Source organism: Peribacillus frigoritolerans (assembly GCF_040250305.1).
Lineage (GTDB): Bacteria > Bacillota > Bacilli > Bacillales > DSM-1321 > Peribacillus.
The window spans coordinates 3,744,755-4,667,500 of sequence record NZ_CP158190.1; the positions used below are offsets into that span (position 1 = coordinate 3,744,755).

Below are 922,746 nucleotides of genomic sequence, written 5' to 3' on the forward strand. Positions count from 1 at the left end.
ATAGCCTTTTTCTGTGTCTTTGACGACCGGTAATGAGTCGATTTGTTTATCAATCAATTTTTTGGCCACATCAATCAAAAGGTCTTCTTTTGAACACATTGTAATATTGGGCATCCTAGTCATGATGATATTGACTGGAATGGAGTTAAGCTCTTGTTTCCCAATACTCGCACGCAACAAGTCTTTCCTTGATAAGACACCAACAAGCAATGCATGCTTGTCGACCACGAACATTGTTCCGACATCTTCTAAAAACATCATGACGATTGCATCATATACGGAAATGCCCTCGTCAACAACGACAGGTATCGATTGGTAGTCTCGTACATAAAGATGGTTAAGGCTGTCGGTCAAAAGCTGTGTCCCTGACCTGCCTGTATAAAAATACCCCACTCGCGGCCTGGCATCAAGAAAACCTGCCATCGTTAAAATGGCTAGATCTGGACGAAGTGTCGCCCTGGTAAGGTTCAATCTATCCGCAATATGTTCTCCAGTAATCGGTCCGTTTTCTTTTACAATTTGTAAAATTTGCTCCTGACGCTTATTCAATTGGATTATAATCACCACCCCACTGCTTTCGCAGAGTAAAGTAACAAAATTTATTCATTTAATAATTATATACTAAATTATTTAATAAGGGCATTTTTGTCCTATTTATTGACCATTATCTTTTTAAGAAATCGGAAACCCTATGTAAAGTGTTTCCGATTTCCAAGCATCCTTTCGATCATGTAAGGATGATTTTATTCATGGCAGCAAACCCTGCAACCAAATCACTGATCTCTTTCATTAAGGATAAACGGTTATTACGGATTGCTTCATCATCTGCCATGACCATTGTATTCTCGAAATATGACTCTATTTCCGATTGAAGCGAAACAAGCTGTTCAAACCGCTCATTCTCATCTTTAGATTCCATATAACGGATTGCCACTTGTTGATATTTTACATATAACGCATTTTCTTGATCATTTTCAAAGACAGAAGGATCAACTGTCACCTTATTGTCACATTTTACGGCAATGTTCATGACCCGACTTAATGCTTCCAGGCTTTCTTTAAACCCTGCTTCGTCCTTTTTAGCATCCAAGACATGTGCACGTTCCACGATAGAGTGGATATAACCGATCTCATTGAACAGAACTGCATCAATCAAATCGTAACGGATTTGCTGTTCTTGAAGCAGGTGTTTGACACGTGCTTTAAAGAATGTGAACATATCCGCTTTAACTTCTTCAAGATCACGTTTTAATATGCCTTTTGATTCCAGTCCTTTAAGGCCTAAAACAATAAGCTCCTCTAGAGAAATATTCCATTTCTTCTCCGCTAGGATTTGGACGACACCGCTCGCCTGCCTTCTTAATGCGTAGGGATCCTGGGAACCTGTCGGAATGACGCCAATAGCGAAGAATGAAGACAAAGTATCAATTTTTTCAGCTAAACTAACAACCGCACCAATGACTGAAGGCGGTACATTGTCATCCGCATGTCTTGGCATATAATGTTCATTGATAGCCGCGGCCACTTCTTTTGCTTCACCTTTTAAGATCGCATATTTTTCACCCATATACCCTTGCAATTCAGGGAATTCATAAACCATTTGACTCACCAAATCGAACTTGGCAATTGCCGCTGTCCGAAGCGCCATTTCTTTTTCCGCCTTTAAATTCAAAGCATCCGCAAGGGCACCCGTCACTGCGGTTACCCGGGCAGTTTTCTCGGCTAAGGTACCGATTTCTTCATGATAAACGATGCTATCGAGCTTTTTCAAAGCATCCGAAATCTCTTTTTTCTGATCTTCTTTATAGAAGAATGCGGCATCAGATAGGCGGGCACGCAATACTTTTTCATTACCTTTAGAAACCTTATCCAAATGGCGGTCATCGCCGTTACGCACGGTTACAAAGTGAGCAAGCAGTTTCCCGTCCTGATCTTTAACAGGGAAATAACGCTGATGTTCCTTCATCGATGTGATAAGCACCTCAGCTGGAAGCCCAAGGAATTCTTCTTCAAAATCACCAAATAACACCGTTGGATACTCTACCAAATTATTGACTTCTTCAAGCAGATCTTCATCGACTGGGATGATCCAGCCTTTCTCCTGCTCAAGCTCTTTAATCTGATCCAATATAACTTGCCGGCGTTTATCTGGATCCGCCATAACAAATTGTTCTTTTAACGTATCTTCGTACAGTTCCGGCAGTTCGATGCTAGCGCTATCTCCCAAGAAACGGTGTCCTTTTGTTTCACGGCCCGTTTCCACATCAGCAATGCTGAATGGCACAATGTCATTGCCGAATAAGGCAATCAGCCATTTAATCGGACGAACGAAGCGGAGCTCCTGATTGGCCCAACGCATATTTTTCGGGAACGTCATGCCGCTGATGATTTCAGCAAGCTCAGATAAAAGCTGAACGGTCTGCTGTCCTTTTATGAATTTATTCACATGGACATATTCCACACCCTTGAGTTCTTTAAAATAAATGTCCTCTGAAGTCATGCCTTGACCCCTGACGAAGCCCAATGCGGCTTTAGACCAGTTGCCTTCACTGTCCAAAGCGATTTTCTTAGCCGGGCCTTTTGCTTCTTCTTCGATATCCTTTTGGGATTCTTCCACGTCTTTCACCAGTACAGCCAAACGTCTTGGTGTGGAAAAAGCTTCAACCGTTCCGAATTCTATCGCTTTTTCCTTTAGCCATTGCTGCACCTTATCTGACAACTGCTTCATTGATGCTGTCACAAAACGGGCAGGCAGCTCTTCCAATCCAATCTCCAATAACAAATCACGCTTGCTCATTTGTATTCTCCCCTTTCACTTTCAGAATCGGGAAGCCTAATTTTTCCCGCTCTTCATAGAAGGTTTTGGCAACCTTGCGCGCTAGGTTACGGCACCGGGCAATATAACCCGTTCTTTCCGTCACCGAGATGGCACCTTTGGCATCCAAAAGGTTAAATGTATGTGAACATTTCAAAACATAATCATATGCGGGATGTACAAGTCCTTCTTCCATTTGCCGATGCGCTTCCTTTTCATACATCGTGAAAAGCTGAAACAGCATATCAAGGTCGGAGGTTTCGAACGTATATTTCGAATGTTCGTATTCCGGCTGTCCAAAAATATCCCGAACTGTGAATCCATCTGTCCATTCCAGGTCAAATACGTTTTCCTTATCTTGAATGTATGAGGCGAGACGTTCGATCCCGTATGTAATTTCCACGGAAACCGGCTTGCACTCAAGGCCGCCCACTTGTTGGAAATATGTAAATTGCGTGATTTCCATTCCATCAAGCCACACTTCCCAACCGAGACCAGCACACCCTAGTGATGGATTTTCCCAGTTGTCCTCCACAAAACGAATATCATGCTCAAGCGGATTTATCCCTAAAGCGCGTAAAGAATCCAAATATAACTCTTGGATATTGTCAGGCGACGGCTTCATGATCACTTGGAACTGATGGTGCTGATACAGACGGTTAGGGTTCTCACCATAACGACCGTCAGCAGGACGGCGTGAAGGCTCCACGTAAGCAACGCTCCAAGGCTCCGGTCCAATGGCTCTCAGGAACGTGTATGGGCTCATCGTTCCTGCCCCTTTCTCGACATCATAAGCATTCATTAATATGCAGCCTTGTTCAGACCAATGCTTTTGTAACGTTAAAATCATATTTTGAATATTCATCGTACACCTCCAAGTTATTTAAAACGGCTCTTTTTAAAATCAGGTCGGAACCCATCACATTTTGGCAAACAAAAAACTCCCGTCCCTATGCGAAATGCATAGGGACGAGAGTATACCCGCGGTTCCACCCTAATTGCCGTTTATAAAACGGCCTCTTTTCAAAGCAACATGCTCCGGAAACGCCCTTCCCTGTAAATCCATATCCCGGCTTCCACCGTCCCGGGTTCGCTTTTTATGGAGAATGACAGATACTCTTTTCCATCAACGCAATCTTCTTATTTTGATGATTAGAATTTTATACAAACTAGCATGGAATGTCAATAGGTCAGATCTTAAAACATATCTTTCATCGTATCAATCTGTTTCAGGAACTTTTTTGATTTCAAGTTCAGACCAGAATATTCCTCATAATAAGCATCGATGATCTTCCGCAGTTCTTTTTTCGTTTCAGGCTTGACGGAAATGTTTCCGAGCCTTGATAAATCGAAATAATAAAAGATCCGCAGCAATTTGACGGCTGCAGGTGAAATTTTATAATGATAAGGGTCCTTCCCCAGGCAGCGGTGACAGATAAACCCCGCTTCCCGAAGCGAGAAGGAGAATTCCCCTTCCGTTTCACCACATACAGCACATTGATTCAGCACTGGGTTAATCCCATTGACGGGCAGCATCTTCATTTCAAAAATGAATTTCAATACCTCTGCGTCATATTCTTCGTTTATGTAATGCAAGGTTTGCGAAAGCAACTCATACAAATATGGATTCGGTTTCTTATCCTCGACGCTTTTATCAAGCAATTCAACAATATAAGAAGCATAAGCAGTGGCAAAAAGATCCTCCCTTATGAAACGGAGTGAATCGACCATTTCTCCTTGCTGAAGACTTCCGAGTCCGGTTGATGTAGTTACAAGAAAATACCCGGAGCAAAAAAGCTGTGTGACGGCAGAAAGCCTGCTGTTAGGTTTACTGGCTCCTCTAGCCATAACGCCAATTTTTCCTAGCTCACGGGTATATATAGTAATGATTTTGTTATTTTCTCCATATGCAGTTCGCCTTATGACAATGCCCTCACATTTTTGGAGCATACCAAGACACCACCCATGCTCGCCAAGGCTAACCTATGAAACAGGAAAATCAATTTCTGCTAGCTCATCATTTAATCCCAAGTGTCTTTCCTGTCTTTCGACTTCTATCTCCTTAAACAGCAAATAGGTGTCCACATTACCTGTTTCAGTGAATAATTCCCAGGTAAAATCCAACATATAAAGCCCACCTTTCATTTTTAACTAGCAATATGAATATCCGACCATATGATTAGCTTGACCGTTTTCCAAACTTTCATGACGCGTAAATTTTGTTAATTAATACTCGCTTTCATTGAAGCCATAATCGCGAAGCTGGCTTGCTTTGTTACGCCAATCCTTCTGCACCTTTACCCACAGTTCCAGGAAAACTTTCGAGCCCAATAAGTTTTCGATATCCACTCTGGCACGGCTGCCGACTTCTTTAAGCATCTTCCCTTGCTTTCCGATGACAATGCCTTTTTGTGAATCACGTTCGACAACGATCGTCGCCATGACATTAATGGTGTCGCTGTTATCCATTTTTTTGATTGAATCGATGACAACAGCCACCGAATGCGGAATTTCTTCCCGTGTCAGGTGCAGCACCTTCTCGCGGACCAATTCGGAAATGATAAAACGTTCCGGGTGGTCGGTCACTTGGTCAGCAGGATAAAACTGGGGACCTTCAGGCAGATGTTCCTTGATTTGCTCAAGCAATGTATCAACGTTATTTCCTTCAAGCGCAGAAATCGGAACAACTGCCGCAAATGGGTAAAGCTGTTGGTATTTTTCAATGATCGGAAGTAAATCATCCGGATGCATCGCATCGATTTTGTTTACAACCAGAAAAACAGGCGTTTTTACGGATTGAAGTTTTTCAATGATAAACTCGTCACCGCGTCCGTATCCTTCAGTCGCATTGATCATGAAGAGAATCAAATCGACTTCCTTCAATGTATTCGTGGCCACTTTCATCATAAAATCACCAAGCTTATGCTTTGGTTTATGAATGCCGGGTGTATCGATGAAAATCATTTGTGAATCGTTTTGCGTAAGTACACCTTGGACCTTATTTCTTGTAGTTTGCGGTTTATCGCTCATAATGGCGATTTTTTGACCGATGACCCGATTCAGAAATGTACTCTTCCCAACATTAGGTCGTCCAATAATCGAAATGAAACCTGATTTGTAGTCTTTTACTTGTGTATCATTAAATAATTTATCCATTCAAATCCTCCGGTGAAAAAGCTCCTGGAAGCAATTCCTGTACTGTTAGTTCTTTTATATCCCCATTTAAGTTGGTCAAAACAACCGGCATATCCTTTTCGCACAGCTCTGAAATAACCTGCCTGCATGCCCCGCATGGAGCAACGGGACCATCGGTATCTGCAACAACTGCAAGTTTAGCGAATTTTTTATCGTCATGGGCATAAGCGCTGAATAAAGCTGTCCTTTCTGCGCAATTACACATGCTGTATGCAGCATTTTCTATATTACAACCATGATAGACCTTTCCATCAGCGGTTAAAAGGGCTGCCCCCACCTTAAATTTGGAGTAAGGCACATAAGCTTTATCCCTTGCTTTTTTAGCTTCCTCAATCAATTCTTTTGTATTCAATTCACATCTTCCTTTCAAATTGAGTACCATTTCGGCAATCTACAGGCCAAACTTGGGCAAAAAGATAATCAATCCAACTATTATAGAAAATATAGCATATATGAATACAGCTCCGGCTGCAATATCTTTTGCCTGCTTGGCAAGCGGATGGATTTGATCCGTTACCAGGTCCACTACCCTTTCAATCGCTGAATTAACGAGCTCCAACGTAATCGTACCGGCTATGGCCGCCAAAATGAAAAGCCACTCCATCCCATTCAATGAGAAGTACCAACCAAAGAATACGACGATTGCCGTTAACGCGAAGTGAATCTTGATATTGCGTTCAGTCCGAACAGCCTCCAAAATTCCCTGACAGGCAAAAGAGAAACTTTTTAATAAAGGATACCTTTTTTTACCCTTCTCTTGAAAGTCCATATTCTTCCAAGATCTCCTTTTGTTTTGTGAACATCACTTTTTCATCTTCTTCATTCATGTGGTCAAATCCTAATAAATGAAGAAATCCATGCAGTGCCAAAAATCCAAGTTCCCGGTCAAATGAATGACCATATTCTTCAGCCTGTTCTTTTGTGCGTTCAATGGAAATGATGATATCCCCTAGCATGCGGGGCATTTCGGCCCCGATAATTTTCACTTCATCTTCTCCCATTTCTTCAAGCGCAAAAGAAATGACATCTGTAGCTGAATCTTTGTGACGATATTCTTTATTGATTTCCCGAATCCTATCATTGTCAACAAATGTAACAGACAGCTCGGTGTCTTTTTCAATGTTTTCTTTTCTTGCCGCAAATTGCAGAATGCTTTCAACAAGGTGCTGAGCTTCCTCCGTTACTTCATTCGTTTCATCCATTAAATCGATAGCTAAAATCATTCTTTCACCTTCTGTCCTAATTTATCCGACTCCGGATATTCAATCCTGGAGTGGAAGATACCATTAAGCGATTCACATAAAGAATGCTTCACGATACTCAATTCTCTCATAGTAATGTCACATTCATCAAATTGACCATCAGAGATCCTGTCCTGAATGATGAAACTTACCAGTTCTTCAATCTTCTCCGGAGTTGGGTGCTTCATCGATCTCACTGCAGCTTCCACACTATCGGCTATGCCGATGACGGCTACTTCCTTCATTACTGCCCTCGGCCCGGGATAACGGTAGTCCGCTTCGAGTGTGGACTCATCTAGTTTTTTTGCCTTGTGGTAGAAAAATTTCAATAAAGTGGTCCCATGATGCTGCTCTGCAATATCCACAATCTCTTTCGGAAATTTGTTACTGCGAAGCATCTCCCCGCCGTCTACGGCGTGGGCAATGATGATATCCCTGCTCGTTTCCGGCTGCAGCCGATCATGCGGATTCTCTTCATTCATCTGATTTTCGATGAAGAAATGCGGCCGCTTCGTTTTACCGATATCATGATAATAACTGCCGACCCTTGCCAGCAATCCATTCGAGCCGATGGCTTCACAAGCCGATTCCGCCAAATTGGCCACCATCACGCTATGATGATATGTCCCCGGAGCCTCAATCAAGATCCTCCGAAGTAAAGGATGATTGGGATTCGCGAGCTCGATAAGCTTAATTGATGATAAGATCCCGAAACCAGCCTCGAAAAACGGCAACAGGCCCATAGTCAAAACGGCTGCACCCACTCCAGAACCCATCGCAGCAGCAGCATAATACAAGTACTCCATTCTAGTATAATGGCTGTCCATAATAAAGATGAGCGAAAAAACAAATGCCATATTGATTAAAGCCAATAGCAGCCCCGCTACCAGCACCTTTGATTTGAAATTGGGCCTCGATAGAATGATGATTGCCGTCAATCCCCCAAATATGATATAAAGCCCCATCGAGAAATCCAGATTTCCAGGTGTATCACCATTGAATATAATCGTACCATACGAACCTAACAATATGATCATTGCTACCGCTAGCTTATCATTCAATAAAATCTTGATGAGCATCGCCGCCATGGCACCCGGGAAAATGTATTCCAAGTTCGAGTTTTTCAGGTCTGCGAGAATGCTGACTGTTTTCATGGTAGCCATTGAAAGGATGAAGACAAGACTGAAAATCAATAACTGATTGTACTTGTTATCCTTTTTGGAAATGGAATAGTAGAAAAAGTAATAAAAAGCGGCAAAAGTCAGGAATATGAATAACAGCAGGCCGATATACGGGTAAATGGTAGACTCCGTATTTAAGAAGCCCGCCAGTTCAAGCTGCCTATATACATCCCTGTCCACTAATTGATTTTCTTCAACGATGATCTGACCTTGAAGGATCCTGATCGGCTCCACGCTTTCAACCGCTTTCCTACGCTGTTCCTCGGTTTTGTCCTTATCGAAAAATACATTCTGAATGATTGCCGTACGCGCAAGGGAAGTGGAGGCTTTTTTCATATCGCCGCTAATGCTCATATAACCCAATTCCTCTACAACCTTTTTCTTGGCATTTTCGACGTCACTTGCAGCGATTCGGGAGCTCATCACATTATTCACTGCTGTAATGGTTGAATCCTTCGCTATTTTCAACTCATCTTCATCAGCCTGCACTAATGCAAGGAAAACGGATTCCTCGATATTTTTATTCACTTCATCGGTCAATTTTTCTTTTAATATGGAAACTTTTTGAGCATCCGTCTTTACGGTCTCTTTTTTATCCTCCTTTTCCTCATCTTCTTTATGATTTTCATCGGGGTCCGTTTCTTGATTCACCTCTATCGCTGAATCGAAAATGGATGAAATCAGATCGACTTTATTTTTGGCATATTCTTTTTTTAAAGAATATACATCCGCCACCTGTTTTGAAATCTCTTCTTTTTCCTGTTCCGTCTTATAGGTATCTTCCACAGTCTTGGTTGAACGGATCGTTTGTTCTGCAGGCTTAAACAGCTCTACCTGGACCCTTTCAGGTTTAACATTGGAGAACATTAACACATAAGCAAACAAACCAAGTATGATGAACAATAACACTTGAAAAAAACGATGGACCAACAGCCCTTTTATTTGAGTGAAAAATTTCTGGATACGATTCAAGGAAGGTCCTCCTAATAAAAATGATGTTTATTATTCTAGATATGTAAAATCATAACAGTTTTTATGTGAATTTTCACCTTCGTATTAATAAATGTAAAGCTTCTTTCATTCCATATCCACTTTTTCACGATAAAGTTTGTCATTTAGACACATCACGAAAAATCCGCCGATTGAAATGGCGGATTTCTTCTTATGACTTCGCCTGCTCGTAAGCAGTAATGATTTTGGCGACAAGCGGATGTCTTACAACATCACTTTGTTCAAAATAAACAAAGGATAGACCTTTAACATTCTTCAAGATCTCTTCTACCCTGACAAGACCTGACTTCATGCCTTTTGGAAGGTCAATTTGGGTCCGATCTCCCGTAATGACCATTTTCGATCCGAAACCAAGCCTGGTCAAGAACATCTTCATTTGCGCTTCCGTCGTATTCTGGGCTTCATCCAATATGACAAAGGCATCTTCAAGCGTACGGCCCCTCATATAAGCCAGAGGAGCTATTTCGATCGTTCCACGTTCTATCATCCTTTGTGTCTGTTCCATCCCTAGAAGGTCATGGAGAGCGTCATACAGCGGACGTAGATATGGATCTACCTTTTCCTTCAAATCACCAGGCAGAAAACCAAGGCTTTCCCCTGCTTCGACCGCAGGCCGTGTCAGGATAATCCGTTTAACATGTCCATTTTTCAACGCATTGATGGCCATCACTACAGCAAGATAGGTCTTCCCGGTTCCGGCAGGCCCAATTCCAAATACAAGGTCCTGTTTCTTTATTGCCTGGATATAGTATCTCTGCCCGATTGTTTTGACTTTAATGGATTTCCCCTTAGCCGTTTTTGCGATTTCCTCATCATATAATTCACCGAAATACTCCAATGTGCCTTTTCTTGCCAATTCAATTGCATAAAGCACATCTCTGGAACTGATTGCAATTCCTTTTCTGACCACTGTCAATAATGCCTTGAGGATTTCCTCCCCCATCGTTACCCGCTCGATATCACCGGCAACACTCACCGCTTCACCTCGGGTTATGACGGAAATGCCTAGCTCCTCTTCGAGCACTTTTACATTTGAATCTCCATTGCCCAATAAAGCGATCGCTTCATTAGGTGATTCTATTTCCAGCTTAATTACTTTCACATCATCTGCCATTCGTTAGTCTCCTTGAATGATTGGTTGTCCAATCGCTATATCTTCAATAACTTGGTAATGTATAGATAATTTAACTTTACCATTCTCCATGCTTTCGTGCAAAATTTTTTCTTCGACGATTTCATCTTCCTCGTCTAAATGCTTTTTCAATTCAGCTTTAGCCATTTTCCTGCCTTCCTCCACCGCTTCTTTCTCCGTATAACTTCGTACAATATCTTCCTTGCTCCTTAACGTCACTTGTTTATAGGAAATGGGCAGTTCCCATTGAAGAAAGTGAAACGGCCTCATTGTCGTTTCTTTTTCCTGTTTTTCATATCCCGGATCCTTGAAACCCCATACCGGAAGGGAAAAGCCCCCCATTTTTAAAAAGTGCCTGCTCGTTTCATCTCCGTTAAAAACAGAAAACTTGGTTTTTAACGGAACTTCCACTTTCGCTTTATACCACGTTTTCCCTTTTATTACTCCCTGTGCGGATACAATTTCCTGTTTATCCTCTTTTCCAATCAATCCTGAAACAAGAAGCTGTCCCTTTCCTACATAATCATTCACATTAACAATAGATTGTCCTTTTTCAACGAACATATCAGTGATGATCGCTTTTTTAGAAGCTACCAAATTCTGTGGAGATGTCTTCTCGACCTCTTTAGGCTGCCGTTTTTCTACAACCCGAAAATGGTAAGTCGTTCCCTTCAGCTCTACCCCTACCCATGTCAATGCACCAATCCGGTCCGACAGCTTACGCTGAATCGTATCCACATCATCAACAAAGAATTGCACTTTACCGATTTTCACGCCCATCTTGTCCAATTCTTTCCGGATGGCATGCTCGGTTGCCGGTTTGGCATCTTGAACCTCGATGCCCCATACCATATTGGAAAGTACGAATATGCAAAGCAGGAAAGCGATCATCCCCGCTAAAAACCCGCTGTTTTTCATGACTCTCTTCAATAGGAAAGGGAAACCCTTTCCCTGCATGAACTTTACTTTACAATCGCTCTTACGCATGACCTGACGGAGTTTTGGGATATCCCTGATATCCATATGGAAAATCAGGGATTCACTTCCGACACGCTTCACTTCCCAGATATGAAGCCCCCTTCTCGTCAGCATATTGATCAGCCGTTCTGCACCTTTGCCATAAGCCTTCACCTTTACATAGCCTGTATAATAGTTTGTCCATTGGTTTTTCATGGAGACCTCCCGGGATCATTCATTGATAAAATAAACCTTATCAATTTTGCCTTCGAGCATGATTTCTTCCGGCAAAATCGTCTTTATGACAAAGGCATTTCCCTTTATCAGCAACTGCCCATTTTTCAGCATCAATCGCACTTCGCTGTCTGTAAAAGCCAATAAGCCACGATGGTTTTCAATATAAATATGTAATTGTCCAATCATTGTAATTCGCGGCAGGTCCATCATGACATCTTGCGGAAGGTCCATTGTTTTGGTCATAAGCTGTTTCACTTTTTTTCCCCAATTGCGTGCCATAAAAAAGAACCCCCTTTCATCTCAATGTATGTATTATTTTATAGATAGCTTGATGAAAGTGTGATAACACAGCCTTTAGGTAATAATATTCTTCAAGGGGGAACATTATGATAAAGCACGTAGGAATCTTATTGAGGATTAGTCGAGAGAGTACAGAAAACGCTGATACATTGCTTTCACATAGAACCATAGCCGAACGGTATATGAAGGAACATGGCTATACCTATCAAATATATGAAGAAGTTAAATCAGGTGCTTCTAATATTGCTAACCGTACCGCCTTATTAGAAATGTTAGCAGATGTTGAAGCTGATAAATTAGATGCAGTGTTTGTCGTAAGTATTGACCGTATCAGTAGGGATACACTATATGCACAAATGGTAGCTAAAGTTATTGCTGATGCTGATATACCTGTTATAACGCCTGAAAAGACGTATGATTTAAATAGTGACGATAGGTTGTTATTTGATATTCAGAACGTTGTATCTAGCCAAGAATTAAGGCTAATCACTAAACGTCAAAGGTCTGGTAAACGGGAACATATAGCTAGAGGTCAGTGGGCACAAGGTGTAGCCCCCTTTGGTTATAAAAGAAATGAAGATAATACTAGCCCTAACTATAAACACCTTGAAATTAACCCTACTGAAGCTGATGTAGTACGGATGATATTTACTTATGCAATTGCAGGAAATGGTATTCCTACGATTATAGATAAGTTAGCGGGCTACACTACAAGAAGTTACACAACCAGTAAGGGAAAATATCATACAGGCAAACCTTTTAGTATTAGTATGGTCAATACGATTCTGAAGAATAGGGTTTATGTAGGTGAAGTTCAGATGCAAATTAAGGATAAACGGAAGAATGTTGTAGATGTTATTTCTACAGTTAATGCACATGAAGCAATAATTGATACAGATACCTTCGAGAAGGCACAGGAAGCAGTAGCTGGACGTTTATCGGGTGGTGCTGAAGGTTTGGTTAAGCGTAACCGTAGTAGAGGTGAATGCCTATCTATATTGAAGGATTTAGTGTATTGCAATAGATGTGGTAGCAAGATGGGATTCAGGAAAGATTCTAAACAGCAGGATGTTGTATATCTAAAAGCTTGCCCATGTGGTAATAAAGGTGCAACAGAATCCCGACTATTAGAAGAGTTCTATAATCAGTTTGAATTCACAGAAAGATACTTTACGGAACAATGGGAAAAGGCTTTAGCAACACCTATGGAAGATTCTAAGGAAGTACTACAAAAGCAATTGAAGCAACTACAGGAACAACAGGACAAACTAAACAGGAAACTAACTAAGATACGTTCCGCTTACCTTGATGAAGTTTTTACAAAAGAAGAATATTTAGCTGATAAAACGGCTACTGAAGAAGAACTGATGTTGCTGAAGAGGTCTACAAGCGATTTAGAAAGGCAATTGGTTAACCTAGATACTAAAGATGTTGCCGAAGGCTATGCAGAGAAGCTGAAGTTAATCCATAAGGTTAAGGAAATGGTTAAAGATAACCCTAGTTTAACGGATGAAGTAACAACACGTGCTAATACAATAGAAGCTAACCGAATGCTTAAAGTTCTGATTGATAAGATTTACTACCAGAAACATGATGAAAAGATTATAGGTTCTGATGCAATGGGTAATCCAGAAGTTGACTACAATATAATAGAAGTAACAATTGCACCTAAATAAAATTAGGTGTTTTTCTATGTTTACCGATTTGTAAAGCTAGGTGTAAAAAATCCTTACAATTAGATAAGTTTGTAAAATGAAAGAATTAACGGTAAGCGTTATAGAAAGCCTGTTATCTCAACCTTTGTATGAAGTAGAGTAACAGAAATTGATTGATTTTAGTTGTCAATCTAAGCTACATTGTAATCATTATAATTAAGTATACCGTTTTCCCCACCATAAATTACCCTTGACTTTTTACAGCAATTACCCCCACCTTTTTCTACAGCAATTACCCTACCCTTTTATACCACCCCTTTTCCCTACCATTATTAGTACACCTTTTCCACACCCTTTTTAGGCAATTTCCCCACAGAAATAGGCACAACTTTCCCCTACCATTTCCCCCACCTATTTATACCACCCTTATTCCCACCCAAACACTACGCACTAAATTACCCCTAACATTTGCCCAACCTATTGCTACCACTACATTGTACGGCTATATGATTAGGAACAATAGGAACAGTTATATTATTAGTACCTACTACTATCGCCTTATACTAAATGATTAGTTTTAACATCATAGATATGTAATGATTTATAGATAGCTGTATCAATAACCATTAACACTAATCATTACACTTAATGTAATATCCTAACACTTGTAATTAAATCATTAATGTGAATCAACCGTCACTGATGTTTAAATAATATCAATTAAAGTTGACCAGTAGGGGTGTTCTAAAATTTGGACGAATTCTGGTTTGGGTGTTAATCCTTATAATAAATATCAAACTAAACTGGCAGGTCAATTTTTTTCATCTTTAAAAATAAACTTGGCGATAACTTGTTCCAATTTATCACGTTACAGAAAATACCTTATTTGTTATACTTTACAGTGATGACAAAATTATCAGGAGGTAAGGTATTGAAAGGGATTAACGAATGGGTACAAAATAATAAAATAAAATCAGTCTTAATACTATTATTAACTTTTTATCTTTTACCGCTTTTAATCGTTCATATATTATATAAACTACCTACAATTTCCACGGTGTTTATAACAAAGTGGACAGCAGGTGAATTAATTGATTACTCTGTAACATTTATGGCATTTCTCGGAACTCTTGCATTAGGGGGTGTAGCTTACATTCAAAATAATAGACTTAATAAAATTAATAACGATTTAATTCAACATCAATATAAGCCAATTATTACTGTAAGCCCTTCTGTTGATGAAAATAATGAAAGAGAGAAATTAAGAACCTATTATAGGACAGTTGAAAGAGACAACACTGGTATTTTAATAAATCATGGATGGTCAGAAAGCCAAACGTATTTCCCTTCTGCAAAATTAAGTTTTTTAAATATCGGTTTGGGACCTGCGGTAAATGTTCAATTATTTTGGTATCAACTTGACAGTGTTGATGGAATCTCAAAATTAGATGAAATCTCAAAAAGAAATATCGATGATTTTTATGAAAAAGTTAAGTATTCTAATTTTACATATATTGATAACGGTATCACTAAAAATGAACCTTGGGGGATTTTCACAGACTTTTCGTTAGGAGTAAACGAAGATGTAAATAGGCTTAATTTGTTATTATCATTTGAAAATAATGCTTCTCCATTTCACAGTATCATAGAAATTAAATATGAAAATTTGTTGGGGATGAAATTTAAACAGCTTTTATATTTGGGATATAATGGAGAACCAAGCATGTTACCTATATCAAATGTATATGTTAATAATTCATCAGTTTAAGTTGGGATTGTGAGGTTACTTAATGAAAGCAAATGAAATTGTTACCGTACTAAATCAGTTTAAAGATTCCAGTTATCAAAAGGGGTTGATAGACGGTACTTGGGGAATTGGAAAGACTAAATATGTTGAAGATTTTAAAGATGCATATATAGATGCTTGTTATGTATCACTGTTTGGAAAAAAAGATATTGAGAGTATAATTCAAGAAATATATTTTCAAATTGTTGATAGCGTACCAAAAGGGAAGTTAAAAAAACACTTTAGTGTGTGGAGAGAAAAACTTAATAATATCAACGTTCGTTTTTACGGCTTTTCTATCTCCGTTCCACTAATAGAAAACTTACATAAAACCTTGTACAAAGAATTAAATAAGAAAAACACATACATTATTATCTTAGATGATTTAGAAAGAAAGCATGAATCACTTAATATCAAAGAAGTATTAGGTTTAATTGATGGACTTGCTAAAATAGAAAAGATAAAAACTGTACTTATTGCTGCTACAGACCAACTAAAAGGGGAAGATGAAAGAACATTTAAAGATTATAAAGAGAAAGCTATCGATAAGTCATTTACAATAGATGAATACGCAGATGAAGCACCTGTAAAAATCCTGGGTGAACAGGTGTGGAATGTAATAGGTAAGTATTCTGATGACTTTAAATTTAAAAATTTGAGGACATTTAAAAAAACTGACCTATTTATTAAAGAAGTAATTAAAGTTATTGGAGAAGATAAATTTACCGAAAAATTTACTAAAGATGATGTATGCCGAATGTGTTTTGCTACTATTTTCTTTAAAGTTGAACATAAAAGTGAGATGAAATTATTAGATACTGAAGGAGATGCAAGTGACTTCAAAAATACTTATTATAAAAGTAGCGATGCTGGAGTTATTGAGTATTTATGTAACCATATTTTAAAAAATTCTTTAGATAATACTCAAAGTAAAACTGTATTTCATCATATTATAAAGTGGTATGACACAGGCACTTTCCCAAAAGAAACCTTATTTAATTTAATTTCTTCAATTAACAATTATGAGGAGAAACCAAAAAACTTCTATTCTTCAGAACAGGAGATTCTTAACGTAATTGACAATACAAAAGAGTACTTAAGAAATCTAAACGGAACTGAAAAAATAGATGAAATTGTAAGAAATATTTCTACCGCATTTGCATGGTGTGAGGTATTGTCCATTGATTTTGGATTAAGTGGAGATGAAATCATATCTTTGGCAAACAAAAATATTTCAAATAGTATCGACTTAGATACAGGTCTTTTTCATAATGAATTAGATTCTATAGGTGTAGAAAGCGGTGAAGCAAGAAATATTATCAATTCTTTAAATAAAGCATTAAAATTTGAGTATTATGAACAGTTGATAATACAAATCAAAAATAGTTATGTTGATGGTTCTTACAACGTTTCTTACTTAAGACAACTCAATGTTGTAATTAATTCAATTGTTGATGAAAAGTTTAGAGATAGCTTTATAAAAAATTTAAGTGACAATCAATTCTTTTTCCCTATACCTTCTGGGAGAATTTCCGAAGACCTTTGGACATGGTGTCACCAAATTAATAAACTTATAAAAGATTTTGACAGACGATGGGAATTAAAAAATTATTATGATGATTTTAAAAATTACATTAACGGTTTAGACGTAGTTCAAGATGATAAATTACTTCAACATAGGTTAAAAACTTTATTTAATAGATAACTAACGAGGACATTACTAAAGTCCTCTTTTTTATTTCCAAAAAGGCTAAGATTAGAGATTGATTAGAAGTTGGTTGTCCAGTTCTTGAGGATAACCTTCTTTTTTTATGCTGAGGTACGATTTTCATACCCGAATAAGACTTAATTAATAATACTTAATATAAAAAGACTTAATATATTAGAGATGAAAAGCTAAAGCTTTTAATTGATTATTGATTGATTATGAATCTATAAAGGAATACCCGTTATAAGTGATAGATATATGAAATAGAAGAGAAAACGGTAAAGCCTTTAGAAAGAAAGAATAAGTAATAACTGCCCTGCCCTGCCAATAACGGTGGGGATTTTTTATTTTTAAATTATTTTACGATTCAATGTCCCATAGCTTACGGTCACACTTGTTTAATTAGTATAGGGATTAAAAAGACCCTTAATAAATACTTAAATTTAATTACCAATAATTACATGCTGCTTAATTGTCCCATCCCTGACAATCAGACTTTATTTATATAGTAAGAGAACAAATAAATTACAACTTAATATTACGGAGAACTTTGAAGCTGAAAGTTAACTCCTTTATCAAATAACTACAAGGGTACTAGTAAGCCCGATGCATAAAGTTTACTAGATGGGCAATTTGTCCATGTTGGGGATTTTAATATTTACCCTGTTGAGAATTAACTCACAAATAAATATTGGAGAAGGCTGTTGAAGAACAGTTAGTAATTGAGGAATTGACTATATTACTTTTACTTCGTGGATGTCAATTTACTAGTAGGATATTTGTCTCTTCTAACTTAAAGAATTCACCGTTTAGTAATACATATAGATGTTAACAAACGGTTGATTAATAAAAGAGATTAAGAGATTAAAACATTGGCTTCGCCAGTCTTTTGACCTTCTAAATATAACTATTAAATAGATATAGCCGTTACTAGATAAAACATTATACGATATGTCCCATTTTCCTAACTTTATGGGAGTTTGAACAGGACATGTATTTAAAAGATATTGAAGTATTAGAGGTAAAACATATTTTTTAAAAAATAATTTAAAAAAGTTTTAGATTGTTGTCCCAAACCTACAAACAGACTTTATTTATATAGTAAGAGAACAAATAAAATAAAACATTAAACTAAGGAGTTGAAAATAATGAGAGTCGTATCCTATGGAAAGGTAAAGATTGAATTGGAATTACATGAATCATTCCCGTTATATGCTGAAAAAGTGTTAAAAGAAAATACTGCCCCTGATAATCCCCGTTCTCCTAATATGCATCCCTCTTCATACAATATCCTCTTTGAAAAAGATATGCCTTGGTTTGACAAAGCAGCGATGAACAATGTTGGATGCATGAGTAGTTACAATAAACTTATGGTTCAAATGTCTAACCGTTTACACAATGCAAAGCATATTGAAGAAATTGATAAAAATGTTAGGTCATATGATTTATTCAAGTATGAAACAGGTTTACTTAGATACGGTAGCTAGGTAACCCCGTCCTGAAGATGACGGTATAAAAGCTTCTAGCATTAGCAAGTGCTTAGTCCTAAGTCATTTTTATACCCTCCCTTTCTCTTTCTAGAAATCATTACAGGTTTACTCCTATTTTCCTGTAGTGGTTTCAATGAAGGTAGAAATACTTTCCTAAAATATCCGGCAATAAGCCGACAAGAGAGAGGAAAAGAGGTACACCTCCTTTAATTTAGTAGTTGTTTATTTTGCATTCTAAGGCAGAAACATCTTCAACATGTAAGGCATCCATTAATTTATTCCTAAACGGGACTAGTCACCCCAAACTATTTTAAAAGTACCTAATTGAGGGGAATCATTGAATTCTTCTAAAGCGAACAATTAGGTACTTTCTAAAGTAGTTTTGAATACGAGATGGATATCCTCGTTAAAAGGTCTTTATGGTTATAGAGAATGGCGTGAAACATTTTCTTATGTGTTAGCTGTAATTGATTTCTGTTTGATACAAAGAACCCTCCAATTGTTTTGAAGAGGTTAAAAGCTTTATACAACAACCTTGATTAATTGATTGTTGTGGGGACATTCAATTTAAAAATGTACTAGACGGAAACCATAGACACGTAAGTCTAGTACTTAACCTTACCCGATAGATTTAATTCTATTGGCTATACTGCACCTTCTTCGGAGGGTGTAGAAATATTTAATAGAATATAAACAATATAGAAAAGAGGATAAATTAAAATGACAAAAGCAAATGAAATGATTAAATTACAACAGCAGGTGCAACAATTATCTAAACAACTTCAGGCGAACAATGCATATAAACATTCTGCAATTCATAAACGGATTGAAGCTGAAGCGGAACGGTGGTTCGATAGCAAGGTAGCCGAGAAGGAAACGGCACAAGCACATAAACAATTCTTACAAGAAAACATTACAAAAATGATGTTAGGTAATCCACAGCACCGAGAAGTAAGTATACTAAAAGTTGTTAATGGTGTACCTATGAGAGTTGCCACTGATAATATGGCTAATGTGGTAAAGGTTGAACCTATCAAAAGTTTTGGTGAATTGGATTACGGGGAACGTTCCCAACTAATGACAGAAAATAAGAAGTTATATACACGCTTAAAACACGAGGTATATAAACCTGAAATGAATGACTTTCATGTTGATGTAATGGTCAGTGATGGTATTAAGTTTGATGAATGGTCTATTCTAGCTGATACACCACAGAAGCCTAGCCTAGAGGGTTTAAGCACGGAAGATTCCTCTAAGGTGCTAAGTGAGTATAGTAAAGCTACAGAAGCCCATACAGCCCGTTTAACAACATATCAAGCAACTAAGACATCCTATGAAACGGGTGTTATGAATAACGATTTGAGAGAAGCAGAAAATAAGATTGAAACTATCACTAAAGAATTAAACGGGGAATAATTGAAATGGATAAACTAGAAATAGTTGTTGCAGTAGTTTATCTATTAGCTATTTACAATATCGTTAAAACAATACTTTTAACAGTTAAACTAAAGAAGACAGAAGAGAAGATGGAAAAACGCCTAGAAGAGTTTTATGCACAACTTGGGTAGCCTTAATTGGTTGCCCTCTTTTTTTTATTTATAAACAGAAAAGGAATGAATAAATCATGAAGGTAGAACACAACAGGGTAGATTTAAAACTATCTGAAATAGAAATGAAGTTTTGTCATGCTTATGTAGCAAATATGAGAAACACATCAGAAACGGCTAGACAGATTAATATTAGCAGACCTACTTTAAATAAATGGTTGAAGAAACCGCATATTCAAGAATATTTAAATGTGTTAGGTGAAGCAGGTATTGCAGAATCTATTCTAACCTTTGATGAAGCAATGCAGATTCTAACGGGTATAGCTAGGGGAACTATTACAGAAGAAGTAATAAACTTTAAATCAGGTAAGATTGAAAAGACAATCCCCAATACTATTTCTAAGAAGCAAGCCGTTGAACTGTATCTAAAAGCTACTGGACAGCTTGTACAGCGTATTGATATTACATCAGACTATGATAGACCTAAACCTAATGTAAATGACCTTACAACAATAGATATGGCTACTAAGAAGATTGCACCTCCTATTGATGCAGAGTTTGAAGAAATTGATACGGGTGATTTAAATTGAACAGTGAAGGATATTTCATAAGCAAGTATAAAGATGATGAAGGTAATCTGATTCATGAAATTGACTTACATCATTACAACCCTACCGAAGATGAAGAAATAGATGATAATATGGTTATTGGTGATTTTAACGGTATCAGTATAACTTCTATAGCTGAATGGTATTTCAATACTAACAAGCTTCAAGGGAAGGTTAAACTAGGTTCTGATTCAAGGATAAGCTTACCTACTGTTCCATCATGGAAAGAACTTTCTAAACGGTATCCAGAAGGAAAGCTACTTAGAATTAAAGGTGAATACTTTGTTGTAACTAGCATTGATGTTGAAATAGTAACTGAAGCCTTTAAAGATAATACTTGGCAAGATACAGACCTATGGACAGCAACCGTTAATGTTAAGCCATACGGTGTAGATGTTGCAGAAGATTGGATTAGTGTTGACTTAGATATTAACTGGAATGAATAACAAAACCCCTTTCCCTTAATTGGATTAGGGGTTTTTTTGTCTAAAATACTTACCAGTAATAACCTAATGTAATCTAATATAATCTGTTGTATTCTAAGTCTTGTAAGAGAGACACCTTATACAAGGTTCTTTATTAGCTTCAAGAAGTAATGCTAATAAGCTTGTGCATAGTGCTAAAACAGAAGCTGAACGTGAAATGTTTATAGAGTATAGAAATCATGTTATAGAAACAATGAACTTAGTAAAGCTTTATAATAAGCTTGATAAAGTTATTTAAAGGCATTGGGGAGAAATCCCCTCCTTACATATTCATTCTAAAGGAGGTTGCAAAAATGGCTAAATCAAGTGTTTCATTGAAGGTTGCTGAAGAGGTTAAGGGAATGTTAGAGGAACTTAGGGTATTCTACAGTAAAGAAGTATCCGTTGATTTAAACACTAGTCAAACGGCTGAACGTATTATTAGATTAGCCTACTTAGATATGAAAGAAAAAAAGGCTGAGGATTAAAACTTCCCCAACCTTTCTTTTTGTTTATTTATAACCACCTCTAAATAATTTCAAATGTATGAAATGAAAGAGGGTTCTAGCACAAAATTATAAGGGAATGAAAGTCTATTTTTTCAGGCTTTTAATGACGGGCTTAAAAAAGCCCAGGCTCCGAATCACCTTCTGGATCTGTGAAGACTTCTCTTCGCCCTTGGCGGTCCCAGCACTTCTGACATGATGATGCCATCAATCAGCTGTTTTTTGCCAAAAGACGGTCCTTTGCGATAGACCGGACTGTTATTATCAGAAATCGTTGATGTAAGTTGATCCGCTTTCGCTTTTTGATATAAACGCTCTTGATCGTACCTCTGCTGAAGCCGTCTAAGCTCCGTAATCCTTTTGTTCGCTTCGTTCTTCGTCTCATCGATCACTTCAACAGCCTGTGCTGCCTGGTGTTCGACTTTCCTTACGGGAGGAGGTGCATGCTTTTGCTGCTGATTCCCTTGCGGCATTTCACCTTGAAGCTCCCGCATGACCTCCTGCCATTTCTTTTTCGGAGGGGTGTTAGGATCTTGAGTCTGCTTTTTCTTTCCTAACATGGACGTTAAAACACCGATCAAGACAATGATAAGGAATGGGTTCTCGAGAAAGAAATCAATAAAATCTCCCATTTAAAGACCTTCCTTCCCTGACCTAATTATTATTTTGGTTATTGTTGTTATCTTTTGGATTTTCGGATATTTTACTGATGGAATCGCGCATATCCGTATCAGCCGTGATATTTTGGATATTCATATAATCCATCACTCCAAGGTTTCCGCTTTTCAGTGCATCAGCCATGGCCAACGGAACTTCGGCTTCGGATTGAACAACCTTCGCTCTCATCTCCTGAACACGGGCAACCATTTCCTGTTCAAGTGCAACAGCCATCGCACGGCGTTCTTCGGCCTTTGCCTGGGCTATCTTCTTATCGGCTTCGGCTTGGTCAGTCTGTAATATGGCCCCGATATTTTTACCGATATCCACTTCAGCGATATCAATGGAAAGTATTTCGAATGCCGTTCCTGAATCCAACCCTTTTGATAAAACCGTTCTTGAAATCAAATCGGGATGTTCCAGTACATCCGTATGCATTTTCGAAGCACCGATCGTCGATACGATCCCTTCCCCTACACGGGCAATGATCGTCTCTTCACCGGCACCACCGACCAAGCGTTCAATATTGGCTCGGACCGTAATCCTTGCCTTCGCTTTCACTTCAATACCATTCATCGCCACACCAGAGATGAACGGCGTTTCAATCACTTTCGGGTTAACGCTCATTTGAACGGCTTCCAGTACATCACGGCCGGCAAGGTCAATAGCTGCACCCCGTTCGAAAGGTAACGTGATATTGGCTCGTTCTGCAGCAATTAATGCATTCACCACTCGATCGACATTACCGCCTGCTAGGTAATGGCTCTCCAATTGATTCGTTGAAACATTGATTCCAGCCTTATGGGCCTTGATAAGCGGGTTGACGACCCTGCTTGGTATAACACGGCGAAGCCTCATCCCAACTAACGTAAATATACTGATTTTGACTCCTGCCGCTAAAGCGGAAATCCATAGCATTACTGGTACGAATGTGAAAAATACTGCCAATACGATGATAGCAGCAATCACTGCCAGTACAATAAATATCGTTCCTGAAGTTATCACTTAATGATTCATCCTTCCTGTATCTTTTAATTTTAATTTGAATCCGGAATTTCCCGGACGACTACCCTTGATCCTTCAACTTTCACGATAACGATTGACGAACCTTTGGAAATAAAGCTTCCTTCGGTCACGACATCCACTCTTTCTTCTTTGACCAAAGCTGTTCCTGAAGGCCTCAAATCTGTAAGGGCCTTCCCTTCAACACCTAATAAATCCAAACGATTCGGATTGCTGACATACCCTTGTTCCGTTTTTGTTGCATCGGTTAATATCATTTTCCTGAAAAATTTCATCTGTTTTCCAAACACCTTTACAAGTAGGATGAATACCAAAATGGATACGGTGACCGCAATTAGCAAGGATATCGTCATATGGACCGGATCTCCTGTCGCGAGGAACAGACTCCCCACTATCGCTGTAAATCCGAGCAGCCCGATAATCCCCCCAGGGATAAAAAATTCAATCAGTACGAGAATGACCCCAATGATGAACATCGCTAACGATTCGTATCCGGTGATACCGGCGACAAGATGACCATAGAAGAATAAAACAAGACTGGTGATTCCAATGACCCCCGGAATTCCAAAACCGGGTGAAAACAATTCCATCACAATTCCGATTCCCGCTATCGTTAATAAAATGGGAACGACGATCGGGTTGGTCAAAAAGCGGGCAAGTTTCTCAGGAAAGCTTTCTTCGATTGACCGAATATCAGCATCCTCAACGCCAAGTATACTATACAGCTCCGCTTTCCCAGAGACGGTGCCTTCGCTATATCCAGCCTTTTTTGCCTGCTCGGCTGTAAATGTCAGCAACTTTCCTTTTTCCGCTCCATATTCGGGTAAATCGATGTCTACATCAGCCATCGCCTGGGCGTATATGGGATCACGTCCATTTTGTTCTGCAGCAGTCTTCATGGCTGCTAGCCAATAAGATTGCGCTTTTTTACCTGCAGCATTCCCTGTTGAATCAATTACAGCGGCAGATCCCATGGTTGCACTCGGAACCATATAGATCTCATCTGCACTTAGAGAAATGTATGCCCCTGCAGATAAGGCCCTGTTATTGACATAGGCAACTGTCTTGATTGGTGAATCGGACAGTAACTTTGCAATTTCCCCTGCTGCATCAACAGCGCCTCCAGGGGTATTCACCTCGAAAACGACAAGATCTGCATCAGCTGCTTCAGCAGTGGTAAGCGCGCGTTCCAAAAAGGCCGAAAGTCCCTTTTCCACCGTTTCTTCTATTGGTACATGGTAAACGATCTTCTCGTTTGCAGATACCGTCGATCCCCCAAAAGAAGACATGGTGAACAGCAATCCAAATAAGAGTACAGATAAATAACGCCAAATTTTCAACGGAACGCCCCCTTTCCCGTATTAAACGCGGTAAGTGCCTCCAATATCAGGAGGAAAACCTACCAGTAAATTCAGCACTCAACTAAATTCGAATAAGGAGCAAATGAGCAACCCTTTACTCTGTTCTTTAGTTATTACGTATGTATATGAAAAAGGTTTCAAAAAAAGCAAATAAAATTAAAAGTGCCCTATTATCTTGGGCTTCGTTTCAATAATATACGCATAAAATTCATGAAATACACAAAAACCACAGGCAATTTGCCTGCGGTTAGGTTTCGAGTTTTAAGTTTAGAGTTTAAGATAGATGTTGTTGTACTAATTTGTTTACTAGAGAACCATCCGCTTTACCTTTAACTTTAGGCATTAAAGCTCCCATAACTCGCCCCATATCTGCTTTGGATGTTGCATTGACTTCTTCAATCGTTTGTTTAACGATATTAGAAATGTCTTCTTCTGAAAGTTGCTCAGGCATATAAGCCTCTACGTATACTAGTTCGGTGCGGACTTTATCCACGAGATCTGAACGACCTGCGTTTTCAAACTCCTGGAGGGAGTCTTTGCGTTGTTTTAATTCGCGAGAGAGCACTGTCAATTCTTCATCATCTGTTAAATCTTGCCTCTGCTTCAAGGCTTCGTTTTGAATGGAAGCCTTCAGCATCCGAATAACAGATAGTTTGTCCTTTTCCTTGTTCTTCATCGCTTGTTTCATATCATTATTTAAACGCTCGAGAAGACTCATCTTTCCACCCTCTCTTAGAATTTACGTTTTCTTGCAGCTTCAGACTTTTTCTTACGTTTTACGCTTGGTTTTTCATAAAATTCACGCTTCCTAGCTTCCTGAAGCGATCCTGCTTTAGATACAGTACGTTTGAAACGACGAAGAGCATCTTCAAGCGATTCGTTTTTACGAACGACGGTTTTAGACATCTCTTTCCCTCCCTCCGAAAACAACACACTAACTCAAGTTGTCAACATGTTATACATGTACTAAACAATTATAATATATCATCTTTAGCAGGTCAACCAATAAAATCAAACTTATTTTGAATATCATCATGTTATTATCATAATTTTTCACTAAACAATCATTCAACTTGCATGAAAATCCAATTTATAGCATGTCTCCCGTTAATGGGCCATAAGCTTACTAAGAGGTGACAGTCATGCATGAGCTATTTTTATTCCTATTATTCATTGCGATATTTTTGGCCGGTATGTCAGTTTTACGAATCGGACTGTTCAATATGTCCGGTGCAGCATTAAAAAATTTTCTCTCGAAAGTTACGGATAAGCCATGGAAAGGCTTCATGGCCGGAACCATCTTTACGGGGATCCTGCAGAGCAGCTCGGCGGTCATGGTCATGACGGTCGGCCTCGTTTCCGCAGGAAGCTTAACGTTCCCGCAAACAATCGGGATTATTCTTGGAACGAATATCGGATCCACCTTTACAGCAGAGTTCATGACCTTTTCCTTGGATCGTTGGATCATTCCCGGTGTCGTAAGCGGCGCTTTCCTTTGCTTCATGCCAAAAGCATTACCGAGAAGCATAGGGATGTCCCTGATTGGAATCTCGGCCATCTTCGCGGCGATGAGCGGTTTTAAAATGCTTTCGACACCGATTGCAGCCTATTCTTCGATACAAACGCTCATCCATTACATAGAGGGCCATATGATTTATGCCCTATTAGCCGGGATATTATTAACCGCACTCATTCACTCCAGTTCGGCAACCATCGGGATAGCCATGAGCTTTTTGATGAACGGGGAGTTATCCGTCTCCTCCGCAATCATCATCATGCTCGGATCGAATATTGGCACTTGCATCACCGGATACATGGCCAGCATCGGTTCTGGCAGACAAGCTGCCTTCACAGCTTATGCACATATTTGGCTAAACGTCATCGGGGTTGCCGCTTTCCTGCCTTTTGTGGATATTCTGGAAAGCGCTGCTGCCTTTTTCACCGAAAACAAAGGGACACAGCTCGCCCATGCCAGTGTCATTTTCAATATCTTGACTTCTTTGGCCGTCTTGCCATGCGCACGGCAATTCTCCAACCTCATTCTTTTGGTGCATCGGCAACACTTAAAGAAATAAGGAGCTGTCCAAAAATTATTAGAGACTTTCTTATGGGCAGCTTCAGGGGAAGATGGACATAATATATAGCTGTAACAGATATAAAAGGATAAATGATTACCGGGAGGTTTTTTAGCTAATCTTTTTATAATTAACTTTATAGTTTAATAAGCTCAAACCACTCAATATAACAGCAGCTAATATCAAAATCCACAAACCTTTATTAGAGAAAGATGTTAGATAAAAAACGATTACTGCCATTATATATAAAACGGTTATTAATGTGTTATATACCCAAAATTTCATCATGCATTTCGTCACTCTTTGTAAGTAGTGTTAATGATAAAAGAAAGTTAAATACCCGTTTTTTCATTTTTCTCCCCCTGTTTATGCATTTAATATAAGTATGTTTACTCCCTGTTTGATACCCCTAATATCCATTGAATCCACAATAAACTTTTTTTTGAATGTATTGGTTCCAAAAATGACAAGTAAAAGTCCAAAATTGATACGTTTCCTCTTTTTCAAGGAAATAAGCGCAATGCACTCCACAAAGGCATGGGCACTCGACTTATACTCCGTTTTATGGAAGTAATAAAAAACAGGCGGAGAAAAATAATTCATTTTTCTCCGCCTGTTTTATTTTTAAGGACTTATTATACGGGTCCCTTACAAAATCAATAATCGGAATCAGCCGTTAAGCCCTTTACGATTGAGACACCTGCACTCGCACCAATTCTTGTTGCACCAGCTTCAATCACTTTCTGGGCATCGCTCGTGTTGCGGACTCCGCCTGAAGCTTTGACACCGATATCCGGGCCAACTGTTTTTCTCATAAGCGTGATATCTTCAACAGTCGCTCCGCCGGTCGAAAAACCAGTTGATGTTTTCACATAATCCGCTCCGGCTTTTAAGGCCAATTCACATGCACGGACTTTTTCTTCATCAGTCAATAAAGAAGTTTCAATGATCACTTTTGACAGAGCCTTACCAGTTGATGCCGCTACAACAGCACGAATATCCCGCTCTACCAACTCATCATCCTTGTCCTTCAATGCGCCGATATTGATCACCATATCGACTTCATGAGCGCCATTGGAGATGGCGTCTTTCGTTTCAAAAGCTTTGGTTTCCGGTGTGGTTGCACCTAGAGGGAAGCCGATAACGGTACAAACTTTCACTTCTGAACCTTCCAAAAGTTCGCTTGCATATTTCACCCAAGTTGGGTTCACGCATACGGAAGCAAAGTTATACTCTCTCGCTTCTTCGCATAATACCTTTATTTGCTCTTTGGTTGCATCTGCTTTTAATAACGTGTGGTCAATTAAACCTGCTACATTTTGTGACATTAATAAATCCTCCTCAAAAACAATCTATACCTAGTTGTACGTACCTCTCATAATACCATAGTTTATCCACTTTGACGATATATATAGTCTTTACCCTAAAGTGCCAAGATAACACATTTAAAATAGGATAAAAAAAAGACAGCGATTTACCGCTGTCTTAGATTAGATATTGGATGCTTGTTGCAACGGAAAATCCTTCACGACCGTCACGAACTGACCTTCACTAAATGGATAGCCAGACTTTGAAATCTTCACTTTGACGATTTCACCGACCATTTCTTCCGAAGCCGGGAAGACGACTTTCATGTAATTATCGGAATAGCCCTCATAAAGGCCATTTTCCAACTTCGTTTCAGGAATGACTTCAAGAACTTCCCCCTCGAATCGTGAGGCATACTCTTTTGCCAGCTGATCCGACAACGTGATAAGGCGATGTACGCGTTCATTTTTGACATCTTCATCCACTTGATCTTCCATACGGGCAGCCGGCGTCCCTGTCCGTTTTGAATAAGGGAAAACATGAAGTTCGGAGAATTTATATTTTTCTATAAAGTTATATGTCTCCATGAATTCTTCTTCTGTTTCACCTGGGAAACCTACGATGACATCAGAGGTAACAGCAAGACCCGGAAGCGCAATTTTCAACTTCTCGATCCGATCCCCGAAGAAATCCATCGTATATTTACGTCTCATCCGTTTTAGAACTGTATCGGAACCGGATTGGATTGGTATATGCAAATGACGTACCACTTTTTTCGAGTTCGTCAGCACTTCAATGATCTCATCTGTAATCTGGCTGGCTTCGATGGATGAAATACGGATACGCTTCAATCCATCGACTTTTTCCAAGTCACGCAGCAGCATCGCCAAATTATAGTCTTTCAAATCGTCTCCGTAGCCGCCAGTATGAATTCCGGTGAGGACTAGCTCTTTATAGCCTGCCTCGACAAGCTGTTCAGCTTGGTTAACGACTTCCTTTGGATCGCGGGAACGCATCAAGCCACGGGCCCAAGGGATGATGCAGAAAGTGCAGAAATTATTGCAACCTTCCTGAATCTTAAGTGAAGCTCGTGTACGGTCTGTAAAAGCAGGTACATCCAACTCTTCGTAGACACGGTTTTTCATGATATTCCCTACGGCATTGATTGGCTCACGCTCAACCTTGAATTGCTCGATGTAATCAAGGAGTTTAACCCTGTCCTGTGTTCCTACAACAATATCCACACCTGGTATGGCCATGATTTCTGCCGGTGATGTCTGTGCGTAACATCCCGTTACCGCTATGACGGCATTCGGATTTTTACGAATGGCCCGACGGATGACCTGACGGCTCTTCTTATCGCCAGTGTTTGTCACCGTGCATGTGTTGATGACATATACATCGGATGTATTTTCAAACTCAACACGATCATATCCTCCAGTTTTGAATAATTGCCATATAGCCTCTGTTTCATAATGATTCACTTTACAGCCTAATGTATGGAAAGCGACCGTTGCCATTTTTCATCACCTCAAAAGTTCTACATGATAAGAAACAGCGGAAAGTGCATATAAAGGTGCTGTTTCAGTTCTTAATATTCTTGGTCCAAGACCGCAAGCCATAAAACCGGCATCAGTCAGTTTTTCAATTTCCTTATCTGCTAAACCACCTTCAGGCCCAAAAACGAATAGGATGGATTGCCCAGCGGTAATATCTTTCAAGACAGAAGCGAGTACAGAAGTTTCCCCCCGTTTTGCCACTTCTTCAAAAGCGATTAATTTATGATCGAAACCAGTTGCATAATCAGCTAGCTGATCTGCCGTCATCGGTTCCTTGATGGCAGGGATAACCGTGCGGTGAGATTGCTCAGCCGCCTCTTTTGAAATCTTCTGGAGCCTCTCCAATTTCTTACCTACCTTTTTGTGGTCCCATTTTACCACCGAACGAGCAGCAATAAAAGGGATAAATTCAACAGCACCCAGTTCAGTGCCCTTTTGAACGATATATTCCAACTTATCCCCTTTAGGCAGACCGCTCGCTATCACAACCCTTACAGGAAGTTCCTTTTCTTCATTCTTCCATTCGGAAACTGTCCCTATAACAGCATCATCAGTAATTTCCGAAATTTCCGCGACAGCTGTCATACCATTACCTTTTACCGTAATGATCCGCTCCCCTGGTCCCATTCTCATCACCCTTGCGATATGGTGAAAATCATCGCCTGATATCGTCACCGTGTTTCCATTGATGTCTACATCGTTAAGAAAATACCGTTGCACACTGCCACCCACTTCGTCTAGTCTAAAAAAAACACAGGCTAACAGTCAGGAATCCAGAATGCAAGCCATGCAAAGATTCAAGCTAAAAAAAGGTACTCTGACTATCAAAATACCCGATAATCAGAGTAACTTTTTCAATTAATCATTTCTTTTCGCTATTATTGCCACCCAATCTTCCATCAAGATCGTTTCCTCAACGGTGAAACCAGATGCTATAATCGCATCCTTCACATCTTGTTTCTTAGTTTGAATGATTCCGGAAGCGATGAAATGTCCGCCAGGTTTAACGACTTTCGCTACATCATCCGTAAAACGCATGATCACCTCGGCAAGAATATTAGCCACGACGATATCCGCTTGTTCATTCACACCATCCAGCAAATTGCCTTGTGAAACGGACACTTTATCCTGCACGTTATTTATTTCAACGTTTTGGATGGCTGACTGTACTGCCACTTCATCCAAATCAAGGGACTGGATTCGTTTTGCGTCCAATAATGCAGCTGCAATGCTTAGAACACCAGAACCCGTTCCTACATCAACGACTAAATCCCCAGGCCGTACTGTACGCTCCAGCGCTTGGATGCACATGACCGTCGTCGGGTGTGTACCCGTTCCGAAAGCCATGCCTGGATCAAGTTCAATGATCAATTCGTCACTGCTTACTGGAGTGTAGTCTTCCCATGTTGGCACGATGGTAAAACGTTCGGATATCTTGACGGGGTTATAATATTTTTTCCAAGCCGTCGCCCACTCTTCCTCATTCACTTCACTAATTGAAACAACATTTTTCCCAAGGTCTATATCAAAAAGAAGGAGATTATTGATTGATTCCTTAATAGCATCAACGGTATCGTTAAGGAAGCTGTTAACGGGCAGATAAGCCTTGATGACTACACCTTCATCCGGATAATCATCTGGGTTCAAGTGGTAGATTTCGCCAAAAACATTTTCACGTTCCTTGACTAATTCTAGAGGATCCTCAATGACAACACCGCTCGCACCTGCCTCATGAAGAATATTCGAAACAGGTTCAACCGCTTCATTCGTTGTTTGGATTGCAAATTCAGACCACTTCATAATCTACCAACTCCCAATTTGTTCTTTTACTTTTATTCACCTATCTTTAAAAGCACGCTTTACTTTTGAGAAAAAGCCATCTTCTTGTTCATCTACGCCTTGTCCGCTGATATCACTGAACTCACGAAGCAAGTCCTTTTGTTTTTCCGTTAATTTCTTAGGGGTGACCACTAATACGACCACATGCTGATCTCCTTGGCCATACCCTCTTACATTCGGAACACCTTTGCCTTTTAAACGGAAACGAGTGCTTGTTTGTGTACCTGCAGGAATCTTCAGCTTCACTTTTCCATGCAGCGTCGGAACTTCTATTTCATCGCCCAATGCTGCCTGGGCAAACGTAACCGGCATTTCACAATAAATATCATCGCCATCCCGCTCAAAGAATTCATGGCTGCGTACATGGAAGACTACATACAGGTCTCCTGCCGGACCGCCATTGATTCCTGGCTCTCCTTGGCCGGTTACACGCAACTGCTGGCCATCATCAATTCCTGCCGGCACCTTAACTTGGATCTTTTTACGTTTTTGGACTTTTCCGTCGCCGCCGCATGTTGAACATTTATTAGGAATGATTTTTCCTGTACCTTGACAATGGTGACATGCTCTCCGGTTCACAATCCTTCCGAACGCTGTGTTTTGTTCAACATTCAATTGACCGGTTCCATGACAATGTGAACAGTTTTCCACTTTTGTACCAGGTTTGGCACCGGATCCTTTACATGTATCACAATTCTCTTCACGCGGAATTTCAATCTCAGTTTCTTTTCCGAATGCAGCCTCTTCAAAAGAAAGCGTCATCGTATACTGTAAATCCGCCCCTTGACGCGGTGCATTAGGATCTCTCCTGCGACCGCCGCCACCGAAGAAGCTACTGAAAATATCTTCAAAACCGCCGAAACCGCCAAAGTCCTGACCGCCAAAGCCCTGATTGGGATCTGTATGTCCGAATTGGTCATAATGGGCCTTTTTCTGTTCGTCACTCAATACTTCGTAAGCTTCCTTGATTTCCTTGAATTTATCCGCAGCATCGTCCGCTTTATTAATATCAGGGTGATATTGTTTGGAGAGCTTTCGATACGCTTTTTTGATTTCATCCTTCGAAGCACTTTTCGAAAGGCCTAACACCTCATAATAATCGCGTTTACTCATATCTAAAATCCACTCCCGATTCGATTCACATAAAGGTAATATTATCACTGAACGAAGATAATAATCAACTAGAAAAGTACAATCGGCTTTGACACATTTTTGTAATTGGTACTGCCAGCCCCGATTTGCACATCTTTTTCTCTAAAATCCCATGATTCCCCACCAGCGATTGCAACACTTCCTGACAATGATTTTACCCATTGTAAAAAAAGCCAAAGTCAAGATAACCTGACTTTGACTTTTTTACAATGGCAGGCAGAAACTAACTGCCCAATATTTCAGTGCCCCGATTGGGCCACTTTTTATTTTTTCTCTTCTTCGTTAACTTCAGTATATTCAGCATCAACCACATTATCGTCTTGAGCTGATTCGCCAGCACCGGCTTCTCCAGCTTGCTGAGCTTTTGCCGCTTCTTCATAAAGTTTCATTGTCAAAGCTTGAACGATTTCGTTAAGCGCATCTTTTTTCACGCGGATTTCTTCAAGCTCATTTTTCTCGATTGCAGCTTTCAGTTCATCCTTCGCTTCATTCGCTTTTGTTACTTCCGCTTCGTCCACTTTACCTTCTAGATCTTTAAGCGTTTTTTCCGTTTGGAAAACTAATTGATCAGCTTCGTTACGAAGTTCAACTTCTTCTTTACGTTGTTTATCGCTATCGGCATTTTCTTCTGCTTCACGTACCATGCGTTCGATCTCTTCATCAGAAAGTCCTGAAGATGATTTGATGGTGATCGCTTGTTCTTTGTTCGTACCAAGATCTTTCGCACGAACGTTCACGATACCGTTTTTATCGATATCGAATGTCACTTCAACTTGTGGAACTCCACGCGGTGCCGGCGGAATGTCACTCAATTGGAAACGACCAAGAGTTTTGTTATCCGCTGACATTGGACGCTCACCTTGAAGGACATGGATATCAACTGCCGTTTGATTATCAGCCGCTGTCGAGAATACTTGTGATTTACTTGTCGGAATCGTAGTATTACGGTCAATCAGTTTCGTGAATACTCCGCCCATCGTTTCAATTCCAAGTGAAAGTGGAGTTACATCAAGAAGGACAACGTCTTTAACATCCCCTGTTAATACGCCACCTTGAATTGCTGCACCCATTGCAACCACTTCATCAGGGTTTACACCTTTGCTTGGTTCTTGACCGATTTCCTTTTTGATCGCTTCAACAACCGCAGGAATACGTGTAGATCCACCAACAAGGATTACTTTGTCGATTTCAGATGCTGAAAGACCAGCATCTTTCAATGCTTGACGAGTTGGTCCCATAGTGCGTTCCACAAGACCTGCAGAAAGCTCATCGAATTTAGCTCTAGTCATCGTTACATCCAAGTGAAGCGGGCCAGCTTCTCCAGCTGTGATGAATGGTAATGAAATTTGAGTTGACGTTACGCCGGAAAGATCTTTTTTCGCTTTTTCAGCTGCATCTTTCAAACGTTGAACCGCCATTTTGTCTTTTGAAAGGTCGATTCCGTTTTCTTTCTTGAATGCTTCAACCAGGTAATCGATGATGACTTGGTCGAAATCATCCCCACCTAGACGGTTGTCACCAGCAGTGGACTTAACTTCGAAAACGCCATCTCCAAGTTCCATGATCGATACGTCAAATGTACCGCCGCCAAGGTCGAATACAAGGATCGTTTGATCTTCTTCCGTTTTATCCAAACCGTATGCAAGTGCTGCAGCTGTCGGTTCGTTGATGATACGTTCCACTTCAAGGCCGGCAATTTGACCAGCATCCTTAGTTGCTTGGCGTTCTGCATCATTGAAGTAAGCAGGTACAGTGATAACCGCTTTAGTGACTTTTTCGCCAAGATACTCTTCAGCGTATGATTTCAAGTATTGAAGGATGATTGCAGAAACTTCTTGAGGTGAGTATTCTTTTCCTTCAATTACTTCTTTATGGTTGGTACCCATATGGCGTTTAATGGAAATGATCGTGTTAGGGTTTGTAATCGCTTGGCGTTTTGCCACTTCCCCTACTTGCCTTTCTCCATTTTTGAATGCCACTACGGATGGTGTTGTACGGTTTCCTTCCGGATTCGGGATTACTTTTGGTTCCCCGCCTTCAAGTACAGATACACAAGAGTTTGTTGTACCTAAGTCAATACCAATAATCTTGCTCATAGTTTCACTACCTCCCAATTATTTATATGTAAAAATCCTATTCGTTCACTTTTACCATTGCAGGTCGAATCACACGGTCTTTAAGAAGGTATCCTTTTTGGAATTCCTCGACGACGATGTTCGAACCGAAGTTTTCATCTTGAACTTGCATGACCGCTTGATGCAAACGCGGATCGAACTCTTGGCCAACCGAACTGATCGGTTCGATGCCTTCTTTAGACAATGCATCAGTAATCGCTTTATAGACCATTTCCATGCCGGATAGCAAGGATTTCGTCTGTTCATTTTCCGCTTCGATTTTTGTAGCTCTTTCAAAATTATCAAGAGCCTCCACTAAATCACTAGCAATGCTTTGAACTCTATATTTTTGAGCCGCCTCCATATCAAGCTTGGCACGGCGTCTTGAATTATCAAAATCGGCCTGCAGACGAAGATAACGGTTATCCATTTCCTCGATTTTCGCCTCAAGTTCAGCAATCTTTTCATGAGCCAATTGAAGTTCATCTTTTTCAACCGGACCTTGGTTTTCTTCCGCTGGAATTTCTTCTTCAGCGAAAACTGCTTCTGCAGCACTTTCCTCGATTGTTTCATTTTCCAATGTTTGTTCTTCGTTTTTATTTTCTGTCACAATCTCACCTCCCTAAAAGGGTTTATACAATTTATGCTAAAGTAATATGCCAGGCCGCGGAATATGCTCCCCCGCCACCTTAACAATATTACCTTTGCTACTATTTTTGATACAGTTTTGTCATTAGGGCCGTTAAATCTTTCGAGAAAAACGAAAGCAAACTGATCACTCTCGAATATTCCATTCTCGTTGGACCCAATATAGCCAATGTGCCCACTTGCTCCTGCCCGATTGAGTAGGTCGCCGTTATCAAACTGCAGTCATCGAGCACTGTATTTTGATTTTCACGGCCAATCTTGACGTGGATGCCCGATGGATTTTGAGTAATCAGCTCATAAAATCCCTGTTCCTGCTCAATCATCGATAAAAGCGTGCTTACTTTAGCAATATCATGAAACTCCGGCTGCCTCAGCATATTAGTTTTCCCGCCGAAAAATATTTTTTCGGGCTTTGTGTCCGTCAGGGTCTCCGCAAGGACCGAGACCATCGATCCATAGTTATGGATATGGCGGCTCAACAGAACTGCCACTTCCTTATAAATCTTATCCTTCAGATCAACTAACGGAACATCGACCAAACGGGAATTCAATATGTTCACCATCTTTTCAATTTCGTTTATATCAAAAGAAGGCGGTAAGGAAATCATTCGATTTTCCACATGACCTGTATCGGTAATGATGATGGCTATTGCCGTTTCAGGACTTAAAGGAATGATCTGGATTTTTTTCAGCTTATGCTCATTCACTTTTGGCCCCAGTACAATCGCCGTATAATTCGTCAGTTCCGAAAGTATTTTCGCTGACTTCTGAACGATCTTTTCCAATTCATAAATTCGTTCTACGAAAACGGATTTTAATATCTTCACTTCATTCTTTTTCGGAGCTTGAGGAGAAAGTAAATGATCCACATAATATCTATACCCTTTTTCAGAAGGGATCCTACCGGAAGAGGTATGGGTTTTTTCTAAAAATCCCATTTCTTCAAGATCGGACATTTCGTTGCGAATTGTGGCAGAGCTGAACGTAATTTCATCTTTCTTCGACAAGCTTCGTGACCCGACTGGCTGGGCAGAATGGATGAAATCCTCGATTATCACTTGTAGAATCAATAATTGACGATCAGTTAGCATGTATGATCACCTCTGTTAGCACTCTGTCTCATCGAGTGCTAATATACTAATAAATTATCAAATGAAGCTTATGATGTCAACAATGAAAACCGCTAATTCACCGTTAAAATAACTTGAGTTTCCTTCAGTCGGAATCAATAACGCCCAAAAATGATTGGAACACTTCATTTCCAAGCAGTTTGCCCTGCTCAGTCAAGCGCACGAACCCGCCTTCCACCTTAAGCAGACCCTTTGCCGATCCTTCTTCGAGCGGTTTCCTGAAAATCTCCGTCATTTCAACAAAAAATTTATTCTTGAAGATTTCCAATGATACACCTTCCGTTTTCCGGAGCCCCAAAAACATCTCCTCTTCCATCCGTTCATGAAGCGGTACTGGGTGTTCTTCCAATACTGGCAGCTCGTTCTCCAGCAATGGCGTAATATATTTCTTCACAGGACCATGATTGGCCACCCTTTTTCCTCCAGTATAGCCATGTGCACCGGCACCAATCCCATAATACTCCACATTATCCCAATATGTCAGGTTGTGCCTGCTTTCAAACCCAGCTCGGGCAAAATTACTGATTTCATATTGATGCAGACCATGCTTCTCCATCTCTTCCATTAGCCTCTCATACATCGAAGCCTCGAGCTCCTGCGGCGGCAGGTTCAATTTACCCCTTCTCATCTGGTTATAAAAAACCGTCTTCGGCTCAACGATCAATGAGTAGCTGGAATAGTGCGGCAATTGAAGGGCAATCGCTTTATCCAGCGTATCCTTGAAATCTTCCATCGTTTGGCCTGGCAATCCATATATCAAGTCGATGCTGATATTCGTAAAGCCAACCTCTTGAGCCAAATGAATCGTTTCATAAACTTCTATAGCCCGGTGAGTCCGGCCAATTCGTTTTAACAATTCATCATTGAAGCTTTGCACTCCAAAGCTAAGTCTATTGACTCCTGAATCATAAAGTATCTCGAGTTTTTTCCTCGAAAGATCCCCTGGATTGGCTTCGAATGTATATTCAGCCTTTTTAGGATCAAAGGGCAGGGTTTCATTGATCGCTTCACATAAGAATGCAAGCTGCTTTTCATCCAGAGAGGTCGGTGTCCCTCCACCGACGAAAACCGTATCCAAACCGGCAGTCGGGTATTTGGAAAGCTGCATCTCCATTTCCCTTTTCATCATCTGTAAATATTCGTCCACCGGCTGTCCCTGCAAAAATACTTTATTGAAATCACAATAGTGACAAATATGTTCACAAAATGGTATATGGAGGTAGGCGCTTTTGATCATTGTGTTCACAACCTTTTAATCGAATGAGTCGATAGAAAAAGAGGCTAGATTTCCTCTACCCTCTTTTTTCTATCTATCGTTTATTTTATTTATTTCTTTGGTGTCGTATCATCCATTTTCAAAACAGCCATGAAAGCTTCTTGCGGAACTTCAACGGAACCTACCTGTTTCATCCGCTTTTTACCTTCTTTCTGTTTTTCGAGCAACTTACGTTTACGGGAAATATCGCCGCCGTAACATTTAGCCAATACGTTTTTGCGCATTGCACTAATTGAAGAACGGGCGATGATTTTTTGCCCGATTGCTGCTTGGATCGGCACTTCAAATTGTTGTCTTGGAATCAATTTCTTCAATTTTTCAACGATGACTTTACCGCGTTCATAAGCAAAGTCCTTATGAACGATGAAACTTAAAGCATCGACAGTTTCAGCATTCAGCAAGATATCCATTTTCACAAGCTTGGACGGTTTATAGCCGATCAGCTCATAATCGAATGAAGCATAGCCTCTTGTATTGGATTTCAATTGATCGAAGAAATCATACACGATTTCCGATAATGGTATTTCGTAATGAATACTTACACGGGTCTCATCGATATATGCCATATCAATGAAGTTACCGCGTTTATTTTGACAGATTTCCATGATCGCCCCGACAAACTCCGTCGGTGCCATCATCGTTGCTTTGACATATGGCTCCTCGACCCGTTCGATTTTTTGAGCATCAGGCATATTAGACGGGTTATCCACTTTCAGGACCGTTCCGTCCGTTTGGACCACATCATAAATAACACTCGGTGCAGTGGTGATCAGATCGATTTTGAATTCACGTTCAATCCGTTCCTGGATAATTTCCATATGAAGGAGTCCAAGGAATCCGCAACGGAAACCGAAGCCCAATGCTTGCGATGATTCCGCCTCGAACTGCAGCGCTGAATCGTTCAATTCCAATTTCTCCAACGCATCCCGTAAATCATTGAATTTCGATGCGTCAATTGGGTATAGACCGCAATATACCATCGGATTCATCTTCCGGTAACCCGGCAATGGTTCTGTCGCACTATTCACGGCACTGGTAATCGTATCACCAACAGTCGTATCACCAACGTTTTTAATGGATGCCGTAAGGAAACCTACATCACCTACGTTCAGTTCATCCAACAGCTGGGTTTTAGGGTTGAAGACACCCAATTCGGTAACATCGAATTCCTTGCCAGTGGACATCATTTTGATTTTGTCGCCCACTTTAATGGAACCCTCAACAACACGGATATAGGCAACTACACCGCGGTACGCATCAAACAGTGAATCGAAAATAAGAGCCTTGAAAGGAGCATCTGGATCACCTTGTGGAGCTGGAACCAATTCAACGACCTGTTCCAGAATCTCCTCGATTCCGATTCCCGCTTTAGCCGAAGCCAAGACTGCATCGGAAGCATCCAACCCGATCACTTCCTCGATCTCTCCACGCACCCGTTCCGGATCTGCACTCGGCAAATCGATTTTATTGATGACCGGAATGATTTCCAGGTTGTTGTCCAATGCTAAATAAACGTTTGCAAGCGTTTGGGCCTCAATACCCTGTGCCGCATCGACAACAAGGACAGCTCCTTCACAAGCTGCAAGGCTTCGTGACACTTCATACGTAAAATCGACATGTCCCGGTGTATCAATAAGATGGAAGATATATTCTTCTCCATCTTTCGCATTATATTTCAATTGAATCGCATTCAATTTAATCGTAATTCCACGCTCACGCTCTAAATCCATGGAATCCAACAACTGACTCTTCATTTCACGCTGAGTCATGGCGTTCGTTTTTTCAATGATCCGATCCGCCAATGTAGATTTACCATGATCAATATGAGCGATGATGGAAAAGTTACGAATTTTTGATTGTCTTTTTAATTTTTCTTCTCTATTCATGACGTTCACTCCCACTTGTCGACACAATACACTATTTTTTATTATATCAATAGAAAATGCAAGATTCAACAGAATAGTTACAAAAGAAGCATCATTACAGGGCAACGGATAAAAAAAGGCTGCATTCCGGATTCGGATGCAGCCTTTTGGCAGGGCACACTCAACTTATTTCATACCTAAATCATATCAATAAGTGCTTGAAAGGCACCTGATATGGTCTCTCCAAGCGTTTTGCCGATCGATGAGAAAAAGTTGAAGGCCTTCATTTCTTCAAGCTTTTCTTTTTTCGTCTCCAAATCATGACTCGTTACTTTTTCGCCAAGGATATCCGCTTCCATCTCGCCTTGGTCCGATTGGTTAATAATGAATGCACTATTCAAAGAGGGATCTTCATACCCCTTCATTTTTTTCATCCCGTCGTTCGCTTGCTGCATCCCGATTAGAACACCTAAAAATAATACGAGCACAATCCCTGTACATTTCAACCAAAATCGAACCATGATAAGAGAACTCCTTTCAAATTACTGCGCTTCCGAATCCCCGGTCGGGTTATCCACTGCTTTGGCATCCCAGTAAAATTCACTGAAAACCTCGGTAAAGGCATCAACGGTCAAGTACATTTCCTCGAAAGTATTATCAACACCGCCAATTTCCAAGAGCATGGCATTGCCTGACAAATCCTGATTGTATACTCCATTATGTCCCGCTCCGCCTTGTTTCATAACCCCTCGTGAAATGCCAGGGTATTTTTTCTCCAAAGCTTTATGAAGCTTATTGGCAAGCGCTGCATTTTTTTCGAAGTTCGGGTTATTGCCCCCAACCACGAAGGCAATCTTGGCATAATCTTTACCTTTAATGTTAATGGTCGTATGTTTTTTTCGTTTAGAATCACGATGGATATCAATGATATATTCTAAATCTTTGTTATTGGCCAATGCCGTCTGGACGGATTTTCGTGATTCTTGATAGGATTTGGCATAATTCAATCCTTTATTATTCAGATTCCCCATGATATCCGTTTTATCGAGCGAGGAGCCAATCCCCTTATCAGCCATATCTTCAACCATCCGTTCCCCGAGTTTCGTAATATTGATTTTCGAATGATAGGCTAGATCCGGGTTGGTCACTCCTTTTAAATATGGAAGATATGACTCCCGGTTATGGCTATGGTATATCTCGACCACTTTCCGTCCATTCGTCGTTTGTTTCGGCTGATCGGCGACTCCTTTTTCCGGTTCTTCAATCTCATCCAGGTTTTGCAGGGACGCATCCCTTTCTTCATTCAGGACGTCCACTGGCGGCGAGGATTCGTATGGCATATTCGTATAATTCGTTCCTTCCCCGGCAACGAGGATCTCATTATCAAAAATCGAAAAGCCAGGAAGTTCCCTGCCAAGTAAGCTTCGCGGGTCCTCCAGCGAAATGTTGGTCGAAGCTTTTATCAATTGATTCGTGATCATCGATTCCTGCTTACCTTCCGGCAGGGCATTAAAAAGATAATGATTTTCGTTGGCCAGCATCGAGAACAGCATTTTTCCCGAGAATTGGTTGGCTACAGTATGTACGGAATTAGAAGATATCCGATACTCCGGTCTTAGGGAAGTCATGACCCCACTGACTGAAAAAACAAAAAGAAGCAAGGCGAGAATACCTAGAAAAGTTTTTATTATTGTTGATCCGTGAACGGCTGTTATGATTCCTGGGGAATTTCTTCTTTTCATCCTTCCACCCTCTCTATAGCTTGTCTATTAATACCTATGACTTTGCTAGAAAGGGTAGAACACCATTTTTGGGCACTAAAAATGATTTAACGGGTGTAATAGCCGGTATTATCTTGATTTATTGAATGATGCAAGGCTGCATTTAACCCATTGGCTATTAAATTGGCCATATCCTCAATGAAAACATCGACTTCTTTCGGTGTAACCATTAAATTTTGACCAAGCGGTGACAGTACCTCATAAATCAATTTCCGTTTCTCTTCATCAGGGAGGACACCTATCATTCCCAAGAAGGTTTGGCGCTCCTTTTCACCTGGCATATCCTCTTCGGTCAGCTTTGTGCGCTTTCCAAAACTGAATCCAGCGGGCGCCAACGAACGTGATGGTCTGTCCCCTTCATTCAGTTCCTTGCCAAAGTGCTTCAAGATATAATCTATCGTATCGCTGGCAATTGATACGGCATCCACGACGGTAGGTATACCAATCGCTATAACAGGAACTCCCAGTGTAGACTGGCTCAATTCTTTTCGTTTATTCCCAACACCAGACCCAGGATGGATGCCTGTATCCGTTATTTGAATCGTCGAATTCACTCGTTCGATCGAACGGGCAGCCAATGCGTCAACGACGATCAGGAAATCCGGCTTACTTTTTTCGATGACTCCTTTTATGATGTCACTCGTCTCGATTCCCGTAATCCCCATCACCCCGGGGGAAATCGCACTGACCGGCCGATAGCCTTCCTTGACGGACTCCGGCTGCAATTCGAACAAATGTCTTGTGACCACAAGGTTCTCAACGACTGCAGGTCCAAGAGCATCGGGAGTAACATTCCAATTACCAAGACCGACAACCAAACAACTGCTTTCTTTGGTGATTTTATTCCGTTTCAAAAAGGAAGCCAGTTCGTTGGCGAACACCTTTTCCACCCGTTGCTGCGTATCCGTATCCTGCTGGCGGATCCCCTGCACTTCGATGGTCAAATAGCTGCCCTGCTTCTTCCCGATTTCTTTTTCACCCTCAGCCGTGACCTCGACTAAGGATACCTTCAGATCATCCACTTCTTTTTCCTTAATAATGACCCCTTCGATACGGGATACATCCACTTCCTCTACAACACCTTTATGTTCAAGGGCAATTTCCTTTGCTTCAATCGCCAAATCTGTACGAATTCCGTATTCACTAAGGTCCAAATTATTTTCCATAACGGCCTCCTGATGTTTGAATTGAATCTAATCTAGTATTTTCAATAGTCTCTCTTAAACATTCTGTCGTTTTTGCTTTTTTATTATTCATTTTTTTGGTACAATGAGTGATGACGAGATGAATTTATTCCCGAAATTATAATTACTTTTCGATTCTCAATCTGAAGTATTGCATATTTATGGGCAGTCTGATAGAATATCACTTGTGCTATTTGATATGGATTTGAAAAGTCGAGTTCATATAATCTCGATTTCTTTGTAGGAGGTGAACGGAATGCCAAACATTAAATCTGCTATTAAACGTGTAAAAATCAACGACAAAAAACGCGTTCATAACATTACTGTTAGATCAACTATGCGTACTACAGTGAAAAACGCTGAAGTTGCATTAGCTGGTGAAAACGTTGAAGCTGCTAAAGAAGCTCTTTTAACAGCTGCTGTGAAATTAGACAAAGCTGCATCTAAAGGATTAATCCATAAAAATGCGGCAGCCCGTAAAAAATCTCGTTTAGCGAAAAGACTTAACGCTCTTAACGCATAATGACAAAAAATTAAACGATCCAACCGGATCGTTTTTTTTGTGCCGTTTTTTGCATAAAAAAGGCAGCAGGATATCTGCCGCCTTTTTTTATCATCTAATTTTTAAAAGCAGCAGCTCAAGCGTGATTGCCTTATCGGCTTGGCCCGTCTTCATTTTATAATCCGCTTCCGCTAAGTCGTTGATGATGCTCAATAGCTCGCGTTCCTGGAATTTCCCCGTCTTTTCAAGTGCCAGCTTTACCCTGTATGGGTGCACCTTCAGTTGACCTGCAATTTTTTGCTGGCTATAGCCCTGACGGGAAAGCTCCTTCACTTGATACATGAGCCTGACCTGACCCGCCATGACACTCAAGATTTTGATCGGCTCTTCATTCTGCCTGAGAAGATCGTGCAGTATCGTCATCGCACTCTCCATTTTTCGCTGTAACACATGATCAACAAGCGTGAAGATATTCTGTTCAAGGGATTTAGCAACCAGCTTTTCCACTACCTCGACCGTAATGTGTTTATCAGCTTCTACATAAAGCACCATTTTATCCAGTTCATTCGTAAGCATCATCAGATTCGTTCCTGCAAGTTCAAGTAAAAGCTCTGTAGCCTGCTCATCTATTTGGACTGAAGAAGCTTCGACCCTCTCCTTCACCCACCCTTTTAACTCATGATCACCAAGCTTTTTCGCTTCAACGAGAACCGCCTTACGCTTAAGTTCCTTGGTGATTTTTTTCCGTTCATCCAGTTTCTCATAAGGTGCGGTCAATACGACAATTGAATAAGGAACCGGGTCAGCCAAATACGCTTCGAGTCTTTTCACATTATGTTCAACTCTTGATTTCGTTTTTTCAGCTGTCAAAAAAAATGGGTTTTGCATGAAAACAAGGCGCCTTTCCCCGATAAACGGGAGGGTTTCGACATCTTCAAGTGCAGTTTCAACAGGCGTCTCTTCTAAATCAAATTGAGAAAAGTTAAAATCCATCTCATCCTCGTGAAGGACATTCTCGATCAATAGCTGCTTCGTTTCATTAATTAGATAGGCTTCCGACCCATATAACAAGTATACCGGCGCAAATTGCCCTTTTTTTATACTTTTCCAAACATCTAATACCAATAGAATCCGCCTCTTTACTATGTATTCTTCTCTAATGGTATAGGTGGATGGACCATTTGACAAGCTATAAAGGGAACTAGCCCTTTAAAAGGGCTAATTCCGGATCTATATGAACACTTTCAAGAAAGGCCCGGGTAATCTCCCTTGAAAGCGGGTAGAGTATTCATGTAGAACAAAAATCGAGCTTTTCTTTTTCGCTTGCTTTGTTTGTACTGTTATTTTGACCTCAAAATCCCAAACTATTTGTGACAACTCTTGTCAGTAAAGGAAATGAAGGAATGAAGCCTGTAGATTTTTTTTTGGTAATGTTTTATACTATTAGCAGAAATAGGAGGGGTAAACAATGAACGAATTCGAAAAGAATGTTCAATCAAAGACAGATGACGTCGCTGATTCCGCTATAGGATTCATCGGTTCTTTTGTATTTTTCGCTGCCATGTTCACCATAGCTGTCGTCATTAAAGCTGTCGGATCCTGATTTCATTTACTACATGCACTTATTTTTCCTGATGGAGGCTGCCGCTGCAGTCTCTTTCTTTTTGATTTTCTACATACTATGGGAGAGTCTTCCGAAAGGTTCCACTGCTTTTGTAATACTTGTAAATAATAGAACCATCCTCGTCCGTCCTGAACACCTTTATGCCATTTCTCTCCAGATTCCCAATTACGTCTCGATGAGGGTGACCGTAGCCATTATCTTTTCCAACTGAAATAAGCGCCGCTTTCGGCTGCAGCTGTTCAAGGAAGGGCGTGGAAGAAGAAGTTTTGCTGCCATGGTGACCGACCTTCAAGATATCCGCCTGCAACTGCGGAAATGTTCTCAAAAGTTCACTTTCCCCTTCTTCTCCCATATCGCCGGTCAATAACCATGACAATCCCCCAAGCTCCGTGAATAGAACTATGGATGAATCATTCTTATTTTCTTCTTTCTCATATGGACTTAGCACAGCAAACGGCGCTCCGCCCGCCACCCAATGGTCCCCCCTTTTCAGGACAGTCATTTTCATTTTTTTATCTCTTGCCACAGTCACAAAATCCATATCCCTGTATTGCTCTTCACTCCAGCCTCCAATGATGATCTCCCCAACTTTAAAATTTTCTATTAATTCTTTTGCACTTCCCATATGATCTGCGTCCGGATGGGTTAAAATCAGTTTGTCCAATTGGTGGATTCCCTTACTTTTCAATAATGGAACAATGATATCATCCGCGGTGTTGAACTTCTTTCGCTTTTTTGCCCACGTGTCGATTGGAAATGTAATTTGTCCACCCGTATCAATCAAATAGTTACCGCGATTGAAAGGCAGGATAATTAAAATGGAGTCACCTTGCCCAACGTCGATGATCTGCACTTCACCAAAAGGCGAGAACCTTTGTAAGTTATATTGCAAAAGTAAAAGGACAATTATTATTCCGCACCAGATTTTACTTTTTTCAAAGGATACTTCCCATGTCAGGTATAACCCTAAAAGCGAAATAACAAGTAATCCCATCATGATGAAAGGCGGTTTTCCAAACGGAATGGAGGCCAGCGGCAAATCCGATGCAGCATCCGCAGCTTTATTGCAGAGTATGAAGGTATAATTCAATAATGAGATGAGGGGTTGCCCCAAGGAAGGCAGTAATATATGAATGAAGAGGGAAATCAGTGAAAATGGCAGCAATACGATGGAATAAAGCGGAACATACAATACGTTCAGAAACACCCCAAGAAAGGATGCTTCAAAAAAGTGAAAAAGCAGAATCGGAAGGGATGCCAATTGGCAGATGGAGCTGACGATGAATAGCTGCGTTGTTTTCTTCGGGTATTGCAAGAAAATGCTTGAAGACATGATAATGGAGAAAGTGACCGCGAATGAAAGCTGAAAACCTATATCAAAGAGCATATTAGGCCGAAAAAACAAAAGTGCCATATAAGCCGATCCGATTGCGATACCCGCCGAGATTCGCTTCTTGAGAAGCAGCAGTAGAAAGAAAAGCATAGCCATTAAACAGGATCTCACCACTGATGGACTGGCACCTGAAAGTAACATGTAAACCGGAAGGAAGAATAAGATGGCCATCATCATTCTTTCCCGTGTAATCCCGACCCTGATGCCGAAGTAAAATAACAGCCCCGTTAAAAAACTGACATGAAGACCGGAAATAGCCAGTAAATGAACCAGTCCGAGCCGCTGATAATTAGTAAGGTCGCCTTCATCTATATATGTCTGGTCGCCGAATATGAGGGCTGTGACAAAACCGCTGGATTCTTCCGGAAAGTGTTCTCTAATATACGTAATCCCCTTCAGGCGCAAATTACGAATCGAAACAAGAATCGGGTTTCCAACCACTTTACAATCTTGAAATGAAATTGAATCCGCTTTGAAAATCCAATGGGTGCCTTGACGCAAAAGATAACGCTGATAATCGAAACTGTTTTCATTTCTGTTTTTGTCGGGAATTTGCAATGTCCCTTCGGCCGGACATGATAAACCGATTCGCAGAAACCGACCCAGCTTTTCCTGTTCCAGTTCTGTGGTGATTTTATAACGCAGCACTAACCGTTCGCCTTTCTCACTGGCAACGAATCCTTTTAAAGAATTTCCATCTATATTCGGTTGATCGGTAAATGTAATGATAAATTGGCTTTCCGTTCCATGATAGGCAGTTTTGTTGCGGTGATCGGTGAAGGAGGCGGACCCTAAAAACACCCCCATGATCACCAAATGAAAACTAAGGGCCTTCACACTTAATCCCACCGAAAAGTAAAGTAAACAGAGAAAAATAAGGATGATGATCAGCAGCCTTACATTTATAAAAGAATGGGCCGTAACACCAAATGAGGCCGAAACGGCTAATAAGATAAGGTGTCGAGCCATGCCTGCCCCCCTGTCCTATTTAATTTTCAAAAATCTGATTGGCCTGCTTTTCCAGCTCCAATACAGCTTCTTTTCCCAGGCCTGTTCGTTCAAGTTGAGCTAACAATGAGAATACAAAGTCCTTTTTTTGTTTTCCATTAACATCGATGGCCCCTTTTGCTTCAACCTTCTCGGTCTTGACGCCAGCCTGTTTAAATAATTCCAGGGCATATGGATGATTTTTGTAATCTTCCGCATAATAAACAGCCTTGATACCAGCTTGGATGAGTGATTTACAGCACTGAAGACACGGAAAATGCGTCACATATATTTCCGCCCCATCAGTAGGCACCCCAAATTTCGCACATTGTAAAAGTGCATTCATTTCTGCATGTATCGTTCTGACACAATGATTATCAATTACATAACAGCCGTCATCAATACAATGCGTCCCACCCGCAATGGACCCATTATATCCCCCCGCAATGATTCTGTTGTCCCTGACGATGGTCGCCCCTACAGTGAGGCGAGTACATGTGCTTCTTAAGGCTAATAAATGGCTTTGCGCCATGAAATATTGATCCCAACTAATTCTGTTCATGTTGTATCCCCTTACCACTAGAATGATTTTCTTCAATTTTACCCTCTTCCTGTCCATTTGTGTAGCATATTAAATCATTCATTTCACCGAAATGGAATCCCGTAACCTTTCAAACGTTTTATCGCCGATTCCCGTTACCTTCTTCAATTCATCGACCTCCTTGAATTTCCCTACCGTTTCCCTGTATTCCAGGATCGCATTCGCTTTGGATGGTCCAATCCCCGTCAAGGTTTCCAAATCTTCCTGTGTAGCTGTATTCAAGTTCACCAGTCCTCCTGACGCCCCCATAGTGGCGGCATCACCATACGACCCGACTGGTATATTCTCCAAGCTCCCCGTGACTTCTTCACCTATTTCCGGAACATAAATGACCATTTGGTCTTCGACGATTTGGGCAAAATTCACTTTATTTTTATCGGCCTTGTCCGTAAAACTGCCTGCAGCCGAAATTAAATCAATCACCCGGTCACCTGCCTGTGCAGTAAAAATCCCAGGGGACTTGACCGCTCCTTTAACGTCCACTTTAATGATGACAGGTTCGGCAGCTGTTTCATTTTCACTTTGTTCGATTTCAGCTTCTTTTTCAGAAATGGAAAATATATCTTCCGTATCCGCCGGATCCTCCCCTTGTTGCAAAAAAAAGTAAATACCAGCTGCAACAAATGCCACCGCAACGGTAATCTTCGGCATTTTCCTTTTTAAAATTTCATCCATTTCTTTGCCTCCTTGTTGGATTTCGCACGATACATAGTCATAGGACAGATTAAAAATACATAGTGTTTTTAGGAGAATCAATCGCTTTAAGTGAGAGGAGTTGAAAGGAATTGAAGAAAATCGGTGTTATCGGAACCGGAAATATGGGTACCATTTTAATCGAGGCATGGCTGGAGGCAAAAATATTGAATCCGGCAGATCTAGTCATTACAAATCGCACACTTTCCAAAGCATTGGTGCTGAAAGAAAAACACCCTGGCATCAAGGTTGCGGAAAGCGCAGCCGAAACCGTCCAACAAGCCGACTTTATCTTTCTATGTGTAAAACCATTACAAATTAACAGCCTATTACAAGGCATCAAACATCATATAAAAAGGGATCAGCTGGTCATTTCCATCACAAGCCCGCTTTCAGTCTCCCAGCTTGAATCGGCAGTGAATGCCCCCTGTGCCCGTTTTATACCGAGCATAACGAACCGTGTCGGTTCAGGGGTATCGTTACTGAGTTTCAGCAAGAGCTGCAGTAAAGAGAAAGTGTCAGCTTTATATGATTTGGCCTCCGCCATATCGGCACCGGTCATCATTGAAAATGATATAACCCGGGTAGCTTCCGATATCGTCAGCTGCGGTCCTGCCTTCTTCAGCTATTTAGCACAAGCTTTTATTGACGCGGCCTGCCAAACGACGAAGATAGATAAAGAAACGGCTACGACTTTGACTGAGAATATGCTGGTTGGCTTAGGGGAACTGCTTGGTAAAGGGGTTTATACATTGCCGACCTTGCAGGAAAAGGTTTGTGTAAAGGGTGGAATAACGGGTGAGGGGATCAAGGTTTTAGAAGCTGAAACAGGGGAAATGTTCCATCATCTTTTTCAAGCGACACACGAAAAGTTTGCAGAGGACCTATACGAAGTTGAAAAGCAGTTCGGCCATCCTTATTAATATTCGTAATTTATATCTCAATTCCTTCTTAAAATAAAAAAAGAAGAGGTCAGACCTCCACTCGTACAGGATGATGTACGAACGGGGATTCTTGACCTCTTTATTATTTACTGGCTACAAACAAGATTCTTTCGGTTTCCGTTACGAGCGGTGCTTCTTCAAGATCCGCCAGAATTTCAGAAACCGTAAAACCTGCTTGCTCCAACCACTTTTTATATTGTTCAACCGGATAGGTCCGTTGATAATGCAACTCATCAAAACGGTCATACAGTCCGCTTTCATCGTCCCTTACGAAAAAACTTAAATCATGCTCAACACTGTAAAGTTCTTCACCCGGGAAGCAGTCCCATATATAGGATACTTCTTCACCGTTGACAGCAAACGTATTATCGCGAAAGATTTCTTCCATTTTATAAATGGAATGGATATCAAACAAGAATAATCCGCCATCCTTCAAATGCTCATGAACCCGGCTGAACGTCTTGACTATATCCTCCTCATCGCGAAGGTAGTTCAGCGAATCACAAAAAATCGTGACACAATCAAATTGGCCAAGTCCCTCGAGTTCTGCCATATTCTGCTGAAAAAGCGGAATTGATAATCCAAGCTTAACCGCCTTTTCATTGGCAACAAGAAGCATTTCATCAGATAAATCCACGCCGGTGACTTCGAATCCGTGCTGCGCCAATTCAACGGTCATTTCCCCGGTTCCACACGCTAAATCCAGGACTTTCCTTCCACCAATTCCATACTGTTCCAGCTTCGCCGTAAGGATCATCAGCCATTTTTCATAAGGTGCGTCCTTCATCAATTCATCGTATACATAGGCAAAGCGTTCATAAGTCATGTAGTCAGTTCACTCTCTAGATCTTCAAAAGGTGCATCTCCCCATAAACGTTCAAGATTATAGTAGTTTCTTTCATCTTTATGGAAAATATGGGCCACTACATCTCCAAGATCCACAAGCACCCATTTCGCCTCGTCAAAGCCTTCAAGACGTTTTACATTGATTCCTGATTCATCAGCTTTGCTCTTCATTTCACGAGCTATTGCTTGTACTTGTTTTTCAGAATTACCGTGGCAGATCAAAAAGTAATCCGCTACAAGGGAAATACCTTGCATGTTCAATGCCACGATATCCTCCGCTCTTTTATCATCCGCCGCTTTTGCTGCAATTACAAGAAGTTCACGTTCAGTCATTACATCTTCTCCTTCAAATTCATGATCAAATCATTATATGTCTTAAATGTGTCAGGGTAAATTGCCTGATTTCTTTTCATTAAAAAAACAACAGTATTCCTTAAAGCCTGGATGACAGCATGATCCAAGTTTTGCTTTGCCGTCTGCCTGACTTCTTCGACACCGGGAAAAGAACGTCCCGGCTCAATATAGTCGGCAAGGTATACGACTTTATCCAAAAGGCTCATGCCAACCCTGCCAGACGTGTGATAGGCAATCGCATCCAAGACTTCAGCGTCCTGAATGCCAGCTTCCTTTTTCACCAGATAAGCCCCGACAGGAGCGTGCCACAGCTCCATATTGTATTCAAGTAACGCCTGGTCCATTTTTTCAGCGATTATAATTTGCTCCATTTCCTCTTTTGGACGGAATTTTGCATAATCATGGAAAATGGCTGCCAGTTCCGCTTTTTGGACGTCGGCACCATACCGTTCAGCAAGTTCAATCGCTGACTCGACCACACCCAAGGTATGAATGTACCTGTGCTCAGTGATTTGTTCTTTGACCAGTGCCAATGCTTCCTCACGATTCATATAAACCATTCCCTTTAATATACTTCACCACTGGATCTGCTATTAAATATTTCACGGTTTTCCCCGTTCTTAACTTCCTTCGTATCATGGAAGAAGAAATGAACATTTGAGGGACTTTCACCATCGTGATTGGGTATACGGTCTTTTCATTATATCCAGGGCGCTTCACCCCGACGAAATTTACCATATGCACCAGCTCGTCGATACGGTGCCAATTCGGTAAGTACTCAATCATGTCTGCGCCAATTATGAAATAGAACTCATTGGTTGGCTCAAGCTCTTTAAGCAATTTTATCGTGTCATACGTATAAGATGTGCCTTTTCTTTCTATTTCAATACCCTCAATATAAAAAGATGGGTTTCCGGCTATCGCGTTTTCCAACATAGCCAGCCTGTCCATGTCCGTTACTTCCTCCGATTTTTCCTTATGTGGAGGAACGTGATTTGGCATGAACCTGATTTCATCTAGCTCAAGGGCATCAAGCACTTCATTCGCTATAATCAAATGCCCGATATGCGGAGGATTGAATGTACCGCCAAGAATTCCAATTTTTTTCATAGATAGGTTCCTTAAGGTAATTTAAGTTGTTTGTTTTCTTTTGATTCTTTATACAGCACAATTGTGTTGCCGATAATCTGAACCAATTCCGCCCGTGCACCCTTTGATAAAGAAAGTCCCACATCATCGCGGTCCTCTTCACAGTTTTGCAGGATGCTGACCTTGATTAATTCACGTACTTCAAGCGCCTCACCAATTTGCTTGATGAGATTATCATTGACGCCGCCTTTACCAACTTGAAAAATTGGATTGAGGTGGTGGGCCTTTGATCGTAAAAATCTTTTTTGTTTTCCTGTTAACATGTGTTACCTCCTAGTTTGTTCAAGACAATATCTGTCATTCTTGCTGTATCCGGCATAATGCCTGTCCATATCTCAAAAGCGAGCGCAGCCTGGTTGATGAACATCCCCAGCCCATTTTGCGTTTCCGCCCCTTTTTCCCCCGCTTCACGCAGCAGCTTGGTTTGCAGAGGGTTATAAATGATATCACTGACAATGGCACCGGTTTTAAGCTGGTCGACCTTTAACGGTGAATGATCCAATTCAGGACTCATTCCAGAAGAAGTCGTTTGGATGATTAAATCATATTGTGATAAGCTTTCTTCCGCTTCGATAATCGAGAGTGCCTTCGATACTTTATCATATGGGCAATCAGAAACAAGCTGGGCCGCTCTTTCCTTTGTCCGGTTTGCAATATCAACTTGCTTTACCCCTTCTTTCACGAGGGTAAAATAAATCGCACGCGCAGCACCGCCCGCTCCGATCACTAACGTTTTTTTAGCCTTGATGTCACCTGATATTTCATCGCATAAAGATTTGAAAAATCCTTTTCCGTCTGTATTATACCCTATAAACCGACCATTTTTGTTAACAACCGTATTTACAGCCCCGATTGCAAGGGCCAGTTCATCCACTTCATCAAGGAAAGGGATGATTGAAGTCTTATGAGGAATCGTGATGTTAAACCCTTCAATACCAAGGGCTTTCATGCCTTTTACGGCATCGTTCAATCGCTCAGGTGTCACATGAAAATGATGATAAACCGCTTCTATATTTTCTTTTTCAAAAGCATCATTATGAATGTCCGGTGACATCGAATGCGCAATTGGATCTCCCATTACCCCATATATCTTTTTCATAGACTAGACGACCCCTATATTTAGATTAATGATTTGCGAACGATCACATTGACGCCCTTTGGAACATGTGCAACGACTTTCGCTCCTGGCTCATTGACCGTCACCCAGCCAAGACCAGAAAACACAATATCCATTTTACCATCTTTCAAGGAGAATTCATGTGGAATCAGCTTCGGAAACTCCTCGATTTGTTCAGGCCGTGGGGGCGTCAATAATTCCCCGGCATGGTTTTTATACAATTCATCGGCATTTTCCAGTTTCGTACGGTGAATATTCAATTCATTCGAAAGGTAGCAAGTCAGTGAACGCCTTCCGCCTGAGACATAGTCCAGCCGGGCCAACCCTCCGAAAAATAGCGTCTGTCCTTCATTCAGTTGGTAAACTCTCGGCTTGATTTCCTTTTTCGGCATAATCACCTTGAAGTCCCGTTTGTCCACATAGTGAGCCATTTGATGATGATTAATGATTCCTGGTGTATCGATCAATGCCTGTTCATCATCCAAAGGAATTTCGATCATATCCAAGGTAGTCCCAGGGAAGTGGGAAGTCGTGATGATATCGTCTTCACCGCTCAATTCTTTTATAAGACGGTTAATGAAAGTGGATTTACCTACATTCGTACAGCCCACCACGTAGACATCTTTACCTTTGCGGTACCGCTCAATCGCATCAGCCGCTTCCAGTATGTGCTTTCCCTTTTCCGCACTGACAAGCAGGACATCAACCGGGTTTAGACCCAATTCCTTGGACGATTGCTTCATCCAATTGATCAACTTGTTCGTTTTTACGGATTTAGGCAATAAATCGACCTTATTTCCGATCAAAAGAACATCATTTCTTCCTACAAATCGATGAAGGCCAGGCAGCCAGCTTCCATTGAAATCAAAAATATCGACGACTTTGACGATTAAAGAGTCGGTTTCGCCTACTTTATTCAAGATTTTCAAGAAGTCATCGTCTGTTAAGGATACATCCTGAACTTCGTTATAATGTTTCAATTTAAAGCAGCGCTGACAAACGATCGTCTCTTTTTCCAGGGCTGATTTAGGGGCATAGCCCAACTCCTTCGGATCTTCAGTCTGGACCTTCACACCGCAGCCGATGCACACTAATTCTTGATGATTGTTCAATTGTGATCCTCCCATTCTATCATTCCTTTTCGTTTAAAGAACGCCATGATCTTTCTTTCAAAATAACGATTGATCCTTGTTCTGAATTCGTCGGTTTGTGCTACAGGGAGCACTAAGATCGTATGAAACCCGCCTCTGTTCCCTCCCAATACATCCGTCAATAACTGATCGCCGATTACCACCGTTTCTTCCAATTTCAATCCCATTGACTTACGGGCTTTATTGAAAGCTCTTACCATCGGTTTTCTGGCCTGGAAGATAAACGGAATGTGAAGCGGATCGGAAAAAGCCCGAACCCGATTTTCATTATTATTGGACACGATCGTCACTAAAATCCCATGATCCCGCAAATTGTCGAACCATTTGATTAAATCGGGGGTGGCAGTTGGCCTGTCCCATTCAACGAGAGTATTATCCAAATCGGTAATGACTCCCTTGATCCCTCTTTTTTTCAATTCTTGAGGATCTATATTAAAAATGCTTTTAACATGTTCACTCGGCAAAAATAATTTAAGCATATTGACACCTCTATATTTTCATTAAAATTTACCGTTTCCATCATATCGAATTTTTAGCTCACTTTCAAAAAAAATTAGGAAAGAAGGGCTGACGGTAAAGAAACATCATAATGGATGTTTTAAGATATGGAAAGGCATTTTTTATTAAATAATGGGAAATTTGCAGGCAGACCAGAACCAAAGAACTAATTATTCATAAAAGATTTCGACAAAAATTTCATTTGTTCAACCTGTGGATAACTTTACTAACATTTTCCATACTGATGTGCACCATTTCGTTCACCTTGTAAACAACTTAACCACAGGTTATCCACTTTCAACTGTGGATAACAGAACGATTGTTCTCCACGTTTATTTCTGATACAGTAGGGGTACATCAAGGAAGACTTATCAATATATGCAAGTAAACACCAAATTATTCCTCGCAATCCCTACTGGAGGTGAGCAGCCGTATATGGCGTTCTGATGCAAAAACTATCTGATGACCTGTTGCTTGAATCCTATTTTAAAGCACAGAATTTAAAGTTGAGTACCGATTTCATCCGCCTCATAGAAACGGAAATTCATCGAAGATCCCTAACGCATAAAATCCGATCAATATTTTAATATGGAATACATAGGCTGACATCAAATGTCAGCCTCTTATTTTCAATTGAAGTTAGACGGCCCTCATGAAACCGATCGTTTCACCTACACGGACATCTGCGGGAATGGATATGTTTCCTTCAAGTTCAAAACTGCCTTTTTCAAAAAGAAGCACCACTGTTGACCCAAAGCTGAAATAAGAAAATTCCTGCCCTTTTTCCAATTCATGAGATTCATCAGTAATGACGATCGAATTTATGAACATGGCCCCGACTTTCACCATAGCCAGACTTCCCGCTTCATTTTGCAATTCAGTTACTGTCCGATAATTTTTTGATAAAGGCTCTTTTCCATATTTCATCCCCCATTTATTGACGGGGTACGATTTCCTTCCAAGGGTCCAGCGTTTGACTACGGAACCCTTGATTGGTGAATGGATCCTATGGTAATGACTCGGGCTTAAGTATAACACGAGATATTTGCCCCCTAAGTACTTTTCCAAAAAAAGCTCATCCCCGAGCATTTCCTCCATTGAATATATCTTTCCCTTAACGACGATCTTTTTATCAGCCTGTATCTCCCCTGAATCCTCGAGAACACCGTCCACAGGACAAGCTACCGCAGAAGGATCTGCCGTAATTGGCCTGGCGTCCGCCTTTAACTGCCTTGTAAATAGCTCGTGCAGATTGGTATAAGCTTTTAACTCTTTACCAAATTCTTGTTGATTAAGGTTGAATGTTTTTACATACAGTAAAATTAAGGGCCTGCTCCAACGAGATTGGCTAAAATGCTTTAATAATCCTGATGAATACTGACCATTCGTCAGTTCAATAAGAATGCGATATAAAGACTGAAACAAATAAAACCACTCCAAATTGTAAAATTATTCTAAAATTCCCTTGCATAAATTGTGTTAAGTAAAATATTATTATATAATAAATACTTATGTTTACTATATATTGTTTTAATTTGTTTCATTTGAAAGGAGTGAAAAGATGTTTTTATTACACGCCCTCGATCAAACCATTAAAAAAGTGAAAGCACAAACAGCAAATATACTTACTTTAATGAATTTATCCCTTGGTGGATTTGCAATAATTGCCGTGATGCACGGCCAATTGAATTTAAGCCTGCTTTTAATCTTCCTGGCTGCCCTTGCAGATCGCTTTGACGGTATGGTTGCACGGAAGTTCAACATTGAATCGGAATTGGGTAAGCAGCTTGATTCCATGTGTGACATCATATCTTTCGGCGTCGCACCAGCTCTATTATTATACCAAGGAATATTGATAGAATTCGGAGCACCTGGCACACTCTTCACCGTTTTCTATATTGGCTGTGGCGCATTTCGTCTCGCCCGCTTCAATATAAGTGAAAGCAATGGATATTTTATGGGAGTGCCAATTACGGTTGCGGGCTGCATCGCTACATTAAGTTATCTCGCCATCCCGTATTTCCATCCGGTCTTTTTCTTATCCCTCATGATTATATTATCATTGCTTATGGTCAGTCCATTTAAACTGAAGAAAGTTTAAATAAGAAAGCGGATGTCCTATGGACATCCGCTTTTTTTCGTTCATATTCAGCCTAAACCCCTTTTATGCTTTTCGGACTAAGGGGTCGGTCAAACGCATGAATTCTTCAACATCCTCCATACAGGCATTGACCGCTTCTTCCCAAAAATCCCGGGTCTTCAAATCGACGCCTAAATGTTTCTCCGCCAGATCCTCGACCTTCATGGAACCGGTATCCTTTAATAGAGCGATATATTTTTCTTCGAATCCTGCAGGTTCTTTCAGGGCATTCGCGTAAATGCCTAATGAGAATAAGTAACCGAATGTGTACGGAAAATTATAAAATGGTACACCTGTAATATAGAAATGGAGCTTTGAAGCCCAGAACGTTGGATTATAATCACTTAAAGCATCGCCATAAGCTTCTTTTTGTGCATCGACCATCAGTTCATTCAACCGTTCGGCACTGACATACCCTTGTTTCCTCTCATCATAAAACCTTGTCTCGAATAAGTAGCGGGCATGGATATTCATGAGTAATGCAACCGAACGCTGTATTTTATCTTCTAAAAGCACAAGCTTTTCTTCCTCACTGGCCGCTTCCTTCACAGCCGCATCCGCTACGACCATTTCAGCAAAGGTTGAGGCGGTTTCAGCCACATTCATGGCATATGACCGATTCAATGGATGGATATCCCTCATTGCATAAGAATGGAATGCATGTCCCAATTCATGAGCCAATGTCGATACATTGGATGGGGTGCCCGAATACGTCATGAAAATCCTTGACTGCTTATTTAATGGGAAGCCGGTGCAAAAACCGCCTGGTCTCTTACCTGGTCTGTCCTCCGCTTCAATCCAGCTGTCTTCAAAAGCTTTTTGGGTGAAGCTTGCTAATTGAGAACCGAACTTAGAGAATTGCTGTATGATGAAGTCTGCACCTTCTTGATAATCCATTACTTTGGACTGTGCCGTAACAGCAAGCGGTGCATCCAAATCCGCCCAACTTAATTTATCCAAATCCAATAACTCCGCTTTCCTTTTTAAAAACCTCACAAGCGGCTCCTTATGATCGGCAATGACATTCCACATGCTTTCGAGGGTTTCTTTTTTCATCCTCCCTATTTCAAGAGGCTCTTTCAAAATATCATCCCAGCCCCTTTTTTCATTCACACTGAGACGGAATCCAGCCAAGTGGTTCAGCGTCCGGGCAAAAAGGTCACTCTTTTCCTCCCAAGCCTGTTCCCACCCGGTAAATAACTCTTTCCGGGCCCCTTCATCAGGATCAGAAAATTTATTCGCCGCTTGGCCTACAGAAAGCTTTTCACCCTTATAAGGGATCGTCATTGAACCGACGATTGTATCATACATTTGGCTCCATCCTTCGAAACCATCCATGGCCAATTGGGTGATTAATGATTCTTCCTTTACGGAAAGCTTTTCCTTTGCCTTTTCCCGACGTTCATCCAATACAAATTTCAATTCATTCAATGGTTCTTTTTCGAGGATTTCTTTAAAAAACGCATCATCAAGCTGTATCAACTTTTCATCCAGCTTGCTTACCACCATTTTTAGTGAAGCGACTATCTTCATTTGTTTGATCCGCAGCTGACCAGCCTTTTTATCGTGCGCATTTTGAGCTTCCAGGCATCCAATGAATGCACTGGCCTGCGTGGATTTCATATTTGTATTTTTATAAAGATCAAATGCCTGGATTAAACTGCTTTCATCATTTCCTTCTGGATTGATATTGCTTACAACCCGGTCTAATTCTTTTACCTCTTCGTTAATTTCATCTAAAAAAATCAGGAACTCCTTAGAAGAGCTTCCTCCTTTAAAAAAGATATCCAAATCCCACGTCAAAGAATATCCCATCCTGCTTTGCCCCCTTTTTATCACTAATCCCATTATAGAGGTAAATTCAATATTTTTCTAATTAAAAGGAATTTTCAGTATTTTTGCCAGAACATTTTTCTATATCCCAGATTAAAAGCATGTTATGATGAATATATTCTTGGGAGAGGGGTGGTTGATTCATATGAAATTCTTTATTCACATGTCTGCCATCATCCTGCTCCTTTGGACGCTGCCCATACAGTTCCATCATCATGCACAGCAGCTGACCATTGAAGAACATACCGATGTTCACCATTGGGATAAGGCCGACAAGAAGCAGCCTTTCGTGCCTTCCTTCAATTCCTGGCAGTCACTTATCATTGTTCTCATTTTCGAATTTTCCATTTTGAGTTATCTTTATTTTCACTCAAATCTACGCCTGCGATATCTCAGTCCGGTTTTTTTTCAGGCGAATTACGTAGCCTTACGCTCTGACATTTTATAAAAACAATAAAATGGAGGAGTGATTCATATGTGGTTCCGACTAATTATGATAGGGGTATTTTCTTTAACCGCTTCACGTCTGTTCCTTTTTCAGGGAATCGAGATTTATCATGCATTTACGGATTTGATCCGAAATAAATATTAAAAAGAAGAGTGCGGGGAAATTCCCCGCACTCTCTTTGACTTTAACATTCCTATCCTTTAGCTTTCTTTTCCTTTTCTTTTTCTGCTCTGTAAAATTCGTGGAACATCTTCATCAATGCACGTTTTTCGATCCTTGATACATAACTGCGGGATATGCCAAGCTCCTTAGCGATTTCCCTCTGGGTTTTTTCCTTTTTCAAATCCAGTCCGAACCTGCCTACAATGACTTCCTTTTCGCGTTCATCCAAAATATCAATATACTTTTTCACTTTTTCTATTTCCATATTGAGCTGAATCGTATCGATGACATCTTCCGATTCCGATTTCAGTACATCGATTAAACTGATTTCATTTCCTTCTTTATCCTGACCGATCGGATCATGCAGGGAAATATCTTTCTTCGTTTTCTTTGTCGCTCGTAAATGCATCAGGATCTCATTCTCAATGCATCGTGCCGCATATGTGGCCAGCTTCGTACCCTTCCCATCCGAATAACTCTCAATGGCCTTGATCAAACCAATTGTCCCAATCGAAATCAAATCCTCTGTATCTTCGCCCGTATTCTCGAATTTCTTGACGATATGGGCAACAAGCCTGAGATTATGCTCGATCAGGATGTTACGGGCATCACCATCACCCTCACTCATAAGCTTCAGATATTTCTTTTCATCCTGAGATGACAGAGGCTGGGGAAAAGCGTTGTTTTTCACATAGGAAACGAATAAGTAAAATTCTTTGATAATATAACCGACAACTGTAAGTATTCCGGGCATTGGTTTCATCCCCCGTTTCTTTGGTTTCCCTATTCATACCTATGCAGCAGTGGGCTTGTTCGTGTCTGTCCCACTAAAAGAAATCAGGAAAGTGTTAAATGTTCAAACCAGCCTGGAGGAATTCCCAAACGAAGGAAGGCAAATGTTCATGATAGGGAATTTTTTAGGGAAGGGGGTTTTTACGATGGGATATAACTATGGACCATACGGATGCAGCTATGGTTATCCGGCTCCTGTTCCTGCGCCTTGCTATGCAGGGTCCGGTTACGGCTTTGGTTATGGCCTGTTTATTGTCCTCTTGATTTTATTGCTCATTTTCGGGTTTTGGTGGTTGCCGGGATGTGGATTTGGTTATGGAGGATCAGGTCCGTGCTGCTGATTCAGGCAAAGAAAAAAACTCGGCCCGAGTGCCGAGTTTCCCCCTTTACATATTCATCTCTACCGTTGCAGTTCTGAGTTAGCGTCATAACAACATACCTTCAATTTTATCATGTTTCCAATAGCCTCTTCCGCTGTACATATATACATACAAACGCTGGCAATACACCGGCAGATCCGTTAGCCGGTATCCTTCTCCTGCCAATAGCAACGCTTCTCTCCTTTTACATAAAACAAATTCAACATTTTAACCTCCACCTTTCTTTAAATTTTATTTTAATGAACGGGATACCAACCTCGTATGTTTTTAGAAAAATGGACGGTGCTTCATCGCTTTATCTAGATGTTCTTCTCGAATCTTGTGAATTCTCTCCTGCTGCAAACATTCCTCGGCAGTCATTTTTTTCATTTTAATCGTGATTGTGAAAAAAAGCATATTCAGTGTCATAATATCACCTCCTTTAAAGGGGCGGCCCATCAAAAAGGCATAAAAAGGCCGCAGAAAGTTAAGTTCTCCTGCGGCTTCTTTTTGAAAATATAAAAAGGCCGCAGGATAAAACACTTCTCCCTGCGGCCGCTATGTTTGAATGATTAATAAAGCCAAATTGCTTTAGAAATATTCCGCTTGGCACAGGTCGAATGTTATTTGATTGTCATTTGAAACGGACCGGCTAATAGTGACGACTCCATGTAGATACAATGTCATTTTCTTCGACCTCCTTTGGAATATTTTTTATTACTTGGTAAGTATATCCACAAATCCGATATTTGTAAACGGCTTTTGCCTATTTATTTGAAAATTTCGATCTTTTTACCCATTTTCAAGAGCTATTATTACCTAAAGGAGGTAAGTGGTATGATAATCTGCCCCTTAATGGGCAACACCAACAGAAAAATAAAAAAACCTGATTCCATTAAAGAATCAGGTTTGCTTTTATTGTTTTAAAGAGTCCTGGTCATCCATTTCGGCCAAGATCTTTTTATATTTTTTGGATAATGAGAAAAATACTATGGATATGCCCAGGAATGTTATTGTCGCTCCCATATAGACATATGTGTCAATGATCGCTTTGTCGCCAGAGGGAAGGATGGTTCCTAAATAGAAGAACGAACCTACACATAACAAAGTGATCGCAAATTGTTTAAAATCGACCATTTTCGAACGCAGCATTGCCGCCGTTTGCATTTTGCGGTTTTTCATGCCATTCCACCTTCTTTCAAGCTAATAAGATATCGATATCTCATTCTACCATATTTATTCCAAATTCCAGGGTGTAAATAATGGCAGTAAGCTTGGAAGCGTTCCCTCTCCGATTATCCTTGTAGCGCTTGTTCCAAGTCTTCCAACAGGTCTTCAACATCTTCCAGGCCAACTGAAATGCGAATCAACCCATCGGTTATTCCAAGCTCTGCACGGCGCTCAGCCGGAATGGAGGCATGTGTCATCAAGGCTGGAATCGAAATTAAGCTCTCCACTGCTCCCAGACTTTCCGCAAGTGTAAAGAATCTCACTTTATTCAAAACGGATGCGGCTTTTTCGGCACTGCCGACATCAAATGAAACCATACCGCCGAATCCACGCGATTGTTTTTTGGCAATATCATGATTTGGGTGGTTTTCAAGACCAGGGTAATAGATTTTCGAAACGTCTTTATGCCCGGATAGGAAACGGACGATTTCGGATGTGTTTTTTTCATGTTCTTCCATCCGGATACCCAGCGTTTTAATGCCTCGCATCAGCAGCCATGAATCCTGGGGCCCTAGCACGCCTCCTGTAGAGTTTTGGATGAAATGAAGGTCATTGCCAAGTTTTTCATCATTCACCACGACAAGACCCGCTACAACATCGCTGTGTCCCCCCAGGTACTTCGTAGCGCTATGAAGCACAACGTCGGCTCCAAGTGTAAGTGGATTTTGCCAGTATGGCGTACTGAAGGTATTATCAACAATGGTCAGGATGCCGTTTTCTTTAGCTATTTTTGATACTTCCTCCAGATCGGTGATTTTCAATAATGGATTCGTCGGGGTTTCTATGAACAATGCCTTCGTATTGTCTTTTATCTCTTTTTCGATCGAGTGCATGTCACTCGTATTGATGAACGTAGCCTCCACCCCGAAGCGGTTAAGCACTTTAGTGATGACCCGGAAAGACCCTCCATAAACGTCATCGGTCATCAATACATGATCACCTTGATTGAACAGCATCATAACCGCGGTCATCGCTGCCATTCCTGATCCGAAGGCAAAGCCTCTTTTTCCTTCTTCTAGATCCTTGATCAACTCTTCGAGGGCATGGCGGGTTGGGTTGCCTGTACGGGAATATTCATATCCCCGGTGATCTCCCGGTCCATCTTGTTTATATGTGCTCACTTGATAAATCGGCACCGAAACCGCTCCTGTTTTTTCATCACCAACAATGCCGCCATGAATCAATTGTGTTTTTTTTCTCATTTCAAATACCTCCTTGATAAATTTTTTTGCTTAAGTATCGTTCACTGGAATCCGGAAATATGACGACGATATTCGACCCACGGGAAGCCTTCGCTGCTTCTTTTATGGCCGCTGCAAATGCCGCGCCCGAAGAACTGCCGACAAGGAGGCCTTCTTTAAGCGCCAATTCCTTTACCATATGGAAAGCATCATGATCGCTTATCGTATGGATTTGATCAAAATACGTTTCATCCATATAGGTTGGCAAAAATTCCATCCCGATGCCCTCTGTTTTATGGGGTCCTGCTTTGCCGCCGTTTAAAATCGATCCTTCTGGTTCGACAATGACCGTTTTGACAGCAGCGTTCTTTTCTTTTATATATCGCGATGTTCCCATGAATGTCCCGCCCGTCCCGGCACCGGCAACAAACACATCTACATCGCCTTCCATCTGTTCCCATATTTCAGGTCCCAGCGTTTTATAATATGCTTCAGGATTGGATGGGTTGGCGAATTGCTGAGGACAATAAGATCCCGGAATTTCAGCCAGCAGCGCCTTAGCCTTGGCAATCGCTCCTGTCATTCCTTCCTCTGTCGGGGTCTGGATCACATTCGCTCCAAGAGCACGCATCAATTCCTGTTTCTCTGCACTGAATTTCTCCGGAACGCAAAAAATCACGTCCACGCCACTGTTTATCGCAGCCAACGCCAAGCCAATTCCAGTATTTCCGGCAGTCGGTTCGATGATCGTCCCGCCCTTTTTCACCTTCCCTGTCTGTAACGCTTGGGCTAACAATTCTTGACCAAGCCGATCCTTCACACTGCCTCCCGGATTAAAGTATTCCAGTTTGGCAAAGATGCGGACTTCATCCGGAAGCGGGAACTGGGTGATTTCCATCATCGGTGTTTCCCCTATCAACTCATGAATGTTTTGAAAGACTTTCATATTTGGACATCCTTTCATAGTTATCCTACCAACTTAATAAGAATTATGCAATAAAGAATGATCAGCGGAAAGGCTTCCGCTGATCACTTACCATTCATTTCATTTTTTCGACCATTTTCAAAATCAGTGCCGCTGAATGAAGAGCCGCAGTTTCCAGGAATTTATCAAAGGAAATATTGGACTCCTTACCTGCGATATCCGAAAGGGAACGAATGATGACAAACGGTGTTTTGAATTGGAAGGCTACCTGTGCAATGGCTGCCGCTTCCATTTCCACCGCATATAAATCAGAGAATTTCCCTCTGACGAATTCAACCCTGACAGGATCATTCATGAAAGAATCCCCCGTAACGATCAACCCTTTCGCCACTTGAATATCCTCGATTTCTTTTGCTGCTTCTTCTGCGATTGCGAGAAGCTTTTCATCCGGGATGAAAGCTGCCGGAAGCTGAGGGACTTGACCGTACTCATATCCAAAAATCGTCACATCGACATCATGGTGGCGAACTTCCGTGGATATGACCACATCCCCTACATTAAGTGCTGGATGATATCCGCCGGCAGAGCCAGTATTGATGACTGCATCCGGTTTGAATTTTTCTAACAGAATTGTTGTGGACATTGCCGCATTCACTTTACCGATTCCCGATTTAAGCAAAATGACCTCGACACCATTCAGTGTTCCTGTATTAAACTCGGAACCGGCAATGGTCACCCGCTCCAAACCTTCCAATTTATCACGTAAAATCGTAACTTCTTCTTCCATTGCTCCGATTATGGCTACCTTCATTAGTAAAAACCTCTTCCTATAATTTTTCCGCCTCCATAATCCAGACAAATTGATTGCAGCGCTCGAAGTTCACTTTATATCCATTTGCTTCAAGTGCTTTTTCCAAAAAAGGAATCGTAGTATAATATTCCGTTTGCAAATCGTTCGCCAAATTATGAAAGCCTGCCTGCCTTGCATCTTGAATCGCTCGTTCATGAGCTTCCCTTGATTGATACATCGTATCCGCAAACACTATTTTACCACCAGTATTCAGTAACTTTCCATAGTTGGCTATCGCTTTTTCTTTTTCTTCATCGGTTAAATGATGAAACGCATACGTGCTCACGATCGAATCAACCTGTTCCGGCTTCGGAAAATCGATAAAATCCCCATCTGCAATTTCTGTTTTCCCACGCAGCTTGCTTACCGCTATTTCCCTCATCGCAGGTGAGGGTTCAATTCCCGATACCTTTAGGCCTTTCATCAAAAGCCTTTCCGTCAAATTCCCGGTACCTACGCCGAACTCCAGCACATGACCATGAGCCCGGTCCGTGACGCTATCCAATATCCTATCATAATGTTTAAAAACCTCTTGATACTCAATATCGTGTCCACTAACCGTATCATCATACGATTTCGACCATTCTTCAAATAAATCGATAAATTCTCTGCCCATTTTTAATCACCTTTTTATGATAAGATAATAAAACCTATAAGCATAATATGAAATAAACGCAGAAACAGTTCTTGTTTTTTAGGCAAATCCATCATTCGGTTCAGATTCGGCGAAAATGGTGTTAAACTAACAGTATCTAAAATGTTGGAGGGGAACAGTCATGAGTTTTCAACTTGACTTAAACTTATTCGAAGATAAAATAGAATTTTTCGAGGCAGAAAGCATCAAGAATCTTGAAGAAAAAATCCAATCACAAATTGAAATCAATAAAGCGATCATGCTCCAGGTGGAATCCGTATCACACCAAATGTATGTAAGTGAGGAAGGCAGACGTTTTTATAGTGCAGTCGTCCACTTTAAAGCAAAAAAGTGATCACGATGAAAAACCCCCGAAAAGCGGAATACCTTTCGGGGGTTTTAAGTTTATGATTTTGAACATTACCTTTTATCGTTTGTCTTCAGCTCTTCGACTTTTACAGGCTTCCAACCTGATCCGTCCACCCATTCAATATAAACACGGAAGGTTTTAGGACTATCTCCTTCAGAAACGGTTCCGATTGCCGTATTGGGCGAACCGCCGTTTTGCAGCCACCATATTCTCATGCTGCCTTCATCGATTCCAGCCCCAGTTGCTATGGCTTTACTCATTTCATTCCAATCGACCGAGTCCTTTTCGAAGCTTGTAGTGTGTTCCCCGGATTGCTCAGTTCCTACTGGTTCCCAGCCCTCACTCGTATATGTGGCCGCAACATTGCCATCGCCGCTGCCTTCCACTTCCACAAGTTCGGCATCCCCTGCTTTTTCTGGATCTGCACCATCTTCTGCCTTCTCTTCTGAATCTTCCTCTGTTGCTTTACTATCTTCTTCTGAATCTTCCTCTTTTGCTTCACTATCTCCTACTGCGTCTTCCTTCTCTGAATCCGTTTCTTCCTTTTTGCCAGCAGGCTTGTCCGCTACCTTCCCTGAATCTGTATCGGCGATTTGCTTTGGTTCTGTCGTGGCTTTTTTTGTTTCGGTGCCATCGTCACTTAAGAAAATCGTGACTGCGACAATGACGATTAAAATGGAAACAATGGTGATAGCAATATTATATATTTTATTTACTTTTCTTTTTTGATCTCTCTGATTAAAACGTGAGCCCAAGGTCCATTCCTCCCTTACCTTTTCTTACTGCCTCATTTTAACATGATTTAGCTAGAGATAGAAGGGAAGGGTTTCCTACACTTTTCGTCAATTCTCGCTATTGTCCTGGTCCTTGGAGTACAGGACTTTTACAATATCTGAAAAAAGAGGCGTCATGCTGGAACTGTTTTCCTTTGTTTCAAAACTTACGGTAACAAGAGCATATTTGGGATCTTTATATGGAAAGTAGCCCGCAAACCATTTATTGAGCTCCCCTTTTTCGATATTGGTCTGAGCTGTTCCAGACTTGCCGGCAACCTCAACAGGCAAATCTCTCAAGGCAGCGCCCGTCCCTTTCTCTTCCGTCACGACCTTCCTAAGAAGATGCTGCATCTTCATCGCCGTATATGGAGACAGTGTCTCGCCGCCAATACTTTGATTGGGAAAATCGACTACGGTCGTACTGTTGTTAAATTCGACCTTTGAAACGGCTTTGACCTGTTCCTTCTTGCCGCCGCGGGCAATCGTAGCCATCATATTCGCTATAGCGAGCGGTGTCGTTTGGACATCCTGCTGGCCAATTGCCGTTTTGGCAATCATTTTCGGATCTTTTTTTAAATCGTCATCATGCCAGACCTTACCGGCTTGTTCATGATGCAACTGAGTGACTTCGGTGTGATACACATCCCCTTGCCAGCCCGTTTCACCAACCAGACCTAACATTTCAGCATATTTATCCAAAAATTCCGGATCCTTCTCAGCTATTTCCTGTGACAATTCGGCAAACGTCCTGTTGCAGCTTTGGGCAAAGCTATTTTCAAAATTAAGCATGCCCAGTTCCCTCTGTTTATCCGTTTTCCCGTCTATCGTCAAATTACAATTAAATGTCCGGGTGTGACTAGCGGCTTCATAATCGATGGCAGCTGCTGCCGTGACCGTTTTAAAGACGGAGCCCGGTGTTTTTTGAGTCAGCATCATATTGACGGCCCCTTCGCCATTCGGATCTTTTATATTAAGCGCCGGACGTGATACCATTGCGACGATTTCACTTTTTTCAATATCGATCAGTACAAGACCGCCTTTTTTTATCCCGCGGTCATCGACGAGCTTCTCCGCTTTTTCCTGAATTTCTTTATCGATCGTCGTCACGACCTTCACCGGGTAAAGCGGATTTGCAGGTTCCACATATTTAACATCGACACCGAACATTGGTCCTCCGCTGGCGTCCACGTGAAAAACGAGCTTCGATTCCCCAGCGGAAAGCAAGAACTCATCGAAGGTCCTTTGCAGCCCCGTATTGCCTATTTTCGTTTCAGGGGATAAATTCATGTCAGGATAACGTTTTTTCTTTTCTGCATCTGATATATTCGTCGTGCCGATCAATTGCGCTGCAGGGGTTTGATCATGATATAATTTCTCGTTCACGGCAAAGACCCCGGGAATCTTCAGTTCATTGATTGCCTTCGATTGGCTCGATGTCAACTCTATCGGTTCATCCCCGCCAAATACGAATGGTTCCTCTGCCAGTTCTATCGCCCGTTTTAACTCCGCTTCCGATTTGCCTATTATCGAGGCCACTTCATCTATAGGCCATGTCATTTTTTTCAAAAATGGAAATAGGACGAGCGTTGGGATTTCTTCATGTGCAAGCGGTTCTCCATTTCTGTCATAAAACTTTCCGCGTCCATCATCAATCTTTAATATCTGTGAACGCTGATTCACGCTTGCTTCTAATAGGTTCACATCATGCTTTGAAAAAGATTCTGTCGATACAAGTTGGATGTAGGCAAGCCTGCCTATGAGCATCAGCATGAAAGCGGTCAAAAAAAGAGCCAGCAACCTCATTCGTTTCTTTTTCATAAAATACACCTCGTAACCATTGTTGACGAGGTGCGAATTTTTAAACAATTATGAACAAATTTAACGCGGCATTTTTCCGATAAAAAAGAGGATGCCCCATGGACATCCCCTTTTGCATTTAATTAGTCGATGGAAACAATCTTGACGCTCATTTCGCCGCCAGGAGTCATGATAGAAACCTTGTCGCCGACCCTTTTTCCTATCAGGCTTTTCGCGATTGGGGAATCATTGGAGATTTTCCCTTCGAATGGATCCGCTTCAACGCTTCCTACGATGGAATATGTTTCTTCGTCACCATTTGGAAGCTCAACGAATGTTACCGACTTTCCAAGTGAAACTGTATCTGTATTCGAATCATTGCCTTCAATGATTTTTGCATTACGGATCATGTTTTCGATTGTTGTAATCCGTCCTTCAACGAAAGCCTGCTCTTCTTTTGCGGAATCGTACTCTGAGTTCTCGGAAAGGTCCCCAAAACTGCGGGCGATTTTGATTCTTTCCACCACTTCTTTACGTTTAACCGTTTTTAACTGTTCCAGTTCCTGTTCAAGCTTTAACTTACCTTCAATAGTCATTGGATATTCTTTTTCAATTGCCAAAACCCTTCACTCCTTCAAATTCTTTACAGCAAGCATTCGCTGTCACAAGTTTATGTACTATATAGTGCTTAACCCTGAAATCGAGTCAGAATATATAATTGCGCGACTTAAAAAGTACGCGCTTCGATACTAAGAAACATCCGTTCCTTAGTATATAAACCGACTGCGGTGTGCAGCCGGTTCGTTCTGTATCAAGAATAGAGTATTGCGTTTTCCAACATTTGTCCAGTCTTTCCCAATAAATAGTTGGGATTATTTAAATAAACGGAGGAAAATGGCACCTATCATTATTTATGCTATGTTATTACAAAAAAGACTTTTGTTCAAGGATTGTTTGAATTTTTGTCACCATGAGGTCAATTGCCACATGGTTTTGACCGCCTTCCGGAATGATGATGTCGGCATAACGCTTCGTCGGTTCTATGAACTGATTATGCATCGGGCGAACGACACTGATGTATTGTTCGATGACGGAATCTATGGAACGGCCGCGTTCTTTAATATCACGGGTCATCCGACGAAGGATCCGCAAGTCTGCGTCCGTATCAACATATAGCTTCATATCCATCAAGTCTCGGAGGCGCTCGTCCTCCAGCACAAGAATCCCTTCAAGGATGATGACATCCTGGGGTTCAACTGTGATGACTTCTTCCGAACGCGTATGGATCGAATAATCATAAACCGGTTTTTCTATCGTTTCATAGCGCAGCAATGCGTTAATGTGATCGATTAGCAAATCATTATCAAATGCAAGCGGATGATCATAGTTCGTTTTCAAGCGCTCTTCAAAAGGCAGATGACTTTGATCTTTATAGTAATAATCTTGTTCGATCATCAAGATGGAATGTCCTTGAAAGAATTCAAAAATGGAACGGGTAACACTTGTTTTACCTGATCCAGACCCTCCGGTAACTCCGATGACCACTGGTTTCTTTCTTGTCATGTCAATTCTCCTTCCGCATCATATTGTTCACATAAACTCTATTATCTACTTGAATGCGGACAATTTGAAGCGGATGGCGGGCTGCCTCCAGCTCCTTACCTGACTCATCCCAGATCGTACCGATTTTTTGAGTGAAGTTTTCGATTTCCGGTCCAAAAAACTCCACTTCATCTCCAGGCTTGAAGAAGTTACGTTGCTGCATGGTAACGATTTTAGTTTCCTCGTCGTAATCAAGCACCAACCCTGCGAAGTCGAAGCGAGTCTTTACGGTATGATTCCCGAACATTTGCTGTTTATACCCAGGAATTTCACCTTCCATGAACGATGATGCCGTCTCACGATTCGCACACTTATCAAGCTCTTCCAGCCATTCTTGTTTAATCTTGAAATTGTCCGGATCGGCACAATACGCATCAATCACTTTACGATAGACGCTGACAACTGTTGCAATATAATGAATGGACTTCATTCTTCCTTCGACTTTTAAGCTGTCTATGCCAATTTCAATCATGCCTGGCAGTGATTCAATCAGCTTCAAGTCTTTTGGACTCATTGCGAATGGTGCATCTTCTTTATCGAATAAAGCCTTTTCCCCGTCTTGATCCAACTCATATAAATCATAATCCCAACGGCAAGACTGACAGCAGCCGCCGCGATTCGAATCACGCGCCGTCATATGGTTCGAAAGGGTGCAGCGTCCAGAATAGGCAATGCACATGGCTCCATGAACGAAAGCCTCGATCTCGATATCGACCTTCTCCTTCATTTCACGGATTTCATCAGCACTCGTCTCACGTGCCAAAACAACCCGCTCCAAACCTTCCTCTTTCCAATACTGAACAGCCTTCCAGTTCGATAGGGATTGCTGTGTGCTTAAATGGATCTCGACGTTCGGAGCGACCCGTTTACAGGTTTCGATGATTAATGGATCGGCTACGATGATACCATGAACCCCAGCCTCCTGAAGTCCTTCCAGGTATTCATCCAAACCATCTATATTTTCATTATGAGCGAAGATATTTGTCGTTACATATACTTTAGCGCCATACTTTTTAGCGAATTCGACGCCTTCCTTCATTTCCTCAAACGTGAAGTTGCCGGCATTGGAACGAAGACCATATTCCTGACCGCCAATGAACACGGCATCCGCGCCGTAATGGACGGCAATTTTTAATTTTTCAAGGTTGCCGGCCGGAGCCAGCAATTCCGGTTTTTTTACAATGACTCTCTTTCCATCAACGATCTTGGAAATTTTATCAGCAATAGCATTCAAGGCTATTCCTCCTCTTTCTCTTACCCTTTTCTTTAATAAACCGATTCTTTAAAGAAGAACCCGGTATCCAACTCGCGATTATCCGGCTGAACCGCTTTGACTTTTTCAAAGAGCTCAGATTTAATATCATCATAGCGGTCAGGGTCTTCAGCACATACGTCAATCGCTTCCCGATATAGCTTTGTCATTTCAATGATATATTCCGGTGTTTGCAATAGCCCTTCGATTTTCAGTGAATCGATTTCCGCTTCAATCAATTCCTGAAGTTCATCAATCATGCACATATCATTCGGACTCATGATATGTGTGCCATTTTCATCCTCATAAATCGGGTATTTATTTTCACGTTCCTTATCATGCAAGAACATACTTCTATTTTCCTTCCGATTTTCCACTTCCATTGCCTTGCCTTGGTATTCAAAGTAATTACCTAGAAGCGTACGCTTCGATTGGAACATGCATGTCATGCCGTGCACTTGCACTTCCATCTCCACTTCGGCATTTTCCTTCATTTCCACTATCTCGTCCAGACTTATCTCACGGGCAGCCACGGCACGGACAGCACCGCGTTTCCCCCAGTAATTACATGTATACCAGTTCGTTACCGTCATCTCTGTATTCCAATGCAGGGGCATATCAGGTGCCACGGCACGGACAGCCATTAAGACTGCGGGATCACCGAATATGATCCGATCGGCACCAGCTTCTTTAAGGAAGGTGACATACCCTTCAAGCTCGTCCACTTTTTCATTATGAAATATGGCGTTCATGGATACATACACTTTCTTGCCCGCAGCATGTGCAAGCTCAATCGCCTTCTCGACAGCTTCACGTTTGAACTCTCCTGCCAGCCTTAGTGCATAACGTTGTTCGCCAATGACGAAGGCATCAGCGCCGGCATCGATGAGTTCTGTTATATGTTCGACACTTGTCGGAGTCACGAGTAATTCAGGCTTTTTCATTTTTGTCACCTCTATGTTTACTTATGGCCACACCATCACCAATCGGCAAAATTACGGTATCGAAATTGGGATGGTCATGTAACCAGATGTTAAAATCTCTGATTTTTTTGATGAGAGCTCGCTTTCTTCTCGTCATTTCCATTTCTTCAATGTTTTCGGCAACCAGGCCTTTGAATAAAACATTATCAGTAATGATGATGCCAGCACTAGCAAGGAATGGTTCAAACAGTTCAAAGAATCGCTTGTACTGCCCTTTAGCTGCATCAACGAAGATGATATCAAACGGACCATGTTCCATGACTTTCGGCCCAGCTTCAAGGGCATCCCCTTCAATGAGGGTGATCCTTTCCGACAGTCCCGCCTTCTTGAAGTTAGCTCTTGCCTGCTCAATACGGGCTTCATTCCGTTCAAGTGTGACGATACGAGCATCCGGAAGGGTCTCAGCCATCCTTATAGCCGAATAGCCAATCGCCGAACCTACTTCCAATATCGCCTTTGGCTGATGAAGCCTTAATATCTGTAGCAGTACCTCAATGCCTTCGGGCTCCATGATCGGCACATTATTTTCCAACGCAAAATCTTCCAACTCCTTAAGCAAACCCGTACGCTCCGGAATTAAGGAATGAAGATATTGTTCTATTTTTCCGTTCAAAACGTTTCCTCCAATTATAAGGAAAACAAAAGCGCTTGGTCAGTAACATGAAGAAATTGATAGGTCAATTTCTTCACAAGGAGCAGCTGAAACAAGTATGCTTGACGATCTACATTTCCTTATCTTTCAAAATAAAACCCGGCATTCGCCGAGTTACGTCACCGATAGGAATCGGATCTAAAATTCACTTGTACTATTCTATCATAAAAACAAGGGGAAAGTAATATCTCTCCCCCCTCAGTCTCATTGCATTTTTTTATTTATTTATTGGAAATATGCTCTGCCTTTTTGATATTGTGGTCATCCAAGGTCTTCGAGTAAAGGACTTCCCCTTCAGGTGTTGCCAAAAAGTATAGGTAATCCGTTTTCTCAGGTTTCAGTACCGCATCGATTGATGTCGTTCCGGCATTTGCAATCGGCCCTGGAGGCAGCCCCTTATTCTTATACGTATTATAAGGTGATTTCACCTCAAGGTCTTTATAATACACCCTGCTCTTATGTGAACCTTTCGCATACAAAACGGTCGGATCCGTTTGAAGCGGCATCTCTTCCTCAATACGATTGTAAAAGACGGAAGCTATTTTTCCGCGATCGACCTGTGCCGTCGCCTCTTCTTCAACAAGCGAAGCGAAGGTCAGCATCTCATGTACGGAATAATCGTTTTTGTCCATCTGGGTCTCGTATGCCTGCAATGTCTCTTCGGTTTTCTTCAGCATCTCGATGACGATCGATTCCAGTGTCGGCTTTTCCTCATAAAAGTCATAAGTAGCTGGGAAAAGGTATCCTTCAAGCGGATATAAAACCTTTTCATTTTCAATTTCCGAGGTCAAGAGCTGCGGAAATTTCTCTTGCATGGCATTAACGAATTTCTTATCATTCAATTCCTTAAATACCTTTTTCGGATCTTCACCCGTCTTGACTGCGATGATATCGGCAATTTGGACAAGCTGCTTTCCTTCAGGAATCGTAATCTTCATTGCAGCTTCCTTCATGAGTTTTCCGGTTTTGATGCTTGTGACGATATCTTCAATTGGCATGGAAGGTGATAATTTATACTCACCTGCCTGAAAACCGGATTCATTGCGGAATTTAATATAATATTTGAATACGCGTGCGTCCTTGATTATCCCCTGCTCTTCAAGCAGTGTCGAAATTCCGTTAACGGAAGAACCGATTGGGATTTTCACTTTCTTGATGGTGTCATCTTCGGGATCGACTGGTTTCATGGCTGAGTTGATATATAAAAAGCCCACAAGACCAACTATCCCAATTAGTACAATAAGCGAAGCTATCGTAATCATGATGATTTTACGAACCAGCTTGGCTTCTCCTTGCTGTTCTAACAATTTCATTCGGATATGTTCCTTTTTAGATAAATTTTTATCTTTTTCATCCATTTTCATTCCCCCTGCAAACTCACACCAACTACAGAATGGTTTCTAGATGATGCTTTCTCTAATTAATCTTTGCTTCGAACATTATACTAAAATCAACAAATAATTACATGTTTTTTGCAAAACTACATTCATCAATACTCTATTTATGGCAAAAATGCACTAGTTTTGTCAATATACAGGTATTATTTAATAGGAAAATAGTGATATATTTGTCTAAGTTTTTTTGAGGGTATATTGATTTCCGCTCCAGGCACTCGCTTTCCGCGGGCGGTCCGGGAGCCTCCTCGGCTACGCCTGCGGGGTCTCCCCTAGACGCGCTTTTCCCGCAGGAGTCTCGCACCTTACTCTCCAATCAACTTTGTTTTAATTATTTACTCAGCTTAAAAATTTGTTCCCTGCATGTATTAGGCATTTTCTAGAAATGACAGGAATATTCATGTAGGAATGGTATTATTGATTTAAGATAAAGAAAGGTGTGAAGGAGTTGGATAATTCTTATTTTGTAGGTTGGGGGACATTGGCACTCATAAACGCCGGACTTGCTCAAGGTAAAAATAGAACGGCGTTGAATTGGTTCTTGCTATCTTTATTTTTGGGTCCGCTCGCCACTTTTATGCTTTTATTCGCAGAGAAAAGATAAGGTGTTACTGGTACATAAATGAAAAAACCGACCTTTTTAAGGGTTTGTACAATTTGAACGTTGATTTCCTTTCCAGGCACTCGCTTTCCGCGGGCGGTCCGCCCTCGGCGCCTTTGCGCCTTTGGTGTCTCCCCTTGACACGCTTTTCCCGCAGGAGTCTCGCACCTTCCAATCAACTTTGTTTTTAAATTTTAGATTGAGCCTCTTTTCAAAAAAAAAACCGACCTTTAGGGGCCGGTTTTTTTCTAATCTTATTCTTCTTCTGCTTCTTCTTGGTCAAGGAATGTATTTAACATTTCTTCGACTAGATCCCACTCTTCTTCTGTTTCGATCGGTGTAAGTTCACCATCTTTATTATCTTCGCTCGGTACGAATGATGAAGCGTGGATTTCGATTTCTTCCTCATCATCTTCCGCTGACATCGGATAGTAAAGTACATAAGATTTGTTGAATTTATCTGAGTCGAATGTGAAAAGGATTTCGCAAAGTTGCTCGTTTCCGTTTTCATCTACTACTGTAATGTTGTTTTCGCCGTGTTCCATTTGTATTCACCTCATATTGAATTTGTTTGTCTGTCCAAGAATCCTTGCAGAATCATGACAGCTGCCATTTTATCAATGACTTTCTTGCGTTTGCTTCGGCTCACGTCCGCCTCAAGAAGGACACGTTCAGCCGCCATAGTTGTCAACCGTTCATCCCAGAGAAACACCGGCAGCTTGAATTTGTTTTCTAATCGTTTAGCGAAATCTTGGCTGATCTCGCCTCGCGGTCCAACGGTCCCATTCATGTTTTTAGGTAAACCGAGGACAATTTTAGAAACATCATGCTCTTTTATAATTTCATTGAGGCGTTTAAAGCCGAAGTCATTTCCAGCTTCGTTAATTTTGATCGTTTCCAATCCTTGTGCAGTCCAACCCATCGCGTCACTCAGGGCGACGCCGATGGTTTTTGAACCTAAATCAAGTCCCATTGTGCGCATTAGTATTCCTCTCGATGGTTCTTAAGATACGACTTAACCAATTCTTCGATGATTTCATCGCGTTCAAGCTTACGAATAATGTTTCGAGCATCCATATGGCGCGGGATGTAGGCCGGGTCACCAGATAATAGATAACCGACAATCTGGTTTATCGGGTTATAACCTTTTTCCTGAAGTGCAACATAAACTTGAGACAATACTTCTTGTACATCTCTTTCGAATGGTTCTTCGGGAAAATTAAATTTCATCGTTTTATCAAAGGAACTCATAAACATGCACCTCTCCTCAGCGTCCAGAATCCACTATTACCTACATTGTACAACACTTTCCATTGATTATGAAATCGATAAGACCCATTCTTCAACAAAATTAAGCGCTGCATCCAATTTTTCTGGGTCTTTTCCGCCGGCTTGGGCCATATCCGGACGTCCGCCACCGCCGCCGCCGCAACGGGAAGCAACTTCTTTGACCAATTTACCAGCATGGAAGCCGCGGTCGATGTAATCCTTAGTCACTCCGGCAATCAAATTGACTTTTTCACCTTGGGCCGAACCTAATACGATAATGACAGAATCGAGCTTTTGTTTCAAATCATCTGCCATTGCACGCAGATTATTCATGTCGGTAGCTTGAACCTTGGCCACCAATACTTGAACGCCATTTACGTCTTTTACGTTAGAAACAAGGCTGCTTGCTTCAATATTACTTAATTTTGCAGTAAGGCTTTCATTCTCACGATGAAGATCCTTCACTTCAGCCAGTACCGTTTCAATTCTTGAAGGTACATCTTTCAAGTTCGTTTTCAATTTGGCAGCCGCGTCTTTCAAGACACCGATTTGATCAGTCATCAATTTGTATGCCCCTGCACCCGTTACCGCTTCAATACGGCGAGTACCTGCGCCGATGCCGCTTTCGGATACGATTTTGAACAAGCCGATTACGGCTGTATTCGGAACGTGGACACCCCCGCAAAGCTCAAGGCTGTAATCGCCGATTTGAACGACACGGACAATCTTGCCGTATTTTTCGCCGAACAACGCCATTGCGCCCATAGCCTTTGCTTCCTCGATGTTTTTATAGTCCGTATTCACTTGTAAGCTTTGCCAAATCTTTTCATTTACAATCGTTTCGATTTGTTCAATCTCTTCCGCCGTTATCTGGCCAAAATGAGAGAAATCGAAGCGAAGGCGTTCAGCCTGTACGAGTGACCCTGCTTGATTGACATGTGTTCCAAGCACATCTTTCAACGCCTGATGCAGAAGATGCGTCGCTGTATGGTTTTTCGTGATATGGATCCGATTTTCTTGATTTACCGTAGCTACGATATTGGAATCTGCTGTTAAAGTGCCGGCAGTAACCGTTACACGGTGCAGATTTTGGCCATTAGGGGCCTTTTGGACATCATGGACATCAACCTTCACGGATTCACTGGCCATCGTTCCTATATCGGCTATTTGTCCGCCGCTTTCAGCATAGAAAGGAGTCTTGTTCAGTATCACTTGAACTTCTTCACCTTCTTGTGCCTCCGTTACAAGCTCGCCATTTTTTACTATGGCAGCAACTTTGGCTTCGACAGCGACTTGATCATAGCCGACAAATTCACTTTCAACTTTAATATCTCCCAATACCCCGCCTTGGATTTGCATGGAATCCACATCTTGACGCGCTGAACGGGCACGTTCACGCTGTGCATCCATTTCCTTCTCGAATCCAGCCTGATCGACCGTCATGCCTTCTTCTTCTGCATATTCTTCCGTTAACTCAATCGGGAAGCCATATGTGTCATATAAACGGAATGCATCACTGCCAGGAATGGTTGTACCGCCTTTTTCCTTTTCCTTTTTAATGACTTCAGAAAGGATGGCGAGTCCATCATTTAGAGTTTCATGGAAGCGTTCCTCTTCATTCTTGATTACTTTTGCAATGAACTCTTTATTCTTAAGGACTTCAGGGTAGAAGTCTTTCATGATTTCGCCGACGACCGTCACAAGCTCGAACATGAATGGTCGATTGATGTTGATTTGCTTAGCATACCGGACCGCTCTCCGGAGTAAACGGCGCAATACATAACCGCGGCCTTCGTTGGATGGAAGAGCCCCGTCACCTACTGCAAAGGCTACCGTACGAATATGGTCGGCAATGACCTTGAAGGCAACATCTTTTTCTGAATCAACACCATATTTCACATCGGAAATCTCTTCGACTGCCCGGATGATTGGCATGAATAAATCTGTATCATAGTTCGTCGCCACATCTTGAACGACGGAAGCCATACGTTCAAGGCCCATCCCTGTATCGATATTTTTCTTTGGAAGCGGTGTGTAAGAACCGTCCGGATTATGGTTGAATTGGGAAAACACAAGATTCCAGACTTCTAGATGCCGTTCATTTTCCCCGCCTGGATATAGTTCCGGATCATTCGGATCATCGCCATATGCTGGTCCGCGGTCATAGAAAATCTCTGTATTCGGGCCGCTTGGACCTTCACCGATATCCCAGAAGTTCTCTTCCAGGCGAATGATCCTTTCAGCAGGAACACCGATTTTCTTATTCCAGAGTTCGAATGCTTCATCATCTTCAGGATGGATCGTCACAGCCAATTTCTCTTTGTCGAACCCAATCCATTTTTCATCCGTCAAAAATTCCCATGCCCATGTGATGGCTTCTTCTTTGAAATATTCGCCAATGGAGAAGTTTCCGAGCATTTCGAAGAACGTATGATGACGTGCCGTTTTCCCCACGTTTTCAATATCGTTTGTACGGATGGCCTTTTGAGCATTTGTGATCCTTGGATTTTCAGGAATCACCCGTCCATCAAAATATTTCTTTAACGTCGCCACCCCGGAATTGATCCAAAGCAATGATGGATCTTCATGTGGAACCAATGACGCACTTGGTTCGATGGTATGGCCTTTTTCACTAAAAAAATCTAAATACATTTGGCGGATTTGAGCACCAGTTAAATACTTCATATATATATCCTCCTTTAAAAATTATGTAATTTTGAGCACACAAAAAACCCCCATCCCAAAAACAGGGACGAGAGTTGACTCGCGGTACCACCCTGATTATGGACGCAGGAATTCATCCCAGGCCCATCACCTTCATAAAAGCCTTAACGCGGCATGACGGCAGGTATTAGCTGCTCTCAGGACTAGCTTTCTGCTGCTCTTCACCTTGCAGCCCCTTTCAGCCTGGGGGACCACTCTCTTTTAGATGGACTTCAGCATACTTCATCCTTCAACGAATTATCTTATGTTATGGATTATATTCACAAGACTTTTATTTGTCAATAAGGGGCGGCTTCTTTCTAAAGTGAACGCGGGCATGAAGTACAAAAACTTTCAATACAGCCAAGATGGGAATCGAAAGGACCATGCCCATGATACCTCCTATTTCACCCCCGGCCAATAATGCGAGCATGATGAACAGCGGATGCATATGGAGGCTTTTACCGACTATAAGCGGCGAAAGGATATTTCCCTCAAGAAATTGAAGTACAAGCACGATGACCGCGATGATCAACACCATTTTAACTGACATTGTCGCGGCAATGACCAGTGCAGGAATCGCCCCAATAATCGGTCCGAAATACGGAATGACATTCGTTATCCCGATTATCGCCCCCAATAGAAGCGGATATTGCATTCCGACTATCCAGAAGAGCAGCGAGGAAATCAAACCGATCACGACACAGACGATGATTTGTCCGCGGATATAGCCGCCAAGCGACGCATCCACATCACGAATGAATGCCCGTCCCTGCTTGCGCCATTTTTTCGGCGTCATATACCATGCCATTTTTTTTAAAACGGTGAAATCTTTCAGGATATAAAATGCGATGAATGGAATCAACGCAATCAGGACGATGAAATCAATCATCTTCATTGCATACTCCATCGCCTTTTCAGGTATACGCTTCAGCCAATCTTCGAAAAGGGTGACACCTTCTTCGAATCTTTCATGAATTCCGAACGGCCAGGCCGCCGTTTGATGATTGAGTTTATCAATGCTGCCCCGGTACTGTTCAACCAGTTCCGGCACGCTTTCCGACAGCTCGCGAACCTGGCTCACGATCACTGGAATGCCTTTATAAACAGCAAAGCCAATCCCTCCAAAAAACAATAAATAGATAATCGTAATCGAAAGCCAGCGACGCATCCCTTTCTCATTTAAATATTCCACTACAGGGTGCAACAAGTAACTGATGAACGCACCAATCAAAAAAGGCAGCAGTACCGTCACACATACAGTAACGAAAGGTCCCCACATGGGCTTAAGTTTCATAAAGATATAGATAACAAAAAATAAGAGCAATAAAAAACCCAGGCGATAAAACCACTTTAGACGAATACTCACAATAAACACCTCCCGCTCATTTATTCTTCGAAAAGCGGAAGGTTTTCATACATGAAAAAAGAGTGCCCTCATTACCAGGACACCCATTGCCGCTATAATAATGACTTTAATCTTTTGCGTATTTTCTTCATGTTCCGTTTAATCATCTTCGAGTTCATCAAGTCCGAACCCAAGTTCATTAGAGTATTGCGTGAACGTCTAGCCATTGCAAACACCTCTTCCGTTATTTACATACCGAAGCGGCGGTCATTTTCCTCAAACAAATCGTCCAATGAGCTTAAACTTCCATCTTCCTCGACTTGGTGCGTATTTATGAGCCCTTCGGATAGAGTCATTTCAATAAAGCAATTCCAACAATAATATTGATTTACGCCAATCTTCCCAACATCTTTACTGCGGCAATTCGGACATTTAATTTCCAAAATGGACACCTCACTGTTCATAAACTGAAACAATGATGGTATCCTTCCCTAATGCAGGCGGCTGTTTTGATTCTATCACTGTCGACTCCGAGAAAAACCCATCCGTTGTTTCATACGCTATAATCGTGCCCATTTTCTCCTTGAAATATACATCCTGCAGTAAACCAAGCTCTTCGCCCATTTCTGAAAAAAGCATGCGTCCCAATAATTCGTCCTTCGAAAGGCAAATGGAATCCGCAGGCACCTTCCTGAAGGTTGAATCCTGTTGCATGATGACGATCCCATCTGGACCGAATGAAGAAATATCGTCGAGTTTTAAATGAAAAGCCCTTTTGAACAATGCTTGTTGATGAACGACCAAGCCTGTTACCTTACCCATTTCAGAAATTGATAAATCGTGGACCGTGCCGATTCTTTCTCCTTTGATTGTAAAAACCGGCATCCCTTTCAATAAAGAAAACGTCCGCAAGGTCATCCCGCCTTTCCGAACATTTTTATTATCTCTTTACTAATGTAAATAGATGTGCTGAAAGGTTTTCCATTGTTGGTCCCTCTTCCGTCAATACAGAATCCAGGCCACAAAAAAAAGACCGGTTTCCCGGTCTAATACACTTACCTTACCATCCTCTGCTGGCACCTCCGCCACCGGAACTTCCTCCGCCGCCGCCCCGTGGACCGCCGCTTCCGCCTCCACGGCCGCCACCACCACCTCCGCGACTAATGAATATCAAAAGGATATTGATTAGCGTTTGAAGGAAAAATCCTTTAAAGAACTTGGCATCGAGGATGAATACGATGATGACTACGATGATAATGAGGAAAATCTGTAAACCTGATGGCTGAAAGGTTTCTGACTCGGGCTGAACGGTGAGATCTTGATAAAACTCGTCACCTAGGTCGTATTCTTTCGTGACGTCGTTATATACAGCCTTATAGGTCTCCGTCAGGGCAACATCATATTTACCCTCTTTCACCGCAGGGATAGCCACATCATCCAAAATCTGTCCAGATCTTATATCGGTAATGGCCCCTTCCAAACCGTACCCCACTTCAATGTGGATTTTCTGTTCTTCCATGGCAAGCACAATGAGGACTCCATTGTTCAACTCGGCATCACCAAGCTTGAATGATCTAAATGCCTCGACCGAGTACTCCTCGATTTCGGATTCTTCCATCGAATCAACCGTCAAAACGGAAATTTGTGCTTTTGTGGCATCATCCAATCGTTTCCCAAGTTCGATGAGTTCGGATTTTTCCTGATCATCCAGGACTCCAGCAAAGTCCTGAACATATATATCCCCAACTGGTTCAGGGATGTTAGGTTGTGCTGCGGCTACGTTTGCTAAACCGAACGTGAGAATGAAGAATAGCGCAAACACAGCGAGTCTTTTCATTATTTATCGCTCCCGAAATCAACCTTTGGCGTTTCTTTTTCTTGATCGGTCACTTCAAAATATGGTTTGGCATCGAACCCGAACGCTCCTGCCATCATATTCTTCGGAAAGCGTTTAATCATTTTATTATAGTTGGTAACTTCATCATTATAGTCTTTTCGTGCTACCGTCAGCCGATTTTCCGTTCCTTCCAAACTATCCATGAGACCCTTAAAGTTCTCATTGGCCTTTAAATCCGGATAGTTTTCGACAACCACCAAAAGTCGGCTCAAGGCCCCACTCAATTCTTGATCGGCATCAATCGCTTCTTCAGTCGAATTGGCACCGGCCAGCTTCGAGCGTGCATCACTCACCGCTTTAATGGCTTCCGTTTCATGCGAAGCATAACCCTTCACCGTTTCGACAAGATTTGGAATCAAATCCGCTCTTCGTTTTAATTGATTATCCACCTGCGACCATTTATTGTCGACGTCTTCACTTGCACTTACAAGGCCGTTATATGAAGATGCCCCATAAATGACAAGTAAAACGACAACGACTATTCCTATTATCCAACCTTTTTTCATCAAATACCCCCTACTCTTTCACATATTAGTTATAGTTCCACCAAAACTATGAATTTTAAACAAAATTCATCCAAAAGAACCCGCTACATAAAATCATAAGGCGTGACATTCTCCATCCCGATCATCGGGTCAGCATGCATGAGAATATCAAGATAACTTGATTGTTGAGATACCTCTCCCTTTTCCGCCGGCATTTCTTCTTCACTCAAAATCCCCTGCAGCTTTTCACGCAAAGTCGTTTTGCGGCTCATCTCATCATTACGCTCGATCCCTAAACGGAATGCATCTTCTTCACCACAAAGGATCAAGAAATTTTTACTGCGCGTAATCGCCGTATACAATAAATTACGTCGGAGCATCCGATAATAGCTTTTCACTACAGGTAAAATGACAATGGGGAATTCACTTCCCTGCGACTTATGGATGGAGCAGCAATAGGCATGTGTGATCTGGTTCAAGTCCTGCTTCGTGTATGTCACTTCGATGCCTTCGAACGATATGATTACTTTATCGACAGAATCGGTATTTTCTTTAGCGAACAATATCGACACGATTTCTCCCATATCGCCATTAAAGACGCCCTCCTCTGGCTGGTTCACCAGTTGAAGCACCTTATCTCCCGTTCTGTATATTACGTCTCCGAATTTTATTTCCCGCCGCTTTTCATCCGCATTGCTATTGAACACTTCCTGAAGCATTTTATTCAATGCATCAATGCCGGCAGGTCCTCTATACATGGGAGCCAGCACCTGTATATCCTTGGCCGTGAAGCCTTTCGTCCTGGCATTGGCAACCACTTTCTCGATAACTTGGGCGATTTGACCGGTTTGGCAGCGAATGAACGATCGATCTTCTTGCTGTTTCGTGACATCATCCGGAAGCCTTCCTTTTTTGATTTCATGTGCCAATTCAATGATCGACGAGCCATCGGCTTGACGATAAATATGTTCAAGACTGACAGTCGGGACACAATTCGATGCAAGCAAATCCTTTAAAACCTGCCCAGGTCCAACAGATGGCAGCTGATCTTCATCACCAACCAATATCACTTGGACATTTTCCGGCAGAGCTTTAAACAATTGATGGGCCAGCCACGTATCCACCATTGAAACCTCATCGATGATTACGATACGGCCATCCAGCTGATTATCCTCATCATGGGAAAAGCCTTCACTCCCGTTCCACCCGAGCAAACGATGGATCGTAACAGCGGGAAGCCCAGTCGATTCGGCCATGCGTTTCGCTGCACGGCCAGTAGGAGCCGCAAGTACGAATGGAAATGGATCGCTTCCTTCTTTTTTATAATCGTTAATGTCCATGGAAACGCCATGCAGCTCTGCATATAGCTCAACGATTCCTTTGATGACTGTCGTCTTACCCGTACCCGGTCCGCCCGTCAAGATTAACATGGGTGATTGCAGGGCCGTTTGGATCGCTTCCTTTTGGGCCGGGGCATAGGAAACATCCAGCCGCTCTTCCAGCTCCCCAAGTGCCAGCAAGAACTCTGATTCGGGGAACTGGTCCTCATACTCGGTTTGAGCAAGCAGCCGCTTGATGTTCATCACGATTCCCTTTTCCGAATAGAAAAGCGAAGGCGGATAAATTCGTTGATCCTCGACAACTATTTTCCCCTCTTGCGTCAATTCGATTATTTCCGAGGAAATGTTCGTGAACTCAATGCGGTCCCGCTTATTTTCCTCAAGCAGCCGTTTGACCGCTTCCAATAGCTGCTCAGCTTCTATGTAGATATTTCCGTCCTGCAGGCATTGAGATTCAAGCGTATACAAGCACGCAGCCTTGATTCGGTCGGGATGGCTGCCGGAAATGCCCAGCTGATGTCCAAGCTCATCCGCCCGTCCAAAACCAATCCCTTCAATATCCTCTACGAGCTTATACGGATTTCCCTGAACCATCGTGATCGTATCCTGTTTATACATTTGATAAATCTTCATCGACAGCTGCGGACCGAAGCCATATTGATTCAGGGCGATCATCACCTGCTCCAGACCTTGATGCTCGACCAATGTATCATAGAGGCCCTTTGCCTTTTCCCCGGATAGCTTCGGGATATCATCAAGTAGCGAGGGCTGAGCCAGAATTTTTGAAATTGCCTTTTCACCCAGTGTCTCAACAATGCTTTCTGCTGTTTTCTTCCCAATGCCCTTGAAAAGGTCACCTGATAAATAACTGACGATGCCTTCCTTGGATTGAGGCAGATCCTTGCGAAAATGCTCTACATGAAATTGAAGGCCAAAACGCGGATGTTCCTTCATGGCCCCATAAAAAATATAGATCTCATCCTCATGCATCCTTGGAAAATAACCAGTTACGACCGCTTCCTTCTCTTCATAATTCAGATTCGTTTCATGCACACGAATTCTTACAACCGAGTACATATTTTCTTCATTATGAAAGATCGTCACTAAATGACTTCCTTTCATGAACATTTTCTCTTCTGAAAACAAATCCAACGAATCTTGCTGGCTCAACGCTTCTCCCCACCTTTCCATGCATATGCTTTTTATTTACTCAGCATTCATTTCTTCCAACAGTTTCTTACCGTGCGCAGCAAGCATATGGTCAGGCTGTGCTTCCAAAGCCTTATCAAAATAAGCCATCGCTGCTTGCGCATCCTCACGATACCCTGCAAACGCAACACCTAAATTATAATAAGCATCCGCATGATTCGGATCCTGTTCCACAACTAAATTCAGTTGATTGATCAATTCATCATATAATTCCGCATTAGCAAGACATAACGCATATTGGAATCTTGCATCAACGTCCTCAGGGCTCAGCTCCACCGTTCTCTGTAAATAAGGCATCGCCAATTTCGGCTGATCTAATGCCATCAATGTCAATCCAAGCATGAAGTAAGCATCGCTGTTATCCAGCCCTAAACGGATTGCCTTTTCGAACATATCCTTCGCTTCGACTAGTTTAGAATCTGATTCATAATATAAGTTTCCTAAAGAATAGTAAGCCGCTGCTGCATTTTCATCCAGCTCGATCGCCTTTTTGTAAAACTTGACCGCTTTATCCGTTTCACCAACGGCAGTCAATACATTCCCAAAGTTTATGTAGGCAACAGGCTCATTCGGATTTTCCTCGATCGCCTCATTAAAAACTTTCGCCGCTTCTTCGTATTTCCCTTGCTGCATAAATTCAATTCCTTGTTGATTCTTATCCATATCCATTCACACTCCATTTTTATATTAAAAAGTATAGCATAAGCCAGTGGTCGAATTCAGGCGGTACACCCGCAATCCAAAAGAAGTCCCCAACCGCAAACACAGCTGGGGACATGCTTATTTTACCCTACGTAAGTCAGTTTTTCACCTTTTTTAAATACTTCATCAATCGTACCGCCGCCAAGGCACACTTCACCTTCATAGAATACGACTGCTTGTCCAGGTGTGATCGCGCGGACTGGCTCGTCAAAGATGACTTCGACGTCACCATTGTCCAAGACCTTCACCTTAACACCGCTATCCTCTTGACGATACCTGAACTTTGCCGTACATGTAAATTCACCCGCAGGTATATGTTCCGCTACCCAGCTGACATTCACTGCACGAAGGGAATTGGAATACAGCACATCATTATCAAAGCCTTGACACACATATAAAACATTGCGCTTCAAGTCTTTTCCCGCAACAAACCAAGGTTCGCCGCTGCCGCCAATCCCTAGACCGTGACGCTGACCGATGGTGTAATACATCAATCCGTCATGCTTGCCCATGACCTTGCCATCCATCGTGACCATATCACCAGGCTGAGCTGGTAGGTAATTGCTTAAAAACTCTTTGAAATTGCGTTCACCGATAAAACAGATGCCTGTAGAATCTTTTTTCGTTGCCGTGGCAAGACCCGCTTCTTTCGCAATTTCACGGACTTCCTTCTTATCAATGTGTCCAAGCGGAAACATGACTTTTTCCAACTGTTCTTGAGTAAGCTGGTTCAAGAAGTACGTTTGATCTTTATTATTATCGACACCGCGAAGCATTTTGTATTCGCCATCCCGGTATTCAACCTGTGCGTAATGACCTGTAGCCACATAATCGGCACCAAGGCTTACTGCATGTTCAAGAAATGCCTTGAACTTGATTTCCTTATTGCACATTACATCCGGATTCGGGGTACGGCCCGCTTTATACTCATCCAAGAAATAAGTGAAAACTTTATCCCAATACTGCTTCTCGAAATTGACCGCATAATAAGGGATGCCGATTTGATTACATACGGCAATTACATCATTGTAATCTTCCGTTGCCGTACAGACTCCGTTTTCATCTGTATCATCCCAGTTCTTCATGAAAATCCCGACAACATCATAGCCTTGATTCTTCAATAGCAGGGCTGACACAGAAGAATCCACGCCTCCTGACATACCCACGACGACGCGGGTGTCCTGTGGTGCTTTTCTCATTCTGTCACCTCATTTATTTAAAGTAAGAATTATCTTCTCACTAATCTATTAACGATTTTAACGGTGGTTTCAGCCGCCTGCCTTACTTCCTCTTCCGTGTTGTTCAGACCGAAGCTGAAACGAATCGAATTCTTCGTCCGCTCCGAATCTTTCCCGAACATCGCCACAAGCACATGCGACGGATCGATTGACCCAGCTGTACAAGCGGATCCGCTCGATACAGCAACACCTGCCAAGTCCATATTAACGAGCATCGATTCCACATTCGTACCAGGAAAACTAACATTCAGCACATGCGGCAGCGACTGTTCCATAGATCCGTTAATTTCATATTGTACATCCGCCTCATCAAAGACGGCAAGCAATACGTCTTTAAATCGCTTGTATTGCTCCTTTTTCTCTTTCATCATGCTTTGTGCAATTGAAACGGCTTCTGCAAAACCGGCAATTGCAGGCACGCTTTCCGTACCAGCACGGCGCTTGCGTTCTTGTTCCCCGCCATATAATTGCGGATTCAGCTTCAAGCCTTCACGCATATAAAGAAAGCCGATTCCTTTTGGACCGTTGATTTTATGCGCGGTTACACTAAGCAAATCCACACCCAACTCTCGAACGTCGATAGAGATCAAACCATATGCCTGAACCGCATCCGTATGGAAAATGGCTTGATGCCCCTTGAGCAGCTCTCCAATTTCAGCAATCGGCTGGACCGTTCCAACCTCATTATTGCCGAACATGACCGAAACCAAAATCGTGTCATCCCGCAATGCGGCCTTTAGATCGGCAATTGAAATAAGCCCCGCTTCATTCACAGGTAAATATGTGACCTCAAAGCCAGACTTCTCAAGGAATTGGCATGTATGCAAAACCGCATGATGCTCAATCTCCGTCGTAATGATGTGCTTCCCTTTATCTTTATAAGCATTCGCAACACCAATGATCGCCGTATTATCCGCCTCGGTTCCGCCGCTCGTGAAAATGATTTCATTCCGCCCCGCACCGATGCTCGCCGCAATACTCGAACGCGCCTCATCCAAAACATGGCGTGCCTCCCGACCGAAAGCATGAATGCTCGACGGATTCCCGAAGTCATGGCTCATGACCGTCATCATCCTATCGATCACATTCGGATGCATCGGTGAAGTCGCAGCATGATCTAAATATATTCTGTCCACTTTTTTGTCGCCTCCATTAAAAAACGCAAGCGCCTACATAATAGGCGCATTGCTAATCACTTAAATATAGTACATATAAGAATCGATTTCACCCGTATCCTTGTAGCTCGCCAAATCCATAAGCGTCGTATTATCCAATACGTCCTTCACAGCATCGCGAATCCGGATCCAAAGCTGGCGCTTCACCGGCTCCTCATCCTCAATTCCTTCAACAGGAGTAATCGGCCCTTCCAATACACGAATGACATCACCAGAAGTAATCTCCTGAGGATCTTTAGACAGGACATACCCGCCATACGCACCGCGCACACTCTTCACCAATCCCGCATTACGAAGCGGCGCAATCAGCTGCTCCAAATAATGCTCCGACAGATTATGCGTCTGGGCAATCGATTTCAAACTCTTCGGGCCTTCTCCATAATGTTTAGCAAGCTCAATCATAATTGTCAAACCATAACGGCCTTTAGTAGATATCTTCATACATATACACCTCAAATTATTTATCCGTTTCTAAATTCTTTTGAAATTATAGCATATTCCCGCCGGAAATGCATTCACCCGCCCTTCATTTGTCAAATTATCCTAATTGGAGAGGTAGGAAAAAGGAAAGAAAAGAATGAAATGTGAACGATAGGATGACGAATTTTATACAGCATTTTGGGTTAGGACTGATTTTTTTGCTCGGACGGCCGGATTATTGCGGGGATAGGTCGAATTATTTGCTTAGACGGCCGGATTATTGTGGCGATAGGGCGAATCTTTCGCTTGGACGGTCGGTTTATTGCGGGGATAGGTTGAATCTTTGGCTTGGACGGTCGGATTATTGGGTGCTAGAACGGATTTTTCGCTTGGAAGCTGGATTATTTACGCTAGGGCGAATCTTTCGATCGGACGGTCGGATTATTGCAGGGATAGGTCGAATCTTTCGCTTGGACGGTCGGATTATTGGGTGCTAGAGCGGATTTTTCGCTTGGAAGCTGGATTATTTACGCTAGGTCGGATTTTTCGATCGGACGGTCGGATTATTGCAGGGATAGGGCGAATCTTTCGCTTGGACGGTCGGTTTATTGCAGGGACAGGTCGAATCTTTCGCTTGGACGGTCGGTTTATTGGGTGCTAGAGCGGATTTTTCGCTTGGAAGCTGGATTATTTACGCTAGGTCGGATTTTTCGATCGGACGGTCGGATTATTGCAGGGATAGGTCGAATCTTTCGATCGGACGGCCGGATTATTGCGGGGATAGGTTGAATTAATAAGAAAGTACGTTACATGCCACATTTAATTTCACTAAAATACAGGAAATCACTTTATTAACCGAGAATACTTCACTTAAATCTATAAGGAGTGGTTATCATGATCATTAAAAACTGCAAGATGCCTTTAAAAATAGACATGCTCGAAGCTCTGATGAGACGCTTACCTCATGGACATGCGAAGCAACCGGCAATTATTGAAGATATCAAAAAAATCAAGGCCGGATACAACGGTGAAAACAGAGTCTTCCAATCTCTTAAATCCCTTCCTGAAAAAGAGTATCTACTCTTTCATGACCTCCGACTAATTGGATCATCTTTCCCCTTCCAAATGGACATCCTCATTCTCACATCCTCTTTCCTTTTAATCCTTGAAGTCAAAAACATGGCTGGTGAAATCTTTTTCGATAATGCATTCAATCAACTTATCCGTACAAATCCAGATGGAAAAACCGAAGCTTTTGATGATCCCATATTGCAAGTGAGCCGGCAGCGACAGCAGTTATTAGACTGGTTAAAAACAAAAAGAATGAACAACCTTCCAGTTGAAACCCTCGTTGTCAGTGCCAATTCTTCAACGATCATTCGGGCCGGGAATACGGATATTAATAGAAAAGTGATACGTAAGGATCGGATTCTACTTAAAATTGAGGAATTAAAAAACAAGTATAACGAAGCGGTCCTTTCTACTAGAGCAATGAAACGATTATCGAATTTATTGCTTGATGGTCACATCCCTTATATTCCTAAACCGCTAGAGAATTATAGAATTCCGATTACCGCCCTCCAAACCGGAGTATTCTGCGATAAGTGTCATGCATTTTCGATGGAGCGGAAATCAAGAAAGTGGATTTGCCGTACCTGTTTGGATTTTTCCCTCGATGCTCACATTCCGGCACTTTATGATTATCTATACCTCGTCAAACCTACCATTACCAATAAGGAATTTCGAAACTTCCTACAACTCCAATCCCCATCCAGTGCAAAGAAACTATTACTTTCACTAAAATTGAATCATTCCGGACATACTAGAGGCAGATTTTATCTATTAAATTCTCTCATAGAAGCAGAGGTAGGATTTCTCCGCTGATAAGTCGAATTAGTCCGCTGGTAGGTCGGATTTCTCCGCTGGTAGGTCGGATTAATCCCCTGTAGGATGAAATATTCCGCTGATAGATTGAATTATCGAGCTCACAGCAAAAATTAAATCCCCACACGGACTACTATAATAGGAATTCCCCCTCTTTTATAGCATAATCAGCGCATTTCCCCCATCAGTTGTGATACCTTATATAAAAAGGAGAGGTGCGCAATGAATATTAAACCGCTTGCTTTCCGGATGCGGCCTCGGTCGATTGATGAGATCATCGGGCAGGAGCATCTGGTCGGTGAAGGGAAAATTATCGCAAGGATGGTGAAAGCCAAGCAGCTTTCTTCCATGATCCTGTATGGTCCGCCGGGAATCGGCAAGACTTCGATTGCAAGTGCGATTGCCGGAAGCACGAAGTTTGCTTTTAGGACACTGAACGCGGTGACCAATAATAAAAAGGATATGGAAATCGTGGCTGCCGAGGCTAAGATGTCGGGGAAAGTGATTCTGCTGCTTGATGAGGTTCATCGTCTCGATAAGGCGAAGCAGGATTTCCTATTGCCTTATCTTGAAAACGGGATGATCACCTTGATCGGTGCAACGACCAGCAATCCCTATCATGCAATCAATCCGGCCATCCGAAGCAGGTGCCAGATTTTCGAGCTCAAATCATTGGAAACCTTTGATATAACCAAAGCTCTGGAACGGGCACTTCATGATGAAGAGCGCGGGCTTGGTGCGTATATAACGGATGTCAGCCTTGATGCCCTTACCCATTTCGCAACGGCTTCGAACGGAGATGTCCGCAGTGCGCTTAACGCTCTTGAGCTCGCCGTCATTTCCACCGAACCTGATGAGTCCGGAACGATTCATATAGATCTGCAAATTGCCGAGGAATGCATGCAGAAAAAAAGCTTCTCACATGACAAGGATGGAGATGCCCATTACGATGTTCTGTCGGCTTTCCAAAAATCAATTCGCGGCAGTGATGTGAATGCAGCCCTTCATTATTTGGGGCGATTGGTCGAAGCCGGCGATCTTGTCAGCATTGCCCGTCGCATGGTGGTCATCGCTTACGAAGACATAGGTCTTGCCAATCCGCAGGCTGGTCCCAGGGCCCTCGCTGCAGTCGAAGCCGCTGAACGGCTCGGGTTTCCTGAAGCCCGGATTCCACTTGCCAACTCCGTGATTGAGTTATGCCTATCACCTAAATCGAATACGGCTATTACCGCAATTGATGCGGCTCTTTCCGACATTCGCAGCGGCCATAGTGGAGATGTACCAGATCATCTTAAGGATGCCCATTACAAAGGGGCCACTGAACTCGGACGTGGCATCAGCTACCTTTATCCGCATGACTACGAGAATGGTTGGGTGAAGCAGCAATACTTACCGGACAAACTGCGCAGAAAAAAATACTACAAACCGAAAAAGAGCGGGAAATTTGAACAAGCCCTTGCCTCGGTCTATGAAAATATCGAGAAAAAGAAATAACTCCGGATCACTTCAGACCCGGAGTTTCTTTATTGTGGGAAATGAAAACTTTTAACATGCCTCATGTTGACAAAAATCGCCTCCCCTTGAGCATTCACCATCTCAATAATGCCATCTTTCACTGCACTGATCATCCCGATATTCTGCGGATGCATCCCCAAGTCGAGCACTACCAGTTTATTGGTTAACTTTTTCACCTGCTCCTCCAATGTCCGGGCCCAGCTTAAAGATGAAACCTGTGCCAATTGTTCCCCTTTATTCAAACCGTATGGACCCTTTGCATCATCGCAAACCGAAAGCCACTTTAAATGATCCATCGAAATGAACATCGTTTTAAATACTGGCGAATAAAAGACGAAATAGTTATTCATGATGCCCACGATATAACCATGAACCGAGTTTTTTTTTGTGAGCAGGATTTCAACAAACATCCCCTTCGCATTCATCAGTAATTTTCGGAACGATGTCTCGTCAATCTCCGGCTCTCCTCCCGAACCAATCTCCTCATCGATTATAGGAAAGGAAAAATTCTTAATGTGCCGGAATGGAATGTAACGGTAGGCTTTTCCAGTATACAAAACGATGATGTCAGAACTTACTTCAATTAAAATCCCCGCTTCATTTATATTCCCTGAGAGCTCCAGTTCCATATACTGGCCTATATGCTTTGCTAACAAGCGACTCTTCCCCCTTTATATTAAAATCAACCAAACAAAATGGTTGCTTGGCCATTTTAAAAGCATTTGAACATAAACTTTTGAAAATGAAAAAATAAATCAAAATGGTGTAACGAATCCCAATGAATCCATCTTGGGCAACAACGGCATGTCCACCTTTCATAAGAAGGCACAACAACTCGATCTTGGTTGCTGTACCTGTTTGGTATTTCTTTACCGGATATTTTGATTTGAAGCTTTGATTAGGTTCTCAATCCAAATTTGCTTGAATGCATTTGCACGAGGACTTCTGCGTCTTGCTGATATTTCTTCTGAGCTTGAGCTTGAAGAGCTTTCATCTGAGCTTGAGCTTGAAGAGCTTTCATATGAGCTTGAGCTTGAAGAGCTTTCATATGAAGAACTGCTCTCTTCTGATGAACTGCTTTCATCTTTTCTACTTCCGTTTGCTGAATTTCCATTTGCTGAATTTGCGTTTGATGCACCTCCGTCTGACGAACCTCCATCTTCGGATTTTTCATCTGTCTCCTCTTCAGCTTCTTCCTCTACCTGCACAGTTAAGGCAACGAATTGGACATGATCAGTTGTCACATAAAATAATTCTTGATTATGCACAACGATAAGGTACGTATCAGCCACTTCCATCAGGATGCCCTCAACCCTCTCAGGTCCACCAGCGAAAACGGATACCCAGTTGTGGACTAAGCGAGTCAGAATTCCATTTAGTGTATCAGTTCCGTTATAAACAAATTCAGGCAATAATTGTTCGTCTGATTGTTCTATCACTGTTACACTTTTAATATGGGAAATCGGGTATAAAACAAGCCCATCTTTCTCCGTGGATAAAACTAAAAATTCATCTTTCACATCTACAACCCGGCCAACTTTAGATGCCGGACCGCCGCCATTCACTTGAATGCAGCTAGTTTGAAGAGTTGCCAGCAATCCTAAAAAACTGGTCGGAAATACTATTTCTTCTTCCTCGGCCAATAAATCGACTTGTGACTTTTTCGCATTCGCGACAACGATTTTCAAATGATCCCTTACGTAATACACAAGTTGAGTTTGTTCATCTTTCCCTGTTTGTAAAACGATATAATCGCTTAATACTCCTATAAGCCTGCCTTCTCTAGAATCAGGCCCGCCTTTAAACACCCTCACCGATTTTCCTGTTAAAGCATCAAGGTACGGTAAACCAACAGTCTCTGCCATTTTTCCTTTAGCCTCCAATAGTTATTTATACTTTAATGATATCCGTACTGCATATATATGCGCCTGCTTTCTAATACGGACTCTGCTTATCACCCATTTTGTAGGAAATCGTCGTACGCCTAGAAATCCCCTTTTGAAAAATCACTTTTTCCATTCTATTCAACTTTTAAAAAAGGGCCTTACTTTTTAATAAAAAAACCCCGGAATTTTTTCCGGAGTTACATCAACAAATCTCTATATAGAATGAAATGGCTTTCCTTTGCCCGGATTTTGTCACGGTCATATGCAGCTTGCCTGCGTTTTTCAAGTTAGGATGGACAATTCCTTCATTCTCAACTTTCACTAAGCACCACCCTCCTTAACTGAAAAAAACTCCAAATGAAATTTGGAGCATGACATTTACCTATGTTTTTCCTTTAGCCACCCGATTACCGATTTCCCACCTTTTTCGCGGAGATCTTCGGCTTCTTCCTTTCCAATGGCCTTTCCATCCTTGATTACGATTACCTCATCGAGGATGTTTTCGACTTCCTCAATTTCATGAGTCGCCATGATAACCATTTGCCTTTCAAAATCGATAGAAGATAGCAAGCTCCGGACAATCGAATCCCTGACCATAACGTCCAACCCTGAGAATGGTTCATCCAATAATACGACCGGTGCCTCCCGAGAAAGGGCTAGCACTAATTTAAGCCTTCCCCGATTACCTTTCGACATCGTACGGACCTTCTTCCGGACATCCAATTTCATGGTTTCCAGCATTTCAATTGCCTTATCCCGATTAAAATCACCAAACTGCGAAGCATGAAAATCAATATACTGACCTGCCGTAAAATTGGGATAGAAAAAATCAAGCTCTGTCAGATAAGAAACAACAGAAGCTGTCCTCCTGCATACCGGCATCCCAGCGACCGTCACCTCACCATGATCCGGTTTCGCGAGACCCGCAATCAGTTTGAGCAATGTTGACTTACCGCTTCCATTGGCTCCTAACACCCCATAAATCTTCCCCACTTCAAATGTGAGTGATACACCATCAAGGGCAGCAACGCTTCCATACTTTTTCGATACATCATGCAGTTCAACCGTCATTCCGCATCCCCCTGCTTCTTCAAAAACTGCTGTACCGCTGTCAGCATTTCTTCTCTCGACAAGCCAATTTCTTTCATGTTCTCAACGAATGCCTCAATAACTTCCGTTCGGATCCGGGTACGCAGTGAAGCAATCAGCGCCGGATCATTTTTCACGAATGTACCTTGCCCCCTTCTCGTCTCCACAATTCCATCCCTCTCAATTTCGGTATAAGTACGCTGTATCGTATTCGGATTGACACCCATTTCGACAGCCATTTCGCGGACCGATGGCAACTTATCCCCACTCTTTATCTCACCCCGTACAATTGAATAACAAATTCGATCGGCAACCTGTAAATAAATCGGTTTTGAAGCATGAAAATCCTCTGGCATCCTTTACACCTCAATCTTTCGATCCAGCAGCCAACATGAAGCAAGGAACATTATCACTAATCCAATAACATCCAACCCGCTTGTCAAAAGCGAAATATTTCCCCCGCCTTCTAAATAAAACTCCAATTTGGATTGAGACAAGCTAAACGACGAACCGCTAAAAGCTGGTACAGCCCATATATCATCCAGTTTCTGATATAGCATTGTCTGGCCAACCCAATTTTTCAATAAAACCGTTCCTATAAACAGAAGAAACACTAACAGCCAACGAATATTTTTAATAAGTTGAATCCTTGCGAGTGCATGATACACTACCCATAAAAACATCATAAGCACAGCTATGACAATACTAACCGCCGTCATAACCCCGCATACCTGTAACAGGCCTATCAACTCCATATTTTCCAGCTGAAAGTCTTGCTGGAAATAACTAGTTGGTACCCTAAAAGCCACAAAAACTAAACAGCAGGCAAATAAAATGGAAATCACCTGAAATAGTACACATGACAATAATTTACTTCCAAGCAACATCGCTGCAGACTGGGGATTGTAAATCCACAATTGCGTCTTCCCTTCATAATTCAAACATCCAAAAATCAAAGAGAACATAATAAATGGTTGCAAGATCATAATTACCCAGGTAGACATATAAAAAATACCTGCAACTTCCCAATACCTGGATACTAAAAAAGAAATAAACACAAATCCAACTTGCGCAACCAACAACCACAAAAGTGTGGATTTCCCAATCAACCACTCCTTTAGCACTAAACCTTTAAATGAATTCAATTTTTCCAACCCCTTAAGAATTGTTCTAGTTACATAGTACACAGTTACACCAAAATATGTCAAAGGTATTATAAAATAGCAAAATATACTATTATTTTATTAAGAAATTAAATATAATAGATTAAGTGGTTACAAAAAGAGGAAGGAAGTAAAATATGAGACATGAAAAGAAGAAGAAAAAGAAACGGACATGGCTGAAGGTAGTCGGGATAATTGTCCTACTTTTTATATTAGCAGGGGGAGCTTTTGCCTACTCGGTATGGAATTCACTGACTAAAACTGTTGATACGATGCATACACCAATAGACCGTACTACAGATAAACGAACTAAGGACCTCGCACTATCAGATCAGGAGCCATTCTCGATGCTCATGCTCGGTGTCGATGAACGTGATGGCGACAAAGGCCGTTCAGATACTATGATCGTCTTGACAGTCAATCCACAAAAGAAATCGGTCAAAATGCTAAGCATTCCGCGTGATACACGGACCGAAATCGTCGGTCATGGTACACAGGATAAAATCAACCATGCATTTGCCTTCGGCGGCGCAAAAATGTCCATGGATACCGTTGAAAACTTTCTTGATATCCCAATCGACTATTATATGAAGATCAATATGGAAGGCTTTAAGGATATCGTGGACGCAGTCGGCGGCGTGACCGTGCAAAACGATTTGGACTTCACTTATGAAGGCGTCCATTTTGCAAAGGGAAGCATTAATCTAAATGGAGAAGATGCGCTTAAATATTCACGAATGAGATATGATGATCCGAATGGTGATTATGGCCGTCAATCCAGACAACGTTCCATCATCGAGGCTGTCATCAAGGAAGGCGCTAGCCTTTCATCACTGACGAAATACGATGATGTCTTCGATGCATTAAGTAAAAATATCCAGACGAATTTAACGTTTGATGACATGATGGACATCCAAAAGAACTACAGAGATGCTAGCAAAAGCATAACACAAGCAACCATTCCAGGAAATGGAACGAAAATCGACGGAGTCTACTATAATATCGTGTCGGATGAAGAAAAAGAAAAGGTCCAATCCGAATTAAAAGAACAATTATCCATCAAATAAGAAAAAATGAAAGAGCTGTCCGGACCCGCATCCCGACAGCTTTTTCATTTTCCCCGTCCAATATTCTGACAAAAAACGAACTCCAATTGTAGAGATTTGTTGGAATTTTTGTTGTTTATTAGGCACTAAAAGACGGTATAATCTAATATGAGCTGACAATTCCATCTTCCCCTTGCCCCTATAATCACTTGACACTATCATTCACTGGACCCAGAATTCCATCAACCGTCATTCATCAACTATAATAAATAATCCTAAACAAAAGGAGTGGATTTATATGAAAATCAAAGCAGGCAGCTGGGCTATGCTAAGCAAACAGGACAAAATGTTTATTCTGAAAGCCATCAGTGATCGATCAAGAATGAAATATGTTTCATGAGAAGTGGCTCTTTTCGGCAATACATGAGAGCAACGCCTCTCCCTTTTCAATAAAACGAACTCGAGCCTGAAAAAGGAGAGGAATCTATTTAAACCGATAATCCCATTACAAACAGCATTCGCCTTTTTCTTTGATAATATAGCTATCTTGTTCCATATAAACACCCCAATGCGAGAATTGAAGACCTGTGTAACTGGAATTTCATAGGCCGCTTTATGCTGCCCTCCAACCCTATCCAGAATCCAGTTCTTCACTTTCTTAGTATCGGCCTACAAATCATACTGAAAGGCCTATACTTCCATATTGTAAAATCGCTCGGTAAATGAAAAATCATACAAGCCACCCACATAGCGTAGCATTCATAAACGACAAAAAAGAAGCATGATGCAGACATGCTCCTTAATTAAATGTATTGAAAATAAGTACTTCAGATCCGATTACGCCTTCTCCTTCGATAAATGAAAAGAAAACAGAAGATTCCAAGCAAACCGCCAAACGTGTCCAGCATGACATCCTGCCATAAAGGGGTACGGCCACCGGTTATTTTCTGATGCAATTCATCTGCACTCGCATAAAAAAGGACACATATCAGAGCCCCTGAAAACGAAAGAATAGGATTCCTTACAAAACTTCGCCAAACACCCAAAGTCAATAAACCAAACACAAAAAAGATAAAAAGATGGGCACCCTTCCGAATGAAAAACTCCACAAAACCACTCACTCCAGCAGTATGGGCACTAACCTCAACCCCTCCATACATGAATGATATGCCACTTAGCTTATCATACCAATACGGCGTATTGAACTGCGCCAAAAAAGGGGTAACGCTTTGCTCCTCATACGTCTGCGAGGAAAAAAAGAAGATCAGCATCGCCCATGAAATGAGAAGGATGGGGAATATGTATTTACTTTTCATATTTTGATAAACCCTTCCCTTTTACCTCTTAGTTCTTTTTATATTGTTCCATAATTTCACTTACAATAAGATCCTGATTAGACTCCCCTATTGTAAAAGTGCCTTTTATTATATCAAAAAGTCCATTTTAAATTTCCACTCCAATAAAATTGAGCGCCATTATGTGATTGGAAAGAACAAGTGCAAATAATTAAAGAGAGTGTCGATTCCGACAACAAGAATTTATCAGTCATCGGTATCGGTTCTTTCAGGCCGATTGATTTAAGAGTAAAAAGTATGGCCAAAGTACTTCCTCTTTCATTAATATCGTCTAAAGGGCTTCTATATAGGCAATTATCATATAGAAACCTTTCTGGCTAAATGATTCCTAAAAGGATTATTGTGGGTATGTTGGTTAAAATAACTTTTATTGTTTGCCAAGAAAGTATGAAGTACTAGACCTCAAGTGGCGTTTTTTAGACATAACTTGTTATCAATTCCATTTTACCTGATGCGACTAGTTCCTTCACTTCACGTGTAATAATAAAGTGATCACCTTTTTTCACCTCAAACATATCACTATCGGTAAGGATCCTTCCGCTCCCTTCAATTATACTTAGTAGTTGAAAGGAATCACGTATTACTACTTGATAATTAGATCCTGAAATTTTATGATGAATCACGGTGAAATCAGGGACTTCAATAAGTAGCGTTTTTTCACCACTGATTACTATTTCTTTTACCGTGTTAATGGGATCTGGCGAATCAGGAACAGTTGTTACCTGAAGTGCCTTTTCAAGATGAAGTTCTCGCTTTTTCCCTATAGAGTCGACTCTGTCATAGTCGTATACACGATAAGTTGTGTCCGATGATTGTTGGGTTTCTAAAATCACTATGCCCTTCCCGATTGCATGTACTTTACCACTTTTCACGAAAATGAAATCGCCTCGCTTTACGGGTTGTCTTTGGAGGAGCTCGTCCCATTTCCCTTCTGAAGTCAGGCTTTTCATTTCTTCTTTTGTTTGAGCTTTGTGGCCAAGAATTATTTCTGCATTTGGCTCTGCATCAAGTACATACCAACATTCAGTTTTTCCGTAAGACTCACCTTCCAGGTCAAATGCTTGTTGATCATTTGGATGAACTTGAACGGATAAATCATCGTTAGCATCGAGTATCTTAACAAGCAGTGGAAATGCATCCATTTCGTAGTTTCCAAATAGCCTGTCCCGATGATCACGCCATAGTTCAGATAGATGTTTACCGGTAAATTCCCCCTCTTCTATGATGCTATCTCCGTGTTGATGTGCAGATATTCCCCAACATTCACCTATTAGTCCATCAGGGATTTGATAGAAAAAGTCTGTCTCCAACTTACGGCCTCCCCAAATTCTTTCTTGAAAGATCGGTTTAAGTTTTAAAATCGACATGGTTTCACTTCTCCTATTCTGTTAAAATCTGGGTAATTCGAAAAAGGAAGACTGATGGCTACCAGTCTGTCTAAAAAGCAGTCATCCATTGTCGCTAAGCAGAAAAGTTACGAAAATATTCGTCTCCTTCAACATTTTCTGGAACCACAATCATAAAAATTGGCTTAACAGGATTGCTTTTTATTAGCTTTACCACACTTTACTTTCTGTTTTCTTTGCTAAGACGTTGATTAGTATAAAAACTGCTTATATATTTTTCTCTTACCTCGTAAGGGAAATTATAACTAAACCTAAAGAGTTAATACAGATGAAAGGATAGATATTGAATGCATTACCTCAAATTAATGCACTAGAATTCAGTACTCACCAACAGTTTTTGCTACTTCATTTCAGTGACTTATTGCGTGAACCATAAACAATTAAAACACCACAATTCAAGGCTTCTTTTCCTTGTTTTTTGTAAAAAGGATTAACCCTGTAATCATAAAAAGTAGTGTGGAAATTCTATAATTATGAAGAAAATAGTTATCAAACATCCCCTGAAATAACACAGTAGCATAGGAACCAATTAAAGCTATATAGATTGGATTTTTTGTATTAACATACCTTTTCACAGATATGAATAACACTCCAAACATGAGTAACGCTAGTGAAAAAACACCCAAAATCCCACTCCAAGACCAAACTATTAGAAAATTATTATGTGGAGGTAGTTTACTCAAACTTTCGCCCATTTGAAATGATATTTGTTCCCACCCACCATAACCCAATCCAAAAATTGGATGAATGTGTGATAATGCAAATCTCCATATCTCCATTCTAGGGTCAGATTGTATTGCATTTATGCTTAATCTATCGACAACATTACTAAAAAGACCGGTGTTAGCAAAAATAATGCCTAATAGTAAAACAGGAAAACTTAGCAATATAATTCTAACCCAAGTTTTCTTCTTTTTAATGTTTATTAGTATTAATATTAAAATAGTGAAAGCGATAGCACCTATTCCAGCTCGTGAATTTGTACTGATTAAAGCCAAAAAGTAAATAATGATTATAACATTATAATACCTTCTTGTACTCTTAAGCCTTAAAGATATTGAAGTCCAAAATAACATCCCAAAAAATACTGCGGCTACATTTGTATTCACAAAAAAGGTACCTGCTTTCCTTGGGTCTAATATGTTGTTATAACCTTCTCCAAACAAAACCGATAAAGCACCAGAATCTATAAATAAACTAGCTAAAGAGCTTTGCAAGAAACTAATTTCTAAGTCTGGAAGAAGCAAAAAAATTACATTTAGAACACCAATAGGCAAACCTAATAGGATGATATTTTTTAATATTATTTCCACCGAGTAATTGTTCGCTATTTGCTGCCCTACAAGTATAGTCATAAATGCAATGAAATTCAAAAGAGTTAGATGTATTCCTAACCGTATATCAGGAGCGTATAGTAACCCAGCACTTATACCTAAAAAATATAAAATGAAAATCCATGTTGCCTTTTGTTTTATATGAGTTTTAAAAGAAAAAATAAAAGAAAGACAACCCAAAAAGACCAAAAGGGCATAGCATACATTAAAGTTAGCACTACCAAACGGGATGAAAATTAAATACAAACAAAAAAATGGAATAGTATATAAATACAATAGTTTTTGATTCACAAAAAAATAAACTAGAAAGACCAATGACACTAAAATAATTGGATGATACACAGATGCTCCTATTGCGTACAATAAGCCAATTATGCATAGTATTATTTCTCTATAGTTGCTTAAACCTATCTTATTGACCATGAAATTTTTACACCTTTCAAGTTTATATAGTTCTATTCTACCATAAAATTAAATCAGGAATATTAGTAGCTTCAAACTTTGTAAAACATAATCATTTAAATAAACTTATATTCTGCGATTAGCTATCTTATATCTAATAGTCTCACGGTTAATTAGTCTCTAGCGGTAAATTAATCATATTTTTTTCAATCTAAAACTCATTACATCTGAAAACCAAGCAATTACTATGCCAAAAATTTTCACGTAATATATTTGTTCTCCTAAAAAAGAGTTAACAAGGGCGTCGTTGATCTAATCTTTTGTTCAAAGTAAAAGATAAAACTGTGTTATATTACATGAGAGATTTACTTATCTGAATTGTTTCCGAATAGACTTAAGCATTGATGTAAAGAGATTTACTTGTTCTTTATTTATGTATTTATTATATTTTACAATCAAATCCTGAGTTTTTTGACCTCCTTATAGTAAGAACTCTAATCGAAAAAAATTGCAATGCATTAACCACTCCAACTTTATAAAGTGAAGAATTTCAAACCGTTTTTTTTATATATTTTGGCACAAATAAAGAGATTCAAAGGGCTACCATTTCAATTCTAGAAATATCTTATTTCAACTATTTTTTATAGATTGTTAATTCGAGTAAACTTTCTCTTTTAACTACATTTCTTCCACTTAATTTCTCCCATAAAGAACATCTTGTACCTAAAAGTATAGCATTATCATCATTGTATCTATTAGAAATTTTCATTGACTTGCATTTTATTACTCTAATCATCGAGGACAGTTTTTTTATACTTATAATCCCTTTATATAAGAGTAGTATGTTTTTGAAAATCATCTTATAATTATATACTTTGGGCTATTAGTTAACTCTAAATTTATTGAAGCCCCACCCTGTACTTTTCCAATTTCCTCACCGTATAATGAAAATATTCGGCCTTTATTAAAATTGAACGGAGTATCTACACGGTGTGTATTTTCTGAAGTCCAAAAGACAATTGTTTTTTCATTCTTTTTATTTGTAAAAATTAGAATGTAATCATTTGGATTACCTATTTCAATTCTTTTATTTAAATTAAAGCCATTTAAAATATAATTCATAGTATTAATAGCCATATATGATTTTTTAGGAACTTTGGAATCATTTTGTCTTAATCCAAAATGATGTTCTCCATTACGAGGATCAGTACCATCATTTTTCCAGTCATACCAAATGCTTATAGGAATATCGGATAGTAGATTAATTAGAAACATCCTAACCAAATAATTTGCTTGAGAATCTTCATTTAAATTAAGTCCATCCAACCACTCAACTGTTGGGTATCCCCATTCACCTGAAAATATAGGTATATCTCTATCGGTATATATACTCATCATATTTCTCAGATTTTTATAATCATTAGCAACGGTTTCTGGATTTTGTGTTCTGTAGGGATGAACAGACAAAGCATCGATATAATCTAGTATTCCTTTTTTAAATATTTCTTCTAACCATAGTAGAGACTCACCCTCTAATCTTGCCAAGGCTGGAGCCACTACAACTCCACTTGGATCATTCTCTTTTATAGTCTTTGAAACTCTTTTCAATAGAGAAGAATATTCTTTAATGTTAGGTTTAGGCTCCCAAAAACTCCCATTAGGTTCATTCCAGATTTCCCAAATTATTTCTTTATCCTTGTATCTTGATGTTACTTCGCTTACATACCTAACAAAGGCATCTTGTCCTTTCTTTGTTACAATTGATTTGTTTTCCTCATATAATCGATTGCTGTAATTCAAAATATAGTATGGCCGTATGTTATTGCTAACTAATGCATTAGTTAATTCATCGTATCCTCTATCCTCAAAATCAAATACTCCTGGCTCTTTTTCTATACTCTCCCATGTAATATCTTGCCTTACTACTTTAAAACCAGCATCTTTTATTAAATTTATATCTATTGAATTTCCTGTAAGGTGAGTATTAACACCAAAGCCATTAGGAATTGTGCGAGAAAATTTATTTTTATTCTTATCTTTATCTTTATCTTTTTTCTGTTCTACAATTTTAAAGCATAAAAGATTAACTAAAAGTAGCAATGTAATTATTATAAACACATTTCTTTTGTTGAACTTAAAATAATTGCTTTTTTGCATTTTTTCACCTCATCCTTTTGTTTATTCATTATTTTCGTTTTTTGGATTAAATCAATTTTTTCAGCAACTTCAAAAGACCATTCATTCGAATATTTCAATTATATATGATCTTCTAATGTGATGAGACTATAAAAGATATTAACACCCTTAAATTTTCCAATATATACCTTATAGATTTCCAACGTGTACTTATTGTCCCATTCATACCAAATGGTTCTGATTCAAGTACATGACGTATTCTTACTACATCACTTCATTGATTTTACGATGTACATAGCGGATTTTTGTTTTCTTTCAAAGAAGAATAATGACCTCTTCTGTGCGACCGTACTTCTTTAACAGCTTTTGTTAACCTGCGAAACAGTTCAATCATGCTACAAGAGAGGTAATATGGCTTTTAGGTATATTTTCATCGGATTTTCTCCACCACTTGCAATTCCATGAACTTTACCAAAATTCATTCTTCATTTTCAAATGAAATTTTGAGCTTAGATTCACTTTGAATTCTAAGAATATTGTATTGGTAAGTATTCTGTTGAATTAAACTAAACCGTGAGTATTGTTAGCACTAACTATCTCATACAGACCTCAATTTCAATTTATGCTAAATCCCGTTTTTTCCTTTACCTCTTTTGTCCTTTTTTCACGCTCATTTTTCTTTCACGACTGGCCATTGTTTCCCTTGAATATACGTTTTTCCAATACTAAAACCACCTCCGATTTAAGTGCTTTTATTAATTCACACTATTTCCGAAGGTGTTTTATTATCTCAAATATTGGGTTAGCCTTCTATGCTCTTTCTTAATATAATTATGCTTTTTTTACACTTAACACATGCTCTACGATTTCTTCCCAAGTCATAAATATACGAACAATATCCTCTTCAATTAATTGTGATCCTGTTTGAACTTCAATGATTTCTAAATCAGTTGTCGCTTTAATAGCATGTTTATCTCCAGATTGGATCAAAAGTACATCACCAGGTTTCACTTTACGAAGCTCATCATTTAAAATAAATTCTCCATCACCTTTAATTATTGTCCATACTTCATCGCGATAATCGTGTAATTGATAGCTTAAGTTTTTACCTGCATTTACGCCAATGCGTTTTGTCAAAACTTCTTTACCTTTTTCAAACTTCGTATAATCTAATACTCTATACCAGCCCCAACGGCGTTCTTCATACATAGGGCGATTATCAAATTCGCCAATCATCTCTTTAATACGTGGGCTAGCTTCTTTATCAGAAACTAAAATTCCGTCTGGACTAGCTGCAACAATTAAATTAGAAACACCTAGTACCGTGATTGGAACATCTAATTCATTAATTAAGTGAACATTTTCACTATCTTGACTAATAACACCTTTACCAATTTGGCTTGTTGCCATTTCTTCGGTTAGAGTATTCCATGTCCCTAAGTCTTTCCAATAGCCATCATAAGGAAGAACTACAATGTTTTCTGTCTTTTCAACAACCTCATAGTCAAAACTAATATTCGGAAGTTTCTCATATTGTTTTAATAACTCATCATATTCAGTTGGTAGCCCTTTTTCTTCTAGAATTGAAATAACGTAGCCTAATTTAAATGCAAAAACACCACAATTCCACAATGCACCTTCTTCAATTAGGGTTACTGCTTTATCTTCAGATGGTTTCTCTGTGAAACGACTTACTTTACTATATTCATTACTATTTTCTTCATTAGTAGGTACAATGTATCCATATTTAGATGATGGATATGTAGGATTTACACCTATTAAAGCAATTTGAGCATAGCTATCTTGTACAACTTGTTCTAAATCTTTTATTCTATCGAAGAATTCATTATCTACATAAGGATCCACAGGTAAAATAGCTACTACTTCACTTAGGTTAGCACCTTGAAAACTATAAATGTAAGATGCAGCTAATGCAATTGCAGGAAAAGTATCTCTTCGACAAGGTTCAATAATTAAGCCAGCTTGATTATTAAGCTGGCTTTTAATCGCATCTACTTGCGATTTTCCCGTTGCAATAACAGTTGAGTCTGCTAGACCAACTTTACTAATTTGGTTCCAAACACGCTGTACCATAGATTGTAAATTTTGTTCTTTATCTTCTAACACTTTCAAAAATTGTTTTGAACGAGAATCATTTGAAAGTGGCCACAATCGCTTTCCTGATCCACCAGATAATAATACTAACTTCATTTTATTTCGCCTCAACTTTTTCTAAGTCAGATTTTTGTTTCTCAGTTATTTTTTCTTCTACAAAATCACGAAATTCTTTTCTAAAACGTTCTGGAGAAAATCGCAATGAATTTTCACGACAAACATTAGAAGAGATTAAATGACCAACTTCTTCATATTCTTCAACTGCTTTTACTATAGCAGAAGGGGTTTGCTCTAAAAAGAATAACCCCGTTGGATGTTCACTTCGACCAAGTCCATTTACGGTTTCTAAAGCCCCACCTTTTCCGTAAGCAATAACAGGCGTCCCACATGCTTGTGCTTCAACTGGTGTAATCCCAAAATCTTCTTCTGCTGCAAATACAAAGGCTTTAGCTCGTTGCATAAAATCTTTAAGCACTTCTAAAGACTGGTAACCAAGCAATTCTACATTAGAAGTTGCTTTAGCTTTAATCTTTTCATAGTCTGGTCCATCACCAATCACAACTAATTTTTTATCTGGCATTTTACTAAATGCCTCAACAATGATATTAATCTTTTTATATGGAACCATCCTGGAAGCTGTTAAATAAAAGTCTTCTTTTTCCCCTCCTAAATTGAAGGCTAAAACATCAACAGGTGGATAAATAGTTTGTGCTTTCCGTCTATAAACTTTCCAAATACGATCACCAATAAAATCCGAATTAGACAAAAAGTAATCCACTCCGTTTGATGTACGATAATCCCAATTTCGAATTTTATGTAAAATATATTTTGCTAACATACCTTTTAACCCTTTATTTAAACCAGCTTCTTTAAGATATTGATGCTGTAAATCCCATGCATATCGAATTGGTGAATGAACATATGAAATATGCAGTTGATCTGGACCAGTAATAACTCCTTTAGCTACAGCATGTGAACTAGAGATGACTACATCATACTTGGAGACATCTAATTGCTCAATAGCTAGAGGCATTAAGGGTAAATAACTTCTATATTTTTTTTTGGCCATAGGGAGTTTCTGTATGAAGGATGTATTTACCTTTTTATTTAAAATAAAGTCTCTTTGATCACTTGGTATATAATCAACGAGACTAAAGAGATCCGCATTAGGATAAATTTTCAAAATCTCTTCTAAAACTTTTTCTGCTCCTGCATAAGTAACGAGCCAATCCTGTATTATCGCTACTCTCATTGTTCCAACACCTCTCTTATGACTTTAAGAGTATCTTCAGATGATTGCTTCCAATTAAATCCTCTTGAATGTGCAAGCCCTTTATTAGATAGCTCTAGTTTTCTTTGAGAATTATTTGCCAAGAAAACTAATTTATTAGCTATGTCTTTAATGTCAAATGGATTTATATATTCGACATTGTCACCACATACCTCTGGTATTGATGCTATTTCTGATGCGATAACTGGACAACCACATGCCATTGCTTCCAAAGGTGGCAGTCCAAAGCCTTCATAAATCGAAGGATATACCATAAAGTCTGCATCTGAAACCATTTGTCTCATTTCGTTATCTTCTAAGTAACCAGTAAAGACCACTCTATTTCCTAACTCTGCAGCTGATTCAATAACAAAATTATCTGAGGTAATAAACCCTTCTTTTTTCCCTATTATTATTAGATTATGAGGAATATCGTTATAAACTAATTTAAAGGCGGATATTAAGTTTGTTAAGTTTTTATGTGGTTTCACATTTCCCACGTAAATAATATAAGGCTCTCTTTTTTTTCTGGATTGTTTAAACCACTCTGAATCTACCCCATTATATATTACTTCAATTTTAGAGGTGCTTTTCACATTAACTTTTTTCATTAATTCATTCTTAGTAAACTTAGAAACACAAATTATTTTATCTGCTTTTTTACTTAAAGAGCGAAACATAAAATTAGCATAAAGTTTCTTGGAAATACTATTCTGATTAATGTCATGCTTTAAATGAAAAATATCGTGTATTGTTACTAATAACTTTGTGTTTGCAGACGTAAAAATTGGAATATTGTAATGAGGTGACCATACTAAGTCATATCCTGTTGATATTACTTTTATTAACTCAATCTGCTCTTTAATAGAATAAATGGAAACATTACAATCTATAATCGATACATTACGAAAATTTGAAAAATGATTTAAGTCTTCTTTTGCTCCTAATAAAGAGAATTGATAGTTTCTGTTATCCCCTAGAATAATTTGAAGTAAATTATTTATATAAACACCTATCCCTGAAGACCTAATCATCCTCGCATCAACTAATATCTTGAACATAAGAACCCCTTTTCTTTGTCTTTAAGATAATCAAATAACTTTTATGATTAAAAATTGTCGTTAATACTGAGCAAATTAAGATTAGTGATATTGATAATAAATTCTTGCTTAAGTAGAAGAGAAATACTTCACACCAAATCTCCGAAAAACTAATAGCAAAAAACATCCTACTTTCGATTGCTAGTAAACTTAATATCCGGTTTAAGAAGCAACACTTCGGTGCAATTTAATTAAGAATGGAATCTTGATTGATTCTTTATATTTACATTAGAAATAAAAACAATATAGACAGAATCTTTTCATCTTAATATTTATATTTTTCACAACGAATACACGAAGCAAAAATATGTGAGAGTCTCTCCTCCCAGTCACAATTTATCTGTTTGAGTCAGCTTTTAAACATAATACTTTTCTTCGTCCAATAGAGTAATATTCCATGGAATAATCCTCTACCCTTTCAAGCGGAAAGCAATTACGTCCATCAAAAACAATCGGTTGCTTCATCTTTTCACTGAACAAGCTTAAAGACATATCTTTAAATTCATCCCATTCTGTTAATATAAAAACACAATCCGCTTCTGCCAAAGCCTCTTCTTTGGTTTGAACATATTCTATACAATTTGGTAACCATTCTTTTGCATTATTTATAGCTATCGGATCATATGCTTTTACAAGTGCTCCTAATTCTACTAGTTCTCTTGCTATCACAATAGAGGGAGCTTCCCTCATATCATCAGTGTTTGGTTTGAAACTTAAACCTAATATAGCGACCTTTTTTCCTTTTAATGAACCAAAGCGTTCATTTGCTAGGGAAATAAGTTTTCTCTGCTGCTTGGCATTCACCTCAATTACCGACTTCAACAAATGAAAATCAAGTTCAACATAAGAAGCAATTTTAGACAAAGCTTTTGTATCTTTCGGAAAACATGATCCCCCATAACCAATTCCTGCATTTAGAAACATAGTACCTATACGCTGATCAAGCCCCATACCTTTTCCTACTTCTTCGATATCTGCATCAACCTTTTCACAAATGTTTGCAATTTCGTTGATAAAACTTATTTTAGTTGCTAAGAAGGCGTTTGATGCATACTTTATCATTTCTGCACTTCTAATGTCTGTTTTAAGTATAGGAATACCAAATGGTTGATTTATCTTTTCTAGAACGTCAGCAGCAGCTGAATCATCAGCCCCGATGACAATTCGATCTCCATGAAATGCATCATGAAGTGCAGAACCCTCTCTCAAAAACTCAGGATTAGATACTACTTTGACCTGTTTTTCTTCACCTACTACTTCATCAATAATGGCTTGGACTTTATGATTTGTTCCCACGGGAACTGTGCTCTTAACAACGACAATAGTGTTGGTAGGTGCATACTTTGCAATGGTTTTAGTTGCCTGTTCAATATATTTCAGGTTTGCCGATCCATCTGCATTTTCTGGAGTACCCACCGCAATATAAATAGCGACAGCTCCTTGAAAAGCCTGTTGATAATCCGTAGTAAACGTAAGATTATCCTTCTCAATATTAGTTTTCATCATTTCACCTAGACCAGGCTCATAGATGGGGGTAATTCCCATATTCATCTTTTCTACTTTATTTTTATCTATGTCCACGCACGTTACACAATGTCCAACTTCAGACAAAGCAACACCAGTAACCAAACCAACATATCCTGTACCAACTACAGCGATTTTGCTCATATCAGCTCTCTCCTTTATTAATAAAAAGTTTTTCAATACTATTTATTATGTTCCTTTATAAATTTAAGTTTTATTACTCTTTTTCTGCATCATTAATAATGTTAAATTTCAACCATTATGAATAAATGAATGTTAATAAATTATCAACTTTCCCTTTCCATGACTCTTTTAATGACTGTTTCTTAATTTCTTTTGAAGTCATGGAATAATTTTTACAAGATTCTAGCACCTGAGAAATATTTGAATCATCATCATACAAAAATACAAATTCTTCATTTCTATTTTGCAATTCTGGTGTTTTTCTTGCTAAAACCTTTAATCCAGCTAATCCATATTCATATAATTTCATTGGACTTCTACCTTTATTGGCGGGATTGTCACTGGTTAACAATAAACCATAATCTGCAGCCATTAAATACTCAATAACTTTTTCATACTTTTGCTTTCCAAGATAAGAAATATTGTCATACTTTTTTGAAAGGTCCATTATTTTATTATTTCCCGGACCAATTAATTGAAATAAACTTGTTGGGTTTTCTTTCACTAGAAATTCCAGCATATCAAAATCAAAACGACTATCAAATGCACCAGCATAAATGAAAGTTTCTCTATCATTTTTTTTGTTTGTTCGGTTTAAAAAATAGGTTTCATCTACACCGTTACTAATCACCTTGATATTCTCAGAACTAATAGAATACATGTCAATTAAATGTTCTTTGACTGGTGTAGACGTAGCTATAATTTTTTTACATAACGATGTTGCTTCACTTTCAAACTTAATTACTCTACTACCTTCCATATGAGAATAAACATCAGTAGGACGGTATACTTTATGTAAACAGTTCAAATGTTTAATTATTGGGTAGAAATAAGGAGAATCAATTAATACTATATCTATAGTTTCATTATTAAAGAAATTAGAAATCTTCTTTACTATTTTTCTAATTTCAAACTTAGAAACTTTATTAATATGAAACATTTCTTTTGGAAGGAAAGTATTAGGTATTAGATTTTCCACTCCACCTTCGCTATAAAACTTTCCTCTTAACTCTTTTCTAAGTTTATTTTCATCATTTTTGCTTATTATATGAAACCAAGAATACGGTGCACTAACATGAAGAACTTTATTACCACGTTTAACTAGTTCTTTTGAGAGATGGTGCGACCCTACAACAAATGATCCCCCCATAAATGTATGAGATAGAAATAATATATTTTTCATCGTTTCCCTCAATTCATAAAATTAGTTTAAAAACTCTATTATTACAATATTGTACTTGGTCATAATCCTGTGTCATTTCCCATATATCAATAATGTGTTTACCAGTGTGAAATTTCACAACTATAATTTTAGTTTATTTATTAAATCAGATAAATAGTTCTCAGAATTATATGCCAAAACTGCTTTTTCTCTACCATTGTTTGATAATACTTGTTGCTTATCACTATTACTGACTAAGCTCAATATTTCTTTTGCTAAATTAGGAACAAGGTGTTCATCATTTTCTACTAAAACCCCACAATTATCAGATAGTATCTCTGGGATTGCTCCAACATTCGTAGATATAACCGGCTTTTTCATCGCCATCGATTCAACAATTGTTAGACCAAAAGCTTCGTCCCCTAGTGATGGAAGAACAATGATATTTGCAGAATCAAGATATTTAGGCAATTCAGCATGATTAACATAACCAATCATCAACACTTTGTTTAATGGCAATCTATTGATAGCAATCCTCAATTTTTCTTCATATGATTTATCATTTAATTCTCCAATTATAAACAGATGTAGCGACGGATTTTTAACTATAGCTTTGCCGAAAGCCTTAATTAACTCTAAAACACCTTTTTCTTCTATTACTCTTCCATGATATATTAAAATATTTTCTTCTGAGGGGATGTTATATTTCACTCTCAAGAATTGAGAATTCATTTTTTTAGTTTTAAATTTATTAACATTGATTCTGTTTTCTAAAACAATCGCTTTCTCCAATTCTTTATCTGTAGAACAAACTTCTTTAACCCTATTATTTATATATTCACTAACAGAAAGTACTTTATCACACAGTTTAACGATATTCTTAGAATCAGATCTATCTATATTAATAGTATCATTATGCAAATGAAGCGCGATTTTAGCTTCCTTTTTATTTTTTTTTACAAAACCTACATATAACGGTCTATTTTCTATAATAATCCAATCATATTCCTGCTTTTTAAGTTCTTTAACAGCATTAAATATATACGGATGAAAAATTTTTCTAAGACGTAATCTCCCTAAAAATTTATTTAATAAATTAACTATTTTCTCTAGGTTTTGGCTATAATGTATAAAATAAAAATTTGTGTTTTTTATTGTTTTACTTTTACTCAAAGCTCTCTCACTGTCTTTTGAAAACACATCAATCCTGAGCTTTTGTTCCTTTTCATTATTTTCAATTAACAAGTCTACTAATGTCTCTACAGCTCCCCCATCTACTGCTGGCACTGGCTTCATTTCATTACACAAAATAGCTATTCTCATATTCTATCCATCCTATGTCTTACTTTTTTATAATCTATCTCTTAATAGAATTTATTAAAAATCTTGAAAGATTTATTTCGCGAAAAAACCAGATTCTTTTGTATCCTTTTTTCTATATATAGTCCACATTTTTTTTATGGTTGTGAATTGTAAACTTAAAATTAAGAAAAGCAAGGATATATTTATCATAAACATAAACATCCATTTTATTGAAAGCAAATTCAAAAATGCACCAGATAATAACAATAATATTATTCCATAGTGCTTTATAACAGGGAACCTCATTCCATTTTCATTTGAAAAATGAGTTCTAGCCACAAAAAAGAAAACATATGATACTGAAGTTGCAATTGCTGCTCCAATTGCACCGAATTTAGGGACTAAAATGATATTAATAATGATATTTGGAACTAACGCTATCAAACCTACCCAGATACTCAAATAAGTTTTTTTCGAAAACACTATACCTAAACATGTTGTTTCACTCACAGTATATATAATTGGTTGTAAACATAAGAAAGCAACAATATACGTTGCATCCGCATATCCAGGTGATAATACATAGATAATTAGATCTTTTAACATTAAGATTGCGATGAATAGTATGGACATTAACAATAATATCGAATCACTGACTATCTTAAAATACTCTATATTTTTACCTTCCTCATACCAACGATAAGCCGTGGGAACCCAAAAACTTGTGAAACTTACTTGGATAATACTTAAAGCTCCAGCAATTTTTAATGTTGCTGTAAAAATTCCTACCTGATAGAAATCACTCCATGCTCGTAAAGATAATCTATCAAGTGAATTCAACAGGCTCGATAAAGATGTCGCTATTAAAATTGGCAATCCAAATAAAAGCATTTTTTTCAGTAATTCTTTATTCAATGAAAAGTTTTTATATACAAAAAGTAACCTGTATCTAATTATTAGGTATATGTCAGCTATAATTTGTCCAAATACTGCAGAGTAGACAACTGCTAGAAAATCACGTCTTATAAAAATTACAAATACCAAAGTAAAGAAGAAAATAGCTAGCTTAGTAAATATAGTAACTAATGAATACTCCAGTGCTTTTTCTTCCATTCTTAGAGAAAGTAAAATAAATCTTTCAATAACCATAGCTACTATCATTATCCCGAATAAAATAGCAGGAATAATTAGATTTGAGCTACCAAACAACAATATTGATATCTGAGATGGTAGTAAAAATGTAATTAGTAATATAAAAAAAGCCATAATCAAAGGAATAAAAATAGCATTTTGGAATAAGTTCAATTTATTTTTTGACGAATGATATTCTCTTGTATATGCTTGATCAATGCCAAGGAACAAAAATGTTCCAAAAATCATTTGGAATAACGAAAACATACTGGCCTTCCCGTATTCATTTGGATCTATAAAGTAGGTTGTTAATGGAATCGTAAGAAATGTAATAAAAGCACCTGCTACAGGGCCTATTGAAAAACCGATGAGCTTCTTTATAAAGTTATTCATTATACCAATAGAATATATTCTATTAGTCACCTCGATTATTAGATTATTAGATTATTAGAGATTATTAAACTAGTTACAGTGATTTTAGTTTAATAGCCCATTCTTTTAAAATAACTTGTGTACTAAAGTCTTTTGATCTTTCAATACTTTTCCTTTGAAAAAACTCTCGCTTTTCTCTATCAAGTATTAATTCTTTCAATTGAAGTATAAAATCATCAATGTTATATTTTTCAACCAAGATTCCATATTCGCCGTCTTTTAAAATCTCTTTCGGCCCTAGATTATTAAAACTTATTACAGGTAATCCACTTGCCATGGCTTCTGTGATTACAAGACCAAATCCTTCCCATCTTGAGGTCGAAATAAAGATGGAGCCTAAAGAATAAAAATCAATTAATTCATTACCCCTCAGAGAACCTTTTAATATAATTTTATCTTCTAATTTATTGGTAATAATTAAATTCTTAAATTCCCTTTTGTCTGCACCATCTCCAGCTACAAGAATTTTCCACCCCGGTTCTAATTCTCTAGCAATGTTTATTAGATAGTCTAGACCTTTTTGTTCGATTTTCAAACGTCCAACAAAAACAATAATATTATTATTTAAGTTACTAATTTTTGTTTCAGAAATGGTTAACGGATTATAGATGTAGCATGAGTTCACATTTAATTTTTTGTATTTTTCTAGGTCTGCGGATGTTAAGCATACAACCAAATCAGCTTGTCTGATTCCTGAAAAATAATCATCGATAAACTCTTTACTATATTGCTTAGTATACACATCGTAATTATTATGTTGCCAAGCAACAATTTTTATATTAGGAAATTCTTCTTTTAGTGAAGGGACGAGAGCTGTTAGTGAATCTTGACACAATATGACTATTTCGTGTTTACTTTGTTTTAAATATTTAATTAAATCCTCTGCCTGTTCTTTATATAAATCTAATATATTAAGCGATTTTTTGTTTATTTTATGCTTAAAATATAAACCTCTTTTTATTATTTTTCTTCTGATTTTTCTAGCTTTTATAGCGTTGGGTGTGTTAATACCTTTATCTATATCATAAAAAAAAGTATTTTCTCCTGAAAAATCGATTAAAGCAATATTATCCCCTCTTCTATGCAAAGAATTTGCCAATTCGACTGCTACCTTTTCGACACCGCCTAAATTAAAACCCACGTTTACAATACAAATGTTCATCAAATTCTCTTCCTTCTTTAAAGTGTAATAATAAATAAACTATACTTGTGTGTCTTATTAGAATAAATTGTGCCTATATGTTTTGATAACGTTTTTAGGTCACTTTTAACATTCATTGACTACAAAGCTAATACAAAATACTAACAAGTCTCTCTTGAGAAACCCCTTTTTTCGTTTTTTTTTATATTCATTGAAAGGAGGTCGAAAACTAAGCTCAGGGCACAAGTTTTAACCTAACCCTAAGCTAAGACTTGTATGCTCCTTTTTTTATAGTGGTACTCCAATGAAAATATAGAAATGGCATGTCAAAAAAAATCAATAATTATTTGCAAAGGAATTAGGGATAAGACTAAAGTAGTTATATTAGTTATACATTAGCTCTAAAGATAAAAAGTATTATGTCACACATTTGTTAAAGTGGCTTAATATGCTCCTTTTCTAGTCGCTACTAGTAAAATTGTATTTAAAAGAATCTTAATATCTAGCTTAAACCCTTGATGATCAATATAATAAAACTCTAAATCCGCACGTTCAGGGTAACCCACATCACTTCGACCACAGATTTGCCAATAGCCGGTAACACCAGGTTTAACAGCCAGAAACTCGGATAAACGATTATTATACTCTTTCAGTTCTTCTTGGATAACGGGTCTTGGACCAACTAAACTCATATCACCCTTTAGTACATTTATTAATTGAGGAAGTTCATCTAAGCTAGTTTTCCTTAAAAAACGTCCTATATTTGTGATGCGTGGATCTTCTTCTGATTCCAATTTATAATTGTTCTGTAGGTACTTTTTATAGAGTGATTTATCATTTTTTAAAACTTGTTCAGCATTTACAATCATTGAACGAAACTTATACACTACAAACATCTTTCCATTTTGCCCCACTCGTTTTTGTCCAAAAATGACAGGACCTTTATTCTCGCCAAACAAATACAGGAAACTGATAAGAACAAACACCGGAAAAGTTAGCATTAACCCTGCAAGAGCTCCTATAATATCAATTAGTCTTTTAGTTGCAAGATAAGGAAAACGTTGTTTTTGAACAACAATTTGAGAATCACTTAAATCAGATCCTTCTAAATTAGTTAATGGTTTATTTTCAGAAGCTGTATCACTCATACTTATTCACTTTTACACTTTCTTTTTTTAAAACTTCTCCTAAGAAGTCCAACAATGAATCTTTTAAGTCTTCATTGTTCAACGCAAACTCAATGGTCGTTTGAATAAACCCTAATTTCTCGCCTACGTCGAATCTCTTTCCTTCAAAATCATATGCAAAAACTCGTTGAATTTCGTTTAACTTTTGGATGGCATCTGTCAACTGAATCTCCCCACCTGCTCCCAGTTCATGCTTTTCCAAGAACATAAATATTTCAGGAGTGAAAATGTAACGGCCCATGATTGCCAAGTCGGATGGAGCTGTTCCTTTTGCTGGCTTTTCGACAAAGTTATTTACTTCATAGCGTCGGCCGTTTTGGTTACTTGGATCTACAATCCCATAACGATGGGTTTCTTCTTTAGGAACGGTTTGTACACCAATGACTGAGGATAGGGTTTTATCATATTCATTCATTAACTGTTTTAAGCAAGGTGTTTCCGCTTGGACGATATCATCACCTAATAAAACGGCGAATGGTTCATTTCCGATAAATTTCCTTGCACACCAAACTGCGTGTCCTAAACCTTTTGGTTCCTTTTGTCTAATGTAATGAATATCAACTTTGGAAGGAGCTTGGACCTTTTCAAGTAATTCGAATTTATTTTTTTCCATTAAATTATTTTCAAGTTCAAATGCATTGTCGAAATGATCCTCAATTGCACGTTTACCTTTTCCGGTTACAATAATGATATCTTCAATACCTGAAGCGACCGCTTCTTCGATGATATATTGAATGGTTGGTTTATCCACGATAGGTAGCATTTCCTTGGGCATCGCCTTAGTGGCTGGCAAGAACCTTGTCCCCAACCCTGCTGCTGGAATTATTGCTTTTTTTACTTTTTTCATTTATTCTCCCCCTCTTGTTATTCATGTTCATTTATTTAAAATATCTGGATGCTGATAAAATTCTATGTATTTTCCTAATTATCGAAAAAAAAGATTAAAAACTTAGAGTATTAGTCCGATATATAAAATGCCATAATATTTTTTCTTCATTGAAAATTAGTAACTCACATAAAAACAAAACAAATCTACCCATAAGAATTCACCCAAAATTAGCCTCGGACATTAAAAAATCCCCAATATTTTTTCTTTTTAATCTTATCAGGGACTTCTTTATAAACCGTTTTACCTGCTACAAGCAATTCCGCATTATCTAGAAAAAGGTCAACATAGTCGACACTGAATTTCTTTTCAATCACATCAAAAGCTTCATTCATTTTGAAGCTTCGACTTGTGATATTATGAGCATCTGATGAAATGAAATGTGTTAGATTAGATTCAATTAATTGCATCGCAAACTTTTGAATGTTCTTTCCGAAGGCACCCGAAACGCTGGAAGCAGTTACCTGGGTAAGTGTTCCGTTGTTCACAAACTTGTATAAAAGATCCGGATTTTCGATTAATTCTTGGTTTCGTTCTGGATGGACGATTATCGGAGTCAAGCGCTCGAATTGTATATCTGAGAGCAATTGTTCCGTATAGCGCGGGACATGTGCAGATGGCAGTTCAATAAAAAGATACTTTTCTCCATCATTCAGTGTGATGATTTCTTCCAGTTCATAGTCTTTCAAAATCTCTCCATATATCCTTGTTTCTTGCCCTGGCAGTATTTCCAACGGAATCGCTTCCGCTGTTAATACTTCATTGAGCTCTGCCACTCTGTGGATGATATCTTGTTTCCGATTTTCGTATTTCCCATTCATATGATGCGGCGTTGCAATGATCTTATGTATACCTTCTAAAACCGCTATTCTCGCCATCTCTAAACTATCCTCAATCGATTGAGCTCCATCATCTATCCCAGGTAATATGTGGGAATGGATGTCTATCATACCTCCACCTCCTTCCTTTAATTCTTTTAACCTATTAAAATCACAATCATTCCTTAACAATATAATACAAAAACTGGGAAACAAGTATTACTTTTACTTATTTCCATAATAATAGTAATACTGGCTATTTTTTTGCATTTTTTTATTATTTAACACAACCCCCAAAAGGTTACATGAAGCTGCATTCAATAGTTCTTTTGCCTTTATCGCTTGTTCAGTTCCTGTTTTCCCGCTCGAGATTACAAGAATCGTTCCGTCACATTTGTTCGATAGAATTTGTGCATCCGTAACCGCCAAGACTGGTGGTGTATCCATGATAATGACGTCAAATTCTTCGTAGAAACGTTCGAATAATTCATTCATCGAGTTAGAGCCTAGCAATTCAGCCGGATTAGGGGGAACTGGGCCGCTGGATAACACATATAGATTTTTTTCATCCGTTTCAACGACAGCATCTTTCAAATCCATGCGTTTCGTTAATACATTCGTCATTCCAAAGGTATTAGGTAAATTGAAGGTATAATGAACTGTTGGTTTTCTTAAGTCCGCATCCACAAGCAAAACCTTTTTTCCTTGCTGTGCAAATACGACCGCAAGATTGGCTGCTGTGGTGGATTTCCCTTCTCCTGGTCCTGTAGAAGTGACCATGATCGAACGCATCTCTTCATCAACGGCAGAAAATTGAATATTCGTCCGAATGGTACGGAATTGTTCCGATATCGGGGATTTTGGATTGAATTTGGCAATTAATTTTCTTTTAGTATCCAAATTTTTCTTTTTAGCCAATTTTTTCACCTCTTCCACGTGTTGCTGGTCTTTCCGAACGTAAGCTATTATCTCCTTGGCCATCAATTGTCCCAATGACACCAAGGATAGGCAACCCTAGTTGCTTCTCGATATCTTGCTCTGTCTTTATCGTGTTATCCAAATATTCCAAAAGGAAAGCAACACCTACACCTGCCATTAAACCAACCACCAAAGCAATCGCAATGTTAAGTAACGGTCGTGGCTTGATAGGTGATGGGTTTTCTGCAATTTCTGCTTTTACCAATAATGTCACATTATCTACATTCATGATCTCGACTATTTGTTTTTGAAACACTTCTGCTGTTTTATTCGCAATATCCACAGCTGTTTGTGGATTTTCATCCTCAGCAATGATGTTGACAACTTGTGAATCCTGTTCACTTGCAACTGATATCCTTTCATTTAACTCCACTGTTGTCATATCAAGATTAAGGTCTTCTTTAACTAATTCCAATATCGCCGAACTTTTAATGATGACATTATATGTATTAATTAATTGCAGATTCGTTTGAACTTCATTGTTATTATAAAGTGCTTCTTCATTCTTGGATTGATTGACAAGTAATTGAGTGGACGCCTGATAGATTGGCGTTAATAGAAAATAGCTGATTATTCCACTTACTAAAACAGCAAGTGCCGTAATGATGATAATTAGGTTTAAACGTTTTCGTAAAGTTAAAAATAGGTCTTTTATACTTATTGTTTCTTCCATGATTCCCTCCAACTTTTAAATAACAGCATTGGTATTATAACACAAAACCTTGCCATTCATTGTTTTTTTTGTCATAATTTTAGGTAATTTGATATTTATATTAAATCTTATTTCCCTATATATTGGTATGGTTATTTGAAAATTGGTATAAATTACAAAAAAACAGTGTCTAAATACGGCATATTATGGAGGAATCATATGAAGGTCTTCTTACCTACTTTTATTATTTTAGCATGCGTCGTATCTCTAGTTATAGGTAATATTCATTGGAATGGTAAAATCTCTGATGCTAGTGTCAGTCAGACTGAGCAAAAAAGTACGAAGGGGGAAACTAGTAATTCAAGTCCCGATAATGGAGAACTCGTAAAATACATAGGGAATTGGCCGAAGGCAAGCAAAGACTTATATAAAAAAAGATTGGCAGAAGGGAAACCTTTTAAAATTTTGCTGGTTGGATCGAATTCCCTTGGCAATGAGGGGTATAACTTGCCTGATGATTTAGCTGACCAGCTTAAAGATGTTTATGGAGACACCGTTCATGTGGACGGTTTACTTTACGATTTGATGTCTTCACAGTTTGTTCTTCAAAACAAACAAAATGATTTAATAGAGGCCAAGGCCGATTTAATTTTGTTCGAACCTTTCACACTAAAGGATAATGGGAATGTCGCCATTGAAGATTCTCTTGGAAATATAACGACGATTATTGAGGATGTCACTGCAGCAAACAAAGAAACACAATTCATTCTGCAGCCCCCTAACCCTTTATATAATGCAACCTACTATCCTAACCAAGTGAAGGAATTGGAAAAGTATGCAAAGGATAAGGATATTCCTTATCTCAATCATTGGAGTAATTGGCCTGATCAAGCATCAGATAAAATGATAGACGTTTTGAACGAAGGACGGGAAATACCTAATGAAAAGGGCTATAAAATATGGAGTTTGTATCTGGAAGAATTCTTTATTAAGCAGTTTTAAAACAAAAAGCCGCATCACCCTATACTGGGGATGCGGCTTTTTTGGGATTTAAAATATACCTAAGAATTTTCTTGATTCAATTTTCTGCGGCATTTCTTTGTATGCCAATTTACCTTGAATCAAAAGCTCGGCATTGTCCATGAATAAATACCTCATATCGACACCAAACTTATTTTCTATTTCAGTAAAAGCCTCGGTCATATGGAAAGCACGGCTTTTCGTATTATGGGCATCAGATGCTATATAGTGAGTCAGGTTTTTCTCGATGAGTTGAAAGGCAAACTTTTTAGTTTTCTTACCAAATCCACCAACGATACTTTTTGCTGTTATCTGAGTCAAAGCTCCATGTTTAACCAGCTTGTAAAGGTGATTTGGAGATTCCATAAACTCCAGATTCCTTTCTGGATGAACAATGATGGGAACTAGCCCTTTCATTTGCAACTCATATAATAAGGGCTCTGTATATGCAGGAACATGGTCTGCCGGCAATTCGATGAACACATATCTTCCGCCATCGTTCAAAGTTAAAATTCTTTCGGCCTGATAATCCGCTAAAAGATCTCCATAGATTCGTGTTTCCTGTCCTGCCAACACGTCCAAATCAATTGATTCAGCTTTCAATGCATCGTTTAGTTCTGCCACTTTTTCTATAATATCAAATTTCTCATTTTCAAAAGAACCATTTTTATGATGAGGAGTGGCAATGATGGTCCGTATACCCTCCGATACAGCAAGCTTAGCCATGGCTATACTCTCTGTAATGTGCTTAGCCCCGTCATCAACGCCTGATAATATATGAGAGTGTATATCAATCATCTATAAAACCTCTTTCCGCTCTGTCGGACAAACTTCGTAATTATTTACACATAAATCTAACATTTTAATGAATTTTATACAAATAAATATAATTGGTAATTACTATTAAACTCCAGAAATCCTTAAACGGATATTTTTAATCATTAAAATCCTTGAACTATTGAATTATCCTGAATATTACTATAAATCTTACCTCCGTTCTCTATTATGAACAATAGGAAAGAAGGCATGACTTTTTTTAAATAACCAAAACTAGAAATTTATTTCAATAGATTTGTCCTATAGTCTTTTTATGTTTTCATCTGGAAATATAAAAATGCTTTTCATTAAATTTTAACGATATAAACCCGAGGACATGATCTCCCATTTGGTTTATTACCAAGGGGCAATTACTCACATTGTATTAGCTGTACCTGATTTGATGCTGCGATTAAGTGGTAAAGAAGCTGTTGTGAAGTTATCGGCTGGTTATGGATTCAGGCTTTGTCTCGACAACAATAAAATAAAAAGAGCCCTAGGGCTCTAAAATAAACTATTAACAATTAATTTTATCCATCCAATAAAAGAAATCCATAACGGTATGCTCAAAGATGTACCAAACAAAAGTCCTTTTAAGAAATTCCCTTCATTTTTACCTACCATATTGAACACACCTCTCGGCTTGGTTTTCTTGTGATAATTATAATTGAAAGCGCTTTCTTTGTATATGAGGCATTTGTAGTAATTACTTTACAATTTTGATCCTTAAGAGGTGCCGGCAAGTTGAATCAGTCGGTTAACTGAAGAGATTAAAACAATCCTCTAGGACTCATCATGAAACTCTACCCCTGATGCTAGACATGATTCCCCATCGGCACATTTTTTAACCCTATGTAAACTATGTTATGGTTTTATTTGTTTTAAGTAATGTTATTGTATTTCCAGTTTCCTTCTCACTTTTTCGTTGTATGATAGAAAAAAAAGGAGTTTTGGGAATGATTATTCTGCAGTATATTGGAAAAGTTTTTTCATTCATGCATAAGGATATACCGGAAACTCATGTTAAATGCCATGTTTGTGCAGGTACAGGTGCCTATGATATTTATACAGATTGTCTTACTTGTAATGCAAAGGGATTAATAAGTAAATTTGAGTATAATAGGAGGCTTGAAGAGGGTGAAATTTAAGGAATTTCGTGAGGTCGATATATGTAATCAAAGAAGCAGTATTGGCTATTGCTTCTTTTTTTTGTCCAAAAAAAGTGCCGTTTGCCCCTCATCTCAAAAGAAGGGTATTTTAATTATCAGGGGGATACATATAACAGCTATTACTCACATTGGATTGGCTGTACCTGATTTAGATTCTGCGATTAAATGGTATGAGCAGGTATTGGGTTTCAGGTTATTGGCGGGTCCCTATTCGTTTGATACAAGTATGGAGAATAAACTTAATATGACTAATGATCCTCTTGGTAATACTGTTAAAAAGATGCTAAATGCTCATTTGATGGCGGATAATGGAGTGGAGATTGAGCTTTTTGAGTTTCTGGAATAAAAGCCGCGATTATTCCGCTTTGCCATTTACTTTTGTCGTTTTGTACCGCCTCCATTTACTGTCGGTTTCACAGAGGCTGTATTATCTTCTATATCATTCGACGTACTAGATCTAATTAAAATTATTTAAATTCAAAAATCCAGCAATTCTGCTGGATACTCCAAAGTACCAATCACTTAACCAAATTCAATACTTCTAGAAGTCTACCATCAGAATTATAGTTGAAAGTGACCGTCTTATCGTCATGAATGTGATAGCTTAAACCAAAAAACTCTCCGTCTTCCGGAAATTTTTGTATAAAAATCCTCGAGTTGTTCGGAATTTAGTTTAACGACCATAGGTTTCTTCCTATTATGTAGAGAATCTTCTACCCTCTCCATTACAGTCTCTGTAAATCTACCCATAATTATCTCCTTTAATCTCTCTTTCCCCAAATAATATACCTTATAAATGGTAAATAAAAGGTCCTTAATTAAAATTTCATAATAATGACACGATTCCTTAACAACTCTCCCAAGCATCTGATATTTTTACTGTAATTACCCATAATATTAATTAATCACCATTGTATCTGCACGGTTGTTTCACGCAAAGTTAATTCCACTCTACAGAAGGGTTCTGTATAGACAGGAACATGATTTAATGGCAATTTGATAATAATCCGCTATAATAGCCTGGATGCCAAGTAACATGATTCTGTATATGGCAGCTATTTTTTATGGCATTGGATTCGGTGCTGTCCAACCGGCTCTTCAAGCGTGGTCTCTTGAACACGCTGCCCGAAATCTAAAAGGCATGGCCAATGCCACTTTCTATTCCTTCTTTGATCTTGGAATCGTTTTCGGTGCCATCCTCTTCGGACAAATCGGCTATCTGTTTGGGTATAATGGCATTTACATAATGGCAGCAGTCTCTGGGGATTTCAATATTGGCTTACCTATGGATTTTAAGAAAAATGAAGTAATTTAAATTAAGGGACATCTTTGTGGATGTTCTTTTTTTCTTAAAACAGAATGATTTTGTAGAACAGTTTATTGCATTTGCATCAGCACATTTTTAACCCCATGTAAACTATGTTATGGTTATATTTGTTTTAAGTAATGTTATTGTATTTCCAGTTTCCCTCTCTCTTTTTCGTTGTATGATAGAAAAAAAAGGAGTTTTGGGAATGATTATTCTGCAGTATATTGGAAAAGTTTTTTCATTCATGCATAAGGATATACCGGAAACTCATGTTAAATGCCATGTTTGTGCAGGTACAGGTGCTTACGATATTTATACGGATTGTCTTACCTGTAATGCAAAAGGGTTAATAAGTAAAGTTGAGTATAATAGGAGGCTTGAAGAGGGTGAGATTTAATGATTCCATAAACAAAAAGTTAAATATCATCATCTTAAAGAGGATTTAAATTGTTACGCTAAAGCAGAATGAAACTGCGCTGGGACTAATTCACAAAACAGTTTTAAATCCATTTTTCTAACTCATATTCCACCGTTAGTTAAAAGATTTTAATTCCACACAAAATTGGGATTGAACTCTTCTGGGTCGATCTCTGCTTGTTTGTAGATAACAGGTTTTTCATTGGGCTTTTTTATAGTTAATTCAGTTTTTTCTTCGTTTAATTCTAAGGTAAGAAATGAAGTCCTGTTTGGCTCTTCTTCATTAAATATGACAGCAGTGATTTTGTTTTCCACTGGCTCTGTTACTTTGAAATAACTCACCATTTTCTCTTTGCCTTTTTTTGAGATTTTATCCATTATGTAATTGCCATCACCATCACTTTGGATAAGTATATACGACTCATCCTCTATCCAACCACCGTAAAGATGATACTTTGGAGCATCATAAGATGGCACATTATTGGGTCTTATAGGATTTTGAATCTCTTTTTCCTCTTGTACTTCCACCTTTTCGGTTTTGATGTTGTCACACGCAGCAAGACTTACCATAACAAGAAATCCTAAAGCAATTTTTTTAATATAAACAAATTTGTTCCTCAAAAAAAGTGCATGATGCATATAATGAACACTCCAATTTTTTTTTCTTTAGGTTCAATATTCTATTCTCCATCGCGTTAATTCCATTATACGTAAAAAATGGTAATTTCACTATCCCGTTTTTTTGATTTATTTTCTTACTATTATATAAATACTAAAATATAAAAACGAAAAGCCTCTCCCGCAAATGAACCGTTTGTCCCTCCCCTTAAAAGGGTATTTTAATGATCAGGGGGGATACATATGACAGCAATTACTCATGTTGGATTGGCTGTACCTGATTTAGATGCGGCGATTAAGTGGTATGAGCAGGTGTTGGGATTCAAATTATTGGCGGGTCCCTATTCGTTTGATGCGAGTGAGGAGAATGAACCTAATATGACGAATGATCTTCTTGGTGATGAAGTTAAAAAGATGCGTAATGCTCATATGATGGCGGATAATGGAGTGGGGATTGAGCTTTTTGAGTTTGAGGAACCGAGAATGCCTAAAGGTGAGAGTCGCGGTTATGAGGGCTTTTTTCATATTTGCTTAGTATCGGATGATATCGAAAAGCTGGCTGATGATATTGCTGCTTCTGGCGGTAAAAGGCGAAGCGATATATGGAATACCTGGGAGAACAAGCCCTATTATTTAATCTATTGTGAAGATCCTTTCGGCAATATCATTGAGCTTTACAGCCGAAGCACGGAATTGATGTATGGAAATAAAGATTGAGACAGAAGCAGCCCCCAATTTATTATTGGGGGCTGCTCTTGTTTTTCTATCACTTTTTAACCGTTACTTTTCTTGATTCGCTTACGTTTTTCGCTTTATCTTTGGCATAGATATATAGGTTCTTCCCGGCTTTTTGCTTAGGAATTCTAACCGTGAAGGTACCTTTGGTCGTTGCTGTGGCAGAGCCGATCACTTTTTTTGATGCTTTGATGTATACTGTGGAGTTAGCCTCTGCTTTCCCTGCTACTATTGTGGTTTTTATGTTGACTGGGTTGACCGTCGGTTTACTTGGTGCTGTTTTGTCTGCGACGGTCACGGTTTTGATCGAGCTTATATTTCCTGCTTTATCGGTTGCTGTAACGGATAGGACTTTTCCGGCTTTTTGTTTTTTTGACATCGTTACGGTGAAATTCCCTGAGCTGTTCGAATTTGCTTTGCCTAAAACCGTTCTGCCAGTTTTGACAGTGACGGAGGAGCTTGCTTCCGCTTTGCCGGTTACTTTTACGGTATTGTCACCTACCGTATTTACCGACGGTCTTGCAGGAGCCGTTTTATCTGCCACTTTAAATGAAACGGGTATACTTTTATTTCCCGATTTATCGATAAGCCTAGTAGAAATGGTCGTACCGGCTGTTTGTTTTGCGATGGTCGCTGTAAACGTTTTTTCGCCGTTGATCTTCATTGTGGCCAGTTGTTTTTTATCGGTATAAATGGAGACGGTCCCCGTTTTAAAATCAACCGGGATTTTCCCATTGATTTTGGTGTCCTTATCGGATATTGCGGTCACGGCCGGTTTGGTCAGCGTCTTCATTTCCAGTGCTTTTTTTGCATTGACCCGCCCGTTTCCATAGTAGATGTCTTTCCCTTTTGCACCTAGGTCCAAGGCTGAATCATAGAGGCGGTATTCGACCTCCGTTGTGTTGAGTTTGGGCTCATGGGACCAAATCAGTGCAGCTACACCCGCCACCATCGGTGTGGCCATCGATGTTCCGCTCATCCAGCCGTATTTACCATAAGGCAGGGTCGAAAGGATATCATCTCCAGGGGCCGCAATATCGACTGTTGAATGGTAGTTGGAATAACTGGGACGCTTGTCCCTTGAGTCAGTGGCAGCAACGGAAATAACATGGCTGAAGGCGGCTGGGTACACACGCTGTACATTTTTTCCCATATCCCCTTCATTCCCGGCAGCCGCCACGATCAGGACGCCTTTTTTATAGGCTTCCTGGACAGCCTTGTTCAAGGCCTCCGAATAACTGGTGTCTCCTAAACTCATATTGATGATGTTTGCCTTTTGCTGAACGGCATAATGTATCGCTTCAATAATGTCGGCCGTATCGGCATACTCCCCATCAAAGACATTGATCGGCATTAGTTTAACGTTCGGGGCAACACCCGTTCCGCCTATGCCGTTGTTCGCAGAACCGGCAATGATGCCTGCGATATGCGTTCCATGCTCCCCTTTTGGGACGATATGCTTCCGATTGCGTATCGTATCATAGGCATTGACGATCCTCCCTTTTAAATCTTCGTGGTTGCGATCGATTCCGTCGTCAATGATGGCCACGATCAATTCCTTCGAGCCCATCGATTTTGTCCACGCTGCATTCGTACCAAGCTTTTTATGGTGCCACTGGTCTATGTAGGCTGGGTCGTTCGGACTATCCATCTTCTTGAAAAGATAGTTTGGTTCTGCATATTCCACATTCTTCTGTTCTTCAAGTTCCTCAATCAGGGCGTCGGTTGTTTCCCCTTTAGGAACCTCCACCTTTTCTATCAACTCGTTGATCGGTTCATCGTTTTCCTCTTTATACTTGACGATGACACCATCAGATTGCGGCGTTTCTTCTGCAGAAGCAGAATCTGGCTGGTAGATTGGCAGAATCATAAACAGTAATACTACCGGCAATATGGCCTGAATAAGTTTGTGCATACAATCACTCCAAAAAATATGATTAAGAATAGCTAACGATGAGGTTTGATCATGAACCATTTCTACTATTATTCCTAACTAGATTGTATACCGTCTGATTTGGATTTACTAACCTTTTTATCTAGTTAAATTAACTTATTTGCACAACAAAAAAACCACTATAAAGTGGTTTTAGTTTGTCGACAAAATGGGATCTACACAAAGCGGTTGACTGTAGATAATAATTTGACTGTAACATTTGTACTTTGATTTCCTCTCCAGGCACTCGCTTTCCGCGGGCGGTCCGGGAGCCTCCTCGACGCTTCGCGCCTGTGGGGTCTCCCTTGGACTCGCTTTTCCCGCAGGAGTCTCGTACCTTCCGTTCCAATCAACTTATTCAGGTAGAACACTTTTGTCTAAAAAAGGGTTCTAAGTATCTCACCCCGAATCCATTTTTTAAAAGAAGACTTGTATATTCTTCATGTTTTTTACTTTTTATATGGATCAAACACTAGATTGAAGAAATTTGCGACACTCCTGCCGAATTACTGGCTAGCCGAGACCACAGCCAGTTACTTTGATGAAGCATGGCAGACAGTCGGCGGAAAAGGAGCGGATTTCTGCAAACAACTGGAACTTTTTAAAATAAAAAAACTGTAGACAAATTCGCTTTCCTTCGAGTTTGTCTACAGTCAACCGCTATAAAGTGGTTTAATGTCCGCCTAAATAGGCATTCTTGATTTCTTCGCTTGCGGTCAGTTCCTCTGATTTGCCTGATAGGACGATTCGGCCGGTTTCGACAACATAGGCTCTGTCCGCGATGGATAGTGCTAAGTTGGCATTTTGTTCGACTAGCAGAATCGTTGTACCCGTTTTGTTGATTTCTTCGATGATATTAAAGATTTGCTTCACCAATAATGGCGCAAGTCCCATCGATGGCTCGTCCAATAACAGAAGCCGGGGCTTGGCCATGAGTGCCCTGCCCATTGCGAGCATTTGCTGTTCCCCGCCGGAAAGTGTTCCGGATTGCTGTTTCAGGCGCTCTAGCAAACGCGGGAATAATTCATAGACTTTCTCCATATCCTGCTTAATGCCTGCCTTATCCTTACGTAAATAAGCACCAAGCTGAAGGTTTTCTTCAACGGTCATGTTGGCAAAGACCCGCCGGCCTTCTGGGACATGGGAAATGCCCATTTTCACGATCGATTGTGCTGCCTTTCCGCCGATGGAATCCCCTTCGTATAGAATCTTCCCTTGTTTTGGTTTTAATAGGCCGGAAATGCTTTTCAGCAACGTGCTTTTCCCGGCTCCGTTCGCCCCGATCAGGGTTACGATTTCGCCTTCGTTAATAGAAAGCGAGATTCCTTTCAGGGCTTGAATGTTTCCGTAATAGACGTTGATGTCCTCGATTTTTAACATTATGAAACCTCCTCGCCCAGATAGGCCTCGATGACTTTTGGATTGTTACGGATTTCCTCTGGCTTTCCTTGAGCGATCAGTTGTCCGTGATCGAGTACATATATGCGTTCGCAAACACCCATGACGAGCGGCATATCATGTTCAATCAATAATACGGTCAAATCGAATTTCTCACGGATGAGGGCAATCAGGTTCATGAGTTCGTGCGTTTCCTGGGGGTTCATCCCTGCAGCCGGTTCATCCAGCAAAAGCAGTTTTGGGTTGGCTGCAAGTGCACGGGCGATTTCCAAACGTCTTTGTTTACCATATGGCAGGTTCTTCGCCTTTTCATCCTTATATTGATCAAGGTTGAAAATCTTCAGGAACTCAATCGCCTTTTCATCCATTTCCTTTTCGCCTTTAAAATGGATCGGCATGCGGAAGATCGAACTTAAGATATTATGCTTCGAAAGCGAATGATAGGCCACTTTTACATTATCGATCACGGATAGTTCACTGAACAAGCGAATGTTCTGGAATGTCCGGCTGATTCCTTTTTGCGTGATTTTATATGGAGGCAGTTTTCTTAAGTTCTCACCTTCCAAAGAAATCGTGCCCTCCGTCGGGACGTAAACTCCTGTCAGTAAGTTAAAGAAAGTCGTTTTTCCAGCGCCGTTCGGCCCGATCAAGCCAATCAGTTCTCCTGGATATAACTCGACGTTAACATCAGAAACGGCTTTAAGACCCCCGAACTGGATGCCGACTGAATCGACTTTAAGCAGCGGTGTTTTTATTTTTTTCATGGCTGCTTCCTCCTTTACGTTTGAACATGGATGTTATTTCTTTTGTCCCCATTAAGCCTTGTGGGCGATAGAGCATCATCACGATTAGCACAAGACTGTAGATGATCATTCGTGTTTCCGGATAATCCTGCAGGAAAGTCGTTACGACAGTCAATAATATCGCGGCCAATACGGCACCGGAAAGACTTCCAAGACCGCCAAGCACGACTAGGATCAAAATATCAAATGATTTCAAGAATCCGAAGTTCGATGGCTGGATGATATAGAAGTTATGAGCGTAAAGCCCTCCGGCAATACCGGCAAAAAAAGCACCGATCGCAAATGCCACAACTTTATAGTACGTCGTGTTGATTCCCATCGAATCGGCAGCCGTTTCGTCCTCGCGGATCGATATGCAGGCCCTGCCGTGGGTCGAGCTAGTAAAGTTTCGGATGACGATGATTGTTACGATAACGGAAGCGAATACCCAAGGCCAAGTGGTCAAATGGGAAACCTGCATGCCGCTCGCCCCGCCGACATAATCGATATTCAAAAGCATGATCCGGACGATTTCACCAAAACCCAGGGTCGCAATCGCCAGATAGTCACCTTTTAAGCGTAAGCTTGGAATTCCGATGATCAAGCCTGCCAGCGCTGACGCCAAACCGCCGACTATCAATGCCGCATAAAATGGCATTTCCAGCTTCATCGTCATGACGGCTGAAGCATAGGCACCGACTGCCAGGAATCCGGCATGTCCGATGGAGAACTGCCCGGTTATCCCGATGATCAAATGCAGGCTCGCTGCCAGAATGATATTGATCCCGATGAACATGAGCGTATTTTGATAAAAAGGATTTAGCGATCCGCCGCCGATTAACACTTGAACTGCGGCGAAAAAGATCAATGATAGTGAAATCGAGAGCCAAAAACCTTTTGCTCGCTTAATTGTAGTCATTGCTTTGTCTCCCCTATACTTTTTCTTTTTTGTTTTTACCGAATAAGCCTTGTGGCATGAAAATCAAGATAAGAATCAGTACGACGAAGGCTACAGCATCACGCCATAATGAGTAACCGGCGGCACTGACCAAAGCTTCGATGACACCTAGCAATAGGCCACCGACCATCGCGCCCGGTATAATCCCGATCCCTCCAAGTACGGCGGCAACGAATGCCTTCAATCCCGGAAGCACACCCATAAGCGGCTCGATCTTAATATAGTAAATACCGAAAATGACGCCCGCTGCCCCAGCCAATGCGGAACCGATTGCAAAGGTGGCAGAAATCGTGTTATCGACATTTATCCCCATTAGCTTAGCTGCATCCGCATCGTAGGAAACGGCACGCATCGCTTTTCCTATTTTTGATTTATGAACGATGATTTGAAGGATGATCATCAAGACTACAGCCACTCCAAAAATCAAAACCGATTGACTATTGATGGAAACTCCAAAAATATTGAACTTGTCTGTCGGCAATACATCATTCGGATAAGCTTCCGGCTGTGCACCGCGGACGTAGATGAATCCGTATTCAATCAAAAGGGAAACACCGATGGCAGTGATAAGTGCCGCGATACGTGTTGCGTTACGTAATGGCTTGTACGCGATACGTTCGATCAATACTCCAAACAGCGCACAGACCGTCATCGAGATTAATAGGGCAGGCACGAATGACAGATCCAGGACCGTTATTGAGTAAAACCCAACGAATGAGCCGACCATGAATACATCACCATGTGCAAAGTTTATCAATTTAACAATCCCGTAAACCATCGTATATCCGAGAGCGATAAGGGCATAAATACTTCCTAGTGAAACCCCGTTTATTAACTGTTGTATCAATTCCATGTTCGACTCTCCTTGAAAATCTAATTTTATGAGTGATTAGTCCAGTCTCTTTCATTCCGCTAAGGGGATGTTCAGCATCCTGGCATGCTTGAAAAATGAGAATTCGCCAGCACCTTCTTATTGACGAAGGGCCGGCGAAAGGATTGGAGTTGTACTCCGAAATTAAGGATTGATTTTTGTGTTGAAAACTTGCTCTCCCTCTTTAAACTCAAGGATGGTAGCAGATTTGATTGGATTATGTTTTTCATCCAATGTGAATGTACCCGTTACAAGCTCAAGGTCAGCCGTTTTTTCCAGCGCTTCTTTGATTTTTTCTGAATCCGCTGATCCAGCACGTTTAATCGCGTCTGCAAGGAAGTATCCTGTGTCATATCCTAGAGCGTTAAATGCATCCGGGGATTTATCTTTGTACTTCGCTTTAAATGCAGACACAAAATTCTGAATTTTCTCATCAGGGTCACCTGAAGAATAATGGTTCGTGATGAACGTATTATTTAGAGCTTTTGCACCGGCAATTTCTACTAGCTTAGGAGAATCCCAGCCGTCGCCGCCCATGAATGGAACGTCAAGTCCAGTTTCACGTGCCTGCTTCACGATCAGACCAGCTTCCTCATAGTAACCAGGAAGGAAAATGAAATCAGGTTTTGCCGATTTCAAACGAGTCAATGTGGAACGGAAATCAGTATCCTTCGCGATGTAAGCTTCCTCAGCAACGATTTTTCCACCATTTTTTTCAAATTGTTCTTTAAAGGCTGCCGCTAATCCTTTTGAATAATCACTTGCGCTGTCAATATAGATGGCTGCACTTTTCGCTTTGATTTCTTTAGTGGCAAAGTTCGCAGCTACCGTTCCTTGGAACGGATCGATGAAGCTTGTCCTGAAAACGTAATCGTTCAATTTATCCTTGCTGAAAGTGATTTCCGGGCTTGTACCGGAAGGTGAGATGACCGGCACTTTATTATCTTGTGCAATCTGTACTTGTGCAATCGAGTTCGTGCTTGTCGCTGCACCTACGATTGCTGCAACCTGATCTTGTGATGTCAGCTTGATCGCTCCGCTTGTCGCTTCTGACGCTTCTGATTTATTATCGACTTTTATAAGTTTGATTTTTTTACCGTCAATGCCTTCTTTATTTATTTCTGCAGTCGCAAGCTCCAGACCTTCTGCAATCGATTGTCCATATGAAGCAACACCGCCTGATAATTCAAGGTTGACACCGATTTTTATCGTATCTCCATCTCCGCTTGATTTTTCTGATGAACCAGAGCTGGAACAACCGGCTAGCACTCCTGCAGCAAGTGTTAGAGAAAGGAATGCACCTGCTAGTTTTTTCTTTTTCATAAATAATCCCCCCGTTTAGTAATCATCGCTCTGATGCATGAATATTTATTCAAGATGCCTCAGAAAAAGTTGATTAGATGAAATTTTTGAAATTAAATTAATATTTCGAAAAATAGTTTACCGCATAATTTTCATTCCGTCTATACAATAATTGTGAGAAGATTTCGCCAAATAGGATATTTTTCACAGGAAGTGCTATATCATTTTTATCTTTATATATTTTAAATATTGCGAAAATAGGCGTTATAATCAGAAAAAACTGATAATTTAATTATTTCGATATTGTAAATTCCTTATTTATTGCTCAAAAAATTTTATTCATTCCCTTATTTTTTTAATCCTTTTAATTACATTTTTACCAAAATAGAAGTATATTGATAGGGAATTAAACCCAGTTTTTTAGTTCTTTTTTAGTCTTAATTCCTATATCAAAATTGAATAATACTATATTGGATGTATAAAATCATGCATGAAAATATTGTACTTTTTTATCTTCCTGCATATATTGCATAACCCGATCATCAAACAAAAAAACCGCCAAACGGCGGTTCAGTGGCCTCCTAAATAGGCCATTTTTATTTCTTCACTTGAAGTGAGTTCCTCGGCATTGCCCGACAGGACGATTCGGCCCGTTTCAACTACATAAGCCCGATCTGCAATCGATAATGCAAGGTTGGCGTTTTGCTCGACCAAAAGGATCGTTGTTCCGGTCTCACTGATTTCCTGGATGATGTTGAAGATTTGCTTCACCAAAAGCGGTGCAAGGCCCATCGAAGGTTCATCGAGCAGTAATAACCGTGGTTTTGCCATTAAGGCCCGGCCCATTGCAAGCATCTGCTGTTCACCGCCTGAAAGCGTGCCGGCCTGCTGTTTGATTCTCTCCAGCAGCCTCGGAAATAGCTCATACACCTTTTCCATATCATTATTGATGCCATCTTTGTCTTTCCGTAAATAAGCCCCAAGCTCCAGGTTTTCGGCAACCGTCATGTTGGCAAAGACACGTCGCCCTTCAGGTACATGGGATATGCCCATTTTCACGATGGACTGTGCAGCTTTTCCTCCAATCGGCTCGCCTTCGAACAGAACCTTTCCTTGCTTTGGTTTTAACAGACCGGATATCGTTTTGAGCAACGTGCTTTTTCCCGCTCCGTTCGCCCCGATCAGGGTCACGATCTCGCCCTCGTTAATCTCCATGGAAACCCCTTTTAACGCTTGGATATTGCCATAATAAACATTGATGTCCTCTATTTTCAGCATCAGGAAACCTCCTCCCCTAGATATGCCTCGATAACCTTAGGATCATTGCGGATTTGTTCCGGCTTTCCGTGAGCGATAAGCTGTCCATGATCAAGAACGTAAATCCGTTCGCATACCCCCATTACAAGTGACATATCATGCTCGATGAGCAACACGGTAAGGTTGAATTCCTTCCGGATAAAAGCAATGAGGTTCATTAATTCTTTCGTTTCGTGCGGGTTCATCCCGGCTGCGGGTTCGTCCAGTAAAAGAAGTTTCGGATTGGCGGCTAGAGCACGCGCAATTTCCAGCCGCCTTTGCTGTCCGTATGGAAGATTCTTCGCTTTTTCATCCTTAAAATGGTCAAGATTAAAAATCCTCAAGAATTCGAGCGCCTTTTCATCCATTTCCTTTTCACCGGAAAAATGTCCCGGCAGCCGGAATATGGAGCTTGGAATTCCATGCTTGGCAAGCGAGTGGTAAGCAACCTTCACGTTATCGATCACTGATAACTCACTGAAGAGGCGAATGTTTTGAAAGGTCCTCGAGATCCCTTTTCGGGTAATTTTATATGGCGGCTGCTTATTTAGATTTTCCCCATTCAAAGCAATCGTTCCTTCTGTAGGGACATACACACCCGTCAATAAATTGAAGAAAGTCGTTTTCCCAGCTCCATTCGGCCCGATCAGGCCTACAAGTTCCCCTGGAAATAATTCCACGTTCACATCGGACACAGCTTTCAACCCGCCAAAACGGATACCCACCGAATCTACTTTAAGCAACGGTATTGTGGCTTCCATCCTTTGGGCCCCCTTTCGTTTTTTTATTTGTGAACAATGCCGTGATTTCTCTTGTTCCCATTAAACCCTGCGGGCGGAAAATCATCATCAGGATCAGGACAAGGCTGTAGATGATCATCCTCGTTTCCGGATAATCCTGAAGGAACGTCGTCACGATCGTCAGTAAAATTGCGGCCAAAACCGAACCTGAAAGACTTCCAAGACCGCCAAGTACGACGAAAATCAGAATATCGAAGGATTTTAGGAAACCGAAATTCGATGGCTGGATAATATAGAAATTATGGGCATAAAGCGATCCGGCGATTCCGGCAAAAAAAGCTCCGATGACGAAAGCCGCCACTTTATAATAGGTCGTATTGATTCCCATCGCATCAGCGGCCGTTTCATCTTCCCTTACGGATATGCATGCCCGTCCGTGAGTCGAATTGGTGAAATTCCGGATGACTAAGACGGTGATCATCACACAGGCAAAAACCCATGGCCAAGTAGTCAGGTGGGATACCTGCATCCCGCTTGCCCCGCCTACATAATCAATATTCAAAAGGACGATCCGGACAATTTCGCCAAATCCAAGCGTAGCTATCGCCAGGTAATCCCCCTTCAGACGCAAGCTCGGCACCCCGATCACCATGCCCGCAACAGCGGCTATTACGCCCCCAGCCAATACAGCTATGATGAAAGGAAGTTCAAGCTTCATTGTCATGACTGCCGAAGCATAGGCCCCTACCGCTAAAAAACCTGCATGACCAATCGAGAACTGCCCGGTTATTCCAATGATTAAATGCAGGCTCGTCGCCAGCATGATATTGATGCCGATGAACATGAGCGTGTTGATATAAAATGGGTTGAGCATTCCGTTTGAAATGGTGTACTGCATGATTCCGAAAAAAATAAGTGCGAGCACGATCGAGAGCCAAAAACCCTTTGAATTCTTTAAAGTAGTCATCGCCATGTCTCCCCTATACTTTTTCTCTTTTATTTTTACCGAAAAGACCCTGCGGCAAGAAAATCAAAATCAAGATAAGTACGACGAAAGCCACACCATCGCGCCATAATGAATAACCGGCAGCACTGACCAAAGCCTCGATCACTCCAAGCAGTAGACCGCCGACCATCGCGCCCGGAATGATGCCGATGCCGCCCAAGACTGCTGCAACAAATGCTTTAAGGCCAGGAAGGACACCCATCAACGGCTCGATTTTAATATAGTAGATTCCAAAAATGACACCCGCTGCCCCTGCTAGGGCCGAACCTATGGCGAACGTAGCTGAAATCGTATTATTCACATTGATTCCCATCAGCTTAGCCGCTTCGGAATCGAATGAAACGGCACGCATCGCTTTGCCGATTTTGGTTTTATGGACAACGAATTGTAGGATGATCATTAATATGATGGATACAGATAAGATCAATATCGATTGACTGCTGATGGAAACTCCCAATATATCGAGTTTATCCATCGGAAGGACATTATTTGGATAGGCTTCCGGCTGGGCGCCCCGGATGTAAATCAGCCCGTTTTCTATCAGAAGGGAAACACCGATGGCCGTTATCAAGGCCGCAATCCGTGTTGCATTACGAAGGGGTTTATAAGCAATCCGTTCAATTAAAACGCCAAAGATGGCACATGAGACCATCGAAATCAGTAAAGCTGGGATGAAGGATAAGTCCATTACGGTAATGGCGTAAAACCCTACAAATGAACCGACCATGAATACGTCTCCATGGGCGAAGTTTATGAGCTTGACGATTCCATATACCATCGTATAACCAAGCGCGATCAAAGCATAAATGCTTCCGAGTGAAATGCCATTTACCAATTGCTGAATCAGTTCCATATTGCACTCTCCCCGTTAAGGTGTTTTTTAAGTGAATATAGAATAGGGGGGACTTGCCCCCTATCCACGTAAGGTATTATGGATTGATTTTTGTTTTGAATGTTTGTTTGCCATCCACATATTCCAAGATGGTCGCCGATTTGATCGGATCATGGTTTTCATCGAGGTTCAGCGTTCCGGAAACTAATTGAAGATCTTTGACATCTTCCAACGCTTGTCTGATTTTTTCGGGAGAAGCATCACCAGATCTCTTGATGGCATCAGCCAGGTAGTAGCCAGTGTCATAGCCAAGTGCGGCAAAGGCATCCGGTGTTTTATTGTATTCCTTTTTGAAGGCTGCAACGAAATCCTGGATTTTTGCATCTTCATCTTCCGGAGAATAGTGATTCGTGATATAAGTATTTTTCAAAGCATCCGCTCCGGCAATTTCAACGACCTTCGGGGAATCCCAGCCGTCTCCGCCCATGAATGGAAGGTCTATGCCGTCTTCACGTGCCTGTTTTAAGATCAATCCGACTTCCTCATAATAACCAGGAAGGAAAACGAACTCTGGTTTTGCGGATTTGATACGTGTCAATGTAGAGCGGAAATCAGTATCTTTAGTTACATAAGCTTCTTCCGCCACGATTTTACCGCCCTTGGCAGTGAACGCTTCTTTAAAAGCTGCGGCCAATCCTTTGGAATAATCACTTGCGCTATCCACATAGATCGCAGCCGTCTTTGCCCCTATTTCGTCAGTTGCGAAATTGGCTGCCACCGTACCTTGGAATGGATCGATAAAGCAAGTCCTGAACACATAATCATTTAATTTTCCAGCTTTGTTGGTGATGTCGGGATTTGTTGCAGTTGGTGTGAGTAGAGGAACTTGATTATCCTGTGCGACCTGAACCTGTGCCAATGTATTAGTGCTTGTCGCAGATCCGACTACAGCCACAACCTTGTCCTGGCTGACCAGCTTGATCGAACCGCTTGTAGCTTCTGCAGCATCTGATTTATTATCTACCTTAACTATTTCCAATTTTTTACCGTCGATGCCCTCTTTATTAATCTCATCGATGGCCAGTTGCAATCCATCGGCAGCCGATTGGCCGAATGATGCCGTACCTCCGGACAATTCAAGGTTGGCCCCAATTTTGATTGTGTCACCCGAGTTTGATGAACCCCCGCCTGAACTGCTAGTTTTCGAGTCGCCGCCACTACAACCTGCCAGCGCCCCTGCAACCAATGAAAGTGATAGAAACACTCCTGCTAGCTTTTTCTTCTTCATTTGAAACCCCCTTGTTTTGTATGTTCTTTTAACCAAAAAGAATATCTGAATAAAAATAATATTCTGAAAATAGTTTATCTCATTCTTTCGACCCCGTCTATATGATATGGATAAAAAAGTTATTAAAAGGGAATATCTACTATTCGACACAAAAAAAACTGACCCTTTATAGAGTCAGTTAACTTCTTATCAATCGTTTACACGGCGAACTTCAATGTTTTTTAATATATCATTGATCACCCAGCTAGCTGCAATTAAGCCTGCTACGGATGGTACGAAAGCATTCGAAGATGGCGGCATTTGCGCTTTACGAATTTTTGCCTCATCATTGCCGACTTCTTTTCGGACATCCTCACGAATGACAATAGGGCTCTCATCGGAGAAGACAACCGGGATTCCCTTTGTTATGCCCTCTTTACGCAATCTAGTACGAATGACCTTGGCAAGCGGATCGGTATGCGTTTTGGAGATATCGGCAATTTGAAAACGCGTCGGGTCCATCTTATTAGCGGCCCCCATGCTTGAAATCACCTTGATATTCCGTTTCAGGCATTCCTTCATCACATGCATCTTATAAATGACCGTATCCGATGCATCAATGACATAGTCCAGGCCATAACTGAAGAATTCCTCAAACGTTTCTTCTGTATAAAACATTTTAAGAGCGATCACTTCGCAGTCGGGATTGATGTCTTGAATGCGATTTTTCATCAATTCCGCTTTCGGTTGACCGACTGTTGATAATAGAGCATGGATCTGCCTGTTTACATTCGTGATGTCGACATCGTCTTTATCCACAAGAATAATACGGCCTACCCCCGTACGTGCCAATGCTTCGGCTGAAAATGAACCAACGCCTCCTACACCCAGGACCGCAACCGTCGTGTTTTTCAGAATATCGATTCCTTCCTTGCCAATTGCCAATTCATTTCGTGAAAACTGATGCAGCATATATATTCAACTCCAATAAATTCTGTTCTTATTTAGCTTCCCAATTAACAATATATCATAAACATCATTTATGACAAGCGAAATATGAGCAGTCTAATCGGAATTAGTGCACTAGGTCATTTTTGATAATTTTTGAAGGACGGTAGCCAAAAGGAGAGTCCTTTCCGTCAGGCTCGGAATTTCCAAATACTCCTCTTCACTATGTGCATTTCCTCCAACGGGCCCGAGTCCATCCACTGTCGCGATTCCCAATTCAGAAGTGATGGAAGCATCCGAGCCTCCACCCGTGGCCGTATCCGTGATTTCGATGCCGATTTCCTTCCCAGCCTGACGGATCGTCTCTAAAAGCAAGTTTGATTTCTCATTCTTTTCCATGGGAGACCGATCCATTTTTCCGCTTAGTGTCGTTTTCGTTCCGGGAATATAGGTCTCGGCACAGATTTTTTTCAACTGCTTGAGAACGATGCCTTCCTGCTTTTTTTCCGAAATCCGCACATCGACGAAGGCAGCCGCATGGGAAGCGATCATATTGACAGCGGAGCCTCCTTCAATTTTGCCGACATTAACGCTGATCCCTTTCTTTTGATCATTCAATCGGTGTAAGGCGATGATCTTATGGGCCAATTCTTCAATTGCACTTCGTCCCTTTTCCGGTTCGATCCCCGAATGGGCAGCCACCCCCATAATATCGACTTTAAACTGACCGCAGCCCCTTCTTGCCGTGACAAGCGAACCGTCCGTCCTTGCCGGTTCAAGAATTAATGCGAACTTCTTATTTGCCGCTTTTTCCGATATGAGGGATGCGGACGTCGGTGACCCGATCTCTTCATCACTATTAAGAATGATTTGGATATGCTTATAGCCTGTCTGCCCCGTCTGTTTCAAGCAATGGATCGCATAAAATAGCTCAACCAAACTAGACTTCATATCCGCCACACCAGGACCGTATGCCCGATTTCCTTTCACCTTAAATGGACGTTTTTGCGCTGTCCCCTCCGGAAAAACCGTATCCATATGGGCAACGATCAAAATATGCGGTTGATTCGCCTCACGATGCTGGATGACCAGCTGATTGCCATAATTCTGTTGCTCAACGGTATTCACAATAAAATCCAGACTTTCAAATTTCGCTTTTAATATCGAACCAATTTCATCAATACCCTTTTTCGTATGAGAACCACTATCTATATTCACTAGCCGCTCCACTAATTGAAGCATTTCCTTCCTCTTTGCATACAATAAGTCTTTCAAAGCCCTCACTACTTTCTATCCTTGGCTGAATATTGCTCAACCTTACTATAATTTACGAATCTATATTGCCGAATGTTACTTAAATGGGAAGATTTGAAGTTTATTCGAGGTTTTTGGGTTTTTTTCGTTAGATTGGGGTGTTTACTCGTGAATTTGGGCCATTTACTCGTGAGTTTGCGCCATTTACTCGTGAATTTGGGCCGTTTACTCGTGAGTTTGCGCCATTTACTCGTGAATTAGTCCATCAAGTCTATACGCTCTATTTTTAAATTGCCCCGAATAAGGCAACTCCAGTGCAGACAGTATCCGCTGCATGATATCAATTGAATCTATTTGTAAAAAGAGCCGTGCTTGTTTATTTGTTATATTGGGTTTTATAAGGAGAGCAAAATCGCGAAGAGCTTGAATGTGGGCATCCTTTGAAGTGTAAGAACAATGACTACAGGACCATTTGCCCCAGTGATATTGCATATGGAGAGCAGAGCATTCTGGACATTGAACGCTTTTGAGCAGATCTTGCTCATCGATTTGATACAATTCGAGGATATCAGGATTATGCGGAGTGTTTTTTTGCAGAATCGTATTCGAAAGTCTATTGCTCTGCCTTTGGGTTAATTGCTTAGAAGAATATTTTTCATCGAGGGTATGAATTTTGGAGATCAGGGTTTCTTTTCCCGTGATTTTTTTGAAAATGGGGGTAAAACCTGGGGTAGTCCGGATGATGGTATTCGAGTTTGCATTGGCAATGAGCGTTTCAATCGGCAGCGAGGGGAATTTGTGAAAAGTAAGCCAATCATTAAATCGGGATTTTTGCACGTCAACCTGGATTAGCGGATCTAGATAAGCTTGTTCCTGTCCATCTTTTGTCCGAATCAATTGGGGATAGGTACGGTCAAAATAGAGCGTTCCCGCAAAGTTTTTTACTTCGATGATGATGCCGTAATTCCGGGTGATTATTAGGAAATCCATTTGAAAATAACGGCTCCCGTCGTAGCCTAACCTCAAATCATGAAATACTCGATATTCTTTCGGAAGATTCTTCAGTTCTTTTCCGATACTCCGCTCCCCGTTAAATCCTGTACGGATTTTCCGGAAATCGTTCCTTATTCTTTCCTGTTTTGGATGATTTGCTGATAGCCTCCTGCTTAATGCCTCCAGTTTGAGCATTTTCATAGGCCTTTCACACGGTTTTAGCATCCATACATCAACTCCTTCTACTTTAGCTTCTTTGTTAATGCCCTTTTTTCCTGCTAAAACACTGAAATCAGGCGTATTATTGTGAGTTTGCTCGGTTTAATTCTTGTGATTTGTAGCTTACTTATGAGTTCTCGTCATTTACTCTTGAATTTGCGCCATTTACTCGTGAATTTGCACGAATGACTTGAGAGTTCCGCCGTTTACTCGTCAGTTTCCGCTTTACTCGTGAGTTCGCGGCATTTACTCGTGAATTTGCACGTTTTACTCGTGAGTTCCCGCCATTTACTCGTGAATTTACGTTTTACTCGTGAATTCTCACTATTTACTCGTGAATTCGCACCATTTACTCGTGAATACACGCATTTTCTCGTAAGTTCACTATTTTCACGCACAAAAAAACCCATGTTATGTAACATGGGTTGCTTTGTAAGGTGTAAGAGTCCCAATTGTGCCGTTTACGCCTTTGTTTTGAACCCGCTCTCCGCAGGTGGGTGCTCGGTTCCTCGCGTTTGTAAGTCCTCTTCGAGGGAGGCTTTTACGCGGCCAGGAAACTAGTGCTCCCGGTAACTATAAGTGTTCGGTCAAAACTTATAGGTTAAAGAACGAACACATCAGGACTCTTACTTATTGGAAATATCATATCATAATGCTTAACTCTGTTTCAAGAAAAAACACCTAGGTATTTTTTCATATTTTTCCCAAATGAATTATTTTTTAAGTGCTGCAAGTCTTAGGTTAAGTTCGGCCAATTGCTTGTCACTTACAGTACTCGGTGCGTCAACGAGCAGGTCGCTTGCACTTGCTGTTTTCGGGAACGCGATGGTGTCGCGAAGGTTCGTGCGGCCTGCGAGCAGCATGACCATGCGATCCAGTCCAAGGGCGATTCCGCCGTGTGGAGGCGTTCCGTATTCGAATGCATCCATTAGGAAGCCGAATTGTGCGTTTGCTTCTTCTTCGGAGAATCCAAGTACTTTGAACATTTTTTCCTGAACGTCGCGTTCGAATATCCGCAGTGATCCACCGCCAAGTTCGTAGCCGTTCAGTACAAGGTCATATGCTTGGGCACGGACGCTTGCTGGGTCTGACTCCAATTTGTCCATGTCTTCACGGAATGGCATTGTGAATGGATGGTGTGCTGCATAGTAGCGTCCTTCTTCTTCGTCATATTCAAATAATGGCCAGTCCGTCACCCATAGGAAGTTGAATTTGCTTTGATCGATCAAGCCTCTTTCTTTACCAAGCTTGATGCGTAGTGCTCCAAGCGCATCAGCTACTATGCCTTTCTTATCCGCCACGAATAAGATTAAATCGCCCACTTCGGCTTCCAATACAGATACTAATTGCTCTTGATCTTCAGCGAAGAATTTGGCGATCGGCCCTTTTACGCCGTCTTCTTCAACTTTCAGCCATGCAAGGCCTTTTGCACCGTAAATCGCTGCAAATTCAGCCAATCCATCAATGTCTTTACGGGAATAATCCGCATTTCCGTCCTTAACGACGATTGCCTTTACTTGTCCGCCGTTTGCAACAGCGCCGGTGAACACTTTAAAATCACTGTCTTTGACGATTTCGGAAACATCTTTAAGTTCCATTCCGAAGCGTGTATCCGGTTTGTCGGATCCGTAACGGCTCATCGCTTCATTGTAGGTCATTCTAGGGAATGGCAGTGTTACGTCCAGTCCTTTAACATCTTTCATCACTTTAGCCATCATATTTTCTGCGGTCTTGATGATATCTTCTTGGCTCATGAAGCTTGTTTCGATATCGATTTGCGTGAATTCAGGCTGTCTGTCAGCACGTAAGTCTTCATCACGGAAACAGCGGGCAATTTGATAATAACGTTCGAAACCTGATACCATCAATAGCTGCTTGAAGATTTGCGGTGACTGCGGAAGTGCATAGAACTCCCCTTCGTGCACACGGCTAGGCACTAAATAGTCACGTGCTCCTTCAGGTGTACTTTTTGTTAAGATAGGTGTTTCGATATCAAGGAAGCCTTCACCGTCCAAGTAATCACGGATGGCTTTTGTTGTTTGGTTACGCATTTTCAGCGTTTCGAACATCGCTGGACGACGGAGGTCCAAATAACGATATTTCAAGCGGATGTCTTCTGATACATCCGTTCTTTCATCAATGATGAATGGTGGGGTCTTTGCTTCGTTTAAAATTGTAACGTTTTCGGCTTGAACTTCAACGGTCCCTGTTGTTACGTTCGGGTTGAAGTTGGCTTCATCACGTTTGATGACTGTCCCTTGGATATCAAGGACGTATTCATTACGGATTTTTTCGGCTGTTGCCAGCGCTTCTGCCGAAATGTCCGGATTGAAAACGACTTGGACGACTCCGCTTCTGTCACGTAGGTCGATAAAGATGACACCGCCCAAATCCCGGCGTTTTTGTACCCATCCTTTTAATGTTACTTTTTCACCAATAGCTGCTTCTGTCACTTCACCATTGAAGTATGTTCTGCCAAACATGGTATTTCCCCCTTAAGCCTGTAGCTTTTTGAATTGTTCAACGAATGTAGCAAGATCCATCTGGACTTGTTCACCGGTTTCCATGAACTTCACATTGATTTTATTATTTGCCAATTCATCATCTCCGAGTGTCGCCACATATCTTGCTTCGAGGCGGTCGGCTGATTTGAATTGTGCTTTCACTTTACGGTCTTGATAGTCTTTTTCGACGGTAAAACCGGCATTCCGCAATTGATGGGCAAGTTTGACGGTATAATCCTTGGCTGTTTCACCTAATGAAACAAGATAGCAGTCAATTCCCTTTTTGATCGGAAGCTCGATGTTTTCTGCTTGGAGGGCTGCAATCAGGCGTTCAATGCTAAGTGCAAAGCCGATTCCGGGTGTTTCCGGTCCGCCAAGTTCTTCAGCAAGCCCGTTAAAACGGCCGCCTCCGCAAAGTGTAGTGATGGCGCCAAAGCCTTCTGCATCACTCATGATTTCAAAGGCGGTATGATTATAGTAATCCAAGCCGCGCACTAGAGTCGGATCTTCGACGAAATCGATTTCCAAATCGGTTAAATGCTGTTTCACCTTTTCGAAATAAATACGGGATTCATCATTTAAATATTCAATGATGGATGGAGCCGTGTTCATCAATTCGTGACCGTGATCCTTTTTGCAATCCAGGATACGCAAAGGATTCTTTTCCAGACGGTTTTGACAATCGCCGCAAAACTCACCGATGCGGGGTTCGAAATGTTTGATTAACGCATTGCGATGCGCTGTCCGGCTTTCCTTATCACCAAGGCTGTTGATCACAAGTTTCAGCTTTTTCAAACCAAGTTCCTTATACAGGTTCATTGCAAGTGACAGAACCTCTGCATCAATTCCGGGATCCTTACTTCCTAAAGCTTCGATGCCGAATTGAACGAACTGGCGGAATCGGCCTGCTTGCGGACGTTCGTACCGGAACATCGGCCCGATATAATAAAGCTTGACCGGTTGATTGGCCAACCCGAACATTTTGTTCTCGATATAAGACCGTACAACAGATGCGGTGCCTTCCGGACGAAGGGTTAAGTTCCTTTCACCGCGATCTTGAAATGAATACATCTCTTTTTGGACGATATCGGTTGTATCCCCTACACCACGTAAAAATAATTCCGTGTGCTCAAAAATTGGAGTGCGGATTTCTTTATATTGATAACGGTGACAGATCTCACGCGCCGTGTTTTCGATATACTGCCAAATTTCCGTTTGGCCCGGCAATAAATCCTGGGTACCTCTAGGAATCTGAATAGACATTTGTGTTTCCTCCTTTAAAGCAAGACGCCCTTTCTGATACGGCGCTATACTGATTTTTTCCAAACAAAAAACTCCCGCCCCTTGTAACTTATATGTTACAAGGGACGAGAGTTTGGATATCCCGTGGTGCCACCCTAGTTGAAACACAAAAAAAAGTGCCTCCGCTCAAAAAACAGTTAACGCCTGTTTTACGTTCATCTCCTATTAAGTAAATCCGTTCGGAGTGAAGCCTACGGAGGGTTCTTTCATTAAGTCATCATGTGGAATGCTTTCAGCCTCGGCATTTCCTCTCTTTTCATGTGTTTCTTAATTACTCTTCTCCATCATTGGTTATTGCAGTAATAAGTCTGATATTTTATAATCATACGGACGTTAACATCAAATGTCAAGGCAGACTGAGGATTTTGTCTCATTTTATTGGTTCAAACGTTTTTTCAGATTTTTGATCGTCCGGACATTGACTCCGAATTCAGATGCCAATTCAACAAGGTTTGCGCTTTGTTCCTTTTGGATGAAATCGTGAAAATCGACACCAAGTACTTGATTGCCTCCGCTTAAGCTCGTTTGATCTTTTTCGCTGAATTTCATGTGGTTCCCTCCTAGAGTTATATAAGCTCTATTCTTTCCTAAAAAAAATGTTTTTTGCACAGGGAAAGAGGGAAATTTTCATTGAACGAGAATACATACATATAGACATTAAAAGGGAGAGACAACTTATGAAGAAGAAATCGGGTTTATTCGGCCTGACACTTATGCTGATATTCTCAGCGATTTTCCCCGTCAATCACGCTTTTGGAAAAGATGAAGGGAAAAATATCGTGACGACCCAATTGGTCAATGTCCGTGAAGGTGCAGGTCTCAGTTTCCCTATCGTAAAAAAACTGGCAAAAGGGGAATCGTATCCCATCCTGAATGAAGATGGCGACTGGATCGAAATCCGGATTGGCGCCGGCAAAACGGGTTGGGTTGCCAATTGGCTAGTGGAGAGACAAACGGGGTCTGATACAGATCTGGTCAAAAAGGAATCCGGACAAGGTGTGATATCAGGCAGCTCGGTCCGCGTCCGTACAGGTCCAGGCACTACATTTCAAACGGTTGGGTCCTTGAGTAAAGGTACAGCTGTTGACATCATCGAAAAAAATGAAAATTGGATAAAGATCAAAACGGCGGATATCGAAGGGTGGGTCTCTTCTGACTACCTTAATCTCCCCGCCGCATCAGGAAATGCAGCGAAAAAAGATTCAACTAAGAAAAAAGAAACGAATCAATCCGTAAAAACCGGAGTAACTTTGGTGGATCGGCTCAATGTCCGTTCGGAACCGTCGAAAAGCAGTGCCACACTCGGAAAGCTGAATAAAAATACGGCAGTGACCGTTTACCGGGTTGAAAATGAATGGGCTGAAATTGATTTCCAAGGAGTCCGCGGTTGGGTAGCTGAACCCTACATACAAGTAAGCGAAGGTAAAGAAGACATGAAAAATGATCCGGCAGGCGCCACTGCAAGGGTGACCGCTACGGGTTTAAATGTCAGGAAAGAAGCCTCTCTCTCAAGCAAGGTCATCGGTTCGGTGAACAAGGATGAGACGTACGCCGTGCTGCAAACAAAGGGAAATATGACACAGATCAAGCTCTCCGGTTCGAAAAAGGGCTGGGTCGTGAGTTGGTATCTGGAAAAAGAGAATGTTGAACAAACGGTGAAGGAAAAAAAGGTTGATGTAAAAGGTAACAAGATTACCATCATTCATGATGGTACGATCCTTAGAAGCGAGCCTGATGGCAACTCGAAGATTGTCGAACAGGCCAATGCAGGTGAAACGTTCTCCGCATCAGGTATGGAAGGCGACTGGTATTCCATTAAACTGAAGAGCGGACAAACGGCTTATGTGGCCGGATGGATCGTGACGATCGAAGGGAATTCCGAGCAGATCCAACGACCTGGCGTTGAAAAATACTTAAAGGATAAAACCATTGTGATCGATCCGGGCCATGGCGGCAGGGATAGCGGTACAATAGGCGTCGGTGGAACATTCGAGAAAAACCTGACGATTCGTACGGCAGAGCTGCTGCGGGACAAACTTCAGGCGGCAGGAGCTAAAGTGATCCTGACCAGAAGCGGAAATACCTATGTTCCACTCCCTTCCCGGGTCAGCACTTCTCATATACATAACGCGGATGCTTTCATCAGCCTCCATTATGATAGCACCAAGGACCAGATCACCAGCGGGATAACCACATACTACTATCATGACTACCAGCGTGCATTGGCGGCTACACTGGCCAATTCACTCGGTACAACCATGCAGGTGCCCAATCGTGGATCACGTTACGGGAATTTTCATGTTACCCGCGAAAATAAACGGGTAGCTACACTTATTGAACTAGGTTATTTAAGCAATCCCGTGGAAGAATTGACGTTAACATCGAATGAGTATCAAGAAAAAATCACATCTGCCATCTATAATGGATTGGCGCGGTATTTTAAATAAGAATTAGAAAAAAGCCAGCTTCGCATCGAAGCTGGCTTTTCTACAAAAAAAACCTGCCGCAGCAGGTTATTTTTTGCTTTCAAGTATTAGTGTAACGGGACCGTCATTAGTAAGCTGAACATCCATCATGGCACCAAATTGACCGGTTTCCGTATGGACGCCTTTCTTGCGGAGTTCCTCGTTAAATGCCTCATATATTTCATTCGCCTCTTCAGGACGGGCGGCGTCCATGAAGTTCGGTCGACGGCCTTTGCGGCTATCGCCGTATAAGGTGAATTGTGAAACTGATAAAATCGAACCTCCCACATCCAAGAGTGAATGGTTCATCTTTTCATTTTCATCTTCAAATATTCTGAGATTTACAATCTTATCTGCCAAATAGGCGGCGTCATCGATGGTATCCCCATGGGTGACACCAACCAACAGGACGAGCCCGCTGTCGATTTGCCCGATTATTTGGTCTGCGACAACGACTTTTGCCGCTTTGGAACGTTGTAAAACAACACGCATGGCAATAAAAACTCCTTAGTTCATGATCCTTCTAACGGAATAAACATCTGAAATTTGTTTGATACGGTCGACGACCTTTTGTAAATGGGCAATGTTATGGATATAGATCGACATGTGAATGGTCGCCACCTTATTCCTGTCGGATTTACCCGAGACCGCCGAAATGTTGGTCTTGGTTTCATTGACGGCTTGCAGCACTTCGTTTAATAAGCCGCGACGGTCATAGCCGCTGATTTCAATTTCAACGATGTATTCCTTGCGTTCATTAATCGTACTTTCCCATTCAACCGGCACAAGGCGATGGTCGGCATCCCCGCTATCCAGATTTGGGCAGTCCTGTCTGTGAACTGAAACTCCACGGCCTTTGGTTATATAACCAACGATTTCGTCCCCTGGCACTGGGTTGCAACAGCGTGATAAACGGATAAGCAGGTTATCAATACCCGGTACCTGTACACCTGAGTCACGTTTTTTAGCTGTATTGGAGAAGGTTTTCAGATCGGCTACCGCTTCAGAAATATCCGCTTCTTGCTCGACCATTTTCTGCTTACGCCATTTTTCGGTAAGGCGGTTAGCTACCTGAAGGGCAGTGATTCCGTTATATCCGACTGCTGCATACATATCTTCTTCATTCAGGAAGTTGAATTTATCTGCAACACGCCTGATATTCTCGGCCGTCAGGATTTCCTTCAGGTCGAACTCCATATCCTTGATTTCCTTTTCAACAAGTTCTTTGCCTTTTTCGATATTTTCTTCCCGGCGCTGCTTCTTGAAAAATTGGCGGATCTTGTTTTTCGCCTGAGATGTTTGCGTTAGTTTAAGCCAATCCTGACTTGGACCATATGAATGCTTGGAAGTTAAGATTTCTATGATGTCGCCAGTTTTCAGTTTATAATCCAGCGGTACCATTTTCCCATTCACTTTGGCACCAATCGTTTTGTTTCCGATTTCCGAATGAATCCGGTATGCGAAATCTATCGGGTTGGATCCTGATGGCAGTTCGATGACATCGCCTTTTGGTGTGAAAATGAATACCATATCAGAAAAAAGATCTATTTTAAGGGATTCCATGAATTCCTCTGCATTAGTCGCATCATCCTGGAATTCAAGAATTTCCCGGAACCATGTCAATTTTTCTTCCAGTGAAGGCTGTTCACCGACATCTTTTCCTTCTTTATAAGCCCAGTGCGCGGCAACCCCGAACTCGGCAATGCGATGCATATCGGAAGTACGGATCTGCACTTCCAGCGGGTCGCCTTTCGGTCCGATCACCGTCGTATGGAGCGATTGATACATATTCGGCTTCGGCATCGCAATATAATCTTTGAATCGGCCAGGCATCGGCTTCCAGCATGTATGGATGATCCCTAAAACGGCATAGCAATCCTTTATGCTATTGACGACGATCCGAACTGCAAGCAAATCATAAATTTCGCTGAACTGCTTATTCTGCAAAGCCATTTTACGATAAATGCTGTATATATGTTTCGGTCTCCCGGAAAGGTCAGCCTTAATATTGACTTCCTCAACGTTTTTACGCACTTCATCAATGACTTCTTCCAGATACTTTTCACGTTCTGCACGCTTTTTCTTCATCAGGTTGACGATTCGGTAATACTGCTGAGGATTCAAATACCTTAGTGCAGTATCTTCAAGTTCCCATTTAATTGTACTGATACCAAGACGATGAGCAAGCGGTGCGAAAATTTCCAACGTCTCGTTCGATATCCTTCTCTGCTTTTCCTGGGGCAGATGCTTCAAAGTCCGCATATTATGAAGTCTGTCCGCAAGCTTGATCAAGATGACCCGTATATCCTGGGCCATAGCCACGAACATTTTCCGATGGTTTTCCGCCTGTTGCTCCTGCTGTGATTTATACTTGATTTTCCCTAACTTTGTCACGCCATCCACAAGCATGGCGACTTCAGGACTGAAATTTTCTTCAATATCCTTCAGAGTGATCTCCGTGTCTTCAACAACATCATGTAAAAAACCTGCCGCAATGGTTGCAGGGTCCATTTCAAGTTCAGCCAGAATGCCCGCCACTTGAATCGGATGAATAATATACGGCTCTCCCGATTTACGGAATTGTTCTCGGTGAGCATACTCTGCATACTTAAACGCTCTATGAATAAATTCAGCTTCTTCCGGCTGAAGATATAAGCTGGCCCGTTCTACAACCTGCTCGGCAGTCAATATTTGATCATTAGCCATTTAATCACCTTAACCCCACTTTAACTGCCACCGGATATGATCCGGATTGAGTATGATTGGTAGCACTTCCCTTTATTATTCTGCAAAACGTGACAATTTTTGCGAAAAAAAATAAATCCGCTTAAACGGATAAAAGTGCAAATAAACTTATTAGCAGAAAAACTCTTTATTATTACTATTATCGAAAAAAAAGGCAAGGATGTAAAGAGTTAAACGTGTATTTTATAAAGAATACTGCATTTTTTCACTGGAAATTCGACAAAATCCAGAAAAAACGGGTAAAAACAGAAAGAGCACCCTGGTCAGAGTGCTCTTCTTTATTAAAAGCTCATTAATGTCAAGACATCATAGCCGTCTAATTTATCTTTACCATCCAAGTCAGTCAATTCAATAAGGAATGCAATCCCGGCTACAATCCCGCCAAGCTGTTCAACCAATTTGATCGTCGCTTCGATTGTTCCCCCGGTAGCAAGTAAATCGTCCGTAATCAGTACACGCTGTCCCGGTTTAATGGCATCTTTATGGATTGTCAATACATCCTTGCCATATTCTAATCCATATTCGACTTTTATCGTTTCACGTGGAAGTTTTCCTTCTTTTCTCACTGGCGCAAAGCCCACTTCCAATGAGTATGCGACTGGACATCCGATAATGAATCCGCGCGCTTCCGGCCCGACCACCAAGTCGATATTCTTATCGCGAGCGTACTCGACGATCTGGTCTGTTGCGTATTTATAAGCTGCACCGTTATCCATTAATGTTGTAATATCTTTGAAGACAATACCCGGTTTTGGCCAGTCTTGCACAATTGTTACATATTGCTTTAAATCCATTGCTTTGTTTCCTCCTCAAGGTCTGTTGCCTCATGAACTAAATAATGATTGAACCAATCGAATAATTGCTGATAGGAAGAATAAACAAGCTCTTGTTCAAGCTCAAATTGCTCTTTCTTTCTTGTATACGATTCAGATTCACTGAGATCGCGTTTTTTCGCATTGGTTGTGAGCATAATTAACCCATTCTCTATTGTAACAAAATCAAGCTCAAAAAACACCTTAGAAATGAAATCCACCGTATCTCTTGACCAGCCGCGATATTTGGCTAGGTCATCACCATATCTTTTCACATCGAGCGGCCCCTTTTTGGCAAGGAAGGCATAAAACCATTTAAAATGATCTCTTGTTGGCATCGTACTTAGAAAATGGTCCTGTTCATGGGAAAAGTGAGCGTAGATACGCGAAGGGTGTTTATCGGCAATCACCCGTTTCAAATATTCCCTTGACTGCGGCATGTCCATGAATACCAAATGACCTTCGAAGCAATCGAGCTGCTCTGCATCCAGTTCATTCTTTATAATAACGAGATCCGGATGGTTTTGTAAAAATGGATATCTGCTATAAATATCTTCCGAGAAAATGACGATCTTCCGGTTTTGTGCAGGAATGTCGGCAAGCCACTTCTCTGCCTGTCCCTTGCCGCGGTAATCGAATAACTGCCAATGGTTTACCGAGACATCCTGGACAAAGATCTGGGGCTTTTTCATATTATTCCACTCATTGATGGAAAGCTCACCAATAACCGAGACCTCAGCATGCGGAGCTATTTCATCGACAAAATGACCAAGACCGAAGCCCACACCGTCAAGTTTGTGATTTTCACCATCTTCAAGCGAGACCTTCAAGTGATTTTGGTTGGCACCTATTTTGCGGACACTTGAAAGCTGTACGGAATCTATCAATATTTTCGGCTTGGGATTCGTTACCCCAAATGGCGCCAGCAAGCTCATTTCCTGAATCGTTTGAATGGAAACGTCAGCTAAAGTCGTAGCACCGTCCAAGTTTGTAATCGGTGTGAAGTCCTCTTCGTTCAGTTGTTCCTTCGCAATCAAGTTCATGCGGTCCCTGAGCTCCTGGACATCTTCAATTTTCAATGTCATTCCAGCAGCCATCGGATGCCCACCGAAATGAGGCAGCAGTTCACGGCATGCGGAAAGACTTTGAAAAAGATCAAAACCGGCGATGCTCCGAGCAGAACCTTTCGCGTATCCCTTTTCCCGGTCATAGCTCAATACAATCGTGGGCCGGTAAAAGCGTTCAACAAGTTTTGAGGCCACAATCCCCACGACTCCTGCGTTCCAGCCTTCCCTTCCGATGATGAGCACGCCATTGGACTCCGGCGGGAAGTTTTCCTCGACCTCAGCTATCGCTTCCGCCGCCATTGCTGCAACCATTTCCTGCCGCTCTTTATTGATATCATTGATTTCATTCGCAAGTTCCACCGCTTCTTCCAGGCTTGCGGACATCAATAAATCGACAGCGGGATCGGCATCTCCAAGGCGCCCGACAGCATTGATCCTCGGTGCCATCGCAAAGCCGATCGATTCTTCATTCAATGCTTCCTGCTGAACATTCGCCACTTTCATTAACGCAACAAGTCCCGGGCGGCGAGTCAAACGTAACTGCTCGATGCCTTTCGCAGCAATGAGGCGGTTTTCCCCTTGCAAAGGCACTAAATCCGCTATCGTGCCGATTGCCGCTATTTCAAGCAGATCCTCAGGCAATTCCCCAAGCAGGGCGTGTGCAAGCTTAAATGCGACCCCTACTCCGGCAAGGTCTTTAAATGGATAGGAACTGTCCTCAAGTTTAGGATGGATGATTGCCAATGCCTCAGGCAGTTCCGGCCCCGGTTCGTGGTGGTCAGTCAATATATAATCCATGCCAAGCTCGCCGGCAAGTTTCGCTTCATCGATTGCAGAAATTCCTGTATCGACGGTTATTAATACGTTCACCCCTTGCTCAGCTGCAAGGCGGAACGCCATCGGATTCGGACCATATCCCTCTGTAAAACGATTCGGGATATAAAAATCAACATTGGCCCCCAATTTCATCAATGCCGTCATCATCACTGTGGTCGATGTCACGCCATCCGCATCATAATCACCGAATATACGTATTTTTTCTCCATTTTGAATGGCTTCTCTTATTCTATATACCGCTTTATCCATATCCTTCAATAAAAATGGATCATGAAAAGTTTGATTTTTTACAAATAAAAATGATCGGGCACTTTCAATCGTATCCAGGCCTCGATTCACAAGCAGGGCTGCAACCAAAGGTGTGATATGAAGCTCTTCAGCTAGTACAGCAACTTTGTTTTCATCGGCAGTACGCAAGTTCCACCGGGTTTTTGGCTTTAACATTTATTCACCCCTCAACTTACTCATTATACAAAACGAATATACCAGTTTCAATTTTATTTTAAACTCATAAATGGCTGTAATTCCCTATCCTATAAACTTAGTTTAACAAAAAGAAGGCTGGCATCATGCCAGCCCCCTCTCACTTATTAAACTTGTCCTTCAAGACTTTGTTTCTTTTCTTTTGCGGTATTCAGCGGACCTTTCTTCTTCAATTCCCTGATTTTCAAATCAAGCCAGAATTGGGAAGCGATCAATAGCGATGAATACACGCCGCATATTAAACCGATAAACAGCGCAATGGAGAAGTTACGGATAGCTTCACTACCGAAGATCATCAACCCGATAACTGTAATTAGAACGGTCAGAACCGTGTTAATGGATCTCGTCAAAGTTTGCCTGATACTGATGTTCACAATGTTCTCAAGCTCTTCGGCGGTTTTGATTTTACGGCTGAAGCGCAGGTTTTCACGAATACGGTCAAAGGTTACAATCGTATCATTGATCGAATAACCAACAATCGTCAGAACCGCAGCAATGAAGGTGATATCCACTTCGAGCCGGAGTAAGCTAAAAATCGTGATGATGAAGAATGCATCATGTATAAGCGCAACCACAGCAGGTACGGCCATTCGCCATTCAAATCGTATCGATACATACAAAATGATACCGATTGATGCAATCGCTAACGATTTCATGGCATTTTTCGCAAGCTCTTTCCCTACAGTCGGTGATACGGTGCTGACATTCGGTTCTGCTCCGTAATCCTTTTTGAAATGGTCCTTCAATTCAGCAATCTCTTGTTTATCGAGGACACCGACTGTCCGAACGACAGCATTTTTATTGTCTTGTCCAGCGAGCCTGACATCCTTGATATCCTTCTCGTCAATACCAACCTTTTCCATTTCGGTTACGACTTGCTGCTTCGTTAAAACATCGTTGGACGCAATCTCGATGCGGGTACCGCTCGTGAAATCAATCCCAAGATTCAATCTGAAGACGAGCAGGAAGATGATCCCGATAATGGTGACACCGATTGAAATGCCATAAAAAACTTTCCGATGTTTGACGAAATCGATTTTATCAAAGCGTGTTGGCAATGACATTAAATCCATTTTCTCGGATAAATCGTGAATGTGCTTCTTCTTCACGCCAAACCATGTAGTACGTTTGTCGAGGAACCCGCTATTCACCCACAGGCTCATGAAGAGGCGTGTACCATAAACGGCTGTAATGAAACTCATTAAGATCGAAATGATCAAAGTGGTGGCAAACCCTTTAACCGAGCTTGTTCCATAATAGAACAGTACGGCCGCAGCCAACAAGGTCGTTAAGTTGGCATCCGTGATTGTAGCAAGTGAATTCTTGGTACCTTCTTTATAAGCTGCCTTAACGGATCTGCCAAGTTTCAATTCATCCCTGATTCGCTCATAGGTTATGATATTGGCGTCGACAGCCATCCCGACACCGAGAACCAATGCCGCAATACCAGGCAGAGTGAGCACCGCATTCATCCAATCAAACACTAATAGCGTCAAGAAAAGGTATATGCTTAAAGTGACGACTGCAATGAATCCCGGGAAGCGGTAATACACAAGCATGAAGATAAAAACAAGTGCAATTCCGATGATTCCTGCAAAAATAGTATCATTCAGGGCACCTGCACCGAATTGGGCACCTACTGAAGTGGAGTACTTTTCTTTCAAATCAACAGGCAGGGCACCTGCATCCAGAAGGGCTGCAAGCTCTTTCGCTTCTTCCACCGTGAATTGACCGGTAATATACACCTTCTTCGTATTAAAAACTTCACTGACAGCTGGAGCTGAAATCATATTGTCCTGTGAAGAGGTATCTTTGATGGAATCTTTTCCTTCCTCAAAATCCAGCCAGATTGCAAGTACATTAGTAGGACTTTCCATCGTGGATATTTTTTGAGTGATATCCTTAAATTTATCCACATCTTTCAATGTGACTTCAACAACCGGTTGATTATCTTGGAACGTTTGTTTCGCGCCGCCTTCTTTCAGATCGGCACCGGTCATCATTTCCTTATCGTTGTAGTCACGGAAGGATAATTTAGCTTGTGTCGAGAGGATTTCCCGAGCGTTGTTTTGGTCTTTGACCCCAGCCAATTGAACGCGAATCCGGTCTTTCCCTTCGATTTGAATGTTAGGCTCGCTAACACCCAAAACATTGACACGCCGCTCAAGTGAGCTTACTGTAGCCCGTAAAACATCGGGGGTGATCTTTTCCCCATTCAGCGGTTTTACTTCATATAACACTTCAAAACCGCCTTGAAGATCAAGACCCAGCTTGATATCCTTTAGGATTCCTTTTGAAGTCGTCCCCATCGCTGCGAAAATCAAAAGTGCGATTAGAAAAAACGCAACGATCCTGCTTCTTTTTACCATTATGTAGTAGGCCCCTTTCTATAATACGCCTGTTCCTGAAGTTAAAAAAACTGTCATTTTTTGTTTAAATGATAACTGCATTCCCTTTGCTGTTTAAGAAAAAAGACACAGCTTTCCATGCTTTTCCAAAAAAAGCATAACCATATCTATTATGAGTCAAATACAAACAGCTGTCAATTTAAGTATATCTTTGCGTCATTCTTTCAAAAGTTCCTTCAGTTCCTCTTCAGAAAGCGGCTCAAATAGGTTTGGTGATTTATAAGCTTCGACCATTTGGAAAGTCATGAACTGGTTGCTCGAAAATGTCACGATATCTGCGACAAGTTCATGTATGTGAATGTTTTCCTGCGGACGCTTCCATTTATTTTTGGTTAAGGTTCCCCATATGTCTTCCTCCGTTACGGCATTCAATCCGACCATTTGGAATTCCTCACGCTTGCTCTTCAAGAATGGACGCACCTTTAGATAATACCTTTGATAGGGATGATTCTTTTTTGCCATCACTTTGCCTCCAGTAAAAATGATTCTCAAATGAATGCGCATTTTCTTAGAAGGGTTTCTAATCATTTGTTAGAACGCAAACAAACACTTTTGTCATGCTTTGTCCAAGTACAAGCATATAGATAATTGTATAGCATAACCGCTTTTTTGAGAAGGCAGGGAGGGAGTTCAATGTCCAAATTTTTAAAAGGGACGCTGATATTATTAATCGCAAGCCTGATTACAAGGGTTCTTGGTTTCATTAACCGCATTGTCATCGCCCGCTTCATCGGCGAAGAAGGCGTTGGTTTATATATGATGGCTTTACCGACCCTCTTTCTCGTCGTGAACATAACCCAGTTAGGCCTGCCAATCGCCATTTCGAAATACGTGGCTGAGGCAAATGCCAGAGGTGATGAACGGAAAATCAAGAAAATCCTTGTCGTTTCTTTGGCCTGCACCTTTACTCTATCGATGATTTTCACTCCTGCGATGCTGCTTTTCGCGCCGGCTCTCTCAGAATACCTATTCACTGACAAACGGACGTTATGGCCGCTCATGGCGATTGCCCCTATCGTACCTATCATCGCCATATCTTCCGTACTGCGCGGTTATTTCCAAGGCAAGCAAAATATGAAGCCCTTCGCTTTCTCACAAGTTATCGAACAGGTGGCCCGAATCACTTTCATAGCCGTCCTGACGAAGGCCTTTTTGCCATATGGAATCGAATATGCTGCAGCCGGGGCGATGTTCGCATCGATTATCGGTGAGCTTGTATCTCTCATCTACTTATTGACCAGCTTTAAATTAAAGAAACATTTTAAGTTCAGAAAGGGTTTCTTCAAGAATGTCAAATCCGGAAAAGGAACATTCACCGAATTGATGGGGATTGCCCTTCCTTCCACCGGGAGCAGGATGATTGGATCGGTTTCGTGGTTTTTCGAACCGATAGTGGTCGCCCAGAGTTTGGCACTTGCCGGAGTCACCGCGGCCGCAGCGACCAGTCAATATGGGGAGCTTACAGGGTACGCCCTGCCTTTACTCATGCTTCCTTCCTTCGTTACGTCATCATTAGCGACGGCACTTGTCCCGGCAGTGAGTGAAGCCCGTACGACCGGAAACTTTTTACTCGTTGAACACAGGCTTCAGCAGGCACTGAAGATCACCTTTATCACAGGCTGTTTAGCTATCGTCATTTTATTCATCTTTGCCGAACCGATTTTACAAGTCATGTACGGCTCTTCGCATGCTGCCGTTTTCATTAAATTCCTGGCACCCTTTTTCATCCTATATTACTTTCAATATCCGCTGCAATCCATGCTGCAAGCACTGGATCTTGCAAAGGCCGCAATGTTCAACAGCCTGGCTGGTAACATCCTTAAAATCGGTGTGATCTGGCTGCTGGCGTCAAAGGAAAGTTTCGGAATCATGGGAGCCGCAATCGGGATAGCCGTCGGTACGATGCTCGTTACCTTCCTGCATTTTTCAACTGTGCTGAAGGTCGTCCCTTTCACGCTTCATTTCCGCAGCTATATGTCAGCTTTGGTCCTTGCTTTAATTTCCGGATGGGGCGGTTATTATCTTTATCAATTCCCGCTCTCCTCACAGCCACTTGGCATACGGCTTTTGCTTTCCGTGACGGTCGTTATCCTGCTGTTCACATTTTTCCTGTTCATGACCGGCAGCATAAAAAAGGCCGATCTGATCAGGATTCCCGTAGTGGGCGGCTTTTTATCAAAATTCGCTTGGAAATAAAATGAACCGAAGCATCCAAGGGCTTCGGTTCATTTCTTCGTTTCATTTTTATCGATGTAAAATTGGCCATCTATGTATCCGCAAATCGAAATCTCTTTAACCTTCGTTTCTCCATGTTTTTTTAACTGATTCAGAAGCCAAAAATGGTTTTTCCCAATTTTATCAAGATTTTCTTCCTGTATCTCTCCGTCAACAATTAGCGGGAATGGTACCTGACTTTCTGACCCTTCTTCGTCGCTTTTTTTAATCACCGAGAGCCTTCCTGAAGTTTCAAGGATGGCAAATTGAACTTCGTTTATATCAATAATTCCTTGTTCACGAAGTTGGGTCAATAAGTCATCAAAATTATATCTTTGTCTGCGCATCGCTTTTTCATCTATTTTCCCCTGATTAATGATGATCTGCGGCTTGCCGTCCATGAAATTGCGTAATTTGACACTTTTCAATGAGGCAAATGCCAATGTAATTTGGAGGATCGCGAGGACAAACATTGGGATAGTCTGTCGGATAAACGGTTTTTCCAAATCTTCAAAGGATAGCACAGCAATGTCCCCTATCATGATGGATACCACTAAATCGAGAACGCTCAGTTCCCCAACTTCCCGCTTCCCCATCATTCGAAAAAGGAACCAGATGACCAGATAGATTACCGCCGTTCGAAAAATGATCCCTAGATAGATATCCACTTTAACAACACTTCCTTCATCCATAGCATGGCTTGGGAATTGAAAAATTACTCCATAATATTTTCTAATTTTACGGGAAGCTTCTTAAACCTGGTCTAAAGGTTCGATATCGGGAATATGCTTGTACAAACACATAAACAGGCTATACGTATCAGCCTTTTAAAAAGGAGGAATACCCATCGAAACTAAAAAAATGAGTGTCGCCGTAATTTATGGCGTAGGCTCCATCTTTGCCATAGCGATGATTGCTAGTTTAATCGTTTCCATCCTTCTTCGTTTTACTTCACTGACGGAATCATCCCTGACATACGTGGTCATGATCGTGTCCTTTTTATCGCTGTTCATTGGTGGATTCATTTCAGGAGGCAAAGGGAAAAAGCAAGGACTATTCTTGGGCGGAAGCACTGGGCTGCTTTATCTGTTGGTCGTGTTCCTTTTTCAATATTTAGGTCACGATGCACTTTTCACCATCAAGCAATGGATATACTATGGCTGTTTTGTGATTACGGCCATGATGGGTGGCGTTCTTGGGGTCAACATGAGTTCAGACTCACGCTCCGATTAAAAAAAGACAGCAAAAAACCGGGCACATGGCCCGGTTTTCGTTTGTTTTATAGGGATGTTTCTTTATTCGGTGCGCTTTCCGTAATTTCACGGATTGCTGCACGGTCAAAAGTCAGTTTTGTACCGTCTGGTGATTTAATGACGATTTGCAGTTCATCGATTGCATCGATTGTTCCGTGCATGCCGCCGATAGTAGCAACCTTATCACCTTTTTTCAAACTGCTTTGCATGTTTTGCGTAGCCTTTTGGCGTTTTTGCTGCGGGCGGATCAATAAGAAATAGAACAATACGAACATTAAAATCAACGGAAGTATTTGTGCTAAAGAACCCATTTAAGTATATTCACTCCTTTCGTTCATTAAAATATTTATGGAATTAGAAGTTTCTCGCATTTGGTTCATTGAAACCATACTGCTCAAAAAACTCTTCCCTAAAGTCTCCAAGACGATCTTCTCGAATAGCTTGTCTGACCTGTTCCATCAAGTTTAACAGAAAATGAAGATTATGGTAAGTCGTAAGGCGAATACCAAAGGTTTCTTCACATTTAATCAAATGGCGGATATATGCCCGGCTATAATTCTTGCAAACATGGCAATCGCAATTTTCATCGATTGGACCGAAATCGCGTGCATACTTCGCATTTTTCACAACCAGCCGCCCATTGCTCGTCATGAGCGTGCCATTACGCGCGATTCGCGTCGGCAGTACACAGTCAAACATATCAACACCGCGGAGTGCACCATCGATCAATGAGTCCGGTGAACCGACCCCCATAAGGTAACGCGGTTTGTCAGATGGCAGCAGCGGAGTTGTAAACTCAAGGACGCGGTTCATGATATCCTTCGGTTCCCCTACGGATAACCCTCCAATAGCATAACCCGGGAAGTCAAGGGAGACAAGGTCTTTTGCACTTTGTTTGCGAAGATTTTCAAACTCCCCGCCTTGAACGATTCCGAACAGCCCTTGGTCATTTGGACGCTCATGTGCATTCAAACAGCGTTCAGCCCAGCGCGATGTCCGTTCAACCGACTTCTTCATATACTCTTCAGTCGCCGGAAATGGCGGACATTCATCAAATGCCATCATAATATCGGAGCCAAGCGCATTTTGTATTTCCATAGCTTTTTCCGGAGATAAAAATAATTTATCCCCATTCAGATGGTTCCTGAAATGCACACCCTCTTCTTCAATTTTGCGGAACTCGCTTAAACTGAAGACTTGAAAGCCGCCTGAGTCGGTCAAAATCGCCCGATCCCAGTTCATGAACTTATGCAATCCGCCAGCTTCCTTGATGATTTCATGCCCCGGACGCAGCCATAGGTGGTACGTATTGCTCAGGATGATGCCTGCCCCCATTTGTTTCAAATCTTCCGGGGACATCGTTTTGACAGTAGCCATCGTTCCAACCGGCATAAATGCCGGCGTTTCAAAAGAACCATGCGGTGTATGGACCCGGCCTAGCCGTGCCCCTGTCTGTTTACATGTTTTGATTAACTCATATCGTATTGCAGTCAACGCAATAACTCCCTTCAAGAGCTTCTCACTCTTATATTACTTAATTAACATTGCATCTCCAAAACTAAAGAACCTGTATTTTTCTTCCACAGCCGTTTCATAGGCATGAAGGACATGCTCCCTGCCTGCAAGTGCAGAAATAAGCATGATTAAAGTCGATTTGGGCAAATGGAAGTTCGTTATCATCGCATCGATCCCTTTGAACTCATATCCAGGATAAATGAAGATGCTCGTCCAGCCATTCTCTTCCTTGAAAACCCCATCATTGCGGGACGCAATCGTTTCCAATGTCCTTGTGGACGTAGTGCCGACCGTAATGATTTTCCCGCCTTTTTCTTTCACATCATTCAGTAATCTGGCAGTGCCTTCCGTCATTTGATAAAATTCCGAATGCATTTCGTGGCTATCTATATCGTCGACACTTACCGGACGGAATGTACCAAGCCCAACATGCAGCGTGATGAAGGCGATGTGGACACCCATCCCTTTAAGTTTCCCGAGCAAATCCTCCGTAAAATGCAGGCCAGCGGTAGGTGCGGCTGCAGATCCCCGTTCCCGCGCATAAACCGTTTGATAGCGGTCCTGGTCGTCGAGTTGTTCCTTGATGTATGGAGGTAACGGCATTTCGCCAAGCTTCTCCAGTATTTCATAAAATATGCCTTCATATTTAAATTCAAGGATTCGGCCGCCATGCTCAAGTACACCTGTACAAACGGCACTCAGCTTACCATCGCCGAAAACGATCGTCGAGCCTTCTTTAATCCGTTTGGCCGGCTTCACAAGCGTTTCCCATACATCATCATGCTCTTGCTTAAGCAGCAAGACTTCGATTTTTGCACCCGTTCCTTCTTTACTGCCGTATAGCCGGGCTGGAAGCACCTTCGTATCATTCAACACAAGGCAATCTCCCGGTTTGATATATTCCGTAATATGGCTGAATACATCATGCTCAAGCTTGCCGGTTTCTTTGTCTAGCACCATCAATCTACTTGCTTCTCTATCCTCCAAAGGAACTTGGGCAATCAGTTCCTCCGGTAAATGAAAATCAAACATATCCAATTTCATCTGTTCCACTTCCTTACGTGTCTATCAAGCTGTAATCATTATTTAAAACGGCCGATCAAATAAAAAATCGCGGACAATACAACACTGACGATGATTGATGTAACGATGGGAAAGTAAAACGTCGTATTCCCCTTTTTTAGAAAAATATCTCCCGGCAGCCTGCCGAGATGGATATATTTCATCGCAAAACCAATCACGAATATAATCACACCCAAAATCATGACCATCTTTGGTATATTCATCATTCAGGCATCTCCATTCCGAAATGCTCATAAACAAGCTGTGTTGCCATCCGGCCTCTTGGGGTACGCTGAAGAAAACCGACTTGTAACAGATATGGTTCATACACATCTTCGATCGTATGTGCCTCTTCGCCAATCGTTGCCGCAATCGTTTCCAGACCCACGGGCCCGCCACGGAATTTTTCAATGATCCCTTTAAGTAATTTATGGTCAATATGATCGAGTCCTAAACGGTCGACCTGCATTAATTCAAGCGCATAATCGGCAAGTTCGGCCGTTATCGTACCATCACCGCGTACCTGGGCGAAATCCCTGACCCTTCGTAAAAGCCGATTGGCAATCCTCGGTGTGCCCCTTGATCTTCTTGCAAGCTCTGCCGCTGCTTGATCATCCATTTCCGTATCAATGATTCTTGCCGTACGGATGATGATATCAGTCAAATGGTTTTCCGTATAATATTCAAGACGGCTCAAAACGCCAAAACGGTCCCTGAGCGGTGCAGACAGTGAGCCTGCACGTGTTGTGGCCCCTACGAGGGTAAACGGCGGCAAGTCGATCCTGATCGAACGGGCTTCCGGTCCCTTGCCGACTACAATATCCAGACAGAAGTCCTCCATAGCCGGGTATAGAACTTCTTCAACGACACGGGGAAGACGGTGAATCTCATCAATGAACAATACATCACCCGGTTCAAGTGCACTCAAAATGGCCGCCAGATCTCCCGGCCGCTCAATGGCGGGACCGGAAGTCGTGCGGATATTCACACCCATTTCATTGGCGATGATGACGGCAAGCGTCGTCTTTCCAAGGCCAGGCGGTCCATATAAAAGTACATGATCGAGCGTTTCTTCACGCATCCTTGCCGCTTCGATGTATACACCTAAATTCGCTTTCACTTTATCCTGTCCGATATATTGCTTTAAGTTTTGCGGCCGCAAGCTTTGTTCAAAGGACAGTTCGTTCAAATCGGCTTCCTGATTGAATATTCTCTCCTCCATTGCGCCACTCCTTATCTTAACATCATTTGCAATGCTTTCTTAATATATTGCTCGGTCGTCATATCTTCAGACTGCAATTTCTTGGCAACCTTTTGGACTTCCTTTTCAGAATAACCAAGAGCCTTCAATGCAAGAACGGCTTCATCCAACTCCTCTGTATAACCATTTGGACTGAGTGCAGCCGTGACGCCTTCGTTAAACAAGCTTGGAAACGCATCCGGAATAATATTTTCAAGTTTCCCTTTTAAATCGAGGATCATTTGCCGTGCCGTTTTCTTTCCGACTCCCGGGAATTTCACCAAAAACGATTCATCTTCATTTTCGATCGCCTGCACCACCTGATCAACCTGGCCAGATGCCAATATGGCTAGAGCACCCTTCGGCCCGATTCCGGTTACATTCAATAATTTTGTGAATAACGCCTTTTCTTGACGAGTCTGGAATCCGTATAATGCGGCCATATCCTCACGAACATAATGATACAAGAAAACTTGAATTTCTTTCTGGTATTGAGCGGAAAAAATAAAAGGATTCGGCGTCATCACTTGATATCCGATCCCCCCATTTTCCACAACTATGTATTCAGGTCCAATATAATCGACCTTGCCTTTTATATAATCATACAAATTAATTCTCTCCCTGATTTTGCTGTACCTCTCATTTTATCATAAAAAGGGGGTGTTGTTCATTAAAAGTTATTTCATAATCGGCAAAGTCTTTTCACAAGGATTTTCGGGTGTTACAACTATGCTTAAAACAAAGTTGATTGGAACGGGTGTGCGAGACTCCTGCGGGAAATACGCGTCCAAGGAGACCGCAAAGGCGCCGTGGGCGGACCGCCCGCGGAAAGCGAGTGCCTGCAGTGGAAGTCAACGGCCAATGTAAAATACTAAAAAAACTGTAGACAAACTCCATCCTATCGAGTTTGTCTACAGTCTGAAAGATGGGGTGTAATCCCACCCTAGTTTACCGAATATGGCTCATATTCTTTAATGAGCTGTTTATATTGGTCTTTATTCATGATCGGAATCCCTTTTTGCAGTTCCTCCTGCTTGTATGCTTCAAGTTTACCAACGTCTATTTGGTAGAAAGTATGAATGATCTTGGCGTGCTCAGGCCTTCCGATAAAAATGGATAACGTACCATCTTCCCTCATCCCAAGGTAACCATTCGCTTTTAAAAGCGGAGATATGTCATTTTCAATTTTCTTCATGACAATCTGCTCTTCATTTTGATCGACTACTTTCCATCCTTCATATTTTGACCAAAAGTCCTCCATCGACCAAATGGTTTCTGTCAATTTCTCTTCACTTAACTCGCCATCCAGATACATACGCTGAAGAATGACCTTCCTCTCAATTGGATCATTTTCCTTTTGAACGGTTTCTTCGGCAAAAACGGTTAAGCAAAATGGCAATATGATAAGCGTCATGAAAAATTGGATTCTGAGTTGATTAATCAATATACTCACCTCTTAAGGCGTTTACTTTTTATGTAGTTTGACCCAAATAAGGATTATTAACCAGAAAAAAATCAAAAAAGAGCTGACTCCATATCGGGTCAGCCCACTAATTATTTCAAGTGATTTTCGTGAATGTTAAGATTATCGAACATGTCATTGGCATCCAAAGTGATCATTTCCCTCGTGTCTCCATCCCGAAGATTGTTATCAAGTGTCATCGTTCTGAAATAGACACCTTCATCGGTGGTGACATATAGGGTACGGCCATTGGTAAGCGGTCCGATTTCCTTCTTGATTCTTTCTTTAACATCTTTTGCTTGGCTGTAGTCATCAAGCAGCAAGGCTACCAGCATTTCGTCTTTCATGATGATCGTCCTGGCATCGATGACCGGCTCCACTTTATTGGCGACACCATTGACTTTGTCGGCTAAAGCGCCTTCATAAGAATTATAATAAGATGATCGCGCCTTTAGCGGTTTACTCTCATGTCCATGGTAGTTACGGTCACTCTTACTGTATGCATCATCTTTATTGTATAAACCTTGCACCATATTCTCATAATTGATGTTGCGTACCAATGCATCTTTTTCATGGTATCCTGTATCATTCGTGATATTTTCATCTTCCGCAGTATCATTATTAGCACATCCAACCAAACTGACGGCGGCCAATACCGTACAAAGCGGCTGTGCCCATTTTATTTTCTGCACCAATAACCCTCCCATTGCAATTGAATGAGCTATATTCCGCTCATAATTAGCATGGGTGTCGAACGGGAAATGTACTCTGTAAGATACGGCCAAAAACCCGTTTTAATTCCTATTAAGGGAAGAAATCCTTTTTGCCAATTTTTCATTCATCGCCATCCGCTCCGAAAAACCTTCCACGGTCATTTTCCAGACCGAATGAAGCTGGGAAGAACTTTTATTAAGACGATTCCATTCTCGGAAAATATCGGTAGGATAAGTTAAAGCATATAAAAAGGCCAGGTCTGACTGATACCTTTGCAATTGCGGCACATCCCACAGCTCGGTGGCCGCATCTTCCAAATGATGCGATATTCGATTTGCATATTGTAAATAATCAATGCACCTCGGGGCATTTGCCATTAAGTCAAAATCGATTAAAGTCAAAGTGCCGTCCGCTCTGCGCAAGAAATTATGGTGGGCACAATCACCATGAATGATTACTTTCTTTTCCTTATTCCATAAAGACTGATTTTTATCAAACCCCTCTAGCGCCCACTCACCCCATCTAATCCATTCCTTGATAATATCTTCGGAAACATATTGGCGAACATAAGAAAAGTTCTTTTTAAAAAGTGATAAACGTTCTTTCCACTTTTTTGATTGATTGAACACAGGCGCGTTAATGGAGAGATGTTCCGACACATCATGGAAGCTTTCCAGTAACTTAATTCCCTCTAAACGGTCCTTATGATTGGAATATCTGAATTTTTTCTTACTCGGCGGAAAATAGTCCATACTCCCATACCATTTCCCTTTAAATTCAAAGGGCATTAAATTCTGATGAATATAATACGTTTGATGAAAACCCTTTTGTTTTAACAAAGAAGTCAATTCTCTTTGCCGATCCCACTTTTCAAAGCTGTCGAATCCTTTAAGGATCATTGAATGACCCTTTTCAAAAGTTATTAAATAGACACTGCTTTGAATATGGTGGACATTCCTTGGCTTACGATTTAAATAAGAGAGGAGACGAGTGTTAAATACACTGTCTCCTTGATAATTAGTAGTCATCGCTTTCATCTACATATGTCGGTATCCCAAATGTTTCAGGCGCACGAACGCCCCCGAATTGGCCTGGCTGGCCACCCATTTGTCCAGGTAACATAGCTTCAGGTTGCCCCCCTAGCTGACCGAGCATCATTTCCGGCTGACCACCAAATTGTCTAGGCATCATTCCCGGCTGGCCTCCATTTTGACGGCCCATCCACGGCAGACCTCCGTTTTGACCGCCCATCATACCTGGCTGGCCTCCATTTTGGCCGCCCATCATCATACCTGGTAGGCCTCCGTTTTGACCGCCCATCATCATACCTGGTAGGCCTCCGTTTTGACCGCCCATCATCATACCTGGTAGGCCTCCGTTTTGACCGCCCATCATCATGCCCGGCTGGCCTCCGTTTTGACCGCCCATCATCATGCCTGGCTGGCCTCCGTTTTGACCACCCATCATCATGCCTGGCTGGCCTCCGTTTTGACCGCCCATCATCATGCCTGGCTGACCTCCGTTTTGGCCGCCCATCATCCACGGCTGACCTCCGTTTTGACCGCCCATCATCCACGGCTGGCCTCCATTTTGGCCGCCCATCATCATGTCCGGCTGGCCTCCGTTTTGGCCGCCCATCATCATGTCCGGCTGGCCTCCGTTTTGACCGCCCATCATCATGTCTGGCTGGCCTCCGTTTTGGCCGCCCATCATCATGTCCGGCTGGCCTCCGTTTTGGCCGCCCATCATCATGTCTGGCTGGCCTCCGTTTTGACCGCCCATCATGTCTGGCTGGCCTCCGTTTTGACCGCCTATCATCATGTCTGGCTGGCCTCCGTTTTGACCGCCTATCATCATGTCTGGCTGGCCTCCGTTTTGACCGCCCATCATCATGTCTGGCTGGCCTCCGTTTTGACCGCCCATCATCATGTCTGGCTGGCCTCCGTTTTGACCGCCCATCATCATGCCCGGTTGGCCTCCGTTTTGACCGCCCATCGTCATGAATCCTTCATATTGGTGAGCCGATTCTACTGACTCTTCTTCATATTGTTGCATCTCTTTCTCCATTTGAGATGCATTAGGTGACATCCCTTGGTATGGGGCCTGATGCTGTTGCTGGTGCTGGTGCTGCTGTGACTGAACGGATTGATATTGGTGATAATCTGGATGGTGATGTGCATCGGCATCCATTTTTTGGTTTCCTTGATACTGCCCCTTCACTTCCGGCCCATAAGTTCCAAGTAACCCCTTATTACAGCCGCAATCTTCCTCTTCCTCACCGGCAGCCTGGTTATACTGCTGAGGAAAGTTATAGTTATTGTTGTTGTATGAAGATGGCGATTCGCCTGGTGACTCATAATCTTGCTGCATATATGAACCTGCTACTTGAGCTTGTTGATTCATCCCTCCATAGTAATGGTGCGGAACCGGTGCGGAGGCTTGATATGGATATTGTTGCTGGCTTGGTATATTCATGCTCGCCCCTTGGACGAATCCTTGATCCATCATGTACATGTCAGAAGATTCTCCCCAAACATCAGAGCTCTCTTCCATCATTTGATAACCATGTACTTCCGGAGCCGCCTGATATCCTGGAACTCCTTGATATGGGGCTTGCATATGCATCTGCGCCCACGGTGGCGGCTGAATGCAATAACCGCTTCCGGGCAAAATTGGTGTTACTGGAATACAATCATCCACCGGCTCACTGTATTCCTGAGCTGGCTGTACAGCTGGCTTTTTCTTCTTCTTTTTAGTGACTGCCGGCTCTTCTTTTTTCTTTGGTAAAGGTGGTGGTGCAGGAGGCTTTTGCACACTCATATTGGTCATGTTGACCATATAATAATTATTGATATCGATTTCCGGAATCACCGGCATTGGCACCGGAACTTCTTTTGGAACGATTTTTTGCTTTTCTTTAATGATCGGCTTTGGCTGAATGATCTGCTGCTCTTTCTTGACTGGTTGTTCCTTCACTGGTTGTTGAACGATTGGTTGCTCTTTTATCGGCTGTTGATATTTCGGCTGCTCTTTAACCGGCTGTTGAAACATCGGCTGCTCTTTTATCGGCTGCTGAAATTTCGGCTGTTCTTTTACCGGCTGCTGAAATTTCGGCTGTTCTTTTACCGGCTGTTGAAACATCGGCTGTTCTTTTACCGGCTGCTGAAATTTCGGCTGTTCTTTTACCGGCTGTTGAAACATCGGCTGTTCTTTTACCGGCTGCTGAAATTTCGGCTGTTCTTTTACCGGCTGTTGAAACATCGGCTGTTCTTTTACAGCCGGTTTTTGCATAATTTGCTGCTCTTTTATAGGCGCTGGCTGAGCCTGGTACGGTTGAATTTGGGATTCTTTAATTCCCGGTTGAATATTCACGTTTGATTTAGCCGTTTCTTTTATTACAGCTCCGGATGTCCCTGGTATTTTAATTTTCATTCCGGGCATCATCATGTCCGGGTTGCTCAATTGTGCGTTAACTTTTTTAAGTTCTTCAAAACTGACGCCGTATTTTTTGGCGAGTTTCCAAAGTGTATCGCCTTTTTGGACTATATGAATTTTCACGCTGTTAACCCCTCCTGTGCATATGTCCATATATTCTATGAAGCAGTGGGTGAATTGCTATTATTTTTATCATGAAAACTTATGCGTGAAAAATGACATTTATGATTGGATCAATGATTTAGGAAAATGGAAGGTACTTTTTTGGAGAGGAAATAAATGATATGACATCTTCTAAAAGGAATGCCATTCTTAAAAAGTATTTAATTGCGACCATTGCCTTCATTCTAAAAAAAGGAAGCAATGGTTTTTAAGTTTGAAGCTATCCTGTTATGAAACACTTCTTTCAAGCTTCTGTCTAAACTCAGGGAAATCCGGGTATAAGAAAGTAAATGACCTAAGGCTTTGTCTTCAGGTACTTATCTTACATCCCTGGGGGGAATAATAATGAAATGGAAAGGTAGACAGGGCAGCTCGAACGTCGAGGACAGAAGAGGCATGAGCGGAAAAGGCATGGCCGGAATCGGCGGAGGGGTCGGATTGGTAATTGTCTTGATCGTGACGCTCCTTGGCGGTAATCCTAGCGAATTGCTAGGCAGTTTGAATTCTACTGAATCGAACAATGGCAGCACTTATGTCGAGACTGATGAAGAGAAGGAACTTGCGCAGTTCGTATCTGTCGTCCTTGCAGAAACGGAGCAGGTCTGGACAGAAGAATTCCGAAAAAATGGACTGGAATATAAAGAACCAAACCTTGTCCTGTATTCAGGCAGTGTCGAATCGGCATGCGGAATGGCAGCTTCTTCGGTAGGGCCATTTTATTGTCCGGGTGACAAGAAACTATATATTGATCTCAGCTTTTATCAAGAGTTGAAGCAAGAGTTCCAGGCACCCGGTGATTTCGCCATGGCCTATGTTATTGCCCACGAAGTCGGACATCACGTTCAGACAATTTTAGGGATAACGGAAAAGGAAATGCCCGATCGTTCACAGGTCAGCGAGACCGAATATAATAGGTATTCTGTCCGTCTTGAACTTCAGGCCGATTATTTGGCTGGAGTTTGGGCACATCATGTCCAAGGAGAGAATTTACTTGAAAAAGGCGATCTTGAGGAGGCCTTGAATGCAGCAAGTGGTGTGGGGGATGACCGTATCCAAGAAAAGGCACAGGGTTACGTGGTTCCGGACAGCTTCACGCACGGTACATCCGAACAGAGAAAACGGTGGTTCAATAAAGGATTTAAATCCGGTGATATGAATGAAGGCAATACTTTTAAAGCGAGTAACCTTTAAAAGTTCTTACCTGTTTTGATTACAATAAGAGAAAAGGGGGTCTTATCCCCCTTCAGATTGTAGACCAATTCGAAGAAAAACGAGTTTGTCTACTAAAAATTGCAGTTGATTTCAGAAATCCGCTCCCTTTCCGCCGACTGTCTGCCAAGCCTCCTCGACGCAAGCCTCCTCGACGCAAGCGTCTGTGGGGTCTAGGCTAGCCAGCTATTCGGCAGGAGTGTCGCAAATTTCTTCAACCCTGTGAGTTTCAGCTAAAAACAGTAAAAATACATGAGGATAACTCGGTATTGTTTTAAAATCATGGCAATAATCCCTTGATAAAATCGTAATAGGGATTCGGGATAAGACCATTCCAATCCCCATTAGGTGGACAAACTCAAAGGGGTATTGCCCCTATTTCCTTATGATCCAAAGTCTTTTTAAAATGCACAACTCAAACGCGTTCCAGCATTCTGTTTAAAGCTAGGATGGCATTATCCGCAATGTTCTTCTCCACTTTGATCGGATTGATGATTATACCTTCTTCAATTGATTCAAGCGCCCACAGCAGGTGAGGCAGATCAATTCGATTCATCGTAAGACATGGACACATATTCGGATTTAACGAGATGATGTTCTTGTCAGGATTATTGGCGATAAGTCGCTTGACAAGGTTCATTTCCGTTCCGATTGCCCAGGAACTACCTGGTTCGGCTCTTTCGATCATATTGATGATGTACGATGTCGAACCCGCATAATCTGACAGTGCGACTACCTCACGGCGGCATTCGGGATGAACGATGATATTCATTTCAGGCTGCTCCGCTCTAAGCGTTTCAATATTCGCAATGGTGAAATTTTCATGGACTGAACAATGGCCTTTCCATAGAAGTACTTTCAGGTCTTCGAGTTCCCCTTCATAAATCAATTCATCCTTATGCGGATCCCAGACAGCCATTTCATTCAATGGGATTCCAAGGTCAAAGGCTGTATTCCTTCCAAGATGCTGATCGGGAAGAAAAAGGATCCTTTCTTTTTGCGAGAGGGCCCAGGAGACCATCCCCTGTGCATTGGAAGAAGTCACCGTCGCCCCGCCATTTTTCCCAACAAAAGCTTTGATGGCCGCGGTGGAATTAACATAAGTTAGCGGAAGGATCGTATCGCCAAATAAATCCTGAAGCTTTGTCCACGCCCGTTCCGTTTGTTCAATATCCGCCATATCCGCCATAGAACAGCCTGCACGCATGTCAGGAAGGATAACCGTCTGCCCTTCTTCCGTCAAAATATCGGCTGTTTCAGCCATGAAATGCACACCGCAAAACACGATATAATCCGCTTCGCGATTTTGCGCGGAAAGCTGAGCCAATTGAAGTGAATCCCCCGTTGAATCCGAAAATTGAATGACTTCCTCCCGTTGATAATGATGGCCTGGGATATATAGACGGTTCCCCAGTCGTTTCTTGATGTCATGGACCCGATTCTCCATCTCTTCCTTTGTCATCGTTTTATACTTTTCAGGCAATGTATTTCCTGCTGTTTTAGCCATCTCCAATATGTTCATTTCAATATCCCCTCACGTTCTTTGACCTTTGCGCTAATATCAAGTGACCTGACACTGTGCGTCAAGCTGCCCAACGAAATATAATCTACCCCAGTTTCCCGATATGAAGCTAGATTGTCTAAATGGATCCCTCCAGAGGCTTCAGTTATGATGTGGGCGGGAACCAATTTTATCAGTTGCTTGATTTCTTCGGGGCTCCGGTTATCGAACATGATGATATCTGCACCGGCTGCCACTGCCTCAAGCACCTGTTGTGGTGATTCCGTTTCCACTTCCACTTTAGTGGTATGTCCCAGTTTGGATTTTACCGTTTGAACCGCTTTCGTTATGGACCCAGCGAAAGAAATATGGTTGTCCTTTATCATGACTGCATCATACAGACCATTTCTGTGATTGTATGCCCCGCCGGAACGGACCGCATATTTTTCAAGCATCCGCAGGCCTGGTGTTGTTTTCCTCGTATCACAAGCTCTCGTCTTCGTCCCCGCTAAAATCATGGCAGCTTTATGAGCCTGTGTCGCAATGCCGGACATACGCTGCACTAAATTCAAAACGACCCGTTCCCCTTTTAAAAGAGAGGCCATATCGCCGGTCATTCTTGCAAGCTGCTGCCCTTCTTCAAAGACTTCGCCATCTTGAACAAAAACGAAAACCTCGATTTGCTCATCCAACAATGCAAATCCCGTCTTGATGACGTCCCCTCCACTAAAGACCCCGCCTTCTTTTGCGATGAATGTCAAAGTTCCTTGTTCACCTTGATCAAAAATCGTATCACTCGTTACATCGCATTCCCCTATATCTTCCATTAAAAATTGTTGCAGCATCTGCTTAAGCTTCAATATATTCATATAGTCGTCTCCCTTTCAATCGGTTTTTCACATCCGTGCAAGCAAGGATAACCGAATTTTCAAGCCATTGGGCGTCATCTTCGTTTGGATAGTCACTACGGAAATGACCGCCCCTGCTTTCCGTCCTGGTCAATGCGGATTCGGCAATCAGCCACGCCACTATCATGGCATTGGTTTTCGTTATTTCTTCTATCGATAATTCCGTTACTTCCAAATGCAGCAATTTTTCGATATTAAATGTCTCAAGATAATCCTTCAGTCGAGTTAATCCCGCTTCATTTCGAACGATTCCCGCTTCGTTCATTAATTTTTCCTGCAATGTCTTGAGATCAGGTAAAAAGGAAACTGGACTGGAACTCTTGGACTGCTCTTTTTCTTCCGGTATCGCCCTTGCCGGCACTTTAGCAAGGAAACGGCCAAGTGCATTTCCAAAAACCAGCCCTTCGAGAAGGGAGTTGCTTGCCAATCGGTTTGCACCATGTACACCCGTGCACGCTACTTCACCTACAGCAAACAAAGAAGGAACTGAGGTCTGCCCGAATTCATCCACTTCAATTCCCCCCATTAGAAAATGGTTTCCAGGTGCAACGGGGATTTTCCCTGATTGAAGGTCCAGCCCGCTTTTTTCACATAATGAGCTCACTGTCGGAAAACGATTCTTAAAATCCTTAATCATCGAAATATCCAAAAATACCTTTTCACCGCGCTGCAAATAAGAAAAAATCGTTTGTGCCACAATATGCCTTGGAGCTAGATCTTTCAAGCTATGGACATCCTCCATGATCGGCCTTCCCATTTCCGTCACTAATCTCGCACCATCGCCCCGGACCGCTTCTGAAACCAGCCCTTGCGCTTTGCCATTTACAAAAAGCAGGGTCGGATGGAACTGTATGAATTCCATGTCACGAACTTTTGCACCGGCCTTGAATGCAAGTGCGATTCCATCACCTGAAACCGTTTGTGAATTTGAAGTGAAATGGTATAGTGAACCACAGCCGCCTGTTGCCAAAACCGTCTGTTCAGCATGATAGGTAACAAGATCCCCTGCCTTATCAAGTGTTTTGACCCCTATGCAGGAATCATCTTTCCCGATGATCAACTCCACTGCTGCAACATTCTCCATTACAGTAATCGATGATTTTTTCAAGCACCCTATAAGATGTTCCATGATGTACTTTCCTGTAGCATCTCCGTGACTATGGAGGATTCTTCGTTCACTGTGGGCACCCTCCATGCCAAGCAATAGAGTTCCGTCATGATCATGGTCAAATCGCATACCCGATTCTATTAACTCAGCTATAACCGAAGGTGCCTCTGCGACGAGTTTTTCCACTGCCTTCACTTTGTTATATCTCTGACCAGCCGCCAGCGTATCTTTTTTATGTAAGGATACTCTGTCACGATCAGATATTGCAGCAGCAATCCCGCCCTGAGCTAAATATGAATTGCCATGACGGATATTTGATTTTGTGATGAGTATCACATGCTTATGTTCACTTGCTTCCAATGCCGTTTTCAAAGCAGCAATCCCGCTGCCTATCACGATGATTTCCGCTTTTACCATTATTTCATTCCTCCTGTTTATGACAGGTGTCTTGACAACTATATTTACATATTATTAAACTATTATCAAGAGTTTTTTAAGATTAAAGGATGGAAGTGATTTCTTGATTTATTTGGATTATGCCGCTACAACTCCGATTGATGAGGAGGCTCTCGACGTATTCAGCCAAGCATCCCGGAAGTTTTTCGGGAATGCGAGCAGTTTGCATGATATTGGCTCTGAGGCGGCACGTTTATTGGATATGTCACGACAGCAACTCGCAGAAATGCTGAACATAAAAAAGGAAGGAATCATCTTTACGAGCGGCGGATCAGAAAGCAACATGCTTGCCCTAGATACATTCATCGCTTCGAAACCATCCTGGCAGAACCACTTGATCGTAAGCCGAACTGAACATGCATCTCTTGCCAATTTCGTGGCAAAGCTTGAACAAGATGGCTTCGAGGTTACTTATTTACGGCATTTGGAAGATGGCCGTGTTGATATTGAACATCTCCAGGAATGTATGTCGGAGAAAACATGTTTGGTCATTGTTCAGCATGTGAATTCGGAAATCGGGGTCATTCAACCCATTGAGCAAATAAGTGAAATCGTTGGTAAACACCAGGCTTTTTTTCATGTGGATTGCGTCCAATCATTTGCCAAATTACCGCTTGGCAAGATAGCTGCCTCATGTGATGGACTATCCGTTTCCAGCCATAAAGTTTATGGTCCAAAAGGGACTGGGGCCGTCATTTTCCCGGCCATCCACCAGTTGAAGGCTTCGGTACCGAATATCACACATGAGTATGGTTTCCGACCAGGAACAGTGGACGTCCCCGGAATAGCCTCCTTCGTAACCGCTGCTAAGAAATTGGGGGATGTCATGGAAGATGAACGAAAACGGATTTCCACACTTAGGATGCAATTGATCCAACAGCTAACGGAAAGGAAAATCGATTTTGAAATCATCGAAGCAAAAAACGAGCAATTGCCTCACATCCTGGCGCTGACCTTCGCTGGATTGCAAGGACAGTACATCATGCTGGAATTAAACCAGAAAGGATTCGCCGTTTCGACGGGAAGCGCCTGTCAAATCGGTAAACAGGATCCTTCAAAAACGATGATGGCCATTGGGAAAAGCGAAGATGAAGCCCATCAATTCGTCCGCTTTTCCTTTGGCAAAAACACGTCGGCCGACGACATTCACAAGTTGGCGGACTGCATCGAAGGAATAGCTGCCATTCGATAAAACCCTACAATCTGTGTTAGAATGTTTGTAATTAAAGAGGTGAATGTTTATGGAAAGAAAGAAATTACTCGGGGAAGAAAGACGGACGAAACTCTTACATTTATTGCAAACAAGCGCGGGGCCTGTAACAGGCAGCGAGCTTTCGCAGATAACGAATGTAAGCCGGCAGGTTATCGTTGGTGACATAACCCTCCTGAAAGCGCGGAATGAGCCTATCATTGCGACGAGCCAAGGCTATCTGTACTTACAAACGGGGAGCACGCAAAAGCCTGAACGGATCATTGCTTGCCAACACGATCCTTCCCGGACCCAAGAAGAGCTATATTTACTCGTGGATATCGGCATCACGGTGAAAGATGTCAAAATCGAGCATCCCGTATACGGCGACCTAACAGCTTCCATCATGGTCAGCAGCCGAAAGGAAGTCCAGCAATTCCTTTCAAGGGTAACGGCAACGAATGCATCGTTTTTATCGGAACTAACGAGCGGCATCCATCTCCATACACTGAGCGCATCATCTGAAGAACTGCTCGACGAAGCGGAGTGTGCTTTGAGGGATGCCGGCATTTTAGTCGATTGAATGAACGAAAAAACCTCAAAAGCCATATCTTTTGAGGTTTTTTTTATTGGCCTTATGTTCACTCATCATTGGAATTGCTTTCATTTGAGCTGCCATCCCCGGAGTTTTCATCTTCGTTACTTCTCAACTGCCCGATAAGACTAATGACGGAACCGACCGCCTGTACCCACCCTCCCATCACTTGGATTGATTCAGCATCAGATGGCTTCTCTTCCAAATAAGGATATTGATATTTTTGCAGTTCCTGCTCCTTATCTTGTTCTTCTTGCTCTTGATCCTTATCTTGGTCTTTTTCTAGAATGCTATTTTTAAGTTCGGCAATTCCACCTATCGCTTGCATCGAATTGCCAATCGCCTGTAACAAATTCCCCGTTGCATTGAAGGCCTGCTCCGGTTCATCCGGATTTTCGTATGCCCCCGCCAAAGCGGTGCCTCCGCCCAACGCTTGAATCAGATTACCTTTGATGATTAATTCCTGTTTCGTTATTTCATCAAAATCAATGACTAGGCCTAAGATAACGGTCGAATTCCCGATCGCCTGTATTATATTACCGAATTTATCCAGAGACCAGGTTTCTTCTGCGTCCGCCAATAAGGCATTTCCTGTTGCTTGAAGTTCATTTCCAATCAAATCCAAGTTCTTACGAAATTCTTCGTCCAAGACATTGGATGGTGTACCAGCAACAGCGGAAATGACGGTTCCTATCGCTTGAGTCCAAGAACCGAAAGTTTCTTTGAATTGACTATCCATCTCTGCTGACCACCACCCTCTCTCTGCTTTTTTGATTAAAAAGGTGTATCCACTGAATTAGTCATCAACTTATGTATTACCGTTCCTATTTCCACATGTGCCATATCGAGATTTACCTATTGTATTTGCTTTCATCACAATCGGTGTTTGTTTTTCATCCAGAATCATTCTGCCTATTTCTATATATTTCATAAAATGACAGCCAACCATTTTAGGAACTTGTACGCAAAGGGAATACAAACCTTTACGACAGCCTTCACAAAAAAATGCCCCGGAAATACTCCCGGGGCACCCTTTTTATTCTTGTATATAACTCAACTGAGGCTGTACCATTTATCATTTCAGAAAAAAATTTCACAATAGAAAAATCAGCGCTGCGGTACACCTGTTTGGACTTTAAAGCATGAATAGCTTCCCATGATCGATACCGTACATCCTAAGGCCTCAAGCTCGGAAATCGCTCCTGGGATTAGGACATCGTCAAGGGGCATTTCGATGTCGATGATGAAAAAGTAATTGCCCAATCCTGTTTTCATGGGTCTTGATTCAATCTTGGAAAGGTTAAGCTTCCTCCAGGAAAAAGCGGAAAGGACTTGGTGCAGCTGCCCTGAGTGGTCGGCAGGCAGCTGAATCATCAAGGTCGTTTTCTTGTCCCCTTCAACGGTCAAATGCCCTTCAAAGTCGACTTCACTGTTGGATACGACGACAAACTTGGTGTGATTATGTTCGTAATCGTGAATATTTTGTTTTGCAATCGTCAAACCGTATTCCTCTGCTGCCATATCATTTGCAATTGCAGCAATATTGATATCGGGATTCTCCATCACCATCTTCGCAGCGGCTGCTGTGGATGTGACATACTCATACGGAATGCCCCTTAGCTCATTATGTAGAAATTTGCGGCATTGAGCGATGGCATGGGAATGCGAATATACCATGTCAGGTTTGAAACCAGGATATGCATGGTCCGGATGCACCATATAATGCTGTTGGATTGGAATCGTCACTTCGCCTTTCATCGGCAATGTGACTTCATGGACTAAGTAATCCATCGTTATATTTACCGAACCCTCCAAAGCATTCTCGATCGGTACGAGCGCGTGATTCACTTCCCCGTCCCGAACAGCATCAAGGCAGTCCGGAATCGTGTTCATCGGTATTTTTATATCATTAGGAAATAGTCGCGATACAGCTAAATCCGTGAACGTTGCTTTTGGTCCAAGAAATGCAATTTTTGATGTCATATTATAAACTCCTTCTCACGGAAAATCTACTGTTTATGTTATGCCATTTTCTGATTTTTTACAATACTTAATCGTTAATTTCCTCTTACAAATGAAAACAGCCTGTAGACAAACCCGATAATAAATGAGTTTGTCTTCAGGCTGTTTTAGGTTTTTAAACTTTGACCGTTGATTTCCGCTCCAGGCACTCTTTCCGCGGGCGGTCCGGGAGCCTCCTCGGCGCATTTGCGCCTGCGGGGTCTCCCTTGGACTGCTTTTCCCGCAGGAGTCTCGTACCTTACGTTCCAATCAACTTTGTCTATTCAGCGAGATCAACTTGAAATGATTACTAGAGCCCGTTGGTCTTTAGGTTACGGTTTCCATGATAAATGCCTCACTTCTCTACGTTCGGCAAAAATTATGAGCACTCTTTTGCGGTGCTACTATCGTCCCCAACACAAATCCATTACAGTCTGCGCCGCAGGAAACGAATAGGCATACTGTTTTGTTTCTTCACCTTTCACATAGTAGCCACTCTCAGGATCAGTTGGAAAAGGTTTCAGAATCAGACCAATTCGAAACCTTTTGTCTACAAACTGACAGCCTGTACATGTGAAATGTACAGGCTGTTTTCATGCGCCGTTACCAATGATTTCGACTTTTTCGACGAACTCCATTTTACGCAGTTTAGTAAGCAGTTCATTAATATCCATCGTCATCCCACCCGTATTCAGGGATAGGGTGACATTTGCACGTCCCTGCAAAGGAATCGTTTGGTGGATGGTCATGATGTTGCAACCGGATGAGGCGACGAGCCGTAAAAGCTCCGATAGAGTACCAGAACGATCTTCAAGATAGAAGAACAGTGTAATCAGCTTTTCCTTAACAACTGTATGAAACGGAAAAACCGTGTCACGGTATTTGTAAAAAGCACTCCTGCTTAGGTCCACTCGCTGTACCGCTTCCCAAACTGATTCCGCTTTTCCCCGTTCAATCATTTCTTTTGCATCCAGCGTTTTTTTCATCGCTTCGGGAAGGACATCCTCTCGAACGAGGAAAAATTTCTGATCGGACTTATTCAAACTCCGCACGCCTCCTTTTGCCTGCCATCATGATCTCCAATCAATCAACAAATTCAAATTCATATTCAAGGATACGGACGATATCGCCATTTGTCGCACCTTTTTGGCGAAGGCCTTCGTCGACTCCGAATGAACGAAGCTGTCTGGCGAAACGACGTATGGACTCTTCACGGGTGAAGTCAGTCATTTTGAATAAACGCTCGATCTTGAATCCTGATACGGCAAAGCTGCCATCGGGTTCGCGTTCAATGTTAAATTCATCCGACTGTGATGTATGTTTATATAGAACCCGGTGGATTCCAGTATTCTCTTCTTCATGTTCAAGAGGGAACTCAGGTGTCTCTTCGATTTTATCAGCAATAGCATAAAGAAGCTCACGGATCCCTTCACGCGTCACGGCAGAAATCGGGAAGACAGGATAGTCTTCTTCCAGCTTTTCTTTGAAAGCCGCTAAGTTATCCTCTGAGTCCGGCATATCCATTTTACTTGCTACAATGATTTGCGGACGTTCAGTCAAGCGCAGGTTATACTCTTCCAACTCTTTATTGATTGTTTGGTAGTCTTCATATGGATCCCGGCCTTCAAGACCCGACATATCGATTACATGAACGATTACCCTCGTTCTTTCAATATGGCGCAGGAATTGATGTCCAAGGCCCACACCTTCTGAAGCGCCTTCGATCAGACCAGGTAAATCGGCCATGACGAAGCTGCGGTGATCTTCCGTTTCCACCATTCCGAGGTTCGGTACGATCGTCGTAAAATGGTATTCGGCAATTTTGGGCCTTGCTGCGGATACGACAGATAGCAAAGTGGATTTCCCTACACTTGGGAAACCAACCAAACCGACATCAGCCAACAGTTTCAATTCCATGACTATATCACGTTCTTGGCCCGGTTCGCCGTTCTCAGCGATTTCAGGTGCAGGGTTGGCTGGTGTGGCAAAACGGGAATTTCCCCGGCCTCCGCGGCCACCTTTGGCAATGACGGCGCGTTGTCCGTGCTCAACTAAATCAGCAATGACTTCCTTCGTTTTGTCATCAATGACAACGGTGCCAGGTGGAACCTTGATGACCATATCCTTTGCAGCCGCACCATGCATGTTTTTGGACATGCCATGTTCTCCGCGAGGTGCCTTAAAGTGACGTTGATAACGGAAATCCATTAATGTACGCAAGCCCTCTTCCACTTCAAAAACGACATTGGCTCCATTACCGCCATCTCCGCCGGCAGGTCCGCCTTTAGGTATGAATTTCTCACGACGATAAGCAACTATCCCGTTACCACCGTCTCCGCCTTTTACATAGACTTTCGTTTGATCGACAAACATGCTATCACTTCCTTGTTTTCTGCAAGTCATTTCTTGCTGTATACTTCTCTAAAAGTTAATATCCATCTTAAAAAATATTTCATCCTCATTACATTCAAGAATTTCAATTGCTTGCTCGGCCGTTAATGAACCTTCCAAAAACTCGATCACTGGGGATTGATCAATGAACCTGCCTTGCAAATGAAATGAACAGTGCATATCGCTCACTTCTTTTTTACACATGGAAACAGCCAGTATATTTTCAAAAAACGGATCGAGATTCTTATCGAGAATTTTAAAGAAATCGTTTGTCCAGCGATACATCAGACAGTCCATCTCAGTTGAACCTTCAAAAACATCAATGATTTCATATTCGCAATAAAATGATCCATTATTCCAATTCGACGTCAACAACATTTCGGTGAACTTAGGTAAATTCAAACTGGAGAGGCGTGCTTCATTCTGGGTTTCAACAATGATTTCATCAATGATGCCCTTGACACGATCAATTCTGTTCAACTCCAGATTCCCTTTGATGATTTGAATTTTATTCAGCCAGTCATGCCTGGTTTGACGCAGAGTTTCAATAGTCGTCCAATTTTTATCCATTATTAACACCTTCAATTATGATAAAGAAACTTTTTTTCAGCTCTATCATGTTGAATACTTCCATTTGTACAGTATATCAAAAAAATAACAAACAGGAAATGAAGCTCGATTCACATGCCTTCACATGAAAGCCCCCGTCCAAAAAATACAGCCGCACACCCTGAGTTCTTTGGACGATGGTAGAGCCATTTGAACTAAAAAAGAGAATGGGCCTTTTATGCACCAATTGGAGATATTATAGTTGAATTGGAGTGTCTATTTGGCTTAAACCAAATCGGATGGATGAGTAATCTTGGATTTCCCCTCTGAAAGTTTAAGAAAGCCCGCCGATTGGCGAGCCTTTTGTAAGTCAGAGGTTGTTTTCCTTATACTAATGACTAAAGTCTCCTGCAAAATGCTGGTTCATTTCCTATATAGTATAAATAAAGGGCCGGACCCCTTCATCACTATATAGCATACCATTATTAAAAATGACGCGGTATATAGTGTCTTGTAGAAGGAATCAGACCCTTTTGAGTCAGCCTCTGTTCAAAGATGCCAATTATGCTTCTTGTGCAACTGGATATACGCTTACTTTTTTACGGTCACGTCCGAAACGTTCGAATTTAACAACACCGTCTACTTTAGCGTATAGAGTATCGTCTCCACCACGGCCTACGTTCTCACCAGGATAGATTTTTGTTCCGCGTTGACGGTAAAGGATAGAACCACCAGATACGAATTGACCATCTGCACGTTTAGCGCCAAGACGCTTGGAGATTGAGTCACGTCCGTTCTTTGTAGAACCTACTCCTTTTTTCGAAGCGAAGAACTGAAGATTTAATCTTAACATTTGTTCCACCTCCTATTGGTTGAGGATAATTTTCATGTATTTACCATAATCACGTTCGATGGTTTGCAGCGATATGAGCATGCCGTTCAAAAGCAGCTGAACCTTCTCTTCCGATTCCGGCGAAAGATTCCCCGGAATGACGCAGCGAAGATAGCCGCCTTCTCTCCCTTGCTCAATCTCAGGCTCTACGTCCGTTAAGGACATGATTGCATTGACTGCCCCGAAGGAAACAGCCGATACACCTGCACAAACGATATCAGAACCTTTTTTAGCAAAATTAGCATGTCCGCTTAAGGTGAACGAAGCAATCCGTTCCTGCGGAGCATCAAATACAACTTTGATCATCTAGAATCAGCCCTCACGCGTTGATTGCTTCGATAACAACTTTAGTGTATGGTTGACGATGACCTTGTTTTTTACGATTGTTTTTCTTCGCTTTGTATTTGAAAACAGTGATTTTCTTTTGCTTACCTTGTTTTTCGACAGTACCTGTTACAGTAGCGCCTTCAACTAGTGGAGCACCGACTTTCACGTCTTCGCCACCTACGAATAAAACTTTGTCAAATGTAACAGTTTCGCCTGCTTCTGCGTTTAATTTTTCAATGTAAACCGCTTCGCCAGCTGCTACTTTAATTTGTTTACCGCCAGTTTCGATAATTGCGTACATACTTGCACCTCCTTAAATGTCTCAGACTCGCCAATCACAGGCGTTTTACCAGAAAGGCAAAAGCTTAAAACCTGATGTTGAGCGGTTGTAGCACGGGTGCTACAAACATAACATTAAAATCCTAACATGAAACAGGAAAGGCTGTCAATATATTTATAACAATTCCCGCCCTTCACTCGAAAGCCCGCCCGATTTCCTGAATGCTCCCGAAGCGCTTGATGGAGTAAGCATTCCTCGAACCTGGGATAAAAGACAGGAATATCTTTTTACCGATCAATTCCTCCAATGTCGGCCGATATGATTCCTTTTCACCAAGCAGCACGTCAGCCACCGCTTTACTGACCTCCACCCAGACCGCTTCATCATCCGTCTTCCTGTGTTCCAGCAGTTCACGCTCCAACCGGAAGGCCACCGTTTCAGGGCTCTCGATTTTACCGCTTCCACTGCAAACAGGGCAAGGCACCGTCGTCATTTCACTTAAAGACGGGGAGGTTCGCTTTCTCGTCATTTGTAAAATGCCCAGTTCCGTAAAACCGATGACCTGGATTCGCTTCTCATCCCTCACCGCTTCCTTTTTAACGATTTCGATGATTTCCTGTTCATGCCTGGACTGGTCCATATTGATGAAATCTATCAGGATGATTCCGCTGATATTCCTCAATCTCAGCTGACGGGCGACCTCTTTCGCCGCAGCCTGATTAACCGCAAACAATGTTGCTTCCTTCGCCACCTTGCCGGTGAACTTACCTGAATTGACATCGATTACGGTGAAAGCTTCCGTTTCTTCAAAAATTAAATATCCGCCATTCTCAAGCCAAACTATTTTCTTGGCCATTTTCTCAACTTGCGCTTCCACATTCCATTCGGAAAAAATGTTCTTTGTACCCGATGCATGGGATATTTCCCACTCCTTACGGTTTTCCTGTATCCACTTTTTCAACTCGCGATAGGCCTCGAAGTCATCGATGGCAAGTTCCCCGGTCGCCGTTCCCGACATTTCGGAAATGATCATATCAAGGTATTCGTCCCTCTTATAGAGAAGGGACGGGGCCTTGAGGGACGCAGCCTTAAGTTCAAGCCCTTTAAAGAGCTCCCGCAATCCATTTAACCTGTCAAGGAAGACCGATTCACTTTCGTTCTCCATCGAGGTGCGGACAATCAATCCCTCATCAGGATTTTTATGCTGCAAGGCAGTTTCGCGCCATTGCTTCTGAAGATCATTGTTTTTGAATTTCTTTGAAACACCAACATAATCTATTCCATGTATGTATACGAGGGAATCTGTCGAAAACTCGATCAGCCCAGTCAATTTAGCTCCTTTGGTGCCCGTTTCATCCCGCGTCACCTGAACTAGCAGCTTTTCTCCTTGACGGACAAATTGACCGATCGATGCTTTCCCATCACTTTTTTTTGTCAGCTGGAAAGAGGGAATCTCGTCACGGTGTAAAAAACCATTTTTCTCTGCACCATAATCAATGAAGACGGCATCCATGCCCGGTAACACCTTCGTCACCTTCCCAAGATAAATGTTACCGACCGTACTGCGCTTTTGAGGCGGCATGATTTCAAATTTACGTAAAACACCATTCTCAAGTACAGCCACTCTTTTTTCGCGTGAAGCTAGGTTCGCGATCATTTTTTTCATCAAAAAAAATCCTCTCCTCAATTTGAAGAAAGGATAACATATTTAATAAGAATATAATAGGTCGCCGATTTTCCCGTTTGTCATTTTCTCGGAAAAATAGGCATGAAGGATTTCCGTTTCATCCAACGAGCCGCTCTCTTTCCCGTTTTTCATGATGATCACGGGGTGTTTACAACCGCGTTGAAACATTTCCAGCACTTTATAAATCGGTTCTTGTGAATCCACCGAGATCGGCTTCAGTTTCGCCAAATCATTCGTATGCCCGTAATGGCGCTGCAAAAGAAAGCGGATGAACGCATAATACCTCTGCCGCCATTCCATGACGAGTGAGAGACTTATGAAAAAGATGATGAGCCAGATGTTCAAATTGAGCGGATCCAGAATGAGCCAGGTCAAAAAAGCAAGGAAAGCGAATACTGCAGAAAAGTGAAGTGTATGTTTCTGCGCTTCCAGAAAGGTGCAGTATAGGGAAACACCGATGAATAGCAGCCGTCCCCCGTCCAGGGGCCAAATTGGCAGCAGATTAAAAATCAGCAGCATAAGATTCATATACAAAAATGGCTGGTACAGCTCATATGGGATAATGGTAAAGAAATAGAGCAAAAAAGCTGCGCCAATGAGCCAAACATGTTGAAGCGGACCGGCAAGCACCACCGCCAAATCCTCCTTCAAACTCTTGTTTCCATATTCCTCAGTCTCGACAGCCCCGCCAAAAGGAAGCAGCTGGATTGACTTTATCCGCCATTTGAAGTGCTGGGCACAGACGGCATGCCCCATCTCATGTATGAAGACGATGAGCAACAGCATCATCACTTCAACGAAATGGGCTGTGAGGATGGCGATGCCAATGACAAACCACAATGTCGGATGCACCCTGATTTTAAACAGTAACTTCCCATATTCACTCAAAGGAAATCACCTTTTTAGGATCGACGAAAGCATCATTTTCTTTTATCGCTAAATAAAACCTGCCCATGGATCCATCTTCACTTAGTGTAACCTGTCCGACTTCATTGCCCTTTTTAACGAACTCATACAATTTCACATCAATTTCTTTCAGCTGCCCATACCAAGATTCACTTTTATTGGCATGCTGAATGACGACCGTCTTTCCGATCCCCTCCTTTTCACCGGCAAAAATGACTACCCCTTCATTAACGGCCTCGACCTTTGAGCCTTTGCTCGTTTCCAATATGATTCCCTCACCGTTCGTCTCGAAGTTTTGGGTAATCTTCGCAGAAGCTGGCATTGCATATTCTTCATTTGAATCAACAGTTTCCGTATTGGCTTCATTCGGTAAAAAAGCGATCGGTTTACCAAACGCACTTTCGTACCAATTGGAGATTGAAGCGAACTGAAATTCCTTGTTCATGTTCTCCGTGACAAAACTCCTGGCAGGGTCAAGCCGCACAGAAGGGTGTTTGAACATCACAGCGACAATCAGGAACAGGCATACACTGGCAAGGATTTTAAAGAAAAAATATTCTTTCTTGAAGAGCGGATGGTCTTTTTCGGAATACCCGTTATATGAATCAATCCCATATGGTTCCTCATTGTTGATCTCCGTCCAGCTACTGCTTCCTGCAGGTTTATCATTAAACTTGCGTCTCTTGGCGATACGATTGCGGATATCTTTCCTGCGATCATCCATTCCAGACTTCCCCCCCTGCTCATGTCAAAGCGCTATATTACAACGTATGAGCAACTTGTCCAGACTATTCTGCACTTCCCTGAAAATTTTTTTTCGATGAAAAATTCACCGAAACTTATGAATTCCCAAGGTGGTTCGGGCATCGATTCAGAAAATCGAATAATTGAGATTGATATTGTTCCCCGGAATTTGTTATAATAAAGTGGTTTTAACATTATTGAGGGGGAACATTTTTTTATGTCAATCGAAATAGGCAGCAAAGTACAAGGTAAAGTAACAGGTATCACTAATTTTGGAGCATTCGTAGAATTACCAGGAGGCTCAACAGGTCTTGTGCATATCAGTGAGGTAGCAGATAGCTATGTAAAAGACGTAAATGACCATCTTAAAGTAGGCGACCAAATTGAAGTAAAAGTGATTAGTGAGAAAGACGGAAAAACTGCCTTGTCCATCAAAAAGGCTATAGATAGACCCGAAGGGCAAACCTCTTCTTATACCAAACGCCCACCACGCCAAGGGGATAGCCGTTCTAAAGATTTTCGTTCAAAAGGTAATTTCCAACCAAAGGAAAATTTCGAAGATAAAATGGTGCGCTTTTTAAAGACTAGTGAAGAAAATTTATCGACTCTTAAACGCAGCACCGAATCAAAACGCGGCGGCAGAGGCGGAAGACGCGGATAACCCGCTGCATTTTTAGCATATAGATCAGGCAAGCCAGTATACGGCTTGCCTTTTTTATTTCACAAGAAGCATAAAAAAAGCGAGGGCATCAAATGCTCCCCGCTTCTTGACAAAAGAATATAGATTTACCGCACGCTGAAGAATTTTTTCAATTTGGACATGAAGCCCTTTGGTTCGCTGCCAATTGGAGTCAAGGGCACAGATTCACCAAGGATCCTTCTGGCGATGTTCCGATAGGCAAGTGAAACTCTATTGTCCGGATTATAGGCAATGGGTTCCTTTTTATTCGCTGCCACAATGACCTGGTCATCATCAGGAATGACGCCGATCAAATCAATCTTAAGAAAATCGGCAACTCCATCGATATCCATTTCTTCATCCTCATGAAGCAAATGGCCGCGGATCCGGTTGATGATCAATTGAGGCGGTTCAATATGCTCTTCTTTTTCAAGCAGGCCAATAATACGGTCAGCATCCCTGACAGCCGGTCTCTCTGCAGTCGTAACGATGATTGCCTTGTCTGCCCCAGCTATGGCATTCCTGAAGCCCTGTTCAATGCCTGCAGGGCAATCAATGATGACATAATCATAGTCAGGCTTCATATCGCTGATGAGTTTCCTCATCTGCTCTTCATTCACCACTGTTTTGTCACTATTTTGCGGAGCGGGAAGCAGATAAAGCAAATCCTCGAAATGTTTATCTTTTATAAGCGCCTGGTGTATCTTACAGCGCCCTTCGACCACATCGACCAAATCATAGATGATGCGATTCTCCAATCCCATGATCACATCCAAATTCCGAAGACCAATATCCGTATCAATCAAGCAAACCTTTTTGCCTAGAAGAGCTAAAGATGTTCCTAAATTGGCGGAGGTGGTCGTTTTCCCGACACCACCCTTACCGGATGTTATAACTATTGCCTCTCCCACGATTAGAGACCCCCTTCTAATCTATTTAAATTAGGTCTATATTTCTTTAAGACTTGCAATTTTTCTATTATGATATTTTGTTCTTCATCCATGAAGGCACATTCCAAGTCATGTCCCCATTTCGCATATTGGTCAGGAGATAAATTCACTTTTCCGGCAATGCGCAGCTGGGCAGGCTTCATGACAGAGGCAGCTATAATGGCCTCTTTATTCCCTTTATATCCGGCATGGGCTATTCCCTTTAGCTGTCCCATGATATATATGTTGCCACCCGCACGAACCGTTCCGTCGGGATTGACATCCCCTATCAGCAGTAAGTCCCCGGGAACTTCAAAAACCTGTCCCGACCTTATCACCTTGGTCACGGTCGTCACTTGGTTTTCATCTTTCCATCGTTTCGCTTCATCCTTCGTAAGGACATTCGAAATCATCTCATCTACGAAAAGCTTCTTCTTTTTATGGATGACCTCTTTAATCTTTTCTTCTTGTTGTTCATCAAGATAGCGGTTCCCTGTATGTACTTTTACGGAAATGGACGGGTCATTTTCTTGAAACTGATAGTTTGCCGAAAGCTTCACTTCTAACTCTTTCAATAATTCGGAAAATGAGCAAGAATCATCGAGATGAAGCATAAACCCGTCTTTTGTTCCCTTAATCATGACATTTTGCTGAATTCTTTTATTCATGACGTTTGTTTCACCTCAATGAAATATAATTCGACATAGGAAAACAAATTTCCTTTTTCTACGTACACGGAAAAGAGAAAATACATTTCCCACCTGCTTCTTAAGACACAGGAACGTTATTCCGTTTCTCCTTGCAAATCAAGTTTTTCAATCATTCTCTTTAAAGGGTAGCAGCTGATAATAATGAATGCGAGATTCAATAATAATGTCGGAATCAATCTCCGTTCCGCAAATTCACCAAATCCCATATCAGCAAAAGATAGTATGATATTCATTTGATAGATGACAACCTCTAAAACTGCCGTGAATAAAAGCGCAGTAAGACAGGCAATCAATATATTATTTTGCAGGATTTTCATGCATTTCGATATCAGATAGGCAAGAAAAGGCAGCAGGAACATGTAAGTCCCAAGGATTTCCGTATATACGACATCATAGGTCAACCCAAGAATCGCACCATAAAGCATACCCATTTTCCTTGAACCGAACATGGTCAGGAAAAAAACGAAAGCCATCATGAAATGGGGCACGAGGATTTTATCGGCCCCGAATGCATTTCCAGCGAACATCTGGGCGAAGATGCTTTCAAAAACAAAAAAAACCAAGGCTATAAAAGAAAGGATGAAATATCTCACTCAGCTTCATCCTCCCCTTCACTTTCTTTCGGTACACCGTCCACTTCGCGCTGAACGACCATGACATTATTAATATCATAAAAATCCGTGGAAGGTTCAATATATGCGGTCTGGTTCAATCCATATTGATCCACTTTGACATCGACAACTTTCCCGATCAGCAGACCTTTCGGAAAGATCCCTCCATAACCGGATGTGATGACCAATGAATTTTTCTTGATCTTTTTATCATATGGGATCCGTTTCATCAGCAAAAGGTTCTTCTTATCATCGAATCCTTCAATCAAGCCATATGCTTTATCATCACCTTGGACAATCGCTGAGACACGATTGGCTTTATCGATCGAGCTTAAAAGTTGAACCGAGGCCGTGAAATCCGTCGCTGATTTCACCTTACCGACTAACCCATTGGACGTGATGACAGCCATATTTTTTTCTACCCCATTACGCTTCCCTTTATTAATCGTCAGCATTTCATGCCAGCGGTCGGGATTACGTCCAATGACCGTCGCCTGAGTGGGCGAATACTTGCGCAGGTCATCTTCTTTTTTGAGGTTATCGCGAAGTTCTTCATTTTCTTCCTTTAAATCTTGGACTTGGGTTTTCAATAATACATATTCATCCAAGCGGGCTTTCAATTTTTTGTTTTCATCGTATGTATGTTGAAGGTCTTTTAAGCCCCCTACAAAACCTGTTATACCCGATACTGGCTTATTAAACACATTTCCGACCCAGCCTGTCGTATCTTTCAGGAATTGCTCCGGCCAAGTCAACTCTTCTCTCTCCCTTAATGAAAAACCGATCAATGCCACGAGAACGATAATACTAACGAGCAAGAGAAGGAGCTTTTTATTAAAAAACTGTGGCATGGTGATTACACCTCTATCTAAAATTTCTTAAAAATACACTATGGATTTAATTAAACAGCAAAACATAAGAAAAACCGGCTCAAAATTGCACCTTTTGTTGAGCCGGCCCTATTTGAGAAGTAATGCTTATCGCGAATCTCTTGATTTAGTCTTGAATAAATGAATGTGGTCCAGCGCTTTTCCCGTTCCGATTGCAACACAATCCAGCGGATTTTCAGCGATGATCACCGGCATTTGCGTTTCTTCACTGATGACTTTATCCAAATTGCGCAGCAAAGCGCCCCCGCCTGTCAGCACAATGCCTCTGTCCATGATGTCAGCCGCTAATTCAGGTGGTGTTTTCTCTAAAGTGTTTTTCACGGAATCCACAATTGCAGAAACTGTGTCGCTTAATGCTTTGGATATTTCCTCAGCTGTAATTTCGATCGTTTTCGGTAATCCAGTCAATAAGTCACGACCGCGAATTTCCATGTTTTCTACGCCTTCCGTATCCCCAGCAGAACCAATTTCCATTTTGATCGCTTCAGCAGTACGCTCACCGATCATCAAATTGTAGTTCTTACGGATGTAAACGATAATGGCATCATCCATTTCGTCACCGGCGATACGGATCGATTGGCTTGTAACGATTCCGCCAAGGGAAATGATTGCCACTTCCGTCGTTCCTCCGCCGATATCAACGACCATGCTCCCTGTAGGCTCCCAAACAGGAAGGTCCGCACCGATCGCTGCTGCAAACGGTTCTTCGATTGGATATGCGTCACGGGCTCCAGCTTGTCTAGCTGCATCGATGACTGCACGCTGCTCAACTGCCGTAATTCCAGAAGGCACACAAATCATGACATATGGCTTGTTGCCGAATACGCCCTTCTTTTGAGCTTCCTTCATATAGTACTTCATCATGGTAGCCGTCGTTTCATAATCGGCAATTACTCCATCCTTCATCGGGCGGAGGGCAACCACGTTACCAGGTGTACGGCCGATCATGTTTTTCGCATCGTTTCCGACTGCAACGATTTGCTTTGTATCTGTTTGCACAGCTACAACCGATGGTTCACGTACTGCGATACCTTTTCCTTTCACATAGACAAGCGTATTCGCCGTTCCTAAGTCAATCCCTATATCTCTAGCGCCAATTCCAAACATTATGGTATCTCCCTTTCGTAAACAAAAATGCCTTTTTATAAGTTCAATAAATAATTTGTCGTTTTTTGACAATAAGAGTTTTGAAAAAGTTTCCTCTTTTAAAAATCATAAACAATATTATATCGTATCGTCAAAAATTTTGATAGTGTCATAAATAACCTTTTTCCTTCAAACTAACATATTTATGTTCCCCGATGATGATATGGTCCAATACTTCAATCCCGATTATTTTACCACATTCGACTAACCTTTTCGTCACTTCAATATCTTCTCTGCTGGGAGAGGGGTCTCCGGAGGGGTGGTTATGAAGACAGATGATAGAGGCAGCGGACCTTTTGAAAGCCTCTTTGAAGACCTCGCGCGGATGCACGATCGAGGCATTGAGGCTGCCGATGAATACCGTAGTTTTTTGAAGCACTTGATTTTTCGTATTTAAATAGAGACAGACGAAATGTTCCTGTGATAAAAAGCGCATTTCTTCCATGCAATAATTGGCTCCATCTTCAGGAGATCTAATTACATAACGGTCTTGATCATTTAAATTGTTAATTCTCCTGCCAAGTTCGACAGAGGCCAGGATTTGAATCGCTTTTGCTTCACCAATCCCTTTAATCACGGTCAGTTCTTCCACTGAGGCTTCTTTTAGCAGGCGCAGGCCCTTGAAGGAATTGATGAGCCTGCCGGATAATTGCAGGACGGATTCTTCCCTTGATCCCGTCCTCAATAGCAGAGCGAGCAATTCCTGATTGGAGAGACTCTGCGGTCCGTCCTGCAGAAACCTTTCGCGCGGTCTCTCCTCTTTCGGGTAATCCCGTATTAACATTTTTTCGCTCAAAAGATCAACCCTTCCTTAGAAAAGGAAAGATGCCAGAGGAAATCGATCAGTCTAACTCTTCCTGCATCGCTTTAAGTTCCCGGGCCAGTCTCGAGACAGGAAGCCCGACAACTGAGAAATAGTCCCCTTTGATTCGTTCGACAAGAAGAGATCCGTATCCTTGAATCCCGTAGCCGCCAGCTTTGTCAAAAGGTTCCCCGCTATCCAGATAACGTTCGATTTCAGCCTCTGGCAGCTCCCAAAATGTAACTTCCGTTTTTTCTGCGAATACTCTGCGATGCTTGCCGAATAGAATGGCGACACCTGTGTATACTTCATGTGTCCGTCCCGATAACATTTCCAGCATTCTTTTTCCATCCGCACGGCTTGTCGGCTTACCCAATATCTCACCATCAAGGACAACAACGGTATCCGAGCCGATTACCCAGCTTTCCTGAAATTTTGCCGCGATGGCTTCCGCTTTACGGGAAGCCAGTTCTTTCACCGCTCCATCAGGACACATGTTTTCATCAATACTTTCATCGACATTGGAATTCATGCTTTCAAAGGGGATTTGAAGAAATTGTAGAAGTTCTTTACGACGTGGTGATGAAGAAGCTAAAATCAATGGCTGCATAATATAAAAGTCACCTTTCTTTACATAGGGAGATACATATCTATCCTATCAAATAATGGTGCAATCCACAATTATTGTTTACTAGGAATCGACAAATGCCTGTAAGTATTTCCCGGAAAATAAAAAAGGTGTCACAGATGGTTTCATATTGGGGAGCTTGTCCCATTAGGCAGCCCCCCTTTTTTCTTTACTTAACTCGATATGTTTTGGTAATTCAATAAAAAATTCAGAAGACTTTCTTGAGCCTGGAATAGCTTTTCTTCATTTTTGGAAGTCTCATATTCATCAATCGACTTTGCCGCAGCAGTCAGGTCATCGTTCATCTTTGAAAACGCTGGCGATAATTTCCCCGCCTTCAGTTCATCCATGTTTTTTTTCAGGGTTTCTTCGTTTACCGTCCCTGCCTTTCCACGAAGCTTTGTTGCGGATGTTTCTGCCAAAGAAGCATATACTGCCTTCATCTTGTCGAGAGTTTTCTCTTCTTCTTGGCTTGTCCCGGCCGCTTCAAAATTGATTTCCTTCCAATATACGTCCACATCATATGACTTTAAGTACAAGGCCAGCTCTTTACTTGCAGCTAGACTCTCTGCCGATCCCAAGAATAGATAATAGCTGTCTTCCAATTTGAAGATTTCAGCAGGAACCTGCTTTTCAATGATTTTCTTTTGTATTTGCCTTGCCGCATCCTCGCTGCTGAATACTCCACCCTGTACAAGGAATGTCTTCAGCTGGTTTCCTGGTTCAGTCACTGCCGCTTTTTTATCTTCAACAGTGGCTTCCGTTGGAACCGGGGGCTCGACCGAAGATACTTCGGCTTTTTCCTTTGTAATCGTTTTAACGGCGATCAAGCCAAGAATCGACCCAAAAAAAACAGCACAAATGACAGCGATCATGAATGTCTTGATCGGTCTTTTATCAGAACTTTTCAGCGAACTGGTACCAAAACCGATGAGCTTCGGCATTTTCTTCTTTGGCGGTGTGGGAACCAATACGATTTTGTTTTCATTTGAATCCTCAGGGAGTATCCATTCGAAACTCTCATCTGTGTGTTCCTGTTCCTGCTCCTTACTCGCCGCCTCTTGACTTTCAATCTTTTTATCGGCAAATACTTTTTCTTCCCCATTTATTTTAATCGTTACACCCTTGCTTTGTTCCGGCTTGCCCAATTTTTTTCCTCCCCTCCAGATCATTTTTTTCATCCTAACATAGAGGTAAAAAAAAATAACAAGACTTTTGTCGTCTTGTCATTAATAGGTTTCGTCAAATTTCCCTATTCATAAATGGGTAACGAAAATAGACTTACAGGTACTGGTACTTCTGGTTCATGAACCATTCAATATCACCTCTCACCAATTACATATATCACTCTTTCGTGTCAGCTTCACTTGCAGCCAATTGGGGATAGTTCCCTACTGAGCTATTGTTCAGGTGATTTTTGACAAATTCCTCTTGAATTAGGATGGTTCTATAAGCTCATCTTAAAAAAGTTACATACCAATGTAAAAGGGAATCGCCCCAAAAATAAGCAGTCAATGTCCCAAAAACGATATACGGTCCGAAAGGAATAAGTGTTTTCTTTTTAAGGATTCCGGTCAGCAATCCGATGATGCCAAGCAATGCCCCATAAAAGCACGCAAAAAGAAACGATAACAGCACCATCTTCATTCCCAGTACAAAGCCAATCACTGCAAACAGCTTGATATCACCGCCACCCATGCCACCCTGACTCACTACTGCGATTAATAACAGCAGGCTAAAGCCAACCACGGCCCCGACAATTGACCCCCACCAGGGCGACAGCGGAAATGAGACTCTTAAAACGATAAAAATCACCGTAAAGAAAAGCAGTATTTTATCGGGTATGAGCATATAGGCGACATCAGTCACGAAGATGATCATAAATAATGAAATCAATGTCAAGCCAACCAAGAGTTCGCTCGACCAGCCAAGGAATATCGGAGCAGAGGTAAACAAAACACCGGTCAGCATTTCCACGGCCGGATAAAGGGGGGAAATCCTTGCTTTACAGCCCCGGCATTTACCGACTTGCAACATATAAGAAATAACCGGTATCAACTCGAAGAATGTCAATGTACGCCCGCAAGAAGGGCAGGCGGAGCGACGATTCGCAAATGAATGACCTGCTGGAACACTTAAACCGACAACGTTAAAGAATGAGCCTAAAATTAAGCCCAATACGAAGAGATAGATATGGATAGCCATCATTTATACAAAGTGCATGAGGATTCGATTGCCTTTCTTTGAAACCCTGATATAAAAGTCCCTTCCGCTATGTAATCATCACTGGGGTTCTTCATGATTATTCATTCCTCCCGTCATTTCATTAAGTAGATCCTACTATTCATCAATCATGTAGAATCAATATATAAACATATTTTAACAAATATACTTGGTGATTTGTTATCAATCACTCTATTGGAGTTTTTTCTTTTCAAGAGGCTCTTTAACAAGAGAAAAGGACCTTCGAAAAGGTCCTTTCAGACTGTAGACAAACTCGATGAAAATCGATTTTGTCTACAGTTTTTTTTGGCTTGTACAAATTTGGACGTTGATTGGAACGTAGGGCACTCGCTTTCCGCGGGCGGTCCGGGAGCCTCCTCGGCGCACTTGCGCCTGTGGGGTCTCCCTTGGACTCGCTATTCCCGCAGGAGTCTCGCCCCTTCCGTTCCAATCAACTATGTTTAAAATTTTAGATGGAACTCCTTTTGCCTATAGACTTTTTTGTTTTAAAATAGAACTATTAAAACTTGAGGTGATGAGGATGCTTTCGAAACATAATTCTATTCAGCGAGACCAACTTGAAATGATTACTTTAGATCAACTGGTGCCCGCGAATCATTTGGTTCGTAAAATTGAGGCTGCCATTGACTTCACTTTCATTTATGATTTGGTGAAAGATATATATTCAGAGATAGGAAGCCCAAGTATTGATCCAGTTATATTGACCAAACTGACTTTCATTCAATTTACCCTCGGTATTCGTTCAATGCATAAAGCAATTGAAGAAGTTGAAACAAATATGGCTTACCGTTGGTTCTTAGGCTGTGGTTTCCATTATAAAGTGCCTCATTACGGTAATGCACATCACTTTAGGCATTTCCCCTGATTAGGAACTCCCTCACAAGTGAAAGGAAATGAAGCGACCCTGTGATGACAAGAATCTCTTTTTCCCCTGTTTTCCTTCTGCCTTCCGTTATCGCCGCCTGCCAATCCTTGTTTATACGTTTATTTGGATGACTGCATTTTTCATAAAGCGTTTTCGCATCCGCCGCCCGTTCATGGTCGAATTCGGTAATGATGATTTCCATCGCTTCCGTTTCCAGTCCATGAAGCATCTCGGAATAATTTTTATCTTTAAATGAACTGAATACGAATCGGTACTTATAGTCGGGGTAATGCACTTTTAGCGTTTTCTTCAGCACGTCGATGCCGGCAGGATTATGTGCACCATCGATGATCACCAACGGCTCATCCGATATTTTTTCAAAGCGGCCATCCCATTTCGCTTCGCCTATTCCTTTAAGGATGCTTTTTTCATCGATATTTTCCATTCCTAATGTGACAGCAGCAATGGCCAATGCCGCATTCTCCATTTGATGACGCCCTAACATCCGCATTTCCACATTATCGATGGACCTGTCGGCAAGCGAAAATGAGAAACTTTGCCCTCGTTCACTTTGCTTTATATTCCCTATATGAAAGTCTTTACCTAATTTGTAATAAGGTACGCCTAATGATGACGCTTTTTCTTCAATTACTTTTGCTGGCTCCCCAGCTATGACTCCGCTGATGATCGGCGCCCCGCTTTTAATGATGCCCGCCTTCTCAAAAGCAATTTCCCCAAGTGTGTTACCCAGGATGTTCGTATGTTCCAGAGAAATCGAGGTAATGATCGAAAGAAACGGCTGGATGACATTCGTTGTATCGAGCCTGCCTCCCAAACCGGTTTCCATCAAAACCAAATCCACTTCCTTTTTGCTAAAATAAGAAAATGCCACCGCAGTCAAAATTTCGAACTGAGTAGGACCGTCCCCTTTACTGTCCATCTCTTGGATAATCGGCCAAAGCTCCCGGAAGACAGCGATAAAATCCTTATCACTGATTTCATCTTCATTAATCTTGAGCTGTTCATTCATCCGTATTAAATAAGGTGATGTGAAGGAAGCGACCCGAATCCCTTGGGCAAGCAGGATTTCTTTAATATATTGCAGTGTTGATCCTTTCCCGTTAGATCCTGCAATGTGAATATACTTTAGCCCCTTGTGCGGGTCACCTAATTCAGTTAACAATGCTTCCATCCGTGATAGGCCAAAATTCATGCCCAATTGAACTTGGCGCCGTTCAAAAAAATGATTGATTTCTTTCATGGTTGTTACCATTATCGTTGTGCCTCCTCTTTCTTTATACCGCTCTAATGCGTTAAGATTATTTTATCAATATATGATCGATTAACCTAGATGAAAGGTAGTGTTTTACCATGAAACCTTCAGATTTCCACTGTTGGATTGTCGTTAACGGCTATTTACAGCATGATAAGTTTTCCAGTTTAGCTTTGTTCATTAAAGAGGCGGCTGAAAGGAAAGATATCACGGCAACCCTTATCCGTAATTCAGATCTCATTCCCATAATCGAAAAAGGAGTGCCACTGCTTAAAGGAGCTTTTGATAAGCTTCCTGATTTTGTTCTGTTCATGGATAAAGACATTCATTTGGCACGCCATTTGGAATTGCTCGGCATCCCCGTTTATAACAGTAGTAAAGCGATCGATATTTGCGACAGCAAAGCAAAAACACATCAAGCATTGACCGGGCATGGCATACCGATGCCGAAAACCTTATTTCCCCCTTTTACGTACGAAGGGATTGAAAGGGTCAATATGGATGCTTTTATACAAATCGGCAATGAACTTGGGTATCCACTTATCGTTAAGGAAGCATACGGTTCTTTTGGGGAACAAGTATATTTGATCCAAACAGAGGATGAGTTACTAAAGACAATCCGTAATCTTGGCCACAAACCATTTATACTCCAGGAATTCATCGAGCACAGTAAAGGTCGGGATATTCGTGTGAATGTCGTGGGCAATCAAATCATAGCAGCGATGCAACGCCATTCGGAGCAAGACTTCCGAGCTAATATGACTGCCGGAGGGCAGGCTGCTCCATATATACCCACCAGTGAAGAAGCACAACTTGCCATCCGATGTGCGCAAATTCTGGGTGCCGACTTCGCTGGCGTCGATTTGTTGTTCGGTGAAGAAGGTCCGCTTTTGTGCGAAGTGAATTCGAATTCGCATTTGCTGAATATTTATGAATGTACAGGCATCAACATCGCTGATAGCATGTTCGATTATATCTTGAAAGAATTAGGAAAAGGAAGTGCATCTGATGAAAAAACAAGCAGGCTGGTTGATTTATAACCGTGAGGATGCCTTAAAAAACAAAGGATACATAGATTGGATGCTTGACGAAGCCAGTAAGCTTGATCTTGATTTACACTTTCACTTTCGGGAAGACCTTAGGATCGGTCATCGTTTCAACGAGTTGTACGTGGAACATGAGACGCAGCCAATTTCATTGCCAGACTTCGCTATCGTCCGGACCATCGATCCTTTTTTTACAAAGCAACTTGAGCAACTGGGGATTGCTTGCTTTAACTCCTCCTTCGTATCGGAAATCGCGAATGACAAAGCAAAGACGCATCAATATTTGTCCTCGCTTGGGATTCCAATGGCCGATACCGTATATTGTAACGGAAGGCCGAGTGCCGATGACATGGAGTTCCCTTTCATTGCTAAAGAAACAAGTGGACGCGGCGGGAAACAAGTATATCTAATACAACATGCCGATGATCTTGCCGAACTGAATGATGGAAATTGGATAGTCCAAAAACCTGGCTTATTCGGTAAAGATATCCGAGTATTTGTAATTGGAAAAAAAGTGAAGGCTGCTGTACTTAGGGAATCCGCTTCAAGTTTCAAGGCAAATTATACGCTGGGCGGAACGGCTTCACTATATGAGCTATCTGCAGCTGAATTAGCCCTTGTTGAAAGAGTAATGAGGTCGTTTGATTTCGGCCTGGTCGGTATCGATTTCATATTTGCCGAAGATGGCAGCCTCATGCTTAACGAAATCGAGGATGTCGTCGGCAGCCGGACATTGAGTGCACTAAGTGATATGAATATCGTATCGGAGTACCTTACATTCATAAAAGAAAGAATATCCTCCTAACGAAATACAAAAAAGGATGAACCGGCATAAGCTGGTTCATCCTTTTGTTTTACAGTTGTTTCAGTTCGCTAATCCTGTGGATTACAGAGTCGCGTTTTTCGCTATAGTCTTTTTCCTTGGCACGTTCTTCTTCGATGACGCTTGCCGGCGCCTTTTTGACGAAGCCCTCGTTGCCTAATTTTTTCTGTACGCGCTCAACTTCTTTATTAAGTTTGTCGAGTTCTTTTTCAAGACGTTTCACTTCTTCGTCGATATTGATCAGTCCTGTAAGCGGAAGGATCAGTTCTACGCCAGTTACGACAGCTGTCATCGCTTGAGCAGGTTCCTCGACTTCGATTCCGATCGTCAATTGTTCAGGATTACAGAAACGCTCGATATAGCTGCTGTTTTTCTGTAACGTCTCTAAGATTGACTCATCTTTCGCTTTTAAAATCAAATTGATTTTTTTGCTTAGCGGTGTGTTCACCTCAGCACGGATATTACGGACGGAGCGGATGATTTCAACAAGCAGCTTCATTTCCTCGGCTGCAGCTGTATCTGTCAATCCTTCATTCACTTCCGGCCAAGCGGCAACAGTGATGGACTCACCTTGATGCGGAAGGTTCTGCCAGATTTCTTCGGTAATGAAAGGCATGAACGGGTGTAACAATCTCATCGTGTTATCCAGTACATAAGCCAAGATCGAGCGCGTCGTTTTCTTCGCTGCTTCGTCTTCGCCATATAACGGAAGCTTCGCCATTTCAATATACCAGTCACAGAAGTCATCCCAAATGAAGTTGTATAGTACACGGCCCACTTCACCAAACTCATAACGGTCCGCAAGTCTGGTTACGTTGGAAATCGTTTCATTCAAGCGCGTCAAGATCCATTTATCGGCTACAGACTTCTCACCGCTTAAATCGATTTCGTCATAAGCCATGCCATTCATGTTCATCAAAGCAAAACGGGATGCGTTCCAAATCTTATTGGAGAAGTTCCAGACCGCTTCCACTTTTTCCGTGCTGTAACGAAGATCCTGTCCTGGCGAGCTGCCAGTAGACAAGAAGTAACGCAGTGAATCGGCACCGTATTGATCGATTACATCCATCGGATCGACACCATTGCCAAGCGATTTACTCATCTTGCGCCCCTGTTCGTCACGAACGAGACCGTGGATCAGCACATCTTCAAATGGTCGTTCACCCGTGAACTCAAGAGCTTGGAAAATCATCCGCGATACCCAGAAGAAAATGATATCATAGCCTGTCACAAGTGCCCCTGTTGGATAGTAACGTTGGAAATCGACACTGTCCTTATCAGGCCAGCCCATAGTCGAGAACGGCCATAATGCCGAGCTGAACCATGTATCCAGAACATCCGTATCTTGTTCCCAGTTTTCAGCGTCCGCAGGCTCTTCGTGACCTACATACACTTCACCTGTTTCTTTATGGTACCAGGCTGGAATGCGGTGACCCCACCAAAGCTGACGGGAAATGCACCAGTCGCGGATATTTTCCATCCAATGCAGGTACGTTTTTTCGAAACGATCCGGTACGAAATGAACTTTTTCCTCATCGGATCCTTTTTGAAGCTCAACGGATGCATCAGCCAGCGGCTGCATTTTAACGAACCATTGCGTCGAAAGATATGGTTCAACAACAGCACCGCTTCTCTCTGAATGGCCGACTGAGTGAAGGTGATCTTCGATTTTGAAGAGTACTCCTTCTTCCTGAAGGTCTTTGACGATTTGTTTACGGCATTCAAACCGGTCCATGCCTTCATATTTACCAGCCTTTTCATTCATCGAGCCATCTTCATGCATGACAAGGATGCGCTCCAAATCGTGACGGTTCCCGATTTCGAAATCATTCGGGTCATGAGCCGGAGTAATTTTGACCGCGCCTGAACCGAATTCCATATCGACATAATCATCACCGACAATCGGGATTTCCCGGCCTGTAATTGGCAAGCGGACCATTTTGCCGATCAAGTGTTTATAACGGTCATCTTCAGGATGTACAGCAACAGCAGTATCACCAAGCATCGTTTCTGGACGGGTAGTGGCAATTTCAATTTCACCTGATCCGTCAACCAACGGATATTTCATATGGTAAAATGCGCCCTGCACATCTTTGTAAATAACCTCGATATCGGATAACGCCGTTTTCGTCGATGGATCCCAGTTGATGATGTATTCGCCGCGATAAATCAAGCCCTTGTTATAAAGCGAAACGAACACTTCGCGCACAGCTTTTGAAAGCCCCTCATCAAGAGTGAAGCGTTCACGTGTATAATCAAGTCCAAGACCCAGCTTTGACCATTGTTCACGGATATGGCTCGCATATTCCTCTTTCCATTTCCATGTCTCTTCTACGAATTTTTCACGTCCTAGGTCATAACGGCTCACGCCTTCCGCACGAAGTTTCTGTTCTACTTTCGCTTGAGTGGCGATACCGGCATGGTCCATGCCCGGCAACCATAAAACATCATAGCCCTGCATTCTTTTCATGCGTGTCAAAATATCTTGAAGTGTCGTATCCCAAGCGTGGCCAAGATGAAGCTTACCTGTCACGTTAGGCGGCGGGATGACAATCGTATATGGTTCTTTTTTATCATCACCCGTCGTTTCGAAAAACTTTCCATCAAGCCACCATTTGTAGCGGCCTTTCTCTATCGTCTGCGGATCATATTTAGTCGGCATAGAAATTTGATTTTCTTCCATATCATTTCCTCCTTTTTAGGCATAAAAAAAACTTCCATCATCATAAAAGGACGAAGGAAGTTGTTCGCGGTGCCACCTTTTTTCCGAAAAAGAAAAAACTTTTTCGGCTCTCAAATCGGATAACGGCTCTTCACCGGCATTCGCTACTAAGAGGTTCACGAAGACTGCTCACGGACGACTTCGGATGCTGCTGCCTGGAAACCTCGCACCAATTTGGTTTCCTCTCTGAAAAGTGCATATCATCTTACTATTTCCGGTCTTTGCATTGATTTATATTCATATGTAAATTCATTGAATGCATATAGTATATAGTACAAAAAATATGGGGCTCCAGTCAATCATCTTTTCGCTTACTTTCCCAGGAATCATCCCATTTGATACATTCAAGGTCGTTTTCTTTATTTTATCCTCCAGGAACAGTAAATGTGATGGTTTATCACCTTTTCCACTGCCCACCCATATTATATAAGAAGTCCTAAAAAGGAAGGTAATAATATGAAGCGAAGATATACTCCCTATACTTTACCGCCTTGGATGAAGAAATTCCGCGGTGTCTGCCAGCAGTTCATCGTCCCCTTTATCGTATTCCAAGGATTACGCACACTGATTTTTCCGACTTTCTTCGATATGCTCCTGCTAATCGCATTTATTTTCCTGGCCATGTCTTTATATTTCGAATGGATTTAATTATTCCCTTACAGCAAAAAAAATATACATGACTGGAGATGATCCAATCATGTATATTTAGCTTGGAGGTGATTGTTCTTCTTTGGCAGCCTCTGCAGCAGCTTTTTTCTGCTGTTCGATCTCTTCGATTTTCATCACCATATATTCAATATTTTTCAGAAGCCAAAATTGCCGCTGCAGTTGAGTAACATTATCAAGCTCTGAACGATGGACCCTGCCATCGGAATAACTCTTCACTAATTCCAAAGCTGATCCAGGGAATGCCAGATAACTTTGCATGAGCAGCAATTCTTCTTCCTTCAACGGAAAATAACGAAAATAGTTATATAGCCAGTCAACGCAGTCATCGCATTGGACAGGATAGGTCCTGGCCGATTTAACGAGAAATGGCAGTAAATCGAAATGCGGCGGAGCCGTATTCGAATTCTCAAAATTGATGAAGTAGCCATACCCTCGCTCATCATAAACGAAATGCTTCAAAGAAACCTTTCCGTGCGTGACCACGGTTCGAACCTTTTCACTTTCCTTCGTTTTTTCATACCAGGTTTCAAACTTCTTGATCGAATACTTCAGCGCCTGTGAAATATCAGTGTAGAAAGAACAAACCGTCATTTCGAATGGAGACATATACCACTTCTTTTCACAGCTGACAATATACTCATCCATAAAGTCCTTCTCGTTATTCCAGACATCAAGCGTCCGCTCATAATGGGCTTCCCTTTCCTCAATATCCACTTGTATTTCCTTAACGGAAAGTGTATGCATCCGAGCAAGCTCCCTGAACATTTGCTTATGTTTTTCATCGCGCTCCCCGTCCCCCTCATTATTGAGCCAGGGCATCAGGTAATACAAACGGCCATTATGCAGAACGGCGTAACGCTGATCCATCGTTTGATAAATCGGAACGATCCGATTATAGCCGCGATGGTATAGTTTTTGAACATTTTTGATAAAATCAATGCCGTTCTGGGGTAACATCGATTTCAAGGCAAATGTACCGCGATCACTGTATACTTTTTTCACACGCCCGAAGTCCTCGATATATTGTACATACATGGCATATTCCTTCAATACGGTTTCCGTGTCCCGATTCCGATTGGCAGGCTGCTGATTCTCGTTTTCCCTCACGAGACTCACTCACTTTCTCTAAAAAACTAAAGATTCTCCAGCACCTAAAAAACAGGAGCAGACCATATGCTCTGCTCTCTGTCCCGATCAATTCTTATATGCAACCGCCTTCGGTATATAGATGACTTGCCCTTCATGAACGTTTTGATTCGACTCCAATTCATTGCTGAAAAGTATCGATTGAACCGTAACATCATATCGTTGAGCCAAATCATCAAGCGTTTCCCCTTGCTGAACAATGCAAACTTTCATCCTTACCAGTTCTTCTTCCTGTTTCCGTCCGAATAAATCCATGATGGAAGGCTGCTTCTCACCATGATCGGCCGTTTCTTTATCATCACGTTCCGCGGCTTGTTTCCTGCCTTTGAAATTCTTAACCTCCTTAGCCGGAGGCGCGGGTCTTTCCCTCTTTTTGAATAGATCGCTTAAGGACGAATTGGATTCCTCTTCCTGCTCCACCTTTACATGTTCATTTAGAATAGGACCCGCTGCAACGCCATCTTCCTCCTGCCGTATGACATCCTCGGTTTCTTTGGAAACAGGGCTATTTTGATGATTGGCTGCTTGACTTGGCTCTTCTACTACTTCTTCTACTTCTTCTTCTACTTCTTCTTTCAATGTCACTCTAGGAATCTCTATCTTCTCCACTGGATCCTGCCTGCTTGGTTCTTCCTCCAGTTTCCCCTCTTCCATGGAAGGTACCTTATCCGTTGGGTCAGACGGATCTCCAATAACTTCTTCCTCTACAGCTTCAGCTTCTTCCTGTCTATGCACTTCCGTTTCCCACTCCTCCTCTTCAGGATATGGTGAAACGGGAATTTCAAAAACTGGGGCACTATGCTGATCGCTTAAATAAATCGGTTCCTCTTCTTCTTCTTCATTTACTTCAGAAACTCGTTTTGACTCTGCAGAAAAGGGCGCGTATAACTCTTCTTCCTCCTCATCACGGAAAACAGGCTGAAAGTCCGGGATCGGCGGCACTGCTGCCGCATAAGGAATATACGACTCATTTTCCCCATCCGTTTCTTCTTGTTCCTCTGTTTCCCCAACTTCCTGCTCCGTATCGAACCGTTCTTCGACATATGAATCATTATAGATTCCGGTTATCAAAAGATCCGCCTGCAATTTCAAACAGTTATGCTCTGGCAGGGCATAATCAAAGCTTTGAATCGAGACATCGACCTCATCCAATGAGGCAATCCGATTATTCGGAATCGTTATGTCAACCGGAAAACGGTGTGTGAACTCATTTAGTCCATTGAGATGCCTCTCGACCTTTTGAACCGCTTTTGGCAAAAAGGTCTGCGAAAACTCCTCTTCTTCACCATTTTGCGAGTCTTTATATTCACCGCTTAAATCCAACGAGCCTCGTATAAAAACATATTGATCACTTTCTTGAATCGTCACATTTGGATCAAGCGAAATGGAATATAGCTCAGCCACTTCCTGTCCCTTCTGGAACCAAACGGATTCCTCTAAAGAAAATCGTAAATACGATTCATTTTCTTGCGACAAAAACAACTCCTCCTTTCAGCTTCAGGAAACGGTACCTATACCAATATCAATCTATGAAGGAAGGAAGATGATTATTCCTTAATTTCATATGCCACACTCGAGACCTTATATTTCCTGAACCTTTTAAAAAGAAGGGATTCAAATTTTTCAGGCTAAATTGTATCAATCGGCCTGAAACCATTTTATTTCGGCCTATCTCTATTTTAATTCGTCCTACCACTCAATAGTTTCAACCTATCTCCATATTAATTCGACCTTTCGCCATTTATTTCGACCTATCTCCATTTTAATTCGACCTTTCGCCATTTATTTCGACCTAGCACCATATTAATTCGACCTTCAACATTTAATTCGACCTTCCACGTACTGATTGAATTCAAAAAAACTGGCTGCCTTTCTCCAAAAGTTTTTGGAAAATGGTAGCCAGTTCAAATTTATCATTATTCAATATATCGGTAGTTCATGAAGCCTTGCATCATTTTTTTAATTTTGCAAAAGCCTGTTCTGCCGCTGTAATGGTCTTTTCGATATCTTCATCACTATGTGCAGTGGAAAGAAATAAACCTTCAAACTGTGACGGCGGCAAGTAGATGCCTTGATTCGCCATTTCCCTATAGTAAGAAGCAAAGAACTCTAAATCGGATGTTTTTGCTGTATCATAGTTTACGACTTCTTCATTCGTAAAGAAAAGTCCAATCATGGAACCGGCACGGTTGAATGTATGGGGAACTCCGTACTTTTCCGCTGCTTCCCCAATACCTTTTTCGAGCATGTCCCCTTTTCGGGTGAACTCATCATAAGATTCTGGAGTCAATTGGCTCAGCGTTTCAAGGCCGGCCGTCATGGCAAGAGGGTTACCCGACAATGTTCCCGCTTGATAGATTGTCCCACTCGGGGCAATTTGTTCCATGAATTCTCGCTTGCCTCCGAATGCTCCTACAGGCAAGCCGCCGCCAATAACTTTCCCAAGGCAAGTCAGGTCAGGTACGATGTCAAAATAGCCTTGTGCACAATTATAGCCGACACGGAACCCTGTCATAACTTCGTCAAAGATCAATAGAGCCCCGTATTGGGTCGTCACTTCACGTAAGCCTTCGAGGAAACCAGGTTGTGGCGGAACCACACCCATGTTCCCTGCAACAGGTTCTACGATGATACAGGCAATGTCTTCGCCAAATTGTTCAAATGCGTATTTGGTCGCAGCTAGATCATTATATGCTACGGTAATCGTATTTTTTGCGATGCCTTCCGGTACTCCCGGGCTATCCGGTAAACCTAATGTCGCAACGCCGGAACCCGCCTTGATCAGCAAGGAATCGCCATGGCCATGATAGGAGCCTTCGAATTTCAGGATTTTATCACGGCCTGTAATGCCTCGTGCCAGCCTTAGTGCACTCATCGTCGCTTCGGTACCTGAAGATACCATACGGATCATTTCAATCGAAGGCACTCGTTCAATAACCAACTTGGCCAGTTCATTCTCAATCAGCGTCGAGGCTCCAAAGCTTGTACCTGACTCCGCTACCTTTTTCAATGATTCCACGACACGGTCATTCGTGTGACCCAGGATAAGCGGTCCCCATGAAAGAACATAGTCGATATATTCATTTCCATCGATATCATACATTTTTGAGCCTTTTCCACGCTCCATGAATATGGGGTCCATGTCCACAGATTTGAAGGCGCGCACCGGGCTGTTCACGCCGCCTGGCATCAAATTTTTTGCTTCGGCAAACGCTTTTTTCGATTTTTCATATGACCGCATGATTCAATCCCCTTTTTCCATTACAGGTTATATTTTTTATATCATTGATTATCTTTGATTATCTTCGTTTATCCAGCGTGCTACCTCTTTTGAAAAATACGTAATGATCAAGTCGGAACCTGCGCGTTTCAAGCCTGTCAGCATTTCCATCACTATCGCTTTTTCATCAATCCAGCCATTTTGGGCAGCTGCCTTAACCATTGAATATTCACCGCTGACATTATAGGAAACAATAGGAAGATTAAAGTTATTCTTAACGTCCCTGATGATGTCCATGTAGGAAAGGGCCGGTTTCACAATTAGGAAGTCCGCACCTTCAACAACATCGGATTCAGCTTCACGGAATGCTTCAAGGCGATTGGCGGGATCCATTTGGTAAGTTTTCCTGTCGCCGAATTGTGGCGCACCATTTGCGGCATCACGGAATGGGCCGTAAAAAGCCGAAGCATATTTCACCGCATAGGACATGATCGGAATATCTTCATAACCCGCTTCATCCAGACCTGCACGGATGGCCGCAACGAAACCGTCCATCATGTTGGAAGGTGCAATGATATCGGCGCCGGCCTCTGCCTGGCTGATTGCCGTTTTGGCAAGAAGGTCAAGTGAAGCGTCATTGAGGATTTTTTCCCCTTCCACGACCCCGCAATGGCCATGGCTTGTATACTCACATAGGCAGGTATCCGCTATGACAATAACATCAGGATATTGTTTTTTAATAAAACGGGTTGCCTCTTGCACAAGTCCGTTATGGTGAAATGCCCCTGTGCCCTGTTCGTCTTTATCATGATCGAAAGGGACACCGAATAAAATGACTGATTTAATGCCCAGACTCACGACTTCATCCATTTCGGCCCCCAGATTATCCATGGATAGCTGATGGATACCTGGCATGGAGTTGATCTCATTTTTCACATTTTCTCCGTCGATGACGAAGATCGGATAGATCAAATCCTCTTTATGCAATTGTGTTTCACGGACTAAAGCCCTCATGCCAGCACTTGCACGCAAGCGACGGTGGCGATTGAATGGAATGTTTTTCATTTTAAAGTTCCTCCTTTTTACTTCTTTTCAAAATGAAGCGTATTAACTCCGCAACCATGGCATCCGTTGTATAAATATCTGGACAGACATTGACGGATAGCCCATGTTTTTCAGCCGTTTTAGCGGCAATCGGCCCGATGCAGGCGATGATGATCCGGTCTATGTATGTATCCAATTCATGGCGTTTCATGATCTGTAAAAAATGATTGACCGTCGATGAACTCGTAAAGGTTATGATGTCGATATCATCGTTCTTAATAAGCTGCACCAGTTTTTTTTCACTGCTTTGAGGAAGCACGGTATGATAAATAATCAATTCATCACAGGATGCACCAGCTTCATTGATTGCCTCCGCAATAACCGCCCTTGCGAGATTTCCTTTTGCCAGCAACACGCGGGACCCTTTATCAAGCAGAGCATTGAACTCCGCCACGAACCCTTCGGCAACAAACTGAGTTGGAACGAAATCCGCCTTATATCCATGACGTTTCAGTGCCGCTTCTGTTTTGGAGCCGATTACGGCTATTTTCGGAAGCTTTAAAGGCTGGTTACCAAGAAGCTTAAAGAAGAAATCCACCCCATTTTGACTTGTCAGAATGATCCAGTCATATGTAAGCAACTCATCTAACCGCTGTTGTACATCTTCCAAATGATCAGGAAGAGTGAACTCAAGCAATGGCACAAGAAGCGGCGTTCCGCCATTTTTTTCGATCGACTCTTTTAAACCATCTGCCTGTCCTTTCCCTCTGGTGATTAATACCTGATAATCCTTAAGAGGTTGAAAGGGATTCATTACTGATCAAGCTCTTCTTTTACTCGATCGATCAATTCTTTACCGCCCATTTCGCTAATCTGTTTGGCAGCAGCATGCCCAACCGCCTCGGGATCGGTTCCCTCAACCATTTCTTTATAAATAACCTTGCCATCCGGGGCAGCGACCAAAGCCGTCAAGGAAACGGATCCATTATCTTTTGCCACCGCAAATCCGGCAATCGGCACCTGGCATCCGCCTTCCATTTTATCCAAAAAGGCACGTTCCGCTTCAACCGTTCTTTTCGTTTTTTCACAGGTCAATTTCGCAAGTTCCGCCAGCAGCTCTTTGTCGTCTTCGCGGCACTCAATGGAAAGTGCTCCTTGTCCAACTGCCGGAATGCAAATATCTTCATCTAAAAATTCCGTTACGATGTCCTTCTCCCATCCCATTCTTGATAGTCCGGCAGCAGCTAAAATGATAGCATCATAATCTTCCGTTTTCAGCTTATTCAGACGGGTATCGATATTACCGCGAATCCATTTAATTTCAAGGTCCGGCCTTCTAGCCAATATTTGCGCGCCACGCCGCAAGCTGCTTGTACCTATGATGGAACCCGGCTTCAGTTCGGAAAGGGTTTCATGATTTTTTGAAATCAAGGCATCCCGATGGTCCTCCCTCGGTGGTATACAGCCAATTGTCAAGCCCGGAGGCAGCACTGCAGGCATATCTTTCATACTATGTACTGCCATATCAATTTCTTTATCCAGCATCGCTTGTTCGATTTCTTTAACGAATAAGCCTTTTCCGCCTACCTTTGAAAGTGTTACATCAAGGATTTGGTCACCCTTTGTGACAATTTCCTTCACCTCGAACTCGTATGGGACCCCAAGCTCTTTAAGTTGATCGATAACCCAGTTCGTTTGGGTGATCGCTAATTTACTACGTCTAGAACCGACAATTATTTTTCTCATAGTTTCCTCCTATGTATTCCAAAAGTGGAATGTTGAAAGGCTTCCGAAAAGGAAAAAGTTAATTAACACAATCATGAAAGATCCAATATTCAGAAAGGCTAGCGTCCTTCCATACATTTGTTTCCGAATTTTCAAGTATAAAAACACACTGTAAGCGATAAGCAAAATAAATGAGCCGATGATCTTCATGTCCAGCCAGGATACCCCAGGAACTTTTATATATGCCCATTGAATCCCCAGGATAAGGGAAACCACTAATAATGGAACACCTATTACTGCGAGGACATAAGACATTTGCTCGAGCTTTGTTAGATCGCCGAGTCGAAGCAGGCGTTTTCCCCATTTCTTCCGTTTCAATAAATCATATTGGATTAAGTATAAAAGTGAAAAAACGAAAGAAAGCGTGAATGCCCCATATGATAGGATGGCAAAAGTGATATGTATGAGCAGTAGCTCTGAAACCAGGCGCTGTGCAAGCACTTGAGATTCTATCTGAACAGGTGCAAAGGTATGGATGGCCATAACCATGAAACCTAATACATTCGTAAAAAAGACAATAAAATCGACTCTTAGCAATCGGTTAATGATTAAAGATAACGATATGAGGACCCATGCATAAAAATATAATCCTTCAAAAATCGTCAATACCGGGAACCTTCCCGTTTTCAACACATACAGAAATAAAAAAATTGTTTGCAGTACCCAAACAATAGAAAGCAACCAGAAGGCGACCCTGTTCGCCTTCTGGTTATTATTGAGGAAATCGATAAAATATAAAAGCATACTGATGGCATACAACAATACAGTGGCTTCATGCAATCTTGTCATTAGTAATTCCATATCTACCTCATTACTGGACAGGAACTGGATTCAATAGGGATGACTTGGAGCTGTTCCGTTCTTTTTCATCCGCAACCAGCTGGTCTTCAATCAATTCCTCTAAATGGAAGATTTTCACGAAATTATTTAATTGCTCTTTTGCATTCGGCTCATCTGCCAGCTCTTTTGCATAAAGAATCGGATCTTTCAGCATTTGGTTGATGATGCTTTTCGTATGCTTGTTCAGAACTTTTTTGTCACGTTCGCTCAAATGTGGAAGCTTTCTTTCGATGCTTTCCATCGTTTCCTTTTGTATTGATAGGGATTTTTCCCTTAAAGAAGAAATGACGGGAACCACACCAAGTAAATTGATCCATTGATTGAAATCAACGATTTCTGATTCGATCATCAATTCTATTTTCTCGGCAGCTATTTTACGTTCTTCGATATTGGCTTGCACGATCCCTTCAAGATCGTCAATATCATACAAGAAGACATTTTCCAGCTCAGCCAATGTTGGATCGAGGTCACGCGGCACTGCGATATCGACCATGAAAATAGGACGGCCTTTACGAAGCTTATTGATGAATGACATCATTTCTTTTGTTACAAGGAGATCTTTTGATCCAGTGGAAGTAATCAGGATATCAGCTTCCACTAAAGCGCATTGCAGCTCTTGAAGCTGTTTCGCCGTACCATTGAATCTCTCCGCCAGGTCGACCGCTTTCTGAAAGGTGCGGTTAATGACTGTAATGCTGTCGGCACCATTGCTATGCAGATTTTGAATGGCCAGCTCACCCATCTTACCGGCCCCAAGAATCAAGACATTCTTGCCGTTCAGGCCTCCAAAGATTTTCTTGGCAAGCTCGACTGCCGCATAGCTGACGGAAACGGCATTTGTATTGATTTCGGTTTCCGAATGAGCTTTTTTAGCCAATGTAAGGGCTTGCTTGAAGAGATGGTTAAAAACGGTACCGATCGTATCTTCCTTCTGCCCTAACAGATAGCTCGAACGTACTTGTCCCAAAATCTGAGTTTCTCCCAGTATCATGGAATTCAAGCCGCAGGTAACTGAAAATAAATGCTCGACAGCCCCATCGCCTTCATAAATGAACAGATATTTAGAAAATTCTTCTTTATCGATATTAAACCATTCCGAAAGAAATTCCTTTATATAATACCTGCTTGTATGAAGCTGATCACCGACCGCATAAATTTCCGTCCTGTTACACGTTGAAATAATAATATTTTCCAAGATGCTTTTTTTATTTTTAAGAGCTTTCATTGCCTCGGCAAGTTCGGCTTCGTTAAACGATAGTTTTTCCCGAATTTCTACAGGGGCAGTTTTGTAATTTATACCAACCGCTAGAATATGCATCCTTTTGTTTTGCACCCCCAAAATTTTTCATGTAAATTTATTATACCATGTACTAAAATGGTTTTACGCAAATAATATGAACAGTTTATGAATAACGTATGCTACCATGAAAAGACAGCCGAAACGCCCGAAATGCTACAAAAGGTGTCTAAGCGGGATTGGTAAGTTACATACATATTTCGACAATGTGTACAAAAGTACCATATCAAAAATGGCAAAAAACTTCAAGTAATCGAATTGCATAGGAGGATAAAATGAAAACGCAGCGCATTTTCCCAGGAATCGTATTAATCGGTTTCGGGCTCTATTTTTTTCTTGAACATTCCCAAATCGAAATCTTTCCAGGCTTTTTCAGCTGGCCCACTTTATTATGTATAGTCGGTGCAGCCTTCCTGATTCAGGCATATAGCGGTAATGAATATGAGTCCATCCTGCCAGGCGTCATCTTACTGGGGTTCGGGGCTCACTTCCATATCGTCGAGAATCTGGATATTTGGCCGGATAATATAGGTATCTTTATTTTAATCATCTCGCTGGGATTTATTCTCCGGGCACGTAAAACAAATTCTGGAATGTTTCACGGGATGGTAATACTTCTCATCTCGATCACTTTCTTATTCTATGATCAAATCACATCGTCTTTTGGGCTTGTTGAAACAAGTACTGCGAACATCGAAAGGTTTTGGCCATTTGCGTTGATGGCAATCGGCATTTATTTTTTGGTTCGAAAAAAGTGAGAATTGCCGATTCGCAATGTTTGCAAATTCCATGATGAAAAAGGGTATTCCAGATGCGGAATACCCTTTTCTTTTACATATATTTCTTAAGGACGCCCCAGGCTTGTTCCTTGCCTTCGCCTGTTTCACCAGAGAATAGAAGCAATTCATCTTCTTTTTCCATATTTAACGTTTGGCGCGTGATTTTCAAGTGTTTCTGCCATTTGCCTTTTGGAATCTTATCCGCTTTGGTTGCAATGACGATCCGGGGCAGATCATAATGCTTCAGGAATTCATACATCGCGATATCATCCTTTGTAGGCGGATGACGCAAATCCACAATCAGAAGCGCAGCGCGGAGCTGGTCTCTGGAAGTGAAGTACGTTTCGATCATTTTTCCCCAAGCATCACGTTCAGTCTTGGATACTTTCGCATAACCATAACCCGGTACATCCACAAAATGGAGTGCTTCATTTATGATATAAAAATTCAAGGTCTGCGTCTTACCCGGTTTAGAGGATGTGCGCGCCAAGTTTTTTCGATTGATCATTTTGTTGATGAAACTGGATTTTCCAACGTTGGAACGGCCTGCCAAGGCAAATTCCGGTATTGGAGTATTGGGATATTGTTCAGGCTTCACAGCACTGATGACAATATCTGAACTCGTCACTTTCATTCGTTCACACCTACCAATGCATGCTCAAGGACTTCATCGACGTGTGAAACTGGAACAAATGTTAATGCTTTACGGACACTTTCCGGGATATCATCAATATCCTTTTCGTTATTTTGCGGAATGATGATTTTCGTAAGTCCTGCGCGATGGGCCGCTAAAGATTTTTCTTTAAGCCCGCCGATCGGAAGAACCCGTCCGCGTAATGTAATTTCGCCTGTCATGCCTACCTCTTTTCTGATCGGCCTATTTGTAAGGGCCGATATTAACGCTGTTGCAATCGTGATGCCTGCAGAAGGGCCATCTTTTGGGACCGCACCTTCAGGGACATGAATATGAATATCATATTTTTCATGGAAGTTCGCATCAATCTGAAGTTTCTCGGTTTTTGAACGGACATAACTGAAAGCAGCCTGGGCCGACTCTTTCATTACATCGCCAAGCTTTCCTGTCAGGATCAACTTGCCTTTACCTGGTGATAAGGAAACCTCGATTTGCAGCGTATCGCCGCCTACCGATGTGTATGCCAATCCATTAGCTACACCAACTTGGTTCTCGACCTCCGCCTGTCCATAATGGAACATGGTTTTCCCTAAAAACTCCTCGACATTCTTTTCTGATATGACGACCCGCTTTTTATCTCCGGACACGATGATTTTTGCAGTCTTCCGACAGATGCCTGCAAGCTGTCGCTCCAAACTACGAACACCGGCCTCCCGAGTGTAATAACGGATGATTTTTGTAAGAGCTTCCTCACGGATTTGCAGTTGTGTCTTCAATAAACCATGGTTTTCCAGCTGTCTAGGCAGCAAGTGATCCTTGGCTATATGAAGTTTCTCTATCTCAGTATAACCTGCAATCGAAATGATTTCCATACGATCACGAAGCGGGCCAGGAATCGATCCCAAATTATTCGCCGTCGCCACGAACATGACTTTGGAAAGATCGTAAGTTTCTTCAATATAATGATCACTGAAATTATGATTTTGCTCTGGATCGAGCACCTCCAGCATCGCTGCAGATGGATCTCCCCTAAAGTCATTGGACATCTTATCCACTTCGTCCAATAAAAAGACTGGATTGATCGTTCCAGCTTTTTTCATGCCTTGAATGATCCTTCCTGGCATCGCCCCTACATATGTACGGCGATGTCCGCGGATTTCTGATTCATCGCGCACCCCACCTAAAGATATACGGACGAAATTCCTATTCAGCGATGAAGCGATCGATTTGGCCAAGCTGGTTTTCCCGACCCCTGGCGGTCCCACCAAGCAAAGGATCGGTCCCTTCAATGAATTGGTCAATTGCTGGACGGCCAGATACTCAAGCACCCGCTCCTTCACCTTTTCCAAACCATGATGGTCCCGGTTCAGAATTTTTTCGGCTTTATGAATATTCAAGTCATCTTTGGTCGCTTTGGTCCAAGGAAGCGAGATCAACCATTCGATATAATTGCGGATGACAGAACTTTCGGCCGAGCTGGAAGGAACCTTTTCATAACGGTCCAATTCCTTTAGTGCCGTTTCTTTGATGTGCTCAGGCATTTCCGCTTCTTCTATCTTTTCGTTGAGAACCTCAATTTCCCCTGTTTTTCCTTCTTTATCTCCCAATTCCTTTTGGATCGCTTTCATTTGTTCTCGTAAGTAATATTCCTTTTGAGTCCGTTCCATCGAACGCTTAACACGCTGGCCGATTTTTTTCTCGAGAAAAAGAACTTCTTTCTCGTTATTGATGATCTCGATTACTCGGCTTAAACGCTCCTTCATATCAATGGTCTCAAGCACTTCTTGCTTCTCCTTCAATTTCAAAGGCAAATGGGAAGCGATTATATCCGCTAATCGGCCAGGCTCTTCAATATCCGAAGTAGAAGAAAACGTTTCACCGGTTATTTTCTTGGACATTTTTATGTATTGTTCAAAATAATCCAGTAGAGTGCGCATTAATGCCTGATGTTCAGCATCCTTTTCATCACTGTCTTCATATATTTTAATCTTGGCACCATAATGTGTCTCATAATCGTAAAATTCAATGACTTCTGCGCGGTTCAACCCTTCCACCAACACCCGGATTGTACCATTTGGAAGCTTCAGCATCTGTTTTACCTTTGTTAAAGTTCCCATTGTAAATAAATCTTCTTCACCTGGTTCGTCCAACGAAACATCTTGTTGTGTCGTCAAAAATATAAGATGGTCTTCCACCATTGCTTTCTCAAGGGCTTGTACCGATTTATCTCGGCCTACATCTAAATGAAGTACCATCGTTGGATATACAAGCAGTCCTCTAAGCGGCAGGAGGGGGACGATGATTTCTTTATCAGTCATTTCCTGACACCTCCATCTAATTAGTATCGTCGTTGTAAACTATTTACCCATGTTCTCAACCTTTTAACAATTCTATCCTATTTATATAGAAGTGTCTATTCGTTTACCTTAACACGTTTCGACTGCTATTATTATCTCCAATATTAGATAAAAAAGCACGTCTGAATGCGTGTTTATTTTTACTTCAGGTTTGTCCGGAACGCTAATATGGTCCTTAAAATGCCCCGGTTCTTGTTTTTAGCCGGGGCATTTCCTTTATACACTTTCTTTTTTTGATAGGTCCAAGGTTGTGAGGATTTGTTCCGACATCAATTCTTTTTTCAGTGCCTGATCCAGCACTTCTTTCACATTCGAAACGGGAATGATTTCTATATCCTTGATTTCAGATAGAAGTGGCTGCATGTTTTCGGCTGGGACGATTACTTTCTTTGCCCCGGCCAGTTTTGCTGCCTTGATTTTCGGAATGACACCGCCGATCGGTTTAACGCCGCCATGAATGCTTATTTCTCCAGTCATCGCCACTGTGTGATCAACAGGGATTTTATATATGGCCGAGTATATGCCTGTGGCCATTGCAATTCCTGCAGAAGGGCCATCTACTGGACTTCCGCCCGGAAAGTTCACATGGATATCGAATTGATCGGCAGGCACTCCCATCGACCGCAAAACCGTAATGACATTTTCAATTGAACCTTTTGCCATGCTCTTGCGGCGAATCGATTTGCCGCTTCCGCCGCCGATACTTTCTTCTTCAACGATGCCAGTAATGTTTATCGATCCTTTTTCATCAGTAGCGGCCATGACCGTAACCTCGATTTCCAGCAACGCCCCGCTGTTGGGACCATAAACTGCAAGACCGTTGACAAGACCTATTTTAGAATTCGCTTCTATTTTCCTGTCCATTCTTTGGGTCAGCTGGCTGCTATGGGCCATCCAATCTATATCTTCTTCTCTGATAAAAGTCCTGTTTTCATTAATTGATATTCCAGAAAGAGTCTGAATCATGTTGACAGCTTCCCTGCCATTCCGGGCATAATCCGAGATCGACTGCAAGCCTTTTTCACTGATGGTGATCCCCACTTTATCTGAAGCATTCTTAGCCACGGTGATTATTTCTTCCCGATCAAGTTCACGGAAAAACACTTCTATGCATCTTGAACGTATCGCAGGCGCGATTTCATTTGGTGTTCTAGTTGTGGCTCCAATCAATCGAAAGTCAGCCGGCAGTCCATTTTTAAAAATATCATGGATGTGAGTGGGAATATTTTGATTTTCCTCTTGATAATAAGCACTTTCCAGAAAGACCTTACGATCCTCCAATACCTTTAACAGTTTATTCATCTGTATTGGATGAAGCTCCCCTATTTCATCTATGAAAAGTACGCCTCCATGAGCATTGCTGACTGCACCCTGCTTTGGCTGCGGAATGCCTGCCTGTCCCATTGCCCCGGCTCCTTGATAGATTGGATCGTGCACAGAACCAATAAGCGGATCGGCAATCCCCCGTTCATCGAACCTGGCTGTGGTGGCGTCCAATTCAACGAAAACGGCTGAATTCTTAAAAGGGGACTTGCCATTTTTCTTCGCCTCTTCCAAAACAAGTCTGGCAGCTGCCGTTTTCCCTACCCCTGGAGGACCGTAAATTATCACATGCTGGGGATTCGGCCCGCATAAAGCAGCTTTTAAAGATTTAATCCCATCTTCTTGACCGATGATTTCATTAAATGTGCTTGGTCTGACTTTCTCTGCCAATGGCTCTGTTAACGAAATCGATCTCATCTTCCGTAATTGGTCCATCTCCTTACGTGAATCTCGGTCAATGGAAACTTTTTGTGTCCGCTGGCCTTTCAATAAGTTCAAAAAATACAATCCAATAATAATCCCAAAAAACAGCTGGATAAACAACGCCAATCCTGTCCAATTCATCGTATTCCCTCCTGCTCTCTCCTAGTTTGTCATTTCTGTTAGTATCTCCTTTGGAAGGGCGAAATTATCCAAGAAATTCGTGTTGAAAATTTGGCGTTTTTATCCTAAATAACAACAATTTGAAAAAAAGACAAAGAAAAAGACTGCCGGGATGAACTGGCAGTCTCAGACTGTAAACAACTCGAAATTAACTGGTTTTACCCTACAGTTTTGAGGTTTTAACGTTGATTGGAACGTAGGGCACTCGCTTTCCGCGGGCGGTCCGGGAGCCTCCTCGGCGCTCTGCGCCTGCGGAGGCTCCCTTGGACGCGTATTCCCGCAGGAGTCTCGTACCTTCCGTTACAATCAACTTTGGTCTATAAAAAAAGACTGCCAGATGAACTGGCAGTCTTTCTATTCCTTATAAATCAAGCAGATGTTTTCTTTTCTTGTCCTTTGATGGTTGTACCGTCTTTAAGGACGAGCTTTGGAGATTCGTTTTTCGAAATCGTGCTGCCTGTGATTACACATTTTGCAACATCATCACGTGAAGGCAGGTCAAACATCACTTCAAGAATGATGCCTTCGATGATGGATCGCAGACCACGTGCACCAGTTTTACGTTCAATTGCCTTTTTAGCAATTTCACTTAGCGCTTCCTGTTCGAATTCCAATTCAACATCGTCAAGCTCAAGCAACTTTTGATATTGTTTAACAAGGGCATTTTTCGGTTTTGTCAGGATTTCGATCAAAGCAGCTTCATCCAATTGCTCAAGAGTCGCAATTACCGGAAGACGTCCGATGAATTCCGGAATTAAACCGAAACGAAGCAAGTCTTCAGGAAGGACTTTGGAAAGCAATTCTTTTTCTGCAACATCATCCTTCTTCACGTCAGAGCCAAAACCAATGACTTTTTGACCAAGACGGCGTTTGATGATCGGTTCGATGCCATCAAAGGCACCGCCGCAGATGAACAAAATATTGGTCGTATCGATTTGGATGAATTCCTGATGTGGATGTTTACGTCCACCTTGAGGCGGAACGCTTGCAACCGTTCCTTCAAGGATTTTCAATAATGCTTGTTGCACACCTTCACCTGACACGTCACGTGTAATAGAAGGATTTTCCGATTTACGGGCAACTTTATCGATTTCATCAATATAAATGATGCCTTTTTCCGCTTTTTCCACATCATAATCAGCGGCTTGGATCAGCTTTAGAAGGATGTTTTCGACATCTTCCCCAACATATCCAGCTTCCGTCAATGAAGTGGCATCAGCAATCGCAAAAGGAACATTCAGTAATCGCGCCAATGTTTGCGCAAGAAGGGTTTTCCCGCTTCCCGTCGGTCCGATCAGGGCGATGTTACTTTTAGAAAGCTCCACATCGTCGACTTTGCTATTGGAATTGATACGTTTATAATGGTTGTAAACAGCGACAGCCAAAGATTTCTTTGCCTGTTCTTGTCCAATCACATATTCGTCAAGAATTTCACGGATTTCCATAGGTTTAGGAACATCCCTGAATTCTACTTCTTCATCAGTGCCCAGCTCTTCTTCGACGATCTCCGTACAAAGTTCTATACACTCGTCACAAATATAGACACCTGGACCAGCAACCAGTTTACGGACTTGTTCTTGTGTTTTACCGCAAAAAGAACATTTTAACTGTCCTTTTTCATCATTAAATTTAAACATGTACGTTCACCCCTTTAAATACTCTTCCAACTCTATTACATAGCGGTACCCAATCGTATTGAAAAAACTAGGCACACATCTACTTAAGCATTCCAAAATCCCTAGTATGTTTTGCATTTTATCATGTTCTTGGAAGTTTAGTAACAAAAATGCTCACGCGTCCGAGTTGTTAAATAAGTACAATAATCAATCAATATGTATTTGCCCTTTACCAGTATGCCCAAAACTTTGGATTTTTAAAAGCAGGATTTGCTGTATAAATATGTATATGCGGTATTAGAACTAATCTACACTGAAATCCAAAAAAAATCAATCAGGAAATTACCGATATTTGAAATTTACACTAATTCTCAATATGTATAAAACAAGGCACGATTACTCGCGCCTTGTTTTTTTAAAGGAAATATTTAAATCTACTTATTTATAAAAATTATTTTGCGTCAACTGTTTTGCTGTTTTCTACCAAGAAGTCAATTGCTTTCTTAATTTTAAGATCGCCTTTGATTCCTTCTAAGTTTCCAAGAGCTTGTTTGATCGCATCAACTTCCATATTGTACATAGTAGCCATTTGTGCAAGTTCAGCTTCTACATCTTCGTCAGTCGCTTCAAGTTTTTCAACTTCAGCGATTGCTTCAAGAGTTAGGCTCGTACGAACTTGTCCTTCAGCTTCTTCTTTCATTTGCGCTTTTAAAGCTTCTTCGTCTTGACCTGAGAATTGGTAGTAAAGTTCCAAATTCAGACCTTGAGATTGAATGCGTTGAGAGAACTCATTCATCATGCGGTCAACTTCATTTGAAATCATCGCTTCAGGAACGTCCATTTCTGCGCCTTCAACAGCTTTACCAATTACAGTGTTTTGAATGAAGTTTTCTTCTTCGTGTTTTTTGTCATGCTCTAATTTATGTTTTGTTTTTTCTTTAAGTTCAGCCAAAGTTTCCACTTCGTCGTCGACATCTTTCGCGAACTCATCATCCAACTCAGGAAGTTGTTTTGTTTTGATTTCATGAATTTTCACTTTGAATACTGCTGGTTTACCTGCAAGTTCAGCAGCATGGTATTCTTCAGGGAATGTAACTTCGATATCTTTTTCAGCGCCAGTTTCAAGACCGACAAGTTGCTCTTCAAATCCTGGAATGAAAGAGTTTGAACCGATTTCCAATGAATGGTTTTCTGAAGCTCCACCTTCGAATGCTTCACCATCAACGAATCCTTCAAAGTCAAGAACAACTGTATCGCCTTCAGCAACTTGTCCTTCTTCTTTAACGACAAGCTCAGCTTGACGCTCTTGTAAAGTTTTCAATTCGTTTTCAACATCTTCGTCAGTTACTTCAGTATTGAATTTTTCAACTTCAACACCTTTGTAATCTCCCAATTTAACTTCAGGCTTAACTGTTACAGTTGCAGTGAAGATCAGGTTTTCGCCTTTTTCCATTTTCTCGATGTCGATTTCAGGACGATCTACAGGCTGAATTCCAGCTTCTTCGACAGCATTTGCATAAGCATCTGGAAGAATGATATCAAGCGCATCTTGGTAAAGTGATTCTACGCCGAATTTTTTTTCGAACATTTGACGTGGCATTTTACCTTTACGGAAGCCAGGTACATTTACTTGTTTCACTACTTTTTTGAAAGCTGCGTCTAAACCTTCGTTTACTTTTGCAGCGTCAACTTCAATTGTTAGTACGCCTTGATTACCTTCTTGTTTTTCCCATTTTACAGACATGTGTTTCCCTCCAAAAAATCTATATACTTCAATAATAAGCATTGGATGAATATGCTTTGCAAGTGTTAACAAGTCATCCTTCAAATATACCCAAAAAATATTGGGGAAATCGTCAAAATTAGACGAATATACATTACAACCACTACATTATACCACAGGATTAATCTGTTACAACAGCAATAGCTTAAATAATGGGATAAGAAATTTCTTCAATTTCTTTTATATAGGAAAGAATATCCGTAATGCTTTCCTCATCAGCTTGGTACAGGTCCGCTAAGTCCCTACCGAAAACTTCCCCGGTCATGTATTCTTCCGCCAAGGCATGATAGGCAGCTGCCCATGCAGGCAAGCTTTCAGGTCCGGGTTCAAGAGGAAACAATAAAAAAGAATGACGTTCAATCAAACTATGGACCATTTCAAATAAGCTCGGATTATCCTGACTGATTTCCGCTTCGGTCAGTCCGGTTACCTTCTTATAGAAGTCCGTCTCCTTCAAACTTTTCAATTCCCTTGGTATGACCGACTTCGATTGATTGAATTTCCTCAACGTCACTTCCTCGTTATATTCCTGGTCGATAAGGATGTTAAGGAGCATCGTTTTAAAGAAAGGGTGTCCTTCATCTTTTTGTAGAAATTTTTCGATTTGAGGGATAAATGGTCGAATATTGATATTCGTGAGTTTTGAAATGACCATTAGCATTTCATTATCCGTTTTCCCTTCAAAAAGTTCATCCTCCTGCAATTCCTCTGAAAGCTGCTGATTTTGCCTTTCCTTCTCCTCTTTTTTATCCTCAAGGGCCCTTTTACTGAACTGAAGCATCTTTTCGAAATGTTCCTCTTTATCAAAGGGAATTTGGCTTTCTTCAAATAGCAGTTCGATCGTCGTGACCATTTCCTGATGCTCGCCTAATTGCAGAAGTACCATCAAATAAATATTGATCAGTTGAAAATAGTCACCGATGCCTTTATTCAGCATCTCTATACACAACTCTTTTGACTCCTTGTAATGCTCAAGTTCGACTAGTGAGACCACTAGCCCCATGCAAACTTCATCATTCTCGGGCTCATACTCCCTGGCTTGGCTGAAAAGCTGTGCAGCCGCTTTAAAGTTTCTGTTCCCAAGCTCATCCAATCCCTTTGCAATCAGCCTTTCACCGAGATTTGGAAAGGCGATAATCTTGGTTTCTCCGGCCTTCTTTTGGTTATTCTCATTATCCATCCTATTTTCCGCCTCACCGTTCGCTTTTTGAAAAACAGTTTAGCATGTAATAGCAGGAAACACAAAATTTATATGGGCGGATGAACACCTTTCTTTCCCAGATAAAAAAATCCCGCATCCTTTCAAATTAAGAAAGGAGAACGGGATATGCCTTCTTCTATTAAATACTCGAAACCGCCTTTTTTTGAGATTCATAGGCAGAAATCTCTTTATCATATTGAAGCGTTATCGAAATTTCATCCCAGCCTTTGATGAGCATTTCCTTCCAATATGGATGTATTTCAAAGCTTGTTTCAAACCCTTGACCATCATTCAATGTCTGATTGGGAAGGTCGATCGTCAACTCATAGTCAGGTGCGGACACTCTCTCCATTAAATAGTTTACTTCAGCCTGGGTTAAAGCGATGGGGACCATGCCATTTTTCATGCAATTACTTTTAAAGATATCAGCATAAGACGGAGCGATGATGATATCGAATCCGTAGTCTTTCAATGACCAAGGGGCATGCTCACGCGAAGAACCGCAGCCAAAATTTTCTCCTGCTATTAAAATGGACGTGTTTTGATTATGAGGCTGATTCAATTCAAAATCAGGACGCTTCTTTCCATTTTCATCAAAACGCCAGTTATAGAATAAAAATTCGCCAAATCCGCTTCGCTCAATCCGTTTTAAAAATTGCTTTGGAATGATTTGGTCCGTATCCACGTTTTTACGGTCAAGTGCCGCCGCTCTTCCTTTATATATAGTAATTGGTTCCATTCTATGCACCTCCGGTTAATTCGTATTCTTAATGGACTTGTTCAGTTCTTTTCAAATTCCTAATATCGACAAATTTCCCATGAATGGCGGCCGCGGCAGCCATAGCCGGACTGACCAGGTGCGTTCTTGCTCCAGCGCCTTGCCTGCCTTCGAAGTTCCGATTACTTGTGGAGGCACAATGCTCACCGGCCGGAACCACGTCAGGATTCATGCTCAGGCACATGCTGCAGCCCGATTCACGCCATTCGAAGCCCGCAGATTTGAAAATTTCATCCAACCCTTCATCTTCCGCTTGCCTTTTGACGCTTTGTGAACCGGGAACGACCATCGCCCGAACTCCTTTTTGAACAGTTTGGCCTTCAATCATTTCTGCAGCTTGCCGTAAGTCCTCAATGCGTGAATTGGTACATGATCCTATGAAAACATGTTGTACGGGAATTTCCGTGATCGGCATGCCTTCCTTAAGACCCATATACTCAATGGCTCGATTCAGTTCCTTGGGATCCATGATATCTTCGGCGAAGGTAGGCACTTTACCGTCAACGCCACTAGCCATTCCAGGGTTCGTCCCCCAGCTCACCATTGGTGGAATCAAACTGCCATCAAGAATGATTTCTTGGTCATAAACAGCATCCTCCTCACTGGAAAGTGACTTCCAGTCCTGAACACATCGCTCGAACTCTTCTCCTTTCGGCAAATATTTACGACCTTTCAAATAAGAGAACGTTGTTTCATCCGGAGCTACCAGCCCCGCTCTTGCCCCGCCTTCGATCGACATATTGCAAACCGTCATTCTCTCTTCCATCGACATATCCCGGAAAACTTCCCCGCAATACTCAATGATATGTCCAGTACCGAAATTGACACCGAATTTAGAAATCACATATAAAATGACATCTTTCGCCATCACACCATGACCAAGCTTGCCATTAACCTCAAGCTTTAATGTTTTCGGTTTAGTTTGCCATAAGGTTTGTGTGGCCAAAACATGCTCGACCTCACTCGTACCGATTCCAAACGCAATCGAACCAAACGCACCATGTGTGGAAGTATGACTGTCTCCGCAGACAATCGTCATCCCTGGTTGTGTAAGCCCTAATTCCGGCCCGATAACGTGAACGATACCTTGATCAGGGCTGTCTAAATCAGCAAGGCGGATACCGAACTCCTTACAGTTTTGATCAAGCGCCTCTAGTTGTTTCCTTGCAATATCATCCTCGATGAAATAGCGATTAACGGTTGGCACATTATGATCCATTGTCGCGAAAGTACGGTCGGGTCTCCTGACTGTGCGTCCTTTTAATCTCAATCCTTCAAATGCTTGCGGAGAGGTCACTTCATGAATATATTGAAGGTCTATATAAATTAAATCCGGTTTATTCTCCTCTTCATTTACAATATGGCGATCCCATATTTTCTCTATTATCGACTTTCCCATCACTATCCCACCTCGATCAATCTTATATTTTTTTAAAAAACACGGCCTAATGTTAGGCCGTGAAAGAAGTTTATGCGTAAGCTCCCATGATGTTGGAAATGGCTTCCTGGTCTAAAAGATTTGCTTTTATTTCTGCAATCATCTCTGTAGTGGACGTAATACTTGGCTGGCCATTTGCGATATCGCCTGTTCTTAAGCCATATTCAAGGACCGTTTCCACCGCCTGCTCAACGGCTTTTGCCTCATCTTCCAAACCAAAGGATAGACGCAGCATGGACGCCGCTGATAAAATCGTCCCAATCGGATTAGCCAGGTTTTTGCCTGCGATATCCGGGGCGGAACCATGAATCGGTTCATATAGATTAGGCCCACTTGTTGATATGGAGGCAGAAGGTAGCATTCCAAGCGAGCCAGTCAATACCGACGCTTCATCGCTTAAAATATCACCGAACATATTCTCCGTCACGATAATATCAAATTGTTTCGGATTTTTGATCAATTGCATGGCTGCATTATCAACAAGCATATGTTCAAGGATTACATCCGGATAGTCCTTGGCAATTTCTTCTGCCGTCTCACGCCACATCCGGCTGGATTCAAGAACATTCGCTTTATCCACGGATGTTACTTTTTTCTTGCGCTCCGATGCTAATGCAAAAGCAAGTTCAATGATGCGCTTCATTTCGCTTTTCTGATAGAAAAGTGTATCGACGACCGCCTCTTTCCCTTCTTTTTCAACGCGCTCACTTGGCTTTCCGAAATAAAGGCCGCCAGTTAGTTCCCTGACAATCACGAAATCCACATCTTCAATGAATTCCTTTTTAAGAGGAGAAGATTCCGACAAGCTGGAATAATAGCTGATTGGACGGATGTTGGCATAAAGATTCAAATCTTTTCGGATTTTCAACAAACCTCGTTCCGGTCTTAGGTGCGCAGGCTGGTCATCCCACTTAGGTCCTCCAACGGCCCCTAATAATACCGCATCGCTGTTTTTACAAATCTCCACTGTTTCATCCGGCAGGGGTGAACCTGTGTTATCGATGGCCCCGCCGCCAATCTCACCATATTGAAATTCAAAATCGTGTCCATATCTTTGGGCAACGGCTTCGAGGATTTCTACAGCGCCTCTTGTTACTTCTTTCCCGATGCCATCTCCTTGAAGCACCGCAATATTCCTTTTCATCGAAATCTCCCCTTCCTATTGTAATACTGCTTTTTCTTCCAGTTCCTTCATGATGATCACACGGTTCACAGCATTCAAATACGCTTTGGCGGATGCTTCCAAGACGTCCTGATCAAGACCCCTGCCGCTTGTTTCCACACCGTTATAATCAATTTTTACAAAAACCTGAGCAAGGGCATCCATTCCGCCGCCCACCGATTGAATTCGATAGTCCAGCAAGTTGATCTCGCTGCCCAAACATCTTTCAAGCGTGTTATATAAGGCTTCTACACTTCCTGCACCTGTAGCCGCTTCCTGAATCTCTTCATTATCGCCTTTTTTCAGTGTGACCGTCGCTGTCGCCGTCTGATGGGTACCATGGGAAATCTGTAAGGAAATCATGTCATAAAAACTGATATCCGTCGCTTTCTCTTCAAGCACCAGCGCAACGATATCTTCATCCGTCATGTTCTTTTTATTATCGGCCAATTCCTTGAACTGAATGAATAATGAGTTCATTTCCTCATCCGTTACCGTAAAATTCAACTCTTGTAATCTTTCTTTGAAAGCATGGCGTCCTGAATGCTTTCCTAAAACTAGTGAATTGGACGAAACCCCGACAAGTTCAGGTGAAATGATTTCATATGTCGTTTTTTCTTTTAAAACGCCATCCTGGTGAATGCCAGATTCATGTGCGTATGCATTGGCACCAATAATGGCTTTATTAGCCGGAACTTGCATTCCCGTAAGGCGGCTGACCAAATCACTGGTCCTTTTTATTTCATTCAATACAAGACCCGTTTCCGCTTGATAGAAATCTTTACGGATGTAGAGTGCCATGGCCACTTCTTCAAGCGCCACGTTTCCGGCACGTTCACCAATTCCGTTGATTGTGCCTTCGACTTGCGTAGCCCCGCCTTCGATGGCAGCCAATGAATTGGCCGTCGCCATTCCAAGATCGTCATGGCAGTGTGCGGATAAACTAACTTTATCAATAGAAGGAACATGTTCACGAAGGTATCTGAAAATGTTTCCGTACTCGATTGGAGCTGCATACCCTACAGTATCCGGGATGTTAATGACCTTAGCACCAGCTTGAATGACCGCTTCGACGATTTCAGCCAAATAGTCAAGTTCTGTACGGCTTGCATCTTCTGCAGACCATTGTACGATAGGAAAACGAGCTGCCCCATACTTGACCATCTCAACTGCCTTTTCAATCACTTGCTGCTTCGACATTTTCAACTTATATTCACGATGAATGGGCGAAGTGGCGATGAACGTATGCAACCTTGGTTCTTCCCCGCCCCTTAATGAATCCCAAGCTGCATCGATATCTCCTTTTACAGCACGCGCCAGCCCTGTGACAGAGCTGTTTTTGATTTTGCGCGCGATTTCCTGTACGGAGTTGAAATCCCCTTTGGATGCTGCCGGAAAACCGGCTTCGATAATATCAACACCCAATCTTTCAAGCTGATAAGCAATTTCAAGTTTTTCGGTAAAATTCAAATTTACACCGGCTGATTGCTCCCCATCTCGAAGTGTAGTTTCAAATATATTAATTTTTCGCAACGGCTACCACTTCTTTCTCTTTTTGTTGAGGTTTTACGAATGGCATCATTTTTCTTAATTCACGGCCAACCACTTCGATTTGATGTTGGTTTTCACGATTATTGATAGCATTGAAGACTGGACGATTCGCTTGGTTTTCCAAGATCCATCCTTTTGCGAACTCACCGTCTTGGATGTCTTTCAAGATCGCTTTCATTGCCTCTTTCGTAGTTTCCGTCACAACGCGTGGTCCAGAAACGAAATCTCCCCATTGAGCTGTGTCAGAAATGGAATAGCGCATGTTTTCCATACCGCCTTCATACATAAGGTCGATGATTAATTTAAGTTCATGTAAACACTCGAAATATGCTACTTCCGGTTGGTATCCAGCTTCTGTCAAGGTTTCGAATCCAGCTTTCACAAGGGCAGTCAATCCGCCGCAAAGTACGGCCTGCTCTCCAAATAGATCCGTTTCCGTTTCTTCCTGGAATGTAGTTTCCAAACCGCCAGCTCTTAAAGAGCCGATTCCCCAAGCGTAAGCAAGGGCCAAATCTTTTGCTTCACCCGTAACATTTTGATAGATGGCGAATAATGCCGGCACCCCTGCACCTTGTTCATATGTACGGCGAACAAGATGTCCCGGACCCTTTGGAGCGACTAATAATACATCTACGTCTGCCGGAGGAACGATTTGGTTGAAATGGACGTTGAATCCGTGTGCGAACATTAAAGCTTGACCTGCACGCAGTACCGGTTTGATTTCTTCTTGGTATACTTTCGGCTGGGTTTCATCCGGTAATAGGTTCATGATCACGTCTGCCTGTTCAGCTGCCTCTTTCACCGTGTAAACATTAAAGCCGTCTTCCACCGCTTTATCGAAGGATTTACCTTTCCTGATTCCGATGATTACATCTACACCGCTGTCACGTAGGTTTTGTGCGTGTGCGTGTCCTTGTGAACCATATCCGATGACCGCTACCTTTTTATTGTTGAAGAAATTCTCGTTTGCTTCTGCGTTATAATATACTTTTGCCATAATAATTACATCTCCCTTTTCATCATTGTTTTTTGTTTTGTTTTTTGTTTTGGTTTGGTTTTTGTTTTATACGATTGTCGCACTCTTAGCGTGTGCAATTTGCATTCCACGCGGGATGGCGGCCGTCCCTGTCCTTGCCAATTCCTTGATGCCATATGGCTTGATCAGTTCAATGAAGGCTTCGATTTTATCCGATTCCCCTGTGATTTGAACTGTCAGGCTATCTTTACTGACATCAATAACTGAAGCTCGGAAGGGTTCGATGACTGAATAAATCTCGGCTCGGGTTTGTGTAGTCACCAATATTTTAATGAGTGCAAGTTCCCTCGCCACAATCGATTGATTCGTAATATCATATACTTTCAAAACATCGATCTGCTTATTCAATTGCTTGGTGATCTGTTCAATGACAGCTTCGTCATCAACATCGACCACGAAGGTCATCCTTGAAATGCCATCCTGTTCGGAAGGTCCGACAGTCATGCCTTCAATGTTATAATTTCTTTTCGTGAACAGGTTCGTAATCCGATTCAGGACGCCTGGCCTGTTGTTCACGGTGAGGCTAAGAATTCCCTTCATTGATTAAACTCCTTCCATTTCATCAAGCCCTTTTCCTTGTGCTACCATCGGAAAGACATTTTCGTTTTGTTTTACCCGGAAATCAATCAACACTGGACCATCAGTCTTTAACGCTACATCCAGGCAGTTGCTTGCTTCTTCCTCCGTCGTCACTTTGTATCCCGGAATTCCATAAGCATCGGCCAATTTCACGAAATCCGGATGCGATTGAAAAATACTGTGTGAGAAACGTTTATCATGAAAGAGTTCCTGCCACTGTCTTACCATCCCTAGTGCCCCGTTGTTGACGATGATGATTTTGATTGGCAGATTCATTTCGGCAATGACTGAAAGTTCCTGCAGGCACATCTGGAATCCACCATCCCCCGATATGGAAAGCACCGTCGCTTTCGGATTCGCCAGTTGCGCTCCGAGAGCCGATGGTAAGCCAAAGCCCATCGTCCCCAATCCACCGGAAGTGACCCATGAATCCGGTTTGTTAAATGGATAGTATTGCGCTGCCCACATTTGATGCTGTCCAACATCCGTCGTAACAATGGCTTCCCCATTCGTTTTTTCATGAAGCATCTGGATGACCCGCTGAGGTTTCAATACGCCTTCTTCATGGGTATAACGCAATGGGAACTCTTCATTCCATGCAGTCAGCTGTGTTGTCCATTCATCAATTTCCGGTTTCTTGCCATTTTGCGTAATCAACTCCGCCAGCGCTTCCTTGGCACTTCCGACGACCGGAATTTTTGTCGGCACATTTTTACCGATTTCCGCTGGATCAATATCGATATGGGCCACCGTTGCATGCTGTGCGAATTTCGCTAGGTTCCCAGTCAATCGATCATCGAACCTGGCACCGATATTGATTAATAGATCACATTTCGCTAATGCCATGTTTGCTGCATAGCAGCCATGCATACCACCCATTCCGATAAAGAGAGGATGTTCCGCCGGAAAGCCCCCAAGACCCAATAAAGTGTGGACGACGGGAATGCCTTGCTGCTCGACATATTCCTTTAATAGATGGGAGGCCTTTGCATGCAGGACACCTGCCCCTGCAAGAATGACCGGTCTTTTCGCCCCGCTTACTGCTTCAACAAGCTTTCTGATCTGTAAGTAATTCGGCTTGGTCGTCGGCTGATAGCCCGGGAGATTCATTTCTGGCTCCTCTTCAGTCGATACACCTTCTATAATGGCCATGTCCTTAGGTATATCGATTAATACTGGACCGGGCCGGCCGCTTGAAGCGATATAAAAAGCTTCTTTTATAATGCGCGGAAGGTCTTCCGGCCTCCTTACCTGATAGTTATGTTTTGTGATCGGGGTAGTAATCCCCAGTACATCAGCCTCCTGGAAAGCATCCGAGCCAATTACACTGGTAGCTACCTGACCCGAAATTACCACAAGCGGTAAAGAGTCAATCATTGCATCGGCCAAACCGGTGACAATGTTCGTTGCCCCTGGACCGGATGTAACTATGACCACCCCCGGCTTGCCGGTAATCCTGGCGTATCCTTCCGCTGCATGAATCGCACCTTGTTCGTGCCTTGTCAAAATATGAAAAAGTTCTGAACTATAAAGCTTGTCATAAATCGGCAATACAGAACCTCCCGGATAACCAAAGATGACTTCAACATTTTCCTTTTTCAATGCATTCAGCAGAAATTCAGCACCACTATAATGTGTCTTTCCACTTTTCCGATCAGCAACAACTGACTTTTGTGTCATTTCGTAAAAAACCTCCTTCACTTTTCTATTAAATATTTCATAACATTCAGAATTTTCAGCTTTTTATGCATACAAAAAAGCCTTTTCACCCCAAATGTACTTGCACTCGGCAAGTTAAAGGGGTGAAAAGGCTTGATGAGCCACTCCACGGTACCACCCTTTTTCGCATGAAACTCCATGCGCACTTTGAATAGCCTACACTATTCTCTGTTTTGGTAACGGGTACTGGTACGCACCCGTTCAGCCCTACTAGTCTGACGTTCAAGCTGAAACTCCAAGGTGAGTTCATCTTTCGGGACAATACCGGCTCTCAGCTACCCGGCTCTCTGTGACTGCCTTTTTAAAAGACTACTTATCCTCTTCAATGCTTTTCGCATTATTCATATTTTTCGAAACGCTTATGTTTGATGTCTTGTATTTGTGATTATCTTACGTGTATTTCAGGTAGTAGTCAACAGGTTTTTTGAAATTTTTTGATAATTCTAAATTGAAAGATTTGTTGTATCCGCTTACATACCTATCATGACCACATTCTACAAAAAAAGTTTTTTCAATATTTAATTTTTAAAAACGTCACATACCCCATTAAAATTATTAAAATGAGTGATAACAAACTTCTCCACTGAAATATCCCCGCACTACCCACATGATGCCAGTCACTAGTATTAGTGTTCACAAATAGCGGACCATCCATTTTCCCTTTCACTGTTCGCTGACGCCACTCTTGATACAAGATTCGGCCTCAATCCCTTTTGAAGATCTCTCGTGGATAAACCGCCTGCCATTCCAAGATGCGGAAAATCACGGAACAATTCAAAATCCCCTCCCCAAACAAATCCCAGGGATTTTGCTATGGCCGCCACCCTTGTCCACTTTTCGCCCTCTGTCCATAATGTCCGCTTGCCGTCATCACTAACAATGACAAAATCTACAGCAAGGCCATAGTTATGCAAGGACTGGCCCCCTCTGGCATAAGTCACGATTGGCTTTGATTTATTCGTTCTGCCCCGTTCATACAATTCATTTTGTTCTGGGAAACTTCGGTAACCAGCCGTTATTTGAACAAATATCCCCGCTTCATAAGCTAATTTAACCACTTCAAGTATCGTCTCGTTCACGACTGGGTTCATACCGCTTCCCATATTTTCCTTTGCACGATTCAATAGGGTTTGTAATTTGATGGCCATCCTAGCACCTCCCCTATATTAAATGCGAACAACACTGTAGGCGGAAAGGCGTTTAATATTTTTTCCTTCGATAATTGAAGGGGTAAAAATTTCCAAAAAAAGACAAAGGGGCTGAACACAGGTGATATGAATCATCCCCTGGTCCAGCCCTCCGGTTCATTTAGCCAATACATCCTCGTATTCTGCATTTTTTTCAAATTGTTTTTGAACGAACGAACATACCGGAACAATTTTCAGTTTTTCCTCCCTTGCGAATCCTATTACCTTTTCAACAAGGGCATTTCCTACCTTTTGCCCGCGAAGCTTGTCAGAAACAACGGTATGATCGACCGTGATTTCATCATCACCTGATTTAAAGAATGTAATTTCCGCTAATTTCTCACCAGATTCTTCGACAAAAAAAGAACTTTCACCTTTTCTGATATCAACCATGTTAATGACCTCCTTTTAGTTCCTTTTTATCATATCTCACAAAATGGAAATTAAACAAATATTTAAAACTTGAATGAAATTGAATAAAGTAAAGCACTTTCAAGAGTTTTAAAGCTAGCATTGTCCATGTTAAGTTTATTCACAAACTGATGGTGGCTAATATAAAATTTTTAAAGGAAGGCAAAAGGCAAAACTTGACCGACCTTTCCTAGCCTCGGATATACACTTCCGGTAATATCTAAGCTTTACCATGGCTGACGTGCACAATACTGAATGAAATATTTTTAAAAGGTTTTAATTTCTCTCCATAACCAAAATGAAATACATAGTTTTTCAAGCTTTCATTTTTTGATTGAATTTATATAATGGAAGAAATCTTTCCGTAACGATGTAAGAATAAGTATTTAATATTAGATACTGAAAAAACTGCCCTTTAAATGTTAGGACAGTTTTACACTTTTATGAAAACAAAATATAAAATGATCATCGATAACAATATGACCATAAAAACAGCGATTAGAATAACGTGCGCACTCGTGGGCCGGAATGTACCTTCATTGATTTGCCGCTTCTTCTGAAGATAACCGATTGTCGCCAGCACTGTAATCACAAGGCCCAATGCACATGCAAACATCCCCAGCACGATACTGATCAGGTCAATACGGGGATCCCGATGCACACCAATCGTAAAATGCAGGCTTGTCGCAAGAAAACCAACCCCCACTATCGCAATCACCGTTCTTACCCACGCTAAAAAGGTGCGTTCATTAGCCAGATGCTGCTGGGCATATTTCAATTGGTTTTTCTCCATGCATCACCTTAATCGAACGTTTTTGATCAACCTTAAAAATCAGTCATCTTTTCAGCAGCGAAAAGGCCCTGAACATAGACCCGACAAACATTAGCCCTGCACCGCCGAGCAATAAATATATACATAGAGTTTTATCAATAACATTCAAAGGATAAAGTAATGCCCCTAGCGCTATGATTGCTCCTATCCCCGTTATGGTCCATCCTATTTTTTTCATTCGCAACTCCTAAAATTAATTATTTAGTGAAGGTCCTCCACCGGTTTCCCCCTTTTTCATAGATAGGTCCCTCATTACTAGCTTAAACCATTTAAAAACTGACAACAAGTGAGATCCACCGATTATTTTCCCGCAAAAAAAGAGCCACAAATGACTCCCTGTTTTGAACACGCCCAAATTCAGCCGTTCTTTTTATCCTTTTCCATATACTCTTTTATTTTTCTTTCTTCCCACTCAGACCCGAAGTTTCCTTGTGCAAGAATGGTAATTCCATGTATCAGAACACCAATCCCCCACCCTCCAAGGGGATAAAGGAACCACCAATAACCGGAATCCGTCAATAGGTTAATCGCAATCAACATGACATTCACCAATACATACACCATTAGATGAATGTAGAATGCCTTAAGGTTTTCAACCCTTTTTTTCGCCCGTAGATATCCATCTCCATTTTCCATCCCAGCACCTCCTAATCATAAACACTAAAGTATATTACCATCTGCTTCCATAATACCTTATTTTTCATAAAGAAATAAGAATGAAATGCATCAAAGGTAAATCGGGAGCTGGGAATCAAGGAGAATCTCTAAAGGCCACTTACAAGTCAGTGGATTTCATTCTATTGTATCCCCGTTCTTCGTATGGCTGTATTTTGTCCATCCACATTTCTTCAAGTTTTTTCAATTCCCGTTTAACATCAAAAAATCCTGTATCTTTCGGCTTCAATACTTCCAGTACCTCAAAAGAAAAAGCATCTTTCCCATATTGGTTCCACTCACCTTGCAGAACTTTATTGGTGTTTGTTCCGACTTCCAATTCAAATTGTTTCCCCTTCAACGTCTTTAAATTCCTGGTGCTTCCGATAAAAACTTTATTATTTACCGTATTTCTGATTTGGTATACACCTGCTTCAACTTTCGTTTCTTTATATAATTGCTTCAATTCTTTTTTACGATCCATCTTTCTTGCCTCCAGTCATCATTTCTTCAGCCAATATTGGCTCCCATCAGTCTTTCTATCCAAGAATCCATATTCTATTAAATATCTTCTCAAAAGAACATGATCATGATAAACGGCACCCAATATTTGATTGATTTCTTTTTCTTCATATTTCCGCTCATTTTCAAAACGGTTCATAATTTCTTGGAGAATGATCAGCCTTTGTTTTTCCTTTGGCGGGAAAGACTTTAATGTATCCTGACTGCCTTTAGGGAAGTATTTTTTCAATACAGTCACCTTTTCTTCCTCTGTAACGTTATAACGATCATCGACCATCCTTGCTTTTTGATGAAGCGGGATAAATGCCGGCGCATGTTCATCTTTATCTTTCAAAAGTTCCATCAGGGCTAAAAACAACTTAGCCTGACGCTCTTTCTCTTTCAACACAAAACGATGGTTCCGAATGGTGGACGGACTGCCAATTCCCATTTCCTCCTGAACCTCAGCATCATTCTTCCCTTGGTAAAATAGGCGAAGAAGGCGGTTTTGATGGTCCGTGAGACCTGTAAGTTTTTTATCGAGATCAATCAAGTATTCAAAAACGGAGCTGTGTGCATGTTCAATATGAATTCGCATATACCTCTTTGCTTCATAAAGAACCCCATCTTCCGGGTACACTATCCCCTTTTCAACTGCATTTCCGCACAGCAAACAAACATATTGATTCTCACCTTCTATATATCCTTGTTTAAGCTCATCCTGAGATGCGTTCCAAAACATTTCAGCGTCCTTCATAAAACAAACACTTCCCTATAAAGTTTATAATATAATAAACATAATATTAATTCGTTTGCATTATGTCAATGTTTTTTCTGATTTAACTCCAGCAAAGTATCCAAAGAAGACCTTGATAGTCAGAGGGGCTTCATAACATACAGCTGGCAGGCGAATACACCATCCATTCCCAGGACACTATGCCGATATAGTATATTGAATAATAAGCGTATTTTCCCCAATAATATGCTATATAAGCGTGAATAAGCTTTAGAGGAGGATATATTATTGAAAGATGAAAACGATGCAATTGTTCCATCAATCCATAACACCGATTTACACAAGGCAATACACCATTTATCGGAACAATTCAAGGTACCACTGCCAGAATTACGCGATACGATTGATTTACTTATACAAAACCAATCAAGTGGGATGCAGCTTAGTGTAGAAGATCATAAAAGTTCACCCGTCGAAGAATTGAATACGGCAATAATCAAAAACCGTGAAATCATTAAAAAAAATCTCCAAACATTAAATAGAATTTGATATAGAAAAAAGGCATCCGATCATGGATGCCTTTTTTCTGTGGAGCATATGAAATTCCTAATATAAGTCCTTCGTTAGAGCTCATTAAGTATTAGCTAGGCACAAACTTAAGTATTCCTTCCAGATAAACACCTTGTTCTTTTCGTTTGCATTCCCTCAACTTGATTCTTCCTTCTTTTTCTAACTCCTTAGCTAATTGGACCACTTCAGTTCCATCTTCGGTTATTTCGACTGAGAAGAAATTGCCCCGAGTGGAAGTTTGAATGAACTTGAATAATCTATCTTTATTCATTTAAACATCTCCTTATTTATAACAAGTTCGACATAAAAGTTCATCCACCTGCGATAAATATAAATAAAAAACTTCTTGTCGTCATACGAACTTTAGCAGTTAAAAGGATAACAAATTGAAAACATCCTCGTTGACTTAAGCCAAAAGTAAAAAAGCCAAAACCTTAGAAGGTTTTGGCTTTTTCTAGTTAGTGTCCCAGGAGAGATTCGAACTCCCGACCGACGCCTTAGAAGGGCGTTGCTCTATCCAGCTGAGCTACTGAGACGTTTATGATATAAGTTGCGGTAAAACTTATGTATTACCTTAACTGTTCCCTTAGGACACTTCTTATTATAGTAGGATATCAAAAGAAAGTCAACGGTTTTTCATAAAAAGTTTTTTTCTTTTTTTATGAACCAGGAAGCGGGGAAAAACGCTTCCTGTTCATTATACATGAAGTCATTCCATTTGATAAGCATTTCTTAGTTCTTCAACGATTTTTCCTTCAAGGTCAAAATAGATGATTTCAAGTTGGTCATTTCCGATTTCCAAAATGGCATAGGTTTTCTCTTTTCGTCCACGCGGCTGACGTATGCTTCCCGGGTTGATGAAGAGCTTGCCGTCAATCAATTCGGAGCCTGCAGCGTGGGAGTGACCAAAGCAAATAATATCCGCCCCTGTCTCTTCACTTTTATAAGATAGGTTCATCAAGGTCATATTTATGTTATAGAGGTGTCCATGCGTAAGGAAGAAACGCTTGCCTGCGATATTCTCCACAATATCATTCGGATATGCCGAATCATAGTCACAATTCCCGCGAACGGCTAAGAACCCCGACATGTGAGGGTCATTTCTTTCCAACTCTGAATCACCGCAATGGATCATGGCAGCAACCTCTTGTTTATGACGGTCGGTAATCATGCTGATTTCATGAGTTAAGCCATGACTGTCACTCATTATTAGCACTTTCATCGTCACATTCCTTCTTCCCTTTTTAGAAATAGATCAAGTTTTTCATCTAGAGCCCTCAATGCGTTGGCACGGTGGCTGATTTTGTTTTTTTCCTCTTTTGTCAATTCGGCGTTTGTTTTGCCCTGTTCCTCAACAAAAAAGATGGGATCATAACCAAATCCATTCGTTCCTGAAGGCTGTTCCGTAATCAAGCCTTCCATCGTTCCCGATACCGTAACTGTTTCCTGGTTGGGTGACGCTAGTGCCAAGGCGCAATAAAATCTCGCAGTCCTAGCCTCTTTTGGCACGCCTTCCAGTTCGCGGAGGACTTTTTCCGTGTTTGCTTCATCGCTCTTGTCCTCTCCAGCATAGCGCGCAGAATATACGCCTGGACGGCCCTCCAATGCATCTACAATCAATCCGGAATCATCAGCAATGACAAAGTGGCCTAGCTGATGGGCAATGGCCTCTGCCTTCAGGATCGCATTTTCTTCAAAGGTCGTGCCTGTTTCCTCAACATCCGGAGCATCCGGTACATCGAGAAGTGTTTTGACTTCATATCCTTTAGCAGAGAATAAGCTTTCGAACTCCTTGGCTTTCCCTTTATTTTTCGTTGCAATGATTACTGTCTTCATTTTTCATTTCACCCTTTTTCATTTTATCGGCATGAGAGCTCTTTTCGGACTAAGAAAGAATTTGCTGTAATTCGTCATATGTAAAAGCCGCTTCTTCCAGTGCCAAACGGACGGATTCAGCGCTGCCTTTCATGATCAACAACAGCCGCTGAACTTTCCAGATAAGTTAAGTCTAACACAACTCCCTTATCTGCAATACTTATAAAACTAACGTTTGTAATTTTCACTATGTTCAATATGGATATTAACTTTTATGTTATTTATTGAAGACTTATCAAAGGAATTAATAATTTTATTATCCCACTTATTGGCATGGTATCTGTATGCCTTTTCACTTATGTTAAAAAGATCTGTATTGATTTTTTCCCCAGTCTCCAACGTCTTCAAAATATCTTGCTTAATTTTTATTTCTACCTTTTTTTCGATTTTTTCCATATCCAAGTTGTCTATATTTTGTTTCAATATTCCATTTGCTCTAACTTCTAAATCATATAAGGGTTTCTTTTGTTGTTCCAATACTATGATGTTTGTTTTGGGGTCCATGATTTCAACACTTACCTTTTGTTTGTTCAGGGAAAAAAACATTACAGTCGCCTTATTTCCAACCCATTTCATACCTATCAAATCTTGTTTACTTACGAACCCTTTATACTGTTGTTTTGATAAAACATAGCCGCCATTCAACGTTGGTATCTTTTTTTCTTTCCCCTTCTCTGAGTAATGACGCTCATTTATTACCATAGAGGGAATTAAAATGGAACCAACCGGTTGATAAAATTTCGAAACCAGCTCATTGAATTTTAACGGGGATATGAAATAATTCTCATTAATAACGGTCTCTGGCCTTTGAATGATCGTGAATAGGTTAGGAAGATTAAAGAAACTATCACTGTCAAACACCTTTTTAATATCTTCTTTTGTAACAAACAGCCATGAATTGTATCGCAATAAGGGCTCTTTCCCCACATATTCAATGAAATCCTTCATTTTCTTATTGATTACATTCTCACTTAAAATGAAGGAGTTAATATGCCCGATATACAGTGGCAATGCTGCATTTTGTTCTAATTCAGTAAATGCTTCTTCGATACTTTCCCCTTTACCTTCCCCAATGACAACAGAAGATTTTTCTTGTAATGCTGTGGCCCCCTCTTGTTTTGCTATATCCGCAAAATTCAATGCTTGAAAGTATAAGATGAATTCACCCTCTTTATAATCGACGCCTAGAGCGGATCCATATGTTTGAGCTTGAATTTCCTTCATTCCCCAACAGCCTGTCGTCAATAAAAGTTGACAGCCAATTACCATGACTGCAATTAGCTTTCTCATTTGTTCGACTCCTTTTGCGGTTCATTATCACTGGACTGTAGAGCTTGATTCCGCTGTCTTAACATCCCATACGGAAGCTTGAATAAGACTTTTAACATATCCGATTTATTTGGTTTGGAAAATGGATTCACAAAAGGCTGTCCGAAACTTTCCAAGGAAACCACAACAATCAAGATGAGGAATATTCCCATGAAGAATCCAAACAAGCCTAAAAACGCTGAACATGCAAATATGAATAACCTTATAAGAACGATATTCCCAGCAATATTCTGATTGATCAAGGTATAGCTCGAGAGAACTGTTACAGCTATTATTACGAGCATGGAGGGTGAGGTCAGTCCTGCCCGAATCGCTGCATCACCTATAATTAGTCCACCCAACACAGAAACCGTCGGACCTACAGCTTTTGGCAGGCGAAGACCGGCTTCTTTAAATAGTTCAAACAATATGATCATCAAGAATGCCTCCAAAGAAGCAGGTATGGGTAATCCCTGTCTCGTGATTGAAATCGTCGCAAGTAGCGAAAAGGGAATTTGATCGAATTGATAGGTAACTAACGCTATAAAAAAACCCGGTAACGTAACGGTTACAAATAAGGCGACTACACGAATGATGCGTATAAAACTAATGTAAAAAAAGCTTGCATGTGCGTCATCAGCAGAATAAAGCAACTGATTAATACTTGTTGGTCCGATCAAGCATGTGGGATTCCCGTCCACCAGGATGGCAAAGCGCCCTTGATTCAATGATTCAACAACATAGTCCGGTCGACCGATATAATCCATTAAGGGGAAGATGGAAAGTTGATTATCATATAAGAGTTCTTCAACTTGGTAACTGCTGACTATGATATCAACCTTTAATGAATCCAATCGTTCTTTAATATCCAAAAGAATCGAGGGATTAATAATGTCATCAATATAAAGCAGCAATATTTTTGTTTTACTTCTTTTCCCGATTGTATATTCTATACATTTAAGTGATGCCGTTTTTAACCTTTGGCGAATTAAAGACATGTTATCCGATATATTCTCAACAAATCCATCTCTAGGTCCACGAATGGAAGATTCTATATTGGATTCTTCCGGACTGCGCTTAGGGGAATTAGCTAATGGGGTATAGTAAATTTCATTAGAAGATTCATTAATAATGATCAGGTCTCCAGAAAAAAGAATGCTTTCCACTTCCTCTTTTAAACCGGAGCCCTTTTCAAGCATACTGATTTCCATAATATTGCTTAATTGATCAATTGTTAATTCCCCATTTTCTTGAACCGCTTTTGATATTGTAGGCAGTATCACTTCATTGATAAATGGCATATCCACTAAGTTCGGCGCATATAAAAAACCCAACAAATAACGACCTTCATTATCAAAAGTTTTTGTTCTTAAAACAACATCGGAAGAATGTTCGAACCATTTTTGGATTTGGTCAATGTAAGAAGGAGTTCCATTCAATTTTCCCTTCTTCATAATGTTTCACCTTTTCCTTTTCCCTTTATAAAAATAAGAATTAACAGTATAATTGCAGCACTTAAAAGAAACAGACTGCTGATTGGAAAGAAATACTTGTAGATAAGATTAAAAAATGAAGTAGCATCCCAATGGATTAGCGTGCCAATAACAATTAACAAATATAGCGAAAGCAGTATCCACTTCTGATGTTTTGAATTTGAGATTAATTTATAGCCTATAAATAAACATAAACTTATTCGAATCATGGCACCTGAAAGCCATTGGAAAATGGAAAGGAAATCAAGTCGAGTAATATAATAGCCAAACCTTAGCAACTTCCACTGTTCGTAAGCTGGATTCCTCATTTTCACTGCTTCCACAGAACCAAATTCTGCAATCGCTCCCATGAGGGGTCCTAACGTCAGCATGATTAAGATAATACCAACCAGTAAAAGCCACTTGGCTTTTAGCTTATTTTTCAGGTAAGGAGTTAAAAATAAAAAAACGATGATTTCTAAATATCCTGCACTCGTATACAGAATTCCATTTAAAGTATTGCTATATCCGCTTTCAAATATCGGGAACAATAATTCGTAATTCTTATTACTCGTATTCCCCAGCCCCACAAATATCCCGAAAAAAGTGACGACCGGAAGAAATAGGAGAGCCAAAGTACTTATGGTGCGTATTCCTTTATAACTTGCAAAAATACATATAAAGGTGAATAGGCTGACAACTACGATGTTTGGTATGTCATGAGTATAATTAGCTTTTGCCCAAATCACTGTAAATTTGACGGTAATGAAGGCGTTAATTATAAAGTACAACCCAAATGCTATAGTGAAGATATATGTAACAAAAGGTGTAGACCATTTTTTCAGAAAAGAGATTATATCTTCTTTATCTAGTTTTTTATAAATATAAAAAATAAATAGTGTCCAAACAAAACATGGAACAACACTTATTATGACACTTATCCATGCGTCGCGTTGAGATGCGGTCAATATATTGGGAAGGAGCAGGACATGTACCATGAATCCTGTATTCATAATGATCAAAACATAGATGTGTAAAGCCTGAATGACCTTTTGATCCAAAATAATATCCCCCCATTAATTACATGATTAAAAGTAATTTCCCCTTTTAAAAATTTATTTATGTAAAAACTTTCTCTTGATACGAGAAATTGCTTAGCTGAGGTATTAGTTTTCAACTAAAACAACAATTAAAATGTATATAACAGGGGCAATGGTGGAATAAAAAAAAGAGGCAGCTGCTGGCTGCCTCTTTGTGTTTTCTAGATATAAATCGCGCTTTAAAAACTACCTGTGTTGACTTTCTCTGGACGGACCACTGGTTCGGATAATTTCTTGCCTTCTTCATTAAGAACATCTGCGCTGCCCTGCACTTGCACTTCAACGCTTTCAATTCCTTTCTGTTCCGTTAAGGAAAGGACCAAGGCATCAAGGACTTCTTGTGATACCTTTTTCTCTTTAAAGCTTCCAAGGATATTTTCGTTAAAATTGAGGCTGACCTTACCTTCTGCCACCTTAGGCTCGTCAAGTAAAGCTACATCGCTCATGAACCCTGTTTGCAGGCTTGAACCCGAAGGACTCTTCGTTAATTCCTGAATGACCGCTGTTACATTATCAGACACCGTTTCGCTGATCCTGCGTGTCACAGGAACATAATAGGTGTACTCCTCGTCACCGCCTACATAATAAACGGTCAGTGATTTGGTATTGGAAATGTCGACTACGTCACTCGTATCGATATTGATTCCTGACGACCTTGAGATATTCTCATCTATCGGTGTGCCATTGACAGGCATTTCGGATATATCTTCCCCATTAATTCTCATTTGGATTTTCTCGACCGAGTCGAATTGTGTCAGTGTCCATGTAATGGCTTGAAGGATTTTAAGTTCATCCTCTTTCTGATAATTTTTGAACTCCGGCGAAAAGTCCGCCACAGCCACTCCGTCTTTAATGTTCACGCTTATTTGGGTATCGGCAGGAATGACGGCCCTGAATCCATTCGGAAGTTTATCCGTGACAGGTCCGTTAGTGACAAGGTAATCAAGAGCCTGTTTGGCGACAGCTTCCGATTTAGGAAGTTCCAACGTCTGTGGAACCACATACCCGCTTTTATCAATTAAATATAACTCCGTCTTCACTGTTTTCGATTCAACTGCGCCCTCTTCTCCATCAGTCGCGGGCTTTTCCTCACCATTCGTTTCTGTTTCTTTTTCTTTTAATGAAGATTCATCCTCGACTAATGAAACATCCTTTGGCGGATCTATTTCCTTTTTCTCTTCACCGCCAAATAATCCGCAGCCTGAAAGCCAAAAAGAAGATGCCAGAATGGTCACAGCCATTGTTACTTTTGATTTATTGGACATAAAATCACTCCTAGGACAGTTTGTACTCCTATTTATACGAGCCCTAGGGGAAAATAGACCAATTATTTTTCCCTCTGATAGTGGAGCTGGGCAATTTGCCCGTACTGCTGCATCTTTGTCAGCTTCTGATTGAGCAATCGATTCCCATCCCCAAGTATAATCGGAATGATGGACAGGATCATTTCATCCACCTGCGTTTCCCTCATGAAGTCCTATTTCTGCACCGCCAACAAGACAGATCCTTGAACCTTCTTTCTGTCTTCCGATGAAATCACCTACAACTTCGTTCATAAACTCGGCATATCCTTCTATCCCTTTCGCACTTCTTGAAAAGACATAGCAGGCTTTATGTTGATAGTGAATTCTTGTTCCAAAATATGAATCTGATATATGTCTCATAATCACCGTATCTATACTAACACCGTCTGTTCAAGACAAGAAAAAAAGACTTCCAAATGGAAGTCTTATAAGTGATCGATTTTAATTGTTTCGATGGTATTGACATGAATACCGAGCCAGCTCGACGCGATGGAACCAAACATATCTCTGGAACCGGTTGTATAAAAGCGATGAACGGGGCGGAGCTTGCTTTTATTGATTAATTTATAGTAATCCAAAATGACACTTGCCTCACGGGCCGTTTCTTCCCCAGAGGAAATGACTTGTACTTCATCCCCCATATAGGAAGAGATTACAGGCCCCAGCAGTGGATAATGGGTACATCCAAGGATCAATGTATCGATCTTCGTTTTCTTCAACGGGTTCAAGGTTTGTGCCACGACCCTATTGACGATACCCCCTTCAAACTCCCCGCTTTCTACGATTGGGACAAATTTCGGGCATGCTAAACTATCTACTTTCACATCGGAATTGATGGAGGCAAGCGCGTCGTCATATGCTTTGCTTTTCACCGTGCCTTCCGTACCAATAACGCCAATATGCAAGGAATCAGAAACTTTCAATGCCGCCCTTGCCCCTGGATGGATGACACCCAACACCGGAATCGGAAGTGTTGCCCTGATTTCATCCAGTACAGCTGCAGTCGCTGTATTGCAGGCGATGATCAGCATTTTTATTTCCTTCTTCATCAAAAACCTCGTCATTTGCCATGTAAAGGTTTGGACATCTTTTTTGGTCCTCGGCCCATAAGGGCATCTTGCTGTATCACCTAAGTAAATTATATTTTCATTTGGAAGCTGACGCATGACTTCTTTAGCTACTGTCAAACCGCCTACCCCTGAATCAATGATGCCTATCGGTTGTTTCAAAAAACTCGCCTCATTTTTCTTTCATTTCTTGATGTAGTTTTACTAGAATCCCTTTGAGGGACATGATGTCAGATTCGTTAAAATTGACTAATACGCCACTCAAGTACTGCTGCCGTTTATTAATCACTTCTTCGATTATCCGTTCACCTTCTTCAAGAAGGTGAATTCGAACCACACGCCGGTCATTTTCATCCCTGACACGCTGGACAAGCTGATGTTTCTCCATGCGGTCAATCAGATCCGTCGTTGTGCTGAAGGCGAGAAACATCTTCGTGGACAATTCGCCAATCGTCATGTCTCCTGATTCAAAAAGCCATTGCAAAGCCACGAATTGAGGAATGGTAATTTTATAATCATGGAGAATTTCTCTTCCCCTTTGCTTAAGCCATGACGATACATAGCGCAATTCCCTCTCGATATCGGCTACATATGCCGCCTGCTTCCCTTCATCCATACACACAGCTCCCCACTTCATGAAACTTATCATACTACCATTTTGGATGAAAGTGAAATGATTTTCAAGATTGATTACCTGGAATCTTAATGAAACGCTCTCCATAAAAATAAGCAGCATCCAAAGAAGTCAAAACAACCAAATTGTTTTGCCCTTCCTTATATGCTGCCAATGAACGGGAGAGAAAATATTTATAAGGCTTACGTATTAAGAGTTAACACATTAAAGCTTAAGTTCTCCCATACGAAGGAGTTCTATGACTGCCTGCGAACGTCCTTTAACTCCAAGCTTCTGCATCGCATTCGAAATATGGTTTCGAACTGTTTTTTCGCTAATAAACAATTCACCTGCGATTTCTTTTGTTGTTTTGTCTTGTACTAGTAACTCAAATACTTCTTTTTCTCTTTTGGTGAGTAGTGGCTTATGAGTGAATTCGTTCTCCTTCAAGTAATGTTACCCTCCTTGCCTTCACCAGCATAAAACCCGGAGTGGGTGTCTATTTAGTCAAGATATAGTATGTCGGCTGGGGCAATGGAGTGACTCTTTTACTTGTCTAAATGGAAATATTTTTAGGAATGTTCCAGCACAGTATGCCACATCGACTGCTTCATCTCTTCCGTCCAAGGTATCGGCTTTCCGGTGGCCTTGGAGACTTGCACAATCGTCCCCCTGCCCGTTAGACAAATTGATCCATCTTGTTTGATCCCCATATAATGTATGTCCACTGAAGAATTTCCGATATGGTCAGCTTTCACATGAATCGTCAATAAATCATTGAAAAACACCTGCTTCAGGTAATCACACTGTAAGTTAGCAACAACCGGCATCTCACCGCATTCAGCAGAGGTCCAATCCTTCATGAATCCCATGCTATTGAAATACTCAATCCGTGCTTCCTCAAAATAAGTAAAAGGAATCGTGTTATTCAGGTGCCCAAACATATCAGTTTCTGAAAAACGGACCTTAATCTCATGTTTAAAGGAAAAATCATTGATCCACTCCGCTATATTATCGATATATGATATTCTGCCCAACTTGTGCACACCCTTTCTGAAATGAATGACTATTCACTCATTTTATAAGAAAACAGCCATAATGAAAAGTATTTTATATTGGAAGCTGTTTAATTTGATCATTCTAACTTCATTAATCGAACATTATGCATTTGCCGGGTGCCGCAAATCATTTTACACATCAATCCCAGCTATCAATCCAAAAAAAAGAACCCATATCATAAGATACAGGTTCTTTCATTTTCATTATTAAACTTCATCGCTGCCGAAGAAGTTACGGAATTGTTGGATCGTAGTATCACGGTTCAACGCTGCAATCGAAGTCGTTAATGGAATGCCTTTAGGGCAAGACTGCACACAGTTTTGTGAGTTACCGCAGTTTGCAAGTCCTCCATCACCCATGATCGTATTTAAACGTTCAGCTTTGTTCATTGCACCAGTTGGATGTGCGTTGAATAAACGAACTTGTGATAATGGTTGTGGCCCCATGAAGTCTGAATTGCTGTTTACGTTCGGACAAGCTTCCAAACATACACCGCAAGTCATACATTTAGATAACTCGTAAGCCCATTGACGTTTCTTTTCTGGCATACGCGGTCCTGGTCCAAGGTTGTACGTTCCATCGATTGGAATCCATGCTTTTACCTTTTTCAATGAGTCGAACATACGGCTGCGATCGACTTGCAGGTCACGAACAACAGGGAATGTACGCATTGGTGCTAGACGAACCGGCTGCTCCAATTGATCGATAAGAGCTGTACATGATTGTCTTGGTTTACCATTGATAACCATTGAACAAGCACCACATACCTCTTCAAGACAGTTCATGTCCCATGCGATTGCTGTAGTGTGCTTGCCTTGTACCGTTACTGGATTACGACGAATTTCCATTAGGGCGGAAATTACGTTCATATTCGGACGGTACGCTAATTCGAATTCCTCATCATAAGGAGCTGAATCCGGTGTATCTTGACGAGTGATTATAAAACGGACTGTTTTAGTCTCAGATTTAGTTTCAACCATTTTTTTGCTCCCCCTCTTTAGTGTTTCGTAGTGTAGTCACGTTTACGCGGTGCGATCAGTGATACATCTATGTCTTCATAATGGAATTCAGGTGCTTGATCCAAGCCTTTGAATGTTGCCATAGTAGTTTTCATGAATTCCTCATCATTACGTTCTGGGAAATCAGGTTTGTAATGCGCTCCGCGGCTTTCGTCACGGTTTAACGCACCAATTGTGATTACACGAGCCAATTGCATCATGTTTTGCAGCTGTCTAGTGAATGCAGCTCCTTGGTTACTCCATTTAGCCGTGTCATTGATGTTAATTTTCTTGTAACGTTCCATCAGCTCAAGAATCTTGTTATCCGTTTCTTTCAGCTTGTCATTGTAACGAACTACAGTAACATGCTGTGTCATCCACTCACCAAGTTCTTTGTGAAGGACGTACGCATTTTCATTACCATCAAGAGACATGACTTCATTCCATTTCTCTTGTTCTTGTTTTTCGTACCCTTCATACAATGAAGAAGGAATGGATTCTGAAGTTTTAGCAAGGCCTTCAATATATTTAACGGCGTTCGGTCCAGCGACTGAACCACCATAGATTGCAGAAAGAAGTGAGTTGGCACCAAGACGGTTACCGCCATGTTGTGAGTAATCACACTCACCTGCAGCGAATAAACCTTTGATGTTAGTCATTTGGTCATAATCAACCCAAAGTCCGCCCATAGAATAGTGAACGGCAGGGAAAATCTTCATTGGAACTTTACGAGGATCTTCACCCATGAATTTCTCGTAGATTTCAATGATTCCGCCAAGTTTAATATCAAGTAATTTCGGATCTTTATGTGATAGATCCAGGTAAACCATGTTTTCACCATTAATGCCAAGCTTCATGTTCATGCAGACGTCGAAGATTTCACGAGTCGCGATATCACGAGGTACTAGATTACCATAAGCAGGGTATTTTTCTTCAAGGAAATACCAAGGTTTTCCGTCTTTATATGTCCAGATACGTCCACCTTCACCACGAGCGGATTCACTCATTAGACGAAGTTTGTCATCTCCAGGGATTGCTGTCGGGTGAATTTGAATGAACTCACCATTAGCATAATTTACACCTTGTTGATAAACGATGGAAGCAGCTGAACCTGTATTGATCATTGAGTTAGTTGATTTACCGAAAATGATTCCAGGGCCGCCGCTCGCCATGATTACAGCGTCTCCAGGGAATGATTTGATTTCCATTGAAGTCAGGTTTTGAGCTACGATACCGCGTGCTGTTTGCTCATCATCGATAACAGCTCCAAGGAATTCCCAGCCTTCATATTTCGTTACAAGGCCTTCAACTTCATAACGGCGAACCTGCTCGTCCAATGCGTAAAGTAATTGCTGACCAGTTGTTGCACCAGCGAATGCTGTACGGCTATGTTGAGTACCACCGAAACGACGGAAATCAAGAAGACCTTCCGGAGTACGGTTGAACATAACACCCATACGGTCAAACATATGAATGATCGATGGTGCTGCTTCGCACATCGCTTTAACCGGCGGTTGGTTAGCCAAGAAATCTCCGCCATAAACTGTATCGTCGAAGTGGATATATGGAGAATCCCCTTCACCTTTTGTATTAACTGCCCCGTTGATTCCGCCTTGGGCACAAACTGAGTGAGAGCGTTTAACAGGCACTAAAGAAAATAAATCAACCTGTTGTCCCAGCTCTGCTGCTTTGATCGTAGCCATTAATCCAGCTAGACCTCCACCAACGATAACTATTTTACCTTTACCCAATTCTGTCACTCCCTTATTTCCATTAGCCAAGCTATGTTTTTCCTAATTCTTATAAATGAACTCTATCTTCTTATACGAAAGCGAAAATTGCGCTGATTCCGATATAAGAAAGAAGAACGAAAACGATCAATGTAAAGTAAGTCATGATTCTTTGCGATCTTGGTGAAACTGTAAGACCCCAGCTCACTGCAAATGACCATAATCCATTAGCAAAGTGGAAGATTGCCGAGATAATACCAACAATATAGAACACAATCATAAATGGACTAGAGAAAATTTCAGCCATCATGTCAAAGTTAACTTCAGCACCCATAGCTGCTTGAATTCTAGTTGCCCATATATGCCAAACAAGGAAAATCAACGTTATGATTCCAGTTAGACGTTGTAGCATGAACATCCAGTTACGGAAGAAACTAAATCTGCCTAAATTGTTTTTTGCTGTAAAGGCAATATAAATTCCGTACACAGCATGGAAAATGAGCGGTAGATAGATGACGACCCATTCTACCAGAATCTTCACGGGCGTATACTCAATTAAATGAACTGCCCCATTAAAAGTTTCTTCTCCTTTTGTTGCCATAAAGTTTACCGATAAATGAAAAATTAGGAATAGACCAATTGGAATTACTCCTAGAAGTGAATGAAGCCTGCGATTCCCAAACTCACGATTTTTTGCCACTAAGTGCCCCCCCTTAATTTGTGAAAAATCATGCAAAGATAAACTGGTGGCTACCTTTTATCTCCGCGTGAAAATACAGTATAGAGTCAAAAAAACTCCTCTATACTTCCTTTACAATTATGTGACATGTCCATTTTACTCCTGACTTCTATGTGCGTCAAGAAAACGGATACAAGAAATCTCTTTTTCAGAATAGATTTTATTGGATTAAATTGGATATTTTTTGCATGTCAAGATGATATTTTGAATAAATTTCTAATTTAACTATTAATATCTCGGTATAATTTCTCATTTTTTTCCAATTGTTATTTAAATAAATAAAAAACAGTATAATTTGCAAAAGAAATACGTTTATAATAGATTTACAGAAAGAGGCGATAAATTATGAAAAAAAATATTGCTGCTGCGATAGAAGAAGAGATTCAAACTGAAGAAATTCAAACTGAAGAATTCCTGGTTCCAGCTTTCGGATACGAATTAATCAGAGAAGTTCTATTGAACGATATTCTCGGAAAAGACTCTAATCAAATCCTCTATTGGGCAGGTAAACAATTAGCAAGAAAATTCCCATTGAATGGCGATCAGGAAGTGATTGAATTTTTCCAAAGCGCTGGATGGGGCAATCTGGAAATCTTGAAGTATACGAAACACGAGATGGAGTTATCCCTGACGGGTGAAATAATCAGCCGCCGCCTGGATTTACACCCTGATTGTCACTTCCAACTTGAAGCCGGTTTCCTTGCCGAGCAGTTTACACTGCAAAAAAAATTCCTCAGCGAATCAACGGAAGAAATCAAACGCCGCGCAAAAAAAGTGATATTCACCATCCAATGGGATCCCAGAGATCCAATCTAATGAGCCCTTAAAACAGACTTACCCTTTTTACCGGAAGTCTGTTTTTTATTGGACTCCTGACACTTAAGCTAGCACATTTGCATGTTGACCTAGTTTAAATGCTTCATGAAGAGATTCAACCGCCTTCACCATTTCCTTTTCATTGACGACAGTCGAAACTTTAATTTCCGATGTGCTGACCATTTTCACCTGGATGCCTGTATTGGCCATCACTTCAAACATCTCGGCAGCCACTCCCGGATTGGATACCATACCAGAACCGACGATGGACACTTTGGCCAATCCGCTCTCCGTTTCGACTCGGTCGAATCCCAATTGTTCTTTATTATTTTCCAGCACGATCAAGGCCGCTTCCGTATCTTCACTTTTTGTGGAAAAAGATAGATTGGTCGTATCCTCGGCAGTCATGCTTTGAATGATGATGTCCACATTGATCCGGTTTTTCGCAAGTGTTGTGAAGATTGTGGATAATGCACCAAGTGATTGGGGCAAACCATATATTGTGACCCTCGTAATACTGTCTTCAAAAGCAATCCCGCGTACAATTAAGTTTTCTTCCATAGTTGCTTCCTCCTCAATGATCGTTCCTGATTCTCTCTCCATGCTTGAACGGACTTCAAGCGGAATTTGATAATTTTTTGCATATTCGACAGCCCTCGGATGAAGGACGCCCGCCCCCAGGTTGGCAAGTTCCAGCATTTCATCATAAGAAATGGATTGGAGTTTTCGTGCGCCTTTTATGTAGCGAGGGTCCGTTGTGAAAACGCCCGTTACATCCGTATAAATATCGCATCTATCCGCATTCAGCGCTGCAGCGATGGCAACCGCCGTCGTATCGGAACCGCCTCGCCCTAAGGTAGTGATTTCCCCATTTGCATCGTTACCCTGGAAACCGGCCACGACCACTATTTTCTTCTCCTGTAGCTTAGCTTGGATCCTCGTGGCATCGATGTTTAAAATCCGGGCATTCCCATGAACGGATTCCGTTTGCATGCCAGCCTGCCAGCCAGTATACGAAATGGCTTCATGTCCTTTTTCAATCAATGCCATCGTTAACAGGGAAATCGTTACCTGTTCCCCCGTAGTCAAAAGCATATCCATTTCCCTCTTGCTCGGGGTTCCGGAAATATCCCGGGCCATGGACACCAATTGATCCGTGGTTTTCCCCATGGCTGAAACAACGACGACTACCTCATTTCCATTCTGCGCTTCCTCGATTACCCGATCGGCAACATTTTTGATTTTTTCTACGCTTCCGACGGATGTTCCGCCAAATTTTTGAACGATTAATGCCATCCTCATGCACCCTCTCTACCTTTTTAGGCAATAAAAAAAGCAATGAGAAATATCTCATTGCTGTGATCACATATCTAAATACTGTAAACACAGTGAGATAGCTCTCCAGGGTATAAACCCTGACAATCCGCCATTTATTAAATGTCGGACCAGGAAAACAAGGTATGAGTCTTGTATTCCTTCGGCGTCATCCCCTTTCAAAACCTTTCATGGAAGCTCATACTTCTCCAGGTTTTTACTCTTGAATTCCGCACCTCTATCAGCACTTTTAAGTTGTCTAGTTAAAAATTCTTTTTAATCATAGCATAGAGATTTATCGGTAGCAAGATTATTCTTGTAATTTTCTAACGATTCCCTCGGCTACCCCTTTTGGCATGCCAGCTTCCATGATTTCCTCGGCCGTCGCCTCTTTGATTTTCTTCAATGATCCAAAATGCCTTAATAATTGCTTCCTTCGCTTTTCCCCGACTCCTGGAATATCATCAAGCTGGGAGTGAACTGCATTTTTCCCGCGTAGCTGGCGATGAAACGTAATCGCGAACCGATGCACTTCATCCTGAATTCTTTGCAATAGGTAAAATTCCTGGCTCCGGGAATCAAGAGGTACGATTTCAAGCGGATTTCCGATCATCAATTGCGAGGTCCTATGCTTTTCATCCTTAATGAGGCCTGAAAGTGGAATATCAAGGCCCAATTCATTTTCCAGAATATCCCGAACGGCTTCGACATGTCCCTTTCCGCCATCAATGATGATCAAGTCCGGAAGCGGCAGCCCTTCTTTCAATACTCGTGAATATCTTCTTCTGACCACTTCACGCATCGATTCATAATCATCAGGCCCTTGGACCGTCTTGATCTTATATTTGCGGTACTCCCTTTTTTCCGGCTTTCCATCAATGAACACGACTAAAGCGGAAACTGGGTCACTTCCCTGGATGTTGGAGTTATCGAAAGCTTCAATTCGATGCGGTGTGTAGATACCCAGTTGCTTCCCGAGGTTTTCCACCGCATTGATCGTTCTTTCTTCATCCCTTTCTATCAAAGAGAATTTTTCCTGAAGCGCGATGGAGGCATTCTTATTCGCCAATTTAAGCATGTCTTTTTTCGCTCCCCGTTTCGGGTGAATCGTTTTGACACCAAGCAGCCCTTCGGCCATTTCGGCATCCACTGATTCAGGCAGCAAGATTTCCTTTGGTTTAAAGTGGTTCGTAATCTCGTAAAACTGACCGAGGAATGTAAGAAGTTCCTGTTCGGGTTCATCGTAGACCGGAAAAAGCGAAACATCCCTTTCTATCAATTTACCCTGCCTGACAAAAAATACCTGAACGCACATCCAGCCTTTATCATAGGCAAAGCCAAATACATCCCTGTCGATGAAATCGGTCGTCATCATTTTCTGCTTCTCCATCGTAATATCGATGTGGGCAATCTTGTCACGGAACTCCTTGGCCCTCTCGAAATCGAGCTCTTCCGATGCCTCCAGCATTTTTTCAGTCAGTTCTTTTTTTATTTCAGTATGCCCGCCGTTCAAGAACCGGTTGATATCATCGACCATTTTTTTATATTCCTGTTCCTCTACATCATATACACATGGGGCCAGGCACTGGCCAAGGTGATAGTAGAGACAAACGCGATCCGGTAACGTATTACATTTTCTTAGGGGATAGATGCGGTCGAGCAATTTTTTCGTTTCGTTAGCTGCAAATGCATTCGGATAAGGGCCGAAATATTTCCCTTTGTCTTTTTTGACTTTTCGCGTAATGATTAGACGCGGGTGGCGTTCCGCAGTCAGCTTGATGAAAGGATACGTCTTATCATCCTTTAGCATGACATTATATTTTGGGTCATGTTTTTTGATTAAGTTCAACTCTAAAATAAGAGCCTCGATGTTGGAAGAGGTGACGATGTATTCGAAATCCTCAATCTCATTCACGAGTCGAAATGTTTTCCCATCATGAGATCCCGTAAAATAAGAACGGACACGATTTTTCAACACTTTCGCTTTGCCTACATAGATGATCGTTCCCTGACGATCTTTCATTAAATAACAACCAGGTTGATCGGGAAGAAGGGCAAGTTTATTCTTTATTTGTTGATTCATGCATTCAGCCTCCTGTTCTCCCTTTTTTACAATCATTATATATCAAGATAGCGAAAAAAGCTTCAAGTCCGCAGACTTGAAGCTTTTTTTAGCTATCTTACTATTACGCGTGTTTTGCAATAAGTTCAGCAAGTGCTTCTTTAGGTTGGAAACCAACAACCTTATCGACCACTTCACCGTCTTTAAGCACGATTAATGTCGGGATGCTCATCACACCGAATTTTCCAGCTGTTTCTTGGTTTTCATCTACATCCACTTTTACGATTTTTGCTGTATCGCCAATTTCAGTATCAAGCTCTTGAAGAACAGGAGCGATCATTTTACAAGGTCCGCACCATGGAGCCCAAAAATCTACAAGAACGACACCTTCGCTAGTATCTGTTGTGAAAGTCTGGTCAGTTGCATTTACAATAGCCATATATATTTCCTCCTCAAATTTACTCAAATAACTAAAAACAGTATACCACTGTTGCTCAAATCGATGCTAATATTTTGCTTCAGTGGTAGGATGTCCAAAAAAAGAGTAATTATGCAGGCCAAACCCCCTCCCCATTAGCGTAAATAAAGGGGCAAGACATGTATCGGCTTATGCCGAATGTCTTGCCCCTCATCAGTATTATTTCTATTACGCGTTAACTTTAAGTTTTTTGAATTCTTCCGTAAGTAATGGAACGACCTCGAAAAGATCTCCGACAATTCCATAATCAGCCACATTGAATATGTTAGCTTCCGGGTCTTTATTGATGGCAACGATAACCTTGGAGTTGGACATTCCTGCTAAATGCTGGATCGCACCGGAAATTCCGCAGGCGATATAAAGGTCAGGTGTTACGACTTTACCCGTTTGCCCGATTTGTAATGAGTAATCGCAATAGTCTGCATCACATGCTCCGCGGGAAGCTCCTACCGCTCCGCCAAGAACCTGTGCCAGTTCCTTTAATGGTTCAAAACCATCTTCACTTTTCACGCCACGGCCACCCGCGATGATTACTTTCGCTTCTGAAAGGTCGACCCCTTCACTGGCTTTTCTAACAACATCCTTAATGATTGTCCGTAAGTCCTTAATATCCACACTTAATGTAGAAACATCACCAGAGCGGGACTCATCTTTCGCTAATGGTTCGATATTGTTCGGACGGATTGTCGCGAAAATCACGCCATCTGTAACAATTTTCTTTTCAAATGCTTTACCAGAATAGATCGGGCGGGTGAAAACGATATTTCCGCCTTCTTCTTCAATGGATGTAACGTCGGAAATCAATCCTGATTCAAGTTTTCCAGCCAATTTAGGTGCAAGGTCTTTTCCTAAGGCCGTATGTCCAAAGAAAATCCCTTCTGGCTTTTCCTGCTCGATGACGGCAAGCAAGCTTTGCGCATATCCATCTGAAGTATATTGTTTCAATTGATCATTTTCGACTGCAATAACCCGGTCTGCACCATACTGGATCAATTCATTACCGAAATTTTGAACACTGTCACCAACTAAAACACCAACGATTTCCCCGCCATCCGCAGCAAGCTTAGCCGCACCGATAGCTTCAAATGATACATTTCTTAGTGAACCATCACGAACTTCGCCCAATACAAGAAACTTTCTAGCCATTTATAAAAACCTCCTGTGCTCTATTTTTCTTTTTGTCGTGTGTTGTTGTTTTGAAAAGTACCGTTTCGATTAAATCACTTTTGCTTCACTGCGTAATAATTGAACTAGCTCGCTAACTTGAGCACTGATTTCTCCGTCCAAAACTTTTCCAGCTTCTTTTTTAGCAGGAAGGTAAATTTCAATCGTTTTTGTTTTGGCCTCAACATCGTCTTCTTCCAAATCCAGGTCATCCAATTCCAATTCTTCAAGCGGTTTTTTCTTCGCCTTCATGATTCCTGGCAATGAAGGATAACGTGGCTCATTTAGCCCTTGTTGCGCTGTCACCAATAATGGAAGAGATGCTTCGATCGTTTCAGAGTCCCCTTCGACATCACGGATAACGCTTACATTTCCATTTGCTATGTCCAATTTAGTAATGGTTGTAATATAAGGAATCTCCAAAATTTCGGCAACGCGTGGTCCCACTTGACCAGAGCCGCCATCGATTGCAACGTTCCCTGCAATGATTAGATCGGCATTTTTATCTTTTAAGTATTCGCCAATAATTTTGGCAGTCGTGAATTGGTCGCCATTTTCTATGTCGTCTTCTATATTTATCAATACGGCTTTGTCAGCACCCATTGCCAGCGCCGTACGTAATTGCTTTTCAGCCTCTTCTGTTCCGACGGAAATAACCGTTACTTCGCCGCCTTGTGCATCACGCACCTGGATTGCTTCTTCAACTGCATACTCATCGTATGGATTAATGATGAATTCTGCTCCATCCTCATTGATTTTCCCGTTGGATAGCGTAATTTTTTCTTCTGTATCAAATGTTCTTTTCAGCAGTACATAAATGTTCACGATAATACCTCCCGAATGATTTGAGTTTTGAAGATTATGAATTTTATTGATATATAGTAATGTTCTACAGATTTCACCAAAATCCTGCATGATATATAAAAATAGTTATTTATACCGAAACATCATTTCCCTTTGAATACTGCTTCCCTTTTTTCAATGAAAGCGGCGATTCCTTCTTGTGCATCAGCAGTATCGAAAGCCTGGCCAAAGAGGGCGGCTTCCCTTTCCACACCTTTATGGTAGGAATCATGCTTGGAATAATTCAATAACTCAATGGCCGACTTTAATGCCAGTGGGCTTTTCTTGGCAATTTTATTGGCTAGATCCTTAGCCTTTGGAATCAGTTCTTCATCCGTGAAGGCATGATTCGCCAATCCGCATTGCACAGCTTGGGTGCCTGAAATCGGTTCACTTGTAAACAGCATTTCAGCTGCCTTTGCCATGCCTACGTAACGAGGAAGACGTTGGGTCCCAGCAAACCCTGGGATTAAGCCCAACTGCAGCTCAGGCAAACCAAGTTTAGCCCTTTCGGTGACTAAGCGGATGTGGCAGGCCATAGCCAGCTCCAATCCTCCGCCAAGCGCCGCTCCATGGATGGCTGCAATGACCGGTTTTGGAAAAGATTCGATTTTCTCAAATACAGATTGACCATTCTTGGTCAGCTTCTCGAAAGCTTTCCCGTCTTTCACTTCCGTAAACTCTTTAATGTCTGCTCCTGCAGAGAAGAATCTTCCTTCACCATGAAGAAAGACAACCCGTACGGCTTCGTCTTTCTCAATTTGATCGAAGGCCTGTGAAAGCTCTCCGATGATAGCCGAAGAAAGTGCATTTGCTGGTGCATGATCAATCGTTATAAAAGCCACATGATTTTCGACAGAAAGCTTAAGATATTCCATATCAATCCCTCCAGGCATGCTAGTCAAACTTTTTTGAAAATTCCATATGTATCACTTCCAGTTAAAGCTAGAAGCAGAATTAACCGTTTCTTTCGAGGATGGCTAGCCATCCTCGAAAGAATCGTTAACTTTTCAGGCCGCAGCCGCCAATCAGCAAGCGGTGAACGTCTGGTGCAAGGTCAGGAAGCGAATACTTTTGCTCATTCATGACCCAAGTCGTCACAGTTTCATCAATCGTTCCAAAAATCATCTGCCTGGCAAGTAAATTATTTAAATCAGGCAGGAATTCGCCGTTCTCTTTTCCTTCTATAATGATCTGATCGATTAAATTTAAATACCCTCTTAACACATCATTAATTCTAAGGCGCAATTCTTTATTCGACTGTCTTAATTCCAACTGAGTGACAATTGCTAAATTCACGTCTTCTGAAAGGTTTTGAAAATGTTTTTGGATGAGCACATGTAGTTTTTCCGATGCAGAGGTCTTTCCTTTTATCTCTTCTTCAATCTGTTCCACAAAATAGCCCATCTTTTCATGGAATAATGATATTAAGATATCTTCTTTATTTTTAAAATAAAGATAGATGGTGCCATCCGCTACTCCTGCCTGCTTGGCGATTTTGGATACTTGGGCTTGATAGTAACCGTTTTGGGCAATTACAATAACGGCCGCATCAATAATTTGATTATACTTTGGTCTGTTGCTTTTCACTGGATGTCCCCTTTCAGAAAATGAATGAACCATCATTCATATTTCTATCATAAAATGACGACCCTTTACTGTCAAGCAAAACTTCTAAGGGTCCTGACATTCCACTCTGTTCATTGTACAGTCCCCATCCATAGGTTGTCCAGTTGTTCTGCGAAACGGAGCCCTCTTCCGCTGCTCCGTTAAAAGGGGGTGCCTGTTTAAGCTTCTTTTCTTTCCTCGGATATTTTTTTCTTTTCTTCCTCGATAAGGACTCTTCTCAGGATTTTTCCTATCGTCGTTTTAGGAAGTTCATCCCTGAATTCATAGCTGCGCGGCACCTTATAGGAAGCCAGGTTCTTTCTGGCAAATTCATTCAATTCCTCTTCAGTGACCCTGGCATTTTTTTTCAGGACGACATAGGCCTTGACGGTCTCCCCGCGATAAGGGTCAGGGATGCCTGCCACAACTACTTCCTGTATGGCCTCATGCTCGTATAGCACCTCTTCCACCTCACGTGGATATATATTGAAACCTCCCGCAATGATTGTATCCTTTTTCCTCTCGACGACATAAAAGAACCCCTGCTCATCCATGTAACCCAGATCGCCTGTAAGCAGCCAGCCATTTTTAAAGGTTTTTTCCGTTTCATCCGGACGGTTCCAATAACCTTTCATTACCTGTGGTCCTTTTATGGCAATCTCGCCTATTTCATTCGGAGGAAGCTCTTCATAGGATTCCAGGGACAGAATCGCCGAGTCAGTGTCCGGCCACGGCAGTCCAACGCTTCCTTTTACACGCGGCTGATCCCAAATGAAATTAGCATGTGTCACCGGTGAGGTTTCTGAAAGTCCATAGCCTTCAACAAGCTTCCCGCCGGTAATTTTCTCAAACTGCTCCTGGACCTCTAAGGGCAATGATGCAGAACCGCTTATACAGGCATTGATGGAAGAAAGATCATATTTAGCGATATCCGGATGGTTCAAGAGACCGATATACATCGTTGGCGCACCTGGAAACATGGTCGGTTTCTGTTTTTGGATGGTTTTAAGCGTCGCTTCGACATCAAACTTTGGCATGATGATCATGGTGTTCCCTTCCATGACGGAAAGTACCAAGACTGTAGTCATGCCGTACACATGGAAGAAAGGCAGAATCGCAAGGATCCTTTCCTCACCGCGCTTATTTTTATAAAGCCAAGCATTGCACATTTTCGTATTTGCCAGCAAGTTCTTATGGGTAAGCATTACCCCTTTGGGAAAGCCAGTTGTCCCGCCTGTATATTGCAAAAGGGCAAGGTCATTATCCACATCGATCGGCACAGTGACGACTTCTTCAGTGATGATCTTTCGTTTCATGATTTCGGAAAATAAATGATGATTCCCTTCATGCTCAACATTGATGACAATGCCGTATTGCTTTTTTTGAATAAAAGGATAGATTAGATTTTTCGGGAATGGCAAATATTCCTTGATAGCGGTTACAATTATATGTTCTAAATCCGTTCTTGATGCCACTGCAGAAACACGGGGAAATAAAATATCCATCGCTAAAATTATCTTCGCTCCGGAATCTTTCATTTGATATTCTAATTCACGTTCCGTATAGGTTGGGTTCGTTTGAACGACGACTCCTCCGGCCATCAATATCCCAAAAAAGCTTATGACACCCTGAGGGCAGTTAGGAAGCATGACGGCAACGCGTTCACCTTTTTGAAGTCCGATACTTTTTAAATAGGCTGCAAACTTTAAAGCAGATTCATGCACTTCCCGGAAAGTTAGTTCTTTTCCCTGGAAATGAATCGATACTTTATCAGGGAATTCTTCGGCTGATTCCTTCAAAAAAGAATAAAGAGGTTTATCTTCGTACGACAAAACAGCGGGTATCTGTTCCGGATAAATAGCTTGCCATGGCTTATTGCTCATTTGCCCCCTCCTTCTGAATATTCTCAATACTCTTTATCATTATAATACAATCGGGATTTTCTTACAATTGCCGAATTTCAGAGTATAAAAACCTTATGATGAGAAGCAGGCCAGTATATATGTCCTATGCCAACCACAGGGAATATTGGATGAAACACTTAAAAAGGGAAACAAAAAAAAGGAGTGGTTCCACTCCATACAGACTGTAGACAAATTAGAGTAGAACCAGTTTACCTTCAATTCTAGTAAAGGTTTCATCTCATATAAAGAATAAAAAAATCATGGAGTATAACTAAGTCTTGTTTTATAAATTATGGTAATCATTCCTTCAGTAAAATCGTGAAAGGGATTCGGAATGAGACCATTCCTAATTGTCGACATATTGATTGAAATGCCAAACTGTAGACAAATTTGAAGAAAAGCCAGGTTTGCCTACTGTCTTTAAAAAGACAGTCCAGTTGATTGGAACGGAAGGTACGAGACTCCTGCGGGAAAAGCGCGTCCAGGGGAGACCCCACAGGCGCAAAGAGCGCCGAGGAGGCTCCCGGACCGCCCGCGGAAAGCGAGTGCCTGGAGTGGAAATCAACGCTCAAATTTTACAAACCCTCAAGAAAAAGGTTCCAGTTGATTTCAGAAATCCGCTCCCTTTCCGCCGACTGTCTGCCAAGCATCATCAAAGCAAGCGTCTGAGGGGTCCCGGCTAGCCAGTTTTCGGCAGGAGTGTCGCAAATTTCTTCAATCTTTTGTATCAATTTGGAGTGAACCATATTCCTCCTCCTCTGCCGTCAAGTCTATTCGACCAATGTTATTCTATCTTTTGTAAGAGTTCAAATAAAAGAAGCGGCACAATGGCCGCTTCAGTTGAAGAATGTCATATAAATGATTCCAAACAGAAAAAAGATACCGCAACAAACAATTAATACTTTTGCAAGTTTCTCCACAGCTTACTCCCTCTCATGAAGGGCATTAAGAAATTCCGGCGCCGATGACAAAAGATAATGCGATTGATATGATCATCGATAGGAATCCAACTGCCCGATTATCTTTTTGTATTTCTTCATCTATTTTAAATCCAGGAGTCATAAATTCAAAAATGAAATACCCGATCAACAGCAGGACAAATCCGTATACGCCCCAGCCAATCATGGTAAGAAGCGAATTCTGATGGAGAATGGACTGTTGGAATACATAGGCAATCCCAAATATTTTACCACCTGTTGCCAATGCGACAGAAAGGTTTCCCTGTTTGATTTCTTCCCAGTTCTTGTACTTTGTGACAAGTTCAAAAATGGCTAAAAAAACAATCATGCACAAAATAACGACACTGTAACGAGCAGCTATATATACATATTCATTTTCCCACATGTTCTCCATGGTCCAACTCCCGAATGGTAACTAGCCACCCGGCTTGGCTGAATAGCCGGAGTGACCGCTTTCCTTTATTTAAATTCCACCACCGTAACACCTGTTCCGCCTTCACCGGCTTCGCCGAAACGAATCCTTTTGACAGAGCGGTGATTTTTCAAGTATTCCTGGACCCCGGATCGAAGAGCGCCCGTTCCTTTACCATGAATGATGGAAACACTCGAATAACCGGCCAAAAGAGCATCATCAATGTACTTTTCCACTCTTGAAATTGCATTTTCATAGCGTTCTCCACGGAGGTCAAGTTCCACGCTAACATGATAATCGCGGCCTTTGATCGTGGTAAGCGGCTTTGTTTCTTTTACTTTTGTGCTCTTGATGAATTCCAGGTCAGACTCCTTCACCTTCATCTTCATGATGCCGATCTGAACCTGCCATTCATTATTTGAGACCTTCTCAATCAAGTGACCTTTTTGACCAAAGCTTACTACCTTAACTTCATCTCCAGGTTTCAAGCTTTTATCCAGCGGCCTCGCAGCTTTATTTGTTGTTTTTTTCACTTTAGGCGCTGCTTCTTCAAGGCGTTTTTTGGCATCGATCAGTTCATGCTCTTTAACATCGGCATGCTTTTCAAGTCGCAGTTTACGTAAGTCGGCAATGATTGCTTCCGCTTCCCTTTGTGCATTTTCAACGATTGCCGCTGCCTCTTTGGCTGCCTTTTCAACCATCGCATCCCGTTCTTGATGGTACTCATCAATTTGCTTTTGAAGGTCTTTATGAAGAATTTCCGCCTGTTTCAGGTGATTCTTGGCTTCCAGTTCCTCTTCTTCGGCCTTCTTGCGGCTGTCTTCAAGGGACGCTATCATATTTTCAACTTTATTCGTATCCTCACCAATATGGCTGCGGGCATTGCTTATCACGTTTTCTTCCAAACCAAGGCGCTTGGAAATTTCAAACGCATTACTCCGCCCTGGTACACCGATCAAAAGTTTATAGGTGGGACTCAAGGTTTCCACATTAAATTCGACGCTTGCATTAATGACGCCTTCCCGATCATATCCATACGCTTTTAATTCCGGGTAATGTGTCGTTGCAATCACACGTGCTCCGCGCTTATACACTTCATCCAAAATGGAAATGGCCAAAGCTGCGCCTTCCTGTGGGTCAGTTCCCGCTCCAAGCTCATCGAATAAAACAAGGCTGTCATAATCGACATGCTTAAGGATATCGACAATATTGACCATATGCGAAGAGAAAGTACTTAAGCTTTGTTCAATCGACTGTTCATCGCCAATATCGGCATAAACAGAGGAAAACACAGCCGTTTCGGAACCATCCAGCGCAGGGATCTGCAGACCGGACTGGGCCATTAACGTACAGAGACCAATCGTTTTCAGGGTAACCGTCTTACCACCTGTATTCGGACCGGTGATGACGATTGTCGTAAATTCATCACCAAGAAAAATATCATTGGCCACGACAACATCATTCGGAATGAGCGGGTGTTTCGCTTTGAATAACTTTACGCGCCCCTCATTATTCAGAATCGGCTTGGATCCTTTTATCGCTTTTGCATACTTTGCCTTGGCGACAAGGAAATCGATTTGTGCTAGTACTTTGACATTATGAAGCAATTCAGGGGTGAACGCACCGACTTTTTCCGATAGTTCGACCAATATCCGTTCTATTTCCTGCGTTTCCTTCACTCGGGTTTCCTGCAGGACATTATTCAGCTGAACAATTGCTTGCGGTTCAATGAACAACGTCTGCCCAGATGATGATTGATCATGAATGATCCCGCCATACACACTGCGGTATTCCTGTTTTACCGGGATGACGAATCGGTCATTCCGGATGGTGATGATGGCATCGGATAACATTGTTGATGCATTGGAAGAACGGATCATACTTTCCAGTTTTTCCCTGACACGGCTTTCGTTCGTCCGAATTTGGTTTCTTAGGGTACGAAGCTTGTCGCTGGCAGAATCCATCACTTCGCCATGTTCGCTTACTGCATACGTAATTTCCTGCTGCAAATCAATCAATGGATGAAGGGAATCGATATATTCGGCTAAAAGCGGAACATCAATTTCCTGCTCTGCGAGTTCTTCGAAGAAACGGCTTAGGATCCTGCCGGCACGAATCGTACTCGCAAGTTCCATCAGTTCCATCGGTGAGAGCATACCGCCAATCTGTGCCCTTTTTGCATGTGGACGGATATCGAAAATCCCGCCCAATGGCAAGTTACCTTTCAACCTTACGATTTTGGCAGCCTCATCTGTTTCTTCCTGCCACCTCGAAACTTCTTCAAAATCCGTGGAAGGCATCAATTGCTCTGCCTTTTCCTTTCCTATGGATGAGGATGCGTGTGAGATTAATTGTTCTTTTATTTTATGAAATTCCAATGTCTTTAAAGCTTTATTATGCATGGAGTTAAAGCTCCTCCTTATTTATGGGCAAATAGTTAATCATTTCTCTTTAAAAACGCCAATAAGCCATCCGTATCCCTTGCATTAAGAACCGTGGATTCTTTAATCCAGCCCTTTTTGGCTGATGCGACCCCAACAGGCATATGTTCAAGCATGTCGATGCTGTGGGCATCCGTATTGATAACGATCGGAACGCCTGCTTCCTGAGCCTTGCGCAGATGCGGAGGTGCCAAATCCAATCGGTTCGGATTCGCATTCAATTCCAAGGCAGTATTCGTTTCACGGGCCAGTTCGATCAGCATTTCTATATCCACATCATATCCGGTGCGTCTGCCGATGATCCTTCCCGTTGGGTGGGCGATGATATCTACATGCGGATTATTCAGAGCCGTTTTTAAGCGCTCCATGATCGTTTCCCGAGGCTGTGAAAAGCTTGAGTGAATCGATGCGATCACCAAATCCACCTCTGCAAGCAGCTCATCGTCATAATCAAGTGTCCCATCAGGAAGTATATCCATCTCTATCCCGGAAAGAACGGTAAAGTCAGTGTATTTTTCATTAAGTTCATGGATGATCCGTTTTTGTTCACGTAAACGTTCAGCGGTCAAGCCGTTCGCCACTTTCAGATATTGCGAATGATCGGTGATGGCCATATATCGATACCCTTTTGCACGGCATGCTTCAATCATTTCTTCAATTGTATGAGCCCCATCACTCCATGTGGTATGCATATGCAGATCACCTTTAATGGCCTCTAAAGATATGAGAGGTTCATTAGCATCATAATGCTCCACTTCCGTTCCGTCTTCACGTATTTCTGGCGGAATGAAAGGAAGGCCAAAATGATTATAAAATTGTTCTTCCGTCTCAAACGTCAATACATCACCGGTTTCAGTCACTTCCACCCCATATTCGCTGATTTTCTCTCCACGATCTTTAGCAAGCTGGCGCATCCGCACATTGTGATCCTTCGAACCTGTAAAATGATGGAGTGTCGTGATGAATTCCTTATCCTTAACGATTCGGAAATCGACAGAAATGTCATATTCATAATCAAGCACTACCGATACTTTTGTATCACCGGCCGCAATCACCTGTTTTATCCCTTTTATTGCAAGCAATTGATTCTTAACCTCTTCGGGATGATCTGTCGAAATGATGAAATCGAGGTCCTTGATCGTTTCCCTCATACGCCTGATGCTTCCGGCCCTGGAAGATCGGATGATGTAATCCATGTTAGCAAGGGCCGTTTCAATATCAGCCGCAATCGGCCTCATGAAGGCTAGGGGCAGTCGATCGGGCCTTGAACCCGCCTCGGCAATTGCAGACAGGATTTTCTCTTCCGTTTTTTTGCCGAAACCGGCAAGCGCCGCGACCCTGCCTTCTTCACAGGCGATTTTAAGATCATTCACATCATTGACATGCAGCTCTTTATGAAGCTTGGCAATTTTCTTCCCGCCCAAACCTTGAAGCTGCAGAAGCGGAATCAATCCTTTTGGCACCTGCTCCTGAAGCTCTTCAAGTACAGTCGATTTCCCCTCATTTATATACTCTTCGATGACCGATGCCGTTCCTTTCCCGATCCCATTCAAAGCGGTAAAATCTTCGATCTCCGACAGGCTCCGGTCATCCGTTTCCAAGGCGCCTGCTGCCTTTCGGAAAGCTGAAACCTTGAACGGGTTCTCTCCTTTTAGTTCCATATATATTGCAATTTTTTCTAATAGTTTAATGATATCTTTTTTATTAATTGTCATTTAATTCACCGCCGAAAAAATTAGTAGGGTGTCCCATATTCACTTTCTTAAAGATACCTTTCTTGGAGGTAAAGTACAAGCAGTCCGATTCTTAACTTCCTAATCAAATAGGGGGAAGTTACATGCTGCTACATAAAAAGGGGCCTCCCCCTTTCAAAGTATAGGAATCCAGAACTTTGAGAAAGGGAGGCAGGCCCACTTATACTGACATTAAGATTGTTTTAGATCATGAAACCAAAGTTCCTTCACTTGCTCGGAAAGGAACGGCGTATGTTTCACGATCGATTCTGCCAGAAATGAGCCCGTTAATGGTTTCTGGATGGAATCCATTGGCAGCATGGCAGCTATATATAATATAATAAACATGATAAGATAGACTTCGAGAAAGCCCAATATCCCTCCACCCCAGCGATTCAGCTGCTTTAATATCGGAAGATGGGTAATGAAGTTGAGCATCGATCCTATCATTTGCCAAAGAATCTTGGCAGCAAAGAAAATGATTGCAAAGGCAATTGCATTGTAATATGCCGTATCAAGCCCGACTGTATCGAAAAACATATTAAGGGTTGAGGAATCACCCATCGTTGGAAACGGAATCCACAATTTCAAATTGGGAGCAAGATCTCCGTAAAATACATAGGCGACGATGAAGGCTACTATGAACCCTGTCATATGAACCGTTTGTAAAATGAAGCCACGCTTTAAACCGATTAATAAACCGATTAAAAGAATGGCCAGAATTGCTAAATCAAGCATGTACTCAGTCCTTCTCTCTCTTTAATTCCAGTTGAAGCTGGTCTAGTTCATCTTTTAATTTAATATATTCGTGGATGGTATTCACGGCCGTTAGCACCGCTAGCTTACTTGTATCCAAGTATGGATTTTTCATCCTGATCTCTCTCATTTTTTCGTCAACCATCGAAGCGACCAGGCGCATATGACTTGCGCTTTCTGTGCCGACGATTGTATATGGTTGTCCGTATATATCAACTGTTGTTTTATTTCGTTTATCGTCTGACAAAATGATGCCCCCAATCTAAACAATCCTAATTCTATCATATCACGAAGTTTTTCGTCATGAAAGAGAGTACATCGTCATTTCTCGCATAAAAATTTCAATAATTTGTCAAACGAAAACGAATTTTAGGAAGAGGATTACCTAATAAACAAAATGAAGTTAGGAGCTTACCCATTATGTCCCATGTTGTTTTACTTATCAGTCCTGAACAAATAAAGGCGATGAAGTCCCACTATTCTTCATCCTTGGCCGCCAAGCTGCCGCCCGGGAGCATCTTTTCCGCCAAACCGCCGCTATGTACGGTGACAGCCTATAAATCTGGAAAGGTGCTTTTTCAGGGGAAAAATGCCGAACTAGAAGCGGTAAAATGGCAAAATAGCACCACTGCTGCTGCTCCAAAGAAAAAAACGGCATCCCCTGCATCAGTCAATGTCCATCGATATTCGCCGCCTGCAAATATCGGGACCATGTCTGTGATTGGATCCGATGAGGTCGGAACAGGAGACTATTTCGGCCCGATCACCGTCGTAGCCGTATATGCAAAAAAGGAGCAACTAGCCCTATTAAAGGAGCTTGGTGTCCAGGATTCTAAAAATCTCAAAGATCCACAGATCATCGAAATTGCCAAACAGATTAAGGATGTAGTGCCATTCAGCCTGCTCACATGCGACAACCCGAAATATAATGCGCTCCAGGCAAAGGGAATGTCACAAGGAAAAATGAAGGCACTCCTCCATAACCAAGCAATCAAGAATCTCATGCAAAAAATCCACCCGGAACAAGCGGAAGCGGTCCTTATTGATCAATTTGCTCAACCAGAGGTATTTTTCAATTACCTTAAAGGGCAAGAACTATTTCAAGCTAATGCCACCTATCTATGCACAAAAGCGGAAGGCATACACCTTGGAGTAGCAGCCGCATCCATCCTGGCCCGATATGCATTCGTCAAACGCTTTGACTTGCTGAGTGAAAAAGCCGGATTCAAAATCCCTAAAGGAGCCGGATTTGCAGTCGATGAAGCGGCCGCAAGATTGATTCACGAAAAAGGAATCGATTCATTACACGAATTCACGAAAACCCATTTTGCCAACACAGAAAAAGCGAAGCGATTATATCAACAGAAATATCATAAATAGAAGAAAGCGGCTGATCTTTTGGAAAAGCCGCCTTTTTCTCGTGAGGTTGCGCGGTTTACTCGTGAATTCGTGACATTTACTCGTGAGTTTACGCCATTTACTCGTGAGTTCACGCTATTTACTCGTGAGTTTGCACCATTTACTCGTGAGTTTGCACCATTTACTCGTGAATGCACCATTTACTCGTGAGTTTGCACCATTTACTCGTGAGTTTACGCCATTTACTCGTGAGTTTGCACCATTTACTCGTGAATTCACGCTATTTACTCGTGAATTCTCGCGTTTTACTCGTGAATTTGCTATTTACTCGTGAGTTTACGCCATTTACTCGTGAGTTTGTACCGTTTACTCGTGAGTTTGCACCATTTACTCGTGAATTCACGCTATTTACTCGTGAATTCTTGCGGTTTTCTCGTGAATTTGCTATTTAGTCGTGAGTTTGCACCATTTACTCGTGAGTTTGCACCATTTACTCGTGAATTCACGCTATTTACTCGTGAGTTTGCACCGTTTTCTCGTGAAATCCAAAAAGACAGCTCCCCAAGATTCAGGGAGCTGTCTTTTTGGTTTTATCCTCTTAGCTCTGCGCCGGCTTTTTCTTTAACGGCTTCAAGCACTTTATCATGTGCTTTTGTAATGTCCTCGTCCGTCAGTGTACGTTCCGGGTCGAAGTATTTCAGTGAGTAGGCAATGGATTTCTTGCCTTCCTCCATTCTTTCACCTTCGTATAAGTCAAAGATGCTTACTTCTTTCAGCAGCTTGCCACCAGCTTCTTCAATAATATCTTGAATGTCCCCGGCTTTCGTAGCTTGATCCACAACAAGCGCTATATCGCGTGTGGTTGATGGATAGCGCGGAATGGTTTGGTACGAAATCGGCGCGACTTCGGCTTCTGCCAATGCTTTTAAGGAAAGTTCGAAAATGTATGTTTCTTTAATATCCAAGTCTTTTTGGACAGTTGGGTGCACTTGGCCGATAAAGCCAATCACTTCACCATTCAATAGTATTTCCGCTGTCCGTCCTGGATGCATGTCGTTGATTTCCGCTTGGCGATAACTGATTTGATCAGCTAATCCAAGTGTGTCGAATAATGCTTCGATCACGCCTTTGGCTACAAAGAAATCCACTGGTTTCTTTTCACCTTGCCATAAATGTGACTCCCATAGGCCTGTGATTGCTCCAGCAATATGTTCTTTTTCTTCAGGCAGTTCTTGTTCGTCACGCTTAAAGAATACCGAACCGATTTCATACAGTGCCAGTGAATCAATTTGGCGAGCATTGTTATATTTCACGACTTCCAGCAATTGAGGCACGATGCTTAAACGCAGCTGGCTCCGTTCTTCACTCATTGGCATTGCTAATCGTATGGATTCTCTTGCTTCCAATGCGAATTGTGACGCTTTTTCCTGGCTTGTCAGTGAATAGGTCACCGCTTGATAAAGGCCTGCGCCTTCAAGTGTACGGCGTGCCTTCCGCCGTTTAATTTGATAGTCAGTCAATTGGCCTGGGGTAGCAGAACCGATTGGCAGTGTAGCGGGAATGTTATCATATCCATATAAACGTGCAGCCTCTTCGACTAAATCAGCTTCAATCGTAATATCGCCACGGCGCGTCGGCACTGTGATCGTGAATGTTTCATTGTCAAGTTCCACTCCGAATTGCAGACGTTTGAAGATTGACTCCACAACTGATACGGTCATGCTTGTGCCAAGAAGGGTGTTGATTTTTTCAAGAGTGATGTTAATGACCGCAGGTTCCATTGTCAATTCGTCAACTTCTGCTGCTCCTTGTAAGACTGTTCCGCCTGCATATTGTGCAATCAATTGTGCTGCACGTTCTCCAGCTTCACGAACACGGGCCGGGTCGACGCCTTTTTCAAAGCGGGCACTGGCTTCACTACGTAATCCATGGTCCTTTGAAGCTTTGCGAACTACTGTACCTGCAAAATATGCACTTTCAATAATGATGTTCGTCGTATCATTTTTCACTTCGGAATCCGCTCCGCCCATCACACCAGCAATCGCAACAGGCTCGCTGCCATTTGTGATCACTAAATGGTCAGGTGTCAAAGTGCGTTCCGCTTCATCCAATGTTACGATTTTTTCAGCATCCTTCGCTCTGCGGATGACGATTTCCTTTGAACCAAAGCGGTCATAATCAAAGGCATGGAGAGGTTGGCCGTATTCAAGTAAAATGTAGTTCGTGATATCCACCACATTATTATGAGGTCGGATACCTGCAGACATCAACCTAGTTTGCATCCAAAGCGGTGAGGGTCCAATCTTAACATCTTTGATGATTTTAGCAATGTATATCGGGTTATCTTCTTTCGCTTCCACTTTGACACTGATATAATCAGTTGCTTTTTCAGCAGCCTCTTCTTTCTCGACTACCGGCCATTTCACTTCCCGGCCTAGAATGGCTCCCACTTCGTATGCAACACCAAGCATACTCAATGCGTCGGAGCGGTTTGGAGTCAGCCCAAGTTCCAGCACTTCATCACTTAAACCAAGTTCCTCCAATGCATCTTTCCCTACTTCCACATCATTAGGGAAGACGAAGATACCTGTCGCATAATCCTTGGAAACAAGCTTGGATTCGAAGCCCAATTCTTGAAGCGAGCAAATCATCCCGTGCGATTCCTCTCCGCGAAGTTTCGCTTTCTTGATTTTGAAATTACCTGGAAGGACTGCGCCAACAGTAGCGACTGCGACTTTTTGGCCTTTATCTACATTCGGTGCTCCACAAATGATCTGAACGGGATTTTCGGCCCCGATATCAACTTGGCATTTATTCAATTTATCCGCATTTGGATGTTGTTCACGTTCTATGACATGCCCGATGACGACCCCTTTTAGCCCTTCACTTTTCTTTTCCACCCCTTCAACTTCAATGCCGCTTTTCGTGATTTTGTCAGCTAGCTCCGTCGCATTGATGCCTGAAAGGTCAACATAATCTTGTAACCATTTATATGAAACAAACATGGTAGGTCCTCCTTTTTAAAATAAAAATTTATGCTTCGTGATGGTTGAATTGTTTTAAGAATCGAACATCATTCGTATAGAAATGACGGATATCGTCCACACCGTACTTCAACATGGCAATCCGTTCCACGCCGATTCCAAATGCGAATCCAGAGTATTTCTTGGAATCGAAGCCAGCCATTTCAAGGACGTTCGGATGAACGATCCCGCCGCCAAGCACTTCGATCCAGCCTGTTTGTTTACATACGCTGCAGCCTTTACCGCCGCAGATTTTACAAGAAATATCCACTTCGACGGAAGGCTCCGTAAATGGGAAGAAACTTGGACGAAGACGGATTTCACGGTCTTGCCCGAATACTTTTTTCGCAAATACGTCTAGCGTTCCTTTCAGGTCGCTCATGCTGATGTTCTCATCGATGACCAAGCCTTCAATTTGCTGGAATTGGTGGGAGTGTGTCGCATCATCGTTATCACGGCGATAAACTTTTCCTGGGCAAATGATTTTAACAGGACCTTGACCTTTATGTTTTTCCATCGTTCTGGCTTGAACAGGTGAAGTGTGCGTACGCATAAGGATTTCATCCGTGATGTAGAAGGAATCCTGCATATCACGTGCCGGATGGCTTTTTGGCAAGTTAAGTGCCTCGAAGTTGTAGTAGTCGCTTTCGACTTCAGGACCTTCCGCAACGGTATAACCCATCCCGATGAATAAGTCTTCGATTTCTTCCACGACACGTGTTAATGGGTGTAGATTCCCCTTGTTTACCGGACGTCCTGGAAGTGTGACGTCAATCGTTTCAGTTGCTAGCTTGGCATTGACTGCCGCAGTTTCAAGCGCTTTTTGTTTCTCCTCGATCTTTGTTGCGATTGCTTCCCGTACATCATTGGCTAGTGCCCCGATTTTCGGGCGTTCTTCGGCAGATAATTTACCCATGCCGCGCAATACCTCAGTGATTGGCCCTTTTTTCCCTAAATAAGCAACACGGACTTCATTCAGTTCTTTTAATTCGGAAGCGGCGGCAACTTTTTGCAACGCTTCTTCCTGCAGTTCTAGTAAACGTTCCTGCATCATGTCTTCCTCCTTTATTTTCCTTTTGTAAAAATGAACACAAAAAAACCCCGATCCCTAAAGGGACGAGGTTTATGTATCGCGGTACCACCCTTATTAGTGCACAAACAAAAAAGCTTCTGCACTCACTTCATTAAAAATAACGGCTCTTCACCGGAACATTTTTCGGACAATCTGTCTTCCCAATGCCAACTCGAAAGGTGAATTCACTTAAGCAATGCCATAAAAATGCTTTCAGTCAAGGCATTTTCTCCCTGGATATGGTTAACTAAAGCTACTACTCTTTGTCATCGTTGTTTTCATTATAAAATTCTGTTTTATTATATTATAATTCTTCGGCCGTTTCAAATCGATTTTCGTAAATGGTACATTAAAATCCCGGCAGCGATACCCACATTCAATGATTCGCTTTTTCCGTAGATGGGAATATAGAGGTTTTTAGTCGTTTTCTCCAGTAATTCCTTCGATACTCCTTGGCCTTCATTACCGACCAGCAGGGCAAACCGGGAAGACTTTTCCACTTCCTCAAATGGCGATGCGCCTTCTAATGCCGTGCCATAAACCGGTGTGCCGCTTTGCTTCAGCTCATCGATGATTTCGGAAAGGTTCCCTTTAATGACAGGCATATGAAAGAGGCTTCCTTGCGTCGAACGGACCACTTTAGGATTATACAAATCAGCACACCCTTCGCCAAGTATCACCGCATCGATTCCAGCTGCATCCGCTGTCCTGATCATCGTTCCAATATTACCCGGATCTTGAACGGCATCGATCAACAATAGCTTATCCGGATTGATGGACGCCATGCTCGTTGATTTCTGCTCACAAACCGCAGCAATTCCCTGCGGGGCTTCGGTATCGCATATCGCCTTCATAATATCATTTTTCACATAAATGAGTTCTGTGCCTTCCACCTTAAAATGGGCAGGCATTTCAGTTTCTTCATTTATGATCACTTCCAAGACGATTTCTTCTTTTAAGGCTTCTTCAACTAGGTGAAAACCCTCGATTAAATATTTACCTGTTTTATCGCGTTCTTTTTTGGTCAAAAGTTTTTTCCATTGCTTAACTTGCGGGTTTTTTACGGATTCTATATATTTCAAGGGTAAACGCTCCTTTAACTTCACACTGATTTTCCTATTATAACGCAATTCACATACATATTGCATGCGAGTTTGTGAAATGCTATTAATGTCAGTCATTATGTGTTAGAGGAGGAATAATTATGAATTTAAACTTACGTAATGCGATCATCCAAAATGTATCTGGAAATTCGCAAGAGCAGCTGGAAGACACGATTGTCGATGCCATACAAAATGGCGAAGAAAAAATGCTTCCTGGATTGGGAGTATTATTCGAGGTCATCTGGCAAAATTCATCCGAGCAGGAAAAACAGGAAATGATTACTGCCCTTGAATCAGGATTAAAAAAATAACAGCCTTCAGAGGCTGTTATTTTTTTAATTTCGCTTCGCCAGCCTTAAGTTCTTCGATGGAGACTTCTTCATCAAGCAGCAAGATGAATTTTTTAGAGCCCACTTCTTCAAGCATCGCTTTTGTCTCATCATAAGAGTAGCCATATTTCGTGAAAAAGCTGCGTAAATCTCCAGATCCTTCATCTGTGAAGTAGTGGAAGATTTTTAAAAAAAGAGTGTCCTCCTTATCCTGATTGGCGATGATCAATATATCCGTATGTTCATTTCCAAGCTGCACATGATTTTTTATATCAGCTGCCACTGTCATTTGGGTGCCAGATACGCCTTTTGCTTTTAAGTCTGAAATTGCAGCAAGTAGTTCCGGATTAGAGTCAAAAACACCATATACGTTTTTTTCCATGTTTCTCCCCCTCCTTGTTACTTTACTTAAAATAAAATTCCTTTGTCATTATACCTTGCAGCTTTATCAATAAACAAGCAAATAGTCTATGGAGACGAACAAGGGAACCCTCTGCCTAAAGGGTTTTTATAAAAATAACAGCCTGTAGCTAACTCTAAGAAAATCGAGTTTGCCTGCAGTTTTATTAAAAAACGCTGCAGTTGATTTCAGAATCCGCCCCCTTTCCGCCGACTGTCTGCCAAGCCACATCAAAGCAAGCGGCTGCGGTGGCTCGGCTAGCCAGTAATTCGTCAGGAGGGTCGCACATTTCTTCAATCCAATAACGACTACAGTAAAAAAACAAACAAAAACAGCCTTATGCAGGCTGTTCTTGTTGCGTATTACAGATTGTCGGTATTGATTCGATTTTTGATGTATTCATCTTGTAAGCCTTCCTCTTGCTGTCCGCTGGCTGTCGGGCTCAGGGTCCGATCCAGTGATCCTTGAGCATCAAGGGCTTTGTCAGTATCGGCAGAAAACGGGTCTGCATGAGGGTCGCTAGCCAGTGTCCCTTCCTGAATCCCTGGTTTTTGCTTCTTGAATTTTTCTGTGGAATTCCCCCAGATTTCCCTTTCTTGAGCTCGCTTCATATCCAGCTCTTCATTTTCATAGATATTGGCGGAATTTCCGTGAAGCTCTTCGCTTCTTCCTGGCTGTGCTTCCATTTCCCTTGTTTGATAGGCATTCGCGGTTGTTTCCGGAAAAAGGTTCGGGTCCGGATTGTTCACCACCCCTGTTTTAAGCGGATTCTCTGCAGGTGCGCCCGTATCCTCGATGCGATTGGAAGTTATGTTCTCTCGTGCTGTTACGGTTTCCGATTCATCTATAAGAATGAGGAATTTTCCGGCCTCCACTTCATTTATATAAGCGGTTGCTTCACTATCGGCAAGCCCTAACTCACCTAGACGGTTCCTTATATCTTCAGAACCCTCGTTCAGGAAAAAGTGTTTCATTTTATCAATGAAGGATTCCTCGTTAGAGTTAGTAACGACTTCGACATCCGGATCATGCTTTTCATTAACGAAATCCAAATCTTCTTTCTTATCAGCCATTACCGTTATTTCCCCTTCATGAACCCCCTTTTCCTTGAGGGATTGTATAGCCTGGATCATTTCTCTTTCCGTATTAAAAACACCATATAACGTTTTTCCCATGCATATTCCTCCTCATTTTTCCGATATTTCTTCTTATGTGTATTTATACCCTGATGGGTGCCAATTAAACAAAAAGGTTTGCCTTCCCTAAGCTCGAACCTTTAATCAGCCTTTAAAAACCAAAAGGAAACCTGCAGTTTTTAAAACTGCAGGCCATTTCCTTCACGCTTAGAAGCGGTCGGTTCTACGTTCAGTTGCCTTTTTCTCATTCACGATCGATTCATCTGTACTATCAAGCTGGATATCTTCCTTTTTAAGAGTATCCTGAACTTGTTCCGTTTCTTGTACAGCATGTTTCTTGATGACAATTTCATCGGTGACAACCGGTTTTTTCGAAACTTCCAGTTTTTCTTCAACAACCGGGATTCGTAATGTTTCCCCATCTTCAATGGTTCCGGTTTCCCGATTCGCTTCACGTCCTGAAACCGATCTATGCTCAACTGTCACTTCTTCGTGTTCAACAGGGACATTGATCGTTTTATGCTGTTCATTGACTTCTTTATTAATGACGACTTCTCCTGTCTGAACTCTTTCTTTGTCAATGTTCAGCTGTTCTTCCCGAAGTGTAAGTGTCCTTTCATCTTCTGGCAATTCACGGCCTTGTCCGTTGACTCCATAAACATCTTCTTTATTTAAAGCATCGGTTTTTTCCGTGCCATTATATAGTGGGTTGGTGGAGTTAGTATCAAGCCTTGTACCGGCAGTGTCCATTGTTCCGGTCGTGAATTTATCTCTTGCCGTTCCAAGATGGCCTTCACCTTCTTCAACCAGAACCAGGACTTTTCCATTTTCTACATCAAAGACATGTTCAGCCGCCTCACTATTCGAAAGGCCTGCATTCGCCAATCTTGTTGAAAGGTCTGCCGTATCTTCCGGCATGAAGAAACGTGCCACCTTGTCCATAAACGATTCGTCGTTAGGAACATTCGTCATTGTATGAACATCCGTTTCGCGTTTGTGGTTCGTGAAATCCAATGTTTCTTCCTTATCCGCGACGACAGTAATATCGTCCCCTTCAAAACCCTTTGCCTTAAGTGCATTAATTGCTTGGATCACTTCTGCGTTTGATTCATATACTCCATATACTGTTTTATTCATTTTACATTCCTCCTTAGGTTTTGTTGTTTCGTTTAGTGGATGCTATATATAAACACTACCCGCCATGGTCCTAAGTAAACGAGGAATCAATATTTCTTTTTTGTTATAACATTTACAATTTGTTCTCAGCACAGAACGCCTTATCATCTAAAATCCAGGCTTTACAAAGGTTTCCTCATTTATTAAAATGTAATGTTTAACCAAATAATCCCATTTATTTTCTACTTACATTCTTTTTCTTCTATTATAAAGCCACAGCCTTTATTAGCAGGTCTGCAATATGCACCGCTTTCGTACATTCCCCCAAGTTTTCCCTCTCGATCCCCAATTGCATTTGTAACAGACAGCCAGGGTTTGCCGTGACAACAATATCGGCCTGTGTCGATTTCGTGTGCTCCATTTTAGAGTCAAGAATATTCATGGACATCTCTGATTCAACAATATTATAAATCCCAGCAGAGCCGCAGCATCGATCGGCATCTTTCATTTCCCTGAAATTGATTCCTTCTATCGATTGAAGGAGAATTCGCGGAGCCAAGGAGATGTTCATCACATTCCGTAAGTGACAGGAATCCTGAAAAGTTACGGATTGAGCTGGCAGCTTCAGGGGAACTTTTTCCTGAAAACGCAAATCAACAAGAATCTCGCTGATATCTTTCAACTTATTTTTAAAGGCGATTGCACGGTCGTGCCATTCCGGTTCAGCCTGAAGCAGATGGTCATAATCTATGAGAAAAGCTCCACAGCCGCCGGCATTCGTAATAATATAATCAACTTCCTCCGCTTCAAAAGCTTCTATATTACGCTTGGCCAGTTGCTTTGCACCTTCTTTTTCACCACTGTGCCCATGCAGCGCCCCGCAACATGCCTGGGATTTCGGAATCACGATTTCACATCCGGCCAACTGAAGAAGCTTTAGTGTGGCCTTGTTCGTTTCCAAAAACATCGTATCCATCAAGCAGCCGGAAAAGAAAGCAACCTTTTTGAGCGGCGTTCCGATTGCAGGCAGCTCGGTTGGCCTATTATTCATTTCTGATTTTTTCGGGACTTTCGGCAGCACTTTTTCCATGGTTGCCAAATTATTCGGAAGCAGGTTGAGGACTCCCGTTTTACGGGCCATGTATTGCAGTCCTGATCTCTGATAGAAGCCAAGCAAACTCGTCATGGCCTGCATTCGCTCCTGGTGTGGGAATAACCCACTAAAAACGGCCTTGCGGATCGTTTTAACAGGGTAACTGTGTTTTTTATTCTGATGGATGATATCCCTTGCTTCTTCAAGAAGATGTCCATATTTGACACCTGAAGGACACACAGGCTCACAAGCCCTGCAGCCGAGGCAAAGACTCAACGAACGTTCTACATCCTCATCAGGCTCAATCACACCATCCGCCACCGCTTTCATAAGTGCGATCCGGCCCCTTGGTGAATAGGATTCCTTCAGCCCCGATTCTATGTATGTCGGGCAATGGGGTAAGCAAAAGCCGCAGCGCATACAATTCAACAATTCATCTTCATTCATTTTTTCCGCGAATTGAATGGCAATGGTTTCCCTTTCCTGAACTGTCGTCATGAAGTAACCACCACCCTTTTCCTGGTTTCCTTGGCAAATACTTTACCGGGATTCATGATGTTATTGGGATCGAAAGCTTGTTTAATCGCCCTCATGGCCTCAATCCCTTCTTTCTTCAGCTTCCATTCAAGATACGGGGCCTTCATGGCTCCCACACCATGTTCACCGGTAATCGTCCCGCCAAGGTCGATAGCCGCGGCAAAAATGTCGGCAAAAGCGAGCTCCACCCTCTCCATTTCCTCATGATCACGAGCGTCGGTAATGCACGTTGGATGCAGATTCCCATCCCCAGCATGACCAAAAGTGCAAATGTCCACGTTATGCTTGTCTGCAATTTCATTAATTGCTTTAACCATTTTGGCAATTTCCGAGCGGGGAACTGTGGCATCTTCCAAAATGGTCGTCGGCTTGAGGCGTGCCAGTGCGGAAAGGGCTGTCCGTCTTGCTGTTTTCAAGGCGACAGCGTCAGATTCCGTTTCGGCAATTTCCACTGAAACCGCCTTTTCCTCTAGACAGATATCGGCCATCCTTTTCATATCACGTTCCACCACTTCAGGCGGACCATCCTGTTCAATCAGCAGGACGGCTTCCACATTGGTGGGCAAACCGATTTTCGCGAAGTCCTCAACAACGATCAAAGTCGGCCGATCCAGAAATTCCAATGTAACAGGAATGATTTTATTTGAAATGATCTTGGCCACTGACTGGGCTGCAGCATCCAGATCTTGATATAAGGCAAGCATCGTCTTTGTCGTTTCCGGCATGGGGATCAGCTTTAAGATCGCTTCCGTAACGATTCCCAAGGTCCCTTCCGATCCGACAAATAGTTTCGTTAAATCATATCCGGCTACGTCTTTGGCAAGTTTGCCCCCTGTTCGAATGATGTCCCCATTCGGCAGGACAACTTCAAGCCCGATGACATAATCACGGGTGACTCCGTACTTTAATCCTCGCAGTCCACCGGAGTTCTCATTAATGTTGCCGCCAATCGTGGAGATTTTCATTGAACTTGGATCTGGCGGATAAAACAATCCCTTTTCTTCAACTGCTGAAATCAAGTCCAATGTGATGAGCCCAGGCTGTACGGTCGCCGTTAAGTTCTCCTCATCTATTTCAAGTAATGAATTCATTCGATTGAATAAAAGGACAAGCCCTCCCTCTGTAGGGCAGGTGCCTCCGCTCAAGTTCGTCCCAGACCCGCGTGGAACGATTGGAACATTATATTCGTTACAAACTTTGACGATGGCTGCGACTTCAGCTGTGCTGCCCGGTTTAATGACAGCATCCGGCATCGCTTGAAAGCCTGGCGTTGCATCATATGAATAGACTAGACATTCCACTTTTGAGTCATCGTAATTCTCCTGACCGACGATGGTAAGAAGTAGCTGCTTAACCTGCTTTGTTAACATGTACATCCTCCTCATAAACATAGGAAATTCGAGATTTTTTATATGATGTAAGTATAAGAAAAAAACACTCAACCTTCTATGTAAGAACATATAGAATTTAGTGCTTTCCAGAGAATTATTTTGTATGTTTATCCAATACTCTTACTGCTAGATACATAGTGACTAAATCGGCTAGCTTCCTAGGGTTCAGTCGGGTCAAATCCTCTATGCGCTTAAGCCTGTAATGAAGGGTATTGATATGGATATGCAGGGCTGCGGCTGTTTCCTTCAAAGATAGATCACATGCAAAATACATGGAAAGGGTTTTAAGCAGCTCCTCATTAGGAAGCAGCTCCTGAATCGTCCTGGATAAATACTCCTGTCTTGTTTCAGCGGTAACTTCATCAAGCAGTACCTCAAGCTTCAAGTCCTCGTCAAATATGATTCCCGATGAAGGAAACGCGATTTTCAAGGAACGTTCCGCTTTAAAAAACGCTGACCTGAAAGCGGATCCTGATGCACGCGAACTAACTCCTGCACACACTTTATAACCCGAACTCTCCTCCAGCTTTTTTTGCAGTTTACTAAGTTTCTTATATTGCTGGTTTTTTGAACCGATGAAATCTGCTATTGAAAGAATGACGAATTGGTTCCTCCCCCAACGGACTGCGATGTCATTGAGATGCTGCTGTCTTATGTATATCTGAAGCGTTCTCCATACATGAGGTTCAATGATTTCCTCAGTCTTGAATTCACCATATGTGATGATCCGGTCTGCATGAACATCGACCCCAAGCAACTTGGCCTTCTGAAGGAAGTGTTCATTGAACGTCTGCAGCTGATGCCATTCAAATACGAAGAATTCCATCAGACGTGATTGGGATTCTGCTTGTTCGATATGATAGCTTTCCTGAATGAACATCTCCGTCATCTTTTTTAATAGTTCCGCATAAGGGGAAACATGTTTGGGGTCACCTGTAATTCCAATGACACAAAAAGCTTCCTGGTTGAAGAAAATAGGCAGGTTTATACCTGCCTTCACTCCCTTCCAACTTCGTTCATCCTGTTTGTTGATGATCAATTTCTCACGATTGTTGAAAGCGTGGATGGCTCCTTCATGATAAGATCCAATACGGCTTCTGTCGGTGCTGGCGATAATTGTGCCAGCATGATCAATAATGATGATTTCCTCTTCAATCAGTTTCCGAACCTCATGAACCAATTTTCCTGCCACAGCTGCCAATTGCATGATATTTCCTCCTTTTTTGTATGGGCTTGATAAATATTTCGAGGCTCCCCTATGAAAGGAGAGCCTCATTCTACTTATGGAATCATCCAGGAAAGGACGCCATTTTGCAAGAAGGTAATTACACAAACAAGCAGCAATAAGAAAAGACTATGTTTGAGCGTGAATCTCAATAATTCCGATTCCCTGCCCGCCAATCCCACGGCAGCACATGCAATCGCTATCGATTGTGGTGAAATCATCTTTCCAGTGACCCCTCCGGAAGAGTTCGCCGCCAGTGCCAGGACCGGTTCCATCCCCACCTTAAGAGCGGTCACTTTCTGCAGACTGCCAAATAAGAGGTTGGCTGATGTATCCGATCCGGTAATGAATACACCCAGCCAGCCGAGAACCGGTGCGAAGAACGGAAATAAATCACCCGATTTTGCAAGGGTCATCCCTAATGTTGTCGACATGCCTGAAGAATTCGTTACATAGGCAAAGGCCACCACGGTAGAAATCATCAAGATCGGTTTTGCCAACTCTTTCATCGCTTCAACAAAGGTGCCAAAGAAGTCTTTTGCTGACATGTGTGCGATGAACTTCGTTACGATGGCAGCCAGTAAAATGGCCGTCCCGGCTGCTCCGAGCAGTTCTATTTTATAGAAAGCCGCAATCGGCAATCCATTGCTTCCGATTATTTCATTATGCAGACCTGGGACTTCGATTTGGAAGGTTAATAGCTTCCCGATTTCATTGATTGCGCCAAGCAGCACATTGTTGCCTTCATAATGTCCGGAGAGTGCCGGCTTTATTGGGTTCATCCCCCAAATTGTTATGAAAAGCGTTAACAGAAGGAATGGTGACCAAGCATGGAATATCTGCCATTTCGTATATTTTGCTTCCGCTTCGGCTGTATATAAAGGTTCGACAGTGGCTGCCGTTTCCTCGGATGCAAAGCGAAAAATCGTTTTAGGTTTCCAGAATTTAAGGAAGATCGCCAATGCAAACAGTGACACTAACGCCGAAAGGATGTCCGGTAATTCGGGCCCAAGAAAATTTGAACTTAAGTACTGTGTGACGGCAAAGGAAATTCCGGAAACCAGAATTGCCGGCAGGACTTCAAGCGACCTTTTCCACCCAGTCATTATCAAAATGAGATAAAGCGGAATGAAAGCCGAAAGGAATGGCAATTGGCGGCCGACCATTTTTGAAATCTCCATGGCGGCTATGCCAGTAGGGCCTTCCATGGCGATGATCGGTATTCCAACCGCCCCGAATGCTACCGGAGCGGTATTCGCGATCAAACAAATCCCGGCTGCATATAGCGGGTTAAATCCGAGACCGACCAAAAGCGCGGCTGAAATGGCGACCGGTGCTCCAAATCCCGCGGCACCTTCTAAAAAAGCACCGAAAGAAAATGCCACCAATAATGCCTGAAGACGGCGGTCTTCCGTAAGCGAAAGCACCGAAGAACGAATGATATTGAATTGTCCGCTTTTAACGGTCATTTTGTACAAAAATACGGAGGTGATGATTATCCATCCGATTGGGAGCAGTCCATATACAGCTCCCTGTGAAGCAGACATCACTGCTTTTCCTGCAGGCATTCCATATATCAATATAGCCACTGCAATAGCTACAATCAACGTGGTTATACCTGCAATGTAACCTTTCATACGTTTGATGGTAAGTGCCCAGAAAAAGTAAAGAATTGGAATGAGTGCGGCAAGAGATGATAAAACTAAATTATCGGTGATCGGCGTAAAGTTTTGTGTCCATGTCATTCATTTCGACTCCATTTTCTATAGTTTTTTTAAAAATTCAGAAATCAACCGTTAATTGAAACCCCTTACATATCGAAATATTCAAAGTCATCAGATGACTTGATGAGTACTCATTAAAATTAAATGATTGAAAATATAAAATCAAGATTTTTTTTATTTTTTGTTGATTTTTTAACTCTTCTGGAAGTGTCAAAGATCATTTGTGTTATATAATATTAACCAGAGAAACTCATAGAAAATAGAGGTGCTACTACTTGGTATATAAAAAAATAAAGCCGAAAAAAATTTATGAAGAAGTCAGCGATGAACTTTATGAAATGATTCGGTCAGGCAGCCTGAAACCAGGTGAACAATTGGATTCCATTCAGCAGCTTGCGGAAAATTTCCAAGTCGGGCGCCCGGCCATCCGTGAAGCATTAAGTGCATTAAGTTCAATGGGTCTTATTGAAATAAAACAAGGTGAAGGAACATTCGTTAAAACCTTCGACCCCGCCATCATGAACCACCCCTTGTCTGCCGCCCTTTTGATGGATCAAGACAATATCAAGCATTTACTGGAAGTTCGGAAAATACTTGAGTCCGGTACGGCAGAAGTGGCAGCGAAGAAGAGAACGGAAGAAAACCTTATCGAACTCAAGGACAGGCTTTTTGATATGGAAAAGGTATCAGATGATGAAGAACTAAGTGATAAAGCGGACATCGCCTTCCATGTTGCCGTGGCAAACGCATCACAAAATGAGCTGCTGATTACATTGATGAACCATGTTTCAGAATTAATGACGGAAAAGATGCGTGATATCCGTCGGGTTGCGCTTTATTCCGAAGAGATGACACTCAAGCAGCTTTACCAGCAGCATGTCAGGATTTATGATGCAATCTTGGCACAGGATGAAGACGGAGCCCGCAGTGCCATGCTGTTTCACCTTCAAAGCGTCGAGGAATCGCTGGACCGGGTCATCCAAAAAAATCAGCAAAAGAATCATTGACATTCCTTTAAATTTCAAAAATACCCTATACAAAAAAGGATTAAATTGATATATTATTTTGAAAACGATTACTTCATTTAAAAAATCTTGGAATTGGTATCTTTTCTCAGCCATTTCCTTTTTCCATTTTCTAGTCATCAGATGACCTGTTAACCTATTTGAAAAAGGAGGAGTTCAGATTGAAAGTTACTCTCTTTGCAACATGTTTAGTAGATTTGTTTCAATCCAATGTCGGCAAAGCGACAGTGGAGCTACTCGAGAGATTAGGCTGTGAGATCGATTTCCCGGAGTCCCAGATATGCTGCGGACAGCCGGCATATAATAGCGGGTATACGAAGGAATCGAAGGAAGCCATGAAAAAGATGATTAAAACGTTCGCGGATGCTGAATACATCGTAACCCCTTCCGGTTCCTGTGCAGCGATGTTCAAGGAATATCCGGCCCTTTTCAAAGGCGATGCCGAATGGGAAAAGAAAGCTGCATCATTAGCGGCTAAAACATATGAATTGACCCAATTCATCGTGGATGTCTTAAAAGTGATCGACGTCGGGGCGACCCTTAAGGGAAAGGCCACTTATCATACTTCATGCCATATGACACGGCTGCTTAAGGTCAAGGAAGCACCTGCCATTTTATTAAGCCATGTCAGGGGGCTGGAAATGACACCACTTCCGGATGCCCAAAACTGCTGCGGGTTCGGGGGAACCTTTTCGGTCAAGATGGGGGACATTTCCGGGCAAATGGTCGAGGAGAAAGTTTGCAATATTGAAGATACCGGGGCCGATTTTTTAATCGGAGGGGATGCAGGATGTTTGATGAATATCGGCGGACGGATCCAAAGGAAGGGGCAACCGGTGAAAGTGCTTCATATTGCGGAAGTCCTGAATAGTATTTAAAGAAAGCGAGGAGGGGAAAATTTTATGGCTATGAAAACCAGCTCTGCCAAGTTTAAAGACCGGGTGGATGAAGGAATACATAATGATTTTATGCGATTGGCCGTATCGAGTGCCCAAGAACGATTACACGGACGGCGGCTGACTGCCGTTGATGAATTGGGAAGCTGGGAGGATTGGCGTTCCCTTGGGGAAGAAATCCGGCAGCATGTGCTTAGTAACCTTGATTTCTATTTGCATCAGCTTGCAGAAAATGTTTCGAAAAGAGGCGGTCATGTCTTCTTCGCTCAAACGGCTGAAGAAGCAAGCGGATACATCAAGGATGTTATTGTAAAAAAGAATGCCAAAAAGGTCGTGAAATCCAAATCGATGGTCACGGAAGAGATCAATTTGAATGCCACTCTTGAAGCAGTTGGGCTCGATGTCGTTGAAACGGACCTTGGTGAATATATTTTACAAGTGGATGATCATGATCCCCCTTCCCATATCGTCGCACCTGCTCTCCATAAAAATAAGGAGCAGATTAGGGATGTTTTTAAAGAAAAGCTTGCATATACGCAAACTGAAAAACCGGAAGAGCTTACCGCCCATGTGCGGGGCATTCTGCGGAAAGATTTCTTAAGCGCCGATGTAGGCATTACCGGCTGTAATTTTGCGATTGCGGAAACGGGCTCGATCGGTTTGGTTACGAATGAAGGAAATGCCGATTTGGTCACTGCCCTCCCAAAAACGCAAATCACCGTGATGGGAATGGAAAGGCTTGTACCTACATTCGATGAATTCGAGGTCCTTGTCAGCTTGTTGACAAGAAGCGCTGTCGGCCAAAGATTGACCAGTTACATCACCGCACTTACCGGTCCGCGTGATGAAGGCGATGTAGACGGCCCCGAGGAATTTCACCTTGTGATCGTGGATAATGGACGCTCCTCCATTTTAGGAACTGAGTTTCAATCCGTTCTTCAATGCATTCGCTGTGCTGCCTGTATAAACGTCTGCCCGGTTTATCGCCAGGTTGGCGGTCATTCATATGGTTCAATATATCCGGGACCAATCGGTGCTGTGCTTTCACCCTTACTCGGAGGGTATGATGATTTCAAGGAGCTGCCGTATGCCTCCACTCTATGTGCAGCCTGTACAGATGCCTGTCCAGTAAAGATTCCTCTCCATGATTTACTGAGGAAGCATCGGGAAGTCATCGTTGAAAAGGAAAAAATGGCGCCGTTTTCAGAAAAGATGGCCATGAAGGCCTTCGGAATTGGTGCGGCATCGCCTATGCTTTATAAGTTCGGTTCCAAAATCGCCCCATCAGCGATGTCACCTTTTAAAACGGGGGATATCATCTCGAAAGGACCGGGACCACTCAAAACTTGGACAGAGAGCCGCGAGTTCCCTGCTCCAGGAAAGGAGAGCTTTCGGGACTGGTTCAAAAATCGGGAAAAAGGAGGGAAACCATCATGAATGGAACCATCCATAATGAAGGGACATTTTTAAACAATATAGCCAACAACCTGGGAAGGGCTCCTATTACGGAAGGCATCTCCGTTCCGGAATGGAAGCACGCCCCCCAAAAAGAAGTTTTGAAACATGCGACACCAAATGATCTTGTCGCGGAATTGAAGGAGCAATGTAAACGGGTGCATACTCAATTTCACGTTACCGACTCCAAACAAGTGATGCATTGTTTAAAACAGGTGATTGAGGAACTTGGAAACGGACCCTTGATCATCCCTAAGGACGATCGATTTTCCGACTATGGGTTAGAGGGTATCTTAAAGGAAAAAGATGTCCATATATGGAATCACCAAGCCGGGAATGAAAATATCGAAAAAGCAGAAAGTGCTAACATCGGAATCACATTCAGTGAGATGACACTAGCAGAATCAGCGACCGTCGTCTTGTTCAGCGACAAGGACCACGGCCGTTCCATCAGCTTCCTTCCTTCCTGCCATGTTTCCATCATTCCAAAAAGCACCATCGTTCCGCGAATGACCCAGGCTGCTGCGGTCATCCGTTCAAAAGTTACCCGGGGCGAAGTCGTTCCTTCCTGCATCAATTTCATAACAGGGCCGAGCAATTCGGCTGATATCGAAATGGACCTTGTCGTCGGCGTCCATGGACCCATCAAAGCGGTCTATATAATCGTCGAAGACAAGTAGAAATAAAAAAAAGAAAATGGAGAGGACCTAAATTAGGCCTCTCCATTTTTAACTTACACTATATTATTCGTAAATGATCCGATCAACCGCTTCGCGATCGAGGCGTTTAATCACTTCGACAATGAGCTTAACTGCATTCTCATAATCATCCCTGTGAAGCATTGCTGCGTGTGAATGAATGTAGCGTGTGGCAATCGTGATCGCCAGTGCGGGCACGCCATTTGCCGTTAAATGGATGGAGCCGGCATCCGTCCCGCCGCCTGGAATCGATTCATATTGATAAGGAATATTCATTTCATCAGCCGTGTCTGTGACGAAATCGCGTAATCCCTTATGTGCCACCATCGATGAATCATAGATGACGATTTGCGGGCCTTCCCCCATCTTACTCATCGCTTCTTTTTCGGAAACCCCCGGTGTATCACCAGCAATGCCGACATCGACGGCAAACCCGATATCCGGCTGAATTTTGAATGTGGATGTTTTGGAGCCACGCAGGCCGACCTCTTCTTGCACTGCGCCAATTCCATATACTACATTAGGATGGTCGCTGTCTTTCAGCTGTTTAAGCACATCAATGGCGATTGCACAGCCAATTCGATTGTCCCAGGCTTTGGCAAGCAGCATCTTTTCATTATTCATGACCGTGAATTCAAAATATGGCACAACCATATCCCCTGGCTTGACGCCCCATTCCTTAACCTCTTCTTTACTGGATGCACCAATATCAATAAACATATCCTTAATATCAATCGGCTTCTTCCGCGCCTCCGCTGACAGGATATGTGGCGGCTTGGAACCGATAATGCCAGTTATATCACCTTTACCTGTAACGATCGTCACGCGCTGGGCCAGCATTACCTGTGACCACCAGCCCCCTACCGGCTGAAAACGCAAAAATCCTTTATCATCAATTTGGGTGATCATGAAACCGACTTCGTCCATATGCCCGGTAACGACGATTTTCGGTCCGTTTTCATCACCCGTTTTCTTGGCAATCAAACTTCCCAGGCCATCTGTCGATATTTCATCCGCAAATGGTGTTATGTATTCGGTCATCACTTTTCTTACTTCACTTTCATTTCCTGCAATGCCTTTAGCATCCGTTAAGTCCCGCAGCATCCTTAACGTTTCATCCAATTGAGCCATTCTTTTACCTCCCTATAACTTACATTACAAGAATAATTATACAGACAATCGATTACATAAACAATCAGTAGCCTTGCTTTTGCCTTTCGTAATTCACTTCATTTTTGCTTACATATGCTTTTTCCACATCCGCTGCCGAAAATCCAAGCAACTCTCCTAAATGTAAATACGCAGCAAAAACTTTTTGGAAAGATGACTCTGTCAACTGTGTGCGAAATTCACTGATGTAGCCGTAAATAGCAGTAAATTGAATAGTCAAATCCTCCTGATGCATGTTGGGGGCAGATGGAACTTCCGGTACAAATCCCCGTTCGATCCCGAGTGACAAAATGAAATGAATGCCATCCACGTATTCAGCCAAAATCGTTTCTTTATCAGAGGGTCCTTTAAGACTCCAGAATTTAAAACATCTCGTTTCATTGGCAAGCTCTCCAAGCTCCACTAAAAGAGCAAGTATCTTCCGTTCCACCAAGTCTTCAGCACCCAATTCATGCTTTGATTGTATATGCTCATCCAAAGCTGCCTGCATTTCCATTAATTTACCTATGTTCATTTTCATCACTTCTTTCCTTGTCTTCCCCTAAATTATATCAAATAAATGAAACTTATTAAAAACCCATACGTAAATGAAAGGAATCACTCTGTTTAAGGAGGTAGCTCCATGGTATTGATCATGCGGTTCATTCTTTTGGCTCTCATCATTTTCTTAATATATACAGTCATCAAATACCTATTTAATCCGAAAAGAAAATTAGAGCTGGCACATGAACAGAAAAAGTTCTTTCTGCTCGACGATACAGCCAATATACGAAAGAATTTTTTATTGACGTACAACGGGGTGATGTTTGAAGGGGAAAAGTATCTAGGGACGACGGAACGCTCCTTTGAGGTCATCTCCATCTTCATATGGCCCAAGAAAGTGGCCGGCCTAAAAGGCTTGAAGCGAAATGACTTCTTAAAAATCGAGGAAGCCATTAAAAAACAATATCCGGATGCCGTTATTGATTGGAAGAGCCCTGTTAAGGAATTTTTACAAAAATGAAAAAAAATCACGCGTAATGAAGAGCCTTGAGAAAAATGTACTCAAGGCTCTATATTAATCATCTGAACGAAAAAATTCCTTCCAGGGAACGACCGTCTGCTTCTCTCTCAATAAATAGAGCAATAAGGTTAAGGATAATAAAATGATGACGATCAGGGTTGGACTGAAATCTGCAATATAGTGGCCAAAAACGGTATATACGAATGCTACAGGGAGATTGGTCATGAAGGATAGATAAAAATAATTTTTCAGCCCTTTATTGGATTCCAATAAGCAAAGCGACAGCAAGTAAAAGTGAATGAATGGTATTAGCCTCAGTACTGCAATTTGCCGGCTGTTTAGCTTTCGGTTTCCAAACAGCTTATTCTTAAGCCGCAGCAGCCTATCCTTTGTCTTCGGAAATTTGCCTATCACGAAATAAAAGGCCATACTGGACAACGTCAAACCGATTACCGAATAGATGGTTCCAAAAGCTGCCCCGAATAATACTCCGCCAGACATGCAAACCACAATGACGGGAATGAATAAAAATTGCCTTAATAAATGAAAAGTGATAAAAATCAACGGTGCAAACACGCTTCCTGATTGAACGTAGCTCATCACAAGTGTCAGTTTATCATTCATGCTCTCCCTCCAGCTACTCTTTGCTGCTTCTACAAGCATATACATTATACGGGCTACATATTACAATTGAATGAATATCTTAATCAATAAGCCTATCTGAAGAATCATCAATATAGGCAGGCCCCACTTAAAAGCGGCATGCTTCGTCTTATGGCGGAATTGCTTCATCCCCAAAAAGGACCCAGTCCCTCCGCCTATGACCGCCCAAAACCAAAGTGTCTTTTCACTGATCCGGTACTCCCCATTACGCGCTTTCCTTTTGTCGATTCCCATTAAGGCAAACCCGATGATGTTTGTGATGATTATATAAGCAGCAATGAACCATACTCCTTGCATCCTCATTCCCTCCTTTAAATATGTAAAAAGCCACCCTCTTGAAAAGAGAGTGGCTGTATCAGTCAGACTTATTTGTCTAATTGTTGTTTAGCAGCAGTTGCTAATTGAGCAAAAGCTTGTTCGTCAGCAACAGCAAGATCAGCAAGCATTTTGCGGTTCACTTCGATACCAGCAAGCTTTAGACCATGCATTAAACGGCTGTAAGAAAGACCGTTGATGCGTGCTGCAGCGTTGATACGAGTGATCCAAAGTTTACGGAAATCACGTTTCTTTTGACGACGGTCACGGAAAGCATAGTTTCCTGACTTCATTACTTGTTGGTTAGCTACTTTGAAAAGAATATGTTTCGCGCCATAGTAACCTTTAGCTAATTTTATTACCTTTTTACGACGTTTGCGAGTAACAGTACCGCCTTTTACACGTGGCATGTTATTTCCCTCCTATTTAACTCGATAAATCGAACTTATTTAATGTTGTCTAGCATATGACGAATACGTTTGAAGTCACCTTTGCTTACAAGGCTAGCTTTGCGAAGCTTACGCTTTTGCTTAGTAGATTTGTTAGCAAATAAATGGCTTGTGTAAGCGTTAGAACGCTTAAGTTTGCCGGATCCAGTCTTTTTGAAACGTTTAGCAGATCCGCGGTGAGTTTTCATTTTAGGCATAAGGTATTCCTCCTCATTACAAATTACTTTACAATTACTTTTCGTTTTTCGGTGCTAAGATAATGAACATGCTGCGCCCGTCCATTTTTGGGTGTTGCTCGATTGTAGCCACTTCTTTACATGCTTCAGAAAAACGAACGAGTACACGTTGACCAATTTCCTTATGCGTAATGGCACGTCCTTTGAATCGGATAGAAGCTTTTACTTTATCGCCTTTTTCAAGGAATTTAATACCGTTGCGAAGCTTCGTATTGAAATCGTGTTCTTCAATCGTCGGGCTCAAACGAACCTCTTTCAGACTGATGACTTTTTGATTTTTACGTGCTTCCTTGTCTTTCTTTTGCTGCTCGAAGCGGTGTTTTCCGTAGTCCATGATCCGGGCTACCGGAGGCTTTGCATTTGCAGCAACTAAAACTAGATCAAGATTTACACGAGCGGCAATTTCCAATGCTTCGAATTTCGTTTTAATTCCAAGTTGTTCTCCGTTTTGGTCAATAAGACGAACTTCACGGGCTCGGATGCCCTCGTTTACCATCGCGTCTTTACTAATAGTTAGCCACCTCCAAAGATATTGGCGAATACGAATATTTGAATAAATTCGGTCACGCTCACAACTCGCTTACAGGATATAATCATAATAAAAAAGTGTGGATGCATGCTGCACCCACACTGATAGACTCATTCAGAAAGATCCAAATAATCAAATCATGACCTGTTAACTGCATTGTTTGCGTCAACCAGGTGAGAAGCGGGTGCTTCTTCTTTTCATCAAACACGTATTCAATTCACTTTAGAAATATATCATAAACACTGATGACTTGTCAAATGCTAATTTATTCGTTTTTCACAACAAAATTAATATTATCAGACATTCAGTTATTTGACAATACGTTTTTTAAAGTAATTTGGACAAAAAATATTCATCATGATACTTCCCATCAAAAAACAGTGATTCCCGCTTTATTCCTTCCTTTTCAAAACCCATCTTTCGATATAAGGAAAGCGCAGGGGCGTTGTTTGCAATCACGGACAATTCCAGGCGCCGGATTTCGTTTGTCCGTGCATGCTCCTCCATTTTCTGAAATAGCTTCGTACCGATGCCTTTTCCCCTGTCCTGTTCATTGATGCCGATGACGATTTTGGCTGAATGCCTCGTTCGGCCCATTTGATTGCCCAATAAGATCAGGTAACCATTCAGTTCATGGCCGCTAGCAGCAACGAGGAAAACGGAAGGGGGATTTTTTTCGATTTGTTCCATTTGCTTCTCCATTTGTTTCGCTGTCGCTTTTCTTTCCCCAGGGTTGAACAGCATATACCCGGAATCTTCAACATGATTGAACAGAGCAGCCAAGTTACCCGCGTCTTTACTTGAAGCTCTTCTAATCTCCATTTATCCCACTCCCCCTTTAGTTACAGTCCATAATGACCGAAGCCATCAAATGTTAAGAGTCTTCTTTCGCCTTTTTCTTTTTCTCAATGGCGTCCCAAGAAAATAGGGCTATCCAAAAAAACAGGACCGGGACGATGGCGTATTGTCGATAACCATCCAATAACAATAAGATGATGATGACAAGGAATGTCGGTCCGAATAGATAAGTAAATTTCTTTTTCATGCTGCCCCTCCTTTTCATTGCTGTACATATTTTCACATGATGGTTTCATTTTATCATGCCATAATTAAAAAGAGGGACACAACTATATGTGCCCCTCTTTTTGCTGTTAACGGCTCACTTCCGCCTTAATCGCTGAAACGAAATCTTCAAAAGCGATCGTTTCGGATTTTTGTTCACCGTATTTACGTACATTCACGCTGCCTTCTTTGGCTTCATTGTCTCCAACGACCAGCATGTACGGGATTTTTTGCATTTGCGCTTCACGGATTTTGTAACCGATTTTCTCGTCACGTGTATCCAGGTCGACACGAATGCCTTGCGCTTTAAGTTTTTCCTGTACTTCTTTCGCATAATCCAAGTGCACTTCAGGTGAGACCGGAATCACTTGTGCTTGGATAGGTGCAAGCCAAGTCGGGAATGCCCCCTTGTATTCTTCGATCAAGTAAGCGACAAAACGTTCCATTGTGGAAACGACGCCGCGGTGGATAACAACCGGACGGTGCTGCTTGCCGTCCTCACCGACGTAATTAAGATCAAAACGTTCAGGAAGCAAGAAATCAAGCTGAACAGTGGAAAGCGTTTCATCTTTTCCTAAAGCAGTACGTACCTGAACATCGAGCTTAGGACCGTAGAATGCCGCTTCACCTTCCGCTTCAAAGTAATCCAGACCAAGTTCATCCATGGCGCCTTTTAACATGCTTTGCGCTTTTTCCCACATGTCATCATCATCGAAGTATTTTTCTGTATCCTGCGGATCGCGATAAGACAGGCGGAATGAATAATCCTTGATATCGAAATCTTTATATACTTCCAGAACCAGGTTCACAACGCGCTTGAACTCTTCTTTGATTTGGTCGGGGCGGACGAAAATGTGCGCATCATTCAATGTCATCCCACGTACACGCTGAAGGCCGGAAAGGGCACCTGACATTTCATAGCGGTGCATCAATCCTAGCTCGGCAATCCGGATTGGCAGTTCCCGGTAGCTGTGGATGCTGTTTTTATAGACCATCATGTGATGCGGGCAGTTCATCGGACGCAGGACAAGCTGTTCGTTTTCCATCTCCATGACTGGGAACATGCCATCCTGGTAATGATCCCAGTGTCCAGAAGTTTTATAAAGGTCCACGCTACCCATCACAGGTGTGTAGACATGGTCATAACCCAAACGTTCTTCCTTGTCCACGATATACCTTTCGATTGTCCGGCGGATGGTCGCTCCTTTTGGCAACCACATCGGCAGCCCTTGTCCCACTTTCTGTGAGCTCATGAACAAGTTCAATTCTTTACCGATTTTACGATGGTCACGCTCCTTGGCTTCTTCAAGGAAACGCAGGTGTTCGGCCAAATCTTCTTTTTTATAGAAAGCCGTACCGTAAATGCGTTGCAGCATTTTGTTTTTGCTATCGCCTCTCCAGTATGCTCCAGCGATGCTCAATAGCTTGAATTCTTTGATTTTCCCAGTTGATGGAACATGGATTCCACGGCAAAGGTCAAAGAATTCCCCTTGCTTATAAAGTGTTACCTGCTGATCGGCAGGAATTGCATCGATCAACTCCAATTTATACTCGTCGCCGATTTCTTTAAAACGGGAAATCGCTTCATCACGACTTACTTCGATGCGGGAAATTTCCAAGTTCTCGTTGACGATTTTCTTCATTTCTTTTTCAATCAATGGAAGGTCTTCGGGAGTCAATGATTCCTCCATATCCATATCATAGTAAAAGCCGCCCTCGATGACTGGCCCTACGCCGAATTTAGCGTTTTTGTACAAACGTTTGATCGCTTGTGCCATCAAGTGCGCTGTACTGTGACGCAATACTTCAAGAGCATCCGCTGTGTCCTGAGTGACGATTTCGATTGAACCATCTTGTTCAATCGGGCGTTTCAAATCATATAATTCACCATTGAATTTTCCAGCAATGGATTTTTTCCTTAAACCAGGGCTGATGGATGCAGCGATGTCTTCAGTTGTTGTGCCTTTAGCAAACTCCTTAACCGCTCCGTCAGGAAAAGATATTTTCAGTAATTCTGACATTGAGTTTCACTCCTTCTTATTGTTCGAACAAATTACAGGTATTTGATTCCATTACAACACAAAAAAGCCCGTCCCTGTATAAAACAGGGACGAGCTTAGTAATAAATATCATTAACCCGCGGTTCCACCCTCGTTCCAGCTTGCTTTTCACGGCAAAATGGCACTTGTAACTTGGTAACGGCAGCTTCCCGTCAGCTCATATTCGCAGAATGCCTGCTTTCCGAGCCGAAGTTTAAAGGTGGTAAGTGTTCCATGCGAATAGGAAGCTTACAGCCTGTTGGCTCCCCTCTCTGATAATCGGCGACTAGAATACCCTTGTCCTCATCATAACTTTTAGTTTTTTAATAGTATGTAGGAAATTATAATTTGTTATACGGTGAAAATCAAGGTTAATTTTCTTTTTTCCACGAAAGATCATTCAAATGCATAGCAAATGACGAAAGTGGCAGGATAGTGGCCCGTTCTTCGAAAATCCTTGAAATGGTCTGGATCAGCCCCTCTTCCTTGTCATCGGTATAGATACACAAGTTTTCAGGAGCAATCGATAAAAGCGGGGCAAGTATCACCGTATCGAGAAATAGTGAACTTTTGGCAAGAAGCCTCCTGTCGATCATACTATTGATTTTTGGACGGTCGAGCTTGCTGAACTTCTGATCATAGAAATGAAAACCATCCCGATTGACCAGGTGAAGCTTTCTTAATTTCGACTCCTGCCCATGAAGGCAATCACGGAGCGTAGCAATGAAATTTTGATAGTCCTGTTCCAGCTTATATTCATCAATCGCCTTGACGACATACTTTTCCAACGTGTGCTGAAATGATTTCAAACGGAAGGTCGTAAAAGAATCGAATGAAAAAGATACCTTTCCAGCCAAGATGCTTTGAAGTCCTTCCTCAATCAATCGTTTCTCCGTACTGAATGCTTCATCTTGACTCCTGGCTCTTTCCACCTCGATGATTGATGATGCAATTTCAATGATGGCTTCAATTTCTTCCCGTTCCCTATAAAAAAATTTACCGACTATTATTTGCTCCAGAACAGGAAGCGTCTTTTCTTCCAATAAAAAAGAATGAAATGCATCACGAAGCAGAATTAGCCATTTATCACCTGAAGACTCCGTCATATCCACATACATGCCTTGTTGCGGAAGAAATCGAATATATGCTTGAAATTCTGCCCCCAGTGGATGGACAGAAACGAAATTCAGTAATTTCAATGCCTCTGAATCGTTTTGAAAAGAAATTTGCACTACGACATCCCCCCTTCCCCCTTGCTTCTTTTTTCATGTATATGGGGATGGGGACGTGTTTAGAAGTAGGATGGGCCTTGTAAGAAGAAAAAAGTGACCTCCATTAAGAGACCACTTTTCTTCATCTTCTCCGATTCACGCCATCAAGCTTGACCGGCTCAGCTAAATATTGAATTCTTTCCAGTACCCTGGCCGCCTTCACTTCTTCCTTCTCACCACGCTGTGAAAAGGTCAGGTGGTTCTCCAGGCCATTCAAGTCAAAATTCGAAGTGAAAAACGTCGGCAGGTTTTCCAGCATCCTAAATTGCAAAATCGGACCAAAAACCTCATCGCGTCCCCAGCTCGTCATGGACTCCGCTCCAATATCATCAAGCATGAGGACAGGTGCCGTTTTCACCATTTCAATTTTTTCATTGACCGTATTATCACCTATCGATCCCTTAAGTTCCCTCAAGTAATCAGGTACATAGACAATAAGGGAGGAAATTTGCCTTTTTGCAAGTTCATTGGCGATCGCACCTAATAAGTACGTTTTCCCAACACCGAATTTCCCATATATATATAAGCCTTTTTGCCTTTTACCTGGCTCATATTCCATAATGAACGACATCGCTTTACTTAAAACAGACAAGCGTTTGTTTTCATTATCCGTTTGGGTAAAGTCTTCAATGCTCGCCTTTAAAATATCCTTCGGTACATACAGGCTGCGGATCAACTTTTCCCGTTTCCGCTTTTCATCCTCTGCCAATTTCCGCGGGCAGACTTCATAATGCAGGTTCAGGGCTTTCCCTTGAACCACCAATTTAGGATAATACCCTTGCATCATATTGATGCAGCCATCCAAGCTCGGACATTTATCACACTTATTGCTTTGTGAAGTGAACTCATAAAGCTTCCCCAAGTTTTTATCAATCATTTCCTTCGTGACCGTCGAGCTGTTGGCATTCATAAATAACCGCACTTGTTCGTTTTCAAAAATCTCCTGTTTCAGCTTTTCATAACGCTGTTGAAATTGATTTGTATTGGCCAATTTATTAAGGGACCTATTAATCTTTTCCATCGTTCATTTCACCTCCTGCTTTCCACTGCTTCCATTTCTCCAGAAGCTCGCGTTTCTGGGCATCCAATTCAGGCTGATCTGCATTCTGCTCCTGCTGTGCTTCTTCTTTTTTCTCAAGCCACTCCGGAACCACTTCTTCCCGTATCGCCTTTTTCCGGCTGCCCTTCGCAGCATTCCTGCTTCCCTGAGCCCAGTCCTGATATTTCCTATGTTCATTTTTAGCCAGCTCCATCGCCTCGACCACCGTGGAGACCTTCAGTCGTGCCCAATGGCCTGCCAGCTTTTCGACATAGCCCTTCGTGAACTTCATATCCGTTTTGAGCATGACATATTCAATCAAGACATTGACGACACCCGGATTCAGCTTTTGATTGATCATCACGCCCTCAACGACTTTCAAATCACCGCTTGATGGCTCTGCACCGCCAGACAATTGCATCAGCCGCTCCCTTGGGGAAATCGTCTCCAAATGACGGATTAACTCTTGTTCCTGTGTTTTCGGTTCCTCTTTTTGTGTCCGTTCACGAATCGGCTGCACCCGATTGACAAGGGAAGGCATATCGGCCTGTCGTTCAATCTGATACCAGTCCCTTGCCGCCTTTCTGAGCACTTCCTCATCGATCTCATCATCCAATGAAACGGCATCCATTACTAGTTTTTGCATTTCAAGCGGATCGATGCCATATAAAAAAGCAAGTTTGGCAATCGTATTTTTTATTTTCGGAGTAAAGGCCTTTTTCGGTACGATCGAGGATTTCATCCCGGCAAATAAAAGGTCAAAATCAAATAAGTCATCAAACCCCGATGGCTCGACGCCTTCAGTCCGATCGATGTATTGCTGTTCAGGCATCGGTTGCCATTCATTTTTCGCTTCATCCGTTACATATAAAGAATCCAAATGATCTGATGAGAACACTTCCGCAAAAGATTTAGTCACACCTTCATATTGATCGGTTAAGATATGGTCATCACAAAAGAATCTCTTTAACCGGTTGAATTGCGCTTTACCGATTTTTTTGTATAAGTAAATATTCAGCATTCCATCCGTGAAAAACTGCTGGGGGGAAAGCGGCGGGTTTAACTCATAGATGAATTCCTTCGTTTCATTTTTCGATTTCTTATATACATTCAACAAACCGATTCCCTCAAGTAAAAGCCGGGCTTCGTAAATATCAGCTAACTTAAGGCCGATGGTATTCATTAATTGATAATGTGAGGAGGTTTCCGACCATAACCTGTTCTCCTCCAACTCACTCCATAACGTCATATATAGGCTAATGCATATAGGTCCAATAAGAGGTTGATATAGTCGGGTAAGTATTTTCCGATCATAGTCATGAAGCAGCCCCGCAGATGAGACCAAATATGAATCAGCTGGGAGCAATTCTTGCCAATGCTTTGACATCTCCATTCAAACCTTTCAAAAGATGTAGTGAAAAAAGAGCCAAAGTGAATCTTCAGCTCTACTTTCTTTCTTTATTTATCAAATCTTTCAATTCATCGATAAAGACATTGATGTCTTTAAATTGTCGATAGACGGATGCGAACCTTACATAGGCAACCTCATCGACTTCTGCCAGCTTGTCCATCACCATCTCGCCGACACTGTCGCTTTTCACTTCCGATATGCCCTGGTTGCGTAGTTCTTTTTCTACATAACTGGTAATTTGCTCTAGTTCTTTCAAGGGAACCGGACGTTTTTCGCAAGCCCTGATTAAGCCACGCAGGATTTTATCACGACTGAACTCTTCCCGCGTCCCGCCCTTTTTCACTACAATAAGCGGTGTTTCCTCCACCTTTTCAAATGTCGTGAATCGAAAACCACATGCCTCACATTCACGGCGTCGTCGAATCGATTTACTTTCATCGACTGGCCTGGAATCGAGCACTCTTGTTCCGTTATATTGACATGATGGGCATTTCATCATTATCAGCTCCGTATTTTATGTAGGACTCCCCTATCTAAATGTTCCCCAAGGAATTACTTCTCTATCTTAATCTTATATTAAATGGAACGGCCAGTACAAGTAAAAAGTGTAACTTCCGGCAGCAGGCACTTTTTGTTCTGCCGTTGAAGCACCGTTGTCAAAGTCTTTATGCTGCAAGGGCATCCTCCCCTATAAGGGGAGCAGACTGCCGATTGATTGCATTAAAAAAGAGATGCACCCATGGCATCTCTGTGTATACGTGTTTTTTATAGGGCACTTATATTGGCTTTTTTCATTTGTACAGGACCTAATCCACGTGGTAATTCTATGTTTTCACGTGTTTGCGCATTCAAAGCTTCTGCAATATAATCTGCCGCAATATTCGGATCCAAGTTACCGCATGTATAGACATCAATGCTCGCATAGCCGTGTTCTGGAAAACTGTGAATCGTTAAGTGTGATTCAGAAATGATGACAACCCCGCTGACTCCTTGTGGAGCAAATTTGTGAAAGGCAACTTCTCGTACCTCTGCACCTGATTTTAAAGCAGCATCAACAAAAATCTTTTCAATTAAATCGATATTGTTCAGTTTTTCAAAGTCACAACCCCAAAGTTCAGAAATGACGTGTCTACCCATAGTTTCCATAGTGTAAGCTGTTTCCATATTAAGCTTCCCCCTTACCATGATTTAAAAATAAGTTCTGATAACTACCACGGGGGAAAGTTAGTCCAAAGAGGTCCTAACCCTTTAAGTAGCCATCATGCAAACCGCTATTGAAGAAGTTCACGATTCATAGTATATATGGTTTGAATTTTTTTTGCAACTCCAAATTGAATTTTTGGAAAGATAAACTTTATATGTAATAGGGATATTGCGATTGGAGCAAATTCTGTATTCTGGTTTATTCAGCGCCTTAAAGCAGCAAGGAATTGATTGATCACTGTATTAAAAATAGCCCGCTAAAAAATTTTAGCAGGCTCGGCTTTTTCTTTTTATTTTACTGATAATTCGACTTCTGAAGTTTTTTTCAACTCTGAGCCAACCAATTTCACTAGGTCCACTACCCGGTTGGAGTAACCCCACTCATTATCATACCATGCAAGGACTTTCACTTTCCTGTCCCCGATCATCATCGTCGTCAACCCATCGATGATTGCAGAGTGTGGATTCGTTTTGAAATCACTGGAAACTAAAGGTTCCATCGTGAATTCCATGATTCCTTTGAGTTCATTTTCTGAAGCATCGATGAAGGCTTGGTTCACTTCATCAATCGTGACATCACAGTTTAAATCCACAACAAGATCGACTAAAGATACGTTAGGTGTCGGTACGCGTATCGCCATTCCATGAAGCTTGCCTTTTAATTGCGGCAAAACTAGTGAGATGGCTTTTGCAGCTCCTGTAGTCGTAGGAATCATGCTTTCCGCAGCGGCACGGGCACGTCTCAAGTCTTTGTGCGGGTTATCGATATTATTTTGATCATTTGTATAAGAATGTATCGTTGTCATTAAACCGTTGTTTATGCCAAATTTTTCATCAAGCACTTTTGCAACCGGTCCAAGGCAGTTCGTTGTACAAGATGCATTGGATATGACGAAATGCTTGTCAATTTCCAGCACTTCCTGATTTACTCCCATTACAATGGTAACGTCTTCATTTTTACCCGGGGCTGATAAAATAACTCTTTTTGCTCCTGCGTCTAAATGAAGAGCCGCTTTAGAACGATCATTGAATTTACCAGTGGCTTCAATTACAATATCTATGTTCATCTCTTTCCAAGGCAATAGCTTTGGATCGCGGTTATTTATTAGTTTTACTCGGCGGCCATTCACTACTAGTGAATCATCTTCAGCTATAATGATACCGTCGAATTTACCATGTATCGTATCATATTTTAGTAAGTGTGCTAAAGTTTCAGCTGGATAGCTTGCATTAATGGCAACAATGTCCAAACTCTCATCTAATATGGCTTTTCGGAAAACCATTCTTCCAATTCTCCCAAATCCGTTAATCGCTATTCTTGAATTCATTGTTCGGACCCTCCAGAAAATATTAGTGTTATACTTATTACCTTTCGCATGTAATTAGTATAACATAATTCAAGGGAATTGTGCTAATAAAAATGCGGATTGTTCTTATTTTTTCAACATAAAAAGAAGAAACCGGGCGGTTTCTTCTTTTTATCATGATTATATGACATACCATTCGCTAAGTATGGACTTCACTTGCCGCTTCGTTTCATTAATGTCCCCATTATTATCGATGACGGCATCCGCTAAAGCCTTTTTATCAGCCAAGGGCATTTGCGAATTGATCCTGGCAAGTGCCTCCGTCTCCGAAAGACCATTCCTGTTCATTAATCGCTGCAATTGAACTTGCTCATCCACATAGATCAAAAGCGTCTTATCCACCATGAATGTCAGCTTGCTTTCGAATAGGAGCGGAATATCCATGAACACCGTTTCTTCTCCTGATGATAGTGCCGCTTCCGTTTTCAGCCGCATCCAATTCCTGACGGCAGGATGAACGATGCCATTCAATAGCAATCTCTTTTCTTGATCATTAAATATAATCGACCCGAGCTTTACGCGATCTATATTCCCATCCGTCAATAAGATATCTTCACCAAATGCCTTCACAACTTGGTGATAGGCTTCTTCACCTGGCTCAACGACAGCACGGGAAGCCAGATCAGCATCGACAATCGTGAATCCGAGTTCCTGTAAATAGAGGCTGACGGTGCTTTTCCCACTGGCAATACCTCCGGTGATTCCGATGATTTGTCCCATAAGCTCCCCCTTTTAAACTTATCATAACTTGAATAAACCGATGATAATCAATAGTACACCTGGAAGAAAGGTCAAATGCTGGACAACTTTATTATTTGAGAGCAATTTCCCGCTTTGAATTCCGCTCCAAATGAAAATCGAACTCATAACAGCGATGCACCCTGCGAGGATGATGGGTGAAATCCCGATCATAGCCGCTCCTACTCCGGCCCCGAACGCATCCAGCGAAAGTGCAAACCCCAGAACAAGCGCTTCAACACCTGTAATCGTACCTGATTTATCAAAATCGGCATTCAATGGTTTTTGTAAAATATTAATCACTACCCCAAGTGATTTAATTTCAAAATTAAAGATGATCTTTTCATGATATCTATCATCTTTCAAATCTTTTTCAGGCTTAAAATACTGGTATACCATCCAGGCACCAAGAAAAATGAGGATGATGCCGCCTGTTTTTTCAGCCGCCCCGATAGATATGAGCTGACTGATGAATTGTCCGATGACCATCGCTATACCTAAACTCAATGCAGAACAAAATGAGATGACCGCTATTGACCTTAAGGGGATTTTCATCTTCCGCATACCGAATGTCAAACCTACGCCAAATCCGTCAATACTAACTGCAAAAGCGAGAAAAATAATTTGTAGCCACATCGGAATATTACTCCTTCCCTACACGTTGCTACCCTAGTATATGGAAGGAGCCCATCCGATGTGTTTTTAAAAACATTACCTATTTAAGCGGCTGGCATAACGGGCAAATATGTGTACCCCGTCCTGCAACAACCAGTTTCTCAAGGGGCGTGCCGCATGCTTTGCAGTTCTCGCCTTTTCGTCCATAAACATTCAGTTCCAACTGAAACATGCCGATTTGCCCTTGGGAATTAATGTATGAACGAATCGTACTTCCGCCTTTTTCCACAGCTTCCCCTAAAGTCGCAATGATTTCAGCATGCAACGTCTTGATTTCCTGCAATGAGAGTGAAGAAGCGATTCTCTCCGGATGGATACGGGAGCGGAATAACGACTCGTCCACATATATATTCCCAATCCCTACGACAACCGTTTGATCAAGGAGAACGGGCTTGATTTTCCTGTTGGTTCTTGCCAGCTTCCTACTTAGCCCCTCGACAGTAAAATCTTCAGACAACGGTTCCGGCCCTAAATGCAACAGGGGCAGCCGATCAAGTTCTTCCCCTTTGGCAAATAGATGCATCGTTCCGAATTTCCGGACATCCCTGTACCGAAGTTCACTGCCATCAGTGAAAGTGAAGATCACATGGGTATGCTTATCATACGGCTCTTCTTTTGGATGCACGCCGTATTTCCCCTCCATTCTTAAATGCGAAACCATCGAATAATCATCCAAGGTGAAAATGAGGAACTTGCCCCGACGGCCTATTCCCCTTATCGTCTGTCCCCTTAAAGCATCCTGAAACTGTTCGACAGGTTCAGGTGCTTTAATGATCTTTGGCCAGAAGACGGACACTTCCTTGATCTCTTTTCCGAGTATGAGCTGCTCTAACGTTCTTCTGACTGTTTCCACTTCTGGAAGTTCTGGCATTGCAATCACCTATCTTATATTATTTGGCATCAAACCATGTTGGCCCGAAAGCATAATCCACTTTAAGGGGCACGTTCAATTCAATGGCATTTTCCATTTCCTCCGGAACGATCACTTTAAGGATTTCCAGTTCCTCAGGAGGGGTTTCAAAAATCAATTCATCATGCACCTGAAGAAGCATTCTCGTTTTAAGCCCTTCACTTTTCAGGCGCTTATTCATGTTTATCATGGCAAGCTTGATGATATCCGCGGCGCTGCCCTGAATCGGCGTGTTCATTGCTGTCCGTTCGGCAAAGCTCCTTATGTTGAAATTCCTGCTTGTTATCTCAGGTATATAGCGCCTCCTTTGCATCAGAGTCGTGCTATACCCTTTTTGACGGGCCTCATGTATGCTTTCTTCCATATATTCCTGAACACCAGGAAAGCTTCTTAAATACTTCTCGATGAACTCTCCAGCTTCTTTTCTCGTAATGCCAAGACTTTGCGATAGTCCGTAATCACTTATACCATAAACGATTCCGAAGTTGACCGCTTTGGCATGGCGCCTCATGTTCGAAGTGACTTCCTCTGCCGATACATGGAACACATCCATGGCTGTCTTTGTATGGATGTCCATCCCGGCCTGGAATGCTTCCACCAATCCGCTGTCATTGGCGATATGCGCCAGAACGCGCAGCTCGATCTGGGAGTAGTCGGCAGCAAAAATGATCCAATTCTTTTCGGAAGGAATGAAGGCCTGCCTGATTTTCCTTCCTTCTTCCAGTCTGATCGGGATATTCTGCAGATTGGGATCTGTTGAGCTTAAACGGCCGGTCTGGGTCAATGCTTGGTTGAACCGGGTGTGCACCTTGTCCGTTTTACCATTGACCACCTTAAGCAACCCTTCAATATAAGTGGATTGCAACTTACCAAGCTGGCGATACAATAGTATCTCCTTAACGATATCATGCTTGCTCTCCAGTTTTTCCAACACATCGGCTGACGTCGAATAACCTGTTTTAGTTTTCTTCATGACAGGAAGCTCCAACTTTTCAAACAGGATGGCCCCAAGCTGTTTAGGTGAATTGATATTGAACGCCTCTCCAGCCAAATCAAAAATTCGTGCCTCGATGTTTCTTAAGCGAATGGCTATTTCCTGTCCCATGTTTTTCAGTCGACCTATATCCACCTTGATTCCCTGCCATTCCATATTGGCCAGGATGATCGATAGTGGTAGCTCCAGTTCCGTAAATAGGTGAAATTGCTCGAACTCTTGCAGCTTATCAATCATCGGTTCTTTCAGGGACAGAATCGCCTTCGCTTTTCTGGCGATATGCTCCCTCAATTCCGCTTCCTCAGGTATTTTGCGTTTTGCACCTTTTCCATAAAAAACGTCATCCGTTTCAAGGCGGATAGCACCTTGAGTTTTCGTGATTTCTGCCACTTCGTCCACTGACTCTGCCGGATCCAGGATATAGGATGCCAAAAATACATCAAAATCGATGCCTTTTATTTCGACTCCTCGATGGCGAAGTGCCACAACCGTACGCTTCGCATCGAAAACCGTTTTCTTTTTTGTTTCATCCTCTGCCCAGGATTTAAAGGCACCGGAACTCAGAGCATCATCTCCATGGAAGTAAAAATGACCTTGTTCATTACTGATGGCGATCCCTATTATATCGGCACGATGATAATTATCTTCTAAAATTTCAACATACAAAGCACTTTCATCGGCAAACATCCCTTCTGTCATTTCAGCCGAGTGAACCTCAATCTTTTCCTGTTCAAGCGGCGCACTTTCCGTTACATCCAATTTATCGAGCAAAGTCGAAAAGCCAAGCTCCTTATAGAATGAGATGACTCGATCCTGATCCATGCCAGTATACTCGGTCTCGTTTACGGAAACTTCAAGCGGCGCTTCCCTCGTTATTGTAGCCAGCTCTTTGCTTAATAAGGCTAGGTCTTTATGTTCTTCTATTTTCTCTTTCAATTTCTGTCCGCTAACCTCTTCAATCGACTGCAGAAGGTTTTCAACCGTTTCAAATTGATGCAATAATTTAAGGGCAGTCTTTTCACCAACACCCGGAATACCGGGGATATTATCGGAGGCATCTCCCATCAGCCCTTTTAAATCTATGATTTGCAAAGGGGATAGACCATATTTTTCATGTATATGCTTTGGAGTGTATTCCTCAATTTCAGTAATCCCCTTTTTCGTGATGGAAACCGTCGTACTAGGGGAGGATAATTGTGTTAAATCCTTATCACCGGAAATGACCTTCACTTCAAAACCATCTTTTTCCGCTTGTAAAGACAGCGTACCGATAATATCATCGGCTTCGTAGTTCTCCAGTTCATACCTTTTTATTTGAAAACAATCAAGCAGCTCGCGAATGAAAGGGAATTGCTCCGATAATTCTGGCGGCGTTTTTTGGCGCCCCCCCTTATATTCTTTAAATGATGCATGTCTGAATGTCGTTTTACCCGCATCGAATGCCACAAGTATGTGCGTTGGCTTTTCTTCTTCAAGAATGCGGTTGAGCATCATGGTGAATCCGTACACGGAATTCGTATGGACACCCTTATCATTATTCAAGAGCGGAAGCGCAAAAAACGCACGGTATGCAATGCTGTTTCCATCTATGAGTACTAGCTTTTTATCCAAATCCGTCTTCCTCCAGTCATACAGATTTATGTAGTTATAGCTTCTATATAAAACGCAAAAAGCCGTTCATTTTCCTTCTCTATTCTACCATGAGTAGAAGCGGAAAGAAAAATGACGGCATCAAGGTTATTTAGTATTTCCCATTAACAAGCTGGCATAAGGGGAATCCGAAGGAAGAACGATGACCGTTTGATCTCCGATCGTTTTTTTGTAGGATTCAAGAGTCCGGTATAGTTTATAAAATTCGGGGTCTTTGGAAAACGACTTATTATAGATTTTCGCTGCTTCCCCTTCTCCTTCAGCCCTGATCACTTCTGCATCAGCCTCTGCAGTAGAGAGCAATTCTTTCACTTTCCGATCGGTATCCGCGATGATACGATTTTTCTTCGCATCACCTTTTGATAGGTATTCTTGCGCTTTCGATTCCCGCTCGGAAATCATCCTCTTGAAGACGGATGCTTCGTTTTCGGCAGGCAGGTCAGTACGCTTAATCCGGACATCCGTCAGGCTGATGCCATAACTGTCCTTTTGCAGCAGATCGTTGACTTTTTCGGTTATGCGGTCGTTTAAACTTCCCCTGGATGACTTCTCATCATTGATGATCTCATCATAATTCAGCTGGCCCAGCTCTGAACGAACTGCCGAATAGATGAACTCTTCCATTTTCGTTTCGGCATTCTCAAGTGTCCTTGCATTTGTAATCAATTTCTTCGGATCTTCTATTCTCCAAACGGCATAGTTGTCGATCAGCATCCGCTTTTTATCTTTCGTATTGATTTCCGCTTCTGAAACATCGGAAGTCATTTGATACTTCGGCAAGGTCACGACACTCTGAATGAATGGCACCTTCGCCTTCAATCCCGGGGTCTTATCGATCCTTACCACCTCACCGAATTGGCGGACGACCTTGTATTCTCCCTCTTTGACGATATAGACATTGGTGAAGATGATTAGCAGTAGCGCGATGATAATAATCAGGAAAATGCCGAATCTCACATAGCCCCTCCAATGAAAATTCCCTTTTTTGAGTTCAGAGAAATCTATTATTTTTCCACTCATTGTTTAGAGCCCCCTTCCCCTGTCGCTTTTTCTTCCGATGCATTCCCTTTTTTCGTTTCTTCTTCAGGTATAGCGGCTTCATCAGGGGCAGGAGTTTTTTTCGTTTCCTCCTTTTCAAGTGAGCGAAGCGGCAAGTACTTCATTGTGTTTCCGTCATCATTCATAATATAAATCTCTGCATTCGGCAATACTTCCTCAAGGGTCTCAATAATAAGGCGGTCCTTCGTAATCCCCTTATTGCCCTTATACTCACTGAGTAATTTTTCAAAGACCGCTACATCCCCGCGGGCAGCTTCCGTACGGGCAGCTTTATCTCCATTAGCCTGTGAAATGAGGGCATCTTTTTCCCCTTCCGCTTCATTCATACGCTTATTTTCATATTTATCCGCTTCGTTGATTTTCGTATTCGCCGTTTCCCGGGCATCCGTTACATTGGTAAATGCTTTCCGCACTTCTTCATTAGGTAACTCCACGTCCTGGAGTTTAACCGCAGATATGGAAATTCCGACATCATATTTCTCCATTAGCTGTGACAATAAATCGCGTACATCCGCTTCGATTTGCGCTTTACCAGATGTAAGGGCATCATCGATTTTCGTGCTGCCGATTATGCTCCGTAATGCAGCTGAAGTCGTATCGTATAATATTTTTTCTGGATCTTCTGCATTGTATAGATATTTTGGAGGGTCGGTGATTTTCCACTGAACCACTAGGTCGGCCAGCACAATATTTTCATCACCCGTAATCATTTTGGTCTCACTCGGGTAATCCGTCACCTCTCCATCCTCTTCCTTATATCCAAATTTAAGACTGAATGTTTCTTTGGATAATTTCTCGACCGATTGAATGGGCCAAGGCAGTTTAAAGTGAAGTCCTGGTTCCGTTATCGTCTCCTCCACTTTACCAAACGTCATTATGACAGCTTGATCAGATTCATCAACCGTGTACCAGGTCGATATCGCAACTACACCTAAAATTAAAATAAGAAAGACAAGTCCTGTGATTGTATATATCCTTTTTAAGCTAACGATATGTATCACCCCTTCTTTGCAGTTATATCTTATTTACGCAAGAAAGGGCCTAAAGTTTCATAAAAATCAAATATTTTCCCAGGAAAATAGGATAGAGGAATGGTTCCCGGGGAATATAGCCAAAATTAAAAGACAGAGACTATGTCTCTGCCTACAGTTTTTTAGGGTTTTGTACAATTTGAATGTTGATTGCAACGTAGGGCACTCGCGTTCCGTCCTTTGTACCTGTAGGTTCTCCTTGGACGGGCTATTCCTACAGGAGTTTCGCTCACCTGTTCCAATCATCTTTGCTTTAAAATTTAGATTGAACTACTACAAAATCAAACAGAGACTATGTCTCTGTCAATGTTTAACTCCTTGGATGAGGGGTTGTACAACCATTGTACCCCTGCATTATGAAGTCCGTTTTAAGGAATTGTAAAGGACATGTAAATAAGATACCCGCTACATTTTCCCTTTTAAGCTTTTATTTAAGGTGACTGTAAAAGTCGTCCCGGTTCCAGGTGTGCTTTCCACGTTGATTTTACCTTTATGGACTTCTATTATATGCTTGACTATTGCCAGTCCAATGCCCGTTCCTCCTGAATCTCGGCTCCTCGCCTTATCGATCCGGTAAAACCGTTCAAAGATCCTTGGCAGTTCTTTTTCTTCGATGCCGATCCCGCTGTCTTGAACTGTAATATCGACGGTCTGTTCATTTTCAATGATGTCAACGGTGACCCTGCCGCCATTTGGTGTATAGGTCAATGCGTTCGTAATCAAATTGATGAAAACCTGTTTGATCCTGTCAGATTCCCCTTCAATGAATACTGGTTCCGGTGATGTTTTAATTTCAAGGGATACTTCTTTTTCCTTCAGCTTGCCTATAAGCATCTCTTGTATTTCGCCAAGTACTTTCGTAATATCCACGACCCCTGCGTTTAAAACGAATTCCTGTTGCTCCATTTTGGATAAATTCAGAAGCTCCTGAATGAGTTCTTGCAGCCGGTCACTTTCTTTCAGGATAATCGATAAAAAGTGCTTTAGGGTCTTTTCGTCTTTTAAGGCGCCATCTAACAATGTTTCAGAAAAGCCTTTAATGGAGGTGATCGGAGTCCTCAATTCATGGGACACATTAGCCACGAAATCCTTCCGCATCTGCTCGAGCCTTTTCAATTCGGTGATATCATGGAAAATGAGGAGGATCCCCTTCCATTCATCATGATTCCCGATAATGGGCGCCCCGTAAATCTCAAAATGCTTTCGTTCTATGGCAAGCGGTATCTTCACCTGTCGTTTTATCGTTTTTTCCGTTCGAAAGATCTCTTCGATGATGGCTATCACTTCCTGATCTTTAATGACCGAATAATATTCCTGAAACAAAAACGTAGCGGCGTTCACATGGAAGCTTTTCTTGAATTCCCGGTTGATTAAGGTCGTATATCCTTTACTGTCTATCAGCAAGACCCCGCTACCGATATTTTCAACAAGTGCTTCCAAACGATCCTGATTCATTTCCCTTGCTACCTCTGTTTCCTGAAGGTTCCTCGCCAATATGTTCAAGGAAGTTGTCAGCATTCCCGTTTCATCGGAATGCCGCCCGAATGTCCGGGTTCCATAATTCCCTTTTGCCAGTTCGATGGCTGCCATCGTCGCCTCTTCGATCGGACGGGTATAATATGAAGTGATTTTACTCGCAAGCATGAGAATGATGATCAAGGCAACCCCTAAACAAATGATCAATATTTGCCACATTTGTTTATTCACTTGATGGATGGCCTCTATTTCATTGCTATGGACGACAAAGCCTTCAATCTCGCCGTCCTTTTCAACCGTCTTCCAATAATAATGGAGGTCCGATTCCCCTTCGACCACTTCATACCCTTCCCCATGCTTAAGCCCTTTTTCCAAAGTTATTTTGCGAAGGACATTGGCATGGCTTTTAAGTATTTCATTGGATGATGTCGAATCGTATAATATTTCCCCACTCGTAGAGAGAATGGTTAAATTCGAATCTAAAAGGGGTGTCAATTTTGCCGTTTTCCCTTTTTCCAAAAAGGACTCGATTCCCCCATGCTCCTGAATATATGTAGAAATGAAAAATGTTTCGTTCTGTATACGCTCATTGAACGTTTTAATATAATAACTTTTGAACAAGTGTCCTAATAAAAAGCCCACGGCCATCAGGACGACCATCACCAATGTGATGAGGGTATATAAGAGCTTTTTACGATAGGTCGTCATTCTTTTTTAGGCTCCTCAAGCTTATACCCCAAGCCCCTTATCGTTTTAATATAGAGAGGTTTTTTTGTATCTTTCTCTATTTTTTCACGAAGATGGCTAATATGGACATCGACGATCCGTGAGTCTCCCGCGAAATCATAATTCCATACCGCACTGAGCAGTTGATCTCTGGTCAGCACTCTTCCTTTATTCTTCGCCAAGTATAAAAGTAATTCAAATTCCTTTGGAGTCAATTCTAATTGCTGTTCATCAAAGAATGCTTCGTATCGTTCCGGGAACACTTTCAATTCCCCTAATTTCAAGAGACCATCTTCCTGATCCTGACTTGACTCACTTCCGTTCGATTGCAACTGCGATCTTCTTAAAATGGCTTTAATCCGTGCCACTACCTCCCTGGGGCTAAATGGCTTGGTCAAGTAATCATCCGCCCCTAGTTCCAGTCCCAGCACCTTGTCAAATTCATCGTCCTTAGCTGTCAGCATCAAGATCGGTATATTGATTTTTTGCTGGCGAAGCTGCTTGCATACTTCAAGCCCGTCCATTTTAGGCAGCATCAAATCCAATACCACTAAATCGGGGCGTATATCCACGGCAGCCTCCAGCCCTTGTTCTCCATCCAAAGCTGTGATAACCGTATAGCCTGATTGTTCTAAATTGTACTGAAGTAAGGTAACTATTGATTGCTCATCATCCACTACGAGAATTTTCTTTGACATTAGATCCTCCTGAATTATGTATTACCCAAAAGACCAATTCCTTGGTCTACTCATCCAATTCCATTATAAAGAATATTATATGAAAATTACACATAAAAAAAACGGAAATAAAGTAATTCCTATCTTCAGCAGGGAGATTATAAGTTCCAGGGTTCTTTTGAAGCGGATTAAAAAACTGCCCGGAGTCGGAAAAAGGCCTTGGCCTTTTCTTCCAATATCCGGGCAGTCTGTACATGATCTCTTATTGAAGGACTTGCATAACAGCTTTAACTGATTCGACTGATTTTGAAAGTGCAGCCTTTTCATCTTCAGTTAAATCAAGTTCGATGATTTGTTCAATACCGTTTGCACCAAGTACAGTCGGCACTCCAAGGTAAATACCTTCAAAGCCGTATTCACCTTCAAGATAAGCGATGGATGGAAGAACGCGACGTTGATCTTTAAGGATCGCTTCAGCCATTTCCACTAGAGATGCAGCTGGTGCATAATATGCGCTTCCGTTTCCAAGAAGGTTTACGATTTCTCCTCCGCCAGTGCGGGTACGAGCTACTATTGCTTCTAAACGATCTTGAGGGATCAATGTTTCCAAAGGAATTCCGCCTGCATAAGAGTAACGCACTAGAGGGACCATATCGTCTCCATGTCCGCCAAGTACGAAACCAGTTACATCTTTAACGGATAAGTTTAATTCTTGAGCTACGAAAGTGCGGAAACGAGCTGTATCTAGTACACCTGATTGTCCGATAACACGTTCTTTAGGGAAACCAGATTCTTTGTATACAGTGTAAGTCATTGCATCTACAGGGTTAGTCAAAACGATGATTGTTGTATTAGGGGAATATTTAACTACTTCTTTAGTTACTGATTTCATGACTTTTTGGTTAGTTTGAACTAAGTCGTCACGGCTCATGCCGGGCTTACGGGCAATTCCGGCAGTGATGATCACTACGTCGGAATCAGCAGTTTCTGCATAGTCGGATGTACCGATGATATTAGCATCGAAACCTAGAACAGGTCCCGCTTCCGCCATATCAAGGGCTTTACCTTTTGTAGGGTTTTCAGCTTGCGGAATATCAACCAAAACGATATCACCAAGTTCTTTTTGAGCTGCAAGGAATGCAGCTGTAGCGCCAGTGAATCCAGCACCTACCACTGTGATTTTTTTACGTTTAGACATGTTATTTCCTCCTTAAAATATATAAATACTTTTGGAATACTTTTAACATTCTCTTGAAAATATATATAAGCCTCCTGGAAAAGCAGCCCGTTCAGGCACTTTTCCAGAAAGCATATAATGAATTATTTAAGGTTTTTGATAAGCTCGTCTGCGAACTCAGAACATTTAACTTCTGTTGCACCTTCCATTAGGCGGGCAAAGTCGTATGTAACAACTTTAGAAGCGATTGTTTGTTCCACTGATTTTGTGATGCTGTTTGCAGCTTCGTTCCAGCCAAGGTGCTCAAGTAAAAGAACGCCTGAAAGAAGAACTGAAGATGGGTTAACTTTATCAAGACCAGCATATTTAGGAGCCGTTCCGTGAGTTGCTTCGAAGATGGCATGTCCAGTTTCGTAGTTGATGTTTGCTCCTGGAGCGATACCGATTCCGCCAACTTGTGCAGCTAATGCATCAGAAATGTAATCTCCGTTCAAGTTCATTGTTGCAACAACATCAAACTCTTTAGGACGAGTCAGGATCTGTTGTAAGAAGATATCAGCAATGGAATCCTTAACGATGATTTTGCCTTCAGCTTCAGCAGCAGATTGAGCTTTGTTAGCAGCTTCTGTGCCTTCAGCATCTTTAATTTTGTCATATTGGTTCCATGTGAACACTTTATCGGCGAATTCTTGTTCTGCAACTTCATAACCCCAAGTTTTGAATGCACCTTCAGTGAATTTCATGATGTTACCTTTATGAACAAGCGTTAATGACTTACGGCCTTCTTTGATCGCATAGTTAAGTGCAGAGCGAACAAGACGTTTTGTTCCTTCTTCTGAAATCGGTTTGATACCGATACCTGAAGTTTCAGGGAAACGGATGTTTGTAACGCCGAATTCATTTTGCAGGAAGTCGATTAATTTCTTAGCTTCGTCAGAACCTTTTGCATATTCAATACCAGCATAGATGTCTTCAGTGTTTTCACGGAAGATGACCATGTCAGTGTCTTCTGGACGTTTAACAGGTGAAGGTACACCATCAAAGTAACGTACTGGACGAAGACATACGAATAAGTCCAAAACTTGACGCAATGCAACGTTCAATGAGCGGATACCGCCGCCGATTGGAGTTGTAAGAGGTCCTTTAATAGCGATTAGGTATTCGTTAATGACATCAAGAGTTTCTTGTGGAAGCCATTCGCCCGTTTGGTCAAATGCTTTTTGTCCAGCTAAAACTTCTTTCCATTCGATTTTCTTTTCGCCATTGTAAGCTTTTTCAACTGCTGCGTCTAAAACGCGGGATGCTGCAGCCCAGATATCAGGACCGATTCCGTCTCCCTCAATATAAGGAACGATTGGGTTGTTTGGTACGTTAAGAGCACCGTTAGTAACTGTGATTTTTTGGCTTTGTGTCATGTCTCTTACCTCCGATTCAAATTCAAAGGTTAGATGGCCTGCCATTAAATGAGGCAGAACCACTAACCTTTTTTACTCACATCTATTAATTTACTACAAATTCGATGAAATAAAAAATGATTTTTCGAAAAAACTTTTAATTAGCGGTTTTCAATCGGTACATATTTTTGCATACCTGGTCCAACATACTCTGCACGCGGGCGGATAAGGCGGTTGTTTGAATATTGCTCAAGGATATGAGCGATCCAGCCTGAAGCACGGCTTACAGCAAAGATTGGTGTAAATAGGTCATGCTCGATACCTAAACTATGGTATACGGAAGCAGAATAGAAATCCACGTTCGGCGGAAGATTTTTTTGACCGGTTACGATTTCATGAATTTTGATGGACATATCATAATATTGCGGTTGTCCAGTAAGTTCAGTCAGTTTTTGTGACATTTCTTTAAGGTGTTTAGCACGAGGATCACCTTTACGGTATACACGGTGGCCAAAGCCCATGATTTTTTCTTTATTGGCTAATTTTTCGTTGATATATGGCTCAACGTTATCAACTGAACCTATTTCTGTAAGCATTTTCATGACTTGTTCGTTAGCTCCGCCGTGAAGTGGGCCTTTTAAAGCGCCGATGGCAGCAGTTACACCAGAATAGATATCAGCTAATGTTGCCACACAAACGCGTGCAGTGAATGTAGAAGCGTTTAATTCATGGTCAGCATGAAGAACCAATGCTTTGTTGAATGCTTCTTCTTCGATTGCCGTTGGTTCGTTACCGCTTAACATATATAAGAAGTTAGCAGCAAAGCTTAAATCTGTACGTGGAGCAACAGCTTCTTTCCCTTGACGGACGCGAGCGAAAGTTGTTACCAATGTAGGGATTTTTGCTTGGATGCGGATTGCTTTACGATAGTTAGCTTCTTCACTCATTACATCTGCTTCTTCATCATAAAGACCAAGAAGAGATACTGCAGTGCGAAGAGCTCCCATTGGATGTACTTTATCAATTGGGTATGTTTTAAAGTGATTTACCACTTCAGCTGGAATTTCAGCATTTTCAGCAAGTTGTTTAGTTAATTCTTCTAGTTGGCTTTTGTTCGGAAGAGCTCCGTGCCATAAAAGATAGATTACTTCCTCGAATGTTGCGTTTGAAGCCAAATCATCGATGTCATAACCTACATACGTTAATGTGTCATCGATAATGGAGCTTACTGATGAAGTTGTTGCTACCACACCTTCAAGACCTTTTGTTGCTGTCATACTAAATCTCTCCTTTTCCTAGATATTCCCCTATGCCCTTGCTATTAGCGTATAAATGTAGCGCTTCCAAGAAATTAGCTTTTGTAAACAACCATCTATTTTTTAGCAGAAGACATACATCTTGTATTGGAAGCGTTCACAGAATATGACTCCAACAATATAAAATGTACGATAATCTTTAATACGAAATTCTAAAAATAATGCTTGTAGCTATTCCTAGTGAGCGCTTGCTCAATAACTACATCTTTTTTTTAAGATTCCTCAAAAATATCAATGATATTCGGAATCCCAATTTTAATAAATCAGAGCAGTTACATGATTATTATAAACAATAAACACTTTTTTGGGAATGAAAAGCACTTAAAATGTGAAAAAATTATTATTTTATTAGAAAAATTAGCTACATATTCTCTTGCTTATTTTAATGCGATTCATAACGGTTTTTTGAAAATTCGCCCCAAAGCAGAATAAACGAAACATTAAATAGAAAATCTATATTCCCAGGACTGACTGACTTTTCTACCCTTAGCCACTCGCTTCATTTAAAGAAATTGAAGACCTGCATGCATAAATAAGCAATTCCCGCCCCGATTAACGGACCGACAGCCACACCTTTGAATAATGCGACCGCAAGAATCGTCCCAAAAACAAGAGCCGTGGTAATGTGCGGATCATGTGACAGGAGCGTAATCCCATTCTTTGCTATGAGCGCAACGGCTATTCCAGATGCAAGCGCAATCCAGGCATAAGGAGATTTTATCGCATCTCCTAGTTCCTTGAAACCTATCGCCCCGTTTGCTATTGGTATGAGTACGGAAATCGTGATGATCGTAACGCCCAGGTTTATTCCTTTCGCTTCCAGGTATGGAAACACTTTGGCATCAAGGCCAATCAGTTTCATGATTAAAAGAAAACCCGCAGCCATGATCAGTGAGGTATTTTTCCCAAACCAACCGATTGCAGCAAGCAGAATTAAAAATACGACAGGACCGTTGATCATTATCCCTTCACCTTCTTCCTTTCTTTTTTGTTATTTTAACATAACAAACTCCCTTGTTTCCTAGGAGAAAAATGATTTATGGAACGATGCATCGGCGAAAAAAGTTAAGCCGAAAGATGAAAGAATCTTTCCTTTCTTTTCCATCATCGTTACAATTATAATACAAACTTTATGATTGAAGGAGGATATGACTTGAATCCGGTATATATGTATCGTTTCATTCGCTCTTTACTGGTCGTTGGAGGGGTAATTTTAGGCGGGATTGCCGTGTTTTATTTATCTAAATATACATATCCATTCATCATTGCCATGATAATCGCTTTCTTGATGAATCCCCTGGTCACTTTTTTCGAAAGGAAAGGGAGGCTGCCCCGAGGGTTGGCTGTATTCGTTTCCCTGTTACTCATTTTCCTTTTATTTGCAGGTCTTATCACCTTACTGGTTGCCGAGATCATTTCAGGAACCAATTACCTTGCCGGAGTCATCCCGAAACACATTGAAACCATCGTGGATTATATAGAAACATACATCGCGACCACCGTCATCCCTTTATATAATCAAATAGCTGCCATGTTCAATAATTTGGATATCGAACAGCAAGATACAGTCCTCAAGAATATCCAAAATATCGGTGAGTCCATCACTACCGGAGTAAGCGGCTTCATTCAAGCTTTCTTGAAGAACATCCCCACAATCATCGGATGGTTTCCAACTACAGCAACAGCACTCCTTTTTACACTGCTGGGCACTTTCTTCATCAGCAAAGATTGGGATACCTTTGGCCGAATGACCGGAAAAGTGTTGCCTGATAAGATTTTTGCGGATGCAAAGCGTTTATTCAAGGATTTAAAAAGGGCTTTGTTCGGATTTATCCGGGCACAATTCACTCTTGTTTCATTGACGACTGTCACGATTTTAATCGGATTTCTCATTTTAGGGGTGAATTATTCAATTACCATTGCCCTGATATGCGGGCTGGTCGATATCATCCCCTATTTAGGGACAGGTACGATTTTCATTCCATGGATCATCTTTGAATTCATCGCCGGCAATACAAGTCTCGCAATCGGTTTGTCCGTCCTTTACATAATCGTCGTTGTCCAACGTCAGCTAATAGAACCAAAAGTACTTTCTTCCAGTATTGGTTTGGATCCGCTTGCCACTCTCATCGCCTTATTCATCGGCTTCAAATTGATCGGTTTCCTAGGTCTGATTGCAGGACCTGTAGTGCTTGTCATATTCAATACACTTCAGCGTGCAAATGTCTTCAAGGCCATATGGACTTTCATCATCGGGGATACAAAGAAAACCACTTAAGTTGATCAAGAATATCCTTAGCATTCACCGATTTCCATTTTAAAATCCGCCTTGGGTACAAGGCGGATCTTTGGTTTTAAGCTAAAATTATTTTGACGTCTCGAATTGTTCTGTTTCAGTGGAACCTGCAAGTGCTGTTGTGGATGATGTTCCACCAGAAACGACTTGTGCCACTTCATCAAAGTAACCAGTTCCCACTTCACGCTGATGACGTGTTGCTGTATAGCCGTCGGGCTCACTAGCGAACTCCGCTTGTTGAAGTTCTGAGTATGCAGCCATGCCGCGTTCTTTATAACCAAGAGCAAGGTTGAACATGCTATGATTCAATGAGTGGAAGCCTGCAAGTGTAACGAATTGGAATTTATAACCTAATTTACCCAATTCCACTTGATAATTGGCAATCTCTTCATCACTTAATTTCGCTTTCCAGTTAAATGATGGGGAACAATTGTAAGCAAGCAGTTTGCCCGGGAACTCTGCATGGATCGCTTCGGCAAAGCGGCGAGCATCCGCTAGATTAGGTTCAGAAGTCTCACACCAGATAAGGTCGGCATATGGAGCATAAGCAAGACCTCTTGCAATTGCTTGGTCAAGACCTGCGTTCGTGCGGTAGAATCCTTCTGGAGTCCTTTCACCCGTGATGAATGGTGCATCGACCGGATCAATATCATCGGTGATCAAATCTGCAGCATCAGCATCCGTACGGGCAATCAAGATAGTCGGTGTACCCATTACGTCGGCTGCCAATCGGGCGGAAACTAAATTCCGTACTGCCGTTTGGGTTGGAAGAAGGACTTTACCGCCTAGGTGACCACATTTTTTCTCGGAAGAAAGCTGGTCTTCAAAGTGAACGCCTGCCGCTCCAGCTTCAATCATGCCTTTCATTAATTCGAAGACGTTAAGGGAACCGCCAAAGCCAGCTTCAGCATCTGCCACGATTGGAGCGAACCAATCGATATCATCTTTTCCTTCAGCAAAGCTGATTTGGTCTGCACGCTGAAGTGTTTGATTAATGCGTTTAACCACTTGCGGTACGGAGTTGGCTGGATATAAACTTTGGTCAGGGTACATTTGCCCTGCGATGTTAGCATCTGCCGCCACTTGCCAGCCGCTTAAGTAGATTGCTTTTAAACCAGCTTTCACCTGCTGCATGGCCTGGTTACCAGTCAATGCTCCTAATGCATTGATGAAATCCTCTGTATTTAATAGATTCCATAGTTTTTCAGAACCACGACGTGCCAATGTTTGTTCAATATCGATGGAACCCCTTAGTTTAATAACTTCTTCGGCCGTATAAGGACGCTTGATTCCAGTCCACCGTGAGTCATTTTCCCAGCTTAGTTGTAATTTTTGCGCTCTCTCATTCTTCATCATTATTTCCTCCTAATTTATATCGTATTTTTTTGAATATTAAGATAATTTTTCGTATGCCGCGTTTGTTAAGAAATCTGCAAAGTCATCCGCTTCAATCAATTGTTCAAATAGTTTAGTAGACTCTTCAAACTTTCCTGATATGAAAGTTTCTTCCCCTACTTCCGATTTAATGACCGCCAATTCTTCTTCTTTGATTTGATGGAATAATTCCTCGGTTATTTTCCTGCCATCTTCGAGAATGCCTTTTGGATGACGGATCCATTGCCAGACTTGAGCCCTTGAAATTTCAGCGGTTGCAGCATCTTCCATTAAGTTATTGATGGGTGCCGCACCCCTGCCGCTTAGCCAAGAAGCGATATATTGGATGCCTACGTTAATATTCGTCCTTAATCCTGCCTCTGTGATCGTTCCTTCCGGTACAGCAAGCAGCTCTTGAGCTGTTACATGGACATCTTCCCGTTTTCGGAAAATTTGATTGGGTTTTGGGACGAGCAGGTCAAAAACCTCTTTTGCCGTGCTTACCATACCTGGGTGGGCAACCCATGTTCCATCATGACCGTCTCTTGCTTCGCGTTCTTTATCTGCCCTTACTTTCGCAAAAGCCTCATCGTTCTTAACCGGATCATTTTTAACAGGAATTTGCGCGGCCATCCCGCCAATTGCAGGAGCATTACGAGTGTGACATGTTTTGATTGCCAGCAGGGAATACGCCCTCATATTCGGGACGGTCATCGTGACCTGCTGCCGATCTGGGAAGATAACATCATCCGAGTGACGGAATTTTTTCAGGAAACTAAAGATATAATCCCAGCGGCCACAGTTCAGGCCTGCCGAATGTTCTTTCAGCTCGTACAGAATTTCATCCATTTCGAATGCAGCAAGAATCGTTTCTATCAAGACCGTTGCCTTGATGGTTCCTTGCGGAATTCTCAAATCGTTCTGTGCATATACGAATATTTCATTCCATAATCTTGCTTCGAGATGGCTTTCCAATTTTGGTAAGTAAAAGTATGGACCGCTTTGTTTTTCAATCAATGCTTTTGCGTTGTGGTAAAAGTACAGTCCAAAGTCAAAAATGCTGGCTGATATAGGCTGTCCATCCAAAAGGACATGTTTTTCCTCTAAATGCCAGCCGCGCGGCCTTACCTTTAGGACAGCTGTTCTTTCATTTAATTCATACACTTTGCCATTTGGATTTTTAAATGAAATGGTTCCGCGGATTGCATCGCGCAGATTCAATTGACCATCAATGCAATTCTCCCAAGTGGGCGAATTGGCATCTTCAAAGTCCGCCATGAATACATTGGCACCTGAGTTCATGGCATTAATGATCATTTTACGATCGACAGGTCCAGTGATTTCAACCCTGCGGTCCTGCAAATCATTCGGGAGGGGCGCAATTGTCCAATCACTTTCACGAATATGCATCGTTTCTTCAAGGAAATCAGGAAGCTTGCCTTGATTCAGTTCTTCCTGAACGCTTTTCCGACGTTCCAGAAGTTCTGCCCTTCTTCCACTGAAATGCCGTTCAATTCTTTCGATGAATTGAAGAGCATCCGTTGTAAGTATTTGTTCATATCCTGGCTTAATGCTGCCTGTAATTTGTAAGCCTTTTGCTTCCGTAATCATGTTGCCTCTCCACATCCTTTCCAACTCTCCTATGTTATAATACAGTTGTTTTATTTCCTGTTTGTATTATATAACACGTTGTATAAATTTGTCACCAGTTTTTTCTAAAAAATCTAAAAAAAGATTTTTCAGCATGTAAAAGCCTGATTTACCAATGTTTCCAAGGGGTTAATAATTTTTAAATCCTGTTATTATACACCTTTCATTCTCATGGAAATTATCATTTATTGGTGAAACAGAGAAAATCCATTTACATTGAAACTCCCATTTTAATGAAAAGCAAAAAAGCACCCTATAAAAATTTGGATGCTTTTATTGACCTTTTTTCCAGACCAAAAAGGCTGCCTAAAAGCTTGAGCCTTTAGACAGCCTTATATTATTTATGCCGAATGATGGTAACTTTCCCTTTATTCATCCTGTTCATGATAAACCGGATAACAATCGGTTTGAGGAGATTCCGGGTTGGCGGAAACACAAGGATCAATCCCATGATATCCGAGATGAGCCCAGGGGACAGCAACAGTGCAGCTCCGATAAAGATACAGATTCCATCAATGATTTCATTTCCTGGCATCATTCCGTAACGAATCTGTTCCTGTGCCTTTTTCCATGTTTCCATCCCTTGCCGTTTGGCCAAATAGGCTCCGATCAAGCCTGTGGCTACAATCAGGAACAGCGTTGGCCAAAAACCAATGAGATTGCCTGACAGCAAAAGGACAATAATTTCAACGACCGGCATCGCAATGATAAACATTAAAAAATATTTCATCCTACATTCCTCCTGCACAGCCCATTTCTGGTGCGGTACATCCATCTTACCTCATTGGCACGGAATCAGCCAAAATTTCGTTTTACAAAACGTTGGCATGTCCATCATAAATGACTCCACGACCTGCATCGACTGTTATTCTTTGACCATCCGTGAAAACCTTGGTCGCGTCCTCAGCCCCAACGATGACCGGTATGCCCAATGTGACTCCTACAACAGCTGCATGGCTTGTCAAACCGCCTTCTTCCGTAATCAATGCCGCACACTTTTCAATCGCCGGCATCATTTCGCGGTCCGAACCGATCGTAACCAATACAGAGCCTTCCGTCACTTTTTCCAAAGCTTCCTTGGCATTCTTGGCTATAACCACTTCACCTTTAGCTGATTTCCTGCCGATTCCTTGAGCCTTCAAAAGAACCTCTCCTAACACATGAATTTTCATCAAGTTAGTCGTACCTGTTTCACCTACAGGAACACCGGCTGTAATAACGACTAAATCCCCATGGGAAACTAAGCCAGAATGCAAGCTTTCATCTATTGCGGTTTGAAGCATTTCATCGGTAGTCGTCGCTTTTGGACCAATCTGCGGATAGACTCCCCAAGCCAATGCAAGCCGTCTTGAAACATGATCATTGGAAGTAACCGCAATGATCGGTGCTTTAGGGCGGTATTTGGAAATCATCCTTGCCGTATGGCCGCTTTCCGTAGGGGTGATGATTGCCCCGGCATTAAGATTAAGCGCGGTATGGGCAACGGATTGACCAATAGCATCAGTGACATTATGACGGTTCACTTTGCTTCTGACTGATAATATATCCCGATAATCAAGGGCAGTTTCAGCACGTGAAGCTATGTTATGCATCGTTTGCACCGCTTCGACAGGATAAGTTCCAGCAGCTGTTTCGCCAGAAAGCATGATTGCATCCGTTCCATCAAATATGGCATTGGCCACGTCACTTGCTTCTGCTCGGGTCGGCCTTGGGTTACGCTGCATCGAATCGAGCATTTGTGTAGCCGTTATGACTGGTTTTCCGGCATTATTACATTTTTTGATCATTTGTTTTTGGACTAATGGAACTTCTTCTGCAGGAATTTCCACTCCCAAGTCTCCACGTGCTACCATCAAGCCATCGGAAACTTCCAAAATTTCATCAAGACGGTCTACGCCCTCTTGATTTTCGATTTTAGGGATGATTTGAATATGTTCCGCTCCATTTTGCTGCAATAATTCACTTATTTCAAGCACGTCGGAAGCCCTGCGAACAAATGAGGCAGCAATGAAGTCGATACCCTGTTCGATTCCAAAAAGGATATCCTGTTCATCTTTCTCCGTTATGCCCGGCAGGTTAACCGAAACCCCAGGAACATTCACGCCTTTTTTGTTCTTAAGTGTACCGCTATTCAAGATCTTGGTATGGATTTCTTTTCTTACCTCATCTACCTTCAACACCTCAAGACCGATCAATCCATCATCCAAAAGGATTTTAGATCCTGGGTGGACATCATGCATAAGCCCTCCATAGGTAATGGAGAATTTTTCAGGTGTTCCCAGGACTTCATTCATGGAAATAATGACTTCATTGCCGGCTACAAGCTCCATAGAATCATTTTCCATATTATTTGTCCTTATTTCAGGTCCTTTTGTATCCAATAGGATGGCAACCTGTTTACCCGCTTTTTCGCTCGCTTCCCTGATATTGCGGATTCTAGCGGCATGTTCTTCATGATTTCCATGAGAAAAGTTAAGACGTGCCACATTCATCCCTGCTTCTATTAATTGAACCAGCTTTTCTATACTTTCACTAGCGGGTCCAATCGTACAAACAATCTTGGTTTTACGCATGTGTCATCCTCCTTTAAGGAAAACTCGCCGCCTGTCCACCTTTTGAAGACAGGGGCGCAGTGTTTTATGTCTTCTATTTAAATACCCAATTCTTTAAAACCAATTCCTATCAATAATGATTAAATCGATAGCTCTGCAGATAAATCATACATCTTCTTGTCAATTGTATGCGGTTTAGCAAGAGCTTCGATGATATCATAATCAACAAGTTGATTTTGTTCTATCCCTACAGCCCTGCCTCCTTTTCCTTCAAGAAGCAATTCAACCGCTTTTGCTCCAAGGCGGCTTGCCAATACCCGGTCATTAGCCGAAGGAGATCCTCCGCGCTGAACATGGCCCAGGACAGTTACACGGGTTTCAATTCCTGCTTTCGCCTCAATACTCCTGGAGATATCAACGGCACTTCCAACGCCTTCAGCTACAATGATGATACTGTGCTTTTTCCCTCGGTCATGTCCGCGGTTCAGCTTCCCAATCAAATCATCTATATCATATTCATATTCAGGACAAAGAATCGTTTCAGCTCCGCCAGCCAATCCAGCCCAAAGCGCAATATCGCCGGCATCTCTTCCCATCACTTCAACCACATAAGTCCTTTCATGAGAAGTAGCCGTATCCCGAATTTTATCGATAGCATCGATGACTGTATTCAGGGCCGTATCGAAACCAATCGTAAAGTCCGTACCCGGTATGTCATTATCAATTGTTCCAGGAACTCCGATACAAGGAAAGCCCCTTTCCGTTAAAGCTTTTGCTCCGCGGTATGAACCATCGCCACCAATTATGACAATGCCCTCGATACCAAGTTTATTCAATTGTTCAATCGCTTTCAGCTGGCCTTCCTCTGTCTTAAATTCCGGACAGCGAGCCGTATGTAACATCGTGCCGCCTCGATGAATGATATCCCCGACCGACCCAAGTTCAAGCTTCTTTATATTTCCATTTATTAAACCCTGATAACCATGATAAATCCCGAAGACCTCAATTTCATGAAAAATTGCTTTCCGGACAACCGCTCGGACTGCCGCATTCATGCCTGGAGAATCTCCTCCACTTGTCAATACACCTATTCTTTTCATAAATGTCACCTCTCTACAGCACTAATCAATTTCAAGCTTTATTATATCATTGTACCCTTTTTCAAGCTTCAATAAGCAGTAACTTGTTTCACTTATGCTCACTTGATGTTATAAGCCTAACCGATTCTCTTCAGAAATTGAAGTAAAATGGCGTAAAAGTTTACATTCTACACACAAACCATATTCTTTACTCGTTTCGGTAATGAATACATATGCGCCCATGAAAGGATGAAAAAACGTGTTGCCCCAGGCAGCACGTTTTTCCATTTACAATATGTGTTTATGAATGCTGTTCCACTTCCTTAGGTTCGCCCTCAGGTTGTTTTGCAAATTCATATTCACCGATTTTCTTGAATTTCATATAACGCTGGTTGATAAGATCATCACTATTCAATGGCAGAAGTTCATTGAATGAACGTTTCAGGATATCCTTGATGGCTTCAGCCTGTAAATTCGAATCCCGATGGGCGCCGCCCCTCACTTCAGGAATGATCTCATCGATGACTCCTAAGCGGTTTAAGTCGGGAGCCGTGATTTTCATCGATTCCGCAGCCCTCTTAGCCTGGGAGGCATCCTTCCACAGCAAGGCTGCAGCCCCTTCAGGGGAAATTACCGAATATGTTGAGTTCTCAAGCATGAAAATTCGGTCTCCGACGCCAAGTGCCAATGCACCTCCGCTTCCGCCTTCACCGATGACTATACTGATGACCGGTACCTTCAGCCCTGCCATTTCGAAAAGGTTTTTCGCAATGGCTTCACTTTGCCCGCGCTCTTCAGCAGCTTTACCAGGGAAAGCTCCCTTCGTATCAATGAAACAAATGATCGGCCGGTTGAATTTTTCAGCCTGTTTCATCAGACGCAATGCTTTTCGATAGCCTTCAGGATGGGGCATGCCAAAGTTACGACGGATGTTTTCCTTCGTATCCTTACCTCGTTGATGGCCGATGACCGTCACGGCAAGTCCATCAAATTGCGCGATTCCAGCGACAATCGCTTCATCATCCCCATAATAACGATCACCATGAAACTCGATGAAGTCATTGAATAATAGCGGAATGTAATCAAGCGTCGTCGGACGTGCTGGATGCCGGGCAATCTGAACGCGATCCCACGGTTTAAGATGGTTATAAATATCCACTTCCAGCTTCTCTAAACGCTTTTCCAATGTTTCGATTTCAGCGGTAAGGTCTACATCAGCATCCTTCGAAATAGACTTTAGCTCTTTAATCTTATTTCTGAGGTCCGTAATGGGACGCTCGAACTCCAATTCGTAAATCATAACCACTCACCGCCCGGGGCATGGATTTTAAGGATCGTCGTCAAGGTTTCCTTCATTTCCGTCCGTTTGACGACCGCATCCAATTGGCCGTGTTTCATCAAGAATTCAGCCGTTTGGAAATCTTCAGGAAGCTCTTCATGGATCGTCTGTTCAATGATCCGTCTTCCCGCAAAACCAATAAGGGCTCCAGGTTCGGCTAGGTTAATATCGCCAAGTGATGCGAAACTTGCCGAAACCCCACCTGTGGTAGGATGGGTCATCATTGATATGATCAGCCCGCCTTCATTGCTGAATATCTTAAGTGCTGCACTTGTCTTTGCCATTTGCATCAAGCTTAAAACACCCTCCTGCATCCGAGCGCCGCCTGATGCCGTAAATATGATGAACGGAATCTTCAATTCACCTGCACGTTCGATGGCACGGGTAATTTTTTCCCCAACAACGGAGCCCATGCTCCCCATCCGGAAATTCGAATCCATTATGGCTGTTGAAACTTGGTACCCATTGATGCTTCCAACTCCTGTGACAACCGCCTCATTAATCTTGGCTTTCTTTCTATCTTTTTCCAATTTTTCTAAGTAATCCGGAAATTCAAGCGGGTTAACGGAAATCATTTCTTTATCAAATTCATTAAAACTGCCGGCGTCGAATAAAAATTCGATGCGCTCATGGGAAGACATCGGATGGTGATGCCCGCAATGTAAACAAACTTTCTTGTTTTTCACCAATTCTTTTGTATACATGATTTTTTTACAGCCGGTGCACTTTGTCATGATCCCTTCTGGTACATCTTGTTTCTCCCGATCTAAAGGAACCGTTGCATATTTCTTCTTAGACTTCGCAAATAGCTCTTTAAGCAAGCTTAATCCTCCCTTTACCACCAATTATCTATTTTATGATACTTGGTACAAACTATATCAGAAATAAAATTAGTATCGTGTAAAAAGGTGTCACTCGACCTTCGACATATTTCTAATTCTAATAAGATACGTTTCGATGGCTTTTTCTTCATCACGTTCGAGCAAATATGTAAGAAGTGACAGATAATCTTCTTTTTTCACATTACCCTGTACCATCTCTGATGTTCTAGCATAGCTGTTGACAATGCGCCAAATTCTTTCCAGCAATCGATTGCGATTCAAAATGGCAATCCTTAAAAAGAAATCATCATCATGAAACTCATCCGCTTTGACCCAGACCATTAATCTTTTGATGTCCTCAGCCGTAGCGAAAAAGGCGACGATCCGCAAACAGTCAATTTCAATCAGCCTTTTCGTCTCAGACAAATCTTCTTGTACTTTTTTATCTTGCAAAAAAAAGGTTCCCAGAAGCTCGACTAGCTTATGCTCCTGGAAATCCCTGATAAACGTCCCTTCACCACGCCTTGTTTCTATTAATCCTAATAGCTCTAAGGCACGCAATGCTTCACGGACAGAGGAACGGCCTACATTAAAACGATCCGATAACTCCCGTTCTGATGGGATTTTATCTCCCGGCAGGAGGCTGTCCGCTTCAATCATGCTACGTAGGCTCTCAACTACATCGAGATAAATTTTGGATGAAGATGTACGACCTGCCAAATTAATTATTCCTCACTTTTTCCAATGATCGCTAATTTCCTTGTTTTTTCTTTAATTTCCTCGGGATTCACATTAATTCTAGCCACTCCCGTTTCCATCGCTGCCTTGGCAACAGCAGCCGCAACGGCAGGTGCTACCCTCTCATCAAATGGAGCAGGGATAACGTAGTCTTCGTTTAACTCATGTTCCTGTATTAAACCGGCAATGGCTTGTACTGCAGCAACCTTCATTTTTTCATTGATATGTGTTGCACGTACATCCAAGGCACCACGGAAAATCCCTGGGAAAGCAAGGACGTTATTGACCTGATTCGGGAAATCCGAACGGCCTGTTCCTACAACCTTGGCACCCGCTGCTTTCGCATCTTCCGGCATGATTTCCGGATCTGGATTAGCCATCGCGAAAATGATCGCATCCCGATTCATCGAAGAAACCATTTCTTTTGTCAATGCACCTGCGGCAGAAACACCGATAAATACATCAGCGTTTTGAATGACAGTTTCCAAAGGTCCTGAAATCTTATTTCGATTGGTGACTTTCGCCACTTGTTCTTTTGTATCATTCATACCTGTCGAACGGCCCTCATAAATGGCACCCTTCGTATCACACATGATGATGTCACGAACTCCATAGCTATAAAGCAATTTAATGATGGCAATGCCCGCAGCGCCTGCTCCATTCGCCACCACTTTTATTTCCGACATTGATTTATTCACAAGTCGTAACGCGTTCACTAGACCGGCAACAGTAACAATGGCTGTACCGTGCTGATCATCATGAAAAACAGGAATATTCATTTCTTTCTTGAGTCGTTCCTCAATTTCAAAACAATTTGGTGCGGCTATGTCCTCTAAGTTCACTCCGCCGAAAGTCGGTTCGAGTAATTTAACGGTCTCTACAATTTTGTCCACATCCGTCGTTTTTAAACAGATTGGGAAAGCGTCCACTCCAGCGAAACTTTTAAATAATACGGCTTTTCCTTCCATAACCGGCATAGCAGCTTCCGGACCGATGTTTCCAAGTCCCAACACAGCCGTTCCATCAGAAATAACGGCAACAGTATTCCCCTTCATTGTATAGTCATAGACGGTTTCCGGCTTATCGTAAATATCTTTACACGGTTCTGCGACACCAGGAGAGTAAGCCAGGCTTAAATCTACTGCATTCCGTACCGGTACTTTCGAAACTGTTTCTAATTTTCCTTGATTCAAGCGGTGCATATGCAATGCTTCTTCTCTTAATGTCATAGTTTCACTCCTAAAACAAATTGGATAACCCATATCTTATATGCTGAAATCTAGTGGTCAGACCACAGCGGCCTGTTTTCAATATAACATAACTATTAAAGTTGTAAAACAGTTATTCTTTCTTGTAAACCACATTCCCTTTTCCGACCAAGTCAAATAATGCCTGCATCAGACTATCTGAAGGATTGACCCAATCCCAATAAGATAGCTGTACATAGCGGTTTTCCCTCTCGTAAAAAAGCATGACCTTGGTTTCACCGCTATGCTGCGTTAAAATTTTTTTTATTTTTTGCAGTGTATCCTTCGTTTGCTTGCCGGCCTCAATTTTCAGGAATATCGTTCCGTTCTGTTCCTCTTTCATCTGCTTCACTTTTTCAAGCGGGTATACGTTCCTGATCAGGAGCTGTGTTTTTCCATCCCGCTCTTCCAATGTTCCTTGCAGCATAACGAGTTGTCCATGATTCAAGTCGGCAGAGTGGTTTTTATAAACATTTGGAAAAACGACCGCTTCAATATCCCCCTCTTCATCACTAACACTCAAGAAAGCCATCACATCGCCCTTTTTTGTCCTTATTGTTTTAACCGACGTAATGTATGCGCCAAGTAAGACTTTTGATTCCTTTTTATCGGTAGCTTCATCTATGGTCAAGCATCCGAAGTGCTGAAAAAGTTCTCTGTAGCTTGTCACCGGATGATTCGACAGATAAAGCCCCAATGCGCTTTTTTCCAATGAGAGTTTGTGCTCGATAGGGATGGGATCGACCCGGTTGTATTTCGGTTTGAGTGAAAACTCGCCATCCGAAAACATATCGAATAGGTCATCATCCGGATTAACCAATTCCGTATGATTGATCGCTACGTCCAAGCTCGCCAACAATGTTGCCCGGTCTTCACCGAATTCATCAAATGCACCTGAATGCACAAGCGCCTCCAACACTTTCCTATTTACGATTTTCCCTGAAACGCGCAAACAGAAATCGAATAAATCAGCGAACTTCTTCTGCCTCCTCGCAGCAAATATTTCTTTCAGGACCGTACCGCCTATCCCTTTTATGGCTCCAAGGCTATAACGGATCCCTTCCTTTTCCGATAAAAACGGGTATCCGCTCCGGTTAATCGAGGGAGGCAGAACCGATATCCCTTTCTTTTTTGCTTCACGGATATATTGCGAAATCTTTTCATCATTCCCGACGACCGATGTCAAGAGTGCTGCCATGAAATATTCCGGATGGTGGGTTTTCAAGTAACCAAGCTGATAAGCGATGAAACTATACGCCACCGCATGGCTTCGGTTGAATCCGTAGTTAGCGAAGCGGACAATCAAGGAATAAATCTCATCTGCCGTTTTTTCGGAATATCCTTGTTTCAATGAGCCGCTCACGAAATGCTGCCGCTCTTGATCCAGTACATCCTTCTTCTTCTTGGAAACGGCACGGCGGAGCAGGTCAGCCTCCCCTAGTGAAAACCCGGCTAAACGGGAGGCAATTTGCATGATTTGTTCTTGATATACGATGACCCCGTATGTAGGCTCGAGGATATCCTTCAAATCCTCGTGAAGGTAATCAATCGGAGCCAGTCCATGTTTTCTCTCGATGAACAGCGGTATATTTTCCATCGGACCTGGACGATATAGGGCATTGACCGCGACGATATCCTCGAATCGGTTCGGTTTAAGCTTGATCAAAACCTTTCGGATGCCATCCGATTCGAATTGAAACACCCCGGTTGTTTCCCCTCTCCCTAAAAGGGCTAGCGTCTCGGGGTCATCCATCGGGATATGGGACAAGTCGAGCTTTTTCCCCGTTCCCTTTTTAATGTTATTTAGAATATTATCGATGAGCGTTAAATTGCGAAGTCCAAGAAAATCCATTTTAAGAAGTCCCAGTTCTTCGAGAAGGTCCATTGGATATTGAGTCAAATGGATTCCGTCATGCCCTCCCTGAATCGGAATATGCTCGGTCAGTGCTTGGTCGCTGATGACGACGCCGGCAGCATGAGTCGAAGCATGGCGAGGCAGACCTTCAAGCAATAACGCGGTTTGAAAAAGTTTTTGATTCAGGTCACTCTCATTAACGAATTCCCTGAGCCTTTTCGATTCCTTGAAAGCCTCGGGAAGCGTGATGCCCATACGGCCTGGAATCATTTTCGATACCGCTTCCTGTTCCTTTGAATTCAAGCCGAAAACACGTCCTGTGTCCCTTAACGCAGCCTTGGCAGCCAATGTTCCGAATGTAATGATTTGTGCTACATGAAGTTCCCCGTACTTCTTCGCGACATAGGCAATCACTTCTTCGCGGCGGTTATCCGGAAAGTCAATGTCGATATCCGGCATCGAGACACGTTCCGGATTCAGGAAACGCTCGAACAGCAAGGAATGTTCGATTGGATCGACATCCGTGATCGACAGGACATAAGCAACCATCGATCCGGCGGCAGAGCCCCTTCCAGGACCAGTCAGGATTTGATGGTCCTTAGCGAATTTCATGAAATCCCAAACGATTAAAAAGTAATCGCTAAATTTCATCTTGGTGATGACATCCAATTCATATCGTAGGCGCTCTTCATATTGAATGGATGGCTCCGGCAATCTTTTCTTCAATCCCTGGAAACAGATGGCTTCGAGCATTTCCTCGGCTGTGACTCCATCTTCAGTAGGGTACTTAGGCAGCAGTGAACGATGAAATGGAATTTCCAGATTGCATTGCGCGGCAATATGTAGTGTATTTTCGAGTGCATCCGGTCTGTCATGGAATAGTTCTGCCATCTGAGCCCGGCTTTTCAAATAAAATTGATCTGATTCAAGAACCGTATGCGTCTCATCCGCCAGCTTGTCGCCATTTCCAATTGCCAACAGGACTTCTTGTGCGAGTGCATCGCTTTCATTCAAATAATAGACCGGATTCGTCGCGACAATCTTTATCTCTAAATCTCTCGCCAGCTGACTTATAGCTTCGTTACCTCTTTCCTCATCCGCAATCGAAAGTCTCTGTATGGATACATAAAAATCATCATGACCAAAAATTTCCATAAATCGCCCTGCTGCCTGTTTGGCTTCTTCAGGTTTTTCTTCTCTCAATAGCGTTTCTATTTGCCCCTCCGCACCCGGTGTGATTGCAATCAAACCCCTGGAATAGGCTTTTAGCCAATTCATCGGAATGCCTGACGGGGATTTCGTTTTTATGGCACTGCTTATTTTAAGCAGGTTTTGATATCCTTGCAGACTTTTTGCCAATAAAAGAAGTCCATGTGACGATTCCCGTTCATCAAGGACATCCGCAAGTATGCCGATGATCGGCTTTATACCCTGTCTCTTGCATTCTTTATAAAAATAGACCGAACCGTACATAACATTTCGATCGGTTAAGGCAAGACTTGTACAGCCATCCGCTTTCGCTTTGGCCACAAGTTCAGTGATCTTCACCGTACTTGTCAGCAGGCTGTATCCGCTCTGAATATGGAGATGAGTATACACGTTTTTTCTCCCACCTTTGTAAGGCATGTTTCTTTTCATTATAGTGTTTATTTCAAAAAAAGAAAATATGTTCTCATTACCAATGCAATTTAACTTCCTGATTTCCGGCGACTATCATATTACCTCTGAACTTCCCATATATATGGAATAGAAGAATATCAAGCAAAAAAGGATGATGATATATGAATGAAGCCTTTGTTCCAGCCTTTCTCAACAGCTTTTTCATATCGCTTGGCGTATTGCTTGGCGGCTCGATAATCGGGGGCCTTGCGGCTTTTTTTACTGGACAAGCCCCGATGACGACTGTATTCCGGCTGTCGGACAGCCTTCGTATTTGGGCCATTGTCGCTGCGATCGGGGGTACTTTTGATATGGTCTATAATTTCGAACGCGGTATTTTCCACGGAGAAACGAAGGATATAGTCAAGCAGGTCCTATTGATTCTATCTGCACTTGGAGGGGCACAGACAGGAGCACTGATCATAAACTGGTTCACGCAAGAGCATATTTCACCATGAGAATTCCTCCCTATCACAGGTCTCCCACCTGGCAGCGTTTTTTTGCCGGAGCCGCACTTGGCGGATTGATCAGCTGGGTGATTTTCTTTTATATGCATGGTGTCCAGCAGGAAAAGCAGATCCGGACCCTTCACGAACAAAGAGAAGAGATCAAGGATTTAAACGGGGAAATCGCAATTTGGGAGCAGGATTATAAAAAATTGAACGAGAAAAACGAGGAAATCCTGACGATTCAGGAAGTGGAAGTAACCATCACGAATGAAAAATACAGTCTGGATCGGCTGAGCATTGCAGAAGCGGAGGATGTGATTGAGGACGACCTTTCCTCTCTTCTCGCCAAAGATGTCGCCAGTGTCTATGACGGAAAGGTGCTTTTGAAAAAATCGATAGAAAATAAGATCGTGACCATCAATAAAAAGCGCTATCGACTTGAAGTCGTCGAGATCATGTTTTATACGAAAATGAATATTGAAATCAAACTAAAAAGGACTACTTCTTAGATGTTGGCTTAATTGATTTCTACCAAATTTAAAGACCAAATCATATGCGATTTGGTCTTTAAGTTTTTTCATTCCGCTTTATTCAACTCTTCCATGTCGGCAAGGATATTATCCACTTCATCCCAGGAATGAATCGACGCCCCTGCTGCAAGCGGGTGGCCTCCGCCGTTATATTTACGGGCAATCGTATTGATGATTGGTCCTTTAGAACGGAAACGGACTCTGATTTCTTTATCCTCTTCAATGAAGAAGACCCAAGACTTAACATTTTTAATCGAACCGAGTGAGGAAACGAGCTGAGATGCCTCAGATGTAGAAGCATGGAATTTTTCAAGTATATCTTTTGTGATGATCATTTTCCCCGTTCCATATGGAAGGATTTCAAAATGCTGCAGCACATAGCCATTCAACCGGACTATGCTTTCCTCGACGTCATACATCTCCTGATATAACTGGGGGCGGGAGAACGAGTAGTGAATCAACTCACTGGCATAGGCAAATGTCTTTTCAGTCGTACTTTGGAATAGGAAACGACCTGTATCGCCAACAATGCCTGCATATAGAAGGCGTGCCGCTTCATCACTCATCTTCAAGCCTTCCTCTTTCCCGAACTGGTAAAACTCATAAATCATTTCACTTGTCGAACTTGCCGATGTATCGACCCAGCGCATATCGCCATATGGATCTTCATTGGGATGATGATCGATCTTAATCAGTTTATCCCCCCTTGTGTACCGTACATCACAAATCCGGTCCGTATTTGCGGTATCACAAACGATGACGAGAGCACCTTCATATGTTTCATCCGAAATCACATCTAACCTTCTTAAGTAATTCAATGACGGTTCTTCTTTCCCGACCGTAAAAATTCGCTTTTCGGGGAAAGATGCTTTCAGGATTTCCGCCAATCCTCCCTGTGAACCATAAGCGTCCGGATCTGGACGGACATGACGATGGAGAATGATAGTATCATAACGCTTTATATCTGCTAATATTTCAGCTTTCATATAGATCTCCCCTTAACATATGTATTATCGAGCCTAATAAAGATGATATATTTCATTTAATCAAAAAATTGCGGAAATAGGAAGACTCATCTTGTTTACTGTGGCATTCTCTTTCATTTCCCGCTACAATAAAAAGGTACATATGTTAAATTGGGGGAATTTCAAACGATGCCTATTCTTGTCACCTTGATCGTTCTTTCATTAGGGGTCTATCTGTTTTATAAAATCAAATCGGTCCGAACCAGAATGCCGATGGAGAAAAAGTGGATTTCAGGGAAGTCTTCCATTGCCCTCGGTGCGTTTGTCGCACTATTCGGAATCAATCAGCTTTTTCTATTCCACACGACCATCACTTATATCATTGCTGCCGTTTTCATCTTCGTTGGCCTATTCAGTATTTGGGGCGGCTATAAAATGTATAAATTTTATTTGCCGCATGCAATCGAAGAAGCTGCGAATCAAAAAGGATAATCGAAATTCGATTATCCTTTTTATTTTTATGATCGGTCGAGCAATTGGCAAGTCAACATCGCCTTGCCGACTAGTTTGCCTTGGTTAAACACTTCAACATCCACTTTTCCGAATTTACGTCCTACATCGAGGACACGCGGATGGATTTCAAGCGTACTGTCGATCTGGACTGGCTTGATGAAATAGATCGTCATGTTTTCCACGACCAAGTCACCGCGCTTATAGCTTCGAAGTGCACGATTTGCTGAGTCGGTGACCAATGTCGTGAACACACCGCTTGAAATGGTCCCAAGGTAATTGGTCATCTGCGGGGTGACTCCATAGTTATACACTTCCTCGCCCTTGCCCCGATTCGAAGTCATCACAAGCTGGCTTGTGATTGTATCGTCGATCGTTTCGCCGACCTGAGGCTGCCTTTGGCTCATTTGCAGTGCCTTCAGGACATCCTGCCTGCTCACGATACCCTTGAGGATATGACTGTCATTCACGACCGGGATTAACTCAATCCCTTCCCAAACCATCATATGTGCAGAAGATGCCACACTCATTTTATCGCCTACGGTCATCGGGTTTTTCGTCATCACCTTATCAATGAGCGTCAACTCTTCCTGTCCGATGATATCTTTTGATGTGACCATTCCTTGAACCTTCATATTGTCATCGACAACAGGGAAACGGCTATGCCCGGATTCCTGATTCAGTTCATGCCAAGTCTGAACCCGGTCACCCACCGTTAAAAAGGTCGTTTCCTGTACGGGTGTCAAAATATCCTCCACCAGCAAGATTTCCTTTTTGATCAATTGGTCATAGATTGCCCGATTGATCATCGTTGCGACGGTAAACGTATCGTAACTTGTTGAGATGACTGGCATCTCCAATTCATCGGCTAACCTTTTAACGGGCTCTTCCGTATCGAATCCCCCGGTGATCAGCACTGCTGCACCCGCTTTTAACGCGTGCTCGTGGGCCTGTGTACGGTTCCCGACGATCAGCAGGTTTCCTGCACCCGTATATCTCATCATGGCATCCAGCTTCATCGCCCCGATGACGAATTTATTTAATGTCTTATGAAGTCCCGTTTTCCCGCCCAGAACTTGTCCGTCAACAATATTGACTACCTCTGCGAAAGTGAGCTTTTCAATATTCTCTTTTTTCTTTTTCTCAATGCGGATCGTGCCTACCCGCTCAATAGAGCTCACGTAGCCCTGGTTCTCCGCCTCTTTAATTGCCCGGTATGCCGTACCTTCACTAACATTCAATGCTTTCGCTATTTGACGGACGGAAATCTTTTCGCCGACAGGGAGCCCATCGATATGTTTCAATATTTGTTCATGCTTTGTAGCCAAGCGCTTCACCCTTTTCACGGTATTCCTATTCTCCATTATAAGGTCAAAGAGCCTAGTTTATCAAACAACTACTAGTATTGGCGCAACCTTTTGTATTCCGGCTGTCGTTTTACCTTTTGTTTCTTAGGAGAATATAGTATGCCCGTCAAGTTTCCAGCTACCGCCAACAATGCAAACAACAGCCAGGATCCAGCAAACAGCGCCTCCAGACCGCCACTTTCCAACGACAAACGCGGTACGGCATAATACAGCATCACACCGCATAGAAGCAAACACAGTAATAACCTCTGTTTCATCCAATCCCCCCTTTTTTTCATCTATTCATTTTATGCCTTTGAAAGGAAAAAAGACTTGGCTGCAAAACGAGACTTTACTTTCCGATTGCTGTAATAACCTGCGTGAAAGGAAATGCTGCTGGGAAGACCCGTCATTTCAGCCGGTCAACCCACACGATACACATAAAAAACGGAAGCTCTAAAGGCTCCCGCTTCTTTTAAAAGTCTATTTCATCCCCGGCTTCCATGATCAGTCCATTTCCCTCTTCAAGCAAGTCCATGAATTTTTCAGGATCCTGTTTGATGACAGGGAAAGTATTGTAATGAATCGGCACGACTTGTTTGGCTTGTAGGAATTTCGCTGCAAGTGCTGCATCTTCCGGGCCCATGGTGTAATTGTCGCCGATTGGCAAGAATGCCAAGTCAATCGGATGTCGCTCACCGATCAATTTCATATCGGAAAATACCGCTGTATCCCCTGCATGATAGATCGTTTTCCCTTCTATCGTAAGCAATACGCCAGCAGGCATTCCTAAATAAATGATTTGCCCATCTCCGTTATTGAATCCCGTTCCATGGAATGCTGGCGTCAGTTTCACTTTTCCAAAGTCGAACTCGAAAGCTCCTCCGATGCTCATCCCGTGGGTCCTGACTCCTTGAGCACCCAGGTAGTCGGCAATCTCTGCAATGCCGATGACAAGTGCATCATCCCTTTTGGCCAATTCAACCGTATCACCGACATGGTCATTATGGCCATGTGTTAAGATGATCACATCCGGTTTCACATCTTCTACATTCAAATCGGTCAATTCGTTTCCAGTAATGAATGGATCGATTAAAATCGTTTTACCATTCGTTTCAACTTTTACAACTGCATGTCCATGAAAAGATACTTTCATTTTTGCTGCTCCCTTCCCATACCCACTAATTTTTTTAGGTAGCTTTCTTAGGCCTTTCCCATTTACTATACTTTTAAATATTGCTATGGTAATTATATCTTATTAATGGAGGTATCGTCATGAATGAACGTTTGACAGAACTACAAAATTGGCTACAGGCGAATGAGGCTGAAGCCGCTTTACTTACATCTACAGAGAGCATCTTCTATTTAAGCGGGTTTTTTAGTGATCCTCATGAAAGACTGCTGGCACTTGCCATTTTTGCAAATGCCGAACCATTCCTTGTCTGCCCGCAGATGGAAGTTCCGGATGCTAAACAGGCTGGATGGGATGGAGATATCATTGGATACACCGACATCGAAGATCCTTGGGGAAAAGTTAAGCAAGCAGTGGAGAATCGCGGGGTATCCATTCATAAAATGGCCATTGAAAAAGAGCATATGAATGTAGAGCGTTATGAAAAGGTCCAACAACACTTCAGCGCTCCAAAGCTCGTTTCCGCAGAAGAAAAACTTCAAAGGATGCGAATGATCAAGTCGGAAGATGAAATGGTCAAAATCCGTGAAGCATGCCGCCTTGCCGACTTTGCGATTGAAGTGGGTGTCAACGAAATTCATGAAGGTAAAACGGAAATGGAAATCCTTGCAGCGATAGAATTCGAATTGAAAAAGGCAGGAGTCAGCCAAATGTCTTTTTCCACCATGGTCCTGACTGGCAAAAATGGCGCTTCCCCACATGGCACACCTGGGAATACGAAGGTTCAACGCGGCGACCTCGTCCTCTTTGACCTTGGCGTCGTTCATGAAGGGTACTGCTCTGACATCACTAGAACGGTCGCATACGGAGATATCAATGATAAACAGGCAGAAATATATGAAACTGTACTTAAAGCACAAGAAGCTGCCGTTGCAGCCAGTAAACCTGGTGTATCCTGTTCCGAGATAGACTTGACGGCCAGAAACATCATCAGCAATAAGGGATACGGTGAATTCTTCCCGCACAGGCTCGGTCACGGACTTGGGATCAGCGTCCATGAGTATCCATCCTTGACTGAAACGAATTCTCTAAAACTTCAATCCGGAATGGTTTATACGATCGAACCTGGCATATATGTTCCGAATGTTGCAGGCGTAAGGATTGAAGATGATCTATTGATCACGGATGCAGGCTGTGAGGTTTTGACCAAATTCCCGAAGAGCCTGCAAATCATAAAGTGATAATGAAATAACCATTTAATATAACGAAACCCGGATACCCCCGCCTTCATTTAAGACGGGGGTATTTATTCAACATTTCAACTAATCGGTCCGCAGATCATACTTCATTGCTTTATCACTGCCGTCAAACGAAATGACCAGCCATTCACTATCTATTCTTATGATTCCCCTCTCGGCACCGAGATAATAAACAACATTATCTTTCTCTTTAAAATATTCCGTTTCTGTTGGAGACCCTAAAAGCGTGAACACTTCTTCTTTTGTCTTGCCTATCAATTCATGATCTTTGATTAAGTCATCTACCAGGTACACTCTTCCTTCATCATCATTTAACCATCTTTCGGTGGTGAACCTTGATTCATATTCATTTACCCCTAACCTAAAAACACAATAAAATAGAAGAGAAAAGCCAAGGCCTGATATGACTATAAATCTAATTTTGATTTTCCTTTTATTATGCTGATCGGTATATTTCCATGAAATCCATTGAAAAAATAGTAAAAGAACAAATGGAAGCAGCAGTGCTGATATACTCATTAAACTGATTGAAACATGTACAAAATTGATGTAAAAAATATAAATGAAATAGATCAAAGCATACAAAAGCACGTATAAAGATAATGCATAGTTTACTATTCTTGAAACACTCAAAGAAAAAAACTCCCCTCTCACATTAAATTTACCATAAATGAATAAATAAGGTAAATAAGGTGAGCGTTTCGCTTATGCAATGATTGGTGCTTATCTTTTCATCATAATAAGGCTATATTCATTTTTTTCATTTGGTAATTTCCAGATCATTGGCAAAAACATTCGCTAATTTGTTACAATTGAAATCAGATCCATTAGGTAAATCATAGTATAATAGGTATGAAATAGAAGGAGGAGATTCACTTGAATAGTATAGATTATAAAAATATTCTTGTAGCAGTGGATGGTTCGGAAGAAGCAGAGTGGGCCCTAAAAAAGGCAATCTATTTAGCAAAACTCAGTGACGCTACCCTTGTGCTCACACATATCGTGGATACAAGGAATTTCCCTACTGTCGAAGCTTATGATATGACTATCCGTGATCACTCTGAAACCTTTGCCAATGAGCTATTGGACAAGTATAAAACGGAAGCCATTGCATCCGGGATTGCAAAGGTCCAAACAGAAGTTGCCTATGGTTCTCCTAAAGTTCAAATTCCAAGGGATTTAGCGAAAAAGCATTCGATTGATTTAATTGTATGCGGTGCAACGGGCCTTAACGCAGTCGAACGTTTCCTTATCGGCAGCGTGTCGGAAGGCATAGTTCGCCATTCTAACTGTGATGTAATGGTCGTGCGTACGAATTGATAAAAGAAAATGATATAAAAAGCTCGTTCGCCAAATTGGTGAACGAGCTTTTTCCTGTTATTCACTTACCAGTTTTTCCGCTTTTTCAATCGCCAGCAGGACTTGGGCAAAACCTGTACCGCCCGCACTGTTACGGCGTTTAACTGCCTCATAAGGATTTAATGCATCATAAATATCATGATCAAACAAATCGGAAGCTTCCTTGAATTGTTCAATGCTCAGGTCGACTAAATAGCAGCCATTCTGGACACAGAACAATACAAGCTTCCCGACTACTTCGTGCGCCTCACGGAAAGGCATCCCCTTTGAAGCCAGGTAATCAGCTAATTCAGTCGCATTCGAGAAGTCATTTTTTGTTGCTTTTTCCATTATGTCCGTTTTCACTTTCATCGTTGAAATCATGCCGGCAAATATTTTAAGTGAACCAACAATGGTCTTAACCGTATCAAAAACGCCTTCTTTATCTTCTTGCATATCTTTGTTATAAGCAAGCGGCAGTCCTTTCAAAACAGTCAATAACCCCGTTAGGTTCCCATAAACCCGTCCTGTTTTACCACGGATCAATTCCGCCATATCAGGATTTTTCTTTTGCGGCATAATGCTGCTTCCCGTGGAAAAGGCATCATCCAATTCAATGAATTGGAATTCCTGGCTTGACCAGAGAATGATTTCTTCGCTGAAACGGGATAAATGCATCATCATTGTCGCACTGTTGCTCATGAATTCAATGGCAAAATCACGATCACTTACAGCATCAAGACTGTTTTCGTAAATTCCCTCAAACCCCAATAGCTCCGCACTGAGGGCACGGTCAATCGGGAAAGTCGTCCCAGCTAATGCCCCAGCACCCAATGGAGAAATGTTGATCCTTTTGAAACTCTCGGTGAAGCGCTGCTTATCACGCTCAAGCATCCAAAAGTAAGCCATTAAGTGGTGGGCAAATGAAATGGGCTGTGCACGCTGCAAATGTGTATAACCTGGAATTAGTGTTTCCACATTTTTCTTGGATTGTCCCAAAATCGATATTTGCAAATCATTGATGAGTTCCAGAATCACTTTCGTTTGGTTCCGCATATACAGATGAAGGTCGGTCGCAACTTGGTCATTACGGCTTCTTCCTGTATGAAGCTTTCCGCCAACTGGACCGATTTCGCTTATTAGCATACTTTCCAGGTTAAGATGGATATCTTCCATCTCAACCTTAAAAGTCAATTCACCCTTCTCAGCCTTTTCCTGTAAACTTTTCAGACCTGCAATGATCTGATCCGCATCTTCTTCAGGTAAAATGCTGCATTGCTTTAACATGGTTACATGAGCTAAACTGCCTTGAATATCTTCAAGGACAAGTTCCTGGTCAAAGGAAATGGAAGCTCCAAACTCATCTACCCATTCTTCGGCGGATTTCGTGAATCTTCCTCCCCAAAGCTTGCTGCTCACACTGTCACCTTCTTGTTATTGACCATGCTGTTCACTTTCGTTGGAAGTCCCCATAATTTAATGAATCCAACTGCTGCATCATGATCGAATTCGTCTGCTTTTGTATAGGTAGCCAATTTTTCGTCATATAGGGAGTATTCGGATTTTCTTCCTTCAACAATCGCATGACCTTTGAATAGTTTGACACGGACCGTACCCGTTACATTCACTTGTGTTTCTTTCAGGAATGCAGCCAAAGCTTTTTGAAGCGGTGAGAACCAAAGTCCTTCATAAATCAATTCAGTCATTTTCTTCTCGATCACCGGTTTGAAGTGAGCCAATTCTTTTACAAGCGTGATATCTTCAAGTTCTTTGTGTGCAGCTATCAATGTCATCGCACCAGGTGCTTCATAGACTTCACGTGATTTGATTCCTACTAATCTATTTTCAACGTGATCGATACGCCCTACTCCGTGTTTGCCGGCAATTTGATTCAACTCGACGATCAGGTCAGCCAATTTATAGTTTTTATCATTCAATGTAACCGGCACACCTTGTTCAAAACCAATTTCAATGATATCGGCAGTATCTGGCGTACATTCAAGGCTTGTAGTCAAATCATAGGCCTCTTCCGGCGGAGCTGCCCAAGGATCTTCCAGGATTCCGCATTCGTTACTTCTTCCCCAAAGGTTTTGGTCAATCGAGAATGGGCTCGCCATGCCAATCGGAACGGGAATGCCATTTTTCGCTGCATATTCAATCTCCTCTTCACGAGACCATTTCCAGTCACGAACAGGTGCAAGAACTTGCAAATTAGGGTTCAATGCGGAGATGGATACTTCGAAACGCACTTGGTCATTTCCTTTTCCCGTACAACCGTGTGCAACGGCTACCGCGTTTTCCGCTTCAGCCACTTCCACTAATTTCTTCGCGATCAGCGGACGTGATAAAGCCGATACCAATGGATATTTCCCTTCATACAAAGTATGTGCCTGAAGAGCCGTCAATGCGAATTCATCAGCGAATTCGTCCTTCGCATCAATGACATAGGAACTTACCGCACCAACAGTGATCGCTTTTTCTTTAATGAAGTCCAAATCTTTCCCTTCTCCGACATCCAAGCAGCATGCCACAACTTCGTACCCTTGATCTTGTAACCATTTAATTGCAACGGAAGTATCCAAACCTCCGGAATATGCTAAAACAACTTTTTGATTTTCCATTTCCATCGTCCTTTCGTGTGAATAAAAATTCATCGTTTGTTATTTTTATTCAATCTATGATTAGTACTTTATCATCTTTATTAAAGGAATACAAGGGGTATTTTAAAGATTTTGCTAAATAATCCGCTAATAATTTAGTGAATTTACACATTGGATGCTTCCGCGGGAATATAGTAAACTAGGAGTATGATAAATCGAAAAGTGGAGGGCATATGAAAGAACTATTTACCTTTGATGAACGGCTTGGCATCTCAATTCCCGATTTGAATCTGGAGTGGGATGAATATACAAAAGGCGAGCAACAGCAAATACTCGTACACTGGGAGAATATCCGGGGAAGCATCCCGGACCGCATCAAGGAACTGGAATCCACCATTAACCGAAAGCAGTTTCGGCTCTCGGATGAAAGTAATTTCGCCAAATCATGCCAGCTCAATTCCGAAATTGCGGAACTTGCTTCCATCATCAATGATTTATGGCTTTGGTATCGTGCCAATCAAGCCGTGACGGAAAAGATGCATAATTAAGGCCTATTCCATGCAAAAAAAGCCACAGTTTAAAACTGTGGCTTTTTTTGCATCCCTCTTATAAATCCTTGCGAAGTTCACCAACGACATGTCCCAATTCCGGAAGAATCAATTTATTCATCGCAAGCCGAACCGCCCCTGATGAGCCTGGGGTGGAAAAAACGGCTTTATTGTTCACGACTCCGGCAATCGCCCTGGATAGAATGGCGGCAGACCCGATATCCTCTTGATAACTGAGCATTCGAAAAATCTCGCCAAAACCGGGAATTTCCTTGGTCATCAACTCTTTGACCGCCTCGATCGTTACATCCCTATTGGCGATGCCAGTGCCACCATTTGTTAATATGACATCGACCTTGCTGATTTGGCTGCCAGAAGTGACCGCATCCTGAATCGCTTTCCGCTCATCTTTAACGATTACATATTCATTCACTTCATGACCATTCGATTTCAGCAATTCCATCATCAGTGCTCCACTTTTATCCGTTTCTTCATTACGTGTATCGCTGACGGTTATCACCATGCAGCGAACTGCCTCCGTGACGGCTTTTTTATGATTCTTGACACTCATTCTTCATCAGCCTTCTTCTCCAGTAAATAACGATATTGATAGAACTTCTGGGCAAATTCACTGACACTCCGGGTCATTTGATAATTGGATCCAGCCCCGATGGCCATGCTGATGAACGGTATGCCCCGAACCAGTTTTTTTCGAAAAACAGTAATGGATAATGCTTTCAACAGCTGCTTCAGAGGCTGTTCCATCCAGGTAGGGTTTGTCAGTTCTTCGATTCCTAAATAAAAATAGTCATCTTCTGCGGTCTGGACCTCGCGGATCAATTCTTCCCACGCTATTCCTTGGAGCCTCTTTGGCATCGCTCCTGCATTGAATACCTTAAGGGCCAGCATCATTTCAAACGGCGTATTCACCTCGACACCATAAGACATCGCAATAAGCTGTACGATCCTGACATTGATGACCGTCATGGCCGGAATATCGCTCCCTAGCAGAAGCAGGCCTCCTGATCCGCTCATCCCGCCCTGTGCAAATGAATATAAGCGATGCTTAGCGATATGCTGATTGGCTATGTAATTCAACTGATCGATCGATAAGTGATTCAAATCACTCAGCGTTTCGATATCTTCATTAAACACGCGCGCAGATGCTAAAATCCGCTCTCTTGCATCTATTTGAACTTGTGAGCTCTGAACCATGGCATGTAAATGAAAAAGCCAGGTATCCAGCTTTTCAAAAAACTGTTGTTGGACGTTTTCAGGAAGCAGGGCAAACCCCTGCTCCAACCATTTATCATACAAAGCAGCAAGGTCCGTGGGCTCATATTGATAAAGCTTTTCCTGCCATTCACTAATTTCATTCCAAATTTTCATTTCCCGGTTCGTGAATTCCATGCATCAAGCCTCCTATGTACAGAATTGGTGGATTCTCCCTTAAGTATACCATAGAGGACAGCTTTTCAGAGAACGGATGATGGGAATTCAGTATTAATGGGGATTGGCTGCATGGGCATAAACTCCATGAGGAGTCGGATTTCAAGGAGGAAATTTTATGGGAAAGACCCCTTACCAGAGGGATAAGGGGATCATTATAAAAAAACAGGAAGTCATGTTTTCCTAGTCTCGCTCAAAGCTATTTTCATGGTATCCCTGACAATCATGATTTCTTCATTAGTGGGGATGACCATGACTTTTACAGGGGAATAGGGTGCATTGATGAACGCTTCCTTGCCCGAGGTGCGATTGAGATCCTTATCCCAATATACCCCCATGAATTCAAGTCCCTCCAAGATTCGCCCCCTAATGGTTTGACTGTTTTCACCGATGCCCGCTGTAAAAATGATGCCATCCACACCTCCCATTTTAGCTGAATAGGAGCCAATGTACTTGTGAATTCGGTCTGCGAATACTTTAAGTGCGAGTTCAGCCCGCTCATTGCCTTTATCCGCTTCAACTTGAATATCGCGCAGGTCGCTGGAAAAACCGGAAAGGGCCAGGATGCCGCTTTTCTTATTCAGGACATCCAGAACTTCATCTGCTGTTTTACCCGTCTTCTCCATGATATAAGGAATCAATGCAGGGTCGATGTTCCCTGAACGAGTTCCCATAGTAACACCGGCCAATGGTGTAAATCCCATTGATGTATCAATTGATTTGCCGCCCTTTATGGCCGTGATGCTTGCACCATTCCCTAAATGGCACGATATCAATCGAAGCTGTTCAATTGGGCGGCCAATCATTACGGCTGCCCGCTGTGATACATATTTATGTGAAGTACCATGAAACCCATACTTCCTTATTCCGTATTTTTCATAATATTCAAGAGGCAAGCTGTACAAATAGGAACCTGCTGCCATCGTTTGATGGAAGGCAGTGTCGAATACCGCAACCGCTGGCACATCACCCAGTGCTTGCCTGAAGGCTTTGATCCCGGTGATATTGGCGGGATTATGAAGGGGCGCCAACTCGGAAAGCTTTTCGATTTCCTCTATTACATCCTCCGTAATCAAGACCGATTCGCTGAATACCTCACCGCCATGCACCACCCGATGCCCTACGCTTTCTATCTCTTCAAAGGAGTCAATGATGCGATGGTCAATCAGCTTTTCCAATAAAAGCCCTACAGCCACTTCATGATTTGGTATATCCATCGTTTCAGATACCTTTTCGCCTTCGAAGCTTAAAGTAAATGCGGAATCTTTCAAGCCGATTCTCTCAACAAGACCTTTTGTAATTACTTTTTCACTAGGCATCTCAAAAAGCTGAAACTTCAATGAAGAGCTGCCCGCATTAATAGCCATGATTTTTGACATCCATCCTGCTCCTTTTCTCTAAGCTAGTTCTTCCAATGTTATCTCAACGAAACGTGCAGTATATTGTACAATCTTATCATGACAAGCGAATTCAACCAAATATTAATGAATAATTGCAAATAATCACTCTCAAATAAAAAAATGAAAGCCAATGCCCGGGGCATCAGCTTTCATTGTCTATTTTTCCTCTTTAAACCAATCGTCCATCTGTTGCATGACAGACCTGGTCGCTTCGAAATCCGACAACTTCGGAAGCTGTACGAGCAATGCCTTCTTCGGTGCTTCGATACCCTCTTTTTTCTTTTGAAGGATCAGGATGCTTTTCGCAGCCGCTTCACTTTTAAACATGGAAAGCGGCAATTGCACCATCCCTTGGATATGTGTATGCTTCTTCAGAAAATCATTGAGTTTCGGCGCTTCCTCCGAGACGAACAGGTTATTCGGGACAATGAAGAATAGATGTCCGCCATCCTTCGCATGTTTAACACCTTGTTCAATAAACAAATGGTGTGCATACGAATGTCCCTTATCGGCCTTCAATTCATATTCAGCTGCACGTACATCATTCGGATAATAACCAATCGGCAAATCACTGACCACAACATCGGAAGGATCGATGAAAAGCGGCTCCAGGCTGTCCTGGTTAAAAAATTGCAGCGGGTGTTCTTGCAGGTTGGCACCTGCATAAGCAAGCCTGATCAAGGTTTCGTCAATCTCGACACCATATGAAGCGATGTTTTTATCAGTAAGTTGATTCAAGATCGCAAATAGTAAGTTCCCCGTTCCGATGGCTGGATCGAGCATGACTATCTCTTTTTGATCCTTTGTGAATTTACCGACTAAATAACTGACGAACATGCCGACTGCATCAGGAGTCATATGATGATTCGGCTGAACGCTCTGCTGCATGCCTTTTAAAATGGCAAGCTGGTACGCTTTTCGGATTGCTTCTTTTTCATATTTCTCTGGTGAAAAATCTGCATAATGCTTCACTAACCTTTTTTTCGATACTTCACTGATTTCCTCCTGCAGGACTTTCCCTTCGAAGAAATTCTCGCCCGTTTCACCTAAGGCATCCAGATACGTACATGATAGTTCACTTTGCAATATTTGGGCTGTTTCATCAAATTCATAAAATAATTGTTCAACTGGGGTAGACTTCACTTATTAATTCCTCCTGTTTGCTTCTGTCCCTATTTTAAAGGTAAGAAGAAAGAGATACAAGCCGTACGTCCTGCTTATCATTCTTCGATTATTTAACGTACCGTTTTCCGTTTTGAAATTCCGCATATAAGGAATCTCTCGCGCAAAATTTTAACCATGAGTAAGTAAAAGGTAAATTAAATACAAGGTGTAAAATTTGGACGTTGATTTCCACTTCAGGCACTCGCTTTCCGCGGGCGGTCTGCCCTCGGCTTGCGCCTGCGGGGTCTCCCCTAGACACGCTTTTCCCGCAGGAGTCTCGTACCTTATGTTCCAATCAACTTTGTTTTGAAATTAGATGGAAAACCTTTTGTCTAAAAACTCAAATACGGGTAGTGTTATTGCCCTGTATTTTTTTTTTATTTGGATAGGCTCAATGAATGCCCAAACAGAATACCATGCATGAGGTGGTGATTATATATGGATAATCAATATCAAAACTATCATGGGCAGGTTAATCCGATAAATCAGCAACATGATATTCAGTCAGCAGATGAATTAAACAGGCAACAACAGGGGTTTCAACAAGGGTTTCGACAAGGATTTCGACAAGGGTATCGACAAGGATATCGAGAAGGATTTCGAGCAGGGCAACAACAGGGGTTTTTCCCAGGACCGAGACAATTGCCGTCGTGGCCTAATGAAATTGACATAAGAGTTGGAACACCTAATGGGCAAGAGTGGTCTGGCAAGGTTGTTTTACCACAAAATGGTCCGACTTTCGAGCCTTAACTGATCCAGCATATAATAAATGAATCTAGTCAAAAGAACCGAACTGTATCGATCGACCTCAGAAATTAATAATAACCACAACTTAAATGAATATTAGAGCCTAAAAAGGACCTGTCCACTTCAACGACAAGGTGTTTATCAACAAGAAAATCAACATTAAAACAAAAAACCGGGCACATTGCGCCCGGTTTTTTTGAATTCGCATCTTATTTTGCCGCTTTAGCCGCTTCGATTGCACCTTCGTAATTAGGATGGCTGGTGCCTTCACTTACATATTCTACATATGTGATTTCATCAGAGCTGTTCACTACGAATACAGAGCGAGCCAATAGACGAAGTTCTTGCATGACTACACCATATGCTTCACCGAATGAAAGGTCACGGTGATCGGAAAGAACTTGAACATTATCCAAGCCGCTGGCAGCACACCAGCGTTTTTGCGCGAAAGGAAGATCGTTACTGATCGTAAGTACTTTTACATTATCCAATTTTGCCGCTTCTTCATTAAATTTACGTGTCTGTGCGTCACAAACACCTGTATCCACGGATGGAACCACGCTGATAATGCGGACAGAACCTTTGGAGTCGTTTAAAGTAACCGGAGATAAGTCATTAGCCAATACTGTAAAATCAGGTGCTTTGTCCCCAACTTTTAGTTCTGGTCCCACTAAAGTGATCGGGTTGTTTTTAAATGTAACTGAAGCCATTAAAAATTCCTCCTTTTTCTGCTATATGTACAAGCATAATAATATTTGTTTTGCCGGAATTTTGCAATTAATTGAATTGGGAAATGTGATTGGTGCTTGTACATGACATCCAAGCTTTTGAATCTGTAATGACATACTGCAGCAAAAATAAAAACTCGGCGGATGCCGAGTCGCAGTTAGAAATCAATATCCATTTTAGGTTCTTGGTACCTTTTTGCAGCTTGTTGACTGCCGCCTTGGTTTTGATTACTGCCCTGCTTTTGATTATTGTCTTTCTTGGATAGCATGGACTGGATCTTATCGACGACTTGAGGAGCTAAATCCATCATTTTTTCGAGAAGATGCGTCCCTTCATCCAGATGGATCATTTTCACCCCATGGGAACCGACAATCAAAAAGGCAATTGGTGTTATGGAAACCCCGCCGCCGCTACCGCCGCCAAAGGGCTGCTTGGAACCACCTTGCTGTCCTTGCTGGTTTCCATCCATCACAAATTCGCTGCCACCGGCTGCAAAACCAAATCCCACTTTGGATACGGTTAAAATGACACTTCCATCCGGAGTTTCAACCGGATCTCCGATGATCGTGTTCACATCGACCATTTCTTTCAGATTTTCCATAGCTTCTTTCATTAAACCTTGGATCGGATGATCTGACATTTAAATTCCCTCCACTCTAGAACGATTGTTTATTGGAATCACCTGATAGCTTCGCTAATTTCCTCGACTTGAAATGCGGCTTCCCGCCTTTCCAATAACGAAGCAGTTTTATTCCAGTCACCATAGCCTGCCCGATTCTAAATTGTAATATGCAGGAAATCGACGTGTTTGCCTGCCATCTCTGAAAGTCGGGTGTAATGGAATAGGAGGGCATGATACGGAAGTTGAAATAGCTTGTCAGCAACCCGATGATGGAACCTTTGAGTGCCCAGCATGCTCCAGTTAAGACACCGGTGTGTGCAGCGTTTTTAGTACCGACCTTACTATGCCAGGAGAATTTTTTGACTTGGACTTTCCCAGCGAAGTGACGGACGATCTTATGGAATCCGATGATATGCTGAAGCATCTCCAGAATGTCTGCAAATCCGTCACGCAAATCTTCGGCTGTGAATTTTTTCTTTTCTTCCTTTTTTGTTTTTCCGTTCATTTCTTTTTCTTCGTTTACTACTACAGTTGCCGAGTCATCTTCCAGTTTGATGACCGGAACCTTGAGTGTATAGTGAAAAAGCCCGTACCAAGCTGATAATTTAATATGTATTAGGTCATTCGTTTGGACACGTTTGTAGTCGATGGACACTTTTACTTTAGTGAAAACAACAATAAGCAGCACCAAAATGAGGATACCTATTATCAACAAAAGCCACTTCATGCACCCACACCCCTTCAGCCTATCATTATCGGCATATGCAAAAAAAATAAACCTGCAAAAGCGAAAATCACGCTCTTACAGATTTATGAATGGAAAAAATCATCTTCTGATCAACACTACGCCCGTGTCTGCAAAGACATCATGCAAAGCCTGTTTCTTCGGTAATAGGCCTGCCAAGAGATAGCCAATCCAAGTGACCTTTGAAATATAGCGGCCAATCAGCTCCCTGAACAAAATCGTTCCCCATGAAATGTTTTTTTTCTCTTCCTTCAATGCAACGACTTTCAGTCCAAAAATCATTTTACCAAGAGTTTGGTTCAAGAATTTGGTCATCAAAACAAAGTATAAGAAGAATACGACCCCCGTTAAAAAGCCCTCTGCGGAAAACCAGAGATCATCTGTCCCTTCATAAAACTTGAAGATGGGATGAATCAAAATCCGGTTCAAACTTCCGATAACCAATAGATCGGCTAAATAGGCCCAAAACCTCATCCAAAAACCGGCAAAATGAACTTTCTTGACACCATCATCATCCACGGCCTTACTGGCTGTTGAAAATCCCTGCTGAACGGGAATCTCTTGATCTGCCATTAGATTGGTTGAAGCGATTTGTTCATTATTTTCATTTCTTTCCGTCATCCTTCAGCCCCCCTATTCCGCATACAAATACATTAAGCGTGGAGAATTTGAAGAGGAAAGGATTTTTGTCAAGACTGCCGTTTCCACATCATTTCCCAACATTTTTTGCGCACCCATACTGAATAATGAACCGAATCCTGCCTCATCTGTATAACGGATAACTTGAGCATCCTTTTCACCGATATCCGTTTTCATCGCGGCAATTACATCATCCAAATGGCCGAAATCATCGATTAGATGGTTTTCTTTAGCCTGACGTCCATCATAAATGCGGCCATCGGCGATTTCCCTTACTTCCTTCTCTGACATACCGCGTCCGTCTGCAATGATTTTTACAAATTGGTCATAAGAATTATCGATCATGTCTTGGAGTATTTCACGTTCTTCACCAGTCATTTCCCGGGTCGGACTCATAATATCTTTGTGTGGTCCGCTTTTGATGGTTTGGAACTCAACACCATACTTCTTGGCCAACTTCTCGTAATTATACCCCTGCATGATGACACCAAGTGAACCCGTCATCGTTTCCGGACTAGCATAAATCTTATCGGCTGGTGCAGAAATATAATATCCTCCTGAAGCCGCCATAGACCCCATTGATACATAAACAGGTTTTTTCACTTTCTTGATATCAAGGATCTTTTCATATATCTCTGCACTTTCGACGACACCGCCGCCTGGAGAATTCACCCGAAGGATGATTCCTTTGATATCATCATTTTCCTCAGCCATCTTCAGCTTATCCATGAAGGCACGGTGATTATATGTTGCCGAACTAAGTAATGAGGCTTCTCCTGTATCTTGAATCGTGCCCTCTACATCGAATACGGCAATTACATTAGAGAAATCATCGCCTTCTATGACTTCCTCGTAAAATGCACTTTCAGAAGCAAATAAATCATCAATGATATTTTCCGTATCCGCTGTAAATATAGTCGTAGCCGTGCCTACAACAATAGAAACAAAAAATAAAACGGCTGCAATTCCAAGTGCCGCCCAACGCTTTCCATTCATCTGTTTTCCCCCTTAAATATATGTATCCTTCTTACCATACGAACTAAAGACGAAAATGTTTCATTCCATGATAAACCAAGACATATAAAATTGTAGCAAATAATCCTCCAATTGGAAATATATTGGTGCATTTTGCACAATCTCCATTTATTTTTCAATCTTCATTAATATATTAGTTTTACCAAGTTTCAATTTTTGAGCGGAGCAGTAAATGCCGTAAACGGAAAATCAGCTCAACTAAAAAGCTGCCGGGATCATCCCGACAGCTTCTCTATTTATTGCTTTGGAGCTAATTCAATTGCTGACTGAATGGCCGCAAGCATGCTTTTTTCATCAGCGATGTTCTTTCCAGCGATATCAAAGGCTGTGCCATGATCTACGGAAGTTCGGACAATTCCGCCCTTGAGCCCTACGGTAATATTGACCCCAGCCTCAATCCCCATAACCTTGATTGGGGCATGTCCCTGATCATGATAACAGGCAATGACAATATCAAAATCTCCACGCCCAGCCCGGTAGAACAATGTATCTGCAGGAAGCGGCCCGCTTACATTGATTCCTTCAGCCTGTGCCCTTTCTATTCCAGGCATTAACTTCTCTTCTTCTTCACCATTTCCAAATAAGCCATTTTCCCCTGCATGTGGGTTTATTCCACAAACGGCAATGCTTGGGTTTTGGAAGCCCGCCTTTGTCAGCGTTTCATGTGCAAGTTTAATTACTTTGTACGTCCGCTCAGGATTAATGCTTTCGATAGCTTCAATCAGCCCCATATGAGTCGTCAAATGGATGACCTTTAAATTGGGAGTGGTCAGCATCATCGAAAAGTCATTTGTATCAGTAAGGTCAGCAAGAATCTCTGTATGACCCGGATACATATGACCGCCTTTGTGGAGCGCTTCTTTATTCAGAGGGGCTGTACAGATTGAATGAATCTTCTTCTCCTTTGCCAGGTCGATGGCCTTTGCCAAGTATTGAAAGGCGCCGTCTCCCGCTAAAGCAGAAACTTCTCCAAATGGAAGGTCCAAAGGCAGGATGTCCAGATCCAGAACATCTATCGAACCGAACTCATATTTCGCCTCTGTAGGATCTTTTATGGCATGAACCGCTCCCTCAAAGCCTACTATAGGCTTAACCTTTTCTATTATTTTCGCATCTCCGATAATTAGCGGCCTGCACTGTTGATACACCTCAACGTGAGCCAGTGCTTTTACGATAATTTCCGGGCCAATTCCCGCCGCATCTCCCATCGTAATTCCGATAATGGGTCTCATCAATCATTCTCCCCCTTCAACTTATTCATCGCATGAATAAATACGTCCTCTGAACCAAATCCTCCAGCTTTCGTGACGACATAAATAGCGTCATTACCTAGGAATTTGGAGATTGGGACTCCTATTTCCAGTTCATCCAGCAATTCGAAACCTTTTACATCCCATAGATTGCATATTTGCTTGGCCGTATCGCCGCCGGTCATTGTCACACCTTTAAAATATTGTTTCTCTAACAGGACAGAACATACTGTTCCAATCGCTTTCACAATCTCGTTACTGACCTGTGTATGAGTAAGGCCTTTAGATTCGCCTGTTTTCCAAGCCATTTCAATATCCGCTTTTTCTGCAGTGGAATAAATGACGACATCCTGCCCTTGTGCTGCCATTTGGATGGCCTCATGATAGACTCTCCTGATTTCCTCAGTTCTTTCCCGGTCGTCCCCTACAGCTTTATGGGACTCGAATGATATGGCATGTACCTGGGTCTGTTCCAGCATTTTTTTCAACTGTTTCCGTGAATTCTTATTTACACTTCCGATCACTGTAAGGACCGGCGAGCTTGAATTAGGGATCTTCAATCGATTTTCCTTGTGTGGAATGGAATAATGGTCAGGCAGGTAATTGGCGATCCCTGCCGATCCCGCCCAGGCCACTTCAAGATTCATTTCCTTTGTATAATTCAATATGTCGTTCAAATGCTGCTCTTCGGTTGCATCGATGATGATATACGTTATCGAATCCTTAGCAAACCCTAATAACTTACTGTTCACATGGTTTTTGCCTTTGTCCAAATCTCCCACTGTAATTGTACCAATTTTATGTGATGTCTGGGCGCCAATCAACTCTGGCAGATACGATTGGGTCACAGGCGTTTTTGGGTCCTTGGAAATCTCTGTTTCTCCAAGAGGAATACCATTTAAATAGTGGGTAGAATCCAGAATTGACCTTCCATTTTTAGGATAACCCGGAGCGATCATGACTAAATCCGGCCTTATAGCATCATAGATGGCATCGATTTCAGCACCGATATTACCGCGCATTGTCGAATCCAGCTTTTTGAATATCGTTGAGAAGCCAGCCCGCTTTAAAAAACCTGCCGCTGCCTTGACTTTATCGTAAGCATCTTGCCTCTCAAGTGAGCGGCTGTCTGTATCAAATACGACGGCATCATAATCCCGTACATTTTCTTCATCCAATCCAAATAGTACGGTCGTTTTAAGACCATGTCGAGCCAATTGGACTCCGCTATCATTGGCGCCTGTTAAATCATCCGCAATAATCGCTAATTTCATTTAAATCCCTCCAAAACATGGACTAGCCTAATTATTGTATTTAGCCACTCCACCCTTCTTATCCAAATGCTTGGATAGGAAGCCGATGAATATCGGGAGAAGGATAGCTGTTGTTACAACACTTGCTGCAATTTGTACAGTAGCAAGCTCCGCATGGATCCCGAATGAAGCATTCGCTGCCACGATAGCCACCGGAGTCCCGACGGCGTTACCCGCAGTGGAGCCTTCAGAAGCACCGACAATCGGGTTCCATCCTATCCATTTAAAGATCAGATACCCTCCTCCACCAGTTAGGAGAACTGTAATCACGCCAAGTAATACTCCACTTAATCCACCTTGGATTATCGCTGTGAAATTAATCCCCATACCTAATGAAAAAGCAAAGAATGGAACAAGCTTATCGCTTCCTTTAGAAAGGAAATCTTTCATCTCGGAATCCAAATTCCCTAATACCACCCCGACTAGCAGTGGAAGCAATACGGCTATGAACGAAGTTGGAGAGAACATGCCATCAGCGAAGCCCATTGTCCCGAAAATAGCAAGCGCTACCATTGTTAAGAATGGACCGTCACTTAAAGCGAGAAATGGATAGGCAGCCTTGTCTTCTTCTTTCCCATACTGACCGGCTAATGCAATATAAAGCCCGCCATTGGAATTTGTCATGGCTGCAATAATTGCCAATGGTGCCATCCCTAAAAACAATCCGTTACTATCTGCCAGCCAGAACCCAAGTAGGCCGACCAGTGCTCCTAACACCCACTTATATGTTAAAAGTATAACGCCCTTTTTCACCGAAGTGCCTGCTGTACGAAGATTGATTTGCGTTCCGGCAATTAAGAGGAATAATGCTATCAAAGCACTTGAACTGTTCACGAAGAGTGCTTCCGTAAAACCGCCAATCCTTAATAGACTAGGAAATAATGTATTGATAGTGGCTGCCAGCAATAGCGGAACAACCATCATCCCCCCTGGGATACGATCAAGCGTTGCTTTAATTCTCATAATAAAAACCCCTTTGTTTTATTATTAAAGCGCTTACAATATTCATATTAAAATACGATGTTATTAAAAGCAACACTTATAAAAATATAAAACTACTTTTTGTTAAAATAGTTTAAAAACGCAACACTCTAATCAAAAAAAAAAAACAAACTTAAAGTCATTCTTTAAGTTTGCGCCATAATGTTGCCCGGTTGATACCCAATCGTTCGGCAGTTTTCGTTTGATTATAATTTTCCTCTTTAAGAACTCGCTGAATGATATACTTTTCCATTTCTTTTAGCGTCGCTTTTTGTGAAACGAAGATATCAGTCGGAATGTTATTATCTTCTATTATTTTCTGAATGGTTTCCTTTCGTATCACATACTCTTTTTCATTTAAAGCAATTTGCTTAATTAACTGTTTTAAATCGTCAATGTTGTTAGGATACGAATACTCTTCCAGAAGAGCAAGAGCATCACTTTTTATATTCATTGCGGTTGTTCCATACGTTTGATGATAATAGGATAAAAAGAATTTCGATAAGTTTCCTATATCGCTCTTTCGTTGCGATAAATCCTGCATATGAATCGTGTTTATTGCAAAATGTCCAGCAATGGCTTCGTTGATTTGAACATTTGATACAATGAATATCGATAGACTTTTTCTGCAGCAAATGCTTAGAAATTCTCTTAATGGTTCATAATCATCTAGACAATCGATATTTTTCAGAGTTATGGTGCGGATATGCTCAAGAGGGAGCTTGTTAAGATCAGCTTCCTTGAATTCTTTGAAATCAATTATAAGAAGCTTTCCATTTTTAGTTTGTTCATTATGTATATAATTTACAAGAAACTCCTTACCCGTCCCTCGATTTCCTTTTAAGTGAATGATTTCATGGTTCTTATATAGCGATGTTACATTATTTATGAGAACTGTATCCATGGCAATCGGTTCTGAGATGGAAGCTTCCTTAATCTGCACCCCTTTTTGTTCGAATCGTTTCATCGAACTGGCATCTAATACATAAACACCATATGAAGAGTACAAACCATCATGCCAAAAGCCGTCTACCTCTATACTGCTGCCATCCTGTGAAAAACTGGTATGAAGCTGCTTACTTACGTTCACTTCTCCATTCATGGTTCTATATTGATCATCGGTCAATGGATTGAAGTCAAAATCCGTTAAATGCTCATAGACGATTTGGTTATCACTATTTAAAATGACGATATTGTGGACTTCTTTGACTAAAAGCCTTTCAAACATCCTATTGATGTCGCTTTTGTAATGAAGATAGGCAATCATTTCCCTAGCATCATTGATAGCCCTTATGATTGATTCCCTTCCCGATTGAATGAGGAATCCTTTCATGCCATAAGAGATGGTTGTATTTATTGTAATCACATCACCAACAATCTGTTTATAACCCTCGTTTTTCAAAGTCAAAATGAGAGGAGCTACTTCTTTTGATTCACGGACCGTATAAACCTGTAAAGGAAGGTCCAATAAGTCAATAATCGATTGGGCGCCTGATGTTATATTTGAAAATCCTACGATGGCCGTTTTATCTTTAAGCTCACTGGCCAATGTCAGGGAACGGATCATATCATAACCGGAAAGGTGCATGTCAATCACTGGAATATTGATCGATTTCTTAATTAACTTGGCCGTCCCTCCCCTGCTGATTATGGCATCCGCTCCGTTTTCCGCTTCCAATTTTGCAAGTTCAACACCATTTTCCAAGTCGCCTATGGAATACCCTATTTCTATGTCTGGATAAAGAGGCACACACGCTTTTATAATTGGAATCATTGATTCATACGGTGCAATGATATGTACTTTCATACACATAACCTACTTTCTTTTATATCCGAACCCTATTCACCAATTGGTCATATACCCTTTGTATGGCAGGGATTTAAAGAGCCCTTACTGAGAATTCATTATACCATTATTCGCTTTTCACTTCCTAAAAGGAACTGCTTCGCTATCGAGTTAATACTGCTTCCTCAAACGAATAACAAAAATGCTTCATTCCATGATAAACTATGTCATATAAAAATGTACGAAATGTGCAGCTGCATTTTGTACTGCGGTTTTCCTTTTTCAAAAGAAAAGAAAGCCCTTTCATAAACATACATACTAGGAGGGATCATGATGAACACTCGAAGGAATATTTATTTTTTCCATGCACCGAATGCAGAGATGCTTAGCAAGGTTGAATACCTGTCAGACTTGGCGAAGCAACATTCGTATGAAGTCATCCAGGATTTCACAAAAGCAAACATCATCGTAAGCATCGGTGATGACGGCACATTCCTGCAGGCAGCCCGTAAAACCGGGTTCAGGGATGACTGTTTATATGCGGGCATTTCCACCACAGGTAATTTGAATATGTATTGCGATTTCCACTTGGAAGATACGGATAAAATGATCGATGCCATGACCAGAGAGCAAATTGAGGTGCGTAAATATCCAACCATCGATATCCAATTGGATGATCAGCCCTCCTTTTATGCCCTTAATGAACTCAGTATCCGGTCTTCCATCACCAAAACGTTCATCATGGATATTTTCATTGATCGACTCCATTTTGAAACTTTTCGCGGGGACGGAATCATTATTGCGACTCCGACAGGAAGCACCGCCTATAATAAATCGGTCAATGGGGCCGTTGTCGATCCCCTTCTCCCTTGCTTTCAAGTGAGCGAGCTTGCTTCCATCAATAATAATACCTATCGGACCTTAGGTTCCTCATTCATTCTAAGCGGTGATAGGACGTTGACCATCCACCTTGAACAAAACGGACCAAGCTATCCGATCATCGGAATGGACAATGAAGCCTTAAGCATCAATCATGTCGAACAGGTAAAGGTCCGGTTAAGCGGTAAAGTCATCAAGACCGTTAAGCTAAAAGACAATTCCTTTTGGGAAAAGGTTAAAAGGACCTTCCTTTGAACGAACTAAAAAGGTACCGGAGATGATAGCCGGTACCTTTATATATGATAAAAATCTTTCGTATTTTGATAAAGGGTTTCATAAACATTTTCAATCGGCAACCCTTTAATCGAAGCAATTTGACGCACACTGTCATGCATCATGCCGGGATGGGTCCATTTCCCTTCGAAAACCCCTTCAAACGGCCATGGGCCATCCGTTTCAATCATCATCAGATTAAGTGGGTATGCCGAAACTAGATCCTGTATTTCCCTCTCATAACAAACATCAGGTGTAATCGAAATGCGGTAGCCCTTTTCGGCCATTCTTTCGACTGTCCGGATATCGCCTTTAAACCAATGAAAGTGCGCCTTTGTGATTTGATGCTTATCCAAAAGGTCGCAAACGATAGGTGCATCTTCGTGGACGGCATGAAGGATAACCGGCTTTTCCACCTCTTTAGCAAAAGCCAGGAACTTCTCCAGTATCACTATATACGCTGAGTTATCAATATCAGGATTTTCCTGCCTTAAGTAATAGGGCAGTCCAACCTCACCTATGGCAACCATATCTTGACGATGTTCCCGCATCCAGTTCAATAATTCGTTCACTTCTTCATCACTCGGGAGGGGCTGCTCTGGATGAAAGCCAAAGGCAGGCTTAATTCGGGAATCTTTCAGTGAAAGCTGATGATTGTTAATCGAAGAAGCCAAATTCATGGAAACAGTCAGCAAGGATTGCAAATGAACCTTTTCCATGTCAGTCAAAATCTGCTTCCGCTTAACAACATCATATTTATCCAAATGGATATGGCTGTCAATGATTCTCAAAATTTAATAGCCTCCTTACTTAAGTAGAAAGAGTTGGCATTAATGCTGCATATAACTCTCTTTTCAAATGAAAAAATTCATCACTAAGAAGCTGTTCTTCACTTCTTGGCCTTGGAAATGGAACATTCACTTCTTTGATGACAGCAGCCGGTTTTGCTGATAACACATAAATTCTATCGGATAGGAAAACCGCTTCATCTATGCTATGCGTAACAAAAAGCACCGACCTCCGATTTTCTTCCCAAACCGACAACAGCCATTTTTGCATTTTCAATCTTGTCAGTTCATCCAAGGCAGAAAAGGGTTCGTCCAGGCACATCAAGTCCTGTGGACTTAAGATACTCCGGATGAATGCGGCCCTTTGCTTCATGCCTCCTGATAATTCATGCGGATATGCTTTCTCATACTCTTCTAATCCAGCTTTCCTCAAAAGGGCTTTTGCCTTTTCTTTATCTTTGATCCCAGCAAGTTCACTTCCAAGCAAAACATTTTCCAATACCGTTCTCCAAGGTAAAAGGGAAGGCTGCTGCGGCATATAGCTGATATGGCCCTTTAAACCATTTATCTTTTTACCATCCAGTGAAATGATGCCATGATCCGGCTTCAAAATACCGCCGATCAAGTGGAACAATGTACTTTTACCACTGCCCGATGGCCCAAGGATCGTGACAAATTCCCCATCACCCACATGAAAATTCATATTCTCCAATATATTCTGTTTACCATCGAAAGAATAGGAGACATCTTTAATTTCCAGCTTCATCCTTGCCGCCCTCCTTTCTCTTCCAAGAAACTAAGTATTTCTCCAGGAAGGTGATGATTCCAAAAAAGATCAGGCTCATTCCCATGATGATGAAAATGGCAACAAACACCCGGTCTGTCCTGAACGCAGAAGACGCGAGCGTCATATAAACACCAATCCCCGATTTTGCCCCGAGCCACTCTGAAATAACCGCACCCATTACACTATAGGTGGCCGAAATTTTCAGGCCGGAGAAAATGAACGGGATTGAGTGGGGAAATTCCAGCTTCCAAAATAACTGGTTCTTTCCCGCTCCCATCATCTTGAAATAATGCTTAAGTTCGTATGGTGTCTGGCGAAAACCGTCCAATGATGCAACCGCAACCGGAAAAAAACATACAAGCGAAATCACGATTAACTTAGGCAGCATGCCAAAGCCAAACCAGATCACCAAAAGCGGGGCCAAAACTATGATAGGTATATTTTGTGATAGTATGAGCAGAGGATAAACCGCGTCCTTCACACCTGGAAATAGGTGTAAGGTTGCAGCAACCAATAAGCCGATGCAGCTTCCAATAAAAAAGCCCGACAACGCAAGCTCGGTTGTGGATATAAGGTGTCCGTAAAGATTGCGCGACGACTCAATTCCTTCTATGAAAATGGCCGATGGAGCGGGAAGCAGCCATTCTTCAACCTTCAATAAGACTGTCACTGACTCCCAAACTATCAGCAACAATAATAAAAGAAAGAAGGGAGCCCCCTTCTTCCAAATTCCCCTTCCGATCATGCCCGATATTTCTCCGTTAACGTATCCATCGTAATCCCGCTTGGCTGATATAATATTTTCACTTGCGAAATGACATTCGGCGATCCTATTTCAATCATTCTTACATTCATTTTTTCTATCACGGCAAAAAGTTCGGAAAGCTCGCCCTCCATTGTCGTTTCAAGCGGGTGAACCTCATACTTGACACCTGATTCTTCAATGATCTTGATTGCTTCATCGACCATAGGGATGACATTTTCCCCTTTAGGGATAATTTGTATACTAATTAATGAATTGGCCATTGTATTTCCTCCTATTTTGGTAAAAATTCATTGGTAAATGCCTTTTCAGGATCGAAATCACCTTCAAGAAGCTTGTTTTCAGTCATCCAATCACTGTAATTCTTCCAGATTTCCAGTTTTTGTTCACCCCAACGCGGAGCATCATCCTGATACTTGGCTGCAAGCCACTCCTGGCTTTTCTTAACTAGTTTTGCATCAAGATCCGGCGCAGACTTAATTAACATGTCTGCTGCATCAGCAGGATTCTTAATCGCAAACTGGTACCCTTTCGATGCTGCATGAACGAATGCTTTAACAGTTTCGGGATCTTCTTTTATCATCTTTTCATTTGTAGTCAAAACAGGCGTATAGTAATCAAGCTTATCTGAGTATTCGGTTAAGTAAACCATATTAAGCTTTTCATTTCGCAACTCAGCCTCAATGCCTGTCCATCCATAATAAATCCAGGCAAAATCTATATCCCTTTTAACCGAAGTGAAAAAATCCATGTCTCCTGTATTGACTATATCCACTTCATTTACATCCGCATTTTCTTTTTTCATTAGTGAATCAATAATGGCCTTTTCAACCGGAGACCCCCAGCCACCATACGTTTTCCCTTCAAAATCCTTGGGAGTTTTAATGTTCTTTGCCTCAGGGGAAGCGAATCCAGAGGTATTATGCTGGATGACGGCAGCAACCGAAACAATCGGCACGCCCTGCACGCGGGCCTGCGTTATGCCCTCCTGGTAGCTCACGCCAAATTCAGATTTTCCTGAAGCGACAAGCTTATCCGCTCCAGCTTCACCTGGCATGATAATTTCCACATCAAGACCTTGGTCTTTAAAATAACCTTTTTCCTTGGCTACATACAATCCTGTATGGTTTGTATTCGGTGTCCAATCGAGCACGACCGATACCTTTTTTAATTCTTCATTTTTAGATGCTTCTTCTTTTTCATTAGTTCCGCCTGCACCGCATCCAGCCAAAAGGAACAACGAAGTTAACAGTGGTAAGAATTTATTCAAGTCATTATCCTCCTACACATCTTATAAGATCCATATGCCGGAACCATAATGGGGCTCCAGGTTCTATTCAAATACTGGATAAAAAAGCAAAAAACGCCCGAAGATGAATTCGGACGTTAACATACAAAACAGAAAATCAGTAATAATATGTTCCCTCCGCTGGCATCATCCAGATCAGGTTCAAAGAGTCAGCATCTAAAGGATGCAATCTCAGCCAGCAGTACTGGCCCCCCTACATTTCTCGCACATATGAACTTTTCTCTCTCATTATATCAATTCATAGGGAAAAAGGAATACTAATTTGCTTCTTCTCACTAATTGGAAAGGTATTCCTGGCACTTTAGGATTTCTTGCAAAACATCTTTTGGAACGAAAATCATTGAAAGCAAAATAATTCTGCCTCTTTCCTTTCTAATCATTCTTGGCTGCAACGGTGGCGGACACTTATCAAATAGTCATTTCTTTGCAAGCATTCATATAATGAGCATTACCTGTAGACATTTTTGTTTACCGGTTTTATTAAACCCTTAATTTCATAAGCAAAAGGTGGATATGATCATGATAAAGATTAATCACAAATGGTTAGATGTCAGTCAAATCCAACCAGGTACAGCATCTGCCAAATCACTTGAAACTCTTCAATGCTTGGCGGAAGATTCTAACGTTTTTGAATACCGGAACTTTGGGGATTTTAATTTCGAGATACAGCTGAGGAACCGAGTCATAGAGGCAGCTATTGCGTTGGATAAAAGTGGTCCGGAATTTTCCACACTTGAGGAATCTCAATCCAATCAAAAATATTGGCACCTTTCAAAGGATGGCACCTTTACCCTTCAGCCAGGGATTCTCCCTCATGCTGCGCTTGTTGACATTTTCATGAATGGAAGGCTTTATGCCTTCGAATGCGGGACAGCAATAGTCGTCACTTTTTTAAAGGCGATTTTGGATTTAATCGGCCCCAGGAATTTCGACTATCTTTTTTCAGACCTATTTTTATATGACTTTCGCCCTCCAAGGAATATGGCTCTTATCATTCACCAAGGACGGGATTATTTACCAGGGGATTGCGTTTACTTCATAAACCCTGATCATGACGAGACAACTCCTGAATGGCAAGGTGAAAATGCCATATTATTAGGGAGAAACCTCTTTTATGGCCACGGGATCGGGATTACCACTGCACAGGGAATCATCAATGAATTAAATAGCAATAGAAAGCCGTACGCCACCATATCAGCATTCTTGACAACACATATCATTTTCCTGGATAGTTCCTTCTATAGACAATTTCAACTAAATATCCCCCGAGCAAAGCCCGATCACTGTCCTGTCAGCCTTTCCAATTGTATTGTTTCTGAAATAGGTTCGAAGATATACCTTTCATGACCTTTTTGTTTTATATGCATAAAAAAATGCTTGGGGAGAGATCTCCCAAGCATTTTTTCTTTTCACGCACCAATATTCCCTTTGCCTTTGAACCTGCGGGCACTTGCCTGACCCCATTTCGTTATGGATAGTGTATAAACAGCCAAGGCTGACCATATGAACAAAAAGGCTAAAAGATGTGCTTTCGTGAAACTTTCATGATAGACGAATACCCCGATCAATAAAGATAAGGTCGGAGCGATATACTGAAAAATGCCAAGCATCGATAACGGGATCTTCTCCGCCCCTTTTGCAAAATATAAAAGAGGCAATGCCGTGGCAATCCCGCCGCCCACCAACAGCAAGCTTGTGCTTCCATCTGTAAAGAACTGCATTTCTGATCGGTTCATCAAGTAGATCAGGTAACCAAGGGCCAGAGGCGTTACCATCATCGTTTCGAGCGTCAGCCCGATCGCCGATTCGGCCTTGATCATTTTTTTTGCCAGACCGTATAATCCAAAGGTCATGGCCAAAACAAGAGAGATCCACGGGATCGTGCCGAAATGAATGCCAAGGATCAAGACTCCGATTCCTGCAAGCAGGAATGAAATGATTTGGGCCCCGCTCAATTTTTCTTTTAGGACTATCACGCCCAATAGTACACTGACAAGCGGATTGATATAATATCCAAGGCTCGTGTCGAGGATCCGTCCTGAGTTAACGGCCCAGATGAACACTCCCCAATTAGCTGTAACAAGCAGTGACGCCGTTAGTAATGCCGTAAAGAGTTTCGGATTTCCCATTATGTTTTTGACATAATCAAGAAACGCTTGCCATTTTTTCATGAACATCAATAAAACCAGCATGAACACGAAAGACCATAATACCCTCTGAGCTAAAATTTCTATTGCACCGACTCCCTGAAGGAACTTCCAGTAAATCGGCACAACTCCCCACATCATGTAAGAAAGGGCTGCATAAATCGCCCCTTCTTTTTGTTCATCCACTTTCATAACAAGCCTTCTTTCCATTTACATCCTTTATCTAACTCCAACTAACAATTTTGTATTTCCATTTCTTTTTTTGCAACTGTTAATTTTTATCATACATGATTTTGTCATCGATGACCGTCATGACCGCCTCGGCTTTCAGGAGATCATCCGGTGCAACAGCAAAGACATCCAGATTAAACACGGTAAAATCGGCATCGTACCCTTTATTGATCATACCACGGCGTTTTTCCTGGCCGATTGCTGCAGCACTCCCTTTGGTATACAGTGCGAAAGCCTCGTATACGGAAAGCCTTTCAGACAAACCATACACGGTACGGTCCTCACTGTTGATTTTCATCCTTGTGACAGCTGCATGAATGCCCAAAATCGGATTTAATGGTTCAATGGGTGCATCCGACCCTCCCGCACAAATGATGCCCAAATTCAAATAGGTTTTCCAGGCATAGGAGGATTCCAATAGATCGGCTGGTACCTTTTCTTCCACCCACGGAAAATCGGACGGGACGAAACCCGGTTGGATATCAAAAATTACCGGCAGCTTTGCCGCCCGCTCCAAAAGCTCCGGCCGCACAATCTGCGCATGGATGAGCCGGTCCCTCTGTCCCTTTTCCGGGGGGAGGGCTTCAATAGCATTCAAGACGTATTCAAAAGCAAGATCGCCAATCGCATGGACAGCAATCGGCATTCCGGCAGCCCTTGCTTTTTTCACCCATTCCTGAAGCTCGTTTTCAGTGAATATCGCGACTCCATTCGTATTCTTTTGATCTACATAAGGTTCGCTCAACAGGGCTGTGCGTCCGCCTAAGGAGCCGTCGGTAAAGATCTTCATGCTGTCGAATTTGATATATCGCGTACCTTCCTGATAGCCGCCGCCTGCTGCCAGCATTTCTTCAAACGCTTCGTGATGGACGAGCAAGTTGGCGCGAAAGGCCATTTCCCGGTCCTCGATTACCGATTTAAACGCCTGATATGTCGGCATGAAGCCATTATAGTAATGGAGGTCCTCAGTATGTCCGCCAGTCAAACCCAGCTTATATGCGTCTTCTATGGCCTCTGTGAGCGCGTTTTCGATATATTCTTGATCAATGCCGGGAAGACTGTCTAAAATAAGGTTCTGCGCCTGACTTTCTTTAAATAAACCATTTAAACGTCCGTCAGGATAACGGCAGATCACCCCGCCTGAAGGTTCTTTAATATCTTCTTTAATATCCGCTTCCAAAAGGGCACGGGAGTTGACGATCAGGGCATGCCGGCAGATCCTTTTCAATACGATGGGATGATCTGCCGAAATCGCGTCAAGTTCATCCCGTAATATCAATTCAGGTCTCGGCCATTCATTTTCATTCCACCCTTCGGCAACGATCCACTTTCCAACCGGGGTCTTTGAGCACTTTTCCTTCAAGGATTTCATGATGGACTCCCTGCTATCCATCAAAGAGAGGTCTAAACGAAGCAGCCTTTCTCCATGCCCGACCAAATGAAGGTGACTATCCACTAACCCCGGCAGCATCGTTTGTCCTTTTAAGTCGATTTCCCTGGAAATATTGCCGGCATATTCATTTTTCAAATGGTCCAGGCTGCCGGTATCAACAATTACCCCCTTTTCAGTGAAGACTGCCTCCACTTGATCATTTTCTTTAACCATCGTATAAATCGACCCATTGAACCATAACGTTCCCATTCCGGCTTTACACTCCTTATTAAATGATTGTTACTGTGCAGATATGCAGTAAGTGTACCATCTCATATCATGAATTCCCATATTTATGCTTTTAATCAATCCCCTATGTAATAAAAAAAACGCCAGCCATGGGGGCTGACGGTAATGCATTTCGATCAATTGTTAAGGAGTGCTTCTTCCCTCTTCCGTAAATCCACCCGTTTGATTTTACCTGATGTCGTTTTGGGCAGCTCTTCTAAAAATTCGATTTTCCTTGGATATTTATATGGAGCAGTCAATTCTTTCACGTGCGATTGAAGCGTCTTGATCAAGTCCTGGCTGTTCGGATCGATATCATCCATCAAGACGACATACGCCTTGACCACATTTCCCCTTATTTCATCAGGACTTGCTATAACGGCACACTCTTTAACATATGGATGCTTAACGAGTGCATCTTCCACTTCAAACGGTCCGATCGTATATCCCGAGCTGATGATGATATCATCAGAACGACCCTCAAACCAGAAATAACCATCCTCATCCTTTTTCGCTTGATCACCAGTGATATAATAGTCCCCGCGGAATTGCTGTGATGTCCGCTCCGGATCTTTAAAATATTCTTTAAAGAGAGCAGGTGTATCGACATGTACGGCAATATCACCCACTACGCCAGGAGAACAGGGCTTACCGGAATCATCAACGATTTCCACATGGTTGCCCGGAGTCGGTTTGCCCATGGAGCCCAATTTAATTCCCATGCCTTTCGTTACACCTACCAACAGGGTATTTTCAGTCTGTCCATAACCATCACGCACTTCAATCTGGAAATGGTTTTTAAAGACCTCGAACACTTTTTGATTTAAAGGCTCTCCCGCTGATACAGCACTATGAAGATGGGATAAATCATAGTCATCAAGGTTATCCACCTTTGCAATCAATCGATACTCGGTTGGTGTGCAGCATAATGCATTCACTTTGTAGTCCTGAAGCAGCTGAAGATATTTTTTCGCCTCGAACTTTCCATGATAAGCAAGGCCTGTCGCTCCCGTTCCCAGAACCGCCAGGAAAGGACTCCAGATCCACTTTTGCCACCCTGGGCCTGCTGTTGCCCAAACGACATCCGTTTCGCTGATGCCGAGCCAGTTTGCAGCAGACGTTTTCAAATGGGCATAAGCCCATCCATGTGTATGGACGACCCCTTTTGGATTTCCTGTCGTTCCGGAAGTATACGATAAGAACGCCATATCCCCACTCTTCGTGTCGGCCATTGTCAGCTGATCGGACTCCTCAGCTGCAAGCTCATTCAAATCCAGCCAATTTTCAATTCGTTTTCCGATTGAAAATTTAAGGAGGCTTTCCGCTCCTTCTATTTCATTCACTTCATGAGTATATTCATGATAACTGATGATTCCTTTGACATCACCATGGTTGACTCGATACTGCAAGTCCTTCGCACGAAGCATTTCCGAACAAGGTATGACAATCATGCCAATTTTTAATGCGGCTAAATACACTTGATATGCTTCCACCAAACGAGGAATTATGATAAGGACCGTATCACCTTTACCCAGTCCTTTATTCTTTAAGGCATTTCCAATTTTATTTGCACTTTTTAATAAATTCTCATATGTAAGTTGTTTTTTATCTCCGGTTTCGTTCTCCCAGAGTACGGCAACTTTTTCTGGATCTTTTGCATAACGTTCCATTTCACTCACTAAGTTGTAATGTTCCGGAGCCAATAAGTCTTCACGCTTCATATTCTTCCCCTCCAATTATGAACTCTTAGTACCTACTCATTATACAAGATACTTCTCTAATATTTCTATTTATTTTTATAAATAAATAAAGAGAGCGGGTGTTGAACCCGCTCTCTGCAGACGTAGACAAACTCGAAGAAAAGCGAATTTGCCTGCAGTTTTTTATTGATAAACGTTTCAGTTGATTTTAGAAATCCGATCCCTTTTCGCCGATTGTCTGCGTTATTCGGCAGGAGTGTCACAAATTTCTTCAATCCAATTAGAATTACAGAAAAAATAATGCAGTGTAACGAAGTCGACAAACGTAAAGAGAGCGGGTGTTAAAACCCGCTCTCTGTAGCCATATTTATTAAATTATCTGTTGAAACCTCCGCCTAATTGTTGTTCAGCCATTTGAACAAGGCGTTTTGTGATTTCTCCACCAACTGAACCGTTAGCGCGAGATGTTGTGTCGGCACCAAGTTGTACGCCGAATTCTGTAGCGATTTCATATTTCATTTGTTGTAGAGCTTGTTCCACTCCAGGTACCAATAATTCGTTTGAGCTGTTGTTGTTTGCCATGTGTTTTTCACCTCCTTGTGATTATAGAGTGTGTTAAAACACATGGCTTCATTCGCACAATTTTATTGGTAATTACAGGATATTAAAATAAATCTTCCATCGTTTCTTCCTTATCGAAAGTCTGACCAGGTTTAACCGTCAATATTTCTGTTTCGGAGACCGCTTTTTCGATCAAGGATTCAAAGTCGACGAAGCTTTCATAGTAATTGACCTTTTCACGTTTCGGTTTCGTTTTTGGGCTTGCCGGCGTAAAGACAGTACAGCAATCTTCGTACGGAAGATTGGATATTTCAAATGTATCAAGCTCTCTTGCAATTTTGATGATTTCCGTTTTATCCATGGTAATCAGCGGGCGCAGGATCGGTGTATTCGTCACCTCATTGATGGCAAACATGCTGCTCATCGTCTGGCTCGCAACCTGTCCAAGGCTTTCACCGGTAATCAGTGCCATGGCTTCTTCCTTTTCACGGATTCGATCGGCGACCCGCATCATTAAACGACGGGTAGTAGTCATTGAGTAGTTTTCCGGGATTTGTTTTTGAATCAATAATTGGATTTCCGTAAATGGAACGATATGCACTTTCATGCTTCCATTTATTTCGGCAAGCTTGCCCGCCAAATCAATGACCTTTTGACGTGAACGTTCGCTCGTGAACGGTGGGCTGTAGAAATGGATCGCTTCCACATCCAATCCCCGTTTCATCGAAAGGAATCCCGCAACAGGGCTATCAATCCCGCCTGAAAGCATCAGCATCGCCTTTCCGCTTGACCCGAATGGAAGACCGCCAGCCCCCTGGATGATTTCACCTGTCAAATACACGGCTTCGCGTCTCACTTCCACTAGCAGGTTCAAATCAGGGTTCTTTACATCCACTTTTAAATCCTCTGTATTTCGGAGCAAATGCCCGCCGATTGCCCTATTAATTTCATCGGTATTATATGGAAAATCCTTATCGGCGCGTTTTGTCGTGATTTTGAACGTGTTTACCTCTTCAAGAGTATGATTCAGGTAATACAATGCTGCCGTTTTCATCACTTCCAGATCACGCTCTATTTTTATCGCAGGGCTTAATGACTGAATTCCAAAAATGCCTTTCAATCGGTCAATGACAGGCTTATGGTCCGCACCGTTCAGGAGAACGTACATCCGCTCCCGGTTGGCTGTAAGCACTACACCTTCAATATCTTTTAAACTCCAGCGGATATGTGCCTTCATTTTGTCTACAAAGCCTTTACGGTTTCTTTTTTTCGTGGAGATTTCTCCATAACGGATAATTATATGATCAAATTTCATTTTGCAACCCTCATTATTTTTTCTAAATTAGCGACTATTTTCTGTATCGCCGCCAGAACTTGCTTTGCTTCTTCCATTTCATTGCCATAGGTAGTACTGATTCGGATGACGCTTTCGGAACGAGCCGAATTATGGAACATTGCATCCACCGTTTTGCTTATCGTTCTTTTTTTCGAAGAACAGGCACTAGTTGTCGAAACATATATTCCTTCCGATTCAAGTGCATGCAGCAATACCTCGGATTTAAGTCCGGGAACGGAAAAATTCACAATATGGGGTGCCCCTTCTTCAGGAGTGTTAACCAACACCCCGTCCATTTCCTTCAAACCTTTATATAAATAAGTTTTGATTTGCTGCAGCTTATCATGATACAGCAATTGATTGTTCATACTAATACGCAAAGCCTTCGATAGGGCGACGATTCCCGCAACATTTTCGGTGCCGCTCCTGATTTTCGTTTCTTGATTGCCGCCATGGAAAAGCGGATCGACCCGAACGCCTTCACGAACATAAAGAATGCCCGTCCCCTTCAAGCCGTGGACCTTGTGGCCGGAAATTGTACATAAATCCACATTGGCATCACGCAATGATAAAGAAACTTTGCCTGCTCCCTGCACATTATCGACATGAAAGAGCACGTTTGGGTATTGTTTTATCAATTTGCCGATTTCAGCAATCGGCTGTATCGAGCCAACTTCATTATTAACATGCATGACGGAAACCAAAATGGTATCCTCCCTCAATGCATCCTTAAGGTCCGTTACATCAATTTGCCCAAATTCGTTAACGGGAAGATTTGTGATCTCATAACCCATTTTCGTCAATGATTGGCATGCATCTTCTACAGAAGGATGTTCAATCGCTGTCGTGATTATGTGTTTGCCGCGATTTCCCTGAGAGTGTGCGGCCCCTTTAATGGCAAGATTATTTCCTTCCGTCCCCCCGGAAGTGAAATATATTTCCGAACTCTTCACCTTTAATAAATCAGCGATCTGCTTTCTTGCAGCGGAAAGCAGTTTTTCGGATTGCACCCCAAGTCCATGAAGCGAAGAGGGGTTCCCGAAATAGTCCGAAGTAACCTTCATGAATGATTCGATTACTTCGGGATATGGTTTTGTTGTTGCACTATTATCAAAATAAATCATGGGCTCACCTTCCATGTTTTTGTATCTATGATGGTCACTCTACTAAATATAAGTTTCAATGTTGCTGTTGCAACATCTAATATTAACATAATTGAATTTGAAAGAGAATGTAAAACACTGGTCCATGAATGATAGGATACCTGCTTCTTTTTATTCCCGAGAATGATTTAACTTTCCACCTAATCTATAAAAAGAAAAAAACCCGCCATGGCGGGTTTTCAGGAAAGGACTTCTTCTATGTTCGCACCAATTTTTCGTAAACTGCCTGGGTCGACCTTTTCTATGGCAGTGGCAGCCGTTTCCAATGCGGCTTGATATTCATAGCTTCGGAATTTCGCTTCGGCATCCCTTAGGCTCTCGGCTACCATATCGTGACTGCTTCGATAGCGATTTCCGAATTGGATCACCTTTTCGGCCAAATACATATGTTCGATCAATTCATGGGCTTTTTCGTGGACCCTATTCACCTGTTGAACCGCTTTTTCCAAATAAATATAAACAGCGGCCATGTCAAGCGGCTTTTCTTCAAGTTTCCCCTGAACGTCATCCATACTTTCTTTGGCATCAGATAGCACCACTTTATACTCTTCTGGAAGGCCTGGAATATTGCTTTTTGCAATTAAACGTCCAGTATCGACCATTTTACGTTTCAATTCAGCCAGTGAATCCCTGGCATCCATTTCATCTTTCCGTAAAGCCTGTAATTTAATGGTGAAGTCTTTCTGATTTTCCTGTAATTCCTTCAACTGTTCAGCCAGCCCCTGCATCTCTTCGCTGATAAGGGAGCTTGCCATCACATTATCCTCCATTTTCAAGACAAGCAATTGATGGCGTTTCGAAATCTGGGCAATCTGCTTTTCCATTTTCCGTTGTGCATCGAGCTCATTTTCCGTCAGATGATATGTGTGTTGAACATGTATCGTTTCAACTTTAAGTTTATCGTTTTCATATTCAAGGTCACTAATCGTTTTCCTGAGAACTTCATCATTTTTCAAGATATACTGTTTTGAAAGTACTTCTTTTTCCAAAAGGTCATAAAGCACCTCAATGCTTTCGCGCATATCTTTAATGCCTTTATCCACGGCTTCCGTTTCGGCATTTTCCAATTGTGTTTTATATAGTTCCAGTTCTTCCTCAAGCCGGGATATTTCCTGCTCGAATTGGATATGGCTCAACAGATACCCCTGTCCTGACATCTCCTCATAACCATCCTTCAATTCTTGAAGCTGGGAATGCAGCTCGGATTGGCTATCCACCAATAATTTCGGGAGCATTTCCATTTTAACTGACAGAACCGCCAATTTTTCCTTAATGGATAGAACAAGCTCCCTGGCATTCAAATAATTGCCGTTCACAGTCTCTTCGTCATACTTTTGAAGGATCTGCAATACCTCATCCAAGGTATTTTCCAGCTTATCAGCCGCTTTCCCGTAATTATGCCTGTGTGCAAGCAGGGATTTCTTCAATTGACGGTAGGATTCCTTGATATCCTCAATTTCCAATCGGTTTTTTTCCTCACTGCCTACGAGTTCATTCAGTTCGTATAAGATCTTTTTGATCATTTCCTCGATTTCATTCAGCTTGACTGTAATTTTGCGCTGTACTTCTTTTGAACGGCTGAAACGGTATTTATCGACGAATTCCTCGGCATCGAATAAAAGCTCTTCGACTTCGGGCATATGATCTGTAATGATGGCGTCCCATTCAATGCGCCAGTTCTCGAACATTTCCTCTGTTTCACCTGTCATGTTCAATTGTTTGACTTTAGAAAGCTCTTCCAGCACGGGGCGGTGCATGATGCTTATTTTCCAGGATTCCAGTCGATCGATTTCTTTAAAATATCTCTTTTTGAAAAAATAACCCCAAATGATGAAAATCAAAATTAATACAATTACCCCAATTATGTAATCCATGGTAAGCCCCCTGTTCTAGTCCTTACAGTCTTGCTCGTTTATATATCAATTTTAAAAATGTTAAATTTAATGCTTTTATGATACCATGTTAGCAATAATTTTTGACGAGAAAAATGTTTTTTTTGTAGAAATTTGCTACAAATACCTGTTTTTTGGGAGGGAAGGACCATGAAAGCTGACGGTCATGTGCACACTCCGTTTTGCCCTCACGGCTCTACGGATAAATTCGATGAATATATTACGCGGGGAATCGAGCTAGGATTAAAGGAAATCACATTTACGGAACATGCTCCATTGCCACGAAATTTTCAAGATCCTACGCCTGAAAAAGACAGCGGCATGGACGCTGCCCTGCTCCTGGATTACTTTCAAGAGCTCCGCGTACTGAAAGAACGCCATAAAGACAAAATCCTGATCAAAACAGGTCTGGAGGTTGACTTTATAGAGGGTTATGAAAAAGAAACAAAAGAATTCCTCGACGAAATCGGAGAATTCCTTGATGATAGTATACTCTCCGTCCACTTCATCAAGCATCAAAGCAGTTGGCACTGCATCGATTTCAGCGAAAATGGGTTTGGTGAGATTGCCAATGAACTAGGTTCAGTGGAATCGGTGTATGCCAAATATTACGATACTCTGGAAAAATCAATAACAACTGATTTAGGCATTTATAAACCAAAACGGATCGGGCATATTACGCTTGTCCATAAATTCCAGCATCGATATCCGCCTGCATCTAGTTTTGACGAGCAGGTTTACAAAGTGCTCGACATGATCAAAGAACAAAGGTATGAACTAGATTATAATGGAGCCGGGCATGTAAAGCCGCTATGCGGTGAACCCTACCCTCCTGAACGGTTTGCAAAGCGTGCTTTCGATCTCGGCATTCCGCTTATTTACGGATCCGATGCACATCAAGCTAAGGATTTGGGTCAGGGCCATCAGGCACTGATTGAAGGGTTCAATCGGTAACTCATGTATACACTTCAGCTCCGGCCCGCTAACAGTGGCTGTAGGTCTATGAAAAGGGTATCCTGCAAAAAACGTCCGACTTCATTGGCATAAATATTCGTGTAATAGGCTTCCTGCGGGAACACATGAAGCACATCCATCGCATAATGGGTATGCAGGACAGGGGCCGTCAATAAACCCTTCAACTGCAGCATATACATGGGAACCGAGACCTGCTGGAAACTCCTGCTCTTGATCCCCTGTTCCAAAATATATTGAAAATAAGACTTTTCCTTTGTAAAATAAGTCGAATGAATTTCACGATTTAAATTGGAATCGAGTGAAGATTCCCCATATATGAACCGTGCAGCAAGGAAGTTTTCCCTCTGGAAAGCGAGAATATCCTTTACAAGATTCATCAAGCAATGCTGCGGGCCTTTAAGTTCCAGCAATGTCATGTTCGTCTCAAGGACCAGGATATACTCTTCTAAATAGGAAGTGAAACAGAATTCCAGCAACCCCTGCTTATTCTTGAAATAGTAGGCAATATTTGCAGCGTTCACTTTGGCTTTATTCGCAATATCCCGTATGGATGTAGCATGATAGCCTTTTAAATGAAATAAATGCAATGCAGCTTCCACAATGGCTTGTTTCGTTGGCGTCTGGCGATTCATTCAGGCAATCCCTCGCTTTCTTTGAGACAAGTCTTGTGGACTATTTCTTCACGGAAGAGCCTGAATCCTTTAGTAAGTTCTCGACAATTTCCCAACAATAAAGCAACATGATTAGAAAGTGCTGTAAAAATATGCGGAAGACAGGTGAACGCTTTTGTTTAATGTCGAAATGTATCAAGGAAAAAAAGAAAATAACTATGAACTGGTCCAAAAGCAACTTCTTGCCTTAATTGAAGATGAAACGAACCGGATAGCCAATTTAAGCAATGCGGCAGCTTTACTTAATCAGTTTCTTGATGAGATTAACTGGGTCGGCTTCTATTTATACGAAGAAGGCCAATTAATTTTAGGACCCTTCCAGGGTCTTCCAGCCTGTGTCCGCATTCCAATGGGCAGGGGCGTTTGCGGGACTTCAGCGGCGACTGAAAAAACCCTGCGCATAGATGATGTCCACCAATTCCCTGGACATATCGCCTGTGATGCGGCATCAAGATCTGAAATTGTCATACCGCTCATGAAGGATGGCAAGTTGATCGGTGTCCTCGATATCGACAGCCCGGTCACGGGCCGTTTTGACGAAATGGATCAGCAGGGACTGGAGAAGTTCGCTGAAATCCTTACCAGGCATCTATAAAGTTAAAGGGAGCGGCAATCCTTGCCTGCTCCCTTTTCCATTACAGGCCCTATGTACATGTACCCGGTCCTTCCTGAATTCTTCGCAATATATAACGCTTCATCGGCCCATTTGATATTTTTCTCCATAATTTTTGTATTCATTATCTCATCATAACGCTTACAATGAAAAAACCTTTTTTAAATTTACCTGCTGCGATTCTCTTTATCTATTCCTTAATTAATTACAACTGCCCTTGACTCATTGAGCCAAATATTATACAATACTCCTTGTGTAAAATATTGCAGCCTATGTGACAGCCTTTATGTTCTCATTTTGTTCCTCAATACAGAGGTGTATCTCGTAACTCTCTGCTGCTAGGGCGAAGGTACATGAAAACAAAATGGTCATGATCGTACATTCACACGGTTTTTATTTTACCAAAATAAAAACATTTAAAGGAGGAGTCATCCTATGGCTCGTTATACTGGCCCAAGCTGGAAACTATCCCGTCGTTTAGGAATTTCCCTAACAGGTACTGGTAAAGAATTAGAAAAACGCCCTTATGCTCCAGGACAACATGGTCCTAACCAACGTAGAAAAATTTCTGAATACGGAATGCAACTACAAGAGAAACAAAAACTTCGTCACATGTACGGAATCACTGAACGTCAATTCCGTTCAATGTTCGACCGCGCTGGCAAACTTAAAGGTGTTCATGGTGAAAACTTCATGATTCTTCTTGAATCACGTCTTGACAACCTAGTTTACCGTCTTGGTTTAGCTCGTACACGTCGTCAAGCACGTCAACTTGTTAACCACGGTCACATCACTGTAGACGGAAGCCGCGTAGACATTCCATCTTACAAAGTGTCCCTTGGACAAACAATCGCAGTTCGTGAAAAATCACGTAACTTCTCAATCATTAAAGAATCAGTTGAAGCAACTAACTTCGTTCCTGATTTCCTTACTTTCGATGCTGAGAAATTAGAAGGTACTTTCACTCGTTTACCAGAACGTTCTGAATTGCCTGCTGAAATTAACGAAGCTCTTATCGTTGAGTTCTACTCTCGTTAATAACTTCAAAAAACCCCATCCTTGGATGGGGTTTTTTTTGCACCTAAACACCCCTGCACGAGAAAGCCCGGCTGTGATTCAGCCGGGCCTTGAACAATCATTTCACTAATGTATATTTCTTTTTGCCGCGACGAACTAGGATGAACTCCCCTTCAATCTTAGAAGCTTCCGTCACTACATATTGCAGATCAGTCACTTTCTCCCCATTTATGGAGATTGCCCCATTCTGAATATCTTCCCGAGCTTGACGCTTTGATGGCGAAATTTTCGCTTCAACGATTAAATCGACCAAACCGATATCTTCCTTGCTTTCACGTTCGAAGCTAGGGACATCTTTGAAGCCCAATTTGATTTCCGCCGCACTTAAATTCTTCACCTCTCCGCTGAATAGGGCGGCAGAGATTTTGATAGCCTGGTCAAGAGCTTCCTGACCATGAATCAAACGGGTCATTTCTTCCCCTAAAGCTTTTTGCGCTTTACGCAAATGCGGTTCGTTTTGTACAGATTGCTCTAACTCTTCAATCACCTCACGAGATAGGAATGTGAAGAATTTCAGGTATTTCACGACATCAGCATCGGCTGTATTGATCCAGAATTGGTAAAATTCATACGGAGTCGTCTTTTCAGGATCAAGCCAAATTGCTCCGCCTTCCGTTTTACCGAATTTCGTTCCATCCGCTTTCGTTACGAGCGGGATCGTCATACCGAATGCTTTTGCATCCTCATCATTGGATTTCCGGATCATTTCCAGCCCAGTCGTAATATTGCCCCATTGATCACTGCCGCCAATTTGCAATTTACAGTTGTAATTGCTGTATAAATGGCCGAAATCAATTCCTTGTAAGATCGTGTACGCAAATTCAGTAAATGAAATTCCCGAATCCAAACGGGAAGCAACCGTATCTTTTGCCAGCATGTAGTTAATGCCGATGTATTTCCCGTAATCACGCAAGAACGTGACCATATCGATTTTTCCTATCCAGTCATAGTTATTGACCATGACCGCACCATTTTCACCTTCGAATTCAAAGATGTGGGATAGCTGCCCTTTTATGCAGTCGGCATTATAGAGCACTTTTTCCAGCGTTTGCAGCTGGCGTTCCTCTTTTTTACCGCTTGGATCACCGATAAGTCCAGTTGCACCACCCACTAATACAATGGGACGATGGCCGTGCTGCTGGAAACGGCGCAATGTCAAGAATGGCAATAGATGTCCGATATGCATACTATCCGCTGTTGGATCGACACCACAGTATAAAGAAATTTTCTCTTTTTCCAAAAGGTTCTTAAAACCCTCTTCATCCGTTTGTTGATAAATAATCCCTCTCCATTCGAGGTCTTTAAGCAATTCCATTGAATATTCCTCCTCCATCTTAGAAAAAATCCGCAAAAAGCACACAAAAACGCCCCTTCATAAATATGAAGGGACGAATGAATTCGCGGTACCACCCAACTTGAGGACATAATATGCCCTCCGCTCAAGACGAATAACGGTCGTCAACCGTTTCCTGCTACTAATCATTTCACAGCAAATGCTCCAGGAAGTAATTCATCATACCATTTGTACCGATTTCCACTAACCACCGGCTCTCTGAAACAGGGATAGTCTGACTACTGGGTCCTATCATCGCGATCATTTAATCATTTTATTGTTGTTAATAAACTTTTATCATACATAAGAACCCTTGTCAACCTACCCTTACAGATTATAGAAAAATAAGAAAGATGCCCTTTCCCCTACCTGTTGTATGCTATAATATATGTGATTTCAGGGGGTATGATACGATGAATAATAATCAAAAAGATAGATTTCTAACAGTCTGGAAGCAGCTGACCAGTTTTTTTCAAAATGAAAAAACACATAGGAACGCGCGGGTTACATACCAAGTCATTTGGAATTTAACGCTGATCCTCATTATTGTCGGGATTTTAGGATTCTCATTCGCCGGCGGTGTCGGAGCCGGCTATTTCGCTGCCCTCGTCAATGATGAGCCGGTACGCTCAAAAGAAGATTTGAAAAAAGACATTTACAATTATGAAGAGACCTCTGAAGTATACTTTGCTGACGAAGTATACTTGGGCAAGCTTAAGAGTGACCTTGAACGTGAAGAAGTGTCCATCGATAAAGTTTCCGAGCATCTAAAAAATGCAGTCATCGCTACAGAAGATGAGTATTTTTATGACCATGACGGGGTTGTTCCGAAAGCTATCCTGCGTGCGATTTACCAGGAATTTTCGAATGCAACCGTCCAATCGGGAGGAAGTACATTAACACAGCAGCTCATTAAAAACCAGGTCCTGACCAACGAAGTATCGTTTGAACGGAAAGCAAAAGAAATCCTGCTTGCGCTCCGGGTCGAAAAATTCTTTGAAAAAGAAGAGATTTTGGAAACCTACTTAAACGTTTCCACTTTGGGACGAAATTCTTCAGGACGTAACATCGCTGGTGTCGAGTCCGCCGCTGAAGGCATTTTTGGCGTGGAGGCCAAAGATCTGACACTGCCCCAATCTGCGTTTATCGCTGGATTGCCGCAAAGCCCTTTCGGATATACACCATATACCCAGAAAGGAAAACTGAAAGAAAATCAAGAGCCCGGCATCAACCGGATGAAAACCGTTTTAAAGCGGATGTATAGTAACGGATACATAACAAAAGAAGAATATGATAAAGCAAACACATACGACATAACAAAAGACTTTATCGGCAAAACGGAGATGCCATCCGAGAAATATCCATGGCTCACCTATGAGATCGAAAAACGCTCAATCGAAATCCTATCCGTCAGTCTGGCAAAAGAAGATGGATATGAAGAGAAAGATTTAAAGAATGATGATTTAAAAGCTCAATATCTAGCACTTGCCGACCGTAAGCTTCGACAAAATGGCTATAAGATTTATACGACCGTCAACAAAAAGATTTATGACAAGATGCAGGAAGTAACGAAAAACTATCCGAATTTCGGGTACGATAAACTGGCGCAAGTCCCCGACCCGGATACGAAGGAAATGAAGACCGTGAGCCAGCCCGTAGAGGCCGGAGCGATTCTTATCGAGAATAAAACAGGGAAAATCATCAGTTTCGTAGGCGGCCGCGATTTCAAGCGGGAACAGACGAACCACGCAACCGCATCATTGCGCTCAAACGGATCAACGATGAAGCCGCTGGTGATATATGGTCCAGGCATCGAGCTAGGCAAGATCTCGCCTGGCAGCGTATCGGCCAACGTGCCGATCTCCATTCCAACAGGCGGCAAACCGTGGAGTCCAGGAAACTATGGCGGCGGCAGCTATACGGGAGTATCGACTGCCCGCGAGGCCCTGAAGAATTCCTACAATATCCCGGCAGCGCTCTTTTACAAGAAAATAATCAACCTGAGCCCCGCTTCGTATTTGGAAAATATGGGCTTCTCCACCGTGACGAAAGGGGATTACTCCAATCTTGCCTTGTCATTAGGTGCGATGGAAAAAGGTGTAACCGTTGAAGAAAACGTCAATGCATATGGCACTTTTGCCAATTCAGGAGAATTCATCGATGCTTATATGATCGATAAAATCGTTTCGAAAGATGGCAAAGTCATCTATCAGCATAAAGTGAAACCAGTGGATGTTTTCTCTCCACAAGCCGCTTACCTGACGCTTGATATGATGCGTGATGTCGTAAACAGCGGGACGGCGGCCTCAGTCAGGAACCGCCTTGCTTTCTCAAGCGATTGGGCAGGTAAAACCGGTACTTCACAAAACTATTGGGATGCCTGGTTTGTAGCCAGCAACCCGAATGTATCGTTCGGGACATGGCTCGGTTATGACAAGCCAAAATCCTTGCAAGGCACCTATAATGGGCTGGAATACAATAAACGTAATATGTATTATTGGGCAGATCTGATCAATGCCGCATATAAAGTCGACCCTAAACTCATCGACCCCGATAAGCGATTTGAAATGCCGGGCGGAATTGTCAGCCGTTCCTTCTGTGGCGTTTCAGGACTGCTGCCTTCAAGTTCATGCCAAAAGGCCGGGCTTGTCAAATCGGATTTATTCATTGCCAAATATGCTCCATCCAAGGCGGATGATAGTTTCATAGATGGACAATATGTATCAGTCGGCAGTAAACGCTACGCAGCCCTTCCGCAAACGCCTGGCGAATTCACAAGCGGCGGGTTCATGTTGAATCCCGATTCCTTTGCAGATATCGGATTGAAATATGTCAATGACCCGGGATCCGTAATTCCTGGAGCCGAAAAATCAGGAAATGTCGTCGGGGCGACAGCGAAATTGAATGATAATGGCAAAGCACCAGATCCCCTATCCATAACGATCAGTAACGATAAGATTACATGGGGCTTGCATGGCGAAGGAGATGTCGTCGGTTATCGTGTCTATAAAGACGGCAAAAAAGTGGCGAGCATCAATGCTGGGGAGAATCTTGTTTACAAAGTCGGCTCTGGCGGTTCCTATTACGTAACGGCCGTAGACATAGTCGGTAAAGAATCGGCCCCTTCTCAACGTGTTGAAAGCGGCGCTAAAAAGACAGGTTCAAAAGAAGATTCCACAAAAACTAAAGATGATCGCGGAAAAGATAAAATAGCTAACGAAGATAAAAAACCAGACTCAAAAGAAGAGAACGGTTCAGATAAAGAAAAAGAACCAGAAAAAGAAACGCAAACGGATAAAGATAAAGAGCCAGCTCAAGACAAAGAGCAGCAAAACAAAGAGAATACAGATCAAGAAAATCAAGAGACCGACAAAGAGCAAGACACAGTCAATGATAAAGAGCAAGACACGGATAAAGCTGAAGAAGAGGAAGAATGACACTCTTTCTTGAACTTAAACAGGCTGTCGGTTCCCCGACAGCCTGTTTCCTTATAATCTCCCAAAAAGGCATCCATGGAAGTGACCATGGATGCCTTTTTCCTTTTCAATACTCAGTAAGACTAAGCTTCTCAATCCTCCATCGATGATAAATCACCAGTTGGCAGATCAAGTTCCCAAGCTTTCAAGACACGGCGCATGATTTTACCGCTTCTTGTTTTAGGAAGTTTATCCCTGAATTCAATTTCACGAGGTGCCGCATGTGCCGCTAGACCATGCTTTACAAATGTACGAATTTCCTCAATCAATTCATCGTTTGCCTCGTATCCGTCACGAAGGGCGATGAACGCTTTGATAATTTCCCCCCGAACCGGATCCGGCTTACCGATGACCCCAGCTTCGGCTACGGCTGGATGCTCGACCAATTTGCTTTCCACTTCGAAAGGTCCGACCCGCTCCCCTGCCGTCATGATGACATCATCAACACGGCCTTGGAACCAGAAATAACCATCTTCATCCATATATGCGGAATCTCCTGAAACATACCAATCACCTGGCATAAAGTAAGATTCATATTTAGCTTCATTCTTCCAGACGGTCTTCATCATCGAAGGCCAGCCTTTCTTGATGGCAAGGTTCCCCATTCTATGCGGCGGAAGCTCGTTGCCTTGATCATCCACTATTGCCGCCTTCACACCTGGAATCGGTTTGCCCATCGAACCCGGTTTGATTTCCAGGCAAGGATAATTGCAGATGACCTGTGCCCCGGTCTCCGTCATCCACCATGTATCATGGATACGGTGATTGAATACCTTCATTCCCCAGCGCACCACTTCCGGGTTCAACGGTTCACCGACACTTAAAATATGGCGGAGAGAACTCAAATCGAACCGCTTAACGATTTCGTCACCTGCGCCCATCAGCATCCTGAAGGCAGTCGGGGCACTATACCAAACTGTGACACCAAAGTCCTCCAAGGTCTTGTACCAGGATTCAGGCTTGAACCGCCCGCCTACAATGACATTCGAGGTTCCTGTCAGCCAAGGTCCAAATATCCCGTAAGACGTCCCTGTCACCCATCCAGGGTCCGCTGTGCACCAATACACGTCCTCATCCTGCAAATCAAGGACCCATCTTGCCGTTTGATAATGCTGGATCATCGCATTATGAACGTGTAGCACTCCTTTAGGTTTGCCTGTGGAACCTGAGGTGTAGTGAAGAATCAGACCGTCATTCCGATCGACCCATTCAATTTCGAATTTTTTGTCGGCTTCTTTTAGTTTTTGATTGAAGTTATGGTAATTTCCTTCTTCCTTTATATTTTCCCCCACCAAGAAAATATGCTTTAAATGGGGTAATTCATCCACCGGGACACGCGGCAAAAGTTCAGGTGTCGTCACTATCACACTTGCCTCACTATCTTCAAGACGATCCCTTATGGCGCCTTCCATGAAGGCTTCGAACAACGGCCCTACGACCGCTCCCGTTTTAATCGCACCCAACAATGCAAAATAAAGCTCCGGGGAGCGAGGCATGAAGATGAAAACACGATCTCCTTTTTCCACATTGGCAATGTTCTTGAACACATTTGCCGCTTGATTCGTATAATCTTTCATTTCCTTGAATGTATACTTTTCATTTCTTTTATCGTCTTTGTAATAAAGGGCCACTTTATTCTTTTTGTATGTTTCGACATGGCGGTCAATGGCTTCATACGCAAGATTCACTTTACCGGTTTCAGACCAGGAGAATTCCTTTTCGGTCTCAGACCAGTCAAACTTATTGTATTTTTCATCATAATTCTTTAAATTAAAATTACCTTCCACTACTGGCAACGCTTTCACATTCATACGACAAACTCCCCCTTCATTCGGCTCTATATTTTTATTATAGTATAAGAATCGAATTATCTCAATTTTTAAAATATTGAATACTTCCATATTAGGGAAATCCCTTCTTGGTGAATTTTGAAAGTTACTGGTATATGTTATGGTTAATTGAAAGAAGAGGCACTGTAACAAAAGCGCCTTGAACTTTCTGAATTATGCCCCCCGTTTTCATGTATAATTTATGTAAGCTTTCCATTCGGTCAGTTTTTAAAAGCAATGCTTCTTATACTCCGGAATGCGAGAGTGTAAGATTACTATATAACAAAGGTGGTGAAAGAATGGAATATAGTAAGACCTTTTACACTAAGGAACTGCAGACATTAAGCGGAACGCTCATCATCGAGGGGCCGTTAAGCGGCGAAAAAATGTCAGCTTATGAGTTTCACGAAGACTTGGTCGCCTTTCGCCCGCCTGCTTTGCAGCATAAAGCGTTAATAGAGATTGCAGACTTGCCTGAGGGCAGGATCTTTATCGCCCGCGAAAATGAAACAATCGTGGGTTATGTAACTTACTTATACCCCGATCCCTTGGAGCGCTGGTCTGAAATCAAGATGGAGGACCTGATTGAGCTTGGTGCAATCGAGGTCATCCCTAAATACCGGGGTGCCTCCGTCGGGAAGAACCTAATCCGCCTTTCCATGGAAGACGATTCGGTTGAAGACTTCATCATCATCACCACTGAATACTATTGGCATTGGGATTTGAAAGGGACAGGTCTGAATATTTGGGACTATCGCAAGGTCATGGAAAAAATGATGAGTGCCGGTGGTTTGGTTTACTTTGCAACAGATGATCCTGAAATCAGTTCCCATCCGGCCAACTGCCTGATGGCCCGTATTGGCAAAAGGGTCCCGCCGGAATCCATCCAGAAATTCGACCAATTGCGTTTTATGAATCGGTTTATGTATTAAAGAGGCGAGTAAGAGGAGGAAGGAAAATGATTGTTGAAACAATAATGAATGAGGATATTATCACCCTCACTCCAACGGATACAATCCATAGCGCTGTTTTGATCATCAAGGAGAAGCGAATTCGCCATATCCCCATTGTCGATGACAGCTTTCAACTTGTGGGATTAGTCAGCGACCGTGATATTCGGGATGCTGCCCCTTCTATATTCCGTACCGAAGAATACAAAAATGATTTACAAAAACCACTGTCAAGCATCATGAAAACGGAAATAATCACAGGGCACCCACTGGATTTCGTGGAAGAAATCGGGGCTGTTTTCTGTGATAACAATATCAGCTGCCTTCCAATCGTAAAGGGAAGGAAGTTAGTGGGCATCATAACCGGTTCTGATTTACTTCATTCATACGTTGAGTTGACTGGAGTCAATCAGCCCGGTTCCCAAATCGAAATCAGAATCCCCGATAAGGCAGGTTCCCTTCATGATATTGCCCATATTTTCAAAAGGCGCAATACGAATATCCTGAGCACCCTTGTTTATCCTGAAAAAAATGGAACCGACTATAAAATTCTTGTAATTCGTGTACAGACGATGAATCCATTTATGGTGGTGGAGGATTTGAAGAAAGAAGGCTATACCGTTTTATGGCCTAGTCTACCGGGGATTTCACATGAATGATACATCCCTTTTCGTTTATTCGGATGAACTCCTTACCTACAAATTCAACGATGAGCATCCATTCAATCAAAAACGGCTTAAACTCACGCTTGATTTATTAAAAAAACACCATGCCATCAATGATGATCAAATTATCAAGCCCAGAATGGCAACCGATGCAGAATTGGAACTGATTCATGATCACCATTATGTAAACGCTGTCAGATTGGCAGGCCAGGGAAAGCTCCCCCCTGAAAAGGCTGTAAATTATGGGCTAGGAACGGAGGATACCCCTATCTTCCCCAAAATGCACGAAGCAAGTGCCTTGCTTGTAGGCGGTACCTTGACGGCTGTGGATGCAGTCATGACCGGTCAGTCCCTGCACGCACTTAATCTTGGCGGTGGCCTGCATCACGGTTTCCGCGGGAAAGCCTCGGGCTTTTGCATTTACAACGATAGTTCGGTCGCGATTAAATACCTGCAAAAAAAATATGGGGCGCGTGTCTTGTATGTCGATACCGATGCACATCATGGTGATGGAGTCCAATGGTCATTTTATGATGATCCGGATGTATGTACACTATCCATCCATGAAACGGGTCGCTACTTATTTCCCGGCACCGGCAATATTAACGAGCGGGGCCAGGGCAAAGGCTACGGCTATTCATTCAACATCCCGGTCGATGCGTTCACTGAAGATGAATCCTGGCTCGAATGCTACAGGGCTTCCTTTAAAGAGGTCATTGAATTCTTCAAACCGGATGTCATATTAACGCAAAACGGAGCCGACTCCCATTATTACGATCCGCTCACCCATTTATCAGCCACCATGAAGATTTATAGGGAAATACCAAAGCTGGCCCACGAAATGGCCCATAAGTATTGCGAAGGACGGTGGATTGCAGTGGGCGGCGGCGGATATGATATATGGCGCGTCGTCCCGAGGGCTTGGGCGAGGGTCTGGCTTGAAATGACGAATAATGATATATCAGGTCCCCTTTCAAAGGAATGGCTCGATTGCTGGCAGCCTGAGTCCCCTGTTCCCCTGCCGAATGAATGGGATGACATGGAGGATATATACGAACCCATTCCGAGGAAGCCTGAAATTACCGAGAAGAATGCCCTGACGCTTGAAAAGGTCCTTTATCCCATCAGGTCTAACAGGCAAACAACGAAAAGCAATGAACAAAGTTAACCAAAAGATCGTTGAAAAACGATCTTTTTTGTTCGGGCAAACATTAGAGAAACAAAAAGAGAGTGCCCTCGGGACACTCTCCAAACCAGTTTATTTCGTTGATTGACGGTTTTCAATCCGATGTGGCAGGATCACTTTTTCAAGACCTTCCTCCACTTGTTCTTTATTCATCAACTTTGTAAGAAGCCTCATCGCAACCGCACCAATATCATATAAAGGTTGAACGATCGTCGTGATTTGCGGACGCACCATCAATGTCAATCTCGTGTTATCGAAGCTGATCACTTCAAAGTCTTCCGGTACATTATACCCTTTGTCCTGAGCGGCATGGACAATTCCAAGCGCCATTTCATCAGCACCGGCGATGAATGCTGTCGGTCTGTCTTCAGCTTCCAGGTACTTTTCAAAAGATTCAATTCCTGAATCATATGTATAATCACCTTCAACGACATAACTTTCATCAAATGAAAGCCCAGCTTCTTTCAATCCTCGTTTATAACCAGTCAATTTCATTTCATTAATCAGCGCGGAAGGGTTTCCGCTTACAAAAGCGATATTCTTGTGGCCTTTTTTAGCGAAGAAGGTCACTGCGTCGAATGCCGCCGCCTCATAATCAATATTGACCGATGGAACTTGTCCGCTTTCATCCACCGAACCTGCCAGAACGATTGGAACAGGTGAATTCTTAAACTCTTTGACATGCTCATCAGAAATGTTGCCGCCCATGAATACGATACCATCCACTTGTTTTCCAAGCATCGTATTCAGCAAATGGAATTCCTTATCTATATTCTCATCAGAACTGCTTAGAATGATATTGTATTTATACATGGTGGCTATATCTTCTATGCCCCGTGCCAATTCTGCAAAAAAGATGCTTGAGATATCCGGGATGATGACCCCGACTGTAGTCGTTTTCTTTGAGGCAAGTCCCCTTGCCACTGCATTGGGACGGTACCCTAACTTCTCAATTACATCTGAAACTTTCTTCCTTGTTGCAGGCTTTACATTTGGATTCCCGTTAACTACGCGGGAAACGGTGGCCATGGAAACATTCGCCTCACGCGCCACATCATAAATGGTTATATTATTCATTCATCCATTCCTCCATTTCTTTCATTTTCCCCATAAAAGACCCGAATTATTTCGGAAAATAATCTTTTATGCGTTTTTCTCTATAAGGAAGATTATTTTAGGAACGATCTGCCTAACAAAAAATGCAGTCCTACTCTCTTCTCAGTCAAATATTCAATACCCTATTCAAGTATAAAATTCACATAGATATCACTTTATGTATGACTCAATCTTCCGAACAGTTCTCATTCTTGTTATTTATCATACGATAGTCGAATCTTTCCTGCAATCCAATAGTGCTCATTTCGAAGCTTTTTCTGCAAAAACAAGTATTTTACCATTAAAAAAAGCCCTTGCCAAGTTGGTAAGGGCCGTAAATAGATCATTTAAAGACTTTCTTAGCTTATACAGTTACCCAGTTCAAACGTTTAATTTCTTCGTAGAATTCATCAAATTGTTTGAAGTCCATTTGCTGTGCAGAATCCGATAAAGCAACGGAAGGATCTGGATGCACTTCAGCCATAACACCGTCAGCACCGATTGCAAGAGCCGCCTTAGCCGTAGGAAGCAGAAGATCGCGACGTCCAGTTGAATGCGTTACATCAACCATGACCGGTAAATGAGTTTCTTGTTTTAAAATCGGTACAGCAGAGATATCAAGTGTATTTCTTGTTGCTTTTTCGTAAGTACGGATACCGCGCTCACAAAGGATGATGTTGCCATTGCCCTGCGACATGATGTATTCCGCTGCATGAATGAACTCTTCAATCGTTGCAGCCAGTCCACGTTTTAAAAGAACTGGTTTATTTACAGCACCTGCCGCTTTTAGCAAGTCGAAGTTTTGCATGTTGCGCGCCCCGATTTGGATGACATCGATATGATCGATCGCCGCTTCGATATCGTTGGCACTCACGATTTCACTGATTACAGCCAAACCGTATTCATCAGCAACACGTTTAAGTATTTGTAACCCTTCCAAACCAAGCCCTTGGAAGTCATATGGAGATGTACGTGGCTTAAATGCACCGCCGCGCATCAATTTCAAGCCTTTAGCTTTAATGACTTCCGCCACCGCAGCTGTCTGTTCATAAGATTCAACGGCACATGGTCCGAAAACGAAGCTAGGGATCCCGTTACCGACCAATTCACCCTTAATGTCGATGATAGTGTCTTCAGCCTTTTGTTTTCTCGACACAAGAAGCGTTTTCTTCTGATCATCTTTTTGTAGCTCCAAGCCCAATTTAAAGATTTCTTTGAAAATATGTTTAATCGAACCAAGATCAAGCGGTCCTTGATTATTGGCTTCGATAAGATCCAGCATTGTTCTTTCACGGACCGGATCGTAACGGTTTACACCTTGTTTTTCTTTAACGCGACCAATTTCCTGTACAAGTTCAGCACGTTGATTAATAAGATGTAATAACTGAAGGTTCACATCATCCAGTTGATTACGAAGTCCATCAAGCTCTTTGTTGCTCATTACAAATCCATCCCTTCGTTTTTTAAAATATAAATCGGTTCAGCAGACTCAAACTTATAAAATCCCATATGGATCCACCCCGATTGTTTTATCAATGAAAAATTTAGAATATTTCATGTATGATTAAATCAATTATAAATGAAGTGCCCATAAATGTCACTATATTTTTCTTTAATAATTAAACGCTTTTAAGCATTAAAGTTATAAATGCATAAAATCAGGTGTTACACATGCAGGAAAAACGATTTAGACTGAATATTGGAACAATCCGTTGTAGGAATTATATTGGAAATAGAACAAGAAAGCTATAATTTAATTGATATTTTATCTCAAAGAGCATTGGACCATGATCAAATCGTCTGCCACTTGAACAGGAAGGGCCTTTAAAGAAAAGGTTTCCCCTGGAGATCGTTTAAAATTCCCATGACCACCAAATCCAATAATAAAAGGCCGGACCCCTTGCCAAAGGGATCCGGCCTTCATGAATCATTCAGAGATGGCCTTGCTCAATGAATCATATGTAATACGCCAATGGGACTCATTCCAGGTCGGTTTTCCACTTTTAAAAAGGATGGCCTGAGGTGATTGATGTTTGACATCAAATGTTTCTGCCACATAATTGGATAGTGGACGAGCTTCCTGAACGGCTAAATAGGCCGTTTTAATTTGTGCGTTCTCTAAGATGTACCTCTCATATTGTTCAAATGCTTCAGCGCTGACCGGGCATGTTACGCTATGCTTGAAAAGCAGGAATGTATCCTCTTTTAGCAGCTGATTGAATTGTTCTTCTGTTTCGATTTTGCTCATGACCATAATACATTCTCCTTCCTTGTACATATAAATTTTACCATCAAAAAGGCGATGAAGCCATTGAAGCACTTCACCGCCTTATTCTTCGTCCCTTTATGCCTCTTCATCCCCATTAAAGGAATTCAAGGAATATTATTTCTTTAGATTATTCTCTGTTTCATCAAATGCCTTTTTCGCTTCATCTAGTTTTAATTTTGCCGCATTCTTGTTTCCGCTTGTAGGATCGGCAGGATTATTTGCCGAATCATTGCCGTTAGCAAAGTTCGTTTCGACGGATACGATAGGAGAATCGGAAGTTCCGGTTACATCTATATCCTTATTGCTCGAATTCGTCGTATCATCAGCTGCGTCGCCGTTTTCTTTACCCGTTTTTAGGCTTTTCACTTTATTGACGATATTTGAAGATTTATTGGAAACGATTTCCGTGACAGAGCTCGTTTTCTCTTTTGCTGTATCAGCAAGTACTGTACCTTTTTCCATCGCCGTTTGTCTTAATCTTTCCGTTTTCTCTGAAATGTTTCTAGCCTGTTCATTGAAGTCATTCCTTAATTCCTTGCCTGTTTTCGGAGCCATGAACAAAGCTGTAGCCGCTCCGATCATCCCGCCGATCAAGGCGCCAATCATAAAGTCCTTCGAATTGATCGAGTCGCGTTCGTCCTCATAAGATTTCTGATAGTCCTTTGCCGCAAATTCTTTTTGAGTCATAATACATTCCCCTTTCAATTTTAAGTTCATTTTTTTACCTTGATTTTAAGATCTAGAACGTAAAAACCTTTTTTTAGGCAGGTTATCTGTTTCCAGTGCTTCCCTTTCTAACTCCGCCCTTTCGGTTGGAGTCGGGGCAGCCTGTTTGCTTCTCGCCTTCCACTTGTCTCTGATCTCCATGGCAACATTGCTCCATTGTACAATTTGTGAGATTCGGTCTTGATTATTATCAATCTCAGCCTGCACTTTATGGGAAACCTTTTGGATGGAAGAATTGAAGCTAGAGATGGATGTTCCTACATCCTTCACCGCATCCACCACCGTGTTCAGGTTTTCTGACTTGTGCTGCAAATCTTCAGCCAACGTATTCGTTTTATGTAATAACTGAGTAGTTTCGAGCGTTATGCCCTGCATTTGGCTCTCTAGTCCTGTCAGCGTCCGGGCCACACTGTCCAGGGTAGTTTGAAGTGATGTCAGTACCTTTGTTAGGAAAATAACAAGTACCAAAAAAGCTATCGCTGCAACAGCAGCACTTACGTATAAAATAATCTCCATTGGAACACCTCCGAAAAAAATCGACTTATTTAATAGCTGTTAGATATTAATTACCCCTTCCCTAATATTATAAACGTATTTATTTTTTCAATATACCCTATCAAACCCTAATCTGGAAATATTGTTGTCTGCATCCAGTTCCTCCGTAAATTCATGGGTCACACTTATGGCAGGAAATCGGGTATGATAGAAAAGATAAGTCGAATTTAAACAATGGAGGTATTTTTTATGAAAGATCCCAGAATTGGTACATTGGCCAAAAACTTAATCAATTATTCCGTGAAGCTTCAAAAAGGTGAAAAAATCTTGATCGAAAACTTTGGATTGCAGCGTGAACTTGTTAACGCACTTGTGAATGAAGCCTATGCAGCAGGTGGTTACCCATTCGTCCTTTTAAAGGATCACCAAGTGGATCGTGCCTTGCTGATGGGTGCCAAAGAAGAACAGTACAAGCTGATGGGTGAGTTTGAAGCAAACGTAATGAACCAGATGGATGCTTATATCGGGCTTCGTGCCGGGGATAATATCAATGAACAATCCGATGTCCCTTCAGAGAAGATGGCGATTCATGGACAGACAGTCGGTAAAGTACATAGAAATATCCGCGTGCCAAAAACAAAATGGGTCGTACTTCGCTACCCGACAAATTCCATGGCCCAATTAGCCAAAATGAGCACAGAAGCATTCGAAGACTTTTATTTCGAAGTCTGCAACCTCGACTATGGCAAAATGAGCGCAGCAATGGACAACCTTGTTGAATTGATGGATAAAACGGATAAGGTCCGCTTGACTGGGCCCGGTACGGACCTAACCTTCTCCATCAAAGACATTAAAGCGATCAAATGTGCGGGTGAGCTGAACATTCCTGACGGTGAAGTATATACGGCTCCGGTTAAGGATTCCATCAATGGAGTGATTTCGTATAATACTCCGTCCCCTTATCAGGGTTTTACTTTTGAAAACGTGAAGTTAACATTCAAGGATGGAAAAATCGTTGAAGCGGTTGCGAATGATACAAAACGCATCAACAAAATTTTTGATACTGATGAAGGCGCACGATATGTCGGTGAATTTGCAATTGGTGTAAATCCTTATATTCTACACCCGATGCAAGATATCCTCTTTGATGAAAAAATTGATGGAAGTTTTCATTTCACTCCCGGACAATGCTACGATGATGCCTTTAACGGAAACCATTCAGACATTCACTGGGACCTGGTCAATATTCAGCGACCTGAATATGGCGGCGGGGAAATCCATTTTGATGACGTCTTGATACGTAAGGACGGACGCTTCGTTTTACCGGAACTGGAAAATTTAAATCCAGAAAATTTAAAATAACGTAAAAACCAATAAAAAAACGACCGACCCTCTACAGCGGGTCGGTCGTTTTTTCATTTTACCTGCAGTGAATGCTCATAGGCTGCTTGGAACTTTTGAATGTCCCCTGCACCCATGAATAACACGACACTGTTTTCATGATTTTGCAATATTGATGTTGTATTCTCCGTAATCAGCTCAGCACCGGGAATCTTATCTTGAAGATCTTCAATCGATAACTTCCCTTGATGTTCACGAGCAGATCCAAAAATTTCACATAAGTATACTTTGTCGGCCAAATTCAAGCTGTCGGCGAATTCATCAAGGAATGCCTGAGTTCTCGAGAAAGTATGCGGCTGGAATACCGCAACAACTTCACGCTCTGGATATTTCTGACGAGCCGAGTCGACAGTTGCAAAGATCTCGGTCGGATGATGTGCATAATCATCAATGATGATCTGACTTCCGATTTCCTTTTCGGAGAACCGGCGTTTAACTCCGCCAAAAGTCCGCAATTGGGCTTTCACAGCTTCCGTATCCAAGTTTTCATATTTACAAAGTGCAATGACACCGAGTGCATTCAACACATTATGCTTTCCAAAAGTAGGAATAATGAATGTATCATAGTAATTGTTCCTTACATGCACATCAAAAGTCGTGCCATCCGGAGTGACGGAAACATTTTTCGCTTGAAAATCATTTCCTTCTGCAAATCCGTAAAAAATAACCGGTACTTTCGCCTGAATATGTGGTAAATGTTCATCATCCCCGCACGCAATGATGCCTTTGTTGACTTGAAGGGCCATCGTTTGGAAAGCCTCGAACACGTCTTCGACATTGGCGAAATAATCAGGATGATCGAAATCGATATTCGTCATGATTGCATAATCCGGATAGTAGGAAAGGAAATGACGGCGATATTCACATGCTTCGAATACGAAGTAATCAGAATTCGCGATTCCTTTACCCGTTCCATCCCCAATCAAGAAGGATGTCGGTTTAGCGCCCCCCATCACATGGGCAAGTAAGCCGGTCGTCGATGTTTTACCATGCGCTCCCGTAACCGCCACGCTGATGAAGTTTTTCATGAAATCACCTAGGAAACGGTGATAACGGATGATCGGCAAATCAAGTTCTTTTGCCTTCACGATTTCCGGATGACTATCCGGAAACGCATTTCCTGCAATGATGGTCATTCCAGGTTGAATATTTTCCTCGTTGAAAGGAAGGATTTTAATCCCGGCTTTTTCTAATGCCAATTGTGTAAAAAATTCTTTTTCGTAATCGGAACCCTGCACTTCAATATTCATATCATGCAGTATTTGTGCAAGAGCACTCATACCCGATCCTTTAATTCCCACAAAATGGTAAGCAGTCATAAAGCGAACCTCCACCAATCGTCTACCTGTATGACAGTATATGACGTCATCTTTTATTTGTTTTTTCATTACGAGACTTGTTAGTAACGCAATTTCTTCATAGGTTTTTCAAGCTTATATTTTCAATCATTCATCAACAAAAAACTATTATATCACTTTTTTATTCATTCATCCATGTCAGGCAGATGCCAATTTATCAAATCATTGGCTTTTACCTTAATTAAGGTGATAAAAAAGGGTTTTCACCCTTTCACATTATATACAATTTCCTTTTATTAGGTTCTCTTAATTAACATGTAAAAATTCCAGTTCTTCTTCCGTAATCAATACATCCCTGGGCCTTGAGCCCCTGGATTCGGAAACTACTCCATGTTGCTCCATCATTTCTATTAGGCGCGCTGCACGGTTGTAACCGACACGGAAGCGCCTTTGGACACTAGATGCAGATGCAGCCTGCTGGCTCACGACAAATTCACATGCCTCGAAAAACAGTTCATCCGCTTCTTCCGTGACCTGGGCCCTGTTCAGCAAGTCTTCCTGCTCGAACAGGTATTTTGGCTGCTGCTCCAGTTTAACATGGTTGACGACTTGGTCGATTTCTTCATCACTCACAAAAGTCCCTTGCAGGCGCACCGTTTTTGAAGAGCCGTTTTCAGCGAATAACATATCTCCTCTTCCCAATAATTTTTCTGCACCGCCGCTATCGATGATCGTACGGGAGTCGACTTGTGAAGAAACCGAAAAAGCGATCCTTGTCGGGATATTTGCCTTGATCAATCCAGTTATGACATCGACTGAAGGTCTTTGAGTGGCTACAATCAAATGGATGCCGCAGGCACGGGCCTTTTGGGCAATCCGGCAAATCGCTTCCTCTACATCAGCCGGGGACATCATCATTAGATCCGCAAGCTCATCGATGATCACCAGGATATAAGGCAGCTTGCTTGAATATTGACCGGCTTTTTCCGCTTGGTCATTAAAGCGGGTGATATCACGGACACCGGCATGTACAAACAATTCATAACGCCGTTCCATCTCCTCTACAGCCCACTTCAACGCAGCCGTAGCGGCTTTTACATCGGTTATGACTGGACTGACCAAATGCGGGATCCGGTTATATGGGGCGAGCTCAACCATTTTCGGATCGATCAATAGCAATTTCAACTCCTGCGGCGTCGCTTTATAAAGCAAGCTTACCAGCATGGTGTTGATACAGACACTTTTCCCCGATCCCGTTTGCCCGGCTATCAAGCCATGCGGCATCTTTCTCAAATCCGTGATGATCGGCTGACCGGATATATCGAGTCCTAAAGCCACAGCAAGCGGTGATTCATGCTCTTGAAACTCAGTACTTTCCAAAACCTCCCGCAAAAATACCGGTTTGCTTTTCCTATTCGGAATCTCGATGCCAATTGTATGTTTACCCGGAATAGGCGCTTCCATCCGCATATCCTGAGCAGCTAGGCTTAATTTGATGTCATCCATCAGGTTCGTCACTTTATTCACCTTCACTCCCGGTTCCGGATGCACCTCGAAACGAGTTACTGCCGGTCCTTGAGTGACATTGACTACCTTTGCACGGACATTGAAATTCTTCAATGTCTCATCAAGTAATAAAGTCTGTTCCTCGAGCCACACATCATCATGCACAGCATAAGTGGGAGGTGTCAGCAATTCGATATTCGGAAACACATAGTATGGATTTTCATTTTCATCCGCTTCCACGGAGCCAAAAACTGCCGGGATTTCGCCCTTACTGCTTTCTGCCGCTGCCTCTGTATAAACTGCTTCTTGATACCCGGTTCCAGAAATGGGGGATTCCTGTTCCAAGAGCGGCTTAGGGTTGGAACCGATGTTGGATTCGACTGTATTTTCAGGCACGGCGACGGTTTCGGAACCAATCTTAGTGTCCGAAAAGGTAGGTGAAATGTCCGGAGTCTGCTCTTTCGGCATAACTCTGCCTTCCTCCGGTTTCCATTCAGGAATGGTGGATGGTTTCGCTTGTCCTGCCTCCATTTGGGCAGCATCATCCATTGGCCGCTTATCAGATGAAACTACTGCCCTTTCCGAATTAAGGCTTTTTTTTTCCGGCATCATTTTATTCATGAAAACATTTTTTTCCCGATCTTGCTTAAGCATCATCACATTAAATGGGATATGTTTTTTCGGACGTTTGTGCTGCACTTCAGGTATTGCCTCAGATGGGTCTTCAGGCATTATCCCTTGACTAACGGATGGTTGATTGGATTGTACAGCAATCTCCCCAGGAACCGATATCGCTTCAGGCGGTGTGTCGTCCGTCTGTTCCATGATGGATACAGCGACTTCGCGTCCAAAATCGACTTCGTCCTGGTCAATAGCCTCTTTTTCCACCGCAGGCTCAATTATGTTAGGCTCGATTACTGCTTGTTCTGGAAGTGTCTCAATGGAATTCCTGCGAAAGAAAGCGGGTATCTCCGAATCTTCCCGTTTTTCTTCCGCTTGTTCCGGTATAAGAACGGATGGTTCTGTCGTCAATTCCTCATGTGACACTTCTTTTGGGATTTCAGGAATCGATACTGGAATCCCGATATCGGGTTCTTCTTTTTTAAGGATAGGCATTTTGCTTTCCAGTTCATATTCGACAATTTCTTCAGAAGCGACTATTTTTTTTTCCGGACGACGGAACCCATAAATGGGTGAAGGGATTTCCGTCGGCCGGAATGGAGTATTTGAAGGGACTATTTTTGAGACTTCCTCCCGTTCGAAGTTTCTCCGTTTTGGTTCAGGATCCCTCACAGGCCTTCTCGTTTCTTTGGCCGCGTTCCCCTGTTTGGGTTCATGATCTTCCCTGTTTCTTTCCCTAGGCTTTCTTTTGTTCTGTTCACGGTCTGGAATGAGCGGAAACTTGAACTGCCCTTTTGGATATTGAAACAGGATTTTCGTATCAGGGTCTGGCGTCTGCGACATTTTTTCCACTTTTTGATTGTAAACCTTTATTTCTTCTTCCTTTGACTTCGAAAGCTTTGAAAAATCCATTTTCCTTAATGTCTCTTCATCAAGCGGTTCATCTATAATAATTTCTTCGATTTCGATAATTTCCTCTGCTTGGAACCATTTTTTCATCTTATTTAGCCATTTCAAAACTATCACTCTTTCTACATCTGTAGTTATGTAACTAATTCTACCAGTTATTTTAAAAATATCGAGAAAATTTAAGCTAAATTGGGATTAGTATCTATTTTTTTGCCGCACTCTTACTAACTAAACGTATTTCGCAGAACTCCTACCCTATTAAACCCCTTCTGGAATGAGTTTAAACCTACCCATCGCGAAATAACATTAGCCCCTAGTCTACTATTTAAATAAAACACCGCTGTTAAATCGCGTTTACAAAGAGATTAAGTTTTCATGCGGAGCAAGAAGCAAACTGGTCAATTCATTGAAGCATCCTTCACGAAACCTCCGGTGGCATCCTGAAACCCATAAAACACCGTTCGTTAATACCGAACGGTGTTTTGTGGGTTTCTGCATTTTTTTACAAACAAATATACCAATGGGACTATTCCCATTCATAAAAATTGCATACAACTTGGGCCACTGATTTGGATGCGATCAAAAGGGCATCTTCATCAATGTCGAATTTAGGATGGTGATTGAAATATGCCTTCTCCACCCCTTTCGGTTTACAGCCAATGTAAAAGAAGCAGCCAGGAATCTTTTCTGCATAATACGAAAAATCCTCTGAACCTGAGAAAACCGGAAATTCCAAAACCTTCTTAATATCTTTGTCTTTCATGCTTTCCAGACTATTTTTCACGAATACAGTCAGTTCAGGGTCATTAAATAACGGAGGATAATCAGGCACATATGTTAGCTCGCACTGAACATCAAATTCCGTTTCTATCCCTTTGACGATCCGGTGGATTTCCTTATCGATCAGCTTTTGGGTTTCTGCTGTCATATAACGGACATCCCCTTCAATTTCTATACGATCTTTAATGACATTAAAGCTTCCTTTTCCATCGAAGGAGCCGATTGTGACCACGCCCATATCAAAAGGGTTCAAGCGGCGGCTGATTACAGTTTGTACGGCTGTCACGAAATGGGCGCCTGCCACAATGGCATCATTAGCCATATGCGGGGACGAACCATGGCCGCCTACACCCTTTATCGCCAACTTGAAATAGGTCCGTCCAGCCATCGAATAGCCGCCGTGATACCCGACAACTCCTGCTGGATGGGACGGAAATAAGTGGATTCCAAAAACGGCATCCAGTTCATCCAAAAACCCTGATTCCATCATGCTTTTTGCTCCACCTGGGGGTGTTTCTTCTGCATGTTGATGGATTATTTTTATCGTACCGGATAGGGAATCTTTAAGCTCATTGATGCAGTCTGCCAGAACCAATAAATAAGCGGTATGCCCATCATGTCCGCAGGCATGCATAACACCTTCATTTTTTGAACGGAACGGGACATCCGCTTCTTCTGTAATCGGCAATGCATCGAAATCTGCACGGAGACCTATCGTTTTCCCAGGTTTTCCGCCTTCGATCGTTACGATGATCCCTAATCCATTTCCTACATTCGTTTGAATCGACACATCCTTTCCCTTATAAAAATCAATGATATATTGTGCCGTTCTCTCTTCTTTGAAGGATAGTTCCGGATTCTCGTGTAAATGACGGCGGATTTGAACCATTTCCCCTTTACGGGCTTCCAGCATGTTCATTAATTTGCTTTTCACGTTCACAACTATTCTCCCCCTTATTTGTTGGTCAGGTATGCCTTTCGTGGCCCATGTATAGCATTTATACATCATGCTCTGTTAATTGTCATTGTGGATAAACAGCGTAATAGAAAAGGACCATGCTTGTAGGTCCTTACTTAGTTGCTTAACTAACGCACCGGATATTCTGGATATTACTAAAAAAGATTCTATTGGAATATTTGCTGTTCATATTTCCAATATAAGCTCTCGGAGCTATTCTTTTCTAAGAAGGTGACTATAAATTTAGTTTTATAATCTGGATCTGAAAATGAAACTTTATGATTGTATGTCCAACCTATTTTTCCTAATTTGCTGAAAAGATGCTGTTCATCGGTATCAGTTTCTCTCATAATCCGTTCTCTTCCTATGACTTCACCATTTCTCTTTTTGATTTCGAGAAACACATCTATATAAGAAACTTCTTGTTCAAAGACAATACAGCAAGAATATTTTCTGTTAGGGCTGCTTTTCTTCGCATAAATCCACTTGTTCTCAAAGTCTAGGTTTATTATTTTTTGATGGATATCCTTAAAAAGGCTAATATCAAAATTAAGTTCCTTTGCTACTTGTTCTAAAGGTTTTTGCATAACTTCAAGTGTATATTCTTTTTTCCTTTGGTCCGTAGGCAATGAGAAAAACTCTTTCATATTAATCTCAGCAAAAACAGATTTATAATTAAACATAATAAACGAATCAGCGTCTAATTTATTTATTATGCCCAAGCCTGATACACAATTAATCAGTATTCCCTTATATTCATCCGTTTTGAATTCTGGAAGCAAACGACTGTATAAAGAAGCGATACATCTTGTTTCCCTATAAAAGATTAAATTTGCCTGTCTATCCTCTGGAAATAATAATTCAATATTTCTTATAATCGGCATAACTACCTCCGGAAAACCAATGAAAATATTTTTATAATGCCGGAACTAAGCAAAAGCCGCTACTGCTCAATTAAAAAAATTGCAACGGCCCCTATATTATATTGGACGATAAAAAAGACAAAGAGTTTAGCTCCAAAGGATATTTTTGGAACTTGCTCCTTCGGTGGCTCAATGCTTGCACTCTCCCACAACGTTCTTCCGCTTGTTCTATCTTTATATATTTTCAAAATATTCCAATTATATTATCACCGATTAAAAAATAAATATCAACTCTGAGTTATACACTCTATTAAACTTTAAAAGGACCGCTGCCAGATGCTGACACGGTCCTTTTGTGATTCAATATATTATTGTTCACGTTTTTTGTTTTTACCCATAATGAAGATGGGCTCCAACTCATTTTCTTCGTAAAGGAATGATAGAGCCGTTATCGGAACATGACCGCTGGCAAAGAAGCTCATCGCCATTTGCGCAAGAATATCATAGCCCGTATCATTCTTCACATCTGCAATGATGATGACATCCTGATGGGGAATGGCCACAGCCATGGTTCCCTCGATCCTGTCCTTCATTTCCCGAAGCCATGATTCATTTAGAATCCTGCTGGCATCATATCCATCATTCGTGTTCAAAAAATAAAATGCATTACCTGCAACGATATCCGACTTCATTTCAGTGGAGAGGGAACGGGCATTAAAAAGGGCAATTTCACGGATTCTGTCACCCTGCCAATTTTCCCGTTGAATCATCTTTTCATCTATAAGACGGTAGGTTTTTCCTAAATCAAGGGCATAAAAAACCCGGGTTTCAGCCGTATGCTCATCGAATAAAAATGGATTTCCTTCTTCCGATTCCATTGGAAAGGAGGTCGAGCGAATGACTGGGAAAATGAATTTCTCCTTGCCTTCCATACTGTGTTCTTCCCCCATCACATTCAGGGCCTCTTCTACGTAATAGGTAATTTCATCGATGGCCTTTTCCTGTACGTTTTCATAGTTAGCAAGCACAGGAGGCAACTCGATGGTGATCCCCTTCCCGGTCTTCACATTTTCCACCCGTAACGTATCTTGCTTGCTATCGAATTTGAATGTGCGATTCTCATCTTTTAAACGTTCCTTCAAGATATTTTTCAGCTTCGTGCTGTCCATTTTCATGTCTGACCCTCCTCTTCATTGAAAAATCCCCAGCGAGAAGGGGAAATTGATTATAATGATTGAATGAATTCCTCAATTTGTTCTTGCGTTTTGCGATCCTTGCTCACGAATCTGCCTAGCTCTTTGCCATTCTCATATGCGATGAAACTTGGTATACCGAATACATCATTAGCCGCACACACATCGATGAATTCATCACGGTCCACATAAATGAATGTAAAGTCAGGAAATTTCGTTTCAATCTCCGGCATGATCGGTTCGATTACACGGCAATCTCCACACCATGTTGCTGAAAAAAGAAAGATATGTTTGCCTTCATTTTTCAAAGCAGCATATTGCTCAACGGTTTGTAATTTTTCCATTTGTATATTCCTCCTGCTCTAAATGAAACCTTAGTTTTTATAATCCCATCATACCAGAGTCTTTGCGAATCAACCATTAATACGGATCGGTTGAAAGGCAGCGGTCCTCTTATTTCTGGGGCACGGATGAGACGATTTCCATCATTTGTTTTGCATCGGTTTTTAATTGGTCTTTATCCGTTTCGGTTGTCAGCTTCACCCCGCCGATCCCCACTGCAAGCTCATACTTTTCTTTCGGTATCTCTTTAATCGAAATAAAGCCGAATTTATCATCGGTTTGAAAAGAATGCAGCACTTCAAATTGATCCTCTTGTTCCTTTATCGCCAAATATAACACGGAGCTGTCTTCTTTTTCATTCGGATTGACAAATAATATATAAATCTTATCACCTTTTTGTAAAATCAAATTATTATCATGTTCTTCCACTACTTTAAAATCGTTTGGCAGATGGACCTGAATTAGCCCTGCCTCTTGATTGGGCTGTTTTTCATCGTCACGAAAAGCCACTTCAGCAGCCTTCATTGCCCTTTCGGTTTGTCTTTCGATACCTGAGCAGCCCACGATCAAACTGCTTATCAACAGGAAAACAAAAAAATTCTTATTCGATAAAGCCATCGTCATTCCTCCAGCTGTCTCTTTTACTACCTTATGGATAATATTATCCTTATTTACGGAATTCATCCATTTACTAAAAAACATGGTACAATGAAAGCAATTTTAATACCGAGGAGGAAAACAATGAAGTTAATCGTGTATCTTGCTGGGGAAATCCATTCAAATTGGAGAAGCGAGTTGAGAGATAAGGCCGCTGCACTGAAGCTTCCTTTAGAATTCGTCGGCCCGATGGAAAATCATGAACGCTCCGATAATATCGGTGAAGATATCCTCGGAGAACAGCCGAATCCCATCCTGAAGGATGCAGCCGCTTCCCAAATCAATAATTTGCGGACAGGTCTTTTGATGAAAAAAGCCGATCTTGTTGTCGCTCTGTTTGGCGAGAAATATAAACAGTGGAATACTGCCATGGACGCAAGCACCGCCGTTTCCCTGGGTAAACCGCTTATTTTGATTCGTCCGGAATCCCATCATCATGCCTTAAAGGAATTGTCGGAAAAGGCGAGTGTCACGGTCGAATCCGTGAACCAAGCCATGAAGGTGCTTTCTTATATTTTTGAAGAAGGGCTGTAAATCTCCCTGTCCCTTAACCTTCCAGCTCAATGTATGAAAGACTGATCATTTTAAAGAAACGAATAAAAAGCTTGCAGGACCTCCCCTGCAAGCGAAAAACTTTACCTTATCCCTTTTTAATGGGAATCCAAATTTCGGAGTAATAGTCAGGGTTTGAAGCGTCGTCGTTCGCGTATACTTCCAATTCAGGAGTGCCGGCATGTTCATGACCGCTGGTAGGGAACCATTCGGAAAAAATTCGCTTCCAAGCTTGTTGCATGCTATCAGGCATAGGTCCGTGAACTTCGAATACAACCCACTTGGAAGCCGGTATCGTAAGGGTCGAAAACTCTTCAGGCGCTTTTCCGGCATACTCTGCACCTATCCAATAATCCATCGTTTCATTTTTTTCAACAGCCCGCTTATCGACACATACACCAAGCAAGCCATCTATTTGGCCATTGTTCAATTTCGCTAACTTATCTCCTGTTCCATCCGAATTGACTTTCTCCCACAACTTTGGAATCCCGATCAAATTCTCTTCATTAACCAAGGAAAACTCTTGCTTGATTCCAATCAATTGAAAGGAATCCCTTTCAAGGATATTGTATTTCATCGGTTTTGCCCCTTTCAGAATGACCTGTATCATCAGGCGTTCATAGAATTTCAGCTTCCCCATGTACTTTCGGGCTTCGCTTGGAGAAACCCCATGCTGCCTTCGAAAAGCTTTTGAGAATGCCTCGGGGTTGTCATAGCCGTACTTGTAGGCTAAATCAATGACCTTGCCATTTGTGGATGAAATCTCCTGGGCCGCCAAGGTCAGTCTTCGACGCCGGATATATTCACCAATGGAAATATCCGTTAAAATGGTGAATGTCCGTTGAAAATGAAAAGCTGAAGCATTCGCCTGCCTGGAAATGCTCTCGATCGTCAGGTCCTCCAATAAGTGCTCTTCGATATAGTCGATGGCCTTTTGGATTGATTCAACCCACCCCATATCCGCTCACCCCTTGTCACTATACTAGCAAGGCCGCTCTATAAAATCCTGTCTTATTCTGCTCTGTTTTGGCAGTGTTCGTTTCCATCATTCGAAGCCCACCCTTTCCATGCCAGTGATTCAAAAATCCTGCTTTTTCATTTTCAGCTTATATTCGTGTTGACCGGCTAGCATCCTCATGATATGAAGGAACATTTCCCCCCTGGTGATTCGCTCATTTGTAAATACGCCGATCGCTCCTTCCTTTTTGCTAATATTCTCTTGCCTTGTGAAGGCGTCCATCACCGGGCCCAACTCTTCACCGTCCAGCAGCTTCCCGGCAACGATTCCCGGAACCGGGATTCTCGCTCCGGCAGCTACTAAGACCTCACCGTCCCTCGTGGCCATTGCGCCCCAATTACACAGAAACAGGGCTTGTCCCATTTTCACGACACCGCCTTCAAGTCCGATACCCATTTCGGCATCACTGTGAATCAAGCAATTCCGGGCACGCGTCATTGCCCCCTCCATCGTTTCCTCGTCTGAAAAAGGCTGTTCCGGAACCCCGCTCTCCACTTGAAGCGAAATGATTTCAGCATCTTCATATACACCAAGCACGGCACTTACTTTCGCCGGATTCTTACTGCCCACTGCTATTTTCAATATAATTACCTTCCTTCTATGTAAAAAAAAGCTGATGGAAAAGGATACATGAAGCATCCCTTTCCATTTCAGCTTCCTCCATCAACCGTTTTTTATCAAGGTCTCGAATGTCGTTTTATCACAGGAACGAACCAATTTCCCAATCAGTTCACGTGCAGCGGCATAATCATCAATATGAATCATGGATGCATGTGTATGAATATAGCGGGAACAAATGCCAATCACCCCGCTTGGAATGCCTTCGTTTGCAATATGGACTTGCCCTGCATCCGTGCCGCCTTGGGAAACGAAATATTGATACGGAATCTCATTCGACTCGGCCGTATCAAGGATGAATTCCCTCATGCCGCGATGCGTAACCATCGAACGATCGAAAATGCGGAGCAGAGCCCCTTTTCCAAGCTGGCCAAATTCACTTTTACTGCCGGACATATCGTTCGCCGGACTTGCATCCAAAGCGAAGAAAAGATCTGGTTTAATCATATGAGCTGCAGTTTGAGCGCCCCGTAATCCCACTTCCTCCTGGACAGTCGCCCCGGAATATAAGACATTTGGTAACGTTTCACCTTTTAAATCTTTTAACAATTCAATCGCAAGTCCGCAGCCGTAACGATTATCCCACGCTTTTGCGAGGATTTTCTTCTCATTGGCCATCGGCGTGAATGGACAAATCGGTACAATCTGCTGACCTGGTTTAATACCGATTCTCTTAACATCTTCCTTATCATCCGCCCCGATATCAATCAGCATATTTTTGATATCCATTGGTTTTGAGCGTTGCGACTCATCAAGCAAATGAGGCGGAATCGAACCGATGACACCAATGACCGGACCGTTATCAGTTATGATTTCCACTCTTTGGGCCAAAAGCACTTGACTCCACCAGCCTCCTAGGGTCTGAAAGCGAATCATTCCATTTTCCGTTACGGAGGTGACCATGAATCCCACTTCATCCATGTGCCCGGCAACTAATACAGTCGGACCATCCTCATTGCCTCTTTTTACGCCAAATATTCCGCCAAGGCGATCTTGGACAATTTCATCCGAATACTTTTCCAGCTCACTTTTCATGAAACTCCGAACTGCATGTTCATTTCCCGAGGCTCCCGGTAATTCCGTCAATGTTTTAAAAAGCTCCAAAGTCTCATGATTCATTTTTCTACCCCTAACCTATGTATTGTTTCTTACTATTTTACAGAACTTAGCATCGTGTTACACTAGAAAGTTCTAATTTATCAGTTAATGGGTAAAATTTCAAATTATTAGTCAAATAAAGCGTTCTTCTGTATACTGGAAGAAGTGATTTTAAAAAATGCAATGGAGGAGAAATCAATGAATTGGAAAACGTTTTTACTGGGTACTGCAGCAGGGTTTGCTGCGGGCTATGCGACAAAACAACTATTGGATCAATCAAGTAAACCTTCTCCCGATAAAGTCTTGGCCCAAGTAAAGGAAACAGTCAAAAAAGATGGAAATATATATGGCTCATGGATCTTGATGAAGCCGGAAAACTATACAAAAAATGATTTGGACTATGAAGTGTACAAAGGCGGGGTCACCAGAAACACAGAGGGTAAACGCGAGCAATTCGAATTTGTTGCAGATGCCTCAACAGGAACGATATTGGAGCTTAATGCGCAAAATGATTGAAACATAAAAGGAGGGGCGTCAAAATGACGTCCTCCTTTTGCTTTCCTTCTTAACGCTTCCGTTTCAATTCGTCCATTATCTCCTTACCCGTTACATCCCATTTGATGGCACAGTATTGGGCATCATGGTAAAAGCTGTACCAAGACCCATTTTCCAGTCCGGATTTCATCCACTTTTCCTTCGCTTCGATAGAAGTCATGGGATAATCATCATATGCGAGGACCCAGAGGACATTCGCATGGGCGTGCGTCGGCATGATATCTGCCATGTGAATCAATCTATCCCCGCCATCCTCAATGATGATGATCGCATGTCCATCACTATGTCCCCCAGTATGGATCATTTTAATACCGTCCGTAATTTCCAGCTCACCTTCAAAAGGACGTACAAGAGAAGCGACAGCCTCCCAGTTTTCTGCCCAATATGTACTTTTTGAACGAATATTCGGGTTTTTCATTTCATCCCATTCAGTTTGGGTCGTAATGATTTCTGCACGCTCGAAAACAGGCACCCAAGTTTCGCCTTCACGTTTCGTCAAACCGCAGGCATGGTCGAAATGTAGATGGGTCATTAAAATGTAATCGATATCATTTGGCTGAAGCCCAAGTCTGCCAAGATCTTCGACAAGATTGGATTCCTCCGTCACCCCAAAATTCCGTTTCTGCTTGTCATTCAGCTTTCCATTGCCAATACCGGAATCTATAAGCATGTTCAATCCATTAGCCTGCACCAAAATCGGATCCGTTCGTAGTTCGATTTGGTTATTTTCGTTAACAGGATACTTCTTGGACCAAAGCGGTTTCGGTACAACACCGAACATCGCACCGCCATCCAAGTGAGTCACACCGCCATTCAACCATGTTAATTTAATTTCCCCTATTTGCATCTTTTCCATTATACCCCTCCTCTTCCTATAGTTTAACACCCACTTCCATATATTGAAATTGATAACGATCAAGTCGTCCTCGTGATAGAAATACACCCGCTTTAAACAGTAAAAAAACCAGATGCTGTGCACCTGGTTTCTGATCGGTGATTATGATTATTGGAACATTGCTTCCAATCTGTATATCCGGTTTCCTTTACTCGAGAACTTTTCTTCATATTCAGTCATGATATTGCCTTCAAAATTACTGTTATGCAGATCAAGGCTTACATATTTCAAGAGCATGCCGTATTCGGAAATACTCTTCAAGGAAGATTCGAATAACCCTTGGTTATCCGTCTTGAAGTGGATCTCGCCTTTGTCTGGCAGGATGCCTTCATATACTTCGAGGAAGGTCCTATAGGTTAACCGACGTTTTGCATGACGTGATTTCGGCCACGGATCAGAAAAGTTCAAGTAGACCCGATCCACGTCACCTTTTGCAAAATAGTCCCCCAAGTTCGCTGCGTCAACATTCAACAGCTTTAAATTTGGAACATCCGCTTCAATCAGCAAGTCCAATGCAGCTACAATGACACTTCCATATACTTCAATTCCAATGAAATTCACATCAGGATGGGCTTTTGCCATTTCTGTGATGAATCGGCCTTTGCCCGTACCCACTTCAATATATAACGGATTATCGTTTCCGAAAACTTCATGCCATTTACCTTTATGGCTCACTGGCTGCTGAATTACATATTGTGGAAAATCATTCAAACGGTCTTCAGCCCAAGGTTTATTTCTTAAACGCATGATGACACCCCTATTTATAATATAATCGTTCAAACCATACCACGAGTGGATGGATTCCTGCAAGTTGATTTTTTCAGGAAACACCCACTGATCAAATAAAAAAACTGCCGGCCATCCAGGCGACAGTCTCTGTAGTTTTCATGTATAAAACTTTCAGCAAAACACACCATAAATAAGTGAAGGGCAGGCAAGAACCACCTGAGAATCCCTTGAATCCATATTTAAGAAAGGAGAGGTATTATATGCCGCTTTCCCATGAACATCAAATGTCACTATTGAAAGATATATTGACCAATCATCAATCAGACTGCTGCGGATCCGTTTCTGAATGTGAACAGGTTGAAAGGCTCGTCAAATCCTTAATGATCAATATGGATATTGACAGCAATGTGAAATCGATACTGACGGAGATTTACGAATACAGCCAGACAGGCATCGGTACCGCCGATTTAGATGCACATATTTCAACCCACCAGAACGACTTGTCCCAGTGGGTGGATGATATAGATCAATTCTGATCAGCCAACCATCAATAATGCTTCCAGTTTTTGCAGTAATTCATTTCTTTCCTCGTACCGCTTTCTGCGATGATGCCATTGGATGGAAAGCACAAGTTGTGAAACCGTGTGCCATTTCATCCTCATCTCCAGGCCTGCATCAAGCTTCTTGCCGTAACGGGCAAGCCATTGATTCCATTCTTCCCTTGGGACATATGAATACAGGAGTATGCCGAGGTCAATGGCCGGATCGCCTATGACCGCTCCGTCCCAATCAATCAGGAACAATCCGTCCGTTTCGGTCATGAGCCAATTATTGTGGTTCACATCACAATGACAGACGACTTTTTCGTCGCATTCAATCAACAGGAGATTGTTCTGTAAAAAATGGATGGCCTGCTTGATAATCGGAATGTCCGTAACATCCGAAGATAACCCGGTTTCTATGTCTGTAAGTATACTTTCAGGTCGTAAAGGGGATTTCCCAAGCCTTTTGAGCATGCTTAACAAAGGATCGGATTGATGAATTTTTTGAAGCAGCTTTGCGACTCTTATATTGTTCATTTCCTGCTGAGATAGCTCCCTGCCTTCCATCCAATGCTGGGCCGTAATTACATCCCCATTTTCCAGGCGTTTTGTCCACATTAACTTTGGAACAATGCCCTCAGCTGAAAGAACAGCTAAAAATGGCGATGAATTTCGTTTAAGGAAGAGCTTCTGCCCCTCTTTCTCGGCAATAAAGGCTTCTCCCGTAGCTCCTCCAGCAGGGGATATATCCCACTCCTGACCTAATAAATGTTCCAACTGGTTCACCTTCGATTTCCTCGCTTAATCATACAAATGTGGGTACGTTCACCTAGTGTATGTATTACCACTACTTTGAGTCCATGTTTTATAAAAAATCCGCCTGCTGGCGAAGCTGCATATATACTTGCATCGGGATGATACCCGCAATTAAAAACATCCTCATTTTAGAGAAATAAAAAAATAGCTATTGAGCAATTAAACAATAGCCATAAATTAAATTTTAGTTGAAAAACGGTTTCTTCGTCAAGTACTATAAAACGATTATACGCATAAAACAAAAACAAATAAATCATTTCATATTTTTGTATGGGATATCACCCTTGAACATGACGCGCATTTTCTCTTTCAGAACCACTGCAGCAACTTCGTCCCTACCAACAATTTCTCCATCAGACTGGATTTTTACTGACCCTTGATTCTTCATTTTTATCATTTTACCAGAAAAAGAATCAACATTTTTAATGTTGAGGTGACCGCCCCATAAAACGGTGATGAAGACGGTCAATAATTTCAACAAAGTAATATCATGGACCGCAATCACGTTCAACCTTCCATCATCCACCTTCGACATCGGTGAAATTTTCATTCCACCTCCAAAGTAGGGCTGGTTCGCAATGACGATGAACCATACCTTTTTCAAAAGATGCCGATTTCCATCAATGATCAATTCCATGCAGCTGGGCTTGTAAGAAAATAACTTTTTTATAAAAATGAACAGATAAATTAATTTACCCGCTCTGACAAAATTAAACCATTTTTTCAGAGGGGAACGGTTTGCTTCATCGGAAATTTCAGCATCAATGCCCATTCCCAGGCTGTTCACGAAATAACCCACCTTGCCATTCGTCTCAAACTGTCCAATATCAATGGCATTAAAGGCATTATCCTGAAATAAAGAAAGGGCTTCTTCCATACTCTCAGTTTTTTGAATGCCCCTTACATAATCATTGCCGGACCCAGCCGCAAGGGAGCCGATGATTGCGTGAGGGAAACCAATGGCGCCATTTATCATTTCATTAATCGTGCCATCTCCCCCGACAGCAATCACCCGGGTATCCTGATTCGTCCCTGATAGAATTTCCTTCGTCAATCTTAGCGCATGCCCCTTTTCCCGTGTAAAAAACACCTCATGGGGAACAGCTTTTGATTTCAGTATTTCCTCGGCTTTTTTCCAAATCTTCAAACTCTCTTCATTTCCAGCCACTGGATTGACAATGAAATACACCGTTTCATTAAGGGGCGGCATGCTCATTTCCTTCTGTTTGGTTATATTCGGCTTCCCATTCAGGTCGCAGGCTGGATGTAGTTTGGCAATATTCAAGCAATGCCTGCGCCCCTTTTAACTGCTGTGCCTTAAGAGGAGACGATATTGCCCGCATCCTTTCAAACCATTCCGGGAAGGTCCGTTTATCCAATATCGTAATATCATAAGGGGCTTCGGGATAATCGACATATCCATTCCGGGATAAAATCACCTTTTTAATCGGCATGTTCACTTCATATAGCTCAAATAACTGGGTGACGATGTTCGTCATCCGATTTGCGCCCAACAAAGGATTGAGCACTTTTTTATCAGGATGCTTATGATGCCTGCGGACCCAGAACCGATCACTCGAACCGATGAATGCAGCGTCTTCTTCCGCTTCCAGAAAAGTGATGCACCAAGCCTCAACAGGGGTCAATAAAATGACTTCGACTTCAACAGGCGCATTTTTTAATAGAAAGATAGGTTTATATAATACGAGAAACGTATCCGGAAAACGCTGCAGAAAAAAGCGGAGCCTCTCATCCAAAAAGAATGATTGGTCCACAAATGACTTTTCACGAAGCGTCGAACTGCCCCATTTCATTTGAAAGCGGAGCAATTGATTTAAATAATTTTGCTTTAATTCATCCAGACTGGCCGGACGGAACGGAAATCTTAATGAAAAAACATTAGTGTCTTCAATCTGGCTCGGCATTGGCAGTTCTTCTGCTTCTGCCTCCTGTTTACCTGTCCGGTGGAAGATGCCTTTAACCTTTTTTAAAAGGCCCTTTGACTCTTCCTGAGGCGGATCGAATTTGACTTGTGTTTCAGTATGTTCGCTATACAACCGATCTAGCTCGCCCGCATTATAAGCAGCCTTCAATTTATCCCATTGCTGTTTTTTCAACCGTGCAAATTGTGTTGGATAACGATAAATATCCTGCTCATACCGGGAAATATAATCCTGCATCTTTATGAGCTGTGCCATTCGACCACCACCCATCTCTCTATTTTTAAAGGTTTATCGTAAAAATCTTCTCGTAAGAAGGGGAAGCTCCAAGATGTGTTTGATATAACGCAACCTGATCTGCTTCAAAATGCTTATCCTGCAAATTCGCTAGCTGGCGGACGCTCTCCAACGAAAAGGGACTATTCCCCTCGAATTTTCTTGCCAGCGTTATATGAGGCTTAAACGGCTTTTTATCAAGTTCAAAACCCGCTTCGATACAAGAATTATAGACTTTCCTTTGGATGGCAAAAAGCCTATCTTGCTGTTTGACGCCTGCCCAAAGAATCCTTGGACTGTCACTCTTGCCAAAACCGCCGATATCGCCGAGTTCCAAGCCGAATGAAGCCTCATTGGAAAGCTCGCTTTCCACACGCCCCATGGCTCCCTCTTTCAATGTATCGGGAGCATTGCCCAAAAATGCCATCGTAATATGATAATCGGCTGGATGCAGCCATTTCTTAAATGGAAATTCTGGCTTAAGCTGTTCCGTAACAGCATTTAAATAAGCCTTAATATCATCAGGCAATACTAAAGCAAAGAAAAAATGAGTATTCATGGTCACTTTCATTCCTTCCTATTTTCCCTTTAATTTTACCATAATTCCGATTGCATATACCTTTTCTTGGGCTTCCTAATAAATATTCCCTCCATCAGGAATATTCAAATCTAACTTACTATGAACGCGGTCCAGGAGGGATTTTTTCGGGCTGGGTCGGATTATACACGAACTGGGTCGGATTATCTCCGCGCTAGGTCGAATTTTCACTGAACTGGGTCGGATTAACGAAACACACAGCAAAAATCCAAACAAAAAAGGACCAAAGATTGGTCCTTCCCTGCTTCTTTTAACTGAAAAGTGTTTCGTAAAGCAGGAACAAGTTCAGTCCAATGATAAGTACAGCTATAAGCCAAGCGACGCTCGAGGTGATTTTATGGTTGACCAGGCTGCCCATGATTTTTTTATTGCTTGTAAACATGATCAAGGGCACTAAGGCAAACGCGATGCCAAACGAGAGTACAACTTGGCTCATCACAAGTGCTTTGGATGGATTCACTCCCCATAATATTATGAGCAGGGGCGGGACGGTGGTAATGACCCTTCTTAAATAAATCGGTATATGTCTTTTAATGAATCCTTGCATGACAACATCACCTGTCATTACACCAACGGATGAGCTGGATAAACCGGCAAATAATAATCCTATTCCGAAGAACATCGCGACTGATGGTCCAAGCATGGCCCCGAATTGTTGGTAGGCAACATCCAAGTCCTCCACCAGTGCTCCATTATTATGAAATAGGGCAGCTGAAACTATGACCATGGCGGCATTGATCGCACCTGCAATCAACATGGCGATGACAATGTCAATGAGCTCAAAACGATAAATCCTTTTTCTCTCCATATCGTTTATTCCGACTATTCTTCTTTGCGTCAAAGAGGAATGAAGGTATATCGCATGTGGCATAACGGTGGCTCCGAGCATGCCGGCCGATAGTAAAATACTGTCCACACCCTCGAATTTTGGAGTGAAGAGTCCTAAAACAACGGCTGAAGTGTCAGGTTTTGCATAAAAAACTTGAGCGCCAAAAGCTATCACAACGACAAATATCATGACCGTAATCAGGGCTTCGAATGTTCGATATCCTCTGCGCTGGATTTCCAGAATGGCAAAGGAACCAATCGCTGCAATTATTGCCGAAGTGATTAGCGGTAAGTCAAATAGTAAATAAATCCCTAGTGCCGCTCCTATGAATTCAGCTAGGTCGGTTGCCATAATAACGGCTTCGGCCTGAATCCATAAGAAGAAAGATGTTTTTTTCGAAAATTTTTCCCTGCATAACTCTGGAAGGTTCTTTCCAGTGGCTATCCCCAATTTAGCTGATAGTGATTGGATTAGCACAGCCATTAAATTGGATGCGAAGATAACCCATAATAACGTATAGCCATATTTAGATCCGGCTGTAATATTGGTCGCATAATTCCCTGGATCAATATAGGCAACAGCTGCTATAAAGGCAGGCCCTAGATAGGGAAGCAGTTTTTTTATTCCTCTCGAAGGAGATTGATGCAACACATCGGACATATCTATTTCTACTCCTTTTTAAACGCAACTCAAATTGTTGCAACAGGTAAACTTTTTAGGTTATTAGCAAGTATATTCCTGGTTTTTGAAAATGTCAAAAAAGGAGGCTTGCATATGGATTGATTAACGTGATTGGGGATTCGGGGAAGGCCTTCTCGCTTCCGACTACACAGATAAAAAACCCCCTTGCCAAAAGTGGCAAAGGGGCATCTATCTATTTAATGGAACCGCATTGCTTCTCGATTTCCTCGGAAAACAGCTTCTGCAGTCTTTGAGTTATCGGACCGGGTTCCCCGGCTGCTATCGATTGGCCATCGATATTAATAATTGGTGTCACTTCGACGCTAGTGCTTGTATAAAGGACTTCGTCGGCTGCCATCATGTCCTCGACCGTGAAGGCTTCTTCGACATAGGGAATCCCATGATCCGCGCAAAGTTTCAGCATCACCTGACGGGTAATTCCATTCAGGATCAAGTTTGTGGCCGGATGCGTTTTAAGTTGCCCATCCACCACGATTGAGACATTTGACGAACTACCCTCCGTCACCGTACCTTCACGATGCTGGATCGCTTCATCACAGCCGGCTTCGGCCGCTTGCTGTTTAGCCATTATATTACCAAGTAGATTTAAACTCTTGATATTACAGCGCAGCCAGCGTATATCGTCAGTGGTAACAGCCTTGACCCCTGGCTTCATTTTTCCTGTATAAGGCATTTCCTTGGTATAGGCAACAAAGACCGGTTCCACCTCTGCAGTTGGAAAAGAGTGTGTACGCGGAGATACTCCCCTTGTCAGCTGCATATAGACGATACCGTCCCTCAGATGATCTTCAGCGATCAGGTCTTTCATGCGGGTTTTGATTTCCGCTGCTGTAAAAGGAACTTTCATCTGAATCAACTTCGCACTGTCCATCAGCCGGTTCAGATGCATATCCCCCGCAAATAACTCGCCATTATAAACCCGAATGACTTCATAGACGCCGTCACCGAATTGGTATCCCCGGTCTTCAATATCTACCTTTACTTCGGACCTGCTTTTAAGGTCGCCTTTAAAAATGATTTTTCCCATGTCTTTCTCCCTCTTTGCCTCTTATTTAGCCAATTCATGAATGGCACGTGCATAAATGGACGTTGCCTTAAGCATATCTTCAATATCAATATATTCATCTTTCTGATGCGCAATGTCTTCGCTTCCAGGGAAAAGCGGGCCGAATGCTACGCCTTCTTTCAATGAACGGGCGTAGGTGCCGCCCCCAATCGAAAGGAGTTCTGCTTTGTCACCTGTCTCCGCTTCATAAACTTCCTGCAAGGTCTTAATCAAGAAGCTTTCACTGTCCACAAAATGTGGAGTCGAATGCGAATTGGTCTTCACTTTCAAATTATATGCCGCAAGTCTTTCTTCCAATGCCGCCTTTTGCTGTTCCCACTCAAACGTCACTGGATATCGCATACTGAAACCGATCGAGCTGTCCCCTTGTTTTGAATAATTGAAAACGCCAGCATTGAGCGTCAGTTCACCTGTTTGTTCATCCGAATAAGCCACACCTAAATTATTTCCGCGGGAATCTTCAAACAAACGACCCTTAATGAAAGTGAAGTAGGCTTTCGCATGCGGATCAAGAGTAAGATCAGCTAAAAATGCTGCTAAATAGAGACCTGCATTTCTTCCATTTTTCGGTTCCATTGCGTGTGCCGAAACACCATTCATTTCAAGCAGCACTTGATTTTTTTGCGGAACGGCTTGGCCTCTCAATGAGTATTTTTGCAAATAATCCTGATAGTTTGCCGCCACTTCAGCAGGGTTGGCCGCTTCCACAATGGCCGTAGCAAAATCCGGTACCATATTCGTCCTTCGACCTGAAGAAAATTCGATGACATTCACGTCTGAGTTCGTGCCATTTCCTGCATCGGCAGGGTGTATAACCGAGAAATCCCAGATTCCTTTTTCCGCACTGATGATCGGGAAATCAGCATCTGGTGCGAAGCCGATCGAGGGCATTTCCTCCACTTCAAAGTACCGGTCAACGCAGCGCCAGTTCGATTCTTCATCGGTTCCAATGATCATCCTCACACGTTTGTTCAAAGGTTCTCCTAGCTCCCGGACCAGCTTCATCGCATGATAAGCAGCCATCGTCGGCCCTTTATCATCGATTGCCCCGCGAGCATATATGCGGCCATTGCGGATTTCAGCGCCGAACGGATCCGAACTCCAGCCATCTCCCTCAGGTACCACGTCCACATGGCATAATATCCCAATTAACTCCTCGCCTTCACCCATTTCAATATGACCAGCGACATTATCGACATTTTTCACAGTAAAACCGTCTTTTTCTCCTAATTGAAGCATGAATTCCAGTGCTTCCTTCACCCCTTTACCGAATGGGGCCTCCTCTGTAGGATGTTCCTCATCCAGTACACTTTTTATTTTCAATAAGTTTTGAGTATCCAGTAATAAGTCCATTTTCCGTTTTTCAACTTCTTCTCGCCAATTCAATTCACTCAAAATACGACAACTCCTCTTTTATATATATTTTTCATTTTATCACTTTTACTACCTGATTCGCCAAGCGTTGCTACCTATTCTTCGTATTCCCGTATTATCGCTACCGTCAAACTAACGATAAAACCCTTACATAAATAAAAAGCACCCCGTTGATTTCCTCCCCAGGCACTCGCTTTCCTCGGGATTCTCGCACCTTTCATTCCATCAACTAAAATTTAGATAGACTCCCTTTTGTCTACAAAAAAACACCCTCTTTTATTAAAAAGAGGATGATTTCATTAAACTATCGGCATCCATAAGCTTTGTTACTTTTCGGTTTAGCCTCGGGATGTATAATGCTAAAAACACGGAACGTCCTAAACTGAAAGCCAGGAATGCTAGCCATAATCCATGATTGCCATGATTGCTGACCGCTGAGAATTGGACAATCAAAAAAGCCAATAGTGCAAGAAGCATCGAGTTCCTTACTGGAACGGCTTCAGTCGCACCGGTGAACACTCCATAAAAAATGAGTCCGATAAAGGCACTGAATGGGAATAACACTATCCAAAGTCCATATTCATGGGCCAGTTCGATGACACCGGGAATATCCGTGAAAAGGAGAATGACCTCATCGCTGAATAGATAGTAAGATGCGGCAAGTATGACCGAAGCATATAAGCCCCACCGCGCCGATAGTGAGAGTGTTTTTTTATAAAGGTTTATATCTCTCGAACCAATCGCCTTCCCGACCAGAAGACTTGATGCATTCGCGAAGCCATCAAAGCAATAGGCCATCAGGTAATGGATTTGAATAAGTACGGCATTTGCCGCCAGTGTCTCTGTCCCGAAAGTGGCTCCCTTGGCTGTAAAAAGATTGAAAACCGTGATCAGGCAAATGGTCCTGATGAATAAATCCCTGTTGACCACCATCATTTTTTTCAGGGAAGCCCGATCGAACCCCTCCCGGAATGAAAATGAATCCGGTACGTTGACCGCTTTCCGGATCACCCACAAGCCCAGGAAAAACGCGGCAATCTCTGATATCAATGAAGCGGCAGCAACCCCTGATACAGACCATGAAAAGCCATTTACAAAAACGAGGCATAAGACTATATTGATCACGTTCATGAAAACTTGGATGAACAAAGATGTTTTTATCCTGGATTTCCCGATTAACCAGCCTAAGATGACATAGTTCAATAATGCAAAAGGTGCACCCCATATCCGGATGCCGAAATAGTCTGCGGCAAAGGCGGAAACGTCCGATTCAGGACCGATTGCACCTAACGAAACATTCAAAATGGGCTTTTGGATCACGATAAAAAGAAGACCGATGATCGCTGCTATCAAAAAAGGCCGAACCAAGGCCATCAGGCTTTGCTTTTCATCCCTTGCCCCCTCCGCTTGTGCAGCGAAGGCAGATGTACTGACCCGAAGAAAACCAAAAAGCCAATACATCGTATTAAAAATAATGGTTCCAACAGCCACCCCGCCAATATAGGCGGGATCGCTCAACTTTCCAACCACAGCCGTATCGACCGCACCGAGCAAGGGCGTACTCATCGTGGAAATCGTAAGCGGGATGGCCAAGGAAAGATACATTCTGTTATTCATATATGATGACCTCCAATGTACATAAAAGTTCTAAAAAATCAAATTTGGAATGACGTTATAAAAATTTGTATTCAAAGTACAAAAAGATTGCAGTATTTCATTTTAATCACTAGAATTGAACATATGGTGCTCCCCAAGATCATACGATGCCTCTACAAGATTACTTGTGAATCGGTTCAAATAGAACGGATTAAGCTATTTTAGATATTGATGATATACGGTATCAAATTTGTAGATTAAAAGATTGATAACGCTCTCAACGTTTTCCACAAATATTTTTTATCCAGCAAGAAAAAGTAAATTCGCAAGCAGAAAAATAAAATGCTTGACGGATTCTTGAAGGAGTTATAGTATTGCTCGTTGATAATATAACTTTTGAACTATGCTTGAACATACATTCATCGTTACAACAACAATTAGGAGTGATCATGATGGGAAGATTGACTGATAAAGTAGCCATTATCACAGGCGGAGCATCTGGTATGGGAAGGGAAATGGTTGACCTATTCACAAAAGAAGGAGCACAAGTCATTGCTGCTGATATCAATGAAAAAGCTGTAGCTGTTGTGAATGAATTGGATAACGTCCATGGAGCTGTACTTGATGTATCTTCAGACGAAAGCTGGAAAAAAATGACCGATGAAGTTATCGCTAAATTTGGCAAGATCGACATTTTGATTAACAATGCCGGTATATCAACGGAAAAAGGCATTAACGATACGTCATTGGCCGATTGGCAGCTAATGTTAAGCATCAATGGATTTGGACCATTCCTTGGAATGAAACACGTTGTTCCTTACATGGCTAAAGAAGGTAAAGGCGCAGTCGTGAACATTTCTTCCTTTACTGCTCAAATCGGAATGGGCTTAAACTCTTATTCTGCTTCAAAAGGTGCCGTTCGTGCTATTTCCAAGGCTGCCGCAACGCAATATGGCCGCATGGGTGTCCGTGTCAATGCCGTATTCCCTGGTATCATCGAAACACCGATGACTCAAAAATTAGAAGAGTCAAAAGAGTTAGTGAACCAAATGATCAAGGCAACTCCATTACAACGCTTGGGTCAGCCGGCGGATATTGCAAATGCCGTGCTTTATCTAGCATCCGATGACGCTTCATACGTAACTGGTGCCGAGCTTGTCATCGACGGTGGATACTCAGCTCAATAAATATAGGCAGAAATGGAAAAACCCGTTTCTGGAATCCAGAAACGGGTTTTTCTGATTCAATAAAGAAATTTTGAAGTTGAAATGATTTAAGTTAACACTCCAATGAAATAGCCAAAAGTCGTAAATACCAAACACCAGCTGAAAGCCCCTGCTCCGGCAAAGATAAAGTACTTTCGTTTCCCCATTCCATTCATACCGGAAATGTAACTGGCGAAGTGACGGACTCCTGGGATGAAATAGGCTATGATAATGGTCCAAGGACCGTATTTATTGAACCATTTCTCCAATTTTTCCAACCTTGCAGGGGTCATTTTGATCCACTTACCATACTTCCTCAAAAAAGGCTTCCCTACCTTTTTCCCGATGAAATAACTGAAAAGCATCCCGGTTATCGATCCAAGGAAACTGACAAGGAATGCTCCCTGGACATTCAAAACGGAAATGGATGACAAATAGCCGACAAAAGTCATCATGAACTCATCAGGAACCGGCAAGCCAATAATCCCAATGGCCAACAGCCCATATATCGCGAAATAACCATAGTTTGATATTAAATCCTTTACCATATCCATCTATAGTACTCCATCTCAGCACCCTTTTTTAAAGTAATCCAATTTCTAATGCGGGCCTGGGTAACGTGATTACTTCTTTTTAATAGGATAACCTAATTTAACCCAAATGAGTTGATTTTCATAAAAAAAGATAAAAAAAAGTAGAATTGACACGTTTTTTGTTGAAAAACCTGTATGACAATGAAATGAAAAACGCAACAATAAAGCGGACTCTAAACCTGAGTCCGCTTCTTCTTATTTCACAATCTTTATTTCATTGATCGGCCAATACACTAGATTCGCCTTGCCTACAATTTCATCGACGGATATCGTGCCGATTTCACGGCTATCCAAACTATTTTGGCGATTGTCCCCCATAAGGAACAGCTGATCTTCCGGCACAGTCATGCTGCCTGTAATATCTTCGAGCTTGAAGGATTCAGTCAGCGGCACCCCTGCCATCTGATTCTTATATTTGTCCAAGTATGGTTCTTCATAAGCTTTCCCATTAATATAAAGCGTATCATCTTTATATTCAATATGGTCACCTGGCAGACCGATAACCCTTTTTATATAATCTTTATCTACCGTCGCATGAAAAACGACAATATCAAACCGGTCGATATTATCGATATTCGTTCCAAACTTGGTAAGAACAATTCTCTCGTGGTCTTGCAGAGTCGGCATCATTGACTCACCGTCCACGACAATCGGTGCAAAAATATACGTTCGAATTAAAAAAGCTAGAATGACTGCAATCAATATCGCTTTTATCCATGAAAAAACTTCTTTTCTATTTTCCAATCGAAGTCCCTCTCTCTGTTTTTTATTCATGCCATTATATCATAATCCTTTAATGATCACGTCATACAAATACCCACATTTTACACATTATCAATTACTTCCATTTTTCATATTGGATATCGATGCTTTCCAACTCTATTTCCCTGCGCTGCATTTTGGCTGGACAAATCGCATTATATGTACGGACTTTCTCATTTATTTCATCAATTCGTTTCATTATTTCAGATTCAGGTCCATTCATTTTTTTCAATCGAACCAATCCGGATAGCTCTTCCCGAATTTCTTTTTGCCATTTTATCCAAAGCGGAAGGTAGCCGGCATCCTTGGCCTTTGTCAAGAAATTGTCATATATATTTCCCGATAACGCCGACTCCGGAAGCGGTTTTCCAAAGCCAGGATTATTCTTCAACCCGCCGTCACGTTCATATTCCTTAAAAATCTGATCCATCCAGTTTACATGCCCGTGTTCTTTGCCCATAAACAATCCCCCTTCAGATCACTTTCTGTTACATCTATTTACAATTATAACATTTTTATCAATATCCACTCCACCCTGAAGGACACTTTCTACTATTATATATGCATATCTTTCATCAATCACATTCAGACATCAAAAAAAGAATTCCCTATGACGGGAATCCTACAGATTGTAGACAAACTCGATGAAAATCAAGTTTATCTACAGTTTTTATGAGGATTTGTAAAATCTTGGACGTCGATTGAAACGTAGGGCACTCGCTTTCCGCGGGCGGTCCGGTAGCCTCCTCGGCGTTTTTGCGCCTGTGGGGTCTACCCTCGACTCGCTTTTCCCGCAGGAGTCTCGCACACCCGCTCCAATCAACTTTGTTTTAAAATTTAGATAAAACCTTGCCTACAAACTCAAGGATTCCCCTATTGCGGGAATCCTTTTTGCCTTCTATTTAACTGTGATTTTCCTTTTTACTTCTGCCTTGTTCTTCGATTTATCCGTAACTGTGTAAGTCAATGTATAGGTACCTTTTTTCTTCGTATTCACCGTACCTGTTATTTTGATCTTACTTGTTAAACTTCCATCAAGATTATCTTTCGCAGATACACCTGATTTAGGATTGAATGTCGAGTTATAGGCAATGGTTTTGCTTTTGGCACCGGAAATGACCGGCTTGGTGCCGTCTACCGTAATTTTTCTTGTGACTGTCGCAGTATTTTTCGATGAATCAGTGATTGTATACTTTAATGTATACGTTCCCTTTTTCTTCGTATTCACCGTACCTGTCACTTTGATTTTACTTGTCATGTTGCCATCCAGGTTATCTTTTGCAGAAACACCTGATTTAGGGTTAAAAGTCGAATAATAGCCAACGGTTTTACTATTGGCTCCCGAGATGACTGGCTTGGTGCCATCTATCGTGATCTTCCTTGTGACTGTCGCTGCATTTTTCGATGAATCGGTGACCGTATACTTCAATGTATAGGTCCCCTTTTTCTTCGTATTGACTGTACCCGTCACTTTGATTTTACTAGTCAAGTTGCCATCGGCATTATCCTTGGCACTCACGTTCGTTTTTGGATTGAATGAAGAATTAAGTTTGATGGTTTTATTCCCGGCACCTGAAATCACTGGCTTGACTTGATCATAAACGGTTATTTTCCTTGTGACCTTGGCAACATTCCCAGCCTTGTCAGCTACCGTATAAGTCAAATTATAGGCGCCCACTTTCTTGGTATCCACCTTACCTTCAACACGTATGGCACTCGTTAAGTCACCATCTTTATCATCCTTCGCCTTTATGCCGGTTTTAGGATTGAAGGTTGAGTTGAATGGAATCGATTTACCGGCAGCCCCTGAAATCACAGGCTTATTTGTATCCTTGACAATCGATGGCCTATTGGAGATGTAAGCCGATGAAACATACCCCTTAATACTTTTGTCTTCCGTTTGTACGGGGTAAAAGACAAATTTATTTCCCTTAGATTCGTGATATTCAAAATTCCCTGTAATGATCAAGCTTGTATTGGGTGGCACACGTAATGCGCCTTCCGTATTGCTTATTTCTTTCCTGATATTCGCGCTTGATGATGTCACCACTTTGTCACCTGCCTTGAACCAATAAACAGAGTCATGCGTTTGATCTGTCAGCGTGTATTCAAGATTTTTAAAGATGATATTTTCAGTGCTAGTCCGATCATATTGAAAGTCCGAAGTTTTGAATGGATATTTTGCCAGTTTTGTATCAGTTAAATAACTTTGTTTTTCTATCTCAGCAAAAACTTCCTCTTGGTAGGCATTTGCATTTCTTTCCCCGTTTTCCTGGTAAAGAGGACTGTTCTCCGGTTTTGTCCCATTGTAAGCCATGACAGGGAAATACCAATTTTCGATGACCCTGCGTCCTGCACCTTTGATCTTAGGCAAATCCCTTCTTGAATACATGCCATTCAGGACCTCGACGCCTGCCTCGATATTGTAGACTATATCATTTTCCAGCTTTTTCTGGTCATATCCAGTTTTATTGGTAAGCTGCATTAGACCGATGCCGCCATCGTCGGATTTAATCGGTTTACCGTCCTCATTAAATTGCCTCCAATCCCCGTTTTCCTGCGTAGCCACCGCTTTTACCACTTCAGGGGGGATTTCGGCCTCTATTGCCGCATTCGTCAGTAAGCAGTTGATCTGCTTATGGGAAGGATTTTCATTGGATTGAATCTCACCGAATGATGAACACGCATTGGTTATTCCAGACTCCGCTAAAGCCTGTCCATTGAACAAACCAAGTGTTAAACAGGTCAGTGCTCCAATCTTCATTAAAGGTATCTTCATCGATCGAACTCCAGTCTATTTATATTTAAATCTATAATAATAGTAACATGATAGACTGGTGATTGCAGGTATAATAAGGTATTTACTCCTAAAATATCCTTACAGCATAAAAGGAGCTTACCCGCATTATCGGGAAAGCTCCTTTGTTTTCAAATCACAAAACTATGTATGATGCCGGATCATTCAATCACTTCCACCGTTTCCCTCGGCTTCCTTACAAGGCACATGATACCCGGTACGATGAAGAAGATAAGCGGCCAAACATGAAAGATCGTCACAATGCCCGTAATGATCAATAAGATTCCGGCTCCCTTCACTTTGCCGCCTTTTAATAGAAAGATAGCGATCAAACCGCCTGACAAGGCAATGAACAGCGATATGATCCCAGCCCATAATAAGCCCATGAAAAATTTGACTGACATATCTATCTCAGATGAAGAAAACTCCTGAGAATCTGACATTAATGAGTAGTCCACCATTTCTTTCAAATCGATACTGTTGAGATAAACGGCCGTTATGATCGTCACGATTAAAAAAATTGCAGCGATGCTCACGCCTATGATACTTAATACGTATTCCCATGTCCGTTTCATTTGCTTCGCCTCCCTGGAAAAGTCACTTATATATAATACCCAATCTGGGAAGAAATAAAAGACTTTTATTCTTTACTCCTCAAAATCTTACGAGCGTCCATTTGGCAAGGCTAATCCAATCTATCCCTGCCATAACTCGCAAACAGGAAACCGCCCCGGAGATATGGCCGTCACTCATCCTTCTTTTTCAATCGTTCATTTAATTCATCTTTTTTATTTTCAAGATTATTCATTTTTGTCATATGTTTTATTAAGAAACGGATCGACTTCACAACCATTACGAATAGCAGAACTAGTAGGGCAAGGTAGAATAATTGCCATAAAATATCAACAATATTAAACATTAAGTCACCGCCTGTCTTTGAATGAATTCCGGCCAATAAAAGCAGTAAGTAAGGGCTTTTCGTACTCCGTGATGTTCCGTAATTAAATGATAACACGATTGGCCATTACACTGAATGCAAACAACCTTTCTATAGGAATGAATAAGGAAGCACCTCCAAAGGAAATAGACTCTGTTATTATCAGAGCCTAAAAAACATTCCTATTCACGATCAACTCCACCAATTGTTCGACAGACGGTTCATTGGGCATCATATCCAATGTAAATCCATAGTCTTTAAGTCTATTGCCGGTACTTTCCCCGATTACCCCGATGGAGGCTTGATTTAGAAGCCCTTCAACATCCACGTCTGCCTTGTTCCCATATTGCATCAGCATATCAACTGAATGCCGATTCGAAAAAAGTACCGTCCCAACAGCTTTCCCCTCCAGCATTCTCGGAAGGATTTCAAGGAATCTTTCATCGACAAATTTATCGATTGATTGAAAATAGTCTCCGTCCCCATGAGCCGGATCTCTTTGATCTCTGTTTCGATCTCCAACAACCAACAGTGTTCCGGCTTCCGCCATCTCGTATTTGAGCTCTGCCATCAGTCCCCGTTGCTGTAAAGCCTTTTTCGATTTTCTTGATAACACATAAAGTTTCGAAGAAATCTGGCGGAAATCAATTGCATGTTCTGTGAGTGAATCCAAGAATCCATGGACACTTTCGGGCGAAGTGAAGAGTATTCGATCATACGAAAGAAAAGAGAGCAGCTGACTTTCTTCTATTTTCACTTTTGCCGCATTCCATTTAGGAAACTCGATGACTTCGCCGCCAAGTTCATGCAGGGCCTCTGCCAAGGAACTCTTTGCCGTTCCGGTCCGGGCCACTAAAAACCGCTGTCCATATAGTGGCTTCTTTTCGAACCATTGCAGTTTTCCCCTTAGTGAAATGATATCCCCGACCAAGGTGATCGCAGGATTGCCAAGCGATCTTTCACTTACCCTTTCGACGATATCATCCAAGGTCCCCTCGACACTTTCCTGTCTTCCATATGTGCCCCATTGAATGACGAGTGCCGGTGTGTTCCCCGGCTTTCCATGATTGATCAAATTTTCACGGATATAAGGAAGATTGGCCACACCCATATAAAAAGCGACCGTATCTATACTTTTCACAAGCCCGTTCCAATCTATATCCTTCTTCGTTCGGTCATGGCCCGTCACCATCGCAAAGGAGTGTCCGTAATCCCGATGCGTGACGGGGACTCCTGAATACATGGATGCGGCAATGCTGGACGTAACCCCCGGAATGACTTCGAATGGGATTCCCTCATCTTTCAACGATTCCGCTTCCTCCCCGACTCTTCCAAAAACGGCAGGGTCACCGCCTTTCAAACGGACGACCCGCTGCCCTGCCAGTGCTTTGGAAACAAGCAGCTCATTGATTTCCCCTTGGCTGATGCCAGTAGTATAAGGTGTCTTTCCACAATATATCAATTCACAATCGAGGGTGGCAGCCTCCAACAGTTTGGGATTTAGCAATCTATCATATAAAATGACGTCCGCTTTTTCAATCGCTTTTTGGCCTTTTACGGTAATCAGGCCCACATCACCCGGACCTGCACCAACAAAATAAACCTTGCCCTTGGTCATGCCGCACTCACCCCTATCTGCTTGCCATTCCCTGATAATATTTCACCAGCTCCACCATTGCACTGCCCATCCGTTGATCTTCAGGATAAATGACCCGCTCGATTCCTTCATCGATTACCACCTGCGCCGTTACCTTTCCGACCGCAAGAGCAATTACATCTGATGCAAACAGGTCGGCTATCTTATCCTCCACGCCTTGTTCACGGACAAATCTCATTAAATTTCGCGGCTGGGGTGCACTCGTGAACACAACCGAATCGATTTTGCCTTCAAGGAGTTCTTGGATCAGCTGCTGCATCGTTTCTTTTTCGGGCGGTATATGTTCATATGGCAGAATTTCTTTATGCTCCACTTTTTGTTCATCCAACCAGTTCATCAAAAGTGGCGCCGGATCGCCGTGAAGCTGCAAAGCGACCTTTACACCTCCTGGCAGATGACCTTCCAGATTGCGAACAAGACCTGCCGTACTGCCATCATCATCACGGATTAATGGCTGCAGGCCAAGCTTTTTCAGCATATTCACCGTTTTATAACCCCTAGCTGCAATTTTCATAGACTTCAAGGCTTCTACGAAACGATCTCCCGCTTCCATCTTCACGGCCGTTTTATATAATAATTCCGTCCCTACTCCCGTCGTGAGGATAATCCAATCGAACTCCCCTTCCATCAACCGGGTGACATCCTCTTCCAAATGGGAATCATCAAGGAATACCGTCCCCTGTGCCGGGCGAACGAGCGGGACTCCCCCAAGATTTTGAACGATTTTACTAAGTTCTTCCGTCTTCCTTGCTCCCAATAAAGCAACGGTCCTGCCATTAAGCTTACTCATCCATGCCCCTCCTATATGTACATTCAATTAAATCCATCTCACCCATTATACAAATTTTCAGTCTTTGAAACTATAAAAAACGGATTCCGTATCAAAAACAACGCTTTTTCTTTCTTTTATCTTATATGAAATCAAACATATCAACCAAGAACTAGCATTGTTAGGTCGTATCTAAAATAAAAAAAACTTCAAATTGTATAATAATAGAAGGTCTTTTGGCATACTGAAAAAATAATGCTCTGCTGTATATAATAAACTTCGTTACATATTTCCAATAAGTTCGAATATAAAAGCTCCTAAACCTAATGATAAAATCACAAAAATACTAGAAAATATAATTATGTTTTTTTTCCTTTTCAACAATCCTATAATGAAAAAAAGTAAAGATATAATGAATGAAATGATAATTAAGATTGAAATCCCCATGTCCTCCCCTTCCTTTTATTAGTATTTGGTATTTTTCATGAGTTGGTAGTAAAAATAATTTGAAATACGTCTTCTTTATATATCACAAATTGAAGTAGAAAATTCCTATCCTTATCAATATATGTAATAGTTTCCCCTATTTCATCTAAGGATGAAGTAAAATTAGGACCGTATAATTCTTTAACAGTAGTCAAGTTGTCTCCGATACTAACACCTTTACTAGTCTTTATATTAGGGTTTTCAGAGACAATACTATTAACTTCATTATCCATTAAGCCAAGATATAATTTTTCAAACTTAAAAGAATCATTATTTTCACTAGATAATAATATTGCCATACCAGGATCATTAACTAATTCCCCATAGTTATTTTTTAATTCCTTTAGTTTTAATGGGGTAATTTCATCGCCAAGATGTATCTCATTAAGTGCTTCACTCTTAAGATTAGTGCTCTTTACAAAGAAATTACTTCTTTGTATCAAGTAAAAAGGTAATAATATAACTACAATAGATACAATTATTACAATAGTAAATTTTAATGGTAAAGATTTTAATAAAAAATAACCAAAACATAAAATAACAATAGCTCCTAAATATAAAATATTATCACCTCCCTCCTAGGATTCACTAAATGTAGGAGTACCATATCCTTTAAATTTATTAAATTCAGCTTGATTATTTGTCATTTCAATTAATTTAATATACACATTCAATTGAGTGAACATTGGATATTCTTCTAGAATCCTACTCACTAAGCCCGACATAATTGCAGTAGAGTATGAAGTCAAAAGCATAACTTACAGTAGAGGTGATACAGTAAAAAAATAAACCCAAAATCAAAAATTTTATTTTAATCATAATATTCCTCCATTTGTATTATTTAACAACTACTCTACTTATACCAATAATAATAAAATAGTAAAATAGAACCGAAGTAATGTGAGTAATAATACCTATAATAAAATGAAAGAAGATTTTTCTCACCAATCTTAGAACATAATATAATGTTCTAACAATTTACCTAGCTGGGTTTTTTCTATGACCAAAAAGGGGAAAGCCTTTCAAAACTATACAGAGAGATTAAAGCGAGTGCTTGCTTGAACTTGATCGAAGGCTGAACATATTGTTTCTTTCGTGACCATTTGGTATTAAAGTGATGCACAAATAGCTAGTTGGGAAAGGAAGGCAAAACAACGAGTCTTTTGAAAATACAATAGTATATGGAACCGTAAGAATTTTTCCAATGACGAAAATGCTTATTTTATAGCGTAGGTAAACTATTTAATAAAGCCCAAAGGAATTGTCCTTAAAGCCACTATAAATGTTCTTTGCAACACTAAATTCTCTTAAATCTTTTTATCCGAATAAAATTCGACAAGTGTTACTCTTTCCGAAATTTTATGCACTTGTTTTTTTCCCTATGAAACTTCCATTCCCTCATCTTATCTTTTCCAGTCAATACAAAAAAGCTGCCATCAGGACAGCGATTTTCACGATTTAACTTTTTGTTAATTCTTATTTATCACCCTTTGGGCAATGTGCTCCTGTTCTTTTTTTACAAAGACATCATATTGAGTGGTTTCATGGCGATTCTGAAAGTTTTCGGAGCCTAAATTCATAGGCGTTTTTGTTTTGAATTTTATCCCTTCCCTTTCCAATTTCGCAACCGCCTTATAATAATTTTCATTCCCGAATGCTGTATAAATACATGTCCAATATTTATAGGAAATTAGTTTGGCAATTACTGCACATGCAATCACGAAGGCTAGTATTTCAATTATTATATACACCTTTTAGCCCCCTTTCATTTCGGACTTTTGTAAAATGCCTTCCTGTACACTATATTCTTTGCCATATATAACATTTCCTTTTTAAGTAAAAAAAGGAGACCCCAGTTTGGGGTCTCCTTCTTCATCTTCTATTTTTCCTTTACGTTACAAGAACCGTCCGTACAAGCGTCGCCTGTTGCTGGATCATTCACGATTGTTAGTGGATTTTCCTCAGCCCATACTTTTTTTAGCGTATCCAGGAACGCTTCTGTTGGCTGGGCACCAGAGATTCCATACTTGCGGTTAATGACGAAGAATGGCACGCCTGTAATACCAAGCAGGCTTCCTTCTTGCTCATTTCCTCTGACCTCAGCCGTGAATGCCGTTCCTGCCAGCATGGACTCCGTCTCGGACTTTTCAAGGCCAACCTCTTCAGCCAAACTAGCCAATGTAGCGTGATCGCCAATATGTTTGCCTTCCGTAAAGTAAGCTTTAAATAGTCGTTCATTCATTTCTTTCTCTTTACCTTTTGATTCAGCAAAGTGCATCAAGCGGTGGGCATCGAACGAATTCGTTAAGACCACTTTGTCCAAATGATAATCGAGTCCCAATTCTTTAGCCTGTTGAGTCAGGTTTTGGCTGTTCGCTTCCACCTGCGCTTGAGACATGCCGTATTTCTTGGCCAGCATTTCATTTTGAGTCATATTGATATCCCGCTCAGCCTCTGGGTTCAACTCAAAACTGCGAAATGAGACTTCTACCTGATCTTTATTTTCAAACTGCTTTAACGCCTCTTCGAACCGACGCTTGCCTATATAACAGAACGGACATTGATAATCCGACCAAATTTCCACCTTCATGTATATACCTCCTTATTTTAAATGCAATCGCATTAAGCACATTATATAATCCTGGGTATCCTCTTGCAAGGATATTACCCCAGACACTCATTTTCAAAATTGGTGAAGTCGACTTTTTTCATGAATTCTTCCAATGTATAGCCCTTTAGCAGGCGCAATGTTTCCTTTTCGGCTTCGTTCATGATTTCCTCCAAAGCCGTATCCAGCTGCTTCCCGACCTCACCGCATTCGCTCGTTTCCATACAAACAAGACATTCCGGCCGTACCGCTTGATACACATCCGCCAAAGTCAGCTGAGAGGCAGGCACCTTCAAACTATATCCGCCTTCCCGTCCTTCCTTTGTTTCGACGATCCCCTCAGCTGCAAGCTGTGCCATCACCCTTCTTAAAAAAGTGGCGTGTGACTTCACCTTTAAGGCGATTGCCGAACTTGTCAGGAGCTTTTCGCTTTGTGCGAGCCAAACCAAAGAGTGAATGGCAATGGCAAACCGCGGCGGTCCAATTTGATTGTTTCGATTACTTGAAGACAAGATTATCCCCCCTTACACTCTTATCCATGGTAAGGCCATTATACTATGTTACGTGCTCCCGAACAAATGGCGCCGTTTCTCGATTTTCCGACCGTAGCGCACGATTTTATGTCCGTTTCCGGGTTCCGCAAAATAATATCCCCCTTTCGGCACCAAAACCCGGCAAACATCCTTTTGCCGGGTTTCCACTTCTACTGAATGATTTGTACATTTTCATATAAATAAGCTTCTTCCGGTGCCTTTATTTTCTTCGACTCTTTTAAATCGATCACCGGTACGGGTTCCCCTTTATAGCTTCCTTTTTTTAAGGTCCCTGTAATCGTATACCAATCATTCGTCTTCATTCCTTCCACGTTTCCGTTGACCATATATCCGTATAACGTCGCATCGACCACACAGCAGGACATGGAGAGGCGGGAGATCGCCATTTGTTTTTTCGTAAATGTATCCTCACGGTATATGAACCCCGAAATCTCTATTTCCTTCCCCTCGATCGTATCGAGGTTGTTCAGTAAATCATCCAGTACTTCAAAATAATTATCATCGGTTACGGAGATTTTCTCCCCATTCGCATGTTTCCCTGAATCATATGAACTTACCATCTGTGCCTGCTGCTTCGCCATCCCCCTTTTCGCCAGCACTTCCCCGCTTAAGGTAAAATCGGTCAGGATGAAGCCCAGAAGAATCGGAATGAAGAACAAACTATATTTCAGGACCAGTGCGGAGGAGGAAGACTCCCCATTCGATCCGCAATCACAATGTTGTTCACCCTGTTTTTGTTTTTTCATTCGGAGAAGGCTGATTACTAAAAAAGCAAAAAGTGCCGCCAATGCATATGGAACCATCTTGGGTACAATCAATTTCGTTAAATATCCTGAAACATACAATTTGAAGATCATGAGGCCCAATCCCAGCAGCAGCAATCCTTCAAGTCTTTGGATAAAAAAACGTTTCATCAGAAGCCCCCCTTACTGATCAATCCGCCTGCAATCAGGCAGAGGCTGAAGACGACTGCGAAAATAAGCAGGACATACGTGACGACGAAGCTCCGTTTAAAACAGGACATCATGATCAAAACATTTTTCAGATCCAGCATGGGACCAAATACAAGGAATCCCAGTATGGAGCCTGGCAGAAAACTATGGGAAAAGGAGGCCGCTACGAATGCATCAGCTGATGAACAGAGTGAAAGCACAAACGCAATTCCCATCATCAACGCCGTGCCTTTTATTGGCGCCTGACCAATATCGGCCATTACGGACCGATCCATGAACACCTGAAATACACTGGCAAACAAGGCCCCGATGATAAAGTATCTGCCGACCATAAAAAACTCCTGCGAAGTATGATCAATAAAGCTTGTCCATTTACTGGACTGAATATCATGTTTATGCCCTTGTACCAGTTCCACCTTGTCCTCTTTCACCACATCTTTTGTGCTGAATATATGAATGAATAAACCTGCGATTATGGCCGTCAGGACACAAACAATGATTCTTCCATATAGAATGGCGGGATTATTTTGGAACGCATAATAAGTTGAGCCGAACACGATGACATTCAATATTGGGGCAGTTACGAGCAAGACCACACCCGCATGGACCGGGACACCCTTTTGAATCAATCTCCGGACGACCGGGATGATTGCACATTCACAAACCGGAATGATCAGCGCCGCCACTATCGCAGCAAAAATGGCTGTCAGTGGTCTTTTTGGTATCATTCGCTGAATGATTTCTTCACTGATGAACAACTGGATGAACGATGAAGCAATGGCCCCGAGGAACAGGAAAGGAATCGACTCTAAAAACAATCCCAAAAACACGACCAATACAGAGTGAAGCATCGGGTAGCCCGAGAAATCAATCGCTTTGGGAATGATTACATCGCCTAGAAAAAAGAATGCCAGCAGCAAAAACAGCAGAATCAATAACAGCAAATTTCCCGTGTAGCGTTTCAAAAGCATATTTAACCACCTCGCAAATCATAATTATTACGATTTAAGTTTGGATTCGGTCTAGTATATGCTTTTGATAGGATGAACAGAACAAGAAAAAAGAGAATGGAAGACATTCCCCACCCTCATTTATTTCTTCGATATAGATCCCTGCTCTTGTAACCCTCTCCTAAAATCATTTTCATTTCCTGGCGCCGTTTCACTTGGGTCGCCTCTTGTTTTGCACTATACACGTAACGGGCCCAATCCTTGCGATACCCTGGAGTAAGTGATTGATAGAACGCAAGCAAATCAGGAGAATCCTGCAAATCTTTCTCAATTTCAGAAATCTTTCCGATATAATCATCTACTGATTGGCTTGCTTTGGTAGATGGACGGTTTCTATTTTTCGAATCTTCTTTCAGTCCGACTACCGTAAAGACATCATCCAACCCAACCATGCGTGCAAACTTCAGGTCGCTCGAGCCAACATACCCTTCATCATCCGCACCAAGGCCTTGCATCAGATCATCACGATGAATAAATGTAGCATATTCTTTATTCCCCTTCTTGGGGTACGCCAAAAAAATATAGCCGTTTTTACTCAAATGATTCTTCTCGATTACCTTATCCACGATTCCTTTTAAAGAATCCATATCCAATACAAAAGCAAATATAAGATCATAGGCTCTTTGATTAAGTTCCGCATCGTAATCCGGCAACTCTGCTAAATAATCCGCCCCGGCTGGCAGATTCAAGACTGCCACCCGTTCATATTTATGTAAATTCAGTTTTTCGACTATTGTTTTAGCCATTGGCATTCACCATCCTAGTTCATTTTGTCTATCTTCAGTTTATAAGCTGCCCATTGCGTTATCAACTTTTCTCTTGGTAGTCTATCCACTATTATAAGCAAACAGACGATGCGGAAACCTTCCATCTTTTTTCATATAACCATTTCTAGGAAAATATTAACTATGCTATAATTCAGATATCATCAATTTCAATGCCCACTTCTTAGAGTTTTTCCCCTTTAACATGATAGCAATCTCATAGAGTACGGATGTATAGCTAAGATAAATACCCATATCCCGGTAGAGCGACGATTCCCGAGCAACTGTTAACCCAATTACAGCAGATGCATAGATTTCACTGTATTTTTTATTGCAACAAAGCAGTCCTAATGTAATGATAAATGCAATGTGAACAATTTTGAAATTCCGGAATGGGCTAATTCTTCATTTTCCGGTGCAAAAGATGAAGCCCTAGACGTCGCATTCTTGTTTTTGAAGCCTAACATACTGAGTGCAGGCATAAACTTAACTATTGTGCATAGGCATTAGGGTATCAAAGCTTCAAAAACAACAATGCAGTCCCTAGAAAACGTTTAAAAGCCGATCTTAGACCATGGTCTTTCCGAAATCATATTCCAATCATCATGAATCCACTTTAATTCAGGTGTTTTTTCCGTAGTTTTTATGCATTCTTTATGCAATCAGATATCCCTTTGTTTTTTCCTATATCAAAAAATTCAGTGATGCTTTCATATGGGGGTGTCACAAAAGGGGAGTTCTCATGAATTTTATCGAGTATGATTTGCTATTTGAATCAAGAAAACAGTTAATAGAGGAAATTACGGAGTTGGATGAAAAAATGCTCCACCATAGGCCTGTGCCTGAAGTATGGAACATCGCCCAAATTTGCCATCATTTATATCTTACGGAACAGGTTTTTACAGAAGTTATAACAAATGGCATTCGGGAAAGGGATTTTAATAATATCATTCAAAAAAACATTTACTTCGTTACTGATAGAACAAGGAAATTCTCATCCCCTGAGGTCATTTCACCCTCTTCAACCCCATTTCAATTATCGAGCCTTATGGATTTGCTGGCAGAATCAAGGGACCGATTATTACAGGTTCTTTATGATATGGATTCAGATATCTTGTTAAATAGAAAGAAAGCCAAGCATCCCCTTTTCGGGGACCTCTCATTGGATCAATGGATTGAGTTATTATCCTTACATGAACAAAGGCATATCAAACAGATACAAGAAATAAAGTCCTCCCTTATATAAGCCTTTCATGACAATGACCATTAGAGAATAAGCCGGAGACAACGAATTTCAAACAAATAAAGAGACCACGTCATTTTGTGGTCTTCTTTCATGCATGCTCTGAAACGAACGTGACTGTCGAGGGCTGCACCAAGTTGATAGATTGGCAGAGCTCATATTTCCCTTGCCAGCATTCTAAATTCAAGATGATACTTTTAGTTTCCTTTTGATTTGTGTTGCGAAGATTTCAAGACAGATTGCAATTATCAGGATAAAATAAGTGATTGCTCCAATTTCACTCAAGTCAAAGTAAAATCCACTTGCCATGAACATATCGAAGCCGATTCCTCCTGCGCCTGCGGCTGCGCCCATTGCGACCGCCACTGCAAAATTGATTTCAAAGCGCATGAAGGTCCACGAAATGATATAAGTGATCGAAGATGGAATGATGACTTGGAATACGATCTGCCACCAATTCGCTCCGCTTGCTTGCAGGGCTTCTATAGCTCCTTTATCAATTTCCTCGAAGGATTCCGAGTAGGCCTTTACAAGGTAACTTATGGAGTGAAACGTCATCCCTATAACGGCCGCTACACTGCCCAATCCTGCTGCGACTGCAAAAATGAGGACCCATAACACGGTAGGAACGGCTCTAATCAGGGCAACCGATCCCTTTATGATAATCGATAATGGCTTGGACGAGATATTTCCTGCCGCTAAAAGCCCCAACATCAGGGCAATGATCGCACCAAATATTGTTGTCAAGAAAGCTAAACCTAATGTAATCGACACCTGATAAAGCGCTTGAGTAAAGGTAAAGTGCTTCAGATGGGGCTCAAAAAACATGGTCTTCAAATTGTCGACGGTCAATGATAGCGCGTCCCACAGTTTAACATCCTTATAATCAAAACTGGCAAAAGCGTATATGGTCACAACCGCCAGTACCAGCATACTCAACCTAATCGCGATTGAAGATTTCGAGAAGGGCTTTTTCGATAGTCGTTCAAGTAGCATTTTATCCAAATCCTGTCCAGTAGGAGAAGGAAATGATTTGATTGGACCCTCTGCCTGCATTATAAAATCACCCTCCTCACATAATTTGAGATCAATTCAATAGATAATATCGAAATGATGATCGTAATGACGACAAGACTGGCAATGTCATAACTCAAGTTTTTATAGTACAGATTAAACGTAAAACCAATGCCCGATCCTGTAAGCAGCCCGACCAATGTTGCATTCCTGATATTCGTTTCAATCATAAAAAGTACCCAGCTGATCATTTGCGGAATTGTTGAAGGAATCACAGACTGCGAAATGACGGTTAGATAACTTGCCCCGGTTGTCTGCAAAGCTTCTACGGAACTTGAACTCACTTCATCGATCGTTTCAATAAAAGCTCTTGTTAAAAAACCGAAAGATCCGAAAAACAAGGCAAAATAACCGGTCAAGGAACTTTGTCCAAATGAAAATAACAGTACTAACGCCCATATTGAGACATCAATATTTCTAAATAAAACGGCTATCCCTCGGCTAAAACCTCCGAAAAAGGCATTCACCCTTGTCGTATTGGAACCCAATATCGCAAATGCAAAGGCCAATATTCCCGCGAGTGTGGTGGCTGCAACGGATATTAAAAGTGTTTCTTTCAGCTTTATCAAAATGTCTGGCAGTTTGGTAAGGGAATCCTTTGTTGGATAAAAATTCGATAACGACCATTGTATGGCCTTAGGAACCGAAGTAACCCCTTTTGCGATGCTGAATTCTGTAATGATGATGGAAACAGCCGTCGCAGCCCCAATAAGCAAAAACAATAGTAGTGAATTTCTTCTTTTTCTTGCAAAAACATCAGCCGACATGGGAACCTCCCAAATCAAAAATCAACTTTCCTTCATCCGATCCATAAATCTGATGGATATCATTTGAGGTTATATTTTGAGTTGTTCCATTGAAAACAACCTTGCCACCATTCACACCGATGATTCGATCCGAATATTTCAGGGCCACATCGACTTGATGCAGGTTGACAACAACTGTGATTCCCATGGAAGTGCAGATATTCCTTAAATGATCCATGATCACCTTGGAAGAATTCGGGTCAAGAGAGGCAATCGGTTCATCGCATAATAGCAATTTAGGATTTTGGATAAGTGCCCGCGCAATGCCAACCCGTTGCTTCTGTCCTCCGCTCAACTGATCGGACCTTTTATAGATTAGATCTTCCAGACCTAGAATTTGGAGCACTTTAGCAGCCTGAAGTTTCTCCTCTTCACTATAAAGCCCAAGGATTCCAGCCAGTGTAGATTTATAGCCTAATCGTCCATGGAGGGTATTTTCAATCACACTTAATCTATTTACAAGATTATAATGTTGAAAAACCATCCCTATTTTCCTGCGTACTTTCTTTAACTCCCTTTTATTCACCTTGTATACATGATCATTATCAAAAATGATTTCTCCGCTAGAAGCATCGATCATCCTGTTGATGCATCGAAGAAGAGTTGATTTCCCTGCTCCGGATGGCCCTATGATCGAAACGAACTCTCCTTCTTTCACAGTGAAGTCAATATTGGATAACGCCTTTGTACCATTTCCAAAATGTTTTGAGACATTTTTCACTTCCAATAATGTTTTCATGTATGATCCTCCTACATATTACTGCCGTTATTTAGATAATTCACGAATTGGATTGAACCAGTCATCCTCGACTTCTACCAATCTTTCTTTTCCGCTCACCCGTTTAAATAGCCCTGATAACTTAGAATCTTCCGGTACAAAAACTTTATCGTTATTTGCTATTTCATCAGACATCAACGTTTCAAGAATTTTTTCACGTGTTTCTTCACTGACTAATTCGGTGTTAACAACGAAAGGTGCATTCAAGACTGGAGTCACTGAAATGAGTGAGAATGTCTTATCTACAACTGTGTTGAAGGGTTCAGCTGCATCCTTCTTTACCTTATACACGGCACCTGCTTTATTCTCTTCCCCATCGGCCAGCTCCACATAATTATTGACACATGTGTCACAAAAAGCAGCCACTTCCGCTTTCCCTGTCAAAAGATTTACAGCCGAACCTTGGTGTGAACCGCCGTAAAGCACTTCACTGAAGAATTTATCTTTCCCACCTTCCAATAAATCCTCGGCTTTTAATTCCTTAAACTTATCTTGCTGCGAGAAATAATCAACGATTCCTGTGGAAGGAACTTTGAAGCCTGATGTAGAGCTATTTGATACGAAAGAGAACTTTTTCCCTTGGATACCGTCTATCTTATATTCGCCGTTATTTTTATAGTCATCCGCATTTTGAACAGCCAGCCAGCTATTATAGACTGCATCATCCAACGTACCTGATTCACCGCTTGGAACAACCAGAGGTTGAACACTATCGTTTTTGTTGTTTGCTTCAATATATCCTTGTGCTCCCAGGAATGCTAAATCTGCGTTTCCATTAGCAATGGCCTCGATTGCAATGTTATAATCCGTAGTGGTCTTATGTTCGACTTTCTTTCCTGTGGCATCTTCTAAGATCTTCCCTATTTCATCGCGGGCTTCCCCTAAATCTTCCCCTGATTCATTTGGCAGCCATGCTACGGTCAATGTATCATCTTCATGTGCACCTGTTGAACTACTAGAAGAACAGCCTGTAAACACCAGTAAAATAACTAACATCAATATGGACATCATCGATTTTTTCACGTTAAATCTCCCCTCCAATTTAAATCTTTTCTCACTTCAGTCACTTCACATATAACAATACCGGTACAATACTAACCTGCCGTTAAGGGGGCTGAATATTCAGTAAAATTTGTGTGAATTCATCATTAAATTTTTTGAATAGCTTGAGTAAAACATCCATTCTGCATGCTATATTCCTTTGTTACTAACCGATTCATGAACTCCAAGTCATGAAAAATGCCCAGCATTGTCGTTCCTTCGTTCATTAGCTGTTCAAGCAGGGTTTTCACCTTCACTTTAGAATCGTGGTCCAAACTTGCAGTCGGTTCATCCAACAGAAGGAGCCGCGGCCTTTTCACCATTGCTCTTGCAATATTTAACCTTAGCTTCTCTCCTCCTGAAAAAGTAGCAGGGTAACTGTCCCATAGCCCTTTTCCTATTTCAAAGTGATCGAGGATTTTTTCTGTTTCAATATTGGCCATTTGCCTGGTTTGTCCCATTTCAAGGATGGCCCCGGTAACGAGCTGCCTTGCTGTAGTTCTTGGCATGACATTTAAAAATTGGGATACATAGCCTATCTCATGCTTACGCAGGTAAATCATTTCCCTTTCTGTAGCTCTCGCTAGATTAATCGCACCATAGTGGGAAGAATCATACCAGATGTCTCCTTCTTGAACCCGATAGGTACCATAAATCGATTTTAGGATCGTTGATTTTCCGCTGCCGCTCTTGCCTGTAATGCCAATAAATTCGCCTTTTTTCACTGTGATCGTAATATTGCTGACCGCATGGATATTCTTGCGTTGATTATGTAAAATAAAAGACTTGGATAAATCATTGATCTCCAATATGTTCTCCACTTTGCCACCCGCTTTCTAAAATTTATATCCTGTAATTCGTTTTTTGAATCAATTTTCCATCTACAATAACAGTTGTTATTACAGGGAAATCACCAGAAATTTTTTCAATAATAAGTATGTCAGCCTTTTTCCCTTCACGAATCGATCCAATTTCGTCCTCCATCTTAACTGCCTTTGCGGGATTAATCGTAACTAGCTTGAACATATCGACAAGATCCATCCCATGGTTTTCGACTAATTCAAACATTGAATGCAGAAGGGCCGCAGGGTAATAATCACTGCATAATATGTCAATGCTTCCATCCTGAATGGCTTCAGAGGCACTTAAGTTCCCACTGTGAGAACCTCCTAAAAGCACATTTGGTGCACCGGCTATAGTATACATCCCCATATCATGGGCCTTACGGGCAATCTCAAGTGTGATTGGAAATTCACTAATACTCGTTCCAAAGCTGTTAACCAATTCAAGCTTCTCTATTGAATCATCATCATGTGAGGCAACAGCAATATTGTTTTCCCTTGCCAGCAGTGCGATTTCCTTCATTCTTTCAATCGTCAGCTTTTCTTTCACTTGATGAGTCCGGATCATGACATCAATGGCTTCATCACTATAATCGTTATACCCTCGTAAAGTGTTTCGATAAATCTCTAGATGCCGATACTGCCCTTGTCCTGGAGTGTGGTCCATGAATGAGACCAGATGCACTTTCTTTTCCGAAACATATTCTCTTAGACTATCAATATCCTCCAAATTATCGATTTCATAACGGGCATGAAACCGATGACGTACTAGGTGCTTCATCTTATGTGTTTGATCAATCAAGTCAATAAGCTTCCTAACATTCTCCGGCTCCCGAATTGGCTTATATGCGTATTCAGTGGATTTATAGAGCGATAGAGAGTGGAACATGGTCGTGATTCCGTGCGTAATCAGTTCCTTTTCCGTTTCTCTTAAGCTCAAATTAAAATTCATTAAAGAAGTCGGGCGCGGCGCAGTCATATGTTCAATATAATCAGAATGGAGATCAATGAAACCAGGTGAAACATATCCGCCCATAGCATCCAGCACTTCCATCTCAGGACTTCTTTCAATTTCTCCCACAGGTGCAATCCGGCAAATTCTATCATCCTTAATTAAGAGATCATGGTCCATCAGGATCGAGTCTTCCGTTATTATTTTTCCATTTTTAATCAGCAACAATGTCTCTTCCCCCATTTTCGGTTTAGTTTCTTTTACAGCAGCGAGTGTACCAATTGCTGGGTATAAGGATGCTGTGGATCTTCGAGTATTTGATCTGTTAAACCTCGCTCGATTATTTTACCCTCCAGCATAACGAGCGTACGGTCTGCAAGCATTCGGATTACGCCCAAATCATGGGATACCAATACAATGCTAATATTCAAATCTCTTTGAAGACCTTTAATTAAATCCAATACACTTGCTTGAACTGATAAATCTAAACCCGTGGTGACCTCATCCAAAAGCAGTATGGGAGGATTGTTGGACAATGCTTTGGCTATCTGGACCCGTTGCTGCATTCCCCCTGAGAAATTCCTCGGGTCTTCTTTCATTCGATGAATGGGAATATTGACTGCCTCAAGGAGCTCGGCGCCTCTTGTTTCCATGCTGCCAACATGTCTGTTCCCAGCTGAAATCAACTTCTCGGCAATATTGCCTATCGAGGAGAAATCCATTTTCAACCCTAGAATCGGGTTTTGATAAACCTTCCCCATCAAGTGGTTTCGAACGAATCTTTTTTTCTGGGCAGACTCGAGGAATAAATTCTTTTTTCCATCCTCAAAGCCAGCCACAAACAGTTCTCCATCTGTTACTTCTTCGTCAAAATACAAACTTTTCATTAAAGTGGATTTACCGCTGCCGCTTTCCCCTACAATTCCGAGAACTTCACCGTGATACAAATCGAACGTCACATCTCTGCAGGCATATATCGTCCCGCATTCGTGGCAATAGTTTTTCGTCACTTTTCCTGATTTCATTTGCTTGCATGCCGAACATCCGTCACCATACTGTTTGTTCATTTGTTTAACCGATAATACGGGAACCTCAAGCACAGACATTTAATTCACTCCCAATGATTGTTTTTGATTGACCATTTCAAGGCAATTGCTTGTATCATTGCATTGGAAATACGTTTCACCTGATTCCTCATCAACAAGTTCATCCAAAAACACATCATTGGACCCGCAGAGAATGCAAGCATGATTTGCAAAGGACTCGATTTCAAATTCATAATCATCAAATGCCAAAGATGATACATTTGTATATGGGGGTACTGCATATACCTTTTTCTCCCTGCCTGCACCTAACAAAATGAGAGCTTCATTACCGTCCAGCTTGGCATTATCGAATCTTGGTATTGGACTTGGTGCCATGACATACCTGTCGTGAACCATCACCGGATGGTCTGCATCCGTCGCCATTATTCCGTACTTCATAATTTGTTCAAATAACATAAGCCATGCTCCGCTATACTCTCTCTCAGCATGCAGCTTTTTCGTTTCATGTTCGCTCGGCTCAAAATTCCTTAAAGGTTCCGGTAACGGAACTTGAAGAATTAAAATCTGGTCTCGTTGCAGCGGCACTTCCGGCACCCTATGTCTTGACTGGATTAAAGAGGCTTCTTTTGTGCGATCCGTTGTCCTTACCCCAGTGGTATCAGATACGAGTTTTTTTATGTTAACGGCATTAACGGATTCATCCGATCCTTGGTCGATCACCTTAAGGACGTCATCCTTTCCGATCAATGACAATGTCAACTGCAAGCCGCCCGTGCCCCAACCTCTTCCTATCGGCATTTCCCTTGAAGCGAATGGGACTTGATAACCGGGAATGGCAATCGCCTTCAGTGTTGCCCTTCTTATTTCCCGTTTCGACCCTTCATCAAAGAATGCAAAATTATAAGTCTTATTCATGCAATCCAACCTCCTGCTCTGTGGTCTTATCTTTTGACTTCCGAATGCTATCAAGCTTGGATTGGAACGTAACGTAATGAGGCATCTTCAAATGGGAAATGAAACCCGTTGATTCCACTGAATCTATATGATAAAGAACGAATTCCTCGTTGTGACTTGGAAACTCCTTGTTTGGTTTTTCCAGACAATTATCCAAGATGCCCATTGCGATTGCTTTCGTTTCATTTTGTCCCATGCACATGCCATAGCCAACTTCAAACTCTATTTCTTTTTTGCCTTGTTCTTTCTCTACCGTAAGCGGAATGAGCATCTCTACCTCGGTTGCTGTGAAGTCCCCAATATAATAGCTATCTTCCTCTTGCCCTTCGTCCAGCAGCGGGTGATCGAGATGGATGGGCAGCTGTCCTACGCGCAGCTCCCCTACTGTCGGGTGCAGTGCACCATATCCACGGATGACTGCATAAGCAAGTGATGTCACTGCACCGGTTTGGCCTCTTGTTAAAATTTGCAGGCGTTCACTCCGCATTGAAGGAAACTCCAGACTTTTCCTTGTCACATCCCCAGGCTGCAAATCATTGTTTTCACAGCTTGCTAATAAGCCTTCACTTCTTAAGTAGTCCAAAACTTTAGGCAGGGAGTTTAAATCAGCCATATCGTTCTGATATTCTGTTGAATGATCTTCCTCTTGAAAAGCCCGTAACCAATCTTGAATGCTTATATCCGATTCATTTTCCAGCTCCGAATCTAGTAACCGATGCGTATAATCGGTCGTGGCACCTAAAATCTGTCCGCCAGGTACATCCTTAAAACTCGCTGAAATCCGCCGTTCCACTTTCATATTTTCAGAACTGATCACCCGTGAAACATGTTTTCGCGGCAAAGTGGATCGATAGGCTCTCAAGAGGAAAACAGCTTCTTCCGGATTGCCTTCAGCCTGTTTAATGGCAAGTGCAGCCAGTGATTGATCATACAAACTGCTTTCTGACATAACCTGATCAATCAATCCTCTCATCCCGGCTTCTATCTTATGCAGCTCTATAGCCGTCCCTTTTTTGACCCGTTCATACTTTAAGCGTTTGATGGATTCCTCAATCGCCTTTGTTCCGCCCTTCACTGCAACATATCCCATATAATCTCACCCCCATTTTCTTTGATTTGAGTCGTTCTCGGTAAAGCTATTAAACGATCTTGTTGATCAACAAAATACATATCGATTCCTAACGGGAATTCTATGTTTTTTTCGTTCCTTGCACCAAGCCAGGCGGAGACATTCGGGAGGCTTATGAAAGATTCCTCTTGAATTCCCGGTCCAGAAAGGATCATTGAGTCCCCTTTCGTCACATCCGGTACTTCTAGAATGATCATCGCCGATTCATGAGGGTTCAATAGATTTCCTACCTTTGCTTTATTCAGTGCTTCCTTCATTTGCTCGTCGGAGGCATCATGTAAAATAAAGATAAAATCCGCTTCCGGCAAATCGACAGGCTTTGAATAAGTAAGCTGATTAATCATTCTTGACACCGCCTCCTCCTCCTTTGCAATGACCTTAAAAGTCACTTCAGGGTCAAGTACAGTAAGTGCAAGCAGGATAGTAGAAGATAAGCATTCCATTTGAACATCCAATGTCTTGGCTTCCCTATCCAAAACCATTAAAGTTCCAGGTCTTGAAGTCGCCGTTACAAGCTTTCTATAAACAGTTTGTATATCATGAACTACATCCAAATTCATTGCTTTCCCCCCTCTTATTGAACATCCATTGTTTCAAAATTAACCTTGGTTCTTAAGATTGATCGATTCAGCTCTTGAAGATTTTTCTGTATATTTTTCTTCTCATTTTCTAAAACATGTGACCATAATCTTGTTTCGCCAAGGTCAGCCTCATAAGCGGCATCAATGATCGCTAAACTATGCGCCAGTTCTTCCCGATGTCCCTTAACGATACCAATCCCGATTGAATCCTGGATTTGTACCGTGCATTCAGTCACCAGCATTTCCCCTAGATAAAACAAGCTCTTTTTTGCCGTTTCCCTTGTCTTTAGCAACACGAGGGCACTCTCTGGCTTTTGAATGACGGTAACTTTATATTTCATTGCTATTTCCTTGGCAAATTCCTTCGCAATGTCCTCAGAGCCTTGAATCAAAATCTCGGTTCTTTCCCTTCTTCTCATTCCAATGGCCTCCAAATGTTTTAGTTTCAAGCTAACATCTTCACTGTATCTTGTTGCCAAGTGAACGTACGTTAAGAAAGAGTAAATCTTTGTATGAAATTTGTTAAAGCCGGGCCTGCACTATTCAAATTTCGTGCTTCACTCGTGAATTCGGAGCATTTACTCGTGAGTTCCGTACTTTTACTCGTGAATTCGGGACATTTACTCGTGAGTTTCGTACTTTTACTCGTGAATTCAGGGCATTTACTAGTGAATTCGACCGATATCTAGAATGGAAGTTTTTATATAACATATGTGAAACAATCGCTCCGATAGATTATGTTCGTGTGCTCAAGGACTTGATTGCTCCGCTTATCCCGGCATAATGATTCTACTTGCAAAAGTGGAATTAAACTTGAACACTGCAAAATATCCCGTTCGAATAGAGTGGGAAAAATCACATTCAGCGTGCTCCTGCTGGATCCGAATTCTACAAAGCCACGCTGCCGATAATATTGAAACATGGAGGTTATATCCGGACCGTCCTTTTCTATTTCAGGAAATGTTGATTTTGCTACAAAAGATGTATGAAGAGCAATCGGGAAATCGTCCATTAACCTAAGCCTGCCAATTTTAAAGACCTTGTCATCACTTTCCACCCCAAGGCTTTGAAAGATCTTCTGATCATAAAAAATTTCTTCGCAAAAAATAGTACTCGTTTGAAAGGAAAACTGAAATTCTTTCATTTTCTCGGTGAAACTAACATCTCCGGATAGAATTAACGGAATTTGTTTTTTTGTTTCCTGGACATAACTTCCCTTACCTTGCTTTGAATAGATAAAGCCTAAATCTTGAAGCTGCTCATATGCCTTCCTGACAACCATTCTTGGTACATTAAATTGATCGGCGAGTATATGCTCTGAAGGTAACTTTTTATCCAATTGAAAGGTCCCACTCTTAATTTCAGATATCAAATGATCCACTAAAAAGTTTTTTTCCGCCAACAGAAATCCCCCTTTACATATTCGATCTGCATAATACCCATTTTTCCTTGTTAATGTCAGTGTAATGAGCAAATATGAAGCTACCATGATTTTCTTGTAAAAAAAAAAGTCCTGGTCAATTACCAGAACAAAAGAAATACTTATCATATGAATCTTTTCAATACATCCTCCTGCATTGTTCAGTCTTTCAAATGGCTTATCCAGCATATTTAGCAGGCCGCTTTCACAGCAAGATTCCTGGTTTAATGAACATCATTTAATGGCCATGCTTTTTTTCCTTAATTTCAAAGCATCCACACATTCCTTTCCTGGGCTCATACTGCCAAGACGAATCGGCTTCTCCCCATAATCTCCATGAAAATCCGAACCTCCTGTCTTAATGAGATTATATTGATCTGCATATGAAATCGCTCTTTCCTCTTCTGCATGCCCATGATGAGGGTGAAGAACTTCAATCCCTTCAAGCCCTGCTTCTACAAGCTCTGGAATAATTTCGAAGCTCCCGTATTGACCAGGGTGAGCAAGGACCGGCACGCCTCCGGCAGCACGAATCGCCTTTACAGCAAGAATGGCATCCACATACTCCATAGGAATGAAGGCAATGCCTGGCTCTTCTCCATTTTGGCCGCGACTGAAGATCTTCTTATACAAATCTCCATAGATGGAATCCGTATACCCCGATTCCCGCAGCGCTAGCATAATATGCTGTTTATAAACACCGGTTCCTCCCCTGAATTTAGTAACCTGATCCCAAGTTATTCGATAGCCTGCATTGATTAGTCGTTCCACCATTTTTTCAGAAGCTGCATTCCTTTTTTCAATCAATGGATTACAAAGCTCCTCAAGTGCCTTATGACCAGGCTCAACAAAATAGCCCAAAATATGTACACGCCTGCCTCTTGCAAAGTCATAACCAGAAACTTCTATACCAGGGATGATTTCAATTCCTATTTCCTTTCCCCGTTCCACCATCTCTTGCAATCTTATCGTTGTATCATGATTTGTAATTGCTAAATGACCAATGCTCTCCCTTTTTGCCACCTCCAATAGTTCTTCAAAAGAACTGGAACCATCTGAAATGTTCGTATGACAATGCAATTCAACCTTCATGCCAATCCCCCCATTCTTTTTTGTTGCCTATTATCATTTTAACTTAGTGCCATGTCGGTCTCGTTAAGAAGATGTAAAAAAACGTAAAGGTGTAAACGTCATACAAATTGGTGAAAATACTTAAGTATTTCAGGCTGTAGACAAAAAAATCCAGTTGATTTCAGAAATCCGCTCCCTTACCGCCGACTGTCTGCCAAGCCGCATCAAAGTAAACGTCTCCGGGGTCTCGGCTAGCCAGTTATTCGGCAGGAGTGTCGCGAATTTCTTCCATCCATTAAGGAGTACAGGAAAAAAACATGAAAGATAAACTAGTCTTAAACATGGTTTAGATGAGCCCGGCCTGCAGTTTTTTCTTTTAAAAATTCCAGTTGATTTCAGAAATCCGCTCCCTTTCCGCCGACTGTCTGCCAAGCCTCCTCGACGCAAGCGTCTGTGGGGTCTCGGCTAGCCAGTTATTCGGCAGGAGTGTCGCAAATTTCTTCCATCCATTAAGGAGTACAGGAAAAAAACATGAAGGATAAACTAGTCTTAAACATGGTTTAGATGAGCCCGGCCTGCAGTTTTTTCTTTTAAAAATTCCAGTTGATTTCAGAAATCCGCTCCCTTTCCGCCGACTGTCTGCCAAGCCTCCTCGACGCAAGCGTCTGTGGGGTCTCGGCTAGCCAGTTATTCGGCAGGAGTGTCGCAAATTTCTTCCATCCATTAAGGAGTACAGGAAAAAAACATGAAAGATAAACTAGTCTTAAACATGGTTTAGATGAGCCCGGCCTGCAGTTTTTTCTTTTAAAACACAAAGTTGATTGGAACGGAAGGCGCGAGACTCCTGCGGGAAAAGCGTGGCATGGGAGACCCCGCAGGCGCGCCGAGGAGGCTCCCGCCCGCCCGCGGAAGGCGAGTGCCTGAAGTGGAAATCAACGTTCCCATTTTACAAACCCACAAAAAAATGTTGGCAAACAAATATTATCTAGTTTGTAGACAAAAGGGTTCTAAATAAAACAAAGTTAATTGGAACGGAAGGTACGAGACTCCTGCGGGAAAAGCGAGTGCCTGAAGTGGAAATCAACGTTCCCATTTTACAAACCCACAAAAAAATGTTGGCAAACAAATATTATCCAGTTTGTAGATAAAGAAGACCTATCTTTTAACACAAAGATGATTGGAACGGTAGGCACGAGACTCCTGCGGGAAAAGCGTGGCATGAGAGACCCAGCAGGCGCGCCGAGGAGACTCCCGCCCGCGGAAAGCGAGTGCCGGAGTGGAAATCATTTTCGTTGTCTATTTCGCTTCCTATCCTGTTACGGATTTTCCATCTAGCTGAAATAAAATCAAAATAAAACCAATAAAAATTTTGACTTACTGTCAAAAATGATGTACATTACCTAATGGGCGAACAATTTTTATTAAAAAAGACAAAAATATTCGTATATAGAGGTGCATAACATGGAAAACGTGTTTGATTATGAAGATATTCAATTAATTCCTGCAAAATGTGTAGTAAATAGCCGTTCTGAGTGTGATACATCCGTTACTCTAGGTAAACATACATTCAAGTTACCTGTAGTACCTGCCAATATGCAAACGATCATTGATGAAAAGATTGCCATTTACTTGGCTGAAAACGGTTACTTTTATGTAATGCATCGTTTTGAGCCAGAAAAACGACTGACTTTCATTAAAGACATGCATTCAAGAGAATTGATCGCTTCAATCAGTGTCGGCGTTAAAGAAGAAGAATACGGATTCATCGAACAATTATCGAATGACAACATTGTGCCTGAATACATTACGATAGATATTGCACACGGACATTCCAATGCCGTGATAAAGATGATACAGCATATTAAAAAACATTTACCTGAAAGTTTTGTCATTGCAGGAAATGTGGGAACTCCTGAAGCGGTACGTGAATTGGAACATGCCGGTGCAGATGCTACAAAGGTGGGCATTGGACCAGGGAAAGTATGCATCACTAAAATCAAGACTGGATTTGGAACAGGCGGCTGGCAATTAGCTGCACTTCGCTGGTGTGCAAAAGCGGCAAGCAAGCCAATCATTGCTGACGGCGGCATTCGCACAAACGGTGATATTGCCAAATCAGTTAGGTTTGGAGCTTCGATGGTCATGATCGGATCACTATTTGCCGGACATGAAGAATCTCCAGGTCAAACGATCGAGAAAGATGGAAAAGCCTTTAAAGAATACTTTGGTTCAGCTTCTGAATTCCAAAAAGGTGAAAAGAAAAACGTTGAAGGCAAAAAGATGTTTGTCGAGCACAAAGGATCTTTGGAAGATACGTTGAAGGAAATGGAACAAGATCTTCAGTCTTCCATTTCATATGCAGGCGGAACCAAGTTGGAAGCCATCAGGAACGTGGATTATGTGGTCGTAAAGAATTCAATCTTTAACGGTGACAAAGTTTATTAAGAAGGAACGTAATAAAGAACGGCCTAATCAATGGATTAGGCCGTTTTTTATCATTATACCTTTTTAACAAATTGGGATTTTAATTTCATTGCACCAAAACCATCAATCTTGCAATCAATATCATGATCTCCATCAACTAGACGGATGCTTTTGACTTTAGTGCCCATTTTTAAGACGGATGAGCTCCCTTTCACTTTAAGGTCCTTGATTACCGTAACGGTATCACCATCATTCAAGGTATTTCCATTAGCATCTTTGATAACCTTCTTTTGATCACCATTTTCGTTTTCCGCTTCCATCGTCCACTCATGGGCGCATTCCGGGCAAACAAAAAGACTTCCGTCTTCGTATGTATATTCTGAATCACATGCAGGGCAATTAGGAAAATCAGGCATAAATTCACTTCCTCCATTCATTATGCCAATTTTAATATAATAATGGTTTACACACAACCAGTAGTCTATTACCTCCCCTCCTCTAGAACCTATAAAGGTTTTACTATATACTTTTAAGAAAAAGCTGGAAAGTGCGGTGAACCCATTGTTTAAACTTCTTTTGATAGAAGATGATACGACGTTATTCAATGAAATTAAAGATAGATTGGCGCAATGGTCTTATGATATTTACGGAATCGGCGATTTTAGTAAAGTGGTTCAGGAATTCACGGACATAAAACCTGATTTGGTCATCATTGACATACAGTTGCCGAAGTTTGATGGATTTCATTGGTGCAGAATGATCCGGGCCCATTCCAATGTTCCCATCATCTTTTTATCATCACGCGATCATCCAACCGACATGGTGATGTCCATGCAGCTTGGAGCCGATGATTTTATCCAGAAGCCTTTTCATTTCGATGTACTCATCGCGAAGATACAGGCCACACTTCGCCGTGTCTATAATTACAATACCGAAAAGATCGAGTTGAAAACCTGGTGCGGCGCAACTGTGGATTATGAGAAGAACACGGTATCGGCCGAGACGGGCACAATCGAATTGACGAAAAATGAAATTTTCATTTTGAAAAAGCTCATTGAACAGAAAAACAAGATCGTAAGCCGCGAAGAATTAATCAACAGCTTATGGGATGACAAACGTTTCATAAGCGATAACACCCTTACAGTGAATGTGAACCGTTTACGAAAGAGGTTGGATGAACTGGGCTTAGGGCATTTTATCGAAACGAAGGTCGGACAGGGCTATATCGCCGTGGAAGAGGCAAATGCATGATCAGAAAATATCTCGTGGAAAGGTTCAGCTGGATCACATTCTACATACTTCTTCATCTATTCATTATCTTTGTCGCCTATCTTGATTCAGCCATTCCGTTAAGGCCAATACTGTATATTGTTTTTTTATCGTTGCTCATATTCAGTATGTTTCTGATATTCCGCTATAAAAAAGAAACATTTTTTTATAAAAGTTTAGAAGCGCGGGAAGACAACCTGGATATTACGAATATAGCCGAACCAGAAAGCCCTTTCGAAAAAATCATAGAAAACAGCATCATTAACCAAACCGAAATATTGAAGCAATCCGCAGCAATCGGCCGAATGACTTTAGAGCAGGAGAAGGATGAATTATTATCTTGGATTCATGAAGTGAAGACACCATTGACGGCGATGCATTTAATGATTGACCGCTTGGATGATGAATTGCTGAAATCACACTTGACTTATGAGTGGCTGCGCATTCATCTTCTTCTTGATCAGCAGCTCCATCAAAGGCGCATGCCTTTTATCGAAAATGATTTGTATATAGAGAAAACCGATTTGGAAACAATAATCTTTGATGAGATTAAAACGCTGCGATCATGGTGCATTCAAAAAGGAATCGGCTTCGACATACAATTGGACGTAACCGAAGTGCTTAGTGATGCCAAATGGCTGGCCTTCATCATGAGGCAGCTCTTGACCAACTCCATTAAATACAGTGAGAACTCAGATATCACGATTTATAGCCATGAGCGAGCCGGACAAACGGTTCTTGAAGTGAAGGATTCCGGACGGGGCATTGACCCAAAGGATTTATCCCGCATATTTGATAAAGGATTTACATCCACGACAAACCATCGTGACAATGCGGCAACCGGCATGGGGTTATATTTAACCAAGAATGCGGCCGAGTCCCTATTCATCACCATTGATGTGAAATCAGAGCTTGGAACCGGGACGACCGTTACCTTGACCTTCCCAAAAAGAAATGATTTCGTGAATATCACAAGCATGTGACAAAAGTGTCACATGCTTTTATTCTTTGTTCGTCCAAACGAAGGAAAAGAAATACATGGCCTTTTATAATGAGGATATAGAAAAAAAGGAGTGTATCCAAATGAATATATTAGAAGCGAAAAAAATCCATAAAAGCTATGGTAATAAATTCAATAAACAAGAAGTATTAAAGGGTCTCGATATAAGCATACAAGAAGGTGAATTCGTAAGTATCATGGGTGCTTCCGGTTCAGGAAAAACGACTTTGCTGAATGTCCTTTCCTCGATCGATAAAATCAGCAACGGCACCATTACGATCGATGGTAAAGAGATTTCAGGAATGAAAGAAAAGAATTTGGCCGAATTCCGTAAGAACCACTTGGGCTTCATTTTCCAGGAATATAACCTATTGGACACATTGACTGTCAAAGAAAATATCCTTTTGCCCTTATCCATTACTAAAACGCCCAATAATGAAGCGGCACAAAAGTTTGATAGCGTGGCGAAGGAACTGGGCATATATGAAGTGAAGGATAAATACCCAAATGAAATTTCCGGTGGTCAAAAACAGCGTACGTCTGCAGCGCGGGCTTTCATCCATGATCCAAGCATCATTTTTGCGGATGAACCGACTGGGGCGCTTGACTCCAAATCAGCTTCCGATTTACTGAACAAACTGAGCGAAATGAATAAAAAGCACAAAGCGACCATCATCATGGTAACCCATGATCCCGTGGCCGCCAGTTATTGCAGCCGAGTCATTTTCATTAAAGACGGACAAATATATACACAATTGAATAAAGGTGAAGAATCAAGACAAACCTTCTTCAAGGACATCATGAAAACACAAGGTGTATTGGGAGGGGTTCAAAATGAGCATTAATCAACTCATCTTGCGAAATCTGAAAAAGAATCTGAAGAACTATTATCTGTATGTGTTTGCCCTGATCTTCAGCGCTTCCCTTTACTTTGCTTTCGTCACCTTGCAATATGACCCAGCGCTGGATGAAGCGGAGGGGACGGTAAAAGGTGCCGCCTCCATCAAGGCTGCATCAATCCTGCTTGTTGCGATTGTTTCCATATTTCTTTTATATGCCAATAGCATTTTCATTAAAAGACGCAGTAAAGAAATTGGCCTATTCCAATTGATAGGCATGACGAAGAACAGGATATTCCGTATTCTGAGTGTGGAAAACCTGATCCTGTATTTCTGTTCCGTATTCCTGGGAATCTTTGTAGGGTTTGCCGCTTCAAAATTGATCATCATGATCCTATTTAAAATAATGGTTGTCGAGGCAATCGCGACTCTTACATTTTCTTTTCAGCCGCTAGTGCAAACCGTGCTCGTTTTTAGCGCCATCTATCTTTTAATCATGTTGATGAATTATGCCTTCATTAAAAGGCAAACCATTCTATCATTATTTAGAGTGACTTCAATGACGGAAGGAAAAGTGAAAAAGGTTTCGATGTTCGAAATGATCATCGGGATATTCGGGATCATCCTGATCATTGCTGGCTATGTCGTTTCATCCAAATTATTCGATGGAGCATTTACACAGATGACCGAGCTTTTCATGGCCATGATCGTCATTCTGGCAACCGTCATCATCGGTACCTACCTATTCTATAAAGGATCTGTAAGCTTCATCTTTAATATCATCCGTAAAAAGAAAAATGGCTATTTGAACATCAATGAAGTATTGTCCCTTTCATCCATCATGTTCCGGATGAAATCGAATGCGATATTATTGACGATCATCACGACCGTTTCCGCTTTGGCAATCGGTTTATTATCATTAAGCTATATCTCCTACTACTCAGCGGAGAAAATGGCACAAAGCAGTATCCCTACCGATTTTTCGATGACGGATAAGGGAGATGCAGATGCATTCAAAGAAGCTTTATCAGACAGTAAAATTGATTATGACGCAAAGGTGATTGACGTCATTCAAGTGGATGTCAATGTAAAGGAAATAATGGAAACGAGCCTCGAAGGAGTGAACTTCGATTCGGACATCATGACCGTTCCCGTCATCAGTGATGAATCCGTTAAAGGAATCAACCTTGCTGAAGATGAGACCCTTTTCAGCGGATACAGTAGTATGATGGAGAAGGTCATATCCTTAAAGGATTCCGGAAAGATTGAACTGAAGGGCAAAAATGAAGTGATTCCACAAACATATATGGGTTTGAATGATGATACCTTCCTGTCCTATTACTTCACGAGTGGCGGATTGCCCGTTGCCATTGTAGACCAAACGATATTCGACCGTTTGAAAAAGGATGTCGACCCGAAAATCCAAAAAGTATCATCCGTTAATATCGGCATTGATGTGAAGGATGAAGCTGAACTTGAAAAAGCGAATGATCTATTCAGTAAAATGAATTTTAAAGAAGAACATGTAAATGATTCCCAATTAGAAAATTTCACCAACCAGAAGAAGAATATGGGTCTTATGATGTTCATCGTCGGCTTCTTGGGATTAACTTTCCTCATCACATCCGGATGCATCCTTTATTTCAAGCAAATGGATGAAAGTGAAGGGGAAAAATCCAATTATACGATTTTAAGAAAACTGGGATTCACGCGTGGTGACTTACTAAGAGGAATCCAAGCAAAACAAGTTTTCAATTTCGGCATTCCTTTAGTCGTCGGGCTGCTTCACAGTTATTTCGCAGTCCAATCAGGATGGTTCTTTTTCGGGACCGAAGTTTGGACACCGATGATCATCGTCATGGCATTATACACGGCATTGTATTCGATCTTCGGGATCCTATCCGTATTTCATTACAAGAAGGTCATTAAAGAATCTCTATAATTTCGAAGATACTAAAAGCTCCAGGGCCAATGAGGCCCTGGAGTTTTTTTCCGTTTCCCTTTAAAGTACCCCAGCCGGTTTCATCATTTCCTTGATCAATTCCCTATTGCGCTTTTTAAAGATTTCATTATGGGAAGAAACCATTCCTACTCCGTGAGCGTCAGGCTGGATATATTGTTTTGCCTTGTTTACGGCATTTGCTGCATCTTGAAAAGTGCCTGCTATCAGGTTCAATTTACCTTCATGCTTTAAGATATCACCGGCAGCGTATATTCCATCCATCGAGGATTGACTTGCAGAAGTACCTTCAATATAATAATTGTCGGCAATGGCAATGTCCACTTTACTATTTCGAAGCAGCGATGTATCACGCTCATAACCATGATTGATGATGACCTCATCGATCGGTAAGTAAGAAACCTCTCCCGTTGCTTGATTCGTCAGTTCAACATGTTCAATTGATTCATGATCATCGCAGGCGATCAATTTTGTAATCGTCGTATTCAAGAAACAAACAGCAGAGCTTTCCATCAATTGCTTTGCTTGTGATTCATGTCCTGCTAAACTATCTTTCCTGTATGTCAGATACACCTTTTTGGCGATGGGCTCCAATTCATTTGCCCAGTCTATTGCAGAATTCCCGCCGCCTGAAATGATCACCGTCTTATCCTTGAAACGATTGAAGGACTTAACAGTATAGTTTAAATTGGAGACTTCAAACCTTTCTGCTCCGTCTATTTCCAACTTTTGCGGATTCAGGATTCCCCCGCCAACCGCGACAATGATCGTCTTGGAATAGTGCGTTTGACCTGAAGCCGTATGTAAAACGAAGATCCCCTCTTCATTACGTGTGATTGATTCCACTTTTTCATTCAAGACAACTGTTGGATTGAATGTTAAACCTTGCTCCACTAGCTGCTCAATTAATTTTTCCCCAGTAGTGGGTGTCAGCCCTCCAACATCCCAAATCATTTTCTCCGGATAGACATGAATTTTCCCGCCTAGCCGTGGCTGGTATTCAATCAGTTTAACTTTCATTTCTCTAAGTCCGCTATAAAAAGTGGAGTAAAGGCCTGCTGGCCCTCCTCCAATAACCGTTACATCAAATAAATCTTGCTGTTCCATTTCCGTCCACTCCCCGGTAATCAAGTGTGATTGATTATCATTCTCATTTAATCGTACACCCTTTTCTCACTTTTTACAATATGGATTTATTAAAAAACTCTGTTCATTTTAAAAATCAACAGAGTTTTTTATTTCCAATCACTATAACTTACCATTCATTAAGTGCGTATGAATGGTAAACGGAATATTGGAGTACGGGTATGGACATTGATGAATATTATTCCTAAATTACTTTTATCCTCTGTCTTAACCTAATTATTGATAGTATTAATAAGGGAAATAAAACTTGCAAGTGATGGCTGCTACGAAATACTCCTGCTTGTAGTATCATTATGCCTTTAAACGTATCACATCAGCTGTTATCTCAAAATAACGTATTAGATTTATTACTGTAGGTGTAATGGTGGTTGGCGGTTGATAACTACTTCCCCTTGCTGTATGAGTTGATATGCTTTCAAAGCCATTTCAACGTTTAATCTGTTCTCCGGCATATCAAAATCAAGATCAAGAATCTTTTTTATTTTTTCCAGCCGATGATAGAGTGTTTGTCTTACAACATGCAATCTTTGAGCAGTAAGCTTCTTTGAGCGATCAAGCTCAAAGTATTTTGCTAAAGTCAGAAGCAATTCCGTTCCATATTCCTTATCATAGGATATTAAAGGAGAGAGATAGTCTTCAATAAAATGGACTGTATCTTGATCATGCTGAATTAATTGTATCAGCCGAAAGATGCCAAGGTCTTCGTAAAAGGCACTTGTTGAAAACGTACGATAATTTAAAGCTAACTGCGCTTCTCGATAACCAGTATGAGCATCCAAAAGTAACTGGTATTGTCGCCCAACGCCTATACGGATTTGGCTAGATTCACCTTCTTTAACATATAGCAAGGCATTGATCACTTTCAAGAAGCGGGCCTTAGAGGAATCGGCAGTTCCAAGATCAATAGCTAATACAATGATCTGGTTTCTCACTGATGTGATATAGGGTGTAAAAGAATGTTTTGCGAACCCAGATCGAATTTTTAAAGAATAATGATAAATAGCGGATTCATTTTCTTCATCCGATAAACTTAATGTAGACGGATGAAAAACATCTTCGATATCAACGATTGCAATTCGATAACGTATAGAAGCGTGCTTAGATTTTAACGAAATAAATCCCCTTGCTTGTTCCTCATTATTGATGCGTCTATAAAGTAAATCATTTAGCCATGTAGATTCTAACCGTAATCGTTTTTCATCCAAATAATGTTTGCGCAATAAGTCTTGTGAGATCGCTAGAGAAGCACGATCAAGGATTAGGTAATCAAATTCATCCGATTCACGATCTAAAACCATAACAAGGTACGCCCAGATTTGATCCATTGCTCCGATCGGTTGGAGAAGAATAGTATGGTTTAATGCCTTCCATTCAACGGGCGAATCATTTGTAATTCGGTCATGCCAGTGTTCTTTATCTTCATAAATGGTTTGAAGTAGCTTTTCCATGAATTCATTTTTCAATCCTGGAATCGAAAAAGGTGTTCCATCTATAGGAAGATAGATAATTGGTGCTTCTGTCTTCTGTTGCAACAACTTTAAAATATTGGATAACCCATGAGTTGTGAGTGACAATGAATGGAACTTTCTTGAAATAGAATCTAATGTAACCAACTTCTCATGATGAGCATTAATGATATACGAATGTAGATCCTGTGCTATTTCGACGAAATTTATGAATTCTTTGAAAATAATAATCGGAAAGTTATACTCATTTGCCATCTCGATCATTTCTTTAGGCACCTTTTCGAAGTGGTGTCCAAGTTCTATACATAAACATGAAGCGTTACGTTCAATAAGATTTAACAAAAATGAAGTATTAGAGGAGTCTCTCCATTCAAACCCAAATCCGGTGGAGAGTATCAGTTCCCCTCCCTGAAAGATGGTATCATCAAAAAACGGAATTTCAAGGACATGTGTCCATTTGACTTGACGGTGCAACCCGTTTGCCCCCGCAACTACCTCCGTCTTTGAAAAGAGTGGGCGCTTAAGAACATCTTGTACTGTAAGCATATGTACCTCCTCATTTTATAATAGTTAGCTGTATCATCTTATTATAACTATACTAGAAAGTCTAAGCCCATAAAATATGGAACCCTATCTCTGTTTAACCCCTTTACGTGCTTTGATGAAAGACCTTAATCAACCTGATAATCTTTCATAATTCACACTATATTTCATCAGTTATATGTGTGCAGTACTGAAACTTAAAATGACCAATAGAAAACAATGGAAAAATTATTATTTTTCCCCAATGCTATATTCCTAAAAGTTCAAGAAGACCAAAAGTGCTAGGTTAAAAAAAAACTAATATAAATTTAACCCCGTGTCTAATGAAAGGGCTATCATTCCCCTGTAAGATTTTAGAATGTTCAATAAATTAAATGCAATTAAAAAGGAGAATGAACAATGATAGTAGGAGTTCCTAAAGAATTAAAAACTGCAGAGACTAGAGTGGGATTAAATCCAACATGGGTAAAAAAATTAACAGCTTACGGTCATGAAGTACTAATACAAAGCATGGCAGGTGAAGCTAGTGGTTTTTGTGACGAGAAATATGTTTTGGCTGGAGCAAAAATAGTAAACACGATTGACGAAATTTATGAGAAGGCAGAATTTGTTGTTAAAGTGAAGGAACTTCAACCCTATGAATACGGCCTTCTTAAAGAAGATCAAATGATAATGGCATGGTTTCATTTGGCGGAAGATGTAAATCATGAAATGACACAGGCATTACTAGATAAAAAAGCAATTTCATTATCAATGGAATTAATCGTTTTACCTGACGGGACAAGACCTACGATTAAACCAATGAGTGAAATTGCAGGAACATTAGCAATGCTTGAAGCAGTCAAATATGCTCAATATGGTTATGGCGGAAAAGGAATACTTCTCCGGAAACTGGCCGGTTTACCTTCGAGCAATGTACTCATACTTGGTGGTGGCAATGCTGGACTCAATACTGCGCAAGTTGCTGTGGGTCTTGGATTGAATGTAACCATCATGGAAGCATCAATGAAACGCATTGATTATTTGAACAATCAGTTGCCACAGGTGGACATTTTGGGTTGGGATAAAGATATGATGTTCGAAGAACTTATTCAAAGTGATGTTTTAATTAATACAATTTATCCGATGCCAGGGGTAACCGAGCCTCTCATTACACGAGAGATGGTCAGTAAGATGAAACCTAATTCTATTATTATTGATATTGCAGGAACGGGTATAATTGAAACCTCACGTTATACGACTTTAGAGGATCCAGTTTACTACGAACAAGAAGTCCTACATTACTGTGTCCCGAATATGCCGGCTCTATGTCCACAAACCTCGACAAACATGATGCTGATGACAACCGGCCCATATATTATGAACATTGCGAATAATGGTTTGAAAGAGGTTGTAGAAAATGATGTAATAGTAAGAAATTGTATCAGCACTTTGAACGGTGAAATTGTTCATCACGAAGTTGGGATCAATCATAACATGCCTTATACAGATATAAAAACGGAGTTACTATTGTCAAAATAATAAAGCGTCCTTAGAGTCATCTCATATTCTACGTTTCATTTCGATTGATTAGAAATTGGTGTACACGTTATTGAACAGGTCGCTATTAAAGAAATTCCAGGAGTCAGTAAAGATGCCGGCGAGAAGATTTTTGCAGGAATTATCTTTGTTATTCTGCAGACGGAATTCCTTACGAGGAATGGGGAAACAAGACAACAAATTCATGGATAATTCAAAGCAGGCTCCGCATCTTACTGACTTTTTTATGATTTCTAGAAAAACACGTATTAAAAATAGCTATGGAAGTAAAAATTCAGATCCCATTTCTTGTGAAAGGTTAAATCAGGTAAAAGAGGAGAGTATTTTACATGTCAAAGCTAATGAAAACAGATAGAACACTGACACTCATTCCAGTTGTGTTGTTTGGTTTTTCATTTATGGGGTTAACCACAGCTTTTACTACATATGGTATTGCGGCTAATATTTCTCACGGTATGGTTCCGGGAGCAATGATAGTTGCTCTAGTGGTAATGATGTTTACTGCTTACAGTTATGGGAAAATGGCAATTGCGTTTCCATCTTCCGGTTCTGCTTATGTTTATACGCAAAAATCGATCAATCCCTCTGTTGGATTTCTTGTCGGATGGGTGATCTTAATGGATTATTTATTTATGCCAATGGTGAATTATTTAGTATTTGGTATTTTTTTCTCAGCAGCCTTTCCAACAATTCCAAGTTACATCTGGATTTCAGGTATGCTGGTGCTCGTCACTTTTATTAATATTAAAGGATTGAAGTTTGCCACAAATGTAAACGCATTCATAACGATTTTCGCTTTACTTTTTATCCTTATCTTTATAGGTTTTTCTATTAAGGAAATTTTTATGGGCGAAAGCACAGCAACTCTTTTATCTCTTGAGCCATTCTATAATTCGAAAGAACCCTTTTCTTATACAATAGCTGGAGCAGCATTATTATGCTTTTGTTTCCTTGGGTTTGAATCAGTTACAGCGTTTGCGGAAGAAACAGTCAACCCTAAGAAAACAATTCCCCGAGCAGTTATTTTAATTACTCTTGGTGGTGGTTTAATCTTTACAAGTGTTTCATATTTCTCGTATCTAGTATGGCCAGAGTATAACACATTTAATAATCCTGATTCGGCTGCCTACGAAATTATTAAACTTGTTGGTGGAAAGGTGATGTACTCAATATATCTTGCGCTTTACGCATTAGCTGTATTGGGTAGTGCCATGTCGTCCCAGGCAAGTGCGTCACGAGTCCTCTATACGATGGGGCGAGATGGACAGTTTCCTAAAAAGTTCTTTGGCACCCTGCATCCGAGATATAAAACACCCGTAAATAATATACTGATCATTAGTTTTGTCTCTTTGCTTGCTTTATTTTTAAGTTTAGATCTTGTAGCATCATTTATTAATTTCGGGGCGTTTCTTGCGTATACTTGTGTTAATATTGCCGTAATTGCTCATTATTATATTAGAAATAGAGAACGTTCGGTAAAAGGAACTGTCTTATATTTATTTGTTCCTATTATTGGAGCTGCTCTTGATATTTTACTACTTGTGAATCTTGATGTGCACTCAAAAGTACTTGGAGTAAGTTGGTTAATAATAGGTTTCATTTATTTACTTGTATTGACAAAAGGACTTAAAAAACAGCCGCCAGTATTGAAAATCGAAGAAAATTATAGTGTAGATTTAAAATAAAGTCACGATGTTTATAAAAAAGATGAAAAACGGATTTAGACACAAACTATTGTCGGTATGAGACCTACAGGTCATTACTGAATTAATCTATCGAATGGTTATCTAACGAAATTGATGTCGTAAATCAATCCTCAAAATTCTAAAAAGAAATAAAGAGAATCGGGATAGAACTCAGTGAAAAAGTGCAGCAATCCTTCATCCCTACTCAAGGATGAAAGATTCTGCACTTTCTTCGGATGAAAGTTAGCTTGAACGAGGTCTTTTCCCGTCTGCTATAAGAAGGTTGATGCGATCTATGAGTTCAGGTAGTTCCTCCATCGTTTTGATGGTGAAGTCTGCGCCGTTTTGCATAAAGATATCTGCCGTTTTAGAGATGAGGTTTTGTTTATCTCGTTCTGGCAAACTTGTATACTCATCCAAACTCAATCCCATCTCGGAGCTTCCGACAATGATTCCGACCGACCATACTCCAGCATTCACTGCCTCTTGCATGTCGGAAATGGTATCGCCTACCTTCACTACCTTCCATGATGCCGTTAATTTCAATTTTTCCATATTCCGATAGATCATGTAAGGATAAGGCCTGCCAATTGAATGGGTTGTATCCGGGGTTACATGGAAATCCGGCCCATACCCTTTTTTCAAAGCATTTGCTACGACGACCTCCATCATTGTATCCGTATATCCCGTTGTCGATCCAATCTTCAGGCCGCGATTCCTTAGTGCTTCCACCGTCTCAATAACCCCTGGAATGGGATCTGTATAATCCGCCAATGACATCATCAATGCCGGTTCGAATTCAGCATATAGTTTTTCAACGTCTTCCTCATTGAATGGCCTTCCGTATTGTTCCTCCCATAACGAAGATATCCTTGGCATGTTCAGCATCGCACGAATATGGTCGATTTTCAGCATGCCCATCGGAGCTCTGGCTTCCTCCATCGTCACGTCCAGTCCAGCATTCTTAAAAATATCAACAAAAACATTCACTGGTGCAAAACATCCAAAATCCACTGCTGTTCCAGCCCAATCCAAAATGATTCCCTCTACCTTATTCATACTGTCACCACTTTCATATATTTTTCTACGATCCTGCCAAGTTCCTCGATATCTTCTTCATGGATTTCGCCAATATTGCCGATCCGGAATGTATCTATGTCAGTCAGCTTTCCGGGGTAAATTACGTAGCCCCTCTCTTTGATGAAATTGTAGAAGTCCTCAAAATCAAAGGTTTCAGATGGAAAAAGGAATGTTGTAATGATAGGCGATTGTTTATCAGGTGAGATGTATGCATGAATGCCCAATTTCCCCATCAGCTCCCTCAGCCTATCATTATTATTTTTATAACGGGTGAATCTCGCTGGGATGCCCCCTTCTTCCGTTAATTCTTCCAGCGCTTTAGCAAAGGCGGCCACTACATGTGTTGGAGATGTGAAGCGCCATTTCCCATCCTTGTCCATCTCTTTCCACTGATCATATAAATCCAGGGACAAACTGCGGGCATTGCCTTCAGAAGCCAATAATTTCTCAAGCTTTGCAATGACGAAACCAAAACCGGGGATTCCTTGAATGCATTTATTCGCACTGCTGATCAAATAATCAATTCCGAGTTCAGGCACATTCATCTCCACTCCGCCAAAGCTGCTCATCGCATCAATAATCAAGGATTTCCCTTGTTCGTTTGATATCTTCGAAACCATCTCTATCGGATTTAAAATCCCTGTCGTCGTTTCACAATGAACCATCGCTATATGTGTGATGTCACGATCATCCAGTAAAATGTTCCGGATTTCAGCTTCCTTTGGATATTCATTGTACTCAACGCCATATTCAACATGATTCAGACCGATGCACTCCGCCATTTTCACAATCCGCTTTCCATATGCGCCATTCGTAATGATCAGCACTTTATCGGATTTTGAAAGTGCTGTCGTCAGCACAGATTCTACAACAAACGAGCCGCTTCCCTGCATAAGTACAGCCGTATATTCTCCGTTTGCAGCATATGCCAATTCAAGAAGCTGGGATCTGATTTTTTGTGTGATTTCTTTATAATCATTTTCCCACGTACAGCGGTCAACAAGCATTTCCTGTTTCACCGTACTTGTAGTGGTCAGCGGTCCAGGCGTTAATAGTTTATAGGTATTCATTTAACTTCACTCCTCACTATATTTATCATTGTGCTGATTTAAAGAACTCTTGATGCTGTTTTAATAATTCAACCGTTAGGGGCTGCTTGTATTTCTTAGGGTGAGCCGGTTTGTTCTTTTCCGTTACCTTTTCACCTTCATAAAGTGCGACCGGGTAATGTTTCAGCAATTCTTCTCTAGCATCTTTACTGATTGTTTCTGCCATTTTCATTGCTAAACTTGTTTTAGCTTCATTACCTTTATTCACGACAGCAACGGATTCCGTGTAGGAGAAATTCCCCTCAATCGGATCGACGAACTTGATCGGTAAGCCCGACTCTTTAGCCATCACGGCTTGGTAGCGTAAACCAAAACCGGCAGCCACTTCCCCTGCTTGAACTTTATTGATTGGGCCTGAACCTGAGCTCTCAAGATGCGGACCGCTATTTGCTATTAAGTCATGGAGAACCTTTTTCCCCTCTGCGTCACCGTATTGACTGATTATTGCTTGAACTAACAGCCACCCTGTTGAAGAGTCCAGGATATTAGGAATTGAAACGAACCCTTTATATTCCGGCTTTGTTAAATCCTTAATCGAAGTAGGCATCGGCAGGCCTTTTTGTTTAAGCACTTCCGTATTGACAAAAATGGAACCGGTATTTGCCAAAATCGGCGTATAATATGCTGGATTTTTTTCCAATGCTTTTGTACTGAACGATAGGTCCTTGAACATGGCGTGCTGATCTTGGGCACTTTCGATGAAATAAGAACTCATCGTCACGACATCTGCCTCGATTTCAGCGCCTTCTGCGAGCAGTTTCCCTCCTAATTCTGATGTGCCTAATGATTGAAGGACATATTTCCCTTCGTATCCGGCATCTTTCAGGGAAGTCTCCATTGCTGCAGTGGCTTCTTCATCGCCATTCGTATAAATGACCACCTTTTCCTCATCCGCTTTGCCGCTGTTACGGCCCACCAATACAAATACCAAACTTAGAGCAACTAAAGAAAGTAAGGCTATCTTCAACGTTTTAGACATAATATCCCCCTCATTAATGTTTGAATTGTCTTTTTTGATAATGATCACAAAGCAGCTTCACGACTAGATTTGTAAAAAAGATAAGCAAAGACAGGATGAATATTTCATTGAATTTGGCAAAATGCTGAAGCTCTTTAATTTTACTGGCCACTAATGTAGTTTGGGCCGTGACCAAAAAGATGATTCCGCTGATCGTCACCATACTATTGATGAAATAGTAGCTGAACATCTCGATCACCGTAGATGCCGAATTTGGCAGAATGACACGATAGATTGTCCTGATCCAGCTATCCCCCAATAGATTCCCGGTGGTTTCCCAACCAGGGTTCATTTTGGATAAAGAGTTCTTCGCCATTAAATAGGGTGTTGTAAAGAAGTGGACAATGTTACATAGAATGATAATGGCAAAGGTCCCCTTCCAGCTGCTGCCGTTGAACAGCAGCAAATACGATAAGCCCAACACCATTCCCGGTACTGTATTCGTCAGCATCGAAATGACATCCATTGACGATTTCCCCTTAAGGGGCGTCCGGACATTCAAAACCGCAGAGCTAAAGGCGATGAACGTTCCCATTACAGCCGTCATCAAGGCAACGAATAAGGAGTTTTTATAAACTGACGTTAAATCGCCTGATTGGAATGTGTCGATAAAGTGCTTTAAGGTGAACGAGAGATCGTAAGGGAAACTAGTTAAAAATGGTGCAATGAACATGACCGCAAATACAGAAAACATCCCTATCAAGACCAGCAGCGAGATTCCCCCAAAACATATATCCCTTCCTATGTGCTTCGTCAATTCGATATCGCTGAACTTGTCATAATGAAAATTAAGTTTTTCCAGATAGTTTAATAGAAAAACACTGAATACTACCGGAATGAGCATGAGAATGGCAATCACTGCACCATTATTGAAATCAGGGATTGAACCTAGCATGACTTGATAAAGCTGCGTCGCAACGACGGAGTAGGTCCCGCCTACTGAAGCCGGTATCCCAAAGTCGGTGAAACTCAAGATGAAGGAAAGTACAAAAGCTCCACCCAAAGTTCCCGACAATGGCCGTATGATCGTATTCATGAAACTTCTTATCGTTCCGTCACCCATTAATTTTGAAACGATGATGAACTTTTTATCCATGTACTTGAAGGAATTATTAATGAGAAGAAAAGCTGATGGCAATGTATAGATCACATAACCTATCAATAATCCATTAAATCCGTATATATCGAATAAATTCCTTCCAAAAATCTTCGTTATGATTCCTTGATTGCCGAAAGAGTAGATAATCGCAAACCCGAACGTGATCGTCGGAAGCAGCATCGGAATAAGGATCCCGGTTTTAATTACACTTTTTAATGGCCTATATAATCGGGTGCAATGGATGGAATAGGCCAGGAAAAAGGCTAAAACGGTCGTAATGACGGCTGTGAGCCCTGAGATTTTCACGCTGTTTCCAAATGACATCATCAGCTCTGCATTTGAAAGGACCGTTAGATAATTCGAGAGATCGATTCCATCAGCCGTTTCAAAAGAACGGACGAACAATATCCCAAGCGGCAAGAAAAGAAAAGCGGCAAATAGCAGTAAGATAGGTATATAAATGACTCTCATTGCCGGTTTTACATCAGGCATACTTTTCACCGAATAACTTGTAAATATTTTCTCTCTTGATCTCCAGTTGTTTAAGAATGAATTCCTTCACAAAATCATTGGCTGGCTGATTGATGATTTCTTGAGGCGATCCAAATTGAGAAATACTCCCTTGATTAATGATCAAAATCTTATCGGACATCGTCAAAGCCTCTTCCGGGTCATGTGTCACTATGATTGTCGTCAGCTTAAATTCTCGGGCGATGGATTTGATGCGTTCCTTTATCGATTCCTTGATCACACCATCCAAAGCACTCAGCGGCTCATCAAGTAATAGGATCTTCGGTTTCATTACAAGAGTCCTTGCGATCGAAACCCTTTGTTTCTGACCCCCGGATAATTCGCTGATCCTTTTTTTCAAATGCGGCGTTAATTCCAGGAAATCAATGTATTCCTGAAGCTCTTCCTTGGAAACGGATCCCTTCCTGTTCCTCAATCCATAAACGATATTTTCATAGGCATTCAAATGCGGGAAAAGAGCATAATCCTGGAAAACGATATTAAATCCCCGGTCTTTCATGGGCACGTTACTCAAATCGGTATCATTGAAAATGATTTTTCCATGATTGATACCCGTCAAGCCCAAAATTATATGCAATAAAGTAGTTTTGCCGCTTCCACTTGGTCCTAATAGTGAAACGATCTCCCCCGCTTTAATTTCAAGATTTATATTATCCAAAACTGATTTTCCATCGAATTGCTTGCTAATATTTTGTAATTTTAGCAAACCGTTCACCTCCTTTAATACACCCTTAGTATAAAAGCCCTTTGTAAAACGAATTTGAGATTTTTGTAAATACTCTGTAAATATTGAACACTTTATTACCAACTTAATACTAACTTTTGACTAACTATTGATATTTTTATCATCTATATGTTGAATATGTTCGCGGTAAACAGTACACTTAAACTGAATATCAGGAAGATAGATATGAAGAATAGGCGGGTGTAACTTATGCTTCCTCTTGAAAGGCAAAAGAAGATCATCGAGTTATTAACGATTAGAAAAGTTATGAAGATTGCCGAGCTTACTGAAGAAATGCAAGTTTCCATCGAAACCATCAGAAGGGATATTAACCTTCTTACAAGGCAAGGAAAAATTGAAAAGATCTATGGCGGCGTTAAGCTGGTTCAATCGAAGTTTGGAGAATCGACGATAGATGAACGGATGTTCAGTCAATTAGAAGAAAAGGAATCCATCGCCCAAAAATGCAGTGAGTATATCGACGATGGTGATTGCATTTATATCGATAGTGGTTCGACAACCTATCAAATCGCTAAATATATAAAACAGAAAAAGAAACTGACCGTGATAACCAGTTCGATTCCCGTTGTAAATGAGCTCATTCATAGCGATATCGAGATATTGATCATTGGCGGGAAAGTCAGGCGAAATGAACAATCCATTGTTGCATTTGACTACTTATTCAACTTTAGTGAATTGAATATTTCAAAAGCATTCATTTGTGCGAGTGGCATAACCGTTGAAAAAGGCATATCCGACTATAATTTAGAAGAAGCGAACACACGAAAAAAAATCATCGATCTATCCCAAGAAGTCTATGTAGCCGCTGACAGCACAAAGTTCGGGAAAGACGTGACCATCGGGATATCATCACTGGATAAAATCGATTACATCATAACGGACGATCATCTGCATAAAGATTTCATCTCTTCGTTTAAAGAGACCGCAACACATTTGATTCTTTCTTAAATACAAGAAAGAAACGGGAACTATACAATAGTATAATTCCCGTTTTTCAGATTCGGCGAATGCCAAGTGTATTCGGAATAAAGGACGTTTAACCAGTCTAATTTTAGCGATCACCTTCGGGAAATCAATAACTGCCGGACTAAATGATGTTCAGGAACCAATTAGCCCAAAGCGTCACCTTCATCACAACGTTGATTTCTACTCCAGGCACTCGCTTTCCGCGGGCGATCCGGGAGCCTCCTCGGCGCTTTTGCGCCTGTGGGGTCTCCCCTGGACTCGCTTTTCCCGCAGGAGTCTCGCGCCTTCCGTTCCAATCAACTGGAACGTGTTTTAAAAGAAAAAACTGCAGGCTGGTCTTATTCCGAATTATGTTTAAGACTAGTTTATCTTTCATGTTTTATTCCTGTACTCCTTAATGGATGAAAGAAATTTGCGACACTCCTGCCGAATAACTGGCTAGCCGAGACCCCACAGACGCTTGCGTCGAGGAGGCTTGGCAGACAGTCGGCGGAAAGGGAGCGGATTTCTGAAATCAACTGCAACTTGAAATAAAAAAACTGTGTCCTCCATCAATGGAGAGTGAAACTCAGGCTAATTTCTGGTTTTGACTCTGACCGGGTCCGGCGATTCCCATAAAGTTGAGCCTAGTACCTCAATTAAAATTCCTTTCATGCTGAAGGAGCCATTCCTTTCTCCATAAGCCACCCGCGTAACCAGTTAATTTCCCATTTGAACCTATTATTCGATGACAAGGAATCACGATGCTTAACTTATTTCTGCCATTAGCGCTCCCTACTGCCCTAATGGCTTTTTCATTACCGATTGAAACGGCGATGTCTTTATAGGAACCCGTGTTAGCGTACAGGATTCCTGTTAAAGCGTTCCACACGTTTTTTTGGAAGATGGTCCCTTCAAGTATATAAGGAAATGTAAATTCCCTGCGTTCACCTTTGAAATACTCATCAAGCTGACTAAAGCACTCCACCAAAACCTTGGGCGTTTGATCTTGCATAATATTTATCTCTGTATCCCTTACAGCAAACATTATGGAACAGATGGCCTCATTCGTTCCTGATATCTCGATAACTCCAATCGGCGATTCATAATCTAATTTATATAATTCAGTCATATAAGGACCTCCATTTCTGTATATGTGGATTACACTCGATTCTTAAGATTCATGTTGCGATATTCACTCGGAGAACAATTTTTCAATCGGCGAAATACCTTATAAAAGTTTGAAGGGCTTTGGAAACCCACTTCAAGGCAAATCTCAAGATTCGTTCGACTTGTGCTTGTTAGAAGGTATGCCGCTTTATCCACTCTGATTTTTTCCAAATAGGAACGGGGAGTTTCTAACGTTTCCTTTTTGAATAGCCGCTCCAGATAATAGGAACTTACACCGACATGATTGGCAATATCCTTTAATTCCACTTTTTGATTATACTGATTTACCAAGAAAGCGATGACATCTCTGACAAGTCCCATCTTCGGGGAATCATCAACTTCCGGTTGGCATCTTTTGCAAGCACGGAAACCAGCCTTTTCGACTTCATCGATGTCATGATAGAATTTCACATTTATTTTTTTCGGCTTCCTTGACCTGCATGAAGGGCGGCAGTATATTTTAGTTGTCTTTACTGCCGTAAAGAATAATCCGTCATATTTTGGGTCGCAGTCAATGATCTTCTCCCACATTTCTTCAAAAGAAAGATTTATAGCAACAGCCATTATACTCCCGCATCCTTTCACGTTTTAGTTCCCATATAAATGTGAGGTGTCATTTAGCTCTACTATTCGTGCTGTATCTTGTTCTAATAAAGCAATGATTTTATCAGATAGGGCATTTCCGAAACTGAATCGTTTCACTCCTAATCCTTCAAGCTCCTTACCATTCGTTAATCTAGGCAAAGATAATACATTAAGGGGAGCATCTATATTCAAAGTGATTTCCTTTATTTCATCATGCTTCGTTAATCCAGGGATGAATATTCCGCTGGCACCACTCTCCACATACGCTTTTGCCCGCTCTACTGTTTCCGGGAAAGGATTTTCTTTTTGAAAATAAGTATCTGTTCTAGCATTGATGTAAAAACCTTCATACCCATTATAATCCAACGCTACTCTTATTTTTAATAGTAGGCTGCAGTGTTGAGATATATCTCTTAGACCTTTTTGTTTTTTGAGCGAATCCTCAATATTGATCCCGGCTACACCGACGTCTGCCGTCCTTAACACATTATCGACAATCTTTTCTTCGGTTTCACCATAGCCTGATTCAATGTCCGCAGTGACGGGAATTTTCACATTATCCGTAATTAGTTTAATGATACCTAAATGTCTTTCAAAATCAATCAATTCGCCATCGGAATAACCAAGGGAGTTGGCAATTCCCCAGCTTGTCGTTCCAATCGCCTTGAATCCTGATTTCTCGAGAATCAAGGCCGATAATAGATCCCAGGCGTTCCCCAATATCAACAGGTCCTTCGAAAAGTGTAATTCATTGAATTCCTTAATGTTAGTCATTATAGTTGCTCCTAAAATTTATTTATCCTCATTTTAACAATCACCCCAGCTCCAAATCGTCCTCATTCTTGCTCTTATGGTCCATTCAAACAATGATTGTGCTGGATTCCCGTTTAACGGTTCCAGACAAATAAAAAAAATGCCCATTCATACCAGGGCATTTTGATGATCAATTTATTAATTTACAAATAGATATAACTTCCTATGATATTCCTCAAATGCCTGCTGGTCCTTTTCCGTGTAGTCCATCCACTTCACTTTCTTGCATCTTTCCTCTAATCTCTCATTCAGTTCATCTTCTATTTCATTCATGAAACGAATGATTTCCCCATAAGGCATATTGAAATGACGGGCTGCGAGCCTGGGCGGAGAATGCTTTACCAGCAATCTCATGAATTGATCGACCGTGTCCGCCTTCGATGCAAGATAATCTTCTTCGTTCACGATGAATTCATACACTTGTTTTTTGACGCCAGAAAGTCTGGTTACTTCGTCGCGCAATAAAAACTCCATTAATCTTTCGTTCATATGGCTCTACCTCGAATTGGTTTATATTTAAATCCTTTTAGATATGTATGAAAAGTCTGTACTGCCCGATACCTCATTATGACATCGTAACCGCAAGCCATCAAGCAATTCCTGTATCAATACACAAAGCGTAATTGTTACGATTTACGATCCGTTTTAAGTAAAATAACATGTATATGCTTTAAAAGTCAACGTTCGTGTTGTGTGCATAGTAAGCATCCTGTATTGGCAAAATATGAGCATGAACAAATGGAAAAGCTCTTTATTAATTTTGTATAGGTAAAGAGAATAATTTTGTTAAAATTTGATATAATAAATGTAATATTTAGTCAATTAGTATCTTTTCCTAGAATTTGCTTTTGCAAAGGGGTAGAATGAATCTAATGACATCTTATTTTTTCTAAATGTTTCCGAGGAGTTATAGGGTGGGTATAGCAAGTACATAGTGACAGCTGAAATGCTGTCCGACATATCGGTTGTTTTCATTTGTTCAAAATAACAATGAAAAGAATAAGGAGTGATTTTTTGAAACCTTCAACAAATCGCATGTTAACCCGTATTAAATCCGTTTATATGTTCATTAGTAATAACGGTACGGTTTCTACTCAAGAGCTTGTAGAAGAATTTGGCATCACTCCTCGAACTGTGCAGCGCGATTTAAATGTCTTAGCATACAATGACCTTGTTCAAAGCCCAAGCCGAGGCCTTTGGACGACAACAAGTAAAAAGGTGAAGATGTCATCGTAAAAAGAACGACCACCCGAACAAGATCGATATGTAAAATACTTTGAGGAGGACAATATTGTCCGCCTCATTTTTTGTATCCTGCTATCATTCAGTCGGTTGGCCTGCCTTTAACTGTTCAAGCTCCTCCGCCGTCAACTCACGGTATTCACCAAGCTCAAGTTCCTCATCAAGCTGTAAACTCCCCATGGAAAGACGCTTTAGGTAGACGACACGTTTGCCAACGGCCTCAAACATCCGCTTCACCTGATGGAACTTTCCTTCCATGATCGTTAGCTCGATATCCGATGTCAGACCTGATTTTAAAATGTTCAATTCACCTGGTTTTGTTTCGTATCCATCATCCAAGGTCACGCCGTTGCGGAATGCCTCGATATCCCGTTCAGTCACTTCGCCATCAATGACCGCAAAATATGTTTTAGGGACATGTTTCTTTGGAGAAAGCAGTTGGTGGGCAAGCTTTCCGTCATTCGTGATCAGCAATAAACCTTCCGTGTCCTTATCAAGACGGCCTACAGGAAATGGCTCGAATACCGAATCTTCGGGCTCCAAGATGTCGATGACCGTTTCTTGATAGTTGTCTTCCGTTGCCGACAATACGCCTGGCGGTTTATTCATCATTAAATATATGAATTCCCTGTATTCAACCCGTTCACCATGAACCGTAACGATTTCCGTATCAGGGTCCACTTGTTCCTTCGGGTCCTTAAGCAGTCTGTCATTGACCTTGACGGCGCCGGATTTCAGGAGTTTTTTCACTTCTTTCCTGCTGCCATAACCAATATTGGATAAAATCTTATCTATTCTCATCGTTTCCTCCTAAAGCCTTTTTCAGTAAAAAGCCTTGCCCACTTTAATGACAGGCAAGGCCAATATATTTTAATCTGGGGATTCACCATTCAATACCCTTTATTTTACACATCAAACTTCCAGCTTATAATCCTAATTTAGCTTTTAACCGATCGATCCGGGTACCGAACAAACGATGGGCAAGTTTGCTTTTCAAGGAAAGCGCCGCATAAATGAGCGCTCCAAAAATTGCACAAACGGCCACGATCAAAATCGCCTGGAATCGCCCTTCCGTTGTAAGCCACAGCGATAATAAACTGTTCATGCCCCATGCAGCCAGTCCCATGATAATTGAAAAAACAGTGATCAAAACAGATCTTCTGATGGTAAGGCTGTAACGATATCCAGTAAAGTAGGTGATGACATACAAATTCAGCAGCACAGCAGCCAAGTAGCCGAATGCCGTGGCATAAACGGATCCTTCCGTTTCAAACAACTTGATCATCGGAATATTCAAGCTCAATTTGATTAAAAAGCCCACAAGCAGGCTGAGCACCGTATATTTTTGCTGATTGATGCCTTGTAAAATGGCCGCCGAAACGGAAAAAAGCGCAAATAAGATGGAAACGGGCGCATATGCCTTCAGGACACTGATTCCAAGTGGATCATGGCTGTAAAAGGCACTATAGATTGGATCGGCTAGCACCGACATGCCAACGACAGCTGGAATCGTAATGAACAACAAAATTTGGAAGGCTTGGTTCAGCTGGCGGTTTAACTCTTCCGAATCCTCACTTACATATGCCTTCGTCACCGAGGGCAGAAGCGCCATTGAAAATCCGGTTGCAAGCGTCATCGGAATCAAGACAAGCTTCTGGGCATATACATTCAACACCCCAAGTGCATCCTCAGCAACATGCTGCAAACCGATTGAAGACATCGCCTTATTGAAAGATAGCAAGTCCGCAAACTGAAACAATGGCATCGCGATTCCGACAAATATGAAAGGAATCGACGAAAGAAATATTTCTTTATAGATCTCCTTCAGGGAAATTTCCATCGTCCCCCGGTCTTTCTTCATCAAGCTGTCCAAATGGGGTTTTTGTTTTTTCCAATACCAAAATAACACCACTAAACCGCCGACAGCCCCGACCGTCGCCGCGAAAGTAGCTACTTGGATGGCTCTTACTAACTCTCCATCCATGACATTTAAAACAACATACACACCAGCCAAAAGGAACACGATGCGGACAATTTGTTCGATAACCTGAGATATGGCCGTTGGTTCCATCGCTTCATGACCTTGAAAGAAGCCGCGGATGATGCTCATGAACGGTACAAAAATCAAGGCGAAGCTGACTGCCCGTATGATCTCCGTGACATCACTGACATCTTCCTTCTTGACCCCAAAGACTCCAGTAAACAGCGGGGCCATCGTATAGAGAATCAAAAAAGCGAGAAAACCGGTGACAACCATTAATTTCAGGCTCGATTTAAATAACTTCTCACCAACGGCGTATTCCTCGAGCGCATTATACTTCGAAATGAATTTAGAAACAGCAAGCGGCATGCCTGCAGTTGCAAAGCTAATGAAAATGGTATATGGAACGTACCCATATTGATAGAGGGTAGCCCCTTTATTCCCAACCATATGTTCAAATGGGATGACGTAAAATAAACCAAGTATCTTGGATATGATCGCTCCCAGCGTTAATATAAAAGCCCCTTTTAAAAACTTAGATGACATCTAATCCCTTCCTGCCTCTGTCAGTTACGTTTCACACGCTCTTTATCTTATCATATTAAAGTATTTTTTCTATAGAAAACTACACTCAAGTTTATCGTTTTCGATGATAATACACAAACAAATAATTCCTTTTCTTCTACATTCGCAATCTGACGGGCTCTTGCTATATAATGAAGGGACTGAAAATGATAAAGTGGTGATCAATTTGAAATATGATGTAGTGGTAATTGGCGGCGGCCCTTCCGGATTGATGGCAGCAATTGCAGCCGGTGAAAAAGGTGCCCATGTCTTGTTAGTGGATAAAGGCGAGAAGCTTGGCAGGAAACTTGCAATCTCGGGCGGTGGACGCTGCAACGTGACGAACAGGCTCTCAATCGATGAAATCATTCAGCATATCCCTGGAAACGGGCGATTTCTATACAGTGCTTTCTCAGAGTTCAATAATGAGGACATTATTCAATTCTTTGAAAAATTGGGCGTGGCTCTAAAAGAAGAGGACCATGGACGGATGTTCCCTGTCAACGATAAAGCGCAAAGTGTCGTGGATGCCCTGCTGACGCGCCTATCGAATTTAAAAGTAACGATCTATAAGAACTCTCCAGTTGCGGAAGTTCTCTATGAACATGGAAAAACCAGCGGTGTCCGGTTAAAAGATGGCCAGACCTTTGACACGGATGCAGTTGTTATTGCAGTCGGCGGGAAATCAGTTCCCCACACCGGTTCAACGGGAGACGGCTACGCATGGGCTAAAAAGGCGGGACATACGATTACCGAGCTGTTCCCAACTGAAGTTCCCGTACTTAGCCATGAAACATTCATTAAAGATCGAACACTTCAAGGTCTTGCACTTCGCGATGTTTCATTGAGTGTCCTTAACCCAAAGGGCAAGGCCCTGATCACACACCGAATGGATATGCTCTTCACCCATTTTGGCGTCTCCGGTCCAGCTGTTCTAAGATGCAGCCAATTCGTCGTGAAAGCGATGAAAAAATGGAACCTGTCGGAAGTGACCATGAAACTCGATGCCCTGCCGGACCGAAACAAGGAAGAGGTTTTTCAAGATATCATGAAGGAAATCAAAGCCGAACCGAAAAAAGCCATTAAAAACACCTTAAAAGGCTTAGTTCCTGAACGATACCTTCACTTCCTGCTTGAGCGAAGCGGCATCGACCTTCAAGAACAAGGAGCGACGATATCAAATGAAAAAATCCGCCGTTTTGCAGAATTATGCAAGGACTTCCAATTCGGAGTGCACGGCACCCAGCCGCTGGAAAAAGCCTTCGTCACGGGCGGCGGCGTATCCGTCAAAGAAATACATCCAAAGGAAATGGCATCCAAACTAATGGACGGACTGTATTTCTGCGGTGAAATTCTGGATATACACGGATACACAGGCGGCTATAATATCACATCGGCATTAGTAACCGGCAGACTCGCCGGAATGAATGCTGCCATGTATGCCCGTTCATAATTCGTAAAAGAGGCTGATCCGCTTGGATCAGCCTCTTTAATGCGATTTCGTAAGCCTTCACATCCATTCGGTGTTTGTTAGGCAATAATTCAGGTGTTGGCGCCGGCTTTTCAGCCGTTGGTACAGTTTATTCGACCGTCCACACTTTTTATTCGACCGTTCTCATACTTAATTCGACCGTTGGCGCATTTTTTCGACCTACATGGAACTTAATTCGGCCACTCTCTCAATTATTTCGGCCGCCGCCTATTTTATCCGGCTTTCCGTTTAAAACATTTCTGGATGATGGCGAAAAGCTTCGAGATCAATGGTATTCCGTTCCGTGAATGTGACGCCTTCACTCTCGAGCATCGCCTTCTGGTGTTCTGCGGCGCCCTCCGCTTTTATGCCGATTTCTCCTTTGGCATTGATTACCCGGTGCCAAGGAAGGTCATGATTTTTGCTGCTTGAATGAAGGATCCTTACGACCTGCCTTGCACCGCGCGGACTTCCGGCGAGCTGTCCAATTTGACCATATGTCATCACTTTACCGGAAGGGATTTGTCGTATGATATTAATTACCCGTTCAGTAAAACTTTCCAAATAACTTGCCCCTTCCATTCTATCCGTTTGCTAAAATCGTGATTTTTTCATCGGTTATCAGGACCCCATGATGCTTGATCAAGTTTGTCCTAAGCTCGGCAGGCACTCTGCAGTCATCGTACGCACAAACCGAAATCAATCCTCGTTCCTTGATCAGTTTGTCGATTCCTTTTTCATATTCGCCTATCGCAAAGCAGGCTTGATCGTCATGGCCCCATTCAACATGACCCCAAGTCCGCACGTGCTGATTGCGTTCAGTGTATGAATCGATATTTTCCAAGAAATAATTAACCATCGTCGAAGGATGGAAGTCTCCATGAAAGCAATAAAAATCAAAATTATTCATAAGATGCACTTGCTCCAATTGCTCCTCATTTAAATGAAGCTGCAATTTCTTGTACACGAAAGGAAAAATACGGTCATTTTCGACGACCAGAATATGGTCTCCCTGTTCAACACCGGCAATGATGAATGTTGCCTCATTTTCAATGTATGACTCCAATTCATTAAAACAGTATAAGATATGTCCACCATCCGATTGCTGTAGATTTTCTATTAGTTGTTTCATATTGTAATCCAAAATGGATCTCTCCTTTAAATACACCAGTCCGCTCTATGTATTATGTATAACTTTACCCATTATCTCCGTATTTGTAAAATTCACAGAAAAATATAATCAGTTTTTCTTAATGACATCTGTTATGATCGGGAATTTAGTTGAATCGAATTGAGGCTGCTTTTAGTCCACTCATTGAAAGACCAAGGCAGCCCATTTCAGCAAACTCCGTTCTATGCATTTTCCCTTAGTATGTTCACCCTTAAATTACGGGATAATACGGCACATAGCGCGGGTTATAATAATATGGCGGTCTCGGTCCTATAAGCGGCAATTCAAAGGTATTTGGGTTGGAATCATATAACAACTCCACCTTTTCATCAGATTGATCGACCAATAACAATTTCACTTCTTCGCTATAATAATATGGCATATAGAGGCCTCCAAAAACTATTTTTCTACACTCCAGCATATTCTAGCTGTACGGCAACGAGCCCGTACCCATACATGTTCTTCATGCACGGCATATACCTGATCGTCATAGAGTAATCCGACTAAATTCTTTTTTAGGAGGACCCCTCATGGCAGAAGATAAGAAAAAGAAATCATCCGGTAAAAGCTATCCCATGCATCCGAATTTTGGAAAGATCACCCGTTATCAAGACGTACCCATCACGGTTCCGGAGCAACGGCAATTTCGCCAGCCTGGTGTAGAAAAATTAATGGTGCCCCGGCCCATCATCGAAAATCCCAATTATAAGGGCAGTGGGAAATTAACAGGTAAAGTCGCATTGATAACTGGCGGAGACAGTGGAATTGGCGCTGCAGCTGCCATCGCTTTTGCTAAAGAAGGCGCAGATGTTTCTATCGCTTATCTGGATGAACATGAGGATGCCAATCGGACTAAAACGAGAATTGAAGAGCTTGGACAACGTTGCTTACTGCTGCCTGGTGACTTAAGGGATAAACAGCAATGTATCAAAATCGTGGAAGACACCATCGAAACATTTGGAAAGCTCAATATTCTTTGTAACCACGTGGGTATTCAATTTCAGCAATTAAGCTTGCTCGATATTACGGATGAGCAATTCGATGATACATTTAAAGTGAATATCTATTCCCACTTCTATACGACCCGTGCTGCCCTTCCCCATTTAAAAGCCGGGGCCTCCATCATTAATACATCTTCTGTCGTGACGTTTAACGGGAATAAGCAATTAATTGATTACACGGCGACTAAAGGGGCCAACATTGGTTTTACCCGTGCCTTGGCAAACAGTCTTGTCGATCAAGGCATCCGGGTGAACGCCGTTGCGCCCGGAAGGTTTTGGACCCCCCTCATCCCGGCAAGTTTCTCGGCAGACGAAGTGACACAAGTCGATAACCCGATGGAGCGTCAAGGCCAGCCATTTGAACTGGCTCCCACCTTTGTCTATCTCGCTTCTGATGATTCCCGTTTTGTGACAGGACAAACACTTCATGTCAACGGCGGGGAAGCGACATCGTCCTAATTTCCACATCGTATATGCCCCCTTCCCAGGAAGTCAAGACGGAAAAAAGACTACCTTTGATTGCCCGCAAGCAAGCAATAGGTAGTCTAATATTGATTATAGGGCCAGCCGGCCTTTATTTTTTTTTATAGATGATCATCGCACTAAAACAGTAGATCTGTTCCTCTTCCTCTTCACCTGTAGTGGCGACATTGTATTTGATATCGACGATTTGATTATCACGAATATCTTCAAGGAAAAAGTTCATTTCATCCTCAAGATCCTTTTCATGCTCATAATCAAATAATTTGACTTGTATCATCGGCTCTCCCCGCCCTTTTACTATAATGATAGTTATTGTGCAGGATGCCCATTTTTCAAAAATCTTATACTTGATTTGTTTGTAAAGCGGATATTAATGCAACCACTTCATCCCCGACTTCTTCTGTAGAAGCTGTCCCGCCCATATCAGGGGTTAGCGCCTTTTTATCGACCATCACCTGTTCGATCACGTCCAACACTTTAGCACCCCAAACCTCATGCCCAAAGAAATCGAGAATCTGACTGGCGGACCATATGGCCGCAAGTGGATTGGCGATGCCTTGATGTGCTATATCCGGGGCTGAACCATGGATCGGTTCGAACATCGAAGGATAAATCCGTTCCGGGTTTAAATTGGCACCGGCCGCCAGTCCCATCCCCCCTGCAATCGCAGCACCTAAATCGGTGATGATGTCACCAAACAAATTGGAGGTGACAACGATTTGAAACCGTTCGGGCTGCTTGACAAAATACATGCTCGCCGCATCGACCAGATAGGAATTCGTTTCTACATCCGGAAACTCCTGTCCAATTTCTTCAAAAACCTGATCCCAAAAAACCATTGAATAATTCAATGCGTTCGCCTTGCTTATACTCGTTAGCGTCCTGCCCGTCTTACGTGCAAGTTCATACGCATAACGGATGATCCTTTCCGTCCCTTTTCTTGAAAAGACCCCCGTCTGCAGGACGACTTCTTCCGGCTTGCCTTTAAAAAGCCAATCACCGGCACCGGAATATTCCCCTTCACTGTTTTCACGTATGACAACCATATCGATTTGGTCACGAGTCACGTCTTTTAATGGACAGGGTGCACCTTGAAGCAATTTAACGGGTCGAACATTCACATATTGGTCAAATCCCTTTCTGATTTTCAGCAGAAGTTCACGTAAAGAAATATGGTCCGGGACACCAGGATAACCGACTGCCCCAAGATACACAGCGTCAAACTTCATCAGTTGTTCAAGTCCGTCGTCGGGCAGCATTTTGCCGTGCTCAAGATAATATTCACAGCCCCATGGAAAATAGGTGAACTGGAAAGAAAAATCTCCGGCAATTGAAGCCACTTCTTTAAGGACCTTTACACCCTCATCAATCACCTCAGGGCCAATCCCGTCACCCGCAATGACCGCTATTTTATGAACATTCATTATCCAACTCTCCTTTTTCTATATTTTCTGACTTCAGCACCCTAATTTTAACATATAACTTTTGCGTCCCCGTAAGGAGAGGTTCATACAGAAAAAAGAGCCCTTTCAGATGAAAGGACTCTTTTTTTCACGCCTTCAAATATGCGCGTCTTCCGCATATTCACGGCATTGTGAACAAAACCATGATCTTTTTTCTTTCTTCATTCAAATAAACCGTCACATTCCTGGATTTACGCTTACAAAAGTAACAGGTCTTTTTGAGGAACCTCACTTAACGATGACTTCGCCGTCCCATTCAAGCATTCCGCCAACCATGTTTGCCACTTTATATCCTTGTTCCTGAAGATAATGGCATACATTTTCACTGCGGCGTCCTGAACGGCAGATAAAAATATATTCTTTTTCTTTATCAAAATAGTCAAGGTTTGCCGGGATATCATTCATGCGAATATGTTTCGCGCCTTCGATCATTCCCTCTTGCACTTCTTCGTCTTCACGAACATCGATAAGTTCCATCGCTTCTCCTGCCTCAAGCTTAGCTTCCACTTCTTCAGTTGTAATGATTTTGATTTCTTCCATAATTAGCACCTCGAATTATCGTTTGATTTATCTTTTTCATTATAGCAAAATTTCCAGTTAAACATCACGTAATGGATTTCCTGATGAAAATTCCCTCATGCCTGACTGTAAAAACGCCGGCGAATATAATATTCGCCAGCGTTTTAAAGCATGAATTCGTATTAATGCTTGAATCCCAGTTGATATTGTTCAGGTATCTCCGTTTTTTTATTCAAAGTCTTAGATGCTTCCAATGCCCAATAAGGGTTTCGCAGCATTCCTCTGCCGACGGCAACCAAATCTGCTTCTTCATTGCCAATGATTGAATTTGCAAGAATCGGATCATCTAATCGACCTACAGCAATAACCGGAATATCCAAGGCATTTTTGATTTCCCTGGCCAACGGAGTTTGATAGCTAGCATGGGTACCAGGTCTTCCGTCTGCTCCAATCGGGCCTTCTCCTCCAGAGCTTACATGGAACATATCGACGCCTGCTTCTTTAAAGACTTGTGAAAATGCAATACTTTCTTCAATACCATATCCGCCTTCAACGTATTCTTTTGCAGAAATGCGCATGATTAAAGGCATGTCGGCAGGCATTTCACTTTTCACTGCTTTAATGACTTCCACTCCGAATTTTGTCAGGTCTTTTCCATATTCGTCATCGCGTTTATTCGTAAGCGGTGATGTGAATTGGTGGATTAAATACCCGTGAGCACCATGTAATTCAATTACGTCAAATCCTGCTGTAACAGCCCTTCTGGCCGATGCCCGGAATTTATCGACCATTTCCTTCACTTCTTCCGTTTCTAAAGCTCTTGGTGTTTTGTACGTTTCGTCAAACGAAATGGCTGATGGTGCCACCGGAGTTTCGGCATCCTCCGCTTTACGGCCTGCATGGGCAATTTGTATCCCGATTTTTGCACCGTATTGATGTACTTCCTTAACGATGTTGGAGAAAGCTCCAATTTGGTCATCGGACCATAATCCAAGATCCCGATTCGAAATGCGCCCATCAGGCTCCACATCGGTCATTTCAACTATAATTAACCCCGTGCCGCCAACTGCCCTGCTTACATAATGCTGCTGATGCCAGTTTGTTGGTATACCATCTTCCGCTTCGACGGAGTATTGGCACATCGGCGGCATGACGATTCTATTTTTAAGTTCAAGTTCTTTTATTCGATAAGGTGAAAATAAATCATTCATAATTTTTTATCTCCTTTTTTATAAAATGTATGCACATGCATTTATATCACCTCAGTAATACCGTGTCAACTAATCAGATTCCCGAAGCTGTCATTGTAAATGCCGATGCGGTAATCCAATTAAAAAAGGAAGGACGGATATCCGTCCCTCTCCTTCATACTTAATTAAAAGTCAAAATTATCAGGATCTGGACCAACACGGTGATTCTGATTCAATCCATCAATTTGGTTCATTTCCTCTTCGGTCAATTCGAAATCGAATACAGTTGAGTTTTCGACAATACGATGTTCTTTAGTTGATTTCGGAATCGTTACAATCCCATTTTGTAAATCCCAGCGTAAAATGACTTGTGCAACAGATTTGCCATGCTTGGTTGCAATAGCTTGTAAAACCTCATTATCAAGAAGTTCACCTTGCATCAAAGGAGACCATGCTTCAAGTTGTATTCCTTGTTCCTTACAGAATGCCTGAACTTCTTTTTGAGTTAAACGCGGATGGCATTCCACTTGATTGACCATCGGCTTCACTTCTGCATCTTCCATTAAATCTTTTAGGTGGTGAATCTGGAAATTGCTCACACCGATCGCTTTCACTTTTCCTTCTTTATATAGAGTTTCCAACGCTCTCCAAGCTTCTTTATATTTTCCTTCCACTGGCCAATGGATAAGATATAAATCCAGGTACTCCAAGCCAAGTTTCTGTAAGCTTTTTTCGTAAGCTGCAATTGTCGATTCATAGCCTAAATCGGCATTCCAGACTTTGGATGTTACGAATAAGTCTTCCCTTGAGATTCCAGCTTCTTTTAAGCCCTCACGAATCCCTTGTCCAACCCCTTCTTCATTTTCATAGATGGCAGCCGTATCGATGCTGCGATAACCATGTTTAATGGCCACTTTAACTGCATTTACCAGCTCCGGTCCTTCTTCCACCTTAAATACGCCCAATCCGAACCAAGGCATTTTGACGCCGTTATGCAATGTAGTTGTATCTTGTAAGTTTTTCACCATAATACTCTACCTCCAAATGATTGTTTTTATAGATTGTAATGCGCTTTTAGTATCAGTATCATTACATCCCTTCAAGGAACCTTCCATCATTCGCTGAAGGGATGCAATGATACTTATGTTATCGATACTCTATACGCATGCATGCTTTTTCTAACATGCATCACTTTTTTAATCCTATGCTATCTTGTCCGTTCCCTTGGTCCGGTCTTTACTTTCCAAGGCCCGGCTCCAGCCTGTTAAAATCACTGCTGCAAACACCATGACTCCACCAATCCACGCTGTATGGATCAATCCGATCGAATCGGTAATCACCCCTCCTAAGTAGGCACCAATGGCGATTCCCGCATTGAAGGCGGCAATATTGATGGCTGACGCCACGTCCACTGCACTCGGCACGAAACGCTCCGCTAACATGACGACATACACTTGAAGCCCTGGAACATTCATGAATGCAAACAATCCCATTAAAATGATCGTAATTAAACCAGCTATCTTAAACGGTGCCGTGAAGGTCAAGACCACCAGTACAATGGCTTGTATAAGAAACATATAGAATAGGGCATTAATAGGATTGCGATTGGCCAATTTCCCGCCGAGAGTATTCCCTATCGCTATGGCTACTCCATATACTAGCAAAATCAAGGCCACAGTTCCTTCTTTAAACCCTGTTACTTCCTGAAGTAATGGCGACAGGTACGTGAAGACAACGAATGTACCTCCGTATCCTAACGCTGTAATGATGAATACTAACAGCAAACGTCCATTCGTCACCAATTTGATTTGGTCACGGAACGTGGTCCGTGCAGCTTTTCTTAAATCGGATGGGACAAGGATGCCATTTCCGATGAAAGCGATCAGGCCGATTGCCACAATGATGATGAAAGCGAATCTCCAGCCGAATTGCTGCCCGATGAAGGTTCCAAACGGAACTCCGGTCACCGTTGCCACCGTTAGACCTGTGAACATGATGGCGATGGCACTCGCCCTGCGGTTTTCAGGGACCAAATCAGCCGCAATCGTAGCGCCGATCGACATGAAGATACCATGTGCAAGCGCTGAAATGACACGTGCGATCAATAATACACCGACCGTGGTCGCAGAAGCCGCCAATGCATTTCCGATAATGAACACGACCATTATCCAAAGCAATAAAGTCTTTCGCGACATATTCGATGTGAGGGATGTCAGGATAGGTGCCCCGAACATGACCCCCAAGGCGTATAGAGATACCGTCAATCCCGCCGTCGTGACTGTAATGTGTAAATCTTTAGAAATGAGTGGTAATAATCCCACGCTGATGAACTCAGTTGTTCCAATTGCAAAGGCGCTGATCGCTAAAGCGAGCAATGCCCATGTACTTCTATTTTTATTTGAAATCATATCCTCTTCTCCTTCTTGTTGTTTTGTACTATCATTGAAATTGCCTAAGCAACTTTTTTTATAAATGGTACAGTGGAATTCGGTGTGCAAATGTTATTATGAGATATATTACAAATAAAAAACAGTACGTACTTTAAAGTAATATAGGTACCTTAAAGTTCCTATAAAATAAGGAGAGTATGCAAATCATGCAAAAAAAGAAGTACAATATATCCGTTGAAGCAACACTGGAAGTACTGGGCGGGAAGTGGAAATGCGTAATCCTCTGCCATCTGACCCACGGAAAAAAGCGGACTAGTGAATTGAAGCGCCTAATGCCAAACATCACCCAAAAAATGTTGACTCAACAATTGCGGGAGTTGGAACAGGACGGTGTCATCAATCGGATCGTTTATAACCAAGTCCCCCCAAAAGTGGAATATGAACTAAGTGAGTATGGACAAAGCCTCGAAAGTATCCTATCCGCACTATGTACATGGGGGGAAAACCACATAACAAGGGTGTATGGTGATAAGTTTTCCGTTCTCGAGGAAAGTGTCTTGAATGATCAATTAAAGTAATCCTAAATGAAAAAGATTAGCGCAATGGCTAATCTTTTTTTGTTTATAAAGAATTCTCCTGATTTAACTAATAATGAAAGCTAGCCCCAAAATCCCATAAATTTCACCTTCGTAAGGCACCTGTTTTATCCTTCTTTCTTTTTGGTATAATATGTAATATTACATCATTTAAAGTGTTTATTTTTTAATCGAAGAAGTATAATGGTGTAACCAAGGAGTGTCGGGATAGCCGGAACAATCATTTCGAGCATTGTAAACGGCATATATATAAACATAGGTGTGAATCAGTATGGCTGGCTAGGATCGATTGCGATACTGATTTTATTATTCGTCTGGTATAGAAATAAACTTCAGTTCAGTGGCTGGTACTCGGAAAAGGGAAGGAAAAGCTTCCAAAAACGGCCTCACAAATACTCATTCTGTGTTCACTATTTTTGTTATGTGCCCCACCTGTCTTAAGTTTGGTGCCAATGATCTTTCATTAAACGGGATTTTATATCCTGGATAGAGCAGGAGTGAACGATTTGCGGAAATTGTTTAATATTGTGGTCCTCATACTCCTACTCTCTGGATTATGGTATGGATATGGTAAAGATATTCAGGAGTCTGGATTCAAAGCGGGGGTTAGTGCCTTTGCATCAGATGTTCGTTCAGTTATAAACGGGCCCGAGGTTACGACAGCCTTGGAAAAACTGAGTACTGGAGTCAGCAGCCTGATTGGCTCGCTGACGGAAACATTGGATACCGCTTCTGAAAAAGAATCTAAAGAAACGGAAAAAGTGAAAAAACCAGCTCTGGAAGCACCTGCTGATGCATCCTTCTCAGTCCGTAATATCGAAATTGGCGACACGAAGGATGATGTAGAAAAATTGGCTGGTAAAGCTAAACGGAATACGCGAAATGAATATGGCGTAGACTGGTTTGCCTATCACGAAAATTATCAAAACTTCTTCATGGTTGCCTATGATAACAACAATAAAGTTGTTGGTTTATATACGAACCAAGATTTGATTTCCTCAAAGGAAGGCATTAAACGCGGAACTCCCAAAGAAACCGTGACTGGGAAAATGGGGGAGCCTGTAACAAAACTGCTTAAAGGAAACGTCTATTACCAGATTCGAAGTGACAGCGGCGAATACGATATGTTTGAAATGGATAATAGCTATGTGACCATTTTTTATGACAAACATGAGAAAAATACAGTCACGGCAATCCAAATCATCGACGCAAAACTCGAAAAGCAAAAGAGCGGCTATTTTGCAGAAGCCGGTCCCGGATTAAAGAAGGGCTTTGAATATCAATTATTCGATTTGACCAATGCCTCACGGGTCAATCATGATCTCTCCGTGCTATCATGGGATAAACAAGTGAAGGTCACTGCACAGGATCATAGTTCAGATATGGCCGTGAATCAATACTTCAACCATACAAACCTTGAAGGCGAATCCCCTTTCGACCGGATGGAAGATGACAAAATCAATTTTCGAATGGCTGGGGAAAACCTGGCTGCCGGTCAGAATAGCAGTATCTATGCCCATGAAGGCCTAATGAATTCCATTGGACACAGGGAAAACAAATTACAGAAGGATTTTGAATCGCTCGGTGTCGGAGTTGCCTTCGATGAGGAAGATAAACCATATTATACGGAGAACTATTTGACGAAATAAACGAAAAAGCTGTGCATGGGAAAATCCTGCACAGCTTTTTTCATACAAGTGAGGGCATCCATTTATAAAAATGGATGCCCATGTTTTAAATCACCAAACGAATAATCCAACGACCATGGCACTTAGCAAGGAAACAGCCATCCCGCTAACCAACAGCTTCCAAACATTCCTTCCGATAATGTTCGACTTCTCATCATTGAGGATGGAATTGAATGTTCCATAGATCATGCCCACTGTACTGAAGTTCGCAAATGACGTCAGATAAGTGACAGCCACAGCGACTGTATGCGGAGGCAGTGTACTGACTTTATCTTTTAAATCGAGCAATGCTACGAACTCATTTGTGGCAAGCTTGATTCCCATCAATTGAGCGACATACATGGCATCATGTCCAGATAATCCAAGCAAGAATGCAAATGGACTAAAAATGACAGAGAATATCTTTTGAATGGTCAATCCATCCACGAAGAAACCGAAAATGCCGTTTACGCTGGCCGTTAACGCCACATAGCCGATAACCATTGCCATGATGACGAAGACCATTTTTGCACCAACCAGCATACTGTTGGAAATGGTGGAAAAGAAATCTTTACGTTCCTCTTTAGAAGGTACATAAACGACGTCTTCTTCTTTACTGACATCGACGGGATTCAGCATGTTAGCTATCAGCAAGGCATTTAAGCAGTTCAAAGGTATCGCTACAAAAACATAGGTTGCCGGTACCATGGACAGGTAGGCTCCAATGATTGAACCGCTAATGCTGCTCATGCTCATGATTCCAAATGTCAAAAGACGCTGATCCTTAATCGCACTGAGTTGAAGGCGGAGTACGGCAAGTGCCTCAGTATTTCCTAGGAACATCATCTGAATCGAAAAGAAACTCTCAAGTTTTGGCAAGCCGGATACTTTTGAGATGAGCCATCCCACTTTATCAATGATCCAGGTAAGTATACCGAAATACGATAAAACATCAAAAAACGTGATAATGAAGATAATTGGCATCAATGCGCTGAAAAAGAAATCCACTTGTTCATTTGCCATAAGCGAAGGAAAGACAAAAGAAATCCCTTCATTCGCACATTCAATCAACCAGGTGAAGAATGAAGCGATCAGATTGATGACCCACGCCCCTATTTTTGTCGATAACATGAACCATGTGATAAGCAATTCAAGAACCAGCAAGGTAAGAATCGCTTTCCACTTAACGTTCCTTTTATTAGGTGAACAAAGGTAAACGATGCCCATTACAACTAAAACACCTAGTATATTCAATAAGAAATACATGCTTTCATCCCCTTTGGCTATATCATTTCCCATTCGTTTTTTTTATATAAAAAGCCCTCACCTTTTTACACCTTCAGCCGCAGGAAGAAAGTGTGAAAAAGTAAGAGCCTTCATTCAAACATGTTATTTGGATCACAAGCGAACCAACATAAACCTGTCCATCTCTTCTATTTCATACTTCCTTGTAGTCCGGCATTACGGCTGCCAGGTAGAAACTATCAGACCATCGTCACTGATATTATACAAGGATATTTTTTAAATAAATTTCTTAGGAAAGATATCATTTTAAATCAGTTTAATTTTAATTACAATACGTTATAAAGTTGTTATATTAATATAAATTTTTTGAAAACAATCAAGAAAGTCTTAGAAGGACCGATGTTGGGTAATACTTAAGAAGGAGCTGGCTTAAATTATAAACGGCCCATCTAAAGAGGTCTTTAAATAAGCTTCCCATTTGTTTCAATTCATCCTACTGACCATTACATCTCCTTTGCAGGAAATAAGGACGTGAATTTTTTGTGGACTTTTTTAATAGCCAGGAAACTCTTACTGCAATCCAGTGGACTTTAAGAGCCATTATATCCTTCTTCTTCTTACTTTTTTCGGTTAAATTAATGGGGCAACGGTCCATTTCCCAGTTAAGATTACTTGATTTCATAATGGCATTAATTATTGGAAACATTCTTGCCCACCCTTTGTCAGATGAACAGTTAGGTTTGAAGGGCTCAATGATTACGACCTTTGTTTTAGTGATTTTATATATAATTAGTGTGTTTACGGGTCTTAAGTGGGGCAAAATCCGAAGGTTTTTTGACTCCGCCCCCTTTCCACTTATCGAAAATGGACAAATCATTTACAAAAGCTTAGCAAAAGCCCGAATCTCCATCGATTTTTTATTATCGGAATTAAGAAAAGAAAAAGTCGAAGATATTCAAAAAGTGTCCCTCGCACTATGGGAACCGGGTGGTACCATTTCATTGTTTTTATACTCTCAATATGAAGCAGTAACCCCAGCAGATATGCACCTAGAAACAAATGCCTTCGCTTTTCCTAAAACGATTATTAAAGAAGGGAAGATCGATTCTAAAGAATTGAATCGGGGCGGCAAAGACGAAGCATGGCTTAAAAACAGAATCAAGATAACATATAATGCCGATGTGAACGATATTTTATTGGCAACTCTTGATAATAACGATAACTTAAAGGTCTTTTTCTACAAATAGATTTTCAGCCAAAATAAAATCCCCTCAAGCATTGTGTTAAAGCCTACATATGAATGCAGGCTTTACACACGTTCAACTTAAAGGGGATTTATAAACTCGCTTATTACTCCGACCAATTCAGTGTATTCAAGAACTTATACACATCTTCATACACCTGTTCACGTTCTTTGCCCAATGTGATAATATGACCTGATTTTTCATACCATATCAAGTGTTTATGCTGCGTATCGACTTCATTGAAAATCGCTGTAGCACTCTCAGTATAGTCGGGATCATCCAAGCGCCCTTGCAGAACAAGAGTTGGTGATGTGATTAAATCTAAATTTTCACCTGTCTCATTAATAATATTCAGCACATCTTTTAGTTGAGGCATAGGCTCTTCTTCCAGCAGCTTCACTTCTGCAGCAATTTGGTCTGCATCTTTGCCCTCAAATTTCTTATAAGCCTGTGCATAATTGAGCAAGCGGTTCTTTTGTCGATCGATACTTTTCCCTTGCGTCGGAGCGCACATTGAAACTACGCCTTTTACAGGCAATTCAATTCCCACTTTTAATGAGAACACTCCTCCTAAAGAAATTCCTACAACAGCAATTTCTTCATATCCTTCTTCTTTAAGGAATTTATAGCCATTAACTACATCTTCCCACCATTCCTTTGGACCAGTCTTAACGAGCTCCTCACCAGACACTCCATGCCCTCTATAAAGAGGTCCGTGGCAAGTATAGTCGAGATCATTCAAGTATTTCCCTAATTTCTTCATATCTCCTGTACTTCCGGTAAACCCGTGAAGTAAAAGAACAGCTCTCTTTCCACCAATATATGTGAATGGCTCTGGTGCTTTCACTTTCATCTATCTAGGACCTTCTTTCTTTGCTCTTGTTGATAAATAGAATCTAAATGATTTTCGAAAAAAAATCAATTAATACCCCTTGAGTAGGGATTCTTCTATCCTATTCCGTATTTTCATTAAAACAATTAAATCATGTATATAGTATCCTTACCACACTCTTCACAACTCATCCGTTCCGAAGCACATTTTACTATGATTAAATTTATTTAGCAATCGTCATTTAACCATTTTTTTTAAGAAAAGTAAAATGCACCTTGTGATACGATGTACAACGTATTACACTTTAAAAATGAAAAGGAGGAGAATTTATTTGGATAAAGAATTAATGAAGGGAAGCATTGACCTCCTTTTGCTTTCACTTCTTTCACAAAAAAAGCTATACGGCTATGAAATCACGAAGATCTTGAAGGAAATGAGCATGGGCAAATATCAAATAAGTGAAGGCACCCTCTACCCCGCCCTTAAACGGTTAGAAAAAAAAGAATTCATAAAAGGCCATTGGCAAGAGTCCGAGTCAGGCCGCAGGAAATATTATCATGTCACCGAAAATGGACAAACCGAACTTGAGCGGAAGCGAGAATGCTTTTTCTTCCTCGAAAAATTAGTTCGGAAAAGCACAGAGCAATTTTAAACAATATACAAAGCTTCCTAGCCCCATTAATGGAACGGTGCAGGAAGCTTTTTTTGATTTTTACTCGTGAGTTTGGGCTAATTACTCTTGAATTTGTCCTGCACTCATAATTTCGCACTGTTTATTCGTGAAATTCGTGCTGCTCTCTTTATTTTGCACTGTTTATTCGTGAAATTCTCGCTGTTTACTCAGGATTTCGCGCTATTCTCATGATTTCGTGCCATTTACCGTGAATTTTGCACTTTTATTCGTGAAATTCATGCTGCACTCATGATTTCGCTCTGTTTACTCGTGAATTTTGCACTTTTACTCGTGAGTTTCGGCCATTTACTCGTGAGTTTTGCACTTTTACTCGTGAATTTCGGCCATATACTCGTGAATTCGTTCTGCACTCATGGCGTTGCGCTCTTTATTCGTGTATTTGCACTGCACTCATGATTTTGCGCTGTTTAATCACGCTTTCCGCGCTATTCTCATGATTTAGTGCCGTTTAATCGTGAATTCCGCACGTTTTACTCGTGAGTTACTCCGTTCACGCAAAAAAAAGGACCTAATTTGGTCCTTTTTTGTCAATTCCTTTATGCTTGCGATAATTGGCGCAGGAGAGCTTCATACATTCCCCTTGAACATGCGCCCCATATTTTTCACGAAAGGCCTCGAGGCAATAGCATTTATCTTTTTCTTTTTTGGTTCCATCCATGTAGTGCATCCCTCCTGGCATTTAACTGGAGACTACACGTTTCTCCAGTTCTACGTTGATTCGTCCCAACAATACGGCACCAATGGACTGAATGATAGTTTTAACGATGATTTGGCCGATGACCGCAGCGGGTACTGCTTCCCATGGCAATATATTGGCACCCAATGGACTTAGGCCAATCACGACAAATATCACCGAATCGAAAAATCCTCCAACGATCCCGCTGTAAAACACCCTCCAACTCATCGGGAGCTTTAAACGGGTATAAATTTCCGTATCCGCTGTTTCTGCGACCACGAAGGATAATGCGGAAGCAAAAACAATCAGTAACGTATCTCCTAATAAAAATGATACACATGCAGATAAAATAAGTGCAGTGACGATGCATATATAGGTCTTCGCGCGGCCGAATTTATTCTGGACCAGATCTCGGAAGATGAAGGTTCCCCCGATGAGCAATGTTCCCATCGGGATGATGAACATGCCAAAATGTAATGGCTCAAAAGCTGCTGTAACCACATTCGCCGTGATGATGGATACTAAATACAATAAAATTCTTAACATTTCTTAATTCTCCTTATACAGAAAAAACAGCACCCTAAGAAAGAGCCCTGTTCTCCTTAGTTTTTTTGAGAGGGTAGCTAGAACCTCTTCCGCCCGGGCGGATTATCATTTTCCTTATTCATCGTAGCTTGAAAGCGATTGGAAATCAAGAAGTTTCCATACGGCCCTTTTATGTCACGGAGAATCCGGTTTTAGCAATGCACTTCAAATCTTCTTCAATGCAATGACTTTGCCGATTTCTGTCGCAAAAAACTGCTTGACCGGCTGTATATGAAAGCCGACAATCAATGATAGAGTTAGGTTACGATCTTGATATCTTATTTGGCGAGGAGGAAAAAGAATTATGAAAAAAACTACGTTTGTCTATCCTATTTATATCGCAACCACACCAGAGAAGCTTTGGGAAGCCCTGACGAGTGGTGAAGTCACGAAGAAATACCACTTTGGATTGCAAGTACAGTCTGACTGGCAAGAAGGTTCAAGCGTCAAATATATGCTGGAAGATGGGCGGATTACTGATCATGGGAATGTACTTAAGTGTGAGCCGTTGCACCTGCTCTCGTATACATGGAACATGGCAGGAGACGAAACACCTCGCAAGCAGCCTACACGGGTCACTTTTGAATTACAGAAAATGGATGATTCGACTTTAAAGTTAACGCTTAGGCATGAGGAGCTATTGGAGACAGATTTCGTATATGATGACAATACCTTTGAAGGCTTGAATAATGGTTGGCCAGCCATTCTGAGTAACCTGAAGAGCTTGCTTGAAACTGGAAGGACCCTGCCGCCAATATCAGTAGATTGGGATAGTGGAATACAATAAAAACAAATCGAAAGAGAGTTGATTTAGTATGGATACCCAAATAATTACGAAATTTAAGATAATCAAGCCAGCTAATGAAGTGTTTGAAGCCATAGTGAATCCTGAAAAAATCGGGAATTTCTGGTTCTCATCGAGTTCGGAAAGATGGGAACAAGGCCGGACGCCTGCATTGAGATACAACGAATACGATGCTGAAGTGGTTATTAATGTAATGGAAGTCGAGGAAAATAGGAAAATCGTGTTTGCGGGGGCGGAAATGATCAAGAAACGGTTGTTACCATTACACTAAAAGAGTTGGATAATACGAGTACAATTATTGAAGTAAACGAATCAGGTTTGAGTGAAGACGACCCTGAAATAATAAACAAAATGATCGGACAAAAGGAAGGTTGGGTTTATACATTAACCTGTTTAAAGGGTTATTTGGAAAATGGCGTTAATACTTTGAGAGCATCATTAGTTTTTTAATTATTAAAGGATGCTGGTTCAGATGTATAAGGCATCCGTTAATCAAGCTCCTTACTGGATGTCGATTGTCTAAATCAACTAATTTTTAAACGGGAGGAGACTTAGATGTTTCCGGAAAAAAACTCAAGGATGAATAACACCCTTGAGTTTTTGACTTTCCGTATGGTTTGACACGAAATTCAATCGGAAATCACTTTTAGATACATGCCCTTTGAAGCTTTTTTGTAGGCTTCAATTCCCATTTTCTTGACTTTGTCTGATAAACTGGATGCTCTTATTAATTGGGTTCCTTGAATAACGGAAGGATCAATGAGCCGCACTTTATTTTTCAGATAAAAATCGTAGTCCACTTGATTTTTTTTCACCTTTACGTTACCATGGATCCGTTTTAACAGATTTTGCACTTCATGGTCTTCAGTCAAGCTTAACAAGGACATGACTTCCTCATCTGTACCAAGTAAGTCATCAAGGCTGATTAGTTTTTTAGCCAAAGCCAATTTTAAGGTCTTTGCCAAAATTCCATAGCCATATATATTAAGCGGTTCCATGAAAAAATCAATAACTTCGCTATAATACGTTTTCACAAACCATTCAGCCGATTCAATATTATCCAGATACATCCTTCCATTTATTATGATTACATGGTTTAGAAAGTCATGAACGGATTCCAGTGTGATATGTCCATATTGATACATATCCCGGAGAGTATAATCTACCCGATCGGCACATAACTCAGGTGCTGGCTGTTCAAGCAATTCCCATTTTGATTGAAAAACATCTTCACATTCATATCCATACCTCTTCAGTATTAAGGGGATTTCGGATTCCATAATGACTTGTTCATATATTTTTTCATGATAATCTTCATCCTTACAATCCAGAACGAAATCAATTACATGTGAGAATGCAGTGTGGGATACGTCATGCAGCAAGCCCGCGATTTGTTCTTCCAATGACCCACCAAGCTCTTTTATTAAAAGCATCACACCAATTGAATGGTCAAATCGTGTGACATCCCACTTCTCATTAACTAAATAACTTGCCCCGCCTTGATGTATCCCCTTCAATCTTTGGACCGGTTTGCTTACTATCAGCTCTTCCAGAACTCCCTCTACAATGTGTTCCCCATAGATACTATCCAAAACTATCAATAACTGCCGCCTCCCCCATTAGTTACTCATTACAGGTAGGTGATTTCACTGATTTTTTTCTGTAAAAATTATTTCCCCCTTTTGATTTTGCTCATATTGCTTTTTTACCAATTTTTCCAATTCCTCTTCATCATTCAAATCGATATCACCCGGATTGTCCTCATCAACTCCCTCTATGATCATCATTTCATTTATTATTACCTGATCTCGTGGATACACTTTAAAAAAGTCTTCTACAGGTTTCTTTTTATCTTTATACGGTTTAGTGAATAAAAAATAGCCGGTCAGGACTATGGTAATTGAAGCAAAAATACCGAATTTCTTTTTCATTTATTCATCCCCTCAACGCTCTAATAATACCCTTATAATACCATATGAGGGTATTAACGGTACAAAATAAGTCAAACGCTGCAATGTCCTCAATCCTCCCCTTTGCAACACTGATGGAATTCCGCTTCACAAAATGGTAAAGTTTAGGAATTTATCATTCGATCTAATATTTGACATTTGGAAATCAGTGAGCTATCATCCTAATTAACCAGTGGTCAATAAATAGGAGGTGTCAAGATGTCGCCAAGGAAATCGGCAGGTAAAGAATTATCCAGGGAAATGGTGTTGAATGAAGCTAGAAACCTTTTCGCAACGTTAGGGTATTCGAATGTCTCAATGAGGCAATTGGCTAAATCATTGGATTGCAGCCATGGAGCCATTTATTATCATTTTAAAAATAAGGCGGAAATATTTTACAGTTTGGTAAAAACGGATTTTTCCGTTTTAAATAATTTAATCGATGATATCATCATGTCGGAAAATGACCCTTCTATAAAAATGGAAAAGATTTTATTGTGCTTCTTGGAGTTCGGTTTAACCCAACAGAATCATTATTCCGTCATGTTTTTATCGAAGGAAAAAGAAATTCAGCAGTTACTCCAATTTGATTCTAATAAAACATACGAAAAGCTAATCCAGTCCCTGACGGACCTAACGGACAACAAGCTAAATCCTGCATCCATTTGGTCGATTTTTCTTTCTCTTCACGGATTCATAACTTTTTATATTAATTCTGAACTATCATATCAAGATGTAAAAGGTTTAGCTTATTTTCATGTAAAAAATATCATCAGGAACATCATATAATTTTTTTGAATATTATTGACCATTGGTCAAATAAACTTTGGAGGTTTTAATATGGTAAAGAAATACCTTCATATTGAAGGGCTCATGGTCTTTTTAGCGGTGATTTACATCTATTCGTTATATGAATTCAGCTGGTGGATTTTCCTTCTATTGATTTTATCGCCTGATGTTTCCATGCTGGCCTATCTGATCAATGATCGGATTGGAGCAAGGGTTTATAACTTATTTCATACTTATATCCTGTCCATCTTCACGATTTTGCTATCCATTTTCCTAAAGTCGGATGCATTGATGCTGATTGGTTTAATTTGGACAGCGCATATAGGAATGGATCGCTTATTTGGATATGGCCTTAAATACACATCATCCTTCAAAGCTACACATATGCAAAGGTTGTAATAAGCTTAAAAGGCAGTGTGATTAAACATCACACTGCCTTTACTTTACACGCCCCGCTTGTTTCCCCATATATAGGTATGCAGCTGGGGCAGGACTTTCACATCATTCAATTCATCATCTACTATCACTTTATCAATTAACTCTTCGTACTTCTTCAATAGGCCGCTGATCAATTGACGATCATCCGCCGTCCGGCTGTCGTCATTGCCGACCTGCAGATAAAAAGGAATATCCGGGTAACGCCCATGTACATGTTTGGCATATTGATAATCTTCCTCGTTAAAGACGACGATCTTCAATGAGACATGGTTTTCAGGATTTCGATTGGCAAGGTTCGAGATGATTTGGTCGAGCACCGTAAAGTCCGTGTTCATTCCAGAGCTCGGCGGCTTAGGTGAAATAGTCAGTTCATCAATATCGAGAAACCAATCCTGCCATCTGCTCCCTTGGGTTTCGACACCTATTTTCATTTTATTTTCATGTAAGATCGCTATCAAGCCGTTTAGGTTTTTCAGCAGAGCCGGGTTTCCTCCTGATATCGTCACGAAGGAAAAACCAGAACCCCCAATACGCTTCAGCTCATCCCATATTTCTCTAGCAGTCATCTGGACGGTATCTTCCTTACCGGTGCCATCCCAAGTAAATGCGGAATCACACCAGGCACACGAATAATCGCAGCCGGCCGTCCGAACGAACATGGTTTTTTGGCCAATGACCATTCCCTCTCCTTGGATGGTCGGCCCGAAGATTTCCATAACAGGGAGTTTACTCACTTTCCATCCACTCCCTTCTGGCTTCGGCATAGCTTGTCGGCGTTTCGTACAGTCGAACAAATTCGACTCTAGCACCCTCATATTCTTTTAATGAAAGGGATTCGGCCATTTTTTCATAAATCCAGACAACCATATTTTCAGCTGTTGTATTCATGAGCGGCAGGGTTTCATTCAAATAACGGTGATCCAGGTGGATTTCAATTTCATTTTTCCATATATCCTTGATGTCCCCAAAATCTATCATCAACCCTCGTGAATCTGTATACCCGCTTAATCCGAAAATGACCTTATACGTGTGGCCATGCAGGTTCTTGCATTTCCCTTCATAATCATGCAGATGGTGTGCCGCATCAAAGGTGAATTCCTTACTCACGAGAACCCTCTTGTTTGTATACTTCAATTGGCTGCGCTGAATATCTTCATCTATTTTTTGGAGTTTATCCACTATCGTAAAACCGTACATCATGAAAGCACCTTCCGTCTGCTTACATAGTCATCCAGTCCTTTTTTCCGCAGATTACATGCCGGACAATCTCCACAGCCGTCGGAGATGATTCCGTTATAGCAAGTCAGGGTCTTTTCGCGGACAAAGTCGAACGCGCCTAGCTGATCCGCTAGCTCCCATGTTTCCTCTTTATTAAGCCACATTAGCGGCGTATCAATCACGAATGACTGGTCCATCGACAAGTTCAAGGTCACATTCAATGATTTAATGAATACATCGCGGCAGTCCGGATATCCGCTGAAATCCGTTTCACAGACACCGGTGACAATATGTTTAGCGCCAATCTGACTCGCCAGCACTCCGGCAAACGAAAGGAACAGCAAATTCCTCCCTGGTACGAACGTCGACGGCAATTCCCCTTCTTCTCCGTCCGTCACCGCAATATCACTTCTCGTCAGCGCATTTGGTGCCAGTTGGTTCAGCAGCGACATGTCAAGGATATGATGGTTCACGCCCAATTCCTTGGCAATGTTTTGAGCACATTCGATTTCCAAGCTATGCCGCTGATTATAATCGAACGTCACCGCTTCCACTTCCTCAAATCTCTCCATCGCCCAGAACAGGCACGTCGTACTGTCCTGACCTCCACTAAACACAACCACTGCCTTTTCTTTCTTCTTCATTTCTATAAAACTCCTTTTTACGGAAAAAAACAGCACCCTAAGAATAGAGCACTGTTTCTCCTTAGTTTTTTTGAGAGGGTAGCTAGAACCTCTTCCGCCTTAACGCGGAATATTATATTTTTCCAAGTCAATAGTAACTTGAAAACGATAAGAAATCAAGATGTTTATATTAAGAGAACATTAGACCTGATGGAAAATTTGGTTAACTTTTCATTGCTTAAATATCCTTTTATTTATCCGATAAAACAGTGTGAATAAAATATCGATAAAGGGGTCCAATAATTTGAAAAGCATTAAAGCAAAGGTATTGGTGGCATTTTCACTCATCATATCTTTATGTGTCATCTTAGGAGCATTCAACATTTATAGCAGCAACAAGTCACTGGTTTATTCCCAGGATATCATCGAAAAGGAACTTCCGCTTCTTATCCAAGACGAAAAGCTCCTATACAATCTAGCACAAAGAACCGCATACGCCCGGGCCTATATTCTTTATGGTGACGAGAGTTATAAAGAAGGGTTCTTACAATATACTGAAGAAAGCCAGGTCATCCAGGAGGAACTCCTAGCCTTAAGCGATTCTGATAAAGCGAAGGAATTGATCGAGAAAAGCGTGGATTGGAGGACGATGATTGTAGATCGGGTATTTACACAATATGAAAAAGGAAATGAAGAACGCGCTAAAGAGATACTCAAAAATGAAGTGGCGCCAATCAGCAATGAAGTAATGGAGGGTTTCAAGGAGCTTGCTTCGGAACGCGAGGAATTGATTGTCGCTTCTGGTGAAACCGTCATCGCCAGCGGGAAATCGGTTAAGACGACAAGTATCATCATATCCATTGCGGCAGTCCTTATTGGCCTTGTCCTTGCGGTTGTTACAGCCAACCTCATTACCACCCCCCTCCTTAAAATCAGGGATAGGATGAAAATGGTGGCTGCAGGAGAGCTGAATCATGAGCCCCTGGAGCAAAAGTCAAATGATGAAATGGGCGAACTAACGGTATCCGCCAATCAAATGCAGAAAGACCTTCGTGATACTATCGAAAAAATGCTCAGTGTTTCGCAATCCGTTTCCAACAAAAGTGAAGATCTGACTCAATCAGCAAATGAAGTGCAGCAGGGCAGCAAACAGATAGCGACTACGATGTATGAACTTTCGGAAGGTTCGGAGTCACAAGCCAACCGGGCATCTGAAATGGTTCGCATCATGGATGATTTCACCGGCAGGATTAAGCTTGCCCACCTAGAAGGGGTGGATGTAGCTAACAGTTCAACCGAAATCCTTTCCTTGACCAAGGAGGGCACCACTTTAATGCGCAGTTCGGTCCAACAGATGCAAAGTATTGATGGGATTGTCAAAAATGCCGTAGAGCAAGTGAAAGGGCTCGATTCTCAATCACAGCAAATTTCGCAGCTTGTGCAGGTCATCAAGGATATATCCAATCAAACCAATCTATTGGCGCTGAATGCAGCCATAGAAGCTGCTCGTGCTGGTGAACATGGCAGGGGCTTTGCCATCGTCGCCGATGAAGTGCGGAAACTCGCTGAAGAGGTCACACACTCCGTTGGGGATATCACCAATATTGTCTCCGCCATTCAAACAGGTTCAAAAACGGTCGTCCACTCCCTGGAAGATGGTTACACACAAGTGGATGAAGGCACAAAACAAATTACGCTCACAGGCCGAACCTTTGAAACAATTAATCATTCTGTCGGGAATATGGAAATGAAAATACAGCATATAACAGACGAATTGAACTATATCTCCACAAATAGCCAAAAAATCAATCAGGCTATCGAAGATATCGCAGCCGTTTCTGAAGAGTCCGCGGCAGGAATCGAACAAGTCTCCGCCTCCGCTCAGCAATCCAGCTCTTCGATGGATGAAATCACGAATCATGCCAGTGAAATTGCATCCTCGGCAGAACTGCTCACTGAACAGGTTAAGAAGTTCCAATTATGACACTAGCAATTTCCCGAATGCGGGAAATTGCTTTTTCCCTTCCATTCTAATGTTGTTTCATTTTCGTTTATTCGGGGAATAATAACTATACACAATAATAAACCATTAAAAAACAAATCTATCAGAAGCGGCTGGAAGTGGATATTTCCCTTTGTTTTCAGAATATTTAGTGTATAATTGATTAAAGGAATATTTTAACTTAAATAATCATTGCTTCCAATACCTGCTACTGCAAATCCCGAAATTTCCTTTCAACACCATGCACGGGCACTTATACTCAGTAAGGATCCATTGCATGCTTTCTCTTGAATCAAACCATTCACAACTTTATTCTCAAAAAAACACGATTTCCATTCCAAATTTGTAAAAAAAGGTTAAAATCAACTAATGATATGTTACTATTAAACCAAGACCTTTTAACCCCATAAGGAGGAATTCATATGAAACGTTTTTTCAAATTCATCGCAGATTTTAACGAAAGAAAAGCACTGGAACGGGAAACCGAAGAGTTCTTTCGCAAAGAATACGAAAATTATATGAAGATGAATCCTGACAATCAAGGAAAAAGAAGGAGATTAGCTCCTAGACTTTATGTGATTGATGGCGGTAAAAAGGGCTCCAACCTTGAGATTTCTGACAGAAAGAAATCCAGTTAATCTGATTCCTTCCATAATAAGCTACGCATGCTGTAGCTCAAGACCCACAAACGTTAAATCTCCAGGATGAACGGAGATCCGTGACCATTCCATTCATTTACAATATATAAGCCGAAAGCTCAGAAATACTTCTGAGCTTTTTTTATTTTTCATTCTTCTATAAACACTATATCTATAGAAGAAACTAGGTATTTTTTTTAAAAAATGGGTTAACTTTAGTTTATTTCATGTTTTAGGTAAAAGTTCAATTATAGGCCCATGGGTATTTCCGAAGAGAAAACCGAAAAACATTAAAAAAAAGAGATGTGTGCTTTTACTCATCTTTATCCATATTCAAAAGAGTTCAACTAATTGAGTCGTTAGATGCAATATTTCACATTGAATGACAAATGCATAAAAATTATTACGTTTATGTCAAACAATGGGTATAAACAATTAACAAACTGTAATAAACCTCACTTTTCAAAAATAATTATTATTCAAATATAGCCATTATGAATTAGGTTCAAATGCTCATGAATCTATTTTGATTCTGACCAAAATGGGTTTTTATTAAACTTCCCATAATTTAGTGTAAATAAACCGAGGATTCTCTTGATTTCCAGCCATATCTTTGTACTCATAAAACAATTTATCCCATTAGATACTATTACACTCCAATATACATTTATTTGAAAAAGCTGATAATAACTATATTACGATAGAATAATTGGCTCTTGCCTATTAAGTTTAAAATCATGTAGTGTGTATTCAGTAATTCAAATATTTGAAAAAAAGAGAGGTTAAAAAATGGCACCAATATTTATTTGTGCGATCTTTTTGCTTGGTTATGGCATTTTTGAACAAAAACGCCATCAGAAGCGTCTCGACTCCATCCCGGTACGTGTGAATGTGAATGGGATTCGAGGGAAATCCACTGTAACGCGTCTAATTACAGGAGTGATCCAGGAAGCTAAATACAAAACAGTAGGTAAAACAACCGGAACGTCAGCAAGAATGATCTATTGGTTTACCGACAAGGAAAAACCGATTGTACGCCGCCCGGAAGGACCCAATATAGGAGAACAACGGCGTGTAGTTAAAGAAGTTGCCGACTTAGGCACAGAAGCACTGGTTTGTGAGTGCATGGCCGTACAGCCTGACTATCAACTAATCTTCCAAAACAAAATGATACAGGCAAACATTGGGGTCATCGTGAATGTATTGGAGGACCATATGGATGTCATGGGACCGACTTTGGATGAGGTTGCTGAAGCCTTCACTGCTACCATTCCCCATAATGGTCACTTAATAACCATCGAAAGTGAATATTTGGACTTTTTCAAGCAAATTGCCAAAGAACGCAACACAAAAGTGATCGTTGCAGACAATTCCAGAATTTCGGAAGAATTCCTGCGTGAATTCGATTATATGGTATTTCCTGATAATGCATCACTGGCCTTGGCCGTTGCTGAAGCTTTGGGCATTGATGAAAAAACGGCTTTTCGCGGCATGTTGAATGCGCATCCCGATCCAGGTGCCATGCGGATCACCAAATTCGGAGATCCCATCCAGCCAACTTTCTTTGTCAATGGCTTTGCTGCAAATGACGCGTCATCTACGCTGAACATATGGGAACGTGTCAATACGTTCGGATACAGCACAGAACCTCCTATCGTCATCATGAATTGCCGTGCCGATCGTGTGGACCGTACTGAGCAGTTTGCTAGAGATGTATTACCTTACATAAAATCTGAAATCGTCATTGCCATTGGTGAAACCACATCACCGATTACAAGGGTATTCGAGCAAGGGAAATTGGATACTAAAGAATATTGGGATTTAGAAAACTGGTCAACTGAAGAAATCGTGGCCCGTCTCCGCCCATTGATGAAAAATCGCATCGTCTACGGTGTCGGGAATATTCACGGTGCAGCGGAACCATTAATTGAAGCATTCATGAAATCTAAAACAAAGCAAAAAGCAAGTTAAGTAGGAGGAACCTTAATGTTTGGATCGGATTTATATGTAGCCCTAGTACTTGGAGTAACGCTTAGCCTTATATTTTCAGAAAAGACGGGTGTCGTACCCGCAGGACTTATCGTGCCAGGTTATTTGGCATTAGTATTTGATCAATGGGAAATCATGCTGACCATTTTGATCATTAGTGTGGTAACTTATTTAATCGTCACTCACGGCCTTTCAAGATGGGTGATTTTATATGGAAGAAGAAAATTCGCCGCCATGATGGTGACCGGGATTTGCTTGAAACTACTATTGGACTTAGTCTACCCCGTCATGCCATTTGAAATATTCGAGTTTCGGGGAATCGGTATAATCGTACCTGGATTGATAGCGAATACCATACAAAGACAAGGAATGCCATTGACACTTGGCAGCACGCTTTTATTATCCGGCTTAACTTTCGGTTTAATGAACGTGTACTACCTATTCTGAGGTGCAAAAAATGAAACGGACTTTAAATGCAAAAGAAAAAACACTTATCTTTATTAAACGCACGAAGAAAAAGAATCTTAAATACACTGGAATCATACTACCTATATTACTAATCGCATTAGTCATTACCACTTGGATGGGACGGGCTGAGGAAGTGAAAACAACCGCTCCAAAATCCGATCAACCATTGACAATGACAATGGTCGGTGATGTGATGATGGGACGTTATGTTGAAGAAGTTACGGAAAGGCACGGGTATGAATACCTCTTCCGGTATATGAAGCCATATTTCGCCAATTCAGATTATGTCAGTGGAAATTATGAACATACCGCTTTAAAAGAAGAGGTATCTAACTACAAGGAAGCAGATACGCCCATCCGATTAAACTCGAATACTAGTGGTGTGGAAGCCGTTAAAGATGCTGGCTTCTCTGTGGTGTCTTTAGCCAATAACCATATGATGGACTATGAAGAACAAGGACTTCTTGACACGATTGATGAATTCAAAAGTGCGGATATGCACTATGTCGGTGTTGGATCAAACACTGCCGAAGCAAAAAACAGCATCGACTATGCGGATGTTAATGGCTTACGTGTCGCAACACTTGGCTTCACAGATATTTACGGTAAGGATGCCGTGTCAAAAAATGATAAAGCCGGACTATTGAACTCCAACCCTGATATATTATTTGAAATGATCGGCAAAGCAAGGAATGCCAAGCAAGGCAACGCTGACTTGGTTGTGGTGAATATGCACTGGGGACAAGAGTATTCAACATCAACAACCGCTCGTCAAAAAGACTTGGCTAAGGCTATCATCGATGCGGGGGCTGACATCATCATCGGCCATCACCCCCATGTGCTTCAATCGTTTGATGTTTATAAAGATGGAATCATTTTCTATAGCTTAGGAAATTTCATATTCGATCAAGGCTGGACACGCACAAAGGATTCAGCTATGGTTCAATACCATTTAGCGGTAGACGGAAAAGCTACAATCGATGTCGTACCACTGCAAATTGAAGAAGCAACACCAAGGCCAGCTACCTCTTCAATTGACAAATCACGTGTTTACCGACAGTTGACGAAGGAAACGAGTGAAAAAGTCCAGTGGTCGAAAAAAGAGGATCGCATCGAGATTACCTTGGATCACAAGAAGGTAATCGACCATAAGGCACAACGTGAACAAGAGGAAAAGGCAGCAATGGAAAAGAAAGCTGCACTGGAGAAAAAAGCAGCACAAGAGAAAAAGGCCGTACAAGCTAAACAACAGGAAATGCAACCCATTCAATAAGGAACGCTTTGTCACTACTATTTGAAGAATGAAGACACACAACTTAGAAGCTCAACGAAAAGGGGGAACAACCGATGATTAACCGTATGACGGGAAAAGTGCTCATATCCCTAAGCTTGCTCATATATATTGCTGGATGTTCGAAGACACCCCCTATTTCTGACACGAATGATCCGATAAAGAGTAAAACGGAACAATCATATGGGGTCAGTTCTTCAAACCCAATCGCAATAGATGTCGGTATGGATATATTGGAAAACGGCGGAACGGCGGCTGATGCCGCCATTGCGGTATCGTATGTATTAGGTGTAGTTGAACCTTATGGATCTGGCGTGGGTGGCGGCGGCGGTATGCTGATTGCCCCGGAATCCGGCGATCCCGAATTTATCGATTATCGTGAATCCTCTCCGGAAGACCCAAGTTCAAGACACGATACAGGGATTCCTGGCTTAGTGGCCGGCATGCAGGTTATAAGTGATAAGTATGGGAGCGTTCCAATGGCAGATCTTCTTCAGCCGGCGATAGATTTGGCTGAAGACGGATTTGAAGTCGACGAATCGTTATCATCACGATTAGAAGCGGCTCAGCCAAGGATATCTTCCGATGCGACTTCACTTTTTTATCCTGATGGTGATGCCATTAAACCAGGCAAAACCCTCGTCCAAGAAAGACTTGCCGAAACATTGAAGAAGATCCAGCAGGAAGGTCCTGATGGTTTTTATAAAGGGGAAATTGCGCGGGATATTAAAAGAGAATCAGATATCGACTTGATGGATTTAAAGCGCTATGAGGTGAAAGAACGGAAGCCGGTCCAAGGAGCATTTGCCGGTTATGATGTTTTTACCGCCCCTCCGCCCTTTTCAGGAATTACAGTTCTTGAAATGTTAAAGCTAGCCGAGGAAATGAACCTAGGTGATTCTTCAAGTAAATCAGCTTATATGAAAGTCTTGGGGGGCATCACGGATACTGCTTATCAAGATCGGTCCGCCCATGTTGGAGATGGAATAAGTCACTCCAAGGCGGAAAAATTGCTCTCCCCCATTCACTTGGATAATCTTAAAAATAAGATCAAAAGTGAAAAATGGGAAGATAAAGAATCGAATGGTTCCGAAGAACATGAAAGTACGACACACTTTGTGATAATGGACAAGAATGGCACTGTCGTTTCCACAACAAATACGCTCAGTAACTTTTTCGGATCTGGGGATTATACGAATGGATTTTTCCTTAATGATCAATTGAAAAATTTCAGGTCCGGCTTGAACTCTCAAGAGGCATATAAACGGTCAAGAACTTTCACCGCTCCGACCATTCTCAAGAAACCTGGGCGGGAATCGATTGGGATCGGCTCACCAGGCGGTGATAGGATTCCGCAAGTATTGATGCAGGTTCTTTATTCTTATACAGAAAATGAAGGAACATTTCAGGATATCGTCGACCGTAATCGGTTCGTCTTTGATGGAAAGAAGATTTATACAGAAGCCAAGCTTTCGGATGAAACAATATCCGACTTGGAAGATTCAGGATATGAAGTCATTCAGAAAATTTCCCCCATGTATTATGGCGGGGTTCAAGCACTCGTTAAAAACGAGAAAAATGGACAAATATCCGGAGCTGGGGATAAACGAAGAAATGGAAGCTGGAAAGCTCAGCAATAAACGAGCAATCCAGCTCCTCCTTTTCTAAATATCACATGAATTTTAGCGATGTATAAGGGGACTTAGAATATGAATATCGTAAAAAAAATAACAAGCTGGGTCATACCCGTTTTTATAATAGCTGCCCTGCTTGTGACAATGAATACGTTTAAACGGACAGAAACGTTAACACCCGACGAGCAAAAAAAGATAGAACAATATACGACTGTCGAAAAATGAAAAAAGCCGGGGCATCCCCGCTTTTTTTATTTTTGCCGTCAAAGGGCGAAAGATTAAAACCAGTACAGATACGGAGGCTAACCATGAAGAAAAATAACTATACTGATTTTATTGAACTAGAGCAAAATGAACAAGAAGACCTCGATTACCGCATCATCGTTCATCACAGGAATCCTGATATTGCAGTTCTAGCCATACATGGCGGGAACATCGAACCAGGAACTAGCGATATTGCAGCCGCACTTGGAGAGAGACTTTGTGCAAGCACCTATCTATTCGAAGGTCTTAAACCAAGAGGCAACCAGGTCCTCCATATAACATCCCACTTGTTCAATGAACCGGTCGGCGTTTCAATGGCAGCGAACGCACAAACCACCCTTTCCATTCATGGCCACTACGACGTACATAATGCGCTGGTTTACATTGGCGGAAGGAACGAACCATATAAGAACCTTCTTCAGCAATGCCTCAACCAAGCTGGATTTCAAACTGATCATGCACCGCAGCACCTTTCAGGGATGAAAGTAAACAACATCACCAACAAATCCAAAACGGGTGCAGGCGTGCAATTGGAACTTTCCACTAAGCTTAGAAAAAGCTTTTTCAAAGGTGATGACTTTACCAGTAAAAACAGGGTAAATCACTGTGATCTTTTTAAACGGTTCGTTACTGCCATTGAAAAAGCGACTCTTGAATATAAACAGATAGAATGGCCTTCTTAGTCCATAAGGCTTTCAACTTGACCGAAGCTTTCGAATTTCTCGGCAAAATAATCTGACGAAAGATTGGAGATATGAACGCCCGTGTTTTCCGTTGTATGGAGAAAACGGCCATCACCTAGATAAATACCTACGTGGGTCACACCCAGCCTTGTTCCTGTGTCCCTAAAAAACACTAAATCCCCTGCCTTTGGATTTTCGATTTTGGGCAGCAATGAGAAGTAATCTGCTGCAGAACCCCGTTTTACTGAAAGGCCCTGTTCCTTCATGACCCAATAAATGAATCCGCTGCAATCCATTCCGATCATCGGATCTTCTCCACCGAAAACATAGTTGAATCCGCGTAGAGTGTATGCATACTTGATGACATCATATGCTTTATCATATGCAGCCTCCTGGTTTACATAAAACGGATATAACGGGTTGCTGTATAGTTGAAGATACTGCCCTTGCATCAACTCATCCGTAGTTAAAGCGTTACGACTCTTGATCGTACTCATGGAAATGCTGTAATTCTCCGATATACTTTTAAGCGTTTCTCCCGTTTGGACGATATGCTCTCCTTTAGGCGTATATGTTTTGTAAGCCACTTGGAATTTTGCAAAGTAATCTTCTGTAGTGGATCTCACCTGAACCGTTTCTGCACCGTATCCAGAATTGACAAATTGGTTTTTGCCGACATAAATACCCGCAGTCACGACTTTTAAGCTGTCTTTTTCCAGAAAGAATATAATATCCCCCATTTTCGGAGTGGCTGTATCCATCCCTTGCTTATAAAAACCATCTACTGTCAAACGGTCGACCGGCACATTTTGCCGGGAAAGCACCCAATGAATCAATCCGCTCGAATCAAATCCTTTTTCAGGCGTCTCCTCTCCAGCTGTCTTTTTAAACCCTATAAAGGATTTCGCATAATTTGCAATTTTTTTTCCTCTCTCCGACCATTGATAGATGGAAGGAGTATACGCCGTTTGAATGATTGTCAACCTTTGGCCCGCAAATAACTTATCATCCGGTAAACCATTCGTTTTCATTAATTGCTCAGCCGATATCTCATATGTCTTGGCAATCGATTCAACCGTTTCGCCAGAGGTTACAGTATGCACAGGATCTGCTGCCTCGGCCTTTAAGCCAGGTAAAAAAGTGAAATTGACCATGAATACCAATGTAAGTATCATACCGCTTAATTTTCCATTAAACATTTTAACCCTTCCTTTATACGCTGAAATATTTTTAAATATACGATGTTCAAGTAAACTTCAACATATGAATCTTTTATCCTACCATCCACCCAATCAGATGAGCCTTAACTCTCATCCCAACAATATTATCGGCGAACCTTATAAAACATTTAGCCTATTTTTTACAAATGATCATCAATCCGATCCAATAAATCACTTTCAAAATAAACCATTATTCCTATATTATGTTCTTTTACCGTCACAGTGTGACTTTCCCTGGAGCTACCCAGGTCATGGAAAAATAAATGTTCATGGTTGGAATCGAAGAATTACTAGAGGATTTTATTATTTTTTTGTACAGAATGGGTAAAGTTAGATTAGGCCAGTGATGATAAAGTCGTACTAACGATATAGGAGTGAAGATGTTCAACATAGTTTAGGAGGGACAACGTATTTGAGGTTTGGCATAAACAGACGTTGCTGTAACAGGATGAACTACACATTAAGCTTAGCAATCTCTAAAAAAAGAGCTCGTTTTTTACATGATTAAAAATATTGATGGCCCCATCGGACTCCTATATTACAGATCAAACGAAAATTTATTATGAAGGCGATGGATTTTTGAACAGGAACCCGAATCCATTGGTATCATCCATCATCTAGCAGAAGAAAATAAGGGGAAAGCTTAAAGCGCCTTCCCCTCGTTTCTATGAATCTATGGCATGTACACCGTTTTAATATGTGAAAGCTTCAAAAACACATGATCCCCATTGGCTGTCGTTAATTCAACCAAGTTGTTTTCCGCTTTTTTAAGCATACCGATTTTCATCGGGTCCTCTCCCCCATCAAATACTACTAGCTTTCCTGCATTTTTCTTTAATTGGTCTTCCAAAGAACGCAGCATCGGCACATCTGAAGGGTTAACGGGAAAACTCTCTTTACTGAGTGTATAGGGTGTGGCATTTTGATTGTACGGAGTAAGCCATTTAAGGTGATGCAGCGAGACATACATCATTTTATATACAGGCGAGAAGAATGCAAAGTAATCATTGAAAACATTGGTGATATAGCCGTGTAAAGGAATGTGTCCAGCTACATGGACTTCTGAAAAAACCCCTTTTGCGTTAATTAGTGTTTTACGATAGGAAATCGACGCCATGTCTTCCATCATGGGGGACTCCATGGGAGTTTTAATCTCGTTATCTACCTCTGTACTCAGATTGAATCTATGGACGTGCAGCATAGGAAAATACAAAAACTGCTGTCCATTGAACAACACTAGAATATCCGTGCTCAGATCAGTTAGAATTCCTTTGAAAGTTTTTTTTCCTGAGATTTGGACATCAATCTGTTTACCCAGTAATGCAAAAGCATCACTCATTACTATCTCCTCCTAGGGGGTTATTCAGCTAAAAATCATTTGCACCCAATAAAATAATAAGAGCAGTGTCACCACTGTCGCTATTGGTATGACTATCAGGGATACACTTAAATAATCTTTCCACTTAATTTTCACTTTGTTTTGTTTCAGGATATGCATCCAGATAAGTGAGGCAAGAGTACCGATGGGCAATAATAATGATCCCATGTCACTACCGATTATATTAGCTAGATAGATAGTTTTTAATGTGATCGGATCCAGTCCCATTTCGGTTAAGGTAATGGTACCTATCATTAATGCTGGATGATTATTGAAGATGTTTGATAGCATCGAAACCAATCCTCCCATGACAAAGCTCGCACTCAGTAACCCTTGATTTACAATCGGTTCGCATATCTGTACGAGCATGGCTGTAAGGCCTACATTATGTAGACCATAAATGATCACATACATGGAGAATGCGAATATCAGGATGTGCCATGGGGTCTTTTTTAAAATATCGACAGGGTTTGTCCGTAAATGGTACCACCTCCAGATCAGTAAAGATAAAGAGCCAAGTACAGCAACCCACTCGATTGGAATGGAAAAATAAGAAGCTACAAAGAGTAAACAGCGCACCACGAACACATAGAGCAATACTTTCAACATGAATTTTGTGCGTTGCCTTTTTGTTTCAACCGTCATTTTCCCCTTTAAGGGGTGGAAATTCTTAGTGAAGAAACTTTCCTCTATGTCATAAGAAATATTCGGCAGTTTCTTGGGCAATTTTTTCTTGACCACTACGAACATCAACCATGACATGAAGACCAACCCCAAAGTTGCAGGTACAAACATCATGGCAGTATGCATATAAAGCGTCATGTGCACAATTTTCAAAGCGATTAAATTAACAATATTACTCACACCAATTGGCGCACTTGAAGCTGTTGCAATCAATGCTCCACTCAAAAGATACGGGATGGCTTCATGCGGTTTTAATCTGAGATTTTTCAAAAGCAAGATCAAGATGGGGGTCGTAATCATGATGCTGCCGTCGTTATTGAATAACAAGGTCATTAAAAAGCACAATAATTGAATATACCAATACAGACGATACCCCGATCCTCGGGCAAGGATCGCAAGTCTCGCAGCCGCCCAGTGAAAAAAGCCGAAACTTTCCAAGATGACTGCCATGACAATCGTTGCCATGATGGTGATCGATGCGCCCCCGATTTTATTGATGATATCCAAAATATCGCCTTGGGATACTGTGCCATTCAGTAAAATTATCACTGCACCGATTGAAGCTGGCCATGCTTCATTGATACCTCCTGGCCTCCACAATATAACTATCATTGTCATGACGAACACAAAAATAGTCATTCCTATTTCGAAATGCATGTTGTTCTCCCCTTTTTGGGCCTTGAGCCATTGGACCCTACTTGTCCGATTCCTATATATTATTCCCCTTTGTAAAAAAAGCATGGATACTTGACCAGCCCCTCTAAATTGTACTTTTGTACTTCTAGTGATTTTGTCCACTAAAGAGAGATGCCCAGTTCACAGAAATCAGGGTCAATGCAATACAACAAAAAAGGGGAAACCACTTAGTGGCCTCCCCTTTTCGCAACGCTTATGTTTTCCGTTCCTCTAATTCTTTATCTGGAATTCCCCAAGCGTATGCTCCAAATCATTTATTAACTGTGTTAGCTGCTGTGTATATTGAGCTAGTTCATTGGATGAAGCTGCTTGTTCCTCCATCGATGATGCAATTTCTTCTGATGAAGCAGTCGTTTGCTGAGATACGGCGGTGATTTCTTCTATTACTTTAATAACCGTTTCTTTCTGTTGATTGATGCTTTCAATTGATCGTGTTTCTTCCTGGATCGAATTGGATATTTTTCCGACGGAATCCTCCAGCTCTTTCATGGCTTCACTTACCGTGATCACGGCATTTTTCTGATCCTTGCTGATTTGATTCGTTTCATTGGTCGTCCTCAGCAATTCCTCTGTATCTGACAGAATGCTTTGGATGATGGCTTGAATGTTTTTTGTAGCTTCTTTTGAATCATCAGCCAAGCTCCTTACTTCATTCGCCACGACAGCAAATCCTTTGCCGGACTCACCTGCCCTTGCCGCTTCTATGGATGCATTCAAAGATAACAAATTGGTTTGTTCCGATATTTTCGAGATGGCATTCGTGACATCGGAAATGGTTTTTGATTTTTCCACAAGTCTTAAGCTCATGCTTGTGACTGCAGCAAAAGCCATTTCTAGCTTATTGTACGACGTTTCCAAACCACTTACCTGTTGTTTCCCTGACTCTATTTTTTCAGATGCAAGCTCCAATACGGTTTGGGTCTCCCTCGATTTTTTTGATAACCCATCGATTTCTCCACTAAGAACCTGGATCGTGCCCGCACCATGCTCCACTTGTTCAGATTGATTCGATGCTCCCGCTGCAATCTCTTCTATCGCGCGTGAAACATCAGTAATGGCCGCACTATTCTCAGCAGCTATTTGGCTTAAGCCGGCATTGGCCTTTGTCACCGATTCCGCATTTCCGTTTACCTTCTCAACCAATCCTCTTAATTTCCCCAGCATCGAGTTATAGCTTTTGCTTAAGTCCCCAATCTCATCATTGGATTTAATGGCAAATTCGGACACTAAATCCCCACTAGCTGTCTTTTCTATGATTTTTTGGAAGTCGGCCATGATCTTCGTTAACTTTCCTGCTAGATAAAGAGCACATGCCGTCCCGAATAGAAGACCTAAAACACCTGATATCACTACGATTCTATTAATGTCATCCAGCTTTGATTGTAGTATTTTTTCTGGAGTGAGCGCCAAAACCTTCCAGTTCACTTCAGGGACTGTACTCAATTCACCTGTATAATCTTCACCATCCAACGTCAAGGCCTGATTCGCCTTGACGTCCCCGTTATACATGTCGGCCACCCACTTGAACTCTGAATTGAATCGGTCAGAATCCGCCATGAAATCCTCCACACCTTCTTCCATGCCGCTTTTTTCAGGATTCATATTCTTCCCGTCCATACCCTGCATGAATGAACTCACGATAAAACCTTGTGAATCCAATATAACCAGATTGCTAGTAGACTCTTTTTCGATGGTTGTCCTCATTTTCCCGATTGTCGAAAGGTCGATGTCATAACCAAGGGCTCCTGCCATTTTCCCGTCCGATAAAACGGGCGTGACAACGGAAGTCATGATCATCCCTGAAACTCCATCTCTATACACATCCATCCATTTCGTTTCTGGTCTTTCAGTCAGCTGCGTATAAGTCTTAGTCTCCCTAGCATCCTGATTGAAATCCATTTGGGGCGAAGCATACAAGGAACCATCCGATCCATCCATATAATAAACGGAAATTAAATCCTCATTGTTCTTTTGAAAAGCCTCTAACGTTTTTTGGATATCCTTGATTGAATCACCATTCTTGATTTGATTGGAAACCAGCTGTGATAATTGCTCTAGCGAATTTTCATACGTGGACATGCTCAAATTGATTTGGGCTGCCGCATTTTGGGCCGAGCTTTTGTTGATGGATATACTATCTTCTTTAAAAATGGAGGTCACTTTTACCCCCATTATCGAAACGGATACGACTATAGCGAGAAAAACGGATGTACATATAAATAATAACCATTTTATCCGGAGTGATATCCTCCTCTTCACTTTTTCTTTCTTTTCAATCGATGAACTTCTCATTAATAATTTCCCCTTTTTATTTGACCTGCAAATGCTCTCGCTTACCTGTGTGAAAACAAAGATTCAATTTATGCTCAAAATGGATCCTTCCTTATTTACGATCACTTACTTTATTTTTCCACATAAACATACTATATACCTAATTAAACCTTGTCAATTGCCAATTAAGGATAAATACGTAGGCATAAAGAACTTATCGCATTTTCAAATTCAAAAAACCCTTGGATTACATATAATCCAAGGGTTTCACATGGGAAAATTAGGTCAGCAGTAAAAAGAGATTTAGCGTAATGCTGCGGCTAAGCTTTCTCCGAATTCTTTTGCACCATCCGGACCATCACCTGTAATGATATCATCATGCGCAACGACATGCTGTTTTGCATATTCAACGGAATTGGCTTTCAATTCGTCAATTTGAACATCAACTGGGTAACAAGCAGCTTTGCGGCCAGAAAGTAAACCCGTTTTCGCTACAGTTACAGAACCTGCACAAATTCCCGATACAAGAACTTTTTGTTCATGTGCTTGTTTCAAAAAGCTTTGCAATTCTTGATTGCCCCATAGGTGATCATTCGTGCCCGATCCCCCAATTACAGCAACTGCATCATAATCACTTGCTGATACATCAGAAAAGATCACCTCTGCCAACGCCTTGCCTAGATAGTCTCCAGTTATTTCACCTGTTTTCGTACTTGCTACCGTCACTGCCACTCCTGTATTTTCCAAAACTTCTTTCGGCTGAAATAATTCATCTTCATTAAAACGTTCCGGTGGTATAATTAGTAATGCTTTTTTACTCATATATTTTGCCTCCTGAATTGAATTGTCTGATGACTACTCAAATTGTAACGCTGGAAATCAGCGCTGTGAAGAATGCACTTTTTTGTGCGGAGGTTACCTAAAGGTTACTGGTAAAATTAAAAAGGAGCTAATGTCCATGTCAGAAACATTAAGAGATGAAATCAAAGAAAAGATCTTAAACGGCTATTATAACTGCGAAAAAGAACTTACGTTATCCATATTCAGCGGCAAATGGAAAATCGTCATTCTATGGCATTTAGGTGTAGAAGGCCCACACCGATTCAGTGATCTCCAAAGGCTTTTCCCAAAAATATCCCATAAGATCTTAACGAATCAATTACGTGAACTTATGGAAGACGGCGTCGTCCATCGGGAGGTATATCCCGAGATCCCTCCAAAAGTCGAATATTCCATGACTGACCTTGGAATGACCTTGCTGCCAATCGTTGAAATGATGTATGAGTGGGGGAAAAACAGGATGAATGAAATTAAACAAGAAATGCACGTCAGTGAAAATGATGTGAATAAATAATGCATTCGTGACCCGAAAAACAAAGCCCATTGTAAAATGTGAACGTTGCCTCCAGGCACTCGCTTTCCGCGGGCGGTCCGAGAGCCTCCTCGGCGCTCGCCTGCGGGGTCTCCCTTGGCCACGCTTTTCCCGCAGGAGTCTCGTACCTTACGTTCCAATCAACTGGAACTTCTTTTTTAAGAAACATTGTAGGGAAACTGGCTCTTCTTCTCCAATTCGTCTACAGTCCGGCGGTTCCATCAATTTTTCGGCAAAAGGAAGTTTCGAATTGCTCTCGCCCGAACCAAGATTTTAAAAGTAAACTAGTTTATTCTTCATGTTTTTTTACTGAAACCCTTAATGGATGGAAGAAATTTGCGACACTCCTGCCGAATTACTGGCTAGACGAGACACCGCAGACGCTTGCGTCGAGGAGGCTTGGCAGACAGTCGGCGGAAAGGGAGCGGATTTCTGAAATCAACTGGAACATTTTTTAAATAAAAAACTAGACCGACATTAGAATCTCGGTCTAGTGAATTCGAAGCTGATTCTTTTCATGAAAAGGAAAGGTGAACTCATTTTACTTTTTACCCGGCTTGGTGAATTGCTGACCAATTGCACCTATTATTAAAATGATGATCGAAATGAGACTGTAGTCCTTAAAAAAGGTCGTAAATGGAATTTCCAGAAATAAAAACGCCATCGTAAGCAGTCGTCCTATAAGTAGAATCATTCCGATAACTACCATCCAATTAAATACTTTTCCCAAAAAATCCATCTTTTCCTCCTTAGCCAATCTAATGATGACTTTCATGGAGTTACAGGATAAATAACTGGAGTGCTGCCTAATATCCCATACCCTTCTGGCTCCAGATTTTCATCTCACATGGCATTCCGTGTACCATTACTCGGGGGCATCTTTCGAGATTGGTTTTCCGGCTTCGATCAACACTTTGCTGCCCAGCAGGAAAAAACCTTGAATGAACAGCAATAAACCAGTTCCTATAAGTAGCCATTCAATTTTAATGATGTCGGATATCGGTCCGAATACTAGCATTCCCAGGGGCATCATCGAAGTCGAAATCATCCCTAAAACACCAAATACCCTCCCAAGAAGATCACCCTCGATTTTCTCCTGTAACAAGACCATGGACGGCGTATTAAAGATGGGCATCGCCAATCCGACTACTCCCATGATGATCAAGTAAATCCAAAAAACGGGGATGATTCCAAGAGCGAAAGTACAGGCCCCAATTATTAGGCTCGCAAGTGTCATCGTATGGATCTTGTTTTTAAAGCCTCCCCACGAAGCCATGAAAAGCCCGCCTAGCATCATTCCGATGGCAAAAGTGATTTCTATCGCAGTCAACCGCCAAACATCATTCCCGAAAGAGCGTGTGACCTGAAGCGGTGTAAGAAATGCAACAGGTGCGGCAAGCACGAAGAAAAATGCGAAAAATATAAAGAACTTCTTAAGAAAGTCGTGATTCCTGATATAACTGAATCCTTCTTTCAAATCGGTGAAATAGCTGGTTGTTTGCTTTTGTAATGCCTTCGCATGTGCTGGAATTTTCAAAAATGCCAGCAAAGTGAAGATGGCAATTGCAGCTGTAATCACATCAATGAAGAAAATGGTTTCGATTGAAGCCATCGTAAGCAGCGCGCCGCTCACCATGGGGGAAACGAGCATCACCAGCGCTTGAATGCTTCCATTTGTCCCATTCACCTTCGTAAGCTTATCCTCTGGCACAAGCTGGGGAAGAATGGCCCCGACTGCAGGAGTCTGGATTCCAGTTCCTATCGCCCTGACAGCGGACATGACGAAAAGCAGCCAAAGCTCATCGTAGCCGATTAAAAACAAGATGGCCAATATCAGCGTTGAAATGGCAATCAATGAATCCGAAAGAATGATCAGCATCTTCCGATTATAGCGGTCTGCCCATACCCCCGCGATTGGGGACAGTATAAAGGTAGGCACGAAACCACAAACGATGGATATCGTCATCATGACACCCGACTGTGTATTCAACGTGATATACCACATAATGGCATACTGAACCAAGGACGAACCAAAGAGGGATATGGTCTGACTGCCTAGAAAAAGAGTGATATTCTTTTTCCAATTGTCCTTTACTTGTTCATTTAATGATTTCATCTCTTAAACACCTCATTCTATTTTCAATATTTTTTTCTTAATGCCCTAAAAAAAACACAGGCTATCTGCCTGTGTTTAGAGTAAATGGATCAGAACCTATCTAAAGAAACCTGATAGGATGATTATTTTCACGATAAAAAATAATCTTCCCGCTGGCCTTCGGTTTGGTCAATACAATGGGGAATCCACCACTTTACACTATGACCTCCTTGGATAGGTAAAGTATTTCTCCCGTTAATAATTCTTCTATTTTAAAGTCAACTGGAAAAGCGTAACCCTTTGATCACAAAGGTTAACGCGGCTTCAGCTGGACACAAAAAAAGAGGTTGAAATCGTCTCTTTTTTCACAAAAGCGTAAAATGAAGGTTTCCTTAAAAATAGACAGACCATTCCCATTTACCCTGCGGACATGCAGAGCCCTTGAACGTATTCAATTAACGGTTCAAAGATTGGAAACGCAGTCTGATAAATGTCACAAGGAAAACCTCCATTTCTTAAAAGTTAAAGTCATCTTAACATGGAGCCAACTGGAATATCAATAAAAAACATCCTTCATGGCAGAAGCGTCACTTCGGTTTTGGCCGAAATTCACTTTTCCGCTTCCTTATGTATCCACCTGCATGTCACACATTCCATTCATCCTTCAATTCGTTTGACGGCGGCCATATATTCCTTATGCCTTTTTTCCCATTCATCCATCGGGAAGTCCTGATGATTACCATCAAGTAAATCACTAAACATATCAAGGCATATATGCCAGCCTGCCAAATCCTTTGATGTATGATCATTAACTGGCGTGATGGATTCTTTCAATACTAATGAACATCCATCCTTTTCAGGGGATACCTGGAAACGAACCCAGCCGTCCCCCCATTCAAAATCTAAAACGGCAGATTCTTGGAAGTCCCTGATCTTCATATCAAAAGATTTCCCTGACCCATCATTGAAATTGAATTTTATGGTCCCGTCTTTTCGAAGGTCCTTCATCTCCAGGTTGGACATCCACTTTTCAACCTTATCATTCTCCGTTAAAGCACCCCATACCTTTTCAACCGAATGATTGAGCAGGCGATCGAATCTTGCGATAATCCCATTACCTTCTTTTTCGATGACAGCTTGCACTTGGATTCACCCCTTTTAATTCGTTACCCAATCTTATTTTTATAATAAAAAATGGTCGGATGTAATTCACCATTTGCAGATTTCGCATAATCAGGAATCCTGCCTGCCTGAATATATCCCAATGATGTATACAGGGAGTTAGAAGGATCTCCTTCCCTTGTATCCAGGAACAATAATGTCCGTCCCTCTTGCTTGACCCTTTTCTCAGCCTCTAACATGAGTGAACGTCCTATTCCATTTCGTCTATAACCAGTATGCGTCATTAATTTTGCGATTTCCGCTCGATGGCCGCCGTTCCGCTTTGAACATAAATGCAACTGTACACTCCCGACTATCTTACCCTGTAACTTAGCGACAAACAGAATCACATCAGGATTTATGGCACTACTCCAATAATCAATCGCCTCAGACCGTTTCATGGGAGGTAAAAAACCTATGGATGCGCCATCATCCACAACCTGCACCAAAAGGTCGGAAAGTTCATTAAGATGGTATTCGATTGATGTTATTTCTTCGATTTTCACATCGGCGTTCACAGTAATCACACCTTTCTCAGTCATATTCACCATCCCTGGCGCTTTGATAAAGAAGTAATATGAGCCAGATGATGGCGTCCGTGCCATGCATAAATGCCTATATTTTCACCGACAGTTACCTCTCCTGAATCGGGATGGATGAATGTTCGGCTCATGTCGTCTGCATGAAGACCCGATAAAAGTTTGCCCATGCGGATATGTACAGCTTCGATTAGTGATAGAGAAATTTCAATCGGCAAATCATAATCAGGCAGCTCTGCCCATTGCCCCTCTTCGTATGGTTTAATGACCGGACTTTCTTCCGTAAGGGCCAATTTGAAGCGAATATACGCATTCATATGACTATCAGCAACATGATGCACCACTTGGCTTACCGTCCATCCTCCAGGACGATAAGCCGTATCAAGCTGTTCATCATCCATGTTACCTACTGCATCCTGCAGCATCCGAGGCAAAGCATTAATCTCGTTGAGCCACCCCTCGGCTACACCACTAGTAATCTCCCCGTCAAACTGAAACTTTCCTATTGGGTATCTTAAATCCATCTTCATTCCCCCTAGATGTTCAATAAAAATAGCATCTATATATATTCTTCTTCGATTAAGACAAATCCTTTTTGCCGGCATACTTTGCTTTGTTCTCCTGCTCATCATTAACCAGAAGGAAATTTAATCCACATCATTAGCACGTATACTATTTCCAGATTTAGCAACCATAAACAAATGAATGGCATGTGCATCAATCCAATCTTTAAACAATGGAAATGGGGATAGGATCATTTTGAAGAAAATTAGTTCGATACAAACCCTTAGCATCTTCTTTTTATCAATCGGCCTTCTTAATCACGTTATTTTGATCCCTTTCCTCCTATCCACCGGCGGAAGGGATGCTTGGATTTTTTCTATCATTATGATTGGGTTGATCCCGATTTGGGTCTACATATTATCGAGGATAATCAAGAATATGAATAATCAATCCCTGACGGATTGGCTTGAAAATAGATTTGGAAAACATATTAAAAATATCGCCTTATTCTTTATAGTGATTTACCTGATCAGCCTTGTTTTGGCCACTACAAAGGAAACGATTGATTGGATCACGACAAGCTTTCTTTTTGAAACCCCAAGTTTAGCGATTATCATTCCGTTTACACTGCTATGTATCTTCCTTGCCCATTCTGGTATGCGCTCCATCGCAATTTGCTCTTCTGTATTATTGCCAATAGTCATCATTCTTGGCATATTCGTTGCGACCGGAAATATACCGACAAAAGACTACAGCCACCTCCTTCCCCTTTTCGAGAATGGCTATTTTCATGGCGTTAAGACCCTGCAATATTCTGGTTATGGTCTTGCAGAACTGATTTTAATCGCCTTTTTCCAGGAAAAGCTTTCTGATAAAATCAGTCGGAAAGTATTGGTTTTCATATGTCTCGGTTTAGTGTTTTTACTTCTCGGCCCATTAACAGCTGCACTCGCTGAATTCGGACCGACCTTAGCCGAAGCCATGAGGTACCCTGCCTATGAACAGTGGCGATTGCTGACTATTGGAAAATATATTGAACATACAGATTTCTTTTCGATTTATCAGTGGCTTGCTGGTGCCTATATCCGTGTTTCGCTGGCATTATTCTTAATAACGGAAGTCTTTAATAGGAAAACGGACAAAATGAAGGTCGGAATTCTTTTTGCTGTAGGCTTTCTTATGGTCGTCATCTCCATCGTACCATTCAGTAATTTCAAGTTTTTGCATGTAACCCAAACTTTTTATTACCCTGGTGCTTTTTATTTCCTATTACTTTTGTCCGCCTTTTTGTTTATCGGCACTTTCATTAGTTCGAAGGAGGGGAAAAAACATGAGAATGAAACGATCCAAAAATGAGCCACCCCTGCCTGAATTAAGGGAGGAGACATTTCGCGAGTTATTTAGTTCAAGTTCAGATATCAAGTTTGACACGATTTATATCGGAGAAACCGAAAGACCCATTCCTGTCCTTATTTTTTATTGCTCGGGTATGGCCGATATCAGCTTATTGAACGAGGGAATTTTGGAAAAGTTAAACAAGATGATGGAATTGGACGAGAGAATCGATGAAGAAGAAGCAATCAACAAGCTAAAACCCTTGATAGATCTGACGAAAGTAACCATTGATAGCGAATTCAATAACGTCCAACAGCTGATTTTCTCTGGGTATGCCTTATTATTCATACCATCAACCCAAGCTTTATTTTCAATAAATTTGTCCAATGTTCCGAACCGGCAGCCTGAGGAGTCTTCCTTTGAGGTCTCGGTAAGGGGGCCAAGAGATGGATTTGTCGAAGATTTATCCATGAATACAGCTTTAATCAGAAAGCGGCTAAAAACCAAATCGCTTGCCTATGAAGACTTTATCGTTGGCAGGCGCAGTCAAACGAAAGTCGCACTAATGTACATGGATGACATCATCAATAAAGAACTTGTTAAAAATGTAAGGTCGAAAATCAACTCCCTTGATATTGATATTTTGGTGAGCAGCCAACAATTGGAGGAATTGATCACTAACAGTAAATATAGTATATTTCCACTCACTCATTATACGAGTCGCCCTGATTTTGTAGTCGAAGCACTCAATCAAGGAAGATTCATTCTAATCGTGGACGGCATGCCAACGATAATCGTGGCCCCTTCTACCTTACTATTGCAAATAAAAACCGCAGAAGATTCGAATCTTCCTTTTCTATTTGTAAGCCTTGAGCGACTTCTTCGCTTTATGGGGCTTGGCATTACCGTTTTATTGCCGGGGTTTTGGATATCCATTTCCGCTTTCAATATTGAACAGGTGCCGTTCCCGTTACTAGCCACGATTACCCTTTCAAGGCTGGGACTTCCCTTATCTGCCACGATGGAATTCATACTCATGCTCATTTTATTTGAATTATTCCGTGAATCCGGAGTCAGGTTACCTAAAGCGGTTGGGCAGACAGTTGCCGTTGTAGGAGGACTAATTGTCGGTGATGCGGCGATAAGGGCAGGACTGACCTCACAAACCATGCTTGTGGTCACTGCCGTAACCTCTGTTGCATCTTATACACTTGTAAACCAGTCTTTAACAGGTGCCGTTACCGTTCTGCGAATGTTTGTGCTGTTACTAAGCTGTATTTATGGAATCTACGGCTTGATAATCGGTTTCCTTTCCATTATCACTTTACTATCCAGGCTTGATTCATTCGGGGTTTCATATATTGGCGGAATGAACCCGCTTAGGTTCACAAAAATACTGGATTCATTCATAAAGAGGCCATGGAATTCCATTAGTAAGCGATCTTTGGCAGCTGATGATAAGACGAGAAAGGGGCAGTAAGGCATGTTCCGCATCTGTAAAATTTGGTTGACCCTACATTTAATCCTATTACTTTCAGGCTGTTGGGATGAAAAAACGATCCAGGACTTTCATTATATAACGGCCATCGGGATAGACTTCAAAGATGGGGAATACATTGTTTATACGCAACTTGTAGACTTCGCTGCGGTAGCTAAAACGGAGGCAAAGCCGACGCAAGCACCTCCAGTATACGTAGGGAAACAAAAAGGACGGTCCATTTCGATCGCCATTAATAAACTAATGCGCAATACTCAACAGTCTCTCTATATAGGACATGTATCCACATTTGTAATCAGTGAAAATGTTTTGAATCGGCAAAGCGCAGAAATAGTGGATTATATATACAGAAACCAATTACTCAGATACTCAGCCAATATCTTTGCCACAAAAAGTTCCATGGAACAGCTTTTCTCCATTAACGGTTTTTTTAATTTGTCACCTTTATACACGACTTTATATTTTCCGGATGATGTATACCGGATTAGATCATTCATCCAACCCATTACGGTCCAAAGGTATTATTCTATCCAGCGGGAAAAAGCATATACAACCATTTTACCCTCCATTTCCTGGAACGATAAAGTTTGGAAGGAAAAAGATAAAAATCGAAAAAGCCTCTATATGGATGGTGCATTTGTCATTTACTATAAAGTGACCCAGCCCTGGTTCTCTGAAAAGGAACTGAGCGGTGTACGCTGGCTCACTAAAAGGACCAACAAAACTCCAGTGAACATTACAATGAATAAGCAAGACATCTATGCCTCATTCTCCCATCCGGATCATAAAGTAAAACCTGTTCTCAAGGATGGAAAGTACAAATTCGATATTGAAATTGACGTATCCGGCAAAATACTGGGGCTTGATACCCAAATCGATATCGAGAAAATAAAACGCAAATTCGAAAGCCAAATAAAAAAAGAAATCCAAACAACGTTTAATACAGGGCTCCAAAAGAACGCAGACCCTTTAAACTTTGGCAAAATCCTTTATATCAAAGAAACAAAATACTGGCAAAAGAATCATATAAAAGAGCCTAAGGATTATTTAGATAAGGATTCAATACATGATATAAACGTAAAGGTACATATCCTTAACACAGGCGGATTAGAAGCTAAACCACTGCGGTAATGAAGGTTTGGCTTGTGATTTTAAGGGCCAATTCCTGTAATGCATCATTCACGAGTAAATCGGCTAAACTCACGAGTAATTTGCCCAAACTCACGAGTATTTGCTCTAAACTCACGAGTATTTTGCCCAAACTCACGAGTATTTGCTCTAAACTCACGAGTATTTTGCCCAAACTTACGAGTATTTGCTCTAAACTCACGAGTAACGCTTATATCTCGTGAGTTTAACTGATCAACTTGGGTTTAAAAGCCCTCTACATGATGAAAAAAATCAGGATGGTGGCTTTTTGAGCTCCATCCTGATTTTCGGCCGGAAAATGAGTTCCAGAATTTGTCGAAAAGCATAATTAAATGGTAAATTTAGAGTATTCTAAAATTGGAGGTCCATTTATGAGCATACAAAAGGCTACATTACATGAGCTGGAATCACTGACGGAACTTTTTGATTTATACAGAGTGTTTTATGAGCAAACCTCTGATCCTGGTCGTGCAAGCGAGTTTTTAAGAGAAAGGCTGACAAAAGGGGAGTCTGTGGTTTTTATGGCCTTTGATGAAGGAAATCCAATTGGTTTTGTACAATTATATCCTTCTTTTTCATCTGTCAGTATGATGCGGTCATGGGTATTGAATGATTTATTCGTGAGGGAGTCCGCCCGCAAAAAGGGATTTGGCGAGGAGTTATTGAACGCGGCCATCACTTTTGCACGGGAAACAGGTGCCAAAGGGGTTTCACTGGAGACAGGTAAGGATAATGTTAAAGCACAGAAGCTTTATGAAAAAATTGGTTTCGTCCGTGAATCGAATCATTTTTATTATTTCACCATTTAATATAAAAAAGTGTAGGGAAAACCTCCCTACACTTGGATGCTATTTATCTAGCATATTAATTATTTAGCAGTTTCCATGCTGGCTTGAATTTCTTTAATTAGAAGTTCGGCACCTTCAGGGCTAAGTATTAATTTACCGTCAACAAGTTTCATATTGTCATCGGAAACTTCACCTGTAACCTGACAAGTCATATTTGGTTTATATTTTTGAAGGATGATGCGCTCTTGTTCTACATAAATCTCCAGAGCGTCTTTCTCATTAATTCCTAATGTTCGACGTAGTTCAATTGGAATGACTACCCGTCCTAATTCGTCAACTTTACGTACAATACCTGTAGATTTCATTTAATTTACCCCACTAACTTTCTTGCGAATGTTGCATCTATATATTTCGTCACCATTCGACATTATTTGCACTTCTATAAAGATACCACTACCTACCATATTCGTCAATTCTCGTATCTTCGTATATTATCTGCATCTATATGATTTTTATATAAATTATTAGTAATCCCTTCAAAACAAGCGTCATAACAACGTTTTTCGCTTGCAAAGTTGGTACATTTTGTTAATTAAAACATTAAAATGGAAACATCTTCATTTAATTCCAACAAGCATTCTTTCATTCCATGTCGAATCATAAGAGAATGAATTTCGCTAGCCTAAAAGAATCCTGTTGATTTTCTTTTGCTTTTGAAGGACAATTTAAATTGATCGCTTATAATATTGCGAAAATTGACACAGTAGATATTTCTGATAAATCTTCCAGAAAGCCGAAACGATTGCCATCCTTCCAGAGTCTTACTGACTCATAAAACAGATTGAGGTGAGTCAATTGCGTCCGATTATATTAGGTATTTGTTCTGCTTTCTTTTTTGCATTTACGTTTGTTTTGAATCAGGCCATGGAGTTGTCTGGCGGCAGTTGGATATGGAGTGCTTCGCTGCGTTATTTCTTTATGGTGCCTTTTCTGTTTTGTATCGTATTAAGCAGAAAAAATCTGCGTCCCCTTTTACGAGTGATGAGAGAAAAACCAGGTCCTTGGCTGCTTTGGAGTTTTGTCGGTTTTGGGTTATTTTATGCTCCTTTATGCTTTGCATCCGCCTACTCACCTGGATGGCTAATCGCCGGCACTTGGCAAATCACGATCATTTCGGGTGCGCTGCTTGCGCCGCTGTTTTTTGAAAATGTCCAAACGAAAGATGGGCTCGAAAGGCAAAGAGGAAAGATTTCTGTGAAAGGTCTCCTCATGTCCATGATCATCCTGCTAGGAATCATCCTGATGCAGCTGGAACATACCAAGCACATTTCAATGGCCGATCTTTGGTTGGGAGTGATACCAATCGTCATCGCCTCGTTTGCATATCCATTGGGAAATCGCAAAATGATGGAAGTATCCGAAGGACGTTTGGATGCTTACCAGCGTGTATTGGGAATGACTTTGGCGAGTCTGCCATTCTGGTTCCTGCTTTCATTGTACGGTTTCTTTACAGTAGGGGCGCCGACGAAGATGCAGAGTTTCCAATCCCTTTTGGTCGCACTATTTTCAGGTGTCATTGCCACGGTCCTTTTTTTCAAAGCGACCGATTTGGTAAGTGGAAATATGCAGAAATTAGCTTCAGTCGAAGCTACACAATCGATGGAGGTCCTTTTTGCCCTAGCTGGCGAATTGCTATTCCTATCTTTACCTATCCCTTCTCCGTTATCGTGGTTCGGTATCTTTATCGTCATCATGGGAATGATCCTGCATAGCTATGTATCACATAAAAAAGAAGGTTCATCCCGGAAACGGACAGTGAGTGCCTAAATAGCAAGTCAAAAAAGCCCCGGATAAATATTTCGGGGCTTTTTCGACCTGAAAACAGAAACTGACTACGTTCTTTTTTTCCATTGACAGGTCATGATAAATTGATGATTTTTTAAAGTGGCAAAAAGCTCACCATCCATTTTTATCATTAAACTTTGCGCAATGGATAACCCTAGTCCCGTTCCTTTTTTATTTCTTGCTGTATCTCCTGTATAAAACCTATCAAAGATTCTCTCAACATCTTGTTCTGTCATTACATCTGTTTTATTACGAATAGTAAAGACAATGGAGGATGATTCTTCCTTTAATGATAACTCTACCGCACCACTTGCATGCTTAAGAACATTACTCACTAAATTTTCAACAACTCTTTTTACTGCCGATGGATCTCCATATAACATGATCTCTTCATCTGGCATGTCGATATCCACATGTAACCGTAGCTCATGAAATGCATCATAATAGTTCATGAGCACTTCCCAAATACTCTGATTGAGCTGGAATGTTTGAAACTGCAGCTCATAGTCCATGGATTCCACAATAGATAATTCAAAAAATTCATTGAGCAAATCTTGTAATCTTTTCGTTCGCCTTTTGACAATTCCAATATACTCTGCTCGTTCTTCTAAAGTTAAGTGCTTATCTTCCAACAGCTGGATATAACCTAAAATGGAAGTTAGTGGCGTTCGCAGATCATGCGACATATTGGCAATTGCCTGCTTCAATGTCTCTTCCGTTCGCTTTTGTTCCACCTTCATCTCCATCATGGAATCAAAATAGCCATTGATTTCGACTGCCAGTTTTTCGATATCCCGATCAAAATATTTAATATCCAATTTCTTTTCTGTATATCGATAACGATAAGCTTGGAGCTGTTTCGTCATTCTTTTCATTTCTCGCTTCATGAAAAAAAATCGGAAGAGAAAAACGATCGCTATGAACATACATAGTACTGTTAAATGAATCATTTGCCTCCCCCTTTTTTCTTACTTGATTTCTTTGCGGGAAAATACAATGCAGCATCCTATTGCACATACGGCAAAAGTTAAAATTGGAACAATAATCATCGTAAATAACTCTGTTTGTTCAAGTATGGCCGCAGGAATATCTTTTATTAATTTAATGATGCTATGATCATATATCGTTTGAATTATGGGGGAGTTTTTCGAAAATATAGAAAATGCAACCTCCAATCCGAAAGTGAACACAAATAAAAACGAAATGGTCTTTCCACTATCTGTAAAGATGAGTCCTATGAGTGTCATAAAAGAAGCAAATGCCGCCCCATACAAAGCAAGTAACCCTAACATTGGAACAATACTTTCCACTACGGACATATTAGGGAATAAATGCGACCCTGATCCAAAAAATACAGTGGACACTATCCATAGGACAAGTGGGAATAAGATAGAAATGATGATTGCACCGATCGTGAAGACTGACAGTTTTGCAAGAACGATTTCGATTCGTTTATTTCCACCGGATATCAAATTTTTCATCACACCTGTTGAATAATCACTTGAAATAAAAAATCCAGCCAAAATACACGGGGCATATTTTATTACAAGTTCATTCTGATTAACAAACGCTATCACAACGTCTATTCCTTTCATCTCTCCACTAGTTCCCCTAATTAGCATCTCACTGGGAGCAAGAATTCCTATTAATATAATGGTTAATGCAATAGCCCAGAAGGAGCGATCATGTTTTAGCTTATACAATTCCGCTTTTATAAGATTATTCATGGTTGCCGCCCCCAATAAGCTTTGTAAAGTATTCTTCTAAATCTTCACCCATTGGCATAAACTGCTCAATCACTGCCCCATTCGCTGCTAATGTTGTAGAAACAAGGCCTGGTTCACCTACAAACTTATATAATTTGATGATTCCATCAGGCATTACTTCAAATTCTTTCGTACCTAATTCTTCTTCCAGCACTGCAACTCCCTGATGTGGCTTGTCTACTTTTATGTGTAAATAATGCTGACATTTTTCATGTAAATCTTTCGCTGTTAACTCCTCTAATAATTTCCCATCGTGAATGATCCCATAATGAGTTGCCAATAAATTTAATTCGCTTAAGATATGACTGGAAATAAGAATGGTAATTCCTTTCTCACGGTTTAACTTTAAAAGCAACTCACGGATTTCGATTACTCCCATTGGATCCAATCCGTTTATTGGTTCATCCAAAATAAGAAATTCAGGCTCTGACAACAACGCCATCGCCAGTCCTAATCTTTGTTTCATACCTAATGAAAAATTTCTCGTTTTTTTCTTTCCTGTATGTTGCAGTCCTACAAGTGCTAACGTCTTTTCAATGCATTCTTTTCCGGGAATGCCTCTTTGCACTCGATGGACTTCAAGGTTTTGCTTAGCAGTCATATGCGGAAATAAAGCTGGCCCTTCAATAATAGTTCCGACTCTTTTTCTTGCCTCAATCAATTTTTTTGGATCGATTTCCCCAAACAGTTCGATGCTTCCCTCACTTGCAAAGGCTAATCCTGCCACAAGTTTGATAAAGGTTGACTTCCCTGCTCCATTTTGACCAATGAAGCCATAAATGGCACCTTTTTTGATAGAAAGATTCACGTTATTTAATGCAGTTGTATGTTTATATTTTTTTGATAAACCGGATGTCCTTAATATATATTCACTCATTTTTTCCCTCCCTTATCTGTGATTCATCATAAAATGAAAATCATAAGGGATCATAAAGAAAACCTTAAGAAAACCTTAAGTTATTTTAAGCGATATCCCATACCCCAAATGGTTTCAATATACTCTTCATTCGGGTTCGCTTTAGCCAATTTACTTCTCAGATTACTCATATGGACGTTTACAGTGTTCTCATCCCTTAAATAATCATCTCCCCAAACCGCTTCAAACACATTGGCTTTTGAAAATATTTTTTGAGGATAGGAAATAAGTAATTCTAAAATGGCGTACTCTCTTGCCGTTAGTATTACCTTCATGCCATTTACGATAACTATTTTCGTATCAGTATCCACTGCAATGTCTTTATATGTAAGCTGGTTCTTTCCCTCCATTCTTTTCATGGTTGAAGATCTTCTTAAATGAGCATCAATTCTTGCCAAAACTTCTTCAATATCAAATGGCTTCGTAATAAAATCATCTGCCCCCGCACGCAAACTATTTATCTTCGTTTGCTGTTCTCCTTTTGCAGAAATAATCAAAACAGGGACATGATGATTCTCTCTAATATTCCGAAGAACTTCCTCCCCGTCCATTCCTGGAAGCATTAAATCCAACAACACCATATCCCATTTCTTTTTTTCTATATATAATATTGCTTCCGTCCCTGAAAAAGCCGGCTGAGGGATATAGCCACTTTTTTTCATCATATTACAAAGCAACCCACTAATATCATTATCATCTTCAACAATTAAAATATGTACCTGTTTCTCCATAAGAGCCACCCTCTTTTCCACTGCAATCCATTTCTTATACTAGCATTCTTTGTTAAGGTCCCTTTCATTATATCGATGTTTGTTACCTGACAAAACATAAACTGGATTCGCTTGTTTTAAAAAAACAGTCCAGTTAAATGATCGGAACTTAGAGCACTCGCTTTCCGCCGACTCGGCTAGCCAGTTTTTTGGCAGGAGTGACGCATATTTCTTTAAGCTAGTTAGGTTTAAACCGAGGAACTCCATTTTATCGACAAATTGACGCAGTGCTTCACACTGCGCCTTGTTGACCTTCATTCAATGGTGTTCTCCCTTCACCATCTTCCTTTCCATATCGTATATATAGCCCAATTTCCTATGATTGATCATCTCCTTGGGGGTTATATCCCACGGAAACATCGGATCATTCAAGTTATGGCTGAAGGGTCCCCCTCTTCTTGGTAGATATTTCTCCTCCCGGTGCAGGATTTTCCACATTGCCCATATCCGATCGACATTGGCATGGTGTAAAAAGAAGACTGGATCGTTAGGTGAAACAGGTACAGAACCCATATGTCCCCCGACCCACCCATGCACTAGATTATGAAGGGCCGGTCCATCGACAAATCCTTCAAGCTGATTTCGGAAACTTTGATTGCTTGCGGAATTCCACGGTGGTGCATCGTAAGGAGTGACTTTCAATACGTTTTGAACGTCTTGTTTCGTCGGCAGGTTTGCAACTTGTTCACTTGATCTGAAGTTCCTTTTCAATCCCCCTGAAGGTTTCCCCTCCTCATCAAGAACTTCCCAGCGCCCAGCAGCAAAAGGTCCTGAATCGACAAGGTTGTTTTTCCTTTTATTCCCGTTTCCGCCCATGAAATCGCTACCCCAGATTGGGGATGAAGCTGGATCCTCCAATTCTGAATCTGCTGCCCAATCCCAGTAGGGAATGGTCACACTGGGGTCAACGGATTGAAGATCGCGTTCGAACAGCCAAAGGAAATAGCGATGCCAAGGCAAGAAAGCCGGCCCTCTATGGGCTGCATTTCGCTGATCACCATGGCTTCCATGGATATTGTCATTGTCAGCCCCGGTCCGCTCCCCTTGATCATTATGACTGCGGGTCGATGCTGATGGAGCGTTCCCTGCTTTCGGGCGCTTAACGGGAGGGGTTTGAAATCTCCCTGCAGCAGCATGCCACGCTACGTACCGATCATATATCCCTTTTTCCTTTAAGACCAAAACAGCATTGATATATTTCCTTTTTTCCTTTTCAGAAAGATGAAGTGCATTTTTTCTGATGTTATATTCAGCAGTCATGATTTGCCCTCTTTTCCCAATGTTCAATTAAACTAAAAACCTTGGGATATATTAAGTCATCTCTGCTGTAAACGTTACGGGACATATGCGGATATTAGGCTAAAATGGGCATGGTCTTGCCAAAACTTTTACCTTGAGTAAGTTCAAAAATTATGTATAATGAAAGGTAATTGCATATGTCAAAGGTTTTCTAGGGTTCCGCAGTGCATCTTATTGCTGGTCTGGTCCGAGAGAAAACTCACAGCATGCTGTGTCACGGAAGGATAAAAGCCTGGGAGAAACTGTTTAACGGTTATCTCTTGGGCTTTTTTTGTTTTTTTGGTAAAGAATAAAGTTGGAGGTGCGATATTTCATGAGCACAAACTGGATTAAAGTATTCATTGCAGCTTTTTTTGAAGTATTTTGGGTGATTGGCTTAAAACATGCAGATGACTTTTGGACTTGGTCTGGAACGGTCATTTCGATCATCATCAGTTTTTACTTGATGATAATGGCTGGCAGGAAGCTTCCTGTCGGAACGGTATATGCCGTTTTTGTCGGTATGGGGACAGCCGGTACCGTTTTTTCCGAAATCATTTTCTTTGGAGAATCCTTCAAGCTGAGCAAAACGCTATTGATCCTCCTCTTATTATCAGGGGTGATCGGCTTGAAGCTAGTGACTGATGATAAGGCTGAGAAAGGGGATGAATCATAATGGCTTGGGTCTCTTTAATCTTAGCGGGGCTATTTGAAATGTTTGGGGTTGCGATGATAAATAAATTGCACAGGGACCGTAATTGGCAATCCTTGCTGCTGTTATTCATCGGATTTGGAGCAAGTTTCCTATTTCTTGCTTATGCCATGAAAACCTTGCCGATGGGGACGGCTTACGCTATCTGGACAGGAATCGGCGCTTCAGGCGGAGCGATAATCGGGATGCTATTATATGGGGAATCCAAAGATTGGCGAAGGGTCGTTTTTATAGCCATGGTCCTTGGCGCGGCAGTGGGATTAAAACTTGTTTCATAGGAATAATATTTAAGCATAGAAAAACAAAGACGACACAATTTAGATATAGCCATTAATGTGTCGTCTTTACTTATTTATTTTCTTGTGTGAAGTCATTTTATAAAAATTGAACCCGCATCCATCACAGCGGAATCTTTCCCCTTAACCAGCTTTAGCGTCGCCACTATAAGAAAGCTGACGATCACTAATAAGAGCCATGAGCTTACCTTTCCTAGATGAACGAGACTCCATGCATCGGTTTGATTTGGATATTCCCATGCTCCAAAAAACGTTGCGATATTTTCGGCTATCCAAATAAAAAATCCGATGAGCACAAAAGAAAGTGCGATTGGCATACGATACCGAGTTCCACCAACCTCATATGTGACCCATGACCGCCAAAAGACGATGATGACTAGTCCAGATAACCACCAACGAACATCAATCCAATAATGGTGGGTGAAAAAATTCAAATAAATCGCAGCTGCAAGAGATACAACGACCAAAAACGGCGGCCACTTGACCAGTTCAACCTTTAACCTCCTCCACGCCTGGCAAAGATAACTCGCTACACTTGCGTACATGAATCCGCTATACAGAGGCACTCCAAAAATCTTAAAATATCCTTCCTCTGGATAAGTCCAGGAGCCCATATGTACCTTGAAAAGTTCAAGAGCAAGACCAATAAGGTGGAACAAGGTGATGACCTTTAGTTCATCCCGTGTTTCAAGCCCGGAACGCACCATCCACCACTGCATCAGAAGGCAGATGATGAGGAGCCAGTCATACCGCGGCAGAAAGGGAAGCGGAATGAATTTTGTAATAGCCAAAGAGGCAAAAATAACGGCAGGAAACAAGCAGGATAGGGCCTGCTCCCAACCAAACCGAACGAGTTGTTTTAGTGCTCGCATGATTGGTGTCTCCATTTTTTTATCGTTAAATTCATGAGTAACTCCCCTTTGATGAAATCTTTCTTTTTCTTTCACTTTTTTAATCTTGGGTGTCATCATCATTCCGGTATTCTAAAATATCTCCGGGCTGACATTCTAACGCCTTGCAAATCGCCTCTAAAGTTGATAATCGAATCGCTTTTGCCTTGCCGTTTTTCAATATGGAAAGATTAGCCATCGTTATTCCAACCCTCTCAGAAAGTTCTGTAACACTCATTTTCCTTTTAGCCAGCATCACATCAATATTGATTATAATTGCCATGTTATTCACCTCAGACTATTAAGTCATTTTCTGATTTTATATCGATGGCCTCTTGCAAAAGCCTTTGAAGAACAGCAGCAAAGACTGCAATCACCATTGAAGCAAAAATGACGACCAATCCGATTACTATGATGCCTGGGGCGTCGTCCATCTCCGCCATGAGATAAAAGAGCGGCATTCCTACCACATAAAAGCTACTGATTGTGATTGCACAATTTTTTATAGTCTTTAAAGCTCTTACAGATAATTCCGAGAAAGCTTTGTTCTTGTCAATATAGCTTAAAAGTTTAAAGGCTTGATATAGAGCAAAGTAAAAAGGTATTGCCGATGCATACAAATCGATTAAAACGAGATATTTCAAATAAGTCATATCCGGATATAATTCTGCTGCAAAATTCGCAATCTCAGGCACCACAAAGATGCACATAGCAAGAACCGGCATTCCAATAAGAATAACGGCTATCTTCAAAAAGATCGTTGACACTTGTTTCATAAAAAGCACCTCATTTATTTTTTATCAATTTGAATTTAACACATATTTTATCGTTTTACAATAAAACATTGTTGTTTTTTATTATATTATTATTGTTACCTAAATATCCTTTTCTTTTTAAAAATAAAAGAAGCATTCCTCATTAAAAAGGAATGCTCCATAACTGAACTATTCATTTCATTACTAAGATTACCTTCAGATGAAACCCTTATATCATCAGGATTTCCCTGATATCCTCTTCTGTAAGCGCAGACGACGACTTGTCTCCAGGGTCGATGATTTCTTCAATAAGATGTCTCTTTTTCTCTTGAAGTTCATTCATTTTTTCTTCGATTGTGCCACGGGCAATAAGTTTGATGACTTGAACCGCATTCTTCTGTCCCATTCGATGGGCACGGTCCGCAGCTTGTTCTTCAACTGCCGGATTCCACCAAAGGTCATATAGAATGACTGTATCGGCACCCGTCAGGTTGAGACCCGTACCGCCCGCTTTCAATGAAATGAGGAATATATCCCGCTCTCCTGCATTAAATCGATTGCAGATTTCCACACGTTCCTTTGATGGGGTTTGTCCATCCAGGTAGAAAAAAGGTTGTCCCTTAATGGCCAAATCCCTGCCGATAATTTGAAGCATTTTTGTAAATTGCGAGAAAACCAGAACCCTTCTTCCAGAATGCTTCGATTCCTCGACAATTTGCATCAGCTGCTCATATTTAGCTGAACTGCCTTTATATCCGTCCACAAACAAGGCGGGGTGACAGCATATTTGCCGAAGCCGGGTCAAGCCAGCGAGGATCCTGATCCGATTTTTCCGGAGGGTGTCCTTATCCAGGTGCTTCAGCGTATCATGCCGCAGCTTCGCCAGATAGGCACCGTACAGTTTCTTCTGATCAGGAAGCAGTTCCACCGATTCCAGCGACTCGATTTTTTCCGGAAGTTCACCTAGCACGTCCTCTTTCATTCTCCGCAGCAAAAATGGGCGGATCCTGCGGGAAATCTGCTTCCTTGAGAGATTGCTATACTCCTTTAACCCCATGAATAATTCAGGGAATACGACGTGGAAAAGGGACCAGAGCTCTTCTAGTGAATTCTCGATAGGCGTACCAGTCAACGCGAAGCGATGTGCCGCTTTTATCTTCTTGGCCGCTCGTGCCGTTTGCGTCACTGGGTTTTTAAAGGCCTGTGCCTCATCGAAAAACACCGTATGGAAGTCCTGCTTTTCAAACGAAGCGATGTCTTTCCGGAGCAATGGATAAGAGGTGATCACTACATCCACATCCTTCGCTTCCTTAAGCAGCTTCGTCCTTTCCGTCTTGTCGCCATCAACGACGACGGCTTGTATATCAGGAGCGAATTTAGTGAATTCGCTCAGCCAATTGTAGGTCAATGATGATGGGCAGACAATAAGCACCGGCACCCTTTTCTCACGGATGTCAGGCAGCTCGGATAAAATGTACGCGATGCTTTGCAGTGTTTTTCCCAGTCCCATATCATCAGCAAGAATTCCGCCAAAACCGTATTGGGCAAGTATTTTCATCCATTTATAGCCGTTTTTTTGATACTCGCGCAAGATCGGGACTAGACTATTTGGCACCACGAACTCCAAGGAGCCCGGATTCCCGATGTTATCCAAAAACTGACGGAATGACTCCTCCATTGTGAATGTCTGGCTGTCATTCACGGAATCAAGGAGCTGAAGCCCTTTTACGATTGGCATGTTCAGCGTGCTCTCCAGGTCTTCATCCTGTACGGGCAATGCATTCAGAAAACGATTGATTTCCTCGTATTCCCTTGTTTCAAGGGAAAGCAGAGATCCATTCCTTAAACGATAGTACTTCCTCTTTTCTTCAAGCGCTGCTAAGACCTCGCGAATTTGTTTATCTGGGATATCATCCATTTCAAATTTGAATTCGAGCCAATTAGTACGTTCTTTTTTGATATTCACCCTAATACGCGGTGCAGCATTTCCACGGGAAATCCGGTTTCTTACTGCCGTAGTGGCATAGATTTGTACCAGCTTTTGGAGTTTCGGAACGATGTGGTACAAAAACTCATACTCCAACTCTTCATTATGCAAGAAATAGCCGCCGTCCGTTTTGGCAAACTGGCTATCCTCCATCAGCTTTAGTATCTCCGCCTCCTTCTCAACATCCCTTATAACCTTGGATTCCTGCTTTTCCAAAGGGTTGATCACGATATTTTCATAATGGAACTCCAGCCCCGCTAGCAGCCTGTTTTTTACTCGATCCAAGTATAGCTTTGCAACAAGCGGTGTCTTCAAAAATAATTCGGTGATGGATCTTGCTATATGGACTTCACCGAGTTTTTTCAAACCTGGTACCACTTTGTCCAGGAATAATTCCAGCTGGTCATGATGGATTGGAATTTGATTCATTCCCGAATTCTCCATCATTTGCTTTAACTCAGAAAGGCGCTGGCAATCCTCATTTTCGAGCTGAACCAATTTCCCTTTAAATAGAACCAGTTTGTATGCATTCATGACAATCATCTCATGCAATCCATTAATTTTCAGTTGAAACCCTTTGCCCTCGCTTTCGGTAAAGTCAAACTGTAAAGGAAGAGGTCCGTTTGATAAACGAAAACCATTGAATGTATGGTCCCCATGGGAAAGCTTCACCAATGGCGCTACTTCAAGGATGGGGACAAGCTTTTGAAAAGAAGATGGCGGCAAAAGTAATAAGTGATTGTTCAATGTATTTTCAGTTTTGTCCGCTATGGCATCCACATAGACTTTTTCATCCGATATCACTGTAATGAGCTCCTGAAGCACGGAATCATTTTCATTCTGAAAACAATGCAGCACCGGGTCATATATAAATGAAAGGGATACTTCGGCAGGCTTTCCGTCTTTAACGCGCTTCAGGAAATCCCGAATATTCGACACATTGAAAGAACCGATTTTCATTTCCAGTCCTAACATATATAGTTCCGTTCCCATCCATACTGGTTTACACGTAAACTCTGCTTCAAGCATCTTTCTTTTTTCAAAGTGGCGCTGATGACCGCTTTTGCGGACAGGCTGATTATTGAAAAGGGTCAGCAAGCCCTCTGACAACTTCTTATTGGCTGAAGCAACACCGGTTGCTTGCAGGCCATCAGGTATCGTTCCATCTTGCTGATGGTCGTAAACCGACAGCAGGACGGCTGCAATATGCTGGCAATCCCGATGGAAGGAAGCTAGCGTAGGACAGCTGCATTTTGTCTGAAAACCGCCGACAGCATCCGCATCAATCGTGACATGGAAGTCTTCCTTTCCTTTAACCGTTGCTTCACAACTATCATGACGATAGCTTTCAAATTTCACTTTATTGGCACGCTGAAAAGCTTCCCCTCTTTTGAAGGAGACGGTTCCGCACATGTCTTTTATGATTTTTCGATTTAATTTGATATCCAAATTGCCGTCCTCCTCCCGGGGGTTTTTTGTTGAGTGATTTTACATTCCGCTGAAAATATCTCATTTTATCATCATACTATGAAATGGGTTTACAGGGTGGAAAAAAGCAAAAAGACAAACTCCCCTATTCGGAGTTCATCTCAATTTTTCAGCAACGGGAATTTGCACCATCATTGTTGTCCTTTGGTGTTGCCTTTCTTTTTTTTTCGATAAAAGAAGCTGAATACAAGGAATGCAAGAAGAATGAAAAAAAGGATAAGTTCAGCGGGGTCCTTCACCAAAAATGGGTTAAAGGCATGCTTGATTGAATTATCCAAATCAAATCCCAATAGAATATCCATACCTAAAGAAAAGGTCACTAAAGGGATCAGAAGCAAAAGCGTAATACCGAAGAATTTCATTTTTGATCAACTCCGCCTTTCAGGAACTTTTTTTGGTGCTTGTCTTCCTTTTTTTTCGATTCTTAAAAAAGGCAATGACCAAGAGAAGCAACGGAATGATCACCTGAAATGGCAGATGGATGTAATTTGGTACGGCATCTAGCCCTTCATGGATATGTTCCGTATAGCTGCTTGACATAATAATTGAAATCAATAAAATGACGATGCCAACAGGGTATGCAAGTCTGGAGGGCTGTTTAACATTGAAAACATTCGCCGTACCCGTTACCGCTACATAAGTAAATACACATATCTTGATGAACCCGCCAATCATCAACAAAAACAAGAAGTACACATCGAGACGTTCAAGAAAGCCAGCGACCTCTATTGACTGAATAAGGGTAAGAAGAGGGTATTGCGAACGTGTCGTAAGGTCCACACCAAGTACAGCAATATTCACAGCCATTATTATCGCGAGAAAAATACCGCTTGTCGCCAAGCTCCCTATCCCAATTTTTTTCAGTCGCTGAGGTTCATTCAAATAAGGAAAAATCATTAAAAACACTATGATCTCGCCAAATGGAAAAAATACGGTTTTAGTGAAACCCATTTTCACCATCTCTGTCCCGCCCATTTCAAAAATGGGTTTTAAGTTGTTTAAATGGATCATGCCGGAAGCAATAATCAGAAGCATGAAGGTCATTAAAAGTAAATTCTCTAAGACAAAGAATAGTTCCCCCGTCCTCGTCAATACTTCTATCCCTTTACGGACCGTATACACCACGACTAAAATGAATGCAGCGTTCGCAACAAATAACGGAATATGAGGATAGGCAAAAGTAAGCAGCGTATCTCCGAAATCCCTCAGCACCCTTGCAGAAAGATAGATGAAATAAAGGATGTATAGAAAAGCTACGATCCTGCCTAGAAAATTCCCTAATATATGTTTTACAAACTCTGTTAACAGCTGCTCAGGGTAGTATTGAAAAAGGCCATAATAAATGAAAAATAATAAAAATCCGCCTATCATCGCAATAAGGATGACTAGCCAAGCAGCCTGCTTGGCTTCACCTGCAAGCGGAACCAAAAGTGCACTGCCCATTTCAAACAGGAAAATAAGGACGAACAGCTGGTAACCGCTGATTTTTGCCTTTTCCATGAGGATGCCACTTCCTTTCCATTATTGATCTTTCTTTTTTAAATTTGAAAGAAATGGCTTATTACGTAATCCGGTACGGCGAATGAAAGTTTCTACCTGCACATCAACTTCCAGTTTAGGAAAAGTATCGTCGTCCCAGTTTTTCTCTAGTTTCTTCCATTCTTTCGGATGGGATTCGTGCATGAGCTCCCCAAAGCCAAAAATATCGGATTTATTTTTTTGTGCCCGAACGATCGCATCTTCCATCTCCTTCTTCAATTCTTTCGCTAACTTATTTTCAATATCTATCAGAACATGCATATCGGTTAGATTCAAAGGAACATTCACCTCCCGGATATCTCCCTCTGCACGGACCTTTATCGATATTTTCGGTTTGCCGTTTACCAATTTTACCCCGACGTTGGTTTTTTGCCGAATAACTGAATAGGTGATTGCGTCTTTTTTACCCTCCCAATCAAGGTTTAAATGGGTATTTTCGATCCTATCCAATACCCACATTGATCCTATTGCCTTATCACCATCCAGCCAGTCAATCAATTTTCCATCTTTAAAAACACCAATTCCCGCTGCATTAGGGTTTGCCTCAATATCCGAAGACATGGTATTCTCCATTTTATCCTCTTTACCTGTGTTGCCTTTCACGGTAAAACCGCTTATTATTGGTTCTTTTCCGGTACTAAGCAGATTCTTGATCACCTCTTGGAGATTGATGCTAATACTTTTCCCCTGGATTTTTTCAGTGATTTCAATCGTCCTAATGACTTTTTCAGCAGATACCTTATCGATTGCAGTTAACGTTTCGACAATATCCCTTGCTTTCACACCCCGGGCAATCACAATCCTCGTAGTTGCCCTGAATTCCGGTGAGCGCTCAAATGCATCGAAAATATCGTTGAGGCCCTCTTCTTTTGCTAGTTCTTCACCGATGACAATCAGGTTGGCATGGGCAAAATACATATCTCGGGAGATTTTCGTTGAAGCGATACTATCAAGTTCAAGCACATTATTTGCGGTGGCCCTATAAATGGATATCGGTGGATTTGTTCCGCCGCCGCCCTGAAGAGCTCCCGCTACATTGCTTGGATTAATGATTTGGAACGTTCCCACTAACTTTCCTTCTTTATTTCTATCGAGTCCAACTGCCGAGACAATGGCCATTTCGTTTAACTCTGTTTTATCCCAACAGCCGGTGGTGAATATGGAACAGATCAATATCAAGAAAAGAATTAGCTTTTTACGATTCATTGCCTTCACCTTTTTTCTCGTCAGCAGTTTTCATTCCACGCGATTCAGGAGGCAGGGGTCTTTGATTTTCGCCTTCCCTTATCAGATTATTTTCGTTGGTTAAAAATTTTGGCCTTTCCTTAAAGGCCCACATAGGTCTTCTGAAGAATGTGTCGCCCAACCCTTCCGGATGCAGAGGGGCGAGCGGTGTCATATAAGGAACTCCAAGTGAACGCAAGCTGCATAAATGGACAATAAGGACGATAAAGGCTAAAATCATCCCATAAAAACCTAAAGTGCCGGCACAAATGATGAATCCGAACCGCACAATGCGGGCAGATATGGCTATGGAATAAGAAGGAGTTGCAAAACTGGCAATCGCCGTGATCGAGACGATGATGACCATTGCCGGCGATACGATACCAGCCTGGACAGCCGCCTGCCCGATGACCAATGCTCCGACAATGGACATCGTCGAACCAACGGCCTTTGGCATCCGAAGACTTGCTTCCCGTAATATTTCAAAGGTCATTTCCATAAGAAGCGCTTCAACGACGGCAGGCAAAGGAACCGTTTCCCTTTGAGCCGCTACAATGACCAGCAGCTTAGTTGGAATCATTTCCTGATGAAAAGTCGTGGCTGCAACATAGACAGCCGGCCCGACTATCGAGATGATGAAAACGATGATTCGTAAAAAACGTGTCGCTGAAGCAATGTCAAAGCGATTATAGTAGTCTTCGACAGATTGAAAAAACTGTACGAATATTGCCGGGGCCACCAAGACGAAAGGCGTTCCATTAACGAATATCGCCACTCTTCCTTCCAGAAGGTTTCCTGCGACCATATCCGGTCTTTCTGTATGGTTAAGGGTTGGGAATGGGGTCATGACCTGGTCTTCTATCAATTGTTCAATATATCCTGATTCAAGAATGCTATCGATGTTAATTCGATTTAAGCGCTTCTTGACCTCCTCGACGATCCCTTCTTTAACGATTCCATTTATATACATGATGGAAACGTCCGTTTTTGTCACCGTGCCTATTTTCATCGACTCTATCCATAAATCCGGGGTATTGATGATCCGGCGTAACATGGCAATGTTCGTTCCAATCGATTCCGTAAACCCTTCTCTTGATCCCCGGACAGTCAAATGCGTGCTTGGTTCCTGAATCGAGCGCCGCTCTCCCCCTTTTGTACTGGCAACCAGGGCTATGTTGATACCATCAACAAAAATGATGCTGTCCCCTGATAATAAGGATAAAAATAGTTTTTCCCAGTCCGTGACCGTTTCTACACCACCGAGGGAAACCACGTCCTCAGAGATTACATCCAACGCTTCTTGTGGAAGTATTTTTTCTGATAGATGAGGATTTTTCATGATTGATTCAATTAAAAAGTCCGTAACGCTTGGATTATCAATCAGACCCTGCACATACAAAATAGTCGTTTTAATCTCTGGATTTTGACCGATTTTCAGCGTTCGGATAATGATGTCGGGACTGTTTCCCGTTTTTTTCTTCACTTTTTCCAGATTAGCCGATATGGAACTTTCAATATAATCAGGCGTTTTACTTTTGGATTGACTTTCATCTTCCTTTTTCTTTTCACGTTGCTTCGCTTGTCTCTTTTGTTTGAAAAAAGAAGCCATAGCACCGAACCTCATTCCTTTTTCGTTTCACTCATTTTGTCCAAAGCACTCCCCCTTTATTCCGGGTTCATCCTTCTTCCTTCCATAAGAAAAAGGCTGTCGCAATGACAGCCTTTTGTGGTCATATTCGGTTTGGGAATGAAGTGCCGATGATAACGGCCCAATCAACTAAACTGAAATTATACTTTGCCTTTATTCCTTCTAAAAATCAAAACAACGAAAGCAATCAATAGCAAGGCCAATATTGCATATACGATGTTTGAATAAATGTCCATGTACCCTACAATATCTTCCCACGAAGATCCAACAGCTGCCCCGATATTCACCAAGATGATGTTCCAAATTAATGTTCCGGATGTTGTGTAAAGCAGGAAGAGCCAAAAGCTCATATGGGACATCCCTGCAGGAATCGAGATCAAGCTTCTGATCAGCGGAACCAGTCTGCAGAAAAACACGGTCCATGACCCGTACTTATCAAACCAAGAATTCGCCTTATGGACGTCCGACACCGTTAACCGAAAAATATGGCCCCATCTTTCCACGAACCTTTCAATGACCTTCACATCAAGAAGTAAACCAATTCCATAAAGGACGACTGCCCCTGCCACTGACCCAATAGTCGCAGCGATCACTACACCGATAATCGTCATATCCGCTGTTGTCGTCATGAAACCGCCAAAAGTAAGAATGACCTCAGACGGGATCGGCGGGAAAATATTTTCCAATGCTATTAATAGAAAGATTCCTATATACCCAAAATCATTCATGAATTCCGTAATCCAGTTTTCCATTTAATACGCTCCTAACTTTCTTGAATCAACAGCTGACTTGTTACCCGCCGGCTGCTTATCTTGCAATAATCTTACTTTCTTTATTAACGATCTTTGTTCTTCCGGCGGTCTTGATACCTTTGAAAAAACCAAATGGCAATCGCGATCCAACAACCACCCGCCAAATATCCGGCAATGATATCACTAGGATAATGGACCCCCAAGTATATACGGCTAATACCTATCGAGAGAATCATCATCATGCTGATCAGAATCAATAGAATCCTTGCCCATCTAGCCGTAATGTGACGCCAAAGCAAAAATGTAAGAATACCGTATAAAGAAAATGCATTCATGGCATGTCCACTAGGGAAACTGTACCCCCCTATTTCGATGAGTCGATGTAAATCGGGCCGGGCGCGTTGAAACAATAGCTTAACCATCAAATTGAGAAGAGGTGAACCAACCATGACTGCAGTGAATAAGACCAGTTCCAAACGATGCTTCAAAACCCTATATAAGAAAAACAAAATAATCAAGGATAGGATGATCAGGGAAACGGTTGAACCTATGTAGGTAAAGAACTTCATGATGTCAGTCAGAAGAGGCGACTCCCATCCCTGCACCAAGGAAATCACATCTTCATCAAATTTCAGGTATTCATTTGCACTTATGGTAAATGCCATGAAACTGAACCCGATTAAAGAAAGTACACTTACTATAAAGGCAATGGTTAATTGCTGCTTTAATTTCATAATAACATCCTTTCACTTATTTAAAACCGATTCATATGGAAATTTCTATTTTATCATATCTTCTTCATTGCATGGTGAGTGTAATCGCCCGCCAACCGAATTCAGGAATTTGCCTGGGCACAAAATTTCCTACTTTATCATACTACTCCATTCTTCATTGTCACCTCAACTTCAGGTTACTATAAGATTTCCTGACGACTTCAGGAACATCAATTCGATTTAACGGGTGCCATTCAACATGTATGCCATGCGTCCCTACTAAAAAGAAAAAAACCTTATGCAGGTTAGTGCACAAGGTTTTTCTTTTATTAAATGCGGCTTGCCTTAAGCGGTAGTGATGTCAAAGTTTGCCCGGTCGCTGAATCGGTAAGATTCTCTTCTAACTGGAACGATGGCACCGCTTCAATATGCTTGAATTTCTTCAGGAAGGCAGTAAGCGCAATCTTCGCTTCCAGCCTGGCTAGCGGCGCTCCCAGGCAGAAATGGGGGCCATTTCCGAAGGTTAGATGTTTCTTATTGTTAGGGCGGTGGATATTAAGGGTGAAGGCGTCTTCAAACATCTCTTCGTCCAAATTAGCTGCACTCATCCAAACAACCACGTTATCCCCTTCTTTCAATTCCACTCCCAATATATCGTTATCTTCCTTTACGGTGCGATCCAATTTAATAAGATTGAATCGGAAACGAAGCATTTCTTCGACCGCCTGCGGAACTAAATCCAGGTTTTCATGTAACTCTTGATAAACATCTTTGTCATCATATAGCAGGGAATAAAAGCTATTGGCCAGTAAATGACTTGTTGTCTCGACCCCCGCTCCTAAAATCAGCATGGTCGTCCGGACAACCTCATCATCCGTAAACATTTCCCCATCCACTTCTGACTTCAATAGATCTGAAATGATATCATCTGCCGGGTTTAATCGTTTTTGCACAACAATCGGATACAAATACTGATAGTATTCTTTTGCTGCCACTTGCTTTAATTCATTTACTTCTTCTTGTTTTTCTCTATCAAAAGGAAGAAATAAGATATCCACCCATTTCTTAAACAATAAACGATCTTTCGAGGGAACGCCCATTAAATCCGACATGACAATGATCGGAAGCGGACTCGCCAATGATTGCACAATATCGATTTCCGTTTCCTCATCCATTTGTCCAATCAACTCATCCGTAATTTCCTGAATGCGAGGTTCCCAGTTTTGAAGACTTCTAGGTGTGAATGCTGCGGCCAGCAGTGAACGGCGTTTTCTATGCTCAGGTGGATCCGCTTCAGTGATTTTGATTTTATCAGGCACAGAGCCTTCATCACTATCCGTTCCTACCGATATGGTAGTCCGTTTCCGTACACTTGAAAAATGTTTATAATCACTGAGAACCCGCTTCACATCTTCATATTTAAAAACATTCCACGTATCCGTTCCTTCGTGATAACTCACCGGGTCATTTTCTAACATCCGTTTACACCAAGCGTACGGACTAAATTCCTCCGTCCGTGTTTTAAACCTAGTAATTTCTTTTACTGCAATAACTTCTTTCATGATACCGACTCCTCCCACTTCTTAAAAGTTACCTAACAAAAGGATCGAATGTTCAGCATTACCATCTCAGTCGATTTGTTAAAGGGTCGAGCATTCCTGATAGACTTTTTCACCAAATCCTTAAATACACATCTATTCCATTATAGGGTAAAATCCCGCAACAAACCATGCATCTTCCATACCAGCAGCCCTACACGAAATTTGCCCCACAATCCCAACAACCCTATGTAAAACTGCTTATTTTTTACAATTCCCTTTCTTTTTCTATTTTTTTATGTCTCTCAATTGAAGCTTAAAATCCAATCCTCATTTTCAAATTTGGTGAAAGTCCTTTTCACTAAGTTATTTCAGTATAAATTATTTTACGTAATTTTCCACTCCAGGCACTCGCTTTCCGCGGGCGGTCCGGGAGCCTCCTCGGCGCTCTTTGCGCCTGCGGGGTCTCCCTTGGCCACGCTTTTCCCGCAGGAGTTTCGTACCTTCCGTTCCAATCAACTGGAACGTTTTCAAATTAAATAACTGCAGGCAACATACGGTTGGTTATACTCCATGATTTTTTTACTCTTTCATATGGAATGATATTCTTACTGGATTGAAGAAATTTGCGACACTCCTGCCGAGTAACTGGCTAGCCAAGACCCCACAGCAGCTTGCGGTGAGGAGGCTTGGCAGACAGTCGGCGGAAAGGGAGCGGAAATCAAGCTGGAACGTTTAAATAAAAAAACTGCAGGCAACTCGCTTTTCTTCGAGTTTGTCTACAGTCTGAACGGCTGCACTGTAGCCGTCAATTTTTGCCCCTTTTAATCAGTTCATGCAAATCATCCATTTTCTTTTCCATGATATCCAGTCTGGTTTTACGGTCCTTGATGGAACGGAAAAGGGATACGGTCCCAACGATGATTAGGATTAGAAATACAAGGCAAAACAATTGGTATACCAGATCCGCAATATTATACCCACTCACTATGTAATCCCCCTAAATGGCATTCTCAATATTCTATTATACACCAGGCAAAATGAACAATTTAACCTTTTTAAGGGGAATCGGGAATAAAAAAACCGATAGCCAGTTGCTATCGGTTGATCTTTTATACTTCTAATTGTTGATCGTCATCTTGAGGCACGATTAATTCATTATAAAATGCAGCCATTGTTGTTCCTGCATAAGGAATCAACCATAGTAAACCAATTCCCAGCGTGAACATGCAAAGGATGCCCCATCCGATGAAGCTTAGGTGCATGAGGAAATACTTCCATTTCAAACCCTTCATCCTTTTTCTGCTTTCTGTAATGCCTTCAAGCACCGTGTATTCAGGATGATCCTTCAATAAGAAAAACAGCTGCGAATAGGCGATGCCTTTAATGATACCCGGAATGATTAATAATAATGACCATAAAAAAATGAAAATACCTTGTAAGATGGATGCACCAATTAGCTTGAAAGAGGTTTTTCCTTCTTTATAGATAGCAAATACTTCTGGAATATCAGGGTTTCCTTCCCTAACCAAATTCAGGTAGAACCAAGTGGTTGAAATGGTAAGCGGGATTAAGGCGATGGTTAAGACGAGGCCGAAGATATCAGACCATATCGGTGTTTCTTCCTGCATGAGCCATTGTGAAAACCCACCGCTTCCGATCACTTCGACAATTAAAGGCAAAATGATGTTGATCAAGAACAGAAGCAACATCAGCGATACAGTTACTCCCCATTTACCTCCCAACGACTGAAGGGCTTTCCTTTTTAATTCTGAGATTCTCATACTCCTATTTAACTCCCCTTTTTTAAACAGCGGAATTCTGAATATTCACCATTTTATTGTAAAATCTGGTTGAATTAAGAAAAACCACTATTTTTTTGATGTTTAATTCTCATATTGTATTTTAACATAATATTTCTTGCCGTGGGCTTAATTTCCTAGAAAGCACAAACGATAAATCGTTTTCGAGCAACCATGTTCAACTCCTTTCTGGCCTTGGTTATTGGCTTGTAACAGTTTATGAAAGCGAATATGACAATATGCCATCAATCATTCTCAGTGCCACAAACCATTTAATTCCTTTCATTTGAAAAAACCTTCGCGTAACATACCCTTTAGCGTACGGTCAGCGAAGGTGCTTTCAAATATCTTGGGTAATGTACTCTCTAGTTCTTTTTTCCTTCCCGGCAAGGATTTCTAATGTCTCCAGTGATTTGCCCCTTGGATTCTATCCTAAAATCTTACGAACACCATGGATAAAAATATTAACACCGTATTCCATGGCATCTTTGTCAAAAGTAAAACGCGGATGATGGTGGGGATAGGTGATTCCCTTTTCCTTATTCCCAGCTCCTATCAAGAAATAATTGCTAGGTGCCTTCTGTTGGAACGCTGAAAAATCTCAGCTCCCATCGTTTTTTCTTTTCAAACTTTTTCCTGGCTTTGTCATCACCATATAAATGATCACAACAAAAAAAGAGCATCCCAAAGCAGAAATCGCTTCCGCCTTTGGAACACCCTTTTTCCTATAATCAATCAGAGCCAGTTATAACAAAATCGTCTTGGAGCAAAGCTAAAGGAAGCTTTCTATTTATAGAATCCCCTGCCGAAACATTAATTTCAGTAATGTGACCACTGGCACCTATTGAAACATCAATCAATTTCCCATCCTCCGTTTTCACTAAAAAGAGCCTCTCCCATTCATAAACATAGGAATTCTTTTGAACGTAAACTTGTTCGACGGTCCCATCCTGAGCACACTCGATGGTATGAATCGGTTTTAACACGGAATCACTCCTCCACTCTCCATTATTTGACTAAAGCTTACACCCAGCCACGGAATATCGAGGCTTCCGCCATTTTTCTGACACCCACCATATATGCTGCCAGCCTCATATCCACTTTTCTTGTCTCGGACATTTCATATACTTGATTAAATGAATTGACCAATAACTCTTTTAATTTGGTTTGGACTTCTGCATCTTCCCAATAATAACCTTGATTATTTTGAACCCATTCAAAGTAAGAAACTGTCACACCGCCTGAACTTGCCAATACATCAGGTACGAGAAGCACATTGCGTTCCGTCAAGATCTTGGTTGCCTCCAAAGTGGTAGGTCCATTCGCTGCCTCCACGACAATTTGGGCTTTGATAAGATGTGCATTTTCTTTGGTGATTTGATTGGAAATGGCAGCAGGCACTAAAATGTCACAATCTTGTTCCAGAAGTTCCTGATTGGTGATTGTATTATCGAATAGTGTCGTTACCGTTCCAAAGCTATCCCTTTTATCAAGTAAGTAATCGATATCCAGACCATCCGGTTTATAGATGGCACCATATGCGTCCGATATGCCAATCACTTTCGCACCAGCATCATGCATGAATTTGGCCAAAAAGCTTCCTGCGTTCCCAAACCCTTGGACGATGATGCGTGCACCTTTCAATTCTATGCCCTTACGCTTTGCCGCTTCCTCGATACAGATGGTGACACCTTGTGCCGTCGCCTTTTCCCTACCGTGTGAACCACCCAGTACCAGTGGCTTGCCTGTAATGAAACCAGGCGAATCGTGTTCTCTTATTCTACTGTATTCGTCCATCATCCATGCCATGATTTGTGAATTCGTATAAACATCCGGGGCCGGAATATCTTTAGTCGGCCCCACTATTTGGCTGATTGCCCGAACGTATCCACGGCTAAGCCTTTCCAATTCACCGATGGACATTTGGCGCGGATCACAGATGATGCCGCCTTTTCCTCCGCCATATGGCAGATTCACGATTCCGCATTTCAAACTCATCCACATTGAAAGTGCCTTGACTTCTTCCTCATCGACTTCAGGATGAAAACGGATTCCACCTTTCGTCGGACCGACAGCATCGTTGTGCTGTGCACGGTATCCAGTGAAAATCTTCGTCGAATTGTCATCCATCTTGATTGGAATGCGGACGGTCAGCATCCGAAGAGGTTCCTTCAAAAGCTCGAACACTTCTTCAGAATAGCCAAGCTTATCCAGCGCCTCCTTGATTACGACCTGTGTTGAATCAAGCAAGCTGGCAGTTTCTTTTTCTTCTTTGACTGTTGTACTCAATGGAATTCACCTCATAGGTATATTAGGATAAAACTTTTTTAATGCGTTCGATTGCCCAATCCAAGTCTTCTTTTGTAATCACTAATGGCGGAGCAAAACGGATAACTGTATCATGTGTTTCTTTACATAGCAATTTTTCTTCTTTAAGCTGCTCACAATAAGGTCTTGCTGCTTCCGTTAATTCGACTCCGATGAATAAGCCTCGGCCACGGATATCTTTAATCATTGGATTCTTGATTTCTTTTAAACTATCCATAAAGTATTGTCCAAGCTCCAATGAACGTTCAGCTAGCTTCTCTTCTTCAAGGACTTCCAATGAAGCGATGGAAACCGCACATGCCAATGGATTGCCGCCGAATGTAGAACCATGGGAACCAGGATTGAATACGCCAAGGATTTCACGGTTTGCAGCTACGCAAGAGATTGGGAAAACCCCGCCGCCCAGCGCTTTACCTAAAATGTACATATCCGGAACTACTCCATCCCAGTCAGAGGCGAACATTTTTCCTGAACGTCCAAGTCCTGACTGAATTTCATCAGAAACGAATAGGACATTATTTTCTTTACACAAGTCGTAAGCTTCTTTTAAGAATCCTTGTGGCGGTATGATGATTCCCGCTTCACCTTGAATCGGTTCGATTAAAAATCCAGCCGTTTGCGGTGTAATCGCTTCTTTCAATGCATCAAGGTCGCCGTAAGGGATAAGCTTGATCCCTGGCAGCATCGGTCCAAAGCCCCTTCTATATTCATCATCGGATGACAAGGACACGGCTGCCATCGTCCGGCCATGGAAGTTCCCGATACATGCAATGATTTCAGCTTGGTTTTCTGCGATTCCCTTAACATCATAACCCCAGCGTCTAACAGCTTTAATTGCAGTTTCAACAGCTTCAGCACCTGTATTCATAGGCAGTGCCATGTCTTTTTGCGTAATGCGTGAAACCATTTCATACCATGGTCCTAATTTATCACTATGGAATGCACGGGATGTCAATGTTACGCGATCTGCTTGTTTTTTTAATTCGTCGATGATTTTCGGATGCCTGTGGCCTTGGTTCACTGCTGAATAGGCACTAAGCATATCCATATATTTGTTGCCTTCAGGATCTTCCACCCAAACTCCTTCTGCCTTCGAAATGACGATTGGAAGTGGATTATAATTGTTTGCACCATATTGTTCTGTTTGCTCGATTAATTTTTCCGTTAATGTTGTCATGTTGATTCCCCCTAAAATTTATAGCGTTTCAGATGTTGTTTTACCTTGAAGATGAAGAACTAAATAATCAGGACCGCCCGCTTTTGAATCTGTACCTGACATATTGAATCCGCCAAATGGCTGGTATCCTACAATGGCACCGGTACAGCCGCGATTGAAGTACAAGTTACCTACGTGGAAATCCTCACGCGCTTGTTCGATATGTTCAATGTTGTTAGAGATGACCGCACCCGTTAATCCATAATCCGTGTTATTGGCAATCTCGATTGCATGATTGAAATCTTTTGCCTTACAGAATGCAACAACTGGTCCGAAAATTTCTTCTTTCATGACACGTGCATTCTCATCCACATCGGCAATGATAGTTGGCTGGATGAAGAAACCTTTTGAATTGTCTCCTTCTCCCCCTGTAACAATTTTCCCTTCTTCTTTACCGATTTCAACGTAGCTCATGACTTTGTCGTAAGCTGCTTGATCGATAACCGGACCCATGAAGTTGTTTAGGTCTGTTGGTTCCCCGACTGTTTTTTCTTTCGTTAATTCAATGGCACGATTCAAGACTTGGTCATATACATCTTCCACTATTACGGCACGTGAACAAGCAGAACATTTTTGACCGGAGAATCCGAATGCAGAAGCGACGATTGATTGTGCCGCCAATTCCAGATCAGCCTCTTTATCAACAACGATCGTATCTTTACCGCCCATTTCAGCGATGACACGTTTTAACCAGATTTGTCCTTCATGAACTTTTGCCGCACGCTCATAAATACGGATTCCAACATCACGAGATCCGGTAAAGCTGATGAAACGTGTACGAGGATGATCTACCAAATAATCGCCAACCTCGGCACCGCTTCCTGGAATGAAGTTCACAACTCCTGCAGGCATGCCCGCTTCTTCCAGCACTTCGATGAATTTAGCTGCAATGACCGGTGTTGTACTGGCCGGTTTCAATAAGACCGTATTTCCTGAAACAAGAGCTGCCGTCGTCATGCCTGCCATGATCGCAAACGGGAAGTTCCAAGGTGAGATGATGACACCGACACCAAGCGGAATATAATTGAAAGCATTGTGTTCAATCGGACGGCTTTCCACTGGTATGCCGTCTTTAAGCTTCAGCATTTGACGTGCATAGTATTCCATGAAGTCGATCGCTTCCGCTGTATCTGCATCCGCTTCATTCCAAGGCTTTCCTGCTTCTTTTACCAATAGAGCCGAGAAATAGTGTTTTCTTCTCCGTACGATGGCTGCAGCCCTGAATAAAATATTTGCACGCACTTCCGCTTTCGTTTTTCTCCAAGTTTGGAATGTCTTATCTGCCGCTTGCATCGCTTGCTCAGCAAGATCCTTATTCGCTTTGGATACCATTCCAATAACTTCTTCTTTATTTGCTGGGTTTACAGAGGTAATGACTTCATCAGTAAACACTTTTTCACCATTAATGATCAGCGGATATTTCTTCCCTAAATCATTAGCTACATCATTCAATGCCGCTTGAAAAGCTTTATTGTTTTCTTCGATTTTAAAATTAGTAAATGGTTCGTGTTTATATGTTTGGACCATTATAGCTCATCTCCCTAAAATTTTATGTTTTTTTCTTCACCCTTACTTAACAAGCAAGTTCCGTGCCAACTTTTCATTTTCTTGAAAAAATAATGATATTTCATTAAATATGCAATGAAATTCAGCACTTTAAGGGCAAAATTGACATAGTATGCCATTATTTTTTGCTCTAATCCCTATTTATGTCGCTTAAACCTTACACTTTTAATTAATGCAAGATTCATGCCAACTATAAAAAACATAAAAAACAGCGTTTTTCCACTTTTTCCGCAAAATATTTTTGCACTTCGATGCAAAATAATCTTGCTATGCAAATTTTATTTGCGCCTTTACTTCAATTCCTCTACAATAGCTCTAAGAAAAGAAGAAAAATGGGAGGCATTCATGAATTTAGATCAAATCATTAAAATAGATGGTTTCCAATCCATCCTCTATTCGCTTGTGGATGTAATCGATACAGGGATACATATAATCGATATAAAAGGACGGACCATTGTATATAACAAGAAAATGGCAGAAATTGAAGGAATGGATTCAGAAGAAGTGTTAGGGAAGAAGATTCACGAAATCTTTAAATTCAAGGAAGAAACGGAGAGTACATTAATAAGGGCACTTCATTCGGGTAAGACAACCGAGAACTCGAAGCAGACCTACTTCAATAATCTTGGTCAGGAAATTACAACAATCAATAATACGTTTCCGATTTTGGATCAAAAGCAAAATATCATCGGAGCAATTGAAGTTGCAAAGGATATAACGAATCTGGAAAGAATCATTAAAGATAATATCTTAAATAAGGGCGATACCAAATATACGTTTGACAGCATCATCGGAACGAGTGAAAATTTCCTGGAAGTCATAGAAAAGAGCAAGCGCTCGACCAGAACGGCATCCTCCATCCTCATCGTCGGGGAAACGGGCACAGGAAAAGAGCTCTTCGCCCAAAGCATCCATAATGGCAGCAGCCGTTCGACACATCCTTTCATCAGCCAAAACTGTGCTGCCCTGCCGGATAGTCTAATTGAGGGAATACTCTTCGGCACAAAGAAAGGCGCCTTCACCGGATCGATTGAAAGGCCTGGATTATTCGAACAGGCACAGGGCGGTACCATCCTGTTAGATGAAATCAACTCATTAAACCCGAACATGCAAGCGAAATTATTACGGGCCCTTCAAGAAAGGACGATTCGCCGTGTTGGGGATACAAAGGATAAAAAAATTGATGTTAGGGTCATTGCAACGATAAATGAAGATCCGATAGATGCCATTGCAAATGATCATTTACGCAAGGATTTATACTACCGATTAAGTGTCGTTTCGTTATTCATCCCGCCTCTTCGTGAACGGAAAGAGGATATTCCTTTGCTGGCGCAATCCTTCATCGAGAAATTCAATGCGCTGTTCGAATTGAATATAGAAGGGATCAGCGAAGAGGTCTACTCGCTTTTTTATGATTACGACTGGCCCGGGAACGTAAGGGAACTTGAACATATCATTGAGGGGGCCATGAATTTAATGGAACCTGGCGATACAAAGATTGCCATCACCCACCTTCCAGCTCTATTTAGGAAGAAAGCCCATTTGGAAGACATTCGTCCCGATAGAAAAGAAAATCATGAAAATGGAGATTTACAGGAGTCGACCTTATCTCTTGATGATTATATCGCCCATACTGAAAAGCAATACTTGGAGAAGATTTTAAAGGAACATGGGATGAATATCTCCAAAGCAGCCAAGGCCCTGAATATTAGCCGCCAAAGTCTTCAATACCGCTTGAAAAAGTATCAGGTCAAATAACACAAAAAAGGCCCCCATTATTATGGAGGGCCTTTAGTTTATCGGCGGAAAGGGAGCGGGTTTAATGCGTATACCCTAAAATAACTGCCCAAATTCCGAATAGTGAGGTGAAGGTCGAATAAATGGATCACGGTCGAATTAAGTGCCGTGTAGGTCGAATAAATGCATCAACGGTCGAATTAAGTGCCGTGTAGGTCGAATAAATGCATCAACGGTCGAATTAAGTGCCATGTAGGTCGAATAAATGCACCAACGGTCGAATTAAGTGCCGTGTAGGTCGAATAAATGCGTGAACGGCCGAATAATGCCGTGTAGATCAAGGCAAACTCACTTTCTACGAATTTGTCTACAGTCTGAAGGCCCTCATTGATAATGAGGGCCTTTTTTGCTTCTATTCATTTCACTTCGCAATCAGAATGCTTCAGCCGCTTTTACAACGTTTTCCAAGCCATCCGCGATGATTTTTTGTGTCTGATCCGGATACTGATTATGGCCTTCAATGACCACGACATCCGGATTGTTAATTCCCCATAGGCCAATGATATTTTTCACTAAATTCACGGCCATTTCAGCAGAAGCCATTCCTTCTAATGCATAATCAGAACCGCGGGCATTCAAGAGCATGACTTTTTTATCACCAGCATACCCGACAGGACCTTCCGCCGTGTAATTGAACATTTTACCTGCTTGTGCCAAATAGGAAAGATATGTGATAAGCGGCGCAGGAACCGTTGAGTTCCAGAGAGGGAAAGCGAATACCACTTTATCCATGGCCAGGAATTGATTTAAATATGTGTCAACCAGTTTGGCCGCATTTTCCTCTTCAGCTGTCAGTTCAAGACCTTGGTTGCGTTTATACAAACCGGCAATTGCCGTATTTCCATAGTAAGGAAGTTCTTCTTTAAATAAATCCAGCTCTGTCACTTCATCTGTACGGTGTGTCTCTTTATATGCTTGTAAGAAGGTGTCATACATTTTCGAGCTGATTGCCTGTTCTGCAGGACGATCGTTCACTTTTACGAATAATACTTTTGTCATTTTTCCATTCTCCCCTGCAGCGGTTTCTTTATTTCTAAATAATCTACTTAAGAATCCCATTATCCTCTCACCATTGCTTTCTGCTTTATAATTTAGACGACTAAATGAATCTCATTGCCTGATGGATCTGTTACAGCGAAAAACCCTTCTTTTTCCGTGAGGACTGCCCCGATTCCTTTCAGTTGTTCCGTTACTTTTTTTCTCGCTTCTTCGTCTGCAAAAACGAGAGTATACCAGTTTAGCCCCACACTATTTTCCTTAGGAGCAGGGGCGCCAACGCCATTCCAAGTGTTTAACCCGATGTGATGATGATATCCACCGGTTGAAGTAAAGAGCGCTCCTCCATATCGATTCACGACGCTAAACCCAAGACCTTGCATGTAAAACTCCTCCGTTTTACGTAAATCTGCTACATGCAGATGTATATGTCCCATTAAGGTACCTGCAGGCAGTTCGCTCCACTCACCATCGCTTTCTTTCAGAAGGTCATCCCCATCCAGCGGATCCGTGCCCATTGCGACTTCCCCTCCGGCCCATCTCCAATCAGTGGATGGACGGTCAGAGTATACTTCAATGCCATTGCCATCCGGATCGGTAATGTACAGAGCTTCACTCACTTCATGATCAGCCGCTCCAAATGGATATTTCGTTTGAAGTAAATGGCGCAAAAAAATCGATAAATCGGCACGGCTTGGCAGTAAAAGGGCAAAGTGATATAAGCCCGTCGTCCGTCCTTCTTTCGGATTCACATCAGCAGGCTGCTCAAGTGTCAACAACGGGGTTTTACCGTCTGTCGTCAAAACGGCTTGCCGATCGGTTTTCTTCAATACTTTAAGACCGATGATTTCTTGATAAAACAGAATGGCCTTATTCAAATCCAAAACATTTATACTGACTTCGCCAACAAAGGTAATTGGTTTTTGATGAAAATTTTTATCCATATTGTCACTTCCCTTTTTTATTGAAAATCACATGACCCAAAGAAAGAACCGTGCGGTTTGCACACGCTAGATAAACAGACATGGCAAGCAGTGCCAAGTCCAGTTCGTAGCCCGCCGCTTGCCCGTTCCCAAGAAAACCAGCAGGTAATTTAGCCGTGAAAATCGCCCCCGCCATAATGACCGCAAATAGGACGGAAACGATTCGTGTTCCCAAACCCAGTATAACCGCAAGTCCTCCGATCAATTCGATTACTGCAACGATGTACGCCATGAAGCCAGGAATGCCAAGGCTATCGAAAAATCCCGCCGTATTTCCTATTCCCCCTTGAAACTTTGAAACGCCGTGAATGAAAAAAGTAAAACCTAAAATCACCCTTAAAAAAACTTGGGCTGCATCATTTTTATTCATGTATGAACTCTCCTTTTGTTGGTTACTTTATGTTAGTAATTATATTTTCATAAGCTTATATTGTCAAGTAAGTTTATTGGAATTTCTTTTTTCCCTAAAAAAACGAATTGCCGAAAGCAACTCGTTATATGGTGTCACTATTTAAGGGTGTAATAAATGGTTGAATTGATGATGAAAGAATCCGCAATCGTTCTCCCGACTTCCTCACATGCCACCTTACTGAATTTTGTCGCATCAACCGGCTCATATAATAATTGATGAATGCCGTCCACCGACCGTATTGCGACGGTTGCGTAAGGGTTCGTCTGAAATATCCGTTCCAGAATTTCTTCTTTATTAGGAACCAGGCTGGCAATCCATACAAGATCGAACTCCGTGTAGTCATGAAGAGCGCCATCATTCAAGATATAGTCTGAATTCCCTTCGTTATCCAGTTCTTGGACGATGCGCCGGCCAAGTGAATGGGCTTGTTCATCTATATCGAGACATGTCATTTTCGCACCCAACTCCCGTTGAAGCAGCAAAGGACTTAATGGGAGAGGACCCGTCCCTACAAATGCAAATGATTGAATATCATTTTTCACCTTTTTCAATTCATTGATTTCCGTTTGAATCAGTTCTTTGTAGTTATCCCAATAAATGAAAGAACGGAAGTCATCCAGGGAGTTCACACAGCCAACAAATAATTTGGCATAATGATCCTCCATCAATGTTTCAGCAATCTTCAGCTTATCAAGCATGGTATCCCGAATCGATCGGATTTCATCATGGTTGAGAATTTCTTCTGCCACATGCTGGTCTAACGGTTTCGAAATCATCGAAACCAATTCGGTTAAAACGCGATTGATGATTTCGTTATTTGGTGATAAATCATCTTCTTCTAGTAAAATTTTATAAGTATCCATATATGTATGAATGATTTTTTCCTGGTTTCTAGACCATTTGATCGTTTTCAAGGCGCACACTCCTATTAGGAAATAATTTTTTGCTTAACCGTGGTATATACAATGCCAAAAATACCGAACGTCCTAGGCTGAATACAGTAAAGGCCAGCCATAATGCATGGTTTTGATAGGCCGGCACAAAAATATAAAGTGTTATCACAAAGGCAATCAAGGAATAGATCATCGAGTTACGAATCGGGGCAGCTTCTGTTGCCCCAGTAAAAACACCGTAGAAAACGATGCCTACACTGGCCGATAGAGGAAACAAAATAAGCCAGATCCCATAAATGTTTGCCAGTTCAATGACACTTGGTATCCGTGTGAAAAGCGATAGGATGGCATCACCGCATAAATAGTAAGTGACAGCAATCATCAGGGAGGATAGAACACCCCACTGCAACGACAGGATCAGGGTCTTCTTATATAAGCGCTTATCTCTCGCACCAATCGCCTTTCCAACAAGAATGCTTGAAGCATTTGCGAGCCCGTCAAAGAAGTAAGCCATCATATAGTGAATTTGGATGAGTACGGCATTCGCCGCCAATATCTCCGTCCCATATGCGGCACCCTTTGCCGTGAAGATATTAAAAACTGCCAATAGGCAAAGCGTCCTGATGAATAAATCCCGATTCACCGACATCATTTTCTTGATGGATGACGGATCGAACATCTCTTTCAAAGGGGGCATTTCCATCCGATGAGGCGACGCCTTCACAATAATGATCATTCCAATGAAAAAGGCCGTCACTTCCGAAAGGAGGGTCGCTATCGCTACCCCTGGCACACCCCATTGGAATCCATGGACAAATAACAAATCCAGGGCAATGTTCATCAGGTTCATGAACACCTGTAAAACTAGCGAAACCTTGATCTTGGACATCCCCATCAGCCATCCCAATATGACGTAATTCATCAAAGTGAATGGGATTCCCCATATTCGAATGCTGAAGTATTCAGCCGCATATCTTCGAACGTCAGCATCGGGATTCATCAATGTTAAGGAAACATGTTCAATAGGCCCCTGAAGCAGGATGAAACCTCCCCCTGCAACAATCGCCAGTATAAACGGCCTTAAAAAGGCTAAAATGCCTTGCTTCCCGTCGTTTGCCCCAAGTGCTTGCGCAGCAAATCCCGAAGTGCTCACCCGCAAAAAACCAAACAGCCAATACAAGGTATTGAAAATAACCGTTCCTATAGCCACGCCGCCCAAATAAGCAGGGTTTGGCAACTGCCCCACAACAGCGGTGTCCGCCGCACCGATCAATGGCGTCGTTATCGTCGATATGGTCAGAGGAATGGCCAAGGCCAAATATGATCGATGGTTCACCTTACACTTCCTCCTTAAGTATCAAACTAAATCGAAATCATCACGATTTAAAACTCAAATAAACACAACTTCATTATTCAAACATCGAAATCAGTTCTTTTGTGTATGAATGGCGATCGCTGCAAAAAAGCTGTTCTTTTTCGAAAGAATCTACAATTTCACCCCCTTTCATCACCATGATCCGTTGGCTCATCTCCTGTACAGCCGATAGATCATGAGAAATAAAAAGGTAAGAAATGTCCAAAGTCTCCCGCAGCCCGCCTAACAATTTCAGAACCGCCGCTTGAGACAGAACGTCCAGGCTTGAAGCCGGTTCATCCAATATAATGAGGGCCGGTTCAATGCTGATTGCACGCGCAATGGTCACCCGCTGCTTTTGTCCGCCGCTAAGCTCATGCGGGTAACGTTCAGCAAAACTCCTTGGAAGCTCCACAGTTTCCAGCAGCTGTCCGATAAAGTTCGCTTCACTTGTATACGTAAAATATTTCAGATTTACCTGGCTTCCAAATTGAAGATATGGATCCATTAGTGAATCTTTTATCCTTAGTTTTGGATTCAAAGCCGATGCAGGATTCTGCAAAACAGCTTGGATGTTCTTGCGATACGGCTTTAAACTGCGTTCGCTTTTGTTTTGCAGCGCCGTTCCTTCAAATAGGATGCTGCCCTGGTCAAAAGATTCAACCTGAAGGATGAGTCTTGCCAATGTGCTTTTTCCGCAGCCGCTCTCTCCCACTAACCCGAGGCATTCCTTCCTTTCGATGCTGAAATTCACGTTCCTTAGTATTTCCACTCCGTTTTCATAGGTTTTATGGATATTTCGCACGTCTAATAAACTCATCCTGACACTCCTTCAAGCTTAAATGGAATTCTGCTCAATGATGGCGATGATTGAATCAGTTCATTCGTATAAGCGTGCTGCGGATGATTCAATACCTGATTTTTATCACCGGTCTCAATGATGGCCCCGTCTTTCATGACCGCAATGCGATCCGCATACTTCCTGACATGGCGTAAATCATGGGTAATGAACAAGATCGCACATCCGGTTTCTTTTTGGAGCCTTGATAACAGCTGTAAGACCTTAAAGGAAGATACACTGTCCAAGGCTGTGGTCGGTTCATCCGCTATCAATATATCCGGCTCAAGCAGCAGGGCTATTGAAATGGATACGCGTTGAAGCTGCCCGCCGCTTAATTGAAAAGGGTATCTGCTGTAGATATCTTCATTCAGGCCCACCGAAATGAGCGCCTTGACCGCTTGCTTGCGCCTCTCGTTTTTGGAAAGGTTCAAATGTGTTCGCTGATATTCATCGAAATGTTGACCGATGGTAAGGAACGGTGTAAATGAACCCTGGTAATCTTGAAAAATATAAGCCAGGCGCTTTCCGCGAATCTTCCTGATTTCTGTGGAAGATAGCGTCAATAAATTCTTATCCCCGTACCATATTTCCCCCTTCGCTTGGAGATTGGGTGCAAGCAGCTGACATATTGCCATGGCCGTCATGCTTTTGCCGCTCCCGCTTTGTCCGACAAGTGCGAACCACTCACCCTCCTGCACATCTAATGAAAGATCCTTGACGATATGATTTTGCTTCCCCATGATATGCAGATGCCTCACGGATAAAATGCTCATGATCCCATCTCCTTTTTCACATCAAATGCATCGCGCAAATAATCACCGAGTATGTTGGATAGAAGTACGACGAATACGATGGCGAGCCCTGGGTATATCATCAGCAACATATTGGATTGAAAGTATGGACGGGCATCATTCAGCATGGCTCCCCACTCCGGTGCCGGCGGCTGCGCCCCGAGCCCGATATATGATAAGGAAGATATGAGCAAAATGATTTTTCCTAAATCGAGGCTAGAAAGGACAAGCACATTCCCGATAAGGTGCGGAAATAGATGCTTCCGCATGATCCCAAATGAACTTAATCCATTGATTTTAGCAACTGTGACATAATCCTTCTGACGTTCGGTGATAACCGTACTTCGCACAAGCCGGGCATAATTCACCCATTTCACTAAAACGATCGCCAATAGGAGATTTTCGATTCCTGGTCCTAATAAACCACTAAGCACAATGGCAACGATCGTATCAGGGAATGCGAGAAACGCGTCTGCAATGCGCATGAAAATCCGATCGATCAGTCCTCCTTTAAAACCGGCAATCACCCCGAACGGGACGCCGATGATAACCGCGGCAAACAGAGATAAGAGACCATAGCCAACAGTCAGCTGTGCGCCAAGCAGAAGACGTGTCAATACATCACGCCCAAGATGATCCGTCCCTAACGGATGTTCCATGCTTGCCGGCCATAGCCTTTCTCCCAAATTGACCAGTGCCGGATCATGTTTCAGAATAAGAAAGGTGTAAGCCGCAACGGCAAGGACTGTAGCCATCACCGTAAAAAGGACGGTCATTCTCCAGCGCCTTTTGGATTTTTTTTTGATAACTAACTCCATTTTCCATGATTCCTTTCCTTCAGTCTTAGCTCCGGATTTAAATAGCGATAAGATAAATCCACGGCACTATTAACCATGAATACAATGATGGCCATGACCAACAGGTACCCTTGGATGACTGGATAATCCCGTGACCGAATCGAGTCCACGACCATCTTACCTATGCCTGGATAGGCAAAAATCACTTCGATCACCACTACACCGCCGATCAGGCTGCCAAGGCTGACACCGAATACGGTAATGACCGGGGGCAAGCTATAACGAAATGCGTGGGCAAAGAATATTCGTATTTCTGATATCCCCCTAGATCGGGCAGCCCTGATGAAATCATGACTGAGGGAATCTATTAAACTCGAACGCAGCAAACGCACGTACACACTTGTGATGGCCAACCCCAGCGTGACCGACGGCAAAATCAAAGAACGAAATCCGTCCCTGCCCATCGTTGGAAGGGCTCCCCATCGTACGGCAAATAAATCTATCAAGAGCAGCCCCAGCCAAAAGCTAGGAATGGCTGCCCCCAATAAAGAAACGGCACGGCTTACCTGATCAATCCAGCTTCCCCTATACAAGGCAGCAAGCGAACCTAATGGAATGGCTATACCAAGCATGACAAGCAATGCGCCAACCGCCAGCTCAAGTGTTGCAGGCAGCCCGCTCATGACCATTTCCATCACAGGCTGATTCGTCAGATAGGAATGCCCGAAATCCAATTGGATAAAGTCCGCAAACCAATCGCAATACTGCACTAACAGCGGATCATTGAACCCCAATTCTTCACGAAGCTCATTGACTTGCTCGTTTGTGACCGACACATCATCCACTTGAAGTATCGAGAGAACCGGGTCCCCTGGAGCAAGCCGAACAAAAAGGAAAGAGATGAATGTAATCACAAGGACAAAAATCACGACCTCAATGAATCGCCGGACTAAGATGCGAAACATTCACTTCACATCCAGTTCATTCGTCAGCATGTAGTATTCGCTTCTTGAAGTGATCCAGTTTTCAACTTTATCGGCATCATAAGCAACAAGTGTATTCGGATGTAAAATGAATGAATTATACACCTGTTCATCCACATACATCGCAATCTCCTCAGCTAAATCCGAGCGCTTCTCCTGTCCGACCGTTACATTCAGCTCATCAATCAGGGACGTCAGGTAATCATCATCGGCCCCACTGAAGTTCAATGCTCCCTTTGGATGATAAGTAGCATTTAAATAATAACCGGCATCCCCGCGCGGAGCCGTTAAATTACTGTAGGTCGTTAAATCCCAATCTCGATTGGCAGCCATATACTCTTCAGGGATTTCTATTTGCTTGATTTTCACATCAATCCCCAACTGGCCGGCATCCGATTGAAAAACTTGGGCAATTAACGGCAGGTCGGCACGTGAACTGTATGTAAGAAGTGTAAACGTTAACGGTTTGCCGTCTTTTTGCATGACACCATCCACTTTCTTATATCCCGCCTGATCAAGAAACCCCTTAGCAGCTTCCATTCCATTCTCTTTTTTCGGATAGTCCGGAGCAAAAGAGAATGTGGATGGAAATGGCCCTGTTGCCACTTCTGCATGACCATGTAAAATCGTATCCGCAATGGATGATCGGTCGATTAAGGCATCTATCGCCTTTCGGACGTGTATGTCCTGCAATGCTTTACGTTCCAAATTCATCGTCATTTGATGAACACGGAAAGTGGATGTCGATTCAACCTTCACACCATCTATCGCCTTAAAATTTTCCAGGCTTTCCACTTCCGGACGGAAAACAATATCGGCGTCACCCGATTCAAGGGCAAGAGACCGTGCATTGGCATCTTCATTAAACGAAAACCTGGCGCTCTCAAGCTTTGCGGCTCCATCCCAGTAAGACTCATAACGTATTAAATCAACAGCCGTACCTGGTATGAATTTCGAAACGGCAAATGGCCCTGTTCCTATCGGCTTGTTTATATAGTCACTTTCCTTCACGTCAATAATCGATGTATTTGGATGAACCAATTCAGAAGGAAACTCAGGAAAAGGAACCTCCGTCTTAATCGTCAGCGCATTTCCGTCCGCTTCAATCGATTCAATGCGCAAGGCATTCTTGATCGCCGGACTATCATTCATCGCCCTCTCCAACGAAGCCTTCACCGCTTTGCCATCCATCGGCTTTCCATTCTGAAACGTCACACCCTCCCTTAACTCAAAATTCCATAATTGACCATCCTTGCTATCCCAGCTTTTGGCCAGCCAAGGTTCGATCGTCAAATCCTCATCATTGAGATGCACTAATGTCTCAGTGATGCCAGCCCTTAGTGACACATAACTAGTATCAACATTCGGATCAAGCGAGCTAGTCGCAAAATTAAAAAGCAAGTTCACTTCCTTCTTCCCTCCCACTTGATCTTTCGCAGACTCGGTGGAACAAGCAGTCAAAAGTAAGAATGCTAGACATACAATAAAAATCGATCTACATTTTCTGAACACGATTTATTTCCCCCATTACCTCAACTATTTTTAATGGCTGCCGTAAAATCGTATTGATTACGATTTAGATTCCAGCCTTACCATCATGACAAACCACGTAACACATTGCCGAATGCTTATCCGGAATCAAACTATGTAATGCTCCTCAACGAGAGTAAACACCATTTTACGAGTATTTGCTCCAAACTCACGAGTATTTGCTCTAAACTCACGAGTATTTGCTCCAAACTCACGAGTATTCGCTTCAAACTCACGAGTATTTGCTCCAAACTCACGAGTATTTGCTCTAAATTCGTGAGTAACGGCTCTAAATCTCTTGAAATAGCACCAAAATTTTAAGTAAATGCACCAAGCTCTCGATTTGTTGCACTAATCCTCCTTTTTTAAGCAATTCCTCATATTTTCTGCGCTTTTCACCAAACAAATCAAAACGATTACGATTTACATTCCAAAAAAACCCCTCTTGTCTTGACTGCCTTTCATTATAAAACGTAATGATTACTGTTTACAAGGTTTTTTTTGAGTTTTAAAGATTAACGGATGCCAGTTCCTTCTTTTTGAGTAAGAAAAAACTCCTGAAAAAAGATTTCAGGAGTTCTCGGCTTTTACTTCAAGTTGTTGTAGTGGTTGATAACTTCTTTAGTTATTTCGCTATTTTCATCCAATCCGCTAACTTCCTTAAGTGCTGAAGCTACACCGTGTTCTTTGATCATCGTTTGCAGTTTAAGGGCTTCTTCATCTTCGTTAAAATCAAAGAGTAAAGCGGCCGCTATCGCTTTCGCCAGATTAGTATAGGAAAGTCCGGCTTTCTTTGCTTCTACGGCAGGGCGGACGAGACGGTCGTTTGGCCCTAGCTTACGCAGCGGTGAACGTCCGACTCGATTCACCGAGTCATTCAGGTAGGAGTTTTTAAAACGATTAATGATTTTTTCGATATACTGCTGATGCTCACCTGCGTCCAAACCGTATTGCTTTATTAAATAAGCGCCCGTTTCCCCTAGGGTTTTCTTGACTTGCTCTACAATTCCTGCGTCCTCCAATGACTGGTCAATCGTAGATTTTTTATTTTTGAGATAACCGAGGTAAGCAATGACGGCGTGTCCTGTATTAACGGTAAACAGTTTTCTCTCAATGAATGGAGCGAGTTCTTTTACAATGGTCATCCCTTCAACGGCGGGAATGCTTTCCTTCGTTTCAACGACCCATTCATAATAAGGTTCCACCAAAACATCGAGTGATCCTTCGTTATTTTGGATAGGAACGATGCGATCGACCGCTGAGTTAAAGAAGTAGACTTTATCGGCTAGTTTTTCTTTTGTATCTTGATCCAATTTTTCTAGAATGTAGCCTTCTAAAAGGTCTGTTGCCGATATTTGGTTTTCACAAGCGATCACATATAGTTTTTCATCGGTTTCCTTCACTCTTGACGCTAACCCTTTTGCAATTAAAGGAGCGATATGAGGCAAAATATTGGGACCAATAGCAGTGGTGAGGTAGCTTGCTTCGGAAATTGCTTTTATGATTTCCTCTTCCTGCTTTAAACTGTTTAAACCCGAAACATTTTCTACAGTGACGGATTCTTGTTGATCAGTGGCCAGTTTGACTTGATATTGCTTTTTATCATTTAACTGGTCGATGATTTGATCAGCTATATCTACAAATGTCACATGATATCCAGATTGTGAAAAGAGCGCTCCGATAAAGCCTCTTCCAATGTTTCCTGCACCGAAATGTACTGCTTGTTTCATTACAATCATCCCTTTATCAAGTTAGTATATAAATAATCCAAAAATATGGCTTCCAGCCTTCTGTTAATCATTTCTTCGTCCGAAGATGAAAAAATCATGATGGATTCATTGCTTTCAATTAAGCTTGAACTTATTAAACTGACGATTTCCTGCTGCTTCACACTTAATTCTTCAGGTGCCAGCATCAGCAGTAAATTTTTCATATGGACGTCATTTCCGTCCATACCTTTGACCAGACGATAGTCCTCCAGGTGGGCCACCTGGAATATCAGTTCTTTTACATTCTTATGTCTCGTATGGAAAAGGCCCATTCCAGTGCCAGGAATGCCTAAACCACCTTTTTTTTCCCGTTCCTTCAAAGATCCGACCACATCATCCGCACCCATTAGCAGTTCTTCCGCTTCTGCCATCCTGACCATTTCTTCAATGATTTCTGGATGTCCTTTCAGATGCGGCAGCCGATAAAACCGGAAATTATCCATGATCGACTCGATGCTCTGCTGGGCATCCTTCAATTCCTGCAGCACTTCTTTCAATTCGCCATCCTCTTTTTTGGTCACGGTATCCTTATGGGCTGAATGACTGCCATAACGCTTATTCTTCGTGAAGTTTTCGATATTCTTCCTTAAATAATTCCTGATGTTCAAAATATTCTCTTCACTCAAAAGAGGGGATACAAGGATATAATCACTATCGATATATGGAAGCCGGACGGTAGAAATGATCACATCGTAGTTTTTCAGGCTGCCCTTCTGTTGGATGTCTTTGATCGTCTTGATTTCTACAGTCTCGATTTCGATGATTTCTTTTTTGATCCGGCTTGCAAGCATCTTCGACGTACCGATACCTGTCGGGCAAACGATGAGTGCCCTTATTGATATTTCTTCCTCCCGCAGCACTAATGCAGATCCGAAATGAAGGACGATGAAGGCTATTTCATCTTCAGGAAATTCTTTTATTTCTATGAAGCCCTTTTCCAGACTGGTCTTCACTGCCAAAAAGAGAACCGGATACTTTCGCTTAATATCTTCAGTTAAGGGGTTGTACAATCCCATTTCCTGTTTGATCCGGAAAAGCGATGGTTCCATATGGGCAAGGAGCCCCTGATACAATGGGAAATCCTTGGTCAAATCGATTTGCAGTTGTGCCGAAACATCTTTTATCAGGTTTCTTATCAGCTGGCCAAGCAACACACTGTCATATGGAATGGCATCCGCCGCATGAAGCTTGGAACCTTTAAGGATGGCTGCAAGGTAGCTTATATCATCGATGGTAAAAGAGACTTCCAGCATTGTGCTGAGTTCCTTGCCTATTTTATTCATGAGATTATTCTCATCGGAAAGTTCGCTTATTTTCTTGAAGTCCTTCTCCAAAAAATATTGGCTTTCATTCCTTTGCAGGGTTACATAAATATGTACAATTAACCCTATATACCCGCTATCCGCCAAACGAGAATGGACACTGTTAAAAGTGGAAAACAGCACCCCATCGATAGCAAGAAGATATTCGGGATCGAAATAGTCGAGGATTTTCGCTTCTGGAAATTTTCCTTCTTGCAGCAAAAATAAACTTTCAATCAGCTCTTCATTAAAGAAGTGCAAGAAATAGGCTGCCTGGGCTTTCCGTTTATTTTCTTCGTTGCCGGCAAGCTCTATTCCGACTCCCCTTTTTCTCGTAATCATGATATTAAAATTCTTTAACCATTCAGTCAGTTCGTCCAAATAGGTTGTAAGAGTCGTAATGCTTATACCGAGATCCCCCGCAAGAACTTGAGTTTTATATGATTCTTCCTGCAGTAAAGCTAAAAGGAGATGCAGCTTTCTTTCTTGCGGCGTTTGATCGATCGGATGATTGCCCATCAGGTGCTGTACAAGCCGAAAGACTTGCTCATTCTTCCCGTCGATGGACAGTCCCTCATGTGTATTGCGTGTTAAATGCAACTCGAATGATTGCAGGATTTTTTCTATGGACTTCAGATCGCGTTGAACCGTCCGGACACTAACATTCAATTGTGTCGCAATGGATAAGGCTGTATGTTTTCCTGAAGTTTTTATGATCAATTCTATGATAGATTTTTCCCTTGAAGTAATATACATGCTACCAACTCATTTCAGGTGGAGTAACACGAGAAAATACTGAATAGAAAAGCGTAAAACGCTTTTCTATTCTTGGTTAAGAGTATTTAATTATTTTCTACATTTATAATATCCATCAATTCCCTGGCTGATGTGGCTTTAACCATCTTTTCAATATTCTCCATGTCAGAGCAGGTAACTGCAATGCCAGATAGAATTTCAAGATGTGTCCCGTCCTTGCCGGCAATACCGAATATCAATCGTGCCTTTTGGCCGTCAAAGTCGACACCATCAGGAATTTGTAAAACGGTAAATCCAGATTTAAGGACATCTTTCTTAGCTTCCTCGGTTCCGTGCGGAATGGCTACATCATTCCCCATATAGGTTGAAGTCAATTCATCACGAGCAATCATCGCTTCAATATAGCTTTCCTTAACGTAACCTGCATTGACCAAAGCTCTCCCCGCAAAGCGGATCGCTTCTTCCTTATTGGCGAATTGTTGATTAAGGAAGACGTTTTCTTCGCGAAGCAATTCATTATCATCTTGCTCATCCTCGTTGATGCCAGGCTCGATTGAATGTTCACGAACACCGGGAACCTTCTCTTCAGCATCTTCGACGATTTCATGCAACACATCGGTACCGTCATCCTGAAGCCTTGCAAGCAATGAATCGTATTCAGGGCTCGATAGGAAATTATCGACGGATACATGATAAGCATTCGGAACTTTATTCTGTGCTCTTGGTGTTAACTCTTCCTGTGTTATGACGATTTGTGCATCTGCAGGAATGTTTGAGATCGCCGTATTAGTAACAGTAATACTCAATCCGGCTTCCTTCACCTTCTTGCGAAGGAGCGAAGCCCCCATCGCACTTGATCCCATCCCGGCATCGCAGGCAAATATTATTTTGCTGACGTTTGCTGGCATCGTACCCGGGTCTGAAGCGAATACATCGGCAACAGAGCTTTTCTTGCCTTTCATTTCTTGCATTTTTTTCGCGGCATCTTCAATATTCTCTTCAGATTGCTTTCCTGTTTTCAGGATGAATGCACCGACGATGAATGAAACGATGGCCGCTACGATGACGCCTGCAAAGTTAGCAATATATGCACCCGCATTATGCGGAGTTACTGCTGTAATGGCAAGTATGCTGCCTGGAGAAGCAGGAGCGAACAATCCTCCGCCTAGTAGGACCAAAGTGAAGACTCCACTCATGCCTCCAAGAATGACGGCTAAGAATAACATCGGCTTCATTAGGATATAAGGGAAATAAATTTCATGGATCCCGCCGAAGAAATGAATGATGGCAGCTCCTGGCGCCGATTTCTTCGCCGTTCCCTTTCCAAAAAAGCAATAAGCAAGCAGTACGCCGATACCTGGTCCAGGATTCGATTCCAGAAGGAACAGGATTGAAGCCCCTGTTTGTTTAACTTGCTCCACACCGATTGGTGATAGTACACCATGATTGATGGCATTGTTCAAGAACAATACCTTGGCAGGCTCGATCAGGATACTTGTCAACGGCAGTAAACCTGTACCGACAAGCCAATCGACTCCTGCTACAAGCCAGCCTGTAAATATGTCTACTGCAGGCCCGATGGCCAAGAAGGATAGAATGGACAGTAGGCCGCCAATTATCCCCGCCGAGAAATTATTAACAAGCATTTCAAATCCGGCTTTTATTTTCCCTTCAATCAATTGATCGAATTTCTTGATGACATAACCGCCGAACGGCCCCATTATCATGGCTCCAAGGAACATCGGGATGTCAGATCCGACGATGACGCCCATTGTCGCAATGGCACCGACTACGCCGCCGCGGTGGTCATGGATTAGCTTACCACCCGTATACCCGATTAAAAGCGGCAATAAAAACGTAACCATCGGTGTAACCATTTTGGCAAGGCTTTCATTTGGCAGGAAACCAGATGGGATGAATAGGGCAGTGATTAGCCCCCATGCTATGAAAGCTGATATATTCGGCATGACCATTGAACTTAGAAAGTTACCGAACTTTTGAACTGCAACTTTTATATTAAAGTGAGCCATTTTGCTCTCTTCCCTTCATATTAATATAGTTTCCTTTAATCTTAAGGTACGTACATTCCTCATTCAATAAAAGAAAAAGCTAACTTTGTCGCGAAAGAGAAGACAAACATAATGTATCTCACTTTTCCAGATTTATTCAGCGCTTTATACAGACAGAAAAGAGTCCCGTTCGCATCGTGACGAACGGGACTCTTTTGCGCTTTATAGTGGGATGATTCCCAATAGGACACAAACCACTATCATGACAAGCGTCGATCCGCATGCCCATTTCAGGAAAGTGCGCTGCAATGCACCGAAATCTTCCCCTACCATTCCAACCAATAAATAGGTAGATGGAACAAGCGGGCTTAATAGATGGACGGGCAGCCCCAATAGTGAAGCTCTGCCGATCAGGGCAGGATCAATTCCATAAGCAGCTCCCGCTTTAGCAAGTAATGGGAGCACACCATAATAAAATGCGTCATTAGACATGAAGAACGTAAAAGGTGCTGAGATGATGGCTGTGATGACAGCAAAATGTGCGCCCATTTGATCTGGAATATGCTGAATCAAAGAGTTTGCCATGGCATCGACCATTTCCGTACCGGCTAGGATTCCAGTGAAAACACCTGCTGCAAAAATCATCGAAATTACAGATAAAGCATTGTCCGCATAGTTTGCCACACGTTCTTTCTGATCACTGACTTTCGGATAGTTAACGGTAATGGCAATCGCGAAACCTACCATGAACAGAACCGCTGAAGGCATAAGTTCCATAATCAGCGCAACCAGCAGTGTAAGAGTCAATGCGTAATTGAATATTATCAATTTAGGCCGTTTAATATAAGCATCTTCCGTTGCAGCTGCCTGCTGTGCCACAACATGATAATCGACCTCTATGATCCCGATTCTCTTTCTTTCTTTTTTACCCAGGCAATATGCCATGAAAAGGACGAATAGGACTCCGCCAATCATCGCTGGAATGACAGGGGTGAAAACATCGGACATTTCAAGTTTTAAAGCTGTCATCACCCTTGCTGTAGGGCCTCCCCAAGGAAGAAGGTTCATGACTCCAGATGACGAAACGGCAATGCCGGCCAATACAAGCGGTCTCATTCCAATCCGTTTATATAGCGGAAGCATGGCAGAAATCGTTATCATATATGTAGTCGTACCATCTCCATCCAAGGAAATCAGCAAAGCCAGGACTGCCGTACCGATGGCAATTTTCACTGGATCACCTTTTACAAGCTTAAGAATCGTATTGATGATCGGGTCAAAAACCCCAGCATCAATCAAAATGCCAAAGAAAAGGATCGCAAATAAAATCATGATTCCCGTTGGCGCGACGTCTTTGATCCCTTCCAGCGCCATCTCACCCATTTCACCGCCAAACCCGCCAATAAGTGCAAATGCACTTGGTACTGCAATCAAAGCTATCATGGCTGAAAGTCGCCCTGTCATAATTAAAATCATAAACACTAATATCATCAAGTATCCTAATAAAGCGAGCATATCTGTCACTCCTTATCTTCTAATAAGATAAAGTGTATATGAAACCGCTTCATTTGTAAGCGTTCTCAATTTATTGTGTTTTAAAACTATTTAGTTAATTGTGTTCATTGTGTTCACGGAAACGTTTTTTCGAGGCTGAACCGAACGCCACTCCCCGGGTTGAATGGCGGGTTCTTTAAGGAAATCAGCGATTATTTAAGCAAACAATCCGCGCATTTATTCTTCAAATGATAAATTTGCCGGTCCATCCAAAAGGTCACAGCCGTAGTCTATATTGGTAGTTGGTGTATCGATGCTGACTTCCTCGAATTCCAGTTCATCGATCCATAATTGGCCACGCCCTGAAAGAAGGACCCCGAATGAAATGATGGCACTGTTTTCGGGTACATCCAGGACGATATAATAATGGTTCCATTCCGTATCGTTGACGATGGGCCGATTGCCCATATTGTCGAATTGCAAAACATCCTGAAGGGCATTATCCACCCTCATCCATAAACCACAAAACCCATCAACATCTTTTGATTTTAAAAAACCCGACAGTTTCATTCTTTTACCAAGGTAATTTTCCGCCTTGAATTGCTGCATCATCGTTGCAAATTCCTCCTTGGATTCCTTAGTGACGGATTTCAGGAAACCTGATGCCTGGCCTTTATGGAAGGTCTCCCGGTCAATTCCAATTTTATAATTGAATGGATGACTCCCGCTTAAATTCCATCCTTTTAATAATTGTTCGTTTTTCATCGTCATTTCCTCCTTTTGCAAAGTTAGTTTACTTACGAGTTTCCGGTATTGCCCTGGCGGCAGGTCATAATATTTCTTGAATGAACGAGTAAAGGATTCCTGTGTTTCAAAGCGGTAATATAAAGCAATGTCGATTATTTTTTCATCGGTATAAAGCAGCATGTTAGCTGCATTGGCGATCCTTCGATATCGAATATATTCAGATACGGTCACGCCAACCTCCTTTTGAAAAATACGATGATAATGAAACTTCGAAAAACCTGCGAATCGTGCGATGTTCTCTAAAGACAATTCATCTTGTAAGCTATTCTCTATATATTCAATCGTTTTTTGGATGATGGGGCTGTATCTCATTTCCGAACCTCCTTAAAAAAAGGATAACAGAAAAAAATATCGTTTTTTTGACATATATTGCTTTTTTATAATCTTATAAACCAGCATGCATAAAAAAACACCTCCAATCTTGAAGGTGTTTCACACTTAATTCTATTGAATTTTATAATATCTTCGCTCAGGTCTCCCCACTACCCCGTATACGACTTCCGCTTTACATTTCTTAACGGATATCAAGTATTCCAGATAGCGTCTCGCGGTTGTCCTGGAAGCACCGATCTGTCCACTCACTTGCTCAGCTGACAAACCGATATCGCTTGCTTCGAGTACCTCGATCACTTTCGCCAAAGTAATTTCGTCGACCCCTTTTGGTAAGGACAGCCCATCATTCGTTTCCAAAGCGGAAGAACCCTTTTTCAAAATGAGGTCAACAAAATCCTGGTCTATCTCTTGTTTGGATTTCATCAGATGGACTTTCTTCAGATACTCTTCGATAACTTGGTTGAAGCGCTTCATTTCCACTGGTTTAATTAGATAATTCTCTACACCATAGTGAAGTGCCTTTTCAAGTTGTTCTTTATCCGTTGCCGCGGTAATCATGATGATATCCACATTCGGGAATTTTTTCCGTATGTCCGGAAGGAGATCTGTACCAAGCTGATCTGGCATATAAACATCAAGCAAAAGCAAATCCGGGCTTTTTTGTTCCAAGATCCGAAGCGTTTTTTTTGCATTGACGGCTTTTCCGACCACTTCTATTTCATCAAAGTTTTTCAAGAATTTTTCATGGATTTCCGCTACACGAAAATCATCTTCTGCGATGACTGCTCTTATCTTCAGCATTCTTTCCCTCCTCTCTGTTCTTTAGGAAGATACACGGTGAATATAGTATTGCCATCCTCGCTGTGGACTTCGATGATGCCGCCTAGCTCTTTTACGACATGATCAGCATTCGAAAGTCCATAACCACTCGGACTTCCGCTGTTTTTTGAAGTGAAACCCCGATCGAAAATATGGGCGATCGCATCCTCTGGTATTCCTTTTCCGTTATCACTCACTTCAAATACCATATCATTTCCGATATCTGTGGCGAAAAATTTCACGAGCGGCTCTTCCATGCTTGAAACCGCTTCAAGTGCATTATCGATAATATTGCCTAGAATCAAAGTTAGTTGGGACAATTTTATATGATCAGGCAGTTTCTCTAGGTAACTTTGTGCGTCTATTTCAAAAAAGATCTTCTTCTCCGATGCTTTCCCTATCTTGCCTAGTAACAAGGCTTGTACCTTTGTATCCTTTATCTGTTCGAACACGACACGGTTCAGGGAATGCAATTCGGATGTTTCGCTTTGAATCATTTCTATCGCTTCATCGTATTCCCCTAATTGTATCAATCCTGAAAGGACGTATAGTTTATTGGTAAATTCATGGGTTTGTGCCCTTAAATCCTCTGAATGCATCTTCACTTCAGATAATGTGTTTACCATTTCCTCAATTTCCGTTCGATCACGGAACGAAGCAACAACACCGCTTACCCCTTCACTATCGAAGATTGGCGTACAATTAACAATGATGGATTTGTCTTTCCATGAAATCTCCTTATCCATTTGCGGTTCACCGGACTTTAGCACTTCGAATAAATATTTCGAAGGAAATAGTCCGTCCACGTTCAAATGGCGAACGGACTCTTTAATATCCAGCAATTTTTTCGCCGGCTGATTCATCGAGGTAATCAGCCCATTTTGGTCAATGGCCAGAATACCTTCTTTTACCGATTGAAGCACTGCATTTTTTTCTTTATATAAATTGGCGATTTCAAATGGTTCCAGCCCCAGTGTATCTTTACGGATGCTTCTTGCCAGCATATAACTGCCAATGATCGATATCATGATGGCCACTAACGATACAACCATCTCTTTGGACAAATCCTTGAAAATTTGGGCGCGGACATCGTCCACTAAAAAACCGACGGAGACGATTCCAATTATTTTTCCATCCTCATTGAATACCGGTGACTTCCCCCGAATGGAAAGACCGAGTGATCCTGCCGCTTCGGAGACATAATATTCACCTTCCCGAATGGCCCTGCTATTATCCCCGCCTTCCATCCGCTTCCCAATTTCGGAAACCAGCGGATGAGAATAGCGAATTCCCTCTGCATTTCCTACAACGATGAACTCAGCACCTGTTTCCCTGCGGATCTTTTCGACAATCGGCTGAATTATGCCAGCGGGATCATCCGTTTCAAAGGCCTCTGTAACGGTAGGCATGAAACTAATCGTCTTTGAAAGTTCCAACGCCAATTGACCTTTATCCTTAGCTATTTGTCTTCCTTCCATATAGGAAAAAGTAGTCGTCAATAATAGAATCAAAAACAGGCTCAACGATAAGACTAACCCGAGAATCTTTGTTTCCAGCGATACTTTCCTCATATTCAACAGCATCCTCTATTTTCATTTTCATTCACTATATTTTATAGGAGCATAATGATTTTACCATTTCTATTAAATATTGAACATTGTTGGCCGTTTATTTCGCCACATTCAAAAATGAAAGGATTTAAGCAACAAAAAAGGGAGTGCCAAATGATATTCTTGAATCCTTTTCAAATGCTATCATCACCCTTTTGCTGATTTACGATTTTTTTCCAGACTTTTTTCTTTCTGGATAACGTTTCACCTGAGGTACAATCGGTTTATTCTCAGTGTCCTATTTAAGAAAGATGGTCACGCCGAACATGGTGGGAGGTTCAAGGAGCAGTTGTTTTTCACCTTTTATCTCCTTTCCCTAGTCGGAATGTTAACCGCTTTAGGGGGATAAACGACGGTAGGCATTTCTCTTACAGATGTTTTTCTTTGGATAGTGCTGCTTCTGTCCTGCTACCATATCTTTGGAAGAAAGCAAAACAAGCTAAAACATAAAATGCTCAAAGGAAACATCTCCTTTGAGCATTTTTTCAAAAACAGCTAAATGAATTGATTTGTCTTGTATCGATGCCAAAAAACGTCCAGAACCTGCCATTCCACCTGAAGCCAGCAACTGAACGCGGACCGACGAAGATGGGGTAATACCAGAAACGCGCACCATTGTTTAGCCATATAAAAGTATTCCTGAACCTGTTTTATCTCCGAAATTAGTGATATATCAACGATACTTGCAGGTTTATCTCCGAAATTAGTGATATATCGACGATACTTGCTGTTTTATCTCCGAATATAGGATTCAATATAGCAATCTCCATAAATAGAACGTCGCGTAGGATTCCCAATCGGCCCACGCTTCCGAAAGTTTCAGGATTTCCGTTTTCGTTGGTTTTGCTTCCGTTTGCATGACCAGTTTCATGGAATTATGCAGCCCGACGTCATCGATGGGAAAGGCTGCTGGAAAACGCAAACAGCGCATCAAGACATAGTTCGCTGTCCACGGACCGATTCCCCGTATTTTGGTCAGCATTTTTTCAGCCTCTTTTACATTCTTTGCATTCAACAGCTTTTCTTTAGTAAGTTCCCCTTCTGCAATCAGTTGAGCAACACCTATTAAATATTCACACTTCTTCACCGTCATCCTCAAATCGGCAAAATCTTCGACCGTCAATTTCGCGATCACCTCAGGCGCCGGAAACAGCCAATATTGCTTTCCTTCGAATTCAACATATTCACCAAATCCCTCCACAAGCCTCCGTTTCAAGGTATAGGCATAGGTCAAGTTTATCTGCTGACCAAGTATTCCCCAGGCAATCGCTTCAAATAAATCAGGGATGCCCATATTTCTCAAACCGAAGAATTGGCTTACCGGCTTTTGCAATATAGGGTCATTTTGGGCGAGCTCATAAAAAGGAAGCAGATTTGTCTCAAAATCGAACCAGTGACGAACGTATTGGGAAACAGCATCCTTTACCTGATTATCCATCGGTGCAGTTCGTGCTGGAAACCGAACGGTCAGATCCGTTTCATTCACCGCACTGATTTCTATTAAAAGTGTCTCATTTTCGACAACAAGTGCTCGATAAATTTTTTGATCAACAATATCGAACAGACATTCATTGGAGGATCTTGATAAGTATTTAAGATTTTCCGAAAAACTAAACTCTTTTGGTGCTCGAATTCTCAATTCAATCATGCCTTCATCATTTGATAATGCCTCTTTCATTCTGCTCCTCCTTTAGTATTCTTGCTCTTCCCTTCAAATAGCACTTCATTCAACTTCCTTATTTTAACAGAAAAATAGTCATCTCCCCTAACTCGAACAATTACGTTATCTTGCTTTTACATTCCCAAAATGTTTGTATAGAAACCCTTTCTTGTATACTAAATGGAGAGGTGAATGCAGTGAATCCGAAAAAAGCAGATTTCCCGAATGAATATTGGAAAGCTATTATAGATTGTGATGCAGCATATGATGATCATTTTTTATACGGAGTAATTACGACGGGCATCTTTTGCAGGCCCTCCTGTAAATCCAGGGTGCCGAATAAGGAAAACGTGAAGATTTTCAAAAATGCCATGGTGGCTTTGGATGAAGATTTCCGGCCTTGTAAACGATGTAAACCGGAAGGACTGAATTTACCGACGGAAGAATGGGTTGAACAAATAGCCGAATGGATCGACACCCATTACAGCGAACCCCTCACTTTGAACAAATTGGCGGATATTTCCCACGGCAGCCCATATCACTTGCAACGATCATTCAAGCGTGTGAAGGGGATATCGCCCACTGAATATATTCAACGGCTTCGCCTTGACAAAGCGACGAGGCTGCTGGAAAACTCCGAACTGCCGATAACTGAAATAGGCTTCGCTGTCGGGTTCTCTAGTACACCCTACTTCATGACGTTATTCAAAAGGAAAATGGGGAATACCCCTTCAGGATATCGGAATGCATATCTCAAAACTCAAGCTTTGGAGCGTGAAGAAAATGAAGAATGATAAAGAACAAACCATTGACTGGGCCATATTGCATTATGATAAGTGGCAATTATATGTGGCCAAGACGGAAAAAGGGCTTTGCTATGTAGGCTCTCCCGGTCAAACGTATGAAGAACTGAAGTCCTGGATACAAAAACGCTTTCCAATGGCGAGCCTTGTTGAAAATGAAAAAGCATTAAATCCCTATCTAAAAGAACTACAAGAATATTTCGAAGGAACCAGGCAGACTTTCTCTCTTCCCGCAGATGTAAAAGGCACGCCCTTTCAACAAGAAATTTGGGCGGCGCTGAATCAAGTACCCTACGGAAAAACCTGTTCCTATTCCGATATTGCCCAAATCATCCAAAGACCTGCAGCTGTTCGGGCGGTTGGTACGGCCATTGGTGCCAATCCTATTCTGATCACGGTGCCATGTCACCGGGTCATCGGAAAAAACGGGGCCATTACCGGTTACCGGGGAGGTACGGAGATGAAACGATATCTACTTCAATTGGAAGCGGAAATGAAACCGTGAGTACAATCTGACCGCAAAAAAAAGCACCCACTATAAGGATGCTTTTTTTGCCTTTGTTTTTCAGTACCAAATGGTCACCGCTTTATTATATGCATCACTATTAGGGATCGCATGTATCCCTTGGGCCTGTGCTTTGCGCGGGTCATAATCATATACCATTGGTGTATAGCACGCGGTCTGCCCGATATTCACAACACCATTGCCCCCGGAACTGGCGCATGTATAGGCCTTACCATCAGTACTTCGGACGATCCTGGCATCCGCTTCATGGTTGTATACCGCGGGGCGTGTTACGGTCACTTTTGCCCAGGCTGTTTTACAGACAGTGCTGAATTTCAATTCTACATACGAATTGGAATCGATCCATTTTTTATCCTTCGTTACCGCCGAACTTGCACAACTATTATAGTATGGACTTTTTCCATCATAGGTGTGTGTTTCGGCCAGTGCTTGATTTTTTCCAAAAGCAAAGTCGACAAGAAACATCGACAGTGTCATCACCATGGATAAACCTATCATTTTAAGCTTTTTATTCAATTCATTCATCCTTTCTTTGCAAAAATATAGATGAAGGTTTTTCCTTTTTTATTAATACCAATCGGTTTCACCTGCTGTATATGGCCAAAAAGCGACCGCTTTTGCTTTTCGCGGATCTAAATCATATACCATTGGTGTATAGCATGATGTTTGGCCTTTATTTATTTCACCATTTCCTCCAGGAGATGCACAGCTAAATTGTTTATTATCAGTATTGCGGACAACCAATGCCGTTGCCTCCCCATCTGTTTGAGCCGGCCTGCTTAGAGTGATCTTCGCCCAGGCGGTTTTACAAACAGTGCTGAATTTCAACTCCAAATTGGCAGAACCGCCATTGGCATAAATTTTCACGGACTTCTTCGTGACAGCGCTATTCGCACAACTATTATAGTAAGGACTTTTTCCATCATAGGTGTGTGTTTCTGCTGAAGCTTTGCTTGCAAAAGAATCAAGGGAGCCAAAAAGGACTAAAGAAGCTACAAAAAATGAAATGCATAAAACCATTTTTTTCATTATTTCACTCATCCCCTTAACAAAATTTATACACTGTTCATCTTACAATTTTGTAATATTCTTACAAGTGATAAAATCCCTAGTTCATGAAAAACTACAGCCCCGCCTTTAACTTGCAGCCTGCCATCACTATTACAGTCTGGTATGTCACGCTTTATCAACTGAATCAGCGCAGAGCCAAAGTCATTATCCCTATGAGCAATTCAGGACAAATAAGGTAACAACTAAGGACATATGCGTATCGAGCTGAGACAAAACGAGCCAATAGGCTGCCGTTGATCGGTAAGGATACAGGTCGATGTACTTAATGTTTTTTTCAAGAAAAAAGAAAAGCCCCAACAAAACTCGAATCGTTTTGTCGGGGCTTTATTTTCATTTAGCGAGGTTTTCTCTGATCAATCTAATGGTGCTTTCATAATAGGAAAGATCATGCGGAACGAACTCATCCCGTCCAACAAATCGATCGATCTTCATCCTAAGGCCTTCGTGATTCATTTCAAATTCCTTAATATTCACTTTGTCCTTCGCTTCGGTCCAAAGCTCTTCGAAGTCATTCAGCACAACCTTGAAACCTCTTCTGGCTGCAGGGTGAAATCATCGAAGCTATGTGCAGTTTCATATAGAAAGACGTTTGGCAGTTCTTTGTCGATGAAATCCTCTTTCGTTTGATAGTATTGAATGATCACTAATGGAACCAACTCGTCAAATGCAGCGTCAATGTCTATTTCTTCTTTAATCTCCCTGACTCCGTCATATACCGTTTCATGAGCCAGTAAATGGCCGGCAGCCGTAATATCCAATAGATTCGGATAATCTTTTTTTATCGCACAACGATGCTGAAGATATAGGAAATCCACACCCGCTTCCGAACTTGCGAACCAGCAGGCCAATGTCCCAATCTATGTACTTCCTCACGCGAAGCCATGCCGGTTTGAATGCGATCGGAATCGAAAACTTTCAACAATTCAGTTTCCAATGGAGCTTCACTCCTAGCCCTTTTTTATAAAAAACAGCTTCATCCTTTTTCTTTTCTCCAATTTTTCGGGTTTAAATAACCTTTATATTTAGCAGCCACTTCTTTCCCGACCAAAAGTGCGCCTGCCCAAAACATCACTTCCGCAAAGACGATCGCACCTGTTATGACCCCCGCTTTAACCGCAGTCGAAAATGGCGTAAAAGGAGCTACGACTGGAATGATCCAAGTGAGAAGGGAAATGATCAGGAATCCCATCCCTACTTTGTAAAACCTCGATTTCTTTATTTCCTTACTTTCTTTATCCAATTAAATAACCTCCGTCATGATGATTTTCATTTAATTACCCTGCCGAACATTCCACTTTCAAATATACCATTGAATATATTCTTTTTTTATACGTATGAATGTTCATTTCGTTTCATAAATAGTGAAATAAAGATATTCCATTTGAGGAAAACTAGAGCAAGTATTTGATTAGAGGTTAATGTTCTATTAATGAATTGACTTTACGATTCTTAATGGATTTAATAATCTTATAACACTTGCATGCAGGAAAGGAAAATCCAATGTACATTGAATTCATTGCCACAACGATAGAAGATGCCATTATAATCGAAGAATCGGGCGCAGACCGAATCGAGCTTGTCAGTTCTTTAGCCGAGGGGGGATTAACTCCCAGCCACGCCCTGATAGAAGCTGTCGTCAATTCAGTAAAGATACCAGTCAACGTGATGGTAAGGCCTCATAGCCAGTCGTTTTGTTATACGCAAAATGATTTGGAAATCATGAAAAAAGATATCCAAATCATTCGATCACTGGGAGCGAACGGGGTCGTATTAGGTGCATTAAATGAAAAAAATGAAATCAATCGACCATACCTCGAAGAACTATTGACAGTATGTGAAGGTTTGGAGATTACATTCCACCGAGCCATCGATGAAACAAACGACCCAGTCATTTCAACTGAAATGCTAGCACAATATCCAGAAATCACAACGATATTGACCTCAGGTGGGCATGGGGATTTCCCCAGCCGCATGAAAACGATTCAACAAATGAAAAGAGTCTGCGCCGACATAGCAATACTGGTTGGAAGCGGGTTGAATAAGGATAATATCCTTTCTATCCATTCCGAACTGCATACCGGTCACTATCATTTCGGTACGGCTGTTCGAAAAAATAACAGTATCATTGAAGGAGTTACATTAGAAAAAGCTAAAGAAATCGTAAACTTGCTAAAGAAATAATGCCGGGAAGGGACCATTTAACTGGTCCCTTCTGTTTGTAGACAAAAGGGGTTCTATCTAAATTTTTAAGCAAAGTTGATGAAACGGAAGGTACGAGACTCCTGCGGGAAAAGCGCGTCCAGGGGAGACCCCGCAGCGGGCGGACCGCCCGCGAAAGCGAGTGCCTGTAGAAGATATCAACGTTCAAATTTGTCTACAGTCTGAAGGTCCCTTTTTATGATGCAGAGCTCTTTGTAAAAAAACCGAGTCCCAAAACCAAAAAAACAGTGCCGCTAAATGGCTGATTGCATAGTAATTCTTTGTAGTTAAAATATCCAAGCTGAAGTCAAAATTAAGCACCGAACTATAAATGAATACGGCCGGCAAAGAGAAAAAAATATAAAGGCAAAAATAGTTTAAACTGAATTTTTTAGGATGTTTATTGAAAAGGACCTGTACCGGAACAGCAAATAATAAATAAGGGATAACGACATAAAAAGAAATCACGATAATGCCAATCACCCCCCAGGTACCCAGGCTGAATACAACCAACACCGTGGAAAGCGACAGACAGGAAGAAACTAGACTAAAAAAATAATAAGGAATCACATCGCTTAGCTCCGAAACCTTTTGACTGATTTTCCAAAGTTCCATTTTAACCCATCCCTCGAGATGACTTGAATTTTTTTTATTCCCCATTTTGTTGAAAAAAAATTTAATTTTTGAAGGTCACGGTTTTTTCCCTGGACATAACTTCTTTGTTCCAATCGTTATAAGAAAAAGCGTCTCCGAAACATTTCTTTAGAGTGCGGGCCAGGTTCCAATTACGACAGTGGCGTCCAGTTCTTCACACTTTACCACCCGTGGCATCACCCCGTATCTAGCAAAGATTTCTACGGTCTGCATCGCTTGCCGCTCACTGGTCTCGACTAATAAATGGGAGCCCGGTGCCAGCCAAAGTGTTGCCGAAGCCGCCACCCTTCGCTGGACATCAAGCCCGTCCGCCCCGCCATCTAATGCCACCCTCGCCTCATGCATGCGCGCTTCATGGGGTAAAAGACCGAGTCCCTCAGTAGGGACGTATGGTGCGTTTGCGACCAGTACGTCAACACGTCCCTGTAAATTGGCTGGAAGCGGTTCATAGAGGTCCCCTTCGTATACCTGACCATTGACTGAAGTGACGTTACGACGCGCGCACCGCACCGCGGCTGGGTCAATGTCGACGGCGTACAACTCGATATCTTCGAGAACATCGCCCATAGCGGAGCCAACCGCGCCCGTGCCGCAGCACAAGTCCACCACGACTGCTCCTGGCATAGCGAGTGCTGCCGCTTGGCGGACTAAAAACTCGGTCCGTCTGCGCGGTACGAAGACTCCGAGATCAACCTCTATCCGGATACCGCAGAATTCCGCCCAGCCGATGACGTGTTCAAGTGGCAAACCCGCTATCCGTCTATCCACCATCTCTGCCAGTTCGGCCGTTGTCCCTGCCGCGATGATGAGCAACCGGGCCTCTTCCTCGGCGAAAACACAACCTGCGGCCCGAAGTTTAGTGACGATGCTTGTATAAATGGCATCTCCATTAAAAACAGCCACTTTAGTTCCATCAACATCATTGATTTTCCCGAGGTTAAAGAAGGCATTCCTAAATTCCATAAGTTTCCCCCTATTCTATATAAATTGGAATATTATAAATATTACTATAACTATAGTATACAGCTTCTTAAACTGACCGTCCCTTTTGCTCCAAAATAAGAAGGTTGCCGGAGCAACCTTCCAACTAATCTTGAGATTCAATTTTTGTTAGCATCAGCAAAGTGACTCATCGCATCACACATGAATTTTGCCAATCCTTCACCATATTGGTCGATATTTTTGGTGAAGCGTTGATCGTCCACGTACATTTGACCTAATCCTTTGAAAGCATCCAGCGAGTATGTGCCGAAGTTATTGTTCAAACAATCATACCATTCTTTAATGGCCTCCTGTGCCTCCTCCGACTTGGGCGAACCATTTCGGATTGACGCAAGTTTTAAATAGATCTCCGATACAACTTTCTGTGCATCTTTGGACATGCCCTCCACTTTAGCCTTCGACTCATCGACAGCTTTATCCCCCCAAAGCTTGCGAGCTTCCTCTTCATATGGATTCTGACTAAAGTCAAATCCTTCAAATTTTTCTTTATTCGTCATCTGAATTTCCCCTTTCATATGCTTAATCGATTTTTCGACCGTCTTAATTAATTTATCGAGCTGACTGCGTTTCTCCAGCAACATTTTTTGATGTTGCATTAACGCATCTTGTTTATCAAACGAAGAGCTTTTTATCATTTGTTTTATTTCCTTTAATGGCATGCCAAGTTCCCTGAAAAACAGGATTTGCTGCAACATCTCAAGATTATCATTCGAATAAAGGCGATAACCTGCATCGGTTATTTCCTCCGGCGATAATAACCCGATTTCATCATAATAATGCAGTGTCCGCACACTAATGCCAACCAAATCGGCTAGCTCCTTCACTTTCATTGCCACTGCTTCTTACCTCCTTTCGATATCATTTACATTAAGGTATTACGCAACGTCAGAGTCAAATGGAAAAATGAAAATTTTCCGCCCAATTTTAAAAGACGATCCTTCCTAATGAAGAATCGCATATTAGTAGAGTTCACTTTTTGTAAAAGCTTCGGATTAAAGCAATTTTTACGCTTTTTCTCATGAAGTTTCGCACTTTTACTCGTGAGTTTGACGCTTTACTCGTGAATTAAACAATTATCTTATTCGTTTGCTCTTTCATGAAAGCTAGCTTCAATCTTGGCTATCCTTCTACCTCCAATGATCGGGAATACTTAATGAGAACGGTAATTTTGTCTTCGTGTCGCCTTTAGCCGAGTTAATCTGTGCTTGTGTGATAAAGAAGCTTCCGGTGAGATCGGCACCGCTTAAATCAGCGTCCCTAAAGTCTGCACCGATAAGGTCCGTCACTCTCATGTCGGCTTCTCTGAGGTCAGATGCAATAAGCAAAGCCCCTCTTAAGTTCGCTCCCCTAAGATCAGCACCTCTCAACTTTGCACCAATCAGGTCACTACCCCTACCTATTTTGTTCTGCTTTTTTTTATTTTTCTTGAATGAAACCTTTGCACGAACCAGTTCACTTGTGCGCAGAAGTAAATCATTAACGATCTCTCTATGAGCTGGTACATTCAGGTCCATGATAGACTTTGGAATTTGCTTAGTGAGATATTCCGTGTCTTCAAAAGCCGCCTGCAATTCTCGGTAAAGAGGTTGCGCATCTTCTAAATTCAGTGCTTCATTTAAGTAGCAAAGCATTTCATGAAGTTGTTGCATAATAGGAAAAACTTCGAACATTTCCTTTGCTGACTCTGGGTTGTTCCTCCAATCGTTTCCATTATAGGTGAGTTGAGATACCTTTTGACCGGCACCGAAACATTCATATACCGTGCAGCCTTTATACCCTTTTGCTCTGAGTTTTTCATGGATGCCGCAACGATAATCGGATTGCAGGTTTGAACATGGTGTACCTCCATCTTTATCAAATGCAAAATCAGCAGATTTTGCATAAGGCAAAGCTACACAGCACAAACCAAAACAATTCTCACAGTCTGCACGTAATTGATTAAGGATACTATCGTTATTCGTTAATTGATTAAACAATACTTACACTTCCTTCTATAAAACCTTCATACTGGTAGATTTTTTTGTTATCATTTAAGAGTTTAGTTCTTCCCATTCTTCAAGTGATAGTTTTTCGGTCATATGCTTATATGCATCAGGGACTTTTATCGAACACATAAGTTCCAGACTATTGCCATCGGGATCATTGAAATAGACGGAAGCGTTTCCTTGGTTCGGACGCACAAAAGGTTCAATCGTTGTCCTTTTTCCAAAAGGGACGACTTCAATTTTTAGGGATTTTAGCCAATTTAATGAATTTTTCATATTATCATAAGTTACCCGAAAGGCGATATGCCTTAGTGAAGGGTGGTATGGAGTTTGATATTCTTTCCCTTCCCATAAGCCGACCCAGCTTTTGTTTTCCTCTATCCAAAAGAAGGCAGTATCTTCATCCCTCCAAGCTAGTTTTAAGCCTATTTTCTTATAAAAATCCATTGAGATGGCCAGGTTCTTGACTGGTAAATGGGCTTCATATAAACCTTCTATCATATTACATTCTCCTTTCACCTGAAATCTTCATTCTTACGAACTATGATCTGCCATACAAATAATTCAAGAAACCGATCCTATTATCCTTCTAATTGGATATAGTAAAACCCGAACAAGGACACGTTTCATTCGTGTCGATTATTCGGGTCATTTGTTCAGCATCCGCCTGGTCGGGTTCAAAACTTCTCGGGATAGAGTCCTTCGGCTACTGTCCGTAAGGCTAGTGGTGCACGAATCCCTTCCGCGCCCGCTGAAAGAGGAAGCACAATGATCGCTTTATTTCGAATGGCCGGTACATCCGCCAGTTCACTTTTATTTAATAAGAATGCTTCTTTTTGCTTTATGGGGATATCTCCGTAATCAATGATGGCAATGACATCCGGATTCCGATCGACGACTTCTTCCCAACTGACCTCAGGCCATCCCCCTTCCGTATCGCCAAAAATGTTCTGGCCGCCAGCCATGGAAATGATCCCTGTCATGTAATTATTTTTCGCTGCCGTTCTCGGGACTTCTTCACCGCTGTCATATACGAAAACATTTTTGGGCTTGCCTGCACTTTCGATTTTTGCTGTAGTTTCTTTTATATCCTGTTGCATCTCTCCGATGACTTCCGCTGCTTTTTTTTCTACATGAAAGATGCGGCCAATATTCTCAATATCTTTATACACATCTTCCATAGTCGGTGTTGACGTATTGGAAGACTCTTGGATATATGTATTGATTCCGGCTTCTTTCAGCTCTTGGACGGTTCCTAATGTTTGTTCCGTAAAGGCGCTTTTCCAGCCAGCATATGCAAAATCCGGCTCTGCTTCAAAGAAAACTTCTTTTGAAGGGTATTCCTTGGAAAGCACAGGCACCGTTTCATAGGCATCTTTATACTTTGGCAAAATTTCGTCATCCAAATAAGCCGTACCTGCCATTGAATCCTGCAACCCCAATGCAAGCATGATTTCCGTCGCATGCTGATTTAGCGAAACCGCACGTTTTGGGGCCTCTGCATAGGTGAATTCATGATCCAGATTCTTGATGACCACCGTTTCTTTTCCACTTTTTTCACTCTGTTTACCTCCGTCCTTTGAAGCTTCCTCGGAGTTATTGCAAGCGCCCAATATCATCATTGCCAAAAAAAAACTGATGCTTAACAAAATCTTTCGGTAACCAGTCATATATTTTCCCCTCATATCTATTGTTTTTTTTATATATGTGCTAAAAAGGTGATATGCGTCTTTTGCGTGATGGGGTGTATGCCGATTTCCGTTTCCACCCCGAACACCTTCCTTATCATTTTTGTCGTCAATACAGCTTCTGGTGTTCCGGATGTGATCACTTTGCCATTTTGGATGACATATATATGATCACAATACATGGCTGCCAAATTTATATCATGCAGGGCCGTCAAGACGGTAACGTCCAGCTTTTTAACAAGGTCCAGCAATTGGAGCTGATGCCGGATGTCTAAATGATTCGTTGGTTCATCCAGGATGATGATGTTCGCTTCCTGGGCTAGGGCGCGTGCTATGAGGACACGTTGTTTCTCACCACCCGACAAACTCATGAAACTCCTGTCTTCAAATCCACTCATTTCGACGCGAGCTAATGCATGATTGACGATTCGTCTATCTTTCTCCGTATCTCCCTGAAATAACCGCTTATGAGGATGCCTTCCCATCCAAACCATCTCTTGTACACTAAAGTCAAAGGTCAGGGATGTTTCCTGACTGACAACCGCCATTTCCCGGGCTGTTTGTTTCTGTGAAAGCCGGTAAAGGTCACGGCCGTCGAGGTGAACAGATCCCGTATGCGGCTCCAAAATCCGGGAAGCATTTTTTAATAGTGTGGATTTCCCGCTCCCATTCGGGCCGATCAGCCCAACGAACTGCCCAGTTTTTATATGAAGGGTTATTTCCTCAATGATAGGAGTGTCCAGAATTGAATAGGATACTTCTTCAATAGCTAATCTCACTTGCCCCCACCTCCAAATGAATATGAACTTCGCCGCAAAAGCCAAATGAAGAATGGCCCTCCGCAAAGTGCGGTGACAACGCCAATCGGAAGTTCTTGAGGTGCCAGGACCAGCCGGGCACATACATCTGACCAAATGACGAGGATCATGCCAATCAATATGCTGCATGAAAGAACACGTTTATGGTCTGTCCCGGCCAATAGCCGGGCTAAATGTGGTACTACCAGACCGATGAACCCAATCGAACCGCTTACAGCCACAACTGTCCCCGTAACAAGGGACGTAATGATGATCAGAACTTTACGGAAGGCTTCCATATTGACTCCGAGCGTCGCGGCGACTTCTTCGCCCATCAATAAGATATTAAGGGAGCGGGATTGTACGATAAGGAACAATGAAACCACAAGCACCACAACCGCTGGAATCGGTATGTATTCCCATTTTGCACCCGCTAAGCTGCCCATCATCCAAAACATCGCTTCACGGATGCCGGAATCTTTTGGTGCAAGAGTGACAATGAAATTAGTGACGGCAGACATGATCATCGATATGGCTACACCCGCCAATAACAGCCTTGTCGTTTGAATTCTCCCTCCCACTTGAGCCAATAAATAAACGGAAAGCATCGCAGCCATGGCCCCCAGGAATGCACCGAATGATAACGCATATTGTCCGAATATAGGCAGCGCCCCAAAAAGAATGACAAGGGTTGCCGCAACAGAAGAACCAGATGAAATGCCCAGGATATACGGATCTGCAAGTGAATTGCGCACCAAGGCCTGGATGACGACACCCACTACGGATAATCCCGCACCTACCACCGCACCGAGCAATACACGGGGCAGACGGATATCCCAAATGATCCGCTCTTGTGCGATACTCCAATTCACCTCCAGAGAATCACCGATAAAAGGAAGATGCCCTAAGGCGATCTTCCAAACCGTTATTGCTGACATCTTAACTGGCCCAAGGGTAACAGCGAATGTAATCGATAATAAAAGAATGCACAGCAAGAAAAATATCAGGAAACGAAACCTGCGCTTGGCATTTCTCTCAAAATGGTCAAGCATATCCTCATTCTCTTTCAATGAGCTTCTAACCAATGACTCTTCCAATGATGATATCCTCCTTCAAAAAAACACACAAAAAAACCCCAATCCTTTTAACAAAGAATGGAGTTACGAGTATAGGCCAAAAAATACGGAAGGACCTAAGTCCGCCTTTTCTTACTCTCGAACACCTCTCCTCTCAGCGAAGGAAAAATTGGTGATGCTCACTGGGTAGGTCTCCTGGCTTCCAAATCAACATTTCCTTTCGTCTTCCCTGACTGAGTCAAGTGACATCCTGAAAGAAAACTCCTTGGTTACAGTGGCGCGACCACTCGGGATTTGCACCCGATTCCCTGTTACCCTTTGTTCACACAAAGGCACCCAGCGGCAAATATATGAACTTCGCAAAATTTTCCAAACATTAAATACAACGTTAGTATAGTATACTCCCCATCTTTTCACAATTAAAAAAATGGGAATGCGGTCTATTAATAGAGGAATATGGATTTATAGATTCTTTCTATAATGGTAGAAAGTTAGCTTTTGACCAGTATCCGCACTAATTTCCTCATTAATCGAAATCCGTTCAAAACCGTTTTTCACTAAAACCTTTTGGGAAGCGATATTGTCGCTTGTCGTTTTGGCATGTATTTGAGTCACATTTAATTCCGGCGCCAGATTGACCAAAAGCTTTAAAGCTTCGTTCGCAATCCCTTTTTGCGTAAACGCTTCACCGATTCTATAACCGACATGAGCCGTCCCCTTAATAGGGTCGATATCCACAAGATTAATCCTGCCGACGATTATGCCTGAACCATCCTTAATCAAATAAAAAGAGGAGATAGCATCTTCTTGCTCTTTTAATAATTCCTTATGCCTGATTCCAAACGTTCCAGAGCTATAATAATCATCTCCCCGGCTTGGAACTGTTTGCTCGAAAAACCTTCTATTATTGCATTCAAATGCAAATAACGCTTGTGCATCCCGTTCATTAAGCCTTTCAATGTATATATCCATCATTCTTTCATCCTTTCAAAAAAACGCTAAGCATATGCGGCCTGATATATCATTCAAGAAAACCAAGGGCTTATCCTCCCTGATAAATATATATTGAAAACCGTTTATATGGATAACACTGTCGCATACTGACAAAATTTGATACCCTCTATACCATATCATTCCAAATTTTAATGGAACCATCGTATCTACTAATTTCTATAAAAACCCCAAAAAAGTTGAGAATAAATATTTTTATATACGTTGTATAAAGTGTAAAAGCTTTTACAAAAAACAAGGGGAATCATGTCATGAAGTCTACGAATAAAAATTTTATCGAGCGGTTGCAACGCCAAGAAGAAGACGCATTGGAATTTATAGTGGATACCTATTTGCCACTAATCAAGGGGGTAACATATAAGGTTCTCTCTCCTCTTAGGAACGACGGTGTCATGGAAGAATGCATCAATGATATTTTTCTTTCAATCTGGAACAATTCAATAAAGTTCCATGGGGATACAACTGATTTCAGAAAATGGATTTGTGCGATCGCTAAGTTTAAAGCGATTGATTATTACCGAAAAGCCATGAAGAAAATGGAGCTTACATCAGGTTACACAGAAGTAGATCCAGAAAAATCTGCAGAAGACGAACTGATTATACTGGAAGACAGAAAAGAACTGCTTCAGTTAATTGACCTTTTAGAACCTGTAGATCGGGATATTTTTATCATGAAGTACTTTCTTGGTTTAAAAAATGAGGATATCTCGATAAAACTCGGGTTGACCAAAGCATCAATAGATAATCGAATTTATAGGGGAAAAAAGAAGCTAAGTCAAAAAGCTACGAATCTTAAGTTAGGAGGCAGTGTCGTATGAAGGATATTTATGAATTATTAAATGATATAGACATAGACGAAACTGAATTTAAGGAAATAGAAGTCAGCGAACTAGAAAAAGCTAAAGTCAAAAGAACCCTAAAAAAATCAATAAGCAAGAAGAAAAAAATGAAACGCTGGCAAAAGAATGTTCTGGCTGCTTCTATTATATTCGGGTTATCCACCGCAACGATTGGACTCTCGTTTACCGCTTCTGCTAAAAGCATTCCTTTGATAGGAGATATTTTCAGCTATTTTAGTAATGAAAACTCAGGTCTCTCCGATGATATCAAGAATAATGGAAAGGGTCTTTATAGTGATTATAAGGCCTACTCTAACGAAATTGGCCTTACTGAAGAAAGCAATGGCCTTACTTTCACGATAAATGACGCCATTTATGACGGAAAAACGGTAACCATCACTTATACTATAGAAAGCGAAGAAGATTTGGGTGACGGATCATTCTTTATTCCCAGCCCGAATATAAAAGAAATGAAAGCCCAAGGAGGATCGGATGGAATTTCAAAAGTAGCTGATAAAAAATATGTAGGCTTATTAACGGTTAGTAACTTAGAAGATCTTAAAGTAGATAAGGTAAATATAGACTGGGATATAAACAGCATTAGTATTACCGACACGGATAAAGAGATAAAAGGAAATTGGGACTTTGCCTTCTCTCTAAAGGCAACTGAAAGCAACGAGAAGGTCATCAATAAAAGTGTGAATCAACACGGTGTAAAAGTATCCGTCGAAAAACTATCGATCTCGCCAATGTCCTTTGTGGTTGATTATCATCAAGAAGTGTCCGACTCAGTCAAAAACAAATGGGATGAAGCCTATGTGGAGTTGTCCATTAGAGATGACTTAGGAAATGTGTATGCTGGTCAAGGTAACGGAGGAAGCGGTATCGATTCTTATAATTTGAACTTCAGCAAAACATTTCAAAAAATCGATCCAAACGCTACGAAACTGATTGCGACACCACATGTAACATTACGTAATTTCACTTCAGAGAACCACGGAGAAGCAACCATAACGGAAGATGGTGAAGAAAAGGTGTCATCCTTCCCAACCAAACCAAGTAGTGCTCCAAAAGAGTTGGTATTGGATGATATCGTGATTGATTTGAAGAAATAACAATTTTACCTACAAGAGGTATACTGAACCCTAGATCCCAGAGTGGAGAAAGGTTCATGTATATCTCTTTTTTGTGACTTCTTATTCAGTCCATGAATATGGATACATACATGAATTACTTGAAAAGTCAAAAATAAATTATTTTCTTCTGGTAAAAAATCAACGGATGATGTATCATAGTCTTCAGATATTCATTATTCTCATTTGGTTAATCGGAATTAGGAGGAATATATATGATTGGTTATGTGTTTTTAAATCTTGCCATAATGCTCGTTCTTTTAGGCGTTTTATTTTACATGAATAAGAAGCATATTTCCTTTACAAAAAGGGTCTTTACTGGACTTGGTTTAGGGATTGTATTCGGACTTCTTTTGCAGTATTTCTATGAACCTCAGTCAGAAGCGATCGTTAAATCGGTCGATTGGTTTAACATTGTAGGTTCCGGCTATGTCAAGTTCCTGCAAATGATCGTAATGCCGCTTGTCTTCATTTCAATCTTATCCGCATTCACAAGATTGAAACTGACTAGCAATATTGGAAAGATCAGTGTCCTGATCATCGGAATCCTGCTTGGAACGACTGCGATTGCAGCAGGTGTCGGGATCACCTCGGCAACTGTATTCAATTTGGAAGCCGTACAAATTGAGCAAGGGGAAGCGGAGTTAAGCCGTGGGGATCAAATATCGGAAACATACGGTACGATTCAGGATAAAACGATGCCGCAGCAAATCCTTGAGTTGATTCCGTCCAATCCGTTCCTTGATTTAACGGGTGCACGTCCGACATCAACCATTTCCGTTGTAATTTTTGCTGCATTTCTTGGGATTGCCTATTTAGGGGTCAAAAGGAAACAGCCTGAACATGCTGAATTTTTTGCTAAAATAGTAGATACATTGCACAGCATTATCATGCGCGTAGTAACATTGATCCTGCGTTTAACACCTTATGGGATCTTGGCGATCATGACGAAGACTGTAGCTACGAGTGATTTGGATGCCATCCTGAAATTGGGGAAATTCGTAGGTGCCTCTTATGTCGCCCTGATTGTCATGTTCCTCATCCATTTGCTATTGCTGATGCTTGCAGGATTGAATCCAATCGTATATTTGAGAAAAGCTTTCCCGGTATTATCGTTTGCCTTCACTTCAAGAACAAGTGCAGGAGCTCTGCCATTGAACATCCAAACACAGAAACAACTAGGCGTGTCCGAAGGAATTGCCAACTTTGCCGGATCCTTCGGCTTGTCGATCGGTCAAAACGGATGTGCCGGAATCTATCCGGCCATGTTAGCGGTCATGATCGCTCCAACGGTTGGGATCAACCCGCTAGATCCTTCCTTTATCGCCATGTTGATTGCCATCGTGGCCATTAGCTCTTTCGGGGTTGCAGGTGTAGGCGGAGGAGCAACATTCGCTGCCATCCTCGTATTATCTGCAATGAACTTGCCAATCGCCTTGGCCGGACTGTTGATTTCCGTCGAGCCATTGATCGATATGGGAAGAACGGCTGTGAATGTCAGCGGAAGCATGACTTCCGGTATTCTGACTAGTAAAATAACGGGCGACCTTGATAAAGAACAGTTCAGCGAAGAATCATCTTTGAAAATTGAAGCTGAAATGTAAAAGAAAAAAGCATCGGACTTCCTGTCATGGGAGGTTCGATGCTTTTTTACATGGGCTGTACATTCAATTCAGCCAAAATCCTTGGTGCAAAAAGTAATAAGGGAATGATGATTGAAACCCAGTTAAGATAAAATTCATTTTAAATAAGTACATGCCAGATATTTTCTTGTTTCTTATATCTTCCCTTTATTTCTCCAACGCCATCAATGGTTAGCGAATCATTGGTTTCAGAGGGTTCATTCTCTATTATCAGATGTAATTTATTTATGTTTTGAATTCCATGATCAACATGGGCAATAACCGGTTGCTGAATAATAAAATCTTCATTGTTCATTCTTACTATTATAAAGCTCTTATGTAACAGTCTATCTTCTAATGGGATCATATTCATTGGGTCAAAGGATTTAGCAGTTATTTCCCCTTCAATATATAAATGAATGCCTGCTTGTTTATTAAACTCTTCAAATGCTTTCATTCTCTTTTCCATAGCAAAATTAATGACTTCCTCTGTTTCAGGACTTATTTTCACATCAGCTATTGAATGCTCCATATAGTCACCGGACTGCTGTTTTAATAGGTCATATAATGTATCTTCTCTATCAAAAAAACTTTCCATCCAGCCTGGTGAAAGCTCCCCCAGTAACAAACACATAAATAAACCGGAACTATAACAACTTCTTCTAATACTGGAAGTAGATTCATATTTGTTTGTTAGCTGTTGTGCATACTTTTTTAAAACTGAATCGTAATCAAGCGGGCTTTTTTCCGAGTAAGCCTTCAATTCGACATACCACGCAGGTCCCTCAATGGTTTCAATCAATTTTTCATATGTTAGGTACTCTTCAATTTTGGCTGCTCTTTTTTCCCTTAGGGCAATGAAAGCATTAAGGTATTGTTTCTTCTTAATTATGTTATTTTCCAACAACGCATGATAAAGATTTATTCTTTCCTGATTTCGCAATTCCACATTTTCTTTTGACAACGGGTATGTGATTCCCATCATTTCATCAGAAAACCGTTTTTCATCCTTTATATACTGATAGCCGTGAAATAATTCATGAACCAGTATTGAATACAAATCTTCATATTCCTCATAGTAATCCATATTAACAATTGCAGTGGGATATTCTTCATACATAATGATTGTGTCACCAGTAAACTGTACATCCCAGCTTAAAGTATCATATGTACATTGTGGATTGTTACTGAATTTAGGATGATTGAATAGATAAACCTTGCTCTTATCATATAATGCATATGCAACAAGTTCAAAGCCCGGCCAATAATTTTCCAACTTCGCTTTAACCAAGTCTTCAGCAATCCGAATAAGATGATGAGGCATTCTTTTCCTCCTCTCCACTGTTACATTAGGTTAAAAACATAATACCATATATGTTTTAACATAAATATCCAATTTTTATTTGAAACAAAAAAAGCCACTGTAACATATCAGCTCATGGGAGCGAATATTCTTACGGTGGCTTTTTTCATATGGTCACTTTTTAATTTGCCTTGCTGTGTAATGATTGGCCTGAAAAGCCGATAGCGCTTGGAACGTATACTGGACAGCTGCATATACCCCACATGCAAGGAGTATTCCAGCGAGTACATCCAATACAGCATGCTGTTTCGTAAAAAGCGTGGAGAGGATGATCAGTGTTCCGAATGCAGTGACACTGGCATACTCCCATTTGTGCTGTTCTTTCCGCTTATGGGCGACGATCATCATGATGAATGTGGTCAGTACATGTATGCTGGGAAGGCAGTTGACAGGTTGATCATGACTATAGATGAATCGCATTAACTGGGCAAAGATATCATTGCCCACCACTTCTGGACGCGGAACTGTCGTTTGCCAAAGGCAATATACAAGAAAACAGAGAAGCTTCCCCGATATCAAACTGCCTAACCCTACGAAATAGTGCTTTCGGTCAACAAAACAATAGTAAATCAGCAATCCATAAATATACGGATACCAAAGTAAATAAGGAACGGCAAATTCTTTAATAAAGGGAATCTCCCCATCTATTATAGTCGTAACATCGACAGCATGACCTGAAGATTGATTGATGATTGAATAGATGGAACTAGTAATCACCAAAAGTATTAAATAATATAACGGGTGAAAGGATAGTATGGAATTGTTTTTCATAGCTCGCTCCGGCTTTCAATATATTGGTTTTTTTCCAAAGATTATTATACAACATTTTTCACTAGATTAACTCTTTAATTGCTAAAGTTAATGATTCCCATGAACTAGTAAAATGGATATCTCTAACTTTTCATCCGACCAAGAATGCATAACGAAAGCCATGGCATATACCACGGCTTGATACGAAACTTATATGCGAGAAGGCAAAAGTGCTAACTCTGCCATCTCTAGATTTTGTTATGTCGTTTTTTCCATACAAACGTTAGGGAAATGAAGATGTAGATGCAAAGTGTAATGACCGTAACGATTACGGAAGTCGTGAAAATGATTCCGATCAGGATCGTTATTAAAGCGATGATCGCAGCCCAAGTCGTATAAGGGAACCATTTTACCGAATAGGCACTTGTTTTTCCGGACTGTTGTTTACGTGATTTCAAATGGGCGAAAGCAATGATCAACCAGATGAATAATACGGTATATCCCAGCGAACCCATTAGGAAATCGAAGGTCTTGCTTCCAGCAAATAAGGAAATCAATACACCGCCATATAAAGCGGAAGTACACATTAATATTGCGGGAACAGGTACTTTCTTCTTGGATAAACGGGAAAAGATTTTCGGAACGCGACCATCCACGGCTTGAGTATACAGAACGCGGGATGAACCATACAACCCGGAGTTCATCGATGAAATGATCGCTAATAGAACTACGGCGTTCATGATATGGTCGGCACCTGGAATACCGATCATTTGAAAGACCATTACAAACGGACTTTCCTTCACCCCGTTTACTTCGTTCCAAGGAATTAAGCTAACGATGATGAAAAAAGGAATGATATAGAAAGAAATGATCCTGACCAATGTACTGCGAACGGCTTTTGGAACCACTTTTTCAGGATTTTTCGTTTCAGCTAATGTGACCCCGATGATTTCCGTACCGCCATATGAATAGATTACCACCAGCATCGCCGTGATCAAACCTGTCGATCCATTCGGAAAGAAACCGCCATGTTCGGTCAAGTTAGAAAAACCGACCGCTGTATGATCACCAAAAGTAACGAGCAGCAACAATAATCCAGCCATGATGAACACAATGATGACCGTAATTTTAATTAAAGCAAGCCAGTACTCCGTTTCAGCAAAAACCTTTACCGACAGCAAGTTAACCGCAGTAACTAAAACCGAAACAGCTAATGCCAGTATCCAGATTGGATATCCGGGCAGCCAATATTGAATGAAAATCGCCGCAACCACTGATTCGGCCGCGATATTCAATACCCACATTTTCCAATAAATCCAATCCAGGAAATAGGCAGGATACTTTCCTAAGATCGATTGGACCAAATCCCTGAATGTTCGTGCACCGCTATTGCGGACCGCCATTTCAGCTAAACCTTGCATGATGAATAATAGGATGATGCCTCCTATCAAGTACGCAATGATTACGGAAGGGCCTGCCATATCAATGGCTGAACTGCTTCCTTTAAATAAACCTGCCCCGATGGCACCGCCTAATGCCATCATCGTAATATGCCTTGAAGTCATTGTCCTCTGTAAATTCCGTTTGTCCGTTTCCATATCCTTACCTCCCAAAAAATCAAAAAAAGCATATCGTCTCTTCCTTCATAATCAAATGAAGAAAGAGACGATATGCCTTAAGCTTACCGCGGTACCACTCTTATTGGCTCTTTTTAGAACCCTGCTTTAAAAACCTTGTAACGAAGGTCAATCGTTAAAACAAAAGAATGGAATCATTCCTATCTTTCGCTTCACCACTCCCAGGCAAGTTCAAAGTATCATTGGACTGCGTTGCACCAACCCGCAGCTCTCTTCACCGAATAATGAGCTTTTACTACTCCTGTTCATTGCGTTTAAAAAATTATATCTGAATATTTTTAATAATATCCAATACTATACGGACTCAAAGTAAATTTGTCAATAACTTTCTTAGGATAATATTTTCAAAGAAACAAATTAGGGGAAATCAACGTGTGCCAGCTATTACGATCTTGTGAGGATGAGTGGTTCTATTTCCATTTATCGGCAAACGCAAGCGATAAGACTGGTTGCTACGGCAGCTTATCTGTTAGAAATGTATCATGAGGTCACCTCCTTCCCCGTCTATAATTAGATGGAAAAGCAAAAACGTGACCTTCTTCCTGCACTCGGTTTCCTCTATATTTTTCCATATATTCAATGTTATAGTATTTATATAGGAAATAAATCTAACGAATAACTTACTATCTGTTTGGAGGACATAATGAAAAAAACGTTAATTATTATGATTTTTTTATTATCTGTTTTGGTTGGGTGTAGTAACGGTGATAAATACATGAAACTTTCTGGGGAGAGCGATCATTGGAAAGGAGAGTATGTTGCAACCGCTACCGAAGATTCGGAAAATGGAACCTATACTTTTAAATATAAAGATGTAGCCAGCGATGTATTTTTCAAGACTTTGGAGATTTCAATTAATGATGGTGAAACTAAGCAGAATGAAACAAACCATGAAGGACCAACCATTGATATATCGACTGCATGTAGCGGGTGTTCAGTTACTAATGAAAGTATTCCTATAAATGTAACAATCAAATGGGATGGTAATACAGAAATCTTTACTTTAGAGCAAAGCAAATAAAAAGAGGGCGTATTTTGCCCTCTAGCCCAAATTAATTCCCTTTGTTTACGAGTGCAGCTAACATCTGAACTAGATCACCGAAATAAGTAGCCAACGTATAAGCAATGACGAAAAAGCTTCCCGCAATAACAACTAATGACACCGTTCTAATTAGCTCAAATTTCTCTGGGTCAATTTTAACAAATTCATTTTTATATAATTATAGAATAAATACCCTCTAATATCCTAACTAACAAAATGGAACCGATAAATCGGAATGACGGCGGCTTTTAAAGGTCTTTTTCATCAATAATTCCGGCTGGAAAAAATCCACAATTAACACAGCTCCTGTTTTACCTAATCAAAGCAATATTTTCAAATAAGCTTCTCGATTTTCCGAGACTCTCCTAAACGATTAAAATTCCATCCCTAACCAGGATGCAGCCACCATCAGAACCCCAACGACAATCACTATAACCGGTCCTACAACAATTAATCCAAATAGCAATGAGACTACTGCATCCAGGAAGATTCGAAATGGTCCTGCTTTTTCCTTTTTATTCTGTTGCTCCGTTAATAAGTCTTCAAGATGAACGACTTTTTGCTTCAATTCCTGCAACTCTTGAATCACTTTTGTGTCTTGATTCATGAAATACCACCCTCTTCAATTAACAATAAGTGTTAACTCTATCATTTAAATCCATTTTTTAAAAGTGAAATTTAACCTCGAAACCAAATCTATTTTCATCCATAAAATTAAAACTATTTTTTCAAATTCTGTCATCAATGATACAATAACAGGGTTGAAAACAATCCATTCTATAGAACACGTGAGGTATCATACTTTTTATGAAAGCATTACGATTATTAAAGAGTTTTAACTTTTTATATTTTGGACTGCTTGCCATTTTCATTCCGTTTCTCCCAGTCTATCTGGCTGATCAAGGTTTGCGTCCAGCCCAAATTGGATTCATCGTCGGTACAGGAGGTTTTGTCACCCTCATCACCCAGCCTTTATGGGGAATGATCAGCGACAAAACAAGGACTATACGAAAAGTCCTGTTGTTACTCATCTTTTTCTCGAGCGTAATCGGTTATTTCCTCTATGATTCAAGCAGTTATCTTCAGCTCATCCTGTTTGCCATGCTGCTATATTTCTTTCTGATGCCGATCGATCCCCTGACGGAAAGCCTCAATTTTACGATTGCAGAGAAATCCGGGATCAGCTACGGCTCCATCCGGACATATGGTGCATTGGGTTATGCGGTCATATCGCTAATCACCGGCTATGTTATGTCATATTTCGGAGCGAACAGCCTTGCCTTCCTTTTTGCGGGCATAGGTTTGATCAGTTTCATTGTCAGCTGGATGATGCCTGATGCACCCGTTTCAGGAAAACCTGTCACCTTAAGCAGCCTTAAGCATTTTTTCAGCAATAAAGAGACGCTACTCTTTCTGTTATTGGTCTTTATCTGTGCTGTTCCAGCAAGGATGAACGATACTTTCCTCGGAGTGTATATCCGGGAACTTGGAGGAAGTGCCAAGCTTGTAGGCTTGACCTGGTTCTTAGCGGCGGGAAGTGAAATCGTTGTGTTCGCCCTAAGCTTCTGGTGGCTTCGCAAGGGTAAGGAAATCATCATCATTTCGTTTGCAGCAGCGTTTTTCTTTATCCGTTATTTCGTCTCTGCATGGATTACCGATCCACAGCTATTAGCTTATTTGCAAGTCATGCAGCTATTGACTTTCCCGATTTTCTACTCGGCGGCCATCCAATATCTGTATCGGATCGTTCCGGTGGAATGGCGTGCCACAGGCCAGACCGTACTGGCGCTGCTATTCTTCGGGGTTTCGGGAATCATTGCTTCTTATATAGGCGGAGCCATATATGGGGCTTACGGCGGGAAGACCCTTTACTTGTTCATTTCCTCCATCTCCTTTATGGGAATGGTATTCGCTTTGGTTCTTTATCGGATATACGGAAAGAGGCTCGATACCGCAGAGGAAGCTGTATAATTAAAAAACGGCATAAAAAAGAGCATGTTTTGATCAAAACATGCTCTTTTTGTATTCAGTTAGCGAAATAAAGGGGCAACCGTTAACATTAGCACAGAAAAGCAAAGCAGTATAGTAGTTGTCCTGTTTGAGAGTTTTACTTGTTTGCCATTTTTATAGAACCCTGAAAATTGAAGCCGGTTTTTATAGAGTACAAAAAGTAATGGAAAAATTGCCATACCAACAATCCACCCGCCCGTGGTATTCTCTACGGTTATACCAAAAATCGCATAGATTGAATTAATGATGAACCCAATTATCATTCCTATAACAAAAATAATGGATTATACGAAATAATTCTAAGATAACTCTTAACATCATTTCACCTGCCTTTTTCCCGTTATCCAAAAAGGCTGCAATCAGCAACCTTGAAAGTACTTTACAGGATGGGATATTCCCCTAAATATAACAAAGTTTCCTCTATTGGTAAATAGACGCTCTTTACTACTCTTCTTGAACGAGCGAATGCTTAAATGCGTAAATCACTGCTTGCGTGCGGTCCTGCACGGCAAGCTTACTTAATATATTGCTGACATGTACTTTGGCTGTTTTCAGGGCTATGTATAGTTCATCCGCAATCTCCTGATTCGTTTTTCCTTGTGTCATCAGCAGCAAGATTTCCATTTCGCGGTTTGTCAATTGATCATGAAGCTGAGTAACTTTTGGGCGACGCAGCTTTTCCATCATTTTTCCCGTCACTTCAGGTTCAAGTACGCTTTGCCCCTGGAAAGTGGAACGGACGGCTCTCGCAATCTCGCTGGCCTTTGATGTTTTCAACATATAGCTCGTCGCTCCGGCTTCCAATGCCGGGTACACTTTTTCATCATCCAGGAAGCTTGTCACAATGATGATCTTTGCATCTGGCCATTTTTCTATAATTCGTTTCGTTGCTTCTATGCCGTCCATTTCCGGCATCACCAAATCCATCAAAATGATATCCGGACGCAATTCCATTGCCAGTTCGACAGCTTTCAAGCCATTATCCGCTTCCCCTATCACTTCGATATCCGACTGTGCGGATAAATACGCCGATACCCCTATCCTTACCATTTCATGGTCATCGACAAATAATACTTTAATCATCATGATCACCTCCAGCATTTAATAATGGGATTTTCACTTCAAGTTTCGTTCCTTTATTCAGAACGCTTACAAGTTGCATCGTTCCGCCTAATTCAACAGCCCGTTCATGCATGTTTTGCAGACCATATGATCCCGTTTTCGACTCCTCGACGTTAAAACCGATGCCGTCATCCGTTATTCGTAAAATGATCATCCCATCACGAACGATCAATAGCACTTCAAGCGAGTTTGCTTTTGCATGTCTAAGTGTATTGGAAATCGATTCTTGTAAAATCCGAAACAGATGGTCCTCAATCCCCTTATCCAGAGTGACAGGCTCCATCTTCCAATTTATATCCATCGTCACTTTTTGGGCCAATTCCAAAAGGAGCTCTTTCATTCCTTCATGTAAAGATTTTCCCTTTAATGCAACAGGTCTCAAGTGAAGCAATAACGCCCTCATCTCAAGCTGGGATTGATGGATCATTTCTTCCACTACCTTGAATTGTTTCATTTCCGTTTTTTCCATATCGGTTTGCGATTCGGTGATGGCCGACATGAACATCGAAGCGGCAAACAATTGCTGGCTTACCGAATCATGCAGCTCCCGCGCCAAACGGTTTCGTTCCTGGGAAACGATTTCCTGGATCTGTTTCTCCTGATCAACGGCCTTTTCATTCGCCATTTTTTGCGATAATTTTGTCTGCTCATTGATTTGCTTATGGATCAGTTGCATCCGTTCCGCCATTTTAGCCATCTCTTGGACTGGATACGTTTCCTGTTGCGAAGGTAAGCGACCCTGTTCAAGTAAATGCAGCCCTTCATCCACCCTTTCGAGCTGCCTCTTCCAAAACATTCCCGAAACGACTCCATAAATCAGCCCTACCGTCATGACAAGGCTTGGCAGGAATATGACGAAGGGTAATCCCATGACCACTTTCTCCCACAATAAACTCCAGTCGGATAAAGGGAAGATGAAGAAAACCGTCGCCGGCAAGGCGAGGGAAAGAACGAAAGCAACACCAAGGGCAGTCAATATCTGACGTGTCAGTATGCTCATATCCGCTTCACCTCTAAATCCCCAACTAAGATTGAAGTGATGATATGAACCTTGTGATCCGTTTCATTGAACCCTTCCGTTTGATAGGAATAAATTTGATTAAAGACCCTGGATTCAGGCTTATTTTCAAAGATCCGCGCCCTGCCTGCAATGACAGAATGATGGACCCTGATTTCGATGCCATACGGTACAAGCACAGTGATATTGCCAATGATATTCCTGATGGAAATGACAGCGTCGCCTTTCGGTAAAATCGTTTTGCTTAAATCGATAACCGTATCACCGACCCCGCCCTGAACATTCACGGAATTCCATTCATATACATGTTCGGCCGTTTGTTGATGACCGAACAACTTATTTTTAAATAGATAATCGGTTTTCAGCAATCGTTCCTTATTGATCCGTTCTTCGTCAGAATCATCATTGGTTAAAATGGGACTGACCCAATCAGGATTCTTTTTGGACTGATAATATAAAAGCAAAAGATAAATGAGGATCGCCATTAGGAAAAATCTAAAGACGAACATATTCAAGACTGTGATGATAAGGGAAATCAGCCCTATAAAAAATAGGATTTTCCCGATTGTCCGTTTTGTGAATTTCCTGCCTAAATAGATACATCCTATTGAAAAAGCGATGGAAAAAAGGAGACCTCCACCCGTAAATGAAATCTCTAAAAAAAGCAGGACGACTCCGATGAGAAGTATCCATCCCATATAGTCCGTCTTCATCTTGTTCAACATCGGTTCGCCTCCCCTGTATATGATCATGATATTCTTAAAAGGCACAGGAACCCGTGCCTTTTAAGAATACCATGAAATTATCTCGTTCTGACAGCCTGTTTTCCCCCGCCTTCCATTCCAAAAGGCCAGGGGATAACAGCGATGCCTTAAAAAGTCTTTACGCTTCTTTCTGTTCCAATTCTTTTTCAAGCTGGACAATCCTGGCATCGATCGTATGCCGATTATAATCTGTATGAACCTGGTGCTCGATGCGATCGATATAATGCTCCATTTCTTCAAACATCGCTACCGGTTTGGCTTCGGAACTGCCCCCGTCCAAAACCCGATTGATCCGGTTGTTTGCCCGGGCAATATTTTCCCTGCCCATCAGTTCCAACCGCTTTAGATGCATATCCTTCAGCTTATGTTTCATTTCTTCATATTTCCGCTCCAGTTCAGCTAACTGAACCTCTGCACTTTTATGCGCCTCTTTCAAACTTAGCGCCCGATCTTCATAGTGCAGGCTTTCCTTGACGGCAAATTCCATTAAATCGGTTTCTCCCGACTGCTTGGCGATCTCAGCCTGATGCTTACGTTTTTCAGCCAGATTTTGCGCTTGATTATATTCACGCGTAAATTCTTCTTTCAAAAGATATTGACGTTCAAGCAACTTACCGACCTTTTCTGTCTCCTGCTCACATTGACGCAAATATTGATTTAACATCCCAATTGGATTTTTTTGCTCCTTTTTATCCAACAAGTCGTGAAAATCAGCCGAAATCGTTTGTTTCATTCTTGAAAATAAATTACCCATTCCAATTCCATCCCTTCTATTAGTTCTTATTCAACTCTTTCCACTCTCTTTCAAAATTTGAGAATGGGTCATTTTCTTTCGATGATGCACTTTCATCATTTTCATTCCATTTTTTATAAACCAGGTAAAGAACATAAGCTGCCACCAGTCCCAATATTGCCGGGATATGGGAAATAGAAACGATCAGCACGATAATGGAGACTGATCCCCACGCAATCTTCGCCCCTGTCGATTCGGACTTCATGAACTGCTTGAATCCAAAGTATAGGATCGCCAAGCAAATCGCCAGGCTGATCAGTGGACCAACGTTCGCCAGTAACAGGAAAAGTGCGATCAGTCCTACAATAAATAAACCAAATTTCTTCATTGTTTTCGTCCTCCTTTCTATGTTTATATCTTATCTACTTTTACAAGTTCGTATAATGAGCCTTAGCTATATTTTCTAGTAAGACTTAAGGCGTAGACGCTGTAAGTCCGATGCTAATGAGGGTGTTTATTAGTGTGTTTGGGCGGTTTACTCGGGAATTTTGCTGTTTAATCGTAAGTTTGGGCGGTTTACTCGTGTATTCTGCGGCTTTACTCGTGAATTTTGCTGTTTTACTCGTGAGTTTGGGCACTTTACTCGTGAGTTTGGGCACTTTACTCGTGAGTTTTGCTGTTTTACTCGTGAGTTTCGGTACTTTACTCGTGAATTCTGCGGTTTTACTCGTGAGTTTTGAAATAAAAAAATCTTCCGATGTATATAAGCGGAAGATTGGTGAATTGTCATTATCATTACACATACAAGCCTTCAACGTAAACTGAGGTTATGGTTTGAGAAATTTCTTCTACAGAACTTTGGTGTTCGTTTCTGACGATTTCCCACAGATACATTTCATTTGTGAAAAACCACCCTCTTGCCACAAGCTCATGGTTTAGTTCAGCTCTTGCCAGCCCATTTTGCTGTGCGTAGGCGACGTCCTTTGATATTCGCTGAATGAACTTCATGCGGATCGCTTTCCATTTATCTGAAATAATGGTTGATATCCCGATGGCCTGTTCGAAAACCTGCATCATATTGCGTTCAGCTTCTGCCATTTTCAAAAATGCATTAGCTTGTCTGTTTATGATATGTTTTGCTTCGTCTTTTGATTTTGGAAAGAAAGAGGTCTCGGCAATTTCATAGAATTGCTCCATTACATTCTCCATTAATACAATTAACAGATCCTCTTTCCCTTTAAAATGAACATAGGCCGTTCCATAACCGATGTTTGCCCTTTTGATCATTTGGGAAATAAGCGCAGCTTGATAACCTTCTTCAAGAAATGTTTCCTTTGCAGCTTCCAATAACTTTTGTCGTGTCATGATCGAGCGTAAGTGCCGTTTATCCCCTACTTTGCCATTCTCCATGCTTATTCCTCCCCTTATCTTCTAGCATAAAGGATTTCCATAAAATAAAAAACATTTGTTGGAAAGATTGATTCAATGTTTATAATTTTCTGAATTAACTTATTGACATCATGTCATATTCTTTGGTACGATTCTCCTAGAATTTTAAAAAACTAAAATAGGAGGATGATTATGGTTTCTGAATATACATTGGATCACGCTAAACAAATGGATGAGAATGATGCGCTTAAAGGTTTTCGAGAAGAGTTTTATTTAAAGCCGAATTCCATCTATATGGATGGGAACTCATTGGGGCTTCTTTCGAAAAGGGCTGAACGCACTCTTCTGGAGTCTTTGGAAGATTGGAAAGAGCATGGGATTGATGGATGGACGCAAGGGAATCACCCATGGTTTTTCATGGCTGAGAAATTGGGCGAGAAGATGTCCCAATTGGTCGGAGCTTCTCCCGAGGAAGTTATTGTAACCGGCTCCACAACTGTAAATCTGCATCAGCTTGTAGCTACTTTTTATAAGCCTCAAGGAATGCGCAGAAAAATTTTGGCTGATGAATTAACCTTTCCGACTGATATTTATGCTCTTCAAAGTCAGCTGCGTACACATGGATATGATCCGGAAACCGATCTAATCCGCGTGAAAAGCCGTGATGGGCGATTTCTTGAAGAGGATGATATTATCGAAGCAATGACCGATGACATCGCTTTGATCATCTTGCCAACGGTCCTGTATCGCAGCGGTCAAATACTGGATATGAAACGATTGACTGATGAAGCTCATAAAAGAGGAATTGTAATCGGATTTGACGGATGTCATTCCATCGGTGCCATCCCGCATTCATTCAGCGAATGGGATGTGGATTTTGCGTATTGGTGCAATTATAAACATTTAAATGGCGGCCCTGGTGGTGTTGGCGGTTTATATGTAAATCGAAAACATTTCGGAACGATGCCTGGATTGGCTGGATGGTTCGGCTCCAAAAAAGATAAACAATTCGATATGGAACATACCTTAACACCAGCTGAATCAGCAGGTGCGTATCAAATTGGCACGCCGCATGTGTTAAGTTGTGCACCTTTGATTGGGTCTTTGGACATTTTTATAGAAGCTGGAATTGAGAATATTCGCGAAAAATCCCTGAAAATCAATCAATATTTAATGGATTTAGTCGAATTCGAATTGGAAGACATGGGATTTTTCATTGGAACTCCTAGAGAAGACATCCGCCGCGGAGGTCATGTAAGCCTCGAGCATAAAGAAGCTGCACGGATATGCAAGGCATTGAAAGAGAACGGTGTCATTCCAGATTTCCGAGCACCTAACATCATTCGTCTCGCTCCGGTTGCACTATATACTTCCTACGCAGAAGTTTGGGAAGTTGTACAAATACTCAAGAAAATCATGTCAGAAAAACAATATGAAAAATTCAAGAATGAGCGTGAAGTGGTCGCATAACATGGAATTCCGCCAGATGGGGCTCATCCCTCAAATGGTTAGTTAATTAGGGCAGGATAAAATCTTTTTTGATAAAAAGGGGATGAACTATGGAGAACAAAAATACTCAATTGAACTTTAAAGATGAGCCAGAAAAAGGATTAAAACGTGAGCTGGAAACAAATCAGCTTTCCATGATCGCAATGGGCTGTGCCATCGGGACAGGTTTATTCCTTGGCAGCGGGCTTGCCATTCAAGCGGCAGGGCCAAGTGTATTGCTGAGCTATGCACTCGGGGCGTTCGTCGTTTTACTATTGATGGGCTGTTTAGCCGAAATGACGGTTGCCCATCCTACTTCCGGATCTTTTGGGGCCATTGCTGAAAAGTACATGTCTCCAATGGCAGGCTATCTTGTTCGCTATTCTTATTGGATTGCCAATGTTTTGGCTGTCGGGGTTGAAGTAAGTGCAGTCAGCGTGTATATGAAATATTGGTTTCCGACCGTGCCGGGAATCGTATGGATTTTGCTGTTTGCAGGTGCCCTGATTTATGTAAATGCTACTAGTGTGAATACATTCGCTACATTTGAGTATTGGTTCTCCTTTATTAAAATAAGTGCCATTGTTGGTTTTATCCTTCTTGGAGCCTATGTACTATTCGGTTCATCCGATCAGCCGCATATAGGACCTGAGAACTTTGTAAATGAAGGCGGTTTTTTCCCATTTGGCTGGTGGGGAATGTGGGTGGCCGTATTTATTTCTTTATTCAGCTTTCTCGGAACCGAAATGATAGCGGTTACATCAGGGGAAGCAAAAGATCCCGATGCAGCAGTTCCAAAAGCATTAAAAGCGACCGTGTTCCGTTTGTCCACCTTCTATGTGTTGACAATCGGCATCATGTTGATGATCGTTCCGTGGAAAACGGCTGGGATCGAGGAAAGTCCATTCGTAAAAGTAATGGAAATCTTGAACATTCCTGGTGCATCCGGGATCATGAACTTCATTATTTTAACGGCCGCTTTATCTGCCATGAATGCCCAGCTCTATGCTTCAACACGTATGATGTTTTCATTAGCCCGCGGAAAGCATGCACCTAGCTTTTTAGGAGAGTTAAACAAAAGGGGCGTTCCGGGAAAAGCACTTGCTGTCTCTACAACGGGGATTTTCATTGCTGCAGGCGTTCATGCGTTACTTCCTGGTTCATCCTATGCATTCATGATGGGGATTTCCATGTTCGGTGCTATGTTCACATGGCTCATGATCTTCATTTCCCACTTGTTTTTCAGGGTTAAATGGGAGAAAACCGGCGGTCGCAAATTACCTGTAAAGATGATCGGTTTTCCCTATTTAACGATACTAGGAGCCCTTCTTCTATTCAGCTTAATGATTACAACATGGTTTACAGATTTCAAGATCATGCTTCAATTCGGGATACCTTGGTTACTATTTTTAGCTGTTGCTTATTCAGTTTCAAAAAGAAAAAATATTAACCATAATGTAATGGAAGAACCTCTGGAAAAGAAGATAGAATAGAATGACGGAATAAATAGTTTTTTGCATATGGAAAAGTGAGGAGATAGCGGAATGAAGAATATGGATAACAATGAACAAACAATAACGGGTCTAGAGAAAGAAATTCAAACCGACTTTCAAAAATCGATGTCCTACGGAGATTATCTCCACCTTGATAAGATTTTAACCAGTCAACATAGATGTTCCGATCATCATGATGAAATGCTATTCATCATTATCCATCAAGCGAGTGAGCTATGGATGAAGCTCATTTTACATGAGTTGACTGCAGCAACTGAGTCCATCCGCCAAAACAAGTTGGAACCTTCGTTTAAAATGCTGTCGCGCGTTTCGAGGATCCAGCAGCAATTGATCCAGTCATGGAATGTCCTTTCAACTTTAACACCGGCTGAATACATGGAGTTCAGGGATAAACTGGGACAATCTTCCGGATTCCAATCTTATCAGAATCGTTTGATTGAATTTGCATTAGGAAACAAAAATGTCCATACGCTATCAGTCTATCAGCATCAAACGGATTTATACGAGCAAATGCAACAGGCCCTTCATGAGCCAAGTATTTATGACGCGGCGATTAATGCACTTGTGGCGCGCGGATTACCTATTGATCAAGAAGCCCTCAGCAGGGATTGGTCACAAAGATATGAACCAAATGCCAGTGTAGAAGAGGCATGGCTGACAGTTTACCGCGATGTTGAGCAATATTGGGACTTATATGAGCTGGGCGAGAAGTTAGTGGACATTGGCCATCAACAGCAATTATGGCGTTTTAATCATATGACCACAGTAGAAAGGATTATTGGTAATAAACAAGGAACTGGCGGATCATCAGGTGTAACCTATTTAAAAAGAGCACTGGATCAACACTTTTTCCCAGAACTATGGAGTCTAAGAACGAAGCTATAAGATATTCAAGAAACAGCCGGAAGAAATGGAGGTAAATGCATGGGGACATGGATTGATATTTCACAACGTCTGGATGATAACGTTGCAGTCTGGCCTGGAGATACACCTTTCTCTTATAAAGTAAATTGGAGTAAAGAAGAAAGTGGATCTGTCAATGTAGGTCAAATCAATATGAGTATCCATACCGGTACCCATATTGATGCACCTTTTCATTTTGATGATGATGGAAAAAGAGTGATTGATTTGGATCTCGATTTATATATGGGAAATGCCCGAGTTATCCATTTACCAAACAAGACAAGCATCGGAGTCAATGAATTATCCAATATTGATCTAACAGGCGTTACCCGTCTGTTAATTCGGACGGATGCATGGAGGGATCGAAGTGTGTTTCCACAAACCATACCTCATATCCAGCCAGAATTAGCGGCATATCTTTCAGAAGTCGGCGTCCGCCTTATTGGACTTGATTTACCATCAGTAGATCCACTGGATAGTAAAGAGCTATCTGCCCACCATGAACTTGCCGAACATGGCATTCACATTTTGGAAGGACTTGTATTAGACGGTATCGGACCGGGTAATTATGAGCTGGCAGCCCTCCCTCTTCCATTAGTTGAAGCAGATGGAAGTCCGGTACGTGCTGTGTTGAAAAAGTTACCCTAACAAAATTTTTCAAAAAAACGAGCCAGATCAAAAAATGATTTGGCTTGTTTTTTTATTGCCTCCTTTCTATTGAGGTAATCATTAACTATCAAATTTATCTCCCTAAACCAAGTGTATCTATGTTATAATTTTCAGAATTCATCACTAAGAGTGGAGGTCCGAATATGGAAAACTTTTATTTGTTCATCATCATGTGCATCCTTCTCATCATCTTACCCGGTCCAGATACAGCAATAGCCACAAGGAACACTGTTACCGTGGGGACTTCGGGAGGTTTTAAAACGATGTTCGGCACATGCTGTGCCCTGCTTATTCATACATCAGCTGCCGTGTTCGGACTTTCAGCAATCATTGTGAAATCCGCTTTATTATTTTCCATCTTCAAATATGTCGGTGCCGTTTACTTGGTATATCTAGGCTTCAAGACCCTATGGGGATTAAGGAATAAGCAAGTGGCCGCAGCGGCGGAAACTACGGTCAAAAGCAAGTACGAAAACCAGTCATGCTTTAAGCAAGGGTTCCTTACCAATCTGCTGAACCCTAAAGTGGCCGTCTTCTTTTTAACGTTTCTGCCTCAGTTCGTGAATCCGGGGAATGATACGTTTTTACCGTTCCTGATCATGGGCATGACGTATACCGTTTTAACTGCGTTGTGGTTTGTATTTTATATCTATCTGCTGAACCAAATCAGTGCTTTTATGAAAAAGCCTAGAACCCAAGCGATATTCGAGGGGATAACCGGGACGGTCTTGATTGGTTTCGGGATAAAGCTAGCTCTGGAAAAAGCTCATAATTAATCTGAACTGCAGATGTAGGGATATAGGTCCTTGCTGAGTTATGTCACAATACATGTTTTGATACCTCAAAATGGTCATTAGCAAATTTCCGAGACTTAGACGAAAGTTGGGAGAAGCAGCCTAAATCGAGGAATGCGAATTAAGCCGAAAGGGATAAGCCCCTTTTGGCTATTTATCGTGGAAACAAAAAAAGAACCTCAAAAGAGATTTATAAGTTTACTTCACTATTTTCCCCTCGTCATCGAACAACAGTATGTACGGTTTACCAGAATTCCAATCTTCGCTTGAAATAAACATTTGCATTGAATATAAGATACAAAATATAAACTCCCCTAAGGGAGCCTTAACAAAATCCAATTTTTCCTAATCCACGTTTTCCTTCCATCTTCAAATCTTACTATGTAATACCGATCATTACCGATACCAACAATTCGACCAGGTTGATGACTATTCCATTTGTTCTTTGCCTTTCCAACAAATACGTGTTTATTAATAAGACCAAAATCCATAATAAATTCCCCCTTTATATATATAGGTGGATTTTATTCTATTAAACTAAAACGGTTTAAGGGTCTAGCCTATAAAAATTTATTTTTTTTCATTTTTATTGCTAACCGCTTATGAAATAGACAAATAAAAAAACTCCCTTAAGGTAGCTTTTTAAATCCTTTGGTCATTCAATTGTTTGTTTAGGGTTGTCCAAACATATTGGGGAATTTATGCATTTATTAATCATGTGGGAATTTTATAAACAAAAAGGATGAATGCTGTGTCAAAGAATAAAGATAAGAAAACCAGTAAGAATAAGAGGCAAAAATCCAGTAAGAATAACAGTCAGAGTACTCGGTATACGACCGATGTTTGTGTTTTCATTTTAGGTAACGCTGCTGAAGTAAGAGAAGAAGATATAAGAACACAATTTAAATACGCCAGTGACATATGGGGAATTTATTTTCGGCCAAACATTTGTGATTTAAGAACTAGAGAAGGCGCACGGAAGTGTGGTTTGAAAGCTGATGCCACCATAGCAAGGATCTTCGTACCTTTGCAGATGAGGCAACGGGAGAAAGTTTTTAGAGCCTTAAGAAAAGGTAATTGTGGCCGTCAAACTGGACTTGCTGTGTTTTACATTAATGCACAAGACCTTAAAGATGGAAAGGCTATTGGTAACGTCAGCTGGGATAATAAAGGAACTCTGGGCAATATCGTCATGACATATGATACATTCCAACAAAAAAATATTGATATCTTAGCTCATGAATTCGGACATGCCTTGTTAGTCAATGCACGTCATTTAAATGACAAAAGCAACATTATGTATCCCTCTGGAACAATAATCGTACCACCAATCTCACAAAGACAACTAAGGGCTATGACTACCTCCAAACAAAGAGCAAAAGCCTATAAAAGACCTTATATTTATAGAATTTAAAAAGAAGCCCTTTAGAAATGATGAATCCTCACTCGCGATACATGTACAAGCTATATGAAACTCCCCTAAGGGAGCTTTTTCATTTTAGTAATAATGAACGGGTCCAGAAATAAGGCTATAAATGTTACAATATAAAAAAGCATAATTTGTTATTTTTATACAGGGAGGTAAAGAAATGAAAACTATTGAAGTTAGGAAAACAAAGGATATCGGATTAGGTTCCCTTTCTTTCGCGCTGTGTTTAATCGGAATATTGTTTACCATTCAATTTGGCGATAAACCTTGCATTGGAGATAATATTTTAAATAATATCGGACTAAGCGCCTGGTCAAATGGAGATTCAGGTATTCATTATACAATGTTCTATTCGGCTATATTTTTCATCCCTTCCTTTATCATTGGTCATATGCATCCCGATAATAGAGGAGCAAAAGCAGGGAAAATTATATCAGGTTTCCTATCAATTCTTATTGTTTCAGTACTATTAACGATTATTATCGATTTGGTGTGGGGACCATGAATGAGCTTGTGAGCACTGTTGCGGAAATAGGCCAAATTAAAGGGTATGAGCCCAGTATTACCGACCTCATCCCCCAAGCCAACCCTATGGTGTTCAATCACTCAAAGTAACCATTCACGAAAAATCCAATTGTTTCAAGTTCGTCCTCAGTTAGATCCCGCTTTAGTTCATTAGCCAGTTCCTGCTCCATTAAAGCTCGGTTTCCCCGGTGTTCGACCACCGCTCTGGCACATTCTTTCATTAGCTTAAGCTCAGCCTCCATTTCCAGTCTTGTGCAGGGCTTATCATGATGGGAAAGTATGTATGTTTCGGCATCATAGGCTTCAATTTTCTTAATGAGCAGCGAAGCCTGTTCAGCCGTATAATTCCATTTTTCAGCATAAAGATTGGCATAAAGGCAGTCTCCCAGAAATAGTGTTTTTTCCTCTTGTACATAGATGATGCAGGAATCTTTGGCATGATCGCCGCCTACATGTTCAATGACACAGGTTATATTGCCGAGAACGATCGTCATCGTTTTTTCAAAGATGATATCGGGCAGGGGAAAGGTAATCTCTCTATTCGTCCCATGTTCCAATTTGATTGCATCAGCGCAAAAGGGAATCTCCGTCCCTTCTTCGACCCGTTGATCAAGGTCCTGATCTTCCCATGAAAGCTGCTGCATATCTTTAATGTCGGTGTATGTTTTTTCCTGACAAATGACCGGAATCCCGATATTCTCCAGTCCGAATACATGGTCCCAGTGTGAATGGGTAAGAACGAGGAAATTCCCGCTTATATCATTCCGAAGCAATTCGTCCTTAAAGAGCTGGGCATGCCGGACAGAGTTACCGGCATCGATGATGAGCGTTTTCCTCTGTCCCGTCACGGCGGCAAGTACCGGGCGATCCGTTTCCTGAACTGGCGGCAGGTAGACAATATGTTTCGATAGATGTTGTAATGTTTGCATGTTTTTATTCTCCTTATGATAGTTGTGATTAGCTTGCTCAAGTATAGCAAATTACACATGTATTCATAAGATAATCTCCGCGAAAGGCTAAAAAGACAACAACCACGGTGATTGCTGTCTTTCGTCATCATTCAAATGAACCTATTCCAATATACCGTGATTTTCGAGAGGGCATTTAAAAAGGTGGCTTTAAAAAAAGACTCTTCCCTTTTCTGATCTTCTGGCGGTTCTATATATTTTTTATTGTCGGCAACGAGTGTACTTTTTGAGATTTTCGATTCGATGGCCCCTATCAACTGTGCCGCAAATGCTTCACTATCAATGAGCACCATCGATTCCGTATTCAAAAAGGCAGATCGTGAATCCAAATTATAGGAACCCACTGCACTTAATCGTCGATCATAGACAACCGATTTACCATGCAGAGAATAGGGCTTTGAATACTCATAAAGCCTTGCCCCCGTCTCAACGATACTATCCCTAAGCGCCAAGTAACCAGAAAAAGCGATCATATTCGGGGTTGATGCCGCCGAGTTGGTAAGTATCGTCCAATCAGCCTTTGTATCCATTTGCTTCGGTACATATTCCTTCAAGGCATCCGCAGGAACAATATAGGGACTTTGGATAAATACCGATTGATTGGCGTTCGCAGCTATATCCAATAGAGATCTCCACACAATAGGGTGTTTGTTGAAACGTTCGATTGGATTATGAATGAAGGACACTTTTTTAGTAGGTGTTGTAGCCTTGCTCCAATCGACGACTGGGTTCACGAAATCGGTTTCAGTGCGTAAAGCTTTTCTGTATTGTTTCGCTAATGCATCTCTTTCACGTTTACCTTTTTCCGTTTGCCTTTTCGAGAGGTCCGAAAAAACATCACTCGTATACGGATGATTCCATAATTCATTCAAATAGTCCTTCATTTGAACGATTACACTATCTTTCTCCTCTTTAGCATTGAAAATGAGAACATCCCTATCATAGACAAAATTCTTCGGCGGCATGCTTGCTAAGTACTTATCGGCAATATTCCTCCCGCCGATTATGCCTAACTTTCCATCTACAGTGATGATTTTATCATGAAGGCGATTATGCCAGGTCCCCGGCTTAAATGGCTTAAAGGTTTCGTAATATCTTAATTCAATGTTTTCATGCCCAGCCAATGCATAACGGGCACTGCTTAATTGACCTCTGAGTCCATGAGATATCCCATCCAGAAGGACTCGAACTTTGACACCTCGGTCAGCCGCATCGATCAAGGCTCCAAGAAAAAGCTCGGTTGTTTTGCCTTTTCCAAAAGCATAGTAGGCGATATCGACTGAATGCTGGGCTTCCTGGATCATTCGCATTCTGGCGAGTCCCGACTCATAACCGTCCTCGAAAAGCAGAACACGATCCACGGTGGCTTCCCTTTCTCCCATATATTCACTTACCTGTTTAATCGGCCTGTTTTCTTCTTTTTCTGCTTTAGGGAAAAGAACAACAGCCGTCACCACTACATAAAGGACATATAATAGAAGAACGAGCAGAAATCCTTTAATTGCCGTTTTTACAGTCATTGAGCACTCCCCCCCTTTGAGCGATATTTTATTACTATTCGTAATATGCAAAGACTCTATTCAACATCTGCAGCTTGATAAAGCTGACTAGTTATCGAGCGGTGCCATTTACCCATCTGCTTGATTCCGGGTGGTACTTGGAGCATTTATTTTCCTTTTAAATGTGACAAAGTGGTGAACATGAAAGCAGTTGCATAATATGATATAGAAGGAGGGATTTCATGCTTAAACAACCTGATAGAATAAGTATCTTCAATTATTGTTTTGCATTAGGGGTATCAGAAGTATTCTTTTTATCCAGCTTTTATCTTTCCATTCTTGACGTTTCATTATTTGCGATCGCTTTACCATTTTCCGCTTTATTTCTAATGTACTCTTTGTACCTATTCCTTCGAACGCACAAAGCAGTAAAGACCTTATCCAACCAAGATGAAAAAAGAAGGGAAATTCATGCATTCTATCATCAATCTTTCGGGATTTTCACGATCATTTTTTTCACTTTACTTCTTGTTGCTTTAGCCTATATTCCCTTACTGGACAACGGAGGACATTACTATCTTTTTTATTGTTTACCGATGGCCTTGCTTTGTATGATTCCTTCGATTGTATCTTATAAAGGAATGAAATCATTTAAGCTGGAAGCCGGCAGGAATTTAACGAAAATCTAAGAATCAGTGCTCCCCCCCATGTTTTTTAGTTGAATGTATCGGCAAAATGAGGATATAATAATGATAACTAAAAAATAAAAAAAGACACTGGTTAAACCAGCGTCTCAATGAACAGCAAACTGCATAAAGAGCAGCGGCTTTCTGTGGTAAGTCAGTTGCTACTCGATCATGAAAGTAACCCTTTTCCTACATACATCTGGCCGGATGGTATGGAGGGGGTTACTTTTTTAATGTAACCGCGATTATTGCGACGATTAAAGAGGCGAATGAAATCATTAGCATCAGTCCGTCCATAATAGAAATCACCAGCGACACCCCCTTTCTGAAAAGGAGTGACCGCTGCCCACTATACCAAATTGCTGTCCATTTACTATTATATCTGTATTTACTTGTTATTTATAGCCAAAAATAGATGTATTTAGTCTTCTTATTATATCCAAGATTTACATAAAAAAAATCCCACTATAAGTGAGAACATTTGCATGTATACCCCTTTATTGTTCCACTACACGGCAATCTTTATAAATGTGGAACCAGCCAATCGTTCCTGTGCCCCCTTGATCCATCCAATCTTTATTAGCTGCTTTATAGTTGTAATATGATTTTCCTTTGCCATCTTTCAGCAATCTGCCATCACCGCTGAATACGATGTTGTTACCCAGCTTCTTCTTCCCTAACGCGATTGCGTCTTTCTCCGTGAACTGTCTTCTTTCCACCTTATTTTCATCTAAAGCAGCCCATGTCTTCGGTCCGACGATACCATCTGAAGCTAAGTTATGATCCACTTGAAACTCCCTTACCACATTTTGTGTTTGGGTACCGAAAATCCCATCAACGCCTACATTATATTTAACATCTTTAAGGCTTTGCTGTAAGTCTCTTACATAACTCGAACGTGAGCCTTTCCTAAGGGTCGGGCGTGTTTCCGCCTTCGTTTCGATTTTCTGGATTTGACTGCCCTTTGATGCTGCGTGGGTAATTGAAGTTCCCGTTCCTAGAGGGGCCAACATCAGGGCAACTGTTGGAATCATGACCAATAATTTTTTCTTCAACACATAAAACCTCCATTCATATGATTACTCCTGCAGGTTTCTGACACTTCCCTTGGAGCCCATTCATTATAACGTATGGAGTTATATTATTGGTGTTTTATTACTTTAATTATAAAAAATGGTAAATATTATCCACAGGAAGTATATTACCGAAAAGGAATCCCAATATTGACAATGCACTGTCCTCATACAGGCTTTATTTATATATATTGACAGTAATCATGATTTGATCGAACACTTATCCTGATGTTGGTCCTATCTTTAGGTTATACCCATTCATTCAACTTTGATTTCATTTTTACGTTCCATATACCATTTGTAAAACGAATCAGCCATCTCAAAAGACACATGGTCAATACCAGCATGATGCACCGGTTTAGCCCGGTTGATTGTCCCAATGGAGGCAAGGCCGAGCATTTTTTGAATGATATTTCGGGTTACGTTCACTTCAATGATCTTATCTCGTTTTGACACGAATAAAGTTGTGGTGAGACTCCCGGTTTTGAATTGAATGAAGTCATTGTTCAAAATGTAGAAGGTATTGAAGAAATCTAATAACCTTGAAACAACAATAATAATTAACAGGATAGCAGATAGAATCCACCAAGCTTCCTCCACTTCCAGAACAATTGGCTTGAAATAAAATAAGAGAATTGTTGCTATGATCCAGAACCAGCTTGGCCACAGTATGCGCACCCAAAAGGATTTTAACGGAAGGGGAGTCATCTTCTGTGATATTTCATAAAATGGCAATATTTCCGAGACTATTTCATATGCCCGTTTAACAGGTAGATAGGGATAGAGTGAGTTGATTTCAAGCATATCTTCGTCAGAACTCAAACCACCTGCACTTGTCAGTTTCACTTCGGCAAGTCCGAGCAACCGTTTCATGAAGGACTGTTTAATTTCAATTGCCTGCACTTTTTCTTTGGCTATAGAAAAGGCAGTTTCATCGATTAGACCTTTCGTAATGTAAATTCGATCATGGTCTGAGGAAATTTGATAATTCCCATATTTTAAAAAAGTCCTCACTATTCCGAATGTGATAGAAGTAATGACGAAAACGATGATGATGATCGTCATCATCCCCCAAGAGCCTATTAGCTTTTCAAAAATCCCCACTGCTTTACTTTCCACATGAAAGATATCATTGATTTTGAAATAAAAAGAACTAATAAAAGGAATAAGGACCAGAAAACTAAGAGATGTAAAGGAAGCTTTTATAATTTCCTTTTTTGTCGGCTTATAATGATTGGTCCGATTTGAAATCTCTTTATTAACTTCCCCTTCAACAGAAAGAATATCTTTATATTCGCTAGCATGAATGGTGGCCAATTCTTCCTGAACAGTACTTTTCATATGCATTTCCATTCGATTTGCTTCCTTTTGAGAAATGACTTCGAATCTAACAGCAGCATCCTCACCTGCTATACCTGTTTCAAAATTAACGGAAGTCACTTTAAAAATCCGATGGAATAAAGACGTATGACGGTTGACGTTTTGAATTTTAGAAAAAGGAAGGGTTCGTTCAGATTTACTGAAAATACCTTTGTATAGATGAAAGGAACGATAATCAAGTTCGTATTTATGGGTGAACCATTTTAAAATGATTGAAATAAGTGTTAAACCGAAAACTATAAAAAAAACAACCCTGCCATATGTGATGAAGGTGGATTCAGAACCAGCTTTGATCACAAAGAAATAAATGACAAAGAAAATGGAATTCCTGACTAATTTACAGAAATTAAAAAGCATAAGAAGTGGATTGTACCGTTTTGCTGTCGTCATTGCTCCACTTCCTTAATTTTTGCATATTGAGCAATCTGATTCCTTAACTTGATAGCAACCTCTTTTGGTAGAGCTGGTATCGAGTGAGAGGAACCCATCGTTTCAATTGAAACTGAACAGAGTCCGTATTTTCTAAGTAACGGTCCTTGTTTAGTTGCAACCGATTGAATTTTTGTCATTGGGACAAGTTCATGCACTTCATTTAGTACACCAGATTTCAATTGTAAAAACTCTTCATCTACATCAAAGCGCCAGTTTTTATAAAGAAGAAAAGGACTGATCAATGACCAGGCCGCACCTAGCACAGAGATAATTGTAATCCCAATCAGAATCCAACCGATCCACTCTTTCCAAGAAAAACGATAATCTAGGTAAAGTAAGACTCCAAGAATGATGAATGCGATTATATTCGTAATCGTTTCACTTAACATCCACACTTTTATAGCATCCTTGGATAATCTTTTTTGAGGTAAGCTCATTATAGAATTAATAAAATCACCGCCTGTATTTTTAATTCAAAGTGCTTTATAAAAAACTTATATTCATTTAACCTATTCGGCCAAGAAGATTTCTTCTAGTGATGGTTCTTTTACTTTTACACGCAAGACATCAACCTTACACTGATTGAAAGCTCGGATCATGTCAGCAATCTTTTTCTCATCATCAATATTGATAGTCATGTAAGGTTCTTTCATTTCCAGTTCTGTACCTACTGACTCCAGCCACTGATGTAATTTTACTTGTTCTGATTTCGGCACCGAAGAATGCTTAAGCTTGACCGTTATCGTCGACCTATATATTTTCCTGAGTTCTTCCATTGTGCCAATATTAACAATCTGACCTTCTTTCATAATCGCTATTCGGGTGCATATTTTCTCTACTTCATAAAGATTGTGGGATGTCATGAAAATGGTCACGCCTTTTTTTTGCAGATCCTTGATCAGCTTTTGAATATGGATTGCGGATTCAGCATCCAAACCTGAAGTTGGTTCATCAAGAAAGATCAGCTCAGGTTCATGGATGATGGCTTGTGCAATTCCAAGCTTCTTTTTCATACCGAATGAAAATTTAGCGGCTTTTTTATGAGCATGAGATTCAAGACCAACTAACTGCAGGACTTCCATACACCTATCTTTTCCTGCTGGATTTCCTGAAAGAGCTGATAAAAATTTCAAATGCTCCACTGCCGTTAACGAGCCATATAATGTCGAGTAATCAGGCATTACCCCAATCCTCTTCTTTACTTGATCATTTGAACCTTTTACACCTAGAAGCGAGTATGTTCCAGAGTTGGGTTGAATAATGCCGGTTAACATATTGATGAAGGTTGATTTACCAGCTCCGTTACGGCCTAGAAAACCAAAGATTTCTCCTTTTTCCACGTTAAGATCAATTCCTTTTACGATTGGTACCGCTCCATACGATTTCTTTAACTGAGTTGTTTCTATCGCGTTCATCAGCATTCCCTCCTTTTGAAAATCAGATTGGCGATAACGAGCATGATACCTGCTAATATAAAAATCACCAAAAAGGTATAGTCTTCCCTAATTAAATAATAATAGGGGGTTATGAATTTCATCCAACTCACCCATACATTCGACGTAAAGGAAACCCATAATCCAATGATAGGAAAAGCTACCCCAACCATGATTCCAAGGAACATTGTATATCCAGGCTTAGGAATGAGAACGGAAAGTAAAATTGTTAAGCCTATTTGGTAGGTTAATAAACTCATTGTCTGAGTAAAGATAAAAACATCAATCTTCTGGGAAAAGATGCTGGTAAGCAAGAAGGAGGTCGTTAGGCAAATAAGCCAAAATAGCCAAATACCTAAAAACTTCCCCAGTATAATGGAGGTTCTTGACGTTCTTGTCACTAAAAATCGGATAGTGCGTTCGTGTGTTTCTCTGTTTAGGCTATCGTGTGAAAGGCCCATAACAAATAATTGGCCAAAAAATAATATAAGGATCAAAAGGCCAACTGTGTGTATATTTTCAGCTTCCCTCGCTGTAAGTTCAATCCCAGTCGTTAATAAATCGGAAAACTTGGCTGAATAATAGGAGGTGGCTAATAACATCATTACAATAATAACTGATTTAATTCCTTTAAATAGACTGATAAATTCTCTTTTTCCAATAATATACATACTAAGTCTCTTCCTTCCTGTTCATCACTTAAGGACTATTATAGGTGTTCTTTCTTAACCTACCAGAAACTTCACCTTAATTTTTCCTTAATTATTAAATAATTGGCAGACGAATGATATGATAATTTATATATCATAATAGAATGGGAGTATCCAAATGCAAGAGACACAAATATTAATTGTAGATGATGAAAAAGCAATATTACATATGTTAACAACGATTCTAAAAAGAGAAGAATTCAAATATATAGATACAGCATATACTGCTGCGGATGCTTTGACCTTATGTCAAACAAAACGATATGACTTAATCCTTTTGGATGTTATGCTCCCAGATCGTAGCGGTTTTGAAATTTGTCCGCTCATTAGAGAAACCACTGATGCCCCCATTTTCTTTCTTACGGCACGTTCAACAGATTTGGATAAACTTTCTGGATTTGCATTAGGCGCAGACGATTATATTACAAAACCCTTTAATCCACTTGAGGTTGTCGCAAGGGTAAAAGCACATTTACGGCGTCATTCAGGAAAGATTTCACACACTTCGCAAACGTTTTACCAATACGGACAAATCCAAGTAAACACTCTATCTGGAGAAGTGACCGTGAATGGCAGGAAAGTAGAATTGCCTGCACAGGTTTACCTGCTACTGCTATTCTTCTGTAAATATCCAAATCAGCTTTTTAGTAAAAGCCAGCTTTATGAAAAAGTGTGGGGCGAAGAATTTTTAGGTGAGGATAATACTGTTATGGTCCATATTAGTAAACTTCGGGAAAAGATTGAGGACAATCCAAGTAAACCACGTCATCTTATTACTGTAAGAGGACTTGGCTATAAATTTAATTCTGATGGTAGTAAACATGAACATTCATAAACGCTTTATTGTACAGTTTTTTATCCAATTAATTCTTGTTTTCATCATATTTTTCTTTATTCTATTGTCCATTTGGGCGATCATTGGCTTTTCCATCATGAATGATGAGGTTACACAAGACTTATCAAAGGCAGATAGCACTTTCTTTTCTGATAGGATTACGATACAAGGTAAAAAAGTGACATTCGATGACGAATTAAAACAGCTGGCAAAAAATCAGAATGGCTGGCTCCTAGTCCTGACAACAAAAGGCGATGTCATTGGAGATTACAATACTTCAGAAAATGCACCTTCACATTTTAATGAGAGCGAACTTGCCGGTTTAATGCTGCAAAATAGCTCTGACCCTGTGGAATACTTCCATTGGAAATTAGATGAAGCGTATCCGCAGCCACAGTTGCTTATATTCGGTAGAAAAAGTTCTGAGACTAGTCTGTTAAACGAGGTTAAGACAAGTGTCGATTGGAAAAATCATCATCTTAATCTTTCCGCTGCTACTCTTAAGCAAATAGATGAGGAAGAAGGATGGGTTCAATTAATCAATTCGACCGGTAAGGTATTGGATGGATATGGCAGCGAAAAGGAAGGGATCTCATACACGAATCAGGACCTTCAAACCTTATCAGAGAGTGAACATGATTCAGTTGATGCTTTCTTTGATGCAGAGACAGAACAGACAATAATTGTGGGTATAAACCATTCAGGTTCGACCTCTATTGAAGAAAACTTGTTCAAAAGGATCAGTAAAAGTGTATTAGTCATTTTTATAGTGTTATTTCTTCTGTTGTTAACGGGTACTTTCTGGTATGCACGTAAATTCGGGGTTCCTTTGATTACGATGATGAAATGGATTCAAAATCTTGGAAGTGGTTTATATGAACAGCCACTCGATCTTCATCAGAGCCCTATCTTGTTAAATAAAAAAGGAAAGTTAAAAAGGAAATATCGGTTATATAAGGATCTGATTACAACACTTTTACAGTTAACCGAGACCCTGCATCAAAACGAAACCCAACGAAGGAAAATGACTCAAACCAGGGATGAATGGATAAGCGGTCTTTCGCATGATTTAAAAACGCCTCTTGCTTCCATATCAGGTTATGCTCAAATGCTTGAATCTGAAAATTACTCGTGGACAGAAAGAGAGACAAGGGAATTCGCCTTAATCATTACCGAAAAGTCAGGATATATGATGGAATTACTTGAAGACCTAACATTAACATACCGTTTAAGAAATCAAGCTCTGCCCATTGTAAAAGAAGAAGTGGATATCATTGAATTCATACGCAGAACCATGATCCATTTCATAAATGATCCGGCTAACAACTATATGAAATTCGTCTTCCAGCCGAAAAACGAAACAGCTATTGCATCTATCGATACCAAATGGTTTCAACGGATTATTGATAACCTAATTGCGAATGCTATCCATTATAATCCTTCAGGTACTACGATCACAGTATCCATTTCGCCTATTGAGCAGCACCTTCTCATTATTACGATTGAAGATGACGGCATAGGTATGGACAATGAAACTCTAGATAGACTCTTCCAGCGCTATTACCGTGGTACCAATACAAGTGATTCCGGGCGTGGAACTGGTCTTGGGATGGCGATAACGAAACAATTGGTTCACCTTCATGGAGGATCCATTAATGTAAAAAGTTCACCGCAAAAAGGCACAACCGTTCGAATCATTCTCCCAGCCTAAACTAGATGAAAAATAGGATAGCCAGAAATTCATAAGGGTGTACATTTGAATCATAGTTAAAATCAGATTGGGTAACGTCAGGATTTCGAAATGTTGGCGTACCTTAAATACTTTTTTGTTCGTAGGCAGGAAGAAACACTTGAATAAAAACAAAATCATCCCCTAAAGGGATGATTTTGTTTTATTGATTTTCTGGCTGTTGTTGATTCTGCCCTAGCATTCCAGATCCCATTCCCATCAAGTTAGTGGCAAGCGGCACCATATTATTCATTTTCCCGCCATTTCCACTCAACATTTGATAAGTCGCAATCCCTACTCCGACCGAAGCGACAACTGGTAAAATTTTATCCATGTTTGCTCTCATTTACATCACCTTATTTTATATATTTTTGTTCATTTCCTGAACTCTAATATCTTGTTCAAAAAAACCCAAAAAATTCAAGATGTTTGTTACCAAAACAATTAGTAATAAAAACATGTTAAATAGGGAAAATTCTTTCAGGAGGGATATTATGCAAGTACTCTTCGAATGAGGTGAATATTCATGCCAATGTTAGATGTGGACGGTATCAGCTTGTATTATTCTGTTAAGGGAAAAGGGGTTCCTATTGTTTTTATCCATCCTCCTGTACTGACTAGTGTGAATTTCGAATACCAAATGGAGAAATTATCAGAAGAATTCAAAGTTATCACTTTTGATATTAGGGGTCATGGAAGAAGTCAGTATTCAAGACAGCCAGTAACTTATCCCCTGATTATAGAAGATATCAAACATCTGTTGGATCATTTGAAAATTAATAAAGCAATCATATGCGGATACTCGACCGGCGGCTCTATCGTATTGGAATATTTGCTGAGTTGTGCCGATAGGGCTCTAGGTGGCATTGTAATAGGTGGAATGTCTGAAGTGAGGGATAAATCTTTAAAGCAAAAGATTTCTTTAGGAATATCACTTGCCAAGAAAGACGCAGTTCCAATTCTTGCGCTTTCCATCTCATGGAGCAATTCAAATACCATAAAGTTGTTCAACAAAATGTTTAATGAAGCCCTAAAAGGGGATGCCCGAAATATCGAGCAGTATTATCATTATAGTTTGCATTATAACTGTACCCATCAGCTTGAGAAAATCAACCTTCCAACTTTACTGATCTATGGTAAAAAAGATAAACCATTGTATCGCTATGCCAATTTATTGCATGAAAAATTGCCATGTACGGAATTAAAATTCATTGATCATGTAAAGCATCAGATTCCTACAAAAGCGGCTAATGATTTAAATGAAAGCATTAAGCATTTTATCCATTCACAATCTGATTGATTTTTCCGATTGCAAATTTCAATCTTTTACTATGTACATATCATAAATTTATGGAGTGAAAAAATTGGGTAGAGATAAAAGTAAACTGATTCATTTAATATTACTATTGCTAGTCACTGCAGTTTTTATTTGGTCAGTTATTAAGCCTGAAGGATACTTGATATGGACAATGGAAGTACTTCCTGCCGTTGTGTTTCTGATTTATGTAATGGCTACATATAATAAATTCCGCCTTACTACATTATCCTATTTCATTATTGCCGTTCTTTCAATCACCATGTTCATCGGTGCCCATTATACATACACAAAAGTCCCCCTGTTTAATTGGATAAAAGATCATTACGACCTAAACCGGAACCACTATGATCGGTTTGGACATTTTCTAAAAGGTTTATTTGCGATTGTGATTAGAGAAATAGTAATATGCAAAACCCCTCTATCAAAAGGACCGTGGTTATTTGCTGTTACATTAAGTTTTGCGCTTGCCATTGGAGCACTATATGAAATCATCGAATGGATAGCTGCCATCATTTCAAAAGGCAGAAAAGCTTCAAAGGACTTTTTAGGAACACAAGGTGATATTTGGGACGCACAATGGGATATGGCGTTAACATTAATTGGCTCTATCCTTGTATTGTTCACCTTGTCCAAACTTCATGACAAGCTGTTACGAAAAGTGAAAAATTGAATTAAAAAATAGTGATCGATATCGATCACTATTTTTTAATTAGGATTTGATTGTTAATATGATGTTCCATATGTTCTAGATAATCTTTTATTAGCCACTCCAATGATTTTAGTTGATTATTTCCTATATCACAAAGATTAGATAATCTATCATTTGGTGTATTCGTTATTATATGAATGATTTGCTTATTTAAAGTACAAAAAAGGTTAACGATCTCATCCAATGGTCGCTCTTGGTAATTCTGGACCAATACCCATTGGTCTTGATTATATGATTGTATAACATATGGCTGTTCTTCGTACTGAATCTTGATAAACCTATTCATATTATTCAATGCAGAATCGCATAGATGTCCTAAAATCTCTTTTTTGGACCATTTGTGTGGCATTGGTCGATGATTTAATTCTTTTTCTGTCATCCGGTTGAACTCTTCGGGTATAAAACCTATCCAATGATTGATTCCATCTATTACATTTTTCAATTTGCACTCCCCCTAAGTTTTACCTAAAGGATTTTTATTCGGCAACCAACCGGAAAATACCTTTTTATTTTCTTCAACTAACTGCACGATTTTTTGAATATGGAAACCAACAGCATTCAATAACAGACCCAAAAGAAAAAACCGAAATCAAAAAGATTTTGGTTCAGACTTCAGGCAAACTTGAAGAAAAGTCAGTTTTCCTGAATTCCCAAATAAGTTCCAGTTGATTTCAGAAATCCCCTCCCTTTCCGCCGACTGTCTGCCAAGCCGCATCAAAGCAAGCGTCTCCGGGGTCTCGGCTAGCCAGTTTTTCGGCAGGAGTGTCGCATATTTCTTCCATCTAGTAGGGGTTTCATAAAAGACCCACAGGTGCAAAAAGCTCCGAGGGCGGGACCACCCGCGGAAAGGGAGGTGGCCCTACGTTTCAATCACCGTTTAAATTTTAACCAGTCATGATTGTACTTGCTTACTGCCCTTTTTTTCATTAATGGCTTTTTGATCGATTTTTGTATAGATGCGTTCCACTTCAATTTTGTCATGCAACAGAAGTTCGCGGTTTTCTTTTAGAAGTTCAGTATAAGATTTCCTTCTCCTAGACATTTTTTAATTCACCTCTCAAGTGATTGAATTCCTTCTGTAAAACTACTATCGAAAGCTCGTAAAGTTGTTTATTATATTTTTTAAAAATCCCGAATTTCAGTAGTTCTTGTATAAGTTCCTCTTTTTTTGCTTCTCCCTTTGTACTTAATTGGGTAATCATCAAGGACCCTCCTTAACAAAAATACAGACTTTTGGTATTTGGGGCTGCTTAGCATCCGATCCCACATGTAGAATCTCCACTTCTTCCTATTGCTTCCCCATATAAGGGCATGCTCTGCAAAGTCTTCGCATTTCCTTAATTGTTCGTATGTACTGCTTTCTTGGTGTATTTTCAATACTCGATCATATACATCAAATCCAAATTGCTTCATTTTATCGGAAAGGATATCTATCGCGGCGCAGGGTTTTGAATGGGTCAGGTCGCCGGCACCAAAGAATGCAACTTTCACTCCAGCAAAGTCCACTTGATCAATTTCTTCATAAAACTCGTTTGCTTCATACGGTAACTCTTCTAGATTCCATGTATATAAACCAATAAAGGCCAAATCAAAATCCTTTAAAGCATCAACTTCAACAGTATCCAATCTTTCCATATATACTTCACAGCCGACAGCCTTCATTCTTTTCTTTATGTTTAAAGCCATTTTCTCGGTATTACCGGATAAACTGACATAACCAATGAATACCTTCATCTATATCACCTTCCTAATTGAGAATTAATTTCATTACACATCTCACTATAAATGAAAATGATTCTCATTGTCAATTATTTACCTCCGGTAATTATATTAAACAGTCCGTTCCTCATCTTAAAAATAATATAAATGCCCTAAAAATTAAGTGAAAAAACCAAAATATTTAGGTAAAAAAGCCTATATTTTCACAAACAACCATGATACATTATGTAATAATTTAACTATATAGGTATATATAACAAAACAAAAAACACCTTCCGATGATCATATCTACCTTTTTAGTTTTTGTAATAAATCCATAAATATATGATTTTATTATGGAAAATAATTATTTAGGAGGTTATTATGATGAGAAAAGTGCTTTTTCTATTTTTATTTTCAGTACTTTTGTTCGCTAGTTTTCCTAATCAAACAAAAGCAGAAGAAACAGGTCCATCTAAAGAATTAACAGAAGTAATAATACAAGAGGCAGAGCCAACAATAGACTTGGATTCACTACCAAATCTTGCAAACACTGATTATTCACCAGATAGCCTTTCTTATGGAAATGAATCAGTTATCACTCCATACGGACTTTCTTTCGCACGCGGAACGGTTGGCTGTTATGTCACAAGTAAATCTGCCTATTGCCCTTGGACAATACAAGTTGGTGGAGATGTAATAGCTTATAGCAATGTAAAAGTTACAATACAAAAACATCACGGATTTCTTAATGGCGGTTGGAAAAATTATAAAACTCACAATTTCAGCTATCCTATAAACCGACCAACTTCCACAATTAGAAATGAATCATCTGACCGATTGTCTGCTGGAAAATACCGTGCAAAACTAGGTGGAACATTCAGGACAGTAAAGAATGGCACTTATTCAGCCATTGCAAATGGTTATAGTTATTTTGAGGTTAAATAAAAAAACACTAGGTGGGCTACTAATGGAATGGTTGAAACCTTTTGAAGCTAATAATCAGTTCTTAGACAATACAGAAAGTTTTTCAGATTTCAAGATCAGGGAATTTATCCCCAATTCCAATGTCCAAAAAAAATATTCACTATTAACTCAATTCTTTTTACTGTTGGGTTGCCAAGATGAAAATAGTGTTACTTCGTTATTTGTCGATACTAGAATTGATCATCAAGTAATCGAAGAAATTATTATGCATTTTGACAACACGAAGATTGTATTAGAAAACGAATTACCATCGGAAATAATGTTAAATAAGCCGAATCAAGAATCTCTCTCCTTGATCAGGTCGAGTCACATAAATCCAATAATAAAAAATTTATATGGGACAATTAGCAAATCACAATATGAATGGAAACAACAAAAATCATACAAGATAATACCTGAATTTATAGAGAAATACGAAGATATGGAGTTCGATAAGGTGTTAGATTGTTTAAAAAACACATCAAAGGGGCCAATAATCTCGCTCTCATTATACAATTGGACTTTAAAAGATTATTTAAAAGATACTATTGCCATTAGATATTTCACGCATAAATGTAAAAATGCTTATTTATGGGTTGATGATTCTAATATTGTTACAACAATTCAACTAGAATTACATTAAAATACCCCTTTTATATTAAACAGTAAAAGAAAAGGTTTTATTGTTTGATAAAAGGGGTTTTTCTGTAAGTATTCTAATCAAGCCCTATTTTAAGTAGCTTGAAATGACCTTACTGTTGTAAATTCGCATTTCCCTGACAGTAACAAGTTATTAACAATTCCCCTTGCCATCACATTGTAAGCCATCAAATTCATTCCGTTTATTTTTTGCTTCTTCCTTCTCAATGACTTGCGCAAGCCTTTCTTTGCTGGCTAGTCCTTGAATTACTTCATCACCAATAATAAACGTTGGGACAGCCCTGATATCTGCTTCTTCATAAGCATGTTTGAGTGCTTGTTGGTGCACTTCCCGATACTTTCGTGACACTAACGCTTCTCTAAAGGCTTCTACAGGAAGCTCAACTTCACCCGCTAATTTTGTCAATACTTCAATATCTTCAATATTTTGTTCCTCTTGAAAAAACGCAGTAAATACTCTGTTGTGGAATTCATTCCCTTTTCCGTGCTCCTTTGCAAAATGGCAACCTTCGAACGCCAAATGTGTATATGGATGCGGGGAGACACGGGGTAAACGCATATCAACCCCTAGCTTTTTCGCAGCAGGAAGAATGTATGAATCCCATGAATTCAACTTATCGGGTTCCTTCCATGGATCGATTTTGGTATATGGACTCGGACGCAATTCAAATGGCATCCATTCAACTTCTACATCCTTTTCCTTTACGATTTCGTCCAAAGGCCCTTTACCTAAAAAACAAAATGGACAAATAAAATCAGAATACGCTTTAATTTTCACTGTCATAATATATTCCCTCACTTTTCATTATCAGCTAAACTTGTAACCAAATTAGTTACAACACAGAGCAAAAAAAATTAATATAAGAACATTACATTGAGTAACTACACAGTCGATTGCTTTCTGCGATTGTATCGAGTCTGTTGTAATCATTTTAGTTACAGGTTGAAGGAAAGTCAACCATTATTTTAAAGAAAAAAAAGTTTGTAAAGAAAATGTTGCATTCTCTACAAACTTTTTTATTTAAACTTCCTTACATCTCTATTTGTTCGTTAACGGGTTCTCTCTTTTTCTTTCTCTGTTTTTTCGATTTTTTGTAGTACAACAATTCGTATATACATGGAATGACGATAAGTGTGAGCAGTGTAGACACAGCTAGCCCGCCAATGACAACGATCGCTAAACTTTGTGAAACCAAGCTTCCTGTTTCCGCCTTTTTATATAAAAGCGGCAGCATGGCACAAATCGTTGCTACAGCCGTCATTATGATCGGACGGAATCTTGTGGCTGTCGCTTCGACGATTGCATCACGGATGATCATTTTTTCTTCGTTTTGTTTCACTCGATCCAGAAGCACAATTGCGTTTGTCACAACAATTCCTATTAACATGAGAGCACCCAGCAGTGCTGTAATATCAACTGGAATTCGACTGATAACCAATCCTAATACCGCTCCAATAGCAGCGAATGGCAAGGAAAATAGAATGGCGATCGGTGCTTTGATCGATTTAAATGTTATAACCATGATTAAAAAGACAATGCCGATCGATATTAACATCGTAAGGAACAAATCGGAAAAATCATCTGTCTGCTGAGCACTCGCTCCCCCGACTAAAATTTCTACATCATTCGGAATATCAAGGCCTTTATCCTCTTTATCTCCAAATATCTCAAGATTTATTTTGCTTGCAATATCGGAAAGCTTAGTCGGATCGACCGTTGCCGTTAATTGAAGATACGTTTCTCCATCTTTATGGAACTGCGTTGTTGCACTCTCTTCGCTCTTTAAAGAAGCAACCTTAGACACCGGAGCTAGACCGCCGTCTGTCATAATCGGAATACTTTTTAAATCCTCTGGTTTTTTAGGATCCAAGATGGGTTCAAGGACGACAGGTGTCTGCTTATCCTGCAAGGTTATATGGCCGATAGGTGTTTTATTAAGCATGATACCTAATTGTTGACCGATTTGTTCTGTATTGCCTTTAGCCGGATCTACCTTGAATGAATAAATCGTTTTCTTTTCGTCTTGGTTTGTTGTAACATCTTCAATTCCCTTAATATCCTGAATGCTTTCCTTGACCTTATTGGCCGTCCGTTCCAAATCTTCAACATTACTGCCGATCACATCTATCGTAATGTTCGTCTTTGATGCCCCCATCATAAAGGAAGAGGCTTGGGCCGTAAGCTTCGCATCAGGATAGTTTTCTTGTTCCTTTTCCATTTTTTCCAGGATTGAATCTACATTTGCTTTATCCTTTACGAGGATGCCGAAAGTTGCTTCTGTAGGTGATGTGACTGCACCATATTGGGCCGTCTCGGCTGAGTTTCCTAATTGCATGAAAATATTATCCACTTCACTCATATCCTGCATCGTTTCTTCGAGTTCACCCGCTTTTTCCTTTACTTTCTCATAAGGCTGATCATTTGGATAAGTTAATGTCACGGAGACATAGTCTGCTGAAGAATTATCAATCGCCCCTTTTGGCATGGCAAAATATGTACCAACGGAACCGACAAACAACAGCAAAGCAACAATCAAGACTACCCATTTATGGTTTAATGACCAAGTAACCAGTTTGGTAAAACGCTTGGCCGGTCGATGTTTTGGCAGCTCCGTCCTTTTCAGCAACCCTGCGCTCATTAACGGAACAACCGTCAATGCCACAATCAGAGAAGCCAGCAAAGAATAAGTGACAGTCAAAGCGAAAGGAAGAAGAAACTCCTGAAGCCCTCCATTCAATAAAGCAACCGGCAAGAAAACAGCTACAGTAGTAAGGGTTGAAGCGGTTATCGCCACTCCCACCTCTTTAGTTGCATCCATCACCAATTCGACTGAAATCTTCTCCTGCTGCATTTTCCGGAAAATATTTTCAATAACAACAATACTATCGTCCACCAAGCGCCCGATCGCTACAGCGACACCGCCCAGCGTCAAAATATTCAGCGTCACTCCCGACAATGACAGCAAAAATAACGTAAAGCCAAGAGATAGCGGTATGGATACGATTGTAATGAATGTAGATCGTACATTCCGTAAAAAGACCATGATTACAATCGTAGCGAATAGCGCACCTAGCAGAACTTCTTTTACCATCGTCTGAACGGAAGTCTCCACCATATCAGCTGTAGATAAATAAATGGTCGATTTCTGGTCACTATACTTTTCATTAATTTCTTTTGCTACTTTTTCAACCTCTTTACTGATTGTGACAGCATTTGATTGACTGTCCTTGATAATGCTTAAATCAATGCTTTCCTTTCCGTTAAAGCGACTGATGAGGTTGCCATCCTTCGCTTCTTCAACTTTTGCTATCTCTCCAAGTGCGACATTCGGAGTGACCTTTAGCGCTTCTAATTTTTCAATACTTGTTAAATCCCCGATAACCTTGATGTTACTTGCCTTCCCATCAATCACTTTTTCGCCTACGGCCAGAGCTGCATTCTGACCGTTAAGGACGCTCATGACATCTTGAATGGAGACTTTCTTTTTAGCCAATTCTTCATTATCCACTTTGACTGAAAGAATGGATTGCGAAACTCCAAATGTCTGTACATCCGAAACCCCTTTAATATCTTTATACAAAGGCTCTAATTCTTTCTTGGCAAAGTCTATATTTTCAGCTGTTAATCCATCCTTAAAAGTAACAGCTACAAATGAAATGGGAATCATTGATGTATTTAACTGTGTAACAGTAGGCTTTGCCATGCTTTGCGGCAATGCTACACTGCTTAAAGCCTCTTGAACATCAAGTTTCGCTTGTTTCATATCCGATCCGGCTTCAAAGAATAGATCTACTTTAGAAAAACCATCTCCAGTGGTGGAGTATATTGAACTCTTTCCTTTAACTCCCGTAACTGCCCTTTCAATCGGATCTGTAACTTGTGCTTCCATCGTTTTCGAATCGGTGCCCTGCCCCATTGTGATAATCGTAACTTGTGGATTATCAGCAGATGGTAAAAATTCCATCGGCAGCTTAAAATAACTGACAACTCCTATCAACAAAATAAATATGGTTACCAATGAAACGGCAGCCTTGTTCTTAAACGCCCACTTAGTAAAAAACTCCACGCAATAATCACCCCTGAATATAATTTATAAGAAAATAATCCCATTTCAAATATTACCATATATTACTAACACCTGAGTGTTAATTTTTTATTGATTTTTATATTTTTTTATGTCTATTGGTTCGGATAGCTTTTTCCACATAAAAAAGGCTGCGTAGCAGCCTCCAGTTTTTAGACAAAAGGAGTTCTTTCTAAATTTTAAAACAAAGTTGATTGGAACGTAAGGTACGAGACTCCAGCGGGAAAAGCGTGTCCAGGGGAGACCCCGCAGGCGCAAAGGCGCCGAGGAGGCTCCCGGACCGCCCGCGGAAAGCGAGTGCCTGGAGAGGAAAGCAACGTTCAAATTGTACAAACCTATTTATATCCTTTGAAAAAAAGCATAACGATAGCCAAAATCATTACCCCGATAATCAATAACGGGCCGATGCCCGAGCTATATACGAAGTATACCGTGATATGGCGAAAAATGAGCACCACAAGAAATAGGAATAACAGGAAACACAAAATCATGATCAGAGCGGTATTTTTATTCCGATACAAGTAACCAGCCCCATTTTAATAGCTTTATTTCCACTAAGGAAAAATTCATGCGAATGCATGCCCTAACAACAACCTTCCATTAAGAAACAATATGCAGCCCATGTTTTGTACTATTCTGTAAATCACATAAAAAAGGGCTGCCGCAGCAACCCGATTCTTCGAAAATCGTCTGGACGAAAAATGAAACTACATTTCCTGAAGTTCATTGACCGTTACAAACGTATACCCTTCATTCGTTAACTCTTGTAAGATCCCTTCAATCGCTTGAAGCTCTTTACCTGTATCATCGTACATCGGATGCATCAGGATGATCGAACCTGGTCTTATATTTTCCTTCACATACTTCACTTTGTCAGAAGCTGAAGTGTAATAGCTATCTGGTTCCAAATTCCAAGTAATGGTGTCTCTATCGTTTTTATTTAAATAATAAGGCAAACCTAAGATTTTTTTCCCGTTTGGCGGCCGGATATCAATTTCACCCTTATATCCGGAGTTTTGAATTAATTTATCCGTTTTCTCGATTTCCGCCTTGATATAAGAAGGCGATTTAAACACCATTCGCCTGTGGGAATACGTGTGATTGCCAATCTGATGTCCTGCTTCCGCTATTTTTCCCGCTTCCTCTGGATACTTTTCGATTTCATTACCAATCAGGAAGAATGTAGCCTTTACATCGTATTTATCCAATAACGGAAGGATTTGATTTACATTCTTTGATGGGCCATCATCAAAAGTCAAAGCGACCACTTTTTCATTCGTCTCGACATTATCCGTTAATCCACCGAATACCTGATATGTTCTTGAATTCATTAATTTATACGTACCAAACAATAGCAGGAAAACAACCAGGATTCCCAATCCAATGAATATCAGTTTCTTTTTCATGCAAATACCTATCTTTCTATAAGTTTTTCAATCCAATGACCTATTATATCAAATCACTGAAAGAAAACACTTATTGCTATCTTCCGATCAATCCGGCTTCATTCACTTTACATGTATCAATTCAAAACGCTCACACACTAGCAGCATATCTACTTGAAAGGTGTGTCCGATTTTGTCCAGTTCTTCTTTAAAAAATTTTTCATGTGCGTCCCACCAGTATGTATATGTTCGATCGCCTTCCCCTTCTGCAATCGCAAACTCTTCACTCACTTCATTCATGGGCAATACTTCGACTTTCACTGTTTGGATGATGGCTAAGGGCTCATCCTCACCGCTTAAAATAATGCTATAATCACCCACGGATGGTAATGGTTCAGTTTCTTCCTCATAAAAAACATACCCCGAGCATGTAGCGGTTTTTATCCCAGCCATCACTAATTGAGCCAATTGATCGGGATCGGCCCCGAATTGCCACGCACTGACTGAATGGGGTTTTTCTTCTTCTTTCCCTTGCCAAAATGCATTCCAATATAATTCCGCTTTGACATTCATTCTATGACTCTCCCATTCTTATTCTTAAAATTTCCGCCCATTTATCATTCGTTTTTTTCACTTCTGTATTCATGTTCCCATTCACTTAAATACATACGATTCTTGATTTTTTTTGGATTATCCAGTTTACTAATTAACTCCAAACTGTTTCCGTCTGGATCATTAAAGTGAATTTTAGCGTGGGCATATTCCCCGTGAGGCATCACGAAAGGTTCAATTGGTTCAAATCCAAAAGCCTCTCTTGGCGCATAGCCTCTATCTTCAAGCCATGCGACTGAGCACTTTAAATCTTCCAATGATACTTGAAAAGCGATATGCCGTAGGGAGGGATGATACTCAACTTTCACTTTTTCCGATTCCCAAAGCCCCAGCCAACTTTTATCCTTTTCAATCCATAGAAAAGCCAGGTTGTCTTCAACTTTATGATCCAACTGCAAACCAAGCCCCTCATAGAATTCGATGGAACGTTTCAAATCACGAACCGGTAAATGTGCTTCATATAAACCTCTTATCATTGAACCGCCCCTTTATAGTCAGACCCCATTAGCTTAGACCTACATATAACCCCTTTATCTAATTTGTTCTACGGGGCATTTCTATTTCACCAGTTAACAGCAAAGTGATGACGATAACCCAAAATATAAAGAAAGATGAGGAAAAAACCAAAGAAATGATAGAAATCACTTTTTTCTCCGTTTTCTTCAAAATTCCCATGACAGATAGGACGATGCCGGTAATCGTAAGGAAAAGCGTTATATAATCACCCGTCAGACTCCCGATATTTTCCATATTGATAGGTGTAATAAAAACAGTAAAAAAGCAAATGATTCCAATGATGAATGAAGTAAAACTAATTACACCGTATCTCTTCTGAATACACGCTTCGTTTTCCATCGAGCTCACCCTTTCATCAGTTTTTAAATCCTATATACATCTATTAATATCTCACAAATAATTTTAACATATAATACCAGACAAGTTGTTGTGCACAAAAAAAGGGGACAAAAGACCGTGAATTAAAGTTTCATTTTCATGCCTTCATGAGTGGATTTGAATCCTAAACGTTCATAAAAACGCAGCGTTTCTTCCCGCTTTTTATCGGTCGTCAGTTGAATGATAAGGCAGCCCCGCGCTTTTGCACGGTCAATAGCATATTGAATCAACTTGCTTCCAATACCTTTCCCTCGTTCTGTAGATGCCGTCCGAACCCCTTCGATCGTAGCTCTCCAACCGCCTTGATGGGTAATATAAGGAGTGAAAGTGATTTGCTGCACCCCAACGATTTCCTCACCAAGACATGCAACGATCAATTCATTATTCTCATCTGCATCAATGGATTCAAATGCTTTTATATAGCTGTCTGGAAGCGGATTTTCATAGCGCTCCCTTTCCCTCCCCAAAACATCATCCGCAAGCATCTGTACGATTTCACTTAAGTCTTCTGCTGTCGCATTCCTGAATGTGACCATGCTATCCCTCCTGATATGTACTTCAGTATTCCCCTGATGAAAATCATTCGTTCATTAATAACTTCTGCCAATAGTCCGGCGGTCCTCTTTTCTGGAGGAAAAATAATGACAGTGATTCAACCAAAATCCTTTTCTTGTAAATTCCAAGAATATTTATGGTAGAGTAGGATTGGACTGGGGTGATATTAACCGTTGAAAATAATAATGAGTGGAATGAAACGTACAATATGTATCTTTTTCATTTCAACGGCAGCAGTTTATGCGCTTCTTAGGCTTGTTATGATAGTCCTTTCATTTATAGGATTTGTTTTAGTGTCTCCATCCGATGGGAAGGAATTTATATTTGGTACAATTCTACCCGACTTCCTTTTTCTATTTATCTTTTGGTTTTTCTCATACATATACTTCACTAACAAAACGGTAACAACAATTATAACCAATGTTATATTTGTGCTATTAGTCCTTACTATTATCCCTCGGTTACTTTTAGGTCATGAATACTATGTAATTGAGGGAGAAGGGGGAAAGGGTGATTATGTAATCCGATTCGAATCGTATAAGATTGCTGGCGAGGCATATGACGGATACACTTTATATACGTATAAAGAAGTATCACCCTTCGTTTATCAGCCTCGGGATGTTTATACCTATACAAATAACCTAAACAGCGATGTCCTCAGTGACCTGTACAGGAAAAGGTATACAGTGATAGATGGTAATGTCCTTATTTTAGGGGACTTCAAAATTCACTTAAAATAGAAGGATTTTGAAGTCTTTTTACTTTTCAATCAACCCATAAAATTTGGACCAACAAAAAAAGGACCCCTATAAAAGGAAGTCCGTCAAGTGAATCATTATTAGGTAATTGGCGCAGGATTGAACAGTGCCAAATCATTATGCAGCCCCCAATGCTCTGCCCAGGTTTTCTTTTTACCACTGGCCACTTCCAGAATAAGGTGAAATATTTCCCACCCAACTTCCTCTATGGTTGCTTCACCAGTAGCGATGGTTCCAGCATTTATATCGATCAGATCTTTCCATTGCTCTGTCAGTGTATTTCGTGTAGATACTTTGATGACGGAAGCCATTGCGAGATTATAAGGTGTGCCTCTTCCAGTTGAAAAAACTTGAAGGTGCATGCCGGAAGCGAGCTGAAGCGTTCCGCAAACAAAGTCACTAGCTGGTGTAGCGGCAAAAATCAGCCCTTTTTCCGCTGCTTTTTCACCTGGAGCCAGTACGCCTGAAATGGGGCTGCTTCCGGATTTGGCAATGGAGCCTAATGATTTTTCCACTACATTGGCCAATCCGCCCTTTTTGTTTCCAGGCGACGGATTGGCACTTCGATCGGCATCACCCAATGCAAGATAGTTATCATACCAATCCATTTCCTTTATTAAAGCTCTCCCCACTTCTTCATTCACTGCACGAGGCGTTAATAGATGAATCGCATCCCGTACTTCTGTTACTTCAGAGAATAGAACGGTTGCCCCTGCCCTGACTAACAGATCTGTAGCATATCCTACGGCAGGGTTAGCTGTGACACCAGAGAATGCATCACTTCCACCGCACTGCGTGCCGATGACTAATTCGGAAACCGGAAATGTCTCCCGCTGCCGGCGGTTCAACTTGATTAAACGTTCCTCTGCCATTTCCATAATGGATTGGACCATTCCCGCAAATCCCTGCTGATCCTGAAGTGAAATGATATCTGAATCGTCCCCGCTTGGATTTATTCTCATTGGAGATAGTTTTTCACACCCCAGTCCAACTACCAAGGCTTCCCCGCCGAAATTCGGGTGTTTCGCGAGGTTCTGTATCGTGCGAATGGGAATGACCGCTTCTGGTGCATTGATAGCGACTCCGCATCCATAATTGTGATTTATGGCGAAAACATCATCAACATTGGGATACTTCGGGAGAAGCTCTTTTTTTATCCGGTTCACGACGAAATCCAGCACGCCCACTACACATTGAACGCTAGTTGTAATGCCCAATATATTCTTGGTTCCAACACTGCCATCTCCATTGCGGAATCCTTGAAATGTATATCCTTCAAGCGGGGGTAAAGTTTTCGGAATATCATTTGCTACCGGCAATTCCTTTAAATCCGGAGAAGACGGAAGTATCACCAGTGATTCGTCAATCCAACAGCCCTTACTGATTGATTCTGCCGCATAACCGATAACTTCCCCATAGCGTATGATGGCTTCATTCTGGACTATATCCATTAAAGCCACTTTGTGGCCTTGTGGCACTCTTTCTTTCAATTCAAGCCCACACGGGAAAACGGTTCCTTGATCCAAGCCCCCCGTATTAACCACGATGGCGACATTGTCGATCCCATTCACCTTAATATAAAGCGGTACCTCCGACAGTTGCGTTTTCGTATCCACTTTACCAACCCTTTCAATATAATTAAGCTAGCATGCTTGTCTGATATAAAGATTGCTTTTCCAATGGCTTCAATTATATTCCTCATGCTTTTAGGGAACTTCGTTACAACTTTAAACATACGTATTTTATTTTCTTTTCTTCTGTTAATTTTTGTCTATTAATACGATTCTTTCAGGTTTATTTACTATGAAAATGTAGGATAGAGCACCTATGAACAATACACTGGCAACAAAGATCAGGGCACCGCTAAAGGAATTTGTTTTGGCTAAAATAAAGCCAATGACAAGCGGCGTTACAATACCCGCGATATTCCCAATGGTATTAAAAATACCCCCAGTTAATCCAATAAGTTCTTTTGGAGCCATATCACCGACAAGAGACCATGTAAGACCTGCCAAACCTTTTGCGAAAAAGGCAATGGACATGATTAGGATAAGAAGAAAAATATTTGAAGTGAAGTTAGCTAAAACGATACTGCTGGATAAAAGAAACCCAGTGATAATCGGTGTTTTACGTGCAACAGCGAGCGATTTCCCCTTTTTCAATAATATGTCGGAAATGATCCCGCCAACGATACCTCCAAAAAATGCTCCTATATAAGGTACCGATGCAGCAAATCCTGTTTGAATTAGAGATAAACCCTTCTCCGTTACGAGATATGTAGGGAACCAAGTTAAGAAAAACCAAACAATTGTATTCAACGCATACTGACCAATATAAATTCCGACCATTTGTCTGTTTGTCAACAAAAGCCGGATATCAGACCAGTTCACTTTTCTTTTTTCTTCTTTATTTGCTAACCCTCCACCTGAATTAATATAATCGATTTCTGCTTGATTTACACGTGGATGGTTGTATGGTTCACGTACAAATGCAAACCATAATATTGCTACAAAGATACCTGCTCCTCCTGCAACAAAGAAAACATCGTGCCAGCCAAACTCTTGTAAAATCCATGCCATGACCGGTGTGAAAAGTGCTAATCCAAAATATTGTGCTGAGTTATAAATCGATACTGCTCGTCCACGTTCATGTTGTGGAAACCACATCGTTGTCAATCTGCTATTTCCTGGAAAAGATGGAGCTTCAGTAATACCAACCAAGAATCTTAAAATGAATAAACCAAGTAAGGTACTAATAAATCCTTGAAAAAAGGTAAATGTGGACCATAATAATAAAGCAACACCATAAACTTTACGTGCTCCAAATCTATCTAATAACCAACCTCCAGGAATGTTAAATGCAGTATATGCCCAGTTAAAGGCTGAAAAAGCAACACCTAATTTCACTGCATCGAAAGCAAGGTCTTCTTTCATTACTGGAGCAGCTATACCCAACGCAGAACGATCAATATAATTAATAACGGTCACGATAAATAACATTGCAAGTATGGTAAAACGCACATTGGTTTTTTTAGGATGTTCATTCTCATTGCGGATGCGTTGAGCAACGCTACTGTTCATTAAGCTTCCTCCTTTATCTCTTAATTTTTCAGAGAAATACGGTTTCAATTTAATACCTTTTTTTGTTATTGAATTGTGAATTTAATAAAGTAAGGGCTTACAATTATTTTTTTTTTGGCAACTACCATGAGTAGAATATTAATAATTTCATCTTTACTAGATTGAGATATTAATTTTACTCATGGTAATTACCCATTCATTTAATCCGAAGTTTATCTCACCATACATGGTTTTTTAGAGTTATATTTCCACTCTTTAATTAGATATTGCATAGAAGTTGAATCATCACGATCATGATAAGGCAGACTTCTATACAATTCATTTGCTTTCATAACTTTATCCATATTTATTTCCACACCTAAACCTGGTTTATCAGGTAGTTTAATTACTCCATCTATAATTTGTAATGGATCATCACATAATTCTTGGCCATCTTGCCAAATATAGTGCGTATCGATTGGTGAAATATTCCCTGGCGCAGCAGCTGCTACTTGTGTAAATGCTGCTAATGTAATATCAAAGTGATTATTGGAATGCGACCCCCATGTTAAGCCCCAATCGTTTAATACATGTGCCATACGGATACTACCATTCAATGTCCAGAAATGAGGGTCAGCTAACACAATATCGACCGCTCTAAGTGTTGCTGCATGATGAAATTGACGCCAATTTGTAGCAATCATATTTGTAGCAACAGGTAATCCGGTTGCAATCTTAAATTCAGCCATTATTTCACGGCTAGAGAATCCCGCTTCAGGACCACACGGATCTTCAATATATGCAAGTATATCTCCTTTACCTTTGCAAAGCATAATGGCTTCTTCCAATGACCATGCTCCATTTGGATCAAGATTAATTCTTGAATCAGGGAATGCTTCATGTAAAGCTTGAATCGCTTCCATTTCTTCTTCCCCTCGAAGTACTCCACCTTTTAATTTGAAACTCTTAAATCCATAACGAGCTTCAGCTGCTTTTGCTTGAGCTACAATTCCTTCAGCTGTTAACGTTTCAATTCGTCTAACACGATCCCAATCATCCTTAAATTGTGTTTCACGTAAATAATTAAGATCGAGTTTTTCCATATCTGCGATATAGAATAAATAGCCTAAGAAAGGAACTTCTGTACGTTGAATACCTCCATCGCCAAGCAATGCTGCAATTGGTTTATTAACAAATTTACCAAGCAAGTCCATCATCGCGCATTCAACAGCAGCCTCTGCTTGCACAACAAATTTTAAATTGGCTAAATTTAATCCTTGCAACCCTTCACCAGAGTCACCTTTTATACTCAAACCACCTTTACGTATGGCAGTAATACAACCTCTATAATCGGCAATCTCTTGTCCTACAACAAATGGACGATAACTTTCTATCATTCTAGTAATATCATCGCCGCCATGAATCTCACCGATACCTGTATTCCCCGTTTCATCTTCTAAAATAACAATATTACGAGTAAAATAAGGAGCATGACAGCCACTTAATGTGAGCAGGGCACTATCATACCCTGCTACTGGAATAACCTTCATATCTGTAATAATTGGCGATCCCTGCAATTTCATTATTTAACTTCCTTCCAGATTTATTAACTTCATAAGTTCTTTAATCATTAATTCGAAAGCGTTATCTATTGATCGCATTTACTTTATATTATTTTACAAACACCGTTTTAATGGATGTGAAAAACTCTTTTGCTGCTTCTCCTTGTTCCCTTGAGTGGGAGCTGGAGTTTTTCATGCCGCCAAACGGCGCCTGCAATTCAACGCCTGCGCTCTCGGCGTTAACCCTGATCAATCCCGCTTCCATATCGTTAACAAATGAAAGCAAATGTTTGATATTGGCTGTGAAAATCGAAGCACTAAGGCCGTATTCCACGCTGTTCGCAAGTTGCAGAGCCTCTTCAACTGAATCAGCTTTCAATAAAGCAATCACCGGACCAAAAATTTCTTCCTGTACAATTGTCATATCTGACGTACAGTTATCAAAAATCGTAGGCTCTACATAAAAGCCATTTGCCTGAGAGCCTTCTTCAGCACGCTTTCCGCCAATCAGAAGTTCAGCGCCTTCTTCCACTCCTTTTTTAATATAGGAAAGAACCGTATTCAATTGATTTTCGCTAGCACATGGTCCCATCCATGTCCCACTGTCCAATCCATCTCCGATGGAAATGCCTTTCGTTTCTTTCACCAACAGCTGTTTGAACTCTTCATAAACTTCAGCTGCAACGATGACACGGCTTGTCGCGGTACATTTTTGCCCCGTTGAACGGAAGGCACCTGTAATGACGGCTTCTACAGCCAGATTAAGATCCGCATCCGCTGCAACGATTACCGGGTTTTTCCCGCCCATTTCAAGCTGGTATTTCGCTCCGCGTGCTAACGCCGCTTGTCCAATTCTTTTTCCAACGCCGTTTGAGCCGGTGAAGGTAATGCCGTTTACATCTTCGTGATCGGCGATGCCCTGCCCGATGACACTGCCCGGTCCTGTGACCATATTGATTACACCCGCCGGTAAACCGGCTTCTTCAAAACACTCCATGATCTTTGCACAGGTGATGGCCGTCTCGGTGGCTGGCTTGACCACAATCGTATTCCCATATACTAGAGCAGGAGCCATCTTCCAGATTGGGATGGCGATCGGGAAATTCCAAGGTGTGATGACGCCGACTACACCAAGCGGGACGCGCGTCGTGAACATAAGCGCTGAACTGTCGGTGGATGGAATGACATCCCCCACCTTACGCATTCCTTCTCCTGCATAGTATTTCAGGATCGCAATACCGCGTGCCGTTTCCCCTTTTGTTTCAGCAAATGTCTTTCCCATTTCCCTTGTTGCACATTCTGCAATTTCATCAATCCGCTTTTCAAGAATTTGCGCTACCTTATACAGATACTCCCCGCGCTCTGAACCAGCTAGTTTACGCCATTTATCTTTCGCCTTTTTCGCAGCTTCCACAGCCAGGTTCAAGTCATCCTTGGTAGATTTTTGTACATATCCGACGATTGCCTGTTTATCTGCCGGGTTTAAACTTTTTTCAACTTCATTTGAAATGGAAGCAACCCATTCACCGTTAATATAGTTAAGATACGTTTTTGTTTGAACTGTAGTTATCATATATAATCCCCACCCTTATTAGATTGATTGAATTGGTGTTTCTTTTGGAAAACGATTTAAAGCATTCTCTAATATCGTTTGCATCTCTGCATAATGTTCTTTTTCCACCGGTAGAATTGGTAATCTGACTGTTTGCCCAACCGGCATTCCCATAATCTCCATACCTGCTTTAATGAGAGAAACGGCATATCCTTTTCGCTGACGGCGAATGTTGTTGATTGGCATGATGACCTGCTGGTATATTTCATTGACCGTTTCTTGATCTCCGCTCAAAAGGCCATTATAGAATTTTCGTGAGATATGCGGGATGTAATTGGAAATCGCCGATGAATATGAGTCAAAGCCAAGTGGAACGTAGGCCGACATGGTAACTTCCGCAAGCGGCATTCCGTTCAGCCAGCCGAAACGTTTTCCGAAGGTTTGTGTAAGGAGTCCATTCAGCTCCATATTGCCCAGACCGTCTTTGACGCCGACCACCTGCGGGACCTCAGCAAGCGCTTCCAAAGTTGAAAGTGAAAATGCTACATTATCACGCTGATATACGATGGAATTTAAGTTTGTACTCTCTGCGATGGCTTTGAAATAAGCCGCCAGACCTGCCTGTTCTCCAGTAACGAGATATGGAGGTAATATTAAATAACCATCTGCCCCTTTATCCGCAGATATTCTGGCAAGTTCGAGGGAAGTTTGAATATTCCCGCCTACCCCTGTATATACAGGTACTTTTCCAGCGGTGACGGATACGGCTACCTCAACCATCGCTTCATATTCCTCTTTACTTAACGATGGATATTCCGCTGCTGCACATGCCACGAAAATTGCCTCTAGTCCCTCATCTAATAAAAATTGGATATTTTGGGCGAGTGCTTGTTCATCAAGCTTATTACTCGTTGTGAATGGTGCCACGGGAAATCCGAGAATTCCTTTAGGTGCCTTGCGAATCTTATTCATTTTTTATTCCCCCTTGTGTATTATTGTTTTATTGTAAGACAAATACACCGTCTGGTCAATCGTATTTTTATTATTTTCTGAAAAATGAAGCAGGACTTCATCCCTCCATAATTTCGCTTCTAATATATACAAAAAAACACGATAATGATGGAGCTAAAATGAAAAAACTTTTAAGAAAAAAAGCCATTGACAAACAATTTTATTTGTCTTACCATTGGACAAAACTAAATATTAAGAATTTTCACGAAGGAGGAAACAGTTAACATTGTAAGCGGTATCAAATAAAAAATATAATTAAATACGATGAAGGAAGTGAGTATATGAACGCTGAAGAAAAAGTTTTTCAACCATCTCCTAAACTGCCAAGTGCCCAGAAAAAAACACGCACACGATGGTTCATTGTCTTTATGCTCTTTTTGGTTACAGCCCTGAATTATGCGGATCGTGCGACGCTATCCATTGCGGGGACGGACATGTCTGGTCAGCTTGGTCTCGATTCAGTCATGATGGGATATGTTTTCTCCGCTTTCGCTTGGTCTTATGTAGCTGGACAAATTCCAGGCGGATGGCTTTTAGACCGTTTTGGCTCGAAAAAAGTTTACTTTTGGAGTATCACGTTATGGTCTACCTTTACGCTTTTACAAGGGTTTCTCGGTTTTTTCGGTTCTGCGGGAACGGCTGTCATGGTATTGTTCGGACTGCGTTTTTTAGTTGGATTGGCAGAGGCCCCTTCCTTTCCGGCCAACAGCCGCATCGTTGCTACCTGGTTCCCAAGCCATGAACGCGGAACCGCGGCTGCCACTTTCAATTCCGCCCAGTATTTTGCAACCGTTCTCTTTGCACCGATCATGGGTTACATTACGTATAAATTCGGTTGGGAATACGTCTTCTTCTTTATGGGTGCTTTAGGAATCGTCGTTGCTTTCATCTGGCTGAAAACGATTTATGGCCCAAAGGAACATCCTCGCATCAACAAAGCTGAGCTTGAATATATCGAAGCGGGCGGCGCTTTGATCAATATGGATCAAACCAGTACAAATAAGGAGGAAAAGAAAGGCGTCAACTGGAATCATATTAAGCAGCTTTTATCAAACCGCATGCTGTTAGGTGTTTATCTCGGACAATATTGCATTACGACGTTAACGTACTTTTTCCTGACATGGTTTCCTGTGTACCTTGTACAAGAAAGGGGCATGACCATTCTTGAAGTTGGATTCGTCGCTTCCCTTCCGGCCATTTGTGGATTTTTTGGCGGCATTCTCGGAGGGACATTCTCGGATTTCTTGTTACGGAAGGGCTTCTCATTGACTGTCGCCCGAAAAGTTCCAATTGTTGTTGGGATGATTCTATCGATGAGCTTGGTGGCAGCAAACTATGTAGATACAGAATGGGTTGTCATTTTCGTTATGGCCCTTGCGTTTTTCGGTAAAGGATTTGGGGCACTCGGCTGGGCGGTAGTGGCCGATACCTCACCAAAAGAAATGTCCGGTGTCAGCGGCGGGCTTTTCAACACATTCGGTAACATTGCAGGCATTACAACACCGATTATCATCGGATATATCATTGCCACGACAGGGTCGTTCAATGGGGCGCTAGTCTTCGTATGTGCCAATGCTCTTGTCGCTATTTTAAGTTATTTATTCCTGGTTGGTGAAATTAAACGTGTAGAGTTAAAGTCATAGTCAACTAAATATTCTGGTAGGGGGAAAAATCATGAACAATCAATTACTTAAGGATAATGTAAAAATCGGCACACCGGTAATTTCTGAAATGAGCGTCATTCCAGTTGCGGGCCATGACGGCATGCTGCTGAACTTGAGTGGTGCCCATGCTCCTTATTTCACCCGGAACATCGTCATTCTAAAAGACAATGCTGGTAATACAGGTGTAGGTGAAGTTCCTGGGGGCGAAAAAATCCGCCAAACACTCGAAGATGCCAAACAATTGGTTGTCGGCCAGTCCATTGGGACATACAACAACATTCTAAATACCATCCGCAAGCAGTTTGCGGACCGCGATGCTGGAGGGCGCGGCCTTCAGACTTTCGATCTTCGTATTGCCATTCATGCCGTAACAGCATTGGAAGCTGCACTTCTTGATTTAGTTGGCCAACATTTAGGTGTTCCAGTCGCAGCCCTTCTCGGCGAAGGACAGCAGCGTGATAAAGTGGAAATGCTGGGCTACTTATTTTATGTAGGTGACCGAAATAAAACAGATCTTGGTTATTTAAGCGAACCGGAAGCGGAAGATGACTGGCTTCGCCTCCGTCATGAGGAAGCGCTGACACCCGAATCGATTGTCCGCTTGGCAGAAGCCGCCCACTCTCGCTATGGATTCAATGATTTTAAATTGAAAGGCGGGGTTTTGCGCGGGGAAGAAGAAATCGAAGCGGTGACGGCACTTGCGGAACGCTTCCCTGAAGCCAGGATCACCCTTGACCCAAATGGCGGCTGGCTGCTTGAGGATGCGATTAAACTTTGCCGGGATCAGCATCATGTTTTGGCTTATGCGGAAGATCCATGCGGAGCGGAAAATGGCTTTTCCGCCCGGGAAATCATGACGGAATTCAGGCGCGCAACGGGCCTTCCAACCGCTACGAATATGATTGCAACGGACTGGAGGCAAATGGGGCACTCCATTCAACTTCAATCCGTGGACATTCCTCTTGCCGATCCGCATTTTTGGACGATGCAGGGCTCCGTCCGTGTCGCTCAAATGTGTAACGACTGGGGATTGACTTGGGGATCACACTCGAATAATCACTTTGACATTTCACTTGCCATGTTTACACACGTTGCTGCAGCCGCACCAGGAAAAATCACTGCGATCGATACCCACTGGATTTGGCAGGATGGGCAGCGTTTGACGAAAGAACCTTTTAAAATTGTCGGCGGAATGGTCGATGTCCCTTCCAAACCCGGACTTGGAATTGAAGTGGATATGGAACAAATCGAGAAGGCACATCAGCTTTATAAACAAAAAGGACTTGGTGCCCGTGATGATTCAATGGCTATGCAATACCTGGTCTCCGGATGGAAGTTCAATCCAAAATCACCTTGCCTTGTTAGATGATTTTTTAAAGGAATGCATGCGTCACTCTCTTAAGAGCGGCGCATTTTACTTTTTTTGGACATAGGTCTACATGCAAATAAGTGTATTATATTATATAATTAGTCTTACAGTATGAATACATATAGGATTTAACAGAAAAGGGGTTACACAATGGAAGAATCGTCAAAGAAATTAGGCGTACAATCGGTACATCGCAACACTCTTTCACAACAAGTCGTGGATCAAATTGTGCATCTGCTCGTCAGCGGACAAATGAAAGCGGGCGACAAACTGCCTCCTGAAATGGAACTTATGAAAGAACTTGAAGTAAGCCGGCCTGTTTTACGTGAGGCGCTCAGTGCACTTGATACACTAGGGGTCATTACACGGAAAACGCGTGAAGGAACATTTTTTAACGATAAAATCGGTACACATCCATTCTCTGTCATGCTGGCGCTGGCTACGGATAATTTACCAGCGATCATCGAAGCGCGAATGGCATTGGAGTTGGGATTAGTAACAATGGCTGCCGAGAAGATCACAGACGAACAACTGGAAAAACTGCAAGTTACGATTGACACGATTGCCAATAGTGAAGACAACGATTATGGAGAGGCCGATAAAGAATTCCACAAGATCATTGCTTTAAGTGCGAACAATCCCATAATTGAAGGCATGATCGATTCCTTATTGATCACTCATAATAAAATAAATAGCCTGATTCAATTCAGAGAACGGGAACTGACTGTGAAGTATCATAAAGCCATCTATGCGGCACTTGCAGCACATGATCCACATGAAGCATTCAGCCAAATGTACAAGCACCTTGATTACGTCCGTCAGAAAGTCCTTCAATATTCTCACGCCAATTAATATATCGTTTGCGAGGTATCGCAGTAAACTAATGGATCACTCAATGATCCAATTTCATAGGGAAAGTGGATTTTTTCAGGGAACCTATTTTGCTTCCGAGATTTCAGAGTTCAACTTATCTTTTTAATCCAATTGATAGCATAATTCTTTTTGAGAAAAACTGGATAGTAGTGGAACTATCCAGCCCCCACTAATCCACTTTCGATTGAAATGACAATGTCAGGACTACCGAATGAAGTTGAAACGTCCTCTAGCAAATTGTCTGGCTAACCAAATTCCCCATCCAATGAACCTGCCAATGCTTCACTCAAAAAAATGCATCCCTGCTTACTGGCAGGAATGCATATATCAGTCACCAAGTACTTGACCATTCTCTATTTAATTTACGGCTTAATATGCACTCCAACCAGCATCTGCCGTGATGACAGTACCATTAACAAAACTGGAATCGTCTGAAGCTAGGAACAAAGCCACTTTAGCGATTTCCTCAGGTTTGCCATTGCGTGGATTGATCGCCATACCCAATTGTTGGCGAGAGAAGCCAAACTCATTGATATTCGTCATGCTGGAACCAATATTGGTTTCAACTCCGCCTGGTGCTATTGCATTGCAGCGAATCCCTTTATTGGCATACATGAAGCCCGTGTTTTTTGTGAACCCAACGACTGCGTGTTTAGAGGCAGTGTAAGCCGCACCAGCCCGAGCACCGTATAAACCGCCAGCTGAAGCAATATTGATGATAATCCCTTTTTGTTTTTCTAAAAAGATTGGCAACACCTTTCTAGTCGAACGCATGACGCTTGTCGTGTTAATGGCAAAAATCCGATCCCATCTAGAATCTTCAACGTCTCCAGCTGGTTCCATGCCGTCCATGATACCCGCGTTATTGACCAAAATATCCACCGTACCATACGTACTGACCGTGGTATCGATCATATGTTGAATATCTTCCTCCACCGCTACGTTCGTTTTAATGGCAAAGGCCATTCCGCCATTCGCTTTTATTTCTTCTACCGTTTCGTTCGCACCATCAAGATTTAAATCCGATACGACGACTTTAGCTCCTTCTCGAGCGTAATCTATAGCAATTTGTTTTCCCATGCCTGATGCTGCGCCTGTCACTACTGCAACTTTGTCTTGTAATTTCATTTGAACTCCCCCATTCATTCTAGTGAAGTGATACTTATTGCACAGATGTTCATTAACTAACTTCCTTTATAGTATAATTAGTTTCGGTAGGCTTATACAATCAGCAAATGCTGTCCTCAATGTTGAATAATGAACAGAAAGTGATCATTATGTTTATTAAAAGCACAATAACGAACAAAGGATGAACAAAATGACTGATAATAATACTGGGATTGATAGAAGGATCAGGAAATCCAAAATGGCTTTGAAAGAATCCCTCATTTCTTTAATGCAAAGTAAGGATTTCAGGGAGATATCGATTACTGATATTGTAGAACTCGCCGACCTTAATCGGGGTACATTTTATAAACACTATCAGTACAAAGAGGAACTGCTTGAAGAGGTCATGGAGGATGTGATTGCCGATTTGATCATATCTTACCGGGAACCTTATAAGAACGTCGAAACTTTCACCATCAATGAACTAACGGCTTCGGTCATCAAAATATTTGAACATGTAGCTAACCATGCAAACATTTATACCCTCATCCTAAAGTCGAATGCATGGCCTACATTACTGGAACGGATTTGTAATGAGTTGAAGAAACTTCCAGTGGAGGACCTGGAAGATTACCAGCCGAACCCTAAGATCAATAAAGAACTTGCCTCCAGTTACCAAGCATATGCGATATTGGGCATGATCATCGAATGGGTCAACACTGGCTTTAAATATAGCGCTGACTATATGGCTGAACAGCTGCTGGAAATCCTTAATAATAAATCGGTAAATGCCGTCTTTAAAATAAACCATTTAAAGCAGAAATAAGAGGGCTGCACCGGCAACCCTCCTATCGCCTTAAAGCGCCTGCCCTATGGAAAGAAACCTTTTTACGACAGACAAGAAAGCAGGTAAATCATCTTCATGGACAAAGTGTCCGGCATCCTCTATCGTCACCAATTCGCAATTCGGGATAAGCTCGGAAACCTCCTGCAATTTGTTTTGGGGAATATGGCTGGCCCCGCCCCCTATAACAAGCGTCGGCATCATAATATCGGTGAGGCGTGCCCACCATTCGGGATCGGGTTCATTAAGCTGCTGTAGAATCGAAGGCACTACCTGCCAATCAAACGGCAGTGGAACAGAAGGCCTGGTAGGAACCTCCATTGGTTTATCCGAGAAAGGAGGTGGTGTGTCTTCGACAATCAACCTTTCTATCCTCGAAGGAAAAGTTTGCGAGAAAAGATAGGAAACCGTCCCCCCCATGGAATGCCCCATTAGCGAAAACCTTCCCAAATCAAGCGCATCCGCAAAATGAAGCAAATCATCGCACATCAATTCAAAAGTATATGTATTAGTTCTCGCACTCCCACCGTGGCCCCGTAAATCTAAAGCTAAAACACGATAATTTTCTCCTAATGCGGCAGCCGCTCGATCCCATGAATCCGAACTTTTTCCCAGCGCGTGAAGAACAACAAGCGGCGGTGCAGAAACATCCCCGCTCTCCCGGTATTGAAACGTGAGTCCATTCAATTCAATTTGATTAACCCGTATTTCCATCTCCGCTCAACTCCCAGCATCGGATACATCATTTTGAACCCGATCTATTTTAAAAAAACCTCCTAAAATACTATGTTCACTATAATTAAATTATACTTTTTATGCCTTCACCCATTTATTCGTCCTGCATCTAATAATTTCAGCCTTCACACCTTTTATTCCTGCCTTCATCCGTATTTATTCGGCATTCACAACATTCATTCATCCTTTGGCCTAGCAGAGTTGGCGGCAGCGAAGTAATCAATGACAAATAACCGAAATTGCTTGGCTACTGGGGTGAAGTAGCGTTTTTCTGACCAGCCGAGCCCTATTGTTCTTTGACAAGCAGGTTCTGTTATTCGGATTTTATGGGATAATGATCCGGTTTGATGAAGCCATGTCAATTCGGATACGAAGGCGACCCCCAACCCTTTCCTGACAAGGTCCGAGATGACAGCTGGTTCATCTCCTTCGAAGGCGATGTGCTGGACGAATCCCGCTTCGAGGCAAAATTGGTCGGTTAGGCTGCGGAACCCGAAGCCTGTATTCATACTGATGAATGGTTCATCTTTCACTTCTTGGAGTGTAATGCTTTCCCTGCCTGCCAGCCGATGATTGGGAGGCACGATCAAGTATATTTCTTCGGTGATCAGCGGTTCCCACTTTAAGTCCGGGCCTTCGATCGGAACGGATGATATGCAATAATCGATTTCTCCTTCAATTAAAAGCTGCTTCATGGATGATATGGATTTTAGGAATTGTTGAAAACGGACATCCGGGTATTGAGATAAAAATGTACCCAATAAATCAGGCAGGACCCTGGGAATGGTAACGGCCAAAGTGATGTTCTTTTGGTCTTGATCTGCTAATTCCACTATTTCGCGCCTTCCTTCATTCAGTTCCGCAAAAGCGCGTTCGACCCGTTTCAAGAATATTCGGCCGGCTGCATTGAGCTTGATTTTCCGGTGTTCCCTATCGAACAGTGCGACACCCAAATCCTCTTCAAGCCGGGATATGGTTTTACTGAGGGATGGCTGAGCTATTTGAAGTTGTTCCGCAGCCTTCGTCATATGTTCCAGTCGTGCTACGGTTTGAAAGTACTGCAGCTGTAATATTTCCATATTCCCACTCTCTTCACATAGATTTAAATCTATTATTACATAATCAATTATGTATTATACAGTATCTAAAAAAGCCATTATCATGAAATAATCTCTTAGTTAGAAAGGGCAGGCTCAATAATGAATGGTTTACAACTTGTATTTCAAGATATAAAAGCAATGTGGAAACATAAACACGGGAGAATCGCCTTGATTTTCCTTTTGGTCGTTCCATTGATTTACTCTGGTTTCTTCTTGGCTGGATATTGGAATCCTTATGGAAAGTTGGATCAGCTCCCTGTAGCAGTGGTCAATCTCGATAAGGGGTCGGAAATGGATGATAAACCAGTCCAAGCTGGAGATGATTTCGTTAAACAATTGAAGAAGCAAAAAGAATTGGACTTTCACTTTGTCACGGCAAAGGAGGCTAATACAGGCCTTGAAGAAGGTACCTATTATATGGTTGTCACGATCCCGGAGCATTTTTCGGAAAATGTCACGACTTTAATGGATGAAAAACCGGAAAGAGCTAAACTTTTGTATACTGTTAATCCAGGTAAAAACTTCGTTGCCTCACAGATCAGCTCAACTGCTGCTGAAAAGATGACTGCAAAAATCAACGCAAGCATTACAAAAGTCTATTCTGAAGGCATCCTTTCAAAATTCCAGGAGGTTTCTAAAGGCTTGGCGGATGCCGGGGATGGAGCGGAAGAGCTTCATCAAGGAACGGCGGAAGCGAAAGGCGGCAGTGAGAAATTGGATGATGGCATTCAGGATTTGAATGATGGCGCCCAGAAACTGCAAACAGGAAGCGCCAAGCTCTTGGATGGACAAGAAACCTTAGCCCATGGTGCGAAAGGATTAACATCAGGTTCCCAGAACTTGTATTCCGGCATGAAGCAGCTATCGGATGGACATCACTCATTGGAAAATGGGATGAATGAAGTAAGTCAGGGTATTGAGGACTGGTCAGCCGGAAATGAAAAATTGACGCAAGGGCAAGAACAGGCTGCCGATACAGTGAATACCCTTAAGAAACAATTGGATGCCTATATGAAAAGTCATCCTGATGCAGTAAAGGATCAAGACTTTAAGCAAATCATTGCCCTATCAGAAGGTTTATCCAAAACAGCTGCCACTTTAAATGCCGGTCAAAGGCAATTGGGCGAAGGTGCTGAAAAAGTGGCTGATGGACAAGAGACCCTTCAATCCGGGATGAATGCCTTTGGTGATAGAATGGCACAAGCTACCTCAGGTGCTAAGCAATTAAACGAGGGATCTGAAGAATTCGCGAATGGTTTCTCTAAATGGACAAATGGTTTTTCCACTTTAAATGCTGGAATCGTTTCGCTAGCTGGCGGAAGCAGCCAGCTAGCTAGTGGATCGACGGAACTACAAGACGGACTGGCTTCGCTGGAAGCGGGCTCAAGCAAGTTATCCTCCAAGCTTAATGAAGCTGCCGATAAAACGGCTAGTCTTCAGTACGACGATTCGACCACTTCAATGTTCTCTGAACCCGTGCAATTGGTCCAATCCAATTTATCTGAAGTTCCTAACTATGGAACCGGAATTGCCCCTTATTTTCTGTCATTGGCTTTTTATGTAGGCGGCATCATGGCTTCCAATATCTTGCCGCTTGGCCGCAGGCAGAATCTTAAGGTAACCGGAACCGTTCATTTCACGAATAAATTAATGCTGGTATATGTAATCGGCTTGATTCAGGCACTTCTAGTGGATGCAGTGGTCCTGCTTGGATTCCATTTACATGTAGCAAGTGTCCCTGTATTCATTCTATCTAGCATCATCGTTTCATTTACCTTCATGACGTTCATTCTTATGCTGGTGACCGTATTCGGAGTGGTCGGAAAATTCGCAGCCGTGACCCTTCTCGTGTTCCAATTGGCTACGTGCGGCGGAACATTCCCAGGCGAACTGGGCATGTCATTATTGACGAAAATCGGTCAATTTTTACCTATGGCCCACTCACTAAAGGAACTTCAAGAGGTCATCTCCTTAGGCGGCTGGGAAAACTTGCAGGCGCAGATTTGGATTTTACTTGCCTATCTCGTTTCTGCGGCGATCATTTGCTGGATAGCCAGTCATATCCAGCAAGCAAAAGTAACTTCAGAGGAAGTGACATCTTGATGTAAAAAAAGCGCAGTGCAAATGGCACTGCGCTTTTTTGTATACAAGTGAAATCAACAGGTAAAACATACTGATTGATTCGTGGGTCGAATTAATTCTTGCGTGGGTCGAATTACTCCATCGTGGGTCGAATTACTCCATCGTGGGTCGAATTAAATCGGTGGTAGGTCGAATTAAATCGGTGGTAGGTCGAATGATTCCGCTATAGCCTAAATTAATTCCGCTGTAAATCAAACTAGATGGCTGAAGTTATAAAAAAAAGCCCTATGCTTCCTGACGATTCAGGTGGCATAGGGCTTTTTATTGTTTCATTTAAGCGGTTTGATCTTTTTTCATAGCTGGTTTTTCTTCAGCTGGCCATGCGCGCTTAATGAATAATGCCAGAATCAGCGCCACACCGGCAATGAAGGTAGATACAAAGAAGGAGAAGTTAATTCCATCGAGCATTGCCTGCATCCCGATTTGGGCTTTCATTTGGCCCATCATCTCAGCTGTGGGCTGGCTTGTTAATTTGCTCATCGCTTTCGTCATTAAATCTTCGGCAGTAGAAGCTGCACGGTTAGACATGACCGTAACGAGCAATGCCGTACCGATCGCACCAGAAATTTGGTTCAGTGTGTTATTCATGGCTGTACCGTGCGGGTTCATGCGGGCTGGCAGCGAGTTCAAACCATTTGTCATGATCGGCATCATGGACATTGACATCCCGAAGGAACGAACGGAAAACAGGATTACAATTTCTGTATACGTAGTTTCCATTGATAATTTACTTAGCAAATACGTAGTTACCACGGTGATAAGCAAACCGATTGAAGCAAGGATGCGGGCACCGAACTTATCGAAAAGCTTACCGGTAACCGGTGACATGAGGGCCATTAATAACGCACCTGGAAGCATCAGTAATCCAGAATCGAATGGTGAAATGCCACGTACTGTTTGTGTGTACATCGGAATTAAGATCATCCCCGAGAACATCGCCATGTTCAGTACGATTGAGATCGTTGCGGATAAAGCGAACATCGGGTGCTTGAAGATCTTGAACTCAAGCATTGGTGTTTCCATTTTAAGCTGGCGTGTTATGAAAAGGATCAGGGAGATGGCACCGACAATCAGTGTTCCGTATACCTCAAGGCTATCCCAACCCTTGCTGCCTGCCGAACTGAATCCGTAAAGCAAACCGCCGAAGCCTAAGCTTGAAAGGATGACCGATATTTTATCAATTGAGATATCGACTTTTTCCTTGTGGTCTTTAAGTTTAAAGAAGCCGAAAATAAGCACTAGTAAAGCTAGCGGAGTAATGAAATGGAATAGCATTCTCCAATCATAATGTTCAATGATCCAGCCTGAAAGCGTCGGCCCGATTGCAGGGGCAAACATCATGACCAAACCGAATAGTCCCATTGCCGAGCCACGTTTTTCAACAGGGAAAGAAGTTAAAAGTACGTTCATTAATAATGGCATCATGATTGCCGAACCGGCAGCCTGAACCATACGTGCGCTCAATAATAGCGGGAATACATGCGCTACACCTGCCACGATTGTCCCGATTGAGAATAGGAGCATGGCTGTCAGGAACAGATTACGTACCGAATATTTTCTTATTAAGAAGGCAGTTGTCGGAATCATGATTCCGTTCACGAGCATGTAGCCAGTTGTCAGCCATTGAACTGTGGAAGTCTCTATTCCCAGGTCTATTTGAATTGATGGCAGTGCAATATTTAAAAGGGTTGAATTCAGTATCGATATGAACGCCCCGACCATCAGTATGGCCAAAATGCCATACGAACCCTTTTTCTCATTTATTTGTGCAGTACTCACTTTTTATCTATTCCTCCATTCAAACTATCGGTTCATTTAATTAGACGAGCGGTATATTTCAATCTCACAAAATCAATAATATACCCCTAGTTCATTTTTTGCAATAAAAATTTACTGGTTTAAATAAGGGTTTGTGCTGCCATGAAAAATAGAGTACGATTAAATTTATACAAGCAGTATAATGAAAATTAGGTGATATGATGAATAATCGAAGGCAGAATGTCATCGATACGGCTCATAAGCTGTTTATTGACAAAGGCTACCAAGCCACGTCCATACAGGACATTCTAGACGGCAGCGGTATATCAAAAGGTACATTTTATAATTATTTCCCTTCGAAGGGTGAATTATTTATAGCCATTTTCCGTTCCGTTTATACAAAGATTCGCCATGAACGGGAAAAACTGTTGATTGGTCAAGATTCCGCCGATATTGAAATTTTCATCCGGCAGCTCGAACTGCAATTGATGGTGAACAAGCAAAGCAAATTGCTTATACTGATCGAAGAAGTCCGTGTTTCCAACGATGAAGAATTAAAACAATTCATCAATAAGACGCTATTGTTGAGCTTACGTTGGATGTTTAACCGTTTTATCGATATCTTCGGGGAAAGTAAAAAACCCTATCTTTTAGATAGCGTCATTATCTTTCATTCGATGATGACCCACATGAGCCATTTTAGTTACCGTGCTAATCCCGCTGGTATACCGGACATACAAATTATCCGCTATTGCATGAACCGTATTGTCCATTTAGTCAATGAAGTGGCTGAAAGCGGCGAACAGATCATTGATCCGGAATTAATGGATACGTGGTTTCCAAAATTCACAAACCAGCTTGATGCTTGCCATAATGATTTGCTTCATTCCACCACGGAATTGAAAAAAGCGATAAACAAAGCTATTCCTTGCGATGAAGATCGAAGAAGAGCCATTGAATTGGTCGATTTCATCCAAGATGAGCTGATGCAGTCAGACAAACCGCGAGAATTCTTGATAGAAAGTCTACTGGCCACTTTGAAAACTGGATATGCTTCACAGATCCAAGCATACATGGAGTCTTTTGAAGAAAGCATCACCTCTTGTTTGAGCCGATGAAGATGGAGACACACGCACCTACCGAAAATGGCAGGTGTTTTTTTTATGGCTTCTTGAATTGCCCCTGATTTTATAAAAGAGTTGGTTTTATAAATGGGACCTAAGGAAACACTATCCTTATCATAATAAAGGGAGGTCTATCTACTTGAGTGTGAAAGAGAAAGCTTTATCCATACTGGCTCTCGGCGGAGTGAATGAAATCGGTAAAAACATGTATGTGGTTCAATATTCTAACGATATCGTCATTATTGACTGTGGTGCCAAGTTTCCTGATGAGAGTTTATTAGGAGTCGATTTGATCATTCCTGATATCTCCTTTCTTCAGGAGAATAAGGAGAAGATCCACGCTTTGATTGTGACTCATGGTCATGAAGATCATATTGGCGGTATCCCCTATTTCTTAAAAAAATTGAATGTACCCATTTATGCCACACGATTAACACTTGGTTTGATTGAATTGAAATTAAAAGAACATAACCTTTTGGGTGATACGAAGTTAATCCAGATCGACTCTGATTCAAGATTGGAATTCGGGGAGATGGTTCTCGACTTTTTCAAAACGAATCATAGTATACCCGATTGCCTAGGGGTTACCATGCGTACGCCAGAAGGCACGGTCGTTCATACAGGGGACTTTAAGTTTGACTTGACTCCCATGAATGATCAGTATCCCGATATTCATAAAATGGCCAAGATCGGGAGTGAAGGTGTTTTGGTTTTATTATCGGAAAGCACGAACGCTGAACGTCCCGGGTCCAGCCCCTCGGAGCATCTCGTTGGCAGCCATATCGAAGAGGCCTTCATGCAGGCAAAACAGAAAGTCATTCTTTCGACCTTCGCTTCAAATGTCAATCGCGTTCAACAAGTCGTGAACGCTGCACAGAAGACAAACCGGAAACTTGCCCTAATAGGACGTAGCATGGTGAACGTCGTATCCGTTGCCATTGAACGAGGCTACCTCGAGGTACCTGATGGGATGCTTATCCAACCACATGAAGTCGATAATTATGCTCCTGAAAGGGTCGCGGTTTTATGTACAGGAAGTCAAGGAGAGCCGTTTGCTGCCCTTTCCCGCCTTTCCAGTTCAAATTATCGGGATATGAGTATATTGCCTGATGATACAGTGATTCTTGCCTCCACTCCAATACCCGGAAATGAACGGGATGTTTCACGAATCATCGACAACCTGTTTCAACTTGGTGCCAAAGTCATTTACGGTTCTGGGACTGTAACAGGCATGCATGTATCCGGACATGCCTATCAGGAAGAGTTGAAGCTCATGCTTACCCTGATGAAACCTAAGTATTTCATTCCCATTCATGGTGAATATCGGATGTTGCACCAGCATCGATTACTAGCTGAGTCTGTCGGGGTAGAGAAGGGCAATACTTTCATTATCAGTAATGGCGATGTGGTGGATATTGAAAACTCCGTTGCCTGTCAAACGAGAAAGGTGGCTGCCGGCAATACCTTTGTTGACGGTGTCGGCGTTGGTGATGTGGGAGAAATCGTTCTGCGTGACCGTAAGCAGCTTTCCGAAGATGGCATGCTCGTAATTGTCATAACACTAAGCAAGACGGAACGAAAAATAGTATCAGGACCCGATACCATTTCCCGTGGATTTGTATATGTTCAAAATTCCGAGGACCTCCTTAAACATGTGAATCGTCTTGTCACGAAAACGGTCAACGACTTACAAAGTGAAAAAATATACCGTTGGAACATCATCAAACAAACCATAAAGAAGGAATTGGGGCACTATCTCTTTACTCAAACTAAGAAAAAACCAATGATCCTTCCGATCATCATTGAAATTTAGCACCAAATCAAATGCACACAAAAAGGGACTCGACTTCGTATAGTCGAGTTCCTTTTTTTCAATCAAGTTCTGATTTACTGGCTTTTGCGGCCATCGCCTTGTTCTTATTCCAAACCTTGAATTTCATGAAAACGGCGGCAAGACCGATGATCACGATGAATAAAAGGCTGATGAAAAAACCTGGACGTATTTCTTTTTCAAGCAGAGTGCCACTGACCGCCGCTAAAATTAAAAGAAGTCCGAAAACGGCCGTAATCTTACTCCAAATCTTATTTTCCAAGATTTTGAATGAAGAAAGAATGATGAATGCCCAGTTATACAAAAGCAATATACCAGCAGATGTTGTAATGTATTCATAAATCTTGCCTGGCAGGAGCAAGGCAGTTATTATTGACCCTAAAAGTCCTAAGGCTCCAAGACCCAGTGAAGGAAGTGGAAGGTCCTTGAATTTCTTGATCTTTTGCATGAATAATGAGGGTGCGTTCCCGTCATTGGAGAGCGTTACCAATAGATTGGTTACACCAAATAGTGAAGCGGTCATCGTCGAGAAACCGGCAATGATGATCGCACCATTAAAAACGTGCGGGAAAAATGTCAGATGATAACTGTCCAATGCCGAAACGAATGGACTTTCTTTTTCACTGAATGCCCCTAACGAAATCATGGTTACGGCTAACCCTAATGAAACCACATATATGATGGTAAGAACCAAGAGCATGATTGTTCCTGCCTTTGGCGCATCTTCTTTCTTTTTAAGCTGCATCGCCATCAGTCCGATGACCTCAATGCCGCCAAACGCATAAAAAGCATAGATAAGTGATGTCCAAAACCCTTTTAGCCCTTTTGGGAATAATTCATCGAACGTATTCGGAAAGGATGGCGGTTTCGCTCCATCAAGACCAAACCAGCCGAAAACGGCACATATTGCAATAATGATAAACATTACGATTGCTGCTGTCTTAATTACAGCAAGGATATTTTCCACCCTGTCGAACCCTTTTGTTCCCAGCAATACCACCACGATTGAAACAATGGCAAAACCGGATGCAAATAGCCAAAGCGGCACTTTCGGGAACCAAAATTGAGATAATAGCGAAAGCGCAGTAAGCTGGCTTCCCATGATCAATATATTGGAGGACCAATAATTCCAGCCACAGCTAAAGCCAGCCCATCGTCCAAATGCTTTATTAGCATAATAACAAAAAGAACCTTCTTGAGGATCGGCAGCCGTCATCTTGGCAAGCAGATTATAAACGATATAGGTACCTAGTGCGGCCAATACAAATGAAAATACAATGGATGGCCCAGTCGTTTTAATCCCTATGGTCGATCCGAGGAAATACCCTGTCCCGATCGTACAGCCTACACCGACCAATGAGAGCTGCCACCATTTCATATCGCCCTGTTGTTCACCCGATGCATTGGAATCTTGACCAGTCTTTCCTTTCGCTGAACTGCAATTGGCTTTTGTCGTCATAACATTACCTCCTTCCATCATTCATAGTGTTGATAATGCCACAATGAATTATGCAAGGAAGAAGTTTTCAAATACCTATGTATTAATCTGAAGCATTCTCCTTTATGATAGGATGGCAGAAATGCCTTGATAAGCAAAATAAACCCCAAAGCCGACCAATGATAATCCAGAGATGATCGAAATGCCCATTAAGCTTTTTTCATTTAAGAACCTGCGAAATCCATTCGTTAATGCCGCTACAAAAAAATCCCAGCAGGTAAGACCAAGAAAGATCATCCCGCTATAAATGAAAAGTTGTGATGTCCCATAACTTGAAGCTGTTTTAGCTAAAACAGATCCATATATCCCCAACCAAAATAAAATGGACAATGGACTGGTCACAGACATGATGAAGCCAGTCAAAAAACAGGAAATTAAAGAATCTCTATTCCTGTATTCATTTAATAATATCGTATTAACCCGTAATACACTTTCGACTCCCGAATAAATAAGCACGAATCCCCCAAAAAGCCACAGAAAAATCTGGACGACCGGAATTTCTAAAAACCGTACCATACCTACATACACTAAAATCATGAACAAGGCATCTGCGATCATCGACCCTGCCCCAACGATCCAGGCATGCCAAAACCCGTTCTTGATTCCTTTATCGATACGAGCGGAGTTCACCGGACCGATTGGTGCTGCAAGGGTAAGTCCTAAGAAAAAGTAACTTAGCAGTAAATGTACACTCAAAAAGCATCACTCCTTCGAGCTAGTTCATGACTTGTACATTTTATGTGACAACCCTCTCCCTATAACCACATGCCAAAAAAATTTCCCAATTCACAAAAAAAAGCCGTGGGAAAGCCCGGCTTTCTTGAGATGTATTGAAGCCGATTAGGCAGCAGCTTCTTTTTTGTCTGAACTAATGAATTTCATAACAATCAATACGATGCCTATACCGATGATCCCAGAAATGATATAGGTCATATTGATATGATTTTTCATGACAAGGGACATGACCGGAGGGCCTGCCGCAACGCCGATGAACCTTGATGACATGTAGAAGGAGGTTATCGTCCCCCGCTGTTCCTTTTCTATATTTTGAGTGATGATTGCGTCGAGTGTCGGCAATAAAGCACCAATTGCTATGCCCACCAAGCTTGTTATTACCAATAGAAGGAAGACCCTGTTTTTAGTAAAACCGACAAATACAAGGCTGATTGAAAGGACAGCTAAACTGATCATGATGATCTTTTTCATGATTGGTAATTCCCCCTTGATTTTTTTCCCTGCAACATAAGAAGATACGCAAAGAAAAAATAGCGGGATCGCTATCACTAAACCTTTTTTGATTCCATGCAAATCATGGATTTTTTCCAGATTATCAGACAAAAAGAAAAGAACACCGAACAAAACCAACATGACAAAGACACCAATCAGGAAAACCGTATATAACCATTTTCCTTCCTTCTTGAATATTTTTTTCGTATCATGCCAGAAATCTTTGAATTTCTTCGGCTCATCCTTCTCCTTTGGTACCTTTATAAAGAAAAAGACTAAAACAATAGATATTAAACTGAAGAATGAAATCGAGAAGAATGGTAAAAACCAGATAAATGCAGCAAACAGGGAACCTAATATTGGACTAAGTACTTTCCCAAATGTATTCGAGGTTTCTATGATTCCCAAACAAGAACTCGTTTTTTCATCATCATCTTTGTATAAATCCCCCACCAGAGGCAAAATGATGGGCGAGGCCCCAGACGCCCCAATCCCTTGCAATACCCTCCCAATGATGATCCATGTATAGGGATTTTCCATTTTCCATGATGCATAACCAGCTATCAATCCGCCGATTAGGGCTAGAATCAGACTGGGCAGGATTACCATTTTTCGTCCAAATCGATCTGATAAATAACCAGCAATGGGAATTAAAAAAATGGATGCTACGGAATAGCTTGTTATCACCATGCTTGATTGAAATGAAGATATCCCCACCTTTTCCTCGAAAATGGGCAAAACCGGGATAAGCATTGAATTTCCAAGTGTCATTACCAATGGAATCGATGCCATACTGATCAGGCACCACACGCTTACATCTTTATTTTGCTTCTCATGACCTTCCATACTTACACTCCTCATCCATTATAAAAGCAACTTATTGCATAAAAAGTAAACATTGTGAAACCAATTTGTTTTGCATCATATATTAGATGTCATCAATTATTATGTTATAGCTCAGATAGATTTATTCAGTTGCGCTTCACCCAAAATTACCCCTTTTGACCGTTAAAATAAAAAACCCATTCTTTTTAAGAATGGGTCAGACTGTAGACAAATTAAAAGAAGAGCAGTTTGCCAAACCTCATCAAAGCTAGCGGCTTTGGTATCTCAGCTAGCCAGTTATTCGGTAGGAGTGTTGCAAATTTCTTCAATCTAGTGAGGGGTTTAATCCATATAAAAAAACCTCCTCTTTCGATAAACTCTCCATTTCTGTTTAAAAAAGGCTATCCCGCTTTCGTCTTTATAAAAGAGTAATATTCCTCTTTTTACAGTCGTTTAAAATTTGGTCATTCCATACCGAAACCTGAACCTCGCCAATATGTGCTTTCTTTAGCAAAAACATGCATAATCTGGATTGCCCTATTCCTCCGCCTATTGAATACGGAAGCTTTCCTTCCAATACGGCCTTATGATAATTGAGCACCTTACGATTTTCGTTTTTGGATAATCTTAATTGTTTTAACAGTGACTTTTCATCTACTCGAATTCCCATTGAAGAAACTTCAAAAGCACATTCCAAGAGTGGATTCCATAAAACGATATCTCCATTTAGGTCCCAATCATCATAATCCGGTGAACGTCCATCATGCTTTTCCCCCGATTGTAACTCTCCGCCAATTTTCATGATGAAAATTGCACCATATTTCTTCGCTGCCACATTCTCTCTTTCCTTCGAAGTCAGATTCGGGTATAAATCCTCCAACTCCTGGGTCGTAATGAAGTGAATGTCATCAGGTAACACAGGCTTAAGCAGATGATGGAATTCAAACATATAACGTTCGGTCGATTTAATGGCTCTATATATTTTTTCCACTTCAGATTTTAATGTATCTACGTTACGTTGTTCTTTCGTTATGACTTTCTCCCAGTCCCATTGATCCACAAATAACGAGTGTAAATGATCCAGTTTTTCATCACGTCTTATCGCATTCATATTTGTGTAAATGCCTTCATCACACGCCAAACCATACCTAGAAAGAGTGATTCTTTTCCACTTTGCCAAAGATTGAACCACTTCTATTTGTTTATTCTTAATATCCAGAGCTTCAAAGGTAAGAACCCGCTCCACACCATTTAAATTGTCATTTATACCATTACCTTCATTTAAAATGATAGGTGCTGATACTTTAATCAGGTTTAACGCATTTGAAATTCCTTCTTCAAAATGACCCTTAATTTCATTTATCGCAATATCCGTATGCATGATATCAAGAATTGTTTTGTATTTATTCGGCATCGATAATTCAGGCATAATTATCCTCCAATTCCGCTTTGAATAGCGCATGCATTAAAATTGGCGTCTTTCCATTTGACTAAATTACATTATGAAGGAGTTTTCTGTGTTGTTACAAAACCCCCATGTCACGACTAGGTACATCCATAAGCACCAATCCGGACAATTATCACCTCAAAAAAAGGGTCAAAAATGTGGTACAAGTCCAATTGTCTGAATACATTCAAATAAGTGAAGATGTAACAAACGATGAGGTGATGAATTGGGTGTTTTTTTCAGCTATGTATTATTAGGCTTATCACTGGCGGCTCCTATCGGTCCCATAAATGCTGCTCAATTGGACAAAGGAATCAAGAAGGGTTTTTGGCATGCCTGGGTTTTTGGCTGGGGTGCCATTTTAGCGGATTTTGTATTTATAGCCCTCGTCTTTTTCGGTGTCGTCCACTTTTTGGACAACTCTTTCATGAAGACATTTTTATGGCTTTTTGGATTTTTCGTCCTGACCTATACCGGAATTGAAAGTCTGTTAAGTGCAGGTAAGATTGAAGTGAATGCACGAAAAGCGAAAGATTCCCTTCTTTCTTCATTCCTGACAGGATTCATCATGTCCCTTTCGAATCCTTTATCCATTTTGTTTTGGCTTGGGATTTATGGATCCATTCTCGCAAACTCCGCTTCAAAATATGATATGGAACAATTACTTTTATACAGTTCAGGTATCCTTGTCGGCCTCTTAACCTGGGATTTCGCTATGGCCATCATCGCCAGCACCTTTAGACGCTTTTTATCCAAACCCATTTTAATGGGCATCTCGATCATTTCAGGAATATCCCTTATAGGGATTGGCATTTACTTTGCCATCCAAGCAGCCAAGGTTTTATTTACATAAAGAGTTTAGGAAATGTAAGAGTTTACTCGTAAATTCGTTTAAATTATAAAAATAGGCTGCCCATTTTAGTATCCATCTTTGTCCATGTCGGACACTTATCCCCCTTTGTTCATAGCCTGAAAGGGTAAACAAAAAGGGAGGATTTCTTGAATGTATAATAATTACGGTTATTACTCTTATAATGATCCATATTATAATGATCCATATTATAATGATCCATATTATTACGATAATTCTTATGCCGATTTGCCTTATTATGATAACAGACTGCCAGTACAAACACTGGTTCCAGAAGCCACTATTCAGAGCCATTTGAACGCAGGCCGACAAGGTCATTGTTTCAGAGCATTTTGGGGTAACAGCCAGCATACCTTTATTTTGATGGGCCTCAATACTGCCACTGGTATGGTACAGATACTAGAAGGTGGCATCCCAAATGAGGTTCATCGTACAGATATAGTCGGATTGCAATACCTAGGATTAACCTGCCCTGTCGGTGGCGGCGGCCAAGGCGGCGGTCAAGGTGGCGGTCAAGGCGGCGGTCAAGGCGGCGGTCAAGGCGGCGGTCAAGGTGGCGGCCAGGGTGGCGGTCAAGGCGGCGGTCAAGGTGGCGGTCAAGGTGGCGGTCAAGGTGGCGGTCAAGGCGGACCGGGCGGTAACTGTTTCCAACAGTTCATTCCGGGCGTTGGCTGGGTATGGATTTGTAGATAGAAAAAAGGCAGCCGAGCTATTTCGGCTGTCTCTTTTTATAAAAACATAATCCAAGGGGCATTTACTCGTGAATTTCATGCTTTTACTCGTGAATTTTGTAATTTACTCGTGAGTTTTGCACTTTTACTCGTGAGTTTTGCGTTTTTACTCGTGAATTCCGGATTAAGCTGCTTTTTTATTAGATGCTGCGTTCTTTTATTTGCTGAACCATTTTCTTGATGAACGTTTCTATTGCGACATTTTCAAATTCTTGTTCCCCGTATTTCCGGACATTCACTTGATTTTCTTCCTCTTCTTTATCTCCAAGAACCAGCATATATGGGATTTTCCCCATCTGTGCTTCCCTGACTTTATACCCCAGCTTTTCATTCCGATCATCAATTTTCACTCTTATGCCTTGATTCTTCAGTTCTTTTTGAACCTTTAAACAATAATTCAAATGAACCTGTGAGACAGGGATGATCTGTACTTGCACCGGGGCGAGCCATACCGGAAAAGCACCGGCAAAATGTTCTATCAGAATTCCAAAAAAACGATCGATCGATCCAAAAATGGCACGATGAATGACGACCGGACGTACTTTTTCATTATTTTCATCGATGTAAGTCAGATCAAATTTGTCGGGCATTTGAAAATCAAGCTGGATTGTTGCACATTGATGGCTTCGTTTTAATGCATCTTTAATATGAAAATCAATTTTCGGTCCATAAAATGCCCCGTCCCCTTCATTAACTTGATAATGTATCCCGATGCTTTCCAGTACATTTTTCAAGGCTGTTTCAGAAGCTTCCCAAAGGGAATCATCTCCCATTGAATCCTCTGGACGAGTCGAGAGCTCCACGGAATACTCGAATCCAAAAGTGCGATACACCTTATCAATCAGATGAAACACTTGTTTAATTTCACTTTCGATTTGATCCTGCCGAACATAGATGTGGGCATCATCCTGGCAAAATGTACGGACACGCAGCATCCCGTTCAATGCACCGCTATATTCATGACGGTGGACTTGACCGAATTCGGCCATCCGGATCGGTAAATCCCTGTAAGAATAAAGACTGTTTTTGAAAATAAGCATATGACCCGGACAGTTCATTGGCTTCATCGCAAATTTTGTTTGATCCACCTCTGTAAAGTACATATTCTCATGGTAATGATCCCAGTGACCCGATTGTTCCCATAAGCGCTGGTTCATCATGAAAGGAGTCCGAACTTCGTCGTAATCAGCCTCAGTCTGAAGCTCCCGCGAGAACTTCTCCAATTCATTTCTAACGATTTGTCCTTTCGGTAAATAAAACGGCATTCCAGGGGCTTCCTCCGAAAACATGAATAACTCCAACTGCTTCCCTAATTTACGGTGATCGCGTTTAGCCGCTTCTTCCAGAAATTCAAAATGCTCCTGTAAATCTTTTTTCTTTCGGAAAGCCACGCCATATACCCTTTGAAGAACTTCATTTTGATTGTCTCCCCGCCAATAGGCACCAGATACACGAGTCAATTTGAACGATTTTACAAATGATGTGGATGGAAGGTGCGGCCCTCTGCAAAGATCGATGAACTCCCCTTGTTGATAGAGCGTTAATTTTTCACCATTAGGGATGTTCTTTGCTATATCCAACTTGAATGACTCCCCTCTGTCCTCGAATAACTTCACAGCTTCTTCATAAGTCACTTCGATCCTTTTAATTTCCAGATTTTCACTTATGATATGCTCCATCTCTTTTTCAATGGCTTGTAGATCTTCTGAACTCAAAGGATGGTCTAACTTAAAATCATAGTAAAAACCATCTTCCACGACTGGCCCCATCCCTAATTCCACGTTTTGGTATAACCTTTTCACAGCCTGCGCCAAAACATGTGCCGATGTATGTCGTAATACTTGTAATCCTTCATCCGAATCCAGAGTCAAGATCGACAGTTCGGCATCCTTATTAAGCTTGTGACTTAGATCAACCAGTTGCTTATCCAGTTTTCCTGCTACTGCCTTTTTCCTTAAACTTGAGCTGATAGACCCTGCCACACTTTCCACTGTCACCCCTTGCGGATATTCCCTTTTCTGCCCATCCGGAAATTGAACTTTAATCATTTTTTCACCCATCACATAAACACTCCTTTTTTAATAATAAAAAAACGCACACATCCCTATGCAAGGGACGAGTGCGTTTACCCGTGGTTCCACCCATTTTCCCATAAGCAAAAAACACTCATGGCTCTGGAGCTTGTAACGCAGCTTAGACGATATCAGTTACTTTTGTTCACCGATATAGCTCAAAGGCGGTAAATCAGTTTCCTAAGCCAGGAAGTTCGCAGCTACCCTTCCCTCTCTGCAGGCCGTAAAAATGATTCATGTCCTCATCATCGCAATATTTTTATATATAAAAAAACGCACCCATCCCTATATAAGGGACGAGTGCGTTTACCCGTGGTTCCACCCAATTTCCCATAAGCAAGAAACACTCATGGCTCTGGAGCTTGTAACGCAGCTTAGACGATATCAGTTACTCTCTTTCACCGATATAGCTCAAAGGCGGTAAATCAGTTTCCTAAGCCAGGAAGTTCGCAGCTATCCTTCCCTGTCTGAAGGCCGTAAAAATGATTCATGTCCTTATCATGGCAATATTATAATAATAAAAAACGCACCCATCCCTAAGTAAGGGACGAGTGCGTTACCCGTGATTCCACCCAATTTCCCATAAGCAAGAAAACACTCATGGCTCTGGAGCTTGTAACGCAGCTTAGACGATATCAGTTACTCTTGTTCACCGATATAGCTCAAAGGCGGTAAATCAGTTTCCTAAGCCAGGAAGTTCGCAGCTGCCCTTCCCTCTCTGCAGACCGTAAAAATGATTCATATCCTTATCAATGCTTCTAAAATGTAAATGGATTTTTATATTGTTATATATATTACAATATATTCCCATAAGTGACAACCTCAAATTTATTTATTTTATTATAAACACTAAATTGGTATAATTAGTAAAAAAGGAGTCTCTATGAAAAGTTTAAGCAATTGGTCTATCGTATTTGCCGTGATTGGTACACTAGCATTTTGCTGTTCCCTTGCTTTACCAAAAGCCTCCGAGCTGCTTATGATTTCAGGATTCGGTGCGTTACTTATTGGTATGTTTTGCAGTTTCGGGGCCATGTTTATCAATGAACAAGGAAAGACTAAGTTTTTGGCTGTGGCTGCATTCTTTCTTTTAAGTTTCATTCTCGTTTGGAATGAGCCATTTCAAATTGTCAGGCTCTTGACCTGGATGAAAAATTAATCGAAATGAAACCCGTTCATCATGACGGGTTTTTTGATGAGTTCAATCTTCATCGGCTATCGTTCGCCTTGAATTCTTTATTCCAAGCCATAGCGTAAGTGCAGTGGTCCAGAGAATTAGCGCACATCCGAAGCCGAGCAATGATATCGGTGCAAGGATTTGATGCTCCCTCAACATGACGGTGTCTGGCACAATAAGCAATGTGATCAGCGCCAATAAACAGAGAAGCACTCCTGTTGCATAGTAGATCTTGATTTGGAAAAGTGACGCCAAAGGTAAAAAATGAATCCCAACAATAATGGCGATGATTCCCGGTATAAGATCAATCTGATTTATCAAGTTACAGATGGCAATGGCAATCCCAATCAGCAAACCTTCGGCAATGAAGACCATATTAAACAAAAATCCGATACGCCTCAGCCGCCTAGCCCCATTTTCTGAAACTTGATTGGACATTTTTTGTGATGCATGAATTAATGATATGCCTCCGATAACCATTATGATTCCGATCAATATGGCTGCGAGTTCCACGTAGGGAAACCCCCACCCCTGCAATCCCATTACACCGGTACCTGCCCACATTGTACCGAAGAACGCCATGAAAATGACTCCAATTCCAGAACCGCGAAACGCCTCTTTCATCATCAGTTTCCTTTCATCCAAAGTATTATCATACATAGAATAATAGTATTGCGCACCCTTCCCAATTATTCAGCTGCAAAAAAATGATTTAAGATGGATAATTGCCGTTTCGGAGATATAATTCGATTTTCGCAGATATATTCCGATTTTCGCAGATATAACTGGATTTTCGCAGATATATTCCGATTTTCGCAGATATATTCCGATTTTCGCAGATATATTCCGATTTTCGCAGATATATTCCGATTTTCGCAGATATAACTGGATTTCGATACAAATCCCCATAAAAAAACCTGAGTCCCCAAAGGGGTCTCAGGTTTTTTCCATTGATATCAAGCCACATCTGATTTATCGAATTGACAATCTTTTAATGATATTAATTTGGTCTTGTGATAAATCTTGTATCCTAACCAGACTACCAGGAATATCGGTAATCCGATATAGGAGACGGCGACGCCATACCAGTCGATGCTGCCGCTTAGGAATGCTCCATAGTTCTGTCCTGCTATGACGAGCATGCAAAGGGTGAATGAAAGAATCGGACCGAATGGAAACCATTTTGCTTTATATTTCAGTTCGTTTAGGTCACCACCCTGTGCAACATAGGCACGTCTAAAGCGATAATGGCTTATGGCGATTCCAATCCAGGCGATGAAGCCGGTCAGCCCGGATGCATTCAATAGCCATGTAAATACATGGTCCCCGAAAATGGAGGTCAAGAAGGCGAGTCCTCCAATTAAGGATGTCATGATCAAAGCATTCATCGGGATTCCCCTGCGGTTGACTTTAGCCAGGAATTTGGGAGCTTGTTTATCTTTTGCCATCGACCATAACATCCGCGTTGATGCATATAGCCCCGAGTTCCCTGCGGATAGTAAGGAGGTTAACACGACCGCATTCATGACGGATGCCGCGAATGCCAGTCCTGCCCGTTCAAAGACAAGCGTGAAAGGGCTTACAGAAATGTTTTCGACATCTCCGTTCAACAAACTTGGACTCGTATAAGGTATTAAGAGGCCGAGTATCAGGATGGCCCCGATGTAAAATAAGAGGATGCGCCAAAATACTTGGCGGATCGCATTCGGAACATTTTTTTCGGGTTCTTCACTTTCTCCGGCAGCAATACCAACAAGTTCAGTTCCTTGAAAAGAAAATCCCGCGATTAGAAAGATTGAGATGATCGATAAAAATCCTCCCTTGAATGGTGCCTCATCCATGGTGAAGTTTTCAAATCCGATCACCTTTCCGCCAAAAACCCCCAATATGGTCAATAGACCAATAATGATAAAGAAAATGATGGCGATGACTTTTATTAGTGCAAACCAATATTCAGATTCACCATAGCTTTTAATGGATAGGGCGTTGAGGGTGAAGACGATTCCAAGAAACAATGCGCTCCATATAAGGCTGGGTACATCAGGGAGCCAAAATTTCATGATGATGGCTGCTGCAGCTATTTCCACGGCAAGGGTGACTGCCCAGTTAAACCAATAATTCCAGCCAAGTGCAAAGCCGAATGCGGGATCAACAAAGCGTGTGGCGTAGGTGGAAAATGATCCCGACACAGGCATATAAGTCGCCATTTCCCCTAAGCTCGTCATCAAGAAATAAACCATGATTCCAATGCAGGCATATGCAGCCAGGGCACCACCAGGTCCTGCACTCTGGATGGTTGCCCCGCTTGCCAGGAATAATCCGGTTCCTATTGAACCGCCAATGGCAATCATGGTCATATGCCTTGCTTTCAGTTGCCTTTTAACTGTCGGTTCTTGATTATCAATGAGATTCATATCCATATGGTTCCTACCTCATTTTCTTTTATAGTTAAAAGTTCAAGAAATATAAGAGTTTTTAACAACCGCTTTGTGCTTTACTTGCTGGGTTACTATCCAGTTTAATTGCCATTGCCTGGTATCGTCTCCCTATTCCCGGATTGGGTGACACCATCCTGCTCAGTCTCCATTCCACACCATTGAATTAAAGTAAGGGCAATGATCTCGGCTGTGGAGAACACGTTGTCGAGCAGGATGTATTCATTTGGATAGTGGGCAACCTCGGTTACTCCTGGCCCGAACACGATTGCAGGCGTTTCACCTACATGTGTCAGCAATCCCCCATCCGTTCCCCAAGGAGATGCTTCAATGACAGGGTCCTGTCCGGCCACTTGCCGATATTGATGAACAAGCGCATTCATCAATTCATGCTCTACGTCGATTGCTCCCGGAACCCAGCGTGCCCCGAACCATTCCAATACTGGTGGGTTTTCCTTGAACCATTGGTCCACTTCCCCCAGCTGCAATAACCAGGCAGCCATTTCGTCTTTCGCCTGCTCCATCGTTTCCTCCGGCGCAACGCCCATCCTTCCTTCGATTTTCACAAGGTCGGGGACGGATGACGGCCAATTGCCGCCTTCAATGACACCTAGATTGATAGGAATCGGAATAGGCGTGTTCTGATAAAGCGGATCACTGATACGTGCATTTCGCTTGTCTTCCAAGGCACGGATATGATTGATGACAGCCATGCTTTTTTCAATCGCACTAACGCCTTCATACCTTGTTCCGCCATGTGCTGACCGTCCTTTTACATGGATCCGGAACCACATCGAACCCTGCTGTTTCGGAAAGATCCTCATATTCGTCGGTTCAGGTATCAGGGCGGCATCGGCTTTATATCCCCTCAGGACGGCCGCTAATGTTCCGGCTCCGCCGCTTTCTTCTTCAATCACACTTTGAAATATGACATCTCCCTTTAATTGGATGCCATTTTCCTTCAATGCCTGCATCGCAAGGATCAGCGATACATTTCCACCCTTCATATCGGTTACTCCGCGTCCAAACATTCTTCCATTCTTAATCGCTCCGCTATATGGGTCGTCGTCCCACTGATCCCGGTCTCCATCCGGGACCACATCGATGTGTCCGTTCAAAATGATGGAACGTCCGCCTCCAGTCCCTTTCATGATACCTACCACATTGGGGCTGTTGGAAAATTCTCTGCGTGGAGAATAGAAATATGAATGCTTTTTCAGCTCTCCGCCGTCAGGTTCCCAACTATCGATTTGCAAACCCATTTCCTGCAGCTTTTGTGCGACGATGGCTTGTGCCCCTGCTTCATTTCCTTGCGTACTCGGGGCTTGTACCATTTTTTGCAATAGGTTTGTTCCTTCTTCCCGATGATCCTCTATCCATTGGTTTATCCGTTTTTTTATATCCGGCACATTTATCCTCCTTAAATACACATATTCTCATAGATTACTGAAAGTCCCATTCCACCTGCCATACACAACGTTACCATTCCGTACTTAACTTGTGAACGCAACATTTCATGCATCAGTGTGACTGTCAATTTTGCACCTGTTGCTCCTACAGGGTGACCAAGTGCAATAGCCCCTCCATTGACATTGACAATATCCTGATTCAAATCTAACTCCTTGATCACTGCAAGTGCTTGGGCAGCAAAGGCTTCATTAAGTTCAATCAGTCCGATATCCTCTAACGATAGACCTGCTTTTGCCAATGCCTTTCGAGTCGCTGGTACGGGTCCAATCCCCATAACTCCAGGTTCAACTCCTGCACTGGCGAAAGCCTTTATTTTCAAGAGCGGTTTTAATCCCTTTTCTTCTGCTTGCTGTTTGGACATTAATAGTACAGCTGCAGCTCCATCATTCATAGGACAGGCATTTCCTGCCGTAATGGTTCCTTCATTTTTGAATACTGCTGGGAGACTGGCTAGTTGATCTAGATGAATGTCCTCGCGTACCCCTTCGTCATGGTTGAAGATTTGAAGTCCTTTTCGATCCTTGATTTTAAGCGAAATAATTTCTCTATCAAAGCGACCTTCTACTATAGCTTTCCAAGCCTTCTTGTGGCTTTGATAAGCAAATTGATCCTGTTCTTCACGGCGGATACCGTATTTTTCAGCCAAGCGCTCGGCAGTTATCCCCATATGCTCATTTCCCAAGGAACATATTAATCCATCTGCCAGCAGAGCATCCTCCATCGTTACGTTTCCAAATTTACCGCCCCATCTATTTTTCACGATATAAGGCACATTGCTCATGCTCTCCACTCCGCCAGCAATGATTACGTCTTCTTGACCAGCAGCGATAGTTAAAGCGGCGTTGGTAATGGCCTTTAAACCTGATCCACATGCTTTGATTACAACATGGCCTGGGACACTGTGTGGGAAACATGCCATCTGCGACGAAATTCTGGCCGAGTTAAGCCCGCCTCCGTGGACATAGCCATGTCCGAATATCACTTCATTTACCTTTTCTTTACCTAACCCAGAATTATCCATTAAACCTTGCAATACTTGACGACCCAATTCAATAGCTTTAACATTCCGTAGTGATTTGCCAAAGGATCCAACTGCAGTTCGCGCTCCAGCTACGATGACAACCTCATTCATGCTTTTTCCTCCTCTTACCTATTCAATGGTGTTGACAGCAGCATGGATTTTCAACGTTGCCTCCGTATTCCTTAGCACATCATCCACGGTAAATGGCGCCATGACTTCCTTGAGCACCAATCCCTCTGATGTAACTTCCATGACAGCCATATCCGTAATGATTAAATTCACACTCTGCCTGGCCGTCAATGGTAGCGTACAAGTCTTCAATATCTTCGATTCACCCTGCTTATTCACGTGATTCATCAGGACGATCACCTTTTTGGCTTTCTGGGCAAGTTCCATTGCCCCGCCCATCCCCGGCACCCGCTTCCCTGGGACGATCCAATTCGCCAAATCCCCTTTTTCACTCACTTCCAGGGCTCCAAGGATGGTGATGTCGATGTATCCTTTCCTGATCATTCCAAATGCTGTTGCACTATCAAAATATGAGGCTCCCATTACAGTTGTGATCGGGAAACCACCCGCGTTACAGAGGGCAGGATCTTCCTTTCCCGGATCCGGACTTGGACCGGTACCGAGAACTCCGTTTTCCGCATGGAACAGCACAGAGATATCTTGAGGTATATGGTCCGCCACCAAGGTAGGGATGCCGATGCCTAAATTGACGATCAATCCGTCATGGATTTCCTTGGCGGCGCGTTTCGCGATGCGATTTCGTACATCTACTGCCATGCCCATTTCCAATTCACCCCTTTTGTCGGAATCACCATATCTACATAAATGCCTGGTGTGGCAATACATTCCGGATCCAATTCGCCTGCAGGAACGATTTCCTCCACTTCCGCAATCGTGAAGGCCCCTGCCATCGCTACCAGCGGATTGAAATTACATGCAGTCTTGTCGTACACTAAATTCCCAATTGAGTCGGCCTTTTTGGCATGGACGATGCTGACCTCAGCCGTCAAAGCGGTTTCCACCAAATATTCTTTTCCTTCTATCACAATCTTGTCCTTGCCTTCTTCGGCTATCGTACCAATCCCGACATCGACAAAAATCCCGCCTAAGCCTACACCGCCGGCACGAATCCGTTCGGCTAATGTACCCTGCGGTGAAAATTCGACTTGCAGCTTTCCTTCAGTCATGAGCTTGCCGGCATTAGGATTGGATCCGATATGCGAGGCAATCACTTTCTTTGCCCTTTCAGCAGTCACAAGCCGGCCAATGCCGATATCAGGGAATCCAGTATCATTGCCAATCAAGGTCAATTCCTTAACGCCCTTGTCAAGGATACCCTGTACAAGCGTCGGAGGAGTCCCCACTCCTCCAAATCCGCCATACATGAGTGTGCATCCATCGGAAATATGCTCCAGCGCTTCTTCCATGGTCACAATTTTGTTTTTCTTCGTAATGACCTGCTTCATACCGTTCCTCCTAAATAGCCTGCATGTCTTCAATCAAACCTTCCGCGTGCAATTCTTGCTGCAACTCTTCGAGGGAAGCTTCCAGTATCTTGACGAGGCGATCGATTTCTTCATTCGTAATGATTAATGGCGGAGATATGATAACCGCATCACCAGCGATTCCTTCAATCGCACCTGCAGCAGGATAGATTATCAACCCCTTCGCAAAAGCCTTATTGACAAGCCTTGGAGTCAGGCCGATTTGCAAGTCGAATGGCGTTTTTGATACCCGATCTGAGACAAACTCAAGTCCAAGGAGAAGCCCTTTCCCTCTTACATCACCGATGATGTCGAATTTCTCGGCCAAGCCTTGAAGCTTCTTAAACAGATATTGGCCTTTCTCTTCCGCTGCGCGAACCAGGTCATTGCGCTCAATGTAGGAAAGCACTTCCAATGAAACGGCTGCAGATAGAGGGTTTGCACTATATGTGTGTCCAGCCATGATAGATTTTGAGCCTTTTAAAATGGGCTCCATGACACGGTCAGTAATCATCGTGGCTGCGATTGGAGTATACCCGGCGCTCATTCCTTTACCCAATGCGATGATATCCGGGGTGACTCCCCAGTGTTCCATTGCGAACATTTTTCCTGTCCGGCCGATTCCCGTCATTACCTCATCGGCGATAAAGAGAATGTCATAGGTTTCGCAGATTTCCTTAATCCTTTGATAGTAGCCATCCGGCGGTGTTACAGCACCAGCGGATGCCCCGATTATCGGTTCTGCGATGAAGGCTGCGACATTTTCGGAGCCGACCCTTTGAATCGCTGTCTCCAGTTCGTCTGCACACTTAAGCTTGCATCCTGAAGTTTCGTTATTATGAGGACAGCGATAGCAGTAGGGAGCAGATATGCTAGGAAAATCCTCCAATAGCGGCACAAAACGTTTTCTTCTTGGTACATGGCCTGACATCGATAAAGCGCCCATCGTGATCCCGTGATAACTCGTCCACCTGGAGATTATGCGATTTTTTCGCTCAAACCCTTTTTCTTGCCAATGTTGAATTGCGATCTTCATTGCCGTTTCAGTCGCTTCCGATCCACTATTCACAAAAAATGACCAATTCAAATCCCCTGGAGCCAACTCACTTAACTTTTTGGCCAATGCCTCTGCGGCTCCACTCGTAAAATGGGACCTATATGCAAAAGAAACTTTGCGGGCCTGCTCCGTCATTGCCTCGACAACATCCAATACGCCATGTCCAATACTTGCCGTGACCGCTCCTGATGAGCCGTCTATATACTGTTTTCCATTTGTATCATAAAGATAAATTCCATTCCCATGAGAGATAGTGGGATAGTCGTGATCTAAAGTAGGCTTAATCAAATGATTTCGTTCCATTTCATCTCTCCTTTAAACGTTCGTACACATTATCTATTAATCTATTACGTTCTTAAAAGACTAAAAGGCTCATCCTGAATCAGGATGGATTCCGTAGGGCAGCCTTCCATGGCATCTTGCATGTCATCATGCAGGATTTCAGGAACTTCGGCAATCCCCTGATTATCGTCCAGGATGACGAAAGCGATCCCTTGATCGTCATAGTCATAAATCTCAGGACCTGTTGAACCGCACGCCCCGCAAGCAATGCAGGTTTCTTTATCAACCCATGTGTATTTAGCCATAGAAAAATCCTCCTACTTGAGGGATAAATCTTTACCCCAAATATTCATGTCCTCATACTTATCCCAAATATTGCAATTCTTCGTTAATCTGCCACCATATTCATATCCCAGCTGATGAAAGACGGCGTTCATGCCCATTGACAATGAACGCGCTAATGAATAAGAGCAATAAATGTTTTTCCTGAACAATTCTTGTTCCAAGGCGGAGATGAGCACCTTCATGAAACCATGCTTCCGATGTTGGGGAATTGTTGCACAGTCCGTTAATTCAGCATTGTGATATATCTCATTCACTTCAGCGGATGCAGCACTCACAATGGTTCCTTCATATTCGATAACACTAAAGATCGTACCTTCCTCCATCACTTTCTTGATATATCGTTCATCATTCATCGGTGTAGGATAGGTTTCAAAGATGGCACCATATAAATTCGCCAGCTCTTTTGCATCTTCAACCGTAGCAAACCGGAGGATATAATCCTTAGGTATTTGCTGAGATTCAATCAGTCTAGAAATCTCACTTACATCTTGGATTACTTTATCTTCCTTGACCCAAAAGTCGCTTGTTCGCCTTTCATCCGTTAAATAGAAGGCCATGCAATAGGCATCATTCCCTTTGAAATACTTGCTCAATATTCCTTCCAGCATGAATCCTTTACCCAACGCCGCTGATAAATCTTCATTCCTCGCTTTAAGTATCACTTTAGTAAAGCCCTGCTCCTTTGCGATGGCAAGGGCCCGATCGATCGCTTTTTTGATATTTCCCCGATAATCATCCATGCGCAAGCGCTGATTGGCATGATCATGATAGAGCTCCATCGTATAACAATCCCCGGTCTCCATTTGGGTGAAAAAAGGCAGCTTTTGAACAGGCATCATGTCCCCCCCTTATTTAAAGAATTCGGGAGAAGAGATGCATATCATCCGCTTCTCCCGGCATTCTATTTCCAATTGAATAATTTTTTGACAGGTGCCTGAAGAAGCTGATCATACGTAAACTCATCAGGGTATTCACTCACATCATATATGGATAAGGCTTCATCCACCTTTTGATTCATCGAATCAGATACATAGATTCCACATTCAGGACAGTTCAAGGCTGGAACTTGAAGGACTTTTATTGAGCGTTTCCCGTCAGGCATGATCCAGTAACAATCCTTCTTTTCACTTTCTTCTACGTTTGGGGCATTGCACCATAAGCAGTCCATCTTCATTCCTCCTTGCCATCAGATTTCACCGAGCCACTGGCGGCCATGGCGTTCTTTTTTTCTTGGGCTAACCTTAATTTTTCCTTCATTTCATCCCGTTTATCACGGCGATCCTTCAAGGAAGCATGTTCATCAGTGCTTTCATACGCTTTTCTCTTGTCAAGACGACGAAGGCCCTCTGGCACCAAGTTGAATTTCTCGTCCGTCATGAGAGCGGAAATCCCGACGGCTTCTTTCCTATCCGCAGTACCATACACTTCATCAAAGTAAGCATCCGCACTGCCGGCAACATAATTCTTCGGCTCCGGATAGCTTGTGATTACTCCTTCAAAGTTCCGTAAAACGACTTTATCCGGACTTTGCGAAAGAAGGTAATTCGGAGTCAAGGCAATCTTTCCGCCACCGCCAGGAGCATCCACCACAAAGGTTGGCACTGCATATCCTGATGTATGGCCGCGCAGTGCTTCAATGATTTCCAATCCTTTTGAAACCGGCGCCCGGAAATGGCCAATCCCTTCAGATAGATCACATTGATAAATGTAATAAGGTCTTACCCTTGCTTTAACACAGTCATGCATAAGCTTTTTCATAATATGGACACTATCGTTGATACCAGCCAGGATGACTGCCTGATTACCAAGCGGCACCCCTGCCATCGACAGCATATCACATGCTTTTTTCGCTTCATCCGTCAGTTCAAGTGAATGATTGAAATGCGTATTCAACCAAACCGGATGGTATTTTTTCAGAATATTACATAAATTTTCTGTAATCCTCTGCGGGAAAACGACCGGTGCACGTGTGCCGATCCGAATGATTTCCACATGCGGGATGGCACGTAAGTTACTCAATACGTATTCAAGGATCTTATCATTGATCAACAGGCCGTCTCCTCCAGAGATCAGCACGTCCCTCACTTCCGGAGTGTTCCGGATATATTCAATCGCCCCGTCAAGCTGCTTCTTGGGAACACCCATGCCAACCTGACCTGAAAAACGGCGTCGCGTACAATATCTGCAGTACATGGAGCATTGGTTCGTTACAAGGAACAGAACGCGATCCGGATAACGATGCGTCAATCCTGGAACTGGGGAATCCTCATCCTCATGCAGCGGATCCTCCAAATCATATCTGGTCTTGTTCATTTCTGCCGAAAGCGGTACCGACTGTAAACGAATCGGACAGCGAGGATCATCGGGATTCATCAAAGAAGCATAATAAGGTGTAATGTTCAATGGAATCGTTTGAGTCGAAATCCGGACTCCTTCTTCTTCATCCGGTGTCAGGTTGACGACCTTTTTCAGATCATCCAGTGTTTTAATCGTATTGGTCAACTGCCAAATCCAATCATTCCACTGCTCTTCCGTTACGTCCTTCCACAATTCGATATCATTATAATGCCTGCGTCCACCTAGGTATTCTTTATGTTTTACATCAATTCCCATCAAATTCATTAATAATGCCCCCTTATTATAAGAACTTATCTATATACTCTCGCAAGAATGATGCCAACATTGATTACAAGGAAAACATAAGAAAAAGGGGGCAAACCGAGCTTAAAATCGCAAGATATTTTTCATAACGCATAATTTTTTGCAGCCAGATTCTTTGCGCCAGGCAATAAAAAAGAAGGCTCTCTTTACACAAGAGCCCTCCAGTTTGTAGACAAAAGGAGTTCTATCCAAATTTTTAAACATAGTTGATTGGAACGAAAGGTGCGAGACTCCTGCGGGAATAGCGAGTCCAAGGGAGACCCCTCAGGCGCAAGTGCGCCGAGGAGGCTCCCGGACCGCCCGCGGAAAGCGAGTGCTCTACGTTCCAATCAACGTCCAAATTTGTACAAGCAAAAAAAATGTAGACAAACTCAATTTTCATCGGGTTTGTCTACATTCTGAAGGTTTCTTTACATTACATCATGATATGACAGTGACAGCGTTTCCAAAAAAACCTTAATTCACTTGGATGCCTTCGACCCTGCCGTATAAACTTTTTCAATGCCGTACTTGTTTAACTTATATTGCAGTCCCTGCCTTTTAATATTGAGGGCTTCTGCCGTTTTGCTGATATTCCCGTTATATTTCTCAAACATATTCATGATCATTTCCCTTTCCATTTCTTCAAGAACAACAGGTAAATCAATCCTGTTTTTCAATGGGGTAGGATGGCTCTGCGCATTTGCTGTTGCGTAATTTCCTGAAGGGAAAAGATAGGCAGGAAGATGATGTTCATCAATCATATCTTCCCCTGCGTCCATGACGTTAAAAGTTAACTCGATGGCATGTCCCAGTTCACGAATGTTCCCTGGCCATGGATATTGAAGAAGACGCTGCATCGCCTTATGACTGATCCCGCGCACTTCCGTAAAAAATGATTTGTTGAATTTTTGAATAAAGTGATTGACGATTTCCGGAATATCCGTTTTACGCTCCGAAAGAGAAGGCATCTGGATCGTCACGACATTGAGGCGAAAGAATAAATCCGAACGAATGATTCCCCGCTCCAACGCCTCTTCTGGAGAAATGTTCATCGCAGCAATGATCTTCACATTAATCTTTTGCTCCTTCGAACCTCCAACACGGCGCACCTCACCTTCCTGAAGCACTCGCAGCAATTTGGCCTGCAGGCCGAGGTCGAGGCTATTCAGCTCATCAAGGAAAAGGGTACCGCCATTTGCCTGTTCAAAAATGCCCATGCGATCCATCGCTCCGGTAAAAGCCCCTTTCGTCGTACCGAACAGCAGCCCCTCCATCAATTCCTTGGGAACAGCGGCACAGTTTTGCGCTATGAATGGCTGATTTCGCTGAGCACTTACATTATGTATACTTTGAGCGACAAGTTCCTTCCCTGTTCCTGTTGGTCCATATATCATGACTGGGGAATGTGTACGGGCCGCTTTTTTCGCCAAGGAAATCGCTTGCTGAAAAGCAGGGCTATTACCGATCAAATCACTAAAATGATAGGTCGCCGTCCCTTCAGAGAACTTATTTTTCCTATGGGTCTCGGCCAGCTGGGAACGCAAATCGACAATTTGGTCATACATATTCATGACCTTCGTAATATCCTTTGCGATTTCCACTGCCCCAATAATTTCACCATCCTCATACAAAGGATAAGTACTATTGATGGACGTTATCTTTTTCTCCTTTAAGTTGACATATGTTTGAATGGACTCAATCGTTACATTGCCTTTTTCCAATGCTACATGCAGCGTACTGGATTCATCAGTCAAGGAAGGATAAAGCTGAAAAATATTCTCCCCCAGCACTTGTTCACGCTCAAGCCCGTCAATATGTGCCATCATTTCATTGTAAAAAACCGTATCCCCATCTTTATTCACAATATGGACACCCACATTGATCACATTCAATATCCATTCAAATTGAGTGGAAAACTGATTTACTGAAGATTTCATTTCTTCATCTCCGTTCTCTGTCATTTGATAGAATCACCTGTAAATTATAGCATTTAATGGGAAACATTCATCTCTTTATTCTTATTAAAATCAAACTTCAACACAAAGGCAATAGAATAATAAGGTCAAATAAAGGAATCTCGCATTAAGCCAAGAAGATTATAAGAGAAAATATAAAATTTAGGGGTGAGTGGGATTTCGATAACTAGATTAGAAATTAAACCGTGGGAAGAAAAAGACCTTGAATTACTATTTCAACTAAATGCCCCAGAAATGATGGAACACCTTGGCGGACCAGAAAGTAATGAACAAATCCTGAAGCGTCATCAACGGTATCTACAGATCGGAGATAAGGGATGCATGTTTAGCATCAACCCGTTTCCAGAGGCAAAGGCAGCCGGTTCCGTTGGCTACTGGCAAAAAGTGTGGAACGATCAAAATGTGTACGAAATCGGTTGGAGTGTCCTCCCTTCCTTCCAAGGAAAAGGAATCGCATCTCATGCCGTGAAGGCACTGATAGAGAAAATCAAAGCTGAACGAAAATACAAATATATTCACGCTTTCCCTTCGATCAATAATCATGCATCAAACGCAATCTGCCGCAAGCTCGGATTCACTCTCAACTCCGAATGTGAATTCGAATACCCGCCAGGGAGCTTTATGCAATGCAATGATTGGTGCCTGGAACTTTGAATGAATTCTTTAAGTGAAAAGCGGATTTGTGTATAGGGAGGATTTTTCCGGTGGAAGTCGAATTATGCCGGGTTTAGGTGAATTATTTCCCGGGAAAGTCGAATTATTCCCGGGTAGGTCGGATTATCTTGAAGTATGTCGAATTATTTCCGCGTGGGTCCAATTATTCCCTGAGTAGGTCGGATTATTCCCTGGGTAGGTCGGATTATTCCCTGGGTAGGTCGGATTATTCCCTGGGTAGGTCGGATTATTCGGAGGTAGGTCGGATTTTCCCGGGAAAGTTGAATTATTCCCCGGTTAGGACGGATTACCTCCCATCCGCTAACATTCATATACTTCTGAACCCCCTTCTTTTAGAATTTCTTCAGTGTCTGCCTAAAAGGATAATGAACCTGAATTTTAAGTTTTTATATCTTTATGAATGTTAGGTTGATTCTCTGATTTTAAGTTTGGTAGGCAATTTAATAACGTCGCGCTTTAATTTCAAATCACTACTTAAATATTTAATCAATTCCATTACAGTGCGTTGTCCTAATTCCATAATTGGTATATCGATTGTGGTTATGGTGGGGGTTGTGACTTGGCAAATAGATTGATTATCATACCCAACTATAGCTAGGTATTCCGGTATTTTATAGCCCAACATAGTTGCCTTTTTAATTATTCCTGCTGCGACTTGATCATTTCCAGTAAATAAGGCAGTAGGTTTTTCTTTTAATTTTACTATTTCATCACAAATACGAAATCCATCTTCAATATTAAATCCATGTCCAAATATCCAGTCTTCATTATGTAGTAAATTATTATCTGCTAGAGCTTTGAAAAACCCCTCTTTTCTTTGATTCTGAGCCTGACTATAAGAAGTATCGTAGCAAAAACCTATCTTCCTATGGCCTTTTTTTATTAAATGATTAACAGCTTTGTATGTCGCTTCGAATTCGTCATAACCAATAATTGGTACAGAGGCGGAATCATGGTATTCATTACACAGTAAAATTGGGCCGTATTTCAAATAAGGCTTTATTACATTCCATTCATTTTCTAACGCTCCTAAAATAACCCCATCTACTTCTCTATTCTTTAATTTTTCCAAAACATCTAATTCATTTTTCGAATCATAAAAGGTTTGAAAAATAAGAACTTTATAATCATTTTCCAATGCTGCTAGAGATACTCCTTTAACCAATTGGGCAAAGAATGGATGATCGAACCTTGGGACTGATATTGCAATGGTTTTGGTTTTATTTGTCCTAAAATTCCGGGCAAGTGAACTTGGTGCATAATCAAGCTCTTCAATGACCTTTAAGATTTGTTCCCTTTTTTCTTTTGATACATATGGATGATTGTTTAAGACTCTAGATACCGTTGTTTTAGAGACATTACATATCTTGGCTATCTCGCTAATTCTCGTCATTTAATCCCATCCTTGTAATAAGTGGTTGACATGTTATCGATTTCAGAAGTTATTATTAAACCGTTCCTAATATATTAACAAAATTTTTCTGAGTTGTATTTTTAAAATTTTTAGCTTATGGAGGGATTGTTATGTTATTGAATAAAAAGGGCGGGTTTCAGTTATTGCCAAATGTTGAAGACCCAAAATACATTGTATTCTGTGATTTTGATGAAACCTATTATCCTCACTCCATGAGTCACGAGAGACAGAAAGATTTATATGAACTTGAAAATTACTTAGAAGCAAAAAGTAATGATGAAGAACTTGTCTTTGGCTGGGTCACTGGGAGTAGTATCGAATCAATATTACATAAAATGGAACATGGTGGATTCAGATTTTTCCCGCATTTTATTGCAAGTGACTTAGGTACCGAAATCACCTATTTCTCAGAAAATAACTTTTTGGAAAAGGATCCAGATTGGCATTCACAGATTAATATCGAAGAATTTAATAAACGGAAAGTCGATGAAATTTATAATGTTCTACTCATGGGCAATATACCATTGATTCCTCAGACTCAAATGGGAAGTTCACGCTATAAAAGAAATTATTATTATCAAATACAACATGAATCTGTCGACAAGAAGAACTTATCCACTATCCAGAAGGTGGCCAAAGAGTACGGGATAGGGGTAAATATCAATCGTTGTAATCCCCTTGCCGGCGATCCTGAAGATAGTTATGATATAGACTTTATTCCATTAGGTACTGGTAAAAATGAGATTGTACGATTTATGCTAGACAAATTCGGGCTGAGTCGGGAGCATGCCTTTGCTTTCGGGGATAGCGGAAATGATTTGCTCATGTTAAAAAGTGTTAAACATGGTTACCTTGTAGGGAATGCAACTCAAGAAGCCAAGGAAGCTCATACTAAAATAGCGACAGGTACGTACGCTAAAGGAATATTAAGAACTTTACAATCCATAATTAACATTTGAAAGTATTAGTAATGAAAAAAGGTAGTTGGTGCACTCTTGCCACAGCTTTAACTTTCTGCTAACAGTATGGATTCTCTATCAAGCAAACAAATCATTCCATGTTTCTTTACCTGCAAGCTTATCAGCAGATATCCTGCTTGCTCTTTGGTATTTGAATAGTGCCGTCTCGGTATTTTTTCCGAATTCTCCATCAAGGGGCCCAGGGTTATATCCTTTCATATAGAGCGCTGCTTGCAGGATCCATGTGATATTGCAGCTAGCGCCTTTTTTTATGGTGACGATCGCATTTTTGGTTTTAGGTCCCCACTTCCCATCGACAACAAGCTTTTTATTGAATTGCTTATTCAATTCCGTTTGTAAACCTTTTATAAGGGCCGATCGAGTTTTGGGACCATAAAACCCATCACCCTCAATAGCCGTTTCATATCGGCCATTTAACGTTTTTTGGATCGAAATTATAAGACTATCTCCTTTGCTGGTCTTCGGTATATCCGTTCTTTCTAATTTAAAGGCAAGGTGCGGTTTCTTTCCTGCTTGTAACTGAGTATAAGATAACCCGCTTGTCATCTCCAAATGGGGATAATCTTTGAACGAGCTCCAATCCCCGCCCCATTTGAATCCTAAATCCTTACCTATGGCAGCCACGCGCTGCCACTTTGAATTAACTGTCCATATTGCTCTCCTGCCATCATCACTCACAATGAAGAAATCAATAGCCAGTCCATAATTATGATAGGATTGCCCTGGCTTAGCATTCGTCACAATGGGTTTAGCTAGATTACTATAGTTTTTTCCATTGTAGCTGTAAACTCGTCCTTGACCATAAAGCGCGGCTTGTTCTTCCAAAGAGCGATAACCTTCACTTATCTGCACAGTGATCCCTTCATTATAAGCACGTTCCACCATTTCCAATGCTGATGCCTTCACAACAGGATTCATCCCTTTGCCCATCTTTTTCACTGATCGATCCAATAATGTCCGTAATGCTATTTTCACTGTAATCCCTCCTCTTATGTTCCCATCAAACTGTATATAAGCCTTTTTAACGGAAAAGTAGCAGAGTTGGAAAAGTTTGTTCTCATTTATTAGAGAATAGAAGTAATATGTTATTTATTTAACAAACGTTCCAGTTGAATTCTGAAATCCATTAAAGGTTACAGTAAAAAACATGGAGGATAACTTTGTCTTAAACATGGTTCGGGATGAGACTAGCCTACAGTTTTTTCTTATAAAAGTTCCAGCTGATTTCAGAAATCCGCTCCCTTTCCGCCGACTGCCTGCCAAGTATTGATGACTGAGGTGAAAAAGCCTGTCGTTCTTCAATATAGATAGGGAATTTCCCAAAAAAATTAGACTGCTTCCTTTCGCCCGTTTGCGAATGAAAGCAGTCTAATAATGTATTATTTTATTAATCTCTTTAACTTACGCTTTAATTTCAATAGAGGGGCTTATCGTAAAGTCAGCCTCTGTTTTACTTTTCACTTCATCAAGTGTTACGCCATTTTGCAATTCAATCAATTCCATGCCAGCGTCTGTAAATTGAAAAACAGCCAGTTCGGTAATCAGGCAATGTACGACTTTTTCTCCCGTCAATGGCAATGTACAGCTTTTTTTCACTTTGGACTCCCCATGCTTGTTCACATGGTCCATGATGACAACAATACGTTTTGCGCCTTGGACGAGGTCCATCGCTCCTCCCATTCCTTTTACCATCTTCCCTGGAATCATCCAGTTTGCCAAGTCCCCATTTTCGGAAACTTCCATCCCGCCTAAAATGGCTAGATCGATGTGGCCGCCGCGAATCATAGCGAACGATTCAGCGCTATCAAAAAATGATGCTCCCGCTTTTGCCGTTACTGTTTCTTTTCCTGCATTGATCAAATCCGGATCGACTTCATCCTTTTGAGGATAAGGCCCGATTCCCAGTAAGCCATTTTCCGATTGAAGCATGACATTAAAGTCATTCGGAATCATGTTGGCAATCAAGGTTGGCATTCCAATCCCTAAATTTACACACATACCATCGTGGATTTCTTTAACGGCCCGTTCTAAGATTAGTTGTCTAGTCATTCGATACTCCTCCTTTTTATGCGTTAGCAGTTGTAAGTCTTTCAATTCGTTTATCATAGTCATTTCCTACAAGCACTTTTTGTACATAAACCCCTGAAGTATGAATTTCATCCGGATCGAGCTCCCCTGTGCCCACGAGCTCCTCCACTTCGACAAGCGTGACTTTCCCTGCTGTGGCAACGACAGGGTTAAAATTCCTTGCCGTTTTCCGATATACAAGATTACCGAAATGATCTGCTTTCCAGGCTTTTACAAAGGCAAAATCTCCGACTATTCCTTTTTCCATAATGTATGTGAGGCCATCAAACTCTTTATGTTCTTTACCTTTTGCGACTTCCGTCCCTACTCCTGTAGCTGTATAAAAGGCAGGAATTCCCGCTCCGCCCGCTCTTAAACGCTCGGCCAGCGTTCCTTGGGGAACAAGCTCGACCTCAAGCTCGCCGCTTAAAAATTGCTGTTCAAATAACTTATTTTCCCCTACATAAGAAGCGATCATTTTTTTGATTTGTTTGTTTTCAAGCAAAAGACCTAGACCCCAATCGTCGACTCCACAATTATTGCTGACAATCGTCAAATCCTTTACACCTTTGTTACGCAAAGCAATGATTAGTTTTTCTGGAATTCCGCTTAATCCGAACCCGCCAACGATAATGGTTGCTCCATCCTCAATTTGTTGAATAGCGCTATCAAAAGATGTTAATATTTTACTCATTTTCCATCATCTCCATTCTATATACTATTCTATTAAATAAACAGTGAAGTTGCAAAAGCTATGATGAACACGGTCACTGTTTTCAAAATGGTAATCGCAAAGATATCTTTGTAAGATTGACGATGTGTCAGTCCAGTAATGGCAAGTAAGGTAATGACGGCACCATTATGCGGCAGCGTATCCATTCCGCCAGATGCCATGGATGCAATTCGATGAAGCATTTCCGGGGTGATTCCGACACTTTGGGCTACCTGCAAATAGTGACCTCCCATTACTTCTAACGCAATCGAAAGTCCACCAGATGCAGATCCGGTAATCCCTGCCAGCACATTGACGGCAATAGCTTCTGATACGAGCGGATTACCGCTTGCATTGAACACCCAGTTTTGAATGACCGAGAATCCAGGTAGCGTTTTCACAACATTCCCAAAACCAACTTCAGAAGCAGTATTGAATATCGCAAGCAATGAACCCATTGCCGCAGCTGTTAATCCACTTGCCAATTTGACCTTGATACGTCCAACATTCAGAAGCATCGCTGCAATAATACCGATTGTCAGTGCCACAATCAAAGACCAGGATGATGTGACTGTGCTTACATCGGCAATGTTGAAAGTTTCCTTCAACATTGACGCATCATACCAGTGCTTAACCGAAATGGCACTGCGGCTGAAAGCAAAATTAAATGCTACAACAAGGATGAGCGGTACGATGGACAGCCAAAAGTTAGGCAGGTTTTGCTGTTCTGCACTTTCTGGTTCATTAATATGTCCTTCCCCGTATCCTTCACCATTTGCCAACGCTTGTTTACGACGACGCTCTAACCAGATCATTCCTCCAGTAAATACCATGATCGCGCCAATAATCCCCATTATTGGAGCTGCATACGTATCTGTTCCGAAATAATTCGTTGGAATGATATTTTGAATCTGAGGTGTTCCAGGAAGGGCATCCATCGTATAAGTGAAAGCGCCTAATGCTATCGTTCCCGGCAATAATCTTTTTGGAATGTCTGCTTCTTTAAAAATTGCCGCTGCGAATGGATAAACGGCGAATGCCACTACAAACAATGAAACCCCGCCATATGTCAGTGCCGAACACGCCAGCACTACAGCAAGAATGGCCTGCTTTGAGCCTAGTGATTTTACGATGGTCTTGGCGATGGATGCAGCTGCACCGCTCATCTCCATGACTTTTCCAAATACGGCCCCTAATAAAAATATCGGAAAAAACGCTTTTATATAGTTAGCCGCAAACGTCATATATGTCTCTGTATAACTCGGCAGCAAATGTCCACCGGATAAGATGACCGCCAGTAAAGTAACAACCGGCGCTATGATAATGACCGGATAGCCCCGGTAGGCTAAAAAGATTAAAAGTCCCAGCGCCACAACAATGGCTAAAATTTGAATCACCAACTCAATTCCCCCTTTTCTCCCCTTGCCCCAAAATTATTTCGGCAGCATTTAAATAGAACTATTAAGCTCCTAAATTCCACATTTTTAATCTTTCCGCTTTTACCATCCAAGCCTGCCTTCCCCAAGTCAGGCTGAATGACCTTCCAATTTTTGAGAACGCTTTCAACAATTTGCTGAATTACGAAATCCCTTTTCAATTTACGTGAAAAAACAATATAAAATGACAGATAGGCCATTCACTAAAGTAATTATGCAATTATTGTGCCAACTTTAATACAATGAAAAATCTCATCTTTTAAAGCCTTTTCCAACAGTTTATTTCCCTTTTAAAAGCTAAAGTCCCTTAAAACTGTTAAGTTTTCAGTACACCTAAGTATAAGCTTTGAAAAAGTGTAAGAATTTTCTTACAACATTTAATTTTCCTTTCGTTTTATGTACGGATTTCCTAACACACTCTCTTAAGAGGAGGTTAAAAAGTATAAAAAAGTGCCCTTGGGCTAAAGGGCACTTTCTGCAGTCATAAACCATATTTATTCATTTTTTCATACAGTGTTGTTCGACTCACTCCGAGTCTCTTTGCCGTTTCTGATTTATTACCTGAGGTCATTTCCAAACATGAAACGATTGCAGCCCGTTCCGTTTCATCCATTACTTCAGCTAAGGTGCGGATCGAGACTGATTCTTTATGACCCGTTATTTCTTTAGGGAGATGCTTGGAACGTATCATTTCCCCTTCTTCAACAATATTCATTGCGCGTTCAATGATATTCTCCAACTCACGAATATTCCCCGGCCATTTATAAAGACGAAGCAGCCGTAATGCTTGATCACTCATTCCCATTACGCGTTTTTTCATGAGGTTTTGATACTTTTCAACAAAATGATTTCCCAGTATTTCAATGTCCTCCGGTCGCTCCCTTAAGGAAGGAACCTGGATTTGCAAGACCTTCAACCGGTAATACATATCAAGCCGGAATTCCCCTTTCGAGACCATTTCCTCCAAATTACGGTTCGTTGCAGCGATTACCCGTACATCAATCGGAATACTTCCCGTCGAACCTACTCTCTCAATCTCCTTTTCTTGTAAAACACGGAGCAGCTTCACCTGCATATGCAGTGGCAGCTCACCGATTTCATCGAGAAAAATCGTTCCGCCTTCAGCCGCTTCGAACTTACCTGCTTTCCCGCCTTTTTTTGCCCCAGTGAAAGAACCCTCTTCATAACCAAAAAGCTCTGACTCCAGCAGCTCTGCCGGGATGGCGGCACAGTTCACTTTTACAAACACGCCCATGGCCCGTCTGCTATCATTATGAATGGCATGGGCAAACAGCTCCTTACCTGTTCCGCTTTCGCCCAAAATCAACACATTCGAGTCGCTTTTAGCTGCAATTTTGGCTTGACCTTTCACTTCCATGAAAGCAGGACTTCTTCCCATCAAATGATCAAACGTATATGAGGCCTTATTTCTCTCGCGAAAATCTCCTTTGTACTTTTTTAGCTCTACTTCAAGGGAATTTATACGCTTGGAAAGAGCGGTAAATTGCCCGACATTCTTAAAAAGGATCTTTCCGACCGCTCCTATTAATTTATCTTGTTTCCGTATCGGGGAGCGGGTCGCAATTATATAATTATCTTTAATTTTTTGTAATTCAGCGACCTCTTGCTTGCCAGTTTTGGCGACCACATGCATACGGGTGTTTTCAATGACCTCCGTTACATGTTTCCCTATCGAGCTTTCCTGATCGACCCCAAGAAAATCCGCATAAGCGTGGCTCAGCATTTGGACATACCCTTCCGTATCAACCATCACCAAGCCGTCATAGGCAAACTCGATAATATCCTTAAACAGAAGTTCTTCATGATTATCGACATTAAGAAAATCACTTTTATTATTTGTAAACAATAGGAGATAAATCTGATACTCCTCACCACCCATTTGAATGATGGCTTTTCTGACAATCCCATTATTATCATTCAAACGGATCGGAGTATTTACAGCTGGTACAAGGTTTTTTTCTAAAATCAAATTTATTTGCGTCTCAAATTGATTCTCAGCAAAAGCCTCTGATAATACGCGATTGCTTAGAACGATTTCTTTTTCGTTTTTCGTCACCAAAACACCAAAAGGCAATTCTTCCAATATCGCTTTCACTAATTCCAATTGAATAGTTTCATTATCGCTGGCCATTCCTATTCTCCTTAACCCGTCTGAAGTTTCCTCCATTATATCATAGGAAAATGAGGCCAAGTCATTACCGTTGCACAATCAGCGCAGTTCCCTGTCCGCCACCAATACATAAGGTGGCAAGGCCCGTTTTTGCATCCCTAAGCTTCATTTCATACAATAAAGTCACTAAGATGCGGGCACCGGAAGCGCCTACTGGATGACCCAGGGCAATCGCCCCGCCATTCACATTCACCTTCTCCGGCTTCAGTTCAAGGTCCTTAAGCACGGCGAGTGACTGTGCCGCAAAGGCTTCATTCACTTCCATCAAATCAATATCATCTATTGTCAATCCCGCTTTTGCCAAAGCTTTCCTTGTCGCAGGAACTGGACCGTATCCCATGATTTTCGGATCAAGCGCGGCGTTTGCATATGACTTGATTGTCGCTAACGCTTCCAGTCCCAGCTCGTCCGCTTTTTCTTTAGACATCAGGACTAACATCGCACCCCCATCATTGATTCCGGATGCATTTCCTGCCGTAACCGTTCCATTTTCCTTAAATGCAGGACGCAGCTTCGTTAGCTGGTCTATCGTCAGCCCATGACGCGGATGTTCATCTTGGTCCACCAAGATCGTCTTTCCTCTGCGTTTATATTCTACAGGTGCAATTTCCTCTGCAAATCGTCCTTCAAGCTGCGCTTTTTCAGCCTTTCTTTGGCTATCTAAAGCAAATTCATCCTGCTTTTCACGGCTGATTCCCCACTGTTCGGCGATATTCTCCGCAGTCACGCCCATATGATATTGATTAAAAACATCCGTTAAGGCGTCATAAGTCATTGAATCGACTGCTTCGGCATTGCCCATTTTCTGTCCAAAACGATAATTTGGAAGTAAATACGGGGCATTGCTCATGCTTTCAATCCCCCCGGCAAGAATCACATCAGCATCACCTAGGGCAATGAATTGCGCTCCCATTATGACCGTACGGAGGCCAGATCCGCAAAGTTTATTAATCGCCATGGCCGGCGTTGTTTCCGGAATTCCTGCATGAATCGCAACCTGACGTGCCACATTTTGCCCTAATCCAGCAGAGAGAATATTCCCAACCAATACCTCATCGATCATGTCAGCCGAAATATTTGCCCGCTTAATCGCTTCCTTAGCTGCCACAACTCCCAAGTCAACCGCCGAAACATTGGCAAGACTGCCTCCAAACGCACCAACCGGTGTTCTTGCTGCCCCTACAATCACTACTTCTCTCATAATATTTCCTCCTTCTCCATTTTTAATTTTCCCAGTTTAATAAAATTACGGTCCCTCTCATTGATTTTCTGAGAAACGGTAGATTCTTCATACGTAAAAATGCCTTCTCCCGACTTGGTCCCAAGCTTTCCCTCAGCCACCAAATCACGAATCAAATCAGGGGCTTCCTTACTCTGATCCAATACCGGTGAAACATTATCGAAAACACGCTGCCATGTATCAAGTCCGCCAAAATCAGCAATCTCGATCGGTCCGGTAAATGCCCAGCGAAAACCTGGTCCAGCCGTTATCGCCGTATCGATATCCTCAGCATCGGCGATGTCCTCTTTTAATAGATAAAAGGCTTCCCGCATCAAGGCAGTCTGGAGACGGTTGGCAATGAATCCTGCTATTTCTTTTTTCAAGAGAATCGGAGACTTGCCGATATTACGCATCAAATCCATTGTAGTCTTGACGATTTCCGGCTTCGTTTCGTCATGCTGAACAACTTCAACCAATGGAACCAAATGGCCAGGATTAAAGAAATGCGTGATGACCATTCGGTCCGCAAACGATGCCTTCTCCATCAATTGAGAAATCGGAAAGGTCGATGTATTTGAAGCAACAATGGCATCCGGCTTGATTATTTCCTCCATTTGCTTATATAGATTCAACTTCAGCTCGATGACTTCCGGAATGGCCTCTATGATAAAATCAGCATCCCTTACTGCCCCTTCCAAATCCACGCTATATGTAATACGGGCTAAAGCGACTTGCTTTTCCTGATCAGTCAAAACCCCTTCCTCAATGAGCAATGATAGATTCTCAGAAATCCGATTTTGGGCACGGTGTAGCAACTCTTCCTTTATATCGTTAATGGTGACGAAATACCCGCTAACTGCAAAAGACTGAGCGATTCCACTTCCCATTACACCTGAACCGATAATGGCTATTTTTTTAATCATCCAGCTTCCCCTTTCCGTTTTAATTACCTTTATTTACTCACCTTTTTATATATGCAATATCCATGCCAACGATAGGGGGAAATAAAATTCTTTTGTTATCAAGAAAATCATGATAGACTCTTACTCATTAACCTAAATCTTATTTTTAATAACCTTCCCTTTATATTTCCAATGGAGTTTACTCTGTGGAATATTCCCTGTTTACGAATAAAATGACAGAACTGGACCATTACATTTTTTATTGGAGGAATGTAATATGGTTAAAGATAAAGTGGCGATAATTACCGGATCTGCTAGAGGAATCGGCTTTGAGATCGGAAAGATATTTGCTGAAAATGGCGCAAAGGTCGTTTTGTCCGACCTTGATCAAAACACAGTTGAAAAAGCTGCTCTAGACCTAAGGAACAACGGCTTGGAGGTTATCGGCTTAAAAGCTGACGTAACAAGTGAAGAGGATATCATCCAACTAATCAAACAAGCTAAAGACAAATATGGACGAATAGATATTTTCATCAATAACGCCGGCCTTCAGCATGTGGCACCAATTGAAGAGTTTCCAACTGAAAAATTCGAACTGATGATCAAAATCATGCTGACCGCGCCATTCATTTCAATTAAGAACGTTTTGCCAATCATGAAAGAACAAGGCTTCGGCAGAATCATCAACATCTCTTCCATTAACGGTCTGATTGGATTCGCCAACAAAGCAGCGTACAATAGTGCCAAACACGGTGTAATCGGATTGACGAAAGTCGCCGCCTTGGAAAGCGCCTCTTTTGGCATAACCGTCAATGCCCTTTGCCCAGGATACGTAGACACGCCTCTTGTCCGCGGTCAATTGGAGGACCTGGCGAAAACAAGACAAGTACCACTGGAAAGCGTTTTGGAAGAGGTCATCTATCCACTTGTCCCACAAAACCGCTTACTCGATGTAAGTGAAATTGCCGACTACGCTATTTTCCTCGCAAGCGACAAAGCACGGGGCATCACAGGCCAGGCAGTCGTGTTAGATGGCGGATATACAGCTCAATAAAATGCATCTTAAAAACCCCGAATAAAGGACACCAAAAAAGGTGCTCTGTATTCGGGGCTTTCTGTCTTTCATGGAAATGTGGGAAAATTTGGTGGCACAAAAAAATCCCCCATGTTACAGTAATATTGGGATACCTCCCATTTTACAAATATTAAAAGGAGGCCTCGTCATGATTATTAAGTGGGTTAGACTGCGATAATTAAAAGCGCAGGCCAATCATCATGCTCCGGAAAGTATATATTGATCTGCGCCATCGTAACGGCTATTGGATAATATTTAATACGGAGGTAAAAAACATGAGTGAACAGATACTGAAAATAAATAAAGTGGATATATGTACAGAAAGTTTTGGAAACCATAAGGACCCTGCCGTGCTTTTGATCATGGGAGCGATGTCTTCATTAGACTGGTGGGATGATGACTTCTGTATCCGCCTCGCTGATTCGGGGAGGTTTGTCATTCGGTACGATCATCGGGATCTGGGACGGTCTACCGTTTATGAACCCGGTACCTCCAACTATACAATAACGGATTTGGCTGACGATGCCGCGGGTGTCCTGGACGCTTATTCCATAGAGCGTGCTTCTATCGTTGGAATGTCCCTAGGCGGTATGATCGGACAGATTCTTGCCTTAAGATATCCGGAACGCGTAAATACGCTTACGCTAATTGCATCAAGCGTGTTCGGGACTGTAATGGAAAAACTTCCTCCAATGGATCAGAGCATATTGGATCATCATGCAAAGAGCGCTTCCATAGATTGGTCAAATCGGGAAACGGTCATCGCTTTTCTTGCGGATGGATGGAAAACTTTAGCCGGCTCCAAACCTTATGAGCAGGAAAGAATGTATAAACTGGCAAAAAGAGAAGCGGACCGTGCCAAACAGCTACCGAGCAGATTCAATCATGCCATGCTTGCTGGGGGAAACGAATATTACGATCGAATGGGTGAGATTTCCGTACCTGTCCTCATCATTCACGGTACAGAAGATCCAGCCTTGCCATACGAGCACGGGCTTGCTCTTGCGAAAGCCATCCCTCAAGCTGAATTAGTGACTCTTGATGGATCAGGGCATGAGATTCATAGTAAAGACTGGGATATGATTATCGAATCAGTCATAAAGCTTACTTCGCGATAATTAATAAGTTTGCATAAAGGAAGCCGACCAATAAAGGTCGGCTTTTCTTTATACATTTGTTAGCAGAAACCGCCATATCCTTGAACGGGATAACAGCCATCGTTACCTCTATCGCCGCCGAAGCAAGCAGCTCCAACGATGATTAAAAGGATAAACAAAACGACTATAAAAGCGAAACCGCCACCAAATCCACCAACATCGTTACCACAACCGCAATTTGATTCATGACCACAATTTGACAATAGAAACATCTCCTTATTTGTTTTAGGAGGAAAAAATTAAATGGGTTAATTCAACTTATGTTCTAATTAGGATAATGACACAAAAATCATCGAAAACTTTTTCAACCATCCTTAAGTGATCCGAAATAAAACAGTTTAACAGCGTATTTTACTGTTTGGAGATTTCATGCAGCTTCGCCTGACACAGCGCAGGACTGCCGGACACCTTATTTACTCATTGAAATTTTTATTGTTTGTGACATCTAATTCCTACTAACTTCAGCTTCTTGTACAATGAAGTTAAAAAGGTCCGTGGTATTTATGATAAAAGGAAATTCTTATATTCTTGTTTTCTCCATGGCTGTTCTGTTGACAATAGTACTTGTTTCAACTACACCAATCATAATTAAAACTTTATTTGCTTTAATAACGATTGCGTTTTTATTTCCTGTGATTAGAAAGCTTCTGTTTAAAGACCATTTCAGAAAAATTAAAGTGGCATTCTACTCATCATTGACCTTTACAATCGGTTTATTTCTAGTCTCGGTTTTTGAAGAACCACCCTTTAAATTAGATGGAGATTTCTTTCAGATTATTCTTATTGTGCTTTTTTATAGTTTAATGGGAAATTTCTTTTATGGCTTACCAGTCTCACTAATTGTTGAATTTATTTCAATGAAATTTTTCAATATTCGTTTCTGGTTATCTGGAGCAATACATATTGGTTTTGGATTGGCTACATACTTTATTGACCCAGGAGGTTTCTTTATCTTTGCGGTTATTTGCTCCATAATCTTTTTTGCACTAGATGAAATCACTAAAGTATATTCGACTTCTTATTGGACTAACCTGCGCCGCTAGAGTGGCCATAAACTGTGTAGGAACAAAAAAAAAAGAAAAGGATAAAAAGAAATTAATCTATTTTATCCTTTTCAAGCAGTTCAATTACTCTATCAATTTTTTGTTCTATTTTATTGGTTTGTTTTGACCTTGTAAGAAGAGAACGAACAAAAAAGTAAACAGCAAAAATCATCCCAATCAACAAAGCAAACATAATAAGTTGATATACCATATCACCGATATTGTAACTCAAACACTTCACCCCTTTCTTTTGTATACTTGCATAACTTATAGACTAAACATCTTGAACTATCCTCCGCCGCTAGTTGCAGTAGAAAAAGGCCGCCAACCAAACTCTATTATTAAAGTAAAGCACAGTTCATTAAGGATTAAATTCTAAAAGGTAATTTCCCAAAACTCACGATCTTCAATAACTAGGTCATAAGGATCTTTGATGTCCATCCAGCGAATGTTTCGTCTCTTAGAAAGTGCAGAGTCCTCTTTACCACTCAAACAAGTAAAATACTCTACTACCCCACTAGCATTCAGGGCTTCATCTAAATATGAATATAATATTGTTAAACATTTTACTTCTTCCGCTGTTCCTTTAAATTCAGGCCCTAAAGGGATGTGACTGGAATAAGCTGCTACTTGGTGATTGAACGAAAAGTGTGGACTATATGAAAATTTTTGTTTCAATTTGCTATCGTAATTATGTTCAAAATATAAATCTGTGAACTCCAATTCATTTTTAAAGACATTAGGTTGATCTGGAGACAAGGGGTTTGAGCCGAACGAACCTTTTGGCAATCTCATTGGTGAAGCTAGATAAATGTACTGAGTCATAAGTTTCTCCTTTCTGTACCTTCATATGATCTGACACAAATTATTCGTATAGTTTTTTAGATATCACTTTTAGTTCTTTATATATTTGCGTAAGTGATATTAGAATATGTATAGGCAATCCAACTGCAAGTCCCACCAATGGAGAATAAGGTCCAGCGAAAGTAAAGAGCGATACAAGTGTAATAGTTACATATATAGAGATAATTATTGCGGTAAAATAAAATTCTCCTTTTTTGGATAATTAAAGCATAGGTCTCTTGCAAAGTTCGAAAACACTACGGCTAGCTAGCTAACCTGCCCCTTTAGTCTTCAAGAAAATCAACAATACTTTTTATTAAAACTGATTTTTCAAAAAAAGTAATAAATTTACACTTTTACACTGGAACATTTGTTCTACATGTGTTATTCTTATAAAAACAAATAAAAAGATCAAATCGCAGCCAAACGATTTGATCCGTAATTATAAATAAAGGCCGGTTGTATCCGCGGGCCTAACACGGTTGTACCGCTGAGCCGAGCCATTTGCTAACGTTCAGGGTGCCGGTGATAAAAACAGCTACGAACTTCAGCTAAAGCACCCATTAGTTCTATAACTACTTTTTTATAACCAATAGTGTTTTCTCATGTAGTTCAATGTCATAGATGTCATAATTATTAAGTGTGATAATTTGGTCAAATTCAACATTTCTTGCTTCTACCAGCTTTCTTGATGAACTGACCTGCCACTATTGAACCTAGTGCATATTTCTCGGCAATCTTTTTCAGTGCCTTTGCACGAGAAACGATAAATTCTCTCATATACTTCTCTAAAAACACCTTATCAGCTAAAACTCCAATCGGACCGAACGGTGACTTATTTTGAAATTTATCTATAATTATAGTCCCGCCCTGCTCTTCTATAAACTGATGTGTATGTACGAAGGAATGGAAGGCACCCTTCACCATAATATCCACAAACTTATTTGGTTTTTCCATTAATTTCACTTTGGCTTTCAGCCTTTGTTTAATACCAAAGTGAATGGCTTTCCAAGTAACAGTATCTCCCTCCTCTAATAGCCCTTCTGTCACACCATCAACAGCAATTTCCTTTGTTTTTCGCTGTCGTTAGCCCGTTATAGCAAGTATTACCTAGCTCTTTTCCAGTAACCTGCCTGTTTTTCCCATAAGAAAAAAGCTGCCTTAAGACAGCTCTTCGGCTTTTGCCTATATTTACTTTTTCATAACGGGGATCCATATTTCACTTCTAAATGTTGTTGAGGTTATGTCTTTATTTTCGTTCCAAAGGATTTCCGGCCCTTCTCTTTGTTCATAGTTAGAGGATGGAAACCATTCGGAATAAATACGTCCCCAAACATTTTGCAGTGTTTCAGGGAAGGGTCCGACTGCTTCGAATACAGCCCATGTAGATGCATCCACTTTCAGCTGTGTTAAGTTATCTGGACATTCCCTCGTTGTTGCTGCGCCGATATAATGATCAAGCTCCCCTTTTTCTTCAAACCTGCCCTCGGAAAAATTCGCAGATGCACTAAGCAGACCTAATGGCTCGACACTCGAAAGGTTTTTAAGCTCATTTATCGTTTTCTCGTCTAAACCTTTCCACATGGATGCAATCTCTGGATTAACCCCGTTAAAAATGATTGGAACTCTTTTTTTAATTCCAATTATATGAAATGCCTCTTTTTCTTCAATTCGATAGTTCATTTCACTTCCTCCTTTAATGGATAATTGGAAGGACATCGGTGGATAGGCTTTAAGTGAATGGCCATTACTTCTCGCTTCAGATGGTGTGATGCCATGCAAATGTTGAAACGCTCTCGCAAAAGAGTCCGGTGAGCTGTATCCGTACTTTATCGCTATATCAATGACCTTTATGTTGTTATCTTTAAGCTCAAACGCTGCAAGTGTAAGGCGTCTTCGGCGGACATACTCGGATAGTGAAATACCTGCAAGGAAGGAAAACATCCTTTTAAAATGATATTCCGAGCAATAAGCTAGCCTTGCAACCTCTTTAAAGTCAATTTCGTTCGTAAGATTGTCTTCAATGAATTTAATGGCACCATTCATATTTTTGAGCAAATCCATTCAATGACCTCCCTTATATCAACAGAATAGCAGGAGTTGAAACTAATCATCCGACATTCTGTGCACGATTATGTAGGGTATAAACTGTTTCATTAGTTTAAGTACAAACCTTCACGATCTCTTATAGACTTTCAATAAAAAAGCAATTACTTCCTTTTACAAAAGTAATGAAAACTATCACACTGTAAGTCATTTTATTATTTCTATTTTTTATAAAGGACTACCTTTAAAACCAATCCGCAAAATACTTTTTAACGAACCTCTGTCATATATCGGTTATATAAATCATCACATTTTTCAAGGCATTCTAAATATAATTGTCTGATTTCTGATATAGGACATAGTTTTATGTAACTTTCATCTTTTATTATCCTAATTAGTGGGTTCATTTCGTAATAATAACTATATTCTTGGTTACCTTTATTTAAAATGCTTTTATATCTTTTTAAAATAGTTATATAAGCATCATCAATTAACCTATATTCACATTTGGCTCTTTCTTGTTTATAAAATGTTTCGATTTCTCTTGCGAAAAATTTACTTTCCGTAAAGAACGAAGAATTTACTGGAGAATAATAAAGATACTGATCTTGATAAGGTCTCTTACTAATCTGCATTCTATGCCAATTTTTCACTTCTTTATACCGATCTCCTAAAGCTTTATAATCATTTGATATCGTTTTGGTTTGGAGATTCGATACATATTGAAAAATAGCAGAATTATTTTCGTAGTCAGAAATAGTAGTTATAGAACACCAGCATATATAGTTATTATCTAATTTCCCAATAATGCAGACCTCTTGTTTGGGACTAATGTATATTTCAAAAGAGACTTCCTTATCATCTACTTTATAATTTGGAACTACACTATGTTTTTGCTTGATCAAATTAAATTTTTCCATTTTAATTCCTCTCATATCTTTTCGTAAATTTACTGTATTCCTGCATATTAGTCAGAATTTCCACTTCAGCTATTGCCCCTTTTGCTCTATAAGAAAAGAGCAATTCGTCACTGCCCTTTAGAGAACTTTCGCACCTGTTAAAAAAAATGCTCTTATTGTTGTGATGGGGATTTACGGACTTTTTGCATAAATAGCTCTGGATTATCAATCTGATTAAAACCGTATTTTTTATATAATGAATGGGCATCATTAGTAGCTAACATAAACCTGCGAACCTCTTTTAGTTCGGAATGGTTGGTGATAACATCCATTAACCATTTTGATAATCCTAATTTACGATAGTCAGGTAATATAAACACATCGCAAAGGTACGCATGGGTTGCTAAATCGGTTATTACCCTTGCAAATCCAACTTGCTCAATATCTTCATTTCCTATTTCACCTTTATAAACCCCAAAACATAAGGTCGTATTTTCAATTGACTTTATTACTGTTTCCTTCGGTATTCCCTTTGACCAGTAAGCTTCTTGATTCAAAAAATCATGTATTAAATCCACATCTAAATACTTTTTATTAGCGGAAATCGAAAAACCCTTAATACTCATTTTACATCCCCCTAACATTTTTAATTTTCTGTAATTATACCAAATCACTGATGCCGAAATGGTTAAAAGCTGCCTTAAATATAACTCTATCTTCAGCTAACGTACCAGTTAGTTAAGTAAGGTTTAAGGGTTTCTTGGAAGAATTTTAATACAACAAGTATAACTAAGTAATCCGAAACAAATATTATACATGTTGCAAAATCAAAGGAGGTGGCTAAAATGAAAGCACAACGAGCAGAAGAAATTGCTTCTTCACCAAATATGGTTAATGTAACCTATAATGAGGAAAGTATCTACATCGAGCACGTCGATGAACAAAATGGAACCGCTACAATCCATCCCCTTGATGATCCAAACAAAAAACAAAGTGTTTCTGTAACCAGCTTAAAGGAACAGTAATTTCCTCGATTCAATTAATAAACCTCCACTTTCGGGTGGTGGTTTATTGTTCGATTAAGTTCATTGAACAAGCACCACATCTTGTACAGCTTATATTCTTCCATAAAAGTAAAAAAAGCCAACATCAATTGTTGACTTGAATTCTAATAAAGTTAACAACCTGTTCAAAAAACGAATTGGCTAAGCAATCTTTACATTAATTAGCATTACTTATATATTTCATTTTCTAATATAATCACTTTATCCCCATTCGCTGCTTTCCCTATTTGTTTCGTATTTTCAACCAACCGAAAAATATTATCACAGCATTGTTTTGCACCTATAACTAATAATGGTACACCTATAAAATCAATTTTTAATGCTCTTGATAAATATCCCCCTATAGACATGGCAATAGGTACAGTTGGTGATGTATTGGAGAATACTATTTTTTCGTTAAAGTGAAATTTCTCTTCTAGTAGTAAAGTCAATTCTTTTAATGCCGGAACAACAAGTTTCTCTCTTTTATGTCCAATTGTATAAACTGAGTTGCCCTCTTCATCGGTCCCGCGAAAAATTAGCTTTCCAAATTCTTTTTTCGTCAATTTATTAAAATATTTTACATTTAATATTTCTTCCTTAGTTAGTTTTCTTTCCGATTGGGGTAATTGTTTTAAATGATATGCGGCAGCCATAGACGTGGTATGTGTACCCCCATAATCATTATAAATATACATCATGAAATCATCCCTAATAGTTTTTTAATACTATTATGGTCATATACTCCATTTCCAATTCAGTTGATTATTTTAGGGAAATATACCGAATTCAGGAATATGACCTTGTTTCAAATAATCAAGTTACCCTATCTAAAAACACGACCTTTTTGCAGTACTCGATTAGAATATTCCCGTCCTCGGATCATCAAGACCTAAAGGGTAAATAAATTAAAAGAGTACACCTATCAGTCTGAATGATAAGGGCACTCTTTTATTGTTTATTTTATTTATAAGCTGGGTATGTATAGACAGCAACGCCTCTGTTAGCCAGTCAGTGGGTTTCTTTAGTAACGAGTTCTAAAATCCTTCCAATCCTAGAGACGGGACAGAAAATTTTATTAGATTATCATTGATTTTTTCTTTTTTAATCGGGGCAGGCAATACTGTGCTCCTCACATCAGCGACCGTTTTAAGGTCAAAGGATTCTATTGCTTCCCCCTCTTGGTTCATGATTGAGAGAATTCCATCATTACTCGTTTTTAGGTTAGGTTGATCACTGATTAAATGAGTATAGTATAAGTCTTCGTTCAGCGTGTAGGAATGAGAGTAGTCCGCTGAATAAAGTTTGCTTTTTTTATCAATTTTGCCTGATTTAAAGTTTTCAAAGCCATAGTTGAATAAAAGCTTGGTATCAGAGTAGGCAACCTTGTCTGAAGGAGCTTTTAGAGTGACAGCAATCAATTCCTGTTCTCCTCTGGTGGCAGTAGAAATCAGGGTGTAGCCGGATTGACTGACGAAACCGGTTTTCCCGCCGGTTATTCCCTTATAGGGGAGTTCGCCTTTTAACATTTTATGATGGGTAATTAGAGTTGTGTCCCATGTTTCCACTTCCCATGGTAAATCCTTCTTCCCAAAATACTCACGGAAAGTTTCATTTTTCATTGCATATTGGGTAATTTTCGCAAGGTCACTGGCTGTAGTTACATGGTCTTTGTCAAACAATCCATGGGGGTTCGTAAAATGAGTATCGGTGACGTTTACTTCTGTTCTTAAAAACTCATTCAAATCTTCCATGAAAAGTTTTTCACTGCCGGACATATGCTCGGCAATTGCGATGGCTGCATCATTTCCGGAGTTGATTAGCATTCCTGCAATTAATTTGGAAAGCTCTATTTCCTCCCCAGGTTCAATAAATACCGAAGACCCGTCTGCCTTAGCTGCTTTCTTGCTAACAGTCACTAGTTCGTTCTTATCGCCGTGTTCTATAGCATATATAGCCGTGGCAACTTTCGTTAGACTGGCTGGATACATACTTTTATTCATGTTTTTTTCGTATAATACTTTTCCACTTTTCGCATCAATAATGATCCCGGCGTCACTATTGAGAGGTAAGTCAGATTCTGCACTTACAGTCGTAGAGGCGAAAGGGATTAAAGCCAAAATGAAGATGATGAAAAACTTTTTCATATGCCGCTCCTTTGATGATAGTTAAATCCTATATAGTCATAATAAAATAAATCTGAATGTTTAGAGTTGATTTATTGAAAGTGAAATACAAAAGTAATTACCCCTTAATAATTTTGGAAACATTTCGGGTAATGATTTTCATTTTCTTTCCTGAAATAACTTTATAAGGGTTGTGACCCTTTTAGTGGAGACTTCATTTACCCCCCTTTCAAATGTTTTTTTTTGTAAATCACTAAATCTTTTCATGAAAAAACCCTCCAAACTGAAGGGCTCAGACTGAAGACAAACTCGATGAAGAACAAGTTTGTCTCAATTTTTATTTAGGTTATAAAACCTGGAACGTCGATTTCCACTCCAGGCACTCGCTTTCCGCGGGCGGTCCGGGAGCCTCCTCGGCGCTTTTGCGCCTGTGGGGTCTCCCCTTGACGCGCTTTTCCCGCAGGAGTCTCGCACCTTCCGTTCCAATCAACTTTGTTTTGAAATTTAGATAAAACCTAACTCACACCTTCAATCTGAAAGGCTAGTTACTTTATAGGAATGAAAATTCTGTTATGTTTTCATTTTCATTCCTATTAACACACATTCCACTTTTACAATAGGTTTTCTTGATAATATAAATATAATGGTTACAGGTATGACTAATAAAACATAATATTGGTCACTTTCTTTGATCCAATCATAAATAAATGAGTTATAAACATATTCCAGAAAAAACATATGAAAAAGATAAATAGCTAATGTAATGGACCCTATTTCAGTAAAAAATGTATGCTTTTTAGGAACAATACAGAAAAAACAATAAGTTGCTGCTCCCATAACTAAATAAACGATCAACTTATATATAAAACCGAGGGCAATGGAGCCTCCCATTAATTCCTCATAACCTAAACGGCCATAAAACCACTCTCTCCAAGTAGTTTCCCCATAGAAATAAATACCGGTAAAGATTAACCCTAGTACAGCCCAGCCTATTAGGGCATTACTTTTCTTTTTAACCCATTCAAAATGATTTTTTTCTAAAAAATGTCCAACTAAAAAGAAAGGAAAGAAAAAGAACGTTCTCGACAAACTTAACCATTCATTCACTTCACCAAAGTAACCGATTATTAGAGATACAATTATTGAAAAAACGATTCCATATTTCCTGGACGAAAATATAAACAATAATATATTCCAGCAGAATAAACTTATTAGGAACCATAAGGCCCATCTTGGAGTCAAAATTGTGAATTCAATTGGTTCATCAAATAACTTTTGATAATAGAAGGTATAAATCACCTGGAATATTACATAGGGAATTAATATTTTCTTAATTAGCCCCCAGAGGTCCTTTTTACTTTTTATCTTTCTTGAAAAATAACCGGATACTAAAATAAAAGCTGGCATATGGAATGAAAAAATAAACAAATAAATAGTTAAAATCCATTCGTTTTCTTCCACCATTCTAGCTAATGTGTGTCCCAAAACAACTAGTACGATTAAAACAGCTTTTGCATTATCAAAATATGGATCACGCTTCATGAATTCTTACCCCCTATAAAAAAACTACTAGTTATATCTTCTAATCCTGAATTATGGTTTGATTGAAAAAGCCGGCTTTCCTCTAATATAGGATTGCCGGCTTTTTACTTAAGGAACTTCTTTGGAGTATCTACCATATCATAGCTTGTTTACAGTATAGTTAATGGAAAATAACAGTTTGATAACAGAGACTTAAACAAAAAACTCCACCCACCAATTGGCTTATGGCGCTAACGCACCCGTTAATGACTTGCCGCAGCGAACAATCACTTCCAAATTCAAATCCCAAGCAGTTCCATACGTTTTCGCCTTACCAAAACGGGTAGTGTATTATATAAGCATGAGTATGATAACGTCTCTCTATAGGAGGAATGTTCATGAATCCGGTCATTTTATTTGATGGTGAATGCAATTTTTGCGATTCGAGTGTCCAGTTCATTATAAAGCGGGATCCGCAGGGGCTTTTTCATTACGCTTCGCTTCAAAGTGAGGCGGGACAAGAGTTGCTGAAGAAGTATAATGTTCCTGCAGATATAGATAGCATGGTCCTGATCGAAAGGGATAAGGCCTACTATAAATCGTCTGCAGCCTTGAGGATTTGCCGCCGCTTAAAAGGGGCATGGAAGTTGCTTTACGGCTTCATCATCGTTCCAAGCTTCATCCGGAACATCGTTTATGATTTCATTGCCAGGAACCGTTACAGATGGTTCGGAAAGAAAGAAGAAAGCTGTATGCTGCCGTCGCCAAGTGTTCGAAAGCGCTTTTTATAAATAGACTTGTAAACATTAATGTTAATTTAATTAATGACCGTGGAGAAATAGTTCGCACTTAGGGGAAGAAAATCAGGAAAAGGCTAATCAAACATCTTCAGAAGTTTGGGTAAAGGAGCAGATAATATTAATAGCAGTTGCCAATGAAAACCCGGAAATTAATTTTAGATACACTTTATACCTCTTTATCGGGAAGTAAACAATTTAAATCGAAGCCCCAAACTGCCATATTAAGCTCGGAATGAAAACACAGATGGAAAAGGTATTTAATTTTCTGCTTTCGTTATGGCTTAGATTATCTCTTTATTGGCATTCTATAACGTAAAAAAGGTAATTCAGCTGAATTACCTTTTTTACGTTATAGAGTTTCCGGTAAGGCTCTTTAACGAATGTGGTTGGTACACATTAAAGAACAATATTTATGAAGTGTGTTTATATAATTGTTAAGGGTGAGTTATTATTTGCTCAACTTTATTAAGAGTACTAGCATTACTTGGAATAAATTGAGCAGTTAATTGATAGTCTCCTTTTGAAAGCAACTTCGAATTAATTCTTATAGTATACTCCCATGTGTCTCCTTTATTAAAATCTTTTTTATGTTTTTTAGTCGGTTGAGATTCAACAGTAATGATATTCCCCTCTTTAATTGTACTATTCGTTATTGTTTTGAATTCTACGTCTATTTCATTACCTGTAGCAAATTGCAAATTAAAGTTCTTATTTGTATTATTGGTAATTTTATAAGTAAAACTCTCATAGTCTTTTGTTGTCAATTGATGTTCCAGGGATTGTTCGACGTTAAGATCGAGTTTATTGTTCTTTTTATCAATTTGAGCAATGTAGTAGTAATAGGCAAATATTATTAATGAAACAATCACAATACCAATAATGAACTTTCGCACAAGATACCCCCTTCCAAATGTTGAACATTACTTGTTTTATTCTCTCTTTTTTGTTACTCTAACTATTTATTTAGTAACTTTTCACACTGCTTATAGGAGGATTGTCCGCGTAGTCTTTACCCGTTCCTGTAGAAATTCCGTATGAAAAACCTCCTGAGCCACCACCAATAGATGGAGTTATCGTTGTGAAAGCATGAGAATATTCTACTGTTGCTTGTAAAGGTCCATTGTTTTTACTTGAAGCAGATTTAGGTAGATAAATATATTGAGTGAATTTCCCTATATCATCATGTGATCCAGCACGTAGATCTACTTTCCAAGACATACCCGCTTTTAAAGAAGGTTTAAAAACAGTAACAGATTCAGTAATAGGAATTGCACCATAATAAGTATGAGATAATTTACTTGTAGATTTATACCAAGCGTTATCAGTCCAGGCTAGAGCAAAAAGATCCACGTACCGATTTTTTGGCATGCTATTCCAATTATAACTACCATTTATTTTAAACTGTTTTTCATTACTATTCTTAATTCCAAGATAAGACGCACTTACTTTTAGAGTAATACTTCCACCATTCTTTAAATTTTGAGCTTGTACATCCCCACTAATTTCATCTTCCGGCACAAATGTATAAGTAGTTTCAGAATAGTCAGGATTCATTGCTCCTTCAGATATAAACTCTTTCAATTCTTCATTAGTTGTTCCATCAATAGCTTCTTCTGACCAACCAGCTTCAGTTAGAAATGCCAATTCTTCTTCGGTTAATTCATCTTGTTTCGAATCTGTTTGGATGTTATCTGGATTGTACGGTTCTACATATTGAGAGATAGAAGGATCAACATTTACCAAATTATATTTTTTTTGATTTTCTAGTGTTGTAGCGTAGTCTTTTAATTTTGTGCGCATTTCTTTATTATCAAGGTTTGCATTTTGTGACCAAAGAAGGGCTGCAGCTCCTGAAACATATGAGGCAGCTATAGAAGTACCACTTGCTGTTATATGATCGCCATTTAAATCTAAAGTTTGGATATTTACTCCCGGGGCAACCAATTCTAATTGATCGCTATAATTAGACAGTGAACTCATTTGATTATAGAAGTCTGAGGCTCCAACACCAATTACATTATCATAGGCAGCCGGATAAGTAACTTTTTCAGTCCCCTCATTTCCAACTGAAGAAATCATTAAGACTCCTTGATCATAAGCTTTATCAATTACATTTTTCAATATTTCAGATTCTTTAATACCACCGAAGCTCATGTTTATAATATTGATATCTTCTTCAATTGCCCACTCAATTCCTTCAATTATATCACTATATTGTCCTGTACCATTTTGATCAAGTACTTTCCCAACATACAATTTAACATCTGGAGCTACTCCGTGGAATCCAGAATTTTCATATGAAGTTGCAATTATACTAGATACTGCTGTTCCATGACCGTTTAAATCTATAACATCTTCTTCACTATCTATAAATGAAGCTTGCTTTTCTATTACTATCCCAGATTGATTAGAAATCCCGGTGTCTAAAATTGCAAGTTTAATGCCTTTTCCAGTTATACCATTTTCATGAGCTTTATCAGCATTAATTCGTTTTGTTCCCCAACTATATCCATTTTCAAGATATGTTTCTCCATTTAAAGGAGTAGATTGTACCGTTACATCTTCTTCAATCAGTTTTACATTTGGATTTTTCTTTATTTTATATAATTCATCAGCTGTTAATGATGCTTTTGCAGTCTTAAAATGCTTGTATTTCCCTTTGATTTTCCCTCCCTCTTTTTCAATTAATTTAGTATCCAATTTTTTATTAAACTCTACTAAATAGTTCTTTTCGCTTTGATTCTTTGCTTTACTTACACGCGGCTGTGAAAAAAATGAAAATATTAAGATAAAAACCGCAATAAATGAAATGATTTTTTTCAACTAACACATCTCCAGTTCAAATTTTTTATTTAAATATTGTATATCAAAAGCAACACCGGATATATTTTACCACAATTTAAATAATTTGGTATATTTTACTCATTTTATTTTAATTATCGTTTGAAATGATGGTCAATAATTAGTTAAATTAAATTTTCCTAAATAACTAATTAGCCAAAAAACAGTAGGAAAAATTGTATGATATAACAAAAGCGATCAATACTGAAATTTCATTGATAATAGCAAATAACTTAATTGCTGCTACACATTGGTCTAGCAGGTTTCAAGCAAAAAAGTGTGCGGATAGTCATACCCAATCTAAAGGATTGCCTCATTTATAATGACTTAATCTTGTTTCACATCTTCTCACAGATTTGGAACAGGTATTTTAACGGGTCTATAATGAAAATCAATACTTTCCTATAACAGAGGCGCTAATAAACAAAAAAGGACGATCGGCAATCATTGCTTTTCGTCCTTTTCATTGTGTAAATGTGGAGTATCTCCATAAATGATTAGCCGTAGGATGCGCCATCATTTCGAGCCCTTTGTTTTCCGCCAGGTGCAGGGGTTCCCAGTCTAGATCATCTGCCTCCTTGAGGTAGACTTCGTGATGCGGTGCCTGATCATGATAGCCGGCTATATTGATTTCTCCATTTCGGTAAAAGGTCCCGATCACTTTATAATCCACGGCAGGAGAAATGATGATTGGGTTGCCTACAGAGTGTGTCAGCTGGATGGTCGTTTTTTCATGATTGGATAATACGCGCTTCACCTCAATGTCTTCATCCGAGGCCACTCCTTCCTCGAGGAAATCGCCATCATGATTGTAGGCTTCACTTTTCCCGACCGCTTTGGAAAATTCAATCTCGGCTTTGCTTTCCTTTTCGTGAATATACACATCGACTCTAGTCCGGAAACGGGGTGATTCAGGATCAAATCCGCGATTGTCACCTTTAAAAAAGGGAACCTTCGATGCAAGATTGGGGTTTTTCAGCCACTCTTCCGGTAAAAAGGTGGTATAGCGCAGCTGCCAATTTCTTTTCTTTTTACCGTCCACATCGTTTTCAACTGGCTGTAAAAGCTTTTTTACAGGCCCAATCTTTTTCGTATTCGTTATTTCCTCGATCGCAGCCTGTGCTTGGGATGAACCTTTTTTTACGGCTCCGACAATACTCGCTACAAGGGATTTCACGGCATAGGACTCCTGCTCTGAACGCGGAAGGGGCCGCTTTGCTTTAATGGTATATGTGTATTCCTGATCTTCACTAATACTCCGATCACTGAAGGAACATCCACCCACTTTCCCGATATCCACGCCGTTTCGGTAAATCGTATACTCTTTTATTCCTTTGATGGGCTCCCATTCCAGGCTGGCTTGGCCTCTTGCGACAATCGTGGTGAATACCAAATCCAAAAGGATATTATCTTCTTTTTTATTCTCGGCGGTCGTTGATGTTTGTATTTTCATCCTGTTCACTGCCTGTTCTTTTTCATTCAAGCTATCTATCGTGTACGTATAGATGGTTCCTGGAGTCAGGCCCCTATCTGCAATCTTCGGCTCCGAGCCGCTGTAAATCAGCTCTCGCCCCCTGAATACCCGATAGTAACCGCCTTCATCAGGCCAAATAAGCTTTATGGAATCTTCTTTCCGTTCGATCTTACACATCAATGAAGCCGTTTTGAATACCGCTTGATGCTTCCTCTTATTGGAAATGAGATAAGCAATTCCCGCAAGACCAAGAGCAAGCAATGAATGCCTTGCAGTGAATGTAACTCCTCCTACTTTTAAACGGGGAAATGGATAATGGGCAATCAACTTCTTCATCACCTCTTTCTTTTCTAGGTGTTATTTCTTTACCCACTTTAATCTCCAAGCACACTTTGCAATGTGCTATGGAGGACAACTTACTTGCTGGCATAAAAAAACCGAGGGAATGGTACTCCCTCGGTCATTTATAAGTTTCACTGGATTATATTTTAACGGCGGCTTTTTTCCCCGCCCTTGCGTCCTGCTTCTTCACGGCTCATTTTTCCATCATTGGAACCGTCAGAGCTGCCGTTGCCATCTCGTTGATTGGCTCGTGCCTCTCCGCCTTTTTCGCCGATTTCCTGATAGAATTCCTTGCCATGACTGTCGGATGTCGCTTCTCCGCCTTTTTTACCAATCTCCTGATAGAATTCCTTATCATGATTTTCGGATGTCGCTTCTCCGCCTTTTTGGCCAATCTCTTGATAGAATTCCTTATCATGATTTTCGGATGTTGCTTCTCCGCCCTTTTGGCCAATCTCTTGATAGAATTCCTTATCATGATTTTCGGATGTTGCTTCTCCGCCTTTTTGGCCAATCTCTTGATAGAATTCCTTATCATGATTTTTTGCTGTTGTTTCTCCACCTTTACGTCCTGCTTCTTCACGACTCATTTTCTCATTGTTGTTAGCCATTAAAAATTCCTCCTTATTATTTGGATTTTTCATGTACTAGCTACATATGAAATGTACCCGCTTGAACAGCTATAAAACTAGATTCAGCTAAAAACTTCAGGTCGTTTTTTAGCGGCGACTTTTTTCCTCGCCATTACGTCCTGCTTTTCCCTGCTCATTGTTCAATCATCGGACCCATCACGTTGATTGGCTCTAGCCTCTCCGCCTTTTTTGCCAATTTCCTGATAGAAATCCTTATCATGATTTTCGGAAGTGGCCTCTCCGCCTTTTTGACCAATCTCTTGGAAAAATTCCTTATCATGATTTTTTGCCGTCGCTTCCCCGCCTTTGCGGCCAGCTTCTTCCCTGCTCATTTTTTCATTGTTGTTAGTCATTAAAACTCCTCCTTATTATTTGGATTTTTTATGAACTAGCTACAGTTTTATGTATACCCGATAGTTTTGATATAAAACTAGAATCTATTAAAACTTTTCCATTTCAAAAGGAAAAGCATCATGAATGATATCACTCATGATGCTTCCTAACCTACTTGGGAATCCCTTCTCGCAGGCGATTTGGCAGCTCTACAAGGGTTTCATTCAAAGTATCCAATTTCGTTTCAATTCTATGAAGCAAATAAAGGGTAACAATGATCGGGAACCCAATATCACTGACAAATGGCAGAATTTGATCCACTTTTTATTCACCTCACTTCAAGTGTGTCCAACAAAGATGACCTTCCCGTTCGTTAAATAAGTTCCACTTCCTCCACATTCCGCTCGACAAGGCGCGCTACCTTCAAATCGACCAAATTCCCGGAGGATGTAACGAACACATTCCCCGTAATGATTTTTTCCATTGCCTGTTTAACCGTGTTTACTCCGACCGGCTCCTTCGGATTATCAACGGAAATCGTCGCTGACTTTCCTTCCGCTGTAACGAAAATCAATTCCAATACTTTAGCCATTTCTAATCACCTCCCCCTCTTCCGACATCTTTCAAAAAACCGATTAGCCAATCAAAGAATACGTATCCACCCTGGTCACTTCACCCATTGGATAATTCTGTACACTTGCGATTGCAACTGCTGTCGAAAACAACTGGTCCGCCGTCGCCTCGACCCTGATGTTTGAAAATGTCCTCCGCTTGAAAACGAGAGCCCCTTTTTCATTTAACCCCGTCTGAAAATCGATCCGCAATGTACTTGATACTGGAATTTGATTTGCCATATCACTCACCCCCTTTCACACTCTATATAAACTTTTACAGGGATGAAAGTAGCATGGGCTTGAAACTTTTTCAGGGAAACGCATAAAAAGCTCCCCATCATTTGGGCAGCTCTATATCAGTATTTTTAACTTTAGGCTCTTTTCGTAAAGATTGTTGTTTTTAAAACGAAACTATTTAAGGTTGATTGGAGCGGAAGTGCGAGACTCCTGCGGGAGCAGCGGGACAGGTGAGACCCCACAGGCGTTTACGCCGAGGAGGCTCACCGCCCGCCCCGCGGAAAGCGAGCATCTGGAGGGGAAATCAACCACACCGCACTACTTAGTAAATAGCAACAAAGTATGCGAAAACAGCTTAACTTTAAAACCATATCCACATTTTATTACCGGAATTTTAATTATCTACTCAGCAATTGTCTTCTTCTCTCACCAAAAAATCTTTCTCAATTATTAACGGTTTTTCTACAAAATTAATTCTTCTCATTATTTGTTGTATTACTCTCGGGAAAAAGTAAGCTCCAAAGAAAGCACAGACAAAAGCCTGTGACCAAGTTTTTAACCATGTAGATAGGAATATATGATCATAACCCCTATTTATTGAGACTAATATAAATGAAATAAAAAAGGACATACTAAATGCCATTAAAAATGCAAAAATAATTTTTCTGTATTTAACGTTAATATTCATTATTTTTCTACTTCAACTCCTATTTTAATAATTTTAGGTTCCTTGATATTTTTAATTTTCTGTTGTTCTGTTCCCAACTATATTTTATTTCTTCCATTTACATTAGTAAAACCAATTTTTATAATAGATATATTATAATTGCTAATGCAAAGGGGTTTGTGAGATTGAATTCGTATTATGCTTTTATCAAAACCATAGAAACAGGCAGTTTTACAAAAGCGGCTGAAGAACTAGGCTATACGCAGTCTGCCATTAGCCAAATGGTACATTCATTAGAGGAAGAGCTTTCCACCACTCTTATTTTACGTTCTCGAAAGGGTATTACACTGACACCGGATGGCGAGGAATTTTTGCCATATATCAGGAAGATTTGTAATTCACATAAGGAACTGACTGAAAAGCATAAAGAGATGGAGGGACTGCAAAGCGGCCTTATTCGAATTGGCACCTTTTCCAGTGTTACATGTCATTGGATACCAGGATTGATCAAGGATTTTAAGGAACTTTATCCAACTGTACATTTCGAATTACATCAAGGAAATTATACGGAAATCTCAAACTGGATTAAAGAAGGCAGCGTAGACTTTGGCTTTGTGAATTCAAATGTTTCGGATTTAACTACGATTCCCTTGCAAAAAGATAAAATGGTGGCTGTAATGCCAGTAAATCACCCTTTAGCATCATCCACTGTAGTCTCCTTGGAGGAATTGCTAAAAGATCCTTATATTCTGTTGGATGAGGGAGTTATAAATGAACCATTAATAATTTTTAAACAGTACAATTTTGAACCTGATACACAATACCGAGTATATGATCCTTATGCGATTATGTCGATGATTGAACAAGAGCTTGGCATTTCGATTTTACCGAAGCTGCTCTTAAATAAATGTCCCTATAATATTGTAACGAAAAGCATCTCTCCTTCTATTATCCGAACAATTACTTTGGCATACAAAGATAAAAGGGTATTGCCAATAGCAAGCAGGTATTTTATTGACTTTATTATTGAAAGGTATAGGGAAGTTTAATAAAAATTAATGAAGAGAGTTCCTAACCTCTCCGAATGTTTATCCTTGAACTTTTTGCTTTACTAAATAAAACCTCTTAACTCTGTTGCTGAAGAAATCCTGAGCCTTATCCCGCCCTGGTTGCTTGTTTCATAAATCCTGGAATTTCACTATCGCTTTTGCTTTTCATCTTATTTTCTCTTTAAAGTATTTTTTTATAACTGACATTTTTGGTGCGAAGATCAATTGCAGTTGGCTTTAAATGGCACGTCAAATTCGCCTTTTCTGGGAAATAATAATCACGAAAGGAAGTGGATGTTGATGTCATTAGAATGGTTTGACAGAGTAAGCGGGGAATTGCAGGATCATCTTAAATCAATTTGTGAGAAATACGACCGCAATGGCAGTATGATCGTGGAGCGCGGGTCTAAGCATCCACGCATCGAGTTTTATACAGAGCTGGAAGACGATGAGAGGGATTATTTTTCCTCGCTGTTTTTTGATCCGTATAATGAAGAATTTTATATGGAATCATTCGATCCGGATTTAGGGCAGATCAGCAAGGTCATCCTCTCGGATATTGAAGATATCGTCGATGCTGTCCATGAGAGCTTCCATAACTATTTGGAAGCGGATGATGATGATGATGATTACGATTATGCATACGAAATGGATATGGATGATGATAATGATGATTTGCATGATCCAGAAAGCGACGATTCCGAAATATACGAAATCGATGTAGATTGGGAAACGCCTGAAGTGACCGCCTATATCCAGGATAATGAAGTCGAGGTCACCTATCAATTCGGTATCGTCCAGGAAACAGGTGATGGTGTGCTGAAACGGATCAATCGGATTCGGACAGCGGATGATGACCTGATAAAGGATGAAACGAATTTCATTTTCAGCAAGGAAGAAGCAAGCACGATCATCGCCATGATAGCCAGTCATATGGATTCACTTAGTGAAATGGAATAAAACCAACAAAACCTTGTCCATGATCATCATGGACAAGGTTTTATCATATAATAATCAGTTCATATACCTCTGATAATTGCGTGACCCGTTCCGTATCACTAGCTTCCTTCGCATGTTTAATTTCCTGAGGAAGAATATGGTTAAGGAGACTGGCTTCTTTACCGGATAGTTTATTGACGAGTTCTTCTTCAGAATGAAAATGTCCGCTTTTGATTTTATTATAAATTTCCTGCGCTTCAGGATATTGGTCCGTATAGTTAGACAATATCTCACGTAAGTAACCAATCGTACGATCCATCAAACCATCCCTCTCGAATGTTAAATTTTTGCTTACATGCTATACCTTCCCCCATTTTTTAATGATAAATTCCTAAAAAAAGATATCCAAGTCAATGGATATCCCTAATCAGTCTTCCTCCCAAAATAAATCATCCAATGTACGGGATAATGCTTTACAAATTCCGACACATAAACTTAATGAGGGATTATACTTTCCAGATTCAATCAATCCTATCGTTTGCCTGGAAACGCCGACAATTTTGGCCAGTTCATCTTGTGACAAGTCCTTTTCTACTCTCGCAAGCTTCAGTTTTATATTTTTCAAGGGAAAGCACCTACAATTTCTTATTATCTTCGCTATTTTTCATTCCGATTTTCTTCGCCAGCAAGTATATACCGCCAAAAAACAGAAGTAAAATCGGCAAATAGATCATAACGGATACAAACGATACCAATACAAAATACCATACACCCTGGGAACTGCTATCGGCATAGGATACAGCACTATTCACGCCCATGAATATAGCGATGATAAGTGCTAAAGCAACCGTCCCAAGAACCGTCTTCCTGCTCATCGGTGTTTTGCTGTTGCGGTCATGCATCTCCACCTCATCCCAGAATACACCTAAGAAAATGGAACGAGCTAAGTAATACAGCCCCGCACCAACAAGGATCGCGAATTCCAGATATAACTCCCCGCTGCCTGCACCATATTTATATAGTTTGAAAAGTGCACTCACCAGGCAAATGGCCAAAATGACGTAATACATTTCTTTATAAATCTTATTTCTTACATTCTCAACCCGCTCATCCGTGATCTTTTTCGTTCGTTTGAATAGATTCATCTTTGATCGACCTCCAATAATTCCATCGCTTACCCTTATTATATGATTTATCTAACTTTTTGCAACATATATATTACATTTTATAATTTATAAATTGCAAAATGTATAAAAAAACGTACCCATACATCAGTATGGATACCTCACTAGCCTTATTTAGGGTTTTACTCGTAGTTTTTGGGGATTTACTCGTGAATTCTAGGCTTTTACTCGTGAGTTTTGGAGATTTACTCGTGAATTTCAAGCTTTTACTCGTGAATTTTGGGGATTTACTCGTGAATTTCAAGCTTTTACTCGTGAATTCACCATTTTATATAATGCCAAACCAGGTATAGAGGGCAATGATGACAAAGACAGCCAATGATTTTATGATGGTGATCATGAATATGCTTCCATACGATTGTCTATGCGTTAATCCTGTGACGGCAAGCAGGGTGATGACGGCTCCGTTATGAGGAAGTGTATCCATGCCGCCTGATGCCATAGCGACTACACGGTGCATCACTTCAGGTGAGATATTGGCCGCGGCGATTGCTTGATTGTATTTATCGGCCATTGCGCTTAATGCAATACCCATTCCCCCGGAGGCTGACCCTGTTATGCCTGCCAGTGCACTAGTGGTAACAGCGCCGTTGACAAGCGGATTCGAGAATACACCTGATATTCCATCACTGATTTTCGCAAATCCTGGAAGGGCAGCTATGACTCCGCCGAAGCCATATTCCGAACCGGTGTTCATGACGGCAAGCAGTGAGCCGCCAATACTGTTGTTCAGTCCTTCTTTCATGTTTTTCGTCACTCGTTTCCAATCATAGGCAAGGGCTGTGATGATCCCGACGATCAGTGCAATCTCGACCGACCAGATTGCAGCATTGGCCGCTACATCAACAGAATAATCTTCTAACCCCATTGCGGAAAAATCAAATCCATCAGGATACCATTTCGGTATGGCTTTAGACAGATAATTATTCATGATCGCAACCAACCCAAGCGGAACGAATGCTAAAATCTGCCGTAATACAGTTTGGTTTGAATGTAAATCAGGAGCGGTCTCCCCTTTTTCCTGTTCAGGACCAGCGGCATTTTCCGCAGCAAACCCATAATACCCTTCCCCTACTTTTTTGGCTCTTCTCTTTCTGCTTTCCAAGTAGGCCAATCCAACCGATAAGACAAAGATGGCGCCTATGATTCCAAGGATTGGAGCCGCATAAATGTTTGTACCAAAGAAGGACGTAGGAATGACATTTTGAATTTGGGGAGTTCCCGGCAAAGCATCCATCGTGAACGTGAAAGCCCCAAGTGCGATGGTAGCCGGCATAAGTCTTTTAGGAATGTCGGCTTGCTTGAACAATTGAACGGCAAATGGATAAATGGCGAAAACCGCAACAAATAAACTCACGCCGCTATAGGTTAAAATCGCACCCAAAAGGACTATCGTCAGCATCGCTTGTTTGGCACCGATCAAGCGGACGATCGTCTTCGCAATCGATTCGGCGATTCCCGACATTTCGATGATCTTCCCGAATATGGCCCCTAATAAAAAGACGGGAAAATAGTTTTTTATGAAAATGACCATCTTTTCCATGAATACGCCGGAATAGAACGGCAAAACATTACCCGGGTCAATGAAGAAGACCGGTAAAAGTGCAAAGATAGGTGCAAATAAAATGACAGAATAGCCGCGGTACGCTGCAAACATCAATAGCCCCAGCGCCAGCAATATAATCATTAAGTCCATGAAGATCCCCCTAAACATTTATTCCAAGTTTGAATAATTTCCCCAAACTAGTCAAAAATACGCCAAAAGTGAACCTCTCTGCCAAATTAAAATTTGTCAGAAAGGTTCACCTTTATTTTTCTTATAATTATTGATTATTGAGCTGTATAGCCACCGTCAATGACAACTGCTTGACCTGTTACGCTTTTCGCTTTATCGCTTGCCAGGAACAATGCATAATCAGCAATTTCACTAACATCCAATAAACGTTTTTGAGGCACCAATGGAAGAAGGACTTCTGCCAATACATCTTCAATCGGAACATTACGTGTTTTCGCCAGATCTGCCATTTGTCCTCGTACAAGCGGAGTATCCACATATCCAGGGCATAAAGCATTAACCGTAATACCGTGTTCTGCACCTTCCAAAGCAGCAACTTTCGTTAAACCGATCACTCCGTGTTTTGCACTGTTGTAAGCCGCTTTACCTGCGAATCCGATAACACCGTTAATGGAAGAGACGTTAATGATGCGGCCGAAACCTTGTTCTTTCATGATCGGGAACACGGCTTTAGTTAGAATGAACGGCGCTGTCAGCATGATTTTTATCATCAATTCGTATTTAGCCGTCGGGAAATCTTCGATTGGCGATACATGCTGCAGACCGGCATTGTTAATCACGATGTCAACCGAACCGTATGTTTCTTTAGCTTCCTTCACCATATTTACGATATCTTCTTCTTTTGTTACATCGGCTTTGATTCCAATTGAATCGAAACCAAGTTTTTTCAATGATTCCGCAGCATCTTTCACCGATTCTTCATTAATGTCGGAAAGAACGACTTTAGCTCCACTTTCAGCGAAATGCTTACCAATTTCAAATCCAATACCGCGAGCAGAACCTGTAATAATAACGACTTTATTTTCAACCATTATGAATTCCTCCTAGAGTAGATTAATTTATTGTATCGATATTTATTAAACGATACCGATGGCTCCCATTATGATGCCGACGATCATGGCAATGGTCGGGATGATGAACGCAACCACGAAAACATCTTTATATGTTTCTTTATGAGTCAATCCTGTAACCGCCAATAGTGTCAATAGAGCACCATTATTAGGGAAAATGGATGCACCTGAAGCGACTGCCGCCATTCTGTGGAATACATCCGGGCTGATTCCCGTCGATTGTGACAAGCTGTAAAAAGTATCGCCAAGTGCATTAAGCGCAATACCCATACCGCCTGAAGCGGAACCAGTGATGATTGCCATGATTTGTACGGCAAGAGATTCGGCAACGAGCGGATTGCTCGAGATATTAAGCAGCCAAGAAGTGATGTTATCAAATGCGGGTATAACCGCAATGACAGCTCCGAATCCAACAGCGGCACTTGTATTCAGGATGGCCATCACTGACCCTTTCGCTCCCTCATTAACAGAGAAAATGAACTTTTTGTAATCCTTGATATTGAAGACCATAATGCTCAGAACCCCTAATAATAAAGCATAAATGGGTTCCAATTTCACAACGTTAAGCAATAGCACAACAATAAGAAGCGGAACTAAAGACAATAACCAATTCGGTACTTTTTCATCTTGCTCAGAACCGGTAACCGCATCATCCGATTCGATGAATCCTTCTCCTTTAGCAGAAAGAGATCTTTCTCTGTAGGATAACCAAAAATACCCGCCAACTGCCATTATCAATGAAGTGACGATCCCGATGATCATGCCTGAAGTGGGTGTCGTATGGAAATACTCCATCGGTATCAGGTTTTGGATTTGCGGTGTACCCGGTATGGCCGTCATCGTGAAAGTGAATGCCCCAAGCGCAAATGTGGGAACAAGCAGCCTTCTCGTAACGTTTGCTTCTTTAAATAAAGCAAGCGCGATCGGATAAACTGCAAACACGACCACAAATAAACTGACTCCGCCATATGTCAATAAAGCGGAAGCGATCAGTACCCCAAGAATCGCCCTCTTTTTACCAATGATCTGCGTTACCTTCTTAGCAACGGATTTCGCTGCACCCGTTTCTTCCATCAGCTTTCCGAAAATCGCTCCCAGCAGGAAGATTGGGAACCACTTCTGAACAAACCCGACCAATCCGGTCATATACGTTCCGGTATACGTATCAAATACATCCAATCCGCTCATCAATCCTACAACTCCAGCCACAAGCGGCGCCACCCAAATGATGGACCATCCCAAATAGGCCAAAGCCATCAGCAATACTAAGCCTACAATTATACTTAACACTCGAAATCACCTCTTTCCAAGGTGATGTAAATAGTTTTGCTTTCCATCATTGTTCCCCCTTGATTGTGTAAATCCCTTATGCTCAAGACATCATAATCCCTGTCTTACAGCATCAACCCTAAAAAAGTGGATACGAGAACACCCTCTTTTTTTGTAATCTTAAAATAACTTCATAAACCTACCTTGTCCGCATTTCCGAGAAAGGTGAATAAGCTGATTGATTGGATGGAAATATATTCATTAATATAAGACATCATAAATACAGCTCATACTAAAGCCCTTTCTCCTTATACTTTTACAGTAAAGAATATTTTATTAAAATAGGTTTATATATACTTGCTTTTTAATCCTCATATAGTTTACATCCACTTTATTTATAAGTAAAATGAATAAAGAGAATACAATCTATTCGTTCTACGAATAAATAGGAGACAGATATGGAATTACGAGATTTAAAATCATTCATGGAAGTGGCCCTACATAAAAGTTTTACGAATGCCGCCGCGAATTCTTATTTAACACAGCCTTCCTTAAGTAAAGCCGTCAAAAAACTCGAAGAAGAGCTGAATGTGGAACTCTTTGACCGCTCAACGAGACACCTTCGACTGACCGATGCCGGACAAATCGTGTATCAGCAAGGCCAAAAAGCCTTCGCCGCATTATCCGAATTGAATGTACTCTTGGATGACCTCAGGGACATAACAACAGGCGTTGTGAAAATCGGCATCCCTCCGTTGATCGGCACGCTGTTTTTCCCGGAAATTGCCCGCAGCTTTCAAGAACGTTATCCGAAAGTTTCCCTCGAGTTGGTCGAACTGGGCGCAAAGCTGATTGAAAAGCTTGTCGAAGAAGGCGAAATCGATCTCGGCATCGTCGTATTGCCTGCAAGCGAAGCTGATTACAATATTTACCACTTCATTGAAGACGAATTCGTTTTATTTCTTCATGAAGAGCACAAACTTGCACGCCATTCAGCCGTCACCTTAACTGAATTGAAAGACGAGAAATTCATCCTTTTCTCAGAAGACTTCACTTTACATGATTACATTATCCAGGCATGCGAAAAAGACGGATTCACCCCTGACGTCTCATACCAAAGCTCACAATGGGACCTGATCATTGAACTCGTCTCATCCAAACTGGGCATCACCCTCCTGCCCAGATCGATTTATCATAAGCAAACCAACGAAAATGTTAAAATCATTCCGTTAAAAAACTCGAACCTCCACTGGAAACTCGGGATCATCACCAAAAAAGACGCCTACCATTCCTTCGCTCTGAAAGAACTATTGAAGATGCTGAATGAAGGTGTTGGTCTAGTGCAAAATGACATTACAAACACCAATTAAATATAAAAAAATGTAAAAGCAGTGGATTTCGGAGGTGAAATCTCACTGCTTTTCAGTGTTTCTTCAGAAGTTTCTTCAGTTTCGTTTACATGTAGTTTTATAGTTCAGCTTAAATCATAGTATTAAAAGACTGAATCAAAAACTAAGGAGACTTGCGATGAAAGCAATGGTATGCACGAAATACGGTTCACCCGATGTACTGGAACTCCAAGAGGTAGCAAAACCAACGCCCAAGGACAACGAAATTCTGGTAAAGGTCCACGCGGCAACAGTAGCTTCAGGGGACATAAGAGTCCGGAGCTTCAAGAGTCCTTTCTTATTATGGCTGCCGATGCGGATCTTCCTGGGGCTTAGAAAACCGCGAAAATCGATATTGGGAGTGGAGCTAGCCGGGGAGATAGAGGAAACAGGGAGCAATGTGAAAAAATTCAAAAAAGGCGACCAGGTTTTTGCCATGACTGGAATGAACTTCGGGGCTCATGCTGAATACACATGCTTACCTGAAGACGGGCCAATCGCAATGAAGCCTGCCAATATGACCTACGAGGAAGCCGCCGCCGTTTCTTTTGGGGGAACGACAGCTCTGCACTTTTTCAGAAAAGCCAATATCCAGGACGGACAAAAAGTCCTCATCTACGGTGCATCCGGTTCGGTAGGTACTTCCGCGGTACAGCTTGCCAAATACTTTGGAACAGAAGTTACCGGAGTATGCAGTGCCGCTAATTTTGATTTGGTGAGATCATTGGGATCCGATAAAGTAATTGATTACACGGAAGAAGACTTCACGGAAAGACAAGAGCGATATGACATCATCTTTGATGCAGTCGGCAAAAGCTCGAAAGCCAATTGCAAGAAGGCACTAACCCCGAACGGGCGATACGTGTCCGTTGAAGGGCAAGGAATAGCAAAGGTACTTACGGAAGATTTACTACTCCTCAAGGAGCTTATCGAAACTGGCAAAATAAAATCGGTCATTGATAAACGCTACCCGCTGGAACAGATTCCCGAGGCTCATAGATACGTAGAGCTAGGACATAAAAAGGGAAATGTAGTGATAACTGTACATGATAAACCCTGACAAAACCTTGCACATGTTTTAACTACCTCTTGGACATGTAAATACCCCTTAGACAATCGGATCTGAAGGGGTAGGATGTCATTATGCAGGAAGATGTTGAAACTTTTTCCAGGAACAAACGTATATGGAAGGTATACAGCAATTTCTGGAGGACTCAATGAATATAGATGCAATTGTACAATTAGTTTTAATGTTAGGGATTCCGGCCTTCATGATGTGGCGGGGTTATAAAAAGATGTCAGAAGAAGAACGAAATGATGTGAAGACTGATTTTACGAGTAAGCGTTTTATCTTTACGGGTGGTCTGGTGGCACTCAGTTGGGTACTCTTGTTGGTCGAACCAATTTTTGAAGCGACATGGATGAAAGTGATTAGCGGCGTGCTTTTTTCTATTGGAATGATAGTGAGCAGCGTCTTTATCTGGTTGAACGCTTCATCAAAGTGGAAAGCAGTGCTTGGTATCATCTCTTCAATCATCGCTTTAGCCATCTTTTTTTGGGCGATCACCTAAATATTTGCAGCCCTTTGCAAGGAAACTAGTTAGAGTAAGCCCGATTACTGATTCGTAATCCGGATCGGTTTAAAGAGAAAAGAGCGATTTCAATTTAGCATTATCAAATCTCATTGACTCTCTTTATGGACTCTAACTCACCTATTGATTTAAATTTAAAAGAATACCCATAATATATTGGAGTTTGGCCTTTATTCACTCTCTTAGGAAATTTTTTTAATGCAGTACCATGATACTTCTTTTCACTTTTAAAATCTTTATGGTTTTCTACTGTCTTTGGATCCAAAACAACACCTATCTCTTGAGTAGGCAATAAGTATATTACCTCTCCAGTTTGGATGTTTTTAAATTCTGTAGCCTTACTGGTCTCCTTTTCTTTATCATAACCATTTCTTTCGAAAGTCCTGTATAAGCTCGCCATTCCTTCACTTACTATCATTGCTTCATCTCCCTTATTCGAGGCATTACTTGTGGATTATCTCAAAAAGATGCCAGGGCATTCTTTTATGACATTACTAATTTCATTTTCCGGGCTAAATCCTATTAGATTTTAACATATATAAACTATTATCCCGCACTCATTGGGAAGATTATTGAGGTTCCCCCTTGCAAAAGGTTAAGCTGAGGCTATTCAATGTGTAAAGTCTAGCGGTAAATATGAATAAATCGCTGTAGTTATTTTCTACGTACTCTTCAATGATCTCCATCCCTTTTCTGAATCTATCAACTAATAATTGCGTGTAGTTTTCATCCCAGGTAAACCTGTTGATTCGTTTAAGTTCATCGGCCAATACTTGAAACTTAAACTCGTCAACAAGAAGCTTCAATTGATACAATTTATCTTTATTTAAACAAAAGCAATTGTTTTCATTTTCATGATTTTCCCGGACAAATGTAATGAAACCATGTATATTATCAGCCAACATATTCGCTATTTGCATCTCGAAGTTCATTTCTCCATCTCCTCAATGTCAAAAAATCTAATATATGAAGAGTGTATGATTTGAAATGGTATTTTAACACCAGCGATTCTTTTTTAGACATAGATTTCCTTATTTCGCCTGCGTATTTCCTTCTATGATAGATTTTATACAAAAAAATTGCCCCCTTCCTTCCAAGGGGACAATTTCACATCGAATCCAAAACCAAAGATATAAGCAGGCCCGCAGCGGTGAATATGCCCGTGATCGGCCCTCCGTCTTCATATGCTTCAGGCATCATCGTTGAGGCAATCATGGCAATGATCCCGCCGCCTGCAAAGGCTGCCATCGCTGCCAGGACATAGTCCGGGGCATGATCGAGAAATAGATAGCCCGACATCGAGGATAGTGCCGAAATGATCAGGACAGAAAACCACAGCAGCATGATTTTCTTTTTGGAATAGTCACTTTTGAGCAGACCTGTTGTACTTGAGAGCCCCTCCGGAATATTACTGATAAAGATGGCAATGACCAATAACCAGCTTACCGAGCCGCCGCTTATTAAGCTTGCGCCAATCATGATCGACTCCGGTATGGCATCCATAACCGTCCCGATAAAAATGGCTAGGCCCGCTTCCTTCGAGGAGCTATTATTGGACCGTTTCCTTTTATCCGCACCTTTTTTGGAAATAAGTAAATCCAAGGCAGTAAATACGGCGGCCCCTGCGATGAATCCGATTGCCGTCGCCCAAATTCCTCCATCACTCACCGAATCAGCAAGCAGCTCATATGCCGCGGCACCAATCAATACACCCGTACCAAAAGCCATGATATAGCCAATGATGTTTTTCTTGATCGGAATGAAGATGGCGGCAAGTGCGCCAAGCAGGACAGCAGAACCCGAAACCCCTCCCCAAAAGACCGCATTCCACATAGAATTCCCCCATTTCCTTTTTATAGGATAGTGTACCCGGGTTGATGTTGGGGTAAACAATGGGCCGCTTTTTGCAATTCCAGCAAAAAAAAGCAGTTATATTCGCTGCCTAGTTTTTGGGTATAGAATAGTAGAGTACTTATGAGTATCCTGTTCTTCACTGCCTTATATGACTGATATTTGCGGTTTTCCTTCTTCTCTTTCACTAACCTTTTCAATTTTATCGACAAACATTTGAAAAACCTTTCTCTTTTCTTCCAGCTCTTTTATTGATTCTTTCAATTCGTTCAATTTTTGTTCAAAAGGTTTATGATAGAGCTCGCGGATGTTTCGAATAATTTCATCATTTATAGTGGATTGTACAACTTGCTTGGTGATATTGAATTTATAGGAATAAACCTGAAGATCACGCTTAACTTCTTCATACTCTTTTTCTATCCCATTTAATACATCACTAATTTCTTCATTCCATTCGATTAAAGCCTTTTTCACATGTTCCTCCACCCTTATTCCCCCTCTTTAACTAACAAAAAATCCATCTCCATAAAAACTTATTTTATCAAAAGTTCATTTCGGTTTCTTTTCGGCTTAGTTACTTAACATATAAGTTTCATTAAAAACAGATAACAGTTAATAACGAGTTACGAAACACTTTTGAAAAATCACATAGAATGAAACATGCAACTATAACCTATGGAGGTGTTCAGACTGATTCATACAGTTAAACCAGGTGAAACACTGACACAGATATCCAGGGACTATCGGAAACCGCTATCGGCCATCATCGCTGCTAACCCGACCATAAATCCAAATGTCATTAATCCTGGTCAGCCCATAATGATCCCTGGTTTTCCCCCTGCTGATACCATTCCATTTCAAATCGATGTGTCCGTTAACAATCGCAGGCTAAGACTGCTTAAAGATGGAGTACTGCAAAAACAATATCCGATTGCTGTTGGAAGAATGCTGTTCGGTACACCGGTAGGACAATTCATCATCATTAATAAAGCCCCCAACCCCGGAGGCCCCTTCGGTACAATGTGGATGAGTTTATCCAAAGAACACTATGGCATTCATGGAACGAATGACCCCAGCTCGATCGGTAAGGCCGTATCCAAAGGCTGTATTCGCATGCATAATCGGGACGTGGAGGAATTATCAAGGACTGTTCCTATCGGGACACCGGTTTCGATTCATCCTTAATGGACAATTTTTTTAACTTTTCGATATAAATCAAAAGCAGCCTAATCCCACAATAGGATTAGGCTGCCAACACTCAACTATTTAATTTACGACCTTTAATCCGACGATTGAAAAAATAACACCCAGTATGCAGACAACCCTTATCCAGCTCTTTGATTCTTTAAAGAAAACCATCCCGACAATCGCAGCTCCAACGGTTCCGATACCTGTCCATACGGCATAGGCTGTTGATAAAGGGATCGTTTCCATTGCCCTGACCAGTAACTGAAAGCTTAAAACGAAACCGGCTATTAAAATGATATTATTTATCAAGTTATTTTTTTCAGCCGTCTTCTTTATCCCGATAACACCTACGACTTCTAATAATCCTGCCAATATAAGAAACAACCAATCCATCAATTTTCACTTCCCTTAGCCGTCAATTTCAATCCAACAATACAAGCTAACAGTAATAAAATGAAGGCAATTCTTAATGGGCTGACAATGCCGCCAGAAAAAATGACTTCAACAATTGTCGTTCCAATTATCCCCATTCCCGCAAATACTGCGTATACAGTGCCTATCGGTAATACTTTAGCTGCTTTTATAATTAAATCAAAGCTTGTCAGTAATGAAATGATGACAATAATAGGCGGTATAGCTTCATATTTAAAGCCGCTTGCCCATATTACTTCAAGCAGGCCGCCTATAATTACGTGTAACCATGCTTTGGATTCACTCATATTTCACACTCCGATTCTTTATATTTATCATTATCTCAATCTTAGGCTCAGATCTAACTTCTCTTTAAGTATATTACTTTTTTATGTCAACCATGTTAAATGAAACAGAGGTTTAATGGAACCCAAATCTTATAGAGAAGCAAATAAATAAGCCGACGGAATTGCCCCATCGGCTTATTTTGGCATTACCTTAAAAGTAACACTTGAACCAATTTTTTTGCCTGAATTTTATATTGAAGATCTGCTGCATGATTTATGAACGCTTGATCATGGGATACAAATAGTATCGTCCCATCATATGCCGCTATAAATCGTTCTAACGCTTGAATGGCATTAATATCTAAAAAATTGGTCGGTTCATCTAATAACAGAATGTTGTATTCGCCTAGAAACAACTGACAAAGCTGGAGGCGAATCGCTTCTCCGCCACTTAAGGACTGAACGCTTTTCAGTATATCCGTCCCGACGAACTGCATCGAATGCAGGACACTTCTTAAAAATCCTTCATCATATTCTGAGCGGTTCCCCAGGAATTGAAGTACCGTTTCATCTTCAGCAAATCTATAGCTCATTTGGCGGAAGTAACCCATTTTTACTTTTGGAGAAAGAGTTAAACCTGCACCATTATTCGCAATATGGTGTAGCAAAGTACTTTTTCCGCTGCCGTTGCTGCCTGTGATGGCTATTTTTTTACCGAGTGGCAGCTGGAAACTCACTTCATCCAATAATACTTTCTCCTTCACTTGAAGAGTCAGTCGGTCCGCCATTATCGGGAACTTATTATGCAATTCCAATTGCTTTGACTGGCGAAATACGATTTCCCTTTCCTCTTGTACTGCTTCCACTTCCTGAAGCTTTTCCACTCGATGCTCAATTGCCTTCGCTGCACGTTGTGCGGATTTTTGGCTTGTGCCTTTCGATTTCGTCATAAACGACTTATTCGGTTTTGCATTCGCCTCTTTTTTTGACAATCTTCCAGCTTGAGCGATTTTTTCAGCCTTTTTCATTTTTTCCTGCGCCGCTTTTTCAAGCCGGCTCTTTTCTTTAATGAATTGTTCATGAGCTTGCCTCTGTTGTTCACGTTTTAACTTCTTCTGTGCAGTGTACTCGCTGTAATTTCCTGAATATACATGTACCTCGCCTTCATGCACTTCCCATATCGTTGTGACGAGTTCATCCAATACAGCCCTGTCATGACTAATTAAGACAAGCGCACCATAGTAATAGCGTAATTCATCAAGTAAAAACGAAATGCCTTCTTGGTCCAAGTGGGTTGTCGGCTCATCGATAAGTAACGCTTCATTATAGTGGGTAAACAATTGGGCAAGCTTTAGCCTTGTTTGCTCACCGCCGCTTAGCGACCCTGAATTTCGCGGAACTGCCAATCTTCCCAGTAACGCTGGATCAGCTTCTGCAACAGCAGGCGCTTCAACTTGCTCAAAATAGCCACGATCAACGTAACACTTTACTTTTCCGCTTGTCGGTTGAATTTCTCCAGCAAGTAACTTCAATAACGTACTTTTCCCTGTACCATTTTTCCCGACGATGCCGATGCGGTCAAATTGATGTACAGCCAATCGTTCAATCTTAAATATCTCTTTATCTAAATATGCCACTTCGACATTTTCTAATCCAAAACATATTTGTTCCATATTCGCTACCTCCGAAATTTGTGATTTCGTATCGATAGCTTGGATTGATACGAGCTTCTATTTCAAGCCCGCATCAAAAGAATAATAAGAATTGCAATTTACATTCCCCCTATTTTGTAGTCACCGCTGAATACCCTGTAATCGATATGAGCTTAACTCCCAAACTCTCATCAATAGAAAAGTAACATCATCAAGTTAAATACCTCCAAAACAAAAAGTACACAGAAGGGCTCTGTGTACTGAAAAAATCGGCATAGATATCCGTAGAACAACAAAACCTCTACAACATATCCATCCTATACACACAGCAAATAACCCCTTATGCAAAGTGGTTTTTTCCATAATATGTGTGTATATCAGTATAGTTGTAAAAATGCCACGTTTATCGCTCCTTTCAAATCTTGCCCCTATTCTAACCAGGATATTTGCATTAGTCAATAATTTTTGTTGTATAAAGAAATGGCAGGGGTCTCCCCCTGCCATCTCAATCAATTCATATTTATTGGCCAATAATAAAACACTAGTGTAACCATGATAATCATGACGCCGCTGATCATTAAATAGGCCGGGTATCTGCGGGTGATGTTCATTTCTTTTTGCTCGTCTATTTCAATGGGGGTTTGAAGGATATTTGCCTGAAACTCACTTTCTTCGATGGTGATCGTTCCATACTTGGAGCCAATGATAAGTGCGCCTATGCTTAAGATTAAACCGATGATGACAGGATTGAAGTAAACGGGAAGGCTTATTCCGAACATGCCGAGGCTTTCTCCGAGAATCACGCCAAAGAAGCCGAATACGATGCTCCAAAATGCTCCTTCTTTCGTTACCTTCTTTGAAAATATGCTTGATATGGCAATCGGCCCCCATGATGCCGCAAATAATGTTGCCGCAAAGTAGCCGATCCACATGACGGCAGGCGGCTGAAACAATCCAATCAATAGAATGATCAAGCTGATCACAACCATGGAAATGCGGCTGGCCCGTAATAGATGTTGATCTGTGTATTCCTTTTTCCGTGATTGTTCCATGATATCCCGTGTAATGCTGCTTCCTATAATCTGCAGGAAGCTCGAACAGGATGATAATGCCGCAGCCATGATCCCGCTAGCGATGATGACGCCAAGCCATGTCGGGACAATATTCATCGCAGCCCAAATGAATACCTTTTCCGTTGGGGCGATATCGCTTTTAATGGTGGTGATTGTCGAGATGCTGATATGAAGGTCAAAATGGATATCGTTGCCCAAACGCCGGCCCGGATGGCGTTGATAATTGGGGTAAACAGAGGTTAGGGCAAAGGAGCATGATGGTATCAATAAATTTATATAGGCTGTATATAGTGAATTGAGTTACCTAAATTGATTTAAAAATTTCAAAAATGGTTTATGATAAAATAATATATTAATTTAAAAGGAGGAATTCTTAAATGGGCAAGTGGATTTTTCAAGGAAACCCAAAACATTTTGATTTAGATACATACTTCTTAGAAAATGAAGTCATAAACTGGTCAATCAGACAAAAGCAGTATTTGGATGAGATACAACAAAAAGATCAAGTCTTTATTTGGAGATCTGATGGCAGAATCAAAAATTCTGGCGGTGTAATCGCATTATGCGAAATTGTTTCAGAACCTTATGAAAATGAGGGGGATTTCAAGGTAGACTTAAAAGTACTCGAATGTCGTTTAACAGCAGAAGAACAAATGCTATTTCGTCATGAATTAAAAGAAATCCCAGATACAATGAACTTACAAATATTCAAAATCAGTCAAATGACAAACTACCGATTAACTGATGACGAATTCAATCGTCTCAAAAACCTATGGAATTCACCTTCAGAAATCCAAGATAGACTAAACCTTTCTACAACAGAAAAATTCCTTCATTTTTTTAAGGACGAAGCACAAAACTGGTTTTTGACGAATATTGAGTATTTACAAGAAAGCTATCAATTTTTCAATCAATTTAAAAAACAGGAAAACATACAAGCGATGGAATGGAAAGACATTCAGGAGTTGGGCAATCATATCAATGCTTTTCGAATGCCGCTTGCTAAGAAGCGAGCCCTCGGAAATATGAATGCTCCTATTGACCATTACCGAAAAAGCTTTGAATACCTTATTTACGGAAATGATTCCATCAAAGACCGAATTGATCGTGTTCTCTCTGATGGGGAATACAAGCTTTTTGGATTCGGAACAAGTGTTATCAGTGAATTAATAGGAAATCTTTTTCCAGAAGAATATTGTTTTTACAATCAAAGAGACAAGGTGGCAGCAGAAAATATCCTAGAACTGACTCCTAATTATTCACGAGGAGATTCCTTTGCGACCAAATTACTAAAATTCCAGATTTGCATGCAAGAAAATAAAATAGTGGACACATATCTTGAAATAGTCGGAAAGAGAACTAACCTGCCCATTTTTTATGAAATTGATCAATTCTTTAGTTTTCTATTTGAGAAATACGGGAAAATAGAATATCAAACTGAAGAGGATGATCTTCCACAATTTTGGCTATTAGCAGCTGGGGAAGGCAACTCGATGTGGAAGGATTTCCACCAAAATGAGCTAATAGCAATTGGCTGGGAAGAAATTAGTGACCTTAAACAATATAAAAGCAAGAGAGAAATAGCAGAAGCTTTAAAAGAAGCATTCCAGCTTGATCACAATCCTAATAATGATGCACTTGCCAACTATCAGTTCGCTCATGAAATGAAAATTGGCGATTATGTTTTTATCAAAAAAGGAATCAAACAGATTATTGCTTATGGAAAAATTGTTTCGGATTACAAATACGATCCAACACGTGAACGTTACCAATCATTGCGTAAGGTAGAATGGCTAGCAACTGGGGAATGGGAAATTGAAAATAATCAGTTGATCACCAAAACCCTAACAGATATCAGTCCCTATGAGGATTTTGTAAAAGAATTGTTAGATATGGTCGGAAGAGAAAAGTCTGTTTATCTAGAAAATGATACAACTATGCCTATTGTTATTGAAAAAGCTGCTCTCTATAATAGTGAGCAAATTCTCACAGAAGTTTTTATGGATGAAGAAACGATAGAGGAAATCCTTGAAACTCTTGATTATAAGAAAAATCTCATTCTCCAAGGGCCGCCAGGAGTAGGAAAAACCTTTATTGCTAAGCGACTTGCTTATCTACATTTGGGCACTAGGGATGATACGAAAATAGAAATGATTCAGTTTCATCAATCTTATTCTTATGAAGACTTTATTAGAGGTTATAAACCGAGTGCACAAGGGCACTTTTCTTTAAAGGATGGCATTTTTTACTCCTTCTGTAAAAAAGCGATTAATGATCCGGAAAGCAATTATTATATGATTATTGATGAAATTAATCGAGGAAACCTTTCGAAGATTTTCGGAGAACTAATGATGCTGATTGAAGCTGATAAACGAGGAAAGAAATATTCCGTAAAGCTTGCTTATAGTGAAGGTGAGGATACTTTTTATATTCCTAAAAACTTATATCTTATTGGAACAATGAACACTGCTGACCGTTCATTAGCCATGGTAGATTATGCCCTTCGTAGAAGATTCTCGTTTATTACTTTGGAACCAGCTTTCCATACAGAACAATTTGAAGAATATCTAATCAATAAAGGAATTAGTCAAGGATTTATCGATAAATTAACCACAACCATTAGTGAAATCAATCAGGAAATCATAAAAGATACTGTCAACCTGGGCAAAGGATATGAGATTGGACATAGTTATTTCTGCCCTACCTTCGAGCAGGTGGAGGATGAGCAAAAATGGTATGAACGGATTATTCGCTTAGAAATTGCCCCATTGCTTAGAGAGTATTGGTTTGATCAGGAGGATAAAGTAAATGGTCTCCTCTCCAGACTCTAACAAAATTCCAATTAAAAATCTCTATTATATGCTTTGCTATGCATGGGGACATTTAGCAGAGAAAGACTTTGCCAACATTTCTCGTGAAAATGAAAAGGATATGAAGCACCTTTTGACAAGGATTCTACTAGTTAAACTCCGATCCCTAATCAAAAAAGGGTTTTATAGAGAATACAAGAGCTATCAAGAGGAACTATCAAACTTAAGAGGAAGAATCCATTTTCAGGAATCTATTAATACTATTTCCTTTAAACGAGGAAAAATGCATTGTGAATTTGAAGATATGAGCCATGACATTCTCCACAACCAGATTATCAAGTCTACCCTGGTTAAATTGATCCAAAGTTCAAACTTAGATCCAACGCTTAAAGGAGAGGTTCGTCAACTATACCCGTATTTTGAAGGTATCAGTACTATTAAGCTTGATCCCCAAATTTTTTATAAGATCAAGCTCCACAGAAGTAACCAACATTATCGTTTTGTATTGGATATTTGTCGTTTTCTATTTGAATCGTTGTTAATGCATGAGGAGGGTCTAGAAACTACATTCGCAGATTTTGAAAGAGAACCAAAAGCGATGGCACGTCTTTTCGAGGAGTTCGTTCGCTCCTTTTATAAAATAGAGTTACCAGAATTCAAAGTTTACCGAGAAAACATTTATTGGGAAGCAGAGGGAGAAAACACCGCCTATCTCCCCCTCATGCAAACAGATATTTCACTTGAAAATATTGAGTGGAAAATTATCATGGATACAAAATACTATCAAAACTCGCTTATACAAAACTGGGGATCTCAAAAACTAATTAGCGGAAATCTCTATCAGCTTTTTGCTTATTTAAGTAATCATAAAAAAGCTATAGGGAAGGAAACAATAGGCATCCTACTGTATCCAAAAACCGGTAAGGCACTGAATCTCTCCTATGTAGTGAAGGGCTTTCCTATGAAAATTTTCACAGTGGATTTAAATAGCAACTGGGAATCTATCCATGAAAGGTTACTTGAAATAGTTGTATTAAGGTAGTAAAAAGAAGTCACTCATATTATATTTCTAGACCAATAACTGCAAAGTCCGATTACAAATTTGTAATCGGACTTATAGTAATGACTATCTAGCCTTCCGCTCAAAGTGATAATACTGCCTATCTATACAAATATCCGTAATATTCTAAAAAATCTTTTGATCATCAGAGGTAACGTTAAAGTTCAGCTTAAAAATATTTCTTCAAAAGAAAATAATACTAGTCGAAATCAACTTACTAACTCCTACTTCATCTTACTCCCAAAGCTTTTTAGAGGATTTGTCTGCAAAGTAGATTTGTTTTCGATACTCTGTTTCAGTTAAGTAGTTAGGAAAGATCGGTGCCGTTAAATTAGAAGTGATCGGCCTGAACCAAGTACCGTTCAATCGATTCTAAAAGATAATTCCAGCCCCACCTGTCGCAATACATGTTTGTTCAACTTTTAATGTATAGTCATCTTTATTGAATACATGTACATATCGGTTCCATGTGACTGTGCCGATATCATTTATGGTATGAAATACAATGACGGGGTATCCTTCCCTACTGTAATAAAAATGAGGCTCTTTTATATCAGGCTTTTTCTCAATCATTTCCCATTGATCATTACTGAAATTCTCATATGATTCATCTCCTGATTCCTCTTGCACTGGCAAGATAACATCTCTTCCCCAAGATGTCCCATGCCAATTAGCTCCAAACTCATTTAATTCATGATATACGATTGCTGCCTGTAAATAAGATAAAGGTGTTTTATCTCCTTCAATGACTTGCATAAAATCTGACAATGCGTGAGCTGGTTTTGGAGCGGATAAGAAACCATCTAATCGCTTACAATCCTCTAAATCCTGTAACTCCTTTTCTTCAGGAATTGCCCATACTATTCCATTACCATTACCGCCGCCATCACTAAATTGATACGCCCTTAGTTTATAGCCACTTTGGATGCTTAGGTGAGAAAATCCCTTTACAATGTATTCAGGATTTACAGGCGTTCTATACCACCCATAGTCGTCATCATCATATTTTTCTACTTGTTCCATTTCTACGATTAAATTAGGTTTTGTTGCATAGTTTGGAAAACGTTGAATACAAAACTGCTGCTTATATATATTAATCAGCTCTTGAGCCATCATTGGTCTGTGTGATGAAATGAGTGGGCATGGGTGATAATATTCATTCTTCTTTTCATGTTTTTTTCCGAAAGAAGGAACCTTTGTTTCTTTTATTAATTTAAGCCATTTCTCCTTAATCAATTGAAAGTTCTTCCACTTCTTTTCTTGTTTAACCCCCCAGCCAAGAAGAATCCAAGGGTGCAATTTAAATTCGTTTATATTAACTAGCGGTTTTGTAATATCATATTCACCAGATTGGACAAGATTTTCAAAATGCTCTATTGCATCTTCCGACTTAGTATTTTGAAGATTGAAAATATTATAGATGTGTAATCGACCTGAAATAGGCTTGTCCATTCCATAGATTCCCTGAACAATAGAGACTAACTGTTTCATGGTAGGATCTTCTGCCTTTATCCAACCACTGGAAGAACCTACTGTATTAAGTAAATTAGTTAATTCTTTACAAAGTGTGGCTGATCCTGGATTTTGTAGAAGGCATGCTCCGATTGATTCCTCCGAATCCCCCCACTGTATGTAAGCTGATGTACGATAAATATTTTCTCCCCGTTTAACAAATGATCCATAAGCCTTTGGTTTCATCATGTCTTATATTCTCCTTTTATTAGTTTAGTTTTAAATTATGCTATTCCCAACAAATCAAAGTAGTAGATATCTACCATTATATATGCACTACTGTAAATTTACAGTTTTTTCATTACTTATCCTTATATTATATGTAAGGTTTTGAACTAAGATGAATGTTTGAAAACCGGAAGGATTGGTACTAATAAAGTAAGAGGAAGCACTTCTTTACTGAAAGGGGATTCTTTAAATGGCAAATAAAGCACGATTACCAGAGACGAAAGAAACCCGGAGTAAAATCATGTCATCAATTAAAGCCGTTTCGAAGCTGGAAACGTTCGTTTCACATGAACTTTGGCACAGGGGGTATCGATTCAGGAGGAATGTCAGGGGGATGATGGGAACACCAGACATCGCCATCAAAAAGTATAAGGTAGTCATATTCATTGATTCGTGCTTTTGGCACTTTTGTCCGATACATGGAAAAATGCCGAAGAGCAATATAGATTTCTGGGTGAAGAAGCTTGAGAGAAACCAGGAACGCGATTTGGAAATCACAAAATATTATACAGATGGAAATTGGCATATCTTACGAATCTGGGAGCATGAGGTAAGGAAGGATTTTGATAATACCATCGAAAAAATCACCACTTTCATCAATAATGCCAAGGAAGATGTGGCACACGTATAAAAATGGTCCCTGACAATTTTGCCAGGGACCATTCTAAATTTAAAATAAACTAAGTTGTTGTGGATTCACTTTAATAGCTGCTGCATCTTCTTCCTCGATTTCGAGAATTCGCTTGGCCATTCTTTCAATCAGTCCGACCACCAAGGCATTCCCCATACAGAAGTACCTCATCCGTTCGGACATTCCTTCCGTCCAATGATCTGGGAACCCATTCAATCTTTCACACTCTACCGGGGTCAGGATGCGAAGCCTTTTCGTTTCGGGATCTTCAACCACATGGCTGCTCCGATTCACAGTCCCTTCACTTGTCAGCATCGTACGGCCTGGCTTGTCCAACGATTCAGGGAAAGCCATCCCACCCTCGGAGAATACATATTTATGTCCGTTAGCAGCCGTCCTCTCAATCTTTTTCGGGCCCTTAAGGTAACGGAATTTCTCGATTGCATCCTTGCTAAGATAATACTTTTCATCGACACCAGATTGCAAGATTTCACCTAATAGCCGTGGCCGCTCCTCAATTGGCAGCAATTCCTCGGTATATACAGCGCCATCTCTCATGATTCCTGAATTCAAGTAGGTCATCGTGAACTCATCTGAAATTTCCAGAATACCTTCTTCCATCATGAATGAATGTGGTTTATGCTTTTTGGAAATTTCCCATTTGACCGGGAATGCATTAGCGAAGAAACCTCGTTCATGCAACATTACCGCATCATCTTCCATGGCCCTACTTTTGACATACGGCGTATCGTTCCTGATGGCAAAAATGAAGACGCGTCGCCTCCTCTGTGCTTGTCCATACTCCGCAGCATTGACGACTCTCCATTCGACTGAGTAATTCAAATCCCTGAAGCTTGCCAGCATGATGGAAAAATCCCTTCCGCGCTGTTTCGATGGAGACTTCAATAAACGGTCCACATTTTCCAGCAAGATATACTTCGGCCTGATTCCTTCAGCAAGCCTCATGATTTCCCAGAAAAGGACACCCTTCTTCCCTTGAATTCCCTTTTCTCCGGAAAGACTTCGGGCAACGGAGTAATCTTGACAAGGAAAACCGCCTACAATTAGTTCAATCCCTTGATTTACAAATATCTTTTCATCTACCGTAGAAATATCTTCATTGGAGTGTATTCCTCTATCGAACTGTCTAGCATAACAGTTAAAAGCATCCTGTGATTTTTTTGAAGGTTCCCATTGGTTACCCCAAACCACATCAAAACCTTTTGCCGCCTCAAGGCCCAGCCGGAACCCACCGACCCCCGCAAATAATTCAATTGCATTTATCATGACCGAACATCCTTTCGGCTTTTATACCTATTATAATAATAATCCCTAGTGAGATCAAGAACTATATATTAAAAATAAAAAATAAATTCTTATTTATCCAAGATAAGTTAATTAATATACCTGAATTTTGAGTATAGCGGTATAATATTATATACCCTAACTCTATCATTTTAAAGTGTAATGCGTGAATTGTAAAAGATTTTAAAATTCCATTTTAACAGAACACTCAAGAAAGGAGCTTGTTATATTATGGAATATAGAACTGTCGAAGAGTTAATGACCAAGGCACAATAAGCCATAGGTAAAACCTTTGAGGAAATTGATTTAAAAGGTCGACTCACGAACACTAAATCAAAAGGGGGACTTGGCCAACTAATCGAAGAAAGTTTCTTTGGCTATAAAATCAATTCCGATGCAAGACCCGATTTTGAAGAATTGGGTATCGAGTTGAAAGTCACACCTTTCAAGCAGAATAAAAACAAATCCATCTCTGCAAAGGAACGATTGGTATTAAATATAATCAATACCATGATGAAGTTAATACCACATTCGAGACCTCGAGTTTTTGGAAAAAAACGAAAAAATTTTACTGATGTTTTATGTTTTATGAATGGTTACCCAACTATGAACCTAAGGATTTTTACATATATAGGAATATCCTATTATCTTATCCGACTGCAGATTTGGAAATCATTAAACAGGACTGGCAAACGATCGTAGAGAAAATCCGAAACGGCAAGGCCCATGAAATTTCTGAAGGTGACACGAACTATTTAGGTGCTTCCGTCCTTATTGCGATTAGTTGTTCTTCCCAAAACCATACTAGCACCACAAGCAGGGCATTTTAGAATGTCTGTAAGAGGATACTCACCACTGTGTATTTATTGGGAGTCCTGCTTCTGCTTTTTAGAATGGATTGAGCCTTTTCCCATGTTTCATCTGAAATAATCGGTTCATGTCTTTCTCAATCACTGGATTTGGGTTGATAGGATTTTAAATGTTGCTTCGGCTACCACATTATAAAAGTCATTGATATATTATAATTAACAATTGTTGTTCGTTATATTGGAGGAGTGGAATGATTTGAGTAGTGTCTATGATACAAAGGAGAAAGTACATAAAAGAGCATTAGAAGCGGTTGGAAAAACGCTTGGAGAGATTGATGTAAAGAGCACTAAGAATGTGAAAAATAAATCTTATCCAGGCAATGTAATTGAGCAAGTCTGGTTTGACCATCCAGCAGACAATTATGCTGAACCAGATTTTCCAGAAGCTGGAGTGGAATTAAAAGTTACCCCCATAGATAAACAAACAAAACATGCAAAATTTATGGCTGGGGAGAGACTAGTTTTAAATAAAATTAATTACCAAAATGAATATGGTAAAACATTTGAACAAAGTTCATTTTGGCATAAGAATAAACTAATTGAATTAATTCAATATTATAGACGGGATGTCTCGCATAAGAAAAAAATTTCTAGCGGAGAAATGATTGAAGATAAAACAAAATTTCGAGTATCATATGCAAATCTACTTTCAATGACAGAATTACAAGATTTTGGCTTGCCTAAAGATACTGTAATTGAAATACCTGAGAAAGATTTAGAAATCATCAAGCAGGACTGGGGAAAAATATCTGAATATATAAACTCTGGGAAAGCCGAACAATTATCAGAAGGGCTTACAAATTATCTAGGAGCATGTACAAAGTCAGCAACTGGTGATGATTTTACAAAACAGAAGCATACAGATGTTCCTGCAAAGCCTAGAGCCTATTCATTTAAATCAAAATTCATCAATGAACTTATAAATAATCATATTATTGGAGAAGACCATACCGAAGCAATTAATAGTATTGTAAAAGATGTTAGTGAGCTAGAAAAGAAAACTCTTGAGGAGATTATTGTCTCCCGCTTTACTCCCTATTACGGTATGAAACAAAGTGAATTGATTCATAAACTTGGTATCAAAGTAGATAAAAGTCAGACACAAAAAAATATCAATAACATGATAATCCGTAGAATTCTTAATTTGCCAACCACTACAGATGAAGTTACATCTGAAGAAATCGAAAAAGCAGAAATTAGTTTAAAAACGGTTACTTTAAGAAAGGGGAAACCAAAAGAGCATTTTAAATTCATGGGAATTCCTTCATTTATAAAACTGGTAGATGAGTCTTGGGAAGAATCTAAAGTGTATGATTTTTTAGATAGACAAAAATTTCTGCTGCTAGTTTTTAATGATTTTAATAATAAGAAAAATGGAAGTGAATCGTACGAAACAAATCCTGAAAAAATCATTTTAATAGGTGCTAAATTTTGGAACATGCCACCTTCTGACATAGATGGACCAGTAAAAGAAGTTTGGAAAACGGAAGTTGAAAAACTAAAAAACGGTGTTGAACTAACTTTTACCAAAAATGAAAATAATGAAATCAGAGTAAAAAATAATTTCATTAAACCATCTCTTGAAGATATTTTACATCTTCGCCCCGATGCCCAAGTTGCTCAATACAGATTAAAATACTATAAAGACGTTGTAGTTAAAGGGGTTCCTAAAAAGAAATTAATGAATAATTCTAGAAAATTACCTCGCCCAGCAAAATGGATAATTCGACCAGAGAGTGAAAATGAAAATTTTACCGATGAATATATGACAAAACAAGCTTGGTGGTTAAGTAAAGAATATATTTATGAACAAATTAAAGATTTGTTGTAGAATAATGCTTCAATCTAATAAAAAAGCTTACCGAAATGGTAAGCTTTTTTATCTACCTTTAATCTATCGACTTTAATGGTAATTATTATATTAGGCATACTTGGAATTATTATTTTTCAGAGCATCCTATCTTATTTTAAGGAATTCTAATGTTCACTTACCTATCAGACCCTAGAATACCCTGCCATACGGCAAGGTTTTAACCTTAATCTGGTATGTCAACTTTAAACTAAACAATTTTTTTAAGGTGTTCTTTTTTATACTCAATTGGGCATAGATACCCCAAGTGTCCCATGAATTCTTTTATGATTAAAACAATGAACATAATTATCTAATTCCAACTTTAACTGTTCCAAACTCTCAAAATATTTACCTTTTACAAATTCCGTCTTGATAATTTTAAATGTAGATTCGTCTACTGCATTATCATAGGGGCAACCTTTCCTGCTTAATGACCGTTTAATTTCGAATGTACTCAGTAAATTGGCTCAACTTCTCTATGGGTTCATTATTAAGACTCATTAATTTCACTTTTTATATTTTAAATTATTGGTCAAATCTTAATAAATGATTCCACATTATTATAATAGTTTGTATTGCTACTCAACCCCAAAAAACCTCATTTACTTATGATACGGTTCACCTTATCACATTCAAAAGATTTACCTTGTCTGCTCATAAATAAATATCGGCAACTTTAAATTTAATATAAACTTGATGTCTCAACCATCATCCTGTTTAAATATACCCAGTATCCATATTTCGTTATAATATGTAGTATGTAAAGAAAATTGGAGGTATATTTATGAAAGCCACCGAGACAAACTTTTTACAATTTCTAAAAGGGCCAAAGCAATTCGTTATTCCGATTTATCAACGGACATATAGTTGGACGAAAAAACAATGTGCTCAGTTATGGGACGATATTGAACGAATCTCTGAAGATGTGAATCTATCAGCACATTTCTTAGGTTCAATAGTTTATGTTGAGAAAGGTTTATATCATGTAACTTCTGTGCCCCAACTTTTAGTAATAGATGGTCAGCAAAGATTAACAACCTTAAGCCTAATATTATCTGCGTTTTCTGAGGTAATGGGAGAACAGATTAAAACCTGCGAATCAATTACATCAAAGAAAGTTCGTAATTACTTCCTTTTTAATGCTGAAGAAGATGATGACACCCAGTACAAGCTATTATTAACCCAAAAAGATCGTCAAACTTATATTGATTTACTTGAAAGAAATGAATTCGAGGATGATCATTCAAAAAGAATTGTAGAGAATCAGAAATACTTCAAGGATAAGATAATGAAAAGTCAATTAACTTTGGATGAAATTTATCAAGCTCTTAATAAACTTATTGTTGTGGATATAGCTTTAGATCGTGATAAAGATAACCCCCAATTAATCTTTGAGAGCCTCAATTCCACAGGGCTTGATTTATCACAAGCTGATTTAATTCGAAACTATTTCCTGATGGGGTTACAACCAAAAGAACAGGAATACCTTTACAACAAATATTGGTACAAGCTTGAAATGAAGTTCGACAAACTACCTGATTCAAGCTATTTTGATCGCTTTATTAGGGATTATATTACGCTTAAAACAGGAGTAATCCCCAAAATTGGTTTTGTATACGAGGCATTTAAATCCTATGTAACTGAACACGCTCACCTAACAACTGAAGAAATAATTATCGATGTTTACTCATATGGACAATATTATGTAAATCTTAATTTGCATGATAAAGATCCTGTACTTGAAAATGTATTTCGTGATATACGTGGACTTAGAGTAGATACCGCAAATCCATTCTTAATGCAAGTTTACAATGACTATGTACAAAACATTATTAATAAAGACGAACTAATTACTGTTTTTAGATTAGTTGAAAGTTACGTTTTCAGACGCGCAATTTGCAGTATACCAACAAATTCGTTAAATAATACTTTCGCAGCTTTGTCAAAAGAGATTGATAAAACTGACTACTTAAATAGCTTAAAAGCTGCATTTATATTTAAGACATCCTATCGACGCTTTCCATCTGATGAGGAATTTCGTCGGGACCTATTAATTAAAGATCTATACAACTTCAGAAATCGGAATTATCTGTTACGAAAGCTGGAAAATCATAATCGAAAAGAAATTGTCAATGTTGAAAATTATACTATTGAACATATAATGCCACAAAACAAAAACCTTTCAGTTGAATGGCAAACAGCCTTAGGATCAGAGTGGGAAGCAATCCAACTTTCTTACCTTCATACTTTAGGCAATTTAACTTTAACTGGATATAATTCTGAATTAAGCGATCGAAGTTTTTCTGAAAAATTATCTCTTGTAGGTGGCTTCAAAGATAGCCCATTATGGTTAAATCGTAGTGTTTCCAAATTTACAACATGGAAAAAAGAATCGATTGAAGAAAGAGCAAATATCTTAGCCGAACGAGCAATTACTGTCTGGCAGTCTCCGACTCTTTCAGAAGATGTTTTAAAACGATTTAAGAAAAACGAAAATGAGTCAAAATCAAAAACAGATTATTCAATTGAACATCATGCCAATGCATTTAGTTCTGAAACCCATAAGTTATATGACTTATTAAAAACTCGCATCTTAAACATAGATAGTTCCGTACATGAGGAAGTAAAGAAATTTTATATCGCCTTTAAGTATGGGAATAGAAATTTCGTAGATTTATTACCCGCAAAACAAACTATAAAGATTTGGCTAAATTGTAAATTCGGTGAATTACATGATCCTGATCATCTTGGAAGAGATGTGACAGATATTGGCCACCGGGGAAATGGAGACATTGAAATCAGCTTAAAATCTGAGACTGATTTAGAACCTATTATGGACCTTATTCAGCAGTCATTTATATTAAACTCTGATCAGGATGAATAAGGAATATATAAGCAAACTAAATTTTGATTGATAAACATCATTTTAAATTTCACAGTTTCACAAGCGATCAAGTCTTTATCACGATCGCTTTTTTTATTGGCATCATATAGTGCCTTTGAATCCGGGACTTATATTTAGTTTTTCCTCCTTTATTTTTAACGAAAGATGAACGTGTTTCTAGCAGTTAAAATACTCTTTCAAAAATTCATAAAATGTGGGCCACGTTTCTTTTAATTCTCCTTTTAAAAGTAGCTCATCTCCGCCCTCAAAATTCACTGTATAGACTTTATCTGTTACCGTATCAAGCACTAATACAGCATTTGCTGACATTTCACTTAAAATCAAATACTTTTTCGGAAAGCCATGCTCTTTTCGGCAAATAAATGTATATGATTCAATATTATTCTCTTCATCTACGATATCAAGTAATTCAAAAGGTACAAATTCTTCCCAAAAAGGTCCAGCATAATAATGGTAAAATCCACGGAATGTATCTGATACATCTACTTCTAAACTATTTAATGTCTCATTTACTTTACTTTTATCTTCACGTTTATAAATGTCCTCTCCTAGAACTTGATCTATTTTCTCAGGCAAAATACTCATTTTTAATTCCCTCCTAAAGCTTCTCGTCCCCTTGTTATCCACTGATGTATGATACCTAGTTGATAGCCCAATGCTTTTTGTTGTGAATGGTGTTTTGGTTTATTAGCAAAAAAGCATTTGTTGCCTATATTAGACAATCAAGTGCTTTTCTTTGTTCTTGTCACCCAATCCCAGCATTATATGATCCTTCATTATAATACTTTCGGCGTATAGAATTACAGAAGGCTTGCTTTAAGTGCATCACTCAACATAGAATCGAAACTATCAAATAAATGAATTAAAGTTCCAGAGGGTTTATCAAGTTCTACATATACTCTCTCATTTAGGTCATAACAAAACCATGCAGTATCAGAATCCCCCAAAAATAAGTATTGCTTTTGCCAATCATTTTCATACCAAAGCTCGTTTGTTTCAATAAACCCCTGAACCTCTTCATCTACTTCGTTATCAAGTAGCGTTTCATCAACACCATAGATTACAAATCCATTAAAGTCTAATCCATTTACATTCTTAAGAAATTCAATATACGACTCAGGAATAATAATGTTTCCTAGTTTCTGCTGAATAGTTTGTTTCATTTTTATAATTTCTGAATTCGATACTGGATTCCTAAGTACACCATCATATTTCCCTTCAATTTTTTCTACTTCTATCAATAAGTCTTTCCACTGAGGCATATGTACTCCTCCTGATATCGTTTGTATTTGTCATACCTTATATTATTAGGATTGCTTAAAAAGGATAAATGTAACTTTCTATGAGTATCATTATTCAGATTCATAAAGGCTATTAAAGAACTCAGCAAAACTATCTGCAAGGATATACATTTTGCCCATTTCGTCTTCTGGTTCTATATCATGAACCCACTAACCCCTAATAGAATCTCATTTCCTCCTGGATCTTGTTAAGTTATATGCTTACATTGAATGGAGTGGTTCTAAATAATTCAATAAATTGGAAAATAAGGAAAATGTAAGCTAGGGTGATATGATAAATTAGAACTATAAAGATTGTTAAACAACCTTTTTAAGGGATAATTTTTTATATAGGTAGCGTAACATCATACTCTTGTTCAAATTGTTTTATATCTTGTAAAGAGATCTTTGGATATTAAAACTAATCATTTTTGCCATACTCTCACTCCTATATCCTTACTTAGTTCTCCCATCAATTTTTGATTGACCACCAATGTGTCTAAACTCTCTGTGGTGTCTTCATCTACTAGCACCATAGTTTTTCGTCAATCAAAAAGTATTTGCGAACTTATCCCAGCTAACTCTCGAATTTGGAGACTATGAGAACTGGTTTAATAAGCTAAGAATTCATGGAACTCTTGGCTACTTATGTCCTCTAGAAATTCTTCCATTCTCTCATGTGAATTTTCACTTATCCCCACCAACTATACAAAAAAGCCACCTGTCTCCCGATGGCTTTTCCCTTAAGCAGTTTTCCTATAATATGAGTTATCTACTTCGATCCGGATTTTGGCGCGCGCTGTTTTTTTGCTGCAATAATGAGGTGGCGACTATTGCGCAGCTAATGATTGCTCCATGATATAGAAGAAAATTGAGGGAGTTCAATAAGAAACAACAACAATCATTACCAGAGACTTCATAAATAACTGTTATGTAATCTTCTTAGAGCTTTGGAGTCATTAAACTGATCATGACTTTTAAGGTATCTTTTAAATCTTCCTTCTCAGTTACTAAATTAGATTTGGATGCCACCACTGCATCCAACCGGTTCACCATTTGTGTTATGGTATTTGTTAATTGCTCTGAAGCTTTATCCCCTGACATCCCTTTCCAACCTTCCAAATTATTATATTCTGCAACAAGTTCATGCAATGCACTAGTTAATTTCTTCTTACAAATTGTTATCTTAGGAATGGCTGATTCCATACTATCAATTGTGGTCATAACCGTCACTTTATCTTCAATCGAATTATCAAACATTCTTATTTTCCTTTCAAAGTAGCGGCAATGTCTTCATCTGCCTTTTTAAAATCATCCGCTTTCTTTACAATAAATTCTCCAACTTCGGTAAAAGTTTCGAGTATCCACTTTTTATGGTCGTATAGATCCTCACAAAGTTGGTTAGCTAGTTTCTTTGCTGTGGCTGTATGTGTATTCGATTTAGCATTATCTGCAATATTCCCTACAGCTGCGATGGTGCTATCTACATCTTCCGTACATTCAATAGCTAAATGCTTGATCTTTACTCCAATTTTTCGGATTACCTCAGGAGTTAGTTCTATCTCCACCCCATCATGATAATTAGGAGATTGAAAAACAATTTTTTTCGTATCGCGATCAATCAAAAGGTTAAATATATTCCCGTTCACATCAAACTTATACTTTGGTAAATAATGATATCCAGGAGCACCAACAGAATCAATGAATCGTTGAAGTGGGTTCCTTTTATCGATATTGGCTGACTCGAATGGCTCGTCAATATAGTATGTCTTTCCAACATGATTATCTGAAACAAATGCCCCTGCACCTATCGAATCACTAGGATGAACATAAGCAATGATACTTTTATTGAACTTGCCTTTTTTTACATCATCCTGTATATCATCAGGAAGCAATTTGACTATACTAGGTGCACTATACGATACACTCTTTATATTATGGCTAGCTGAGACATACTCCGATAAAGCGCCTCCGAGAGAGTGACCTGTTGTTGAAATTTCATAATTTTTTAAATTTTGTTTTTGATATTTTTTAACTTCCTTTAAAAGAACCTCTGCTTGATAAAATTGACTGTTTTTTATTTTGTCTTTCAACCTGATCATTTCAATATCAAATGTATGTGAAGTTGATGCATATAGATCCGGATTACTTTTCTTAACTTCTTCTACTCTCTTCAATTTGTCCTGATTTTTCTTATACCCTTTCATGACTACATCATCTATATCTGTTACTACATCTGGTAGACCTTCCCCGGTGAGATCATCTCCTTGAGTCCCTCTATAGGCTATGACGATATTTTTTGTCTTATGGTTCACATATACCTTGGCATCAAAACCAGACTTTTTTATATTGGTAAGGGATTTATCAATTTTAATCTGTTCCCAAGCTTCTATTTTCCCGTCTATTATTATTTTCACATTTTGAGTTTCTTTTAGATATGCTTCCTTCGTTAAAGCATAATAGGACTTATCACTTACACTCAAAGACTCCCATCCCCTTACTTTAAATGCTATAATATCGTTATATTGTAATTTTCCATTAACTTGGAAGGAAGTGCAACTATTTGTTAAGAAGATATCCAATACTCTTTCTTCTGTTAACTACATTATTGGTACTCGGAGGTTGTGGTATGAATAAGGCTGAAAAAGAAGAAAAAATCGAAAAATCAAAAGAAGCAGCAATTGAATTTTATAAAAACTTAGAGGAACCTATTGATTTAGAGGTTACAAAAGCAGAATTTTCTACAGAAACGAATGCAACAATCGTTTTTGTATATGGTCATGATAAAGGGAATAAGGATGTGTTGTACCATGCGACAGTTGAAACGGCTGACGACTATGAAGTCCTTAGCTTCGGAGATGATAAAGAACCAAAATAAAAAGGAGCCTTAGGGTTCCTTTAATTATTCACTTAATTCCTGTAACTTTATTTGCAAATAAAAAGCAGCATAATTAAGATCAATTTTTTTATCTCTTTGTCTGTTCTCCTTCAACTCCCTCAGTTTAATTCGATTTTCTCACAAATACTCGCTTAATCGCAGGATTTCGTCACCCTTGAATGTAAGTTCAAATGTGGTGTCCTATGATCGTTTAGCTTCCAAAAAAGAAAACCGTGATAATACTCAGTGAAAAATGATAAGAAAGATCCCTTGATCACAAGTAATACGGTTAAACTTAAGAGTTTGTACGAGTTGGTTAAATTAATGTCCATTCTAAAATGTAATCTCGCCTAAACTCGTAATTCTTTTTCTATTCTATCATTGCACATAATACTCTATACCATCATGAGTCTTTACTTTTTAACAGCCTATTATTTTTCAACATTTTCTCCTTTAAATATTCAGCAATTTCTGTTTGCCCAAATTCTCTAGCATATTCATATGCATCCATATTCTTAATACTCTCTCCCGCATATCTAATTGAAATATCTATTCCTTTTTCAACTAGAAACTCAACTACTTCTTTATGTCCACCATAAATCGCTCCAAATAATGGATTTCTTTTTGCTAAGGTCACATCTAATTCTGCGCCTGCCTCTATTAAATACTTTACTATCTTCAAATGCCCCGCTCCTGCAGCCACTCTTATAGGAGAAGCATCAAATATATCACCTTTTGTATTGACATCAATTCCTTTATGAATCAGATATTTTACTATTTCAAAATATCCTTTCTTTGCTGCAACATGTAACCACGTACCAAATGGTGTCATTGAATGTAAAGATTCTGGATTATCACCTATTAAATGTTTTACTTCATTAATATCACCAAGTTTAATTGCATTCCTTATTGCTTTGTATACACTTTTTTTATCCAAAACATATCCTCCTTACTTTCGATTATCTTCTCCTAGCTAATTCACCTAATTCTTCGAGAGCTTCAACAGCCCTTAATCGATCCACTACATTCCCCAAAGCATCAATACTATGTTGGGTGCCCAAATAAATCTAAATAAACCAAAAATGGATAGTCCCTTTGATTTTCGAAAGGCTCTATCCACTTCTTCTTATATAAAAACATTTCTTACTTTATTACCAATCTTCTTCATCTTCATCCCAATCTTCTTTTGCCATTTCAAGGCGTTCAATGAAATAGTCTAAAAAACTATCGGCTAGTTTAACACCATAACCCTCCTGATTATCCCACGTAATAACTGGACATTCTCCATTTTTCATTTTATTAGTATCGAGGCAATAGGCAAATTCATCAATATCTTCTATAACCACAAGTCCATCTATTAAATCATAATACTTTTGATGACCTTTGGTAGCATCTACTACTGCTGGACCCGTAAAACCATATCCAATTATTCTCACTCCAAAAAGTCCACCGTAACCATAATTTCTTAGAAACCACTTGTAACTTTCCGGTAATGAGACCTGTAGTTTTTGTTCAGTTTCTTTTACATTGTCTTCACTTATTCCACCTGTAAAATCATCATCTTCGCCATACTGCTTAATAAATTCCTGTAAATCTGAATATTTCACCAAAATCACCTTCAAATCCTTAGTTACTTAACGCACGGACAAGTATGTAGAATACACTAAGGGAATAATCAAATTAGAAGCATAAACTCAATTCTCATTTTTCTTGAATCTTTCTGGGATTTTATTTTTCCATATTATCATGAGTTCTTTAAATTCTTCAGTCTCCATTTCATTTTCATAAGGCTCTTCATATGTATAAAAGTGTTCAAGCACTGTCATTTCTTTTTTTATTAGCACACTTGTTGCATTAAGTTGAATTTCAAATTTTTCATGGAAACCATTTAAGACATTTTCAACTATCGTAATATACTCATCTGCTTCTTCCTCTGTAGGGATGTCTTCAATAAAATCAGCGAATAATTTTATTTCATCCGATAATTTTATTCTCAATGTCCCAACATGGTCTCTAAAAAAATCGTATGAATATTTCATACTCAACCTCCATCGTAGTCCCTTTGAATTTCAAAAGAGCTATCAGCCGTTCCAAAAAATCCTTATAGCATTATCAATTCATATAAATCCAGCTTTCACCAATCCTCTTCGTCTTCATCCCAGTTTTCTTTTGCCTCTTCAAGACTTTCAATCAAATAGTCTAGAAAATTGTCAGCTGCGGTAAAACCATATCCTTCTTGGTTATCCCAAAGAATCACTGGGCATTCTCCATTTTTCATTTTATTAGTATCGAGACAGTAAGCAAATTCATCAACATTTTCTATAACCCTATCCCGTCAATTAATTTATAATGCTTTTGATAATCTTTAGTGGCATCTACTACTGCTGGACCAGCTAATCCATATCCGATTATTTCTACACCAAAAATACCACCATAACCATAGTTCCTTAAAAACCATTTATAGCTATCCGGAAGCGGGACTTGTAGTTTAATTTCTGTTTCTTGAACTTTTTCATCACTTACTCCACCTGTAAAATAAGCATCTTGACGATTTTCCTTAATAAATTCTTGTAACTCAGAATACTTCAACTAATTCACCTTCTAGTCTTGAGTTCCGTATTGCTTTCCTCTCCACTTCCAATACTTTGAAGTCCTTGATTAATAACATGAATTATTCTTCAACGTCTTCAGATAATTTTTCTAAAAATTCATTAATATCATTTGCTAGAAAATACATATTGCTCATATCATCAGGATTTTCAGGTTCTTGCTCATGATCCCAAAAATAAATATTATCCATATAAGGAGCTTTAGTGCCTAAGCATATCGTATTACCCGCAGGATCATCAGCTATTGGAATAAATCCATCTGGAAGTCTATACTCATATATGTCTATGACCTTTTCCAAGTTATCATACATGTCACCTATCCCATTAAATACATTCAAAACACTTTTTCCCTGCTCTTCAGATATATCAAAAATACTTCGCTCAGGAGTTCCCCCATTCCATTTAAGTAAGAATCCCTTATACTTTTCCGTTAATTTCACATTATTTTCTATTTCAAATTGCTCTATCACTTCTAGAGAAAGCTTATTATGCGAGTTTTCAATTCTTGCCATTTTTTAAATCCTCCTCTTATCTATTTTCCATTAATGGTTTATTCCCCAAATTCACCCTTGAAATATTTCTGGAATTTTATCTCGCCATACTACTAGTAATTCCATAAATTGCTTTGTTTCTATCGTATTTTCATGAGGTTCTTCAATTCTAAAAAGGTTTTCAACAATTGTTACATCTTTTTTTATGAGTACACTTGTAGCATTTAATTCGATTTCAAAGTCCTCATATGTCCCGTTTAAAACCTTTTCGATATATTCTATATATTCATCGACTTGTTCTACTGTTGCAATATTTTCAATGAAATCTGTGAAAAGACAAATTTCTTCCGGCAAAATTAATCCTAAATCGCCAAATGGATCTTTCTTAAACTCATATGAATATTTCATACGCTTTGATCCCCTTTTAAATGGATTTGCCGTTCTGAAAGGTAGGTAGCCTATCAAGGTTTTTTTGACTCTTTCAGTACAAATAACATTATTATAGAACGATATCTTGATAACCTACCTCTTCTACAACTTCATCTTCAATTTTAACTCCTAATCTATCTTCAATATCCCAAGTGACATCACATAGTAAACCTAGGCTTCTTTTTCTATTCTTCCTTGCTCTTCTTACAATTAACTCTGTAGGCTTCACTAATCTTTTTAAAGCTAGTATAGAATCGATTTTTGGAGCAATTTTATCTGCTTCTGATTTATTTCCTAACATCACTCTATATTCTTCAAAATTCTCACTATAATACTCATATATTTGCATTTCCACTTCATCCATTATATTTTTCATTTCATTATTAAAATTACGAAAGGTCTCTCTCTGTATATTTGAAAAATCAGCATCTTCATGTCCATCTACACTTAATACTATTTCTATGTCCATATCAAACATTTGAATAGTTATTTTACCTCTCCAATAGTTTTTTTGATATTCTAATTCTCCAAATAACTCATCATTAATCTTTATCATTCTTAATTAATCTCCTAACTTAACTTTTATGTTATATTCGCCAAATCCCCCCAGATGTTTAAAGACACTATTAATTTTACTTGGTACCATTTGAATAGATTCCAAATCATTAAGTTCATGCCAAGTATCTTTATTATCTTCTCTCCGACCACCTATATCGTCTGCTGTATATATTTATATAATGGATATGCCGGTGCTATTGATCCATTTTTATTCAAATACATTTCTACTTTTATACAAAGCATAAAATCATTATTCATTGATGGTAATAATGATTTATTTTTGAAGTGGAAAGAAAGAATTGATTGTTTTAAAGTAAAGATGCATTTGTCTTATGTGCGTTCACTCGCTTATGTTGCATTACTAACACAAGCTCTTAACATATGAATAATAATTATTAAGACCAATCTATAGCTAATCTTTTTAAATTAAACTTCGTCAGACAAAGCATCATTTTAAATCCTGTAATTCTTCCACAATTTCTTTTAATCGGTCAATATTATTAATAAATTCGTCATAAGAAATTTCTTGATAATCGAAAATCCCTTCTCCATATTCATCACTATCAAATATTTTTACTTTTGTACCTAACTTCAACAAATTATCAACCAATCCTTTTAAATTCTCCATATCATCAATATCATTCGCGTCCGTTTCGGCAAAAAATTCTTTGTTTGCAATTTTATTTTTTATGTCTGTAATTCCTAAACCAGTGTACTTTCTTAACGGTACTAAACATTTATTAAATGGACCATTAGTGCTTATTTTAATTGCCATTTTACTCATCTATTATTCTCCTTTCCATTAAAATTCTAATTTGCCATACCTTCAATCGTTTCTCCAGAATCTGTGACAATATCCCAAACTCCCGTCACAAAGTCTTTACCTATATGATGTTCTTTTTTTGGTAGGATATAGAAACATATAAATCTAAATAAACAAAAAATGGATAGTTCCTTTGATTTTAGAAAGGCTCTATCCACTTCTTCTTTTATAACTCACCAATCTTCTTCATCTTCGTCCCAATCTTCTTTTGCCAATTCAAGGCGTTCAATAAAATAGTCTGAAAAATTATCAGCAAGCTTTCGACCATAGCCTTCTTGATTATCCCACGTAATAACTGGGCATTCTCCATTTTTCATTTTATTAGTATCGAGACAATAAGCAAATTCATCAATATCTTCTATAACCACAAGTCCATCGATTAAACCATAATACTTTTGATGATCTTTGGTAGCAGCTGCTACTGATGCACCTACTAAGTCATAACCAATTATATCAATACCAAAACTTCCTCCTGAACCATAGTTTTTTAAGAACCATTTGTAGCTCTCCGGAAGTGGGACTTGTAATTTATTTTCTGTTTCTTTAACTTTGTCTTCACTTACTCCACCTGTAAAATCATCATCTTTGCCATACTGCTTAATGAATTCCTGTAAAGCTGAATATTTCATCAAAAATCACCTACTAAACTTGGATTTCGTATTGCACGGATTTATTAATTTTTTTTATTCTTGTTCCCATCGGTGAACTTGTGTACGGAAGATATCTTCGATTTTCATCCGTTTTCACTTAAACACATAATGCTTATTTAAGGTCTGGTGGTTAACTTTTTCTCAACAAATAATCAAATTAGAAGCATAAATTCAATTCTCATTTTTCTTGAATCTTTCTGGGATTTTATTTTTCCATATTAACATGAGTTCTTTAAATTGTTCTGTCTCCATTTCATTTTCATAAGGCTCTTCATATGTAAAAAGGTGTTCAAGAATTGTCATATCTTTTTTTATCAACACACTTGTGGCATTGAGTTGAATCTCAAAATCCTGATATAAACCATTTAAAACACTTTCAACTATCGTAATATACTCATTTGCTTTTTGCTCAGTAGAAATGTCTTCAATAAAATCAGCGAATAATTCTATCTCACCTGGTAATTTTATTCTCAGCATTTCTAAATGATCTCTAAAAAACTCGTATGGATATTTCATACTCAACCTCTTTTATAAATTGGATAGCTAGTAGACTCACTGCCAAACATGTTTTTGTGAACCTGTTAATTCTCCTTTTGAATGGCTTTTTCCAGTTCTCGAGCTATATTTTCTAGCCACTGTATCGGGGTTACTCCTAATGAAGGGAAATAAAGTTCACAGCACTCTTCTATGAAATTTTCTTTCTCCTCATTTGAAATATTTTCAGCCAAAAAAAACTTAACTTCATTGGCAATTAATAAAATTCTTTTTTCTGATATTGAGTTAACAAATTCTTTTAATTCTTCATCTGGTGATACCATATCTTGATGAAAGTGAGCAGTCAAAAAATTTTCTAATTCATCGAAACTTTTATTTTTCATATGTATTCTCCTTTATTTTGTGGGAAAACCTGTTAAAACACAAAAGCCTCAACTCTACATGCTTTTTTCCTTATATTCTTAGTCATGTAACTCATCAAGAAAAAATCCCTGTCCATTTCACTGTCTTACAACTGTTACTATATACCGACATTTACCCGATGTATGTCCAATACATCTGAGATCCGTTTCTCACTCATTCTTTTAAGTAGATACTCATGACCTTTTTCCAATGCAAGATTTCTTTCTTCTTCATAAATAGGAACGAGTGTATAAATGTGTATGTTCCCCTGTTTAGTAGGAACGTTATCCATCTCGGATTCTTGGGGACGACATACCATTATGCAAGATAACTTTGTATTTGATGCAAATGGCTGTGGGGATTCTCCATTCGGAAGAATAACCCCTTCTTTCAGCCATCCATCATAAATATGTGGAATATGAGCCACTTTCCTTAGCCACCCAAGGGGCCAATAATGGTTTTGATCTTTCATATCTTCATTTTCAACTATCCAACTTGAAGGCAATTTTAGTAATAACTCTGCATATTTAAAAACACTTTCTTTGTCTGAATAGTCCATAGGTTCATCACTCATCCCTGTAGTTACGAGAGTTGTGAAATCTTTATTTATTGATGGAGGAATTATGTGAATATTGACCGACACTCTACTACCAGGAACAGTTTCACTTATAGTCTTTTTGATAGGGCCAAAGTATTTAGCCACATGCTCTAAAATCACATGATGATGGTCTTGATCATTATCGTTTGTTTCAGTTACAGTAGACCACCCTTTTTGTTTTTCTAACAACTTAACGATTTCCTCTTGCCCTTGTTCCCTTGCAAAAGTTAATGCGTCCATATCTTTCTTAGATGCACCACTATATTTAACACCCGTATCTATACCACTTTCAATTAATAGTTTTGCAATATCAACATGCCCATTACTAATGGTTCCTAACAATGGATTTCTTTCTGGTTCGCTTACGTCCATATCAGCTTCACAAGATAATAAATATCTTACTATATCAATATGCCCTGCAGAAGCAGCTTCGTTCAAAGCTCCACCACCGTATACTCCACCTAGCACATTAATATTTGAACCAAGTTCTATTAGTTTTTTTACTATATTTAATTCCCCTCTAGAAGCTGCGACATGAAGCCACGTACCAAAAGGAGTCATCATATTTAAAAGTTCAGCATTAGAGCCGATTAATGCAACTACTTTTTCAATATTGCCTTTTTTTATAGCCGAACGAATTTCTTTTGCAACTTGTTTATTATCCATCCCCTAACTTTTTCCTCCTTTTTTTGCAATATCACCAAGTTTATTAAGCATTTCCACCATATTATCTCTGGCTCCATCAGCATCTCTTACTTTTTTAATATTATCAACAACATTCCTAAGTGCTTCAATCCCATGTAAACTGTGTCGTTACTTCGGGCAACTTTACAACTCTATATAAGTTATAAAAAAACCTCGGCTGTCTTTATCAATCGAGGTCCGTAGAATTTATTATCGGGCTTATTTTCACTAAAAAAATATTGTTATACAAATCCTTGATGGTACGGCAATCACGAGTATTTGTTTTTCGTAATTCCTTTTTAAATTGCTTCTGGTTATCTATTAGTTATTCATATAAATTCTCAATCTTAGTAAACCAAAAACAATCCTTTTCCATACACTTAGCATCAATTCTTTCAAATTCTTCTTTTAGCCAATTAATCACAGATTCTGGTATATCATTATCAATAAAGGCATCCTCACCATTCACCTCTATTGCCTTATCAATCATTTTTGAATATACTAATAAACTTTCTGCAAATTGATTTAAAGAAGAATTAATAAATACCTCTTTATAATCATCACTATTATGAAGAAACACTACATTTTCTTGTTTCTCAATTATACATATCGGATCCCCGGAACCAGTCGATCCCAAAAACCAATATTTTTGAAACTCATCTGGCATATTAAATACATACGTAATAGGTCTTAATAACGATTGTGACGAAGTAAATTCTAAATATGGTGCAGGAGTTTCAGGTAAGCCTCCTATTGACAAAAATCTCTTCACTTCATCCGAAAAATCTGTACTCATTAAATCTTGGTAATTAAATTTAATTAGCGGGCCATCTTTGTTAACACCCCATTTATCATTAAATTCCTCTGGTAGTATCATCTTCTCACCTTCCTGAATTTTTTATAAAAGTTTCTAATCTAGTTGCAATTTCATTATCTATTCCAGTAATTCCCCAATCCTTTTCTACATTATGAATATCACCATATCCTGGATGCAAACTTTTTGGTAAAGCTACAGCTTGACCCCTTCTCCTATATGGTGATACCTCATTGGATCTTTAAAATACTCCTTATATTGAAGAAAATGTTTTATAAATTGTTCATCAATACTTGGAACTCGACCACTCTTTATCAAAGCCGTATTTTTTCCACTCCAAAACTCCGGATTACTTTTAAGTAATATATTGAAAACTTTTTTGCATTTCTCTCCCATCCGTCAGCATTAGTTCCTGAGTTAGCTTTCCCTTTAAAGTTCATTTCAACTACAAGTCTAGGATCAACTAAATACTCTTCATCATACTTTGTGAGGTCCCTACCTCTATATCCTCTAACCTTATTACATTTGCCATCTTTACTCCATTTAGGAACAGTAGAGATTTCTTCCTTATTACCCGTACCCTACCACTAACTTCCGACTCCACTTTCGCCATAGAAATTAACTGTTCTTTTTACCCAGTACCATTAACCACATTATAAGGTACTCCACCTGCCCACGACAGTTTCTCACAAACAAAAACACCAGTTGCCTAAAAGGCAACCAAGTGCTTAATGGTTAGCTATATGAAGTTATTCACTTACAAATTTCACCTTAAAACAACAATCTTGATTAATTTCATAAGTTTGTGGTTTTGTTCTACTTCTTAGGTTTATAATGTCATCACGCCTGGTTATCGTTCTTAATTCAATATCTAAGTATTTATAGCTTATTTAAACTAAGTTACTAATTAGCTTTACTTGTATGGTACAGTACCAATAAATTTAATTTCTATATTTTCCGTTTCATCTCCACTTTTTGCTTCATGGTATTTAAAATCATACAGTACAATAACAGAATTAATCCAGTATGCTAAATTATCATCATTTACTAACTCTTTTATATTCGGAATAATTACTTCGCTATAAGAAAAATCATTTAAAATGTCGTCTATATTATTTTTTGGTTCTTCATAGAAACAAATTTCAATGTTATCTTCATCATAATAACCAAATTCAAAGTTTGTACCAAATTTTGAGTCTATGGAATCCCCATCTTCCGTATACTCTATATCAACATACTCTTCAAGATTTTCAAACGATTTAGAAACGCCAAACCACACTGAAACCACGCCACTATATTCCATAATTTCACTCCTATTTTTTTAGATTACCTGGTAAACCCTCTACTCCACCCTTGTATCTATAATGAGACCACATCTGTAACCTTCTTACAAATGTATCATAGTCAAGGGCTGTGTCTATTATCTCTAATACTTCATTATGCGCACTTTTAGTGAGCTCGCGAATAGGCGTCGCCATTTACCATATCTCTTTCATATGAGTCGGAGATTGGACTTAGATATATTTTTATAGGTTTTATCGGGTTCATGATCGAATTTGCTACACCTTCAACCGTTTCCTCAGGATCTGTGACAAAATCCCAAATACCTGTCACTTTTCATTCTTTCCGGTAGGATATGGAACCACATAATCTTTTGGACAGACGAAAGGTGAGCCAACATCTCCTGTAAGCCCACCCTGTCAATTTCTAATGATTCTTCATTTAGTTTTGCGCCACTGGTTCCTTGATCTCTAAAAATGTGTATCAAGTTTTAAAGCCTTGTTCTTCACAATGGCGAGGTGACATTTTATATGGGTACTAATGACATGGAATAGCTAACAAACTAACGAGATCGTTCAATCTTGTGGCGATAAACAATGGTAAAAGTGAATAAAAATAAAACTCCTTGATGTTACTACCATCATGAGCTCTCAATATTCAAAGAAATCATTTTCTTTTTGTATCACTCAATTCAGCTGATTTAATATAATTAAAAGTAAAAAACCTTGAAAGGCGTAAAACCAATCAAGGTATGAGTTTTATTATAGTTCTTTAATCAGCTAGTAACTCCAAGTAATATTTATCATTTTCTTCTATCTTTCTTAAAAATTCTTCAAGAGAAGTCGCAATTTGAATATCATAATAGTAAATTGGATTTCTATTATTTTCATTCAATTCGATTGACATTAAAGCTGATTCACTTCCTTCAAAAAATATTAGTTTGTTATTCTCAAATTCATCATAGATTTCTATGTCGGGATAAAACTCAAAATCATTAACTCTTAATCGAAAATCTCTTACTGAATAAGGATCCATAATACGATTAATATTAAACTCTGAACCTTTAATAAACCCGTAGCCAACCTCTATATAAAAATTAACTAACTCCTTAGGAAATTTTAAATCGAGTTCCTTCTCAACTACTTTTATTTCGTTTTCAGTCACTGGATTAAAACTATTTTCTTGGTTTGCCTTAGTAAATTCATAGTCCATTATTTTTTACCTCCTTTAAATGGTGTATTTGCTGGTGAACCAGTTCCATGAATACCAGCTTGATGCTCATTTGGGAATTTTGCAGGATGCATACTCCACCATTCATGTTCTCCTCCAAAAGTATTTTCAATTATATGATGAGCATCATACTTATCCCCTTTTTTCCTAATTATTTTACCTGTTTTTTCTGAAATAACAATTTCATTATACATAGGCCACTTTGGCCCAGTATTTTCTTTCCACTCTTTGATTACTTTATTTTTTACTTTATCAAATTCTGCCCTATGCTTAGCTGTTTCTTTTGGTGACATTTTTTTTATTCTTTATTTCTTAAGGCTTTCTTCAACTTCTCTATTTGGTTTTTAGGTAACTCTCTGCCTTTCAGTTACTAATAAAAACTAGTTTCTTGCTTGCTGAAAAATTATTGTTCCTCGTATAAACTGTCAAGATATAATGTGCCTACTCACTTCTATCATAAAATGTAAGAAAGCACTTGTTGTCTTTAGTTGACAATCAAGTGCTTTAAGTTCATCTGTTTTTAAGCAGCATAAATTTGTAAGTTTTGTAGTAACAGTATGACAACTACTAGCGTTAAAGCTTACGAGTTTGTACGAGTTCGTTAGTTTTATGTCCATTCCATGTGTTTATTTTCATCACCCAGTAAAATGTCATCTCGCCTAAGCTCGTACTTCTTTTTCTATTCTATCATTGCACGTAATACATCGGTGTACTTCTATAATGAAATTAAACTATTTAATCAGTAAAACAAATTTCCATATAGAGTTTACATAATAGTAATACCTCTTAAACTTCCAATTCTACTTTTAAATTATTTATCAATTCAGCAAGTGAATTAGCAAGAAATTCGTTTTCTTCAGTTTCAAAATTCTCTATCAATATCTGTCCTGTTTTATTGTCAAAGATAATAGCCATATCTTCTGGAGAGACAAATCCTATTTGTATATATCTAAGTTCTCTCCCATTGTTCTCTTCATATTGTTTCATTACTTCAAAAAATTCTAATATAGATTTACCTGGTTCGATAGGTTCAAGATTAACTAATCTTGAGCCGTAAAAGCCTTGTAAGCTTAAGAACCAATACGTATTAAAGTATTCTTTCATTGCATAGTGAATATTCATACCCAGTTTTTTTTCAATTTCTGTAAAATTGTCGAAATCAATTTTTTCAATAGGTTTCCAATATACATATTCTTCTTCATCTGGATTACTTAAATACAATCGAGGGTCAATCTCTTCATCCCACGGTACTTTAGGATATGTACCATATTTTGTATCCCATACATTTATGAGTTCTTTAAAATAATGTTCTAATGCTTTTTTTATGTCCATGTTATACCTCCAACAAAATTACTTAATACTTGAAGACGTTCAGCGTTTTCTTGATCTTTCCCCCATATATCTATTTGTTTCTCTATATTATGGATTCCTCCACTCCCTGGATGCAACGGTTGTGGAATAGCCATTGCTTGTCCGCCACCACCAATATGATGATGTACTAAAGGTTTTCCTTTTAATCCCACAATATCATACTGAGGGAAATGTCTCCTAAAGACTGCATCATTTACAACAGCCCATCCATTATTAAGATTTTTGATGTTAGCATCACTAAAATACTCAGGATTTAATTTATATAATTCATTAAAATAATACTCTCACTGGATGGTTTGTATTACCCGTACCCTATGTTGTAATTCATCCCCGAGTGTATTTTAGAAAAAGTAAGTTCCTCCACCTGTTTCTGATATTTGAGCATAAAAACAAAACTTTCTCCATTCTTCTGGAATCATTTCGTTAACTATTTCAGCTATTTCTTTATACAACTTATTCATTTCTTATTCATTTCTTTTTCCACTTTAATCAACCCCTTGCGCGATCTCTAATAGTTTTCTCAACTATCCCTTTTCCTTCTATTTCATTAAGTATTTACTTTCTTGCTCTATTAACCTCTACAACTACTTCAAATTGACCGAATTTACCATTTCTACCACTCTTTTCCCGCTCCTCAACTACTAACACAATATTTTCTATAAACACTTTAAAAATTTATTAATAAACTAAAATAAAAAGCATTAGATGCAAGAATCAAATCCCGCATCTAATGCTTCTCATTTTTATTCAGCTAGAATTTTTAGAAACTCTTCAAAATTATTACTCGCAAAATAAGTCACGGGTTCTAAATCTGCAGACTCTTCATGATTCCAAACACAAACAGAAGGATCTTCGTTATTCCCTCGGTAGTCTAAACATACACAATCACCTGCAAATAAAACTGCTATTGGCAATAATTCTACCCCTACTAAATCTTCATCAGAAACAATTCTCTCTTCTAACTGGGTTCTAACAACACCAATATCATAAAATTCATCATCACTTTGGCCAGTCACTTTTAGTATACACAAAAACCTATCAATAACATAACTATGATTATTACAGACGAAACTATCTTTTATCGGAACAGCTCCATTATTCTTTTTAATAAATTCTTTATATGCACTAGGTAATTTAATTCTCCATTTCCTTTCTTTCTCAGATAACAAAGTATCGTCTGGTACTGGATAAATTACAGAACCATCTTTAATTTCCATAATACTTATACCTCCTCAATTTTATGTTATCTTGGAGCATCTGCCCACATACCTTTTGTTCTTCCACCATTATGAGGTGTGATATTATGAATGCCAAATTGAACTAATTCCAACTAACCAGGCACTTCGGTATGATCCCAAGTCATTCCCTTTTGAGTTCCACCAATTTGTTCATCTAACCATTTAAATTGGTGTTTATCTGACAACTTCCAAAACTCTTCAGGCAGATGAACTGTTTCCTTAACTAGATCCGCACTATCTGCTTCTGTTTTATTTCCTAACATCTCTCTATATTCTTCAAAATTCTCACTATAATACTCATATATTTGGATTTTCACTTCATCCATAATATTTTTCATTTCATTTTTAAAATTTCGAAAAGCCTCTCTCTGTATATTTGAAAAATCAGCACCTTCATTTCCATCTACACTTAATTGTATTTCTATGTCCATATCAAACATTTGAATAGTTGTTTTACCTCTCCAAAAGTATTTTTGATATTCTAATTCTCCAAATAACTCATCATTAATCTTTATCATTCTTAATTACTCTCCTAACTTAACTTTTATATTATATTCGCCAACTCCGCCCAAATGTTTAAAGACACTATTAATTTTACTTGGTACCAATTGAATAGTTTCCAAATCATTAAGTTCATGCCAAGTATATTTATTATCTTCTCTCCGTTTATTCAATATAAAATTAATATAAATAGAGCGATTAATCCTAAGATTAATCGCTCTATTTATATTATGTATCGTTCTGATTCAATACTAATCTATCATTTCATCCAAACGATAATAGAGATACTTATAAAAGTCATCAAACTTTTCCTCTCCAACTTCTTCATTGATTGGATCCCAGCTTACAATTGGACACTCATTATTTCGGAATATTGACGTGTCGATACAGTACGCCAACTCACCTAATTCTTCTATCATTACATAATCTTTCGGTAGATTGTCATCTTCACGTGATTTCTCCGTAAATTTGACACAAGAAGGATTTGTTTCTTTTGCTCCTGCACCATAAATTTCAATTCCAAGTAGTATACCTTCTCCATATTGCTCTAAAAACCATTTATAACTGTCTGGTAGGATTACATTGAGCTTGTTTTCAATATCTCCTATTTGCTCAACACTGACCCCACCAGTCAAAAATATGGAATCATTATATTCATTGATAATCTCTATAATTTTTTCCTTTTCCAATTTATATCCCTCCTTGTATGCAATTACAATCCTTGTCTTTCAACATCCGAAATTATCCACTTCCAATACTCTGAATGAAATTTTTTATCTTGGGCATTCAAAACGATTATTTCTAACACTATCCTGTTCTTCAGAATATAATTCACAAAATTTTTATGTTTAAGCCAACTTGCTTGATTAACTTCGTTAGTTTTTTTTCCGTCTAACTATACTTCGTATTCAATTCTTATTTTCATAACTAAGTTTCGTTATACAACTCCATGATGATACAACCATCAATCCCAGTTATCAATTGCCTCTTGAAAGCTATCTTGTAAATACACATTAAATGTTGTATATCTATTTAATGCTTTTTTGCTTATATCATCCCATCGCACAACATTATAATCATCTATTGTGCTTAAGCAGTAAACAAACTCATCAACATTCTCTATAACAATATATTTTTTGGATAAACCTAACTTTCTATAACGCTTTGTACTTTCAACTACAGATGCGTAGTCTGCGCCTTCAACACCCAATACGTCAACTCCACAAATCCCTCCGGAACCAAACTTTTTAACAAATTCTTTATATTCTGGTGGGAACTTCACTTCCAATATTTTCTCGGCCCATGCTATGTTAGCATCAGGAACTTCTCCAATAAAGTCTCCTTTTTTCATATATTCATTTATCAATTCTAATAGTTCATTATTCATGATTAATCACCTCACTCTAGATTATTAGAACGCCATTTCCAGTACTTCTTTCTGAAGTTGTTGAATTGTTTATCTAGAACTCCATCATTATCAATTGCATTCGGCGGGCGAACTTTTGCGGCAAGTTCTCTATTCGAATGCCTCTTGGCTTTTAGATGATAAGTTCTTTTAAAGCAGAATTCGGTATTTCATCATAGACTCTTCTAAGTTCCCTAAAACCTCTTGCCAATAACTGTCTAGGAGTATCTATTCCTTTTGTACTTCTTGAAACTATTCCATTAGGTCCTTTAATGGTGTGCCCCACCTTTGTAACATTAATTGCAGGTGCAGTATTTAAATCATAATTATCTACTAATTTCTTCATTGCTGCCTTCTGTCCTGCATGATGGGCATCAAGTCCTTCTACTCCTTTAATATCTTTATATGCTCCAACTTGATATTTACCCGTACCCCTACTATTAATTTCAGACTCCACTTTCACCATAGAAATTAACTGTTCTTTTAACCCAGTACCATTAACCACATTATAAGGTACTCCACCTGCCACCGACAGTTGGTTTTTAGGGTTGTATGGCAATAGGTTAAGGATAGTGGCCAGTTCTTTTGCCTTTGTTGCACCTTTTACTGCAGCGGCTTTTGTTGTCGCTACACCAGTTTTCGTTACGGCCCCTGCGCCTTTTGTTCCTACTACTGATGTGACGACTGTTGCGATGGCATAGGATACCCAGTGAGGCCGCGAAAACATGAGGAGTAAATTCTTAGCTTGCTTTTTAATGTTTCACTTTTGATTTTAGGACGTTCTTATGTTTATATAGGTCAAAAAGAAAACCTTGACTGAGTGACGAACACTCAATCAAGGTTTTTCAGCTAATTGTTTTGGTCTTTTTTATATTAATTATGTTCATTCTTGATTTGTTCAAACCATATCCTAGCAATAGAACTTGCAGTTTTATTAGAATCATTTGTATGTACAAGATCATATTTATAATCTGCCGCTAGTTTATTTGCTTGTACATCATAAACAATCTTAATTTCTGTTGGCATTTCACGATCATATTTTCTGCATAATTTAATCAATTCTTTAATATTTTCATTTATTATTTTCACAACTGCCTTTTGTCGATCTACTGATATATCATAAGAAAAGTTTGCATTATCCTCTTCATTGACTAATGCATCATTGAGTTTATGTCTCTCTACAATCTTACCATTGATATTATAAAAAAAGTCATTAGAGACAAGGCCTTCTTCATGTGAACAATATATATATATTTTATTAGCTCTTTCAAAAGCATACTCTAAACATATAGAAACCATATCTGCTTGCAATTCACTAAAAAAATCCTCAAATACTTTACCCACTTAAATCCACTCCTAATTCAATATATTATTTTCATCATATTTTCCGCTATCTCATATTGTACGATAAATTGGATATCCCATTACTTTATCTAGATCTATAAAACTTAATTCTCAGTTTCTTTGTATCTTTCTGGAATTTTGTTTCTCCATATTAGCATAAGTTCTTTAAATTGTTCAGTTTCCATTTCATTCTCATTTGGCTTATCGAAGATATAAAAGTGATGAAGAACCGTTGTATCTTTTTTTATCAAGACACTGGTAGCATTCCCTCCTATTTCAAATTCATCGTATTCACCTTCCATTACTTTCTCAACAATATCAATATACTCATCCACTTCTGTTTCAAATACAATATCTTCAATGAAGTCTGAGAAAAGGTTAATTTCTTGTGGTAGGATTATTCTTAGATATCCTAATGGGTTTCTTTTAAATTCATATGAATATTTCATACGCTTTTATCCCCTTTTAGATCATTTATATATAATGGATATGCCGTTTCTATTGATTCATCTTTATTCAAGTACATTTCTACTTAATATCTAATGAAGTGATACCCCTATATTTATTTGACCAATTTGTTCTTTAGATTGGTAAGTTTCATTAATAGCTTTTAATACTTCGGTACGGTTTCACTTTTTTGGGAAGAAACTCATCTTCTTGATACTTCAAGCTATATCCAACTCTTGCTTGTTCATGAGTGGAGACCCGTATATACCCAACAACGTTCAATTCTTCAACCTCCGGTTACATAAATTGTGATTACCGTAACGCTTTGCAACCGAATAGCGAGTATTATACGACCGTCTCTTAGTTACGTTACCCATTGTTTATCGCCACGAGCTTTGTCATTATAGTTAGTTTGTTAGCTATTCCATAACTATCCCCACCATGTACAATGTCATCTCGCTTACTTATCGTACTTCTCACAAAGTCCAATTATAAAATCAATACTCCATGATGGTACAACCTTCATGGGCACTTGATTCAAATATGAAACATTTTTAACCGAAAAACTATTTTTAATAACTAAAAAACCTTGAAAGGCATTTAGCCAATCAAGGTTCTCATATGTTTCATTTTATGATAGTACCCAAACACTAAACTCATAAAAATATTCCGTTCGTTCAATACACAAACCGAAATTTAAATCTTCTGCAACTAGTATAAAATCTCCATATCCTACTGAAAACTTCGTTAACTTAAGAATATTATCTAGGTGACTAAATACTTCATTAACATTAATCAACATTGCTTCTATTTCATTTTCTCTAAAAAACAATAGTCTTCCTTTCTTGGGGATTACTTTGATATTATCAATAGTCGCATTTAACAATTGTATTGATTTTTGAATATTTTCTTTGCTTCTAGTTATCTATTTTAAAAATCTTCTTCCCATGCTTCTTTTGCATTCAATAACCTTTGTGATAAAAACTCATAAAAGTTCTTTGCTGTATTGCAGTCATCAAGTCCCCCTAGTCTATTCCACGCTATTACTGGGCACTCATTATTCTCCATTTTGCTTGTATATAAACAATAAACATATTCTCCAGCATTTTCAATAACCACTAAATCTTTTTCCAATCCTAAATCTCTATAACTCTTCGTGTTAACTACAGCTGGAGCTCTATACGACTTAGCCACGCCTAAAATATCAACACCAAATGCACCACCAGAACCATAGGTCGTTAAAAACCACTTATAACTCTCTGGTAATTCCACCCCTAGCTCATTTTGGACAACATTGATTCGGCTTTCTGCTATTCCACCTGTAAAGTCATCTGATTCCTTATGTTCATTAATAAAATTTGTTAATTCCTCTTTATTCATTTAGTACTCCCCCTGCCAACAATAGTTGGTTTTTAGGATTGTAAGGCAATAGAGTAGGCATTGACACTAATACTTTTGCCTTCGTAACGCCTTTTACTGCAGCCGCTTTTTGTAGTAGTTACCTCAGGATTTGAGATAAAACTCCAAACTTCTGTCAAAAAGTCTCTATGAGTTATTTTGTTCCTTTTTTCCGGTTGGCTATGGGAATACGATAAATCTAATTAATTTTCTCTTCTTCTTTATAACAAAGCAAGATAAATAGCTTTCACCAATCTTCTTCATCTTCATCCCAGTTCTCTTTTGCCTCTTCAAGACTTTCGATTAAATAATCCAGGAAATTATCCGCAGCGGTAAAACCATATCCTTCTTGGTTATCCCAAAGAATCACTGGGCATTCTCCATTTTTCATTTTATTTGTATCGAGACAGTAGGCAAATTGATCAACATTTTCTATAACCACTATCCCGGCAATTAACTTATAATATTTCTGATAATCTCGAGTGGCATCCACTACTGATGGACCTACTAAATCATAACCTATTATATCTACACCAAAAATCCCGCCTGCGCCATAGTTCCTTAAAAACCACTTGTAGCTAGCCGGAAGTGGGATCTGTAATTTATTTTCAGTTTCTTTTACTTTGTCTTCACTTACTCCACCTGTAAAATCATCATCTTTGCCATACTGCTTAATGAATTCCTGTACAGCTGAATATTTCACCAATATCACCTACTAATATTGTATTTAGTCCTTTCATTTATAAGGTGGTGCTATCCATCAAAAAGGTAAACATAATAATAAAAACAATTTAATCATCTAATAATTCATCATCTAGCCACAACTCTACGCCATCAACGTCCAGCTTCTCAGTTTCATTAATTAATTCTAAGTCACTTAAAAAACCTAAGAATGTTTCCGATACAAGATGTATATTTTCCCAATATGAGTTAATGTCATCTGAAGCAACATCTATTCCTGCCATTATTTTAGCTTCACGTTCATTTTCATGGTTCCAGAAGTAAACTTTACCTATATAACTTCCCCTTACTCCTATGCATATTACATTTCCTCCTGGACTTTCCCCAATTGGAATCATACAATCTGGCATCCGATTTAAATAATCTTTGATTTTGTCGAATAAATTATTTTCACTAGATAATCCATAAAAACCTTCAAATACTTGAGTTCCCTCCTTAGATGTCCAAGGTGATGTCTCAATCGGTTTATACGTTACCTCATTGTCAAAAAAAGTTTCATCATAGTTAAGAAGAAACTCCTTATAATCTTTTGGAATGTAAATATCAGACATCTTTTCTAACTTCTTAACCTGATTTTCTCTTGAACTTAAAGAAGTGAATTCTTGTTTCTTAATATTTAAGGCGTTTAATTTATTTTCTATTTGATCTATATACTTGTTACCCAAAAATTAAAACCCTCCTCTTAAACCTGATGCAGCACAGTGGTGATTTTCAAGTAACTTTGTAGGGATTAACTGTATAGTAATATCTTCTGCATGGTGGGATGTCAGACCTTTTTCTCTTAGCCAATTTTTCGCCTGTTTTTGACTACTAACCTTTTAGCTATCATAAACTAACTTGAAGTCCCCATCTGATCGATTTTCCGCTTTAAATATTCAGCAATTTCTGTTTGCCCTCTTTCAATAGCAAATGCATAAGCATCCATATCTTTCATGTTGTCACCAGAGTATTTTATGGATATATCTATATTATTCTCAACTACCAATTTAACAATTTCAAAATGACCGCCATATATTGCAGCAAACAGAGGATTTCTATCTGGTTCACTAGTATCAATCTCAACATTCTGGTTAATGAGATATTCGGCAATATCTAAATGCCCTTTTGTAGCTGCTCTTTCAAGGGCATTTGCAGAAAAAGTTCCACCCTGTGCATTAGTATCTATCCCGGCATTAATAAGATATTCTATTATTTCTAAACGCCCATAAGCTGCTGCTATATGTAACCATGTACCAAAGGGTGTCATCACTGTTAACATTTCTGGTTCTTTTTCAAGTAAATCTCTTAACGTATCCAATTGGTCACTTTTTATGGCACCTCTAATGTCTTTCGCAATTTGAGTTTTATCCATTTAGTTTCTCCTTCATTTCCAAGGTCTTCTAGTATTTAAATAATTTCACCTAAGAGTGAATCGTCCTTTAAGGGGTATTTCTTCAAATTAAAAAGTTGATAGAACCAATTTACCTCAGTTTTATCAACTGTGAATTTCCGACTATCTTATTATTCTTAGTTTAGAAATTAATGCTTCAATACTTTCTGATATAACCTCAAATGAATTCCTTTCGAAATCCTCTAACTTTACTTTACCGTTCTCATTATCAATTACCACTAACAAACCATTCCCTTCGATACCTAAAGGGATATTTTCTAGTTTATTGTTATGATTGCTCTTATACCCCTCTAAGGTCCCTCGGAATGAATCAAACTCGAAGTTTGGCAAAACCGCATCTAATTTAATATAGAAATCATTTAAAAATCCGTCTAAATTAGCGAACCAATACGAATTAAAATATTCAATAATTGATTTATGGAATCCCACCCCTAAGTTCTCTTCTAACTCCTTTAAGTCATGTGAAGTAGTTTTTTCTACAGGTTTCCATGTAATATAATCTTCTTCGTCAACTTCACCTTCATAAATTATTGAATTAAGCTCTTCAGTCACTGGAGCCTTAAATAAGAAGTCCATTCCTTCATCCGCAAGCTCATGTCTCATTCTGAAGTATTGGCCCATTGATTTCTTAATAGACAAAGATATCACCCTTTTCGTTTAACTTTATTAAACCAATTATAAGACATAAAAAACCTTGAAAAGCTTAAGCCAATCAAGGTTTAAAACATTTACATTATATTTTAGGAACGTCAACCACTTCGCCTGGTGCTTTATTAATAAGAATATCAGGAATGTTTGGGTTATTCTTTTTCAACTTATACTTTTGAATTTTAGTTAATTCAGGGTCAAAGGAAATATTCTGAGATTTAAATTCAAAGTTTATAAGTTTATTGTGAATCTTATTCAAAAAACCTTTCCATTCCTCTAACGAAGAACTTGAAACTTCCTCTGAATTTTCTAACATACGAATGCCTTCCGCATAATGAAACATTAGTAAACCTGTTCCTAAATCACAAGCTTCGTTTTCTAAAATAACTCTTGGTACATCAAATCCACTATTCCAATTATAATTTGCAGCAAAATAATGAAGTAATAAAGGGTTGTATGTATTCGTTAGCTCACTGATTATATAGTGTTTATCTGTATTATAAAGTAACTGTTCAAGGAAACTAATAACTTTTTTATCCACAGTAACTCACCGTAATTTCAATAATTTTAAAATTACTATTATACATAACTAATAGAAGTGATAAAATCAAACTCACCTATTGAATTAATTTTATTATCATACTCAAAATTATAAATTAGAATTACAGCATTATATGACTTTGTTAAATTAAAGTGTTTTTTAATTTTAGGGATTATAATTTCTTCATATGAACAGCCTTCTAACAATATAGAAATATCATTACTATTTTCTAATACTTCTTTTTCAATAAAATCCTCGTCAGTATCATCCATATCAATATTAAAATCCATAAAAAATTTAGAAGGAACAGACTCCCCATCTTCATCATATTTTACATCCACATATTCTTCTATAGAGTTTTCATTTTTGATATTACCTAACCATATAGAAACTAGTCCTTGTTTTTCCATTATTAAACCTCCTAATTTAAGACCTTATGGTAAAGATGAAGTACCGCCTTCGATATACATAGTTAGCCTTTTAATAAAAGTATTATAGAGTCTGTGCTTTATATGTGATGTTTAATAGCTGTTTAGTTACCTTTAAAATATTATCAGAAAAGCCTTGAAAGACCTACACTTTCAAGGCAAATTATAAGTTATCTATACCGCCAATTTATCTCCCCATCTTCATGTATTGCCGGTAAATATATTCCCTTTTTATTTTGATGCTCATCAACAATAAACCAATTATCATCGTTAAGCCATTCTTCACTAAAACTACCTTCCTTGAATTCTTTCTCCTCATTAACAAGTGCCGTTAAAAAATCTTTATACTTTATTATATTTTCATTGGCTATGATAGATCCATAAAACCACACGCCTTCTTTATTATCATTCTGTATTTCACCCAAACATTCATTACGGAAATATAAGAACATAACCTCACTCCTTTGGAGAAATTATTATAAACTTGTTAGGAACTTCTCCTCTTACTTAAAAAAGTTAACGCTCTTTTCTTACAGAATTCAGAAGAAGAATCATTATTGTTGTTGTAGGTACTATATTAATTGGTAAAACATCATATAGGGATTAAAGCGATTTATTCTTATTCTCTGTATAAAAAGCTGTTTACTCAGCACAGGTAGCCCCATACAAAAGAAAAACCTTGAATGGCCATAGCCAATCAAGGTATGAGTATAATTGTTGCCTTTTAATCCACGACTTAACTTATTAAAGTTACCTTTCAGTTACTAATAAAAACTATTTTCTTGCTTGCTAAAAAATTATTGTTCCTCGTATAAACTGTCAAGAAATTCATTAAAGTTGTTTGATAAAAAGTACATATTTTCCATTTCATCATGTTCCTCATCATGAGCCCAATGAAATATTTGTTCAAAATACTCTTTATTTATTCCAATGCATATTTGATTTCCACTTGGGTCATCTGCTATTGGAATAAATCCTATTTCTAATATTTCATTAAAAATATCAAACTTCTTCTCTAAATTATCATACATACTACCAATTCCATAAAAAATATTTAATATACTTTCTCCCAACTCATCAGATATTTTATAAATACCTGGATTGGGATATCCACCATTATATTCTAATAAAAAATCTCTATAATCTTTTGGCAGGGTTATATTTTGATTTTGCTCAAAGCTCTCTAAGTTTCCGATAGATAGATTGTCATGGATCTTTTCAATATTTACCATACTCTCACTCACTCCTTATTTACCATTAACTTTTGATGGTCCACCTATGTGCTTAAATTCATCATGAATATCTTTTTCTATAAGAAGCATTGATTCTCCATCTTGATGATGATGCCAAGTGTATCCTAAAGGAGGTCTCCTTATGTCGGAAATTGGAGAATCAATATCTTTACTAAGGTTTGCTGCTTTATTTGCATTTTCAAAATCTTTCGGATTATTCTTAGGCGAATGTACCTCGATTTTAACCGGCTCAACATTTGGATGTACATAGGGTGTAAAATCAGGATAACCATTTGGATAACTTACTGATATTCCAGGCTTGTAAGTATAAGTCCAAGTGCCATTACTATCAATAGAGATTTTCCCACCCTTTTATACCTCTTTTCAGGTATAGGAGAGTTCATTGGTTTAGTCTCCAAATTCTCTTTAGTGACATCTTCTACTTTTAACCTATTACCTTTACCCGTACCCTTAGGAATATTCTCCCCTGAAATATCCTCTACTTTGCTATCCTTCACCGCAAATTTCTGATAGGCTTCCTTAGTTGTCTGCTTTTCCATCACAACTTGGCAAAGGCTTGTTCCTCCTGCGAGGGAAACTTGTTCCATAATTATCCGTTTTGGTATTTCTTTTTCACCTATTTCTTCACCTATATTTTTTAACGTGGGTTTTCCTGATCTCGCTATGTCTGTTATTGTAGCTTGAACCATCTGAACCTGCTTTTGCGCAAATTCCTTACTGTAAGGAATGAACTTTGTACCACTTGGACCTTTTATTCTAAGCCAGCTCGCCTGAGGTAAATCCATATTTTTTTCTAAAGAATGATTTTTAGACCTCACGGACTATTATCCTAGGAACCCGATTTGACTTAAGATGATACATATTCAAATTTCAACAATGAAAAGACCTTAACTTTTTTCGTTAAGGTCATACACAAGCTTTGCTTGTCCTCCATTATTCTTTTTTAAGGTATTCTTCTAAAATACTCTTATCATATTCAGATTCAGGTAAGTAAGTCATATAGTTAATCACATTAAAAGTTATTGGAGCTGGTTTATCTCTAGTCATTTTTATTATTTACATAGTTTTGTACAAACTGTCTATTTTTCTCACTTTGAGGCAACAAGCCTAAATGTTGATATTCAAAAATCATTTGTCGTTGAGTCGGCGATATTTTTGAGTTTATTACGTCTTCATAATTATAATGAATATTTATCTTTCCAGGATACTGCAATGTTAAGGTTAAATTTGTCCATGCCTCTTGATCATTCTTAATAAATATTTGTCTTAAATCACTAAACTTTGTTTGTAATTCCAATAACAAGTCATCGTAAGTTTTTTCATTCACCCTATATTTTTCAGGAATATCATGAGAATAAATAAAATCCTCATTCTCAGAAGTATTGAAATAAAAGTACACCTCTCTAGAACTATCCAATATTTCAGCATACAAGTAAATCTCATACCATTTACCATCTGGTATCATACTTAAAACATGCTCTGCTATCATGGGATACATCTGATCCATCTGTTGCTCCATAACTTCACTAACCCCCAATTTGATTTTGTATTGTGACCTTCTTGGCTCTACCAGCGTCGATTGAGTACTCAACCATAATACTATCAGGCCTAGCAGAATTACCAATGTATTGAGGTTTTAATTTTACTTTTACGCTTTCTTTTCTGTCTAATGCTGATGCCCATTCTTGTTCCAACTGATGCCATTTACCCCCAGCTTCATTTATTTGGGAATTCATCGGGACTAAGTTATCAATATCTCCAGAACCTTTAAATTGACTGGCGATTAAATGCCCGCCATCATCTCTCTCTGGATAATCGCCTCTGATTCTGTCTGATTCACCCACATTACTTTGAGCATATTGATTTCTCTTTCCTGTGCCAAGTTTTAATTCAGCTTCGACACTATCAATACGACTAAATTCATTGGTTTCATAGTTGTATCCTTCTTTTGTTTTGTACTTTACATTCGGTTGTAATACTTTTTTGTTACCAATCTTACGAATTTGTGTTCCATAAGGAATCTCAACTCTATTAGCATTACCCGTACCCTTATTATTAAGTTCAGACTCCACTCTCGCCATCGAAATTAACTGTTCTTTTAATCCAGTACCATTAACCACATTATAAGGTACTCCCCCTGCCAACGACAGTTGGTTTTTAGGATTGTATGGCAATAGGTTAGGGATAGTGGCCAGTTCTTTTGCCTTAGTTGCACCTTTCACTGCAGCCGCTTTTGTTGTCGCTAACCCAAGGTTTGTGACAAAATCCCAAAAACAAAAGCTCTTTACTCGGCACTAGGTAGCCCAAAACAAAAGAGAAACCTTGAAAGGCTTTTAGCCAATCAAGTTTTCCTCATAATAAGTCTATTTTGTTTTAACAGCTTCTTTTATTTGTTCAATTACTTGGTTTAGCCACTGAAGTGGTTCTAAACCAAGAGCGGGAAAGTACACACCATCTGCACAAGATTGAACGTATTCATTCTTTTCGATATCAGAATACTCACTTCCAATAAAATCTGTTAAAAAGACAATAGCGGATTCCAGATACTCTTTACTTTCCTCAGTTAATAACTCTTCTAATGCCTCTTCTGGAGATTCAATATCCTGATGAAAAGTTCCAGCCAAGAACTGAAAAGCAGGTTCTTCTAGTTTGTTAGAAGACAACATAACATCTCATCCTTTAGTATTAATTTGGATAACCAGTTAGAATATAATTCCCTTCTCCATCCTTTTTCAAGATAATTCTAGTATTTGTCATATTTTCAACAGTTGTATAGCCTCTTTTCACACCACGTCCAATGACTTCGGTTCCTTCATCAGTCAAGACTAAGTTTGACTTGCTTTTAGGATTACTCTGCCAAGATAAAAAATCTAGGATTGCTTAATCCAGTTAAATGTAGCTCTCTATGAGTATCATTATTCAGATACATATAAGTTATTTAAGAACTCATCAAAACTATCTGCGAGGATAAACATATTCCCCATTTCGTCCTCTAGTTCTATATCATGAAACCAAAAATATACCTTTCCCTGATACTCTCCACTAACCCCTAATAGAATCTCATTTCCTCCTGGATCATTAGCAATTGAAATAAAATCTTCTGGTATTTCTCCTTCTAAAACCTCAAAAACTTTACCTAAATTACTTTTCATATCCCTAATCCCATAAAACTTATTGACTAAACTTTCTCCTTCATCATCAGAGATTTTAAAGCTAGATTCTTGAGGATATCCTCCATTGTATTCTAGTAGAAAATCAACATATTGTTTAGGTAGCGTAACATCATACTCTTGTTCAAATTGTTTTATATCTTGTAAAGAAATCTTTGGATTTTCACTAATCATTTTTGCCATGCTCTCACTCCTATATCCTTACTTATTTTCCCCATTAATTTTTGATGACCACCAATGTGTCTAAACTCTCTGTGAATGTCTTCATCTACTAGCATCATAGTTTTTCCATCTCCATGATGATGCCAAGTATAACCTTCTGGTGGCTTCCTAATATCTCTTATTGGTGGATCAATATTCTAATAAACTTGGATTATGGATTGTTTATTTTGGTCATTTCACCTAGCTTCTCAAACCAACAATCCAATATCACCGCTGTATGTTGGAACTTGTGTAAATCTGGTCTTATATAAATATACGTATCTCTTCTCTTCAGAAAACCTCACCCTTATTTTAGTTTAAACTGACAAAGCAAGACAGAGAATTTCGGCAACCTTAGGTCGAGAGTTAGTCTCTAGGGACTCGCAAGGGTACGAAAGCCTATCCATTCTCTATCTTTAACCGTTATAAAATGGCTTGATGTTTGCCATCTGCAATTACATCTTGCAATAGTAATCGTTGTATGTACGTAAAAGTTGCGAAAAATAATAAATGGCAGGGAGAAAGCGAAAGTAGGATTTTGGAGAATAGACATGGTGGTAATTGGTCATATTTTGGTATTAACTGCATATGACAAGCGGTTAATAGGACATACGTTTTAAAGTAGATTGTATACACTTTGTAATTTCATATAACATAGTATAGCGATTACAAGGGTTACCTCTGTTCTCTAAACAAAAAGCAGTTCGTTCGGCACTAGACCCCCATAAAGAAGCCTTGAATAGCGTTAGCCGATCAAGGTTTTCATACATCTGAAAATATTCTTCTGTATCTATAATATTAAATGTAATATTACCCTATATATTTTATTCACTAAAGCTGACAAGTTCTTCTTCCCAGAACCCACCTTGAGTTAAAGAAACAGCGTCAATTTGATGAAAGCTCTTGGAAATCCAGTCTAACAACTCTTTAGTTGTATTTTTTTCAAGATAGGCTCTTCTTCCATTAACAGCTTTAACCTTTTTTATAAATTCTACATAGAGAAGCAAAGACTCTGCAAAATTTGCTATTGTAGCATTTATTAATACACTATTATTTTCATTATCATAATCAATATATACGACCTCAGAGTTAGATTCATTAATACACACTGGATATCCGCTACCAGTATACCCTAAATATATAAACCTATCATACATTTTTCCTAAACTATTATTTTTTTCGGTTAGTCTAATCCCCCCACCGTTGGTTGAAGATTCGAATGTTAGAAAAGGTGGAGCAGACTCAGGTAACCCTGCTTTAATTAAAAAACTTTTGGTTTCATTAGTTAAGGAAAATGAATTAATATTAGATTCATCATAATTAACCAAACCATAGGTGTCACTATTCCATTTGTCCAAAAACTCCTGTGGCGAAATCATATTTTATACCTCCACTATTTATTAATAATTTACTTCAGTTGATTGCTTGTAATAACTTTATGGTTTCTTTTCAGACGTAAATACTTCTCCCATTTCAGTCAACGGGTCGTTCCCCCTAATATTGTGTTCTTTCTCAAAATTGTGTATTCCTCTATAGCCTTTATGCAATGATTGTGGAACCGTAGCTATCGATTAGCTTGTTTCCAATAATCATCAGTTTCAGGAGTAATTTTCGTTGTATCATACGAGTTTTTGTACGTTGGATCGTTAATTTGCCTTAATCGAACGCATCACAATAACCTCCAAGAATGATGATTTCCCTCCAGTCTTGGAGGCTGCTTTTTCAAAGGTCTTTATTTATTGGCGATCGAAAGGCCCTACTCATAAGGGTCGGCACTACAGAAGCGTGATTTTCATCCATCGCTACACGCAGCTCAAAATTCCTTTTTTAAACATTTGGTATTAAAGGCGAAAAAGCACCTGTTTCCTAAAAGGCAACCAAGTGCTTTCATCCGGTTCTTGATAGAATAACTTATAAAGTCATTGTAACCATTTTATTGTACTATCCAATAGCAATTACATTAACTAAAAAGTCACTTTTCTATTCTTTTTCATCTATCTTCCGCTTTAAATATTCAGCAATTTCTGTTTGCCCTCTTTCAATAGCAAATTCATAAGCTCCCATATCTTTCATAGTATCCCCTGTATATTTAACAGTAATATCAATACCATTTTGAACAAGATACTTTACAATATCAAGGTGCCCACCATAAATCGCTGAGAATAGAGGATTTCTATTTGGGTCACTAACATCTAATATTGCACCATTATCAAATAAGTACTCTACAATACTAATTTCACCTTCACTAGCTGCATGTGCAATAGTCGCCGACTTTGGTACGCCTTCGTTTATGTTAATATCCATACCCGATTCAACTAGAAATTTTATCATATCCAGTTTACCAGCTCTAGCCGCAACATGTAGCCACGTTCCAAAAGGTGTTACAAAATCAAGTAAACTTTTCTCAGTAATAATGATCTCTTTCGCTTGTTCTAAATCACCATTCTTAATTAAATCAAAGATTTTTATTGCTTTTTCCTTATTATCCATAGAATCCTCCTAAAATATCTTTATTTCATTGATGCTACTTCTCACCTAGTAGCTTAAGCATATCAACTAAAAGAAACCTTAAATGGTAAATAGCCATTCAAGGTTATACTAATACATGTTTTAAATACAGTTATGTTTCTTCTTTATATGCTAAGGCAATCTCTACTACGTCCACTGGTGATAAATCCTCATCATTCAAAAAAATTAAGTCACTAGGGGCTGGATGAGGAACATTGTTTTCAAAAATTTCTATGTATGCACTCACTTCTTCATCAGAAAGCTTAGGATTACATATTTTATTTACTAATTCAACTAATTCCTCTTTAGATAACTTTTTACTCATTTTTTTCTCCTCCCCTTAATTACTGCCCTTTCCAAGATGATAAGCAGGGTCTAAAATATTTAGAATACCACATCCTCATGATATAACCAGGTACATGGAGGACTCAAGGGAGATATATTCGGCTAGAAGAGAATTAAACTAGTTGGACAATCGCAATCTTCGCTTTATGAGTAATGTTTTTGAGCTTTTTCGTTTAGAGGATATGGGATTACATAAAGTTGTATTATTTTTTTTTCCATTATAAAAGATAGAACCAACTTTTATTTCGGATACCCCATTACTTTATCTAGATCTATAAAACCTATTTCTTAGGTTCTTTGTATCATTCGTGAATTTTGTTTCTCCATATTAGCATAAGTTCTTTAAATTGTTCAGTTTCCATTTCATTCTCATTTGGCTTATCGAAGATATAAAAGTGATGAAGAACCGTTGTATCTTTTTTTATCAAGACACTGGTAGCATTCCCTCCTATTTCAAATTCATCGTATTCACCTTCCATTACTTTCTCAACAATATCAATATACTCATCCACTTCTGTTTCAAATACAATATCTTCAATGAAGTCTGAGAAAAGGTTAATTTCTTGTGGTAGGATTATTCTTAGATATCCTAATGGGTTTCTTTTAAATTCATGCGAATATTCCATTTTTAATCTATATCGATATAATATTTATCGTCATCCATAATTTTTCTTAAAAATTCTTCAAAAGAATCAGCTATTTTTATCTCGTCGTAATAAATAGAATTATGTTTTTCGTCACCTAATTCAATAAGTAACAAGGCACTTTCATTTGCTTCAAAAAAAATTAATTTATCCTCCTCAAGTTCTTCATATAATTCTATATCTGGAACAAATTCAAAATCATTAACTTTTAATCTAGCATCTCTTATAGAAGCGGGTCCCATAATCCGATTGATATTATATTCAGATTTTCTAAGAAAACCATAACCAACTTCTATAAGAAATTCTCTTAAATCACAAGGGAATTTTAGTCCTAAGGTTGTTTCAACTTCTTCAATTTCTTTTTCACTTACTGGGAAAAACTGATTACCATCTTGATTCTTAATAAAATCAAATCTCATTAATTACTTACCTCCTTTAAATAATTCATTGGCTGGAGAGCCAATACCATGGATACCGGATTGGTGTTCGTTTGGAAATTTTGCAGGATGTATATTCCACCATTCATGTTCTCCTTAGAAAATATTCTCAATTATATGATGAGCATCATATTTATCTCCTTTTCTTCGAATTGGTTCACCGGTCTTCTCTGAAATAACATCTTCAGTATAAGTCGGCCATTTTTGTCCAGTATTTATTTCCCACTCCTCAATCAGCTTATCTTTAACTTTATTAAATACTCGTCGATGTTTTCTTGTTTCAGCAGGTGATAACTTTACATATTCTCTATTTCTTAACGCTTCCTTCAATTTTTCTTTCTGATTTTTAGGTAACTCTTTGCCTGTTCGTAGTTCTATATCTCTAATATATTTTTTATATTAAATCAAAATCTACTTTAACAGTTATACCCGTACCCCTACCACTAACTTCCGACTCCACTTTCGCCATAGAAATTAACTGATCCTTCAACCCCGTACCAATAACCACATTATAAGGTACTCCCCCTGCCAACGACAGTTGGTTTTTAGGATTGTAAGGTAATAGATTGGGAATTGAGGCTAATTCTTTTGCCTTTGTAACGCCTTTTATTGCTGCCGCTTTTGTAGTGACTACCCCAGTCTTCGATACGGCTCCCGCTCCTTTTGTCCCCACTACTGATGTGACGACTGTTCCGAGGGCATAGGATACCCAATGTGCCCGCGAATAGGCATCGCCATTAACCATATCTCTTTCATATGAGTCGGAGATGGACTTGGATATATATTTATAGGTTTTTATCGGGTGCATGATTGAATTTGCTACGCCTTCAACCGTTTCGCCAGGATCTGTTACAAAATCCCAAACTCCTGTCACGAAGTCTTTTCCTACATCATAAAGGCCTACGCCGATTCCTTTTGCAATGTCTGCGGTTTGCTTGGACGCTTCTAGCTGCATGACATATTGCTGCTGGGTGGTCGCTAAGTTTTCATACCCGATCTGCTTGGCGATTTTGAGGAACTCATCTGGATCTGTTACATGATTGAGTTGTGCCATCAAGTCTTTGATCCGACGATTCTCCTCTTCCTCTTTCTTAACCTTGAGATATTGCGCGGTTTCTTTTTTCCTTACTTCTAGGTTTTTATAGGCTTCACTATTTTTATAAGCTGCTGCATTAAAATAGAGCGGGGATACTTCTCCTCCCCTTGTACTGGATACTCATCAACATTAGAAAACAGTATGCAAAGTGTTGGACATCGACATTCGGATGTTAATAGAGGTTAAATAGCCTCTCGCCATAGTAATCGTTCTATTTACGTAAAAGATGTGAAAAATTTTAATAGGCAAGGGAAAGCAAAGGTAAACTATTCAAAGATGGAAATGGTGATAAGAAGTAAATTAGTACATACATTTTAAAATGATTTGTACGCACTATATAAATTGGCCTAACATCATATAGGACTTACAAGGGATATCTCTACTATCTGGATAAAGAGCGGTTTATTCGGCACTGGGTAGCCAAACATAAAAAGAAACCTTGATAGGCTAGCAGCCAGTCAAGGTTCTTGTGCGTATTTATATTTCTTGCTTAACTAAATCTAATAAAAAATCCCCAAAGTCATTAGCAATTATTTCATATATTTGACTTTCTAACTCAACTCCAGGTACAAATGAAACTACTTTAGGTTCTCCTTTATCATCAAGTTGATTAAAGTCTAAACAAAAAAGTTCATCACTTCCAGTATCATAAATAACCAAGAGGTTACTAGGAAGATTAATTTCTTTTCGTTCTGTTAAAGTATACCATATGGCGTCTGGAACAGAAGAGTTCTCAAAATCAACACTAATAATTCCGTAAATCTCTTGGGCTCCGAAGTTACCTGCACCAAATGTCTGTAAATAATCTAAATATAAACCAGTAAACCTTAATCCTAACTTTTCTTCAGCCAAATTTATTAATTCAGTTGAACGACCTCCAATAAAGTCAGCAATATCATCATCATTCAATATTATTTGTTTTGCTTCTTGATAAGCTTCAACACTCATTTTCATCCCCCATTTTCTAATTTAAAATCCTTGGTTCTGTTTTTCCAGTATTCACTTCTCCATTTATTAAATTCAGCTCTATTTATTCCCGAAGGTATAGTGTTAGGATTGATATGAATTATAGAACTATTTTCTTTATGAAACGTCTGTGTAACCTCTGCTATTGAACTCTCATTTCTCTGTGTCGTGTGATGAAGATTTATAGACTTTCCATCTGGTCCAAGTGGAGCCAATCCCTTTTTCATTCTCTCAAGATTAGTTCTTCCTCGTGCGTCTTTCATATTTGGATCTATAATATCATCTCTTTGGTAAACTTTCACATTTTTAAATTCAGTTGTTTTATTCCAATAATTATAACCATTACCTATACCCTTACCACTAATTTCATACTCCACTCTCGCCATTGAAATCAACTGATCCTTCAACCCTGCACCATTAACCACATTATAAGGTACTCCCCCTGCCAACGACAGTTGGTTTTTAGGATTGTATGGCAATAGATTAGGAATTAAGGCTAATCCTTTTGCCTTCGACACGCCTTTTGTTCATACTACTGATGTGACGACTATTCCAAGGGCATAGGATACCTAGTGAGTTCGCGAATACATGAGGAGTAAGTTCTTAGTTTGCGTTTTAATGTCTCACTTTTGATTTTAGGACGTTCTTATGTGTAAGGAATCGGTTTTAGAGTTCAAAAAAAAAACCTTGACTGAGTGACGAACACTCAATCATGGTTCATTAGCTATTTAGTTTAATCTTTTTTATATTAATTATTTGCATTCTTGATTTGTTCAAACCATATCCTAGCAATAGAACTTGCAGTTTTATTAGAATCATTTGTATGTACATGATCATATTTATAATCCGCCGCTAGTTTATTTGCTTGTACATCATAAACAATTAATTTCTGTTGGCATTTCACGATCATATCTTCTGCATAATTTAATCAATTCTTTAATATTTTCATTTATTATTTTCACAACTACTTTTTGTCGATCCACTGATATAAATTTGCATTACCCTCTTCATTGACTAATGCATCATTTCTCGCCTAAACTCGTATGTCTTATTTTATTGTGTCATGAGATGGTAGTACAAACAAGAGCTTATGATGGTAAACCATCATGAAGTCAATTCTTCAAAATGACCTTTTCTTTTTCTGTCCCCTTCTCATATGCTTTGCTTTTCAATTATCTGCACATGCCTTACTTTACTATTGAACTGGTCCCATAAATTCAGTAATAATGAGGATATGTTCTTTTAATTTAACCTTTTTTAAGTTCTCTACTTTTTCTGCTCCACCCAGACCTAATAGCGGTGTATAACCAAAACATTCATCATACTCCAACTCATTGTATTGTTTTATTGCTTCTGGATAAGGTTGCCAAGATAAATCTTCATCTCTGAATTCTAAGTCAGCAATATTTTGGAAGAAAAACTCAAATGTAAACATAATAGTCTTTACCTTACCGTACCTGTAATTAAGTAATCTAACATATCCATCTGACCAAATAACCAAATCCCCCATGCCAGTAGCAAACAATACTATTGAATTTTTATACCTTTCACTACTATCTTCTAAAACTTCTTGAAATTCTTCTGGATTTACACTTTTAAAATACCCTTGCATAAACGTTCCAAACCCATAGTCTTTCCATAAATTCACCATTTCTTCTGGAACTACATGTTTATATTTTTCGATAATTTCATTCGGAACTTTATTATGTAACTTAAAATCCGTTAAATACTTATCCATTCAAACTCCTCCTCTAATTTGTTAACTTTACATTTAAATACGTATTTTTCCGTTGTTCTTGTGTCATGTTCTTTGCTAATCCATTAATTTGTTCATCTACAATATCAATTCTATATCGCCATTGACTACCTATAGAAGAATTAATTTTCTTATCTCCCATTCCCCCAATTACCTCTGCTTTTCCACCCGCTATCTGGTCAGGATTATGCAGTGCAGCCTGAGTATCTAACCATCCCTTGGCTTCTTTCTTAGCCTGAGAAAGAGTTAGTCCTTCTCTTTGTAGTTCATTTATCTTTTGTACATAAGCTTCTTCCCTAGCAGCTTGTTGAGCTGCATTACTTTCTATTGCTCTACCTTCATCAATAAATCGCTTTCGATTTTGTTGGTATTCATATACAGTTAGTTCGTTCATACCCTTTTCTTGATCTTTTAACTGCCTTGCAAATTCCTCTGAATCAAATTTAGTTTTATAGTTAAAGTTTACCTCAATTTCTCTAATTCTTGGTACAGTATCTAAATCTTTAACTTCCTTACTATCCTTAACCGTTCCCTTACCACTAATTTCATACTCCACTCTCGCCATTGAAATCAACTGATCCTTCAACCCTGCACCATTAACCACATTATAAGGTACTCCACCTGCCAACGACAGTTGGTTTTTTGGATTGTATGGTAATAGGTTAGGGATAGAGATAAGTTCTTTTGCTTTCGTAACGCCATTTACTGCAGCGGCTTTTGTAGTAGTCGCCCCAGTCTTCGCTACAGCACCTGCGCCTTTTGTTCCTACTAAAGATGTGACGACTGTTCCGAGGGCATAAGTTACCCAATGAGACCGCGAATAGGCATCTCCATTTACCATATCCCGCTCATATGAATCAGATATTGCTTTTGAAAAATATTTATAGGTTTTTATCGGGTGCATGATTGAATTTGCTACGCCTTCAACCGTTTCGCCAGGATCTGTGACAAAGTCCCAAACTCCTGTCACAAAGTCTTTACCTACATCATACAGGCCTACGCCAATTCCTTTTGCAATGTCTGCGGTTTGCTTGGATGCTTCTAGCTGTATGACATATTGCTGCTGGGTGGGCGCTAAGTTTTCGTACCCGATTTGCTTGGCGATTTTGAGGAACTCATCCGGATCTGTTACATGATCGAGTTGCGCCTTCAAGTCTTTGATCCGGCGATTCTCCGCTTCTTCTTTCTTAACCTTGAGATATTGCGCGGTTTCTTTTTTCCTTACTTCTAGGTTTTTATAGGCTTCACTATTTTTATAAGCTGCTGCATTAAAATAGAGCGGGGATACTTCTCCTCCCCTTGTACTGGATATTTTCAGTTGCTCCATGAGTGCCGTCACTGCCGCTTGGTCCTCTTCGGATTTGGCATATTCAGTCGTCCACTTATGATCGATCTCGTTTACTTTGTCTATCGTTTGGGTCCGTTTCGTTTCAGCCTTCTCGATATTTTCAAAGAACGCATCGTCAGAAAAGGGCTCTAACTGAATGATATCATCAATTCCCGCAAATATTTTTTTCAGATCATTTTTCTGGGCTGTGACCATTTCCTTGGAATTTCGACTGGCGCTTTCCAGCTCTTCCTCTAAAAAAGGAACCGTGACCACGGTTTCACTAAGGTTCGCTTCGATTGTATCTCCTTGAATTCCACTTAAAAAGGCAACATGCCGATTGATCAGGCGCAGCCAAGAATCCACGACATCGATCTGTGCTTTGTAAAACCCTTTAATGGCCTCGGCGCCTTGCCCCTGCAGCTCATCATCCAAATTAACGATACTCTCAAATCCTTTTTTCAATTCCGTGAGCTGTTCTTTTAGGTCTTTATATTGTCCGACACGCGTTTGCATGGCAGAAACTAGTGTTTGAGATTCGTAAATCATAGACATAATGGAAAGTCCTTTCAACTTCTTTTCTTATAACTAAATATCATTTGGATGAAATATTTTTAGCAACTGTAAAATTATGGACTAAATATATTTTAGAAGAGTTTCTATATTTATTCAAGAAATGAGGGGACTTTTTACTAAACGGATTAATAATGAAGGAAATAGTTTTTAGTATAAAGAGGATAGGCTAATAGAATATTTCTTTAAGCTTTGTAATATTGAACAAAAATGGGCTGTCCAGGAGCCACAAAATTGGCAAAGTTAAACTGATGCGTAAATAAGGGCTATTCCTGTTGAAGGAATAGCCCTTTCCTTGTATCAAAATTAAAAGGCCGGTATGGCCGTTTCACTATATTTCTCTTCTAAAAATTTGCGTACCTCCGGGCTTGTCATGGCCTTGGCCAACTTTTGGACTGGCTCAGAATCCACGTTATCCTTGCGTGCCACTAATGTAATCGCAAAGTCATTTTCAACACCTTCTGTGAGAAGAGCGTCATTTTTTGGTGTCAAACCAAGCGGTGCAGCGTAAGCCGGTGTTATCACGATCGCATCTGCTTCATCATACGTTCTCGCTAGCATTAATAAATCCACTTCTTTAAACTGATAGTTTTTAGGGTTCTCGGTAATATCAGACATTGTATAGTATGGACCCTTTTTTTCCTTTAAAGTAATAACTTTATGCTGTGCTAGCAATGCCAATGAACGATCAATATTCGACACATCATTTGCAATGGCAATAACGGCACCCTCTGGCAATTTATCCATTGAATCGTATTCTTTGGAATACACACCATAATTGGCAAAATAAATGGGTTTCACCGGTACAAGCTCGGCATTTTTGTTTCGATTGAATTCCTCCATATAAGGAACGTGCTGGAAGAAGTTCACATCCACTTCTTTTGCCGCTAGTGCGGTGTTAGGCTGCACATTATCACCTAATACAACCATTTCCAGGTTAATGCCCTCCTCTGCCAGCTTTGGTTTAACAAGCTCAAGAATTTCCGTCATTGGGGGAATGAGTGAGGCCACTTTCAATGTTACCTCTTCCTTCTCCTGATTCTGCGCATTTTCTTTCTCTTTTCCTTCATCCGCCTTGCCACATCCTACTAAAAGCAACATAATTGCTGTCATGAGAAAGAGTATTTTTTTCATGATGTTTCCCTCCATTATTTATCTTTTATCAATCATTCTGGCTACAGCTGTTCCAATAAATTGGATAAGCTGTACTAGAATAATCATAATGATAATCATATAAATCATTAGCTCTGTTTTAAACTGCTGATAGCCATACCTGATGGCAAAGTCGCCGATACCGCCGCCTCCGACCACTCCCATGATCGTTGAATAGGAAATAAAGCTGATAATCGATGTTGTTAGTCCGAGGACAAGCCCTGAACGAGCCTCCACGTAAAGAAATTTAAATATGACATCCTTTACAGAAGCCCCCATGGAAATGGCTGCCTCGATCACACCCTTTGGCACATCCAATAAAGATTGCTCGACCAATCGCGAATAATGGGCAATGGCAATGATCGCTAATGGTACGCAAGCAGATGCTGTACCAATGGCTGTGCCGATTATGAGCCTTGTAAACGGGATTAAAAAAACAACCAATAACAAAAATGGGAATGAACGGATAATATTCACAAGTAAATTCAAAATCGAGAAAGCCCACGGATTATCAAGCAAATGACCCTTCCTAGAAAGAAATAGCAAGGTCCCGACAGGCAATCCAATCAAAATCGCAGCTAAAATGGACACACCAACCATCGTAATGGTTTCTCCAATTGACTGCCAAATTTCTGCCTCATATTGAATTAAAATCTCAGGCATGACCCAGCCCACCATTCTCTGCTAATTGTTCGATAAAGTATTCTGGACGATTATCCTTTTTTTGAATCCCGCTTGGTTCGATTAAGACCGTGTCATAAATCTCTCCCTCTGCCATGATCGATACACGATTGCATATACTTTTAATGACATCCAGCTCATGACTAACAATGACAATCGTCACACCGAAGCGTTTGTTGATGTTCTCTAGCACATCTAATATTTCAGCCGTTGTATTTGGATCAAGGGAAGAGGTCGGTTCATCACATAATAACACTTGCGGGTTATTTGCCAATGCCCTTGCAATGGCAACACGCTGCTTTTGTCCCCCGCTTAATTGTGCAGGGTATCTCTCCATCTCACCCTCCAATCCGACAAATTGGAGACACTCTACAACACGGTTCCGACGTTCCTTCTTTGGATAATTTGCCAGTTCTAAAGAGGCTGCCACATTGTCATAAACCGTTTTATTTGCCACAAGATTAAAATGCTGAAAAATCATGCCAATCGACTTCCGTGCTCCCCGAAGTGCTTTATTGTTTAATGTTGTCAATCTTTGGCCGTTTACCTCCACGTTGCCCGCATCTGGGGTCTCCAACAAATTCATTAGCCGCAGCAACGTTGATTTCCCTGCTCCGCTTGCTCCGATTATTCCATGGATTTCACCTTTAGGTATTGTTAAAGTAACAGACTTAATTGCCTGAAACTGTGAAAATTTTTTACTCACTTGATGCAGGTTAATCATAAAATCCCACTTTCTATTTGTTGAAAGGTAAGTATAACGCTCTTATAGTTCCATCAAAGAAACACAGCTAATATATTATTTTATCAACTAATGAGGACCTAATGCAAAGACACAAATTAACAGTTAAAGACTTCTAACCCTATTATCATCCTTATGACTAGATTTTTCTATTAATCGGATTATTCCTTTCAAAATAATGGAGAGTACATTATAATTGATAATGGTTATCATTATCAATTGTTGGTTTCTAACCTTCAAAATACGAATATTCATAAAGGACGTGGAGGAAAATACATGATTCAGTACCTTGATGAGAAAATTGCCAACTATGAGGTATGTGTCATCTTACCCTCAAATTACGATCAAACCAAGAAATACCGAACAATCTATATGCATGATGGCGGAGAAACTGCCAAACAAGCTGCAAACTATATCGATCATTTAATTCTTTCAGGTCAAATTGAGCCACTTATCGTTATTGGAATTGAACCAATTGATCGCAAAAATGACTATACGCCGTGGGAAGCACCATCACTTGCACCTCTTGGTCCTACTTTTGAAGGACAAGCACAGATTTATTTACATACTGTTGTAACCGAAATAAAGCCATATATAGATGCCCATTATGCTACGAATCCTGAACCTTCACATACAGCTATTTCCGGCTGCTCATTAGGAGGGCTTGTTTCGATTTTTGCCTCCTATTATTATCCAGAGGTATTCCATCAATATATCTCATTATCTGCTTCCTTTTGGTACGAGGATGTTCTTCGCTATCTTCAAGGAGAAAAGATTGAACGGCAAGGAAATATCCATATCAAACCAACTGTGAATCGTCAAAATCATCAGCTCTATTTATATGTCGGGGAATTAGAGGGAATTTATAAAGAAACGATACAAAAGCATATGGTTGACTACACGAAGAAGGCCCACCTTGAATTTATCAAGGAAGGCTATTTGGAATCCAATCTATTATTTGCGTCAGATCCAGAAGGAACTCATGATGACCTATTCTTTTCTAACTACTTCATTAAGTCACTACGTTGGTTATATGGCATAGAAACTAAAAACGAAACGTCGGATCGTTAATTATCCTTATCGATGGAATCACAATAGCCCCCAAGAAGGGTGATTGTCTTGGGGGCTGCTTTTTAAAAGAGTCTTTATCTATTGGCGAATAGGAAGTTCCTACTCTTAATGGGTGACACTACAGAAGCATGATTTTTATCCATCGCATAATATAGAAACTTTGCATCCTCTACCATAAACCCTTCCTCACTTCCAACAGTGATCAAAAGCCTTTGATCAATCCAATGATCGCAATCAGCATGCAGCATAACCTCATGATCGTTCTGCCAAACGGAAGGACTTGTTGCCACTTACGATTGAAAAAGCTTTGAGTAAAAAGAGTCCCGAGCAAGTTGATAGGCCCACTGTCAAACATGTTTTTGTTAATCTGTTATTTCTTCTTTTATATTGCTTTTTCAAAAATTAGTGAATGATTCAGCTACAAGCTTTTTAGCAAGAAATAATCAACGATAACTAAGCAAGGGTTTTCCTCGTGAAAATGTTTTATGGTATGATAGTTAAATTGTTTATCTACCCTGTGACACATTTACATTCATCTAAGAAAAGAGGTATTTATGCACGCCACAGAATTAACCAAGCGACATTGGTTACTCATCTTAACACTTACTTTATTAACATTTGTTCTCGGGACAAGCGAATTTGTTATCGTCGGGATCTTAACCGATATTTCCTCGAGTCTCCATATCACAAATGCCAAAGCAGGCACACTCGTTTCTGCGTTTGCGCTTACGTTTGCCGTTGCCACACCGCTCGTGATGTCGGCAACGAGTCATTTTCCAAAGCGTAAATGGATGTTGTTTCTGATAGGTTCGTTCATCGTTCTGAATGCTTTGTGCGTGATTTCGACGAGCTACATCATGCTCCTTGCACTTCGGATGCTGACTGCGATTGTAACAGGCGTTTTAATTTCCCTTGCCATGGTTGTTGCAAGTGAAACCATGCCGATCGCTAAACGCGGACTTGCTATATCATTCGTTTTCGGTGGCTTTACGCTTGCAAACGTGATTGGAGTACCGATAGGCACTGTCATCGCTGAATGGTACGACTGGAATGCATCCTTCCTGTTAACGACTTTTCTCGGAGCTATTGCGTTTTTGGCATCTTTCTTCGTATTGCCTACTATGCAAAGTACAATTCGCAGTTCGATGCGTGATCAATTTTCTTTGTTAACACACCCGCGAATTTTAATGGCTTTTTTCATTCCATCTCTTGGGTTTGGAGCGACGTATGCCGTTTATACGTATCTTGTTCCGATTCTGAAAGGAATGGAAGCACCAGGCAGTTCAATCAGTTTGATCTTGTTTGGCTACGGATTCATTTCCATTTTCAGCAACATACTTGCTGGTAAAATTGCCAGCTACAATGCGATCGGACGCCTCCGGTTTGTTTTCCTCGTGCAGGCAATCGTTCTGATCAGTTTATATTGGACGACAAATCATTTTATCTTTGGATTGATTAACATTGGCTTGATGTCATTAATGGCCATCCTTTTAACAACATCTACCCAGCTTTATTTGATAGACCTTGCCGGTATTTATCAACCAAAAGCTACAGGGCTAGCTGCTTCACTGATGCCAGTTGCAAGCAATGTCGGTATCGCCTTTGGTTCCGCACTGGGCGGAGTTGTTTACCACCAGGGAAATTTGCTGAATGTGACATGGGTCGGTGGGCTGGTTGCAATCTTTGCAAGTCTTCTAACATTCCTAAGTTATCGCTTAGACCAAAAGCAAAAGAAAGCAGCATAAGAGAAAGCTAAAAACGCATTGGTATGCTTCCTTTGGTACCTCCAATAGAACAAAAATCTTTTCATGGCAAAATAAACAAACCTTCAAATAAATGGAAGAAAGAAGTATCAAGAACGATAGTTGTTCTTTGATACTTCTTTTTTTAAAAGACTAGGTGCTAAAAACCAAGCGGATAATTGCGATTTACGCCGCCTGAATTATATGCCCTTTTTTCCTAGAGTTACCGCCAATGTAAGGAATATATAAGGATAAGTTAATAAGGTAAGCTCTAAAAACCCAAAACCTCCAAAAACTAACATTTCCGGAGCGTGCCCGTCTAAATAATATCCTGTTCCGGTCATATACAAGCCAACAAGAAGATATGTTGTTATAGATATTCCTATTAAAAAATATCCTATGATATTAAACTTAACTTTTGTAAAACTATCTACTAAAATACCTACATATAATAATCCAAGCAGCAGCACTAAAATAGGTATGTATACTGGCTCATAAAAAAAATCACTCATACTTTCAATTAGCATCTTATACCTCCTTCTAAAAATAACCTATACTGGATTACAATTCTTAATATGAGTACTGGCCGCCACGGTTCTAAATTCCAAGAATTTAGGTATGTATTCCCATGTTTGCCGTCCAAGTATTGACCTTGTAACTCTGTTAAAATTACTTTTATTCACAATTATGACTATCCAAAAACACTGCCAATTAAAATGTTGCGGTTATAGAATGGTATGATCCTATTTATCATTCAGTAAGGAAAGGTGTATTATCATCAAATGTTTTTTCATTTTTTCTCCCCCCATTTTAATTTTCATTCCTATAATGGCATAATAACCCTAAATCCAGATTGATAGATTCCAAAATTGAGTTCAGGATTTTCACATATGGAAAACTCCCCTTTCTTTCCGATAGGTTATGTTAAATCTTAATGTTGTTTTACCCCAAAAGAAAACCGCCCTTTGTAAAGGCGGTTAATTAAACTATCGTTTCCCGTTAGTGGCAATGAATCCCGAAGCATTGTTTCCTAATCTTTCTCTAATGTAACAAGTGAATAAACTGCTCCACCACCACCTGCACCTGACATAGCACTCTGAGAGACAACCTTCCATCCCTCTTGCAAAAGTTGATTTAAATCACTTAAGTTATTCTTCTTTTCGGTAAGATAATAAACTACGATTGCCTTTTGCATAATACAGCTCCCTCCAGAACTCAATATATCCTATATAAAATTTCATGATTTTACCGAAGCCGTTCGTCGAAGCTTACTGTTTGTTTCATTTACAGTAAACAGACAAGAGGCGACAACATATTTTTCTTAGTCGACATTGTGTTCTCATATTCCTTGCTGTTTAACATCTATCCTTTTGTACGACATATGACCTCATTTGCAACAACAACCAACTATTTCGTTAACTGGCTATACACCGTGACGTTATTTCGACGACACCACCAAAAACCGGACATTTTGATCCGAGAAGTTAAACCAGTAATGGGCTTTTCTAGCATCGAACATGAACGACTGCTGTTCATGGAGTTCCATTCTTTCTCCCTCTATTTCCACTGTTAACTTCCCTTCGATAATGAATAAGAATTCATGTCCGCTATGAGAAAAGGCGCTTCCTTTATTTTCACCTGGCTTTAAGGTGACAAGAATAGGCGAAAAAACAGCATCACGAATGCCGCTGGATAAATTTTGATAGTGAAATTGTTCTTGATTATAATCTGAATTTTCTTGGGAGCGGTCCTCAGAAAAAAAGAAACTTGGGCTGACATCTAATGTATCAGCGATTTTTTTTAATGACTCTAATGTGACGCTTGATTTACCCCGTTCTACTTGCGATAAAAAGCTGATCGAAACGCCTGTTTGTTCAGCAAGGCTCTTTAATGTTAGTTTTCGCTCTTTCCTCAATGATTTCATTTTTTCCCCGATTGAATCAAAAGGCATAGAGATGCCCCCTTTTTTTACATAGTATCTAGCTTCATTATACAGTACAAATTTTGATGAATGTTCCGTCATTAATAAAATAATTGACAGAAAATTTAAAATTATTTACAATAAAGGAAATAATAAATTGAAGTGACACTTCAATTTATAATGGGGTGACTCAAGATGGAGAAGAAACAAATGCGGCGAATTTTAATTGCGAGTTTAGTCGGAAGTTCGATTGAGTGGTTTGACTATTTTTTATATGGGACCGTTTCAGCTCTTGTGTTTAACCAGCTATTCTTCGTGAATGAGGATCCGACAATAGGGCTGTTGCTTTCCTATGCATCCTTTGCGTTAGCATTCTTCATCCGCCCCTTTGGCGGAGTGATTTTCAGCCATATTGGCGATCGTATCGGGAGAAAGAAAACACTTGTTTTAACACTTAGTTTAATGGGTGTCGCAACATTTGGGATGGGGCTTCTTCCTACATATCAAGCCGTTGGGATTTGGGCGCCGATTTTATTAATCACGTTGCGCTTAGTACAAGGTCTGGGAATTGGCGGTGAATGGGGAGGCGCGCTTTTATTGGCCGTTGAATATGCTCCCGCTGAGAAACGGGGCTTGTTCGGGTCCATTCCTCAGATGGGTGTTACTATAGGAATGCTGCTTGGAACCGTTGCCTTATCCATTATGACACTGCTGCCTGAGAACGCATTCATGACTTGGGGATGGCGTATACCATTCATTTTTAGTGCTCTGCTTGTATTCTTTGGCCTTTGGATTCGTAAAGGAATTGATGAAACACCTTCATTCAAAAAAGTGAAGGAATCCGGAGAAGTTCCAAAGCTGCCGATTGTAGAAACTCTTAAGAATTATTGGCGTGAAGTGCTTATCGCCGTGGGAGCCAAAGTGGTAGAGACAGCTCCATTTTATATTTTTAGCACGTTTGTCGTATCATATGCTACTGCAAATCTCGGTTTCTCACGGACAGCTACATTAACTGCAGTCATGATTGCTACAATTATAACGACGATTTTAATACCAATCATGGGGAATTTATCTGATAAGATTGGCCGCAAAAAGCTGTTTATAGGGGGAACGATCGGGATGGCACTGTTTGCATTCCCATACTTCTGGTTGCTGCAGCAAAAATCGGTACTGCTATTAATCGTTGCAACAGTGATAGGTTTAGGGGTTATTTGGGCCCCCATCACAGCTGTTCTTGGAACGATGTTCTCGGAAATTTTCGATGCAAAGATTCGTTATACCGGCATCACGCTTGGATATCAAATCGGAGCAGCTCTGGCAGGAGGAACAGCGCCGCTAGTTGCAACGGCTTTACTTGATAGGTTTAATAACTCCTATGTTCCTGTCGCCCTTTATATTATTTTTGCATCTGTCCTGTCACTAGCAGCGATTTGGGCAGTTAAGGATCGCAGCAATCAGAAATTAGACGAAACGCATAATACTAGTGCCATGTAATCTATGGATCTTTTACTTCAAGGAGGACAATTGAATGTTGGTAATAAGTGAGAAGGAAATTCAACAATCATATGGAATGAAAGACGCAATAGCGGATATAAAGGCCGTATTGCGTGCACATGGTGCTCAAAGAATAGACAACCCTCATCGCACAGTGCTTGCTTTCCCTCAACACGAGGCATCGGCCCTTTACATGCCAAGCGCTGATTTATCTGAAGAAGTTTCGGCGGTCAAAGTCGTTACCATTTTTCCAAAGAATCCTTCAAGGGGGATGGCAACAACACAAGGAGTCATCTTACTGTCAGATGCAGAAAATGGCGAACATTTAGCACTGTTGAATGCCTCCTATTTAACACGTCTCAGAACGGGGGCATTGAGCGGCATTGCCACAGACTTTCTTGCTCGTAAAGACGCCAGGGTTCTCACGATCATCGGGACAGGGGCTATGGGATTTGAACAAGCAATCGGTGTGTTAGCCGTAAGGGACATTGAGCGTATTTTATTAGTAAATCGCACACCAGAGAAAGCGCAGAAATTCGGTGAAAAGCTGCGGGCATTCGGAGTAACCGTTCCTTTTGAAGTTTGCGAAGATGTTTCAGCAGCTGTTCGTCAAGCAGATATCATTTGCTGTGCAACCCGCTCGAATGAGCCTGTATTTAATGGACTGGATTTAAAGCCGGGCACACACATTAACGGGGTCGGGTCTTACTTGCCGCATATGAAAGAAGTGGATAATACCACGGTATCACGCGCTGCTAAAATTATCGTCGACGATTTGGCTGGCGTGAAGGATGAGGCAGGAGAACTCATTTCTGCAGCCAATCAGGGAAATTGGTCGTTTAATGATATTCATGGGGAGCTTTTTGAACTTGTCATGCGGACCAAAACAGGCAGGGAAAATGAAGAGGAAATTACCTTCTTTAAGTCAGTCGGTGCTGCTTACTTTGACCTCGCTGTGGCAAAAGGTGTTTACTGCCAATCGAAAGAACGGAACATCGGGATGGAGATTGAGGTATAACAGAAGCTTGTACATTTCGCTATCGCTGAATGTAATAACAACCCTATTTATTTGCCTTAGCTTGCAGTAACATTTCATCTTTAAAATAAGAGACCCTTCTTTCGGAAGGGCCTTTTAAATAACCCTTATCTTTTACAAGCGATCAAGTCTTTATCACGGTCGCTTTTTTTATTATGACTACCCTCTAAACAAAAAAACACTACCAATTAAAATAGCAGTGTCGTTTTCGTGATAACCTTATTGATTCAATAGACCAGGTAATGTCTGAGCAATATTTGTCAGTTGGTCAATAACATCAAATACTGCTTTTGTCATAAATATTTGAACTACTATTAAAATACTCAGTAATATTAAAAGGATTATTTTAAAAGTTGTATTATTCATGAAAACTTATACCTCTCTTTAGTAAGTGGCCTTATTATAATCATAACTTACATCCGATTTAGTCGTTAGTGTTATATAATTATCAAATTTACCTATAACAGTTAATCCAGCTCTAGCATAAGTTCCTGTGGAAGCCCAACCAGCAGCAGGGTTAAAGGTTTTTCCACTTATATTTCTATTTAAATCCGTTGCTCCATCATTTAACTGCCATCTAGCATAATCATATGCCAAACTAGATCGATCATCAATTTTTAGATTTTCCCCGAAATTCATGGAAATCCCTAATGAAAACGGATAACCTAGTGACAAGTTAACAGAAGACGTCCCTTTGTCTCCCATAGGACCCCAATCGTCTAAATGATCTGTATCTGCTGGTATATCTATATTCGTATAAATAGATCTAGCCCATATTCCTTTATAACTTGTGACTTGAGTTATAGGTTTTAAAGTGAAATAATCATATTTTTTACTCTTTTCGCTATTTTGCTTGTACAAGTGCCAATCTGTATCCATTCTAGCAACCAAAAGTCCAAGACGATATCCTTTTTCAACCAAATCATATTTATTTTTAACTCTTACACTTTCTGCTTTTACTTTATTATTAGTAATAAAAGTAGAAGCATCAGTTGTATTTTTTTCTTGATTAATTTCATTTTCAATATCAATAATCTCTGATTGAGTATTTAAAACCTCTTGTAACAGCATTTCTTTTGTGTTGGGAATTGAATTACCATTTTCATCGAAATTATTAATAGAAACATCTACAAACTGAAGTTCTTGACTTTTATCTATTGTATACCCTATTACATGACTTGTATATTCAGAATCAGCAGCATCAAGAGTACCTTTTTCATTCACTTCATCGTCTGAAGGTTTTTCGTCAACAAATTCTTTACCATTTTCAATTGCTTTTTTATTCAATTCTTCTTCACTCAAACCAAATTCTAACTGTCCATTATTCTCTTTAACTGAAAGTTTATCTAAATCTAAGATTTCTTTATAATCCTCTGCTTGAACATCACCGTAAAGAAATACTCTTTTACCACCTTCTATTTCAGCTTTCAAAAAATCTTTATATAATTTATTACCTTCAACAACAGCCGCATCAGCAGCAATAGAATTAGATTTCTCAAAATCTCTTTTATTATCGGGGGAAACAACGCTAACGTTCAATTCATTATTATCAACTTTATCTCGAATATCTTCAAACTCCGGATCACTATTTTCTTCAACAACAGTATTAACCGTTTCTTCTGTACTTGTTTCATCATCAGCAAAAATAACTATATTCTTTTCTTCCGATGATTCATTCGTGTTTTCTTTCCTATCATTAGCTTTGGCAAAGAAATTAACTGAATAACTACTAAAGAAAAAAAGCAAAGACAAAAGTACAACAAAACTACCTTTTAATATTTTTTTTGTTTTACTCAAAATACACCCTCACTATTCTAATTAAATATCAACATACATGTTATGTATAAAGTTACACATATTATATTTTTTTGTATATTTGGTCATTAATGAAACGTTTTCGAGAGTCTTGTTTAGGATTGGGGCGCTAACAACTAAGTCTAATTGATCTATACATCCCACACTTTTTTCTTACCATTTGTCTCCTGTTTAAATTCCAAATCATATTTTATTTTGTTACTTTTCCTCCAAGTTCCTTACCTCCGAAAATGGTTCAAACGCTACTTCATGTATGGTCCTCTTAAAAGGTGTTAATACCTTCAAGTTCCCCCGGTAAATTCAGAGACAACTCATACATATTTTCATATACTTCTATACTTTCATTTACATCATTACTCATATTTATTTCTGTCAATACAGCTTTAAATTAAACGTACTCAACAAAACACACAAACTGCCTACCATCATTAACTGTTTTTGCATTTTCTTATCCTCCTTTATTAATTTTTATTTCCATAATCACATATTAACCAAGAACTAAAATTTATAGATTCCAATTTTGAAATCAGAAATTTCACATATGGAATATTTCTTTCTGTGATCCACTCTTAAAAACCAAAATATATAAGAATACTCAAGAAAATTAGTAAGAGTTAGAAAACCGTTACACCTCTCATGTGATACCTTTCCCCCACAAATAAAAAGCCCCTGACACTAGAAGTGCCAAGGGTTTGAACGATTAATGAATTTATACATATAGTTTGCATTTCCAACATTTCTCGAGAGTAAAAGTTTTAATTCTGAAATAATCATTATATCATCCCTATTTTTTATTGATTTTTGAACGAATAAGTATAGATATGGCACAAGTACCATAGAGAAATAAAGCTACGAAAAGTAAAGGTACTAATATTGTTGATATTTGATCTTTTGGGACAACCCAAAATAATAGAACTGCAAAGGAAATTGTTCCACTTAACCCCACGAATATCGCATAAAATAATAATCCGAAATTTAAAGCCTTTTTATAATTCTCTTTATTTGTAGACATCAATATCAAACTTCACCACCTAATTTTAATTTTGTTTTAACAACTGTTTTTTAGAATTACTTATTTTCTTCTAATCCTACCTTTACTCCTACTCCGATACTGTAACTTTAGAAAAATAACTTCAAGCAACTCCCTATTTGGAGTAAGCACCAGTCAAAAACTCCTCCTCAGACCCTATTTACGACAAATAAAAAGAATCCATCTTGAAAAAAGATGGATCATTTTCTATCTGTGTTGCTGTGTCGATTCAGTTTTCATGCAGAGTTGATTGGAGCGGGTGTACGAGACTCCTGCGGGAATACGCATCCAGGGGGGAGACCCCGCAGGCGCAAAAGCGCCGAGGGCGGACCGCCAGCGGAAAGCGAGTGCCTGCAGTGGAAAGAAACGACCAAAGCACACCCTCCAACATGGGCAAGTTGTATGCCCCCTATCATGCGGAAAATTGACTTAATTCATTCTGATCCACTTGTTTCCGCTTCAGCTACCTTTTTGACACGGTCTAAAAATTCAACGACCACTTTATCGGTGGCAAATAATAAAAGTAATTTCAAAAACCACTTTAACGGGCGACTGGTGACTGTATATGTAAAGGAAGTTCTATTGTCATTGATTTTATTTAGTTCGTAAAAAGCTGTAATTTCAAACATTTTTGCAAGTATGAAGCCTACTTTAAGCTTTTTCCCATTAGTTTCATTCAAATACTCTAATGTTTCTATATCATACTCTTCTGTTCGTTTTCCTTCTCTATATTTTTGACGATATACGCTTCCAACCATTTCTTCCGTTATTTTAACGGGCTTGTGTTCAACTACTTGAGGCATGATTTTTTGCATATTTTCTACAGAACCATCAAGAAACTTCCATACCTGTTCAATTGGGGCGTTTATTTCTATTTCTCTTGTCCATTTTTTCAATGAAAATCACCTCTACCTATATTATATTTCCTTTATTATGTAAAACCAAATTTCTAACTGATAAATCGGTAAATAATTCAAGTTACATTAGATACACTTTAACCGACTCTTTTTGAATTTAAATGCCTTTCTGTAAATAAATTACTTATTAAGATTCTCTTTTTTGGTGTTATTCTTGTATAATAAACCAAACGGTTACTTTTTCAGGAGAATCCTATGAATTTTATTTATATTAATCAAAACATATTAGATAATCTCTTTTATATCTTAGTAAGTATTTTGATATATTACATTTTATTAGATCATGGCAAAAGGTTAAGTCAGTATGGCAAGACCCTTATTACTGCATGCATGAGCATCCCTATTATTTTATGTATGAAGTTTCCTATTTATATCGATCAATATTGTGTCCACGATCTCAGGCAAATTCCTTTTATAATAGGGACCCTTTATGGTGGCTGGCCTGTAGGGGCTGCCCTGTTAGTCATCATATTAACTTTTAGGTTTGCTTTTTATGGTTTCAATTTACTTACGTTAATTGTATATATCGTAATATTTATTATAACGGCTCTATTTTCTTCCAAATTCAAAAATTTCAATCGAAAAAATAAGATTAATAGCTCGATACTATTAATTCTGTTTCTTGGAATCCTAACGAGCTTCATTTCACTCGTTATGTCTGATTATTTTCGAATAACGGAGGCGTATGTATTTTACTTTATTATCCTCCCTCCTTTCATTATTGCTTTAGCTGTATATATAATGGAAATTTTAAAAGATGCCATTTTAATCCGGACACAAATGATAAGGCTTGAAAAAATGGAGGTAGTCAGTCAGCTTGCAGCAAGCATTTCACATGAAGTTAGAAATCCTTTAACGGTTGTGAAAGGATTTGTTCAACTGCTAAAGACTCCTGATCTGACTCAGGAAGTAAAAGAACAATATATAGAGCATATTGTCAGGGAGCTTAATAGTGCAGAATCCATTATTAGTGAATACTTAGCATTTGCAAAACCTGCACTTGAGAAAGTGGATCCTATTTCAATTAACCGTGAAATAGGATATGTAATTGAAATGATCAAACCATTGGCTAGCATGAATTTAGTTACTATATCTAATCAGTTGACTCCAGGCATTACCCGGGGGAATATTCAGCATTTCAAGCAATGCTTCCTAAATCTCATTAAAAATGGTATAGAGGCAATGCCAAACGGCGGGGAACTTAATATTGTTTCCTATGTAAATAATTTCGACATCATTATCGAAATAAGTGACAATGGAGTAGGAATGAACAAAGAGCAAATAAATCGTTTTGGCGAGCCTTATTACAGTTCCAAAGAAAAAGGGACTGGGTTGGGATCAATGGTGGCTGTTAAGACCATCCAAACGATGAATGGTACACTTCATATAACAAGTCTTTTGAATAAGGGAACAACGATTTCAGTAACACTTCCCGTTTATCATGAAGATTATTCTGTAAAATAATAAAAAAGTCCGCCGTAAATGGCGGACTTCAGACTGTAGACAAACTCGAAGAAAAGCGAATTTGCCTGCAGTTTTATTTAATAGAAGCTCCAGTTGATTTCAGAAATCTACTCCCTTTCCGCGGACTGTCTGCCAAGCCTCCTCGACGCAAGCGTCTGTGGGGTCTCGGCTAGCCAGTTATTCGGCAGAAGTGTCGCAAATTTCTTCAATCCAATAAGGATTACAGTAAAAAGCCTTAAAGACCGGAGCAGTTTATTCGACCCGCTGCACTGTCTTGGGCTGTTGACGCAGTTTATCGACCTAAACCACACAATATTCGGCCGTTCACGCACAGTATTCGACCTAAACCACATAGTATTCGACCGTTCACACACATTATTCGACCTACCCCGCATAGTATTCGACCGTTGAGGCACTATATTCGACGGCTCGCGAATTTTTTTCGAACTTCACCTCACTATTCGGACTCTTAACCCCTTATGTCCGCAAAATAAAAGTCCGCCATTATCGGCGGACTTTTTACTTTATTTTTTCTGGTCAAGGCATTGATAAACCGCCATCATGTCTCGTTTGTTCAATTCCCGAATCCGGGTGAAAATGGGGATATCGGCCACGGCCTCGGTACGTTCACTTTCAGCCACGACATCACTTACTTTCCCTGTCAGCCAGGTCTGGACGTCGATGCTTTCGACGATTTCTTTACGCCCTTCATCATCGATGCCACTGGCATGACAGCTCACACAAGGGATCGTTAATTTATACACACCGTCATGGATGTTATCTTCTGAAATGACTTTCTTGCCATTACAGAATGGGCATTTATGACTTGCTTTAATTTTATTGATTTGGGTAACGATTTTTTTGTAGCCGAATGCTTCATAGACATAGGTTAGTTTTTTGTATTTGCCATTGGTGAAATATTTATCAATAATGGTTTCTCTTGTTTCGTTAATATTGGCAAAGTCACAGATGGTAATCTGATTTTTGCTGCTGATTGCTTCGATATTGCCTTTAATGCTGTCCCAGAATGGCTGGGTATTTTGTAAAACCACTTCATAGCCGACGAAGCTTGCTAGTTCGAGCTCAAGCATTTTCAACGCCGCTTTTGTTTCACGTGGAAGGAATGACACATCATCAGTGAGTGCGATATCGCCGCCCACAATCGCTTTTAGTTTCTCCAGTTCCGGCAGCTTCCCTACGATTTTGATGACTTGATCAATTGGCTGTTGGATGATCTCGCGAATGTCCGTATCACCAAACATCAGCTTTTTATGATGTTTGAGAACCGTTCCTTGACAGACTGGACAGTCGATCATTTCTTTTGTTTCTTTCATCTGCTCTTTAATGATAGATTTCGATACAAAGATATAACGCCCAATGATGAAATTGAACCCTTCCCAAATTCGCGATGCCTTGCCTGCTTTATCGTAAAAGGACTTTTCCCAATACCCATATAAGAAGGTATGTTTTTCGGCATCTGTCATCTCATTATAGCTTTTACTAATGTCGTGACCGAGTTCATTCTTGATCTCATCAAACAGGAATTCCAGTTTTGAATGCTGATAATATTTTAATACTTCCATCACGTCCGGATGCAATAAACCATCCCAGAATGGCACGTTTTTGTCTTGTATGACTACATCGAAATCGAATTTTTCAATGACCCGGCGTCCCGAACAGCTTGGACAATGATTTTCTGCAGAATAGAAATCGAAGCTTCTTGTATCCTTATTGGTCGGATGTGCAGCCACTATATGGTTGATCATTCCGCCCAATTCATAAAGAAACGTATATTGACTGTACAAGTGCCGTTCAAGGTCGATGGCGATGACAGGTGCAATCGTGTCTGACTCGTACTCCCCATAAATCACACGAGCGATTGGTGATAAGCTTTTTAAAATGCCGCCCTTATAGACGTTCTCTGCGTTTTTAAAATAGTCCAGATGATTTTCCTGTAAATAATTGATACCAGTTTTTGACCGGAGCGTCGAAGAGATATGCAATGGCTCCACTTGATCGTCACTGTCTTTCTGACGGTAATAATCATCATGACTGACAACGTCAAGATGCTGGACAGGTGTTAGCTGTCTTTTGCCAAAATCCACGATATAATCCGAGCTTTCCAGCATATAGGCATTATGTTCAATCATGATGATGGAGACGGATTCATCCTCCAGAATGACCCTGACACTGTCAATGAATTGGTTTAAAATATTTTGCGATAACCCTTTTGAAGGCTCGTCAAAAATGAACAGCGTGTGCGGGTTCCTTGTCTTCGCAAACAGCTCGGAAACTAAGTGGACACATTGAAATTCACCCGTCGATAGTGTTTGTGTTTTTCTTTCTAACGTCAAATAACCAAGCCCAAGTTTGATCAATAAGCTCAAACGTTTATGTGCGATGTCTTCTTTTGGCAATTCTTCAATAATATCTTCGATTGAACGCTGAAAAATATCATCAATTTCATCACTGTATTTGGTTAGCTTCTTTTTAATATCAAGAAACGTCGCAACGGTTGACCGGCTGGTGATCGATTTATTTCGGTCCTGCCCGACCATGACCAGCTTATCCTTTGGATACCGCTTCTGAAAATCTTTGGAGATGCATTCATTGACTAGTGTAGATTTACCGCAGCCTGATTCCCCCGTAAAGGTAACGAGTCTATTCTTGGGAATCCGGATTTCTTCCATTTGAATATTACGGCAGTAAAGATCCTGAAATTGATAGTATTCAGTAGGCGCTGCTTCATTTCGCTTCCAGCTGATTGGTTTGGGCCGCGGTGATTCCTCAACGATTTTCCCGCCATATTTTCCGCTGCCGGGTCCAAAGAACAATTGGTCATCAGTGCTATCCAACACCGTGTCTGAGTGATCAATGAGCCAAATTTGATTTTTATAACCTAATTGCTTAATCTGTTCCAAAATTTTCAAAAGGGTTTGATGATCAAGACCGACGGAGATTTCATCGATGATGATCACGGTATTTTCACTTGTTGCCATGAATTCGGCCAAGTAAAGCCGGGTTAATTCCCCTCCTGACACTGTCCCCATAATACGGTTCAAGCCTAAATAACCAATATTCATATTGATTATATTTTGGAGAATATGCTGTTTAGCTTCACTAATATGTAATGTCTCTGCGAGTGAAAGGATCGTTTCGATGCTTAAGTTGTTGATATCGGATATAGTATGCGGGCGATCTAATAATTCAATGGTATATTGCTCGACTTCTTGATTGTAGCGCTTCCCCTCACACTTTGGACATTCGACATTTTTCGTCGTACCGCGTCCTTTACAAGTGGGGCACCAGCCTAAGGCATTATTAAATGAAAAAACTTCCGGAGAAAGATTGAATTTTTCTGCAAGACAAACACGAATCTCTTTAAACACACCAGTATGTGTGCCAATGGTCGAACGGGGATTAGCTGAAATGGATGATTTGCCGAGAAAAAGGACCAGAGGCATTTCCTCCATCTTGATGGCACTGAAGTTGGTTTCCATAATATTAGGGAATAAATACTGATATTCAGACTTCGGCAATAAGGAAACGAGACGCTTCTTGGATTCTTCGCCAATGGTTTGACAAAAAGTCGTCTTCCCGGAACCTGATAAACCAGCAATTCCTAATGATTGGTCGTCTGGCAGTGATGAATCTAAATGGCTTATATTATTCGCTATTAATCGATTTATTTTCATTTGTAACTCCTCTCATTTTTTTAAGCTCAGTCTTTCATATTAGCACAGCAGTATATGTATTTGGTATTTTTTTTAACGGTACCCCATCCTTCTATTCTTTCACATTACGCTGTTTCAAAAACGTATGATTCATCGACAAAAAACGAGGAGTAAGGATTGAATTTTTTTAAAGCCTTCTTATAGATTATAAAAGCCCCTCTCGACTAAGAGAAGGGCATTTCTTATAAAGTATGACCACATTTTTATCCAATACACTTATTTTGTATTAGACTTTTTTGCCTTGTTTTCAAGATCGCTTTTAGGCTCGGTGGAGAATTCCACATCTTTTCCATGTCCCTGCGGGTTAACACTTGGTGCGATGCGACCTCTTCCTGTCTTTTTACTCATTTCCTTCACCTCCAAGTATATGATGTTGGACGGATCTACTTTAAATTACGGGTGTAATTAAATGTGTCTTTGTTCTGAGGAACATCAGGATCTTTTTTCCCGGCAGGCTGTACTGCTCTTCCTGTATTTCCGCTATAGCCTTCTTCCATGGGCCCTGGATAATGATAATGACCATCATTAACTGATTGAGTTGTTGATTCACCAGTCACCTGGCTTCCTCCCGTTTCCACCTGTTCTTTCTCGTTAGTCAATCCATCTCCTCCTTTTTCCTAAAGATTTTCTTTTATAGTATTTCGATAAAAGAGCAATAAAATTAAAGGAGAAAAAAGGAAGCACTAATAATTACTCCATTCTTTGTTAATTGGAGGTCAGAAGTAAGCTCTCCGTTCCATCGTTTTTCAAGAAAGGACTTGGTTCGCCAACAGTATATATTTGTAAGTTATGCATAGCCCTGGTACATGCGGTGTAGAACAATCTACGCAGGCTCTCATCACCATATGTTTGCACAGATGCATCATAAATGATGACAGCATCAAATTCGATGCCCTTGGCCAAATAAGCCGGAATAACAACAACTCCCTGTTCATATTCATTTGTGCCATTCTGAACGAGTTTAATTTCACCTTGGACACTAAGGGCATCGTATGCAACGGCACTTTCCGCAGCAGATTTACAGATTATTGCGATTGTATTATACTCACGACTTTGAAAGTATTTGACTTTAGACAGAATTTCACGGTGCAATTCATCTCGGCTGGACACATGAGTGAGTACAGGCTTCTCGCCTTCTCGATTGAATGCCTTAATTCGATGGCCTTCTGGAATTAGTTCACGTGTGAATTCTATAATCTGCTTTGTGGATCTGTAGCTTTGATCCAAGGTTATGCTCTCGGTTTCACTTACTCCGTATAAACTGGTAAGGGTCTGGAAATCCACCCGTTCGCTGGCATGTGCAAATATTGCTTGGTTAAAGTCACCGAGCACGGTCATCCTAGCAGAAGGAAACAATCGTTTCAAAAACTCGAATTGAAATGGAGAATAATCCTGTGCTTCGTCAACAAGAACATATTTTATAGAAGTATTCGACTGGAATCCTTGAATTAACTCCTTCAGCAGCAAAAATGGAGTCGCGTCTTCGTAATACAGTTTACCTTCATCCAGCATTTTTTGGGTTGATAAGCAAATTTCCCTTTCGGCAGGTGTTTCACCCTCATTCCACAGTTCGATCCGCATTTGTTCGTCAAAAAGTTGCTTGTATATTCCCTTAATATTGATAAAATGAAGTGCTTTTATCCGTTTGCGTAACGTCTTCAATTTCTTTCGAACAATCATACGCGCAAGCATTTTATTCTCTATCTCATAATCGTCAAAGGAATCTTCAGTATGACCGCGTTTTTTCTCTAAATAGGTGTATACCTTTTGGTAATCTTCTTTGCTAAGATACTCGATTTCCTCCTGGACCCACGGTTGTTTCAACTCAAACTTTTCCCTTTCATCAAGTAGCTCACATAACCACTCTTTCAGCTTTTCAATCCTATTGTGAAATCTTAATGTGGTGTCTGTGTTATAAAATCTTTCTGAGATTTGTTTGGCCGAGACGAGCGTTTCCCCCCGGAACTTTACCCCTCTAAAGATCATTCCGGATTGCTCCAATGATTGTCTGTATGTTTTGATGATCTCAAAGAAGCGAATCGATGCCTTAAATTGGATACTCGCTGTCCTGGTGCTATAGGAAGGATCATCCGCTCCAGTCAGCAAAAATTCCAATTGCTCATAAGGATCCTCAACTTGAAAAGAGTCAGTCAGACGATGATCCAGGTATTCCTGGAATGTTACCTGCTGCATATTCTCTTCGCCAAGTTCGGGTAACACATTGGATACGTAGTTATTAAACATGGAGTTAGGAGAGAATAGAATGATTTGATCCGCTTTCAGCCTTTCTCGATTCTTGTAGAGCAAGTAAGCGATCCGTTGGAGGGCAGCTGATGTCTTCCCGCTGCCAGCGGCACCTTGAACAATGAGCAGACGTCCGCGATCGTTCCGGATGATCCTATTTTGCTCCCGTTGAATGGTGGCCACAATACTGTGCATATGCTTATCCGTTCCCTTGCCAAGCACCTGCTGCAGGATCTCATCCCCAATGGTGAGACTCGTATCGAACATTGATTCGATAACGCCTCCCTTGATGGTGTATTGCCACTTGTTCTCCAGCATCCCCCGAATTACGCCTCCGGGAGTGGAGTATTCTACAGGACCGGGAGGATAGTCATAATAAACACTCGAAATCGGGGCCCTCCAATCGTAGATAATGAAGTTTTCTCCTGTTGCATCAGTAAGAGTGGAAGTCCCAATATAAATTTGTTCCGTAAGGGGAGACCCTTCTTCAGTGATATCAATCCGGCCGAAATAAGGCACTTCCTGCATGCGGCGCAGTGTCGACAGCCTCTTGAAGGCATATCTATGTGCGCCTTCGCTTTGTGACAAGTCTTGAGCCTGCTGCCTTAAGCCAATGATCGTCTCGAGGTAATCATCGAAAGTATCGATATTAACCTTGAGGTCATCCCAAAAGTGTTTACGGATATTAACAACTTCTTTTTTACGCTTTGAAGTTTCACCTTCTATTTTGCTGATTTGTTTCGTGATTGTTTCTATCACCTCATCCAAACGTTCTTGCTCCTGCCGAATTTCATCGTTCATAACAGACACTCCTTTAAAAAATGAGAAATTAGGGGTTGACTAGAGGTGAGTTTTACCTTATACTTATAGTAAGGGGTAAACTGTTTTTGTGTATTATAAAATGTGTTTCTATACTAATTTATCATAATTTCTGAATGATATCAACGTATATTTCATAACAGTTGCCATAATGAATCGTCATTTTATACTCTAATTTAAAATTTAAAGTTAGGAACCAGTTAAGCAAGCAGCTTGACTGGTTATTTTTTTATGACTATTTTCATCTCGAAAGCCTAGTCCTGTTTTTGCTGCAACACTCACATTAACGGTTGATTCGTTGTAACGATGACACGTGATATTGTCTTGACTTAATATTGTTTGTTAGATAATGTTTAGAAAAAAACTTTTTGCAGGAGAATTTATAATGAAAAAATATAAAGCATGTCAAAGTTGTGGAATGCCGCTTTCTAAAGATGAATTAGGTGGAGGAACTGAAAAAGATGGTAGTAAAAGCACTAAATATTGTAGTCATTGTTATATAAATGGTGAATTCACTCAAAATATTACTGCGATAGAAATGCAAAAATTTGTCCAAAATCATTTGATGGAAAATATGAAAATGCCTAAATTTATTGCTAAGTTTTTTACTAGAGGTATCCCAAAGTTAAAGCGATGGAATAAGTAAACTACAGAAAACGAAAAAACTGTCATTCAAATGTGATTGAAACGGAAGGCGCGAGACTCCCGGACCACCCGCGGAAAGCGAGTGCCTGGAGTGGAAATCAATATTAACGAGATTATCTACAGCCGAAGCCCTCCATTATAGAGAGGGCTTGTTTGTTCTGCAGGATGAGTAAAATACTGAATAATCCGAAACTAAAAAGCTGGATAGCCCCAAATAAGGCTATCCAGCTTAATTTATAAAAGATCACTTTACCTTTACCCCGGCTTTGATCAAGGTAGGTGGAGTTTCTCCCTGTAATCCGGCGACAAGGTTGGTTGCGGCCAGCATCGCCATTTTCTTGCGGGTTTCATATGTTGCGGAACCGATATGAGGCAAAGTGACGACATTCTTCATGGAAAGCAGCGGGTTGTCTTCCTGGACGGGCTCCTGTACAAAGACATCCAGCCCTGCCGCGTGAATTTCACCGGTTTTTAGCGCATCGATCAGGGCTTCTTCATCCACTGTTTTCCCTCTTGAACAATTGATGAAGATCGCGGACTCTTTCATGAGCTTGAATTCTTTTTCCCCCATCCTCTTTTCAGTTTGAGGAGTTAGCGGTGTCATCAAGCAGACAAAATCAGATTGCTTTAACAGATCTTCCAGAGAACAGTATGTAGCTCCATACTTTTGTTCTGCTTCTTCATTTCTGGATCTGTTGTGATATAAGATGTTCATATCGAACCCAAAACGGGCCCTTTTTGAAACGGCAGAGCCGATTCCGCCCATTCCGATAATGCCTAATACTTTATGATGGACGTCCAACCCAAACGATTTTTCTCCGATATTCGATGTCCATTGCCCTGACTTTACCATTTGATCCATCTCTGGCATTCTTCTTGCTGTGGACAGCATCAAGCCCATAATCGTATCTGCGACTGTCTCATTCAATACCTCGGGAGTGTTCGTAGCCATGATTCCGCGATTGGTCAGCTCGGTTACATCCAAATTGTCGTATCCAACCGATGAATTACAGACGATTTTTAATTGCGGTGCTTGATCCAGTAAAGCTTTATCCACCTTTAATCCTGAACCTAATATACCTTGTGCGTTCTTCAGCTCCTGAAGAAATTCAGGATAGTTTTGTGAATCAAGACCCTCAAAATAAACGACATCACAAGTCTCTTGAATATAATCCAACACTTTTTGATCCACTTTCTTATAGACGATTACTTTTGGTTTCATCATTGATACCTCACTTCCAATAAAGTAGGACCCTATCGGGATCAAATGTCGACATAGCCTTTATGTTTTGCGCTCTACCTATAATCTACCATTATTTAAAAAAAGGTTGTAGCTAATTGAATTGCGGACCAAACCGCTAAAATGGAAGCTAAAGATAGAATAATATTTTCAAACCAATTGTTTTTATATTTTCCCATCAAGCTTTTTTTATTTGATAGCACCAGCATGCCAATTGCGATAATCGGAAAACCGATTATGTTTATTGCATTTACGCCAATTGTCAATGCGATGAAACCAGGCATGCCGGGAATGGACCAAATGATTGGCGTGACCAATACAAAAATCATAACCCATTTATACATTGGATCTTTTTCATATTTACCATTGTACTTTTCGCGACGATCCTTATTTATTACGTAAAAGGCATCTACTATCAATCTAGGAAAACCAGTTGACTTGCCTACTACACTCGCAAACAATACGCCAAATACACCAAGATAGAAAATGTACCAGCCAAATTGTCCTAACGACATTTGTAATGCCATTGCCAAGTCATCAATCGTTTCGACATGAATTCCATTCGGTTTTAAAATTTCTGCGCCAACCACCCAAATGGCTAAGTTGATTACAATGCAAACTCCGATGGCAAACAGTAAATCATTTCTTTGAACCTTTAGATGACTCGGTTTCGTCCAGCCCTTTTCCTTCATGAAATATGGATGAACAAAGTTCGAAATCGATCCTGCAACTGCACCGATAATTGAAATCGCCACCAATAATGCTCCATGAACGCCAGTATCACTTGGAATGCTAAAACCAACTGTTCCTTTAATGATTTGCCCCACATCCGGTGTAGCTTGAATGGCCAGGAACAAGAATGCAATCGTCAATAATGCCAAAAGCACTTTCATTACACTTTCAATTCTATTATAAATATTCCTGCCAATAAGCATAAAAACTAATCCTACAACTACCATTGAAGCTAAGAATGGCTGATTGACTTGGAATAGGGTCGATAATACCTCTCCCGCTCCCTTAATCATATAGGCATTAAACAGATGTCCCATGATTAATGCATAACCAAACATGAAGTAACCGAAAAATGGGTGGATACGTCCATAGCCTTCCAGTATGGTTAAACCCTCTGTGTTACAAAGCTGGAACCGGGCGATAACATTAACGATAAGAAAACGAAGGATTAATGACAGCGCTAAAATCCACATTAAACTATATCCATAATCCGCCCCGGCAACAGAAGACGTCACCAGATCACCGGCTCCAAGCCACGTTAACACGGCAAGGATTCCCGGACCATAGGATGTTTTAAATTTCGTGAAAAAATTTGTTTTCTTACTTACGACCTCCGGAGCAATCACAGTGGATTCAGCAAGATTTGATTGATTTTTCAAGTTATTCACTCCATTCCAAAGAGTATGTATTCGCTTTCATTTTTTCTAAAGCAATAATACTTTGATAACTCTAGACATTCAGATATTGAAATTATGACAGAACTTTACGTCATTTCCGGAATTGACATAAAGTTAACGCGCAGTATGTTGTCATGCTTCATGTTGAAGTGAATTAGCCGTTAAGAAAGTTCTCCTTCCATTTGATTGAATCTTTCGACTATTTACAATGAAATTGTAAGACAAATTAAAATGTAAGTCAATCATAATATTTAGAAGTTTTTTTAAAAGCATAAAAAACCCTTTGACCTCTCGTACTTGTTGACAATTCAAGAGAATCGGCGTTGATACAAATTGGGGAAAACAGGATTTTCACTGTATAAATAAGGGATAAGTACAGTGTGCGAATAGATTAATGCCATCAGCGGATAATATAAGCGAAGGAGTGAAATATATGCCACAAGATAACAATGATCCATTTAATAATGCCAGGAACCTTGATGCACGTAGAGACCCTACTAATAATGATAGTTTGAACCCCGGGTTTCAAAGAGAAGAACGTCCTATGCCTAATGGTAATATCCCAACAACAGAGGGTGTTGCAAATGTTAAAGAGCGTTTTCCTTCGGACCATGAAAGACTTATGAGCAGAATCAATCTTGGGGATGCACTTATAAATCGGGAAAATACACATTTTGGACGGTTTGAAAGATAAACCACGAGAAAAAAGCTAAAGACCTGTATCGGCTTTAGCTTCCGTTTTTTTAGTTTTGTACAAAAATGAACTTTCCTCTCCAGGCACTCGCAGGAGTCTCTCACCTTCCGTTCCAATCAACTTTGTTTAATAATTCAGACGGAACACCTTTTATCTACAAACTAAAGAGACCTTCTTTTAAAAAGGTCTCAGAATAATCCTTATTTTTCGCAAGCGATCAAGTCTTTGTCACGATCGCTTTTTTTATTGGCATCATATAGCGCCTTTGAAACGTGAGGCTTGTATTTCGTTTTTCCTCCTTTATTTTTAACGGAAGATGTACGAGCTACGCCTCCTTTGTAGTCTTTATTCAATGCTGTACAGTTTTTATACGTCTTCACCTTTGTTTTGGCACCGGCAACATCATTCGCGCCAAACGAGAGACCCAATACTAGTCCAAAAGATAGTAAAATAGCAAATAATCTTTTCAAAATATGTACTCCCTTTCCTAAATATTAACTATTTACTAATCATAATGTATCAGTTCATTTTTTACAATAACTATATTTATATAGTTAGAGTTTACTATAATAAAACCCGCTCTCACTTTATCTAATCCTAAGAAAAAGACCGCCATTTCGGCGGTCTTCCTCTCAACTTATTCCTTACCTTTCACCCTGTAATGGATCTCCCCGGGTTCTTTGCAAAAGGTGATTCCGCTTCCCGGTTCGTAATAAAAGGTCTTTTTGCCCATTGAGCGTTCATGGAAGGTCGTATGCAGATAGGATGCTTGGTCCCTTTTGAAGGCGAGCTGATTTTTGCTTAATGATACAGGAAGGCAATGTCCATAGCTTGTGTGGACCAGCGTTTCTTTTTCGTTCATTTCCTCTAAGTCACGAATGTGGATGTAGGAAAACCAGACTCCTCTTCTTTTCCGGAATGAGCGGGAGGAGAACCAGACCATTCCCTGCTGGGCGTTTATGCAGACTGGCAGCCTGTATTTTCCACCAAGCACGGATTTGGCTGCTGCAAGTCCGCCATCCAGATCCAACCCAAAGTAGTTTAACGTGTTATTCAGGATTTCCTGGCGCGGTTGGGCAACATGGAATGTGCTTTCTCCCTCCACTACCGTGGACATCTCCACACCATTGGAATCATAACACTCCAACAATCCCACCGTTTCCTTATTCAATAAATAGTTTTTTCGTATCATCCTTCCATTCACTCCCCATTTCCCTATTCATTTTTTTTGGAGTATACTGGATATAGAGGCAGGTATACTCCTGCTCCCAAGCCCTTAGGTGATGTCTTCCAGGACGTACTCACCTAGGGGTTTTTATTTCCGTCTATCGTCACTTTCCTTTCTTGATATGTCATTCACCTCCATGCGACTATTATCCTATTTTATGATTTTTTTGTAAAATCCATCTAATTTTCCCTCTTTCAAAATTCATTCCCTTTTTTGACTGCATCTCCTGTTTGATTGGCTGACTCTTTACAAAATCCCATCAAAGGTCTATACTTTCGAATTTCCTTTTAAAATCTGCTGTTCTAAATTGCTATATTCTTGTTAATATGTGTCCAATTAGAGAACAAACAGTCAAAATTCATATAAAAGTGAAATAAAATGACATTTTTGTGAAATTTCAAGACAACAAAAAAAGTCTATCGTGATGATAGACTTCAGACTGTAGACAAACTCAATGTAGAACAAGTTAGTCTCAATTTTTATTTAGGTTTATAAAACCTGGAACGTCGATTTCCACTCCAGGCACTCGCTTTCCGCGGGCGGTCCGGGAGCCTCCTCGGAGCTTTTGCGCCTGTGGGGTCTCCCCTTGACGCGCTTTTCCCGCAGGAGTCTCGCACCTTCCGTTCCAATCAACTCTGTTTTGAAATTTAGATAAAAACCCTTTTGTCTACAAACTCAAGTCTATCGTGATGATAGACTTTTTTCTTGGTTATTCTGCCATTTTTATTTCAATTGCTAAATTCCGTAAATAATCCAATAAGGGTCTTACTTCCTCTGGAGCTGTTATGTCAGTAAATGAGTAAGACTGCTTCTTCTTTTCATCGGCTATATCCAGCTGGTATGAAAACGCGTCGAACCCTTGCGCTTTAGCTCCAGCCATTTTACTTTGGCTAGCATTAGGTAAGTCAGCTGTCTTCATTAAGTTCTGCAATTCCTCATTTTTCTCTTTCGGCAATTTCTCTGTATCTATCTGAAAATTCAAGTCGAGGTTGGCAAATCCCCCTATGCAGCTAAATTTGATATGCATGGTAGATGAAGCCTCCTATTCATGGAATATTTCTACTCAGGCAGTCCAACCGCTTTAAAAGCATTTTCAATTGTCTTGATGGCTGTTTTCGTAACATCGCCGCTATCAACAAGTTTTTGCGCTGCCTTGATGACGATTTGCACAAATTGATTGAAATTCGCCGTCGCAAATAAATTCTGCATCGCATTGAACCAGATCAAGGCCGCTTTGTCCGTTCCAATTTCCATCGATACTAGATAAAAGGCTTTGTTTGGTATGCCGCTATTGATATGGACACCATGATTATCGCGTTCTCCCTTATAGAAGTTCTTCATATGATCAGGCTGAATATCTTTACCCATTAACTTATTGTCAAATGCCGTACCTGGTGCTTTCATCGAACGGAGTGCCTGCCCTTTCAGTGTCGGTCCCATTATATCAGCACCGATTAGCCAATCGGCATCTCCTGCTGTTTGCTTTAAGTGAAATTGTTTTATGGCAATTCCAAACACATCTGAAAGATGTTCGTTCAATGCCCCGGACTGACCTTCATACTCCAATCCACTTGTGAACTGCGTAACCCCATGTGTCAATTCATGTCCAATTACATCGAGTGAATTGGCAAAATTGCTAAAGATGACCCCATCGCCGTCACCAAATACCATTTCATCTCCGTCCCAATAAGCATTCGTGAATTTATTGCCATAATGAACGTTCAGAATGAGATCAAGACCTTGGTTATCAATTGAATTACGGTGCAAAACATCCTTGAAATAATCACGCACAACTCCGCTATAATCATATGCAGCATTAACAATAGGATCTGCACTTGATCGGTCTCCTTCTTTCCTAGCCTTATTCTCCCGGAGTTTCGTTCCTCCCTTGCAATCGTAAACATGGCGGGCAGACTCACCTTGACGTCCAGATCCTGCATCCGTTAGTGCGACAACACCGTCAATATCGTATTCTTTCAATATTCTGCGCCTGCGCATTTGACGGCTTTTCGCTAAACTGATCCGTGCTTCTTCCACTTCATTTTGTGCCAAATTCTCAAGAATATAGTTAGGTACGATGAAACACTGACACTTCAATTTGGAACAACCTTTTTTATGCATATGCGTCACTCCTCCATGTTTTTTTACGATCTATTATCATTTGGTTTTTCAAACCGCTTCTCTTAACACGTTCTTCATGCTCATTAGCTGTTTATCTGATCCGTTCACATTTGCTGCTCTTCCTATCTTCAACACATTTCTATAGACTACTTTCGCCGCAACTACCTCATTTCCCTCCATTCCTTCCTGCTCCACTTCTTGCTAACCCTTTCTCAGGAAGTTCACTCCTTAGTTACAGTTGTTCTTCTTAGTCAATATGACTTAATTACTCTTTAACAAATACAAACTTCCTTTTTTTAAATGAATTTCATATTTTTCTCACAATTTTCTTTTATCATCTATATAGTGAATTTAATAGTACGACTCGGAGGTCCTGTATAAATGGAAACTAAACAACCAAACACCTCTCTGTATAGAACAGTATGGAGATGGCATTTTTACGCTGGAATCATTTTTGCACCCTTACTTATTATTCTGGCAGTTACTGGCTCAATCTATTTATTTAAGCCGCAGATTGAACACTTGCTTTACCAAGACTACCAAGGGGTTACACCGCAAGGAGATAAATTACCGGCATCCCAGCAGATTGAGAGTGTGAAGGAACTTTACCCTGATGCAGTGGTGACAAAGTATCATCCCGGAGAAAGTGCCTCTCGTTCGAGCGAAGTAAGCATCACTTCTAATAATGAGTCTCTTACGATTTTCATGGACCCGTATACAGGTAAATCTATTGGAGAGTTAAATGATGAAGACAGAATCATGGATAAAATAGAGGAAATTCATGGTGAACTGATGGCTGGCACCTTAGGAGATAGAATTGTAGAGTTAGCTGCGTGTTGGGCAGTTGTGTTAATTGTCTCTGGTTTTTATTTATGGTATCCAAAAAAGAAGCAAAGCCTTTCAGGTGTTCTTTTTCCAAGACTAAATAAAGGAAAGAATACTTTCAGAAGAGATTTACATGCAGTACCTGCCTTTTGGATAACTGCGGGCATGTTATTTTTAATCATGACAGGATTGCCTTGGTCAGGTTTTTGGGGAAGTAATTTTCAATCGTTAACTACCAATTCTGGATCTGGGTACCCTCCTTCCATATGGACAGGAAATGCTCCAACATCCTCAATCAAGACAAAAGACATTGCAGATGTTCCTGGGGCAGCAGAAAATTTAGATGTACCTCTCTCAGATATTCAAGGTTTTATCCCACTGTCCATAGATGATGTAGTTACGATAGCGAATCGTGAGGGGATGCACCCAAGTTATAGCATAAATATTCCACAAGAAAAAGATGGCGTATATACATTGTCAGCTTTTCCACCAAGAGCACAAGAAGAAGCGACCATTCATATTGACCAATATTCCGGTGCAGTTCTAGCTGATTATCGTTATGATCATTACGGTTTAATAGGAAAAATAGTTGCTTGGGGAATTACCTTGCATAAAGGGACTCAATTTGATTTGATTAATCAAATATTCAGCCTTTTTATTTGTTTAGGAATCATGCTCGTTGCATTTAGTGGTTTTTATTTATGGTGGAAGCGAAAGCCGAAAAAAGGATTAGGTGCACCAAAAGCTCCTCCTATAAAGAACATGAAATCCTTTCTATTTCTGTTAATAGGTCTAGGAATTTTGTTTCCTTTGGTTGGTTTGTCCCTTATTGTTGTTTGGCTAATTGACTGGTTAATCATTAACAGAATATCTGCAGTCAAAAAGTTTTTGAATGCATAATTCGAAATGTAAAGGGTGGCTTTTGCAGTGAAAAAAACTATATGTATTTCATTAATCTTTATTTTCAGCACATTCCTAAGTGCTTGTTCACTTGAAAAGGATGTCACTGATCTATACAAAAAAGAAACACCGCTTGAAGCTGAAATAATTATACCAGCATCCTTTTCAGCTAAAACACAGGAGACCATAAAGGCTGTTCTTACTCAAGGTGGTAAAATGGTTGAAAACGCAGATTTTGTTCATTTTGAGATATGGAAACAAGATGGCTCGCTCAAATATAGTATGGAACAGGCTGAGGAAGAGGGAAACGGTACTTATTCTCTAAGTAAAAACTTTGATAGTGATGGCCTATACTATATAAAAATACATGCTAGTAACGGTGGTTCAATCATTATGCCTCAAAAACAGTTTATCGTAGGAAAACTGTCTGAAAGTGAATTGAAGTTCTTGCAAAAAGGAATCCAAAAACAAGAAGAAAGTCATGAACATCATCATTAAAATATTTATTTAAAGTCCGGTTTTCAATTGAAGACCGGATAATTTTATGGATATTTTTATGAATCTGAGAGAATGCATTTACAGTACTTCACCTTTGTTTATTAAATTATTCCGCTCGTGCTGCATATACTGGATTGTTCCTTTAAACAAGGAAGCATCCTCAGTACATGATCTTTAAGGGAGGGCATAGCATTGGTAACTTCACAGGGAACTGCTTCAGTTAGCTTTCCATACCCATCTGTATGGGGTATCCACTCTTCAATAGCTGGCAGGACGATTATTTGGGGCACACTTACCATTAATTCCATTATAGATAATAGGGTGGTTGGTACGGTTAATTTTCGTGGCAGACCCATTCCGATTAATGGATTTTGGAATGAAAGCACCAAACAAATCGCATTTGATTCACCTTATGCCACTTTCTCTGGCAACTTGACCATAATTGATGATCAACAGAGTAGAATTCGACATTTCATTCTTCAAGGACGTTTTCTTATGAAGCCTCCCTCTCTGCAAGCAGGTGAGTCTGGATCATGGATTGCCACTACTGATATAGCTCAAAATCAATTTCCAGTTAGCGGTAATGCGTATACCGGGCAATTGCCTCCTGTTGGAGCTTTTTTAACATCGAATATCCTTCATCAGCATCAGAATTTTTGAGGAAGAACAATATAGGGTAATCCTTTTTTGTAGAAAGGGTGTTTAAGAAAGATAGGGAATCGTCTCTGGATTAGGGGCGATTCTTTTACTTAGATGCGCTGAAGTGAACGGAAGCAAGGAGGCACACCAGCGACTCCATTGATTCAGGTTCGCAGCAAGTTGCTCCCTGGCGTTCAGCTAATCGCAATGCTTCCCCTGTTGGGTACCGTTTTGCCTATCTCACTAAGTAGATATGTATATGAGATAGTTATTTTGGTAGATAAATTATGAATCCATTAACTTAAAATGAGTACAGATGGAATATAGATTGACAGGATTTTCTCTGTACTTCATACTATTGTATTAACAGAAGTGACAGAATATTTGGTTAATTAGGAGGATGAAACAATGAAACCAGCAATAATGACAATGGATTTACAATTATTAGCAGATGTTCTTAGGGAAAATAATTGTACAAGTTTAATAAATGCAATAGCAGAAAAGGATTTTCAAGTGGCTCAAATGCTTGATGTATTAATATTTGAGGATAAATGGGAGGATGGCATATGACTAAGCTCAGAATCCTTTTAACCATTCCTATTTTGCTATATGGAATTTACGTATTTGTTGCCATTCAAAACGATAAGGATATTCCACTTTATTTGCACCTTCTATTCGCACTCTACTTGATGTTGTTTGTACATTATGAAGAAAAAACGGAGGTGAAACCCTGACAGATTTTTAGTTTAATATGATTACCACAATAAGTGGCTTTTTTTGTACAACTTTCATAAACAATGCCTAAAAAAGCCTCAATTCCCTTAAGGAATTGAGGCTTTCACTATTAATCATCTTTCTTCCGGTTCCAATTAGATAATACGAGTTGTAACGATGCCTTCGATTTGTTTGATTTTTTCTTCCAATCCAGGAATGATATCTCCGTTTACTTCACCGTCAATGTCGATGATCGTATAGGCATATCCCCCACGGCTTCTGTTAACCATGTCAGCGATATTCAGATTAAAGCTTGATACAGCCAGCGTGATTTGCCCAACCATGTTCGGAACGTTTTCGTGGAAAGTTGCCACACGACGGTTTCCTGTATAAGGAAGGGAAGTGTTTGGGAAATTCACAGAGTTCTTGATGTTCCCTGTTTCTAAAAAGCTCTTCAACTGACGAGCTGCCATGATCGCACAGTTTTCCTCTGACTCTAGCGTAGAGGCACCTAGATGCGGAATTGGAACGACATTTTTCATTTTCAACACGTTTTCATTCGGGAAGTCAGTAATGAACTTGCCTACTTTTCCGCTTTCAAGTGCAGCTTGCATATCATTTTCATTCACTAGCTCGCCGCGTGAGAAATTCAAGATATGTACGCCCGGCTTCATGATGCTGAATGTTTCTTGGTTGAACATTCCTCTTGTGTCGTCAGTTAATGGAACGTGTACTGTAATATAATCAGATTCTGCAAACAATTCTTCAATCGTCATGGCGCGCTGTACATTGCGTGACAAATTCCAAGCTGTATCAACAGAGATGAACGGGTCAAAACCAATGACATCCATATCCAAATCAAGCGCATCATTCGCTACAAGTGCACCGATCGCTCCTAAACCGATTACGCCAAGAGTTTTTCCCTTGATTTCTTTACCAACGAATTGTTTCTTTCCTGCTTCAACAAGCTTTGGAATATGTTCTCCTTCGCCTTCCAGTGTCTTTGTCCAAGCCACACCTGCAAAAAGGTTACGAGATGAAGCCATTAATGTCGTCAGCACCATTTCTTTTACAGCGTTTGCGTTAGCACCAGGTGTATTGAAAACGACAATTCCTTGCTCGGTACATTTGTCGACCGGAATATTATTGACTCCAGCCCCTGCCCTTGCAATTGCCTTTAGCTGATCGCCGAATTCCATAGTATGCATGTTAAAGCTGCGAAGAACGATTGCATCAGGGTTTTCACTGTCATTATCAACCGTAAAATCCCCTTTGTTGAATACATTCAGTCCGCTTTCGGCAATATTATTTAACGCCTTGATCGTTTTCACTTTTTCTAAAAGAATTGTGCTCATTTTGTTTGCTCCTCTTTTGAATATGATAGTTTTGAAATTTCAAAATACTGACTTTAAACCTTCACTATCTGTTAATATACAGAAAGAGGCAAGGGATAAAATCCCTTACCTCTGCCCAGGCGAACGGCTACGACACTATGTGTTCCCTCACGGTTATCCGTGTTTCGCCAGTTGCACATAGTCTTTTTCATTTATTTCATTCTATCAAACTATTCTGCAATCTTCAATATCAAATTATATGTTTATCCCTTTTTTTGCAGAAGTCACAACTCACCACGACTGCGAATGCCGGATTCAAGCAGGTTTAATCGCCTTTGCCAAATCTTGTTCACGCCAGTATTCTTCAATTTCCTCCAATGATTTCCCTTTTGTTTCAGGAGTTTTATAGTGTATGAATACGCAAGCTACCACTGATAAGACCGCATAGATGAGAAAGACGTTATTGCCAATGACACTTAACAGTGGAGGGAACGTGTATGAAAAAAGGAAGTTCAATGTGTATTGTAAAAAGGTGATGACTCCCATTCCGATCGCTCTTGCCTGCAATGGCAGCACTTCCGGTATGAATAGCCAGAAGACAGGGCCAAGGCCGATTCCGAATGCGAAGACATATAAGAACACACAAACCATACTGAAGATTGTATAATCCGAAAATAGTGCCAATCCGATCAGTGGCAGGACCTGACCGCCAATACTGTAGATTAGCAGCGTTTTTCTGCCTAGTTTATCAACGATGAATAACGAGATGGCAGTGGAAACGACCAAGGCCGTCCCGATTCCGAAGTTTGCTATATTGGAACCGCTCCATCCGTTGATTTCAACCCCGTCGAAAATGATCGGGGCAAAGTATACAACGGCATTGATTCCCGTGAAGACTTGGAAGAATGTTAAGATGAAATTCATATTCAATATTTTTTTATATTGGTGGACTAAATGTTTGAATCCTACGCTTTGCTGTTTAAGGGAATGATTGATATCACTTATTTCAGCTTCCACTTCTTGCTTCGTTCCCCTTAGTTTCATCAAGACCTTCCTTGCACGGTCTTCCTTTCCTGCAGCCATGAGCCACCGTGGGCTTTCCGGTGAGATAAGCATTCCAAATGTGAAGATTGCTGCTGGAATGATCCCGATTCCGAGCATGATTCTCCAAGATCCGCTAGCGGAGAAGGAAGCCCCCACTATGTAAGCACTCAAAATCCCGACGTTTACACTTAGTTGATATAAAGCGCCGATCAATCCCCTGATTTTAGGAGGAGCCAATTCCACCAAATAAATAAGTGAACACATATTGGCTATTCCGCAGCCGATTCCCAGGATGAACCGTGATGCAATTAAAACGCTTACATTTGTAGCGAAGGCACAACCAATCGACCCGACGATGAATGTGATGCCCGCTCCAATCAGGAGTGATTTCCTTCCAAGCACCTTAGATAGTGAAGTGGAAAGGACTATAGCAGGCAATGCCCCTAATAGCAGGAAACTTACTATCAATCCTTGACCTGACGGGCTTAGTCCAAACTCTTCGGTGATGAATGGAATCGCTGGAGAAATGGCACCGGAATCGAAACCATATAATAGACCGGCCAACCCGCCAAAAATCGCATAAACATACATAATATTCGGAATCTTTTGCAAATCAATCACTCCTTTTAGTAAATTAAAGTACACCTTTTTTCAATATGAGATTCGCATACTGTGCTCGTTCACTAGTTGCGATAATGGCATAGGCCGCTTTACTTCGTTCGTAAAAGTCCATTCGTTCCAGTTTTCCGATCTTGATAGGAATATCGTTCGTTTTTTTCATTATATCTTCATAACTCTTCCAGATTACAGGGCTTTTTTCATCGCCTTCCACAGGATTCATCAATATGACGGGATGTGTCACATACGTATCGAGTGGAAAGAATGCCAATATCGCTTGCAGGAAGTCGGCCACGCCATGTCCATGACCGTCGATGATCCGGCTTGAATGACTTGCAGCCGGATAATTCCCGTCTGCAAGTACGATTTCATCACCGTGCCCCATCTCCATCATGATCTTCATCAATTCAGGAGAAAGTATTGGCGGAATTCCTTTAAGCATTCGTCAAAGCCTCTTCGCTTTCAGCCACGAATGTGTTCGTGAGTGATCCCAGTTTTTCGATTTCAACGGTGACCACATCCCCTGGCTGAATATAAACACGCTGTTCGGCCGGTAAGCCCAATACGACTCCTTCAGGTGTACCTGTCAATATAAGATCGCCCGGTTCCAATGTCATATGCTTGGAAATATAACTGATGATTTCCGCACATGAAAAGATCATATCTGATGTATTGGAATTCTGTCTTATTTCTTCATTAACATACGTTTTCAATTGCAGGTCGTTTGGATTCCCCACTTCGTCCGCTGTTACCAGGTAAGGACCAACAGGACTGAAATCATCACAGGTTTTCCCAAGCAGCCATTGCGGCGTCCTCATTTGCAGATCTCTTGCCGACAAATCGTTGACCGTACAATACCCGAACACATGGGAGAGTGCTGCTTCTTCGGAGACGTTTTTTGTCTTTTTGCCGATCACGATCCCAAGTTCCACTTCATAGTCCAGTTCATTCGTTACACTTGGTATGGCAATCTCACATCCGTGACCCGTTAATGTATTATCAAACTTGTTAAATAAGATTGGCACTTCAGGATAAGGTGCATTGGTTTCATCTGCATGTCTTTTGTAATTCAACCCAACACAAATGATTTTATGCGGCTTTGTTACACTGGGACCGAATGTGAGCCCTTTCTCTTCAATTACGGCAGCCATTCCTTCTCTGACAGCTTCATGGACCTTAGTTTCAAATTCGTCCCGTTCGGATTGGCTGAAGTTTATCACTTGCATCACATCCAACACGATTTGGTTCCATTCATTCCTATTAGCCGTTTCTTCGATATCTATTAACTGATCCTCAATTTGAACGGCAAGTTTCTGCTGTTCATCTTTAATAAAAGTAGCCAATTTCAACGTTTCTTCCCCCTTTTATGCATTTTTCCCGAAAACAACCCCGCCATCAATATATAGAGGCGATCCCATCATGAACGCAGACTCATCCGAAGCTAAGAACAGTGCCGCTTTTGCTACATCACCAGGTCTGCCCAAATCGCCGCTCAATTGTCTTTTCTTGATCGTGCCGATGGCAACCTCAGGATCGTCATATGAAGTTTTCAAGTAATTTTCGACGAACGGTGTCAAGATAGTACCCGGCAATAAAGCGTTCACCCGAATATTATAAGGTGCATAATCCACTTGCATCGCTTTCGTTAAAGCCAGTACAGCGCCTTTCGTTGCAGAGTATGCGGCACGTTTCACGAGACCCATTTCCGCTGCACATGATGACATATTGATAACGACCCCGCTCTTTTGTTCCATCATATAAGGAATCGTATATTTAGAAGGCAGATAAACCCCCTTCACATTCACGCTCATGATGCGGTCCCACACATCCGGTTCCACTTCGTCCACCCTGCCTACGTTTGAGATTCCGGCATTGTTGAATAATATGTCTATTCTCTTATAGGTTTCGATTATCTGGGAGATTGCGGATTGAACCGCTTCCGGATTCGTTACATCCACCTCATAAAACGCCGCTTTCCCGCCAGCTTCCTCTATTTCAGAAACGGTGCCCTGCCCATTTACTGCATGAATATCGGTAATGACGACAAATGCACCTTCTTTAGCGAATAAACGGGCTGATTCCTTACCTATCCCGCTTCCCCCGCCAGTGATGACAGCGATTTTATTTTGCAGTCTCATGACGTTACCTCCTGTTCATGATTCATATGGTCTTCAGGCTGCGCCGCTTTCACCGTTAAACCGCCATCCACCATTAACAGATGCCCGTTGATTTGCATGGCTTCATCGGATGCCAAAAATACGACGGAATCACCAATTTGCTTTTCGGTCCCAAGTCTCTTCATCGGATTGGCTTCAATCTCTTTTGCGAGAATTTGCGGATCCTCCAAATATTCCTCACACATATCCGTCGCAACGGTGCTTGGGCCGACAGCATTCACATTGATATTGTATTTGCCTAGCTCAATCGCCAACGCCTTCGTTAAATGCGAGGCAGCTGCCTTCGATGAAATATAGTGGGGAATGACAGGACTCGTGACAAGGACGCTAGCCGTTGATGTAATATTGATGATCTTGCCATATTTATTTTCAATCATTCGCTTCGCCGCTCTTTGCGTCGTCAAAAAGATCGATTTCACATTGGTCCGGTACGTATCATCCCATGTCTCTTCCGAAAGGCTCAAAAAAGGCTCAAACGGGGCAATACCAGCATTATTCACTAAAATATCCACCGTTCCCAGCTCTTTCTCCACTTCATCGATCATGGCATCGACATCTTCCTTCACCCCAACGTTCGCTTTTACGACGATCGCTTGGATATGAAACTCGGATTCTACTTTTTCTTTTAAAGCCTTCGCTTTTTCAAATGAACCTGGCGATGTATAATTGATAGCCACATTGGCACCTTCTTCAGCCAATCTCATGACAATCGCTGCACCGATTCCCCGGCTGCCTCCTGTGACAAGTGCTGTTCGATTATTCAATTTACCCATATGAATTCTCCTCCCTTTTCCTATCTGTTTCTAAAGGCTGATGCTGATCCGGCTGATGCTGAATTCCTGATGTCCCAGAATTTCCGCCTTTGTCAATTCACCTTGTGCTGTTTTAGCAATCGTTTCAAAAATGCGATTTCCCGCTTCCTCCGTCGTTTCTTTCCCTTTCATGACAGGACTTGTATCAATATCGATGTTATCGATCATCTTGATTGCCGTATGTTCATTTCCCGTTATTTTGATGACCGGGATAATCGGGTTCCCTGTTGGTGTCCCTCTTCCTGTCGTAAAGCAGACGATATGCACACCGGCGGCCGCCATGCCTGAAACACACTCGATATCATTCCCCGGGGAATCCATGAAGTAATAGCCATTACCCGGGATTTCTTCTGCAAATGATAAGACATCATTCAATGGGGCCGTACCTGCTTTACTGATGCAGCCAAGCGATTTTTCCTCGATGGTCGAGAGCCCGCCCTCAATATTGCCCGGGCTCGGGTTTCCGCCACGCATATCTGCCCCGATGCGTTCCACTTCTTTTTCGAATCTATCAACATATGCATATAGTTTCTTGGCCACTTCTTCGCTCACTGCTTTTTGGGCGACAATATGTTCAGCTCCGATGATTTCCGTGGTTTCGCCCATTACGATCGTTCCGCCCTGTTTCAAGAGCTGATCAGCCGTTTTCCCTAAAGCGGGATTGCTGCACAGACCGGATGTAGCATCTGAACCGCCGCATTTCACACCTACTATCAATTCTGAAATGGGGGCATCCACTTGCGGCACTTTTTCGAGTTCCAGAAATAGACCCTTCGCCACTTCAGTCCCCTTCTTAATCGCGTTTATCGTCCCACCTGCATCTTGGATATCAAGCCACTCCACAGGCTTTCCCGTTTCTTCTTCAATTTCCTGTTTCAATACCTTGGCATCAATCACCTCACAGCCCAAGCTAATTAACAGAACCGCACCAACGTTCGGGTTTTTCCCCATTCCGCCAAGAAGTTTATGTGTACGTTCTTTGTCATCACCAATCTGGCTGCATCCATGCTGATGCGGAATGGCCACTGATTCCGGTACAGCTTGCTGGATTCTGTTGGCCACATGATTGGCACAAATGACGGTAGGGATGATCAATAGATGATTACGGATTCCAAATTTGCCATTTGAACGGCGATACCCTTTTATCATGCTCATTGTGTTTGCTCCCCTTCCGCCTTATCTCCTCTTCCTCTGATTCCCTCAATATTATGTATGTGGACATGTTCACCAGGCTCGATATCCATCGTGGCTGCACCGATTACTTCTCCATATTTGATGACCGTCGCCGATCGCTGAATCGGTTTGATTGCGATTTTATGCCCAAAAGGAATCGAACGCTTTGCTTCCACTTCCATTTTTTGACCATTGATGACATAGAGTAATGTTTCCCCTTCTTTTACATCTTTCAATGAAGTAGCTACATTATCCTGATCAGACATGACGATGCTTGTAACGTCCTGTTCATAAGCTAACTGGCCCATTTCGCTCTCCCCTTTCTTTTAGTTTGTAAAAGGCTTCAGCATTTCCAGAAAATATCCCATCCACTTCAGCTTGTGTTAAAGTTTCCGGTAAATTCCCTTTAATGACCCTCACTGCGTCTTCATAGCCCCCAGCTGATAAACATACAGGCCAATCGCTGCCGAAAAGTAAACGGTCCGGCCCGAATGCCCGAACAATATGTTGTATGTATGGCTTAAAGTCTTCCACCTTCCACATTGCAGGATCAGCTTGGGTCAATAAACCCGACAGTTTGCACCAAATGTTCGGAAACTGTGACAAAGTATTCATTTCTTCTTGCCATTTGTTTAATCCCCCTGCTGATATATTCGGTTTAGCCATATGGTCGATGACGGCCTTTAGGTTAGGAAGCGTTTTCATCAATGTTAAAACAGATGAAAAATGTTTATGATTAATCAACAAATCCAGTGGAAGATCATATCGAATAAGCTGTTTCAAATTCTCCACCACTTGTTCCTGTAAAATCCAAGCACTGTCTTCCAGATCCTGCAACATAGGGCGTAAACCAACAATTCCCGGTCGTGTCATTAAAGAATCCAATTGCTCCGGGAATGATGGAGCAGATAAGTCAAGCCAGCCCACCACACCATATATCCAGTCATGGCGGTCATACAAGGATAATAGAAATAAAGTCTCTTCATAGGTTGGAGCCGCTTGCACAAGGACGGTACCCGAAATATCATTCTTATGTATTAAGGGCGATAAATCGTCGGGAAGATAATCCCGATAAAGGACTCCCATATCATTTGTAAGCCAAGAGTAATCACCTCGGTCAATTCTCCAAAAATGCTGATGTGCATCAATCATCAGGCCGACCCCCTCTTGTTATCTATATGTTACCGGTAACATTAAAATAACAGCAATATTTTAAATTGTCAATAAATTAAACGAAATCTCTTAAACTATCTAAAATGGAATTACCATTTTCAACTCTTGTTAATAAGAAAACTCGCCATTCCCAATTGGAACGGCGAGTTTTTAATCATTTAGAATGTTTCATTCTTTTCATGACAAATAGAAATAGAAAACTAACAAAAATCAGGATGAAAATGATCATGAACGGAATGGTCGTTGTAATAAGAGTGACCCATCCACTTGTCTCTACGTCTTCTGGCGTAACCTCAATTTTTTCTATATCATGTTCCTCGGCAGCATTATTGATTCTATCTAGCGAAATTTCACTATTTGGGACAGACGCGATAAAGTATTGATCCTTTTCATACCCTATCAGCCGACCGCTTATTTCAAAAACACTTTTTTGGGGCTTCAACTCTAAAAATGTCACTTTTCCATCCTCTAAAGTTGTAAAAAAATCTTCTTCAGTTAATTCAGTCGGTTCATTGTCATTATTAAAAACTAGCACAATCCCCAAGGTAACAAAGAAGATTATTAAATAAAATGTTTTACTACGGAAAATCTGCTTCATCTCATACCTTCTCCTACATTAAACAAACTATAGGCAAGAGTATCATATAAAGTTAAATATTAACAACAAAACTTTCATTGTTAAAAGCCAGTAACTTGCAAAATGGATAATATCAGTAAAAAATAGGAAGTATAGCAACCTTAAAAAAGGAGGAACCACTATGTTAATAAGAGAGGCAACGGTTTCAGATGCGGAAGGGATAGCAATAGTCCATGTGGATTGCTGGCGAACTACTTATAAGAATATAATTCCGAGTGATTTTTTAGATAAACTTTCTTATGAGAAAAGGAAAGACCTATGGATTAAGAATATAACTAGCGATGGAAAATATGTTTATGTCGCAGAAAATAGCGAGGGAAAAATAGTTGGATTTATAGATGGCGGGAAAAGGGAAAAAAACCAAGTCGAGAATTCGGGTGATTTAACTGCTATCTATATCCTCGAAAATTTTCAAAAAATGGGGATAGGAAAGAAACTCATCAAAGAGTTATTTTTAAAATTCGAGGCACTGGGATTTAAGACTATTTTTGTGGAGGTGCTTGAAGACAATAAATCTCGATACTTCTATGAGGCATTTGGTGCTGACTTGCTTAAAACCGAAAAAATCAAAATGGCTGGTGCTGAAATGAATCTATTGGTTTATGTGTGGAAGGATATTAGCCCAGTATTGTTATGAGCGACATGCCACTTAATTAGCCACTTTTTCTTTGGCAAAACAAAAAAGCTCCTATTATTTTATAGGAGCTCCAGATGATTTCCTGATTACCAATTCAGGCTTTAAATTGATCGTCCGATAGTCGGCAGGACCGACTTCATCCACTCGCTCGATCACTAATTGTGTTCCTAAATATCCGAAGTCGTAAGCGGGCTGTGAAGATACGGTTAAAAAGGGATCGAAGTCCGAGAATAATTCTAAGTCGTCAAAGCAAACGACAGCAATGTCTTCAGGTACTTTAATCTGTTTTTCTCGTAAACTTTTTATAATTTTGATGGCAATGAAATTATTGGCGGCAAAAATTGCTGTTGGACGCTCAGAGGGCGGAACATTCATTAATCCGTCAATACCGTTCCATTGCTTTTCCTGTTTGTAATGAGTCTCTATTACGAAAGACTGATCGATGTTCAAATCATTTATTTTCAGCGTTTCAATATACGCCTGATAACGCTCTTTCGAAGTGGAAATCGTTAGCGGACCATGAACCATCGCGATTCGTTCGTGTCCAAAATCGATGAGATGCTGAAGAAGCTTTTTCGTTCCTTCATAGTTATCACCAAGCACCCGATCACATGAAACATCTTGAATTTGCCTATCTATCAATGTAAATGGAATCCTGTTTTTAATTAATTTCTTCAAATTTTTAGTCGATTGATCGCCTGTTGGTGCAATAATGACGCCATCCACCCGTTTTGAAATCAATGCATCGATATATTCACTCTCTTTTTCGTAATCCTCATCGGTATTACATAAAATGAGCTGATATCCCATTTGATTGGCCTTATCTGCGGCCCCTCTCGCTACTTGGGTGAAAAAAGGGTTGGTGATATCAGTTATGATTAATGAAAGCAGCTTCGTTCTTTTAATATTCAAACTTTGGGCAGCGGAATTCGGTATATAGTTCAGCTCTTTAATGACCGCTTCAACTTTTTCCCTTGTCTTTTCACTTATATTTCCTTTATTATTAATAACTCTCGATACAGTCATCGTTGATACATTCGCTTTTTTCGCAATATCGTAAATTGTCGTCACTTTTTGTACCCGCCTTTACATTATCCCTTATATTGTATCATAAGTATAAATGGTTATTTTATACTTTAGCACTTGGAAGATCATGTTGACCCGGATACGGCACTGAACTTCAAAAAAAGACACAGTCCTTCGTGAAGGATTGTGCCTTGCTTTTGGTTTAATTTTGGTTAAATCCGCTTTCGTCCATGTAAAATACTTCCCAAGAATGTCCGTCGATATCCAGAAAACTCCAACCATACATGAAACCATGATCAATGGCTTCGTTAAAAGGCTTTCCGCCAGCATCCAGTGCCCTATTCACGACTGCATCGACTTCTTCCTTGCTTTTAACGGACAGGGCAACGATGGCTTCGGTACTCGCTGCAGAATCCGGGATCTCCTTCTTGGTAAACGTTTTAAAGTAATCTTCCACCAATAACATGACATATATGGACTCGCTGATAACCATGCATGTCGCATTTTCATTGGTCATTTGCTCGTTAAACTCAAAGCCGACCTTTGTGAAAAATTCTACTGAGGCATCCAAATCTTTAACAGGCAAGTTTACAAAGATCTTTTCTGCTTGAACTCCCATCCAATTCACCCTCGCTTGATTTATTTGTTCACTCACCTACTATTCGCTGCATTTTTCGATTATCCTGCTTGCAGTAGTGATTGCATTCACATTGAACAGATACAACCTTAGTCACGGGGAACATTCATAATTCACCTACTTAAAGTATTTCAAATATTAAACAGGCTGATTCAATTTTAAAACAACCTGGGAGTTTACCTTAAGAAATTTCAAGAAGTATATGCCTCTCCCCTTGCTGTTTCAACATTGGATGGCGCATAAAAATTGAAATTCGTATACCGGATGGTTTCAAAACTAAAACACATTTTGTCTTTTTTGAAATAAAAAATATATAATTCCATGTTTTACTAAAATTAATTACTTTTAAGGAGGTATGCATATGAAAATTAGTATTAAAACATGAAGTATCCGGAAAATTTTCTTTACTGGTTTTGGTTTTGATTTCAGTTGTTTTACCAGGATTCATCCCAATCATTTCATCCTCCGATAGCTAAGCAAACGCTCGAAGCACCACCTATTATGCAAGTAAGAGCAATCCTCGTTTTGCAAATGCAGCACAAGTTCAAAAAATAGATGGGAAACAACATTACTCTATGGGATAGGTGGTTCATAGATGGTTACCATTCAAACATATATATCAAAAAATGGTTATGATGCAATAGTTGATAAACATGTATTAGCTAACGGGGATTTTATCCCAATCCATCACTCAAGCGCTAAGCAACTGGGAAATCAACAGCTATTTACTTCAAAAGGAACTTCCTTATACGGCACAGTCATTATATCTTATCAAAATCAATTTCTCTCGGGCTTTTATGATTGGGATGATATTGATGGTATTTGGCTTTCAATTTTACAGGCAATGTATGATTGTTTAAATACTGGTATTGGCAACTGCGGCTTTTCTGAACGCTCTATGGGTTGGCAAATGAACAGGTTAATAGAAAAGAATCCTGCTATATTATTTACATGGCACCATGGTTTTGCAAGCAAAGAATGGAATGATATTCCTAAGAAATCCACACTAAGATTCCCTGAAAATGTGCTATTGAATAGTTTAATAGAAAAGGGAACCAAGTTTTTAAGATTTAGAAATGCTCTATATGATAGCGGTCCAAGCCAAAATATTAACCAGTTAATTAATGATCTTAAATCTTTTAATAGTGATTTAGGGCATGTGCAATTGGAATAGCTCACTGTCCTGAGTGAAGTTGAAGTCTTGTTAGATATAGAAAAACAGTCCTTGCCGGCATTCGCCAGCAAGGACTGTTTTTCATGTACTAGAAGGCACGAAGTCTAAATGGTACCTTTTCTTTTATTTCAAATAAAAACTCATAATCTGTGTTTCGTTAATTTTTGCTTGGGTACTATTTGTTTTTTCCAGTTTTTCAACCAGCTCGCCATTCGTGATAACAATCGGAGTTACGATGCTTGGAGCTTTGGCTTTCAGAAAATCGATATCAAATGTAACAAGCTTATCTCCTGCTTTTACATTTTGCCCTTCTGCAACATGGACTTCAAATCCCTCACCATTAAGGTTAACTGTTTCCAATCCAATATGAATCAACAATTCTATGCCATGCTTCGTGCGGAGGCCTAGAGCATGTTTAGTATGAAAAACCTGGATCACTTCTGCATCGATTGGAGATACGACCAACCCTTCCTCAGGAAGAATTGCTATTCCGTCCCCCATCATTTTACCGGAAAACACCGGATCTCGAACATTTTCAATACTTATTACTTGTCCATTTATAGGAGCAAGCAGTTGCTCCACAATCTCTTTTTTACTGAATAATTTTTTGAACATAATATTTCCACCTTTCTCTTTCAGTCTTGAATCTCACAATTAATCGTTAAATATTCGGTGAATTCCGATAATATTTTTTGTTATTTTTTCTTTTTCAATTTCCCTTCTGCTTTCTTTTTATTCTGTTCCACTCTAAATATAACCATCTCGGTTATTAATTCATAAGGAATTGGCTTGTTTAGTGGAAACTGAACGGCCCCTTTTGAACATTTATATTCAGATAAAGCAGATTCGAACGCAGAGATCGCGCTTGGAGCTGGATAGAATCCTATATGTTTTTTATAGGCAGCGAAATGTACCAGATTTCCATATAAAACAAAGGTAGGCATTTGATAGCTTATCTTTTCTTCTGCATCCGGTGCTGCATCCTTTATGACTTTTCTTAACGTTTTTAATATCTCCTGAACTTCTTCGGGAAATTGTATAATGTATTCATCAATTGAATGGAATGTATTGGTTCCCTCCATCTTTTCTCCCTTCTTAAATCCAAACTACAATACTCTTATTATAACATTCTCCCCCACCAACCTATGGATTGAATCCCTTTTGTATTTCGCTAACCTATCCCTTTAAAAACTCTTCCATTCTATTCATTACACCTTCAAGCATGATAATCGACCTTGAAGTATTCAAAGGTTCACTATCCAAGGAATGGTTGGCATTTGGGATTTTATCCATGCTTATATTCGTTTTACTTTCAATCATTTCAATTTTACCTGGAATATAATGATGATCCTTTTCTCCTATAACTATATGTGCTGAATGATTGCTGCTTAATAATCCTTCAAAAATCGCATCGAACTTCAATAGCGGCGTAAGCAATATCATTTTGGCATTCAAAAACCGCTCACTTTTCATGATTCCGTTGATGATGGGTATGGTGCCAAGTGATTTGCCTAGAAATACTGTTCCTTTATATTCATGATTTTGAAGTACTTCCGTAATGACGGGATTGATATCATTAACGATCACTTTTGTGATATCTACCAATGGATGCTTGAAAATATCCTGGTCATAAGCGTAATGAATATGTACGACATCAAACTGATTTTGAAGCATAATCATCGTCGAATAATAGAATAACGGCTTCTCATACGTGTATCCCGCACCTGAAAACATAAAACAAACGGCTGGACTTCCGTTTTCAATATGTGTGTATGTAATTTCTTTTTCATTACTATTTATTTTTCTTTGGTTAACCTCCATGATAGATTCCTCCCATTCTTTCTTTTGCTCTTAGTATTCATTAGCTACCTGCTGAATCCCTCCTTGATCGATACTATCTAAACAGAATCCAAGAATTAGGTTTCGTTTTTTATCAGGAATAGGTATACTTTAGCTATCAACCTATTTTATGGAAATTAATCTGATGATCGATCAATCCAGCCTTGAAGGAGAGTGTGTAATGAAAATCAAAGTGTTATGTTTCATTCTTGTCCTGCTAGTCACTGGTTCCATGAGTACGATTCATGCAAGTGCAAACGATCAAAAGATGAAAGAACTGGATATCGGGGATTCTTTCGATGGTGTGGAAGGCACGATGGTACTCCAAAACTTAAAAAATGATAAAGTATTTATCTATAATAAACAGAGAAGTAAAGTACGCTACACTCCAGAATCGACATTCAAAGTGGCGAATGCATTAATCGGTTTACAGACAAAAACGGTAAGCGATGAATATGAGGTGAAGCGCTGGGATGGGGTAATCAGGGAATTTGAGGATTGGAACAGAGATCATACGCTGGCTTCAGCCATGAGGCATTCAGTGATCTGGTATTATCAAGCAATGGCCCGTGATATCGGGGCGGAAAACATGCAGCAATATGTGAACCTTCTAGATTATGGCAATCATGATATCTCCGGGGGGATCGACCAGTTTTGGCTCGACAGCAGCATAAAGATTTCTGCCCGGGAACAAGTCCAATTCATCGAAAACCTTGTAGAAGAAAAACTGCCTATCGATAAGCAGCATATGAGAACCGTTAAGAGAATCATGATCAATGAAGAAGCAAACTCATATGTCCTCCATGGAAAAACCGGGACACGCCTTTCTGATATGGGATTGGGCTGGTATGTGGGTTACATCGAAACGGACAAAGGAAAATGGGCCTTCGCCACTAACTTGGATGGCAGCGGAAGCAAAGCCAAAGCGATTACGCTTGAAGCCTTGAAAGAGTTGGATATCCTAAAAGAATAAAAGTTCACGCATGCTCTTAATTCGGGCATGCGTTTTGCTTTGTCATAAAGGTATCTGAAACTTCACCTGATTTGTCAGCACACAGATTCAAAACTCTTCTAGACAAGCTCCTTAAACATAATCATTTATACTCTTCCTTTCTTCTGATTTTGAAAAATGAGAAAATTATGAATTTCTCGTTTTTTAAAATCGCATAGTTTTTTGTTCCATGTTCTCATTGTGCATCACGTGTTTATGCCTTGTTGACGATACGTGTTTATTTGATATAGTTTTAAAATAGTAATTCAAGACTGACTAAATAAAGTAATAAAACTGCATCATAATAAATGGAGCTAAGGATTATTTGTTTGTAACGTTTATATAAACTATGGGCCTTTAGTGAAAGGGGCACCTTCTGTGAAAACCATTCAAAGTCGCTTATTGTTAATGTTATTTCTTTTTATCATCTTACCGTATTTTCTATCAGTGTTTCTGATTTACAGCTATACAAAAAATAGTGTGGAGAGACATGAGCTTGAAAATAGCCAGGAACAACTTCAGAAAAACGCTGAAGAACTGGAGCAATACTTTGATGACATGATTAATCTTCCCTATCTATTATATCGAAATCCCGATTTATTCCGGATTTTTAAAAATGGTTTTGAAGACTCGATATACTTTAACCCGATTGCGATGGAAAAAAGTATAGAAACCTTTTATCTGATGCGAAACGAAATCCGTCAAGTACGGTTTTATATTGATAAGGATAAAGAATCGTTTACAGTTTATAATGCGACGGTCAGTGCCCGGAAACCTCAACCAGATTTATTAAATGAGGATCCGATAAAACAATTTTATAGCTCTAACTCTAATTACATGATTGAGCCGCCACATCAAATTCAAAATTACAATGACACAGCGATCATTCCCCAGTCGGACGACACAATGGTGATGACTTTTCACCATAAAATAGTCGATGTGCCTTCAAACGAATATCTCGGAATAATTACAATTGATATAGATTTAGATGCCTATGCCCGTATATGTAACAGCCTTGTTCAAAAGGATGAAGAATCTGTACTACTTTTGGATTCGCATAACAATGTCATGTATGCAAATGATCGGTCCCTTATAGGAAAATCCGTTACTCCTGATTTTAAAAAGCAGATTACGGGTGAAGATATTATTTTAACCAAAACATTATCAGGAACACTAAATCATTGGAAATTAGTTAAGATAACCCCTAATCATGTATTATTCGATGATGTCCGGAAGACTGCCTATACAAATATAATCGTTGGACTAATAGTTGGCTTGTTAGGGCTATTAATGATTGGTATTATTTCATACAGAATTACTCGTCCCATTAAACTTCTTAGCAAGAAAGTGAGAACAATAAAAGGTGGAAATATGGATGTCCCCTTTGACGATGGAAGAAAAGACGAAATTGGTGAGTTGGAAAAACATATGAAGGATATGATGAACCGAATCAATCTACACATTGAAAGAGAATATAAACTCGAAATAGAAAATAGAAAAAACCAATTCAGAGCATTAAAATCTCAGGTTAATCCGCATTTCTTATTTAATTCGTTACAATCTATTGGTGCAGTTGCCCTAAGATCTAATTCTCCAAAAGTCTACCAATTATTGACATCACTATCTAAAATGATGCGCTACTCCATTAAGGCAAACCAATGGGTGTTGGTTCGAGATGAAGTGAATTATATAGAAGCATACCTAAACCTTCAAATGGAGCGTTTTGGAAACAATGTGAACTATTCTATTAAAATAAGCGAGGCGATCCTTGATATGACGATTCCAAGTATGATTCTTCAGCCCCTCGTTGAAAACTTCTTTAAACACAGTTATGAAGAAGGTTTCTATCATGCTCATTTAACTATTTATGGAGAAATACAAGGAGAATTTTTACACCTCATCGTTGAAAATTCGGGTCCTAGTTTGACTCAGGCGGAGCTTCGAATATTAAGAGAAAATATATACGCGTCCCTACATGAAAGCACATATTCACATAATCATATCGGTCTGAAAAATATTTATGATCGTTTAGTTCTAAATTATGGATCAAAAGCAGGCCTGGAAGTGGATACGTATCAAGGACAAGGATTTTCCGTTAAAATAGTGATTCCACTAGAATTTCCGCTTGCTAATGAATAGATTGCTTCGTAGCCATTCAAAAACGGACACTTTTACTCATTCATATAAGGAGATGAAATCTGTGAAAGCTTTAATTGTCGATGATGAGTTCAATGTACGTGACGTAATACGCCATTTAGGGCAGTGGGAAAAATATGGTATCAACCAACTATTAGAAGCAAGTAATGGTGATGATGCAAAAAGAATGATAGAGAAGGAAAGTCCTGAAATCATCTTTACGGACGTGAAAATGCCTGGAATGAGCGGTATGGAACTAATCGAGTGGCTAGATTCCATTTCTTATCCTGGTAAAGTGATTTTAATTTCGGGTTTTGACGACTATTCATTTATGCGTAAAGCAATTCAGTTTAGCAGCTTCGATTATTTGTTGAAACCGATTGAAGCTGATGCATTTAACAAAACACTGGAAGAAGCCGTTAAATCATGGGCGAATGAAGAGGAAGTTCGTGCTAATGAAGATACCGGCGTATATGAAGATGTTAAAAGGTTTCGGAGTAATCAATTAGTTACTGCCGCTTGTATGGGGGAACACTTCGACAAAAACGATATTGAGTCATATGTTCCAAAAGCAGACGGATACACCCTTACATTAATTTCCTTTTATCAAATGCACCATCCTGTCCCCTACATTCAGTTACTTGCTGACGAACTTGTTGAGCGGAAAATCGGAAATGCATTTGCGCTTCAGAATGATCATAATCTTTGTCTAGTGATCACCATACCTGACCATTGGTTATCCGTTGAAGAATGGATCAGTCATCAATTTGATATTCCTGTTCGCCTTGTTTGTGGCGAGTCCTTGGAATCATTAGGGGAGATCCACAATTCTTTTAAGTCATTACAAAAAGCAATGAAAAATCAAAACTTCAGATCCATCCACCGTTTGGATGACTTGGATGTTGCACGCCGCATAGAAGACATAGTTTCATATGTTGAAAAATATTACATGGAAGAATTGAGTTTAGAAAAGCTATCGAATGTATTCTTCTTAAGTCGCGAACATATCTCAAGAAAGTTCAAACAAAAAACCGGAATGCTCCTGTCCAAATACATCACTAAACTAAGAACTGACCAAGCAAAACGCTGGTTAAGAGAAACCGAAAAAAGTATTTACTCCATCTCTTTAATGCTCGGCTATCAGGATGAGAAATACTTTTCAAAACTATTCAAAAAAGTGGTTGGCATGACACCATTCGAGTACCGAAACGGTGAAAAGAATGCAGATCAGAAGTAAATAATTCACCTTAATTAGAAAATTTCAGGGGTGACATGATGAAAAAAGAGATACTAAACATATTTTTAATCGGAATATTGAGCCTATCACTTTGTGCATGTCAAACAAAGACCGAGAGCGGAACAAAAAAACCGGAAATTTCAGAGCGAAAAATCACTTTGAATGTAAGGAATCCGAAAGTTGAAATTTCTACACAGTTCGAACAAATGGTGATTGCTTATGAAAAAGAAAATCCAAATGTAGATATAAAGGTTCACACGGTTGGTGGGGCTATGGATAACCTTGCTGATTTGAAAGCAAAAATGGCCACTGGCAATGGTCCTGATATTTTCACAAACAGCGGATACGAAAATGCCAAACAGTGGAGTGAATATTTAGAGGATCTTTCTGACCAACCCTGGGTTGAACATGCATATGAAGATGCGTTAACCCCCATGAAATTCGATGGGAAAATTCATGGGATGCCGGTTAATCTGGAAGGGTACGGATTCATCTATAATAAGGATATATTTAATAAGGAAGGAATCGATGAATTACCCAAAACGCTGACTGAATTAATAGCAGTTGCTGAAAAATTGCAAAAAGCAGGGGTTACTCCTTTTGCAACTGGATATTATGAAGAGTGGAAATTGGGTGACCACTTAATGAATGTCGGTTTTACAGAGCAAGAAGATCCACCGGCTTTTATAAAAGGCCTAAATGATGGAACTGAAACAATATATAATAATCAAAAATTCAATGATCTAATCAATTTGTTGGATGTAACATTAAAGTATGGAAACAATAACCCGCTAACAACAGATTACAACATGGAAGTGAATCTATTCACTTCAAAAAATGCAGCGATTATTCAACAAGGAAACTGGATACAGCCGATGATCGATCAACAATCACCGAATATGAACATCGGATTTATGCCAATACCAATAAATGATCAACCTAAAAAGGAAGCCTTGATGGTCGGCGTACCGAATTATTGGGTTGTAAACAAACAAGCCACACCAGAAAAGAAGAAAGAAGCGAAGAGATTTTTAAATTGGATGGTTTCTTCTGAACAAGGCAAAATGTTTTTGACAGAACGCTTTAAATTCATACCTGCTTTCACTAACATTGAAGCTGACAATTTAGGACCTCTTGCTGATGAAACAATTCAGTATTATAAAGAAGGAAAAACATTATACTCAAACTGGTATGATTTCCCTGTAGGAATAAGAGAAGAATTTGGGGCTGCCATGCAACTATATGTAGGAAACAAGCTTAATCGTGGTCAATTACTGCACGAGTTTCAGAGGTCATGGGAAAGGGCGTCAAGCGAATAAAATAGTACACTTCTTGCCTCCTTTGTTGGGGCATTTTTTTGTACGTCGAAAACTACGATATCAATATAAGACTAAATTCTAATCAATATATGACATATCCATAGAATTAAGACTAACCTATAATTTTATTAGTACTTCAAACAGGCGGGACTGTTACTCCCAAAAAGTAATCGTTCCACTAGACTTTATTTTTATATACTAATAAACATTCTAGGAGGAAGGCATATGAACCTTAACAGGCTTGCCAAACAAGCAACAGTAATAACACTTAGTACAGTTATCTTATTAGGAGGCAGTCGCTCAGAAGCTTTCGCGGCACCAAAAGACCCATTAGATCACAATGAAAAGTATGGCACTTCACAAATCACTCGTTACGACATGCAAAAAATGATTAATCAACAAGGCGATGAAAAGTTTACAGTTCCCAAGTTTGACGAATCAACAATAAAAAACATTCCCTCAGCAAAAAAGTATGACAAATCAGGAAATTTAATTGATATGGATGTATGGGATACCTGGCCATTACAAAACGCTGATGGTACAGTGGCAGAATATAAGGGCTATCATATCGTATTTGGATTAGCTGGAGACCCTGAAAATGGTAGTGACACGTTCATTTACTTGTTCTACAAAAAAGTTGGAGAAACATCCATTGATGCTTGGAAAAATGCTGGCAGAGTATTTGATGATAATGATAAAAATGTTCCAAATGATCCTTATTTAAAAAATCAAGCAGAAGAGTGGTCCGGTTCTGCAACCTTCACGTCTGATGGAGAAGTTCGCTTATTCTATACAAATCGCGGACAGTTTTCACCAGATTCTAAGCAATACGGTAAACAAACATTAACAACAGCTCAAGTAAACTTATCTGAGTCAGGTGCCAATACATTGCAAGTGGATGGCGTAGAAGATTACAAATCCATCTATGAAGGCGGAGACAGCAAGTTTTATCAATCACATGATAAAGCTTTCGGCGATGAAAATTTTAGTGATAATCATACATTGAGAGATCCACACTATATTGAAGACAATGGTCGTAAATACCTTGTTTTTGAAGCGAATACTGGGACTGAATATGGTTACCAAGGAGAAGAATCCCTTTACAACAGGGCTTACTATGGCAACAGCAATAAATTCTTCCAAGCTGAAAAGGATAAACTTCTGCAAAGCTCTAAAAAAGGTTTAGCTGAATTAGCAAACGGTGCCATTGGCATTATTGAAATAAACGATGATTATACATTAAAAAACGAAATGAAACCCTTGATTGTTTCGAATACAGTAACAGATGAAATTGAACGTCCTAACATATTTGAAAAAGACGGAAAATGGTATTTATTCACAAGTACAAGAGGATCAAAAATGACCATTGATGGAATTGATGATAAAGATATTTACATGTTAGGCTACGTGGCAAATTCTTTAACTGGCCCATACAAACCGTTAAATAAAACAGGAATTGTCTTACACCAAGATCTTGATCCTTATGATATTACTTGGACATATGCTCATTATGCTATCCCACAACCGGAAAGCGATAATGTAGTTATCACAAGTTACATGACAAATAGAGGTTATTTTAAAGACCATAAATCTACCTTTGCCCCAAGTTTTTCACTTAACATCAAAGGGCCAAATACAGCTGTGATAGAAGATAGTATTCAGGAACAGGGTCAACTAACGAATAACCAATAATTTAATGTTCATCCGAAGTTTTACAAAATTAATCAAAAAAGAAAATGTCTGTAAAATCGGCATTTTCTTTTTTTAATTAGGCTCTTTTCGTAAAGATTGTTGTTTTTAAGACGAAACTATTTAAGGTTGATTGGAGCGGAAGTGCGAGACTCCTGCGGGAGCAGCGGGACAGGTGAGACCCCACAGGCGTTTACGCCGAGGAGGCTCACCGCCCGCCCCGCGGAAAGCGAGCATCTGGAGGGGAAATCAACCACACCGCACTACTTAGTAAATAGCAACAAAGTATGCGAAAACAGCTTTTAATTAAATATGCTTTACATTATCTTAGGAACAAAATAGGGAAAATAAAAGCGTGGTGATTTACTTGGACAAAATAGTTTTTAATAAGAAAGGTTTTAAGTCGTTGGCTCTATTAATACTTGGATTGTTTACTGCCGGATTATTAGTCTATTTAATCAAATCAACTTTACCAGTAAAGCATGAAGAGGAATCGTATCGAGCTAACTACCATTTCACTGTACCTGACAAATGGAAAAACGATCCTCAGAGGCCGATTTTCATTGATGGAGAGTACCATTACTTTTACCTCTATAATGGGGATTATCCGGATGGAAATGGAACAGAATGGCGTCATTCAACCTCAGAGGACTTGGTGCATTGGAGTGATCAAGGGATAGCCATTCCGAAATATACCAATGATAATGGAGATCCATGGTCGGGATCAGTCGTTGTGGACAAAGAAAATACGGCAGGCTTTGGAAAAGATGCTCTTGTGGCAATTGTTACGCAGCCCTCCAAGGATGGCGGTAAACAGGAACAATTTCTATGGTATAGTACGGACAACGGTAAAACATTTACCTCCTACAGTGATGATCCCATCATCTCAAATCCTGGAACGAAAGATTTTAGAGATCCAAAAATCATCTGGGATGACAATGATCAAAAATGGATAATGGTCATGGCTGAGGGAACAAAAATAGGTTTTTATAAATCTCACAACCTAAAAGATTGGCAGTATATGAGCAGTTTTGTCACGAAAAACATTGGTATTGTAGAGTGCCCTGACCTTTATATGTTACGGGCGGATGACGGGACTTTAAAATGGGTACTTGGTGTCAGTGCTAATGGGCAATCGAATGGTAAACCAAACACATACGCCTATTGGACTGGAAGCTTTGATGGAATGGAATTCTTCCCAGATTCCAATGAACCGCAATGGTTAGATCATGGCTTCGATTGGTATGGTGGAGTTACATTTGAAGATGGGACAGAAAGCGATAAATATAACAAACGGTATGCCCTCGCTTGGATGAATAATTGGGCCTATGTCGATAATACTCCGACCCTAAAAGAGGGCTTTAATGGAATGGATTCCATCGTTCGCCAAATCGGGCTAAAACATGCAGGCAACAACCTATATTATTTATCTTCACAACCTATCGAAGCATTGAAAGAATTGACGAGTTCAACGGATTCTTATGAACAAATTGAAGTGAATGGCTCCAAAACTCTAGATATAAAAGGTGATGTATATCAATTGGAGACGGATATCAATTGGTCAGACATAAACAATGTAGGCTTAAGGCTTCGGGAATCAGCAGATCAAACACGCCACATCGACGTAGGAATTTTTGCAGAAGAAAACTACTCTTATGTCAATCGAACTTTTACCGAACACCCTGACGAAAGTAATCAATATATTAAAAGCATCGCTCCATATGATGCTAGCAAGAAACATGTTCACTTAAAGATCCTCATTGATAAAACAAGTATTGAAGTGTTTGTGGATGATGGAAAGATTGCATATTCAAATTTAATATTCCCTGAATTTGATGATAAAGGAATATCCCTCTTCTCAGAGGGAGGCAAAGCGGTCTTTCATAATATTAAGATCAAACACCTCGATTCGATTAATTGAACATCATTTATGAATGGCGATACTATGGTTTATACTTTGACCGCAATTCACCATGTCTACCCAAAACTCTTCAAATGGGAGTAATAACGAAAAGCCGGATTCAACAAGTATTGAAATCCGGCTTTTCGTAATGGCTGAGAGGCTCCCTACAAGGGGGAAACTGTTGAATCAACTACTATCCCACCGGTTTGTTGGTTAATGGTATGGGTTTATGATGTTTAACGAAAGTTAACTTCAGTAAATTAACCCGTGCCATACAAAAGTACTTGTAGAAGCTACTGACCACAATATGTAAATGGAGGCTGTCCCTCCCTCTTCATTGTGTCTTTATGAATCTATTTGTATTTAAGTTACTTCCACTTGTAATCTTCCTGACTACTACTTAGCCATGGCGAATTAGGAATATAGCTGATTAGGAATAAGAGCATCTGCCAAAAGCAGATGCCTTATCTTCTTGACAGGAGTCAAGTTAATCCTATCTCCCGTTTTCTTTTCTGTTTTAATAACGCAGGCTTTGGAACTTCCTGTGAGAGTGCGGTACATTCAGCAAATGAAAACTGTTTACACCCTTTACAACGGTTCTCATCCAGTTTGGATAAAGCTTTATTAATGGCATCTCCCGTACTGGAAAAGAACTGTTCCTCACCAACCAGTTTAATAAATCCGGTTTTTCTCAGCATTTCTTTAGGTTCCTGTTGAATTCCGGAAATCAACACTTGTAGGTTATGAAACTTGAATTGCTTCACGATGTCGGTTAAAAGTGCTTCTCCTGATGTATCGATAAATGGCACATTGCTCATTCTTAATAGCAGGACTTTTGGTTTTGATCGCATTATTTCCTCGATTTCTTCTTGCAGCCTTTCGATTGTGCCAAAGAATAAAGGTCCTTCTATCGTATACATGTTAATCTGCGGGCAGCTTGAACCTTGTTGCACCATTTCTGGTTTAACTAGTTTATCAGCTGGATCTGGTAATACCTTTGATAATTTCAATGTACCGCTCATCAGTTTAACGAACGATAGAATGGCTAATAGTAATCCGATCCCGACACCTGTTGTCAGGTCAATCAATACGGTTAACACGAAGGTAACGATCAATACGACCGAGTCCATGGTTTTTGCTTTTAAGATATGCGAAAATTCTTTGCGTTCGCTCATGTTCCATGCGACAAACATAAGAATGGGGGCCATGCTGGCCAAAGGAATGGCCGAAGCATAAGGGGCCAAACTGACTAACACCAGCAATACCACCAGCCCATGAATCAGGCCTGATATGGGGGAGACTGCACCGTTTTTAATATTCGTTGCGGTACGGGCGATGGCACCTGTAGCCGGAATGCCTCCAAATAAAGGCGTAATCATATTGGTCAATCCTTGCCCCATCAGCTCTTTGTTGCTGTTATGTTTACTGTTGGTCATGCCGTCTGCCACTACAGCGGATAAGAGTGATTCAATTCCTCCAAGCATGGCAATGACCAAAGCAGCCGGAAGGAGTTCAATCACCAGACCGCCAGTGATATGGGGAAACTGAAAATGGGGCAATGCATTAGGAATGGCTCCATAAGCCGATCCAATGGTCGCTACCTGACCTGGAAAGAATAAGCTGGCGACTAGAGTTGATACAATCAATCCCAGCAATGCTCCAGGGATTTTCGGTAAATATTTTGGAGTTAATATGACGAGAGTTAAACTTATGATAGCTACCAATACACTATAGATATTCACTGTATTGAAGTTCAATATGATTTCTTTCATATTTAAAAGAAAGGCTTCTTCTTTTTTTAAATTACTGAGTCCAAAGAAATTGGCAATCTGGCCAGAGAAGATAATCACAGCAATTCCAGCAGTAAAGCCGATCGTAACTGGACGGGGAATAAACTTGATGAATCTTCCTAGTTTGAAGACACCCATAAGAAATATCATGATACCTGCCAGGAAGCCGGCGATTAACAGTTTTTCATATCCGTACTGCATGACCACACCGAACAGTACCGGGACAAAGGCGCCAGTCGGGCCTGCAATTTGATATTTCGAACCTCCAAAAAGGGAGACCATGATTCCTGCAATAATTGATGTGTACAGTCCATATTCCGGTCTTACTCCGGAAGCAATGGCAAAGGCCATCGCTAAAGGAATCGCTACAATCCCAACTACCACCCCGGCAACCAGGTCTTTCTGAAAATGGCCTAAGTTGTATCCTTCAAGCCTGCTAGAACCTATCATTTTATCGCTCCTTCTATTATTGAATTTGTATTTCGTCCTTGCTGACAACGTTGCTATATCCATCTATGATTCGATCCAATTTACCCGTTTCGGGATGGATGACCATACCGTGAACGGCGATGGAATCCGGTAATAATGGATGGTTTTCAATCAAACGGACACTATTCGTTACACTCTCCTCAACGCATTGAAAGCCTGAAAGCCACTTTGATAAATCAATACCAGAGTTTGTAAGGATATCAATTTCCTCCTGACTGACTTTCTTCTGCTTTGCGGCATCAAGAAGTGAAGAGGATTGAAGCCCCACCATACCGCATCCGTGATGTCCGATCACACACACTTCCTCCACTTTTAGCTCATAAACAGCGACAAGGATACTGCGCATGATGCTGCCAAAGGGATGAGAAACAATAGCTCCAGCGTTTTTAATGATTTTCGCATCTCCATTTCTTAAACCCATCGCCTTTGGAAGCAATTCCAACAGACGGGTATCCATGCACGTTATGATGACGATCTTTTTATCTGGATACTTTGTCGTTTGAAACCTTTCATATTTGTTTTGATCGACAAACGTCTTGTTGTAATCCAGAATGCTAGAAATAACTGACATTACTTATTCTCCTTTCTCGTGTTGAAATATGATGGAAATGTTCTATGTACAATATTCCAGATGCCTTTCATAAACGGTCTTATTTGGCTCTGTTTTATCATTTGGTGCTTTATTCCATGTTAGAGATATTAAATTAGAGCTAAATGATAGAAGGATTAGAAAATGGTGAGAATTATTACAGTTCCTTCTCTTTTTTTTTGCATTTTTCTTACTCAAAAAAGGGTGATGCATATTTAACTATGCATCACCCTTTTTTATGTTTTGTTCCAATTATTATTCGGTGCCGTCTCTATCATCCACTTCATCATCTTCCCATGTGATTGTTTTTACTTCTTTTGTGTAGCCGTCCACTTGAACGACTGCGTCTCGATCGTCCTCTAATTCAACTTCGACCAAATAATAAGGTGTCTGATCTGAAGGTTGATAAAATTCTGTATCATCACCTGTTCCTTTTACATGTTTTTCGGCAATCGCAATTGCTTCGTTTTCTGTAATGATACTATCTGCTACCATTGTCGAGTCAATTATAGCTCCTGTATATGGGTCGAGGATTAAGGTGATTTTTTCATTATTCTTATTTACCACTGCTTTATAATGGGAGTTGTCTTTCTCCTGCACAAAATCAATTTGTTCCAGATCGCCTTGTGAGGAAATACGCGCCTTTATTTCATTTTGGGTTAGTTGCTTTTGGGGTGTTTTTTCCGCCGTTTCTTCAGAATGTACTATGGTTTCTTTTTTTATAGAACGAACTTCACCGCTTTTCTCATCCATACTAATAAGATATACCCCAGTTTCGAGCTGCATTTTAATCTGATATTCTTCACCTTCAGTTTTCGTTGTCTTTATAATGGTTCCAGGATATTTATCCTTTGCTGTCTGGTTCACTTCTTCTTCCGTCAAGCTTTCCGCGGATAATGATGGAGCCCACCATTGAAATCCGACGAATAATAGCATACCGAAAACGAGAGTCGATCCAGCTGTTATCAGCACTTTTCCATTCTTCATCGTATCACCCATCCAACGTCATTCTGGCTTTATTAAATAAAAGAGTAACGTTCGTTCCTCTGCCTTCGAGGCTATCCATTTCAATCCGTACATCAATTGCATCAGCAATTTCCTTTGCCACGGAAAGCCCTAAACCTGATCCGCCTTGCTTTCGGCTTCTTGCTTCATCTACACGATAAAAGCGATCGAACACTTTTGGCAATTCAGCCTGTGGAATTCCATCCCCTCTGTCTTCGATGCGGATATATGCGTCTCTACTTGTTTGTCCTATGTAGACTGAGATTTGCTCGTCACTATACTTTCTTGCATTATCTAAAAAAATAAACAATAGCTGTTTTAACTTTTGCACGTCCGTAAGTGCTTCAATTGCATCGCTACTATCAATCTCCACTGTTCGATTGTACGCATTTTTATAGACTTTCGCTAAGTCTGCCATGATATCGGTCAGATTGACGTTTTCCTTCTCTATATTCCATTTTTCCTGATGCTTTGCAAGCAGGAGCATTTGCTCTGTCATCTCTCTCATTCTAATGGCTTCAGAATGAATGGCCTCTATTGATTCATCAAACAACTCAGGACGCTCCAACCCTTTTCTTTTCAAAAGACTTGCATAGCTTTCTATGACAGTTAGCGGTGTTTTTAATTCATGTGAGGCATTTGATACGAATTGCTCCTGTTTTTCGAAGTTAGCTTGCAGCAAATCAATCATGTGATTAAAGGTTTTCCCCATTTCCACAAGTTCATCTTTTGCTTTTTCTTCCAGGCTAAGTCGCTTAAATTGGCCGCTTGTTTGAATCTCCTTCATCGTATCAATCATCGATCGAATCGGACGGGCGATAAAGTTACTAAGAATAGTGCTTGATATTAGAACAGGTATCATGGCAATGATTGTAACAGCGATTAATACGATGCGCAGAACAGCGAGCATTTCTTCGGTTGCTGAAATGCTTTTGGTGATTTGAAGATTAACTACACTTCCATCCCCCCAAATGATCGGGTTTGAAACGAATACATACTTGTTCTGATGATAAGTGATGATCGCGCTCTTCTCACCGGGATAAAAGCTGCTATTGCGATTGCTTAATTGTTTCTCAGAATTGGATGTAACAGCTGTACCTTTTCGTTGACCCTCTTTTACAATACCAATCATGCCATCTATAGGCAGATAGGATCGAAGTAAATCATTTGGAGATATATTATTAACGTTTTTACTAACATCAAAGGCAATTTTCTCTGTCTCCGCTTTCGCACGATTAAGTTCATTCACCACCATCAGATTACTAAAGACAAAATAAATGGAAACATTCATCAATAGGAGCAGGAAAATGAATAGCACCGCTGTATATAAATTTATTTTCTTGCGAAGTCTCATTTTGCATCCTTCAGGACGTAGCCAACGCCTCTTACAGTATGGATAAGCGGCGTATCAAAACCATATTCGAGCTTTTTGCGAACATATCGGATATACACATCCACCACGTTTGTTTCTCCATAGAAATCATACCCCCAAACCGCTTCCAGTATTTGATCCCGGTTTAGCACTTGACGCTTATTCTTCAGTAAATAAAGAAGTAAATCATACTCCTTTGGCGTTAGGTCAATTTCGCTTTCACCTCTAATGACTTCACGTGTTTTGACATTCACCTTTAAATCAGCAGTATTCAGCCATCCCTCGTATTCATCTTCCATTGAAGGTGCAGCAGTCCGCATTCTTAAAACGGCACGAATTCGGGCAAGCAATTCCTCAATTTGGAAAGGTTTAGTGATGTAGTCATTCGCACCGCGATCAAGACCGGAAACTTTATCTTCAACCGAGCCCTTTGCAGTTAACAGGATGACAGGGGTGAAATTGTTTTTCGTACGAATTTTCCGAAGCAGCTCGATCCCGCTTATGCCTGGAAGCATCACATCCAATAAGATCAAATCCCACTTTCGTGATCGATACGCTTCAAGTGCTTCCTTTCCGTCCATTGCCTTTCCGACTTGGTAGCCTTCGATTTCAAGCTCCAATTCAAGCAGTCTTAAGATTTTTTCTTCGTCCTCTACGATTAGTATTGATTCTTTACTCATTTGGAAGACCTCCTTTTGTATGGGACTGTCCCCATTTATGTATTATGTCAAACAAAGATACTACAGATAGAACACTATGAAAATAGTGTATTATGACGAGTTTAATGGGTGTATGATTTGCTTCCGGCGAAGAGTCTCGCTAAAGGTAATCCTGCAAAGCAATCTTTCTAAACTACCCAATAAATTTAAATAGCCATATTCTTTTACGAAAGAATATGGCTTTATTTATTCACTTTGTTGGCTGGTTCACGCAACGCTCTTATTAAAGATCACGCCCGTTTGTTGAACAAGGCTTCAATTAATATCCCCTAAATAAACTGGAGACTTTTGATTATTAACATGCTGTATGATATATTTCCTTAGTTCTTTAGGATATATCCTATTCTGAAGTAAATCATTAATATGTATCCATTCTACCCCTACTTGGTGACTATCTGGATTGGTAGGCGATTTATAAATTTTCTCTTTTACCAGGTCGCAAACAAAATAGTATTCAACTTGGTGAACATTAAAATCGAATGAAGAATGCTCGTGGTTTTTCCCTATATACTCACGAATATGAAGCAGCTCTCCAACCTCCACTTGCATCCCCCTCCAAAACATCTCCTGCATTTCACCTAAATCCCATTCAATTATCTAGCCTAATCGTTGACCAAAGATCAAACAGCACGATCCTGCCAATTTAGCTCTATAAAAACAAGAGCTGCCGAAGCAACTCCCTTAGTGCAGCAGTATTATTCACATGATACAGTCCAGTTTATAGCTAAGAAGTTCTTTTCAACGTTAGGTGTTTTATTGTTTTCAATACATGCACTTTTTGTGCTTTCGAGTGTATTAAAGTTTGAGATGATAGCAATTGCAGAAAATGAAAGAACTATAAAACATAGTATAAAAGACTTTTTTCTCTTAATATTCACACTATCATCCCCCCTAATCCTATTTTAATGATCAAAACTGTACAATAGCCAGCCATATAACCCCCTAACTCCATTCAAGTAACGCACCGTTTTGAAGAAGGATTAGATAGCAGAACTTAACCCAATAATTGAATTTTAATTCTTTTTTTCGTGGGACCTTTTTGTTGAATTTTCATAATGGAAAAGTCTTTAATTTCATTCGTGTTGTTGACGTGGGTTCCTCCACATGCTTGCTCATCAATATCATTTATTTGAACGATTCGAATTTCGTTAAGCGAAGCTGGAAGTAAATTAATGACCGTTTTAATTACCCCTTCTTTTTGCTCTGCTTCAGCTCTGCTAATTGTTAGCGTGTGAACATTATGGGGTTGTGCCAGTACCTTCTTTATCGATTGTTCTAATTGATTGAATGGGATTTCTTGTATTATTTCAGGAGAAAAAGACAGCTCTAATCTCGCATGTTCTTTTTCAATTTGACTGCTTGTAGCTAAAGCATTGTAATGTTGATAAAAATAACCTGAAATGACATGCAATAATGTGTGATACTGCATATTCTGATACCGCCAAGTCCAGTCAATCTGCATTTCAACTGATTGATTAATGTCCTGTAATGGTCGTTCTAGTTCATGAATCACTTCACCATCTACTTTTTTTACTGTTAATATAGTATAGGTTTCATCACCTTGTTTAATGATTCCCCGGTCACAAGGCTGCCCACCGCCGCCTGGATAAAAAATGGTTTGATCGAACACTACAAATCGGTCTTGTCTGGAAACGATATTTGCCGAACATTCTTTTAGATAACTATTCTCTAAATATCACTCTATCGTGGCCATTTTTTAGTTTCCTTGATATCCTCTACAAGCATGTCAACATGTTCTTTTTTCGTAGCCCAACTGGTACAAAATCTCACAGCACTGTGTGTAGCATCGACTTTTTCCCAGAAGGAGAATGAATACTTTTTGCCTAATTCCAAAATCACATCTTCCGGCAAGATGGGAAATTGCTGATTTGATGTGGAATCATATCGTAATGAAAATCCATTTTCAACAAATGCTTCTCGAATCATCATTGACATTTCCACGGCATGTTTAGAAATTTCATAGTATAGGCCGTCTTCAAATAAGGTTTCAAACTGGATCCCCAATAGTCTCCCTTTAGCCAGCATTCCTCCCCTTTGCTTGATGAAATAGCGGAAGTCCTTTTTCAGGGCATCATTCATGATGACTACCGCTTCACCAAACATTGCACCAACCTTCGTTCCCCCTATATAGAACACATCACATAGCCTTGCAACATCCGCCAAGGTTAAATCGCTGTCCTTCGAAGCCAAGCCATACCCTAATCTAGCGCCATCCAATACCAACGGCAAACCACATTCCCGGCAAACTTCACTTAATGCTTCCAATTCGGCTTTACTATAAGTCGTTCCATTTTCTGTAGGGTTAGAAATGTAAACCAAGCCTGGCTGTACCATATGCTCATGAGTAACATCATTCCAGTGAGCATCATATAATTCTTTCACCTGTTCAGCTTGAATTTTTCCATCATCACTCGGCAAAGTAAGCACTTTATGACCAGTGGCTTCAATTGCTCCTGTTTCATGTACCGCGATATGCCCGGTAATTGCAGCAACTGCACCTTGATGCGGCCGCAAAATTGAAGCGATAATAGTTGTATTCGTTTGTGTTCCACCCACTAAAAAGTGTATATCTGCATTTGCAGCATCACACTGTTTTCGAATGTAAGCTCTCGCTTTTTCACAGTGTTCATCCACTCCATATCCGGGTGTTTGTTCTTCATTGGTTTCTATTAATCGTTTCAGAATTCGCTTATGAGCACCTTCTGTATAATCATTTTCAAAACGTATCATCCTATAATCTCCCCAAACTATCCAATTTCTTCTGAATGAACATCATAGAAGCATGGATTTCTTTTATTTCGTTTTGTGATAATCCTTGGAATAACCTCACTAATTGTTCATCAGATCTTTCATTAAGTTGGTCAAAAAGAGTCAACCCTTCAGGAGTCAGCCGAATTAGACTAGTTCTGTTGTCCAAGGCCGAGTTTTCCTTCATAACCAGTCCATCTTTTCTTAACTTATTAATTATTCTGCTCATATAGCTGCGATCAATTTCCAGTTTATCAACTAAATTGTTTGCTATACACTGCTCCATCAAACCGATTTCTAAAATTACCCGTGCCTCAGTGAAAGAATATCCGGTATCCAAAATATGCTTATCCAACACACCAAGTATATTCGTATAAAATCTATTGAATTGCCGTATATCTGCAATGGTTTTTTTATTTATATTCATTAAAGACTTCCTTTTTAGTGGACTTTATCCACTAATACTTTATTGTGATTAGTGGACTTTGTCAACGTTTTTTTATAAATGTTTGAAGGTTCAATCGATACCCTTAGTTTGACCAATTTCAAAAAATTCACTTTTAGCTTGAACCTGATTTAGTTTACATTCTTTTAGGTTGATTGTTTCTTCTCGAGGAAGTTACAATACTTTAATTAGAAACACTTGTGCAATTTCCCACTTAAACTCCCCTCCCTCCATTGTTGAAGAAGGACATCCTTTGACCCATAACTTTTATCTGAGATTATCTAACACAGGATGAGTTAAGGTGCATAAAATAGGATTGTGATATTTAACTATATTTTTGAAAGGATGTAATATTGTGTATCCTCCTTACACTAACCCACACCAGCTCAAACAAGAAACATTGTCACAGGTTGGCCCTTGGGTACAGTATGGTTTAAACGAAGCTCAAAAAACATCTGTCCCTCATGCAATGATGGAAATTGCAGCTATTGCCTATCTGATGGGCAAAGGATATGATCCAAGGATGGCGCATCAAATAGTCGAATCATGGGAAGTTAATGAAATGTTTTAACTGCTGCAGCTTTAAAATAATGATTAATCAAAATGTCGTCTTTAATCCCGATATTAGCGTAAATAAAAAAAATCCATTTTGAAAAAGGATTTTTCAAAATGGATTTTCTTGTGAATTATTATTCAGTTTGATTATTTTTAGTGAGCCTTAATGATCTTCGCACCCGTTCGTTGTTTATGAAAATGAGCTGAAGTGCTTTACCCATACATAATTACTCAAGTACAGTATCTTTATAATTACACTTCAATTTTGCGAGGCTAATTTTAACATCTTACATGCTTGCGTTTAAAACCAAGCTTTCCTTTACCGACTTCTTTTTGAATACTTTCGTAAGCATTTAGAAAACTGCTTTTTTTCTTGTCCCGTTTGACTTCTACTATTCCTATTGCCTTTGCGGTCTCGACTGCCTTTTCATGGAGCGGCAAATATGAAATCCCCACGGTGTATAGAAAATTATTCATAGCGGATTTCGTTCGTTCTGGCGAATCGTGAATCGTATTTTTCACAAGGTCAAGCATATTGGAAATCTTGCTTTCTGAAAATTCAACGTCTAGCCGATTTCCTAAAAGCCAACAGTAGCAACTCCAGCCCGCTGACATTCTCAGCTCTTCACCGCTTGCAATCCATTTATCAGAAACTTCTTGTGCAATATCTGACTCTGATAAAGTTACAGCCACTACATAATCGGACAGCATATAAAAATACGCAGCATCCATCCAACGATCATAATCAGACTCGGTCATGGCTTTTGGGTCTGCAATAATGCCTGCAAAGTACATTGCATCATAGTTGCCTGTGGAATAAAGCTCTTCAGCTAAATGCTGATTTATTTTTATTTTCCTTACAATTGGTTTCATGGCGCCTGTAGCCACGCCAAAAAGAGGCTCATGCGCACCATTGGATATGTACATTTTTTTAGTTCGTTCCTTGCCAAGGGCTTCAAGCTCCTGCATGACCATTTCTAAATTCATCGTTTAGCACTTCCTTCTTTATGGAGTTTCCCCCTAATATTTGCCCATCAAATATATATCACCATTATCCTATAATAGACTGCCATTTGTCAGCACCGTCTAAGCACATGATTGTTACGCAGGAATGCACTTAATGAATGTTGGCACTTTATTCCGACTGATGGTAAGAAACAATGCCTTCTGATACAGTAGCTTAGAATCAGGGGATTTACCCTTTGTTTTTGTTCGATTCCACTGCCCCGTTAGCTCCATTAGAAAAAGAGCTGCCGAAGCAACTCCGTTATTTGAAGGTTCAAAAAGCTCTTTTTTCCGTACTGTTTCGATCAATTGTCTTAATTTTTTTAATGAAATAATAATGTTTGTAAAGGGCAAGCACGACCAATAAGATTTTCACTAATAGGATGTCCACATAAAATACAGAAATTACGATGAAGAAATCGGCAATTAAATTGATTCTGATTTTCTCTCTTCGAGTCATACCTTTTTTTTGCAGAAATGCTTCAACGTATTTTTCATATAATGAGGTGCTCTTGAACCAATTTTCAATCGACTTGGAACTTTTAGCAAAGCAAAAGGCAGCAAATAAGTAAAACGGACCGCCCGGCAGAACTGGTAACACAGTCCCTGCAATACCAATCAAAAGAGATATGGACCCAAGAAGAAAGAATAGGACACTTTTTACTTTTTTTATTGTCATCACCTTTTTATTTATATTCTATCCCCTTATAACGTAAAGAGGAAGTCTAATTGATTAGTATCTTCCTTTTTGTTCTTGAACTAACCTGCCCTTTAGTTATTAACAGGATATCTTACCAATTCATTCTTCTGTCGCAACATTTTTTAGACATCGCAGTGACTTTAATTAAATCCACATCTCAGCCTTAAATTCATTCATACAGCATTGTAACCACACCAGCATATTCCGACAAATTTTCTTTGGAAATATCCAATGTCTTAACTTCGGTTGTTCGCTGTCCGGAAATCTGAAGAAACTTATCTAGCTTTGAAAACATCAATCCAACAACCGACAATGACTTTGTTCTATAGTGCATGGGGATAGTAATAGTAGATTTCAATTGACGCATTACTTGAGTAGCTTCTATGGCATTAATCGTGACTGTACCTCCTACAGGAATGATGAGAATATCTACTTTTCCAATTTCATTTACTTGTTCTTCTGATAATAGATGCCCTAAATCTCCACAGTGACAGATAGTTAGATCGTCCATTTGGAAACGATATAAAATATTGGGGCCTCTCTTCTCGCCATTTACCTTGTCGTGAAATGTCTTAAACCCACTAATTCTTACATCTTCGCGGATGTATTCCTTCGGCTCATTCACAAGCAAGTAATCACCTGTTGCAGCTTGAATTTTATTGTGATCGAAATGATCATGTGTAACGGCAACTATATCTGGTTCAACGCTTGGCATACGGTAACGGATGAAGCGATAATATGGATCTATAAGAATCCTGGTTCCTCTTTCGGATGTTAGTAAAAAGGCAGAATGTCCAAACCATTTTATTTTCATACTAAAATTCTCCTTACTATGCAATTGATTTAAAATTATTAAAATCAAGCAACTTTTAAGGAACCTTGGATTTACAGTTAAAAATATATTCCATTTATTATAATTCTACTATTCATGTAATAGTCCTTCTACACCCTTCCCATAAGAAAAGAGATGCCTTAAAGACACCCCTTTTCTTCAGCTAACGCCCCCGTTAGTAAGTCCAATGAAGAATACTGGATCATGTCTTCTGCCCCCGAATCTCCTGATTTCGCTAATGGACTATTTTTAACAGCGGTTAACTTGGGAACGACAATTGGTGCTGCAGCAGGTGGATTATTCATATCAGAGCTGGGGACACAATACGTGGTATTCGTGGGTTTACTATCATTGATAGTAAGTTCGGTAATGATTTTCCTAAGAAACTACAAGTTTACTGCTACACAACAACTTTCTTGAGTATGAAAAGGCTAGGCATGCTCACTGCCTAGCCTGCTTGTAGATAAAAGGGGTTCCATCTGAATTTTTAAACAAAGTTGATTGGAGCGGGTGTTCGAGACTCCTGCGGGAAAAGCGCGTCCAAAGGAGACCCCGCAGGCGCAAGCCGAGGAGGCTCCCGGACCGCCCGCGGAAAGCGAGTGCCCTACGTTCCAATCAACGTTCATATTTTACACTCCCTCAAAAAAATGTAGGCCATCTTAATTAATATCGAGTTTGTCTACAGTCCGAGGCTAGGTAAGCCACTGCCTAGCCTTTTCAGCGATTCAGATTCCAATTTTCTACAATCCCCATCATAATGTTTATAATGAAGAAAAGCCGATATTCCTAAAAAGGAAATCGACTATTTCTACGCTTCATTTTGGAAGAGAGCGTTAAATATCAAGTTTACGGGTACTGAGCCATTTCACAATTTCAGGATCGTTATGAGAAAAGAACAAGCTCTCTTTCGTATCTAACGCAGCAATCTTCTCCATATCTTCTTGGCCCAATTCGAAGTCAAAGATTTTGAAGTTTTCGATGATTCTTTCCTTACGAACAGACTTTGGAATTGCAACGACTCCTCTTTGTGTCAACCATCGTAAAATCACCTGTGCCACAGATTTATTATACTTTTCAGCGATGGACACTAATATTCCGTTCTGGAACATGTTATTTTTTCCTTCAGCAAATGGACCCCATGACTCTATCTGAACATTGTTCTCTTGCATAAGTTTCGCACTTTCTATTTGTTGGTTAAAAACATGAGTTTCAACCTGGTTTACTGCAGGAATTACTTCATTGTGGATAATCAAATCCACTAGACGATCCATCTGAAAGTTACTAACTCCAATTGCCCTGATTTTTCCCTCACGGTACAATTCCTCCATCGCGCGCCAAGAACCATATACGTCCCCATATGGCTGATGGATTAGATACAAATCCAGATAATCCAATTGTAGTCTTTTCAGCGAATTTGCGAATGCGCTCTTTGTGCTCTCATAACCAGCATCCTGGACCCAGAGTTTTGTAGTAATAAACAATTCCTCTCGTGGCACACCACTCCGCTTGATTGCTCTGCCGACTGCTTCTTCATTTAGATAAGAGGCAGCGGTATCGATAAGACGATAGCCTGCCATAATAGCGTCATAAACGCTTTGTTCACATTCATTTTCATCTTGTATTTGAAAAACCCCAAAACCTAGTATCGGCATCTCAATACCATTGTTCAACATTACTTTTTGCATATTAAATCCTCCTGTTCTCATTAAATATCTGTTATTTCCCTGCTCTATTTGCGTATTCTGCCGGATAGCGATCTCCCGAAATCTCGATTTTCGAGAGCGCATCGTTCAAATCATTCAATTCCTCATGGGTCATTTCAACATCTGCTGCACCAAGATTTTCTTCAAGGCGCTCCAATTTCCGTGTACCGGGAATCGGAACAATCCATTGCTTCTGAGCAAGTACCCATGCTAGTGCTATTTGAGCGGGCGCTGCATCTTTTCCTACGGCAATCTTCTTTATCAGTTCGACCAATACCTGATTTGCTTCGATATTCTCAGGTTTGAAGCGAGGAACAACATTGCGGAAATCGGAACTGGCGAACGTTGCATCCTTATTAATTCTCCCAGTAAGGAATCCCTTCCCCAACGGACTGAAAGGAACAAATCCAATTCCAAGCTCTTCAAGGGTAGGCAGCAGTTCTTCTTCAGGGCTTCTCCACATCATTGAGTATTCACTTTGAATGGCAGTGAGTGGATAAACCGAGTGTGCACGACGAATCGTTTCCACCCCTGCTTCAGAAAGTCCCCAATGCTTAATCTTACCTTCCTTGATCAGGTCTTTTATTACTCCGGCAACCTCTTCAATTGGAACACTTGGGTCCACTCGATGTTGATAGTAAAGATCAATAGTGTCAACCTTAAGCCGTTTAAGTGAGCCTTCGATTGATTGCCTAATACGCTCCGGCTTACTGTCGAGCACCTGCTTGCCATTTTCCATTTGGATACCAAATTTAGTCGCGATAACCACTTTTCCCTTGAATGGAGCAAGCGCTTCTCCTAACAACTCCTCATTTACATATGGACCATATACTTCGGCAGTATCGAAAAAAGTAACACCTCTGTCAATTGCCTCATGAATCAGCGAAATCATCAACTTCTTATCCGAAGCAGGACCGTAACCATGGCTCATGCCCATGCATCCAAGTCCGATAGAAGAAACTTCTAAGTCACTTCTTCCTAATTTGCGTTTTTGCATTACTTATATTCCCTCCTCTTTTTTGATTGTCACTTTGCTTTTATATTTTATCCGCAACCGATGTGGTGTTAAGTTCACATTGGTGTCATTAAGAAAATCTGATTGTGTTATCATAATGTAAGAAAAGATCAATCATGCGCTGGTTTGGAGAACCTACGTGCAAGCCCGATAGTAATAGGAGTCAATTGCATTGGCAAGCGCAAAATACGGTAATAAGTTGTCCTGCTGCAGAACCCGTTACGCCCACTGAAGCAGCTGCTTTGTCTGAAATGACAAATTGAGATGTTCAACCTAAAAAACTGATAAGAGTTAGTCATGGTGCTTTTCAACTCCTTCATCTACTCCCTTATTATGCAATAAATAAATAAGAAACCCTTATACCATTCCTGCCAAATCATTGCCTAATCCTCTCACAACACTTAAACTCCAGAGCGATATGTATTAGAATGAAACTAGAAAGAATAAGGAAACAGGAGGTTTTTATGTCTGAACAAATCTATAAACAGCGGGCTGAGCTCACCAAACTCATTGAGAGTCACACAGGCAAGGACGGGTCTCATCCGACTGCTATTCCTTCTTTATTTTACTCTCGATTCTCTACTGTTACCGGTCCGAATTACGGAGTTTCCAAGCCTTCCTTATGCATTATCGTTCAAGGCATGAAGGAGGTATTACTTGCACAGGATCGCTATGTATACGGTCCAGCCGATTACCTTATTGCCTCTGTTAACTTGCCAATTACCGGAATAGTCACTGAAGCCTCTTCCGAAAATCCATATTTGGCACTCAAACTCGAATTTACACCAAACCAGATCTTGGAGGTATTACAGGATACTCAGCTTGCTGTTAACCAGAAAGAACATGCTAAAAGAGGCATGTATGTATGCCAAATAGAGTTATCTCTGTTGGACGCGGTAACCAGATTGGCCCGTTTGCTGGACAAACCTAATGATATACCGGTACTCGCACCTCTTATCACGAAGGAAATCATCTATAGGGTTTTACAAGGGGAGCATGGAGTTACTCTGGGCCAAATTGCGATAGAAGGAAGTTCCACCTATCAAATCGGCGACGTTGTCGATCATATAATGAATAACTATGACCAGTCTTTTCGGATTGAAGACCTTGCGGAAATTGCAAATATGAGCGTTTCATCGCTTCATAGGCACTTTAAAGAGGTAACGGCAATGAGTCCTATTCAGTTCCAAAAACAACTGAGGCTACAGGAAGCCCGTCGCCTATTATTATCCGAGTCAACAGATGCCACTGAAGCAGCATTCCGCGTAGGCTACGAAAGCCCATCCCAATTCAGCCGTGAATATTCCCGCTTGTTTGGTTTACCGCCAAAAGAAGATATTAACCGCCTGAAGGCAACATATGAATAAAAAAGTGCATTAATCTATTATGGATTAATGCACTTTTTTATTCTGGAAATTTTTATTTTTTTCAATATTCCTCTCTTTAAAACCTGTTGTCTCAAGCCTAGTTTTATCCTGCTTCTGAACAAATTTCAGAACATAATGAGTCCCACTGATATATATTCCCATGATAGCTAGATGATCTAGTAAAAACCCCATGGAGGAATCATAAAATTCCCAACCAAACGGATTATATATGGTTAACTTATTAAGCATCTCCCTCTCAAAAGAAGCCTGAACCCCATAAACAACAATCAACACCGCTATAACACGAAATGCAATGGTGCGGATACGGCTTGTGCCAGTAATTCCAGTCATCTTTCGTACTGAATTGACAATGGTTGCCCAGGACATTCCTATATGCACAGCCATGAAGATAAATCCCCAATATGAAGTCATAACATGTATCTGCAATAGAACCGTGTCATTGTTTATCGGACTAAAAGGTATTATGTCACGAGATATGGGCACAGAACTTATCAACACTACAGCCATGGATACAAGAAAAAGCAGATTGACCACTACGCTCACAATACGCCGTACATTGTGCTTTCCCTTAAAAATCGTCTTATACCATCGTCGATTTAAAATATTGTGGGTAATAAACAATAAACACAATACTACGCCTACCAGTTCATGTATTATATTTCCAGTAATCTGGTAAGCCATTGCAACTAACATCAGAACTGTCATAGAAAGGTCAATGACCAGCCGGATTAACATATTTCGATTCAAGAAGTTCTCCTCTTTCTAATTTTTATTTATCCCTAATTCGGTTTTCCGTCGAAGCTAACTCCCTATGTCTCTTCATTATAATGAACCATCAAAAGAACCTTCTGGAGAATTCCGGATTTTTCTTCTTCCATTAATCTGTTTCCATGCAATATATCCCGAGAGCCCTCCAGATCATCTGCCGCTTTTACCTCCCAGTGTTCTGTGGGGATACCTGCTATCTGGGATCCTGTATTGCCATCCTTTGATCCTGTAAACTCTCCAAGGTCAAAACTTTTCATTTCATCCATCGTGTTCACGAAGTCATCCCGTTCCTGGTTCGCGTGACAAGTAAAGCATCGACCGATTTCTTCCTTGTAATCCACCGACTTGTCTCCATTGAATTCCTGGTATAGCCAATCTCCATTACGCATCTCAGATGGGTTCCCATCAGCCCAGCCAGCGCGCTTTTCCATTACGAAGATTTCATCAAGATCTTCATCCCTATAGATTTCGAGTGTGATTATTGTGCCGTCAGGGATTGGCTGCCCGTTCTGCACCGCTTCGATCGCTTCCCTGCTCGTGTAGAGTTCCTCCCTGACATTTCCACGATTAACAGTCGTATAGTTTACACCCTTATCGTAGTTCTCAGGGAATTCAACCAATTCACGATTGGATTCTGATTGTTGTTCCTGTTGAGAAACCCCATTTCTGTCATTATTGCTGCTGCATGCTGAAAGAGTGTAGGACATGACCAAAGCCAGGGACATAAATAATCGTTTTTTCATCATTTTCCTCCTATTTTCTTTCCGAATTATTTCTATACAAAACTCGCAATCGTTCCAACCTGAATATCCCTATCTAGTACAATCACTTCAGCATATATGCAGTGAATTTGTAATTTGAATTCAATATGGCATTAGCCACATAAACACTATAAAAGTAATGTATTAATATAGAGGTATCCTCATTATGCTACAGATTAAAAAGCGGCCGCTGTCCTATTTCTCTTAAATCAATGCCTAATCCTCTTACGTTTCTATCTAACAATTTTGTATCATACTGAAAACGGATTGATTAATACAGACTCTAAATATCCAAAATAAGTAAATTAGGAGGGGTATCAACATTTGTATTTTACTCAGAGGTATTCAGGGGGCTTAAAGTTGAGCTTGTGAAGAAATGCATATAAGAAAAAGCTGCCTTAAAGACAGCTCTGCTCGTAAACTATTAGACTGATTAATCTTGTTCATCAAGTTCAATAAAATAATAATTAGATGTGCTGATTATCATCATTTAAAAAACCAATTGCACCAGCATCATGTAGACAATCGTTCCCCCCGCTATGGAGAGGAGCATCATTTTCTTCCAAAAGTGAAGCAGGGCAACCACCGCCACCCCAATAAATTCAGGGATGCCATGACTTCCCGATTGTAAGCTCACATCCTTTAAACAATATATGACCAAAAGCCCAATTACCGCGGATGGCAGCATTTTACCGAGATACTGTACATACTTCGGTGTAGGTTTACCTGATGGGAAAACGATGAAGGGAAGAAACCTTGTAAGCATTGTACCTAAAACAACCATCGCAATTGTAATGATTTGCTGCGTTAAAGTCATTGTCATATGGTTCTCACCTCAACTTTCTCTAACGGCTTTCTAAGTAAGGTAAGTACCCCTAAAATGGCAAACATGGCAGGGATAATGAAATTGCTTCCGCCAAAAATAATCAGGCAGACAGCTGACAGCCCAAGCCCAGCGAGAGCACTATGATGTTTTTTCTCTTTCATCCATTGTTCAATGAAAATCACGACAAAGAGAGCCGTCATAACAAAATCGAGTCCTTCCGTATTGAATTTGACAAAAGAGCCAAAGATGCCGCCAATCGCTGCTCCTATCACCCAATAGCAATGGTTGAGCAGTGTCACGAAAAACATGAACCAGCCCTTATCCACATCCTTCGGTACATCAACTGTACAATTGATGGAAAAAGACTCATCGCAAAGCCCAAAAATCAGATACAGCTTTTTCTTACCAGTCCCCCTATATTTATCAAGCATGGATATGCCATAAAACAAATGCCGTGCATTCACCATTAAGGTTAGAAAAAGGGCGTTAATCGGATTGAACGCGACAAGCAATAAATTGGCTGCAATAAACTCCATCGATCCTGCAAATATCGTTAGACTCATCAATATCGGGTAAATCGCGCTGAACCCTAATGAATTCATAAAGATCCCATAAGCGATGCCTAAAAATAAAAAGCCTGCCAAAATGGGCACTGTGTACGGAAAAGCCGCACGAAATGCTGATATCATTTGAGTTCGTTTTTTCATATAAATCACATCCTGATGGCTAAATTTATTTAAACTTAACATACAAAATCCGTACAAAAAACAAGTTAATTGTATGGATTACAATTAAAATAAAATTCCCCCATTTCATCAAAATGGGGGAGTCTGATAGGCTAATCACCTTATATTCTTTTAAAGCCGACCGTTTCAATATTAGAATTCCATACAAAAAATGATATGATTGTATGGAATAAGTCTAGGAGAGGTGAAGTATGCCAGTAAATTCATTTGACAATTATCCTATGTCTTGGAAACCTGATAAGAATGCATTAAAGCGTCCTTTTTATAAATCTCTCGCATCATTACTTGAACAAGATATAACAAATGGTTTTTTAGCACCTGGAACAAAGTTGCCCCCGCAACGAGAATTGGCAGATTTTCTTGACTTAAATTTCACTACGATTACCCGTTCCTACAAAATGTGCGAGGTAAAGGGATTGATATATGCCGTTACGGGAAGCGGAACCTTTGTGGCTCCCAATGCCACTCGTTCCATAACCATTTCCGCGGATAAAACGGCAAACAGCATTGATCTTGGTTTTGTGGCATCTTTTGAGCAAACCAATGATATCGTTTCAGAAACTTTACAAAAAACCGTGAACAAAAGCTATTTGGAGCAGCTGCTGAATTACAACGATCCGACTGGTATTCCACATCAAAAAACAGCAGCTCTAAACTGGATGGAATCTTTCGGCATTCACGCGGATCAAGAGCATATAGCAATCGTTTCCGGTGCCCAAAATGCATTGGCTGTTGCCCTCGCTGCTTTGTTTGAGCCTGGTAATAGAATTGCAACCGACTTATACACCTATTCAAACTTTATCGAGCTGGCAAAGATGTTTCATATTAAGTTAGTGCCCATTCCCGGAGACCAGTTTGGAATGCTGACAGACGAACTTGAAAAGCAATGTTGTCAAACAAATATTGACGGCATATTTCTGATGCCCTCTTGCAACAATCCAACCACAATCATGATGTCGGATATTCGAAAGCAAGAATTGGCTGCGGTCATCCGAAAGCATCGTTTAATTTTGATTGAGGATGATATTCATGCATTTCTGACGGCAGGCATTATCTCCGACTACCGGCAGCCGATGTTCCATTTGCTTCCGGAACAGAGCGTTTATATTTGCGGCACCTCTAAGTCAATATGTTCTGGATTAAGAGTTGCCTATATGGTTTATGGGGATGCCTTTCGCGAGAAAATTTCCCAGGCCATTTTCAACATTAATGTAAAGACCTCTTCTTTTGATGCAGAGGTTATCACAGAGCTAATCCTATCAGGCAAGGCTCATGAAATTGTTTCTCATAAGAAACGGCTTGCACAAACTGCAAATGATATTTATTCGGAATATTTCCCCTTAAGAAAGGATGTCGGACATCCTCTCAGTTTATATCGTTGGCTTCCAATTAAAGGGCATAATGATGCGTTACTGCTGGAAACGGATTTGAAAAGGCGCGGTATTCGAGTTTTTCATTCCAACCGTTTTCAAAGCGGGCAGACCACCCCTGATATGTATTTGCGTATTGCACTTTCTTCCACAAACTCATTCGATGAGTTAAAAATAGGATTAGAAATATTAAAACAGTATCTAGGCTGATTTAAGTCTAGTAAAAAAAACATTCTAGTTGATTGGATCGGAAGGTTCGAGACATCTGCGAGAAAATTGAGTATTAGGGAGATCCCCCAGGCGCAAAAGCGCCGAGGGCGAGCCACCCGCCCAAAGCGAATGCCTAGAGTGGAAATAAATGTTCAAGTTTTGACAACTTAATTATTATCGAGTTAGTCTACAAATCTCCGGAATGGTCTCACCCCGGACCATTTAAATGAAGACCCGTTTATCCTTCATGAATTTTCACTTTTCGATATGGTATGAACCCTTATTAGATTGAAGAAATTTGCGACACTCCTGCCGAATAACTGGCTAGCCGAGACCCCACAGCCGCTTGCGGTGAGGAGGCTTGGCAGACAGTCGGCGGAAAGGGAGCGGATTTCTTCAATCAATTCCGAACGTTCTTTAATAATTGCAGACAGACTCAATTATCTACAGTTGGAGCCCGACCAATAAAGGTCGGGCTATTTTATGCTTTTTTTAGCAGAAGCCGCTCATTCCCGCCTTAAAAACAAATACATCCAATAATGATTAAGAGTATAAACAAAACGACTATTAAGGCGAAACCTCCACCAAAACCAAACCCGCGGTCAAAACCCTGTTCACAACCTGACATATATAAACATCTCCTTATTTTTAATGAGGAATAAATGGGCTATATCATCTTATGCTCCAATCAGGAAAATGACAGCAACAGTCTCCATCTCCAATGTGATAAAGTTACATTTTTAATTTGACATTCACGAATCAGTTATCCATGTTTAACCTCTGCAATATTATTTGAACTGGACAACATTAATAAACATAAGATGGAAAATACAATTTCATTCATTCCGATCCTAAATGATAACTATAAAATGTACTGAAAGAGGAGATGTTTTTTTGTATCCGAATGATTATTATTATCGAGTAAACAACTGGGAACCTATTTTATATATGTTGCACCAAAGTTTATATGCTGAAGAAATGGTATGTGCTATGAGTAGTGAGCTTTTCCATATACCTGAAACCAAAGATTTAAAAGGAAGTCGCGAGATGCATAACCACTTAATCCCTGCTTCATATCACCGTGTAACCGCAGTGGGATCAGCCCAAAGGCTAAAAAATGGTGAGCAACAGCAAACCATTATAGAAACAATGACAGCTTGTATAATAAACGCTGAAACCCAAGATAAAAAAGTAAGTGAAGGATTAAAAATAATGGAGGAAAATGCAAGACCTGAATATATAGCCTTTATTAAAGTGATTATCAAATGGCAAGAACAAGCAGAATCCTATTTAAATCAAGCAAAAGAAGCTTTACGATCTATGGGGGTTTCATTTCCTGTTGGAAGTGAACAGCAGAATTATTAATATATTATGATTCTACAAAAATCTTCAAACAAGTTATTTGAATTTTAAAACTTCAAACACATATACCCCCTTCCTAGTTTAGATGGGGTTTTCATTTCTAGCCCTTAACTATCCTGCCCCTTTTCATAAGAAAAAGCTGCCTAAAGACAGCTCCAATCTTAAGCAAAACCCAATTATAAAGTGAATTTTCCACCATGATAACAAAAGTAATTTTCAGCTTCAAGATTTTTAATCTTTCTTAAAGACTGTTCTGCCTCCTCTACATTTAGACAAAAGTGTGGATTAGCAATGATCAATTCATGATTCTCTTTAATAGCTGCGTCACCTGTTATTACACTTTTTAAACTTGGAAAATATAATGAAATATGCCCTGAGGTATGCCCTGGTGTTGCTACTACTCTACATTCGTTATCCAATATCAAATCACCATCATGTACCTTTTCATCAATTGAAACATGCTTCAATTTCTTTAATTGTTGTATAAACCATTTACCGAATTCGATTTCTTGAATTGGCATATTTCCTAGCATTTCTTCGGCTTGAACCAATCTCTCTGACTTCATTTCACCACTAATATATTTTGATTCCACTTCACTGGCTATAATGTTAATCAAAGGATACTTTTCCTTGAAATCATATAAGGAACCTATATGATCAATATCATAATGAGTAATGATTATATTCTTTAAATTCTTCATTTCATAACCACTTTTTATAATTTCATTTTCAATTAAAGGTAAAAATTCAGGATACCCTGTATCGACCAAGGTTAGTTCATTCTTCAATATAATCAAGCTAGGATTAATGTGATTTTTTTGCCCATTAAATTCAAATTCAATTGGCAGTTCTATTATCTTCATTTTTTCTCCTCCTCACCTACTAAAGAGGTAATAGTAGCTCTCGTTTTAGTTCATTAAGAAACCCAGCATGGATACAAAGAAAAGAAATAATGAGACAACAACGTACCTCAAAAAACCTCCTTTTCTATCTTTTTGAGGTTCCTCTAATCCTGTTATTAACAAAATTGCCGCCAGAAACAACATAGAATATGGCATCAACTCAACACTTCCAGTAATTAGCTGATATGCATATAAAGCGACTACAATTATTGCTAAGATGATTTTAACTATTTTCAACAATATATTTCCCCTTAAGTACAATTTTTTTTAATCATACCATTTAACACCTTTTCATTGTGTAGAAAATGGAAATTCCTTCATTCACTAACCCACTTTTCTGCACGAAAAAGCCGACTGGTTTTTTAATAAAACCAATCGGCTATATGGGCTTTTAATTTATTTGAATGTTACGCATTTACTGCTTTACGGGCCTGGCTTGCATGTAATTTTTTCATTGCAAATCTTGCTATCGGCTGTGCGATCAAAACTTCAACCCAAAATGCGATGAAAAAGTTACGTGGCCAGTCATAAAAGAACGTCTGAATCGGCTCCAAACTAATTTCCCTCATGCCAATCCAAGATCCGATAACCGTCAGTAAAATGGACAGAATGGTTACGCTGAATAATATCGTGAATAACACTCTTGCATTAAAACCGTCCGTAGGTTCAATAAACTTTTTTACGAGTTTATTAACTAGAGGATTTACAACAAGTGTTACTAATAAAATGACACAAATCCATACAAATGGAATTACCCGTAAGGTTTCCAAATACACTTCTTTACTGAATCCAAATTTAAATCCCATAATAAGTGGTGCGATAATGTTGACTGAAAGTATTGATATAATCGCTAAGAATAATACAAAGTCTTTTCCATTTCGCGGTAATCTTGTTTCATCGTGCATATGATCATCCCCATTAAAAATATTTCAGATGGCAGACGTATCGTGAGACATATATTTTTGGTCAATAAAAAAGACCAATATCTCTACACACTGATATAACAATTTTAGCACCTTTTTTTAATGAAATTCAAGGCTTAATATTAGCTATCCTGCACCATAAAAAGTCTGCCGCAGTAACCTTACTTACTGCAAACAAATCACAAGACAGCAGGACACATATACCCCGATTCAGTTAATTACAAAAATTCACTTGATATTCTTTTAGTTAAAAAGCACAAAATAATATCTGAAATTTCACACTTCTTCTAATGATTCTTAAATGCGAAACCTGTATACTTTTCTCATGTTAGTTTTTGTCACATCAACAGGCATATCATATAACACTATGAATAGGAGTTGAGTGTAAATTGTCTACATATCTAGAAAGTCATGCTTTAGAAGAGGCGGAGTTCCACCATGTTGCGGATTTGGATGAATCTTTGAAGCCGAGATCAAAAGAAGATAGGACGGTTGGCCCGATATCCTATACATTCATGTGGATTGGAGACGGCGTCAATTTAGGGAATATGACACTTGGGGCCAGCTTGGTCGTAGCGGGAACCGCAACGTTGAATATCATTCAGACTTTTGCTGCAGCTGCCATAGCCATCGCCATCATTTCCGTGATTTTCGCTTTAAATGATAGGATTGGATACAGGACGGGTATTCCCTATGTTGTTCAGCTCAGAATGTCCTTCGGGATGAAAGGTTCCATTATATCATCACTTTTGCGCGGTATTCCGGCCATCATCTGGTACGGTTTTCAAAGTTGGATCGGCGGTACCGCTTTAAATGAAATCGTGAAGGTCATTACGGGTGGTGCATTTGATAATGCCGTCATTTGCTTTGTCGTGATTCAATTGGTGCAAATTGTACTTTCGCTGTATGGCTTCCATGCCATCAAATGGGTGGAAATGCTTGCATCCATCGTTATCATGCTAGCGCTAGTCTATGTATTTGGCATTCTGCTTACATCACATAGCGAGGTCATCGCGGAAAAATGGGTGCACGCTGAAGGCTCATGGGGCCTGCCGTTCTTTGCTTTCATCATGATGTTTTTAGGAAATTATGCGGCTATCTTTTTAAGCGCAGGAGACTATTCAAGAGAGCTTAAGTCTGGCATCAGTGATGCAAAACGAGGGTTTTTATACTTTTCGCCCATTTTACTAGCATACGGTTTCGTACTGACTATCGGTGTAATGCTTGCTTCCGCTACCGGCATTTCCAATCCAGTTAAGGCGTTTGCAATTGTCGTGGATAATCCTTATATCACTGTAGGCGTTTCAGCATTTATCGTCATAGGTGCAATTGCGGTAAATATGGTTGCCAATATCATTCCGCCAACATATGTCATTACTTTGCTTACAAAGTTGAAATATAAGGTTGCCGTTATCATAACCGGAATTCTTGCCTTTTGCTCATTCCCTTGGGTGCTTGTACAGGATTCTTCGGCGAAGGGCCTCGGTTTGTTCATTCTGATTTATTCCGCATTTTTGGGTCCGATCGTTTCGATTTTATTAGTCGAGTATTATATATTAAGAAAGCAAAAAATGAATGTTGCCGATTTATACAAAGAGGATGGGCCATTTGCAGGATATAATCCATGCGCGCTGCTCGCCATGCTTATCGGCGCCGGCGCTGCCTTTATAAAAGTCGAGCTGGCCTGGATCATCGGCGTTGTTGTGGCGGGCATTGCCTATATTATTCTGATGAAGTTCGCCTTTAAGGATTCTAGTTTCAAAAAGGGGACGATATTCGAGAATGAGTTTTAACTTATTGAAAGGGATACTACTCAAGATGGCAGTATCCCTTTTTTAAGTAAGGTTGATTTCAGGAATTATACATTTGACCATTTTTGTAAGTGAATGTATGGTTTCCTTCTTTTTTCAATAAAACCGGCATGTACTGTGCGACCATTTCAGCAATTCCGAGATTAAGTGGATGAAATATCCAATCAATGGATTTCCAATCAAGAATGCCTTCCCGCGTTTTTTTCGGTGTTTCATATATTAAATCCTCATCAGCCATATACAAATATACATATATTCCATCCAATTCACCTTCTGGAGTCTCCCAGGTTACCGTTCCTTTAGAAAAAAAGGTCTCTACCTCTATCCCCGTTTCCTCAAATACCTCACGCCGTGCACCAATATCAGGTGTTTCACCTTTCTCGATTTTGCCCCCCACCCCGTTCCAAACACCCATAATCGGAGCTTTCTCCCGGTTAAGCATGAGAAGTTCATTATTCTTCTTTACAAAACAGACTGTATACTTAAACATTTATTAAGTGACCCCTTTATCGTTAATTAACCCCACACATGGCTGTGACGAATGTGGACCATAGAGAGGTCGCTGTACCAATCATACAAATTACAGCTAGATAAATCCCGAATTTATCTTTTTGGATTTTTTGTTTTTTATAAAATAGGAATGTCAATGAGAGTGCAGCTAAATATAGAAAAATACTTAACCCTGTTAATCCGGTCAAGTAATATATAGGCGATATCTCCACTATAGTTCGGTCCATATAATAGGAAAGATCCTGACCATATATCCCTAATACTGTCGCTAAAACAAAACTGCCCACTATTAAAACATTGGCTAATCTCAAATCATCTGCCTCAAGCAATAAATTATTAACACACTCTCAAATTTTAACAATGAATAAAGAATCCGTAAACGCTCTCGACAATGTATGAGCGCACTACCCATTAGTTCCAATTCTTCTATTAGCGCAAAATAATTACTTCACTCGTGAGTTTGGGCGATATATTTGTGAGTTTGATTGATATATACGAGAGTTTGGGCGATAAACTCGTGAATTTGAGCGATATATTCGAAAGTTTGAGCGATATATACGAGAGTTTGGACGATATACACGTTAATTTACACTATTTACTCGTACTTTGCTCTGTTTTACTCATGAATTCGCACTTTACTCGTGAGTTTAAGCTATTTACTCGCGAATTAGCATTATTTACTCGTGAGTTTTGCTGTTTTACTCGCGAATTTGCACTATTTACTCGTGAATTCGCACTTTACTCGTGAGTTTAAGCTATTTACTCGTGAATTCGCACTTTACTCGTGAATTCGCACTTTACTCGTGAATTTACGCTATTTACTCGTGAATTCATATTTTCATAAAAAAAGCAGCGATTCCCTTAAGGATCGCTGCTCCTCCTATTTATGCTCCTGCCCAAACATCTTTCGCATATCTGCCATTCTCCTCTAATGATTGCAGCCATTCTGTGGCTTCTTCTCTCTGTGTTTGATAGATATGCATATAGCTGTCAATTATGGTTCGTTCAACATCTGGCGCCATTTTGCTTCCGTCTCCGCAGATGTATAGGTGTCCTCCTTCTTCTTTTAATAAAGGAAGGATGTCATGAGCGTTTTCCGCTAATCGGTTCTGGACATATGTTTTTTCTTGACCGGGACATCTGGAGTAAGCGGTGTGCAGTGTTACAAGTCCCTCTTGTTCGGCTTGGACGAGTTCTTCTTGATAGAGGTAATCGTGTTCCGGATTACGGCATCCAAAGTAGAGGTGGGCCGTCCCTAGCGTTTCACCTTTTTCTTTTAAAGCGCGACGTGACTGTATGAATCCCCTGAATGGTGCAATGCCTGTTCCAGGGCCGATCATGATGATTGGTTTTTCTGTTTGCTTTGGAAGCTGGAAGTTGGATTGCGGCGTATTGATAAAGCAGGCTATTTTGTCTCCTAGGGAGCGTTCTGCCAAATAATTCGATGCAATTCCTTTGTATTCCCCGTTGCCGCTCAAAGCTTCTCCACGGACGACGCTCACGGTGATGCTTGCTTCTCCTTCGTTGTGGAGTGGTGAGCTTGAGATGGAGTAGTATCTTGCTTTTAAAGGTGGCAGTAGAGCCAGGAAACGTTCAAACGGGATTTCACATGCAAGATACTTTTCGATTAGGTCAAGCATGGTTATGCGCTTGTTCAGGATTTCTTGTTTATAGGTATTGTTCAAAAGAAGATCTTCAAGTTCTTTTACATGTGGAGGACATACCGTATGAGTGGCAAGCGCCCGTATTTGAGACCGGGTGGCGGGTTCTTGGAACTCCACATGGTTTGATAGTAACTCTTCCAGTTTTACCGGTTTTCCTGTAGGAAGATGGGCAGCTTTTCCGAAATCCCCAGTCAGATTCACATAATCTTGGCCGTTTAGGTTAAATCGACTGAGCACTCGCTCGACAAGTTCCGCTGGATTTTGCGGAAGCACCCCGAGATGATCGCCTTCCTGATAATGTATTCCCTCTGGCAGCGTTAATTCTATATGCCGTGTACTTCTTCCGCTAACTTCATGTTGTAATTCAGTATTCCTTTTTACAATGGATGTAAACGCATGATGGGTGCGGGCAAGCGGTGTGCCGCTCACATCACTTACGAAGTTCATCGTAATCGAGCTGACTACCCGATCACTCTTATTCACTTTAATGTTCAGGGTTTCGGCAAGTTTCGGCCAAAGGGCTTCTGACCATTTCTCGTAATCCCCTTCAAAGTCATCGCTTGCATCCCCATAGCCTGTTTCTGACAGCCGCACTGCTCCTTTTTGTTCCAGCCGCTCATCAATGAAAATTGGAATGCGTTGGTACGTATTGGCCCAATTGCGGTCCCCACAGCCGAAAATCGCATAGTGAACACCATCCAATGAGCCATCATGGCTTTCCTTCAGCCATGAAACGAAGTCACCTGCATTATCAGGGGGATTTCCATTATAAGATGCCGAGACTATGAGAACAGCTCCTTCTTGGGGAAGCCGATCGGTGTAATCATTCAAAGGGGCAACCTCGGCATGGAAGCCTTGCCGCTTCCCTGTTTCGGCAAGGTCCCGAGCAATCCCTTCCGCTGTTCCCATGTTTGATCCAAACAGGACGAGTAATGGTGTTCCATGTACTGATTCGATTGGAGATACCGCGGCTCCTTTTTCCGGAGACTTTGGTTCTGAAGAAGCAACGGTAAACGACATCGCCGGCTTCCTCGGTGAAACGCGCATGGTCAATCCGTCCGGTTTAAGAGTCAATGTTTCTTTAACATCCAATTGATATTCTTCATGATCGATCAAGTCAAAGTGCTGTAAAACCATGCCAAGCACCAGTGTCGCTTCATGAAGCGCAAACTGCTGTCCGATACAGGCGCGCTGCCCGTTTCCAAATGGTTTATACGCATGATAAGGGATGGACTCCAAATCCTCGAACCGCTCTGGAGTGAACGATTCAACGTCATCACCCCAAACGGATGGATCACGGTGAAGCTCGGGAATAAGCAGCGAGAACACATCATCTTTCTTCACATTATATTTTCCATCCAGCATGGTATCTTCTTTCGCATAAACGGAAAACGCCGGAGCTGTCGGCCACAGACGGAGCGTTTCATTCAGCACCATCCGGACATATTTCAGCTTTTTCACTTGTTTGTAATCAGGAACATCATCACCCAGCACTTCATCGACTTCCTGCTGCGCTTTTTTTAACTTGTCTCTGTTATTCATGAGGAAATAGATGGCGAACGATAGGAGACCGCTCGTCGTTTCATGTCCAGCTATTAAAAAGGTAATGATTTGGAAACGAATATTTTCATCATCCAGTGATGCGCCCGTTTCAGGATCGACCCCTTTCAACATATGGGAAAGAAGGTCATCTTCTCCGTGATCACCATTTTGTTTTCGGTCAGCAATCAATTCATCCACTAGAGAGAACATATATTGAATGTCTTCCCTGAATTGTTTTTTGGATTTGATCATCAGTTTATCTTGGATGCCAAGTCGCTGCGTTTGGCTCATCGCTTCATCCAACGCACGCACCATACTGTTGACAAAAGGATGGGTGGTCTCCCGATAAAAACTGTTAAAGCGGTAATTGAACCCGCATAGTCCAATCGTATCCAATGTCAATCGTGTCATATCTTCAGGAACATCTATCTCATCAGCCGGATTCAGGCGAGCCCATTTTTGAATGAGTTGGGTAGCAAGATCCACCATTTTAGCATGATAGCCCTTCATTGCCTGCTGGCTAAAGCTGGGCAGCAAGATGTTATGGGCCTTTTTCCAATTCGGTTCCTTCGTTTCACTTGTGAAAAGACCGTCGCCGCCAAACGCCCTCACTTTCTGCAAGGCTGGACCGACCTTCTTATCAAATTTTTTTTCATCACATATTTCTTTAGCGAGGTCAGCACTGGATACGAATGTAGTGATTCGACCCGGAAATTGAAACTGAAAAATCGGCCCAAGTTCTCGTGCCAGCTTCATGAAAGACTGAAGCGGCTTATCCTTATCAATGATAGGCAGGCTGCCTAGGGGGCCATATGTCTTTGGCTGTGGAAACTGAGTTGTGTTTTCCATTTTATTAGCACCTCTTTACAATAGTTCAGAATGCGGAATGAACGTTCATTCCGTTTAAATGTTAAAAGTATCTCAAGCGTGCAATCGCACTGCATCCCAAAAGCTTTCTTCCACATCTGCCAAAAGTTTTGGGTCAGCTTCTAACTCCCCGATGCGAACAAGTCGCTCAAGCTCAAGAAAAGCTCCGTAAATGATGGCAATCAAAGCTGAAGAAGGAAGCTCCTTAATTTCTTTTTTCTCTTTTCCTGAATCAAAGAAATTTTTAAATATATTCAATAGCCCTTGAAAGCTAGCATGACTATCTTCATTTAAAAAATGGGCTCCACTATGTATTTTAATAAAATAAAGAGCTTGGTCCTGCTCAGTTGTAAAGTGAACCATCGATTTAAAAATATGATGAAACTGATTGCGAATTGAATCATCATGAGGAAATCCATTCTTGACCGTTTCAGTGAAAATATCCAAGTACTCTTGAAAGATCTTGTTGCCCAGCACTTCCTTATTCTCGAAATAACGATAAATGGTACCCGCTCCAACTCCTGCCGATGCAGCAATCATCGGAATCGTCGTCGCATCATACCCCCGTTCTGCAAAAAGCTCTAAAGCGCTGGTTACTATACTGTCTCGTTTATTTGCTGCCGTGATCATAATGATCCCCCCTTTTAATCAAGGTGCGGAATGAATGTTCATTCCTTTAATGCAAGTGTAAACCCAATAAAATCCAATCTCAATCGCGCATACTACCCATATTTTGTGAATTTTTTTTTAACGGAGGGGGATAAAAGGCTGAAAGTATTTCTTTTTAAGGAATTAAATGGTATGACGTACTATCATTCGCCCCATAAGAAAAAGAGCTGATAGTCACAGCTCTTCCACTGGTTTACTGAAATTAAGTATGCAAACTTCTTGTTCATCTATTAAATGAGAAGAAACTTATGCATGATTATAACGTTCAGATAGTTTCTTTTTATGGGCATTGAACACTTCTTCCAAGGGGATATTGTACTTGTTCGCAATCACAATCAAGTTTCCTAACACATCTCCCAACTCTTCGGTTAGCTCCTGAATGTTCTCTTCAAACGAACCAATAACTTCATCAGGTCTATCCCTGCCAATCTCAAGGGAACGAATGGCTCGTGCAACCTCGCCAGTTTCTTCTGCCAAAAAGCCAATGCGAATGAAGATGTCCAATTCTGACCATCCCCGTGCTTCATAATAATCTTTTACCCATTGTTGAAATTCAGTGACGTTCATATCCATCCACCCTTCTTTTTTATCATTCAAGTTTAACAAATCCCCTTTAATTTTGTATGATAAGAAAGGAAGATTACTAAATGGGAGATGTGATATTTTGAAAAGTCTAGCTGTATTTTGTGGATCAAGCAAAGGTGCATCTGCTGTCTATGTAGAAGGTGCTAAAAAACTGGGTGCGGAACTGGCAAAACGTAAGATTACCCTTGTTTATGGAGGCTCAAGTGTAGGAATCATGGGTGCAGTTGCAGATTCCGTCTTGGAAGCAGGCGGAAATGTAATTGGCGTAATGCCAGATTTCCTCGAAAAAAAGGAAATAGCACATAAGAACTTAACCGAGCTGATCGTCGTGGAATCCATGCATGAAAGAAAAGCAAAAATGGCTGAGCTTGCAGATGGATTCATGGCCTTGCCAGGCGGGCCAGGAACATTGGAAGAATTCTTTGAGATTTTCACTTGGGCTCAGCTTGGTCTTCATCAAAAACCTTGCGGACTCTTAAATATCAATCACTATTATGATCCTTTGGTCGCTTTATTCAATCATATGTCCGACGAACAGTTCCTACATGAAAAGTTCCGTTCCATGGCGCTGGTAGATGTTGAACCAAATGGGCTTCTTGATCAATTCATTACATATGAACCGCCAACCGTAAAAACTTTCCTTACCGAGAAACAAACCTGATCATTAAAAAACAGCCGGCCAAGATCAATAATGATCTTGGCCGTTTTGATAAACCGCTGGTTAGGTAAAGATCCGGTTTAAATAATCTCCATGCCCTTTGATAAGCTGCACTTCATGTTCGGATGAAATCCAGAAGAAATGAAATGTCAGCCCCGCTTCATCTCCTCCACCCGTCGGCTGATGGTCCCATTCATCAGGAACATTCGATACACTTATTTGATAAAAATATCTATTATGTATGGCACCATCAACAGTCTCCCAAAAATCTTCTGCCATTAATTTCTCCACATGAAAATTTTCCAGACCTGTTTCTTCTTTCATTTCCCTAATCACTGCTTGGTAAGCATCTTCTTGAGGCTTCACTGTTCACTTGGGTATCTGTATACCGGCTTCCATAATGGGATGTTGAAAAACCAATACCTGTGTTTCTCCATTATTGATTCTTGTCACATACCCGTAAGCTTTTTTTATCGGTATCACCATCAATCACCAAAAGCAAAAATGAGCTCTGTCTCGCATACAGTTTCCCCCTCGACAGTAGCCCTTCCTGTTCCTTTACCGATAGGACCTTTCAAGCGAGTAATCTCCACTTCTAAACGTAATTGGTCCCCTGGTTTTACTTGCCTTTTAAAACGACATCCATCGATCCCAGCCAAAAGCCCGATCCGTCCTTTATTTTCTTCTTTTGTAAGCATGACAACAGCACTTACCTGTGCTAATGCCTCCACGATCAACACACCTGGCATCACTGGGTAATCGGGAAAGTGACCAGTAAAAAACTCTTCATTTGCCGTGACGTTTTTAATGGCCACCGCCCTCTTTCCTTCTTCCAGTTCCAAAACTCTATCAACTAAAAGAAATGGATAGCGATGCCTGATAATGTCTTTGATTTCTTGGATATCGATCAATATTAAGTCCCCCATTGCGATGGATTGCTTTCACTTAATTTTACCATCAGTATCACCATATGGATATTTTTGTGTTATAAAAAAAGGCTGCCTGAGCAACCCTGTTTTCTCTTACAAATCCTTTGATTTTTTTTCCTTCGATTTAGTTAATGGGGATAGAACTATTTGTTCATACCTCTCATACCCCCCCAATAATTTATGAATCAAGCTTATTTTAGGAACAACAAGGTAAACCGCCAATCCTGAAATGGTGCTTATTATTGCTCCTGCCAGCACATCCGCCGGAAAGTGGACGCCTACCCAAATACGGGAAATGCCAACAAGGAAAGCCAGCATGATCCATAACAACCACCATCCTCTTTTGAAAAGCCAAAAAGATACACAAAACGAGAAAAACAAGATTGTATGGTCGCTTGGAAATGAATTATCCACTCCTTTTTCAATTAACTTATTAACATTGGCCAATTCGGCAAATGGCTGATTATTCGAATGCAATCTCCCTGCCATTTTCCCCATCATTTCAGCTATTACAAACGTAATCATCCCACAAACAACCATCATCCTACTCTGTTCATTTCGAGTGAACCATATTACGATGACTGCCAAAGCTAATAAAAATACCATGTACTCGGCAATGAAAATGGCAGAAGGGTTTAAATAATCGTACTGTTTCCCTAAGTCATTGATCATTCTGAATACATTGGTATTCAACTCAAAAAAGTCCATTTCATACCCAACCTTCCTCTTTTTCTTACATATTAAAGAGAAAGGAAATAAATCGCCATCGTTCTTCCTAACAGTTTAAGCTGCCATCTTACAATATTGTCACTCGGTTAAATACGCTTAGTGGGGTCTTGTATATTTCCTAAACTTTCTATATAATCCAAGAAAAAATAAGGAGATAAGTAAAATGAATAATGATAGGAACTCAGTTCTAATTCATGAAAACCAGGAAACGGTTTGGAATGCGATTACGAATGATGAAATCATCTCAAAATGGTATGCCCCGGGTTCACAATGGAATATTCCTAAACTCCAGGTTGGAGGGAAGGCAATCTTCGTATTAATGCCTAGTGCACATAACAATCTTAAAGAGAATGAAAGTATCCCAATGAGCTTTACAATCCAAGAGATAATCCCATACGAAAGGTTTACTTATTCCTCGGATTCGGATAAACTCGTTTTCACTTTTGAAATATACCCAGAATCTGAAGGCACTAGAGTATCCATTAACATGGACGGATATGAACTTAGTTTGGCTAACTTAAAAGCATTTTTAGAAGGAAAAGAACTTCACAATACCTAATCATTCATTTGAAAGAGAACCTAGTTCATTTCCATGTTTATTAAAAAATCGTTGCTGTCCCCCTTCTGGAGACGGCCGTATTTATAATAGAAGAAATTCACATAAGGAGGTAAAAAATGCTGGACATACAGAAAAAGTCCGATACTGTCATCATTGTCATTCACGAAATTTATGGACTGAACCAACATATGCAGGGTTTTTGTGAGTCATTATCAATACAGGGTTTTGATGTGATTTGTCCGAATTTGTTAGAACGTGAGACGCCTTTTGATTATTCCCAAGAGGATGCTGCTTATCGACATTTTATGGAGAACGTAGGATTCAAGGGTGCTTTACATAAGATAAAGGATATATTATCGAATATAAAAGATGAATACCAAAAGATTTTCGTCCTTGGATTCAGTGCAGGGGCAACTGTAGCTTGGCTGTGCAGTGAGGATGAGCGTGTCGATGGAATAGTTGGTTACTACGGTTCACGTATTAGGAATTATGCAGAATTAGCGCCACAATGTCCTGTACTGCTATTTTTCCCATTAGAAGAGCCTTCATTTAATGTGGACGAGTTAATTTTAGCTTTAGAAAGAACGAATGTCGAGGTTCATAAATTCAAGGGAGAACATGGATTCAGTGATCCTTACAATTCAAAATATCATGTAGAATCAGCACAAGCAGCCGTTAGCAAAATGATGAAATTTTTTATGCAACACTGAGGTTACACATTCAACCTAATGCCGTTTTGTATGGATCCATTGTATCGAACCCGCATCACTATGGGGATGACATTCATTTTGAACCTTTTTATATTCTGTTTCCAATTCTTTTAAGGTTAACTTCATAAGCTGTTCCACAGTCTTATTTACAGTATGGATCATAAGTTTATAGATTAATTCCTTACGCCTTTCTTCCAAGCCCTTCCTCATTTCACCCTCTCCTTTTATTCTGATATTATATGAAATGTATCCTTAGACAGGGGGAATGATCGTCGGATTCCTTCTCTTCGATTTTGCTTATTTTAATATATTCATTCTCTAAATCGGTTAAGGTTAATTCAAATAGATGGATGTCATTCTTTTTATAAACTCCCTTGTTAATCAACTTGTTGATAAGGAAGTTTCTTTTTTTCTCAATGGCTTTACGTAATAATATCCCCATGGTAAATCCTCCTTTTGATAATCTTACGACTTGCCCATTCACAATAAAAAACCGGAGACACCTCTTTACATGAAAGAAAAGTCTCCGGTTTTCCGGTCAATTAACCTATAATTCCTATTCAATTACTCGGTATTGTTATTTTTATAATACTCACTATGAGATCCGCAGTCAACAATTTTTTTCCTGCATCTTATTTATTTTTGCTTCGCTTCATAAAATGCTGCTTTCACTTTATCCAACAGGTCTTTATCCGTAAACAATTTATAACCTGTAAGTGCAAGAGCTTTTGCCCCGGTCAGGATGGCTTTGTCTCCAGCAGGAGATTTGGCACAGTCGCGGAATTCATTCGTATGGGCAATCAGCTCATCATGGCCAATTTTTATATAAGGATGTGCTGTCGGCACTACATGGCTTACATTACCCGCATCCGTCGAGCCAAAGCCACTCTCTTTTCGAGGACCCACTGCTTCCCCTAATTGAGCCAGTTCTTCTTTTAACAGTTCATCCAGAACTGGATTAATGACAAAATCGAGCACTTCATTTTGGAAACGTTCAACTTTAACCGTACTTCCTGTGGCAAGTGCTGCCCCTTCGGCAACAGCACGGATTTTATTGGACACTTCTTGGCAAAGTTTCCATGTTGTTGCTCTAATGTAAAACCTGGCGGAAGCATATTCAGGAATGATGTTAGGCGCTTCCCCGCCATTGGTAATGATTCCGTGAATCTTGACCTCGGCTGGGAGCTGCTGGCGCAAAGCATTAATGCCATTGAACAGCTGAATCACCGCGTCAAGTGCATTCACGCCTTCTTCAGGTGCAGCTGCTGCATGTGCTGACTTTCCGTAAAAATGAAAATCAAGGGGATCGACTGCCAAAAATGGACTTGTGACACGCGTTTGCCCGCCTGGATGGATAAGGATGGCCGCATCCACCCCATCAAATAGACCGTGCTTCACAAAGCTGCCTTTTGCACTTCCATTCGGCCCGCCCTCTTCAGCCGGTGTTCCGAAAACAATCACCTCTCCGCCCGTTTCCTCCAGTACTTGTGCCAAAGAAATGCCTGCTGCAACACTCGTTGTGCCGATGATATTATGGCCGCAAGCATGACCCAAACCCGGCAATGCATCATACTCGGCTAAAAAGGCAATTGTGGGACCTTTCTTTGAAGAGGTTTTTTTGGCGATGAATCCTGTTTCATGTCCGGCTATATTGCGGGTCACTTCAAATCCTTCATTTCGAAGTATTCCTGTTAATGTATCCGAAGCGAAGAATTCTTGATTCCCAATTTCGGGTTTAGCATGAATGGCTTGACTCGTTTCGATATATAATTTGGAATGAAGGTCGATGTGATCTTCAATAATCTGCCGATGCTGCTTTTGCACTAATTCTCTCGCCATACTCTTAATCTCCCCTTTTTCTTGAATCGATCCATTACTTTTCATTAGCTGGTTTTGTCCAAGCATCCTGGTAATTCACTAATTCATCTACAGAAACATATGCAGGAATGGTGTTTCCTTTAAACGTTTTTTTGATGAACGCTTCCACTTCTTTCGATTGATAAAGCTCCACTAATTTCTGCAACTCAGGACGATCGGAATTACCCTTTTTAACTGCAATGATATTAATATACGGTTTCGCCGTTTTACTTTCATGGAATAAAGAATCTTTTAAAGTAAGGCCTGCTTCGACGGCAAAGTTATTATTGATGGCTGAAGCATCGGCATCATCCAATAGACGAGGTGTATTGCCTGCAGCAACAGGTTGGATTTTCAAGTTTTTCGGATTTTCCCTAATGATTTCCAATGAACCCGATCCATTGAATTCCTCTTTCAATGTAATCAATCCAGCTTCCTGAAGAAGGAGTAGTGCACGGCCAAAGTTTGTTGCTTCATTCGGAACGGCAATCGTAGCGCCATCCGGAAGACTTTTAAGATCTTTATGTTTTTTAGAATAAAGGCCCATAGGTGCAATGACAGTCGACCCGATGGCCTCTAATTTCAGATTTTGGTCTTGAACGAATTCATCGAAGTAAGCGACCGTTTGGAATGAATTGGCATCAATTTCACCTTCACTTAACGCAAGGTTCGGTTGGATATAATCATTGAAAGTGACCAGTTCGATATTAAGCCCTTCCTCTTTCGCTATGTCGACAATGTATTCCCATGTTCTCGTATCCCCGCTGCTGACACCGACTTTCACTGTTTTCACATCATCCGAAACGCCTGATGCACCTTCTTCTTTCCCGCATGCTGCAGACACTATGGCCAATGCCAATACTATGATCGTTAATAAGATTTTCTTCATTTCTCCTACCTCCTGTTATTTTTATCTTCTTCTGATTTTTCTTGAAATAAAATTCCCGGTGGATTGCAATAATTGAACGATGATCACGAGCGCCGCTACTGTGACGACCATCGTCATCGTATCGAACCTTTGATAACCGTAAGCCAAAGCTAGATCCCCGACCCCGCCTGCCCCGACGGCACCTGCCATGGCCGTAGCTCCAACAAGCCCGATAGTCGCTGTTGTAAATGTTAGGATCAACGAACTAAGTCCCTCGGGAATCAAAAAGCGATAAATGATTTGCCATGTCGTCGCACCCATCGCCTGAGCGGCCTCGATGATCCCTTTGTCCACTTCCAACAGGGAGTTCTCAACAAGCCGGGCAATATAAGGAGCCGCGTAAAAGATTAGCGGAACAATGGCCGCATTCATTCCGATCGCACTGCCTACAATCATTCTGGTAAGCGGAATAACTGCTACAAGCAAGATGATGAAAGGAACCGACCGCAATATATTGATGATCGGGTTCAATACATTAAAAATCCATTTATTCTCCAGGATGTGACCCTTTCTTGTAATGACAAGCAGGATACCGAGCGGAAGCCCGATCAATCCGGAAAACACCAATGAAATGGCTACCATATAAAGTGTGTCACCGAAAGCTGTCAACAACTGCTCTGCTGTAATTTCCATTCCCCAAAGCGTATTACCCATTTATCTGCACCTCCTGGACGAGAATCCCCTCATCTTTAATATATTGATAAGCCTTATCCACCTCATTTTTGTTCCCTGTCACTTCGATGATCAAATTCCCGAAAGGCGTTTCCTGAATTTCAGAAATATTGGCTGATAAAACACTTAAATGAACGTCATATTTCTTCGAGATCGTTGAAAGTAAAGGAGTACCCGAAGTAGTCCCAATAAAATTAATTTTCCAAATAATCGGGATATGGGATCCTATGCTTTTTAGGAAACTTTGTGGAATTTCGTCATGTATGACCGTTCTCACGAAGTTTTTTGCAATATCCGTTTGCGGCTTCGCAAACACTTCGAAAACCGAACCTTGTTCAACGACGCATCCGCCCTCCATGACCGCTACCTTATTGCAAATTTCCCTGATGACAGACATCTCATGAGTGATTAGCAGAATGGTAATATTGTATTCTTTATTAATTTTCTTTAAGAGCTGCAGAACGGCACTCGTTGTTTGTGGATCCAATGCCGACGTAGCTTCATCACACAATAAGATCGATGGATTCGTAGCCAAAGCTCTCGCAATGCCGATCCGCTGCTTTTGACCTCCCGATAATTGATCCGGATAACTCTTCGCCTTGCTCGATAAGCCAACGAACTCCAACAGCTCGCCTACACGGTTTTTGATTTCCTTAGCCGGAGTTCCCGATAAAACCAGCGGCATAGCAATGTTATCAAAAACAGTCTTGGAGTTTAGCAAGTTGAAATGCTGAAAAATCATCCCGATTTTTTTCTTTTCTACCCGTAATTCCTTCTGGCTTAATTTGATTAAATCCTTGCCCCCAACAATCACCGAACCATCTGAAGGATCTTCAAGCAAGTTGACCAGCCTGATCAACGTACTCTTTCCGGCCCCGCTATAACCGACTACACCGAATATATCCCCCTTTTCCACTGTCAAATTAATGCCCTTCAAAGCCTCGACAGTCTGTTTCTTTGTTTGATAAACCTTTTTAACATTTTGAAACTCAATCATCCAATCTCCCCCATGTTGTTTATTTGTACGAATTCATTATCCAGTGAGAAGAGCTTTGCAAAGTTTCATAATGATAGGGTTAAATTCGAAACTCACGAGTAATTGCACCAATTCTCCAAATAACCATATACATTTTGAATAAACAAAAGAGGCCTCTTCCGTCGTCAGACAGAAGAGGCCTCTTTTAGACATAAAAAAGAGTAAACTCTTAATTTAATTATCTAAGAAAAGCTCCTTCTTATCTTTCAAACTTTCGTCCGTTGGAATTAGCACAGTATTTTTACAAAAGTAAAAACCCGCTGCCGAGGTATCATAGGGCCAAGTCCCTCCACATCTCTTGATAAGAATTAACGTTATATTTAATTATGTCCTTCACTATATATTCTAATTTCTCTAAAGTCAACCATATTTTTCACCGTTTAAAATATTTTCACAGTATAGTGAATTGATAATTTTTAATTATATTAATATAATTAAAAATTATATTAATATAATTAAAAATTATATTTTATATTGATTTGCTCATTCTCCATACAAGGTGTTTTTGACTTTCCTCCCTTATCTTCATCATGCCTGAATTCGTATATAAACGAATCGCCCTTTGATTATCCGGAGAAACCCTTAAATGGTATTCGGATACATTAAATTGCCTGAAAAGTTTTCTGCGTAGCGAACCAATTCCTTGCCAAGGCCTTTACTGCGATATTCGGGAATAAGATAAAATAGATCTACATAGCCGATCTCAGTTCCTTCATACCCCCGAATTCGAAGTTCCATTTGTCCAATCGGTACTTGGTCATTTTCAAGGATCACCTGTCCCCCAGGAAATTTGCGGACCCTTTCTTCCATTCGTTGCAGATATGTATTTTCATCTCCAAAACCAGCTTCAGTTCCAAAACTTACAACAAAGGAATCTTTCCTGAATTTAACGATAATATCTTTGTCTTTGTCCGTATCAATGGTCCGAAAGATCAACTTTACCCACCCCTATTATTTTAGTGAAATAGTTATCAAGCAAATAAACTCATTTTACTTACACTTTTTATGATATTTCATTATTTACTTTTACAAGCGTCTTATTTCATTTTTTCTGAAAGGATTTTGCCTTAATCCCTATAGGAATGGCCATAATATTAAATTAAAAACAAATGCAATATTGTTGGGAGAGGTCTAGTAATGGGGATTGGGTAGGCACATATAATTTTTGAGTCTAACTTTGCAGGGTATGAATGTTCGAGAGGAATTTTGTTTATTCAGCTCCAACTCAACTTTTTCCCAAGCATCCTTTTTCCCTTTCATTTATATTCCAATTATAATAGGTAAGTGGAACATATTTACATGATTATCCATTATAAAAATCATTGGAGGTATTGAAGATGAAAGTTGTTGCAATAGTGGGAAGTATCCGTAAAGAGTCTTACAACCTTAAGCTTGCCAAATATATTCAATCTAGATATCAAGATCGGTTCGATCTCGAAATCTTGAACATTCGGGATTTACCTTTTTATGATCAAGATATTGAAAATGACCCTCCATTAGTTGTAAAAGAATTTAAATGTAAAGTGGCCGAAGCAGATGCAGTCTTGTGGGTAACACCTGAATACAACGGTACGATTCCAGGAGTATTGGGCAATGCAATCGATTGGTTATCACGTGTCGATAAAGTCTTGATTGGAAAACCATCATGGATCATGGGTGCGTCAATGGGGCAATTAGGAACGGTTAAAGCTCAATTGCATTTGCGTGAAATCTTATTCGCAATAGGCATCTCCTCCCCACTCCTTCCCGGGAATGAAGTATATGTTGGTGCAGTGCATGACAAAATCGATAACGAAGGCAAACTTACACATGAGTCGACTGTCCATTTTATCGATACGGTCGTCGATAATTTCATTAGCTGGTATAATCATCATACTCGTTAATGCTTTTAAAACAAGAATCCCAGCAGGATTAAACCTGCTGGGATTCTTGTTGCATCATAAAACAAAATTCATCCTCTTCCAGCTTGGAACGCTGGGTATTTTGTCATTCCGCCGTCAGCGAAAAGAGTGATACCCGTTACATAACTGGACTCTGAAGATGCCAGCCATGCAGCAACCGCAGCAATTTCTTCAGGCTTTCCGATATACCCCATCGGAATCATGCTTTCAAGATCCTTTTTCTTTTCGGGATCTTCAAGCTTGTCTGCATTTATTGGTGTGGCGATGGCCCCAGGACCAATGCTGTTCACACGGATCCCTTTTGGTGCATATTCAAGAGCCAGGGTTTCCGTAAGCAGCTTCACCCCGCCCTTGCTTGCCGCATAGTGAACGAATAAAGGCCAGGGTATCATCTCATGTACACTGGACATATTTATAACATTCCCTTTAATGTCGTTCTCGACAAAATACTTGATAGCTTCACGGCAGCCTAAGAAATTTCCCGTTAAGTTGGTATTGATTACCCTATTCCAGTCGCTTAACGGCATCTCGTGAGACGGAACCGGATTTTCAATTCCTGCATTATTGATGAATATATCGAGTTTCCCGAAATTCTTTATCGCTGATTGAACAAGGTTAATCACATCTTCTTCAACGGTGACATCGCCTTTTACTGCAATAGCTTCCCCGCCATTTGTTTTGATTTCCTCCATTACACTATCCGCTTCCTCTGATTTAGTGCGATAATTAACCACGACCTTTGCCTTTTCCTTAGCAAAGCGAATGGCCATCGCTTTTCCTAAACCAGTGGATGAACCGGTTATAACAACGACCTTACCTTCTAAATCTGTATACATATAATCACCCTCCACTTAACTTTTTGCCATTCCGAGCATAATCCCAGCTATGATGATCAAGATAATTCCGATTATGATTCCAATTAGTTGGCGCTTCGTTTTCTTTTCACGTAAAATGATGATCCCGCCAAGAGTTGAGATGACAATGCCCATTTGCGAAAGGGAAAAACTAGTGGCCACTCCCACACGGGGCTGGGATATGAATAAAAACATGTTCCCTGCAGCCCATATCAATCCCGGAATGATATTGCGAATCGTATATTTGTTAAACGGTTTATGTTTAAAAGTCAATAACAGACCGCCTATCACCATCCCTATCGCTTGAGGGAACAACGCTGACCACCCATCAACATCAAAAAGACGGGCCACGACCACATAAACCAAATAACCGAATGTCGAGATGAGGAGAATAACAATTCCTTTCTTCAAGTTTCCCGATTTGCCCTCTTTTGATTCTTTATCCTCCAGTGAGGTCAAGACAATTCCTATAATAATGAAGACTAATGCCAAGACGCCTAAAATGATTGCTTTCATTGTTGACCATTCGTTAAAAACGATGACCCCGAATAAAGTCGTTGAAATGAGCTGCATTCCAGTAGATATCGGCATTGTTTTGGATACTCCCATTAAATCAATGCTCTTAAGCTGATTAGCTTGTCCAACGGCCCAAAACAATCCAGAAACAACTCCGACTCCAAACACCAGCAATGACAACTTAATATCGGCAAAAATATAAACACCTATTGAAAAAATCAATGCGCCAATCGTTGTACCCAGTGTTTGACTATAGGGCCCACCCCCGAGTTTCACATTAAATAAAACGATGCTTCCCCAGAATATTGCCGGCAAGAGAGCTAATAATATATCCATATTCAACCCCCATATATGTAAGTTTAAAACTAAGCAGTAAATTTCATTTTGTCTTTTTAATATGTTCGCTTTATTTGAATTGACCCTTGGTAATTTTATGAAGTGTTTTTGCAAAAATAGTTTTCAACACAAAAAGGGCTTCCGATGCTGATAAATATTGGGAGCGTTAGTTGGAGTAAACACAGCAGTACTGCTGTCTGGATTATAAAAAAAAGCAAACCTTATGCAGGTTTGCTTCCAGTTTTGTTGACAAAAGGGGTTCTATCTAAAATTTTAAACATAGTTGATTGGAGCGGGTGTACGAGACTCCTGCGGGAATAGCGAGTCCAAGGGAGACCCCACAGGCGCAAGTGCGCCGAGGAGGCTCCCGGACCGCCCGCGGAAAGCGAGTGCCTGGAGAGAAAATCAACGTCCAATTTGTACAAGCAAAAAAAACTGTAGACAAACCTTATGTAGGTTTGCTTCCAATTATAGATATGGAACTTATTTCTTCAAATGATATGGCACTGTCGTAACAACCACATTTCTTTTATAAAGTAAGTAGGCGCGGATCAGTAAACTTGATTGGTTATGAAGTATATTGTGCCAGCCCTTCTTCGGAATGAATTGGGGGATGATCACCGTAACTTTATAATTGGATTCACTAGCCTTATGTTCAACTGTGTCCACAAATTTAGTTAGTGGCTGAATGATACTTCGATAATAAGAATTCAGTGTAACGAGTCTGACATCCGGCTGCCATTTTTCCCACTTTTCTTCGAATTTCTTTTCGTCTTCTCTTTCAAAAGCGACATAAACGGCAATGACCTGATGTGCAGATAGAGATTTTGCATAATTTAAAGAGTTCTCAACCACATGAGTTATACCTGCCACAGGTACAATAATGATATTTCCTTCAATTGGTAAGATCGGCTCGCATGTTGTAATCCTTAGTTGGTCACCAACTGCTTCATAATGCTTTTTAATTCGATGAAAAATTAAAATGATGATAGGTAAAAAAATCAAAACAGGCCAAACCTGAGTAAATTTGGTTAAAAAGAATATCATCGTGACGATAAAGCTAATTATGGCACCAATTGAATTAATGGTTAATTTCATCATCCAGCCTTTTGGCTTTTCGCGAACCCATTTAACAATCATGCCAGTCTGGGACAACGTAAATGGAATGAATACCCCTACCGCATAAAGCGGAATGAGATTTTCTGTATGTCCTTCAAATGCGACTATCAAGATGATGGATGCAAGTCCCAGTATGATGATTCCATTGGAATACCCTAATCGGTCCCCTCTGATCGTAAACGCCCTTGGTATGAATTTATCCTTTGCCAGGTTCACCGCAAGCAGAGGGAAAGCCGAATAGCCAGTATTGGCCGCAAGTATCAAGATCAAGGCAGTCGTACCTTGAATGAAGAAATACATGAAATTCCGTCCAAAGATCTCTTCAGCAATCTGGGAGACGACCGTTACCTCTGCGCTCGGAACAATGCTTAAATAATAGGCTAAGAATACAATTCCCGAAAATAATACAGCTAGCAATGAACCCATCGCTATTAAAGTTTTCGCAGCATTATTCGGGGCTGGATCTTTAAAGTTCGGGATTGCATTGGAAATCGCTTCGACTCCTGTCAATGCGGAGCTTCCTGATGCAAATGCTCTTAGCAGTATAAATAAACTGATGCCCGCGACCGGAGTCCCGATTGATGCGTGCAATTCCGGTGAAACTCCTCCCGTCAAAATCTTGTAAATTCCAACACCAATCAAGATGAACAATGCTAAAACGAATAGGTACACCGGATAGGCCAAAACAGAGGCCGACTCCGTAACCCCCCGAAGGTTCAGGATTGTAAGTAGAATCACGAAAATGATGGCTATGACCACATTATATGAATGCAGGCCGGGAAAAGCGGACGTGATTGCATCCGTACCTGCAGAAACACTAACAGCCACAGTTAATATATAATCGACCAGCAAAGATCCTCCGGCTATCAGCCCTGGATTGACACCTAAATTGTTTTTTGAAACTACATATGCCCCCCCGCCATGCGGATAAGCGAAAATGATTTGTCTATAGGACAAAATCAAAGCAGTTAACAGAATCAATACCCCGATCGCGATAGGGATTGAATACCAGAATGCTGCAGCACCGACCGTGATCAGAACGATCAATATTTGCTCCGGTCCATATGCAACCGAAGACAAAGCATCAGAAGATAATATCGCCAAAGCCTTTGTTTTGTTAAGCTTTTGTTCACCAAGTGCATTTGACTTTAAAGGTCTCCCTATCAAGAACCTTTTTATAGAAGATAACATCAAGAATTCACCACCATAGTTAATTTATAAGTTTATGTTGCCCAGCTGTAGCAAAAAACAAGACGAAACACAAAAATGCCTACAAGTCATAGCTAAATAGACCTGTAGACATTAATTTTTTTGTCTAACAAGCTCCACCTTCCTTCTCATATAACGCTTACGAGGTTAGCTGTCGGATTCGGACCTAAGAGTAGCCCTACCTTTTAAAAAGGATTCACCCCTTGGATTGTAAACAATCCCAATAACGGGTCCCCCGCACCATAAGGTTTAAGCGATTTAGAAATATGAAACTGTTGATTATCATACTCCCGTGAAATGGAAAAGTAAATGAAAATTTTGCTCAAAAATAAAATATTATTTGTAAGTGAGGTTTTGTTCTTGACGTATAGAACATAAGTCTTCCAAACTCATGGATTTGAAGGAAGGATAAGAGGTAAATAAACGGTTAAAAAGAAAATAATCAAGGAGTCAATGAACAAAAGGTGGTCCGAAAGGGTAAAATGATCAGCCACATGGAGATGGCGAGGCGAAATTAAACAGATCTGCCCCAGATTGGATAGTCATTAATTCCCGTCCAATCGGGGGCATTATTCAACTGATCCACCCTATTAGTTCCTTCCTTCTTGAATTGGTCTCAAATTGCTTTTTTTAAAGACAAAGTATTTCTGGCCAAGATAGTTAAGTACTGTATAACAGATTGTTCCTATCAGCACAGCCACATTTTGTTGTATGGATAAAGAAACGGATCCTTCCAGTGATTCTGCAATGGCTTGGCCTATAGAATAAGCGGCGGAATAACAAATCAGGATGACGCAAAAGAAACGGGCAACTCCTCGCCGCCATTCTATATCGCTTTTAAAAGTAAAAGTCCTGTTCAAAAGAAAACTCGTTACAGCTCCCGTGCCATTGCCGAAAAAGGTGGAGACCCAGTAAGATAATTCAAGAACATTCATGAGAAAAAGCATGATGGAAAGTCCAACCGCTGTATTGACTATTCCAACCAATAAAAAGCGGATAAAGGAGTTAGTGTGTTTTAGATAGTTTTTCAATACTGTTCCGTTCATTGTCTAGTTGCTCCCGTTTTGTTAAATCGAGCGGATTAAATAAATCCAGATCAACAATATATTTAGGCCGGCGTTTGGATTCATTATAGATTTTACCGATATATTCCCCAATCAAGCCGACAGCAATCAACTGCAGTCCGCCGATCAACCATATGGAGGTGATTAATGAGGTCCAACCAGTTTCGGTCTGTCCATAAAACTTTAACCATAAAAAGTAAGACCCAAAGAGTAAGCTAATGAAAAAGGAAAGACATCCTAGCCATAATACAAGCCGGATCGGTGTAACCGAAAAGGAAGTAATGCCATCAAGCGCAAAAGCAACCATTTTCTTAAATGGATATTTCGTTTCACCGGCCAATCTTTCTTTTCGGTCATAATAAACATTGTCCGTCTTAAACCCAATGAGCGGAACAATCCCCCGTAAAAATAGATTCGTTTCATCAAATCGTTCCAACTCCGCGATTGCCCTTTTGCTCATTAGCCGGAAATCGGCATGATTATAGACAAGGTTAACCCCCATCTTATTCATCAATTTATAAAAACCAGTTGCAGAGGTTCGCTTAAAAAAAGAATCAAGGTCCCTTTTCTGGCGGACACCATATACGATTTCACATCCTTCATTGAATTTCCGAATGAATTCAGGGATGACTTGAATATCATCCTGTAAATCTGCATCAATGGAAATCACACAATCCGAGGCTTCCTTGGCTGTAAACAAACCTGCCAGGAGTGCATTTTGATGTCCTGCATTCCGGGAAAGCTTTAGCCCGCGAACAAATTCATTATTGATCGTTTCCTTATAAATGATCTTCCAAGTTTGATCTTTGCTTCCATCATCAACCAGCAGAATTTTACTTTGACCAGAAACAACGTTTTCTTCGACTAATCCCCTCATCAATCCACAAAGCTGGGAAATGGTATCCTGCAAAACGCTTTCTTCGTTATAACAAGGTACAACAATCGTTACTATCGGTGAATTCATTCAATTCCCCCCTTTTCACATGACTCTGTATAAATAAATTTTCCATACGCTTCCTTTTTCCGTGAAAACCTTATCTAGCACCAATCCGTTTTCTTTCGCGTTGTTGATTGGGATGGCAGAAAATATATACTTGCCGCCTAATCCTTTAAACGCATCCATTTTAAGGTCCAAATTTTCCAGCTCTTTCTTCGAGCCTTTCTTGAACATATAATGCTTCCCAAGCTCATCGGTAAATAGGTAACAACGTCCTCCCCATTCATCAAAGTAGATTTTGATGTTTTTATTCTTAGCCAATTCGTTTTCAATTATTTGACGAAATTGATGTTTGTAAGAAAGCGGATAGAAATTGTTATAGCTATCGAGCGTGTAAAATCCATTAAATTGTGCGATTGCAGGATGCAGCCCAATGCTAGCAACACGATACTCTTCCTGTGGACGGTCAATATGATCTTTTATTTCTTGAAAAAGGCTTTCTGAATAGAACTCTTTGAAAGATGGTTTTTTATTATGAGTGATTTCTTCATTGAAACCCATTAAAATCATTATTTGAACGGCGATGAAAATAGAAAGGGTTTTCTTAGCATAGTCGCTGTGTTCCCAAATGATTTTTATCGCGAGGGCAAACCCCAAGTAAATCACCATCGGCCTTAAAAAGTGAAATCTGGCAAAATTAAAAGTATCCAAGGTGTGAAACCTTTCCGTCAAAGGAAGCCATCCTTTATAAAACCAAAATGCGTACCACGCTGAGAGCATAAAATTCAAGCTGAATAAAAAAACATATACCTTTTCCTGTCTCCACAGTTTTTTGGTCAGAATGATATAAAGGGCAAAGACTGTAATCGGCAGGATGATAAGCGCATGTACAGTCATGACATGCGTATGTCCAAGAACGAAATTTTTGAAAGTAAGCTGTATGACCCAATCGAGCGGCAGCCTAGCGTGAAAATATTCATCTCTACTATTTGGCTCCGAATCAAAAATGAATGAAGACACCAAACGATACTCCACCAAGCCAAAAATGAAGGTCATGTACACGATCGAAAGAAGGAACGTTATATTCCACCCTTTTCTCCTGATCACATCCGTTAGCCAAAGAAAGCCCATTGCAACAAGGAAAAAGAAAAAACCAAGCACGATGCTTGAATAAAGCGGTAATAGTGTAAGGACCAAATAATTCTTCCACGAATGGTCCTTGCTGCGAATATTCAAAAAAGCCCAAAGTGCAAGCGGCATCCCAAGTGTACTGAGCATTCCCGATGGCCAAAATGGGGTAAGGGCAAAGGCCAAGGATGTTCCAACCCTTATCCAACCTGATTGGCTTCCTGTAACCAAATGTTTCTTTAATAAGATATACATACCCAAGAATGCAATAAATCTTGTTAATGCCTGGCTTATTGCATATGCAACCATTGTCGGAAAAAGTGAATGAAGCCACACGATAATACTGAACTCACTGCCAAAGGCATTTCGGGGCAGACCATTCATGATTTGGGGGATTTTGGCGTCTATCGCACCGAATAGCTCACCGCTTTCTGAAAGGACTTTATACCAGGCAAGGTTGGAATCTAAATTATCATGTACGCGAATATGCGCATTTTCTCCAAGGATGAATAAAGGAGAAAGATATAAAACAATGACGAGTAAGGCAAAAAGGATTTGTTTTCTCTCTTGTTTTTCAATTGGCAAAATATACACCTCTTGACCAAATTCATATATCCATAATATTTGCTTCAAAGGTAAATCTATTCTTTTTCAGGGATTTATTTTAACCTTTTTTGATATAGGTCAACCAATGGCCACATAAAATGAAGGGTAGAACAAAAAGCGTATAAAAGAACCTTAAAAAGGGGCTGGGCTATGATAAAGAAAGCGGTGATTCCAGCAGCCGGTTTAGGAACACGATTTTTACCTGCTACGAAAGCTCAACCAAAGGAAATGCTGCCGATTGTCGATAAGCCGACCATTCAATATATTATCGAGGAAGCGGTTCAATCAGGGATTACAGATATTATCATCGTTACGGGTAAAAACAAACGTGCCATTGAAGATCATTTCGATAAATCCATTGAACTAGAAATGCTTCTGCAAATGAAAGGTCAAAATGAGCTGCTTAAGATCGTGGAGAACATTTCCAACATGGTGGATATCCACTATGTAAGACAAAAGGAGCCTTTAGGTCTGGGCCACGCAGTATTATGTGCCAAAACTTTTATCGGAGACGAACCTTTTGCCGTCCTGTTAGGGGATGATATCGTGGATAGCCAGGTTCCAGCTTTGAAGCAGTTAATGGAGCGGTATAACAAGGTTCAAGCGAGCATTATCGGATGTAAGGAAGTGTCACCTGCCGATGTCTCCAAGTATGGGATCGTAAATTTCCAAGAACGATATGAGGATTTATTTCTGGTAAGAAACTTAGTGGAAAAGCCTAAAGTGGAGGATGCACCTTCAACACAGGCGATTATTGGCCGATATATTTTATCACCTGAGATTTTTGAAATCCTTGAAACCGTACAGCCCGATCGGAAGGGGGAGATCCAGCTTACCGAAGCTTTAGACCTTTTGTTAGAAAAGGAACCATTATACTCGTATATCATCGAAGGAAATCGATATGACGTCGGCGATAAATTCGGCTTCCTTCAAGCTTCAATAGATTTCGCCATGAAACGACCTGAACTTCGTGATCAGCTAATATCATATTTAAGGCAGCTGTTCCCTTAATCAAGTATATAACCAACGCCCAATTGCCTAGAGGTGACTGGGCTATTTCCACATTGGATTCACCCCTTTGGTGGTAACATTTCCACGTACCATAATCTCTAAGCTAAATATAACTGTCTTTTATCAATGCTTCCATGAAATGTAAATGCAAGTGAAAATGTTGGACAAAGAAAGAATAATTTATTAAAAGTGAGGTTATGTTGATAACGTATCCTTCATTATTTATCCAAAAACTATATTCAGAAAGGGTTGTACATGCATAAAAAAACTAATAATCCAATAATATCAGATGAATTCTTAGATCAAGTGGTTAAGGAAATCAATGCAGAATTTGGCGGCCCCATTAATGAAAAAAATGATCGTTTCCAACATAGGGACGATGAAGAAAGAAGAAGTTAAATCCCCCATCATTAAATCTAAAGCTTTCCTGAAAAATTCTGGCTCTATTCAGCCAGAGTTTTTTTATGGCTATCTTAAGTAGCTTTTTTTCTTCATAGAATTATCCGCCCTTTCTTTAACGACTTGTCCAAACCAATTTAGCTGATCCTCATAGAATGATTACATGTAATTATTTTAAAGAAAGGGGAAAAACCACATTGAGCCACGCTGATGATGGACATCACTCTCGGGATAATCAGCAAGACGATGTTCAGCATGGAATTCAAGGATGGGTATGAAATTGTTGGAAACCGCTTTAAGAATTCAAGCCAAGCTTTTCAGTGAAGTGAATAGCATAATCGGTCACGGGACCCCCAAGCCTGAAGACTTCATGAAATTACCATACACTCAAAATATCATTCATGAAACACTTCGCCTTGACCATCATGAAGTAACCCCCCTTCCATCCCTTACACTCAGACCCAAGAGTGGACTGCGCATGGTGATAGAAGAAAGAGATGCAGAAGCCTTCGAACCTGGCGCATCCAATTTTTGAAGTAGGCTCTTTTCGTAAAGATTGTTGTTTTTAAAACGAAACTATTTAAGGTTGATTGGAGCGGAAGTGCGAGACTCCTGCGGGAGCAGCGGGACAGGTGAGACCCCACAGGCGTTTACGCCGAGGAGGCTCACCGCCCGCCCCGCGGAAAGCGAGCATCTGGAGGGGAAATCAACCACACCGCACTACTTAGTAAATAGCAACAAAGTATGCGAAAACAGCTTTGAAGTAAAAAGAATGATCTCATATAAACATAACATTCGTATTGGTTCGATTAACGCCTAAGACTGAGTGGCCTATTCTTTTAGAAAGGAGGGATGAAAAAATGTATATGCTCCATTCACCACGGAAGGGAATCATCCACACTGAATTGCACTATTTAGGGATGGCCTCGCAGGTATATACCGGTTATTTGGAATTTCTAAGCGAAATTGAACCAATACAAGAAACCGAATACCTACAGCCGCCCCCTCTCCCCTTTTTATATGAAAACGGATAGTCTCGTTAGCTTCTCCCGCTTCGTACCTTATATTAAAAGAAAAACCGACCTTAAATGGTCGGTTTTTTGTTATTCTGCAGTATGTTCCTTACCCCTTGCCCCCGCAGCCGCAAATGCTGGCTCCAACAATCACTAATAGGATAAACAAAATGCTATAAAGAAGAAGCGTCCGCCAATTCCAAAACCGCCATCTATCCATTTCCTTATCCATTTTTATTGAAGGACTTGAACTGATTACATCATCATATTCACTACCAAACAAATGCCATTAATAATGGAATTAAACAGAATTATTTTTCTCTCCTTTCAATATGTATTTTAAAGAATGCAGAATTGCCTAGCGCTATTCGTTAAATTAAATTCGATTCCAGCCCTAAAAAATCACCTATCAGTTTTTTCCTTTGATTCATTTCATAAAATCCAAATATATTAAGATAATAAAAACTATTCCATCTTTGCTGATTAGAAATCTATTCCAGTTTACCTGCCTAAATTGACATTTTTCCGATTCATGATATATTAATATAGTACTTTAGTACGTGAAAGCGTTCAATAATAGAAGAACTTCCTAGTTTTACTGATAGACTATTTTATTAAAAGGAAAGGCATGAATAAAATGGAGAAGACTCATCAAGATTTAAAAAAGGGCCTATTGCCGAGGCATGTCCAGTTCATTGCTTTAGCCGGAATGATAGGAACCGGGATTTTTAAGGGGAGTTCCGATACATTAAATATGGCAGGTCCAAGTGTTGTAATAGCTTATTTAATAGGGGGGCTATTGTTATTTATTGTAATGGCCGCATTAGGGGAGATGGCAACCGCTTTTCCAAATTTAAATGTACAGCATCTCATTAATAAAGCTTTTGGGTTTCAACTATCCTTCATTGTCGGATGGCTCTATTGGTTCAATTGGATTATCGTAATCATTGTTGAAATAGTCGCAGCCGGCAGTTTTCTACAATATTGGTTTCCTACAGTACCATTATGGCTGTTAAGCATACTTTGCGCTTCAGTAATAATAGGAATTAATTTGTTTCAAGTAAAATACTATGGAGAACTCGAATTTTGGTTTGCAGGAATTAAAATAATAACCTTAATTGCCTTTATTATTTTAGGAGCTTTGATCATGCTAGGACTTTTTCCTAGTTCGGCTTCATTTTCTAATTACACGGTACATGGTGGTTTTTTCCCCCAAGGAATTGACGGAATGTTAAGTGCACTTTTAGTGGTAATGTTTTCATATGGGGGTGCAGAATTAATTGGTGTAGCCGTCACGGAAACAAAAGATAGTCAGCGAGTCATACCAAAAATCATTAAAGGAACAGTATGGCGGGTGATTCTTTTCTATGTCTTGCCGATACTTATTATTTGCGGGGTAATACCTTGGGACCAAGTAAGCACTGAAGTAAGTCCTTTCGTTCAGGTTTTCAGCTTATCGGGTCTTCCCGGAGCCGCCGATATCATGAATTTCGTTCTTTTAACCGCTGTCTTATCAGCTGCAAATTCAGGTATATACGCTACCTCAAGGACACTGTTCACTCTTTCCCAGAACGGGGAAGCGCCCAAGGCATTTTTAAAAACAACGAAAAAGGGTATTCCGCTTAATGGTATATTTTTAACTACATTATGCATATTGGCTGGTGTGTTTTTATCCTATTTGTATCCCGACCTGATTTTAAGCTACCTTATGGCCATTCCTGGATTCACGGTTTTATTATTATGGATCAGTATTTGTTCCGCGCAATTGAAGCTGCGTAAGCAATACATTGGCAAACCAGGATTCCGGGTAAAATGGTACCCATATTCAACTATATTAGCCATCACGGCATTAAGCATTATCTTTTTGGCATTTCTCTTTAATAAGCAAAACATCATTGGGACCACAGTATGTCTTGTCACATTAGTGATATTTATCCTTCTTTCTTTTATTGTCAAACAAAAAAAATAAAAATATTATCCCCCCCTGACTTTAATAGGGACTTCAGACTGTAGGCAAACTCGATGAAAATCAAGTTTGCCTACAGTCTTTTTAGTGCTAGAACAATTTGAACGTCGACCATGATTTTAAAACAAACTTGGGTTACGCCTTTGGGGATGAAACCCTCTTTGGATTGAAGAAATTTGCGACACCCCTACCGAATACCTGGCTAACCGAGACCCTGCTGGATGCTTGCTTTGATGAGGCTTGGCAGACAGTCGGCGGAAAGGGAGCGGATTTCTGAAATTTATTTCTGAAGAATAAAAGTGAAACAAATTTGGATTTAAAATACTCGTTTGCTCCATTTTCAACATACATATGTTAAAATAACCAATGACCCAATCATCCTACAAATTAGAGGTGTGTATATTGACCATATCTAAAACAAATCGATTATCACTTGTAGAGCAAGTGGTTTCCCAAATCGAATCGTTAATCGAATCAGGTGAATGGAAAATTGGAAATCAAATTCCCCCTGAAATGGATTTGATCCAACAGTTCGATGTAAGCAGAAATACATTAAGGGAAGCTGTACGATCACTTGTTTATGCAGGACTTTTAGTAACGAAACAAGGAAAGGGGACATTCGTAAGGTCATCTAGTGCCTTGGGGGCAGCATTTGAAAGAAGGATCCAGCAGTCAAGTTTATTAGAAACGTTAGAGGTCCGTCATGCCCTTGAAAGAGAGGGTGCTCAGTTAGCGGCATTAAGACGTAATCAAGAAGATATAGAACGATTGCGGTTTCATATATCAGCATGCAGTAAAGCTGCCGAAGCAAAGGATATCAAGGCTTACGAAGAAGCCGATATACAGTTGCATAAATCGATTATGGGTTCATCACATAATGATTTATTGATTGATTTGTACGAACATATGGAACACTCCCTGTATGAATCGATCCATCAGATAGTGGAGATGAGTTCTGATGTGAACTTTCATTTGAACATTCATTGCAAACTTGTAGATGCCATCATCGAACAAGATGTGAACCGGGCAATCCAAACAGTGAATGAATACATTGCACAATTCAAAAAATCTTTAGAGTAAGTAAGGAGGAGATTATGGGCATTCATCAAGCGGCAAATCAACTAGAACAAACAAAAATGGATATTAAACCCAGAGTTGGACTACTCATCATCGGAATCATTCTTCTTGGGGCAAATCTGAGGGCTCCCTTAACATCGGTTGGCCCCCTTGTCACTTCGATCCGGGATAACTTGGGAATATCAAATACATTATCAGGTTCATTAACGACACTGCCTTTGCTTTCCTTTGCTTTATTATCACCGTTTGCACCTAGGATAGCACGGCGTTTTGGAATGGAGCTTACGCTTTTCCTTTCCTTGATATTACTAACAATCGGAATTGGGATACGCTCAGTTGGCGGAGTGCCGACATTGTTCATAGGGACCATTTTAATCGGGTTAGCCATTGCAATAGGCAATGTATTGTTACCAAGTCTGATTAAACATAACTTTGCCAGGAACATCGGTTTGATGACAGGAACCTATGCTGTTTCCATGAATTTATGTGGCGCAATAGGTTCCGGGATCAGCATTCCCCTTGCTTCTTCATCGGGGTTGGGATGGGCTGGTGCCCTTGGATGTTGGGGAATTTTATCACTTATTACAGTTTTCTTATGGATGCCTCAAATAAGACGGCCATTCAACTCAGGTAAGGATGTACAAACGGCACAAAAGGATAAAAAGATTAACTTATGGCGTTCTGGTTTAGCCTGGCAGATTACATTCTTCATGGGTTTGCAATCGTTCATTTTCTATACAGTAATTACCTGGATGCCGGAAATCCTGGAGCAAAAAGGCCTGAACGCTGATGAAGCTGGTTGGATGCTATCCATCATGCAGCTTGCAGTCATTCCAATAACATTCCTTGTGCCAATTTTAGCTGGTCGCTTACAAAGTCAGCGTTTGTTAGTGGTCCCACCTGTCGTCTTCCTTATTGCAGGGATATTCGGCATATTATATGGAAGCACTCTCTTCATACCAGTATGCATGATATTGATCGGGATTGGAGTTGGAACCATATTCAGTTTATCGATGATGTTCTTTAGTCTTCGAACACAAAGCACCCATGAGGCGACGGAATTATCAGGAATGGCTCAATCATTCGGGTACCTCTTAGCTGCCATTGGACCAGTATTATTCGGCTTGCTTCATGACATTACACACAGCTGGACAGTTCCCTTATTGATGTTGGCCGTAATTTCGGCACTTATTTTCATTGTTGGAATGCGTGCAGGAAATAATGAATATGTAACTACTCGATAAAGCCAGTAAAGGTATAAAAGGTCCTAAACGGCCATGGCCCCGGTATTGTACCGGGGCCATTTACATACCAGCAACTGATAGCAGTACGAGAGTTTCTATTTCGTGATTATAATTTCGAATAAAGAGAATGGTCTGTGGTTTAAAATTGAGAAGGAATGTATGGCGTTCTCGCTTCGGTCATTTCGTGGCTCCCTTATCTTTAGTAAATTATCAACCTTAAACTCTGTCAGATAAGTAAGTTTCACCTTCTCCTTTTGGAGAAAAAAGAAATGACCTAGGCTTAGACGAGGTAAATTTATTTGCTGCATATTACTGTTCATTATCAGTGGGGTCAAGTACAAAGTGAATAAATGCCTTAAGAATGATCTCAATCAATGTCTTCTTCAAATGGATATAAAATATTAGGATTTAAGCCATACCGATCAATGAAATTCTTTCGAGTGAACATCTTAATTTCTTTTAATTCAGAGGGAGTTGGAAATGAAGAAACTTTATATACAGGAATGTGTTCAATATTAATTAACTGCCCTAAATCTGTGGTTATTAAGATATCAAATCCATTTTTTCTGAAAAGTGAGTCTATATCGGAAAAATCCATTACATAAATATTTAGCTTGTTTCCGAAATGATGTTTTAATACCTCACGAATATAATCTTTCTCTACATATGATCGGCAAATTAATGCAGTCTCTATAACCATTTGGTTTTGTTTTCTTAAAATTGAAGCTTGGACCAACATGAATATCTCTAATATTTCTATATTTTCAAAGGAAATAGCAAATTCATCCGATATGTGTTGTGCTATTTCTTCAATGATCACAAATAATTCATTATTCTCAAAATAAGGAACGAATTGTAAAATATTATTTATTCTCGTATCCGTTTTTAACTGTAAGTCAAACGATATCCCACGAAGAGTTTGCGCAAATTCGTACATGAAAATATCATCCTGAGAAACATCCAGCCCAATTTTCTTTGATAGATTACTTAAAAATTGACCTAAAGGCTTACCGCTATCCGAATTAAGTTTGGAACGAATATACCGAAGTTCTTGGGTACGATTTAAAGACATTTCTTCGCTCATAAAATATAAAGAAAAAAATAAAATTTCTGAAATCTGTTTCTCCCTATTTGGACATTTCACCATGAATTTAAATAGTTTCTTTGATATTTCGAATGCTGTGGATGTTTCATTTTCATCTATAACCACTTTTGGGAATGTCACAAAACAATTATGGGTTATTCGAATGTTGGAGATATGAAGGATTATCGCTAGTCTTTGTATGGCACCCATGTGTAAAGAAGTTGAATGTTCCTTCAATAGCTCCAATAAAGTGTCTTGAAACTCCTTAAGATTAAAGGAAGTAATGAAATCATTTAAATTGCCGGACATATACTCTACATACTGCATGATGAATCTTCTAATCTTTATTTCATCCCCAACAATTTTAAACGGACTATTTGATAATTGAACTTCGGCATTTTTTAATACTTCTTCTATTTTTTCTAACTGTCTGTACACTGTGGAGCGACTAATATGTACTTTTTGAGTAATATATTTTATCGTTACTCCATTGTTAAAAAGAATTAATTCCAAGGTTTGAAAATAGGTGTTTTCACTTTTAAGATGAAACCAAAGTTCTTCTAAAGTGCCATTTTTAGGTTTCATTAACCTTACGCCCTGCACTTCATTCTTATCAATTTTCCATTCAGGCGGAAGACTTGAACTCATATGTAATATATCCCGCCATAATGTGCTTTTTGAATAACCTGTTTTTTTTGATAGCTCCGTTAAACTACACCAGTTATCCTCATAAAATAAATGATACAGCAGTTTTGAATAGCGGTCAGTAAATCGATTCATACAATCACCTTTAACTTTATTGATTTTCATATCTTTTCTTACTAAAACTATTAATATATCGATTGAGCATTAATACCTAATATTTATAATTCCCCCACGCTTTTTTTTAAAGTAACAGAAAATACACACTACTTACTACCCAAATTTACCATAATTTTATTCCTGCGTCGTTTCATATGTGGTATGTGGAAATCAATTATTGAAACTTATCTTTGATGTAACAAGCATGACCCGTCGAATACTATCAACAAGCTATGTATAGTTGTAAGGTTTAAAATGTAAATGCAGTTATTAAATAACCCAAATTAACAATGACGCATTTCATTTTAGAAACAATTTCTTTTGCATTATCAATCGTTAAGCAATAATGGTTTTCTTTACAGCATCATGTGTTCTGAACAAAAAAAAACACCTCATTCTTTTATAGAGGATTTAAGAGAATACACCTTAAAAGAATGCAGTGCTAACTATTTAAATGAGCAACGCCTCAAAAGCAGTGCTCCATGTAAAAAATCGGTAAAGAGGTTTATGAAAATGAAATTCATAGAAGGCATCCATCTTGAGGAGGAAGAACAAATTATTCATAGGTTTAATACAATCCCCAACAAGGTTCAATAGAATATTGAAGATATCGTCTTTATGTTGATGTGATAAATCAAGAAAAAGACTGTGTAGAATTGCAACCTCTACTCAACAATTTTCATAAGGGGAATGTAGATTCTCTACATAAGCCGGGTTAGTCTTTATCAAATGGGATATATGCGCTAATTCGAATTTCTTATGCTTAGCGTCAAAGGAAAGAAGCTCGGCTTTTAAATCATTCCTGTAGATGTAAATAATTTTATATTCCCTTGATTTATAAATAACTTTATCACCAATCTTCATAAGCACGCTCATTTCTAATGTAGATTTAAAAAGGCTCCCAAAAATGAAATCATTTTCAAAAGGTAAGGATTTATATGGGGATATTCATCCAGGATCTTTCTTTTTTAAAATGATGGTATGCAGTTCTATCGCTTTTATATTTTCAACCAGTCTTTTTCTTGTAATCTCAATCTCTCTGAAATTCAAACCATTTCGGTTATTGGATAAACATACTAAATTGTCGATATCTTGATAAATCTGATTAAATGTAATTCTCATATTTGGTTTGCCTCCTTTTCATTGTAAGGAAGGTGAATTATTTTTTAACCGGGCTTTGGTATATCTGCTAAATGTGACTGCATGCAACAGTTCCTTTAATGAATTAACTCGTATCACACGACGAAAGAATCATTGAGCTAATTTGGACGGTTCAAGTACTTCCTTTACAATTTCCACGACACGCTCTTGATCTTCAAATGTCATACCCGAACCGGACGGCAAACATAAACCTTGTTCAAATAACATACTTGAAATGCTTTTATCGCCGCTTTCTGAAAAAAATGCTGCATTTTTAAAGACAGGCTGTAAATGTAATGGTTTCCATACTGGTCTGGACTCAATATTTCCTGCTTCTAACGCATTAATCACGTCACTGGATCGTACCCCATTGATTTTGTCGTCTATTGTTAATGCGGTAAGCCAGCGATTCCCCATCGTATCTTTTAATTCAGGCATGAAGGTAATGCCAGGTATGTTCCCTAACGATTTTTTATACCGATCAAAAATTTCTCTCCGAACTTTTACACGGTCATCCAATACTTCTAATTGGGCACGGCCGATTCCAGCTAGAATATTGCTTAAACGATAGTTATATCCAATCGAGCTATGCTGATAATGAAGCGCTGGATCACGTGCTTGTGTAGATAGGAAGAGAGCCTTCTGTAAGTATTCCTCATTATTTGAAACCAGCATGCCCCCTCCAGAAGTTGTTATGATTTTATTTCCATTAAACGAATAAATCCCTATATCACCAAACGCTCCTGTTTGCTTCCCCTTGTAAGATCCACCAAGGGATTCGGCTGCATCCTCTATTAAAGCAACCTTATATTTCCCGCAAATGCTCTTGATCTCATCTACCTTTGCGCTTTGTCCAAATAGATGGACCAAAATTACAGCTTTTGGAATTTTTCGATTTTTCCTTGCATATTCCAAAGCCAGTTCCAATGCCTTAGGTGACATATTCCATGTATCAGATTCGGAATCAATAAAAACAGGCTTCGCACCTTGATAGATGATAGGATTTGCACTGGCTATAAAAGTTAATGAGGAACAGAATACAGTATCACCAGTGGTGACTCCCAATACTTGCAATGCCAAATGAATGGCCGCAGTTCCTGAACTTACTGCCAACGCCCCCTTAGTGCCTGCATATTTGGCAAATTCTTCTTCCAAAGCTTTTACGTTCGGTCCTAGTGGCGCTATCCAATTTGTCTCGAACGCTTGGCTAATGTACATTTGTTCCTTCCCACTCATATGAGGAGGCGAAAGATACAATCTTTTATTCTCCATCCCACACACTCCTTATTATATTATCCTAGCTGGGGACCCCACAGCGGTAGATGCATCAGAAATGTCTTTAATAACGGTTGACCCGGCACCAACCGTACACCATTCCCCTATCGTTATGCTAGGTATGACCGTAGATCCAGCTCCTATCAAGGTACCAGTTCCTACCTTGACAGCTCCTGTCAGGGTAGCACTTGGTGCTATATGGATAAAGTCATCAAGATGGGTATCATGCTCAATGACTGAAGACGTATTTACAATGACGTGATTCCCCACTTTAGCGCCAGCGTTCAAGACGACATTAGGCATAATGACCGTTCCTTTACCTATCGAGACATTTTTACCCACTATAGCAGTTGGATGAATGACTGTCTCATAATCCATTACATCTAAATTCAGATCGTTTACGATTTTTAATCTTAAATCGTTCCTGCCTATCGCAATAATTACCTTATATTCAAAATGAATAAACAAGCTTCTATAGCTTAAGATGGGGCCAAAATATACATTTCCCTTTCTTTTCAGCACTTCGTATTGATCATCTAAAATAGCCATGAGCCGATATTCACCCATTGCTTCAACAATATCTTGAACAACTTTTGAGTGCCCGCCCGCACCGATTATTACGATTTTCTTCAATTCAAATCACTTCTCACATCATCAAATTTGGAGTTTCTTGTTTCCTCGAGGTACAGTTGAATTTTGGTAAACGTCAATCAATACCATTTATCCTATTATCCAACAAATTTTTGGGTTGTGACATGTCCTTCCTGGGTAATGGCTTCTTGTTTACATACCTTAATCAAGGTAAGGTATATGATTTTCATATCCAGTAAAAAGGATTGATTTTCAACGTACCAGACATCAAGCTCAAACTTTTTCTCCCACGAGATTGCATTTCGTCCATTCACTTGGGCCCAACCCGTCATTCCAGGCCGGACATCATGCCTCCTTGCTTGTTCGGGAGTATATAATGGGAGATATTCCATTAATAATGGCCGTGGGCCTACAAAACTCACATCGCCTTTCATGACATTAAATAATTGAGGTAATTCATCTAAACTTAATTTTCTAAGTAATTTCCCAAAATCGGTTAATCTCCTCTCATCAGGAACCAAATCCCCTTTTTCATCTTTTTCATCTGTCATCGTTCTGAACTTATACAAATAAAATGGTTTTCCATTAAGTCCTGGACGCTCCTGCTTAAAAATGACAGGTGAACCTAATTTCAAACGGATGAGGATGACGATAAACAGCATAAGAAGTGAACAGGATATAAGCGCCAGACAAGATATCAAAAATTCAAAAGCCCGTTTCATTTTTTCCTCCCAAATTATCATTGTGTATCGTTATCAAGTAAACGAAGGAATTCTTCAGATAGCTATACAGAATTCTAGTGATTAATTGAAAATTACTTCGCATCTATTATTCTTACTTCTCTTTAACACTTTTAAATAAGTGGATATATTACCCAATTTTCATTCATTAAAAAACGCAAATTATTAAATTTGAATGTGTAACACTTGCTTTACTTTTTTTGAATAATCGCTAACATCACCTGGATTTGAGGCATTATCACTGTATGTGAATTTTGTTATTCTTCCTGTAATTCGACAAATCAAGCATTCTATCTTTTAACGTTTCTTCGCTCATGTCATCATATGTTGTGATGATCTCTTTTATCGCTTTCCAATTTACTTCTCTTGGTTTTCCAATATGGATTTGCGGGTAAATCTGATTCAAATAAACTTCGTCTTCCCCAAGCAATTCTTCGTATAATTTTTCACCTGGCCGGATTCCAGTATAAGTTATCCCAATTTCTTCAACGGTGTAGCCTGACAGTTGGATAAGCTTTTTAGCGAAATCGATAATTTTGACAGGTTCGCCCATATCAAGTACGAATACCTCTCCGCCTTTGGCCAGAACCCCTGCCTGAATGACTAATCTTGAAGCTTCCGGAATCGTCATGAAATAGCGAATCATATCCGGATGAGTGACCGTCAAAGGTCCCCCTTTTTTTATTTGTTTTTTAAAGAGTGGAATGACGCTGCCATTGCTGCCAAGGACATTTCCAAATCGGACCGTTACAAATTTAGTATGACTAGACAAACTCTTATACTGGATCATCATCTCGGCCAAACATTTAGAGGCACCCATTATACTTGTCGGATTTACGGCTTTATCTGAAGAAACCATGACAAAAATATCCACCATGCCAGCCTCCGATGCCTCCGCAACATTCATAGTGCCTATCATATTATTTTTCACCGCTTCTTTAGGGTTGGACTCCATAAGCGGTACATGCTTATGGGCGGCTGCATGATAGACGATATTAGGCCTATGATGGTCGATTACCTGAAACATCCTCCGGCGGTCCTGAATGTCCGCGATTTCGGTCACGATCTCAATTGTATCTGCATAAGCCCCCCGCAATTCCAACTCGATCGCATAAATGCTGTTTTCACCATGTCCAAGCAATACAATTTTAGCTGGATTATACTTCATGATCTGACGACAGATTTCCGATCCAATTGAACCGCCGGCACCGGTTACTAAAATTGTGCTATCAACAATCCTTTCTGAGATCCCTTCATCATCAAGTTGAACGGGTAAGCGACCCAATAAGTCTTCCATCTGGATATCCTGCAATTCATTAATTGGAACCTTCCCTTGAACAATCGCCTCCAGGCTAGGGACAATTTGAGTCTTTTTGCAAGCTTTGGTGCATTCCGAAAGAATCGCATTTATTTCCTCTCTTTTCAAAGAAGGGATTGCAATCACGATATGTTCGATCTTGTATTGCTCGACCACATGAGAAATATGTTTTGTTGCTGCTACTACAGGTATATTGAAGATTTCTAAACTTAGCTTCGCTTTATCATCATCAACGAATGCAACCGGGACTAAGTCTATATTGCTGGATTTTAACAACCGACTCGTTATCATCGTCCCTGCAGACCCTGCTCCAACGACCAACGTTCTTTTTTTATTGGGTGATTGCTTAATGTATCGTTCAAAATAGATCCTCCATGCCAAACGTGAGCACCCAATCATGGCCATATATAGAATACAAGTAATGAAAAGTTCTCTACTATATAGAAAATGGGTAAAATATAGCTGAAAGGCGGCCGTAATGGTAATAGAAAAGGCCGTTACTATGAATATATTAAACATTTCCTTGATACTGGCGTATTCCCAAGCCTTTTTATACTGTTTCAAATAAACAGTAAAGAAATAATGACACACAAGCAAAATAAGCGTAATTATCATTGTAAATGCTGGTATTTCATCATACGGATGTATTAACCAGTAACTTAAAAATACAGCCGTCACAACAACCGAAGCGTCCAGAAAGACTAATGTGAAAAGCCGGTTATAGTATGTCAAATCTACTTCTCCCCATATTAATATTTTTAGTCAAACAAGAATTCTTTAACTTTCATCCCGTATAATACATTCTCGGCATTTTCATTATAGGCGTCGACTATTTCTGGTCCGAAATTCTTTTCAATCAACTTATGTGCTTCCCTGAGTTGAAAACCTCTGTTACTTACATTATGAGCATCTGATGCAATAAAATGAGAAAGACCTGATTGAACTAAATATTTGGAAAACCTTTTTGTTCTCCATCCGAATTTACCCGTGATGCTCCCTGCAGTTATTTGTGAATACGCACCCTTCCAAATCATTTCTTTTAGAAGTTGCGGATTTTTTATTATTTCCAAGTTCCGCTCTGGATGAGCAATGATCGGTGTCAGCCTTTTCAATTGCAGTTCATAAATTAATCGTTCCGTATACCTTGGCACATGGTTTGAAGGCAGCTCGAGAAGGATGTACTGCGAACCATTCAAGCCCATGATTTCGTTATTATCATAATCATCTGAAAGTTCATCGGATATCCTGATTTCCTGCCCTGGCCATACTTTTAGCCCGATTTCCAGTTCATCTAGCACCAGGTTCAATTTTGCAGCTTCATTCACGACTTTTTGCTTATCATTTTCATATATCCCCTTATTATAATGAGGGGTTGCAATAATGTTGGAAATCCCTTGATCTACAGCTTTTCTCGCCATTTCTATACTTTCTTGGATATCTCCAGCACCATCATCCATCTTCGGTAAAATATGACTATGAATATCAATCATCGTTATCCCCTCTTTAACCTAACCCGAATGCTATATTTAACAACTTCCAAACTACTTATTTTATTTCCCATAGTAGTAGTATTCGTCAGGATATTTTTGTTTTTTCTTATTTAGGATTGCGCCCAAAAGCTTTGCATTTGCATTCTCAAGTAATTCCTTTGCTTTTTGTGCTTGATGTATTTCAGTGCTCCCGCTGCTCAACACCAAAACCACGCCGTCTGTCATACTCGCTAGTACTTGAGCATCTGTGACTGCATTAACAGGCGGTGTGTCCAGGATTACTAAATCATAATGCTGCTTTGCTTCATCCAACACTGTCACCATTCCGTTAGAACCAAGCAACTCCGATGGGTTTGGAGGGATTGGTCCACTTGTCAACACATCTAAATTGGGATAAATGGAAGGTTGTACAGCATCAAGCAATTGATTTTGCTTTGAAATGATATTCGTTAACCCCAAGTAGTTCTCCATATTAAAGTTAGTATGAACACTCGGCTTTCTCAAATCTGCATCTATGATGAGAATGCGTTTCCCTTGCTGAGAAAAAACTGCTGCGACATTGATTGAAGTCGTCGATTTTCCTTCACCTGCATTTGCAGAGGTAAAAATCATCGACCTTATGTCTTTTTCCACAGCGGAAAATTGAAGGTTCGTTCTAATCGTCCTATATTGCTCCACAACCGGTGACTTCGATTTCAACATGGAAATACTGCTTCTTTTTTTTATCTCAGTCGTTTTATGTCGTTTATTGCGTGTCAAGCTTTTCACCTCTTGAGGTTCTGATTACAGATTTATAATTTCCGGTTTTTTTTATTTTCGATTAAATTTACGATGCCTAGCATCGGGATTTTTAAATGTTCTTCAATATCAGACTCAACCTTGATTGTCTTGTCTAAAAATTCGATCATGAATGTAAGAATTAAACTTATGATTAACCCTGCAAAACATGCAACGATCGTATTCATGATCGGATTCGGTTTTATAGGTGAGGAATTATCTCCTATATTTGCTTTGGATAAGACATTGACATTGTCAACATTCATAAGCGTTTTTATTTCATCTTGGAATATATCCGTAATTGCACTTGCAACACTAACAGCAATTTTAGGGTCAGCCCCCTCAACTTTAATGGTGAAAATTTGTGAATTCCCATTACTGACAATTTTGATTTGTTCCGATAATGCTGAATTTGACATGTCAAGATTCAGTCGTTCTTTGACTTTTTCTAACATCATTGGACTTTTTATGATTTCGCTGTACGTTTCAATCAATTGAATATTGGTTTGAATCTCTCCTACATTGTAAAGTTCTGACTTTTCTTTAGATTGATTGACTAAGATTTGTGTAGAAGCTTGGTAAACAGGTGAAAGAATGAAAAAGCTAACGATTCCCGTCATTGCCGTTAATAAGGTTGTGAAGATGATAATGAGCACGATGCGTTTTTTCATCATTTGAAAAAGATCTTTTATATTGAGTGCCTCCGCCATTCAATCAACTCCAATCCATGTAAAATACTTTCCGTTTATCCATTTTCTAATTTCCAATTCCTATAATTTTGCGACCTTATCAGAAAACAGTCCATTTTCCTCCATCACATTTTTGGAATCGAATATTAATGAAGCATGATCATGGACACTTTTCCAGTCAAAACAATTGTGTGGTGTTCCAATGACAACTAAATCGGCTTTTTGAAGAATGGCAGCTTCGTATTTTACCACCTGTAGAACCTGTTCATTGATTCGGATTTCTTTTGCATAGGGTTCGATGACGGTTAGATTCTGGACCTTGTTTTGTAATCGTTCAAGTAAGCGGACGACCGGGCTTTCTCTTAAATCATCAATATCACTTTTGTAAGTTGCACCTAAAACCACAACATGTGAGTGTTTCATGAGCTTGTCATTGGCTGCAAGCAGTTCAAGTATGCGCGTATAAGAATAGTGAATCATTCCGTCATTAATATCCCCAGCCAATTCAATCATTTTTGTCCGATGACCATGTTCTTTTGCTTTATAGAGCAAGTAGTATGGATCGACCGGTATGCAATGCCCGCCGACACCAATGCCTGGGGTGAATTTCATGAACCCGTATGGTTTTGAAGAAGCCGCATTGATCGTTTCCCATATATCAATTTCCAAATCATTACATAAAACCGTCATTTCATTCACCAAAGCCATGTTAATCCATCGGAAAGTGTTCTCAAAGATTTTGCTTAATTCTGCAACACGAATCCCATTAACACGATGAGCTGTTGGACCGATGAACTTGCAAGCTAGATCTGTACAGGTTTCCGTCATTCCCCCGACAACCTTTGGAGTGTTGCTTAAATTAAACCTTTTATTTCCCGGATCTATTCTTTCCGGGGAATATGCTACAAAAAGGTTCTTCCCAATCCCATAGCCTCTTTCTGTTAATGGTGTACAGATATATTCTTCTGTCGTTCCTGGATATGTTGTACTTTCCAAAATAACCAATGTACCTTCTTTCACATGTTCAGCGACAATTCTCCCTACATCCCTAACATACGAGATATCAGGTTCCTTCAAATTATTAACTGGGGTCGGAACACAAATCAAAAGGACATTCATGTCTCCGAGCAGCTTCATATCCGTCGTCGCTGTAAATTGCTTTTGGTTTATCAATTCTCTAAGCCCGTCATTATCTACATCATTGATATAGTTAATTCCGCTATTTAAACTTTCCACTTTTGTCTCAGAGACATCGAATCCTGTCACCGTATAACCTTTAGATGCATAATGGCAAGCAGTTGGGAGACCAACATAACCCAATCCAATCACTCCGACTTTAGCGGTCTTGTTCTTTAAATCTCTTTGCAAAGCAGATTTGTGCGAGTATTGGCCATTATTTTTTTGTTGCTCTCTTTCTCGTTTTATTGCTGTTATCATGATTCAACTCCTCCATTTCCCTTACCAGAACATAACGAACATTTAAAATTAGTAGGCCACAATGAATATTCAATACAAATAAACTAACAAATTCCTAACGCTATCTTTCTTAATCAGCTAAATCGACCAGATATATCATTTATATTTTATAGTTGATCTACATTCCTAGAAATCAGCCTTAAAAATTGCCTTGTAAGTTTCCCGTTAATTTTTATCGCCAGCATTAATAAATTATCATAATTATTTTTGTTGCTGGTTCCAGATTTCGAATGAAGCGTTCTGTTTTTGATTCATCTACCCTATTTAACCAGAATCACCTGTTCTTTTGACGTGAGGTACTAGCCATAAAATCCCGTACAAGTGCATGTTTAGGGTAAAACTAAATCTGTTTTTAGCCAACACACCTATATCCATAATTAAATATTTCATTTTGAATAAGAACTTAATCCCACACATTTCACGTTTATAATGGACGTCCCTCAATTAGCAAACAGTTGATAAAAAACGAACATAGTCTTTCTCTATCCGATACTCCATTCTTCCTATCGTTCAAGAAATACAAATCCCCCGATTGAATGGCCTTTAACCGGGGTGCCATTCATCGGGGGAACTCCAATGTTCAGTCAAAACGCGAATTACATACTACTTTTCAGGTTCTTCCTCTGTCATGTCCTTCACTTTGTTAATAGTCCATTCCTGCTTATCTTTCGTTTCAGTATTTTCATACCGCACCTTGTAAGGTCCCTTTCCTTCAATCACATAGTATCCATTTCCTTTTACACTTTTTCCAGGAGCCAGTTTCGTCCCCAGATTATCTCCTGGATAGATACGTAGTTTTTTACCCTCTTGATTCCATACCGACATTTCAAAAACGTCTACAAATTTTTCTTCTGCCGTTTTATTAGTTGCCTTCAGCTGTAACTGTAAAACTTTTTTCCCTTTTTGATCTGGGTGCTCGAGCTGCAATGCTTCTTCAACCCCAATACTTACGCCAGATATGTCTTTCTCCTCTCCTGCATCACCTTTAGCGGTGGAGTCCGTTTGCTTCGGCACTGCTACTGGATCATCCTTAGTATCCTTTTCTCCTGACATGCAGCCTGTCAAAAATATACTTAATGTGAATATACAGATTCCAATACTTCTGAACCTTCTCTTCAATATCATGATTCCACTCCTTTTAAAAAATATAAATCCTTCTTAAAGAGAGATTCTTCACTACCTTTTATCTCATTTAAAAATTGGACTTCCTTTCCTTGAAACGAAAAAATACTCAAACACTTTAAGAAGCGTTTTCAAACATGTAAGAAGGACCCACTTCCAATAGGAGAGGCCTTCTCACATCATTATCAAATTGATTATTTTACTACTGTTTTTGCTATTTCTCCTCCAACTACTAGAGGTCCATTGTCAACTTCAATGACATCTCCTGCTTGCAATCTTCGATTAACCCCATTTTCATCCACAATAAACCGGCTGTAAATTTGGTAACTTCCATCTGGATTAATGAATCCTGCCCCAGTCTGAGTATGGGACACTGTTCTCTGCGCTATTCCATTCACTAGCAAACGGAGACTCTTAGTTCCCTCCGGTGCCTTGCCCGTAACATAATCGGCATTAGGAGCTACAGGATTCACCTGCAGTTTCTCCGCTTCCTTGATTACCGTAGTATGAGCTTGTAGGTTCGATGGAGTCCGAACACCGTAGTCAACCGTTACGATATCGCCTACTTGTAGGGTTTTATTATTTCCATTCTCATCTACTCCTACATACTTACTGTATATACTGAATGTTCCATCTTCATTGACAGGTGCCGTACGCAGTGCTTCGCCATTTACCAATAAGCGAACGATAGTTGCCCCTTCAGGAGCAGTTCCAGTTATAACTTCTGCATTTGGATACACAGGATTGATCTTTACAGGTTCACTCGGCATAAACTGTACTACCCTAACAGATGAACTCTCGCTGACATTCCCAGCCGTGTCGGTAAGGGTAACAGTAATAACCGTATGGACTGGTTGATTTGGAATCGCAACCGCGAATTTCCCGTCTGGACCTACAACTCCTGTATATTTCTTGGAATTAATGGTGACGGTCACATTTGCTTCAGGTTCACCGCTTCCTGTTACTTCTTTACTGTTTGTTGTAACTTCATTTAGTTTCGGTGCATTTGGAGCCGTTATATCTTTATCCAATAAATCTTGCGCTTTGTTCAGTAAATCTTGCAGACGGTCTTTTTCTGCACCTTCAGGAAGTTTATTGACCGCTTTTTGTGCTTCGTCAATCTCCCCTTGATCCGTCGTGTCTTCCAATGTATCGAACTTATCATCCGTGAACAGATCTTCCACTTTGTTCTTCGCATCGGTTAGGTCTTTTTCTGCTTGTTCTTTTTTGTTCAATAGATCTTTCGCTTTGTTCAATAAGTCTTGCAGACGGTCTTTTTCTGCACCTTCAGGAAGCTTATTGACCGCTTCTTGGGCTTCGTCAATCGCCCCTTGATCCGTCGTTCCTTCCAATGTATCGAACTTATCGTCCGTGAACAGATCTTCCACTTTGTTCTTCGCATCGGTTAGGTCTTTTTCTGCTTGTTCTTTTTTGTTCAATAAATCTTGCGCTTTGTTCAATAAGTCTTGCAGACGGTCTTTTTCTGCACCTTCAGGTAGCTTATTGACCGCTTCTTGGGCTTCGTCAATCGCCCCTTGATCCGTCGTGTCTTCCAATGTATCGAACTTATCATCCGTGAACAGATCTTCCACTTTGTTCTTCGCATCGGTTAGGTCTTTTTCTGCTTGTTCTTTTTTGTTCAATAAATCTTGCGCTTTGTTCAGTAAATCTTGCAGACGGTCTTTTTCTGCACCTTCAGGTAGCTTATTGACCGCTTCTTGGGCTTCGTCAATCGCCCCTTGATCCGTCGTGCCTTCCAATGTATCGAACTTATCGTCCGTGAACAGATCTTCCACTTTGTTCTTCGCATCGGTTAGGTCTTTTTCTGCTTGTTCTTTTTTGTTCAATAAATCTTGCGCTTTGTTCAATAAGTCTTGCAGACGGTCTTTTTCTGCACCTTCTGGAAGCTTATTGACCGCCTCTTGGGCTTCATCAATCGCCCCTTGATCCGTCGTGCCTTCCAATGTATCGAACTTATCGTCCGTGAACAGATCTTCCACTTTGTTCTTCGCATCGGCTAGGTCTCTTTCTGCTTGTCCATCCACATCTTTTCCTAATTCAATCTTTTTTGTTTTACCAAATTCAATATTGAAATTCTCTGGATTGCCACTAATTGATTGAGCTATGTTATAACGATACATAGCTTTCCAAGTAAGATTGCCACCGGATTTGCCCACATAACTATTTGCAGGATCACCTGTCGCACTCGTCCAGAGTTTTACCATGCCCGTATCCATGCTCATCGTAAGCGAGCTACTTAAATTATTTAATGCTTGTTTTTTCATTGAAGACAATACAACACTCTCTGGATTATTAAAATCAATGGTGGATACTTTATTTTCCACTTCCAAAGCATGACCCTCTTCTGTTGTTATATGAAGTTTTGCTTGATCATTAATGTTCGCTGGCCCATAAAGTGAGACCATTGGATATGAATCAGTTCCCGTTCTATTCATTTGTACATCTGCACCGGCATCCACGTTAAATGATTTTAACTTTCCAGATTGGGTAACTCCTTTTTGTCCATCAATCTCTACCTTTGCATTAGCTCCAACGGAAAAATCTGCATCACCGCCTGTTGCAGAAAATATTCCATACCCACTTTTATTTGTATGAATTTTCACTTTAGCATTTGGTGCGATCTTAAATTGAGGTTCTTTTGCAACAGACCATATAAGAGCATGGCTACTATTATGGCTAATGTAAGTCACACCTTCAAATTCCACACTACCGGTTTCTGCCAGTTCATGAGTTGCTGATGAACCTGGTACTGTATTGTCATTAATATAGATGTCGTTAACTCCTTTGAAAATTGCCTTCCCGTTACGGTTAAATATTAGTTGAGGTCCGCTGTAATTTACATTTTCGAATATTTGTTCTACATTTTTTGTTCCATCATGTATGGTAACGAAACCGTAATAGTTCTTTCCATTAATATGCGCGTCTTTTACATGGACACTGCTTAATAAATTACTATTACCGTTGGCATAGATACCACCTGTTGATCCTGTTGCCCCTGTTTCCGTTATTGTATGGTTATTACCATCAATCACGATTTCCGTTTTTGCTGGGTGAATTTTAATCGCTCCGCTGATATCAATGTTTTGTCCAAGATGAATCGTTGTAATGCCATTATCCGCCTCTAAAGCAACCTTCAACTCTTGAAAATTATTGACGACTGCTTCATTTATCATCATTTTTGAAGCTGCTTTCCCTGAAGATTGAGTTTCGGTTGTTTGTGTACGAGCTTCTTGATTTTTCACCCCAGACTCTTGTGAATTCGAACTTTCCTCATTCTTAGGTGTGGATAGTTCTTCTGCAAATCCTGCACTTGGCATTAATAGAGAACTTGCTAATAGAAATGATGTTGTCATAACGTTAATAGGTTTTAACATTTTACTTTTCTTCATAAAAGAAACGCTCCTCTAAAAAATGATTTTACTTACAAGATTAATAATACTTTTTTTCGAGAAGTACCTCGTTCCAATAATGATTCATAAAAAATCATTTTAGGAACCACATTAGGGCATTAAACATCAATTTTCATGTGATTATTTTCATTTTTGGCGATGTGTTTAATCGGAAGAAATGATCGAGCATTTTATAAAAGCATATCTTCTTATCCAATCCACCGTCCAAAATTCAAAGTTTCTTTTAGGGGGTAACATCATTATGTTTATATAACTAAAAATGTGATAAGTGAAACCATTGGTTCCGTCTTATCACATTTACGCTTGAAAGGATTTATCCTTTAACATTCCCTGAAGAGTTTCTTCTTTTTTTCTTATAGCTCATTGTCATAACGTTCCATCGGATTACATGAACATATATATCATCCAGCGCACTTGGTATACGCCCATAGAACTTTTCACCGTAATCTCCTTACATACCACTTATACTTTCATTCACCCTTTTTTCCATGGGCACTTTTAAGAAAGGATAGTGAAGTTATTAAAATGAGGGTGATTTTCAGCGTATTTATTTCTTGTTCATTTAATAAAAGATACATCAAAAAGAAGACTAAAAAGGCTTGAATAAAATAGATCCTGTATTTCAATAGGGTGAACCAAGTTTGTGACACCCATAGTAAAAAAAAGTTAAATTGCTTCGACATCATCTTTCTCCTTTATCATGATGTTGATATTATCTAAATTTAGATTCTGGTATCATTATATACAAATAGGCGAGTGTCGGTATTTCATAAAGTAAAATCATTCGTTCAGAAAAGAAATGCAGTTCATTTTTCATTGGATTTCGAAAAAGCGGGTGAAGATTAGAGAGCGGCTGATTTTACTACCCAAGAACTAGCGTTGGATTAAATGGCATAAGGATAATAAGGAATAGTGGGCATCACAAATAAAATCGAATTTGCTATTGAGGAAAACAGACCTACTAATATTCAATCCACCTGTACTTTTTATTTCTTAAAGGAGCGAAAAAATTATTCATAAAAACAGCCTGCCCCCTGGGAACATAGGGAACAGGCAGCCAGAGGGGTTATCCAAGGCACAATGTTTTGGAACCGCTCAGAGAATGGGTTTTCTGCAATGGGGTTTTTGGGAAGGGTCCTCACTGCTACTTTATTTTATAATATATTCAAAGTCATAACGTCTCAAAAATGAAATGAGATAAACCATTTTTTATATTGCGCCTCCAGTAAGAAGTCATCAGGTGAAGAAGGGTTGAAACGAAGTGTCATGAACGAAAACCATCACTTTATATCTTGAATTTCCGTACAAATGCTAGGCAGATTTGTTCATCACGTCATTGAATCGAGCAGTAAACAAATGATCAAAGAGAGAAAGAAAATCCTTACCTATTGGGAGGAAGGTGAAAAAGGAATGAACAAGTGTTACTTACAGCAGCCATCACCCGATGTGGAACTGAATATTTTTAATCAGATTAATAAATAAAAAAGATTGTAGAGAGAATGACGCCTTCCCTACAATCCAGTACAAGCTAGCGCGTTTTTTCATGCATACTTCTTACTTTCCTCGTCTTTAAAAAAGCTCTTCATTGCGTGGAAAACGTCAGCCTTTTGCTTAAGGATATAGTACCTGAATTTTTCATTATCGATATTCTTATACGCTGTCATCAATGTCGAATGACGATTGTATTGATTGACTTCCCCGTATCCGAACATATTGGAAACCTTCATGAGTTCTTCAACAAGCTTAACGCAGCGGACATTATCGGATGTTAGGTTATCACCATCGGAAAAGTGAAACGGATAGATATTAAACTTCGCGGGGTCATATTTATGATCAATAAGTTCTAATGCTTTTCGGTATACGGACGAACAAATCGTACCGCCGCTTTCCCCTTTTGAAAAGAAATCCTCCTCCGGAACAACTTTCGCTTCTGTATGATGGGCAATGAACTCGATTTCCACAGTTTCATATTTTGTCCGCAAGAAGCGGTTCATCCAAAAGAAAAAGCTTCGAGCCATATATTTTTCCCATAACCCCATGCTTCCGGAAGTATCCATCATTGCCAGTACAACTGCTTTGGAATCAGGTTTCTGAATCTCATTCCAGGTTTTGAATTTAAAATCTTCCTTATAAATAGGATGAAAACCTGGGTCCCCCCTTAAAGCGTTCCGTTTGAAAGCCGATATCATCGTTTTCTTTTTGTCGATATTTCCCATTAGGCCTGTCTTGCGGATATCGTTGAATTCGATATGTTCAAGCGTATGCTCCGCGTGTTCTTTCTTCTGAAGATTAGGGAGTTCCAATTGGCTGAACAGGGCTTCCTCCAATTCCATCATCGACACTTCGGCTTCATAATAATCCTCGCCGGCCTTGTCACCTGCACCTTGGCCCTTACCGGCCCCGGCATCGGACGGTGAGCCATCCCTCGCGACCACATCCCCCACTTTACTGTCTCCATCGCCTTGCCCTACATGTTTGTTTTTATCATAGTTATAACGAATTTTGTATTCATCCAAGGAGCGAATGGGAATCTTGATAACATCCCGGCCATTGGACATCACGATGCTTTCTTCTGAAATTAGATCAGGCAAATTATTCTTGATTGCTTCCTGCACCTTTTCCTGATGACGTTGTTGATCATCATAGCCTTTCCGATGGAGGGACCAATTTTCCTGTGAGATAACATACTGTTGATTACTCTCTTCCGACATTCTCTTCCCCCCTTAAAAATGTTTGCACGCTTTTCATCATTCCTTCATATAATAAATTAGTGTGGGAAAGCCCACATCATTCCAGTTTTCCAATCAAAAATACAGTGCGAAAAAACGGATTAAAAGAAAAGTATTACTCTATCTTATGCAGCGATGCTGGATAATTTACAACAAAATTCAATAATGGACGTTTACCTACGAACTAGACAAGTCCTGACATGGGCATTAAAGGCCCTTTAAAGTTTTTTTAAAAAATGCTACTGCAAAATAAATATTCCAAAAAAACGAACAGACCTGATAATCATCAGGTCTGTTCGTTTTTTAGTAGGTTTCTTTAGTCGGATTATAGGATTATTTAAATGCCAGTGTAATTATGAATACAACAAAAAGGGTGCACCAGCAGTTTTTCTGGACACCCTTTCACACAGATAGAATGATTCTGGTTGTGATATTCGTCAATCTTTATCTTCCTCTATTTCATGTTGAACTGTACCTGGGCGTTTATCCCACTCTTTCAATTCTTCATTCGTCCTTTGATTTTCCATCTGCTTTCCAAGTTCTTTCATCTCTTCATAATCTTTAGCCATGGAGCTATTTTCCGGAACATGTTCTTTTTTCAATTCTTCCTTACTCATTTGCCATCACCTCTACTTATTGATACCCAATATTTCCAAATCCAAAACGTAACATATCTAATGGAAATATGGGGTATAGATAAGACATTATGAGCAAATGTAAGGAGGTGCAAGAAGTATGCAAACAACTACCCTTTATGTAAAGGAAGCAACGTCAGAAGGTCCGATTTTAAATCTTGAGTCCATACTTATGAAAACGGAAGGTGTGGAACGCGCGATCATCGATGTTGATGATGGGGAAATTAAAATCGATCATAGCGAAGAAAAACTATCACCGAATCAACTTATTACACTTATTGAACAGTATGGCTTGAATGTAACCAAATAGAAATCAAAGCACCGGACTCCCTCCATTCAGAAGGGCCCGGTGCTTTAATAATCTCTTGCCTTCTATTTATAATCACCCTTTAGCGAAAGGTGCATGATTTCAACGGAATTCAGAAGTCCACCTTTCATTCATTTTACCTTCCGCAAAAGGCCATAAAACCCTGCCCGATTGGGGGCAGGGGCAAAAAAGTATGGATTACCGATTTAACAAGCTGCCCACATAGCGCAGCAAATCATTGGCTGATGTGGAATTATAACCGTGCTCGTCGATAAGTCTCGTGATGACCTCGTTCACTTTCTTCAGTTGCCTTTCGTCTGGTGTCTTCGTTGAAGTAGTGATCTTAACGACATCCTTCAAATCGGCGAATAGTTTTTTCTGGATCGCTTCCCGTAAACGATCATGGGAATTATAATCGAATCGCTTACCTTTACGCGCATATGCAGAAATGCGAATCAATATTTCTTCGCGGAATGCTTTTTTTGCATTCTCGGAAATTCCAATTTGTTCTTCTATCGAGCGCATCAATTTTTCATCAGGATTGATTTCCTCCCCAGTCAATGGATCGCGCAGCCTTGATTTATTGCAGTATGCTTCGACATTATCCAGATAATTATCCATGAGGATTTTCGCCGACTCTTCATATGAATAGACAAATGCCTTTTGGACTTCATTTTTTGCAATGGCATCGTATTCTTTACGTGCCAGTGATATGAAATTCAAATACCTCTCCCGAAGTTCGTTCGTAATGGACGGATGCTGATCAAGACCTGCTTTTAAAGACATAAGTACATCCAATGCATTAATGGACGGATTTTCCTTACGAATGATCGTAGAGGAAATTCGGTTGATCACGTAACGTGGGTCGATTCCGCTCATGCCTTCGTCCTGATATTCTTTTTTCAATTCATTGATGTCAGCGGAATTAAATCCTTCGACATTTTCCCCATCATAAAGCCTCATCTTTTTCAATAAATCGATATCGCCCTTTTTGGGATCCTTCAGGCGGGTCATGATGCTGAAGATTGCCGCCACCCTTAATGTATGCGGAGCTATATGAACATCCGAGACATCACTTTCACGGATCATTTTTTCATAAATCTTTTCTTCCTCAGAGACCTTCAGATTATATGGAATCGGCATGACAATGATACGGGAATGCAATGCTTCATTTTTCTTATTGGAAATGAACGCTTTATACTCCGTTTCATTCGTATGAGCCACAATGAGTTCATCTGCACTGATCAATGCAAAACGGCCAGCTTTAAAATTCCCCTCTTGTGTCAATGAAAGCAAATGCCATAAGAACTTCTCATCACATTTCAGCATCTCCTGGAACTCCATCATCCCGCGGTTCGCCTTGTTCAGCTCGCCATCAAAACGATAGGCCCGCGGATCTGATTCAGATCCGTATTCGGCAATGGTCGAAAAATCGATGCTGCCCGTCAAATCAGCGATATCCTGTGACTTAGGGTCAGAAGGACTGAATGTTCCAATTCCAACACGCTTATCCTCAGAAAGGAAAATACGCTCGACCATCACATCTTCTATCCTGCTTCCATACTCCTGTTCTAACCTCATTACATTCAGCGGCGATAGGTTTCCTTCAATCCTGATGCCATATTCTTCAAAAAAATCATTCCGTAAATACTGCGGAATGAGATGCAGTGGATCTTCATGCATCGGGCATCCTTTTATTGCATAAATGGCACCTGTGTCTTTTAATGAATAATTTTCAAGTCCACGCTTCAGTAAAGAAACGAGTGTGGACTTCCCGCCTGATACCGGACCCATAAGAAGCAATATCCGCTTACGGACATCGAGCCGCTTTGCCGCCGGATGGAAATATTCCTCGATGAGCCTTTCCAATGAATCTTCAAGGCCGAACAACTGACCGCTGAAAAAATTGTATTTCTTTGTCCCATTTACTTCCTCTATCCCTGCATCTCTGATCATGTTGTATACACGTGAATGAGCAGATTGAGCAACTAAAGGCGTTTCTTTCAATATTTCTAAGTACTCTGCGAAGGTGCCTTCCCACTTCAGCTTCTGTTCATCTTCTCTAAATTTTTCGATTTTCTTTAAAATATCCATTAAGGAACCTCCCCCTGTCACTTTCAGAGAATACTTAAATCTATGCTCCAAGTCTGACAAACATGTCAGACTTTAAAAAGTCGCCGGCCATTGTTTCGAATAGCCCTTGGCTCTCCATGTATCGAAAAAGGCTTAATCATTGAAGAATCGAAGACAATTATGCTGACAAGAAAAATTGTGTGCACTACTGCTAAAAATTAGGGTATACTAAGCCTATACTTAAGTGGGACAATATGGGTAAAGGGAGGTCACAGCATGGGCACAGTTATTATCGTTGGGGTTGCTATTACATTTTTAGCCGCTATCTTCACTGCCGGGTATAATGATAAACCAGGTGTGAAATAAAAAAATAACAGCCTTTCTTAAATTCCAAAAAGGGGACAGCAAATTAAATTTGCCGTCCCCTTTTTTTCACCCTTCATCGATTTAGTTAGAGCATGTCAATCAATGAAGTGATTACACCATTTATACAGCGTCCTTTTTATCAGTGTGAGCTGCAATGTTATTCTCCATCGATCTCAAGTCTTCATTTACTTTTTGTCCTTGTTCCAAATATTCTGTTTGGAATCCACTCTTTATTGCCCAACTATAAAACCCTAGAGATAAACATGTTATGATGACCATATCCAAACCAAATGGGATTATGTTTATTCCACCAAACTTTTCACTGCCTAAGTATGAAATGGTCATCATACAGAGTAAGTAAACAACCATCCAAACCCCTGCCAAGAAGTTTTGACGGAATCCCTTCCAATTGATTTTTGCTTGATAATAGAAATAAACGGGGAGACCAATCATTATGATAAATAATACTTGTCCTGTCAGTGGCCATCTTGCCCAATATAAAACCAAAGAAGCAAAAACAAAGCCAAGCGGTGCAATGATACTTAATCCTTTTAGACGTAATGGTCTGTATAAATTCTGACCGGTGCGCCTTAATGTCATAACAGTAACTGGACCTGTAATATAAGAGACTAATGTCGCAACCGAAATAACCTCTGCCAATACGCCCCAGCCTCTAAACATGAATAAAAATAAGAAAGATACACCTAGATTAAAAAACATGGCTTGACGAGGGATACCATAAAGTGGATGAAGTTTTCCAAACACGCTTGGCAAATATTTATTCTTTTCCATTCCATAAAGCATTCGTGACGTTGTCGCCGTGTATGTTATTCCCGTCCCGGAAGGAGAAATAAAAGCATCAACGTATAGTAAAATAACTAACCAGTTTATACCTAGGACAATTGCTAAATCAGCAAACGGTGAATTGAAATTCAAATGTTGCCATCCATTCACAATCATGGACGGATCAACGGCCCCAATAAATGCAATCTGTAATAAAACGTAGATAACCGTTGCAATTAAGATGGAGCCTATTACTGCAAATGGAATCGAACGTCCAGGATTCTTTGCCTCACCTGCCATGTTAATCGGACTTTGAAAACCGTTAAATGCAAAGATGATACCGGAAGTTGCTACAGCTGTAAGTACACTTGCCCAACCATTGGGAGCGATACTTCCTGCAGAGGTAAAATTTGATCCATGAAAACCGGCAAATAAAAGTGAGCCGATCGTCAATCCAGGTATAATAACCTTAAAGACTGTAATAAATGAATTTGCTTTTGAAAACAAACTAACTGTCCAGTAATTTAATAAAAAGTAGACGACCAATAATGCAGAGGCAATTGCCAAGCCACCCCCGGTAAGACTCCCATTTTCTACTAAACCATGTGTCCACTGTGCCCATTTCCATGGCCATGAGCTCATATATTGAACAGAAGCAATCGCTTCGACTGGAATTACAGAAACAATTGCAATCCAGTTTGCCCAACCTGCAAGAAACCCTATAAACGAGCCATGAGAGTATTGTGTATATTTTACCATTCCCCCAGCTTCAGGAAACATAGCCCCTAATTCACTGTAAGATAGTGCGATAAATAAAATAACAACCATCCCGATAATCCAAGAGATAATGGCAGCCGGTCCTGCGATTTGTGCCGCTTTCCAAGCTCCGAATAACCAGCCTGAGCCAATAATTGACCCGAGTCCTACCATCGTTAACGAAAACGTACCCATCTTTCGCTGCAAATTATTCATATGTTCATCACCATGCTTTCCAAATTTCATTCTTTTATAATGACGTTCTTAACTGATTTATGAATGTTTCAAGTTCGTCCAATAGAATCTTAAAGTGATTGCATTACATGAACGTTTAGTAATTGATAAGGAAAATATATGGAAGTCCCCTATATTGCTTTTTTATATGAAAAACTCTTCCCTGCTTTTTAGAAAATACTAAGATCCCATTCCTGTGCCATTTGTTTCAATAACATACCACCTGTTACGCTATTCCCATATTCATCAATGGCAGGTCCGTATATACCGATGCCACATCCATCTTGAAAAGGAAGCCCGCTTCTGGAACTGGGAGGAACAAGTGCCATGATCCCGCCAGATACTCCACTTTTGGCAGGCACCCCCACAAAAGCCGCAAATTTACCCGAAGCATTGTACATACCACAAGTAAGCATTAATGCTTTGGCCAGCCTAGCCACTTTTTTTGGGAGTACTTGTTCTTTACGGATGGGATGGTATCCATCTTGTGCAAGAATCAGCCCAAGCAGGGCTATATCTTCTGTGGTTACTTCTATGGAACATTGTTTGAGGTAAACCTCTAAAGCATCCTCTACATCCGATTCTAAATAATTCGTCTCTTTTAAATAGTGAGCCAAAGCTCTATTTCTATGAGAGGTTTGCCACTCAGATTGATACACTGCCTCATTGATGGCCGGGCGCTTTCCTAACAAATTTTCAAATAATGTATAGAGAAATTCTAATTTCTTTTGTGAAGAATCCCCTGGGAGAAGCGAAGCTATGGTGATCGCCCCGGCATTTATCATAGGATTGAACGGCTTTCCCGGCTTATGCATTTCTAAACGAATAATTGAATTGAAAGCATCCCCAGTCGGTTCCACATCGACTCTCTCTAACACATAAGAAATGCCGCAACCCAAGCATGCGGCTATAAAGCTGAGCACTTTTGAAATACTTTGCAGTGTGAATGGGACTTCCCAATCCCCTGACTTGATCATTGATCCACCAGGCTCCAGTATGCAAATGCCCAATTGCGATAAGTGTGCATTTCTCAATGCCGGTATATAATTGGCGGTTTGCCCTTCAGTAGCAAAGGATCTGTAATGTGCTACCCATTCATCTAAGTCGGCTTGCTTTTGACTATTAACGTGAATGTCATACTCTTTTGACAATTCTTCAATCACATTTTTCCACCTCTTCAGTTGTTGTATCATTATTTTTTCAATATGAGCGTATTACCGAATGCCATCAAGCTTACTTGTATAGCTTCGATGAAAATATAATGAATATTCAAAATATTGTTAAGCGCTTTCAAAAATTTCTATCTGCCATTAATTTTAAATTGGGAACTACATAATCATACGAAAACCTACAAATTCTAAAAAATAAAAATCCACTAAAAAAACGGAATCATCTTACATGTTCCGTTACCATTTTTTGTGGATAGAAAAACAGATTGGTTTTGCCATAATTGGTTTTAAGCCGTTCCATTCTGGAACAAAGTAAGCGTTGTATTGAAGCCGATGAAACTGTATACTGATTTTTTAAACAAATTGGGAGGTGACGACTTGAATCTCAGTACGTTAATGAAAAAAGAGGTCAATATCCTTGCTTTGATGCTGTTAACAGTGCCATTAGCAGGCGAATTGAGTTTTTATCCTTTAAATGAAACGTTTCGGGTAAGTTTTGGTCCGCCTGTACTTTTCTTCTTTTTACTATTATTACAGAAAACGCCTGCCATTCTTTCGGGCTTTCTGACAGGAACAATGGTTGTGGCATTTCGTATTCTTATAGATTTTTTCATGCATGATAGTTTTTCCTGGGCTTCCGCATTTCAAGTTCATTATCCAAGTTTTTTCTTTTATTTCACCTACTGCTTTCTTTTTTATTTAGTGAAAATAAATCGCTTTCAAAACCGATCTTTAATTATTGGATTTATTGGTCTCATTATCGAAATATTTTCCGACTCTGTAGAATTGATCTTTCAATATATTGTATTGGAAACAACAATTACTCTAAGTTCACTGAACGAGATGATCATGATCGCATTCGCCCACAGTTTTATCGTTTTAAGTTTTTTTAATATGATGAAACTTTATGAAGCACAATCAAGGGAACGACAAATCAGAAAACAAAATGAACATATGCTGATGCTCATTTCCAACTTATACGAGGAAACGATTCATTTAAAAAAAACATTAAAAAATGCTGAGAATATTACAAAGAAATCGTATGATTTGTATCGAGATTTAAAAGCTCTGGAAAAACAGGAAAAGCAACCTCATGTTTTTACAGAGCCATATAGTCAAAAAGCATTGCGCATTGCGGGTGAAATGCATGAAGTCAAGAAAGATAATCAACGGATTTTTGCCGGTCTCTCCAAATTGATTTCCAATGAGAGTTTTAAAGATTATATGAATGCTGCTGAACTTTTTCATTTAATTATCCGAATTAATGAAAAATATGCATTATCACTAGGAAAGGATATACAATTTGAATATTCATTGGATGAAAAAAATGATTCACATTATCATGTGTATACCGTGTTATCTCTTTTCAATAATTTAGTCGCAAATGCAGTTGAAGCAATTAAAGAAAAGGGAATCGTCCGTTTAAGTTTGGGTGAAATTCATGACAATGTAGAATTTAAAGTTGCTGATACTGGACCTGGAATTCCTCAAAAATATCAGACTGTGATATTCAAACCTGGGTTCACTTCAAAATATGATCATTTCGGGACACCCTCAACAGGGATTGGTCTCTCATATGTTAAAGAGGTCGTAAAAGAACTGGGAGGCGATATCCTGTTTGAGAATAGTTTTAACGGCGCCGTTTTTTCAATAAGATTACCCATTCATAAGTTGATCCAGAAAGGATGATTCCATGCGTTTTTTTATAACAGATGATGATTGTGCCATACGTTCGAACTTAAGCCAAATTATAGAGAACGAAGATTTAGGAGAAGTGGTGGAGGAAGCCGAGGATGGAAGTCTATTGGAAGGGCATATTTTGAATTTAAAACAAATTGATATATTATTCATTGATTTATTAATGCCCATCCGGGATGGCATTGAGACACTTCGTCATATAAAAAGTACATTTAACGGAAAAATAATAATGATTTCGCAGGTTGAATCAAAGGAGCTGATTGGTGAGGCATACTCACTTGGAATAGATTATTATATTACCAAACCAATCAATCGTATTGAGATATTAACAGTTATCCGAAAAGTTATGGAACGGATTCATTTAGAAAGATCGATCACAAATATCCAAGCCTCTTTGAATGGTGTATTGAATTTTGAACAGCCAAAAGTTGATAAATCCAATAGTTTTAATGAAAAAAGTATAAGTGAGGTAGGTGAATTCCTACTATCGGAATTAGGAATCGTTGGAGAAAATGGCGCAAAAGATTTAATGGAGATGCTTCAGTATTTATTTATGTATGAAAGGACTTTTACTTTTGGAAAGCATTTCCCTACCCTTAAGGATATCTTTGTAGAAATCACCAAAAAAAAGCTCGGCACATCAGCTTTGCAGGCTGATATCAATCGAGAAATAAAAGCTGCCGAACAGCGAATACGCAGAACGATCAACCATTCCTTAAATCATTTTGCCTCGCTCGGTTTAACGGATTTTTCAAATCCGAAGTTTGAAAATTATGCTTCCAAATTTTTTGATTTCACAGTCGTTCGCCAAAAGATGAAAGAACTTCAAAATGATTCAACTATAGTTCTTACACCTACCCGGGTAAATACAAAAAAGTTTATTCAAGTATTTTATTTCGAAGCGAAACGATTGAATCCTGATGAAATGATTAGATATAGATAACCCCTATTAAAACAAAAAACGGCGGAAGCACTCAAAAAACATAAAATCCCCTGAAGATTTCAGGGGATTTTAGCAAGTTCTTATTTTTTCAACAATAAATACATGAAATAAGGAGCACCGATCAATGCGACCATGATACCTGCAGGAATCCCCTCGGGTTCAATTATATTACGGCCTATCGTATCGGCAAGCAGCAATAGCCATCCACCGATTAAAATGGCAACCGGAATGAATAGTTGATTTCGTGGTCCTACCAAGGATTTTGCTATATGCGGGGACATAAGTCCAATGAATGCAATTCCGCCTGTAACAGAAACGGCAGCCGCTGCCAATGCTACAGCCGTGATCAGCAGTACGATCCGCTCCTTTTCAATCGATACACCGACCCCAATTGCGACCGGTTCACTTAAACCAAGCAGATTCAAACGATTTGCTTTATATAAAGTGAATGGAATGAGGATGATTAACCATGGAATGATTGCCCATATGAAAGGCCAGTCCGTGCCCCATATATTTCCCGCCAACCATTTGGCGATGAAATCGACCTTCGCTCGTTCCGCTGACGAAATGAGGACAATCATCAGGCCTGAAAGCGCCATTGAAAAACCTACGCCAATCAACACTAACCGAACGGGTTCAAGGCCACTCTTTCTCTTGTATGAGAGGATATATATTAAACAGGCCGTCAGTAACGCGCCGATAAAACCGACAAGCGGAACCATATAAACAAACGAACCAGCGTCAAGCGGGAAAAACAGAAAGAAAGCCGCAATGGCAACACCTGCTCCTGAGTTGATCCCGATGATTCCGGGATCGGCTAAATCATTACGTGTGATACCTTGTAGAATGGCTCCCGACAGTGCAAGGGCCATGCCTGCTAAAAGGGTGATGATGATTCGCGGTAAGCGGACGGAAAATAATATGAATTCCTCTTTAAACGTTCCTTGCCCGAAGAGCGTTGGAAACAGTCGACCTAAAGAAAGATTGGAATATCCCGAACACGTCCCTATAATGATCGTAATGATAATGAGTGCAGTTAATGCCCCTATTATCCAACGCTGTTTTTTGACTAAAGCTGACTGGATCATGAAAATGCTTTACCTCCTTTACGCACGATTAGGAGGAAGAAAGGTAAACCTATCATCGCAACAACCGCTACCACAGGTGTTTCATATGGAGAATTGACGGTACGGCCGATCGTATCGGCAAGCAGCATGAAAGTGGCTCCCAAAATAGCAGACATAGGGAGGATGAATCGATAATCCGTACCCACGATAGCCCGAACGATATGGGGGACCATTAACCCGATGAACACCATATTTCCAACAAGCGCAACGGCTGCGCCTGCCAGGAGAATGATGACTACGAAGAGAACCGCCTTTATTTGTGTTGTCTTTTGCCCTAAGCCAACCGCCACTTCTTCACTTAAGCTAAGTATGGTGAGCTGTCTGGAAAAGATAAGGGAGATCAGGATGCCTATTAAAATGAACGGGACGATTACGCGAAGCTGCTCCCATGAAGTTCCGATATTCCCGCCAGCTGTCCACATCGATACATCTTTTGATACCTTGAAGTAAATGCCGACCCCTTGCGAAACGGCAAATAGGAATGCAGAGACTGCAGCACCAGCCAATACGATCCGTATAGGGGAAAATCCTCCCTTTTTGACCGCACCGATTCCGAAAACCATGGTTGCCCCGACAGCGGAACCTATAAAACACGCAATCATGATTCCTAAGTTATTAGCATTTGGAATAAATGCCAAAGTGATTGCGAGACCTGCATTGGCTCCTGCCGTCAATCCAAGCAACCCAGGATCGGCAAGTGGATTCCTGGTCATTCCCTGCATGATGGCACCAGAAACGGCAAGCGCTGCACCCACGAAGATTGCCCCCACTTCACGCGGGAAACGGATTTCCCGGATGATTGAAAGCTTTTCACCGGCAGCATTTGATGTCAGTGCTTGCCAGACATCTTTTACAGTAACATCCGCCGCACCAAATGCCATTGAAATAATGAACATGCCTATGAATACAGCAATCCCTATGATCAGTTTATATATAAATGGGATGAAACGTTGATTTTCATTAGTCATCTGTCTCTCTCATCTCTTTTTTATAGAATAAAAGGAGAGGAATTGGAATCCCTCTCCCTCGCTGTATTATTTTCCAAGAAAACTTTTGGAAAAGAAGTCTAACTGGTAATCTAATGTTATTGGATCATTGAAGTAGAATTCTTTCGCATTCACTTCAAATAGTTTATTGTTTTTAACAGCAGGAATGTTTTTATACGTATCAGTTTGTTGGAACGAATTGTCCTCGTCTTTATTATTACTCAAAATCACATAATCACCAGCATAGTCTGCCAGAACTTCTAAAGATAAAGCAAAGTAACCATCTTTCAACGCTGCTTCTTTTACTTTTTCAGGCATGGCCAACTTCATTTCTTGATAAAGGATTTCCGTTCCACGACCCCAATTATCGCCAAATACATAGAACTGTTTGTCAAACTTTTCGAATACGGAAACGGTTGTATCTTCACCGATTTTGGCTTTAATGTCTTCACCGGTTGTTTTTGCCCGTTTTTTGAAATCATCCACCCAAGCTTGGGCTTCTTTTTCTTTATTCAAAAGCTTGCCAATTTCTACGTGCTGTGTTAAATAGTCCACTTTTCCGTATGTATACGTTACGGTTGGAGCAATTTCACTTAATTTATCAACATTTTTAATCGTTGATAAACCAATGATTAAATCCGGATCCAACTCGATAATCTTTTCCAGGTCTTCGTCCGTCACTTCTTCGACATCTTTTAATTCCTTAAAGTTCGGGTTCATTTTAGACCATGAATCGACACCTACAAGGTTAACATCCAAAGCCATTACGTTACCTGCGAAAGTGGATAGTACTAGAACACGCTGAGGATCTGCCGGAACTTCAACAGGACCATTTTCAGATTGATATGTGATGGTACCTGATTTTTCCTTTTTGGAAGCCGAGCTTTTTTCTTTTTCGGCTGACTCGTTACCACAAGCACTAATAATTAACACTAACAGCAGTATAAACGGGATCATTATCTTTTTCATTTGTTGTCAAATCTCCTTTTAGTAAATTGTATGTGCTGCACATTGGTTTGTTCGTTCGTTGATCTCGTCCGATTACCGCATCAATATGGAATACTTCCTTAAGCACTTCATGAGTGATGACTTCTTCACAATCTCCCGCTTTAACTATTTCCCCGTCCTTTAAGGCAATGATATAGTCGGCAAAGCGAGCAGCTTGGTTTAAATCATGAAGAACCATGACAATTGTACGTCCCTGTTCTTCATTCAGCCTTTGTAATAATTCTAGAACCTCCAGCTGATGCGCCATATCCAAATAGGTGGTCGGCTCATCAAGGAAGATGATTTCCGTTTCCTGGGCAAGGGCCATCGCAATCCAAACACGCTGGCGCTGACCTCCTGATAGAGCATCCACCGGACGGAACTTGAAGTCTTTCGTGCCGGTCACTTCAAGTGCCCAATCAATCACATCATAGTCTTTTTGGGTCAGGCGCCCAAAACCTTTTTGATAGGGAAAGCGCCCATATGATACGAGCTCCCCAACCGTCAAACCGCTTGCACTCTCGGGTGTCTGCGGAAGTATGGCCATTTTTCTTGCAAGGATCTTAGTGCTTTCTTTTGAAATATTCACCCCATCTAAAACAACCGTACCTGATTGGTTTGAAATGATTCTGGTGATCGCTTTCAAAAGTGTCGATTTCCCACATCCATTTGAACCGATGATCGTCGTGATTTTTTTATCTGGAATTTCCACACTGAGATCTTTTACAATTAAACGTTCACCATAGCCAATATTCAAATCCTCTGTATATAGGCGAACCATTTTTTAACCTCCATTTACTGAAAAATAGGTAAGTAAAAACTCAAATGAAAATGATTATCATTATCCACTACTTAATTACTATAATTCTATCTAAATATATTGTCAATGGTAATTTCATGGGCATATAAGAAGAAATTCTGACAGGATTTTTTGGGCCGATCCGTATTATCGACTGACAAATGAACACAGTAAAGATCCCGGAAATGCTTCCGGGATCTTTACTGCTAGGTCCATACTCAGGACTTTGGAAGATGTCCCTTATGGGAAGGGCAATAAGCCATTTTCATCAATCAATGTTTCTTAAATCCTTGCTTCTCAACATAATCTTTCATGTACAACCTGCTTTTCCTTCCAAGCATTCCAGCCATTTGCTCGGTCCAGGTGTCTTTTCGTTTACCTTCAGTCCGACGCTCGTAATAACTGGAAATCGTTTCATTATACTCTTCAAGTTGTCCGATGAACTCTTGCTTATCCTCCTGATATCCATTTTCATGATAGATATTGGACAGCGGTAAACGCGGCTTTTTATCCGAACGGTTTTTCGGATATCCGACCACTAGAGCGAATAATGGTATAACGCGATGCGGTATATTCAATATCGCTGACACTTCTGGGAGATTATTGCGGATCCCGCCTATATAGCAAATGCCAAGATCCATCGATTCTGCTGCCAATGCCGCATTTTGAGCCGCAAGAGCAGCGTCAATACAGGCAACCATGAATTTCTCCGTACTTTCAATTGATTCGGACAGGTCAGTGTTTTCCATTTCGGAAACCATATCCTGACGATATAAGTCGGCGCAAAAGACGAATAGATGTCCATTCTTCTCTACATATGATTGTGGTCCGGCAAGTTCAGCAAGCTTGGCTTTCTTTTCCGGATCGGTTACCCCTATGATTGAATACGCTTGAATATAACTTGAAGTCGATGCCGCTTGGGCACATTCCACAATCGTATTGATTTGCTCCTCAGACAACAACTTGTCCTCAAAAGAACGAATGGAACGGTGATCTAAAATCTTCTCAATAATGTTATTCAATGCTCCCACCCCTAAAGAATATGTATCCATCATCGGGGCTGAAATACCCCCGATGACAGTATTGATGAAACTCAATCTTTTGTTTTCAAATCCAATTCACGGTAATTTTGCTGTCTAAGTGCTTCATAAACCAAGATGGCAGCCGTGTTCGACAGATTAAGTGAACGTACTTTATCCGTCATTGGAATCCGCAGGCACCGATCCATATTTTCTTGGATCACCTCTTTCGGGAGACCCGTCGTTTCACGGCCAAAAATGAAGTATATCTCACTGTCTTGATCACTGTAATCGAAGCTGGAATGTGGCTGCTCTCCGAATTTCGTCAAGTAATAAAATTCACCGCCGGCATTTCTTTCATAAAACTCTTCTAACGAATCATAATAATGGATCTTTACATTCTCCCAGTAATCGAGCCCGGCCCGTTTGAGCTGTTTGTCATCCGTCGAGAAACCGAGCGGGCGAATGAGATGTAAAGACGTATCCGTCCCTGCACACGTTCTTGCGATATTTCCTGTATTTGCTGGAATCTGTGGTTGATATAAAACTACATGTATTGACACTTCATTTTCACCTCTAGTTTGAACTTCACCTTAATTATAGCATTAAACAAAAAAGACTAAAAACCAATCACCCTCCATCCAAAATCACAAAGAACTTATAAACGATGTTCGGTGTGTATCTGGTTGAATCCTCATATGTCCAATACCGGTGACGGCTGTTCATCGTATGTGCATTCACTAGCGGCATCCCGTCCTGATCCTTCGCCGTTACGATCAAATTATGATCAAACCTTCCGTCCCCTTCGAAATCTATGCAGAGGATATCACCCAAATTCAATTCCTTGGCCGACCCGACCTGCTTTGTCCTGATGGCATTCCCAGCTTTAAGCAGATGGTATAAAGAATGGGCCGTCGTCCATGTATAACTCCAGCTTTTCCCTCTTATCCACCAGCCCTTACTTTTGTTTGGAGCCCCCCACATCGGTATTCCTCCCGCATGTAAACATTGTGAAATGTAATTCGTACAATCATCAGTGAATTTATAATAAGCTGGATTAAATTCGTTCCACCAACGCTCGGCATATTGGACGGCCTTCATCCGATCATACTTATATGCGAGACGATCTGCGCCTGGATCACATTTTGGCGGTGCCTCTTCGGTTTCAAAGCTGGGAAACAGCTCACGTTCATCCACTATATACCCATTTCGAAACCGGGCCTCCCTTTCTTCCATTTCTTCTTCTATATAAAATGAATCCTCCTGTTTCAATAAATATTGCAGGTGCACGTGATATGTCAGAACTGTATCATTATCTTCCTTTCTCTTTGAATGTACCTTGCCTGCCGCATTCACCCGAACAATTTCCGCAGCACGGTTCCTCATCATTTCCTTCTTCAAATGTAACTTCCTTTCACCCCGTTCCAGTTCATCGGAAGTATAAAACTCCACCCTTTCTTGTAAAAGGCGTTGCAATTGTTCCCTCAAGTTCATGCCCTCCTTCTTACCATCTATGCTAATGTGTATGTATGAGGGCATGGACAAAAACACAATTTCATAAAATGTGGGAGTTTCAACTTTATAAATATAATGATACTTTTAAAAAGGTTTCCTTGAAGGTAACGGAATATTTTAAGCCAAAAAAAGCCGCCCCGTAATATTTACCGGGCGGCTGCATTTTAAATATTATTTTGTTTCCAAGGTAAACTGCAGTCCTTTCTCAATTTCCGCCAATACCTCTTCATCCTTTTCCTTCATTCGTGCTTCTTCCAATGCGGAAACAGCCTGCGCCCGGCCAATTTTCCCAACTGCCCAGGCCGCCGTCCCCCTGATGACAGGCCGCGGATCATCCTTCATGACCTGTATCAATTGAGGCAATGCCGTTTCATCTTTGAAATGGGCCAATGCTAAAATGGCATTTCGTTGGATTGGTTTTTTACCGCGCCAGGAGCCAGATACATGGCCGTATGTCTCTTTGAAGTCCCGATTTGAAATCGTAAGCAGGGGTTTTAACAGCGGTTTCGCCAGCTCCGGGTCGGGTTCCATCTCTTCATGAAAATGAAAATCCATTCCTTTGTTTTTCGGACAAACAGTCTGGCATGTATCACATCCATACAAACGATTGCCTATTTTCGTCCTGAACTCATCCGGAAGGAAACCTTTTGTCTGCGTTAAGAACGCAATGCAACGCTTGGAATTTAGCTGCCCACCCTGAACGAGCGCTCCAGTCGGGCAAACATCGACACATTTATTGCATGTCCCGCATTGATCTTCCATCGGTTGATCCGGTTCAAATGGCAGGTTGGTTATCATGTCTCCCAAGTATACATATGACCCGAATTCCGGTGTGATGATCATACTGTTTTTTGCACTCCAGCCAATACCTGCACGCTCAGCCACTGCCCTATCTGATAATTCGCCCGTATCAACCATGGACTTCATCATTGCTCCTGGCACTTTATCTTTAATGAAATCCTCAAGTAACTGCAATTTATTACGAAGAACGGTATGATAATCCGTTCCCCATGACGCCCGGCAAAAGATCCCCCGGCGCTCACTTTTTGTACTTTGCGGAGCATCCTTCAATTTCGAAGGATAAGCAAGCGCAATCGAAATGATGGATTGCGGTTTATCGAATATCAAATCAGGCCTTACCCTTTTTTCTATATCGGCTTCTTCAAACCCTGACTGATAATCCAGCTCCTGTTGACGTATCAACCGAGCTTTCAATTCGGTAAAGGCCGTGGCCGATGTAAAGCCGATTTTATCGATGCCGATTTCCTTACTATATAAAATCACTTCTTGCTTGAATGTGTTCATATCCATATTAATCACCTACGTTCATTCAGTATTCCCATTGAAAGCTTGAATCTTTTTCAAACCATTGCTATCTATGATAAACTAATTGCAATCATTTTTGGAGGTGAAACGGTTGGAAATTACCATATCAGCTAATCTTAGCAGTAAAATCCCTCAATTCAAAGTTGGGATCATTACATATGAAAACATCGAAGTAGGTCCCTCCCCGCAAATGGTGAAAGGAAGACTTCAACTATTTCAGGAAGCTCTTTTCTTCGACCTTGAAGAAAAGGAATTGACCGACTTTTCCGGCATTAAAGTGTGGCGGGAGATTTTCAAGGCTACAGGAACAAATCCGTCACGGTATCGCCCCTCCGTGGAAGCCCTTTACCGCCGCGTAAAAAAACAGAATTACTTGACACCCATCCATTCAGCCATCGATTTAAATAACTTCTTCTCGCTGTTATATGAAGTTCCGATCGGCATTTATGATGCGGAAAAATTATCAGGGGACATCTCGATTAAGATCGGCGAGGCGTCAGATGGTTATGAAGGTTTGAACGGCCGCTTGAATTCCATGGAAAATATGATTACATCAGCCGATGATGTGGGCACATTCGGAAGTCCTTACGTTGATTCAGAACGCACGAAAGTCACCGAAGAAACGAAAAAAGCCATCCAAATCATTTATTTACAGCCCAATACTCCAATCACGGAAGCAGATCAGCTGACGAAATCCCTGATGGACATGTTCCTTGAAATCCACGGTGGTGAAGGGACTTACTCGATTGTAGAAGGATAATTAAAAATTGAACGAAAATAAACCCTTTCCACAATCGGAAGGGGTCTATTTATGATTTTTCCAATTAATAAAACCAGTGCGCTAGTATCCTTTTATTCAACCGATCGATCCATCCCAGAACCTGAAATTTAAGAGCATAAAGGATCACCTAGTCATAAATTTGGTTCGGGATGAGTCCAGCCTACTGTTTTTTCTTAAACTACATTCCAATTGATTTCAGAAATCCGCTCCCTTTCCGCCAACAGTCTACTAAGCCTCATCAAGCAAGCTTTTGTGGGGTCTCGGCTAGCCGGTTATTCGGCAGGAGTGTCGTGCATTTCTTCCATCCATTGAGGATTACAGTAAAAAAAACATGAAGGATCACCCAGTCTTAAACCTGGTTCTGGATGAGTCCAGCCTACGTTTTTTTTAAAACTACATTCCAGTTGATTTCAGAAATCCGCTCCCTTTCCGCCGACTGTCTGCCAAGCCTCCTCGGCTCAAGCGCCTGTGGGGTCTCGGCTAGCCAGTTATTCGGCAGGAGTGTCGCAAATTTCTTCCATCCATTAAGGATTACAGTAAAAAAACATGAAGAGTGAGATTTAATACATTTTTTTCCAAAAAACTTTTCAGACAATTTCAGCAGAGCAATTTTGTTTCAACCTACACCTCACTATTCGACTCCCAATCCCTTTTTTGCCGGTAAACTGCAACCATATCAATGGTTACATAGCCTGGCACGCCTCGCTCTAACAGACTTCGACTACACAGCTTGTCAGTTTGGACAAAAAAGCACACACTTAGTCAAACTGATTCTACTAACGTAGTTAATCACATTGAACAAGTTTGTGCTGCATCGAATTCCCACTCTTCCGAATAGTGGATAGTCGAAAAATAAAAAAACTCTGGTTTTTGTTGCGGTATGACATACGGTAACACTGCTTCGATAAAATGCTGGCAATTTGGACAATAAAAAAATCCCACTGTAAACAGTAGAATTCTTGTAATAATATTAAAACGCAAAGCTTCGTTCTCCAGGTAACGAAACCCTACGTTATGAGTATGTATTGGAGCGGGTGAAGGGAATCGAACCCTCATCATCAGCTTGGAAGGCTGAGGTTTTACCACTAAACTACACCCGCATATTCTTGTAGAAGTTTGTCGAATTACCAATCAACAAAATTAATTATATAGTTTAATGTGAAAAAATGCAATAGTTCTTTTAAAAAAAATTAATAATTACCGTATTGTAACGTTAATATATTCATTCACTCTAGTAAAAATGTTAAAAAGTCCCCTGATTCAGAGAACTTTTACATCCTATATATGATGATTTAAGACCAAATGACTTCCATTAACCGCGGATAAACCTGCTGTGCCGTTTCAAGCAGCATGATTAACTTCCTGAACGCCAGATCCGGTACGATATCCCCCTCAATGGAGTATGAATACCGAATGGAAATGGTCCCATTTTCCTCATACAGCTTGGAATACCTAAAATTAGCATTATATTCATTCAACAGTGTATGTACATCCTGTTTCTTTTCAGGATTCTTCAACTCGGCGACATTAAAGCAAAATAAGTCCGCCACATTTTCATCTTGATTGAAAGCAAATACTAAAAGGACCTTCCACCCGTCCTTTAACTTTTGCTCAGCCCTAAAAAAGGTGGTGCCATCTTCATTCAACTCATTCATATAGATTTTCTCACTAGTTAAAAAATCACGAAATTTAGCAACGTTTGACATGGTTCATCACCTTTCTCTTTGTAATTACATTTTATAATGAAAACTGGCATTTTTACAGACTTTTCTATAAACCTTCCAATTTCATCCTATTAATAGGGACGAAGAATCACTCATTTAAAGAAAGGGATTCAAAAATGAACTCCCATATGAGGATTAATAGATTGATTAGCCAGTTGCTTCTCCGCAAAACTGAAGCTCTTCTTGAAGGTCCAAAATTTCCTGGCAGATTTTTGAGCATCCTTCAATTTCAGG

General features: G+C 40.6%; 907 protein-coding genes, 2 tRNA genes, 1 other RNA gene, 21 pseudogenes, 10 riboswitches and 12 other annotated features (1 of these 953 running past the window's edge). Of the genes and pseudogenes, 205 read left to right on the forward strand and 726 right to left on the reverse strand.

Translation table 11 applies throughout. The features are described from left to right. The 13 genes from ABOA58_RS18340 to yqfC form a co-directional block, all read right to left on the reverse strand. Positions 1-567 carry the 5' portion of a helix-turn-helix transcriptional regulator gene (locus ABOA58_RS18340; RefSeq protein ID WP_034308483.1) on the reverse strand. Its footprint begins 72 nt before the window's first position, so the window shows 567 of its 639 coding nt (coding positions 1-567); its start codon is at positions 565-567; its stop codon lies beyond the left edge, outside the window. Between the two features lie 160 nt (positions 568-727). After that, entirely contained in the window at positions 728-2,797 is a 2,070-nt protein-coding gene (glyS, locus tag ABOA58_RS18345; protein WP_350299497.1) for a glycine--tRNA ligase subunit beta, read from the reverse strand. Next, the gene (gene glyQ / locus ABOA58_RS18350; RefSeq protein WP_034308488.1) at positions 2,784-3,680 is read right to left on the reverse strand and encodes a glycine--tRNA ligase subunit alpha; all 897 of its coding nucleotides are present in this window, start codon (positions 3,678-3,680) and stop codon (positions 2,784-2,786) included. The genes glyS and glyQ overlap by 14 nt, the downstream gene beginning before the upstream one ends. A 97-nt stretch (positions 3,681-3,777) precedes the next feature. Then, positions 3,778-3,954: a binding site (T-box leader), on the reverse strand. A 58-nt stretch (positions 3,955-4,012) separates the two neighbouring features. Further along, positions 4,013-4,765 (reverse strand): DNA repair protein RecO, encoded by a 753-nt coding sequence (recO, locus tag ABOA58_RS18355; protein WP_241589829.1) that lies wholly within the window; start codon positions 4,763-4,765, stop codon positions 4,013-4,015. A 33-nt stretch (positions 4,766-4,798) separates the two neighbouring features. Then, positions 4,799-4,942, reverse strand: a complete 144-nt coding sequence (locus ABOA58_RS18360) for a YqzL family protein (RefSeq protein WP_065310843.1) — start codon at positions 4,940-4,942, stop codon at positions 4,799-4,801. Between the two features lie 99 nt (positions 4,943-5,041). Further along, on the reverse strand, positions 5,042-5,971 hold the full coding sequence (gene era / locus ABOA58_RS18365) for a GTPase Era (protein ID WP_101222597.1): 930 nt from the start codon (positions 5,969-5,971) through the stop codon (positions 5,042-5,044). Then, positions 5,964-6,362, reverse strand: coding sequence for a cytidine deaminase (locus ABOA58_RS18370; protein WP_350299498.1), 399 nt, complete (start codon positions 6,360-6,362; stop codon positions 5,964-5,966). The genes era and ABOA58_RS18370 overlap by 8 nt, the downstream gene beginning before the upstream one ends. A 39-nt stretch (positions 6,363-6,401) precedes the next feature. Beyond that, positions 6,402-6,779, reverse strand: a complete 378-nt coding sequence (locus ABOA58_RS18375; RefSeq protein WP_089361538.1) for a diacylglycerol kinase family protein — start codon at positions 6,777-6,779, stop codon at positions 6,402-6,404. Further along, positions 6,757-7,233, reverse strand: a complete 477-nt coding sequence (gene ybeY / locus ABOA58_RS18380; protein ID WP_350299499.1) for an rRNA maturation RNase YbeY — start codon at positions 7,231-7,233, stop codon at positions 6,757-6,759. Before ybeY ends, ABOA58_RS18375 begins: the two co-directional genes overlap by 23 nt. Continuing rightward, positions 7,230-9,404: an HD family phosphohydrolase gene (locus ABOA58_RS18385; RefSeq protein ID WP_350299500.1), complete on the reverse strand. Its 2,175-nt coding sequence runs from the start codon at positions 9,402-9,404 to the stop codon at positions 7,230-7,232. The genes ybeY and ABOA58_RS18385 overlap by 4 nt, the downstream gene beginning before the upstream one ends. A 190-nt stretch (positions 9,405-9,594) precedes the next feature. Further along, positions 9,595-10,557, reverse strand: a complete 963-nt coding sequence (locus ABOA58_RS18390) for a PhoH family protein (RefSeq protein ID WP_034308506.1) — start codon at positions 10,555-10,557, stop codon at positions 9,595-9,597. Between the two features lie 3 nt (positions 10,558-10,560). Next, positions 10,561-11,748: a sporulation protein YqfD gene (gene yqfD / locus ABOA58_RS18395; protein WP_350299501.1), complete on the reverse strand. Its 1,188-nt coding sequence runs from the start codon at positions 11,746-11,748 to the stop codon at positions 10,561-10,563. Between the two features lie 15 nt (positions 11,749-11,763). Next, entirely contained in the window at positions 11,764-12,048 is a 285-nt protein-coding gene (gene yqfC / locus ABOA58_RS18400) for a sporulation protein YqfC (protein WP_034308511.1), read from the reverse strand. A gap of 107 nt (positions 12,049-12,155) precedes the next feature. Here yqfC and ABOA58_RS18405 point away from each other — a divergent pair, with 107 nt between their 5' ends. From ABOA58_RS18405 to ABOA58_RS18445, 9 genes are all read left to right on the forward strand, one after another. After that, complete coding sequence (locus ABOA58_RS18405; RefSeq protein ID WP_350299502.1) at positions 12,156-13,745, forward strand: recombinase family protein; 1,590 nt, start codon at positions 12,156-12,158, stop codon at positions 13,743-13,745. 910 nt (positions 13,746-14,655) lie between these two features. After that, positions 14,656-15,492 carry a hypothetical protein gene (locus ABOA58_RS18410; RefSeq protein WP_350299503.1) on the forward strand — a complete coding sequence of 279 codons (837 nt, stop codon included), beginning with the start codon at positions 14,656-14,658 and terminating at the stop codon, positions 15,490-15,492. 22 nt (positions 15,493-15,514) lie between these two features. Further along, positions 15,515-17,215: a P-loop NTPase fold protein gene (locus tag ABOA58_RS18415; RefSeq protein ID WP_350299504.1), complete on the forward strand. Its 1,701-nt coding sequence runs from the start codon at positions 15,515-15,517 to the stop codon at positions 17,213-17,215. Between the two features lie 1,151 nt (positions 17,216-18,366). Further along, positions 18,367-18,705 carry a hypothetical protein gene (locus tag ABOA58_RS18420; RefSeq protein ID WP_350299505.1) on the forward strand — a complete coding sequence of 113 codons (339 nt, stop codon included), beginning with the start codon at positions 18,367-18,369 and terminating at the stop codon, positions 18,703-18,705. A 723-nt stretch (positions 18,706-19,428) separates the two neighbouring features. After that, the gene (locus ABOA58_RS18425; protein ID WP_350299506.1) at positions 19,429-20,124 is read left to right on the forward strand and encodes a hypothetical protein; all 696 of its coding nucleotides are present in this window, start codon (positions 19,429-19,431) and stop codon (positions 20,122-20,124) included. A gap of 5 nt (positions 20,125-20,129) precedes the next feature. Beyond that, positions 20,130-20,276: a hypothetical protein gene (locus tag ABOA58_RS18430; protein ID WP_350299507.1), complete on the forward strand. Its 147-nt coding sequence runs from the start codon at positions 20,130-20,132 to the stop codon at positions 20,274-20,276. A gap of 56 nt (positions 20,277-20,332) precedes the next feature. Continuing rightward, positions 20,333-20,845: a terminase small subunit gene (locus tag ABOA58_RS18435; RefSeq protein ID WP_350299508.1), complete on the forward strand. Its 513-nt coding sequence runs from the start codon at positions 20,333-20,335 to the stop codon at positions 20,843-20,845. Next, a complete protein-coding gene (locus tag ABOA58_RS18440) occupies positions 20,842-21,309 on the forward strand; it encodes a hypothetical protein (RefSeq protein WP_350299509.1) in 468 nt (155 codons plus the stop codon). Before ABOA58_RS18435 ends, ABOA58_RS18440 begins: the two co-directional genes overlap by 4 nt. A gap of 332 nt (positions 21,310-21,641) precedes the next feature. Then, positions 21,642-21,815 carry a hypothetical protein gene (locus tag ABOA58_RS18445; protein ID WP_331261875.1) on the forward strand — a complete coding sequence of 58 codons (174 nt, stop codon included), beginning with the start codon at positions 21,642-21,644 and terminating at the stop codon, positions 21,813-21,815. A gap of 155 nt (positions 21,816-21,970) precedes the next feature. Here the strand turns inward: ABOA58_RS18445 and ABOA58_RS18450 are convergent, their stop codons facing one another. The 5 genes from ABOA58_RS18450 to rpsU form a co-directional block, all read right to left on the reverse strand. After that, positions 21,971-22,465 (reverse strand): hypothetical protein, encoded by a 495-nt coding sequence (locus ABOA58_RS18450; protein WP_350299510.1) that lies wholly within the window; start codon positions 22,463-22,465, stop codon positions 21,971-21,973. Between the two features lie 22 nt (positions 22,466-22,487). Then, complete coding sequence (gene floA, locus ABOA58_RS18455; protein ID WP_413020384.1) at positions 22,488-23,477, reverse strand: flotillin-like protein FloA; 990 nt, start codon at positions 23,475-23,477, stop codon at positions 22,488-22,490. A 50-nt stretch (positions 23,478-23,527) separates the two neighbouring features. After that, complete coding sequence (locus ABOA58_RS18460) at positions 23,528-24,847, reverse strand: NfeD family protein (protein ID WP_397315433.1); 1,320 nt, start codon at positions 24,845-24,847, stop codon at positions 23,528-23,530. A gap of 301 nt (positions 24,848-25,148) precedes the next feature. Beyond that, positions 25,149-25,592: a GatB/YqeY domain-containing protein gene (locus ABOA58_RS18465; RefSeq protein ID WP_101222605.1), complete on the reverse strand. Its 444-nt coding sequence runs from the start codon at positions 25,590-25,592 to the stop codon at positions 25,149-25,151. A gap of 14 nt (positions 25,593-25,606) precedes the next feature. Next, complete coding sequence (rpsU, locus tag ABOA58_RS18470) at positions 25,607-25,780, reverse strand: 30S ribosomal protein S21 (protein WP_028391853.1); 174 nt, start codon at positions 25,778-25,780, stop codon at positions 25,607-25,609. Between the two features lie 236 nt (positions 25,781-26,016). On the opposite strand from rpsU, the gene ABOA58_RS18475 reads away from it, so the two are divergent. Continuing rightward, positions 26,017-26,949, forward strand: a complete 933-nt coding sequence (locus ABOA58_RS18475) for a Na/Pi symporter (protein ID WP_350299511.1) — start codon at positions 26,017-26,019, stop codon at positions 26,947-26,949. A gap of 656 nt (positions 26,950-27,605) precedes the next feature. Here the strand turns inward: ABOA58_RS18475 and deoC are convergent. The 13 genes from deoC to gpr form a co-directional block, all read right to left on the reverse strand. Further along, a complete protein-coding gene (gene deoC / locus ABOA58_RS18480; RefSeq protein ID WP_350299512.1) occupies positions 27,606-28,277 on the reverse strand; it encodes a deoxyribose-phosphate aldolase in 672 nt (223 codons plus the stop codon). Positions 28,278-28,439: 162 nt separating this feature from the next. Next, positions 28,440-29,777: a tRNA (N(6)-L-threonylcarbamoyladenosine(37)-C(2))-methylthiotransferase MtaB gene (gene mtaB, locus ABOA58_RS18485; protein WP_350299513.1), complete on the reverse strand. Its 1,338-nt coding sequence runs from the start codon at positions 29,775-29,777 to the stop codon at positions 28,440-28,442. A gap of 6 nt (positions 29,778-29,783) precedes the next feature. Next, positions 29,784-30,536 carry a 16S rRNA (uracil(1498)-N(3))-methyltransferase gene (locus ABOA58_RS18490; RefSeq protein WP_350299514.1) on the reverse strand — a complete coding sequence of 251 codons (753 nt, stop codon included), beginning with the start codon at positions 30,534-30,536 and terminating at the stop codon, positions 29,784-29,786. A gap of 138 nt (positions 30,537-30,674) precedes the next feature. Next, positions 30,675-31,616, reverse strand: a complete 942-nt coding sequence (gene prmA, locus ABOA58_RS18495) for a 50S ribosomal protein L11 methyltransferase (RefSeq protein ID WP_137019093.1) — start codon at positions 31,614-31,616, stop codon at positions 30,675-30,677. Between the two features lie 36 nt (positions 31,617-31,652). After that, complete coding sequence (dnaJ, locus tag ABOA58_RS18500; protein ID WP_053535735.1) at positions 31,653-32,768, reverse strand: molecular chaperone DnaJ; 1,116 nt, start codon at positions 32,766-32,768, stop codon at positions 31,653-31,655. 302 nt (positions 32,769-33,070) lie between these two features. Continuing rightward, a complete protein-coding gene (dnaK, locus tag ABOA58_RS18505) occupies positions 33,071-34,903 on the reverse strand; it encodes a molecular chaperone DnaK (protein WP_350299515.1) in 1,833 nt (610 codons plus the stop codon). 37 nt (positions 34,904-34,940) lie between these two features. Beyond that, complete coding sequence (gene grpE, locus ABOA58_RS18510) at positions 34,941-35,531, reverse strand: nucleotide exchange factor GrpE (protein ID WP_350299516.1); 591 nt, start codon at positions 35,529-35,531, stop codon at positions 34,941-34,943. A gap of 100 nt (positions 35,532-35,631) precedes the next feature. Then, positions 35,632-36,660, reverse strand: coding sequence for a heat-inducible transcriptional repressor HrcA (gene hrcA, locus ABOA58_RS18515; protein ID WP_048682856.1), 1,029 nt, complete (start codon positions 36,658-36,660; stop codon positions 35,632-35,634). Positions 36,661-36,784: 124 nt separating this feature from the next. Further along, positions 36,785-37,936, reverse strand: a complete 1,152-nt coding sequence (gene hemW / locus ABOA58_RS18520) for a radical SAM family heme chaperone HemW (RefSeq protein ID WP_350299517.1) — start codon at positions 37,934-37,936, stop codon at positions 36,785-36,787. An 89-nt stretch (positions 37,937-38,025) separates the two neighbouring features. Then, entirely contained in the window at positions 38,026-39,861 is a 1,836-nt protein-coding gene (gene lepA / locus ABOA58_RS18525) for a translation elongation factor 4 (RefSeq protein ID WP_057278852.1), read from the reverse strand. Positions 39,862-40,037: 176 nt separating this feature from the next. Next, positions 40,038-40,361, reverse strand: coding sequence for a YqxA family protein (locus ABOA58_RS18530; protein ID WP_053535740.1), 324 nt, complete (start codon positions 40,359-40,361; stop codon positions 40,038-40,040). A gap of 21 nt (positions 40,362-40,382) precedes the next feature. Beyond that, positions 40,383-41,582 (reverse strand): stage II sporulation protein P, encoded by a 1,200-nt coding sequence (gene spoIIP / locus ABOA58_RS18535; protein ID WP_350299518.1) that lies wholly within the window; start codon positions 41,580-41,582, stop codon positions 40,383-40,385. A gap of 86 nt (positions 41,583-41,668) precedes the next feature. Beyond that, positions 41,669-42,787, reverse strand: coding sequence for a GPR endopeptidase (gpr, locus tag ABOA58_RS18540; RefSeq protein ID WP_350299519.1), 1,119 nt, complete (start codon positions 42,785-42,787; stop codon positions 41,669-41,671). Positions 42,788-43,061: 274 nt separating this feature from the next. Between gpr and rpsT the strand changes: the two genes are divergently transcribed. Next, the gene (gene rpsT / locus ABOA58_RS18545) at positions 43,062-43,328 is read left to right on the forward strand and encodes a 30S ribosomal protein S20 (RefSeq protein WP_034308554.1); all 267 of its coding nucleotides are present in this window, start codon (positions 43,062-43,064) and stop codon (positions 43,326-43,328) included. A gap of 90 nt (positions 43,329-43,418) precedes the next feature. Here rpsT and holA read toward each other — a convergent pair whose 3' ends face one another. Continuing rightward, entirely contained in the window at positions 43,419-44,432 is a 1,014-nt protein-coding gene (gene holA / locus ABOA58_RS18550; protein ID WP_350299520.1) for a DNA polymerase III subunit delta, read from the reverse strand. A 343-nt stretch (positions 44,433-44,775) separates the two neighbouring features. Here holA and ABOA58_RS18555 point away from each other — a divergent pair, with 343 nt between their 5' ends. Continuing rightward, positions 44,776-44,910, forward strand: a complete 135-nt coding sequence (locus tag ABOA58_RS18555; protein ID WP_034308559.1) for a YqzM family protein — start codon at positions 44,776-44,778, stop codon at positions 44,908-44,910. Between the two features lie 76 nt (positions 44,911-44,986). On the opposite strand, the gene ABOA58_RS18560 is transcribed toward ABOA58_RS18555, so the two are convergent. From ABOA58_RS18560 to ABOA58_RS18570, 3 genes are all read right to left on the reverse strand, one after another. After that, the gene (locus tag ABOA58_RS18560) at positions 44,987-47,293 is read right to left on the reverse strand and encodes a DNA internalization-related competence protein ComEC/Rec2 (protein ID WP_350299521.1); all 2,307 of its coding nucleotides are present in this window, start codon (positions 47,291-47,293) and stop codon (positions 44,987-44,989) included. A gap of 19 nt (positions 47,294-47,312) precedes the next feature. Next, the gene (locus ABOA58_RS18565) at positions 47,313-47,873 is read right to left on the reverse strand and encodes a ComE operon protein 2 (protein WP_350299522.1); all 561 of its coding nucleotides are present in this window, start codon (positions 47,871-47,873) and stop codon (positions 47,313-47,315) included. A gap of 78 nt (positions 47,874-47,951) precedes the next feature. Then, entirely contained in the window at positions 47,952-48,587 is a 636-nt protein-coding gene (locus tag ABOA58_RS18570; protein WP_350299523.1) for a helix-hairpin-helix domain-containing protein, read from the reverse strand. A gap of 110 nt (positions 48,588-48,697) precedes the next feature. On the opposite strand from ABOA58_RS18570, the gene comER reads away from it, so the two are divergent. After that, positions 48,698-49,528, forward strand: a complete 831-nt coding sequence (gene comER, locus ABOA58_RS18575) for a late competence protein ComER (protein WP_350299524.1) — start codon at positions 48,698-48,700, stop codon at positions 49,526-49,528. Positions 49,529-49,631: 103 nt separating this feature from the next. Here the strand turns inward: comER and ABOA58_RS18580 are convergent, their stop codons facing one another. From ABOA58_RS18580 to ABOA58_RS18615, 8 genes are read right to left on the reverse strand one after another with little or no spacing between them, the layout of a single operon-like run. Further along, entirely contained in the window at positions 49,632-50,375 is a 744-nt protein-coding gene (locus ABOA58_RS18580) for a class I SAM-dependent DNA methyltransferase (RefSeq protein WP_350299525.1), read from the reverse strand. Continuing rightward, positions 50,372-50,728, reverse strand: coding sequence for a ribosome silencing factor (rsfS, locus tag ABOA58_RS18585; RefSeq protein ID WP_101222622.1), 357 nt, complete (start codon positions 50,726-50,728; stop codon positions 50,372-50,374). Before rsfS ends, ABOA58_RS18580 begins: the two co-directional genes overlap by 4 nt. Beyond that, positions 50,728-51,300, reverse strand: a complete 573-nt coding sequence (gene yqeK / locus ABOA58_RS18590; protein ID WP_350299526.1) for a bis(5'-nucleosyl)-tetraphosphatase (symmetrical) YqeK — start codon at positions 51,298-51,300, stop codon at positions 50,728-50,730. Before yqeK ends, rsfS begins: the two co-directional genes overlap by 1 nt. Continuing rightward, positions 51,290-51,859, reverse strand: a complete 570-nt coding sequence (locus tag ABOA58_RS18595; protein WP_098369749.1) for a nicotinate-nucleotide adenylyltransferase — start codon at positions 51,857-51,859, stop codon at positions 51,290-51,292. Before ABOA58_RS18595 ends, yqeK begins: the two co-directional genes overlap by 11 nt. Before the next feature lie 11 nt (positions 51,860-51,870). Further along, a complete protein-coding gene (yhbY, locus tag ABOA58_RS18600) occupies positions 51,871-52,161 on the reverse strand; it encodes a ribosome assembly RNA-binding protein YhbY (RefSeq protein ID WP_076365174.1) in 291 nt (96 codons plus the stop codon). Further along, positions 52,155-52,997, reverse strand: coding sequence for a shikimate dehydrogenase (aroE, locus tag ABOA58_RS18605; protein WP_350299527.1), 843 nt, complete (start codon positions 52,995-52,997; stop codon positions 52,155-52,157). The genes yhbY and aroE overlap by 7 nt, the downstream gene beginning before the upstream one ends. 20 nt (positions 52,998-53,017) lie before the next feature. Next, on the reverse strand, positions 53,018-54,127 hold the full coding sequence (gene yqeH, locus ABOA58_RS18610; protein ID WP_413018975.1) for a ribosome biogenesis GTPase YqeH: 1,110 nt from the start codon (positions 54,125-54,127) through the stop codon (positions 53,018-53,020). Continuing rightward, on the reverse strand, positions 54,124-54,645 hold the full coding sequence (locus tag ABOA58_RS18615) for a YqeG family HAD IIIA-type phosphatase (protein WP_101222627.1): 522 nt from the start codon (positions 54,643-54,645) through the stop codon (positions 54,124-54,126). Before ABOA58_RS18615 ends, yqeH begins: the two co-directional genes overlap by 4 nt. Before the next feature lie 465 nt (positions 54,646-55,110). Here ABOA58_RS18615 and ABOA58_RS18620 point away from each other — a divergent pair, with 465 nt between their 5' ends. Further along, a complete protein-coding gene (locus tag ABOA58_RS18620; RefSeq protein WP_034311351.1) occupies positions 55,111-55,251 on the forward strand; it encodes a sporulation histidine kinase inhibitor Sda in 141 nt (46 codons plus the stop codon). A gap of 52 nt (positions 55,252-55,303) precedes the next feature. Here the strand turns inward: ABOA58_RS18620 and ABOA58_RS18625 are convergent, their stop codons facing one another. Further along, positions 55,304-56,089, reverse strand: coding sequence for a phosphatidylserine decarboxylase (locus ABOA58_RS18625; RefSeq protein ID WP_350299529.1), 786 nt, complete (start codon positions 56,087-56,089; stop codon positions 55,304-55,306). 136 nt (positions 56,090-56,225) lie between these two features. On the opposite strand from ABOA58_RS18625, the gene pssA reads away from it, so the two are divergent. After that, positions 56,226-56,765 (forward strand): CDP-diacylglycerol--serine O-phosphatidyltransferase, encoded by a 540-nt coding sequence (pssA, locus tag ABOA58_RS18630; protein ID WP_350299530.1) that lies wholly within the window; start codon positions 56,226-56,228, stop codon positions 56,763-56,765. Between the two features lie 63 nt (positions 56,766-56,828). On the opposite strand, the gene ABOA58_RS18635 is transcribed toward pssA, so the two are convergent. Next, on the reverse strand, positions 56,829-58,619 hold the full coding sequence (locus tag ABOA58_RS18635; protein WP_350299531.1) for a M3 family oligoendopeptidase: 1,791 nt from the start codon (positions 58,617-58,619) through the stop codon (positions 56,829-56,831). A 163-nt stretch (positions 58,620-58,782) separates the two neighbouring features. Here ABOA58_RS18635 and ABOA58_RS18640 point away from each other — a divergent pair, with 163 nt between their 5' ends. Continuing rightward, positions 58,783-59,085: a hypothetical protein gene (locus ABOA58_RS18640; RefSeq protein ID WP_350299532.1), complete on the forward strand. Its 303-nt coding sequence runs from the start codon at positions 58,783-58,785 to the stop codon at positions 59,083-59,085. A 193-nt stretch (positions 59,086-59,278) separates the two neighbouring features. On the opposite strand, the gene sigK is transcribed toward ABOA58_RS18640, so the two are convergent. Further along, complete coding sequence (gene sigK / locus ABOA58_RS18645; protein ID WP_034308596.1) at positions 59,279-60,001, reverse strand: RNA polymerase sporulation sigma factor SigK; 723 nt, start codon at positions 59,999-60,001, stop codon at positions 59,279-59,281. A 184-nt stretch (positions 60,002-60,185) separates the two neighbouring features. Here sigK and ABOA58_RS18650 point away from each other — a divergent pair, with 184 nt between their 5' ends. After that, positions 60,186-60,380, forward strand: a complete 195-nt coding sequence (locus tag ABOA58_RS18650) for a sporulation protein YjcZ (RefSeq protein WP_350299533.1) — start codon at positions 60,186-60,188, stop codon at positions 60,378-60,380. Positions 60,381-60,686: 306 nt separating this feature from the next. On the opposite strand, the gene ABOA58_RS18655 is transcribed toward ABOA58_RS18650, so the two are convergent. The 6 genes from ABOA58_RS18655 to ABOA58_RS18680 all read right to left on the reverse strand — a co-directional run bounded on the left by ABOA58_RS18655 (position 60,687) and on the right by ABOA58_RS18680 (position 65,200). Next, entirely contained in the window at positions 60,687-60,827 is a 141-nt protein-coding gene (locus ABOA58_RS18655) for a YrzI family small protein (RefSeq protein ID WP_072273247.1), read from the reverse strand. Positions 60,828-61,313: 486 nt separating this feature from the next. Next, positions 61,314-61,580 carry a YrhC family protein gene (locus ABOA58_RS18660; protein WP_350299534.1) on the reverse strand — a complete coding sequence of 89 codons (267 nt, stop codon included), beginning with the start codon at positions 61,578-61,580 and terminating at the stop codon, positions 61,314-61,316. 113 nt (positions 61,581-61,693) lie between these two features. Beyond that, entirely contained in the window at positions 61,694-62,830 is a 1,137-nt protein-coding gene (locus ABOA58_RS18665) for a bifunctional cystathionine gamma-lyase/homocysteine desulfhydrase (RefSeq protein WP_350299535.1), read from the reverse strand. A gap of 1 nt (position 62,831) precedes the next feature. Then, a complete protein-coding gene (locus ABOA58_RS18670) occupies positions 62,832-63,755 on the reverse strand; it encodes a PLP-dependent cysteine synthase family protein (RefSeq protein WP_350299536.1) in 924 nt (307 codons plus the stop codon). 94 nt (positions 63,756-63,849) lie between these two features. Next, entirely contained in the window at positions 63,850-64,545 is a 696-nt protein-coding gene (mtnN, locus tag ABOA58_RS18675) for a 5'-methylthioadenosine/S-adenosylhomocysteine nucleosidase (protein WP_101222634.1), read from the reverse strand. Positions 64,546-64,561: 16 nt separating this feature from the next. Next, positions 64,562-65,200, reverse strand: a complete 639-nt coding sequence (locus tag ABOA58_RS18680; protein ID WP_350299537.1) for a class I SAM-dependent DNA methyltransferase — start codon at positions 65,198-65,200, stop codon at positions 64,562-64,564. Positions 65,201-65,360: 160 nt separating this feature from the next. On the opposite strand from ABOA58_RS18680, the gene ABOA58_RS18685 reads away from it, so the two are divergent. Beyond that, a complete protein-coding gene (locus ABOA58_RS18685; RefSeq protein WP_048682770.1) occupies positions 65,361-65,573 on the forward strand; it encodes a DUF2536 family protein in 213 nt (70 codons plus the stop codon). Between the two features lie 65 nt (positions 65,574-65,638). On the opposite strand, the gene ABOA58_RS18690 is transcribed toward ABOA58_RS18685, so the two are convergent. The 8 genes from ABOA58_RS18690 to mltG form a co-directional block, all read right to left on the reverse strand. Continuing rightward, positions 65,639-66,343: a YrrS family protein gene (locus ABOA58_RS18690; protein ID WP_350299538.1), complete on the reverse strand. Its 705-nt coding sequence runs from the start codon at positions 66,341-66,343 to the stop codon at positions 65,639-65,641. 87 nt (positions 66,344-66,430) lie between these two features. After that, positions 66,431-68,182 (reverse strand): peptidoglycan D,D-transpeptidase FtsI family protein, encoded by a 1,752-nt coding sequence (locus ABOA58_RS18695; protein WP_350299539.1) that lies wholly within the window; start codon positions 68,180-68,182, stop codon positions 66,431-66,433. Positions 68,183-68,304: 122 nt separating this feature from the next. Continuing rightward, entirely contained in the window at positions 68,305-68,781 is a 477-nt protein-coding gene (gene greA / locus ABOA58_RS18700) for a transcription elongation factor GreA (RefSeq protein WP_101222638.1), read from the reverse strand. 304 nt (positions 68,782-69,085) lie between these two features. Then, the gene (gene udk, locus ABOA58_RS18705) at positions 69,086-69,724 is read right to left on the reverse strand and encodes a uridine kinase (RefSeq protein ID WP_034308619.1); all 639 of its coding nucleotides are present in this window, start codon (positions 69,722-69,724) and stop codon (positions 69,086-69,088) included. A 1-nt stretch (position 69,725) separates the two neighbouring features. Then, positions 69,726-70,997 carry a peptidase U32 family protein gene (locus tag ABOA58_RS18710; protein ID WP_144479406.1) on the reverse strand — a complete coding sequence of 424 codons (1,272 nt, stop codon included), beginning with the start codon at positions 70,995-70,997 and terminating at the stop codon, positions 69,726-69,728. Positions 70,998-71,029: 32 nt separating this feature from the next. Next, positions 71,030-71,959, reverse strand: coding sequence for a peptidase U32 family protein (locus ABOA58_RS18715; protein WP_350299540.1), 930 nt, complete (start codon positions 71,957-71,959; stop codon positions 71,030-71,032). After that, a complete protein-coding gene (locus ABOA58_RS18720) occupies positions 71,946-72,611 on the reverse strand; it encodes an O-methyltransferase (protein ID WP_350299541.1) in 666 nt (221 codons plus the stop codon). The genes ABOA58_RS18715 and ABOA58_RS18720 overlap by 14 nt, the downstream gene beginning before the upstream one ends. A gap of 260 nt (positions 72,612-72,871) precedes the next feature. Continuing rightward, on the reverse strand, positions 72,872-74,008 hold the full coding sequence (gene mltG / locus ABOA58_RS18725; RefSeq protein WP_350299542.1) for an endolytic transglycosylase MltG: 1,137 nt from the start codon (positions 74,006-74,008) through the stop codon (positions 72,872-72,874). A 484-nt stretch (positions 74,009-74,492) separates the two neighbouring features. Here mltG and ABOA58_RS18730 point away from each other — a divergent pair, with 484 nt between their 5' ends. Then, positions 74,493-74,648, forward strand: coding sequence for a hypothetical protein (locus ABOA58_RS18730; protein ID WP_202190573.1), 156 nt, complete (start codon positions 74,493-74,495; stop codon positions 74,646-74,648). A gap of 251 nt (positions 74,649-74,899) precedes the next feature. Here the strand turns inward: ABOA58_RS18730 and ABOA58_RS18735 are convergent, their stop codons facing one another. The 14 genes from ABOA58_RS18735 to cymR all read right to left on the reverse strand — a co-directional run bounded on the left by ABOA58_RS18735 (position 74,900) and on the right by cymR (position 88,452). Next, entirely contained in the window at positions 74,900-75,190 is a 291-nt protein-coding gene (locus ABOA58_RS18735) for a DUF1292 domain-containing protein (RefSeq protein WP_063232962.1), read from the reverse strand. A gap of 11 nt (positions 75,191-75,201) precedes the next feature. Continuing rightward, positions 75,202-75,627, reverse strand: coding sequence for a Holliday junction resolvase RuvX (ruvX, locus tag ABOA58_RS18740; RefSeq protein ID WP_034308633.1), 426 nt, complete (start codon positions 75,625-75,627; stop codon positions 75,202-75,204). Further along, entirely contained in the window at positions 75,627-75,896 is a 270-nt protein-coding gene (locus ABOA58_RS18745; protein WP_034311358.1) for an IreB family regulatory phosphoprotein, read from the reverse strand. The genes ruvX and ABOA58_RS18745 overlap by 1 nt, the downstream gene beginning before the upstream one ends. A gap of 66 nt (positions 75,897-75,962) precedes the next feature. Next, positions 75,963-78,599 carry an alanine--tRNA ligase gene (alaS, locus tag ABOA58_RS18750; RefSeq protein WP_350299543.1) on the reverse strand — a complete coding sequence of 879 codons (2,637 nt, stop codon included), beginning with the start codon at positions 78,597-78,599 and terminating at the stop codon, positions 75,963-75,965. A 310-nt stretch (positions 78,600-78,909) separates the two neighbouring features. Then, complete coding sequence (locus ABOA58_RS18755) at positions 78,910-79,986, reverse strand: AI-2E family transporter (protein ID WP_350299544.1); 1,077 nt, start codon at positions 79,984-79,986, stop codon at positions 78,910-78,912. A 227-nt stretch (positions 79,987-80,213) separates the two neighbouring features. Then, the gene (locus tag ABOA58_RS18760; RefSeq protein ID WP_034311361.1) at positions 80,214-80,429 is read right to left on the reverse strand and encodes a hypothetical protein; all 216 of its coding nucleotides are present in this window, start codon (positions 80,427-80,429) and stop codon (positions 80,214-80,216) included. Further along, positions 80,419-80,877 (reverse strand): PRC-barrel domain-containing protein, encoded by a 459-nt coding sequence (locus ABOA58_RS18765; RefSeq protein WP_350299545.1) that lies wholly within the window; start codon positions 80,875-80,877, stop codon positions 80,419-80,421. The genes ABOA58_RS18760 and ABOA58_RS18765 overlap by 11 nt, the downstream gene beginning before the upstream one ends. A 148-nt stretch (positions 80,878-81,025) precedes the next feature. Then, on the reverse strand, positions 81,026-81,802 hold the full coding sequence (locus ABOA58_RS18770) for a TPM domain-containing protein (RefSeq protein ID WP_350299546.1): 777 nt from the start codon (positions 81,800-81,802) through the stop codon (positions 81,026-81,028). Continuing rightward, the gene (locus ABOA58_RS18775) at positions 81,802-82,371 is read right to left on the reverse strand and encodes a LemA family protein (RefSeq protein WP_434547741.1); all 570 of its coding nucleotides are present in this window, start codon (positions 82,369-82,371) and stop codon (positions 81,802-81,804) included. The genes ABOA58_RS18770 and ABOA58_RS18775 overlap by 1 nt, the downstream gene beginning before the upstream one ends. Positions 82,372-82,451: 80 nt before the next feature. Beyond that, entirely contained in the window at positions 82,452-84,857 is a 2,406-nt protein-coding gene (recD2, locus tag ABOA58_RS18780; protein WP_350299548.1) for an SF1B family DNA helicase RecD2, read from the reverse strand. Positions 84,858-84,893: 36 nt separating this feature from the next. Continuing rightward, positions 84,894-85,559 carry a tetratricopeptide repeat protein gene (locus ABOA58_RS18785; RefSeq protein ID WP_137019033.1) on the reverse strand — a complete coding sequence of 222 codons (666 nt, stop codon included), beginning with the start codon at positions 85,557-85,559 and terminating at the stop codon, positions 84,894-84,896. A 122-nt stretch (positions 85,560-85,681) separates the two neighbouring features. Beyond that, positions 85,682-86,797 carry a tRNA 2-thiouridine(34) synthase MnmA gene (gene mnmA / locus ABOA58_RS18790; RefSeq protein ID WP_101222649.1) on the reverse strand — a complete coding sequence of 372 codons (1,116 nt, stop codon included), beginning with the start codon at positions 86,795-86,797 and terminating at the stop codon, positions 85,682-85,684. Between the two features lie 29 nt (positions 86,798-86,826). Then, positions 86,827-87,972: a cysteine desulfurase family protein gene (locus tag ABOA58_RS18795; protein ID WP_350299549.1), complete on the reverse strand. Its 1,146-nt coding sequence runs from the start codon at positions 87,970-87,972 to the stop codon at positions 86,827-86,829. A 60-nt stretch (positions 87,973-88,032) separates the two neighbouring features. Continuing rightward, the gene (cymR, locus tag ABOA58_RS18800; protein WP_034308657.1) at positions 88,033-88,452 is read right to left on the reverse strand and encodes a cysteine metabolism transcriptional regulator CymR; all 420 of its coding nucleotides are present in this window, start codon (positions 88,450-88,452) and stop codon (positions 88,033-88,035) included. A 322-nt stretch (positions 88,453-88,774) separates the two neighbouring features. Here cymR and ABOA58_RS18805 point away from each other — a divergent pair, with 322 nt between their 5' ends. The 3 genes from ABOA58_RS18805 (at position 88,775) to ABOA58_RS18815 (ending at position 91,809) form a co-directional block, all read left to right on the forward strand. After that, complete coding sequence (locus tag ABOA58_RS18805; protein ID WP_350299550.1) at positions 88,775-89,092, forward strand: hypothetical protein; 318 nt, start codon at positions 88,775-88,777, stop codon at positions 89,090-89,092. Positions 89,093-89,325: 233 nt separating this feature from the next. Next, positions 89,326-90,315, forward strand: coding sequence for a nuclease-related domain-containing protein (locus ABOA58_RS18810; protein ID WP_350299551.1), 990 nt, complete (start codon positions 89,326-89,328; stop codon positions 90,313-90,315). Between the two features lie 222 nt (positions 90,316-90,537). Beyond that, the gene (locus ABOA58_RS18815) at positions 90,538-91,809 is read left to right on the forward strand and encodes a replication-associated recombination protein A (RefSeq protein WP_350299552.1); all 1,272 of its coding nucleotides are present in this window, start codon (positions 90,538-90,540) and stop codon (positions 91,807-91,809) included. 29 nt (positions 91,810-91,838) lie between these two features. Here the strand turns inward: ABOA58_RS18815 and ABOA58_RS18820 are convergent, their stop codons facing one another. The 5 genes from ABOA58_RS18820 to ABOA58_RS18840 all read right to left on the reverse strand — a co-directional run bounded on the left by ABOA58_RS18820 (position 91,839) and on the right by ABOA58_RS18840 (position 95,950). After that, the gene (locus ABOA58_RS18820) at positions 91,839-92,486 is read right to left on the reverse strand and encodes a DUF2642 domain-containing protein (protein ID WP_350299553.1); all 648 of its coding nucleotides are present in this window, start codon (positions 92,484-92,486) and stop codon (positions 91,839-91,841) included. Between the two features lie 213 nt (positions 92,487-92,699). After that, positions 92,700-93,695: a hypothetical protein gene (locus ABOA58_RS18825; protein ID WP_350299554.1), complete on the reverse strand. Its 996-nt coding sequence runs from the start codon at positions 93,693-93,695 to the stop codon at positions 92,700-92,702. A gap of 399 nt (positions 93,696-94,094) precedes the next feature. Further along, positions 94,095-94,787, reverse strand: a complete 693-nt coding sequence (locus ABOA58_RS18830) for an ABC transporter ATP-binding protein (RefSeq protein ID WP_350299555.1) — start codon at positions 94,785-94,787, stop codon at positions 94,095-94,097. Continuing rightward, positions 94,784-95,161 carry a GntR family transcriptional regulator gene (locus ABOA58_RS18835; protein ID WP_350299556.1) on the reverse strand — a complete coding sequence of 126 codons (378 nt, stop codon included), beginning with the start codon at positions 95,159-95,161 and terminating at the stop codon, positions 94,784-94,786. The genes ABOA58_RS18830 and ABOA58_RS18835 overlap by 4 nt, the downstream gene beginning before the upstream one ends. 3 nt (positions 95,162-95,164) lie before the next feature. Continuing rightward, entirely contained in the window at positions 95,165-95,950 is a 786-nt protein-coding gene (locus ABOA58_RS18840) for a hypothetical protein (protein WP_350299557.1), read from the reverse strand. Positions 95,951-96,105: 155 nt separating this feature from the next. Between ABOA58_RS18840 and ABOA58_RS18845 the strand changes: the two genes are divergently transcribed. Further along, entirely contained in the window at positions 96,106-97,035 is a 930-nt protein-coding gene (locus ABOA58_RS18845; protein WP_048681289.1) for a polyisoprenyl-teichoic acid--peptidoglycan teichoic acid transferase TagU, read from the forward strand. 806 nt (positions 97,036-97,841) lie between these two features. Here the strand turns inward: ABOA58_RS18845 and ABOA58_RS18850 are convergent. The 17 genes from ABOA58_RS18850 to ABOA58_RS18930 all read right to left on the reverse strand — a co-directional run bounded on the left by ABOA58_RS18850 (position 97,842) and on the right by ABOA58_RS18930 (position 119,549). After that, complete coding sequence (locus ABOA58_RS18850; RefSeq protein ID WP_350299558.1) at positions 97,842-98,330, reverse strand: VanZ family protein; 489 nt, start codon at positions 98,328-98,330, stop codon at positions 97,842-97,844. 455 nt (positions 98,331-98,785) lie between these two features. After that, positions 98,786-99,736: a mannose-6-phosphate isomerase, class I gene (gene manA, locus ABOA58_RS18855; protein ID WP_350299559.1), complete on the reverse strand. Its 951-nt coding sequence runs from the start codon at positions 99,734-99,736 to the stop codon at positions 98,786-98,788. Between the two features lie 434 nt (positions 99,737-100,170). Further along, positions 100,171-101,532 carry an O-antigen ligase family protein gene (locus tag ABOA58_RS18860; RefSeq protein ID WP_350299560.1) on the reverse strand — a complete coding sequence of 454 codons (1,362 nt, stop codon included), beginning with the start codon at positions 101,530-101,532 and terminating at the stop codon, positions 100,171-100,173. Positions 101,533-102,366: 834 nt separating this feature from the next. Further along, positions 102,367-103,668: a cellulase family glycosylhydrolase gene (locus ABOA58_RS18865; protein ID WP_350299561.1), complete on the reverse strand. Its 1,302-nt coding sequence runs from the start codon at positions 103,666-103,668 to the stop codon at positions 102,367-102,369. An 810-nt stretch (positions 103,669-104,478) separates the two neighbouring features. Then, a complete protein-coding gene (locus tag ABOA58_RS18870) occupies positions 104,479-105,858 on the reverse strand; it encodes a sugar phosphate nucleotidyltransferase (protein ID WP_350299562.1) in 1,380 nt (459 codons plus the stop codon). Position 105,859: 1 nt separating this feature from the next. After that, positions 105,860-107,014, reverse strand: coding sequence for a glycosyltransferase family 4 protein (locus ABOA58_RS18875; protein WP_350299563.1), 1,155 nt, complete (start codon positions 107,012-107,014; stop codon positions 105,860-105,862). Then, the gene (locus ABOA58_RS18880) at positions 107,011-108,093 is read right to left on the reverse strand and encodes a glycosyltransferase family 4 protein (RefSeq protein ID WP_350299564.1); all 1,083 of its coding nucleotides are present in this window, start codon (positions 108,091-108,093) and stop codon (positions 107,011-107,013) included. Before ABOA58_RS18880 ends, ABOA58_RS18875 begins: the two co-directional genes overlap by 4 nt. A gap of 375 nt (positions 108,094-108,468) precedes the next feature. Further along, positions 108,469-109,800: a UDP-glucose dehydrogenase family protein gene (locus ABOA58_RS18885; RefSeq protein WP_350299565.1), complete on the reverse strand. Its 1,332-nt coding sequence runs from the start codon at positions 109,798-109,800 to the stop codon at positions 108,469-108,471. A 115-nt stretch (positions 109,801-109,915) separates the two neighbouring features. Beyond that, on the reverse strand, positions 109,916-111,022 hold the full coding sequence (locus ABOA58_RS18890; RefSeq protein WP_350299566.1) for a glycosyltransferase: 1,107 nt from the start codon (positions 111,020-111,022) through the stop codon (positions 109,916-109,918). Positions 111,023-111,142: 120 nt separating this feature from the next. Further along, on the reverse strand, positions 111,143-112,324 hold the full coding sequence (locus ABOA58_RS18895; RefSeq protein ID WP_350299567.1) for a glycosyltransferase family 4 protein: 1,182 nt from the start codon (positions 112,322-112,324) through the stop codon (positions 111,143-111,145). Between the two features lie 72 nt (positions 112,325-112,396). After that, complete coding sequence (locus ABOA58_RS18900; RefSeq protein ID WP_350299568.1) at positions 112,397-113,827, reverse strand: oligosaccharide flippase family protein; 1,431 nt, start codon at positions 113,825-113,827, stop codon at positions 112,397-112,399. A 73-nt stretch (positions 113,828-113,900) separates the two neighbouring features. Then, the gene (locus ABOA58_RS18905; RefSeq protein WP_350299569.1) at positions 113,901-115,028 is read right to left on the reverse strand and encodes a glycosyltransferase; all 1,128 of its coding nucleotides are present in this window, start codon (positions 115,026-115,028) and stop codon (positions 113,901-113,903) included. Between the two features lie 422 nt (positions 115,029-115,450). Then, positions 115,451-116,155: a sugar transferase gene (locus tag ABOA58_RS18910; RefSeq protein ID WP_350299570.1), complete on the reverse strand. Its 705-nt coding sequence runs from the start codon at positions 116,153-116,155 to the stop codon at positions 115,451-115,453. Then, entirely contained in the window at positions 116,148-117,041 is an 894-nt protein-coding gene (gene galU, locus ABOA58_RS18915; protein ID WP_350299571.1) for a UTP--glucose-1-phosphate uridylyltransferase GalU, read from the reverse strand. The genes ABOA58_RS18910 and galU (ABOA58_RS18915) overlap by 8 nt, the downstream gene beginning before the upstream one ends. A gap of 209 nt (positions 117,042-117,250) precedes the next feature. Further along, a complete protein-coding gene (locus tag ABOA58_RS18920) occupies positions 117,251-118,030 on the reverse strand; it encodes a tyrosine-protein phosphatase (RefSeq protein WP_350299572.1) in 780 nt (259 codons plus the stop codon). Between the two features lie 93 nt (positions 118,031-118,123). After that, the gene (locus ABOA58_RS18925) at positions 118,124-118,816 is read right to left on the reverse strand and encodes a CpsD/CapB family tyrosine-protein kinase (RefSeq protein WP_350299573.1); all 693 of its coding nucleotides are present in this window, start codon (positions 118,814-118,816) and stop codon (positions 118,124-118,126) included. Further along, positions 118,809-119,549, reverse strand: coding sequence for a YveK family protein (locus tag ABOA58_RS18930; RefSeq protein ID WP_350299574.1), 741 nt, complete (start codon positions 119,547-119,549; stop codon positions 118,809-118,811). The genes ABOA58_RS18925 and ABOA58_RS18930 overlap by 8 nt, the downstream gene beginning before the upstream one ends. 198 nt (positions 119,550-119,747) lie before the next feature. Here ABOA58_RS18930 and ABOA58_RS18935 point away from each other — a divergent pair, with 198 nt between their 5' ends. Next, on the forward strand, positions 119,748-120,530 hold the full coding sequence (locus ABOA58_RS18935) for an SGNH/GDSL hydrolase family protein (RefSeq protein WP_350299575.1): 783 nt from the start codon (positions 119,748-119,750) through the stop codon (positions 120,528-120,530). A 48-nt stretch (positions 120,531-120,578) separates the two neighbouring features. Here ABOA58_RS18935 and ABOA58_RS18940 read toward each other — a convergent pair whose 3' ends face one another. After that, on the reverse strand, positions 120,579-121,346 hold the full coding sequence (locus tag ABOA58_RS18940; protein ID WP_350299576.1) for a tyrosine-protein phosphatase: 768 nt from the start codon (positions 121,344-121,346) through the stop codon (positions 120,579-120,581). Between the two features lie 974 nt (positions 121,347-122,320). Here ABOA58_RS18940 and ABOA58_RS18945 point away from each other — a divergent pair. The 4 genes from ABOA58_RS18945 (at position 122,321) to ABOA58_RS18960 (ending at position 124,239) form a co-directional block, all read left to right on the forward strand. Beyond that, complete coding sequence (locus ABOA58_RS18945; RefSeq protein WP_289350504.1) at positions 122,321-122,512, forward strand: hypothetical protein; 192 nt, start codon at positions 122,321-122,323, stop codon at positions 122,510-122,512. Next, a complete protein-coding gene (locus ABOA58_RS18950) occupies positions 122,502-122,879 on the forward strand; it encodes a VOC family protein (protein ID WP_350299577.1) in 378 nt (125 codons plus the stop codon). Before ABOA58_RS18945 ends, ABOA58_RS18950 begins: the two co-directional genes overlap by 11 nt. 690 nt (positions 122,880-123,569) lie before the next feature. After that, positions 123,570-123,848 carry a hypothetical protein gene (locus tag ABOA58_RS18955; protein WP_434547742.1) on the forward strand — a complete coding sequence of 93 codons (279 nt, stop codon included), beginning with the start codon at positions 123,570-123,572 and terminating at the stop codon, positions 123,846-123,848. Between the two features lie 199 nt (positions 123,849-124,047). After that, positions 124,048-124,239: a hypothetical protein gene (locus ABOA58_RS18960; RefSeq protein ID WP_048681418.1), complete on the forward strand. Its 192-nt coding sequence runs from the start codon at positions 124,048-124,050 to the stop codon at positions 124,237-124,239. A gap of 149 nt (positions 124,240-124,388) precedes the next feature. Here the strand turns inward: ABOA58_RS18960 and ABOA58_RS18965 are convergent, their stop codons facing one another. Then, entirely contained in the window at positions 124,389-124,898 is a 510-nt protein-coding gene (locus tag ABOA58_RS18965) for a hypothetical protein (RefSeq protein WP_350299578.1), read from the reverse strand. Positions 124,899-125,120: 222 nt separating this feature from the next. Between ABOA58_RS18965 and ABOA58_RS18970 the strand changes: the two genes are divergently transcribed. Continuing rightward, entirely contained in the window at positions 125,121-125,594 is a 474-nt protein-coding gene (locus tag ABOA58_RS18970; protein WP_350299579.1) for a VOC family protein, read from the forward strand. A 49-nt stretch (positions 125,595-125,643) separates the two neighbouring features. On the opposite strand, the gene ABOA58_RS18975 is transcribed toward ABOA58_RS18970, so the two are convergent. Further along, positions 125,644-127,527 (reverse strand): S8 family serine peptidase, encoded by a 1,884-nt coding sequence (locus tag ABOA58_RS18975; protein ID WP_350299580.1) that lies wholly within the window; start codon positions 127,525-127,527, stop codon positions 125,644-125,646. Positions 127,528-128,022: 495 nt separating this feature from the next. Between ABOA58_RS18975 and ABOA58_RS18980 the strand changes: the two genes are divergently transcribed. Beyond that, the gene (locus ABOA58_RS18980) at positions 128,023-128,166 is read left to right on the forward strand and encodes a hypothetical protein (protein ID WP_350299581.1); all 144 of its coding nucleotides are present in this window, start codon (positions 128,023-128,025) and stop codon (positions 128,164-128,166) included. A gap of 51 nt (positions 128,167-128,217) precedes the next feature. On the opposite strand, the gene ABOA58_RS18985 is transcribed toward ABOA58_RS18980, so the two are convergent. From ABOA58_RS18985 to ABOA58_RS19065, 17 genes are all read right to left on the reverse strand, one after another. Further along, on the reverse strand, positions 128,218-128,925 hold the full coding sequence (locus ABOA58_RS18985; protein ID WP_350299582.1) for an ABC transporter ATP-binding protein: 708 nt from the start codon (positions 128,923-128,925) through the stop codon (positions 128,218-128,220). Continuing rightward, complete coding sequence (locus ABOA58_RS18990) at positions 128,925-129,707, reverse strand: ABC transporter ATP-binding protein (RefSeq protein ID WP_101222747.1); 783 nt, start codon at positions 129,705-129,707, stop codon at positions 128,925-128,927. The genes ABOA58_RS18985 and ABOA58_RS18990 overlap by 1 nt, the downstream gene beginning before the upstream one ends. Then, on the reverse strand, positions 129,679-130,644 hold the full coding sequence (locus tag ABOA58_RS18995) for a branched-chain amino acid ABC transporter permease (protein ID WP_101222748.1): 966 nt from the start codon (positions 130,642-130,644) through the stop codon (positions 129,679-129,681). The genes ABOA58_RS18990 and ABOA58_RS18995 overlap by 29 nt, the downstream gene beginning before the upstream one ends. Positions 130,645-130,657: 13 nt before the next feature. After that, positions 130,658-131,536: a branched-chain amino acid ABC transporter permease gene (locus ABOA58_RS19000; protein ID WP_095390668.1), complete on the reverse strand. Its 879-nt coding sequence runs from the start codon at positions 131,534-131,536 to the stop codon at positions 130,658-130,660. A 162-nt stretch (positions 131,537-131,698) separates the two neighbouring features. Then, positions 131,699-132,877, reverse strand: coding sequence for an ABC transporter substrate-binding protein (locus ABOA58_RS19005; protein WP_350299583.1), 1,179 nt, complete (start codon positions 132,875-132,877; stop codon positions 131,699-131,701). A 549-nt stretch (positions 132,878-133,426) separates the two neighbouring features. Further along, on the reverse strand, positions 133,427-134,134 hold the full coding sequence (locus ABOA58_RS19010; RefSeq protein WP_137020395.1) for an ABC transporter ATP-binding protein: 708 nt from the start codon (positions 134,132-134,134) through the stop codon (positions 133,427-133,429). Continuing rightward, on the reverse strand, positions 134,134-134,913 hold the full coding sequence (locus tag ABOA58_RS19015; RefSeq protein WP_260358218.1) for an ABC transporter ATP-binding protein: 780 nt from the start codon (positions 134,911-134,913) through the stop codon (positions 134,134-134,136). Before ABOA58_RS19015 ends, ABOA58_RS19010 begins: the two co-directional genes overlap by 1 nt. Further along, positions 134,888-135,859 carry a branched-chain amino acid ABC transporter permease gene (locus ABOA58_RS19020; protein WP_350299584.1) on the reverse strand — a complete coding sequence of 324 codons (972 nt, stop codon included), beginning with the start codon at positions 135,857-135,859 and terminating at the stop codon, positions 134,888-134,890. The genes ABOA58_RS19015 and ABOA58_RS19020 overlap by 26 nt, the downstream gene beginning before the upstream one ends. Positions 135,860-135,872: 13 nt before the next feature. Beyond that, the gene (locus ABOA58_RS19025; protein WP_101222754.1) at positions 135,873-136,751 is read right to left on the reverse strand and encodes a branched-chain amino acid ABC transporter permease; all 879 of its coding nucleotides are present in this window, start codon (positions 136,749-136,751) and stop codon (positions 135,873-135,875) included. Between the two features lie 76 nt (positions 136,752-136,827). Further along, positions 136,828-138,018, reverse strand: a complete 1,191-nt coding sequence (locus ABOA58_RS19030; RefSeq protein ID WP_350299585.1) for an ABC transporter substrate-binding protein — start codon at positions 138,016-138,018, stop codon at positions 136,828-136,830. A gap of 189 nt (positions 138,019-138,207) precedes the next feature. Next, the gene (locus ABOA58_RS19035) at positions 138,208-138,969 is read right to left on the reverse strand and encodes a tRNA threonylcarbamoyladenosine dehydratase (protein ID WP_241593321.1); all 762 of its coding nucleotides are present in this window, start codon (positions 138,967-138,969) and stop codon (positions 138,208-138,210) included. Between the two features lie 111 nt (positions 138,970-139,080). Next, positions 139,081-140,187, reverse strand: coding sequence for a M20 family metallopeptidase (locus ABOA58_RS19040; RefSeq protein WP_350299586.1), 1,107 nt, complete (start codon positions 140,185-140,187; stop codon positions 139,081-139,083). A 258-nt stretch (positions 140,188-140,445) separates the two neighbouring features. Next, positions 140,446-141,417 (reverse strand): NERD domain-containing protein, encoded by a 972-nt coding sequence (locus ABOA58_RS19045; protein ID WP_350299587.1) that lies wholly within the window; start codon positions 141,415-141,417, stop codon positions 140,446-140,448. 435 nt (positions 141,418-141,852) lie between these two features. Then, a non-coding RNA gene (ssrS, locus tag ABOA58_RS19050) (6S RNA) lies at positions 141,853-142,038 on the reverse strand. An 86-nt stretch (positions 142,039-142,124) separates the two neighbouring features. Then, positions 142,125-143,894: an aspartate--tRNA ligase gene (gene aspS, locus ABOA58_RS19055; RefSeq protein WP_350299588.1), complete on the reverse strand. Its 1,770-nt coding sequence runs from the start codon at positions 143,892-143,894 to the stop codon at positions 142,125-142,127. Positions 143,895-143,906: 12 nt separating this feature from the next. Next, entirely contained in the window at positions 143,907-145,178 is a 1,272-nt protein-coding gene (gene hisS, locus ABOA58_RS19060; protein WP_350299589.1) for a histidine--tRNA ligase, read from the reverse strand. Positions 145,179-145,275: 97 nt separating this feature from the next. After that, positions 145,276-145,514 (reverse strand) — a binding site (T-box leader). 78 nt (positions 145,515-145,592) lie between these two features. Next, positions 145,593-145,766: a hypothetical protein gene (locus tag ABOA58_RS19065; RefSeq protein WP_034308777.1), complete on the reverse strand. Its 174-nt coding sequence runs from the start codon at positions 145,764-145,766 to the stop codon at positions 145,593-145,595. A gap of 128 nt (positions 145,767-145,894) precedes the next feature. Between ABOA58_RS19065 and ABOA58_RS19070 the strand changes: the two genes are divergently transcribed. After that, positions 145,895-147,664: an SH3 domain-containing protein gene (locus tag ABOA58_RS19070; RefSeq protein WP_350299590.1), complete on the forward strand. Its 1,770-nt coding sequence runs from the start codon at positions 145,895-145,897 to the stop codon at positions 147,662-147,664. A 66-nt stretch (positions 147,665-147,730) separates the two neighbouring features. Here the strand turns inward: ABOA58_RS19070 and dtd are convergent, their stop codons facing one another. From dtd to ABOA58_RS19100, 6 genes are all read right to left on the reverse strand, one after another. After that, positions 147,731-148,174, reverse strand: coding sequence for a D-aminoacyl-tRNA deacylase (dtd, locus tag ABOA58_RS19075; protein WP_241593340.1), 444 nt, complete (start codon positions 148,172-148,174; stop codon positions 147,731-147,733). Between the two features lie 15 nt (positions 148,175-148,189). Then, positions 148,190-150,388, reverse strand: coding sequence for a RelA/SpoT family protein (locus ABOA58_RS19080; protein WP_350299591.1), 2,199 nt, complete (start codon positions 150,386-150,388; stop codon positions 148,190-148,192). Between the two features lie 320 nt (positions 150,389-150,708). After that, positions 150,709-151,221, reverse strand: coding sequence for an adenine phosphoribosyltransferase (locus ABOA58_RS19085; protein WP_034308789.1), 513 nt, complete (start codon positions 151,219-151,221; stop codon positions 150,709-150,711). Beyond that, the gene (gene recJ / locus ABOA58_RS19090) at positions 151,212-153,587 is read right to left on the reverse strand and encodes a single-stranded-DNA-specific exonuclease RecJ (protein WP_350299592.1); all 2,376 of its coding nucleotides are present in this window, start codon (positions 153,585-153,587) and stop codon (positions 151,212-151,214) included. Before recJ ends, ABOA58_RS19085 begins: the two co-directional genes overlap by 10 nt. A 146-nt stretch (positions 153,588-153,733) precedes the next feature. Further along, positions 153,734-155,995, reverse strand: coding sequence for a protein translocase subunit SecDF (gene secDF / locus ABOA58_RS19095; RefSeq protein WP_350299593.1), 2,262 nt, complete (start codon positions 155,993-155,995; stop codon positions 153,734-153,736). Between the two features lie 195 nt (positions 155,996-156,190). After that, on the reverse strand, positions 156,191-156,496 hold the full coding sequence (locus ABOA58_RS19100) for a post-transcriptional regulator (RefSeq protein WP_137020410.1): 306 nt from the start codon (positions 156,494-156,496) through the stop codon (positions 156,191-156,193). Between the two features lie 171 nt (positions 156,497-156,667). Between ABOA58_RS19100 and spoVB the strand changes: the two genes are divergently transcribed. Beyond that, positions 156,668-158,230, forward strand: a complete 1,563-nt coding sequence (spoVB, locus tag ABOA58_RS19105; protein ID WP_350299594.1) for a stage V sporulation protein B — start codon at positions 156,668-156,670, stop codon at positions 158,228-158,230. Between the two features lie 29 nt (positions 158,231-158,259). Here spoVB and ABOA58_RS19110 read toward each other — a convergent pair whose 3' ends face one another. Beyond that, positions 158,260-158,916 carry a DUF421 domain-containing protein gene (locus ABOA58_RS19110; protein WP_350299595.1) on the reverse strand — a complete coding sequence of 219 codons (657 nt, stop codon included), beginning with the start codon at positions 158,914-158,916 and terminating at the stop codon, positions 158,260-158,262. Between the two features lie 193 nt (positions 158,917-159,109). Here ABOA58_RS19110 and ABOA58_RS19115 point away from each other — a divergent pair, with 193 nt between their 5' ends. After that, positions 159,110-159,481, forward strand: a complete 372-nt coding sequence (locus tag ABOA58_RS19115) for a TIGR04086 family membrane protein (RefSeq protein WP_096337820.1) — start codon at positions 159,110-159,112, stop codon at positions 159,479-159,481. Positions 159,482-159,527: 46 nt separating this feature from the next. On the opposite strand, the gene yajC is transcribed toward ABOA58_RS19115, so the two are convergent. The 10 genes and pseudogenes from yajC to safA all read right to left on the reverse strand — a co-directional run. Further along, complete coding sequence (yajC, locus tag ABOA58_RS19120) at positions 159,528-159,812, reverse strand: preprotein translocase subunit YajC (protein ID WP_214773395.1); 285 nt, start codon at positions 159,810-159,812, stop codon at positions 159,528-159,530. Positions 159,813-159,855: 43 nt separating this feature from the next. Further along, a complete protein-coding gene (tgt, locus tag ABOA58_RS19125) occupies positions 159,856-160,995 on the reverse strand; it encodes a tRNA guanosine(34) transglycosylase Tgt (protein WP_034308807.1) in 1,140 nt (379 codons plus the stop codon). A 36-nt stretch (positions 160,996-161,031) separates the two neighbouring features. After that, entirely contained in the window at positions 161,032-162,060 is a 1,029-nt protein-coding gene (queA, locus tag ABOA58_RS19130; protein WP_350299596.1) for a tRNA preQ1(34) S-adenosylmethionine ribosyltransferase-isomerase QueA, read from the reverse strand. Positions 162,061-162,098: 38 nt separating this feature from the next. Further along, on the reverse strand, positions 162,099-162,305 hold the full coding sequence (locus tag ABOA58_RS19135; RefSeq protein WP_034308809.1) for a DUF2905 domain-containing protein: 207 nt from the start codon (positions 162,303-162,305) through the stop codon (positions 162,099-162,101). Next, positions 162,302-163,300, reverse strand: a complete 999-nt coding sequence (ruvB, locus tag ABOA58_RS19140; protein WP_350299597.1) for a Holliday junction branch migration DNA helicase RuvB — start codon at positions 163,298-163,300, stop codon at positions 162,302-162,304. Before ruvB ends, ABOA58_RS19135 begins: the two co-directional genes overlap by 4 nt. 11 nt (positions 163,301-163,311) lie before the next feature. After that, positions 163,312-163,926: a Holliday junction branch migration protein RuvA gene (gene ruvA, locus ABOA58_RS19145; RefSeq protein ID WP_350299598.1), complete on the reverse strand. Its 615-nt coding sequence runs from the start codon at positions 163,924-163,926 to the stop codon at positions 163,312-163,314. Positions 163,927-164,261: 335 nt separating this feature from the next. After that, complete coding sequence (locus ABOA58_RS19150) at positions 164,262-164,762, reverse strand: intercompartmental signaling factor BofC (protein WP_350299599.1); 501 nt, start codon at positions 164,760-164,762, stop codon at positions 164,262-164,264. A gap of 110 nt (positions 164,763-164,872) precedes the next feature. Next, positions 164,873-165,472, reverse strand: a complete 600-nt coding sequence (locus ABOA58_RS19155; protein WP_350299600.1) for a YhcN/YlaJ family sporulation lipoprotein — start codon at positions 165,470-165,472, stop codon at positions 164,873-164,875. Between the two features lie 102 nt (positions 165,473-165,574). Further along, positions 165,575-166,522, reverse strand: a complete 948-nt coding sequence (locus tag ABOA58_RS19160; RefSeq protein ID WP_350299601.1) for a phosphotransferase — start codon at positions 166,520-166,522, stop codon at positions 165,575-165,577. A 2,385-nt stretch (positions 166,523-168,907) separates the two neighbouring features. Next, positions 168,908-169,052: pseudogene (safA, locus tag ABOA58_RS27775) on the reverse strand (SafA/ExsA family spore coat assembly protein); the annotation flags it as partial. Between the two features lie 384 nt (positions 169,053-169,436). Here safA and ypfJ point away from each other — a divergent pair. Beyond that, positions 169,437-170,282 carry a KPN_02809 family neutral zinc metallopeptidase gene (ypfJ, locus tag ABOA58_RS19170; protein ID WP_350299603.1) on the forward strand — a complete coding sequence of 282 codons (846 nt, stop codon included), beginning with the start codon at positions 169,437-169,439 and terminating at the stop codon, positions 170,280-170,282. Between the two features lie 433 nt (positions 170,283-170,715). Here ypfJ and nadA read toward each other — a convergent pair whose 3' ends face one another. From nadA to nadB, 3 genes are read right to left on the reverse strand one after another with little or no spacing between them, the layout of a single operon-like run. Next, on the reverse strand, positions 170,716-171,822 hold the full coding sequence (gene nadA / locus ABOA58_RS19175) for a quinolinate synthase NadA (protein WP_350299604.1): 1,107 nt from the start codon (positions 171,820-171,822) through the stop codon (positions 170,716-170,718). Next, positions 171,819-172,670: a carboxylating nicotinate-nucleotide diphosphorylase gene (gene nadC, locus ABOA58_RS19180; protein ID WP_350299605.1), complete on the reverse strand. Its 852-nt coding sequence runs from the start codon at positions 172,668-172,670 to the stop codon at positions 171,819-171,821. Before nadC ends, nadA begins: the two co-directional genes overlap by 4 nt. Then, the gene (gene nadB / locus ABOA58_RS19185; RefSeq protein ID WP_350299606.1) at positions 172,651-174,234 is read right to left on the reverse strand and encodes an L-aspartate oxidase; all 1,584 of its coding nucleotides are present in this window, start codon (positions 174,232-174,234) and stop codon (positions 172,651-172,653) included. The genes nadC and nadB overlap by 20 nt, the downstream gene beginning before the upstream one ends. Positions 174,235-174,337: 103 nt before the next feature. On the opposite strand from nadB, the gene ABOA58_RS19190 reads away from it, so the two are divergent. Together ABOA58_RS19190 and ABOA58_RS19195 are read left to right on the forward strand one after the other, a co-directional pair. Further along, a complete protein-coding gene (locus ABOA58_RS19190; RefSeq protein WP_350299607.1) occupies positions 174,338-175,465 on the forward strand; it encodes an IscS subfamily cysteine desulfurase in 1,128 nt (375 codons plus the stop codon). Positions 175,466-175,514: 49 nt separating this feature from the next. Beyond that, positions 175,515-176,045, forward strand: a complete 531-nt coding sequence (locus ABOA58_RS19195; protein WP_350299608.1) for a transcription repressor NadR — start codon at positions 175,515-175,517, stop codon at positions 176,043-176,045. 58 nt (positions 176,046-176,103) lie between these two features. On the opposite strand, the gene ABOA58_RS19200 is transcribed toward ABOA58_RS19195, so the two are convergent. From ABOA58_RS19200 to ABOA58_RS19250, 11 genes are all read right to left on the reverse strand, one after another. Beyond that, complete coding sequence (locus tag ABOA58_RS19200) at positions 176,104-176,796, reverse strand: DUF6944 family repetitive protein (RefSeq protein ID WP_350299609.1); 693 nt, start codon at positions 176,794-176,796, stop codon at positions 176,104-176,106. Between the two features lie 368 nt (positions 176,797-177,164). After that, positions 177,165-178,040, reverse strand: coding sequence for a prephenate dehydratase (gene pheA / locus ABOA58_RS19205; protein WP_350299610.1), 876 nt, complete (start codon positions 178,038-178,040; stop codon positions 177,165-177,167). A gap of 611 nt (positions 178,041-178,651) precedes the next feature. Further along, positions 178,652-179,101, reverse strand: a complete 450-nt coding sequence (locus ABOA58_RS19210; protein ID WP_034308837.1) for an ACT domain-containing protein — start codon at positions 179,099-179,101, stop codon at positions 178,652-178,654. A 40-nt stretch (positions 179,102-179,141) separates the two neighbouring features. Next, positions 179,142-180,431 carry a GTPase ObgE gene (obgE, locus tag ABOA58_RS19215; RefSeq protein WP_048688961.1) on the reverse strand — a complete coding sequence of 430 codons (1,290 nt, stop codon included), beginning with the start codon at positions 180,429-180,431 and terminating at the stop codon, positions 179,142-179,144. Between the two features lie 48 nt (positions 180,432-180,479). Continuing rightward, positions 180,480-181,019 carry a Spo0B domain-containing protein gene (locus tag ABOA58_RS19220; protein ID WP_350299611.1) on the reverse strand — a complete coding sequence of 180 codons (540 nt, stop codon included), beginning with the start codon at positions 181,017-181,019 and terminating at the stop codon, positions 180,480-180,482. A 541-nt stretch (positions 181,020-181,560) separates the two neighbouring features. Next, a complete protein-coding gene (rpmA, locus tag ABOA58_RS19225) occupies positions 181,561-181,851 on the reverse strand; it encodes a 50S ribosomal protein L27 (protein WP_061143474.1) in 291 nt (96 codons plus the stop codon). A 12-nt stretch (positions 181,852-181,863) separates the two neighbouring features. After that, the gene (locus tag ABOA58_RS19230; protein ID WP_101222784.1) at positions 181,864-182,196 is read right to left on the reverse strand and encodes a ribosomal-processing cysteine protease Prp; all 333 of its coding nucleotides are present in this window, start codon (positions 182,194-182,196) and stop codon (positions 181,864-181,866) included. A 13-nt stretch (positions 182,197-182,209) separates the two neighbouring features. Continuing rightward, positions 182,210-182,518: a 50S ribosomal protein L21 gene (gene rplU / locus ABOA58_RS19235; protein ID WP_034308849.1), complete on the reverse strand. Its 309-nt coding sequence runs from the start codon at positions 182,516-182,518 to the stop codon at positions 182,210-182,212. A 13-nt stretch (positions 182,519-182,531) separates the two neighbouring features. Continuing rightward, positions 182,532-182,615, reverse strand: a sequence feature (ribosomal protein L21 leader region). Positions 182,616-182,690: 75 nt separating this feature from the next. Then, positions 182,691-184,163: an Rne/Rng family ribonuclease gene (locus ABOA58_RS19240; protein ID WP_350302914.1), complete on the reverse strand. Its 1,473-nt coding sequence runs from the start codon at positions 184,161-184,163 to the stop codon at positions 182,691-182,693. 42 nt (positions 184,164-184,205) lie between these two features. After that, a complete protein-coding gene (locus ABOA58_RS19245; protein ID WP_101222786.1) occupies positions 184,206-185,072 on the reverse strand; it encodes a M50 family metallopeptidase in 867 nt (288 codons plus the stop codon). Continuing rightward, the gene (locus tag ABOA58_RS19250) at positions 185,065-185,814 is read right to left on the reverse strand and encodes a M23 family metallopeptidase (protein ID WP_350299612.1); all 750 of its coding nucleotides are present in this window, start codon (positions 185,812-185,814) and stop codon (positions 185,065-185,067) included. The genes ABOA58_RS19245 and ABOA58_RS19250 overlap by 8 nt, the downstream gene beginning before the upstream one ends. A gap of 237 nt (positions 185,815-186,051) precedes the next feature. Here ABOA58_RS19250 and ABOA58_RS19255 point away from each other — a divergent pair, with 237 nt between their 5' ends. Continuing rightward, on the forward strand, positions 186,052-186,495 hold the full coding sequence (locus tag ABOA58_RS19255) for a S1 domain-containing RNA-binding protein (protein WP_034308861.1): 444 nt from the start codon (positions 186,052-186,054) through the stop codon (positions 186,493-186,495). 125 nt (positions 186,496-186,620) lie between these two features. Here the strand turns inward: ABOA58_RS19255 and minD are convergent, their stop codons facing one another. The 9 genes from minD to ABOA58_RS19300 form a co-directional block, all read right to left on the reverse strand. Continuing rightward, positions 186,621-187,424, reverse strand: coding sequence for a septum site-determining protein MinD (gene minD / locus ABOA58_RS19260; RefSeq protein ID WP_034308862.1), 804 nt, complete (start codon positions 187,422-187,424; stop codon positions 186,621-186,623). A gap of 2 nt (positions 187,425-187,426) precedes the next feature. Next, positions 187,427-188,110, reverse strand: coding sequence for a septum site-determining protein MinC (gene minC / locus ABOA58_RS19265; protein ID WP_350299613.1), 684 nt, complete (start codon positions 188,108-188,110; stop codon positions 187,427-187,429). A gap of 116 nt (positions 188,111-188,226) precedes the next feature. Then, a complete protein-coding gene (mreD, locus tag ABOA58_RS19270; RefSeq protein WP_350299614.1) occupies positions 188,227-188,745 on the reverse strand; it encodes a rod shape-determining protein MreD in 519 nt (172 codons plus the stop codon). Next, positions 188,742-189,614 carry a rod shape-determining protein MreC gene (mreC, locus tag ABOA58_RS19275; RefSeq protein ID WP_034308869.1) on the reverse strand — a complete coding sequence of 291 codons (873 nt, stop codon included), beginning with the start codon at positions 189,612-189,614 and terminating at the stop codon, positions 188,742-188,744. The genes mreD and mreC overlap by 4 nt, the downstream gene beginning before the upstream one ends. A 126-nt stretch (positions 189,615-189,740) precedes the next feature. Continuing rightward, complete coding sequence (locus ABOA58_RS19280; RefSeq protein WP_034308871.1) at positions 189,741-190,760, reverse strand: rod shape-determining protein; 1,020 nt, start codon at positions 190,758-190,760, stop codon at positions 189,741-189,743. A 148-nt stretch (positions 190,761-190,908) separates the two neighbouring features. Continuing rightward, the gene (gene radC, locus ABOA58_RS19285; RefSeq protein ID WP_053537324.1) at positions 190,909-191,583 is read right to left on the reverse strand and encodes a RadC family protein; all 675 of its coding nucleotides are present in this window, start codon (positions 191,581-191,583) and stop codon (positions 190,909-190,911) included. Between the two features lie 58 nt (positions 191,584-191,641). Continuing rightward, positions 191,642-192,211: a Maf family protein gene (locus ABOA58_RS19290; protein ID WP_350299615.1), complete on the reverse strand. Its 570-nt coding sequence runs from the start codon at positions 192,209-192,211 to the stop codon at positions 191,642-191,644. Positions 192,212-192,402: 191 nt separating this feature from the next. Further along, entirely contained in the window at positions 192,403-193,377 is a 975-nt protein-coding gene (locus tag ABOA58_RS19295) for a hypothetical protein (RefSeq protein WP_350299616.1), read from the reverse strand. Between the two features lie 307 nt (positions 193,378-193,684). Next, a complete protein-coding gene (locus ABOA58_RS19300; protein WP_350299617.1) occupies positions 193,685-194,437 on the reverse strand; it encodes a prepilin peptidase in 753 nt (250 codons plus the stop codon). Positions 194,438-194,993: 556 nt separating this feature from the next. Here ABOA58_RS19300 and ABOA58_RS19305 point away from each other — a divergent pair. Next, positions 194,994-195,305 (forward strand): annotated as a pseudogene (locus ABOA58_RS19305) (transposase); the annotation flags it as partial. Positions 195,306-195,321: 16 nt separating this feature from the next. Here the strand turns inward: ABOA58_RS19305 and ABOA58_RS19310 are convergent. After that, positions 195,322-196,611 carry a bifunctional folylpolyglutamate synthase/dihydrofolate synthase gene (locus ABOA58_RS19310; protein ID WP_350299618.1) on the reverse strand — a complete coding sequence of 430 codons (1,290 nt, stop codon included), beginning with the start codon at positions 196,609-196,611 and terminating at the stop codon, positions 195,322-195,324. Positions 196,612-196,709: 98 nt separating this feature from the next. On the opposite strand from ABOA58_RS19310, the gene ABOA58_RS19315 reads away from it, so the two are divergent. Both ABOA58_RS19315 and ABOA58_RS19320 read left to right on the forward strand, forming a co-directional pair. After that, positions 196,710-197,651 (forward strand): ATP-grasp domain-containing protein, encoded by a 942-nt coding sequence (locus ABOA58_RS19315; protein WP_350299619.1) that lies wholly within the window; start codon positions 196,710-196,712, stop codon positions 197,649-197,651. Beyond that, the gene (locus ABOA58_RS19320; RefSeq protein ID WP_350299620.1) at positions 197,620-198,462 is read left to right on the forward strand and encodes an ATP-grasp domain-containing protein; all 843 of its coding nucleotides are present in this window, start codon (positions 197,620-197,622) and stop codon (positions 198,460-198,462) included. Before ABOA58_RS19315 ends, ABOA58_RS19320 begins: the two co-directional genes overlap by 32 nt. A gap of 49 nt (positions 198,463-198,511) precedes the next feature. Here ABOA58_RS19320 and ABOA58_RS19325 read toward each other — a convergent pair whose 3' ends face one another. Then, positions 198,512-201,163 (reverse strand): valine--tRNA ligase, encoded by a 2,652-nt coding sequence (locus tag ABOA58_RS19325; RefSeq protein WP_350299621.1) that lies wholly within the window; start codon positions 201,161-201,163, stop codon positions 198,512-198,514. 43 nt (positions 201,164-201,206) lie between these two features. Continuing rightward, positions 201,207-201,433, reverse strand: a binding site (T-box leader). A 225-nt stretch (positions 201,434-201,658) separates the two neighbouring features. On the opposite strand from ABOA58_RS19325, the gene ABOA58_RS19330 reads away from it, so the two are divergent. Then, entirely contained in the window at positions 201,659-201,850 is a 192-nt protein-coding gene (locus tag ABOA58_RS19330) for a hypothetical protein (RefSeq protein ID WP_101222799.1), read from the forward strand. A gap of 57 nt (positions 201,851-201,907) precedes the next feature. Here the strand turns inward: ABOA58_RS19330 and ysxE are convergent, their stop codons facing one another. From ysxE to hemA, 8 genes are all read right to left on the reverse strand, one after another. Continuing rightward, complete coding sequence (gene ysxE, locus ABOA58_RS19335; RefSeq protein ID WP_350299622.1) at positions 201,908-202,978, reverse strand: spore coat protein YsxE; 1,071 nt, start codon at positions 202,976-202,978, stop codon at positions 201,908-201,910. Between the two features lie 87 nt (positions 202,979-203,065). Next, positions 203,066-204,493, reverse strand: a complete 1,428-nt coding sequence (locus tag ABOA58_RS19340) for a LysM peptidoglycan-binding domain-containing protein (RefSeq protein WP_350299623.1) — start codon at positions 204,491-204,493, stop codon at positions 203,066-203,068. A 475-nt stretch (positions 204,494-204,968) separates the two neighbouring features. After that, positions 204,969-206,258: a glutamate-1-semialdehyde 2,1-aminomutase gene (hemL, locus tag ABOA58_RS19345; RefSeq protein WP_350299624.1), complete on the reverse strand. Its 1,290-nt coding sequence runs from the start codon at positions 206,256-206,258 to the stop codon at positions 204,969-204,971. Between the two features lie 48 nt (positions 206,259-206,306). Next, positions 206,307-207,302, reverse strand: coding sequence for a porphobilinogen synthase (gene hemB, locus ABOA58_RS19350; RefSeq protein ID WP_350299625.1), 996 nt, complete (start codon positions 207,300-207,302; stop codon positions 206,307-206,309). A gap of 1 nt (position 207,303) precedes the next feature. Next, the gene (locus tag ABOA58_RS19355; protein ID WP_350299626.1) at positions 207,304-208,095 is read right to left on the reverse strand and encodes a uroporphyrinogen-III synthase; all 792 of its coding nucleotides are present in this window, start codon (positions 208,093-208,095) and stop codon (positions 207,304-207,306) included. Beyond that, entirely contained in the window at positions 208,095-209,027 is a 933-nt protein-coding gene (hemC, locus tag ABOA58_RS19360; RefSeq protein ID WP_137020109.1) for a hydroxymethylbilane synthase, read from the reverse strand. The genes ABOA58_RS19355 and hemC overlap by 1 nt, the downstream gene beginning before the upstream one ends. A gap of 9 nt (positions 209,028-209,036) precedes the next feature. After that, positions 209,037-209,867: a cytochrome C assembly family protein gene (locus ABOA58_RS19365; protein WP_350299627.1), complete on the reverse strand. Its 831-nt coding sequence runs from the start codon at positions 209,865-209,867 to the stop codon at positions 209,037-209,039. Between the two features lie 10 nt (positions 209,868-209,877). Next, entirely contained in the window at positions 209,878-211,224 is a 1,347-nt protein-coding gene (gene hemA / locus ABOA58_RS19370) for a glutamyl-tRNA reductase (protein WP_350299628.1), read from the reverse strand. Between the two features lie 254 nt (positions 211,225-211,478). On the opposite strand from hemA, the gene ABOA58_RS19375 reads away from it, so the two are divergent. Continuing rightward, positions 211,479-211,961: a LiaI-LiaF-like domain-containing protein gene (locus ABOA58_RS19375; protein ID WP_101222808.1), complete on the forward strand. Its 483-nt coding sequence runs from the start codon at positions 211,479-211,481 to the stop codon at positions 211,959-211,961. Positions 211,962-212,034: 73 nt separating this feature from the next. Here ABOA58_RS19375 and yihA read toward each other — a convergent pair whose 3' ends face one another. The 20 genes from yihA to ABOA58_RS19475 all read right to left on the reverse strand — a co-directional run bounded on the left by yihA (position 212,035) and on the right by ABOA58_RS19475 (position 234,104). After that, a complete protein-coding gene (gene yihA, locus ABOA58_RS19380) occupies positions 212,035-212,616 on the reverse strand; it encodes a ribosome biogenesis GTP-binding protein YihA/YsxC (RefSeq protein WP_034308918.1) in 582 nt (193 codons plus the stop codon). Beyond that, positions 212,613-214,934, reverse strand: a complete 2,322-nt coding sequence (lon, locus tag ABOA58_RS19385; RefSeq protein WP_137020107.1) for an endopeptidase La — start codon at positions 214,932-214,934, stop codon at positions 212,613-212,615. Before lon ends, yihA begins: the two co-directional genes overlap by 4 nt. A 255-nt stretch (positions 214,935-215,189) precedes the next feature. Continuing rightward, positions 215,190-216,860: an ATP-dependent protease LonB gene (gene lonB, locus ABOA58_RS19390; protein WP_350299629.1), complete on the reverse strand. Its 1,671-nt coding sequence runs from the start codon at positions 216,858-216,860 to the stop codon at positions 215,190-215,192. Between the two features lie 407 nt (positions 216,861-217,267). After that, positions 217,268-218,536: an ATP-dependent protease ATP-binding subunit ClpX gene (gene clpX / locus ABOA58_RS19395; protein ID WP_101222811.1), complete on the reverse strand. Its 1,269-nt coding sequence runs from the start codon at positions 218,534-218,536 to the stop codon at positions 217,268-217,270. A 430-nt stretch (positions 218,537-218,966) separates the two neighbouring features. Further along, on the reverse strand, positions 218,967-220,259 hold the full coding sequence (gene tig, locus ABOA58_RS19400; RefSeq protein ID WP_101222812.1) for a trigger factor: 1,293 nt from the start codon (positions 220,257-220,259) through the stop codon (positions 218,967-218,969). 184 nt (positions 220,260-220,443) lie between these two features. Then, a complete protein-coding gene (locus ABOA58_RS19405) occupies positions 220,444-221,478 on the reverse strand; it encodes a tetratricopeptide repeat protein (RefSeq protein WP_350299630.1) in 1,035 nt (344 codons plus the stop codon). Positions 221,479-221,638: 160 nt separating this feature from the next. Continuing rightward, complete coding sequence (leuD, locus tag ABOA58_RS19410; RefSeq protein WP_241593815.1) at positions 221,639-222,238, reverse strand: 3-isopropylmalate dehydratase small subunit; 600 nt, start codon at positions 222,236-222,238, stop codon at positions 221,639-221,641. A 28-nt stretch (positions 222,239-222,266) separates the two neighbouring features. Then, a complete protein-coding gene (leuC, locus tag ABOA58_RS19415) occupies positions 222,267-223,676 on the reverse strand; it encodes a 3-isopropylmalate dehydratase large subunit (protein ID WP_350299631.1) in 1,410 nt (469 codons plus the stop codon). A 70-nt stretch (positions 223,677-223,746) separates the two neighbouring features. Continuing rightward, entirely contained in the window at positions 223,747-224,859 is a 1,113-nt protein-coding gene (gene leuB / locus ABOA58_RS19420) for a 3-isopropylmalate dehydrogenase (protein WP_350299632.1), read from the reverse strand. Positions 224,860-224,874: 15 nt separating this feature from the next. Next, positions 224,875-226,410 (reverse strand): 2-isopropylmalate synthase, encoded by a 1,536-nt coding sequence (locus ABOA58_RS19425; protein ID WP_350299633.1) that lies wholly within the window; start codon positions 226,408-226,410, stop codon positions 224,875-224,877. After that, complete coding sequence (ilvC, locus tag ABOA58_RS19430) at positions 226,397-227,425, reverse strand: ketol-acid reductoisomerase (protein WP_350299634.1); 1,029 nt, start codon at positions 227,423-227,425, stop codon at positions 226,397-226,399. Before ilvC ends, ABOA58_RS19425 begins: the two co-directional genes overlap by 14 nt. Before the next feature lie 66 nt (positions 227,426-227,491). Then, on the reverse strand, positions 227,492-228,004 hold the full coding sequence (gene ilvN / locus ABOA58_RS19435) for an acetolactate synthase small subunit (protein WP_101222819.1): 513 nt from the start codon (positions 228,002-228,004) through the stop codon (positions 227,492-227,494). Positions 228,005-228,007: 3 nt separating this feature from the next. Next, positions 228,008-229,723 carry an acetolactate synthase large subunit gene (gene ilvB / locus ABOA58_RS19440; protein WP_350299635.1) on the reverse strand — a complete coding sequence of 572 codons (1,716 nt, stop codon included), beginning with the start codon at positions 229,721-229,723 and terminating at the stop codon, positions 228,008-228,010. Between the two features lie 115 nt (positions 229,724-229,838). Beyond that, positions 229,839-230,097 (reverse strand) — a binding site (T-box leader). Between the two features lie 291 nt (positions 230,098-230,388). Beyond that, positions 230,389-230,910 (reverse strand): M15 family metallopeptidase, encoded by a 522-nt coding sequence (locus tag ABOA58_RS19445; protein ID WP_350299636.1) that lies wholly within the window; start codon positions 230,908-230,910, stop codon positions 230,389-230,391. 156 nt (positions 230,911-231,066) lie between these two features. Beyond that, positions 231,067-231,342, reverse strand: coding sequence for a GNAT family N-acetyltransferase (locus ABOA58_RS19450; RefSeq protein ID WP_350299637.1), 276 nt, complete (start codon positions 231,340-231,342; stop codon positions 231,067-231,069). Positions 231,343-231,793: 451 nt separating this feature from the next. Beyond that, a complete protein-coding gene (locus tag ABOA58_RS19455) occupies positions 231,794-232,153 on the reverse strand; it encodes a YidH family protein (RefSeq protein ID WP_434547743.1) in 360 nt (119 codons plus the stop codon). A 43-nt stretch (positions 232,154-232,196) separates the two neighbouring features. Continuing rightward, positions 232,197-232,370: a hypothetical protein gene (locus tag ABOA58_RS19460; protein ID WP_170971560.1), complete on the reverse strand. Its 174-nt coding sequence runs from the start codon at positions 232,368-232,370 to the stop codon at positions 232,197-232,199. A 179-nt stretch (positions 232,371-232,549) separates the two neighbouring features. After that, on the reverse strand, positions 232,550-232,828 hold the full coding sequence (locus tag ABOA58_RS19465; RefSeq protein ID WP_252278123.1) for a 2TM domain-containing protein: 279 nt from the start codon (positions 232,826-232,828) through the stop codon (positions 232,550-232,552). A gap of 139 nt (positions 232,829-232,967) precedes the next feature. After that, positions 232,968-233,330 (reverse strand): GIY-YIG nuclease family protein, encoded by a 363-nt coding sequence (locus tag ABOA58_RS19470; protein ID WP_350299639.1) that lies wholly within the window; start codon positions 233,328-233,330, stop codon positions 232,968-232,970. A gap of 18 nt (positions 233,331-233,348) precedes the next feature. Further along, the gene (locus ABOA58_RS19475) at positions 233,349-234,104 is read right to left on the reverse strand and encodes a DUF2087 domain-containing protein (RefSeq protein ID WP_350299640.1); all 756 of its coding nucleotides are present in this window, start codon (positions 234,102-234,104) and stop codon (positions 233,349-233,351) included. A gap of 267 nt (positions 234,105-234,371) precedes the next feature. Here ABOA58_RS19475 and ABOA58_RS19480 point away from each other — a divergent pair, with 267 nt between their 5' ends. Then, positions 234,372-234,632, forward strand: coding sequence for a hypothetical protein (locus ABOA58_RS19480; protein WP_350299641.1), 261 nt, complete (start codon positions 234,372-234,374; stop codon positions 234,630-234,632). 91 nt (positions 234,633-234,723) lie between these two features. On the opposite strand, the gene ABOA58_RS19485 is transcribed toward ABOA58_RS19480, so the two are convergent. The 16 genes from ABOA58_RS19485 to ABOA58_RS19560 form a co-directional block, all read right to left on the reverse strand. Continuing rightward, a complete protein-coding gene (locus tag ABOA58_RS19485; RefSeq protein WP_063575539.1) occupies positions 234,724-234,924 on the reverse strand; it encodes a hypothetical protein in 201 nt (66 codons plus the stop codon). Between the two features lie 191 nt (positions 234,925-235,115). Further along, positions 235,116-235,189 (reverse strand) — tRNA-Arg (locus tag ABOA58_RS19490). 173 nt (positions 235,190-235,362) lie between these two features. Then, positions 235,363-235,875, reverse strand: coding sequence for a metallophosphoesterase (locus ABOA58_RS19495; RefSeq protein ID WP_350299642.1), 513 nt, complete (start codon positions 235,873-235,875; stop codon positions 235,363-235,365). 2 nt (positions 235,876-235,877) lie between these two features. Then, entirely contained in the window at positions 235,878-236,489 is a 612-nt protein-coding gene (locus ABOA58_RS19500) for an XTP/dITP diphosphatase (protein WP_350299643.1), read from the reverse strand. Positions 236,490-236,696: 207 nt separating this feature from the next. Continuing rightward, complete coding sequence (locus tag ABOA58_RS19505) at positions 236,697-237,818, reverse strand: Ger(x)C family spore germination protein (protein WP_350299644.1); 1,122 nt, start codon at positions 237,816-237,818, stop codon at positions 236,697-236,699. Further along, a complete protein-coding gene (locus ABOA58_RS19510) occupies positions 237,815-239,290 on the reverse strand; it encodes a spore germination protein (protein ID WP_350299645.1) in 1,476 nt (491 codons plus the stop codon). Before ABOA58_RS19510 ends, ABOA58_RS19505 begins: the two co-directional genes overlap by 4 nt. Then, positions 239,287-240,369: a GerAB/ArcD/ProY family transporter gene (locus ABOA58_RS19515; protein WP_350299646.1), complete on the reverse strand. Its 1,083-nt coding sequence runs from the start codon at positions 240,367-240,369 to the stop codon at positions 239,287-239,289. Before ABOA58_RS19515 ends, ABOA58_RS19510 begins: the two co-directional genes overlap by 4 nt. A 218-nt stretch (positions 240,370-240,587) precedes the next feature. Next, entirely contained in the window at positions 240,588-241,673 is a 1,086-nt protein-coding gene (locus tag ABOA58_RS19520) for a GerMN domain-containing protein (protein WP_350299647.1), read from the reverse strand. 62 nt (positions 241,674-241,735) lie between these two features. After that, entirely contained in the window at positions 241,736-241,864 is a 129-nt protein-coding gene (locus ABOA58_RS19525) for a hypothetical protein (protein ID WP_350299648.1), read from the reverse strand. A gap of 273 nt (positions 241,865-242,137) precedes the next feature. Next, entirely contained in the window at positions 242,138-242,941 is an 804-nt protein-coding gene (gene racE / locus ABOA58_RS19530; protein WP_101222834.1) for a glutamate racemase, read from the reverse strand. A 10-nt stretch (positions 242,942-242,951) separates the two neighbouring features. Continuing rightward, positions 242,952-243,395, reverse strand: a complete 444-nt coding sequence (locus tag ABOA58_RS19535) for a MarR family winged helix-turn-helix transcriptional regulator (protein ID WP_350299649.1) — start codon at positions 243,393-243,395, stop codon at positions 242,952-242,954. A gap of 222 nt (positions 243,396-243,617) precedes the next feature. Further along, positions 243,618-243,842 (reverse strand): helix-turn-helix domain-containing protein, encoded by a 225-nt coding sequence (locus ABOA58_RS19540; RefSeq protein ID WP_028392149.1) that lies wholly within the window; start codon positions 243,840-243,842, stop codon positions 243,618-243,620. A gap of 122 nt (positions 243,843-243,964) precedes the next feature. Beyond that, positions 243,965-244,429 carry an acyl-CoA thioesterase gene (locus ABOA58_RS19545; protein ID WP_350299650.1) on the reverse strand — a complete coding sequence of 155 codons (465 nt, stop codon included), beginning with the start codon at positions 244,427-244,429 and terminating at the stop codon, positions 243,965-243,967. A gap of 228 nt (positions 244,430-244,657) precedes the next feature. Continuing rightward, positions 244,658-245,431: a succinate dehydrogenase iron-sulfur subunit gene (sdhB, locus tag ABOA58_RS19550; RefSeq protein WP_048689018.1), complete on the reverse strand. Its 774-nt coding sequence runs from the start codon at positions 245,429-245,431 to the stop codon at positions 244,658-244,660. Between the two features lie 17 nt (positions 245,432-245,448). Further along, entirely contained in the window at positions 245,449-247,200 is a 1,752-nt protein-coding gene (gene sdhA, locus ABOA58_RS19555; RefSeq protein WP_048689080.1) for a succinate dehydrogenase flavoprotein subunit, read from the reverse strand. 70 nt (positions 247,201-247,270) lie between these two features. Beyond that, positions 247,271-247,879, reverse strand: a complete 609-nt coding sequence (locus ABOA58_RS19560) for a succinate dehydrogenase cytochrome b558 subunit (protein WP_034308986.1) — start codon at positions 247,877-247,879, stop codon at positions 247,271-247,273. A gap of 384 nt (positions 247,880-248,263) precedes the next feature. Here ABOA58_RS19560 and ABOA58_RS19565 point away from each other — a divergent pair, with 384 nt between their 5' ends. Further along, positions 248,264-248,734, forward strand: a complete 471-nt coding sequence (locus ABOA58_RS19565; protein WP_101222837.1) for a YslB family protein — start codon at positions 248,264-248,266, stop codon at positions 248,732-248,734. A gap of 63 nt (positions 248,735-248,797) precedes the next feature. Here the strand turns inward: ABOA58_RS19565 and ABOA58_RS19570 are convergent, their stop codons facing one another. From ABOA58_RS19570 to zapA, 14 genes are all read right to left on the reverse strand, one after another. Further along, positions 248,798-250,030 carry an aspartate kinase gene (locus ABOA58_RS19570; RefSeq protein ID WP_350299651.1) on the reverse strand — a complete coding sequence of 411 codons (1,233 nt, stop codon included), beginning with the start codon at positions 250,028-250,030 and terminating at the stop codon, positions 248,798-248,800. Between the two features lie 90 nt (positions 250,031-250,120). Continuing rightward, positions 250,121-250,297, reverse strand: a riboswitch (Lysine riboswitch). 61 nt (positions 250,298-250,358) lie between these two features. Continuing rightward, complete coding sequence (gene uvrC, locus ABOA58_RS19575; protein WP_350299652.1) at positions 250,359-252,131, reverse strand: excinuclease ABC subunit UvrC; 1,773 nt, start codon at positions 252,129-252,131, stop codon at positions 250,359-250,361. 103 nt (positions 252,132-252,234) lie between these two features. Further along, entirely contained in the window at positions 252,235-252,549 is a 315-nt protein-coding gene (trxA, locus tag ABOA58_RS19580; protein ID WP_034308995.1) for a thioredoxin, read from the reverse strand. A gap of 207 nt (positions 252,550-252,756) precedes the next feature. After that, entirely contained in the window at positions 252,757-253,734 is a 978-nt protein-coding gene (locus ABOA58_RS19585; protein ID WP_309078462.1) for an electron transfer flavoprotein subunit alpha/FixB family protein, read from the reverse strand. 69 nt (positions 253,735-253,803) lie between these two features. Further along, entirely contained in the window at positions 253,804-254,577 is a 774-nt protein-coding gene (locus tag ABOA58_RS19590; RefSeq protein ID WP_350299653.1) for an electron transfer flavoprotein subunit beta/FixA family protein, read from the reverse strand. A 122-nt stretch (positions 254,578-254,699) separates the two neighbouring features. Then, entirely contained in the window at positions 254,700-255,473 is a 774-nt protein-coding gene (locus ABOA58_RS19595) for an enoyl-CoA hydratase (RefSeq protein WP_350299654.1), read from the reverse strand. Positions 255,474-255,597: 124 nt separating this feature from the next. Continuing rightward, entirely contained in the window at positions 255,598-256,185 is a 588-nt protein-coding gene (locus ABOA58_RS19600; protein ID WP_230136487.1) for a TetR/AcrR family transcriptional regulator, read from the reverse strand. Positions 256,186-256,382: 197 nt separating this feature from the next. Continuing rightward, positions 256,383-258,086, reverse strand: a complete 1,704-nt coding sequence (locus tag ABOA58_RS19605; protein WP_350299655.1) for an AMP-binding protein — start codon at positions 258,084-258,086, stop codon at positions 256,383-256,385. Positions 258,087-258,682: 596 nt separating this feature from the next. Beyond that, complete coding sequence (locus ABOA58_RS19610) at positions 258,683-258,853, reverse strand: hypothetical protein (RefSeq protein ID WP_350299656.1); 171 nt, start codon at positions 258,851-258,853, stop codon at positions 258,683-258,685. A 199-nt stretch (positions 258,854-259,052) separates the two neighbouring features. Next, complete coding sequence (locus ABOA58_RS19615; RefSeq protein WP_034309012.1) at positions 259,053-259,460, reverse strand: DUF350 domain-containing protein; 408 nt, start codon at positions 259,458-259,460, stop codon at positions 259,053-259,055. A 65-nt stretch (positions 259,461-259,525) separates the two neighbouring features. Beyond that, entirely contained in the window at positions 259,526-261,880 is a 2,355-nt protein-coding gene (locus ABOA58_RS19620; protein ID WP_350299657.1) for an endonuclease MutS2, read from the reverse strand. A gap of 35 nt (positions 261,881-261,915) precedes the next feature. Next, entirely contained in the window at positions 261,916-263,634 is a 1,719-nt protein-coding gene (polX, locus tag ABOA58_RS19625) for a DNA polymerase/3'-5' exonuclease PolX (protein WP_350299658.1), read from the reverse strand. A gap of 210 nt (positions 263,635-263,844) precedes the next feature. After that, positions 263,845-264,390 carry a CvpA family protein gene (locus ABOA58_RS19630; RefSeq protein ID WP_101222851.1) on the reverse strand — a complete coding sequence of 182 codons (546 nt, stop codon included), beginning with the start codon at positions 264,388-264,390 and terminating at the stop codon, positions 263,845-263,847. Between the two features lie 4 nt (positions 264,391-264,394). Continuing rightward, complete coding sequence (gene zapA, locus ABOA58_RS19635) at positions 264,395-264,655, reverse strand: cell division protein ZapA (protein ID WP_048678967.1); 261 nt, start codon at positions 264,653-264,655, stop codon at positions 264,395-264,397. A gap of 173 nt (positions 264,656-264,828) precedes the next feature. Between zapA and rnhC the strand changes: the two genes are divergently transcribed. Continuing rightward, positions 264,829-265,788, forward strand: coding sequence for a ribonuclease HIII (rnhC, locus tag ABOA58_RS19640; protein ID WP_350299659.1), 960 nt, complete (start codon positions 264,829-264,831; stop codon positions 265,786-265,788). 569 nt (positions 265,789-266,357) lie between these two features. Here rnhC and pheT read toward each other — a convergent pair. The 3 genes from pheT to ABOA58_RS19655 form a co-directional block, all read right to left on the reverse strand. Then, complete coding sequence (gene pheT / locus ABOA58_RS19645) at positions 266,358-268,772, reverse strand: phenylalanine--tRNA ligase subunit beta (RefSeq protein ID WP_350299660.1); 2,415 nt, start codon at positions 268,770-268,772, stop codon at positions 266,358-266,360. Positions 268,773-268,800: 28 nt separating this feature from the next. Then, positions 268,801-269,841 (reverse strand): phenylalanine--tRNA ligase subunit alpha, encoded by a 1,041-nt coding sequence (gene pheS, locus ABOA58_RS19650; RefSeq protein ID WP_098370018.1) that lies wholly within the window; start codon positions 269,839-269,841, stop codon positions 268,801-268,803. 58 nt (positions 269,842-269,899) lie between these two features. Continuing rightward, positions 269,900-270,141: a binding site (T-box leader), on the reverse strand. 44 nt (positions 270,142-270,185) lie between these two features. Next, complete coding sequence (locus tag ABOA58_RS19655) at positions 270,186-270,944, reverse strand: TrmH family RNA methyltransferase (protein ID WP_350299661.1); 759 nt, start codon at positions 270,942-270,944, stop codon at positions 270,186-270,188. Positions 270,945-271,066: 122 nt separating this feature from the next. Here ABOA58_RS19655 and sspI point away from each other — a divergent pair, with 122 nt between their 5' ends. Next, entirely contained in the window at positions 271,067-271,276 is a 210-nt protein-coding gene (gene sspI / locus ABOA58_RS19660) for a small acid-soluble spore protein SspI (RefSeq protein ID WP_076364828.1), read from the forward strand. A 16-nt stretch (positions 271,277-271,292) separates the two neighbouring features. Here the strand turns inward: sspI and ABOA58_RS19665 are convergent, their stop codons facing one another. The 7 genes from ABOA58_RS19665 to ABOA58_RS19695 form a co-directional block, all read right to left on the reverse strand. Continuing rightward, entirely contained in the window at positions 271,293-271,676 is a 384-nt protein-coding gene (locus tag ABOA58_RS19665; protein WP_350299662.1) for a general stress protein, read from the reverse strand. A 380-nt stretch (positions 271,677-272,056) separates the two neighbouring features. Further along, positions 272,057-272,869, reverse strand: a complete 813-nt coding sequence (locus ABOA58_RS19670) for a general stress protein (RefSeq protein WP_350299663.1) — start codon at positions 272,867-272,869, stop codon at positions 272,057-272,059. 168 nt (positions 272,870-273,037) lie between these two features. Further along, positions 273,038-273,967, reverse strand: a complete 930-nt coding sequence (locus ABOA58_RS19675; RefSeq protein ID WP_350299664.1) for a YsnF/AvaK domain-containing protein — start codon at positions 273,965-273,967, stop codon at positions 273,038-273,040. Between the two features lie 244 nt (positions 273,968-274,211). Further along, positions 274,212-275,537: a (Fe-S)-binding protein gene (locus tag ABOA58_RS19680; protein WP_350299665.1), complete on the reverse strand. Its 1,326-nt coding sequence runs from the start codon at positions 275,535-275,537 to the stop codon at positions 274,212-274,214. Continuing rightward, positions 275,534-276,946 carry a glycolate oxidase subunit GlcD gene (gene glcD / locus ABOA58_RS19685; RefSeq protein WP_350299666.1) on the reverse strand — a complete coding sequence of 471 codons (1,413 nt, stop codon included), beginning with the start codon at positions 276,944-276,946 and terminating at the stop codon, positions 275,534-275,536. Before glcD ends, ABOA58_RS19680 begins: the two co-directional genes overlap by 4 nt. Positions 276,947-277,061: 115 nt before the next feature. Then, positions 277,062-278,174 carry a PucR family transcriptional regulator gene (locus ABOA58_RS19690; RefSeq protein ID WP_350299667.1) on the reverse strand — a complete coding sequence of 371 codons (1,113 nt, stop codon included), beginning with the start codon at positions 278,172-278,174 and terminating at the stop codon, positions 277,062-277,064. 74 nt (positions 278,175-278,248) lie between these two features. Beyond that, positions 278,249-279,937, reverse strand: coding sequence for an L-lactate permease (locus tag ABOA58_RS19695; RefSeq protein WP_350299668.1), 1,689 nt, complete (start codon positions 279,935-279,937; stop codon positions 278,249-278,251). Positions 279,938-280,191: 254 nt separating this feature from the next. Here ABOA58_RS19695 and ABOA58_RS19700 point away from each other — a divergent pair, with 254 nt between their 5' ends. The 4 genes from ABOA58_RS19700 to ABOA58_RS19715 all read left to right on the forward strand — a co-directional run bounded on the left by ABOA58_RS19700 (position 280,192) and on the right by ABOA58_RS19715 (position 283,972). After that, positions 280,192-280,923, forward strand: coding sequence for a FadR/GntR family transcriptional regulator (locus ABOA58_RS19700; RefSeq protein WP_350299669.1), 732 nt, complete (start codon positions 280,192-280,194; stop codon positions 280,921-280,923). A 179-nt stretch (positions 280,924-281,102) separates the two neighbouring features. Next, positions 281,103-281,819: a (Fe-S)-binding protein gene (locus tag ABOA58_RS19705; protein WP_350299670.1), complete on the forward strand. Its 717-nt coding sequence runs from the start codon at positions 281,103-281,105 to the stop codon at positions 281,817-281,819. A gap of 24 nt (positions 281,820-281,843) precedes the next feature. Continuing rightward, positions 281,844-283,274: a LutB/LldF family L-lactate oxidation iron-sulfur protein gene (locus ABOA58_RS19710; protein WP_230176764.1), complete on the forward strand. Its 1,431-nt coding sequence runs from the start codon at positions 281,844-281,846 to the stop codon at positions 283,272-283,274. Then, entirely contained in the window at positions 283,268-283,972 is a 705-nt protein-coding gene (locus tag ABOA58_RS19715; RefSeq protein WP_350302915.1) for a LutC/YkgG family protein, read from the forward strand. The genes ABOA58_RS19710 and ABOA58_RS19715 overlap by 7 nt, the downstream gene beginning before the upstream one ends. Positions 283,973-284,035: 63 nt before the next feature. On the opposite strand, the gene ABOA58_RS19720 is transcribed toward ABOA58_RS19715, so the two are convergent. After that, a complete protein-coding gene (locus ABOA58_RS19720) occupies positions 284,036-285,121 on the reverse strand; it encodes a M42 family metallopeptidase (protein ID WP_350299671.1) in 1,086 nt (361 codons plus the stop codon). A gap of 64 nt (positions 285,122-285,185) precedes the next feature. Then, positions 285,186-285,680, reverse strand: a complete 495-nt coding sequence (locus ABOA58_RS19725) for a dUTP diphosphatase (protein WP_350299672.1) — start codon at positions 285,678-285,680, stop codon at positions 285,186-285,188. Positions 285,681-285,782: 102 nt separating this feature from the next. On the opposite strand from ABOA58_RS19725, the gene ABOA58_RS19730 reads away from it, so the two are divergent. Next, a complete protein-coding gene (locus tag ABOA58_RS19730) occupies positions 285,783-286,163 on the forward strand; it encodes a sigma-w pathway protein ysdB (RefSeq protein ID WP_101222875.1) in 381 nt (126 codons plus the stop codon). A gap of 54 nt (positions 286,164-286,217) precedes the next feature. Here the strand turns inward: ABOA58_RS19730 and ABOA58_RS19735 are convergent, their stop codons facing one another. From ABOA58_RS19735 to ABOA58_RS19860, 26 genes are all read right to left on the reverse strand, one after another. Then, positions 286,218-286,787 (reverse strand): TVP38/TMEM64 family protein, encoded by a 570-nt coding sequence (locus ABOA58_RS19735; RefSeq protein WP_101222877.1) that lies wholly within the window; start codon positions 286,785-286,787, stop codon positions 286,218-286,220. Between the two features lie 60 nt (positions 286,788-286,847). After that, positions 286,848-287,123, reverse strand: coding sequence for a DUF1294 domain-containing protein (locus ABOA58_RS19740; RefSeq protein ID WP_350299673.1), 276 nt, complete (start codon positions 287,121-287,123; stop codon positions 286,848-286,850). A gap of 68 nt (positions 287,124-287,191) precedes the next feature. Continuing rightward, complete coding sequence (gene rplT / locus ABOA58_RS19745; RefSeq protein WP_034309067.1) at positions 287,192-287,551, reverse strand: 50S ribosomal protein L20; 360 nt, start codon at positions 287,549-287,551, stop codon at positions 287,192-287,194. 35 nt (positions 287,552-287,586) lie between these two features. Beyond that, positions 287,587-287,787: a 50S ribosomal protein L35 gene (gene rpmI, locus ABOA58_RS19750; protein ID WP_034309070.1), complete on the reverse strand. Its 201-nt coding sequence runs from the start codon at positions 287,785-287,787 to the stop codon at positions 287,587-287,589. A gap of 34 nt (positions 287,788-287,821) precedes the next feature. After that, positions 287,822-288,322: a translation initiation factor IF-3 gene (gene infC / locus ABOA58_RS19755; protein ID WP_034309072.1), complete on the reverse strand. Its 501-nt coding sequence runs from the start codon at positions 288,320-288,322 to the stop codon at positions 287,822-287,824. Between the two features lie 98 nt (positions 288,323-288,420). Then, positions 288,421-288,557, reverse strand: a sequence feature (ribosomal protein L20 leader region). A 125-nt stretch (positions 288,558-288,682) separates the two neighbouring features. Continuing rightward, the gene (locus tag ABOA58_RS19760; protein WP_350299674.1) at positions 288,683-289,177 is read right to left on the reverse strand and encodes a GNAT family N-acetyltransferase; all 495 of its coding nucleotides are present in this window, start codon (positions 289,175-289,177) and stop codon (positions 288,683-288,685) included. A 52-nt stretch (positions 289,178-289,229) separates the two neighbouring features. After that, on the reverse strand, positions 289,230-289,400 hold the full coding sequence (locus tag ABOA58_RS19765; RefSeq protein WP_153246102.1) for a hypothetical protein: 171 nt from the start codon (positions 289,398-289,400) through the stop codon (positions 289,230-289,232). Positions 289,401-289,506: 106 nt separating this feature from the next. Continuing rightward, positions 289,507-291,438, reverse strand: a complete 1,932-nt coding sequence (gene thrS / locus ABOA58_RS19770) for a threonine--tRNA ligase (protein WP_350299675.1) — start codon at positions 291,436-291,438, stop codon at positions 289,507-289,509. A 389-nt stretch (positions 291,439-291,827) separates the two neighbouring features. Beyond that, positions 291,828-292,688 (reverse strand): sporulation protein YtxC, encoded by an 861-nt coding sequence (gene ytxC, locus ABOA58_RS19775; protein ID WP_350299676.1) that lies wholly within the window; start codon positions 292,686-292,688, stop codon positions 291,828-291,830. A 121-nt stretch (positions 292,689-292,809) separates the two neighbouring features. Beyond that, positions 292,810-293,748 carry a primosomal protein DnaI gene (dnaI, locus tag ABOA58_RS19780; protein ID WP_241594395.1) on the reverse strand — a complete coding sequence of 313 codons (939 nt, stop codon included), beginning with the start codon at positions 293,746-293,748 and terminating at the stop codon, positions 292,810-292,812. Continuing rightward, positions 293,735-295,153, reverse strand: coding sequence for a replication initiation and membrane attachment family protein (locus ABOA58_RS19785; protein WP_350299677.1), 1,419 nt, complete (start codon positions 295,151-295,153; stop codon positions 293,735-293,737). Before ABOA58_RS19785 ends, dnaI begins: the two co-directional genes overlap by 14 nt. A gap of 58 nt (positions 295,154-295,211) precedes the next feature. After that, positions 295,212-295,673 carry a transcriptional regulator NrdR gene (gene nrdR, locus ABOA58_RS19790; RefSeq protein ID WP_034309080.1) on the reverse strand — a complete coding sequence of 154 codons (462 nt, stop codon included), beginning with the start codon at positions 295,671-295,673 and terminating at the stop codon, positions 295,212-295,214. Positions 295,674-295,942: 269 nt separating this feature from the next. After that, positions 295,943-296,323, reverse strand: coding sequence for an adenosylmethionine decarboxylase (speD, locus tag ABOA58_RS19795; protein ID WP_034311443.1), 381 nt, complete (start codon positions 296,321-296,323; stop codon positions 295,943-295,945). 347 nt (positions 296,324-296,670) lie between these two features. After that, positions 296,671-297,708, reverse strand: a complete 1,038-nt coding sequence (locus ABOA58_RS19800; RefSeq protein ID WP_350299678.1) for a glyceraldehyde-3-phosphate dehydrogenase — start codon at positions 297,706-297,708, stop codon at positions 296,671-296,673. Positions 297,709-297,867: 159 nt separating this feature from the next. After that, complete coding sequence (gene coaE, locus ABOA58_RS19805; protein ID WP_350299679.1) at positions 297,868-298,467, reverse strand: dephospho-CoA kinase; 600 nt, start codon at positions 298,465-298,467, stop codon at positions 297,868-297,870. Positions 298,468-298,488: 21 nt separating this feature from the next. Then, on the reverse strand, positions 298,489-299,121 hold the full coding sequence (gene ytaF, locus ABOA58_RS19810; protein WP_034309090.1) for a sporulation membrane protein YtaF: 633 nt from the start codon (positions 299,119-299,121) through the stop codon (positions 298,489-298,491). Between the two features lie 79 nt (positions 299,122-299,200). Then, a complete protein-coding gene (gene mutM, locus ABOA58_RS19815; protein WP_350299680.1) occupies positions 299,201-300,031 on the reverse strand; it encodes a DNA-formamidopyrimidine glycosylase in 831 nt (276 codons plus the stop codon). 19 nt (positions 300,032-300,050) lie between these two features. Beyond that, a complete protein-coding gene (gene polA, locus ABOA58_RS19820) occupies positions 300,051-302,675 on the reverse strand; it encodes a DNA polymerase I (RefSeq protein ID WP_350299681.1) in 2,625 nt (874 codons plus the stop codon). 126 nt (positions 302,676-302,801) lie between these two features. Then, complete coding sequence (gene hflC, locus ABOA58_RS19825; RefSeq protein ID WP_350299682.1) at positions 302,802-303,734, reverse strand: protease modulator HflC; 933 nt, start codon at positions 303,732-303,734, stop codon at positions 302,802-302,804. After that, positions 303,731-304,765 (reverse strand): FtsH protease activity modulator HflK, encoded by a 1,035-nt coding sequence (hflK, locus tag ABOA58_RS19830; protein ID WP_350302916.1) that lies wholly within the window; start codon positions 304,763-304,765, stop codon positions 303,731-303,733. Before hflK ends, hflC begins: the two co-directional genes overlap by 4 nt. 444 nt (positions 304,766-305,209) lie before the next feature. Further along, positions 305,210-306,988, reverse strand: a complete 1,779-nt coding sequence (pnpS, locus tag ABOA58_RS19835) for a two-component system histidine kinase PnpS (RefSeq protein WP_350299683.1) — start codon at positions 306,986-306,988, stop codon at positions 305,210-305,212. Beyond that, positions 306,985-307,704 (reverse strand): response regulator transcription factor, encoded by a 720-nt coding sequence (locus ABOA58_RS19840; protein WP_101222903.1) that lies wholly within the window; start codon positions 307,702-307,704, stop codon positions 306,985-306,987. The genes pnpS and ABOA58_RS19840 overlap by 4 nt, the downstream gene beginning before the upstream one ends. A 241-nt stretch (positions 307,705-307,945) precedes the next feature. Beyond that, entirely contained in the window at positions 307,946-308,881 is a 936-nt protein-coding gene (gene mdh / locus ABOA58_RS19845) for a malate dehydrogenase (RefSeq protein WP_350299684.1), read from the reverse strand. A gap of 122 nt (positions 308,882-309,003) precedes the next feature. Continuing rightward, positions 309,004-310,320: an NADP-dependent isocitrate dehydrogenase gene (gene icd / locus ABOA58_RS19850; RefSeq protein WP_342605834.1), complete on the reverse strand. Its 1,317-nt coding sequence runs from the start codon at positions 310,318-310,320 to the stop codon at positions 309,004-309,006. A 95-nt stretch (positions 310,321-310,415) separates the two neighbouring features. Further along, positions 310,416-311,531, reverse strand: coding sequence for a citrate synthase (gene citZ / locus ABOA58_RS19855; protein ID WP_048681140.1), 1,116 nt, complete (start codon positions 311,529-311,531; stop codon positions 310,416-310,418). A 538-nt stretch (positions 311,532-312,069) separates the two neighbouring features. Next, positions 312,070-312,531, reverse strand: coding sequence for a DUF441 domain-containing protein (locus tag ABOA58_RS19860; RefSeq protein WP_350299685.1), 462 nt, complete (start codon positions 312,529-312,531; stop codon positions 312,070-312,072). A gap of 192 nt (positions 312,532-312,723) precedes the next feature. On the opposite strand from ABOA58_RS19860, the gene ytvI reads away from it, so the two are divergent. Further along, a complete protein-coding gene (gene ytvI, locus ABOA58_RS19865) occupies positions 312,724-313,848 on the forward strand; it encodes a sporulation integral membrane protein YtvI (protein WP_350299686.1) in 1,125 nt (374 codons plus the stop codon). A gap of 87 nt (positions 313,849-313,935) precedes the next feature. On the opposite strand, the gene aceA is transcribed toward ytvI, so the two are convergent. The 10 genes from aceA to dnaE form a co-directional block, all read right to left on the reverse strand. Further along, complete coding sequence (gene aceA / locus ABOA58_RS19870) at positions 313,936-315,219, reverse strand: isocitrate lyase (RefSeq protein WP_350302917.1); 1,284 nt, start codon at positions 315,217-315,219, stop codon at positions 313,936-313,938. Between the two features lie 39 nt (positions 315,220-315,258). Further along, complete coding sequence (gene aceB / locus ABOA58_RS19875) at positions 315,259-316,851, reverse strand: malate synthase A (RefSeq protein WP_350299687.1); 1,593 nt, start codon at positions 316,849-316,851, stop codon at positions 315,259-315,261. Positions 316,852-317,227: 376 nt separating this feature from the next. Continuing rightward, positions 317,228-317,620, reverse strand: coding sequence for an FxsA family protein (locus ABOA58_RS19880; protein WP_034309123.1), 393 nt, complete (start codon positions 317,618-317,620; stop codon positions 317,228-317,230). An 82-nt stretch (positions 317,621-317,702) separates the two neighbouring features. Next, positions 317,703-319,463 (reverse strand): pyruvate kinase, encoded by a 1,761-nt coding sequence (gene pyk / locus ABOA58_RS19885; RefSeq protein WP_350299688.1) that lies wholly within the window; start codon positions 319,461-319,463, stop codon positions 317,703-317,705. Positions 319,464-319,582: 119 nt separating this feature from the next. Further along, positions 319,583-320,542: a 6-phosphofructokinase gene (gene pfkA / locus ABOA58_RS19890; protein ID WP_350299689.1), complete on the reverse strand. Its 960-nt coding sequence runs from the start codon at positions 320,540-320,542 to the stop codon at positions 319,583-319,585. Positions 320,543-320,822: 280 nt separating this feature from the next. Then, complete coding sequence (gene accA / locus ABOA58_RS19895) at positions 320,823-321,821, reverse strand: acetyl-CoA carboxylase carboxyl transferase subunit alpha (protein WP_350299690.1); 999 nt, start codon at positions 321,819-321,821, stop codon at positions 320,823-320,825. Beyond that, entirely contained in the window at positions 321,818-322,681 is an 864-nt protein-coding gene (gene accD / locus ABOA58_RS19900) for an acetyl-CoA carboxylase, carboxyltransferase subunit beta (protein WP_230176751.1), read from the reverse strand. Before accD ends, accA begins: the two co-directional genes overlap by 4 nt. A 90-nt stretch (positions 322,682-322,771) precedes the next feature. After that, entirely contained in the window at positions 322,772-323,401 is a 630-nt protein-coding gene (locus tag ABOA58_RS19905) for a FadR/GntR family transcriptional regulator (RefSeq protein ID WP_350299691.1), read from the reverse strand. Between the two features lie 5 nt (positions 323,402-323,406). Continuing rightward, complete coding sequence (locus tag ABOA58_RS19910; RefSeq protein ID WP_350299692.1) at positions 323,407-324,648, reverse strand: NAD(P)-dependent malic enzyme; 1,242 nt, start codon at positions 324,646-324,648, stop codon at positions 323,407-323,409. A gap of 112 nt (positions 324,649-324,760) precedes the next feature. Next, positions 324,761-328,120 (reverse strand): DNA polymerase III subunit alpha, encoded by a 3,360-nt coding sequence (dnaE, locus tag ABOA58_RS19915; RefSeq protein WP_350299693.1) that lies wholly within the window; start codon positions 328,118-328,120, stop codon positions 324,761-324,763. 182 nt (positions 328,121-328,302) lie between these two features. On the opposite strand from dnaE, the gene ABOA58_RS19920 reads away from it, so the two are divergent. Together ABOA58_RS19920 and ytrI are read left to right on the forward strand one after the other, a co-directional pair. Beyond that, a complete protein-coding gene (locus tag ABOA58_RS19920) occupies positions 328,303-328,638 on the forward strand; it encodes a YtrH family sporulation protein (RefSeq protein ID WP_034309135.1) in 336 nt (111 codons plus the stop codon). Further along, a complete protein-coding gene (gene ytrI / locus ABOA58_RS19925; protein ID WP_350299694.1) occupies positions 328,635-329,138 on the forward strand; it encodes a sporulation membrane protein YtrI in 504 nt (167 codons plus the stop codon). Before ABOA58_RS19920 ends, ytrI begins: the two co-directional genes overlap by 4 nt. A 68-nt stretch (positions 329,139-329,206) precedes the next feature. Here ytrI and ABOA58_RS19930 read toward each other — a convergent pair whose 3' ends face one another. Further along, a complete protein-coding gene (locus tag ABOA58_RS19930) occupies positions 329,207-330,145 on the reverse strand; it encodes a DHH family phosphoesterase (RefSeq protein WP_350299695.1) in 939 nt (312 codons plus the stop codon). Between the two features lie 168 nt (positions 330,146-330,313). Between ABOA58_RS19930 and ABOA58_RS19935 the strand changes: the two genes are divergently transcribed. Beyond that, the gene (locus ABOA58_RS19935) at positions 330,314-330,616 is read left to right on the forward strand and encodes a YtpI family protein (RefSeq protein WP_034309143.1); all 303 of its coding nucleotides are present in this window, start codon (positions 330,314-330,316) and stop codon (positions 330,614-330,616) included. 26 nt (positions 330,617-330,642) lie between these two features. On the opposite strand, the gene ABOA58_RS19940 is transcribed toward ABOA58_RS19935, so the two are convergent. From ABOA58_RS19940 to ABOA58_RS19950, 3 genes are all read right to left on the reverse strand, one after another. Next, positions 330,643-331,962 (reverse strand): DRTGG domain-containing protein, encoded by a 1,320-nt coding sequence (locus ABOA58_RS19940; protein ID WP_137018167.1) that lies wholly within the window; start codon positions 331,960-331,962, stop codon positions 330,643-330,645. A 71-nt stretch (positions 331,963-332,033) separates the two neighbouring features. Further along, on the reverse strand, positions 332,034-332,258 hold the full coding sequence (locus ABOA58_RS19945; protein ID WP_350299696.1) for a hypothetical protein: 225 nt from the start codon (positions 332,256-332,258) through the stop codon (positions 332,034-332,036). Positions 332,259-332,455: 197 nt separating this feature from the next. Then, on the reverse strand, positions 332,456-333,136 hold the full coding sequence (locus ABOA58_RS19950; RefSeq protein ID WP_350299697.1) for a metal-dependent hydrolase: 681 nt from the start codon (positions 333,134-333,136) through the stop codon (positions 332,456-332,458). A gap of 119 nt (positions 333,137-333,255) precedes the next feature. Between ABOA58_RS19950 and ABOA58_RS19955 the strand changes: the two genes are divergently transcribed. After that, on the forward strand, positions 333,256-334,353 hold the full coding sequence (locus tag ABOA58_RS19955; RefSeq protein WP_350299698.1) for a M24 family metallopeptidase: 1,098 nt from the start codon (positions 333,256-333,258) through the stop codon (positions 334,351-334,353). 81 nt (positions 334,354-334,434) lie between these two features. On the opposite strand, the gene ABOA58_RS19960 is transcribed toward ABOA58_RS19955, so the two are convergent. Further along, complete coding sequence (locus ABOA58_RS19960; protein WP_350299699.1) at positions 334,435-335,004, reverse strand: hypothetical protein; 570 nt, start codon at positions 335,002-335,004, stop codon at positions 334,435-334,437. A gap of 252 nt (positions 335,005-335,256) precedes the next feature. Here ABOA58_RS19960 and ABOA58_RS19965 point away from each other — a divergent pair, with 252 nt between their 5' ends. Further along, positions 335,257-335,691: a universal stress protein gene (locus tag ABOA58_RS19965; protein WP_214791049.1), complete on the forward strand. Its 435-nt coding sequence runs from the start codon at positions 335,257-335,259 to the stop codon at positions 335,689-335,691. A 57-nt stretch (positions 335,692-335,748) separates the two neighbouring features. Here the strand turns inward: ABOA58_RS19965 and argH are convergent, their stop codons facing one another. Next, positions 335,749-337,128 (reverse strand): argininosuccinate lyase, encoded by a 1,380-nt coding sequence (gene argH / locus ABOA58_RS19970; RefSeq protein WP_350299700.1) that lies wholly within the window; start codon positions 337,126-337,128, stop codon positions 335,749-335,751. After that, entirely contained in the window at positions 337,125-338,330 is a 1,206-nt protein-coding gene (locus ABOA58_RS19975; protein WP_048681084.1) for an argininosuccinate synthase, read from the reverse strand. Before ABOA58_RS19975 ends, argH begins: the two co-directional genes overlap by 4 nt. Before the next feature lie 212 nt (positions 338,331-338,542). Between ABOA58_RS19975 and ABOA58_RS19980 the strand changes: the two genes are divergently transcribed. Beyond that, positions 338,543-338,857 carry a hypothetical protein gene (locus ABOA58_RS19980; RefSeq protein WP_350299701.1) on the forward strand — a complete coding sequence of 105 codons (315 nt, stop codon included), beginning with the start codon at positions 338,543-338,545 and terminating at the stop codon, positions 338,855-338,857. Positions 338,858-338,915: 58 nt separating this feature from the next. Here the strand turns inward: ABOA58_RS19980 and ABOA58_RS19985 are convergent, their stop codons facing one another. The 4 genes from ABOA58_RS19985 to ABOA58_RS20000 form a co-directional block, all read right to left on the reverse strand. After that, positions 338,916-339,428 carry a MogA/MoaB family molybdenum cofactor biosynthesis protein gene (locus ABOA58_RS19985; RefSeq protein ID WP_350299702.1) on the reverse strand — a complete coding sequence of 171 codons (513 nt, stop codon included), beginning with the start codon at positions 339,426-339,428 and terminating at the stop codon, positions 338,916-338,918. After that, on the reverse strand, positions 339,425-340,267 hold the full coding sequence (locus ABOA58_RS19990) for an EcsC family protein (protein ID WP_350299703.1): 843 nt from the start codon (positions 340,265-340,267) through the stop codon (positions 339,425-339,427). The genes ABOA58_RS19985 and ABOA58_RS19990 overlap by 4 nt, the downstream gene beginning before the upstream one ends. A gap of 212 nt (positions 340,268-340,479) precedes the next feature. Further along, positions 340,480-341,685 carry an acetate kinase gene (locus ABOA58_RS19995; protein ID WP_350299704.1) on the reverse strand — a complete coding sequence of 402 codons (1,206 nt, stop codon included), beginning with the start codon at positions 341,683-341,685 and terminating at the stop codon, positions 340,480-340,482. A 177-nt stretch (positions 341,686-341,862) separates the two neighbouring features. Continuing rightward, positions 341,863-342,849, reverse strand: a complete 987-nt coding sequence (locus ABOA58_RS20000; protein WP_137018157.1) for a class I SAM-dependent methyltransferase — start codon at positions 342,847-342,849, stop codon at positions 341,863-341,865. Between the two features lie 459 nt (positions 342,850-343,308). Between ABOA58_RS20000 and ABOA58_RS20005 the strand changes: the two genes are divergently transcribed. Then, positions 343,309-343,620 carry a hypothetical protein gene (locus tag ABOA58_RS20005; RefSeq protein ID WP_350299705.1) on the forward strand — a complete coding sequence of 104 codons (312 nt, stop codon included), beginning with the start codon at positions 343,309-343,311 and terminating at the stop codon, positions 343,618-343,620. Between the two features lie 206 nt (positions 343,621-343,826). Here ABOA58_RS20005 and tpx read toward each other — a convergent pair whose 3' ends face one another. The 9 genes from tpx to ABOA58_RS20050 all read right to left on the reverse strand — a co-directional run bounded on the left by tpx (position 343,827) and on the right by ABOA58_RS20050 (position 352,738). Further along, a complete protein-coding gene (tpx, locus tag ABOA58_RS20010) occupies positions 343,827-344,327 on the reverse strand; it encodes a thiol peroxidase (RefSeq protein WP_101222931.1) in 501 nt (166 codons plus the stop codon). A 176-nt stretch (positions 344,328-344,503) separates the two neighbouring features. After that, the gene (gene ytfJ, locus ABOA58_RS20015; protein ID WP_350299706.1) at positions 344,504-344,986 is read right to left on the reverse strand and encodes a GerW family sporulation protein; all 483 of its coding nucleotides are present in this window, start codon (positions 344,984-344,986) and stop codon (positions 344,504-344,506) included. A 16-nt stretch (positions 344,987-345,002) separates the two neighbouring features. Further along, positions 345,003-345,695, reverse strand: coding sequence for a DUF2953 domain-containing protein (locus tag ABOA58_RS20020; protein WP_350299707.1), 693 nt, complete (start codon positions 345,693-345,695; stop codon positions 345,003-345,005). A 99-nt stretch (positions 345,696-345,794) separates the two neighbouring features. Beyond that, positions 345,795-346,334, reverse strand: coding sequence for an RDD family protein (locus ABOA58_RS20025; protein WP_350299708.1), 540 nt, complete (start codon positions 346,332-346,334; stop codon positions 345,795-345,797). Positions 346,335-346,346: 12 nt separating this feature from the next. Further along, entirely contained in the window at positions 346,347-347,348 is a 1,002-nt protein-coding gene (gene sppA, locus ABOA58_RS20030) for a signal peptide peptidase SppA (RefSeq protein WP_350299709.1), read from the reverse strand. Between the two features lie 275 nt (positions 347,349-347,623). Then, on the reverse strand, positions 347,624-348,619 hold the full coding sequence (gene pdxA, locus ABOA58_RS20035; protein WP_350299710.1) for a 4-hydroxythreonine-4-phosphate dehydrogenase PdxA: 996 nt from the start codon (positions 348,617-348,619) through the stop codon (positions 347,624-347,626). Next, positions 348,619-349,911 (reverse strand): four-carbon acid sugar kinase family protein, encoded by a 1,293-nt coding sequence (locus ABOA58_RS20040; protein WP_350299711.1) that lies wholly within the window; start codon positions 349,909-349,911, stop codon positions 348,619-348,621. Before ABOA58_RS20040 ends, pdxA begins: the two co-directional genes overlap by 1 nt. Positions 349,912-349,938: 27 nt before the next feature. Then, positions 349,939-350,913 carry a 2-keto-3-deoxygluconate permease gene (locus ABOA58_RS20045; RefSeq protein WP_350299712.1) on the reverse strand — a complete coding sequence of 325 codons (975 nt, stop codon included), beginning with the start codon at positions 350,911-350,913 and terminating at the stop codon, positions 349,939-349,941. Positions 350,914-351,070: 157 nt separating this feature from the next. Beyond that, positions 351,071-352,738, reverse strand: coding sequence for a PrpR N-terminal domain-containing protein (locus ABOA58_RS20050; RefSeq protein WP_350299713.1), 1,668 nt, complete (start codon positions 352,736-352,738; stop codon positions 351,071-351,073). Positions 352,739-353,050: 312 nt separating this feature from the next. Between ABOA58_RS20050 and ABOA58_RS20055 the strand changes: the two genes are divergently transcribed. Continuing rightward, a complete protein-coding gene (locus tag ABOA58_RS20055) occupies positions 353,051-353,851 on the forward strand; it encodes an NAD kinase (RefSeq protein ID WP_137018150.1) in 801 nt (266 codons plus the stop codon). A 38-nt stretch (positions 353,852-353,889) separates the two neighbouring features. On the opposite strand, the gene ABOA58_RS20060 is transcribed toward ABOA58_RS20055, so the two are convergent. From ABOA58_RS20060 to ABOA58_RS20080, 5 genes are read right to left on the reverse strand one after another with little or no spacing between them, the layout of a single operon-like run. Beyond that, positions 353,890-354,660, reverse strand: coding sequence for a TatD family hydrolase (locus ABOA58_RS20060; RefSeq protein ID WP_350299714.1), 771 nt, complete (start codon positions 354,658-354,660; stop codon positions 353,890-353,892). Positions 354,661-354,679: 19 nt separating this feature from the next. After that, complete coding sequence (locus ABOA58_RS20065) at positions 354,680-355,423, reverse strand: ABC transporter ATP-binding protein (RefSeq protein WP_350299715.1); 744 nt, start codon at positions 355,421-355,423, stop codon at positions 354,680-354,682. Beyond that, positions 355,407-356,189: an ABC transporter permease gene (locus tag ABOA58_RS20070; RefSeq protein ID WP_350299716.1), complete on the reverse strand. Its 783-nt coding sequence runs from the start codon at positions 356,187-356,189 to the stop codon at positions 355,407-355,409. The genes ABOA58_RS20065 and ABOA58_RS20070 overlap by 17 nt, the downstream gene beginning before the upstream one ends. Further along, positions 356,186-356,470 (reverse strand): thiamine-binding protein, encoded by a 285-nt coding sequence (locus tag ABOA58_RS20075; protein ID WP_034309193.1) that lies wholly within the window; start codon positions 356,468-356,470, stop codon positions 356,186-356,188. Before ABOA58_RS20075 ends, ABOA58_RS20070 begins: the two co-directional genes overlap by 4 nt. 11 nt (positions 356,471-356,481) lie before the next feature. Continuing rightward, positions 356,482-357,477 carry an ABC transporter substrate-binding protein gene (locus tag ABOA58_RS20080; RefSeq protein ID WP_350299717.1) on the reverse strand — a complete coding sequence of 332 codons (996 nt, stop codon included), beginning with the start codon at positions 357,475-357,477 and terminating at the stop codon, positions 356,482-356,484. 134 nt (positions 357,478-357,611) lie between these two features. After that, positions 357,612-357,721, reverse strand: a riboswitch (TPP riboswitch). A gap of 314 nt (positions 357,722-358,035) precedes the next feature. Here ABOA58_RS20080 and ABOA58_RS20085 point away from each other — a divergent pair. After that, entirely contained in the window at positions 358,036-358,863 is an 828-nt protein-coding gene (locus ABOA58_RS20085) for a protein-glutamine gamma-glutamyltransferase (protein WP_350299718.1), read from the forward strand. 62 nt (positions 358,864-358,925) lie between these two features. Here the strand turns inward: ABOA58_RS20085 and rarD are convergent, their stop codons facing one another. The 7 genes from rarD to ezrA form a co-directional block, all read right to left on the reverse strand. Then, positions 358,926-359,855 carry an EamA family transporter RarD gene (rarD, locus tag ABOA58_RS20090; RefSeq protein ID WP_350299719.1) on the reverse strand — a complete coding sequence of 310 codons (930 nt, stop codon included), beginning with the start codon at positions 359,853-359,855 and terminating at the stop codon, positions 358,926-358,928. 79 nt (positions 359,856-359,934) lie between these two features. Next, on the reverse strand, positions 359,935-361,536 hold the full coding sequence (locus tag ABOA58_RS20095) for an amidohydrolase (RefSeq protein WP_350299720.1): 1,602 nt from the start codon (positions 361,534-361,536) through the stop codon (positions 359,935-359,937). 155 nt (positions 361,537-361,691) lie between these two features. Next, a complete protein-coding gene (gene mbcS, locus ABOA58_RS20100) occupies positions 361,692-363,275 on the reverse strand; it encodes an acyl-CoA synthetase MbcS (protein ID WP_350299721.1) in 1,584 nt (527 codons plus the stop codon). 354 nt (positions 363,276-363,629) lie between these two features. After that, complete coding sequence (locus ABOA58_RS20105; protein ID WP_034309203.1) at positions 363,630-363,836, reverse strand: alpha/beta-type small acid-soluble spore protein; 207 nt, start codon at positions 363,834-363,836, stop codon at positions 363,630-363,632. An 82-nt stretch (positions 363,837-363,918) separates the two neighbouring features. After that, complete coding sequence (gene thiI / locus ABOA58_RS20110) at positions 363,919-365,130, reverse strand: tRNA uracil 4-sulfurtransferase ThiI (protein ID WP_350299722.1); 1,212 nt, start codon at positions 365,128-365,130, stop codon at positions 363,919-363,921. After that, complete coding sequence (locus ABOA58_RS20115) at positions 365,127-366,275, reverse strand: cysteine desulfurase family protein (protein WP_350299723.1); 1,149 nt, start codon at positions 366,273-366,275, stop codon at positions 365,127-365,129. The genes thiI and ABOA58_RS20115 overlap by 4 nt, the downstream gene beginning before the upstream one ends. Before the next feature lie 218 nt (positions 366,276-366,493). Beyond that, on the reverse strand, positions 366,494-368,188 hold the full coding sequence (ezrA, locus tag ABOA58_RS20120; RefSeq protein WP_350299724.1) for a septation ring formation regulator EzrA: 1,695 nt from the start codon (positions 368,186-368,188) through the stop codon (positions 366,494-366,496). Between the two features lie 168 nt (positions 368,189-368,356). Here ezrA and hisJ point away from each other — a divergent pair, with 168 nt between their 5' ends. Then, positions 368,357-369,160, forward strand: coding sequence for a histidinol-phosphatase HisJ (gene hisJ, locus ABOA58_RS20125; RefSeq protein ID WP_350299725.1), 804 nt, complete (start codon positions 368,357-368,359; stop codon positions 369,158-369,160). Between the two features lie 14 nt (positions 369,161-369,174). Here hisJ and refZ read toward each other — a convergent pair whose 3' ends face one another. Beyond that, entirely contained in the window at positions 369,175-369,813 is a 639-nt protein-coding gene (gene refZ / locus ABOA58_RS20130) for a forespore capture DNA-binding protein RefZ (protein WP_101222952.1), read from the reverse strand. A 154-nt stretch (positions 369,814-369,967) separates the two neighbouring features. On the opposite strand from refZ, the gene ABOA58_RS20135 reads away from it, so the two are divergent. Next, positions 369,968-370,447: a GAF domain-containing protein gene (locus ABOA58_RS20135; protein WP_350299726.1), complete on the forward strand. Its 480-nt coding sequence runs from the start codon at positions 369,968-369,970 to the stop codon at positions 370,445-370,447. Between the two features lie 2 nt (positions 370,448-370,449). Here ABOA58_RS20135 and ABOA58_RS20140 read toward each other — a convergent pair whose 3' ends face one another. Next, the gene (locus ABOA58_RS20140) at positions 370,450-370,590 is read right to left on the reverse strand and encodes a hypothetical protein (protein ID WP_350299727.1); all 141 of its coding nucleotides are present in this window, start codon (positions 370,588-370,590) and stop codon (positions 370,450-370,452) included. A gap of 310 nt (positions 370,591-370,900) precedes the next feature. On the opposite strand from ABOA58_RS20140, the gene rpsD reads away from it, so the two are divergent. Then, positions 370,901-371,503 (forward strand): 30S ribosomal protein S4, encoded by a 603-nt coding sequence (gene rpsD / locus ABOA58_RS20145; RefSeq protein WP_063232686.1) that lies wholly within the window; start codon positions 370,901-370,903, stop codon positions 371,501-371,503. A gap of 97 nt (positions 371,504-371,600) precedes the next feature. On the opposite strand, the gene tyrS is transcribed toward rpsD, so the two are convergent. Next, complete coding sequence (gene tyrS / locus ABOA58_RS20150; protein WP_350299728.1) at positions 371,601-372,857, reverse strand: tyrosine--tRNA ligase; 1,257 nt, start codon at positions 372,855-372,857, stop codon at positions 371,601-371,603. 66 nt (positions 372,858-372,923) lie between these two features. Beyond that, positions 372,924-373,140 (reverse strand) — a binding site (T-box leader). 148 nt (positions 373,141-373,288) lie between these two features. On the opposite strand from tyrS, the gene ABOA58_RS20155 reads away from it, so the two are divergent. Beyond that, on the forward strand, positions 373,289-376,312 hold the full coding sequence (locus tag ABOA58_RS20155; protein ID WP_350299729.1) for a transglycosylase domain-containing protein: 3,024 nt from the start codon (positions 373,289-373,291) through the stop codon (positions 376,310-376,312). A 131-nt stretch (positions 376,313-376,443) separates the two neighbouring features. On the opposite strand, the gene acsA is transcribed toward ABOA58_RS20155, so the two are convergent. Then, complete coding sequence (gene acsA, locus ABOA58_RS20160) at positions 376,444-378,162, reverse strand: acetate--CoA ligase (protein ID WP_350299730.1); 1,719 nt, start codon at positions 378,160-378,162, stop codon at positions 376,444-376,446. 317 nt (positions 378,163-378,479) lie between these two features. On the opposite strand from acsA, the gene ABOA58_RS20165 reads away from it, so the two are divergent. Genes ABOA58_RS20165 through ABOA58_RS20175 form a run of 3 tightly spaced genes read left to right on the forward strand, consistent with a single transcriptional unit; the run spans position 378,480 to position 380,963 of the window. Next, entirely contained in the window at positions 378,480-379,112 is a 633-nt protein-coding gene (locus tag ABOA58_RS20165; RefSeq protein ID WP_034309235.1) for a GNAT family N-acetyltransferase, read from the forward strand. Positions 379,113-379,138: 26 nt separating this feature from the next. Next, positions 379,139-379,789 (forward strand): acetoin utilization AcuB family protein, encoded by a 651-nt coding sequence (locus ABOA58_RS20170; protein WP_214748659.1) that lies wholly within the window; start codon positions 379,139-379,141, stop codon positions 379,787-379,789. Beyond that, positions 379,782-380,963, forward strand: coding sequence for an acetoin utilization protein AcuC (locus ABOA58_RS20175; RefSeq protein ID WP_350299731.1), 1,182 nt, complete (start codon positions 379,782-379,784; stop codon positions 380,961-380,963). The genes ABOA58_RS20170 and ABOA58_RS20175 overlap by 8 nt, the downstream gene beginning before the upstream one ends. Positions 380,964-381,053: 90 nt before the next feature. On the opposite strand, the gene ccpA is transcribed toward ABOA58_RS20175, so the two are convergent. From ccpA to ABOA58_RS20200, 5 genes are all read right to left on the reverse strand, one after another. Further along, a complete protein-coding gene (ccpA, locus tag ABOA58_RS20180) occupies positions 381,054-382,058 on the reverse strand; it encodes a catabolite control protein A (RefSeq protein ID WP_350299732.1) in 1,005 nt (334 codons plus the stop codon). Between the two features lie 382 nt (positions 382,059-382,440). Beyond that, positions 382,441-383,517 (reverse strand): bifunctional 3-deoxy-7-phosphoheptulonate synthase/chorismate mutase, encoded by a 1,077-nt coding sequence (locus tag ABOA58_RS20185; protein ID WP_101222960.1) that lies wholly within the window; start codon positions 383,515-383,517, stop codon positions 382,441-382,443. Positions 383,518-384,003: 486 nt separating this feature from the next. Further along, positions 384,004-384,330, reverse strand: coding sequence for a bacillithiol system redox-active protein YtxJ (gene ytxJ / locus ABOA58_RS20190; RefSeq protein WP_350299733.1), 327 nt, complete (start codon positions 384,328-384,330; stop codon positions 384,004-384,006). 129 nt (positions 384,331-384,459) lie between these two features. Then, a complete protein-coding gene (locus ABOA58_RS20195; RefSeq protein ID WP_350299734.1) occupies positions 384,460-385,032 on the reverse strand; it encodes a YtxH domain-containing protein in 573 nt (190 codons plus the stop codon). Positions 385,033-385,077: 45 nt separating this feature from the next. Next, positions 385,078-385,587 (reverse strand): DUF948 domain-containing protein, encoded by a 510-nt coding sequence (locus ABOA58_RS20200; protein WP_101222962.1) that lies wholly within the window; start codon positions 385,585-385,587, stop codon positions 385,078-385,080. 228 nt (positions 385,588-385,815) lie between these two features. Between ABOA58_RS20200 and ABOA58_RS20205 the strand changes: the two genes are divergently transcribed. Further along, a complete protein-coding gene (locus ABOA58_RS20205; protein ID WP_350299735.1) occupies positions 385,816-386,928 on the forward strand; it encodes an aminopeptidase in 1,113 nt (370 codons plus the stop codon). Between the two features lie 53 nt (positions 386,929-386,981). Here ABOA58_RS20205 and murC read toward each other — a convergent pair whose 3' ends face one another. The 7 genes from murC to ABOA58_RS20240 form a co-directional block, all read right to left on the reverse strand. Further along, complete coding sequence (gene murC / locus ABOA58_RS20210) at positions 386,982-388,286, reverse strand: UDP-N-acetylmuramate--L-alanine ligase (RefSeq protein WP_350299736.1); 1,305 nt, start codon at positions 388,284-388,286, stop codon at positions 386,982-386,984. Between the two features lie 285 nt (positions 388,287-388,571). Further along, positions 388,572-391,409 carry a DNA translocase FtsK gene (locus ABOA58_RS20215; RefSeq protein WP_434547744.1) on the reverse strand — a complete coding sequence of 946 codons (2,838 nt, stop codon included), beginning with the start codon at positions 391,407-391,409 and terminating at the stop codon, positions 388,572-388,574. A gap of 418 nt (positions 391,410-391,827) precedes the next feature. Beyond that, positions 391,828-393,015, reverse strand: a complete 1,188-nt coding sequence (locus ABOA58_RS20220) for an amidohydrolase (protein WP_350302919.1) — start codon at positions 393,013-393,015, stop codon at positions 391,828-391,830. A gap of 191 nt (positions 393,016-393,206) precedes the next feature. Beyond that, on the reverse strand, positions 393,207-393,923 hold the full coding sequence (locus ABOA58_RS20225) for a hypothetical protein (RefSeq protein ID WP_350299737.1): 717 nt from the start codon (positions 393,921-393,923) through the stop codon (positions 393,207-393,209). Between the two features lie 347 nt (positions 393,924-394,270). Then, complete coding sequence (locus ABOA58_RS20230) at positions 394,271-395,077, reverse strand: DUF1444 domain-containing protein (RefSeq protein WP_350299738.1); 807 nt, start codon at positions 395,075-395,077, stop codon at positions 394,271-394,273. Between the two features lie 50 nt (positions 395,078-395,127). After that, complete coding sequence (locus tag ABOA58_RS20235) at positions 395,128-395,439, reverse strand: thioredoxin family protein (protein WP_350299739.1); 312 nt, start codon at positions 395,437-395,439, stop codon at positions 395,128-395,130. A 109-nt stretch (positions 395,440-395,548) separates the two neighbouring features. After that, positions 395,549-396,055, reverse strand: a complete 507-nt coding sequence (locus tag ABOA58_RS20240) for a hypothetical protein (protein WP_350299740.1) — start codon at positions 396,053-396,055, stop codon at positions 395,549-395,551. Positions 396,056-396,178: 123 nt separating this feature from the next. Here ABOA58_RS20240 and ABOA58_RS20245 point away from each other — a divergent pair, with 123 nt between their 5' ends. Continuing rightward, positions 396,179-396,628: a YtoQ family protein gene (locus tag ABOA58_RS20245; protein WP_101222968.1), complete on the forward strand. Its 450-nt coding sequence runs from the start codon at positions 396,179-396,181 to the stop codon at positions 396,626-396,628. Between the two features lie 106 nt (positions 396,629-396,734). Here the strand turns inward: ABOA58_RS20245 and ABOA58_RS20250 are convergent, their stop codons facing one another. The 3 genes from ABOA58_RS20250 to ABOA58_RS20260 form a co-directional block, all read right to left on the reverse strand. Further along, positions 396,735-397,604, reverse strand: coding sequence for an AraC family transcriptional regulator (locus ABOA58_RS20250; protein ID WP_350299741.1), 870 nt, complete (start codon positions 397,602-397,604; stop codon positions 396,735-396,737). A gap of 120 nt (positions 397,605-397,724) precedes the next feature. Continuing rightward, positions 397,725-398,246, reverse strand: coding sequence for a DUF84 family protein (locus tag ABOA58_RS20255; RefSeq protein WP_350299742.1), 522 nt, complete (start codon positions 398,244-398,246; stop codon positions 397,725-397,727). A gap of 81 nt (positions 398,247-398,327) precedes the next feature. Continuing rightward, positions 398,328-399,401 (reverse strand): M42 family metallopeptidase, encoded by a 1,074-nt coding sequence (locus ABOA58_RS20260; RefSeq protein WP_053535952.1) that lies wholly within the window; start codon positions 399,399-399,401, stop codon positions 398,328-398,330. A 177-nt stretch (positions 399,402-399,578) separates the two neighbouring features. On the opposite strand from ABOA58_RS20260, the gene ABOA58_RS20265 reads away from it, so the two are divergent. Further along, positions 399,579-399,896, forward strand: a complete 318-nt coding sequence (locus ABOA58_RS20265) for a hypothetical protein (RefSeq protein WP_350299743.1) — start codon at positions 399,579-399,581, stop codon at positions 399,894-399,896. 49 nt (positions 399,897-399,945) lie between these two features. Here ABOA58_RS20265 and ABOA58_RS20270 read toward each other — a convergent pair whose 3' ends face one another. Beyond that, positions 399,946-400,791 (reverse strand): YtnP family quorum-quenching lactonase, encoded by an 846-nt coding sequence (locus ABOA58_RS20270; protein ID WP_350299744.1) that lies wholly within the window; start codon positions 400,789-400,791, stop codon positions 399,946-399,948. Positions 400,792-400,938: 147 nt separating this feature from the next. Continuing rightward, positions 400,939-401,577: a tRNA (guanosine(46)-N7)-methyltransferase TrmB gene (gene trmB, locus ABOA58_RS20275; protein WP_350299745.1), complete on the reverse strand. Its 639-nt coding sequence runs from the start codon at positions 401,575-401,577 to the stop codon at positions 400,939-400,941. A gap of 242 nt (positions 401,578-401,819) precedes the next feature. Here trmB and ABOA58_RS20280 point away from each other — a divergent pair, with 242 nt between their 5' ends. Continuing rightward, the gene (locus ABOA58_RS20280) at positions 401,820-402,095 is read left to right on the forward strand and encodes a YtzH-like family protein (RefSeq protein ID WP_350299746.1); all 276 of its coding nucleotides are present in this window, start codon (positions 401,820-401,822) and stop codon (positions 402,093-402,095) included. On the opposite strand, the gene ABOA58_RS20285 is transcribed toward ABOA58_RS20280, so the two are convergent. The 8 genes from ABOA58_RS20285 to ABOA58_RS20320 all read right to left on the reverse strand — a co-directional run bounded on the left by ABOA58_RS20285 (position 402,096) and on the right by ABOA58_RS20320 (position 411,319). Beyond that, positions 402,096-402,878 (reverse strand): phosphotransferase family protein, encoded by a 783-nt coding sequence (locus ABOA58_RS20285; RefSeq protein WP_063232868.1) that lies wholly within the window; start codon positions 402,876-402,878, stop codon positions 402,096-402,098. A 292-nt stretch (positions 402,879-403,170) separates the two neighbouring features. Beyond that, positions 403,171-404,202: a diacylglycerol/lipid kinase family protein gene (locus ABOA58_RS20290; protein WP_350299747.1), complete on the reverse strand. Its 1,032-nt coding sequence runs from the start codon at positions 404,200-404,202 to the stop codon at positions 403,171-403,173. Next, complete coding sequence (locus ABOA58_RS20295) at positions 404,114-405,115, reverse strand: NERD domain-containing protein (RefSeq protein ID WP_350299748.1); 1,002 nt, start codon at positions 405,113-405,115, stop codon at positions 404,114-404,116. Before ABOA58_RS20295 ends, ABOA58_RS20290 begins: the two co-directional genes overlap by 89 nt. Positions 405,116-405,140: 25 nt before the next feature. Beyond that, positions 405,141-405,692 carry an RNA 2',3'-cyclic phosphodiesterase gene (gene thpR / locus ABOA58_RS20300; protein ID WP_350302920.1) on the reverse strand — a complete coding sequence of 184 codons (552 nt, stop codon included), beginning with the start codon at positions 405,690-405,692 and terminating at the stop codon, positions 405,141-405,143. A 289-nt stretch (positions 405,693-405,981) separates the two neighbouring features. Then, entirely contained in the window at positions 405,982-407,220 is a 1,239-nt protein-coding gene (locus tag ABOA58_RS20305; RefSeq protein WP_350299749.1) for an Nramp family divalent metal transporter, read from the reverse strand. A gap of 214 nt (positions 407,221-407,434) precedes the next feature. Beyond that, positions 407,435-408,289: a D-amino-acid transaminase gene (dat, locus tag ABOA58_RS20310; protein WP_350299750.1), complete on the reverse strand. Its 855-nt coding sequence runs from the start codon at positions 408,287-408,289 to the stop codon at positions 407,435-407,437. 21 nt (positions 408,290-408,310) lie between these two features. Then, positions 408,311-409,723: a dipeptidase PepV gene (pepV, locus tag ABOA58_RS20315; RefSeq protein WP_350299751.1), complete on the reverse strand. Its 1,413-nt coding sequence runs from the start codon at positions 409,721-409,723 to the stop codon at positions 408,311-408,313. A gap of 258 nt (positions 409,724-409,981) precedes the next feature. Next, on the reverse strand, positions 409,982-411,319 hold the full coding sequence (locus tag ABOA58_RS20320) for an MATE family efflux transporter (protein ID WP_350299752.1): 1,338 nt from the start codon (positions 411,317-411,319) through the stop codon (positions 409,982-409,984). 431 nt (positions 411,320-411,750) lie between these two features. On the opposite strand from ABOA58_RS20320, the gene ABOA58_RS20325 reads away from it, so the two are divergent. After that, positions 411,751-412,485 carry an SDR family NAD(P)-dependent oxidoreductase gene (locus ABOA58_RS20325; protein ID WP_350302921.1) on the forward strand — a complete coding sequence of 245 codons (735 nt, stop codon included), beginning with the start codon at positions 411,751-411,753 and terminating at the stop codon, positions 412,483-412,485. Between the two features lie 86 nt (positions 412,486-412,571). Here the strand turns inward: ABOA58_RS20325 and ABOA58_RS20330 are convergent, their stop codons facing one another. The 15 genes from ABOA58_RS20330 to ABOA58_RS20400 all read right to left on the reverse strand — a co-directional run bounded on the left by ABOA58_RS20330 (position 412,572) and on the right by ABOA58_RS20400 (position 426,375). Continuing rightward, positions 412,572-413,057, reverse strand: coding sequence for a DedA family protein (locus tag ABOA58_RS20330; protein WP_350299753.1), 486 nt, complete (start codon positions 413,055-413,057; stop codon positions 412,572-412,574). Between the two features lie 234 nt (positions 413,058-413,291). Then, positions 413,292-413,840 (reverse strand): signal peptidase I, encoded by a 549-nt coding sequence (gene lepB, locus ABOA58_RS20335; RefSeq protein WP_350299754.1) that lies wholly within the window; start codon positions 413,838-413,840, stop codon positions 413,292-413,294. A gap of 94 nt (positions 413,841-413,934) precedes the next feature. Next, positions 413,935-414,318, reverse strand: coding sequence for a DnaJ family domain-containing protein (locus ABOA58_RS20340; RefSeq protein WP_137018103.1), 384 nt, complete (start codon positions 414,316-414,318; stop codon positions 413,935-413,937). 438 nt (positions 414,319-414,756) lie between these two features. Beyond that, positions 414,757-416,637, reverse strand: a complete 1,881-nt coding sequence (locus tag ABOA58_RS20345) for an immunoglobulin-like domain-containing protein (RefSeq protein WP_350299755.1) — start codon at positions 416,635-416,637, stop codon at positions 414,757-414,759. 179 nt (positions 416,638-416,816) lie between these two features. Continuing rightward, positions 416,817-417,230, reverse strand: a complete 414-nt coding sequence (locus ABOA58_RS20350; RefSeq protein WP_350299756.1) for a DUF4064 domain-containing protein — start codon at positions 417,228-417,230, stop codon at positions 416,817-416,819. A 170-nt stretch (positions 417,231-417,400) separates the two neighbouring features. Further along, complete coding sequence (locus ABOA58_RS20355) at positions 417,401-417,574, reverse strand: hypothetical protein (RefSeq protein ID WP_350299757.1); 174 nt, start codon at positions 417,572-417,574, stop codon at positions 417,401-417,403. Between the two features lie 187 nt (positions 417,575-417,761). Next, positions 417,762-419,210 carry a uroporphyrinogen-III C-methyltransferase gene (cobA, locus tag ABOA58_RS20360; protein WP_350299758.1) on the reverse strand — a complete coding sequence of 483 codons (1,449 nt, stop codon included), beginning with the start codon at positions 419,208-419,210 and terminating at the stop codon, positions 417,762-417,764. Positions 419,211-419,223: 13 nt separating this feature from the next. Beyond that, positions 419,224-420,039 carry a uroporphyrinogen-III synthase gene (locus ABOA58_RS20365; RefSeq protein WP_350299759.1) on the reverse strand — a complete coding sequence of 272 codons (816 nt, stop codon included), beginning with the start codon at positions 420,037-420,039 and terminating at the stop codon, positions 419,224-419,226. Positions 420,040-420,500: 461 nt separating this feature from the next. Beyond that, the gene (locus tag ABOA58_RS20370; RefSeq protein ID WP_331261990.1) at positions 420,501-420,947 is read right to left on the reverse strand and encodes a hypothetical protein; all 447 of its coding nucleotides are present in this window, start codon (positions 420,945-420,947) and stop codon (positions 420,501-420,503) included. 1,026 nt (positions 420,948-421,973) lie between these two features. After that, positions 421,974-422,255 carry a hypothetical protein gene (locus tag ABOA58_RS20375; RefSeq protein WP_350299760.1) on the reverse strand — a complete coding sequence of 94 codons (282 nt, stop codon included), beginning with the start codon at positions 422,253-422,255 and terminating at the stop codon, positions 421,974-421,976. 128 nt (positions 422,256-422,383) lie between these two features. Continuing rightward, a complete protein-coding gene (locus ABOA58_RS20380; RefSeq protein ID WP_095394304.1) occupies positions 422,384-423,094 on the reverse strand; it encodes a DsbA family oxidoreductase in 711 nt (236 codons plus the stop codon). Between the two features lie 74 nt (positions 423,095-423,168). Further along, positions 423,169-423,624 (reverse strand): RrF2 family transcriptional regulator, encoded by a 456-nt coding sequence (locus ABOA58_RS20385; protein ID WP_052137319.1) that lies wholly within the window; start codon positions 423,622-423,624, stop codon positions 423,169-423,171. A gap of 191 nt (positions 423,625-423,815) precedes the next feature. Then, positions 423,816-424,580, reverse strand: coding sequence for a TIGR03943 family putative permease subunit (locus tag ABOA58_RS20390; protein ID WP_350299761.1), 765 nt, complete (start codon positions 424,578-424,580; stop codon positions 423,816-423,818). After that, complete coding sequence (locus tag ABOA58_RS20395) at positions 424,580-425,590, reverse strand: permease (protein WP_350299762.1); 1,011 nt, start codon at positions 425,588-425,590, stop codon at positions 424,580-424,582. Before ABOA58_RS20395 ends, ABOA58_RS20390 begins: the two co-directional genes overlap by 1 nt. 116 nt (positions 425,591-425,706) lie before the next feature. Continuing rightward, positions 425,707-426,375, reverse strand: a complete 669-nt coding sequence (locus ABOA58_RS20400; RefSeq protein WP_350299763.1) for a YdeI/OmpD-associated family protein — start codon at positions 426,373-426,375, stop codon at positions 425,707-425,709. Positions 426,376-427,135: 760 nt separating this feature from the next. Between ABOA58_RS20400 and ABOA58_RS20405 the strand changes: the two genes are divergently transcribed. Continuing rightward, positions 427,136-427,639: a DinB family protein gene (locus tag ABOA58_RS20405; protein WP_350299764.1), complete on the forward strand. Its 504-nt coding sequence runs from the start codon at positions 427,136-427,138 to the stop codon at positions 427,637-427,639. Between the two features lie 180 nt (positions 427,640-427,819). Here the strand turns inward: ABOA58_RS20405 and ABOA58_RS20410 are convergent, their stop codons facing one another. From ABOA58_RS20410 to phnG, 11 genes are all read right to left on the reverse strand, one after another. Beyond that, positions 427,820-428,632, reverse strand: a complete 813-nt coding sequence (locus ABOA58_RS20410; RefSeq protein ID WP_350302922.1) for a PhnE/PtxC family ABC transporter permease — start codon at positions 428,630-428,632, stop codon at positions 427,820-427,822. A gap of 59 nt (positions 428,633-428,691) precedes the next feature. Further along, positions 428,692-429,477 (reverse strand): PhnE/PtxC family ABC transporter permease, encoded by a 786-nt coding sequence (locus tag ABOA58_RS20415; RefSeq protein ID WP_350299765.1) that lies wholly within the window; start codon positions 429,475-429,477, stop codon positions 428,692-428,694. Then, positions 429,467-430,255: a phosphonate ABC transporter ATP-binding protein gene (gene phnC / locus ABOA58_RS20420; RefSeq protein ID WP_350299766.1), complete on the reverse strand. Its 789-nt coding sequence runs from the start codon at positions 430,253-430,255 to the stop codon at positions 429,467-429,469. The genes ABOA58_RS20415 and phnC overlap by 11 nt, the downstream gene beginning before the upstream one ends. A 27-nt stretch (positions 430,256-430,282) precedes the next feature. Beyond that, positions 430,283-431,317, reverse strand: a complete 1,035-nt coding sequence (gene phnD, locus ABOA58_RS20425) for a phosphate/phosphite/phosphonate ABC transporter substrate-binding protein (RefSeq protein ID WP_350299767.1) — start codon at positions 431,315-431,317, stop codon at positions 430,283-430,285. 125 nt (positions 431,318-431,442) lie between these two features. Beyond that, positions 431,443-432,156 (reverse strand): phosphonate C-P lyase system protein PhnL, encoded by a 714-nt coding sequence (locus ABOA58_RS20430; protein ID WP_350299768.1) that lies wholly within the window; start codon positions 432,154-432,156, stop codon positions 431,443-431,445. 22 nt (positions 432,157-432,178) lie between these two features. Then, the gene (gene phnM / locus ABOA58_RS20435) at positions 432,179-433,357 is read right to left on the reverse strand and encodes a phosphonate metabolism protein PhnM (RefSeq protein WP_350299769.1); all 1,179 of its coding nucleotides are present in this window, start codon (positions 433,355-433,357) and stop codon (positions 432,179-432,181) included. Positions 433,358-433,389: 32 nt separating this feature from the next. Next, positions 433,390-434,235, reverse strand: coding sequence for an ATP-binding cassette domain-containing protein (locus ABOA58_RS20440; protein WP_350299770.1), 846 nt, complete (start codon positions 434,233-434,235; stop codon positions 433,390-433,392). After that, the gene (locus ABOA58_RS20445) at positions 434,236-435,090 is read right to left on the reverse strand and encodes an alpha-D-ribose 1-methylphosphonate 5-phosphate C-P-lyase PhnJ (protein ID WP_350299771.1); all 855 of its coding nucleotides are present in this window, start codon (positions 435,088-435,090) and stop codon (positions 434,236-434,238) included. It abuts the gene before it with no gap. After that, complete coding sequence (locus tag ABOA58_RS20450; protein WP_350299772.1) at positions 435,083-436,219, reverse strand: carbon-phosphorus lyase complex subunit PhnI; 1,137 nt, start codon at positions 436,217-436,219, stop codon at positions 435,083-435,085. Before ABOA58_RS20450 ends, ABOA58_RS20445 begins: the two co-directional genes overlap by 8 nt. Further along, positions 436,201-436,818 carry a phosphonate C-P lyase system protein PhnH gene (gene phnH, locus ABOA58_RS20455; protein ID WP_350299773.1) on the reverse strand — a complete coding sequence of 206 codons (618 nt, stop codon included), beginning with the start codon at positions 436,816-436,818 and terminating at the stop codon, positions 436,201-436,203. Before phnH ends, ABOA58_RS20450 begins: the two co-directional genes overlap by 19 nt. Before the next feature lie 14 nt (positions 436,819-436,832). Beyond that, the gene (gene phnG / locus ABOA58_RS20460) at positions 436,833-437,258 is read right to left on the reverse strand and encodes a phosphonate C-P lyase system protein PhnG (protein WP_350299774.1); all 426 of its coding nucleotides are present in this window, start codon (positions 437,256-437,258) and stop codon (positions 436,833-436,835) included. Positions 437,259-437,351: 93 nt separating this feature from the next. Between phnG and ABOA58_RS20465 the strand changes: the two genes are divergently transcribed. Continuing rightward, entirely contained in the window at positions 437,352-437,528 is a 177-nt protein-coding gene (locus tag ABOA58_RS20465; RefSeq protein ID WP_350299775.1) for a hypothetical protein, read from the forward strand. Between the two features lie 11 nt (positions 437,529-437,539). On the opposite strand, the gene ABOA58_RS20470 is transcribed toward ABOA58_RS20465, so the two are convergent. Both ABOA58_RS20470 and ABOA58_RS20475 read right to left on the reverse strand, forming a co-directional pair. Beyond that, entirely contained in the window at positions 437,540-438,241 is a 702-nt protein-coding gene (locus ABOA58_RS20470; RefSeq protein ID WP_350299776.1) for a GntR family transcriptional regulator, read from the reverse strand. Positions 438,242-438,493: 252 nt separating this feature from the next. After that, on the reverse strand, positions 438,494-439,351 hold the full coding sequence (locus ABOA58_RS20475) for a PHP domain-containing protein (RefSeq protein WP_350299777.1): 858 nt from the start codon (positions 439,349-439,351) through the stop codon (positions 438,494-438,496). Between the two features lie 1,440 nt (positions 439,352-440,791). Here ABOA58_RS20475 and guaC point away from each other — a divergent pair. Then, positions 440,792-441,775 carry a GMP reductase gene (gene guaC / locus ABOA58_RS20480; protein WP_034309334.1) on the forward strand — a complete coding sequence of 328 codons (984 nt, stop codon included), beginning with the start codon at positions 440,792-440,794 and terminating at the stop codon, positions 441,773-441,775. 53 nt (positions 441,776-441,828) lie between these two features. On the opposite strand, the gene ABOA58_RS20485 is transcribed toward guaC, so the two are convergent. Then, on the reverse strand, positions 441,829-442,170 hold the full coding sequence (locus ABOA58_RS20485) for a zinc ribbon domain-containing protein YjdM (protein WP_350299778.1): 342 nt from the start codon (positions 442,168-442,170) through the stop codon (positions 441,829-441,831). Positions 442,171-442,315: 145 nt separating this feature from the next. Between ABOA58_RS20485 and ABOA58_RS20490 the strand changes: the two genes are divergently transcribed. The 4 genes from ABOA58_RS20490 to ABOA58_RS20505 all read left to right on the forward strand — a co-directional run bounded on the left by ABOA58_RS20490 (position 442,316) and on the right by ABOA58_RS20505 (position 446,804). After that, entirely contained in the window at positions 442,316-443,005 is a 690-nt protein-coding gene (locus tag ABOA58_RS20490; protein ID WP_054400643.1) for a response regulator transcription factor, read from the forward strand. Next, positions 443,002-444,006: a sensor histidine kinase gene (locus ABOA58_RS20495; protein WP_350299779.1), complete on the forward strand. Its 1,005-nt coding sequence runs from the start codon at positions 443,002-443,004 to the stop codon at positions 444,004-444,006. The genes ABOA58_RS20490 and ABOA58_RS20495 overlap by 4 nt, the downstream gene beginning before the upstream one ends. 100 nt (positions 444,007-444,106) lie before the next feature. Next, entirely contained in the window at positions 444,107-444,868 is a 762-nt protein-coding gene (locus ABOA58_RS20500) for an ABC transporter ATP-binding protein (protein WP_048689374.1), read from the forward strand. Then, positions 444,858-446,804, forward strand: coding sequence for an ABC transporter permease (locus ABOA58_RS20505; protein ID WP_350299780.1), 1,947 nt, complete (start codon positions 444,858-444,860; stop codon positions 446,802-446,804). Before ABOA58_RS20500 ends, ABOA58_RS20505 begins: the two co-directional genes overlap by 11 nt. Positions 446,805-446,864: 60 nt before the next feature. On the opposite strand, the gene ABOA58_RS20510 is transcribed toward ABOA58_RS20505, so the two are convergent. Both ABOA58_RS20510 and ABOA58_RS20515 read right to left on the reverse strand, forming a co-directional pair. Next, positions 446,865-447,929: an NAD(P)/FAD-dependent oxidoreductase gene (locus ABOA58_RS20510; RefSeq protein ID WP_350299781.1), complete on the reverse strand. Its 1,065-nt coding sequence runs from the start codon at positions 447,927-447,929 to the stop codon at positions 446,865-446,867. A 386-nt stretch (positions 447,930-448,315) separates the two neighbouring features. Continuing rightward, positions 448,316-449,980: a PucR family transcriptional regulator gene (locus tag ABOA58_RS20515; RefSeq protein ID WP_350299782.1), complete on the reverse strand. Its 1,665-nt coding sequence runs from the start codon at positions 449,978-449,980 to the stop codon at positions 448,316-448,318. Between the two features lie 396 nt (positions 449,981-450,376). Here ABOA58_RS20515 and ABOA58_RS20520 point away from each other — a divergent pair, with 396 nt between their 5' ends. Together ABOA58_RS20520 and ABOA58_RS20525 are read left to right on the forward strand one after the other, a co-directional pair. Beyond that, on the forward strand, positions 450,377-451,498 hold the full coding sequence (locus ABOA58_RS20520) for an alanine dehydrogenase (protein WP_063594453.1): 1,122 nt from the start codon (positions 450,377-450,379) through the stop codon (positions 451,496-451,498). 347 nt (positions 451,499-451,845) lie between these two features. Then, positions 451,846-453,201, forward strand: coding sequence for an APC family permease (locus ABOA58_RS20525; RefSeq protein WP_350299783.1), 1,356 nt, complete (start codon positions 451,846-451,848; stop codon positions 453,199-453,201). A 243-nt stretch (positions 453,202-453,444) separates the two neighbouring features. Here the strand turns inward: ABOA58_RS20525 and phnX are convergent, their stop codons facing one another. Genes phnX through ABOA58_RS20550 form a run of 5 tightly spaced genes read right to left on the reverse strand, consistent with a single transcriptional unit; the run spans position 453,445 to position 458,744 of the window. After that, positions 453,445-454,260 (reverse strand): phosphonoacetaldehyde hydrolase, encoded by an 816-nt coding sequence (gene phnX / locus ABOA58_RS20530; protein ID WP_350299784.1) that lies wholly within the window; start codon positions 454,258-454,260, stop codon positions 453,445-453,447. Then, entirely contained in the window at positions 454,257-455,351 is a 1,095-nt protein-coding gene (phnW, locus tag ABOA58_RS20535) for a 2-aminoethylphosphonate--pyruvate transaminase (RefSeq protein ID WP_350299785.1), read from the reverse strand. The genes phnX and phnW overlap by 4 nt, the downstream gene beginning before the upstream one ends. 25 nt (positions 455,352-455,376) lie before the next feature. Next, complete coding sequence (locus ABOA58_RS20540; RefSeq protein WP_350299786.1) at positions 455,377-456,369, reverse strand: extracellular solute-binding protein; 993 nt, start codon at positions 456,367-456,369, stop codon at positions 455,377-455,379. 13 nt (positions 456,370-456,382) lie between these two features. Next, a complete protein-coding gene (locus ABOA58_RS20545) occupies positions 456,383-457,999 on the reverse strand; it encodes an ABC transporter permease subunit (RefSeq protein ID WP_350299787.1) in 1,617 nt (538 codons plus the stop codon). Next, positions 457,992-458,744 carry an ABC transporter ATP-binding protein gene (locus tag ABOA58_RS20550; protein ID WP_350299788.1) on the reverse strand — a complete coding sequence of 251 codons (753 nt, stop codon included), beginning with the start codon at positions 458,742-458,744 and terminating at the stop codon, positions 457,992-457,994. Before ABOA58_RS20550 ends, ABOA58_RS20545 begins: the two co-directional genes overlap by 8 nt. A gap of 228 nt (positions 458,745-458,972) precedes the next feature. Between ABOA58_RS20550 and ABOA58_RS20555 the strand changes: the two genes are divergently transcribed. Further along, positions 458,973-459,731, forward strand: coding sequence for a DeoR/GlpR family DNA-binding transcription regulator (locus ABOA58_RS20555; protein WP_350299789.1), 759 nt, complete (start codon positions 458,973-458,975; stop codon positions 459,729-459,731). Positions 459,732-460,383: 652 nt separating this feature from the next. Here ABOA58_RS20555 and ABOA58_RS20560 read toward each other — a convergent pair. From ABOA58_RS20560 to ABOA58_RS20575, 4 genes are all read right to left on the reverse strand, one after another. Further along, the gene (locus ABOA58_RS20560; RefSeq protein ID WP_350299790.1) at positions 460,384-460,860 is read right to left on the reverse strand and encodes a methylated-DNA--[protein]-cysteine S-methyltransferase; all 477 of its coding nucleotides are present in this window, start codon (positions 460,858-460,860) and stop codon (positions 460,384-460,386) included. Between the two features lie 29 nt (positions 460,861-460,889). Beyond that, positions 460,890-461,462: a bifunctional transcriptional activator/DNA repair enzyme AdaA gene (locus tag ABOA58_RS20565; RefSeq protein WP_350299791.1), complete on the reverse strand. Its 573-nt coding sequence runs from the start codon at positions 461,460-461,462 to the stop codon at positions 460,890-460,892. Positions 461,463-461,486: 24 nt separating this feature from the next. Further along, a complete protein-coding gene (locus tag ABOA58_RS20570; protein WP_350299792.1) occupies positions 461,487-462,257 on the reverse strand; it encodes an isocitrate lyase/PEP mutase family protein in 771 nt (256 codons plus the stop codon). Positions 462,258-462,434: 177 nt separating this feature from the next. Further along, positions 462,435-462,785 carry a hypothetical protein gene (locus ABOA58_RS20575; protein ID WP_101223034.1) on the reverse strand — a complete coding sequence of 117 codons (351 nt, stop codon included), beginning with the start codon at positions 462,783-462,785 and terminating at the stop codon, positions 462,435-462,437. 525 nt (positions 462,786-463,310) lie between these two features. On the opposite strand from ABOA58_RS20575, the gene ABOA58_RS20580 reads away from it, so the two are divergent. Next, a complete protein-coding gene (locus tag ABOA58_RS20580; RefSeq protein WP_034309346.1) occupies positions 463,311-463,532 on the forward strand; it encodes a DeoR family transcriptional regulator in 222 nt (73 codons plus the stop codon). Between the two features lie 84 nt (positions 463,533-463,616). Here the strand turns inward: ABOA58_RS20580 and ABOA58_RS20585 are convergent, their stop codons facing one another. After that, complete coding sequence (locus tag ABOA58_RS20585; protein WP_350299793.1) at positions 463,617-464,339, reverse strand: pseudouridine synthase; 723 nt, start codon at positions 464,337-464,339, stop codon at positions 463,617-463,619. A 124-nt stretch (positions 464,340-464,463) separates the two neighbouring features. Further along, the gene (locus ABOA58_RS20590) at positions 464,464-466,065 is read right to left on the reverse strand and encodes a putative polysaccharide biosynthesis protein (RefSeq protein WP_350299794.1); all 1,602 of its coding nucleotides are present in this window, start codon (positions 466,063-466,065) and stop codon (positions 464,464-464,466) included. Positions 466,066-466,270: 205 nt separating this feature from the next. Here ABOA58_RS20590 and ABOA58_RS20595 point away from each other — a divergent pair, with 205 nt between their 5' ends. Next, positions 466,271-467,536 (forward strand): NAD(P)/FAD-dependent oxidoreductase, encoded by a 1,266-nt coding sequence (locus ABOA58_RS20595; RefSeq protein WP_350299795.1) that lies wholly within the window; start codon positions 466,271-466,273, stop codon positions 467,534-467,536. A gap of 267 nt (positions 467,537-467,803) precedes the next feature. Here the strand turns inward: ABOA58_RS20595 and ABOA58_RS20600 are convergent, their stop codons facing one another. The 3 genes from ABOA58_RS20600 to ABOA58_RS20610 form a co-directional block, all read right to left on the reverse strand. Further along, positions 467,804-468,118 carry an MGMT family protein gene (locus ABOA58_RS20600; protein WP_350299796.1) on the reverse strand — a complete coding sequence of 105 codons (315 nt, stop codon included), beginning with the start codon at positions 468,116-468,118 and terminating at the stop codon, positions 467,804-467,806. 19 nt (positions 468,119-468,137) lie between these two features. Continuing rightward, positions 468,138-468,698 carry an MEDS domain-containing protein gene (locus ABOA58_RS20605; protein WP_350299797.1) on the reverse strand — a complete coding sequence of 187 codons (561 nt, stop codon included), beginning with the start codon at positions 468,696-468,698 and terminating at the stop codon, positions 468,138-468,140. 238 nt (positions 468,699-468,936) lie between these two features. Beyond that, a complete protein-coding gene (locus ABOA58_RS20610) occupies positions 468,937-469,107 on the reverse strand; it encodes a hypothetical protein (RefSeq protein WP_170971649.1) in 171 nt (56 codons plus the stop codon). A 148-nt stretch (positions 469,108-469,255) separates the two neighbouring features. Between ABOA58_RS20610 and ABOA58_RS20615 the strand changes: the two genes are divergently transcribed. Further along, positions 469,256-470,185 (forward strand): SDR family oxidoreductase, encoded by a 930-nt coding sequence (locus tag ABOA58_RS20615; RefSeq protein ID WP_350299798.1) that lies wholly within the window; start codon positions 469,256-469,258, stop codon positions 470,183-470,185. A gap of 115 nt (positions 470,186-470,300) precedes the next feature. Here the strand turns inward: ABOA58_RS20615 and ABOA58_RS20620 are convergent, their stop codons facing one another. From ABOA58_RS20620 to ABOA58_RS20645, 6 genes are all read right to left on the reverse strand, one after another. Further along, a complete protein-coding gene (locus ABOA58_RS20620; protein ID WP_048682016.1) occupies positions 470,301-470,486 on the reverse strand; it encodes a sporulation protein Cse60 in 186 nt (61 codons plus the stop codon). A 64-nt stretch (positions 470,487-470,550) separates the two neighbouring features. Next, the gene (locus tag ABOA58_RS20625) at positions 470,551-471,633 is read right to left on the reverse strand and encodes a tartrate dehydrogenase (RefSeq protein ID WP_350299799.1); all 1,083 of its coding nucleotides are present in this window, start codon (positions 471,631-471,633) and stop codon (positions 470,551-470,553) included. Between the two features lie 267 nt (positions 471,634-471,900). Further along, the gene (locus tag ABOA58_RS20630; RefSeq protein ID WP_350299800.1) at positions 471,901-472,212 is read right to left on the reverse strand and encodes a rhodanese-like domain-containing protein; all 312 of its coding nucleotides are present in this window, start codon (positions 472,210-472,212) and stop codon (positions 471,901-471,903) included. Between the two features lie 161 nt (positions 472,213-472,373). After that, positions 472,374-473,402 carry an NADH:flavin oxidoreductase/NADH oxidase gene (locus tag ABOA58_RS20635; protein ID WP_350299801.1) on the reverse strand — a complete coding sequence of 343 codons (1,029 nt, stop codon included), beginning with the start codon at positions 473,400-473,402 and terminating at the stop codon, positions 472,374-472,376. Between the two features lie 164 nt (positions 473,403-473,566). Next, complete coding sequence (locus ABOA58_RS20640; protein ID WP_048681988.1) at positions 473,567-474,409, reverse strand: aldo/keto reductase; 843 nt, start codon at positions 474,407-474,409, stop codon at positions 473,567-473,569. Between the two features lie 174 nt (positions 474,410-474,583). Then, on the reverse strand, positions 474,584-475,789 hold the full coding sequence (locus tag ABOA58_RS20645) for an MFS transporter (RefSeq protein WP_289350663.1): 1,206 nt from the start codon (positions 475,787-475,789) through the stop codon (positions 474,584-474,586). A 188-nt stretch (positions 475,790-475,977) separates the two neighbouring features. Here ABOA58_RS20645 and ABOA58_RS20650 point away from each other — a divergent pair, with 188 nt between their 5' ends. Together ABOA58_RS20650 and ABOA58_RS20655 are read left to right on the forward strand one after the other, a co-directional pair. After that, positions 475,978-476,349 carry a winged helix-turn-helix transcriptional regulator gene (locus ABOA58_RS20650; protein ID WP_063232600.1) on the forward strand — a complete coding sequence of 124 codons (372 nt, stop codon included), beginning with the start codon at positions 475,978-475,980 and terminating at the stop codon, positions 476,347-476,349. A 515-nt stretch (positions 476,350-476,864) separates the two neighbouring features. Next, on the forward strand, positions 476,865-478,016 hold the full coding sequence (locus ABOA58_RS20655; protein ID WP_350299802.1) for a CAP domain-containing protein: 1,152 nt from the start codon (positions 476,865-476,867) through the stop codon (positions 478,014-478,016). Between the two features lie 90 nt (positions 478,017-478,106). On the opposite strand, the gene ABOA58_RS20660 is transcribed toward ABOA58_RS20655, so the two are convergent. Continuing rightward, complete coding sequence (locus ABOA58_RS20660; RefSeq protein ID WP_101223498.1) at positions 478,107-479,300, reverse strand: nucleoside transporter C-terminal domain-containing protein; 1,194 nt, start codon at positions 479,298-479,300, stop codon at positions 478,107-478,109. Positions 479,301-479,465: 165 nt separating this feature from the next. Then, positions 479,466-479,566: riboswitch (purine riboswitch) on the reverse strand. 255 nt (positions 479,567-479,821) lie between these two features. On the opposite strand from ABOA58_RS20660, the gene ABOA58_RS20665 reads away from it, so the two are divergent. After that, positions 479,822-480,526 (forward strand): DUF421 domain-containing protein, encoded by a 705-nt coding sequence (locus ABOA58_RS20665; RefSeq protein ID WP_350299803.1) that lies wholly within the window; start codon positions 479,822-479,824, stop codon positions 480,524-480,526. 103 nt (positions 480,527-480,629) lie between these two features. Here ABOA58_RS20665 and ABOA58_RS20670 read toward each other — a convergent pair whose 3' ends face one another. Continuing rightward, on the reverse strand, positions 480,630-481,376 hold the full coding sequence (locus ABOA58_RS20670; RefSeq protein WP_350299804.1) for an alpha/beta hydrolase: 747 nt from the start codon (positions 481,374-481,376) through the stop codon (positions 480,630-480,632). Positions 481,377-481,686: 310 nt separating this feature from the next. Here ABOA58_RS20670 and ABOA58_RS20675 point away from each other — a divergent pair, with 310 nt between their 5' ends. Further along, positions 481,687-482,007, forward strand: a complete 321-nt coding sequence (locus ABOA58_RS20675) for a PadR family transcriptional regulator (protein WP_350299805.1) — start codon at positions 481,687-481,689, stop codon at positions 482,005-482,007. Between the two features lie 550 nt (positions 482,008-482,557). Here ABOA58_RS20675 and ABOA58_RS20680 read toward each other — a convergent pair. Together ABOA58_RS20680 and ABOA58_RS20685 are read right to left on the reverse strand one after the other, a co-directional pair. After that, positions 482,558-482,707, reverse strand: coding sequence for a hypothetical protein (locus ABOA58_RS20680; protein WP_350299806.1), 150 nt, complete (start codon positions 482,705-482,707; stop codon positions 482,558-482,560). Between the two features lie 21 nt (positions 482,708-482,728). Next, positions 482,729-483,271 (reverse strand): VUT family protein, encoded by a 543-nt coding sequence (locus tag ABOA58_RS20685; RefSeq protein ID WP_202311604.1) that lies wholly within the window; start codon positions 483,269-483,271, stop codon positions 482,729-482,731. Positions 483,272-483,321: 50 nt separating this feature from the next. After that, positions 483,322-483,364: riboswitch (PreQ1 riboswitch) on the reverse strand. A gap of 250 nt (positions 483,365-483,614) precedes the next feature. Between ABOA58_RS20685 and ABOA58_RS20690 the strand changes: the two genes are divergently transcribed. Both ABOA58_RS20690 and ABOA58_RS20695 read left to right on the forward strand, forming a co-directional pair. Beyond that, positions 483,615-484,097 (forward strand): SRPBCC family protein, encoded by a 483-nt coding sequence (locus ABOA58_RS20690; RefSeq protein WP_350299807.1) that lies wholly within the window; start codon positions 483,615-483,617, stop codon positions 484,095-484,097. 28 nt (positions 484,098-484,125) lie between these two features. After that, positions 484,126-484,565 (forward strand): annotated as a pseudogene (locus ABOA58_RS20695) (SRPBCC family protein). A gap of 179 nt (positions 484,566-484,744) precedes the next feature. Here ABOA58_RS20695 and ABOA58_RS20700 read toward each other — a convergent pair. Then, positions 484,745-485,716: an HD domain-containing protein gene (locus ABOA58_RS20700; protein WP_350299808.1), complete on the reverse strand. Its 972-nt coding sequence runs from the start codon at positions 485,714-485,716 to the stop codon at positions 484,745-484,747. Between the two features lie 45 nt (positions 485,717-485,761). Beyond that, positions 485,762-486,046, reverse strand: coding sequence for a hypothetical protein (locus tag ABOA58_RS20705; protein WP_350299809.1), 285 nt, complete (start codon positions 486,044-486,046; stop codon positions 485,762-485,764). Positions 486,047-486,283: 237 nt separating this feature from the next. Between ABOA58_RS20705 and ABOA58_RS20710 the strand changes: the two genes are divergently transcribed. Together ABOA58_RS20710 and ABOA58_RS20715 are read left to right on the forward strand one after the other, a co-directional pair. Further along, the gene (locus ABOA58_RS20710) at positions 486,284-486,853 is read left to right on the forward strand and encodes a TetR/AcrR family transcriptional regulator (RefSeq protein ID WP_350299810.1); all 570 of its coding nucleotides are present in this window, start codon (positions 486,284-486,286) and stop codon (positions 486,851-486,853) included. Between the two features lie 51 nt (positions 486,854-486,904). Continuing rightward, complete coding sequence (locus ABOA58_RS20715; RefSeq protein WP_350299811.1) at positions 486,905-487,252, forward strand: DUF4260 domain-containing protein; 348 nt, start codon at positions 486,905-486,907, stop codon at positions 487,250-487,252. 44 nt (positions 487,253-487,296) lie between these two features. Here the strand turns inward: ABOA58_RS20715 and queE are convergent, their stop codons facing one another. Genes queE through queC form a run of 3 tightly spaced genes read right to left on the reverse strand, consistent with a single transcriptional unit; the run spans position 487,297 to position 489,153 of the window. After that, positions 487,297-488,025, reverse strand: a complete 729-nt coding sequence (queE, locus tag ABOA58_RS20720) for a 7-carboxy-7-deazaguanine synthase QueE (RefSeq protein ID WP_350299812.1) — start codon at positions 488,023-488,025, stop codon at positions 487,297-487,299. After that, on the reverse strand, positions 488,018-488,488 hold the full coding sequence (gene queD / locus ABOA58_RS20725; RefSeq protein WP_101223055.1) for a 6-carboxytetrahydropterin synthase QueD: 471 nt from the start codon (positions 488,486-488,488) through the stop codon (positions 488,018-488,020). The genes queE and queD overlap by 8 nt, the downstream gene beginning before the upstream one ends. Next, positions 488,488-489,153, reverse strand: a complete 666-nt coding sequence (gene queC, locus ABOA58_RS20730) for a 7-cyano-7-deazaguanine synthase QueC (protein ID WP_350302923.1) — start codon at positions 489,151-489,153, stop codon at positions 488,488-488,490. The genes queD and queC overlap by 1 nt, the downstream gene beginning before the upstream one ends. Positions 489,154-489,208: 55 nt before the next feature. Further along, a riboswitch (PreQ1 riboswitch) is annotated at positions 489,209-489,251 on the reverse strand. Between the two features lie 185 nt (positions 489,252-489,436). On the opposite strand from queC, the gene ABOA58_RS20735 reads away from it, so the two are divergent. From ABOA58_RS20735 to ABOA58_RS20770, 8 genes are all read left to right on the forward strand, one after another. Continuing rightward, complete coding sequence (locus ABOA58_RS20735; RefSeq protein WP_350299813.1) at positions 489,437-491,116, forward strand: methyl-accepting chemotaxis protein; 1,680 nt, start codon at positions 489,437-489,439, stop codon at positions 491,114-491,116. Positions 491,117-491,556: 440 nt separating this feature from the next. Next, entirely contained in the window at positions 491,557-491,772 is a 216-nt protein-coding gene (locus tag ABOA58_RS20740; RefSeq protein WP_214770800.1) for a hypothetical protein, read from the forward strand. 789 nt (positions 491,773-492,561) lie between these two features. Next, positions 492,562-493,743, forward strand: a complete 1,182-nt coding sequence (gene pgsB, locus ABOA58_RS20745; protein WP_048687556.1) for a poly-gamma-glutamate synthase PgsB — start codon at positions 492,562-492,564, stop codon at positions 493,741-493,743. Positions 493,744-493,758: 15 nt separating this feature from the next. Continuing rightward, a complete protein-coding gene (gene pgsC / locus ABOA58_RS20750; RefSeq protein ID WP_048687555.1) occupies positions 493,759-494,208 on the forward strand; it encodes a poly-gamma-glutamate biosynthesis protein PgsC in 450 nt (149 codons plus the stop codon). Positions 494,209-494,218: 10 nt separating this feature from the next. Continuing rightward, a complete protein-coding gene (locus ABOA58_RS20755) occupies positions 494,219-495,502 on the forward strand; it encodes a CapA family protein (RefSeq protein WP_350299814.1) in 1,284 nt (427 codons plus the stop codon). A 74-nt stretch (positions 495,503-495,576) separates the two neighbouring features. After that, complete coding sequence (locus tag ABOA58_RS20760) at positions 495,577-497,160, forward strand: gamma-glutamyltransferase family protein (RefSeq protein WP_350299815.1); 1,584 nt, start codon at positions 495,577-495,579, stop codon at positions 497,158-497,160. Between the two features lie 69 nt (positions 497,161-497,229). Beyond that, positions 497,230-497,379: a CapE family protein gene (locus ABOA58_RS20765; protein WP_157831026.1), complete on the forward strand. Its 150-nt coding sequence runs from the start codon at positions 497,230-497,232 to the stop codon at positions 497,377-497,379. Positions 497,380-497,462: 83 nt separating this feature from the next. Then, complete coding sequence (locus tag ABOA58_RS20770) at positions 497,463-498,101, forward strand: poly-gamma-glutamate hydrolase family protein (RefSeq protein ID WP_350299816.1); 639 nt, start codon at positions 497,463-497,465, stop codon at positions 498,099-498,101. On the opposite strand, the gene ABOA58_RS20775 is transcribed toward ABOA58_RS20770, so the two are convergent. From ABOA58_RS20775 to ABOA58_RS20795, 5 genes are all read right to left on the reverse strand, one after another. Continuing rightward, positions 498,098-499,300, reverse strand: a complete 1,203-nt coding sequence (locus ABOA58_RS20775; protein ID WP_350299817.1) for a C40 family peptidase — start codon at positions 499,298-499,300, stop codon at positions 498,098-498,100. The two genes, ABOA58_RS20770 and ABOA58_RS20775, sit on opposite strands and share 4 nt — an antisense overlap. A 694-nt stretch (positions 499,301-499,994) precedes the next feature. Next, positions 499,995-500,660 carry a DUF2642 domain-containing protein gene (locus tag ABOA58_RS20780; RefSeq protein ID WP_350299818.1) on the reverse strand — a complete coding sequence of 222 codons (666 nt, stop codon included), beginning with the start codon at positions 500,658-500,660 and terminating at the stop codon, positions 499,995-499,997. Positions 500,661-500,684: 24 nt separating this feature from the next. Continuing rightward, complete coding sequence (locus tag ABOA58_RS20785; RefSeq protein WP_350299819.1) at positions 500,685-502,040, reverse strand: arsenic transporter; 1,356 nt, start codon at positions 502,038-502,040, stop codon at positions 500,685-500,687. Between the two features lie 249 nt (positions 502,041-502,289). Next, positions 502,290-504,371 (reverse strand): methyl-accepting chemotaxis protein, encoded by a 2,082-nt coding sequence (locus tag ABOA58_RS20790; RefSeq protein ID WP_350299820.1) that lies wholly within the window; start codon positions 504,369-504,371, stop codon positions 502,290-502,292. 282 nt (positions 504,372-504,653) lie between these two features. After that, positions 504,654-505,172 (reverse strand): DJ-1/PfpI family protein, encoded by a 519-nt coding sequence (locus tag ABOA58_RS20795; RefSeq protein WP_350299821.1) that lies wholly within the window; start codon positions 505,170-505,172, stop codon positions 504,654-504,656. 136 nt (positions 505,173-505,308) lie between these two features. Between ABOA58_RS20795 and ABOA58_RS20800 the strand changes: the two genes are divergently transcribed. After that, positions 505,309-505,704, forward strand: coding sequence for a winged helix-turn-helix transcriptional regulator (locus ABOA58_RS20800; RefSeq protein ID WP_350299822.1), 396 nt, complete (start codon positions 505,309-505,311; stop codon positions 505,702-505,704). A gap of 559 nt (positions 505,705-506,263) precedes the next feature. On the opposite strand, the gene ABOA58_RS20805 is transcribed toward ABOA58_RS20800, so the two are convergent. The 5 genes from ABOA58_RS20805 to ABOA58_RS20825 form a co-directional block, all read right to left on the reverse strand. Further along, the gene (locus ABOA58_RS20805) at positions 506,264-506,461 is read right to left on the reverse strand and encodes a hypothetical protein (protein WP_350299823.1); all 198 of its coding nucleotides are present in this window, start codon (positions 506,459-506,461) and stop codon (positions 506,264-506,266) included. A 126-nt stretch (positions 506,462-506,587) separates the two neighbouring features. Then, positions 506,588-507,838: an MFS transporter gene (locus ABOA58_RS20810; RefSeq protein WP_350299824.1), complete on the reverse strand. Its 1,251-nt coding sequence runs from the start codon at positions 507,836-507,838 to the stop codon at positions 506,588-506,590. A gap of 636 nt (positions 507,839-508,474) precedes the next feature. Beyond that, positions 508,475-508,960 carry an SRPBCC family protein gene (locus ABOA58_RS20815; RefSeq protein ID WP_350299825.1) on the reverse strand — a complete coding sequence of 162 codons (486 nt, stop codon included), beginning with the start codon at positions 508,958-508,960 and terminating at the stop codon, positions 508,475-508,477. 23 nt (positions 508,961-508,983) lie between these two features. After that, positions 508,984-509,520, reverse strand: coding sequence for a GNAT family N-acetyltransferase (locus ABOA58_RS20820; protein ID WP_350299826.1), 537 nt, complete (start codon positions 509,518-509,520; stop codon positions 508,984-508,986). 2 nt (positions 509,521-509,522) lie between these two features. Further along, a complete protein-coding gene (locus ABOA58_RS20825) occupies positions 509,523-510,041 on the reverse strand; it encodes a YfiT family bacillithiol transferase (RefSeq protein WP_434547745.1) in 519 nt (172 codons plus the stop codon). A 181-nt stretch (positions 510,042-510,222) separates the two neighbouring features. Between ABOA58_RS20825 and ABOA58_RS20830 the strand changes: the two genes are divergently transcribed. Genes ABOA58_RS20830 through ABOA58_RS20840 form a run of 3 tightly spaced genes read left to right on the forward strand, consistent with a single transcriptional unit; the run spans position 510,223 to position 513,985 of the window. Beyond that, positions 510,223-511,377: a GerAB/ArcD/ProY family transporter gene (locus ABOA58_RS20830; RefSeq protein WP_350299828.1), complete on the forward strand. Its 1,155-nt coding sequence runs from the start codon at positions 510,223-510,225 to the stop codon at positions 511,375-511,377. Continuing rightward, the gene (locus ABOA58_RS20835) at positions 511,352-512,836 is read left to right on the forward strand and encodes a spore germination protein (protein ID WP_350299829.1); all 1,485 of its coding nucleotides are present in this window, start codon (positions 511,352-511,354) and stop codon (positions 512,834-512,836) included. The genes ABOA58_RS20830 and ABOA58_RS20835 overlap by 26 nt, the downstream gene beginning before the upstream one ends. A gap of 3 nt (positions 512,837-512,839) precedes the next feature. Continuing rightward, positions 512,840-513,985, forward strand: coding sequence for a Ger(x)C family spore germination protein (locus ABOA58_RS20840; protein WP_350299830.1), 1,146 nt, complete (start codon positions 512,840-512,842; stop codon positions 513,983-513,985). Here the strand turns inward: ABOA58_RS20840 and ABOA58_RS20845 are convergent. Further along, on the reverse strand, positions 513,969-514,121 hold the full coding sequence (locus tag ABOA58_RS20845) for a hypothetical protein (protein WP_350299831.1): 153 nt from the start codon (positions 514,119-514,121) through the stop codon (positions 513,969-513,971). The genes ABOA58_RS20840 and ABOA58_RS20845 overlap by 17 nt on opposite strands. 253 nt (positions 514,122-514,374) lie before the next feature. On the opposite strand from ABOA58_RS20845, the gene ABOA58_RS20850 reads away from it, so the two are divergent. Continuing rightward, complete coding sequence (locus ABOA58_RS20850; protein ID WP_350299832.1) at positions 514,375-514,812, forward strand: GNAT family N-acetyltransferase; 438 nt, start codon at positions 514,375-514,377, stop codon at positions 514,810-514,812. A 59-nt stretch (positions 514,813-514,871) separates the two neighbouring features. Here ABOA58_RS20850 and ABOA58_RS20855 read toward each other — a convergent pair whose 3' ends face one another. Next, positions 514,872-515,156 (reverse strand): AbrB/MazE/SpoVT family DNA-binding domain-containing protein, encoded by a 285-nt coding sequence (locus tag ABOA58_RS20855; RefSeq protein WP_350299833.1) that lies wholly within the window; start codon positions 515,154-515,156, stop codon positions 514,872-514,874. A gap of 490 nt (positions 515,157-515,646) precedes the next feature. On the opposite strand from ABOA58_RS20855, the gene ABOA58_RS20860 reads away from it, so the two are divergent. Beyond that, entirely contained in the window at positions 515,647-516,618 is a 972-nt protein-coding gene (locus ABOA58_RS20860; RefSeq protein WP_350299834.1) for a DMT family transporter, read from the forward strand. Positions 516,619-516,683: 65 nt separating this feature from the next. On the opposite strand, the gene ABOA58_RS20865 is transcribed toward ABOA58_RS20860, so the two are convergent. The 6 genes from ABOA58_RS20865 to ABOA58_RS20890 all read right to left on the reverse strand — a co-directional run bounded on the left by ABOA58_RS20865 (position 516,684) and on the right by ABOA58_RS20890 (position 521,348). Continuing rightward, positions 516,684-517,586, reverse strand: coding sequence for a sensor histidine kinase (locus ABOA58_RS20865; RefSeq protein ID WP_350299835.1), 903 nt, complete (start codon positions 517,584-517,586; stop codon positions 516,684-516,686). An 18-nt stretch (positions 517,587-517,604) separates the two neighbouring features. Further along, entirely contained in the window at positions 517,605-518,363 is a 759-nt protein-coding gene (locus ABOA58_RS20870; RefSeq protein ID WP_350299836.1) for an ABC transporter permease, read from the reverse strand. After that, entirely contained in the window at positions 518,356-519,279 is a 924-nt protein-coding gene (locus ABOA58_RS20875) for an ABC transporter ATP-binding protein (protein WP_350299837.1), read from the reverse strand. The genes ABOA58_RS20870 and ABOA58_RS20875 overlap by 8 nt, the downstream gene beginning before the upstream one ends. Positions 519,280-519,359: 80 nt before the next feature. After that, positions 519,360-520,049, reverse strand: coding sequence for a response regulator transcription factor (locus ABOA58_RS20880; RefSeq protein ID WP_350299838.1), 690 nt, complete (start codon positions 520,047-520,049; stop codon positions 519,360-519,362). 39 nt (positions 520,050-520,088) lie between these two features. Then, positions 520,089-520,346 carry a hypothetical protein gene (locus tag ABOA58_RS20885; RefSeq protein ID WP_350299839.1) on the reverse strand — a complete coding sequence of 86 codons (258 nt, stop codon included), beginning with the start codon at positions 520,344-520,346 and terminating at the stop codon, positions 520,089-520,091. Next, positions 520,347-521,348, reverse strand: coding sequence for a tyrosinase family protein (locus tag ABOA58_RS20890; RefSeq protein ID WP_350299840.1), 1,002 nt, complete (start codon positions 521,346-521,348; stop codon positions 520,347-520,349). Positions 521,349-521,527: 179 nt separating this feature from the next. Next, positions 521,528-521,628: riboswitch (guanidine-I (ykkC/yxkD leader) on the forward strand. 72 nt (positions 521,629-521,700) lie between these two features. On the opposite strand from ABOA58_RS20890, the gene ABOA58_RS20895 reads away from it, so the two are divergent. Further along, a complete protein-coding gene (locus ABOA58_RS20895; RefSeq protein WP_063232562.1) occupies positions 521,701-522,042 on the forward strand; it encodes a DMT family transporter in 342 nt (113 codons plus the stop codon). Then, positions 522,042-522,356, forward strand: a complete 315-nt coding sequence (locus ABOA58_RS20900) for a DMT family transporter (RefSeq protein ID WP_350299841.1) — start codon at positions 522,042-522,044, stop codon at positions 522,354-522,356. Before ABOA58_RS20895 ends, ABOA58_RS20900 begins: the two co-directional genes overlap by 1 nt. Positions 522,357-522,448: 92 nt before the next feature. Here ABOA58_RS20900 and ABOA58_RS20905 read toward each other — a convergent pair whose 3' ends face one another. The 18 genes and pseudogenes from ABOA58_RS20905 to pruA form a co-directional block, all read right to left on the reverse strand. Then, positions 522,449-523,246: a DUF817 domain-containing protein gene (locus ABOA58_RS20905; RefSeq protein ID WP_350299842.1), complete on the reverse strand. Its 798-nt coding sequence runs from the start codon at positions 523,244-523,246 to the stop codon at positions 522,449-522,451. A 79-nt stretch (positions 523,247-523,325) separates the two neighbouring features. Next, entirely contained in the window at positions 523,326-523,547 is a 222-nt protein-coding gene (locus tag ABOA58_RS20910; protein ID WP_201185490.1) for a helix-turn-helix domain-containing protein, read from the reverse strand. Between the two features lie 10 nt (positions 523,548-523,557). Beyond that, positions 523,558-524,040: a DUF2975 domain-containing protein gene (locus tag ABOA58_RS20915; RefSeq protein ID WP_350299843.1), complete on the reverse strand. Its 483-nt coding sequence runs from the start codon at positions 524,038-524,040 to the stop codon at positions 523,558-523,560. Positions 524,041-524,248: 208 nt separating this feature from the next. Next, positions 524,249-527,455, reverse strand: a complete 3,207-nt coding sequence (locus tag ABOA58_RS20920) for an SNF2 helicase associated domain-containing protein (RefSeq protein ID WP_350299844.1) — start codon at positions 527,453-527,455, stop codon at positions 524,249-524,251. Between the two features lie 170 nt (positions 527,456-527,625). Beyond that, on the reverse strand, positions 527,626-527,856 hold the full coding sequence (locus ABOA58_RS20925; protein WP_350299845.1) for a hypothetical protein: 231 nt from the start codon (positions 527,854-527,856) through the stop codon (positions 527,626-527,628). A 19-nt stretch (positions 527,857-527,875) separates the two neighbouring features. Further along, the gene (locus tag ABOA58_RS20930; RefSeq protein ID WP_350299846.1) at positions 527,876-528,994 is read right to left on the reverse strand and encodes a GerAB/ArcD/ProY family transporter; all 1,119 of its coding nucleotides are present in this window, start codon (positions 528,992-528,994) and stop codon (positions 527,876-527,878) included. Positions 528,995-529,015: 21 nt separating this feature from the next. Then, a complete protein-coding gene (locus tag ABOA58_RS20935; RefSeq protein WP_350299847.1) occupies positions 529,016-530,239 on the reverse strand; it encodes a Ger(x)C family spore germination protein in 1,224 nt (407 codons plus the stop codon). Next, complete coding sequence (locus tag ABOA58_RS20940) at positions 530,229-531,866, reverse strand: spore germination protein (protein WP_350299848.1); 1,638 nt, start codon at positions 531,864-531,866, stop codon at positions 530,229-530,231. The genes ABOA58_RS20935 and ABOA58_RS20940 overlap by 11 nt, the downstream gene beginning before the upstream one ends. A 179-nt stretch (positions 531,867-532,045) precedes the next feature. Next, the gene (locus ABOA58_RS20945; protein WP_350299849.1) at positions 532,046-532,657 is read right to left on the reverse strand and encodes a DedA family protein; all 612 of its coding nucleotides are present in this window, start codon (positions 532,655-532,657) and stop codon (positions 532,046-532,048) included. An 83-nt stretch (positions 532,658-532,740) separates the two neighbouring features. Further along, positions 532,741-533,391, reverse strand: a complete 651-nt coding sequence (locus tag ABOA58_RS20950; protein ID WP_350299850.1) for a phosphatase PAP2 family protein — start codon at positions 533,389-533,391, stop codon at positions 532,741-532,743. A gap of 308 nt (positions 533,392-533,699) precedes the next feature. Continuing rightward, complete coding sequence (locus ABOA58_RS20955; RefSeq protein ID WP_350302924.1) at positions 533,700-534,935, reverse strand: cytochrome P450; 1,236 nt, start codon at positions 534,933-534,935, stop codon at positions 533,700-533,702. Between the two features lie 781 nt (positions 534,936-535,716). Beyond that, positions 535,717-535,896 carry a DUF4083 domain-containing protein gene (locus ABOA58_RS20960; RefSeq protein ID WP_350299851.1) on the reverse strand — a complete coding sequence of 60 codons (180 nt, stop codon included), beginning with the start codon at positions 535,894-535,896 and terminating at the stop codon, positions 535,717-535,719. Between the two features lie 124 nt (positions 535,897-536,020). Then, on the reverse strand, positions 536,021-536,692 hold the full coding sequence (locus ABOA58_RS20965) for a DUF975 family protein (RefSeq protein WP_350299852.1): 672 nt from the start codon (positions 536,690-536,692) through the stop codon (positions 536,021-536,023). A 445-nt stretch (positions 536,693-537,137) separates the two neighbouring features. Then, positions 537,138-537,311 (reverse strand): annotated as a pseudogene (locus ABOA58_RS20970) (amidohydrolase); the annotation flags it as partial. Positions 537,312-537,441: 130 nt separating this feature from the next. Continuing rightward, positions 537,442-537,696 carry a hypothetical protein gene (locus ABOA58_RS20975; RefSeq protein ID WP_350299853.1) on the reverse strand — a complete coding sequence of 85 codons (255 nt, stop codon included), beginning with the start codon at positions 537,694-537,696 and terminating at the stop codon, positions 537,442-537,444. Between the two features lie 37 nt (positions 537,697-537,733). Further along, positions 537,734-538,999 (reverse strand): Glu/Leu/Phe/Val family dehydrogenase, encoded by a 1,266-nt coding sequence (locus ABOA58_RS20980; RefSeq protein ID WP_260358427.1) that lies wholly within the window; start codon positions 538,997-538,999, stop codon positions 537,734-537,736. Positions 539,000-539,021: 22 nt separating this feature from the next. Beyond that, a complete protein-coding gene (locus ABOA58_RS20985) occupies positions 539,022-540,215 on the reverse strand; it encodes an ornithine--oxo-acid transaminase (RefSeq protein ID WP_034309472.1) in 1,194 nt (397 codons plus the stop codon). 18 nt (positions 540,216-540,233) lie between these two features. Then, complete coding sequence (gene pruA / locus ABOA58_RS20990; protein WP_350299854.1) at positions 540,234-541,781, reverse strand: L-glutamate gamma-semialdehyde dehydrogenase; 1,548 nt, start codon at positions 541,779-541,781, stop codon at positions 540,234-540,236. A gap of 384 nt (positions 541,782-542,165) precedes the next feature. Here pruA and ABOA58_RS20995 point away from each other — a divergent pair, with 384 nt between their 5' ends. Further along, positions 542,166-543,578, forward strand: coding sequence for a sigma-54 interaction domain-containing protein (locus ABOA58_RS20995; RefSeq protein WP_350299855.1), 1,413 nt, complete (start codon positions 542,166-542,168; stop codon positions 543,576-543,578). A gap of 411 nt (positions 543,579-543,989) precedes the next feature. On the opposite strand, the gene ABOA58_RS21000 is transcribed toward ABOA58_RS20995, so the two are convergent. From ABOA58_RS21000 to ABOA58_RS21085, 18 genes are all read right to left on the reverse strand, one after another. Beyond that, positions 543,990-544,676 (reverse strand): FMN-dependent NADH-azoreductase, encoded by a 687-nt coding sequence (locus tag ABOA58_RS21000; protein ID WP_350299856.1) that lies wholly within the window; start codon positions 544,674-544,676, stop codon positions 543,990-543,992. A gap of 32 nt (positions 544,677-544,708) precedes the next feature. Further along, entirely contained in the window at positions 544,709-545,557 is an 849-nt protein-coding gene (locus ABOA58_RS21005; protein ID WP_350299857.1) for a VOC family protein, read from the reverse strand. 4 nt (positions 545,558-545,561) lie between these two features. After that, a complete protein-coding gene (locus tag ABOA58_RS21010) occupies positions 545,562-545,966 on the reverse strand; it encodes a DoxX family protein (protein ID WP_350299858.1) in 405 nt (134 codons plus the stop codon). A gap of 137 nt (positions 545,967-546,103) precedes the next feature. Then, entirely contained in the window at positions 546,104-546,922 is an 819-nt protein-coding gene (locus ABOA58_RS21015; protein ID WP_350299859.1) for a nicotianamine synthase family protein, read from the reverse strand. Continuing rightward, entirely contained in the window at positions 546,900-548,237 is a 1,338-nt protein-coding gene (locus ABOA58_RS21020) for an MATE family efflux transporter (protein WP_350299860.1), read from the reverse strand. The genes ABOA58_RS21015 and ABOA58_RS21020 overlap by 23 nt, the downstream gene beginning before the upstream one ends. A gap of 73 nt (positions 548,238-548,310) precedes the next feature. Further along, a complete protein-coding gene (locus tag ABOA58_RS21025; RefSeq protein ID WP_350299861.1) occupies positions 548,311-549,075 on the reverse strand; it encodes an ABC transporter ATP-binding protein in 765 nt (254 codons plus the stop codon). Then, positions 549,072-549,869 (reverse strand): ABC transporter ATP-binding protein, encoded by a 798-nt coding sequence (locus ABOA58_RS21030; protein ID WP_350299862.1) that lies wholly within the window; start codon positions 549,867-549,869, stop codon positions 549,072-549,074. The genes ABOA58_RS21025 and ABOA58_RS21030 overlap by 4 nt, the downstream gene beginning before the upstream one ends. Beyond that, positions 549,866-550,705 (reverse strand): nickel transporter permease, encoded by an 840-nt coding sequence (gene nikC / locus ABOA58_RS21035; RefSeq protein ID WP_434547746.1) that lies wholly within the window; start codon positions 550,703-550,705, stop codon positions 549,866-549,868. Before nikC ends, ABOA58_RS21030 begins: the two co-directional genes overlap by 4 nt. Next, a complete protein-coding gene (gene nikB / locus ABOA58_RS21040; RefSeq protein WP_350299863.1) occupies positions 550,696-551,649 on the reverse strand; it encodes a nickel ABC transporter permease in 954 nt (317 codons plus the stop codon). The genes nikC and nikB overlap by 10 nt, the downstream gene beginning before the upstream one ends. Then, entirely contained in the window at positions 551,650-553,179 is a 1,530-nt protein-coding gene (gene nikA / locus ABOA58_RS21045) for a nickel ABC transporter substrate-binding protein (protein ID WP_350299864.1), read from the reverse strand. Between the two features lie 605 nt (positions 553,180-553,784). Then, entirely contained in the window at positions 553,785-554,927 is a 1,143-nt protein-coding gene (locus tag ABOA58_RS21050; protein ID WP_350299865.1) for a mannitol-1-phosphate 5-dehydrogenase, read from the reverse strand. Between the two features lie 5 nt (positions 554,928-554,932). Continuing rightward, positions 554,933-557,023, reverse strand: coding sequence for a BglG family transcription antiterminator (locus ABOA58_RS21055; RefSeq protein ID WP_350299866.1), 2,091 nt, complete (start codon positions 557,021-557,023; stop codon positions 554,933-554,935). An 86-nt stretch (positions 557,024-557,109) separates the two neighbouring features. Then, positions 557,110-559,053, reverse strand: a complete 1,944-nt coding sequence (locus tag ABOA58_RS21060) for a PTS mannitol transporter subunit IICBA (RefSeq protein WP_350299867.1) — start codon at positions 559,051-559,053, stop codon at positions 557,110-557,112. Between the two features lie 201 nt (positions 559,054-559,254). Continuing rightward, a complete protein-coding gene (locus ABOA58_RS21065) occupies positions 559,255-560,547 on the reverse strand; it encodes a CitMHS family transporter (protein ID WP_350299868.1) in 1,293 nt (430 codons plus the stop codon). A 216-nt stretch (positions 560,548-560,763) separates the two neighbouring features. Beyond that, positions 560,764-561,645, reverse strand: a complete 882-nt coding sequence (locus ABOA58_RS21070) for a helix-turn-helix transcriptional regulator (RefSeq protein WP_350299869.1) — start codon at positions 561,643-561,645, stop codon at positions 560,764-560,766. A 132-nt stretch (positions 561,646-561,777) separates the two neighbouring features. Continuing rightward, the gene (locus tag ABOA58_RS21075; RefSeq protein WP_350299870.1) at positions 561,778-562,467 is read right to left on the reverse strand and encodes a response regulator; all 690 of its coding nucleotides are present in this window, start codon (positions 562,465-562,467) and stop codon (positions 561,778-561,780) included. After that, on the reverse strand, positions 562,461-564,056 hold the full coding sequence (locus ABOA58_RS21080) for a sensor histidine kinase (RefSeq protein ID WP_350299871.1): 1,596 nt from the start codon (positions 564,054-564,056) through the stop codon (positions 562,461-562,463). The genes ABOA58_RS21075 and ABOA58_RS21080 overlap by 7 nt, the downstream gene beginning before the upstream one ends. A gap of 790 nt (positions 564,057-564,846) precedes the next feature. Next, on the reverse strand, positions 564,847-565,773 hold the full coding sequence (locus ABOA58_RS21085; protein ID WP_434547747.1) for a DNA-3-methyladenine glycosylase family protein: 927 nt from the start codon (positions 565,771-565,773) through the stop codon (positions 564,847-564,849). A 179-nt stretch (positions 565,774-565,952) separates the two neighbouring features. On the opposite strand from ABOA58_RS21085, the gene ABOA58_RS21090 reads away from it, so the two are divergent. Next, on the forward strand, positions 565,953-566,549 hold the full coding sequence (locus ABOA58_RS21090) for a bifunctional transcriptional activator/DNA repair enzyme AdaA (protein WP_350299872.1): 597 nt from the start codon (positions 565,953-565,955) through the stop codon (positions 566,547-566,549). Next, complete coding sequence (locus ABOA58_RS21095) at positions 566,539-567,063, forward strand: methylated-DNA--[protein]-cysteine S-methyltransferase (protein WP_350299873.1); 525 nt, start codon at positions 566,539-566,541, stop codon at positions 567,061-567,063. Before ABOA58_RS21090 ends, ABOA58_RS21095 begins: the two co-directional genes overlap by 11 nt. Positions 567,064-567,123: 60 nt before the next feature. Here ABOA58_RS21095 and ABOA58_RS21100 read toward each other — a convergent pair whose 3' ends face one another. The 5 genes from ABOA58_RS21100 to ABOA58_RS21120 form a co-directional block, all read right to left on the reverse strand. Beyond that, positions 567,124-567,567, reverse strand: a complete 444-nt coding sequence (locus ABOA58_RS21100) for a DUF2690 domain-containing protein (RefSeq protein ID WP_350302927.1) — start codon at positions 567,565-567,567, stop codon at positions 567,124-567,126. Between the two features lie 84 nt (positions 567,568-567,651). Further along, positions 567,652-568,113, reverse strand: a complete 462-nt coding sequence (locus ABOA58_RS21105; RefSeq protein WP_350299874.1) for a DUF2690 domain-containing protein — start codon at positions 568,111-568,113, stop codon at positions 567,652-567,654. 372 nt (positions 568,114-568,485) lie between these two features. Beyond that, positions 568,486-568,674, reverse strand: coding sequence for a hypothetical protein (locus tag ABOA58_RS21110; protein ID WP_350299875.1), 189 nt, complete (start codon positions 568,672-568,674; stop codon positions 568,486-568,488). Further along, positions 568,668-568,970 (reverse strand): NUDIX hydrolase, encoded by a 303-nt coding sequence (locus ABOA58_RS21115; RefSeq protein ID WP_350299876.1) that lies wholly within the window; start codon positions 568,968-568,970, stop codon positions 568,668-568,670. The genes ABOA58_RS21110 and ABOA58_RS21115 overlap by 7 nt, the downstream gene beginning before the upstream one ends. Positions 568,971-569,128: 158 nt before the next feature. After that, positions 569,129-569,395, reverse strand: a complete 267-nt coding sequence (locus tag ABOA58_RS21120) for a transporter suffix domain-containing protein (protein WP_230176643.1) — start codon at positions 569,393-569,395, stop codon at positions 569,129-569,131. 260 nt (positions 569,396-569,655) lie between these two features. Here ABOA58_RS21120 and ABOA58_RS21125 point away from each other — a divergent pair, with 260 nt between their 5' ends. After that, a complete protein-coding gene (locus ABOA58_RS21125) occupies positions 569,656-570,336 on the forward strand; it encodes a copper homeostasis protein CutC (protein ID WP_350299877.1) in 681 nt (226 codons plus the stop codon). A gap of 183 nt (positions 570,337-570,519) precedes the next feature. On the opposite strand, the gene ABOA58_RS21130 is transcribed toward ABOA58_RS21125, so the two are convergent. The 9 genes from ABOA58_RS21130 to ABOA58_RS21170 all read right to left on the reverse strand — a co-directional run bounded on the left by ABOA58_RS21130 (position 570,520) and on the right by ABOA58_RS21170 (position 578,528). Then, positions 570,520-570,969, reverse strand: coding sequence for a UPF0715 family protein (locus ABOA58_RS21130; protein ID WP_350299878.1), 450 nt, complete (start codon positions 570,967-570,969; stop codon positions 570,520-570,522). A gap of 147 nt (positions 570,970-571,116) precedes the next feature. Next, complete coding sequence (locus ABOA58_RS21135; RefSeq protein WP_350299879.1) at positions 571,117-571,971, reverse strand: putative protein N(5)-glutamine methyltransferase; 855 nt, start codon at positions 571,969-571,971, stop codon at positions 571,117-571,119. A 137-nt stretch (positions 571,972-572,108) separates the two neighbouring features. Further along, positions 572,109-572,846, reverse strand: a complete 738-nt coding sequence (locus tag ABOA58_RS21140) for a MerR family transcriptional regulator (RefSeq protein ID WP_350299880.1) — start codon at positions 572,844-572,846, stop codon at positions 572,109-572,111. 291 nt (positions 572,847-573,137) lie between these two features. Beyond that, positions 573,138-573,986, reverse strand: a complete 849-nt coding sequence (locus ABOA58_RS21145; protein ID WP_350299881.1) for a pentapeptide repeat-containing protein — start codon at positions 573,984-573,986, stop codon at positions 573,138-573,140. 54 nt (positions 573,987-574,040) lie between these two features. Next, on the reverse strand, positions 574,041-574,496 hold the full coding sequence (locus ABOA58_RS21150) for a VOC family protein (protein ID WP_350299882.1): 456 nt from the start codon (positions 574,494-574,496) through the stop codon (positions 574,041-574,043). A gap of 176 nt (positions 574,497-574,672) precedes the next feature. Next, the gene (locus ABOA58_RS21155; RefSeq protein WP_350299883.1) at positions 574,673-575,665 is read right to left on the reverse strand and encodes an ABC transporter substrate-binding protein; all 993 of its coding nucleotides are present in this window, start codon (positions 575,663-575,665) and stop codon (positions 574,673-574,675) included. A 29-nt stretch (positions 575,666-575,694) separates the two neighbouring features. After that, on the reverse strand, positions 575,695-576,462 hold the full coding sequence (locus ABOA58_RS21160) for a heme ABC transporter ATP-binding protein (protein WP_350299884.1): 768 nt from the start codon (positions 576,460-576,462) through the stop codon (positions 575,695-575,697). After that, positions 576,459-577,532: a FecCD family ABC transporter permease gene (locus tag ABOA58_RS21165; protein ID WP_413020396.1), complete on the reverse strand. Its 1,074-nt coding sequence runs from the start codon at positions 577,530-577,532 to the stop codon at positions 576,459-576,461. Before ABOA58_RS21165 ends, ABOA58_RS21160 begins: the two co-directional genes overlap by 4 nt. A 192-nt stretch (positions 577,533-577,724) precedes the next feature. Beyond that, positions 577,725-577,911, reverse strand: a riboswitch (cobalamin riboswitch). A gap of 107 nt (positions 577,912-578,018) precedes the next feature. Further along, positions 578,019-578,528, reverse strand: coding sequence for a GNAT family N-acetyltransferase (locus ABOA58_RS21170; RefSeq protein WP_350302928.1), 510 nt, complete (start codon positions 578,526-578,528; stop codon positions 578,019-578,021). Positions 578,529-578,818: 290 nt separating this feature from the next. On the opposite strand from ABOA58_RS21170, the gene ABOA58_RS21175 reads away from it, so the two are divergent. The 3 genes from ABOA58_RS21175 (at position 578,819) to ABOA58_RS21185 (ending at position 582,143) form a co-directional block, all read left to right on the forward strand. Then, positions 578,819-579,385, forward strand: a complete 567-nt coding sequence (locus ABOA58_RS21175; protein WP_350299886.1) for a sigma-70 family RNA polymerase sigma factor — start codon at positions 578,819-578,821, stop codon at positions 579,383-579,385. Further along, positions 579,382-580,521, forward strand: coding sequence for a DUF4179 domain-containing protein (locus tag ABOA58_RS21180; RefSeq protein WP_350299887.1), 1,140 nt, complete (start codon positions 579,382-579,384; stop codon positions 580,519-580,521). Before ABOA58_RS21175 ends, ABOA58_RS21180 begins: the two co-directional genes overlap by 4 nt. A 233-nt stretch (positions 580,522-580,754) precedes the next feature. Beyond that, positions 580,755-582,143: an L-cystine transporter gene (locus ABOA58_RS21185; RefSeq protein ID WP_350299888.1), complete on the forward strand. Its 1,389-nt coding sequence runs from the start codon at positions 580,755-580,757 to the stop codon at positions 582,141-582,143. A gap of 139 nt (positions 582,144-582,282) precedes the next feature. Here the strand turns inward: ABOA58_RS21185 and ABOA58_RS21190 are convergent, their stop codons facing one another. The 3 genes from ABOA58_RS21190 to ABOA58_RS21200 form a co-directional block, all read right to left on the reverse strand. Beyond that, complete coding sequence (locus ABOA58_RS21190) at positions 582,283-583,485, reverse strand: hypothetical protein (RefSeq protein ID WP_350299889.1); 1,203 nt, start codon at positions 583,483-583,485, stop codon at positions 582,283-582,285. Between the two features lie 153 nt (positions 583,486-583,638). Further along, complete coding sequence (locus tag ABOA58_RS21195) at positions 583,639-584,295, reverse strand: phosphatase PAP2 family protein (RefSeq protein ID WP_350299890.1); 657 nt, start codon at positions 584,293-584,295, stop codon at positions 583,639-583,641. Between the two features lie 227 nt (positions 584,296-584,522). Further along, positions 584,523-585,872 (reverse strand): amino acid permease, encoded by a 1,350-nt coding sequence (locus ABOA58_RS21200; RefSeq protein WP_350299891.1) that lies wholly within the window; start codon positions 585,870-585,872, stop codon positions 584,523-584,525. Positions 585,873-585,932: 60 nt separating this feature from the next. Beyond that, positions 585,933-586,169: a binding site (T-box leader), on the reverse strand. Between the two features lie 385 nt (positions 586,170-586,554). Between ABOA58_RS21200 and ABOA58_RS21205 the strand changes: the two genes are divergently transcribed. Beyond that, positions 586,555-586,932: a hypothetical protein gene (locus ABOA58_RS21205; RefSeq protein WP_350299892.1), complete on the forward strand. Its 378-nt coding sequence runs from the start codon at positions 586,555-586,557 to the stop codon at positions 586,930-586,932. Between the two features lie 394 nt (positions 586,933-587,326). Here the strand turns inward: ABOA58_RS21205 and ABOA58_RS21210 are convergent, their stop codons facing one another. Next, positions 587,327-587,560 carry a hypothetical protein gene (locus ABOA58_RS21210; protein ID WP_350299893.1) on the reverse strand — a complete coding sequence of 78 codons (234 nt, stop codon included), beginning with the start codon at positions 587,558-587,560 and terminating at the stop codon, positions 587,327-587,329. Between the two features lie 200 nt (positions 587,561-587,760). Between ABOA58_RS21210 and ABOA58_RS21215 the strand changes: the two genes are divergently transcribed. Then, the gene (locus tag ABOA58_RS21215) at positions 587,761-588,924 is read left to right on the forward strand and encodes an MFS transporter (RefSeq protein ID WP_350299894.1); all 1,164 of its coding nucleotides are present in this window, start codon (positions 587,761-587,763) and stop codon (positions 588,922-588,924) included. 483 nt (positions 588,925-589,407) lie between these two features. On the opposite strand, the gene ABOA58_RS21220 is transcribed toward ABOA58_RS21215, so the two are convergent. The 6 genes from ABOA58_RS21220 to ABOA58_RS21245 form a co-directional block, all read right to left on the reverse strand. Continuing rightward, positions 589,408-590,046: a response regulator transcription factor gene (locus tag ABOA58_RS21220; protein ID WP_350302929.1), complete on the reverse strand. Its 639-nt coding sequence runs from the start codon at positions 590,044-590,046 to the stop codon at positions 589,408-589,410. Next, a complete protein-coding gene (locus ABOA58_RS21225) occupies positions 590,039-591,085 on the reverse strand; it encodes a sensor histidine kinase (RefSeq protein WP_350299895.1) in 1,047 nt (348 codons plus the stop codon). Before ABOA58_RS21225 ends, ABOA58_RS21220 begins: the two co-directional genes overlap by 8 nt. Next, positions 591,082-591,828: a cell wall-active antibiotics response protein LiaF gene (liaF, locus tag ABOA58_RS21230; protein WP_350299896.1), complete on the reverse strand. Its 747-nt coding sequence runs from the start codon at positions 591,826-591,828 to the stop codon at positions 591,082-591,084. Before liaF ends, ABOA58_RS21225 begins: the two co-directional genes overlap by 4 nt. Before the next feature lie 157 nt (positions 591,829-591,985). Beyond that, positions 591,986-592,621: a PspA/IM30 family protein gene (locus ABOA58_RS21235; RefSeq protein WP_137018631.1), complete on the reverse strand. Its 636-nt coding sequence runs from the start codon at positions 592,619-592,621 to the stop codon at positions 591,986-591,988. Positions 592,622-592,640: 19 nt separating this feature from the next. Continuing rightward, entirely contained in the window at positions 592,641-592,988 is a 348-nt protein-coding gene (locus ABOA58_RS21240) for a hypothetical protein (RefSeq protein WP_063232490.1), read from the reverse strand. 407 nt (positions 592,989-593,395) lie between these two features. Beyond that, positions 593,396-594,010 carry a TetR/AcrR family transcriptional regulator gene (locus ABOA58_RS21245; RefSeq protein WP_350299897.1) on the reverse strand — a complete coding sequence of 205 codons (615 nt, stop codon included), beginning with the start codon at positions 594,008-594,010 and terminating at the stop codon, positions 593,396-593,398. Between the two features lie 171 nt (positions 594,011-594,181). Between ABOA58_RS21245 and kynU the strand changes: the two genes are divergently transcribed. From kynU to ABOA58_RS21280, 7 genes are all read left to right on the forward strand, one after another. Beyond that, positions 594,182-595,459: a kynureninase gene (kynU, locus tag ABOA58_RS21250; RefSeq protein WP_350299898.1), complete on the forward strand. Its 1,278-nt coding sequence runs from the start codon at positions 594,182-594,184 to the stop codon at positions 595,457-595,459. Positions 595,460-595,548: 89 nt separating this feature from the next. Next, positions 595,549-596,970, forward strand: coding sequence for an amino acid permease (locus ABOA58_RS21255; RefSeq protein WP_350299899.1), 1,422 nt, complete (start codon positions 595,549-595,551; stop codon positions 596,968-596,970). 60 nt (positions 596,971-597,030) lie between these two features. Continuing rightward, positions 597,031-597,876 (forward strand): tryptophan 2,3-dioxygenase, encoded by an 846-nt coding sequence (kynA, locus tag ABOA58_RS21260; RefSeq protein WP_098373747.1) that lies wholly within the window; start codon positions 597,031-597,033, stop codon positions 597,874-597,876. A 39-nt stretch (positions 597,877-597,915) separates the two neighbouring features. Further along, entirely contained in the window at positions 597,916-598,542 is a 627-nt protein-coding gene (kynB, locus tag ABOA58_RS21265) for an arylformamidase (protein WP_350299900.1), read from the forward strand. A gap of 164 nt (positions 598,543-598,706) precedes the next feature. Further along, on the forward strand, positions 598,707-599,339 hold the full coding sequence (locus tag ABOA58_RS21270; RefSeq protein ID WP_063594553.1) for a LysE family translocator: 633 nt from the start codon (positions 598,707-598,709) through the stop codon (positions 599,337-599,339). Positions 599,340-600,108: 769 nt separating this feature from the next. Then, on the forward strand, positions 600,109-600,771 hold the full coding sequence (locus tag ABOA58_RS21275) for a hypothetical protein (protein WP_350299901.1): 663 nt from the start codon (positions 600,109-600,111) through the stop codon (positions 600,769-600,771). Between the two features lie 175 nt (positions 600,772-600,946). Then, a complete protein-coding gene (locus tag ABOA58_RS21280) occupies positions 600,947-601,291 on the forward strand; it encodes a hypothetical protein (RefSeq protein WP_350299902.1) in 345 nt (114 codons plus the stop codon). A 97-nt stretch (positions 601,292-601,388) separates the two neighbouring features. Here the strand turns inward: ABOA58_RS21280 and ABOA58_RS21285 are convergent, their stop codons facing one another. Together ABOA58_RS21285 and ABOA58_RS21290 are read right to left on the reverse strand one after the other, a co-directional pair. Further along, positions 601,389-602,240 carry an MBL fold metallo-hydrolase gene (locus ABOA58_RS21285; RefSeq protein ID WP_350299903.1) on the reverse strand — a complete coding sequence of 284 codons (852 nt, stop codon included), beginning with the start codon at positions 602,238-602,240 and terminating at the stop codon, positions 601,389-601,391. Between the two features lie 131 nt (positions 602,241-602,371). Continuing rightward, positions 602,372-603,799: a phospholipase D-like domain-containing protein gene (locus tag ABOA58_RS21290; RefSeq protein ID WP_350299904.1), complete on the reverse strand. Its 1,428-nt coding sequence runs from the start codon at positions 603,797-603,799 to the stop codon at positions 602,372-602,374. A 221-nt stretch (positions 603,800-604,020) separates the two neighbouring features. On the opposite strand from ABOA58_RS21290, the gene ABOA58_RS21295 reads away from it, so the two are divergent. Beyond that, entirely contained in the window at positions 604,021-604,467 is a 447-nt protein-coding gene (locus ABOA58_RS21295) for a hypothetical protein (protein WP_350299905.1), read from the forward strand. Between the two features lie 494 nt (positions 604,468-604,961). On the opposite strand, the gene ABOA58_RS21300 is transcribed toward ABOA58_RS21295, so the two are convergent. From ABOA58_RS21300 to ABOA58_RS21320, 5 genes are all read right to left on the reverse strand, one after another. Next, on the reverse strand, positions 604,962-605,522 hold the full coding sequence (locus ABOA58_RS21300; RefSeq protein WP_350299906.1) for a peptidoglycan-binding domain-containing protein: 561 nt from the start codon (positions 605,520-605,522) through the stop codon (positions 604,962-604,964). Between the two features lie 273 nt (positions 605,523-605,795). Then, positions 605,796-607,307, reverse strand: coding sequence for a PH domain-containing protein (locus ABOA58_RS21305; RefSeq protein WP_350299907.1), 1,512 nt, complete (start codon positions 607,305-607,307; stop codon positions 605,796-605,798). Then, positions 607,304-607,738, reverse strand: a complete 435-nt coding sequence (locus tag ABOA58_RS21310; protein ID WP_413020399.1) for a PH domain-containing protein — start codon at positions 607,736-607,738, stop codon at positions 607,304-607,306. The genes ABOA58_RS21305 and ABOA58_RS21310 overlap by 4 nt, the downstream gene beginning before the upstream one ends. Before the next feature lie 120 nt (positions 607,739-607,858). Beyond that, the gene (locus ABOA58_RS21315; RefSeq protein WP_350299908.1) at positions 607,859-608,764 is read right to left on the reverse strand and encodes an ABC transporter ATP-binding protein; all 906 of its coding nucleotides are present in this window, start codon (positions 608,762-608,764) and stop codon (positions 607,859-607,861) included. Further along, a complete protein-coding gene (locus ABOA58_RS21320) occupies positions 608,764-609,453 on the reverse strand; it encodes a hypothetical protein (protein ID WP_350299909.1) in 690 nt (229 codons plus the stop codon). Before ABOA58_RS21320 ends, ABOA58_RS21315 begins: the two co-directional genes overlap by 1 nt. Positions 609,454-609,610: 157 nt before the next feature. On the opposite strand from ABOA58_RS21320, the gene ABOA58_RS21325 reads away from it, so the two are divergent. Then, complete coding sequence (locus tag ABOA58_RS21325; protein ID WP_350299910.1) at positions 609,611-610,327, forward strand: response regulator transcription factor; 717 nt, start codon at positions 609,611-609,613, stop codon at positions 610,325-610,327. Further along, the gene (locus tag ABOA58_RS21330; protein WP_350299911.1) at positions 610,314-612,038 is read left to right on the forward strand and encodes a sensor histidine kinase; all 1,725 of its coding nucleotides are present in this window, start codon (positions 610,314-610,316) and stop codon (positions 612,036-612,038) included. The genes ABOA58_RS21325 and ABOA58_RS21330 overlap by 14 nt, the downstream gene beginning before the upstream one ends. 181 nt (positions 612,039-612,219) lie before the next feature. On the opposite strand, the gene ABOA58_RS21335 is transcribed toward ABOA58_RS21330, so the two are convergent. Then, complete coding sequence (locus ABOA58_RS21335) at positions 612,220-612,390, reverse strand: hypothetical protein (RefSeq protein ID WP_350299912.1); 171 nt, start codon at positions 612,388-612,390, stop codon at positions 612,220-612,222. A 192-nt stretch (positions 612,391-612,582) separates the two neighbouring features. Between ABOA58_RS21335 and ABOA58_RS21340 the strand changes: the two genes are divergently transcribed. Beyond that, positions 612,583-613,356 (forward strand): alpha/beta fold hydrolase, encoded by a 774-nt coding sequence (locus tag ABOA58_RS21340; RefSeq protein ID WP_350299913.1) that lies wholly within the window; start codon positions 612,583-612,585, stop codon positions 613,354-613,356. A 55-nt stretch (positions 613,357-613,411) separates the two neighbouring features. Next, on the forward strand, positions 613,412-614,044 hold the full coding sequence (locus tag ABOA58_RS21345) for a DUF2238 domain-containing protein (protein WP_434547748.1): 633 nt from the start codon (positions 613,412-613,414) through the stop codon (positions 614,042-614,044). 28 nt (positions 614,045-614,072) lie between these two features. Here ABOA58_RS21345 and ABOA58_RS21350 read toward each other — a convergent pair whose 3' ends face one another. The 4 genes from ABOA58_RS21350 to ABOA58_RS21365 all read right to left on the reverse strand — a co-directional run bounded on the left by ABOA58_RS21350 (position 614,073) and on the right by ABOA58_RS21365 (position 615,817). Next, a complete protein-coding gene (locus ABOA58_RS21350; RefSeq protein WP_350299915.1) occupies positions 614,073-614,525 on the reverse strand; it encodes a DinB family protein in 453 nt (150 codons plus the stop codon). A 450-nt stretch (positions 614,526-614,975) separates the two neighbouring features. Next, positions 614,976-615,125: an FbpB family small basic protein gene (locus ABOA58_RS21355; protein ID WP_095393069.1), complete on the reverse strand. Its 150-nt coding sequence runs from the start codon at positions 615,123-615,125 to the stop codon at positions 614,976-614,978. Then, positions 615,118-615,285, reverse strand: a complete 168-nt coding sequence (locus tag ABOA58_RS21360; protein WP_350299916.1) for a Fur-regulated basic protein FbpA — start codon at positions 615,283-615,285, stop codon at positions 615,118-615,120. The genes ABOA58_RS21355 and ABOA58_RS21360 overlap by 8 nt, the downstream gene beginning before the upstream one ends. After that, positions 615,206-615,817, reverse strand: a complete 612-nt coding sequence (locus tag ABOA58_RS21365; RefSeq protein ID WP_350299917.1) for a flavodoxin domain-containing protein — start codon at positions 615,815-615,817, stop codon at positions 615,206-615,208. The genes ABOA58_RS21360 and ABOA58_RS21365 overlap by 80 nt, the downstream gene beginning before the upstream one ends. A 348-nt stretch (positions 615,818-616,165) precedes the next feature. On the opposite strand from ABOA58_RS21365, the gene ABOA58_RS21370 reads away from it, so the two are divergent. Together ABOA58_RS21370 and ABOA58_RS21375 are read left to right on the forward strand one after the other, a co-directional pair. Further along, positions 616,166-616,729: a hypothetical protein gene (locus ABOA58_RS21370; RefSeq protein WP_350299918.1), complete on the forward strand. Its 564-nt coding sequence runs from the start codon at positions 616,166-616,168 to the stop codon at positions 616,727-616,729. 22 nt (positions 616,730-616,751) lie between these two features. Beyond that, the gene (locus ABOA58_RS21375) at positions 616,752-617,390 is read left to right on the forward strand and encodes a hypothetical protein (protein ID WP_350299919.1); all 639 of its coding nucleotides are present in this window, start codon (positions 616,752-616,754) and stop codon (positions 617,388-617,390) included. Between the two features lie 150 nt (positions 617,391-617,540). Here the strand turns inward: ABOA58_RS21375 and ABOA58_RS21380 are convergent, their stop codons facing one another. The 12 genes from ABOA58_RS21380 to kdgD form a co-directional block, all read right to left on the reverse strand. Continuing rightward, on the reverse strand, positions 617,541-618,191 hold the full coding sequence (locus tag ABOA58_RS21380) for a DsbA family oxidoreductase (RefSeq protein ID WP_350299920.1): 651 nt from the start codon (positions 618,189-618,191) through the stop codon (positions 617,541-617,543). 247 nt (positions 618,192-618,438) lie between these two features. Then, positions 618,439-621,474, reverse strand: a complete 3,036-nt coding sequence (locus ABOA58_RS21385) for an efflux RND transporter permease subunit (protein WP_350299921.1) — start codon at positions 621,472-621,474, stop codon at positions 618,439-618,441. A gap of 725 nt (positions 621,475-622,199) precedes the next feature. Next, a complete protein-coding gene (locus tag ABOA58_RS21390) occupies positions 622,200-622,898 on the reverse strand; it encodes a polysaccharide deacetylase family protein (protein ID WP_350299922.1) in 699 nt (232 codons plus the stop codon). A gap of 102 nt (positions 622,899-623,000) precedes the next feature. Continuing rightward, complete coding sequence (locus ABOA58_RS21395; protein WP_350299923.1) at positions 623,001-623,450, reverse strand: ASCH domain-containing protein; 450 nt, start codon at positions 623,448-623,450, stop codon at positions 623,001-623,003. A 44-nt stretch (positions 623,451-623,494) separates the two neighbouring features. Beyond that, complete coding sequence (locus ABOA58_RS21400) at positions 623,495-623,965, reverse strand: VOC family protein (RefSeq protein WP_350299924.1); 471 nt, start codon at positions 623,963-623,965, stop codon at positions 623,495-623,497. 58 nt (positions 623,966-624,023) lie between these two features. Further along, positions 624,024-624,344 (reverse strand): hypothetical protein, encoded by a 321-nt coding sequence (locus ABOA58_RS21405; protein ID WP_350299925.1) that lies wholly within the window; start codon positions 624,342-624,344, stop codon positions 624,024-624,026. A gap of 122 nt (positions 624,345-624,466) precedes the next feature. Next, positions 624,467-624,919 (reverse strand): GNAT family N-acetyltransferase, encoded by a 453-nt coding sequence (locus ABOA58_RS21410; RefSeq protein ID WP_350299926.1) that lies wholly within the window; start codon positions 624,917-624,919, stop codon positions 624,467-624,469. An 857-nt stretch (positions 624,920-625,776) separates the two neighbouring features. Continuing rightward, positions 625,777-627,312: a galactarate dehydratase gene (gene garD / locus ABOA58_RS21415; protein WP_350299927.1), complete on the reverse strand. Its 1,536-nt coding sequence runs from the start codon at positions 627,310-627,312 to the stop codon at positions 625,777-625,779. Positions 627,313-627,456: 144 nt separating this feature from the next. Beyond that, positions 627,457-628,776, reverse strand: a complete 1,320-nt coding sequence (locus tag ABOA58_RS21420; RefSeq protein WP_350299928.1) for an MFS transporter — start codon at positions 628,774-628,776, stop codon at positions 627,457-627,459. 212 nt (positions 628,777-628,988) lie between these two features. Continuing rightward, on the reverse strand, positions 628,989-630,338 hold the full coding sequence (locus ABOA58_RS21425; protein WP_350299929.1) for a glucarate dehydratase family protein: 1,350 nt from the start codon (positions 630,336-630,338) through the stop codon (positions 628,989-628,991). Positions 630,339-630,426: 88 nt separating this feature from the next. Beyond that, a complete protein-coding gene (gucD, locus tag ABOA58_RS21430) occupies positions 630,427-631,890 on the reverse strand; it encodes an alpha-ketoglutaric semialdehyde dehydrogenase GucD (RefSeq protein WP_350299930.1) in 1,464 nt (487 codons plus the stop codon). 18 nt (positions 631,891-631,908) lie between these two features. Continuing rightward, positions 631,909-632,841 carry a 5-dehydro-4-deoxyglucarate dehydratase gene (gene kdgD / locus ABOA58_RS21435; protein WP_350299931.1) on the reverse strand — a complete coding sequence of 311 codons (933 nt, stop codon included), beginning with the start codon at positions 632,839-632,841 and terminating at the stop codon, positions 631,909-631,911. A 320-nt stretch (positions 632,842-633,161) separates the two neighbouring features. Here kdgD and ABOA58_RS21440 point away from each other — a divergent pair, with 320 nt between their 5' ends. The 3 genes from ABOA58_RS21440 (at position 633,162) to ABOA58_RS21450 (ending at position 636,765) form a co-directional block, all read left to right on the forward strand. Continuing rightward, positions 633,162-634,523 (forward strand): MFS transporter, encoded by a 1,362-nt coding sequence (locus tag ABOA58_RS21440; protein ID WP_350299932.1) that lies wholly within the window; start codon positions 633,162-633,164, stop codon positions 634,521-634,523. Positions 634,524-634,554: 31 nt separating this feature from the next. Then, complete coding sequence (gene gudD, locus ABOA58_RS21445) at positions 634,555-635,913, forward strand: glucarate dehydratase (protein WP_350299933.1); 1,359 nt, start codon at positions 634,555-634,557, stop codon at positions 635,911-635,913. Between the two features lie 150 nt (positions 635,914-636,063). Further along, positions 636,064-636,765 (forward strand): FadR/GntR family transcriptional regulator, encoded by a 702-nt coding sequence (locus ABOA58_RS21450; RefSeq protein ID WP_063232459.1) that lies wholly within the window; start codon positions 636,064-636,066, stop codon positions 636,763-636,765. A 390-nt stretch (positions 636,766-637,155) separates the two neighbouring features. Here the strand turns inward: ABOA58_RS21450 and ABOA58_RS21455 are convergent, their stop codons facing one another. Beyond that, complete coding sequence (locus tag ABOA58_RS21455) at positions 637,156-637,914, reverse strand: SDR family oxidoreductase (RefSeq protein WP_350299934.1); 759 nt, start codon at positions 637,912-637,914, stop codon at positions 637,156-637,158. Between the two features lie 190 nt (positions 637,915-638,104). On the opposite strand from ABOA58_RS21455, the gene ABOA58_RS21460 reads away from it, so the two are divergent. Continuing rightward, entirely contained in the window at positions 638,105-638,719 is a 615-nt protein-coding gene (locus ABOA58_RS21460) for a TetR/AcrR family transcriptional regulator (protein WP_350299935.1), read from the forward strand. A gap of 30 nt (positions 638,720-638,749) precedes the next feature. Here the strand turns inward: ABOA58_RS21460 and ABOA58_RS21465 are convergent, their stop codons facing one another. Together ABOA58_RS21465 and ABOA58_RS21470 are read right to left on the reverse strand one after the other, a co-directional pair. After that, the gene (locus ABOA58_RS21465) at positions 638,750-639,451 is read right to left on the reverse strand and encodes an alpha/beta fold hydrolase (protein WP_350299936.1); all 702 of its coding nucleotides are present in this window, start codon (positions 639,449-639,451) and stop codon (positions 638,750-638,752) included. A gap of 197 nt (positions 639,452-639,648) precedes the next feature. Continuing rightward, positions 639,649-640,551 carry a LysR family transcriptional regulator gene (locus ABOA58_RS21470; RefSeq protein ID WP_350299937.1) on the reverse strand — a complete coding sequence of 301 codons (903 nt, stop codon included), beginning with the start codon at positions 640,549-640,551 and terminating at the stop codon, positions 639,649-639,651. 120 nt (positions 640,552-640,671) lie between these two features. On the opposite strand from ABOA58_RS21470, the gene ABOA58_RS21475 reads away from it, so the two are divergent. After that, positions 640,672-642,675: a YhgE/Pip domain-containing protein gene (locus ABOA58_RS21475; protein WP_350299938.1), complete on the forward strand. Its 2,004-nt coding sequence runs from the start codon at positions 640,672-640,674 to the stop codon at positions 642,673-642,675. A gap of 312 nt (positions 642,676-642,987) precedes the next feature. Here ABOA58_RS21475 and ABOA58_RS21480 read toward each other — a convergent pair whose 3' ends face one another. Next, positions 642,988-644,436 (reverse strand): DHA2 family efflux MFS transporter permease subunit, encoded by a 1,449-nt coding sequence (locus tag ABOA58_RS21480; protein ID WP_350302931.1) that lies wholly within the window; start codon positions 644,434-644,436, stop codon positions 642,988-642,990. A 254-nt stretch (positions 644,437-644,690) separates the two neighbouring features. Between ABOA58_RS21480 and ABOA58_RS21485 the strand changes: the two genes are divergently transcribed. After that, a complete protein-coding gene (locus ABOA58_RS21485) occupies positions 644,691-645,590 on the forward strand; it encodes a TetR/AcrR family transcriptional regulator (RefSeq protein ID WP_350299939.1) in 900 nt (299 codons plus the stop codon). Between the two features lie 145 nt (positions 645,591-645,735). Next, a complete protein-coding gene (locus ABOA58_RS21490; protein WP_350299940.1) occupies positions 645,736-647,409 on the forward strand; it encodes a ribonuclease J in 1,674 nt (557 codons plus the stop codon). A 58-nt stretch (positions 647,410-647,467) separates the two neighbouring features. Here the strand turns inward: ABOA58_RS21490 and ABOA58_RS21495 are convergent, their stop codons facing one another. The 4 genes from ABOA58_RS21495 to asnA all read right to left on the reverse strand — a co-directional run bounded on the left by ABOA58_RS21495 (position 647,468) and on the right by asnA (position 652,391). Continuing rightward, positions 647,468-648,805 (reverse strand): amino acid permease, encoded by a 1,338-nt coding sequence (locus ABOA58_RS21495; RefSeq protein ID WP_350302932.1) that lies wholly within the window; start codon positions 648,803-648,805, stop codon positions 647,468-647,470. Between the two features lie 183 nt (positions 648,806-648,988). Further along, positions 648,989-649,621 carry a LysE family transporter gene (locus tag ABOA58_RS21500; protein ID WP_350299941.1) on the reverse strand — a complete coding sequence of 211 codons (633 nt, stop codon included), beginning with the start codon at positions 649,619-649,621 and terminating at the stop codon, positions 648,989-648,991. A 144-nt stretch (positions 649,622-649,765) separates the two neighbouring features. Continuing rightward, a complete protein-coding gene (locus ABOA58_RS21505) occupies positions 649,766-650,998 on the reverse strand; it encodes an MFS transporter (RefSeq protein WP_350299942.1) in 1,233 nt (410 codons plus the stop codon). A 397-nt stretch (positions 650,999-651,395) separates the two neighbouring features. Continuing rightward, a complete protein-coding gene (asnA, locus tag ABOA58_RS21510) occupies positions 651,396-652,391 on the reverse strand; it encodes an aspartate--ammonia ligase (protein ID WP_434547798.1) in 996 nt (331 codons plus the stop codon). A gap of 259 nt (positions 652,392-652,650) precedes the next feature. Here asnA and ABOA58_RS21515 point away from each other — a divergent pair, with 259 nt between their 5' ends. Together ABOA58_RS21515 and ABOA58_RS21520 are read left to right on the forward strand one after the other, a co-directional pair. After that, the gene (locus ABOA58_RS21515; RefSeq protein WP_350299944.1) at positions 652,651-653,277 is read left to right on the forward strand and encodes a LysE family transporter; all 627 of its coding nucleotides are present in this window, start codon (positions 652,651-652,653) and stop codon (positions 653,275-653,277) included. A 150-nt stretch (positions 653,278-653,427) separates the two neighbouring features. Next, positions 653,428-653,988, forward strand: a complete 561-nt coding sequence (locus tag ABOA58_RS21520) for a hypothetical protein (RefSeq protein ID WP_350299945.1) — start codon at positions 653,428-653,430, stop codon at positions 653,986-653,988. Positions 653,989-654,166: 178 nt separating this feature from the next. Here ABOA58_RS21520 and thrS (ABOA58_RS21525) read toward each other — a convergent pair whose 3' ends face one another. Further along, entirely contained in the window at positions 654,167-656,074 is a 1,908-nt protein-coding gene (gene thrS, locus ABOA58_RS21525) for a threonine--tRNA ligase (protein WP_434547799.1), read from the reverse strand. Positions 656,075-656,134: 60 nt separating this feature from the next. Next, positions 656,135-656,356, reverse strand: a binding site (T-box leader). Between the two features lie 31 nt (positions 656,357-656,387). Next, positions 656,388-656,609: a binding site (T-box leader), on the reverse strand. Between the two features lie 29 nt (positions 656,610-656,638). Beyond that, positions 656,639-656,860, reverse strand: a binding site (T-box leader). Between the two features lie 121 nt (positions 656,861-656,981). Between thrS (ABOA58_RS21525) and ABOA58_RS21530 the strand changes: the two genes are divergently transcribed. After that, the gene (locus tag ABOA58_RS21530; RefSeq protein WP_350299947.1) at positions 656,982-657,257 is read left to right on the forward strand and encodes a hypothetical protein; all 276 of its coding nucleotides are present in this window, start codon (positions 656,982-656,984) and stop codon (positions 657,255-657,257) included. Positions 657,258-657,299: 42 nt separating this feature from the next. On the opposite strand, the gene ABOA58_RS21535 is transcribed toward ABOA58_RS21530, so the two are convergent. The 12 genes from ABOA58_RS21535 to ABOA58_RS21590 form a co-directional block, all read right to left on the reverse strand. Continuing rightward, positions 657,300-657,902 (reverse strand): DUF7010 family protein, encoded by a 603-nt coding sequence (locus ABOA58_RS21535; protein ID WP_350299948.1) that lies wholly within the window; start codon positions 657,900-657,902, stop codon positions 657,300-657,302. A 329-nt stretch (positions 657,903-658,231) separates the two neighbouring features. Continuing rightward, positions 658,232-659,689, reverse strand: coding sequence for an amino acid permease (locus ABOA58_RS21540; RefSeq protein WP_350302933.1), 1,458 nt, complete (start codon positions 659,687-659,689; stop codon positions 658,232-658,234). A 104-nt stretch (positions 659,690-659,793) separates the two neighbouring features. After that, on the reverse strand, positions 659,794-661,119 hold the full coding sequence (locus ABOA58_RS21545; protein WP_350299949.1) for a peptidase: 1,326 nt from the start codon (positions 661,117-661,119) through the stop codon (positions 659,794-659,796). 11 nt (positions 661,120-661,130) lie between these two features. Next, on the reverse strand, positions 661,131-662,312 hold the full coding sequence (locus ABOA58_RS21550; protein ID WP_350299950.1) for a thiolase family protein: 1,182 nt from the start codon (positions 662,310-662,312) through the stop codon (positions 661,131-661,133). 18 nt (positions 662,313-662,330) lie between these two features. Further along, positions 662,331-662,993 carry a 3-oxoacid CoA-transferase subunit B gene (locus tag ABOA58_RS21555; RefSeq protein WP_350299951.1) on the reverse strand — a complete coding sequence of 221 codons (663 nt, stop codon included), beginning with the start codon at positions 662,991-662,993 and terminating at the stop codon, positions 662,331-662,333. Further along, positions 662,978-663,676 carry a CoA transferase subunit A gene (locus ABOA58_RS21560; protein ID WP_350299952.1) on the reverse strand — a complete coding sequence of 233 codons (699 nt, stop codon included), beginning with the start codon at positions 663,674-663,676 and terminating at the stop codon, positions 662,978-662,980. The genes ABOA58_RS21555 and ABOA58_RS21560 overlap by 16 nt, the downstream gene beginning before the upstream one ends. A gap of 10 nt (positions 663,677-663,686) precedes the next feature. Beyond that, positions 663,687-665,054 carry an aspartate aminotransferase family protein gene (locus ABOA58_RS21565; RefSeq protein ID WP_350299953.1) on the reverse strand — a complete coding sequence of 456 codons (1,368 nt, stop codon included), beginning with the start codon at positions 665,052-665,054 and terminating at the stop codon, positions 663,687-663,689. 44 nt (positions 665,055-665,098) lie between these two features. After that, positions 665,099-665,338: a ferredoxin gene (locus ABOA58_RS21570; protein ID WP_063594590.1), complete on the reverse strand. Its 240-nt coding sequence runs from the start codon at positions 665,336-665,338 to the stop codon at positions 665,099-665,101. 12 nt (positions 665,339-665,350) lie between these two features. Next, positions 665,351-666,214, reverse strand: a complete 864-nt coding sequence (gene ablB, locus ABOA58_RS21575) for a putative beta-lysine N-acetyltransferase (protein ID WP_350299954.1) — start codon at positions 666,212-666,214, stop codon at positions 665,351-665,353. 65 nt (positions 666,215-666,279) lie between these two features. Further along, positions 666,280-666,546 (reverse strand): YokU family protein, encoded by a 267-nt coding sequence (locus ABOA58_RS21580; RefSeq protein WP_063232442.1) that lies wholly within the window; start codon positions 666,544-666,546, stop codon positions 666,280-666,282. 2 nt (positions 666,547-666,548) lie between these two features. Next, positions 666,549-667,991, reverse strand: coding sequence for a lysine 2,3-aminomutase (gene ablA / locus ABOA58_RS21585; RefSeq protein ID WP_350302934.1), 1,443 nt, complete (start codon positions 667,989-667,991; stop codon positions 666,549-666,551). A 509-nt stretch (positions 667,992-668,500) separates the two neighbouring features. Continuing rightward, positions 668,501-669,982, reverse strand: coding sequence for a sigma-54 interaction domain-containing protein (locus ABOA58_RS21590; RefSeq protein WP_350299955.1), 1,482 nt, complete (start codon positions 669,980-669,982; stop codon positions 668,501-668,503). Positions 669,983-670,144: 162 nt separating this feature from the next. Here ABOA58_RS21590 and ABOA58_RS21595 point away from each other — a divergent pair, with 162 nt between their 5' ends. Continuing rightward, positions 670,145-670,651, forward strand: coding sequence for a GNAT family N-acetyltransferase (locus tag ABOA58_RS21595; protein ID WP_350299956.1), 507 nt, complete (start codon positions 670,145-670,147; stop codon positions 670,649-670,651). Positions 670,652-671,075: 424 nt separating this feature from the next. On the opposite strand, the gene ABOA58_RS21600 is transcribed toward ABOA58_RS21595, so the two are convergent. Beyond that, positions 671,076-672,065 (reverse strand): LacI family DNA-binding transcriptional regulator, encoded by a 990-nt coding sequence (locus tag ABOA58_RS21600; protein WP_350299957.1) that lies wholly within the window; start codon positions 672,063-672,065, stop codon positions 671,076-671,078. 131 nt (positions 672,066-672,196) lie between these two features. Between ABOA58_RS21600 and ABOA58_RS21605 the strand changes: the two genes are divergently transcribed. Next, positions 672,197-673,045 carry an HAD-IIB family hydrolase gene (locus ABOA58_RS21605; protein WP_350299958.1) on the forward strand — a complete coding sequence of 283 codons (849 nt, stop codon included), beginning with the start codon at positions 672,197-672,199 and terminating at the stop codon, positions 673,043-673,045. Between the two features lie 78 nt (positions 673,046-673,123). Here ABOA58_RS21605 and ABOA58_RS21610 read toward each other — a convergent pair whose 3' ends face one another. The 7 genes from ABOA58_RS21610 to ABOA58_RS21640 form a co-directional block, all read right to left on the reverse strand. Beyond that, on the reverse strand, positions 673,124-674,041 hold the full coding sequence (locus ABOA58_RS21610; RefSeq protein ID WP_350299959.1) for a peptidoglycan-binding protein: 918 nt from the start codon (positions 674,039-674,041) through the stop codon (positions 673,124-673,126). Between the two features lie 426 nt (positions 674,042-674,467). After that, positions 674,468-675,115, reverse strand: coding sequence for a 3-oxoacid CoA-transferase subunit B (locus ABOA58_RS21615; protein ID WP_350299960.1), 648 nt, complete (start codon positions 675,113-675,115; stop codon positions 674,468-674,470). A 16-nt stretch (positions 675,116-675,131) separates the two neighbouring features. After that, positions 675,132-675,827 (reverse strand): CoA transferase subunit A, encoded by a 696-nt coding sequence (locus ABOA58_RS21620; protein ID WP_350299961.1) that lies wholly within the window; start codon positions 675,825-675,827, stop codon positions 675,132-675,134. Between the two features lie 32 nt (positions 675,828-675,859). Next, positions 675,860-677,245 (reverse strand): GntP family permease, encoded by a 1,386-nt coding sequence (locus ABOA58_RS21625; RefSeq protein ID WP_241589224.1) that lies wholly within the window; start codon positions 677,243-677,245, stop codon positions 675,860-675,862. A 517-nt stretch (positions 677,246-677,762) separates the two neighbouring features. Beyond that, on the reverse strand, positions 677,763-679,433 hold the full coding sequence (locus ABOA58_RS21630) for a sigma-54 interaction domain-containing protein (RefSeq protein ID WP_350299962.1): 1,671 nt from the start codon (positions 679,431-679,433) through the stop codon (positions 677,763-677,765). Positions 679,434-679,497: 64 nt separating this feature from the next. After that, a complete protein-coding gene (locus tag ABOA58_RS21635) occupies positions 679,498-680,673 on the reverse strand; it encodes an acetyl-CoA C-acetyltransferase (protein ID WP_350299963.1) in 1,176 nt (391 codons plus the stop codon). Further along, positions 680,670-681,617, reverse strand: a complete 948-nt coding sequence (locus ABOA58_RS21640; protein WP_350299964.1) for a 3-hydroxyacyl-CoA dehydrogenase family protein — start codon at positions 681,615-681,617, stop codon at positions 680,670-680,672. The genes ABOA58_RS21635 and ABOA58_RS21640 overlap by 4 nt, the downstream gene beginning before the upstream one ends. 256 nt (positions 681,618-681,873) lie before the next feature. On the opposite strand from ABOA58_RS21640, the gene ABOA58_RS21645 reads away from it, so the two are divergent. Both ABOA58_RS21645 and ABOA58_RS21650 read left to right on the forward strand, forming a co-directional pair. Continuing rightward, positions 681,874-682,650, forward strand: coding sequence for a 3-hydroxybutyrate dehydrogenase (locus ABOA58_RS21645; RefSeq protein WP_034309729.1), 777 nt, complete (start codon positions 681,874-681,876; stop codon positions 682,648-682,650). Between the two features lie 296 nt (positions 682,651-682,946). Further along, on the forward strand, positions 682,947-683,789 hold the full coding sequence (locus ABOA58_RS21650; RefSeq protein ID WP_350299965.1) for an alpha/beta fold hydrolase: 843 nt from the start codon (positions 682,947-682,949) through the stop codon (positions 683,787-683,789). A 59-nt stretch (positions 683,790-683,848) separates the two neighbouring features. Here the strand turns inward: ABOA58_RS21650 and ABOA58_RS21655 are convergent, their stop codons facing one another. Continuing rightward, the gene (locus tag ABOA58_RS21655) at positions 683,849-684,031 is read right to left on the reverse strand and encodes a YjcZ family sporulation protein (protein ID WP_350299966.1); all 183 of its coding nucleotides are present in this window, start codon (positions 684,029-684,031) and stop codon (positions 683,849-683,851) included. A 300-nt stretch (positions 684,032-684,331) separates the two neighbouring features. Here ABOA58_RS21655 and ABOA58_RS21660 point away from each other — a divergent pair, with 300 nt between their 5' ends. Next, positions 684,332-684,871, forward strand: coding sequence for a hypothetical protein (locus ABOA58_RS21660; RefSeq protein ID WP_350299967.1), 540 nt, complete (start codon positions 684,332-684,334; stop codon positions 684,869-684,871). A 52-nt stretch (positions 684,872-684,923) separates the two neighbouring features. Here the strand turns inward: ABOA58_RS21660 and ABOA58_RS21665 are convergent, their stop codons facing one another. The 6 genes and pseudogenes from ABOA58_RS21665 to ABOA58_RS21690 all read right to left on the reverse strand — a co-directional run bounded on the left by ABOA58_RS21665 (position 684,924) and on the right by ABOA58_RS21690 (position 689,285). Continuing rightward, positions 684,924-685,103: a DUF4083 domain-containing protein gene (locus ABOA58_RS21665; RefSeq protein WP_350299968.1), complete on the reverse strand. Its 180-nt coding sequence runs from the start codon at positions 685,101-685,103 to the stop codon at positions 684,924-684,926. 143 nt (positions 685,104-685,246) lie between these two features. Then, positions 685,247-685,696, reverse strand: coding sequence for a hypothetical protein (locus ABOA58_RS21670; protein ID WP_350299969.1), 450 nt, complete (start codon positions 685,694-685,696; stop codon positions 685,247-685,249). A gap of 678 nt (positions 685,697-686,374) precedes the next feature. Beyond that, positions 686,375-686,791, reverse strand: a pseudogene (locus ABOA58_RS21675) (SRPBCC family protein); the annotation flags it as partial. A 114-nt stretch (positions 686,792-686,905) separates the two neighbouring features. Beyond that, positions 686,906-687,778, reverse strand: coding sequence for an AraC family transcriptional regulator (locus ABOA58_RS21680; RefSeq protein ID WP_350299970.1), 873 nt, complete (start codon positions 687,776-687,778; stop codon positions 686,906-686,908). Between the two features lie 251 nt (positions 687,779-688,029). Continuing rightward, positions 688,030-688,680, reverse strand: a complete 651-nt coding sequence (locus ABOA58_RS21685; RefSeq protein WP_350299971.1) for a hypothetical protein — start codon at positions 688,678-688,680, stop codon at positions 688,030-688,032. 152 nt (positions 688,681-688,832) lie between these two features. After that, positions 688,833-689,285, reverse strand: a complete 453-nt coding sequence (locus ABOA58_RS21690; protein WP_350299972.1) for a GNAT family N-acetyltransferase — start codon at positions 689,283-689,285, stop codon at positions 688,833-688,835. A gap of 219 nt (positions 689,286-689,504) precedes the next feature. Here ABOA58_RS21690 and ABOA58_RS21695 point away from each other — a divergent pair, with 219 nt between their 5' ends. Beyond that, on the forward strand, positions 689,505-689,684 hold the full coding sequence (locus ABOA58_RS21695; RefSeq protein ID WP_101223203.1) for a small acid-soluble spore protein H: 180 nt from the start codon (positions 689,505-689,507) through the stop codon (positions 689,682-689,684). Between the two features lie 206 nt (positions 689,685-689,890). Here the strand turns inward: ABOA58_RS21695 and ABOA58_RS21700 are convergent, their stop codons facing one another. The 3 genes from ABOA58_RS21700 to ABOA58_RS21710 form a co-directional block, all read right to left on the reverse strand. Beyond that, complete coding sequence (locus tag ABOA58_RS21700; RefSeq protein ID WP_350299973.1) at positions 689,891-690,403, reverse strand: DUF3189 family protein; 513 nt, start codon at positions 690,401-690,403, stop codon at positions 689,891-689,893. A 336-nt stretch (positions 690,404-690,739) separates the two neighbouring features. Further along, complete coding sequence (locus ABOA58_RS21705) at positions 690,740-691,849, reverse strand: D-alanyl-D-alanine carboxypeptidase family protein (protein ID WP_350299974.1); 1,110 nt, start codon at positions 691,847-691,849, stop codon at positions 690,740-690,742. A gap of 549 nt (positions 691,850-692,398) precedes the next feature. Further along, positions 692,399-693,370, reverse strand: coding sequence for an acyltransferase family protein (locus ABOA58_RS21710; protein ID WP_350299975.1), 972 nt, complete (start codon positions 693,368-693,370; stop codon positions 692,399-692,401). Between the two features lie 377 nt (positions 693,371-693,747). Between ABOA58_RS21710 and ABOA58_RS21715 the strand changes: the two genes are divergently transcribed. After that, the gene (locus ABOA58_RS21715; protein WP_350299976.1) at positions 693,748-694,140 is read left to right on the forward strand and encodes a thiol-disulfide oxidoreductase DCC family protein; all 393 of its coding nucleotides are present in this window, start codon (positions 693,748-693,750) and stop codon (positions 694,138-694,140) included. Positions 694,141-694,583: 443 nt separating this feature from the next. On the opposite strand, the gene ABOA58_RS21720 is transcribed toward ABOA58_RS21715, so the two are convergent. From ABOA58_RS21720 to ABOA58_RS21760, 9 genes and pseudogenes are all read right to left on the reverse strand, one after another. Continuing rightward, a complete protein-coding gene (locus tag ABOA58_RS21720; RefSeq protein ID WP_350299977.1) occupies positions 694,584-695,042 on the reverse strand; it encodes a hypothetical protein in 459 nt (152 codons plus the stop codon). Between the two features lie 70 nt (positions 695,043-695,112). After that, positions 695,113-696,972, reverse strand: coding sequence for a S8 family peptidase (locus ABOA58_RS21725; protein ID WP_350299978.1), 1,860 nt, complete (start codon positions 696,970-696,972; stop codon positions 695,113-695,115). Between the two features lie 481 nt (positions 696,973-697,453). Further along, positions 697,454-698,800, reverse strand: a complete 1,347-nt coding sequence (locus ABOA58_RS21730; protein WP_350299979.1) for a DUF3238 domain-containing protein — start codon at positions 698,798-698,800, stop codon at positions 697,454-697,456. Between the two features lie 152 nt (positions 698,801-698,952). Next, positions 698,953-699,417: a general stress protein gene (locus ABOA58_RS21735; RefSeq protein ID WP_350299980.1), complete on the reverse strand. Its 465-nt coding sequence runs from the start codon at positions 699,415-699,417 to the stop codon at positions 698,953-698,955. Between the two features lie 176 nt (positions 699,418-699,593). After that, a pseudogene (locus ABOA58_RS21740) lies at positions 699,594-699,791 on the reverse strand (KGG domain-containing protein); the annotation flags it as partial. Between the two features lie 151 nt (positions 699,792-699,942). Then, on the reverse strand, positions 699,943-700,092 hold the full coding sequence (locus tag ABOA58_RS21745) for a YvrJ family protein (RefSeq protein ID WP_101223211.1): 150 nt from the start codon (positions 700,090-700,092) through the stop codon (positions 699,943-699,945). A gap of 52 nt (positions 700,093-700,144) precedes the next feature. Continuing rightward, positions 700,145-700,363 (reverse strand): DUF2922 domain-containing protein, encoded by a 219-nt coding sequence (locus tag ABOA58_RS21750; protein WP_350299981.1) that lies wholly within the window; start codon positions 700,361-700,363, stop codon positions 700,145-700,147. A gap of 43 nt (positions 700,364-700,406) precedes the next feature. Beyond that, positions 700,407-700,625 carry a DUF1659 domain-containing protein gene (locus tag ABOA58_RS21755; protein ID WP_350299982.1) on the reverse strand — a complete coding sequence of 73 codons (219 nt, stop codon included), beginning with the start codon at positions 700,623-700,625 and terminating at the stop codon, positions 700,407-700,409. Between the two features lie 403 nt (positions 700,626-701,028). Next, positions 701,029-701,310 (reverse strand): DUF2798 domain-containing protein, encoded by a 282-nt coding sequence (locus ABOA58_RS21760; RefSeq protein ID WP_350299983.1) that lies wholly within the window; start codon positions 701,308-701,310, stop codon positions 701,029-701,031. Positions 701,311-701,474: 164 nt separating this feature from the next. On the opposite strand from ABOA58_RS21760, the gene ABOA58_RS21765 reads away from it, so the two are divergent. Both ABOA58_RS21765 and ABOA58_RS21770 read left to right on the forward strand, forming a co-directional pair. Further along, positions 701,475-702,338 (forward strand): LysR family transcriptional regulator, encoded by an 864-nt coding sequence (locus ABOA58_RS21765; RefSeq protein ID WP_350299984.1) that lies wholly within the window; start codon positions 701,475-701,477, stop codon positions 702,336-702,338. A 300-nt stretch (positions 702,339-702,638) separates the two neighbouring features. Next, positions 702,639-703,298 (forward strand): hypothetical protein, encoded by a 660-nt coding sequence (locus tag ABOA58_RS21770; protein WP_350299985.1) that lies wholly within the window; start codon positions 702,639-702,641, stop codon positions 703,296-703,298. A 43-nt stretch (positions 703,299-703,341) separates the two neighbouring features. Here ABOA58_RS21770 and ABOA58_RS21775 read toward each other — a convergent pair whose 3' ends face one another. From ABOA58_RS21775 to ABOA58_RS21800, 6 genes are all read right to left on the reverse strand, one after another. Further along, a complete protein-coding gene (locus tag ABOA58_RS21775; protein WP_101223217.1) occupies positions 703,342-703,596 on the reverse strand; it encodes a sigma-G-dependent sporulation-specific acid-soluble spore protein CsgA in 255 nt (84 codons plus the stop codon). Positions 703,597-703,704: 108 nt separating this feature from the next. Further along, positions 703,705-703,902, reverse strand: a complete 198-nt coding sequence (locus ABOA58_RS21780; protein ID WP_063235187.1) for a helix-turn-helix transcriptional regulator — start codon at positions 703,900-703,902, stop codon at positions 703,705-703,707. A gap of 10 nt (positions 703,903-703,912) precedes the next feature. Further along, positions 703,913-704,422, reverse strand: a complete 510-nt coding sequence (locus ABOA58_RS21785; RefSeq protein WP_350299986.1) for a DUF6773 family protein — start codon at positions 704,420-704,422, stop codon at positions 703,913-703,915. A gap of 307 nt (positions 704,423-704,729) precedes the next feature. Next, positions 704,730-706,157 (reverse strand): GntP family permease, encoded by a 1,428-nt coding sequence (locus tag ABOA58_RS21790; RefSeq protein WP_350299987.1) that lies wholly within the window; start codon positions 706,155-706,157, stop codon positions 704,730-704,732. A gap of 134 nt (positions 706,158-706,291) precedes the next feature. After that, complete coding sequence (locus tag ABOA58_RS21795) at positions 706,292-707,068, reverse strand: 3-hydroxybutyrate dehydrogenase (RefSeq protein WP_101223220.1); 777 nt, start codon at positions 707,066-707,068, stop codon at positions 706,292-706,294. A 45-nt stretch (positions 707,069-707,113) separates the two neighbouring features. Continuing rightward, the gene (locus tag ABOA58_RS21800) at positions 707,114-708,397 is read right to left on the reverse strand and encodes a GntP family permease (protein WP_350299988.1); all 1,284 of its coding nucleotides are present in this window, start codon (positions 708,395-708,397) and stop codon (positions 707,114-707,116) included. Positions 708,398-708,834: 437 nt separating this feature from the next. Between ABOA58_RS21800 and ABOA58_RS21805 the strand changes: the two genes are divergently transcribed. The 3 genes from ABOA58_RS21805 (at position 708,835) to ABOA58_RS21815 (ending at position 711,335) form a co-directional block, all read left to right on the forward strand. Next, complete coding sequence (locus ABOA58_RS21805; RefSeq protein ID WP_350299989.1) at positions 708,835-709,746, forward strand: LysR family transcriptional regulator; 912 nt, start codon at positions 708,835-708,837, stop codon at positions 709,744-709,746. A 157-nt stretch (positions 709,747-709,903) separates the two neighbouring features. Further along, entirely contained in the window at positions 709,904-710,824 is a 921-nt protein-coding gene (locus tag ABOA58_RS21810; RefSeq protein ID WP_350299990.1) for an NAD(P)-dependent alcohol dehydrogenase, read from the forward strand. Positions 710,825-710,981: 157 nt separating this feature from the next. Further along, complete coding sequence (locus ABOA58_RS21815) at positions 710,982-711,335, forward strand: hypothetical protein (protein WP_350299991.1); 354 nt, start codon at positions 710,982-710,984, stop codon at positions 711,333-711,335. A gap of 103 nt (positions 711,336-711,438) precedes the next feature. Here ABOA58_RS21815 and ABOA58_RS21820 read toward each other — a convergent pair whose 3' ends face one another. The 4 genes from ABOA58_RS21820 to ABOA58_RS21835 all read right to left on the reverse strand — a co-directional run bounded on the left by ABOA58_RS21820 (position 711,439) and on the right by ABOA58_RS21835 (position 713,693). Continuing rightward, positions 711,439-711,774 carry a hypothetical protein gene (locus tag ABOA58_RS21820; protein WP_350299992.1) on the reverse strand — a complete coding sequence of 112 codons (336 nt, stop codon included), beginning with the start codon at positions 711,772-711,774 and terminating at the stop codon, positions 711,439-711,441. Positions 711,775-711,925: 151 nt separating this feature from the next. Further along, positions 711,926-712,288 carry a hypothetical protein gene (locus ABOA58_RS21825; RefSeq protein ID WP_350299993.1) on the reverse strand — a complete coding sequence of 121 codons (363 nt, stop codon included), beginning with the start codon at positions 712,286-712,288 and terminating at the stop codon, positions 711,926-711,928. 175 nt (positions 712,289-712,463) lie between these two features. Continuing rightward, a complete protein-coding gene (locus tag ABOA58_RS21830) occupies positions 712,464-713,189 on the reverse strand; it encodes a ZIP family metal transporter (RefSeq protein WP_350299994.1) in 726 nt (241 codons plus the stop codon). A 165-nt stretch (positions 713,190-713,354) separates the two neighbouring features. Beyond that, the gene (locus ABOA58_RS21835) at positions 713,355-713,693 is read right to left on the reverse strand and encodes a hypothetical protein (RefSeq protein ID WP_034309801.1); all 339 of its coding nucleotides are present in this window, start codon (positions 713,691-713,693) and stop codon (positions 713,355-713,357) included. 204 nt (positions 713,694-713,897) lie between these two features. Between ABOA58_RS21835 and ABOA58_RS21840 the strand changes: the two genes are divergently transcribed. Further along, a complete protein-coding gene (locus ABOA58_RS21840) occupies positions 713,898-714,392 on the forward strand; it encodes a L,D-transpeptidase family protein (RefSeq protein WP_350302935.1) in 495 nt (164 codons plus the stop codon). A gap of 81 nt (positions 714,393-714,473) precedes the next feature. Here ABOA58_RS21840 and ABOA58_RS21845 read toward each other — a convergent pair whose 3' ends face one another. The 4 genes from ABOA58_RS21845 to ABOA58_RS21860 form a co-directional block, all read right to left on the reverse strand. Then, a complete protein-coding gene (locus tag ABOA58_RS21845; RefSeq protein ID WP_350299995.1) occupies positions 714,474-714,788 on the reverse strand; it encodes a DMT family transporter in 315 nt (104 codons plus the stop codon). After that, entirely contained in the window at positions 714,788-715,114 is a 327-nt protein-coding gene (locus ABOA58_RS21850) for a DMT family transporter (RefSeq protein ID WP_350299996.1), read from the reverse strand. The genes ABOA58_RS21845 and ABOA58_RS21850 overlap by 1 nt, the downstream gene beginning before the upstream one ends. Positions 715,115-715,299: 185 nt before the next feature. After that, the gene (locus tag ABOA58_RS21855) at positions 715,300-716,766 is read right to left on the reverse strand and encodes an Msr family ABC-F type ribosomal protection protein (RefSeq protein ID WP_350299997.1); all 1,467 of its coding nucleotides are present in this window, start codon (positions 716,764-716,766) and stop codon (positions 715,300-715,302) included. Between the two features lie 488 nt (positions 716,767-717,254). Then, positions 717,255-718,016, reverse strand: a complete 762-nt coding sequence (locus ABOA58_RS21860) for a sodium:solute symporter family transporter (RefSeq protein ID WP_350299998.1) — start codon at positions 718,014-718,016, stop codon at positions 717,255-717,257. A gap of 179 nt (positions 718,017-718,195) precedes the next feature. Here ABOA58_RS21860 and ABOA58_RS21865 point away from each other — a divergent pair, with 179 nt between their 5' ends. Then, positions 718,196-720,649, forward strand: coding sequence for an AAA family ATPase (locus ABOA58_RS21865; RefSeq protein WP_350299999.1), 2,454 nt, complete (start codon positions 718,196-718,198; stop codon positions 720,647-720,649). Next, positions 720,627-721,670 (forward strand): 5-methylcytosine-specific restriction endonuclease system specificity protein McrC, encoded by a 1,044-nt coding sequence (gene mcrC / locus ABOA58_RS21870; RefSeq protein WP_350300000.1) that lies wholly within the window; start codon positions 720,627-720,629, stop codon positions 721,668-721,670. Before ABOA58_RS21865 ends, mcrC begins: the two co-directional genes overlap by 23 nt. A gap of 390 nt (positions 721,671-722,060) precedes the next feature. Here the strand turns inward: mcrC and ABOA58_RS21875 are convergent, their stop codons facing one another. Then, entirely contained in the window at positions 722,061-723,389 is a 1,329-nt protein-coding gene (locus tag ABOA58_RS21875) for a hypothetical protein (RefSeq protein WP_350300001.1), read from the reverse strand. Between the two features lie 229 nt (positions 723,390-723,618). On the opposite strand from ABOA58_RS21875, the gene ABOA58_RS21880 reads away from it, so the two are divergent. Then, entirely contained in the window at positions 723,619-724,059 is a 441-nt protein-coding gene (locus tag ABOA58_RS21880) for a very short patch repair endonuclease (RefSeq protein WP_350300002.1), read from the forward strand. Between the two features lie 39 nt (positions 724,060-724,098). On the opposite strand, the gene dcm is transcribed toward ABOA58_RS21880, so the two are convergent. Next, positions 724,099-725,346, reverse strand: coding sequence for a DNA (cytosine-5-)-methyltransferase (gene dcm / locus ABOA58_RS21885; RefSeq protein WP_350300003.1), 1,248 nt, complete (start codon positions 725,344-725,346; stop codon positions 724,099-724,101). Between the two features lie 297 nt (positions 725,347-725,643). Here dcm and ABOA58_RS21890 point away from each other — a divergent pair. Next, a pseudogene (locus ABOA58_RS21890) lies at positions 725,644-726,128 on the forward strand (MutH/Sau3AI family endonuclease); the annotation flags it as partial. A 62-nt stretch (positions 726,129-726,190) separates the two neighbouring features. On the opposite strand, the gene ABOA58_RS21895 reads toward ABOA58_RS21890, so the two are convergent. Then, positions 726,191-726,295 carry a hypothetical protein gene (locus tag ABOA58_RS21895; RefSeq protein WP_350302936.1) on the reverse strand — a complete coding sequence of 35 codons (105 nt, stop codon included), beginning with the start codon at positions 726,293-726,295 and terminating at the stop codon, positions 726,191-726,193. 134 nt (positions 726,296-726,429) lie between these two features. Between ABOA58_RS21895 and ABOA58_RS21900 the strand changes: the two genes are divergently transcribed. Continuing rightward, on the forward strand, positions 726,430-728,064 hold the full coding sequence (locus ABOA58_RS21900) for a Sau3AI family type II restriction endonuclease (RefSeq protein ID WP_350300004.1): 1,635 nt from the start codon (positions 726,430-726,432) through the stop codon (positions 728,062-728,064). 269 nt (positions 728,065-728,333) lie between these two features. Here ABOA58_RS21900 and ABOA58_RS21905 read toward each other — a convergent pair. Beyond that, positions 728,334-728,546 (reverse strand): annotated as a pseudogene (locus ABOA58_RS21905) (IS3 family transposase); the annotation flags it as partial. A 323-nt stretch (positions 728,547-728,869) separates the two neighbouring features. Here ABOA58_RS21905 and ABOA58_RS21910 point away from each other — a divergent pair. Continuing rightward, entirely contained in the window at positions 728,870-730,969 is a 2,100-nt protein-coding gene (locus ABOA58_RS21910; RefSeq protein WP_350300005.1) for a DUF262 and DUF1524 domain-containing protein, read from the forward strand. Between the two features lie 56 nt (positions 730,970-731,025). On the opposite strand, the pseudogene ABOA58_RS21915 reads toward ABOA58_RS21910, so the two are convergent. From ABOA58_RS21915 to ABOA58_RS21925, 3 genes and pseudogenes are all read right to left on the reverse strand, one after another. Further along, positions 731,026-731,141 (reverse strand): annotated as a pseudogene (locus tag ABOA58_RS21915) (excalibur calcium-binding domain-containing protein); the annotation flags it as partial. A gap of 5 nt (positions 731,142-731,146) precedes the next feature. Next, positions 731,147-731,575 (reverse strand): SMI1/KNR4 family protein, encoded by a 429-nt coding sequence (locus tag ABOA58_RS21920; RefSeq protein ID WP_350300006.1) that lies wholly within the window; start codon positions 731,573-731,575, stop codon positions 731,147-731,149. A 215-nt stretch (positions 731,576-731,790) separates the two neighbouring features. After that, a complete protein-coding gene (locus tag ABOA58_RS21925; RefSeq protein WP_350300007.1) occupies positions 731,791-732,252 on the reverse strand; it encodes a YrhA family protein in 462 nt (153 codons plus the stop codon). Between the two features lie 616 nt (positions 732,253-732,868). Between ABOA58_RS21925 and ABOA58_RS21930 the strand changes: the two are divergent. Next, positions 732,869-733,129: pseudogene (locus ABOA58_RS21930) on the forward strand (hypothetical protein); the annotation flags it as partial. Between the two features lie 83 nt (positions 733,130-733,212). On the opposite strand, the gene ABOA58_RS21935 reads toward ABOA58_RS21930, so the two are convergent. Together ABOA58_RS21935 and ABOA58_RS21940 are read right to left on the reverse strand one after the other, a co-directional pair. Beyond that, entirely contained in the window at positions 733,213-733,530 is a 318-nt protein-coding gene (locus tag ABOA58_RS21935; RefSeq protein ID WP_350300008.1) for a hypothetical protein, read from the reverse strand. 2 nt (positions 733,531-733,532) lie between these two features. Further along, positions 733,533-734,852, reverse strand: a complete 1,320-nt coding sequence (locus ABOA58_RS21940; RefSeq protein WP_350300009.1) for a lipase family protein — start codon at positions 734,850-734,852, stop codon at positions 733,533-733,535. A 47-nt stretch (positions 734,853-734,899) separates the two neighbouring features. On the opposite strand from ABOA58_RS21940, the gene ABOA58_RS21945 reads away from it, so the two are divergent. Beyond that, complete coding sequence (locus ABOA58_RS21945; RefSeq protein WP_350300010.1) at positions 734,900-735,148, forward strand: hypothetical protein; 249 nt, start codon at positions 734,900-734,902, stop codon at positions 735,146-735,148. Positions 735,149-735,551: 403 nt separating this feature from the next. On the opposite strand, the gene ABOA58_RS21950 is transcribed toward ABOA58_RS21945, so the two are convergent. From ABOA58_RS21950 to ABOA58_RS22260, 64 genes and pseudogenes are all read right to left on the reverse strand, one after another. Continuing rightward, complete coding sequence (locus ABOA58_RS21950; RefSeq protein ID WP_350300011.1) at positions 735,552-736,085, reverse strand: ankyrin repeat domain-containing protein; 534 nt, start codon at positions 736,083-736,085, stop codon at positions 735,552-735,554. A gap of 214 nt (positions 736,086-736,299) precedes the next feature. Next, complete coding sequence (locus ABOA58_RS21955; protein ID WP_350300012.1) at positions 736,300-736,755, reverse strand: SMI1/KNR4 family protein; 456 nt, start codon at positions 736,753-736,755, stop codon at positions 736,300-736,302. 87 nt (positions 736,756-736,842) lie between these two features. Then, entirely contained in the window at positions 736,843-737,187 is a 345-nt protein-coding gene (locus ABOA58_RS21960; RefSeq protein WP_350300013.1) for a tRNA-Val4, read from the reverse strand. Positions 737,188-737,282: 95 nt separating this feature from the next. After that, a pseudogene (locus tag ABOA58_RS21965) lies at positions 737,283-737,737 on the reverse strand (SMI1/KNR4 family protein). Between the two features lie 82 nt (positions 737,738-737,819). Continuing rightward, positions 737,820-738,269, reverse strand: coding sequence for an SMI1/KNR4 family protein (locus tag ABOA58_RS21970; RefSeq protein ID WP_350300014.1), 450 nt, complete (start codon positions 738,267-738,269; stop codon positions 737,820-737,822). 51 nt (positions 738,270-738,320) lie between these two features. Next, positions 738,321-738,656, reverse strand: a complete 336-nt coding sequence (locus tag ABOA58_RS21975) for a tRNA-Val4 (protein ID WP_350300015.1) — start codon at positions 738,654-738,656, stop codon at positions 738,321-738,323. Positions 738,657-738,747: 91 nt separating this feature from the next. Continuing rightward, positions 738,748-739,233 carry a DUF6985 domain-containing protein gene (locus ABOA58_RS21980; protein WP_350300016.1) on the reverse strand — a complete coding sequence of 162 codons (486 nt, stop codon included), beginning with the start codon at positions 739,231-739,233 and terminating at the stop codon, positions 738,748-738,750. Positions 739,234-739,239: 6 nt separating this feature from the next. After that, positions 739,240-739,407, reverse strand: coding sequence for an HNH endonuclease (locus tag ABOA58_RS21985; protein ID WP_350302937.1), 168 nt, complete (start codon positions 739,405-739,407; stop codon positions 739,240-739,242). A 254-nt stretch (positions 739,408-739,661) separates the two neighbouring features. Further along, positions 739,662-740,019 (reverse strand): annotated as a pseudogene (locus tag ABOA58_RS21990) (hypothetical protein). A 212-nt stretch (positions 740,020-740,231) separates the two neighbouring features. Further along, positions 740,232-740,687: an SMI1/KNR4 family protein gene (locus ABOA58_RS21995; protein WP_350300017.1), complete on the reverse strand. Its 456-nt coding sequence runs from the start codon at positions 740,685-740,687 to the stop codon at positions 740,232-740,234. 192 nt (positions 740,688-740,879) lie between these two features. Then, positions 740,880-741,224, reverse strand: coding sequence for a tRNA-Val4 (locus tag ABOA58_RS22000; protein WP_350300018.1), 345 nt, complete (start codon positions 741,222-741,224; stop codon positions 740,880-740,882). A 65-nt stretch (positions 741,225-741,289) separates the two neighbouring features. Beyond that, positions 741,290-741,586: a contact-dependent growth inhibition system immunity protein gene (locus tag ABOA58_RS22005; protein WP_264895488.1), complete on the reverse strand. Its 297-nt coding sequence runs from the start codon at positions 741,584-741,586 to the stop codon at positions 741,290-741,292. 137 nt (positions 741,587-741,723) lie between these two features. Next, positions 741,724-742,869 (reverse strand): suppressor of fused domain protein, encoded by a 1,146-nt coding sequence (locus ABOA58_RS22010; protein ID WP_350300019.1) that lies wholly within the window; start codon positions 742,867-742,869, stop codon positions 741,724-741,726. A gap of 343 nt (positions 742,870-743,212) precedes the next feature. Next, positions 743,213-743,764 carry an SUKH-4 family immunity protein gene (locus tag ABOA58_RS22015; protein WP_350300020.1) on the reverse strand — a complete coding sequence of 184 codons (552 nt, stop codon included), beginning with the start codon at positions 743,762-743,764 and terminating at the stop codon, positions 743,213-743,215. 132 nt (positions 743,765-743,896) lie between these two features. Next, positions 743,897-744,141 (reverse strand): annotated as a pseudogene (locus tag ABOA58_RS22020) (hypothetical protein). Positions 744,142-744,614: 473 nt separating this feature from the next. Continuing rightward, positions 744,615-745,004 (reverse strand): immunity 22 family protein, encoded by a 390-nt coding sequence (locus ABOA58_RS22025; RefSeq protein ID WP_350300021.1) that lies wholly within the window; start codon positions 745,002-745,004, stop codon positions 744,615-744,617. 749 nt (positions 745,005-745,753) lie between these two features. Further along, the gene (locus ABOA58_RS22030; protein WP_350300022.1) at positions 745,754-746,194 is read right to left on the reverse strand and encodes an SMI1/KNR4 family protein; all 441 of its coding nucleotides are present in this window, start codon (positions 746,192-746,194) and stop codon (positions 745,754-745,756) included. Then, a pseudogene (locus tag ABOA58_RS22035) lies at positions 746,194-746,573 on the reverse strand (LXG family T7SS effector ribonuclease toxin YxiD); the annotation flags it as partial. The gene ABOA58_RS22030 and the pseudogene ABOA58_RS22035, both read right to left, overlap by 1 nt. 64 nt (positions 746,574-746,637) lie before the next feature. Next, complete coding sequence (locus tag ABOA58_RS22040; protein WP_350302938.1) at positions 746,638-746,823, reverse strand: hypothetical protein; 186 nt, start codon at positions 746,821-746,823, stop codon at positions 746,638-746,640. Between the two features lie 175 nt (positions 746,824-746,998). Then, entirely contained in the window at positions 746,999-747,544 is a 546-nt protein-coding gene (locus tag ABOA58_RS22045; protein ID WP_350300023.1) for a SecY-interacting protein Syd, read from the reverse strand. Beyond that, positions 747,535-747,855 (reverse strand): annotated as a pseudogene (locus ABOA58_RS22050) (hypothetical protein); the annotation flags it as partial. The gene ABOA58_RS22045 and the pseudogene ABOA58_RS22050, both read right to left, overlap by 10 nt. Before the next feature lie 72 nt (positions 747,856-747,927). Then, positions 747,928-748,044, reverse strand: a pseudogene (locus tag ABOA58_RS22055) (immunity protein YezG family protein); the annotation flags it as partial. Between the two features lie 282 nt (positions 748,045-748,326). After that, positions 748,327-748,800 (reverse strand): SMI1/KNR4 family protein, encoded by a 474-nt coding sequence (locus ABOA58_RS22060; protein ID WP_350300024.1) that lies wholly within the window; start codon positions 748,798-748,800, stop codon positions 748,327-748,329. Positions 748,801-748,826: 26 nt separating this feature from the next. After that, entirely contained in the window at positions 748,827-748,913 is an 87-nt protein-coding gene (locus ABOA58_RS22065; protein ID WP_230160465.1) for an HNH endonuclease, read from the reverse strand. Then, positions 748,914-749,339 carry a DUF6985 domain-containing protein gene (locus ABOA58_RS22070; protein WP_350300025.1) on the reverse strand — a complete coding sequence of 142 codons (426 nt, stop codon included), beginning with the start codon at positions 749,337-749,339 and terminating at the stop codon, positions 748,914-748,916. It abuts the gene before it with no gap. Between the two features lie 6 nt (positions 749,340-749,345). Continuing rightward, on the reverse strand, positions 749,346-749,495 hold the full coding sequence (locus tag ABOA58_RS22075) for an HNH endonuclease signature motif containing protein (RefSeq protein WP_350300026.1): 150 nt from the start codon (positions 749,493-749,495) through the stop codon (positions 749,346-749,348). A gap of 78 nt (positions 749,496-749,573) precedes the next feature. Further along, positions 749,574-750,011, reverse strand: a complete 438-nt coding sequence (locus ABOA58_RS22080) for an SMI1/KNR4 family protein (RefSeq protein WP_350300027.1) — start codon at positions 750,009-750,011, stop codon at positions 749,574-749,576. A gap of 275 nt (positions 750,012-750,286) precedes the next feature. Next, positions 750,287-750,709, reverse strand: coding sequence for an SMI1/KNR4 family protein (locus tag ABOA58_RS22085; protein ID WP_350300028.1), 423 nt, complete (start codon positions 750,707-750,709; stop codon positions 750,287-750,289). A gap of 11 nt (positions 750,710-750,720) precedes the next feature. Then, positions 750,721-750,807: pseudogene (locus ABOA58_RS22090) on the reverse strand (HNH/ENDO VII family nuclease); the annotation flags it as partial. Between the two features lie 53 nt (positions 750,808-750,860). Continuing rightward, entirely contained in the window at positions 750,861-751,454 is a 594-nt protein-coding gene (locus ABOA58_RS22095; protein ID WP_350300029.1) for a hypothetical protein, read from the reverse strand. Between the two features lie 146 nt (positions 751,455-751,600). Next, complete coding sequence (locus tag ABOA58_RS22100; RefSeq protein WP_230160467.1) at positions 751,601-752,026, reverse strand: DUF600 domain-containing protein; 426 nt, start codon at positions 752,024-752,026, stop codon at positions 751,601-751,603. 149 nt (positions 752,027-752,175) lie between these two features. Continuing rightward, positions 752,176-752,520: a tRNA-Val4 gene (locus ABOA58_RS22105; protein ID WP_350300030.1), complete on the reverse strand. Its 345-nt coding sequence runs from the start codon at positions 752,518-752,520 to the stop codon at positions 752,176-752,178. 199 nt (positions 752,521-752,719) lie between these two features. Next, a pseudogene (locus ABOA58_RS22110) lies at positions 752,720-752,800 on the reverse strand (recombinase family protein); the annotation flags it as partial. A 349-nt stretch (positions 752,801-753,149) separates the two neighbouring features. After that, positions 753,150-753,443: a YxiF family protein gene (locus ABOA58_RS27780; RefSeq protein WP_434547800.1), complete on the reverse strand. Its 294-nt coding sequence runs from the start codon at positions 753,441-753,443 to the stop codon at positions 753,150-753,152. Between the two features lie 5 nt (positions 753,444-753,448). Then, the gene (locus ABOA58_RS22115; protein WP_350300031.1) at positions 753,449-753,898 is read right to left on the reverse strand and encodes an SMI1/KNR4 family protein; all 450 of its coding nucleotides are present in this window, start codon (positions 753,896-753,898) and stop codon (positions 753,449-753,451) included. Between the two features lie 265 nt (positions 753,899-754,163). Then, positions 754,164-754,619 carry an SMI1/KNR4 family protein gene (locus ABOA58_RS22120; RefSeq protein WP_096340124.1) on the reverse strand — a complete coding sequence of 152 codons (456 nt, stop codon included), beginning with the start codon at positions 754,617-754,619 and terminating at the stop codon, positions 754,164-754,166. An 88-nt stretch (positions 754,620-754,707) separates the two neighbouring features. After that, a complete protein-coding gene (locus ABOA58_RS22125) occupies positions 754,708-755,322 on the reverse strand; it encodes an SMI1/KNR4 family protein (RefSeq protein WP_350300032.1) in 615 nt (204 codons plus the stop codon). Between the two features lie 167 nt (positions 755,323-755,489). After that, entirely contained in the window at positions 755,490-756,008 is a 519-nt protein-coding gene (locus ABOA58_RS22130; protein WP_350300033.1) for an ankyrin repeat domain-containing protein, read from the reverse strand. Positions 756,009-756,149: 141 nt separating this feature from the next. Next, the gene (locus ABOA58_RS22135) at positions 756,150-756,668 is read right to left on the reverse strand and encodes a SecY-interacting protein Syd (protein ID WP_350302940.1); all 519 of its coding nucleotides are present in this window, start codon (positions 756,666-756,668) and stop codon (positions 756,150-756,152) included. A gap of 112 nt (positions 756,669-756,780) precedes the next feature. Beyond that, positions 756,781-757,236 (reverse strand): DUF4274 domain-containing protein, encoded by a 456-nt coding sequence (locus tag ABOA58_RS22140; protein WP_350300034.1) that lies wholly within the window; start codon positions 757,234-757,236, stop codon positions 756,781-756,783. 38 nt (positions 757,237-757,274) lie between these two features. Next, a complete protein-coding gene (locus ABOA58_RS22145; RefSeq protein ID WP_350300035.1) occupies positions 757,275-757,646 on the reverse strand; it encodes an immunity 22 family protein in 372 nt (123 codons plus the stop codon). 188 nt (positions 757,647-757,834) lie between these two features. Continuing rightward, positions 757,835-758,116 carry a hypothetical protein gene (locus ABOA58_RS22150; RefSeq protein ID WP_350300036.1) on the reverse strand — a complete coding sequence of 94 codons (282 nt, stop codon included), beginning with the start codon at positions 758,114-758,116 and terminating at the stop codon, positions 757,835-757,837. Positions 758,117-758,461: 345 nt separating this feature from the next. Beyond that, on the reverse strand, positions 758,462-758,896 hold the full coding sequence (locus tag ABOA58_RS22155) for an SMI1/KNR4 family protein (protein WP_350300037.1): 435 nt from the start codon (positions 758,894-758,896) through the stop codon (positions 758,462-758,464). A 15-nt stretch (positions 758,897-758,911) separates the two neighbouring features. Beyond that, a complete protein-coding gene (locus ABOA58_RS22160; protein WP_350302941.1) occupies positions 758,912-759,256 on the reverse strand; it encodes an HNH endonuclease in 345 nt (114 codons plus the stop codon). After that, positions 759,199-759,735, reverse strand: a complete 537-nt coding sequence (locus tag ABOA58_RS22165; protein WP_350300038.1) for a hypothetical protein — start codon at positions 759,733-759,735, stop codon at positions 759,199-759,201. Before ABOA58_RS22165 ends, ABOA58_RS22160 begins: the two co-directional genes overlap by 58 nt. A gap of 221 nt (positions 759,736-759,956) precedes the next feature. Further along, positions 759,957-760,436: an antitoxin YezG family protein gene (locus ABOA58_RS22170; protein WP_350300039.1), complete on the reverse strand. Its 480-nt coding sequence runs from the start codon at positions 760,434-760,436 to the stop codon at positions 759,957-759,959. Between the two features lie 7 nt (positions 760,437-760,443). After that, positions 760,444-761,139, reverse strand: coding sequence for a DNA/RNA non-specific endonuclease (locus tag ABOA58_RS22175; protein ID WP_350300040.1), 696 nt, complete (start codon positions 761,137-761,139; stop codon positions 760,444-760,446). Positions 761,140-761,280: 141 nt separating this feature from the next. After that, positions 761,281-761,583 carry a contact-dependent growth inhibition system immunity protein gene (locus ABOA58_RS22180; protein ID WP_350300041.1) on the reverse strand — a complete coding sequence of 101 codons (303 nt, stop codon included), beginning with the start codon at positions 761,581-761,583 and terminating at the stop codon, positions 761,281-761,283. A gap of 19 nt (positions 761,584-761,602) precedes the next feature. Then, complete coding sequence (locus ABOA58_RS22185; protein ID WP_350302942.1) at positions 761,603-761,794, reverse strand: RNase A-like domain-containing protein; 192 nt, start codon at positions 761,792-761,794, stop codon at positions 761,603-761,605. Between the two features lie 38 nt (positions 761,795-761,832). Beyond that, on the reverse strand, positions 761,833-762,270 hold the full coding sequence (locus tag ABOA58_RS22190; RefSeq protein WP_350300042.1) for an SMI1/KNR4 family protein: 438 nt from the start codon (positions 762,268-762,270) through the stop codon (positions 761,833-761,835). Continuing rightward, on the reverse strand, positions 762,258-762,443 hold the full coding sequence (locus tag ABOA58_RS22195; RefSeq protein ID WP_350302943.1) for an HNH endonuclease: 186 nt from the start codon (positions 762,441-762,443) through the stop codon (positions 762,258-762,260). The genes ABOA58_RS22190 and ABOA58_RS22195 overlap by 13 nt, the downstream gene beginning before the upstream one ends. 669 nt (positions 762,444-763,112) lie before the next feature. Beyond that, positions 763,113-763,667 carry an SUKH-4 family immunity protein gene (locus tag ABOA58_RS22200; RefSeq protein WP_350300043.1) on the reverse strand — a complete coding sequence of 185 codons (555 nt, stop codon included), beginning with the start codon at positions 763,665-763,667 and terminating at the stop codon, positions 763,113-763,115. 601 nt (positions 763,668-764,268) lie between these two features. After that, on the reverse strand, positions 764,269-764,778 hold the full coding sequence (locus ABOA58_RS22205; RefSeq protein ID WP_350300044.1) for an ankyrin repeat domain-containing protein: 510 nt from the start codon (positions 764,776-764,778) through the stop codon (positions 764,269-764,271). 130 nt (positions 764,779-764,908) lie between these two features. Then, positions 764,909-765,121, reverse strand: a complete 213-nt coding sequence (locus ABOA58_RS22210) for a bacteriocin immunity protein (protein ID WP_350300045.1) — start codon at positions 765,119-765,121, stop codon at positions 764,909-764,911. A gap of 322 nt (positions 765,122-765,443) precedes the next feature. After that, positions 765,444-765,767, reverse strand: coding sequence for a tRNA-Val4 (locus tag ABOA58_RS22215; RefSeq protein ID WP_350300046.1), 324 nt, complete (start codon positions 765,765-765,767; stop codon positions 765,444-765,446). Between the two features lie 2 nt (positions 765,768-765,769). Beyond that, positions 765,770-766,204 (reverse strand): SMI1/KNR4 family protein, encoded by a 435-nt coding sequence (locus ABOA58_RS22220; RefSeq protein ID WP_350300047.1) that lies wholly within the window; start codon positions 766,202-766,204, stop codon positions 765,770-765,772. Positions 766,205-766,207: 3 nt separating this feature from the next. Then, a pseudogene (locus ABOA58_RS22225) lies at positions 766,208-766,634 on the reverse strand (T7SS effector LXG polymorphic toxin); the annotation flags it as partial. Positions 766,635-767,795: 1,161 nt separating this feature from the next. Continuing rightward, positions 767,796-768,266, reverse strand: a complete 471-nt coding sequence (locus ABOA58_RS22230) for an SMI1/KNR4 family protein (protein ID WP_230160401.1) — start codon at positions 768,264-768,266, stop codon at positions 767,796-767,798. Between the two features lie 2 nt (positions 768,267-768,268). After that, positions 768,269-768,709 (reverse strand): HNH/ENDO VII family nuclease, encoded by a 441-nt coding sequence (locus ABOA58_RS22235; protein WP_350300048.1) that lies wholly within the window; start codon positions 768,707-768,709, stop codon positions 768,269-768,271. A 770-nt stretch (positions 768,710-769,479) separates the two neighbouring features. Then, entirely contained in the window at positions 769,480-770,022 is a 543-nt protein-coding gene (locus ABOA58_RS22240) for a T6SS immunity protein Tdi1 domain-containing protein (RefSeq protein ID WP_350300049.1), read from the reverse strand. A 13-nt stretch (positions 770,023-770,035) separates the two neighbouring features. After that, positions 770,036-771,922 carry a polymorphic toxin type 15 domain-containing protein gene (locus ABOA58_RS22245; RefSeq protein WP_350300050.1) on the reverse strand — a complete coding sequence of 629 codons (1,887 nt, stop codon included), beginning with the start codon at positions 771,920-771,922 and terminating at the stop codon, positions 770,036-770,038. 324 nt (positions 771,923-772,246) lie between these two features. Then, positions 772,247-773,074 carry a MetQ/NlpA family ABC transporter substrate-binding protein gene (locus ABOA58_RS22250; RefSeq protein WP_350300051.1) on the reverse strand — a complete coding sequence of 276 codons (828 nt, stop codon included), beginning with the start codon at positions 773,072-773,074 and terminating at the stop codon, positions 772,247-772,249. Positions 773,075-773,092: 18 nt separating this feature from the next. After that, positions 773,093-773,755, reverse strand: coding sequence for a methionine ABC transporter permease (locus ABOA58_RS22255; RefSeq protein WP_350300052.1), 663 nt, complete (start codon positions 773,753-773,755; stop codon positions 773,093-773,095). After that, on the reverse strand, positions 773,748-774,497 hold the full coding sequence (locus ABOA58_RS22260; RefSeq protein WP_350300053.1) for a methionine ABC transporter ATP-binding protein: 750 nt from the start codon (positions 774,495-774,497) through the stop codon (positions 773,748-773,750). Before ABOA58_RS22260 ends, ABOA58_RS22255 begins: the two co-directional genes overlap by 8 nt. A 294-nt stretch (positions 774,498-774,791) precedes the next feature. Between ABOA58_RS22260 and ABOA58_RS22265 the strand changes: the two genes are divergently transcribed. Both ABOA58_RS22265 and ABOA58_RS22270 read left to right on the forward strand, forming a co-directional pair. After that, positions 774,792-775,586: an alpha/beta hydrolase gene (locus tag ABOA58_RS22265; protein ID WP_350300054.1), complete on the forward strand. Its 795-nt coding sequence runs from the start codon at positions 774,792-774,794 to the stop codon at positions 775,584-775,586. Positions 775,587-776,140: 554 nt separating this feature from the next. Next, a complete protein-coding gene (locus ABOA58_RS22270; protein ID WP_350300055.1) occupies positions 776,141-777,331 on the forward strand; it encodes an MFS transporter in 1,191 nt (396 codons plus the stop codon). A 197-nt stretch (positions 777,332-777,528) separates the two neighbouring features. Here the strand turns inward: ABOA58_RS22270 and ABOA58_RS22275 are convergent, their stop codons facing one another. From ABOA58_RS22275 to ABOA58_RS22285, 4 genes and pseudogenes are all read right to left on the reverse strand, one after another. Continuing rightward, a complete protein-coding gene (locus tag ABOA58_RS22275) occupies positions 777,529-777,855 on the reverse strand; it encodes a hypothetical protein (protein WP_350300056.1) in 327 nt (108 codons plus the stop codon). Between the two features lie 503 nt (positions 777,856-778,358). Further along, positions 778,359-778,523 carry a hypothetical protein gene (locus ABOA58_RS22280; RefSeq protein WP_350300057.1) on the reverse strand — a complete coding sequence of 55 codons (165 nt, stop codon included), beginning with the start codon at positions 778,521-778,523 and terminating at the stop codon, positions 778,359-778,361. A gap of 42 nt (positions 778,524-778,565) precedes the next feature. Further along, positions 778,566-778,687: pseudogene (locus tag ABOA58_RS27785) on the reverse strand (IS1595 family transposase); the annotation flags it as partial. Positions 778,688-778,766: 79 nt separating this feature from the next. Continuing rightward, positions 778,767-779,279 carry a helix-turn-helix domain-containing protein gene (locus ABOA58_RS22285; protein WP_350300058.1) on the reverse strand — a complete coding sequence of 171 codons (513 nt, stop codon included), beginning with the start codon at positions 779,277-779,279 and terminating at the stop codon, positions 778,767-778,769. A gap of 165 nt (positions 779,280-779,444) precedes the next feature. On the opposite strand from ABOA58_RS22285, the gene ABOA58_RS22290 reads away from it, so the two are divergent. Further along, positions 779,445-780,743, forward strand: a complete 1,299-nt coding sequence (locus ABOA58_RS22290; protein WP_350300059.1) for an MFS transporter — start codon at positions 779,445-779,447, stop codon at positions 780,741-780,743. 34 nt (positions 780,744-780,777) lie between these two features. Continuing rightward, positions 780,778-781,761 carry an ornithine cyclodeaminase family protein gene (locus tag ABOA58_RS22295; RefSeq protein ID WP_350300060.1) on the forward strand — a complete coding sequence of 328 codons (984 nt, stop codon included), beginning with the start codon at positions 780,778-780,780 and terminating at the stop codon, positions 781,759-781,761. A 402-nt stretch (positions 781,762-782,163) separates the two neighbouring features. On the opposite strand, the gene ABOA58_RS22300 is transcribed toward ABOA58_RS22295, so the two are convergent. Together ABOA58_RS22300 and ABOA58_RS22305 are read right to left on the reverse strand one after the other, a co-directional pair. Then, on the reverse strand, positions 782,164-783,576 hold the full coding sequence (locus ABOA58_RS22300) for a hypothetical protein (RefSeq protein ID WP_350300061.1): 1,413 nt from the start codon (positions 783,574-783,576) through the stop codon (positions 782,164-782,166). Positions 783,577-785,058: 1,482 nt separating this feature from the next. Beyond that, positions 785,059-785,520, reverse strand: coding sequence for an SRPBCC family protein (locus ABOA58_RS22305; RefSeq protein WP_350300062.1), 462 nt, complete (start codon positions 785,518-785,520; stop codon positions 785,059-785,061). Positions 785,521-785,736: 216 nt separating this feature from the next. Between ABOA58_RS22305 and ABOA58_RS22310 the strand changes: the two genes are divergently transcribed. Then, positions 785,737-787,005: an ATP-binding protein gene (locus ABOA58_RS22310; protein ID WP_350300063.1), complete on the forward strand. Its 1,269-nt coding sequence runs from the start codon at positions 785,737-785,739 to the stop codon at positions 787,003-787,005. A 524-nt stretch (positions 787,006-787,529) separates the two neighbouring features. On the opposite strand, the gene ABOA58_RS22315 is transcribed toward ABOA58_RS22310, so the two are convergent. The 4 genes from ABOA58_RS22315 to helD form a co-directional block, all read right to left on the reverse strand. Beyond that, the gene (locus tag ABOA58_RS22315; RefSeq protein ID WP_350300064.1) at positions 787,530-790,700 is read right to left on the reverse strand and encodes an ATP-binding cassette domain-containing protein; all 3,171 of its coding nucleotides are present in this window, start codon (positions 790,698-790,700) and stop codon (positions 787,530-787,532) included. A gap of 255 nt (positions 790,701-790,955) precedes the next feature. Continuing rightward, positions 790,956-791,087, reverse strand: a complete 132-nt coding sequence (gene sspL, locus ABOA58_RS22320; RefSeq protein ID WP_034304091.1) for a small, acid-soluble spore protein L — start codon at positions 791,085-791,087, stop codon at positions 790,956-790,958. A gap of 35 nt (positions 791,088-791,122) precedes the next feature. Beyond that, a complete protein-coding gene (locus ABOA58_RS22325) occupies positions 791,123-791,338 on the reverse strand; it encodes a hypothetical protein (RefSeq protein WP_350300065.1) in 216 nt (71 codons plus the stop codon). 106 nt (positions 791,339-791,444) lie between these two features. Then, on the reverse strand, positions 791,445-793,784 hold the full coding sequence (gene helD / locus ABOA58_RS22330) for an RNA polymerase recycling motor HelD (protein ID WP_350300066.1): 2,340 nt from the start codon (positions 793,782-793,784) through the stop codon (positions 791,445-791,447). Positions 793,785-794,187: 403 nt separating this feature from the next. On the opposite strand from helD, the gene ABOA58_RS22335 reads away from it, so the two are divergent. Next, the gene (locus ABOA58_RS22335) at positions 794,188-794,448 is read left to right on the forward strand and encodes a zinc ribbon domain-containing protein (protein ID WP_350300067.1); all 261 of its coding nucleotides are present in this window, start codon (positions 794,188-794,190) and stop codon (positions 794,446-794,448) included. A gap of 243 nt (positions 794,449-794,691) precedes the next feature. On the opposite strand, the gene ABOA58_RS22340 is transcribed toward ABOA58_RS22335, so the two are convergent. After that, a complete protein-coding gene (locus ABOA58_RS22340) occupies positions 794,692-795,669 on the reverse strand; it encodes a 2-hydroxyacid dehydrogenase (protein ID WP_350302944.1) in 978 nt (325 codons plus the stop codon). Between the two features lie 95 nt (positions 795,670-795,764). Beyond that, positions 795,765-797,078, reverse strand: coding sequence for an Nramp family divalent metal transporter (locus ABOA58_RS22345; RefSeq protein ID WP_350300068.1), 1,314 nt, complete (start codon positions 797,076-797,078; stop codon positions 795,765-795,767). 451 nt (positions 797,079-797,529) lie between these two features. Here ABOA58_RS22345 and ABOA58_RS22350 point away from each other — a divergent pair, with 451 nt between their 5' ends. Continuing rightward, positions 797,530-797,790 (forward strand): hypothetical protein, encoded by a 261-nt coding sequence (locus ABOA58_RS22350; protein WP_350300069.1) that lies wholly within the window; start codon positions 797,530-797,532, stop codon positions 797,788-797,790. Positions 797,791-797,990: 200 nt separating this feature from the next. On the opposite strand, the gene ABOA58_RS22355 is transcribed toward ABOA58_RS22350, so the two are convergent. The 5 genes from ABOA58_RS22355 to ABOA58_RS22375 form a co-directional block, all read right to left on the reverse strand. Further along, positions 797,991-798,260: an excalibur calcium-binding domain-containing protein gene (locus ABOA58_RS22355; protein WP_098370146.1), complete on the reverse strand. Its 270-nt coding sequence runs from the start codon at positions 798,258-798,260 to the stop codon at positions 797,991-797,993. 167 nt (positions 798,261-798,427) lie between these two features. After that, entirely contained in the window at positions 798,428-798,982 is a 555-nt protein-coding gene (locus ABOA58_RS22360) for a competence protein ComK (protein WP_350300070.1), read from the reverse strand. 745 nt (positions 798,983-799,727) lie between these two features. Further along, positions 799,728-800,045: a protealysin inhibitor emfourin gene (locus ABOA58_RS22365; RefSeq protein ID WP_350300071.1), complete on the reverse strand. Its 318-nt coding sequence runs from the start codon at positions 800,043-800,045 to the stop codon at positions 799,728-799,730. Between the two features lie 32 nt (positions 800,046-800,077). After that, the gene (locus tag ABOA58_RS22370) at positions 800,078-801,139 is read right to left on the reverse strand and encodes a M4 family metallopeptidase (RefSeq protein WP_350300072.1); all 1,062 of its coding nucleotides are present in this window, start codon (positions 801,137-801,139) and stop codon (positions 800,078-800,080) included. 48 nt (positions 801,140-801,187) lie between these two features. Continuing rightward, positions 801,188-801,319, reverse strand: coding sequence for a hypothetical protein (locus ABOA58_RS22375; RefSeq protein WP_350300073.1), 132 nt, complete (start codon positions 801,317-801,319; stop codon positions 801,188-801,190). A 201-nt stretch (positions 801,320-801,520) separates the two neighbouring features. Here ABOA58_RS22375 and ABOA58_RS22380 point away from each other — a divergent pair, with 201 nt between their 5' ends. The 5 genes from ABOA58_RS22380 to ABOA58_RS22400 all read left to right on the forward strand — a co-directional run bounded on the left by ABOA58_RS22380 (position 801,521) and on the right by ABOA58_RS22400 (position 804,735). Beyond that, entirely contained in the window at positions 801,521-802,864 is a 1,344-nt protein-coding gene (locus tag ABOA58_RS22380; protein ID WP_350300074.1) for a PepSY-associated TM helix domain-containing protein, read from the forward strand. Positions 802,865-802,891: 27 nt separating this feature from the next. Continuing rightward, positions 802,892-803,362, forward strand: a complete 471-nt coding sequence (locus ABOA58_RS22385) for a FixH family protein (RefSeq protein WP_350300075.1) — start codon at positions 802,892-802,894, stop codon at positions 803,360-803,362. A gap of 192 nt (positions 803,363-803,554) precedes the next feature. Continuing rightward, positions 803,555-804,022: a hypothetical protein gene (locus ABOA58_RS22390; protein WP_350300076.1), complete on the forward strand. Its 468-nt coding sequence runs from the start codon at positions 803,555-803,557 to the stop codon at positions 804,020-804,022. Positions 804,023-804,409: 387 nt separating this feature from the next. Beyond that, positions 804,410-804,571, forward strand: a complete 162-nt coding sequence (locus ABOA58_RS22395) for a hypothetical protein (RefSeq protein ID WP_350300077.1) — start codon at positions 804,410-804,412, stop codon at positions 804,569-804,571. Continuing rightward, positions 804,568-804,735 carry a hypothetical protein gene (locus tag ABOA58_RS22400; protein WP_170971670.1) on the forward strand — a complete coding sequence of 56 codons (168 nt, stop codon included), beginning with the start codon at positions 804,568-804,570 and terminating at the stop codon, positions 804,733-804,735. Before ABOA58_RS22395 ends, ABOA58_RS22400 begins: the two co-directional genes overlap by 4 nt. Before the next feature lie 135 nt (positions 804,736-804,870). On the opposite strand, the gene ABOA58_RS22405 is transcribed toward ABOA58_RS22400, so the two are convergent. The 10 genes from ABOA58_RS22405 to ABOA58_RS22450 form a co-directional block, all read right to left on the reverse strand. Continuing rightward, a complete protein-coding gene (locus tag ABOA58_RS22405; protein ID WP_350300078.1) occupies positions 804,871-806,070 on the reverse strand; it encodes a phosphoglycerate dehydrogenase in 1,200 nt (399 codons plus the stop codon). A 106-nt stretch (positions 806,071-806,176) separates the two neighbouring features. Further along, positions 806,177-806,255, reverse strand: a riboswitch (ZMP/ZTP riboswitch). 109 nt (positions 806,256-806,364) lie between these two features. Then, entirely contained in the window at positions 806,365-807,705 is a 1,341-nt protein-coding gene (locus tag ABOA58_RS22410; RefSeq protein WP_350300079.1) for a sugar porter family MFS transporter, read from the reverse strand. Between the two features lie 22 nt (positions 807,706-807,727). Beyond that, positions 807,728-808,153, reverse strand: coding sequence for an RbsD/FucU family protein (locus ABOA58_RS22415; protein WP_350300080.1), 426 nt, complete (start codon positions 808,151-808,153; stop codon positions 807,728-807,730). Continuing rightward, positions 808,146-809,060, reverse strand: coding sequence for a fumarylacetoacetate hydrolase family protein (locus ABOA58_RS22420; protein WP_350300081.1), 915 nt, complete (start codon positions 809,058-809,060; stop codon positions 808,146-808,148). Before ABOA58_RS22420 ends, ABOA58_RS22415 begins: the two co-directional genes overlap by 8 nt. A 15-nt stretch (positions 809,061-809,075) precedes the next feature. Beyond that, positions 809,076-809,849: an SDR family NAD(P)-dependent oxidoreductase gene (locus ABOA58_RS22425; protein WP_350300082.1), complete on the reverse strand. Its 774-nt coding sequence runs from the start codon at positions 809,847-809,849 to the stop codon at positions 809,076-809,078. Then, positions 809,846-810,661 (reverse strand): SDR family NAD(P)-dependent oxidoreductase, encoded by an 816-nt coding sequence (locus ABOA58_RS22430; RefSeq protein WP_350300083.1) that lies wholly within the window; start codon positions 810,659-810,661, stop codon positions 809,846-809,848. Before ABOA58_RS22430 ends, ABOA58_RS22425 begins: the two co-directional genes overlap by 4 nt. 30 nt (positions 810,662-810,691) lie before the next feature. After that, positions 810,692-811,855 (reverse strand): UxaA family hydrolase, encoded by a 1,164-nt coding sequence (locus ABOA58_RS22435; RefSeq protein WP_350300084.1) that lies wholly within the window; start codon positions 811,853-811,855, stop codon positions 810,692-810,694. After that, a complete protein-coding gene (locus ABOA58_RS22440; RefSeq protein WP_350300085.1) occupies positions 811,852-812,181 on the reverse strand; it encodes a UxaA family hydrolase in 330 nt (109 codons plus the stop codon). The genes ABOA58_RS22435 and ABOA58_RS22440 overlap by 4 nt, the downstream gene beginning before the upstream one ends. Continuing rightward, complete coding sequence (locus ABOA58_RS22445; protein ID WP_350300086.1) at positions 812,162-813,025, reverse strand: amidohydrolase family protein; 864 nt, start codon at positions 813,023-813,025, stop codon at positions 812,162-812,164. Before ABOA58_RS22445 ends, ABOA58_RS22440 begins: the two co-directional genes overlap by 20 nt. 175 nt (positions 813,026-813,200) lie before the next feature. Next, positions 813,201-813,644, reverse strand: a complete 444-nt coding sequence (locus ABOA58_RS22450) for an ATP-dependent metallopeptidase FtsH/Yme1/Tma family protein (RefSeq protein WP_350300087.1) — start codon at positions 813,642-813,644, stop codon at positions 813,201-813,203. Positions 813,645-813,804: 160 nt separating this feature from the next. Here ABOA58_RS22450 and ABOA58_RS22455 point away from each other — a divergent pair, with 160 nt between their 5' ends. Further along, the gene (locus tag ABOA58_RS22455; protein WP_350300088.1) at positions 813,805-814,320 is read left to right on the forward strand and encodes a GNAT family N-acetyltransferase; all 516 of its coding nucleotides are present in this window, start codon (positions 813,805-813,807) and stop codon (positions 814,318-814,320) included. Between the two features lie 54 nt (positions 814,321-814,374). Here ABOA58_RS22455 and ABOA58_RS22460 read toward each other — a convergent pair whose 3' ends face one another. From ABOA58_RS22460 to ABOA58_RS22470, 3 genes are all read right to left on the reverse strand, one after another. Continuing rightward, positions 814,375-815,391 (reverse strand): LacI family DNA-binding transcriptional regulator, encoded by a 1,017-nt coding sequence (locus ABOA58_RS22460; RefSeq protein WP_350300089.1) that lies wholly within the window; start codon positions 815,389-815,391, stop codon positions 814,375-814,377. A 157-nt stretch (positions 815,392-815,548) separates the two neighbouring features. Next, entirely contained in the window at positions 815,549-815,965 is a 417-nt protein-coding gene (locus ABOA58_RS22465; RefSeq protein WP_350300090.1) for a VOC family protein, read from the reverse strand. A gap of 199 nt (positions 815,966-816,164) precedes the next feature. Further along, on the reverse strand, positions 816,165-816,440 hold the full coding sequence (locus ABOA58_RS22470) for a hypothetical protein (protein ID WP_350300091.1): 276 nt from the start codon (positions 816,438-816,440) through the stop codon (positions 816,165-816,167). Positions 816,441-816,578: 138 nt separating this feature from the next. Here ABOA58_RS22470 and ABOA58_RS22475 point away from each other — a divergent pair, with 138 nt between their 5' ends. After that, entirely contained in the window at positions 816,579-817,157 is a 579-nt protein-coding gene (locus tag ABOA58_RS22475; protein WP_350300092.1) for a hypothetical protein, read from the forward strand. A 123-nt stretch (positions 817,158-817,280) separates the two neighbouring features. On the opposite strand, the gene ABOA58_RS22480 is transcribed toward ABOA58_RS22475, so the two are convergent. From ABOA58_RS22480 to ABOA58_RS22490, 3 genes are all read right to left on the reverse strand, one after another. Further along, the gene (locus tag ABOA58_RS22480; protein WP_350300093.1) at positions 817,281-817,772 is read right to left on the reverse strand and encodes a PTS sugar transporter subunit IIA; all 492 of its coding nucleotides are present in this window, start codon (positions 817,770-817,772) and stop codon (positions 817,281-817,283) included. A gap of 80 nt (positions 817,773-817,852) precedes the next feature. Next, positions 817,853-818,239 (reverse strand): iron chaperone, encoded by a 387-nt coding sequence (locus ABOA58_RS22485; RefSeq protein ID WP_350300094.1) that lies wholly within the window; start codon positions 818,237-818,239, stop codon positions 817,853-817,855. A 94-nt stretch (positions 818,240-818,333) separates the two neighbouring features. Beyond that, positions 818,334-818,978 (reverse strand): alpha/beta hydrolase, encoded by a 645-nt coding sequence (locus tag ABOA58_RS22490; protein WP_350300095.1) that lies wholly within the window; start codon positions 818,976-818,978, stop codon positions 818,334-818,336. 199 nt (positions 818,979-819,177) lie between these two features. Here ABOA58_RS22490 and blaOXA point away from each other — a divergent pair, with 199 nt between their 5' ends. The 6 genes from blaOXA (at position 819,178) to ABOA58_RS22520 (ending at position 828,289) form a co-directional block, all read left to right on the forward strand. After that, positions 819,178-819,969 carry a class D beta-lactamase gene (blaOXA, locus tag ABOA58_RS22495; protein ID WP_350300096.1) on the forward strand — a complete coding sequence of 264 codons (792 nt, stop codon included), beginning with the start codon at positions 819,178-819,180 and terminating at the stop codon, positions 819,967-819,969. 396 nt (positions 819,970-820,365) lie between these two features. Then, entirely contained in the window at positions 820,366-822,126 is a 1,761-nt protein-coding gene (locus ABOA58_RS22500; protein ID WP_350300097.1) for a cache domain-containing sensor histidine kinase, read from the forward strand. 61 nt (positions 822,127-822,187) lie between these two features. Further along, positions 822,188-823,360 carry a response regulator gene (locus tag ABOA58_RS22505; RefSeq protein WP_350300098.1) on the forward strand — a complete coding sequence of 391 codons (1,173 nt, stop codon included), beginning with the start codon at positions 822,188-822,190 and terminating at the stop codon, positions 823,358-823,360. Between the two features lie 38 nt (positions 823,361-823,398). Then, positions 823,399-824,679 (forward strand): ABC transporter substrate-binding protein, encoded by a 1,281-nt coding sequence (locus tag ABOA58_RS22510; RefSeq protein WP_350300099.1) that lies wholly within the window; start codon positions 823,399-823,401, stop codon positions 824,677-824,679. Between the two features lie 225 nt (positions 824,680-824,904). Then, positions 824,905-826,371, forward strand: coding sequence for a glycoside hydrolase family 68 protein (locus ABOA58_RS22515; RefSeq protein ID WP_350300100.1), 1,467 nt, complete (start codon positions 824,905-824,907; stop codon positions 826,369-826,371). A 403-nt stretch (positions 826,372-826,774) separates the two neighbouring features. Beyond that, positions 826,775-828,289, forward strand: coding sequence for a glycoside hydrolase family 32 protein (locus ABOA58_RS22520; RefSeq protein WP_350300101.1), 1,515 nt, complete (start codon positions 826,775-826,777; stop codon positions 828,287-828,289). A gap of 464 nt (positions 828,290-828,753) precedes the next feature. On the opposite strand, the gene ABOA58_RS22525 is transcribed toward ABOA58_RS22520, so the two are convergent. The 10 genes and pseudogenes from ABOA58_RS22525 to ABOA58_RS22570 form a co-directional block, all read right to left on the reverse strand. After that, complete coding sequence (locus tag ABOA58_RS22525) at positions 828,754-830,511, reverse strand: SulP family inorganic anion transporter (protein WP_350300102.1); 1,758 nt, start codon at positions 830,509-830,511, stop codon at positions 828,754-828,756. Positions 830,512-830,527: 16 nt separating this feature from the next. After that, the gene (locus tag ABOA58_RS22530; protein ID WP_350300103.1) at positions 830,528-831,121 is read right to left on the reverse strand and encodes a beta-class carbonic anhydrase; all 594 of its coding nucleotides are present in this window, start codon (positions 831,119-831,121) and stop codon (positions 830,528-830,530) included. A 273-nt stretch (positions 831,122-831,394) separates the two neighbouring features. Next, complete coding sequence (locus ABOA58_RS22535) at positions 831,395-832,126, reverse strand: PepSY domain-containing protein (RefSeq protein ID WP_350300104.1); 732 nt, start codon at positions 832,124-832,126, stop codon at positions 831,395-831,397. Positions 832,127-832,130: 4 nt separating this feature from the next. Then, on the reverse strand, positions 832,131-833,498 hold the full coding sequence (locus ABOA58_RS22540; protein WP_350300105.1) for a sensor histidine kinase: 1,368 nt from the start codon (positions 833,496-833,498) through the stop codon (positions 832,131-832,133). Beyond that, positions 833,495-834,196 (reverse strand): response regulator transcription factor, encoded by a 702-nt coding sequence (locus tag ABOA58_RS22545; protein WP_350300106.1) that lies wholly within the window; start codon positions 834,194-834,196, stop codon positions 833,495-833,497. Before ABOA58_RS22545 ends, ABOA58_RS22540 begins: the two co-directional genes overlap by 4 nt. 294 nt (positions 834,197-834,490) lie before the next feature. Further along, the gene (locus ABOA58_RS22550; protein ID WP_350300107.1) at positions 834,491-834,778 is read right to left on the reverse strand and encodes a hypothetical protein; all 288 of its coding nucleotides are present in this window, start codon (positions 834,776-834,778) and stop codon (positions 834,491-834,493) included. 451 nt (positions 834,779-835,229) lie between these two features. Then, positions 835,230-835,697: an alanyl-tRNA editing protein gene (locus ABOA58_RS22555; RefSeq protein ID WP_350302945.1), complete on the reverse strand. Its 468-nt coding sequence runs from the start codon at positions 835,695-835,697 to the stop codon at positions 835,230-835,232. After that, a pseudogene (locus tag ABOA58_RS22560) lies at positions 835,692-835,898 on the reverse strand (alanine--tRNA ligase-related protein); the annotation flags it as partial. The pseudogene ABOA58_RS22560 and the gene ABOA58_RS22555, both read right to left, overlap by 6 nt. Before the next feature lie 38 nt (positions 835,899-835,936). Then, the gene (locus ABOA58_RS22565) at positions 835,937-836,986 is read right to left on the reverse strand and encodes a threonine aldolase family protein (protein ID WP_350300108.1); all 1,050 of its coding nucleotides are present in this window, start codon (positions 836,984-836,986) and stop codon (positions 835,937-835,939) included. Position 836,987: 1 nt separating this feature from the next. Then, complete coding sequence (locus ABOA58_RS22570) at positions 836,988-837,431, reverse strand: MarR family winged helix-turn-helix transcriptional regulator (RefSeq protein ID WP_350300109.1); 444 nt, start codon at positions 837,429-837,431, stop codon at positions 836,988-836,990. Between the two features lie 373 nt (positions 837,432-837,804). Here ABOA58_RS22570 and ABOA58_RS22575 point away from each other — a divergent pair, with 373 nt between their 5' ends. Further along, positions 837,805-838,020, forward strand: coding sequence for a hypothetical protein (locus ABOA58_RS22575; RefSeq protein WP_350300110.1), 216 nt, complete (start codon positions 837,805-837,807; stop codon positions 838,018-838,020). A gap of 263 nt (positions 838,021-838,283) precedes the next feature. On the opposite strand, the gene ABOA58_RS22580 is transcribed toward ABOA58_RS22575, so the two are convergent. From ABOA58_RS22580 to ABOA58_RS22590, 3 genes are all read right to left on the reverse strand, one after another. Further along, the gene (locus ABOA58_RS22580) at positions 838,284-838,991 is read right to left on the reverse strand and encodes a DNA alkylation repair protein (RefSeq protein WP_350300111.1); all 708 of its coding nucleotides are present in this window, start codon (positions 838,989-838,991) and stop codon (positions 838,284-838,286) included. A gap of 292 nt (positions 838,992-839,283) precedes the next feature. After that, on the reverse strand, positions 839,284-839,688 hold the full coding sequence (locus ABOA58_RS22585) for a YbaN family protein (protein WP_350300112.1): 405 nt from the start codon (positions 839,686-839,688) through the stop codon (positions 839,284-839,286). Positions 839,689-839,878: 190 nt separating this feature from the next. Then, entirely contained in the window at positions 839,879-840,523 is a 645-nt protein-coding gene (locus tag ABOA58_RS22590; protein WP_350300113.1) for an MBL fold metallo-hydrolase, read from the reverse strand. A 222-nt stretch (positions 840,524-840,745) separates the two neighbouring features. On the opposite strand from ABOA58_RS22590, the gene ABOA58_RS22595 reads away from it, so the two are divergent. After that, positions 840,746-840,961, forward strand: coding sequence for a hypothetical protein (locus ABOA58_RS22595; RefSeq protein ID WP_350300114.1), 216 nt, complete (start codon positions 840,746-840,748; stop codon positions 840,959-840,961). A 413-nt stretch (positions 840,962-841,374) separates the two neighbouring features. On the opposite strand, the gene ABOA58_RS22600 is transcribed toward ABOA58_RS22595, so the two are convergent. Then, positions 841,375-842,226 carry an aldo/keto reductase gene (locus ABOA58_RS22600; RefSeq protein WP_350300115.1) on the reverse strand — a complete coding sequence of 284 codons (852 nt, stop codon included), beginning with the start codon at positions 842,224-842,226 and terminating at the stop codon, positions 841,375-841,377. 31 nt (positions 842,227-842,257) lie between these two features. After that, complete coding sequence (locus ABOA58_RS22605; protein WP_350300116.1) at positions 842,258-843,241, reverse strand: aldo/keto reductase; 984 nt, start codon at positions 843,239-843,241, stop codon at positions 842,258-842,260. A 482-nt stretch (positions 843,242-843,723) separates the two neighbouring features. Between ABOA58_RS22605 and ABOA58_RS22610 the strand changes: the two genes are divergently transcribed. Beyond that, positions 843,724-844,626 (forward strand): AraC family transcriptional regulator, encoded by a 903-nt coding sequence (locus ABOA58_RS22610; protein WP_350300117.1) that lies wholly within the window; start codon positions 843,724-843,726, stop codon positions 844,624-844,626. 24 nt (positions 844,627-844,650) lie between these two features. On the opposite strand, the gene ABOA58_RS22615 is transcribed toward ABOA58_RS22610, so the two are convergent. The 4 genes from ABOA58_RS22615 to azlC all read right to left on the reverse strand — a co-directional run bounded on the left by ABOA58_RS22615 (position 844,651) and on the right by azlC (position 847,751). Next, entirely contained in the window at positions 844,651-845,394 is a 744-nt protein-coding gene (locus tag ABOA58_RS22615) for a DUF4405 domain-containing protein (RefSeq protein ID WP_350300118.1), read from the reverse strand. A 62-nt stretch (positions 845,395-845,456) separates the two neighbouring features. Further along, positions 845,457-846,158, reverse strand: coding sequence for a cytochrome P460 family protein (locus ABOA58_RS22620; RefSeq protein ID WP_350300119.1), 702 nt, complete (start codon positions 846,156-846,158; stop codon positions 845,457-845,459). A 508-nt stretch (positions 846,159-846,666) separates the two neighbouring features. Further along, positions 846,667-846,999, reverse strand: a complete 333-nt coding sequence (locus ABOA58_RS22625; protein WP_350300120.1) for a branched-chain amino acid transporter permease — start codon at positions 846,997-846,999, stop codon at positions 846,667-846,669. Continuing rightward, a complete protein-coding gene (gene azlC / locus ABOA58_RS22630; RefSeq protein ID WP_350300121.1) occupies positions 846,996-847,751 on the reverse strand; it encodes an azaleucine resistance protein AzlC in 756 nt (251 codons plus the stop codon). The genes ABOA58_RS22625 and azlC overlap by 4 nt, the downstream gene beginning before the upstream one ends. A gap of 188 nt (positions 847,752-847,939) precedes the next feature. Between azlC and ABOA58_RS22635 the strand changes: the two genes are divergently transcribed. Next, the gene (locus ABOA58_RS22635) at positions 847,940-849,328 is read left to right on the forward strand and encodes a PLP-dependent aminotransferase family protein (RefSeq protein WP_350300122.1); all 1,389 of its coding nucleotides are present in this window, start codon (positions 847,940-847,942) and stop codon (positions 849,326-849,328) included. A gap of 517 nt (positions 849,329-849,845) precedes the next feature. On the opposite strand, the gene ABOA58_RS22640 is transcribed toward ABOA58_RS22635, so the two are convergent. Continuing rightward, complete coding sequence (locus tag ABOA58_RS22640) at positions 849,846-849,956, reverse strand: YjcZ family sporulation protein (RefSeq protein WP_350300123.1); 111 nt, start codon at positions 849,954-849,956, stop codon at positions 849,846-849,848. Positions 849,957-850,222: 266 nt separating this feature from the next. On the opposite strand from ABOA58_RS22640, the gene ABOA58_RS22645 reads away from it, so the two are divergent. Beyond that, a complete protein-coding gene (locus ABOA58_RS22645) occupies positions 850,223-850,693 on the forward strand; it encodes a hypothetical protein (RefSeq protein ID WP_350300124.1) in 471 nt (156 codons plus the stop codon). 173 nt (positions 850,694-850,866) lie between these two features. Here the strand turns inward: ABOA58_RS22645 and ABOA58_RS22650 are convergent, their stop codons facing one another. From ABOA58_RS22650 to ABOA58_RS22660, 3 genes are all read right to left on the reverse strand, one after another. Continuing rightward, positions 850,867-851,553 (reverse strand): MBL fold metallo-hydrolase, encoded by a 687-nt coding sequence (locus ABOA58_RS22650; RefSeq protein WP_350300125.1) that lies wholly within the window; start codon positions 851,551-851,553, stop codon positions 850,867-850,869. A 45-nt stretch (positions 851,554-851,598) separates the two neighbouring features. Next, on the reverse strand, positions 851,599-851,829 hold the full coding sequence (locus tag ABOA58_RS22655; RefSeq protein ID WP_350300126.1) for a DUF3953 domain-containing protein: 231 nt from the start codon (positions 851,827-851,829) through the stop codon (positions 851,599-851,601). A gap of 170 nt (positions 851,830-851,999) precedes the next feature. Beyond that, positions 852,000-852,497 (reverse strand): hypothetical protein, encoded by a 498-nt coding sequence (locus ABOA58_RS22660; RefSeq protein WP_350300127.1) that lies wholly within the window; start codon positions 852,495-852,497, stop codon positions 852,000-852,002. 407 nt (positions 852,498-852,904) lie between these two features. Between ABOA58_RS22660 and ABOA58_RS22665 the strand changes: the two genes are divergently transcribed. Continuing rightward, on the forward strand, positions 852,905-854,308 hold the full coding sequence (locus ABOA58_RS22665) for an NCS1 family transporter (protein ID WP_350300128.1): 1,404 nt from the start codon (positions 852,905-852,907) through the stop codon (positions 854,306-854,308). Positions 854,309-854,366: 58 nt separating this feature from the next. On the opposite strand, the gene ABOA58_RS22670 is transcribed toward ABOA58_RS22665, so the two are convergent. The 5 genes from ABOA58_RS22670 to ABOA58_RS22690 all read right to left on the reverse strand — a co-directional run bounded on the left by ABOA58_RS22670 (position 854,367) and on the right by ABOA58_RS22690 (position 860,145). Continuing rightward, the gene (locus ABOA58_RS22670) at positions 854,367-854,816 is read right to left on the reverse strand and encodes an NUDIX hydrolase (protein WP_350300129.1); all 450 of its coding nucleotides are present in this window, start codon (positions 854,814-854,816) and stop codon (positions 854,367-854,369) included. Positions 854,817-854,838: 22 nt separating this feature from the next. Then, positions 854,839-855,147, reverse strand: coding sequence for a hypothetical protein (locus ABOA58_RS22675; RefSeq protein WP_350300130.1), 309 nt, complete (start codon positions 855,145-855,147; stop codon positions 854,839-854,841). Positions 855,148-855,720: 573 nt separating this feature from the next. Then, positions 855,721-858,891, reverse strand: coding sequence for a bifunctional cytochrome P450/NADPH--P450 reductase (locus ABOA58_RS22680; RefSeq protein ID WP_350300131.1), 3,171 nt, complete (start codon positions 858,889-858,891; stop codon positions 855,721-855,723). A 72-nt stretch (positions 858,892-858,963) separates the two neighbouring features. Continuing rightward, positions 858,964-859,539 (reverse strand): TetR/AcrR family transcriptional regulator, encoded by a 576-nt coding sequence (locus ABOA58_RS22685; protein WP_350300132.1) that lies wholly within the window; start codon positions 859,537-859,539, stop codon positions 858,964-858,966. 285 nt (positions 859,540-859,824) lie between these two features. Beyond that, entirely contained in the window at positions 859,825-860,145 is a 321-nt protein-coding gene (locus tag ABOA58_RS22690; RefSeq protein WP_350302946.1) for a MazG-like family protein, read from the reverse strand. A 97-nt stretch (positions 860,146-860,242) separates the two neighbouring features. Here ABOA58_RS22690 and ABOA58_RS22695 point away from each other — a divergent pair, with 97 nt between their 5' ends. Continuing rightward, positions 860,243-860,824, forward strand: coding sequence for a TIGR00730 family Rossman fold protein (locus ABOA58_RS22695; protein ID WP_350300133.1), 582 nt, complete (start codon positions 860,243-860,245; stop codon positions 860,822-860,824). 60 nt (positions 860,825-860,884) lie between these two features. Here the strand turns inward: ABOA58_RS22695 and ABOA58_RS22700 are convergent, their stop codons facing one another. The 3 genes from ABOA58_RS22700 to ABOA58_RS22710 all read right to left on the reverse strand — a co-directional run bounded on the left by ABOA58_RS22700 (position 860,885) and on the right by ABOA58_RS22710 (position 862,458). Beyond that, a complete protein-coding gene (locus ABOA58_RS22700; protein ID WP_350300134.1) occupies positions 860,885-861,187 on the reverse strand; it encodes an NUDIX domain-containing protein in 303 nt (100 codons plus the stop codon). Positions 861,188-861,306: 119 nt separating this feature from the next. Beyond that, positions 861,307-861,732: a 3-hydroxyacyl-ACP dehydratase FabZ gene (fabZ, locus tag ABOA58_RS22705; protein WP_096340058.1), complete on the reverse strand. Its 426-nt coding sequence runs from the start codon at positions 861,730-861,732 to the stop codon at positions 861,307-861,309. Positions 861,733-861,843: 111 nt separating this feature from the next. Continuing rightward, complete coding sequence (locus tag ABOA58_RS22710) at positions 861,844-862,458, reverse strand: undecaprenyl-diphosphatase (RefSeq protein WP_350300135.1); 615 nt, start codon at positions 862,456-862,458, stop codon at positions 861,844-861,846. Positions 862,459-862,642: 184 nt separating this feature from the next. Here ABOA58_RS22710 and ABOA58_RS22715 point away from each other — a divergent pair, with 184 nt between their 5' ends. Both ABOA58_RS22715 and ABOA58_RS22720 read left to right on the forward strand, forming a co-directional pair. Then, a complete protein-coding gene (locus ABOA58_RS22715; protein ID WP_350300136.1) occupies positions 862,643-863,038 on the forward strand; it encodes an SRPBCC family protein in 396 nt (131 codons plus the stop codon). A gap of 116 nt (positions 863,039-863,154) precedes the next feature. Continuing rightward, positions 863,155-863,748 carry a dienelactone hydrolase family protein gene (locus tag ABOA58_RS22720; RefSeq protein WP_350300137.1) on the forward strand — a complete coding sequence of 198 codons (594 nt, stop codon included), beginning with the start codon at positions 863,155-863,157 and terminating at the stop codon, positions 863,746-863,748. 15 nt (positions 863,749-863,763) lie between these two features. Here the strand turns inward: ABOA58_RS22720 and ABOA58_RS22725 are convergent, their stop codons facing one another. The 7 genes from ABOA58_RS22725 to ABOA58_RS22755 all read right to left on the reverse strand — a co-directional run bounded on the left by ABOA58_RS22725 (position 863,764) and on the right by ABOA58_RS22755 (position 869,177). Next, the gene (locus ABOA58_RS22725) at positions 863,764-863,958 is read right to left on the reverse strand and encodes a Fur-regulated basic protein FbpA (RefSeq protein WP_350300138.1); all 195 of its coding nucleotides are present in this window, start codon (positions 863,956-863,958) and stop codon (positions 863,764-863,766) included. A 25-nt stretch (positions 863,959-863,983) separates the two neighbouring features. Beyond that, positions 863,984-864,190: a Fur-regulated basic protein FbpA gene (locus ABOA58_RS22730; protein ID WP_283915717.1), complete on the reverse strand. Its 207-nt coding sequence runs from the start codon at positions 864,188-864,190 to the stop codon at positions 863,984-863,986. A gap of 194 nt (positions 864,191-864,384) precedes the next feature. Continuing rightward, on the reverse strand, positions 864,385-865,587 hold the full coding sequence (locus ABOA58_RS22735; protein ID WP_350300139.1) for a M20 family metallopeptidase: 1,203 nt from the start codon (positions 865,585-865,587) through the stop codon (positions 864,385-864,387). A 34-nt stretch (positions 865,588-865,621) separates the two neighbouring features. After that, positions 865,622-866,494: a MetQ/NlpA family ABC transporter substrate-binding protein gene (locus ABOA58_RS22740; RefSeq protein WP_350300140.1), complete on the reverse strand. Its 873-nt coding sequence runs from the start codon at positions 866,492-866,494 to the stop codon at positions 865,622-865,624. A gap of 21 nt (positions 866,495-866,515) precedes the next feature. Beyond that, on the reverse strand, positions 866,516-867,166 hold the full coding sequence (locus ABOA58_RS22745; RefSeq protein ID WP_350302947.1) for a methionine ABC transporter permease: 651 nt from the start codon (positions 867,164-867,166) through the stop codon (positions 866,516-866,518). 13 nt (positions 867,167-867,179) lie between these two features. Beyond that, positions 867,180-868,202, reverse strand: coding sequence for a methionine ABC transporter ATP-binding protein (locus ABOA58_RS22750; RefSeq protein WP_350300141.1), 1,023 nt, complete (start codon positions 868,200-868,202; stop codon positions 867,180-867,182). Positions 868,203-868,437: 235 nt separating this feature from the next. Beyond that, a riboswitch (SAM riboswitch) is annotated at positions 868,438-868,549 on the reverse strand. Positions 868,550-868,823: 274 nt separating this feature from the next. After that, entirely contained in the window at positions 868,824-869,177 is a 354-nt protein-coding gene (locus tag ABOA58_RS22755; RefSeq protein ID WP_350300142.1) for a GNAT family N-acetyltransferase, read from the reverse strand. Positions 869,178-869,578: 401 nt separating this feature from the next. Here ABOA58_RS22755 and ABOA58_RS22760 point away from each other — a divergent pair, with 401 nt between their 5' ends. After that, entirely contained in the window at positions 869,579-870,124 is a 546-nt protein-coding gene (locus ABOA58_RS22760) for an NADPH-dependent FMN reductase (protein WP_350300143.1), read from the forward strand. Positions 870,125-870,192: 68 nt separating this feature from the next. Here the strand turns inward: ABOA58_RS22760 and ABOA58_RS22765 are convergent, their stop codons facing one another. The 6 genes from ABOA58_RS22765 to ABOA58_RS22790 all read right to left on the reverse strand — a co-directional run bounded on the left by ABOA58_RS22765 (position 870,193) and on the right by ABOA58_RS22790 (position 877,890). Further along, positions 870,193-870,978 (reverse strand): SDR family oxidoreductase, encoded by a 786-nt coding sequence (locus ABOA58_RS22765; protein WP_101223333.1) that lies wholly within the window; start codon positions 870,976-870,978, stop codon positions 870,193-870,195. A 15-nt stretch (positions 870,979-870,993) separates the two neighbouring features. Then, positions 870,994-871,848, reverse strand: a complete 855-nt coding sequence (locus tag ABOA58_RS22770) for a RhaT/GlcU family sugar-proton symporter (protein ID WP_350300144.1) — start codon at positions 871,846-871,848, stop codon at positions 870,994-870,996. A gap of 483 nt (positions 871,849-872,331) precedes the next feature. Then, entirely contained in the window at positions 872,332-874,158 is a 1,827-nt protein-coding gene (locus ABOA58_RS22775; RefSeq protein ID WP_350302948.1) for an APC family permease, read from the reverse strand. A 138-nt stretch (positions 874,159-874,296) separates the two neighbouring features. After that, a riboswitch (cyclic di-AMP (ydaO/yuaA leader) is annotated at positions 874,297-874,442 on the reverse strand. A gap of 324 nt (positions 874,443-874,766) precedes the next feature. After that, entirely contained in the window at positions 874,767-875,222 is a 456-nt protein-coding gene (locus ABOA58_RS22780) for a GtrA family protein (RefSeq protein ID WP_305162039.1), read from the reverse strand. Continuing rightward, the gene (locus ABOA58_RS22785; protein WP_350300145.1) at positions 875,182-876,204 is read right to left on the reverse strand and encodes a glycosyltransferase family 2 protein; all 1,023 of its coding nucleotides are present in this window, start codon (positions 876,202-876,204) and stop codon (positions 875,182-875,184) included. The genes ABOA58_RS22780 and ABOA58_RS22785 overlap by 41 nt, the downstream gene beginning before the upstream one ends. Before the next feature lie 15 nt (positions 876,205-876,219). Continuing rightward, on the reverse strand, positions 876,220-877,890 hold the full coding sequence (locus ABOA58_RS22790) for a DUF6044 family protein (protein WP_434547749.1): 1,671 nt from the start codon (positions 877,888-877,890) through the stop codon (positions 876,220-876,222). 171 nt (positions 877,891-878,061) lie between these two features. Between ABOA58_RS22790 and galU (ABOA58_RS22795) the strand changes: the two genes are divergently transcribed. From galU (ABOA58_RS22795) to ABOA58_RS22825, 7 genes are all read left to right on the forward strand, one after another. Next, on the forward strand, positions 878,062-878,922 hold the full coding sequence (gene galU, locus ABOA58_RS22795; RefSeq protein ID WP_350300146.1) for a UTP--glucose-1-phosphate uridylyltransferase GalU: 861 nt from the start codon (positions 878,062-878,064) through the stop codon (positions 878,920-878,922). 255 nt (positions 878,923-879,177) lie between these two features. Beyond that, the gene (locus ABOA58_RS22800) at positions 879,178-879,321 is read left to right on the forward strand and encodes a bacitracin ABC transporter ATP-binding protein (protein WP_350300147.1); all 144 of its coding nucleotides are present in this window, start codon (positions 879,178-879,180) and stop codon (positions 879,319-879,321) included. A 274-nt stretch (positions 879,322-879,595) separates the two neighbouring features. Beyond that, a complete protein-coding gene (locus ABOA58_RS22805) occupies positions 879,596-879,856 on the forward strand; it encodes a cytochrome P450 (protein ID WP_350302950.1) in 261 nt (86 codons plus the stop codon). A gap of 1,115 nt (positions 879,857-880,971) precedes the next feature. Continuing rightward, positions 880,972-882,303 carry an amino acid permease gene (locus tag ABOA58_RS22810; protein ID WP_350302951.1) on the forward strand — a complete coding sequence of 444 codons (1,332 nt, stop codon included), beginning with the start codon at positions 880,972-880,974 and terminating at the stop codon, positions 882,301-882,303. A 97-nt stretch (positions 882,304-882,400) separates the two neighbouring features. Further along, on the forward strand, positions 882,401-882,577 hold the full coding sequence (locus ABOA58_RS22815) for a hypothetical protein (RefSeq protein ID WP_350300148.1): 177 nt from the start codon (positions 882,401-882,403) through the stop codon (positions 882,575-882,577). Between the two features lie 125 nt (positions 882,578-882,702). Then, entirely contained in the window at positions 882,703-883,380 is a 678-nt protein-coding gene (locus ABOA58_RS22820; protein WP_350300149.1) for a FadR/GntR family transcriptional regulator, read from the forward strand. A gap of 56 nt (positions 883,381-883,436) precedes the next feature. Then, entirely contained in the window at positions 883,437-884,621 is a 1,185-nt protein-coding gene (locus ABOA58_RS22825; RefSeq protein WP_350302952.1) for a CynX/NimT family MFS transporter, read from the forward strand. A 367-nt stretch (positions 884,622-884,988) separates the two neighbouring features. On the opposite strand, the gene ABOA58_RS22830 is transcribed toward ABOA58_RS22825, so the two are convergent. The 14 genes from ABOA58_RS22830 to ABOA58_RS22895 form a co-directional block, all read right to left on the reverse strand. Then, on the reverse strand, positions 884,989-886,515 hold the full coding sequence (locus ABOA58_RS22830) for a BglG family transcription antiterminator (RefSeq protein WP_350300150.1): 1,527 nt from the start codon (positions 886,513-886,515) through the stop codon (positions 884,989-884,991). A gap of 939 nt (positions 886,516-887,454) precedes the next feature. Then, entirely contained in the window at positions 887,455-887,628 is a 174-nt protein-coding gene (locus ABOA58_RS22835) for a hypothetical protein (protein ID WP_350300151.1), read from the reverse strand. Between the two features lie 129 nt (positions 887,629-887,757). Further along, positions 887,758-888,918 carry a DegT/DnrJ/EryC1/StrS family aminotransferase gene (locus ABOA58_RS22840; RefSeq protein ID WP_350300152.1) on the reverse strand — a complete coding sequence of 387 codons (1,161 nt, stop codon included), beginning with the start codon at positions 888,916-888,918 and terminating at the stop codon, positions 887,758-887,760. Between the two features lie 15 nt (positions 888,919-888,933). Beyond that, the gene (locus ABOA58_RS22845) at positions 888,934-889,554 is read right to left on the reverse strand and encodes an acetyltransferase (RefSeq protein WP_350300153.1); all 621 of its coding nucleotides are present in this window, start codon (positions 889,552-889,554) and stop codon (positions 888,934-888,936) included. A 95-nt stretch (positions 889,555-889,649) separates the two neighbouring features. Next, positions 889,650-890,234 (reverse strand): sugar transferase, encoded by a 585-nt coding sequence (locus tag ABOA58_RS22850; protein WP_350300154.1) that lies wholly within the window; start codon positions 890,232-890,234, stop codon positions 889,650-889,652. 256 nt (positions 890,235-890,490) lie between these two features. Next, positions 890,491-892,302, reverse strand: coding sequence for a polysaccharide biosynthesis protein (locus ABOA58_RS22855; protein WP_350300155.1), 1,812 nt, complete (start codon positions 892,300-892,302; stop codon positions 890,491-890,493). A gap of 26 nt (positions 892,303-892,328) precedes the next feature. Next, positions 892,329-893,060: a tyrosine-protein phosphatase gene (locus ABOA58_RS22860; protein ID WP_350300156.1), complete on the reverse strand. Its 732-nt coding sequence runs from the start codon at positions 893,058-893,060 to the stop codon at positions 892,329-892,331. 60 nt (positions 893,061-893,120) lie between these two features. After that, complete coding sequence (locus ABOA58_RS22865) at positions 893,121-893,828, reverse strand: CpsD/CapB family tyrosine-protein kinase (RefSeq protein WP_350300157.1); 708 nt, start codon at positions 893,826-893,828, stop codon at positions 893,121-893,123. Between the two features lie 23 nt (positions 893,829-893,851). Then, entirely contained in the window at positions 893,852-894,547 is a 696-nt protein-coding gene (locus tag ABOA58_RS22870) for a YveK family protein (RefSeq protein WP_350300158.1), read from the reverse strand. 60 nt (positions 894,548-894,607) lie between these two features. Further along, a complete protein-coding gene (locus ABOA58_RS22875; protein ID WP_350300159.1) occupies positions 894,608-895,963 on the reverse strand; it encodes a nucleotide sugar dehydrogenase in 1,356 nt (451 codons plus the stop codon). Positions 895,964-896,605: 642 nt separating this feature from the next. After that, positions 896,606-897,127, reverse strand: a complete 522-nt coding sequence (locus tag ABOA58_RS22880; RefSeq protein ID WP_350300160.1) for a hypothetical protein — start codon at positions 897,125-897,127, stop codon at positions 896,606-896,608. A 191-nt stretch (positions 897,128-897,318) separates the two neighbouring features. After that, positions 897,319-900,534 carry a toxin Cry1Ac domain D-VI-related protein gene (locus ABOA58_RS22885; RefSeq protein WP_350300161.1) on the reverse strand — a complete coding sequence of 1,072 codons (3,216 nt, stop codon included), beginning with the start codon at positions 900,532-900,534 and terminating at the stop codon, positions 897,319-897,321. 1,562 nt (positions 900,535-902,096) lie between these two features. After that, positions 902,097-903,266, reverse strand: coding sequence for a sporulation protein YhbH (gene yhbH / locus ABOA58_RS22890; RefSeq protein WP_101223356.1), 1,170 nt, complete (start codon positions 903,264-903,266; stop codon positions 902,097-902,099). 455 nt (positions 903,267-903,721) lie between these two features. Beyond that, on the reverse strand, positions 903,722-903,901 hold the full coding sequence (locus ABOA58_RS22895; RefSeq protein ID WP_063235975.1) for a hypothetical protein: 180 nt from the start codon (positions 903,899-903,901) through the stop codon (positions 903,722-903,724). A gap of 118 nt (positions 903,902-904,019) precedes the next feature. On the opposite strand from ABOA58_RS22895, the gene ABOA58_RS22900 reads away from it, so the two are divergent. Next, positions 904,020-904,229, forward strand: coding sequence for a hypothetical protein (locus ABOA58_RS22900; protein WP_137019792.1), 210 nt, complete (start codon positions 904,020-904,022; stop codon positions 904,227-904,229). A 195-nt stretch (positions 904,230-904,424) separates the two neighbouring features. Here the strand turns inward: ABOA58_RS22900 and ABOA58_RS22905 are convergent, their stop codons facing one another. The 3 genes from ABOA58_RS22905 to ABOA58_RS22915 all read right to left on the reverse strand — a co-directional run bounded on the left by ABOA58_RS22905 (position 904,425) and on the right by ABOA58_RS22915 (position 909,598). Further along, on the reverse strand, positions 904,425-906,320 hold the full coding sequence (locus tag ABOA58_RS22905) for a PrkA family serine protein kinase (RefSeq protein ID WP_350300162.1): 1,896 nt from the start codon (positions 906,318-906,320) through the stop codon (positions 904,425-904,427). Positions 906,321-906,785: 465 nt separating this feature from the next. Beyond that, on the reverse strand, positions 906,786-908,420 hold the full coding sequence (locus ABOA58_RS22910) for an APC family permease (RefSeq protein ID WP_350300163.1): 1,635 nt from the start codon (positions 908,418-908,420) through the stop codon (positions 906,786-906,788). A 188-nt stretch (positions 908,421-908,608) separates the two neighbouring features. Then, complete coding sequence (locus ABOA58_RS22915) at positions 908,609-909,598, reverse strand: glutaminase (RefSeq protein ID WP_350302953.1); 990 nt, start codon at positions 909,596-909,598, stop codon at positions 908,609-908,611. Between the two features lie 435 nt (positions 909,599-910,033). On the opposite strand from ABOA58_RS22915, the gene ABOA58_RS22920 reads away from it, so the two are divergent. Together ABOA58_RS22920 and ABOA58_RS22925 are read left to right on the forward strand one after the other, a co-directional pair. After that, positions 910,034-911,296: a sensor histidine kinase gene (locus tag ABOA58_RS22920; protein ID WP_350302954.1), complete on the forward strand. Its 1,263-nt coding sequence runs from the start codon at positions 910,034-910,036 to the stop codon at positions 911,294-911,296. A gap of 4 nt (positions 911,297-911,300) precedes the next feature. Then, entirely contained in the window at positions 911,301-912,248 is a 948-nt protein-coding gene (locus ABOA58_RS22925) for a response regulator (protein ID WP_350300164.1), read from the forward strand. 80 nt (positions 912,249-912,328) lie between these two features. Here ABOA58_RS22925 and ABOA58_RS22930 read toward each other — a convergent pair whose 3' ends face one another. From ABOA58_RS22930 to queG, 8 genes are all read right to left on the reverse strand, one after another. Further along, positions 912,329-913,336, reverse strand: a complete 1,008-nt coding sequence (locus ABOA58_RS22930) for a FecCD family ABC transporter permease (RefSeq protein ID WP_350300165.1) — start codon at positions 913,334-913,336, stop codon at positions 912,329-912,331. Next, entirely contained in the window at positions 913,333-914,343 is a 1,011-nt protein-coding gene (locus ABOA58_RS22935; RefSeq protein WP_350300166.1) for a FecCD family ABC transporter permease, read from the reverse strand. Before ABOA58_RS22935 ends, ABOA58_RS22930 begins: the two co-directional genes overlap by 4 nt. 66 nt (positions 914,344-914,409) lie before the next feature. Continuing rightward, positions 914,410-915,330 carry an iron-hydroxamate ABC transporter substrate-binding protein gene (locus tag ABOA58_RS22940; protein ID WP_350300167.1) on the reverse strand — a complete coding sequence of 307 codons (921 nt, stop codon included), beginning with the start codon at positions 915,328-915,330 and terminating at the stop codon, positions 914,410-914,412. Next, positions 915,281-916,129 carry an ABC transporter ATP-binding protein gene (locus ABOA58_RS22945; RefSeq protein WP_350300168.1) on the reverse strand — a complete coding sequence of 283 codons (849 nt, stop codon included), beginning with the start codon at positions 916,127-916,129 and terminating at the stop codon, positions 915,281-915,283. The genes ABOA58_RS22940 and ABOA58_RS22945 overlap by 50 nt, the downstream gene beginning before the upstream one ends. A gap of 290 nt (positions 916,130-916,419) precedes the next feature. Further along, positions 916,420-917,169, reverse strand: a complete 750-nt coding sequence (gene nfsA, locus ABOA58_RS22950) for an oxygen-insensitive NADPH nitroreductase (protein WP_350300169.1) — start codon at positions 917,167-917,169, stop codon at positions 916,420-916,422. A 71-nt stretch (positions 917,170-917,240) separates the two neighbouring features. Next, positions 917,241-917,729 (reverse strand): tRNA (uridine(34)/cytosine(34)/5-carboxymethylaminomethyluridine(34)-2'-O)-methyltransferase TrmL, encoded by a 489-nt coding sequence (trmL, locus tag ABOA58_RS22955; RefSeq protein WP_350300170.1) that lies wholly within the window; start codon positions 917,727-917,729, stop codon positions 917,241-917,243. Positions 917,730-917,796: 67 nt separating this feature from the next. Further along, a complete protein-coding gene (locus ABOA58_RS22960; protein ID WP_350300171.1) occupies positions 917,797-918,654 on the reverse strand; it encodes an amidase domain-containing protein in 858 nt (285 codons plus the stop codon). A gap of 198 nt (positions 918,655-918,852) precedes the next feature. Next, a complete protein-coding gene (queG, locus tag ABOA58_RS22965) occupies positions 918,853-919,992 on the reverse strand; it encodes a tRNA epoxyqueuosine(34) reductase QueG (protein WP_350300172.1) in 1,140 nt (379 codons plus the stop codon). A 106-nt stretch (positions 919,993-920,098) separates the two neighbouring features. On the opposite strand from queG, the gene ABOA58_RS22970 reads away from it, so the two are divergent. Continuing rightward, positions 920,099-920,767, forward strand: a complete 669-nt coding sequence (locus tag ABOA58_RS22970) for a B3/B4 domain-containing protein (protein ID WP_350300173.1) — start codon at positions 920,099-920,101, stop codon at positions 920,765-920,767. 1,047 nt (positions 920,768-921,814) lie between these two features. Here ABOA58_RS22970 and ABOA58_RS22975 read toward each other — a convergent pair. Both ABOA58_RS22975 and ABOA58_RS22980 read right to left on the reverse strand, forming a co-directional pair. After that, a tRNA-Gly gene (locus ABOA58_RS22975) sits at positions 921,815-921,888 on the reverse strand. 192 nt (positions 921,889-922,080) lie between these two features. Continuing rightward, positions 922,081-922,494, reverse strand: coding sequence for a YbjN domain-containing protein (locus ABOA58_RS22980; protein ID WP_063235961.1), 414 nt, complete (start codon positions 922,492-922,494; stop codon positions 922,081-922,083). Positions 922,495-922,746 lie beyond the last annotated feature (252 nt).

Coding starts and splice junctions, on each gene's coding strand:
- phnG (WP_350299774.1), bottom strand. CDS start 437,258: ATGAGAAGAAGGGAAAGAACCGAGATTTTGATTCAAGGCTCTGAGGAC.
- ABOA58_RS18890 (WP_350299566.1), bottom strand. CDS start 111,022: ATGAAAAATATATTATTTCTATCTCATACATTTATGGGGGGATCATTT.
- ABOA58_RS22150 (WP_350300036.1), bottom strand. CDS start 758,116: ATGTTCTTATATTTCCGTAATGAATGTTTGGGTGAAATACAGAATGAT.
- ABOA58_RS20155 (WP_350299729.1), top strand. CDS start 373,289: ATGAATAATAATCAAAAAGATAGATTTCTAACAGTCTGGAAGCAGCTG.
- ABOA58_RS18565 (WP_350299522.1), bottom strand. CDS start 47,873: ATGAACAGAATTAGTTGGGATCAATATTTCATGGCGCAAAGCCATTTA.
- ABOA58_RS21530 (WP_350299947.1), top strand. CDS start 656,982: ATGAAAAGTTTAAGCAATTGGTCTATCGTATTTGCCGTGATTGGTACA.
- ABOA58_RS19230 (WP_101222784.1), bottom strand. CDS start 182,196: ATGATCAAAGTTGTATTTGATGCTCCGCAGGAACGGATTGCTTCGTTC.
- ABOA58_RS21395 (WP_350299923.1), bottom strand. CDS start 623,450: ATGAATGTCAAAGCGGAATTATATTGGAATGCATTTTGGCAAGGGAAA.
- ABOA58_RS22425 (WP_350300082.1), bottom strand. CDS start 809,849: ATGAGACTGCAAAATAAAATCGCTGTCATCACTGGCGGGGGAAGCGGG.
- ABOA58_RS20465 (WP_350299775.1), top strand. CDS start 437,352: ATGAAATTTGTTAAAGCCGGGCCTGCACTATTCAAATTTCGTGCTTCA.
- ABOA58_RS20610 (WP_170971649.1), bottom strand. CDS start 469,107: ATGCCATATTATTATAGCGAAGAAGTGAAATTGTTATTGGTCGATCAA.
- pyk (WP_350299688.1), bottom strand. CDS start 319,463: ATGCGTAAAACCAAGATTGTTTGTACGATTGGACCCGCTAGTGAAAGT.
- ABOA58_RS22295 (WP_350300060.1), top strand. CDS start 780,778: ATGTTGGTAATAAGTGAGAAGGAAATTCAACAATCATATGGAATGAAA.
- ABOA58_RS19785 (WP_350299677.1), bottom strand. CDS start 295,153: ATGTCAAAGCATTGGCAAGAATTGCTCCCAGCTGATTCATATTTGGTC.
- ABOA58_RS20245 (WP_101222968.1), top strand. CDS start 396,179: ATGAAGTTAATCGTGTATCTTGCTGGGGAAATCCATTCAAATTGGAGA.
- ABOA58_RS19030 (WP_350299585.1), bottom strand. CDS start 138,018: ATGAAGAAGAAAAAGCTAGCAGGAGTGTTTCTATCACTTTCATTGGTT.
- ABOA58_RS22925 (WP_350300164.1), top strand. CDS start 911,301: ATGCGTTTTTTTATAACAGATGATGATTGTGCCATACGTTCGAACTTA.
- ABOA58_RS20295 (WP_350299748.1), bottom strand. CDS start 405,115: ATGGCACAGCTCATAAAGATGCAGGATTATATTTCCCGGTATGAGCAG.
- ABOA58_RS22010 (WP_350300019.1), bottom strand. CDS start 742,869: ATGGATAATAAACAAGTTGCAAAAGAAATTCGTTCGGCTATAAAAAAA.
- sspL (WP_034304091.1), bottom strand. CDS start 791,087: ATGAGTAAAAAGACAGGAAGAGGTCGCATCGCACCAAGTGTTAACCCG.
- ABOA58_RS21600 (WP_350299957.1), bottom strand. CDS start 672,065: ATGACGAGAATTAGCGAGATAGCCAAGATATGTAATGTCTCTAAAACA.
- yqeK (WP_350299526.1), bottom strand. CDS start 51,300: ATGAATCGTGAGGAAGCATTGGCACTGGTCAAAGAACAAATCACTGAG.
- ABOA58_RS18830 (WP_350299555.1), bottom strand. CDS start 94,787: ATGACGGTTGAACTGCATGATGTATCGAAAAAGTATGGAAGCGTTGCT.
- ABOA58_RS22045 (WP_350300023.1), bottom strand. CDS start 747,544: ATGGACATAAAAAAAGCATTAGAACATTATTTTAAAGAACTCATAAAT.
- ABOA58_RS22315 (WP_350300064.1), bottom strand. CDS start 790,700: ATGAAAATAAATCGATTAATAGCGAATAATATAAGCCATTTAGATTCA.
- rpsU (WP_028391853.1), bottom strand. CDS start 25,780: ATGTCTAAAACCGTCGTTCGTAAAAACGAATCGCTTGAAGATGCTCTT.
- rnhC (WP_350299659.1), top strand. CDS start 264,829: ATGTCCCATGTTGTTTTACTTATCAGTCCTGAACAAATAAAGGCGATG.
- ABOA58_RS20765 (WP_157831026.1), top strand. CDS start 497,230: ATGAATATCGTAAAAAAAATAACAAGCTGGGTCATACCCGTTTTTATA.
- acsA (WP_350299730.1), bottom strand. CDS start 378,162: ATGAATGTGAAAGCGTTGCCAGTAGTGGAAGGTAATTTTAATTTAAAG.
- ABOA58_RS18745 (WP_034311358.1), bottom strand. CDS start 75,896: ATGAGTTCCTTTGATAAAACGATGAAATTTAATTTTCCCGAAGAACCA.
- ABOA58_RS20850 (WP_350299832.1), top strand. CDS start 514,375: ATGAGCATACAAAAGGCTACATTACATGAGCTGGAATCACTGACGGAA.
- ABOA58_RS21705 (WP_350299974.1), bottom strand. CDS start 691,849: ATGAAAAAGTTTTTCATCATCTTCATTTTGGCTTTAATCCCTTTCGCC.
- ABOA58_RS21755 (WP_350299982.1), bottom strand. CDS start 700,625: ATGGCAAATCAAATTCCAGTATCAAGTACATTGCGGATCGATTTTCAG.
- ybeY (WP_350299499.1), bottom strand. CDS start 7,233: ATGATTTTAGCTATCGATTTAATGGATGAAACGAATGAAGTAACGGAG.
- ABOA58_RS22590 (WP_350300113.1), bottom strand. CDS start 840,523: ATGAAAATAAAATGGTTTGGACATTCTGCCTTTTTACTAACATCCGAA.
- ABOA58_RS21535 (WP_350299948.1), bottom strand. CDS start 657,902: ATGATGAAAGAGGCGTTTCGCGGTTCTGGAATTGGAGTCATTTTCATG.
- ABOA58_RS21100 (WP_350302927.1), bottom strand. CDS start 567,567: ATGGTGATGACACTGTCGATGTTTCTTGTCGACTTTGCTTTTGGAAAA.
- ABOA58_RS21785 (WP_350299986.1), bottom strand. CDS start 704,422: ATGAATCTATTCAAACGAACGAAAAAGATCACGGATGAGCGGGTTGAG.
- ABOA58_RS21920 (WP_350300006.1), bottom strand. CDS start 731,575: ATGAGTATTTTGCCTGAGAAAATAGATCAAGTTCTAGGAGAGGACATT.
- pruA (WP_350299854.1), bottom strand. CDS start 541,781: ATGGTCCAAACATATAAACACGAACCATTTACTAATTTTAAAATCGAA.
- ABOA58_RS21085 (WP_434547747.1), bottom strand. CDS start 565,773: ATGAAAGAGGCATTATCAAATGATGAAGGCATGATTGAATTGAGAATT.
- rsfS (WP_101222622.1), bottom strand. CDS start 50,728: ATGACTGAACGTGAACTTCTTGTAATTGCAGCAAAAGCGGCGGATGAT.
- ABOA58_RS18695 (WP_350299539.1), bottom strand. CDS start 68,182: ATGAAAAAGAAACGAATGAGGTTGCTGGCTCTTTTTTTGACCGCTTTC.
- rpsD (WP_063232686.1), top strand. CDS start 370,901: ATGGCTCGTTATACTGGCCCAAGCTGGAAACTATCCCGTCGTTTAGGA.
- ablB (WP_350299954.1), bottom strand. CDS start 666,214: ATGCCTGTTCAAAAGCTGCCTTTTTTCACCCAAATGGAGACCGGGGAT.
- ABOA58_RS20230 (WP_350299738.1), bottom strand. CDS start 395,077: ATGAAAATGGACAGCACGAAGCTGAAAAATATCTTGAAGGAACGTTTA.
- ABOA58_RS21810 (WP_350299990.1), top strand. CDS start 709,904: ATGAAAGCAATGGTATGCACGAAATACGGTTCACCCGATGTACTGGAA.
- ABOA58_RS21690 (WP_350299972.1), bottom strand. CDS start 689,285: ATGAGTATTAAGGGTTTTTCGATTTCCGCTAATAAAAAGTATTTAGAT.
- rpmA (WP_061143474.1), bottom strand. CDS start 181,851: ATGTTAAGATTAAATCTTCAGTTCTTCGCTTCGAAAAAAGGAGTAGGT.
- ABOA58_RS22805 (WP_350302950.1), top strand. CDS start 879,596: ATGAAATTGTTGGAAACCGCTTTAAGAATTCAAGCCAAGCTTTTCAGT.
- ABOA58_RS19005 (WP_350299583.1), bottom strand. CDS start 132,877: ATGAAAAAGAAAAAACTAGCAGGTGCATTCCTTTCTCTAACACTTGCT.
- ABOA58_RS18680 (WP_350299537.1), bottom strand. CDS start 65,200: ATGGGCAGAGAATTTATCGATTTATTTGAAGAATGGTCGAAATCGTAT.
- ABOA58_RS22230 (WP_230160401.1), bottom strand. CDS start 768,266: ATGAGTGTTGAAGCTTATCAAGAAGCAAAACAAATAATATTGAATGAT.
- yhbH (WP_101223356.1), bottom strand. CDS start 903,266: ATGTCGGAAGAGAGTAATCAACAGTATGTTATCTCACAGGAAAATTGG.
- ABOA58_RS22290 (WP_350300059.1), top strand. CDS start 779,445: ATGGAGAAGAAACAAATGCGGCGAATTTTAATTGCGAGTTTAGTCGGA.
- ABOA58_RS18955 (WP_434547742.1), top strand. CDS start 123,570: ATGATTCTGTATATGGCAGCTATTTTTTATGGCATTGGATTCGGTGCT.
- ABOA58_RS19955 (WP_350299698.1), top strand. CDS start 333,256: ATGAATGAACGTTTGACAGAACTACAAAATTGGCTACAGGCGAATGAG.
- ABOA58_RS22650 (WP_350300125.1), bottom strand. CDS start 851,553: ATGAAGATAATAGAACTGCCAATTGAATTTGAATTTAATGGGCAAAAA.
- spoVB (WP_350299594.1), top strand. CDS start 156,668: ATGTCCAAATTTTTAAAAGGGACGCTGATATTATTAATCGCAAGCCTG.
- ABOA58_RS19250 (WP_350299612.1), bottom strand. CDS start 185,814: ATGGATGATCGCAGGAAAGATATCCGCAATCGTATCGCCAAGAGACGC.
- ABOA58_RS21025 (WP_350299861.1), bottom strand. CDS start 549,075: ATGAGTTTATTAGACGTGCGAAATATCCATAAAACCTATGAAAACGGA.
- mcrC (WP_350300000.1), top strand. CDS start 720,627: ATGGTCTCCTCTCCAGACTCTAACAAAATTCCAATTAAAAATCTCTAT.
- ABOA58_RS22180 (WP_350300041.1), bottom strand. CDS start 761,583: ATGTTGTCTTCTAACAAACTAGAAGAACCTGCTTTTCAGTTCTTGGCT.
- ABOA58_RS20885 (WP_350299839.1), bottom strand. CDS start 520,346: ATGAAGGTCAACAAGGCGCAGTGTGAAGCACTGCGTCAATTTGTCGAT.
- ABOA58_RS19930 (WP_350299695.1), bottom strand. CDS start 330,145: ATGAAAGCTGAAATATTAGCAGATATAAAGCGTTATGATACTATCATT.
- ABOA58_RS21400 (WP_350299924.1), bottom strand. CDS start 623,965: ATGATAAGAGGTTTATATGAAGCACATTTACCGGTTCGTGATTTGAAA.
- ABOA58_RS22685 (WP_350300132.1), bottom strand. CDS start 859,539: ATGATCACGGCAGCAAATAAACGAGACAGTATAGTAACCAGCGCTTTA.
- gucD (WP_350299930.1), bottom strand. CDS start 631,890: ATGATAACTACAGTTCAAACAAAAACGTATCTTAACTATATTAACGGT.
- ABOA58_RS19280 (WP_034308871.1), bottom strand. CDS start 190,760: ATGTTTGGAATTGGCGCTAGAGATATAGGGATTGACTTAGGAACGGCG.
- queC (WP_350302923.1), bottom strand. CDS start 489,153: ATGAAGAAGAAAGAAAAGGCAGTGGTTGTGTTTAGTGGAGGTCAGGAC.
- nikC (WP_434547746.1), bottom strand. CDS start 550,705: ATGGAGTTAGTTATCAAAAAAAAATCCAAAAGGCGCTGGAGAATGACC.
- ABOA58_RS19765 (WP_153246102.1), bottom strand. CDS start 289,400: ATGAAAAAGAAATTTACTTATCTATTCGGACCGACATTCCTTGTCATC.
- ABOA58_RS21550 (WP_350299950.1), bottom strand. CDS start 662,312: ATGAATGAGGTTGTCATCGTAGCTGGAGCGCGAACTGCAGTTGGATCC.
- ABOA58_RS21735 (WP_350299980.1), bottom strand. CDS start 699,417: ATGGCTAACAACAATGAGAAAATGAGTCGTGAAGAAGCAGGACGTAAA.
- thrS (WP_350299675.1), bottom strand. CDS start 291,438: ATGTCAGAATTACTGAAAATATCTTTTCCTGACGGAGCGGTTAAGGAG.
- ABOA58_RS21680 (WP_350299970.1), bottom strand. CDS start 687,778: ATGGATTTGCTCAAAAATATGAATGGTGCCATTAAATTCATTGAAGAC.
- hemW (WP_350299517.1), bottom strand. CDS start 37,936: ATGATCAAAAGCGCCTACCTCCATATACCATTTTGTGAACATATTTGT.
- ABOA58_RS19070 (WP_350299590.1), top strand. CDS start 145,895: ATGAAGAAGAAATCGGGTTTATTCGGCCTGACACTTATGCTGATATTC.
- ABOA58_RS20525 (WP_350299783.1), top strand. CDS start 451,846: ATGTCAAAGCTAATGAAAACAGATAGAACACTGACACTCATTCCAGTT.
- ABOA58_RS22375 (WP_350300073.1), bottom strand. CDS start 801,319: ATGGAGGGAAATGAGGTAGTTGCGGCGAAAGTAGTCTATAGAAATGTG.
- ABOA58_RS20790 (WP_350299820.1), bottom strand. CDS start 504,371: ATGAGAAGTTCATCGATTGAAAAGAAAGAAAAAGTGAAGAGGAGGATA.
- ABOA58_RS18885 (WP_350299565.1), bottom strand. CDS start 109,800: ATGAGCAAAATCGCTGTAGTTGGTACAGGATATGTTGGTTTGGTTACT.
- ABOA58_RS20395 (WP_350299762.1), bottom strand. CDS start 425,590: ATGCTTTTGAAACGCTACACGGGAAATTTGCTGTTATTGATTCTGCTG.
- ABOA58_RS22850 (WP_350300154.1), bottom strand. CDS start 890,234: ATGAAACGGGCTTTTGAATTTTTGATATCTTGTCTGGCGCTTATATCC.
- accA (WP_350299690.1), bottom strand. CDS start 321,821: ATGATTTACGAATTGGAGTTCGAGCGTCCCATTACGGACCTCAGAAAT.
- ABOA58_RS22770 (WP_350300144.1), bottom strand. CDS start 871,848: ATGGATATATTATTAGCTCTCTTGCCGGCAATATTCTGGGGAAGCATC.
- ABOA58_RS20685 (WP_202311604.1), bottom strand. CDS start 483,271: ATGTTAAGAATTTTATTGTATTTAGTATCCATCATCACGGCGAATGTG.
- ABOA58_RS18815 (WP_350299552.1), top strand. CDS start 90,538: ATGAATATTAAACCGCTTGCTTTCCGGATGCGGCCTCGGTCGATTGAT.
- ABOA58_RS22660 (WP_350300127.1), bottom strand. CDS start 852,497: ATGCACGATGAAACAAGATTACCGCGAAATGGAAAAGACTTTGTATTA.
- radC (WP_053537324.1), bottom strand. CDS start 191,583: ATGTTAATACGGGATTACCCGAAAGAGGAGAGACCGCGCGAAAGGTTT.
- ABOA58_RS21130 (WP_350299878.1), bottom strand. CDS start 570,969: ATGGAACTTTGGAAAATCAGTCAAAAGGTTTCGGAGCTAAGCGATGTG.
- ABOA58_RS18760 (WP_034311361.1), bottom strand. CDS start 80,429: ATGAACAGTGAGGTGTCCATTTTGGAAATTAAATGTCCGAATTGCCGC.
- ABOA58_RS22745 (WP_350302947.1), bottom strand. CDS start 867,166: ATGGAAATTACAGCAGAGCAGTTGTTGACAGCTTTCGGTGACACACTT.
- ABOA58_RS18685 (WP_048682770.1), top strand. CDS start 65,361: ATGAGTTTTCAACTTGACTTAAACTTATTCGAAGATAAAATAGAATTT.
- ABOA58_RS21945 (WP_350300010.1), top strand. CDS start 734,900: ATGAATAAGGCTGAAAAAGAAGAAAAAATCGAAAAATCAAAAGAAGCA.
- ABOA58_RS20835 (WP_350299829.1), top strand. CDS start 511,352: ATGAGAATGAAACGATCCAAAAATGAGCCACCCCTGCCTGAATTAAGG.
- ABOA58_RS20440 (WP_350299770.1), bottom strand. CDS start 434,235: ATGTCTGTGCTTGAGGTTCCCGTATTATCGGTTAAACAAATGAACAAA.
- ABOA58_RS22595 (WP_350300114.1), top strand. CDS start 840,746: ATGTCTTCTGCCCCCGAATCTCCTGATTTCGCTAATGGACTATTTTTA.
- ABOA58_RS20510 (WP_350299781.1), bottom strand. CDS start 447,929: ATGGAACAGCAAGATTTATTTGATGTAACGGTTATTGGAGGAGGGCCA.
- thiI (WP_350299722.1), bottom strand. CDS start 365,130: ATGAAATTTGATCATATAATTATCCGTTATGGAGAAATCTCCACGAAA.
- ABOA58_RS21245 (WP_350299897.1), bottom strand. CDS start 594,010: ATGGAGAATGGCAAAGTAGGGGATAAACGGCACTTACGCTCGATCATG.
- ABOA58_RS21375 (WP_350299919.1), top strand. CDS start 616,752: ATGGAATGGTTGAAACCTTTTGAAGCTAATAATCAGTTCTTAGACAAT.
- ABOA58_RS22760 (WP_350300143.1), top strand. CDS start 869,579: ATGAAAGTTGTTGCAATAGTGGGAAGTATCCGTAAAGAGTCTTACAAC.
- ABOA58_RS20305 (WP_350299749.1), bottom strand. CDS start 407,220: ATGTCCGATGTGTTGCATCAATCTCCTTCGAGAGGAATAAAAAAACTG.
- ABOA58_RS20515 (WP_350299782.1), bottom strand. CDS start 449,980: ATGCTTACAGTACAAGATGTTCTTAAGCGCCCACTCTTTTCAAAGACG.
- aspS (WP_350299588.1), bottom strand. CDS start 143,894: ATGTTTGGCAGAACATACTTCAATGGTGAAGTGACAGAAGCAGCTATT.
- mtaB (WP_350299513.1), bottom strand. CDS start 29,777: ATGGCAACGGTCGCTTTCCATACATTAGGCTGTAAAGTGAATCATTAT.
- ABOA58_RS21405 (WP_350299925.1), bottom strand. CDS start 624,344: ATGGAAAACGAAGCGTGTATTCAGAAGAGATACGGTGTAATTAGTTTT.
- secDF (WP_350299593.1), bottom strand. CDS start 155,995: ATGGTAAAAAGAAGCAGGATCGTTGCGTTTTTTCTAATCGCACTTTTG.
- ABOA58_RS21170 (WP_350302928.1), bottom strand. CDS start 578,528: ATGGATATATACATTGAAAGGCTTAATGAACGGGATGCACAAGCGTTA.
- guaC (WP_034309334.1), top strand. CDS start 440,792: ATGGAAAACGTGTTTGATTATGAAGATATTCAATTAATTCCTGCAAAA.
- ABOA58_RS20270 (WP_350299744.1), bottom strand. CDS start 400,791: ATGGAAAAGATGCAAATAGGGGAAATTAAATTAACATGGTTGAATGGC.
- mutM (WP_350299680.1), bottom strand. CDS start 300,031: ATGCCAGAACTTCCAGAAGTGGAAACAGTCAGAAGAACGTTAGAGCAG.
- ABOA58_RS19010 (WP_137020395.1), bottom strand. CDS start 134,134: ATGCTGAAAATAGAGGACATCAATGTTTATTATGGCAATATCCAAGCG.
- ABOA58_RS20855 (WP_350299833.1), bottom strand. CDS start 515,156: ATGAAATCTACAGGTATTGTACGTAAAGTTGACGAATTAGGACGGGTA.
- rpsT (WP_034308554.1), top strand. CDS start 43,062: ATGCCAAACATTAAATCTGCTATTAAACGTGTAAAAATCAACGACAAA.
- ABOA58_RS20345 (WP_350299755.1), bottom strand. CDS start 416,637: ATGAAGATACCTTTAATGAAGATTGGAGCACTGACCTGTTTAACACTT.
- ABOA58_RS19045 (WP_350299587.1), bottom strand. CDS start 141,417: ATGCTAAAACCGTGTGAAAGGCCTATGAAAATGCTCAAACTGGAGGCA.
- ABOA58_RS20615 (WP_350299798.1), top strand. CDS start 469,256: ATGGCAGAAGATAAGAAAAAGAAATCATCCGGTAAAAGCTATCCCATG.
- azlC (WP_350300121.1), bottom strand. CDS start 847,751: ATGTTAAGTTTAAATAAATTTAGCCATCAGGATGTGATTTATATGAAA.
- ABOA58_RS18940 (WP_350299576.1), bottom strand. CDS start 121,346: ATGATTGATATACACTCTCATATATTATCAGGCGTTGATGACGGGGCT.
- ABOA58_RS19035 (WP_241593321.1), bottom strand. CDS start 138,969: ATGCTGCATCAGTTTTCACGAAATGAATTGGCAATTGGCAAGGAAGGA.
- ABOA58_RS22620 (WP_350300119.1), bottom strand. CDS start 846,158: ATGAAAAAACGATTATTTATGTCCCTGGCTTTGGTCATGTCCTACACT.
- ABOA58_RS22440 (WP_350300085.1), bottom strand. CDS start 812,181: ATGGGCCAGTTAGCTTATGAACAGGACGTTACAAGCATCGTCATGTCT.
- ABOA58_RS20915 (WP_350299843.1), bottom strand. CDS start 524,040: ATGAAACAAGTGTCAACGATCTTTTTGAAGATAGCCGTTATTCTTATT.
- ABOA58_RS21055 (WP_350299866.1), bottom strand. CDS start 557,023: ATGTATATTACTTCAAGGGAAAAATCTATCATAGAATTGATCATAAAA.
- ABOA58_RS22365 (WP_350300071.1), bottom strand. CDS start 800,045: ATGCATATCAAATTTAGCTGCATAGGGGGATTTGCCAACCTCGACTTG.
- ABOA58_RS20355 (WP_350299757.1), bottom strand. CDS start 417,574: ATGTTTAATATTGTTGATATTTTATGGCAATTATTCTACCTTGCCCTA.
- ABOA58_RS21570 (WP_063594590.1), bottom strand. CDS start 665,338: ATGGCTAAATACACATGGGTTGATAAAGAAACCTGCATTGCTTGCGGG.
- ABOA58_RS22730 (WP_283915717.1), bottom strand. CDS start 864,190: ATGGGGATATTATTACGTAAAGCCATTGAGAAAAAAAGAAACTTCCTT.
- ABOA58_RS21485 (WP_350299939.1), top strand. CDS start 644,691: ATGATGAATAATCGAAGGCAGAATGTCATCGATACGGCTCATAAGCTG.
- ABOA58_RS22540 (WP_350300105.1), bottom strand. CDS start 833,498: ATGAGACTTCGCAAGAAAATAAATTTATATACAGCGGTGCTATTCATT.
- nadA (WP_350299604.1), bottom strand. CDS start 171,822: ATGAACATATTGGAGATGGCTAAAACAGCAGGAAATACATTGCCTGAA.
- ABOA58_RS22515 (WP_350300100.1), top strand. CDS start 824,905: ATGAACCTTAACAGGCTTGCCAAACAAGCAACAGTAATAACACTTAGT.
- ABOA58_RS21355 (WP_095393069.1), bottom strand. CDS start 615,125: ATGTCTAGGAGAAGGAAATCTTATACTGAACTTCTAAAAGAAAACCGC.
- ABOA58_RS22070 (WP_350300025.1), bottom strand. CDS start 749,339: ATGATAAAGATTAATGATGAGTTATTTGGAGAATTAGAATATCAAAAA.
- pheA (WP_350299610.1), bottom strand. CDS start 178,040: ATGACATCAAAAATTGCATTTCTTGGACCAAAAGCAACGTTCACGGAT.
- ABOA58_RS22895 (WP_063235975.1), bottom strand. CDS start 903,901: ATGAGTAAGGAAGAATTGAAAAAAGAACATGTTCCGGAAAATAGCTCC.
- ABOA58_RS19670 (WP_350299663.1), bottom strand. CDS start 272,869: ATGGGAAAAACGTTATATGGTGTTTTTAATACGGAAAGAGAAATGATC.
- ABOA58_RS20810 (WP_350299824.1), bottom strand. CDS start 507,838: ATGAAATCATTAAATGAACAAGTAAAGGACAATTGGAAAAAGAATATC.
- ABOA58_RS20195 (WP_350299734.1), bottom strand. CDS start 385,032: ATGACTCAAAAAGAATTTGCGGCAAAGGACTATCAGAAATCTTATGAG.
- ABOA58_RS19445 (WP_350299636.1), bottom strand. CDS start 230,910: ATGGCCATCAAATTACAAACCCTATTGAATCGTGCAAAGGAAAATATG.
- ABOA58_RS22190 (WP_350300042.1), bottom strand. CDS start 762,270: ATGGCAAAAATGATTAGTGAAAATCCAAAGATTTCTTTACAAGATATA.
- ypfJ (WP_350299603.1), top strand. CDS start 169,437: ATGAAATGGAAAGGTAGACAGGGCAGCTCGAACGTCGAGGACAGAAGA.
- ABOA58_RS20280 (WP_350299746.1), top strand. CDS start 401,820: ATGCCGCTTTCCCATGAACATCAAATGTCACTATTGAAAGATATATTG.
- ABOA58_RS22545 (WP_350300106.1), bottom strand. CDS start 834,196: ATGAGTAAAGAATCAATACTAATCGTAGAGGACGAAGAAAAAATCTTA.
- ABOA58_RS21615 (WP_350299960.1), bottom strand. CDS start 675,115: ATGACTAGACAACTAATCTTAGAACGGGCCGTTAAAGAAATCCACGAT.
- yqfD (WP_350299501.1), bottom strand. CDS start 11,748: ATGAAAAACCAATGGACAAACTATTATACAGGCTATGTAAAGGTGAAG.
- ABOA58_RS21470 (WP_350299937.1), bottom strand. CDS start 640,551: ATGGAAATATTACAGCTGCAGTACTTTCAAACCGTAGCACGACTGGAA.
- ABOA58_RS18430 (WP_350299507.1), top strand. CDS start 20,130: ATGGATAAACTAGAAATAGTTGTTGCAGTAGTTTATCTATTAGCTATT.
- ABOA58_RS22780 (WP_305162039.1), bottom strand. CDS start 875,222: ATGAACGGAACAGTATTGAAAAACTATCTAAAACACACTAACTCCTTT.
- pnpS (WP_350299683.1), bottom strand. CDS start 306,988: ATGACGACCTATCGTAAAAAGCTCTTATATACCCTCATCACATTGGTG.
- ezrA (WP_350299724.1), bottom strand. CDS start 368,188: ATGGATTACATAATTGGGGTAATTGTATTAATTTTGATTTTCATCATT.
- ABOA58_RS20565 (WP_350299791.1), bottom strand. CDS start 461,462: ATGGCTGTTGCTATAAATCTTTCTTTTGAAGAAATGTGGGAGAAGATC.
- ABOA58_RS21285 (WP_350299903.1), bottom strand. CDS start 602,240: ATGCAAACATTACAACATCTATCGAAACATATTGTCTACCTGCCGCCA.
- phnC (WP_350299766.1), bottom strand. CDS start 430,255: ATGAAAACATTATTGGAAGTGAAAAATGTCTCAAAACATTTTGGAAAT.
- obgE (WP_048688961.1), bottom strand. CDS start 180,431: ATGTTTGTCGATCAAACGAAAGTCTATGTAAAAGGCGGAGACGGTGGT.
- alaS (WP_350299543.1), bottom strand. CDS start 78,599: ATGAAGTATTTAACTGGTGCTCAAATCCGCCAAATGTATTTAGATTTT.
- ABOA58_RS18435 (WP_350299508.1), top strand. CDS start 20,333: ATGAAGGTAGAACACAACAGGGTAGATTTAAAACTATCTGAAATAGAA.
- ABOA58_RS20140 (WP_350299727.1), bottom strand. CDS start 370,590: ATGAATACAAAAATTATGGAGAAAAATATCAAATGGGCCGATGAAGCG.
- ABOA58_RS21450 (WP_063232459.1), top strand. CDS start 636,064: ATGGAAGAATCGTCAAAGAAATTAGGCGTACAATCGGTACATCGCAAC.
- ABOA58_RS21540 (WP_350302933.1), bottom strand. CDS start 659,689: ATGAATCTCATTGATAATCAAGAACCGACAGTTAAAAGGCAACTGAAA.
- ABOA58_RS20690 (WP_350299807.1), top strand. CDS start 483,615: ATGAAAAAAACTACGTTTGTCTATCCTATTTATATCGCAACCACACCA.
- ABOA58_RS20650 (WP_063232600.1), top strand. CDS start 475,978: ATGCAAAAAAAGAAGTACAATATATCCGTTGAAGCAACACTGGAAGTA.
- ABOA58_RS22670 (WP_350300129.1), bottom strand. CDS start 854,816: ATGTTTAAGTATACAGTCTGTTTTGTAAAGAAGAATAATGAACTTCTC.
- ABOA58_RS21760 (WP_350299983.1), bottom strand. CDS start 701,310: ATGAATATTAACGTTAAATACAGAAAAATTATTTTTGCATTTTTAATG.
- ABOA58_RS22105 (WP_350300030.1), bottom strand. CDS start 752,520: ATGAAATATTCATATGAATTTAAAAGAAACCCATTAGGATATCTAAGA.
- ABOA58_RS18995 (WP_101222748.1), bottom strand. CDS start 130,644: ATGACTACAATTAAGCGAGCAAAAGGTTTTTGGCTCTCGATTTCACTA.
- ABOA58_RS21240 (WP_063232490.1), bottom strand. CDS start 592,988: ATGAAGAAATTTGGTTTATTTATTGTAGGACTGATCGCACTTTTCCTG.
- ABOA58_RS20625 (WP_350299799.1), bottom strand. CDS start 471,633: ATGAATGTTCATAAAATAGCGGTCATTGCGGGTGACGGGATTGGCCCT.
- tyrS (WP_350299728.1), bottom strand. CDS start 372,857: ATGGAATTGCTTAAAGACCTCGAATGGAGAGGGATTATTTATCAACAA.
- ABOA58_RS20545 (WP_350299787.1), bottom strand. CDS start 457,999: ATGCCTGATGTAAAACCGGCAATGAGAGTCATTTATATACCTATCTTA.
- ABOA58_RS20945 (WP_350299849.1), bottom strand. CDS start 532,657: ATGGAAAACTGGATTACGGAATTCATGAATGATTTTGGGTATATAGGA.
- phnW (WP_350299785.1), bottom strand. CDS start 455,351: ATGAATACCTATAAACTATTAACGCCTGGACCGCTGACCACTACAAGT.
- minC (WP_350299613.1), bottom strand. CDS start 188,110: ATGAATAAAAGAATTCAGCAAAATGTCATGATTAAGGGAACAAAAGAC.
- ABOA58_RS22480 (WP_350300093.1), bottom strand. CDS start 817,772: ATGTTCAAAAAATTATTCAGTAAAAAAGAGATTGTGGAGCAACTGCTT.
- ABOA58_RS19880 (WP_034309123.1), bottom strand. CDS start 317,620: ATGAAATATTTTTTAATGTTTATCATTGCGATGCCGGTCGTTGAAATT.
- ABOA58_RS18360 (WP_065310843.1), bottom strand. CDS start 4,942: ATGTTGGATTTTACCTGGGAATTATTCACTGAAACAGGTAATGTGGAC.
- ABOA58_RS21855 (WP_350299997.1), bottom strand. CDS start 716,766: ATGGAACAAATATGTTTTGGATTAGAAAATGTCGAAGTGGCATATTTA.
- ABOA58_RS18580 (WP_350299525.1), bottom strand. CDS start 50,375: ATGACTTATGAACGCTTTGCCTATGTATACGATGAATTGATGAAGGAC.
- ABOA58_RS22260 (WP_350300053.1), bottom strand. CDS start 774,497: ATGATTAACCTGCATCAAGTGAGTAAAAAATTTTCACAGTTTCAGGCA.
- ABOA58_RS20400 (WP_350299763.1), bottom strand. CDS start 426,375: ATGGCTAAAACAATAGTCGAAAAACTGAATTTACATAAATATGAACGG.
- ABOA58_RS20570 (WP_350299792.1), bottom strand. CDS start 462,257: ATGACTAACATTAAGGAATTCAATGAATTACACTTTTCGAAGGACCTG.
- ABOA58_RS20175 (WP_350299731.1), top strand. CDS start 379,782: ATGAATGATACATCCCTTTTCGTTTATTCGGATGAACTCCTTACCTAC.
- ABOA58_RS22285 (WP_350300058.1), bottom strand. CDS start 779,279: ATGCCTTTTGATTCAATCGGGGAAAAAATGAAATCATTGAGGAAAGAG.
- ABOA58_RS19920 (WP_034309135.1), top strand. CDS start 328,303: ATGAATGAAGCCTTTGTTCCAGCCTTTCTCAACAGCTTTTTCATATCG.
- ruvX (WP_034308633.1), bottom strand. CDS start 75,627: ATGCGCACAATGGGACTTGATTTAGGTTCAAAAACCATCGGCGTCGCC.
- ABOA58_RS18665 (WP_350299535.1), bottom strand. CDS start 62,830: ATGAGAAAAAAAACACAATTGATTCATGGCGGCATTGTTGGTGATGAA.
- ABOA58_RS19320 (WP_350299620.1), top strand. CDS start 197,620: ATGAAAAAACAAGCAGGCTGGTTGATTTATAACCGTGAGGATGCCTTA.
- ABOA58_RS21460 (WP_350299935.1), top strand. CDS start 638,105: ATGACTGATAATAATACTGGGATTGATAGAAGGATCAGGAAATCCAAA.
- ABOA58_RS20780 (WP_350299818.1), bottom strand. CDS start 500,660: ATGAGTGATGCTTTTGCATTACTGGGTAAACAGATTGATGTCCAAATC.
- ABOA58_RS20250 (WP_350299741.1), bottom strand. CDS start 397,604: ATGGGGTGGGTTGAATCAATCCAAAAGGCCATCGACTATATCGAAGAG.
- kynA (WP_098373747.1), top strand. CDS start 597,031: ATGGATAACAATGAACAAACAATAACGGGTCTAGAGAAAGAAATTCAA.
- rplU (WP_034308849.1), bottom strand. CDS start 182,518: ATGTACGCAATTATCGAAACTGGCGGTAAACAAATTAAAGTAGCAGCT.
- ABOA58_RS20910 (WP_201185490.1), bottom strand. CDS start 523,547: ATGGCAATTATAATCAATATTGATGTGATGCTGGCTAAAAGGAAAATG.
- phnX (WP_350299784.1), bottom strand. CDS start 454,260: ATGAATAAGGTAGAGGGAATCATTTTGGATTGGGCTGGAACAGCAGTG.
- ABOA58_RS22005 (WP_264895488.1), bottom strand. CDS start 741,586: ATGAAAAATAAAAGTTTCGATGAATTAGAAAATTTTTTGACTGCTCAC.
- ABOA58_RS21155 (WP_350299883.1), bottom strand. CDS start 575,665: ATGACTGGTTACCGAAAGATTTTGTTAAGCATCAGTTTTTTTTTGGCA.
- ABOA58_RS19310 (WP_350299618.1), bottom strand. CDS start 196,611: ATGGTAACAACCATGAAAGAAATCAATCATTTTTTTGAACGGCGCCAA.
- ABOA58_RS21825 (WP_350299993.1), bottom strand. CDS start 712,288: ATGAACTTCGAGATGCAAATAGCGAATATGTTGGCTGATAATATACAT.
- rpmI (WP_034309070.1), bottom strand. CDS start 287,787: ATGCCTAAAATGAAAACTCACCGCGGATCTGCTAAACGTTTCAAAAAG.
- glyQ (WP_034308488.1), bottom strand. CDS start 3,680: ATGAATATTCAAAATATGATTTTAACGTTACAAAAGCATTGGTCTGAA.
- ABOA58_RS22580 (WP_350300111.1), bottom strand. CDS start 838,991: ATGAATTTAGAAATGGTCATGCAGGAGCTTGAAGCCCTTGGCAAGGAA.
- infC (WP_034309072.1), bottom strand. CDS start 288,322: ATGGTAAACGAGGGCATCCGAGCCCGTGAAGTTCGTCTTATTGACCAA.
- ABOA58_RS20170 (WP_214748659.1), top strand. CDS start 379,139: ATGATTGTTGAAACAATAATGAATGAGGATATTATCACCCTCACTCCA.
- mtnN (WP_101222634.1), bottom strand. CDS start 64,545: ATGAAGGTAGCCATAATCGGAGCAATGGAAGAAGAAGTTACGATTTTA.
- ABOA58_RS21650 (WP_350299965.1), top strand. CDS start 682,947: ATGAGTGAACAGATACTGAAAATAAATAAAGTGGATATATGTACAGAA.
- ABOA58_RS18770 (WP_350299546.1), bottom strand. CDS start 81,802: ATGAAAAGACTCGCTGTGTTTGCGCTATTCTTCATTCTCACGTTCGGT.
- ABOA58_RS20805 (WP_350299823.1), bottom strand. CDS start 506,461: ATGGATTTTTTGGGAAAAGTATTTAATTGGATGGTAGTTATCGGAATG.
- uvrC (WP_350299652.1), bottom strand. CDS start 252,131: ATGAATCAACAAATAAAGAATAAACTTGCCCTTCTTCCCGATCAACCT.
- ABOA58_RS21095 (WP_350299873.1), top strand. CDS start 566,539: ATGAAGAATGATAAAGAACAAACCATTGACTGGGCCATATTGCATTAT.
- ABOA58_RS22605 (WP_350300116.1), bottom strand. CDS start 843,241: ATGCAAAAACGCAAATTAGGAAGAAGTGACTTAGAAGTTTCTTCTATC.
- ABOA58_RS21560 (WP_350299952.1), bottom strand. CDS start 663,676: ATGAAGCAGGTCATTACGAAGAAAAACAAAATTGTGACCATGGAAGAA.
- ABOA58_RS20055 (WP_137018150.1), top strand. CDS start 353,051: ATGAACACTCGAAGGAATATTTATTTTTTCCATGCACCGAATGCAGAG.
- ABOA58_RS20995 (WP_350299855.1), top strand. CDS start 542,166: ATGAATTTAGATCAAATCATTAAAATAGATGGTTTCCAATCCATCCTC.
- ABOA58_RS19300 (WP_350299617.1), bottom strand. CDS start 194,437: ATGATGGCTATCCATATCTATCTCTTCGTATTGGGCTTAATTTTAGGC.
- ccpA (WP_350299732.1), bottom strand. CDS start 382,058: ATGAATAATATAACCATTTATGATGTGGCGCGTGAGGCGAATGTTTCC.
- ABOA58_RS18425 (WP_350299506.1), top strand. CDS start 19,429: ATGACAAAAGCAAATGAAATGATTAAATTACAACAGCAGGTGCAACAA.
- ABOA58_RS21630 (WP_350299962.1), bottom strand. CDS start 679,433: ATGGCCAGCGATAATGAAACTATTCAATTGGAATTAGTGAAAGCGATA.
- hisJ (WP_350299725.1), top strand. CDS start 368,357: ATGAAAGCTGACGGTCATGTGCACACTCCGTTTTGCCCTCACGGCTCT.
- ABOA58_RS22445 (WP_350300086.1), bottom strand. CDS start 813,025: ATGATTGATGCACATCAGCATTTTTGGAGAATTGACCGAGGTGATTAC.
- ABOA58_RS20830 (WP_350299828.1), top strand. CDS start 510,223: ATGGCATGTGCATCAATCCAATCTTTAAACAATGGAAATGGGGATAGG.
- ABOA58_RS20775 (WP_350299817.1), bottom strand. CDS start 499,300: ATGTTTAATGGAAAATTAAGCGGTATGATACTTACATTGGTATTCATG.
- ABOA58_RS22255 (WP_350300052.1), bottom strand. CDS start 773,755: ATGCCTGAGATTTTAATTCAATATGAGGCAGAAATTTGGCAGTCAATT.
- ruvB (WP_350299597.1), bottom strand. CDS start 163,300: ATGGAGGAGAGAATATTCAATCAGGAAGCCGATTTGAACGAACTGTCC.
- ABOA58_RS20185 (WP_101222960.1), bottom strand. CDS start 383,517: ATGAGCAACAAAGAGCTTGATGGACTTCGTAATCAACTGGATGATGTG.
- ABOA58_RS21820 (WP_350299992.1), bottom strand. CDS start 711,774: ATGATAGTAAGTGAAGGAATGGCGAGCTTATACAGGACTTTCGAAAGA.
- ABOA58_RS20445 (WP_350299771.1), bottom strand. CDS start 435,090: ATGAATAAGACTTATAATTTTGCATTCTTTGATGAAGGGTCGAAACGG.
- ABOA58_RS20715 (WP_350299811.1), top strand. CDS start 486,905: ATGGTAAAGAAATACCTTCATATTGAAGGGCTCATGGTCTTTTTAGCG.
- ABOA58_RS21620 (WP_350299961.1), bottom strand. CDS start 675,827: ATGAGTAAAATATTAACATCTTTTGATAGCGCTATTCAACAAATTGAG.
- ABOA58_RS18870 (WP_350299562.1), bottom strand. CDS start 105,858: ATGAAGTTAGTATTATTATCTGGTGGATCAGGAAAGCGATTGTGGCCA.
- ABOA58_RS20890 (WP_350299840.1), bottom strand. CDS start 521,348: ATGACTGCTGAATATAACATCAGAAAAAATGCACTTCATCTTTCTGAA.
- ABOA58_RS20710 (WP_350299810.1), top strand. CDS start 486,284: ATGTCGCCAAGGAAATCGGCAGGTAAAGAATTATCCAGGGAAATGGTG.
- ABOA58_RS22380 (WP_350300074.1), top strand. CDS start 801,521: ATGGAAACTAAACAACCAAACACCTCTCTGTATAGAACAGTATGGAGA.
- ABOA58_RS22935 (WP_350300166.1), bottom strand. CDS start 914,343: ATGACTAATGAAAATCAACGTTTCATCCCATTTATATATAAACTGATC.
- ABOA58_RS22710 (WP_350300135.1), bottom strand. CDS start 862,458: ATGGACTTTTTTGAGTTGAATACCAATGTATTCAGAATGATCAATGAC.
- ABOA58_RS21315 (WP_350299908.1), bottom strand. CDS start 608,764: ATGAACGCGATAGAAACAACTCAGTTAAAGAAATCGTATGGAGCGGTA.
- nikB (WP_350299863.1), bottom strand. CDS start 551,649: ATGTTTCGCATCTTAGTCCGGCGATTCATTGAGGTCGTGATTTTTGTC.
- ABOA58_RS18945 (WP_289350504.1), top strand. CDS start 122,321: ATGATTATTCTGCAGTATATTGGAAAAGTTTTTTCATTCATGCATAAG.
- ABOA58_RS20875 (WP_350299837.1), bottom strand. CDS start 519,279: ATGAGTGAATATATATTAAGGACATCCGGTTTATCAAAAAAATATAAA.
- ABOA58_RS20660 (WP_101223498.1), bottom strand. CDS start 479,300: ATGTATTTCTTATTGAATATACTAGGTGTTTTAGTTGTAATGGGCATC.
- ABOA58_RS21295 (WP_350299905.1), top strand. CDS start 604,021: ATGCTTAAACAACCTGATAGAATAAGTATCTTCAATTATTGTTTTGCA.
- ABOA58_RS21105 (WP_350299874.1), bottom strand. CDS start 568,113: ATGAAAAAAATGGTTTTATGCATTTCATTTTTTGTAGCTTCTTTAGTC.
- lepA (WP_057278852.1), bottom strand. CDS start 39,861: ATGAATAGAGAAGAAAAATTAAAAAGACAATCAAAAATTCGTAACTTT.
- ABOA58_RS19085 (WP_034308789.1), bottom strand. CDS start 151,221: ATGGATTTAAAGCAATATGTAACAATTGTGCAAGACTGGCCAAAACCG.
- ABOA58_RS20840 (WP_350299830.1), top strand. CDS start 512,840: ATGTTCCGCATCTGTAAAATTTGGTTGACCCTACATTTAATCCTATTA.
- ABOA58_RS21830 (WP_350299994.1), bottom strand. CDS start 713,189: ATGTGGAATGCGGTCTTTTGGGGAGGGGTTTCGGGTTCTGCTGTCCTG.
- aroE (WP_350299527.1), bottom strand. CDS start 52,997: ATGAAAAAGATATATGGGGTAATGGGAGATCCAATTGCGCATTCGATG.
- ABOA58_RS20965 (WP_350299852.1), bottom strand. CDS start 536,692: ATGAGAATCTCAGAATTAAAAAGGAAAGCCCTTCAGTCGTTGGGAGGT.
- ABOA58_RS20670 (WP_350299804.1), bottom strand. CDS start 481,376: ATGAAAGTGAAAGCACCAGAGCCATTCACATATATTGGTGGAAAGAGA.
- ABOA58_RS18415 (WP_350299504.1), top strand. CDS start 15,515: ATGAAAGCAAATGAAATTGTTACCGTACTAAATCAGTTTAAAGATTCC.
- mltG (WP_350299542.1), bottom strand. CDS start 74,008: ATGGATGAAAAAGATAAAAATTTATCTAAAAAGGAACATATCCGAATG.
- ABOA58_RS22270 (WP_350300055.1), top strand. CDS start 776,141: ATGCACGCCACAGAATTAACCAAGCGACATTGGTTACTCATCTTAACA.
- ABOA58_RS21660 (WP_350299967.1), top strand. CDS start 684,332: ATGATAAAAGGAAATTCTTATATTCTTGTTTTCTCCATGGCTGTTCTG.
- ABOA58_RS21305 (WP_350299907.1), bottom strand. CDS start 607,307: ATGACGACAGCAAAACGGTACAATCCACTTCTTATGCTTTTTAATTTC.
- ABOA58_RS19975 (WP_048681084.1), bottom strand. CDS start 338,330: ATGGAAAATCAAAAAGTTGTTTTAGCATATTCCGGAGGTTTGGATACT.
- ABOA58_RS21555 (WP_350299951.1), bottom strand. CDS start 662,993: ATGGGCATGGCAGTAGATGTACGAAATCGCATCGCGAAACGCGCCGCC.
- ABOA58_RS19730 (WP_101222875.1), top strand. CDS start 285,783: ATGGTATTGATCATGCGGTTCATTCTTTTGGCTCTCATCATTTTCTTA.
- ABOA58_RS19800 (WP_350299678.1), bottom strand. CDS start 297,708: ATGAATTCAAGAATAGCGATTAACGGATTTGGGAGAATTGGAAGAATG.
- ABOA58_RS20205 (WP_350299735.1), top strand. CDS start 385,816: ATGAAAGATCCCAGAATTGGTACATTGGCCAAAAACTTAATCAATTAT.
- ABOA58_RS21875 (WP_350300001.1), bottom strand. CDS start 723,389: ATGATGAAACCAAAGGCTTATGGATCATTTGTTAAACGGGGAGAAAAT.
- ABOA58_RS21880 (WP_350300002.1), top strand. CDS start 723,619: ATGGCAAATAAAGCACGATTACCAGAGACGAAAGAAACCCGGAGTAAA.
- ABOA58_RS22455 (WP_350300088.1), top strand. CDS start 813,805: ATGTTAATAAGAGAGGCAACGGTTTCAGATGCGGAAGGGATAGCAATA.
- ABOA58_RS20415 (WP_350299765.1), bottom strand. CDS start 429,477: ATGTCGGCTGATGTTTTTGCAAGAAAAAGAAGAAATTCACTACTATTG.
- ABOA58_RS22430 (WP_350300083.1), bottom strand. CDS start 810,661: ATGGGTAAATTGAATAATCGAACAGCACTTGTCACAGGAGGCAGCCGG.
- ABOA58_RS21125 (WP_350299877.1), top strand. CDS start 569,656: ATGTACATTGAATTCATTGCCACAACGATAGAAGATGCCATTATAATC.
- ABOA58_RS19355 (WP_350299626.1), bottom strand. CDS start 208,095: ATGAATCCCTTTCAACCTCTTAAGGATTATCAGGTATTAATCACCAGA.
- gudD (WP_350299933.1), top strand. CDS start 634,555: ATGAACAATCAATTACTTAAGGATAATGTAAAAATCGGCACACCGGTA.
- spoIIP (WP_350299518.1), bottom strand. CDS start 41,582: ATGAAAAGAAGAAATTCCCCAGGAATCATAACAGCCGTTCACGGATCA.
- ABOA58_RS18390 (WP_034308506.1), bottom strand. CDS start 10,557: ATGGCAGATGATGTGAAAGTAATTAAGCTGGAAATAGAATCACCTAAT.
- ytrI (WP_350299694.1), top strand. CDS start 328,635: ATGAGAATTCCTCCCTATCACAGGTCTCCCACCTGGCAGCGTTTTTTT.
- ABOA58_RS22485 (WP_350300094.1), bottom strand. CDS start 818,239: ATGGAGGGAACCAATACATTCCATTCAATTGATGAATACATTATACAA.
- ABOA58_RS21975 (WP_350300015.1), bottom strand. CDS start 738,656: ATGAAATATTCATATGAGTTTAAGAAAGATCCATTTGGCGATTTAGGA.
- pheT (WP_350299660.1), bottom strand. CDS start 268,772: ATGTTTGTTTCATATAAATGGTTACAAGATTATGTTGACCTTTCAGGC.
- lon (WP_137020107.1), bottom strand. CDS start 214,934: ATGACTGATAAAGAAATCATCGTCCCCCTCCTGCCGCTTAGAGGACTG.
- ABOA58_RS20085 (WP_350299718.1), top strand. CDS start 358,036: ATGATAAAGATTAATCACAAATGGTTAGATGTCAGTCAAATCCAACCA.
- ABOA58_RS19455 (WP_434547743.1), bottom strand. CDS start 232,153: ATGGAGAAAAACCAATTGAAATATGCCCAGCAGCATCTGGCTAATGAA.
- ABOA58_RS22130 (WP_350300033.1), bottom strand. CDS start 756,008: ATGGATAAAACTCAAATTGCGAAAGACATTAGAGGTGCCATAAAAAGT.
- ABOA58_RS21425 (WP_350299929.1), bottom strand. CDS start 630,338: ATGAAATTGCAGGGATCGCCAATTATTACAGATATGAAGGTTATTCCA.
- trmB (WP_350299745.1), bottom strand. CDS start 401,577: ATGCGTTTAAGAAATAAACCTTGGGCTGAAGACCGTTTGAATGATTTT.
- ABOA58_RS19860 (WP_350299685.1), bottom strand. CDS start 312,531: ATGATCAACGGTCCTGTCGTATTTTTAATTCTGCTTGCTGCAATCGGT.
- ABOA58_RS18475 (WP_350299511.1), top strand. CDS start 26,017: ATGCATGAGCTATTTTTATTCCTATTATTCATTGCGATATTTTTGGCC.
- ABOA58_RS21750 (WP_350299981.1), bottom strand. CDS start 700,363: ATGGCTAAAGTATTGGAATTGATTTTCGTTACAGCGGAAGGAAAGTCA.
- ABOA58_RS22940 (WP_350300167.1), bottom strand. CDS start 915,330: ATGAAAAAGATAATGATCCCGTTTATACTGCTGTTAGTGTTAATTATT.
- ABOA58_RS20755 (WP_350299814.1), top strand. CDS start 494,219: ATGAAACGGACTTTAAATGCAAAAGAAAAAACACTTATCTTTATTAAA.
- ABOA58_RS20740 (WP_214770800.1), top strand. CDS start 491,557: ATGAAACGTTTTTTCAAATTCATCGCAGATTTTAACGAAAGAAAAGCA.
- ABOA58_RS20005 (WP_350299705.1), top strand. CDS start 343,309: ATGGATAATCAATATCAAAACTATCATGGGCAGGTTAATCCGATAAAT.
- ABOA58_RS21200 (WP_350299891.1), bottom strand. CDS start 585,872: ATGGAAACGGACAAACGGAATTTACAGAGGACAATGACTTCAAGGCAT.
- ABOA58_RS22610 (WP_350300117.1), top strand. CDS start 843,724: ATGTCTGAACAAATCTATAAACAGCGGGCTGAGCTCACCAAACTCATT.
- ABOA58_RS21815 (WP_350299991.1), top strand. CDS start 710,982: ATGAATATAGATGCAATTGTACAATTAGTTTTAATGTTAGGGATTCCG.
- ABOA58_RS22930 (WP_350300165.1), bottom strand. CDS start 913,336: ATGATCCAGTCAGCTTTAGTCAAAAAACAGCGTTGGATAATAGGGGCA.
- ABOA58_RS21190 (WP_350299889.1), bottom strand. CDS start 583,485: ATGCCTCATCATCTTATTCGGATTGCTGAAGACTTGGTTAAAGCGAAG.
- nrdR (WP_034309080.1), bottom strand. CDS start 295,673: ATGAAATGCCCATCATGTCAATATAACGGAACAAGAGTGCTCGATTCC.
- ABOA58_RS18560 (WP_350299521.1), bottom strand. CDS start 47,293: ATGGCTCGACACCTTATCTTATTAGCCGTTTCGGCCTCATTTGGTGTT.
- ABOA58_RS19465 (WP_252278123.1), bottom strand. CDS start 232,828: ATGGAAAATGGAGATGGATATCTACGGGCGAAAAAAAGGGTTGAAAAC.
- ABOA58_RS22635 (WP_350300122.1), top strand. CDS start 847,940: ATGCCAGTAAATTCATTTGACAATTATCCTATGTCTTGGAAACCTGAT.
- ABOA58_RS18900 (WP_350299568.1), bottom strand. CDS start 113,827: ATGAATAACTTTATAAAGAAGCTCATCGGTTTTTCAATAGGCCCTGTA.
- ABOA58_RS18960 (WP_048681418.1), top strand. CDS start 124,048: ATGATTATTCTGCAGTATATTGGAAAAGTTTTTTCATTCATGCATAAG.
- ABOA58_RS22530 (WP_350300103.1), bottom strand. CDS start 831,121: ATGTCAGTTATTTCTAGCATTCTGGATTACAACAAGACGTTTGTCGAT.
- ABOA58_RS21280 (WP_350299902.1), top strand. CDS start 600,947: ATGAAAACTATTGAAGTTAGGAAAACAAAGGATATCGGATTAGGTTCC.
- ABOA58_RS21050 (WP_350299865.1), bottom strand. CDS start 554,927: ATGAAACAAGCAGTACATTTCGGTGCAGGAAACATTGGAAGAGGCTTT.
- ABOA58_RS21775 (WP_101223217.1), bottom strand. CDS start 703,596: ATGGATCGTACGATTGGTTACTTACGTGAGATATTGTCTAACTATACG.
- trxA (WP_034308995.1), bottom strand. CDS start 252,549: ATGGCTATTGTAAATGCAACTGACCAGACTTTCACAACAGATACTAGC.
- ABOA58_RS19680 (WP_350299665.1), bottom strand. CDS start 275,537: ATGACGACAGTTCAGGAAAGGGAAACCATTGCCATTCAATTCGCGGAA.
- nadB (WP_350299606.1), bottom strand. CDS start 174,234: ATGGTAAAAGCGGAAATCATCGTGATAGGCAGCGGGATTGCTGCTTTG.
- ABOA58_RS21370 (WP_350299918.1), top strand. CDS start 616,166: ATGATGAGAAAAGTGCTTTTTCTATTTTTATTTTCAGTACTTTTGTTC.
- ABOA58_RS22015 (WP_350300020.1), bottom strand. CDS start 743,764: ATGATACTACCAGAGGAATTTAATGATAAATGGGGTGTTAACAAAGAT.
- ABOA58_RS19535 (WP_350299649.1), bottom strand. CDS start 243,395: ATGGATGAAGGGAAGCAGGCGGCATATGTAGCCGATATCGAGAGGGAA.
- thpR (WP_350302920.1), bottom strand. CDS start 405,692: ATGAATACTCATTTTTTCTTTGCTTTAGTATTGCCTGATGATATTAAG.
- ABOA58_RS22880 (WP_350300160.1), bottom strand. CDS start 897,127: ATGATATTGAAGAGAAGGTTCAGAAGTATTGGAATCTGTATATTCACA.
- ABOA58_RS21590 (WP_350299955.1), bottom strand. CDS start 669,982: ATGACAGAGAACGGAGATGAAGAAATGAAATCTTCAGTAAATCAGTTT.
- ABOA58_RS20200 (WP_101222962.1), bottom strand. CDS start 385,587: ATGGAGATTATTTTATACGTAAGTGCTGCTGTTGCAGCGATAGCTTTT.
- ABOA58_RS21325 (WP_350299910.1), top strand. CDS start 609,611: ATGCAAGAGACACAAATATTAATTGTAGATGATGAAAAAGCAATATTA.
- ABOA58_RS19695 (WP_350299668.1), bottom strand. CDS start 279,937: ATGACATGGACACAAAACTTTACGCCGATCACCGATAATTTAGTTTTA.
- ABOA58_RS20560 (WP_350299790.1), bottom strand. CDS start 460,860: ATGACTGAATTATATAAATTAGATTATGAATCGCCGATTGGAGTTATC.
- kdgD (WP_350299931.1), bottom strand. CDS start 632,841: ATGAATAAGATTCGCAAGGCACCTAAAGGAATTCTCGGATTTCCCGTG.
- ABOA58_RS21475 (WP_350299938.1), top strand. CDS start 640,672: ATGAATGGTTTACAACTTGTATTTCAAGATATAAAAGCAATGTGGAAA.
- ABOA58_RS21790 (WP_350299987.1), bottom strand. CDS start 706,157: ATGGACTTAATGATTATATTGCTGGCGCTGGGGCTATTGATGTTTGCA.
- ABOA58_RS20045 (WP_350299712.1), bottom strand. CDS start 350,913: ATGAGAATTAAAGCAACGCTTGATCGTATCCCAGGGGGGATGATGGTT.
- ABOA58_RS20380 (WP_095394304.1), bottom strand. CDS start 423,094: ATGAAGGTGGAAATTTGGTCGGATTATCAATGTCCGTTCTGTTATATA.
- ABOA58_RS22735 (WP_350300139.1), bottom strand. CDS start 865,587: ATGGCGAGAGAATTAGTGCAAAAGCAGCATCGGCAGATTATTGAAGAT.
- ABOA58_RS18990 (WP_101222747.1), bottom strand. CDS start 129,707: ATGAAAAAAATAAAAACACCGCTGCTTAAAGTCGATTCAGTCGGCATC.
- ABOA58_RS18405 (WP_350299502.1), top strand. CDS start 12,156: ATGATAAAGCACGTAGGAATCTTATTGAGGATTAGTCGAGAGAGTACA.
- ytxJ (WP_350299733.1), bottom strand. CDS start 384,330: ATGGTCATGAGCAAAATCGAAACAGAAGAACAATTCAATCAGCTGCTA.
- ABOA58_RS21075 (WP_350299870.1), bottom strand. CDS start 562,467: ATGCTGAAGATAAGAGCAGTCATCGCAGAAGATGATTTTCGTGTAGCG.
- ABOA58_RS22360 (WP_350300070.1), bottom strand. CDS start 798,982: ATGATACGAAAAAACTATTTATTGAATAAGGAAACGGTGGGATTGTTG.
- ABOA58_RS19495 (WP_350299642.1), bottom strand. CDS start 235,875: ATGAAAGTGCTAATAATGAGTGACAGTCATGGCTTAACTCATGAAATC.
- ABOA58_RS19945 (WP_350299696.1), bottom strand. CDS start 332,258: ATGAAACAGAGGTTATTACTGTGTTTGCTTCTATGCGGTGTGATGCTG.
- pgsB (WP_048687556.1), top strand. CDS start 492,562: ATGGCACCAATATTTATTTGTGCGATCTTTTTGCTTGGTTATGGCATT.
- ABOA58_RS22875 (WP_350300159.1), bottom strand. CDS start 895,963: ATGATAACAGCAATAAAACGAGAAAGAGAGCAACAAAAAAATAATGGC.
- ABOA58_RS22740 (WP_350300140.1), bottom strand. CDS start 866,494: ATGAAGAAAATCTTATTAACGATCATAGTATTGGCATTGGCCATAGTG.
- ABOA58_RS19025 (WP_101222754.1), bottom strand. CDS start 136,751: ATGGAACTGATTCAGCAATTGGTAAATGGCATTTCACTCGGAAGCATT.
- ABOA58_RS18965 (WP_350299578.1), bottom strand. CDS start 124,898: ATGCATCATGCACTTTTTTTGAGGAACAAATTTGTTTATATTAAAAAA.
- ABOA58_RS20495 (WP_350299779.1), top strand. CDS start 443,002: ATGATCAGAAAATATCTCGTGGAAAGGTTCAGCTGGATCACATTCTAC.
- recO (WP_241589829.1), bottom strand. CDS start 4,765: ATGCTCCAAAAATGTGAGGGCATTGTCATAAGGCGAACTGCATATGGA.
- murC (WP_350299736.1), bottom strand. CDS start 388,286: ATGACTGCTTACCATTTTGTGGGAATTAAAGGATCGGGTATGAGTGCT.
- ABOA58_RS22310 (WP_350300063.1), top strand. CDS start 785,737: ATGAATTTTATTTATATTAATCAAAACATATTAGATAATCTCTTTTAT.
- ABOA58_RS18555 (WP_034308559.1), top strand. CDS start 44,776: ATGAACGAATTCGAAAAGAATGTTCAATCAAAGACAGATGACGTCGCT.
- ABOA58_RS20240 (WP_350299740.1), bottom strand. CDS start 396,055: ATGGCTTTATCGAATAAGAATTTTTTTGTTTTCCTGTTGATAAGCAGT.
- ABOA58_RS18655 (WP_072273247.1), bottom strand. CDS start 60,827: ATGACACTGAATATGCTTTTTTTCACAATCACGATTAAAATGAAAAAA.
- ABOA58_RS20640 (WP_048681988.1), bottom strand. CDS start 474,409: ATGGTGAAAAACTTACAAGATACAACTACATTGCATAACGGCGTCAAA.
- ABOA58_RS19195 (WP_350299608.1), top strand. CDS start 175,515: ATGGAAAGAAAGAAATTACTCGGGGAAGAAAGACGGACGAAACTCTTA.
- ABOA58_RS22370 (WP_350300072.1), bottom strand. CDS start 801,139: ATGCATAAAAAAGGTTGTTCCAAATTGAAGTGTCAGTGTTTCATCGTA.
- ABOA58_RS21255 (WP_350299899.1), top strand. CDS start 595,549: ATGGAGAACAAAAATACTCAATTGAACTTTAAAGATGAGCCAGAAAAA.
- ABOA58_RS21805 (WP_350299989.1), top strand. CDS start 708,835: ATGGAATTACGAGATTTAAAATCATTCATGGAAGTGGCCCTACATAAA.
- hemC (WP_137020109.1), bottom strand. CDS start 209,027: ATGAGAAAAATAATTGTCGGTTCTAGACGTAGTAAATTAGCGATCACC.
- ABOA58_RS21440 (WP_350299932.1), top strand. CDS start 633,162: ATGAACGCTGAAGAAAAAGTTTTTCAACCATCTCCTAAACTGCCAAGT.
- ABOA58_RS19605 (WP_350299655.1), bottom strand. CDS start 258,086: ATGAGCAATAAGCCATGGCAAGCTATTTATCCGGAACAGATACCCGCT.
- sspI (WP_076364828.1), top strand. CDS start 271,067: ATGAATTTAAACTTACGTAATGCGATCATCCAAAATGTATCTGGAAAT.
- ABOA58_RS22725 (WP_350300138.1), bottom strand. CDS start 863,958: ATGAGGAAGGGCTTGGAAGAAAGGCGTAAGGAATTAATCTATAAACTT.
- ABOA58_RS20500 (WP_048689374.1), top strand. CDS start 444,107: ATGAATATATTAGAAGCGAAAAAAATCCATAAAAGCTATGGTAATAAA.
- refZ (WP_101222952.1), bottom strand. CDS start 369,813: ATGAATCGCCAGACGCCAACGAAACAAGCCATTGTGGAAGCTGCATTG.
- ABOA58_RS22200 (WP_350300043.1), bottom strand. CDS start 763,667: ATGATTTCGCCACAGGAGTTTTTGGACAAATGGAATAGTGACACCTAT.
- ABOA58_RS19675 (WP_350299664.1), bottom strand. CDS start 273,967: ATGAATAAAACAGTATATGGAGTATATGAATCAAACGCAGAAGTGATC.
- mnmA (WP_101222649.1), bottom strand. CDS start 86,797: ATGAGAAAAGCACCACAGGACACCCGCGTCGTCGTGGGTATGTCAGGA.
- kynU (WP_350299898.1), top strand. CDS start 594,182: ATGGTTTCTGAATATACATTGGATCACGCTAAACAAATGGATGAGAAT.
- ABOA58_RS20405 (WP_350299764.1), top strand. CDS start 427,136: ATGAATTTTATCGAGTATGATTTGCTATTTGAATCAAGAAAACAGTTA.
- ABOA58_RS22405 (WP_350300078.1), bottom strand. CDS start 806,070: ATGAGCACAATTCTTTTAGAAAAAGTGAAAACGATCAAGGCGTTAAAT.
- ABOA58_RS22920 (WP_350302954.1), top strand. CDS start 910,034: ATGCTGTTAACAGTGCCATTAGCAGGCGAATTGAGTTTTTATCCTTTA.
- ABOA58_RS21640 (WP_350299964.1), bottom strand. CDS start 681,617: ATGATTAAAAAAATAGCCATTATCGGTTCAGGTGTAATGGGAAGTGGA.
- ABOA58_RS21365 (WP_350299917.1), bottom strand. CDS start 615,817: ATGAAGGTATTCATTGGTTATGTCAGTTTATCCGGTAATACCGAGAAA.
- sdhB (WP_048689018.1), bottom strand. CDS start 245,431: ATGGTTGAAACTAAATCTGAGACTAAAACAGTCCGTTTTATAATCACT.
- ABOA58_RS22115 (WP_350300031.1), bottom strand. CDS start 753,898: ATGAATAAAGAGGAATTAACAAATTTTATTAATGAACATAAGGAATCA.
- ABOA58_RS22690 (WP_350302946.1), bottom strand. CDS start 860,145: ATGAACGTCACTGAATTTCAACAATGGGTAAAAGATTATTATGAAGCA.
- ABOA58_RS22570 (WP_350300109.1), bottom strand. CDS start 837,431: ATGAATATAAATAAAAAAACCATTGCAGATATACGGCAATTCAATAGA.
- ABOA58_RS22800 (WP_350300147.1), top strand. CDS start 879,178: ATGCATAAAAAAACTAATAATCCAATAATATCAGATGAATTCTTAGAT.
- ABOA58_RS19100 (WP_137020410.1), bottom strand. CDS start 156,496: ATGGCAAAAAAGAATCATCCCTATCAAAGGTATTATCTAAAGGTGCGT.
- glcD (WP_350299666.1), bottom strand. CDS start 276,946: ATGTTAACAAAGCAGGTTAAGCAGCTACTTCTTACCATCGTCGGTCAG.
- ABOA58_RS20225 (WP_350299737.1), bottom strand. CDS start 393,923: ATGCCGATTATAAGAAATATTGAATTATTATTTCCAGAGGATAGACAG.
- ABOA58_RS22840 (WP_350300152.1), bottom strand. CDS start 888,918: ATGGAGAATAAAAGATTGTATCTTTCGCCTCCTCATATGAGTGGGAAG.
- ABOA58_RS18375 (WP_089361538.1), bottom strand. CDS start 6,779: ATGGACTTTCAAGAGAAGGGTAAAAAAAGGTATCCTTTATTAAAAAGT.
- ABOA58_RS20485 (WP_350299778.1), bottom strand. CDS start 442,170: ATGCCTGATTTTCCTAATTGCCCTGCATGTGATTCAGAATATACATAC.
- mreC (WP_034308869.1), bottom strand. CDS start 189,614: ATGCCACAGTTTTTTAATAAAAAGCTCCTTCTCTTGCTCGTTAGTATT.
- rplT (WP_034309067.1), bottom strand. CDS start 287,551: ATGCCACGTGTAAAAGGCGGTACTGTTACTCGCAAACGTCGTAAAAAG.
- ABOA58_RS20065 (WP_350299715.1), bottom strand. CDS start 355,423: ATGAAGCTGGAAATTAAAGATGTCTCCTATTCTTTCGATGGTAAACAG.
- ABOA58_RS20940 (WP_350299848.1), bottom strand. CDS start 531,866: ATGGCTTCTTTTTTCAAACAAAAGAGACAAGCGAAGCAACGTGAAAAG.
- ABOA58_RS22870 (WP_350300158.1), bottom strand. CDS start 894,547: ATGGCGGAGGCACTCAATATAAAAGATCTTTTTCAAATGATGAAAAAA.
- ABOA58_RS19325 (WP_350299621.1), bottom strand. CDS start 201,163: ATGGAAGAAAATCAAATTTCTATGCCGACTAAATATGATCCGCAGACG.
- ilvC (WP_350299634.1), bottom strand. CDS start 227,425: ATGGCAAAAGTATATTATAACGCAGAAGCAAACGAGAATTTCTTCAAC.
- ABOA58_RS21065 (WP_350299868.1), bottom strand. CDS start 560,547: ATGCTCGCTTTATTAGGATACTTGATGATATTAGTGTTTATGATTTTA.
- ABOA58_RS19040 (WP_350299586.1), bottom strand. CDS start 140,187: ATGCTTCAATTAGTGGAGCGGCTAGTGAATATAGATAGTGGTTCTCAT.
- ABOA58_RS19470 (WP_350299639.1), bottom strand. CDS start 233,330: ATGGATCGTAAAAAAGAATTGAAGCAATTATATAAAGAAACGAAAGTT.
- ABOA58_RS18650 (WP_350299533.1), top strand. CDS start 60,186: ATGGGATATAACTATGGACCATACGGATGCAGCTATGGTTATCCGGCT.
- ABOA58_RS21685 (WP_350299971.1), bottom strand. CDS start 688,680: ATGGAAAAATTTAATTTGATCAAGCAAAAACATAGTGTAGTTCCAAAT.
- ABOA58_RS22640 (WP_350300123.1), bottom strand. CDS start 849,956: ATGTCAGGTTGTGAACAGGGTTTTGACCGCGGGTTTGGTTTTGGTGGA.
- blaOXA (WP_350300096.1), top strand. CDS start 819,178: ATGAAAATCAAAGTGTTATGTTTCATTCTTGTCCTGCTAGTCACTGGT.
- ABOA58_RS20930 (WP_350299846.1), bottom strand. CDS start 528,994: ATGGAAAAGGCAAAAATCAGCGGTTACCAGCTGTTCGTCCTTATTTTC.
- dnaK (WP_350299515.1), bottom strand. CDS start 34,903: ATGAGCAAGATTATTGGTATTGACTTAGGTACAACAAACTCTTGTGTA.
- thrS (WP_434547799.1), bottom strand. CDS start 656,074: ATGATTAAAGTTCAATTTCCGGATGGGCAGAAAAGGGAATATCCGCAA.
- deoC (WP_350299512.1), bottom strand. CDS start 28,277: ATGTCACAAAATGTAGCAGGTTTAATTGACCACACGTTATTAAAAGCA.
- ABOA58_RS19290 (WP_350299615.1), bottom strand. CDS start 192,211: ATGCAGCCATTGATTTTAGCTTCTTCATCACCACGTCGTAAAGAACTT.
- ABOA58_RS20235 (WP_350299739.1), bottom strand. CDS start 395,439: ATGGAAAAATTACAAACCGTTGAGCAATATGCTGCTTTGAAAAATGAA.
- hrcA (WP_048682856.1), bottom strand. CDS start 36,660: ATGCTAACTGATCGTCAATTATTGATTCTACAAGTGATAATCGAGGAT.
- ABOA58_RS21850 (WP_350299996.1), bottom strand. CDS start 715,114: ATGAGTGAATCCAAAGCATGGTTACACGTAATTATAGGCGGCCTGCTT.
- ABOA58_RS20320 (WP_350299752.1), bottom strand. CDS start 411,319: ATGAATAACAGAATGTATCTTTCCTTGGCCATCCCGCTTACGATTTCC.
- ABOA58_RS22825 (WP_350302952.1), top strand. CDS start 883,437: ATGGATATTAAACCCAGAGTTGGACTACTCATCATCGGAATCATTCTT.
- ABOA58_RS21910 (WP_350300005.1), top strand. CDS start 728,870: ATGAAAGCCACCGAGACAAACTTTTTACAATTTCTAAAAGGGCCAAAG.
- ABOA58_RS18570 (WP_350299523.1), bottom strand. CDS start 48,587: ATGGATGAAATTTTAAAAAGGAAAATGCCGAAGATTACCGTTGCGGTG.
- galU (WP_350299571.1), bottom strand. CDS start 117,041: ATGAAAAAAGTAAAAAAAGCAATAATTCCAGCAGCAGGGTTGGGGACA.
- ABOA58_RS18880 (WP_350299564.1), bottom strand. CDS start 108,093: ATGTTCAAGATATTAGTTGATGCGAGGATGATTAGGTCTTCAGGGATA.
- ABOA58_RS19740 (WP_350299673.1), bottom strand. CDS start 287,123: ATGCAAGGAGTATGGTTCATTGCTGCTTATATAATCATCACAAACATC.
- ABOA58_RS20265 (WP_350299743.1), top strand. CDS start 399,579: ATGAATTGGAAAACGTTTTTACTGGGTACTGCAGCAGGGTTTGCTGCG.
- ABOA58_RS22145 (WP_350300035.1), bottom strand. CDS start 757,646: ATGGAAAAACAAGGACTAGTTTCTATATGGTTAGGTAATATCAAAAAT.
- ABOA58_RS18875 (WP_350299563.1), bottom strand. CDS start 107,014: ATGAGAGTAGCGATAATACAGGATTGGCTCGTTACTTATGCAGGAGCA.
- hemB (WP_350299625.1), bottom strand. CDS start 207,302: ATGAAAAACATTCCATTCAATCGCCACCGTCGCTTGCGTGCAAGTGCT.
- ABOA58_RS22000 (WP_350300018.1), bottom strand. CDS start 741,224: ATGAAATATCCATACGAGTTTTTTAGAGATCATTTAGAAATGCTGAGA.
- ABOA58_RS19450 (WP_350299637.1), bottom strand. CDS start 231,342: ATGGTTGATATCAGAAAAGGTGAAAGTTCTTTTTTTGTCGAAGAATCT.
- ABOA58_RS19910 (WP_350299692.1), bottom strand. CDS start 324,648: ATGACATTAAGAGAAGAAGCATTGCATATGCACCGCTTGAATCAAGGA.
- ABOA58_RS21520 (WP_350299945.1), top strand. CDS start 653,428: ATGTATAATAATTACGGTTATTACTCTTATAATGATCCATATTATAAT.
- ABOA58_RS20630 (WP_350299800.1), bottom strand. CDS start 472,212: ATGGAAGAAATCAAAATCATTACAACTGAAGAAGTGGAAGCTAAGCTT.
- ABOA58_RS19620 (WP_350299657.1), bottom strand. CDS start 261,880: ATGCATAATAAAGCTTTAAAGACATTGGAATTTCATAAAATAAAAGAA.
- nadC (WP_350299605.1), bottom strand. CDS start 172,670: ATGAATATATTGAAGCTTAAGCAGATGCTGCAACAATTTTTAATGGAA.
- ABOA58_RS19510 (WP_350299645.1), bottom strand. CDS start 239,290: ATGAAGAAGGGAAAATTGAATGGAACTCCTTCTTACATTGACCAAATC.
- ABOA58_RS20585 (WP_350299793.1), bottom strand. CDS start 464,339: ATGAGAATAGATAAGATTTTATCCAATATTGGTTATGGCAGCAGGAAA.
- ABOA58_RS20935 (WP_350299847.1), bottom strand. CDS start 530,239: ATGAATCGTAAAAAGCTAATTCTTTTCTTGATATTGATCTGTTCCATA.
- ABOA58_RS19980 (WP_350299701.1), top strand. CDS start 338,543: ATGAAAGAACTATTTACCTTTGATGAACGGCTTGGCATCTCAATTCCC.
- ABOA58_RS22585 (WP_350300112.1), bottom strand. CDS start 839,688: ATGACAATAAAAAAAGTAAAAAGTGTCCTATTCTTTCTTCTTGGGTCC.
- ABOA58_RS20475 (WP_350299777.1), bottom strand. CDS start 439,351: ATGAAGGTTGAATTGCATTGTCATACGAACATTTCAGATGGTTCCAGT.
- ABOA58_RS21970 (WP_350300014.1), bottom strand. CDS start 738,269: ATGGCAAGAATTGAAAACTCGCATAATAAGCTTTCTCTAGAAGTGATA.
- asnA (WP_434547798.1), bottom strand. CDS start 652,391: ATGCCGAATAAATACAAAACAATTCTTGATATCATGCATACGGATATT.
- ABOA58_RS21770 (WP_350299985.1), top strand. CDS start 702,639: ATGTCATTAGAATGGTTTGACAGAGTAAGCGGGGAATTGCAGGATCAT.
- ABOA58_RS22170 (WP_350300039.1), bottom strand. CDS start 760,436: ATGGAGCAACAGATGGATCAGATGTATCCCATGATAGCAGAGCATGTT.
- ABOA58_RS18865 (WP_350299561.1), bottom strand. CDS start 103,668: ATGCAAAAAAGCAATTATTTTAAGTTCAACAAAAGAAATGTGTTTATA.
- ABOA58_RS19935 (WP_034309143.1), top strand. CDS start 330,314: ATGCCTATTCTTGTCACCTTGATCGTTCTTTCATTAGGGGTCTATCTG.
- ABOA58_RS19220 (WP_350299611.1), bottom strand. CDS start 181,019: ATGGATAAAAATTGGACGACTATTGAAACTCTGCGTCAAACCAGGCAT.
- ABOA58_RS21360 (WP_350299916.1), bottom strand. CDS start 615,285: ATGATTACCCAATTAAGTACAAAGGGAGAAGCAAAAAAAGAGGAACTT.
- ABOA58_RS21995 (WP_350300017.1), bottom strand. CDS start 740,687: ATGAAATATTCAGCTTTACAGGAATTCATTAAGCAGTATGGCAAAGAT.
- ABOA58_RS20325 (WP_350302921.1), top strand. CDS start 411,751: ATGGGAAGATTGACTGATAAAGTAGCCATTATCACAGGCGGAGCATCT.
- ABOA58_RS20705 (WP_350299809.1), bottom strand. CDS start 486,046: ATGAAAAAGAAATTCGGTATTTTTGCTTCAATTACCATAGTCCTGACC.
- ABOA58_RS22680 (WP_350300131.1), bottom strand. CDS start 858,891: ATGGAAAACACAACTCAGTTTCCACAGCCAAAGACATATGGCCCCCTA.
- ABOA58_RS21960 (WP_350300013.1), bottom strand. CDS start 737,187: ATGAAATATTCATACGATTTTTTTAGAGACCATGTTGGGACATTGAGA.
- liaF (WP_350299896.1), bottom strand. CDS start 591,828: ATGTTGAACAAGATGAAGACGGACTATATGGGATGGATACTTCTCATC.
- ABOA58_RS21225 (WP_350299895.1), bottom strand. CDS start 591,085: ATGAGCATACTGACACGTCAGATATTGACTGCCCTTGGTGTTGCTTTC.
- hemA (WP_350299628.1), bottom strand. CDS start 211,224: ATGCATATTCTAGCGGTTGGTATAAATTACAAAACTGCCCCTGTAGAA.
- ABOA58_RS19990 (WP_350299703.1), bottom strand. CDS start 340,267: ATGGAATTCACGAACCGGGAAATGAAAATTTGGAATGAAATTAGTGAA.
- dcm (WP_350300003.1), bottom strand. CDS start 725,346: ATGATAAATGCAATTGAATTATTTGCGGGGGTCGGTGGGTTCCGGCTG.
- ABOA58_RS21150 (WP_350299882.1), bottom strand. CDS start 574,496: ATGATAGAAGGTTTATATGAAGCCCATTTACCAGTCAAGAACCTGGCC.
- ABOA58_RS18810 (WP_350299551.1), top strand. CDS start 89,326: ATGATCATTAAAAACTGCAAGATGCCTTTAAAAATAGACATGCTCGAA.
- ABOA58_RS18905 (WP_350299569.1), bottom strand. CDS start 115,028: ATGAACATTTGTATTGTAAACGTGGGTTTTAATTTAGGCGGTGTCGAA.
- ABOA58_RS21030 (WP_350299862.1), bottom strand. CDS start 549,869: ATGAGCATTTTATCCGTGAGGCATCTGCATATCATGGGGAAGCAAAAT.
- pfkA (WP_350299689.1), bottom strand. CDS start 320,542: ATGAAAAGAATAGGTGTATTGACAAGTGGAGGAGATTCTCCAGGCATG.
- ABOA58_RS22625 (WP_350300120.1), bottom strand. CDS start 846,999: ATGACAATGACTTTAACGCAGCAAATCATTACAATTGCGATGGTTGTT.
- ABOA58_RS21710 (WP_350299975.1), bottom strand. CDS start 693,370: ATGAAGCGTGATCCATATTTTGATAATGCAAAAGCTGTTTTAATCGTA.
- ABOA58_RS21580 (WP_063232442.1), bottom strand. CDS start 666,546: ATGGACTGCTTATGGTGCAATGCCCCAAACGTAGAAGAAAGTGAAAAG.
- ABOA58_RS19475 (WP_350299640.1), bottom strand. CDS start 234,104: ATGAAGGACGCTGAAATGTTTTGGAACGCATCTCAGGATGAGCTTAAA.
- ABOA58_RS18825 (WP_350299554.1), bottom strand. CDS start 93,695: ATGGCAGAGACTGTTGGTTTACCGTACCTTGATGCTTTAACAGGAAAA.
- ABOA58_RS21605 (WP_350299958.1), top strand. CDS start 672,197: ATGTTATTGAATAAAAAGGGCGGGTTTCAGTTATTGCCAAATGTTGAA.
- ABOA58_RS18715 (WP_350299540.1), bottom strand. CDS start 71,959: ATGAAAAAGCCTGAATTACTCGTGACTCCGACAAGTGTCGAACATATA.
- yajC (WP_214773395.1), bottom strand. CDS start 159,812: ATGGGTTCTTTAGCACAAATACTTCCGTTGATTTTAATGTTCGTATTG.
- ABOA58_RS18985 (WP_350299582.1), bottom strand. CDS start 128,925: ATGTTAAAAATCGAGGACATCAACGTCTATTACGGAAACATTCAAGCC.
- ABOA58_RS22565 (WP_350300108.1), bottom strand. CDS start 836,986: ATGATACGTTTTGAAAATGATTATACAGAAGGTGCTCATAAGCGAATT.
- phnH (WP_350299773.1), bottom strand. CDS start 436,818: ATGAATTTGGATGTAGTTCATGATATACAAACTGTTTATAGAAAGCTT.
- ABOA58_RS22100 (WP_230160467.1), bottom strand. CDS start 752,026: ATGGTTTCTATATGTTTAGAGTATGCTTTTGAAAGAGCTAATAAAATA.
- queD (WP_101223055.1), bottom strand. CDS start 488,488: ATGTACGGTTTTACGATAGTGGATAAACTCCAAAAAATAGATGAAGAT.
- ABOA58_RS18895 (WP_350299567.1), bottom strand. CDS start 112,324: ATGAGAATAGCTATTTTGTGTAATGAAATGAAGCCAGTGCCAGCAGTA.
- ABOA58_RS21935 (WP_350300008.1), bottom strand. CDS start 733,530: ATGTTTGATAATTCGATTGAAGATAAAGTGACGGTTATGACCACAATT.
- leuD (WP_241593815.1), bottom strand. CDS start 222,238: ATGGAACCAATTACTATATATAAAGGAAGAGCGGCGGCACTTGACCGT.
- queG (WP_350300172.1), bottom strand. CDS start 919,992: ATGGATATGAACACATTCAAGCAAGAAGTGATTTTATATAGTAAGGAA.
- ABOA58_RS21340 (WP_350299913.1), top strand. CDS start 612,583: ATGCCAATGTTAGATGTGGACGGTATCAGCTTGTATTATTCTGTTAAG.
- ABOA58_RS21080 (WP_350299871.1), bottom strand. CDS start 564,056: ATGAGGAAAGTATCGCTGGAAACAAAGATTCTCGGGTTAGTCTTATCG.
- ABOA58_RS22535 (WP_350300104.1), bottom strand. CDS start 832,126: ATGAAGAATGGAAAAGTGCTGATAACAGCTGGATCGACTCTCGTTTTC.
- ABOA58_RS19330 (WP_101222799.1), top strand. CDS start 201,659: ATGAAGCGAAGATATACTCCCTATACTTTACCGCCTTGGATGAAGAAA.
- ABOA58_RS18785 (WP_137019033.1), bottom strand. CDS start 85,559: ATGGATAAGAATCAACAAGGAATTGAATTTATGCAGCAAGGGAAATAC.
- aceB (WP_350299687.1), bottom strand. CDS start 316,851: ATGATTACGGAAGCAAAAGGCTTACAAATTACAGGCAGCATTAAGCCA.
- ABOA58_RS22905 (WP_350300162.1), bottom strand. CDS start 906,320: ATGGATATTTTAAAGAAAATCGAAAAATTTAGAGAAGATGAACAGAAG.
- ABOA58_RS20770 (WP_350299816.1), top strand. CDS start 497,463: ATGAAGAAAAATAACTATACTGATTTTATTGAACTAGAGCAAAATGAA.
- polX (WP_350299658.1), bottom strand. CDS start 263,634: ATGACAATTAATAAAAAAGATATCATTAAACTATTAGAAAAAATTGCA.
- ABOA58_RS18450 (WP_350299510.1), bottom strand. CDS start 22,465: ATGGGAGATTTTATTGATTTCTTTCTCGAGAACCCATTCCTTATCATT.
- ABOA58_RS20680 (WP_350299806.1), bottom strand. CDS start 482,707: ATGGATGGAACCAAAAAAGAAAAAGATAAATGCTATTGCCTCGAGGCC.
- ABOA58_RS22280 (WP_350300057.1), bottom strand. CDS start 778,523: ATGCAAAAGGCAATCGTAGTTTATTATCTTACCGAAAAGAAGAATAAC.
- ABOA58_RS19315 (WP_350299619.1), top strand. CDS start 196,710: ATGAAACCTTCAGATTTCCACTGTTGGATTGTCGTTAACGGCTATTTA.
- ABOA58_RS20450 (WP_350299772.1), bottom strand. CDS start 436,219: ATGGGATATGTTGCAGTGAAGGGCGGAACAAAGGCGATTGAGGAATCC.
- ABOA58_RS20985 (WP_034309472.1), bottom strand. CDS start 540,215: ATGACAACATTAACGGAAAAATTAATCGAGCAAACAGAACAATATGGT.
- prmA (WP_137019093.1), bottom strand. CDS start 31,616: ATGAAGTGGTCTGAATTTGCAATCCAAACAACGAATGAAGCGGTTGAA.
- cymR (WP_034308657.1), bottom strand. CDS start 88,452: ATGAAGATATCTACTAAAGGCCGTTATGGTTTGACAATTATGATTGAG.
- ABOA58_RS22510 (WP_350300099.1), top strand. CDS start 823,399: ATGAAAAAAGAGATACTAAACATATTTTTAATCGGAATATTGAGCCTA.
- ABOA58_RS20520 (WP_063594453.1), top strand. CDS start 450,377: ATGATAGTAGGAGTTCCTAAAGAATTAAAAACTGCAGAGACTAGAGTG.
- ABOA58_RS20040 (WP_350299711.1), bottom strand. CDS start 349,911: ATGAAATTAGCGATTATTGCGGATGATTTAACAGGCGCCAATGATAGC.
- ABOA58_RS19950 (WP_350299697.1), bottom strand. CDS start 333,136: ATGAAAGTATCTTTTCATGGACATGCAGTTGTAAAAGTTGAAACGAAT.
- ABOA58_RS22860 (WP_350300156.1), bottom strand. CDS start 893,060: ATGATTGATATTCATAGTCATATTTTACCGAAGATGGATGATGGTGCT.
- ABOA58_RS18595 (WP_098369749.1), bottom strand. CDS start 51,859: ATGAAAAAAATTGGAATTCTTGGCGGTACATTCAATCCTCCGCATATC.
- ytfJ (WP_350299706.1), bottom strand. CDS start 344,986: ATGTCAGATCATCCGATCCAAGGTTTAATGAAAGAAGCTATGGAAAAT.
- ABOA58_RS20105 (WP_034309203.1), bottom strand. CDS start 363,836: ATGGCAAACAACAACAGCTCAAACGAATTATTGGTACCTGGAGTGGAA.
- ABOA58_RS22465 (WP_350300090.1), bottom strand. CDS start 815,965: ATGGGAGTTCAAGCAGAAAAGATCTTTGTAAACTTGCCTGTTAAAGAT.
- ABOA58_RS19375 (WP_101222808.1), top strand. CDS start 211,479: ATGAAAACGCAGCGCATTTTCCCAGGAATCGTATTAATCGGTTTCGGG.
- era (WP_101222597.1), bottom strand. CDS start 5,971: ATGGATAAATTATTTAATGATACACAAGTAAAAGACTACAAATCAGGT.
- ABOA58_RS20350 (WP_350299756.1), bottom strand. CDS start 417,230: ATGAAACGGACATGGGAATACGTATTAAGTATCATAGGCGTGAGCATC.
- ABOA58_RS22400 (WP_170971670.1), top strand. CDS start 804,568: ATGACTAAGCTCAGAATCCTTTTAACCATTCCTATTTTGCTATATGGA.
- ABOA58_RS21795 (WP_101223220.1), bottom strand. CDS start 707,068: ATGGTTGAAAATAAAGTCGTTATTATTACAGGTTCTGCTCGCGGTATT.
- ABOA58_RS18735 (WP_063232962.1), bottom strand. CDS start 75,190: ATGGAACACGGCGAAAACAACATTACAGTAGTAGATGAAAACGGAAAC.
- ABOA58_RS22350 (WP_350300069.1), top strand. CDS start 797,530: ATGCCACAAGATAACAATGATCCATTTAATAATGCCAGGAACCTTGAT.
- ABOA58_RS22720 (WP_350300137.1), top strand. CDS start 863,155: ATGCTGGACATACAGAAAAAGTCCGATACTGTCATCATTGTCATTCAC.
- yihA (WP_034308918.1), bottom strand. CDS start 212,616: ATGAAAGTGACGAGTTCAGATATTGTCATCAGTGCTGTGAAGCCTGAA.
- ABOA58_RS20635 (WP_350299801.1), bottom strand. CDS start 473,402: ATGAATGATTTATTTTCACCTTATCGAATAAAAGAACTTGAACTTAAA.
- ABOA58_RS22835 (WP_350300151.1), bottom strand. CDS start 887,628: ATGAGAATTACATTTAATCAGATTTATCAAGATATCGACAATTTAGTA.
- ABOA58_RS22785 (WP_350300145.1), bottom strand. CDS start 876,204: ATGAATTCACCGATAGTAACGATTGTTGTACCTTGTTATAACGAAGAA.
- clpX (WP_101222811.1), bottom strand. CDS start 218,536: ATGTTTAAATTTAATGATGAAAAAGGACAGTTAAAATGTTCTTTTTGC.
- ABOA58_RS21455 (WP_350299934.1), bottom strand. CDS start 637,914: ATGAAATTACAAGACAAAGTTGCAGTAGTGACAGGCGCAGCATCAGGC.
- manA (WP_350299559.1), bottom strand. CDS start 99,736: ATGTCGATTTTAAAACTTAAACCGATCTTTCAAGAAAGAATTTGGGGA.
- yhbY (WP_076365174.1), bottom strand. CDS start 52,161: ATGTTAACAGGAAAACAAAAAAGATTTTTACGATCAAAGGCCCACCAC.
- ABOA58_RS21465 (WP_350299936.1), bottom strand. CDS start 639,451: ATGGAAATACGGGTTAATCAAATTGAATTGAATGGACTCACGTTTCAA.
- ABOA58_RS22265 (WP_350300054.1), top strand. CDS start 774,792: ATGATTCAGTACCTTGATGAGAAAATTGCCAACTATGAGGTATGTGTC.
- ABOA58_RS20620 (WP_048682016.1), bottom strand. CDS start 470,486: ATGATACAAGTCAAATTATTTGATTATGAGCATGAAAAGGATCTTGAG.
- ABOA58_RS22060 (WP_350300024.1), bottom strand. CDS start 748,800: ATGGAAATTAAAGATGGTTCTGTAATTTATCCAGTACCAGACGATACT.
- ABOA58_RS21845 (WP_350299995.1), bottom strand. CDS start 714,788: ATGGATTGGTTGTTTCTTATATTGGCAGGATTATTAGAAGTCGTAGGT.
- ABOA58_RS21000 (WP_350299856.1), bottom strand. CDS start 544,676: ATGGGATTCTTAAGTAGATTATTTAGAAATAAAGAAACCGCTGCAGGG.
- ABOA58_RS22220 (WP_350300047.1), bottom strand. CDS start 766,204: ATGAGATTTGATTTTATTAAGAATCAAGATGGTAATCAGTTTTTCCCA.
- ABOA58_RS18860 (WP_350299560.1), bottom strand. CDS start 101,532: ATGGTCAATAAGATAGGTTTAAGCAACTATAGAGAAATAATACTATGC.
- ABOA58_RS21700 (WP_350299973.1), bottom strand. CDS start 690,403: ATGATGTATATTTATAATGATTATGGGGGTACACATACCACGTCTATG.
- pssA (WP_350299530.1), top strand. CDS start 56,226: ATGTTTTTATTACACGCCCTCGATCAAACCATTAAAAAAGTGAAAGCA.
- ABOA58_RS22210 (WP_350300045.1), bottom strand. CDS start 765,121: ATGAGTAAAAAGTTATCTAAAGAGGAATTAGTTGAATTAGTAAATAAA.
- ABOA58_RS22600 (WP_350300115.1), bottom strand. CDS start 842,226: ATGCAAAAAGTAATGTTGAACAATGGTATTGAGATGCCGATACTAGGT.
- ABOA58_RS21070 (WP_350299869.1), bottom strand. CDS start 561,645: ATGAGATACAGCCCCATCATCCAAAAAACGATTGAATATATAGAGAAT.
- ABOA58_RS20590 (WP_350299794.1), bottom strand. CDS start 466,065: ATGTCATCTAAGTTTTTAAAAGGGGCTTTTATATTAACGCTGGGAGCG.
- ABOA58_RS19135 (WP_034308809.1), bottom strand. CDS start 162,305: ATGATGAATATACCAAAGATGGTCATGATTTTGGGTGTGATTATATTC.
- ABOA58_RS21135 (WP_350299879.1), bottom strand. CDS start 571,971: ATGGAATTTAGGAATGCCTTCTTTAACCTCGGGAAAATCAATGATGTT.
- ABOA58_RS18465 (WP_101222605.1), bottom strand. CDS start 25,592: ATGAGTCTTCTCGAGCGTTTAAATAATGATATGAAACAAGCGATGAAG.
- ABOA58_RS20330 (WP_350299753.1), bottom strand. CDS start 413,057: ATGGATATGGTAAAGGATTTAATATCAAACTATGGTTATTTCGCGATA.
- ABOA58_RS21480 (WP_350302931.1), bottom strand. CDS start 644,436: ATGGTCGGGGCGTTCATATCGATACTGAATTCAACCCTTTTAAATATT.
- ABOA58_RS22885 (WP_350300161.1), bottom strand. CDS start 900,534: ATGAAGAAAAGTAAAATGTTAAAACCTATTAACGTTATGACAACATCA.
- gpr (WP_350299519.1), bottom strand. CDS start 42,787: ATGGAAAATAATTTGGACCTTAGTGAATACGGAATTCGTACAGATTTG.
- ABOA58_RS22490 (WP_350300095.1), bottom strand. CDS start 818,978: ATGGAGGTTAACCAAAGAAAAATAAATAGTAATGAAAAAGAAATTACA.
- ABOA58_RS19255 (WP_034308861.1), top strand. CDS start 186,052: ATGTCAATCGAAATAGGCAGCAAAGTACAAGGTAAAGTAACAGGTATC.
- ABOA58_RS19995 (WP_350299704.1), bottom strand. CDS start 341,685: ATGTCAAAAATCATGGCTATTAATGCGGGCAGCTCTTCATTGAAGTTT.
- ABOA58_RS20340 (WP_137018103.1), bottom strand. CDS start 414,318: ATGGGCAAAGAACACGGGCATGTAAACTGGATGGATCAGATTTTTAAG.
- ABOA58_RS22810 (WP_350302951.1), top strand. CDS start 880,972: ATGGAGAAGACTCATCAAGATTTAAAAAAGGGCCTATTGCCGAGGCAT.
- ABOA58_RS18975 (WP_350299580.1), bottom strand. CDS start 127,527: ATGCACAAACTTATTCAGGCCATATTGCCGGTAGTATTACTGTTTATG.
- ABOA58_RS19840 (WP_101222903.1), bottom strand. CDS start 307,704: ATGTCAAAGAAAATTCTCGTAGTGGATGATGAGCAATCAATAGTTACC.
- ABOA58_RS21235 (WP_137018631.1), bottom strand. CDS start 592,621: ATGGGTAATTTATTTTCAAGAATGAAACAAACGATTTCGGCTGATTTT.
- ABOA58_RS21865 (WP_350299999.1), top strand. CDS start 718,196: ATGGGCAAGTGGATTTTTCAAGGAAACCCAAAACATTTTGATTTAGAT.
- ABOA58_RS21505 (WP_350299942.1), bottom strand. CDS start 650,998: ATGGAAGGTCATGAGAAGCAAAATAAAGATGTAAGCGTGTGGTGCCTG.
- ABOA58_RS22830 (WP_350300150.1), bottom strand. CDS start 886,515: ATGAAAATCAATAAAGTTAAAGGTGATTGTATGAATCGATTTACTGAC.
- ABOA58_RS18920 (WP_350299572.1), bottom strand. CDS start 118,030: ATGATAGACATCCATTCCCACATATTACCTGGGATAGATGATGGAGCT.
- ABOA58_RS20820 (WP_350299826.1), bottom strand. CDS start 509,520: ATGACTGAGAAAGGTGTGATTACTGTGAACGCCGATGTGAAAATCGAA.
- ABOA58_RS22030 (WP_350300022.1), bottom strand. CDS start 746,194: ATGGACTATGAATTTACTAAGGCAAACCAAGAAAATAGTTTTAATCCA.
- ABOA58_RS18530 (WP_053535740.1), bottom strand. CDS start 40,361: ATGGTTCGATTTTGGTTGAAATGTACAGGGATTGTGCTCGTATTATTT.
- ABOA58_RS22095 (WP_350300029.1), bottom strand. CDS start 751,454: ATGTTTTCGCGGCCTCACTGGGTATCCTATGCCATCGCAACAGTCGTC.
- ABOA58_RS19000 (WP_095390668.1), bottom strand. CDS start 131,536: ATGGAATTGATACAACAGTTAATAAACGGGGTTTCACTAGGAAGTATT.
- ABOA58_RS22215 (WP_350300046.1), bottom strand. CDS start 765,767: ATGGAATATTCGCATGAATTTAAAAGAAACCCATTAGGATATCTAAGA.
- ABOA58_RS21980 (WP_350300016.1), bottom strand. CDS start 739,233: ATGATAAAGATTAATGATGAGTTATTTGGAGAATTAGAATATCAAAAA.
- ABOA58_RS21180 (WP_350299887.1), top strand. CDS start 579,382: ATGAAGGATATTTATGAATTATTAAATGATATAGACATAGACGAAACT.
- ABOA58_RS19615 (WP_034309012.1), bottom strand. CDS start 259,460: ATGGAGAACATGTGGGAAAATGAATATGTATATATAGCTGCTCGTTAC.
- pheS (WP_098370018.1), bottom strand. CDS start 269,841: ATGCAGGAACGTTTACTAGAACTGCAGGAAGAAGCGTTGCAAAAAGTT.
- ABOA58_RS21215 (WP_350299894.1), top strand. CDS start 587,761: ATGAAAGCATTACGATTATTAAAGAGTTTTAACTTTTTATATTTTGGA.
- ABOA58_RS20165 (WP_034309235.1), top strand. CDS start 378,480: ATGGAATATAGTAAGACCTTTTACACTAAGGAACTGCAGACATTAAGC.
- ABOA58_RS20760 (WP_350299815.1), top strand. CDS start 495,577: ATGATTAACCGTATGACGGGAAAAGTGCTCATATCCCTAAGCTTGCTC.
- ABOA58_RS20555 (WP_350299789.1), top strand. CDS start 458,973: ATGCTTCCTCTTGAAAGGCAAAAGAAGATCATCGAGTTATTAACGATT.
- ABOA58_RS19710 (WP_230176764.1), top strand. CDS start 281,844: ATGGCTATGAAAACCAGCTCTGCCAAGTTTAAAGACCGGGTGGATGAA.
- ABOA58_RS22085 (WP_350300028.1), bottom strand. CDS start 750,709: ATGAATAATGAACTATTAGAATTGATAAATGAATATATGAAAAAAGGA.
- ABOA58_RS21495 (WP_350302932.1), bottom strand. CDS start 648,805: ATGAAATGGTGGCAGCTCTCATTGGTCGGTGTAGGCTGTACGATCGGG.
- ABOA58_RS19570 (WP_350299651.1), bottom strand. CDS start 250,030: ATGGCATTAATCGTTCAAAAATTTGGCGGAACATCCGTCGGAAGCGTA.
- ABOA58_RS22435 (WP_350300084.1), bottom strand. CDS start 811,855: ATGAGCATGATAAAAGGGTATCGCCGTTCAAATGGCAAATTTGGAATC.
- ABOA58_RS21210 (WP_350299893.1), bottom strand. CDS start 587,560: ATGAATCAAGACACAAAAGTGATTCAAGAGTTGCAGGAATTGAAGCAA.
- udk (WP_034308619.1), bottom strand. CDS start 69,724: ATGACAAGAAAGAAACCAGTGGTCATCGGAGTTACCGGAGGGTCTGGA.
- ABOA58_RS20825 (WP_434547745.1), bottom strand. CDS start 510,041: ATGGATTTAAGATACCCAATAGGAAAGTTTCAGTTTGACGGGGAGATT.
- ABOA58_RS20365 (WP_350299759.1), bottom strand. CDS start 420,039: ATGAGTAAGCTTAATGGCAGGACCGTTGCTTTATTGGGAGCAAGGAAG.
- pdxA (WP_350299710.1), bottom strand. CDS start 348,619: ATGAGACCCATTATCGGAATTACGATGGGAGATGCGGCGGGAATTGGC.
- helD (WP_350300066.1), bottom strand. CDS start 793,784: ATGAACGATGAAATTCGGCAGGAGCAAGAACGTTTGGATGAGGTGATA.
- coaE (WP_350299679.1), bottom strand. CDS start 298,467: ATGGGACAAATCATCGGAATCACCGGAGGTATTGCCAGTGGGAAAAGC.
- ABOA58_RS20075 (WP_034309193.1), bottom strand. CDS start 356,470: ATGGCCAATTCATTAATTAGTATACAAATTATCCCTAAAGGGGAAAAT.
- ABOA58_RS19365 (WP_350299627.1), bottom strand. CDS start 209,867: ATGGAATTACTAATGACAAGATTGCATGAAGCCACTGTATTGTTGTAT.
- hflC (WP_350299682.1), bottom strand. CDS start 303,734: ATGAGTGGAAAAATAATAGATTTCTCTGAACTCAAAAAAGGGAATTTT.
- ABOA58_RS21010 (WP_350299858.1), bottom strand. CDS start 545,966: ATGAATAAAAATGATGCAGCCCAAGTTTTTTTAAGGGTGATTTTAGGT.
- pgsC (WP_048687555.1), top strand. CDS start 493,759: ATGTTTGGATCGGATTTATATGTAGCCCTAGTACTTGGAGTAACGCTT.
- ABOA58_RS22415 (WP_350300080.1), bottom strand. CDS start 808,153: ATGCTTAAAGGAATTCCGCCAATACTTTCTCCTGAATTGATGAAGATC.
- ABOA58_RS18835 (WP_350299556.1), bottom strand. CDS start 95,161: ATGCCAGAGGATTTTCATGCTTCAAAACCGATTTATTTACAGGTTGCC.
- ABOA58_RS21335 (WP_350299912.1), bottom strand. CDS start 612,390: ATGGATAAAATTTTACCAGTTGTCGCTTCGGTCGGAGTAGGGATTGCG.
- galU (WP_350300146.1), top strand. CDS start 878,062: ATGATAAAGAAAGCGGTGATTCCAGCAGCCGGTTTAGGAACACGATTT.
- ABOA58_RS20540 (WP_350299786.1), bottom strand. CDS start 456,369: ATGTCTAAAACGTTGAAGATAGCCTTACTTTCTTTAGTTGCTCTAAGT.
- ABOA58_RS21670 (WP_350299969.1), bottom strand. CDS start 685,696: ATGACTCAGTACATTTATCTAGCTTCACCAATGAGATTGCCAAAAGGT.
- hisS (WP_350299589.1), bottom strand. CDS start 145,178: ATGTCTATTCAGATTCCTAGAGGTACCCAGGATTTATTGCCGGGCCAA.
- ABOA58_RS21205 (WP_350299892.1), top strand. CDS start 586,555: ATGAAAAAAACGTTAATTATTATGATTTTTTTATTATCTGTTTTGGTT.
- ABOA58_RS19630 (WP_101222851.1), bottom strand. CDS start 264,390: ATGCTTGATTTAGCAATTCTGGCCATTCTTTTAATCGGTTTATTAATC.
- ABOA58_RS18445 (WP_331261875.1), top strand. CDS start 21,642: ATGGCTAAATCAAGTGTTTCATTGAAGGTTGCTGAAGAGGTTAAGGGA.
- ABOA58_RS21925 (WP_350300007.1), bottom strand. CDS start 732,252: ATGCCTCAGTGGAAAGACTTATTGATAGAAGTAGAAAAAATTGAAGGG.
- ytaF (WP_034309090.1), bottom strand. CDS start 299,121: ATGTGGCTACAAATTATTTTTCTCGCTTTTGCAGTTAGTATTGACGGA.
- ABOA58_RS21310 (WP_413020399.1), bottom strand. CDS start 607,738: ATGTTAAGTGAAACGATTACGAATATAATCGCATTCATCATTCTTGGA.
- sppA (WP_350299709.1), bottom strand. CDS start 347,348: ATGAATGGAAAGCGTTGGGCGGCACTTGGAATTGCAGCCGTTTTATTT.
- ABOA58_RS20070 (WP_350299716.1), bottom strand. CDS start 356,189: ATGATCGGAAGGGGAATTTGGAAGAAGGGGGCTCCCTTCTTTCTTTTA.
- ABOA58_RS18670 (WP_350299536.1), bottom strand. CDS start 63,755: ATGAAAGTCTTTCAAAACATTCATGAGTTGATAGGGGAAACACCGATG.
- ABOA58_RS19080 (WP_350299591.1), bottom strand. CDS start 150,388: ATGGCTAATGATCAAATATTGACTGCCGAGCAGGTTGTAGAACGGGCC.
- ABOA58_RS21380 (WP_350299920.1), bottom strand. CDS start 618,191: ATGACAGTGAAAATTAAAGCGTATTCTGATTTTATTTGTCCATTTTGT.
- ABOA58_RS21645 (WP_034309729.1), top strand. CDS start 681,874: ATGGTTAAAGATAAAGTGGCGATAATTACCGGATCTGCTAGAGGAATC.
- ABOA58_RS18935 (WP_350299575.1), top strand. CDS start 119,748: ATGAAGGTCTTCTTACCTACTTTTATTATTTTAGCATGCGTCGTATCT.
- ABOA58_RS19115 (WP_096337820.1), top strand. CDS start 159,110: ATGAGTGTCGCCGTAATTTATGGCGTAGGCTCCATCTTTGCCATAGCG.
- ABOA58_RS20020 (WP_350299707.1), bottom strand. CDS start 345,695: ATGAAGTGGCTTTTGTTGATAATAGGTATCCTCATTTTGGTGCTGCTT.
- hemL (WP_350299624.1), bottom strand. CDS start 206,258: ATGCGGTCATATGAAAAATCGAAAAAAGCGTTTGCCGAAGCAAAAAAT.
- ABOA58_RS19585 (WP_309078462.1), bottom strand. CDS start 253,734: ATGGCTAGAAAGTTTCTTGTATTGGGCGAAGTTCGTGATGGTTCACTA.
- ABOA58_RS21165 (WP_413020396.1), bottom strand. CDS start 577,532: ATGCTTGACCATTTTGAGAGAAATGCCAAGCGCAGGTTTCGTTTCCTG.
- ABOA58_RS18615 (WP_101222627.1), bottom strand. CDS start 54,645: ATGCTTAAATTATTTTTGCCGAGTGAACATGTTAAAAGCATTTTTAAT.
- ABOA58_RS20800 (WP_350299822.1), top strand. CDS start 505,309: ATGTCAGAAACATTAAGAGATGAAATCAAAGAAAAGATCTTAAACGGC.
- rarD (WP_350299719.1), bottom strand. CDS start 359,855: ATGAAAGTGGATGAACAAAAAGAAGGGGCGATTTATGCAGCCCTTTCT.
- ABOA58_RS19665 (WP_350299662.1), bottom strand. CDS start 271,676: ATGGAAAAAAACGTATATGGTGTTTTTGACTCTAATCCGGAACTACTT.
- ABOA58_RS19720 (WP_350299671.1), bottom strand. CDS start 285,121: ATGGCTCAATTGGATGAAACGTTAAGGATGCTGCGGGACTTAACGGAT.
- dtd (WP_241593340.1), bottom strand. CDS start 148,174: ATGCGTGTTGTTTTACAACGTTCCAAAGCGGCAAAAGTCGTTGTCGCA.
- dat (WP_350299750.1), bottom strand. CDS start 408,289: ATGGGAAAAATCATTTTTAAAGGCGACCTTAAAAGCAGGTCCGAAGTA.
- ABOA58_RS19405 (WP_350299630.1), bottom strand. CDS start 221,478: ATGGATAATGAGAATAACCAAAAGAAGGCCGGAGAAACCAAGATTATC.
- ABOA58_RS19065 (WP_034308777.1), bottom strand. CDS start 145,766: ATGAAATTCAGCGAAAAAGATCAAACGAGCTTAAGCGGAGGCAATCAA.
- aceA (WP_350302917.1), bottom strand. CDS start 315,219: ATGAAGAATGAGAGAGCGCAAAAATTACAACTAAGCTGGGAAAATGAC.
- ABOA58_RS18635 (WP_350299531.1), bottom strand. CDS start 58,619: ATGGGATATTCTTTGACGTGGGATTTGGATATCTTTTTTAAAGGAGGA.
- ABOA58_RS21695 (WP_101223203.1), top strand. CDS start 689,505: ATGAAAGCACAACGAGCAGAAGAAATTGCTTCTTCACCAAATATGGTT.
- tig (WP_101222812.1), bottom strand. CDS start 220,259: ATGTCTGTAAAATGGGAAAAACAAGAAGGTAATCAAGGCGTACTAACA.
- ABOA58_RS18845 (WP_048681289.1), top strand. CDS start 96,106: ATGAGACATGAAAAGAAGAAGAAAAAGAAACGGACATGGCTGAAGGTA.
- ABOA58_RS21175 (WP_350299886.1), top strand. CDS start 578,819: ATGAAGTCTACGAATAAAAATTTTATCGAGCGGTTGCAACGCCAAGAA.
- ABOA58_RS22245 (WP_350300050.1), bottom strand. CDS start 771,922: ATGTCTATGATTTACGAATCTCAAACACTAGTTTCTGCCATGCAAACG.
- ABOA58_RS22945 (WP_350300168.1), bottom strand. CDS start 916,129: ATGGTTCGCCTATATACAGAGGATTTGAATATTGGCTATGGTGAACGT.
- ABOA58_RS18420 (WP_350299505.1), top strand. CDS start 18,367: ATGAGAGTCGTATCCTATGGAAAGGTAAAGATTGAATTGGAATTACAT.
- ABOA58_RS19240 (WP_350302914.1), bottom strand. CDS start 184,163: ATGAAAAAAATGATCGCGAACCTAGCTTCACGCGAAAAAAGAGTGGCT.
- ABOA58_RS19460 (WP_170971560.1), bottom strand. CDS start 232,370: ATGAAAAAAATAGGATGGACCATAACGGGGATAGGAGCAATCATAGCG.
- ABOA58_RS18910 (WP_350299570.1), bottom strand. CDS start 116,155: ATGAGTGATACAGCTTCTGAAAATAAACCATTAACTAATTTAGAAGGA.
- ABOA58_RS19610 (WP_350299656.1), bottom strand. CDS start 258,853: ATGGTTCACTCCAAATTGATACAAAAGATTGAAGAAATTTGCGACACT.
- ABOA58_RS20050 (WP_350299713.1), bottom strand. CDS start 352,738: ATGAAAGTACATATCATTGCACCGTATGAATCAATGATTCCAATTATA.
- ABOA58_RS20260 (WP_053535952.1), bottom strand. CDS start 399,401: ATGAATCATGAGACTTTGGAGCTTTTTAAAACATTGACGGAATTACCG.
- cobA (WP_350299758.1), bottom strand. CDS start 419,210: ATGACCAAGGGCAAGGTTTATTTTGTTGGTGCAGGTCCGGGTGATGTG.
- ABOA58_RS19735 (WP_101222877.1), bottom strand. CDS start 286,787: ATGAATGATAAACTGACACTTGTGATGAGCTACGTTCAATCAGGAAGC.
- ABOA58_RS18930 (WP_350299574.1), bottom strand. CDS start 119,549: ATGGAAGAAACAATAAGTATAAAAGACCTATTTTTAACTTTACGAAAA.
- leuC (WP_350299631.1), bottom strand. CDS start 223,676: ATGGGAAAGTCGATAATAGAGAAAATATGGGATCGCCATATTGTAAAT.
- speD (WP_034311443.1), bottom strand. CDS start 296,323: ATGGAAACTATGGGTAGACACGTCATTTCTGAACTTTGGGGTTGTGAC.
- mbcS (WP_350299721.1), bottom strand. CDS start 363,275: ATGAAGCGTGAAGACTTATTGGCTCCGGAACATTACAACTTAGTGAGT.
- glyS (WP_350299497.1), bottom strand. CDS start 2,797: ATGAGCAAGCGTGATTTGTTATTGGAGATTGGATTGGAAGAGCTGCCT.
- ABOA58_RS20645 (WP_289350663.1), bottom strand. CDS start 475,789: ATGATTTCAAATAAAAATAGAAGTACATGGGCATTGCTCGCTTTAGCG.
- sigK (WP_034308596.1), bottom strand. CDS start 60,001: ATGCCCGGAATACTTACAGTTGTCGGTTATATTATCAAAGAATTTTAC.
- ABOA58_RS19520 (WP_350299647.1), bottom strand. CDS start 241,673: ATGTCCAATAAATCAAAAGTAACAATGGCTGTGACCATTCTGGCATCT.
- ABOA58_RS22980 (WP_063235961.1), bottom strand. CDS start 922,494: ATGTCAAACGTTGCTAAATTTCGTGATTTTTTAACTAGTGAGAAAATC.
- ABOA58_RS21715 (WP_350299976.1), top strand. CDS start 693,748: ATGAATCCGGTCATTTTATTTGATGGTGAATGCAATTTTTGCGATTCG.
- ABOA58_RS21320 (WP_350299909.1), bottom strand. CDS start 609,453: ATGTATATTATTGGAAAAAGAGAATTTATCAGTCTATTTAAAGGAATT.
- ABOA58_RS20870 (WP_350299836.1), bottom strand. CDS start 518,363: ATGAATAATCTTATAAAAGCGGAATTGTATAAGCTAAAACATGATCGC.
- ABOA58_RS21270 (WP_063594553.1), top strand. CDS start 598,707: ATGGAAAACTTTTATTTGTTCATCATCATGTGCATCCTTCTCATCATC.
- ABOA58_RS22715 (WP_350300136.1), top strand. CDS start 862,643: ATGAATAATGATAGGAACTCAGTTCTAATTCATGAAAACCAGGAAACG.
- ABOA58_RS22025 (WP_350300021.1), bottom strand. CDS start 745,004: ATGGAATATAGTGGCGTGGTTTCAGTGTGGTTTGGCGTTTCTAAATCG.
- ABOA58_RS20895 (WP_063232562.1), top strand. CDS start 521,701: ATGAGCACAAACTGGATTAAAGTATTCATTGCAGCTTTTTTTGAAGTA.
- ABOA58_RS19485 (WP_063575539.1), bottom strand. CDS start 234,924: ATGAATAAAGATAGATTATTCAAGTTCATTCAAACTTCCACTCGGGGC.
- ABOA58_RS22335 (WP_350300067.1), top strand. CDS start 794,188: ATGAAAAAATATAAAGCATGTCAAAGTTGTGGAATGCCGCTTTCTAAA.
- ABOA58_RS22450 (WP_350300087.1), bottom strand. CDS start 813,644: ATGAAGCAGATTTTCCGTAGTAAAACATTTTATTTAATAATCTTCTTT.
- ABOA58_RS19160 (WP_350299601.1), bottom strand. CDS start 166,522: ATGACTACTAATTATCAAGGAGACAGTGTATTTAACACTCGTCTCCTC.
- ABOA58_RS20410 (WP_350302922.1), bottom strand. CDS start 428,632: ATGCTACTTGAACGACTATCGAAAAAGCCCTTCTCGAAATCTTCAATC.
- ABOA58_RS20880 (WP_350299838.1), bottom strand. CDS start 520,049: ATGGAGAAACAGGTACATATTTTAATTGTTGAAGATGATAATGATATT.
- ABOA58_RS20795 (WP_350299821.1), bottom strand. CDS start 505,172: ATGAGTAAAAAAGCATTACTAATTATACCACCGGAACGTTTTAATGAA.
- lonB (WP_350299629.1), bottom strand. CDS start 216,860: ATGAATTGGACAGGATTGGCGTTGTTTATCCAGCTGTTTTTTGGGATT.
- yqfC (WP_034308511.1), bottom strand. CDS start 12,048: ATGGCACGCAATTGGGGAAAAAAAGTGAAACAGCTTATGACCAAAACA.
- ABOA58_RS20925 (WP_350299845.1), bottom strand. CDS start 527,856: ATGAAATTCTTCGGTATTACGCTTTTGCTTCTGATCCCTTTAGTGACC.
- ABOA58_RS20900 (WP_350299841.1), top strand. CDS start 522,042: ATGGCTTGGGTCTCTTTAATCTTAGCGGGGCTATTTGAAATGTTTGGG.
- ABOA58_RS22205 (WP_350300044.1), bottom strand. CDS start 764,778: ATGGATAATAAGGAAAAAGCAATAAAAATCTTTGATTTAATTAAGAAT.
- ABOA58_RS20505 (WP_350299780.1), top strand. CDS start 444,858: ATGAGCATTAATCAACTCATCTTGCGAAATCTGAAAAAGAATCTGAAG.
- ABOA58_RS22395 (WP_350300077.1), top strand. CDS start 804,410: ATGAAACCAGCAATAATGACAATGGATTTACAATTATTAGCAGATGTT.
- ABOA58_RS22900 (WP_137019792.1), top strand. CDS start 904,020: ATGCAAACAACTACCCTTTATGTAAAGGAAGCAACGTCAGAAGGTCCG.
- ABOA58_RS21730 (WP_350299979.1), bottom strand. CDS start 698,800: ATGAAGAAGTTGATTGCCCATTATCCATTTCCCCGTTTAAAAGTAGGA.
- ABOA58_RS19725 (WP_350299672.1), bottom strand. CDS start 285,680: ATGAAAATGAACATAGGTAAATTAATGGAAATGCAGGCAGCTTTGGAT.
- ilvB (WP_350299635.1), bottom strand. CDS start 229,723: ATGACACAAAAGTCAGTTGTTGCTGATCGGAAAAGTGGAAAGACACAT.
- ABOA58_RS22775 (WP_350302948.1), bottom strand. CDS start 874,158: ATGTTATCTTCTATAAAAAGGTTCTTGATAGGGAGACCTTTAAAGTCA.
- ABOA58_RS19200 (WP_350299609.1), bottom strand. CDS start 176,796: ATGGATAGTCAATTCAAAGAAACTTTCGGTTCTTGGACTCAAGCGATA.
- mdh (WP_350299684.1), bottom strand. CDS start 308,881: ATGTCTAAACGTAAAAAAATCACAGTGGTAGGTGCTGGATTCACTGGC.
- ABOA58_RS21330 (WP_350299911.1), top strand. CDS start 610,314: ATGAACATTCATAAACGCTTTATTGTACAGTTTTTTATCCAATTAATT.
- ABOA58_RS21220 (WP_350302929.1), bottom strand. CDS start 590,046: ATGATTAAAGTATTATTTGTCGATGACCATGAAATGGTAAGGATAGGG.
- ABOA58_RS20025 (WP_350299708.1), bottom strand. CDS start 346,334: ATGACGGAAAGAAATGAAAATAATGAACAAATCGCTTCAACCAATCTA.
- ABOA58_RS20575 (WP_101223034.1), bottom strand. CDS start 462,785: ATGAACGAAAGATTAATGGAGTTTTTATTGCGCGACGAAGTAACCAGA.
- ABOA58_RS21195 (WP_350299890.1), bottom strand. CDS start 584,295: ATGAAAAACAATTCCATACTATCCTTTCACCCGTTATATTATTTAATA.
- tpx (WP_101222931.1), bottom strand. CDS start 344,327: ATGGCTTCAGTTACATTTAAAAACAACCCGATCACTTTAGTGGGACCA.
- ABOA58_RS22275 (WP_350300056.1), bottom strand. CDS start 777,855: ATGCTAATTGAAAGTATGAGTGATTTTTTTTATGAGCCAGTATACATA.
- ABOA58_RS21565 (WP_350299953.1), bottom strand. CDS start 665,054: ATGGAACGAAATCATTTGATTAAGCCTACTTTAGATCACGACTATCCC.
- ABOA58_RS19015 (WP_260358218.1), bottom strand. CDS start 134,913: ATGGAAGCCACAATACCGTTGCTTAAAGTAGATTCGGTGGGTATCCGT.
- ABOA58_RS21420 (WP_350299928.1), bottom strand. CDS start 628,776: ATGAACAGTAGCGTTGCTCAACGCATCCGCAATGAGAATGAACATCCT.
- ABOA58_RS21290 (WP_350299904.1), bottom strand. CDS start 603,799: ATGACTGTAAAAACGGCAATTAAAGGATTTCTGCTCGTTCTTCTATTA.
- ABOA58_RS20115 (WP_350299723.1), bottom strand. CDS start 366,275: ATGATTTATTTTGATAATAGTGCAACAACAAAACCATATCCCGAAGTA.
- ABOA58_RS20865 (WP_350299835.1), bottom strand. CDS start 517,586: ATGATTCATTTAACAGTACTATGTATGTTCATAGCGATCGTTTTTCTC.
- ABOA58_RS19690 (WP_350299667.1), bottom strand. CDS start 278,174: ATGCAATTGGCAGCTGTGGCAGGAAAATTGGTTCATGAGGTTCGGAAA.
- ABOA58_RS21185 (WP_350299888.1), top strand. CDS start 580,755: ATGATTGGTTATGTGTTTTTAAATCTTGCCATAATGCTCGTTCTTTTA.
- leuB (WP_350299632.1), bottom strand. CDS start 224,859: ATGAAAAGGAATATTGCGGTGCTTCAAGGAGATGGCATCGGGAAAGAA.
- ABOA58_RS22250 (WP_350300051.1), bottom strand. CDS start 773,074: ATGAAAAAAATACTCTTTCTCATGACAGCAATTATGTTGCTTTTAGTA.
- ABOA58_RS18640 (WP_350299532.1), top strand. CDS start 58,783: ATGAAATTCTTTATTCACATGTCTGCCATCATCCTGCTCCTTTGGACG.
- ABOA58_RS20390 (WP_350299761.1), bottom strand. CDS start 424,580: ATGAAACGTTTTTTTATCCAAAGACTTGAAGGATTGCTGCTGCTGGGA.
- ABOA58_RS22340 (WP_350302944.1), bottom strand. CDS start 795,669: ATGAAACCAAAAGTAATCGTCTATAAGAAAGTGGATCAAAAAGTGTTG.
- queA (WP_350299596.1), bottom strand. CDS start 162,060: ATGAAATTGGATATGTTTGATTTTCATTTACCGGAGGAACTGATTGCC.
- icd (WP_342605834.1), bottom strand. CDS start 310,320: ATGGCAGGCCATCTAACCTTTGAATTTGAATCGGAGGTAAGAGACATG.
- ABOA58_RS22475 (WP_350300092.1), top strand. CDS start 816,579: ATGGTTACCATTCAAACATATATATCAAAAAATGGTTATGATGCAATA.
- ABOA58_RS20785 (WP_350299819.1), bottom strand. CDS start 502,040: ATGCATTTCGAAATAGGAATGACTATTTTTGTGTTCGTCATGACAATG.
- ABOA58_RS22910 (WP_350300163.1), bottom strand. CDS start 908,420: ATGAATAATTTGCAGCGAAAGATGGGTACGTTTTCGTTAACGATGGTA.
- ABOA58_RS20950 (WP_350299850.1), bottom strand. CDS start 533,391: ATGAAATTAAAGCAGCAATTAACCATTGCCTTTATAGTAAGTGTACTT.
- ABOA58_RS21390 (WP_350299922.1), bottom strand. CDS start 622,898: ATGAAAAAGAAACTGATATTCATTGGATTGGGAATCCTGGTTGTTTTC.
- ABOA58_RS22240 (WP_350300049.1), bottom strand. CDS start 770,022: ATGGATAAGTATTTAACGGATTTTAAGTTACATAATAAAGTTCCGAAT.
- ABOA58_RS18660 (WP_350299534.1), bottom strand. CDS start 61,580: ATGAAAAACCGCAAAATGCAAACGGCGGCAATGCTGCGTTCGAAAATG.
- ABOA58_RS22155 (WP_350300037.1), bottom strand. CDS start 758,896: ATGGTAAATATTGAAAAGATCCATGACAATCTATCTATCGGAAACTTA.
- kynB (WP_350299900.1), top strand. CDS start 597,916: ATGGGGACATGGATTGATATTTCACAACGTCTGGATGATAACGTTGCA.
- ABOA58_RS22750 (WP_350300141.1), bottom strand. CDS start 868,202: ATGATTGAGTTTCAAAATGTTAAAAAGGTTTATCAAACAAAGAAACAG.
- recJ (WP_350299592.1), bottom strand. CDS start 153,587: ATGTTAAAGCCAAAAACCCGGTGGAACTTGCGTACTGCCGATGAAAAC.
- ABOA58_RS19505 (WP_350299644.1), bottom strand. CDS start 237,818: ATGAGAAAGCTAATTGCAGTCATGGTAATTGGCTGTCAACTTTTATTG.
- dnaJ (WP_053535735.1), bottom strand. CDS start 32,768: ATGAGTAAACGCGATTATTATGAGGTGTTAGGCCTTTCGAAAAGTGCT.
- ABOA58_RS21635 (WP_350299963.1), bottom strand. CDS start 680,673: ATGAGAGAAGTAGTGATTGTAGGGGCAGCAAGAACACCGGTTGGTGCG.
- ABOA58_RS19500 (WP_350299643.1), bottom strand. CDS start 236,489: ATGAAGACAGTAATCATTGCAACGAAAAATAAAGGGAAAGCCAAGGAG.
- ABOA58_RS19565 (WP_101222837.1), top strand. CDS start 248,264: ATGAAAAAAAATATTGCTGCTGCGATAGAAGAAGAGATTCAAACTGAA.
- ABOA58_RS22470 (WP_350300091.1), bottom strand. CDS start 816,440: ATGATTGGGATGAATCCTGGTAAAACAACTGAAATCAAAACCAAAACC.
- citZ (WP_048681140.1), bottom strand. CDS start 311,531: ATGACAGCAACAAAAGGTCTTGAAGGTGTGGTAGCAACAACTTCATCA.
- ABOA58_RS19985 (WP_350299702.1), bottom strand. CDS start 339,428: ATGAGTGTCAAGAATCATAAAAAAGCCGTCACGGAGGCAGTTCGCTGC.
- ABOA58_RS22555 (WP_350302945.1), bottom strand. CDS start 835,697: ATGCAGATTGACTGGACTTGGCGGTATCAGAATATGCAGTATCACACA.
- ABOA58_RS21410 (WP_350299926.1), bottom strand. CDS start 624,919: ATGGTCACATTCAGGAATGCGACAGCAGAAGACTTAAGTGAAATCGTA.
- ABOA58_RS19020 (WP_350299584.1), bottom strand. CDS start 135,859: ATGACTACTTTAAAGAATTCAAAGGGTTTTTGGCTCTCGATCGTGCTC.
- ablA (WP_350302934.1), bottom strand. CDS start 667,991: ATGGGAATTGATGTAAAACATAAAGAATACCTAGGTGGACGCAGGCAT.
- ABOA58_RS18970 (WP_350299579.1), top strand. CDS start 125,121: ATGACAGCAATTACTCATGTTGGATTGGCTGTACCTGATTTAGATGCG.
- ABOA58_RS21060 (WP_350299867.1), bottom strand. CDS start 559,053: ATGGCTCACTTTAATATAAAAGTTGCAGTTCAAAAGTTCGGTAACTTT.
- ABOA58_RS18850 (WP_350299558.1), bottom strand. CDS start 98,330: ATGAAAAGTAAATACATATTCCCCATCCTTCTCATTTCATGGGCGATG.
- ABOA58_RS20905 (WP_350299842.1), bottom strand. CDS start 523,246: ATGCGAGCACTAAAACAACTCGTTCGGTTTGGTTGGGAGCAGGCCCTA.
- ABOA58_RS22135 (WP_350302940.1), bottom strand. CDS start 756,668: ATGGGCCAATACTTCAGAATGAGACATGAGCTTGCGGATGAAGGAATG.
- dnaI (WP_241594395.1), bottom strand. CDS start 293,748: ATGGAAAAGATTAATAGGTCCCTTAATAAATTGGCCAATACAAATCAA.
- ABOA58_RS19595 (WP_350299654.1), bottom strand. CDS start 255,473: ATGGAATATCTTAAGCTTTCTGTCGAAAATCATGTGGCTTTTATAACG.
- ABOA58_RS18620 (WP_034311351.1), top strand. CDS start 55,111: ATGCAAAAACTATCTGATGACCTGTTGCTTGAATCCTATTTTAAAGCA.
- ABOA58_RS20095 (WP_350299720.1), bottom strand. CDS start 361,536: ATGGGAACGTTATGGTTCAATGGGTCGATTTATACGATGGTTAAAGAA.
- ABOA58_RS22525 (WP_350300102.1), bottom strand. CDS start 830,511: ATGATAGGTTCTAGCAGGCTTGAAGGATACAACTTAGGCCATTTTCAG.
- ilvN (WP_101222819.1), bottom strand. CDS start 228,004: ATGAAGGGAATTCTTAGCCTCACCGTGAACAACAGGCCAGGCGTCCTG.
- ABOA58_RS21005 (WP_350299857.1), bottom strand. CDS start 545,557: ATGGATAAAAATTTTCATCAAAAACCAATTACCTTTGTTGGCGAAGTC.
- ABOA58_RS19760 (WP_350299674.1), bottom strand. CDS start 289,177: ATGGAGATTAGAAGAGCTTCAAGTAAAGACGCGGGTAACTTGGCTGCT.
- ABOA58_RS22765 (WP_101223333.1), bottom strand. CDS start 870,978: ATGTATACAGATTTAGAAGGTAAGGTCGTTGTTATAACCGGTTCATCC.